Below are 922,746 nucleotides of genomic sequence, written 5' to 3'. Positions count from 1 at the left end.
AAGCTTGTAGTGGCGTATGGAGAATACCGAAAGTTGTAATATTATTTAGAATGTTAAATTTAATAACATGGCGTTGTTCATGTTTGTGGCATGTAGTGCTCATTCGGTTCTGCATCTCTTGAGTTTATGGAGGCTATCACATGTTAATTTAATTTTTTAAAAAGAATTCGTCGAGAACAAACTCTAATTCCTTACTTTTATAATTCTATCTACAGATAGCAGATCAATAATCACAGTCAGGTATTTCCATACAGATTGAACATCTTTTTTGCCATTCATTATGATTAAGAAGAAGAGTTAGTGGAGGGAAATGATCAGAATGCGAATTGGGTGGGGTATCAATTTGTAATGGTCCTAAGAAGCGATAGGAATCTTCAAGAGCCCAGATTTTTCTATATAATTTAAATTTAAGGAAAGCTGGACTGCTTATATCGATTAAGCTTTTTTTTATTAGAGGTTTTATAGTTCCGTCTGACTTTTTCTTTGTTGTAAACATCTTCACGATGGGCATAGCACGTAATCGCCATTTATCCACTATATTAATTAGAGATTCGATAACTGTGAGATAACCGTTACATCGATTAAATGTCAGTACTCCTGCACCATAGCCTAGAGCATAGCTATAGGTATTATCGAACTTAGTGGGTAAACAGGATCTTCCTTCATAACCTAAGAAGTGTGAAATCGCATTAAAAGGAACATGTTTGAAATTCTTTTTTAAGTGATTATCTACAAGATGGATGAGAAGTTTATCGACGCTAATTTTAGATACATAGACATTTCCGTGAGCATCTCTATCATTAAGAAGCTGGTTAGAGATAGTCTCAGGGAAGCTTTTGAGTAATTTTTGAGATTCTCGAGATAGTGAAGAGAATTTATCAATATCTTCGGGAATTCTTTCTATCTCTTTAACAAGATTATTGATCTCAGGAATAAATTCAATAATACCCTCAGGAATAAGAATGATCCCATAATATTTCCCCATAGCAGCTCTATCGGCAATGATTGAGCATATCTTATGAATAATCGTTTTCAAGGGGACGTTCTTCTCTGCGATTTCTTCGCCTATTAGAGTGATGTTCGGATGAGTTTGTAAAGTACATTCTAAAGCGATATGAGATGCCGATCTTCCCATAAGCTTTATAAAGTGATAATGAGCTTTGCACGATAGTGTATCTCTTGAGATATTGCTAATGATTGAAGAGTAAAACTTTGTTGCTGAATCAAATCCAAAAGTAAGATCTAGAAATAGATGCTGAAGATCTCCATCGATGGTTTTAGGAACGCCTACAACGCACGTTTTAGGGTAATGTTGAGAAAAGTATTCCGCAAGGATTGCGGTTGCTGTATTTGAGCCATCTCCACCAATAATTACCAAACCGTCAAGATCTAAAGCTTTCACGGTTTTTAAACACGCAGCTTTGTTTTCTTCAGTGATGATATTTGTTCTTCCTGTTCCTATACAATTGAATCCTCCGGAATTTCTAAAGCATTCCATAAACTCTTCAGTAATTTCTACCGTGTCGTTATTCAGAATTCCCTGACCATTATTTAGAAAACCTATTAAGGAGCTATCCGGATGGATTTTTTTTAAGCTATGTAATAGTCCCCAAATGACATTATGTCCACCAGGAGCAGGTCCTCCGGATAGCATAACACCAACTTTTAATGGGTATGATGGTGACGGAGTTCCTGAAGTGAATTTTAAATAGGGGCTGTCGTAAGTATTAGGAAATAGATTGGCAACATCGGCATCAAATTTAGGAGAAAAACGTAGATCATTTGTAGGAATTAGAGAAGGGAATTTCTGTAGTTCTCTAGGCAAAGAAGGCATGCCTGGAATAACTACACCATTGAGATCGCTAGAGTTCGGATGCATAACAATTAATGGATACGGTTATTTTCGTAAGTTAGCTGTGTTTTTCTTTATCAACAATGAGAAAACCTTCGTATAGAAGGTTTTCTCGTTGTGAAGGAATGTTCAGTTTAGATAAGACCGAGGACTTTCCACCATAAGCTACCGATCCCTATCCAAATAACAATATTTACAATGCTGAGGACAAAGCCAGATCTCCACCAATCTTTAACTGAAACAAGTTGAGATCCAAAATAGAGAGGAGCTGGTCCTGAACCGTAATGCGTGAGACCACCAAAAAGGTTACTTGAAAAAGCGAGAACTAAACAGGCAAAAATGGGGTTTGTTCCTAGTGATATAGAAACAGCCAGGAATACTGGGAACATAGCTCCAATATGTGCCGTGTTACTTGCAAATAGGTAGTGCGAGTAAAAGTACATAAGGAAAAGAATAGGGAAACCTACTTTCCAAGATAATCCTGAAACTCCTGCAGCTACGGAATCACCGATTAGAGGAATAAAGCCAAGCTGATTTAGGAAGGATGCCATCATAATAAGAGCACCGAACCAAATAAAGGTTTCCCAGGCAGTGGTATTGGCCATAACATCTTTATGCCAATCTAAAATATTTGTGATAATGAGTAGAGATAAACCAATTAAGGCTGCTGTTGTTGCCGAGATTCTTAATAAGTCGCCAAATGTCCATAAAACAACAAGGAGAATAAAAATCATTAAGATAATCTTTTCACCTTTTTTCAAAGGTCCCATCTCTTTAAGACGTAATTTTGCTGTACGAATTGCTTCTTCACAGGAGCTGATTGTTGGTGGGTAGAGCTTATAAAGCACTATAGGCATAAGCACTAAACTAAGTAATCCAGGAATCACTGCTGCTTTTGCCCATGTTGCCCAAGTTAGTGCAACTCCTGCATTACTTGCTAAGGCTGCTACCAAAGGGTTACCTGCCATAGCTGTAAGAAACATTGCACTGGTAATTACAGAACTTTGGTACGCTACTTTAATTAAGAAAGATCCGATTAAGCTTTCAGTACCTTTTTCTGCAGAACTACCAAAAGATTCTGACAGTCCCATAACTACAGGGTAAAGAATACCACCAGAACGTGCTGTTACACTGGGAATAGCGGGAGCAAGAAGGAAATCTGTAATTACCAAACCATAACTTAACCCTAAAGGATTTTTCCCTAATATACTTACAAAAAAGTAAGCAACACGTTCTCCAAGCCCTGTTTTAATAATGCCTTTTGCTATAGAAAACGATAAGAATACCAACCAGGCTATAGGATTATGAAATCCCGATAAGCCTTGTTCTAAGGTTAAGGTTTGTGTAAGTAAAAGTGTAGAAATCCCAATAATGACTATGGCGCCCATAGGCAAAGGCTGTAGGATAATGCCTAAAATTGTTGTTGTGAATACAGCAAATAAGTGCCAAGCATTGGGATTTATCGCTTCCGGGTGAGGACAAAACCATATACCTAAGAGTACGAGAGTGAGGAATAAAAGAGATAGGAAACGTTTTTGTTTATTCACTTGGGACCTCTTTGCGTTATAGTCTGTTGGAAAATCCCGGGAGGGTTAGGGCTCTATAGGAAAATCTTCGAGCCATTTTTCCATTTCTTCTAAGGTGTCATTAATGAGTTCTGGCGAGGATAGAAGTTCTTGAAGACAGGACTCAATAGTTTCTTCATTTATGATATTCGTGACATCTTCCATACTTATGAAAGTTATATCTACGAGACCAGCGTTAAAAGCTTTACTAATTGGATAGAATAATTCTCCGGGGTATAGTGCGCATATAGCAGCTATGAGACTATCCCAAGCAAAAGAAGGACTTTTTTCTAACCTATAGTTTAGCAATTCTCCAAAATAACGAATAGTTGCATCTCTAGAGATTTTTTTTATTCCTACAAGATGCACAAGACTAGAAATCCCTGCAGCTTTTACGTAAGGATTAATTCCTGGAGACTCTATAAGCTCTTTAATCAAAGATTCATCATCACATACGCTAGCGAAAATTCTTGGAAGGTCTTCAGTAAGAACGTCTCCAGCAATTGCGTGAGGCGTATCATCAGTATAGGAAAAGAGCTTGATAATTAATGGAAGAGCGCGAGTTTCGCGAAATTGTGCTAGTAGATACATAGCATAGAGATGCCCTTGATAACTACCATCGTTGATTAATTCGGGCACACGCTCCGTAGCGTCTTCAAGGATCTGAAGTAAATAGGGGGTAATTTGCGTATGTTTGACGATAGCAGCTTCTATAGCTTCTCTGGGAAGGATCCCTTCGTCGTAAGCGAGGTCTTCCAAGATATGAGAGATTTCCATCGTCAATGATGCTCCATTTCAACGGCTGTTAGTTTGATTCGTAGCATGCTCAACTTCTTCCTGTCAACGATTTACACATAACGCCTAAAGTGCTCAATAACGATTTTCACATGCTATTGAGAGGCAATTCTCTAAGTAATGTATAAGACTATTTTTATCTTTGTAATTGCTGTTTTACAATTGTGTAATTTAAGACAAATTGTAAGATGAGTATGCAACGCAGTATACATAACTCTTCACATACTACAAAGAACTTTAGACCTTCAGGTCACGTCTAATTTCTTTTGTCTAGTTTAAATAAGTACTTTTTCTTGAGATGTATAGGAGGGATTACATTCGGCATCTTCTAAAGAAAATATCGGTATGGCATCAAGAAGTTCTTTGGTTTTTGCATGTTTAGGGTCTAGGAAGATTTTTTCTCTGGGACCATATTCTACGAGGGATCCTTTATCCATAACAGCAATCGTATCTGCAATGTAATAAGCTGCTGACATATCATGAGTAATGAAGAGAAGCGTGCTTTCACATTGTTGTTTTATTGTTTGGAAAAGCTCTAAGATGAGTGATTGATTAAGGGTATCTAGAGCAGATATTGGTTCATCACAAATAAGGAGATCTGGTTCACATACCAAAGCTTTTGCGATTGCTACACGTTGTTTTTGACCACCACTAAGTTTGTGAGGTTTTAATCGTAGTACGGATGGCGGTAGGTTAACAAGCTGTAAAACACGTTGGATTTTTTCTTTCTGTTTCTCTTTGGAGTAGGTTCCTATGATATGCAGGGGTTCTAAAATAAGATCTTCGATACTCATTGTGGGATTTAGACTGGAATGTACATCTTGCCAGACAATTTGTACTGTCTTTGCTTTTGGTGTTTTAGGATCAACATGAAAGGTAATAGTACCTTGATTAGGTTGTATTAATCCTAAAATGGCCAGAGCTAGTGAGGACTTTCCAGATCCACTTGCACCGACAATTGTTAGACATTCTCCTTTTTTCAATTGTAAGTTGATATCATTGAGAATGATTTGCTTCCTAATTGAAATGGATAGATTGTTTATAGTAATTAAATTAGTCATGAACTGTCTGCAGGGTATCTGTATTTCTTAAAGTTTCGAGCTTTGCTTTTAAAATAGGTGAAGAAGAGGCTGTTAGAGGGATTTTCGATACAGCTTTTAAAAGGCGTTTTGTATAGGGATGTTGTGGAGAAGAGAAAATCTCTTTTACGCTTCCTGTTTCTACAAGTTGACCATCTTTAATAATTGCAATATCGTCACAAAGCTCTGTTACTAATGCGAGATTATGGGTAACTAACAACATTGCTGTATTGTTCTCTTTATGGACTTTACGTAATATGCGCAATACTTGAGCTTGCGATACAGAATCTAGAGCTGTTGTAGGTTCGTCAGCGAGAATTAGTTCTGGAGAGCTTGCTAAAGATATAGCGATTACTGTACGTTGGCGCATACCTCCACTTAGTTCAAAAGGATAGAGGTGAAAACAGCGTTCTGGATTAGGTATGCGTACGCTTGCTAATAATTCTATAGCTTTTGAATAAGCTTCTTTTTTGGTTATGGGATTGTGTTGTCTTAGGGTTTCTACAATTTGTGCTCCTATACGCATAGATGGCGTAAGAGATCCCATGGCATTTTGCAATACCGTAGCTATTTTCTTGCCTCGGATCTTTTGGAAATTTTTATACGACATTGTCTTTAAGTTCTGATCTTCAAAGAAGATATCACCCTTTACAATCTCACAATTATCTGGAAGAAAGCCGAGGATTGCCTTAGTGATTGTTGTTTTCCCTGACCCATTTTCTCCAACTAAAGCTAGACTATGCTGTTTTCTAATTATAAGACTGAGATTGTCTATCAGTAATCTACGCGGATTATTCGATGCTATTGTGAGATTCTGTATATTGATTAAGGTATCAGGCATGAGAGTTTTCCTCTATAAATAGGGCTTTTGCTCCCTCTCCAATAAGGTTAAAGCTTATTGAGAGTGTAATCATGAAAAATGATGGAATGAAAAACAACCAGGGGTAGTAGTCAATAGCATTAATACCTTCTTTTACTAGGGTTCCTAGGCTAGCTTGTGGAGGTTGAATTCCTAAGCCTAAAAAGCTAATGAAAGCTTCTGTATAGATAGCTCCAGGAATAGTGAAGATTAGCGTGGAGATAATCGGAGTAAGAGTGTTGGGTAGCAGGTGTTTTCTTAGAATATGGAGTGTAGATGCATTCATAGTCTTCGCAGAAAGTACAAATTCTTTATTTTCCAATAGTAGAAATTGCCCATAGATAATTCGTGCTATGGGTATCCATCCTGTGAGTGTCATGGCAAGAATCAGGGGAAGAATCCCATGATCAAAGATAACAAGAAGAAGAATGATGACGGGAATTCTAGGAATTGAGAATAAGATCTCGGTAATACGCATCATTAAAAAAGCAACTTTTTTCCCTGAGGATAATGCCACCGTAGACCAAAGAAGTCCTACAAAGACATCTATAAGGGTTGCTGTTACTGCGATTAATAGTGATAGGCGAATGCCTTGAATAGTTCTAGCCAACATACAACGTCCTAGAGAATCTGTTCCGAAGGGAAACATTTTCCCTGGTTGGGCTAGAGTGTGTTCTAAAGATGTCTGTTCATAATTAGGATAAATCCATGGGAGAACAATGGCGCTTAGAATTAAAGTCCCAAGTATGGAAATTCCTACCATGAACATGGTATTTCCTTTCATACGTTGCCAAAGAGTAGGTTGAGAAGATTTTAAAGGAATATCCATGAAGTTTTTTAATCGCCTTATTTGTTTCTTTTAGTTTTGTTTATTCGTCACCTACATTCTATGGATTGCGCTAGAGATGATCACTTTCTTGAGAGAATTTCGTTTGTTGATCGGTTTCTTTATAGGAATAGCGAAGCTGAGGGTCTATCATCGCTTGTATAAGATCTGATAATAAGGAAGCTAGCATGAAGAAAGCTCCGTAAAATACAGATAATCCTAGAGTCACTGGATAATCACGTTGTTTAATACTACAGACGAACCATTTCCCTAAACCCGGGATGCAGAAGATATTTTCTATAGCAAAAGTTCCTGTCATAACCGTAGTTACAAGAAATGCGGCATAGGAAATGGTGGGGAATACTGCATAGGGAAGAATATGTTTAAGTATAACTTTTATAGGCGAGAGCCCTTTGGCGTAGGCAAGTAAGACGTAGTCTTTATTTAAGACTGAAGATACTGAGGAAAAAGTTAGTTGGGTTATAAATGCCATAGGTGTGATTGCTAAAGCTAGAGATGGCAAAATCGTATGAGAGAAATTTCCCCAACAGGCTATCGGAAAAATCGGTATTTTTACTGCAAAAATGTATTGCAGCATAGTTGCAAGGACGAATGCGGGAATGGAAATTTGTAAAATAGAGGAAAGAAGGATATAGCGCCCCTGCTTTTTCTTTCTTAATGCTGCTAGTGTTCCTAATGAGATTCCCCCAGAGATAGAAAGAATAAGACTTTCCAATCCAAGAATTGCTGATGCTGGAAATGCTGTGGAGATAATACTCGTTACACTGCGATCCTTGTAAACAAGAGAATTTCCAAAATCTAAGGTTACTAAAGATTTTAGATAATGAATGTATTGTTGATATAGGGGCTTGTTCAATCCGTAACGGGACTTAAGAATTTGGAGAGTTTCTTGTGATAGAGTATTGCTACTTTCATCATTAAACGGATCTCCGGGAATGGTTTTCATAACCAGAAAAGTTAAGGTTAAGATGATCCATAAAGAAAGCAGGTTAAATACTAGGCGCTTCTTTATATAACGGAACATTACTTACACCTTAAAATCTTGGATCAGCGGGTAAAGATTCGTAATTTAAAATCTTTATCAACCAAAATATTATATCTCTGATTTATCGTAGCTTCAATATAAAATAATTTATTGATTAGTGTGGAGGTTCGTTTTCGAGACATTTTTTTTCAAGCTTAAGTCAATATTTTGTTTAACTTAGGTAAAATACAAGAGATTTTTTGGATCTTTTAAAAAGTGAATATTATTTTGAAAGTTCTGTTTCTTTCAGGTCGATATGTCCGAGTAATGAGGTGTGGGAGTTCTGAATTTTAGGATTAGCTGCGTAGGTATATTCAAAATGGTATAGAGGTATGATAGGAACGTCTTCTTCGATAAGTTGTTCAGCTAAGATTTGATCTTCAGACCTCTCTTCTCTCGAGAGAAGTACATTGAGGATATAGTTGTATTGAGCATTTTCCCATTTTGTTAGTGATTTTGTAGGTTCATCACTTTTAAAATTTCCAAGAATTGCAAGAAAAGATGTGGGTCTCGGATAATCTGCTATCCATCTTCCTGTAGCTAGAGTGAAATCACCACGACGTCTTCTATCCAAAAAACAATGATACTCCATGCCTTGGATTGTGATATGAATTCCCAATACGTGCTTGATTTGTTGTTGTATCTCTTGAACAATGGCATTTAGACAAGAGGATTCTAATGGGTAGATGATAGATAATTCTGAGATTTGTTTTTGCGAGAGTTTTTTTTCTGCTTCTTTAAAATAAGCTCTAGCTTGCTCTTGGCGTTCTTTTTGTGATTGAGAAGGTTGTTTGGGGATTTTTGATAGTTCAGGAGGAAGGAAATGTTTGGCTACTTTTCCATAGCTAATGAATTTTAGTAGGGTATTTTTATCGATAGCGTATACTAAAGCTTTTCTTAATGCTAAATTATCTGTCGGGCTATTTTTTAGATTACATATTAGAGCTGTTGTCCCCAAAACTGGGTAGTTGTGCAGCTTATCTTTAGGGATATGATATTGATCTTCTTTTGAAATAGGTGAGCTCCATGGAGAGCCTACCCAATCAATAAGATTCTTTTGTAATAGTTGCATAGCTGTATGCGTGTCGGGAACAATCTGAAAAATAATTGTTTCGAGATGTACAGAATGGTGGTCGTGATATAGAGGGTTCTTTTTAATGATAAGTTGATTTTGAGGTTGGTAATCTTCAATGATGAAAGGACCATTAGAGATGTGTGGAAGGTTTATTCCTCCTAAGGAATAAAAATCTCTTAAGGATTTATGTACAGGAAAGAAAATAGGGTAAGCAAGAATCTCTAAAAAGTGCGGGATAGGTTTCTCTAAAGTGATTTCTAATTGCGATTTGTTTATAGATCGGATTCCTAAGGCTTCAATAGGTAGTTGTTTGCTCATCACAGCTTGGGAGTTTTTAATCACTCCAAGGAGAAAATTCGAAGAGCAGGCAACTTCAAGCTTATGGATTTGTTTTATAGATTCCTCAAAATCGTAAGCTGTTACAGGGTCACCATTGCTCCACAAGGCATCTTTAAGATCAAAGGTATAGATGGTTTTGTCATCAGATACAGTGTAGTATTTTATTAACGCCAGTTCAGGATTACCGGGACGTTCCCTTACAAGGCCTTCATAAAGAGCTTGAGCTATTGAAATATCTTTACTTAGACAGGCGCTACGCGGATCCAAAGACATAGGATCGTGGCTAATTGCTATTTTTAAAGAATCCTGATTTTTAGAAACGTTTGTATGACAGCTTGTGCATAGCCATAGAATTCCTAGAAAAAGAATCGCTGATAGAGTAAGTGTTAGAAGCTTATGCGATGTTCTTGTCATATATTTAAAAGCATATTCCATGCTTGCTCGAGGTTTTTAATCTCGGTTTCATTTTACCCGATTATGTAATTAGAGTCGCTGAATCAATCTATCAGTTGATTAGATATATTAAAGCTACGCGTTTGATTTGTACACATTTTGATTTCTAAGAAAATGTTTATATTCACATAAGAAAAGCAATTTTTTTATAAAGTATAAGTTATACAAGGTTTAGGACTTCTACTTCTTTAAGGTCTACATGTCCTAGGGGAGAGGTATAGAGGTTATTTACTCTTGGATGTGCTATATAGATATAGTTGAAATGATATAGAGGGAATATAGGAATATCTTCTTCAATCAATTTTTCAGCAAGGATCTGGTCTTTTTTTGTAAATGTTTGGGTGTGGTATTTCCCTAGAATTTCATCAAATTGTTTGTTATTCCATTTTCCTAATTGATGACTAGTTTCTTTGTTTTCAGAATTTCCGAGTATAGTAAGAAAATTTCTAGCGTTGAGATATTCTGCAATCCATCCTCCTACAGATAGATAAAATTCTCCTTTATTTCTTTTTTCTAAGAAATAAAAGTATTCAACCCCTTGAATGGGTATATGTATACCAAGAACATTTTTGAACTGCTGTTGAAGTTCTTGGACTATTAGAGAGAAAATGCTAGATTCTTGGGGATAAATAAGAGAGATCTCGGAGAGTTCTTTTTCTGATAAGGTTGCTTTTGCCTCTTTGAAATATTCTCGAGCTATTTTTTCTCGTTGTTCTTGATTAAGCAATTCTTGATTGTGGATTTCAGATAATTCTGGAGGTATAAAGGAATTAGCAATTCTCGCTGAATTGAGTAGAGGAATGAGAGATTCTTTATTAATAGCAAATGCCAGGGCTTTTCTTAGGGATTTATTTTGTAGTACAGGCATGTGTAGATTATAGATGAGTATAGAAGTTGAGCATACGGAATATACATGTTTTATCTCTTCAGGAGTGTTGTTTAATACTTCCTGGGGGATTTTCGCTATCCAAGGATTTCCTAGGACATCAATAAGATTATTTTTAAAGAATTTTGCTGCGGTATGAGAATCTGACATAACTTTAAAGATTAAAGTATCAGTTTTCACCTTATCGACATCATAATAGTGAGCATTTTTTTGCATTATTAAATGTTTTTGTGGCTGAAAATCACTCAATGTAAAAGGCCCATTAGAGATATAAACAGGTTTGATTTTTGGATTTTTATAATACTCTCTTAGGGATGCATGGACGGGGAAAAATAACGGATGGGAAACCATTTCGATAAAATTTAAAGAGGGATGTTCTAAAGTGATTGCTAGTGTCTTAGCATTTAACGCTTTAATTCCTAGTTGTTCTATGGGTAACTGCTCTTCCATAATCGCTCTGGAATTTTTGATAATGTAGAGAAGGTTGTGGTAGGATATGGGGAGATTTTTTGTATGGATTTGTTTTATAGATTCTTCAAAATCGTAAGCTGTTACAGGATCACCGTTGCTCCATTGTGTATCTTTCAGATCAAACGTGTATACAGTACCTCCATGAGATACCGTATAATTTTCAGCTATTCCCAGGATAACGTGATCTTCAGAGATGCGTTCTCGAGATAAACCTTCATAAAGGGCTTTTGCTAAGGAGATATCTTTCTTCAAATAGGTGCATCTAGGATCTAATGAAAGGGGATCGTATGATATTCCAATTCTTAAGCACTGTCCTTCATTTTGGGGAGCTTGTTGATGACAGCTGATTAGAAATAAATTAGTAAGCCAGAGAAAACAAATAACATAGCTTTTTCTAGATCTATTCGTCATGAAATTATCCTGAAGTTGAATAGTAAGTTGGGGTTAGATTACTGATTAAAAAAATAATTTCCAATCTTGGGTCTAAAAAACTAGGATTTTTTGTTTCTCTCTACACTATAGGTAGATTTTAAGATAAACGTGCGTATTTAAGATCTACAGCTCCGGAGGCGTTATGAAGAATTTTTTCTATCGGAGATAGTGTGATATAATCATAACTCATATGATAGATAGGAATAATTTCTAAGTTTTTCATAAGTCTTTCTGCTTGGGGGAGGAGTGCGGCATTGGGATAGTAAGCCACTCCTGTTGCTGTAGCTATTGTGAAATCACATATTTGTCTTTTGCTTAAGAAAACATGATATTCCAATCCCTCGAGAAATAGATCAAGGCCCACGGCTTTACATTGTTCTTTAAGAATTTCTGCAATACGTTGGCATCTTAAAATATTTGAAGGATATGTCAGGGTGAGTTTTTCTGTAGGGGTAATGAGCTTTTGTTTTTTGTATTGATAATAGGGAGAGGAGTTTCTCGATAGTGTGTAGGCTGGCTCTTGATTTCCTTGTAGAGCATGATCGATGATTTCTTCTCTGTTAATAGCTGCTGCCAATCTATAGCGATTATGAATTTGAGATAGAACAGGATCTTTTGTATTGAGTATCAGCCAGAAAGCTCCTTCTATGGGATAACTAGTATAGTGGTAGGGAGTAGTTTCTTTTAGTTCTTTAGTAAGACCTTGGTGCCAAGGTTGTCCTAGCCAGTGAATTTTTCCACGGTTAAGTAAAAGTGCCCCGGTATACAAATCTGGGATAACTAATAAGCTAACACAGGATATGCCGACTTTTTCTTTATCATAGTAGTGAGGGTTCTTTTCTAACAACAGACAATGTCCAGGATTGTGGGTTATTAAATAAAAAGGCCCGCTAGATAAATTTAAATCTTCAGGATTAAAAATAGCAAATGCTGGAAATGCTAGTAATTGTAGTAGTTTCGGGTTCGGAGTATCCAAAGTTAGAGTGATACTGGACGGTGAACAGGCTTTAAATTTAATCCCTTCGAAAATTTGATGGTGAGGAGAAAATGTTTTTGCATGTTGCCAAGCTCTAATAATATCCTGGGATGTGATTGGAGTTCCATTACTCCAGAAGGCGTCATGTTTTATAAAAAATGTATAATTTTTTTCGTCCGCAGATATGGTATAATGACTTGCCAAGGCAAATTCTACATGATCACTTTTGTAAGGATTTTCTCTTGTAAGTCCTTCAAAAATGAGCTTAGAAATAGAAAGATCTAAAGCGCGTTTTGCTTGTTCAGGAGATAGAGATACGGGATCATCATGAATGGCAATCGTGAGAGTTTTTGACGATCTCAAAGCTGTTGGAAAACAACCTCCTAAAATTGAAGATGCGAAGACAACAGCAAACAGCCACCACGTGTACATCATAAAAAAGGAACACACCTTCGTTGTAGTTCTTTTAAAGGAGAGACATAGAAATTTATTGTGCTATGTCGGACTGGCAATTTATTGAAAATCTTTTGGATTACAGATAGAGCTAGAGACTTCCAAAGCTAGCAGGTTAAAATTTTTTAGTTTTTTATTCAAAGTAATTTTATTCACTGTTGAATTGAAATAATTTATATATACAATCTATTTAAATTATAAATTGAACATATTACAATTCTTAATTCTTAAAGAATTGAGAATGCTTAACAAGTAATCAAGGAAGGGATTCTTTAGGATTGTATATGGGGTAAACTTTCTAAAAAGCTTGTTAGGATTAACGTCGCGGCAATACTATCAGCTTTTCCTTTTCTTTTTTTTCTACTCAGTCCACAATCACCTTTTAGCATACGCTCTGCTTGTGCTGAGGAGAGTCTTTCATCCCAAAGGACGACTTCAACAGAACAAGACTCTTGAATTAAGGAAGAAAGTTTAACGATTTCTTCTTGTAGAGCGGACTTTTGACCCTTCTGCATAGGGATAGGGTTTCCTAAAATTACAGAAGAGACATTGCGTTCTTGAATAATTTTGGCAAGAATTTTAGCTGTCGCCTCTAATGTTTTTCCTGCTTCTATAAATCCTATAGGTAGGCTGATGAGTAAAGGAGAGGCTGCATAAGCAAGGCCTATACGCCTCTGTCCATAATCCACGCCAAGGAAGGTTTTTATTTGAGGATTAGACATAGCTTTTATTCCTGGAGTATAGAATCGCTGCCTGAATAAATCCTACAAATAATGGGTGAGGAGCTATCAATTTTGATAGAAATTCTGGATGGAACTGTACACCGACCATCCATGGATGATCTCCAATTTCTACGATTTCACAAAGTCCTTGTTGTGGGCATGTACCAACAATATTCAATCCATAGTCTTTTAATTGCTGCACATAGTCAAAATTCACTTCATAGCGGTGGCGGTGGCGTTCCATAATGTCGGATTTTCCGTAAGCCTCATATACCTTAGTTCCCGGAGATAATACACAAGGATAGGCTCCAAGACGCATGGTGCCTCCTGTAGCGACTAGTGAGGCTTGTCCGTCCATCATACAAATAACAGGATCGGGTGTATCCTTATCCATTTCTGTCGAATTTGCTTTTTTTAAGTGCATGACATTACGAGCATATTCGACAACAAGAACTTGCATTCCTAGACAAATACCAAAGTAGGGGATTCCTCTCTCCCTACAGAGCTGAGCTGCTGTAATTTTCCCCTCCCATCCACGAGACCCAAAACCTCCGGGAACCAAGCAACCGTCACACTGTTCTAAGGTTTCAAGGAAATGAGGATCATCAGAATCTAAAGGAAGAATCTCTACCGAGCAATTTAAACTTAATGCAGCATGTGTAATTGATTCGAAAACAGATTTATACGCATCTTTATGTTGTACATATTTACCTACGAGACCTATGCGCACTTTGTTTGGAAGAGGATTGCGTAGACGTTCTATCAAGACTTTCCAATCACTTAGATCTTCTTGTTTTGTAAATAACCCTAATTTTTCTGTAATAAATGTAGAGATCTTTTCCTGATAGAGCATCAAGGGCATTTCGTAAATCGAATGTTCAACATCTATAACGTTAAATACTGCGTTATTAGGAACATTACAGAATAAACTAATTTTCTTTTTTACTTCACTACTCAGAGGAGTTTCGGATCTACAAAGAATAGCGTCAGGAATAATCCCAATCCCTCGCAAACTCTGAACAGAATGTTGGGTAGGTTTTGTTTTTACCTCTCCAGCAGCTTTTAGATGAGGCACATAGGTCATATGAATGCTGAAGCAGTTTTCGGCATGTTCATAACGAAATTGACGAATAGCTTCAAGAAAAGGTAGGGATTCTATATCACCAACAGTACCACCGATTTCTACGATTAATACATCGGGCTGATTTTCTTTAGCACACTCTAGGATTACTTCGATAATCTCATTAGTAATATGAGGGATGACTTGAACGGTGCTTCCTAGATAAAACCCCTCGCGCTCTCTTTTAATCACTCGAGCATAGATCTGTCCCGAGGTTGCTGTAGAATATTTCGATAGGTTTACTGAAGAAAATCGATGATAGTGACCAAGATCTAGATCCGTCTCTATTCCGTCGTTGGTAACGTAGACCTCACCGTGTTCGTAAGGATTCATCGTTCCCGGATCAACGTTAAGATAGGGATCCAGTTTTAACATGGCAACTTTAAGATTTTGACGCTCTAATAATAGAGCTAAAGAGGCAGCGGTTAATCCCTTGCCTAAGGAAGAAACAACTCCTCCTGTTAAAAAGATGCACTTGAATGGCATGTTAAGTATTTTTCCACCTTATTTATATCTTCTGGATAATCAACTGAGGGGCTCTTAGCTTCCACTACACATACGTGGATAGACCCACCGTGTTCTAGTATACGTAGTTGCTCAAGATCTTCAGCTTGGCTTAGTGGCGTAGGGGAAGATTCAATATAATTGAACAGAGCATTCCTTCTAAATGCATACACGCCAATATGAAGATAAATCGGTGTCTCTTTCTTTAAGATGTGTGGAATAGGGCTTCTGCTAAAATATAAAGCCTTTCCGTTTTTATCGAAAACACATTTCACCTTTTGATTTGTTAAGATCTCATGTGAATCCATAGTTTTAGCAACTGGAGTAACCATTTGAATCTCAGGGAACTCTTCGAGTTTTCTAACAAGAGCATCAACAACAGTGTGTTGTAAGCACGGCTCATCTCCCTGAATATTTACTATAATCTCAGCTTCAGGGAAGTAACGAGATACGGTTTCTGCTGTGCGCTCTGTTCCATTAGCACATTCTGGACTTGTCATTACGCAATCACCACCAAATTCTAAAACATGATCCATAATGCGTTGATCATCAGTAGCTACAACAACCTTGTCTAGTGTTGTACTTTGATTAATATTCTCATAAGTTCTTTGTATTAAAGACTTTCCGAGTATGTTTGCTAAGGGTTTTCCAGTAAATCTGACACTACCCCATCGTGCTGGTAAAACCCCAACCTTTTTACTAGCAAATACTTGCTCTTCCATATGCGCTATAACTCTTAATTTCTAAGATTTTTTGACAAGCAGGATTATCATTATGGATTTTATAAAACACAAGGTTTTTTGATGATTTTGATTTTTTATGTTTTATTTATAATAAAAAGTCGCGGAAGTTATATTATTAAATTAATAAACGTATTTTATTTTTATTATGCTTTCAAAATTAAGTAAGTTCATATTAACCGTATTAATATCTCTTCAAGCCTTATGTCCAGCCTCATTAGTTGCAGGGGAATCGAAAACTGGATTCCTATCTAAAATGAAGAATTGGTTCTCTGATAAAGAGATCAAAGACAGCGATATCTCCATTACGCAAATTAAAGATAGTCTCAAGTGGAAACGGTATGACTATACGAAAAATTGCGGGTTTTCTGCAGAATTTCCAGGGGATCCGGATCACTCTGGTCAGATCATAGAGATCCCTCAATCAGAACTTACTATACGCTATGATACATACGTTACAGAAACACAATCAGATAATACTGTATATGTTGTGTCTGTATGGGAATACCCTGAGAAAGTTGATGTCAGTCGTCCAGAATTAAATCTTCAAGAAGGATTTTCTGGAATGTTACAGGCTCTTCCGGAGTCTCAGGTCTTATTTATGCAGGCAAAAGAGGTACAGGGACATAAAGCTTTAGAATTTTGGATATCTTGTGAGGATATTTATTTTAGAGGGATGTTGATTTCCGTAAATCACACTCTATATCAAGTCTTCATGGTGTATAAAAATAAAGACGCTAAGGCTTTAGATAAAGAATACGAAACATTTACGAAATCATTTAAGATTACCAAAGTGCGTGAGGCAAGAACGATAGATTTAAAAAAGAAAGTCAGACTTTGAAAAACGAGTATTTCTCTTTGTTATGAATAAAGGTTCATAGAAGGTTTGCTCTTTCGAGTCTAGTTTTTCGCTACCTCTAGAGTCGAAAGGGCTATCTTCACTTTTAGCTTTTTAATTCTCTTTAACAGTTTGTTTTTCTATAAAGAGCCAGGATTCTATAAGTGGAATTTTTATGGTTCTCCGCGTTTTTTTTGCCGCTATTCTTTGTTGTTCCTTTATCTCTTTAAAAGCAGAGCCTGTTGATATTTTCAGTGAAAAAAGTGCTCCTTTATCTCGCATAGGAATTATCTTTGCGCTTCCTGAAATTTCTGAGTCTTCCGATACCGAATGTCCTATTCCTTGGTTTGCTAATAGTAAGAAAACTATTGAGGGAAGAAGGACATATTATTCTGGGGATTATTTCGGAAAATATCTAGTTATGTCTTCCTTTTGGCCTAATAAAGTTTCCGCTGCTGTAATCAGCTGTAATATGATTCTTAAGCATCGTGTAGAACTTATTTTAATTATAGGCACATGCTATTCACGTTCAGAAACTAGTCGTTTTGGAAATGTTTTGATTTCCCATGGTTATGTTAACTACGATTCCGATGTGCGTCCGTTTTTCAAAAGATTTGAAATTCCTGATATTCATCAGTGTATTTTTACTACAAGTGAAGCCTATAGAGAAGCTGCAAAGATCGGTGGTAGGCAGTTTATTACTACGCATAAAAAGGCCATCGAAGATTTATTAAAGGTTTATGGTTATCTGAAACCTACAACATCTACAGAACACGATCTTACGGAAGGTATCATAGCTACTGGAGAGGCTTTCACAATGTCTAAAAATTATTTCCTTGCTCTTCAAAAAATTCATTCTGAAATTCAAGGTTTTGATAGTGCTGGGGGAGCGGTTTCTCAGGTATGTTATGAATTTGATGTTCCCTGTTTAGGAGTCAATATTCTTATCCCCCATCCTTTAGAGTCCTCAAGTAATGAGTCCTGGCTACAACTACAAAGTGAAACTAGTAAGTTCTACATGAACTCTCTTTTGAAAAGTGTTCTCAAAGAAATCTGTTCAACCCACTAATTCATCTTTTTCATAATTCTTTGGTTGAGGTTAAATCTCTTAGTCATTAAGATAACTTTTTCTTTTTCGATCGTAGTAAGAGAAGAATAAACGGGGACTTAGCTTAGCTGGTAGAGCGTCTGATTTGCATTCAGAAGGTCAGGAGTTCGACTCTCCTAGTCTCCAAACTCGCGGTTATAGCTCAGTTGGTTAGAGCGCGACACTGATAATGTCGAGGTCCCAAGTTCAAGTCTTGGTAACCGCAAGCCGTCTTCCTTTCAAAACATCATGGTTTCTACATGTTAGAAGTCAAAGACCTTAGCTATTCTTACTCTGATAAGTTAATATTTAAAAACGCTTCTTTTGCGTCTCATCCAGGGAAAATCTCTATTATTTTAGGTGTATCTGGGATAGGGAAAACTACGTTATTTCGTTTAATTGCTAATTTCCTATCTCCTGTTGAAGGGGAAATCCTTTGGTTAGGGCAGCCTGTTCAGCAAACGGATGTTGCTTATATGCAGCAAAAGCAAACTCTATTGCCATGGAGAACTGTTTTAAAAAATATCTACCTCAATTCTGAATTGGGAGTGAAGAGTAAGCGTTTTCCTATATTTCCTGAAAAATTGTGTGAGGTAATCGAGAGTTTTAATTTAGGTGACTTGTTAGATTGTTATCCTGATGAGTTGTCTGAAGGACAAAAGCAAAGAGTATCTTTAGCTTGCCAGTGTTTATCTCCTAAGCCGATATTGCTTTTAGATGAGCCATTTTCTTCTTTGGATATTACAACTAAGGAACTTTTGTATAAGTACATTTTGCGATTGGCGAGAAAAGATTATAAAACTGTGGTACTTGTTACCCATGACTTTCGTGATGTAGCCTTCCTTGGGGATGCATTTTATGTACTTAAGAATCGTGGACTCGTACCTGTATTCTTTAATGATTCAACGCGTTCTTCCGGTAATGTCCATATGCTTATAGAGGATATCCGGGAGTGTCTTTTAACATGACGTTACCTCTTGTTGATGTAGGATCTTCAAAGTTAGGTTATACCCTACTGTCTTCTGAAGAAAAACTCTCTCTTTATAGTGGTATTCATTCCCATCGTTGTAAGGGCTCGCCTCTTGTAATTATTGCTACGATTGTTTTTGTCTGTTCTATAGTGCTGTTGTTGATTGGATCTCTTTTATCTGGGTACCCCTTGGAAGGATTTTCTTTTGCTTCAGACGTATTTCTTCCTTTCATTCTCCCTGGGATTCTTTCTCTAGTATTGATTGCTGCACCTTTAATTATGTACGCCTTCCAGCATCATAAGGGAGCATTAAGTAAACACAAACAATTAGCAGAGAGCAATTATTTACAAATTTTAAATTACTGTAACAGTCAAAAAGGAAAATTTACAAAAAAAGAGGTTGCAGCCTTTGTAGAATCTCAAGTGCTCCTTCCTGAATATTCGCAAAGCTTTTCTTATGTTACGTTATTACAAACCATAAAGATTATCCCTAAAAAGGATTCTCCGCATACCTCCACACATGATACTATCATTACTGAGGGAGTAGATCGCGCTAGAGATGATATTTACGCAAGTGAGTATAATAAAGAGAAACGTGATCGCTTGGAAGCTGAAGAAGAGGAAGATAAAGTTTCTGGCGAACAGCAAGAAATTTCTTCAGGAATTAGTTCAATTCTAATGTAATAAAGGATTGTCTACTTTTTCTGTATTATATTTCCTACAGATAGAAAAATCAAAGCGATTCCTATAATTATTGTTGGAATCAATATAGGGGAATGTAGGGGAATGTGAAAGAAAACAGGGGAAAGTAGGATGGCTGCAGAGAAAATTACACATAGCCATCTAAGATGGCGAAGACTATCAGCAAAAGATAGAGTGGCTAACACGATAATGAACCAACAGCAAATGTCGATATAATTTCTTAATGTATCTGTGACAGCAAGCTCATCGCTTACCTTAATAAAGCCTATGGCTACACAAACAGCAATCAGAAGGTTAATAGGGAAGGAAATACCTTGGAAAGCTTGTTTACATGCCTTTATAAAAGGAAGGACAGTACGTTCTTCCCAAAATAATGAATCTCTATAATATTCAGATCCAAATAATGACATACGAATTAGCTCGCGTTTTTTTCCAACGAATTGTCCTAGATATGTGAAAGTTGCTCTGAATTCATCATAAGCAAAAACAAAGGCTAAAGCAGGCTGTATTGTTAGAGATAAGCATATCCAACAATCTAAAGTCATCTGTTTTGATACGATAGGGATAAAGGTAAGGATAATAGCAGAGATCAAGGTAAATGCTGTTGCTAACACTATTTTTGGTCGTGTATGCCAACGACGTTCTCCTCCAGATAAAGACAGCACAACAAGTAAGGAATAGGCAGTCATCATCGCTGCATAAACAAGGAAATCGCATTCAAAAGCAGTTCTAGAAATCCCTAAAGCAGACGCTGTTAAAAAGCGCGATTGCAGCCAAGCTAATAAACTTAATATTAAAACAGCAGCTCTCCTTCCTCCTGAAGACGGGTTATAAGACATCCCTTCAGGGAGAGTAGGACCAACTTCCAAAGCTTCTGGCCGTGTAGGGGGAATGCACACAACAGCAAAGATAGCAAATCCTATGAGCGTATCATTTGCAAAAACAATAGAAGATCGCTCTGGGAAACAGGGGAAAAGAGTTACCCAAATACCTATGAATACACCAAACCAAAGTATAGAACGTCTATAAAAAGATATTAAAGCTAGGATGATTAACAAACTTCCACAGACTCTGTCAGAAAGGATGACACTTGGAGCTTGATAATTCAGAGTATTTGGTGTGCATATAAGCAAAAGTCCTAAAAATGCGGGAAGAATACTGAGTTTAAAAAAGCGATAACGGAAGTGCTTATAAATATTTTCTAAGGTTTCTTTATCCATAAAAAGAAAAAACATTGGGATTTTTCTTTCTAAATAGAATGAGAATAATAAAACTAAAAGGTTTTTTATCAATCCCAACTTATCTCCATATATAAATGAGAGACAGAGGAGGTGTGTTCTATCCTTATTTGTATAAAAAAATAGTTTTAAATTTTTATTTTTTTATTCTATTTCTTAGTTCTGTGAGAGCCTTACAAGAGAAGAGAACGATCATTGAATAAAAAGATATTAGTCATAGTTACCAGTGCTTTTTTTATACTATGTTTTGGATTAATGATTTACAAAAAGCAAACAATATTACCCCCTAAAGCTCACGTCCCTACCAATGCCAAGTATTTCCCAACTCTTGGCAATCCCTATGCACCAATCAACATTACAGTATTTGAAGAACCCTCATGTTCTGCATGTGCAGAGTTTAGTACTGAGGTGTTCCCTCTATTAAAGAAGAATTATATTGATACTGGTGAGGTATCATTCACTTTAATTCCTGTATGTTTTATCAGAGGCTCGATGCCTGCGGCGCAAGCGTTACTTTGTATATATCATCATGATCCACGTCAGCCTGATATGGAAGCTTATATAGAGTATTTCCATAGGTTACTTATTTATCCTAAGGAAGAGGGGAAACGTTGGGCAACTCCCGAAGTATTAATTAAGCTTGCTGAGAATTTGAAAACACATTCAGGACGTAGTATTAACCCTAAGGGGTTGATGCAATGTGTAGATTCTCAACAGTATGAAGAGCAAATTAAAAAGAATAATATTTATGGTTCTCAGGTTCTTGGAGGACAGCTAGCAACTCCAACTGCTGTTGTTGGAGATTATCTAATAGAAGACCCCACGTTTGATGAATTAGAGCGTGTGATTCGACAAATCCGCTATTTACAGTCTACAGAGGAAAACGATGATTAGATTCATTCGTAATTATGCTTTATATTTTGCGTGGTTGATTTGTTGTACAGGAACAGTAATGAGTATTTATTATAGTTATCTGTTGAACATAGAACCATGTGTTTTATGCTATTATCAAAGAATTTGCTTATTTCCTTTATCAATCATTCTAGGAATTGCTACGTATCTTGAGGATAGTCCAGTAAGAATCTATGCTTTACCCTTATCTATTATAGGTACGGCTATTGCTGTGTATCAGATTTGTCTACAAGAAATTCCTGGGATGACGATAGATATTTGTGGTAGGGTATCTTGTTCAACGAAGTTATTTATTTTCGGATTTATTACCATTCCTATGGCATCAGCATTAGCATTTTGTGCTGTTTCCTTCTTGTTGATTTTATCAGGAAATAAAAAGGTATAGTGTCGAGAATATTATGATAAGAGCAAGTTTCTTCTTTTATATCATGTAGTTTATAGAAGATAATACAAGAGAATGGGTCTAGTTTTTTTCATAATGCTTAAGTTTATTTTATGAAAGACCTTGAAGATTTATCTACTGCTATTTCTTAAAAATCTTCTTCTTCCTCACCACTAGAAGACAATCCTTTTAATGAAGTAGTTAATTTCTTCACTTCATTTTGTAGAGCTCCAGAACCCACTATATCTTGAAGTTGTTGTACATTTTTAATAAACCCTTCTTCATCATTATCATCTAAATTTGTAATATTTGAGAATAATTGAGCTGTTGCATTTATCATATCATCTAGTGTGTCTGGATTTACTGTTAATTCTACTGTAACACTCTCTCCTTTTGTGGGATCTCCCTGTACGTTAGTAGAGAATAGATTCTGAAAACGTTCTGGTGTAAGGGTAGATAAATCAACTGGTTGTTTGTCTAAATTAGATGCTGAAGTTTCAAAATCTTTAGAATCTACAGAACTATTTTTTAATTTTTTATAACGATTACAGCAGCAGCAGGGACTGATTTTCTGCCATAATTTTTGTATTGCCATAAGTATGATCTTTGTAATTAGTAGAATAATACCCAGTCCTAAAGTTTCTATAATTCCAGTTAGGGTATGAAGGAATAGTTCTTTTGTACTCGTTGTCAGATCTGTATCACTATTTATAGTTGACCATATGCTATACAATCTACCCAGTCCTGAGATTGTTCCCAAGATAGGTGTAACCTTCTGAATTTCCAATATACCCGATTTACGGAATACACACGTTTTTTCTGAGAAATCCCACTCCCAATCAATAGATAAAATACCGTAAGAAGTACGCACAAAACTTGAACGGAGTAAATAAGAATAATTTTTTGTTGCATTATAGAAACTATCATTATCTGGATATTTATTAATAAACATAGTTATATTTTTCGTTTTTAATATTGAGCGCGTAGCATTTTATGTTTAATTTTAAATATTTTCAATTGTAAATATAAAATTGGTTTTATATTTAATAATTTAATATTGTTTTAATAGTTTATTATTACAATCAGAGAAGATGGGGATTATGATCTGTAAGGACAATATAGAGATTAGGAACTCTTGTGTATTTTCTTCTATCTAAGAGCATCTAATATGTGTGGAGATGTACGATAACAATATATGTAAAATAACAGAGGTCATAGTAGTGGAATCGCTGTGAATTCGATTTACTACTATTCTTAAAGAATCAGCATTAGCGTTTTGAGAGATTTGTCTTATTAAAGAGTAAAAGGAAATAGTAAGAGGCACTATATCAATAGGAGGGAGACTCTTCTCTTATATTTTTATTGATAAGAGATGGTATAGGAGAAGAGGTTCAGATTTTTTTGATAATACTTAAGTTTAATTCATAGAGAACTTTTAAAATACATTCTCTGACTTATTCAGATACTTCGGACGTATCATTGTTCTCAAAAGACAATGGTTCTAATAAACTTAATCCTGTTGCCACACCAGAAGCTATATCGCTAACTACGCTGTTTGCTGTTTTCACACCTAAGTCTTTAAGCTCTGACATTACTACATTTGCAGAGTTTTTCAAAGTCTTAAAATCTGTTGTAAGACTCGTGGTGATTTCCCCTTCTTTTGAGAGGTCTCTATACACGGAAGTACAAGTGATATCTTTCAATGGTCTTGAAGAACTCGAATCAAATTTCAGATTCTCACGATTTTGTAAGCCTTGATATCGGTTAGAGCAGCAACAATAAGAACGAATTTTCTCCCACAACTTCTGTACGACTATCAGTATGATCTTTGCGATTAGTAGAATAATACCCAGTCCTAAAGTTTCTATAATTCCAGTTAGGGTATGAAGGAATAGTTCCTTTTTACTTGTGTCATTATCTTCAGTTGACCATATGCTATATAATCTACCTAGTCCCATGATTGTTCCAGAAATGGGCATAAACTTCTTGATTTCCGACACATTCCTTGGAGAAAAAATTCCTTCAGCTATTCTGAGGTCCCATTCCCATCTTATGAACGCTACACCACTGTGATCGCGAACAAAACCCGAACGAAATAGAGAACAATAATTTTGAGTTGCATTATTAAAACGTTGATCATCTGGATATCTATCAATAAACATAACTATATTTTCACTTTTAAATACTGAGCGTGAAGCAGTTTATATATAGATCAAAATAATTTCAATTATAAACACAGAATCTCAAATCAAGTTATTAATATTTAATAACTTGCGAATTTAATCATTCTAGAAACCTTTGTTATTTAATGGTTTATTGTTAGACCATTTGTAGGATTGGGAATCATAATCCACAATTTAATTTATCGATGAGAAATTCACGGAAGTCTTCTGCTGATCCTTTATCTTTTCTTATAAGAAGAAGCAGGTCGGCGAATTTTACAAGAATGAATGCTAAAATAATGTAGAGGATCTTTATGATTAAAGTAACAAATCCTAACCCACAGATTTCGATAATCCCTATGAGCGTATGAATAATTTTATCTGTGCAGTTATCTTCAAAGGTGTATGTAGACCACACACTATAGAGTCTGCTTATCCCCATGAGTATCCCTATGACGGGTAAAGCGCGTAAAATTTGTATATAGAGACCATCCGAATCTAAACTATTCAACTCGTCAGAAATGACCCAGTCAAAGTTCCATGTTTGCAATCCAAATTGATTGCGAACAAAACCAAGTGTAAAGAGTGCGGGATAGTTTTCTGTTGCATTATAAAATTCTGAATTATCTCCATAGGTGTTTATGAACATAAGAATATTCTCGTGGGTTGATTTTATATCGTATAAGGAAATATCTGCTAACTGTGAGAGACGGATTGCTGTTCCTAGGGTAATCTTGAATGCCCTATGATATCGGGGGAGGGGACAATGAGGTTGTGAAAGATTCTTTTAGGAAATAACTGCGAATACTATCTGAAAAATATAAATAAAAATCTAGTATTATAAGACATACCTTTTATCCAGAGTGTATTAACGAATGCGCTATATTTGTAGAAATGCTAGTCGTATTTTGTAATTTTAATAATCTAGAATGAATACATTAAGTATAGCGTTTTCCACTTGTTCTGCCGTATTAGAGTCTTTTGTTATTAATCGAACACATGGAGGTATGATGATTGCAAGAAGGGTTCCTAGGATGAAGTGAAAGATTTTCATGATTAAAGTGACAATGCCCAAACCACAGATTTCGATCAATCCAACTAATGTGTGGGTAATTTTATCTTTTAGCCTATCGCTACGAGCGTTTGTAGACCACGCGCTGTAGATTCTGCCCATACCCATAATCGTTCCTATAATGGGAAGAGCACGTAACATTTGTGTTCCGAAACCATCTAGATCAAAAAAATCTTCAGGGTCAGGGGAAAAACAACACTCATATTTCCAACTTATGAGCGAGCTGTCATCTCGAACAAAACCAAGTTTAAAAATCTTGGGATAGTTTTGAGTTGCATTATGAAATTCGTCGTTATTGTTATAAGTATTTATGAACATAAAAAATACCTTATTAACTTAGGTTATTAAAATATTTATTAGTCGAGTGTGATATAGGAGTTATTATATAAAATCAGTATTCAATTAAATGTTTTGGCGAAACATTTTACTTCTATTTGTAAATAATTTCAATTATTTAGTTTGTTTAGTAATAAAAATACTTATTTTGTAATCTTAACTGTTATCAAATGTGAATGGATCGGTTAAGAGATATTTAACTTCAAATGCACGCTATTAACCAAATACTAACTTGGCGACTGCTGCAACTGATCCTGTAAAGATACTTTAAATCTAGAAGTAGATGATTTTATAATTGTAAAGACGGTCCCTATATCTATATGAGTGGTTATCATAATTCCTTATTCAGGATAGGGTTGTATAAACAGTGTACTTTAGCTCCACGATGATTCTTAATTATAGGCGACTTTCTTGGAGCTTGTGTACTGTGTAATTATCGTTTTTTGAAAATGTAAGATTAATAAGATCTTTCTAAGATAAAGTAGAAAATTCTTATGATTACTCGATGGTGCCTAATCCGCAGATTTCGATCAATCCAACTAATGTATAAATAATCATATCTTTTAGACTATCCTAGAATCTTGTGTAGGCCAAATACTATAGATTCTGCCCATACCCATAATCGTTCCGACGAGGGGAAAAGAATACGTAAAAATTGTGTGCTAGGAACGTCTATTTCATAAAAATCTTCGATATCATCAGACCTTATCCATTCATATTTCCAGTCTTTAAGTTCTTCTTCATCGCGTACAAAGCCATGTCTAAAGAGTGTGGGATAGTTTTGAGTTGCATTATGAAATTCTGAGCTATCTTTATGTTTATAAACATATTTATTTTTATCTATTCTAGTAGTATGGTTATATAATTTTTATTGATACCCGGATAACTATAATACTTGTTTTGCATTGTTAAATTCTTAATATTCTATATTTAAATGAGAAAGAATCTGTCTGAAGATGGCAAATTCGGAAGAAGTATAGAGATAATTGTATACATCAGATGTTTAAGAAATTCGAAGATATAAAAAGTTACTGTTGTGATTATTTTTAAACTTAAAGCTATTATACCCAACCCCAAGGTTTCTAATACTCCAGAGAGAGTATGGAATAGAACATCTTTATATCGATCTTTAGGATCTCGTGTGGACCATAAACTATAAAGTTTACCACATCCCAAGATGTTACCTATTATAGGAATACAACGGATGAAGAGTTCTTTGATTTCATCAGTATTAGTAACGTCGATTATCCAATCTATAGTATAAGGTTGCATATGAGTTTCAGATCTGATGAAGCCTTCCTTAAATAACCAATTGGTATTTTGGTTATTACAAAAAAACTCCGAATTATTTTTATAGATAAAACAATTCATATTTATACTCAGAATATGTTGGCATTATTAAGTATAGGGTAGTTTATTATTGGTTTTTAGAATTAATAATTCAGAGATATGGATTATTATATAGTTTTGAAAGAGGTTTTCTATATTGGAAAACTCAATGGAAAAGCTAAACTTATTTTCCAATAAAAATCAATTTTTTATGATATATTTTAATTGATATAAGCTTAAGTAATTTGCATTAAATAAATAATGATTCTAAAGAGAAAGAATTAAATCTCATCATTTAAAATCTGTTTTCGGATACCTTTCATAACTTCTTGCATATGATGTAGATTATGGATAGAAGCCCAAATTCCTGCGTTGGGTTCGTGGACTTTGAAAAGATGCCGAAGATAGGCTTTGGATATGTTTGAGGTGCATGTTAGACATGTGCATTCTGGATCTATAGGGGAAAGGTCATTAGCATAGACTTGGTTGGCAATTTTGATAGGCCCTTGAGATGATAGAACCATGCCATGACGTGCAGCTTTGGTTGGATAGGAACTATCGAAAGAATCTATACCAAAGCCTACTGTAGTACTTATAGAGGGGAGATCCCCTATACCTAAAAGATGAATAGGACGATCTTTAGATAAATACGAGGTTGTTATGTCGATAATAGGTACCATTTCATTTAGATTTCTGCCTAAGCTACCTCCAATGGCAAACCCATCAAAAGGATGATCTTCAACAAATTGACAACCAATTTTTCGTTGTTCCGGATCTATACCTCCATGGATCACTCCATACATAGATTGGTGTCTAGGATCTTTTTTATGGTAATCTAGAGAACGTTTTTCCCATGCGTAGGTTCTTGAGCATGATGATAGGAAATATTTTTCATCAGAATGAAAAGGTAGAAGTTCATCTAGAGGAATAATGATATCAGCACCAAGATCTTTTTGAGCTTTCACAGAAACTTCAGGAGATAGGAAGAGTTTGTGTCCATCTCTGTAAGATTTGAACCATACACCCTCGTCAGTGATCTCTAAGATGGATGACGAGCCTTTCTTTTTCCCACAGCTTTTGATTTCTTCTGCTACAGATCCGTAAGCAAGACTAAAGATTTGGAATCCTCCAGAATCGGTAATTATTGGAGAATTTCTATTAATAAATTTATGCAATCCTCCCATGGCAGCAATGGCTTCCGTCCCAGGATGAACCAAGAGATGATAGGTATTACAAAATATCAATGGAATATTTGTGTGGTCTACAACACCTTTTAAAGCACCATTTGTTGCCACGGGAACAAAAGCTGGGGTGTCTATAATTCCATGAGCAGTTTCTATTTTTCCTACACGTGCTCGTGATTTTTTGGATTGATGGAGGACATGAAATTTTAATGCCACGATTAGGAACCTGAGATTGCATCCCTGGGGAAAAGCTACTATTTCCCATCTCATTTGAAAATAAGAAAATAAGCGTACTGGGCTTATGTTTTCCTGTAAATAAAATTTCTGTGGAAGTGGGTTGTAATCCGATTGAGGTAGTAAAAGCACATTCAAAATGACTGAAAAAATATCAAAAATTTAACTATATAAAGTTATGCTTCTTGTTTCTTTTTGAAATATTTACCGAGTACAACAACAGGAACCGATATGGCAATAACGCAAATTTTAGTGATGAAAGAAAATAGAATCACATGAGTGAGGTTGGATACAGTTCCATAGAGACCCAGGAAAGAAAACAGTAAGGTATCTAAAATCTGTGAGAAAATTAAAGATATAGATGAGCGAGTTCCAAAAGCTTTATCTTGGAAAAGGTTCTTTAGATAGGAGAAGAGTTTAAGATCTATAATCTGTACAACGATTACAGTGGTCAAAGATGCTAGGATTAGTCGTAGTGTTGGTGAGAAGAGCGCTATAAAATGATTTTGGGTAGTATCATTTGGAGAAGGCGTAAGTGCAAGATGCAATTGCGTTAAAAGAAGAAAAGCTATGGTTACAACCCATGAACCTATCATAGCTTCATTTACCTTATTTTTCCCATAGAGTTCTCTAGAGAAATTTAAGCATGATAGTATACCAATCATATAAACGTCTGCTGAAGTAACTTCTAGGCTATATAGAACGATTTGTTTTAGCACAAAAACATTCATAATTACCGATAGGGTGGTTAACCATCCTGTCAGCCATCCTATATTTTTAGAGGAAAAAAATATTCCAGCGAATACGATAAACACAGTTTGTAGTATGAAGATTATTTCATTATACAAAATAGCACCTTTTTGATTTAGGACGTTGTAGGTGTAAGATTCCTAGAAACATAAGTTGCGAGCATGAAGATAACAGATCAACAAATGATTTAAAAGTATAGAAGGGCTAAAACTTAATTTGTATCTATTTTATTTAGAATTTACAATATTGCTCAAAGATTGTTGAGATCATGTTAAGGATATATAAAGAGATTTATGTAATGAGAGCCATAAGATCTCTTTATAGAAAGAAAAAACCAAATTTTTTGTTTAATGTTTGCTACGAGTTAGGAATGCTAGGCCGGCTATTTAGAATAATCTCCGGTTACCTAGAATAATCCATAATGTAGTTGTTATAATAATTTTAACTACAAGTAGGAGGATTCCTAGACCGAGAGTTTCTAAGATACCTGCTATTGTATGGGCAACGATATCTCTTGTTCTATCATTGCTTCTATCTTTAACAGCGTAGATACTGTGAAGATGTGCTATTCCTAGGATAGTACCTAAAATAGGAAGAGAAGCTAATATCGTACTTTTAATTTCTCCTGAGCCGGGAAAGCGCCAACAGTAAGCATGGTAAGCAACACCATCCCCGTTACGTGCGTAGGCAGTTTTAAATAGATTTGGGTGATTTGCTGTACCCTTTAAAAAATCAGTATTTGTTGGGTAGCTCAAGTTGAACATACTTTTTCCTCTAAATTATACAAGTTGGCGAAGTATTTTAACTCATAAGTCGTTAAAATGCAAATACAAATTTGCTATTGAGGGGTGTTCCTTCTGTAGTCTGAATTACTAGGTGAATAGGGCTTTGATAAGGAAAAGGCGCCACTCTTAACTCAGGGAAATACACCACTGAGTTTATGGCAAGGATAGATAAGGAGATCCCATATTAGACCCCCTTATGGAAAGAGCTAGGTGTATTTGTAACCTAAGGATTTTGTTTAATTAATCCTACTTTAGTTCCTATGACGCAGATGGCGCAGAGGATTGCTGTCATAGCTAGGATGATCATTTTGACTGCGAGCAGGAGAATTCCTAGTCCTAGCGTTTCTAGAATACCTGTTATCGTATGGATAACGATATCAATTATTCTATCATTGCTTCTATCTTTAACAGCGTAGATACTATAAAGACGAGCCATCCCACGGATAGTACCTAAAATAGGAACAGCGCTTAGTAAAGTAGATTTGAGGTCCTTATCATCACTTATAAACCAGCAGCTTAAGTGGCAATTGATACCCTGACGATCACGTACATAGGCAGTTTTAAATAAATTTGGATGATTATTGCTTGCATCCCATAAAAAATCAGCATTTGTTGGGTAGCTCAAGTTGAACATACTTTTTCCTCTAAATTATACAAGTTGGCGAAGTATTTTAACTCATAAGTCGTTAAAATGCAAATGAAAATTTGCTATAGAGGGTGTTCCTTCTGTAGTCTGAATTACTAGATGAATAGGGATTTGATAAGGAAGAGGCGGAAATACACCACTGAGTTTATGGCAAGGATAGATAAGGAGATCCCATATTAGACCCCCTTATGGAAAGAGCTAGGTGTATTTGTAACCTAAAAATTTTCTTTAATTAATCCTGTTTTAGTTCCTATGGTGAAGAAGAGAATTCCCATAGCTAGGATGATAATTTTGGCTATGAACAGGAGAATTCCTAATCCTAGTATTTCTAGAATACCTGTTATCGTATGGACAATGATGTCTGATGTCTTATCCTCACTTCTATCTTTAACAGCGTAGATACTATAAAGACGAGCCATCCCACGGATAGTACCTAAAATAGGAACAACATTTAATAGAGTAGATATAAGATTATCCTTACTATCTATAAACAAGCACTCTGTGTGGGAATTGATAGTCATACTACTGCGTACGTAGGCAGTTTTAAGTAGATTTGGATGATTTGCTGTATTTTCTTTAAAATCAAAGTTTGTTAAATAAGTAGTAAACATAGCTTCCACCCTCTAAAAATATATAAACTAGAGAAGATTATAACGCATAAGTTGTTAAAATAAAACTGTAAATGATAGAAATGGAAGGAGCTTCTCCTTCCAAAAAGGGGGAAAAATAATGTTTACACAATTGGGTCTATTTTGAATGACAGGGTTTTGTTAAGAAGGAGATACTCTTCTTAACAATATGGAATACTAGGGCAGTTATCCCGATGGCAATAAATATGAGGATTCCTAGAACAGCAAGGGAGATGTCTAATACTAGGCGGAAGAGACCCAGGCCTAAAATTTCCAGAATACCGATTGAGGTATGCACTATTAGATCTTTTGTAGAATCTTGACTTCTATCTTTGACAGACCAGATACTGTAAAGGCGTGCTATCCCGCGGATAGTTCCTAGAATAGGAATCGTACTTAATAGTAAGGATTTCAGATCCTTTTCACTAATAATTTGTGCAGTTACATTATCGCGTACATAGGCACTTTTAATTAAGTTAGGGTGGTTGATGGTTCCTGCTAGAAAATCTGTAGGTTTTTGATAACTATTGATGAACATAATTTGCTCTGTTAGGTTTTATCGATGAATTAGAATCTTAACAGAAATCGTGAAATAACACTAGAAGACCTATCTTTATGAAGGATAAGGGAATACTGCATACTCAACATAAAGGAAGTTTAGATTATTCGAACTTCATTAGTTAAACTTTTAGTGAGAGTAGATTCAAATAGTTCTTTGAAACAGATTTGAGAGATGATGCACAGGAAAAACAGAAGCAATATCAAGATATAGAAAACTGTTATAACAATTTTTACCACCAAAAGGATAGCTCCTAACCCCAAGAATTCTAAAACTCCCGTAATTGTATGGATAATCGTGTTGTTTATCTGTTCTATAGTTCCTTTAACAGACCAAACACTATAAAGACGTGCTAAACCACGAATACTTCCCAAAATAGGGATAGAGGACAGCAGAGAGGCTTTCAAACTTTGATAGCTAACTATTATCCAACAAAGTTCATGGGATTCTGTTGATTCAAGGTTAGTAGCATAGCCGCTTTTGATCCATTCCGGATGGTGTGCAGTTTTTTCTTTGAACGCAAGATGACTCGAGTATCTTGAAGTAAACATAATCTTATTAAAAAATTAATTGACTAATAGCTTAGTGTTTAAATGATTAAAATAAAACCGGAAATGCGAGATCTTGAAAAGTAGCGTTTCCTTGAGACTTTTTCAGATTATCTAAGCTCTATTTAGCTAATGGTTGTATTGGGTAAACTAGACTTTATTTGATGATAGATACTCTTTCTAATGAATTCACAGAGTTTTGTAATTGATATCCAAATTATACTTAAAAAGATAACAATAATTATGAGAATCATATGAACTATTCCTAATCTTAAAGTTTCTAAGAACCAATAAAGGAATGTACCATTAAAGCTGAGAGAGTATCTTCGCTTTTATCTCTAACAGACCAGATATTGTAAAGGCGTGCAAACCGCAAATATTTCCTAAAATAGGAATAGAACTTAGTAAGGAAGATTTCAGAGAATTGCAAGACAATAACACTAAATCCTCTATACCTATCTGTAAGCATGGACTATGACCAATTATAGCTTTGCGTACGTATGCATTTCTTATAAAATGTGGATGTTTTTGGGTTTGGTAAAAAAATCTGAACTAGTCTCGTATGTTAATAACATCGTCTTTCCTGAGTTAAAACTATTGAGATTGTAATCTCTAAGGCAGTAAACATAAATCAATAAAACATTATGAGTTTTTAAGTTCAAAGGTTGTTCACGTTTTTATTGGGTCAAGAATGAATAGGAATGATTGTGTCGGCTTTAAATAGAAAAAACCCCGCAAAGGAGGTTTGCGAGGTTTCTCAACAAGTAATCTAAAATGTATCTTAGATCTTAAAATTATTTATTTGCTGGAATTAAAGAATTAATAGGCTCTCCATTAGCAAATACTGTTGTATTGATATATTCAGTTGGGAATTGATCGCCGTAGAGAAGGGTGACTTCTTCGGTATTGATGCTATTCCAGATTTCTAGAAAGCGTTTTTGATCGGGTAGAATATCTTGACGAGTTAACAAAGCTGGATTTGTTACTGAGAACATAAATCCAAGACTATAGACAGTCATGTGGTTATTTTTTTTAGATACAATCACAGGTACTAAACTATGTTGAGGATAATGTTTACATAACTCAACAAATGTTTCTTTTTCTACACCATATAAAACAGCTGACATAGAAGCATCTTCTTTGGAATTTCCTAAATCTAAGGCAATAGCATTGAGTTCTGCATAATTTTTTGCAGAACCATCTTTTTTATCTGTACGGGCATCGTAATTGAAAATACGCTTAGTTTTGTTAACGTTTACTGCAGTACTCCAAACCATTTTTCCGTGAGTTTCAAATTTGAAAAGATTCATGAGATCATCGTAGATTACTACAGGAACACAATTCATTTGCTCGGATAAACCCCAAGCTGTTTTGATAGCATCCCAGACTTGATCGGTATTGGAAGTCTCTTTGAAACTAGGAGCTGCATCTCTAGCTTCTTCAACTAGACGTTTCTCTGGAGTAAATACGTCATCAGGAGTACATCCAGTGATTAAAATAGAAAGGGAAGCTAGACATAAAGCACCCAATAATCTGATTTTCGATAGAAAGAAGTTTTGTGTTCTCATATCCTTACCTCATTCGCAGTTTTTAGTTTAAAAGCAAAAGACCCTAACAACTTACAAATTTGTTTGCGATAAAAAACATCATATTAAAATAAAAAAATATTACCCAGATGGTGGTGAAAAACCGATTTTCAGTAATAATAACCTAAAGAAAATCTTCTTAAATTATTGATTTTTTTATCGTTTATTTTTCGCTATATTTTTGAATGTTCCTACAGATCCTAGTCTGGAATTTTTATTCGACGACTCATAAAATTGATTTAACTATCTGTTTTCACAGCGGTATCAGAAGGCATTTTTAAGGATGAAGAAGATTCGAAAGTTTCTGTAAAAGCTTCCGAAGGAGCGAATGCAAGATTAAGTTCATGGGTTTGTAGTTGACTTTTCAACTCGTTTATCTCAGCCTCTGTTTCCTTTAAGCGTTTTCTTAAAATACCAGAGAGCCCCTGTTCTATACTATTAACAAAGAAAAGTATCCCAATACTAATAAATACAATTCCTATGAGAATCAAAGCTGAAGACAAGGCAATTGTTGTTGCGTTTAGCATACTAAGACCGTTAAGAAAAAAAATTGAAACGAAGATTGAAACTACAGTAGAAAAACCTAAAACAATCAACATGGTATCTAGAAATAATCTAAGAGATGATCGATGTTGAGATAAGTTTATATCTACTCCGGTAGAGCTTGTGGTTGAGTGAAAAGAGGACAGATTTTTATGTTGTGTAGGTATTGGATTTGACATGCCGAATCCCTAATTGGTTTATTAGTTTTGGTTGAATAGGATATATAAATTTTTTTTTAACCGCAACGGGTCATCTTAATTCTTAAGAGTAGCGAATAGTCCATCAGAACTCATGAGTGAAGGAAAGATATTTAATCTCATTGAGATACTAGTTCTCTTCTCTTTTTTCTGTAATATTTTTTTTTGAAATTGAATAAGTTCGATAGGAGTGTTGTTATCTTCTTATCGCCGTCTTAATTTTTAGATAAATCTGGTTGAGACATGTGTGTTGAATTGTCCATTAAAATCTTTATTTCTAAAGGATTTTCCCATTATTTAGGAATGTACCCATACTAAGCGTGTATTGCTATACTCAATACATTAAATAATTTAAGAAATTTAACTTTAATAGAAGTCAGTTAATGTGGAATCGATTAATTTATATCAATTGCTTTCTTCTTGTTTATATAAGGGTGATTTTATGCATAAGTCAATGATGTACTTATTTGGATATTCATTACTAATTCTTAGTGGTTGTTCTGGATCTGTCTCTTCACAAAACAATGCCATCGATCAGATATTTTGTATTAAGTTGCCTGTTTCTGATTTTTCATCATATCCTGCTGCGTACACACCCTCTCAATGCTTATCTAAAGAAAATATGGATCCTAAAGTTGTCGAAAGAGTAAATGCTGAATCTCGTAGGATTTGGAATGAGATACATTCAAGAATGCATCTAACAACTCCTTATATTCCTATGGTTGTTTATGGAAGTTTAATGAATCCCATTTCAGCTAGAAATACATTAGAGGAATATCGCCCACATGCTGTTTGGTTGCATGATTATGTAAGAATATTCAACTTGGATGTTCGTCTTTTTGGAGGTTCTACTAGATTAACTGAAGCAGATGGTCCTAAAAATCGTGGTTTTTTAAATTTAAATCACACACCAGGAAAATCTTGTAATAGTATTGTTTTAGCTATTGGAGAGGATGATTTTGTAGCTTGTCGTCGTCGTGAGGGTGTTTATGAATTTGTACCTGTTATAGTTTCTGACTACGTATCCTCAGGAAAATGTAATCGTAGTGTAGCTTTCGCTTGGATTGCTGGACCACAAGCGTGTTCTAATGATATATTACCAGTAAAGGGTTACTATTCTATGATATGGTTTGCTGTAGCATCTGATAGAGTAGAAGAGGATTTCGGGAATAATTTTGCACAAGATTATTTAGACACAACATTTTTAGCGAATGAGCAATCAATCAAGGCTATTCACGAAGAATACAAAGATTCTCCATTACGTTATTAACTTCCTTTTATTAGGTAGTTTAATTAAGCGATACGATTTTTCTAGGGAGTTATCTAAGGACTCTCGGTTTTTCTATTTTGAACTCTAAATTCAATTGGCATGATAATTTTAGTACGCATTATCAGTCCTGTGGTATCTGTTATTACTTTCTATTAAATTTCTTACCCATAAATTTTCCTAAAAATTTTCAATAATACGTTGAGATTATTGTGTAGGGGTACTATTGTATTTTCAATCGGAATCTCCTTGGTTTTATTCTAATGCGATTTTCCTTTTGTTTTTTTGCTGATGAGAAGAGTAAGTTTCTCAATCTATGGTCGTCCTTAATCATTTTTTCTTATTGAGAAGTATATGCGTGAAGCCTTGACTTTTGACGACGTTTTATTAGTTCCCCAATACTCCGAAGTTCTTCCTCAAGATACTTGTTTAGCCTCTTCTATTTCAGAATCTTTGGATTTAACTATTCCTATCTTATCTGCAGCTATGGATTCGGTCACAGAGCTATCCATGGCTACAGCTATGGCTCTAGCTGGAGGACTTGGGATCGTTCATAAAAATATGGATATAGATCAACAAGTTAGTATCATAAAACAAATAAAATCACAAAGTCCATCTTTAGCGGTAGGTAGTGCGATAGGCATTGGTCAGCAAGGTTTACAAAGAGCTGATGTTTTAGTCGAAGCTGGTGTAGATGCTTTAGTAGTGGATACTGCTCATGGACATTCTAAATTAGTGCTTGATACAGCCTTAACTATTAGAAAACATTATCCTTCAGTTACGCTCATTGTAGGAAATATTGTTTCAAGAGAAGCTGCTCTTTGTTTGGCAGAAATTGGCGTGGATGCTGTTAAAGTAGGTATTGGTCCTGGATCTATATGTACAACGCGGATCATCTCGGGTGTAGGATTACCCCAATTAACAGCAGTCATGGATGTCTCTGAAGCATTACGCAATTCTGCTGTTCGAGTTATTGCTGATGGAGGAATGCGCTATTCTGGTGACATCGTTAAAGCTCTGGCTGCTGGGGCACATTGCGTTATGCTTGGTAGCATGCTAGCAGGTACTGATGAGGCTCCAGGAGAAATTATCCAGGTTGATGAGCAAGTTTATAAAATGTATCGGGGTATGGGCTCTCTAGGAGCTATGAAGAAGGGGAGTGCCGAGCGTTATTTTCAAGAAAGTAACGCTAAGAAATTTGTTCCAGAGGGTGTTGAAGGGCTTGTACCTTACAAAGGCTCTCTTCATGATGTGCTTTATCAAATTCTAGGAGGAATTCGATCAGGTATGGGCTATCTAGGAGCTTATAATTTAGAAGAATTACGCCAGAGTGCTGTATTTGCACGAATCACTCATTCTGGAAGATCTGAAAGTCATATTCATAACTTACAGCACATTCAACATGCTCCGAATTATCTAATTTCTAAATAGTAGAAGGTGATCTATTTTGAATAAGATTCTCATTCTTGATTTTGGTTCTCAATACACAAACGTTCTAGCAAAAAAGATACGTTTACTTTCTGTATTTTGTGAGGTGCTTCCTTGGAATACACCTTTAGAAAGCATTCTTAAGGCTGCTCCTTCGGGTTTGATTTTTTCTGGAGGACCCCATTCGGTTTATCAGGAGAATAGTCCACAAGTTGATAGAGAAATTTATAACAGTAATATTCCTATACTTGGTGTGTGTTATGGCATGCAGCTCATCGCTAGAGATTTCGGAAGCGAAGTAAGAGGAGGAAGAAACGAATTTGGTTATACACCTATAGTTTTTTATCCAAGCGAACTTTTTAAAGGTCTTGTCGATAAGGAAACCTTTCATGCTGAAATCAGAATGAGTCATTGTGATTCTGTTTCTGTTCCTCCTAAAGATTTCTTCGTTACAGCGAGTTCTCAACATTGTCCTATTGCTGCTATAGAATGCCCTAAAAAAAAACTCTTTGGTCTGCAATTCCATCCTGAGGTTTCAGATTCTCAAGCAATAGGTGATAAAATCTTATCAAATTTTGTGAAACACATCTGTCGAGCTTCAGAAACCTGGAAAATCGAAACAGTAGAAAAACAAATTATCAAGAATATTAAAGAAAAGGTAGGAGAAACAGAACGTGTGCTTCTCGGTTTATCTGGAGGGGTAGACTCTTCTGTTTTAGCTGTTTTACTCCATAATGCCCTAGGTGATCGATTGTCTTGCGTCTTTGTCGATACGGGGCTGTTAAGAAAAAATGAAGTGGAAGAAGTTAAGCAGCAATTTTCTTCTCTAGGGTTAGAGATAATTGTCGAAGATGCTTCCGAAAAATTTTTCTGTGATCTATCTGAAATACAAGATCCTGAGCAAAAGCGTAAAGTTATTGGTTCTTCTTTTATCGAAGTTTTCGACAAAGTGTCTAAAAACCTTGAGGTTCAATGGTTAGCTCAAGGGACTATTTATTCTGACGTAATTGAGTCTGCAAAATCTTGTGATGCAACACAAGTAATTAAGTCTCACCATAATGTCGGCGGACTTCCAGAAAAGTTGAATCTAAAACTTTTAGAACCCTTACGTTTTCTCTTTAAAGATGAAGTTAGAGCCTTGGGTAGAGTTTTAGGTTTACCGGAAGACTTGATATCACGCCATCCTTTTCCTGGCCCTGGTTTGGGAGTTAGAGTTCTTGGAGAAGTCCGTCAAGAATATGTAGAGATAGTGAAAAATGCTGATAATATCTTTATTGAAGAACTAAAAAAAGCCAATTTATACCACAAGGTTAGCCAAGCTTTTGCTATTTTCTTACCAGTTAAATCTGTTGCTGTAAAAGGGGATTGTCGTCATTACGGTTATACAATAGCTTTACGTGTAGTAGAATCTACTGATTTTATGACAGCATGCTGGCCGTCCTTATCTAGAGATTTTCTTAACCGATGTGCATCACGCATCATTAATGAAATTTCCGAAGTTAGCAGGGTGGTTTACGATATCTCTGATAAACCTCCAGCAACTATTGAGTGGGAATAAGATCTGATGCCAAATAAAGCAAAAAATAAGATATGAGCTATAAGAGGCTTTTTTTTATTATCCAGCAGTTATCGCGGTTATCTTCTGAGTTGTGTGATAACATACCTTATACAAGTCAGTTTATCAAAGATCTCCCTAAAGCAGATATTCACGTTCATCTTCCAGGGACTATTTCACCAAAAACAGCTTGGGAATTAGGAGTCAGAAATAGTCTTATAAAATGGGAGAATGGCCGATGGGTATCTCCTTCTTTGTCTAATGGAAATCCTCATAAGAGTTATTCTGAAATATTCAAAAATTTTGAGAATATTCGCTATGAACAGAATCCTGATGTTTCTTTGTTAGAATATTCTGTTACCTCTCGTGATTTTTCCAGTTTTGATCGGATTATGGCCACTGTACAGGGGCATAGATACCCCCCGGGAGGAATCCAGAATGAAAATGATCTTTGGCTTGTTTTGCGAGATTATTTAAAGCAATGTCGACAAGATAATATCATTTATACCGAAGTTCAACAGAATATCCGTATAGCTTATGCGATTTATCCTTCACTTGAACCTCAGGAAGCTCGCCTACGCTTATATGATCTTTTTTCTAGAGCCTCTCAACTTTTCTATAGTCAAGGAATTGTCCTTCGTTTTCTCAATTGTTTTAATAAAACTGGTTCTTCTAATCTCCAACAGTCTACACAACAACGATCAGAAGAGGCTGCGAGTTGGCTTGATGAAGCTGAGAGTTTCTTTCCTGGCCTTTTTGTTGGCTTGCAATCTGCCGGAGCAGAAATCTGTCCTGAAGCAGCACCAACTAAATTAACTTCAGGATATAGTCACGCTTATGAAAAAGGATTTGGTTGTGAAGCTCACGCAGGGGAGGGAACAGGATTCTTATATTTAAGCCAAACATTGCAAGCTCTACCTATACAGAGAATAGCACATGGGTTCCAAGCGATCGAACACCTACCGACTATTCATCAAATCCAAGAGAAAAATATTACTCTCGTTATGGCGCCAATTATTAACCTTGTTCTTGGGGCTTCATTACACCAATACTCAGGAATGCAAAAAATAGGTAAAACGACTATAGATAGTCTTGACGATCATCCTTTCTTTGCGTTGTTTAGATACCATAAGCTTAACGTAACATTGAGCTCCGATAATCCTCAAATGGGAGGAATTTCTTTGCAAAATACAATGCTACTTTTATCTGGATTTCCTGCTGATCAAAATTCTCAATTGACTTATGTCAAATCCACACCTCTAACCTTTAAAGAAATCATACAACTCAATGTAGAAGCTATAGTCTCTTCGTTTGCGGATACCAATACAAAAATAATCGTTTTGAATAAGATTTTTGATCACCTATCAAAAGCTCAAAAAAAGCTGTTGTCTACTTTTAGATAACATTTTCTAGGGATAAAGAATCCATAGGGTATGCGTGAAGTAGTGTAGAAGAGTAAGTGACTTTACTGGAGATAAAATTTTTACTAACCACATATTGATGGTGAAAGATTATTACTCTATGATCTGTGAAAGAGTATCGTCAAATAGTTCTTAGGGACGTTTTTTTCTTAGGATCATTTAGATAAACCATTTTTAGTCTATAGGAAATCGATAATAGTAATTCATTGCGTATGTCGAGACATATCTATTGATTATTAAATTTCCTATTTTAGTGTTACATTAAACGATAATCTTTTGTTCTGGATACTTTTTATAAGTCCCAGATCTTTCTATTTTGAATTCCGAATCTAATTCCCAGCTTAAATTCATGATCTCGTGTTTTTTTTCGTCTGCAATTTTTTCACATAGTTTCTTGAAAGATCTTCCTAAGTTTAGCAGGGGAAGTGGTTATCTGGAATCTTTAGTAGAAAAAGTAGATAGGATACTTCAATTTCGAGATGGGTCTCGTGTTCTATATATTGATAGAATGAATACATTGGGGCAGCTCGTTTATGTGAACATACAAATCCCATTGTTTTTTCAAGAGAGATTGAGAGCTCTATTTCTATATCTACTTGTTATCCCTGCAGTTATAGCCTTTATTATCAAGATAGTGGTGAGAATAGCTCTATATTATAAATATCGGGGATGGGAGATGTGGTCTGAACAAACTGCTATTTTTGTAGACCCTCCTAAGCCAGTAGGTCTAGATTCACCTATATTCACTCGAGATGAACTAAAAAACATAGATTTCCATCTTCCTCCTCTTGATAGGGGAGTTATGGAGAGAATTGTAAATGAGCATAAACTTCTCAGAAAGATTGGAAGTAAGTTAGAACTTAATAGAAGGGGAGTAAGTGTCAAATCTAAGATAAATGATAGCGATATCTTAAAGGAAGAGGATGATATTTTCTTCAAACATCCAGATTTTACTCGCCTAGAGTTTGAATCTATGGGAGAAACTAAAATCAATAATGAGGTTGGTTATTCTGCTCAAGAATGGGCAAATCTACATGTATTGGATTATTTAGCATTACAACGAGAAGAGTTAGCTGAACTACGGGGATCTCGAAATGCAAAGACTATTACGATCCGAAGGATACGCACGGAACCCTTAGATCAGCATGTTTTGATCATTCGGGAGTGTTAATTTTTTAGACAATGTTATAGCAGATTGATCCATAAGACTTTGATTCTAAACTATCTTAACTTTTTTATTGTATGTTTTATGAATAGTAATAATAAACAATTCTATTTTGTTAATTTTCTAAATATAAATATCAATTTTTATTTTATTTATAAGTAATTACAATAATCTATGGTTAAATCTAATAAATTATTCTTAGGTGTTTTTAATGAGTGTGAATTTTTTCACTCCTCTAAGATTTTCTCAGCAATGTTTAGGAGAGATAGCTCAAGCTGGTAAATCTACTCTTTTAGAAAAGCTATCAGGACGCTTGGATGAAGTGTTTATACAGAGTTCTAAAGGAGTGGAAATTAAAGCTTTAGGGCCTGATAAGGGGGGATTGTTATATGAAAGAGTCAAAGGGGTTAATACTGCAGCGTCTCTATGTTTAAAAGTTTTTATAGCTCTCCTTATTGTTCCAGTAATCATTGCCTTGATTTTAAAGATTATCGTAAGGCTTTGTTTGTACTTAAAATATTCAGGAAAGGCACAGGAAATAATTGTTTCCACGCCTTCTACAACATCCGCTGTAGGATCTATGAATTTGGTTGATAAGACGACTAAAATTCAGGGTAGGACTCTTACTCGAGAAGAGATCGTAGATAAATTTTTGACACTTCCTAAATTATCTGATAAAAATCGAAATCTCTTGATTGAATCTACTAAATTAATTGTTTCTAGAAGTTGTAAAAGCTTAAAAGAATACAAAAAGAAGGGGATTCTCTTTAAACTTATGCCAAAAGAGAATGAGTATGCCATTACATTTGAATTAGAAAAGATCCCCGGATTATATTTCACCTATTATTCTGGTTCTTCAGGATTTGTGAAGGCAGATGAAGAGTGCAAAAAAGATGTTGTTAGTTCGTCAAAACGAACTATTTCTAAATTTCAAGATCTATTGGGAATAACTATTGATTTTCTAACTTCAGTACCTGTCACAACGAATTCAACACAAGAAGAGGTTGATGCGCTGATAAAGGATGGACTAAGAAGAGATGTTAGATTAGGTATTTTTAATGTGGAAGTGTTTGATATCAATAAGTCGGAAAGTTCTCCAGGAGAAAGTATTGGGATCCTAATTCGAAAGAATCTCGATTAGATTATCGCAATAATAGTTTTCACGAATTATGTTGAAAGGGAATCTTAATTTTTTCGTAATTATTAATTTAAAATATCATAAGGAACTATTCTGAAAAGAAGAAATTCATCCTTTTATAAAGCATAACGACGTACGCTGGCAGTGTAGCCTGGGGCACCTTTTAATCATTCCTTTGATTTTAGTCAATTATTGTATTTCGTTTTCCTTGTTTTGCAGGTTGTATCTTTAGAAGAGGCAATCGGAATCTTTATTCAGAAGCAATTCGACTAGAATATTTCCATAAAAGTTTTTGTGTGAAGTTACCTATAAATTCTTTATCATCAAATCGTTAAATAGATTTTCCTGGAAATTTCTAAAGTTAATATTCCTAACATTAAACTTAACACAAGTAACAAGAGATTAATTATTTAGAAAGCGTTAAAATAGGGAGAGTTTTGTGAATTATAATTTATGAATTGTTAGGATATTTTAATGAGTGTAAACTTTTTTACCCCACTGTGCTTTTCTCAGGAATGTTTAGGAGAGATAGCTCAAGCTGGTAAATCTACTCTTTTAGAAAAGCTATCAGGACGCCTAGATAGTTTATTTATACAACGTTCTGAAGGTATAGAAATCAAGGCTTTAGGGCCTAATGGGGAACTTCTATGCGAGAGAGTTGGGAAAACCGATTCTATAACATCTTTATGTTTAAAAGTGCTCTTAGTTCTTCTCATTGTTCCAGTAATCATTGCTTTAGTTTTAAAGATTATCGTCAGACTTTACCTATATTTAAAATATCCAGGGAAGGTAGAAGAAGTAACGACTCCAGCGCCTAAACCTATTGTAAAGCCTATTGTTGATCCCACCGTAAAACCTGTGGTACCACCAGTAACCATAGAAGAAGTTATTGAAGTTAAGCCTAAACCTCTTACTCGAGAGGAGATTATAGAGCAATTTTTACAACCATTTTGTCTTTCTAAAGAGGATTTGAACAAATTAATTCAGGGCGTAACGACTTTTACATCTAGATCCTACAAAACAGTAGGTGAGTACAGAGCAAATGGGATTTTAATTACAGATTTGCCTTTCGAAAACGAATTGCCTTATTTATTTCAATTAACAACCCTTCCTGGATATGAATTTACCTATGCTCCTGGAAGATTGCATGAGGGATTATATGGAGTTGATGCGATAACATCAATAACACGAATGCACAGCAGATTGCGATGCTATCAGGATGAAACTGCTAAATTTCTTGCGAGTAAGCACATTACGAGAGAAACTACTCGAGAAGAGATTGAAGCCTTCATAAGAGAGGGGAAGAAAACAAATCGTTATATAGGCCTAAGTGGCGCAGCTATCTTTAGATTAGGCTGTGATTTGCGGTTTGCATCTTTAGGGGAGGAAATCGGAATCTTTATTGAGAAGCAATTTAATTAGACTAGTTCCATAAAAGTTTTTTGTATGAAGTTGTCTATAAATTCTTTATCATCAGAGTGTTGAATAGAAAAATATAATGATTTTCCCGAAAATTTCTAAAGTTAATATTCTTAACATTAAACTTAACACAAGTAATAGGAGATTAATTATTTAGGAAGTATTAAAATAGGGAGAGTTTTGTGAATTATAATTTATAAATTATTAGGATATTTTAATGAGTGTAAACTTTTTTACCCCACTGTGCTTTTCTCAGCAATGTTTAGGAGAGATGGCTCAAGCTGGTAAATCTATTCTTTTAGAAAAGCTATCAGGACGCCTAGATAGTTTATTTATACAACGTTCTGAAGGTATAGAAATCAAGGCTTTGGGGCCTAATGGGGAACTTCTATGCGAGAGAGTTGGGAAAACCGATTCTATAACATCTTTATGCTTAAAAGTGCTCTTAGTTCTTCTCATTGTTCCAGTAATTATTGCTTTAGTTTTAAAAATTATTGTCAGACTTTGCCTATATTTAAAATATCCAGGGAAGGTACAAGAAGTAGCGGCTCCAGCGCCTAAACCTATTGTAAAGCCTATTGTTGATCCCACCATAAAACCTGTGGTACCACCAGTAACTATAGAAGAAGTTGTTGAAGCTAAGCCTAAACCTCTTACTCGAGAGGAGATCATAAATACGTTTGTAACATTGCCCAGTTTATCTCCGGAGCAACAGACTCTTTTGATGAGTGCTACTGAATTGATAAATTCTGGTGTTTGTACAAGTGTAGGAGATTATAGAGATCAAGGTATTCTTCTTAAACATATGCCAGCAAGATATCTCCCTATTCCATTTGAATTAATAGATGTTCCCGGAATCAAATGTACTTATTATCCTGGTTATTTATTAACAGATGAGCAGGGAAACCAATATATTATTACTTCAGTAGTTAGGGCTTCTGAAAGATTCAGAGAGAGATTAGGGGTAACTGCTAATTTTCTAGAAGATGTACCTATTACAACGGATTCAAGTAAGGAACAGGTTGAAGCTCTCATAAGAGAGGGATTAAATAAAGATTCTAGACTGGGGATGCTTGCTATCTCAATATTTACTGTTGGTAAGACAGTGGATTCTTTAGGAGAACAGGTAGGAGTCGTAGTTGAGAAGAGATTCGACTAAACTGTTGCAGCAGTAGTTTTCATAATTTAGGTCAGTATGGGAATTTCATTTTTTTCCTCTATCAAGTTTTCTCCAGAATATCTTGAAGATATGTCTAAAAGGGGAAAGTCCACACTTTTAGAAAATATGGTAGAGTGTGTTGATGATTTCTGTGCGAGTATCGGTTGTATTATCAAACATGCACAAGTTGTCGCGGTCGACGAACAAGGTTTGGTATTCAAAAGTAATTCAGCAGCTCCTTTAGCGTGGCTTAGAGAAGAGAGTCATTCATCTTTTAAGAGAACTCTGAGGGTATTGGCCTTTCTCTTAATTATACCTTTGATTTTAGTATTAGTTGTTAAACTCGTACTTCGTCTAGCCCTATTTTTCAAATACGGATTTACGGCTATAGAACGTATTGAAGTAGTTGGAGAAATCTCTGGAAAGCCGAAGACGCCAATTACTGTTCCCAAGACTCCTCCTGGAATTATAAGAAAGCCAGTAATACCGCCTGTAATATCTCTAATTAAACGCCAACCTCTACTTGATGTGGAAATTGAGAAAAAATACCTCATGCTACAACTTAAGGAGACGGATAAAGAGTCGATGTACGAGATTTTCTCCTTACTTCTATACGGTTGTGAAGAGAGTGTTCTTACTCAGTTAGAGATCAGCACCTACGGTGATGTCGGAATACACAAACGTTTTTCTTTCCGTATAAATAGAGGTAATTTAAAGAACATACTCTTTACCTATGTCCCTGGTTCCTACGTGCCTCCAGGAGGAATTGTAGGAGTGCCCATCTGGCTGGGAAGCTTCCGTACTGTTGATCTAGCGACATTTAAGTTTTATGCCGACAAATGTTTAGAAACGACAATGGCACATATAGATCTCGTTGGCATGAGAGAACGGGGTGTAAAAACAGTCCAAGAGAGAATTAACCAGCTCGGTGTGATAGAATTAAGTGAAGAGCAATTTCAACAGTTGCGCAGGGATTGTCGTTCACATCCAGCGAGACTTCCTATATGCTCTTTAGAGGAAGTTCCTTGCTATCACAATGGTGAACTCGTAGGTCATGCTGGGATAATTGCTCAGGAGCTTCCGAAAGAAGAGAGTTAGTGGGGTAGGCTGGTGAGCTTAACCCAGTCTTTTTTGCAATACTTGTATGGTCTGATAATATGTATTATGTTGCACGGTTAGTTGTTTTATAGAGGAGTCATATAGTTAATTATTAATACCTAACCCTTATTTCTAGTTTCATTTATAATAGTATGACCTTTTAATTAATAATTTTATTATCTGGGTGGGAAATGCCGTATCTCATTTTTTCGGACTATTCTAGACCTTCTCTTCTAGAAAAGACCGTTTCTTTCCTAGATTCCTATCTTTACTTAGGAGGTAAGCAATCCTATATAGTTGCCAGAGATCCCCAGAATAAGGCTTGGGCCGTGACTGTTTCAGGACATATCCTATCCATCTTTGAAAAGGTCTTAAGAATTCTCTGTCTAGTGTTTATCCCGATTACACTCATTGCTCTAGCAATACGGTTTCTTCTGTACGCTTATCTTTCTTATAAAGGTCGGATTGTCTGTATTGATAATTTAGTGAGCAAAGAAGAACGGAAACTGCTGATTCTCTATCCTCAAGTCTTACAGAATATACGTCGCCTTCCCCTTGTCTATACCTCTTTGCCTTTAGAGGATTGCTATATAGCTTTTGATTCCATAGAGTCTTCTGAAGTGAATGACATGAGTTTTTGGATTGATTACCCTAGCTTATCCACTAAAATGGATTTTTCTGGGATTCAAATTCCTAGAGATAAACTGAAGAAGGTTAAAAAAAGCTCTCATGGAGAACCTACAGATTTCCCTATAAACTTCCCCTTACTTTGTAGAGAGATTTTAAAGACAGAATCAGGAGATATAATCAGTCAAAAAGGTATCGAAAAGCTTTCTAGACTCTTTTTAGCTTTCTTAGTTTATAGATCTCAAAAAAATGAAAATGGAAAGATAGAGACTATAATCCCCTTAGATTCTCCGGACGCTCTATGGGCAAAACTGTTGTTCTTTGATTATTCGGATGAGAATCCATTGACGAAAGGATTATTAGGATCTCGAGTACTAAAGGAATTAGAGAAATTAGGTGTTCTTAAAAACCCCGAAATACACCACTACTCAATGAATAAAGTCGTTGTTAACTGGCGGCTCTAATTAGAGTCGTTGTCTTGATCCTCGTTCTCTTCATCGTTGTCATCTTCTTCCTCTTCTTGATCATCTTTTTCTTCATCTCCCTCTTCATTATCCTTCACATTTCTTTTATATCTGAACCTCTCCCCTCCAGGAAGGACGATTACCTGTGAGTCGGGTTCTAATCTACGCTCTGCTTCTGTAGCAATTTCTGCAACTACATAAATTCTTTTCCTGGAATATTCGCTTTCATCGATTTTTTGCACCTTAAGAATCACATCTTGATTTAGATCGAGCAGCATATCTCCAGGTTTCTCACTTTGAGCTTTTACGTGTTTATCTAATCCGAGCAGGGCGAAGTAGATGTTATAACCCCCTCCAGGTTTGCGATCAAAAATATCATTTTGTGTTGTGATTAATGAGATCTTGATACTGCCTTTTGGCATTTTTACAAGTGTACGCGTGCGCATATGAGAACGTACCCACTGAGGAACCTGTACTCTGTAATAACCAATAGCGTATTGCAACATACTATCTGGGATTTTCCACTTAGGTTCTTTAGAAGATAAATGCATAGCCGAACCCAGTAAATAGCTATCATAAGCTTTAGCACGCTTAGAGGAGCCTTTGGTTCTATCACGAAGATTCCACAACATATAATCTGGTAACGTATAGAACTGTTTATCAGCTCGAGGATCGTAATTTATAACCTGGTCGTTAGTTGGGAATATTGAGCCTGCTCTAGAAACTAGCCTTTCCGGTATTCTCTTGTCCGCAATCATCATAGGGAAGTTAATTTCGAAATGACGCAACTCAGGGCCAACAAATGTCAGAGCTGTTGCTGTAGATGTGGTGAGTTCTGTATGGGGTGCTAATATGAAAATGTCTTTAAAAGTTTCCCAATTCTGTTTGAATTCTTTTAGTGTTAAGACAAAAGCTTCATTCTTCCAGCTGGTTAGTGCTGTTATTAGCCGTGTTATGTAAAGATCTCCACTTACGGGGTCTAAATAATACGAACTTTTCAAGATTGTTGTTAAAGGAAGTCTATATTCCTTCATTGTGTTAGAGAAAAAGAGTAGTGTGTTTTCCGGACCATTTTTGATTTTGTTAGAATCTATAGTATAAGTTAATACAGATAAGCTTGAAGACCAATATTCCCTAGGAATAGTCAAACGATGCTGTTCATCTTCCCCTAGCGGTAGAATATAGGAATACGAACAGTATTCTCTAACCATTGTGGCTAAGTTAAACGTCTCTTTTCCCAAAGTTAGCTCTAAGTGATCCCGATAACTTGGATCAATGAATTGATGTGGGTTTGAAGCCATCAAAGGTTTAGCTTCTTTTTCTAATGTTTTCTCTGAAATACCATCCAAATTTCTGTGAAAGAAGTTTTTAAATACAAAGCGTATAGCTCCTACACCCTTTCCTTCGCGGACAAAGAAGAATTTTAAGATGAAATCTCTATTTTGTATGCTCACTAATTTTTGAGAGTACATCAAGTATCGTGATAATATTTGTGTTTCAGAATCAATGCGATAACGATAGAAGTCTTCAAGCTCTAATGAAGTAGAGAAAATCTGAATCTCGTCATGCCACCTCCATGTGTTATGAGAGAATTTCGTTTTTGGTTTGATATCTGCTTTAAGATATTTGGATTCTAGTATGCTGTTAAATAGGATGTTTCCACCACTTCTATCGCTACCTTCGAAATCAAGATATTTAATAGAATACGCTGGTACTGTGATATCGAAGACTTTTAAGGACGCAGAGTTTCTAAACCTTGTCCATATTTGATGCATCATAGCGCCTTCAATATGCCCGGCATGGAGAGTTCCCCATATCTTTAAATCTATCCCGCCTTTATTTTCGACTCCAAGAATATGTTCTTTAGTCTTGTTTGATTCACTTAACATCAAGGTAACTGTGTTGTTCAGACTCAATATACCTTCTAATCTTTCAGGGACTAGGACGCTGTTGTGATAAAGAACGTGAGTTTGTTCAGGGTGTTGTTGGATTTTACGATGCCACTCACCTAGAGTCGCTCGAACATATGAGTTAACTTCTATTACTGTTTTCCACGGAGGATCTCCGGGATCCCAACTGAGAACTACAGGAACTGTATATCTTGGGGAGGAAACTTCCAGCTCTATAGCTGTCTTACTTGTCATTTTACCCTTAATTAAACTGGGAACAAGTAAGCCAAGATCAATTAATTGAGGAGAGTCTCCATCTTCTGCTAGTGCAATTTTAGTAGATTTGGTTTTGATATTTGGTGGAGAAGACAAGAGATAAGAAGATCCTACGGAGCCTTCAACTACTGCCTCAAACTCATTTTGAGCTCGAATATCTAACTCGGTATGTTTATCGGGTTTGTAAACAAAAAGCTTATTTTCGTCATAATATGATACGTGACTGTGTTGCTGCACGATAGATACTTCAGGAGCAAACCACCAGAAGTATTTTTTCATCCATCGTACAATATTATCTACAAATCCAGATTCTTCAGGATGTTTTAATGCCCACGTAGACTGATCACATTTTGTAAAACCTAAAGTAGTCGTATTTGTACTATTCCCTGAGACAGGTTTTTCTATAGCTTCAACTGTAATGCCGTCAGAAAATTTGACTTTAAAGTGACCTACCCAATGTTCGTATGAGCTACTCTTATTTGCATTTTCAATGTATATGCCTGTGCTGTTATCTCCATTGAGACCTAGTAAGTTTAGATTATCTCCTCCAGAATGTAGTTCAAAGGAGCTCATACCAAGTGTAAGATCGTGATCGGTAGAGTTCGGGGTAAGTACAATAGTAAGATTGTTATCTAATTTAGGGATGTAGTACCAGTTTTTCCCTGCTCCGGAATATATAATTCCTCCTCCAGGGCTTGGATAGAATTTGGTGTCGCGATTTCCTGCTAAATTATCCTGACCTCCAGAAGAGCCGATGACTGTAGAAATTCCTTTTTGTCGAATTTTTAAAATATCTATACTTGTGCCATTAGGTCTTGTTAGAGGAACTTCTTGCACTAATTGTGCTAGATTAAATTTCACACCCAATGGAGGTGGAATAGCACGGAATGAAATCACATTTTCAACTCCTGAAGCCCCTGTAATATTATAAAAACCAGCGCCACCAATTTGAACAGTTATCCCTCCTTTTCCTCCTTCAACCGTGATCTCATAATCTTTATATTGTGAGGCATAATCTATTCGCTCTTGAGAATCCTTATCTAAAAGACGTACAGGAATAATAGTTGCTTGTGTGTTCCCGGTTATTACCTTACTTTTATGATTTTTAGCTGTTAAAGGGGGTACATAATAACGAGATGTTGGATCTAAGACAGCTTCTCTCCAAACTATTTGATTTGAGAGATAAACAACCTCAGTAGTTCCTTGATATGTAATTCCGTATCCAAGAATAACGGTGTTGTAGGTGCCTGCGGGGATTTTAGGAACTTCAGGAGGCCAATAGCTATTAGCATGCCCTTTTGCTAAAGCGCTATAGGGAGTAATACTAAATGCATAGCTGAGCTTTTCTCTAACTTGTGAGTCAGACCACCCTGGTTTATGTCCAATCCATCTGTTGGCATTGTAAGATCTATCTCCCTTAAGAATAGGAGGATTTTGTCTTAGATCTAAAACTATATTTCCTAAAACATGGTTATTAGAAAAATCAAGCAATCCTCTGTCTGGGAAAGCATCTACAATATGTTCACTACCCTCTTCTAGGAAGCGTTTATATTGATTCCAAGCTTCGTGACGTTCTTCTGTCAAAGCAATGTTGCGAGCAATTGACGAAGCCCCCATACCAATAGCAGCAATAGGTCCAGCAGCTAACATCGCAGCAGGAGCAACAACGGCGGATAATGTTAATGTTAGAGTAATAACATCGAAAGCCACTTGAACACGTGCTCCCATCTTATCACTGTGTGAAGAGGCGTGCTGTAAATCCTCTATACTGGTATAGAGGCCCCAGACCCCAGCAACAGCTTCAAGGATAGGTAGCTCTAACATTTGTCCTACTCTAAAAAGTGCTTTCCCTAAAGTTCCGCCAACTTTTGTAGAGGTTTTCATGAGCTTCTTAGCTAAGACCGATTCTAATCGAAATCCATCAATCCCTTGCTCAGTAATGAATTTCTTTCCTACACCCTGGACAATAGTTCCCAAGGTCATTTCAGCCATTTCTTTTCCATCTAAAAATAAGTCAAAAATCGCTTGAGCATCATCACCTTTTCCTGCTTCTACCAAACGTGCGTATTGTATAATAGAGAGTGCAGACATGCCGAGCTCTATATCCATAACACCTGTGCCAGCAAGATCATTTAACATTGATCCTAGCTCTTTAAATACTTTGACTAATCCATGACTCGGAATTTTGACTTTTTTTGTAGATTCTCCCTCCTTCAACTCAAAGGAGATCTCATCTCCATTGACATCCACATTGGTGACAGATATCTTATCTTTATCTACAGCCGATGTACCTTTAATCGCTTTTCCTATCTCCTCCATTACATTCCGTAACATAGAGCTCATTTGCTGTGCTTTGCTTTTAATCCCGCTTATTAAAGATGTGAGATCTCTAGGAGTTTCAACAATTAATTTCCTACTGACCTCTTTTGTTCCAACTTCTGTTCCATAGGTATCTAAGATGTATAGGATCGTAGCGGCAAGATCAGCATCTAAGACATGCTTAGAAAGATAATCACTTAAAATATCCCCATCTAATTTTAATTTATCGAGATCTCCTTCACGGGTCTTTTCATCGATTCTTCTATGATCAATAGTACCTCCTATTCTATATAAGTCTGCCCAGGATATTCTTCTACGACCTAAACGGACATCCCCTCTTAGAGTCATTTTATATAAAGTAGTCATGTATTGATCATAGGAGAATCCTAAGTTGGTAGATGGAAACCAGGTATTGGCTGCTTTTGTTGAATCTACGGTATAAACTTTTAGCTGTTCTTGTATCGATGTTGCACTGGAAATGCCATAGCGATCTCTTACTTCGTCAGTTAGTTGTACTGAAGATTCTAAGAACAACAGGGCATGTGATAATGTTGGAAAATCACAATGTCCAAAGTTGGGGTCTGTGACTCTATAAGCTTTATCTATTGCTTGAACAACTATAGAATGGCTGGGGGTAGTTACTAAGAAGCTCTTCATCTCTTTCTGATAACCGAACATCCTAGATAGACTTCCAATATCCCATCTCCGCTCAGTTAATATCCCCTTTGTTTTCAGATCTTTATTCCCTTGATATTGCAACCAATCGATGTAAGAGCGGCTTTTCTCTAAGAATGTGTTATCCGACTCCGTTAGCTGTAGGTGATCACGCTCTCTTGTTTGAAATAGAGAACTTGTTGTCATGAGATTTCTGGTTATCAAGGTGTATTCAATTGCATCGTTAGCTGACATATAAAGCATAGATAAACCCATACAACGTCCTTCTAAGTCATATAAAAACGTTTGTGGGTGTATGTGAGCAATATCGGAGCCAAATGCTTTTGCTAAATCACTCCATTGAGGTATATGCTCTCTAGAAAAATCTGGCCAAGAAAATAGAGAATACTTTGCTCGTTCTACGGCATTTTGTATCGTAGGCACATCAGAAGGAGTGGAGAAAAGATCTTTACTAGCACCTACTCCGCGATAATCATACGGATTAATCGCGGTTGGATTTTGCATTGCAGTTGCTGATGGCCGGCCAAAAGTTGCCTCTCTTTGAAAGATATCACTAGCTCCAGGTAAAATGCTGGATAATAGATGTCCTGATGCCTGTGCAAAATTCTCTGTCTTAGAAAGAATTTGATGAATTTGAGTTAGGGAAAGATATTGCTTATCCCCTGCAAGCTTGACGAGCTCTTCAAGACGATCATCATAAGCAAAACAATGGATACCTCTATCTTCAAGGAGTTTCTTTGCTGAATCTTTAGTTAAGGAACTGTCATGAATATGTCGGTGGAGTTCATAAAGACCATCAAAATAGTTTGCCATGGTATGGCTTGTTGGATTGAATATTCCTGGTATGGCACTTGTCATTATGCGATTAGATTCCATACCATTGTCTACACCATACTGCATTCCTAAAGCAGAGACGTACGCATCTACAGGAGGAGTTAGTAAATCAGGAGTATGAGATTTTTCTAATTCCTTTCTTAATGCTTCTGGTATCTCTTCTAAAGCTGCTTTTGCTTCTGGAGTTCCAGGATCCAAAGCTAGATAGTTATACACTTGGTCTAGATGGTCATGCATATTCTCATAGTCAGCGTCTAATGTTGCTTTCATCATATCCACTAGGTGATTAGAGGGAGATGGAAAGACGCTATCTGAAGCAAAGATCCCTGAAACACCTGTATTAGCTACTATGAATCTGTATAAATCATTTAAATCGTTGAAAGAGTAGCCATCTCTATGCATGCGTGAAAATAAGGATTCATCGGATAGAAAATGATCTAAATTCTGCAAAGTTACGCGTTCACTTGATTCAAATTTCTTAACAATATCTTCTAATTTTTTCTTTGGATCCGTGACACGTTTTTGTAATATATCGTCATAAAGTTTCTCATACCATTTTTCTATATTCTTCTGCTCTTGTCCATCGATACCGCTACCTCGGGCCATTTCTTTCATTTTATCAAGAATTGCCTTTTTTCTATCTTCATCTGATAGTGTCAACCAATGATCTACTAGATCTTGTAGTTCTTTAAATAACTGTCCTGATGAGACTTGTTCTTCGATTTGATTGACCTTTGCTTGAAGCTCGCGATTCTCTGCTATTTTACTTGTGATTTCTAGAAACTTGTCAGTTTCTTCAGTTGTAAGACAATCCATACTGTCTTTAGAACTGAATTCAGAGTATTTTGTTAAAATCTCAATGTCTGTTATAGAAATGGGTGATGTGTTTATAGAATCAATGAGATTGCCAATGGCTAGTTGCCTCTCGGCTACAGAAAGCATATCTTTTAAAAACATCGATAGATCACTTGATGAACTATACCATACAGTAATTCCTGTCTGTGAATTGCTATTTAGATATAATCTGATAGCCTTTTCTAGATCATCCTCAATATGTTGATGCGGATTTGGGAAATAATTAACGTGATTGGACACTGGAAGTTTAACATCACGAATCAGCTGTGCAATTTGCAGCTGTAAAGAGAACATAGACGCTTGTGCTATAACGTCATCTTTTATTTGCATCTTGAATGAATAGATTTCGTGATCTAATTCAGACATTCTTACAATATCTATATTACGATCAGTAATGAGGTGATTAAATCGGGTTAATAAACCTCCAGGTAGATTTTTTTTTGATTCATCAGACCATAACTTAATAAATTCAGCTTGATCGATTTTAGTGCGTTCCACTCCTTTAGGAGTTTCTACACGCAATTTTGACGAATCAGAAAAAAGTAATTCGCTTGCGCCTGGCCGTTTAATGTTACACCAGGTACTTTCATCTCCAGGAGTTACATCATTAGATCCTATAGATAATGGATGTGTCCAGTCATACGTAATTTCTCCTTCTGGAGTTTTGATCTGTTTATAAGAACCTAAATAGGCATCATCTCCTAATTTGCTTCCATCTTTACTCAGAAATGCTTTTCCCATAGGACCAAGCCCTTTAAAGTACTTGATCATTTCATTTCTGATTAAACCCGGGCCAGTAATGCCTAGTGTACTTACGGCTCCAGGAATAACTGAATCCTGTCTAAAGTCATAGAACAGACTCTTTCCAAGATAATCTTTGACAAAGTGGCCGCCCACCGTTTGATCGCGATCTAGATGTTTAAGATCCTCTAGAGTATTAAAAAATTCCCCACTAAGGATATTTTCTCTTAAGGCTCTTAATTCAGCATAGGCTTGCCACTGACCACGAATGACAGCATCGACTAGGGCACTGTCTTTGTGCGACATCATCAAACCATTCAATCCACGAATATGCCAACCTGTGGACCACTTATGGTACCTTCGCAAAATAGGCATCGTGTCTCGAACTATTTCAGGAGCCATTGTTTGAAAGAGACTTTTCTTGGTTTTCCCTTGACCCCCACCTTCACCTTTATGTATCTTTTCAAACTCACTAATCAACTGAGTGATTTTATCTCTATCATCATCCGTAAGTTCAGATGTCTCGATTTCCTTGGCGATTTGATCTAAAGTAACTGCGGTTTCGCCGTTTGCTATTTTTAATGCTGCATCGGAAAGAGCACGCCTAACTTGTAAGCTTTCGAAAAATCTATTTCCACCCTTCTTATAAATGATGTCAGTAACTTCCTGAGAATATGTGGGCATTATGTCTAAGTCGGTATAAATCCCTCCATGTTCTTCGAGCATGAACATTCTGATCTGATCTGATGCTGCAGCGTAATTCCATCGCAATAACATCTCTGTCTCATAATTATAGAGATGTGTTCTATCTTTCATTCTAGTCAGTTCTTTGACATCTTTGATAATAACTCTAGTTGATCCTAGCTCACTATTAACCTTAGAAACGATATCTTGGATTTTCTTTTTATTAGTCTCTATAGTCTTCTTATATTGCTCAATCTCCTCTTTCGGGAGTTTAATAGTTTTCTCAAGATACTCTATGCGTATATCGTCAGTAATTGCATCAACGCCTTTAAGCATGCAAAAATTGAAGAAGCCATCTTGAGAAACAATTATATTTCTTAAAAATATGGCATTGAAATGATTCTTAACGTGTTCATCTACTCTCTCATAATCATTATACATCTGAAGTAGATCATCGTAGTATTGTTGCCGCTCTTCAAGGTTTTCAGTAGAATCATATTTTGCTTTTAACTCGTCAAAGTATTGAACAAATTTTTTTACATCTTCTCCTGTTTCTTTCCTTAAATCGTTAAGAGACGAATCAAAAGCTATTTTCTTCAAAGTAGATGAAAATTTCGCAGCACCATAGGCAGTTTCATCTACCCAAAAGAGAAAGTCAAAGTCGGTATAGGTCTGTAAAAATACTTTGATATAGGCGTCGGTCTCATCCGGAGGAGAGCCAGCAATCCAGATACCGTGTAGATGCTTATCTACTTTAACTTTGTGTGATAAAAACTCTGTTTTAATAGTGCTCATCACCTGTTGTGCAGGTGATGTTTTAGATATTTTTGCCCTTTTGTAAATTGTTTCTAGAAAAGTAGATTGTTTAACTAGGAGGTCTTGCCCTTTTCTTGAGTTTTGATTTTCTAAAGCATTATAGCGCCCTACAGCTTTCTTTAGGTTGTTGATCGGTGTTTGGCATGTTTTTATTTGGTCAGGAGTCAGCTGTAATCGATCCACGATATTCTCAGGAGTCAGATCATATTTTTGGGTAGCTGATATTTCCGCACCATCTTCTAAACCACGTTTTCTTCTGGAAAGAGAATGTAGATCTTTTTCTACCTTCTGAACGGGAGTTGTTGTTTCTTTTTTTATGAGGGCACTACTAGTTTCTCCAATAGATTGCTCTAGAGAGGTAGAACTTTCCTGAAGAAAGGAAGTGGAATTAGGAATATGTGTAGGAGAATATCTCGTAGGCGTTTTTGTAGGTTTCCTAGATCGAGAAGAGGCTGAAGCCTTAACAAGCTTAGCCAGAATTCTTTTCTTTCTAGGAGAACCCCCCCCCCCCCCAATAGAAGGCTGAGTTAAAGAGGTGGAGTTCTCAGAAATAGAAGAGTTAGTACGTCTAGAGACGTGTGTTGAAGAAGTCTCTGTATGATTTGTAGGCGGTGGAAGAACCGTAGGTTTGGTGATTTTAGCTGGTAATATCTTTGTAGGGACAACATGAGCAACAAGTTGAGCCAAATTATATAAGAAAGATGTTTTCCAGTTTCCTGAGTGATTGGATGGCGATACTGTACTTCTTATAGAGGTTTCGTTCGTTAAGTTAAAGAACTCTTGCTGTAACTTTTTCCCTAATTCAACAACAGATTCCGTTGAGTTATTTTGATTTACAGCTTCATCATAGAGATTAAGTCTCTCATCTAAGGAAGAAGAAGCAATAGTACTTTGGTTGGAATAGGAAGAATTGGAAGTAGAGGGTACTGTATAGTTGGATTGAGATGTGGGCGTGGATGTAGCAGGAGTTGTTTTTTCAGGAAGAGTCATAGTCCAACTGCATAGGATTTATTTTAATTCCCTGCTCTAAAAGCTTTATTATAAAGTAGATAGAACCTTTTCCCATAAAAATTTGGGAAGTCCATTATAGAAAACTAAAAGATTACTGCAACCATACTTGTCCCAATATGATATAGAAAAACTAGCCCTCCTCTCCTGAATTTAGTTTTAAAAAATAAAAATCGTAAGATACAGATATTCACTTTCTTAGATTTTTTAGATGCTACTGAAGGAAATTTTTTATTCTTTGATTATTTGGATGAGAATCCTTTTGAAAGGATTATTAGGATCTCGAGTGCTAAAGGAATTGGAGGGATTAGGTGTTCTTAAAAACCTTGAAATACACCAATACTCGATGGATAAAGTCATCGTTAACTGGCGGCTCTAATTAGAATCGTCTTCTTTATTGTCCTTCACATTTCTTTTATATCTGAACTTTTCTCCACCCGGAAGGATGACTACCTCAGAGCTAGATCGTAGTCTACGTTCTTCTTCTGTAGCAATTTCCGCAACTACATAGATTCTTCTTCTGGAATATTCACTTTCATCGATTTTCTTCACACTAAGAACCACATCTTGATCTAGATTGAGCAGCATATCTCCAGGTTTGTCAGTATGAGTTTTTACGTGTTTGTCCAAACCAACTATAGTGAAGTAGATGTTGTAACCAGATCCAGGTCGACGATCAAAAAGATCATTTTGTGTCGTAATTAATGAAATTGTAATACTACCCTTTGGCATTTTTACAAGTGTATTCACCCGCATTTGAGAACGTACCCAATGTGGTACATAGACTCTGTAATAACCAAAAGCATATTGCAGCATGCTCTCAGGGATTTGCCATTTAGGATCTCGAGAATATAACTGCATAGCCGACCCTAATAAATAGTTATCATAAGCTTTAGCACGTTTAGAAGGACCCTTAGTTCTATCACGAAGGTTCCATAACATATAATCTCGCAACATATAGAACTGTTGATCGACTCGAGGATCGTAATGTACGACTTGATCATTAGTTGGGAATATAACACCTGCTCTAGAAACTATTCTTTCTGGTATTTTTACATCCGCGATTGTCTTAGGGAAATTAATTTCTAAATGACGTAGCTCAGGACCAATAAATGTGATAGCAGTTCCACTAGATGAGACAAGTCCTTTGTGTTCCGCAGATATAATGATATTTTTAAAACTTGTCCAATCCTGTTTAAATCCTTTCAGTTTCAGAACAAATGCTTGATTTTGTAATTGATCTGATAGAATACGCGTTATATAAAGATCCCCGCTTACAGGATCTAAGTAATAAGAACTTTCTAAGATCGTTGATGAAGGAAGTCGGTATTCTTTTATTGCTTGATCAAGGAAAAGTAGTTTATTTTCTGGAGCATTTTTTATCTGTTTAGGATCTATTGTGTAAGTTAAAACAGCTAAGTCCAAAGATCGATATCTTTTAGGAAGTATCAAATGATGATCTGTTTTATCCTGCTCTAGAGATAAAATACGGGAACGGGAACAGAATTCTTTAATCAACGTGACTAAGTTGAACGTCTCCTTCCCTAATGTCAGCTCTAAGTAATTCCAATAACTTCGATCAATGAATTGATGTGGATCTGAAGCCATCCAGGGTTTAGCTTCTTGTTCTAACGTTCTTTCAGAAATGCCATCCAGATATGTGTTAAAGAAGTTTTTGTATACCAAACGCATGGTTCCTATACCCTTTCCTTCTCGGATATAGAAGAATTTTAAGAGAAGATCTCTATTTCTTATGTTGACTAAATCTTGGGCATACATGATCTGTTGTGCTAACGCAAATGTTTCAGAAGCTATGCGGTAGCGATTGAAATCTTCAAGATTTAGTGAAGTATAATAAATTTGAATTTCATCGTAAAACTTCCAGGTATTATGAGAGAATGTTGTTTTAGGTTTAGTATCTGCTTTAAGGAATCCAGATTCCACCTTGCTATAGAATAAGACATTCCCCCCGCTTTGATCACTGCCTCGGAAATCAATGTATTCAATAGTATGCGCAGGTACTTTAATAGAGAACTTCTTCATAGATTTAAGCTGTTCAAGCATCGTCCATTTCAGATCTGTCATCACTTCTTCAATATGTCCAGCATAGAGAGTCCCTTGTATTGTCAGATCTACATCTCCCCTATTTTCTACACCAAGAACGTGTTCTTTACTCTTATGCAGCTCACTCAACATCAAAGTAACAGCGTTATTTAGACTCATTATACCCTCTAATCTTTCAGGGATGAGTACGCTATTGTGGTAGAGAACATGTTTCTTTGTAGGATCTTCTTGTAGCTGATTATACCAATTACCCAAAGTCGGTCGAACATTCGTGCTAATATCTATTATTGTGTCCCATGGAGGATCACCTGGATCCCAACTTAGAGTCATAGGAATTGTGTATCGTGGAGAAGAAACTATCAGATCTATACTTGAGCTTTCTTCCGTGCCATTTGTCATTTTCCCTTCAATTAAACTGGGAACGATTGTGCTAAAATCAAGAAATTGAGGAGCATCTCCATCCTCTGCTAGTATAACTTTAATAGGTTGAGTTTCTATATTTGGTGAAGAAGATAGGAGATAAGAAACACCCACAGCACCTTCAACGACTGTTTGAAACTCACCTTGAGCTCGAAGATCTAATTCTGTGTGTTTTTCAGGTTTATAAACGAAAAGCTTCTCATCATCATAATACGATACACGGCTATGTTTTTGAATGATGGATACCTCAGGAGCAAACCACCAGAGGTAGTTTTTCATCCATCGCACAATATTATCTACAAATCCAGGTTCTTCAGGATGTTTTAGTGCCCAGGTAGATTGTTCGCATTTTGTAAAGCCTAGAGTAGTGGTATTTGTATTATTCCCAGGGATAGGTTTGTCTATAGCTTCAACTGTAATACCGTCAGAGAATTTGACTTGGAAATGACCTACCCAACGATCATAAGAGCTACTCTTATTTGCGTTTTCAATGTATATGCCTGTGCTGTTATCCCCATCGAGACCTACTAAATTTAAATTATCTCCTCCTGAATGTAGTTCGAAGGAGTTCATGCCGAGTGTAAGATCGTGATCAGTAGAGTTCGGAGTAAGTACAATAGTAAGGTTACTATTTAATTTAGGTATGTAATACCAGTTTTTCCCTGCTCCAGAATATATAGTTCCTCCTCCGGAACTTACATAGAATTTGGTATCACGATTTCCTGATAGAGTATCCCGGCCTCCAGAAGAACCAATGACTGTAGAAATTCCTGTTTGTCGGATTTTTAAGATATTTATGCTTGTGCCATTAGGCCATATAAGAGGAACGTCTTGTACTACTTGTGAGAGATTGAATTTCACTGAAAATGGAGGTGGAATAGCACGGAACGAAATCACATTTTCAACTCCCGGAGCTCCAGTAATATTATAAAAACCAGCTCCGCCGATTTGAACAGTTATTCCTCCTTTGCCCCCTTCAACCTTGATCTCATAATCTTTATACTGTGAGGCATAATCTATTCTTTCTGGAGAATCGCTATCTAAAAGACGTACGGGAATAATGGTCGTTTGTGTATTTCCTGTTATTATCGTACTTTTATGATTTTTAGCTGTTAAAGGAGGTTTGTAGTAACGAGAATCTGCCTCCATAACTGCTTCTCTCCAAATTACTTTATTCGATAGATAAACGACTTCAGTAATTCCTTCGTATGTAATTCCGTATCCAAGAATAACAGTCCTATAGATCCCTGCAGGGATTTTAGGAACTTCAGGAGGCCAATAGCTATTGGCATGCCCTCTTGCTAAAGCGCCAGTTGCACTAATGCTAAACGCATAACCTAGTTTTTCTCTAATTTGCCAGTCTGACAAGTGTGGTTGATGCCCAATCCATCTATTCGCATTGTATGATCGATCTCCCGTAAGAGTTGGTGGATTTTTTCTTAGATCTAAAACTATATTTCCTAAAACATGGTTGCCAGACAAATCAAGCACTCCTCTATCTGGGAAAGCGCCTATAACATGCTCTCCTCCATCTTCTAGAAATTTTCTATATTTACCCCATTCTTGATGACGTTCTTCTGTTTTCGCAACGTTGCGAGCAATTGATGCAGCTCCCATACCAATAGCAGCAATAGGACCCGCAGCTAACATTGCAGGTGGAGCAGCAATGGCGGATAATGTTAATGCTAGGGAAATAGAATCAAAAGCTATTTGAACACGTGCTGCCATCATATCGCTATATGAGGAGGCGTGTTGCAGATCTTCTACACTACTATAAAGACTCCAGACTCCTGCAATAGTTTCAAGAACAGGAAGCTCTAAAACACCCGCAACTTTAGCAAGAGCTTTCCCTAAAGTTCCTCCTACTTTTTTAGAAGCTTTTAAAACTTGCTTAGCTACTGCTGATTCTAATCGAAATCCATCAATTCCCTCATCGGTAATGAATTTCTTTCCTAGCCCCTGTAAAACACTTCCCAAGGTCATTTCAGCCATTTCTTTGACATCTAAAGATACGTCAAAAATAGCCTGAGCCTCACTACCTTTTCCTGCTTGTACTAAGCGTACATATTGTACAATGGACACCATAGACATGCCGAGCTCTACGTCCATGACACCTGTGCCAGCCAGACCGCTAGCCATTGTCCCAAACTCTTTGAATGTTTTGACTAATCCATGACCTGGAATTTGTATTTTTTTGGATTGAGAGTCTCCCTGCTTAAAATCAAACGAAATCTTATCGCCATCAGTAACATCCACATTGGTGACAGATATTTTATCTTTATTATCAGCTGATGTATTATGGATGGCATTTCTTATATCATCCATCAGGTTCCGTAGCATGGAACCTAATTGCTGGGATTTAGTTTTGAACCCGCTTATTAAAGCTGTAAGATCTCTAGGGGTTTCGACAATTAAGCTCCTGCTAACCTCTTTTGTCCCAATTTCTATGCCGTAATTGTCTAAGATGTATAAGATTGTAGAAGTAAGTTCAGCATCTAAAACAGTCTTAGAAAGATAATCACTTAAAATATCCCCATCTAATTTTAATCTATCAAGATCTGCTTCACGAGTCTTTTCATTAATCCTTTTATGATCAATAGTACCTCCTATTTTATATAAGTTTGCCCAGGATATTCTTCTACGGCCTATATTGACATCTCCCCTTAGAGTCATTTTATATAAAGTAGTCATATACTGATCATAGGAGAATCCTAAGTTGGTAGATGGAAACCAGGAGTTTTCTGCTTTTATTGAATCTAAGGTATAAGCTTTTAGCTGTGATGCTACACTTACTTCAGAAGATATCCCATAGCGAGTTCTTACTTCTTCAGTTAGTTGTACTGAAGATTCTAGGAATAATAGGGCTTGCGGTAATGTCTCGAAATCACAATGTCCGAAGTTGGGATCTGTAACTCTATAAAATTCATCCATCGCTTGAACAACTAGGGAATGGCTAGGCGTGGTTACTAATAGGCTTTTTATGTTTGTCTGTTTCCCAAATATCTTAGATAAACCTTCAATATCCCATGTGTGTGGAGTCAGTATCCCTCCTGTTTTTATTTCTTTATTCCCACGATATTGTAACCAATCAATGTATGTTTGGCTTTTCTCTAAAAACGTATTGTCTGATTCTGTTAGGGGTATATGATCACGTTCTTTTGTCTGAAATAGAGCGCTTGTTGTCATGAGATTTCTAGTGATCAAGGTATATGCAATAGAATCTTTCGCTGACATATAGAGCATAGAGAGACCCATACAACGCCCCTCTAATTGATATAAAAACGTTTGTGGGTGTAGGTGTGCTATTTCAGAACCAAATGTTTTTGCTAAACCAGCCCATAGAGGTATCTGATCTCTAGAAAATTCGGGCCAAGAAAATAGAGAATACTTTGCTTGTTCTACAACGTTTTGTATTGTAGGCACATCAGGAGGAACAGAGAAAAAATCTTTACTCAATCCTACTCCGCGATAATCGTAAGGATTAATTGCCGTGGGATCTAGCATTGTAGTCGCTAGGGGACGACCGAAATCCGCATCTCGTTGTAAGATTTCATTAACTCCGGGTAAAATACCATACAACAAGGATGATACTGTTTGTGCAAAATTTGTTCTCTTAGAGAGAATCGAATTAACTTCAGTTATGGAAAGGTATGTCTTATCCTTTGCAAGTTTTACAAGCTCTTCAAGACGATCATCATAAAGGAAACAATAGACGTGTTTCTCGTTTAATAATTTCTTAGCTGCTTCTAGAGTTAAGGAACCATCATGAATACGTAGATGTAGCTGATAAAGTGTATCGAGATAGTTTGCCATGATATAGCTCGATAGGTTGAATTCTCCAGGCATAACACTTGTCATTACGCGCTCGGATTCACCACCGTCTTCCACTCCATACTGCATTCCCAAGGCAGAGACATAGCCGTCAACCGGAGGTATGAGTAAATCAGGAATATGAGATTTTTTAAGTTCCTCCCTTAATTTTTCTGGTATATTTACTAAAGCAGATTCTGCTTCTGGACTATTAGGATCTAGAGATAAGTAGTCATATACACTACTAAGGACATCATGCATATCCTCATAATCTCCTCCTAGTGTTGTTTTCATCATATCGACTAAATGCTTGGAAGGTGCTGGCAATACACTATCTGCAGAGAAGAGTCCCGAAACTCCTGTTTCAGCTACCATAAATCGATAGAGATCTTTTAAATCAGTAAAGGCGTATCCATCTAGATGCAAGCGTGAAAATAAGTATCTATCGAATAAGAATTTATCCAAATTCTGTAGATTAACACGGTCACTATCCTCAAATTTTTTGATAATATCATCTAACTTTTTCTGAGGATCTAAGACACGTTTTTGAAACGTAGTATCATAGAGTTGTTCATACCATTTCTGTGAGCTCTGTTGTTCTTGATTGTCCAGACCACTATAGCGGGTTATCTCCTTCATTTTATCTAGAATGAGTTTTCTTCTTTCGTTTTCAGGTAGAACAAAGCATTTGTTTATGAACTCCTCTAGATCTTTAAAGAAGTGCCCCGCCACAATCTGATCTTCGATTTGATTGACTTTAGCCCAAAGTCGTGAATCCCCTGATATCTTATTTATAGTTTCTAGAAACTGGTGAATATCTTCATCGGATGTCAGAAAATCTAAACTCTCTTTAGACTTCAGCTCCCCATAGCTTATTAAGAGATTCATCTGTGTTATAGAAAGAGGTGATTGCCCTGCAGAGTCAATGAGATTACCAATCGCTACTTGTCTCTCGGCTACAGATAGCATATCTTTTAAGAACATGGATAGACCACTTGATGAGCTATACCATAAGGTAATGCCCGTCTGTGAATGACTCTTCAGATATAGTTTAATAGCCTTTTCTAGATCTCCCTCGATATTTTTATATAAGTCTGGGAAAAAGTTAACGTGATTAGCAACTGGAAGTTGAACACCGCGGATTAGATTTGCAAGTTGCAGCTGTAGAGAAAACATAGATGCTGTTGCTATAGCATCATCTTTTATTTTCATCTTAAATTCATAGATTTCGTGATCTAAATCAGATAGTTTCACGATATCCACCTTAGGATCTTCAATAAGGTTATTAAACCTTACTAATAGACCTCCCGGGAGGTTATCTTTTGCTTTCTGAGACCAAGATTTAGTGAAATCAGCTTGATTAACTTTGGTGCGCTCTATTCCTTTAGGAGTTTCTGCGCGTAATTTTGATGAATCAGAAAAAAGCAGCTCAGCTGCGCATTTCTGTCTGACATTACACCACGTACTCTCATCTCCAGGAGTTACGTCATTGGCGCCTATAGATAGAGGATGTTTCCAGTCATATGTAATTTCGCCTTTTGAATCTTTAATTTGTTTATAGGAACCTAAATAGGCCGCATCTCCTAAATTCCTCCCATTCTCACTAAGAAAGTCACTTCCTAGAGGTCCAAAAGATTTGAAATGCTTGACCATTTCTTTCTTAATTAAATCGGGACCTGTAATTCCTAATGTACTTACAGCTCCAGGAATAGTTGAGTCTTGTCTAAAATTATAAAATAGACTCTTTCCAAGATAATCTCTGACTAAATGGCCTCCCACCACATCTTTTTGATCTAAATGTGTTAGATCATCAAGAGTATTAAAGAAAGATCCACTAAGAACGTTTTCCCTTATGTCTTTTAATTCAGCATAAGCTCGTTGTTGTCCTCTAATGACAGCATCAACTGTGGCACTATCTTTATGAGCCATCATCAAACCATTCAATATGCGAACATTCCAACCACTATCCCACTTATGGTACCTTCGTAAAACAGGCATTGTATCTCGAATCGTGTCAGCAGCCATTTTTTGAAAGAGACTTGTCTTAGGTTTGCCTTGGCTCCCACCTTCGCCTTTATGTAGCTTTTGAAATTCAGTAATTAGCTCTTTGATTTTTGTTTTATCATCAGCTGTAAGTTTTGATGTTTTGATTTCTTTACTGATTTCTTCTAAGGTGACAGTACTTTCTCCATTTGCTATTTTCAAAGCTACATCGGAGATAACTCGCCTAATTTGCAAGCTTTCGAAAAATTTATTCCCACCTTTCTCAAAAATGGCATTAGTAGCCTCCTGAGAATACTGGGGCATCATATCTAAATCAGTGTAAATTCCCCCATGTTCTTTGAGCATATACATTCTGATCTGATCTGACGCTGCGGCATAATTCCATCTTAAGAACATCTCCATCTCGTAATTATAGAGATTGGTCGTGTCTTTCATTGAATTAAGTTCTTTGATATCTTTAATTTTAACCTTTTCGGATCCTAAATCCTTGTTAACTTTAGCAACGATATCTTGAATTTTCTTTTTGTTGGCTTCTATAGTCTTCTTATATTGCTCAACCTCCTCTTGGGGAAGTTTAATGGTTTTTTCGAGATATTCTATGCGTATATCGTCAGTAATTGAGCTAGAGCCTTTAAGCATACAAAAATTGAAAAACCCATCTTGAGAAACAATCATATTTCTTAAAAATAAGGCATTGAAATTTTCCCTAATGCCTTTGTCTAATTTTTCATACTTCTCATAGATTGTGACTAAATCATCGTAATATTGTTGCTTTAGATTAGGATCTTGAGTGAAATCGTATTTCTGCCGTAATTCTTCGTAGTATTGAATAAAGTCTTTTGCAACCTCTGGGGTTTTTTCCTTGATTTCCTTCATGGATGCATCAAAAGCTATTCTTTTCAGAGTAGATGAAAATTTAGCTGCTCCGTAAGCCTTTTCATCTACCCAGAAGTAGAATTCGAAATCGTCATATGTCTGTAAAAATACTTTGATATAGGGACTTACATCATCAGGTGGAGATCCAGCAATCCAGATACCATGTAAATATTTATCCACTTTAACGCGATGCGATGAAAACTCTGTCTTAAGAATAGTCATCACTTTTGAACTCGGATGTGACGCGGATAGCCCCGCTTTTTTTTGAATCATGTCTAAGAAAATAGACTGCTTAACTAAGAGGTCTTGTCCTTTCCTAGAGTTTTTATCTTCTAAAGCATTGTAGTAGCCTACAGCTTTCTTTATGTTGTTGATTGATATTCGACATAACTTCTCTTGCTGAGGAGTTAACTCTAGTTTTCCTACGATATTCTCAGGTGTAAGATCGTATTTTTGAGTAGCTGATCCCCCAGCTTCAACTTCATCTTCTAAACCACGCTTCTTCCTAGAAAGATGATGAGGGTCTTTCACTTTTTGGACAGAATCTGTTGTAGCTTTCTGTTCAATAAGTTTTCTCCCAGTCTCTTTAATAGAAGATTGCTCTAGAATCTTAGCGCTTTCAGAGGCAGAGGAATCAGGAATATGTGTAGGAGCTTGCTTGGAGGTGGCCTTTGTAGGTCTAGAAGAGGCCGAAGCTTTAATAAGCTTAGCCAGCGTTCTTTCTTTTTTAGGCAACCCCCCCCCCCCCAACGGTAGGCTGCGCGCGCGAAGTAGAATTTTCAGAAAAAGAAGAGTTAGTAGAGCGTTTAGAGACGTGTGTCGAAGAAGTCTCTGTATGATTTGTAGGCGGTGGAAGAACCGTAGGTTTGGTGATTTTAGCTGGTAGTATCCTTGTAGGTACGACATGTGCAACAAGTTGAGCCAAATTATATAAGAAAGATGTTTTCCAGTTTCCTGAGTGATTAGATGGCGATACTGTACTTCTTATAGAGGTTTCATTCGTTAAGTTATAGAATTCTTGCTGTAGTGTTTTCCCTAATTCAACGACAGATTCCGTTGAATTATTTTGGTTTACAGCTTCATCGTAGAGGTTAAGTCTCTCGTCTAATGAAGCAGAATTAATAATGCTTTGATTGGAAGTAGAGGGAGCTGTGTAATTAGATTGAGACTGTGTCGAAGAGGACGCGGGAGTTGTTTTTTCAGGAAGAGTCATAGTCCAACTGCATAGGATTTATTTTAATTCCCTGCTCTAAAAGCTTTATTATAAAGCAGATAGAATCTTTCCCCATAAAAATTTGGGAGGTCCATTATAGGAAACTAAAAGATTACTGCAACCATACTTGTCCCAATATGATATAGAAAAACTAGACTCACTCTCCTGAATTTAGTTATAAAAAAATAAAAAATCGTAAGGTACAGATATTCATTTTCTTAGATTTTTAGATGCTCTTTAGAGAAAATTGTTATTTTTTGATCATTCGGATAAGAATCCTTGATACAAGATCTAGATGGATCGCTGTTATTAAAGAAGTTTCGGATACTATATATCTAATAACACTCTATGAACTTAGATGCTATTAAATAGGACTTTCCCTAGGTTATGACAAGAAAACTTATAAAACCTTATTTCCTTTCGACTTCTATTTATAGAGATTAATAAAAAAATGAGTTGATTTTAATTGCCTGTTAGTTTAAAATATTTTGACTTAATTTTTTAATTTGATTGGTTTTTATGCAGATTTTCGGTGGAATATGGGGAACCCAACGACATATATTAGACAATTTTGAGATGAATAATGACAAATTGCGTGGATTTTGTATCTTGAAGACATGCTGCAGCATTATAGGGTTGTCGCTCTCAATAATTTTTGTAACTCTTGGTGCTTTAGGTCTTGCTGGAAGCGCTAGCTTCCCCTTATTGATTATAGGTAGTGTTGGTCTTGGCTTGGCCGGTTTTGGATTAATTGTCGCCGGAATAGTTTGTATACTAATAAAAGTTCTTTTGTCTAAAATACCAAACGAATCTACATAAAGTCTGAGTCTTCAAAGTTGTTAACTTCACGACTTATCTAGGAAAAATTCCTACATACGTTTTTGTATGGAATTTTTCCTAATATTTATGAATAAAGCAACTGCTTTCAATTCAAATAAAGATCTCTTTTTTTATTGTCTTGTTTTAAATTCCGAATGAGACCTACAGATACTCTTCACCTTATTTTACAAAATATGCTGCTATATTTTTAAAAACTAACTTAATTCTTTTTCGAAGATAAAACGAATTCTAGAAATATGTTTAGTATCTCATAGATAGTTTTTTGTATTTGCATTTAATCGTACAGGCATACTAAGATATTCCGATGAATTTTTTAGTTTGGTAAAAATGTCTAATTTGAATGGGATATGTAATTGTTTAACTGTAACGCAAAATACTGAAACAAAATCGGGGATTTTGCAGTCTAAAGTATTTAAAGTAAGCGCTTTTGTTTTGGGGATTATAGTCTCTATAAGTTGTATAACCATAGGTGCTTTAGGTCTTCTTGGAAGTTCTAGTTTCATCGTCTTAATTTTAGGTGTAGTACTTCTAGGGTTAATGCTTCTTGGGATTCTGATTTTTAGACCGGTTAAGTCGGTTGCTCAGCCACCGTCTTCCTTAAAGGAGAAGCCTAAGTCCCATCCAATTTTAAATGTTCAAGGAAACGCAGCACTGCAGTATGTAACACGACGGCTCGATTCAGAAAAGAACACAATACAGCCTATTTCCTGGAGAGAGTGTTATTCTCCTAATAATAAAGATATTTCCTATTTATATACTTTAAGACAGGAGAAGTATGTAGAAATTTTGAATTTATTACATATCAATGAATCGCTAGATGATCCGAAGAAATTGCGATTCCCTAATAAAGAAGCTGCGAGTGATGAAACCCTTACAAGTGCGATTACAGAATATCTACAATTATCTTTTGCAATCAGCGTTTATTCTCTACAGGATTTAAAAGTATTTAGAATAAATTATTCATTTCCGCATTCAAATTTAGAACTACTAGTTAATCGAAAATACCCTTACAGCCAATCATTTTATGTAATGTCTGATGCATATAAATTGATAAGGCATTTAGAGCGGTTTTGTGAAGAGGCTCCTACTCAAGAGGAATCACAATATCGAATAGCTAGATTCTATGAAGCAGGAACTGTGGAGTCGGAATGGAGAGCTCTATTCAACTGTTTCTGTGAGCAAGCCCGCTGGTACCTTGGTGATGAACAGCTAGTTCGGGAAAGAGAAGAGCGTCTGCTTAGCCATTCAAGAGTGGATCTAGATCCTAACTTTAAATATGCTGGAGACCTTATTAGCTAAAATGTAATCTATCAGTTCATATAGAAAAATCTTACAGGTCTTTTAGTCTTTTTAGAAAGGCATAAGGTTCACTTAAAGATCTGTAAGATGTCTTATAGGCATAGGGTTCATAAACTCTATATTCATTTGTCTGGAATTTAGGTGTACACACGCCACGATTCACTTCAGTAAATCTTTTGATAATACGCATACTTTCACTCCTAGAAAATTGTTCCAGATGTAGAGCTAATAAAGCTTTGCTTTTTTAGGGAATGAATATTTCTCTAATACTTAGAACTTTATTAGATAAAATTTCTTTAATAAATTCGATCATTAACTGTAGTTCGATTTGCTTATCGGAAAGAAATCTTAGCTGAGATTTCTCTTAAAGAATATGGGTTCCCAGAACCCTAATCATATTTAAATCTAGAGATCAGAATTTTTTTTGTGCAACCACTGAGTTAATTAAATTCATTATAATTACACTAAATTTCTTAGATTTAATTCAGATAAAAATACAGAACCCCTAGAATTTTCATATAAAATTACAGTTTATAATTTTAATGAAAAATGAAAATCCCTTCCACAATAGCGTGTGGAACGCTATTTCTAATTTCTATTTGATTTTAATTGTTTAGATAATGCACCATGCTTCGGTCAACTTTTTACTTGGTAAAACATGTTAAATCTAAACAAAATATGTAAATGTCTAACCCTAACACAAAATATTAGAACGCAACAAGGAATTTCTCAATCAAAAATATTAAAGGTCAGCGCCTTGATTATAGTGGGGTGCGTGCTTTCTATAATTTTTATAGTTCTTGGTGCTTTGAGTCTTTCTGGTAGTGCTAGTCTTGGATTGTTAATTTTTGGTAGTGTATCTTTAAGTTTAGTAATTTTTGGGTTAATTGTGTTTGTCCTTATCAGGACAAAAGTCTTTCCACCCAGTGTCCAAGGATCTCTGTTAGGAATCTTTTCAGAAAGTAAACTACCACCTTTAAATGCTCAAGGAAATGCAGCATTAGAATACGCAACACGGAGATTCAATGAAGAAAAAGATAGGATAAATCCTGCTTTATGGGGAGGTTTCCGTCCCCCTGTGAATACAGATATCTCCTATTTGCTTGTTTTAAAATCAAATAAGTATCAAGAGGTCTTGAATTTATTACATATGAATGAGGAGAGAAATTTCAAATTTCCCGATAGAAAATATGCGAGTGATGAAATCCTTACAAGTACGATTACAGAATATCTACAATTATCTTTTGCAATTAGTATTTATTCTTTAAGAGATTTAGAAAACTATAGAAAGAAATACCCGAGTGTCACTTCAAATTTAGAAGCTCTATCTAGACAGGTATCGGCTTATTATAGAACATTTTATGCTATGTCTGCTGGTTATAGTATGATAAGACACTTAGAAAGGTATTGCGACCCCGCTCCTCTTCAAGAAGAAATTGACTATAGAATAGCTAGATTCTATGAAGCAGGAACTGTGGAGTCGGAATGGAGAGCTTTATTCAATTGTTTCTGTGAGCAAGCTCATTGGTATCTTGGTGATGAACAGCGGGTTAGAAAAGTGGAGGAGCGTTTGTTTAGACACTCAAGAGCAGATCTAGATCCTAGTTTTGAATACGCAGACACCACTCCAGATTAAAATCTTTTGAGATATCTGACTTTTTAGATACATAATTCATGAACTATGTATCTATTTGTCTAGAATTTAGGTGTACATATACTCCGCGATTCACTTCAGTAAATCTTTCGATGACATGCATGCTTTCTAATTGCATAAGTATAGAATTTACTAAACCAGTTCTTGCCGTATTGGAAAGATGCCCCCAGAGAGTTGTTCGGATGGTAGGGCTAGAAAGGCTTTGTTCTTTATAGGGAATGAAGATTTCTTCGGTTGTTGAACTTTTATTAGATAAAATTTCTTTAATGAATTCGATTGCTAACTGTAGTTTGATTTGTTTATCCGAATAGGATCTTAGTTCAGATTTCTCCTGAAGAATGTAGGCTTTTGGAATTGTAATCGCATTTAAATCTAGAGATCGTGCAATTTTTGTGTGATCTAGAGATCGTAATGCAGAGGCAACCTCTTGTAGGGTTGCCTCTTTTAATACATCACTTAAGAAAGCACTAGGAACTTGTCGTAGAAAGGCTGACATGATAAATGATCTACTTACGCATGAATCCATGGGTAGACGACTTCCCAACTCATTCATGATAAGTTGATGTTTATTTTGATGGTGTCTAAAGGTGGCTTGTTCCCCTAAAATATAGGGAACCAAGTCTCTTTTTTTCATGCTGTGATAGCATTCTATAAAAGATTGTGCTGAGAAGAATCTAAGATTAGCATCGGTATGCCCTTGAGGATCTGAGACAATTACCTGCTTGTTTTCTTCCTCATCATCTAAAATGACTATTCCAGAATTCATTTCACACCCAATATATCTAGGCCAAGATATAAAAGAGTTATTTTCTTTTTTCTCTAAAAGTCGCGATTCTAGAACATTTTTCACAAAGCTTGCAACAGCTGTTTCTTTTAATGGGTCTGCATATGAGCCTGTTACATCATGAATATTCATAGAGTCATCATTCAATATGCACACATAGCTAGGATAGTTATCAAAGTAGAACTTCGCTTTTAAACCAGAGTATAACTCTTGTTTTTGTTTAGGAAGACTGGTGATTTTTGCTGTAATCCCAAGCTGTTTTTTTAAGATTGCTTGTATAGATTTCTTATCGTTCTTACCCGTTAATTCAAATCCAGAGATAAGATTTCTTCCTGCTTGAATTAGATTATAAAGATCCAAGCAGTGAGTGTCGAAGTGATCTCTCTCTCCCATAATATAAAATGTATGAGATTTATGAGAATCTAGATAAAACCTTTCAGGAAGAACATTTGAAAATTCTTTACTAGGTTTTACTACAGTAATACCTTCAGATTGTAATTCCTGATACGCCTCTTCTTTTGTTGTTAAAATAGTCTTATGGTTAAGTGTATGAGATATTTTTTGGCATGTTGTAAAAATATCTTTCTGGAGAGAATCTGGTAATGCTGCATCAAGATATACACATGGATATGCGACATATAGGTATAAATGCAAAGCTTGGCGTAGTAACCAGGCTAGGATAACAATCGGAACCAAGATCCAGGAGAGTATTTTGAGGACTTTCTCAATAGTAGATACCGCGCGTCCTTGGTGCTGGACAGCCAATCTAAGCCCTAATTCTGTTGATTTATCTAGAACCTTAGTTTGTTTTCCTCCTAGATAAAAATATGAATCTAGAGCAGCAGAAAACTTCTCTATTAGATTAGGAGAATAGGTTGGTGAGAATGTTACAGAATTTAACATAATATTCTTGGGGTTGTTTTTGTTATTTTACTTGCATACATACCTGTAAAGGTACTTCATTAATTTTTTATTTAAGTCTTGTTAAAACCGTTTGTTTTTAACGTGAAGACTATATTTGAACTATAGTAACCTAGTCAAAGTAAGCGCAAACCATGGTGTCAGTATTGTTGTATTTGGAGAAGATACCTACATTTACTAGCTGATCCATGATACTCTCCCCTAAGCATTTTTCTTGGATTCCTTCCGGTTTATAGAACATAGATCCATAATTATTAAGTTGATCGATCAGTATCCCGGTGCCTCCTCCAGGGTAGCTTTGTCCATGTTTGTAGAAGACAACCATGTCGCGTCCACTATCATTTTGAACAGAGGCTCTTTGTGAGATAAATCTTAGGAAATTTGTAACTAACAGTCTCTTATCATGATTGGATATTTGACTTTGAGTGGAATCAGTCATAAATATCGGTGCTTTGAGATCCAGAGTATTATCTAAAAATTCTTTAGATAATAAAGAATGTATATTCTTAATCTTAGATTTTATAGAATTAGGAATTTGGTTCAGCATGCCTTTGAGATATTCTGGAGGCGTGTTTTTGAGTATAGGCATTAAAGCAGAAACGCGATTCTCTGCTTCTGAGTCTTTATCTAAGCATACTGGGAATGTGTTTCCGGGATCAATTATCAGAATTTTATAGATATCTTTTATGTTATTTACACAGATGAAATTTCTCTGCGATCTTGCAAATACCTTGCCTGGATACCCACTTATTACAGTAAATTTTGTAAGATCATTTAACCCTTTCTGTAAGATATTATGATCTTTAATACTTGATGAAGTTTCTTTTTTACTTAGAGATTTGTCTTTGAGAAGCCCATTACGGGTATGATGAATGATCACCCCATCCTGTAGGCTCATGCCTATAGGATTACTGATTATCAAATGGTTTAAATTCTGTTGTTTAGCCACATTTATAGCTTTTGTACAGTTCCACAAATGTTCCATTAAAGCCCACTGTATATCTTCAGGTTTTGACGTTGTGATAGAGGAACTAGGAACTACAAATGTGAATGCTATATCTGGGAAACGCGTCGATGTCATTGTAATCAATAGCTGACTGCTAGTTGAATCTTGATAGAAATGTACAATCTTTAACCCTTGTTGGTTTAAAGTAGTTCTAAGAATGTCGTTATTAGGTTGTGTAAAGCGTATTTTCATGAATGTATCACGCATTGCTATAGCATCTTTTAAGTAGAGTGCGCATGGTGTGCATGGATCCTGTCTATCAATCAGGATAATCTTATGATTCTTATGCAATACTTTATGTAGTAAGAAGCGTATGAGTAGAGCGATCAATACGATTGGGAATATGAGATATGAAAGTATCTTTACAACCTTTTCAGCGGTAGACACGGATCTTCCTGGGTTGGAAAGGCAGATAAGTTCTCGGGTTGCTTCATTTCTAGCGATGATTTCTATTTGTCTTCCACCAAAATAGAAATAATTGTCCACCGTAGATATGACCCTGTCAAAGTAACTAGGTTCTTTATTAAAAGAACTTAAGCAAAAACTGTCTGATATTTTCATAAAAAATTAAGTTGGAATAAAAAAACTTAAGATATTCTAACATAAAACATTTATTATTAGAATTATTTTTAATATAGATTAGTTTTATTAAGATTTCTTAATTAAATAGAAAAACATGTCTAAAGAAAGAAACCTTTAGACATGAGAATCATAAAGAATTTTAAAATAAGGAATTACCTTGAGAGAGAAGGAAATCAACGTAGTTGATATCGTAGTCTGAATTAATAAATTTAGGATTGTCTAGCATGAATTGATGGAAAGGTATTGTAGAATGCACCCCTCCAATATGAAACTCTTTTAAAGCACGTTTCATGATGGCTATAGCCTCCTCACGATTCTTACCTTTAGAAATCACCTTGGCAATCATAGAATCGTAATAAGGAGGGATAGCATAGCCACTATAACAAGCCCCATCAACACGTATTGAGGGCCCTGCAGGAGGAAGATAGTAATCTAAACGACCTGGAGATGGGGAGAAGTTATTACTTGGATCCTCAGCGTTAATACGGCACTGGATAACATGTCCTGTGAAAACAATGTTTTTTTGTTTCCATGTAAGCTTATTGCCCATTGCCACATAAATCTGTTCTTTAAGAAGATCGATTCCTGTAACCTCTTCTGTGATTGTATGCTCTACCTGAATACGTGTGTTCATTTCCATGAAGTAGAACTTTTTATCTTTATCTAATAGAAATTCTACGGTACCCACAGAATGGTAATTTGCGCTTCTAGCTAAATCTACAGCAACCTTTCCTACTTTTGCACGTAATTCTGGAGTGAGTATAGGGCTAGGAGTTTCTTCAATAAGTTTTTGTCGACGTCTCTGTACTGTACAGTCTCGTTCTCCAAGATGAATGTAATTGCCATGTTTATCTCCAAGAATCTGAACTTCTAGATGTCTTGGGTTTTCAATAAACTTTTCAATATAGACATCAGGATTATTAAATCCTGCTTCTGCTTCTGCTCTTGCTGCTGAAAAAGCTCTGAAAAACTCATCTTTTTCTCTAACGATACGAATACCTCGGCCGCCACCACCAGCAACAGCTTTGATCACTATAGGGAAACCTATCTTTTCAGCAATTTTCAATCCCTCAGCTTCGTCTTTAATAATACCTTCAGAACCAGGAATCACTGGGCATTTGATTTTCTTAGCGAGCTGTTTTGCTGCTATTTTATCTCCCATTGTTGCTATAGATTCTGAATTAGGACCAATGAAGGTTAATCCACAGCTTTCACATATAGAAGCAAAATTTGGATTTTCGCTTAAGAAACCATAGCCAGGATGGACAGCATCTGCTCCTGTAATTTCACACGCGGCTAAAATATTTGATATTTTTAAGTAGGATTTAGAGGCTTGGGGCTCTCCTATACAAACAGCTTCATCTGCTAATAGCACGTGTAAAGCTTCTTGATCTGCTAGGGAATATACTGCAACTGTGGCTAATCCTAGATCATGACAAGCACGTATAATGCGTACCGCAATTTCTCCACGATTAGCTATTAAGACTTTTCTCATTATTCAGCTTTAACTATACGAAATAACTTAGATCCAAATTGTACTGCGTCACCGTTGGTGATTAAGACTTCTACAACGCGACCGGACATTCCGGCCTTAACTTCATTCATAACTTTCATAGCTTCTACGATACAAACAATCGTATCCTCAGAAACAACATCTCCGGGCTTAATGAAAGATGGGGAATCGGGAGAAGGAGAACTATAGAATGTTCCTACAAGAGGAGAACTAATAAAATCTCCTGGAGCTTGCTGAGGTTCTACTTCTACTTTTTCTGAAGCGACATCCTTCGCAACCGTTTTATTAGGATCAGTAGGAATAGGACGTTCCTGAGAGAAACCAGCGAATAACCTACTATCATAAAATACAGGTTCTTGATTAGGTTTGTCTCCTGTGTCTCTTTCCAATTCAAGCTCTAGCCCCTCACGTTTTATCACAAAACGCTTCATGCTATTACGTCCCATAGCAATCATGAGCTTTTCTATCTGCTTTAAATCCATACCTGTATTCTCTTATCTTCTCAGCCTGAAATTAGACGCGTTGAATATATTCACACGTACGCGTATCAATTTTTATAATATCCCCCATTTCCACGAAAGGAGGTACTGTAATTTCGACGCCTGTTTCTAATAAAGCTTTTTTTGTACCGCCGGTAATTAGAAGCGCATCTCCAGGAAAATCTGTTTTAGACACCATCAACTCTAAAAAGTGAGGTAACTCTATAGAGAAAACAACATCATCATAAACCATGGCAGAAACAGTGACCCCTGCTTTTAAGAATAAAAAATTATCCTTCATGATTTCTTTAGAAATATAGATTTTTTCATAATTTCCTAAATCTAGGAAAAGAAAGTTCTCATCTTCAATATAGAGATATTCAAGATTTCTGGATTCAAACTGGGCTTCTTTTATTTCTTGGCCAATTTTAAAATTTCTTTCAACAATGACTTCGGAATCAGCAGCTTTTAACGAAGCTTTAATAAAGGATTCCCCTTTATTTCCTGTTACTTTAGAAACCGCTACAACTTTATAAAGACCGTCTTTTGTGGAAATGAACATTCCCACTGAGAGTTGGCTACTTAATACCATGATTTTCTCCTCGAAGTAGCAAAACTTTTTCTTCCATAGTTAGTGCATCCTTTTGAAACATATAGGACGCAGCTACTAAAATATCCGCACCCGCTTCGCGACATTCTTTTGCAGAAATCTCGTTAATTCCCCCATCCACTTCAATCAAACAAGAATCTTCCAGATCCATTGTCTTAATTGCTTGTTTTGTAAAACGAATTTTATCCGGAACATCAGGAATAAAGCCCTGACCACAAAATCCAGGATGTACGGACATTAACAATACAACATCACAAAAAGGTAGGAATGGGGGAATAAATTCTATAGAGGTTTCTGGAGAAAAAGCTAGTCCTGCTTGTATTCCACATTTTTTAATATAAGCTAGTAATTCTTTGAGATCTTCGGAAGCTTCAAAATGCACAATAATACGATCAGCTCCAGCTTTTACAAAGGCTTCTATAAAATCAAAAGGTGTGTAGATCATAGCGTGCACTTCTAAGAAGATGTCCGTAGATCTATTGATTGCTGCGATGACTCCTGGACCAAAAGTCAGATTAGGAACGAAGTGTCCATCCATAACATCAATATGAATAAGATCGGCTCCGGATTCTTCTATTCTTTTTGCCTCTGCACCTATGCATGCAAGGTCTCCTCCCATAATTGAGGGAGCAATTAATGTCTTCTGACGTTGTTTCTTATTCACCTATTGCCTATTACGAACACATCAAAATTAAAGAAGCTTCTCAAGGTATAGCTAGCAAATTATGTATCTCACCATATCCTTTGAAACGGGATAACCACAAGAGAAACTTCGGAGACATAGATTCTTACATCTTTTGATTAAAATTCCTAGAGATCTTGTTAGATTTAGATAAAAAATAGACGGATATTTTCTTTTATCTAAAATAATCGCTGGAATCTTTGAAGGAACACTTTTATCAAACATTATCTAAAACAATCTCATTTTCCTTTAATGACTTCGTGTGCATACTTCTTCTTTGTCTATGAATATTAATGGCATAACTTTTAGTAAAAAACTTGATTTTATACATTCATATAATTAGCCTTTCCAAATTTAAATTATTAAAACGGAAATCAAGACATGGCAGTACCAATAGAAAACACAGTTCCAGTACTAACCTGCAATTTGCCAGATACTGAAAATCATGGTGAAACTATGATCAAACCTATCTCATCAACAGGAACTCCCAGTCCTTCGTCGGCTGCTATAGCAACTGCCAAGAAACTAGTAATTCCAGAAGGGAAAGTTTCAATACTTCAAAGGATTTTTCACTTTATCAAAATTATTGCTGCTGTTGCTCTATTTGCTGTTGGTATTGCGGCTTTAATTTGCTTGCAGTTTGGTATTGTTGTATCGACGCCTTCTCTCATTCTTATGATTGCAATCATGCTTGTTTCGTTTGTAGTTGTCATTATGGCAATTCAAGATAGCACACCATCTCAAGTGGCCCGTCGTATGAAACAGCAAATAGAGCAATTTGACCAAGAGAACACGCGTTTACATAATGAAGTGGATACTCTGAAAGCTACTAACGCTGAACTCACAGAGCAAATTGAACAACTCAAACAACTACACGCTAAATTATCAGATTTCGGTAATAGACTTGAAACACATACTGGAGATTTCAGAACACTTGTTTCAGAGTTCAAAACCAGTTTGGACGATTTCAAATCTGTAGGTAGTAAAGTTGAAACTATGCTCTCCCCATTTGAGAAATTAGCTACATCTTTACAAGAGACCTTCTCTACAGAGAGTATTCAACAGCTAGTTACTACTGTAACTGCATTAAGAGCTACTTTAGATGGATTAAATGATCTCGTAAAAGAGAACACAGTTATTTTAGAACAGCTAAAAACTGATGCTAAACTTAGAGAAGAACATATACAATTCCTAGAGAAACGCAAACAAGAATTAGAAGCTGCTTGTTCAGTATTAACAGCTTCAATTGCTGATTTGCGTGTTTCCACAACTAACTTACAAGCAGTTGAAGGTCGTATCACTAGCTCTATAGATCAAGAAGGCGAACGTGTAGAGATTCTTAGTATTGACACTACGGCTACATCGTTATCCTCACAAGATAGCAGCTCACGAGGCCAAGGTGGAGACCGGACTGACAGTGGAAGTCAAGAAGATGGCCAAGGTGGAGCAAGTCAGCAAGGGTTAGGAGGTTCTAATATAACAGGTTATGATGAACAGGGATTCCCTATACGAGAATAAATAACCCCTAATCTTTAGTAAAATTTTTAATAAAAAGGCATAGAGAGTTTCTCTTGCCTTTTTTTTTATCTCTCTATAAATTTCCTCTCTAATGTCTCGTTACCCGTCTAATAAAAAGCATTATTCTTCTAGGAAAACAGAAAGAAAGTCTACCTCTTGGGAGCCCATAGCTGAAGATTATCATAAGATCGTTCAGGGAGAGGGTCATTATTATCATAAAGAGGTCATTCTTCCTAAGCTACTTCCCCTGCTTGATCTGCAATTCAAAGATTCTTTAGTGGATATTGGTTGCGGTCAGGGAATTTTAGAAAGGGCAATTCCTAAGGAATGCGGGTATTTAGGGCTAGATATCTCTCCGAGTTTGATCTCTATAGCAAGGAAATTAAGAAAATCACGAACTCATGAATTTAAAATCCAAGATCTTACAAAAAAGCTAACATTAGAAGCTCCTCAGTCTTTTTCCCATGCTGTGGCTATTTTAGCATTACAAAATATGGAAACCCCCGACCAAGCGATTAAAAATACCTCAAAGCTTCTTTGCAAAGAGGGACGCTTTTTTATAGTGTTGAATCATCCTTGTTTTCGTATTCCCAGAGTATCTTCATGGCATTATGATGAAGACAAAAAACTTCTTTCGAGAAAGATCGATCGTTATCTTTCTAAAATTACAGTTCCAATTGTTGCCCATCCAGGGAAAAAACAGTCGGAATCTTCAATTTCTTTCCATTTCCCCCTAAGTTACTGGACTCAAGCGTTATCAAAATATGGGTTTGTTATTGAGAATGTGGAAGAATGGATATCACCAAAAAAATCCATAGGAACACGTGCAAAAGCAGAAAACCTTTGTCGCGAAGAGTTTCCATTATTCTTAATGATCTCATGTATTAAAACTTATAAGAATTAATAAAATAAAATTTATAAAACTTAGTATTAAATAATCATTTTTTATTAAAATAAGTAAAAAATGCATTTTTGATTTAACTATGTTTCGAAAGCTCTCGATATTTTCTAAAAAAAAAAAGAATCCAAAGTCGGGATTTCGAAATAATCGAATCATCAGATCATTCTTACTTGCTCCTAAAGTTTTAGTAAGAAACGAGGTTTCTAAAGAAGCCTGTGTGTTAAGTTATTATGGTTTATTTAGCTGCATTCCTATACTTGTATTTTTCTTAAGGTTATCCCAGCATCTTTTTGTAAATCTTGATTGGAAAGAATGGCTTCTTGTTAAGTTCCCTGATTATAAAGGACCCATTCTAGCGATTGTAGAGGCTGCATACCGCTCTACAACAAGCAATATTGGTTTAGTATTGGTCGGGAGTTTCTTTGTCTTTTGTTGGGCAGGGATTCTTATGCTTCTATCTTTAGAAGATGGATTGAATAAAATCTTTAGAACTGGCTGGACACCGATATCTATCCAGAGATTGATAGCGTATTTAATCATTACACTTATTAGCCCAATGATTTTTATTATTGTTTGTGGCTCATGGATTTACATCACACAAATCATGCCTGTGGAGTATGCGAAACTCTTTTCTTTAAGCCACTCTATTACTGTTTTATACGTTTTTTCACGACTAACTCCTTATTTATTCATTTATTTAGCGTTATTTTGCTGTTATGCCTTTTTGCCTAGAGTCTCTGTACAAAAGACAGCAGCATTAATCGCTGCTCTCACAGCAGGAACACTGTGGATCATCTTCCAAAAGGTTTTCTTCTGTTTGCAATTTTATTTGTTTAACTACAGCTTTACCTATGGAGCTTTGGTTGCTCTACCTTCGTTTTTACTTCTTCTTTATCTCTATGCGATGATTTATCTTTTCGGAGGGTCATTTACTTTTCTCATTCAAAATCAGGGATGCAATTTCATTCTTCCTACAGAAAAGTACTTGCCAAATTGCTATATAAAACTTGTGGTATGTACCTATATTCTTTCTGTGATATCGAGGGATTTTGATAAGGCCTTAATACCTCCCACAGCAAAGATCATAGCAAAGAATTCTAGGATTCCTATCGGGGAAATCTCTCAATGTTTGGATATCTTAGAAAATGAAGGTTTAATTCTTTCTTATAAGAGAGCGTATAAACCCACATATAATATTTCAGGGCTCACTATTAAAGATATAGTCGAGCAACTCCTTCACCTGAAAACCTTCAATCAAATCCATCCAGACACAGCGTTAAGTTTAATACAAAGTAGTCTGAGAGACATGTTTGATCAAGTAACGAAAAGTCCTTACAACCTAACTCTATCAGATATCGCTGGAAAGATAAAATGAAACGAAGATCCTGGTATAAGACTTTAGGGATAAGTATAAGCTTGGGAATTTTCCTAACGTTTGTCTACTTTCTACCCCCGTTACTTTCTCAAAGATCTGGGAAATATCTCTTTCTATCTTTGATTCATAAGGAAACAGGTCTGTCCTGTGATGTTGAAGATTTGAAGTTATCTTGGTTAGGGCCTCAATACGCTAGAAAAGTAAAGGTTATTGGTAAAGATAAAGTCGGAGAAGTTTTTTCAGCAGAGAAGATAGAAATCGATGGGTCTTTACTAAGATTACTTCTTTATAAGCGTCCTAAGGGTATATCCCTGTTAGGATGGTCATTACAAATCGATGAATCCTTAACTATAGAAAAGCCTTCGGTAGGAAATCTCGATCCCGGAATATTTGCTTCTTACTTAGCTCATAGTTCCATACTTTCCGAACATGGATCTATAAGTATGAAGACAGTTAAAGGCACGACCCTAGTACTATCGGGGTTCTATATTGAAAAGACTCCAGAAAAATTAATAGTTAAAGGCGTTGTTACTGAAGACAATATTAAAGGAAGAGTTTTTATAGAAAGTATATTTTCTCCAAGGGTGAATATCACTGCAGAATTGAACTCTGTCCCCGCATCTTTTTTTAAGATGTTTATAGCTTTCCCTATGGTAGATCGTCTCCTTTCTGAAGAGGATGTTATCGATCTCCATGCAGCAGCTACTCATAGTAATGGTAGAATTCTCATGACGGCAACAGCTCAGGGAAGTCAAACTCAAGTAAAGCTTCAAGGTTATATCCACCAATCGACATTTTATATCGTTGAAGGAAGTTCCTCATTTATAGAATTACAGCCAAAAATTGCTTCTCTATTGTGTTCTGAGTTGCTTTCTTTCCCCACAAAAATTTCTAGCCAGAATATTCGTGCAAATATCTCTAACGCTAAGATTCCTTTAGATCTCACTCAATGGAGAAATATAGAAGTTGCCCTTCAGGCAAATCTTCCTCTAGTTTCTCTATCTCCTAAGGATCCAAATCTCTCTATACAACTGAGGAATGTCGATGTAGGAATTAAGAAAGGCGCAAGATATACAAATATCCGTGGTTCTTCTGTAGCTGTATTTGGAGGTGCTGCACAATCTTACATCAATGGGATTATGACTATTGATAGTAAGAAACAACGTACAGAATTTCTATTGCAACAGTCTATGTTGCCTCATACATATTTGCGTGCGTTATTTCCACGACCTTTTGTTATTAATATACCTTTAGAAGTCCCCTATTATTCCCTAGAAGTTCGAGGTGAATATAAAAATTCACAGCTAAAAACCGAAGTAGATCTCGATAATTCCTTACTGAAGATGAATTGTACGTCTTCAGGAACCTTACAAGCTATGCTATTTCAAGGTAGTGCTACCTACCACCTTGAAGACAATTTAAAGAAAAAATTCTCTCAGCAATTTTCTTACGCTGAAGCTACTTTTTCTGGAAAAGTTCAGGTAGCACAAAAACACCTCTATTTTCCAAAATTTTCTGGAAAAATCACTGCTGGAGAAAATGAAGTTTTCATTCATGGGAAATTTGGTAGGCCTAATGAACCCATACGCCCTGATACTTGCTCAACATTAGTTCATGGTAAATTATGTTCTCTTCCTTTGAGTATGATCTCTCCGAGGCTAGTTCCCCTACAACTTACTAAAGCTAGCTTTTCTTTCCATACAGATGGAGCAAGATATTTAACGAAGGGAAATTTACAGCTTATGATTGAGGATCCTGAAGATCCCATGCTTCCCCCCTCTCGCATTCTTATCCCTGACGTTTTAGTTTCTATCGTGGATCCTGAAAAATCTATAGGTATCGATAATATCAAGATTCAAAGTGCCGGAGAAGTTATCGATTTCCCTATTGATAGGTTGCTTAGAATTCAACAAAAAGAAGCTTATCTATCTACCTATATTGGCCCTACCGGAGATATGACATTTTCCGTGCTTTATAATCCAAAAGAAGAGGATAGACTCATACTTCATTCTGCTATTAAAACAGAAGCTCTTAAAGGTGATGTAAAGCTGATTATGGATGATTCCCTTACGCTATCTTCAAAGACACAAGGGACTTTACAATGGGAAATTACCCCGGAACGCTATATAGGATTCTTTGAAAAGGCTTCATGTTCCCCTTCATGTACATTGCATAGAACGGCCATTGCTAGATTAGATATCTATAAACTCTCGTGCGCTCAGCAAAAATCCGGTCTTTCTTGTCTTTCGTTACTCACAGAAGGAGGTTTTGAAGGATCTTTATCAACAAATCCTCTGATTTTCTATGATCATGTTTCTAAAGAAACATTCATTGTTAACAATTTATCAGGATCTCTATATTCAAGTAATTTAGATACTAAAGTACAATATGACCTTCAAGGAAGTTGTCTTGTGCCAAGTCAAGATAATAAAACTTCCGCGGAATTTTTTGTCCAGGGTTCTGTAGAGCACTTGTTAGATCCCTCAGAAAGGGAATTTGAACAAACCGCAGAATGGAAACATATTCCTTCAGCGTTCATTACAGGAATTTTTCCTATATCTCCAAATGTAAAAATCAAAATCTCTTCTTTAGCAGGTCCAAGAATTAACGTAGCTATAAATCATCACTTTCTCAGGGGTGAAGGGCCTATAACAGTAAAAGTAGATTCCGCAAATCTTCAGGCATATATTCCGCTCATTCTAAAAGAAAAAGCTATTCTTTTAGAAGATGATCTTATCGCTACCTTACACATTAATGAAGAGATCAATAAAGCATTTTTCCAAGAATTCAACCCATTAATTTCAGGGAATGCCTACTCACAACATCCTGTTTTATTACAAGTAAGCAAAGAGAATTTCTATCTTCCGATTTCCCCCTACTCATTCGAAGGATTTCATATCCAAGCAGCAAGTTTAGATTTTGGTAAGATTTCCATAGCAAATACCGGAACTATGTATGACCTATTCAAGTTTTTAGATATCGAAGAAAGTAAGCAGTTCGTAGAATCCTGGTTTACACCCATATTTTTCTCAGTACAAAAAGGAACTATTATCTGTAAGCGTTTCGATGCTCTAATTGATAATAGAATACGCCTAGCCCTGTGGGGGAAAACTGATATTATCAAAGATAGGATCTCCATGACGTTGGGAATTGACCCCGAAGTCATCAAGAAATACTTCCATAACACATCGCTAAAAACTAAAAACTTTTTCCTTATCAAAATTCGAGGGTCTATCTCTTCTCCAGAAGTGGATTGGTCTTCAGCTTATGCGCGTATCGCCTTATTGAAAAGCTACACAATTGCTAGCCCATTCAGTACTCTAGCGGATAAACTCTTCTCCTCTTTAGGAGACTCAACTCCTCCGCAAACGGTATCTCCACTACCTTGGGAAAAACCTCAAGAGATACCCGAAGATAATAATCCTAATAAAAACAAATAGTTTTAGTTATTAATAACAAATAACATTTATTAATTAAAATTATTTTATTAATGTGCAAATTATAATTAATTATTTGCATAGGATGAAACTATGAGAAAGCGAAATTCTTTCTTTAACCCTACAGCCAACAATAAAAACGAACCTTTAGCTTCTATGATTCAAAAAACTATAATGATGGTAGAGAAGATTAAGGGGAATACGCAAGATCCTGTAAATTTAGATCTCGATAAGATTTACACGGATATTCAAGAGATCAAGACGATTTTGACAAAACACACTAAGGATATTGATCATTTATATACCAAAAAAACAGATGAGAAAGTCCAGGATTTAGAAACGGATATGAGTCTTATGAAACTCTCCCTTCACGGTCTTTTAGAAGAGTTGAATGGATTGAAGACTCTTGTAGAAGAAGGAATTGATGAGTCACTCAATGATCACAATTACCTTGTCCAGGCAGTTTTGATAGAAATTTATCAAAAATTCTTACCTCTATCTGGAGGTATGCTTACGGGCAATATCGATATGAATAACCATACAATTTTAGGATTAGAAACTCCTAAAAATCCTAAAGATTCCCATGCAGCCTCTGTAGGATATATAACTACACGGCTACGTCCTATTGTGGATCAGCTTAATGAAACCTATGAAAAAACTAAAAGTCATGACAATTCGATAACAACTTTTAACTTTCAAATGATGCCTGTATCCGGAGGGAAATTTCGTGGTATTGTAGATATGGACGGTTATAGAATCACAGGATTGGCAAACCCCAAAGAACGCTCCGATGCAATCTCTTTAGATTATCTTGAGCGTTACCTAGAAACAAGAAACCTTCCTGAAAGTCCTTTAGAAATTATAAGAGAACCTCGAGTAACGAATTTAGAAACTAATCTTCTTTATTCAACAGGATTGAATCATGAGGTAGATTATCCTCTTCCCCTAGAGTTGCTTTCCCAAGGATTTTTAGGGTTTACCTGGGGAGCAAGAAGCGCAACATTCTCAGGGAAATTCCCTATGAATTCTTTAAAACATATCCTATCTAATGAAGAGCATCATTGTTTCGTATTAGATGATGATATTTTATATGGAAAATATTCCGGAATTTATACTTGGGATATGACTCTTAAAGCACTAGTTCCCTCAATTTTAGAATGCAAACAACCTAGTATCAAATTAAGAATCCATTATGATTATGCTTCTTGGAATGATAAAGAAGAACTTCGCAGTAATACAAGCTATGTAGAGCTGCCCCTACATCATGCAGGAACCATGATGGTAGGAGGGCATAGCTACGATATAGTAGAGTTGGCTCCCGGTAATTCTCGGGTGCTTACTATTCCTAAAAATTGTGGTGGCGTATCAATACATCTAGAAAATGATCAAAAGGAAACCTCTCCTCAAGATCTTTATATTATACAGGCTGCCTATTCTTGTAGCTGGAGACGCTACTAACATTAAGTAACAGCTGCTTTTGTGCAGCTGTTTATTACAAATGTTTATCGTACAGAATTTAAGTAGAGATTTAAAGGATGATCGTCATCTAAAGCTCCGTAGCGTTTATCATACGTGCTAACGATTTCTCCCTGATCCACAAGATAGACACGATCTAAGCATCCCTGAACAAATTGCATATCGTGAGTAGAAACCCCTAGTGTAAGATTTTCATCTCTTAAAGACTCAAGAAGACGTCTAAAGGCAGAGGTTGAAAAAGGGTCTAATGCAGATGTGGGTTCATCAAAAAGTAATGTACGCTTATCCATACATAAAGAACGGACTATAGCCACACGTTGTTTTTGTCCTCCAGAAAGATGGTGAGGGTAACTTGTGGCAATGTCTTCAATATCTAAAAGCTTTAAAAGATCGAAAGCCTTATCTCTAGCTTCTTCCTTGCTTCTATGCTTTACGATCATTTGAGGATGCATACAGTTATCTAAAACTGTCATATGAGGGAAAAGTTCTGGTTGTTGAAAAACGAGTGCTGGAGTCTCTCCTTCTATAGAAATATCCCCGCTTGTTGGTTCCACTAATCCTACAAGAGCGCGTAATATTGTTGTTTTCCCAGAACCACTTTTTCCAACAAAGAGTGTGATATGTCCCTCTTCTAGGGAGAACGATACTTTAGATAAAATGTGCTTATCATTTATCGAATAGGCGAGATTTCTTACCCTAACAGTCATAACCCCTCCTTCTTTCTAGCAATCTAGCGACATAAGAAAACAATGATGTCATAAGCAAATACAAGGCAGCACAGATGCTATACATTTCCATGGGATTTAGCTCCCTAGAAACAATATCCTTACTCACCTTAGTAAGCTCAGGAACTCCTACAACCATCAAAATGCTACTTTCTTTAATCAAAGCAACAAATTCATTTGTTAAAGAAGGCAGAATGTTTTTAAAAACTTGAGGATAGATAATGTACACGAAAATTTGCGACTTTTTGTAGCCTAAAACCTTGGCAGACTCCCACTGTCCTACGGATAGAGCATTAATTCCTCCACGGATATTCTCAGCAAGATAAGCTGAAGAATTGATGCTCAAAGCTATTAATCCTGCCATTAACGGAGTAGGATCTAATCTAATGATGGAAGGAAGACCAAAATAAAATATGAGAATTTGAATGAATAGCGGAGTACCTCGAATTACCGTAACATAGAGATTCCCCAACCATCGTGTAATACGACAAGGAAAATAACGCGATGTCATTGTTCCGATAATTAAACCTAATAAGGAGCCACAGAGTATGGAAATTCCGCTAACAAATAACGTATATCCACAACCACGTAATAGCACCCTTGCTGTAGCAACCACATGTTCCATAAATTAGCTATGCATATTTATCTGCTCTTAAAGCATAATCATGCACCTAATCCGAAAAAACTAGCAAGAAGTTTTCTATATCTTTGACTATCAAGGAAATCATTGATTCTAAAATGGGTGTAATGAAAATTGTGTCATCTCCAGCTAGAGTCCCTAAGATGTTTTCTGCAAACTTGTTGTCAATTAAGCTTGCTATCCAGGAAGCAGAACCTGGAACTGTGCGGATGACAATTAAGGAAGAATTATGTCGAATAGAAAAAACTAAATGCTTGATACTCGACTCATCTATTGAAGGAGGAAGAGAGTAGCGTGCCCCTTTTTCTCCAGGGATCTTTATCGCATGGACCTTTCTTAACCAACGAGACACAGAAGATTGCGTCATTGCAATCCCTAAAGAAGAGAGTTTTTCGCAAATTTCTTCCTGAGTTGAAGCTCCTTCTTTATTTAAAATTTCTTTTAAAGCTTCATCAACTGCTACATTTTTTTTCATTTTGCCTCTTGAAGTTTTCCTTGCTGATATTCAGAAGACCATTTTACTATAGAGTACTTGTTTATATTTTTCTTTGGTTTTTATGCTTACCCTTGGGTTGGAAAGCTCTTGTGATGAGACGGCATGTGCTTTAGTAGGCGCTAATGCACAAATTATAGCCAACGTAGTCTCTTCTCAAGAAGATCATGCTTCTTACGGGGGAGTTGTTCCCGAATTAGCTTCTCGAGCTCATCTAAAGGTGTTTCCTTCTGTCGTGAACTCTGCTTTAAAAGAGTCAGGAGTTTCTCTAGAGGATATTGATCTTATTGCAGTAACAAATACTCCTGGGCTCATAGGTTCTTTAGCTATAGGCGTTAACTTTGCCAAAGGTTTGGCTATAGGGTGTCAAAAACCCGTCATTGGAGTTAATCATGTGGAAGCACATCTGTACGCAGCCTATATGGAAGCTAAAGATGTGGAGTTCCCTGCTTTAGGGTTAGTAGTTTCTGGGGCACATACAGCTATGTTTTTGATGGAAGATCCTTTAACTTACAAGTTAATAGGGAAAACTCGAGACGACGCGATAGGAGAAACTTTTGATAAGGTGGCACGATTTCTTGGTTTTCCTTATCCCGGGGGCTCTTTAATAGAAGAAATCGCATCTCATGGATGTGAAGAATCCTTTCCTTTTTCTGCCTCTAAGGTTCCAGGTTATGATTTATCCTTTAGTGGATTAAAAACTGCTGTTCTTTATGCAATTAAGGGTAATAACAGCAGTAACCGTACTCCCCTTCCAGAGCTCTCTGAAAGCGAAAAAAGTAACATTTCGGCATCTTTTCAAAAAGCCGCTTTCACGACCATTGCACAAAAACTTCCTAATATTGTAAAAAAATTTTCGTGCAGATCTATACTTGTTGGAGGGGGAGTAGCAAACAATAAGTATTTTCAAAAATTATTGAAAGATACTCTAAATTTGCCTTTATACTTTCCTTCTTCTAAGTTATGTACAGATAATGCTGCGATGATTGCAGGGTTAGGTAGGGAGTTATTTCTCTCAGAAAAAATCACTTTAGGAATTACTCCATGCGCAAGATATCATTGGGAATCTATCTCGGCCTCCTTATTTCCTCTTCCCTAATGCTTTATGGATGTAAAAACTTTCGCAAATCACAAGATCACCTCTCTATAAATATGAAAGACGATCCGAGATCTTTAGATCCTCGAGAAGTTCGTTTACTTTCTGATATTAACTTAATTAAGCATATTTATGAGGGATTGGTTCAGGAAAATACTCACACAGGAAATTTAGAACCCGCACTTGCAGAAAGCTACTCTCTATCTGACGACGGAAAAACATACACCTTTTATCTAAGGCAAGCATATTGGAGTAATGGCGATCCCCTAACTTCTGAAGATTTTATTGCTTCTTGGAAACAAGTCGTCAATCAAGAGGTTTCAGGGATATATAATTTTGCATTTAATCCCATTAAAAATATTAAGAAAATCCAGCAGAGAAAGCTCTCTGAAGACTATGCCGGCTTCCACGCTAAAGATGATAAAACTTTAGTTATTGAACTAGAATCTCCAACTTCACATTTTTTAAAGCTTTTAGCCCTACCTATTTTCTTCCCTGTACATAAGTATCAACGACAATCACAATTGACTTTACCCATTGCTAGTAGTGCTTTTTATCCTAAGAAAATTAAACAGAAGCAATGGTTGCGTCTTGAAAAAAATCCGTACTACTACAATCAAGAGCAGGTTAAAACTCAAACGATTACCGTACACTTTATTCCCGATCCAAATACTGCTGCTTTATTGTTCAATCAGGGAAAATTGCATTGGCAAGGGCCTCCATGGGGAGAACGTATCCCAACAGAAACCTTATCACATTTACAATCCAGAGGAAGCCTGCATTCTTTTGATGTTGCAGGGACTTCCTGGTTAACTTTTAATGTGAATAAATTTCCTCTTAACCATACAAAGTTAAGAAAAGCCCTCTCCTTAGCTTTAGATAAAGAATCCCTAGTTTCGACAATATTTTTAGATAGAGCAAAACCTGCTCAACATTTGTTGCCAAATAATTTACACACCTATCCTACTCTAGATCTCCCTACACAAGAACAACGTAAGTATTTAGCTAAGCAACTCTTTAAAGAATCTTTGGAAGAACTAAACATCTCTGCAAAAGATCTAGAGAGTCATTCTTTGGTGTTCCCATCAGGTTCTTCATCCAGTGCTTTGATGGTACAGATGATTCGCGAACAATGGAAAGATACTCTAGGGTTCTCTATTCCCATAGCAGGTAAGGAATTCTCTCTTTTACAGACGGAATTAGCCTTGGGACATTTCTCTTTAGCTACAGGAGGATGGTTCGCAGATTTTTCCGATCCTATGGCGTTTCTAACAATTTTTGCGCATCCTTCGGGTGTGCCCCCTTATGTATTAAACCATAAGGATTTCATGACACTTCTAACAACTATTCAAGAAGAAAGAGATCTAAAGAAACGCAATGAACTAATTTCACAAGCGTCTCTATATCTGGAAACTTTCCACATTATCGAACCGATTTATCATGATGCTTTTCATTTTGCATTAAACAAAAAGCTATCAAATTTCAATTTTTCTCCTACAGGGGTCGTAGATTTTCGCTACGTTAAAGCTCCCTAATCTCTCTTAAGTAAATAGGGAAAAATCCGTTGTCAACTTTAGATATATGAGATGAACACCCCTATTCAATTATATTTTTTACTTACCATCATGATTTATTTTTAATTAAGTAAATTAACCTACGTTTTTGATTTTTTAATTGATGTAATGAATAAAATTACTTTATTATATTACATTAACTAATGTTTTTAGATTTATTTAGTACTTGTCTTGGGAATAATCTCGAGATTATTTAATTATTCTATTTTTTCTCAGAAAAGCTAATTTAGGGACCGTTTTTTGCGCAAAATACTGACGAGTATCAATCTCGTATTCTTTATTGTTTCCTCTGTATTATTTCACGGGTGTACAAATTTTCAAAGTCCTAGAAATCTCTCTATTAATATGAGAGATGATCCGAGATCTTTGGACCCTAGACATGTTCGTCTTCTTACCGATATGAATCTAACGCGGCAGATATACGAAGGTCTGGTTCAAGAAAACCCATCAACAGGAAATTCTGAGCCCGCGCTTGCAGAAAGCTTTTCTTTATCCAATGATGCAAAGACCTATACTTTTACTTTAAAACAAGCTCATTGGAGTAATGGCGACCCTATAACTTCTGAAGATTTCATTGCTTCTTGGAAACAAGTTATTAGTAACGAAGTGCCTAGTGTATACTGTTTTGCTTTCTCACCTATTAAAAATGTTGAGAAAATTCAGAAAGGAAAAGTATCCATAGAAGATGTAGGCTTCTATGCTAAAGACGATAAGACTTTAGTAATAGAGTTGGAATCTCCAACATCGCATTTTTTAAAGCTTTTAGCTCTGCCAGTGTTTTTTCCTATACATAAGAATCAACGCCAATCACCAAGTATGCTACCCATTGCTAGCAGCGCCTTTTACCCTAAACAAATAAAAGAAAAACAATGGCTAAAGCTTGAGAAAAATCCCTATTACTATGATCAAGAGCAAGTGAGTATCGAGACCATCACTATATATTTCATAGCTGATCCTAACACCGCTTCTCTTCTATTTAATCAAGGAAAGATCGATTGGCAAGGACCTCCTTGGGGAGATCGTATTCCAATAGAAACTTTGTCCTATCTACAATCCAAAGGCAGCTTACGCTCTTTTGATGTTTCAGGGACTTCTTGGTTGATTTTTAATGTAAATAAGTCCCCTTTGAATCATCCGAAGTTGAGAGAAGCTCTTTCTTTAGCTTTAGATAAAGAGAAACTAATTTCTACGGTATTTTTGGGAAGGAAAAGATCAGTAGAACATATTTTGCCAGATAATCTACACGTCTATCCAGATTCGGATAATCTAACTCCAGAGGAACGTAAGACAAAGGCAAAAAGACTGTTCAAAGAGTCTCTTGAAGAGCTTAATATCTCAGTAAAGGATTTAGAAGGTCTTCCATTGATATTGACCTCAATATCCGCTGCGAATGCTCTTTTTGCTCAAATGATACGTCAACAATGGAAGGATCTCCTAGGATTTACAATTTCTATAACCATAAAAGAATTTGCTCTTCTCCAATCCGATTTGGCTTCTGGGGATTTTTCATTAGCAATTTGCTGTTGGTATGCAGATTTCTTCGATCCTATGGCATTTCTAACAATTTTTTCCCAGACTACAGGAATTCAACCCTATATATTGGATAGAGAAGATTTCACAAAGTTAATAACAGCTATTCAAAAAGAAACAGACTTAGAAAAACGTAAGGAACTTATTTCGCAAGCTGCACTGTATTTAGAAAACCTTCGTATTGTTGAACCTCTGTATTATGATATTTTTTATTTCACCTTAAATAAAAATGTATCTAATATTAGCTATTTTCCCACTGGGAATGTAGATTTTCGTTATGCAAAAGTCTCCTAATCTTAAGATCGAAAGATAGGAGTAAATGCTTCGTTGTATAGAACTTATTCCTAGTTAAATTTCACTACAATTTAAAACTGAATATCCAATTTTTATCTTCCTTATACTTCCTATATGGGAATAAGTAAGTTTCTTCATGGTTACTTTTATTCTTTTTTTGTTATTCTACACATTTTTAGCTATGTCACGAGGCCCCAAGTATGATGGAAATGACAAGTAATGAAAATAAAGATGGCGGGAGATCCCTACCTCCATGTCCTCCCTGTGTGATGGTAATTTTCGGTGCTACCGGAGATCTTACAGCACGTAAATTATTTCCAGCATTGTACCATCTAATCAAAGAGGGCAGACTATCCGAACACTTTGTTTGCGTAGGCTTTGCAAGAAGAAAGAAAAGCCACGAGCAATTTCGCGAAGAAATGAAGCAGGCAATACAGAATTTCTCCCGTGCCCAAGAACTCGATATCCGTATTTGGGAAGAGTTTGAATCTCGTATATTTTATCACGAATCCAACTTTTCTTCTTCAGAGGGATATGCCTCGTTGAAAGATAGACTTGAAGATATTGATAAGCAGTACGGAACACAAGGGAATCGATTGTTTTATCTATCTACTCCTCCTGATTATTTCCCCGAAATAATCGAAAATATTAATAAACACGACCTTTTCTATCATGATCAAAAAAAAGGAAAACCTTGGTCTCGAGTAATTATAGAAAAACCCTTTGGTGTAGACCTACAAAGCGCTAAAGAGTTGCAAAAGTACATTGATGATAATCTAGATGAAGATTCTGTCTATCGTATAGACCACTATTTAGGAAAAGAAACAGTACAAAACATTCTTACGATACGTTTTGCTAATACCCTATTTGAGTCTTGCTGGAATTCCCAATACATCGATCATGTACAAATTAGCGTTAGCGAATCTATAGGTATAGGTACACGAGGCAACTTCTTTGAAAAGTCCGGAATGCTTCGTGATATGGTGCAAAACCATATGATGCAGCTTTTATGTTTATTAACTATGGAGCCTCCTTCAGTATTTAATTCTGAGGAAATCAAAAAAGAAAAGATCAATATCCTTAAAAAAATACGTCCGTTTTCTAAAGAAGATATTGTTCGTGGACAGTATGGTCCTGGAGAAGTCCAAGGTGTCTCCGTTCTTGGCTATCGTGAAGAAGAAAATGTGGCCCCAGATTCTATGGTAGAGACCTACGTAGCATTAAAAATGTTTATCGATAACCCACGTTGGTTGGGAGTTCCTTTCTATCTTCGAGCAGGAAAACGCCTTTCTAAACGTTCTACAGATATTTCTATCATTTTCAAAAAATCCTACTCTACCCTATTTGAGTCCGAATCTTGTCCTATATGTCCTGTAGAAAATGATCTTTTAATTATCCGTATACAACCGGATGAGGGCGTCGCTTTGAAGTTTAACTGTAAAGTTCCTGGGATGAATAATGTGGTGCGCCCTGTAAAAATGGACTTTCGCTACGACACCTATTTCAAAACAACAGCACCAGAAGCTTATGAGAGATTGCTCTGTGATTGCATTTTGGGTGATAGAATTCTATTTACCTGTAGTGATGAAGTCATGGATTCTTGGGAGCTCTTTACACCAGTTTTAAAACGATGGGAGCAAGATTCTCCAGATGTAATTTTCCCTAATTATGTTGCTGGGTCTTCAGGGCCTAAAGAAGCTGAGGAATTATTACAAGCCGATGGAAGAAACTGGCGTCCCCTGTAATTTAACTTTATTTTGAGATAACTATGGCTACATTAATTAACTTTAATGATACGAATAAACTCCTCCTTACAAAGAAACCAGAACTGTTTGTTGATCTGGCGAGTAAAGATTGGATAGCAAGTGCTAATAAATCGATCAAGCAACGAGGAGCTTTCTACGTTGCTCTTTCTGGAGGAAGAACTCCTCTAGAAATTTTTAAAGAAATCGTAACAAATAAAGAAAAAATCTCTGATCCTACTAAGATATTTCTATTTTGGGGAGATGAAAGAAAAGTTCCTCATACATCTTATGAAAGCAACTATGGACAGGCCATGAGTATCCTCCGGGATTTGTGTATTCCTGAAGAACAGATTTTCCGCATGAAAACTGAGCATCCTGATGGCGCTAGGAAATACCAAGATCTCATAGAATCCACGGTTCCTGAAGCAAGTTTTGATATGATTATGCTCGGGCTTGGTGAAGATGGTCACACTCTATCATTATTTCCAAATACACAAGCTCTAAAAGAACAAGAGCGTCTAGTTGTATTTAATGAGGTTCCTCAACTAGAAACTGAGAGAATGACACTTACACTACCTGCTGTACATAAAGCAAAACATATAGTTGTCTATGTCCAGGGAGAAAATAAAAAAGATATCGTAAGAAATATCTTTTTCCCTACAGATAGACAATCTCAATCCTATCCTATAGAACTCATAGGACAAGCAAAAACCCCTCTATTTTGGATTCTTGCTTCGGATGCCTACGACTTAAAGGATTTTGATTCAATTTCCTCACTCTACAGATTAGACGTGATTTAGTTTATAAATCCTTATTTGATTCTGATTAGATAAGAAAAACTGCTCTCATTATTATGATTGGGATGTGTGCTGTGTAGCTTCCTCATAACTTGGAGGAAGGTCCGCATAGGGAGGAGGCGGATCCATATACGATGAGCGCGCTTGTTGTTGCGCGTGATAGAACGTTCCTCTATTTAAATGAGAACGTTCTTGGTAATCGAATATAGTTCGTGAATATTTTGATATACACCGTTGTACTATTGATTGACTTAAGGCATTGTTATCATAGTCATTAGGATTATGGATCATTTGGTCTGCAACCATTGTATATAGTGTTGCATTATGTAGGTGCTTAACAGCGGCGGATTGCTTTTTAGCCGTATAGACTGAAGCTATCATGAAACTTATAAACCCAATGAGTAGAAGACTTCCTCCTCCGGCACAACAGCCAATGATTGCTGCAGTGATAACGGCACCAGCTAAAGGTCCAGAGAAGAAAATACCTAATATAGCTCCAGCGGCTAATGCTAATAAAGCAATAGAGCAAATAATAGCACACACTAAATAACCAATCTTGGTAGCTCTGTAATTTTTATAAGCATAAATTGTTTCTTTATTTGCTTCTAAAGAGACAAGGGCCGCAGCTTTCGATCTAGTTTCTGTTGCATTAGTAGTACGGAAGCCAGCTAAATCTGAAACGAGATTTATATTAGTGCGTCTTATTTTAGAGATCTCTTGAGAGGTGTTATAAATTTTTATGGAACTTAAAATAGCAGATCCTAAAGAAGAACCAAAAATTCCTAAAATTAAAGTGGCAATAATGCCAAAAACAAAGGCTGCAACAACGGAATCCCCACCCCCTCCTGAAGCTCCTCCACGACATAAATTACATAAAGCGTGTAACCAAAAGACATGCTCAACACAATGAAATACAGTATTTGAAGCTGACATAATAGCAAATGCCGTCTCTGTCTCAGAAGTAATCGGTTGAGGATAAATAGCAGAGTCTAATACTGCCAATTGATTTATTGACGTAGAGGTTGCTCGAGATTGACGTGATAAAAACTTGTGAACAGGAAGTCTGGTATTTAACTCTGTAAATTTAAATTTCCCTTTATCCGTAAGATTTAAAATCGACAAACGAATATCGTGATTAGAGAGAAGAACTTTATTATTTAAGAGAAGAACTTTACTATTTAAAGAAATTCCTGACATGACCTTAGTTTTTTTTAAAGATAAATAATCCGGAAGTATTATAAGCCATTCGCACTTTTAATTCATGTTTATTATTTTATTTGGCAACTAATTCTAAATAATTTTTTCTTAAAGAATTCTTTACCATTTAATTACATTGGCGAAATACGTAGGTGTGCTTTCCATAAAGAAAACAGCCGAATCCAAGGATCCTAAGCTTGTATAGCTATTTTGATTCGCTTTATAAACGAGTATCAATCCTTGAAGAATAGAACCTACTAAAGGTAAAAGTATTAAATGCTCGGTGATCATTTCTGTTCTTAATTTGCCAAAAGCTCGTCTTAAAGATACTTCATCATCTCCTCTACATGGAGCAGTAATGAGCTGAAATAAGAATTTCAATGTTTTAGCAACTATTTTTATAAGTAAAATAGCCCAAGCTAAAATACTCACAATTACAGAAACCATAGGAAAGGTAATAAGATCAAAAGCTACACACGCAGCTTTTTTCGAAGTTGAATATTCGCTAATATCTTCATTTCCAAAAGTTAAATAACACGCCATGATAACTCCTCAAGCTTGATAAATGTTAATTTTTATTATTGTGATTCTTTTTTCTATCTTCTTCCATAACCTCTGCGTAGGTAGGTGGAAATTCTTTATATGGAGGTGGGATAGAAGTAAAGATCTCTTGTATTCTAATATTCTGTATATGTTCTAGTTGTTCTATATTATGCCTTCTCAAAGATTCTTCAGAAGGAGTGAAAAAAGAAAAGACTTGAGGATCTAAAAGCTCGCTATAAGGACTCAAGCTGTTCCTAGCTACCACAGAAGCTAGATTGTCAGAATCTTCAGAGGACTCACGAATTTGTTCACTGATATACAGACAAAGTAATGAACGATGAATAGAATCAACGGCTGATTTGCGACAATAATGGCTACAATGTGAGTAAGGAACAGAAAGTAAACCTAAGAATAGAAAGGCCAGGCCGCTTCCACCTAGAGTCCAGGCTGCTGGAGACATGAAAAACGTATCAGAGAAAATACCGCCAGAATTAAATGCAAATACACAACCTACAATGAATGCTATGATGGATAGAATTGAAAATATCGCTATAGCAAGGGAAAATGTTTTCCAAGCAAGTAGGGATAAAGCAGATTTTCTGGCATGATTTAGAGCTGCCGCTGAGGCTATATAACCGCCTCGTTTAAATGATGATATTGAATTATTGGTATTAAGAAATTTTAAGATTTTTTTCTCATTTTGGTAGAAAAGAAAACTCTTCCGTATGAGCGAGCAGATACTGATTACGCTTCTTATTACATTACCGAGTGTATTTTGGTAGATAGCGTTAATTACAGTACAAATTTCATAAATAAGTATAAGAAAAAGATTAGAACTTTCCGCAAGGTTGAGGCAGAGACTACTTTGTGATGGCGAACAACATGTAGAGTAATCAGAGACGAGCTTTACTGCTAGAGTTGCTCTTTCTTGAAAAAGGGGCGAATTTTCTAATGTAACGATGTTATTTACAATAATTAAATTATTAATAGCATGATTTCCTGAAGACCTAGTATCTATAAGTCGAGTTAGGAGATCATTTTCACATCTTGAAATTTCATATGTTTCGGATTTCTTTCCCGTGATAGAGTCAAAAAAACCTAGGACCACACTATTAGGATCAAGCTTATCTATAGGATTTATCATCAGGTCTTCGGTTTCTGTAATAAAATGGGAAATTACCGATAAATTATATTTAGATACCCTCTTTATTTCAAATCATTTTAAAAAACTAACTCAAGATATTCAGTTGTACTTATTAATATCTATTGTATAGTTTAATGATTGCCAAATAGAGGGTGATTTCCCTATTCTAGTTCTAGAATTTTGATTTCTAAAATTTTTATCATAGGTTTTTTTTCTTCAATGTCTATCTGGGGTATTGATGATAAGACCCTAAATTTATATAAGCGTTCTATGTTATAGACAAAGATTTGACAGTGGTTATGTTAAAGAATGTTTTTTATATTATTATGGGCCCCCCTGGATCGGGTAAAGGTACACAATCTCAACGCCTTGCTAATCAGTTAGCACTCCCCCACATTAGTTCGGGAGATCTATTTCGATCTGCTATAAAATCTGCCACTCCTTTAGGAATTCAAGCTGCAGAGTACATTGATAGAGGACTTCTTGTACCCGATAAGCTTGTTTGGGAAATTGTACAAGAAACTCTACATCAACCAGAGTGTCACTGCGGATGCATCATCGATGGATTCCCTAGAACTTTAGATCAAGCAGTTCTTCTGAATGATTTTTTAGTTAAATCCAATGCGGATTATCGTGTGATACAGTTAGATGTCTCTGATGAAGAAATTATTCATAGGATTCATTCTAGATTTATTTGCCCTTCGTGTAATTACGTGTATAACCAAAGTCAAGGTTTCAATGATTGCCCAATCTGTCATATTGAACTAGTTCGTCGTTCTGATGATACTCTAGAGGTTATTCATAAGAGATTAGAAAGTTATGAAAAGTCCACGGCTCCTGTGATTGACTACTATGAAGGTCTAGGAAAATTAACACGTATTCCTTCTGAAGTATCCCCCGATGAAGTTTTCCAGAGTATCTTAGCTTGCATAAAAGCCTAGTGTATAGGTAAATTTTTATTATGGATACGAAAGATGAAACATTACCAACTCTACGCATCTGTTTCAGATCTTTCATCTATACATGGTGATTTAGAGACACAACTTCTCTTTGGAGAACGTTTACTCTCTGGTAAAGATACTTATTACGCTTACTCTCAATTAATTTTTGATCGAGATTTTTGGCGTCCTTATCCAGTTAAATACATATCTTCAAAAACTTCATTTTCTTTTTTATCTCAATATATTGCACCTAATGCAGTTATTAGGTCTTTTGATGCTTTTTTGGAGCCTTGGCATATCCCCTTACCCTATGGTTCACCACTAACAATAGATTCTAGAGGGAAAGTATCTTTACCCGAAGAAATTAAAAAAGGTATGAGACTCCCTTTAGATAAGGAAGTCCCTTTTTGTAATGTAAAACACGTTCGTTTTTGCAATACACCACTATCTATAGATCTTTTACTTAGAGAGTCTGAGAATTTCTTAGATCTTCCCTATATTTGGGGAGGTCGTTGTGTTCATCACTCTTTGATAGATTATGGATTAGATTGTTCTGGTTTTATAAATATTTTATTTCAAGCTCATGGACTAAGTATTCCTAGGAATGCTAGGGATCAGTATAAAGATTGTGATCTAGTAGATTGTTTCGAAGATCTCCCTTCCGGAGGTTTTGTTTTCCTTCAGAGTGATCAGGACACACAAATCTCTCACGTAATGTTGAAGAAAAGTTCAACATGTTTAATTCACGCAGTCCAAACCTTGGGTAAGATCGCTCATTTTTTTCTAGGAGTAGATATAGAGTTTAAAAAAGACAAATTTCAGACTCTAAATATGCAGGGAAAAGTATTTTTTGGAGTTCCAAGAAAAAGAAAAATCTTCTTCTAAATAAAAATAGAGAATTTTTCTAAACTTGAGAAATAAAAAAGCAAGCGAATCATATTATTAAAACTTTTACGCTTGCTTTTGATAAGAAAACGGATCTTAACGTTTAGAGAATTGGAAGCTCTTGCGTGCTTTCTTATGTCCGTATTTTTTACGTTCTTTCTTCCTAGGATCTCTAGTAAGAAAACCGTAACTTTTCAATTCTTGTTTGGAATCAACATTCTTTTTTAATAAAGCTCTTGCCAACCCTAGGCGAGTTGCAATTACTTGTCCCTGGATTCCGCCACCATTTATACGAATAACCAGGTCGAACTCATCAATATTTCCAAGAACTTTTAATGGGGAAAGAATAGTAACTCTTTGGATTTCCAAAGGGAAATATTTATCAAAGGCTTTTCCGTTTACATCAATTTTACCAGTTCCTGGACGAAGGCGGACGCTAGATACTGCTTGTTTTCTTCTTCCAGTAGCTACTGATTCTTCTATTGTACTTTTTACCACAACTTACCCCAAGTTAAACATCTAATAAAATCGGCTTCTGAGCTTCAAACGTCTTGTAGCAATCCCCTTTTAATATTCTTAGAGATTTCAACTGACGTTTACCCAAACGAGTTTTCGGCATCATACCTTTAATTGCGTGCTCGATAATATAAGATGGTTTTTTAGCTATCATATTTTCGAAAGGAATTTCACGCATTCCTGAAATATATCCTGTATAGTATCGATATATTTTTTGACCTTTCTTAGCGCCTGTCAAATGCACTTTTTCAGCATTAATAACGATAACACCATCACCCATAGCTACGTGAGGCGTATAAGTTACTTTATGTTTGCCTCGCAGGATTTTTGCTACCTCTGAAGAAAGCCTTCCCAAGGTTTTTCCCGTAGCATCGATAACATACCAAGACTTATTCTGAGTATCAGATGCTTTAGCAATGGTTGTTTTCGTGTCTTTTCTTTTTTCCATAGTAATATAACCGCCTTATCAGAAGGTGGAATTATAAATTTGTGCAATTTTTTTTCCAAATAAAAAGCAACAAAAGCAACCGTATGATGCATTTCCAAAAGATAACTAATATAAATGGATTATCTTTTCAAAGGTGAATTTAGTCCGCTTTATCGTTCTCACAGGAGTGTTAAGAGGCATTCTCCTACACATTCACGAGCCATTAAATGCTATTTACTCTAAATAAGATAGCCTTATTTTTTTTATTTTATAGGATAGATGAGCGATTAACATATCTATCTTTTTTTTAAGGGTCTTATTTACAGAATCATAACAAATAAAAAATATCATTAGAATAATAAAGTTTCTAGTAGAACTATCAGATTGTTATAGTATTTTGGATAGAAAGCACACTTCAATTTATATGTATGCTTACCTCCGTATCATTTATAGGGTTTTTTCATCCTAGGTTCATTTTAATCATAATTTTATATTGTCATAGTCAGCGTGTTATAGGGTATTTATTATGTCAGGAATTATTTTACATTCCATTTTAAAAAATGATTGCAGTTGTCACGCCTCTTATTCGTTTGATAGGCGAATCCAAGACCGTATGATCGTAGCAATAATCATGACTGTTATCGCTGCTATTAGCTTAATAATAGCTCTTATTCCCGCAATTATTATGTCCACTCCTATAGGATTTATTTGGTCAGGAATTTTTGGTAGTATAGCCCTTGCATTGTTTGTTTTTTCGATTTTAACCAATTACTTAAGATCCAATATTCCTCAAGGGATTAAAGAGATTTTTAAAGAAGAGTATCTGCCTACTTTCCATGACTTTATTGAGAAAAATAAACTCACTATTCAAGAAATACGTGTATTGCTTGATGCTTTAAGAAATTCTAGAAGAAGTGGGGATGTATCTTTTCATAAGTATACAGAGGTATTTCCAAAAAAATTAAAAACAGCCTTAAATAAATATGGTATTTCTCGGTTTCTAGAAGGGATGGAACAATCAGATCTTATTGATTTAGACTCTGTGTTGATTAAAAATTGTCCACTTTATTGGTTAAAGAAATTTATACAAGCAGCTCCAGAGTTTCCTACTAAAGAATTGGTTGGCCAATCTTATGACGAAATTGCTTCCTATTGGTTAGGGAGATCCGGATGTTGTAAAAATGCTGAAACCATATTCTCTGAAAATACTCATCTTATTGCTAAAGAAATATCCAGAGAAGATTTTGAGCTAGTTTCTTTGCATATTCAAAATAATAATTGGAAGAATGAGGAATTGGATTCAGTGAAGCACAAAATCTCAGAAGCTTGTTTGGAAATAAAGAAACAACATCTTGAAGGAAATGCAGTTATTGATGTTGCGGGATTTTTGAAAGGAATTGAGAATTCTCTTTTAGAACTCTGTGTGCATGGAGTTTCCTGGGAACAACTATGTCTAATTAATTCTATGGATTTTGAAGATTGGAATCTTTTATGTGCTCTCGATGAAAATAAACAGGGAGTACGCAGGTTTGCTGTACCTTGTCTTGGAGATATATCGGATGAGAAGCATCATTTATATGAACCTATGATCTCTCTCATGACTTGGCAGGACATTCGTAAGTTAGATTTATATAAGAAATCTTTTTTTGGTCAATACATACGTAATCCTCAGCATAAGCTAATCAGATATTTTGCTAGACAAGTACGTTATCATACACCAGATGTATTACATCGGGAATCTTTACAATGGTTCCCTACATATATTTTAGATTTTACAACAGGAGTTAAAACGTCTTAAAAAGTAAGTTCTCCGTTTTGTAAAATCCCCTCTCGATGGCATTGACGTGCGAGTTGCTTGTTATGTGTTACGATAAGCACTCCACGTGAATTATGTGATTGAGACAGCAAAAGATTATGAATGTATTCAGAAGTTTGATCATCTAAATTACCAGAGGGTTCATCTGCCAATAAAATCGAAGGATTGTTGATTAATGCTCTAGCAATAGCTACACGTTGTTTTTCTCCTCCTGATAGATTACAACATCGTGAATGTATTCTATGAGATAGACCTATGGAGTCTATTAGTTCTAATGCTTTTTCATACGCTGAAGATCCTTTAGTAATGCTTTCTCGAGCAATACTTACAGGCATCAAGATATTTTTGATTACAGTGTCATCTTCTAGGAGATAAAAGTTTTGAAAGATAAAACCAATATATTGGTTTCTAAATTGGGAAAGATCATAAGTTTCTTTTCTTTTTCCTAGAAAGAGCAGTTCACCGGATGATGGTGTATCTAATGTTCCTAATAAATGTAGGAGTGTGCTTTTCCCATTCCCTGAAGCTCCTGTAATAGCTACAACTTCTCCAGAATATAGATTGATATTCACATTACGTAATATCTCAATATTTTGATTGCTTTGCTGAACAACCTTAGAAAGATTTCTCGCTTCGATAAGGGATGACATAATTATTCCGATTTTAAGATATCCGAGACGTGCATTTTAGCAACTTTCCTAGCTGGCAAAGCTCCAGAAATAGCTGCCAGAACTAAAGTGCCTAAACCGAGTATAGCAATTGTTGGTATATGGATTTCCTGAGGTAATCCTTGACCAAAAAATGTAGAATTAAAAGCCTCTCTACCTTGAAGATAACTTAATCCTCGAGTGATTAGTGGAAGATTTTTCATTGTTATAACAGCAAAAATAGTTCCAAAAACCATACCGATAGCGCCAGAAAGTGCTCCGCAAAAGCCAAAAATGACTTTTAAGCTGCGTGAAGGTGTCCCCATAGCTTTGAGAATTCCTATTTCTTTCTTCTTATTATTTACCAGAAGAATGGACATGGTTACCACATTCGAACAAGCAACAATCAAGATAATAATAGAAACAAGTAAAAATAGTACTTGGTCACTACGGAGCTGATCTAAAATAGGCTTGAAATACTGGTAATCATAAAGAGACGATACCTCCCAATATTGATCCACATTTGCTTGATTTAAGATAGCTTCGATCTGATTTTTAATCGGAGTTATCTGTTTAGTATTAGGGAAGAAAACATGAAAGCCGTTATGCATTCCCAATCCCGTGGATTCCGAGCGTATCAGGGAAGCAAGATCCATATCGATAAATACGATCTTACTACCCATAGGAGATAAACCAGGATTATAGAACCCGATAACATATATGGGATGTTTGATCTCTTTTTGAGTTTCTGGAGAGAAAACACTAAGAGCTCCTTTATCCCCTACCCTGTAGCCCATATCACGATAGTTAATAGGAAGGATAATAGAAGATCCTCGATAGGTATCTTGCAACTTTATGAAATCTTGTTCCCAGCTTTCAGGAGAGCTATTAAAAGGATTTAAAATCTCAGAGCTATAATCTGTATGCTCATAAGGAAGCACTCTATTTTGATATACTTTATCTGACGAGTAAGCAACAAATTGGGAAAATGTTCGAGAATTCGACTTATTGAGATTTGTGATCCTATCCATCTGGACATAACCAATACCCTCTTCAAATTCTAAAAGCTGTGCTTGATTTTGATTTAAATAAGGAGTGAGAGATTCAAAGGCAATTTTCACAGGGTCCTTTATATCTCCATCTGCAGTTTTGTCAGGTGTTGGAAAATTTTCCGGAAGAGAATAGTCTATGTCAGGATCGTAAGGATCTGCAAAAGACGAAGAAAGTTTTTCTCCTATAGTCTTTGTTGTATACTGAGAGAGATCCGCATGCCTATCTATTTGATAGTAATAGGAATCATAATATGCGGATGAAGGCAAGATTTTTACTGGGGAATGAAGCTGGGAAAGATCATGAATCCAGCGCTGCTCTAAACCATAAATTACGGAAATAAAAACAATGGATAACCAAGTAACTAAAGAGATAATGCCTATTGAAAATAGAGAGACAATGGCGGAAGATAATCTTTTCTTTCTTGGTATTAGATACTTAAATGCGATTAGAAGTTCTAATTTCATGACCTACTCAACAACTTAGGACAGAAGCCAGCAGGTAAATAAAATCTTTTACTTAGCTTCCTTAAAAATTACGTGCCTACGCAGTTTTCTATCATATTTTTTGAGTTCTAGTCGAGCTGTTGTTTTTCTTTTGTTTTTAACAGTCCAGTACATATCGGAACTTTCAGAACTTTTTAGTTTAATGATTTCACGATTCTTACTAGCCATTGATGAATCCTTTTAAGAAAATGATAAATCGCTTATGATACTATATTTATTTTCAAAAAGAATCAAGAAAACTTCCCCATAATTAGAAGAGAATTTTCATGGCAACTAAAGAACAGGTTTTTTTTAATCAGGCAACTTCTAAAAATAAAATTCATTTTATTAGTTTAGGTTGCTCTAGAAACCTTGTAGACAGTGAGGTAATGCTCGGTATCTTATTGAAAGCTGGTTATGAAGCTACAGAAACACTTCAGGAAGCTGACTATTTAATTTTGAATACCTGTGCTTTTTTAAAAGCTGCTCGAGATGAATCTATGGATTATCTCCAACGTATAATTAAAGCAAAAAAGGAAAGTGCCAAGATTATATTAACTGGTTGTATGGTGTCTAAGCACAAAGAAGAATTAAAACCCTGGCTTCCCTACATACATTATGTTTTAGGTTCAGGAGATGTGGAACATATTCTATCTGCAATTGAGTCGAAGGAAGCTGGAGAAAAATTATCTTCTAAAAGTTATTTGGAAATGGGAGAGATCCCTAGAAAGCTATCGACTCCTAAGCACTATGCTTATTTAAAAATAGCCGAGGGATGTCGTAAACGTTGCGCTTTTTGTATCATTCCAACGATTAAGGGTGGTTTAAGAAGTAAATCGTTAGATCAGATTATTAAAGAGTTTCGTCTATTACTGAAAATGGGGGTTAAGGAGATCATTTTAATCGCTCAAGATTTGGGTGATTATGGTAAGGATCTCTCTGCGGATCGTAAGTCTTGTTTAGATAATGTATTAAAGGAGATGCTCAAAGAACCTGGAGATTATTGGATTCGCATGCTCTATTTATATCCTGATGAAGTTGACGATACGATTATTGATCTTATGGAAAGTGATCCCCGTCTACTCCCCTATGTTGATATTCCTCTACAGCATATCAATAATCGTATATTAAAAAATATGTTGAGAACAACATCTAAAGAGCAAATTCTAGACTTATTAACTAAGCTGCGCACACGTATTCCACATATTTACATCCGCTCCTCTTTCATTGTTGGTTTCCCAGGAGAGACTGATGAAGAATTTCAAGATCTTGTAGATTTTGTTAGTGAGGGATGGATTGATAATTTAGGTATTTTCTCTTATTCTCAAGAAGAAGGTTCTGTAGCGGCAGAAATGCCCGATCAAATATCTCAGAGCGTAAAGTCAAAAAGGCTGAAGGTTCTCTCTCAAACGCAAAAGAAAAACGTTGAGAAACATAATAAGCAACTTATTGGACAGCTTGTTGAAGCTGTTATTGATGGATACCACCCCGATAGCGAGCTCCTGCTAACAGCACGTTTTTATGGACAGGCTCCAGAAGTGGATCCGTGTATTATTGTAAATGAAGCGCGTCTAGTTTCAGGATTTGGAGAACGCTATCTAATCGAGATTACGGGTTACGTAGGTTATGATCTTGTAGGTAGGGTAATAAAAAAAGTGCCCGGAGAATAGATTTTGCCGGGCAAAAGTGTAGTTCAATATTTTATTTAAAATAAGGTAGTTGAACTACATTCCAGGAAAAGGAAGCAACGCGCCACCAATAACTTAAATTCCTCAATAAGAAAAATCCATTTTGTGTAGCGAAGTATGTTGTTGCAACCCATTTCATGGGTTTAGATCGGTAGTAACTTGTTCCTGAGCATGTAGATCCCTGCAAAAATATATTTCTACCACCAACTACAGCCATCAAGAGACATTCGCCACCCGTTCCGTTATCCAACCATCCCCCGTGTTTTGCCATAATGACAGTGATACGGAAGAGTTTAGGGTTTGATGGACTCGCTTGAAATTGTAACTCCGCATGTTTACTCTGATTAATTCCAAAATTAGGAATTCCCTGTTGCTCAATTTGCTGACCAAATCGATCCCAAGGAATATCCCAAGGGCCTCCCTTGACCTCTCCTGTCTTTACATGACCTCCTGATGTCGCTGAGCGCATAGAGACCGAAGTTTTTGTTTGTTTAAAACGCCCATAGGAAACATATTGCTGGGGGAGCTCTTGATTATTACTTACTTTATTGGTGTATCTCACAGTGTGGTTGGTTAGATTTACTCTTCCATAAAAATCTACATGTTTATTGGCTCCGATTTTAACATTCATATTTCCGCCAACGAACAAATCCTGACCACAATCGAGTTTCCCATTAGTGCAATTTAAATTTGTGACTGTAGTATTCTTTGATGTTATTTTATCCCTCACAGTAAGGGCTCGCCCTTTTTTATCCTGGGACAAGTCTTTAGAGTAGATATTAAAACGAACAAATGTAGGGAAGCTAATATTAGTTTTAGGTGTTGACATAGTGTTTTAATCCTCCTCAGAAAATCTTGATGCAAATGGGAACCAAATGACACTCACAGCTGAAAACATGCTGTTTATGTGACCTGTTGTGAAGACAGAGATTGAAGGCAAATCAGAACTGGTTACATCTGTGATTGAGAAAATGGCATATAAAGAAGTACACGTTCTGTCTGTCTTATAATGGCCACGAGTATCTGCTGTGCATAAATTTTGATATTGTCCACCTGAATTTAATCTTAAGAATAAATTTACCTCATCATTTCCAGAGTGTTGTCCGTTCATTCTTGTTATTTGAAAGGTTACTTGATAAATTCCTGGAGTTCGAATTTTGATATATTGTGATTCAACATAAAAGTAGTTTCGATACATCTGGCTATAGTTTTCAAAATCTTTTGAAGTTCCAGTTTTAAAAGGGACCAAGGAATCTGTATAGATATTAAATGTCCCGTGATGATCTATAAAACAAGTGTAAGCTTGTACACAACTCTTTCTATAGTAATTAAATGTAATGGCATCACGTTGAGAAACAGGATCCGCAACATTATTAAAAGGAAGTAAAGTTTGAGAAGATGATGAAACGGTAATATCTCCGTTAAGGATAGTTTCATGTAATGAAAAACTATCGGTTCCTGAAAGATTCCCTCCAACGAAAAAGTCGCAGTTTGAATTTACATCTGTTCGTACGGTTAGAGAATCAGCGTTAAAGTCATCTTCTACGTTTAAACTGCCCTCAATATTTAATGTAGCATTATTTAGGTAAAGATTCTGGTCTTTTACTCCTGTTGCATCAGCTTCTATAGATTTAGTGGGACTAGATTGAGTGGAGCTGAAAATGTTTTTATTTTTGTTATTCATGTCTAAGTATAATTTTGTGGGTAAAAGATAAGACCAAAGTAGAATCCGCTTAATACTGCAGTATTTTCTGTTAGACGTGCACTAAATAGAGATTTTGCTACCTGATCATTACTGATGTTACTGGAATTTATAGCGGCATCAGGATCAGTAGGAGGAGCATCAAAATACAGCGATGTACTCAAAGCTCCTTGGTCTGCGTAACCTCCCCCACTGTAAATGGTGTTCGTGCTATAAATAGTGTTGGATGCACTTGATAAGTGTATGTCTCCTCCCCAACCGTTATCCCAGCCCCAACGTTTATTAATTCCATAATCTATCATGTAGATGCCTCGGCTTAATAGTTGTACCCATTGAGTTCCTGGGTACGTAACTTTAGCGCTGGTTCCTCTTTGGTAATCTACGAATCGTATATGAGAGAAGATGTTTTGTGATTGGTATACCATTCTATCCGGTCCTATAATGGAAATAGGATTGGAGGTATTAACATTGATCCTTCCGAATTGATTGAGTGAGCAGAAGAAATATTCTGGAGAGCGTATATAATTTGCTGGAACCGGTGAAGAATCATCTGTAGGCTGAGCTACATTGCTGAGTCTATTGCCATGCAAATCTATAGAAGCATAATCAAATTGATTCTCTATTTTGAGTTGGTTAGTTGATGTAAGACCGGAAACATTTATAGCTCCGCTAAAAGAAGCGTTTCCGGGAGATGTTATAGAAAAGCTATTTGTAGAAACTATCGAGTCGGATTTAGTGTCGTTAGTTTGCACATTACCCGCAACAACATCACCTTGCAAAGTAGAATCTACAGAGAAATAGCAATCATTATTATTGTCATTAGAATTAGAAGTAGTCATTTATTATTTATTATTCCAATTTTTTCTAATAAAAATCAGATAATAAATTATTGGTCAATTTTTAATATGTTTAGTTTGTTTATATTAAAATTAATTAAATTCTAAATAATTAAAAATTGATAATAAAAATGAGAAGGGAATAAAGAAAGGATTTGGGGGTGGCTGGATTTGAACCAACGTATCCGTAAGGAGTCGGATTTACAGTCCGATGCAATTGACCGCTATGCGACACCCCCAAAGAAATGCTGGAGAAAGGACTTGAACCCTCAACCGTTCGATTACAAATCGAATGCTCTGCCAATTGAGCTACTCCAGCGAAAAACTTGGGAAACCTATTGTCTTGAAGAGAAGACTTTATTAATCAATAGGAAATCAATTTATACGCTATTGGTTATTTTCTTCCAAGTCAGAATCAGTATTTTCTGATATGCGATAGTCTTCTTGTGTAGGAATAAAGTCTTCAGCAACAAAACTTGTGTCCTGATTAGCCTGTTCAATCGAATGCTCTGTAGAGAGATTTGTTTCCATAACTTGAAAATTATGCTTCTTAAGTTGCTCTGAAACCAAACGATCTTCTTTAGCTTGAACTTTTTTTACAGTTTTCTTTCCAGGTGTTGTTTTGTTCTTGGTGATTTCGTGGTATTTATCAATCGCTTGCTTTTGTTCAGATGTTAAGCTTTCAGAAAGACGTTGGAATAATTGCGTGCAGCTATTTCCTGAGTCCCCTGAAGTAAAAACTTCTGCAGAAAATTTAAATTTTCCCTCCGCAGTATAACGAGCGGGCTGACTATCCTTTTTAAGACAGCATTGCTTGTATTTCTTATTAGAACCGCATGGGCATGGATCATTTCTATTAACTTTTTTTGACATATAATCCTTCTCAAAGCGAAGCGTTTAAAGGAAAGTTTAAATAAGATAGGGATAAAAACCAAATACAAGTTTTCCTATAAATTAAGATTGTATTGCAAGCTTTGTTCTATCCTTTTACTATTTTTCTATGTCTATTCTACACTTACACCCTCCTTGGATTAAAGCTGGCAAACGTATAGAAAGTTTGACGCGCAAGGCTTTATATACCTATTCTATGCTAGAAAATCATACTAAGATTGTTGTAGCTCTTAGTGGAGGAAAAGATAGTCTTTCCCTGCTTTTAATGTTAAAAGCCATTTCTGGAAGAGGCTTTCCTGAACTTGATCTTTATGCTGTGAATATTGGAGGGAAATACTCTTGTGGTGCCGAGGTTAGTCAACAGTATTTAGCTAATATTTGTGACAGAATACAGGTTCCCTTTACTTCTATAGTTTCGCCCTATGATCCTGAAGTTCCAGAATGTTATTCATGTTCTCAAGTTAGAAGGCGTTTATTATTTCAGGCAGCAAAGGAGATAGGAGCTACTGCTGTAGCTTTTGGACACCATCGTGATGATGTAGTGCAAACAGCTCTAATGAATCTTTTACATAAAGCAGAGTTTGCAGGAATGCTACCTATTTTAGATATGGTACATTTCGGTATCACTATCTTACGCCCCCTAATCCTTACTCCTGAATCCTGGATACGTAAATTTGCCAAGGAAAGTGGATTTGCTCGTGTTACCTGTCGTTGCCCAGTTATATCTTTAAGAACAAAAACAGAGACCGTATTAAAATTATTAGAAGATGTTTTTCCTCAAGCGAGACATAATATTGCTCTCGCTATTGAACAACATGGATTATCAAAAGCTCAAAAAATTAAAATTAGTTAAACACATTTTTATAGATTAATCCTATTATTTTAATTATAGTAGGATTTATTTTTTTCGGTAATTATTATGAATAAAAGATTAAAGATTCTGTTAAGTAATGATGATGGTATTTCTGCGAAAGGAATGAGTCTTTTAGTCGCTAATTTGCTAAAAGCAGATTTTGCTGATTTGTATATCGTGGCTCCCAGTACAGAGCAGTCAGGAAAAAGTATGTCGTTTTCCTATACGCAACCGGTTTCTATTGAAAGCATTGATTATCCGCAAGATGTTGCAGGAGCTTGGTCAGTTTCTGGTAGCCCGGTGGATTGTGTGAAACTTGCTTTAGGTGATTTATTTCGAGATTCCCTACCCGATCTTGTTTTATCAGGAATCAATCATGGATCTAATGCGGGAAGGAATATCTTCTATTCTGGCACCGCTGGAGCTGCTATGGAAGCCATTTTATCGGGTATTCCATCAATAGCTTTTTCTCAAGAACAACATATTTCTTTCTTTCAAGAAGCGAATGCTCCCGAGATATTAAAAAAGCTATCTTATTATGCCTTATCCACGCCCTTCCCTATTCTTACAGGTTTTAATGTAAATTTTCCTGCAAGCGAACACAATGAAGAATGGAAAGGGATGCGACTTGTTGCTACGGGAAAAGAGTTTGCCTGTGGTTTGCCGAGACTTCTAAGTGATGATGGAAAACGCAGATCTTTTTCTTTAAATGATTGTCAGATGGTAATGGACGAAGATATTTCTGATGAATGTCGTTCTCTTTTAGATAATTACATTACAGTAGTTCCTTTGTTAGTAAGAAATTCTCCACTAGCTTTAACTAGTGAATCAGAATTTCAACAACTTCAAGAAAACTTTGAAGAATTTATTGGTTCTGAAATCAATACCAAACTTTTTGATCGTTAAACTCATTCAATTCTCTATTAAGAGTGTGCTCAACCTCTTGTCAATGAGATAAAAATTTCAACTGTTTATACATTTGAAATTAGTAAAATAATCGTATCGAATAAAAATACTTGGGGTAGATATTTCCTGAGAAAATAGATTTATCTACTTCATCAATTCTTTATCGTAATCTTCCCATTTGTCAAAGATGGGAATGACTCTATAGTATAATGACGGGTTATATTCATTGAGCTAACATACTTAAGAAATATGTATAGAAGCTTTTCTCTTGAAAGAGTAAGACTCTTTAATCGTTCTTACTTTTTGTCAAAATATAGACCTTCTTAGAAATGAAGATTTTTTAAACATTATACAGATATTTTATCATAGATATTTATGATCTCATCTGTTTATTTTTTGTGCCCTAGATAGGCCAAAACAAGTATTTTTATGAGAATTCATTTTTTTAGAACGCGGTATCTTTTTTGTATGCTACTCATGTGTTTCCCTGTAACAATCGCTTTCTCTCAAGAAAGAGGAAGCAGTGTTTCAGAAAGCTCTCTGCAAAGCAAAAAAAGATTGAAAATTTTATTAACCAATGATGATGGCATTTCTGCTCAAGGAATGACATTATTAGTTTCCAATTTATTAAAGGCTGATTTTGCTGATATATACATAGTAGCTCCTAAGGTAGAACAGTCTGGAAAAAGTATGGCATTTACTTGTCGTGAATCTGTAGTTTTAGAAACTTACGATTATCCTCAACCTGTTGCAGGAGCCTGGTCAGTTTCAGGAACTCCTGTAGATTGTGTGAAAATTGCTTTAAGTTATTTGTTCAAAGATGCGTTGCCTGATCTTGTTTTATCTGGGATTAATAGCGGATCTAATGCAGGAAGACATGTATTTTATTCCGGAACTACTGGTGCAGCTATGGAAGCTATTCTATACGGAGTTCCCGCGATAGGGCTGTCCCAAGAGAATAGAATTTATTCTTTTCAAGAAGATAATCCTGAAGTTCCAGAGATACTAAAATCTTTATCTCTGTATGCTCTATCCTCCCCTTTTGGTTCACATCCAGTAGGTTTTAATGTGAATTTTCCTGCAAGTAATGAATCCTGGAAAGGGATGCAACTTGTTTCCGGTGGAGAAGAATATTCTTGTGGCGTTCCTAAACTTATACTCTGTAATGAGGATTCTAAGGTTTTTATATTAACTAATTGTCCTTTAGTAATAGGAGAAGTGCCTTCTGAAGAACGTATAGCTATCTTAGATAACTATATCTCTGTGGCTCCTTTAGCTGTTAGAAGTTCTCCTATAGCAACTCTTTCTTTGAAAGAATTTCAAGAAAGACAAGTGGAATTTCAGGATTTTATAAATACCGTAGCAATGAGAAAATAATCTATAGATTCTCATATTTTTTAGGGCCAATCTATGGCCCTAATTTCTCATACATCGATTTTTCCCATTAATATATTAATAAAACACCTCAGCAAGCGTCTTTGAAGGCAAAAAAATTATCAACACCTCCAGCCTTCTCTTAAAAGAATGAGCTTTCTTTATTATCGAAGTAAAAATGGTTGTGATTAAACTATTTCTTCTGCTAATGTATGCACCTAATCTTGTTTGGATGCGTAGCTCAGCGGTTAGAGCACCTGTCTTACACACAGGGGGTCATAGGTTCAAATCCTGTCGTGTCCATTTGCGGGAGTAGTTCAATTGGTTAGAGCACCGCCCTGTCAAGGCGGAAGTTGCGGGTTCAAGCCCCGTCTCTCGCGAACATTCAATCAGAGGTTGAAAATGCCCCATGGAACTCGTTTAACGAAGTTTAGCTTTCCTCTGTACTTTTCCAAGACCTTAAGTTGGTTTATTCTTGGAGGGTTTCTTGCTGCCTGTGGCGTTCAAATGGTTCTAGTTCCTAATGAACTTATTGACGGCGGCATAGTAGGTTTATCTCTTATTGCCTCTCATTTCTTTGGCCATAAGTATCTTCCGTTTTGTTTAATATTATTTAACTTACCCTTTGTTATCTTAGCTTTCAAACAGATTGGTAAGTATTTCGTAATCCAGATGATGACTGCGGTGATTATCTTTTCCTGTGCTCTATGGCTTATTGATTCCCTTCCTTTATGGTTTGGATTCAATCCTATAGTTTTTAAGGGATCTGAGATGGAAACCGTAGTTTTTGGTGGAGCCATCATAGGTGTGGGTTGTGGTTTGATCATCCGTCATGGAGGATCTACAGATGGTACTGAGATTATGGGTATCATCGTAAATAAAAAAAGAGGCTATACTGTTGGTCAGGTTATCCTCTTTGCTAACTTTTTCATCTTTGCTCTAGCAGGGATTGTCTATCAGAATTGGCATACAGCATTCGTATCCTTCTTAACCTATGGTATTGCAACAAAGGTTATGGATATGGTGATTTTAGGTCTTGAAGATACAAAATCTGTTACTATAATTACCTCATCTCCAAGAAAATTAGGTCATATCCTTATGGAAAACTTAGGAGTAGGTCTTACCTATATTCATGCTGAGGGAGGCTATTCTGGAGAACCTAGAAATGTTCTTTATATTGTTGTAGAACGTTTACAGCTTTCACAACTTAAAGAAATCGTCCACAGAGAAGATCCTCACGCATTTATTGCTATTGAAAATCTTCATGAAGTAATCAACGGTAAACGCACCAACTAGGCGGGGTTTACCCAGACTTTCTCTAATTTACTTTCTACATCTAATAGAGAGAGAATTTTCCCAACAATATCGTTAGTAATGTCTTCAACAGTTTGTGGTTTGAAGTACCACATAGGCATAGGGGGAAAGATAATTGCACCATTTTGAGATAGCTTGAGTAGGTTTTCTAAATGGATGGCATGTAAGGGACTTTCTCTAGGAACTAAAATCAACTTCCTACGTTCTTTTAAAGCAACATCGGCTACCCTTCTTAAAAGATTATCTCCTAATCCCACAGAAAGGGCTGCTACCGTAGCCATACTACAAGGAACTATAACAGTACCGTCAACACGATAGGATCCTGAGGCTAACTTACTTTCTATAGACTTGATGTTATGTTGATGAATAAAGGGATGATTTTCTTCAGGAATTAAAGAGAGCAAAGAAGATGTATCTAGTTCATAATAGAGTGTTTTCATAGCTGCTGGGGAAAGAATTACCTCAACATCGTGTTTCATTTTAGATAGTTCTTGTATGAGCTTCACGGCTAATACTATCCCTGAAGCTCCGGAAATACCTATAATATAACGTTTCATCTGTATCCATTAATACTACGAAATCAATAAGCTTATCATGACAATGAAAAAGGATAAAGCAAGGTAAATATTTCCCCTGAAAAAACATTTCTCCAGATTGGTTTTATTCTCATCCATATCGTGATAAGTTTTGATAGTCTTACCAATGACTAGAACTGGGAAAAGGGATAATATAAAACCTAGTTTAGTGAAAGATGCAAGCAAAGCCATCGCCATATAGGATATCAAACTAATTACTAAACATGCTGAAGCAATACGAACCGCTCCTTCTTTACCAAATCGCGCAGGAATACTATAAAGCTTTTCTTCCTTATCAAAATCTAAATCCTGAATTGCGTAGATAATATCGTTGGCTGCGATGATCATAGCTGCTGTTATCCCCCATAAAGAAGCTATAGTGAACATCTTTAAAGAAAGAGGGCCCGAGGACAAAGCGTAGAAATTCATAAGAATAGCCAGGTAATAAACTAAGCCAAGCATCCAATGACATAAGTAGGTAATACGCTTCGCATAGGCATAAATAACCATGAGATTGACGGATACTAAAGCTAACCACATACATTCTTTACTTAAAAACATACATAGAATGACAAAGAAGAATATAGCAATAGCTGTAACTAATGAAACAAAGTTTAAAGAGAGCTTTTTCGAAGGTAAAACTCTAAAAGATGTTCTGGGGTTTTTCTTGTCTATATTGCAATCGATTATCTGATTTGCCAATATCCCTACTGTTCTAGCGCATAGAAAGGCAGTCCCACCGATTAATAGCGTCGATAATCCTTTCTCAGTAAACGATGAAGCAATTTCTGGAAATGTTAGGGCAAATACTGTAGTTGCAGAAAGAAATATAACCGAAAATAAGGCATATTTCATGTTTAATAGCTGGTTAAAATATTTTATTTGCATAATAAAAACTCTTTTAATCCCTAAGTTATTTAATTATAAATTATCGAAAAATGTCGCTGATTCACGGCTCAGTATACACCTGAAATAGGAGTGCGCCATACACGCTATCTTATAATTAAAATTGTGTAAAGTTTATTAAAAACACTTTTGTGCGCATAGACTTTTATATACTTAACTTACTAAAATACTTAGCTTTGTATATAAAGGTATGTTTGTTTATGAAATCAGTTTTTTATAAAATGCGATTTATTTATTTCGCACTATTGATGTGTATACCTGCATCCGTAGCATCTTCTCAAGATTGGGAAGCTAAGCATATTAATGATTGCGAGCAGATCGTTTCTTCAGCTCAATTTTATCAAAATCACGGTCCATGGATAGTTGTAGCAGGAGGATGCTGGACTTCACAGGAAAATTATCAAAAGGCTCAAGATGCAGGTCTTTTATTAGCTAAGAATGGTTACTCCGTGGTTACGGGATCAGGCCCTGGAATTATGGAAGCTGCTAATGCTGGGGCTGCACAAGCTGGAGGAACATCTTTAGGATTCATCTTAAAGGGTGAAGACTTGAATGATCATATACCTCAAGGAAATTATTGTCAGGTTTCTCATATTTCCCACCGTTTACAAGGGATGATCGGAAATTCTTCAGGTTGTATCGTATTTCCTGGAGGGCTGGGTACGGTAGATGAGGTCTTTTTTGCTCTAGATAACTTTAGATATCAAGAAGTTCCAAATCCTGTTGTCCTTGTAGGTACACAATTTTGGGGACCGTTAGTAGAGTGGATAAAAAATTTACACTATACTCATACATGTCCAAAAAATTTATACTTAGTTGATACATCAGAAGAGGCTATAGAAGCCATTTATTCTCATTACAAGAACCAATCTTGTAGCTTCTCTTCTAATTAATCAAAGAAAGACTTGAGAGCTGTTCTACGCAATGAGAACTAGCTCTCACCGTTTTACTAAGCTTTCCTTGATTCAAAAAAAGATTATCATTTTTAATCTTATTATATTACTATAAGCAATCTAAATTCATTTCTCATTTGTAAAATAAAATTCGATTTACATGATTTATAATCAGGTGGTAGTATACTTACTTTAACATCTTGTTTTTATAAAACTTATGACCATTCCTGCCGAGATTCAACTTAAAGATTCGGAGAATCAATTAAAGAATATTCCTATACTAGCAAACAATCGGAATTTTATTAAAAATGAAAGGCAGACTTTTCTAGCAGTTATTGGTGCTTTTGCCATAGGAATTATTTTGCTTCTCATTGGGACTAGTGTATTGATTCTTCCTCTAGGACTCACGTCAGCTTTGAGTATATCCTTGGGCGTATCAGGAATTGTTATAGGATCTGTAGTCATCGCCTATTGTCTCAAAGTCGTCTATTGCCAAAATTCAGCATGGAGACAAAATTATTTAGAAATTAGAAATGCTCTTAGAAAATTTGGTTTACCGATACCAAAAGAAAAGAACAGGGAACCCATTCTTTCCATACTCTTTCCTTCTTCTTTGGATGTTCTAGCATATGGCAAAATCCATTGTATGGGGAGAACACGAACGGTAATCGCGATGGTTGAAATTGTTCTTGGTATAGGCTGTATAATTGGTGCTATCATTTCTGAGCTTTTGATAACTACCTGGTTCCGTCCTGGGATTAGCTTGGGCTTAGGTATTACGGGGGCCGCTTTATTTATTGGTGGTCTTCAAGATATTCGTGCCTTCAGTCTAAGTGCTCAAGGAGTCACCCATCTATATTTAATGCAATATGAACAAGAATTAAGAAAAGCGGACAAGGTGGTTTTTGAAAAAAGTTTAGAAAGTGCATTATCGTGCTCAAATTTACTAGAACACAATCTTCGGGAAGCTAATGAAAGGAATTTGAATTTATCTACTGAGCTTGCCTCAAAAAATGTTCAAATTCTCCATTACAGAAATCAAATCATAAGTTTAGAATCAGAAAAATCAGTAACTCCAACTCCTCCGCCGTCCCCTGTACCTTCTTCCACTACCACAACCTCATCCTGGATGGGAATGATCTCCTCATCTATTTCATCTACAGCGCAATTGTTAGGATCCTTCTTAGCGGGTATACCAGAGGTTCCTTCTCAAAATGTAGAAGAGCATCCGAGTTTACTGGCTATTACTTTTCCATCCTCCTCCACCGAGGAAGATGAAAATACATCTTCTAAAAGTGAGGAAGAAGATGTTGAATAACCCGGTTCCTCATAGCTTGAATGGCAACTTCACAAAAGCATTTAACAGTAAGGAAATCTTTACAAAACTTTCGCTTTTAGAGAGTTAAAAATTTATTGAAAATGCTAACTATTCGACCTATATGATTTATGTTCTTTACTGTTTATATGGGAATATTAGGTTAAAAATATTCTTATATTATAAGGTTTCCATCGCCATTCTTTTTACTGAAAATTAATAACAGATTTGTTAAAATTTTTATCGATTTTATTATTTTAAATAGTTTAAGTATGGCTTTTCCCATAACACGTTCCCCTTCTCACGAAGAGGCAATAGAAAAGGTTTCCGTATTAAAGCGGGTCTGTCAGGATTCTCATGTTAGTCGTAAGGTTGTGAGTCTTGCCCTTATTGCTGTAGGTATTATTTTATTTATATCTGGAATTTTGCTTTTAACCCTTACCATCACGGGTTTGTCTTCGACATTTTCTATCGCTTTAGGAGCTACAGTTCTTACATTGGGTACGAGCTTGATCTCCTTTGGAATAGCCATCCGCATTCTTAGAAAGCCACCATCAGATCATCAAGAAGATATTTTAGCTAGTGAAATGATAACAGTGAAAAAATTGGTCGAGCAGAAAACACAAGAAACTAGTCAGCTACAAGGAGAGGTCAGTCATTTACAGGCAGAGATAAATGAATCTCAAAAACATCTTACAGAGGTTTCTGAAGAGCTTGATGCCGAGAAGCTAGTTGTTGCCGACTTGCGATCACGTTTACAGCAATCCGAAGACGAATTAACTCAGGTTAAAGACGAAAATACTGTGCTTCAGACACGTCTACAAGAAGCTGAAACAACTATTGGGGAAAAAGAAGAACACATTCAAGAACTTCAGTCCAAATTAACTGCAGAAAAACTCAAAGTACAACAACTTGAAGACAGGGTTAAAGAACTAGTTATAGATGTAGATGAAAAATCTAAATATATAAATCTTACCGAAGCAGATCTCTCCACAGCTCTTACTAACCAGGAAAATCTAATAACTAAATTAACTAATGATTTTGAAACGGAAGTTTCTCGATTACAGCGTCTATTATTTGAAAAAACAGTGGAATTAGATGCAGCCAAATCAACATTCGAAAAAATACAGCAACGATTAGATGGAACTAGTCAAACACCATTCTCATCTCCTATGAGAAAAAGCACTTCAACAATTTCATTAAATAAAGGGGATCAAAGTCCCTCTTTGCGTAGTCGTTGGAATACTTGGAGGGGCAATATATCATCTAAAAAAGAACAGTCTACTTCTAATGTAGTTACTTTTTCTGAGGGACAAGTTTCTTTACCCGGTAGCCAATCCTCTAAGGATCTATCTTCTGATGATAGTAATTCCAAGTCGTCTTCTGAAGAGACTAAAAAAGAGGAATAAGATTATTCCTTCCTTTTAGACTATCTTAAAAGAAAAACTCGAAGCATCTGCCTCGAGTTTTATATATCTAAACGAATCTTTCTTCTCTCTTTTTGAAGATATATTGTTTGATTTAGAAAAGTCTGTGCAGACTGCCAAAGTACCTTCTCAGCGTTTTCTGTATTTAGACTATCTCGTAGAATACTATGGATATTCGGATGATCTTTAGCAGTAGAACATTCAGGGAAGAATTTCTTGTGTTCATCAGAATAGAAAAAATCCGTTCCTAAAACGAGTTTATTCACTATCCCCAATCTTTCAGCATGACGGATATGTTGTTGTAAATCTTTTAAAGAGGATCCCACGAAGTAATTTACGATATTTAAGCCAATCACCCCACCTCTAGATGCGATTTCTTTTGCATGGACAGATGTAAGATTTCTAGGGATATTTTGAACTTCTCGAAAATTAGAATGGCTGGCGAGAACCTGCATGTTAGGCAGTTTATCTAGGGTATAGTCTAAAATATCATCAGCGAGTCTATCGCAGCAATGACTGAGATCTATGGGAATAGCTAATTGCTCCATAACTTCTAATAGACGTTTACCGTCAGTAGTAAGTTTATAAGGATCAAAAACGCCGCCTCCAAAACGATTTCTTCCGTTCCAGACAATACCTAAATAAGCAATAGGCCCCATAGAAAATAGATCGATAAGCTTATTCAAAAGTTCGCTGAGATGTTGGTAATCAGAACCTAATCCCGAAGCATTTTCTATACTACGAATAATTGAGAGAGAGTTTTTACTGTTACCTTGATTTAAAGTGTCAGAATCAAAGGAGATGAGTTGGATACGTTTATCAGATTCTGGAAGGTTAAAAAATAGTTGATTTTGTTTATCAGCATTCGGAGAGCTTGTACTATGTTCAGTAAATATAGCACATACCTGCTTATTGACTCCCCCGGAGAGTAATTGATTGGGAGAACAACGAACAGAGGGATCTTGATCAGAAAGAGTTTCATGAGAAAGAAGGTCACAGTGCATATCTATGATCATGAAATTCACCTGGTAGGAATATAAGTATAAGGTGCTAGATAAGACATAAGTTCTGGATATGAGGATGTTTGCTGATTATAAACAAATACTGCTATAGGTTCCGAAGATCTTAATGCTTTTCGTAATGTAGGATAAAAGTTAAATGGTCGAGGATCTTCACAAATAACACCTTGAAAATCAGGATGGAGTTGAAGAAACTCTCTTAAGATTTTATCATCTCTTACGGTATAAATTTTAACATGTTGAGAAAATGTATGGTGCGCCAAACACGGTTCTACCTTCTCTCCCATAATCTCTTCAATAGCTTGATGAGAGATTATCCCTTCACGATATATCTTTAACGGCTCTGTAGATATTACTGTCGATTCCAGTCCATGGGAACATTGACCAGGAATAACAAAAATATCTTCATTTGGAAAATCTTCGATAACCTCATCAGAAACTACTGCTGGAGGGAAATTTGAAATATTTGCAGAGGTTCCAAGTAAAGGACCGGATAGATCGATTAACCTTTCTATTATAGGAAGAGAAAGAATTCTAAATCCTAACTTCGCCTGAAAAAATCTAGAATTTTTATGATCTACAAGTAAAGTTAAAGGTCCTGGAAGGAACTCTTGAGCCAGTCTAATAGCCTGAGAAGACAGCGGGTAACCTGAAAGGTTTTCGATATCCTCAAGCGTATTTACATAAATAACTAAAGATTTTCCTTTATCTCTATGTTTTAGAGAATAAATACGTTCTTCGGCATTTAGAGAATTTAATGCTACAGCTAAACCATAAACAGTATCTGTTGGGAAAGCTATGACCTTTCCTTGGTGTAAGTGATTCGCAGCTTGGCGTAAACAAAAACCTGGATCAGTACCAGACATAAAAGCTCCAGAATTAATCACTGTTAATACTCTTTGAGCAAAGATCGAACGGTTAATTTAGTAAAAACCCGGTTTAATATTTGCTTGAAAAGACTTTAGCATAGGCATATTTCTAAATCCAATTTTTTAAAAATAGATTCTATTTCATAAAGAAGATTAAAGTTATTTAATATAAATGACATTAATCATTTCCTTTATATAAGGAAAATTTCTATTTTTTCTATATCCTGTTGATTCATAAGAAAGCCTTGATCTCTAAAATCAATCCGACTAACTTTATTTAAAATCTTACTACAAATTACCTTTGAGAGCATTCATGGAGTATTCATTTTTTCGTCGTAAGTTTGCTGGATTAGACGCCATAGTATGTCCTGGGGATCCTGACGACCCTGTTATTATCTTTTGTCATGGCTATGGAGCGGATGCTGATAACTTAGCGTTTTTTCCTTCAGCATGCCCTTTTAAGGGTGTACGCCCCACGTGGATATTTCCTCATGGAGTAGAACAACTTCCTTATGAGTTTGGTGGGGGAAGAGCTTGGTTTCCTTTGGATGTTCCTCTATTTCAAAGTTTGATTTCGAATCCTGATATTACTCCAGAAACCGAACAGCAGTATCAAACATTATTCAATATAAACTTTGAAAAACCCAAAATGGCTTTAGAGAACCTCATTGAGGAGTTAGATCGTCCTCGATATGACATTATCCTGGGAGGTTTCAGTCAGGGAGCTATGATGACAACACATCTTATGTTGTCTTCTAAAGTTCCTTATCGGGGAGCTTTGATTTATTCTGGAGCTTTACTATTAGATAAAGGTTGGGAAAATAATGTGAATCTTTGTGCTAAAGTTCCTTTTATTCAAAGTCACGGATATCAAGATACTATCCTACCCTATTATCATGGTGAAAGATTAAACAAGCTCTTGTCTTCGCGGCTTCAAGGAGAGTTTATTTCTTTTAAGGGAGGTCATGAGATTCCAGCTCTTGTTTTACATAGAATGCAAGAGACTATTCCTTTATGGACAAATGCTTTAAGTTAACGCGTTAAACGATTATTCAGTGATACGAGTTGTAAGGCTACCCACTCCATACAACTTGTCGCTGATGAAGAATTATCTAGAGATTGATAAGCTTTCTCTACAATGATCAATACCTTTTCCAGGGGTAATATAGGCAGGTTGAGAATATCTTTAGCGTATTGAGGATATGTCATTGTGCTCGCACTAATATTTAAAGAAAGCATAAATCGATCTCTAAACAATTTCAGAAGTATCTCTAAAAGATACTTTGCTTTATCTCTAAGCACTTGCTTATCTGAATCAGCATTACCCTTAACTATTTGTCCCACTTCTGTAATTTTCATTTTCCCAGAGGCATATTTTAAGAGATATTCAAGATCTTCTTTATTCGGAGCTACATTGTCTTCACCTTCAATGTATATAGATAAGCTACGGGAAAGAATCGTAGCGGGTATACGCTGAAGCTTTGTAGATGTGAGTAAGATCACACTATGAGAAGGAGCATCTTCAAGTACTTTTAAAAATACAGAGATTGCTGGTAGAGTCATGCGATCTACTTCGTGAATGATATAGATCTTATAACGCCCTTCATAAGAAAGAATTCCAATCTCCTTTTTGATGTCCCTAGGAATCTCTATAGAATGCAATCTTCCTTTCCCCGAGGGGAAAAATTCATGAATATCAGGATGGATTCGTTGGGAGATCTTGTATTGTGCTTCGGGAGTATCTTTAAGAAGAATATGAGCAGCTAAATTATATGCATATTGTGAAAGCAAAGTTAATGAATTCCCGTGCAATAAAATTGCATGGGAGATCTTCCCTTGATTAATATTATCAAGTAAGGATTTCCAGGGTTGATTAACAACCTTTTCTTCTATTTGCATAACGCTAATTCTGTATAAGCAGTCATAACTTTATTAAGAGACTCTTCGATAGGTTGTCTCCCATCTAAAATAAGATAGCTATCAGGATTTGCTTCGGCAAGAGATAAAAAACCTTCACGGATTTTTGTATGGTATTCCAAGGGCTTATCCTCGAATTTATCCAAAGATTTTTGTTGTTGTTTTCTTTTTAGCCCTTCATCAGCAGGAATATCTAAAAGACAAGTAAGATTAGGAAGGAACTTTTTTTCTCCCACGACGTGGTAACAAAGGTTTGTTACATAATCTTTACCTAATCCCTCAGCTATTCCCTGATAGACAATTGTAGAATCATGGAATCTATCACAAATGACAATTTTTCCTGATTCTAAAGCTGGGAGTATTTTGTTAGTTATGTGCTGTGCGCGTGCAGCAAGAAATAAAAATAATTCTGCATAAGGGGAAATTGATGTTGTTGATGGATCTAAAATTAAATTTCGCACCTGCTCTCCTAAAGGAGACCCTCCGGGTTCTCTAGTAGCGACAACTGCTTTCCCCTCAGCTATTAGTCTATCTTTTAGAAGTTCTGTTAAGGAACTTTTCCCTGAACCTTCACATCCTTCAATAACTATAAACACAGCATTATTCCTTTATACTTGTGGTGAGGTCGTTTCTTCTTCAATATCTGACAGAGTTTCATCTTCATTTAAAGAGAGTTTTTCCATAGCGACTAGAATATCACCATCTTTAACATGAACTAAGCGTACGCCTTGAGTAGATCTTCCCATCACACGTACATCTTGCATATTAATACGGATAGCTTGTCCTTGCGCTGACATCAATAAGATACTATCATGATCTGTAACAGAAATAGCCCCAAGAACATCGCCGTTCCTCTCATTAATAAGAATAGAGCGCACTCCAACACCACCACGGTTAGTTTCTCGGAAGTCCCCCACTTGAGAACGTTTTCCGAAACCGTTATCGCAAACAACAAGAACAGATTGATCATCCCTAACAATTTGGCAAGCAACTACGCGATCATTTTCATTCTTTAATGAAACGCCACGTACACCGCGCGCTGTTCTTCCCATAGGACGTACTTTGTCATGAGGGAAACGTACCGCCATACCTAATCTAGTAAAGAGCATGACTTTTTCTTCCTCACTGGTAATATGAGCAGCAGCGATGAGTTCATCTCCATCATCTATTTCTAAAGCACGAATACCTTTCTTCCTAGGATTGCTGAAGGCATCAAGAGCTACCTTCTTAACAACACCATGCTTCGTTGCTAAGAATAAGAATCCAGCATTTTCGAAGTTCTTAACGTTAAGAACAGCTGCAAGTTGTTCTCCAGGACGGATACCTTCGAGGAAATTAATAATCGGCTTACCTTTGGCCCGTCTTTCACCTTCAGGCAATTGCCATACTTTCAGCCAATAACATTGGCCAAAATTAGTAAAGATTAACAGATAGTCTTTTGTGGATGCTGAATATACTGCCTTTAAGAAGTCCGAGCCCTTCTTCATATCAAATCCAGAAACTCCATGACCACCGCGTTTCTGTTCTCTAAAGACTTTTATAGGCATTCTTTTTACGTAATCATCACCAGATATGGTAATAATTACAGGTTCATTAGTGATGATATCTTCAATATCACGAATATCATCAGCATCAAATTCTATCGTAGTTCTACGAGGAGTTTTATGAACTCTCTGAATATCTTGCAGTTCATTTCTAATAATATCTTTAACTAGCCCTTCATCAGCAAGAACACGTTTGTAATAAGCAATTTTATTTAGTAATTCATCGTATTCTTTTTGAATTTTCTCAGCTTCTAATCCCGTAAGTTGGTACAAACGCAATTCGAGAATAGCTACAGATTGATACTCGGTAAATCCGAAATTCTCAATCAATTGATGTTTAGCATGTTCCTTACTATCACTATTGCGAATTGTACGAACAACATCGTCTAAGCAGGAAAGAGCTTTTAAGAAACCCTCAAGAATATGCGCACGTGCTTCAGCTTTATTCAATTCATAGCGCGTTCTTCTACGGATAACTTCTGTACGGTGACGTATCCATGCAGAAATCATTCTATGAATATTCATGGTCCTTGGAAGATTTTTATCCAAGGCAAGCATATTTGCGCCAAAGGTTACTTGAATATCCGTAAACTTATAGAGACGGTTGATAACAATTTCTGAAGATTCCCCTTTCTTTAGCTCAAGAACAACTCGGATACCATCTTTATCTGATTCATCTCGAACGTCTGAGATTCCCGCTAATGTCTTATCATTAACAAGATCCGCAATTTGTTCGATTAATCTAGACTTATTTACGTTATAAGGCATCTCAGTGAGAATGATATTCTCGCGATGCTTATCCGCATTCTCTTCTACATGAAGACGTGCTCGAACTTTTATCTTGCCTCTTCCTGTATGGTAGGTAGAGCGAATACCCTCACCACCACAAATTAATCCTCCTGTGGGGAAATCAGGACCAGGCATGACTTCCAAAATTTCTTCAATGGAAGCATTAGGATTGCTCAATACGAGTAACGTGGCTTCGATTAATTCTCCAAGGTTGTGCGGAGGAATATTTGTTGCCATACCGACAGCAATACCCGAAGAACCGTTACAAAGGAGGTTAGGGAATTTTGAAGGAAAAACAACAGGCTCGTGTTTTGTTTCATCATAGTTCGATACCATGTCTACGGTATCTTTATCTAAATCTTCCATTAGGAAGATTGCGCTATGGGTTAAACGAGCTTCTGTATAACGCATGGCAGCTGCAGGGTCACCATCAATAGAACCGAAGTTTCCTTGCCCATCTACCAGTGGATAACGCATCGCCCAGTTTTGAGCCATACGAACTAACGTAGGATAAATAACACTCTCACCGTGAGGGTGGTAATCTCCGGAGGTGTCACCGCAAATTTTAGCGCATTTACGATGCTTGGCCCCTGGTGTGAGGTTTAATTGTTTCATCGCATAAAGAATGCGTCTTTGTGAAGGTTTTAAACCATCACGAACATCAGGAAGTGCTCGGGAAATGATCACCGACATAGAATAACGAAGGTAACTTTCCTTCATCTCTTCTTCTAGATTTTTAGGGACAATGATTTCTTCTTTGTTAAACATAGTGATAACCGTCTCCTAAATATCTAAATTGTTCATCTTAACTGATAGAGCGTGATTTTCGATAAATTCTCTCCTCGGAGGAACTTCTTCTCCCATAAGCATAGTGAAGATATGATCTGCCTCTACAGCGTCTTTCAATGATACGCGTACTAAAGTTCTTTGTTCAGGATTCATAGTCGTATCCCAAAGCTGATCTGCATTCATCTCTCCAAGACCTTTATAACGTTGGATTTCTATTCCCTTTCTTCCGAGGGTTTTAAGATGATCGATGACTTCTTTCAACGTGTAGCAAGTGTATGGAAGCATTTTCGAATCTTCATTTATAATCACCATCTCAGAATCTTTCGGAATAAGATAGTGACGAATATCCAAACCATAATCGTGGAGTTCTTCTTGAATTTCTGCAAAAACAGCTGTTTTATATAATTCAATAACCTTAATAGAATCAGAGTCTTCAGATATTAGGATCTCTTGATCTTTCTCTTCTGTAGAATGGAAATAACGTCCTCCTTGCTTTCCACTCTTTGGAGGGCAGTAATATAGAGGATATCCTGAAGTTTCCTTTCGCATTTCTAAAAATTCAGAGAAAGGTACAGCTTTCTTCTCTAAAGCAACTATGAAGTTCTCTACGTTTAAAATAAGCTTCACAAAGTTATCTAGAGCTTCTCCGCTTATCTCACGATTTCCGTTCTTGAAAACAAGTTTACTATCCCCTACTCCCAACGTTAAGAGGTAATCATCCATTTCTTTTTCGGAAAGGATGTAGCGGAAATCTTTTTTCTTGCTCACTTTATATAAAGGAGGCTGAGCTATATATACGCATTCATTTTCAATCAATGCGGTCATATGACGATAGAAGAATGTTAATAGTAGTGTACGAATATGAGAGCCGTCAACATCAGCATCTGTCATGATAATTATACGTCGATAACGCAACTTACTTAAGTTAAAATTATCTGACCCAATACCACAGCCTAAAGCTGCAATGATTGTTCCAATCTCTTGATTTTGGAATATCTTTTGTAAACGAGCTTTTTCTACGTTTAAGATCTTACCTCGGATAGGAAGAATAGCTTGGAAACGACGATCCCTACCTTGCTTAGCTGAGCCTCCAGCGGAGTCTCCTTCCACAATGTACATCTCACATTTTTCAGGGTCCTTTTCTAAACAATCGATAAGTTTTCCTGGAAGTCGTGCACTATCTAAGGCACTTTTCCTTAGTGTTAATTCTCGAGCTTTCTTAGCAGCTTCTCTCGCTTGAGCCGCAATAAAAACCTTCTCAACGATCATCTTTGCGATCTGAGGGTTTTCATCAAAGAATGTCGTTAGTGTTTCTCCTGTGATCTGTTGCGATACAGATCCTACATCACTATTTCCTAACTTCTGCTTAGTCTGACCTTCAAACTGAGGATTGGGAACTTTAACAGAAACTACGGCAGTAAGTCCTTCGCGAATATCTTCTCCTGTTAAGGATAGCTTATCATTTTTAGCTAGATTGTGAGCTTTAATATAGGCATTAAGTACACGAGTTAATGCAGTAGAGAATCCCGTAAGGTGTGTTCCTCCCTGACGAGTAGGGATGTTATTTGCATAAGAATAAATTAATTCAGAGTATCCAGAATTCCATTGAAGAGCTGCTTCGAATTCAATATCTCCATCATCTCCTGCTCGGATTCCTGAAATATAAATAGGTTCTGGAAAAAGACTTTCCTTATTTTGGTTTAAATAACTAACAAAGGATTGAATTCCTCCTTCATAAAAAAAGACAATCTTATCAAAACTGACATCACGATCATCTTCGAAAATGATCGTCACACCTCGGTTTAAGAACGCAAGTTCTCTTAGTCTTTTAATAAGAATAGAGCGATCGAAAATACAAGAGGAAAAGATTTTACTATCAGGATAAAAAGTAATTTCTGTTCCCTGTTTATCTGTAGCACCTAAAGACTGTAAAGTTGTTACAGGAATTCCTCTGGAGAATTCCATTTGATAAGCTTGCTTATCTTTATAAACCGTTGCTATGAGTTTTTCAGCCAAAGCGTTAACGCAAGACACGCCAACACCATGCAAGCCTCCTGACACCTTATAGCTATCTTTATCAAATTTTCCTCCAGCGTGAAGCACTGTGAGAACAACTTCTAAAGCAGAAACATCTCTACCTTGTTTTTTGGATTCTTTTTCATGAATCTGTATTGGAATACCTCGACCATTGTCGGATATAGTGATACCACCATCTTCTAAAATCCTTACATGGACTTCGGAACAATAACCCGCCATAGCTTCGTCGATACTATTATCTACAACTTCATATACTAAGTGATGAAGTCCTGTAATCCCAGTATCTCCAATATACATCCCAGGACGCTCACGAACGGCTTGAAGCCCTTCTAAAACGGTAATAGCTGAGGCGTCGTAACTTTTTTCTTTTGCGTCCATACATTATCCTAACAAAAACTGTATTTCCTTGATCTTAGCGTGAGGAACTACTTGGTGCAAGCGAGCGATTAAACTACTTTGATGCGTTTGCTTTAGTGAAGCATATAAAGAAGAATTGTAAATCTTTACTAATAGAATATGATCCTTAAATCCTAAAGCTTGGAACATTCCATTATACTTGGTTCCCAACATTTCATTCCATGCTTCTATTACTTCTTTAGGGTTAGCAGCAACAATGTGCTCTATTTTCTTCAAATACCCATTTAAGTAATGCTTTGCATGCTTTATTGTAGAAGCTGTTTTTTTAGAAGTTTTTGTTTTGTGCAGCTCTCGTTTTTTGAAGAAAGGAAACATAAAACACCTAAAAGAAATACAACATAAATGTCTAATCATACGTTGCATTAAAAGAATGCCTTATATCCAGCAACACGAAAAAAGTCAATACAGCTTTAAGAGTTCTTTTTAGCCATTTTTTAAGTAACAGCATGACTCATTCTTGTCGTGCTTAATAAGAATTAGATAAGACATCTATGAGGCAAGAATTTTCTCTCTTAAGATCTTCTTAAAGAGTGAAGCTACGTTGATTGGTTCTCCTAACCAATCCCCTTTCTTATCTTTCACCTTATCTAGATAATCACTCTCATTCATTTCTTTGAATGCATCTTTGTTAATAATCTGCTTTTTAGGTAATAGATCTAAAATTATTGAACATACAAAAGTAATCGGGATGACGAGAGCAAATGTAAGAAGTGCTATCAACATAAGAAAAATTAAAATAATAGTTTGAAAGATACTTGCAATGAATTCTAGGATTGTAAGGACAATTCCCAAACCTAAAATTTCTGAAATCCCTCTGAAATAATGTCCTCGTTTATAAGAGGCTAGACTTTGCGTTTCATAAATTCCATTACCCAAGTCTTCGATGATAACTTGTGCTACCTTCGTATCATCTCCGAAATTTTTGCTATATGCAGAAATTGCGGCTATTCGTTTTGCACCGACAAATATTCCAACTATAGGAATCGAACCTAAGAGATTCATTCCAGAGTTGCTTGGAAATAAAGAGACTTCAAAAGGAGAACCAAAAGGAGTTTTAGGACCTAAATTTACAAAACCTGACATAAAACCACCTTTTCTCTGTTTCTGTGCAAATTACTAATAATCAGGAGAGAGGATAGGATATAAGAAAAAATCTCTCAAGAAAAATTATTGTTCAAAGATGTAGATTTTTTATAGAAGAATCAAGAGATTAATTCATACCGCTTTAAGTTTATGAATTCATTACTGAAGTAAAAAGCTCTCTTTATACTTTGTATCAAAAAAGTCTTTCACAGAATCACTCTGAAACAACTGACGCAGTTTTTGTATTTGTGGATTATCCACATCTTCAGCGCGCACAACTACAATATTAGTATATTTAGATGTTTGCATATCTTCTAAGCAGAGACTATTTTTATGTGGATAAAATCCTGCAGCAATAGCAAAATTTCCAGGAATAACAGCAGCGTCTACATCGGGTAATGAAGATGCTAATAAAGGTGCTGCAATCTCTATAATAATAACTTTTCTATTTCCACAACCACAAACATCTTTTGCGGTGATATCTAGATGAGAAGCTTCCTTATAAGCAATTAAACCACAATCTCGCAACAGATCCAGAGCACGTTGTTCATTTGTCCTATCTACAGGAACTGCTATACGCAGTTGTTTTCTGCTTTTAAGTTCTTCAAAAGATTGAATTTTATTAGAATATAAACCCATGGGTTCCAAGTGCACTTTAGCTAGGACAACAAGTTTTCCTTCACATTGATAACGCAGACATTCATCTTTTAGAAAGTCTTCATGTTGAAAGTAATTAGCTTCTATTTGTTTATCCAAAAGCAAACGATTAGGTACGCGATAATCATCTATAGGAAGTATTTTGAGATACAATCCTAGAGATTTTGCTTCTTTTTGCAAACTATAGAGAAGCTCGGCATGTGGTGTAGGACTTGCAGCAATGCGTAAAACCTCTTCAGAACCCTTATTACATCCCGTTAAAGAAACAAGAACAGCAAATAATACTAGTAAGTTTGTTTTTTTCATAAAATCCCCCGACGTCGCAATATATGCCGTCCCCAAGTATCTCCCAAAATCCGGATACCTTCAATAAAAAATAAAGTAATAACTAAGACTGATAAAGTTATGGAGAAATCAAAACGATAGTAGCCATATTGCAGTAAAATCTGCCCCAGTCCACCACCACCAACAAATCCAGCAAAAGTAGAGCAGGCAATCAGATGCACAATTAATGATTTTAACGAGAAAATTAGCTGAGGGAAAATTTCTGGGAAAAGAATATCTTTTATTATTTTAACTTTAGGTATCCCCAAAGCGATAGATGGTTCAACACATGTTAACGCACCTGTACGCAATGCGTCTGATACAAAAGAAGCCACTAGAGGTAAAGCTCCCAAAGTTAAAGGAACTATAGAGGCTGTTGCTCCTAAAGATGTACCTACTATCCATCGTGTTACTGGAAATAGAATAACAATTAAAATAGCGAAAGGAATAGCTGTGAGAAAACTTAAAATAACAGAAGTCGCTGAATGGATACTCTTTATTGGTTTTAATCCATAGGGAGCTGTTACAAAAAGTCCCAGTCCTAAAAGACCGCCTAAAATTGATGAAAAGAAGAAAGATGCAGTGACCATGTATAGAGTACTTCCTGTTTCTTTAACTAACAGATAGATCATATCCATTTGCATATTCCATCCTCACTATATTGACTTTTGGAATCTTTGTACGATAACCCCTTTCTCTACAAGAGACTCCTTTGCTTTTTCTCTTTGTTCTCTATCTCCAGATAGGGCGATAATAAGAAAACCCAAAGGAACCTTACGAAAGAGATTAATATCTCCAGAAAGAATATTAATAGCTATCTGTCCATGTTGAATCAGTTGGCTAATCATTCCTTGAACTGCCAAACCTTTTGGGAAACCTAATCTTAAGATTTCTTCATTCTCTCCATGATCATAAATTCCTTTAGCAATCGAATTCATATGAAAGAGTTCTTCGGTAATCGAGCTAAGAGGATTTAAGAAAAGCTTCTCAGTTGGACCTAATTCTTCGATATTACCCTGATGCATAACTAGAGTTTGACAGCAAAGTTTTTTAACTACTTCAATTTCATGAGAAACAAAAACTTGAGTAATCCCTCGTTCTTCATTTAACTGTAATAATTTATCAGTAACATCTTCTGTTGATCTTGGATCTAAGGCTGAGGTGATTTCATCACAAAGTAGAACAACAGGGTCAGATACAATAGCTATAGCAATTGCTACCTTTTGTTTCTGTCCTCCGCTTAACCTACTGGGATAGGCGTGCTTCCTTTCATACAGATTTAAGAAATGCAAGGCGTCATCCACTTTTTCTTCAATCAAAGATTTGGTCATGTCTGGATAACGAATTTTTAAGGGGTAAGCAATATTTTCAAACACTGTTTTTGCTAAGAATAATCCGCAACTCTGAGAAACATAGGCAACATGCTTGGCAAAAGCTGAGCGAGAAGTTTTTTTATTCGGATTGGAATTATGAAACCCTGCAATAGAGATAGATCCTGAAGTCGGTGCAATAAGAAAGTCTAAACAACGTAATAATGTGCTCTTTCCCGAACCACTGTGTCCAATAATTCCAAAAATTTCACTTGGATAAACAGAGAAAGAAATATCGTTTAGAATACGATGATTCCCTATTTCCTTATTTAATTTTTTTACAGAAATAATAGGAGAGTCTTTCTCAAACACAAAATAAACCCAAAAACTAACCGGAACCTTGCTAGCTCTATTAACACGAGACTCGCATTTATCAATTTTAATGTTTGAAATATAAAAAGTGAATAGGGATTAAATTATAAAAATCCCTATTTATGATTTGCTGAAATACAGTTCCATTACAAAAGTTTAGGAAGAATTACTCCTGCTATTTTTCTGGATTGAATGAGACGTATGAGTTCACGTTCAGAGATGCCCAAGGTTTGTCGCAACCCATCAATTTGTTTATAGGTAAACAATCCTAGAGAATATCCCCCTAATATTAACGTCGAAAGGAGAGCTCCTATGGCTTCTTTACCTGCATAAGGTAGATAATTTTTTGCACGAGATTGTAGTTTTGGTGCACCACGAATGGCTTGTAAGAAGCAGAATATCATAGACGTAGATGCGGGCGGGTGATCAGTTAGAAACTTTCGTGCTGTGCTATAAGATTCGTTTAGACGTTCATTAGTTCCCTTATTTATATCATAACCCAACCCCGCAACAGTTGTTGGTAAACTATCACCTAACTGCTCAAGAATTCTCTGAAATGCTTTCATAAGATCATCATCTTGCAACTGATCTGTTTTAGATAAATCCCCTTTTACTGTGATTGAACGTACATTATAAGGATCAATACTCTCAAATAATATGTCGGTAATACCTTGTGGACCCGGTAAGATTTTGCCTTCCGGATCTAAATTGTAGAGGCGCATAACATCCTGCATAGCCGGATTCGTATCACCATGTAAGAATATTAAGGATCCAAGAATATTTCCGGAATTCAACATTTCAATTATGATTGTCTTTTTCTCACTAGATACCGGTAACGCTTGTACTGAACCTAAGATATACGTAGTGAGATTGGGGTTACATAGACACCATCCAGAAAGTAATACGTTCAGACTTACTAGAGCAGCTGTATAAGCAGTTTGTCGATTCTTAGGTTCTTTTATTGATTGGTTTGATTTCTTCAATACACTAATAATGCCGAGTAGTTTTTCTGAATGTTTAGGTTCATTTAAAGCATCATGCAACCAGAAAGCACCCCAACACTCATTTGAAAACACTGATTTTCCATTACAAGTAATACGTAATACCGAGTGGCTATCCGCACCAAAAATAGGTAAAGTAAACATCGTTAACATTTCCGCAGCACTTATAGGCATTTCTCCCCTTCTTAATTTCTCCCACATTTCTGAGATTCCCTGACAGAAGGTAGAAAATGCTTTAGCGACTTTCCTATGCTCTTTTTTATAATCGGGATGCTTGTCTACAGTAGGATGTGAGCCACCCATCTCGGAAAGATGTACTAGCTTCAATAGATTTCTTTGAAATAGATCATCTACATTCATATCTTCCGGTTCAGCAACAGGGATGCTTACAGATGGTTCACCTTCAACCGGAGATAGTATTTCAGGAGGAACTTGAAGTTCTTCTCCGGAAACTTGTGTAGGTGTTTCTGTTGGTTTCTCTTCAGGAAGGGATACAGGCTGAGTGGTTGGATCTGGAATCGAGACTATTGTGGAGATTGGAGTGGAAACTGGAGCAGGGGTTGGAGTAGGAGTCTGTTGAGGCGTTGGTGAGGATATCTGAGTAGAGACCACTCCAGGAACTTTAGGTCGAGTTCGTAATCCGTATTTTGGAGGTCGTGTAATTCTTTGTGGCTCTATACTTCGTACCAAATCTAAAGAGAAGTTAGCAAATACATCTCTTAGTTCTGTGGAAGCTTCGGCAAGTTCGAAAACTACTTTCCTAATTTTAAGAAAATAAATAGCAAAAGATACCAAAGATACTACTGCTGATACAGAGAGAGCTAATCCCAATATTATGCTGAAAGCAAGGGGGACTCCCGGAATTATTTGAAGAATAAGGATAGTGAGTAATAAGGCGGCTGCAACTAAGGCTGAGACTAAACTAATAATTTGAGATTGTCTTATTTTACACGCGGTATCTTTCTCTTTTGGAACAATAAAACCTACTTCAACGGTTTCATCAGTAGGATTATTTGCACACAAATTCGGACTAATTGTGGGTTGTGACATTTAATTTTCACTCTAAAACAAACGAAGTGCTATTCTATTTTAAATGTTTAAAGATTTAAAAAAGTATAGTTTTTTCTTTTTTCAATCGTTACTTTTATAAAGATTCTTGACAAATCCTACTGATTAACCCCAAACTGACCATTGTTACCACTTAAGGAGTCTGAACTGTATGTCGAAGATATATGATTTGTTAGGCAATGATGCGGAAAATTTGTTGAAATACGAATGCAGACATATCCTCAAAGAAACTCTCACCCTTCCTTCCCCCGATTTTATTGACAAAGTATTTTCTCATTCTGATAGAAGTAATCTTGTATTAAGATCTTTGCAGTCCATGTTTTCTCATGGGAGATTAGCAAATACAGGGTACCTTTCTATTCTTCCAGTAGATCAAGGCGTGGAACATACAGCTGGTGCTTCCTTCGCTCCAAATCCTATATACTTTGATCCAGAGAATATCATTCGTCTAGCGATTGAAGGCGGTTGTTCTGCTGTCGCTTCTTCTTATGGAGCTTTGAGCTTACTTTCTAGAAAATATGCTCATAAAATCCCCTTTATGTTGAAGCTTAATCATAATGAGCTTTTATCTTATCCAACAACGTATCATCAGATTTTCTTTAGCCAAGTAGAGAGTGCCTATAACATGGGTGCTGTTGCTGTAGGAGCAACAATTTATTTTGGTTCTGAGACATCTTCTGAAGAAATTGTTGCAGTTTCTCGAGCTTTTGCGAGAGCTAGGGAATTGGGATTAGCTACAGTATTGTGGTGTTATTTACGAAATCCTAATTTCGTTATTAATGGTCTAGATTATCATACCGCCGCAGATCTAACTGGTCAGGCAGATCATTTAGGAGCAACTTTAGGTGCTGATATCGTGAAACAGAAACTGCCCACATGCCAAGGTGGTTTTAAAGCTATCAAATTTAGTAAAACAGATGATAGAGTATATTCTGAACTCTCTTCAGATCATCCAATTGACCTCTGTCGTTATCAGGTGCTGAATAGCTACTGTGGTAAGGTAGGTCTTATTAATTCCGGAGGTCCTTCGGGAAAAGATGATTTTGCAGAGGCTGTGAAAACTGCTGTGATTAACAAAAGAGCTGGAGGTATGGGGCTGATTTTGGGAAGAAAAGCTTTTCAAAGACCTCTTACTGAAGGCGTACAATTATTAAATTTGATTCAAGATATTTACTTAGACCCGAGTATTACAATAGCGTAATCTAAAGAAGGCTCTTATGCATACCCATTCAAAACCCTCAAAACCCCTGGGCACGTTTACTGTTGGAATGTTATCTCTAGCAGTAGTGATTAGTTTAAGGAACTTGCCCCTAACAGCAAAACATGGCTTATCAACGCTTTTCTTCTATGCTCTTGCCGTGGGCTGTTTTATGATCCCCTACGCGCTTATTTCAGCCGAACTAGCATCTTTTAAACCTCAAGGAATCTATATCTGGACTCGTGACGCCTTGGGTAAATGGTGGGGATTCTTCTCTATATGGATGCAATGGTTCCATAATATGACCTGGTATCCAGCGATGCTGGCATTCATTGCAAGCACACTAGTATATAAAATTAATCCGGATCTGGCCCACAATAAAGTCTATTTAGCAACAGTTATCCTTGCTGGATTTTGGGGACTGACCTTTTTTAATTTCTTTGGAATTAGTACATCGGCTCTTTTTAGTTCGATCTGTGTTATCATAGGAACCTTAATTCCGGGAGCAATCTTAGTTACTTTGGCTATTTTCTGGATTGTCTCTGGGAATCCCATAGCTATTTCTCTTTCTTGGGGTGATTTACTTCCTGAAATTAATGGTATGTCATCCTTTGTATTACTTGCAGGCATGCTTTTAGCTCTTTGTGGATTAGAAGCTAATGCTAACTTAGCCTCAGATATGGTAAATCCTAGAAAGAATTACCCTAGAGCGGTATTCATTGGAGCAATTGCTACGCTAGCTATCTTGGTTCTAGGATCACTTTCCATAGCTATCGTTATTCCTAAAGAAGAAATCAGCTTAGTTTCAGGACTTGTTAAAGCGTTTTCTCTATTCTTTGATAAGTATAATCTTTCTTGGATGACTAGCATCGTAGTTGTAATGACAATTGCGGGGTCTTTAGGAGAACTTAATGCATGGATGTTTGCAGGCACGAAAGGGTTATTCGTCTCTACACAAAATGACTGTCTTCCTAGAATGTTTAAAAAAGTAAACTCAAGGAACGTTCCTACAAACCTTATGCTATTTCAAGCAATTGTAGTTACCATGTTTACTTTGATATTCTTGTGTTTAGATTCAGCAGACTTAGCATATTGGATTCTTAGTGCATTAAGTATACAAATGTATTTAGCTATGTATATTTGCCTATTTATCTCAGGTCCAGTTCTTCGTATTAAAGAACCAAAAGCGCAACGTTTGTATTCAGTTCCTGGGAAATTTTTCGGTATCTGTCTACTTTCATTCTTAGGCATACTTTCTTGTTTATTTGCTTTGTGGATTAGTTTTTTACCTCCACAAGAGGTCACACAATTATCTGGAGCTGGTAAAATAGGTTATTCAGCCTTTTTATTATTAGCCTTTTCAATCAACTGTATGATACCTTTTGGTATTTACTATGCTCATAAGAAATTAATCAAATAAGTCTAATAGAACCATGAAAGCAGTTCCTTAAAAACTCTTTAAGGGCTGCTTTTCCGTATTTCTAATCATACAAAATCCTCCCTCTCTTTTGAAAAAGAAAGCACTTAGCAAGAAAAAAAGCGGATTTAGATAACTATTGTTCGAATAAGTTAGGAAATAAAACTTCTAAGAAACGGCTTGAAGAAATTACACCGGTTAAATCTTCTATATTTACTCCTAGATGATTTGCCATTACCTCTAATTCTTGTCTATTGGCTATCCCCGCACTAAATAAGCCCACAATCATCGGCTTGAATAACGATTTCCAATGATCTATAGGCATTGCTTTTGTGAGTAACCCCTGGATAAAACTTTGGTATTTAGAATGGCTATGGAGAAGTTCTATAAGTAAAAAAGGGTTGGCTACTAAACCATAATAATTATTCTTTATGAACTCATTTAATTGAAAAATTCCATTTATATTTCTTGCTAAAGCAAATCTAAATTTCCAAGAAGAACATGAAGGTAAATTCAAGCAAAAAGTCATTCTTAAGTTCAGGTTATCTATGACAGCACGCAACGAAGGATCATTTTGTATATACCCATCAGAGTTCATGCCACGACGAATCGTATGACACGCTTTAGCAGCTAAAGCATGAATAGGTCCTTCTAAAAACTCAGCAAATTTATCACGTAAATCAGGTTCTGCTCTCGAGAAAATCAGCTGAACAAAATTCCCACTTTCTAAATAAGATCGAACATCTTCAGTAAGAAGGTCAGAGTTATAAGATTCTAAAATATCTATGCACGGCTCACCTACATACAAACCGTAAAGCCAGAGATTGAACGACTGTAAGGCCCTACAAATATAGGAAGGATCTCCATGTTTGATACGCCAAGATTCAGCAATCTCTATAAAATTCCCAAGTAAGAAATGACTAATATCGGGTTTTTCAAGAACAAGAACGATAAAGTCTACAAAAGAGTGCCGCATTAACAGTTCACTCCAAGTTTGCAAACAATAACAAATCGATGTCTCTTTCTCTTTAGAACGTAATGAAGGAATAAATAGATCTTTTATTTCTTTCACAATACCTTGAATTAAGTTTCCTGATTCCTTACCACAATGCACAACAGCTTTGGTAAAGGTATTAGCGAAATTCATCAAAGAAGTTCTTAGATTTTCTACTCGTATAGGAATATTATTCCTGTACTCAGGATTCTCACGATAAAATGTTCCACTAATAAATACATGTTCAGGAATATCCTCAGACAATATTGTAAGGTCCGTTTCTTCAATTTGTTTGGGAATCGATAGGTTTAGCAATGTTTGTAAAAAAGCTTCTTCATCTTTAGAAAACTCCATCTCATCAGGAAGAATAATTTTTGGGAAAATCCTCTTCTCCGCATTTAAAATGAAAATCAGAACTAGACCTATCAAACACACTGATGTAGTAATGCCAGAAAAGCACAACAATGCCATCAAAGATGTGAGAACATTAGATCCAACAAGTACTGCACCTACCATGGCAAGGACAACAATAATGGAAAAAAAGATGACCATGATAATGACATCTCTAGAAACACATCGCTTATATCCTTGAGTATCTAAAGGTAGATCCGCAGGATCTTTTTTAGAATGTAAGTGAGATATCGAAGAAATAAGGACCTTTATGAAATTAAGTGATCAAATAATAATTTGAGAAGTACTATTAACTGAAAAAGAAAAAGTTCAAGAATCCTGTAATTAGGAAAAATATCACCATCGACATAATATCATTCAGTGCAGTGACTATAGGCCCTGAGGCTAAAGCAGGGTCTACTCCTAATTTTACAAAGAAAAATGGTGAAAGAACTCCTAACGTTGTAGCTGTTAATGATGCTCCTAACACTCCAGCTGCCACAGTGACTCCTAGTTGTAATCCTCCTCCAGAAAAAAGATTCATTCCTATGAATCCCATAAGGTAAACAACAATCCCACAAAGAATCCCCAGGGCAACACCTGTTAACAAACCAATGCTCATCTCTTTGAAGATAGTTTCTCTACGACGCCCAAAAGAAAGTGTCCCTGTAGCCATACTTCGGACTAAAATCGTACTACACTGAACACCAACATTTCCAGACATTCCATTAATTAAAGGAATAAAGAAAATCACTAGAGCTAATAATGAAGGGGCAATTTTCTGAAAATATGCCATCACTGAAGCACTAACTAATCCCGCACAAAGAGTTACCAGCAACCACGGAGCTCTAAGTAGAAATCTCTGAACAACATGACAACTATGGTATCCTACATCTTCCGTAGTCCCCGCCATACGAGCTATTGTTTCATCAGCAATATCTTCAATAGCTTCTACAACATCTTCATAAGTAATAGCGCCTATTAAAAAGTTCTCTTCGTCAACAACAGGTAGGGCGGCTATCTTATAGCGTTCTACTAGATCGACAACTTCTTCTCGAGTCGCATCAGGCAAAACTTTATGTTCCACCTGATTCATGATCTGTTTTAGAGAAATCTCAGGAGGATTAATTATCAAACTCCTATCAGTAACAACACCTTGAAGTTCTCCTTTAAAATCTAAAACGAAAACTAGACGAGTTAAATCTATTCCGGGATTATTTCTAATACACGCAGAGACGTCCTTTACAGTAGTTTCCATCAAAAATGCGAAAAACTCATTAGTCATAAGTCTTCCTGCAGTATTGCGACCATGTTTTTGTAAGTCACGAATTTTTAATGATTTCTTAGAATCTATCAATTCTAAGATTCTACGATAACGTCGATCAGGAATATCATCTAACACCCATACAGCTTCGTCCGGGGGCATCTGGTCAATTAGTGCACAGACTTCTATATCCGTCAATTTACGGAAAATAGCCCATCGAGAAGCGGAATCCGTATTAATAATGAAAGCGACTCGAGATGCTATACACGAAAGATTTTTATAAAGAATAGCACGTGAATCTGGAGGAAGACAAGAAACGGCATAAGCCAAATCTATAGGATTATATTCGCTAACAATCTTGGAAAGATCGTGGGAATGTATATCCGTAGATAAACAGGTAAACGCTTTCTCCAACTTAAAACTTAGCTCATCATCCAAATGGCTAGTTTTCGAATCCATTAAGTTTCCTGAACCAAGAGTCGCGTCTAATTTCTCTTCGCCTCTGTTTTGTTCACCCACCATAGTTTACCTCTTTGATTAGCCACGACTTCATGGAACTCGTGTCCTGCTCGTAAATTTGCTAAACAGGGATCATTCAGCCATAGCGACTCCGTGATTTTGAAACCAAAATCAACTGATCGCATTATCATAGCCCAAGCCTGACTAATCTCTTTTTTAACAGCATAAAACTTCCCTAGAGTATAATAAGCCTCACTACACCCTAAAGCAATTGCTTGTTCTAAATATACCCTAACTAATTCCTCAGATTCGAAACAACCTCGTTTCCAAAATAGAAATAGCCAAGCCTCTCCTAATAGGAGTAATAAATCCTCTTGGTCAGGATATTCATCTATTAATGAATTTAAAATGACCAAAGCTTCTTCGACTAGAGCCTCATCTTGCAATAGTTTCCCTTTTCCTAAAAGAGTAGAAGAAAGAATAATCTTAGCTCTGAAAGATTGCTTATCCTCATCTATACTGGACAACAAAGTATAAGCTTCATCGTAATAATCCAGAGATTCTTGAAGATCAGCTAGCAAATAGCAAGAGTGCCCCCATAATTCTAAGATTTCCATTCGATGGGTAAGATCCCAAGCTTTACGGTAATATAATAAAGATTCTTCTAAATAAATTTCCTTATAAGCAAGATCTGTTGTCACCTCCGCCAAACACTTTAAGGCAAGACCTCGATCACTCCAAAATAGAAATACTTCGGGTCGCAGAGAGCACAATCTCTTTACTACTTCAACTGCTTTTTGAAGTAACCTCGCACTCTTTTTTCTCACACCCCAGGCAAAGTATACATCAAATAACTTTTGCCAACTGTTGATATTCTCTGAATCCCATTCAATACAAGACTTAAAACATGATGCAGCGGCCGCAAAATTTGCATCGTCACTAAAATATAAAGCAGAGCAAAGTTGTACTATTCCCAATGCTTGGATTAAATGTAGATTTCCTGGAAAAGCTCTCATCGCAGCAACTATTCGTGTGCGGCTTTCCCTGAATAAATTGGGTTCATCTAAATATAGTCCTAATACCGCTATACCATTGGTTAGCAAAGCTGAGAGAATAATAGGATCGGCTCCTTTCTTTTGTGCTAAAGCCAATTTATCTAAACCCATTTCTATGTGTTTCATATTACTATTAAGCCAACCTGAACGGATTAACAGTTCCCCCCATAACACTCGTAACTCAGCAATATGAGGACATACCTGAATAGTTTGATATAATATTCTATTCGCCTGATGAAAATGCTCTTTATCATAAGTAACATCAAATAATCTTACAGCCGCTACAGCATAGCTATAGCGATAATTTTCATAAGCAGAGTTATCAATATGACGGTTAAAACTAAGAAAAATTGCTTTAGACAAATGGTCTATAGCCTGCTGTATGTAGAAGGAATTTCCAGATCCTAATCCAAAAATTTGCAAACATTCAGCATAATCTGCATGAGCACTTGCTCGATTCGGAATTAGGTTTAATACTTTAGAAAAACACTGAAAACTTCGTACAAGAGCTTCTCTTTCTTTGCTGTTATAATATAATGTTAGATAAGTTTTGCCCACAACTTCATAGACATAAGCTGTAGCTAAATACGAAACTTCTTCATGTTTGTCGCCTAAACGAAAATGCTCCCAACCTAGTTTATCAACCAAATGAGGATTAATTTTGAGTAATTGCTCTATTATATGAAAATTCTTAGTAACATGATCAAGAAATGTAATATCTCCAGTCAAAGAGAATAATTCAAAGTTAGCACATATTTTAGCAGAACATAGAGATAGTCTATCTGAAGAACTGATTCCTAATTTCTTAAATAAGAGATCTATATACGCTAAAGCATCAATCAAAATCTGAGAATTTTTCTTATTAATACCATATTTCATTCCATAGAAAATTACCTTTTTCAAGATTATAACATGATCTCGGGTAAGCATTAATAAACTCTCGGATAAGGATAAATAACCCTCTCCGATCTCCGACCTTCTCTCCAGATCTATCAACTCAGAAATAAGAAAATTTATGAACGACTCGGAACAACCAAATTCATTGGGTATTTTGGACTCTCCATAGAAATTTTTAGAAGAAATGAAAGGTAAGGATGATCCCATCTTGTGACTGCTTTACTGTCATATTCTTTTCCTCATATAATCCAGAGGATACTCTAAAAGATTGAGTTTATACCCTTAACACAGGATACAACTTCAAATAATATACTATTGTTGAAGATTTTCTGAGACAAAAAGCTGAAGTTTTCGAAACTAATATACTTAGATACTAAATATAAAAGTGTCTAACAGAAAAACTCTGAGACCAGTTTAGCTCATTTAAGTTTTTCATCAAAAATATTTTACATGAGAAATCCAAAAGAAAACTGGCTTAATCAACTATTCAGATATTGTGTTCTTCCTTATTACTACTCTCACTACCTTCCAAATCTGGAGCAGTAACCACAGCAATTCCGGGATAAACAGGTAGATTCAATTTAGGATAATATTGAGCAGAGGTATGACTACCTGAAACAATGTGGCCATTTCTAAATAAGAACATACTAATAGGTTGAAAACACCCAATTAAATAGTGACTAAATTGTCCTAATCCCTGTCGTGTACCTCCTCCTTCAAATTTAAAATTATATTGAGGAGCTAGCAGCCACAATCCACGTGAACGAATAACATCATCATTCCAATCTCTTTCTACGCAAGCATAAGCAACACGTCCACCTAAAGGGTTCAATAATCCATAAAACACGGTCATCATCGAAGCTGTGCCATAGAAAGGAGCTCTAAGTAAATTAACCAGAGATCGAGCCATTTCTCTAACAATATCTTTAAGAATAAAACGATCTTCGACGGGGATGTCCTTTTTAGAAAAGTACTGAATAGCCATTTGTAAAAGTACATAAAAAGGAATCACGATAAATCTAATCAAATTATAGATCATCTTAATAAGAACAAGAAAAGGAGCCGCTATCAAAGGGAAAACAAAAGTAGGAATTCGATAATCTACTCCATCTGGATAGAAATATACCAATGCTACTCCAGATTGTGTCTCATCTAAAGTAGATAAATCTATATGGCTCTCCTGAACTTTCTCTTGAACATTTTCTTTTTTCCCAGCCTTGGGCTTAAAATAGTAACATATCGGCATAGGAGCCCATATCCTATTCCCAAAAGGTTTAATTACCGATCCTGAAAGAACATCTACTTTTTTGCTTATTCTATGTAAAACATACATTCCCCCCATTAGCAAAATAGTTGGGACAGCTACAGCCACAACAACCGAAACCCAGGTCATGGCAAAAGCCTGAATTTGTAAAGTTCCAAGTAACATGGCCAATAAAATTAAAGTTATCAAAATGGATAAAGCAATTACAGCAATACGCATTTGACGATTAGCTTGATACGGTTCTAGATTTAAATAAGTGCGAGAATTTTTTGTAACCTTAGATTGAAATATACTTTCCCATTCTTTTTCATCTGGAAAATTTTCGGGTCTAACAGGACTCAACCCTTGGTTAACTGTAGGCAAATTAAAACAAGACATGTTACACTTTTAAAAAGTTTTATTTTATTTCAATTTCAAAGAAAAGAAATACTCGAACCACTATACTCTCATTATGCTTTTATTAAAAATTTTTAGTACCAATCATGAGAAAGAAAATCGCAAAATCGAATTATAATCTCCTATTGCTGGGAAGCATGCTAATAGGATTGGTTCTAGCTTCCTTTAATTCTCCTTTAATATTTCAAAGTGCAGAGATTATATCAGGAATTTTTTTAAAACTGTTAAGGTTTTTAAGTCTTCCTCTAGTATTTTTCGCTATTGGGTCAACAATCACATCAATTAAAAATTTTCAAATAATGTTGTCTTTGGGAAGAAAAATACTGTATTACACGCTACTTACTACAATTATAGCTGCTACAGTTGGTTTAGGATTATTTATTATTATCTATCCTGTCATGCCTTTGGAGGGAAGTCTAGAGACATCTTCAACAGCATGTTCAACTGGTTATCTTAAGGTATTGTCAAATACAATTCCTGGAAATATTCTAGAGCCATTTATAGATAATAATGTTATTTCAGCTACTTTTTTAGCTGCTTTACTAGGAATTGCTTCTCTGTTTCTTCCTGAAAAAGAAAAGAATTTCACTCACACCCTATTCTCAACATTCTTTTCTATACTTTTAAATATTGCTAAGGGGGTTCTTAAGTTACTCGCTCCAGCCACGCTAGCGTTCTCTATCCTTTTCTATAAGGAAGTCACACAGAGCCAAGGAAACTTGGTGATCTTTAGTAAATACCTTCTCTGTGTAGTGGGAGCCAACTTAATCCAAGGGTTTATTGTTTTACCATGGCTTTTGAAAGCAAATAAGCTTTCACCTTTGAAAATTGTCAAGAGTATGTCTCCAGCATTAGTTACAGCATTCTTTTCAAAATCTTCAGCCTCTACTCTCCCTCTAACGATGGAATTAGCTGAAGAGGAACTCAAGATTAAACCCTCGTTATCAAGACTGGCCTTCCCTTTATGTTCTGTTATCAATATGAACGGTTGTGCCGCCTTTATTTTAATTACGGTGCTCTTCGTGGCAACATCTAATGGTCTTAGCTTTTCTTTATTTTCCATGATTGGCTGGATATTTATTGCAACGTTATGCGCGATTGGAAATGCTGGAGTGCCTATGGGATGCTTTTTCCTTGCATCCTCCTTAATTACTTCAATGCATATTCCCCTACATTTATTAGGCCTAATTTTACCTTTTTACACTGTACTAGATATGATTGAAACGTCATTAAATGTCTGGTCTGATTGTTGCGTTGTTAGTATGACAGACAAACATTTTTCAGATAAATTTGTTGAATTAGAGTAAATATAATGAGCAAAAATCAGACCCACTTTTCTTCAAGACTAGGCTTTATTTTCTCTATGATGGGAATAGCCGTTGGTGCAGGGAACATTTGGCGTTTCCCCAGAATTGCAGCACAAAACGGTAGTGGAGCTTTTATTTTGATTTGGCTGCTATTCCTATTTATATGGTCGATTCCTCTGATCATCATTGAACTCTCTCTAGGAAAATTAACTAAAAAAGCTCCTATAGGTACGTTAATTAAAACAACGGGACCAAAATACGCATGGCTGGGAGGCTTTGTTACTCTAGTAACAACGTGTATTCTAGCTTACTATTCCAATATTGTTGGATGGGGTCTAAGCTATTTTTACTACTCAATTTCTGGTAAAATTTACGCTGGAAATAATTTTTCTCAGTTATGGGAAGCTCATTATCAAAGTTCTTTCCCATTAATATTCCATTTTCTATCTCTATTTTTAGCTTATATGATTATTCGTAAAGGTATTGTACAGGGTATTGAGAAATGCAATAAAATTCTGATTCCTTCATTCTTTGTTTGTACTCTAGTACTACTCCTTAGGGCAGTAACTCTTCCTAACGCCATGCAAGGGATCAAACAACTTTTTACTTTTGATTTGTCCTCACTTTCCAGCTATAAGTTATGGTTAGAAGCTCTAACACAAAATGCTTGGGACACAGGAGCTGGATGGGGATTGCTTCTGGTATATTCTGGGTTTGCTTCAAAGAAAACAGGTGTAGTTAGCAATGGAGCTCTTACAGCTATATCGAATAATCTAGTTTCTCTAATTATGGGGATTATTGTATTTGCGACATGTGCCTCCCTGGATGTTTTAGGAACAACACAGCTACAACAGGGCGCGGGGTCTTCAAGTATAGGTATAGCTTTTATCTATCTTCCAGAATTGTTTACAAGAGTTCCTGGATCAGCCTATTTACCAGCTATCTTTAGCTCCATATTCTTCCTTGCCTTTGCTATGGCGGCTCTCTCATCAATGATTTCAATGCTGTTTTTATTATCACAAACTCTTTCAGAATTTGGAATAAAAAAGCATGTAGCAGAGTCCTCAGCAACAATCATAGCTTTCATTCTTGGTGTGCCCTCATCTCTCAGTCTTGCAGTATTCGCAAATCAAGATACTGTTTGGGGAATCGGATTGATTATCAACGGTCTTATTTTTATCTATGCTGCAATTAGTTATGGACTTACACATTTAAAAAAGAAAATTATTAATGCTGTTCCAGGAGATATCCATCTCAATAAAGCTTTCGATCTTATGGTAAAATATTTACTTCCTATTGAAGGAGTGGTTTTACTCTGTTGGTATTTTTATGAAGGGCTTTTCCCTGAGAACGGATATTGGTGGAATCCCATATCTATATACAGTCTTTCGAGTTTAATTTTACAGTGGTCTACTGGATTAATTATTTTATGGTCATTAAATAAAAAACTTTCTAAACGCTTTTCTTTCTATAACTTAGAAAATTAAAAGCTTATATCTTGATATATTCTCTTCCTTAAGATATTCTGTCTTAAGTTTTATTATTTTTTCTCAAGATAACTTAAGGAAGCACATGTCAACAACATCAGTATCTTTACCCAGTCAAACACAAAGTCAAGACGGTTCACTAGATGGAGTTTTACTAAGCTTCAATAGCAAAATAAACAAGATAAACAAACAAGTTCAAGAACTTGAAAAAAGAGTTAATCAAATAGATAGACAATCCCATCTATCTCTTACTACAGGAAATAACGTAGCAGGAGATATGGTTCATCTCAAAGATGAGGTGGAAGATTTAAAAGGATGTTTATCCTCTGTAACAGAGCTATTAATCCAATCGAAACCATTCGGAGCTCCTAATGAACCCACACCTCGTCCAGAGGGCGCTAGCTACATAATAGGACGTGTTCCCCCCTCTATTTGTGCTAAACTTACGGCAATAGTGTTAACAATTTTAGCCCTTATTGCTATTACAATGCTTATTATCTGTATTGTGACTGTTTGCGGCGGCTTCCCTCTATTTATTTCTCTATTGAATATGTATACAGTTGGTGCTTGCATATCCTTACCTATTATTTCATGTGCAGCAGTTTCTATGATGATTCTTTGCACACTGTCTATCGGTTCTTTATTAAGAAGCAAACCAGCAATCTATATGATAAATAACTCTCAAATAGAATCTTAATTATTATTATAAAAGAATATTTAGGAGAAGCTAAGCATTATGACCTCTATAAGAAATGATTTACATCCAGCCGATACTACATTGCAACCTCCTTTACTAAGTCAGGGTGATATTGCAGTACAATTATCCAATCTTCAATCGACTTTAGCTGGGATACAACAGCAGTCTTTAGCTGGGTGGCCTCCCGTCTCTACTATGGCACCCTCTTTAGATCAAAATTATCTGATGCGATTAATGCAATCTCATATGTCAACTACCGTTGCTTCGATTTCTGAACTTAGAACTGAAGTTACTGCGATCAAGACAAAGCTACAGGGTTTATCTACCCCCACTAGTGTGTGTAGTGGGCCAATGGCGCTAGCTTCTTTTCTTCTAGCAATTTCTTTGGTCGCCGTTATCATTATTATTCTCGCCTCCTTAGGCCTTGCCGGTATACTACCTCAAGCCGCGGCAATCTTAGTTAACTCGGCCAACGCCATCTGGGCTATTGTTAGCGCCTCAATAGTAGCAGTTATCTGCCTAATTAGCGTGCTTTGTGTAACGTTAATTCGACATCATAGACCCTTACCAGCTGAAACCACCTCATCAACAGGAAATTAAAAAATAAATTATATAAAATTTATTATTGTTTAATCATCCAACTCACCTTGAAATTAATTAATTTTATCAGTTAATATATTATTTTCTTAGGTGGGTTTGTCATGCAAAAAGCCCTTCGCTTGCTACTGAATCTGCATCATGGGGAAGAGCGGAGAGCTCTCTTATTCCTGGTTTTAGGATTAATTTGGGGAATAGGTTGCTACGGATCTCTTGCGCTAAGTGAAGGGCTTTTTTTAGAAAATATAGGAACAGAAGGCCTACCATCCATTTATCTAGGCTCTTCCTCTATTTTATGCCTTCTCTCTTCACTTATTCTTTATAATTTATTCAAAAAAAGAGTTTCACCCAAAACGCTATTTTTAATGCCTATAACTAGCGTAATTGTGTGTAACCTGTATCTTCTTTGTTATGCATCAACGTGCAATGAGATCCCTGCAACACCCCTACTTATTTATCGTATGCTCTCTTGGAGCCTCATTATATTGGCATATACGAATTTTTGGGGATTTGTAGATCAATTCTTTAATCTCCAGGATGCTAAAAGACATTTCAGCGTATTCAATGCTATTATATTTCTAGGAGACGCAATTGGTTCAGGAATCGTCAATCGTATTCAGTACATAGGGATTGAAAAAATCTTAATACTCTTCATAGTCATTCTATTAAGTTGTTACCCAATAGTGCACTATGTGTCTAAATCTCTAAAGGAGTTGTCAGAGGATCACGATCACTTCTTGGATACTGGTCACCCTCCCTCAGCATCTAAAGCTTTTAAGCTATGTCTGAAAGATAGCTATACCTTCTACTTACTGTGTTTTTATTTTCTAATGCAATTGCTTGCCATTGCAACAGAATTTAATTACTTGAAAATATTCGAGACTCACTTTGCTGAAGGAGATACATACGAACTTACAGCACATATTACTAAATGGTCTTCTTGGATTTCTTTAACAAACATGTGCTTTGCCCTATTTGCTTACAGTAGAATTGTTAAAAATATCGGCGTAAATAACATCATTCTGTTTGCTCCGCTATGCTTTACTAATCTATTTCTCTGCTGGTCCTTTAAAACCTCAATCGGAATCGCAACTATAGGTATGGTAGCTCGTGAAGGGCTGACTTATGCTTTAGATGATAATAACCTACAGTTATTGATTTATGGCGTACCCAACAGTATTAGAAACCAGATTAGAATTGCTATAGAGTGCTTTATTGAACCCATAGGTATGTTTGTCTGGGCTCTCGTATGTTTTGCTATTTCCTATCAATATACAGTTTGTCTCGTCATATCTCTTGTAACAGTAGTTCTAGCCTGTTTATTACGTTCATATTATGCTAGAGCCATTCTAAGAAATTTATCTTCTCAAGCTGTCCATCTTAAAAAGACCATGTTAGAATGGATAAAAGCTATGACTCTAAAAGAAAAAAGACAGACTGAGCTTTTACTACTTACACATCTAAAACACCAACACGAAAGACATCAAATCTTTGCTTTCCAGCATCTATTAAATCTTGGCAGTCGTAGTGTGCTTCCTAGTTTATTGGCTCATATGAATAAGCTAAGCTTACCTAGTAAGCTAAAAACTATGGAGATGTTAAAGAATAGCCTCTGGGCTAGAGATTTTCTTACCTTAGAGCTTTTGAAACGTTGGTCATCAACTACTCCTCATCCTTCAATAGCTATAGGAATACACCTCTATTTTGCAGAACATGACTTATTAGGTATTTCTGATATCTCCGAAGATCTTTATGATGAGCCTGGTGATAGACTTCTTGCGGCAATCCTCACAGTTCGTCGTCAGGAAATTAGTGGACAATATCGTGATACTGCGGATTCACGACTAAAAGAACTTCTTACCTCTTCAGATTCTCAGATAGTATCCATAGGGCTTTCTATTTTAACTCTAGAAAGAAATCCCGATAATTTCCCAATTTTAATCGAGTTTCTAGATAACGTAAATAATGAGATTTTTATCCAAACATGCAAGGCTTTACAAGCATCTGTCAAGGCTACTCATAAGCCTTATTGTAAGAAGCTGATACAGGTCTTAAAACAAAATGTTCATAATGATGAGGCTTGTTATTATCTATTAAAAACAATCGGAATTATCTTAGATGCTGCATTAGTTAAAGAATTTCTAATTACTGCATCACTACTAAAAAGCGCCTCTAGAAAACATGCTGAGTCTATTATCGTAGAACTTCCTAAAGAAACTGCAATTTCATTCCTTCAGATTCTTTCCGATAATAGCATACACAACCGTTGCCGCATTCTCTCTGCAAAAGCTCTATGTAAAATTGATAATAAACTCTTTAAGAAACACGCTTATAAAATTGTAAAATCTAAAGCCTTAAAAGCAATTTTCTATGATTATCATAAAAATTATATTCAGAAATTCTATCCTAAATACAATCTCAGTCTATTAGTTAATACTCTGGAATCGAATTATCAATCAGAAGTTAACTTTATGTTTGAATTCCTGGGAATTTTAGGTTCTGTAGAACATTCTGATATTCTTATAAGAGCTCTAACAGGGAAAAACAAAAAAGCAAAAGCACAAGCTCTAGAATCTCTAGAAAAAAATTGTGAAGACTATTTATTTTCTTTGCTTGACCCCTTCATTAATGACACAGGAAAACGTAGTGAAAAATACTACCTAAAATGCGGGGTTATTCCTTTAACTTTAAAAGAGTTATTAAATATGATGGAAAACTCTCCTTCTTATTTAAGTAAACTTACATCCAGACAGTTAAAAGAAGAATTAGCAAACTGTGATGCCGATTTTCAACCAGCCCCACCGTATTCGACTTTAGATGAAGAATATGAAAATCATCATAAAGATGATTCTGATAGTCTAGTGCCCTTCTTTACTATTTAGCCAGGAGTCTCTCTTAATGAATCTAATTGACCGCGCCTTCCTTCTAAAGAAAAATCCTATTTTTAATTCTTTAGATATGGATGTTCTATTGGCTATTTCAGATAAAACTGAAATTATGATTTTTAAGCCCGGAGTAAAGATATTTTCTACAGAAGAGCCTAGCTTTAGCCTATATATCATAGTAGAAGGTTACGTCAAAATTACTGATAACAATTCCTCATTATCAGTTACAATTTCATCACAAGATTGCTTTGGAGAAGAAAGCTTGTTTAGTAATAAGCTACGGGAGTACAATGCTGAGGCTGTAACTCAAGTACGAACTCTAATCTTAAGCAAAGGACAATTTCTTAGTATTGTTGAGGAATGTCCCTCTGTTGCCCTATCACTTTTAGAACTCTACGCAAAGCAAATTACTTTTAGATATCCTTCATTATAAAAGCACGCCCAGAAACACCCTAAAAACAGATATTGTTTTAAAAGAAATAAAAAGAAATGGTGCGCTATTTTAGTGAAAACACAATGCACTAAGGATACAAACGCACCCCAAAAGGATAGTAAAACTAACCCTGACGTGTTTTAATATATGTGATAACGTCGCCTACAGTACGCAATTTCTCTGCATCCTGTTCTGAAATTTCAAAGTCAAACTTTTCTTCTAAAGTCATAATCAATTCTGTTAGGTCTAAACTATCAGCATTAAGATCTTCGATAAATGAAGAATTCTCATTTACTTCACTTGCGTCTACACCAAGCTGATCAACAATAATTAACTTTACATCATCTTCTAAACTCATTGCTATATCCTTATATTTTATCTACACAATTATCTAAAATTTCCTGAAAAAGAGAAGAACAACTAGTATCACAAAAATCCAATTTTTCAATCTAGATTGTTTGTAACCTATTAATATGTCATGCCTCCATCAACACTCAATACCTGAGAAGTTATATAAGAAGATAAGGGTGAAGCAAGAAATAATACAACATTAGCAATTTCTTCAGGGAAACCCATTCTCCCCATAGGAACATTTTTCAACCATTCAGTTTTCAAATTATCATTTAACACCTTAGTCATATCGGTATCAATACATCCTGGAGCTACACAGTTTACTCGAATATTCCTCGCAGCAACTTCCTTAGCTAAAGCCCTACTAAATCCTATAATACCTGCTTTTGCAGCTGCATAGTTAGTTTGTCCTGGACTACCCATTAGACCAACAACTGAACTAATATTAATTATGGATCCAGAACGAGCTTTAATCATAGAACGAATCACACTCGAACACACGTAATATAATGAATTTAAATTTGTATTAATAACAGCAGACCATTCTTCTTCAGACATACGCATCAAAAGATTGTCTCTAGTAATCCCTGCATTATTTACTAAAATATCAATATTACCATGTGCTGCAAGAAAATTCTGAACAGCATCTTTTACAGATTGACTATTGCTAACATCAACATTAGCAAAGGTCGCTGGTCTTCCTATTTTAGATAATTCTTCAGCGGCTTGCTTGCCACCTTCAGCATTTATTCCCCATATCTCAACATCAGCACCTTGCTCAACAAAAAGCTTAGCTATGGCAAATCCTATGCCTCTAGATCCTCCTGTAACGATCGCTTTTTTCCCTAACAATACATTATTCATATATCTATAGCTCCGCTAAAAAATTATTGATGCTTTCTACTGTACCTAAACTTTTGATGGGTTTGTTTAACCCTATGGAACGATTTAATCCAGCAAGAACCTTGCCTGGACCTATTTCTAAGAATTCATCAATTTCCAAATCTATCTTAGAACAACTTTGATACCATAATGTAGGAGAAGTCATCTGCTTTACTAAACACTGACGAATCTCATCATTATTTGTTAAAAAACCTGCAATGACATTAGATACAAATGGGATTTCAGAACTATTCATATCTAAATTATATAAATAAGGGGCTAATTCATCTTCTGCTGTCTGCATCAATGGTGTGTGAAAAGCACCGAATACTTTCAACAAAATCGCTCTTTTTGCTCCTAGATCAGTAAATAATGTAACAGCCTCTTCTATTTTTTCTCTTAAACCAGCAATCACAAGTTGTTTAGGAGCGTTATAGTTGGCAATCCAAATACCCTCCCCTAAACTCTCTAGGTTTTGCTCAACAACATCTACGGTCAAACCAAGAATCGCTGCCATGGCTCCTGGACTTTGCTGACAAGCTTGATTCATAAACTGCGCACGTTTATTAATGATATTGAAACCATCAACTGGAGAAATACGTCCAGAGGCAACTAGAGCAGTATATTCTCCCAAGCTTAGTCCAGAAACTACGGCAGGTGTTATAGAAGTTCTTGAAGTCAAAATTGTTACTACAGCTAAACTATGTAAATATATAGCTAATTGGCTGTAGGCTGTTTCGAGTAATTTTTCTTCGGGTCCATTAAACATAATTGAAGACAAAGAAAAGCTTAGCGTCTCATCAGCTAAAGAAAATATTTCAGCAGCCTCTGGATAATGTTCTACTAAATCTTTACCCATACCAACATATTGACTACCCTGGCCTGGAAATAAGAATCCTATTTTTCTTGTCATTAACTAACCTTCTATCTGCTGTAAAATAACAGCTCCCCAAGATAATCCACCTCCAAAAGCAACTAAAAGAAGGTATTCTCCAGAATTAATTACATGTGACTGTAATAATTCATCCAGAGCTATACATACAGAAGAAGCTGCTGTATTCCCATACTTCGCTAGAGTTTTAAATACTTTAGCCTCGCCTATTTTGAAACGTTTAGCTATGGCATCAATAATTCTTTCATTAGCTTGGTGTGGAACTAACCAATCTATGTCCCCTTCTTCGATTCCAGCCTCAGCAATACATGTTTTAGCAGCAGACTCCATACGTCTTACCGCGTGTTTAAACACTTCTTTGCCTTCCATAGAGATAAAATGCTTGCCTTCTGCCAAAGTCTTTTCAGAAGCAGGAAGACGACTTCCTCCAGCAGGCAGGCTTAATAGATCGGCTACACTTCCATCAGCTCCTAGACTCACATTAGTAATTTCTAAAGCTCCAGGACGACTCGCTCCTACAACGCAAGCAGAGCCTCCATCACCAAAAAGAACACATGTATTTCTATCTTCATAATTTACGAAAGAAGAAAGCTTATCTGCTGCGATGAGTAAAACATTATTATATATTCCTGATTCAATGTAAGCTTTAGCTACTGATAAACCGTATAAATAACCAGTACAAGCAGCCATACAATCGAACGCTGGAATTTCTTTTATTCCTAAATAAGCTTGAGCCAGTGCAGCACTTGAAGGAAAAATATAGTCAGGAGCTGAAGTAGAAAAAATAATACATTCTATTTGGTCTTTAGTTAGACCTGCTTTTTTTATGGCTCTTTCAGCTGCCTTAGCTCCCATGATAGATGTGTACTCACCAGCTGCAGCAATGCGCCTTTCTTTAATTCCAGTTCTTGTTACTATCCATTCATCAGAGGTGTCAACCATCTGTTCAAGATCAGAATTAGATAGGATTTTTTCGGGTAAATAAGAACCCGTAGCCCAAATAGATGCCTTTCTTGTTTTTTTCACACACAACCACAAATAAAGAAAAAAGCTAGTATACTATTCAAAGAGTTTATACCCTAACTTTTATTTTAGGTATTTAAGCCCCTTCTGCTGTCCTGAGACGTAATAAAAAACTATAGATTTCTAAAATGTTAAAATATCCAGATTATTTATCCAAATTAATCTCTTTTCTTAGGAAACTTCCAGGAGTGGGATTTAAAACAGCAGAAAAGTTAGCCTTTGAATTGCTAAACTGGGATCAGGATCAACTAGAAGCTATGGGACAAGCTTTTTCTGAAGTGTCTGCAGCACGCAGTCATTGTTCCACTTGCTTTTGCTTAAAAAACTTTCCGGAAAGCAATTGTGATTTTTGTCAAAACAATCGCGACACGTCTACATTATGTATTGTAGCAACTCCTAAAGATATTTTTTCTCTAGAACGTTCTCAAATTTTCAAAGGTCATTACTATGTGCTAGGGGCGTTATTATCACCGATAACAGGAAAACATATTGATACAGAAAGAATGTGTTTATTAAAGCAACGCGTAGAATTCTTAAGACCAAAAGAAATTATTCTAGCCCTAGATGCCACTTTAGAAGGAGATGCTACTGCTCTTTTTTTAAAACAAGAGCTTGCTTATTCTTCAGCTTCTATCTCACGTTTAGCTTTAGGCTTGCCAATAGGATTATCTTTTGATTATATAGATTCGGGAACCCTTGCCAGAGCATTTTCTGGGAGGAACCCATATTAAACTTGAAATAAAATTTTTCTATTTTTAAATTTTTTGGTTATAAAAATATAAGTATCTCTAGAAGCACTGTCAATGTTCAAGATAGTAAGATCTTGTTAAAAAACATCCTAGTCCTTATTTTTGTGCTTACTTCAATAAACAAGTTTTTCTGTCCTAGGGGAAATTCTTTCGAATGTTCATGATGCGAAATAAAGTTATTCTGCGATTTACTGTTTTGGCGCTAATTCAAGCCCCATTAGCTCTAGTAGCTACAGAAACGGTTAAAGAAGGATACACACTAGTTGAATCCATTACGATTACAACTGAGGGTGAAAATTCTTCAAACAAACATCCACTACCAAAATTAAAGACGAAAAGTGGAGCTTTGTTTTCTCAAGCAGACTTTGACGAAGATCTACGGAATCTATCTAAGGACTATGATAGAGTAGAGCCAAAAGTTGATTTTTCCAACGGAAAGACTACCATCTCTTTAGTTCTTATTGCCAAACCTTGCATTCGAAAGATTTGCATTACAGGAAATGAAGCCATACCTAATCATAAGATTCTTAAAACTTTACAAGTTTACGAAAATGATGTTTTCGATAGAGAAAAGTTCCTAAAAAACTTTGACGAACTCAGAGTTTACTATCTTAAGCGCGGCTACTTTGAATCTAATCTTTGTTATGATCTAGATCATAATGAACACCAAGGCTACATCGATATAACTGTTCGAATTCAAGAAGGCCCTTGTGGAAAAATTAAAAAATTAGAAATTTGTGGACTTAATAGATGTGAGAAGGCTGATGTTAAGGAACTCATTCTTACTAAACAGTATTCAAAAACCACCAGTTGGTTTACAGGAAGCGGTCTATATCATCCAGATGTTGTTGAACAGGACTCGTTTGCAATTACCAATTATTTACATAACTTAGGTTATGCAGACGCAACAGTTACCCCTAGACGCGAAGTTGATGAGTGTGGGAATATCGTACTTTATATGGACGTAGATAAAGGTCCTCTTTATACTCTAGGACACGTTCATATTGAAGGATTCAACATCCTCCCTAAACGACTGGTAGAAAAACAATTATCTGCGGGTCCTAATGATATCTATTGTCCCGAAAATATATGGGATGGAGCCCAGAAGATTAAGAATACCTATGCTAAATACGGGTATATCAATACTAATGTTGACGTAACATTCTCTCCCCATGCATCACGTTCTGTTTATGATATAACTTACCAAGTAAGTGAGGGGTCCCCCTATAAAGTGGGTTTAATCAAAATTACAGGAAACACTCATACAAAGCATGATGTTATTCTACACGAAAGCAGCCTATTCCCAGGGGATACTTTCAATAGATTAAAACTTGAGGATACTGAACAACGTTTAAGAAATACGGGTTATTTCCAAAGTGTTAGTGTCTATACAGTACGTTCTCAATTAGATCCTTTGGATAATTCTGAGGAATATCGTGATATCTTTATAGATGTTAAAGAAACCACAACAGGAAACCTGGGGTTATTCCTAGGATTTAGTTCCTTAGACAACCTATTTGGAGGAGTTGAACTTTCTGAAAGTAATTTCGATCTTCTAGGTATCAGACATTTATTCTCGAAAGGTTTTAAATGCTTAAGGGGTGGTGGAGAATATTTATTCTTAAAAGCTAATTTTGGGGATAAGGTCACGGATTATACCATTAAATGGACTAAACCTCATTTTTTAAATACACCTTGGATTCTAGGTGTAGAACTTGACAAATCTATTAATAGAGCTCTCTCCAAAGATTATTCTGTTGAGACTTATGGAGGAAATGTCAGTACTACATATATCTTAAATCAACAATTAAAATATGGAATCTACTATCGCGGTACTCAAACCAGTTTACATAAAAAGAAAAGAAATCAAACAGGACCTGATCTTGCTGCTAATAAAGGTTTCGTATCTGCTGCTGGTGTAAACTTAAATTATGATTCTGTAAATAATCCTAGAAATCCTACGACAGGAATACGTAGTGGCGTAAACTTCGAAGTTTCCGGTCTCGGAGGTACATATCACTTTACAAAGCTCTCCATAAATAGTTCGATATATCGAAAACTAACTAGAAAAGGGGTTTTAAAAATTAAAGGAGAAGCTCAGTTTCTTAAACCATTTGGCGATACAACTATAGAAGGTATTCCCATCAGTGAACGCTTCTTCTTAGGTGGAGAAACTACTGTTCGTGGATACAAACCATTTATTATCGGTCCCAAGTTCTCTCCTACAGAACCTCAGGGTGGTCTATCCTCTCTTCTACTTACTGAAGAGTTTCAATATCCTTTGATCAATCAACCTAATGTTAGTGCTTTTGTCTTCCTAGATTCAGGATTTATTGGACTGAAAGAATACACTATCCGATTAAAAGATCTTTGTGGTAGTGCAGGATTTGGTCTACGCTTTGACGTAATGAACAATGTTCCCGTTATGTTAGGGTTTGGTTGGCCATTCCGTCCCACAGAAGTATTTGAAGGTGAAAAGATCGATGTTTCACAAAGATTCTTCTTTGCTTTAGGAGGCGTCTTCTAAATATAGCTAAGAAAGAAAGTATATGAAACTCTAAATCTTTGGTTGTCTTCAGAGAGAGCTTTTGCTAATCTAAAGCTCTTCATCTCTTAGATCTTATAAAGGTTAATATGAAAAAATCATTATGCTCTGTTTTTCTAACTTTACTAACTTTAGCAAGTACACAACAAGTTTTTGCTGATGACGACTCTCATGAGGATGGCCTAGGTGTTGTTAGCTTGAAGCGTTGTTTAGAAGAATCTGCTTTTGGAAAAAAAGAAACAGAAGAACTTGAAAATATGAAGCAACAGTTCTCTAAAAATTCTGAAAAAATGGAAGAAGAACTGACAGCACTTTATAACAAATTACAAGACGAAGACTACATAGAGAGTCTTTCCACTTCAGCTGCTGATGAACTAAGAAAAAAGTTTGAAAATCTTTCTGCAGAATATAATGCCTTACAGTCTCAATATTACCAGATGTTGAACCAAAGCAATATGAAAAGAGTTCAAAAACTTATACAGGAAGTAAAAAAAGCTTCGGAAATCGTACGTATAAAAGAAGGCTTACAAGCTATCTTTAATGATGAAGTAGTTCTATCCATTGCTTCTAGTGCTGATAAAACTAATGAGATTATCAAAATTCTTGATGAATCTTTTAAAAATAACTAAGATACCTCAAGAACCAAGGAGTTTTGTATGCCTCAAGAACTGGTCTATACTCTTCAACAGTTAGCAGATCTATTAAAAGTTGAAGTTCAAGGAAATACAGAAACTCCTATTTCAGGTGTTGAAGAAATAAGCGAAGCTCAAGCTCATCATATTACTTTTTTAGATAACGAAAAATACTCTCGTTTTATAAAAGTAACCGAAGCTGGAGCTATTATTCTATCGAAAGCTCAAGCCCAAAAGTATGGTCATTTAAATAAGAACTTTCTTGTCGTCTCTGAATTTCCATCAATAGCTTTTCAGAAATGTATAGAGTTATTTATTCCTCCTGTTGATTCAGGATTCCCTGAAATTCATCCTACAGCTGTTATTCACCCTACAGCACATATCGGTAAAAGTGTTTGTATAGAACCATATGCTGTTATATGCCAACACGCCCATATTGGAGACTCTTCTTATATTGGAGCAGGAAGTGTTATAGGTGCTTATTCGACTCTTGGAGAACATTGTCTTGTTCATCCTAAAGTAGTCATCCGTGAACGTGTTGAAATAGGTAAACGGGTTATTGTTCAACCTGGAGCTATCATTGGTTCATGTGGTTTTGGTTACATAACTAATGCTTTTGGTCGTCACAAGCATCTAAAACATTTAGGTAAGGTGATCATCGAAGATGATGTCGAAATAGGAGCGAATACTACAATAGACAGAGGTCGTTTCAAAAATAGCATCATACGTGAAGGTACAAAAATTGATAATCAGGTGCAAATAGCTCATCACGTGGAGATCGGAAAACATAGCATGATTGTTGCTCAGGCAGGAATCGCTGGTTCTACAAAAATTGGTAACCACGTTATCATTGGAGGGCAGACAGGAATTACAGGTCATATTTCAATAACAGACCATGTAATTATGATGGCTCAAACAGGAGTTACTAAATCTATTTCTTCTCCAGGAATCTATGGAGGAGCTCCAGCACGTCCTTATCAAGAAATTCATCGCCAAGTTGCAAAAATCCGTGGTTTGCCTAAATTAGAAGAACGTTTAGGTATGTTAGAAGAGAAAATCAAGGGATTATCTGCAAGATCCGAAGAGGCACAAATAATCCCTTAGTTAAATTATGCTATCATAGCTTTAAAACGTCGTTTTAACGTTAAAACTTTGATTACACTTTTATTGACGATTGCTGGGCTAATTTGTCCCGTGGTAATTAATTGAGTTAAGGCTTTTATTCCTTCTTTAAGCTCTTTAAGACTCGAGAAAGTAAAGCACTCGACTCCATGATTTAATGCTTTAATTGTATTCTCAACATTCGCAAGCATAGAACATCCCATAAACTTCACACTAGAGAAATCCACATCAATTGCTAAACCTCGAATAGTATTTGCTAGACTATAACGTAAGGCTATGGGACTAGGCGTGGTTATTGTAGAAGAAAAATCACAATGGTGTAATTTTCCCTGTATATTACCCGAATATTTTAGTCCTTTAACTAATTCAGAATAACTGAATAAATCCATACAGACTATTTCTTTGAAAATTAAAGAAATAATAACTCCGTAGTCTTTGAGCAGTACACCTAAGTTAGTTCCTAAATCATATAGATTTTCGCAGTCCATCAAAGATAAATCTTGATACGATAAATAAAACTGCAAACTATGAGATATAGAGCATCCTAGAAGCAAGGGAATCACCTGGGATCGATTGAAATCACGAATGTATCTACATTGTTTTTCAAAAGAACCGCAGGAGAATAACACTCCGCCTAAACCGTAGCTCTGTTCAAGTTGATCAATAGTGGTTATAAAATCATCCCACTCTAGTCCACAAGATGGGACATAAAAAAATAATTGAGCTAATTTTCTATCCATTGAGGTAAGCATTGAAAATAACTCTTTAGTCTCCTCTAATTCCTCATTTTTATAGGGCATCCATTGGGTTTTCTTTAAATAGTTACTGGCGTCTTCTCTTCCCCGCTGAAATTCTTGAGCTGAGGTAACAACACGCTTAGTTATAGTTAATAGTTTCTTCTTGAGTTCATTATCTTTCTTATTGTTGTTGTCATTATGGGAATTTGGATCCCTCATGACACCATCTATCTGTTCCACATAAAAATGATTCTGACGATTTAGTCTGCTAAAAACGTCCATGTGTCCACAGTCCTTTACTTCTTGGTCGGAAATATACAAATGGAAAGATATTAAAGATTTTTCTTTTTTTTAAAAAACTTAATTACTTTTTTGGTCTTGTCTTTTCAAATCCATGACTTTATAATGGGAGTGAACTTAATCCTTGACGCAACTCTCGTATCAAGCATGCCCAACTCTCTTCATTACAATATCGCCTCTAAAGAATCTGATGAGGTTACTGTAAAAAATATTATTGACATATACGGCGTACCTCGCTGTCTGGAATTTGTGAAACATATGCTATTGATTCGTGAGTTTGAGACTCGTGGTGAAGAAGCTTATCTAGAAGGTCTAGTCGGTGGTTTTTATCATTCCTATAGTGGTCAAGAAGCTGTTGCCACTGCGGCGCTAGCCAATACAGGGCTAGATCAATGGTTTTTCTCTTCCTATCGTTGTCACGCTTTAGCAGTATTACTCAATATTCCTCTACGCTCACTTGCAGCGGAATTATTAGGAAAAGAAACTGGTTGTGCATTAGGTCGAGGCGGCTCTATGCACATGTGTGGGACAAATTTCCCTGGAGGATTTGGAATCGTAGGTGGTCAAATCCCACTAGCTGCAGGAGCTGCATTTGCAATAAAATATCGTGGAGAAAATAGAATTTCCCTAGCATTTATTGGAGATGGAGCTGTTGCTCAAGGAGTATTTCACGAAACGTTAAACTTCGCCTCATTACACGACCTTCCCCTAATGCTAGTTATAGAGAACAATGGTTGGGGTATGGGAACAGCTCTTAATCGCGCTATTGCAAAACAGCCTATAGGAGAGTCTCAGGGATCTTCTTATGGAATCCGCTCTTTTACTTTGAACGGCTTTGACCTCTTTAACTGTCTTCTAGGCTTTAAAGAAGCTTATGAGTATATGCAACAGACTCATCTTCCCGTTATTGTTGAGTGTTTATGCTCTCGATTTAGAGGACATTCCATTTCTGATCCTAATCTTTATAGAAGTAAAGAAGAAATGCAATGCGTCATAAAAAAAGACCCCATTATTTTTGCTAAAAAATGGTTAATCCAGTTGGGAGTGTTATCGGAAGAGAATTTCCAAGCACTACGTCAAGAATGTAAGGACAAAGTTTTAAAAGCTTTTACTAAAGCAAAATCAGATCCTGAGCCAGCGATCGCTACATTAGAAGAAGGTGTCTATGCCTAAGCACGTTACATTAGAAATCCGAGAAGCTATTAGAGAAGCTATTGATGAAGAAATGGCTAGGGATCCTAATGTATGTATACTAGGAGAAGAAGTTGCCGAATATAATGGTGCCTATAAAGTTACGAAGGGCCTTTTAGATAAATGGTCATCATCAAGAGTTATCGATACACCTATCAGTGAAGCAGCATTTACAGGTATCGGTATCGGAGCCGCATTAACAGGACTACGCCCAATTATTGAATTTATGAGTTGGAACTTCTCTTTAGTTGCCGCGGATCAGATTATCTCTCACGCTGCAAAAATGTATTATATGACTGGAGGAAAATTTTCAGTTCCTATTGTATTTCGTGGACCTAATGGAGCTGCAGCACAAGTATCTTGCCAACACTCTCATTGCGTAGAAGCTCTATATGCTAATATCCCAGGTTTAATTGTCATTTCTCCATCAAATCCTTATGATGCTAAGGGATTATTAAAATCCGCAATTAGGAATGATAACCCCGTCCTCTTCCTGGAAAATGAATTAGAGTACAATCTAAAAGGTGAAGTTCCTGTTGGAGAATACTTAGTTCCTATTGGAAAATCTCGTATCATTGAGGAGGGTACAGACCTAACAATTATTACTTATGGCCGTATGGTTTCTATAGTAAAACAGGCTGTAAAGATAGCCAAACAACGTTATGGTCTTTCTATAGAAATTATTGATCTGCGTACAATCAAACCTCTAGACATCTCTGGAATATTTTCTTCAGTAAAGAAAACAGGAAATTGTATAGTTGTAGAAGAGGGACACTATTTTGCGGGAATCTCTGCGGAAATCATTACTGAAATTACAGAACATGTTTTTGATTATCTAGATAGTCCGCCTTTAAGGGTATGCCAAAAAGAAACTCCTATGCCTTACAACAAGATACTAGAGCAAGCAACTCTCCCAAATGTAAATCGTATTTTAGATACTATCGAAAAAATCATGAGGTAAATTTGTGATTTCTCTATTAAAAATGCCTAAACTCTCTCCAACTATGGAAGTTGGAACAATCATAAAATGGCACAAAAGCAATGGCAATAAAATAGAGTTTGGTGATGTCCTTGTCGAAATATCAACTGATAAAGCTGTGTTAGAACATACAGCATCTGAAGAGGGATGGTTTCGAGAATGTCTTATTAAAGAAGGGACAAAAGTACAAATAGGTACACCTATAGCTGTCATATCTTCTGAAAAAGATGAGTCTTTTAACTTAGAGGAGTTGCTTCCAAAATCTCCAATTTCACAACCCTCTACAGAAAATAGCGAACAAGTAGAAGACGTTGTATCCAACATAACCTATCAGGGTTCTCCTATGATGGTAGCTTTTGGATTCAAGCCTGAACCCCCTCTTTCTGAACCCCTATCTTTAAAACAAGATTCTTCAAAATCCCCAGTTTCTCCTTTAGCTAAACGCGTAGCTAAGGAAAAGAATTTGGATATTTCTGGAATTAAAGGTAGCGGTCCTGGAGGACGTATAGTTGAAAAAGACCTTGAAAAAGCTCCCACCAAAGGTATTGCAGGTTTTGGTTATCCTGAGGCTCCCGAAGTCCATCCAGGGGCCTATCATGAAGAAGCTCTCTCTCCTGTTCGAGAAATCATTGCACAAAGATTACAAGCTGCAAAAACTTTCGTTCCCCATTTTTATGTACGGCAAAAAGTTTATACTTCTCCATTATTAGCCCTACTTAAAGAATTGCAGATTCAAGGAATCAAGCTTTCTATTAACGATTGTATTGTTCGTGCTTGTGCTTTAGCTTTAAAAGAGTTTCCAGAAGTAAATTCAGGATTCAATAGCGTTGATAATAAAATTGTACGTTTTGAAACTATTGATATTTCTATAGCTGTAGCTATTCCGGATGGTGTAATTACTCCAATCGTACGCTGTGCTGATCGTAAGAATATCGGAATGATCTCAGCAGAAATTAAGAGTTTAGCTTCTAAAGCTAAATCTCAATCCTTAAAAGAGGAAGAGTACAAAGGCGGGTCCTTCTGCGTTTCTAATTTAGGCATGACAGGAATTACCGAATTCACAGCAATTATCAATCCTCCTCAAGCAACCATTCTTGCTGTGGGTAGTATTCAAGAAGAGCCTGTGGTAATGAATGGAGATATTATCGTTGGCTCTACATGCACGCTGACATTATCCATAGATCATCGTGTCATCGATGGATATCCTGCAGCGATGTTTATGAAACGTCTACAGAAGATCCTAGAAGCACCCGCAGTACTTTTATTAAACTAAGAGATCTGTGATTGCTATCTGATATAGTAAAAAGTGTTTCTAAATAGGACGAACTCCGCTTAAAATAAAAATACTTTTTACTTAAGGTTTATAATTTGTAGGAACGTTCCATATATCTTTAGCATAGTCAGCAATTGCTCTATCGCTGGAGAAAAAACCCATACCGCCAACATTATAAATAGACTTCTTAACCCATTCGTCAGTTTGCGTAAATAAAGTGGCTGCAGATTCATGAACGCGAATATAAGATTCTAAATCTGCCAAAACAAAGAATGGATCTCCCTCGTGAAGCAATCTATGCACTATAGGTTTGAAAAGATCTTTATCTGAAGTATTGAAAAATCCTTGATCTAGTAATTTTAATACATGTGCGATCTTAGGATCATCATCGCATACTCCCTGCGGGTAATACTCTCGACGCATTTTTGCTATTTCTTCTTCTAATAACCCGAAAATGAACATATTGTCTCTACCAATATATTCTGACATTTCTATGTTAGCTCCGTCCATAGTACCTATTGTTAAAGCACCATTTAAAGCAAATTTCATATTTCCTGTTCCGGAAGCTTCCATTCCTGCTGTAGAGATTTGCTCTGAGATATCAGAAGCGGGCATGATCATCTCAGACATAGTCACACGATAATTCGGGAGGAAAAGAACCTTTAAAACCTCATTCACTTGAGGATCATTATTCACACAGTCTGCAACGCTATTGATAAGTTTAATGATCAATTTAGCAAAGACATATCCTGGAGCCGCTTTACCAGCGAAAATTACTGTTGTAGGAACAATGTTAGAAGCGGAGTTTTCCTTAAGATCATTATAAAGATAAATAACTCTAAGAATATTCATTAACTGACGTTTGTACTCATGAATACGCTTTACATGAAAATCGAAGAGAGATGTGGGGTCTATTTTTTCTCCAATTTCCTTTTTAAGTTTTAATGCGAAGTCTTGCTTATTTTTTAGCTTAATTTGATGCCACTGTTCTCTAAAACTCGCATCGTTAGCAAAGGGTATCACCTTATGAATTTGAGAGAGATCTATAAGATGAGCATCTCCAATTGTTTGATCTAATAACGTATTTAAACGAGGATTACATAAAGCTAACCAACGTCTTGGAGTAATTCCATTAGTTACGTTAATAAATTTATTAGGGAAAAACTCTACGAAATCTTTGAATAAGGTTGTTTTTATAAGTTGAGAATGGAAAGCAGATACACCATTAACCTTAGCAGAGCCTACAACAGCAAGACTTGCCATATTTACATGCTTATCACTTCCCTCTTCAATAATAGACAAAGCTCTACGCTTATCTTCATTTTCAGGAAATCTTTGAGAAACTTTCTCTAACCATCGAGAATTAATTTCATAGATAATCTCTAGATGCCGAGGTAATAATTTTGAAAATAAGTCTATAGACCAACGTTCTAAAGCTTCGGGTAATATTGTGTGATTCGTATAATTAAATATACGCGTTGTCATCTCCCAAGCTTTATCCCAAGGAAGCTCTTCTCTGTCCACAAGGATATGCATCATTTCCGCTATTCCTAATGCAGGATGAGTATCATTTAATTGCACAGATACCTTATCAGGAAGATTATCTAGAGAAATATGCATTTTGGTATATCTACGAAGGATATCTTGAATTGTTGCAGAAACTAAGAAATACTCTTGTTTTAATCTTAGTTCCTGACCTTCAGAAATAGAATCGTTTGGATAGAGTACTCTCGAAATGTTTTCTACTAACGCAATATCCTCTATGGCACGAATATAATTCCCATGATTGAAATAGTTAAATTCAAATCCATGTGGAGATTGCGCCTGCCATAAACGCAAGGTATTCACAGTATCTATTCCATATCCAGGAATAGGGATATCATAAGCCATTGCTAATACTTCTTGTGTATCTACAAGATCGGCAACTTCCTTTCCTCTAGCATCTGTATAATGAATCACTCTGCCATAAAAACGAATGGGGTAGAGATATTCTCCTCTACATATTTCCCAAGGGCTTCCATAACGCAACCACTCATCGGGGGCCTCTACTTGATATCCATTTACGATTTTCTGATCAAAAATTCCGTAATCATAGCGAATTCCATAACCATAAGCAGGAATTCCTAATGTCGCCATGGAATCCAAATAACATGCTGCAAGCCGTCCTAAACCACCGTTTCCTAACCCTGCGTCCGACTCCATTTGCACTAAACTATCGAAATCATAATTCAATTCTGCTAATGCATCACGAACGAGATCTAATATTCCTAAATTCAAAAGATTGCTCTTCAAGCTTCTACCAAGTAAAAACTCCATAGAAATATAATAGACACGCTTAACATCTCGTTCGTAATAACTATTTTGAGTTTTTAGCCAACCTTTAGCTAACCATTCCATTACAGTTTTTGAAACCGCCGTAAATATATCCCGGGTTGAAGCAGATTCCGGAGATTGTACCACTCCAAAATATAGACGATTTAAAATCGCCTGCTTCATCGTTTCTACATTTACTAAATTCTTATCAAAACTCATGAGTCGTCCGAATCAAAGGGTAATTAGGAAGTGATTTTTGTATTTCCATAAGAAAAATCTCAAAAAAAGGAAAGCACTTAGAAATGAGAATCAATATAACCAAAGAAATCTATGCCGTATTCTTTATGAAACACCAACTTTTAATTTTAAAACTCAGGAAATACTTAACCTTAAAACGTTGAAAACCAAATAACTGCACCCATTTAGATTGATATAAAAATAAAAATATGCTAGATTTCTTAGAAATTTTGTCATTCATGAGAATATTATGACTGCAGCACATGGATATGGAGCGTTTGCTGGACGTCCAAGTAGAAATGTTTTCACAATAAATGATCTTGATCACAAAGATTCTACCGATTCTCATAGTCGTGAAACTTCTAAACGTACAGTAAGCATAGGTAGACCCTGGATCGAAAGATACCCTACATGTCCAATGGTCCAACATACAGCCCTATGGGTCATCCTAGGATTAGCTGCTACTCTATCGACATGTTTACTATTAGCAAGCGGTTACTGTTCAATACCTACAATTATAGCAGTATTAGTTATACAAATTGCCTTAATAGTCGTATCTATTACTTGTTTGATTATTAAGCATAAAAGAGAGATCTCTTCTAAACTCTGTGGACAAGATCAGTAGCAATGCTAACAAGGGATCTCTTCTTCTGGGAAGAATTCAAGACTCTTGTATGCTGAAGTAAGAGATTTCATTAGTTCTTGTGTAGCGATACTAATATCATGTCCTCCCTCTTCTACCTTCTGGGAAATAGTGCGTATTGATGAAATCACCGTCGAATGGTCTCTAGAGAATACATCTCCTATACGTACGTAAGATAAAGATAATTTCTGTCGGCATAGATACATAGCCACCTGTCTAGGCAACACATATTCTCGAGATTGCGAACGTCCTAAAATACTTTCAGGGGAGACTCCGTAGTATTTAGCAACAGCACGAACAATTCCCGAGGGAGTTAACCGAACACTCTCCGCAGCCTCTAATACATCATGTAATAGAGATTGTATATCAGCTTCATAAAGTAGTTGTTGGGCTAATTTCTTATAAGCAACACGTTTCGATAATAGTGTAAGTGCGTCTATCAATGTTTTTACATTTGAAGATAATGCATGAATTAAGAAATCCAAAGCCGTATCTTCTATACGGATAGACAACTGTTCAGCTTGATGCATTAAAAAACTTCTTAGCCCCTCTTTTGTTAAAGGATGAATAGGAACAGCTACGCCCCATTCAAACCGACTGATGAGTCGCTCTTCCATAGCCTTTAAATCTCCGGGCGCATATGCCGAAGAAATGACTATCAATTTACCTTCAGTCTGTAATGAATTAAAAGTATGAAAAAATTCTTCTTGAGTAGCTCCTTTACCCGAGAATATTTCTATATCCTCTATGAATAAAGCGTCAACATTACGGTAAAAAGAACGAAATCTTTGCATTTCTCCAGAACGGATAGCTGAAACTAAGTGTTCGGTAAATAGATCTGAAGCTACATAAAGAATTTTACCTCCAGATTCTCTAAGAGCGTTTACTGCAGCCTGCATTAAATGTGTTTTTCCAGAACCTTCGGGTCCAAAAAGATAAATAGGATTAAAAGGAAAGCCTGCAACATCTTCTCCAGGCTTGGTAAACTCCTGCAAAATACGAAATGGTAAATCATTTTCAGGAGTTACAAGAAAATTAGCAAAAGTCATTTCAGGATTTACATTGCCATACTGCATAGTAAAATAGGCAGTTTTTTCTTGTTGGATCTGCTTTTCTTTATAAAAAGGTGTAGTTTTATCTAAAGAAGTTACGTGAACACGGATTAACTTCCCATTATTGTTCACTAAACTTGTTTTAACTTTATGACGTATATGCTCTTCAAACCAAGTCACTTGAAAAGAGTCTTTGGCTTCAAGATATAAATTACACGCGTCAAAGCACAGGACTTTTAACGACCTTAACCATTTGTCTACAGTACTTGTACCAATTTCTTTTTCTTGTAGCAAAAGAAAGTCTTCCCACGCCCGCATAAAACTATCTCATCTAAATAGTTTTCATATATCTTTTTTAATATAAAAAAGCTTTTTTTTCAGTTGTTACCTTTGTTTTTTCTTATTAACAGTGATTTCATTTTTAAGATGTTTGCTATCTAAAATCTTATTAGTAACCCACTGTTGGATCAATCCAAGAAGCATGGAAGAAAACCAATAAATATTTAAACCTGAAGGGAAATTATAGAACATAAAGGTAAACAAGAGAGCCATCATTGTCCCCATTGTTTCCTGTTGTCTTTGTTGATCCGTAGCAGGTCCTTTTTTCTTCAAAGCAGAGATTTTTTGCTGAGCAAACATTACAATCCCTAGTAAGATAGGAAGAAGATGGAATTCATTTCCAAGGAACCAAATTGGTGTAGTCCAAGAGAATAAAACGTCTGGAGCTGTCAAATTATCAATCCATCCTGGGATGAAAGATGCTCCTCGAAGTAAGAATGAAGATTTCAATAAATCAAACATAGCTATAAGAAACGGTAACTGAATCAATAAAGGCAAACAGCCTGTAATAGGATTCACCTTATTTGTTTTATATAAAGCCATGACTTCCATTTGAGCACGTTTAGGCTCTTTCTTATATTTCTGTTGGATTTCTTGAATATAAGGAGACAACTTTTGCATACGTCTCATAGAACGTATTGACCAGGCATTCAATGGATACAGCAGTAATTTTAAGAATACAGTAAGAAGGATGATAGAAATTCCCCATGAGCCTGTGATCATTCTGAAAAACTTCATAATAATGAAAAGTAAAGCTGCAAAAGGCTCAGTAATAAACGCGAATAATCCTCGGAAAGTTATACAATCAAGATATTGAGGACTTTCACCTTTAGAATTTGTATAAGCTTGATCTAGAGCTCGTAAAGTAGGCTCAGCTAAAGGTCCTGCATACACGAGGAAACGATGTATTCCTTTTTGGTTAGGCAAAGGAAGTAAAGTTTCGTATCCAGGATATTTAGAAGCAGGATAGGCCTGATTTTTAGGAGATAGTAAAGACAAACGTGTAGGAACCGAGCTCCCAGAAATATAGGAAGCGGCATATCCTGCAGGGATATCTGTGAGTGGGGATAGGATAATACCGAAGTATCCATTAGAGTTAAGTATCCATTGAGGGTATACTCCGCTACGTAAAGCTAAAGGATCTTTAGCCTTAGGTAATTTCACCTTATCTAACTGTCCCTTATTTTTTTTGATAACATGGTATTTAATAGCAGGAGTAAATGCATTGGACATAATTTCAACTTCAGGAACTCCAGAAGTTATCCATATGTCATCACTAGCGTGATTTACACCAACTTCAACTTCAAAAGCATAGGGCTGCTGAGGTAATTTATAAGTTTTCTTAATAGAGCCGTCACTACTTTCTAATTCCAACATAGTACTATTGAAAACAGAAACACGATATCCAGAAGCTACAGGATTTACAAGATCTCTACCGGAAACAATATTTAAAGCATGATAACTAGAGGGAGTGCGTTTCTTAGCATCAGAAAGAATTCCTCTACGTAGTAAAGGATAATATCCTCCTATAGTATCGGAAATTTCTTGATTATTCGCTCCTATGGAAGGGAGTCCTGGGAAAGAGGCTTCACTAGGAACTTGAGCTTTCAAATCTCTATCAAATCCAATTTCATTAACTATACTCTTATTATCTTCGGAAGAAAACGGAAGGTTGATTCCTTCCACAGAACCACTCTCCTGAGAAACAACCAATTGCATATACTCATTAGAGAGAACAAAATATTGCCCAGAATTCGCACCTGCATTTGCTGATTGAGAGTCATTAAAAATAGCAGCTATAGTAATTGGAAGATCTAAAGATTCTAATCTCTCTTCCTTGGAGTTATAAATACCTAAAGGAAGGTATTCATTCCCTGATCTCCAGAAGACTAGAGAAGTCCCATAGACAACGCTATCCTTATTATAAATCTTACCTTGTTCTTGCTTATATTGACCTAAGAACACTACTGGTTCTTGATTATTGCGAAACTCAACAACTAAAACAGGAAGACCTTCACTAGTCACAGGAAGAAATACTTTCCCTGTATTTGAAGGCCCCATAGATTCACTTGCTTCGCCATACAAAGCAACATGAATATTGTCACAAGCAGTTGTTTCTTCTATAAAATTCCAACACATTCCAGAAGAATAAACTGAACTCGCTGATCCTCCTTGATTCAAAAGGAGTAACTTATCCCCCACACGTACTGCATAATGATTTTTATTTGTCTCTTCTTCAAGAGATGTAGTCCAAGGAGAAACACTTAATCCCATGGACTTCGTTGCAGCAAGCACTTGTTCTGAAATTGTTTTTTGTTTCTCCGTAAGAGACTTGCAGGAGCGAAAATCATTATAACCAAAAAAGATTTGGCATCCTACAAAAGCCGCGCCGATTAAAGAAACAAACAACAATGAACGTTTATTCATCTGATAAACTCTGAAAAAATTAAACTAAAAAGCTAAAATACCATAGTATCTATTTATCTCCCATAAGAGATTCCTAACTACGTATGAAACTCTTTCTATTTTACAGATGAAGTCGAAGATGTGTCTTTTTTATTTTTTATAAAACAAGCTATTCCTAAAGACAAACCAAGTATAAATAAAGGCAAAGATAAAATTTGACCCATTGTTAATAAACTATTTGGACCTACAACTTTACCCTGATGGCTTTTAAAGAATTCTGCTAGAAAACGAATTAAAGATATACCTATTAAACCTAGGGATGTCACCCATCCCGAGCCCAAGCGAAAATAACGTTTATAACTTAGAAAGAATAACATTGCAGAAAGCAATAGATAGCCAACCCCTTCATAAAGCTGCACTGGATGTACAGGCACACCTAAAACTCCCTGTGTAGGAGATGAAAATATAATCCCCCAAGGTAACTTGGTGGGTTTTCCTATAATTTCTTGATTCATAAAATTTCCAATACGAATCATGAAAGCTGTACATCCAAATACAGAAGCACAAAGATCGCAAAGAAATAGAAAAGTCAATATGGGAATTTTTTTTCTATATCTCCAAGAAAAAATAACTGCCCAAAGAATTAGGCCCAGCATACCTCCATGACTTGCTAATCCCCCATTCCAGACCTTTATAATTTCTTGGGGATGTTTAAAATAAAAATCACCACCATAAAATAAAATATAAGCTATACGTGATCCCGGAATGATAAATAAGAGAGAATATAGGGAGAAATTTTCTAAAGCTACACGAAGCTGCTCCTTAGAAAATCTTATTTTATCTTCTTCAGTATAAGAAGACATCGCGAGATAAATACCTAATATGGAAGCAAATACAATACCTATAGAAAAACACAGGCCATACCAAGGTATACGAATAAACCAATTTTCTGAATTCCATAAAAATTTTGAATGATTCCAGTATATTGCTGATAAGAAGACTCGCATTATTCAATCCAAAAATAGAAAAAAATATAAATTCCGTATAGAATGATTAAATTACAACAGACAAAAACATATGACTAATAATAAAAACCATTTACTTATTTGTCTCCCCGGCATTCTTTGGTTGTCAGCAGGAGTTAAACTACTTTTAAAAGCCTCTGCGGTTGTTTACCAGCCGGATTTTTCTTTCAAAATCTTTGCTCCATTGGCTATGGGAGCATGGGTCATTGCATCTTTGAAATACCGGTTTTTATTATTGAAATCTGTATCTTCTCAGAACGAATTGTCCCACCAACTACTTTCAGAAAGTATATCAAAAAAAAAATACATAAAAAAATCTTTTCTCTCCAAACGCTTCTTAATTATAGCAATAATGATTTCTATATCCTTATTACTACGTAGATACGTTGATAACCCTGCCATTTTATTTTTCATTCGCTCAACTATTGGCTATGCCCTTATCAAAACTGCTTTGACTTACTTTGCTAAATCTCACAAAACACTATTAGAAAGCCTTTAAAGATAGATTTCCATTATGCAAATTGCACATATAGGGACAGATATTATTGAAATTTCCCGAATTCGCAAAGCGATAGAAACTCACAACCGAAGAATATTGAATAAAATTTTTACAAGGGAAGAACAAGAGTATTGTTTAAGATTAACGAATCCCTACCCCTCTTTTGCTGCAAGATTTGCAGGAAAAGAGGCCGTAGCCAAAGCTTTAGGAACTGGTATTGGGAAAGTTGTTGGTTGGAAAGATATAGAGATTCTTAAATCATCGAAACAACCTGAAGTACACTTACCTGCAAGGGTGTATAAAGAACTAGGAATCTCCAAAGTTTTGCTCTCAATCAGCCACAGTCGCGAATATGCCACAGCTATGGCTATAGCTCTAGCCTAAGAAACGCTCAGCTTCTAAAGCAGCCATACAACCACTTCCTGCAGCTGTGATAGCCTGTCTATAGTGTTTATCCTGAACATCTCCTGCTGCGAATACTCCAGGAATAGAAGTTTTGCATGTACCTTTTTCAGTAATGATATACCCATTTTCATCTAAAGCTAATTGACCGCCCAAGAAATCAATATTTGGTTTATGTCCGATAGCAAAAAATACACCCGCTGCATCATGAGAAGAGATCTCATTAGAAATATTATTCAGAATATCAACTGAACGAACAATAGTATCTCCAGAAATTTTGACTATTTCACTGTTCCATAGAAAAGTAATTTTTTCGTTGGCCTCTGCCTTTTTTATCATAACTTTAGAAGCTCTTAAAGTATCCCTCCTATGAACAATATAGACATGTTTCCCATAACGAGTTAAAAACATTGCTTCCTCTAAAGCAGAGTCTCCTCCTCCTATCACATATAAATCTTTATTTTTAAAAATAGGAGAAGCTCCATCACATACAGCACACGCTGTAACACCTTTTTGCCAAAACTCATTATCCGATGCTCCAGGAATTTCTAACCGCTTTGCAGAAGCTCCCGTTGCTATAATACATGTATCACAGGTATATTTTTCTTCATTGGACATTACCATAAAAGGACGCGTGGTGAAATCTACTGAAGTGACATCTTTTGGAAGAATATGAGTTCCAAAACGACCAGATTGAGATTTCATATTATCCATTAGCTTTTGACCTAGTATGCCCTCAGGGAACCCAGGGAAATTTTCTACTTCAGTAGTAGTCATTAATTGACCACCAGCAACACCAGAAAAAAATCCCTCAAATAAAATAGGACTTAAAAGTGCTCTTGAAGCATAAATCGCTGCGGTATAACCTGCAGGACCAGAACCAATAATAATTACTTTAGCGTGAGTCATTTATTTTTACCCTACCGAATAGTTTAGAAATAAAATCTAAAACAAATAAAAAAATTTTAAGCAACAAATTAGAATAAAAAAACTGCTGCAAGGGAGATCTTGCCTTTTTTAAGGTTTATATTTACACTATCTTTTTTGACTTTGTAGTTTTTAGGAGAATAACATTAAATGCCAAAACAATCCGAATACACTTGGGGATCCAAAAAAATTCTTGATACTATAGATTGCCTCTCGGAAGACGTTGTTGAATTCAAAGATCTTCTCTGCTCAACACACGGAATTACTTCAAGCGACGAGGAAACTACCAGTGAGATACAACCTGGCGCCATCCTAAAAGGTACTGTAGTTGATATCAATAAGGACTTCGTGGTCGTTGATGTTGGGTTAAAATCCGAAGGGGTCATTCCAATGTCAGAATTCATAGAATCTTCTGAAGGCTTGGTGCTCGGTGCCGAAGTAGAGGTATACTTAGACCAAACTGAAGATGAAGAAGGAAAGGTTGTTTTATCTAGAGAAAAAGCTACTCGCCAAAGACAGTGGGAACATATTTTAGCTTATTGTGAAGAAGGCTCTATCGTCAAAGGACAAATTATACGCAAAGTCAAAGGTGGTCTTATTGTTGATATTGGGATGGAAGCTTTTCTACCTGGATCACAAATCGACAATAAGAAAATTAAAAATTTAGACGATTATGTAGGCAAAGTTTGCGAATTCAAAATCTTAAAAATCAACATTGATAGAAGAAACGTTGTCGTTTCAAGAAGGGAACTTTTAGAAGCAGAACGAATTTCGAAAAAAGCGGAACTCATCGAACAAATTACTATTGGTGAGCGTCGCAGAGGTGTTGTTAAAAATATCACTGATTTTGGTGTATTCTTAGATCTAGATGGCATCGACGGTCTTCTTCACATTACAGATATGACATGGAAACGTATTCGTCATCCATCTGAAATGGTAGAACTCAACCAAGAACTTGAAGTTATCATTCTAAGCGTTGATAAAGAAAAAGGACGCGTTGCTTTAGGTCTGAAACAGAAAGAACACAATCCTTGGGAAGATATTGAGAAAAAATACCCTCCAGGCAAGCGTGTTACTGGTAAAATTGTTAAACTTCTTCCTTACGGAGCCTTTATTGAGATTGAAGAAGGTATCGAAGGTTTAATTCACGTTTCCGAAATGTCTTGGGTTAAAAATGTTGTTGATCCTAGTGAAGTGGTAAACAAGGGTGATGAAGTTGAAGCTATCGTTTTATCTATTCAAAAAGATGAAGGTAAAATTTCCTTAGGTCTAAAACAAACAGAACATAATCCTTGGGATAACATCGAAGAGAAGTATCCTATTGGTCTACATGTACATGCAGAGATCAAAAATCTAACAAATTACGGAGCCTTTGTTGAATTAGAACCAGGAATTGAAGGTTTGATTCATATTTCTGATATGAGTTGGATTAAAAAAGTATCTCATCCCTCAGAACTCTTCAAAAAAGGTAGCACTGTTGAAGCTGTCATTCTCTCTGTAGATAAAGAAAGTAAAAAAATTACTCTCGGAGTCAAACAACTAAGTTCAAATCCTTGGAATGAAATTGAAGAAATGTTCCCTACTGGAAGCAATATCTCTGGCGTAGTAACTAAAATTACAGCATTTGGTGCGTTTGTAGAACTACAAAACGGTATTGAAGGTTTGATTCACGTTTCAGAACTTTCTGAAAAGCCTTTCTCAAAAATTGAAGATATTATTTCAATTGGCGATTCTGTATCTGCAAAAGTCATCAAACTAGATCCAGATCACAAAAAAGTATCTCTTTCTGTGAAAGAATATCTAGCTGATAAACAACACGATCACATGAGTACAGATTTAAGTAGTTTGGACCTAGATGATTTAGTTGGTTCAGATAAAAAGAAAAAAGGGAAATAATATTACTTAAAAGGTTGAGCTTATGTTTTCTATGACATAAGCTTGCCTTAGTTTAGCACTCTGTCCGTTTCCTTATTTATAAGAGGAGTATAATGAATAAAGATCTTGTAGCTATTTTTGACTACATGGAGAAGGAAAAAGGAATTCAACGCCCTATTATTATAGGCGCTATTGAATCGGCCTTGAAAATTGCAGCAAAAAAAACATTAAGAGATGATGCTAACGTTTCTGTAAATATTAATTCTCGAACTGGTGATATAGAAGTCTTCTGCGAAAAAGAGATCGTGGAAGTATGTGAAAATCCCAGTAAAGAGATTCCTTTAGACAAAGCTAGAGAATATGATCCTGAATGCCAAATTGGGCAATACATGGATGTCCCCTTTGTTTCTGAGCATTTCGGTAGAATTGCAGCTCATGCAGCCCGACAAATTATTGGTCAAAAACTACGCCATGCTGAAAGGGATGTTATCTACGAAGAATATCGACATAGAGTTAATGAAATCCTTTCTGGTGTTGTTAAACGATTTGCGAAAGGATCAAATTTAATCATAGATTTAGGGAAAGTTGAAGGTCTCCTACCAGCTCGTTGTTATCCCAAAACAGAAAAACATAAAGTTGGCGATAAGATTTACGCCTTATTATATGAAGTTCAAGAATCTGAAAATGGTGGAGCTGAAGTTATTCTTAGCCGTAGCCATCCTGAATTTGTTAAACAACTTTTCTTACAAGAAGTTCCAGAACTAGAAGAAGGCTCTGTAGAAATTGTTAAAATTGCTCGTGAAGCAGGCTACAGAACTAAATTAGCTGTGAGTTCGTCTGATCCTAAAACAGACCCTGTAGGAGCTTTTGTTGGAATGCGCGGTTCTCGAGTGAAAAATATTATTCGAGAATTAAACGACGAGAAAATAGATATTGTAAACTATTCTCCCGTGACAACAGAATTATTACAAAATTTGCTTTGCCCCATAGAAATTCAAAAAATTGCCATCTTAGAAGATGACAAGGTTATTGCTATAGTCGTTCAAGATGCTGATTACGCAACAGTGATCGGTAAACGGGGAATTAATGCTCGTTTGATTAGTCAGATTTTAGACTATGAACTCGAAGTTCAACGCATGAGCGAATACAATAAACTATTAGAAATTCAACGCCTACAATTAGCGGAATTTGATAATCCTCAATTAGACGAACCGCTAGAAATGGAAGGCATTAGTAAGTTGGTTGTCCAGAATCTTGTACATGCAGGATACGACACGATCAGAAAGGTATTATTAGCCAGCGCTAATGATCTTGCTTCTGTTCCTGGAATCAGTTTAGAACTTGCTTATAAGATCCTTGAGCAAGTCAGCAAATATGGAGAAGGCAAAGTTGACGAAAAACCTAAAATTGAAGATTAAAAACGCTCAATTAACGAAAGCTGCTGGATTAGATAAGTTAAAACAAAAATTAGCTCAAGCAGGATCTTCAGACACAAAAAACTCTTCAGAAAAGCCCTCAACTAAGGCTCCTGAAAAGTTTGTAAAAGAGAAAGTCGTGAAGAAAAAGAGTGTTGTAGATCCTAGTGTGCCTACGATGACTGAACCTGTCTCCACTGAAATTTCTCCACGTAGAATCCGAGCTAAAAATCGTTCATCATTTGTATCTGAAGATTTAAATACTTCTTCCGCGGATTTAGATTCAGATTCTGTTGTGTTTTCCGATTCTATAATAGAAGAAACGGATTCTGTCGTGGATATAGAAAAAGAAGTTTCAGAATCAACTCCTCCTTCTGTAATCGAAGAATCTGAAACAGTTACTAAGGAACCTCCTGCTCCGAAAAAAGAACCCGAAGTCATAGCTAAAAAAGAACCTCCTAGGAATGTTGTTTCTATAAAATCCAACTTTGGTCCTACTGGGAAGCATATTAATCATTTATTGGCTAAAACATTTAAAGCTCCAAAAAAAGAAGATAAACCTGCTCCAAAAGAACGAACAGGAACACCTCAGGCAAAGCCTCAGCAATCTTCTGAGACTACAAATGATAAACAACATTCTCCGAGCAATCGGACATCTCAACCATTTTATCGTAGAGATGTATCAAAGAAACCTGGATCTGATTTTAGGGATCGTGCAAAAAAAGACGACAATCCTAAAGCATTTACCGGTAGAGATCGCTACGGATTAAATGATGGTAGTGATGATGATAAATGGCGAAAAAAACGTGTTCAGAAAACTAAGAAACACTACGACGAACACACTATACAACGTCCCGTTCATATTAAAGTTCCTCTACCTATTACGATCAAAGATCTTGCAGCAGAAATGAAGCTAAAAGCTTCTGAACTTATTCAGAAGATGTTTATTCATGGTATGACTTATGTTGTAAATGATGTTTTAGATAATGAAACAACAGTGCAATTTATTGGTTTAGAGTTTGGCTGTACAATCGATATCGACTCATCTGAACAAGATAAACTCTGTATCGAAAGTAATACTGTTAAGGAAGAAATACAGGAAACGGATCCAAATAAACTGATCATTCGCCCACCCATTGTAGCCTTTATGGGTCATGTCGATCATGGGAAAACTACTTTGATTGATTCATTAAGGAAAACTAATGTAGCAGCAGTAGAAGCTGGAGCTATTACCCAGCATATGGGAGCCTTCTGTTGCTCTACACCTGTTGGCAATATTACTATTTTGGATACTCCTGGTCACGAAGCCTTTTCTGCTATGAGAGCTCGTGGAGCAGAAGTTTGTGATATCGTTGTCCTTGTAGTTGCTGGTGATGAAGGAATTAAAGAACAAACACTAGAAGCTGTCAAACATGCTCGAGCTGCAAATATTACTATTGTTGTAGCTATTAATAAGTGTGATAAACCTAATTTCAATGCAGAAACCATTTACAGACAACTTTCGGAGATTGAATTATTACCAGAAGCCTGGGGTGGTACAACTGTAACAATTAATACCTCAGCAAAAACTGGAGAAGGTTTATCTGAACTTTTAGAGATGCTTGCTCTACAGGCAGAAGTTTTAGAACTAAAAGCTAATCCATCTGCTCGTGCTCGAGGAATTGTTATTGAATCTGAACTACACAAGGGCTTAGGTGCAGTTGCGACTATTTTAGTGCAAAACGGAACCCTACATCTCGGTGAAGCATTAGTCTTTAATGATTGTTACGGTAAAGTTAAAACAATGCATAACGAACACAATCAACTAATGACTTCGGCAAGTCCGTCTGTCCCTGCTTTGATCACTGGATTATCTAGTATGCCAAAAGCGGGTGATCCTTTCGTAGTCGTTAAGAGTGAAAAAATAGCCAAAGAAATTATCGGAGCTAGACTTGCCGGCCAACAAAAATTTGCTTTGCAGAAAAAACGTCCTAATTTCGACGCTATGCTGCAAAATAAAAAGATTTTGAAGCTGATTATCAAAGCCGATGTTCAAGGATCCATTGAAGCCTTAGCTAACTCTATCTTAAAAATTGTATCCGATAAAGTAAGTGCAGAAATTCTTTCTAATAGTGTTGGAGAAATTTCTGAATCAGATATTCGTTTAGCTGCAGCATCTAAAGCTGTTATTATTGGTTTCCATACTGGAATAGAAAGTCACGCTGAATCTCTGATCAAAAACTTAGGAGTAAAGGTACAGTTATTTAACATTATCTATCACGCTGTAGATGCTGTTAAAGAGATGATGACAGAATTACTTGATCCTATTGCCGAAGAAAAAAATCTAGGTTCCGCTGAGATCAAAGAAACCTTTAAATCTTCACAATTAGGAACAATTTATGGTTGTCTAGTTTCCGAAGGTGTAATGACTAGAAATCAGAAAGTTCGTGTTCTACGTGATAATGAGGTTCTCTGGAAAGGCAACTTATCTTCACTAAAACGTATTAAAGAAGACGTTAGAGAAGTTAAGAAAGGGCTCGAATGTGGTATTTTATTAGAAGGATATCAGAATGCTCAGGTAGGTGATATTCTACAATGTTACGAAGTGATCTATCACCCACAAAAACTTTAAAATATTATGACTGAAAATAGACGCATAAAAAAGGTTAATTCATTACTTCGTGAAGCGATTGCCAATGTAATATTAAAAGATGTGAAGCATCCTAAAATCTCTAATCGTTGGATTACGGTTACTAGGGTATGTCTATCCAAAGACTTGCATGCCGCTCGTGTCTATGTTTCAATTATGCCTCACGAAAATACATCAGCAGAAACTTTAGAAGCATTGAAAGCATCAGCAGGTTACATTGCTTATAGAGCTTCTAAAGGTGTGGTGCTTAAGTATTTTCCTGAGATACATTTTTATATCGAAGATATTTTTTCTCCACAAGATCATATAGAGAACTTGCTCTGGAAAATACGAGAGCAAGATAAGAATTAATATCATCTGCTTAGAAAGATCTAACATTGACGACATCATTATGGAACTTGCTACAGAACTTAAAGAAGGTATTCTTCTAGTAGATAAGCCTCAAGGGAGGACCTCGTTTAGTCTTATTCGCACTTTGACAAAATTAATCGGGGTGAAAAAAATTGGTCATGCAGGTACCCTCGATCCTTTTGCTACAGGCGTGATGGTTATGTTGATAGGTCGTAAATTTACACGACTATCTGATGTTTTATTATTCGAAGATAAAGAATACGCTGCGGTAGCTCATTTAGGTACAACTACAGATTCTTATGACTGTGATGGTAAAATTGTTGGTAGATCAAAAAAGATTCCAACCTATGAAGAAATCCTAGAGTCTTCTCAGTATTTTCAGGGAGAAATTCAACAAATTCCACCGATGTTTTCTGCAAAAAAAATTAACGGAAAAAAGCTCTATGAGTATGCTAGGCAAGGATTATCAATAGAGCGTCGCCAATCTACGGTTCAAGTAAGCTTACAAATTACCAAATACGAGTATCCCCTATTACACTTTTCTGTACAATGTAGTAAAGGAACCTACATTCGTAGTATTGCTCACGAACTAGGAAATATGTTAGGCTGTGGAGCTTACTTAGAAGAACTTCGACGCTTACGTAGTGGAAGTTTTTCTATAAATCAATGTATTGATGGTTGTCTTTTAGATCGTCCAGACTTTGATATATCTCCTTACCTAAGAGACTTCAATGGAAACATTCTATAGTTTAACATCGATCCCTTCTTCTGTGGATTCTATAACTATAGGTTTTTTTGATGGTTGTCATTTAGGTCATAAGCAGCTACTTACCTTCCTATCTTCTTGTCCAGGGACATCAGGAATCATTACCTTTGATTTACATCCTCAGGCAATTTTACAATCACCCACTCCTAAGCTAATTACGAGCACAAAGGAAAGGTTCCTTCTTTTACAAGATTTCCCAATTGATTACTTGTGTATCCTTCCTTTCACGAAAAGTTTTGCTAATCAATCTGCTGAAAGCTTCATTCTTTCCCTACATCAAACTTTAAGATGTAGACGTTTAATATTAGGATATGATTCTAGATTGGGTAAGGGAGGGCAAGGAAATGCTACAACATTACAACCGCTGACAGAATCTTTAGGGATCGAAATTATCGAGATACCCCCATATAAGATTGATAACGAAATAGTCTCTAGTAAAAAAATTCGCCAATTTTTAACACAAGGCGATCTAGATAATGCGAATCGACATTTAGGATATTCCTATAAATATACAGGAAAAATCGAAACAGGCTATGGTTTGGGAACAAAATTAGGCGTCGCCACTATTAACCTTCCTCAAGAGCAGTGCTTGCTGCCTTACGGAGTATATGCATGTGAAATAGAACATCGCACTATGTCATATCAAGGAATTATGAATCTTGGAGAAGCTCCTACAGTAGGTAGAGATTCCCTATGCTTAGAAGCCCATCTATTTAATTTTTCTGGAAACCTATATGGTGAGATAGTTTCTGTAGCTCCTAGGAAATTCCTTCGTGAAGAAAAAAAATTCCCCTCTAGAGAAGATCTATCAAAAGCTATTCATAAAGACATTCTTGATGCGAAAGTATTTTTCACTACTAATTATGTAAAAAAAGCATGATATCGCCATCTTGGACAATATAATCTCTACCTTCTGCTCGTAATTTACCAGCTTCACGAACTCCTACACGACCTTCATAAGTTATCATATCTTCAAGAGTGACAACTTCTGCGCGAATAAATCCTTTTTGGATATCTGTATGAATTTGACCCGCAGCTTCTGCAGCCGTAGATCCTATAGGAATAGTCCAAGCTCGAGTTTCTTGAGGTCCAGTTGTAAAGTAGGAAATTAATCCAAGCGTATGGTAGGCAGCACGTACTAACCGATTCAATCCCGATTCTTGTAACCCTAGACTATTTAAAAAATCTTGACGCTCCTCTATAGGAAGAGAAATCACTTCTTCTTCTAACTGAACACAAATAGGAACTACCTGAGCATTTTCTTTCTTAGCAATCTCCTGAACAACGGCAACATAATCATTATGCATAGTTGCTATAGAATCCTCACCTATATTGGCTATATATAGCATAGGCTTTGCTGTTAAGAAAGGGTACGGTTTTAACTGTATCTGTTCTTCTGGAGATAAATCTAAAGTACGTACAGGCTGACCACTTTCTAAATGCTTAATTACTCTATCTAGTAAAGGTAAGACAATCCCAAGGTCTTTTTTACCCTTAGCTTGCTTTTCTAATTTGCTATGAATACTTGTTGCTGAAGAAAAGTCAGAAAAAATTAATTCTAGATTTATCACAGAAATATCATCGATGGGATCTATCTTCCCAGATACATGGGTAACATCATCATTATCAAAACAACGAACAACATGAGCTATGGCATGAGTCTCACGGATATGAGAAAGGAATCTATTCCCTAATCCCGCGCCATCTGCGGCTCCTTTTACCAAGCCAGCGATATCGACAAATTGCATATCAGCATAAATAACCTTCTGACTTTGACTCATCTTAGCCAAAACACCTAGACGATTATCAATAACCGGAACAATACCAATATTTGGATCAATTGTACAAAAGGGATAGTTACAAGAAGCGACCTGTGCTCCAGTAAGGGCATTAAATAGCCCAGATTTACCTACATTAGGAAGTCCTACGATCCCACACTCTGTATGCCCCATATGTCATCTTTTGTAGATACTTTTAATACTCACCTTTATTAGGAAAGAATTCCCACAAACACCAGGATCGTTGATCCTATGCCTGTGGGAGTTTGTACTAGGCTCTTTAGTATTTTGAACCTAGTACCTTTAGTGTGATCACCAAAGACAATATAGGATTAGATGTTTCCTGACTAATACTTTCTTGGTAACTTATTGTTAGATCTTTCTAGATATCATCTTAAAAAAACCTTATAGTTCAATAATGCGAATTTATAACAATTAAGATTCAATCCTCTAGGCTTCTCTCTTGTGAAAAACACGCTTATAAGGTAATTTGCAGATTATTCCTATTTAATGCTCTTTATCTAAATTTGGCCAAGCGATGGGTGAAAAAACAGAAAAGGCGACCCCGAAGCGTCTTAGAGACGCCAGGAAAAAAGGCCAGGTAGCAAAATCTCAGGATTTTCCTTCCGCGGTTACCTTTATCGTTTCGATGTTCACAACATTTTATCTATCATCGTTTTTTGCGAAACATCTTGGTGGCTTCCTAGTTTCTATTTTTAAAGAAGCACCCACAAACCATGATCCTAGAGTTACGTTATACTATTTACACAATTGCTTAACTCTAATTCTAACTACCTCTCTTCCTTTACTTGGGGCTGTAGGATTTGTTGGTATTCTTGTGGGATTTCTTGTTGTAGGTCCAACTTTTTCTACAGAAGTTTTCAAACCAGACTTAAAAAAATTCAATCCAATTGAAAATCTAAAACAAAAATTCAAAGTAAAGACTTTGATTGAATTACTAAAGTCGATTTTGAAAATTTTCGGTGCGGCATTGATTTTATATATTACGTTAAAAAATCGTGTACCATTAATCATAGAAACTGCAGGAGTTTCTCCAATTGTCATTGCTGTGATCTTTAAACAGATACTTTATAAAGCAGTTACATCAATTGGTATTTTTTTCTTAGTCGTTGCTGTTCTTGACTTAGTATACCAAAGAAAGAACTTCGCTAAAGAACTAAAAATGGAAAAGTTTGAGGTTAAACAGGAATTTAAGGATACAGAAGGTAATCCGGAAATTAAGGGACGCCGTCGTCAAATTGCTCAAGAAATCGCTTATGAAGATACCTCTTCTCAAATCAAACATGCGAGTGCAGTGGTCTCAAATCCTAAGGATATAGCTGTAGCTATCGGTTACATGCCGGAAAAATATAAAGCTCCATGGATTATTGCTATGGGAATTAATTTGCGTGCGAAAAGAATCATTACAGAAGCTGAGAAATATGGTGTCCCTATCATGAGGAATGTACCTTTGGCGCATCAGCTTTGGGATGAAGGAAAAGAGTTGAAGTTTATTCCAGAATCGACGTATGAAGCTATTGGAGAAATCCTTCTCTACATCACTTCTCTTAATGCACAAAATCCTAACAATAAAAACATTAACCAACCCGATAATCTATAATGAACAAGCTACTCAATTTTGTTAGTAGAACCTTTGGGGGAGATGCAGCCCTAAATATGATCAATAAATCGAGTGACCTCATCCTTGCTCTATGGATGATTGGCGTCGTTTTAATGATCATCTTGCCTCTACCTCCGACTATTGTCGACTTGATGATCACTATCAATTTAGCGGTTTCTGTCTTCTTATTGATGGTGGCTTTATATATTCCTAGTGCGCTGCAGTTATCGGTTTTCCCATCTCTACTTTTAATTACAACAATGTTTCGTTTAGGAATTAACATCTCTTCATCGAGACAGATTCTCCTTAAAGCTTATGCGGGTCACGTCATTCAAGCTTTCGGGGACTTTGTTGTTGGAGGAAACTACGTTGTTGGATTTATTATCTTCTTAATCATTACGATTATTCAGTTTATCGTTGTTACCAAAGGTGCTGAGCGTGTTGCTGAGGTTGCTGCGAGATTCCGATTAGACGCTATGCCAGGTAAGCAGATGGCTATTGACGCCGATTTGCGTGCAGGTATGATTGATGCACAACAAGCTCGCGATAAACGAGGAATGATTCAGAAAGAGAGTGAACTTTATGGAGCCATGGATGGTGCTATGAAGTTCATTAAAGGGGATGTTATTGCTGGTATCGTTATCTCCTTGATTAATATCGTTGGTGGTTTGACTATTGGTGTGGCTATGCATGGTATGGACCTCGCCCAAGCTGCACACGTCTATACTCTTTTATCTATCGGTGATGGATTAGTTTCTCAAATCCCTTCACTACTTATCTCTTTAACTGCTGGTATCGTTACTACTCGAGTTTCTAGTGATAAAAACACGAACCTGGGTAAAGAGATTTCCTCTCAGTTGGTTAAAGAACCTAGAGCATTGCTCCTAGCTTCTGCAGCAACTTTAGGTGTGGGCTTCTTTAAAGGATTTCCGCTTTGGTCATTCTCCATTCTATCTTTTATCTTTGGTCTTCTTGGTGTTATCCTTCTTGCCAAGAAAAATAATGCTACTAAGAAAGGAGCATCAGGAGCATCAACAACTGTGGGAGCTGCTGCCGACGGAGCAGCAACAGCTGGTGACAATCCGGACGATTATGCGCTAACCTTACCGGTAATTTTAGAGTTAGGTAAAGATCTATCTAAATTAATTCAACATAGAACAAAATCAGGTCAAAGCTTCATTGACGACATGATTCCTAAAATGCGCCAAGCTCTATATCAAGATATTGGTATTCGTTATCCAGGAATTCATGTACGTACTGATTCTCCTTCATTAGAGGGTTATGACTATATGATCCTTCTTAATGAAGTTCCTTATGTTCGAGGTAAAATACCTCCAAATCACGTGTTGACTAATGAGGTAGAAGAGAATCTTAAGAGATACAATCTCCCCTTCCTTACCTATAAAAATGCTGCAGGTCTACCTTCCGCTTGGGTTAGTGAAGATGCCAAAGCTATTTTAGAGAAGGCAGCCATTAAGTATTGGACACCTTTAGAGGTAATTATTCTTCATCTTTCATACTTCTTCCATAGAAGTTCTCAAGAGTTCTTGGGAATTCAAGAAGTGCGCTCTATGATTGAATTTATGGAACGTTCGTTCCCTGATCTTGTTAAGGAAGTCACACGACTTATTCCACTACAGAAGCTTACCGAAATTTTCAAACGGTTAGTCCAAGAACAAATCTCTATTAAGGATTTGCGTACAATTTTAGAATCATTAAGTGAATGGGCGCAGACAGAAAAAGATACTGTATTACTTACTGAATATGTACGTTCTTCTCTTAAACTCTATATTAGCTTTAAATTTTCTCAAGGCCAATCTGCAATTTCTGTTTATTTATTAGATCCAGAAATTGAAGAGATGATCCGCGGAGCGATTAAGCAAACCTCTGCAGGATCTTATCTTGCTTTAGATCCTGATTCCGTAAATCTCATCTTAAAATCTATGAGAAATACGATTACGCCAACACCTCCTGGAGGTCAGCCCCCTGTGCTGTTGACAGCAATTGACGTAAGACGATATGTAAGGAAATTAATAGAGACAGAATTCCCCGATATCGCTGTGATTTCTTACCAAGAGATTCTCCCAGAGATTCGTATCCAGCCATTGGGAAGAATTCAGATTTTCTAGTAAGTATCTGTCGATTCTTAAAGAGGATATATGGCTGCATCTGGAGGAGCTGGTGGCTTAGGTGGTTCACAAGCTGTTGATGTTGCACAAGTGCAAGCTGCAGCTGCGAAGGCTGATGCCCAAGAAGTCGTAGCTAGCCAAGAGCAATCTGATATCAGTATGATTAAGGATTCTCAGGATTTATCAAATCCTCAGGCTGCAACGCGGACCAAGAAAAAAGAAGAAAAATTCCAAACTCTAGAATCTAGAAGGAAAGGTGCCACTCAAACGGAGAAAAAGTCTGAGGGTACTGGAGATAAATCTGACGCGGATCTTGCCGATAAGTATACCGAAAATAATGCAGAAATCTCAGGTCAGGATTTACGCAGTATTCGAGACTCTCTGCACGATGATTCTTCCGAAGAAGATATTTTAGATCTTGTAAAATCTAAATTTTCTGATCCCGCACTTCAAAGCGTTGCCTTAGATTACTTAGTCCAGACGACACCAGCTTCTAAAGGAGCTTTAAAAGACACCTTAATTAAAGCACAACAAAACCACATGCAACAGAATCGACAAGCTGTTGTTGGTGGTAAAAATATTCTATTTGCCTCTCAAGAATACGCATCTTTATTAAATACCTCCGCTCCAGGATTGCGAGCTCTCTATCTTCAGGTAACTTCTGATTTTCATTCCTGTGAGCAATTACTAACAACTCTCCAATCACGCTATAGCTTCGAAGAAATGGGTACTGTTTCCTCTTTCATTCTTAAAGGCATGGCTGCAGATTTGAAATCTGAGGGATCTTCAGTTCCACCTCCAAAATTACAGGTAATGATGTCAGAAACTCGTAATCTTCAAGCTGTGCTTACCGGTTATGATTTCTTTCAAACAAAATTACCTACACTTACTGCATCCTTAAAAGCTGATGGAGTATCAATTCCAGACCTTCAATTTGATAAAGTGGCTGATACCTTCTTTAAGTTAATTAATGATAAATTCCCTACAGCTTCAAAAATGGAACGCGGGGTCCGCGACCTCGTTGGTGAAGATACTGAAGCTATTACAGGTATGCTAAATCTCTTCTTCGTTGCCTTAAGAGGAACTTCACCAAGATTATTTGCTTCAGCAGAAAAACGTCAGCAATTAGGCACTATGATGGCTAATGCTTTGGATACTGTGAATATTAACAATGAAGATTATCCAAAAGCTACAGACTTCCCCAAACCCTATCCCTGGTCTTAATTTTTACGGATTATCATGCAAAATCAGTTCGAACAACTTCTGGAATCTTTAGGAACAAAATTAAATACCTCTTTAGTTCCTGATAAAAACCAAGCATGTTTGATTCGCTTTAGCGATACTCAGGTTCCTGTACAACTTGAAGAGGATGGCAATTCCGGTGATATTGCCGTAGGTACGATTCTTGGAATGCTTCCTGAAAACGTATTCCGTGAACGTATTTTTAAAGCTGCACTTTCTGTAAATGCCTCTCCACAGTCAAACATTAAGGGAATTCTTGGTTATGGAGAAATTTCTCAACAGCTGTATCTATCCGATGTTTTAAATATGAATTACCTAAATGGAGAAAAACTCTTCCATTATTTAACTCTATTCTCTATGCATGCAAAAATTTGGATCGCTGCTTTAGAAACTGGCAATCTTCCTGATCTACATGTCTTAGGTATGTATCATTTATAATACTATCAATCACAGTAGCAAGTTTATCTAAACATGTACGCCTTATGCTCGTATGATTTATGACTCCATTTTCTAAAGCTCTACGCTATATCCAAGATTCTCCGGCTAAGCAAAGCTGGAAAACCTTAGGAATGATGCCCAAGCACGGGATTTGCGTCCCCTTATTTTCCTTACACACACAAAATAGTTGCGGTATTGGGGAATTCTTAGATCTTATTCCTATGATCTCTTGGTGTCGAAAACATGGATTTCAAATCATACAAATCCTTCCTATTAATGATAGTGGTGAAGACAGCAGCCCATACAATAGTATATCTTCAGTAGCACTTAATCCTCTTTATCTTTCCTTAGCAAGCCTTCCACACGCTCAATCAATTTCCTATGCTAATGCTAAACTAAGAACTATGCAGCAGCTTTCTAAACTTCCCTATGTACACTATCCTCAAGTCAAAGCTGCTAAATGGGAATTTCTTCGTGATTATTATCAATATGTCATCAAAATTGGAGCTTTAAAAGACGAAGATTTTCAGATTTTTTGTGAAAAGGAAAAGTATTGGCTACGTCCTTATACGGTATTTCGTTCTATTAAGTATCACTTAAAGGGAGCCCCAATAAATAACTGGCCCAAAGCCTATACAGATATTAAAAACTTCACAGAATTTGAAAAACAATTCCAGAATGAATGTAACTTCTTTGCTTATATACAATACCTTTGCTTTCAGCAAATGTCACAAGTAAAAGCTTGCGCAGATGATAATCAGATTTTCCTTAAAGGAGATCTTCCCATCCTTATTAGTAAGGATAGCTGCGATGTCTGGTATTATAGACAATTTTTTTCTTCTTCAGGATCTGCTGGAGCCCCTCCCGATATTTATAATACTGAAGGACAAAACTGGCATCTTCCTATCTATAATATGCGTAATCTTGCTCAGGATAATTATACCTGGTGGAAAGCTCGTCTACGTTATGCAGAAAATTTTTATTCTCTATATAGACTTGACCATATCGTGGGATTCTTTCGCCTATGGGTATGGGATACCTCGGGAAACGGAAAATTTCAACCGGAAGATCCTGAAGAATATATCAGCCAGGGAACGCGTGTGCTTACACAAATCCTACGTGCATCCCGCATGCTTCCTATAGGAGAAGACCTAGGAAGTGTTCCCGCCGATATCAAACAAACATTATTGAAACTAGGAATATGTGGAACAAGAATTCCTCGATGGGAGCGCAATTGGGAAGGAGATGGAAATTTTATTCCCTTAGAGCAATATTCCCCTCTTTCTGTAACCTCATTATCTACACACGATTCCGACACACTAGCTCTTTGGTGGCGTCATGCTCCAAAAGAAGCTCAAAAGTTTTCAAGATTTTTAGGAATGTTTTTCACACCAGTCCTATCCAAGGAAGATCAAAAACATATTCTCACATTGTCTCACAAAACATCGTCTATTTTTCACATTAACTTAATTAATGATTATCTTGCTCTTTGTCCTGATTTAGTATCCAATAATCTAAAATATGAACGCATAAATATACCAGGAACCATATCGAAAAATAATTGGGTATATAGGGTGAAACCTTCTATTGAAGAAATACTATCTCACGATGCATTCAATGCAAATATAGCGGATATTTTTTCCCATATTTAAGATCCAAATCTTACTATTCTAAGTAAAATCAAGAAAAAATTTCTTTTTAAGTGGCTATAATTAAAATTTTTTGAAGAAAAAATCTTTCAGATATATCAGAAAATGTCTAACATAGGTTCTTTTCAATTATATATGTCTTATTCTTGCGATAACGACGAAGTTAATGTAGGGAAATCATGTCAAGAAAGTGTCCACTTACTGGAAAAAGACCTCGCCGTGGCAATAGCTACACCATCCGAGGTATTGCAAAAAAGAAAAAAGGAATTGGTTTAAAGGTTACAGGGAAAACCCCACGTCGTTTCTTCCCTAATATGGTTACCAAGAGACTTTGGTCTACGGAAGAAAATAAGTTCCTTAAACTTAAAATCTCAGCCTCTGCCCTACGTCTTATCGATAAGCTTGGCTTAGAGAAGGTAATAGCAAGAGCTAAAAGTAAAGGCTTATAATCTTTATAACGAAGGGGGATAACTATGTCTTCTTTAAGACGTCTCGTTTCCCTTTTGCGATCCCAAAATGACCTCATTGATATCTTTGCTCCTGTAGATCCTTATTTGGAACTTCCTGAGATTCACCGTAGGGTTATTGAAAATCAAGGTCCCGCTCTTTTATTCCATAATGTTTTAGGGGCCTCCTTTCCCGTTCTTACAAATCTATTTGGCACTCAAAAACGTGTAGATCAAATCTTTTCTAGAGTTCCTAAAGATCTAATACTTCGAGTTATTCGTTTACTATCCTCGCCTCCTAGGCTATCTCAGTTATGGAAGAACCGTAATTTGTTACTTAGAGGATTATCTCTAGGGTTACGTAAAGCACGTTTCTCAAAGTTTCCCCACAAAAAGATGGCTTCTGTGGATCTAAATCAGCTGCCCATGCTGACAAGCTGGCCAGAAGATGGTGGTGCTTTTCTTACCCTTCCTTTGGTCTATACAGAATCTCCTAGTTCTAGAATCCCTAATTTAGGGATGTACCGCATGCAAAGATTTGATAACGATACATTAGGTTTACATTTCCAAATTCAAAAAGGAGGTGGGATGCATTTCTATGAGGCGGAACAGAATAATAGAAATCTTCCAGTTACTGTGTTTTTATCAGGAAACCCCTTTTTGATACTTTCTGCAATAGCTCCCTTACCTGAAAATATCTCAGAACTTCTCTTTTGTACATTTTTACAAGGATCAAAATTACGTTATAAAAACGATCCTGATACACCACACCCTCTAATCTATGATTCTGAATTTATCCTGATAGGAGAAGGTATTTGTGGTCTACGCAGACCTGAAGGTCCTTTTGGAGATCATTTTGGCTATTATAGTCTTCAGCACGATTTCCCAATTTTTAAATGTAGAAAAATATATCATCAAAAAGACGCCATTTATCCTGCAACAATCGTAGGTAAACCCTATCAAGAAGACTTCTACTTAGGAAATAAGCTTCAAGAATACCTCTCACCTCTATTCCCTATGGTCATGCCAGGAGTACGACAACTGAAGAGCTACGGGGAAGCAGGATTCCATGCGTTAACAGCAGCTGTCGTTAAAGAACGTTACTGGAAAGAATCCCTAGCAACATCTTTAAGGATTCTTGGAGAAGGACAATTATCATTAACAAAATTCCTTATGGTGACAGATCACTATGTAGATCTAGATAATTTCCCTAAACTTCTAGAAGCAATATTATCACGTATTGTTCCAGAACGTGATTTGATTATCTTTTCAGAAACATCAAATGACACTCTAGATTATACAGGACTTAAATTGAATAAAGGTTCCAAAGCTATTTTCATGGGTGTAGGTCCAGAAGTTCGTGATCTTCCATATAAATATCAGGGAAAAATCATCCCTAATATCACCGATATAGGAAGTTTTTGCCCAGGTTGTCTCGTTCTTCAGACTACATTACAACAATTAAATATCGACACGCTATTAGATAATACTGATCTTTGTTCATGGCCATTCATTGTTCTTACAGAAAATCTACAAGGAACATTGGCAAGCTCTAAAGATTTCCTATGGAAAACATTCACGCGTGCAGCTCCCGCAACGGATGTGCATGTACGTTTCAATAAGATCATTAGCCACAGACCTCAGTATACCTTTCCTATCATCTTTAATTCTCTGATGAAGCCTCACTACCCTAAAGAAGTCGAAGCCGATGAAAAGACCCTCCAAAAAGTTTCCTACCGATGGGATGAGTATTTTCCTAAATATTCATCTAAGTTATTCTAGTTAATTTCATTAAGTTTTCTTTAAAAAAAGTGATTTTTTATAACAAAACTTTTATTACAAAAAATAAAAAGAAGAAATATTAAATACAAATAAACATATGAAAAAGAAAACAAATTCGAAATTAAAAATTATTTTAACTTTAGTATCAATATTATTATTTTGTGTTCTTACAAAATCTCCAACTCCCGATACATTCCAAACTTTTATTGCTTCCCAAGAGCCTATAATTTATTCCAAACAATGTGGTGATAACTCCCTTAAGGTGCTCTGTGATGCTATAGATTCCGCAGAAAAAAATATATTTCTCCGTATTTATCGTCTGAGTGCTCCTGAGATTTTTACAAGCCTAGCCAATCAAGCTAATGCAAAACGTGATGTCGCTATTCATTATGAAAAGATAGCGAAAATTCAAGAATTTCCCAAAAATAAGTATGTGACGTTAGTTGAGCATCCTGCAGAAGGAAGAAAGCTAATGCATCAGAAAGCCCTAGCAATAGATGACAAACAGGCCTGGTTAGGATCAGCAAACTATACACACGCTTCCTTCCTTCAAGATAGTAACTTAATCATTGGTTTAAAAAGTAAGGAACTTTGCCAATACATTAAGGAAGAATCTTGTGGAAACTGTGTTATTTATGGACAACATGCACAATATTTTTCTCTACCCGGTGATCAAGGGAAAGCATTATCAGCTGTATTACAAACTCTAAGAACCGCACAAAAAACAATCCGTGTAGCAATGTTTGCCTTAACTTATCCTCCCGTTTTTCGTGAGCTTAATGAAGCAAAAAAACGCGGTGTAGATGTGAAGATTCTAATCGATAAAGATTTTAAGAAGTTATCGATTAGACAGATCCAAGCTTTAAAAGATTCTAATTTAACATTGCACACAAAAACAACGCGTTATCGTCTACATCATAAATTTGCAGTTGTAGACCAAAAAACCCTAATTGCAGGATCTGTAAACTGGTCAGAAGCTGGTTTTTGTATAAATTCTGAAGATATGCTTATTCTGAATAATCTTACAAATAAGCAAGTAAAGAAATTAGATAAAATCTGGAGAGATTTAGAAAAACAAAGTACTTTATTCTACCCAATTAGCAATGAGAATGAGAAAATCATTCAACTACGGGAAGAGAAACGCGCTGCTTAACACTCATCATCTTTATTCCAGAACAATAGGGAAGCCATATCTAACACACCCCTATTGCGGGCAATAACCCAAGCCTCTGCGGCATTAGCAATAGCTTGAGCTGCAGATGCCCCTATTTTTACCGGTTTTTTATTACTAGCAATGTTAAAAATCTTCTCTTGTTTTGAAGATTCGCGGTTATCTTCCTCGTCTTCTTCCTCTTCTTTAAAACCTGCATTTTTTAAACTTTTAAAGTCTAAATCTACGTTGCGTAATTGAGATAAAAGAACTTTTGCCTGTTTGCGATTGAGAATTTTAAAGCGATGTTTTCTTTGTCTTTCATCTTTTTCTTGATCAGCAATAGCTAATAATGCCAAACGCATAGCCTCATTTTTGGCTATTTCATCAGATATCTTCTGATTTAACGGTATATTACTGTGAGGATCTTTACTCATTCCCTGAGGGGGAAATGCTCCATAAGGATCGAAAGGTAGTATGCGCACTTTAATCTCCCTAATCTAACTCCATAGATTTTCCTTTTTCATTTTTATCTGAAAAACGCCTGTTATCTTGATCCCGGTTTTGTCCTGAAAATCCTCCTCCAAATCCTCCACCATCATCGTGCACAGAAGCTGCTTCAGGCTTTCCTTGTACTCCAAGACGTGATGAGGAAGCAAAAGGTTGCGGAGGTCGAAAAATCAAAGGTGGATCCACAGCCACGTTACGGTATTGATAAATTAAAGGATCTGGAGGTGCTCCAGGACCTTTTCGATGCTCTATCTCGTGTTTATATTCAGATAAAGAGCGTGGTAGCGGTGCTAGCAAAGATATTCCTTGATGAGAGGAAAATAAATATGCCGAACTCACCGTATCAAATCCCGTTGATCCTGCAGACGCATCGTATTTCGGTGCAGGATTTTCTTCGGGAACTGGAGAAAATACCGGATCCTCATTTGCTAAAGCAGAAAAACTTACTGCCCCCTCGTTGCTTAAATCTAGAATATTCTCATTAGAGGGAAGGTCCGCTGGGAAACGATAAAGTTTTTCACTATGATCCATAGATAACGGAAAAGTTTTTACCATATCTCCGGATTTATCTATAGGAGAAAAATACGTATGTCCTTGATTACTAGAGATTCCCATAGGAGAATGTTCTGGTTTATCGTTATAACTTTGTACTACTGTTCCAGAAAATTTTGGAGGCAGAAAGCTAGTACTTCCCTCAGACCATGTAGCTCCTAAAGGTACATAAACAGATGCAGGAGCTCCAGCAGATAGTAAACTTTCCATCATTTTCGCTAGGGCCAGCTGATCTTTCAATAGATCTTCCCGACTTTCTTTTTTTTCTGCTTCTTTTTCAGAAGTCTCTAAAATTCCAGATCCTTCTAAATCCACATCTTCGAGTTTGCCGATATCACGACCTGAATCAATAATTTTTGTATTTTTTGAGATACTTTCTTCTCTCATATCTGTACTAAGATTACGATTTTCTAAATCTGATAGATCTACCATACCCTCGTTGCCAACAAGAGAAGCTCTACGCAATAAAGACGATGTCTCGATATTCGGATCCAAAATTGTACTGATCATTTCTCCACCCAGACGATTCACTGTCCAGGCAGTCACTGTAGACTCTGTTATCGATGTTCTCGCCATCTGAAATGAACCAAACGAAGCTATTGAAGAAGTTTCAGCAGCACTAATATCCTCCCTTGATATCGAAAATGAAGCCATAGATGTAGAACGTAATGATTCTAGAGAAAGCATAGAAACATCAGAAGAGGTATCACTAATTCCTGATGCGTCTAGATAAAATCCCTGCATCTCTGGAGAAATACGATTCCCTTTCCTACCCACCATTTCCATATCACTAGGCAACATGGATCTCCCTTCTCCATCAGCTTCTGCCTTACGTGCAGAAATTCTAGAAGCTCTTGTACCAAACCCTGAGAGAAACCCCTGAATACTCGCACGCACCCTGGAAAAAGCTCCACGTAATTTTGACTTAGGAGACGATGAAGCTTTTTCCTGGGTCTTCCGGTATTTTCCCTCATTAATCTGGAGATCAGTCTCATAATTCGCACTGGCTCCAGATTGAATTATAGCTTCCTGTTTTCTAGAAGAGGCCCCCTTTGTTTCAGAAAACACAGATTCTTTAGGTCCCGATAGCGACTCCGGCTGTTTCCCCATAATTGCGGGGTCCCATTTATCAGGTCCAGAAGGAGAAATATTGCTATTTCCAGAAATTGCCATAATTTATTCTCAGAGTTTTTAAAAAAATACCCACTAGTTATGTTTTAATTTTAAAATAAAAAATAATTAATTCAAAAAAAAGAACTTAAGAAACAATTAAAAGAGAAAAACGACAAAAAAAAACGCAAGGTGGCGGCACCTTGCGAAAAAACCTAAAAATAAGGGAAGAGAGAAGAGAGCCGGTAGATGCAAGAAAGTGCACCGCTGTCGTTCCAGATGAGGTACTCGTACCAAACTGTCCAGCAATATTGAGATTGTGGAGATCTTAATATTGCGGCAGCTTCTGGAGCGCAAAATTAGCCCAGGCTACCCTCAGCCTTATTACGGGTTTGTCCCGTTCTGCAAGTTTTTATTAGTTCTTAACGTTCAGTCCTATAGCTTTATGGAATACTTTCCAAAATTATTAATATCAGTAAAAACGAAACCATCCTGATAATTAAAAATTAAAACACGATTAGAATCATGAGTTTGCCTATCTAATAGGGAACGCACTAAATTATCATACTCCTCAGCACGATGACGGAGTTGCTTTTGATCTTTGGAAATAAGAAACTTAGACTTCTTTCCTTTTAATTTTTTAGGCTTATTCAGAAGCTGTTCTGTCTTCTTCTGAATCACTCGAGACAAATCTCGCCTATTTCTTTTCTTTTTTGTCCCACTCATAGAAATAAATTTTTTCTAATAAAACCCATGAATTAATTTTAGTTAAAAATTAATTAATTAAACAAAGCAATTAATTTAAATTAATATAAACTGATAATCAATATAATGCTTAGGAAGAGAAATAAGTATAATAAAGAAAATATTAAGAAAATAAGAGCCAACAATCTTAAATCTTGATATGAACCTTAATGAATCTATTCTATATCTGCTCATGGACCGATTAGTATCTCTTCAGTGCTTTTCTCTCTCTGTATTGAGTTTCTTTATCTGCCCTCAATACTACCCCGACTTACGCCCGATTTTCTTTTCTCCTTATCTCGTCGCTAATTTTTATAGGTTACCGAAAGAAGAGGTACTGATTCATGCGCTAGTTATTGGCTTATTTTGTGATATTGGATCTTCATATCTATTTGGAATACATACATTTCTGTATGTCATAACCTCAGCACTTCTTCACAAAATGCATAAAATCTTTCTTAAAGATCGGTGGTTGTCCATACCCATCATTAATTCTATATTTGCCCTAATATTTTCTTACTTCTCCTATCCGACACTTGCCTTCTTTAATCATAAAATTAACTGGAGTCTGCATTCTCTATTGTTAGATGCAAAACACGCTTTCACTATTGACTTCATCTATAGCGGAATAATTTACCTACTCCCTTGTACAATAACTCAAGGAATCCGTAAAATGAGAGGCTTCTTAAGGAGTCGCTCATGTTATTAAAAGGTACGCCCGTTGCCGAGCGGGTCTTAGAAAAAATAAAACAAGAAATCTCTAAAAGCCCAACACCTCCTGGTCTTGCAGTAGTGCTGATCGGTAATGATCCAGCATCTGAGGTTTATGTTGGAATGAAAGTAAAAAAAGCTACTGACCTAGGGATGATCTCTAAAGCCCATAGATTACCTTCTGATGCCACTCTTACTGACATCCTTAAGCTGATTGATAGATTAAATAATGATCCCACCATTCATGGTATCTTAGTACAGATTCCTCTACCCAAGCATCTAGACGCAAACGCTGTGATTCAAGCTATCTCCCCAGAAAAAGATGTAGATGGTCTTCATCCCATCAATATGGGAAAACTACTCTTAGGACAGTTGGGAGGTTTTGCTCCATGCACACCTGCAGGCATTATTGAATTACTAAATTATTATGAAATTCCTCTTCTTGGACGTCACGTTGCTGTTGTTGGACGAAGTAATATTGTTGGTAAACCCCTAGCTGCTATGTTGATGCAAAAACATCCCTCAACGAATGCCACAATAACTTTACTTCATAGCCAATCACAAAATCTTACTGAAATCTTAAAAACAGCAGATATTATTATTGCAGCTGTAGGAGTACCTCTATTTATTAAAGAGCACATGATCTCCCCTAACTCCGTCGTTGTCGATGTAGGCACATCACGAGTCTCAGCAAATAATAATAGAGGCTACATATTAGTTGGTGATGTAGACTTCAATAATGTTGTTACCAAATGCAAAGCCATTTCTCCAGTACCTGGAGGTGTGGGACCTATGACAGTGGCAATGTTGATGAAAAATACATGGGAAAGTTACCAAAAATCCTCCTCCTAGTTCTCCTATCCTGGGCTCTTAATGGATGTAGCACTCCAAAGCTTACGACTTTAGAAGGAGAGAAAATGACAATGCCCTATCGTATTATCGTAGGAAAGCATTTGTCACATCACGAAACCGAACAGTTAAAAAAAGAAATCAATGCAGTATTTCACGTCATTGATACTGTCTATAATAACTGGAATAAAGAATCAGAACTTTCGAAAATCAATCGTACACCTGCAGGGGTGGCTATTCCTCTATCTAAGGAATTATGTGCATTCCTAGAACAAGTAGACAAGTTTTACCATATATCTGGAGGGAGATTCGATCCCACCTTAGGACCATTAAAAACTCTTTGGTTATTACATCTTAAGCAACATTCGATTCCTAATGAACAAGTATGGAAATCTTATTACAAAAATTCAGGATGGAAACATATTGATCTTGATATAACCCATCAAACACTGACTAAAAAACATTCCGATATACAACTTGATCTTTGTGGTGCAGTAAAAGGTTTTGCTGTCGATTGTCTATTAGAAACTTGCCGGAGCTTTTGTTTTGATAGCTATGCAGAATGGGGAGGAGAAATTAAAATTTCAGGACGCCATCCTTCAGGACGACCCTGGCGTATTGCCTCTTCAGCAACACTTGAAATCATAGAACTCAAAAATACCGCGGTTGCTACAAGTGGAAACTACTACCAACAATGGTCTGTAAACGGAAAAGTCTATACACATATCTTAGATCCCCATACCGGGAAACCCTTAGAGCTGCATGACTATCCAATTATCTCTGCAACCGTTATCCATCCAAGTTGCGCGTTTGCTGATGCCATGGCTACAGTACTCATGACCTTCTCTACAAAAACAGAAGCTTTAGCCTGGGCGGAAGAAAATCATATTCAAGCATTCGTTAACGATAACGCTTCATAGCAGATTCTACTTCTCGTTGCTTCTCTCTTGCTATGATCGTTTGTCGTTTATCGTGAGCTTTCTTACCACGACAACAGCCAAGACGAATCTTTACATATCCACGAGATAGAAACATCCCTAAGGGAATAATTGTTACACCTTTTTGAGCTACTTTACCTTCTAATTTTCGAATTTCATATCTATGAAGAAGAAGCTTGCGTTTTCTTCTTTCTTCATGATTATAAATGTTACCGAAACGATAAGGAGCAATGCTGGCATTCAATAACCAAGCCTCACCCTTGGAAATAGCCACATAAGCATCACCAAGGTTTCCGCCATGATCACGTAACGATTTTATTTCAGTCCCAGTGAGCACAACTCCGGCTTCTAAAGTCTCTAAAACCTCATAATTACGTAAGGCTTTACGATTAGAAACAATTTCCTTACTGGCCATAATTTTTTCCCATTTCTCAACCTAGAGAGTTGGGAGGGAGTATAACAAAAAACACAATTTTCTTTCTTGAACTTAGCAAGTGGTTCGCCTAGAAAAATCCTATCAAATATCTAGAAGACCATAAAATCCCTTTATAGTAATATCCTGCTTTATCCCAGGAAGCTCCCTCGAAGAGATCCTGAGGAACCCCTATTCTCTTAGGGGCAGGATTGAATTTAATGACTTACAGTTGTAGGAAAATATGAAGTTCGTCGTATCCCGAAATGAGTTAGGAAATCTTATAAAAAAAGTCCAAAGTGTTGTTCCTCAAAACACTCCTATCCCTGTGCTCACCCATGTACTTATCGAAACATGTAATGATGAGCTTGTCTTTACCGCTACTGATCTTACGGTAAGCACCCGATGTGTAGCGCAGGCAAAAGTTTATGAATCTGGGGCTATTTCTATTCCTTCAAAAAGATTTTTTCAACTAGTGAAGGAATTAACAGAGGCTAATCTTGAAATCTCCGCAACTACTGGAGAAATGGCAAAAATTACTTCGGGATCTTCTTGTTTTCGTCTACTCAGTATGGGGAAAGAAGACTTTCCTATGCTTCCCGATATCCAAAACTCTGTAAGATTCACTCTACCTGCAGAACAGCTTAGAGAAATGTTACAGCGCACATCATTTGCTGTTTCTCGAGAAGAAAGCCGTTATGTCCTTACAGGAGTTTTATTAACCATTGCTAACGGAATTGCTACTGTAGTAGGTACAGATGGAAAACGATTAGCAAAGACCGATATAGAAATCTCTTTAGATAAAAGCTTTACTGGCGATTATATTATTCCTATTAAAGCTGTTGAAGAAATTATTAAGCTCTGTTCTGAAGATTCTGAAGCTACTATCTTTTTAGATCAGGCAAAGATTGCTGTAGAGTGCGGCAACACATTATTAATTACTAAATTACTTTCTGGAGAATTTCCTGACTTTTCTCCAGTAATCTCCACAGAAAGTAGTGTGCAGCTAGATCTTCACAGAGAAGAATTAATTACCTTATTAAAACAGGTAGCATTATTTACTAATGAATCTTCTCATTCCGTGAAATTCACCTTTACTCCCGGAGAGCTCACTTTAACAGCAAATTGCACAAAAGTTGGCGAGGGTAAAGTCAGCATGGCAGTAAACTATTCTGGAGAACTACTAGAAATTGCCTTCAATCCTTTCTTCTTCCTTGATATCTTAAAGCATAGTAAAGATGAGTTAGTTCGCTTAGGCATTTCAGATTCCTATAATCCTGGGATTATTACCGATTCTACACGTAGCCTATTCGTTATTATGCCAATGAGATTGCATGATGATTAATGAAGATTCTTTCCCTGCGTCTTAAAAATTTCAGAAATTATAAAGAAACTGAGGTTTCTTTATCTCCAGGTATGAACTATATTTTTGGAGAAAATGCCCAGGGAAAAACAAATCTTCTTGAAGCCCTTTATGTCTTATCTTTAGGTAGGTCTTTTCGTACCACACACCTTACAGAGGCTATCTTTTTCGGTTCTCCTCATTTCTTTTTAGAGATGATCTTTGAAAAAGATGGATTTTCTCATACACTATCTACCTATGTAGATAAGCAAGGAAAGAAAATTCTTTGTGATCACTCCCCTATAAAAACCTTATCACAATTGATAGGTATGGTGCCTATCGTTCTATTCTCCTCCAAAGACCGCTCCTTGATTTCTGGAGCTCCTGCAGATCGTAGACTATTTCTCAACTTACTTTTATCTCAATGCGATCCTCAATATAAACACTCATTATCTTATTATCACCGAGCCTTGTTACAAAGGAACGCCCTACTTAAAACTAAACAAATTTCCACGCTATCAGTTTGGGATGAGCAACTTGCCTCTCTAGGCGCTTATCTAACATTAAATCGACACTCTTGCTGCGAACAATTAAATAAACTAGTTCAAGAATTATGGAGTAATTCCTTATCAGAACAATTGCGTATTAAATTCAAAAGCTCACTAATTAAACAATACAAGATTTCTCAAGAGGCTATTACTGAAGAACTTCGCAAACAATTGACATCGTCACTACATCGTGATTTAGAATTAGGAACTACATCCGTAGGCCCTCATCGTGAGGACTTTACTTTAATGATTAATGATCTTCCCGTAGCACAATTTTCCAGTGAAGGTCAAAAACATAGCTTACTCGCTATTCTTAGACTCGCAGAATGTCTCTATATAAAAAATATTTATCACGTATGTCCCTTATTCTGTATGGATGATATTCATGCAGGATTAGACAATCATAGAATCTCGCAATTACTCGACCTTGCTCCTACTCTAGGACAAACTCTAATGACCTCTACAAATACTCCTCATCAAACATTATCCGAAACTAGTAGGATATTTTCAGTTAATCAAGCTCAAATATCGATTCATTCGCATTCGGTTATTAAATAGTAATTTTTTATTACTTTATAATTAACCGCTTAATTATTTTTTAAAATAAGTTAATTAAACACGCTGGTTTTTAATAAAAAACTTATTAAAATAATTATATCGGTGTGCAAATGAATAAATTATTATTAATTTTACTATTTTTAATATCTGGAACCTCCCTTTTAGCAGATACTTCTATAATTCAAACACTTCCTTCAGGAATTGGTGGAATTAGAGAAACATCTCAGCAAAAAGAGTCCGTAATCTGCGTTCACGCATTTTTAAGATCTTACAGGTCGTTAAAACCTATTGGTAATGTCTTGGAAAAAGAAAATTACGACGTATTTATCTGGAACTACGAAACTCGCAAATTTACATTAGAAAGACATGCAGATCATCTTGTTAGACTAATTAAAAAGATTGCAGAGCTAAAGCCTGGAGTCCCCATTAACTTTGTTACGCATTCTATAGGAGGTGTTATTGTTCGTGTAGCTCTAGCTAAGCCAGACTGCCCTCAAGAAGCAAAATGTGGAAAAGCCATACTCATGGCTCCACCAAATGCAGGATCTACATTAGCAAGACGTTATAGATCCTTGGCCATTGTGCAATTCATCTTTGGCGGGAAACTAGGTAGACAATTACTTACCTACTGCCCAAGAAAAATGCTCAATGTCGGTAAGCTTCCTTCAACCGTAGAGGTTCTTATACTAAGTGGAAATAAACGCAGTAGGTTTCTTCCCTTCCGTTTAGAATGTGAAAATGACGGGAAAGTATGTACGGTGGAAACTTGCCTAGATACGCCACATAAAGGCTATGTAATCAATACCAACCACACCTACATCATCACAAATAGGAAATCTATTTTCCTTATGAGAGAGTTTCTAAAGCATGGTAGTAAAACCGCGGCTATAGATCAAGTTCCTGAGGAAATAGAACAAAAAGTAAAAGAAAACAAACAGAAGAGTTCTAGGTTGAATACGAGCAAAAACAAGGATATTTATGTTATCCATTGTTTTGGCTCTCATCCTTATAACCTTTATGGTTTTCCTAAAACCTGGAAACCTAACTCACAGCAAAAAAACGAAACAAATCCTGAAATGTTAGGAAAATAAAGAAGGCTATCAATAATAGAGAAAATGGAATCAACATTTTCTCAACAAGCTTCATATTTAAACGACGTCTTGAAATCATCTCCCAGAGGCAAAGTACAATATAGCCTCCGTCCAATACAGGAATAGGAAGAAGATTTAAAACAGCTAAATTGATGCTTACTAACCCAATCCAAAATAAAGCTTCTGAAATTCCTAACGACCACCCTTTATGTAGCATATGGACGATTCCTACTGGACCCGATAGCCATTGAGGGTTTAGTCGACCTACGACTAAAGCTTTCATAGTACGTAAACTATCTTTAGAAATATTAACGATTAAAGTATCTGGACTAGGATTATACTTTACAGTCATATCCTTCAGAGGGATCCCGAGAGATAGCTTTTGTTTTTCTATTTCGATTCTATCTAGATAATAGCGCTGCTGATCTTGATTTTTAAACTTCTTAGCCATTTCACGACGTTTATTCAAAAGATCATCAGAATAAATGCTTATCCACGGTTTAGGCTGAACTGGAGGCAATAAGCGGTATTGACCTGACTCTCGTACTTCTTGAGCACTTCCTATCGAATTAATAATCGACAATAGGTCCTTAGCATCATAAGAACGGATAAACCTCTCATCAGCAATTGAAGAATCAACGTCTTCTAATTGCTCGGAAGTCATTTTTTGAACAATTATGGATACCTTATGATTCTGAACCAAACGTAAAATATCAGTACTTCCACTAACAGGGGTACCATCTATAGCTAAAATACGGTCTCCTAATTCCAATTTCTCTTCCATAAGAGGAAATGGAGATTCCGGATCTATAGGTTGTAACTCTCCTTCTACATAACCATAACTATTGATCATATAGGGTAAAGTATATAAAGAAGACCATTTACCTTTAATTCCAGCTTCATATTGATTATCGATAAGTTCATTTCTTACATAAGGAGATAAGTACAATGTACTCGCTAGCATCCTAGGAATACGCAATGATAATTCCTGATCATAACGAGAAATCTTAACAAAAGCGTAGGCTTCATTAAGCATCTGCGAAACTTGCATCGGAGAAAACAGAATTTGTCCATCCATCCATACTAATCGATCACCTGGCAACATATTCGCTGAATACATTGGGGATTCTTTTGAAATGGGCTCCTGGTAACGATATAAAAGATAGCTAGCTCCCGCAAGAGGGATACCATTTTTATTAACATCAAATTCTGTATCTAAGGAAAACTCCCTAGAAGTCTTTGAAAGATATGCAGGGTGTATTCCTTTAAAAGATAAATGTCTGTCTAATAGAGCTGAGGTAATAGCGTCTTTATCTGAGTAATAGGGTTTACCATTACATGTGAGAATCTCATCTCCAAGATTTAGACCTTTCTCTTTTAAAATAGGGTTCACCCAACCAACAATGCGAGAATACTCAGAATAAGCCTTACTTCTACCCCCGGAAATATACAACGCACCAAAAGCCACGAAGGCTAACAAAATGTTAGCGATAGGACCTGCAGCAAGAACAACAATTCTTTTCCAAGGAGATTTGCTGAAAAACCCTTGAGGTATATCGTAAACAGAATCAGGGTCCGCATCTACACCTTTTTCTCTTTTGTCCATACCTTTAATACGAACATAACCCCCAAAAGGGAAAATACCAACACGATATTCTATATCTCCAATCTTCTTTTTATATAAAGCCGGACCAAAACCAATACTAAAACTCTCAACAGCCATACCTACAGACTTGGCCGCTAGTAAATGACCCAATTCATGGATCAATACCAAAACCCCCAAAGCAAGGGCTGCAAGAATAAAATATATTATTGTCATATACGTACCGGGTTATATCTCTTGAGCAAGGGCTCGAGCTTCTTTATCAACAGCAAAGACATCATCTAACGAAGTGCATGAAGAAACTCTATAATTTTCCATAAGTCTTGTTAACTTATCTAGAATATCGCACCAAGTAATTTCTTCTGTCAAAAATCTTTGAACCAAGACTTCATTAGCAGCATTAAAAAATGGTCCTGAGGACCCTTTATCTTTTAATACCTTTCTAGCCAAACCAATACTTGGGAAACGTTCCTCATCTATAGGAAGGAATTCTAATGTTTGTTTTATAGAAAAATCTATCCCTTTGTGAGGGACTGGACAACGTTTTGGAGTGGTTAATACATGTTGTATGGGGAAAAGCATGCTAGGGGGATTCATTACAGAAAGCACCGTCCCGTCTTGAAACTCTACCATACCATGAATTAAACTTTGAGGATGAATTACAGCATCTATTTCTGCATTCTCTAATCCAAACAACCAATAAGCTTCTATTATTTCCAAGCCTTTATTTACCAATGTTGAAGAATCTACAGTAATCTTGGCTCCCATATTCCATATAGGATGCTTCAATACATCTTCAATAGTTACACGGCTCAATTCTTCTCTAGACTTATATAATAAAGGGCCCCCAGAAGCAGTTAGCAATAACTTTTTTACTTCCGAAGCATCCTTCCCCTCTAAACATTGATACAGGGCATTGTGTTCACTATCTATAGGTAAAATTTTTGTTTGATATTGCTTGGCAACCTCTTTGATAATTTCACCTGCAGAAACTAAGACTTCTTTATTTGCCAACGCTAGGGTTTTCCCCTGCTTTATTGCTTCTATAATTGCTGGTAAAGCTACAACGCCTGAAGATGCAGCGACAATAGTATCAATCTCCTCAGCGGTAGCGGCTGCTAATAAACCTTCTTCACGAAGAAATACTTCGATATTAGGAAACTCTTTACAAATCTCAAAATAAAACTTTTCATCATATACAGAAACTATAGAAGGAGAAAACTCTCGAATTTGTTCGAAAAATAAATCCTTATTATTACCGTATGAAGCAAGGGCGACCACATTGAATAAATGAGGAAGAGACCTGATAATTTTTAAAGTCTGCTGCCCTATACTTCCAGTGGATCCGAAAATAGCTAAATGTTTCAAATAGTAACCTTAACAAATTGAAAAAAAAATCATAACTCCTAGATTAAAGAGTTGTCAATTCTGTATTCCGGCTATTTTTTGAATAAAGTCTTTTATAGGCTAATTTCTTACCATAATGAAATAAAGAAACAACAACATAAAAAGTCATTAATATAAAAACTGAAATACCAGAAGTCGATAATCCTACATCATATGATGTTAAAATTGCTCTAGAACATGCAGGGGCCGTCAACGCGGTAAGGGCACCGAAAATTAAAGACCAAAAAAGCATACCTCGTACAGAGACAACAAAAACTTTAGCAATAAGTCCGGGGATTAATAAGAAAGCTAAAGCCATTAAAACTCCGACAGCCCTAAATGCTCCTACTAGGCTTGCTGACAATTGTAAAATAATTAAGTAATCGATGATTTTTACAGGGATCCCTAAAGAAGAAGAGAATACTGAATCAAAAGAAACACAAACAAAACTGCGGAATCCAATTATAGAAACGAATAAATTAACTAAAAGGATGGTATACACAGGGAAAATATCACTACGAGTTAATGAATCTGCATTACCCAAGATAAGTTCAGTTCCTACATGAGCGTTACGTGTTAGAAATACTAAAAGAAGTAAACTCATTGAAAATAATAAAGAGAATACTAAAGCCGTACTTGCTTCTTCAGGAACACGAAAAATATTTCTTATAAAATGAATAAGAAAACCCGTAAGTAAAGCTGTTGAGACAGAAGCTAGAGTAAGAGTTCCCAAAGACAATGATGTTAATTGATGAGTGAATAAACAAATACTCACTAAGCCAAATAATACTGTATGAGAAACAGCATTGGCATACATTGCCATTTTTTTTAAAACTAAGAAACTCCCTACAAATGCTCCAGAAAGAGCAATCGCTAGAAATACCACAACTTGAATATCATCGATAAATAAGTGACCTCGAAATAACTCTCCAGAGAAAACTCTTGAGAGAAACACGATGAAAAATTGGATAAAGGATACCCCATGATATGGGGAAAAAGCTCCTATCATAGTTCCTCCTTCTTACTTGGCTTTTCTGGGATTAATTTATCATGTGGATCGTAATGAGGATCATCTAACATCTCTGTAATTGCGTAATCTAACTCGTCTGTTAAAACATGCTCCATTTCTTCTGCAAAGTCATGAACATCTTCTTCTTTGAATTCCAAAGAATGTACGAGATAACACTCCCATAATCTGTGAGCTCGAACCAATTTTTTTGCCCTAATCTTTCCTTTCTCGCTAAGACTCCAATGATAATCTCTATGCTTTAAAAATCCCTGACATTCAAGAAGCCATATTCTAAATCTTGGGAAGGGTTTAGGACCAAAATATTCCTGATACTTATGAGAGCAAACAAAATCACGTGCTCCGACCTCAGGCAATTGATTTTCTAGTAAATACCAAAACACCTTCAACAAATGTTCTTGATTCTTAGAAAATGAAAAGCGTTTCCTACGTATGTAACGTGTTACCCATCCCGATTTTGGGGAGAACATTAAACAAAGGAAAGCTAAACAACCAGATATGACGACAACGAGAGGACCTGTGGGCAAAGTAATTACACCTGTATGTCCAGAAACATTACAACTAAAAGCCACTGAAACATAGCTGCCAAGAGCACCACAGATCCCTCCAAATAAACAAGAAAGAAGAAAAATCACACTTAATCTATCGGATAATTGACGGGCTGCTAAAGAAGGAGCAACAAACATTGAAGATATTAATACAACACCAACAGAACGCACACCGCTTACAATCACTAAAGAAATAAATATTAAAACAACACTTCCAGAGATGCGAGTACTCAATCCACAAGTCGAAGCATAATCTTTATCAAAGATCGTTACGACAATTTGACGATACCACCACCATAAAGTCACTAAAGAAACAAGGAAAACAGAGGCTGCAAGTTTAGCTTCTACATAACCTAGGGTAGCTGCCTGTCCATATAAATAAGCGTTAATACGATTATATAATAAAGGACAGCAATCCTTCACATAACTGGCTAAAATCACTCCTACGCCAAAAAAAACAACAAGAACAAAGCACAAAGAGGCATCCTTATGGACTCTTAACACTCTTTCTAAAAATACTATGATTCCATAACCAGAAATGGCTGCAAGACAACCAAAAATAATCACTAAAATAATAGAATCTGTGAAAAAAGAGACTTTGTAACTTAACAGAGCTCCCAAAAGTAGTCCCGGATAAGAAGCGTGAGAAAGACTTTCACTTAAAAGAGGCTGTCTACCTACAAGAAGTAAAGTCCCCCACAAAGCCGTTGTCATGCAAATTAAAGTAACAGCTAGAAAGCTTGATAAAAAAATAGAATCAATAAAAACGCAATTGAGCATCTAATACGCTCCTTGTTGCTTTCCTCTGGATAACTTAAGAGTACGGTCTAAGAGCTCTAACTCACAACCATAGGCTTGAAAAATGTTTTTACTAGTTAAACATTCATCAACAGGTCCGGAACAAATGAGGTGTTTATTCAATAAGATAATATGATCAAACAATTGACGTACATGACTAAGGTCATGATGCACGACAACAATAGTTCGTCCTTGCTCTTGCAAATCACGCAATACATCTACAACGGTCTGATACGAAGCCATATCTATAGCGGAAAATAATTCATCCATAAGATACAGATCTGCTTTTTGCATAAGAGCTCGAGCAAGAAATGCTCTTTGTTGTTGTCCTCCAGAAAGCTTTCCTATTTGCCTATTTGACAAAGCAGATAAACCTACGCGCTCTAAAATATTATAAGCTTCCCTGCGATCATCAGCTGTTATTCTTCCCCACATCCCCTTGTATCCATAGCAACCCATGAGAACAAGATCCAGAACAGTCATGGGAAAATCCCAATCTACACTAGCTCTTTGTGGCATGTAAGCAACACGTTGATGTACCTTTTTAAACTTATGTCCAAAAAACAAAGTGTGGCCCGCGGAAGGTCGTATCAATCCGAGTGAGGTCTTTAAAAGAGTACTCTTCCCCGCACCATTCGGGCCTAAAACTGCTGTTAAGGATCCTCTTCTTAGAGAGAAGGAAACATGGCATAAAACATCCGAATGATCATAGTTCACACATAGATCATGTACTGACCAAGCAATTTCATTTTGTCTATTCAAGAAATAGTTCCTCCTAGCTCTTCAGTAATTGTACACACGTTATGCTTAAATGTATTAAAGTAGTCATGTTTAACATTATCACTATATAGAGGACGGTTCGCTAATCGGATATTATGTCCCTTCTTCAAACATGAAGCAATTTTTTTAAGAGCATCTTGATTTAAGGTATCTTCAGGGAACATAACAGTAACATTATGTTCATGGATATAATCTACAACGAGCATGATATCGCGAATACTAATTTGAGCCTCAGGAGATATCCCCTCAGGAGAAATACATCTTTTACTCCAAACGTTTGTCCTTACTTCTTCTGGAGTCGCCAAATAACGTCTTGTGAAATAGCTAAAAGCATTATGACCGGAAACTAAATATCTAGATTCTTCAGGTATTGTAGATAAACATCTTTTTGCCCAACCATCTAACATTTGCATTTCTTCTATTAATTCCTTGGAATTAGCAGAGAATTCTTTTTCATATTCTGGAAATTCAGCAATTAAAGCTGCGGTTATCTCCTTAGCTCCCTCTGTCCAAATGCTGATATCTGTCCAAATATGTGGATCATAGAAGCCATCTTCTTCTAAAGGAGAAAATACTTCACGAGCAACTAATCGTGCCCCGATATTCACAGTTTTGGGATTTCCTTCTAAATGCTTGCGTAAGCTTGCTGTATGTTCCAAACCAAGACCATTACAGAAAATGAGCCTACTCATCGCCATTTTATCCTCATCACCTTTGACCATCTCATATGCATGAGGGTCTATAGCGCCATCGATAAGAACTATTGAACAAAGTTTATCTCCTACAATTCTAGACACACAATCATGTATCATCCGATTCATGGATAATACACAAATTTTATTATCACTATTGTGCACCTTAGAAGAAGAGCATCCGGAAACAATAAAAATTAAAACTAAGCAGATTGAAAGTTTTACTCTTTTGAACAGACGTGCCAACAACATATGCCTCCATTTGGGGAGATTATTCTCAAGAAATTAATAAAAATTGGAACAATGAAAGTCATAAGGTATATAAAAGAGACAAAAAAATCCCGCTATTTATTTAGAAAATCTGATGCAGGAATTAATAAAGATGGAAACAATGAAAAGAAATCAGAAAGATGAATTTCGTATCTTGTCTCATTTTATAAAAGAAACAAAAACAAGTTTCATGACAATGAAAAGGCTTTTAATTATAAAGAAATAAATGTTACAGCTAAAGACTTCTTGTCCTTATGATTGTTTCTTTTAAAGTTATTTATGAAACAAAACGATCTTTTCCTGGAAAATAACATTGCGAAAAAAAGCAAAATCCAACATAAATTACGTCTCTAAATAAACAGAACTTTAATTTTATTTTTCTAAACGTTAAATTGAAAGTATGCCAAATTCTTTCTTATAAAATTTATAAAGTAAGCATCGATTAATTTTTACGAAGATTTAGCAAGTTATAAAGGTGGGTTTCATGGCCGTAGAACAGTCGAATATAAATGAAGAAATAGAAAAACTGATCTTAAAAGCTATTAGAAAGGTCTGCGGAGATAAGGAAAACGATTTATGTCGCTATCTTCCAGGACCAAGTGGTGGTTATATGCACCATTTTACATTAAAAAAAATGAAAAGCGCCGCCCCCGAACAATTTCTAAAAATGTTAAAAACATTTATTTTAGAATCTGATTCGCCACGAGCCATTAATCCTAAACCTCGAGCACCCAGAGGATCTAAAAAACGCAGAGACTTTATTAACTTTACAAAAACCGATATAGAACGCGTTTTAGAATTAGCTAGACAGGTAGGAGACAAGGATCTCTTAGCAAGGTTTAGCCCAAAAAAGCCCCTACCTTCTTTAAAAAGAGAACTTATTCGTTCCATCCGCAACGGAGCAGTTAGCATTGAGCTATGGAATGCGTATGTAGAAGCTGTAAGAACTAATTCTTCAAGTTTAGATTCTCCTCAGTCTTTTGTTTAAAAAAAGACTTTATAATCGGCTAAGTAAAGTAAATATTTTAGCCGATTTTCTCTAGTCTCTCGAGCACTCTGGAAGAACCTCTGGTTTCTTCTCTCCTTTTTTCTTGTCAATAGAGAAAAAAATTGGTATGCTAGAAGACTAAAAAACAGAAATTAATTGTTTTAAAGACTAAACTATTAACAACTTATAAATTATAAAACTAAGCTATTTCAGAGGGTAAATATGACACAAACAGCGGAAAAACCTTTTGGAAAATTGCGCTCCTTTCTTTGGCCAATACACATGCATGAGCTGAAAAAGGTACTGCCAATGTTCCTAATGTTCTTCTGTATTGCGTTCAACTACACCGTATTGCGTGATACAAAAGACACTCTTATCGTAACGGCTCCCGGCTCTGGTGCAGAGGCTATACCCTTCATCAAATTGTGGCTTGTCGTTCCTTGCGCTGTTGTTTTCATGCTTATCTATGCCAAGCTAAGCAACATTTTAAGTAAACCAGCCCTCTTCTACACAGTTATCGCACCCTTTCTTTTATTCTTCGCCCTATTTCCCACAGTAATTTATCCATTCCGTCATATTTTACATCCAACGGATTTCGCTGATAAATTACAGACTATCCTCCCTCAAGGATTGATGGGCTGTGTGGCAATGCTAAGAAACTGGACTTTTGCTGCGTTTTACGTACTTTCTGAACTATGGGGAAGCGTTATGCTCTCCTTGATGTTCTGGGGTTTTGCTAATGAAATTACTAAAATTAGCGAAGCTAAGCGTTTTTATGCTTTATTTGGTGTTGGCGCGAACATTGCTTTATTAGCTTCTGGTCGTTCTATTATCTGGGCCTCTAAACTACGTGCTAGTGCTACAGGGAACACTGATCCTTGGGGTCTTTCTCTTTATCTTTTAATGAGCATGGTGATTCTTTCTGGTGGTATTATTATTTTATGCTACTGGTGGATGAATAAATGTGTTCTTACCGATCCTAGATTCTATGATCCTAAAGAATTAAATAAGTCCAAAAAATCTAAGCCAAAAATGAGCATGAAAGAAAGCTTCGCTTATTTAGCAAAGTCTCCTTACATGCTACTCCTAGCTCTCCTTGTTATTTGTTACGGAATTTGTATTAACCTCGTAGAAGTTACCTGGAAAAGCCAGTTAAAAATGCAATATCCTAATGCTAATGAGTACAGTCAATTCATGGGTAATTTCTCATTCTGGACAGGGGTTGTTTCTGTTATCGTAATGTTGTTTATCGGTGGTAATGTTATCCGTAAATTCGGCTGGTTAACAGGAGCTCTCGTAACTCCAGTTATGGTATTGTTAACAGGCGTGCTTTTCTTCATTCTAGTTATCTTTAGAGATCAAGCTTCTGGAATTGTAGCAATGTTAGGAACTACACCATTAATGCTTGCTGTTATGGTTGGAGCTATCCAAAACATTCTATCTAAATCCACAAAATACGCTCTCTTTGATGCAACTAAAGAAATGGCCTATATTCCATTGGATCAAGAACAAAAAGTTAAAGGAAAGGCTGCTATTGACGTAGTTGCTGCCCGCTTCGGAAAATCCGGAGGTTCTTTAATCCAACAAGGTCTTTTGGTAGTTTGTGGAAGTATTGGAGCTATGACTCCTTATCTAGCAGTAGCTCTCTTTGTGATTATTGCTGTATGGTTAGTCTCAGCTACAAAACTTAATAAGCTATTCTTAATTCAATCTGCAATCAAGGAACAAGAACTTGCAGGAGAAGAAGCTGCTGTGGCTTCTGAAGCTGCTAGCTCTTCTTCAACAATTCAGGGAACACCTGCTGTTGAGAACGCCTCCTCATAATTGAAGTAGAAATCTCAATAAAAAAAGAAATCCTCACCTGTGTTACAAGTGAGGATTTTTTTACTTAAATATCTTCAAATAATAATCTTGTCTCTTTTCCCTGTCTTTGAATCAACAGAATATTTACAAGGATTTATAACATCTTTTAAATAAATATCTGTGTCTATTATCTTCTCATGGAATCTCATTCTATGATTGAGATAGCAACAGATATTCTTAAAAGTATTTGTCTCTGGTTGATCCATTAATTTTTTATATCGAGTGATATTCTTAAGTTCAGAGTGGGTTGTTAAAGCAATATTAGACTCGTAATTAGGATTTGATTCATTAATAAAGTCTCTTAAAAAACATCCTGCAAGCATTCGCATACCCCCCATTGGAGTTGACTTGTCTATCCAGGATAAAAATTTCCAGGAAGAAAGTGGAGTCGATCGAATAAGTTGTAATTGATTCCAAGACAATCCATGCAGACACATACGCAAAAGAAGATTTCTGACTTCTTCTTCTGTAAATTCTACGCGTAACTCTCCAGAACATGTCTTGTCCTTCTCACTCATGTATCTTCTGTAGTCTCCCTGACAGTAAATCACCAATTTATCAACTATAGACGTTACATCTTGATGATCCCAAGTATTATTCCTAGAGTGATTCATTAAACAGGAATATTCTTCCTGACTTAATTCTTGAACTAATCCGTACAAATAAAGATTAAAAAGTGTTGTTTGTTCCATCTTATTATCGATAGGTTGATGAATCAAACCTAACTCAGAAAACCAATAGGCTCCGGAATATCTCCAATTCCGCTTCACTCCATTTTCAATTAAAATATTGTCATTGCCTAACTCTATGAAATGTTTCATCCAATATAGAGGGCAATTTTCTACTAATAAATTATCTAAGTTGGGAATTCCTTCTCCATTGATTGCACTATCTAAATTCTCTATATCATAATCTTCTAGGACATCTTTTAGTTGTAGAGATGGTGTATCTAATTCATTCTTGATCGATGTTTCTCGAGATTCTCTAAAATTATAAATAAATCTTATTAATTCTCTAAATCTGGTAATAGTCAAGTCCTTAGTATTTACTAAATCAAAAAATACTCTAGAAAATTTTGATTTAATTACTTGGCGAAATCCTAAGGGAATCTGAATATATTTTGGTTGTGAATACTTAATAATAAGTCGGGCAGTAAGAAAAGATAGGGTACACCAACCCATACTACCCAACAAGATTGAAATAATCATGTTTATGGATGAGGGTAAAATTGATAGAAAAATAAGACCAGAAATAACAAATAATAAGCTCAAAACAATAAGCATAATTATTTGAGATGTTGTTGGTCCTTTCGATTGCATGTATCGACAAACTACTTCTTGCTTTGGAAGTGTTTGGTAAAGAAAAAGATTCGAAGCTTTCATGAGTTATACTAAATAAAATAAAATAAAAATATTAAATTATAACTATAAAATTCCTAAATTTTTATATTTACAACACTGTGGATGTTAAAATAATAAAATATAGAATGTGTAAATACAAGTATTATTCTATTTTAATATTCATAAATAAATTAAACTCACCTTCTTGTATTCTAGTAGTATTGACAACTAACGATTCTCAGTCTAACATGACTCTCTCTGAAATTGATAAAATGCCAGTTATATTTTGAAAGAGTATAAATTAGAAAATATTCGAAATTTTTCTATTATTGCACATATTGATCACGGAAAGTCTACAATTGCTGATCGTTTACTTGAGAGTACAAGCACTGTTGAGCAAAGAGAAATGCGTGAGCAGCTCCTTGATTCTATGGATCTAGAGAGAGAACGTGGTATTACCATTAAAGCGCATCCTGTGACTATGTATTATGAATATAATGGTGAAGTTTACCAACTTAACCTCATAGATACTCCCGGTCATGTGGATTTCTCTTATGAAGTGTCACGATCTTTATCTGCTTGTGAAGGAGCCTTACTTATTGTTGACGCTGCTCAGGGTGTGCAAGCTCAAAGTTTAGCCAATGTCTATCTAGCATTAGAGCGTGATTTAGAGATTATTCCTATTTTAAATAAGATTGATTTACCCGCTGCTAATCCCGAGAGAATTCGGAAACAAATCGAAGATTACATAGGGTTGGATACCACCCACGCAATTGCTTGTTCAGCAAAAACAGGAGAAGGAATCCCAGAGATTCTTGAGGCAATAATTGAATTGATTCCCCCTCCAAAGTCTCCTAAGGAAACTGAACTAAAAGCTTTAATTTTTGACTCTCATTACGATCCTTATGTAGGTATCATGGTCTATGTTCGTGTCATCAGCGGAGAAATCAAAAAAGGCGATCGTATTACTTTCATGGCAACAAAAGGTTCTGCTTTTGAAGTCTTAGGTGTTGGAGCTTTCCTCCCCGAAGCTACTTTAATTGAAGGATCACTACGGGCAGGTCAGGTAGGCTATTTTATTGCCAATCTTAAAAAAGTAAAAGATGTAAAAATTGGTGATACTGTAACCACGGTAAAACATCCAGCAAAAGTACCTTTAGATGGATTTAAGGAAATTAATCCTGTAGTTTTTGCTGGTATCTATCCTATTGACTCTTCAGATTTTGACACTTTAAAAGATGCTTTAGGCCGCTTGCAACTTAATGACTCTGCTTTAACTATAGAGCAAGAAAGTAGCCATTCTTTAGGTTTTGGTTTCCGTTGTGGATTTTTAGGGCTGCTGCATCTAGAGATTGTCTTCGAAAGAATCATTAGAGAATTTGACCTTGATATTATTGCTACAGCACCCAGCGTGATTTATAAAGTTGTTTTAAAAAATGGAAAGACGCTGTTAATAGATAATCCTACAGCCTATCCTGATCCTTCAATTATTGAACATTTAGAAGAACCTTGGGTACATGTAAATATCATCACACCTCAAGAATATCTAAGTAGCATTATGAATTTATGTTTAGATAAACGTGGTGTGTGTTTAAAAACAGAAATGTTAGATCAGCATAGGTTAGTTCTTTCTTATGATCTTCCTTTAAATGAAATCGTCTCCGATTTTAATGATAAATTAAAATCTGTAACTAAAGGTTATGGCTCCTTTGACTACCGTTTAGGAGATTACCGCAAGGGATCAATCATAAAGCTTGAGATTTTAATCAATGACGAACCCGTTGATGCTTTTTCATGTCTTGTACATAGAGATAAAGCAGAAGCTCGCGGAAGAAGTATTTGTGAAAAGCTTGTTGATGTAATTCCTCAACAACTCTTTAAAATTCCCATTCAAGCTGCTATCAATAAAAAAGTTATTGCCAGGGAAACAATTCGTGCTCTTTCAAAGAATGTCACTGCGAAGTGTTATGGAGGAGATATTACGAGAAAACGTAAGCTTTGGGAAAAACAAAAAAAGGGTAAAAAGCGTATGAAGGAGTTTGGAAAAGTTTCTATTCCAAATACTGCTTTTATCGAAGTTCTCAAAATAGATTAACTACTCTATGCACAAATTAGGGTTTCTGGAACTAATTGTTATCTTTTTCCAGTTCTTAGTTACATAAGTAATCACAGTCCCACTTACAATAGATAAAAAAACAAAAGAAGGGGTACCGAAGCACCCCTGAAGAAACAAGAGACTTGTCAAGAGAACTGACCATTATGTCAGAACTCTTAGATTTTTTTCAAAAATTATTTTACTATCGTCGTAGTTTTAGTCCCTATCCAATCTGTATGGTAAAATTCCCCCCGAGGTTTATCCTTGCGTTCGTAAGAATGCGCTCCAAAATAATCTCTTAATCCTTGAGCTAGGGCTATTGAGGAATCTTTTGTTCGGTAACCGTCATAGAATGTCAGAGCAGCTGCCAAACAAGGTACGGGGTATCCTGAACCAACCGCATAGGCAACAGTTCTACGCCATCCGGATTCAGAGTTTTGCAATATAGATTTAAAATAGGTTTGTAAAATTAAAGAAGGAGCCTCAGGTTCATTTTCAAATCCTTTATGGATGGCATCTAAAAATACGCTTTGGATGATACATCCACCCCTCCATAACAAAGCTAACTCTCCAAACTTCAGATTCCACTGATGGTCTTCAGATGCTTGTTTCAACAACATGAATCCCTGAGCATAGCTAATAATCTTTGAGGCGTATAGTGCTTGAAATACATCTTCAATAAAAAGATGCGGATCTCTAGGTTTTTCAAAAACTATAGGAATACCAGGAAGTTCCTGCGCTGCTTGCTCTCGAACAGTTTTCCATGAGGAAAGAAAGCGTGCTAGCACAGATTCAATAATCAAAGAAAGGGGTACTCCGGAATCAATAGCATCCATAGCAGTCCAACGACCTGTACCTTTTTGCCCGGCAACATCTAAAATGGTATCAATAACCGGAGTGTTATCAGCACCCTTTAAAGAAAGAACTTCTACAGAAATTCTCATGAGATAGCTTTCTAACTCTCGAGTATTCCATTCTGCAAAAATTGCTGATACAGCTTCAGGAGATATATCTAAACGTGTCCTTAACAACCCATAGGCCTCACAAATTAGTTGTATATCCCCGTATTCAATGCCGTTATGTACAGTCTTTACATAATGTCCTGCTCCTCCTGGACCAACCCAACAGCAGCAAGGATTACCATTAACCTTAGCGGAAATACCTTGGAAAATAGGTGCTATGGCTGGCCAAGCATCACTGTTACCTCCGGGCATAATAGAGGGTCCATACCGAGCTCCCTCTTCACCTCCAGAGATCCCCATACCTATAAAAAGTATACCTTTTTCCTTAAGGTCTCGGCATCGCCTCTCTGAATCTTTATAGTAGCTATTTCCTCCGTCGATAATAATATCTCCGGCTTCAAGATAAGGTAGTAATAGTTCAATACTTTGATCTACAGGAGTTCCTGCTTTGATCATAAGCATGACTTTCCTAGGACGTTTTAAAGACCGAACAAAAGTTTCTAAATTTTCGTGTCCTTGAAGGTTTGTGATCTGAGAATGCTCCTGAAGAAACTCTCTAGTTTTCTCTGGGCTCCGATTATAGACAGAAACAGAAAAACCATGATCTATCATATTTAATACAAGGTTTTTCCCCATTACAGCTAAACCAATTAGCCCAATATCCGCTTGCTCTGTCACCGGTCCTCCTCAACACTTAAATTAGATGCAAAACTAATTTCTTCTTTTTTCCTTGTGCTAATAAAACATATTGATCACAACATACCTGTGTTTCTTCAAATACACTTTGCTCATCAGCTATAGGATCGCTATTCACATAGAGACCTTTTTGTTCAATCAACCTTCTAGCTTCTCCTTTAGAGTTGCAGAATCCTACTTCGACAAAGAGATCAATCCATCGTTTGCCAATAGTCTGTGTCCTCTCTAAAGACACTCCTTGCCCCATAGAAATAAGATCTTGGAAATCTTTCTCAGAAATTGAAGATACTTTACCAGGATGCATACTTTGAGTAACTACCTGGGCCTCTTTGAGCCCATTTTCACCATGTATAGAGGTTACTATAGTTTCAGCAACAAACTTTTTCACAGCCATAGGATCTGATATAAATTTCTGATCTAGATCAAAAATTTCCTCATTACTCAACAAAGTTAGCGTACGCGCTATTTTAGGTATCTCTTGATCTGGTAGTCTTAAAAAGTACTGATATAGTTCATAAGGAGAGGTTAGCTTGGGATCTAACCAGATAGTTCCCGACTCAGTTTTTCCTATCTTTTTACCCTGGCTATTTGTTAATAGCGGATAAGTTAAACCGTAGGCTTGTCCTAGTCCCCGACGACGAATATAATCAATTCCTGAGGTAATATTACCCCACTGATCACTTCCCCCACATTGTAGACTTATCCCCTGATTTTCAAATAGATAAGCAAAATCATACGATTGTAGGAGTATATAGCTAAATTCAGTATAGCTAATTCCCTCTTCAGACTGAATACGCTGTTTAATGGTATCCTTACCCAGCATAGTCCCCAGTCTAAAATGCTTCCCCACGTCTCGAAGAAAGTCGATCACCGTAGTCTCTCTAAACCAATCTATATTATTTACTATTTGTATCCCGGGTAGATAATGAGAGAGACACTCTGAGAGCTTCAGACTATTGTGCGCGACCTGATTACTCTCCAGTAGAGTACGCTCTATGCTTTTCCCTGAGGGATCTCCTATCATTCCCGTAGCCGAGCCAACCAGCGCTACTGGAGTGATTCCAAAATTCGCCATTCTACGTAAAAAGCATATCCCTATCCAATGTCCGATATGGAGAGAGGGAGCTGTGGGATCAAACCCAAGGTATGCAGAAATTGGTGAGGTTATATTGTCTAATCCAGAGGAAAAATCTTCTAAAATTCCCCGATCCTTCAAATGTTTTATGAAATCCTGCATCACAATAACAAAAAATCTTAATAATCGAAGCACTATCTTAACGATCAGTCTTCTTATATGCAAGGTTCCCTTCTAAGTTTAATCCCAGGAAAGAAAAATAATAGAAATAAATCTAATTTTAGTTTAAAATAGATCAATTTTTTTCACTTAAAGGTTTTTAGCAATGATAAATCCAATCTTAGGGAGCACTCCAAACATTGATTCAAAATCAAGTGGATCAAGCTTTGTCCCGTCGACTAAGTTTATCCGTATTACTTCAGTAGTTCTTATTACTCTCTCAATTTTAGCTGTAGTTGGAAGTTGTGCAGGTTTAATACTTACTACAAGTCTTTGGTTTTTATTATTAAGTGTTGCTGCGGGACTCTGTTTAAGTCTTGGAATCATCATAAACTTCACTGTTCCCGTTAAAACGGAAGCAAAGATGCCTATCGAGAAGGAATTGCAGGCAATGGTTTAGAGAAAGGCAGATAAAGCTATTCGAAGTTTAATGAGAGCTTTCGAATGGATCTGAGATACGCGTGATTCACTAACTCCAAGGATTTTTCCAATTTCCTTAAGAACTAGTTCCTCGTAGTAATATAGAGCCATGACTTTTCTTTCCTTCTCTTCTAGGCTCTCTATAGCGTTTGCTAAAAATGAAGAGAATTCCTTTTTATCGACAATATCGTATCCTGTTTCAGCTCGTTCATCGGGAATACGTTCTTCCAAAGCCACCCCAGATTCGCCATCAGATAGCGAAGGTCTTTCCTCATTTAAGGAAATGATCAATGCGGGACGCGCTGAAACGAACCAGCCTGAAAGCTCTTGTTGGGAAATTCGTAAATACTCACAGAGATCCCCATCCGTGGGCTCTCTTCCTAGCGATTGCCTTAGAGTATCTATTGCATCTGAAAGCTTATTTGCCTTTTGGTGAACACTTCTTGGAACCCAATCCTGCTTCCTTAAATCATCAATAATCGCAGCTTTGATTAAAAACAGGGCATAACCTTCAAAGCGACGACTCTTCTCTGGATTAAAGCGCTCCACAGCACGCACTAATCCCTCAACTCCGGAAGCATATAGATCTTCGGTTTTTACATGGGAAGGCATACCTGAAATCAAACGATGGACTACACATTTGACCAAATGCAGGTAAAAATCGATCAAGGTATCTCGATACTCGATCTCTTGGGTTTCCCAATATAATTCCCAAATCTCAAAAATATTTTGCGTATTTTGTATTTTCACAAATTTTTTCTTCGGTAATTATTTTAAGATTAAACAAAAAAAATATTTTAAACAATATTCTAATTAAACGAATTTATTCATTTTAGTTAGATTAATTTCATAATTAAAGTATCAAAACCTCATCTGAAACAGATCCTAGCAAGGAAATGGGTATTTCTTCGGGAAGTTCATTATGTGATAAAACAAGAAGATCTGGAAAGTGAGGTTCGATCATTTTCCTCAATTCAAAACGTGATTCGCACCCAGTAATGATAGCTCTAAATCTACCATCTCCAGATTGATCAAGGAGATTTTGCACTTGATGGACAACTTTATCACACATTAGAGGATTCGACCTTGAGTATAAGTCACCTATCATACGTTCCACATGAGAATCTACGGTAATAACTTCTAGGGTGTTCTCCTTATCCCAAAGAGCTCTCCCTATATGTTTTCCGAGATATTTTCTGATCTTCTCAGAAAGTATCTCTAAACTCTCTTCGGAAGAGCCATGTAGAGCTATTGCCTCCAATATCTTAGGAAATAGCCTTAAAGATACACGTTCTTTAACTAAAGATTTTATTAAGAATAGAAGAGAGTTTTCAGAAATCTTTTTTGGAATAATCTCATCAATAGAGATCCCCAAAATATTTTGCGCATCTCTTATTAGAGCTTTGATACACCCTCCGTGAATGGTGTCTGGAGCTAAATTTCTTAATATTGGCAAGAGATTAAATAATGATATTTCCTTAAGATAAAAATGTTGCCCACCACAACTTAAAGAAGTTTTTTTCTCACTATAAACAATCCGCATATCCTGCTGTAATAACACTCCTATTTCATTGAAGATTTCCTCTCGTGCTTGCGTGTATATCTCCTGAGGATTTATTCCTGTGTAGTCTGTTGGAAGACATAGGTGTATTTGTTGAAATTCTTCAGATATAAGTTCCAAATCTTGAGTATTTTCCGTTTGTTTATGTGCGAAAAACAATACGATTACAAAAACGATAATAGGACCCTTAGGGGTTCCTGGAACAAACAATAATGAGGAAAGTAGAAGAGCAATTGTTCTAAAATGAATTCGAGCTTGTTCGTAATAGTCTACCATATGTTCAAGTAGAGATTCTTTTTGTCCTACCTTAGATATCAATGTAGCTGCAGCACACGATGTCAACAATGCAGGCACTTGGCTTACCAAAGCATCGCCCACTACTGTTAGCCATAAACCATCAGTTGCGCCATCCAAGGAATACGAAAAGTAGGTGGCAGCTATAAAGTTCACTATGAGTAAAATACAACTAACAATAGCATCCCCTTTTACAAAACGAAATACTCCCTCCATAGAAGAAAAAAAATCGCTCTCTTCAAAAAGGTCTTGCTTATGCTTTTCAACATCCATACTGGAGGTACGTCCAGATAAGAGATCTGCATCTAATGACATTTGCTTCCCTGGAAGTGCTTCTAAAATAAATCTAGCACGAACTTCAGCAACTCTTTCTGACCCCTTAGCAATTACAAGAAAGTTCACTAGAAAAAATAGACAACAAGCAACAGTTCCTGCTCCCAAACTTCCTAAGGAAAAGAAATTCCCTAAAGAAAAAATCATAGGAGATGCCCAACCTGAGGATAAAATCAATCGGGTGGAAGCAAGATTTAATCCCAAACGAAATAAGCAAAGATATAAAAATAACGAGGGGAAAAGCTTAGCCTCACGACTAGATTTTAACGAAAATACCCAAAATACAACTGTTAAAGATAAAATAAAATTGATACACAGACCAGCATCTAAAAGCCCTTGAGGTAAAGGAATTAGAAAAGAAAGAAGGATGCTTAAGGGAATGAGAGCCATTCTCCACAGTTTCTCTTGTTTGCTTGTCACCAAGCGCCTCCCTTCTGAGACTCTCCTATTTCTTCAATAATGACAAAAAATATATATCTTCAAGAAAAACTCTTATATCCTCAAATAGCGAACTTTAGTTTATGTTTATCTTGTAGACTATTTTCTTCTATGATAACGTCTTTATTTTTTAGAGACATTTGTACGGAGTATAGCGCAGCCTGGTTAGCGCGGTTGCTTTGGGAGCAATAGGTCGGGGGTTCGAATCCCTCTACTCCGAGTTATTTGACGCTTTATAGTAAAGGATTTTCAGGAAATCTCCGATGGCAAAGTTAATCATTTCATCCGATGATGAAACACAAGAATTCAATCTGGAAGATGGTTCTAGTATTGCAGAACCTTGTGAATCTTCAGGCGTTCCTTTTGCTTGTACAGAAGGTGTTTGCGGTACATGTGTTGTTGAGGTGTTGGAAGGAAAAGAGAACCTATCTGATTTCACCAATGAAGAAAAAGACTTTCTTGGTGAACCTGAAGATTCTGATGAACGTTTAGCTTGCCAATGTAAAATCAATGGCGGCTGCGTTAAAGTCACCTTCTAAAAATCATTTTTTCTAAAATAATTAAAAATATTAAGATATTTACACTTGAATAAAGTATAAATATCTTTACATTCTTTGTCTTAAAATTCGAAAAATAAAAAATTTTGTTTTATGTAAGAGGTTTTTACTTCTTATTCACATTCTAGAGACAAATCTCTTGAAAAAAAACTACTTATGTCTTAGAGAGGGTATACTTTAAAATATTGATTGTATTTAGCTTTAAAAAAATCAATGTTTTATGCCTCACCTTATTGATACTCATGGGTCGTCTCACCCTATTCCTGAGACACCTTTTTCTGCGATACAACGCAGCCAAAATAAACAAGGAATTGCTAAGAAAGTAGCGCTTGCTGCTGTCGCCACTTTGTCTTTCGTAGGGCTTGCGACTACCCTAGCTTTAGCTATCACTCTAGCAATGCCAGCTCTTTCTGCTGCTGTAGTGGTCTTCTCTATAATTGCCATAGCGTGCTGTATTCTATTCAGAAAACAATCTACAAAGATAGCTCCTCTCCCTAAGCCTATTCATCCTACAGGCTGGGAAATACTTGATAAACCTGGGAAGAAGACTTCAGAAGTCGGTCTGCCGTCCTCGCTACAACCCGAGAAGCAACCTACACCTGTTACTACTCCCTTATCCACTCCAACTAAAACTCCAACACAAGATCAAGATCTAACTAAACCCAAGACTCCTACGACTCAAGTTGCACCTACCGATCATCACCTCCCACCCATATCATTGGTTCCAAAAGCTCAACAATTACTTAAAGGCTGGACACAGCTACCATCTTGCGATTCCGTTGACACAACAAAATTCGAACCTAAAACTCTTACGACTCCATTTAAAGGTTGGGCATTTCCAAATACTAAAACTACCCTAGTATCAACTCAAGGCGAGATTACTTCGCCTATATTTGTCACAGAGAATCTTTTGCCTATGCTGGTAAATGCAGCTAACAGCATGATGGCATCAGGAGGTGGGGGAACAAATAAAGCCTTTACACAAGTAGTAAACCCTCAGGGTTGGATCAACTCCAGAGAAGGGAAAAGCCAGTTAAAAACAGGGGAATGTACTGCTGGTAAGTGGATAAATTCCGATGGCACAGACAACGACTCCAAACCTGAGGCCCCTGCATTTTTTGCACAACTTTTAGGGGCGCAAGCTCACAATCTAAATAATGAACCAGAAAAATGCTATGAATCAGCTACTGAAGCTTATAAGAATTGCCTTGCTAAGGCTCAAGAAAAAGGTTCTCATTATATTCAACTGCCTCTTATCTCATCCAGTCTTTATGCTCCTTCGTTAAAATTACCAAATGGATCTATTATCCGAAAACAATGGATAGACTCTGTAAAATCTGCTTTAGTAACAGCAGCCCAGCACTTTGCAGCGAAAAATCCTAATTATCCACTAATTATCGTTGTCACTGATATCGCGACCTCTCCTTTAGACTAAATAGATGAACTAACAAAAGATAAGCATCTAAAATAAGAATCTTGTTTTAGATGCTCTGTTTTATTTTTATATTCTAAAACACTCTGAATCACAACCTCGGTATAAACACCAAAATAGAACTATTTGATAACTCTTTTTTTTATTTTTAATTAATTAGATTTCTAATACGAATTTCTTGCAAAAAAAAACATCATATGTTTTAGATCTGACATACTTTAAAATATCGAGTGTATTTAAATAACACTCAATATTTTATGTCAAAAATCATAGACACTTATGAAGCCTCTTTGACTAACACAAAGATACTTCCCCCTGCAGTATCAAGTAATAAAAGTAATCACAGGATTGCCAAGGTGGCTCTTGCTTTACTTATTGCCTCATCCCTAATTGGGGTTGTAACAACCCTGACTCTAGCAATCACTATGTCGATGCCTTCTCTTGCCACCGCTGTAATAACCTTCTCTATAATCGCTATAGTATGCTGCATTCTTCTCTGTAAAAAACCGACCAAAGTAGCTCCTTCTTTCCAACCTATGGAATCATCCGAAAACATATCTATCCCTAGCTCCGTACGACTACTGGATAGCTGGATAGAGATAGAATCCCCAAAGGCTGTTAATGTAGATCAATTTGATCCTATCGATTCAAACACTGCCTTTGCAGGATGGAAGCTCCCCAATAGTAAAACTACACTAGTCTCTACTCGGGGTGATATTAGTAAGTGTAGATTTATTACACAGGGCCTCAAACCTATGCTAGTAAATGCCACCAATAATATTATGTATCCTAGGGTCGGAGGAATGAACAAGGCTCTGGCGAAAGCTGTAAATCAGGAGGGATGGGAAAATTCTAAAGAAGGTAAAAGCCGTTTAGAAACTGGGCAATGTAGTGCTGGCAAGTGGATCAATCCCGACGGCTCTAACAATGATACTAATCCTGCAAGTCCCGCGTTTCTCGCACAACTTTCAGGACCTATATGCAGCAACATCAATGGAAACCCTGTAAGATGCTATCAAGAAGCAACTCAAGCCTATGAAAACTGCTTAGCTAAAGCTCAAGAAAAAGGTTCTAGATATCTACAGGTACCTATTATCTCATTTAATAAACACTCCCCTCCCGTAGATCTATCTATAAATGGACGTAACATTCGAGAACAATGGCTAAACTCTATAAAATCCGCTCTAGTAACAGCTGTCCAGAATTTTGCAATACAGAATCCTGATTATCAAATGATTATTGTTGTTACTGACACTACGATCTCTCTTTTAGACTAAATAGATAAACTAACAAAAGATAAGCATCTAAAATGAGAGTCTTATTTTAGATGCTGCCTTTTATTCCCATATTTTAAGACGACCGGTCTAACTACTTCTATTGAAATCTCTAAAACATAGAGATGTAAGAACGATTCTCTTAACGAAGATTATCTTCCTTATTTCTATCTGAATAGATTTTGAAGACAAATTTATTGAAAAAAATATCCTATACTCTAAGAGAAATATGCTTAAAAATACTCAGTATTCTATTTTGATATTAATATTTTATGCCACAATCCATCAATACTCATGCGGCTGCTTTAGTTAATCCTAAGGAGCTTTCTTCTGTAATACCAAATAATAAAAATAATCATCAGGTTACTCAAAAAAGAGCTCTTACTATTGTTAATGCCCTATCCCTTATTGGGATTGGCATAACCTTAGCTCTGGCAATCACTGTGTCGATGCCTTCTCTTGCTGCTGCTGTGATAGCCTTCTCTATAATTGCTATAGCTTCCTATATTTTCCTAAATAGGAACCCCACTAAAACGGTAAAGCCCCCACAATCCATAACTGCATCTAAAGAGGTATCAAGAGCACCGGAGGCGTTGGCGGGAGCATCTCTTCCTAGTATCACACAACTACTGAATAGCTGGATAAAAATATCATCTCCAACTGATGTTGATACACCTCAATTTGATCCCGTCGACACAACTGCAGTCTTCTTAGGATGGAAATTCCCAAATAGCAAAACTACGTTAATCTCTACCTGTGGAAGTACGGGCTGCTGTAGATTTATCACACAGAACCTCAAACCCACGATAGTGAATTCTGCTAATAGCGTCCTATATCCTTGGGGTGATGATGATACCCGAAGCATTGTAAGAGCCATAGGTTCTGAGGGATGGAAAAACTCTAAAGAAAATATGAGTAATTTAGATTATGGACAATGTACCATAGGTAAATGGATCAATCATGACGGTTCTAACAATGATAGTGATCCTTCGGGTCCAGCATTTCTTGCACAACTTTTAGGACCTATGAATGTTTTATTGTCTAATGATCTAATGAAATGCTACCAAGAAGCCACTCTAGCTTATGAGAATTGCTTTGTTAAGGCTAAGGGAAAAGGTTCTAAGTACATACAAGTGCCTATTATCTCAGCTGATTCTCAAGGTCCTTCTCCAGAAGAATTATTTGCAAATGGGAGTAGCATACGAGAGCAATGGATAAATACTATAAAAATTTCTCTGATAAAAGCTGCTCAGAATTTTGCAATGCAAAACCCTGACTATCAAATGATCATCGTTGTCGTTCATTCGATAGGCTTTCCTTTGTTAAATTAAATAGGTGGATCAATGAAAAGTAAACATTCAAAGTAGGAATCTCATTTTAGATATTATTTCATCTTTATATAAAGACATAGGGTAATTGTCCTACTTAGAGAAACTTAAGTGAAAAATATTTTCACCGCCATCCTCTTTATTTCCACTTAATTAGATTTTAGAGATAAATTCTTTAAAAGAGACTTTTCTGAAGAATATATTTTATTATCTAACAGGCTGTCGCTGATATTATGAGTTCTCCTGTAGATAGATAAATTAGCAGAAATTAGACGTCTGAAATGAAGATTCATATTAAATGTGTCGCCCATCTTTATGTTAAAATATCTAACATTACAACCTTCTTAATACAAGTACTGAAATAGAACATTTTGATAACCTCCCTTAACAAAGATTATCTTCTTCATACCTACTCAAAATTTTAAACATAAAACCCTTGCAAAAAAATGTCTCATATTATAGCCGATTAGGCTCTAAAATATATAATGTATCTATGTATAAACCCATGCTTCATGTCTCAAACTATTCATAACAACCAAGCCTCCCCGAGCAACTCCAAAACGCTTTCTTCTGTACCACTAAGCGCTAAAAATAATCTTAACATTATTAAAAGAGTAGTTCTGGCCATTGTTACTATCTTATCCCTAATTGGGGTTGTAACAACCCTGACTCTGGCAATCATTATGTCGATGCCTTCTCTTGCCGCTGCTGTAATAGTCTTCTCTATAATTGCTGTAGCGTGCTATATTCTCCTCTATAAGCAACTCAAAATAGCCCTTTCCTCACAATCTGATCATTCACCTCAAAATCGGCCTAATTCTCAACCTACGTCCCGCAATTACAAAATTAGTCCCCCCTCATCCCCCTTTATATCTAAACTTACCTCGTGGCCTGCTCCCAGATCTACAACGCTACTTAACAATTGGATACAATTATCATCATCAAGTGATGTTGATACACCAAAATTTGATCCTATTGATACAGAAACCACTTTCACTGGGTGGAAATGCCCAAATAGTAAAACCACATTAGTCTCTACCTGCGGTAATGTTACTGAAACTAGATTTATCACACAGAACCTCAAACCTATGCTTGTAAACATTTCTCCCCCTTATAGGAGTTATAGAGGGGAAAAAATAAATCTAATTCCCTATCAAATAGGACACACAAACAGGGCCTTCTCAAAAGCAGTAAACATACGGGGATGGAAAAATTCTACAGAAGGTAAGGTTTGTTTAGATAATAAACAATGTACCGCAGGCAAGTGGATAAATCCAAATGGTACAAATAATGATAGTAACCCCGCAGGTCCAGCATTTCTTGCACAACTTTCCACAGATGAGTACACGCCTGATATAACTACATGCTATCCAATAGCAATTGAATCCTATAGAAACTGCTTAGCTAAGGCTAAAGAAAAACAATCTAACTATGTACAAGTACCTCTCCTCTTATCCGAAGATACTGTTATCCCAAAAAATATAATTATAAATGGATGTGATGTAAGGGAACTATGGGCAGATTCCATAAAATGTGCTTTAGCACAGGCCGCTCAGGATTTTGCGATACAAAATCCTGAATATCCTATAGTTATCGTTTTGGTCGAAGAATTCGTCAATCCTTTTATTAATATAACCTAAACCAATAAAATCAGACATCTGGAATAAGGATGTTAGATGTTTATCTTTATGTTGAGATATTCAACAACAATTACTTCGCCCTAAATCCTCGAATGAAATTTCAAGGAATCTCTTAAACACCTACTAAGAATGGATTAAGAGTATTTCTCTTACCTAAATATCCTTAAATAACCTTTCAAGAACATTCTCTAGATCTATTTATGATTAAATTGAGATCGGTACACATTCTCAATTAAAATCTAAGTTGCCAACTTTATTGATCAGTCTCTACTATACCTATACTGTAGAACAATAAGATACAGACGCTAAGAAAAATACGTAATAAAACTAAGTAAACTCCTATCACTACTTTAAAACATAAGATTCATACAAATTATAGCGAGACTCGGAAGTAAAGCATTCTACTTTATGATTACATGACACCTACTCCCACTATCACTCCTTTCAAACAAACACAACCGTCATCTGAGATACTTCATGAAAAAAGTAGTAACATAGCACCGAAGATTGTTCTTATGGCTATAGTTATCTTTACGAACTTAATAATACTTGGAGCAGTTATCTCTTCGATAATTACAGGAATACTCCCCCTACTCTCTATTTGTTCCTTAGTTATTCCTCTACTTCTTATATCTCTATTTCTCCTTAAGAAATCTTATCTACAAAAACCCTCGGAAAAGATAGATCTGAAACCCATTCCTAAGGGTCTATCCTTTTTAATTGAAATAAATGAAAATACACAACACACAAAGATCCTAGAAAACTACGGAGAAGTAGTTACGGATTGGAGTACCCTACCCCATATCTTTGGAGAAACCACACCATCCTTACTTAATAAGTCATGGAAAATTCATCACTCTAAAATAGTATTATTTGCTACAACTGGAGTTATCTATTCTCCTCGTATTCATTGCTGTTGCAATCTTATGATCGTATTAGAACACAGCACAAGTATTGTAGATTTAACCACACTAAATATCTCTCGTGAGATTCCTAGTATACAAGAGGGACAATGCGTCTCTATGCCTTGGGAAAACTCTGATGGATCTAGTAATAAGAAGAGACTTGGACTACCAAATTTCTTAGGTTTCATCCAAGGACCTAATCCTGAATCTCATAATCACCATCCCGTTGTTGCCTTTGCTCTAGCAAAAACTGCTTACACAAATTGCTTGAATGAAGCTATGAAACGGGGGGCTGACATGATTCAAATCCCACTAATATCCACACTACCATCTCTACTCTCCTCAAACCCCCAAGAGGCTGCTAATTGGAAAGCAGCTATACAAACAGGTTTAGTTGCCGCATTAGCAAATTTTGCAACACAAAATCCCGAAGTAATTATGAATATTGTCGTCACTAGTCCTCCTGGACTAGGATGTCCTCTATAAAACCAAAATTACAAATAATTGGTTTTTAATATGATATAATTTAATTAAAAAACATAATCTAAAGTAAATTATTTTATTATAGTTTTATTTATAATTATAACTATGTCACAAGAAAAGATTTCTTCGGATAGTAATCCGCTACCACCACGCCAACTATTTAATTTAACTCCTAGACAGCGTCTTCCTATAAAAGGATACCTGAATCGAGTTTTATACAATCCAAATACTAGAGAAACCACTCAAAAGGTCCTCGCGATCTTAGGGGGGATTGCTTTAATTGCTGGAGTTGCGTGCGGGATAACTTTAGGAGCACTTGGAGCCCCTGGCCTAGCAGTTGCTACAGCTATAGGGATTACTCTAGGAACAATTTTATTAGGAACATCCCTGGCACTTTTACCTCACAAAACTAAGGGGTGCTTTAAAAAAAGAATTCATGAGGCTTTTGAAAAAAATAGAGATTACGATTTTCTTTCTAATGATCTTGCCGAAGCTTTAAAAGTAAACTTTAAGGAAAGTTTTGACCTACCTAAGGATATGAAAGTTGTTGGAGCAGACAATATCAATATCTTCACAGCAAAAAACAACTCTAAAGTCAGGTTAGCAACTTTTAAAGTACCATCATTTTTCTCATCAATTACGGATCACGATATGGAGATATCTCGGCTTTGTTTCATACCCCCTGAAGCTGATCTTGCGCATCCTAAAACTATTCACAATAGTTCCATGGATTTATTTAGATTGGAAATCGGAGATCTTGAGTGGAATAAAAATCTGAAAGAATTTATCCAAACACCTAAAAAACCTGCAGGATGGACGCGTACAGAATGGAAAAATACTATGCTACCCTTGGACGATACTCCAAGAAATCTCATTAATGTATGGAACCCATTTGGACATTATCCTAAAACAGCATCTGAACAACCTGGAGATAGACGTCATCCCCTCTATGGGAAAAGAAGCTTAGAAGATCAAAAAGTAATGTTTATAGATTTGTTTAAATCCTTAATGAAAGATGGTATTCAAGATATCGGAATCTATGGAAATGATCTCCTTTTCCCAAAAGATAGCCAAAACAATTTCTATATCAATACGTTTGGGCAACTGGATGGGGATTTCGACAGTAGAGTCTTAACAGCGTTATCTTTAGCTTTAGCTGAAATAGCAAATGATAAGAAGAGCAATCTAACTGTTAGCTTCTATGGTATGGGAAGTAATCCTTTACGCAAACATAAGCCTATAGACTACGCCCAACTCGAGGATTTTGACGACGATGATTAAGATCTCTCTTATCTAAAATTTTTCGTGCCTTTCTTTACCAAGAATAGTCTAGCATCAAATCTAGACTATTCAAAATTCACTAAGAATAAGTTTTATACGACTCGTTATAAATAAATATTTTCAAAATAAAAACTCTATTTCAAAACAAATGTTTTTATTTTCTTAAGATTTCCCTTTACTGAATCTATATTTTTCTTTTTGATGAATACCCTCAAATGAGTTAAACTTTACTGTCGCTTTTACTTTAAGGCCCATGTTCTGGCCTAGTTACTAAATACTAATTTTTTATTCCCATAATAAGATTATTTCAGGTTTTTATGGTTATTTCTCCCTCCAAAAAACAAGCTACTAGACGTTATACGCACTCAGTTAAAATTGGGAATCTCTACGTAGGCAGCGAGCATTCAATAAAGACACAATCTATGACAACAACACCTACTTCAGATGTTGATGCAACAGTCGCACAAATCTGTGCTCTAGTAGAAGCTAAATGCGAAATTGCTCGTGTTACTGTACAAGGAATTAAAGAAGCTCAGGCATGCGAACATATTAAAGAACGTTTACTTTCCATGGGGATTGATGTTCCTCTTGTAGCGGACATCCATTTCTTTCCTCAAGCAGCTATGCATGTTGCTGATTTTGTAGATAAGGTGCGTATCAATCCAGGGAACTTTGTAGATAAACGCAATATGTTCACTGGAAAGACATATACAGATAAAAACTATGCCGATAGTCTCCTTCGATTAGAAGAAAAGTTTGCTCCCCTTGTAGAAAAGTGCAAACGCCTAGGAAAAGCTATGAGAATCGGTGTAAATCACGGTTCCCTTTCTGAACGTGTTATGCAACGTTACGGGGATACCATTGAGGGAATGGTAGTTTCGGCTCTTGAGTATATTGAAGTGTGCGAAAAACTTGGCTATCGTGATGTTGTTTTCTCTATGAAATCTAGCAACCCAAAAGTTATGGTTGCTGCCTACCGTCAGCTAGCGAAAGATCTTGACGCTCGTGGTTGGCATTATCCCCTACATCTAGGTGTCACAGAAGCTGGAATGGGCATGGATGGGATCATCAAGTCTGCAGTAGGTATTGGCACTCTCCTTACAGAAGGTTTAGGAGATACGATTCGCTGTTCGCTAACAGGATGTCCCACTACAGAAATTCCTGTTTGTGAAAGCTTATTAAGACACACGACAACATATCTAGATCTTCCTAAAAAGAAAAATCCTTTTGCTTTAGAAAATTCTGAAAGTTTCATCAATGCTGCAAAAAAAATCACTAAGACTACCCCATGGGGCCCTGTTTATGGTGTGTTTATTAAACTTATAGAAGAACATCTTTTAAACAATACTGTGGAGGAATTACTCGAGCAACTCGGTGTTAATCCCACAAATGGGAAAAAAGACTTCACGGCACCGGATGGTGTTGTTGTTCCAAAAAGTTTTATGGGAACTTCTATTGTTGAGAAGTTAAAAGAACATATGATCATTTTCCATCATCATGAAGTTCCTTGCCTCTATGATTACAACGAAGAGATTTGGAATAATGAACAGGTGTTAAGCGCTCCTTTCGTTCATTGTCACGCAACACCTCCATTTATTCATAGTACGAGATACTTCTTTGAAAAGAAACAATGTGAAGAACAACCTGTGAAATTAGTCTTCTCAAAAGATCTCGATGATGAATGTGAAGCGGCTGTATCTATAGCTACAGAATTCGGAGCCTTACTTCTTGATGGTTTAGGCGAAGCTATAATTTTAGACCTTCCTAACATCCCCCTCCCCACTATTCGAGAAATCGCTTTTGGTACTTTACAAAGTGCTGGCGTACGTTTAGTGAAAACAGAATACATCTCATGTCCTGGATGCGGGAGAACTCTCTTTGATCTTCCCGAAGTAACAAAACGTATTCGCGACAAAACAAAACATCTTGTAGGATTAAAAATTGCTGTTATGGGATGTATTGTTAACGGTCCTGGAGAAATGGCAGACGCTGATTTTGGATTTGTAGGATCTAAAACAGGTATGATCGATCTCTATGTAAAACACACATGCGTGAAAGCGCACATTCCTATGGAAGATGCCGAAGAAGAACTCGTTCGTCTTTTGCAAGAACATGGTGTATGGAAAGATCCTGAATAATACATTTTTAGCTATGATATCATCTACCTCTGACAATAGTTTAACTAAACTGACCTTTCCTGAGCTCTCTGAGCTACCTTTACGTCACGGATTATTTCCTAAACAAAAAGATGCAGAAGGTTACGTCTACGTTCCTAAAAATGAACAGATTCGTAAAGAGCTAGGCGCTGAACGTTTCTGCGATCTCCACCAAGTACATAGTACAAGTTTGCGTCATGCAACATATACAACCCCCGCAGGCTGTCCTGCGGATGGGTTGTATACCAATGACCCCATGCTTTCTCTACATATCCGCCATTCTGATTGCCAACCAGCAATCTTTTATGATCCGGAAAAACATGTCGTTGCTAATGTACATTGTGGCTGGCGAGGACTTGTCGGAAACATCTATGCTGTGACGGTAGCCACATTAAAACGTGTTTATAATTCTCGCCCTCAAGATATGATCGTTGTTGTGGGACCTTCTTTAGGTCCTGACTACGCTATTTATCCCGACTATAGAGAACTCTTTCCTCCAAGCTTCTTTTCCTTTATGCCAAAAGAAAATCATCTAGATTTTCGAGCTATAGCAAGAAAGCAACTCTTAGATCTTGGAATCTCAAGCTCTAAGATTACAATTTCTGAAAGATGTACCTATACTGAACATGAGATTTTCTTCTCTTCTCGTTACCGTAATTACCACCCAGAACCTAATGTGATAGACACACCGATAAAAAAGAACAACGTCACCGCTGTTCTTCTTCTTCCTAGATAACACACCTACAAATCAAGCAGAGTTTCAGGCTGTTCTATTGCATCTTTGATTTTGATCAGAAAGCCAACGGCTTCCTTACCATCAATAATGCGGTGATCATAACTAAAAGCGACATACATCATGTCTGCGATAGTAACGGTATTATCAATCACCACAGGGCGTTTTTCTATTTTATGCATACCTAATATTCCCACTTGAGGAGGATTGATAATAGGCGTAGAAAGTAAAGATCCGTAAACTCCACCGTTAGTAATGGTGAAACTCCCCCCTTCTAACTCTGGAACAGAAATTAAGCCATCACGAGCTCTACTTGCTAGATCTGCGAGTTTTACTTCGATGTCCCCACTAGAGAGCTTATCACAATCACGAATCACAGGAACAACAAGACCACGATCTGTTCCTACAGCAATAGAAATGTCGTAATATTGACGGTAAACGATTTCATCACCGTCAATATACGCATTCACACGAGGATAAGCTTTTAATCCTTCGATAACCGCTTTTATGAAGAAAGACATCAAACCTAATTTCACATTATAACGGGAGGAAAACTCGTCTTGTTTTTCCTTACGGAGTTTCATAAGAGGAGTCATATGAATCTCGTTGAATGTTGTTAACATCGCCGATTCATGAAGAGCAGAAACTAAACGACGGGAAATCGTTTTACGTATTGAAGACATACGCTCACGAACTTCGTTCTTAGATCCTGAAGGCTGTGGTGTAGTTTGAATTTTATCACGCAAAGGAACAAAAGTCTTTCCTTCTGCAGGAGGCTCATGAGCTTTAGATCTTGGGAAACAAATAATCTCTGCATCTACAGTCTCTTCTAAAGGGGCTTCTGCAGTTATACTTTCAGCAATCGCTTCATTAGCATCATAAATTTTAGCAACAATACCACCAACGGCAACAATGTCTCCTTCAGCAACTGACCAAACAATCCTTCCGGATGTAGGAGCATAGATAAGCTGATTTACCTTCTCGCTTTCGATCTCCATAATGCCTTGATTCTCCTGAACCAGACTTTCTGAAGTCACCAAAAGAGAAGCTATTGTTACTTCGCTTATGGATTCAGCGACATTTGGAATGCGTACTTCTGTAATCATACATTACCTAAAGAAAACAATGTTTCCATTAATGTTAAAAATTCTTGTTGGCTGAGACGTGCAGATCCCGTAGCAGTGGAACTACTTCTTGGTCTGCTTATACATGTAAGTTTTTTTGGAAAAATCTCTTCGGTTGCCATGAATATATAATCATAAGCACCCATATTTTGAGGTTCTTCTTGAAGCCATACGTAATGCTCAACTTTAGAATATTTGCCAATCAAAGAAAGAAGATCTTCAAGATACAAGGGATACAAACTTTCAATACGCAAACAAGCAAAATCTTTCTTACGCTCTTGAGGTAAAGCCCCTTTAAAATCGTAGTATACCTTTCCGGAACACAAGACTAAAACCTTAGCATCGTAATTAGGCTCTACATCTTCAAGGATAGGACGGAATCCTCCAGGAATAGTAAATTCATCTATAAAGCTTGTACATTCAGGGTGGCGCAAAAGCATTTTTGGAGTAAAGATCACCAAAGGCAAAGATAAATCCCTTTTCGTGTGCTCACGAAGTATGCGGAAATACTGTACAGGAGTCGAAGGGATCACAACTTGGAAATTCCAATTTGCAGCTAACTGTAAATACCTTTCTATACGTGCTGAGGAGTGTTCTGGACCCTGACCTTCATAGCCATGAGGGAGAAGAACAACAAGGTCAGAATGTAGATCCCATTTCTGAATTGCAGAAGAGATATACTGATCGAAAATGATTTGTGCCCCATTAGAAAAATCTCCAAATTGCGCTTCCCATAAAACAAGGGTATGCATTGCCTGTTGGGCATAACCATATTCAAAGCCTAAAACAGCATATTCCGATAATGGAGAATTATAAATATCTACAGATCCTTGATCAGGAGACAAGTGATACAAAGGTGTGTAGGTATCTCCAGATTTTACATCACTCCACAACAAATGCCTCTGGCTAAAAGTTCCACGAATGGCATCTTGCCCTGAAAGACGTAAAGAAAATTTCTCTATTAATAAAGAAGCAAAAGCAAGTTCTTCAGCCATTCCCCAATCGTAGCCAATTTCCCCACTAGCCATTTTCATTCTCTTATCAAGAAGAGCTTTAACCTTAGGATGGGGTGTGAAATTCTCAGGAAGACCACATAATTTAGAACTTATATGAAATACTGTGTCTCTACTTAAGGAAACATCAATATCGTTTACTAATAACTCACCGAGATCCATACGATCGCAATGACGACAATCCTTTTTAGGTAGAGCTTGATTCTCTTCCTGTTTTAATACTTGAAACTCTTTACTTAGGATATCCTGAACGTCTTTTTCAATTTTCGCTAGGTTATCTTCAGAGATTTCTGAAGGATAGTTATCTAATAGATACTTCCTATAGATCTCACGGATCGTTGATTTCTTCTTAATCTCATTATAAAGTAAAGGAGCTGTTATCGAAGGATCATCACTTTCATTGTGACCATATTTCCGATAACAACAGAAATCGATAATCACATCGCAATTAAATTCTTCCCGTACTTTTAAGGAGTATTCAATTGCTTGTAAGCAAGCAACAACATCTTCAGCATTTACACGAAATACAGGAATACCCAACATCTTAGCAATGTCTGTACAATAGGGAGTAGATCGTGATTCTTTAGGTTGTGCAGTAAATCCTATATAGTTGTTTACAATAATATGAAGGGTACCCCCTGTGGAATATCCCGGGACTTGACTTAATTGCAAAGTCTCATAAACAATCCCCTGTCCTGAAAATGCTGCATCCCCGTGAACAAGAATCGCTAAACACGAATGCTCCTTCCCCGAAGCTACCTGATGTTGTAAAGCCGCAACAACCCCCTCAACAACAGGATCTACAGCTTCTAAATGGCTAGGATTTGGCAACATAACAAAAGTTACCTCCTCACCATTTTTCCCATGGGATCTAGAAACATAGCCTTTATGATACTTCACATCTCCGACAACATCCAAACCTCGAGCTTTAGGATTATCCTCAAACTCCATAAACACATGAGAATAAGGCTTACCTAACACATTTGTTAAGACATTCAACCGTCCACGATGGGCCATACCAAGAATATAATTCGTAACATCTTGAGTGACACCATAATGCACAAGATGCTCAAGCATAGGAATTAAGCTTTCAGCACCCTCTAAAGAGAATCTTTTCTGTCCTGTAAATTTTATCTGCAGAAATTCTTCAAAGAATGTGGCTTTACACATATCTTGATATGTACGTAAAAGCTCTTCTGGAGATCTTTTAGGAGGCTTACTTTCCATGAGCTTCCATACATATTCTTGCAATTGAGGAGAACATGTCAGAGTTTCTACGGAAATACTTCGGCAATAAAAATTCTTTAATGCCTGAATCAAATCACGAACAGGAACTTTAGATTGAGGAAGAATGCCTAAAGAAGGGACTATTTCATTAAGATCTATGTTCTTGATCTTTTCTTGAATTAAGGGAGAAGGATTAATAGGAGATAGGGGAGAAATCTGACTTTGTAAATATCCGTAATAACGGTATATCATACAAAGAAATTGAGCTTTCTTTTCTTGCAAAGCAGCGTATGCCTCTTCATTGCCAGAAGATGCTGATGTAGCACCCTCCTGACCTAATTGATATCCTTCAAAAAAATATTTCCATGAAGGATCCAAGGTTTCATGATTTAGAAACCTTTGAAACATAGCCTCGATCCAGTCCATATCCGAAGAATGGACTTGTCCAGCAAACTCGGAATCCATATGATGTTTGTTCTCGATAGATGCGATCTGAAATTTCGTTTCATAGCAAATTTTTATTTTTCAAAAAAAACAATCTTTGCTTTTTTTTCTCTTGTTGAAAAAAAGCAAGGGATACATTACATCTGCTCTCTAGAATACAGGATGGTGCCCACTAGATGAAAAGTGAACGTCTTAAAAAACTCGAATCTGAATTACGTGACTTAACCCAGTGGATGCAATTGGGTTTAGTTCCAAAAAAAGAAATCGACAGACACAAAGAAGAAATACGTTCTTTAGAAAACAAAATCCATGAAGAGAAGGAGCGCTTGCAACTTCTGAAAGAAAGTGGCGAAGTTGAAGAATTTGTCACTCCAAGACGTAGCCCTGCAAAAACCGTTTATCCCGATGGACCGAGTATGTCGGATATGGAGTTTGTTGAAGCTACAGAAACGGAAATCGATATTGACCCAGGTGAAACTGTAGAGATCGAACTTCCTGAGGAAGATCGCGAAGAAGGCGCTGTAGAAATCGATTATTCCAGTGATGACGACGAAGATCCTTTCAGTGATCGTAATCGTTGGAGACGTGGGGGTATTGTTGACCCCGATGCTAATGAATGGTAAGAAACCTTTAGCCCTCTACATTCATTTTCCTTTTTGCTCAAAGAAATGCCACTATTGTAGCTTTTATACGATTCCCTATAATCCGGAATCTGTAAGTTTGTATTGCAATGCAGTTCTTCAAGAAGGGTTGAATAAGCTAGCTACTATTAAAGATATATACTTTATCGATACAGTATTTTTTGGTGGAGGAACACCTTCATTAATTCCTCCCCATCATTTGCATAATATAATTAAAGTCCTCGCTCCTCACGCCCAAGAAATCACTCTAGAAGCAAATCCTGAAGATTTATCTGAGTCATACTTAAGAGATCTTACTCTAACATCTATTAATAGAATTAGTATCGGAGTACAGACTTTTCACGATCCCCTTCTCAAAGCTTTAGGAAGAATCCACTCTACATCGACATCTATAGATGCTGTACACCGTTGCTATGAACATGAATTTAATAATATCTCCATAGATCTCATTTACGGTCTCCCTACACAATCTTTGTCAGATTTTCTTACGGATCTTCATCAAGCTCTTACTCTACCTATTACGCATATCTCTCTTTATAATCTGACTTTAGATCCTCATACATCATTTTATAAGCACCGTCGTGTTCTAGCACCTTCCATTGCGAATGATGACATATTAGCAGCCATGAGTCTCTCTGCAGAGGAACTCTTATCCTCTCAAGGATTCTCTCGTTATGAACTTGCCTCGTATGCAAAATCTCAAGCACAATCGAAACATAATCTCTATTATTGGACAGATAAGCCCTTTCTAGGATTAGGAGTTTCTGCGTCACAATATATTGATAAAGTACGCTCGAAAAATCTCGCAAGAATCTCACAGTATCTACGTGCTATACGTAAAAATCTTCCTACTCATGAATCCACGGAATGTCTACCAGAAGGAGAACGTATCAAAGAAGCTTTAGCTTTAAGATTACGTCTTACCGAAGGAGCACGAAAAAAAGATTTCCCTCCTGCATTAATACAATCCCTTTCATCTCTTTCTCCAATCAAAGAACTCTTTGATCATAACGATGAGTTTCTATTCTTGAATAAACAAGGTCGATTATTCCATGATACTATTGCTGAAGAAATCATGAATCTTTCTTTTTAATTTTAATAAAACATTAATAATTGTTATTAGATTTTATTAAAAACAACAATTAATTGTTATTAAAAATATGAAAGATAAAACAGATAATAACGAAACCGAAGATTTATCATTTAATACAAATAGTAGAACGCGAGCAAAGGCTGATCCTAATCCAGCGTTATTTACTCTGACGGGGACCACAATTACATCAACAAAAACCATTAATATGAATAATCAAAATATTATTGGTTTACCAGCTCCTAGACAAGACTCGGATGCTGTATCATTGGATTACTTAAAGTCCAACTATGTATCAAAGACAGATCCTAATTCTGGATATCTCCCCACAACAGGTGGAACTATGACGGGGAATATTGATATGAGTGGTCACTCAATTATCAATATAAAGATGCCTGAAAAGCCTACGGGATCGAATACTTTGGATCCATCCGCAGCAGCAACTGTACAGTATGTTACAGATACAGCTAATAAGGTAACGAATAATCCTGATATTAATAATGCAATACAGCAAATTTCATCAGTATCCTCACAAATCAGTACAATTGAAGCAGCGCTGGGTATAACACCAAGCAACCCTGATGATCCAGATACACAGCCACCACCAGATACCTCACAATTTGTAAGAATTTCAGGAAGTACAATGTCAGGTAATTTGGATATGTCTCAACATACTGTGAACAATCTAAAAACCCCAACAGATGCTGAAACTAAAGATGCGGCTAACGTTGAATATGTGCAATCTAAAATCACTACGCCACAAATTGGGATATTAGGAAATACAATTGAAGGTAGCACGACTACAGTTACAGATTACTTTAATTGGAAAGTCCCTCCTCCACAACCTCCAGCACCTCCAGCTCCAACACCAGCTGTTCCACAACCTCCGGCTCCAGCACCTGCACCCGCCCCAGCTCCTTCTCCAGCTCCCACTCCTCCAAAACCAACGACTCCACCATTTGTTCCACTTCCTCCTCCCGGTCCTACACAACCTCCAACATGCCCACCTCCGTATGTTCCTCCAAAACCAAGGGCAGTGGCAGCATCTTCCACATCTACAGGACCAACGACAACGCCCACAGTAACGCCAAAAACTGATAAGATAATGACAACTCCGGTAACAGAAAAGTATCTAAAGATAGATGATTCTGATTCAAAAATTATGAAAATTCTTTCTACAGGTATCCTCACATTATCTGTAACAGCTAATTGGACTGGAGGTACAACTGCAAATATTAGTGTGATATTAAATCCATCTACAACGACAACAAGTGGATCTAGTTCGGGGTCAAACAGCAGTGCAATTCCTTCAAATACTGATACAGTAATCTACAGCGTTTCTGCTTTAAGTTCGGGACAAAATTTATTCTGCCAGATTCCTATTGAAGCACCTTCTGATCTTAAATTGAAATTCACTCCACCAACGACTGGCGGTAGTGGTGGTGGTAGCGGCTCCACATCTCTTGATATTAGCTCATGGTCATGGCAAGCAACGTTGCTTCCATCAACTTTCCCAAAATCTACACCATAGTTTTCAGTCTCTAAAATAAGGCTAAGTTTATTCTTAGCCTTATTCCATAATTTAATAAGCGGCTCCCACAAAAGATACTGTCCATGTTTGTTTAGCAACTGTTGGAGTAGATGTAACATCGAAGCTTAATGTTGTTGAAATAGATGCTTGCGTGCCCTCAACAAACACGTAAGTCTTTCCTATCAATGTATTGTCAGACTTACCTGTCATTCTATAGCATTCTGTTTTTGTACCACCAGTAGGTGTGAGGGATAATATACAACTGACATCTGTAGGTGGAGTAGGTGTTCCAGGTGGTGGAACAGGAGGAGTTGGTTGAGTGAAGTCATAGATAAAGGAAATACAATAAACGCCTCTACGCAATAATGTAGCACTAGTTTCACTTGTCGTTGTGATATATTGCTCAGAATTTTTGGACTTTTCATAACTTACAGATGAAGAGCCGCTATTAGTTTGTTTTAAACAAACAAAAGAGACTTCCATACCTGTCCATTCGGGATACATAGTATTGGTTTTTATAGTAGATAAAGTCTCTAGGACATCCTTCACAGCAACGATCCTTTGAAGATTTTCTTTTGTCGTTCCTGTAGAAATGGCCCCTAATACCGTAACTGTATTTGCTGTAGAACCTGTTATTGATAGATTTTGAATCGTAGGATCTGGATCTGTAGGCGTACTTTGCTCACTCTTTTGAAATCCTAAATTCCCTTGCATGGAGTTCCCACCTTTACGCACTAGCCATTTAGCCTCAGTAGGCTTTGAAATGGTTCCGTCTGATCCTGTAGGAGTCCCCATATCCTTAATAATCGCAGACAAACCATCTTTAGAAGTAAGCGCATTTATACGATCGATAAGATCTATTACCTTATCCGCCAGAGAACCTATATCTTCTGCAACCATACCCACAGAGGCCATATCTGTATCATTTACAACAGTGGTTTTATATGACGTAGGTAAACCAACAACAGTATTAGCTGATCCCATGTCAATATTCCCAATCATTAATCCGCCTGTTGTCCTCAAAAAAGTTCCCGTTGTAGTGACATCTCCTTTTTGAAGGTAGTCACCAAGATCACTTTTTAAAACAATACTTCCAGTAGGAGGAGTGCCAGACCCACGAGTTATGTTCACAATCCTTTGATTGGAAACATCCCAAGGTTTACGCATAGCATTCTCAGAAACACCATCACCCCCACAAGAAAATTGAATCTGATTTTCAGGAATAACCTTCCCAGAAATTTGCGCTTTTATATCTTTAGTTATATTTTTCATTTTTTTAATTTATTAAAATTTCTATTGATCAATTTTAAATAAACAAATAGAACAAAAAAAATTTTTTAAATATAAAAACTTATTTGATAATAAAAATGTCGACGGATTTACAGAGGAAAGGCTAAGGTATATTGATCGAAAAACAAGGAGAACGTTGTGCCCCAACAAAGTATTATGTCGACGATCGTTAATTTGATTTTTTTCCTATCACCCTCCATACCGGTACTAATCTTTTATAGAATCTTATTTAAGAATGAACCCTTAGCTCCTAAGAAACATTTTAGAAAGTATAAGAATCTTGTATACATATGTGCATTTATCATCATTGCCACACCTATTTTGTGGAATGTGCTGTATATCGTGGCTATGGCCTCTGGAAAAATAAGAATGCGTAAGCAAGTGCCCTCTATGGATCCATCTTATATAAAATTGATGGGAACCCCTATTCTTGTCTTATTCATCTGGTCAATGATAGAACCATTCATTCTTTGTAAGAAAATGCGAAAAGTAAAAAACCATTACGCAAAGCTTGCTAAAGAAGCAGAAAACTCTCCTATGCAACAAGCGCAACCTCTCATTGAAAAATGCTGCTCAGAAGGTTCTTGCTGCAATAATATAGATATCTAGGAAATTTATATTAAGAAACCTTTCTTCAAAGGTTTCTATCTCAATTTCCATACGAGAGATTATCTCGGAGTATGAAATAGAAAAATCACCGGTGTCTTTGTAATTCGTTCAGTTACCTTATCAAGATCTGTAGAGCGCAACCAAGTATCTACCGATCTTGTAGAAACAAATTCTTGATCTCCGGTGATATCCACACCTACACATAGCTCAGCATATCCCGGTAGAGTTTCTAATAATGCTTGGAACGTATGCACATTACGGTATGGCGTTTCTATACATATTTGCGTATGTTGTTTTCCAGAGCTACTCTTTATACAACGTGCTCTATCCTTAGGATTTTGCGGAAGGTACCCTAAAAAAGTAAAATTCTGCCCAGGTAATCCTGACAACATCAATGCTAGAGTTATAGAACAGGGGCCTGAAAACGCCTGAATAGATAAGTTAAGAGCACGAGCACGACGCACGAGTCCTGCTCCAGGATCTGCAATACAGGGAAGTCCTGAATCAGAAACTAATCCCCAATTTTCTTGTTTTTTTATGATAGGCTCAAGATAGAAATCCCAAGCTTTTACAGAACGATCGTTTTTATTTAATACCGCAATAGGGAATTTATGCGTTTCTTGTACTTTCCAGAGACTAAGAAATGTACGTCCCCCACGATCACTCTCTGCAATCAAACCTTGGAGCTTCGGAATAATTTCTCCGATAACTGCAGGTAGAAGGTCCACACGTCGATTACCTAAAGTATTTGGGAAAATATACAAAGTCATGAATTCGTCATCCTAATCAGCAAAGTCTCAACAGCTATTATAGAGTCTTGGACATTATTCTTAATAATACTCTCGGCATAAAATAAATGACTAAGTGCTTGATGGAGTCGTTCTTTCCCGTAGGAAATAAAAAACCGGTGTTTCCTATCTCCTGTTTCTTCTTCTAAACTACGCAAACCGTATAAACATTGACTACGAAGAAAAGCTATCAATCCTAAAGGGTCCTCTCCATATTCATGAAGCAAAGCTTGGAGCAATGCCTGACTTTCTAAGGTATTCCTCTGCAAAATAGCATCACGTAATTTCCATAGAGATACTTGTTCTTTTTTCACTACAAAGTTTTCAATATCTCTGTACTCTAGTGTGGGTTTTTTCCCTATATAGCAAAGTAATTTATGAAATTCTCCGAGAAGATTATACATATCTCCCTGAGGGAACTTCTTAATAAATGCCGAGGCTAAAGCTAAAGAGCACGTCACTCCTAAAAATGAAGCTTTCTGAGAGAGAAGAACCATCATACGCTTCTCTCTGTCCGATTGCCACTCACTAAATAACGATAAAAAAACTGTGGAAGCTAGCTCTTTACGTAAAGATTGAAAACACGATTGCTTCGTAGTGAATAGAAATATGGAGAGATGTGGATGAGGATTTTTTGCATAGCGAATAAGAAAATCTCGAATTTGTTGTGATAACTTCTCAGTTTGGAAAATAGAAATTACCTCCTTAGAGGCAAATAACCCATAGGATTCTGTCCATTTTGATAAGTCGCTGATTGTTAATCCTGAAGCATCAAATTCTTGAATTTTCCCTGAAATAAGAAGCTCAATACATACACTCTTATCTTCTTCAGAATTTGAGCCAATGACTGTAAGCGCAGGAGACTTTTCCTTATAGAATTGAGAAAAATCTTGGAAGCAAGTGTACTCTTGCATCTCCTGAACCTCCTAGAACAGATACGCGTAGAGGTTACTATACCTATTACTACTCTAACTGTACAGAGGGAGTCTCTATAGAATCTACGATGTAGATAAAAAAACGGTAAGAGGTTTACACCCTTACCGTTCACCATCGTCTAACAAAACTACTTCCTATCGGGAAACAAGTTTCATTAACTGTTGACGCCAACCATGAGCTGTACGCACACGGCTTTTAGAACCACATCTTCTTTTAGCTGAAGAAGAACATACACGCTTGCAAGAAGCTGTATGTTTATGATGCTTGTGGCATGACACAGCAGGTTTTGCTACTGTCTTTCTAGCAGCTGTCTTACGAACAGTAGTTTTTCTAACTGCAGGCTTTTTAGCAGTAGTTTTCTTGGCTACAGTCTTGCGGGCTGTTGTGGTTTTCTTAACAGCTGTTTTACGAACTGTTTTTCTAACTGCAGGCTTTCTAGTAGCAGTCTTCTTAGCTACAGTCTTGCGAGCTGTAGTTTTTCTAACTGTTTTACTAGCTGTAGTTTTCTTAGCAGTTGTCTTACGAACTGTTTTCTTAGCAGCAGGCTTCCTAGTAGCAGTCTTCTTAGCTACAGTCTTGCGAGCTGTAGTTTTTCTAACTGTTTTGCGAGCTGTAGTTTTCTTAGCAGCTGTCTTACGAACTGTCTTTCTAGCAGCAGGCTTCCTAGTAGCAGTCTTCTTAGCAGCAGCTTTTCTAGCAGGTTTACGAACAGCTTTAGTAGCTGTTTTCTTGCTGCTACGTTTCTTTTGTACTCCTAACATTTTCATTTCCCCTAATTAGACAGGTAATTACTTACCTCATCTATCGGCAGGAAATTGAAAAAACTTTAATAAAACGCGCATTTATTTTTAATAATTTAAAAACAAATACGCATTACTAAACTAGAAGAAACTTAAAAACAATTACTTAGATAAAAACTTTTCTATGTAATAAATAAGACAACGAACACCGAAACCAGAAGCATATTTTGGATAGAGATCTTCGTCTTTTTCACGATATGCAGTACCTGCGATGTCTAAATGTGCCCAAGCTACCGGTTGATTTTCAAGAAAACGTTTTAAAAAAAGTGCTGCAGTAATGGCTCCTGCACGGTTATTACCAATATTTTTCATATCAGCAATATCAGAATGCAAAGCTTTGTCATATTTCTCAACAAGAGGAAGACGCCATAAAGCTTCGCTAGTTTCTGAAGAAGCTTCGGAAAGATCTTGAGCTAATACATCATTATTAGAGAAGAATCCAGCAACGTCTTCTCCTAAAGAGACGACCATTGCCCCCGTTAATGTAGCAAAATCAATAATTCTGGTAGGTTTACAATGTTTTAAAGCATAAGTCATTGCATCTGCGAGTATTAAGCGTCCTTCAGCATCTGTACTGCCGATCTCTACCGATAATCCTGACATACCTACATAGACATCTCCCATCTTATAAGAAGCAGCATCTATAGCATTTTCTGTAGCAGGAATAATAGCAGTAACATTTACGGGAAGCTCCAAAGCAGCTATTCCCGAAAGAACACCTAATACTGTAGCAGCGCCAGCCATATCTTCTTTCATAGTCAACATAGCTTTGCCTGGCTTAAGATCTAAGCCTCCAGAATCAAAAGTTACACCCTTTCCAATGAGTACGGTGTGATCTTTAGACTTTGGTTTACCTTGATAGCTTAAAACGATAAAACAAGGGTCTACAGCAGATCCCTTAGCAACAGCAGCTAAAAGACCCATTTTTTCTTTAAGGATAGCATCCTTATTTAAAATCTTAGCATCAACGCTGGGAAATTCTTTAGCCAACCCTTTAGCAATATTTGCTAATTTCTGAGGAGTTACCTCATCAGCGTTACCATTCACAAGATCTCGCGTCAGATAAACACCCTCAAAAATATTTTCTTCTTTTCTAAAAATTCTATCCGCAATCTTAGGAACAATTCCCAATACATTGACTTTAGTCAACAAAGGATCATTTGACGACTCCTTAGTATACTTAGGATAATTATAGTTCAAAGATAGAATCCCTGAGGTGAGATTCGTAAGGAAATCCTCCACAGAAATACGTAATTCGGAAATTGTAGGAAGTACAACATTCACAGTTGTACATTTTGCTTTTCGCAACATGCGAGTTGCTTTAGCATAAGCTTCTAAAACTTCTTGGGAAGTTAACTCTTCATTTTTTCCTAGTCCTAGAAGTACGAGACGTTTCTCTTTTCCTTGTCCACAGCTGTAAATAAGCTCAACTTCCCCACTCTTCGCTGAGAAGTTTTCTAAAGCAACTTGATAAAGTGATTCATATTCTTTTGCGATTGAAGCTGCACACCTGACCTTATCTTTAGACTTCCAAAAAGGAAGAATAATTGCATCAGCTTTAAGACGTTTACTACAAGACGCTTGAGAATGAAATAGAACCACAATTACCTCTTTATAAAAATCGTTATTTCGTTAGCCATTAAAAAGGCACATCTTCGGATACATATTGCTGACCTTGACCATAGCCGGCATACATATCTTTATCTGCTATAGCTTCAGCATCCAAACTTTCTCCTTCAAATCCTACGGATACATTGTCATAAGATACTTGAGCTGTGTTATCTTCAGCTGATGGAGAGCGAGATTCACTTCTGCCAAATGGACTGAATTTAATTGTATCAACACTAATTACCAAAGAAGATTGCGGAGTTCCATCTTTGCTCATGTAACTTTCTACAGAGATATCCCCGGCGATAATTACTCCTGATCCTTTTTTCAAATAAGGGAGCATCTTATCATAACGGTTATGCCAAACATTACATTTACACCACACAGTTTCATCTTTAGTTCCTATGCGAGATTTTACACCTAGACGTAATACGACTACGCGTTTACCTTTTGAGGTCATTCTTTCTTCAGGATCTGCTCCTAAATAACCGACAAAATAACCAAACATCATAAAATCACCTATTGAATTTCCTTTAGAGCCAACGCTTCCTTGCTTATCGTGAGCAAAAGCTATATTGCCATTTTAATATTGCGAAAATCTGACATACCTACAAGGCTAAAGCCTAAAGGTTCTGAAATCTGACTTCTATTAAGTAGTCTTACTTAATAAAGCTCCTTTAATACCCTCAGAGATACAACAAAAGACGCTCATACACATACCACGGATTGATCGAGAAAATCACGCTAATTGTCATTTTTCAATAAATTCAAACTTCTACCTGGAGTTTATTCGAGAAGTATTTTGCATTATCTATATAAGAATACTCAAATACGAAATACCTATTTAAATATCTAGTTAGGTATAGCCTACGACCTAAACCTCCATCATGGTTCTGGTCAGCTTGTCTTAGAAGCTAATATCACGAGACAATGTGTTATACATCTGCGAAGTAATATCGTCAATATGAGTCGTTGGAAAACAAGAAAAAAGAACAGTAGAGGACACTTAAAAAAATCAAGAACAAACAAAAGCATCCATCCACGATTTACATCGTAGAATTATCTAACCAAAAAAGATTTAAAAGGCGTATCGCACTTTTTATAAAAATTGAAAATATATTTAAGAACAAGGAGCGTCTTTGCCGTGTAGAAAAAGACGTGTGACGCACCCTGGATCAAGTTACGCACGAATTCCTGTAGGAGGAGGCTGTATTCCGCTACCACCAGATTGAGGCATTTGAGGCATAGTATCTACAGAAGGTTCCCTACCTGCACAAATATCAGCACAAACAGTTCGCCATTTCACTACAGTTTCAATAAACAATTGAGCAAATGCTTTTAAAAGATTTGTCTCAGCATATTTCATATCTAAAACACAGTGCATCAAAATGAGCTGTTCTTTAGTAGCAACTCCAACGCCACCACCCGCCATTTGTCCGCCAAGCATAGACCCCTCTAAAAGCTTTTCATACAAAGCTAACTTTCTTTGAGTATTATCTGGCAAACCGTCTAACAAGGGAGCATAAACATACAGACGATCAGAATGTTCTTCGTAAGTGAGGTGAAGGGAAAATTCGCCATCAACAAACAAAATGCACGTATTGTTCTGATCAAAAGCCACGTCGGGAAGCTTTAGTTCTCTAGCAAAATTTTTTAGATTTTCCTCAGCATTTTGCCTGGACATGAGGGAATCTCCTTGTGATAATTATTATTTCTCTAAGTTAACATATTATAGATTTGTTAGTAAACGATTTCAAAGACTTAAAATCAAAAACTTTCTTGTTTTTCTCAACCCATTGTGCTATCGAGTTGACAATGGGCAAAATCAGTTTTTATCCAGGCTCTCCACTACCCCTGGGAGCTACTCAGCTTTCTTCTAATCGCTATCGTTTTGCGTTGTTTTCTTCGCAAGCTACTCAAGTAATTCTTGCTCTTGCCGATAAACATTTCCGTATTCAGGAAATCGTTTTATCGCATAAAGCAAACCGTACAGGATCCATCTGGCATATAGAGGTAGAAGGAATTTCGGATCAATGGTCTTATGCTTTTCGTGTAGACGGCCCTACAAGCACAACAACTAAGTTTGATTTTAAACAATACCTTTCTGATCCTTATGCAAAAAACCTTCGTTCTCCTCAAATTTTTGGTTCTATAAAAACTTCTGGAGACTATGCCTTTAGTTATTTAAAAAATGAAGAGTTTTCTTGGGAAGGAGATCGCTGTCTTAATTTACCTAAAGAAGAATCAATTATTTATGAAATGCACGTGCGTTCATTTACTTGGAATAATTCTTCCAAAGTACGTTATCCAGGGACTTTCTTAGGAATTATTGAGAAGATAGATTATCTAAAAAGGCTTGGTGTCAATGCTATTGAACTCCTTCCTATTTTCGAATTCGATGAAACGTATCATCCTTTCCAAAATGCCAATCCCCCTTATCTTTGCAATTATTGGGGATATTCTTCGGTAAACTTTTTCTCTCCTTGTAGACGTTACGCCTATGGCTCAGACCCCTGTGCACCAATTCGAGAATTTAAAACTCTAGTAAAAGCTCTACATAAAGCAGGCATCGAGGTAATTCTTGATGTTGTTTTTAATCATACGGGACTAGAAAACACGACATGTCCTTTGCCATGGATAGATCTCCCTTCCTACTACATAGTGAATTCCCAAGGAGAATTTGCCAATTATTCAGGATGTGGAAATACGGTAAATACTAATCATACACCTACTACGCAATGGATTTTAGATTCCTTACATTATTGGGTTCAAGAAATGCATGTAGATGGATTCCGTTTTGATCTTGCTTCTATATTCTCACGTGATCCACTAGGACATCCTGTTCCCTTTTCACCTATTTTACATGCTATTAGCTATGATCCCGTGCTTTCTGAAACAAAAATTATTGCTGAACCTTGGGATGCTGCTGGCCTGTATCAAGTAGGTTATTTCCCTACCTTAAGCCTACGTTGGAGCGAATGGAATGGCCAATATCGCGACACCGTAAAATCCTTTTTAAATGGAGATCAGCATCTTATTGGCACTTTTGCCTCAAGAATTTCTGGATCCCAGGATCTCTATCCTCAAGGTTCTCCATGTAATTCAATTAATTATATTTGTAGTCATGATGGATTTACTTTACGTGATACAGTTTCCTATAACCATAAACATAATGAAGAAAATAGAGAGAACAATCGCGACGGAAGTAATGCAAACTACAGTTATAATTTTGGGAAAGAAGGGGAAACCAAAGATCCAAAAATTATTGCATTACGTCAACGTCAGATGCGTAATTTCTTGTTAACACTTTTCCTATCTCAAGGCATTCCTATGCTACAATCGGGAGATGAATATGGTCATACAGCACAAGGGAATAATAATCGTTGGGCACTAGATACCGATGCCAATCATTTTCTTTGGGATGAATTATCTAAAAATACTTCTCTTACGGATTTTGTTTGTAGTGCTATTCGTTTTAGAAAACAGCATAAAGAAATCTTCAATAAAGGATTTCTTACTCAGGAAAATATCACCTGGCTTGATGCCAATGCAAACCCTATACAATGGGATCCTAGCAAATTTCTAGCTTATGAGCTTAAGCACTCAAAATATAGCTTATTTGTAGCGTTTTACGCGGGAGAAGAAAAAATTGAACTACATTTACCAAAATTAAGAGAGAATTTTCTTCCTTATCAGAAAATAGCAGATAGTTCCTCTGGATTCATATCACAGAACTTGTCAAGAAAAACAACTTTAGATTCTTATATGATGTTAGTCGCTATTAGCTACGCAAATAATGCTAACTAATTTCGTTAGCTTCGTCATTCCAAGATTCTATAACTACAAAATCAGCATCTTTGTAGAATTTTTCAAGGATTTGACGGGCATTATAACCTTCTACAGCAAGACGATCTACATTAGCTTTAAGTAAGCCATCAGCGTCGATAGTTAATCCTTCAGGATTATCAACAATCAATCGTGATGTCCAATCTACAGCGTCTTCAACACCATAAAATTGTCGCGTGGCTCCATAGCCAGCATAATTATCTTCAGCTCCAACGATATGCCAAAAATTTTGAGGACTCTTAGCAAGAAGCCTTTCGTACAAAGCAGTTCTTTCTAAAATTACACATGCTGATAAAGCTTCTTTATCTAATTCTTTAAGATATTTTGTAGAAAGAATGGATTTAAGATACTCTTCAACAGTTAGTTCATTAGTTACAACAATACAATGTTTATCTGTTTTATGAATATAAAGAGCACCTTTATATTGTAATCCATTTACAAATAGCGATGCAGAACCATCAATAGGTTCTATTTTCAAACATTGAATTCCGGGAAAGTTTTCTCCCCAACGAACTCCACCATAAAGTGCATGAGCTGCGCAACGTAAACCTTGGGGTGATTGTTGCAGCAATACCTGATCTCCATAAAGGCGATAAGGACCTTTAGCTTCTATTAAAGCTGTAGTACTTTCTTTCAGAAGAAGAACACGAATCTTAGGTTCAGAAACAATAGGTTGAACCATAAAAGTATCAGAAACCTTAACTTCTGCATAACCGGTTACGCCCATACTGAAGGAAAGTCCTAAAAGGATGTACTTCAATATCTTCACTTTTCTTCTCCTAAACTCTGCAAGTTGTCTGAACACCTTTTCAAATGATTGTAAGCAATTTGAGTAACCATTCTTCCTCGAGATGTTTTCTTTAGTAGACCTTTCAAAATCAAGAAAGGTTCATATACATCTTCTAAGGTTTTGATGTCTTCTCCTACGGCCACTGATAAAGTTTTAATTCCCACAGGGCCACCCTGATAATAATCTATTATTGTGGTGAGGAGTTTAATATCAATCTCATTTAATCCCCAATCATCTATTAATAGCATAGCCAAAGCTTTTTCGGCTACGTCACTATTAATACAATTACCCTCACGCATTTGAGCAAAATCTCGTACCCAACGCAAGAGATTATTGGCTAATCTAGGTGTTCCTCTAGATCTTCTAGCAATCTCATGCAGAGCGGAAGCATCTGCATCAATTCCTAATAAATTAGAAGATCGCCTAAGAATTGTTGTTAAATCTTCGTCAGAATAATATGACATCCTACCAGTAAATGAAAAACGTGCACGCAAAGGTTCGCTTAACATTCCAGAACGTGTTGTAGCTCCAACCAAACTAAAAGGAGCAAGATCTACAGAAACGGATCGCGCACCAGGACCTGAATCAATAGTAATATCGATCTTGTAATCTTCCATTGCAGAATATAAATATTCTTCAGCAACTTTTCCCATACGATGAATTTCATCAATGAAGAAAACATCACCTTCCTGCAAACTTGTTAGTAATCCCAATAAATCGGATGGTTTAACAAGTTGGGGTCCTGAAGCAACGACAAGTCCTTTCCCCACAGTATGAGCAACAATATGGGCAAGAGAAGTTTTTCCTAATCCTGGAGGGCCAAAAAAGAGACAATGCCCGGGAACTTCTCCCCGTTGTACAGCAGCATTGAGAAATAATTCTAAACGTTCCGTGAGTTGTGCTTGACCACAAAACTCCTTTAAACCCTTAGGCCGTAAAGAAATATCAAACTTTTTATCTGGATGTAGGACAGATACCTGATGTGTCATATATTACCGAATTTCCCTTAGTCTCACAAAGGATAGGAATTTCTGTCTCCTAAGAAATTTATATCAACTATGTTACTGCTACCTCTTTAAAATAATCTTCGAAAAGAAGCGCGGTCTCTATTTTCTGAGATTTCATCTTATATTCTATTGATACACCAATGTTGTTATACCTATGCTAATTCTATAGAGTCAACACAACTAATCCTGAAAAAAATAAGAACAATAGCTTACGAAGTTTCAGATAAAACTAATTAAATAAACTCTCTCTAAACAAAGGAAACTTACGAAATTACTCTTAATCGTTACAAGCAATTAAAAAAATCTTCAAAGAAAATAAGATTTGCCTTTTTCTTATAGTATTATCTAACATCGCTCTAGAATCGCATCAAATACAATGTTCTTCTCCTCAGAAAGACAGGGTATTTTATTTTAAAAGTTAAAAGACCTTTGAATTTTTTAGGTATTTGCATATACCGACAAAAGATGTATTCTATTATCGTATAGAGAATTGTATTTCATGCATGGCTAAAAATAACAGTTCTATAGTCAAAAAATACTACGAAAACGTTCTATAGAATCTAACTATTAAGGTTTCTAAATGAGCATTAAAGAAGATAAATGGATCCGTAAAATGGCATTGGCTCATGGAATGATCGAGCCTTTCGCAGATGGTCAAGTAAATACAGACGCAGAAACGGGAGAGAAATTAATCAGCTACGGTTTATCTAGCTACGGTTATGATCTTCGTTTGTCTCGAGAATTTAAAGTTTTCACTAACGTTTATAACTCTCTCGTTGATCCTAAACATTTTACAGAAGATACATTTATTTCTATTACTGATGATGTTTGTATTATTCCTCCGAATTCATTTGCTCTTGCCCATAGTGTAGAGTATTTTCGTATTCCAAGAAATGTCTTAACAATGTGTATAGGAAAATCTACATATGCACGTTGTGGACTCATTGTTAATGTAACCCCTTTTGAACCTGAATGGGAAGGATACGTTACCATAGAAATTTCTAACACTACTCCCCTACCAGCAAAAATTTATGCTAACGAGGGAATAGCACAGGTTCTGTTTTTTGAAGCAGACGAGATGTGTGAAGTTTCTTACGCCGAGAGGAAAGGTAAGTATCAAAAACAGCAGGGAATTACTGTTCCTTTCGTTTAAAGTTTGAAAATGCAAAAAGTTCACTGGCAGAAATGCCTTGAAGAAATTGTGGTTAACTCGTGGTGGTTAATCCTCTGCATGCTTATTAGTGGATTTACGTATGATCGTGCTATTCATGAATTGAAACAAGAGGAAAGGCGTTTACAAAATCGTGTATCAGGACTTCAGGAGAAAATCCTTTATGCTGAAAAAGAGCAAAAAGAGCTTCGGTTGCATATCCAACATTGGGATGATCCTGCAGTGATTGAATCTGCTTTGATTCGTAGATTAGGCTTAATTCCTAAAGGCTATACTAAAGTATGTTTCTCTCCGATTATAGAATCGAAGAACATGGATTGAGACAAGGGTATGATTTCTACTATACTGATTCTTTTGATCATATGTTTTACCCTGTGTTCTGGATTTATTTCATTATCACAGATAGCACTTTTTTCTCTTCCGACTTCGTTAATTTCTCATTACAAGCGTTCTAGATATAAAAAGCAGCAGCTAGTAGCTTCGCTACTCTCTCATCCCCACCATTTACTTATCACTCTAATCTTCCTTGATATTGGATTAAATATTGGGATTCAAAACTGCGTAGCCATACTTGTTGGTGATAAAGCTTCATGGCTACTCATTGTCGGCTTCCCCTTAGCTTTAACTTTGATTTTATGTGAAATTTTGCCTAAAGCTGTTGCTCTTCCTTTTAATACACAGATTGCCTCCTTTGTTGCTCCTCTTATCCTAGTATTTACAAAGGTTCTTCGACCTTTACTTTACTGGGCAATCAGCGGAATTAACTATATTGTACAATGGATTCTTTCATCTCAGAAATTGGATATTATCCAACCTCAAGAACTGAAAGAGGTTTTACAAAGTTGCAAAGATTTTGGTGTTGTTAATCAGGATGAAAGTCGCCTGCTATATGGTTATTTATCTCTTAGTGATTGTAGTGTTAAAGAGCGTATGAAACCTCGTCAGGATGTTTTGTTCTATGATATTCAAACGCCTCTGGATAATCTTTATAATTTATTTTCTCAGCAACATTGTTCACGAGTTCCTGTATGTAATGATAATTTACAAAACCTATTAGGAATTTGCACAGCAAAAACCTTGCTACTTTATGGTAAACCTTTACAGTCATCTGAAGATCTTTTGCCTTTATTGAATAAGCCTTATTACATGCCTGAGACAATATCGGCAAAAACTGCTTTATGTCACCTTGCTGCTGAAGATGAAACGTTAGGAATGATCATTGATGAATATGGTTCTATTGAAGGATTAATTACTCAAGAAGATCTCTTTGAGATTGTTTCTGGTGAGATCATAGATCAACGAAGTGAAAAAGTTCTTTATACAATGTCTGGGAAAGATGTTATTATTGCAGCAGGCACTTTAGAACTCAGTGATCTTAGTGAGATTTTTAATATCAATCTCCCCACAAATAATAATAGTGCGACTTTAGGAGGATGGTTAACTGAACAGATGGAATCTATTCCAATCACGGGAACCAAGCTCACTTGGAATAATCTTATGTTTCAAGTTTTAGATGCTGCTCCCAATCGTATACGCCGAGTATATATAAGGAAAATGCATGACTGATTCTCCTTTCTTTTGGCTTGGGGTCAATTTTCTATGTATTGTCCTTCAAGGATTCTATTCTATGATGGAAATGGCTTGTGTTTCCTTCAATCGTGTACGACTACAATATTATCTAACAAAAGATCATAAGAAAGCGCGCTATATTAATTTTCTTATTCGCCGTCCTTATCGTCTATTTGGAACGGTAATGCTTGGAGTAAACATAGCCCTTCAAATCGGTTCAGAATCAGCTAGAAATTGTTATAAGGCTTTAGGTTTCTCTCCGGACTATGCCCCTTTTACTCAGATTTTTCTTGTCGTGATTTTTGCTGAGCTTTTTCCTTTAACGATATCACGTAAAATTCCTGAGAGGTTAGCGCTTTGGGGCGCTCCTATATTGTATTATTCTCATTATCTGTTTTATCCATTAATTCAGTTTATAGGGAGTCTTACAGAAGGAATTTACTATCTTCTCAAAATCAAGAAGGAGAAACTCAACTCAACATTAAGTCGTGATGAATTTCAAAAAGCTTTAGAAACACATCATGAAGAACAAGATTTTAATGTTATTGCTACAAATATTTTTTCTTTAAGTGCGACGTCTGCAGATCAAGTATGCCAACCCTTAGATCTGGTAACGATGTTACCCTCCACTGCAAATGTGAAGGATTTATGTCGTAAGATAAAAAATACTGATATGGAGTTCATCCCTGTATATCATAAGGTACGCAAAAATGTGATAGGGATAGCGCTGCCTAAAGATTTTGTAAATAAAAATCCTGAAGATGCATTGATTCACAACCTCCATTCACCATGGTTCATCACAGCGAAATCTAAACTAATACGCATTTTAAAAGAGTTTAGAGACAACCGTTCTAGCGTAGCTGTCGTATTGAATTCTTCTGGAGAACCCATGGGTATTCTCAGCTTAAATGCGATTTTTAAAATCCTATTTAATACGTCAAATATTGCCCAATTAAAGCCTAAAACTGTCTCTTTGATAGAAAGAACATTTCCTGGGAATACACCATTAAAAGATCTACAGAAAGAGTTGGGAATTGAGCTTACGCGTTATGGCGTAGAAACTCTAGCGCAGTTAGTTCTACAATTGTTAGATACTCCTGCAGAAATTGGAACATCGGTAATTACTGATAATCTCCTTCTAGAGGTTAAAGAAGTATCGTTGTATGGTATTAAAAGCGTCTCTATTAAAAATCTACTTTCGTAGCTCTACCAAGCATTTCTTAAATGTGTACTTACCTTTACGATCTTCTCTATGGCTAAATCAAGATCTTCTTGTGTTAGCAAATGAGAGAAAGAAAATCGTAACGTAGCTAGAGATATGTCCTGATCAATTTTCATAGAGACTAAGGATTTAAAAGCTGTAGTTGCCCCAGAAGAACATGCCGATCCATAACCACAGGCTATACCTTCAACGTCTAAAGCTATTTGCATAACCTCACCTTCTAGTGGGGGGAAAGCAATAGCGGAAACGTTATTCACACGAGACTGGTTCTCGCAATGAATTCTAATCTCGGGAATACGCTTCTTCAAAGATATTTCAAAGTAGTCACGATATTGTACTATCGTTGAAGCAATTTCTTCCTGTTTTATATCGAGTATATTAAAGATATAATATAGTGAAGCAATTCCCCAAAGATTCTCTGTTCCTGAACGCATACCCCCTTGCTGACCACCGCCCCACAATAAAGGAGAAACCTTCACTCCTGGAGAGATAAGAAGAGCGCCTATTCCTGATAAAGCGTGAAACTTATGTCCACTAAAGGCAAGCATAGTGACGCCTTTAGGGATAATCACCTTCTCCCTACCAATAATAGCTGTGGCATCTACAATAAATTGTAAGTTATGCTGCTTAGCAATCGTAGCAATAGCTTCTATATTTATTTTTGCACCGATTTCGCTATTTACCCATCCCAATACGAGTGCGGAGGTTGTCGGTGTAATAGCGGCTTCTATTTGCTCTGGAAGAATCGTACAATTTCCAAGCTGGGGATCTAAATACGAAACGGAAAGATGAGCATTTCTCAAAGGCTCTATTATTGCAGGATGTTCGCAGCTGCAAGTAATCACATGACTTCCCTTAGGAAGACTAGCAATGGCCAAATTTAGACTTTCTGTAGCACTTGCGGTATAAATTACCTGCCCAGAAAAAGAAAGAGTCTTCTGAATTAACGCTGTAGTTTCATGAATGATCTTTCGAGATTTTTTTCCGGCACTATGTACGCTCGAGGGATTGGCATAAATCCCTTCACAAAAGAGTCGCTGTAAAAATTGCAAAAGACCTGGCTCTAGGGAAGCCATGGCGTTATTATCCAAGTAGATCATTACAAAGTTCCTTAAATCGGATACTATTGTATTCGGACTAACACCACGGTAACATTATCAGATCCCCCACGACTATTTGCTAGAGAGATTAAAATATTCCCGCTTTCTTCTAGAGTCGTAGTTTGAAGTAAAATATCCCGCATATCTGCATCAGAAACCATGTTTGTCAAGCCGTCTGAGCAAAAGACAAATAAGTCTTCTTTTTCATAGGAAACATCCCGAATATCGGGGATCACATGGGGACGACTTCCCAAAACATTAGTCAGAATATGCCGATAAGGATACACCTTATCCGATTGTTTAGAAAGTCCATAACGATTTTTTAACTGATTTGCTAGAGAATGATCTTCTGTCAAACAAGAAAGCTCCTCACCACGCAAACGATAAATCCTGCTATCTCCAACATGAAGTAACCAGGCTTTTTCCCTAAGAAACTGCATAAAACTTAATGTGGTTCCCATACCTTGAAGACGCGATTCCATGAGACCATGTTCATAAATTAAACCATTAACCTTGGAAAGGATTATTCTTAACATCTCTCGGTATTGGTCATCCTTAAACTCTGCCAGTTGGGACTGTCTAGCATCAATAAGCTCCATTAAGCTAAAAATTGCTTCGTGAGACGCTACATCGCCTCCTAAGCATCCTCCCATTCCATCTGCAATAGCAACAGCTCTAGAGGAAAGATTTACCTGCCAAAAATCCTCGTTTCTGGAGCGAACCATTCCTATATCGCTAAGACCAAAATAATCAAAATTTACAGTATTTTGCATGAAAACTATAAATCATTAAATGTAGATAAAAAAATTAGAGATTTTCTGAAGCTGATCAGGTCAATCAATAGAAAATTATAATTTGGTATTCTCACTGGGATATACCAAAACGACAATATTTAGAGAAATTTTTATATTTAAATTTTTTCTGATTTTTTCACATATAAGCAAATGATAATTAGCTAAAATAAAAAAACATGAGTTATAATTATTAACCCATAAAGCAGATGGTTAGTTAAATTCTGAAATCTTTTACACAAAATTCAATGAAGAAAAATAATTTATAAGATCTAGCATCTCAAATGTCTGTACACCCAATACCATTAACATTAAAGGAACCTCCATCTCCCACTAATTCATCTAAAACCTGTACTCAATTATTAAGGAGACAGAGAAAAAACGTCGTAGCCTACGTTCTAATCCTTGCAGGAGTTTTGACTTTAGCGGGAACTATCTCTGCCGTAGCCTTCCCTCCCGTGGCATATATTATAATTTTGTCTCTAGCATTTTGCCTCATCATTCTGTGCTGTCTTTTAGATTTTATAAATACAAAGACATCTTCTGGAACAGAGATGCGACTCTCTTCTCTCCCCCATCGAGGATTGCTCTATAGAGAAGACAACTCTTCTAAGGGAAAATCTCTTATTCTCAAACCTTTTACCATACCTAGCTACAATTATCTATTAACAACCCATTGGTCAGAACCTCGGTGGCGTAGTCTACCCCATAAAATACGCCCTCTTCCAGATAGCGTACAACAGGCGGTATGGCAACTAAATAGCAATCCAGGAATTATCCTAATTTCAACTGTTGGTGATGTCACTCAACCCAGAACAACTTCAGAATGCACATTAATGATGGTAAATCCCTCTGACTTGGAGATAAATAGATCAGACTTATTTTGGGGGCGTTATGCCTTTTACGACATTGTAAGCCCAGACTGCTGGAATAAAGCGAAAGAAACTTTAAATGCTGGCATTTTAACTCCGGGAACCTGTTCAAAAAAATGTATCTGGGAAACTATTAAGGGGGAAAGAAACTCTCCAAACACTGGTTTACCCTTCTACTTTTCTCACGTTTACAATCCCTTAACTTCGGAATACTATAACCCCGGAGCAGCTTTCCACTTATGTAAAGAAACCTATATAAAATGTTTCGAAGAAGCTGTTTCCGGAGAGATACCAGCGACTATGGTACAAATCCCGCTATTATTTTCTGAGGCAGACCGAAAAGATCGCTATGACGCTGAGGACCTCCCTATGGATAATCCTAATCTACAGGCCGCAAAATCTGCTCTTGTGGCAGCTATTCAAGAATTTTCTGATAAAAATCCTAACACAAACTTAACAATTGTAATAGTTAAAGAACAAGGGATGCCTATAGAATATTCTTATATGTTTCCGAGTGATTAATTAAATTAAATACACATAAATGAAAGACTTAAAAAGAATTTTATACTAAAATACTAAGCGTAATAGTTTTAATTTTTTTGGTTAAAAGCATGTCATTGTCTTCAACATCTTCAACAGACTCATTAGTCAGCAGAACTGAGGTGCAACAGAAACCATTTCTTTCTCCTCAAGCATATGAGAGAGGATTAAGAAAAGTAAAAGCGCTCTCTGCTCTTACAATTATTGCTGCTGCATTAATATCTACTGCAGGTATAGCAGCCGCCATTGTTACCGGAATTGCAGGTCTATGGGCTATACCTGTAATCACGCTAGTTATCTCTGTACTTTTGGTTCTGGTAATTTATAGAGCCCGGCCTAAACTATCCTTTGTACCTTTTGGCGAATCTACCAAAGGTCCAGTAACAGGATTTGCTAACACTGAGCCAGACTTTAAGACAAATTTGGGAGCAGAACTTCTTGGACAATCGTAGAGATATTTCTGCGTATTTTTAAAAATGTTAAGGAACCTAGATACATATCTACGGTTCCTTTTTTATTTCCCAATTTTTTATAGCTTTAAAAAAATTCAATCCAGCATGCTAATAGCCGGGGCATGTTCTTGAAATTGTGAACAATAAGAGAAGTTAGTGAAATTGGAAAAATCCTCTTTAATTACTGTATTATTTCTCTTAAAAATGGATTAAATTAAGCAAGCTACACTAATTAAAAGACTTAAATCACACTTTCTCCTAAAATACCCGAAATCAACACTAATTTAGGTGAAAATTATGTCATCTGTACCTTCATCTCCAATTCAAAAAACCAGTCCTGAATTTCCTACTTCAGTGCAACAATCTGATTTAGACAAACTCATTTCAAGCACTGAGAAAAAAATAAAAAGATCGAACATCCTAGCTATCGTTACTATAATAGCTGCTGCATTGCTCGCTGCAATTGGCATCATCTGTGCTATTGTCTTTGGAATCAACGGCCTTTGGGCTCTACCTGTAGGTGCAATACTTTGTACTATAGTTTTATTAATAGCTATTCATCAATATCGCTCTCATCTAGAGTCTAAATTGCCAGCTCCGAGAAAATTAGATGCAGAAGATATTAGAAAATCTCTAGAGACTAAACCCAGTAGTGGATCACCAACTCCTGAAGTAAAAGAAAATGAATCTTCTAATACTGAGAATAAAGAAGTAAACACTTCTCAAAATGATAACTAGCCTGAGTTATAACTTTGATGTAACCTAGGATGGATTTTATAAATCTTATGCCTGTAATCTTACAGGCATTTTTTTGATCATCCTAGATCGAATCTCCTAAATATATCTTAGAAACTCTGGTTCTCTTCTAAGCAAATGTATAAATAGACTTTGCATAAAACCATTCTTACTATTATGAACAAATAGAAAAAGACAATGTAAGGATAAGTATAGTAATGAAATGGTTTCTTTCTATTCTTGTATTCTCATCTCCTGCGTTATTAATTCCAGGATGCACGCTCATTCCTAAGGAATGGGACTGTCCTTGTTCGCATCACCAGCAAGAGTCTATTTCTCAGGTAAAGTAAGAAAAACTTACGGGAATGAAGTCAAGATTTGCTATGATTTCGGGACTTGTTTTTATTTTTTTCTTTGTTATAACTTAACAGGAACAATAACTCAGCTGCCCCATCCATAGGAAAATATGGACCTCTGCAAAAGAATGGGTCGCTTTATAAAAGTAAAATTCAATACCCGAGCGTATGGTATTCGTCAATGTAAGGACAGCAATTATGCGAAAACTCCTCTTATTAGTTTCTTGTGGACTTTTGTCTATAAACCTATCTAGCTGTTCTCTACCAGTATCGGGGAGCTACCATCCTAAGCTTTACAAATCAGGAAGTAAGGCAAAAGGTGTTGTTGCTATGTTGCCGGTATTTTACCGTTCTGGGAAAGTCTCCGAAGTACTTCCATGGAATTTGCAAGCAGAATTCACCCAAGAAATCAGTAAAAGATTTCATTCTTCTGAAAGATTATTTCTAATTAAACATTCTGCATCTCCACAAGTTATTTCACAATTTTATGCTCCTGTAGTTCCTGAGTTTTCTTCGCAAGCAATCGTTGAATTTCTCCCTGCAGAATTCATCATAGCTACAGAACTTCTAGAGCAGAAAACATCACAAGATATGTTTGGCCACGACTCTATAACTGCATCTGTTCGTGTTCGTGTTTTCGATATTCGTCATAACAAGGTTTCAATGATCTATCAAGAGATCATTGAATCTAGCCAGCCTCTTGCTACAACAGCTAGCGATTATCATCGTTATGGATGGCAAACGAAACATTTTGATTCTACACCTATGGGTCTTATGCACCATCGTTTATTTCGAGAAGTTGTTGCCAGAGTTGAAGGCTATGTCTGTGCAAATTATTCGTAATTTATGATGCATTCTTGGTTATTTCTTCTTGTATTTCTAGCTTTAGCAGCTGTCGTATCAAGAAACTTTTTCACCTGGCCAAAACCCTCAGAGAAAACTCCATTACAACTACGACATATTCTCGTCGGAATTGTTCTTTTGTTTCTTCCAGGATTACTTCCTTTCATTACAGGAGTACATTCAGATGTCGCTGCGCGATCATTACACGGAATCTTTCTAGCGTGTGCGTATATCTTTTATCTTTTAGGTTTACCTATTGAAGTTACACGTAGTGTAATTTATTCAGGAAATAAGCCTCAGGCGACATTTTTAAGGGCAATATTCTCTGCTATACGGATGTGGATTATCGTTATCCCTATTACTCAAATCGTTGGTTTAGTGCTGAATAAGGCGCTGGCGCTCGTTTTACCAATGGAAGCCTTACAAGAACAAACGCTTACTCAAGAAGTCCAAGACACCCTGACATCTACGGTATATGATCGTGGATTTATTCTAAGCTTAGGAATTTTAATTCCTTTTGCTGAGGAAATATTCTTTAGAGGTTTTCTACAAACTTTTCTAAAAAACAAAATGAATCGGGTTTATGCTCTTTTGTATTCTTCGGTAATTTTTGCTCTTACCCATGTAGAACATTCTTGGGGAAGTTTGGTATTTGTTCCCGTTCTTTTAATTTTTTCTTTATTTACTGGATTTCTTTATGAAAAGGAACGTCATATCGCTGCACCTATAGTATTGCATATACTATTCAATGTGACGAATATCGGAATGTTATCGGTATAAAGTATTCTAAGGAAAAAGAGTAAGTTGGAGAAACACTTCTAGCAAAAGAAAGCACTTCTTAGGGCTGCTACCTTCCAGTCCTGACCCGATTCGTAGGTCTCTTCTCTTAAAAGGTCCCCAACTTACTGCTCTTTGATATCACACTCGATGAATTTTACTAAAGAAGAAAGCCTCTAGTAAAATTTCTATTATTTGTTCTTTTCTTCGAGTTTAGCAAGAGCCCAAACCCTCCTTGCTTCCTCATAAGAAATTGTTTTACTGGGATTAATAACATGGGGAGCACGACGACGAATTTTAGCAACGGCTTCATCAATGATCGCATCTAGAGAAGACATTCCTAGAAATTCCATCTTAAAACATAATAAAAATGCAAGGGTAAGGACATCACCAGCTTCTGAGGTGACTTCCTTAACAGAATGCCCCTCATGAACAGCTTCAGAAAGTTCCTTACACTCCTGAAGAAGATAATTTAATATAGAATCAAAATCCTGACGATCTGTCCAAGGACAGATACCATCTGAGACCATTTTTCTAACAAGTTCTATCAATTGAGAAAAGTCTATGTTTTTCATGAACTTTAAACCTTTATAAGTTCAGGATTAGAAATAGTATAAGGATTCTCTAATAACCAAGCTTTGATTTTCCTATGTCCAGAAGAGAAAGGTAAGGAATCCATAGTATCTAAAGGATACAGGAGCTTCAATTTAGGTTTAGATTTTGCATGGAAAATTTTTGGAATGAGACGGACCTTATAATGAGTAAATGCATGACGTTGTTCTTCTAATTCTCCAGAAAATATTAGGGGAGCTTCCACATACTCCTCCATTTCTTGAATAAGTACTTCTATATCCGAAAGATCATCAAAAGACTCAACCTCTATATAAGGAAATTCATATAAACCGGCCATCATCTCCTCGGGTTTCCTCTGCTCAAGAACAATAAAATCTTCATACAAAATAATCGCTACCCAACGGAACAACGTAACAACTTTTTTCCTTGCATGACGTATGGGTAAAGATTTTTGCTTGCCCTCTTTGTAAGCTCCACATATAGCTTTTAAAGGACAAATTTCACACTTTGGAGCCCGTTTACAAATACAAGCTCCCAGCTCTATCAAAGCTTCGGCTATCACTTGGGGATCTTTAGCGGGTAAAAGAGATAAAGCAGTTCTAAATACCCAAGTTTTAGTAGATTCTAAATCTATGGAAGCATCTATTAAAAATACCCTACTAATTACCCGCAAAACATTGCCATCCACCGCCGCCGTTCTTCTTTTAAAAGCAAAAGCTAAAATCGCATGTACTGTATAGGGACCTAATCCTTTTATCTGCATTAAATCCAAAGGATCATCGGGGAGTTGTCCCCCGAAATCCTTCATAACCATGCGTGCTCCGTGTAACAGATTTCGTACCCGAGTATAATAACCTAATCCTTCCCACGCTTTGATTACATCCTCTTCATTAGCTATAGCTAAAGATTCTATAGTAGGGAACTTCTTCATCCATTCAATAAAATAATTTACTACCACCTCTGCTCGAGTTTGCTGAAGCATAACTTCAGAAACCCAGACATTATATGGTGAGGGATTGTCTCTCCAAGGGAAGCTACGCTTATTGTCTGTAAACCATTGTTTTAACTTTTCCACAGGAAATTTTTTCGCTCTTTCAGAAAAAGCTATCTTTGCCATACAAATTCTCGTAAAATTTTACCTAAGTTCTAAATTTTGCTACTTTATGAAAGAATTCTCATGGGTTGCTAATCGTGTAGAAAGGTTATCTTCCTTCTTACGTTCACAGCTACCCGACTATAAAAAACAAATCATTTTTGATTCTGTGCGTTATCACGGTTGTCGTGTAAACGGTCACTTAGAAAGGTTCGAATCTTATAAAGTTCAACCTGGAGATCGGATTACCCTCACCCTACAGACAAGATCAGAGCCAAAAATTCTTTGGGAAGATTCACATTGTTGCATTTATGACAAGCCTTCGCACATCTCTACAGAAGATCTCACAAAAATCACAGGACTCATCATGGTCCATAGGCTAGATAGAGATACTACGGGATGTATCCTATTTGCCAAAAATACAAATGCTGCCAATGCTCTCTCAGAACTGTTCAAGAAACGAAAAATACATAAACAATACACGGCTTTAGTTTTTGGTCATCCAAAAAAATCTTCAGGAACGTTAATTTCTTATACGGCTCCTAAATCACGTCGTTGTGGTGCTGTAATTTTTGGAAATACAAATAAAGATTATGGAAAATTAACGATTACAAATTGGTCTGTATTATTCTCTTATCAACAATACACCTTGATGCGCTGCGAACCTGTTACAGGAAGGACACACCAGATTCGTCTACATATGCAAACGCTTGGTCATCCGATTGTTGGCGATGTAGATTATGGCATGAAAGAACAACCAAAAAATGTATTTCGTCCTCTACTCCACGCACATGCGTTAACCTTCACATCGCCATTTTCTCAAGAAAAGATAGATGTTACAGCATCCTCATCCGGAGATCCTAGAGAAGCAGCCTCCCACCTACTACTTAAATCTTAAACTTGAGTTTCGGACATACCTCCGGCGTTACCTCCTCCATTATCGTTACCATTGCCTCCTCGAGGACGCGCTCCTTCTTGATCATAATTACGTCTATTTTGATTATCCCCTCCTCTAGGAGGTGCCACTCCCAATCCAGCAGCGGTAGCACGTGGAACTGTTAATCCCGTTGGTTGTGTTATGACAGGAGTCGTAGGAGTAATTCCTGCAGCTAACATCCATCTACTAGAGAGATTCATTAACAACTGTTGTCTAGAATTATCTCCAGGATTTCTCATTCTTCTTACGCGCTCAGCCTGTTCAGCAAAACATCTTGTTGCCAAATCAAAATAAGGATTTATCGGAGGAGCATAAGGAACAGGTCCACGAACACGCTCATTCATGAAACGACGATGGTCTATTTCAGAAATTAACTGTTTTATTTCTCTTCTATTGTATATTTTTGCTTCTTCAATATTTATAGAATCTGGGACGATACAAATACCTCGACAAGCAAGAATCATACATACAAGAGTCATTAAATCACTCACATTGATCCAAATCTGTCGTCCTCCATGAGATGCCTTTATTAAAATCTTTCCTAAATCCTGCATTACAGCTGCAGCTGTGATCACACCTAAGGGTCCTGGAGTATTTTGATGACGTGATACCACTGTAAGTTCAGTCAAGGTAAGTGCGATTTTTTCCATATCAAAATGTGATGCAGCCATAACACCCCTATCCCCACCCCATTGATGGAGAATACGCACACACTGCTCTATTTGCTTTATGTCGATGTCACAAACACTTGCCATTCCTGATACGAAAGCTCCCCGCAAAAAGGTACTATTCAAAATCTTTTGGTAGTCTTGTGCAGAAGCTGCCCACATAGCATTTGTTTTGTTTTTTAAAATTTCTGGAAGTTCTCTAGAGCAGTTCCTACATTCCTCCCTGATTCTCTTCATAGGAGGAAGTGTTATAGCAGTACTTCCTGATAAAAGACCCACAGTATCAATTCCTAACCTACTCAATGCCATAAGAAATATAGTGTCACCAAACATATCCTCTATTTCTTGTAATTCCCTCTCTAAATTTCTTCTTGCATCAACTTGCACTCCACAACAATTTCCAAATAAGCCGCATAAACACCTTCCTAAGCTCCCACAGCCACACTGTCCATCATTACAGCCACATCGAGGACAACAACAATTTCCCTCACAACATGTATGACAATTATCATAGCAAAATCGTCCTCCACGTTGTGCAGATTCACTTGTTGCTGCTGCTGCAATAATAGATGCTAGAGATCCAACGGCAGTACCTACAGGACCTGCCAAACCTGCTAATCCACTCAATGCTTGTACAGCTGTTCCTACATTGGATAAAGTAGAACCCTGACCGCTCACTAAGCTCGCTAAAGCTCCAAGACCTTGCTGTAAAGCTACACCGTTTTGTCCTCTGAGCAAACTCAAAATAGATTGTGCACCTTGTTGGTAAGGACCAGGAGTCGTCGCAATACCTTGAAGCAAAGATAACAACAATTGTGAACCCTGACTAGAAACACCACCAGGACTTTGTGTAAATAAACCTAAAAGTGCTTGAATCGCGTGTTGTGTTGGATTCACTCCAGGAATTGGTTGTGTAGTAATACTAGGTGTTGGTGCAGGAACTGGAGTAGGTATTGGTGCTGTCTCTCCTGAGACTTGTGTTAGTAAAGTTAAGAGTGCCTGTACTCCGGGATTCGTACCAGGCGTTGGTGTAGGGGATGTCTGCACAGATGTAGGAGGTTGGGGTATCGTCCCTCCAGAAGCTTGCGCAAGTAAAGTTAAAAGCGCTTGCATATTATTATGATCTGTAGCTGGCGTAGGTACAGGAGCTAGTTGTACGGTTGGGGGTTGCGTAAGAACCGGGCTTGAAACAGGCGTTCCACCACCTTGTGTGAGCAGGCCTAAAAGAGCCTGAATATTTACAGAGGTAGCTACACCTCCACTAGGACCGGGTTGTGATGTAATTATAGGAGGATTAGGTGTAGAAGATCCACCAGTTTGTGATGTGGCATTTCCTCCGGAAGAACTACCACCCTGAAACCAATCATAAATACTAGAAGCTAAACCCCTCACCCCTCCCGGACGCTGAGTTCCATTTTGTTCACCTCCTGTTCCACCAGTATGTGAACTACCATCATCAAAAATAAAACCGGGGTTTGTATTACCTCCACCTGTAGGTGATGTCATTTCTATTCTCCTTAACCAAAACAATAAACAAAGGGGAAATTAACCCGAAGTCATTGATTTTAAAAAATTAGTGCAAAAGAGATTAGAGAAGAAAGAATGAAATGTATAGGAAAAATTTGAATTTGCAAAAAAAAATGAGCATGTAATAGCCATGTTTGTTGTTTCTTGTAGTATCCCTTACGGCTAGGAACTTGTGAACAACGCTTAGGTTGAGTTATTACACGCTCGGAGTTATTGATTTTCGGAATAGCCCTGGCTATTTCGAAAACAGTTTATTTAATTATACAGCAGTTTCGCGATACCCCCCGGCAATATTAATACCTCTTGAATTTCTAGTTACAACAGGATAGTCTACCTCATCATTTCCTTGTGCGGACGGACTCTTGAATACTAAGCCTGCGGCCATTAACCAAGGCATTGACATCTTAATAACAAGATTATCCCTAACTTCAGTTTTTGCTCGATCTCTCAAAGGTTTGTATCTATTGTCTCTCTTAGATGCATTTCTAGCTATATGACTGTATAAAACAGAGGCGTTCAAACTGGCTCTGATATCACCTTGCTTACCTCTCTCTATTTGAACACGATGATTTTCAATTGTAGCGAAAAGATTTTTGATTTCTTCAGCATCATGAATTCTTGTATTCTCAGAACCTTCTCCGTCAACAACAGAAAGATTTTTATGCGCTAAAACAATACAAACTAACGTCATGAGATCTTCAGTAGATAACCAAATATTGTCTCCTGTAGCTGTTGCCGCAGAAAGAATTCTAGATACATGCATCATAACAGAAGAAGCCTCAGTAGCACCTAATTTACGCTGTACTTTATCTCCAGCTCTCATAACTTGAAGAGAGACAAGAGAACTTACTAATCTATCAGAATCAAAAGGCTCATTATTGGAAATAAAACCATAAGATCCCCAGGAACAATCAATCATTACTTTCGCACGTAATTTATTATCATGGATTGCGATATATTGATTCGACAAACCTGAAATGATGCCTTCTTTAAGAACCGGACGAGATAGAATATCTGCATAATTAGAAGCCGCCTCTCCCCACATCTCTCTACTTTTACCTTTAATAATTTTATTAAGATTTTTTGAAGCAGACTCACATGCAACTTTGACTTGATCTAGAGAAGGCATAGCGACACGTTTACCAGAAAGAAGGTCTACGGTGTTTATACCTAAGTTATTCAATGCCACTAAAACAACAGCTGAACTGTATTTTTGTTCCAACTTTCTAAAATCTTCTTCCGTAATACCACCTCGACGGGTATCTAAATTGAAACATCCAGCAAAAAGCCCACATAATAATGAACCAAAGCCTCCGCAACCAACAGCTCCATCAGCACATCCACAGCCTGCACAACCACAATTTCCTGCACAGGAATCTGCACAGCCATCATAACATGACTGCATAACGCGTCGCGTTGTTTCACTTTGCAACACTCCAGAAACTATAGAAACTATAGAGACTGCAGTCGCCACATTTGAATCTCCACCGGGATGTGTAGCTTCATGCAAATTTTTAATCGCGAGTAAGAAAGCATCTAATCCCTCAGGAATAGGTAAGCCAAAGGCACCTTGTAATACACCCATTAACTCTTGTAACAGTACTAAAGTGATAGCACCACCTTCCCCTTTAAAGAAGGTAAATAATATCTGTAACTGTTGAGAAGATTGAAATGTAGGTGTCGACATGATTATGTTGCAAAACTTGATAATGTCTTTTGTAGAGGTAAAATCACCCTCTTTAATCAAATCCAATAATTCTTTGTATGCTTCTCGACTCATACCCCCAGATATAAGATCTAGAAACGTTTTGACTCTACCTCCACTAATATTGTCGCAAAGCAAATCCTGTTTTACAAGATCGATAAAGAAACCGAATAATTGCGTACGCAATAATGAAGAGCTCGGAGTTGTTGTTGCTGCTGCTTCTAAAGAAGTAGTTTCCATGTTTTCAAAAAGTGAAATATCATCTAAACAATTCATACTCACACGTGAAGGTTCTGTAAGTATAGAAGATCTTGCAAAAAGCTCAGCCCCACATGAAGCAGAACGCACTCTATTTTCTATTTCATAATCTTCTCGATCCTCATACAATTCTTTTAAAAGTTCTACACAAGTCAAACCTTCTGTTTGTGATGCTCTATCATTTTTAAATGAAGACATATCTACATAAATGTCTTCTAGACTTGTATCTAAAGCTGCGAAAGCCATAGAAACAACTGCTGCAGCTGCTTCTCCCGCATCGGAAACAAAAGCAGAAGAAGTCAGAGTAGAAGTACTCGGTAACGTTTGTGAAGATGAGGTTGAGTTAGTTAACGTTGTTTCAGCAACAGCAGAAACCAATGATGTGTTCTCTGTAACATTAGACTCTTCTTTCGGTTCTTCATAACCAAAAAAAGAACGAATATTCCCTAGTGGAAATGTCATGATTTTTCTCCTATTTTAATTTTATCCTATTAACTTACAGATCACACTAAACATAGGATTTGCCTTGCAAACATGTGCAAGGGGCAGAGAGTTTATGTCTGAAAAACTAAAATGTAAATAAAAATTTTAATTGACACCTCGGGAAATTAAAAAAATTTTTATTTCTTTTTAGGCTTGTAAGAACGGGTTTTCAAAGAGTTTCGTAATAATAGAGAAATCTGCTAACCTCCTCATATTATCAATATGAACGTAGAAATAGGGTTGACAGATGTTGAATATCGATTTAACTGGCAAGATAGCTTTTATAGCAGGAATTGGTGATGACCAAGGCTATGGCTGGGGAATCGCTAAAGTACTAGCAGAAGCAGGAGCTACGATTCTTGTAGGTACCTGGGTACCTATTTACAAAATCTTCTCCCAATCTTGGGATTTAGGGAAATTCGACGAGTCAAGAAAACTATCCGACGGAAGTCTCTTAGAAATCAAAAACGTTTATCCTATGGATGCAAGTTTCGATAAACCTGAAGATGTTCCTCAAGATATTGCAGAAAATAAACGTTACAAAGGGATCTCAGGATATACGATTTCTGAAGTTGTTGAACAAGTAACGAAAGATTTCGGTCATATTGATATTTTAGTCCATTCCCTAGCTAACAGTCCGGAAATTTCTAAACCACTTTTAGAAACATCGCGCAAAGGTTATCTAGCAGCATTAAGTACTTCGAGTTATTCTTTAGTTAGCTTATTAGCACATTTTGGGCCCATTATGAATCCCGGTGGCAGCAGCATTTCCTTAACTTATTTAGCTTCTTCACGTGCTGTACCTGGCTATGGAGGCGGTATGAGCGCAGCAAAAGCTGCATTAGAAAGTGATACCAAAATGCTTGCTTGGGAGGCAGGAAGAAAATGGGGAATTCGGGTAAATACTATTTCAGCAGGTCCCTTAGCCAGCCGTGCAGGAAAAGCCATCGGATTTATTGAACAGATGGTAGATTATTATTTAGATTGGACTCCTATTCCTGAACCTATGACAACAGAACAAGTAGGGGCTGCTGCTGCATTTTTAGTTTCTCCGTTAGCTAAAGCAATTACTGGAGAAACTCTCTATGTAGATCATGGAGCAAGTATTATGGGAATTGGTCCTGAAATGCTTCCTAAGAATTCTTAATTCTGTGATATCTCTCAATACCTGCCTCCCATGCCGGAAGAATTCCTAAATCTTTCGCTGGGGAGGCAAGGAAATCTGCAGTGCTATGCATATACTTAGGAGCAGAGTTCATCACTATCTTAAAGTCACCACGCTCTATCAAATCAATATCATTAGCATCATCTCCAGAAGCCATTATAAAAGGCTTTTGTCCCTCATAAATTAAATCAACTATACGATCAACAGCATAACCTTTAGATACAGATTTGTCTGTCATGAATAAGATGGCATAGTCAAAATCAAAAGGCCAACGCATGAATGTGATAGTCAAATTCTTAACTAACTCTTTAGACTGGTTAATTCTTTCTTGTATCTTTTCTACTTCATTTTTTTTACCAAAAATTTTTGCAACAGCAAACATTTCATGAGGATAATCCCTAGAGAGCTTTTTACTCTCTACTAGTCTCTCTCTATCTTTTGCAACGGGGAAATACACAGGATCTAAATGACGTAAGAGATCTTTTTCACTAGGACAAGATGTAAACCGATAATATCGATCTTGGTTCATTGCTCCAGATTCTATGGAAAAAATTACATCACCATCTTCCACACACATCTCTAGTGTATGTAAAATCTCATTAGGGATATCTCGAAAATAAAGAAATTTATTCTCCTCCGAAGACCAAACACACGCACCATTTTGACATCCTAATAAATATGGAACTGAAAGATCCTTAAATAACTTATTCGCATAAGAAAAGTATCTTCCTGTAAGGAAAAATAACTTCCATCCAGAATTATAAAGATTATTTAGGCTCTTGATAATTTCAGGATGTAAATGATGTGGGAGGTGCGTAATTGTACCATCTATATCCGTAATCAATAATTTATCCATAAAGCAGGTTTACCTTTCCCTTAAACTTACTATAATTTCTCTATCCACCTTGTCCCAACATAGTGAAAATAGATTGATCATTTAAAAAAATTACATCTATTTTAAAGAACAAAATCAACATAAAACATGATAAAAAACGAAACTATTAAAAATCCTTCAAGATCGATCTGAGTATATTCTCTTAAGTTTCAAAATTAGTCTCTTAATTACATCGCTCTTGCAGGAATATACAAAGTTACAGTTTAATTTGTTCTTGGAACCTATCAAACATTAACTCGTAAAGAACTGATCGAAAACAATTCGTTAGTGAAATGCTCTAAAATTAAATTGTTTCTTAGTTGTTCTACGACTATAGAAATACCAAAAGGTCTTAAACATGCCTTATAAAATTTTTTCTTATCTAACATTTTGTATGGATGATCTTGCTCTTGCCGATACTTCCAGTGAGCAAATAAATTTCCAAGGAATGTTTCCAGAAAATATGAAACTGGAAATGTTTAAAATGTTAGGGTCTTTAATACTACTTCTTACGCTATTTGGCATTGGAGTCTGGGCATTTAAAAAGTTTCTAAAATCTAAAGGTCAAGGTTTCGGAAACTCTTCAACCATAAAAATTCTCGATAAACGCGCTCTAAATCCGAAAACTTGCATCTACATCATCCGCGTAGTAAACAAAATTCTCGTCATTGCAGAATCAGGAGAAAAAATTACCTTACTTTCCGAATTTCCTCCAGATACAGATATCAATGAACTCCTACAACAAAATGAAAAAAAAGGGCCTCCGTCTACTTCTGATTTTCTTAGTAAGAGCCTACGGAAATTTCATAAGGGTAAGAAAGTAGACAGTACGCAGGTTTCTAACCTTACTGACGAAGCAGTTTAAGCATATTTTATGAATAATTTGGAGTATTTTAAATGACAACATGGTCTTTAAATCAAAACAACCTATCAAAATATCTCACACATGCAGGATTAGAACCTCTTTTAGAAAGAGAGAGCGGATTAACTTACATCAATATCCAAGCTGAAGATCACGAGCTACCTTTATTTTTTGTGATTCGTAGTAAAGGGGAAATCCTGCAGTTGATCTGCTACTTTCCCTATCAACTCTACGACAACCAAAAAGAATCCACAGCACGCCTTCTCCATTTGCTAAATAGAGATGTCGACATTCCTGGATTTGGAATGGATGAAGAACAAGGACTAATTTTTTACCGTTTGGTAATTCCTTGTTTAAATAGTGAAATTAATGAAACACTATTGCGCGTATATATCGACACAATTAGATTGGTCTGCGATAGTTTTTCTCATGCTATAGGTTTGGTATCTTCAGGAAATATGAATCTTGATGAATTGAAAAAACAAGCCCGTAAAGAAAGACAGGAATAATTTAGGAAAAATTTGATGACAGCACTAATTTTCTATGATACGGAAACTACAGGGACACAGATAGATAAAGATCGTATTATAGAAATTGCTGCCTATAACAACATAACTAAAGAATCTTTTGTAACTTATGTAAATCCTGAAATTCCCATTCCTGAGGAAGCTTCAAAAATCCATGGAATTACCACATCCACAGTAACTTCGGCTCCAAAATTTCCAGAAGCCTATAAGCAATTTTGTGATTTCTGCGGAAATGAAGCTGTTCTTGTTGCTCATAACAATGATAGTTTCGATTTCCCACTACTTGAGAAGGAATGTCGTAGACATTCCTTAGAACCTCTATCCTTACGAACAATAGACTCATTAAAATGGGCACAAAAATATCGCCCCGACTTACCCAAACACAATTTACAATATCTGCGTCAGGTGTATGGTTTTGCAGAAAACCAAGCCCACCGTGCTTTAGACGATGTGATTACCTTACATAATGTATTTTCTGCGCTTATTGGAGATCTTTCCGCAGAGCAAGTACTTGCTCTAATGGAAGAGAGCTACCATCCTAAAGCATTTAAAATGCCTTTTGGGAAATATAGAGGTAAACCTCTAACTGAAGTTCCTGCATCTTATATCCAATGGTTGGAAAATCAAGGCAACCTAGATAAAGATATGAAAGCCGCTATCGACTTAATGAAACAAATGACATGATACTCTCAGCTGCATTTTCACCTTGCCCTAACGATATTTTCTTATTTCGTTCTTTTTTAGAACGTCATGAAGGCTTCTCATTGTTAAATCAAATTACCATTGCAGATATTGCAACATTAAACGAACTAGCTTTACAACACCGCCATCCATTAATAAAAATATCCGCAGCACTATTTCCAAAGGTGGCTGACAATTATACCCTTATGGAAGTGGGAACCACTATTGGTTGTGGTGTAGGTCCTTTAGTTTTAGCTTTAGATCCCGAATCACCTATAAAATCTATAGCAACTCCCGGAGAAACAACTACGGCTCACCTACTCTGTAGGATATTCTATCCCGATGCGGAACTTACACCTATGAAATATAGTGAGATAATTGCTGCTGTTTTACGTGATGATGTAGATGCGGGCGCGATTATTCATGAGGAGAGGTTCAGCTATGACTCACAGCTATTTTTAAGAGCAGATCTTGGCAGGCTGTGGGAAGAGAGAACACAACTTCCCCTACCTTTAGGATGTCTTGTTGTATCAAAAACAGTTCCACAAACTGTTGTAGATATTTTAACCCTAGCGTTAAGAAAATCTCTATTTCTAGCATTAAAAGATTCTGAGGGCTCTGAAAATAAAGCTTTGGAATACTCTAGAAATAAAGATACCGCAGTTATTCGACAGTTCATCAACACATACGTAAATGATGAAACTCTTATGTTATCTAATTCAGGGAAGAAATCTCTTTATACATTATCAAATTATGTTAGCTGCGTTATCTAATTACTTTTGTAAAATTCTTCTTGTTCTCGCAGATATGAATGAAGCCAAATCCCTCATTGCAGATTTTGCTTTCACTCAAGCTGATAAAAATTTCTATCAATGTCGAGATTCACATATGTCTATAGCTATGGACATGATTCTTTTAGAACAATGGGGAGAAGATGGTGTCATCAAAGCTTTAAGAAATATTCAACTAGAACACTATGATTCCTGTGTGAATCTTGGCTTTGCAGGAAGCTGCTCTCCTGATCTTCCTTTGCAAACTTTCTATACCATCGATAAAGTATCTCAGCTTAGTAAAACGACTCCAGAACAACTCGATTCTACAATTGAATTAGCAATTACAGCTATTCCCAATCTCCCAAGAGCCAATTTAGTTTCTGCTCATGCTCCTTATAAATATGGATTTCATGAAACATATCAGCTTGTGGACATGGAGGGATATACTGTCGCTAGGTTATGTAAAAATCACAACTTACGTTGTATGATGATAAAAATCACTTCAGATTATGCTACGCAAGAAGGTGGAGAATACATTAAGCAACACAGGAATGTATTAGCTGAAAAGCTTTCTTACGCATTTACCTCTTCTATCTATGATATTGTAGACACTTCTATCCCTAGCCAAATCTAATTCATGCTTTAGCTAAGAGAAAGCGGGGTAATCAATTCTGGATTTGTAGATGGTGATGCTTCCCAATCTTTAGTTCCTGACAATTCCCACATTTTCAAGAAAGCAGGACACGAAGATAAAAGCTCATCTTTCATTCCCTCAGCAACTTTCTTACCATGTTCCAAATAGATTACCCGATCTACATATTCAAGAGTCGAGAGCTTATGAGCAATGATTATTTGCGTACACTGACCTTTTAGCTGTCCGATGATCTCTTTGATATAGTTTTCACTAATAGCATCTAAAGAAGATGTAGCCTCATCTAAAATCAATATAGAGGCATTCTTCAATAAGGCTCGCGCTATAGTTAATCTTTGCTGCTGTCCCCCAGAAAGATTTTTTCCAGATTCCTCAAGAAGACTATGTATTCCTTGAGGCATTTTCTGAACAAATTCGTAAGCATAGGCTTGCTTTAATGCGTAGATAACATCATCTTCAGGGATATCCTTACCACAGGTAAGGTTATTCCAAATAGTATCATAAAATAGAAATGGGTTTTGTAAAACACAGCCTATATGATTCCTAAGAGAGGATTTACTGTAATCCTTAATAGAAACTCCGTCTAAAAGAATTTCTCCCTGCGCTATCTCATATAACCTAGGAAGCAATTTGCTAATTGTTGTTTTTCCACTTCCTGTAGGACCAACAATGCCAATTGCCTCACCTTTGTTTATTGTGAAGTTTAGCCCTTTAAGAACCGTTTTCTTATTATCGTAAGAAAACGAAACATCACGAAATTCCACACTTCTTGTCAAACCTAAGAATTCCTGACTATCCTCAGATTCATTATGAAGGTCTGGATGAGAAAGTACCTCATAGAACCTCTCAGCAGCTGCACAACCTTTCATAATGGTTGTATTCTCATCTCCGAATTTCTTCACAGGATCATAGATAAGATACAATAATCCACAAAATACAATGAGCTCTTCAGGAGGAATATTGAATTTATAAAGACCAATGATCACAACGAAAGCAAAGAATAGCGAAGCTATTGTATGCAATAATGGTCGTGGAAGTAAACCATAGGCTGCGCTTTTTTCTTCCAAAGCAGCAATCTGACTGTTTTGATCACAATATTTCTTAAAAGCAAAGGATTCCGTACGAAAGACCTTTACAGTGACAATTCCTGCAAGAAAATCTAAAAGCACTGAAGAAAACTTATCCTGATTTTTCTGTATTCTTTTCGCTAAGGCTTTAATTTTTCTAGCAATGATCACAATAGGAAAAATCAACACAGGAAAAGCAATGCACACCAAAAGGGAAAATTTCCAGGATATCGATAAACATACGGCTAAGGCTAATGTCAAAGTTATTGGAGCTTGAACATAGTTAACCATTAAAGAGTTCACTGCTTGAGCAATACTCGTGGAATCAGTAATCACACGGCTACTAAGATTTCCCATATCGTGCGTATGGAAAAATGTCATAGGAAGTTTTTGTAGAGCTTTGAAATAATCTCTGCGAAGATCGCAACTTACACGAATAGCAACTACTTGAGATAAAAATCTCTGAAAAAACAAAGTTATAGCTTTAAAAATTGCTACAATAACTAAAAATAAAGCTAAAGAGCCGAAACGTGATAGATCTATATACTGAGAAATAAGACGTGATAGCCTACTAGTTATGGATGTGGTTCCCCTTCCATAACGAGAAATATAAGCATTGGCTTGTGCAGAAGTTATCGTATCAGAATTAGGAGAAATGTCCGACCATCTCTCTAAAATCTGCTCTTTGCTTAACTGGGAAGCCTTTGTAAGGCGGTTATTTTCCTTGCGGGCGAAAAGAACAAAAGCGTCAGGTCCTGTTTTTGCTATAATACCTAAAGAAAAAATCTCTGCTTGAGAAGAGACGGTTAGTCCTAAAATAGCAAGTAAGGAAAAACCTAATAGCGTGAGATGCTTTTTATGCCTCAGGACCGCCTTCAGAAGAAGTTTCATAGAGACCTATAGTTCGAAATTTCTGATACCGCTTTTCTAATAAATCTTCTATCGATAGGTCTTTTAATCGTAACCATTCCTGAAGTATAAAATCCTGAACATCGCGATATACAGCAGCTGGATCGTGGTGTGCTCCACCCACCGGCTCCTTAATTACAACATCCACAATAGCAAATTGCTTGAGATCCTCACCATGCATTTTTAACATGGCGGCCGCTTCACTATTCTTTTTAGGATCTTTCCAAAGAATAGAAGCGCAACCTTCGGGAGAAATTACAGAATAGTAAGAATGTTCCAACATAGCAATCACATCTCCGATTGCCATTCCTAAAGCACCCCCAGAACATCCCTCACCAATAACAAGAACAATAATTGGGGTCTTTAATCTAGCCAGTTGGAAAAGGTTGTTGGCAATAGCCCATCCCTGACCACGCTCTTCAGCGGTAAGACCGGGGAAAGCTCCAGGAGTATCTACTAGAAAAACGATGGGCAAGCCAAATTTCTCAGCCATTTTCGCCAGACGTAGTGCCTTACGGAAACCCTCAGGACAAAGCATCCCAAAGTTTCTATGCATACGAGAAGAGGTATCACACCCCTTTTCTTGACCAATAAGCATAAAGCGTTGGCCTTGAATTTTAGCTAAACCCCCAACGACAGCGGGGTCATCACGAAACGTACGATCTCCACAAAGCTCAACAAACTCCTCACACATTCCATCAATGTAGTTCACTGATCGAGGACGAGAAGGATGGCGGCAAATTTGCACACGTTCCCATGGTGTCAAATCGGAGTAAATCTTCTCTTTTAACTTATCTAAACGCCTTTCCAATTTCTGTATCTCTGAGGAGGATAGTAAAGAATTTTTTTTATTTTTTTCTTTAAACTCGGCTATCGTTTTCTCGTACTCTACCACTTGTTTTTCGTGGGGAAGAAGCTCCATAATAACGTTATCTCCTCTTACAGAAAGGATAATTTTAATACAAATAATTCTTAAAAAACAATTATAAGATCATTTTATTGTGAATTTTCAAAAAAATAATAAACTATTAATTGCGTTTTTCAAAAATAACAGAGACGCTGGCGTCTTGATAGGGAATATTAATCAAAAAATTACTTCCCCAAAACCTTTCTTTTCCCTGTAAAGAAAAAATTTCCATATGGGGACTGGAGCATAGGATGCGTAAGGAATCCCGTTCTCCATGAATTATTACATCGTTAGTCGGACCCTTGTAAGAATCTAGAGAACTTGATCGCAATCTAGGCCCTTCAACTACTTGGCAATTTTTCCCCTTACAGAAAATTGAGAATGTGGAGTTATGTGGATCTTCTTCTATCGAAGAGCGTACTTGACATTGTCTTTCGGAAATCATGATATGGTGACGGATTCTAGATCCCAAGTAAGCATCTTGTAGATAAGAAAAACCCGTGGATCTCAAACAGGGTATAGTGGTAGCGCAAAGAAAGGAAATTTCAGTAGTATCTTTATTTTCTATAGAAGAAAATTCCTTCACCATCCCACACAGGCCAAATCCCTGACAATCACTAATATCTCCATAGCATGGGCCGTAATTTACTACACCGACATCTCCGGAATAATAAGCCCCAATACCACTTTTACATCCCGATCCAGAAACAAAAGTAGATGCAGAACGTGTTCGCCGCATCCAGAAACCTAATTTTGAATCTGTAAAACTATACTCGCTAGCTACCTGTTGATCTAACTGGTATAAAAAAGACTTACTCAATGTGGTCTTTTCCTTTATAGGTCGAGTATGTTCCTGACTCCATAAAGCAGGAAAAATCGTAGCTTCATGCATAAATAATGCCTGTTGAAAAGAGTTCATCATTTTAGCATGTTTTAAACTGTCATCATAGAATCGAGAGATCTGTAAAAGCAAAAGTCCAAGTTCTGCATGCTCTCCTGGATAAGGAAGCCCTCCCCAAGGAAAACCTCCACGGCAAAATAGACGTACAGCACCAGAGCATTCTTGTTCTAATTTCAAGAAATCTAATCCCAAATCTTGCCCTTCTTCCAAAGCCATAAGCATATAAATTGCTCTTGCTATGTCATGGATCTTAATAAGAGGATGATGTCGGAAAAACTTGAAAACAAAATCGCGAAGTTTCTTATCCTGACAGGCATAGATTAATTGCTTAACCTGCGAATCAAAATTCGAATGGGGAAACACTTCGATACATTCTTGTAATCTTAGCTGTGATCCCATCACCATTCACAATTTTTTACTCAGAAACGGATTGCGTCCAGACAATAATAACAAAAAACTTTAGAGTCAAGTCTCTAAGCAATCCTAAAAACTTGACCCTGATAAATTAGATAAAAGAGAAAGGCACGAAATTAGGAATGCTTCGAAGGAGTTTCGATTAAACGCTTCATTCTTTTTCCTGGAGTAAATTTCACGGCACGTCTCGCAGGAATGTGAATGGGAACAGTAGCGTTTTTAGGATTGCGACCTACTTTAGGTTTTCTTTCTACAACCTGCAAAACGCCAAAATCTCTAAACTCTAACCTATCACCTTTGACTAGAGCATCTGTCATTTTATCCAAAAAATTTTGGATTACAGTACGCACATGATTCGGATGAATCTTGTGATCCTGTGATATTGTACTGATCAGTTTTTTCTTGGTCATGGTAGCCATATTAGCCGTTGCCTCCTAATTAAAGTGCCCTAAAGTAACTTGTTGAGTAGCCCTAAATAATAAACTTTTGAAGTATATGCGTATCATATCTATTCATCCTTTGGATTCAAGACATTTTTTAAAAATACGTGGTTGTTCTATATCGTTATAAGTAACGAAAATTCATATTTGCCAAAACTTATGATTGCTGCATCTTACAGTCTGACAAAAAATTTCTAAGCTTTCATATTCTAATTTAATAACGGCAAATGCGTGACTTCTTTAACCTAACTTGATAAAGTACTGAGCCTGGTGTCCTCGTAGCTCAGCAGGATAGAGCGGTTGCCTCCTAAGCAGCAGGCCATGCGTTCGAATCGCATCGAGGACGACCCCTTCTTTCCTTCATTCTTTCTCATTTAGAATTTTAACTCGCCTTTGCAGAAAGTTTTCTGGTCTTAATATTTACTAAATTTGTTTTTTGAAAGTTAGGACCAGTAAGAAACGTATGGATGCCTTCAGCTATGCCTTTGGCTATATGCATTCGGTAGCGTGCATCTAAAAGCGCGGCTCGTTCTCTAGAATTAGAAAGGAATCCAGTTTCAATTAGAATTGCCGGCATTGTTGTTTCGCGGATAACAGCGAAGTTCCCGTTCTTCACTCCTCGATTTTTCAATGCTCCGTTTTTTTGCATTGCACTTAAGACATCCTTAGCTAGAGCTTCCGAAGCCAGGCTTCTCGAAGCAACATTATTTTTACCATTATAAAAATATACTTCAGTACCAAAGGCTGATGTATTAGACGAATAGTTACAGTGAATACTGACAAAGATATCAGCTTTGTTTTGATTTGCTAAAGCCGCCCTTTTCCCTAGATCTACATAAATGTCTGATGTTCGGGTAAGAACTGGTTTATACCCCATTCTCTTGAGATAACTCTGCACTGAAAACGCAAGAGATAAGGTTAAAGATTTTTCCTCATAATGGAACTCTTTACTCGCAGTTCCTTGATCTTTACCCCCGTGTCCGGGATCAATAAAAATCACTTCACTACGACGTACGCGTTGTGGAGGTGCACTTTCAGCTGCAACACCTCCTAGAGTCACTCCGAAAACACAGAGAGTAAGCAAGATATAACGATTAGACATGAGATGACAATACCTCGCGTACAATTTCCTTATCATCAAAAGCGATAGTTTGATGTTTAAAGATCTGGTATGTCTCATGCCCTTTACCTGCCACTAACACTATATCCCTATCTGAGGCAATGGACAAAGCATATGTAATTGCTTGTTTTCTGTCGATTTCGATAGAAAAATTTCTTTTTACAAAACCTGAACAAATTTCGTTAATGATAGTTTCTGGATCTTCCCCTCTGGGATTATCTGAAGTAACCACGGCAAATCCGTACCTTTCGACTACTTGAGCCATAATTTTTCGTTTGCTCTGATCTCTATCTCCTCCACATCCAAAAATAACAATGAGCCTTCCCTCTTTAGGGAGTAGAGTATGTAATGTCTTACATACGTTTTCTAATGCATCTGGAGTATGTGCATAATCAATATAGATAGGACAAGGTCCGGAAAATACGGGTTCTAAGCGCCCTCTAGGAGATTCTACATTCGCTATTAAAGAGATTAGCTGCTGGAAATCACAATTGCATTGTTGATGCACAACTGCGATAGCTGCAAGGATATTATAAACGTTATGCTGTCCTATCAAAGGTAGATGACATGGAAAAGATTCCCCTTTATAGATCAAATCAAAGTCCGTTCCAAAAGGAGAGGATCGTAAATTTGCAGCTCGATAATCTGCTGGACGTTCTATTCCATAAGTGACAGGTCGCGCTTGAGTGACCTCTAAAAATTGCGAAGCATAAGATAAATCACCATTCACAACAGCTAAACCTGTAGTAGGAAGCATTGAAAACAACTTGAGCTTCGCTTTTACATACTCTTCAAATGAGCCATGGAAATCTAAATGATCTAAGGTAATGTTAGTTAAAACACCGATATCGAAATTCACATCAGCCAACCGATCTACAACAAGACCTATGGAAGAAACTTCCATAACTACAGCCGCAAGATTATTTTTTACCATCTCAGCTAAATACTTTTGTAATAGACAAGATTCAGGAGTGGTATAACCATCTTGGATACGGTTATTTCCTAAAATATGTTCGATAGTTCCTATTAAGCCCGAAGGCTTATCACAAGCATCAAATAGAAATTTTATCAAATGGGAGACCGTAGTTTTCCCATTAGTTCCTGTAACGCCGACAACACAGAGATTTTGAGAAGGATAGTTATAATACTTCGCTGAAAGTTCTGACTCAAGTCGGGAAAGATCCGAAGAAATAATTTGAACAACAGATAAAAAGGGATTGTAGATCGAAGAAACTACAGCAATAGCGCCATTCTCAACAGCAAGAGAGGAAAAATCATTGCCATCACAATGTTTGCCTTTAGCAGCTATGAAAATATCTCCATATCCAACATTACGGGAATCTTTGGTGAGATTCCTTACTTCTACAGGAGAAATGGTCCCATAGATTTTAGCTTCTACGTTGTAAAGGAGTTCTTTCAAATTCATTTTTTTAGCCCGGGGTCCTTCTTTTAGAAATGACCGCCTCTATATACACAATTGTTCCTAATATGTCTGTAGGTACTCTTTTTTCTTTGAATAAAGAAAGAAGGCGCCACTCGTGTTCATAAGTTATAAATAAGCTTCCAAATATCAGCGATGGCTTAAAAAAATTACCGCCGAACTAGTTTACTTACAACAATTAAAATAGTCCATCTAATTTTTTCCTCTGCTTAAAAAATAGTCTATTTTTAGTGAAAAGAAATCACTCCTTAATAAAACTATATCTCTCTAAGTCAGGAGTACAATATGAATGAAGAGAAAATAAATCTCCGTTTTTACTATGAAGCTAGCGAACGCCACTTATATAGAAATAATCAAGATTTTGTTATACATGCAAGGGGTTTTCCAAAAATTATACAGATAGGATGCATACGCAATCATCTGGGCATTATGCACAACGACTGGCTACTAAATAACAAAAAATCTATTTTAGAAACTCTTGCACGCACCCTCCCTATATTAGGAAATATCTTAGGAGCCGCCAAGCTCTTTAGTATATTCGCAGCTCCCACTCAAGCAGACAGTAAAATAGATATCACCTTTCATACCTTTGCAGCGATCTTAGAAATACTTAGCCTTGGTTTAATTGTGCTAATATTTAAAATAATTTTTACAATTATCAAAGTACTCGTTAGCCTCTGCAAGAGACAGTCAACATTTGCTCAATCCCACACTCTCTACTATAACACAGCAGTATAAATCTACTTTCCTGAACGGTTCCATTCCTCATATAGCGATTTCATAGAAGCGACTTCCTTTTTATAATCGTACTTTTGTTTATCTGCGGGAACTCCCAGATAAGATAATACGCGATCAGCAACCCGACCAAAGACTGGAGCAGCGCATCTACCCCCCATATAATTCTTAGTACCGTCTTCTCGAACTCCATGATCAGGATCATCTATAGAAACAAGCATAACAAGAGGAACACAAGTTTCTTCTGCAGGGTGTATCGGGGTGATGCCAATAAATGAGGCAATATGGCGATGCTTATCATATTTCCCATTTACAAGCTTTTCAGTTGTTCCTGTTTTTCCCGCACTAGAATGGTTTTTAGGAGAAGCTCGAAACCCCGTGCCTCCAGGATATGTAGTAAATCGGGTAGCTTTTAATACCTCATCAACAATATTTTGAGAAAGGATCCTTTCCCCTCTAACTCGAGGATGCAACACATATTCTTGTCCAGAGGTCGCTACAATTTTTTTTATCAAAGTAGGACGCACATCATAACCACCATTAGCAAGAATGGCATAAGCTCTTACCATTTGTATTCCTGTAGCGAGAATATTGTATCCCATAGCAAGAGAATACGGTGTGGATAGGGACCATTCAGGAACACCATTGATATGGAAACGCTTGGGCGATGGCACCAATCCTGACGCCTCTCCCGGCAATTCTATTCCTGTTTTCTTTCCGAATCCTAATAACGATAGTTTTTCTTCATACCAATGGCTCCCTAGATTCTGCACTATACGATCAGCAAGTTGTGCTACATAGACATTAGAAGATTTTTGAATCGCCATATACATATTCAAACGACGATTTGATGAAATATCCTTAAGAGGAAATTGCTTTCTTCCAGGAAAAATAGTACGAGTAACATCAATAGGTTCGGAAGGATCAAATAAAGATTTTCCTGATCTTTTTATCATCTCTTCATTTGCAAGCAACCCAATAGCTATAGTAAGAGGTTTCATAATAGAACCCGGTTCGAAAACATCACTTACTGATGTCACCTTCGTATGCTCTATCTTTTCTTTATCATTGAAAAAATCTTTATACTCTGCAGGATTAAAAAAAGGATATTGCGCTAAAGCAAGAATATCTCCGGTATAAGCATTCATTAGAATCAATCGTCCACCCTTAGCTCGGGCTTCTTTCACACCTTTTTCTAATTCCTCTTCAGCGATTGTCTGTATACAAGGATTAACCGTGAGATAGATATCCGATCCATCCCTAGGGATTTTTGTAACTTTATCGAGATCTAAACGATTTAAAGGAGAACGCAAAAACTTTCGTTCTCCTGGTTCTCCTTCAAGAATATGGTTGAAATACGCTTCTAATCCCCCAGTAGGAAAGGCTTTTCCTGTTTTCTCATCCTTTACTTCTCTAAGGGTATGGAGAACTTGACCTAGAAGCTTCCCAAAAGGATAAGATCTTTGATAGTCAGTCATAAAAAATAAAGCATTAGAAGGTAGTTTAGATTTGGATGCGTATCCCCTCCACCAAGAAAGAATTCGATCACGCTCCGCACGATCTAACCAGAGAAACAATTTCCTATGTCGAGATTTTTTATCAAATTCCCCACGCAACTTCTCATAATCCCCATCACCAATAAGATTGAATATTTTCTCAGCAATGGTATCACGATGTTCCTCTGGAATCGCTATAGAATCCAAACAAAGGTGAAACTTAGTAATATCTACAGCTAGAGGTTGTCGTTGTTCAGGATCTCCCTTACGAATATCCATCTGAGAAAAGAATGTTCCTCTGCGGAAAGGATCCTTAACTCGAAATTCATGCTGCCCCAACGCTTCCGCAGCCCAACGCTTCCCTTCACAAATCTGAATTTTGTAATAACGTATAATAAGGAAAGAGTAGGAGAGCAACACCCCACAAGTGATCATTGTTAAGTATTTACGATGATTCATAAGTCACAACACAAACACTATCTTCTGTTGGATACTGGAGATATTGATATTCAGGAAGGCTTGCTATATGCATGAGATGTTCAGGACTCTCTAGTTTATCAATAAGGAAGCCCAGAGCGATGTTTTCTTGTTCTCTTTGACGTAACTTTGACCACAAAGAAGGAATTTCTAATCGTAATTTAGTCAGATCATTTTGTTTATTGATATAGGAATAAAGTAAACCGCCTAGAAAGCAAAAACAGAAGAACAGACGTAGAAAACGATATTTATTCATAAGGATTTCTTTTCAAAGCAACGGAGTTTTGCCGATCTACAACGAGGATTTTTCCTCGTTTCTTCATATGTAGGCATAACGACTTTCTTAGTAAGAATTTTCCCTAGCCCTGATTTCTCTGCCTCTCTAAAAAACCATTTTACAGGACGATCTTCCGAACTACAAAATGAAATAATCACCAAACGCCCTTCAGGAGCAAGCCAACGCATAGCAGACTCCAGTAATACTTTCAATTGCATGTCCTCTTGATTTACATACACACGCAAAGCTTGAAAAATCAAAGTTAGTGGATGAATTTTTTTACGTAAGCGATACGAAGGAAAAACCTTTGCAGTTGCTTCTTTTAAATCTCTGACAGTAATAATTTTCTTATGCTTTCTAAAATGCACTACAGCCTTGGCTACGTTTTTCCAATGAGGCTCTTCTCCGTATTCACGAAAAATTTTGCCTAACTCCTCTTCTCGAAGTGTGTTCAATACTTCACTTGCCATAATTCCTTTGGAGATATCCATACGCATATCTAAATTATGATCCTCACCCTGAAAACTAAAACCTCGGGATAAAGTATCTAGTTGCATAGAAGAAACTCCGAGATCGGCAAGTATACCGTCATAAACATTTTCCCTAGGATCTTTAGCGAGATCCTCGAATGAAGCGTGATGAAGGTGCACGCGATCTCCAAATTTCTCTAAACGCTCTTTTGCCAAAGATAAAGCTGAAATATCGCGATCAGAGCCATCATAAGAAATTATAGAAGGATAGGCAGAGAGAAAAGCCTCAGCATGACCTCCAGCTCCTACAGTGACATCACAGAAAGATCGTGGATTTCGATCAGAAAACCAAGATAAACATTCATTTACTAATACTGGAATATGGGAAGGAGTCTCAGACACAAAAACGCCCAAATCATTCTAAAAACAACGATGCAAGAAAAACATACACCATTAGAGAGAATGGGAAAAGATTTCTATTATTTGTCATTCTCAATTTTAAGAATAATTAAGACTATTGACTTTTTCCTTTACCCTATTATGATTTAGAAAGTAGGGTTTTAAAGGCTGTATTATGGTAGAAATTTTTAATTACAGTACCTCTGTTTACGAAAAACACGCGTCTAACAATAAAGTAGTGAACGATTTCCGTAAGGAAGTTCACATGGAAAGTCTGACGATCCGTGATGTAGCCAAGCATGCCCAAATTTTGGACATGACACCAAAACCCTCGGCTTTATCTTCTCTTATGCAGACGAATAAGAAAACCCATTGGGCTTTCTTTTCACCTCCTAATAACTTCCATAAACAACGATTCTCGACTCCCTATTTGGCCCCTTCACTAGGCTCTCCTGATCAACAAGATGATGATTTAGAGAAAATTTCTTCCTACTTAAAAGTACTAACTCGAGGGAAATTCTCTTATCAAAGTCGTGTAACACCTTTTCTCTCTTACAAAGATCAAGAAGAAAGCGAAGAAGAGGAAGAAGAAGGTTCTGATTCTGAAGAAGACGTTATCGTTCAAGAAGGAAAAATCTTACTCAAAGCTATTGATCTAGGATTGAAATCTTCTAATATCATGATCGATTACGTTATTTCTCGTATTTTTCAATTTGTTCAAGGCTAAAATATGTTGGATAATGAATGGAAAGCCATCTTGGGATGGGGAGATGAAGAACTCGAAGAGTTACGTATTTCTGGATATATATTTCTTCGTCAAGGACATTATCAAAAGGCCATCCTCTTTTTCGAAGCCCTAGTCATTTTAGATCCATTAAGTATTTATGATTTCCAAACTCTTGGCGGATTATATTTGCAGATCGGAGAAAATGCCAAAGCTCTAGGAGTCTTGGATCAAGCTTTACGTATGCAAGGAGATCATCTTCCTACATTACTAAACAAAACCAAAGCTCTCTTTTGTTTAAATCGTATTGACGAAGCCTCTGCTATAGCTGTCTACCTTACATCTTGTGAGGACTCTATGATCGCTAATGATGCCGAAGCTTTGCTTATGAGCTACACAAAAAAAACAATTAAAAAGCCTGCTGCTATTTCTCGTTAATCTTGTGAGCACTCATTCAGGAGTACTTGCGTTCCTATTTATAATAATTTCTCATCTATTTGAAATCACCCTAGTGTTTTTTGCAGAAAAACTATTGATTGCTTATCAATAGCAATGGTACATTGGCAATTTCTTCCTGAACGAGCATAAGTTGCCCGTCTATAAGGAAATTCTCGATATATTAAAGAGAGCAGCATGTTAACCTGTAGTGATTGTAGTACTTGGGAACAGTTTGTGAATTATGTTAAGACACGTTGCTCCAAAACGGCTTTTGAAAATTGGATTTCTCCTATTCAAATCATAGAAGAGACACAAGAAAGAATCCGTTTAGAAGTTCCCAACATTTTTGTTCAAAACTACCTTCTTGATAATTATAAACAAGATCTGTGTTCTTTCGTTCCCCTTGATGCCCAAGGAGAACCCGCTTTAGAATTTGTTGTTGCAGAAATTAAAAAAGCTCCTACGCAACTTGTTGCTCCTCGAGAGCAGCAAGAAAGCCCTGCAGAAACTTTTGAAGAATCTAAAGACTTTGAACTGAAATTAAACACAGCTTACCGTTTTGATAATTTCATAGAAGGCCCTTCAAACCAATTTGTCAAATCTGCAGCTGTGGGTATCGCAGGTCGTCCCGGACGTTCTTACAATCCTCTATTTATCCATGGAGGTGTGGGCCTGGGAAAAACACATTTACTCCATGCTGTAGGTCATTACGTCAGAGAACATCATAAAAATCTTCGTGTTCACTGTATTACCACAGAAGCTTTTATTAATGATTTAGTACAGCATCTTAGACTGAAGTCTATCGATAAGATGAAGAATTTTTATCGTTCTCTAGACTTACTTCTCGTCGACGATATCCAGTTTTTACAAAATAGACAGAATTTCGAAGAAGAATTTTGTAATACTTTTGAAACATTGATTAATTTAAATAAACAAATCGTCATTACTAGTGATAAGCCTCCAGGACAATTGAAATTGTCAGAACGTATTATTGCTAGAATGGAATGGGGATTAGTTGCTCACGTAGGAATTCCTGATTTAGAAACTCGCGTAGCAATTTTACAACATAAAGCAGAACAAAAAGGTCTGCATATTCCTAATGAAATCGCATTTTATATTGCGGATCATATTTATGGAAATGTCAGACAACTTGAAGGAGCTATTAATAAACTTACTGCTTATTGTCGTTTATTTGGGAAAACACTTACAGAAAATATCGTTCGAGATACATTAAAAGAACTTTTTCGTTCTCCTTCTAAACAAAAAGTCTCTGTAGAAAGTATATTAAAAAGCGTTGCTACTGTCTTTCAAGTAAAATTACAGGATCTCAAAGGTACGTCGCGTTCTAAAGAACTCGTTTTAGCACGTCAAGTAGCTATGTATCTTGCAAAAACTTTAATTACAGATTCTTTAGTTGCTATAGGTTCTGCTTTTGGGAAAACACATTCCACAGTACTTTATGCTTGCAAAACTATAGAACAAAAAATAGAAAAAGATGAAACTCTAATACGTCAAATTAGTTTATGTAAAAATCACATTGTTGGGTAATCGAGGAGGATTCCTAATGTTCCGTAGAACTGGAAAAAGTCCTTTTGAAGATGTTCAGACATTATACGAAGAAGAAACATCTTCACATTCTAATTACTCCTCTTACCCTAGACCTGAGCGTTTAGATTCTCCACCAAATCTTTTTGATTCTCCAAAATCACCAGAAACGCGCCCGTTATCTTCTTCCTACCCTATAAGTGAAGAATCACAAAAATGGACCTCTTCATCTTCTGAAGTCGATTCCCTACCTCCATTTTCTGAAGAACCCGAAACCACTCTCGGAGAAGGTGTAACATTTAAAGGTGAGCTAGCCTTTGATCGCTTATTACGTATTGATGGTACTTTCGAAGGTATTTTAGTTTCTAATGGGAAGATCATCATAGGCCCTAAAGGTTGTGTAAAAGCTGATATACAACTTCAAGAAGCAATTATCGAAGGTGTTGTTGAAGGTAATATCACCGTTAATGGGAAATTAGAGCTCCGTGGTGAGGCAATGGTTAAAGGTGACATCCAAGCAGGCACTCTATGCGTTGATGAAGGTGTACGCCTTTTAGGCTATGTAGCTATTGTTGGAATTAACGAAGAGTCTCAGAAAGAAAAAGACTTATAAGTATTGTAGGTTGCGGAGCATACCTTTCGATACTATTTTGCCATTCACGAGATAAAGGATAATCAGATAAAATACATATAGGTCCTGTATTTATATATCCCTTCAGATTACTCAACTGGTGTTTTAAAGGTAGAATCCCCTGATAGGGAATTCCTGTTTCTTCAGACAATTGTTTGGCAAAATCTCTAGGAATTTTTGATATTAAATAAAAAATTTTTTTAGGAAGAATTTCATGGAGCTCCCATTGTCGTTTTATAACTCTTGTAAAGAATTTGATAGCGGGCAATTTTCCAAGACAGGCCTGAGAATATAAAGAAAGCACTTTCGCAGAGGGAACATATAAACAAAAAGATTTTCGGGAAAATGATGGAAGACAATCTCGGCAAGTTGCTATTTCATCTATTCCTAAAACATAAAAACAATGTGGACAACGTCCTGACACCTTCTCTATTTTCAAAGTTTCCAAACACTCTTGGCATAAAAATTCTCCAGGTTCTCGGCAACCATAACAGAGCTTAGGGAAAATCAAACTAAGAAAAAAACTAAAGAATCTTTGAATCACGGAAAATTTTTATTCCTAAAATTCTAACCAATTTGTTACGTTCTTGAACGTGTAGAAGCTTCAACTTCCCTCTCAGTAGCAATGCTTAAACGATTTGTTAATTCCATCTGGGAAATTTGTCAAAAAGACAAGTTTCAACGCTTTACTCCAGTTGCAGACGCTATTGATACGTTTTGCTACGAGCCTATCCATAAATCTTCATCTCCTCCATTCATTCGTGATGCTGTAGATGTTAAACGTTGGATGATGCTTGTTGTTATTGCTCTATTTCCAGCGACATTCTTGGCTATATGGAATTCGGGAGTTCAAGCTTTAGTCTATGGGTCGGGAAATACCCAGCTCATGGAGTCATTTTTACATATCTCGGGATTTCGTAGTTATCTCTCATTTATCTTCCATGATATCGGCTTATTTTCCGTCCTTTGGGCGGGGTGTAAAATTTTTATGCCCCTACTGATAATTAGCTACTCTGTAGGAGGTGCTTGTGAAGTACTCTTTGCTGTCGTTAGGAAGCATAAAATTGCCGAAGGATTACTCGTTACAGGGATTCTCTATCCCCTAACATTACCACCAACGATTCCTTATTGGATGGCCGCCTTAGGAATTGCTTTTGGTATTGTCGTTAGTAAAGAATTATTTGGTGGTACAGGAATGAATATTCTCAATCCTGCACTCTCAGGAAGAGCTTTCCTATTTTTCACATTTCCAGCAAAGATGAGTGGCGATGTTTGGGTAGGAAGTAACCCAACAAAAATTAAAGAAAGTCTTCTTGCTATGAATTCTACAGCAGGAAAATCGATCATTGACGGCTTTTCACAATCTACCTGTCTACAAACATTAAACTCTACATCTCCTGCTGTAAAAAGAGTTCATGTAGATGCCATAGCTTCTAATATATTACACATGCCACATGTCCCTACAGAAAGTGTAATACACTCACAATTTTCTATCTGGACAGAGTCTCATCCTGGATTGATGTTAGATAAGCTCACTTTAGAACAATTACAAAATTTCGTGACCTCTCCTCTTAGCGAAGGGGGACTTGGATTATTGCCAACACAGTTTGATTCAGCTTATTCGATTACTGATGTTATCTACGGTATTGGAAAGTTCTCTTCAGGAAATTTATTCTGGGGAAATATTATCGGTTCCTTAGGAGAGACATCAACATTTGCTTGTTTACTTGGTGCTGTATTTCTCATTGTGACTGGTATTGCCTCATGGAGAACGATGGTATCCTTCGGTATAGGAGCTTTCGTCACAGCCTGGTTATTTAAAATTTTTAGTATTCTTATTGTTGGGAAACATGGAGCTTGGGCTCCTGCAAAATTCTTTATTCCTGCCTACCGACAGTTATTCCTTGGAGGATTAGCCTTCGGTCTTGTATTCATGGCTACAGACCCCGTATCATCGCCAACCATGAAATTAGCAAAATGGATTTACGGATTATTTATTGGTTTTATGACTATTGTTATCCGCCTAATAAATCCAGCATATCCTGAAGGAGTTATGCTCGCCATTCTTCTTGGAAATGTATTTGCTCCTCTTCTTGATTACTTTGCTGTAAGAAAGTATAGACGAAGGAGAATATAAGCTATGTCTTCAGAGAAATCGAAACGCCATCTGAATCAAACATGGTATGTTATCCTTTTCATTTTTGCGTTAAGTTTATTCTCTAGCGTTTTCCTTTCTACTGTATATTATATTTTAGCTCCTTTCCAAGAAAGGGCGGCTATTTTTGATCGCGATCAGCAAATGCTAACTGCAGCACATGTATTAGACTTCTCAGGAAGATTTCAAATCTATGAAGAAGGTTCTTGGCAACCTGCTACGTACGATAAGAAATCTCACCTACTCAAAGTTACAGATAAACACGCACCTGTTGTCACAAGTTCAGTTTTAGATTCCTATGCACAAGGATTTGTTCGACCTTTACTGACAGATAAACGAGGGAAGATGTTTTCTTTCGAAGAAAAAAATATCAATGTTACAGAGTTTGTAGAGAAACATCAAAATGGACATTTCTATCAACAACCTCTGTTGTTGTTTTATGTAATCTTAGAAAATACCGAACAAGCCAGAGCAATGAGTGCTGCGGAAGTCATTAAAAATCCTTCGGTAATTCACGCTATCATTATCCCTATTTCTGGATTTGGTTTATGGGGGCCTATTTATGGTTATCTCGCCATAGAAAATGACGGGGATACCGTTTTAGGAACAGCATGGTATCAACAAGTAGAAACACCAGGACTAGGAGCAAATATCGCTAATCCCCATTGGCAAAAGCAATTCTATGGGAAGAAAATTTTCTTACAAGCAGCGTCAGGAAATACAGATTTTGCTACGACACCTTTAGGTCTTGAAGTAATTAAAGGATCAGTACAGTCAGCATTTGGAACATCTCCAAAAGCACTATCATCGATCGATGGTATTTCCGGAGCAACATTAACATGTAATGGTGTTACCGAAGCCTATGCACGATCTTTAGCTCCCTATCGTAATTTGTTGATATCCTTTGCTAAGCTTAATAACCAGAGAGATCACAATGGCAGCAAGTAAATCATATAAGAGTTATTTCCTTGATCCTCTTTGGAACAATAACCAACCACTTATTGCTATTTTAGGGATTTGTTCTGCACTTGCCGTAACAACAACAGTAAACACAGCTATTACTATGGGTCTTGCTGTAAGTTTTGTTACAGGATGTTCCTCGTTCTTCGTTTCTCTATTACGAAAAGCTACTCCCGATAGCGTGCGTATGATCACTCAGTTAATTATCATTAGCTTATTCGTGATTGTTATTGATCAGTTTTTAAAAGCCTTTTTCTTTAATATTTCGAAAACACTTTCCGTTTTTGTTGGTTTGATTATCACTAACTGTATCGTTATGGGAAGAGCCGAAAGTCTAGCGAGAAATGTCCCCCCTATTCCAGCATTTTTAGATGGTTTCGCATCAGGATTAGGCTACGGTTGGGTATTAGTTTCTGTGAGTATAATAAGAGAGTTCTTTGGCTTCGGTACTATTCTTGGATTACAACTTATCCCAAAATGTTTCTATGCTTCTGAAGCTCATCCTGATGGATATGAAAACTTTGGTTTGATGGTTTTAGCTCCCTCAGCATTTTTCCTGCTAGGTATTATGATTTGGGGAGTGAATATTCTTAGATCTAAGAAGGCAAAAAGGTAGCTTTATGTGGTTAGGCGAATATACATGGCTAAATGTCTTTGGCATCTTTCTACAGGCAACCTTCATCCAAAATATCCTCCTGTCGAACTTCCTTGGAATGTGTAGCTACCTTGCATGTTCAGCGCGAGTCTCTACTGCTAACGGCTTAGGAATGTCTGTAGCGTTAGTTCTGACAGTTACTGGAAGCATTAACTGGGTAGTGCATACATTTATTACAGGACCCAAAGCCTTAACTTGGATATCCCCTTCATTAGCAAATGTAAATTTGAATTTCCTTGAGCTAATTATCTTCATTGTAGTTATTGCGGCCTTCACACAGATCTTGGAATTACTTTTAGAAAAGGTATCCAGAAATCTCTATCTTTCCCTAGGAATCTTTCTACCATTAATTGCTGTAAACTGTGCGATTTTAGGGGGAGTACTCTTCGGAATTACACGTAACTACCCATTTATTCCTATGATGATATTCTCTTTAGGTGCGGGATGTGGTTGGTGGTTAGCTATTGTCTTATTTGCAACTATTAAAGAAAAACTTGCTTATTCCGATATCCCTAAAAACCTCCAAGGAATGGGAATCTCTTTCATTACCACAGGACTTATAGCTATGGCTTTTATGAGTCTTACAGGTATTGATATTTCTAAACCTTCAGCAACCACACCAGTATCTGAAGTTCTAGAAACTAAAGATATCTCTTCTTCAATAGTAAAAGATCCTAAACCTGTGAGAAAAGCACGAGTAGTACAACAGCGTACAACGAAAGCAAAATCTGCAAATATAAAAAGAGGGAAAACCCAGTAAGCTAACTATTAGAAGACATCTCGATAACATCTCTAGCAATTCCTGGAAATTGACATAGCATATGCTTCACTATAAATACCGCTATATATACAAGGGTACAACAAGCAAAGAAAATCGCTGTATATAGTGCTGCGGGAGTAACTACTGGAGATTGAACAGTAAATATTATCATGACGAGTATAGCTAAAGAAGTTATCAGTGTTGATAATACTCTACGAAAAGTTCGTAATCCTTCAGATTCATCCAAAGGTCCTTCGTGTAGCCGATATAATAAAGTTACTGTATTCGGAATTTCTGGAGAGGGTCGTTGAAATCTTTGGACATTCATCATCATAAGTCATACTCCTTTATCTATTCCTATGTAGGCTCTCCGCTACTCAGTAGATTTTTTTCATAACGACGAAGAAAATGATATTTCACACATGAACAAATTAATGCCACCAAAGTCATAGAAGCACTCATAATCCATATCATTAACTGCATGGCTATTAACGGAGTTCCGAAAAGACCATAACAGGCAAACCCTATTACAGCTAATGCTAACAATACCGTGACAATTGTTAATACCCTAAGCTGCCTGGATAGCTTTAATCGAGCATTCTCTATATCTATAGGAGTAGAGATATTGCTAACTGTTAATGAGGACATAGTAAAATGTGTGTTTTAAACTCTGTTAGGAAAAATTTTACTCCTTCAGAAAATAAAAAAAAACTCTTATCCAGGTTCAAAAAAATATAACTAATGTAACATTTTTTTTGAAATACTAACCCTACTATTCCTTAGACAAAAGATTTTCTGTATTTAATTTTTGATAGAGTTTAACAACCACAAACCAACCAGATTCCTCGGGAGAATCATTGAGAAGTTGTATGTCCTCTTTAAGATGCTCATTAACCTCAATGATTTCCCCAGAAACAGGGCTTAAAACCTCAATAGCAGACTTTGAAGACTCTAAGACAACCAAAACCTCACCCTCTTGACAAAAGCTTCCTACTGCAGGGAGATCGATATGAAGGATCTGCCCCAAGTTCTCTCCCATCCTAGCTGTTAATCCTAGACGTACAACATTATCATGGATCGGCTGAATCCATACATGATAATCAGAATACCACATTACCTGACTCCTTCATCAATAAAATGTTCTATATAACTCCCAAGGATTTCTTCATTTAAATGACCCTTAGCTAGGAAAAGCTTCTCTACACTAGCAGGATCAACACATATCTGATGTGATAAACATTTATAGAAAAATGGGCCTTCTTCAGGGTTAAATTCGATATTTGATAAAGCTCCCTCTTCCATGGAAGCTAAGACGGGATAAGGCTGAGGAATACTTTGATCCCCACGAGTAAATATTTTTATAGATTTCTCAAGATTCCAAGATAAAGTTCCTGCTTGATATATTCCTCCTCTATGCTCTTCTATCAGAGACCATAGACGCTTTTGCCAAAGAGAATCGCTCTCCTCTTCTTGATAACGGGATTTTAAAGCAACAATCACTTTATCAATATGTGAGGTATTTTTATGTGAGGAAATTAAGGTTTTGGCTAGATCCTTACGCAATACCTCACGATAAGGAATCACCTCTTCACCTTCAAAACAAGTATCTACAATGAATGTGTAATAGTGTTCATTATCCTGACTGTAGGCTTCTAAAATCTCATTATCTAATAATAATGACGCTAACTCATTGCCATCTAAAATCCCTTCTAAAACACTATCTTTTCCAGCGGAAAGGAATATCTCATGGTTTTCATGTTTACATTGAGTTAAACCCTCGATAATTCTTTTTGGATGTGCTCTTAAAATCTCCTTTCTCGTAAAGGAATAAATTTTTTCCACAAGAGAGGGTTTAAGAGTTTGGAAATCCTTACTCGAATTACATGTTTCAATTTTAGGAAAATGCTGAAGTAGAACTTGGAAATTTTCAGGATTTTGTTGCCACTGGTGTACCTCAACCATAGGAACCTTCGTTTCCAGATCCTGAAGTTTTATACTCTTGTAGGAAACTAAAAATCTTCGACCTACTAATTTCGGTTCTTTTGCTTTTATTGTCTTGATAGGTAAGGTAAAACGAGGAACATCTAGACAATCCTTTACTGGGACACCTACGAGGCTGATATAAGTTTCAAAAGCTTCTAAATCTTCCCTAGTTTTAAATTGGTATTCACGAGGAAACTTCACCATCTCTACAGATGTTGAATCTTTGCCCATAGAGAAAAACCCTTGCAAAGGACGGTAATCAAAGGTCACACTACCTTCTAATTGCAGAAAAGCTCTCTTACACAGAAGTATCTCACGATACATTTTGAAAAATTCTGATTCATTTACTCCAAGAAAATCAAAATAAGAAGCTACGAATTGATCAAAACTTAAAGTGAGTCCTGCGTGTTTAGTTAACTTAGTAAATGCTTGTTGAGCTTTATCTTGAAAATCCTGTCGTGCTTCCTTTAAAGAGGGCATAGCAATATTTTTTTTCTGCTCATTGACAAAGCGAAGAAGAGCTTCAACAGCCGCAGAAACATATGCATCTCCAAACCAATCAGAAATATTCTTATAACCAAATAAGCGTAGATCTTTTCCTTGAGCTAGAGCGGCATCTTGGGGAAGATTAAACATCTGTCTACGATATTCAAGCATTTGTTTAAGAATATAATGGGGGAACTTTTTCTCTTCTAAAAAGAGTTGCACTCTAGCGACAAATCCTTCAGAAGATACAGGGTTATCTATCTCCTGCAAAGTAGTCAAAGCTTGATATAATCGAGGGGCGGAAGATTTCCAAACTTCTTCAGAAGAAATAAATGGGGTATCGAATCTTCGATAAGATTGATAACGCTTCTCTTTATTAAAAGCTGGATAATCTTGAGAATATACCTTTAGAAACAGCCTTTCTCCAATTTTATTTGTTAAGAAACGCTCTGTAAGTAACCCTTCATTTAAAAAATTCCATTCTTGAGGGTTTCCTGTAAAAGGATAAGCCTCATTCATGAAGAATCTCTTAATGGCTAAAAATTCTCTCTCAGAATATTTTTTCCCTGATACAGAAAAAACAACTTTCCTAGATCCATTATGTGCAGATTCTCCTGGATAGCGTCCCCAGCCTATACCTATTCCAGATACGCATACACCGACAATAACTAAACCAATGAATTTTTTCTGATGCTTATAAAAGAACGCTAGCAAAGCCACCCTCTTGGAATAAACAATAAAAAACTTAGTGTAAACTATTGATCGGAAAAAACCAAGAAGGATCCCCTGAGAAACAGAAAAGAGAGCGACTCTCTCTTTTCTTTAAAGAACTTTATGCTCCTATCTAAGCGGGCATAAAATTAATTTGTAAATGACCAATGAGATTATGAACAGGATTGAAATACCAATCAAAAATTTCAGAATTATCTACAGGCTTAGATAAGCTCAAATCTTTTTTAAAGACAATATTTGCCTTCCTAGCAACTTCTGGAGAATCAATTACAACGATACTTTCGTAATCAAAAAGATCGCTTTTCTTACCGAAGTTATAGCTCCCTATTACAAAGAAACGCTCGTCCACAATCATACATTTTTTATGTAGTTGTGTATCCCGAACAAAATATTCATTTATAAATAGAGAACTACTGGGCTGTTTTTTAGAAAACACGAACTTTTTCCATAGGGAGGGACGCTCGCCATAAGATAAAAAGAAATAGTTCATACGATTTCCCCAAGCATACACCGATGTAAGCTCGGGACTGTTTTCTGTACACCCGTTAGTAATAATTTCTGAGCGCACACCACGAGAAAAACATGCAGATTTTAAACTCTCAATAATTTCATCTTTAGGGATGAAATACATGTTGGCAATTTTGATAGATTTCTCCGCTCTATTTATTAAATCTACATACTCCTGAGTGATTGCATTTTTATTTTCATCAGGACCAGAAAAAATTACACGAATATTTTTAAGCTCGGTGGATACAAGATCTAGACTTTCTTCAATTGCACTACAATATGTAGATGCAGCTTCTTCAGCAGTTAATTCTGGGAAAGGGAGTACACGGAAATCATCAAGATTTTTATTAAACCAAGGTCTGTTCGCGTAAGCATTCCAAAGAGAATAATGCGCGTGAAACTCTTTTCTCAACTCTATACCAAGTTGTGCAGAGCATAGTGTAATATCTTGATCACGAAACGCTAAAGGTCTTTGCACTCCTCCAATAACTAAACGTGAGGATTCCACAGGTTCGGGAATCGCATCCCCTCTGGTACACATGAAATCTTCGAAATTTGTTCCCCCCATAAAAATATACTTTCCATCCACAATAGAAATTTTCACATGACTCTCTATAACATTCGGGGAAAGGATACTTGATCCTGGAGGGCATCCAGTGAATGTATAGAAAAATCTATCGGGCCAATTGGCTTCTATATCTGCAAGAGTACGTTTATCATTTGCATCGATAAGCGTGGGTTGAATAAGCATATAGACACGAAGGTTAGGAACCATAGACATGCGAACATCCAAATGCTCGATTATCCTTTTTAATAACTTTCCTCCGGTCATACAGGGACATAATTCAACATAATGTTCAGCAACATCTATAGCAGATAAGATAGATTCATAAACCTCAATACTATTGTCATGAACAATAACACTCGCGCGTTCTTTAGAGTTGGGGAAATGCACCGTAAAGGCAAAAACGTCTTTTGTTATAAATGAACAAAAGAGTGCAATAACTAAACTCCATCGCATTATATTCATAGATGGCCACTTAAAAATATTTGAATTAACCCTTCTTTAATTTCTCTTCTTGCCTCTGAAAGATCTGAAGAAGGTGCTGACAGACCCAGAGGAAAAAATGCTCGTTTCTCAATGGCCGGAACTATAATATCGATAACTTCGGGCAAAAGAAACTTTTGATAAAACTCTAAAGAACTCCCTGATAAAAATATGGATCCTTGATGTAAGAATCCTTGTTTTACCGTACGCTGAGCAGCACCGCCTACCTTCCTATCTCCCATTAAAACATCATATTTCGAGGCTCTAGCCATACAAAAATTCGATGTCTGAGGGTGATGCGCGTCTTCATCGAAAGAAAGCGTGCCCTCTATACGGAAAACCTTACTTAAAACTTGTAACACCATCTGATTTACTGTGTAGTAATTCTCTAATACGGTTGATGCATACATAGGATATTCCGATGACATTAATAATGAAAATGCGTAGTCTCCGTGATGAAAAACAAAACCTCCTCCAGTAGGTCGGACAGCAGCGTCCATGCCTAGGGCGGCTCTATTATCAATTAAAAATTTTTCTGGACGCATAAAATAGCCATAAGTAAGAGGGTATTGGCTATCCCACTCGTAGAGGTGAAGAATTGCCTCTCCCTTTTCGAGGTGTTCTAACAAATACTTATCTCTGGCCATATGAGCCTCAGAACTTCCTTTTCCGGAATCTACTATGCGAACGGTCATAATGAAATTTGGGGATCTATCAGAGGGTGAATCATTCGTTAAAAATGTAGAAGTAGTATAGCATAGGAGATGGATTCTTTACCATTTTTGTAAAAAAAAATCTTTCGTCTCGGTAATACTTTATCTATTTATCGAAGAGTTGCATCATTATTTTAAATTTCGTATATGCTTAAGGAAAGTTCTACCCGGTCTTTTAGGTTTTTATGTTTGAGAAGTTTACTAACAGAGCAAAGCAAGTCATTAAGTTGGCTAAAAAAGAAGCTCAGAGGTTAAATCATAACTATCTAGGCACAGAGCACATACTTCTAGGCCTACTCAAACTAGGTCAAGGCGTAGCTGTAAATGTATTGCGAAATCTAGGGGTAGACTTCGACACTGCGAAGCAAGAAGTCGAGAGATTAATCGGCTATGGACCAGAAATTCAGGTTTATGGTGACCCCGCACTTACCGGCAGAGTGAAAAAATCTTTTGAATCAGCAAACGAAGAAGCTGGTATTTTAGAACATAATTACGTGGGGACTGAACATCTCCTTTTGGGGATTTTAAACCAGGCCGATGGCGTTGCTTTACAAGTCTTAGAAAATTTACATATTGATCCCAGAGAAGTTCGCAAAGAAATTCTTAAAGAACTAGAAACATTCAATCTTCAACTTCCTCCTTCATCTTCTTCTAGTTCCCGAAGTAGTTCCTCTTCTTCTTCCAAATCTTCTTCCTTAGGTCACACCCTAGGTGGGGAGAAAAGCGACAAGTTATCAGCATTAAAAGCATATGGCTATGATTTAACAGAGATGTTTCGCGAGTCTAAACTTGATCCTGTTATTGGCCGCTCTACAGAAGTCGAACGTCTAATCCTAATCCTTTGTCGTAGAAGAAAAAATAATCCTGTACTTATTGGCGAAGCTGGTGTGGGGAAAACCGCTATTGTTGAAGGATTAGCTCAGAAAATTATTTCTAATGAAGTTCCCGACACTTTACGCAAGAAGCGTTTAATTACTTTAGATCTTGCTTTAATGATTGCAGGAACGAAGTATCGCGGCCAATTTGAAGAACGCATCAAAGCTGTTATGGATGAAGTACGCAAACACGGAAACATCCTATTATTTATCGATGAGCTACATACTATTGTAGGCGCCGGAGCCGCTGAAGGCGCTATTGATGCTTCAAACATTTTAAAGCCCGCGTTAGCGCGTGGAGAGATCCAGTGTATTGGAGCAACAACAATTGATGAGTATCGCAAGCATATTGAAAAAGATGCTGCTTTAGAACGCAGATTCCAAAAAATTATTGTCCAACCACCCAGTGTAGATGAGACTATTGAAATCCTACGCGGACTGAAAAAGAAATATGAAGAACACCACAATGTTGCTATTACCGAAGAAGCTTTGAAAGCTGCGGCTACATTATCTGATCAGTATGTTCACGGACGTTTCCTCCCAGATAAAGCTATTGATTTACTTGATGAGGCTGGAGCACGTGTACGTGTAAATACTATGGATCAGCCTACAGAGTTAATGAAACTCGAAGCCGAAATTGAAACTACGAAGTTAGCTAAAGAACAGGCTATTGGTACTCAAGAATACGAAAAAGCTGCGGGATTGCGTGATGAGGAGAAAAAGCTTCGCGAGCGTCTCTCCAATATGAGGCAAGAATGGGAAAATCACAAAGAAGAACATCAGATTCCTGTAGATGAAGAAGCTGTTGCTCAAGTTGTCTCCTTACAAACAGGAATCCCTTCCGCAAGACTTACTGAAGCAGAAAGTGAAAAGCTTCTCAAATTAGAAGACACCTTACGCAAAAAAGTTATTGGCCAAAATCAAGCTGTGGCAAGTATTTGCCGTGCTATCCGTCGTTCAAGAACAGGAATCAAGGATCCTAATCGTCCTACTGGTTCTTTCTTATTCCTAGGTCCTACAGGAGTTGGGAAGACATTACTCGCTCAACAAATTGCTATTGAAATGTTTGGTGGAGAGGATGCTTTAATTCAGGTAGACATGTCTGAGTACATGGAAAAATTTGCTGCTACAAAAATGATGGGATCGCCTCCAGGGTATGTAGGTCATGAGGAAGGTGGTCATCTTACAGAGCAAGTACGTCGCCGACCTTATTGTGTTGTTCTATTTGATGAGATTGAAAAAGCTCATCCTGACATTATGGATTTAATGTTACAGATCTTAGAGCAAGGACGTCTTACAGACTCATTCGGCCGTAAGATTGATTTCCGTCATGCAATTATTATCATGACTTCTAACTTAGGCGCAGACTTAATTAAGAAAAGCGGAGAGATTGGATTTGGATCTCGATCGAATTTCGATTATAAAGTGATTCAAGAAAAAATCGAAAATGCCGTAAAGAAACACTTAAAACCAGAATTTATCAACCGTCTAGATGAAAGTGTTATCTTCCGTCCTTTAGAAAAAGATGCTTTATCTGAAATAATCCATTTAGAAATTAATAAACTGGACTCTCGTTTGAAAAATTACCAAATGGCATTAAGTATTCCAGATTCTGTGATTTCTTTCTTAGTTACGAAAGGACATTCCCCAGAAATGGGTGCAAGACCTTTACGTCGTGTTATTGAGCAATATCTCGAAGATCCTCTTGCAGAGCTTTTACTTAAAGAATCTTGCCGTCAAGAAGCGCGCAAACTTCGTGCTAATCTTTCCGAAGATCGTGTTACTTTTGAACGCGATGAAGAACAGGCAGCCGAAAGTGTTGTAGCAACTATACCAAATGGGGAATCATAGAAACTTCTATGACCCCGCCCCCTAGGCACTTCTCCCCATCATAAAAGGCAATTGTTTGCCCTGGGGTGATTGCCTTAACGGGGGAAGAAAATTGTACACGTACTTCACGATTTTCTCCTGAATAAAGAATTTCACATTCTTCATCTGCAGAACGATAGCGTACTTTCGCACTACATTTCGTTATAGATTCTGGAGACACAAACCAATTTAATTCCTTGGCTGTAAGTTCTGTCTGATAGAGTAAGGGATGATCTTCCCCACGTACTATATATACAATGTTCTTCTCCATATCCTTGCCAACAACATAACAAGGTTTTTCTGAGCCACCCAAATCTAATCCACGTCGTTGCCCTATTGTGTAGTAGTGCGCACCTTCATGCCGACCCACGACTTTCTGAGAATCATAATCTACAATATCCCCTTCTAAGTTAGGAACGAACTTTTCAAGGAAACTTTTAAAAGGACGCTTCCCAATAAAACAAATACCTGTACTATCCCTTTTTTGAGCTGTAGCCAATCCAGCTTGTGCTGCAATTGCGCGTACTTCTGTTTTTGTCATATCTCCTAGAGGGAAAAGCACATTATCCAGAGATTCCCTTCGTGTGCCGCATAGGAAATAACTTTGATCTTTTTGGGAGTCTATACCACGTAACAAATGAACACCGTCGGCAGCAGAAGATAAGCGGCAATAATGACCTGTGGCTAGGAAATCTCCCCCCAATTCACGAACTTTCCTTTGGAGTAGATCAAATTTTATCTCCCGATTACAAAGCACGTCAGGATTAGGTGTGTAACCTTTAGAATACTCTGTAAGAAAACGAGAGAACACTCTCTCACGATATTCTTTGGCAAAAGATACTGTGTAGTAGGGAATATCTAATTGACTAGCAACTCTTTCCACGTCTTCGTAATCTTTAGCTGTTGAACAAAGACCATCACTATCCTCCTCTTCCCAATTCTTCATGAAAAGACCAAGAACTTTATAAGGAGTAGACTTTTTTAATAAATAGGCAACTACGGAGGAATCTACGCCTCCAGACATAGCAACAACAACAGTTTTATTCATAAAAAACTAAAACAGAAAAGAATTTAAAAAGAATTACTTTATGTTACGTATTGAATAAAATGAATATATTCTTTAAATTTTATCACTATATTCTAAGGAATTCTGTGATATTAAGTCTTTCTAATTCTATTTCGCCAACTCTTCTATCCTTACCTAGTCAATGCTCTCTTCTTTTCAACGTAGAACGAGATGCTACGATGTTACAAAAAAAAGTCGCTATTTTCATTAAGCAAAGTTCTTTTTCTTATGTTTTAGCTATTATACTTTTGATTAGTACAATGATTGGGGGAGCTGTAATTGTAACCTTTGGATGTATTTCTTCTAGCCTTGCAGAACTGATTAGCGGGGTGACTTTAATGGTAGCTTCTCTTGTCTGTATTCTTTTACTTATTAGCATGATTTATCTAATCAAATGCCTTCCATCTAAAGTACAGCAAACTATAACTCTCGTAAAAAATAAGACATCGTCTTTATCTTCTTTCCAATTACTTCAAAATTCTTATTCAAAATTGATTTACTCAATCATAGAAAAAGAACAACACATAGAACAATTGAAACAAGAAGAGCAGCGTCTTTTGGTGAGATTACAAATCTGGCAGGAAATAACAAATTCTTCTCAGGAAATCTATGCTTCTACGTCAAATAACCCTAGTTTAACAAGTTGAGTCGAGTTGTTATGACATTAGCTCCGATCCCTACAGAAAAAAAAGTAGTTCTGCTCCTTCCCTGGGACAATTATCGTGCTAACTTAATATTACGCACCACAGTATGTTTTGCTATATCGGTGCTTACATGTTTAGGAGTTATAGCCTTAATGAGCTACGCTATACTCTATGGTAATTGGCTAATTTTTGGTATTAGCCTAGGCATGATCCTATTACTCATTTCCGTTGCTCTTATTTTGGACTTACCTGTGAAAAACAAGTTTTTTGGGACTTCATTAACTAACGAAATTTCTCAAGATATATCGAAGTTAGGCGTAGAATCTATTGAAAAACTCCGCGTAGCATTTGCAAATATACGGCGTACGTTTATTCCAAATATGCGTGATCTACATAACAAACTACAAAATGATTATGACGTGACCATATCTGCAAAAGAAATACAAATCCAGGATCTATCCCAAAACTTAGATTCTATGATAAGTGATAAGCGTCGGGAACTGGCAATGTGGATGGGAAACAATCCCAACTCTCCTCAAGCTCATGCATTACAAGAGCAGTTAAATCGTTGGGATCATTTTGAACAAAAAAACCTACCTAACAATAAGAGGTTTTCTAATTATTGAGGAGGAAGCTTCCCTTTAGGAACTTTTCCTACATTAGGTCGAATAACCCCTGTAGATTCTACAAAAGCTATCAGCCGCATTTGTATTCCCACTAGATGGTTAAGAATCTGGTGGCAATTATTACCTATATCATGCCAAATGCCTATAATTTGATCTGAGTAACTATCAAGTATATTTTTCCCAGCCTTCATATCACTAAAAAGTATTTCCAAACGATCGATATCTGCTTTTGTTGCTTGTATATCGTTACGATAAGAGGTAAGCACTCTATTTACATCTTCATTTAAAATGAAATAGTCTTCTTCATTCATCATTCTAGGCTTTGCAGACCACATTCTTTCAAGAGTACGTTTACCTGAAGGTGTCCATCTACCACCAAATGCTAAATCATCCTCTTCTAAATGCTTTTCATAATCACTTATAAATGTTGCACCATCGCTATCACTTTTTCGTCTACGTCGAGCAGCACCTATACCTTTAGAGACCAATTCATCAAATCCTGCGTTATCATTCAATAAACCTGCACGATCGCTCACGGGTACCTGAGGATTATAATCTTCTTCAGTTTCTTGAGCATTTTTCCTATCTGAAAGTAGGGATAAACCCCGTTCTAAATTAGTAGCTCGCTTCTGATAAGTTTGGGTCATATGCTTATATTTAAACTCCATCTCAGCAAGTTGGTCTTTTAAAAACTCCAAAGTATCGCGTATTTTGTTGTATTGTGTATAAAAATCTTTGTTGTTCAAAGTCATGCTTTGATCATTTTGCAGTGATATCTTCAACATGTTCATAAGCACATATTGATCTTGAGTCATAACTTTAAGGGCTTTAATATCAATCGCTGATTTCAGATCTTTGAATAATTGTTTTTTGTTTGTCTTGGATCGTTTTAATATTGCTTTTATTGCATAGGATAAACCTAAAACCGCAAGACCAATCCCTATAGAAGCCGCCACAATCATAGGTAAAGCAAAAATACCTCCAGGAATAATTGCAGCAACAATACCCACAGAGGCAATACCGCCAGCTACTAAACCTAAAGTTAACCCCGCATGAACTTTTGACATGCTTCTACTTAGTTCTTGCATCTTTAAAGAGAAGACTCCACCACCTTTAGGTAATCTAGAGGCAATATTATTTCCTAATCTAATAAGTAGTTCATTTTTCTTTGCAACGTTAGGATAACTATCATCACGCTGAGCGTATTCTTCTTTAGAATAAATGGTCTGACGTGCTTTGAGTAAGCTTATACATGTTTGATAGTCACTAATGATCTGATCAAAGCTCTCTATAAAATCGAGACCTTCTTCCATACTTATTTGCTTTAAAACGTTTTTCTCATGTTTACCTATTTTTAGGTTCAAATTAGAGAAATTATCAACCATGTGGTTGTATTTAGGCCAGAGACCTTCTAATATCTCGTTTTTTGGTTTTATCTCCTCAGGATTTTCCTGAAGTAAAATAGTCCGACGTTTCTTCTCTATAGCTGCTCTTTTCATAGAGGCAGCAAAGGAATTCACAGAAGTAAATAGTATACTTCCCCCGACTCCAAGTAAGACTCCTCCTAACGCCATAGAAATAGGCAAACCTACAGGAGTGACCATAATCAAAAATACAGAAGCAACTATAGCTAAAACAGCTAGTATTACTCCTGTAACTTGAATAGCTCTAGCGACTTTAGGATTTTTATCTAAGGACGACTTTCCAACCTCTATCTGATTGAAAGTGGGGTTTTGATGTATGGGCTTAATTTCAGACATAATAAAAAGAAAATAAATGAAATACTTTAACTAAATAATAATCCTTTAAGACAATTAATTAATTATAAAATAAACAAAACTCTATTTAAAATAAGAATTACTAATATAAAAAAAAGACAGAACCCATTAAGGTTCTGTCTCTTTCATATTAAAGCACCCACTCTAAATAGATATTTTAGGGAGCTGGATTTGGAGTCGGAGGAGTTGTAGGTTTAGGCGGAGTCGTTCCACCCCCGCTAGTCGTTGTAGAATCCGAAGCATTAGCAATGATGATAGCTCCGACTATCATAGCGATAACTGTAACGACCATAGTACATACGGAAATGCTTGTATGTGTACGACGTTTAGCAACGCATGAAGAGCAGGGCCAGTCTGTCTCTGAGGAATCACAACGATACTGCTTCGCTGTAAGATAGCTATTTACGTTAGTATTCCCTGATGCTGCTGATACACTGTAAAAATCATCCGCGGGTATGTTACTAGCAATTTGCTCTTGTTGATCTGAAGGACTTGGCTTGACGTTTTGAGCTGATTCTTTCTGATTTCGTTCATTACGTGCACCTCTTCGCGTATTCGAGGCCTTCTGAGCACGAACTTGAGGATTTACAGAAGAGTTACGTCTTACCTTGACAGCCGCAGCTTTCTCAACGTCATAACGCAGCGTTGAAGTGATTTTCCCATCTCTAGGAATTTTATTTTCTTTTACACGAGCTTGGAGAGCTTCTCTAGAAGATTTCCTTTTAGAAACTCTTTGCTCTCTAGCTAAATCCTCAATAAGTTTATTTCTCTCTTCGAGGGAAACAACTTTCACATCTTTTACATCAGGACGAACAAAAATTGGTAAAACTGGACCTTCTTTGATATCATGAACAACTTGCATTTCTTCTTTATTAACTGAAGAGGCTTTTGCTTCCCTATTGATGATCATGGTTTTTAATAATGATCTGGGGGTCTCATTATTAGGAGCTGCACGTACTATTGTACCGGCTCTCTTTCTGATCTTCATCCTTTCTCTTGCTGATAAGCACGGCGTAGCTTGAGTAGATTGCTCATTTACAATAGCATTTTGATCACAGGTATTAGGTCTATGGTATCTTTTGGAGTATTTCCCACCGCGAGTTAAGAGCTTTGCTGTTCCAGTTTGAACAAGTTCTTCACAGCAATAATCAATACCTTGCTTAATATTTTGAACAAGAGAGCCTTGTTTCTCCTTACGCTCCTGAACTTTTAGACAACTCTTTTCTTTGAAAGAAAGATTTTGTTTCTTACGTTCTTGACAGCGAGCTTTTTGATTTTGATTCAATATATCTACAAATAGAAAGGAGAGTTTATTAGACTTTTTAGCTTTTTTTACTGCAACTTTAGCATTTTTTTTAGCTTCTGCAGCTTCTTTTGCCTCCTGCCTAGCACGTCTGTGCTCTTGAATCTTCTCGATTCTCTGCTCTTTCTTGCTTTTCTTGCTTTCCAAAGCAATTAAAGAATCTTCGGAATATGTGGAGCTAACTTCAAAAGGAGCAACTGTAGCACTTGCATAACCAACAGAATGGGTGAAAGTTAACAAAATGGAAAGCATTGCAAGTTGCGAAGTACGCTTAGAACTCATCATGCTGCTATAATCTCCTAGATCAGCCTATGAGATCACCATAACAACAATAGGACTTTTTTCACAACTCGGAGTTGCAAATCTTTTATAGAGATTGATAGTTAATGGATTTGTGATTCCCAATTCTTAATATATGCAAGGAGCTGTTCTTTTTCTGGATAGTTTGTTAGAAAACTCCGAGCTTCTAAAGACATTCCAAGATGCACGATCTTATTGATTAAATTTAAATGACTTTTATCTTGGGATGCAAAAAGGAAAAATAGTACATTCACTGGTTTACCATCAAGAGCACCAAAATCAATGCTCGTTGATAGGAACATGGGGACGACAACATCATAGTATGCATTAATTAGAAAATCTTTAGCATGAGGAAGAGCTATACCTTCGCCGATACCTGTGGACATGAGATTTTCTCTATGAGTAAGCATTTCAAAAAGAACACTGTCATCGAGATTAAACTTTTCTGCTATATAAGAAGAAGCGTATTGCAGAGCCTCTGCTTTATTTTTCACAGTTACATCACGGATAATTCCGCCACGATAAATCGCCTTATACAAGCTATACTTTAAAGAAAGGTCTCGAAACTCCTCTCCATGCTTTTCGTCTTTTTCTAACCCTACTAGGGCTTGATTATGTAAGATCCAATCCTCTATTTCTTCCCGATTGAATCTATGTTCATTGTTCATACTGTAGCTAGGGATGGCTCCCTCATCTAGCCACCGACGAACAGTATTTTCAGAAACATCCAATAGAGAAGCTAACTCTTCTAATTTTAAATCCATAACCGCTACATTCCTAAAAATACATTCATGACTTCTTCAATCGTTGTAACTTGTAACAACTTTTGACGTCGAGATTCATCTCTAAGTGAAAGAGTTAATGTAGATAACAACTTGAGATACTCAGCCTGGGCGTTATCAGGACCTCCTATTAGAAATACTAGACGCACTAAAGCTCCATCTATAGCATCCCAAAGAATCCCCTGAGAATGAATACCTATAGCGATAAAAAAGTCAGAACAACTATTTAATTTACCATGTGGGATTGCTACTCCCATGCCAATACCCGTGGACATGATATTTTCACGAGTCACTAAAGCTTGAAAAAACTCTTCTTTATTCTCAAGTAAGCCGGCAGCACTCGCAAGATCCGTAAGATCTTGGAGAATCTCCTCCCGAGAGTTTTTATTTAAAAACATAATAAGATTGGGAGACAAAAGAGAAAATAAGGAAAAATCAGGTTGACTCTCACAATAGAAAGGCATGTCACTTCTCTCCAGTATGCCCAAAACCTCTACTTCCCCGAGATGTTGCCGTTAATCCTTCTTCTTGATCTACGACTGTAAACTTTGCTTGGACTACGGGAGCAACTACAGCTTGAGCTATACGCATTTTGGGTTCGATGATAAAAGTGCTCTCTCCAAAATTTGCAAGTATAATACAAACTTCGCCGCGATAATCAGCATCTATTGTTCCCGGAGAATTAACGACCATAATTCCGTATTTCAGAGCTAGCCCACTACGTGGACGCACTTGAACCTCGTAACCTTGGGGAATTTGCATTTTTATTCCCGTAGGAATCAATACGCGTTGACCCGGCAATACAGCAATAGGTTCTTCAATATGGGCTCGAAGATCTGCGCCCGAAGCGCCTTCTGTGGAATACTCTGGAAGGTCTACCCCAGATTCTAATTCACAAAATATAGTCATAAGAACAGAGCCGTGGTTACTATGAGTATCGGGTATGATGTTTCATTCACTGTCATCTGTCAATAAAAAAATTTCTTTAAGGGTCTTAGATAGATCCCTAGGTGCCTTATCCTGGCCGCCAGTGTATTCTTGAGCACAAAAGTAATCAAGTAAACTCTGCAAAGTATTCTTCAATTGTTTCCTCTCAACCACTTTATCAATCATTCCATGTTCAAGAAGAAATTCAGATTTTTGAGCGCCCTCAGGAAGATCTTCACCTATAACTTGGGCAACGACTCGGGGACCGGCAAAACAAATAAGAGCTTTAGGTTCTGCGATAATCACATCGCCTAAAGAAGCGAAAGAAGCTGTGACTCCTCCGGATGTAGGATTCGTTAACACAGAGATATAAGGTAGACCGGCCTCATGTAATTTTGCTAAAGCTGCGGATGTTTTTGCCATCTGCATCAAAGAAAATACAGATTCTTGCATCCTTGCGCCTCCGGAAGCACAAACAATAATTACTGGGAGCTTTGATACTATAGCTTCCTCTATAAGGCGGGTAAGTTTTTCACCAACCACGGCTCCCATAGATCCTGCCATGAAATTAAAGTCCATCACGGCTAAAGCTACGGGGTGCTCACCTATGGTGCAAACACCGACGAGAACACCCTCACTTTCTGTGTTGTCTTTTCTAGCTTTAGTTAAACGATTTGGGTAGGTATCTGTATCAACAAATTTTAGTGGATCTTGTGATTTCAGATTTGTATAGAGAGGACGCCAGGAATCTTTGTCCGCAAGCAGCTTTATCCTCTCAGCTGCAGTAATACGGTAATGGTATGAACACTTAGGACAACAATTGAAATTTTGTCCTAACTCATTTGCATGAATCATTTCATGACAATGTGTGCACTTTAACCATCCGCTAAAACCATCAGCTTTTATCTTTTGCACTTTAATCTTAGGTTTATCGTAAGAAAATAAACGCACAAGTTACCCAATCCAAACTTTTAGCAGAAGTAATTTTAAATTAAAGTTATTAACTCTTCAATTAAAAATACTCTTTTAATGAGTTATCTCAGAAAATCTTTTTTCAATATATCCCCAATTAATTATCTGAGGAATTGCTTTTAAATAATCTAATCTAACATTTTTATACTGGAGATAGTACGCATGCTCCCAGACATCTACTCCGAGAAGAGGTACCTTACCGGTAGTCGCCTCCAGAGGATCCTGGTTTACTGTTGCATGTAGCATAAGTTCCTGTTTTTTTGGACAAAAAGCTAGCCAAGCCCATCCTGATCCTTGAATAGGAGCCGCGAATTCAATAAATTCTTTTAAAAAGTTATCGAAAGTTCCCCAAAACTTTTCAATTAGCTTAAGCAACCCGTGTTTCGGGGGTACACCTCCGCCACGATCTATCGGAGCCAACATTTCCCAAAATAGGGAGTGGTTGATGTGTCCTCCACCGTTAAAACGTATGGCAGGCTCTAAAGAAATCAGGCGTGTAAGATCCTGTTGAGCACCGGCAACATCCAATTTCTTCAAAGCATCATTCAAATTATTTATATAACCTTGGTGATGCTTCAGATGGTGTAAACGCATAATTTCTGCACTAATCACTGGTTCTAGAGCATCATAATCATAGGGCAATGAGGGCAAAGTATAGGGTACAAAGGTCATAAGGAAGTCCTTCATATCTGTCTTGAATTTATCAAGAACATTGTTTAGAGATATTTTTTATATGGGCGTATTTTATCTCTTGTTACTAGTATAAAGAAACACAACACGAGAACAAAAATCTAACCAAATTTCTGCAGCGTCAGTGTAGATGTGCTGAAGATATTACTACAAGTGGATTTTAATTTTATTATTAGGACTCTAGAGAGGAAAACTTTTCTTTAAATTCAGAGATAAAATTATCTAATTTTTGCTGACTTTCTTGTTCTCTTTGGATCTGTTCTTGTTTCTTTTCTGCTATCGAATTGTAATGATTTACAAGCTCAAAATACAATTTTATTTTAGGCTCTGTTCCTGAAGGGCGTACAATAATCTTCCCCCCACTTTGGTAATAGTAACACAGCATAGACATCTTCGGCAAAATTAATTGATACGTAGTCCCTGAGGCAATATTAATTCCTATTCCCTGATGATAATTTTCAAATGTTTCTACAGTATATCCTCCTAAAGACATTGTAGAAGGATCTAAAGCTGCCAACTTTTCTATTTGTGATTTCATAAGACTTGACTTTCCCTGATCGAAGGATAAAGACAGTGTTTTATTCATGAAGTATCCATGAGTTTCGTATAAACCTAAAATAGCATCTCGGAGAGTCTTTCCTTGGAGCTTTTGATGTAACGTAGCCTCTGTGATTAATGCTGACGTGCTAATAGCATCTTTATCTTCTACATGTGTTCCATAAAGATAGCCGTAGGATTCTTCGGCACCGAATATGTACTTTTCTAGACTTCCTCGCCAAGCTTCTATTTTCTCCCCGATGTACTTAAATCCTGTTCCTACATTCACAATATCTCCACCATAGAACTTTGTGATTGCTGACAGCATTTCCGTGGTTACTAAGCTTTTAACCACCTTATCTTCCTTACCCAAAGGAGAACGAGCTGACCACGCACGTAAAATATGATCTGCAAGCAAACAGGCAATTTGATTTCCATTAAATATATATGGCTGATCCCCATCTAAACATACGACTCCCAAGCGATCTGCATCAGGATCTGTGGCTATAAAAATATCATCTCGATTCTTTATCATTTGTTCGATTCCCAAAGTTAGTGCTTCAGGATCTTCGGGATTAGGCAAATGTACCGTAGGGAAGTTTCCATCGGGAAGAGCCTGCTTTTCAACAAGCTTCACTATTGGGAAATTCCAATCTTTTAAAACACGAGGAATCATAGTGACTCCAGTTCCATGGAGTGGAGAATAGCTTACATGAACAGCTTGTCCCGAAATACGATTGTCTTCAGGATATAGTTGTAATTGATGCACGGTTTCCGTATATAAAGTCTCATATTCTTCTCCTATGAGATGGATATAAGGATCTTCTAAAGAATCAACAAGTAAAATTTCTTCGACATTTACAGACGCTTGAATAATCTCCTGATCTAAAGGAGGCAATACTTGCCCTCCTGAAGCCATGTAAACTTTATACCCGTTATACTCTGGAGGATTATGAGAAGCGGTGATCATCACTCCCGCTAAAGCTTGCTGCGACCTTAAAGTAAAAGAGACAAGAGCTAGAGGTTCGGGGTCTTTAAATATAAGCGCGTGGATTTTATTACCTGCGAGAACTTTCGCAGTTTCCTGAGCAAAATCGAAAGAATGGTGTCGCGTATCATAACCGATGACTACACGAATCGAATCTCCGGGATGAGGATTATGTTTTTTTAATACTTGGGCCAAACCTTGAGTAGCGCGTCGCACAGTGAAAATATTGATTCTATTGGTGCCTAATCCCATAGGACTACGCAACCCTCCCGTACCAAACGCGAGAGTTTTTCCAAATAGTTCTTCAAGATGTTGTGGATTGTTTTCTAGAATCTCAGCTATGGCATCTTGATCATCTTTACCAAAATCACTAGATAACCAAATTAGGATATTCTTTGCTGTTATAGGGTTACAAAGAGTTTCTATTTTCTTCTGAAGATGCTTCATAAAAGTTCCTAAAAACAAATCGCGATCTTATGCTGTCATAACATAAAAATAGCTCTAGGCAAACAATTTCGTATATTTATCTAAAAGAAGGAAATGTCTTTAAGAAATAGGGATCCCTGCGGAAGAAAAATTAAGCAATAAAGCTGTTTCCCCTGACTCTGGGAAGTAAAGCTCTGTAGGATAGGCCCCAGTAAAAAAGACTCCCTGGCCTACTTTATCTCCTGACAGAGATAAGAGTAACTGACAATCCTCATCCCTTTCGATAATTTCATCTTCAGGAAAAACCCAAAAATCTCCAACTAATGACAATCGAGGCCGATGCACAAGATTAGCGGCAAAAATATCCAAACGTCGCTTTTTAATTAAAGCTGATATTTCAGGAAGGGAACGGAAAATATTTTCTCTCCAGCGCACATCTAGTGTATTTTTAGATACTGATTCTACGAAGTGTCTTAGTTTTATTTCTAAAGCAAAACAATCGTCCGTAGAGACCAAATCTTCGAATAATATACTACCTTGATTTTGAAAATGGCGCAGGTGTTCTAAATGTAGAACAATCCTCATACTTATCCATTTAAGAGAATGTAACCAAAAGTACTATAGACTTTAAGCCCTTTTCCGCCTATAAAAAAACTCCAATAACTAATGCGTTATATTTTAATAGGGCAACATTTCATAATTTTATGAATAATCTGATCAACATTAAAGAAGTTGAAGCTAAATTAAATTTTACATTTACTCAACCGAAACTCTTAGTTACAGCTCTCACACATCCCTCATACAGGAATGAGACCGTAACTATTACCGAAGATAGCGAGCGTTTGGAATTCTTAGGAGACGCCGTGTTATGCTTAATCGTAACCGAACATTTATTCCTATTATTCCCTTCTATGGATGAGGGTACATTATCTACTGCACGCGCAGCTTTAATAAATGCAATCTCTTGCTGCCAATACACTGACGCATTAGGATTAGGAGAGTATCTGCTTATAGGTAGAGGAGAAAGAATTCAAAATGAACGAGGTAGAACTTCTGCCTATGCAAATTTATTTGAGGCTATTTTAGGTGCTGTTTATCTAGATGGAGGTTTAGCCCCAGCGAGACAAATTACCGTTCCCCTATTGCCCTCGAAAAAAGACATACTTCCTCTTATGCTTGGAAACCCGAAAAATCGCCTACAACAGCTCACACAAAAACAACTACGTACATTACCCGTATACCAATGTACACCCTGGACATCACAACAAGGTGCTCCAGGTTACCATATTCGCGTAATAGTCAACGATGAAGTTTGGGGTGAGGGATTTGCTTTATCAAAAAAAGAAGCCGAGAAACTTGCGGCTCAAGAAGCTTTAGACGCCCATGACTACGAAGATAAAAACACAATGGACTTGTAATGAATGCGGAACCAACACGCCGAAATGGTTAGGTCAATGTCCGGGATGTTTACAATGGAATACATTTATTGAAGAACATGTCTCTCCTTCTCAAAACGGAAGACGACCTCGATCACAAGCAATTGCGGTATCTTTGAATACTATAGAGCTTCGAGAAGAGGAACGTTTATGTGTAGGAGAGCCAGGATGGGATCGTATTTTAGGTGGTGGTGCTGTTCGTGGTAGTCTTACCTTATTGGGTGGTGATCCAGGGATTGGCAAATCAACTTTGTTGTTACAAATATCAGCAAAATTTGCCAATCGAGGTCTCAAAGTCCTTTATGTTTGTGGAGAGGAATCTGTAACGCAAACCTCTTTAAGAGCACAACGTTTACAGATTTCTAATGCCAACATTTATTTATTTCCCGAAACAAATCTTGATGATATCAAACAGCAGATAGCGAAATTAAATCCTAATATTTTAATCATCGACTCCATTCAGATTGTATTTAATCCTGTCCTACATTCTTCTCCAGGATCTGTAGCTCAAGTACGAGAAGTGACTTCAGAGCTCATGCATATTGCCAAACAATCACAAATTACGACTTTTGTTATCGGTCATGTAACCAAATCTGGAGAAATCGCTGGTCCTAGAGTCTTAGAACATCTTGTAGACACGGTTTTGTACTTTGAAGGCAACTCACACGCCAACTATCGTATGATACGTTCTGTGAAAAACCGTTTTGGTCCTACGAATGAACTGCTTATTTTATCTATGCACACTGATGGGTTAAAAGAAGTTACCAATCCTTCTGGTCTCTTTCTACAAGAAAAAATTACAGAAACCACTGGTTCTATAATTATTCCTATTATTGAAGGATCTGAAACGTTTCTTATTGAGATGCAAGCTTTAGCCTCATCTTCGCCCTTTGCAAATCCTATTAGAAAAACCTCAGGATTTGATCAAAATCGTTTTTTATTACTCTTAGCTGTTCTAGAAAAGCGCGCTCAAATAAAATTCCATACTGCTGATGTTTTTCTTTCCATAGCTGGAGGATTAAAAATTACAGAGCCTGCTGCAGATTTAGGTGCAGGACTTGCTGTGGTGTCATCATTATATAATCGCCTTTCTCCTCAAAACTATACATTTACTGGAGAAATAGGCCTGGGAGGCGAAATCCGTCACGTTACCCATTTAGAAAGACGTCTTAAAGAAAGTAAACTTATGGGTTTTGAGGGTGCCGTGATTCCCGAAGGACAAATTTCAGGATTATCTTCTGAAATTAAAGATCACTTAGATATTCGAGGGGTGAAAACTATAAAAGATGCTATCCGATTGCTACACTGATCCTTTTCTTTCTGATTTTTGCATGGGAAGACGCCCCTTACGCATAGCTTCCCGAAGATCTATCTTAGCCCAGGCTCAGGTACACGAATGTGTTCGCCTGCTTCACTCATGGTTTCCTAAACTCTGGATTCAAATACATACGGTAAACACTCGTGGAGATAGAGATAAAACTACTCCCCTACGTCTCGTAAAAGATTCACAATTTTTCTCAGATGCCGTAGACAAACTTATTCTTCGTGGTAACTGCCATCTTGCCGTACATTCTGCTAAAGATCTTCCTGATCCATCAATAACTTCCGTTGTGGCCATGACAAAAGGTTTAGACCCTTCAGATCTTTTAGTTTATGGTGAACGTTACTTGTGGAAACGTTTCCCTAAAAACCCTAAACTTGGAAGTTCCTCTTTACGCCGCGGAGAAGTACTAAAAGCATTATTTCCTAAAGGGCATGTTCTCGATATTCGAGGTACAATAGAGGAAAGACTCGAACAGCTAGAAAACGGCAAATACGATGCTATTGTTGTTGCCAAGGCTGCTATTCTTAGACTCCATTTACATCTGCCCTACACTAAAGTACTCCCTCCTCCCTATCACCCTCTTCAAGGACGTTTGAGTATTACTGCAGCAAAAAATGTAGAAGCATGGAAAAAGTTGCTACTTCCCTTAAATACCGCATATACAACCCAAGAAAATTCTCAGAGTCTTGTTTGATCTGAAAATATCTCTTACAATTACCTCTAAAGCATATTTTTAATAAGTATTATTAAAAATATACCCTCATTTTATTGACAATAAATAATTTACACGTAGCTAGTAATAAAGAAAATAAACAACACTTCAATCATAGATCATGAAATTCGTGAGGCAAGATGACATTTACTTCTTATATTACCATACCCTCTCATACCCATATCACAACAAAAAAGGCGCCAATATCTGTTCCAGAAACAAAAATCACCATATGTAAAACAGCGTATTTTCCTGAGATCAGCACGCGCTTCTTAGTTTTCCCAATTCTAGGACTTATTTTTACTATTTTCCTAATCTATCGTAGATTCACAGTAATGCGCACCGCGTATTCAAATTTAGATTATATACCCAATAAATACTGTGAAAACAAACTTTGTTCTCGCCTACATCCTAAGTATCACATACCTCTAGTTGCTATTGGTATTTTAGGAGGAATAGGAGCTTTAACTCCCTTCCTAATTATCGGAATAATAATGTATCTAGTTATAAAAATATTAAAAAAACTCTGTATTTTTTTGTAATTTTATGGGAAAGTTTACGAACTCATTTTCAATAAGGCTTATTAAATAGATAATATTTTTGAATAAGAGACGTTTACTCTTACATAACCAGATAAGGAACACACCTAGATAACAATCTAGGAGCTCATGAGAAATTAAAAAATAATTAAGGTAATTCTCTTATGTCTATTGTTTCTATTACAATTCCCGCACATACTCACTTGCATAAAAACGGTTTCACATCAGATGTACCTAAATCTGCTCCAATCCGCATATCAAGAAACAGAATCTATACCGAGATTACATCTTCTCGCTTAGAAAAGATCCTCTCCTGTATTCCTATTATAGGGTTATTTGTTGCAAGTTATCTGTTGTATCAAAAAATTACTATAAGCAAGGCATTTACAAAGTTAGGCTACATACCAAATAAATCATGTTCGAATTTTATGTGTTTAAAACTAGATCCAGATCATTTGAACTTCATAATTGGTATAGCTGTGTTTGGTGGAACAGGCCTTTTATTTCCTCTCTATGGTTTGGTTGCTTGTATCTTATTAATTATGGTCCTAGTCTCTAAAATCATTTCTTCTTGTCGTGACCCGTATCCTTACCCATAAAGATAAAATTACTTAACATACAGCCTCATCTATACCCAACACTTCATATGATGGGTATTTTGATAATAGATATCCCTCTATGGCGTCGATCCAGGTATATGATGGGTAATTTTAAATCAGATCTTTTGTAAGGAAAACTTAACTATTTATTGGATAGGTTCTAGGGACGAATGCTTCAGTAAGAAATCTATAGAGATAAATTCACGAACTATGATAAAATGTTTGTCCGTAAAATTAGAAAATAATTACTTATAACTTTTATCAATTCTGAATCTAACAAAGGGACTTATGGGACTTGTTACCATTCCTAGGCATACACATATAAGAAGCAATGGCAGCATCTGCTCTGCAACTATTACATTACCCAGAGTTATTAAGGGATGTCCTACGACCCTGGAAGGTGTAATGAGTCAGCTGCAACATATTCCCTTGGTCCTAATCCCCATTGTCGGCCTAGTCTATGCTGGGGTATGCTATTACAGATACAGACAAGCCCAAATTGTGATTAAAGATAGTACTAAATCTCCCCCAAATGTTAGATGTCCTCAATGCAGAAAAACAATCTACGCCATGTTATCACCTGTAGCTATTTCGATTCTTGGTGGTTTAGGGCTTATGTTACCTTTGCTTGTTATTCTCCTTCCAACCCTTTTAATTATTGGGTTATCTAAAACCATTGTAGGTATAGGAAAATGTATCACAGCGGGAGCAAAGTGCTGTTTAAGAAAATAAAGATTTTAAAATCTAACGAATCATCTTATATGCAAGGCTTTAACACTCTTTCAGGATACTTCGCACGAGAATGTAGAGCACTATAGAGTGTTTTAACCATAGTTTCACAGATAGTTGTAAGTTCATCCAAAGTTATCGGAGAATCAGCAAACTGCCCATCATGCATTTTTCCAGATACAATCTTATCTACAAGATCTCTTAAAGCCACCATACTTGTTCCTTCTAAAGAACGCGCTGCTGCTTCAAATGAATCTGCTATCATAATAATTGTAGATTCCTTAGAAGAAGGTTTTCTTCCTGGGTAACGGAAAAGTTCTTCGTCTGAGGCTCCTGTATTAGGATTATTTTGCAAATGACGATGATAGGGAGAAAGAATGACTGAGGTGCCATGATGTTCTTCGATAACACGGACGAAAGAATCGGGCAAACCTGCTTTTCTTGCTAATTCTACTCCCTCGGGAATATGCCGCATAATCATTTTTGCACTCTCCATCGGGGAGAGATTACTTTTTGAAGTTCCCAGCATCTGATGATTCTCAAGGAAAAATCCTGGGTCAATTAACTTACCAACATCATGATATTGCGCTACAACACGACAGAAAAGCCCATCAGCATGAATAGCATTAGCTGCTGATTCTGCAAGAATACCTACTAAAACTGAATGTTGATAAGTTCCGGGAGCCTGTTCAAAGAGTCGTTTTAATAAAGGATAGTCAGAGTCTAAATACGCTAATAAATGATTATGAGTACAGGCACCGAAAGAAGATTCAAATACAGGAATTAAAGCGCCAACACCTAAAGCAGTAATCAAACTATAGACAAAGCTTCCTAAACAATCGGCACGGAAAGCTGTTACAGATGCAGCACCGAAGAACAAACGGAATCCTGTTAAAATTGCTGTGGATACCCACCACAACTTCATACAACACCAAAATAGTGAGGATAGACGTGTCACTCGACTCAATGTGAATAGAATCCTCCAAGAACTTAATAAGTTCATGGCTAGAAACCAGCTATTATTCCAAATATCCGATTCTAAAGTATAGAGAACTCCTAAAAATGTGCAGGAGGCTCCTGCAAGAGGAATTCCTACAAGATGACCAAGAAGAATAGCTGTGAAAGGAAGAATCAGTGGGTAGGAAAGATAAATCTCCCAACTTTGCGGACCTAATGCACAAAGAGTCTCTGTAATCTTCACTCCGATCAATGATAGAGAAAAGATAGCGATGTAGAGCATAAAACGTTTTGGAGACATCAATAATTCAGGACAAAACGTTACTAATGAACGGTAGCCCCAAATTAAAATAACCACTACTAAAAGGAGAACTCCTAAAGCTCCACGGTAAGAAAATAGTGTTGTTGAGGAAACAAGCTGATGGCGTAAGCAACGGAGAATTTTTGCATCTCTAGCACTAATTCTTTGATACTGTCTTATAATAGAACTTCCCTTCGGAAAGTGTTCTAATCTCCGTGTTCCAAGTAAATCTCCTTTAACATAGCCTGATTTTTCCTTATCGACGGCAATATCCAAAGGCTTCTCTCTCAAATTATCTATAATATGCAATCTACAAGATACCGGACAATTTTCAGATCTTAGAAAATTATCCACATGCGCAACGCATTGGTGTATAACTTCTCTAGAATCAGAGCTTACATGAATGCCTAGCAAACGCTCTCTCTCTTTTAGAGCTGAGGGACGCAAATGAAGATCTTGAAGACAAGTTTCTGTAGAGTTATCTATAAAACCTACAGCCCCAAGGAAATCTTGAGTTTTTTTTAGCCAACGCCGCGTTTCCTCTTCTTCAGGTTCTTCAAAACAAGTACTCTCAGAAATACGATAGACTTTTCCAAACACTTCGGGAACTTCAGCACTCTTACTATAAAATGCATGCACGTTCCAACTTATAGAAAAATCGATAGGAGAGCTCAAAGATACTTGAGCAATATCCCCCTCCTTATACACAGGAATATGAAGAACTCTAAGATAAATAAAAGAGAATAACGTTAATCCAAAAATGCCCGTAATACCAAAATATAAAAGATACCTTGACCACGGCCGATCTATTTCAGCAGTAGTACAGCTACGGTAAGTTTGCCTACGGTCTTCCATTTGCTTGATCATATGCTCAATACAGGATATATCTATTATTTTTTAGCTATCACACCAAAGAACAAAACACCATTTTTTATTCAAAACTAGCACTTCAATCTTTTCACAAATAAACTCTGTCACTTGCAAACAAGAAAACTCTAAAAATTTCACAGCAAATGACATTGCTTAAAGCACATTATTATGATTCACGAACTTTACTCTATTTTAATTAAGAATTTCATACTATTGACTATAGCTTGATATATGATAAAGAAAAATGACGATTTCTCATGGTACCTCTATCCTTTATCTAGAAAACATTATGTTCTATCTAATGTACAAATATATTCATTAAAGGGGGACAATTTCCAACCCTTTATATTATAGTGAACATAGAAAAATCTTCCCCAATTGCAAATTTATTAATGAGTGCATTTTCGGGACACCCAGTCTAGAAATCCCGGGAAAAATAGTCACCTGAATTAAATAAAAAAAACTCCTCGTAAAAATTTTTAGAGGCTCAACAAATGACATCTACAACATACCAAGTTTCTTCTAGAAGGTATCGCCCCCAAACATTTTCCGAAATTCTCGGACAAGATGCTGTAGTTACTGTTTTAAAAAATGCCTTGCAGTTTCAACGCGTGGCGCATGCTTATTTATTTTCAGGAATTCGCGGAACTGGGAAAACAACCCTAGCAAGAATTTTTGCTAAAGCGTTGAACTGTAAAGAATTGACTGCAGATAACGAACCTTGCAATCACTGTTGCATCTGCAAAGAGATTTCTTCAGGGATCTCTCTAGATGTTATAGAAATTGATGGCGCTTCTCACAGAGGTATTGAAGATATCCGTCAGATCAATGAAACGGTTCTTTTCACTCCAGCGAAATCGCAATATAAAATCTATATCATCGATGAAGTGCATATGCTGACAAAAGAAGCTTTCAATTCCTTATTAAAGACTCTGGAAGAGCCTCCTAGCCATGTGAAATTCTTCTTAGCCACTACAGAAAATTATAAAATTCCTGGAACAATTTTAAGTCGCTGTCAAAAAATGCATTTAAAAAGAATTCCTGAGACAATGATTGTAGACAAGTTAGCATCCATATCTAAAGAAAACTCTATAAAGGCTTCTCGCGAGGCTCTTCTTCCTATTGCTAGGGCAGCTCAGGGAAGCCTTCGCGATGCAGAATCTCTTTATGATTATGTCTCAGGACTATTCCCTAAATCTTTATCTCCGGAATCTGTAGCGGACGCTTTAGGTTTAGTCTCTCAGGATACTCTATGCACTTTAGCAGAATGCATCCGCACGCAAAAATATGCCGAAGCTTTGCTGCCCGTGACGACTGCAATAAATTCTGGAGTAGCGCCAATAACTTTTCTTCATGACCTCACTGTTTTCTATCGTGATGTATTGCTTAATAAAGATCAGGGGAATTCCCCTCTATCTACAACAGCAACGCACTATTCGAGCGAGTGTCTATTAGAGATTGTTGATTTTCTCGGAGAGGCGGCGAAACATTTACAACAGACTATCTTTGAAAAAACATTTTTAGAAACAGTAATTATTCATCTAATTCGGATATGCCAACGTCCTTCTTTAGAGACTCTGTTTTCTCAACTTAAAACATCAACTTGTGATACCCCCAGAAATATCTCCCAACAGCAAGAATCTCCTAAACCTGTTATAAGACCTGAAAAGCATTATGAAGAGCAAAGTTTCTTGTCTTCATCTTCAAAATCTCCTACTCCTAAAGAACCTCTCTACCAAAAAGAGGCTTCCCCTTCTTTAGTAGGATCGGCTACTATAGATACGCTTTTACAATTTGCTGTTGTTGAGTTTTCAGGAATTTTAACTAAGGAGTAACCATGGGCAGTGGATATGCAAAAAAGAAAAAAGAAGCAAAAATCATGGAACAGCAATTCCTAGAAATGGAAGCTTCTCTAGAACAGAAACGCTACGAAGGACAAGCAGGTAATGGACTCGTTTCTGTAGTGATCAATGGGAAATGTGATATTGTTTCCATAAAAATACAGCCCGTATGTCTCGATCCTGAAGAACCTGAAGTTGTTGAAGATCTCTTTCGTTCAGCATTTAAAGAAGCCAAGGAAGCTATGGATAAAGAAATGTCTGTAATGCGTGCAGGAATGTCTTTCTAAGCTAACAGGGCCTGAACTTCTTCGCAGGTCCTTGCTCTTAACAATTTCTCAGTATGTTCCACACAATCACTTAAATTCAAAGAAGCTATCCTTTCTCGTAGTTCTACAATAGCTGGCATAGCAACCGATAACTCTTGAACTCCTAAGCCTAAAAAGAATGGTGTTAAGGAAAGATTTGCTGCAGCCTCTCCACAAATAGATGTATGAATATCATATTGTTTTGCACTAGAGACTACATGCCGAATCATACGCATTACCGAAGGATGTAGTGGGTTACCAAGATAACGAGGAAGGATAGTTTCTCGATTATTTCCTAGGGTATATTGCATAAGATCATTAGTACCTATAGAAATGAAATCGCACTCCTGGAGAATTTCATCAATCATCAATACTGCTGAAGGAATTTCTATCATACTTCCCCAAGCAATATTTTCTATGACATGATCTTTATTAAAAGAACGTCGTATACTTTCTAAACGACGTTTTACTTCTATAATCTCTATAACATCGGCTGTTCCAGGAATTAATACCTTTAAAGAACCTAAAGCCGAAGCTGCTAAAATAGCACGAAGCTGATCATCGAGCATCTGAGAATTTTTCAATAAATAGCGTATCGAACGTTCTTGAATAGGATCTTGACCGGGGCAAAGCTTATCTTCTCCAAAGTCGAATAAACGCAACACAGATACACGCTCTGGAAATAAAGCTAAAGATTTATACACCGTAGCTTGTTCTTCTACTGTAGGTAATCTATCTTCAGCAATCGCAAGAAATTCAGAACGAAATAGCCCTATGGATGTTTGTGGAAAGAATTCTGAAAGCATACGCAGTTCTTCGAGACTAGCGGCATGAGAAGACACTATTGCATGTGGCGATGCTTGTGGATAGGATTTCACACTGTAGGATGTGCTTTTTTGCTTATAACAGTTTTCAAGAGTCTTCGATTTGGGATTGAAGATAATCTCACCACGAATACCATCAATAAGCACAAGTCTCCCAGAATATTCTTGAATACGTTCCCAGTTTTCCTGAGAAAAATTTGCTAAATAGGGAATATTTTTCGCTCTAGAAACAATTGCAGTATGTGATGTCGGAGCACCAACTAAAGAAACAAAGCCTCGAATATAAGAGGGATTAGCGCTAGCAACTTCTGAAGGAGTAAGCTCTTTAGAGAAGACAATGATATTTTGATCCGCATCTCCTAAAGAACTTTTATGCTGACAGCATAAATGGCCAATTACACGGTTAGAAATATCATGAATATCTTGAACACGATCTACAGCTAAAGGAGCTCCTTGCGCTGCTGTTAAAGATTCTTCTATTTTCCCCATAACAGAAGAAAAAACATATTCAGCATTTTTACGATCTTTTCTGATGGTATTTACCACCTCTTCAGTCAAAATAGGATCTTTAATTATCTCCAAATGTGCTTGTAGTATCGAGGATATCTCTTGTTGACCTTGTTTTCCTTGAACTTCTTGTTCTAAAGCAACAATATCAGATTTGGAACGATTTAATGCTTTATAGTAACGATGTATCTCATGCTCTACCTCCTCTTGAGGCAAGGTGAGTTCATGAATTTGCAAAGGAGAGGTTCCTAGGAAAAAAGCTTTCCCTATGGCCACCCCAGACACTAAGGTCATTCCAGGAACTCGCCATTCTTCATTTTTCTCTATAGAAGGCACGGGCGTGTTCATCTACAACTCTCCAAAACCTGAATCAAAAGCATCCTGCACTTTCTGCAATACTCGACTCGCATTTTTTCCTTTAATACGCACAAAAACCTCTCCATTTTGTGGTGCTCCTAATATAAGTATGCTCATGATACTTTTGGCATTTACTGTTTTTCCTGCGTAGGTAAAGCTCGCTTCACAATCTTCACCATCAAACAATTTAACAATAGCTCCAGCAGGGCGAACATGTATTCCGGAAGTGTTTTTTACAATACATACGCATGTCAGTTCATCATCATCTTGAGAGTCCACAAGAACTTCCATATTCTCGATATCCAAAATACATTCTCTACATTCATCCACCATACACCTCTTCACTATGTAAGTAGTTTTCTAACCAAGCAAGGAAAGAAGGATAATGACTTGTAGTTAAATGTAAAAGTTCTATGCTTTCTAAAGTTCTATGTAATAGGCTTTCTTCACTTAACAATACATTGGGTGAAGGAAAATCCCTACGTACTTCAGGATCGAAAAGAAAACACTGATAGGTCAAAGGTTCTTCATAACCATAAAAAGGGAAAATTCCCAAAGAAGCGCAGTTATCTTCGAGAGAAATCTTTTTTAAACGTAGTAGTAGCTCTCGCAATTTATGTTGAACTTTAGCTAAAGAACGGTAGGAAAAAATTCCTTCATCTTCCCACTTTCCAAATCCGTTATGAATCGTAAAAAACTTCTGATAATCATTATCCCCTAAATTAGGAAAACAATGACCCTCTGTTTCTAATAAAGGAGGCTCGCCTTGAAAACCACAACGTCCGTCACCAAAGGTATAGAGCATTTTTGCATCATAAGGCTCATTAGCAGAGCGATAAATATAGACATCCAGACTATCCAATAATGAAAAGAAACGACAAATACCGGGAAATTGACTATTATCAACTCCCAAAACAGTAAGCCAATACTCTTGGAAAAAATCTAACCTATCCTTTTTTGATAACCCCACTAGCTCATACCAACCTCGAGGTAAGCGGGGAGCTTTCTTGGAAATCTCTTCCCAAGACATCTCTTCACGCAATTGCTCTATGGAATATGCTTCAAGTGTAGGAAAAGAATGAATCGATGCTAAAACGTTTTGAAACTTTTTCATTCTCCATCCTTATTCACACTTCATATTCCCTATGGATACAGCTAATTCATTCTTGTCGATACTTTCAACAACAACATCCTTTATTAATCTGTGCACTCTATTGGCTAACAGGAACCCTAGCACGTTCCTACCCCCTATGTGGGATAATGTTACTTCTAGCCCTTTCTCTTTTTATTCCCAAACAACAACGTAAACAACAACTCTTTATGGGAGTTTGCTGGCTTATTCCCTTAATGGCTCTATCGGAATCTTCTTCTATCCATAAAGGGCAATCATCGGGAAGCTTTATTATTAAGTCTGGAAGAGAAAATAGATACTTTGGAGAAGCTATTCACCTACAATATCCCTGCGGACAAAAATATCGTCACATTCCCTGTACTATTCTTATAGATGCACATTTAGAACTAAATAAAAAATACCATATCCAAGGAATGACGTTAGATCATACATCCCAAATTATTTTTAAGTCTAATGGTTGCTATCAAGAAATACAGGCAAAGAAACTAGCACTTATTCAACATAAATTACGAGAATCATGTCATAAACGTATTCTAAACCTATTTTCCTCTGGAGAATCGGGAAGCTTCGCCTCCAGCCTTCTTCTTGGCACTCCCTTACCAAAACGTTTAAAAGAAATTTTCAAAAATAAAGGATTAGCTCACCTATTTGCTATTTCGGGATGGCATTTCTCTCTATTTGCCTCAGTTCTGTTTTTCCTTTTTGGTATATTTCCAACAAAGATAAAATATTTCCTTGCTTTTACCGCACTTTCAGGATTAACTCTCTTATTTCCTTGGTCTCCCTCAGTATGGAGAGCATGGATTTCCCTATCACTAATTTGCCTTTCTCCTTTTTCTTCAGGGTGCTGCTCAAGTCTTAATCGTTTGGGGATTGGATGTATTCTTTGTTCTTTTATATTTTCCCCATTATCTCCCGCATTTTCTCTAAGTTTTTTAGCTACTCTAGGTATTTTACTTTTCTTTCCTCATCTATTTCGCTTTTTCTATGCACCCTGGAAGGAAATAGCTCCCAGATGGTTAATTCCTTTTCTTCGCTATCTTTGGGGAGCTCTATCTATAGCACTAGCCTCACAGATTTTCCTCTTTTTCCCTGTAGTGAACTTCTTTGGATCTTTTCCTTTAGAAGGCCTAATCTATAATCTCTTTTTTCCCCTACTCATACTTCCAATTTTTTCTCTAATTCTCCTTTCTTTGATTCTTCCGTTTATCGCTCCCATGACAAAATTTTGTATTTTATGGATAATTTCACATCCGCTTCTTCATAGTCATAATTTTTTGACATCCCTATCTCCCTCTCCTCTATCTCCAGAAAAACTTACCCTAATTCTCATTCTTCTATTGTTTCTTGGCGTTAGCCTAGAAAAAACAAAAATAGTAGGAAATTTCTCCCTAACTGACTCTATTTCTGAATTATAGAAAAATTTTTTTATTGTGAAACCTACGCGCTTTGCTTAAACTAGACAGAAAATACTTAAGTATACCATTGATTATATTCAACTTAAGGCAAGCTTGTGTCTACTTCACCCACCAATAATCAAAGCACAAATCCCACTCCAGAAACACCAATTCCCTACGTGAATCTTGGGAAATTGAAAATACGCCTTACGCGTATTCTGCAGACAATTACTGCATTAGGAATCGCATTAAATATTGGGGGTATTGTTTCCCTATGTTTAGGCTCTTCATTAGCCATTGCCTTACCTCTACTTATTATTGGCATTGCCTTATTGATTCTTACCTGTTTCTTTTTAGTTTCGCGTTTAAGAAAACCCACTCTACCGACACGAGCGCCTTCTTCCCCTCCAATCACACCAAAACCTACAGGAGTGAAACCCGACGGCACGCCCGCACCAACACCTCCAACGACACCACCAACAAAATCTCCGGTGACAACACCTCCTACTTCTCCTGTGGTAAAAACACTTCCGGTCCCTGTAGAAACTCCAACTCCAGCTCCCGTAGCTACACCCCCCGTCCGCCCTGTTGTGACAGTACGTGTTCCTGAAATTCAAATTCCGGGATTTTTAGACTTCACACCACAACACATAGCTAATTTGTTAAAAATGCGCTTTGGAGTTACTGGAATACAGCCGTCAGGACGTATCAATAAAAATACAAAATATGTAACGGTACGTAGTAACAGACATAATCTGCATATATGCTTCCTAAAAGGACATCCTCTTGAAGATCCATTCTCAAAGAAAACGGATTCTGCAATGCTTGTCCTGACAAATTCTGAAAGAGAGAAGCATCTGCTATTAGGGAGATCCTTAGCTTTAGGTCCGCATATAGAAAAATCTTGTTGGGATGATATTACAAAACCGGACTCTACGAAATTTCCTCCAGAATCTGTTGTTGCTGGACCTTGGGTGAACAAAACCAAAGATATTCCACCCGCAAATCACCTCATCTGTGCAAATCCTCCTCTTATTACGCTTACACGTGATGTACATCGCAGAGCGATTAACTTTGATGATTTCGATTATGAAAAAGAATTCAGAGCTACAGTAAGAATGTATCAAACCATATTCGGCATCTGTAAAGAAAATGGCATTACTTCGATTCAACTTGAACTTCTAGGATTAAATAACATTGGATCAGATCAAGAAGAATACGAAGCTTGGTATTCAGGATGCGCCCTGGCTTTATTAGAAGCTATCCGTATCGAAGAAGAAATTGAGGGAAGCACACTCACGCATATTACTATAAATAGTAGGACAGAACTTCCTTTGCTCTCAGCTTTACAACAAGCGTATAGATCTTAACATGGTGTTCTCCTGATCTCTATAATCTGGAGAATCTTCCCATCTTTTATAAAAAGATTCTTTACAAAACATAAAACTGAAGAAATTCTATTGTGAACGGCCATCTAAATGACTTAAAATGAGCTTCTAATAAGAAAGTATAGTATTGACTATCTTTAACTTAGGTCAAGCCCATGTCTACTTCACCTATAAATAATCAGGGTATAAGTTCGGTTAATCCAACTGCAACTACTTACATACATCTAGGAAATATAAAACTATCACTAATACAGATTATACAGACGACTTCTGCTTTAGGAATGGCTTTAAACCTTGGAGGTGTTATAGCTCTGGCTTTAGGCTCTTCATTAGCGATTGCTCTGCCGTTATTAACTATTGGTTTTGCTCTACTTATTCTTAGCTGTTTTATTTTATTAACACGCCTAAAAAAACCCCATATAGCTCCACCACCTTGTGTAGAGACAGAGAAAATCACACCACCGCTATCTCCTGTAGTAAAGAAACCTCCAACCCCAATAGAAACGCCTAAGACCACTCCAGTGGCCACACCTACGCAACATCCCATAGAAATCTTTATTCCCGAAATTGAAATGCCAGATTTTTTAGATTTCACACCTGAGCATATCGCACATCTTTTACAAACACGCTTTGAACTTACTGGGATACATCCTGCAGGACGTATAAATAAGAATACGGAATATGTGACTATACGGAGTAAAAATACTGATCTCAATGTGTGTTTCCTAAAGGGTCATCCCTTGGATGATCCATTCTTAAAGAAAACAAATTCCGCGATACTCGTTCTGACAAATTCGGATAGACAGTTGCATCTTTTATTAGGAAGATCACTAGCTTTAGCAGCACAGATAGAAAAAAAATGTTGGGAAAAGATTACTAAGCCACACTCTAAGACATTCCCACCAAGAACCATTGTTTCCGGACCCTGGGTAAATGAATCAGGAACTCCTCCAGCAAGTCATCTCATTTGTGCCAACCCTCCGGTTATTCTCCTTACAAACGATGTGTATAACAGAGCAATTACCTTTACAGATTTCGACTATGAAATAGAATACCAGTCTGCTGTAAGAATGTATCAATCTATATTCGCTATTTGTCAAGATTATGACATAACCTCCGTACAAATTGAGCTTTTGGGATTAAATAACATTAGCTCACATCAAGAAGAATATGAGGCGTGGCATTCAGGATGTTGTCTAGCTTTATTAGAAGCTATACGTTTAGAAGAAGAAAAGAAATTCGGAACAACGCTCACGCACATTACTGTAAATAGCCGCTCTGAGCTTCCTCTCAGTTCATCTGTGCTGCAAGCCTACCAACCCCAAACGCTTTTTAACACCTTAACGAGTTGGTTGCCTTTCTCTAGTTAGCAACAAAAATTGTCTATAGATTCTTAAGACTGTAAAAATTTTATTGTGAAGACAATAAGCATATCTTACAATTTCTCCTCCGTATTGTTAATCACACTTATTTTAGGATGTCTTCATGCCTTTAATTCATCATGCCTCAAGGAATCAGACTGATATCCATCTAAAGCTATCAAAAGTATATGTGAGCCTATGTAGTTTAAGAATAAAAAGGTCATACGTTGTACAGGGAATTGCTGCTTTAGGGTTATCATTTTTACTTGGAGGGATATTGGCCTTATCCATGGGACAATCTTTTATCTTTTCCTTACCTCTATTGATTGTGGGAATAGTGTTTTTAGTTCTTTGTGGGATCACTTTAATATCGTCAAGAAAACGCCCATCCATCTCCGTTCCTCAATTTTTAGATCTTACTTTATCTGGTGTTACCAATCGATTGAGAAATACTTTTATACTAGGACAAGTTCTTCCCCATTCAAGTAAGATCAACAAAAATACAGAATGTGTCTTTGTAAGCAACCCAAATACCGGTATACAATTATCCTTTTATAGAGGGCACCCTATAAACGATCCTCTGTTGAAAAATGAAGATTCTGCAATTGTACTCTGTACAAACTCTGAAAGAGATTCTAGTTATGTAATTAATAGGACATTAGCGTTAATCGGAAGTATAGAAAAAGAGTGCTGGAATGACATCACAAAACCCGACTCTATGAAATTTCCTCCAGGTTCTATAGCTTATGGACCATGGATAAATAAATCTCAAAAAACAGCTCCTGCTTCTCATTTGATCTTTATCAACCCACCCACTATCGAAGTTCTTATTCACACTAAGCCACTAAAAAAAGCTATCACCTTTCAAGATTTCAACCGGGAAGAAGCTTTTAAAAACATAGTTGACTCTTATCTACAATGCTTCAGTATCTGTAGAGAAAATAACATCACCTCGTTGCAGCTTGAACTGTTAGGATTGAACGATATTAGCTCACATCAAGAAGAATATGAGATATGGTATTCCCAATGTGCCTTAGCATTGCTAGAAGCTATACGTATAGAAGAAAAACATGCAAAAAAAACGGTAAAACAAATTACCGTAAATCATCAAAGAGAGCTTCCCCTGCTGCCTATTTTACAAAAAGCTTACAACAATTAAAATTCTGCTAAGCTTTTTGCCGCTTGAAGAATTTTCTCCTTCTGAGGAAGAACTTCATTTTCTAGTATCTTTGAATAAGGAACGGGAGCGTGTAATCCAGCAACACGACGAATAGGAGCATCAAGATACGAATATGCCTGTTCAGCTACAGTAGCAGCAAGCTCACTACCGAATCCACAAAACTCTGAAGCTTCATGAGCAATCAAGAGTTTCCCTGTTTTCTTCACAGATTCTAAAACCGTAGCGAAGTCACAAGGGACTATTGTTCGTAAATCTATAACTTCCACAGAAATATCCAAGGTTTCTAATTCCTTAGCTACTTCCATACTCATAACCAACGACATTCCCCAAGAGACAATCGTTAGATCTGAACCTGGATGGGTAATCGCTGCCTTACCAAAAGGTAAAACATAATCCGAAGAAAATACTGGACAAGCACTAAAAATACGTCGTTGATATAAAGCCTTGTGTTCCAAAAAGACCACAGGATTAGGATCACGAATAGCAGCTTTCAATAAAGCTTTTGCATCTGCAGCATTAGATGGATAAGCAACTTTAATTCCTGGACAATGTGCCAAAAATGCTTCTATACTTTGAGAGTGGTATGGACCACCTTGTATATATCCACCACAAGGAGCTCTGATGACTAAAGGAACTTCCCATTCTCCTGCAGAACGGTAGTAAATACTAGAAGCTTCAGAAAATAGCTGATTGATTCCTGGCCAGATGTAATCAGCAAATTGGATTTCTGCAACAGGCTTATGGATACCATCCATAGCCATACCGATAGCTGTTCCAATAATTGTGGCTTCTGCCAACGGTGTATTAAAACAACGTCCGGCACCAAACTTATCGGTAAGATTCCTAGTAACACCGAAAACTCCGCCTTTATCCCCAGCGACATCTTCACCGAAAACAATCACTCCAGAATCTCGGTTCATTTCTTCAACCAAAGCTTCGGTAATTGCGTCGCGCATTACTTTTGGCTGTGTATCACGTAAACGCTGAGCTTCTAAAGAATCTTCATAATCAATTAGAGAAATCGTGTGTGGAGAAAACACATCATGACTTGTAGAACCTTTGCTAGGAAAAGGCATCCCTTCAGCACATGCACAAGCACGAGCAACTTCAGCCTCAGCCTCAGCTTTTATCTCTAAAATCTCAACAGATGAAATACCGCATTCTTCTATCATTTGTTGTTCTAAACGAATTAAGGGATCATTACTTATGCAATGATCTAAATCTTCACGACTACGGTATTTCTCATGATTATCAGAATTACTATGCGGCTCTAAACGCATAACATTGATAAGAATTAAAGCAGGAATAGAGGTGTTTCTAGCTTGATCCACAGCTTTAGAAAAGGCGTCCACTAGACCGAAGTAATCACCACCATCCACTTCATATACTGAAAGATCGTGATAACTTTCCCCTAAACGAGCTAGGTCCGTAGAACATTGATCTTTAAAGGGAACAGAAATTGCCCAAGCATTATTCTGTACTACTGTAACTAATGGCAGTTTATGTAAAGCAACGTAATTTAACATCTCGTGGAATTCACCCTGAGATGTAGATCCGTCTCCTCCGGAAACATAAACTACTTCTTTGGATTTTGTATGCTTCGCAGCCCAAGCACGTCCTGCAGCCTGAAGGAACTGAGTACCAACAACACTAGACTGACAACAAATACGTAACTTTTTATGGGAATAGTGGTAGGGCATCATCCTACCGGAGGAGTGGTTAGGAGCCAAACGTGCAAGGAAAGAGGCAAAAATCTCGGAAAGATCACACCCCAGCCCTATAGGAAATCCTTGATCTCGATAATAGGGAAAAGACCAATCTTTACCTGGGATGAGACTCTTTCCTGCAATAACTCCAGCAAGCTCATGACCGGCACAAGATAACTGGAAGGTTCCTCCAGAATCACTTTGCCTAGAAAGAAGGAGCATTTTGTTTTCAGCAAACCTTAAACTCCAGACTAATTTCAGAACTTCCTTAATAGAAGATCCTAATTCACGCTGTATTGCTACCATGTCTGCTCCTCGGATAGACTGCTCTACCCCTTATCTATACGGCGAAGTCAGAAAAAAAACCCTTTATTTTATCCAAGAAACCACGTTTCTTAGGGAAATTTTCTGCCTTTTCCGTAGTTGCGAACTTACGGAGTAATTCCTTTTGTTCTTCTGATAGATTTTGTGGAGTCTCTACAGAAACTCGAACGAGTAAATCCCCACGTCCTCTACCATGAACATTTGGAAATCCCTGATTTTTAATTTTAAGAATCGTGCCGCTTTGGATTCCTTCGGGAACCGTAAGGCGACACGTACCTTCCTTCAATAGTGTAGGGATTTCTTTTTTCATTCCTAAAGCTGCATCGACAAAACCGATAGGCAACTCTAAAATCAGGTCATCTCCACGCCGTTCAAAAACAGGGTGCGTTTCCACATCAATAAAAACATAAAGATCTCCAGGGGGAGCACCATTTTGTCCGGCATCTCCGTAACCTTCCATCTTTAAGCGCATGCCAGAATCGACTCCAGCAGGAATCTGCACATGAACGTTTCGCTTATCTTTAACTCTTCCTTGTCCTCGACAGTTTGAACAAGGATCTGTTATCACGCGCCCTTCTCCACCACACTCAGGACACGTTGATGCCATAGAAAAGAATCCACGACTTTGAACAATCTGCCCAGAACCTTTGCATCGATCGCAACACTTGATTCCCTGCTCACTGGCAGCACCACTACCTAAACAAGTTTCACAAGTCTTATATCCAGAAACAAGAAGTTCTTTTTCTACACCGCGAGCAGCTTCTTCAAATGTCAGGGTAATATGAACTTTCTTACTAGCTCCCTGACGAGCTCCCGCTGGATCTCCGCGCATTCCAAAAGCTTCTCCAAGACCACCAAATAGGCCTTCGAAAAAGCTTCCACCGCCACCAAATTCTCCACCAAAGGCTCCCATAAAGGTACGTAGAGCATCTTCCATATTGCCCATACCCGCACCACCGAAACCACCGGCTCCAGCAAAAGGTCCATCTTTACCGTAACGATCGTAAGATTCTCTCTTTTGAGAATCACTCAGAACTTCATAAGCTTCAGAAACTTCTTTAAAACGCTTCTCAGCTTCAGCATCCCCTGGGTTTTTATCAGGATGATACTTAACGGCCAACTTACGATAAGACTTTTTAATTTCCTCGGGAGAGGCAGTTTTAGAAACACCTAAAACATCATAGTAATCCATAAATCAAACACCACTAGAGGGGATATTTTTCTAACGACTGCGGTATTTAGCTGCGGCTTTAGATTTAGCTCGCTTCTTTACTGAAGGTTTATCATAAAACCTGTGTGCTTTAGCAGCCTTTAAGATCCCTTCTTTGTCAACTTTCTTTTTCAAAATTCTCAGAGCTCGATCTACAGGCTCACCAACTCTAACTTTAACACTGGGCATGCATTACCTTATTTCGCATAATAATCACTGTTAAGCCTAACACAACACAGCTATACGTCTCACTCTGCTATGTTAGAGGCGCCTCGATTGTAACATCAGATCTATTACCCTTCAAGAGTTAGTTGACGTGCAACGCACTGAAAAAGTGGTAGGATTGATTTTAACCTATCGCATCTGCCAACGGAAGTATCTTTGAGCTAAAAAAAACAAGAACAACTACGGTAATCTGGAGTTAGTTGCTGACTACACTCTAAAAGCATAAGTTGAGATACGACATTCCGCCTAATATGATCTACGGAAGGCGCTGTTTTTTCTATGTGGATTCTATTTGAAAAACTATCAATGAAAAGTTGTGGATTAGGAGAAATGACGTGATAGCAATTATTTGCTAAACAATACTCGGAAGCTTCGTCGTAGGGTAATAAAATTCCGGGACCAACCCCGTTCTTTTCATAAATAAACCCATCTTCCGAGAGATCTGAGCTAAGAGTTAGTACTCCGCCCTTCTTTCCTAAAGGAAGCATTAGGGCCTTACCCTTATCTTTAGGAGTCAGATACCCCTCTAAGGAACTATAACCTATCATAGGTACCTTTCTAGATAGAGCTAACCCCTGAGCAAAGGACAAACCCACTCGAGTTGCAGAAAAATTTCCTGGTCCCGCGGCAACTCCGATCCCCTGAAAACATAAAGAACTATTTTTAAAAATAAATTCTAGAACCAATCCCTGATCCGGACCAACGGGTAGATGCCAGTGTTTTAATACCTTCTGGTGATCTACATAAGCTAAAAATGGTTGATACCCAGAAGTATCAATAATAACGTATCTATGAAAATGCATAATTCAAATTAGAATCGAACAGGTAAACTATAGCAACTAAAAAACTTTTAATCAAAAAAAATAACAAAACTAAATAATAAATAAGCAGTTCTAAGGATTTAGAATTACTTAAACCCAGCGTACAGACACAACAAATCCGAAATGGATTTATTGCTCTAAAAACTTTTTTATTTAGAAAATGTCATTATTTTAATCGAACGACCGCCTACTCTCTTATTGCAAAGAAAGCTCAGAATGCCCTTCATAAACTAAGGAGTCTATAAAAAATTTCTTAATTATTAAAAAACGTTTTATAAATTCCAAATACTCCAAACAGTTAGTAATGAAGATGATCCTGATGATCTGAAAATCATTCTAAATCAAGATCTGATAAAAAAACATGAGAAATTATTTAACATGAAACATATAGGTAAAAACCTTCTAAGATTGTTTTTTTTAAAAATCAGGAAAAACGATTTGCGTTAAACCCTCATCTTTTTTAATTCTTATTCCTTGGCTCTGCTGTTTCTCTAGTAGTTGTGTAGGTGCACTAATTTCGATTATTTTGTAATATGTCGAAAAGAGGATCTTTATTGTTGAAAGTGCTGCCATCAATAAGTTATCAGAGCAACTTAGATAAATGTATCCGATGATTTTAGTATAAGGACAATTGTGGACTCTACAATAAATAACGACTCTCAGATCTTGGATCCTAATCCTGAAGAAGTAGAAAAACTTTTAGATGAATCCGAGGAAGTCGAAGAAAAATCGGACGATCGCTCCCTACCTTCCGATTTATTTATTCTCCCACTGAACAAGCGTCCTTTTTTCCCAGGTATGGCAGCTCCGATTCTTATAGAATCAGGCCCTTATTATGAAGTTCTAAAACTCCTAGCAAAATCCTCACAAAAATATATAGGGTTAGTTCTTACTAAAAAAGAAGATGCTGATATTTTAAAAGTTGGTTTTAACCAACTCTATCGCGTAGGTGTGGCCGCACGTATCTTGCGTATCATGCCTATAGAAGGAGGCAGCGCACAAATATTGCTCAGTATAGAAGAACGTATTCGCATTGTAGAACCTCTCAAAGATAAATATCTCAAAGCTCGCGTCTCCTATCATAAAGATAATAAAGAACTAACTGAAGAGCTAAAAGCGTATTCTATTAGTATTGTTTCTGTAATCAAGGATCTTTTAAAACTTAATCCTTTATTTAAAGAAGAACTTCAAATCTTTCTTGGACATTCAGATTTCACTGAGCCAGGCAAGCTTGCCGATTTTTCTGTAGCACTAACAACAGCTACCAGAGAAGAACTTCAAGAAGTTCTTGAAACAACGAATATGCACGATCGCATTGATAAAGCTTTGATCTTACTTAAAAAAGAGCTAGATCTTAGCCGCCTACAAAGTAGCATCAATCAAAAGATCGAAGCAACAATCACTAAAAGCCAAAAAGAATTCTTTTTAAAGGAACAGCTAAAAACGATCAAAAAAGAGCTGGGATTAGAAAAAGAAGATCGAGCTATTGACTTAGAAAAATTCATGGACCGATTAAAAAAACGTCAGGTCCCTGATTATGCTATGGAAGTTATCCAAGATGAGATAGAAAAGCTTCAAACTTTGGAAACATCATCAGCAGAATATACCGTATGTCGTAACTATCTAGACTGGCTAACCATCATTCCTTGGGGAATTCAAAGCAAAGAATATCACGATCTCAAGAAAGCTGAAGTAATTCTCAATAAAGACCACTATGGTTTAGAAGATATTAAACAACGCATTCTAGAACTCATCAGCGTTGGAAAATTATCCAAGGGTCTTAAAGGGAGTATTATTTGCTTAGTAGGCCCTCCAGGAGTAGGTAAAACAAGTATTGGCCGTAGTATAGCAAAAGTTTTACATCGCAAATTCTTCCGTTTTTCAGTAGGCGGAATGCGTGATGAAGCCGAGATCAAAGGGCATCGACGCACCTATATTGGTGCTATGCCAGGAAAAATGGTCCAAGCATTGAAACAAAGTCAAGCTATGAATCCCGTCATCATGATTGATGAAGTTGATAAAATTGGTGCGAGTTATCATGGTGATCCTGCATCAGCTTTATTAGAAGTTTTAGATCCGGAACAAAATAAAGACTTTCTAGATCACTACCTAGATGTCCGTGTAGACCTATCTAATGTTCTATTTATTTTAACAGCAAACGTATTAGATACTATCCCTGATCCCCTTTTAGATCGCATGGAAATTCTACGTCTTTCGGGTTATATTCTTGAGGAGAAGCTACAGATAGCAACGAAATACCTTGTTCCTCGAGCACGCAAAGAAATGGGGTTAACTGCTCGTGAGATCGCATTCCAACCCGAAGCTTTAAAGCACATGATTAATAATTATGCTCGAGAAGCGGGTGTACGTACATTAAACGGTAATATTAAAAAGGTCTTAAGAAAAGTTGCACTTAAAATAGTTAAAAATCAGGAAAAGACACATCCAAAACATACGCAATACAAAATTAATGTAAGGAATCTTCAAGATTATCTAGGTAAACCTATCTTTTCTAGTGATCGTTTCTACGACAACACACCGGTAGGTGTTGCCACTGGTTTAGCTTGGACATCTCTAGGAGGCGCTACTTTATATATTGAGAGTGTTCAGGTTCCTTCAATAAAAACTGATATGCATCTTACAGGGCAAGCTGGAGATGTAATGAAGGAATCCTCTCAGATTGCTTGGACATATCTTCATAGTGCATTAGAACGCTATGCTCCTGGTTATAGCTTCTTTTCTAAATCTCAGGTACATATCCATATTCCTGAAGGAGCAACACCTAAAGATGGTCCTTCAGCAGGTGTAACAATGGTAACATCTTTACTATCCTTACTTTTGGACACACCTATTTTAGAAAACTTAGGTATGACAGGAGAAATTACCTTAACAGGTCGTGTGTTAGGAGTTGGAGGAATTCGTGAAAAACTCATAGCCGCACGTCGATCACGCCTCAATGTCTTAATCTTCCCAGAAGATAACCGTCGTGATTATGAAGAACTTCCTGCCTATCTAAAAAAAGGTCTGAAGATTCATTTTGTTTCACACTATGATGATGTTTTCAAAGTTGCTTTCCCGCACATTAATTAACTCTTACAAGATAATTTAGAGCCGTTTTTTTATAAACTAACGGTTCTAAATTATTGATAGAAAAAAAACTGTATATTTACAAACGTTCACAAAATTCCTAAACTGCACATTCTTAAAATAAACCCGTGTCGTAGACTTTTATGACTTTCCCTGGATTAACTCCCAATGTTGCTATCCAAAAAAATCATACTAATCATGTTATAACAACAGATCCAGAGAAGAAAGTAGACGGTAAGAATGGTGGCAGCCTTATCTCTTTGATCTGTATGCTCGTCTTAGCTCTACTCACAGTGGTCATGATCGGAGGCTTTCTATCTACACCATTTTTTCCTGAAGGGATTTATATCGGTATTACAGCTCTAGCCTCGCTTCTTATAGGCATGATACTATTCCCCGTAATTATGAGCTGTTTATCAAAACCTCCTGTTCCTGTACGTCCTAAAGATTTAGACTTATCTAAGCTAGACACACGACACAACCGTCTACTTCATGAAATCATCAAAGATGATGAAAAAAAATATGCTCAAGAACAGGAAGAAAAAACCCAACGAAAACAACGAAAAACTTCAAAAATGCGTTCTCAACAGTTGGCAACTCAAAAGACATCTTCTTCTGAAACACCACAACCACGAAGAAAAACCTCAACAATCTTAAACTTGATTCGACCTAAAACTTGCTCTTCTAACACATCCTCTCTCGATTCTGACTCAGATTCCGATTCTACTATAACCAACAAGCGTCCGCATGCTGTAACTAAACCTGTTCTACCTAGGAAATATAAAGATTATCACAACTGTGTAGATTAAATTAAAAATAAGATTCGCATTATCTATAGACAAGTTCTAGTAGAGTATTTTTACTAGATTAGTTTATTCTATTTTTTTCCCCAGAACTTTTCTCCTAAATTTATGAGCTGTAGAGAATTAATTATTTTGGGTTGCTCTAGTCAACAACCTACGCGAACGCGAAATCAAGGAGCTTACCTATTTCGCTGGAATAATGAAGGTTTGCTTTTTGATCCCGGTGAGGGAACGCAAAGGCAGTTTATTTTTGCTAATATTGCACCTACCGTAGTCTCTAGAATCTTTATCAGCCATTTCCATGGGGATCATTGTCTAGGTTTAGGCTCCATGCTTATGAGGCTAAACCTAGATAAGGTTACCCACCCCATACATTGCTACTATCCAGCTTCTGGGAAGAAGTACTTTGATCGACTACGTTATGGGACTATTTATCATGAAACTATTAACGTTATAGAGCATCCTATAGATAAAGAAGGGGTTGTTGAAGATTTTGGAAATTTTCGTATTGAAGCGCGAAAACTTGATCATCTTGTAGACACTTTAGGATGGAGAATTACTGAACCCGACACGATAAAATTTATTCCAGAGAAAATCAAAGCTTCAGGATTGCGCGGGCCCATCATGCAAGATCTCATTCGCAATGATCAAGTAACAGTAAATGGAAACATTGTATATCTTAAAGATGTAAGCTATGTGAGAAAAGGAGATAGTGTTGCTGTTATTGCCGATACGCTGCCTTGTCAATCTGTTATAGATTTAGCTAAAGATGCAAGAATCATGTTATGTGAAAGCACGTATCTTGAAGAGCATCGTCATTTAGCAGAAAGTCATTACCACATGACAGCAAAACAAGCAGCTACGCAAGCTTTAGCTGCTGGAGCCCAACAACTCGTGCTTACACACTTTTCAGCACGCTATTTAAATGCCAAAGAGTTTGAATTAGAAGCTGGAGCAATTTTCCCTAATGTTGCTGCTGCTGAAGAATTCCGTAGCTATTCCTTTCCTAAAAACCCTTCTTCTAAATAAATCTTCATAAGAAGATACTTTGGAAAAGTACTTGGGAAAACTATGGTTTCAGCTTTTTATGCTTTTCTTGATTATCTAAAAAATATAAAAACGGCATCTCCTCATACTTTAAGAAACTACTGCATAGATTTAAATAGCTTCAAAAGCTTCTTAGAAAAACGGAGCAAACTCTCCCCATCTACTCCTATCTGCTTACTTTCCAAAGAAAGAAAAGAAACTGAGCTTCCCTTTTCTTTATTTACGAAAGATCTAGTACGTCTCTATATTTTAGAGTTGATGCAAGAAAATAAAGCAAAACGCACGATAAAACGGCGCCTTTCAGCAATTAAAAGTTTTTCACAATATTGTATAAAAAACCGTATCATCCTTGAAGATCCTACAGAAGCAATTCATGGGCCTAGATTACCTAAGGAACTGCCCTCACCTATTACCTATGAACAAGTAGAGATCCTCATGGCTACTCCTGATTTATCGAAATATACAGGATTTCGTGATCGTTGCTTATTAGAACTATTCTATAGCTCAGGATTACGTATTAGCGAAATTGTTGCTATCAATCATTGGGATATCGATTTTAATTCTAATCTTATCCGCATCCAAGGGAAAGGGAAAAAAGAACGTCTTGTCCCTATTACTCCTCATGCAGCTCAATGGCTACAACAGTACCTAAATCATCCTGAGAGATCTGATATAGAACAGGATGCTCAAGCAATTTTTTTAAATCGTTTCGGGAAAAGATTAACTACTCGTTCTATTGATAGGAAATTTCAAAAATATCTTCGTCAGTCAGGCTTATCAGGGAATATCACTCCTCATACGATCCGTCATACGATTGCTACACACTGGCTAGAGAACGGTATGGACTTAAAAACAATTCAAGCACTTCTTGGGCATAGTTCTTTAGAAACCACAACTATCTATACTCATGTATCTATGAAGCTTAAAAAGCAAACTCACGATGAGTCTCATCCTCATAGCTAAACCTTAGGCAAACCTCTTGTGCTCTAAGACCCTCTTTGTTATGCTAGATGCTATGAGCATCGTACTTGATAAAATCGGCAAAACTTTAGGCACACGCGTACTGTTCGACGACGTTTCTGTCGTCTTCAATCCTGGAAATCGTTATGGATTAACGGGACCTAACGGCGCGGGGAAATCTACGTTATTAAAAATTATCACAGGCTTTGTTGAACCTACTCGCGGATCAATTTCCTTACCTAAAAAAGTCGGTATCTTACGACAAAATATTGACAGCTTTGGTGATATTTCTGTCATAGATTGTGTGATTATGGGCAATGCCCGTCTATGGGATGCTTTGCAAAAAAGAGATGCCTTATACTTAGAAGAGTTCACCGATGCTATTGGTATCAAACTTGGCGAGATGGAAGAAATCATCGGCGAGGAAAACGGTTACCGAGCAGAATCTGAAGCTGAAGAACTTCTCACAGGTATTGGCATTCCTGAAGAATTATTCAATAATAAAATGTCCACGATTCCTATAGATTTGCAGTTCCGTGTGCTTTTATGTCAGTCTTTGTTTGGTCATCCAGAAGCCCTACTTCTTGATGAACCTACAAACCACTTAGATATCCATTCGATCAATTGGTTAGGAAATTTTTTAAAAGATTACGATGGTACTGTAATTGTTGTTAGCCATGACAGACACTTTTTAAATACCATTACTACCCACATTGCTGATATTGATTATGATACCGTCATTATTTACCCTGGCAATTACGATGCCATGGTAGAGATGAAAACAGCTTCTAGAGATCAAGAAAAAGCCGATATCAAATCTAAAGAGAAAAAAATTGCCCAGCTTAAAGAGTTTGTCGCTAAGTTTGGAGCAGGTTCTCGAGCAAGTCAGGTGCAATCTCGCTTAAGAGAAATTAAAAAACTCCAACCTCAAGAATTAAAGAAATCCAATATTCAGCGTCCTTACATACGTTTTCCCTTATCAGAAAAAGCTTCTGGGAAAGTAGTCTTTTCTGTAGAAGGTATCACCAAAAGTTATAATGATGAAGATCCTGTATTCCGACCTTTCTCTTTAGAGATTTATCAAGGAGATAAGTTAGGAATTATTGGGAATAATGGTCTTGGAAAAACTACATTAATGAAGCTTTTAGCTGGTGTTGAGGATCCTACTCAAGGATCTATAAAAATTGGTCATCAGGTTGCTTATTCTTATTTTCCCCAAAACCACTCTGATGTTTTAAAAGATTGTGGAGATGAGACACTCTTTGAATGGTTGCGCAACCGCAAAACAGGTATTAACGATCAAGAGATTCGCAGTGTTTTAGGTAAGATGTTGTTTGGTGGTGATGATGCCTTCAAGCAAATCAAGGCATTGTCTGGGGGAGAAACAGCACGTTTGCTGATGGCAGGGATGATGTTGGAAAATCACAACGTACTTATTCTTGATGAAGCAAACAACCACTTAGACCTAGAATCTGTTTCTGCATTAGCTTGGGCCATTAATGATTATAAAGGGACATCCATATTTGTTTCTCATGACAGAACTTTAATCGAAGAGTGTGCAACCAAGCTTCTTATTTTCGATAAGGGTAAAATTACTTTCTTTGATGGAACAATGGCAGACTATACAAGTAGCAGCAAGCTAGCCTAAGCCATATAGAAGTCTAGAACATATTTTATTGAGGGCGTATGGAACCACAATTAATCTTAGGTTCTTCTTCTCCACGAAGAAAATCAATTCTACAATACTTCCGTATCCCTTTTACTTGTATTTCATCAAACTTTGACGAACATACCATTCCCTATCAAGGTGATCCCATTGCGTATTCACGAGAATTAGCCGTAGGGAAAGCCGAATCTATAGTTAAAGACTATAATCCTGAAGGTTTGATCCTTACTGCCGATACTGTTGTCGTCTATAAAGGGAAAATTTTCAATAAGCCGGGTTCTTATGATGAGGCTATTGAGATGTTGAAAACATTAAGTGGTCAAACACATTCCGTAATCACTAGTATTGCTCTTCTTAAGAATCAGAAATTGGTAACTGGAGAAGAAACAACACAAGTGACTTTCACTCCACTTCCCGAAGAATATTTAGGAAAATATGTCGAGGCATTTTCTACTTTGGATAAATGTGGAGGCTATAGCATCCAAGAGGGTGGGGGATTAATTATTCATAATATCCAGGGTTGTGCGTATAACGTCCAAGGTCTTCCTATTAAAACATTGAAACATCTCTTGTTGGAGTTCGATATTAACTTATGGGATTATCTCGTTTAATCGCATCTCTAGGATTACTATTAAGTTTTCCTAGTTTAGTATTTGGCAATTTCCCTGATCCTGTAAGTCATAAGATCCTTTACACCAGCCAAAAATCTGTAGAACAAGCTCTTGTTGCCTATTTAGAAGCTTTAGATACCCATGGGGAACACGACTTTCCTCTATTAAGAAAAATCTCTGAACGCTGTTTAAGACAAGGACTTCGCTCGGAGGATCCTTATGTGAGAAAAAGTACAATTATAGGTGCGGGTATTGTAGGTTCTTCAGAAGCTTTGGAGATTCTCTCACAAGCTATGGAAACAGAAGATCCTCTGCAGCAATTATTAGTATTATCCGCTTTATCTTCACATCTAGGAAAAACATCTGATGAACTTTTATTTAAAGCTCTCGCTTCTACCTATCCTGTGATTCGTTTAGAAGCTGCCTATCGCTTGGCAGGATTAAAAAATATTAAAGTTATCGATTATCTCCATTCTTTCATTCATAAACTTCCAGAAGAAATCCAATGTCTTTCTGCAGCTATTTTCTTAAGATTAGAAACTGAAGAATCAGATACGTATGTACGTCAGTTACTCTCATCTACGAAAAGTACGACAAGAAATTACACAGCCCTACTTATTGGCGAATATCAACAAAAACGATTTCTCCCCACATTACGGAATTTATTAACAAGTACCTCTCCTTTGGATCGTGAAGCTGCTGTTTATGCTTTAGGTATGTTAAAAGATGGTCAAAGCTACCAAGCTATAAAAAAGTTATCAGAGAGAAACGATCCTGATTTATCCTTAGCTGCCGCTCAGGCATTAATTGCTATTGGTAAGGAAGAGGATGCTCTTCCTATTTTTGAAAAGCAGGTGCAAGAAGAACGTTCGAACGCTTTATATACAGCACGATTATTATCAAAAGAGGTGGGTACTCCCCTAGTGCTCCCTATATTTTTGAATACTAAAAACAGCGAAGCGAAGTTAAATGCCGGCTTAGCATTAATACATTTAGGATGTGATCATCCTCACCTTCTTGACTACATTACAGAATGGTTGATACAACCCCACTATAGCCAAGCACTCATCCCCGCGTTTTCTAAAGGACGTGCCACACAAGCATGGAAGTATCGGGGGATTATCCTCCCTATAAATCCTATAGAACGTGCTAAGGCTTTATCGGTAATTCAAAGTTCTGAAGAGCAGATTCTTGTTTCCCTATTACAGCTTCCTAAAGAAGCTTATCTTCCCTATATAGAAAAGATACTGTTAAGTCAAAAAACTACCCTTGCTTCTAAGGCAATAGCCTTTTTAGCGCATTCTTCACATCAACAAGCTTTAGAAATTCTTTCACGAGCTTCTCAGCTTCCTGGAGAACCTGTAATTCGTGCTTATGCTGATTTAGCCTTATATAACCTTACTAAAGATCCTGAGAAAAAACTCTCTTTACATCGTTATGCTCAAGATCTCATTCAAGAAACCTTATTGTTTATTGATACGGAAGATAAACAACCACATCCTGATTCTCCCTATCTCCGTTATCAAATTACTCCAGAGACACGAGCTAAGCTTATGTTAGATATCCTTGAAACTCTGGTGGCCTCGAAAACTCATGAAGATATCCGCTTACTCATCCAGCTTATGACACAAACGAAAGCAAAAAATAGTCACATCCTAGCTGGTCTATTGATGAAAATCATAGAATGATGGGAGATATATGAAACGTTATTTCCCTTATTTCCTTGTATCTACCCTCCTGGCATTTTCATCTTCTACTGACGCGTTAACGCATAAGGAAGCGGCAAAGAAAAAAGTCTCTTATCTTAGCCATTTTAAAGGGTTATCAGGAACTTTAGATATCGAAGATGGTGTGCTTAATATTCACAACAATCTTCGTATACAAGCAAACCGTGCCTATGTAGATAATGTTCCCGATCGTGGGATGAAGTTAATTGCCCACGGCAATGTTATGGTCAATTATCGAGGAAAGACATTAGTTTGTGATTACCTAGAGTATTATGAAGATACTGATTCATGTCTTTTGACAAACGGTAGATTCGCTATGTATCCATGGTTTTTAGGAGGGTCTATGATGACACTGACCCCAGAAACTTTGATTATCCACAAGGGGTACATATCTACATCCGAAGGCCCTAAAAAACATATTTGCCTTTCCGGAGATTATCTAGAATACTCTTCTGATAATGTACTCTCAATAGGGAAAACAACATTTAGTATTTGTAATGTGCCTATACTTTTTCTTCCGCAATTTTCCATTATGCCTATGGAAATCCCTAAACCTCCGATTAATTTCCGTGGAGGTACGGGAGGTTTTCTAGGATCATATTTAGGGGTTAGCTATTCACCAATTTCTAAAAAGCATTTCCAATCTACTTTTTTCTTAGACAGCTTTTTTAAGCACGGCATTGGTGTCGGCTATAACATGCATTTTTCTCAAAAAGACAATCCTGAAAATGTCTTTAATATGAAAAGTTACTATGCTCATCGCCTGGCAATTGATATGGCAGAACCTCGAGATCGCTATCGCTTCCATGGGGACTTTTCTCTATCGAGAAAACAAGCGAAATTATCAGGAGAATATCATGTTAGTGATAGTTGGGAAACCGTTGCGGATATTTTCCCTAACAATTTTTCGTTAAAGAACACGGGTCCTACACAAGTTAGCTTTACATGGCGAGATACATTATTTGATGGGAGTTTATCTTCTTCTGTAAAGGTAAATCCTTTCCAGAATGTAAATCAAGAGCTCCCCTATTTATCTTTGAAGCAGCATCCTGTAAATATTAAAAATACAGGCATTTTTGTTGAGAACCTATTTGAGTGTGGGTATTTAAATTTTGCCTTCAGCAATAATATTCCAGGATCAAACTTCTCCTCATTACGAGCTTCGGCATCTCCTAAAATCTACCGTACGATTCCTCTGCTTATAGGAACGTTAACACCAACAGTATCCGCATCTGCAATTTACTATAGCAACGTTCCGAAAACTTCCCTACGGCATTGCCAAGCTTCTGCGCAGGTAAATTTAGATTATCGTTTCTCAGCATATAAAAATTACCTACATACGAAACATATTATAGAACCGTTTGTTTCTTTTACCTCAGCAACGCATCCTTTAGCGAAAAATCATGAGCACTATATCTTTTCTATAAACGATGCCTTCTCCTCACTACATTTATGTAAATTCGGTATAGAATCTTCTATATTGAATAGAGTTTCCCCTAGTGCTCCTCGAGCATCAGCGAAACTTTGGACAACACAAATCTTTAAAAATACATTTGCTAGATCAACATTCCCAAAAACAGCGTGTACGATTTCCTTACCTTTAGACCGTAAAAACACCTTATCTTTAGACGCTGAATGGATATGGAAAAAACATTGCTGGGATCATATGAATCTCCTCTGGCAATGGGTAGGCAGTGATAATATAGGCTTAACCTTAGAATTCCTTCATAGAAGTAAGTACAGCCTTCTTAAATGCGATAAGGAAAACTATATCTTAGATGTTAGCCGATCTCCTGAAGAACTTTTTAATTCTCCTCTATCCGATCGTAGGAACCTCATTTTAGGGAAAGTTTTTGTTCGTCCTCATCCCTGTTGGAATTACCATCTAACACTAAGGTATGGCTGGCATAGAACAAATACACCGAGCTATCTTGAATATCAGATGATTTTAGGAACAAAAGTCTTCGAACACTGGCAGTTATATTCTGTTTATGAAAAACGAGAAGCGGATAACCGCTTCTTCTTCTATCTAAAACTAGATAAACCTAAACGTCCGTTTAATAAATAATCTTGGATAAGAAAGATAAGGATTCTCGTAAGACTTGAGGAATCCTTTACATGATGAACACAAATCTTAGGGAATTAAGAGGCGCGGTCTTCTTCTTTTAAATGGGCGTTGTAACGACGTCGTATCTTTTCTAATGCTGCCTTAAATTTTTTGGGATCTTTAGGATCTTCCATCTTATCAATGTATAAAACACCATGAAGATGATCATTTTCATGCATGATAATACGTGCTGGAAATCCTTCTAAACGCTCTATGAATTCCTGACCATCAAGATTAAGAGCTGTTACAGTAACACTTCGAGGACGATAAACATCCGCACGTAATCCAGGGATGGATAGACAACCTTCCCTACCAATTACAAGATCTTCAGAAGCGTCAGAAAGAACAGGATTAATGTATACCTTAGGAAAATCACAAAAGATCAAATCTCCATCTTCTGTCTCTCCCTCAACACACATAACAAAAAGACTTACACTCTGCCCTACCTGAGGAGCAGCTAAGCCTACACCTTTATGAGCCACCATAGTCTCATACATATCCTGAACTAACTGACGAATCTCAGCAGTAATTTCAGGGATTATATCAGCCTTTCTACGTAACGTATGGCTGCCGTAATATTCTAATTCTTTAATCATTATTCATCACCCGCAGATTAAGCTACTAATTAGCTTCTTCTATTAAATAGAAGGGACAGATCGTAGGTAATGGTGAAGGATGCTCTATCTCTTCCTGAACTTCTTCTACAGAAAACATTGTAGAGAAGGGTAGTAGACCACAGAGACAAAATATATAAAAGATTTTTTTCATAAGATCATGACTGTTTAAAATTTATTTCCTAAGAATGAAGAACTCATCCTATAAAGACCTATTGTCTTTATAAAATATGTTATTCATTAGGAACTTGTTCTCCGTCTGGAGAAACTTGTTCTAGAGCACTTACAGGGAGCTCTTGAGAATTTTTTCCTAAATATGTTGTAGCGAAGGATAGAAGTAGGCAGCTAAAACAAAAAGCTACGGCAAGCCAAGCGGTTACTTTCTTTAAGATATCCGGAGTAGATACACCAAAAACAGAGTCTCCAGAATCTACACCAAAAGAAGAACCTAGTCCCATACTCTTGCTTTCTTGAATCAAAATCAATCCACAAAGAATTACGCACAAAAGAAGAAAAATAAATAAAAATGAATAAAACAAGCCAGTCACGACGCTTCTCCTAAATCAACAAACCTACTTGGGGTGAATTCCTAGCCCTTTAATCTATCATCTTCTTTTCCTACAGGCTTTTCAACAAGCTGTAAAAATCCCTAAAAAGGCTCAGACAACATTCTCTTATAAAACTAAATTAATCACCATATTGAAAAACATTTTATTGCTTTGAAACACTATTCTCAGACACAACCTTGACGTATTTTTTATGAAATACGACATCAAAAACAATAAATTTTTTGATCCCACAAAACCTAGAGATTAAAATTCCCTATAACATCAGCAAAGACTTTAGGATCCAAAGAAGCTCCTCCAACTAATAAACCATCCACATCAGGACAACGAGCAAATCCTTCAGCGTTATCAGCTTTTACGGAACCTCCATAAAGGATAGAAATTGTATCTGCTTTCTCTTTAGAGAAAATTTGAGCAAGAACCTCGCGACAAAATGCATGAACTTCTTGCACATTGGCACTTGAGGCAACCTTACCGGTACCAATCGCCCACACAGGCTCATAAGCAATGATTATAGAAGCAGTTTCGGGAAGCTGAGCAAGGCCCAGCATTAACTGATTAGATAGAATATCTTTTGTTGTACCTTTTTCTCTAACTTCTAAAGTTTCTCCGATACATAATACGGGAAGAACTCCCTCACGAGACGCAGCTCCCACTTTAAGAGCAATTGTAGCATCTTCTTCATGAAAAATGTGACGGCATTCTGAATGTCCTAAGAGCACATAATCCACATCAAACTCTTTAAGCATAGGTAAGGATACTTCTCCAGTAAAGGCTCCAGAAGTATTCTGATGGACATTTTGTGCACCCAACCAGATAGGATAGCTAGAATCTTTTATTACTTCACTACAAGCACTTAATGCCGTGTATGACGGAGTAATACCAATTATAGATGCAGGGGTTGTTTCCTTGAGAAACGGACCTAAGACAGCTATATACTCTTTAGCTTCTCTAACTGTCTTATACATTTTCCAATTACCAAAAACATAACTCTTACGTTCCATCTATGTCCTCAATTTATTACTTGATTCTCATATCTCACTATAGACACGGATTCACCGTTCTTGCTAGTTTTCTACTAAGAAGGTACTTTATTTCTAAAATAAATAGAACTTGAAACCTCTCAGTATTCCAGAGTATGACAACTTCATCTCCTCCCCAAGCAGTAACAACTCTTACAGAATCTATAAAGAATCTTCTTGAGTCAAACTTTTGCCATATCGTGGTCAAAGGAGAGTTAAGTAATGTCTCGCTACAGCCTAGTGGACATCTATATTTTGGGATTAAAGATAATAAATCTTTTTTAAATGGGGCTTTTTTCCATTTTAAAAGTAAATATTTCGATCGTCGTCCTAAAGATGGTGATTCTGTGATCATTCATGGAAAACTCACTGTTTATGCTCCACGAGGTCAATATCAAATTGTAGCCCATGCTCTAGTATATGCTGGAGAGGGAGATCTCTTACAAAAATTTGAGGAGACTAAGAAACGCCTCGCCGCTGAAGGCTATTTTGCTATAGAGAAAAAACAAACACTTCCCAATATCCCTAAATGCATTGGTGTAATTACCAGCCCCACAGGCGCAGTAATTCAAGATATTTTACGTATTCTTTCTCGTCGTTGTTATCAATACAAACTTCTTATTTATCCTGTGACAGTTCAAGGAGCAACTGCAGCCAAAGAGGTCTCTCAAGCTATTGAAGTTATGAATCAAGAACAATTGGCTGATGTTCTTATTCTAGCACGCGGTGGCGGCAGCATTGAAGATCTCTGGGCCTTCAATGAAGAAATCATTGTAAAGGCAATAGACGCCAGCTCTATCCCTATCATTTCGGCTGTAGGTCATGAAACAGATTATACACTTTGTGACTTTGCTGCTGATGTCCGAGCTCCCACACCTTCTGCTGCCGCGGAAATTGTCTGTCAAAGTAGCGAACAGCAAATCCAAGTATTTAAAAGTTATTTGCATTACCTGAATGCACATTCTCAACAACTTCTTTCAGGAAAGATGAAGCAAATTCAGCAATGGAAGCGTTATCTAGATCATGTAGATTTTTTCCGCTCAGCGCAGCAATCTCTAGATTATCTTTGCTTATCTATAGAACGGTCTGTGCAAACAAAACTTTCGCAATGTAGACAGCGCTATATGCAATATACACGCTGGCTACAAAGTGATGTGTTACAACGTATGACGTACCAACTCCAAAATCTTTGGAAAATGATTGTTCAAGCCTTTCACAATCGCCTACTCGCTTTAAAACATCTCTGCACACATATGAAAAAAAATCTTGTTTTTCATAATACACAGCAGTTTTCTCAAAGACTAGATCCGTGGAAGCAACAGATTCATAGAGCTTTATCTCAACGCTTAAGATATTTCCATCAATCTCTAGAGCATAAGCAAACACTATTAAAACATTTTAAAATCAAATTAGATCAGCAATTTATTAAAGAAAAACATACTCTTAATCTTTTAAGGAAACGTTTGATTAGTATTTTCACTAATACAGTAGACGAACATCGGGAACATTATTTTCGCTCTAGGGAAACCTTCATACTTTCCCTACACCATCTTGTGGAAAGAAATCGAGAAAAGTACCATGCTGCATCTAAACAGCTGAGTTCATTAAATCCTAAAAATGTTTTAAAACGCGGGTATGCTATGCTCTTTGACTTTAATGAAAATTCCGCTATTATCTCCGCAAAAAGCTTACATAAACATAGTTGTGTAAGGGTACGACTGCAGGATGGGGAAGCCACTCTCACTGTAACGGATATTCAGAATTTTGAAACTCAAGAGTCCTAAATTATGGAAGAAATTCCCTTTGAAAAGGCTATGGAAAGGTTAGAAGAGATCGTAGATCTTATGAACCAACCTTCAACATCTTTGGATTCTTCTTTAAAACTTTATGAAGAGGCAGATGCACTAATGCGTATTTGTGAATCTCGTATTCATAAAGCAGAAGAACGCGTACGTGAATTATCCGAAAAGCGCAATGGGTCTCTTCTTTCTGAAGAAGAATCTTTTGTGCATTAACTGTAGAGTGAGCGATGTTACTTAAGGATTTAGATTCTATAACTCAAGAACTTCGTTCTCTACAAAATTACTTAGATACTCTTGACTCTTTAGAAGACATCTTAGTCACGTACGAAAAGATGTTTTCCTTGATAAATGAGGGTTTAAATGAGATCTTAGTCAAAGATCAACAATGTTATATTCTTTCCGTACAGACTAACGGCGCTATTTTAAAAGATACGTTAGACCAGCCTGTTTTACAAACATTTGCTATGACTACAAAGCTATGACTTCTCACATTTCTTCTATTTTAAGTCAGATATCCTCTCCTAAAGATCTAAAAAAGCTTTCTTTTTCTGAGCTTGCTCTCCTAGCTGAGCAAATGCGTCATAAAATTATTTCTGTTCTCACAAAGACTGGAGGACATTTAGCTTCTAATTTAGGTATTATTGAGTTAACCATAGCTTTGCATTATGTATTTTCCTCTCCCGAAGATAAATTTATCTTTGATGTAGGACATCAAGCTTATCCTCATAAATTACTCACTGGGAGGAATACTGCGGAATTTGATCGGATTCGCCATGATCATGGTTTGAGTGGATTTATCTCACCTTCTGAAAGTATTCATGATTTGTTCTTTTCAGGTCATGCAGGTAACGCTCTTTCATTAGCTTTAGGCATGGCAAAAGCTACAGAAAATTCTAGAACTCACGTTCTTCCGATTCTTGGTGACGCAGCTTTTTCCTGCGGATTAACTTTAGAGGCATTGAATAATATAAATGCTGATCTATCTAAGTTTATTGTCATTTTAAATGACAATAACATGTCTATTTCTCAAAACGTGGGTGTCATGTCCAAGAGTTTATCTCGATGGATTCACCATCCTAAGTTTAGCTTACTTTCTAGAAAGGTAGAGAAATGGTTAATGAAGATCCCACGTTATGGCGATAGCATAGCCAGACGTACTCATAAAGTCTCTACCTGCTTAAAATCTTTCTTTTGCCCAATTCCTATTTTCGAGCAGTTTAACTTGGCTTATATGGGGCCTGTGGATGGTCACAACATAAAAAAGTTAGTATCTTTATTTCAGACGGTACGTGATTTACCTTTCCCTATTCTTATTCATGTCTGTACCAAAAAGGGTAAGGGTTTAGAAATTGCTCAAGACAACCCTTCCAAATACCATGGAGTGAAGGCAAATTTTAATGCTGCTGCTGAAGATAAGCTTCTGCCCGCGATTAAACCACAGCTTACCTATCCCGATATCTTTGGAAAAACACTCTGTACTCTTGGAGAAGCTTTTCCGAATTTACATGTTATTACTCCGGCGATGTCTTTAGGATCACGGTTAGAAACTTTTAAAGAGAAGTTTCCAGAACGTTTTGTTGATGTTGGTATTGCTGAAGGCCATGCTGTGACATTTTCAGCAGGTATTGCGAAAGCTAATGCTCCTGTTATTTGTTCTATTTACTCTACATTCTTACATCGTGCTATGGATAATGTGTTCCATGACGTATGTTTACAAAATTTGCCGGTAATCTTTGCTATAGACCGTGCTGGGCTAGCGTATGGTGATGGCTGTAGTCATCATGGTATTTATGATTTGAGTTTTCTTCGTGCTATGCCCAATATGATTATCTGTCAGCCAAGAAGTGCTATAGTTTTCCAACAACTCCTTCACTCCTCGCTACAATGGACACGTCCCTCAGCAATCCGTTATCCTAATATTGCAGCACTTCAAGGCGATCCTATAGCTACAGATGTCAATATGCGTCGCGATCCTGGATTAGGAGAAATTCTTAGTCAGGGGGAAGACGTATTGATTGTAGGCCTTGGACATATGTGTAATGCGGCATTATCAATAAAATTGCAGTTACTCACGTACGGGATTTCCGCAACTGTTATTGATCCTATATTCATCAAGCCGTTTGATAATAATCTCTTTAGCATCCTATTGATGCATCATTCTAAAGTTATCATTATAGAAGAGCACTCTATTCGTGGAGGTTTAGCCTCGGAATTTAATGATTTCCTGGCCACCTACAGTTTTAAAGTTGACGTCTTACACTTTGGAATTCCCGATGCGATCTTTTCTCACGGGGATAAAGATAATTTATTAAAAAGAGTGGGATTGGATACTGAGAGCATGGTTAAGCGTATTCTCACACACTTTAATTTCCGTACAAAAAAGTCTTCGTCTAATAAACTAGGTATTATCTAAATACACTTTGTTTAGAGACTACGGAATCATTTCTAAAGAACCTCTCTAATGCTAACCTATTACGGATGCTACAAATGTAATTTTCCCGCTGCAACGACTAAAAGGTGATAAATACAGTGTAGGAAGACACTGATCTGCTTGTAACATGATCGGGGATAACATTGGAAGGCAGGGAATGTAGCTCTGCGTACGCATTTTGGAATAGTATAACCAAGTCTCCATGAGAAATTCCTAGAGTATTTATTGAAATTTATCCAAAAACAAAGACTTTAGAGGTCAAGCCTCTATTTCTCTGTTAATCTCGACAGAAGATAATACCATATTGTGCTTTCTATTTCGTTAAAAAAAACGCCTTTATAAAATAAAAGAAATCATTAATAAATACATAAAATTAAAATTTCATACATTTAATTTATATTTTAAAATCACAAAGTAAAAATCTCTCTTAGAAAAGTCTCAGAATGATTTAAAGATATGAAGAGAGAAGGTGAAAAAGTCTTAAATAGTCATCAAGAGAGAGTGTTTCCGGACGAGTTTTTTCAGAAAAATTTAATTGGCTTAGAGCTTCAAAAACCTGTTCTTTAGGATAAAGATCTTTAAGAGCATTAGCTAGAAGCTTTCTTCTTTGTCCGAAAGCTGCTCGAGTTAAAGTAAAGAATTGCGTATGAAAAGAAGTTTCGAGAGGGAAGGTATCTTTTACCGTCATGTGAACAACTGCTGAGGACACCTGAGGTTTGGGTAGAAAACAGCCTGGACTGACTTTAAAGGCGTAGCGCACATCAGCGAAAAACTGTAAAAAAATAGTTAAAGATCCATATTCCTTTCCTCCCGGCTGAGCAGTAATACGGCGGGCAACTTCATCTTGCATCATCACCGTGACTGTTTTCCATTGGTTGGGAATTTCTAAGAATAATTTTGTTAATAATGGTGTCGTTATATGATAAGGAAGGTTTGCTACGACTCTTCCCTTCCCCTGCCAACCTTTGGTCTGTAGTTGCGCCAAAGGATATTTACAAGCGTCTGTAATTTCTAAATCTATAGGAAGTTGCTTTAGCGTTTCTTCAAACATAGGATCCTTTTCTAAAGCAACAACGTGGGCACCTTGATTTACTAGCACTTCAGTAAGAGCTCCAAATCCTGGTCCTATTTCTAACACCCAATCTCCTGTCTCTACACCGGAAACAGCAAGAATTTTCCTTAGGATATTCCCATCTATTAAAAAGTTTTGAGACAGGCCTTTTTTAGGACGACCATGAACCTCAGCTAAGAATCTAGTAAGTTGTTCTGGAGAACTGCGTAACAAGTGATCTCCTAAAGTAATGAAAATAGAGGCGGAGCTTCTTCAGAAAGCAATTTAGCAATCATAGAAGAGTCAAAACCGTAGCGGACACGTAATTTTGTTTTATATTGACTCTCTATAGTCTCAGCATAACTCATAAATAGGGTTTGCTTAATTTGTGTCTCCATTTCTTCTAAAGACTGCATTGCCATTGCAGATTTATCAAGAAGTACATAAAGCTTGTATCCAGATTTATGTGCTTTAGGCTGGCTGCAAATGGTTATCGGATAGTCCACACTAGATAATTCTATTTTATGAGAGTCAGACAGCTCTTTATCATTACGTGTGAACTCTTCGGAACAGACGAATTGTCCTCCTTGAGAAAGAGCCAGAGCAGATAAACGCTCTTTATTCCAACTTTGTGTTTCGTTTAGCCGTGCACATATCTTATCAGCAATCTGACTTGATAGCGACTCTGTAGCTGCCTTAATTGTAACTACACGATATTTCCATACTGTAGTCTTTGCGGCTTCCTGAGCTAGTTGATCATAATGCTCGCGAATTTTCCCAGGGGTAACTTTTAACATGACTTTAGAACGTACCATCATGCCCATCACTCTTTGAGCAACCAACGTACGATTTACCACGTTGAATATATCCTCAGGAGTCATATCAAAATGTAGATAAAAGTAAGATAAATCCCTACCGAACATCGCTTCGATTTCTTGATTCACCGTAGTTGGATCCACATAGATTTTTTTAGCTTTAGCATCAGCAACCATGAGAAATTCATCAATCACAGATTCTAAAACTACTGGCCACATAGCTGTGTAGTATTGTGAGCGTGCAGGATAAGAATCTATAAGCTGTGGATAAGAAGAAGCAAAAAGAAGATTTAACTTCTGAATAACATCTAAAGTAGTGACAACGTTATCTTCATCAATTTTAAATAGTACACGATCATGAATAGCAATTCCTGCAGGATCTTCAGGGACTCTTTCCGAAAGATTTTGATACTCGTGTTGTGTAGGAAGAGAAATCTCATGTCCTAATAAAAATCCCGGCGAACAAATCAAACTCACCAAAGAGAAAACGCTTAGTGTTTTGTTCTTCATGATTTGCTACTCCCTAATGGTTGACGTGTCTAGGGATTAACTATAAGAAATTAACCAAATTTTGACCACTTCGAGAAAAATCTTCATACGAAATATATGAAATACAAAGAGTTATTTTGAATTTAGGTAGATACGAAACTCTTCAATATTAGAAAATTTCCTTCCTATTCCTGATTCTAAAAGACAAATGACTGTAGAGGTTTGTTCTTCCCTAGGAATTAGACAGTGTTCATATTCAGGAAGAACCTCCTCTAAAGATTCCCTGTCTTTTGCATTCATCCAAACGATAGAGACCTGGGGGAGAAACAATCCTGCAAAACAAGATAGGATAGCTTCACGATCATGATCGTTAGCTAGAGAAATAAGAATTTTTTGATGGTTACGTGAAAAATATAGTTGTGCTGCTAATAGATTTCCCAAAGAAGAAAATTTATGTGTGTGCCATCGAGCTTGGGCAATTTGTAAGATATCTTCAGCATAAGTAAGATAGTGCTTCTTTTCCGTAAGCATATGCAATTTTATCAATGCTTGGCAAATAAGAGCGTTTCCGGATATTGCCTCCCCATCGGAGAGATTTTCCTGTTTTAAAAGTAATGCGGAATCCCTTCCGTCTGTTGTATAAAATCCCCCACTTTCTGAACGGAACGATAAGATAACCTCTTTCATAAGATCTTCAGCTAATAGCAACCATTGTGCGCCGCAGCCTGTCTCATAGAGCGCCAGAGCTCCTAAAATCACCCCTGCATAATCTTCCAAACCTCCAGAGTATTTGGCGTCACCATCGCGCCATCTACGCATTAAGGTAGAATGCTGATATAAATGCTTACAGATAAACTCCCCACATTTCTTTGCTATATCTATGTAGGAAGAGTCTCCGAGGATCCTTCCTGCATATGCCAGGGTATACACCATCCAACCGTTTTGAAATGTCAGTGATTGATCGTCTTTAAAGGGAGGTGTTTTACTATTTCTACGGAGACGTAATTTTTCTTTTAGTCTATCAATAATTTCATGAAATTCTTCGACACTACAGCCATATTTATCTGCGATCTCTTCAATATCAATATACGAAGGAATATGTAAGATATTTCTTCCATTACAAAATCCTTCTCGAGAAATTCCATAATATTCACAAAATAGCTCAGCATTTTCTCCAAGCACCTCGCGTATTTCCTCTCCTGACCATGTAGCATATTTCCCTTCAGAAACTCCCCAATGTTCTCCATGTTCTGAGGTATAAAAAGCTCCAACTTCAGGATTATAAAGCTCTGACAGAACATAACGTAGTGTCTGTTTAGCAATAGAGAGATGCTCAGGTTTTTTAAGACATACCCCAGCATCGAGATAATCGAGTATTAAGAAAGCATTATCAATCAGACGTTTTTCAAAACAGGGAATCAACCATTTATCATCTATAGTATAGCAGTAAAATCCCCCACCTAAATGATCAAAAATTCCTCCCTTAGCCATCATGTCTAAAGAACGATCCACGAAGAATAAACTTCTGTTATCTTGATATTCCACACCGTAGCGCAGAAGAAACTGACTTAACAAGGCAGGTGGAGTTTTTGGAAATGCCTTGACTCCTCCATAATGGGGGTCTACATCTTTATATAGAGCTTCTACGGTCTTACGAAGAGTTCCCTCTTCTAACATCTCTTTTCTCGAGCATCTTTCTATAAACGAAGCAATTTCAAGAATCTTATGTGCTTGATGAACAAGAACCTCACGTTCTTCAGGATCCTGCCACATCAAATTGAGCTTTTCTATCGTTTGTGAAAACGAGGGCACCCCTAATTTCACCTCAGCTCCTAAATAATTCGCAGAGAAAAATGGCAATAAATCAGGAGTTAAAAACACATTCAATGGCCAAGAAGGAGAACTTTGATGTTCCTCAGATATAGAAAGCATTTGCGCAAGATCAAAATAGAGATTTGCTACATGAGGAAGCTCTTCCTTATCTACTTTGATACTAATGAAGTGCTCATTGAGCATCGCAGCAACTTCAGGATTTTCAAAGCTCTCCTGGAGCATCACCTGACACCATCGAGAATGTGCACAACCAATAGAAAGGAAAATTGGCTTATCTTGTTCTGTAGCAAGATCAAAAGCCTCGCTACCCCATGGATACCAATTTACCGGCGTATGAGCGTAGAGAAGCAAATACGGAGATTTTTCACTAATAAGTCTGTTTGTATATAGCGGCTGCGACATGATAAAATAAAAAAACCAAAAGTCTATAATTCATTTTAGATCAAAAAATGTACTTTTAATATTATTTTATCTGTTTGTTTTTATTAACCTGCTCACCTATAAACTTATAATTCTAATTAATTTTATTTAACATTCACCATATAAACAAAAGAATTTCTCATCTCTTTTATTTTCAATAAACTGCCTTGAGCATCTGTTTTAAGAGGTAGAAGTACAAAAGTGTAGCAAGAGAATCGTATCATCTTGTTTTTAGTACCTTAGGAGGTATGGAGAAAATTATGGTTGAGCTTGATTTCCTAGCGAGGAATGCCTACACTAATACATTCACGGAAGAGTGGCAGAGTGGTCGAATGCATCTGATTCGAAATCAGAAGTTCTCTTACAGGAACCGGGGGTTCGAATCCCTTCTCTTCCGTTTCCTATCTTTTCTAAATGATTAAAAATTAGGGAAAAGTCTTTAGACCTTGTCTCAAGAATCTTTTCCCTAATTTCTTAAAATTCTATCCTTGACCTTCAGGACCAATTACATAGGTAAGTAAAGATTGAAAATACTTACCAGAAAGTTGGTTATGCAATTGTAACCATTGTAAATTAGCAATATCTGATTTGTATCTTTTTATACGTTTTACAGCTGGGCTGTAGTGCATACCTATGAAATAGATGTTAGCTTGTTTACAAGCTGCCTCTGCAGAGATTAGATTGTCTTTATTTGCATCTAAATAGATCACTTGCTGGGGCAGGATTTCTAAAGTTGCAAATAGGGTAGAAAGAACCTCCTCCATGGTAATCCCGTTAATAAGACTTCCTGTAAAAAGTACTTGATCTTCTATAAACATGGCGTGTTGAGGCTTTCCAAATGTTTTTAGATGTTGCATCCATCCGTCACCACGGATTTGCGGACATGAAGAAAATCCTAATCCTAAAGCAACGGCAGATCTAAGAAAATGGTTGGCCATAGGTATAGGCAATTGGGAAACACCCAATACCCAAGCTTCAGATAATGCTAGTGCGGCTATAGCTTTAGGAACTTCGGGATGAATGAGCTCATAATCTACAGCAAAAGATATGGCAATCCTTTCACAAAAAGCTTGTTCAATAGGATCAAGATCCGATTCTTCTTTTTTTAAATTTTCCAGACGTTCTTGAAACCATGCTGTTGTTCCTAACATTTGTTCAGGAAATACGATGGTTTCATCTAATGCTAGCAAAACTAACGAACCTTTTTTTGCATATTTATTGACAGCTTGCACATCAGAAACTTTGATAATACTTGCTTCTAAGGAAAATACTGAAAAGAAAAACGTGATAAAAAATATTACCTTCATAGCAACGCTCTCGAAGAAAAAAAATTATCTTATTGTACGGAGCATCTCTTTAGGAGGAAATATCTTTTTATATAAAGCTACCTATCGAATTTATTTAACTGTGTTAGATAAAAAAAGGGCCCCAAGCATCCTCTCAGGGGGACAGAGAGGATACTAAAGGCTTGTTTCAGATAAATAATGTTAACTCTTTTGATGAAGAGAATCTAGAGATAATTGTGCAGTAGTATCGGAGATAACAGCCAATGCTTGTTCCTCTTGAATCTCTACAGCTGCTGAATACGGATATACATAAGAAAATAAAGTTTCTGCAGCAGGGTAATATACTATACCAAAAAATGTGATCCCGCAACTTAAGCATTCTCTTCCTAAGGCTTTGATTTCTTCGGGATTATCACTTAAAAATACAATGCTCTTTGGCATTTTATTTTCATAAATAAATAGTTGTTTCATTGCTTCTGAAAGCTCTGAAGTACCACAAAATAAAATCCCCTCTTGCACTAAAGCAGAGGTACTACATTTTATCCCTGTTTCTAAGAAAAAATCCTCCGTAGGAAATGCTTTAGAGCGTATTTCCAATTCACAATCTTTAAGACTTTTTAATGTTGAAGAAACACCTTCAATTCCTAATGAAGAAATTCCTAACACAGAACATCGACACTCAGAAAGTATACGAGAAAACTGATCCACAATATTCGCTTCCAAACATTCTTTACTTGTGAGCGTGTCTATAATAACCTGCTCTTCATTAGCCTGCTTTTTTGCCTTAAAAAAATCTCCATACCGTTTGGATAGCTTAGTTAATCTATTTTGATACCAACCTGGAGAACCTATATACTTATGTTGAATTATACTATCTACGTTAATGCAAAATAACGTCTCTTCGCTACTTTTCTCTAAATGTACGAAAATATCATCAAAAGAATACGCCATTGTTATCGGCACGTGCTTTTTCTTTCCAGCTTCAGCCGTAGTCAACACACCTAAGATTACAGTCGCAACCATTGAAATCTTAGGGAGATATTTCAGCAATCTTATCATGATTTATTACGTCCTGATTATAACAAGGGTGAAAGTAATAGGAATTTTTTTAAATAAAATCAACAAGAAATATTTTATTCGTTCAAAAAATTCCCTCTAAAACCCAATCTCCGCTATTTCCATCCCCTCAATTCAAGTGTAAAGTATTTTTTTGAAAAAGATAGATTTTAAAAAAATTATTTGATAATAATGCTTCCCACTTAAAGCGCTGAAGGTAAGAAACAAGGGCTTTATAGGAGTGAAAAAATTCCTAAGAGTTCTTTCCTAACGAGCGCTTAAAAAAACAGAAAGGTTCGTTTTTAGTTGTAAATTCAAAAGACAGTTTTAGCTGTTTTTCCTATGTCTTTAAAACTCATCCAGAGATGCGTTAGAAATACATTATGAATGCACAGCTTTAAATGACTTTAAAAGAGGTATGAGTATGTGCTTTCCTGGTTTTCCAAATTTACCTGGTTTTTCCTGCAGTTTTCAAAGAACAACTGAAACTGATGACTCCGGTGAAGATAATGCATCTTCTACGAGTAATCAATCCCCATTGGTTACTACACAGTCTGGAGCTACACAAAAACAAAGCAAAACAAAAACAGAAGTAAAAATTACTTTAGGAAATCAACCACCCACTAATAATGAAGACGGAGCAACCGGAGGAGTAGAGGGACATGCACAACAAATTCAAACTATAGTGGCGACAACGCAAAGTATTATTAACAATCCTCAAGTACAAAAAGGTTGTAAGGTTTGTTACGATCATTGTAACGATCCGTGTATTAATCGTTGTGGATGTTTTGGAAGTTGGTTTTGCGCCTGCTTTAAAGCCTGCTGCGTTATAGAAGTAGATATGGACACCAATATCCCAGAGATTATCAAGGATATGGATAGTAAGTATGGTCCTCTATGTCTAGCTATGTCATTACAACATCTAGGCTGGGATGTCCTTACAATGTCAAAACAAGGAATTTACTTATCAACACAACAAGAAAGTCAGCTTGAAGAGGAATGTAAAAAAGCTAAAGAGAGACTCGCAGGAAGTTTCAATTATCTTTCTCAAGAGCGCTTTTACACAACCTCTATTGAAATACCTGGAGATAAAGAATTAGAAAATGTCTTACCCACTTTACTTAAAATTATGGGAGATAAAGCTTGGAAAGATCCTTCGTTTAAACCTAATCCCCCAACCTGCTGGGTTCTAGAGCCATCAGAGAAAACTGATGCATCTTCACCTACATCAGCACAACCACGATTCAGTCTACAGGGGCCTTCCCTATTTGCTTCAGCAAATACAAACATGACCTACGACCACGCTACAGGAACAAAGTATAAACAAAAGAAAATGACAAAATTACTCTCTAGTCTAGAAGTATTATCACTACAGACTGGAGCTATAGGTACATTAGGGGCTAAAGAGGCTCATTTAGTAACTACAATATTCAAGATTTTCCTCTGTTTAATTGCTGGGGAACATTCTCCTATCGTACAAAGTGGTGGCTGTGTCTGCTATGATATAAATCGATTCGTTAAACTCTTCATGATGATTTTGCTTTGCTGTGGCTACGTTCCTGTGGATAAAGATGGAAAAACTACAGTGAATTATGATGATGATGACGATGATTGCGTAAAAATATATAGAAAATCATTACGCATTTACAATCAATCACAACGAGGAAGCAATGAAGACACCGTTGATATGGCAACAATGGATCCAGCAGGCGCTGCTGGCGGTCCTATAGTACAACAACCGACAAAACTTCCAAAAAGACACGAACTTCTCCGTCAAGGTAGCATACGCACTCCTACAGGAGATCACGACCCGGAAGACGATTGGTTAAAACAAATGATAGATGGCGATGATGGGGACGATGATGATGACGGAGGTATTGCTCAGCAAAGAGGGCTTATTGATAGCTCCAGTGCTTTGGATAAAGTATTTTCTGCCATGCGAAGATTTAATGAAGGAATATAGAATGTCTTCTTAAAAACTTGTTTGAGTGGTTTTCTTATTAAATAAGAGAGCCACTTAATTCAAAAAAATTTTATAGACTTAAAATAATTTTTTGAATAACATGTGCCCGCTTAAATGCTTTTTAGCACTAAAAATGAGGCTTATCCACGCTTTGGTTTCTTAAAAATTTTCTCCAAACTTAGCAATATGTTCCCTACTTATAGGAGTACCGATTCTTATAAACCCTCTTTAAAACAACTTTAAAAGTGCATAAAGCCATTTAGCAAAGTTAAGAATCATCAACAGTATGAAGATTCTTAGTAAACAACATTGTTATTTATGGAGTAAATTATGTGCTGCCCTGGAATTAGTGCAAGCTGGCGTTCCTCTCAAGATGCCGGACAAGAAGAAACCATTTCTTTAAACGGAATTTCACAACAACCCGGATCCTCTTCGGAATTTAATTTGAAAATTGGTGATCCATCATTATTAGATACTATTCGAGCTGCTGGAGATCTCGTTTCAGATGCTTTAAATTCTGCGAGAGTTCAACGTACAGGCCAATTCTGTCAAGATTCTTGCAGACCTTGCTGTGAAAAGAATTGCTGCAGTCCTTTCCTTTGCTTATTTGATTGTCTTTGTACTTGTTTGATCACCCCAGAGGACCGAGTAGGCTCTGATGATAAATACGATGATTTATCTGAGTTTATCCAGAATCAAAGAGATGAGTACGGTCCTATTTGCGTTGGTATCGCAATGAAAAATGGTCCTTGGGATGTCTCTAAACTGTTAGCAGAAGGTCTTACTTTCTCTTCAGAGCAAAAATACCAATTCTCTCAGAAATGTAAAGAAGCAAAAGAGCAGTTAGGAAGATGTTTAAAAGGTGGTTCTCAAAACGAACTATTTAAAATAGCTAATAATTCGCATCTTCTCCCTTCAACAGGTTCTACAGAATTAGAGAATGTAAGAAAATCCTTAGCAGAGTCTGTTAAAAATGCACCTATCCCCTCTCTTCCTACATGCCTAGTTCTTTATCCTTCTGAGAATACTGACAGTGCTTCTAGCGAGCAAAGATCAGGATATACTTTAAGCATTCAAAGATTACAACAACAACTCAGTCAATTAGAAGTTTTAGATTTAGATTCTAAAGAGAGTAGTTTCTTAGGATTTCAATCTCGAGCAGTTATAAATGTCTTGATTTTCACTTTAAGTAAGTATGTAGATGAGGCAAAAAGTACTTTTGATTCTCCAGGATTTGGATTAACCCTCGAAGAGTCAAAATACCGTATTTTACTTCTTCTTTCCTTATTATCTTTAGGATTTGTTCCTTTAGGCGCACAACAAGAACAGCCTTCATGCTTAGAACAATTACAAAACACAAGCAAAGAATTACGCGTAAAAACTCGCATCACTCCTAAATCACCGCTGCTTGATAAGCGTTCTTTAGGAACTGAAGTACGAGTACATGCCGGAATGCATTCTACGCTACCCGTATATGGACAAAGAACTATCCTCAATGGACGGATACCTGCATGTGCTGATAACAGTGCTGGAGCATCGTGTGTTGACGGAGTAGCACCTGGAGTTAGCAATGGTGTTGAGCTTTGGGATCCTGCAGATCCTAAATCTCAAGAAGCCCTACTTAAAATGGCTAAAAACATCACAGCTATGACTTCAAGTCTATTTTTAAGATAATTATCAACACACGATTTAGAGGCGGCTTCCTCCGCCTCTTCGATCCAACAAGCCTTTCAACTTATACAGATATTCAACAATCTTGACTACGTGAAAATACACGAATTTTCACGCAACTCTTGTCCTTTTATTTATCTTTACAGCCCTATTACTCATCTCACAGATTTTCAATACCTTATCGAAAAAACTCCTAGCTAAAAAAAGTCGCATTTTGAGATTATGCTGTATTTTTTTAATCACAAAATACAGGCCATTAACATCTTATGCCCTGTCTTTTGCTATAATTTCGGAGAAGAGCTATGTGCTGTCCCATTGGGTGTGGTTGTAAATTTACTATAGAAGAAGGTCATAATCCTGGTCAGAACGAAACCCAACCACTACAAAATCCTATAACTACACAGCCTAGGGGGAAAGCATCTTTAGAGATTAAGCTTGGTGATGGTAGCGGCTTACTTGGTAAAATTCAAGAAGCGGGACAGTTAACAGCTGCTGTGTTAAATGCCGCTAGCACACAACGTGGTGCTGGATATTGTAAGGAGCATTGTGGGCCTTGGTGTGATCAGCACTGTCCGAATTGGCTATCGCATTGCTTCCAATGTTTATGCACTTGCATTATAAATCCCAGTGATTCTCAAAACGCAAATCAAGATCTTTCAAAATTCCTATCGGATATGAAAGCAAAGCATGGCTCTATTGTCTTAGGTATGGGTATGCAGCATGGCGGAATAGATTTCCCCTCTCTTATGTCCGAAGGAAAAACTTTAAATCAGGATCAAAAAGATGATTTCGATAAGACATGTTCTGCGATAAAAGAGGATTTAAAAAAGCTCTTAATGGGTGGTCTGCAACAAGAGTTATTCGACACAGCTAATGATCCTAATAAGCTCCCCAAAATAAATGACAACGACACTCTCATGACAAAACGCGGTTATGGTGATGTCGTGAGAGGAATACGTCATACACCTCCGTCTGTTTGGATTGTCTATGATAATAACGAAGACTCTAAAGATGATCCTAAAGGAGCTGCAGGGGGTTCAAAGATACACTACACTAAGCAGTTAGACTGGAAAAAACTCCGTCAGCAATTAAATTATCTTGGCGTTGTACAATTAGATAGTGGTGAGAAATTTCCTCTAGGTGGAAAAGAAGGGGAAAAGGCACTAGGGATATTGAAAAATACCTTCTATTGGCTAACTCAAGGAGCATCATGCTTTGAAGAAGGAGATACAGGCTATGGTCTTACAATTACCTCTGAGAAACTATTGAAATTGATTCTTCTTTCTCTTCTATCATTAGGATACGGCCCTACAGATAAAAATAAAAAGGCTCCTGGTATAACGTATGCTGACTTACAAAGACTCTCCACGTTCTTACGAGAACAAAAAGATCATAATGATCATCTATTTGTACCAGGGGACCCCAACAATCCATATGACGATACAGAGGTTGATGGTCAACAGCAATCAAGTAGTTCCTCATCAAATACGGGAAATGATCAAGGTCCTGATGAAGATTGGTTCTCCAAGGAGAATCAGGATGAGTTACTTAACCTTTCTGGAAAAGTAAATGGCCTAGTTGGCATCCTTGGATAAAGAGTTTAAAGCAGATTAAAAGAGATAAATAAAAGAGGCAAAATTTTGCCTCTTTTTATTTTACAGTGAGATTTCTCAATATCATTTTAGAAAATAGAGAGTAGGGATCCCAACCACCAAATTACAATACCGCCGACTACAATCAGTCCTGCCCACCAAAGATTTGACCAACTACGGATAGCTTTTTCTGGAGAGTTTCTTCCTCCCATAGATTCTAAATCTAAAAGCATCTCCATATTATGTTCTGAAAATTCTTTGAAGATTTTCATAACATACGGATGGTCTTGAAGAATACGCTCACTATCTAATCCTAAATAAGCTGCGTATTTCTTTATAAATCCCTGAGCATAAATTGGAGAAATGAGTTTGCCTAAATAGCCATTTTCTATAGCTTCTAAGCATGAATAACGTATAGATGTTGCTGCTTCCACATCTTTTAAGGACAAGGATTGTTCTTCACGTTTCGTGCGAAATACCTCTCCTAAATGTAAAAGTTCTTTATGAATTTGTTCCGCCATAGAGATTCCTCTGCAGGTACCTTAAATGAAAACCTCTAGATCTCATTAGAGATTTTCTAATCTCATTTTATGGAAAATGAGAAACTCTCCCTTGTTTTAAGATCCTGCCCACTTGCAGGAATATACAGGATTAACGTTTAATTTGTACTTCGAAATCCGCATATACACTATATATCCTTATGCTATGTATAGCATAACAATAAATATGCCTAGTAAAACAATAAGGATAGAGATTTCCATCCTTAGCATGCCAAGATAATTCGACACTTTTTTTTATGTCTACACCGTTTGTTACCCAACTATCTCCTTCTTTGCACGGCCTATTAAAAGATCGTCTTGAAGAGAAAGGCTTTGCTTTAACACAACCGCAATATACAATTTTTCAAGCACGTTCTCCATCAGTAAGTTGTACTCTCTACACTTCTGGCAAACTTGTCGTACAGGGAAAGGGATCTCAAGAATTCATTGAATTCTTCCTAGAACCTGAAATCTTACTAACCTTTACCCATAACCGTATAGAAGAAGATCTTCGTCCTCGTATAGGTGTGGATGAATCAGGAAAAGGAGATTTTTTCGGTCCCCTCTGCATTGCGGGAGTTTATGCTCGTGATGAAGATACTCTGAAAAATCTCTATAAAACAAAAATCCAAGATTCAAAAATGCTCAATGATACACAAATCTTATCATTAGCAAAAACTGTTCGTGCATGCTGTAGCTACGATGTCATGATTCTTTATCCTGAAAAATATAATCAACTTTATGGAAAATTCCATAATCTAAACATTCTTTTAGCCTGGGCACACGCCACAATTATTGATAAGCTCGCTCCACATCCCTCGGGAGAGGTATTTGCTATTTCCGATCAATTTGCCTCTTCAGAAAGCGTTTTACTCAACGCCTTAAAAAAGAAAAATACCGATATCTCGGTAATTCAGAAAGTACGCGCAGAACAAGATATCATTGTTGCTGCTGCGTCTATATTAGCTCGAGAAGCTTTTGTCACTACCATGACAAAATTAGAACAACGCTTTTCTATCAAACTCCCAAAAGGCGCCTCAGCACATGTAAAAACTGCTGGAAAATCTATCCTAAAAACACATGGAAGAGATGTTTTATCTCTTGTTTGTAAGACACATTTTAAAACGTTTGATGAAATTTGTGACTCTACAATCCTCTAAAAACATAGTGTGGAAAGAACAGCAATCGCTATTGAAATAAAAAACGCACTCATCAGTAACTCCTGTGAAAATAAGTAGTAATCTATCCTATGAAAGTATAGTCTAATTTTTATTAAGATAGATTAAAATAGCTAAGGACTCGTTTCCGAAAAACAGGATGGTATCTCTCCTCTTTAACAAAGCACTCTGAGGGATATTTCCTACGAAAGCTGTAAATAGAGATATGTTGAAGTTATTATTTCATGTGATGACTCTTGCTGGTCATCTACTCTCCACCCCCATCTATATTGTTCACGATGCCTGTGGCGTCGATAAAGAAGCCCGTGATGCTTGTCCCAAGCCGCGTCCTTTTTCTTTGCAAACACAGTATCTACAGGTAGAAAACGCTGACTTTAAAAAATTACCCAACCAATCTCTTGGTTATCGCCAATTTGATGCGACTTTTCTTTGCACAATCCCCTTAACCTCACAATCAGGAATACTATTTTCTACCGGTTATGTAGGAGCGAAGATCCTTTGGGATAATACTCAACCAGTAGCTGGAGATCCAAATTCTTTAGGATACTATACCTTCCAAGATAAGTCCTATTATAGCTATATCCTATTATCTGCAGGTGCCTACACATTATCCTTAAAAAATTGGCAATGGTCCGCTGTTCTTTCCAGTCTTATCGATCCAGAAAATATTGAAGCGGGTTACGGACTATATCAAGCAGTACTCTCTGGAAAATATCAAGCTACACAACAACTTTCTGTAATTTTTGGTGTAATCAATGAAACAGGATTGCATCAAGAAAAGGCTTGGCCTTTATTAGGTGCTACCTATAAACCTAATGACAAACTCACAATTAACTGTATTTATCCCGTAAACTTCTCCGTAGAGTATAAATGCACCTCTGTGTGTGATTTTGGAGCTGCCTACCGTCTAACACGATTAAGAAAGAAACTTCATACTAATGATCTCGCTTCTTCTGAAGGTATTTTCGAATATCAAGGACGTGAAATCGAAGGTAATGTTAAACTTTGCCCCTGGCCAGGCAGTTTTATTAAGTTATTTTATGGATGGTCAATAGGTAGTGATATTTCATTAGCGGATAGTCATAATAATAATGTGACAAATTATCCTTTTAAATCCTCAGCTTTCTTTGGCGGGTCCGCTATACTTTCTTTCTAAAATAAGAATAAAAAAATTATTATATGATTTTAATATAAATAATTAATTCTAATTAGAATTTCGATTGTACTAAATTTTACAACTATCTAAAATTTTTGCATTCTAATGTAAATGTATTAAGTTCATTTTTAAGGTTAAAATGAATTGCCGTGAAGTTTGTAAAAAAAGCTCACAGATTTATTTCGATTGTACGTTCCCTGAAAGGGTTATTGCACGCCGCTGTCAAAATAAAGCACAGCAATATCCTAAGATAGCGATGACCATTGAGGTAATAGCCTCAATCATTCTTGGGACAATTAAAATTATTACCTTCCCATTAGCCACGTTCTCGGCTTTGGGATTAATCCCTGTTACGTGTATAATTAAAGGAATTTCCACAAGAAGCTGCAGTCATGTTCTTTCCTATGTGGCAGCATGGTTTATCAGTCTTCTAGTTTCAGCTATTATTATTGGTGCTGTTTTTGGTTTAGTCATGATAGCTCCAGAAGTCGTTTTCTTTATGATTGGTATTTGCGGGGCCGTAGGATCTAGTGCTACCCTACTCAATATCCATAGAGAACTATTTTCTTTAAGATCTTTACAATCTCAAGAAAGTAAAAAATCCATAATCTCAGAAGAAAGTCTCTCCCCTCCACCCTCTCCATCTCTAGGTTTCCTTTCTCCTAACCGGAAAAGTTCTTCTGAAACCATAGATCACAAGATAGAAAATCCAGAAAACGGAAATTCTTAATTTTTTATTCCCCGTTTCCACGCTTATCCCTGGGAATCTTTACCTGGTATACGTGAACACCAAAATCTTTACTAAAAATTAACATAGTTAAAAAACAAAACTATCACAACTAAACAACAACTTTTATAATATAAGTAAGTAGTTATGAAATAACGATCTTTATTAAAATGTTATTTCACATCTAATAAAAATAATAAAAATAGAGATACGCGCATGAGTAATCCTATCGATCCTTTAGGACAACCATACCAGCCGGTTCCTAAGAGTCAGGTACCCGTACCACAAACGGGTATTGGGAATCGTATTCGCGCCACTTCAACAGGATTCTTCGGAAGACTTCTCTCTCTTCCTGATCGCAATCCTAAGATGCGCTATGTTTTTGATATTGGGATTATTGCAATTGCCGTTATCTCCATTGTTGGTATTCTTGTCGCTTCTCAAGGACAAGGATTACTGCTATTTGGATTAATCCCTGGACTTATCTTTGGTGCTTTAGGAGTGACTATGCTCATTTCTGATATTGCCAATACACCAAGATCTCAAAAAATCGCCGATACTATTACTGCTGTTCTCTTGCCGTTTATTCTTTTAGGGATAGCTTCGGCTTTAATTGCTTCAGCATACTTCACAGCTGGGGGAAGTACTCTTATTCTTGCTAACCCTCAATTCCTTATGGGCTTTATGACCATAGGTTTGGCTTTAGTATCGTTAAGTAAAGTCACATTCCAGCATTTTAAAACTGAATCTTTAATAAAGGCTCAGCAAAAGGTCATCGAAGTTTCCGAGCAATCTCTAACTCCGAGTATCCCTTCTGAAAAAGATGTAAAACGTGTTTCCCAAGAGAGAAAGAGAGATCTTGCTTCGGATGCTCGACGTAAGCATGATGATCAAGAAACCCGCACGCATACACGTCATCGACACATTTCCAGAGGTTCTCAAGGAGTGCTTCAGCATAGATCTAAAAACCAAATAGCATCTGAACAACCCGATTCCTCCCTAGATCTAAATGACGAATACGATCCTCTTGTACAAGAAGATTTCGCTTTATTAAACGATATCTTTAATCCATTCTCACCCGCATACCAACCTCCTCAATCTGTAGAAGAATCGTCATTTACTGCGCAAAATGTTCCCTTGGGTCAGCCTATTCCTGGTGATCCTAGAGGGATAGGACCTATTACCTCAACACCACGTAAAGTACCTCGAGTAGGAGCTACAGGATCATTACGACCTAAAAATAGAGATGAGGACGAAGAAAGACAGGAAAGAGATCAAAGTTCAGGAGATGATGAGTCTTCAGATGTAGAGAATCCTGACTCACAACGTAAACAAAGTAGAAAAAAGAAAAGAAAGAAAAGTTAGTCTCTTACCAATTTTTCTAACTACGAATAAAAACAAAATGGCCCTCTCGACGTTTCTTAACTTCAAGAGGGCCACTTTTCCCTTAGATAATCAATAGCTTATAAAAAGCTCCTAGAATTTTCAATCATTATTTATCTAATTCAATGAGTAAAAGCTCGTTCACTCTATTTGGAGGAGCTTTTCCTTGGGTGCGCTTCATAATTTGCCCAACTAAAAATCCTAAAGCCTTGGTCTTACCACTCTTATAATCGATAACAGATTGTGCATTAGCACCTAGTACTTCAGCAATAATTGCAACTAAAGCACTTTCATCTGTCATTGGCAACATCTCAGGATGTTCTTTAAGAATATCTTCAGGACTCTTTTCTGGAGATTCCATCATCATATCGGCAAGATCTTTAGCTATCTTTCCGGTAATCACTCCCTTATCAATAAAATTAACAAGCTGAGCTACACTACTAGGAAGAATCCCTGAAAAGGCAAGATTCTTACCTTGAGTTTTACAACGTCCTGCAAATTCTACAGTCACCCAATTAGAAAGAGCCCTATAGTTTTTGCATTCCGTAGCTGCTAACTCAAAGAAGTTGGCAATATGCTTATCACTAATCAAAATAGCGGCGATATCTTCAGCAAGAGCATAATCATGCAAATACCTTTGGTATTTGTCATAGGGAAGCTCAGGAAGCGTATCACGAATTTCATTGATATACGCTTCTGTTAATTGCAATACAGGAAGATCCGGCTCTATGAAATATTTGTAATCTTCAGCACGCTCTTTAAGACGCATCAATACTGTTTTTTTCTTTTCAGGATCCCAACGATATGTTGCTCCAGGAATAACAGTCTTTGGATCTTTACTAGGATTTTCTAAATACGCATCTATCTGTCGGCAGCGCTCTGCTTCTAAAGCTTGTGCCATAAAAGCAAAGGAGTTCATGTTTTTAATCTCTACCTTATTGCGTAGTTCTTCACTACCACGAGGCCGCACAGAAACGTTTACATCGAAACGTACGGAACCCTCTTCCATATTACAATCAGAAATTCCAATGTAATCTAATAGAGATACAAGAGCTGTAGCATAAGCAACAGCATCGTCTGCGCAAAACATACAAGGCTTAGAAACAATTTCTATTAGAGGTACACCGGCCCGGTTGTAGTCCACTCCAGCAAATTCTCCGAAATGTTTTAACATTCCTGCATCATCTTCAATATGCGCCTGGGCAAGTTCAAAATAACGCTCTTCACCTTGAACAATAGCTTTTACATGTCCCCCACGTACTATAGGATGCTCAAATTGCGTGATTTGAAAATTCCTAGGACTATCGGGATAAAAGTAAGACTTTCTATCAAACCGGCTTAATAAAGCTACCTCTCCTTGAACTGCACAACCAAATAAAATAGCCTTTCTTACAGCTTCTTTATTCAATACAGGCAAAGATCCTGGCATCCCTGTACATACAGGAGAAATATTCGTATTAGGTTCATCACCAAAACGATTTCGTGCACAACTAAATAGCTTTGATTTTGTATTTAACTCTACGTGGACTTCAAGACCTATGACGGATTCCCAATCAGCATAAATATCGCTCATTACTTCACCTCTCCATCAAAAAGCTTGTTACATCCTTTAGGGTATAAATTCTTAATTCCTGCATGTTCTTGAAAACTATAGCCTACCTGGCATACCTGCTGGTCCTTACCCGGTTGACCAATCACTTGAAATCCTAAAGGTAAACCCTCTTGAGAAAATCCTGAAGGAACGGCAATGGCAGGCATATAAGCCAAGTTCATGGCAACTGTATAGATATCTTGTAGATATAAAGAGATAGGATCGAGAATATCCCCATCAGCAAATGCAGGGCAGGAACATACCGGCATAGCAATTACATCACATTTTTCATAAGCTTTTTGGAAAGCTTGAATAATTTTAGCACGAATTGCAGTACCTTTTTTATAGTATACACTTTGACGCTCTGCAGATAATACGTAGTTTCCTAAAAGGATCCTACGCATTACTTCCTTACCAAAGCCCTGAACACGAGAAATAGTATAAATATCTTCCATACTGTGAGCTTCTGGAGAACGGTATCCATAACGGATACCGTCAAATCTTGCGAGATTTGTAGCAGCCTCTGCAGAAGCAACTATATAATATACAGAAACAGCATGATGTAAAATATCGAGATCTACATCAACAATTCGACTTCCTTGGCGCTCTAAAACATTCAATGATGCGAAAAAGTTCTCTTTAACATCGTCTCGTAATCCCTCTAAAAATCCCATAGGTACGCCAATTAAATTAGGAACTTCTAGTGATAACGCATCTTGGAAAGACCCTGTGAAAAATTCCCGAGAAGTAGCATCTCTTTCATCCTTACCAGAGAACACATCCATAGCTAAAGCAACGTCTTCAACAACCGTTGTTAAAGGACCTATCTGATCTAATGAAGAACCAAAAGCGACTAAACCATAACGTGACACAGCACCATAAGAAGGTTTGAATCCAACAACACCACAAAATGCTGCGGGCTGACGTATAGAACCTCCGGTATCGGAACCTAAAGCTATAGGACAAAACCTTGCAGAAACTGCAGCTGCAGATCCTCCAGAAGATCCCCCAGGAACACAAGATAAATCCCAAGGATTTTTTGTTGGATGAAAAGCAGAATACTGAGTTGTAGATCCCATAGCAAACTCATCCATATTGAGTTTACCCAAAATAATCCCATCTTCAGCTTCTATACGCTCAACTACAGTAGCATCAAAAGGTGCTATATAATTTTCCAACATTTTAGAAGCGCATGTCGTACGCAATCCCATAATATGGATATTGTCTTTTATCCCTACAGGAACACCTGCAAGTTTTCCTAAAGGTTCTCCTCTTGCACGTTTTGCATCTACAATAGCAGCTTTTTCATAAGCTCTTTCCTGGCAAAGAGAAAGAAAAGCACCTATGTGGCTATCTTCTGTTTCTATTCTACTATAAAAATACTCTGCTATCGCTGTAGCTGAAGATTCCCCGCTAACTACAGCATTTCTTAACTCTAAGGCACTCTTTTGATACATATTCCTAAAACCGCGATCTCTACTTAATTACTGTGGGTACTTTCACTAATCCCCCTAAAGATTCGGGGACATTAATAAGAAACTCCTCACGAGAGAAACTTGAGGCGACGACATCTTCTCTTAAATCTTCAGGACTAATGACATGGGATAGACCAACCTCAATAACTACATCTGTGACATCCATAGAAATAGATGCTTTCATAATGCCGATAACTTCGTTTAAAGAAGTCTCATATTCTTGGATAAGCTCTTCACTTAGTTCCAAAGCCGAGCTTTTCGCTAAAAGTAAAATTTCTTCTCTAGTTACATAGGGTTGTGTCATTTCCTAATCCCGATATTTTATTCTGGTGAAGCTAATGTCCATTTGGAGTTCTTTATTAAAAAAAACTTCTTGCACAACTTAACTCCTTGTACGCAAAAAGTCAATGCCTCCCCAAAAACCTAAAAACAAAAAAAAACTTTATTAAATTATCAAAAAGATTAAAAGATGGAATTAAGTATACATCACTTAGGAGAAAAGCAATGCTAGGCAAACTCGTTCGGGGATTATCCTCTCTTATTGTTGTTCTTTGTGCATTGAACGTAGGAATTATAGGATTAACTCATCATAAAGTAAACCTTATTGCTCGACTATGCGGAGGCGCAAGTACAACAGCAACACAAATCACTTATATTGTTATTGGAATCTCCGGAATTATTTCTTTAATAAGTTTTTGTAGTTGTTGTTCTAAAAAGCATCAAGGTGGAGACTGCTGTACTAAGGGTCATACATCTCATCATTGCGATCCTAAAAATTAGACCTTCTCTTCTCAAAACCTGAGATTTCTTCCTAAAATAATTCTCCTAGTTTTATAGACATCGACGAGAAAATCAAAAGCCACATTATTTTATGTGGCTTTTGATGTTTTTCATTTCCAATACTAAAAGTATTCCTTTCGTTTTTACTCTTCTGTTGTCTCTTGATTTTTTAATTTCTATCTCCTATTGCGTGAATGAATATTCCATATCACCAAAAGAACCTTGTTATGAAGTCTTCCGTTCCTTGGTTGTTAATTTCCTCAGCGATTACACTCCCATTATCCTCTATTATTGCTGCCGAAGATGCAGTGGTAGAAGTTGCCAAACAAAAAGTTTCTCAACCTCAAAATGGAAACGTAAGTTTAGGTCCTACTGATAGCTATCCTGGATCAGGAAGTAATGGAGCAGGATTTACTTATAAAGAGACATCCAACGCTTCTGGGACTATTTATACGCTCACAGGTGATGTATCTATATCCAATGTAACCACAACTCAAGCACCAGCCTCTAACAATCAATCCCAGGCCCAATCAGAACCAACTGCTGAATCTATAGAGGAAAATGGTAGGGAGTCTCAAAACGGCAAATCGAGTAACGAAAAAGATAAGGAAGCAAGAGAGCCTTCAAGTTCTGGAGAAGATCATTCGGGTTCTGAAGATAGTCATCCGAGTTCCGAAGAAAGTCGTTCGGACTCAGAACACAATACAACAGTCTCAGAATCATCTAGGACAGAAGGAGAATCTGAAAGAGATCAATCAAGCCCTGCAGATAGTCATTCAGATGCAGAATCCGGGACAGGAGAACCAACCACTACAGTTAGCCCAGAAAACACCTCTTCTGAACACACAGGAGATACAGTTTCATCGAATTCACATGAGAACGAAAACAACCAAGATTCGGATTCAGAGAGAAGATCTGAAGAAAATCAATCTCATCCGAATACAGAAGATTCAACTCACCCGATCCCTACAGTTGATAATGAAAGTACACCCCCTGAACATAAAGAAAATACAGATGTTGTATCAAATCCAAAAACAGATAGCGAAGGTGATGGTTCGACGATTGTAGAAGAACATTCAGAATCTCACTCAGATACGGAAAACTCAGCATCATCTGATGCAATTACTACTGAAAGCAACTCCATCACTAATCCTACTGAAACCACAGAGAATTCAAATACTGATACAGTAACTGCAGAATCTCTCAGTTCGGCTAAGGCATTGAGAGCTGATGCTAATATTTCAGATGTAAGTAATTCCGAAAGTTCCTCAGAATCCCATAATGGAAATCAAAGTTCTCAAGAAGGAGCTCAGAGTTCTCCTAAAAGCTGTTTCTTAAATACTGTAGGTCCTCTTACTTTTATCGGGAAAGGTAATTCCCTAACTTTCAATAACATCACTATAACAGCTAAAGGAGCTGCTATTAATAATAGTGCTGGATCTACTCTAACACTTTCAGAATTCAACAACCTATCCTTCACTAACTCTACAAACCAAACTCAAGATCAAGCAGATAGCGCAATCTATGTTGGGCCTAAAGCAGCATCTGGAAATGGTGGAGTAGTTCCCGGAGTCGGTGGTGTTCCCGGAGCTGTTGGAGCTTCTGGAAATTCTGTGCATGAGGGTGCATCAGAATCAGAAGTTGCGGCAAGCCTTTGGAGGATATCTTCTGAAACTTCTTCCGATGGTAATAACGGTATAGGTGTTGTAGCTGCTGAAGGTGCCATTCAAAATGATGTTGTTGGTGATGCAGGAGCCGAAAGTGTCGTAGAAAGCTCTCCAGCCATTATTCTTAAAGGAAATGTCAACATCACATTTTCTGGTAACTCCTCTAAAAAAGCTGGCGGAGCTATTAATGTTGACGGTGGTTCAGCAACAATAGAAAATAACACCGGCACATGTACCTTCTCAAATAACAATGCTAAAGAACAAGGTGGAGCTATTTCTGTTAACGGAGATTTCAATATCATTGGAAACAACTCTGTTATTTTTTCTGATAATAAAGCTGCAGTTGTTCCTGCTCCCACAGAATCACCTGAGAGACAAGCTGTTGCTATTGTTTCAGATCAATCAGTTCAAGCACCCGTAACCGGAACTGGTGGAGCCATCTATTGTCTATCAGCTCCTGTTTCTGTACCCGGGAAAAATGCAGAGCAACCTAAGGTTGTTTCTGCAGAGGGAGTCCTTCCTTCTATACAAGCTATATCACTGTCAGCAGATAGTACTCCGAAAGCAAAACAAGGAGAAGCTGATCCTACTCCAGCTGCCGATCCGTGTGTAAATATCTCAGGAAATACTTCGGTTACATTTGATAACAACTCCTCCACTACTAGCGGTGGGGCTATCCATACTAAGAAATTAGTTCTATCTTCTGGTGGAAATATCACCTTCTCTAGCAACTCTTCTGGAAAAGGTGGAGCTATCTTTATTACTGACAGTGGAGATATCAGTATTACTGCTGCTACGGGATCAATTACTTTCCAAGGTAATACGGTTACAGCAGCTGATATAATTACTATTCCTGCAAAATCACAAGCAGGAGCAGAAAACTCCGCTTCAGATGGATCAGTCTCTAGTAACGGACAAGCAGATGTTGCTCAAGCAAACTCTGTTCAACCTGAAAAAGTTTTAGTAGCATTTTCGAATTTTGCTAATAAAGCCGAAGCTAAAGTAGATGCTAAAGCTAAAGTAGATCAAAATCAGAAACCTTCCCACAACGCTATTCATTTAGGTAGTGGAGCTACAATCTCACAATTACGTGCTGGAACAGGACAAACGATTTTCTTTTACGATCCTATTACAACTACAAAACCAGTAGCTGCTGGCGTAGGTTCTGCTGTTGCCGGATCTGCAGTTCCTTCAGGACATTCCATAATTGTAAGAGCCGCCGCCGCTGCTTCACCAGGAGCTGGGGCAGCTGCAACACCTAAAACTCCTCTAAAAATCAATGCTCCTGATGAACCAGCTCCATCAGAAAAAGAGGCTCCTATTGAAGGAGTAGTAAAACAAGCTACCACTTACAACGGTACTATTGTATTCTCTGGAGAGAAACTCTCAACTGAAGATGCTAAGAATCCATTGAATGCCTTAAGTGTTTTCAATACTGATGTATCTCTTGAGGCAGGAACTCTTGTTTTAAGAAGAGGAGCTGGCCTGCTTGTAGACTCTTTTATACAGCAAACAGGTTCTTTAATCATTATGGATGGTGGAACATCAATTATAACAAATGTTCCTGCTTCTAATCCGATTACTAAAGTTGCCGAAGTGCCAGCAGTTCTTAAGAATGTAATTCCTGTTGTAAATGCATTCTCTAAACCAGATCCGAAAGTTATATCTCAGTTAGTAGCTTCCTCTTTAATGAACTTTAAACAGAGAGGTCCTTTAGCAGCAGCTCCTGCTGTTCCTGCAGTACAAAATAATCCAGATGGATCAATCGTAATTAATAATCTTGCTGTTAACCTAGATTCTTTAGGTGAAGGTAAGATGATCACACTTGCTGCTACAGGAACAGGAAATGTTACTTTAACAGGAGATTTGAAATTCCAAGATAGCAGTCAGAACTTCTATGATAATCCTTTATTAAACAAAAACTTCTCAGCAAATATCTTGGATATTTCAACAGCTACTGGTGGACAAGTAAACACTGAAGGTTTCAATATGATCCCTCAGGGTTCTACGAGCTCTAATGTTGGTTATCAAGGAAATTGGGAAGTTGTTAAGAAAGAAGAAAATGGAAAAACTTATTTCGAACTTAAATGGATATCTGCAGGTTACACACCTACTCCCAATCGACGTGCAAGTTTAGTTCCTAACAGCTTATGGTGCTCTGCTATTGACATTCGTGCTATTCAACAACTTGTTGAAGTTAGCACTCAAGGTGAAGACTTTCATAAAGGAATATGGATTTCAGGAATCTCTAACTTCTTCCATAGAGACTCTATGAAAGTTCAAAAAGGATTCCGTCATATTAGTTCCGGATATGCTGTAGGATTAAGCGCACAACCTATCACTGATAAAGTGATTGATATCGCTTTCTGTCAAATGTTTGGTAAATCTAAAGATTACTATCTTGCAAAAACTAGATCGCATATCTATGCGGCATCTATCCATACAAAACGCGAGAAATTACTCAACCACTACAAACTCTCGAATAAGAAAGGTTCTATCTTTACCAAACTTCCTGAGCAAATTCCTGTTATCTTTGATGCACAACTTAGCTACAGCTTGAGTCATAACTCTATGACTACAAAACAAACTCCAAAACCTTCATCAAGAGGTAAATGGAATAACCATTGCGTAGCTGGTGAACTTGGAAGCTACCTTCCTATAACTATTGATAATCCAATAATCGAAGAGCTCTCTCCTTTCGTGAAACTTAATGTTGTCTTCGTACAACAAGAAGATTTCAAAGAAACTAAAGGAGGAGATGCTAATAGGAATTTCCAAAGTGCACACTTTGTAAATATTTCCCTACCTATCGGTATAAAGTTTGAAAATATAAACAAATACAATATTTACAACATCAGCCTTATCTATCAACCTGATATCTATCGTGATGCTCCAAAATCTAAAGTGTTCTTACCTTCTGTAAACACCTCATGGTCTACTGGAGCTACAAACTTAGCTAGACAAGCGTTAATACTCGATGGTTCTAATCATCACCATCTAACAGATAACTTCGAAGTCTTCTGTCATGGAGCCTTCGAACTACGCGGATCTTCTAGAAATTACAACCTCGATCTAGGAGGCAGATACAAATTCTAAAACTCCGCCCTCTCTGAAACGACAAGGCCTCTTACCAAAAATGAATAAAACATGTCAAGTCTTTTCTGTATTAGACTTGCTTTCTTTTGTACTAATGAGTATTTAACGAAACTGTTTTTTTCATTTCACCACAAGTGTATAAAATGAGGCCTTCTTTATATAAGATTTTAATATCGTCAACTCTGACGGTACCATTATCTTTTCACTTCTCGCAATTACATGCAGAAGTGGCTTTAACTCAAGAGTCTATTCTCAGTCCGAATGGAGCATTCAGTCCGCAATCTACAGACACTGCGGGAGGAACTACTTATAACGTCGAGAGTGATATTTCGATTGTAGATGCGGGACAAACGGCAGCTCTTGCTACCTCTGCTTTTGTCCAAACTACAGCTGATCTAACTTTCAAAGGAAACGGACATAGCCTATCCATAGAAAACGTAAACTCCGGAGCAAATCCTGGAGGAATTAACGTTTCTACCGCAGACAAGATTCTCACTCTAACAGATTTCTCTCAGTTGAGATTTACAAAATGCCCAGACGCTACAGTGGCTTCTGGTAAGGGTGCTATGACTTCTGGAGGAGCATTAAATTTAGCAAACAACGCTAGTGTGCTTTTTGATCAGAATCACTCCGCTGAAAATGGTGGAGCGATCTCTTGCAAAGCTTTTTCTCTAACTGGCTCGAGCAAAGAAATCAGCTTCACCATTAACACAAGTGCGAAAAAGGGGGGTGCGATTGCTACCACAGACGTTACTGACCTATCAGACAACCAAGGATCAGTCATATTTTCTGGAAATACTGCCATTAATTCTGGAGGAGCACTATATGCAGAAAAGACTACGACTATTGCAGGAAACAGTTCTGTTACCTTCAGTAACAATTCAGTTTCTGGAGCAAACGATGGCTGCGGTGGAGCTATCCATTGTAGCAAAACAGGTAATACACCGGTCCTTACTATAAGAGATAACAAAGTCTTGATTTTTAAGGGAAATACTTCTGCACAAAAAGGTGGGGCTATTTATGCCGATAAGTTCTACTTAACTTCAGGCGGTCCTACATTATTTACCGATAACAACGTTATCCATGCCACACCTAAAGGTGGTGCAATTGGCATTTCTGGAAACGGAGAGTGTAGTTTAACAGCTGAACATGGGGATATTACTTTTGAAAATAACCTCGTGACCACATCCAATAATTCTACGGTAAAGAGAAATGCGATTACCATTGAAAATAATGGTAAATTCATCAATTTACGTTCTGCTTCTGGAAACACGATTACTTTCTACGATCCTATCGTTTGCGAGGGAGCTTGCGCCGATCTTCTCACTTTGAATAAAGCTGAAGGTGATAAGGTCTACAACGGGAGAATTATCTTTTCTGGAGAAAAGCTCACCGAACAGCAAGCTACTGTTGCCGACAACTTAAAGACAATATTCACACAACCTATAACTTTAGCAGCTGGTAATCTTACTTTAAGAAATGGTGTTACAGTAGAAGCAAAAACTGTTACGCAAACAGAAGGTTCTCAAATTCTTATGGATGCAGGAACGAAGCTGTCAGCGAAAACAGAGGGTGTTACGCTGACAAACATAGCTATTAATCCGAATTCTTTAGATGGGAAAAAACTAGCTATAGTAGAAGCTGTAGCAGCAGGAAAGAATGTTGTTGTATCAGGAGTTATTGGTGTCATTGACCCTACAGGGAAGTTTTATGAAGATCATAAGCTAAATGATGCATTAGCTTTAGGAGGAATCCAATTTTCTGCAAAAGGAAGTGTAACAACAACAAATGTACCTAGTGCGACTATAAACACTCCTGGGACACATTATGGATATCAAGGAAATTGGTCCATCTCTTGGATTAAAAATGATACATCAGACCCCAAAACACAAACAGCAGTCTTTAATTGGAACAAAACAGGATATATTCCAAATCCTGAACGCCGCGCTCCCCTAGTATTAAACAGCCTTTGGGGATCTTTCATGGATGTACGTTCTATTCAAGATGTAATGGAACGTAGCGTAGATAGCATTCTTGAGACACGTCGCGGTCTTTGGGTTTCTGGAATTGGAAACTTCTTCCACAGAGACCGAAACGCAGAAAATCACAAGTTCCGTCATATTAGTTCGGGATATGTATTAGGCGCTACAACGAATACCTCTAGAGAAGATACTCTGAGTATAGCTTTCTGTCAGCTCTTTGGAAAAGATAAGGACTACCTTGTTTCGAAAAACGCTGCGAATATCTATGCAGGTTCTATCTACTACCAACATGTAAGTAAGTTTGATGATTTAACACGATTATTTAACGGGCCTAACACTTGTTGTTCAGGATTCTCTAAAGAGATTCCTATTTTCTTAGATGCGCAAGTTACTTATTGCCATACTAGCAACAATATGACAACAACCTATACAGATTATCCTGAAGTTAAAGGCTCTTGGGGTAATGATACTGTTGGTTTAGCATTATCAACTAGCGTTCCTATTCCTATATTTACTTCTTCTATTTTTGATAGCTATGCACCATTTGCAAAACTGCAAATCGTTTATGCTCATCAGGAAGATTTTAAGGAACCAACAAGAGAAGGCCGTGTTTTTGAAAGTAGTGATCTTCTCAATATTTCTGTACCTTTAGGTATAAAATTTGAGAAACTCGCCTTTGGAGAAAGATCGGCTTATGACCTTACATTGATGTATGTACCTGATGTGTATCGTCATAATCCAAGCTGCATAACAGGTTTGGCTATCAATGACGTTACTTGGTTAACAACAGCTACGAATCTTGCTCGACAAGCTTTCATAGTTCGTGCAGGTAACCACATTGCCTTAACATCTAAAGTTGAGATGTTCAGTCAATTCGGTTTCGAATTACGAAGCTCTTCAAGAAACTACAATGTAGATCTTGGAGCTAAGGTTTCTTTCTAAAAAGCACCCCCCTGCCCAGATATGGGCAGGGCTTCTTTCTTTTCAACACTCTCAATCCCCTTGACTTTTAATTATTTTTATGATCGGGTAATGCTATCTCAATTCACCCAGAGCATGAAAACATGAAACACCCAGTTTACTGGTTCTTAATATCTTCGGGGTTGATAGCTTCAACTTCATTGAGCTTTGCAGAAGCAACTCAAACAACCCTAGGACCCACAGACAGCTATAACGGAAACACTGCAGGAAATGCAGAGTTCACACCAAAATCGACTACCAATACAGAAGGAACGATTTATACATGTACTGGAGATGTGTGTATTGCTTATGCTGGAGGAACAACAGGACTTAGCTCTAGTTGTTTTACAGATAGTCAAGGCAACTTAACTTTTACAGGAAATGGGTATACCCTTTGTTTTGAAAATATCAATGCCGGAACCAGTCACCCCGGAGCCATTAATGTCAGCGGTTCTGATAAAACCCTAGATATTAATGGGTTTTCGTCATTTTCATGCTCTTTCTGTCCTCCTAGTTCTATAAAACAAGGAGCTATCAAATCTACTGGAGCAACAACTTTTAATAGTAATTCGAAAATTCTATTCCAAAAAAATTGCTCAAACGAAAACGGTGGGGCCATTACCTGTAAAGGATTCACATTAAAAGGGACTTCTTCCTCTGCTAAATTCACAGGAAATAGCTCTCAAAAATCAGGGGGAGCTATTTATTGCATTGACACAACAAGTAATAACGCAGAATTAAAACTCTAAGGAAATTCCCAACTAATTTTTTCAGAAAATTCGGCAAATACTAGCGGTGGAGCCATTCAAACTAATAAGCTGACCATCAAATCTAACGGACCTACCATTTTTTCTAATAATTTTGTAACTAATTCAGCACCTAAAGGTGGGGCTATTTGTATAGCTGATACAAGTGGTGAGTGTAGTCTATCTGCTGACAACGGAAATATTATTTTCGATGGCAATAAATTAATAACAACAGGTAGTAGCGGTTCAATAAAAAGAAATGCTATCGATATAGGCACCTCGGGTAAATTCACTCAATTAAGAGCTAAAGACGGTTTTGGTATTTTTTTCTATGATCCTATTACAGGCACTGGAGATGCCGATACAACTTTAGATATTAATAAAATAGAAGGAACTACAGTTTATTCAGGTGCCATTATTTTCTCCGGAGAAAAATTAACGGCTGAGGAAAAAGCAGTTACTGAAAATCTTCAATCTATATTTAAACAACCTATAACACTATCAGCCGGCGCTCTTGTACTTAAAGATGGTGTTTCTGTTACAGCAAAAACAGTAACACAAACAGCAGGTTCTTCTGTTATTATGGATGTAGGAACCTCCCTAAAAGCGTCTACAGAAACCATAGCTCTTACTAATTTAGATATCAACGTCGCCTCATTGGGGGGGGGGGGGGTACTCCCGCCAAACTTGAAACAACAGCAAGCAAAACTATATCCGTTTCAGCTGTTAATCTAGTTGACTCTGACGGAAACGGCTACGAATATCCCGTGTTCGCTGCAACACAATCTTTCTCGACAATAGAAGCCAAAACCAACAACAGCACAATCACTCCACCAACAACCAATCTAACTAACTATGTCCCTCCTACCCATTATGGCTATCAAGGAGATTGGACTGTTACATGGGCAAAATCTAATAATAATGCCACACAAACAGCTACATTTGATTGGAAACAAACCGGTTACCTTCCCAATCCTGAACGTCAAGGACCTTTAGTTCCTAATACATTATGGGGATCTTTTTCAGATGTACGAGCTATTCAGAATCTTATGGACGTTAGCGTCAATGGTGCTGATTACCAAAGAGGCTTCTGGGTATCAGGGTTGGCTAACTTCTTACATAAAAGTGGGACAGAGACAAAACGTAAGTTTCGTCACAATAGTGCAGGATATCTATTAGGAGCCTTTGCTAAAACGCCTTCTGAAGATATCTTCAGTGCTGCTTTCTGTCAGTTGTTTGGAAAAGATAAAGACTATCTTGTATCTAAAAACAGTTCGAATATCTATGCAGGCTCTATCTACTATCAGCATACCTCCTTCTGGAGCGCTTGGGATAGATTGCTGCAAAACACTATCGGTGCGCAAGCTCCTTTAGTCCTCAATGCACAACTAACCTACAGTCATACTTCAAATGATATGAAGACTCATATGACTAAAAAATATGCTCCCGGAAAAGTCATCTACCCAGAGATCAAGGGTGATTGGGGTAACGATTGCTTCGGAGTAGAACTCGGCGCTGTTGTGCCTATCGACTCTCAGTACTCTACCTTATTTGATATGTACTCACCTTTCTTAAAGCTCCAGCTTGTCCATGCTCATCAAGAAGACTTTAAAGAAAACAGCAGCAGTGAAGGAAGATACTTTGAGAGCAGTAATCTTACAAACATTGCTATGCCTATCGGTGTGAAGTTTGAGAGATTCTCTGCAAATGATAGTGCTTCTTACAACCTAACTCTGGCCTACTCACCAGATATCGCAAGAAGCAACCCTGATTGTACAACGTCTCTGCTAGTTAGCCCCACCACAGCCGTTTGGTTAACTAAAGCGACAAACTTAGCTCGACAAGCCTTCATCGTAAGAGCTGGAAATTATCTTTCCTTTAGCCAAAACTTTGAAATCTTCAGTCAGTTCGGTTTCGAGCTCAGAGGCTCTTCTAGAACCTACAATATAGACCTCGGATCCAAAATCCAATTCTAACTCACCTCCACCTCCCCTGCCCCCAACACGGGGCAGGGCCTAATTAGGCCCTCTGACAATGCTGATATTATAAATAAAAAGAACCTCTATCATATGAGAGAGGATCTAAAATAATGATGAAATGCTAGCTATATTAAGAGATTAACCTTCAATTTTTTTGAATAGCAAGACGTCTTTAGACATCGTCAGCTCTATAGAAGTATCAGACTTAATATCACCCTTAAGTAGCGCTTTTGATAATAGTGTCACCACCTTCTGCTGAATCAGCCGCTTTAAAGGTCGTGCGCCAAAAGAACTATCATAACCTTGCTCACTTAAATAGAGAATCACAGAATCATCCCAAGTTAACGTTACACGCCTTTCTAACAAACGTTGTGCAACCCTACGCATCTGAATACCAACAATTTTAACAATATCTTCAGTATTCAAAGGAACAAAAGGAAGGATATCATCAATACGGTTAATGAACTCTGGACTGAAGTATTTTTTTAATGTAGGGGCAACTACAGATAATACGGTATCCTTACTCACCTCACTACCTTTCTTCGCGCAGTAATCAGCAAGTTCTTGAGAACCTATGTTTGAAGTCATAATAAATAAGGCATTTTTACAGTTTACCTTACGCTTCTTACTATCTGTAAGAATTCCCTCATCAAAAATTTGTAGGAGAATATTAAAGACCTCCTTGTCTGCTTTTTCGATTTCATCGAAAAGCACTACGGAATAAGGGCGTCGACGTAAAGCCTCAGAAAGACTTCCTCCTTCTTCATAGCCTACATAACCTGGAGGCGACCCTATCAACTTAGATACAGAATGTTTTTCCATATATTCGGTCATATCAAAACGTACCATTGCCTCTTCTTTATTAAATAAAAGATCAGCTAAGGCTTTGGCTAGTTCTGTTTTTCCCACCCCTGTGGGTCCTAAAAATAAAAACACCCCTAAAGGACGCTGTGGATCACTAAGTCCTACACGTGCAGCGCGTATAGAATCACTAACTGCTGCAATGGCAAATGGCTGACCTACAACACGCTCTTCTAAAGACTCTTCTAAAACAAGAAGTTTTTCAGCCTCACCTTCTAACATCTTTTGAATAGGAATTCCTGTCCAATTTGCCACTACTTGAGCAATAAGACGTTCATCTACCTCTTCTTGAAGCAAACGATTATCTCTTTGATTTAAAGCTTCCTCATCTTGGCGTATCTCTTCTTCAAGAGCGGGAATTAAGCTATAGCGTAGCTCCGCAACGCGATTGTAATCCGCAACACGTTCTGCTTCTTCTTCAGAAAATTTCATATTTTCTAAAGAATTTTTCTTTTCTTTAAGACCTGCGATGAGTTTCTTTTCCTCATCCCAACGTAATCGTAAAGCTGCGAGCTCTTCTTTAAGTTGCTCTATAGACTGTTGCATAGCCTCAGCTTCTTCTTGATATGACGGAGCTTTTTCACGCTTTATAGCTTCTTGCTTAACAATCAAAGCTGCAAGTTCACGTTCTTTCTCATCAATTGGCAAAGGTAGACTACCAATTTGCATACGAATTAAACTCGCAGCTTCGTCTATTAAATCAATCGCCTTATCAGGAAGAAAACGATCTGGGATATATCTATAGGAGAGAAGAACAGCAGCATTTAATGCTCCTTCAGTAATACGTACGCCATGGAAAATTTCATACTTCTCACGAAGACCGCGAAGAATAAACACTGCATCTTCTAAAGAAGGTTCTGTTACAAAAATAGGTTGGAAACGTCTTTCTAAAGCAGCATCTTTTTCAATATACTTTTGATATTCATTAAGAGTTGTAGCACCAATACAGTGTAAAGTACCACGCGCTAAAGCAGGTTTTAATAGATTCGCAGCATCCATAGCTCCGTCAGTAGCACCAGCACCTACAAGAGTATGCACCTCATCGATAAATAAAATGCTTTCATCATCGACAGATTCTACATCTTTAAGAACACTTTTTAATCGCTCTTCGAATTCCCCGCGATATTTTGCTCCTGCAATTAACGCTCCCATATCTAAAACGTAGAGCTGTTTACCTTTCAAACTTTCTGGAATATCTCCCTGAACAATACGCAGAGCCAATCCCTCGGCAATTGCTGTTTTTCCTACTCCTGGCTCACCTATAAGCATAGGATTATTCTTCGTTCTTCGTGATAACACTTGAACTGTACGACGAATTTCTTCATCCCTACCAATCACAGGATCTAACTTTCCTTCTTTCGCTAATGAAGTTAGGTTCTTACAATACTTTTCTAGGCCCCGAAGATTATTTTCCGCACTAGGAGAGTCCATACGATTGCCACGCCTTATATTAATAATGAGTTTTTTAAGATCGTCTAAGGATATTTTTACCGTTTTTTTCCAAGAAGCGAAGGGCTCTTTGTTAGATTTCCAAAAAGCTAATAATACATGATCTCCAGAAAGGTATTCATCTCCGAGATCTTTAGCCTCATGCTTCGCATCTAAAAGTAGACTTTGTAGCCCTGGCGAAGGTTTAGGCATCATGTCTCCTTCAACAACTGAAGGTTCTAAAGAAAGTGCCTCATCTACTGCAGAAACAAGTAATTTAGGGTTGCTGTGAATATCCTTAATTATCAAATAAAATAGTGATTCTGTATTCTCTAAAAGACATTTGAGAAAATGATTTTCACTTACATAAGGATTTTTTGCTGATTTAGCGAGCTCAAAAGCTTTTTCTAGAGCCTCACTTACCGCATCCGATATCTTATCCATAAAATAGCTCTAACGTGCTGCTGAAACATTTTATTCATTACATAGAAAAAACAAAAAATCTACCTATTTTCTAAGGTGACTCCTTGTTGCTCAAGACTCTGTCTTTTCTTATCTTTTGCCCTTTGCTGTTTTTTCCATTGTGAGTTGTACTGATATAACAATCCGTAATCTTTAACTGTAGATGCAATATCTTTACAATCCCCCATTAACCCATCGATACGATCAATACGTTCATTATCTAAACAATCTGCCAATCTATTAGCACTCTTATGTATAGATTCTATTGCTAATCGTGCCTGTTTCACTAATGAAGCATCTTTCTCTGCATCGAGCAAGGTTGATAATTTAGAATAAATATTTTCAGTTCCAGTTTCTAGTTTCTCTAGAGCTTTATCAGCCTTGTCAACAAATTGTATCAATTTCTCAATAGGGTCAATATTATTACCATAAACTAAATCGTGAGCATACAGACGATTATTTTCATCTCTTGTTTTCCCAGGAATGATATTCACGATAGATTCTCCTATAATTTTAGGAGAATACATAGCAAAAGTGTCCTCTTTATATAGGGAAATTCCTGAATCAATTTTTAATACTAATTCATAACAATAGAGCTCTCCAGATTGCCCAGAGATACCCTTATCCATAATATTTTGTACAGAAGCTACGGAGCCAATAATTTTTCCCGCAAGACAGACATTCATTCCCTTGCTCACACCACTAAGATGAGTAAAAGCCACATGGATTTCTTGCTTTCCATCTCCGCGACTTTTGGGAGTGAACAGCATTACAGAAAATAAACCTAAAATCCCCACACAAAGAAATAATCCAAAAAATATTGATTTACGATCTTCTTTAGACACTAACCCTCCTTAATCGGCATTTTATAATGTTACTGACTGGCCAAAAATTGCCTCGCCAATACATCATTCGTCTGTATAAATTCTTCCTTTGTATAGATGTGGGGAATTGTTCCATCATGATGAATAGCAATACGATCTGCAAGAGTTAATGCTAATGTGATATCATGGGTAATAACAATACCCCCAATGCCCTGCTCCTTGCGTAAACGAAAAATTAGGTGTGTCATTTCTCGACTCGTCATAGGATCTAAACCTGCTGTAGGCTCATCATAGAGAACAAGCTTAGGAGAATAAACTAAAGAACGTGCTAAAGCTACACGCTTTACCATACCACCTGATAACTTATTCGGCATAAACTCTGCAGCATAACTCAATCCCACATTAGATAACGCTTGATCTACCTTAGCATTTATCTCGCCTTTAGAAAATACCTTATGGCGTTCATTATATGCATGAAGACCAAAAGCAACGTTCTCTCTAACGGAAAGAAAATCAAACAGGGCACCACCCTGAAATACCATACCAATAGTAAGATCTTTTAAACGCCCTTTATGCGTAAGTTCCTTGGCATAACGCACCTCCCCAGAATCAGGAATCTCTAATCCCATAATATGACGGAGAAGGACACTTTTCCCTGTCCCAGATTTCCCTAAAATCACTAGAAGCTCATCGGGAAATACCTGTAGAGAAATCCCATGCAATACCGTATGACCTTGACCTTCGGTATTACAATAACTCTTATAAATACGATCTACAGAAATGCAAGGCTCTACCATACCTCTCCCTAGTAACCTAGAACATGAAAGAACGATGTAATCACACAATTAGCAAACAAAATAGAGATGTATGAAGTCACAACTCCCGCAGTAGTTACCTTAGCCACATCTGTAATGCGACAATGCTTTCCCAATCCCTGATAGCAGGCTAAAGATGTAATGATAAATCCAAAGACTATAGATTTAATAATCACCATCACGATATCGGATATAAACACATTTCCCGACACCATGTATAAATAGACTTGCGCAGGCAATTGAAAAGCGTAACGACATAGTAAATACCCACAAAAGATTCCCGACCATACCGCAGCAATCACTAAAGCAGGCATAGCAATAATCCCTGCTATGATTCTTGGCAGTGCAAAATAGGCTAAAGGGTTAACCCCTAAAGTTTCCATAGCGCTAACTTGTTCAGTCATACGCATAGTTCCTAAGAATGCAGAGATTGCTCCACCTACTCTTCCAGAAAGAGCCAAAGCAGTAAGCACAGGACCTATCTCCACTAAAATACTTTTCACAACGAAAAATCCTATAGCGCAGGATAAGCCATGAATGCCTAATTGATAGTAGGACTGTAAAGCTAAAACGATTCCTGTAACAGCTCCTGTAAGCATAACTACAGGCAAAGAGGCAACACCGATATCATATCCCTGTATACTTACGGATCGAAATAAGCTTTTCTTCCATGAAAAACTTTTTATTACTGCGTAAGTAAATCCCATCCATCTACCTAATTCCAAAGGGAATAAGCACAGTATACGAAAAATACGAGAATGTTTTTTTGCCTCCATACTCATATCCTCAAAACCTTGAAAAGACCTTTTATTTTAAATGCTTTCAAACGTTTTCACTAAGCTATCAATAAGCACATTTTGCGTATAGGCTAGATTTTCTTTACTATGTACAGCAGAAAGAAAACTCGCTTCCATAGAAGCAGGAGATAAATACACTCCTTGAGAAAATGCATATCGATAAAATACTCCGAATGCTTTCTGATCACATTGCGCTACATCATGGAGATTCTTAGGAGATGTTTCTCTAAAGAATAAGGAAAACATGGAACCGGCTCTTACCAATGCTACAGGGAATCCTTTAGAACGAATCGTATCTTCTATAGGAGATAAAAACTCTTCTGTGAGATTTTCTAACTTAGGATAAAAATCGGTCTCCAGGCAAAGTTCTACAGAAGCTTTGCCTGCAGCCATAGCAATAGGATTCCCAGAAAGAGTTCCTGCTTGGAATACTGTTCCCACAGGCATCAAATGATCCATAATACTTTGATGAGCTAGGAGTGCAGCGACAGGCATACCTCCACCTAAGATTTTCCCATACACAGTAATATCAGGGGCAATGTCCATTATAGAGCGCATGCCTTGAACACCCATACGAAATCCTGTAACAACCTCATCCATAATTGATAAAGCTGCATGCCGTTGGCATGTGGTTATAATACTCTCAATCCATCCAGATTCTGGAAGAACAACACCCATATTGATAGCTATAGGCTCAAAGATCACACAAGCTACATGTTCCCCTATTTTCTGCATCACTTCTTCAAAAATAGTCGAATCATTGTAAGGTAAGATCAATGTAAGGGGCAGACAAGGATGCGAAGAGAAATATCTGTCTACCAGATGAGGAACTTCCATGAGATTATCCCCATCTATAGCAATTCCCTTTAACAAAACATCAGCATGTCCGTGGTAACATCCTAAAAATTTAATAATTATTGAGCGTTTGGTTGCTCCGCAAGCAAGACGCACAGAAGTCATTGTAGCTTCCGTTCCTGAAGAGACAAAACGCAGTTTATGGTCTCTTAATTGCAAACAAGAAAATAGAGTAGACGCTAGAGAAATTTCATTTTCTGAAGTAAGGCCGTAAGAGGTACCTTGAGATGCTGCATTATAAATTGCATCTAAAATCTTTGGATGACTATGACCATGGATTAACGATCCCCAAGATCCACAAAAATCGATAAAATTCTTTCCAAAACTATCTATGAAAATATCTTGAGAAGCTTTAGAGACAATGGGAGGAACAATCCCCACGGGAATGCATGCACGTATCGGAGAATTTACTCCTCCAGGAAAATAGCGACAAGCATCAGCATACGTCACTGTTGTTTCATCAATAACCGGCATATAACCCCCCTAAGAAAATCCGGGATTATTTTGAGCCATAGCCGCTTTAAAACCTAGGAAAAGACTCATCAAGATTAAATAAACTCTAGTCTAATTCAGCAAAAGATTCTCAGGAACGGTGGATAGCGAAGCATATTTCCCACCCAAATCTTTAAGAATCATAGACCAAAGATTTTCAGGATTATCAGTAAATACATACTCATAACTCGCAGGAGCTAAAAACCAGTTTCCATCTAAAAATTCTCTTTCTAGCTGTCCTGCTTGCCAACCACTATAACCAAAACACAAATTTATTGTTGGTCCCGTCTCACTAGAGGCAATCTCTTGCAAAAAAGATAAATCCCCTCCTAAATATACAGAAGGGCAGATTTCTAATGTCTGTTCAGGAATTCCAGAACAGGAATGTAAAAGCATCATTTGGTTCGCTTGTAAAGGGCCTCCCATACAAAAACGAATGTTGTTATTAGACACCTTATCGAAAGTAAAAATATCATCGGATATTTCTAAACCTAATGTCTTATTTAAAATGAGTCCGAACGAACCATTAAGACTATGCTCACATAATAAAATTACACTGCGAGCAAACACCCCCTGATCCGTATCAGGAGAAGCTAACAACAATGAGCCTTTCTCTAAAATAGCATAGGGAATTTTTACCATAAGATACCGTGGTATTTTATTCTTCGTAAGCTACGGCAGCATCAAACACAGACTTCACACAAAGAATAGGTACTTTATGTGTAAGTGCTAAAGGAATGCTGTCGCTAGGGCGAGCATCAACATCAGTAATGTAGAGAAAATCTCCTTGTTTTTGCTCTAAAAACATCCGTGTGTAAAACACATTATCTTTGTAGTCGCTTATGACAACACGCAACACATGGATATCAAAACCTGAAAAAACAAAGTTTAGAAGATCATGAGTTAACGGTCGTGATAAAGAAAAGTGTGTAGGATCAGAATTTTGAAATGCCTGACCCATGGATACGTGTCCGTATATCGCAAATTTTTTCTCTTCGGTACCTAAGACAATTCCTGCGTAATGACAAAAGCTGACTAACTTGTAAAAGTTAAGCAAAATCAAAGGGGTATCTTGGAGCAGTTCTTTCTCTATACTCATACTCTACCAGTATTCTTTTTACCAATCTGACCGTTGGTATAACCAAACCATACCTCTACATTCGCTATAACAAACCCTACTTCAATAATACCATGAATTTGTAATAGCTTCAGAAGATCTTCCTCGGGATGAGGATATACATTTGGAGTATGAATATCGTAAATATAATTCCCGTTATTGGTGATAAAAAAACCTCCACGAGGATTTTCTCTTAAATCGCCCTGATATCCAAGATTCTCCAAAGTAGCAATAATAGACGACTTTCCAAAGGGGCTGATTTCTATAGGAACACCAAATTTTCCTAAGACTTCAACACTTTTACTCTCATCAGCAAGTATTAGACATCGTGGACTCGATTGTAATAGGATCTTTTCACGAAAGATGGCTCCACCACCACCTTTGATCATACGTAGATGAGGATCTATCTCATCAGCACCATCAACAACAAGATCAATTTCAATGAATTCTTCATCATCAATCAAAGGAATACCTAAACTACTCGCTAGAGAATACGATTCTTTTGAAGAAGCTACAGCACGAATATCTAAGCTTTCTTGCTTTTGCTTCTCAGCGACAGCTTTGATAAACTCTCTAGAAGTCGAACCACTTCCCAATCCTAAAAGCATCCCAGAGGTCACTAAGCCAGCAGCTTCACGAGCTAAATGTCTTTTCACTTCTAAATAGGGATCTTCTTTCACAATACCTCTATTTGTTTCATTCTCTATAGCCTTTAGCTCAAAAAATCTCTCTATTTTAGACAGAAACTAAAAGTCTAAATCATACTAATATAATTGTCTTTGCAAGGTCAAATGAGGATATTGCTAAATTAAATATACATGAAAAGACGACTCTTATACTTCTGAATATTATATCAAAAATACAGCTGTTTTATATCCATTCTTCCCAGGTTTTATAAGCAAGATTGGGTTGAAATTCAACATCATCAACATCTGTAGATATACCTAAAATACGATTCCAAATTTGTTTTTTTGCAAACTTATTTAAGTACTGACCCTGACGATCACTAAGATCTTTTAGTAGAGCTTTTGCTTCCATATTTAATGTGCAAATTCCTAACCCAGAATACAGCCAAATAAAAAAGTCTTCCTTATCCATCTTCGATAAAGACGGCTGTGTAGCTAAGGCAGTATTTACTATCGTTTTCACATTAATATCTTCTTTCCAGATAGTATACATCGATTTCTCTGTAGCCGCAGCTATTGTACGATAATCTTGTAGACTTATCGAAGAGAAAATCGGTAGATATTTAGGATGAAAAATCCCTGAGAATGCCATTTGTCCAGTGATTAAACTGTTTAAGACATCGCTGTTATAATCTTGAAGAATTTTAGATGAGAAAGTCTCTAACCAGTAACATGGACAATTTTCTTCAATAATAGAATCTAAATCTAATTCTCCATTGTGCATCAGATTCTCTAAATTCTCTCTAGATTCTGTAGATAGACTACTAAAAGCTGCTAACAATTCTTGAGAATCTGTAAGGGAATCTACATCTGCTCCCGCAGCTAAAACTCCTAATCGATAAAGCTGAGCAAATGATAAGTTATATTTATCTAATAAAAACACCGTCGCAGTAGACCCATCTTCTTTATATAGGTGAGATAAAAAAGCTCTAGGATACTTAGAAAAAACTCGATCACGTAATTTATCAGGGATTTTCTTATTTTCAACAATACGATTTCTTCTATGTGCACGGATACGTTGTATTCCAATCAATGCAAAAATACAGCCAAAGGCAGCTGCAGCAATTAAAGGAAGCCCTACACCAATTGTTAAGCCTAATACAGGAATAGAAATAGAAAGGGCTATTATCACAATAGCTAATAGCATGATTATTGCTATTAAAGCGTAGGAAATTTTAGATTTAGCGAATTTATTAAAAACAGAAGGCGTGGAAACCCTATCTCCTGCATATTGGGTATCCACGTGTCTTGGATTATCTATTCTCATTCTCAATACAAACGAAATATCTTTAATATAAATTACGTATTAACTCTTAGGAGATAAAATAGTAATTGATAATAGAATAATTTTTTTGTGCTTAGGTATAAAAATTGATTCTCAAACACTTAAGAAAATCAATAATATAACATCACGTCAAAGTCGCCATTCCCATTAATAAGATTGCTGATCAACGATATCTTACTCCCGTATTTGGATCTATGAGATAGTAATGAAGATGAGACGAGGAAAGTTTTGGTTTCTGTAAGTTATGTTTGCTGTGTTTATTAAAAAATTCTAAAGTCCCTTTATGAAAACCATAAACACGATGAGAATCATGATGATAAAAATGCATCCATTCTTTCAATGTAAGTAAAGCTATTTTAGGGTCAAAATTTTCTGTATTCTCCTCATGGATGTATGGAGAAACAATAAGTAATAATTCCATGAGCATACCTCCAATACGAGATGTATCAAATGTATGAAGGAAACTTAGCTGGCGACATTCTACATTTTTAAATAACTGTAGCTGCTCCCAAGTAATCCCATGTTTACATAGTGCCAATAACCAGGAAGCACGAGATTTATTGAAATCTTCTAATAACCATGACCCCCTTCGTTCAAATCCCTTTATAGTTTTATTTTCTAAATACATTCTAAATCGTCTATATAGCTCTTCAACAAGACTATGTACCTCTCCCCAAGTACTATTTCGCGCATGTTGGCATAGCACACTGTATTCTTCTTCAGAAATAAGACGTGCTAATAACCAAACAAAAGGATGAAACGCTGTTTGATTTATATCTGATAAACCTACTCGATTCACCCAATACACAGTAGGCTCCATATGCTCAGCTTCAGGAAATTCCCTAGAACCAAGGTGAATAAACTTATTTATGAAGTATAAAGGACAATGCTTTAAGAGGATCTTTTCTAAATTAGGAAGCGCTATACCCTCACAGGCTTTTTGCAAACGCTCAAGACCAAATGATTTCACTCTATTCTTACAGTCTTCAGAAGGAAAATTAAAATTCCCCGAAGACAATCCCAATAAAACAGCACGAAATTCTTGAAGATTAAGAGCCTTGGAAAATACAAGATCATGAATAATTTTAGGGTAAGCTTTTCCTATCAAAGAACGAAACCCCGAGGGAAGAGGGTGGTTTAACTCACGCATTGTATGACGTAGCGCCAAAGCAGCCGTTACCCCTACAACAACTAAAGAGAGAGCCAAACCTATTACAAGTAAAGGATGAGAAAATCCGTAGATAACTACCGATAGCAAGCTGACAACACAGATAAAACAAAATATGCCCGCTATAGCTAAAGTATTCTTATGCAATGTATCTATTGCGTGATGCGTCTTCTTTCCTATATTTATTAAGGATAAAAAATGAAAAGAGTGTGTATCAGGGAATATGTTTTTTAAAGTCATAGCCCGCCTAGTTATTTTAAATTTTGGAAACAAAAAAAATCCGAGATTTTTTAATCGCATCTAAAATTAAAAACAACAGACAAAATGAATTCATATCAGGATCTTTTATTTCTTAGAGAAATCAGAAATAAAAATTATGGGTTACCATCAGAGAATGAAGAGCAAATCGGTGGGGAGCTCTGTAAAAATATACTACTCGAGTATTCTCATTCCCGTTGTTCTATCTATTGAATAAATAGGAATATGCGGAAGCTCTTTTCCTATTAAAGATTCTCCTCTACGTTCATTCAAGAAGCTAATCGTCCTATCATAGAAACGCCAATCAGGATCTTCTTTATTTTTCTCATAATCATTAATCCACTCATCCCAGGTAAGTAGTGTAATGGAAGCATCAAATTCATCACGATCTTCCTGAATATGTGGGTATATAGAAAGGATAAGCTGTATTAAATTCGCACCTCCGTTGGCATCATTGAACATGGAAAGGAAGATCATGTTTCTACATTCTACCTGTCCAATCAACTGTAGTTGATCCCAAGAAACACCGTGCTTACAGAAGTACAGCAACCATTCTAGAGAGAATTGACTGAAACAATGGGATAGCCAAGCTCTATCAATATGAAAATGTTCCACAGGCTCATTTGGTACACGACCTATAAGTCGAGTGCGCAGTTCCTCAACCATAGGAGATGCTTCATCCCAAGTGTTATTTCGAGCATGGCTTAATAAAGTTTCATATTCAGATTTAGAAACTACTTTAGAAAAAATCCAGATATAGTGATGAAAAGCCGTATCTAAACGGTGTGTTAATCCTGTATGAGATAACCAATAGACTTCAGGATCCAAATTTTCAGCTTCTGGAAATTCTCTAGAACCGATCTGAATAAATGTTTTTATGAAATAAAATGGACAATGTTTTAAAAGCAGGCTTTCTAAATGGGGCAATTGAATACCCTCACAAGCCTTCTGTAAACGCTCAACACCAAATCTCTCTATCTTCTCCTGACAATCTAGTGAAGGAAAAGTAAATGTTCCGGAAGATAAACCTGTGAGAACAATACGGAGTTCTTGAAGTGTAAGTCTCTCCTGAATGGTTAAATCATAAATTGCTTGAGGGAATTCTTGCTTAATTACCGAAAGGAATCCGGAGGGAATGGGCAGTTTTTCTCGGCATGGACGGTATAAACGATATAGCGATGCAAGCAGCACTCCTGAAAGAGCTAGAGAAATTATTAAACCTAAGACAATGGAAAAATGGGTAGATCCTAAGATAATAAGGGCTGTAAATGTAGCAGCAAGAGCAAGGAAAACAAGGCTCCCTATGGCTAGAACACATTTACGCAACTTTTCGGTTACACAAGGCTTAGTGTCTCCGTTCTTTCTCATTAATATCAAGGAAGCATTAGATCCTGGGAGGGGCGAAGTCTGTATAGAATTCATAATCCGTACCCTACTTAATCCAATAAATTTGGAAAATTGTACCAATTTATACAGGTAAAAACAATCAATAAATCCGTTTAGTACTGTCTGTGAATTGAGGCAGAGAGGGTAGTCGAAATAAATTTAATTCATAATTTTCAGCCATCTCTTAGATTTGCGATCTCCGGTAATAGGATCGTAAGAATAACAGGGAATGTTAGAGATAATCTGTTTCGTTAAATGGTTTTTACTACGGGAATTTAGAAAGTCTACTATTCCGTCATAGCTAGCACGTTTTTTATCCTCTCCCAACTCATCCCAAGTTAGCAAGGCGATATATGGATCAAATCCTTTTCTATTTTCATCAATATAAGGAACAATTGTGATCATTAATTTCATTAGGTTGATTATCCCCTCTAACCTATTGATCTTATTAAGAAACGTCACATCATCATAACGTATTTCTTTAAACAGTTGTAGTTGCCTCCAGCTAACACCGTGTTTACACACGTATAATAGCCAGGGCAGCTTAATACAGGTAAATAATGCCTCTATTTCTACCCAGGAAGCATCTAGAGACATATTCCCCATCTCCATACGGATTTTATTGATAACAGTTTTTACCAAATCCTTAACTGCAAACCAAGTTCCCTTCTTCGCATGCAATAGCAGAGTTTCATATTCATCTTGGGAGATTACTTGAGCAAGAATCCAAACATAAGGATGGCATACGGTATCTAGTCTATCTGATAAACCCATACGAGAAAACCAATAGATGGAGGGCGGCATGTTTTCCGCTGCGGGAAATTCTTTAGAACCTAATTGGATAAATTTATTCATGAAATAGAAAGGACAATGCTTCACAAGTAATTCTTCTAAATCAGGAAGCTCGATCCCCTCACAAGCCTTTTGTAAACGCTCAAGACCAAACTCTTCTACTTTTTCCCTATATTCATCTGATGGAAAAGTAAAACATCCCGAATGTAATCCTGATAAAACAACGCGTAGTTCTTGAAGCGTTATTCCTTTTTCAACAACTAAATCATAAAGCACTTTAGGAAAATGCTTTCTAATTATGTAACGAAAACCTGAGGGTATGGGTAATCTTAAATCTCGTGTTGCACAACGATGCAAAATCAATGCTAAAAGTATTCCAGAGAGAATAAAAGATATCACTAAACATGTAATGATTATAGGCTGAGCTATCCCAAAAGCCACTAGTGTTGTGAAAACAGCAGAAAGAAGTAAACAACAGATACTACTAATAAGTAGAGAGTTCTTATATAAAGTATCTAGAAGGTGAGGTATTCCACTATTTTGCTCAACTACTAGTAAAGTGGGGGAAATACCTATTACGGTCATAGTATCCGGTACAACTGTTGCTTAGCTGATAAAAAATGTAAATATAGTAAGATGCCCCCATCTATCCAAGTCTATCATCCTTAAGTAACGAAACAGATAAGAAAGTGAAGCTCTAATCCCTTTCTTGATCTGTTCTATCGGAGGGATTGTGATCAAGGGTTCTTTTACCTGTATTCTTATATAACTTATTCTTAAAAGAGGATTTCACTATAGGTAAAATAGCGCTGGTATCCGAATGTGAGGGTATATTTGTTAAATTCATGATATGATCACTAAGTGATATGATTAGAAGGCATTATGAATTAAAAAACTTCGTTCCTTTTGGAGAACCAGATTCCAAAACTCTCTCACCTGTACGAATATTTGTAGAATATACAGGAATCTCGAACGGTAGTGGAGGCTTTAGTCTCTTCCCACTGTTCTTACTTAAAAACTTTAAAGTATCAGCAAAAAAGAAATTAGGTCCTTTTATTTTTTTATATTCTCTAATCCATTCTTCCCAAGTAACTAGAGCAATAAACGGATCGAATTCTTTCTTATTCTCATTAATATGAGGAGCAATAACAAGCATTAACTTCATGGCATTCAAATTCCTAGCTGCCAATTCAAATAGAGTAAAGAAATTTATGTATTTGCACTCTATTTCCTTAAACAGTTCCAACTGTTCCCAACAGACTCCGTGCTTACATAATCTTAGTATCGACGCTAAGGACAGACTCGATAACAACATCTCTCTATTAATACCGAAACATTCAACATCTGCAACTTCTATAAAGTCTTTAAGTCTAGGCTTTAATTCGTTAGCAATAAAAGTCGTTCTAACTTGGTCCCAAGTATTATTTTTTGCGTGCATTAATAGCATTTCATACTCTTCCTGAGTGATCACATGAGCTAATACCCATGTATCAGGATCGAAGGCGGTATTATATATAGAATCTAGCCCTTTACGACACACCCAATAAATCTCAGGATCCATATTTTCGGCTTCAGGGAATTCTTTAGGACCTAATTGAATGAACTTATTAACAAAATACAATGGACAGTTCTTCAACAGAATCTTTTCTAAATCGGGCAATTGAATTCCCTCACAGGCCTTTTGCAAACGCTCAAGACCAAATCTATCCACCTTCTCTTGGCATTTGCTCGACGGAAAAGTAAATATCCCAGAAGACAAACCTAAGAGAACAGCGCGCAGTTCCTGCAGATTTAGTCTCTCCTGAACTACTAACTCATAGATAGCGGCGGGGAATTCTTTTTTTATTACGTTAAGAAAGCCTGAAGGAAGCACGGGTCGCGTTTCACGAATATGACGCACCGTTAAAACTAACATTACTCCAGCAACAATAAGAGATACTAATAAACAAGCAAGAATTGCAGGCTGTGTAAACCCACAGGCAACTATAGCTACCATAGCAATAGCAATAGCTGAACAAAAAATACTGGTTACAATTAAAGCATACTTACGCAACTTATCTGTTACGCACGATTGAATATTTTGTTTAATTATTGAAGATCCGTTGGAACCAGAATGTGAAGGTATACTTGATGGATTCATAATTCCCTTAAATTATTAAGAATAAACAAACTAAAGGGCGATTATAACATTTTTAAAATTAAGAATCTAGGAATAGCTATTCCCTTCGAATTCTCTCCCCAGTAGACCTATTCATGTCATATTTACAAACCTCAGGAAATCCCTCATCGTCTAATTTTATAAAAATTTTTTTACAATACTTGTTCAAAAGATCTATAGTACCGTTAAAAAGCTTCCAATCATCTTTATGTTGATTCTTTTCATAATCTTTCATCCATTCCTCCGATGTCAGCAGAGCAATTCCCGGATCAAAATCCTGAGAATCTTCCTTCAAGCGGGAAGCAATAACCAATAATAATCGCTGAATATTCAAACCCCTAAGTGAATAGTCAAAAGCATTCAATAGATTGATACTTTGACTACTCACCTCATTAAATAACTGTAGTTGATCCCAACTCACTCCATGCTTACATAAGAATAATAGCCACGGAGAACCAACTATGAGACCAATTCTTTTCACACCAAGTCCGCTAACATCGTATTCCTTCAAACCATTCTTGACTCGGGATACTATTTCTTTGGTTAAATTGCTGACTTCATTCCAAGTATTATCTCGTGCATGATGTAGTAATGTTTCATACTCTTCCTTAGAAATAACTCTTGCAAGAATCCAAATAAAAGGATGCAACGCTATGTCAGCATGATCCGACAAACCTGTTGGAGATACCCAATACATGTCAGGATCCATATTTTCGGCTTCAGGAAACTCTTTAGGACCTAATTGAATGAACTTATTAACAAAATAAAATGGGCAATTCTTCAAAAGAATCTTCTCTAAATCGGGCAGTTGAATTCCCTCGCAGGCCTTTTGCAAACGCTCAAGACCAAACGATTCCACTCTATTTTTACAATCTTCAGAAGGAAAATTAAAATTCCCCGAAGACAATCCCAATAAAACAGCACGCAGTTCTTGAAGATTAAGAGCCTTAGAAAGCAAAAGATCGTGAATAATTTTAGGATAAGCTTTTCCTATCAAAGAACGGAACCCTGAAGGAAGTGAACGACGCATCTCACCGCGTACTATACGATAAATCACTAAGGCTAACATCACTCCATCAACAACAAGAACTAATAAACAGGTAAGAATTATAGGCTGCGCAAATCCACAGGCAACTATAGCCACCATAGCAATAGCAACAGCAGAACAAAAAATACTGGTTACAATTAAAGCATATTTACGCAACCTATCTGTTGTGCATGAGCGGGTATTTTGTCTAACTACTGAGTTGGTGGTATTACCCCCAGAATGCGAAGAGGTACTTACTAAATTTATGAGCTCACTCAACTTGTTAACAATAATAATACATAAAAAAAATCCACAAATCAGACATTATCAGCCCCTATAAGCACCTTCTTTCCTGTACGTCTGTCTAGTTCATACTGAAAAGCTAAGAGCGTATCTTCATCCCAGCATTTTTTCGCGGAATTTATACTCCGTTGATTTAAGAGTGTGAGTATTGCGTCATAGAAGCACCAGGTAAGTTTATCCTCATTACGTTTATACTCTGCCCACAACTCATCAAAAGTAAGTAAAGTAATGAATCGATCAAAATTTTCCGGATCATTCTCATCGATATAGGGTGATAGAGCGATTGCGAACTTCATTAGAGTTTTTCCTCTCATAGAGATGTCCAAATGGTGCATAAGGCATAAGTTTTCACAATCTATATCCTTAAGCAACTGTAGTTGCTCCCAACTCACTCCATGTTTGCATAACGATAGTAACCAGGGCCCACCCATAAGCTTCTTCAGACTCTTTTTAGGATCAAATGTGGAAACAAAATACAGGTCTAAACCTTCCTCTACACGAAGTTCTAAGTCCTTAGTCAAATCTTTAATCTGGTCCCAAGTAGAATTTTTTGCATGCTTCAAAAGTATTTCATATTCTTCCTGAGTCACTACTCGAGATAAAATCCAGAAATAGGGGTCAAAAAATGTGTGCGGATAATCTGTCAAACCTAAATAGGATAACCAATAGATTTCAGGAGGCAGGTTATCTACTTCGGGAAACTCTTTAGGACCTAATTGAATAAACTTATTCATTAGATAAAAAGGACAGTTCTTCAATAGAATCTTTTCCAAATCGGGCAATGGAATGCCTCTACAGGCCTTTTGTAAACGTCGAATACCATATCTTTCCACCCTATTCTTACAATCATCAGAAGGAAAATCGAATATTCCAGAAGATAAACCTGAAAGAACAACGCGCAGCTCTTGAAATGTTAATCTCTCCTGAATAATCAAGTTGCAGAGCACTTCTGGATATTCTTTTTTAATTATTGAAAGAAACTCTTTTGGGAAAAGGGATCCAAATTCACGTCGTACGTAACGACGTGTCGGTGTTGACAATAGCAAACCGGCAAGTGCTAAAGACACAACCAAACACACAATCAAAGCAGGATGTGTAAATCCATAGGCAACTATGACAATTAATGCAACTGAGGTAATAGAGAAAAATACACTACCTATAACTACAATATGATTGCGCAACCTAGTTACCAAATTACGCGCACCACTCCCCCGCTTAATTACTGATGCGGTATCGGGAGAGCTCGGATATTGATAACCTGGAAGTGGATCCATAAATCTACCTCGATATCTAGATTTAGAAGCTAATCTACGATTGCAGCTGTATCTCTATTTATGCTACGTTGAGGCAGGTCAGGGATGTCTCTATCTACATCACATTTTTTCAAAATATTTTGGCTACGTTTTTTTAAGAGATCCATAGTCAGGTTATAGAAACTTACATCCTTGCTCTGGTTCCGTCTATCATTAAAACATTCCATCAATTCGTCAAAAGTAAATAAGATTAGGTGTGGGTCAAAAGTCTTAGAATTACTTTCATCAGCATAAGGTGAGATAGAAAAGTACAACTTTATCAAACAACATCTTCTATTAGAGTTTTCTAATTCATCCATTAGGCTAACACTTAAACAGTCTAATTCTTTAAGTAATTGCAGTTGCTCCCAACAGACACCATGTTTGCATAGATACAATAGCCAGGAACCACCGACAAGAAATTTTAGCGCACCTTTAGTCATACCAATCCCGTTGACAAAATCCTTGTCTATACCCTTTTCTACACGAAGTCTTATATCCTCAATTAACTCTTTAATCTGGTCCCAAGTAGAATTTTTCGCATGCTTCAAAAGTGTTTCATATTCTTCCTGAGTCACTACTCGGGATAAAACCCAAATACAAGAATTAAAAAATGTATCATGACTGTCTGACAATCCTAAACGACTTAACCAATACACCTCAGGGGGTAAATTGACAGATTTAGGGAATTCTTTAGGACCTAATTGGATTAATTTATTTAAAAAATACAGAGGGCAATTTTTCAGAAGGATCCTCTCCAAATCAGGCAATTGAATACCCTTACAAGCCTTTTGTAAACGCTCAAGACCAAATCTCTCTATCTTCTCTTGGCATGTGCTCGAAGGGAAAGTAAATGTTCCGGAAGATAAACCTGAAAGAACAACACGTAGCTCTTGAAGCGTTAATCTCTCCTGAATAATTAACTCATAGATTGTCTCAGGGAACTCTTTTTTTATTATTGAAAGGAAACCTTCAGGAAGGGAGGTTGCGAATTCACGTCGTATATAACGACGCATAGATATTGCCAAGAGAACCAAGGCAAGAACCGAAGATATGACTAAACATACGATTAAAGCAGGCTGAACTACTCCACAAATTAAAGTAATAGCAAATACGCAGGCGAGAGCTAAACAAAAAACACTACCGATTCTTAAGGCATTTTTACATAACTTATCTGCAAGACAATGAAAAAAAGTCCTTTCTTGAACTACTTTAAACCCTAAATGGAGGGAGGGGGGGTTCATCAATACCTCACTAAAAAATTCCTCCGAATTTTAGATCAAAAATCCACTAAGAAGGAGGAAAGAAATCCCATTTTATCATAAAACCTAAAAAATATTAATCATTTAACAAGTTAAAATTCAATAAATTAAGAAATAATAAAGATCTAGACTCTGCTTCTTTCTCCTGTTACTTTATTTATCGTGTAATAAGGGACATCCTCTTCATGCTCAATCTTATGCAAAACATTTCTACTGCGCCTATTCAAAAAATCTATAGTACCTTCATAGAAACTCCAATTAGGATTTTTCATATTTTCTGCGTAATTGTGCATCCATTCCTTCCAGGTAATTAGAGCGATAGAAGGGTCGAACTCCTCACTATCTTCATGAATGTAGTTAGATATGGAACTAACTATTCTTGCAAGATCTCCTCCTCCAGACATTTTTTCTAAATTATAGAGAAATGAAACGGGATTATCATAGAGTTTCCCGAGTAGTTTTAGCTGTTCCCAAGTGACACCGTGCTTACATAAATATAATAACCAAGGAGTAGCTATTTTTTTCACTGCAAGATCATGCTCCGAAAACTTAACTTGGTCCCAGGTAGAATTTTTTGCATGTACGATCAGTGCTTCATATTCTTGTTGAGAAGTATATCGTGCAAACATCCAAATGTTGATATGGAATATCGTATCGAAACTATCGGATAAACCTAAACGACTGAACCAATAACTCTCTGGATTCATATTTTCTGCTTCAGGAAATTCCTTAGGACCTAATTTAATGAATTCATTGAAGAAATAAAATGGACATTGTGTGAGTAAAAGATCCTTAAAGCTTATAAGTTCACAACCATTACATGCTGCTTGTAAACGCTCAATGCCAAACTGCTCAACCTTCCATCTACACACATCTGAAAGAGAAAGTAAATTACCAGAAGATAAACCTAATAAAATATCGCGTAGCTCATGAAATTGCAATCTCTGCTCATAAGCTAGATCGTAGATAACTTTAGGGAAAGCGTTTCGAATTAAAGATAAAAAAACCTCAGGCATTGGACAACTCGTTCTCAAGTTTAATAAGATTCCTATAAAGACTAAAGAAAGTCCTAGGCAAACACTAGAGATCAAGAATCCAAGAAGTATAGGATGTGATAGTCCACAAACAAAGATAATGACAAAGACAAAAGTAAGAGTAAGAAAACAAATACCACTGATAAGCATAGCATCCTTACACAATTTATCTAGAAAATAATTGAAAAATAGATTTCCCCTAACTAGAGGATGCATACGCGGAATAGTAATCATCACACTGATCTCCTGATTATAGAATTTGATTTTTTATTAGTTCGAATTCACTGAAAATCAAAGGGAAGAGATCACAATATATATCTAAATAAACTTAAAAATTATTTTGCCTCCTATAGATCCATTTGACTTATGAAGAAAAAATTCAATCCACAATTCTTTCCTTAGTATTCCTATTCAATAGTCGTTAGGAAATACCAAATAAATTTGGAAATGACATTTCTCTTAGATATTTTTGTTGTATTCCTTAATTCATACATTCCATGTAAGAAAAGTAAATTATAGAATAATGAACATTTAGCCTCTAAAAAATGCTTTAAAAGCTAAATGAATACACTTATTCATGAAATAAAAAATAAATAGTATTTTAAAGACAATAATGAATCGAGTCGACTTCTCTCAAACACTCAATATCAAAAGGATCTGATTATAAGCTTAACACAACAGACTATAGATCTTTGAGAATCAACTTTTCTCAAAGATCTATGTAGAAATCATATATTTTAAGAATAATTCTAATTATGATTAGTATAGGTTATGTAACGCATCTATAAAATTAAGAAAGGCTCTAAGAATAAACTCTTGAACCCCTTTGATAATGTCACTCAATACTGATTCTTGCTCCCGTCTTGCGATCATAAGTATGATGTACTATGCTACTTATCTCTTCGTTATCGCTTGAAGTTTCCATTAGAACCTGTCTTCCATTTTGTCTACAATTTAGTAACTTAATGGTTGATGCGTGAGCTCTCCACGTACAATATCCTTCGGGGCGATTCTCATAATCTGTAATCCATTCTTTCCATGTAAATAGTGCAATACTAGGATCAAAATTTTCTTGTTCCTCTTGGATGTAAGGAAAAATAGCCAGCATATTCCTTGCTAAATGTCCTCCTCGACCCTGCTGTTCAATTTCACAAAGGAAATTCACATAATGGCAATCTATTTTCGTAAATAATTGTAGTTGCTCCCAACTTAATTCGTGCTTACACAAATACAAGAGCCAAGAGGAAGATTGCAGTTCCCACCTTATATTATTTGGTGTGAATGAAAAACTCGGCTCATACATGTTATCCAGATAGATATTTAGTCGATTGTATAAATGAGAAAGCAAATTCTTAACTTGATCCCACGTATTATTTTGAGCATTCTCTAGAAGCATCTGGTATTCTTCTTGGGTTACCACTTGAGATAACATCCAAACATAGGGGGTGAAAACTGTATCTATACGATCTGAAATTGCTGTACGATAAGTCCAATAAACTACAGGAGATAATCCCTCTGCTTCAGGAAATTCTTTAGCCCCCAAAGAAATTAGTTTATTGATAAAATAAAAAGGACATTCTTTTAGTAAAATCTCATCTAAAGGCTTTCGCTCAATATCGCGACTATTTAACTCTGCAATGGGAAAAGAAAAGCGTTGTAATTTTTCCCTAAGATTCTCAGGATAACTTTGAATATCTATTCTTTGAATCAATCCTTCTATAAGAATACGTAACTCTTGTAATGTTAAGTCCTCCCGAAAACATAGTTCACTAATTATTACAGGATAATTATTCTTCACTACAGAAAGAAAGCCGCTTGGAAGAGGTGTGCCTTCACTTACATGAATCGTAGTATCAATTGGCTCTATAACAATATGAGGACGCCTAGAATAATATAGAGCAGTAATTAATACAGCTCCATAGAAAACTAGAGAAACAACTAAGCCTAATATAACTATTGGTGTAAAAACACCACTAACCATGAAGGAGACAGAAACAACAATAAGTATGCCAAAAAAAATACTAGAAATGATTGTTGCAAGTTTACATAAACGATATGTAATACAATCACATAAACAATTATCAATCAAAGACAATTTAGAATGACAAGAAGTGGTATCAAGACAACTCATTGATCAACATATATCAATTTGAACTATTAAGAATAGTTTTCTTATCTTAATGGCAGGGAGGATAGCAAGTTGAATAAATCACCCTGATGCATTGGTAGCAGCAGTATATTTATAACTAACTAATTAGTGAATTAATATTTATAATTATAAATATAAAACATTTAAAATGTGATACTTATAAACAAAAATAAGTGGAATATGCACGACAAAAACATCCATAATAGAAACCAATAAATCCAAGAAAAAATAAATACTATGCGATGCAATATAGACCTCTGCTTCTTGGTAAAGATTGTCAGGAATTTTCATTTATGAATTAATGATGAATTCCAATAACTATTGCGATCCTATTTATGAACGTTGCTGATCTTCTCATCTATCTAAATGATCTACTATCTTCAGAATCATTTCCTGACTATGGTCCCAATGGACTACAAGTAGGAAATTATAATATTGATGTCCAAAAAATAGCTGTTGGAGTAACCGCAGACCTATCAACAATACAAGGAACCATCGAACTTGGAGCTAATGTATTGATCGTTCACCATGGATTATTCTGGCAAGGTATGCCCTATCCCATTACAGGAATGCTTTATGATCGTATACAATTCTTGATTAAGCATAATATACAATTGGTAGCTTATCACTTACCCTTAGACGCACATCCTGTTATTGGAAATAATTGGAAAGTGGCTCATGATCTACAGTGGTCAAACCTTCAGCCTTTCGGAAGCTCTATTCCCTATTTGGGAGTCCAGGGATCGTTCCCTCCAATACCTATAGAAGACTTCATAGAGAATTTATCTAACTATTACCAATCCCCGATAAAAGCTCAGGCACTTGGTGGTAAGAAAAAGATTTCCTCAGCAGCATTAATCTCGGGGGGAGCTTACAAAGAGCTATCTCAAGCAATTCTTTGTAAAATTGATTGTTTTATTACGGGAAATTTTGATGAACCCGCATGGTCTACAGCTTTAGAAAATCGCGTGCATTTCCTAGCGTTTGGCCACACAGCAACAGAAAAAGTAGGACCAAAAGCTCTCGCTCATTACCTAGAAACAAACCTACAAGTTTCCTCAACATTTATTGATACCAACAATCCATTTTAATCTATAAAAATGTGCATGATCGTTCTTGGCTTTTTCTTAGAACTTACCTTATAGTAAGTTCTTTTTTACTATTTCACAAATCCACAGACCGTCATGACCGTAGATACAGAAAAACAACAAGTAGTTCGCTCAAGAAATGAAATCCCTGCTAAAGATTGCTGGGATGTGAGTCCTTTATACCCTAATAGGAAATCCTGGAAAGCAGATTTTGATTCTTTTAGATTAAAAACCGACGGCTCTCCCACCTGGCCAATGTTACAAGCAAAGCAATACCAACTTGAGAATTCAGAGTCTCTACTTTCATTATTAACTAATCTTTTCTCTGTTGAAAGAAAACTGGATAAACTCTACGTTTATGCTCATCTAGTTCACGATCAAGATATTACAAATCAAGAGAGTATGGCGGATCTTAAATCTGTCACACACTTATATACCCTCTTCTCAGAAGAAATCTCTTGGATTCAACCTACTCTAGTCAGCTTATCGGAATCTGTAGTAGCTCAACATTTATCAGCCCCCTGCTTAGCTCCCTATAGATTCTATTTAGAAAAGATCTTTAGATTATCCACCCACACAGGCACTCCTGAAGAAGAAAAAATCTTAGCCTCAGCATTTGCTCCCTTTGAAGTAGCTAGTAAGGCATTTTCTTCTTTAAGTGATTCAGAAATTCCTTTTGGACAAGCTATGGATTCAGAAGGAAATGCTCACCCTCTTTCTCATGCATTAGCCTCATTATATATGCAATCTACAGATAGAGAGTTAAGAAAGACAGCTTATCTAGCACAATGTGAAAGGTATTATAATTACCGACATACCTTTGCTAATCTCCTTAATGGGAAAATTCAAGCACATCTATTCTATACAAAGAACAAAAAATATAGTTCCTGCTTAGAGTCTGCGCTATACCACAACAATATTCCAACAACAGTTTATACTAATCTTATAGATATCGTTAAGAAGAACTCTTCATTGATTACCAAATACTATTCTTTAAAACAAAAAGCTCTAAATCTAAAAGATTTTCATTTTTATGATGTTTACGCTCCTCTCAGTCAATCCGAAGAGAAAAAATACTCCTATGAGGACGCAGTCGATCTCATCTATAGTAGTCTCTCACCACTAGGAACCGAATACGTTAATATTTTAAAACAAGGGTTAACCACAGAAGGTTGGGTAGACAAATATGAAAATCTTAATAAACGCTCTGGGGCCTATTCCTCTGGATGTTATGATAGCTATCCCTATATCCTATTAAACTATACGGAAACACTATACGATGTATCTGTAATTGCTCACGAAGGCGGTCACAGCATGCATTCGTATTTCAGCAGAAAAAATCAATCTTTCCATGACGCACAATATCCTATTTTCCTTGCTGAAATTGCTTCCACACTCAACGAAATGCTTCTTATGGATTCGATGCTTAAAAAGAGCAATTCTAAAGAAGAAAAGATCACAATCCTTACAAGATGTTTAGATACGATTTTTTCTACACTATTTCGTCAGGTTTTATTTGCTTCTTTTGAATACGAAGTACATTCTGCTGCAGAACAGGGTATTCCTTTAACCGAAGAGTATTTATCCTCAACTTATAAGAATTTACAAAATGATTTTTATGGAGAAATTGTAACATTCGATACTCTTTCCAGCATAGAATGGGCAAGAATCCCCCATTTTTATTACAATTTCTATGTATACCAATACGCAACGGGCATCATTGCCGCCCTATGCTTTGCAGAAAAAATTCTTAACAAAGAAGATAACGCTCTTGATTCCTATCTGAACTTCTTAAAAAGTGGAGGTTCTGATTTTCCGTTAGAAATCTTAAAAAAGTCGGGATTAGATATGGCAACAAGTGAGCCAATCCACAAGGCTTTTTGTTTTATCGAGAGAAAAATTCAAGAGTTATCATCTTTAATTTGAAATAACTAAAAAAAATAGCACTTGATATTATTAAGTGCTAAAATCATTGCCAAAAACGGGAGACTCTGTTATCGTTTTCGAGAAACGGCAAAGTCTCTTAGAACATGAAACACAAGGAGCTTATAACATGTCAGATCAAGCAACGACCTTAAGGATTAAGCCCCTGGGCGATAGAATTTTAGTGAAAAGAGAGGAAGAAGATTCTACATCGCGAGGCGGCATCATTTTACCTGATACAGCAAAGAAAAAACAAGACCGAGCAGAGGTTCTCGCCCTAGGCACAGGAAAACGAGATAAAGATGGCAATGCCCTACCTTTTGAAGTTACAGTGGGTGATATTGTTTTAATAGATAAATACGCGGGACAAGAACTTACCATTGATGGTGAGGAGTACGTCATTGTTCAGGAAAGCGAAGTTATGGCAGTTCTCAAGTAAGATAAATTATTATTTATAGATTGCAAAAAGTTAAGGAGCACAAAAAACAATGGCAGCAAAAAATATTAAATATAACGAAGACGCCAGAAAAAAAATCCATAAAGGAGTTAAAACTCTTGCAGAAGCTGTAAAAGTAACCTTAGGTCCTAAAGGACGTCATGTGGTTATTGATAAAAGCTTCGGTTCTCCTCAAGTTACAAAAGACGGTGTAACTGTCGCTAAAGAAATTGAGCTCGAAGACAAACATGAGAATATGGGAGCTCAAATGGTTAAAGAAGTTGCTAGCAAAACTGCAGATAAAGCTGGTGATGGAACTACAACAGCTACTGTTCTTGCTGAAGCTATCTATAGTGAAGGATTAAGAAACGTAACTGCAGGCGCTAATCCTATGGACCTCAAAAGAGGAATCGATAAAGCCGTAAAAGTAGTTGTCGATGAAATTAAGAAAATTAGCAAACCCGTACAGCATCATAAAGAAATAGCTCAAGTAGCGACTATCTCTGCAAACAACGATGCTGAAATCGGTAATCTTATTGCCGAAGCCATGGAAAAAGTTGGTAAAAACGGCTCTATCACTGTTGAAGAAGCTAAAGGTTTTGAAACTGTTCTCGACGTTGTCGAAGGTATGAATTTTAACCGTGGATACCTATCTAGTTACTTCTCTACAAACCCTGAAACACAAGAGTGTATTTTAGAAGAAGCTCTTGTGCTTATCTATGACAAAAAAATCTCCGGAATTAAAGACTTCCTTCCAGTTTTACAACAGGTTGCAGAATCTGGACGTCCCTTACTTATCATTGCTGAAGATATCGAAGGTGAAGCTTTAGCTACTTTAGTGGTAAATAGACTACGTGCTGGATTCAGAGTTTGCGCAGTAAAAGCTCCTGGATTTGGTGATAGAAGAAAAGCTATGTTAGAAGACATCGCTATCTTAACTGGTGGTCAACTCATCAGCGAAGAACTTGGAATGAAACTTGAGAACACTACTTTAGCTATGTTAGGAAAAGCTAAAAAGGTGATCGTGTCCAAAGAAGATACAACAATTGTTGAAGGTCTTGGAAGCAAAGAAGATATTGAATCTCGATGCGAAAGTATTAAAAAACAAATTGAAGACAGTACTTCTGATTATGATAAAGAAAAACTCCAAGAACGATTAGCTAAACTTTCTGGAGGTGTAGCTGTAATCCGCGTAGGCGCTGCTACAGAAATTGAAATGAAAGAGAAAAAAGATAGAGTAGATGATGCTCAACATGCAACTCTTGCTGCAGTTGAAGAAGGTATTCTACCTGGTGGTGGCACAGCTTTAATTCGTTGCATCCCTACTTTAGAAGCTTTCGTTCCTATTCTTACAAATGAAGACGAACAAATTGGAGCACGTATTGTTCTTAAAGCACTATCCGCTCCATTAAAACAGATCGCAGCAAATGCTGGTAAAGAAGGCGCTATCATCTGTCAACAAGTGCTTTCTCGCACCTCTAGCGAAGGCTATGATGCCCTACGTGATGCTTATACTGACATGATCGAAGCAGGAATCCTTGATCCAACTAAAGTTACACGTTGTGCTTTAGAAAGCGCAGCTTCTGTAGCTGGACTTCTATTAACAACAGAAGCTTTAATTGCAGATATTCCTGAAGATAAATCCTCTTCTGCTCCAGCAATGCCAGGTGCAGGAATGGATTATTAACCCCTAATTTAGAGAACATTTTCTCTAACGTTATAAGGTCTCCTTTCATCTATTTTGAGAAGAAAGGAGGCCTTTTCTATTTTCTAATATTTCTTTCTTCATCTATGTTAGAAACTAAGATAAATAATATTCTCACCATGCATGTTTAAACTTTTAAAGAATTTATTTTTATTAGCATTTTGCATTATTGCTTACTTTTGGATTCGCAAAGAAAGCATCGTTGAGCATTGGTTATCTGCAAAATTACATACTCAAGTTACTGTGGGGAGAGTCTCACCTAGAACTTCAGGAATGAAAATTCGCTACTTATGTATTCATAATCCTGTACCATCGGAGAGGTTTCCTTATGCGATGGAAGTTGAGTATGTAAACTTACGTTTTTCTCTGATTTCTATGTTGCTATCTAAAAAAATAGAGATTTCCGATCTTCTTGTGCATGGAGCTAATTTCGCTATACTTCCCTATGACAATCAATCGTCAAAAACGAATTGGTCACTATTATGGAAAAATTTCACTCCACAAAACCAAGAAACTCTTGGACTATCTTCATCTCAATCGTTTTCATCAAAGCTTGATAATGCCCCCGTGTTAATCAAACGCTGTTTATTCATAAACACTCGCGTTCACGGAATAAAATCAAATAATAAAGAAATTCCATATCTTGCTGTGCCTTCTTTGGAATATCGTAGTAATGTAGACAAACAACATTCCTTACCCAATCTAGCAACAGCGCTAACATCTATTCTCTACTTAGCAGTAGAAGAAAGTTTATATCACGTAAATATCCCTGGGGATATTGTTAAAGCTCTATCTAAGCAATCTCATACTTATTTTAGCTCCGCTTATCCTACTTTAATAGAAAGTGAGGAATCAGAGACCACAACAACTCCAAAGAAATCCACAGATGAAATCGTAGGATTTGTTAGGGAACTATTCTTTCATTAGAAATGGAAAATGATAAGGTTCTGAGCCTTTTACTATTATCTTTATCACCACACTTTAGCAACTGTCTTAACTTGAGAATACATTTATACAGAAAACCTATTGACTTTTTTGCTATTTCACTTAGAATTGTCTTCTTTGGATATTCCGGAGTAGCTCAGCGGTAGAGCAGTGGACTGTTAATCCATTGGTCGTTGGTTCGAACCCATCCTCCGGAGTTTTCTTTATTAGGTTCCACGGGGCGTAGAGGAAATGATAATCTATGACCAAACCTATTTCACAAGAAATAATTACAATAAATCAAGTTCAAGCTAACTTTCCTCTTTGTTGCAATCGCTCTATTTCTTCATCCGCTTTAGGGGTACTTGTTAGTGTATCCGCTATTTTATCTACAGCAACTGTAATTACGTGTTTAAGTTTAGCTTGTGCACCAGAAATACTCATTATCATAACAGCATTAATCACAGGGATTCTTGTTATTCTCTGCTTTTTACAAATTATCTTTCATATTCATGATAAGAAGCAAAAAACAATAGTACACACATCTCCTCCACAACCCCTACTGATACGTTCTCCAAAGCTTTCTCGGACTATATTAAGAGAGTTGAAACAAAAAATGTCCACAGCCTCTGGACGAGCAACAATAGAAAATCTCATACATGTCAATCAAGAGGACTTCTTTCCTGATTGTGGTGCGTGGGCAGAAATTTTCCTAAAAGATCCACAATTTTTACTACAAAGTATGCTTACTTCGTGGGAAGCTAATCAAAAAGATGACTACGAAGTCACCCTATCACGAGACTATATAGGATTTGATATTGTTCTTACGACTCGGGATTTTGCACAACTCGAAGTAGAACCTGTTATCAACGAGCAACGAAAACGCTGTTATTTACATCAGGTGCTTCAAGAAGACCTTCCCAAAGCAATAAATAGTCAGGTCATAAGAACAAAATTGGGAAATACAACCTATACGCTCCCCGTTCTTCAAGACCTATTAACTCCTGATGAAAATACCGATGAAATTCTTTATAAAATCTTTAGAAGCTTCTTTATAAAGTACTATGTAGCTTTAAACGCTAGTGTCTCTAGAGAAAAAATTATTACTCTACAATTACTTAGATCAGGATGTCTTGATATTAGAGTACGCCAGATGGAAATTCTCGCGTTATTTTGTGCTATTGAACAAATGCGTTATACAAAAACTCCAGAAGTACCAAATTCACATAAACTTGTCACTAAACGTGAATCTCAAATCACCAAACCTGTAGCAGCTACTTACCAGTCTCCTTACAACCAACTACGAACATCGGTACCTACGAATCATCCTCCAGCTCCTACAGAGGCAAATCCCACTTTTCAATCTGATGAAATTCAGAGTTTCTTAGTTGAGAAACGTTTGCAACAGGACATTCCAACAAATGCAAGTCAAACTTCCGTCTATATTCTGTCCCCTAAAGATTATTGGAAGATATTTGTAGAGAAAAATATGGTGTCATTCCCAAGAGAATGTTCTCCATATGGACTCATTTCTCATCCTAGAGATGACCCAGAAGACTCAATACGCAATCTGAATCGTGCCCGCTTCATGGAAACCGAAAATATAGTTATCGCTAACCTAACTGAAATGGAAATCGAAAGTCTCAGCTACCTGTCTAAAAAAATAGCTCCTGAATAATCTCAAGATAATTCATATTAGTCTATATAATCACACAATCGTAGATGTAGTGATATTAAGGAGGCGGGATAAAAGAGATACACGGTACTGATTCAAAACCGTAGCATTTATTAGAGTCTTACGAGCCTGAATAACATTGTCTTCTGACATCTGGCAATGCTCAGGAAAGTACTCTATATGCAGTCCAGAAAGAACGACTAAACCTCTGTCTAAACATCGAGAAATAATTGCAGCGGGTTGCTCAGGAAGATCTTCATAACGCGCTTCTACACAAATGCCAGTATAAGTATCCGCATATTCAAAATACGGACCGCCATTAAACAACGCCCAACCATGCATGTTCAAATTAGAGAAAAGCAGCGGTGCAGCGCGTACACCTATCGGACTTGTATAAGAGAATACCTTACCATAAGCAGGACCTACAGCACGACCAGGAAAAAATCCTAATCCTCGACTAGCAACATAAAGAGAGCCGTCGGGCTCATTAAAACTTAAATTTTTACATGCAAAATAAGCGCCTGCACAAATACCTAGATAATTCCCACCCTCGCGAATATAATTATCTATTCTTGCGGTCCCTAAACCATGTAGAACTTTATGATAGGGACGGTCAGCACCCCCGGGGATAATCAGTAGCCTAGCCGTAAATTCCCATAAAGGATCGTAAAGAAGGAAATTCCCGTCTATACGGCAAATTTCTAAGTTTTCCTCAGAGGGAAGACTGTTTTTTAACCAACGGATCAAGTGACGTAAATAATAGGGAGAGACACCCTCATCAGAGTAAACGAGTACTTTGGTTCTCATAGAAAATAAACCGAGGATTAATACTTGGATTAGAATCACCCAAGTATTATAAAGTGTTCAATCCATTAAAAATGTTATTTATGGTAAAATATCTCTTTTATCGCCTATAAAACCATTTAATTCTTTCAAAGGCAGATATGTTTGTTAACGATTCTCAAACAAAACAATCCCGTAGCGTTCCTATAGGACTATTTCATAGTCTCCTGGCCTGTCTCTACTGGGGAATAGTTTTCGTAATTCCCAATTTGTTAGAATCTTTTCAAGAACTTGATATTGTCTTAACTCGTTATACCATTTTTGGTATTTTTTCTCTGTTTCCTATCTTATGGAAAAGACAAAATATCTTTAAAAACGTCTCTTTGCATGTTTGGGGCCAAAGCTTCCTCTGGGCCTTTCTTGTGAATATGGTCTATTATTTTGGCATTGCCCTAGCCATTCGTTACGTAGGAGCGGCTATAACCATTATTATCGCAGGATTAGCTCCTATAGCTGTCCTTTTTCATTCTAATGTAAAGAAAAAAGAACTCTCTTACACCCTACTTTCTGCAGTTAGCTGTGTGATCTTCTTAGGAGTCGTGCTAACAAACCTCTCAGAGTTTCATTCAACAACAGCAGTAAATCCTCTACAGTACTTCATAGGGCTTTCCTGTGTAATTATTTCTACAGGGATTTGGGTTGCCTATATTATCTGCAATTATGACTTTTTGTTAAAAAATCCTAATATTTCTCCAGATTTATGGTGCGGATTACTGGGGATAGCCTCATTGGTTATTTGCCTACCTTTGATCATCATTTTTGATTGCTTGGGTATCACACATATTGCACATAATTTTATAGCTCACACGCCGACATCAGAGCGGTTACTCTTTATTCTTCTATGCTCAGCTATGGGAATATTCTCCTCATCACGAGCTATTACATCTTGGAACAAAGCAAGTCTACATCTATCTCCCGCTCTTTTAGGAGCTATGTTAATCTTCGAACCTATTTTTGGTTTGATTCTATCCTATCTTTATGAGAAGACTCTACCCACATTACAAGAAGGTATTGGGATTTTCTTAATGTTAGGAGGAAGCCTCATCTGTCTAATTCTTTTTGGAAGAAAGGCAAATCAAAAGGAAACAGAAGAAGCCGAGATCCTTTCCTCTACGGAATAGTTCAAGAAATTACCCCATAAACTGGGAAAACAAGAAAAATTTTTCACTAGAAACTTATGAAATTCTCCTCTAGAAGTCTTAAGGTGATTTTTCACTCCTAAAAATATATCTTTAAAAATACTCATCGAATAAAAAATTTATCTTCAGCTACACTCACCTTACTGTCTTAATCAACAAAACTTGATGAAAGATTAAATCAAAATCTCGCATTTGAAAATACAGAACATGATTCATAATGCGAACATCTTGGTGAGAAAAAAGAAACTACGTAAGTGTTCTTATGGACACATTGAAAATACTAGTGTATAGGTGTCTTTCGTTATTACGCTTAAGCACTAGGAAGTTTTCCAATCTCTAATAGATAAAAAATATTGGAGAAAAGTAACTAGCGTGCCCTAGGAGGCAAGCAACTTGAAGAAAGTCATACTCCCGAATCTCCTAAGTTGTAGCTGTGGAAATATGTTAGTTAATTCTCCTACGACACTGGTTCCCCGAAATTAGATTTAAGAATTCTATGGAGAAAATTTCCGGAAAATTAGAAAGCGTACTTTTTGAAGATCAAAATTCGAAGGAAATCGCCGCACGTATGAGAATACCCTATAAAGGTACAATCATTGTCATCAAAGGTCAATTCCCTGATTCTTTTCTACAACTCGGCACACAGCTACATCTATATGGAAAATGGTCAGAAAATCCTAATTTAGGGAAATATTTTCAAGTGTACAGTTGTGACTCTCTAGAAATGGGAGATACTCGAGGGATAATTAATTATCTTACCTCCAAGCTTATTAAGGGTATCGGACCAAAAATCACCGAAAAGATTATTGAGAAATTCCAAAATGAAACTGCTGACATTCTTGATAACCAACCGGAAAGATTAATTGAAATTCCAGGAATTAGCCAAACCCGCTGTGATAGTCTCTGTGAGCAACTTCGCGAACAAAAAGATCTGAGAACTACTCTACTCTTTTTACAGCAATATAATATTGCTATTCACTATGGAGTAAGAATTTACAAAAAATATAAAGAATACTCTATAGAGAAAATCTGCGAAGATCCTTTTCTACTCGCTAGAGAAATGGAGGGTATCGGATTCAAAACCGCGGATCTTATCGCCACACGTTTGGGAGTACCATTAAATTCACAAAGCCGATTATTTGCAGGAATACAACATTCTCTAGAAGAACTTCAAGAAGACGGACACACTTGCTATCCCTTACAAAATCTTGCCCAAGCTGTAGAAAAACTCCTAAATCAAGATATTCCTGAAAAACTAATACAAATTGAAGAGATCATTTCCCAAATATATAGTATGCAAGAGAAAAATCTTCTGCATATTCAGGAATTAGAAAACATACCTCACGTATGGGTAAAGCATATTTACCTCGCAGAGAAAACCGTAGTTTCTGATTTAAAACGCATCTTATTTTCCTCAAGGAAAATTCGTCCTATAGATGGCAATAAAGCCATTCAATGGGTTGAGGACAATCTAAGTCTACACCTAGAGCAAAATCAAAGAGAAGCTGTTCGTGCATGTTTCTTAGAAAAAATCCATATTATCACTGGAGGACCAGGAACAGGAAAAAGTACCATCACCAAGGCTATCCTTAAGATATTCGAGCAAGTGACTTATAAAATTATCCTAGCAGCTCCTACAGGAAAAGCAGCAAAACGTATGACGGAAATTACCGGAAAGCATTCGGTGACTATTCATGCTCTGCTACAGTATGATTTTAAAACACGTTCCTTCCGCAAGAATTATGAAAATCCTATAGATTGTGATCTGATCATCGTCGATGAATCAGGAATGATGGATACATATCTCTTATATCATTTTCTAAAAGCACTTCCTGATCATGTGATTGTCATCCTAATCGGAGATGTACATCAGCTGCCTAGCATCGGTCCTGGAAATATCTTAAAAGACATTATCAATTCTAAAAAGATCACCGTAACCACATTAAATAAGATTTTCCGTCAGGTTCACGATTCGAATATCATTATCAATGCTCATAAAGTAAATGAAGGCGAATTTCCTATACTTTATTCTGAATCGGGACGTAAGGATTTCTTATTTTTTCAGAAAGAGGATCCTCAGGAAGCTGTAGATCATATCATCCATCTAGTCACACAATTTATTCCTAAGAAATACCACATCTATCCCAAAGATATTCAGATTCTTGCTCCCATGAAAAAAGGCATCTTAGGAATTCATAATCTCAATAAGGTACTAAAATCTGCTTTAAACCCTAAACAAGCAATTCTCCACGGTAGGTTTCACTCCTACGCCATTGGAGATAAAGTTATGCAGATCCGTAACAACTATAATAAAGAAGTATTCAACGGAGACATTGGCTATATCTCTATGATCAACTTTGAAAATAAACGTGTTATAGTAAATATGGAAGGAAAGTACATTGTGTATTCTTTCTCGGAACTTGATGATCTTGTTTTAGCCTACGCCACCTCAGTACATAAATATCAAGGAAGCGAAAGTCCCTGTATTGTCCTTCCTATACACACATCCCATTTCATGATGCTCTATAGGAATCTTCTCTATACTGCAATTACAAGGGGAAAACAGCTTGTTATCCTAGTAGGAACAAAAAAAGCTATTGCTATAGCCACAAGAAACGATAAAGTACAGCATCGCTGTACAGGACTTGTGCAAGCTCTCGATCAACTTGCACAGCCCGAAGAAACTTTCTCAAAAATGAAAGGTAGTTAATCTACAATGGTAAATAACAACTGCGGTGTTGTTAAAGAAAAAACCTCATCAGAGAAATCTAAAAATTCTGTATTCCAAAGGTTTTTCACACGATCTTTATCCTGATTTTCAAGATCTAGAGATTTTGGAGAAAGCATGTTCCATATCTCCCAAGATGCTCCTGGAAGAATAGGATATGCAATCAATGCTAATAATTTCTGACAATAACATGCACAAAACAGTATAGCTTCTACACGATGAGATAACCCCTCTTTAAGAAGCTTCCAGGGAGCCTGATCGTTAAAATATACGTTCCCTAGAGCTGCTAGCTCCATAATTGCTGAGCACGCCTTCCGTAGACTATATTTACTATAATGTACCTGCGCTTCTCGAACGATTCTTTGCGCATCATCTAAGAACTGTCTGTCCTTATCTTCTAAAATCTCTGCGGAATATACTAGTTCCCTAAATCCATTCTTTTCTGCGAAAGCAAGTACACGATTAATAAAATTCCCAAACTTACCAACAAGCTCCGAATTACATCGTGTTTTAAAATCTATGAAAGTAAATTCACTATCAGAAGTTTCTGGAGCTGTTGCTGCTAATACATAACGCAACTTATCAAGGGAATATGTATTCAAGAAGGCATCCATATCTACGTAATTCCCTTCGGATTTACTAAACTGATACCCTTCAAGAAGGTAAAATTCAGAAGATACCAAGGCATCCATCCTCTTATAAGGGATACTTTGACCTAATTCCATAGCTGGAAATATCGCCGCATGAAAAGGGATGTTATCTTTACCTATAAACTGTACATACTCTGTAGAATCTTCTAGCCAAAAGTCTTTCCAAGCATCGGAATGATTCATAGATGCTGCCCAATCCATAGTCGCACTGATATAACCAATAGGAGCATCAAACCATACGTAAAACACTTTATTAGGAAAATCAGGAACAGGAATCCCCCAAGATAAATCCCTAGTAATAGCACGTGGACGCAAATTCTTAATATAATCTACAACAAACTTACGGATATGCTCAGGTAGGTATACTTTTTCTATAAATGCTAATAGAGGCTCGACCATACGTTCTAAATGAAAATATGCGTGCTCTGTTTCTCTAAGAATTAATTGTGATCCTGATAATTTAGATCGTGGATTAATTAAATCGGTAGCTTCATAATCGGCGCCACATTTTTGACATTCATCACCACGGGCTCCATCAAATCCACATTTTGGACATATACCTTCTACGTAACGATCAGCAAGGAAACGATTTTCTTCTTCAGAATACAACTGAAGTGAAATTTGATTTTCTATTAAGCCTTTTGATTTTAGCTGTAGGTAAAAATCCTCAACAAGGGCTTTGTGAAAAGGATTTGTTGTACGCGAGAAGAAATCTAGAGAAATCCCCAGCTTATCAAAAGTATCTTTATGTATCTTATGATACATATTTACATATTCTTGATATTCTAAACCTGCACGTTCGGCATTTAATGTAATAGCTATTCCATACTCATCAGAACCACAGATATAGAGAACGTCATCTCCTAATAATCTGCGAAATCTAGCGTAGACATCCGCAGGTAAATAGGCTCCTGCTATATGTCCAAAATGTAGAGGTCCATTTGCATAAGGTAATGCCGAGGTAATCAAAACGCGCGCGGGCATTATTTTACATCACTCCATGTATAGGCTGAAGGATCTTTTCTTCTTCCTGATGAAACACCTTCTCTTTTTCTTTCAGTAACAGGAGCCGCAATATTTTCTACATCTTCTTCTATAAAATCTGCTTGTACACCGTCCCTTTCTAATAAAACTAATGCTTCAATAGCAGCATTAGAAGAACGCACGTCGCCTTTTGTTATTCTAATTTTTGCCTGCTTAATCGCATAATTCACTAAACTAAACGGGCTTTCAAACAATTGGTTTAACTTTTCATTTGTTAAACGATCTTTGTTGCTCATAATACGTTCCTATGTTCTTCTGCTATAAAAATACTCTTCAAAATCTCGTAAGATTTTTTCAAATCATCATTGATAATGACGTATTCAAATTGGTTCGATGCAGCTTGTTCAACGAGACTGTGCTGCAACCGTTCTTGTCTCTGAGAATCTTGTTCAGACCCTCTATGTTTTAAACGCCTCTCTAGCTCTTCCTGAGAAGGCGCGGAAATAAAAACAGTGACTGTAGGTATCTTATTTTTCAAAGACAAAGCACCTTTTACATCAATCACTGCAACCGCATGTTTCCCCGATTTCCAAATTTCATCAATTTCTAAACGACTGGTCCCGTAATATTCTCCAAAAAGTGAAACCCACTCTAAAAAATCATTACTATCTAACCGTCGCTTAAACTCTTCTTGGGAAACAAATCGATAATCCACACCAGGAACTTCTTCAGGACGAGGAGATCGTGTTGTTAGGGATAAGGTTTTTTGAAAAGAATTAGGAAATTCTTGCGTCAACATACGCACTAGTGTAGTTTTCCCGGCTCCTGCAGGAGCACTAATAGTAAATAGTTTCGGTGCACACAAAGGTTGATCAGGAGAAAAAGGAACACGAACTTTATTTTTCATAAAATATTAGAATACCTGCCTTATGGGAGCAAAACTCTTTCTATGACAATCACAAGGACCAAAAGCCTTCAATGCCGCTAAATGCGCAGCAGTTCCATAACCTTTATGCTTATCAAAGCCATAATCAGGATAGCATTGATGAAGCTCACGCATTAAATCATCTCTATATTCTTTAGCTATTATCGATGCTGCGGCTATAGATGCGGACTTCGAATCTCCTTTAATAATCTTCTTACAAGGAATTTCATGGGGGAGATGTAAACCATCAACTAAAAGAAAATCAGGATGAACAGGTAGATCCGCTATTGCCTTTATCATAGCTTCCTTGGTTGCTTCAAGGATATTAATCTCATCTATTCTTTCTACAGAGACAACTCCGATTCCATGATACACATCTGGATCATTCAATAGAATATCGCGAATTTTGCCTCTTTCCTTGGGTGTCAATTTTTTGCTGTCATTCACTCCGACAAATATTTTCCCTCGAGGGAGAATGCAAGCTCCTGCAACTACAGGTCCTGCTAGAGGACCTCTACCGACCTCGTCTACTCCAGCTATAACAGAAAAACCTTCATTAAAAACTTCTTCTTCAAAGATAGTCTTAGATAGAAACAACCGTTCTTCATCAATAGCTAGTGTCTTCATAGATCGGTATATCTTAAGTAAAATCAGAAATCAGCTAAATCCAATAGCTATCAACAACTATTTCTTAGCAGCTCTAGGACCAATATATTCTTTAACTTTAGCAGCCTTACCAGTTTTACCTTTTAAGTAGTATAAACGAGCTCGAGAAACTTTACCGCGTTTCACTACCTCAATACTTACAATTTTAGGACTATGAAGTAAGAAACTCTTTTCCATACCTTCACCGTAAGCTACCCGATGCAAAGCAATAGTTTCCCCTGCTCCACCGCCCCTACGAGCCATAACTGTACCTTGAAATACTTGTGTACGTTCTTTACCACCGTCTACAATTTTTGTAGCTACACGAATTGTATCACCAACACGAAAATCTGTAAGGGCTTCTGATCGAAGTTGTTCGTCTTGTAATTCCTTAATTAAGTTCCCCATATACTTCACCTAAATTCTCTATTTCTATTTCGCCTTTTTGTAGGAGATTGTCCACTGATGTCCGTCAACATCACGAACTACCCTCACCGCTCCACGATCATCAGCTTGTTCTAGAGTCCCCCCAAGCATTTTCCATCGTCCTAAAAAACTAAAAAAATCGTCTTCACAATTTAATCGAAGCGACAAAATGGCTGTATTTTTATTTTTTAACCCTACTTCCTGCAAATGTAGTACTATTTGCGTTTTTCCTGGGATCCGCAGCCTATCATTACTAGGTTGATTTAATCTAAACATCTTAGAATAAAACTTTCGTGATCGCTGTATGTCCTCAACTTCTAAAATTACCGCACTCTCCCCGTCCAACATAGATTGATTCAGATCCTCTTCCTGTTGGGGATCTTCCCCATTCTTTCGATCATAAAGATAGCGCATATATAAATCAGGACGTCTTTCTCGGGTTCTATCTAGACTCACCTGCTTTCTCCATTGAGCAATTGCTTGATGATCTCCTTGAAGAAGCACTTGGGGAACCTCTTTACCTTCAAATACTCGAGGACGTGTATATTGAGGTCCCTCTAACAACCCATTTTCTAAAGAATCCCTTTCGGCACTCTCCTGATTTCCCAAAACTCCGGGAATAAATCGAGATAAAGCATCGATTACAACTAAGGCAGCAATTCCGCCGTTAGTCAAAACATAATCTCCGATACTTATTTCTTCATCTACTTCACTTTCTAAAGCTCTTTCGTCAATTCCTTCATAGTGCCCACATAAAAATATCAAATGAGAACACATGGCTAATTCTCGGCTTTTCCGCGCTGTCAAAGGTGTCCCTTGAGGAGAAAGATGAATTACCCTGGTATCACTTCTTTTAATATGCCGTATAGCCTGTACTACTGGCTCTGCCATAAGAAGCATCCCATCATTATTAAAGGGAGTGTCATCTACTTGCTTCCACTTTCCCAATCCAAAATCTCGTATATTTCTGGATTGAATTTTCAACAGCTCGTTCTTAATAGCCCTACCCAAAATACTGGAACGTAAAGGACTATCAAAATAGTCTGGGAATAAAGAAAGTATATCGATCTCCATCCCAACCCTAAAAATTATTTCGCAACAGCTTTCGCAGTTTCAGCTCTTTTTGAAGAACGACGTTGACGATAAGCACGACGTTTTTTACACATAGCAACTTTGCGAGCTGTTTGTTTAGCCATCAATTCACTATAAACTCCAGGAGCACCTTGTTTAATCAAAACAGCAGCTTTTTCTGTAAGTTCAGCACCTTGATTTAACCAATGGAAAATTCTATCACTTTTCAATTGATAGTTAACTGCACTGTGAGGATCGTACCAACCTAATAATTCTATGTATCTACCATCACGAGGAGACTCAACATCAGCAAGTACTAATCTATAGACTACGTGATTTCTTCGCCCTTGTTGTCGTAAACGAATTTTTAACGCCACAGGTTTCCTCCAGACATTTTCTTTTTCATTTGTTCCATTCTCTCTTTACTCATATTTTTAAAAAACTTTTTAGATTGCGCCATACGCTTGCGAAACTGATTTACATCACCTAAAGTCAATCCGCAACCAGCAGCTATTCTTTTCATGCGACTCATGTCTAGCTCAACTCCCTCTTTTCTTTCTTGGGGAGTCATAGAAAGAATAATCGCTTCTGTTTTTTTCATATGTTCTTCAGAATCCGCTATATCTTTATCGCTAGGTTTAGTACCGCCGAAATTCGGCATCATCCCCATAAGCTTTCTCAGTGGACCCATACGTCGAAACGCCTTCATCTGCTTATAATAATCTTCATAAGTGAAGGTCGACTCTATTAATTTTTTCCCAAGTTCTTCGTCTTCTTCTTCAGAAATACATTCACGCATTTTTTGGACAAAATGCACGGTATCTCCCATACCTAAAATACGATCTGCCATAGATTCGGCATTAAAAGGCCGAAGATCTTGTATTTTCTCACCACAGCCTTCAAATTTTATTGGTTTTCCCAATAAACTTTTCATAGACAATACAGCGCCGGCTCGAGCATCTCCATCTGTCATGGAAATAATTACCCCGGTGAGATCTAAATAATCATCAAACGCTTTAGCTGTGGCAACAGCGTCCTGTCCCATAGCTAAATTCATAACAAATAGCCGTTCACATGACTTAGAGACCTGTTGTATAGAAGCCAACTCCTTCATCAATACTTCATCCACATGTAATCGGCCTGCTGTATCAATCAAAATTAGATCATGACCATGCTGTTTTGCATAATCTAAAGCCTGAGAAACCACTTTCACAGGATCTTGACCTTCGCTATTATACAGCTCAGCTTGAGTTTTTGAAATCAAGTTTCTTAATTGATCTACTGCTGCAAAGCGTTTCAAATCGCAGGGAACAACGAGCACTTTCTTTGCTTTGCGCTCCTCTAGAACATAGGCGGCGAGTTTAGCACACGTCGTAGTTTTTCCCGTCCCTTGTAAACCACAAAGTAAAATTACTCCAGGATTCCCTGAAATAACTAAATCGGCTTTACCGCTGAGTAATTCTGTCAATTCTGCATGCAGGTATTGTATAAACTGCTGTCCAGGAGAAACGTGTTTCCATACTTCCTCTCCAAGAATTTTTTCCTTTACCTTAACAATAAAACTTTTAACGACATGATAATTCACATCAGCATCTAGTAAAGCTAAGCGGACTTCCCGGATTGCTTCGGAGATATTTTCTTCAGTAATTCTACGAGAGGAAATCAACGAAGAAAAAATTGAGGATAGTTTTTGCGATAAAGAACTGATCATCTACTCAGCAAAAATCAAGAATAATCTCATGAGGATACAGTATCACTTGCATGATTTTCAAGAAAAAAAATCCTATCGCATCCAGAGAGATCCTGGTGTACACTTCCTGAAATACCATGATTTGTAAAAATTTTTTTTACTGCATTCCCTTGTTTATAGCCAATTTCAAGCCAACCGACACCTTTAGAGCATAAAATAGCGTTCAGACCATCAGCAATTCGTTCATAAAATTCCAATCCAGAACTACCTCCAGCCAAAGCTTTCCACGGCTCGTGACAACGAACTTCGGGATCTGTACGTAGGATTTCACTAAAAGAAAGATAAGGAGGATTACAAACAAAGGCGTCTGCAGGACAAGAATAAGGAGAAAACAAGTCTCCATTAAGAATTTCAACATTTAAATTATTTTTAAATGCATTTGTTTTAGCTACAGCCACTGCTTTTGCGCAAATATCTGAAAGAACAACTTTAATATCAGGACAATATTTTTTTATAGATAATCCTAAACACCCACTTCCACAGCAAATATCATAAAATGTTTGAATATGTGGATGTTTATTTAGATATTTTACAATCTGCTCGGCCAATAATTCTGTTTCCATTCTAGGGATAAGAACTCGAGAATCCACTTCTAGATTCAACCCTAAAAAATGTACACTGCCGTGAATGTATGCTGTTGGATAACGCCTGGCTCTTTTTTGAATACGTTCCCAATAAGTTGGGATGAGATCTTTATCTAATACAATAGAGGCTAATTGTGCTCTGGAACTGATTCCAAGAAAATCCATAAAAATATCAGAAGCTTCTCTATCGGGGAAAGCTACGCCATAACACTTTAAATATGCGGTAGCTTCGCTAAGAATTTTCTTCGTTTCCATGTTGCAAGAGCTGATGATAAGCGTGACTAACTAAAGCTGAAGTAATAGCATCTAAATCCCCTTCCATAACCCTATCTAAATTATAAAGAGTAAGACCTATCCTGTGATCGGTCACGCGATTTTGTGAGAAATTATACGTGCGAATTCTTTCTGAACGATCTCCACTACCTACTTGAGCTGAGCGCATAGCAGAAGCTTCTCTATGGCGTCGTTGCATTTCCGCATCACGTATTCGTGCTTTTAAAATACGCATGGCCTTAGCTTTATTTTTATGCTGACTACGCTCATCCTGGCAAGTAACAACAACACCTGTAGGCATATGAGTAATTCGAACCGCAGAGTCGGTAACGTTTACGTGCTGACCTCCAGCTCCAGAAGCTCTGAAGGTATCTATTTTTAAATCTTTCTCATCAATAAAGACTTCTTCATCATCTTCTGCTGGTTCTGGTAACACAGCAACAGTAATTGCAGAAGTATGTACGCGACCTTGTGTTTCAGTTTCAGGAACTCTTTGGACGCGGTGCGTTCCTGCTTCATACTGAAGTAAACGTTTTACACCTGTTCCAGATATACCCATTACATATTCTTTATAACCACCGATATCAGACTCGGAAGCAGAAAGCTCTTCATATTTCCACCCTTTCGCAGCAGCATATAAATGGTACATACGGACACAGTCTCCTACAAAAAGGGCTGCCTCATCTCCGCCTGTACCTGCTCGCAATTCCATGATGACATTTAAATCATCATCTGGGTCTGGCGGAACTAATAGATTTTCTAAAACTTTATAAAGCTTATCAATTTCAACTTTTCCTGATTGAATGCCTTCTTCTAACATAGCAATCATTTCAGGATCTTTTTCTTGAGCTAATGCTTCTTTATCATCGTTGAGAACTTTTTCTTGTCCTAAAACTTTGTCATACACGTTCTTTAATTCAGAAAGACGAGCATGTTCCTTACTTAAGCTACTATACTCTTTAGGATTTTCAAAAATTTCTGGATTAGAGATCTTAACTTCTACTTCCTCTAGACGCTTCAAATACTCTAGAATCTTTTTTTCCATGAATTACTTCTCAATCAAGAGTTCCCAACATACTTTTCAAACTGAACACCGAGGAGTTTTTAAATTCTTTACTCATTAAAGTCATGCAAATTTTCCCCTTCAATAGAACAACTATTGAAAATGATAGAACACATTAACGCTGTACGAAGTACAGCAAGTATTATTATTATAAGGAGATTTTCAATCACCTTGCTAGTCAACATCATGAGTCAATGTTTTATCATATCCTGTCAATATGAGTCACTGCAAACGAAAAAAACATTCTAGTAACTACTTATAGATACAAAAATACGTGTATTGAGTGATATGAATGCTTCCGAAATGAAACATTAAATAATAAAACACGTTTCAATACATCCTAGAATAAGGAGAATGACAACGTGTTTACACAAAAAATAGCAAAACTTAAATAAATAAGATTATTTCTTTTTCTTTGCTGGAGCTTTTTTCTTAGACTTAGCTATAGGCTCTTCTTCTACAGAAGCTTGAACAGGTTGTGTAGGCTTTGTACTACTGTAACGTTTTAAGAACTTATCTACACGGCCTTCAGCATCCACTAATCTCTTACTTCCTGTGAAGAAAGGATGTGAAGAAGAAGATACGCTGACGTAGCATACAGGATACTCTTGTCCTTCATAAACTTCCTTCTTATCGCTCTGATATGTAGATCCGCAAACAAACTTATATCCTGTAGAAGAATCCACAAATAAAACTTTGTTATAGTCGGGATGAGTGTTCTTTTTCATATTGACAACTCCAAAATCACCATCTTATGGTATGTGGGAAACAACATCATGAAATACTAAAGGAAAAGTGTACAGAAATACCTTATGAAAAAGCAAGAAAAAATACGCTTATCACCTCTGTTTCAAAGACTTTTTATTTTAGTAATTTTTCTCTGCCCATTCTCCGCCCTGACTGAAGTTCCTCATTCTCTAAAACAGAATATTTTTCACGCCCGGACCGGCGATTATGCCGTTTTCAGCAAAGGCATTCAAAAATTTTTTCTATTTGTAAAGTCTGTATCCTCTGACACTGTCTGGATAGAAATGACGGAATTTCCCCACCTATCCCAACAAGACCGAACTTTAATACAAAATGCACAGTGGAAAAGCTTAATTAACGATTTACATTCCCCTAGAAGGGTTTTTTTAATCTCTCTATCAAAAGAGAAAATGCATATCTTTTGCTTAAATCCAAAAACTCAGCAACTGCGTCGTTTACAATCAGAGGATCTTCCTATTTTCTCCACACTCTTGCAACTTTCTTTAAATAAAGCACCAGATCATTTGATAAAAAGACAGGGTAAAAATCAAGATCCTTGGTCGCCTAGAATTACTGTAGAAGGCAATCGTTCTGTTAAGATACCTGCACAAGCTTGGCATGCAAACTGGCCTAAAGATTCATCCGTGTTATCAGAGAAAAATGTACTCATGTATTTCACAGCTTGTGAAATCTCCGCATTCCCTTTATGGACTAGTATAGAAACTCCGAAAGGAACGGTTATTTTAAGAACTATTGATGTAGGTTATGATGCTTTATCTCCTTATTCCTATACCCTTCCAGACATTAAAGAATAAACCAGATGGACAAAACCTATTCCAAAATAATTTCTAGACGTTTTTTATAGATTAAATTTTGAAAAAAATATGGAATTCTTAAACGTATCTAGAAAATATTTTTGATTGAAAAATCTAATACAGTAAAATAGCAACCAGGGCTTTTGTTAGACGCTCGTATTTTAATTTTTAATATTACGATTAAAATATACAGCGAAACTTTTGTCTGTTTTAGGTGCGCTAAGCATAGCTACAATCTCGATTAGGGAAATGCCCTTTTCGAACCCTCATTTAATATGAGGATATTCAAACTCAAAAAGAAATTAAGGGTTTCACTAGGCATCTTCATGAGACATCGGTATTCCTTAAATAAAAGTCGTCAAATACTTCATTCGACTTACAAGTTACTTAAAAGCAAAAAACTCTCTCAACATCCCGACTCTCAGAAAGAACTACAAACATTACTAGAACAACTTGAAGAAGCTATCTTTCAACAAGACCAGGAGACAGCTAGTCAACTTGCGGAGCGAGCACAGCAATTCAGTAGGCGCTATCCTGCTTCTTTTGCAAAGAAATCCTGGGAACTTACTAAAGCTATTCTCTTTGCCGCTGCAGTAGCCTTCCTTATTCGTCAATTTTGGTTTGAGCTTTATGAAGTTCCTACTGGTTCTATGCGTCCAACAATCCTAGAACAAGATCGCATGATCGTTTCTAAAACAACTTTTGGTCTACATTTCCCATTTAAGAAAAAGCCCTGGGGATTCCATCCCGAAGCCGTTACTCGTGGTGGCCTTGTAGTCTTTACCGTTGGGGATCTCCCTATTCCAAATTCTGATACTAAGTACTTCGGATTTATTCCAGGAAAGAAACGTTATATTAAACGTTGTATGGGAAAACCTGGAGACACTCTGTATTTTTATGGAGGAAAAATCTATGGCCTCGATAAAGACGGAGCAGTGATTCATTTTCCTAATGATTTTGGCCTTGAGAATCTCTATCACGTCCCTTACATATCTTTTGATGGCTCTGTAGAGATTATAAACAACAACACAACTACTGCTCTCTTTAAACAAATGAATCAACCTTGTGGCAAGATTTCCCTACCTCAAGAAGGTCCCTACGGTAAATTTTTCCACAATAATTCTTGGCACAATGATGTCCCTGACGCATTAAAAACTCCCCATATATCTCCAGTTAGTTATGCCGATCTTTTTGGTATAGGTAACTACGCTATGGTGCGTATCCTTACACATAAACAGGCCAGCTTATGTCATACCATTCCAACCCCAACTGCTCAAACTTATTTAGAAATTTGTCATACTCCAAATGTTTCTTATCCTACACCCCATCTTCAGCACTATAATAATCAGATAATTCCTACTATACAACCGATGAAAACGCTTCTTCCACTACGTCAAGAACATATTCATCTTATTAGGAATAATCTCAATACATCACGGTTTGTTGTTTCTGATGGTGTTGCTTATAAATACCAACCATTTGCGACTGGATCAGAAGATGCTGCAAAACTCTTTGCTCTACCCTTCCCAGGTGTAGAGAATGGTTGTTATGAGTATTCTAAAGGTGAAGCATATAAAATAGGCTTTGGAGGTATGCGTTATAAGCTAAAGCCAACGCATGCATTAATGCAATTAAATGACAATCAGGTCATTGATCTATTTAACTGTGGTATCAATTTCAGCTCATTTTTCATTCCAAAAAATCCTAAATACAATCCCTTGCCAAGTCGCTATGCATTTTATAATCAAGGGAATCTCTATGTTATGGATTCCCCTATCTTCATTAAAAATGATCCCGCCTTACAAAAGTTTGTAGAATCTGAAAAAGCAAAACAAGAAGCCTCTTCAGAAGATCGCCCCTATATAAGTTTTATTGATAGAGGTCCTCCTCCTCAAGATCTAGAACAGTTCTCAAAATTCATTCGTAATTTTGGAATACAAATTCCTGAAGGTTATGTTTTAGTGTTAGGAGACAATTATCCGATGAGTGCTGATAGCCGTGAATTTGGCTTTGTTCCTTTAGAAAACCTTTTAGGATCTCCTTTATGGATTTTCTGGCCTTTAGGACATTTTGGACATTTAAAAAATGTTCCTGCTCCAACTACTCTACCAGGATATTTAGTCAACAGCCTAGCTTTAGGATTCTTTGTTTATATCTTTGGACATATGTATTACCAAAGGCATCGTCGTCTATTTCCAAAAAATGATACGAAAAAATAAAAGAAGAAAACCCTCTGTTTTACAGAGAATCTTCTTTAAAGAAATTTAGAGTCTTATTTTACTCTAGAGGCCACTGTAAGAGCAATAATTGTGGGATGTCCATTGATATCCCACTCTTCACCCTCAACAGTATCTTTAAACTCAAATTGAGTAGTTAATGTCTCTTCGCAAATATAATCTTCATAATGCAAAAACGCACTTTTAACATCTTCTGATGTATTTATTTGTAAAAGAATACGATCAGAAACATGCAATTTATGATTACGACGCATTGTATTAATTTTATTCACTAACTCTCTAGAGATTGCCTCAACAATAAGATCTTCAGTTAGTTGACAATCAAGAACTACGGTAAATAATGAAGAACTTCGAGCAACATATCCTGAATCTGTTTCCCAGGAGATCAATACATCATCAATATCTAAAGTAATCTCTTCAGAACCTAAATTAAGAGAGATAAATTGTTGTTTCAGCAATCGCTGTATCTGCTCTTGAGAAAGAGAACTCAGAACTCTTTGTACATCCTTTATCTTCTCTCCAACCTTCCTACCTAGCGAACGAAAATTAGGTTTTATAGTCGTCTTTACAAAGCTTGGTGTCTCTTTATAAAATACAACATTTTTTACATTGAGCTCTTCTGCGATGAGTTGTTCAAAAGAAGTTAACTCATCTAAACGATCTTTAGGACCTACTATATAAAAATTCGCTAAAGGTTGACGTACTTTTAATTTATGTTCCTTACGCAAGGAATGCCCTAACCCTACAATCTCACGAGCATCACCCATGCGTTGTTCTAAATCTGAAAATACTTTAGTGAGATCTATATGAGGGAAATCACAAAGATGTACTGATTCTTGAGAATGTACAGTTTTAATCTGTTGATAAATATCCTCAGAGATAAATGGGATGAAAGGAGCAATCACTCTACAGAAAACAGTAAGCACTTCATACAGTGTGGCAAAAGCTGCTCTTCTATCTAGTGTATCTTCAGACTCCCAAAAACGTCTACGACAACGACGGATATACCAATTTGTTAAATCATCAATAAAAGTAACAAAAGGATTGACAGCAGTATTTAAATTGTAAGAGCTCATACTCTCACGAACTTTACCAACAACAGTATAGAGATTAGAAAGGATCCACCTATCAATCTCACTATAAGCTATCTCTTCCTTATCATAATTATCGGCGTCAAAACCATACAGATCTGTATAAGTTTTAAAAAATGATAACACGTTTGTTAGGGGTAGAAGAATTTGTTTAAGAATAGATTCAACACCCTTATCAGAAAATCTTAAATCTTCAGCTTTAACAACAACACTGTCTAACAAATATAATCTTAAAGCATCGGCTCCATAGGTATTCATAATCCTCATAGGACTGGGATAGTTATTCAACCTTTTGGACATCTTATTGCCATCTTCAGCTAAAACAATACCATTAACTATCGCATTTTTAAATGCTGGCTGATCAAATAAGGCTGAAGAAATCACCGTGAGAGTATAGAACCATCCTCGCGTCTGATCTAAACCTTCGGCAATAAAATCCGCAGGGAATCCAGCTTCAGTTTCCTTCTGATTTTCAAAAGGATAATGATTTTGCGCATAAGGCATAGCACCTGAATCAAACCAACAGTCAAATACATAAGGAACTCTTTGAAAAGTCTTCCCATCTTTTTCAACTTTTAATTGGTCAATAAAATGACAATGTAAATCAGAGATCTTCTCTCCAGTAAGCTCTTCAAGCTCTTTTATGGAACCTATAACTAAAATTTCCCCGTCTTTACTTTTCCAAATAGGAATCGGAGTTCCCCAATAACGATTCCTACTGATCGCCCAATCTCTAGCACCCTCTAACCACTTACCAAAACGCCCTTCTTTAATATGCTCAGGCACCCAGTGTATCTTCTGGTTAGCTTGCAACATCTTATCCTTGATCTTCTCAACAGAAACAAACCAAGAATTCACTGTCTTATAGATTAATGGCGTGTCTGTTCTCCAGCAGAAAGGATAGCGGTGCATTACAGTACCATGATAGAAAACCTTTCCTAAATTTTTTAAAGATTTAATGATTCCTTTATCACAGCTCTTAATATATTGGCCTTGATACTCAGAAATCTCTTCGGTAAAACAACCATGATTATCTACAGGACATACTATAGGTATGTGATGTTCTTTACAGACGAAGAAGTCCGCCTCACCAAATGCAGGAGCCATGTGCACAACCCCTGTACCCTCACTCTCTTCTACAAATGAACCAGAAAGAATTTTGTAAGCTCCTTCTGCACGTTTATGTTTGAAAAATCCAAAGGGTGGTTCATAACTTTTTCCCACTAATATTGTCCCTGGGAAACTTTCTAAGATCTCATATGAATCTGGATCTGAGAACCAACGAGATAGACATCCCCGACCTAAAATCCATTGTTCTCCAGAAACTTTATCAACAACACGTACGTAAATAATTTCAGGGCCTACTGCAGCTGCCATATTGGATACTAATGTCCATGGTGTTGTTGTCCACACTAATAAAGATGCAGGATCTTCATGCAAAGTAAACTTAATAACCACAGAAGGATCATCAACTTCTTTATAATTTTGACCTGCTTCAAAATTAGATAAAGGTGTACCTAATTTTGTAGAAAAAGGAACAACTTTTACACCTTCATAAACCAAACCTTGATCATAAAGAGAACGGAATACCCACCAGACGCTTTCCATAAATGAAGCATCCATAGTCTTCCACGTAGCAGAAAAATCTACCCAGCGCCCTAGGCGATTTACATAATGTTCCCACTCATCGACATAACGAAAAACAATCTTTCGACATTCCTCATTAAACTTAGCAACTCCAAAGTCCTCTATAGCTCCTGGAGTCGTGAGGTCTAAGGATTTTTCTACCTCATATTCTACAGGAACACCGTGACAATCCCATCCAAAACGTCTAGGAACATAATATCCGTCCATAGTGGCGAAACGTCCGACCACATCCTTAATTGTCCCTGCAAGAAGATGACCGTAATGAGGTAAGCCCGTAGCAAATGGCGGTCCGTCATAAAAAGAATACAGAGTTTTCCCTTCTCTGTTTCTTAAAGATTTTTGAAAAATATGATTTGTTTCCCAAAAATCCAATATTTTCTCTTCTCTGTTAGCAAGACTTTCCTTGCTCCCTTCGCCTTCCATATTCATACTTTAGCCGTTGAGTGCGTATAGATGTAAAAATCACTCCCAAAATAAAGATTTCTCTGGTTTTCGTCCACCTTACCCTTGAAATTAAGAAAAATTCTCCTTCTCTTGACAACATTAAAAATAGGGGGATACTTAAGTTGCACAAAAGCGAAGAAAAATTTAAAATATACCCTGGGGGTGTATAGGTTTCGACTTGGAAATGAAGTGTTAATTGCATGCGGAGGGCGTTGGCTGGCCTCCTAAAAAGCCGACAAAACAATAAATGCCGAACCTAAGGCTGAATGCGAAATTATCAGTTTCTCTGAACTCATTGAGGAAAGATTAGCTGCTTAATTAGCAAAAGTTGTTATTTAGATAACCTCTAGATAACCCGGTGCTCATAGACTCCACCAGAGGTTTGTGAAGTACCGTCATCTATCTGGTTGGAATCTACCCTCTCTAATTCTCAAGAGGGTTTATTCGAGATTATTGAGAGTCGTTGGCTTCCATAGATGTTCTTAGCTGAGGAAGTTCAATGTAATACTACTAGGGACTAAGCATGTAGAGGTTAGCAGGGAGTTTACTAAGGACGAGAGTTCGAGTCTCTCCACCTCCATATTTTTAATTTTTCTCCGAATACTATCGAGTGCCTTAACTCATTCTTTATCAAATTAGTAAATAATTTCTTGAAATGTACACTAATTTCAATCAGTATCTACCTGAAAACTTACTTTTGCGTTATAGTTTCTCCTAAACCTCACAATAACAAGCCTGAGCAAAATATGGGAATCACACAAAACACAGTTTTAATAATAAATCACCAGCACACGTCAACTGGTAATTTAGATCATTATTTTGAAAAAAATAAGCAGCACGTTGTTCAGAACCCGTTGTATCGTTCGTGTTTTGAATCCTTCTTGAGCTATCTGCCAATTTTTAGTGCAATCACTGGAATTCGTGCGTTATTAGGAATTTCTCATATTGAAACTGCTTTGCTTCTTCCAACAGGAGGTTATAGTAAAGTATGTACCATTTCCCCTTGTCTCGAAATCAATGAAGCGCTGCCTACGATCCGCAAGGATGCCTGGTTAGAAATTTTCGGAATCAAAGGTCTTCTAACCATTTGCCAAGTAGTTCTGAAAGTTCTTCGAGTAGTGGTTAATTACTTTAAAAAAGTCTGTGGTTATGTCGCACCAACATCTGCTGATATTGATCCTAAGAAACAACCCATGTTCCCTCAAAAATCTGCTCAAGAAGAACTCCAAGATTTTCTAGGCTAAGCCGCTAAACTATAAGATAGTTGCGGCAGCAGCAGCAAGTTCAGAACGTTCCGTACGTGTCATGAACATATGGCCATAAAGAGGCAAATGGTGAAACTTACCCACTAAGTAAGTGAGCCCATTGGAATTTTCATCAAAGTATGGGCTATCAATTTGTGTAGGATCACCTGTTAGAACAATTTTTGTTCCTTTCCCCGCACGAGAAATAATTGTTTTAATCTCGTGAGGTGTAAGATTCTGTGCTTCATCGATGATCATAAACACTTTTGGCAAAGATCTTCCACGAATGTACGTCAAAGCTTCCATCTCTAATTTCTTAGCCTCCATTAACGATTGTAGGACCTCTGAAAAATCTCCCATACCACTAATATTAAAAAGGAATTCCATATTATCGTAGATAGGCTGCATCCAATGTAAAAGTTTTTCTTCCTTAACTCCCGGAAGAAATCCAATATCCTTCCCCATAGGAATGATAGGACGACTCACTAGTAACTTATTGTAATTCCCCTTATCAAAGACCTGGTGCATAGCAGCAGCTAAAGCTAAAACAGTTTTCCCAGATCCTGCCTGCCCCATAAGAGTAACTAACTTTATGTCATCACGCAAAAGAAGATCTAAAGCACACTTTTGTTCAGTATTTAAAGGTTTTATTCCCCAAATTTTATCTGGAAGAGATTTTAGAGAAACAATTCTCCCTTCACCTGCATGATAACGACCAAGAGCAAAATAATTCTCTCCTCCGGAAATGAAAAAGTATTCATTAGGCGATGGATCTATATCCAAAGCTAAATCTAAATATCCGTTTATATAAAAACTCTCTATATCAGATGCAGATACACTTAATTCACGATAACCACGGTATAGAGATCTAAAAGAAAATCTTTTATTTTCATAATCTCTAGCCTCTATTCCTAAAGCCTCAGCACGCACCCTACGTCCTAGACTCTTTGTCACAAAAGTCATAGGCTCACGTTGTGCTATTACTTGAAGCAGCTCTAAAGTGAGAAGTTTTCGACGTTTATCATCATTAGCCAAGTTAGCAATCGAAGATACTTCTATACGTAACTCACTGCCATTAGGAAGCGATATTCCCTCAGCATGATTACCAGAACGTTCAAGTAACAAACGGATATTACTTAAAGCTCGTGAAGCATTTTTCGCTGACTCATCACGATCTTTAGCAAATGATTCCAACTCTTCGATCACAGTAAAAGGAATGATAATTCGTGTATCCTCAAAAGATGCTAAGGCCTCAGGATCATAAATAAACACACTCGTATCAATGACCATTGTTTTCTTCATTCAGCTAACTCCTAATGAAACAGGGCTCCCACCCCAATTAAGACATTCTATATCCACAAATATCTTTCCTAATAAAATAACGAAAATACTTAAAATAAATACTCAGGAAATCTGTATTTACACTGACAAAATTTTATTAGAAACTTCTTGACCCTTTTATATAATTCTAAGTAAAAAAAACTCTATTCTTATTCTTCTAAAAAGAAAAACTGCTTAACATCTTCAAGAAGTTAGATTGAATTTAGCAATCGACAATATCAATTGCCAATTCTATTGTCAAAAAAACAATGCTCCTCTACAATGACGTTAAGCAATGACAGTAGAGTTTACCCACTGGAGGTCGCTATGAAAGTGAAAATTAATGACCAATTGATTTGCATTCCTCCCTATATTTCTGCACGATGGAATCAAATAGCCTTTATTGAATCACAAGAAGGGGAAGTTAAGGGACAAGCTACCCTTAAACTACATTTAATTGATGGTAAGATCATCTCTATTCCTAATCTAGATCAGTCGATCATTGATATTGCCTTCCAGGAGCATCTTCTCTATTTAGAATCTTCTCAAATGATTCGAGATGAATCTGGTCGCGAAGATGATAAGTTGGGTATATTAATGAATGTACTTCAACAATTATCTAAAGATACTGATGTCCAGATGTTTTCGCACAAAAGTCTAATGTCTCCGTTATTTTCTGGAACTAGTCCTATGGAAATGATCCTACAACATACACCAGAACATAAAGATCATCCTGATGCACCTGCAGATATTTTAGAAAAAATGGTTATGGTGATTCGCACTCTGGCGGGAAACAATCCAAATCTTCTCCCGAAAGCTGAACCACATTGCAACTGTATGCATTGTCAAATTGGCAGAGTAATCAGTGAAGAAGAAGATGCTACCGTATCTGAACAAGATTTATCTTTTCGCACATGGGACATTAGTCCAAGCGGAAATAAATTATACCTTGTTACCGATCCTTTAAATCCAAATGAACAGTTTAGCGTATATCTAGGAACACCTATTGGATGTACGTGTGGCAAGTTAAATTGCGAACATGTAAAAGCGGTTCTCTATACTTAAGGCTTAATCGAATTTGCTCGTTTGGTAAGATAATTGACTTTTTCACTGCAGTCGATATAATTCTTTTTTCTAGGGGTTGCTTCCCCTAGAGGACTAGGTCACATCCTTGTATCGGTTTCTAATGTGAACACATTGTAGGAGTAAAGCATGCGAACGCTATCGATTTCTATGCTTTTGTTTACCATCGGGTCAGGAATAAGTTCGGCAAGTTTATATGCTGCTTCTTCCGCGTCGCAGGCATCTGTTGCGCAAATGGACCAGTCTTCCTTTTCTCCATTTACAGGGGAGATTAAAGGAAATCGTGTGCGTCTACGCTTAGCTCCTCATGTAGACAGCTCCATTATCAAAGAGCTCTCTAAAGGTGATTACATTGCTGTTATCGGCGAGAGCAAAGATTACTATATTGTTGCTGCCCCTGAAGGACTCAAAGGCTATGTGTTTCGTACGTTTGTCTTAGATAACATTATCGAAGGCGAACAAGTAAATGTACGGTTAGAACCTTCTACATCGGCTCCTGTACTTGCACGTTTATCCCGAGGCACAGAAATTCAGGCAACATCGAGTCAACCACAAGGAAAATGGTTAGAGATTACCTTACCTTCTCAATGTGCTTTTTACGTTGCTAAAAATTTCGTCTCTCAGAAAGGTTCTATAGATCTTTATAAACATAGAGAAGGTCAAAAGAAAATTGCTTTAGACTTACTAAATTCCGCTGTGCAATTCGCTCAAGATGAGTTAAAGAAAACTTTAGATTCCGTGGATTTAGAAGCAATTTATAAAAGGATCAATCTTGTCCAATCTGAAGAATTCAGCGACGTTCCTGGTCTCCAACCACTAATACAAAAAGCTCTGGAAGAAATTCAGGATGTTTATTTATCCAAATCTTTAGCAAATCAAGATAAGGCTATTGGAAAACAACAAGTATCTAGCTCTACTGATACCCTCTATAGTACCGAAAGGCCTACAACTACCGGATCCTTATTATCTCGACATATCCGTAAGCAAACGGTAATTAAAACTTCTCCAAAAACTCAAGGAAGAGAAAGTCTTGAATATTCTTTATTCAAGATTTGGGCAAGCATGCAACCTCAAGAACATGCTAAAAAGCTGACTCAAGAAGCTTTTTATGAAGAAGAGAAAAAGAAAAAGCAAACTTTCGTGGGAGAGCTTGAAGTTTATCCCCATGTTGTAAAAAACAATCCCGGCGATTATTTACTTAAAGATAAGGAAAATACTATAGCCTTTGTCTATGCAACAAAAATAGACTTAGAAAAGTGGTTAGGAAAAAGAGTTTCTGTAGAATGTTTACCTCGTCCAAATAACCACTTTGCTTTTCCAGCTTATTACGTAATCAATATTAAAGAAGTTATTTCTTAGACTACTCTTTTATGCCCTCTTCCAAATTGTCAGTGATCCAATATATAGGACAATTTAAAAGTAGAGCTTCTTCTTCAATTCTATAGTACTTAATACGCTGATTCCCCCAAGCATCCTTACCCGTATAGACAAGATGCATATACCCTTGTTTATCTAAATATGCGCAAGGATCTACACTATAACCTGCATCAATAAGTTTAGGATGATTCCAAGTGAATCCTTCATTATACGAAGGAAAACATGTCAGCTGATCTCCATTAGGAGCATTATTAGCAAAAAGAAATAATCTCCCACTTCTTCCCGATTGAACAGCAATACTACTATTGTAACTTCGCCAAGGAAGATTCTTTAATTTTGACCAAGAAGTTCCACGAGTTGTTGATGTTGACATGCAAATATAGTTATCGCTTACAGAAGCATTTCTACAAAAAATTGCCAGCCTATTTGATGTTAAAGATACAATCGCAGGTTCTATGGGGACTTGATTTCTTGTCTTCCCTAAAATAGGACCAAAACGCCCTTCCCAAGATCGAGAACAGAAATTATAAATTTCAACCCAAGAAGCTCCTACAAGCTCTTGATCTGTTAGCATTCCATAGATATTATATGAGGGAATATATATTTGATTTCTTATTCTATCCACATAGGGAGGATTTCTTGTTGTCCCCTCTATTCCAGGGGGTAAGAGTTTATGCTCAGACCAATTTCTTCCCGCATTAAAAGAAAAAGCTAGATAAGGACGACTCATGCTCTCCCCAAGAAGCTGTTTCCTATAAAACAACCATATTTCCTGAGAGTTGATTCTCACTAATACGGGTTGAGAGAAACTTGCAGATTCCTGAGGAAAAATCTCACGAGGCTCTGACCATAATCCCTGATCACAACACCTTCCTATGAGTTTATTCCTCTCTTGCCAAATAACAAGGAGCTTACCAGAGGCTTCTACAATCGTAGAAGATTCTGAAATGCTATTTTCAGAGGATAGCCACTGCTCTTCGTAAGGTTTATATTCTCCAGCATATAAACCTAGAGGAGAAAATACGCATAAAATAATCCAAATTTTCCACATGCATGCAACCTAAAAATAAAAAATAGGAAGCATGTTATAAAAATTTTAGAGTTTTTGTAATGAGCAAAAATAAATCATCTCTAAAACTTTCTAATATACAGAAGGAAAATCCGTTTTACCTCTAAAAACACGATAGATGTAGACACCATAAGCTATAATAAATGGTAAACCTACAAGTACAATTACTAAAAGACTCTGTAATGTTTTCGTACTTGCTGCTGTATTGTAAATGGTGTAGCTATGCTCAGGACTTACAGTAGAAAATAGAATATTTGGGAAAATCAAAGTCACCGATGATAGTATCAACAGAAGCAAATTCAATGAAGAATAGAGAAAAGCACAACCATAACGTTTTCTAGATATGCAGGTCTTAGTTGCTAGGCAACTTCCTAGAGTCATAGCAAGTAACAATATCAATACAGGGTATGTAGGAACACCAGCAAAACTTCCTACTTGGAAAGAATATCCTTTTGTTTGTGGTATCATGGCAAGAGTAGCACCAATCAAAAGCAGATAAATAACTAAAAATGCTGATAGGACATAGGAGAAACGCTTAACAATCCGTTGTTGCAATTCCCCAGTAGTTTTCATTAAAACAAAAGTGGCGCCATGAATTGCGAAGGCACTGACAACGAGAGCACCACATAATAGTGTGTAAGGACGGAAAAATAATACCCAGGATAAAGAAGAATATGGAGTCGTAGGAGATATAGGTAATCCTAAGATCATATTCCCTACTAAAGCTCCTAAGAAGAAACTAATCGCTATTCCTGATAAACAAAAAACAATATCCCAGAAAGCTTTCCACTTAGCCGATTCTGCCTTACTACGAAACTCTAAAGAACACCCTCGAAAGATATAAAGTAAAACTAATGTCCATATCGGCATATAAAAGATAGACAATAATGCACCATAGGCTGGTGGGAATCCTGCAAAAAGTCCACCAAAAATAATAATAAGCCAAACTTCATTACCATCCCAAACAGGCCCTATAGAATTGAGTAGTACACGTCGTTCTTCCTCTGCACGGGACATGAAATAGATTGTACTCAAACCCAAATCAAAACCATCTCCTAAAGAATAAGCAAATACTGCAACCACTAGTATGACATACCAAGCTATCGGTAACATTGAAGCTAATGAAAATTCCATGATTATACTTCCACCTCATTAAGATCGTTTTGATCAGGTCCTCGTTGTATTTTCTTCCATAGAAGAAAGAGGAATAAAGATAAGAGACAAACAAACACTATACTAAATAAAATCAGGGTCTGAACAACCTGGCCTCCACGTATTATAGGAGAAACAGCATCGCTAGTTCTTAATAAACCGTAAACTACCCAAGGTTGTCTTCCCATTTCTGCAGCAAACCAACCCACTTCATTACATACCTCAGGACAGAGAATGGATAATGAGAGTACAGACAAAACAAAAGGTTTTAACGCCCAACGTCTTTTCTTATAAGCACACCAGGTAATGATTGCCAAAAGAACCATCAACCCCCAAAGCATAACCATTAAATGGTAAAATTGAAAAACTAGCTGTATGTTAGGCCACTCATCTTGTGGAATTTGATCTAAACCAACAACAGGAGTTTTAGTATTTCTATGTACTAAGAACGAAAGACCTCCAGGAACAGGCAGTCCTATAACCTTCTGATTCTTAACATCAACATAACCGAATAAATAAATCGGGCTATATTCTTCAGTTTTAAACAAACCTTCAAATGCCGCTAATTTCGCAGGTTGATTCTTCGCAACACCACGTGCTGTAACATCTGCAGACCATAGTTGCAAAATAAGTACGATAATCCCAGTAATTGCACCTAATTTTAATCCCTGACGGGCAAATTCTATATGGCGTTGTTTACGCAAATAGTATGCACTCACACTAATCACTAGGAAAATACCTGATAACCAGGTTCCTAACACAACGTGAATATAACGATCTATACTTGAAGGAGAGAAAACTACCTGCCAAAATGAAGTCATCGTAGGAACAAGCTGTCCATTATGCATGGCCATCTCATAACCCGAAGGTGTTTGCATCCAAGAATTGGCACATACAATCCAGAAAGCACTCATATGAGCTCCTAAAGCCACCATACAAGTAGAGAAGAAATGCATTTTCTTAGAGACTTTATGACGTCCAAATAACAATACACCTAAAAATCCTGATTCTAAGAAAAAGGCAAAAACACCTTCACTGCCTAAAAGTGTTCCAAAAACGTTTCCGGTATATTCAGAAAATCTCGACCAATTGGATCCAAAAGAAAAAATTTGCATGATTCCAGTGACTACGCCAACAACAAATGTTAAAGCAAAAACACCAATCCAAAACCAAGTCATCTGCTTATAAATATTCTTCTTCGTAACTAGATATAAGCCCTCCATTAAAACAAGCATCATACTGATACCCATACTCAAAGGAACAAACAAGTAATGAAACGCGATAAACAAACCAAACTGTATTCTAGATAAAATCACTGTATCCATGTGTCCGCCAGAAATCCGAGAACAAATAAAAAAGCTGTAATGTGAAGTATATAACAAACTATTGCAACTATAAAATACTTTGCTGTTAACCTTTTTCTCTATATGCTACAGTATTATATTACCTTCTTTTAGAAAGCAGTCACTTGCCTTTAAGGTGAGAATTTCTTCGAGTATTCTATTCTAGGAAACTAGTAAAGCTATGCCCATAGATATTACTTACTATACAACACCCTTGTTAGAAATTATTCTGATTTGGGTAATGTTAAATTATCTTCTGAAGTTCTTTTGGGGAACTCGAGCTATGGACGTTGTCTTTGGCTTGCTGGCCTTCCTGTTTCTATTTGTCCTAGCAGATAAACTTCATTTTCCTATTATCCGACGATTGATGCTGCATGTTGTTAATGTTGCCGCCATTGTCGTCTTCATTATTTTCCAACCAGAAATACGTCTTGCTCTATCTCGTGTGCGGTTTCATGGGAGGAAATTTGTTATTGATTTACAAGATCAATTTATTGAGCATCTTACCTCGTGCATCTATCAAATGTCTGAGAGACAAGTTGGAGCACTTGTTGTCCTTGAAAATAAAGATTCTTTCGATGAATTCTTAAGTTTTTCTTCAGTGAAAATTAATGCAGATTTTTCAGAAGAACTCCTAGAGACAATTTTTGAACCTTCTTCTCCTCTCCATGATGGGGCAGTCATTCTCAGAGCAGAAACAATAGCTTATGCACGTGTTGTTCTTCCTTTAGCTCAGGATACAACACAGTTATCACGTTCTATGGGAACTCGCCACCGTGCAGCTTTGGGAGCTAGTCAACGTACCGATGCACTAATCATTATTGTATCTGAAGAAAATGGTTATGTATCGTTATCTCGTGATGGAATTTTGACACGCGGAGTGAAAATGGATAGATTCAAGGCAGTACTAAGAAGTATCCTCGCTCTGAAAGAACGTAAACGTAAACCTTTTAGCTCATGGATTTGGAAAAAATGATTGATTTCTTTTCTCGTTTTTTCATTCGTAATTGGCTGAGAAAAGTGGTGTCTTTAGGTTTTGCCGTCATCATTTGGGTTCTCGTGGGACAAACGGTAACTATTACCCGCACGCTAAACAATGTTCCTGTTCGTATTATTGATCTTGATCCTGATCAAACAGTATTAGGACTACAAAGTAACGGCCTATTGGATAAAAAAGTCTCATTAACCATCACAGGAAATAAAAATACTGTTCATGATCTTCGTCCTACCAACTTAGAAGTTGTTATCAGTGCTACAGGACACACAGAAAGCTGGATAGCTGCTATTGATAAATATAATCTTGTAAGTCTAGATGGTGAAACCAATATTCGTAGAGATATTCAAAGTGTCTCTGCTGATGATATCTTTATTCGTCTAACACAATATGTTACCGAAGATATTACAGTAACGATTACGACTCCTGTAGGTAGCCCTCCTAAAGGTTATGAATATCTAGATGTTTGGCCAAAATATCTTATTCAAAAAGTTAGTGGTCCTAAAGAATATGTCAACGCTCTTAAGGAACAAGGATTAGAGCTAACCTTTAATCTCAATAAGGTATCTTTCGAAGAACTGGAGAGAAACCGTATTGCTCAAGGCAATCACGATGAGATTATCTTCCCCATTCCCGAAGATTGGAAAAAAATTCTCATACCTTTTGGGAATACTAATACATACGAAAATCTGAATGATCCTCAAGCGGATTTCTTGCGTTTACTCTTTTTAAAACAAGAATTTATTCCCTTAAACCTTAATCTCCCTGTTTTACTTTTCTTCCCTGTAAAGTATAGCAATACCTTTAATCCTCTAGCGTATACTTTAGAGCCTTCTCATCCTATTATTCTTAATCAAGGGATCTATCAAATTGATATTCCTCTCTATGCGAAAGATGTCAGTAAGCTTTTCTTAGATGTTGTAAAAAACAACATTGCCCTAGCTGTTGTTATGGCTCCTCCACATGGGAATAATTCTGTGAACTGGGCTGTAGAATTTATAGATGAAAAGACTCTTGAAGATACCTTTGTTCAAGCTATCATGGCTCAAGAACATGGGATTCTCCATGATTTTGCTTTAATTGATGAGACAGGAATACGTCATCGATTCCGAGAATATTTAAGGAAACTTGCTTTATTTGGGAAAGACGGATCTCCACTAAATCTCTCTGCAGAGATTTCTCATAATAAAGTGATTATTCGCTCAAAACCCAAAGAAACTTCGAAATTACATAAGAAAGAATGGTAGTAATTTCAAAATTACCACTACTAAGCATTCGCAACTAAAAGCTTATATAGTCCATAGTAGGGATAATTATAAAAAGAGTTGGAAGAGTTATCGAAGCTACTGTAGTGTCGATGATAACAACTCATTCAGCCCCATGAAAGAATACGATCTACTATAAAGAAAGTAGCATCTTTTTGTTTCCCAATCTCTTGTTATACTATGTAGAGTAGAGATCCTTAAGCATGTTGAACATACGTCGCATAAAACAATCCATCATAGATTTTTTCGTTTATTATTTAGGGATAACATTAATTAAGATTTTTAAATATATCCCCCATTCCCTGCTATGTCGTTTTGGTAGAGCCCTAGGAACTATCATTTTTTATACGATCTCCGACTATAGGAAAACAGCACTCACAAATCTAGCTCTAGCTTTCCCTGATAAGCCTTTCAAAGAGAGAAAACGTATCGCCAAACACTCTATACAACATGTAATGATTACTATCTTAGAGTTATTAGCAGTAGAGGGATTGATTGGGAATCTAGATAATTTAATTTCTATAGCAACTGCGGACACTCATCCAGAAGGATTTTGTAGTGATGAAGTCCTTACACAAAAAGAATTAGAGGATACATTTTCTAAGCTAAGTGAGAACGAAGGAATTATTTTATTTTGTGGTCATCAGGCAAACTGGGAACTTCCTTTTCTATATATTACTCGAGATTATCCCGGCTTAGCCTTTGCAAAACCAATAAAAAATAACCGATTAAATAAAAAAATTTTCTCCCTAAGGGAAACTTTTAAAGGGAAAATTATCTTTCCAAAACAGGGAATAAACCTGGCCCTTCAAGCTCTACAACAGGGACATGTTATTGGTATAGTCGGTGATCAAGCATTACTCATATCCTCATACGCATATCCCCTATTTGGAAATGAAGCTTTCACAACAACATCTCCGGCACTACTTGCCTACAAAACAGGAAAACCTGTAATGGCTGTGTCAGTATTTCGTCATGAAAATGGGTATAAAATTGTTCCTAGCAAAAAGTTTTATGCTGATAAGTCTTTACCTATCAAGGAAGCCACTTCTTCACTTATGAATAAACTCATGGGATTCTTAGAAAAAGGTATAGCTCATAAGCCCGAACAATGGATGTGGATGCATAAGCGATGGAAAAGAAAACTCTTCAGCAATCTGAAAAAAAGACATGCTTATAGTCATATTCTTGTTATTGCTAATTATACAGAACTCGAAAAGTCTAAGATATTTCTTACTGATCTTGCTAATCTTTATTCAGGAGCTCTATTAACATTAGCTTTAAAAAACCCCTCCAATGAGAAAATACCTATAGACTATCTTCCTCAGTATATCATAAAAGAATTCTCATCTTTTGAAGCTCTGCGTATCCTTCCCAATAGCTTCCCCGCTGTTTTTGATCTCGCGGGACTCCCCTCAAATCTACACAAACATTTCAAGACAACGGGTTCTTCGGTTCTTTATACACGCAAAGCACTAGAAAAAAAATTACCTCACCCCCAAGCCTCTTTAATCACAGCATTAAATCAATTCTCAAAAAAATCTTAATATAATTTAAAAGATTTTTTTTTGATTTTTTTCCTAATTTAAGAGAAGATATTCTTTGTATTTTTTAGATTAGAAGAATTTTATGTGCTTAACGGGGTGTTTAGGATCTACATTTGAATGTACTCTTAACTGTGTTTGCTTTTGTCAAGACTCTCAGAACAACAAACGTGGTCTTGCCTTGATTTCAGCATTAGCATTTGCAATACTGGCAATAGCAGCTATTGTTGTTTTTTCATTAATATGCGCTGGGACTATTCATATTCCTGATACTCTATGGGGAATCAGCAAGTATATTCTGACCCCGATATTACTAGTGATAGCTCTTGTGACAGCCTCACTATCTGCCGGATGTTTTAAAGCAAGAAATCGCTTTGTAGTTGCATAAAGAGCATCAGCTTATTTAGCTGATGCTGCGATGATATCATTTACCGTTGTCAATGTAAGATTGTTGGTATCCTTCATTTGGGCACCACGACTCAAAACTAAAATCTTATCGTAATTCGATAAAATTCCTCGTTCGATTCCATAAACACAAGCTTGATGTCTCCATACTGTACGGTCAGACTCTTCCGTAAGCATAGGATATACTCCCCACTCTAAAGCGAGTCTGTAATACACAGATAAGTTTGGTGTGACAGCGATAATCGGAAAACGTGGACGATACTTAGAAAGGAAAATCGGTGATCCTCCTGATTCTGTATAAACGATAATGGCTTTAGCATTAGCTTTCTCAGCAATTTGAATTCCTGATAGACCTATAGACTGAAGATAAGGAGATACCTTAACCGCACATTCACTATCATTAAGCTCTAGGAAAGACATATAATTAAGATTTTTTTCTGTCTCTTGAATTACAGAACGCATAATTTTTACAGCTGCCACAGGATAACTTCCCGAAGCTGTTTCCCCCGATAGCATTACTGCGGAGGTACCATCATAAATCGCATTGGCAATATCAGAAACTTCAGCACGTGTGGGTAAAACATTACGAATCATTGATTCTAACATTTGCGTAGCAGTAATGCAAAAACGCCCTGTTTCACGAGATACCTTTGCCATAAACTTCTGTAAACTAGGAACCTCAACAACAGAAAGCTCGATTCCCAAATCTCCACGAGCAATCATAATCCCATCCGAAACTTTAGCAATCTGGGAGAAATTCTCTACCCCCAAACGATTTTCTATCTTAGCAATAATTGGCATATTCGAGCATCCAGCATCTGCTAAGCATTTGCGCATACTTTCGATATCCTCAGCATAACGAACAAAAGATGCAGCAATAACATCAACACCTTGTGCAACCCCAAATTTGAGATCATGGATATCCTTTTCAGTCATAAAAGGAAGAGCTAGATCAATTTCCCTTATACTCAAAGACTTGTGCGACTTCAATTCTCCAGAATTAATAAACTCTAATTCTAATTGATCATCACCAACAGACGTCACAACAGCTTGAATATATCCATCATCTATTAAAACATCAGCACCTTCACGTACATAAGGAAAAACACATTGAGGATGTAAGGTAATTCCATCTTCGGCAGATCCTTCAACTTCTTTTCCTACCAAGGTAATTTTTTGACCCCGAGACACCTTAATTGGTGTGGAAATCTTTCCCAAACGAATTTCTGGACCTTTGGTGTCCAACATAATCGCCAAAGGAGCACCTTTCCTCTCCCGCAATTCCTTAAGAAGACGAATTGTCTCACCATGACTTTCATGAGTACCATGACTAAAATTTAACCTGGCAACATTCATACCCGCATCTAAAAGCTTTTCTAGCATTTCTGGAGTATTTGTTGCTGGACCTATAGTACAAATGATTTTCGTTCTTGCGATCATATTTCCCTAATTTCTCAAACCAATCGAAAACTTATTTACCTTATAGCTAACATGGATCTCTTAGTACAAAAATAATTTAAAAGATACTTAGGAAATATCTGACACGCTTCGCTACACAAGATAAGATACATGATCTTATCTTAATTTGTATGTTGAAATACTTAACATTATACTATTTTATGGAAAAATATAGCTTATACTTATCTCTTAATCTTCGAAAATGAGTAGTTTGCTTTTTTTTCTTTCTATAAAGTTAAAAGTAAATCAAACTAGTTCCCTACGTAGTTATAGTCACCCATGTAGAATATCTCTTCTTCTTTCCTAAATTATTGTGAGATTTATGCCCAGCCTACCTGTTTGTATTTCTGGTATCACAGTTAGAAATCTAAAAAATATCTCTATAGAATTCCTTCCCGGAGAGATTGTCTTACTTACTGGAGTATCAGGATCTGGGAAATCTTCATTAGCTTTTGACACGGTTTATGCAGCAGGAAGAAAACGATACATAGCCACCCTACCATCATTTTTCGCTACGACATTATCTTCTCTACCCGATCCCACTGTGGAACAGATTCAAGGACTATCCCCGACCATTGCTGTTAAGCAAAATCACTTTGCTTATCATGCACACGCCACTGTCGGAAGCACCACAGAACTCTCCCAACATCTTGCTTTATTATTCTCCCTGAATGGAGAGGCTAGAGATCCTCATACAAAACAAGTCCTTCACTTACAAAGCAAGGAAAAGATTCTCGCCACACTTGCCAATATCCCTGATGGAACACAGGTAACAATTCTCACTCCTCTGATAGATAAAAGTATAAATTCTATTCAAGAATGTGTGAGGCAGGGGTATACAAAAATCCGTATAAATAATGTCATTTCTTCTATTTATCCCTTTCTATCTTCTCCTCTTACTGAAGATACCCCCGTAGCTATTGTTATTGACTCTTTCATTAAAAATGAAAGTAACAATGCCCGAATGAAAGTTAGTTTATTTTCGGCTCTTGATCTAGGGCAAGGGCATTGTTCTATAAATACCGAAACATATGAAGAAACCTTTTCGACGCAGGTACACATTCCTGAAACCCAACAGACATATACACCATTAACACCACAGTTATTTTCTCCTCATAATCTCGAAGATCGTTGCATGAAGTGCCAGGGATCAGGAATTTATATCACCATTACAGACCCCTCTCTCATTCAAAATGACTTATCTATTCGGGAAAATTGTTGTAAATTAGCAGGAAATTGCTCTACCTATTTCTACCATGCTCTTTATCAATCTCTCGCGGACACTTTAGATTTTAGTTTAGATACTCCATGGAAGGATCTTCCGGGCTCTATCCAAAATGTTTTCCTCTATGGTCAAAAGCATCTTATTCTTCCTGTTCGTCTTTTTGATCCCGCATTAGGAAAGAAATCCCTATCACATAAACTTTGGAGAGGCATTCTTAATGATATTGGAGAGAAAGTCCGTTATGGAGCAAAACCCTCCAAATATATTCCTGAAGGGACAACAGCAACACTATGTCCTACATGTCAAGGAACTGGAATCGGAGAATACGCCTGTGCAGCCACATGGCAAGGAAAGACTTTCGTAGAATTTCAGAAAATGCCTCTCGATGAATTTTTTTCTTTTACATCTTCTATAAAAACTACATCAAATTCCGTTCGTGAAGTACTAGATGGTCTAAATAGCCGCCTTTCAACATTGATCAACTTAGGACTTTCCTACCTTACTCCAGAAAGAACACTAGCAACATTATCAGGAGGAGAGCAAGAACGCACTGCTTTGGCTAAGCATTTAGGAGCTGAGCTATCAGGAATTACCTATATTCTCGATGAGCCATCCATAGGACTACATCCTCGCGATACACATAAACTGATTCAAGTAATTCAAAAATTACGCGATCAGGGAAATACCATTCTTCTTGTTGAGCATGATGAGCAGATGATCTCTTTTGTTGATCGCATTATCGATATTGGTCCACGAGCAGGGATCTTCGGAGGCGAGGTACTATTTAACGGATCACCTCAAGATTTTTTAAAAACCGGTGATTCATTAACAGCAAACTATCTGCGACATGAACTTACTATAGACATCCCTATAAGACGTCCTAAATCAAAAGCCACACTTACACTTTCTCATGCCACGATAAATAATTTAAAAAATGTCACTATCACCCTACCTCTAGAGAGAATAACGGCAGTAACGGGAGTTTCTGGATCAGGAAAATCTTCTTTAATCAATGATACACTAGTTCCTTCTATGGAACGCTTTATTCAAGGAGATATAGACTCCCATTTATATATAGAAGGAGGCATCGTAGAACGTATTGTACATATTACTCGCGATCTTCCAGGTCGTTCACAACGCTCTATTCCTCTAACGTACATTAAAGCTTTTGACGAGCTTCGAGAATTATTTTCCCAGCAACCTAAAAGTAAACGCTTGGGATTAACAAAAGGCCATTTTAGTTTTAATCTTTCTTTAGGAGCTTGTACAGAATGTCAAGGTATAGGATCTATAGTCCTTGATGATCATACCCAAATTCCCTGTCCGCTCTGTCATGGAAAACGATTTCAATCTCAAATCTTAGAAGTGCATTATCAAGGAAAGAATATCGCTGATATTTTAGAAATGACAGCATATGAAGCTGAAAAATTTTTCATGTCCACTCCTCATATTCATGAAAAAATTCATGCCTTATGCTCCTTAGGTCTTGATCATCTCCCCTTAGGAAGACCTTTATCAAGCCTATCAGGAGGAGAAATCCAAAGATTAAAAATTACCTATGAGCTACTTGCTCCTTCTAAAAAATCTACACTTTATATTCTTGATGAGCCGACAACAGGATTACATACTCATGACATCCATGCTCTTATCCATGTTCTCCAATCTCTCACCCAACAAGGACATACTGTAGTAATCATAGAACACAATATGCATATTGTGAAGATCGCTGACTATGTTATTGAACTCGGTCCTGAAGGCGGAAATCTCGGAGGATATCTTTTAGCCTCATGCACTCCTGAAGAACTGATTTTCCTAAATACACCCACAGCAAAAGCTCTGCAGCCCTATTTTAAAAAGACTAAAGCTCTTCCTAAGCTAACTGAGAAATCTCAAAATAAGCATCTTCTCAAAGATATTTCTATTCAAGATGCCTATCATCATAATCTTAAACATATTGACATGACTCTTGCTCGCAATGCTCTAACAACAATTTCGGGGCCTTCAGCATCAGGGAAACATTCTTTGGTTTTTGATATTCTGTATGCTGCAGGAAATATTGCTTATGCCGAGCTATTTCCTTATTATGTTCGCCAAGCTCTTATTAAGAAAACCCCTCTACCACAAGTAGAAAGTGTTCGAGGATTATCTCCGGTTGTTGCAATAAAAAAAACAGGGATACGAAAAAACTCAAGACACTCGTTAGCGTCATCTTTAGACATTACCAATGGTCTTGAAAAACTCTTTGCTCTCCTAGGAAAACCTCATTGCCCATTAACAGGTAAGCTCCTTGAAAAAATCACTCCACAAACAATTGTAGATAAACTTTTCCAAAAGTATGAAAATTCTTACGCAACAATAACGGCACCTATATCTCCTGAAGAAGACCTGTTCATCGCTTTGGACATGAAGAAAAAAGAGGGGTATTTAAAGCTCTTTGCTAATAATGAGATTTATGATCTTGAAGAACGTCTTCCAGAAATTTTAGAAGATCCGGCAATCGTTATTCAACATACAAAAATTTCCAAAAATCATGAATCCTCTTTGTTATCCTCATTAACGTTAGCTTTTTCATTATCGCCAACAATACGATTACATATTCATGATCAAGGGAAAATAAAAGACTCTCTATCTTACACTCTAGGTTGGCAAGATTCCTTAGGAAACAGTTATCCAAATATCACACGCAAACTCTTATCCCGAGAACATATTGAAGGACAATGCCAGCAATGTTGTGGATCAGGAAATGTCTTAAAACTCTCTTTAATGAAGCATAAAGATAAAATTCTTAACTACTCTCCTACAGATCTCTTTAGGCTATTTTTCCCCGATAGTTCTCCAAAACGTGTGGTTGATCTCATCAAAGAACTGAAAATTTCCTCATCTACACAAATCCAAGATCTTAACATCCCTACTCAGGAAAAATTATTTCAAGGAACTCAAAAGCATGCGGGACTAGAAAGAATTCTCATGGAACAATTTAATCTTGTTCCCTCATGTCCTCTTTTACATCCTCTAATTATATCCGACACATGCTCAGCATGCTCAGGATGGGGAATTCATACCTATGCGCAACATGTACGTATAGGTAAAACGTCTCTCATAGATATCTACCAAGAAGATACTAGCTTCCTCAAAGATCTTTTAACGACTATCCATGATGATCAAGCACAACCTATCATTCAAGATCTACAAAACCGCTTAGCATTCATTGATAAGGTGGGATTGAGTTATATTACTTTAGGGCAACAACAAGATACTTTAAGTGATGGTGAACATTACCGCCTGCACCTAGCAAAGAAAATCTCCACAAATCTTACAGATATTGTTTATCTTCTTGAAGATCCCCTATCAGGACTACATCCTCAAGATATTCCAACATTAATAAAATTGCTTAAAGAACTCGTCGCTAACAATAACACTGTTATTGCCACAGACCGTAATAATCTATTAAAATTTTACGCAGATCATACTATAGATTTAGGCCCAGGATCAGGACCTCAAGGAGGCTATCTAACAGCTCAACCACCGTCATCTATAGAAGATTCTGATCATAAAGAAGTTCTCTTTAAAGAAACTTTAGATGTGCATCTCACGATTCACAATATTTCTAATCTTCATGTACAAGCTCCTCTTCATAGTCTTGTGGCTATTGCTGGAGTATCGGGATCTGGGAAAACTTCACTATTAACCGAAGGTTTTTATAAACAGGCACAAAAATTTATAGATGCTGGATATGAACACTTCTTAAATGTAGTGTTCTTAGATTCTCATCCTCTATCTTCTTCACAAAGATCAGATATCAGTACATATTTTGATATTGCTCCGTGCCTGAGAAACTTTTACGCCTCACTCACACAAGCAAAGGCCTTGAATATTACAGCAAGCATGCTTAGCACAAATACAAAACAGGGACAATGTTCAGATTGCCTAGGCTTAGGATATCACCTAATAGATAGAGCTTTTTACGCTTTAGAAAAACGCATATGTCCTACATGTTCCGGATACCGTATTCAACCTCTATCTCAAGAAGTTGTTTATGAAGGGAAACACTTTGGGAAGCTCTTACAAACTCCTATTGAACAGATCCTTACTATCTTTCCTTTTCTTCAAAAAATCCAAGCACCTCTACAAGCTCTGATACATTCTGGACTTGGCTATCTTCCATTAGGTCAAAATCTCTCTTCTCTATCGTTAAGTGAAAAAATCTCTGTAAAAATTGCTCGGTTCCTCCATCTACCTCCTAAAGAACCCACGCTATTTCTCCTAGATGAAATAGCCACTTCCTTGGACATAAATAAGAAATGCCAACTGCAAAAGCTATTTCGCACGCTAATATCCCAAGGACATTCTATTATCTATGTTGACCACGACATACGGTTGTTAAAACATACCGATTATATTATAGAACTTGGACCGGGATCTGGGAAACATGGAGGAAAGGTGCTCTTTTCAGGACAGCCTAAAGATATGGTGACTTCTAAAAAGTCGGTATTAAAAACATATATGTGTGAATTATAAAGGACGCTCTATAGAGAGGAGATCATAAGCAATACGACAATTGTCACGTTCTTCACTATTTCCTAAACAATGGAAAAAGATAAATTTCTGTAAAAGTAGTTGCCGACGTTCTTGATAACTCAGCTGCTCTTCACAAATACCTAATGGACTACAAAATACTCCAATTAAGGTTCGTGGAAATACAGAATCTTCTCGACATCCTGAAAGATGTAAATAAGCTAAGGAACTATCCTCAACAAGTGCTAACCAGTAACCATAAAGAACAAAGGCAAGGCTATTATCGTCTATCCACAAAGATTCATCGTAATTAGATAATAGATCGTAAACTTTACTCCCATCTTTCATCCACAAATAAGCAAGCACTTCATAAGATAAAAGATATTCGTAACGCTGTTGAGGGGAAATATACTTTTCTACTAATGTAATAGCCTTGAGAATCTCTTCACCTCTACCACGGACCAAAGCGTCTTTAGCAAATAAATCAAACAAATACAAAATCAAAACAGGATCTAAATTTTCAATACGGTCAAAGACCTTTTCTGTAGATTCCTGGAGAGAGATAATCTTTAATCCTGAAAGGAAATGTAGAAGCTGATCAGGGAGAATTTCTACGATTTCTTCAGTGAATATCGTTTCTTGAATATTCTCACGTAAAATTTCTGAGTATACCTCAATAAATTCTTTATTCCCTAAATCTGCAGCTGTATAAAAAATATCTGCAAGGGCACGATAATCTTTTAAATCCCAGGATCTTTGAAATAACCCTGGAAGAAATGCCGTAAATCCTGACCAATAACTCAATAGCAATTCCATTTTAGAAGAACGGAAATCTATAAGAGAAATGTCTAAGTTACAAAATAGAGTATCTTGAATTTTCCCATGTAAATTTTGAAGGAAATGCTCTTCCTCAGAAGAATTTATAGATTCGGGGGCGACATGAAGAGCAAGAAGCATAAAGACTAAAGAGATGCGATGATGGCTATATAATGCTTCATGCAAACGATAGACAACATGATCGCGAACACGAGAGATTTCTGGACGTTGACAATAGCGCTTTAAAGCTAATAATAAGCTTTTAACTTCTTCGTTATACTCTCCTAATCTTTGATATATTAAAGCTTTACCGAGATACTCTAAAGGAGCTGCAACGCTATTGTGTAAAGTGGAGAACTCTTCAAGGGCTTGAGTAAATCCCCCAGCATCATTACTTTCAGAGGCTTTTTCTAATAGAGCAATTCCTATACGAAATTGTGCTTCATACCCTTCCTTACGTCCTGGGAAAGATTCAACAATCCTACGATAAAATGTAATTGCACGATCATACAACTTTTCATTAAGAAAGGCATCAGGAACTGCTAAACAACTGACTTGTAAAGATCCACTACTTTCTAAAACAACAATATTTCCACAAACATCAGCAACATCCTGAATGATTACCCCAATACGTCCTCCCCGAGCGGGAAGATAATCCATATGAATCATCCACACGATATTATCGATAATCAATGATAAACGGTGATTTTGTTTTTCAAAAGCTATGAAAAACTTGTCTTTATTTTCATCTATATTTCGGGAAGTTTTTTGTATCTCTAAGCCATTTTTCACTAAGGATACAGACAATACATTTTCCTTAATGTGTAGCCAAAAACCATAACCATGATAGAAATCTCCGTGATCCACATCTTCAGAAGGAGGAAGTAAAATTCCAAAGCCTTCTTCTAATCCCTTCCGTAATAAGGTATATTCCAGACGAACTTCAGAAAAACTTTCTATCTTGGAAATTGCTAGGCTATACCATAAAGCTGGCGATACCTCCAGCATTGGGAAATACTTAGATAATAAAATAGGTTCATGAAACTTCCAACATTCTGTATCTTGAGTATGTAAAACAATCTTAGGAGTCCATTCGGGACTTCCTTGTAGATGTTGTTCTATATCTGCTTTCAAAGCACTTACAGAACGATAACGCACTTTAGGATCTGCTGCTAAAGCTCTCATGACCACTTGAGAAAGAAAAGGAGGAATCTCTCTATGAGGAGCAATTTCTTCAGGAAAACTAATTTGATGACGAAGACTGATTTTCTGACCCTTTTTCTTTCGATAAGGAAAAGATAATGTCAGCATTTGATAGAGAATCACTCCTAAAGCATAAATGTCTGTACTTTCTGAAGCTGGAGTACCTCGCAAACGTTCAGGAGCCATGTAATCAGGAGTGCCTACAATCTTACCTGGAATAGTCATGCTGGAAAATAATGATCCCGCAATAGGAATATCAATATCTAAAAGGAAATCTTCCTCCATTTCTTTAGATAATGCAGCTCCCCAATCTAAGATAACTACCTCACTAAAAAGTCCGAGCAAAATATTATCAGGCTTAAGATCTCGATGAAGAATTCCACGAGAATGTACATATTCTACAGTAGAACAAATCTTATGAAAGATAGAAAGGAAGGTTCCTACTGATGTTTGCTCAGCAAGATCCTTAGGAATGGAATCGCATTGCCATACACTTTTTAGCAAACTTTTAAGAGTGTACCCCTCTATATAAGGCATTGTATAATAAACAGGATCACTGTCACTACAAATCGCAAAAACAGGAACAACCCCAGGATGAACAAGATCAGCAGCAATCTTAGCTTCTCTAAGAAAACGCTTTTTCAATAATTCATTGTCAGAAAGATCCTCACGGATCCTCTTAAGAGCAACCTTACGAGAGCATACGGGATCATAGGCTAAATAAACCTCTCCCATACCCCCTTTACCGATCATTCTGATAATATCGTAACGCTGCAAAAGTGCTTTGTCCTCTAGTTCTAAGAAAACGACGCTAGCTTATCAAGAATACTTTGTAATTCCATACGATTATTTTTTAAAGCTTCTTTTTTAGAACGTACAAGATCCGGATTAGCCTTTGCTCGGAAACTTTCACTATCCAGTAAGCGTGAGACACTTTCGATAGCATTTTCTAAACGTGTTTTCTCTTTTTCTAGGCGATTTTTTTCCTTAGTAATTTGTTCTATAGGAACAAACACCCCAAGACGAATACCCTCAACAACTCCTAAACTATAGACACGATCCTTAGGCTCTTCTAAGAGATACTCAAGAGAAGCTATCCCAGCAAGAGCGCACATCATAGGCACATAAGCCTTGATAGAAATTCTCTCAGGGCAAATAACAAACACTTCTAAAGAAGCTCTAGGGTCTAACTGCATCTCTCCACGAATATTCCTAATAGTATAAACTAACCTTTCTGCAAGGGCAAAAGATTCATGAAGATCCTCAGGGATAGCAATATTTATAGCTTGCGGATAAGGAGCTACCACATAAGATTCTGCTCGCAACATATTTAAAGCATGCGCTGTGATAACATCAGAGCATTGCTCGTTAACCTCACCTATTACTTCTTTTAGCTTCAAAAATAGTGTTTCTGTAACAAAAGGCGTTATAGGATGTAAAACCCCTAAAATATTCACCAACAAAACTGCTAATAGCTTTTGCTTTGTAAGCCGGTCTTCCTCACTACCTTGCTTCCCATAAAGTGTAGGCTTGATAATCTCTATATATGTAGAACAGAAATCATTCCTGAAAAATTCATAAGCCATAGTTGTTATCTTATCAAAAGCATAGCTTTGATATGCGAAATCTAACTGTTTTAACAACTGATTGAATCCATCAAGAATATAATAATCTTCTAATCCTAGGAGATTCTTATCTATACCATTGGCGAGATCTTTACTCGTCAAATTAGAAATATGACCGAAGATAAATCTCGCACCATTCCAAATCTTATTCGCAAAATTTTTGTATTCTTCAAATAAACGATAGTCAAGATCTATTTGCTCACCACGATTCGCACATGAACATAATGTCATACGAACAGCGTCAGCACCATACTTAGCAATCATCTCTAAAGGATCAATAACATTACCCTTAGATTTAGAAAGCTTTTCCCACTTTGCCACAACATCTTTAGGAAGAGTTTTTCCTATGTCATAAGCATGTTTCTCTTCTCCAGAAATGTACGTCCATTCTCCAAGATCATTATAACGCTTGTAAGACTTACCAAAAATTAACCCGTGCAAGAAAACATCATCAAAAGGTTTCTCTTCAACCATAGCACTGCAAAGCAGCACCATACGTGTTACCCAGAAAAATAGAATGTCATGGCCAGTAATGAGAACCGCTGTAGGATAAAACTTCTCTAAATCTCCAGATTCTACATCAGGCCAACCTAAGCATGTTAATGGCCAAAGCCCAGAAGAAAACCAAGTATCTAATACATCGTGATCTTGATACCAAGAATCAGGATCTTGAGCAACCTCTTCGGGAGTTCCTTCACCATCGTAACAGAGTATACGATCTTCATCGCTCTTATGATACCATACAGGAATACGATGTCCCCACCACAACTGCCGACTAATACACCAATCACGAAGGTTATTCACCCAAGAGAGATAATTCCGTGTAAATTCTGGAGGAAAAATCTTTATAGAATCACTGGCGACAAACTCACGTAAAGAATCTCGAAAACTATCTACAGAAACAAACCATTGTTTCGATAAATATGGTTCGATAACCGCTCCCGAACGATAAGACACACCGACCCTAAGTTTATAAGGCTCTTTTTTGACAAACAGCCCCATAGCGTCTAATGCTGTAATAATATCTTCACGAGCTTTCTCTTTACTTAATCCTGCAAATATTCCCCCATTCTCATTGATCTCTCCAGTAGGAGTCAGAATATTTACCATCGGTAAATTATGATTGATTCCTGTGCGATAATCGTCTCTATCATGGGCAGGAGTAATTTTTACTGCTCCAGTACCAAATAAAGGATCTACAGACATATCCCCAATTATAGGGATTTCACGATCTACAAAGGGCAAATATGCCTTAGCTCCTAATAGATGACTATAACGCTCATCATCAGGAGAAATAGCAATAGCCGTATCCCCGAGTAACGTTTCTGGACGTGTAGTCGCTACGATAATTTCTTCACAACTATCGACTATTTTATAACGAATATAGTAAAGCCAACCATCTTTTTCCTCATACTCTACTTCATCATCAGCAAGCGCTGTTTGTAAAACAGGATCCCAGTTAACAAGATAGTATCCTCTGTAAATATGTCCCTTATCAAAGAGTACCTTGAAGGCTTTTTTTACAGCACGGTTCGCTAATGGTTCCATAGTGAAACGTAACCGAGACCAATCGCAAGAACATCCCAACTGACGTAATTGAGAAAGAATTACTCCCTCACTCTTCTCTTTCCATTCCCAAACATGCTTTAAAAATTCTTCTCGAGAAAAATCTATACGACGCTTGCCTAAAGCAGAATATAAATGTCTTTCTACTACTGTTTGTGTAGCAATACCCGCATGATCTGTACCAGGAACCCAACACACCTCGAATCCCGACATACGCTTATAACGAATAAGAACATCTTGAAGAGTGTTCACAAGCGCATGTCCCATATGTAAAATGCCTGTCACATTCGGTGGGGGCATGATAATAGCATAAGGAGGCTTATCGCTTGCAGATTGAGCCGTAAACATACCTGACTCTTCCCAAGAAGCATAAAGCTTTTCCTCTAATCCTTTAGGATCATAAGCTTTGGGAAATTCATCCTCTTTCATAATTCTATATCCAAATCTTTATAATATTTTTAGATGTCGTAGTAAAAATCTAATTCTAAGAAGCATCTACAGAAATGACTTCCATCCAAAGATGATGGCGTCTGCTGACTATTTCTCTATCTCCACTAGATAAAGAAACCTTATAAGAAACAATGCCCTGGCGCTCTTCGTAATCATCACCTTTCAGACAGTAAATACGGTAACCAGAAAGCTGCCGCACTTCATATGTTAATTTTTCTATTTTCCCATCGCCGTAGTACACCCAAAGGTGCAAAGTCGCAGGAAGCATATTGTGCATCCGATAAGGTAGACTCCAGGTAACAACAACCTGCTGACCAAATATCTCATGAACACAAGTTTGCTCCACACCCAGATGTGCCGCAGCCGTATAATCGTTATCTACGAATTCCGTGAATGAGGATAACGAGGGTTGCGAACACGCTGATAAACATAGTACTGATACCAAGGGAAAGAGAACTATGACCAATAAGATTTTAGAATAATAATAACGCAAAAACAAAAGCAAAGAGTGCAAACGATTCAACTATCCCAATAGATGCAAAAGATTTACCATAAATAGCTGAGGAACGTGCGTATGCTTGGATGGCACTCACACAACACTTCCCCTGCATTACAGCAGATATTAACAATGCTATGCCAACAGAAAGCCCCATGGCAATAGCACCTATAGCTCCAACTTTACCATCTTTAATCCCATCTCTGAGTAAAAGCATGAAAATCAATCCATAAATAGATTGTGATGATGGCATCGCTGATAAACCTATAATCTTTCCATGTCCCTCGTCAATTCGGGACATCACAGCATGTGAAGCCACCCCTGCCATACCACAACCAATGGCACTGCCTATCATTGCTAAGCCCATGGCGAAAACAGGACCAACAACCGATAAATCAATCATTATGTACCTCTATATCTAATAATAATATCTCAAGAAAACCTCGAAAAATCAGTTCTTTAGTTATCTTGTTTATAATTTAATTTTTCCAAAGATCACGGATTCTATCAAACCGTAGAATTATTACCTAAATCTATCCCTCGGAATCCACAACCTTGTGACATACTACTTTCTTTAAAGGATGTAGGAGCTTCCCACCCCCATCAAAACTGTAGTGATACCACTCAATAAAGTTTAATCTAAGTCCATGAATCACTCCTCCCATAATAGAAAGAAGTATATTCACTGAATGACCGAATAAAATGATAATAAAAGCTATAGCAGGAGGGAAACGGTTGCTAATCTGCACAATTGTTGTTCCTACCATGGCTCCTGCCAATCCTAATGCGTAGATACGCAAATAAGACAAAACATCTGAGAATACTTGAATAATTGCTGTAATCTCATCAATACCGCTAACACCACGTTGTAAAATAGCTCCGGAAACTGCAAGACCTATACCTACAAATACTCCGTAATAACCAATTATTCCTCCAAGATCATAAGGAACGTGAAATAAGTAATGAACCAAAGACACGGATTGTAAATACAAAGGTAGATACAGATAGGCTCCGCACATAAAAATAATCCATCCTAGACCTGAATAGCGCTGACGCATATAACGCAACATCCCTAGAGCCATATGAATTACTCCAACAAATAACGCTAATTCCATTAGGATGTTATCTGTAAACTTATCATAGACAACAGCACGTGCTACAGTCTCCCCACTAGATTTTTCTGTAGCGAGAAGAAACTCTTCTGGATTTTGTTTATCTTTCAATAAAGGATGTTCATTGACTAACTCTTTATATCCTTTAGGATGCTTATCCAGGTAATATTCTGCTTTTTTCAAAGCCAATATATGGGTAAGAGAATACTCTCGTAAAGGATTTGAAGGACTTATAGAAATTCCAAAAAATGATGTTGTAGCAAATCCCCAGAAAACACATCCCAATCCCAAAATGGAAAACATCTTCAAGAAACGTGCCAGAGGCTTAGAACCTTTAAGCGCACGACGTGCTTTAAACGTTATGAAAAGCGAAGTTGCTAAGAAAACAAGTCCATAACCACCATCGTTGACGATCATAGAGAAGAAGAAGAAAAACGAGATAAACACCCATAATGAAGGATCTTTATCTGAAGATGCCGGTGTATCATAAATGTTTACCAGATCTTCTCCGATACGTCCAAGGCCACTATTTTCTAAATATGTAGGGATAATCTCATCAGGATCTGGAGCTACTTTATGTAAGCAAATATCAAACTGGTCACACAGATGCTCTAATTCTTGAATACGATCAGAAATTACCCATCCTGAAATAGAAAAGACCTTACCATCAAAGAGTTCTTCCACACTGTCTTCGGCATGTCTTAATCGTTGTTCGTTATCATAATCGCACAACCCTTCAAGAACATCCTGACGATAAGCATAAAGTTCACAAATCCTCGATTTTTTAAGATGAATATCTCTTAAAAGGATAGATTCCTTAGACTGCAATTCATTAACAGAGTGTGGAGCATCGATCTCTGTGAATTGATCTTTTGATAAGCTAACGACACCAATCACAGCATAGTAATCAAAATTGTATGCCGTAGACAAGTAGAAGACATTGGATTGCTCTACTTCTACATCTTGACCATCTACATGTTTCCGATAGAAAAATCTTATCGTTAATCCAGTTTTCCTTGTGAATTCGATAATATCATCAGAGGAAAATGCTCCTAAAGGTTTAACTCTAAGAATCTCTTTCCTTAAAGCTTTTGTAGCTTCTGTTAAAGAAAGGATCTCTTGATGAAGAGAGAACACTTCATCTACTATCTGCTCAACAGTTAAATCTTCGGATTTTGATAAGGATAAGTCAGCTGAAGGATATTCTCTTTTTAGACAATTCAAAATTTTTAAACACTCGGAAAAACGACGTAATTTTTCTGAAGTACTCAATCTTTTATCAGAGATAAACTCGATAACTCCAAGTTCTCTACAAGCAGTAAAAAATTCTGATCGATTTCTTCCAATAAAGAGATACTTATCAACATTTACGCGCATTCGGATTCCTCCTTACGCTGCTGTATCTTTTTCTTAGCCATTTTTACTTGGCCAACATCTGTAATGCTACGATCGCTTAAGAAAATTGCAATTTTCTTAATCATCCGCGTAGTCTCTGGAATCAACTTTTTCTCAAATAGATTTACACGAATGGATACATTTCTTAATTCTTCTTCTAGAATTCTCTGCTTTTCTGCAGCCACTTCAGAACGCACTTTATTAATCACAAACTCTCTAGAGTAAGCCACAAGCGTATCGATCCAAATGGGAGTGTCTAAAATAGAATAAGAAGATTCAGATAGAACGATGTCTCTTACTACAGGAACTTCTACTCCTGTAATATTCTCATAGTCTCTTTCGACTTTTTCTATCTTAAAGCTATTTGTAATAGCATCGACATAAAGAGGAATACTGTAGAGCTCTGCGAAAGCATAAATACTTTCCCTAGATGCTTCATATGCTTGTATGCTTTCACTAGCCTCGCGAATAGCATTGGTAACTTCTACTTGCAACAGCGCTTTTTTTAGTTTTAACGTCGGTAAATATGTTTCCAGACGTGAGAGTTTTACCTTCTCTAAACGATAGGCGTTCTTTGTTAGCTTTATCTGTGAAGACATGACTTCGGCCAATACTTATTGATCAATTGTTCCTTTATACCTACTTCTTCGGAATGGAAACTCTGAGCAAGAATTTTCCAACCAATATCTAAAGCTTCTTCTAAAGGAATATTTACTTCTAAACTCATTAATCGTGTTTCGAAAAGCTCAGCAAATGCTAATAACTTCTTGTCCCAATTTGACAACTTAAAGCCCATAGACATTCTTTCAGCAGCTTTTCTAGAATCGGCATAAAGCCGTATTAAGGAGTTTGCAAGATCTCCATGATCTTCTCTAGTTACCTTACCGATAACCAATTGCTTCAAACGAGATAAAGAACCAAACGGATCAATACGATTATTCTTCAAGTAGAACTGTCCTTCTGTAATGAATCCCGTATTATCAGGAACAGGGTGGGTAATATCATCTCCAGGCATCGTGGTCACACTAATTAAAGTAATCGATCCACCATTTGCTATATCCACAGCTTTCTCATAACGTAACGCAAGATCCGAATACAAAGATCCTGGATACCCACGGTTTGCAGGAATTTGGTCCATAGTAATGGCAATTTCCTTTAAAGCATCTGCGAATGCTGTCATATCTGTAAGTAAGACCAATACGTTCTTATTGTGATCTACAGCAAATTTCTCAGCACATGCTAAAGCCATATCAGGAATTAAAACACACTCTACAGGCGCGTCTACAGCTTTATGAATAAACATCACACATTTATCTGCGAATCCTAATCTCTTAGATTCATCAACAAAAAAACTATAATCAACAAACGTTAATCCCATACCACCGATGATTACAATATCGGCATCTGTTTGTGCAGCTATACGCATCAATAAAGCGTTGTGATTCTCTCCAGAAGAAGAGAAGATAGGAATTTTTTGAGACTTCACTAAACAATTGAATACATCAATCATAGGAATATTGGTTTTCACCATATCCCTAGGGACAACACGACAAACGGGGTTAAATGTAGGTGTAGAGATTTCAATCGGATCACCAAAACATTCTCCCTCACCATCAATAGGTTTTCCCACACCATTTAAACGTCTACCTATTAGAGATTCCCCGTAAGTAACCTCCATAGAACGACCTAAAAATATCACTCTGTCCCCTGTCGACAATCCGGAAGTTCCACCAAAGACTTGTAGAGTTACTTTCTTAGCATCAAAACGTAACACGGAAGCGTATGAAGATCTTCCATCTACTCTCTCAATTTCTGCCAATTCGCCTAAACGCGCTCCCTCAGCTTCTACGGTTATCAAGTTTCCCTTGATGTCGGTAATTTTTGTATATATTGTCTGCATAACCTTTACGCTGTTTGTATCATCTTCGTCTCTAATAACCTAAGAACCACTTCCATTCCTTCCTTGTATTCCTCAGAAAGAAACTTCTGTCCATTTAAGGTTTTGATTTTACTTTGCAGTTCAAGGAAAAAACTCCTCGCATTATCGGGACAATCGAAGCTAAATTTCGCATCAAAAATACGACTCATTAATGAAAATAACTCAATTTGCCGATCAAAAGGACAATAACAATCTACAGCATCAAAAGCATTCTGTTGGAGATAACAAAAATCATATAACTCTGCTTTTAGATAGATCTCCATATCATCCATGGGGATACCTTCTTCTCCAACGACTTCCATGCGTTTGCCAATTTCAGATCCCTCGCGAAGGAAATAATTTGCTTTTTTGACTGCCTCTCCCCAACCCTGAATCTTATTCTCTAATATATCCCCAACTTGATCTAAATATTTTGACCACGAAATCATCGGATCAATAGAAGGATAACGACGAGCATCAGCGCGAGCTTTGGAAAGACCACAAAAAGCTCCGACTACAGATAAAGTAGCTTGTGTTACAGGCTCTTCAAAATTCCCTCCTGCAGGAGATACGGCACCACATATTGTCAAAGAACCTTCTGATCCATCTTTCATACGTACAGCACCACCACGCTCATAAAAAGCGGCTATTCTTGATGCTAGATAAGCTGGAAAAGCCTCTTCTCCTGGGATTTCTTCTAATCTTCCTGAGATTTCTCTTAATGCTTGAGCCCATCGCGACGTTGAGTCAGCAAGCAAAAGCACGTGTAGGCCCATCTGTCTATAATATTCTGCAATAGTAATTCCCAGATAAATTGAAGATTCCCTAGCTGCTACAGGCATGGAAGAGGTATTACAAATAATACACGTTCTATGCATTAAAGACTCTCCAGTATGAGGATCTGTAAGGTGAGGAAATTCTTGTAATACCTCTACCACTTCACCAGCACGTTCTCCACATGCACAAAGAATAACAATATCTACAGCAGCATACTTAGATAAATGGTGTTGCAAAACTGTTTTTCCTGCACCAAACGGACCAGGAGTACAAAATGTTCCGCCCTTCAATACAGGAATTTGCGTATCTAAAATACGCACACCCACGTCCATAATCTCATGACAGGGCACCTTATCTCCTTGGATAAATGCCTGCTTAATTGGCCATTTCTGAACCATAGTAAAGCTGTATTCTTTCCCATCTGCATCTCGAGCTTTAGCAACTACTGTATCAACGCTATAGCTACCTTCTGAGATTACCCAGGTAATTGTCACCTCTTTAAAACAAGAAAACGGCACCATAATTTTATGGTTAAAGTACCCTTCCTTGACAAAACCTAAAGCATCGCCGCGAACAAGAACATCTCCTACAACAGCCTTTGGCGTATATTCCCACAATGTATGCTTACAAAGAGCATTAACATACTCTCCTCTTTTCAAAAAGAAGCTACTTTCTGCCAACACTTGTAGACGATTTTGTAATCCGTCAAAAATCCCCTGCAATAATCCAGGGCCTAATTCAGCTTCTAATAAGTGTCCTGAGAAAGTAACTAAAGCTCCGCGGCAAACGTCTTGAGTATCCTCAAAAACTTGAATCTTGACCTCTTGACCAACAACCTCAATAACTTCAGCTTTTAACCATGTGTCGTTAACGCTAACATAAGCAACTTCCCCCTGACGTACGTGTCCATCAAAACGTACACGCAATAAATTGCCGTAGGCCTCTACAACATATCCCTGAGTTGTTTGTCCCGAAGTTGCTACCATGTGATTGCCTTTTCCATAGAATTAATAATATTTTTACCTTTCTCTAAATTTACCATACTATTACGAATAGCAAATAAATACGCTGCAACCCTTGCTAAAACTGCATTTGCATCAAAATATTTATCACGATACATCTCTTCAATCTTATGAAACTCGTACAAAGATAGTGTACGGTTCAATGTATGAGGTAAACGTCCGTAATCCTGTAATACATCACTCAAATCTGAAAATTCTCCCGGAAGCTCGTAATTAGGAGCATCTTTTTGCATCAATACTTGAAGCACTACAGGATCAGAACTATCTTCATCTCTTAATACATAAGAAACATCTAGCTTCATGACTCGGGAGCGAAAACCTGCCAAAATAACACGAAGATTTTGTTTAAATGTAAAATATGTACGAAGGAATTCAGAAGAGCTATGTTGGTAATGTGATAGAAATTCTCTAACTAATGAAGAAAAGTTATCTACACGCTCTTTAGGAGTCTTATATTGCAATAGGAAATCCTTAAAGAAATCCTCAAACTCACAATCATCCGACCATTGTTGAAGATTAACCATACTCTCAACATTCTCTTGTGTTACTACACCATAAGAATGTGGCAGGGGTTTCCCAGACCAGAAAAACGCAAAGTTCTCAAAATCGAAAAAACGTTTTAAGATGACGTAATACCCTAGATCCTTATTAGATAGATTTAAATGGAGAAGATCATCAAGAACATCAAAAGAATAAACGGGCCGAGACTCAGGAAGCTGAGGAAGAAAAAACGACGACAAAAAGTAGTATTGAGTCATGGCAATAACTCTAAAATTGGTTAGGACTCTGTATTTGAAAAGAAAACCTAGGAGCCCTGAAATATCATTTCACGAAAATCTTTCTGCAAATAACGCATTAAAAGATCAAGCAAGGTATCTGAACTAAGATCTAAAACCCAGTTCTTATCTTCGACTTTTAATTGAACACCACCGACAAACTTACCGACAGTCACTCCCTTACCTTTAAGTTTTGTCAATACGGATTTTCCTAGGAGTTCATTAACAGCTCTTGTTGCTACGTGTTTGCCGATATAAGCTGTAAGATCCCCGGAAATGCCTTGATCTTCTATAGCTTGTATCAACGCTGCAACAAGTTTAGCAGACACCTCGGGATCAGCTAAAGCATTGTCTAGCCACTCCGCCAAGGATTCTTTAAATATTTTATTTTCTACAGCTTGCTTTAAACTTTCTAAGGAACGCTTTCCTGCTTGAGCTAAAGCAGATTCTCCCTGTTTTAGCTTGTGATCAGCTTCTTGTTGAGCTGAAGCAATAATCTGACCAGCTTCTTGTTGAGCTTCGTCAATTATCCTTTTCGCCTGTTCTTTCGCATTACGCACAATGGCATCAGCTTCATCTTCAGCAGGCTTTAAAGTTTCTATTCGTAGAGCATCGCAGATTTGCTTTAATTTGTCTTCTGCACCGAGATCTGCCATATCATTGCTACCATGAGAAAACAGAGTTTATCTTAAAAAAAATTTCGATTATAATTCAACTAATCCAACAGATTATAACATTAGATCATTTAAATAAAATTAAATAAAAGATTTCCATGAAACTTCATGCTCTTATTTCTTTTCTGTTTACTAGTTTGTCGCTCACAGTAAACGCAAATCTACAAACACAAAGAACTCTTCAAAATAATGAAAAACAGTCTCACAGACGCCCCTCAAGCGTTTCTCAACGAAGAGCATTGAAAAGATCTCAAGCTGTTGTTTCTAATGAAACTGCTTCACGTTACGTTGCAAAAAGAGCAAATAAAAATAGAAGAATAGCACAAACAGAAAAGACAAAACACTTAGTTTCATGGGTTTCCTATTCCGGAGATGAGTATTCAATTCGCATTCCAAGTAATTGGCAATGCATAAATGATAAGACACAACTTCCAGAAAAACTCGATGTAGTATTTATTGGACAAGGAATGGGCTCATTAACCCCTACGATCAATATTTCTCAAGAAATCACATCCAAAAAGCAACCTGAATACATCGAAGAGATTCTTGCTTATCATAAAGCTAATGAAATGACGTTAGAATCTTCTGTATTCACTCATATTCAATCTACTAACGGGGAATTCACTATTATTAAAACGGAAAAAAATTCTTCTTGGGGAAAAGTTTTTTGTCTACAAGGCGTTGCGGTTATCAACCATAAAGCCTACATCTTTACCAGCACAGCTACCCTGGATGATTATCCCAATGTATCTTTGGTTTTCTTAAAAACTGTCTCTTCATTTAAGCTCTCAGCAAAAGAAGCTGCTTCTGGAGATACTATTCTTGAAGAAGCTTTGAAAGCCCTTCAAGCAGAAACAAAATAACATCTAGAAATTTTAGACTAAAGACTCACTCTCTTTATGCAAAACTTCTCTTTTAAGAGCATCGAAGATAAAGCGAATTGCTATCTTCTTTCCCTCAACTGTTAAATTGAAAACTACAGGAAATCTGGAGAAGAGTAGTTGAAAAGGAATCTCCACAGCACTGTCTTGAACAGATACAGAAACTGTAGCATTTCCTAATATAGGAGAAGCTTCATGGATCCTAAGACATAGTGCGGCGAATTGACGAATAGAGTTTCGCATTGATGGGTCGAAGGTATATGTAGAAGAACAACAACTACAAGCTAGGACTTCCTCCAAGCTAAATACAGAAAAAGAAACTTCTCCTTCGCAGCAGCACGGACAGGAAAAAACAAGTAACGAGTTATGGTTCATCTTATCTTCTTTAATTTGCCTTTAAAGTACTTAATCAACTCAAAGACAGTTTTTCTTACGCATCTTGGGCAGCTATTTGCTTAATAAATTCTGTAACTGCTGCTTCAAGAATTTGAGTATCGCCAGAAAATATACGAATACCCTCAGCAAGTTTCTCTGTAGCCATAGCATCTTCATTCATTAAAAAACGAAATACGCTTTCTGTCAATTCAACAGGTTGAACATCAAGTTTCTTAGCAGCGGTTACGTCTAATTTTCTCGCAACCGGTGATTGATCTTTTTTCAATTCATCTAACAATTTCGGAGAAACTGTTAGCAAATCACATCCTGCTAAAGCTAATACCTGTTCCTTAGAACGGAAAGAGGCAGCCATGATTTGTGTAGGGATATCAAACTTCTTATAATATGTATAGATATTCGATACAGAGGCAACACCCGGATCAGCATCTATAGAGTAACCCTCATCTCCATAAGCTGCTATCCACCAATCATAAATACGACCAACAAATGGTGAAATCAATGTTGCTTTTGCTTTTGCCGCAGCAATAGCCTGAATTAGGTTAAAAACAAGAGTGACGTTACAAGCAATACCTTGTTTTTCTAGCAATTCTACAGCTTGAATTCCTTCCCAAGTACCAGGAATTTTAACTAAAAGACGCTTCTTATCACCACCAGCAGCAGCAAATAATTCGCTTAGAAAAATAGCCCTTTGTACCATTGCTTCTGTATTAAACGAAAGCCGTGCATCAATCTCTAAAGAAACTTTGCCTGGAATACAGTTTAGAATTTCTAAACCAAAGTTTACCTGTATCTTGTCTAAAACGAAAGTTAGGGTTTGAATATCATCGCCGTTTTGTCGAATTCCCCAAGCGATTGCTTCAGTTAGCAATTCTTGATATTTCGGCTCTTGCGCAACCTTAAGAATAAGAGACGGATTCGTCGTCGCATCTTGAGATCCTGAAGACTTAACTAATTCTGGATCACCAGTATCACAAACAAGAACACTCAAGAGTTTTAGTTGCTCGAATTGGCTAGACATAAGCACCCTGTTATCACTATTCGTCTTTCGATGAGGCTACCAAAAAAAAACATTACTATCAAGGAGGTTATGGATCAAAACTTAACCTCCTATTTCGATCGTTAAAGCCTAAAGCCTAGTTAGCAAGCACATTCAGATTCGCTTACAAAGTCAAAAACAAGATCCTCTTGCTCTTTTTCTAAGTATTGCTTAATCCGCTTATGCGTATCAAATCCTGTACCTCCAGGAATCATATGTCCCATAATGACATTTTCTTTGAATCCTAAGAGATAGTCTGTCTTACTACTGCAAGCTGCATCGGTTAATACACGAGTCGTATCCTGGAAGGACGCTGCAGAAATGAAAGATTCTGTGCCCAACGAAGCTTTAGTAATTCCCAATAACACAGGAACAGCTTGAGCTGGTTTACCACCATCTTCTTCTGTACGTCTATTTTCTTCGTAAAACTCTTTCTTATTAACTTCTTCACCAAAGAGTAAAGTTGTGTCACCTGGATCAGTAATACGAACTTTCTGCAACATTTGACGAACAATAATTTCAATGTGTTTGTCGTTGATGTCCACACCTTGTAAACGATAAACTTCTTGAACTTCATTCACCAAATATTTCTGCAATTCGCGAACACCACAAATTTCTAAGATTTCATGAGGGACAACTAAACCATCTGTTAGCTGCTGTCCTTTCATCACGTTATCTCCACGCTGAACAATCAAGTGTTTAGTCAACGGAATTAGATGCTCTTCTTCCATTCCTGTAATTTCATCACGAACAACAAGAATACGTTTATTTTTCTGAATTCCTTTAAAATCTACAACACCATCGATCTTTGCAATATCCGCAGCATCTTCAGGTTTTCTGGCTTCAACTAATTCAGCAACCCGAGGTAGACCACCAGTAATATCCTTAGTCTTAATCGCCCCTCGAGGCAATCTTGCTAGTAACATACCTGGATCAACTTTCTGGTTTTCTTCAACAGAAATAATAGCTCCCGAAGGAATTGCATATGTTCCAACCAATTCTGTTAAACCAGCATCAGAATAAATAGCAATTTGAGGATGTAATTCCCCACGATGCTGCTTAACAATAAGTTCGACTAATCCAGTATTCTTATTGACAACCTTCTCTGTGGAAATACCTTCCACTAAGTCTTCATATTTTACGAAACCAGGCTTATCACAGATAATTGGAATGTTGTGTAATTCGACTTCAGCAATTCTTTGACCCGAGGATACTTTTTCCCCATCGCCAACTAAAATCTTCACACCAAGCTCTACAGGATAAGTCTCTAAACTTTCTATAGATTTGGTACTTAGAAGTTTCTTATATTCTTCTAGATTACGTCCTTCATCACGAACAACATGAATAGCTCCCTTCTTGTTCAATACAAGATGGTTTCCATCTTGACCTACAACCACACGTAGATCCATATACACTAAAATACCGTCACTATCTGTAACAATTTCTGGAGTTGAGGATGTGGCAGCGATACCTCCAAGGTGGAACGTTCTCATTGTCAACTGTGTTCCTGGTTCCCCAATGGACTGGGCAGCAATAATACCTACAGCTTCTCCTAAACCAATAAGACGACCATTAGCGAGATTTAATCCATAGCATTTAGCGCAAACACCACGACGGCTTTCACAAGTAAGTGTAGAACGAATTTTGATACTTTCAATGCCGGCATCGTCGATAAGCTCTGCCTGAGCAGATGTAACAACATCTCCGTTCTTAGCAAGAAGCTTGCTCTTATCTCCTGGCTGATAAATATCTTCTGACACTGTACGGCCATAGATACGATCTTTCAAGGGTAAAAGCTCTTCAGAGCCTTGGCGAATTGCAGAAATTTCAATATGATTCAACGTTCCACAATCTTTCTCTGTAATAATCACGTCTTGAGCTACGTCAACAAGTCTTCGAGTTAAGTATCCAGAGTCCGCTGTTTTTAAGGCGGTATCGGCTAAACCTTTTCTAGCACCGTGAGAGGAAATCGAGTATTCAAGAACTGTTAATCCTTCGCGGAAATTCGAAGTAATAGGTGATTCAATAATCGCTCCGTTTGGCTTCGCCATTAAACCACGCAAGGCCCCTAACTGTTTTAACTGAGATTTATTACCCCGAGCTCCAGAATCAATCATTAAGAATAAAGGATTATGTTTACTCTTAGCTTGTTTACTAATCTCAATATAAAGAGCATCTGATAACAATTCAGAAACTTCTGTCCAAATACTAATAGTTTTGGAGTGACGTTCGCCATCCGTAATAATACCATCGTCGTATTGCTTCTTAACAACAGTAACTTTATCGTAAGCTTCTTTAAGAATTTCACTCTTAATCTCAGGGATTCTAACATCTTTCAATCCCATAGAGATCGCGGCTTTCGTCGCTTGGATAAATCCTAAATCTTTAAGATCATCTAGGAAGCGTACAGTAGCCTCAAGACCTACTTTTTTATAGCATTGCAAAATTAACTCACTGATACGCTTACTTGGCATACTGTAATTCTGAAACCCTAATTCTTTAGGAACAATTCTATTAAATAGCACTCGTCCAGGAGTGGTTTCAATAATCTGGCCGTCAATACGCACTTTTATTTTTTCATGAATATGAATACCACGACCTGTCTCATCACGACGATTACCTATACGTTCATCAAGAAATCCACCTGTATATAACGCTCGCAATACTTCAGTAACATCTCTAAAGATCTTGATTTTTCCACCATGATCTTCTGGGAAATACGTAGGGTCAGCCATTAGATAGTAAATACCCAATGTCATATCTTTAGAAGGTGTAGCAACAGGCTTTCCTGAAGAAGGTAGGAAGATATTATCAGGAGCCATCATCAAAACTTTAGCTTCTAGCTGTGCTTCAATAGATAGCGGTACGTGAACAGCCATTTGGTCTCCGTCAAAGTCAGCGTTAAACGCTGCGCATACTAACGGATGGACACGAATCGCTTTACCTTCAATTAATACGGGCTCAAAGGCCTGTATTCCTAAACGGTGAAGTGTAGGAGCCCTGTTAAGCAATACTGGGTGACCTTTAATGATTTCTTCTAGAACGTCCCAAACTTCAGGAGCTCCACGTTGAATCATTTTTTTAGCAGAACGGATAGTGTAGACACTGCCTTGATCTTTGAGTCTTTTAATAATGAAAGGTTCAAACAACTCAAGAGCCATTTCTTTAGGTAGACCACACTGATTAAATTTCAATTCGGGACCAACGATAATTACAGAACGTCCAGAATAATCGACACGTTTACCTAAAAGATTTTGTCGAAAGCGTCCATTTTTCCCTTTCAACATTTCAGAAAGAGATTTCAAAGGACGATTTCCTGCTCCCATCACGGGATGTCCATGACGACCATTATCAAATAAAGCATCTACAGCTTCCTGTAGCATACGTTTCTCATTGCGAACGATCACTTCAGGAGTCTTTAATCTTAAAATAGCCTTTAGACGATTGTTACGGTTGATTACACGACGGTATAAATCGTTTAAATCAGAAGTTGCAAATCTTCCACCATCTAATGGAACTAGTGGACGAAGATCGGGTGGAACAACAGGAACACTTTTTAAAACCATCCACTCAGAGTGATTAGAAGAAGAAACAAAACCTTCGATAATCTTCAACCGTTTAGCAAGTTTCATTCTTGCTTGCTGAGATTTTGTCTTTCGTAAACGATCCTTAAGCTCTTTTAATAAACTTTGAAGATCTTCTGACTTTAATAAATCATAAATAGCTTCTCCGCCCATTTTAGCTACGAAAGCATCTTTACCCCACTTCTCAATAACTTCTCGATATTGAGCGTCGTTTAAAAGCTGTTTCTTATTTAAATCTGTCTTACCTGGATCGATAACTACGTATTCTTCGTAGTAGATAATCCTTTCGAGATCAGATGCAGTCATTCCTAAGACATTACCTATTCTTGAAGGCGTAGTCTTAAAAAACCATATATGCACAATAGGTACTGCTAGCTCAATATGAGCCATACGTTCACGACGCACCTTAGAAAGAGTCACCTCTACCCCACAGCGATCGCAAACAATCCCTTTGTGTTTGATTTTTTTATATTTACCACAACAACATTCCCAATCCTTTGTAGGACCGAAAATCTTTTCGCAAAATAGTCCACCTTTTTCAGGTTTAAACGTACGGTAATTGATTGTTTCAGGCTTTTTGATTTCCCCACAAGACCACTTATCGCGAATAGTAATATCTGAGGCAATTCCAATTTCTAATTTATCAAATAGCCCCTCTTTAGATAGAGCGACATTGTCTCGAGAACCTTCTCCGAACATTATTGTTTTTCTCCAATAAGTGATTTGTTAAGCATCTACTACCATAGGACGGACATCAAGCCCTAAACCTTGCATTTCTTTAATCAAAACGTTAAACGACTCAGGTGTACCTGATTTAAGGAGATTTTCTCCTTTAACAATGGATTCGTAAATCCTTGTTCGTCCAGAAACGTCGTCAGATTTTACTGTAAGAATCTCTTGAAGCATATGGGCTACCCCATAAGCTTCTAAAGCCCACACTTCCATCTCCCCAAATCTTTGACCTCCCATCTGAGCTTTACCTCCAAGAGGTTGCTGAGTTACTAGAGAGTAAGGACCAATAGATCTAGCATGGATCTTATCCGCAATTAGGTGACTGAGTTTCAACATATAAATGTAGCCAATAACTACAGTATTATCGAATCTCTCTCCTGTCTTCCCGTCATATAGGTAAGACTTACCATCTGCAGGCAACCCTTGTTCAATCATCATGTCCCAGATACGAGATTCTGGGAATCCTTCAAATACTGGAGTTTTTACATGAATGCCGGCAGTTTTCGCAGCATAACCAAGGTGTGTTTCCAACACCTGGCCTAAGTTCATCCTCGAAGGCACCCCAAGAGGATTTAAGATCATCTGTACAGTTTCGCCATTAGCTAAATATGGCATATCAGCTTCAGGAACGATCTTAGAAACAACTCCTTTGTTTCCATGACGTCCAGCCATTTTATCTCCAACCTGGAGTTTTCTTTTTGAAGCTACATAAACTTTAACCTGACGAATGACGCCGTGATCAAGATCAGCATCTCCCTCACGAATATGCTCAACTTCTGTTTTATAATTGACTTCCAGACGTTGCAAGGAAGTCTCATAATCAGAAAGTAGACCTTTTAAAACATCATACATTTCACAAGGAGGCATAAGAAGATCGACTAAAGTCTCTTGTTCAAGAAGTTCTATAGTCTCTTGATCAAATACTGTACCTTCTTGAACCAAGATGTCTGCTGTACGGCGGTGAATAATCGAAGCTGGAGCTTTTTCATTAAGTAATAACGCTCCGAGTTTCTCACGATATTCGATCTTCAATACTGAAATTTGATTCTTATAACCCTTCTGTAAGTCTTTTAAATGAACAGCTTCTTCCACAAGCTCGTCATCACTCTTAGAAAGTCTATCTTTTCTACTAAATACCTTAACATCCATGACGACCCCTTCTGTCCCAGGAGGCACCGTCAAAGAAGCATCTTTAACATCAGCAGCTTTCTCACCAAAAATAGCTCTTAGTAGCCGTTCTTCAGGAGCGAGTTCTGTTTCTGATTTTGGAGTGATTTTACCAACAAGAATATCGCCTGGTTTTACTTCAGCACCAATCCGAATAATTCCGTCTTCACCTAAGTTTGCTAAAACTTCTTCGGAAACATTAGGAATATCACGAGTAATCTCTTCTTTTCCTAATTTCGTATCTCTAGCTGTCAGTTCGAATTCTTCAATATAAATCGAAGTATAGGCATCTTGCTTAATGAGCTTTTCAGAAATAATAATCGCATCCTCAAAGTTGTATCCATACCATGGCATGAAGGCAACCAAGATGTTCTTTCCTAAAGCAAGTTCTCCTTGATCTGTAGCAGGGCCGTCAGCAATAACATCACCTTTAACTACTACATCTCCAACACTACATAAAGGTCGTTGATTGATGCACGTACCTGAATTTGATCTTAAGAACTTTTTAAGATCATAAGTACGCTTCAATGTCGGGTTATGTTTAGCAGCAACGACTATCTTATAACCGTCAACATAGTCAACAATTCCGTCTTCTTCAGCGACAACAATAGCTCCAGAGTCTTTAGCGGCTCGAGATTCTAATCCCGTTCCAACAATAGGAGCTTCCGTTTTTAACAAAGGTACAGCTTGACGTTGCATATTTGATCCCATGAGAGCACGGTTAGCGTCATCATGTTCTAAAAATGGAATCAAACCTGTAACAATCGATACCAATTGTTTCGGAGAAACGTCCATATGTGTCACGGTAGTCGTGTCAGCTTCAAAAGCCTCTCCACGACACCTTGCCCAACATACAGGATCCACAAACATATTATATTCATCTAAAGTTGCTGAAGCCTGAGCAATCACACATTCTTCTTCAACATCAGCAGTCATGTATTCGATTTCATCGGTGACGATACCATCTCTAACAATGCGGTATGGTGTCTCAATAAATCCAAATTCATTAATTTTTGCGAAAGAAGAGAGAGAAGTAATTAAACCAATATTCGGTCCTTCTGGAGTCTCAATTGGACAAATACGTCCGTAATGGCTCGCATGCACGTCACGAACTTCAAATCCAGCTCTTTCCCTATTCAAACCTCCAGGACCCAAAGCTGATAAACGACGCTTATGCGTTAATTCCGCCACGGGGTTAGTTTGATCCATAAATTGAGAAAGCTGAGAACGACCAAAAAAGTCTTTTAAAACACTTGCAAGACCTTTTGCTGAGATGATCTTTCCAGGAATTAATGTATCGGAAGAAAAATCAAATAGATTCATTCTCTCGCGAACAATTTTTTCCATTCTAGCCAAGCCCGAGCGACATTGGTTTTGAATTAATTCCCCTACAGAACGTACACGACGATTTGCTAAATGGTCAATATCATCAATGGAAGCTTTTTCATCACCCATTTTTAAACGGATAAGATACTTTAAAGCACCAATAACATCTTCTTTTCTCAGGGTAACTTGTGATAGAGACTCATCATCCATTGGGAATCCGAGTTTTCTATTCAATTTATAACGACCCACTCTTCCTAAGTTATAGCGCTTAGAATCAAAGAATAGACGCATAATTGTAGATCGAGCATTTGCTAATGTTGCAGGCTCACCTGGGCGTAATCTTCTATAAAAGTCTTTTAAAGCAGCTTCATAAGAGTCTGTTGGATCTTTCGCCAACATTTTGATGATAGGGTGATTCTCATCTGCCTCTACAGCTATTTTTAAAGTTGAAATGTCAGCATCTAGCATACGTTTTAACATTGCTGTACTGAGTTTCTCTCCAGCTTTTCCATAAACTAAAGAAGAAGCTTCGTCTAAAACATTATCAGCTAAGATTTTACCAACTAAAAGAGTGAAATCTTTTTCACTCTTCAAAGAACGCTCTTCTATTTGGAAAAATTCTTCAATAATATCGGCATCAGATGAATATCCCAAAGCACGAATAAACGTCATAGCCAAAATTTTACGACGACGTTTCTTTCTATCAATGTGAATGTAAATCAGATCATTGATATCAAAAATAGCTTCTAGCCAGCTACCTCGATAAGGAATGATTCTGAAAGAAAATAAAATATTTCCTTTAGAATGCTTTTCCTGTTCAAAGTTAATTCCCGGAGATCGGTGTACTTGAGAAACAACGACTCTTTCAGCACCATTAATAATAAAGGTACCTTTATCTGTCATAATGGGTATAGTGCCCATATAGACTTCTTCTTCTTTGATTCCTGTTTCATCAGTCAAACGGAAGCGAACTTTCAAAGTTACACTATAGGTGATCCCTCTACGAATACACTCTTCTGGAGAATATTTCGGCACACCTAAGTTATAAGATAAATACTCTAAAATGGTAGCTTCATTATAAGATTTAATTGGAAAGATCTCTCTGAAAACTTCTTCCAAGCCGACATTATCGCGCTCTTCCGCAAGCTTCCCAATCTGAAGAAATTGCTTATATGACTTAATTTGAATTTCAATAAGATTTGGAAGATCTAAGATGTCTTCCTTTTTTTTGACGCTAACCCGCTCCGGGCATTTGAACATGCGAGCTCTCCTAAGACTATTGTGATGCCAAAAGACTTCCCTTAAACAAGCCTACGTATGCCTGTTAAGGGAGTACTACGATTGTATACATGATAAAAAAAGAAAAGAAAAATCTTATAGATTTTTCTTTTCTATGAATTACAAGCCTTTAAAGGAAGCTTTTGCTCCAGCTTCTTGTAATTTTTTAACAGTATCTTCAGCATCAGACTTAGAAGTTTTCTCTTTAACAGTCTTAGGTAAGCCTTCTGTCATTTCTTTAGCTTCTTTTAAAGCCAATCCAGTAACTTCTCGGACAATTTTTAAAACGCCGATTTTTTTATCTGCAGGAACATCCTCTAAGATCACAGCAAATTCTGTTGACTCAGCAGGAGCAGCATCTCCACCACCAACAGCAGCGCCAGCAGCAATAGCCATCATAGGAGCAGCAGCAGTGACATCCCATTTTTCTTCTAACAATTTTTTTAAAGCAGCTAGTTCTAGTACTGTTAAGTTGCTTAACGTCTCTACTAAAGTTTCCAAACTTTGTGTCGTCACTTTTGTCACCCTTACTTAATTTGAGAGTTTTAACATTCTTCTTAGTTTTTTTGTGTTTTCTGGTCGATACAAGAGATAACACCAGAAAGAGCCGAGCCCATAATTCCAACAACCTGAGACATCGGAGCAGCTAATAGTCCCACAATTTGCTGTCTGAGTTCTTTTAATGAAGGTAATTTAGCAACAGCTTCTACTTCTTTACCCGACAAGTTAGCGCTATCAATTCGCCCGGCAAGAAAAACTAGTGAATCGTTATGTTGTTTATTAAAATCTAATACTTGTTTTGCCGCAGAAACAGCATCATCATAAGCAAATACTACACCTAGATGTCCTTCTGTATCTGAAGAGTCTATCTCAAAGCCAGCACTTTCTATAGCTTTGAAAAAAATTCTTTTTTTCAATACTTCAAATTCTGCAGAAACTCCGGAGAGTGAATTACGAAACTCTCTAGAATACGCCGCCGTAAATCCAAGATATCTCAATAAAATAAAACCTTGGGATGCGGAGATTTTCTCTTCTACCTCTTGAAGGAGTAACTTCTTTTCTTCTTTCATGTTCCCTCTTGAATTAAGACGCCATTAACTCTCTAGTATCTATGGAAATACCTGGCCCCATAGTTGAGGAGACAGTAAATGATACTAGATATTGCCCCTTAGCTGCAGGCGGCTTAGCTTTAATTAAAGCAGAACATAAAGCTTCGATGTTTTCCTTAAGAAGGTTTCCATCAAATGATAGTTTACCTACACCAGCATTGCATACTCCAGCACGATCTGCTTTAAATTCAATTTTTCCCTTACGCAATTCAGCAACAGCTTTAGTAACATCCATAGTTACTGTACCCGCTTTAGGTGTAGGCATAAGATTTCTAGGACCTAGAACTTTTCCTAACTTTCCTACTTCACGCATCATATCGGGAGTGGCAACAGCGACATCAAAATTGATCCAGCCACCTTTGATTTTTTCAACAAGATCGTCACTACCTACGAAATCAGCTCCAGCGTCTAACGCTTCCTTAGCTTTTTCTCCAGCAGCAAACACAAGAATTTTTAAAGTTTTTCCTGTGCCATTAGGCAGGGAAACGGATCCACGAATTTGTTGATCACTTTTCTTTGGATCTATACCCAACTTGATAGATACGTCGACAGTTTGATCAAAGCGCACTGTGGGGCATTGTTTTAAAATATCTATAGCTTCTTGCAAAGAATATGACTTTGAAAAATCATAGCTTTTTAAGATGCCTCGTATACGTTTTCCATGTTTTGTCATAATTATGCAGCCCTATTACAATTTACTCGACGTCTATACCCATACTTCGGGCGGTTCCTTCCACCATGCGTTTTGCAGAATCAAGAAGAACGACGTCCATATCTTTCATTTTTTGTTCAGCAATAGCCATCACCTGTGCCTGAGTCAATTTTCCAACTTTATTTCTGTTAGGAATTTTAGATCCAGACTCTAGATTCAATGCTTTTTTGATCAAAGAAGATACGGGAGGTTGTTTGGTTATGAATGTAAAAGTTTTATCTGAATAAACAGTAATCACTACTGGCAATAGGTCTCCAGGACGATCTTGCGTTGCAGCATTAAACTCTTTGCAAAACCCCATAATATTAACACCAGCAGCACCTAAAGCAGGCCCTATTGGAGGAGCTGGATTGGCTTTACCGCCAGGAATTTGCAGTTTAATTAACTTAATTACCTTTTTATTCGACATACTAAACCTTACTCTATCTTGACGCCCCTCTATGAATAAAGAGGAAGAAACGAAAAACTAAAATTATAAGAAGATAGAGAATAAGAATACACAGATTTTCTTACTCTTATTCACTTTCTTGTTCCAGAGCAACCTCTTCCACTTGCCAGAACTCTAAATCATCAACACGAGTTTCTCTTCCAAAGATGGATACCATGACGCTGAGACGTCCTTTATCATGGAAAACTTCAGAAACAACACCGATGAAGTTTACAAAAACACCATCATTAATTTTGACTCTAGAACCAACGTCAAACTTATGTTTTTGTACAACACCCGCTTTTTTCTCTTCGATATCCTTTAAAATATTTCTTACTTCATCTTCAGATAAAGCTAGAGGAACTCCTCCACCTAGAAACTCGACAACACCCGGATTGTTTTTCACATATAACCATGATTCATCCGTTAGATGCATTTTAATTAATAGATATCCCGGCCAGATGAACTTCTCGACTACTTTATGTTCACCCTTTTTTACTTCCATAACGTTTTCTATAGGCAAGACAATTTCTTGTATAAAATCCGTCATTCCAGATGATTCTTTGAAATCTTCTAAAGCTTTTTTAACTTTTTTTTCTTGAGCCGTAAAAACTTGAACGACATACCACTTAAACATGCAACTAACCAAACAAAAAGCCTGTTATACTACTTAACAATGTAAGTAGCTTACGAAACACCAGATCCACACAATATATAGAAAAGCCTAAGCCAAAAATACTTGCTATCACGATTTTAACGTATCTTTTCAGATCACGCTTACTGACCCATTCAATTTTTTTAATTTCATCTAGAAAGCCAGCTCCCGCTTGCTTTTTAGCTTTAGAGATTTTTTTAGAGAGTGTCTCTTGGTGATTGCGTTGTTTCATAAGCGAATTTCTAGATCAAAAATTAAGTCTATACGGGTGCGAAGGGAGTCGAACCCCCGACCGGCGGCTTTGGAGGCCACTGCTCTACCAGCTAAGCTACACACCCAAAAAAGCATGATTAAGACGAGTAATCTCAATCATGCTTATAAATTTACCTATAATTAGGCAATAATTTTTGAGATCGTTCCAGCGCCGATTGTACGACCACCTTCACGAATAGCAAATCTCATACCTTCTTCTAGAGCTACTGGGCTGATTAATTGAACATCAAATTCAACATTATCACCTGGCATAACCATCTCTGTACCTTCTGGAAGAGTTACAACACCTGTTACATCTGTTGTGCGGAAGAAGAATTGCGGTCTATATCCAGTGAAGAAAGGCTTATGACGTCCGCCTTCTTCTTTTTGTAGAATATAAACAGTACCCTTAAATTGTGTGTGAGATTTTACGCTGTTGGGCTGGCAAATAACCATACCACGCTCAACATCATTCTTACCGATACCTCTGAGAAGCAAGCCGACATTTTCCCCTGCCTGGCCTTCTGGGAGTTCTTTTCTAAACATTTCCACGCCGGTAACAATAGTATCTCTAGTATCTCTTAAACCAACAATCTGAACTTTATCGCCAACTTTAACGATTCCACGCTCGATACGTCCTGTTACTACAGTACCACGACCAGAAATAGAGAATACGTCTTCGATTGGCATTAAGAAAGGCTTATCAATTTCACGCTCTGGTGTAGGGATGTTGTCATCCACTGCCTGCATTAATTCACGAATCTTTTCAACGTAGCTTGCGTCACCTTCTAAAGCTTTCAAAGCAGAACCACGGATAATTGGGCAACCTTTGTAACCTTTCTCTTCCAGAAGTTCAGCTAATTCCATTTCAACTAAGTCTACAAGCTCAGCATCTTCTTGAGAAATCATGTCAATCTTGTTAAGGAAAACAACGATATAAGGAACACCCACCTGTCTTGCTAAAAGAATGTGTTCTTTCGTCTGAGGCATAGCACCGTCAGTAGCTGAAACAACGAGAATTGCTCCGTCCATCTGAGCCGCACCTGTAATCATGTTTTTAACATAGTCGGCGTGACCAGGACAGTCTACGTGAGCGTAGTGCCGGTTAGGGGTTTCGTATTCAACGTGAGATGCGTTGATAGTAATCCCTCTAGCTTTTTCTTCAGGAGTATTGTCAATAGAACTGTAATCGCAAAAATTAGCCAACCCCTCTGCTGACAGTGCACGTGTAATTGCAGCTGTTAGCGTAGTTTTACCGTGGTCAACGTGTCCAATGGTCCCTATATTGATATGGGGTTTATTACGTTGAAAAGTTTCTTTTGACATTTCAGAATCCTCATTAAATTAATTTTACTCCAACCATTGCTTCTGCCCAGAATAGGAATTGAACCTACGACCGCTTGCTTACCATGCAAGTGCTCTACCACTGAGCTATCTGGGCCTATATTCACTGTTTCATAATGGCTCAGAGAATTGCCTAGTCTATGTCACTTATTTTAAAACATCAACAGAAAACAGTTAACGATGCCTGTATACAACTCTAGCTTTTGTTAGATCATAAGCTGACATTTCAACGGTAACGCGATCTCCAACAAGCAAACGAATATTACTCATACGCATTTTACCGCACAAATGAGCTGTGACCGGCATGCCATTCTCTAATAATATTTTGAAATGCATCCCGGGAAGGAGTTCTTGCACTCTACCCTCAAGCACGATAGTGTCTTCTTTTTTTGCCATGTATTAATTATCCTTAAACAAAATCCTCTCGGCCAAAGGCATCTTAATATTGAAGACTGGCCAGACGGGCAGATTTGGTCTTTTTAAAGAATAGAGCTCATCCCATTCCACTCCATCCATAAATGCAGCAGAATTATATTCAGTGTGAAGAAAAAGTCAAACGCCTTTCACGGATAGCTAAATATTATAAAAAAATATTGAACATTTCGGATCAGGTGAGAAAATCTATTACAATATTTACAACTAAAATCAATTTACTTTACTATGTAGCGACTTAATTATCTTTAATAAATATAGAATGACATCTTCTGTTACTTTTAGAGCGCCTTCTCCTAGTAGCTTGGAGAGTGTGGTAAGCGTGCAGCATTATAGTGAATCCGATCAAGGATCGGGTATTCCTATAGAGAGTCCTCAGTTACCTGACAGCAAGATTAATGGAATCACTATATCTTCTTCTCTCCCGCCTCTATCTTCCCTAAAAATTTTACCCTACCGTCCCTCTCCAAAAACATGTAGGGATCATATACGTTCCGTAGGAGAAAAAATTAGTTCATTCTTAAGGGATAACTGGAAATATATTTTATTATATATTCTTGCTTGGGCTTTGATATTAGCTTGTCACCATACTATGGCGGTAACTTTAACCATATGGCTTGGTATAGGCTTAGGTATTGGTGTTGTTTTTGGTATTTTTACTGCCAATGTCTTGGATAGGAAAAACAAGTATAAAAATACAAATAGCCTTTGGAATTTGATGAATTATGGGTTACAGCAGCTAGACCCTAATGGAACGCGTCAGATTCTTTTAGCAACGATCATCGCTTCCATTTCTTCCTTAATTTATGCTATTCCCGAAGCTGTTGGCTTTACTATTGGGGCATGCATTGGGAATCAAATCAGTATTCTTATCTCTTATGGCCTACGTCTGGGTGATGATGAGAACTACGTTGCAGATCAGGAAGCTTTTGATAGAAAGGTAGCAAATATTCAAAAAGCGATTAATCACTACCAATTGATCAAAAATCAGATGATCATGCAAAAACAAATTTCTGCAATTGCTGTGCAGCAAAATAATCCTCAAATGACCAATGCATTACATACATTGCAGTTACAGATGAATGCACCTTTACCCTATGTATTTGATGCACCTACAACACAATATCAGGATCGCTTACATTTCAGTGATCCTGATATTGTTATTGCTTCAGCAAATCAAAGAATCCTTACCCTATCACAAACTTTAACCCATCTAAAACAAGAGCCTAATCGTGTTGTTGAGGAATAGTTTTGGAACCCTCTGTATGCCCACTACATCACGCTGGATGTTTAAAAAAACAGCATCGCATTTCACAGACACTATTTCCTGAAAAGTTTCATAAGGATGCACTATATAACACTCTTTTAGATTTCGGATCACAATCTAAAACTTTTGATAAAAGTAAAATTATAAGAGACAACCTTGTATTAGGCTGTCAAAGCGATTTGTATCTTTATGAGATATACCAAGAGGGTCGCTTATTTTTTTTCACCTATACAGAAGCTTTAATCTCTTCAGGTATTGCAGCATTATTTTCTGAGATATATTCCGGAGAAACTCCTGTTACCATATTAACGTGTAAACCTGTATTTTTTGACCAACTTAGCCAGTACCTATCTATCGGAAGGATAAATGGTGGAGAATCTCTATATATGCGTATGAAGCAAATCTCCGTACGCTATCTAAAATCTTCAGAATAGATGGCGGATATCGCTTGCTTGTCAGAAGCTTATATGCTACTATTCGTTCTCTTAATCACGGGGCAGTAGCTCAGCGGTTAGAGCCACGGACTCATAACCCGTTGGTCACAGGTTCGAATCCTGTCTGCCCCAAGTTCTTTTTCATTCCCCTCATAACTATCTTTTTTAAATCTCATTCAATTAACATTTATATTTTATCTCTATCAATCACAACTCTCTCATAGTGTTTGACTTATTAGAGAACTCCGATCTAAAATCTTCTGAATTTTAAAAACTTATTATTGCTTTATGAGACTAACTTCCAATGCGATACCTTTGAGCAATTCCACAGATAGTTGCATGGTAGAATAGTGTCAAAAACACGTTCACTACATTTAATATATTTAGGAGATTTTAATGGAGCCACCTACCAACCTTCCTCCGCCTCCACCACTTCCTGCGTGGTTGTTACAACAAACTGAATCTGGAGATACTATAGAATCTACCGGGGATACAGGGATAACCACTACCCCTCCCTCCCCCGAAAAATCAAGAATTTCTAAAATTCTTTCTTCTAAAATCACCTGCATTGCCGCTGTAATTTTTGCCCTATTAGGGGTAATAGTGTGTATCATAGGTGCCGCTCTCTTTCCTATGAGTCCAAACTTTATTGTTATTGGGGGTGCTATACTTTCAGTAATTGCTATTGCGCTAGTATCTGTTTTACTTACTCATGGAAAAAAAGAGATAGGAGCTCTTCGTATAGAAATAGAAGCTTCTGATGCCAAAATAGATCATCTTTTAGATCAATATAATACACTTGTTGATGAGTATAATGCAGAGGACGACGATGAGGATGACGAAGCTCTCGAGAAACTCACGGCAGATTATAACTTATTAGCTCAACAATACAATGATCTCCTCCAGCAATACCAAGAGTTGCAAGAAGAAAAAGGATGGAGTGAAGACGAAGTAGCTGATGCTAATGCGCAACGAATTATTCTATTAGAACAAGAAAATACTGCTCTGACTACTAAAAATGCTGATCTAGCACAGCACAATCTTGAATTACAACACGGCTATAACGAATTATTTGCAGATAAGAGCGAGGTAGATGCTCAGATACGAGAACTCACAGAAAAATGTGAAAGTTTACAAGCTGAAATAGCTGGATTAAAAACTTTAATAGAAGGGAAAGAAGCTGAGCTCACTATAGAAAAATCCCAAAGTGAGACCCTACTTTCAAAATCACAGAATCTAGAAGAAGAAATCGCTCGTCTTCAACTACAGATAGGAGAAAATCAAGACTCTTCACAAAAATCACAATCACAACTCGAACAACAATTAACAGCTCAACAAGAATTGGTGATAAAAACTGAAGAGGCTCTAAAAGCATCAAAAGAAGAAAAACAAAAACTTGAAGATCTATTAAAAGAGGCTGTAGGCACATCTACGGGCATTACACAACAACAACAACTCTTGATAGAAACCTCAAAAAATAAAGTTGAAAGCTTAGAAAAACAAATAGAGCAGCAACAGTTAAAAGTAGAAACTCTTCAACAACAATTAGAACAAGGAAAAATAAGAGTAAAAGAGCTGGAAACACAGCTAGAAAGCCTTAAAGTCAAAACAGAACAGGAAATTAAAGAACTTAAAGAGAAAATCTCTAAATTAGAAAGTGATAAGAGAAACCTCCTTGCTGCATTAGAGACATCTCAAAATAATGTGAACCGTTTACAAATAGAAATCACTAAATTAAGAGAAACCTTTAATACAACATCGAAAATATTACAGGATGAAAATGCTAAACTTAAAAAAGAGATTGATAATTTACAAACACGCCTCGATGTTTATCTCTCAAATCGAAATCTAATTTGTGAGAAAATTGTCAATACCGTCAAAGTACAGCATGTAGTAACTGCTAAAAATAACACCCAGAAGATTGTCAGGACAACCACACATCCCGTAACTAATTGGGAACCAAAAACAGTAATCATTAACATGCAAGCTTTTGATAAAAAAACTTTGAAAGCTTCCAAAAAAGCTAAAGATACATCTCCAAAAACTGATTCCAACGTAACAAGTACATCTGAAACACCAAAAGAGACCCCTGGGGAAGAAACGCCTCCTAAAGGAGAGAAACCCCCAGTACCGCCAAAACCAAAATCGAAATTTTTCAAATTTTTCCGCTCTAAAAAATAATCAACACCTAAGGCCCTCACATGTAGTTGTAGGGCCTTTTTATTATAAAAAATTTTCCGAAAATATTCATAAGCCCATCTTAATGTTTGACTTACATAAATTTCATTTTCAGAATCTTCAATTTTTAAATAACTTGAATGTGTTATTTATAGAAATTGTTGTTGATTCAGAATCTATATAATTAAAAATAAAGTAATAATTTTACATTGGGAACTACTAAAGTTATAAAATATACTCTATTTTATTAAATTCTTAAGCGCTGTCAAAAGTCTCTTCTTCATAGAGGGAATTTTATCTTCATACCGCGTGTATTTTAAGTCAGTCATACTATTTGACTTAATAAATAAGGCAGCTTTATTCTTTCTTCAACTATCAAATTATCGAGTGTTACCTTTATGCAAATACATAGTGATGTTACCACCAATACACTTACCCCCCCCCCCCCCCAACAACGCTGCACTAAAATAGCTACTTTCCTAGCAACTACAATAGCTTGCTTAGGTATTGCAGCCTGTATCACTGCAGCTATATTTTCCCCCTCACTACCCTGTCTCATCATTATCGGTGGAGCTCTTGCAGGACTAATCTCAATTGTATTCTTATGTGGAACAATTCTACGACTGAGAAAAGAAAATCTAGATACATTAAAAAGTATGGGTAAAGATATTTCAGATCACTTAGATAAGAAATATGAAGAATTAAAGAAAGACTATATGGCATTCATTTCATCAACACAAAAGGAATTGAATTCTATACAATTATCTATAAGTAAAAATAAAGATCAGATAGATCAACATCAGGGGTCTCTCAATCGTCAACAAAAAGAGATAGATACTATAAACAACGCGAAAAAGTCTAAGAAAGCTTAACCAAATAAGGTTTCTATAAAACAATAGAAACCTTTTACGAACCGCGCAACAATAATTATTCTTTTAAACTAGAGAGTATCTCTTTGTAAGCAAAGATGGATCCTAATAAAAATTATTAAATCTATAGACAAATAGACCTTATATTGTTGTTAAAATATAACTCATGCTACAAGAGATCTACCTGCCTATCCGTGTAAAAAATGACAAATTAAAGCTAACAATTCCTTATCTACAACAAAAGCTTAGATAACGAAGATAGAAGCTATTTCTGAGACAATTATAAAACCATATTAGGAAGCATCTTTGTAAGAATGAATTTGCTCCTAGAGTTCTCTAGGGCTATTTTTTCTTATTATTGACTTAATAGAAAACTCTAAATTACTCTGATTTAAATTTCTAAAAATCACATACAATTTTTCTATGAGTCAAGTCAGTAATCTTAGATTATCGGGACCTTCTGCAGAAGATACTCCCATGCAAACACATTTAAAGTCCAAATTGGCGATTACTTTAGTAGCCTTATCAATTTGTGCAGGTCTCGCAGGATGTATTGCGGGAGCGATTCTTTTACCTACACTACCTATTTTGATGATTTCTGGAAGCGTTATCATTTCACTCATTTCTATTATTTGTTTATGTGTTCTGCTTATGAAATCGATCAGAACAAATAAAGACATCCAACAAATAAACTATGTTCTATTGCAACAAAATCGCGAGCTCTTCCGTGCTCAATCAAACCTACAGAACAAGTATAACAAGTTGCAGCAAATGCTCGTCTCAACTCAGGATGATGCGTCCACCACTGAGAATTCAATAACAGACATATCTTCTAAATAAAAAAAAGGTTTCTACACATACTTGTAGAAACCTCTTCCTATAAAGAATTTTTTTATAAAAATTAAAAATAGCGCTTCTGGAAGAACTGAAGAGCTCCTTTACCTTGAATAACAAGAAGAATCTTTAGCATTTCTCCTATAACAAATGGTACGGCACCTAGTTGGAAACCTTTAATGAGATCTACAGTCTCTGTTATCGACATTATATAGAAGTAATATGCAAGCCATAGTGATCCTAACACCAACATAATAAAAGCGGCTCCTACTAGGATAGAGGCTAAAATATAGCTGTTAGGACTCTTAAATTGACGATAAAGTAATGACATAAACACTGTTGCTATAGGAAACGCGTAGAGATATCCTGCTGTTGGTCCAAAAAACGCAGCTATACCATATCCTGAACTATAAAACACGGGAAGGAATAATCCTTCTAGAAGGTAAGCAATGACACTACTGATGGCAATCATCGGAGAACATGCGATACCAATACAATAAATTCCCAAGGTTTGAAAGGTAATAGGAACGGGAGTAAAAGGAAGTGGTAAGGCAATTTTTGCTAATAAAGCAAGGAAAAGAGACCCTTCTAAGATTTTAACTATTGGGCTGCTCAATATCCCTAACAACCAAGATTTCTTTACTAGGCTATAACTCATACCCCTCTCCCATATATTATCTTCGATGTCTGATATTTTGAGGTTATTTTGTAACTTTATATCGCTCTTGTCAATTTCTGATTTTAAAAAGTTATCTTTATAATCTATAGAAACACATCTCATAAGAGTAAATTATAAATTAATTATTTTAATTAAAAAATCGTAAGTAGTTAATTGTGAAATTATTATGTTTTGAATTAAAATGCGTGTGAAGACTTTTTATTTTAGAACATATTTTCATGTTTTGCTTCTTATCTTCTACTGCATCTACACACCCTCTTGGTTCCTCTTTCCGTTCGGGGGGGGGGGGGGTTAGCCTCCATTGTCCTTTTTCTTACCGGCATGTCTCACGTTCTTTAATAGAGAGTCGGAAAGAAAAAGGGGTAATTTTACATGTCATCACCATCATCCAGTAGTTCATCTGCAGGATCCCCAGAGCCTGCAGCAGAGTGTCCATTTCGAAATTGGACGCGTCCGGTTCCAAATCCTACACCAGCAGAGGTTGTGAGTTTATCACAACGTATTGGTGGTTTCGTAGATAACTATATTCCTTTAACTGGTGACGGCTGTTTAAAACGTATTCCTGGATGCTCTTCATGCCCTCCCGGGGCTTGCATTCACTCGGGTCGTGGCGAACCTATGATGGATCTTTGTCATTGTTGGACATGCTGTTTCGGTAAGCCTACTGGAAATAGTATGCGTAATTTTTACATCAATTTGAAAGAGTACGCTAGACTTCATGGAGATACATGTGCTGCTCATTCTCTATTAAAATCGGGTATCAATGTCGGAGTAGTATCAAAACAGCATGGTGAACTATCTGAAGAAGAAAAAGAGCAAATGCAGCGTTGCTGTCGAACGGAGTTAAGTGCTGTTGATAAAAGACACATCTCAATTACCGCCAGAACAAGATCAATGATGAAATTAGCGGATAATATTAGAGAAGAGGGTATTCTTGAGGGTATATCTGGAAAAATATTAGACCTTTGGCACGCGGCTCCAGAAGATACAGACCCCGAAGATGCTCAAAAAGTTTGGATAAAAACTAGTGATGGTAGTAAATCTCCATTCTGCTTTGCGAAATGTTTAAACTACCTCAGAACGATTCGTTGTTACAGAACGATTAACGACTGTCGTGGGCACAACTTTTTATTTAGAGAAAGTCCTGGAAGTAGCATTGCCTCATGTGTGATGTATACCCTTGCGGCTATGGTCAAAAATGAGAATTTCCGAGATCTTCTACTTGAAGAAGAACCTGATGGTGCAGGTGGAACAATCTATACCTGTTCTTACGAATTAGTTAAAACAATTCTCTTACTTTCTATAGTGGCCAGAAATAAACACCCGCATGCCGGTTACACAGATAGACGTAGACAATTCGAAGAAGAAGACGCAGATACGATCATTCTTGCTTCGAATACCTTCAGAGAGAGAGTCTTAGGGAAACTTATATTTGATAGACACGGCACGCAAATTCCACAAGCTATCCTTAGAGAATTTCCTACATTATCAATGAACACGGGTCTAAAACCTTGGAGCAGGGTGACTTCAACTCAACCGGATCCATCCACTATTTTTGGACCAGAAGGATCCGGCGAATCTTCAGGAGAAGAAGAGGACATGCCAGAAACACCTCCACCTCCAAGAAGACAGAGACGAAGACGCCGACCCTCTTCCTCATCTTCAGAAGCATCCTCGACATCTTCCGATAGTAGCCCTTCTTCTCCAATACGACCTTCTGAAAGCAGTTCGCCTTCAGCAGCTAGTACGCGTAGATTAAGTGTTTCCTCAACTTCAACCTTCATTACTGTAGGGGAAGATTCTGTTGGTTATGTATCTGATGTCGAGCAAATCGCCGCAACCTATCCAATATCGATCCCATTGTCCCCACGACTGACCACACCCAGACCAAGCTCCCCTCAATTTAGGATTACCTCTTCTCCACTACCCTCGCCTCAATTCTATATTGATGAAAGTGATGATGAATCATCTTCCTCGTCATCAACACCAACACCACCGACAATAGATCCGGGGGTAGAAGCAGGATCTCCTGAAATGAGATACTCCTCTTCAGAAGGATCGCTTATAATAGTAAGTGATTCTGAAGAGGACGAGTCAATCGAAGAAGAATCAGGTATTCAAAGTCCGATAACTATTTCTTCGGATTCACCTAGATCAAGCATCATCTCCTCTGTATCACCCTATCTAAGTTCTTACACTGAATATGAAAGCAATAGTACAGATTCATGGCCTATACCGTCAGTACCTCCCGCTGACTTTAGAAGACCTAGTTTCGATTACCTCGATGAATCTTCGACATCTGAAGCTACGCCCTCAACACCTTCGACACCTAAATCTAGTCCTTGGGGATCTAGTCCCTCTCCGGAACAGCCTTATACTAGTTACTTCAGTGGGGATTCTGAAGGATCTACGTCACCACAGCTTAGAAGTCCTCGCAGCCCTCTGAGCTCAAATGGTTCACAAAGCCCTAGAGTATTGCGGATATCTACAAAAACAGGATCTGTCATGCTCGGCTCTCCGTGTTCCTATAGGGATTCTACATCTACAACACCGACAAGCAGTCCAAGAAGATCTCCTGTTTTCTCCTATTTTGATGATACGAGTTCCTCAGGAGAAACCACTATCACATTAGCTAGCCCGGGAAGCCCACCTCTCTCTTCTTTAGGAGGTGTATCTCCGGTTACAGGTTCATCTATACCTGGATCGTCTAGCGATGAAGAAGAGCAAGAAGCACCTGTATCACGTCCTTCGGTAATTCAAACTGTGGGAGATCCTCATACAGGAGCAGATGAAAGTTCATCAAGAAAACGTTCCGCCGATAGTGAAAGTGGAGAGGGATCGTCCTCTCAACAGCCAACTGATGAGCCAGGGACGGATTCTACAACAACTCCAGGAGATAGTAGACTACCTCCTAGAAAACGTTGGAGAAACTGGCAACCCACCTAATCACAGATACTGAGAACAACTTTACTTAGGATTTTTCGTTATCTCCTTCTACGGGAAACACGGAAAATCCTAGTGAAGATCACTAGATTTGCTATAAAAAAGAAAAAACAAAATACAGCGTTAACGATCTAGCTAACAGCGTATATATCTCCGTCCTCTAAAGCTTCAGAAAATGATGGGAAAGGATATGTAATCATCTCTTCTTCCGTACTGTTTACTGTTCGGCAACTAGAGTGTAGAGATATTCCTGCCATGGATATTACCATAGATATGTAGGGGAATATCAATCCGTGTACAGCTATTAAAGCAGCTTCAGAAACCATACGTACATCCTGTACTACATCTCTTCCTATAGGGATAATAGCTATCTGATTACTTAAATCCACTTGCTCATTGTTAGTTTCAGATAGCGATTCCGTATTTTCATCATTACGAACCTCTGTATTTCTCTGAACATTATTATTAGAGGAATCAGAATTCGGACGTATGGGTGCCGTCATCGGAGTCTATATCCCAAAATCAAGAAATTCCAAAAACAATACAGCGACCCAAAACAAGAACCCTCAGAAAAGGCCTCGAGGGGAAAAAACATAAATAAAAGGCTTACTTACAATGAAAAGACATAAACTTTTACAAAGTCATTCTAAGATGCAAATAATAAAAAGCAATCGATTTCAAAAGTAAAAAATCATATTACATGATTAATTATCAACGACTAGGGTCTATCTTTTAAAACTGATTGCTCCGAGTTAAAGACCTATGGTTTTAACTACACACGACATGATCAGGGCATTCACAAATACTTCCCCACAATTCCCTTTGCCGATAGTTCTTATCCAATGAACCATAAACTAGGTAATTAGAAGAAAAATGATTATAAATAACAACTCCGCGAATAAGAGAAATAATACTCACAATATAGAGACTAAAACCTATAACACCTGTTGTTACTGAACCCAATACCATCCCCACGATACTACAAATCACTCCGAAAATCACAAAAACGATAGAGAAGACTATACAAATACGCTCTGCTAAAGGAAACTCCTTCCACAAATTGATCTGTCGTTGATTTTGCATACATACGTGTGTAGTAGATGCTGTTGCTATAACCATTATCTTCTCTAGCTTTGAGAGATCAAAGCATAAACTAAAATTCAAAAAAAAACTATTTAGTTTATCATTTTTTACTGTCGTCGATTTCTACGTACTAAATCCACCATGATTATGATATTTGCTATCAAGACTATCATGCATATGAATAGATTTATTGTTTGTGATACCGCTAACACATCTCCTGTTTTCCAAGATGCGGAAGCATTGTGCAATTGATTAGAATATACACCCGTATCTGTAGTAGAGTTTGCTCTCAACAACGTCCGAGGAACGTTTATAACTATACCATTTAAAACACCCACTGCAAATGCTAGAAACATTCCATGCGCAGTGCCCATCATCATCTGCACAGAGCTTATTCTATTTCCTTCTTCAGAACGCACAATAACCCTAGATTCTTCAGACGATCCTGTCAACCTTTGTAAAATTGATCTCTGAATACGCCCACGCAGTCCACCTAAACAGTTTCTGAATACCTCCATAAAGAGGACACTACCAGTTAATGTTGATGCTACGACAAATATAGCAGGTAAAATCGCAGGAGTTCGTCCGTACCTTCTTAAACAGTTAATATTGTCAAGTAGAGTCACCAAGAGAATCAAAGGCATCGCACTATGAGCTACTAATCTTACACTTCTAAACATATCCCGAACAGAACGACGATTTGTAAGCAAAAGAAGTAAGTAACGAATTAAATTTATACTGTAGCCACACACAATCACATAAGAGACGTTAACATCTGGATGATCAGTAACAGAAAGAATGATGCACTCTTGCAACACACCACTAATTCTAAATATACTGAATATACTCGACAAAACAATATCGGTTGCTGTTGTTGGAACGAAGTTAAACTCCGCTTCAGCAGAAGTATCTCCCAATTGTAATAACTCAGTTAATCTCTCAAGTGCTCCATCCCCACGACCGATTTCTACTAGAGAAACTTGACTTGAAGCTCTCTCGGCATCTATTTCGGGGGGGGGGGGGTTCCTGCTAAACGCAAAGCCCAAAGGTAGCTCGGACAACGTAAACTTGGCAAAAATAAACCCTCCGCTCCTGCTGAGTAAGAAACAGTAGTCACATTAGCCTGTGTAAATCCATCAGAATCTAAAAGAGTGGAGACATCTCCAGACACTCTAAAATGATGCACGTTAGGTCCTCTCACGTATACTGTAGGAGCAATGCCAATCACATAAATTCTATCTGCATATGGAGAGTGGTCTAATACTTGCTGAATTACAGCACCACCATCTCCGTAAAATATAATTATATGTTTCCTACCTTCATTTCCTGAATGAGAGAAGAAATGATCCAGAGAATCTAACAACGCTTGACACAGGGGACTAAACTGGGAAAAAACAGGTCTTCTAGATAATCGAGAACACCAGCCTCCTGATCCTGAATTATACAACATGCGCACAGGCACGTTACGCACTTCGCTAACATATAAAGATTCAAGCTGTGCTTCGGGTAGCGTTTGAGCACTACCATTAATGTAGGTAACGTCAACATCATATGCTGCAGGCATTTCTCTATTTTGATCATAAATACTTACAGCTTCAAATACGTCTGAGGATTCCGTGACAAATGGTCTAGGACCCCCTTGAATAAATAGATTTACTTGTTCAGTAGTCTGTTCAGGAAAGTGTTGCTCGGTATCATCAGAATTCGTTTGCGAATTTTCTAAATCGATACTTTCTAGATTCGGACTGCTGCCAAGATCGACAGGCAAAACCATAAAAACATCCAGCCAGATAGGCAGATATAGGTGTTCATAAACTCTCCTGCCAAGAAAAGGACGGTCCTATTTCCCAGCAAGTCTCTGTGCTGCGCGGAGCACTTCATTCTGTAAAATCAAACCTAGAGATGTTTCCACGACGACATCTCAATACTTTATTCTTATAGAAATCCAATCTATATAAAGTGCTTGAGATAAACGAACTTACATACTGTGATTAATATAGTAATTCGTATCTGTGAAAAAATTGACACAAGGTTTTGATTCATTATCAATATTTTGTCCAGAGTTTTTTCAAAAAATCACTCTAGCCATAAAATAAAAAAAGTATCTGCGAAAGACATCACAGATACTTTTATAAGCTCACTAAACTATGGTGTTTGTTATTTATCTTTTATGTACCACCATATCCCTAGCATATTTCTCGCGTTTCCACGCGAGCTCTTTATCTGTCTTTTCTTTCTGCCAAGCAAGAAGATCTCTCTTAAATTCTAATTCTCTCTCTCGCATTTCGAGATCTTTATAGGCATATTCCATATCTTTAGAATGTCGATAATAGCGCCAAATCTGGGCTATTTCATCGAGTTTTTGTAATAAAACATCGAAGGAAAGGTTTTCGTTATTTAAATCTTCAGAAGGAACATCCAGACAAGAGAAAATATCTCTACAAGCTTGTAGAATTTTCTGTCCTGAAGGAGATTCTTTCATCAGTTCCACAGCTTGTTGATTGCTTTCCAATTCTATATTCTCATTTTTACACACGAGAACAAGATCACGATATAAATCCTGACCTTCTTCCACTAGAACTTGAAATAAAGAATCTAGCTGATCAGCTAAAGCTTCTCTATCCCCATCACTTATAGAATCAAAGCAACAATCTATTCTAGAATTCTGCTTTTCGACAGGTTCTTGCACAATAGTATCCATGTTTTCAGCAAAAATATTGCTGCAGCATAATAAAGGCGAGAATGCAACAGTTAAACTATAAATAAAAAATCTCTTAATCATACTAACTCTTATTCTTCCTTAATTTGAATCAACTCACTCAAATTCAGATGTAGTATAGGAAATAAAAAACGAAAAAGCAAACAAATGCTAAAAAAAACAAACTTGCTATTTGTTATAAATAAAACTACAGAAGTTAAAACAAGTAGCACTGAATTTAATGTGTCTTACGAAGAAAAAGCTTAAGAACATCTTCTCAACACCTTTTTTGATTCGATAGTGGTATTCTTATCCTCTACAGGATTATGCATACAGAAAATATGTAGGACACAAGAGATCGATATATATACCACCGAGATAAACATCAGTATAGCATGATAGATAAAGGTAGAGAATCGTGTTAGCCCTATTTTTGATAGAAACTTATAGATTCTATCCAATTTGAGTATTTCTAAAATGAAATTCAAGAAACTTAATTTACAAATTGTCTGACTTTGATCACTTTTTAGTGCAGCTACAGGTTGAACAGACCGAATAGGTGGTATAGGAATTTTAGTATGTCGATACATCTGTAATTGAGTAGAGAAAGGCGCTAACGAACAAAAGAAAATGTGACATAAGTCATTTAAAATCAACAGGAAAGAGTTGTGAATTTTCGTAATACAACTCATTAAAAATGAGTGTTTCTCCCCTAAAAACTATGTATGAGCATACTCATATGTTTGTGACCATTGCGACATTTTTCGTACAAATATTGGCAAGGATTCTGCATTTTGCAGATCTTTAATCGATAGAGGTAAGCGTAATACACTATGTGCAATATCTTGCTTGTAAGCAAGCAGTGCTTTGATAGCGATGGGATTGGTTGTTTGACTCAGCCAATAAGAGAGCTCATGCCATATTACTGAATTATTCTTGTTAAGAGGGTCCTCTACATAGTTATGAGATTCTCTTGGCCAACCATTAGATAAAACAGAAATTAATCCTTGTGCTCCACATTGTTGCATGTGTGGCCATAAACCATCATCCCCACAATAAAGAACAAGGTTAGGACTTATGTGTGCATATTCTCGACATCTATCAATAGATCCTCCGGAATCTTTCACACCATAGAGAAAAGGATGCTCAGATAAAGCGCGCACTGTTTCTGAATATAGTATTGTTCCCGCTCTGGAGGGAATGTTATATAGAATCGCGGGCTTATTTGTAACATTTAAAAGAGATTCAAACCAAAGAGTCTGACCATGAATTCCTGGCTTAGCATAAATAGGACTGGTGATTAAAAAGCCATCAATAGGATAAGACTGGCATATACGTATCCATTCTGAAGCCTCATGTAATGAGGTGCCAGATACACCAATAATTATAGGAACCTTCAAACTTAAGGAACATGCAAAGGAAACAATCGTTTCCTTTTCCTTTACTGTTAGGGAGAGGTTTTCTCCTGTACTCCCAAGAAGGATAACACCATTACCTTCTTTTTCTTGAGGACGTAACAACTTTTCAAAACTCAGAAAATCTATAGCGTAATTAGGAAGGAAAGGTGTGACAGATGCAGTGAGTAATTTCATAATGATCAATCGTTATACTACAGAGAATTTCTGCTTAACATAATCATTATGGAGTTGTTCTACAATATTTCCTGCTAGATTTTCAGGTACGACTAAACTTAATGCCATACAACTTTGACAGCAACAAAATACAGGCGAAGGATAATTCCTTAACTTTTCTGTAACAGTTGTTACAACTTTTGTTGAAGCTAATCCAGAACCAATCATAGTTATCAAAGCTAGGTCATAGAGCATATGCACCGTACCTATACTTGATAGCTTACAATAAAGATCTCTAATAACATCCTCAGAAACATCATCATCATCGGTCGTAAAAGATACCGTACTATCTTGAGACGTTATCAATCCAGGAAGGACACGATAAGTATCTAGTATAGGTAAAATCTTATCCAAACTTACGGCTCCTATGCCACCGCAATCTACTGACCATAAACGTTGATGCTGACGTAAAGATAATGCTTTTACACGTGGTTCGTACCCTACAATCTTATCCATAGCATAGATCCACGTACCTCCTTTAGAAACATCAAATGTTGAGGTCACAAAAATAGGGATACCAGCCCGCACACAAGGAGAAAGCATGGGAGGATAGAGAATCTTAGCACCAAATGTGGCAAGATTTTGCATTTCTTCAAAACTCAACTCTGGAATGAGTTGTGCATCTTCAATAATCCTAGGATCCATGGTATAAATACCATTAACATCAGTATAAATACGCACTTCCTTAGCACTACTCATCTCTGCAATTAAAGCACTAGAATAATCACTTCCTCCTCTACCTAATAAAGTCGTTTTCCCTGAAGAATTGGCTCCTATAAATCCTTGGGTGATATAACAAACATTATTTTGGAAATGGAGTGTCTGCCAATTTGTATGCATGCGAGAAACATCTGGAGTTGCACGGCCATATTCATCATCTGTCAATATGACAGTTCTAGCTTCTAAAAACTCTACAGAAAAATTTTTGCTATAACAGAAGGCTCGGAAGAGAGAAGCCGATATATCTTCACCTACAGCAAGAATCTCTGCACGATTACTAGGAGAAATCTCTTCCTTATCTATGCAGTTATTTAACTTTTCTATCCAGGGAGATATGGAAAATGCAAGTTGTAGATCATGAATTATCTCATTATGCTTCTTTACAATATCAAGAACGATTTGTTCACGATATTCACTAGAAACAGAACAAAACATATCTAATAGATCTGTAATACCCGCTACAGCACTAACAACAATAAACTGTGGTGTATTCTTACAGATAATATCGTATACCTTTTTAATACTTTCTGCGGTTCCTAAACTCGTCCCACCAAACTTGTACACTACTGGGGGCATGCATATTCTCCAGAATTCTGAAAACAGTAGTTGTGCATATTCATCAATAAAGCTCCTGCAGCTCCCCGCACAAGATTATGTATCAACACATTCATCTTTATTGTTCGGGAGTCTCCTCCATAAGTAATAGGGCCTATATGTACACGCATATCATCATCTGTAAGATCCTTTCTTGCCTGTGGATGCCAAGGAGAATCATAAAGCTTATACGTCCCAGGAAACTCTGTATTCCTACAGTGATAGCAATAAAGAATATCTTTAATATCGATAGAATCAAGAAAAGTCACATGTAAAGTTAATGTATGTCCGTAAACTACAGGAACACGATGTACAGTAACTGCTATAGGAAAATCTGCAGGCTCATCACACTTTCCTAAAATCTTTAATGTTTCTCTAAGAATTTTCTCCTCTTCTCCTACTATATAAGGAATCGTATTCCCTAAAATATCCATAGAAGAGACTCCAGGATGCCCAGCACCACTTGCTGATTGCAGGGTAACAATATTTACACGATCAATACCAAATTCTCTCAGAGGAGCCAAAGCTAAAGCAATACCGGAAACACAACAATTAGAATTTGTAATGATTCTTCCCTGAAAGGGTTGCTTATCTACAAGCTGAAGATGTTCTTGATTGATCTCAGGGATGACAATAGGAACAGAGGGATGCATCCTATAAGCTGACGCGTTAGAAAAGATTAATTTTCCCTTAGATAAGCAATACGTTTCTAAAGATTCTGCCACGACCTCTGGCAGGAAAGATACTATAACATCAGACTCAATCTCTTCGATTCTACGGATGGGCACGTGCTTCATGCTTTCTGGCATAGGGCCTAAAGACTCCTGCCACATACACACAGAACCATAAATCTGACTACATTTTGTCTCGGAGGCAACAACTTCACAAATATGCCAAGGAAACCATTGATGCAAGAGAGCTACAAATTTTTGACCTACAAGACCAGTAGCTCCCAAAACAGCCACACGCATGTGTTGCCTCCTGAAATCATACTATATCATCCCTGATAATGAATAAGAAAGCAGGTCAACAAAACAGCTACTTAATCTAGAGTGTCGACAACGCAAAATACGTACGCCTCTTATTTAAAAATTAAAGAATCTTAGAGGCCGCATTGTAATAACCGTTTTGTTTTTTAAGCAAGAACTGTTCGTTTACACAGAAACCTTTAGCCCTACTTCAGGTCCATAACATCCAGGAAGCGGAGATTCATCCGTTAACCAATCTAAAATCCTTAAGACTCCCTCTGCAAAAACTTCTCGTGAAAATACTGTATGCCGTATAGTAATTTGCTCTTTATCACTGATAAAAGCAACTTCATGTTCCCCGAAAACATTCCCCACACGTGATGCATGTAATTCGATATTTTTCATATTTTCACAACTAGGACCAACACAATATTCTTGCCGCCATTCTTTTTGCTTAGCATCACAAAGAATAGAGACTAGTTCCTTAGCTGTTCCAGAAACAGGATCTTTCTTACCCCGATGATGTACTTCTGCAACTCGAATATCATAAGTATCATCAAATACCTGAGCAAGTAAAGCTGACAGACGTTTTTGCACATAAGCACCTAAACTCGTATTTGAACAGATAATAACAGGAACATGCATAGCTAAATGCTGTAATTTCTCATCTATAGAGCAAGATTCAGCGGGCTTTGTTGTAGCAAAGATTAAGGGTTTAGGATTAGAAAGTAGGGCAATAAGAAGCTCTTCAGAGAAAGATGAAGAGGAAAAATCCACAAGAACATCATTATTCGTTATCACAAAATCTAAGGAATGAGAACTCTTTCTAGAAAATCCCGGGCCTAAGGTAAAACGTGTTGTTGAGCTCAATAGGGCACTCAATAATGTACCCATTCTTCCCGAACATCCAACAATACCAACGCGCATATATCCTCTCAAAATTCAGAAAAAACACTACTATTTTCAACCCTGAGAGATACCAGCTTTCCCTCGACAAAAATCCTAAAGGACTCTAGAATTTAAATCTCTTTGATTCTTTTCAATATGAATCATTCCTTATAATTCGTAATAATCAATATAAATAGAAAGCTTTTTAATTAAAGTAGATCTTAAACTATAAACTTCCGATCATCTATGGCTTACCATATTGCCACAATACTTTCTAATTCTGAAAATTATCCGGAAGCACTTTTAAATTCTCGACTTGATTTATGGAAGGCTCATTGTCCCCAAGTTTTCTTTGAGTATTTAGATGTCCTACATTTAGTTAAAGGATCAGCCATAGATTTTGACCACATCAACAATATCTTATCGTCAAAATCAGGATTTACATTATCGCCAATACAAGATTATCTTCCGGCGCATAATTACTTATTTGAGTTGAGTCAAAAGCATTTCCCTATAGCTATGCAAATGCGTACATTGGATAATGATGGCTTTTCAATTCTTCCTGATCTTATTCACGATTTATTCTGCCATGTTCCTTGGTTACTACATCCCGAATTTATAAAGTTCTTCTCAACTATGGGACAACTATTTATAAAAGCTATACGAAGAGCAAAAGATATCTATCCTATCGAAGATCAACCACGAATCCTCAACAGCAACATCCTTGCCATCTCGCGATGTTTTTGGTTCACAACAGAAAATGGGCTTATTGAAGAGCAGGGAAAAAGAAAAGCTTATGGAGCCGCTATATTGAGCTCTACTGAACAATTATCCTATACTTTTAACAATAACGTATTTGTCTCTCCATTTAAAATCGAGCACATTATACAACGTCCTTATGATCCAAATTCCCTACAAACAACATTCTTTATCATTCGTGACTTCAGTGAATTAAATGATATTTCAGAAAAAATGAACCTTTTTCTAGAGCAAGGGCAACTTGATTTTATTGTTTTTGGTCCTCATGACATATATTATCAAGATATCACTTACTTTTTAAATGAACATGTCCTTCCGTAAAAATAGGATGTTTTTCAACCTATCACTTACTTTTTCATTGATTCTGATCCTATCGAATCTTGTCGCAGCTTCTAGACTCATTATCACACCTTACTTTACTATTCCTGGAGGCCTGCTTTTCTATCCCGCAACTTTCGTCATTTCTAACATTGTAAATGAGATCTTTGGTCCTGAAAAAACCCGTCGTATGGTCTTTTCCGCATTTGCCGGTAATATTCTCTCTTTAGTTTTTCTCCAGATTATCTCTCTACTTCCAGCATCTTCTCTAGAAGTCTCAAATGCTTGGCATATCTTATTTGATATTAGCCCAACAGCATTTATAGCCTCGTTCGTTGCTTTTGCTACGTCTCAACAGCTAGACATCACCTCTTTTAACTTCTTTAAACAACGCTTCCCTAAATCCCCTGCATGGATACGTAGTAACGCATCCTCTATGCTCTCTCAAATAGTTGATACCCTCATTGTTGATTTTGGGGTTGTTTACCTGGGGATGCACCTCTCCTTTACGAAAACCTTACAAATCATGACTTATTCTTATCTTTACAAAATTTTCTTTAATATAGTCACCATACCAGTTTTTTATATCGGAATAAGAAAATTCTACATCAATTATAAAGACAACATAAAAACACAATCTGAGACTTTAGTATAAAATATGGGCATATTATTAAAACTAAATGATTTTTTTTGTTAGAAGAGTTATAATTTTTTCGAAAAAATAAAAAAAACAGTTTTTATGGCCAATTTTCTTCTGTCCCCACCAAATACACAACCGGGTTCGATTTATACTTTATATAATCCCTCCCCACTTCTTCCTAAAGAAAAAGGAATCAAATCTGGGGATAAAAAAAATCCTATCACTGGCCCTGGATCCTTTGATAACGCCTCATTTCTAAGTAAACTAGCCAGAGTCATATTGGCGGCCATACTGATTATTATTACACTAGGATTAATTCTATGTTTTGTGTCTATAGATAACCTCTCAGATCTTAATTTCGATGAAACCCACTCTGACCACCCAAAATACTCATATTCTTTACACCCCCCTTATGAATATGATCCAACATCATTCAATGTGGAACCAGAAATCAGATTTGCGTCCTGGGATGGAGGGCAAATTCTAACCCACTTCCTGCGATTATCTGAAAAATATCCAAATCTATTTGTCCCCTCTCTGGTAACAATATCTACTTATTTCTCTTTGGAACGTAATATTTTCTCTGATCTCCACCTTTTTAATCGAGATACTCGACAATTTTTAGATCAACCCGATCTAAATCAATGCCATCATACTGAATTGACTAGTTATCCACATTTAGAGGGGAAAAACTGTCAGAATTTTCGTATACTTGCCTATCCTATGTGGCACCATCCTATGGCCGAAACTGAAGACGAAATGATAAATCGAATGCTGTCAACAGCACAAAACGGATACGCAGGGATATCCCATTGGACATCAGTAATTATAAATTTAGATACAAGAGAGATTCTTTATTTTGATAGTCTCGCACATTTCATACCGAGTGCTACACTTGATCCAGTATTAAATTCGATAGCAACACGATTAGGGAAACATTATCCAGATAATACTAAAACCTCTACACCGTTTACTATAAAAAAGATTGTAAGAACTGCGGTACAAAAAGACGGTTCATCCTGTGGAATCTGGACTTCTTTGTTCCTTGAAAGATATTTAGAAAATCCTGATTATGTAATTCCAACTATGGGATATACAGAAACACAAAACTATGTACAGGCATTCTTAGACACCATTCCCAAACGCCCTCTAACTCAAGCTTCTCAGCGTACGCACAATGTGTTAAAACTTATATGTATAAATCCGTCCGACTAATCCGTTATCTGGTAACTGCTTTCTTTTTATTTTCCTCCACCTGTGCATTAGTAACAGCAGAGGAAGATAATCCTTGCATTATACTTACTGGAGCCTCGGGACAATTAGGATCAGATATCGCGCATTATCTTCACAATCGAGGTTACTATTTACTGCTTATTGGAAGACAAGATAGCAAACTCCAAGTATTACACGAGAAATATCCTAACTCCTCAACTTTAGCCATAGACTACTCCAATTCAAAATATATCTCAGATTATAAGAAAACACTTAAAGAGTTCGATCGTCCTATTCAAGGGTTGGTTATTTCAACACCCCGTCCTACTTGGGGTAGCGTTTTACAGTCTTCGGAATTTTGGGAATCTACACTACAAACAACATTCATAGCACAGACAGCCCTAATTCAAGCAACTCTTCCCTATATGAGTGAGCAAAGTGCTATTGTTATTATAGGAGGAATTACATCAGTTCAATACCTACCCACCTACGGACTCTCCTGTTTGATTCGAAATATGTGGACAACATACACCAAAGTCCTTGCTCATGAATTAGGTCCACAAGGAATTCGTGTAAATGTTGTCTCTCCAGGAATTGTACACTCCCCATTTCATGAGAAAAGAATCCAAGAAAAAGCCAGGATAAACCACTCAAATTATACAGAAGAGTATGAAAGAGAAATCGAATCTATACCTCTACATCGTCACTGCGAACCAGAAGAGTTGGCAAAAACCATAGAATTTCTTCTTACACCATCCTCCTCCTTCATTACAGGAGTCAATTTACTTCTAGATGGAGGATTTACCTCCTCTTTGAACTAACCAAGATTTTCTGATTTAAATTAGTTAATTTTCCGAAATTTAATGAAGTAATAGGGAAGTTTTCAACACAATCCTATCGAACTCGTTTATTAATAAGTTAGTTTAGATTTTAAACGAAAAAATAATATATCTTCCTTATTTTAAATATTTTAACGTAGTCTTCAAAAACCCGTTAATATTGACTTTCTTCAGATTCTGTGTTAAGAATTGTCTCCTTTGTCTACATTTTCAATCTCTTTCTAGGAAAATACTATTTATGAATGAATGTCCTGAACAATGGTCATTAGAAGCTATTAAAGAAGTATACGACACACCTGTTTTTGAATTGATTCATAGGGCGAACGCTATACTAAGAAGTAACTTTCCCCATTCAGAATTACAAACTTGTTATCTTGTCTCGATAAAAACGGGGGGCTGTACTGAAGATTGCGCCTACTGTGCACAATCTTCTCGTTATCAAACTAATGTCAAGCCAGAACCAATGATGAAAATCACCGAGGTTATGGATAGAGCAAAACACGCTGTAGACTCTGGAGCTACACGTGTATGCTTAGGAGCCGCCTGGAGAGAGGTAAAGGATAATCATCAATTTGATCGTACTTTAGAGATGATCAAAGGAATTACAAACATGGGCGCTGAAGTTTGTTGTGCTTTAGGAATGTTAACCGCTAGCCAAGCAGAAAAACTTTATGAAGCAGGTCTCTACGCCTATAATCATAATTTAGACTCTTCCGAAGGATTTTATAAAACTATCATCACCACAAGAAAATACGAAGATCGCTTGAGAACTTTAGATGTGGTTGAAAAGTCTGGGATTAGCACATGTTGCGGAGGGATTGTTGGTATGGGGGAAACTGCTGACGATCGCATCGGACTACTTCATACCTTAGCCTGTAGAGAACGCATGCCAGAATCTGTACCTGTGAACGTCCTCTGGCCTATAGAAGGAACTCCCTTACAAGATCAGGAATCTATATCCTTTTGGGAAATACTACGTACGATAGCTACAGCACGTATTGTGTTTCCTCATTCTATGGTACGCCTTGCTGCAGGACGTGCTTTTCTATCTGTAGAACAGCAAACATTATGTTTTATTGCTGGTGCGAATTCTATTTTCTATGGAGAGAAGCTCCTCACTGTGGATAACAATGATATGAATGAAGATACCGCAATGCTGAATTTACTTGGAATGCGTCATCGCCCAGCATTCTCAATGAAAAGAGGGCAACCATGCCAATCTGCGAACTGCTAACAGAAAGATTAGAGAAACAAAAATATAGAAATACGTATCGAACTCTAAAAACGACTTCGGCAACTATAGATTTCACATCTAATGACTATCTGGGTTTTGCTAGATCATTAGAATTGAAACAAGCATTCTCTGATACATTAGATCATGCCCACTCCTTAGGTTCTACAGGATCGCGTCTTCTCACAGGACAATCTCTTTTAGCAGATCGTGTGGAACAATATATTGCTGCCTATCACGACAGGGAAGGTGCATTGATATTCAATTCTGGCTATACAGCAAATTTGGGATTAGTCTCAGCGTTAGCCTCTCAAGACGATCGTGTGATTCACGATATACACATCCATGCTTCTATTCATGATGGAATCCGTCTTTCCAGAGCTCAAGGAATTCCCTTTCGTCACAATGATGTTGATCATTTAGAAAAACGTTTATTACAACCACATTGTGGGCAGACCTTTGTCTGTGTAGAGTCTGTGTATTCTCTACATGGTTCTGTAGCCCCCCTAAAAACTATTTGTGAATTATGTAAAAAGTATTCTGCTCATCTTATTGTTGATGAAGCACACTCTATAGGTGTCTTTGGAAATAAAGGTGAGGGACTTGTAGCTGCTTTAGGATTGCAAAATGATGTTACAGCAACTGTGTATACTTTTGGAAAAGCTCTGGGAATTCATGGTGCAGCTGTTATGGGAAGCTCTGTCCTTAAAGACTATCTGATTAACTTCTCGCGTCCTTTTATCTATACAACTGCTCTACCTCCTCATGCATTTACAATGATAAACCTCGCTTATCAATACAATGAAACAGCTGTGGATCTTAGAGAAAATCTCCAAAAGCTAATCGCCTATTTCCGAGAGAATGCGCAACATATGCAGCTGCCTATACTTCAAGATAACATCAATACTCCGATCCAGCCCTTACACATACCAGGAAGCAAACAGGTACGTGCTGCAGCTAGTGAACTACAAAATTCTGGATTTGACGTACGCCCCATTGTGAGCCCCACAGTAAAACAGAAAGAAGAATTATTACGTATCTGTCTTCATGCATTTAATACAAAAAATGAAATCACAGAACTTTTGAATAAATTATACGATATCCAAGACAACTTATGCATATCATCGTAGCAGGAATTGATACAGAAGTAGGTAAGACCTTCGTTAGTGCGATCTTAACTACTTTACTTCACGCAGAGTATTGGAAACCTATACAATTAGGATCCTTAGAGCGCTCTGACAGCTCTATAGTTCATGAACTTTCAGGAGCTTTATGCCATAAAGAAGCTTATCGATTTACCTATCCTCTAGCAGCACATCAAGCAGCAAGAATTGATAACATTCCTATTTACGAAGACTGCATCTCCCTACCAAAAACACAAGCTACTTTGATCATTGAAACTTCTGGAGGGTTTCTCTCACCCTGCACACCAAATTTCCTACAGGGAGATTTCTTTGCTAAGTGGCCATGCTGCTGGATACTTGTTAGCAAGGCTTACTTAGGTAGCATCAATCATACATGTTTGACAGTGGAGGCAATGCAAGCAAGAAATCTAAATATCCTAGGAATGATTCTTAATCAATATCCTAAGGAAGAAGAAGATTGGTTACTTAATACAACAAGACTTCCTTTGTTAGGACGCTTAAATTACGAAAATACCATTTCCAAAGAAACAGTGCAAAACTACGCAAATCTGTGGAAGGAAGCTTGGAAATCTAAAGAAGGAAAGTTATGCCTACAGATATAAAAAACTTACCTAAACAAAAAACACATTCTAAAATATGGCATCCTTTTGCTCAGCCTGGATTAGATCATGATCCTATTCATATTACTCGCGGAGAAGGTGCTTATCTTTATACAGAATCTGGAACCGCTTATCTCGATGCCATATCTTCTTGGTGGTGTAATCTTCACGGGCATACACATCCCTACATTGCTAAGAGAATCTCTGAACAAGCACATCAATTAGAGCATGTAATTTTTTCTAATATCACACATTCTCCTGCTGAAGAACTTTCTCAAAGACTTACTGAAATACTTCCTAAAGGTTTAGAACGTTGTTTCTTCTCTGATAATGGTTCCTGTTCCATAGAAGTAGCTATGAAAATTGCTCTACAATACTTCTATAATCAGGGAATAAAGAAAACACGTTTTGTTTCTTTGAAACATGGCTATCACGGAGATACTTTCGGAGCCATGTCCGTAGTAGGACCTGCAGATATAAACAAACCTTTCCAAGCCTTATTCTTTCCTACAGACACTATAGATCCACCTTACTATGGAAAAGAGGATATTTCCATACAACAAGCAAAAGCTCTATTCTCTACTGGTGAAATTGCAGGGTTTATTTATGAGCCCGTTTTACAAGGTGTTGCTGGTATGCGTATGCATAATCCTGAAGGATTAAATGCCATTTTAGAGATCGCTAAACACTATAATGTGTTATGTATAGCTGATGAAATTCTTACAGGATTTGGACGCACGGGACCTTTGTTTGCTTCGGAATATATGCAAACAGCTCCTGACATCCTATGTCTCTCTAAAGGCTTAACAGGAGGATTTTTACCTCTTGCAGTAACTGTAGTTCGAGAAGAAATTTATCAAGCCTTCGTTTCTAAAGATCGTAAACAAGCGCTTCTTCATGGTCACACCTACACAGGAAATCCTCTAGGATGTGTAGCAGCTCTAGCTTCTCTAGATCTCACGTTATCTTCTCAATGTAGACAACAACGTGAAATGATTGAGAATTGTCATAAGTATTTCCAATCACATTATGGAGCACATTGGCAACGCTGTGATGTTTTAGGGACAGTGCTTGCTATAGATTACCCGACATCTTCATTAGGATATTTCTCTAATCTACGTGATACACTCTATAACTTCTTTATAGAAAATCATATAATTTTACGTCCTTTAGGAAATACCATTTACGTGCTTCCTCCCTACTGCATCCATGAGGAAGACCTTCATAGAATTTATCATTATCTCCAGGAGGCCCTATGCTTACGAGTACAATAAAAACATTTGCATCCTGTGCAACACGTTGGCAATCTGTCCTTAAGAACATAGTTGCCTCTGATGATTTACACAGTAAATGGATCAACACACTATCGTTTCTAGAGAACTGTGGAGCGAAAAAAATCTCTGCAAGTGAGCACCCTACACAAGTGAAAAGGGAAGTATTAAAACATGCTGCTGAAGAATTTCGTCACGCTTTTTATCTGAAAACACAAATATCAAGAATCTCTAATGAACCCTTTCTTGATTACTCTTTGGGGCAAATGCTCGGTACTTATGGAATAAAATATTACCTACATCTTCTAGATTTACGCACGTGTAAGGTACTCAAAAATCAGTACCATCTTTCTGGACAAGCACTAAAGACTACTGCCTATGTACTTGTAACATCTGCTATAGAGATGCGCGCCTCTGAACTCTACCCTATCTATCATAATATTTTAAAAGATGCGGGAAGTAAGATCACAATAAAATCAATAATCTTAGAGGAACAAGAACACCTGGCGGAGATGGAATCAGAATTAGCAACAATACCTCATGCAAAAGAACTTCTCTCCTATGCTTGTGAATTTGAAAGTACCTTATGCTTACAGCTGCTAAGTTATTTAGAACAACTCACAGAAAAGACCTGCACAGTTTAGTCCTGGGTAAATATTACATTTTCTTAGACGATAAATGACGATTCAGGCAAGCTTTTTGGAAAACTAAAGTAAGTTAGCCAAAATGCTTGCTTATAAGATCTCCCCCTCCTCTATCTCTGGGAATGTTTGCATTCCTCCATCGAAGTCTCATACTTTACGAGCAATTTTTTGGGCTTCCGTATCTCATGGCACTTCAGTAATAGATAATGTTTTGGAATCTCCTGATTCAGAAGTAATGATTCGAGCTTGTGAACAGCTTGGAGCAAAGATTCATAAAAGATCCACATCTCTTGAAATTATAGGAACACCCTGCCTTAGTTTGCCGAAAAATACAATTATTGATGCTGGGAGTTCGGGAATTGTTTTTCGTTTCTTCACAGCATTCGCTGCGATTTTTCCTGAAAAAATAACAATTACGGGATCTTCACAACTACAACGACGTCCAATAGCCCCTTTAATTCGAGCTTTAGAAAATTTCGGAGCCACTTTTTTTTATGAAGCAGAACCTTATAGTCTACCCTTTTCTGTTTTAGGACCCATTTCATCGGGATATACTGAAGTTATAGGAGAGGATTCGCAATATGCCTCAGCACTCGCAATGGCATGCTCTTTAGCAGAAGGTCCCTTCTCCTTTACTATAATCAATCCTAAAGAACAACCCTGGTTTAAATTGACCTTATGGTGGTTAGAACAATTAGCTATTCCCTATTCACAATCAGAGAACACCTATTCATTCTTAGGAAAAGCTCAACCTGAAGCTTTTTCCCACACTATTGGGGGTGATTTTAGTAGTGCAGCATTTCTCGCTGCTGCTGCACTACTTTCTAAATCCCCACACCCTACATACTTAAAAAATCTTAATATCGATGATGTCCAAGGAGATAAGGAACTATTCTTTTTGCTTCAACAACTTGGAGCGAATATTGTTTTCGAAAACAATACAGTTATTGTTTTTCCTTCAACATTCTCTGGTGGGAATATAGATATGGATCCCTTTATTGACGCTCTCCCTATTCTTGCTGTTCTCTGTTGCTTCGCTACTTCTCCTTCACATCTATACAACGCTCGAGGAGCCAAAGATAAAGAAAGCAATCGCATTATTGCAATTACTGAAGAATTACAAAAAATGGGAGCCTGTATTCAACCTTGTCACGATGGTCTGCTCATTAATCCTAGTCCTTTATATGGAGCTTCTATGCGTTCCCATGATGATCACAGGATAGCTATGGCTTTATCTATAGCGGCCATGTATGCCTCTGGAGACAGTACTATCACTGATATTGAGTGCGTAAAAAAAACTTTTCCAAATTTCGTACAGGTTCTAAACTCCTTACACACAAATATTCAGGAATATCATGAACCTATTTCTATGCGGATTGCCGACAGTGGGCAAAACCTTATTGGGTCGTGCCCTTGCTAACTATCTATCAACTTCTTTCTTTGATGTTGATGATTTAATTGTAAGTAACTATGGCAACAAGCTATATTCCTCAGCATGCGAGATATTTCAAGCTGTTGGAGAAGAGAAATTTACATCCTTGGAAATAGAAGCTCTACATTCTTTACCCCTAGATAACGATATTGTAGCTTTAGGTGGAGGTACAATTATGCATCAAAAAGCCTATGACATAATTAAAGATAGAGGGACGTTGGTCTATCTATCTCTTCCTATTACTGAAATTTATAAGCGGCTCTTGAAACGTGGTCTTCCCGAAAGATTAAAACGGGCGCCAAATGTAGAAGAAATTTTGCAACAACGTATAGATCATATGCAGCGTGTAGCGAATTATAGTTTTCCTCTAGATCATGTAGATCTCTTGGATGAACATTCATTGTTATCCGCGTGTAAATCTCTTAATACTTTACTAAATCAATGAGAAATCGATTCGGTTCTTTATTTTCTCTAACCACGTGGGGAGAATCTCACGGACCCTCTATCGGGGTTGTTATCGACGGTTGCCCCGCGGGTCTACTTCTTGATCCCGAAGATTTTATTCCCGCAATGTCACGTAGATCTCCAGGAAGACCCGGGACATCCCCACGTAAAGAAGCAGATATTGTTCATATCCTTTCCGGAGTATATCAAGGAAAGACAACGGGAACACCCATCGCACTTCAAATTCTCAACACTGATATAAAAAGTGATCCGTATCACAAGCAAGATGATCGTTACCGTCCTGGTCATGGGCAGTTTGCTTATGAGAAAAAATATGGTATTGTGGATCCCTTAGGTGGAGGAAGATCATCTGCTAGAGAAACAGCGTGCCGTGTAGCAGCAGGTGTCATTGCAGCAAAATTGCTTGCCCATTATGATATTTATTGTTTGGCCTTTCTATCTAGTGTAGGAAAAGAATCAACTGAAGAATATCCGGAATTTTCTAAAGAATTTTCGCAAAGTATCTACAACTCTCCTTTCCTTTCTCCCCTCAATAACAACTCCATTCTCCAAATATTAACTGACCTACAAACCGAACAAGACTCTTTAGGAGGTGTGGTATCTTTTATTACTTCTCCCATTCATGAAAGCCTTGGCGAGCCGGTATTCAACAAAGTGCAAGCAGTTTTAGCCTCAGCACTTATGAGTATTCCCGCTGCTAAAGGATTTGAAATCGGATTAGGATTCGCTTCTGCGGATAGGTATGGGTCAAACTATATTGATCCATTTACTGTTATAGATGGGAAAATTTCCATGGGGTCAAATAACTGTGGAGGCTCTTTAGGAGGAATTACTATAGGGATGCCTCTCAATGGACGTGTAGCATTTAAACCAACATCCTCTATTAGGAAACCTTGTCTCACAGTAACAAAAACTGGAGAACCTACTATGTATGCTACACACAAAGAAGGTCGTAATGATCCTTGTGTGGCTATAAGAGCAGTGAGTGTTGTAGAAGCTATGGTGAATCTTGTTCTTGCTGATTTGTTATTACAACAACGGTGCACCAGGCTATGGTAGAGAATTTCATCTCCGATCCACACAACGTTAAGCTTGTGGAAAATTTCTTCAACAAGAAGTTATTTTCTTTAATATCCATAGATTACCCAATTGTAATTATTAGTGATCTTTATGTAGCAGAAGAAATTCTTCCTCCTATTTTAGATTTCATAGACTCTCTCGGCTACAAAGTAATCTTACTCACATTTCCTCCTGGAGAAAAAAATAAAACATGGGAAATCTTTATTTCTCTACAAAATCAGCTCGTTGATCAAGATGTTTCTTTAGGGTCTACAATTATTGGTATTGGTGGAGGTATAGTTTTAGATATGGCGGGATTCTTGGCTTCTACATACTGCCGAGGAATTCAACTATTTTTAATTCCCACCACGATGACAGCGATGATTGATGCTTGTATTGGAGGAAAAAATGGCATTAACCTACGTGGATTAAAAAACCGCCTAGGAACTTTTTATTCTCCAAAAGATGTATGGATATGTCCCGAATTCTTAGCAACATTACCAAAAAAAGAATGGTTTCATGGGATTTCTGAAGCTATAAAACATGGGTGTATTGCTGATGCTTATATCTGGGAGTTTCTTCATAACTATAGTGACATGCTCTTTTCCTCTCGGGAAATTCTTAACGAATTTATTAAAAGAAACTGCCTGATCAAGGCGGCCATCGTTGCTAAAGATCCTAAAGATAAAAATTTAAGAAAAATACTTAATTTCGGTCATACGATTGCTCATGCTATAGAAACATTATCTAAAGGATATATCCCTCATGGATTAGCAGTTAGCGTAGGAATGATGTTAGAAATGAAAATTTCTTTAGAGTCAGGGATCATGAAAAATCCTTATCTCATTGAGCAGCTATACAATCTATCTAAGCATTTTTATCTACCTACAACTCTTGAAGAACTACGAAATCTTATTCCTCAACATCTTCACAATGGATTTTATAACCCTGAAAATATCATTCACACTCTCGGCTATGACAAAAAAAATCTATCTAAGAAAGCTGTCAGAATGGTTATGATAGAACATTTAGGACGAGTTGCTCCATATAACGGTGCCTACTGTGCAACACCAAAAATGGATATCCTTTATGAAGTTCTAAAAAGTGAATGCCATGCTATGTGCAACAATTAGCGGTCCTTCTTTTTCTGAAGCAAAACAACAGCTTCTATATTCACTACCTCTAGTGGATAGCATAGAATTACGTATCGACTATCTTTTATCCCTATCACCTAATCAGCTGAAACATTTGGTCTCTTTAGCAAAGAAACCCATTCTTACGTTGAGAAAACATACTAGCTTTTCTGAAACAGTATGGGTAGAGCGTACCATGGAATTAGCAAAACTACAGCCTGACTACCTTGATATCGATAAAGATTTTCCTAAAACAGCTTTAAAAAGGATCCAAAACCAGTATCCTGATATAAAAATTATTCTTTCATATCATAGTGAAACTTCGGAACATGTCCCAGATATTTATAATAAGATGCTCAAACAACAAGCACATCATTATAAAATTGCTATCACATCAACAAAATCTATAGACACCCTTCGCTGTATACAGATAAAGAAATCCCTTCCAGAAAATACTACATTACTTTGTATGGGCAATGAAGGCATCGCTTCTCGTATCCTGTCACCATTAATAAAAAATGCTATTAATTATGCTTCAGGGATAAACGCCCCTAAAGTAGCTCCTGGACAACTCTCTATAGAAGATCTATTAGCATACAACTATTCTAATCTCTCTTCTGAAGCAAGTATTTATGGTCTTATTGGGAATCCTGTAGATCGTAGTATTAGCCATCTTTCCCATAACAAACTATTTTCAGAATTACAGCTTCAGGTAAGTTATATAAAAATTCTGTTATCCTCTCACGAACTTAAAGAATTTTTCTCCTTAGCTCGTGATCTTCCTTTTCGAGGACTTAGTGTAACTATGCCCTTGAAAACCGATGTTCTTGATTATATCGATATTCTTGATACTTCTGTAAAACATTGCCAATCTTGCAATACCTTAGTTTTCAACAATAATAAGATTACGGGATATAATACAGACGGTTCAGGACTATTGAACCTTTTGAAACGCAAAAATATTGCCTTACAAAATACACATGTAGCTATTGTAGGCTCTGGAGGAGCAGCAATGGCTATAGCAACAACATTTGCTGATTCGGGAGCTCATATTAGCATTTTCAACCGAACAGAAGCAAATGCTAAAAAACTCGCTGAGCTATGTAATGGGAATGCATTTCCTTTAAGCTCTCTATCAGAAAATCATAATGTAGATATTCTAATTTTATGCCTCCCTCCTAATGTAGAAATCCCTGAGGTCTTCCCTCCTGTAATTATCGATATCAATACATTACCTAAAGAAACTGCCTATACTAAGAAAGCTAAAAATCAAGGATGTCAAATCCTCTATGGATACGAGATGTTTGCAGAGCAAGCTTTATTACAATTTTCTCTATGGTTTCCTAAAAAACTCTCCGAAGAAGATAGCAAGAGATTTCGTATAAGCGTAGAAAATATCGTTAATGCCATGTAAAAAATCCTTATTTTGCTTTATGCTTTCCAAAATTTTTTATTCGAAAGCATATGCAAAAATACTGGCTATTTCTTTTTTTCCTCTTCCCTCTAGTTATTCATAGTAGCGAAACTACACGTTATGTTGAGGTGAAATCTATCCACGAAATTGCAGGTGATATCCTTTATGATAGCAGCGACTTTTGGTTAATATTTGATCTCGATGATACTTTATTGGAAGGTGCTCAAGCATTAACACAATCGTTATGGCTACAAAAAACAATAGAAGGATTTCAACAATTGGGACTTTCTGAACATGAAGCTTGGGAAACTACTTATCCCTATTGGGAAAGTTTTCAGGAAAAAGGATCTGTAAAAACTATAGAGAATGCTATACAGATCCTCATCACAAAGATCCAAGAAAAAAAGAAAACACTCTTTGCTTATACAGAACGTAAGCTCTCTTCAAAGAATATCACTTTACAACAATTAAAAAGCTTAAACCTAGTATTAGATAATACAGCTCCTACTCTATCTACCCAACTACCAAAAGGAATTCTCTTTTCTTCAGGAGTACTATTCGCAGAAGAACTCCATAAAGGACCGGGACTACAGCTATTTTTAGATGCCATTGATGCCCATCCCGAAAAAATCATTTATATTGATAATCATAGGGAAAATGTTTTGCGTATTGGTGAGTTATGTAAATTAAAAAAAATTTCTTATCTGGGTATTACCTATACAGCTCAAAAGTTCCTACCCCCAGTGTATATTCCTGAAATCTCTAAGATTCAATATACATACTCTCAAAAACTCCTCAGCAATGAAGCCGCTGCCTTACTCCTAAGACACCAAATGACAGAGTAATATTGAGATAATAAATTCTCCACTTCCACCAAAAATGATGGCATAAAAAAACTTTTTTTTTTTAGAGTCACAACAAAGAGCAGCATATCTTTTCTTTTGGTAGTTCATGGCGTCTTTTCGTTTTTCTCTATTAACCGCTCTATGTACTTACGGTATGTTGACGATGCCTGCTTACGGGATCGACCCAAATCATCCTGAGCATCATCATCATAAATACTCCGAAAGATTGAAAAAGAGTAATGCTGAAGATTCTGATACCTCCTTACCTTCAACATCAGAATCATCTGAAACCTTAAGCCAAGAACCTCGTCGTCACATACTTACCCCAGTACGTAATGTCTTAGAAGATCACCCTTGCGATGAGGGGCTGTCTATCTCAAAATTGTTGTACTCGATAGAAAAAGAGACCAACTCTCAAATATCTGTGGATTTTACTATTCTCCCTCAATGGTTTTATCCTAAAAAAGGTGCCCTAACAGCAATCGATGAAAAGCAGCCTACTTGGCAATTTTACATGAGTCCTAGCGTCTCTTGGCAGCTATATAATAGCCCTACAGCAGGTGTAGGAAGTATTGATTTTTCCTATACGTTAATACGTTATTGGAGAAACAATGCACAAAACGCCAATAACGCTATAGGCATCGCCGGTGGAATCAACGACTATAGTTCTCGAGCGAATACATTATCCCAACTTACATTTTCTCAGACATTCCCTGGAGATATGCTTACTATTTCTCTAGGCCAATATAGCTTATATTCTATTGACGGAACTTTATACGACAATGATCAGCAATCTGGGTTCTTAAGTTATGCACTATCACAAAATGCTAGTGCAACCTACTCCTTAGGTAGCGTTGGTGCTTATGTACAATTTACACCTACGCCTTCTATAAATATTCAAGCTGGTTTTCAAGATGCCTATAACATTTTAGGTACCTCTTTTGATGTCTATAACCTGACAAGGAATCGATACAATTTCTATGGTTACTTTTCCTGGGCTCCACAAAGTACACTGGGTAGTGGCCAATATTCCGCATTAATCTATTCTACAAGGAAGGTTCCACAGCAGCCTACACAAACAACAGGATGGTCGTTGAACTTCGGTCAGCACCTAGGAGAAAAACTTTACATATTTGGAAGATGGAACGGAGCTACAGGAACGGCAGTAAATCTAAATCGTTCTTATGTTCTTGGATTAGCATCGGCAAATCCAATTAACCGTAATCCTCAAGACCTTTTAGGGGCTGCTTGCTCAATGAGTAAAGTCAATCCTAAAGTTGTTACAGAGAAAAAAATTCGCAAATACGAAACTGTAATAGAAACATTTGCGACTATTGGATTTGGACCTCATATATCCTTAACTCCAGATCTACAAATCTATATTCATCCAGCACGAAGACCTGATAAACGTTCAGCTAAAGTTTATGGCGTCCGAGCTAACTTCTCTACATAAAATCCTATCACTTCATATCTTCAGGAGTTTATACATGCCTTACGGGACACGTTACCCAACATTAGCCTTCCATACGGGAGGAGTAGGAGAATCCGATGATGGAATGCCTCCTCAACCTTTCGAAACTTTCTGCTACGATTCTGCCTTACTCCAAGCAAAAATCGACAACTTCAATGTTGTTCCCTACACATCAGTTCTTCCCAAAGAACTTTTTGGAAATATCTTCCCTGTGGACCAATGTGCAAAATTCTTCAAACATGGTGCCGTCTTAGAAGTAATTATGGCTGGACGCGGAGCTTCTACAGTAGCAGGAACTCAAGCGATCGCTACAGGAATAGGTATTTGCTGGGGACAAGATAAAAACGGCGAACTTATCGGTGGATGGGCTGCAGAATATGTAGAGTTTTTCCCTACGTGGATTAACGATGAGATCGCAGAATCCCATGCAAAAATGTGGTTAAAGAAATCCTTACAACATGAATTAGACCTTCGCTCTGTTGTCAAACATAGTGAATTTCAATACTTCCATAACTATATCAATATTAAGCAGAAATACGGTTTCTCATTAACTGCATTAGGGTTTCTCAACTTTGAAAATGCCGATCCGGCAACAATTAGGTAAGGAGAATTCATGATTTCTAATGGGGGTAAAACCAGGAAAAATCTTGGAGCCATAGCTCTAGCGGGTATGGTAATTAGCTCTATGATTGGGGGAGGAATTTTTAGCCTTCCCCAAAATATGGCAGCATCCGCAGGAGCAGGAGCTATTATCTTAGCATGGATCCTGACAGGCGTAGGCATGTTTTTTATTGCCAATACTTTTAAAATTCTCTCATTAGTACGCCCTGACTTAACAACAGGGATCTATATGTACAGCCGAGAAGGATTTGGGCCTTACATAGGATTTACTATCGGTTGGGGATATTGGTTATGCCAAATCTTTGGTAATGTCGGTTATGCCGTAATGACCATGGATGCGTTAAACTATTTCTTCCCTCCTTATTTTAAAGGAGGAAATACTATCCCTGCGATTATTGGAGGCTCTATTCTTATATGGGTTTTCAATTTCATAGTCCTTAAAGGAATCCGTCAGGCATCTTTTATCAATATTATCGGAACAGTATGTAAACTCGTTCCTCTTATTGTATTTATTGTTATCACAGCATTCGTATTCAAACTTGCCATTTTTAAAACGGATTTTTGGGGACATACAGCCACAAAAGCACAACCGTTATTAGGGTCGGTAACTAGCCAGTTAAAAAGTACAATGTTAGTTACTCTATGGGCCTTCATTGGAATCGAAGGAGCTGTTGTTATGTCAGCACGTGCGAAAAGCTCTAGTGCTGTTGGAAAAGCTACCATACTAGGTTTTATAGGATGTTTAACTGTTTACATACTTTTATCTATCTTACCTTTTGGTTCCCTATTCCAACATCAACTTGCTGGTATTGCCAATCCTTCAACTGCTGGAGTATTAGATATTCTCGTAGGGAAATGGGGTGAAGTCTTAATGAACGTGGGTCTTCTTGTAGCCATACTCTCCAGTTGGTTATCCTGGACAATGATCGTTGCAGAGATCCCTTATTCTGCAGCGAAAAATGGTACGTTCCCAGAGATCTTCACAATAGAAAATGCTGTACACTCTCCTAAAGTCTCGTTATATATAACGAGTGCTCTTATGCAAATCGCTATGCTTCTCGTATATTTTTCAACAAATGCATGGAATACGATGTTGAGCATTACAGGAGTGATGGTTTTACCTGCCTATTTGGCAAGTGCTGCTTTCCTTTTTAAATTTAGCAAAGACAAAAATTATCCAAATAAAGGACCAATTAAATCATCAACTGCGAAATATACAGGAATTTTTGGTGTTATTTATTCTATCTGGTTGATCTATGCTGGAGGTTTAAATTACTTATTTATGGCTATCATTCTCTTAGCTTTAGGTATTCCCTTCTATGTAGATGCTGGCAAGAAAGGTAAGAACGCTAAAACTTTTTTTGCAAAAAAAGAGGTTACAGAAATTACAATAATTGCTTTGTTGGCGTTATTAGCGATTTTCCTCTTTTCAACGGAAAAAATCCGTTTATAACGATCCCAATCACCCTTTGGGAGAGGCCTTCGGGCCTCTCTCATTTTTTCTTTAAATTTCCTTTCTTTCCTTCTACATTCCCCTCTGTTATTTAATGCATTATTTGCTTATCCTCAGAAGTAGATAATAGAGATAAATTCTTAATTAAGATCCTAGATTTCAAGGTAAACGTATGCGTATAGCAGTTTTAGGAGCAGGATATGCTGGTCTTTCTGTAACTTGGCATTTGCTACTACACTCTCAGGGAACAGCAACGATAGATCTTTTTGATCCCGTTCCTTTAGGTCATGGCGCATCAGGATTATCTTCAGGTCTCCTTCACGGTTTTACCGGAAAGAAAGCAAGCAAACCCCCGCTCGCAGATTTAGGAATTACCTCTACCCACGGCTTAATCACAGAAGCCAGTAAAGCATTAAATATTCCTATTGTTCTTTCCCGAGGAATCATACGCCCAGCTGTAGATGACGAGCAGGCGGAAATTTTTATGAAACGCGTTGAGGAATTCCCTAATGAATTAGAGTGGTGGGAAAAAGCACGTTGTGAGATGACAGTTCCGGGTATAGTTGCTAATCTTGGAGCCTTATTCATAAAGAACGGCGTAACTATCAATAATAATGCCTATATCAATGGTCTTTGGGATGCTTGTGCCAATCTTGGTACGCAGTTTTATGATGAACTTATAGAAAATATCGAAGATATCAAAGAATTTTACGATCACATTATCGTAACTCCAGGAGCTAATGCTCATGTTCTCCCCGAATTACAAAAACTTCCCTTATCTAGTGTAAAAGGTCAACTTGTAGAAATCTCTTGGCCTGAAGATCTGGCAATGCCACAATTCAGCATCAATGCGCATAAGTATATGGTGGCAAACACGGAAAACAATACTTGTATTTTAGGAGCGACTTTCGAACATAACCAGCCTGAACCTGTTACTGACGAAACTGTTGCCTATAATGAAATCATGCCACCTGTTCTCTCACTATTTCCTGCTCTTAAAAATGCAAAGATTCTCAATTATTACGCAGGAATGCGTTCCTCAAGCTCTACCCGCTTACCTGTGATCAGTAGAATAAAAGAAAACCTTTGGTTCTTAGGAGGCCTAGGATCCAAAGGTCTACTTTACCACGGTCTTACCGGAGATATGCTCGCCCAGGCTGTATTAAAACAGTCTACAGCTTATGTAGCTAAAGAATTCCTATTCACTCTTTAATTAAATTTTCTTTCGAAGTCTGCTTCTCTAAGTAAAAATCAAAAGAGAAATTGAAGAAGAAGGAAACCGCCGGTGTAAGAATCAATGCTATTGGCATGACCAATACCAAAACTTCCATCAAAAACGATCCTGTATTCATATCTGATAAACAAACTAAATGCGACATCAAATAAAACGAGTCTAAAGCTAGCCAGCTACACAAAGCTAAAGGTGTTGCTGCTATAACAAACCCTATAGACTGATTTAAAATATTCCCCTGAAAACAACGAAGTAATTGCATATAGTCGACACTGTCGTGATCACTTAAAGCGGGTATACAGAAAAATAGAGATACAAAAGCACCTAGAAATAATAAAATCAAAGTTGTTGCTGAAAGGTAAGGAACAAAAATCAGCAGGGTATGAAAGAATTTACCAATCCAAGGCAAAGAGCTTAAAAATACCGAGAGTAAAATTACTGTGCTTACTACAACCATAGCTATAAAAAATGGCATAGAAACCAAAAGAGATAGCCACAGTGATTTCCAATTCTTATGAAATGCTGTAGCTATTTTACCTACATTTCCTGTGGATTCTTGTTTTAAAAGTGCCTGTACAATCACAGCGGAAGCACAAACAATACTAAAAGAAGAAAAAAAAGCTCCCAATCCTAATGTGGATAGCGAGAAACTAAGCACAAACTGTGAACATAGTTTTAAAAATATAGCAAAAACAAAACCAAAACAGCACAAACTAGAAAAAATAAAAAGAAATCGCTGTTTATTAAAAATCTTCTTAAAAGCATTTTGACTTAATACATCAAAAGATTGAGTCATAAATCACCCCCACTAACTTACGCTATAACAAAGAGACATTGGCTTTTTCCTGAGAAATTTCATCCAAGGATATTTGAATCTTATTTTTTATAAAGGCGTCCCAGGATAATCCAGGGACAATCTCGTAATCCCCAGAGGGCAACATACGACATGGGAAACCGAAAATTAAATCTTCAGGAATACCATAAGGATTGTAGTCAGAACATACTCCAGTAGAGAACCACTCTCCATCTTTAGGAAGGAAAATAGAGCGTGCAGCCTCTGCTAAAGCACGAGCAGCAGATCCTGCGGAAGATTTTCCACGAGCTTCAATCACAGCGCTTCCTCGATTTTGAATAGAAGGGAACATGATGTTTTCAAGCCAATCACGATCACTTATAACTTCTACGGCAGATTTTCCTGAAATTAATGCCTGAGTGAAATCAGGAACTTGTTTTGCAGAATGATTTCCCCATATAACAACATTGGTAACTTCATCTAAAGGTACCTCCGCACGATGTGCCAACATCGTATGCATACGGTTTTGATCCAAACGCAGCATAGAGTGAAAATTCCTTCTGTTCAATTTTGGAGCTTGATTCATAGCAATCCAACAATTGGTATTTGCAGGATTACCAACAACAAAAATCTTTGCATCTCGTTTGGCAGAGGTATTTAATACGGAACCTTGAAGCGAAAAGATCTCTCCATTACGCTTTAAAAGATCCGAACGTTCCATTCCAGGACCTCGTGGTGCTGCTCCTATAAGAAAAGCTGCGTCAATACCATCAAAAGCATCTTCTAAAGAAGTTGTGACACGTAGGGATTGTAAAAGAGGGTAAGCGCAATCATCAAGTTCCATACGAACACCGGAGAGCACCCTTTCTAAACCTGGGAGGTCATACACACGTAGATCAATGCCACAATCACTACCAAAAACATCGCCGTGAGCTAGAGCAAACAAAAAGCTGTAGGCAATTTGCCCTGTTCCACCCGTTACAGCAACGCTAACTGTACGTGTTAGTTTCATAATCACGCCTCCCTAAAAAAAATCACTATAGTCTTTAAATAAAAACAAAATCAAGCGCGTCTATTTTTCAATAGCCAAAGAAAAAATTCCCCAGCTAAAACCATATTAAGAGGCGAAATAAATAAAAGCGCTACACTCTTATCCACAATACTCCGCATCTGAATTCTATACCAAGACTTATGCTTTACCAACGTTTCTGTCAAACCTTAGTTCCCATCCAGAACTCCTATAAAAGATCGGAATTTCCGAATAAAAATAGAGTAGAAATCTTAAAAAATATTGGCGTATAAAAAAGACAAAAAGAAACATTCTCGTTTCTTAAAAACAGTTGTAAATCAAGGAATGATAAGAAAAGAAGACTGACTAGAAAGCTATACGGTAGAAAATAGCTCCTCGAGTCCCTACCCAAACTCCCGTACCAGATTTGATAACCTGTTCTCCCTTACGAGTAGATAAAATACCGTGAATATCTAAAAACCCTACTGAACGCACACGAATAAAAAACATAGTGTTTCATCCATCGCTTAGAAAATGAAAGCACTAATTATACCATAAAACTATTAAAATATTCAGGGAAAACGAGTTCCATCTCTCTGAAATCCCTGGATATTTTTACTTTTTAGTATCGTTAAAAAGTCTTAACAGAGCTTCTGCCTCAAGAAGGGTTCCTTCTTTTGCCTGCCCCTGCATAATCTGCAAAACCTGATTTGCCAGATCTTTCCCTAGAGTAACTCCCTCTTGATCGAAGGAGTTAATTCCCCAGCAAAAGCCTTGAAAGACTATTTTATGTTCATAGAAGGCTAAAAGAGCTCCCATAGAGTAGGGAGTGAGTCTCTCAGACACAAGAAGAGAGGAAGGGCGATTTCCTCTAAAATTTTTATTCGGATTCGTATTTTCCCGTCCTTTTGCTAGGGCTATCGACTGTGCCACCATATTAGCAAAAAGCTTTTGAGAAGAGCTAGATCCAGCTATAACAATATCCTTTCCCCTCTGATTTTCAAGAAAACCAATAAATTCTATAGGTACGATATCACTACCTTGATGGAGACATTGGAAAAAGGAATGTTGGCTATTTGTTCCGACTTCACCCCAAATAATAGGGCTTGTAGCAAAACTTATTATCTCCCCGGTTTGAGCCACACTCTTTCCATTAGATTCCATACCACATTGCTGTAAATGCGCAGGGAAATACTCTAATCCTGTAGCATAAGGAACCACAACAGAAGTAGGATAACGTAAGAAATTACGATTCCAAATTCCTAACATTGCTGATAATAAAGGAAGATTTTCACTCATACGAGGTTCTAAAGCAGCTAAATCCATAGCTGCAGCTCCCTCAAGAAGCTGTAAAAACGCGTCAAATCCATAGACAAAGCCTAAAACAACTCCACCAACCATAGATGTAGAGGAATAACGTCCTCCAATACTATCCCAAATATGGAAAACTTCGAGATATTTACTTGTATCATCCATAGGGCTACCTTCACAGGTAACAGCAATGAAATGCTCTTGAAAACTCAATCCCTGTTTTAAGAAATGATCCGCTAGTAATTCTTCATTAACAGCAGTCTCTAATGTAGTTCCTGATTTAGATACGGTAACAACTAAAGTTTTTGCACAATCTATCTCTTGTAAAACCTCTGCAGCATTGTCAGGATCTACATTAGAAACAAAATATACTTTCTTATCTGATGGGCAACAACCTTTCAAAGCACAATGCAAAGCTTTAGGACCGAGTTCCGAACCCCCTATCCCAATTTGTACAATAGTTGTAAACGCATCCCTATATTTATTGAGAAAATCTTTTAAACGTTGCGCTTCGATTTTTGATCTTATAGCAATATCCTCAGCATTACCTTTTAAAGGGATTTCCTTAACCCACGCACGTGTCGCGGTATGTAGAGCAGGTCGAGATTCACTAGGGAAGTTATCAATATAGTTAACAACTTCTCCATTTTGCATGGCTTGCATGGATTCGATAAGACCACGTTCAGCAGCTAAATCTGTCAATGCAGATAAAATCCCCTCATCGATACGTTCCGTAGCATAACTTAATGTAAAACCCTCTACAGATAAGGAAAATCTTTCTATACGCTCTTTAGAAATTACTCCGGAGACTGTTAAATCTATAGGCATCACAGCCAAATCTTGTAATATCTTTGTTGAGGAGCTCTCTAAAAAGCCTTTTCTATTCATCGTCTACCTCGTCCTAGCTTAAAAACTACCTAAATATCTATACTAAAAACTATACCAGCCGAAGTTAAATCTTATGACCTCAGCCCAGTTTTGCGATGTTATCCTTGAACAATTTGTTCTTTTTCTTTCGGTAGATCGCGGTCTTTGCCGCAATTCCATTTCTGCGTATTGTCAAGACATTACCTTATTCCTAAACATAAACGCCATTACATCAACTGAAGAAATTTCCCAAGATAGCGTATATCTGTTTGTTCAGCAGCTACATAAACGCAAAGAAGCTGAATCTACTTTAGCGCGTCGCCTGATTGCCTTAAAAGTGTTTTTCCGATTTCTTAAAGAAGCAAAGCTTCTTGATCACCCTCCCCTTATCGAACATCCGAAAATTTGGAAACGTCTTCCCTCTGTCCTGACTCCGAAAGAAGTGGATGCTCTTTTAGCCGCCGCTCAACAATCTGAAACCTCTCCAATCATCTCTGCCAGAGATACAGCAATTCTCCATACACTATATTCTACAGGTATTCGCGTATCTGAACTCTGCGGTTTATACATCGGTGATGTTAGTGATGATTTTCTTCGTGTCACAGGGAAAGGCTCTAAAACACGACTTGTCCCTCTAGGGCAACTCGCCTGTAAGGCTATCGACACCTATCTGAATCCTTTTAGAGAAAATTTCCAAAGAAAATACCCAGAAGAACACCATCTATTTCTCTCTATACGTGGGCATAAGCTAGAGCGTTCCTGCGTGTGGAGGAGAATCCATCACTATGCAAAGCAAGTGACCCATAAACGCGTCTCACCACACTCCCTAAGACATGCCTTTGCCACACACCTATTAGATAACAAAGCAGACCTCAGGGTCATTCAAGAAATGCTCGGGCATGCCCGTATTGCCTCTACAGAAATTTATACACATGTAGCTGCGGATACATTAATAGAGAACTTTCTCTCCTATCACCCGAGAAATCCTTAATCACAATAGTAGAAAAACGTACCATCTTCAAAACGAGAATAACAGTCTTCGTCACCCCGTGATGTTCCAGTATATCCTCCGTAAGTCTCTGGATAATAGTATCCATACTCATAAGGATAGTAGAAGCTATAGGGAACATGACCGTTCTGTTCTTGGAACTGTAACCCTGATACAGGCATCGCCTTTACTAAGGATGCAGACTCCGAAGCAAGGGAATTTTCTCCAAAAGCTACAGAAAAACAAAAACTTAGGGAACAAGTAAGAACCAGAAGCATTTTCTTCATAAAATTCCTCAAAAAAATCTAAAACTCTAGATTTTATTTTACTATGAATGGGAATTTAATGATTTTCCTAGAGAAGAGATGTTGAAATGCCCAGGATAGGACTTGAACCTACATGCCGCGAAGCACTGGATCCTAAATCCAGCGTGTCTACCAATTTCACCACCTGGGCAGAAAAACATTCTAGATGGTTAGCAGGTTCATTTTGATTCCTATTACCGTTTTTGTAAATAGAAAATCCCCATATTCTCGAGTATTCTCTCCTATCGTCTAACCCTTTTACAATCAAACTTGCAGGAAAATGGGGTTTTATATAATTTTCATCGTTTCTATGTCCCCATAACTTATTCGTGCGAAAATTAGTATGAACACTCCCCTGCCTTCAGCAGTTCCATCAACCAACATGACGTTAAAGGAAGATGCTTCTTCTTCATCCTCAGTATCAACATCTTCCAGTATTTTAAAAACCGCAGCCGGAGATGTTGCGCTTTCTGTATTTTCTTCAGAAGGATCAGCACCAGCCTCGCTAAGTTCTCTCGCTGCTCTTGCTCTTGCGCAAATTTCTGCGACCTCTGGAGAAAATGCTAGTCCTTTACAAGATTGCGCTCATAATCTTGTTTTCCTTCCTCCGGAAACTGTTGAAGTTGAGATACTCATCTCCGATCTCCTGCAAACTTTAGAAACTACGGATCTTACAAAGATACAAGAAGAACCAACAAGTTTAGGAAAACAAGAACAACTCCTTCCTCAAGAAGGATGCAAACCTCAGGATGTGGCACCAAGATCTACAAAAGAGACATACGCCACACCAAAAGAATCACAAAAATTCTCAAAAGCTTCTACCGGCTACTCTTCTGCAAAAGCTGCTGATTCTCGATCTTCTACAATCCTCTATTCAACGCAATATACTTCGGGACCATTTGCACAACGTGCTGCTCAGACCACAACAACATCTCAGCAACCTCGCATGGAAAAAGATGGGGAACATATTTCTCCTCAATCTCATAGCTCCTTTCTTATAGAGAAAAAAGAACAACAAATCTTTACAACAAAATCTCATGAATCTAAACAAGATCGTGAAAATCGAGATCAAAAACAAGATCAACAACGCGATGGACAACATCAAGAAGATGATTCTCAAGAAAGAGGTAGAGGAAGAAAATATAAAGCAAAGATTTCTGTCGAAGAAATCGAAGAGGTTTCTCCTCAACTCTCTGTAGCACATCTACGTTATCTTAATGATATACGCCAATCCCGAGAAATTAACGTTGAAGAAGAAAAAACATTTAAGAGAAAAGCACAGTCTCCGATGGCACTTTTCACCTCAGCAACTCCTCCACAAGGATTTACTCCAATCCCCACTCCAAAAGTTGAAAATGTATTTATACGTTTCATGAAACTCATGGAAAGAATTCTTGGACAAGCTGAAGCTGAAGCTCAGGAATTGTATCTACGTGTTAAAGAACGTACGGATAATGTGGACACATTAACTCTACTTATTTCTAAAATTAACTCTGAGAAAAGTGCTATTGATTGGAGAGATAATTCAGAAATGAAAACTCTTGTAGATCAAGCTAGAAAACTCGGTGTCACGATAACAGATACATTACAATGGTCTGAAGAAGAGAAAAAGCTTCTTAAAGAAAATATTCAAATGCGCAAGGAAAATATGGAGAAAATCACGCAGCTTGAACGAACAGATATGCAAAGACATCTTCAAGAAGTCTCACAATGTCATCAGGCGCGTTCTAACGTATTGAAACTTCTTAAAGAACTCATGGATACCTTTATTTACAATTTGCGTCCGTAATGTCATATTTAGCTTATTTATTAGAAAAAATAGCTTCTTCAAGCAAAGAAGATTATCCCTTTCCGGATGATTTGGAAAGTTATCTATCGGGATATTTTCCAAGTAAAGATCTACCATTAGATACATACCAAAAATTTTTCAAAATTTCTTCTGAAGAACTAGAACGTGTTTATAAAGAAGGTTACAACGCCTACCTCAATAGAGAGTATCAAGAAAGTAGTGAAACTTTTCGTTGGTTAGTCTTTTTTAATCCTTTCGTTTCTAAATTCTGGTTTTCTTTGGGAGCATCTTTGCATATGAGCCAACTTTACCCTCAAGCTTTACACGCTTATGCTGTGACTGCGTTATTGCGAGATAAAGATCCCTATCCTCATTATTACGCCTATATCTGTTATACCCTCATGGACCAACATGAGGATGCGAGTAAGGCTTTAGAACTCGCATGGGAACGGGTGAAACATCATAGCGCTTATCAAGAATTGAAAGCAGAAATCTTGGATATAAAAAACCATGCATAATCCCATAACTCTAGGGAATTGACTATGTCTTCCTGGCTCGCACAATCTACAGAAATTCTCTTAAATCAACAGCCTTATATTCCAGATAATCCTAAGCAATCTGAAGGGACATCGAGTATCAAATATTCGATCATTGTAGCTACAGAATCTTCAGGAAAATCCTTAGAGAAATTCTTCACGAATAGACTGAGTAAAGCCTTATCCACAAAGAATGATGGACAAATTATTACAGATAAACAACTTACTCCTGCAAGTTCTAGAGAGAAAATCTTACAATTTGGAAGCTCTCCAGCGTCACAATTACCAAAAAAAGAACAGACATCATCATCCTCACCATGGAATCTCTTTTCACAAAAGAATTCCAAAGAATCGATGAGAACCTTGCTTAGAGATTTAATGATGCCAAAAACTCAGGAAAAGGCTTCAGAAAAAGGCTCTTCTTCCGAGAAATCTCTAACCACACCCACATCTAAACAATCTGAAGAACAACCAAAAACTCAACACAGTTTAAAAAGAACAGAGATCTTCCGCGAATCTACAGAAGATCTAGAACATAAAATATCATCTGAGGAGAAATCACTTTCTTCTCGGGATGCTGATTTGCGCAGCAAAGAAGAAGACCGACTAACTCTAAAATCGCCACAAGGAAAATACAGCAAAGGATTATCACAAGATGAGCATCCAGGAAAACAGCAGCATCAAGAAAGTCTCTTTAAAAAATTCCAAAAAAATAAAAAAACGCGAGCAGCTTCTGTTGTTCCTATTATTAGCCCTCCTTCTGTTGGTGTATTTACTTTAAGTTACCTACTGACAAAACAAGGGATACTTTCAGATTTCTCTGCTTATGCATCCTATAAAGATTGTGTAGAGACAACTCAGAAGGAATTAGAAGCAACACATGAAGAACGCATAAAACAAATTCAAAAATCTATAGAAAAAGAAGAACAAGCAAAACGTTGGGGTTCATTAGCTACTATTGTAGAATGGATCACTCCATGGATCTCCATAGGACTTGCCTCCGTTGCCATCGTTATGGGTGGAGGCATCTTCTCTTGGGTAAGTTTACTTGCAGGTCTTATAGCCCTAACTCTCACTTTATTAGATGCTCTAAATGGCTGGGAAGCAATTGAAAAACTTCTTCCCGGAAAGAATAAGCAGTTAAAACAAAAGATACTGAAAATAGTACAAATTTCCCTCTATATTATATCTACCTTACTTTCCATTGCCACCTTACAGATAGAGAACCTCGGGTTTTCTCCACTTGTAGAAGGAGCCATGCGTGGGATAGGCCCCGCTTTAGAAGGAGCTTTAAGTCTTTTACGTGGGGGAATGCTTTGGATACGATCAAGTCTATTTAAAATCAAATCCCGATATGTATCTCTTGAAACAAAAATAGAGTTATTAAGTTTGGAAAGAGATGATTACCTAGCTCGCACTCAAGAACTCATAGAAAGTATTCATGATTCTTTCGAAAATCTCGCACGCGTGTTACAGTTGTGTAGAGAAATCGACAGAACGTTTCTGGAAGCTCTAAGGTAAATTCTTTTTTTAAGGAATATTATGACAGCATCTTGTTCAACAACAACGAGTACAATTTCAGAAAGTGCCGAGCTTGATTTACTAATTACAGAATCAGGATCAGAAGCATCTTCAACAACTGATACTGAAGTTAGTGTTCCTGATTGTTGCCAAATGGCTATCTTACGTTCCATGTCGGATACTTGCTTAAACTTATTGAATCAATCAGGATCAGTATTTTCACAACTTCCTCCCCAAGATAAACCTGCGCCCTCAGAAACTTTAATGGCAAAGAATGGTATGTTGATGAAGTCTTCATCCCTACCAAATCTATCATCACAAAAATCTCTGGATACATTTTCCTCTGCTGATAAGAATCCTGCTTTACGGCAAGCTAACCAATCCTCATCTTTTGCTTCTGTAAAAGAAGAAAAAGCACAAGCTAGTATGGGATTTTCTTCTTGTCCAGCTCCTAAAGACGAAAATCTTATAGCAAAAACAACAACGCTAGTCTTACATCTACCGGAATCTAAAGACGATAGTTATGGGGAAAAATCATCCCTTACCCTATGTGAAACACAAGTTGAAGTTCAAATTTATGATAAGCAAACCATAAAAGAACATAGCTTGAAAGATACTGCTAGAACTTCTGAAGAAACTGCAAAATCTGCACCATCTTCACCAAAACCCTCTACATCTTCTCTCAGTCCTATGGCTCTATTCAGCCATGTACAAAAAGAAACTGCAGAAACACGTCTCGATACAAAATCTCAAGAAAGAGAAGAAGGAAAAGGAGAACACGGACAGCAAGAACGTCAGGACCAAGAACAGCAGCATCATAAACAAAAAAGAGACTTCACTATTGAAGAACTTTCTAATCAGATGTCTGCACATTATACGCAATCTCACAGCCTACCTGATGAAATTATTGAATTTGCTCTTTCAGAAGCACAGTTAAGCTCTCTGATGCATATGCGTGTATCAAATTTAGACGTGCTTAGAATCTGCGCAGAAATTATGAAGCTCATGTTGAATAGCAGAGAGCAAGATAATCTTTCTCGTTTAGAAGCTAGAAAGCATCTTTTAGAAAAAGCTAAAGAGCTTATCGAAAGTTATGAAAGTCAAGCTAAGATTTCACAATGGTTAGGAATCGCGACAGCGACTCTAGGTATTATAGGAGCTGCCACCCCGATTATCGGTGAGATTTCCGGAAAACGTATTCTAGGATTCATCCAAAAACATACAGGATTATGGAAAGGAGCAACAGCACGAACATTCTTTAAAGGTGCTGGCAAAATTTGTACTTCTCTATCACAGCTCACAGAAGCTTCATCGAAAATCTATGAGTTGAAAGAGACTGCAACGAGAACATTTGCAGAAAATTATAAAGAGATATTCCGTATGGAACATGATGAAATCACCCGTTCTATTGAAGAGGTGAAAGATCATTGGAAAAATATGGATAATTTCTTACTACAGGTATTACAAACGGAACACGACGCCGTTCGCAGTCTCTATCAATAGAACGTGCTCATTTCCGTATATTTTTATATGCTTTTGTCTTACCCCAAGGAAAAGTCACATCACAGCTTCTCTCTGTGAAAAATAATACATCTCCATCAGGCAAGGAATCCAAAGGAAAGGAAATACTAATAACCATATTTCCTGGCTTTAACTTTTCTAAAGCTATTAAAACACTTTTCAATACCTTCAAAGAATACGACGAACCATAAAAATAGACACAGGAAGCTTGTGATAATTCCGTCTCATGAAAATATTCTTTAAAAAATATCGTAGGTTGTGAAGACAACAACCTATGCATATAAGAAGCGAAGTTAATAAAAGTAGATTGGTTATCTACACCTACAACATGACATCTCAGAATATGAGAAAACCAAAAGCATACTTTTCCTAAACCACAACCCAAATCATAAATAACATCTTGAGAGGTAACTCCGAATTCTCTACTCACTTTATTTAATGCTGACCAAGGAGTCTCTCCGTAAACATTTCCCTCCTTTAGCAACGAAGATTGTGGCGAACGACGTAATCTCTTGTAGGGATTCTTCAATAAAGAATAAAAAAACTTTGCTAGATCATATACGATTAATTTTGGATATTTAATGTAGAGCGAGAAGGATAAATAAATACATTCTCTAATAGAGAATACTATTCTATGAATCCCTACTCGCAATACATATAAGAATGAAGACTTTTTAATTACGAAGTTCTTTAGGCGGTTGGAATACGACATCTTCTATAGCAAATATATCTTCTTCAACTTGTAAATTAGGTATTAACTCTTTCAACCTGGAAATACAAGATTGAACGATATGCTCAGGAGTTGATGCTCCTGCTGTTATTGCAATATCTCCAGAATAATTTAAAATCTCATTAGAAATATCATCCGGACTATTCACTAGCCTTGCGGGTATATTTCTTTTTTCAGCAACTTCTCGTAAACGATTAGAATTTGAGCTCTGCACATCTCCAATAACATAAACGAAATTTACCTTCGGCAATACCGAACGTAAGGCTTCTTGGCGATTTTGTGTAGCATAACAAACAGAAGAACTAGGTAAGGTAATAATATTTGGATAACGTACCTTTAATGCTTGGGTAATTTCTGCAACATCATCCAAACTCAACGTTGTTTGAGTTACAAAAAATAAGGGTACATTCACTCCAAAAGGTAGATTGGCAACATCTTCTACTTTTTCTACTACCGTAACACTTTCAGGAGCTTCTCCACGAATCCCAATAACCTCTACGTGCTTTTTCTTTCCTATCAAAATAATTTGATAACCTTTGCTGGCATAAAGCTTAACCGCAGAATGAATCTTAGTTACTAAAACACAAGTTGCATCAATATCAAAAAGATTTCGAGTTTTTGCTTCCTCACGAACCTCAGGAGAAATGCCATGAGCAGAATAAATAACCTTTTCTCCATAAGGAACATCACTAAGATCTTCAATGAAGATAGCCCCTCTTCTCTTGAGATCATCTACCACATGACGGTTATGAACAATTTCATGTTTCACATAAATAGGGGCTCCCCACTTCTCTAAAGCAGCCTCTACCACTTGGATAGCACGAACTACCCCAGCACAAAATCCTCTAGGATTACTTAATATAACCCTGCGCATACACCTCACCTCCAGACTTGAGCATGATGCTTAATAAAAAAAACCTTCAGAAAAAGATTTTTTACTTTTTCTAAAGGTTATTAATATAACAGAAGATTTTTATATTGTTATATTTATTATGATCTAGTTTCTATACCTCTACTTTCTTCAGAATGCGGAGTATTTGTATCTGATTCTTTCTCAATGAGATCGAGAACTAGACTTTTTACATTAGTAATGTAATCAGAATATCTTCCTGTCTGTAAATCAGAATCTGTAACATCTAAATATACATGAGGAGCGACCCCTAAATTCTCTATATAGGAACCGTCCGATCTCACTGCTAGAGATCCTGTTAAAGAAAGATTTTTAATTCCTGTTCTATTGGGAAACTCTACATTAAAGACAAAACCTCCAGCCCCTGCTGTGGTCATTCCCACAATAAGAGCCCGATCATTATCTTTCATAATCGCAGGGAATAAATCTCCACAGGAGAAATCTTCTTCATTAATTAAAATACACACAGGATGTGTATAATGACATTCAGGATGTGGATGCACCTTAGCAAATCCTAACAAAGGCATAGGCTCGGAAAGATTGATATCTCCATTTGCCCAACACTTTAAAACAGTATCAGAGAAGGTCTGTAAGTATCCTACAGCATTCATATCGATAGGATAACCTTCCATATCATTACCAAGAGCATTTCTTGCTTGCTCATCAGTTTCCACACCTTCAAGAAGATTCAACCATTTTATTGCAGATTGAACTTCATTTTGGGTTAGAATCATTCTATGTCTAGGTGTCTCTAGAGGCTTATCCGTTAATCTGGAGATTAACGCATAAAGGTAGAATACACTACCACCAGGATTATTTGTCTGATCGACGATCAAAGCTTCTGTTTTATCCTCAAAAACTTGAATGATCTCACCAAAATCCTCCCAAGGAGATTCCGCATTCATAACACTACGGTCTTCCATATCTGTCCAAGAATATGTGGAAATTCTAATAAATCCAATATTATGAGATTGTCCTTGATCATCCCTACATGTGAATATGTAAGCATGGTAAGGACCATGTTGAGCTCTCCATATCACATTTCCAAAATCAGGGAAGAAGCCTTTTTTACTTCCGATATTGTAATCACTGTTTAAACCACGTTTATATTGCTCACGTAATTCACTCCAGAAATAAGGGACCATTTCATTTGTGAATAAGCATTTCTCAGAAGCGTTGGAGAGTAAAGGTAAAGCACGTCCAGATTTCATCTCAATTACTGGATCTTTTATCAAAGGAGCTATCAACGATAGGTCTTGAATATGTTCAGGAATATGACGCCATTTAACTTTTACAGTACGAGTCAAACCACTAGGACGACGAATTTTTAACGTAACTATTCCTATAGGCACTTGATGACCTAAGGAAGCAGAACGAGAAAAGAGTGTGCGTACAGCTGCTGCATAGTCAGATGGAGCACCTCTACCTTCACGTACACTTTCGATCATTTCCATAATCGGTACGCCATCCATCTCTAAAATTTCATCACCTACATTAATCTCCGAATTATATGTATGTACATCGACAACAAAGCATTTACGAGAGTTGCTTAACTTGATTGTGTAGGGTAAATGAGAATTCTCTGTGCTGAAGAAAGTAACCCCGGCGTGGTAATCGTTTAAACCCGAAATATATTGCGCAAAAACTCCTTGGCAATATTTTGTAGAAGGGTTTTCTTCTAGATATAATTTTAAACGCGCTTGATCTGTTGATTCCTTTAAATCCCACTGAAAAAGCTTATGTTTCCACTCTTTAGGAGCGTATTTAACATCAAGCAAGTGTTCTAAAAAACTCAAATCTGAATATGCATTTTCTTGAACTAAGGTCTTAGCAGAACCTGAAATTTGAAAACCTAATACTAGGGAGCAAATTAAGGCTGTAATTTGTTTTACTTTCATATTTACCTCTCTTCCAAATAGAGACTGTTTATAAGGAGGCGGTATGATAGAGGTATAAAGATTTTATTAAAACAAAGTTTTTAAAAAATTTTTTTTAACTCAGAGACAACCAACTCAAAAAAACATAGCGATGCGCTCGAGCATAAAATATGAAAGAAGACCACCAAAATAACTAGCAAGTGCAATCCACGAGATCTTCTTGAAATACCATAGAAAATCAACTTTCTCGATACCCATGAAGGCAACTCCAGCAGCTGATCCAATGATTAAAATACTTCCCCCGGTGCCTGCCGCATAAGCAATCAATTTCCATAGAGTATCATCCAGTGGGACTTGATACATACCCATAGTCGCAGCAACAAGAGGAACATTATCCAATACGCTTGAAATAAGACCAATAAAAATAGCCACAACATTCCTAGAAAATATCTTATCCATACTCATTGAAAGTTCAGAGAGAACATTAGAAAAAGTCAAAGCATTAACGGCCAATAAGATGCCTATAAAGAAGGTTATCGAGGAAATATCGATCTTCGTTAAAATATGAGGGATACGTAAATGATAGCGATCCTCACCGTGGGGAGAGTGAATCCAGTCACTAGCTAACCAAACAAGTCCGAGTCCTAGTAAAGCCCCAATAAATGGAGGAACTCCTAAACAAGCCTTCCAGATGGGAACCATCAATAAGGACCCCAGGCCAATACAAATGATCAAACCACTTTTCTTCGGAGATCCCTCCATTTCAACATCCTTAGAGATCATTCCTGTGGTTCGCTTTTTCAGCATAAATTGTGCACAAATTCCGGCAATAAGAACGCATACCAAGCTAGGAACAAATAAAGCACGGATAATACCCCAAGAAGTCACTTTATTATTAATCCATAACATCGTTGTCGTTACATCTCCTAAAGGAGTCCAAGCACCTCCAGCATTTACACTAATGACACAAATAGCTCCTAAAAGTAAGCGATCTTCTCGAGATTTAACTAAGCGCTTCAAAATAGAGATGATAATGATAATAGATGTTAAATTATCCAAGGCAGCTGATAGGAAAAAAGAAAGTCCTATAAGCACCCAAAGAAGTAGGGTTCTAGATTGTATGTAGCAACATCGCACTATAATCGAAAAACCCTTGTGTGCATCTATGAGTTCAACAATGGCCATCGCTGCGAATAAGAAAAAGATTACTTGAGCCATATCAGCAATTTCTTCGGCTAGAATCATATGATCTGCATGTTGCATATGGGAAAAACAAACTAACCACATTAAACCTCCCATAGCAAGAGCTACGGCAGACTTATTTACTCGCACAATATGCTCGAAAACAATCGCGATGTATCCAAATAAAAACAGAGCACACAATTGGAATTTCAACATAATGACCTCAAAAATAATTCTACGAACCAGTGTACTCCTATTTACAGGTTAGGTAAAGTAGGAAAAATCCTTCCAGATTAAGAAAAGCATTTCTTTTTTATACACTAAAATAAAAAATTTATTATCTGATACTGCTTTGTATAGCAATTCTATACTCTTGAATCTTAGATTTGATGAAACAAAACGTCTACAAACATAACGAACTATTTGACAAAGATACTGAAGAAAAGAACAATAATAAAGTTCTCTAGTTCTGAATCCATGTTAGGAGTCTAGTGAAAGTCGCCCTATCGTTTAAACACCTTGTCCCTAAGCTCTATACTTGTATTAAGGAGGGTTATACCTTCAATACATTTAAGAAGGACTTCATAGCCGGACTTACTGTAGGTGTTCTAGCATTTCCATTTGCTATTGCTATAGCAATCGGTGTAGGTGTATCTCCTATTCAAGGTTTATTGGCCTCGATTATTGGAGGTTTCATAGCCTCTGCTTTAGGTGGTAGTCGTGTTCTTATATCAGGACCAACAAGCGCTTTCATCTCCATACTCTATTGTATTTCAGCAAAATATGGTGTTGAGGGGTTATTTACAATCACCTTAATGGGAGGGGTATTCCTAGTAGCCTTCGGTCTCACTGGGCTGGGAACTTTCATTAAGTATATGCCCTATCCCGTGGTTACAGGACTAACAACAGGACTAGCTGTTATCATTTTCTCCTCTCAAATTAGAGACTTTTTAGGTCTGCAAATGGGAGATAGTATTCCTACAGATTTCATTGCTAAATGGATAGCCTATTGGGATTATCTATGGACCTGGGATAGTAAAGCTTTTGCCGTAGGGTTATTCACTCTATTGATCATGATCTACTTCCGCAATTATAAGCCTCGATATCCAGGAGTGATGATTGCTATCGTCGTAGCTTCAACATTAGTGTGGTTACTAAAAATTGATATTCCTACGATTGGTAGTCGTTATGGAACTCTTCCTCAATCGATACCTCTACCTTCGTTTCCTCATCTTAGCCTAACAAAAATTTTACAACTTATGCCAGATGCTCTGACTATTGCCGTTCTCTCTGGTATAGAAACTTTGCTTTCAGCAGTAGTTGCCGATGGTATGACAGGATGGAGACATCAATCTAATTGCCAGCTTGTTGCTCAAGGCATTGCAAATATTGGAACATCATTCTTCTCCGGAATGCCCGTAACAGGTTCTTTATCAAGAACCGCAGCAAGTATTAAATCTGGAGCCACAACACCTGTAGCAGGATTGATTCACTCAGCCTTTATTTGTGTTATTCTTTTGGCTTTAGCACCGCTAACAGTGAAAATTCCTCTTACCTGTTTAGCCGCTGTTCTTATCCTTATTGCTTGGAATATGAGCGAAATCCATCATTTTATTCACTTATTCACTGCTCCTAAAAAAGATGTTGTTGTCCTTCTAACCGTCTTTATTCTTACGGTTATGACAACTATCACCTCTGCAGTGCAAGTGGGTATGATGCTCGCTGCATTCTTATTCATGAAACAGATGAGTGATCTTTCTGACGTAATATCTACGGCAAGATATTTTGATGAAAATAAGCAGGCGAAAGATGATGATCTATTTTCAAAATCTGAAGTTCCTGCACATACGGAAATCTATGAGATCAATGGTCCTTTCTTCTTTGGAATTGCTGATAGATTGAAAAATCTTCTCAATGAAATAGAAAAGCCCCCAAAGATTTTCATACTATGTATGAGTCGTGTACCTACAATTGATGCATCCGCTATGCATGCTCTAGAAGAGTTCTTCCTAGAATGTGATCGTCAAGGAACACTTTTACTTTTAGCAGGGGTGAAAAAAACACCGCTAAGCGATCTTAAACGCTATCATTTAGATGAGCTTATCGGTGTTGATCATATCTTTTCGAATACGAAGAGTGCTCTCTTATTTGCTCAAGCTTTGATTAATTTAGAGAGCAAATCCTCTCATTAATGTTTTCCTATCATGGATTCGGGAACAACAAGACGATCAAATTCTTCCGCGGATAGGTATCCCATCTGTATACACGCTTCTTTTAAACTTATATTGTCATGAAAAGCTTTCAAAGCCATTTTAGAACACTTATCATATCCCAAAACTGGAGTTAATGCTGTAACGAGCATTAAAGAATTATCCAAGTATTCTTTAAGACGAGATTTGTTTACACGTAAACCTGAAACGAAGTAATCCGCAAATGCTTGCATACCTCCTGAAAGAATATTCACAGATTGTAAGAAGTTATAAATTATCAATGGTTTCATAACATTGAGTTCAAAATTTCCTCGACTTCCACCGATGATTACCGCTTGGTTATTTCCTATGACCTGAGCACAAACCATTTGCAAAGCTTCACATTGTGTGGGGTTAATCTTACCAGGCATTATCGAAGATCCGGGTTCATTCTCAGGAAATAATAATTCACCTAAACCACATCGAGGACCCGATCCTAAGAGACTTAGATCTGTAGCTATCTTTGTTAAAGCACAAGACAAAGTAGCTAAAACACCATGGGCATTTACTAATGTATCGTGGTTAGATAATGCTGAAAAGTAATTCGATGCAACGATGAAAGGCTCTCCTGTTTCCTGACGTAAATAGTGAATAACTTTATCTATAAACCCATCGGGAACATTCAATCCCGTACCTACTGCAGTTCCTCCTATAGCCAACTCATACATATGTGTAAGGGAAAATGCAATCCTCTCTAAAGATTGACGCATCTGATTACTATAACTAGAAAACTCTTGTCCTAACGTCATAGGAACAGCATCCATTAAATGTGTTCTCCCTATCTTCACACAGTCGCGAAATTCAGCAACCTTAGCATCTAATGCCCTTTGCAAATGATCCATAGCAGGAATAAGCTTCTTTTTCAGGCTGATTACCGCAGCAATATGCATAGCTGTGGGGAAAACATCATTAGAAGACTGAGATTTATTTACATGATCATTAGGATGTATCGGTGCTTTACTACCTACAACACCTCCATGACGTTGAATAGCTAAATTAGCAATAACCTCATTCACATTCATATTTGATTGTGTACCACTACCTGTTTGCCATACCTTTAAAGGAAAGTGCTCATCGAAATTGCCTTCAAGAATTTCATCAGCAGCAGAAACAATCATGTCACAATATTTTGAATCTAAAAATCCTAGATCACGGTTTGCCTTAGCAGCACATTTTTTAATCCATACTAAAGCACGGATAACTTCTTGAGGCATAACCTCAGGAGCCCAAGAAAAATACTTTTGAGAACGCGCTGTTTGCGCTCCATACAACTTATCTTCAGGGACTTCTACAATTCCTAAACTATCATTTTCTTGCCGCATATATCCTATTTCCCTTATGATTTTTTATTATTTTTCCCTCTACATTTACAAAATGAAAAAAAAGTTTTTATGTTATTTTCTAACTATTTCACTTTTACTCTTGTTTTGGGAAATTTTTGCTAAAAATAACGCATCTTTTTCCTTTCTCTGTCCTCCGCCCTCAAAAATAGCCGCCAATTTTTCAAACTCTATAAATCTTATTCTTTCTTCTTCCTGGTATACTCTGCGAGGAATTTTAGGGGGATTCTTTTTAGCGCTATTACTATCGATAGGACTGGTGATCCTTATGCTCACCTATAAGCCAGCAAAAGATCTCCTAAACCCATTTTTCATACTGGTGCAATGTACACCAATGTTTACCCTAGCACCATTGATCGTTCTGTGGTTTGGTTGGGGATTAAACGCTGTCATTGTTCCTACAGCACTTACGGTATTTTTCCCTTTGACCATCACTATTTACCAAGGGATCACATCGACTCCTGAAGAACTTCTAGAGCAATTCATTTTGCACCAAGCAACCAAAAGACAAATATTCATTAAACTACGCCTCCCCCACGCTCTTCCTCATATATTTTCAGGATTAAAAATCGCTATGGGATCTGCAGGATTTGCAGCTATAGCTGGAGAATGGGTAGCTTCACAATCTGGTCTAGGGATTCTCATTTTAGAAAGTCGAAGAAATTATGATATGGAAATGACCTTTTCAGGATTGTTTGCTTTAACGACTGTTACCTTTATCTTATTCCAAGGTATTTTACTAAGTGAAAAACTTGTCTTTGCTCTATTTCGTATAGAGAAAACAATAAAGAAATTTAGACTACCAAATAGAAAACTTGCTTTCTTACTTGTTCCCTTGCTTATCCTTCCCCTATGGAAATTAAATACTAAGCAGGTCAATCAAAGTAATTTCACTCCTATAACCTTACTTTTAGACTGGACTCCTAATCCTAATCACATCCCCTTATATGTAGGAGTTTCTAAAGGATTTTTCCGCGATCAAGGTATAGATTTACGTATTCAAAAAAGTACGGATACCGGCGCTGTTATTCCACATGTTCTATTTGAACAAGTAGACCTTACTCTCTATCATGCTCTTGGAGTAATAAAAACCTCTCTACAGGGAGCTCCTATACAAATAGTAGGATCTTTAATCGGTTCTACTCTACAAGGGTTTATCTATAGGAAAGAAGATAATATCTCAAAATTTGAAGACTTAAATAATAAGATTTTGGGATTTTGTCTAAACAACTCACGAGACCTCTCTTGTTTATTAGAAACATTACGTCTACATGGAGTTGTTCCCTCAGATGTGAGAAATGTAAGCTCTGATTTAATCTCACCAATGTTGTTAAAGAAAATTGATTTCCTATATGGGGCTTTTTATAACATCGAAGGCGTAAAACTAGATACATTGGGAATGCCTGTAGGTTGCTTCTTTTCTGACTCCTATGGGCTACCTACAGGTCCTCAACTTCTCCTATGTGGGAAAAAAGATACAAAAGCTACATCACCTGAAGTCGTCGAAGCTATTCAAATGGCACTTCAACAAAGTATTGATTACTGTCAGAAGTACCCTAAGAAAGCATTCCAAGCGTATCTTAAAGCCACAACCGATACACCTAAAATTGTTAAAGACGAAGTTCTTCAATGGGAAGCGACACTTCCCCTACTTGCGAAATCCCAAGAACCATTAAGCCAGGAACTAAGAAACACTTTATTACAAGCTATAGTACATCGTTATCCGAACTTTGCAGATAAGATCGTAGGTTTTTCTCTAGATCAGATATACCCATCTAATTCACAGGTTTGCCAGGATGAGAAAATACATGAGCAAGCCGAGATAACACATCTCGAAGTACTTCCATCGGTTTCTGATCAGCACTAATACGAGAAATCTTATGAATAGGATAGTGTTGAATGATGGCATTAATATCTTTTTGATACGATTGCAAACGTTTTTGCAATACTTCAATACCAACTTCGTTGATTCTTCCCTTACTATAAAGAGATTGTTGCGTACGCTCAAGTAACTTGGCTTCTTCATGCACCTCTAAAATAATTACATGACGTACTGTGATATATGAATCGAGGAGCTTTGCTTGTCCTACAGTTCTTGGAAGACCACTTATGAGCAGATCTTGACGATCTGGGAGGAATTGTCCAGTAGCAACTAATCCTTGCACATAGTAATTCCATACAGCAACAACATCTTCATCAGGAATCAAGGACCCAGAAACTGCATACTTATGAAAAAGCTGTCGAATAGGAGATCCTATAGGATAACAACGGAAAATGTCCCCAAGAGAAACATAGACCTGACTATCCCCGTGGGCTATAAAATTTCCTAATAAATCTTTACCAGCTCCGGGAGGGCCAAACAAAAGAATGGAAGAGAAGGGTTTAGTATAAAGTTTTATGCTATCTGCTATTGATTCATCTATCATAAGATAATTTAGCTACCGGTATCGTAATTTCCATGTTTCTCCATACTTTAGTTGATTACCTTGAAAAATAATAGCCCTAGCATATAAAAATTCTTCCCATGGACACTATTTATTTTTTATTACCTCAAGCTTGCATATTATTATTAGCAGCTGATGCTTTAACTAATGTTTTAGTATTAAATCACGTACTTGCGCGCTATTCTAGGAAAGAACGCTTGTCACTATTAGCTAGGGAAAGCGTATTTGCTCTCTTCAGTATGTTTGCTCTTTATGAGGCAGCTTTGGGCACTTTATACGTATTGAAAACTCCTCTATGTGCAATACAAGTTGTTGGGGGTATTGCCGTCACTTTGACAGGGATGCGAGCTATTTTAAATCTCAGTAGAGAAAACAGCTGGAAAGGCTTTACATCTCCCTCCGCTTTATCTTTAGTAACACCTATTGCTCTACCTCTTATGATTGGGCCTTCTTGGTTAGCAGCTTGCTGCATTCTAATAGGTAAACGTTATAACTTTGCTTCTGTTTCTCTTATTCTCATTCTTTCTTGGATCCTCATTTCTTTAGCAACGATCATCTTACAAGTTTTTGTCGGCGGAGGAAAAGAAAAGGCTAAGGTACTTCTTGCTACGCAAACAGTACTCGGTCTTTTTGCGACGATCGTAGGTACACAGCTACTTATGTCTGGATTACAACTAGCCTTCTTATAAAAGAGACGTTTTATGCTATTAACTCTGATTAATCTTAGTTTACTATTTTACGTGCTCTTTGATGCTCCGGGATCCGTTCCTGTTTTCGTATCCTTATTGAAGCACTACTCTGCGAAAAGACAACAACGAATCATTCTTAGAGAATGCATCTTTGCCCTTGTCACCCTATTACTTTTTGTCACTTTTGGAAGAAAATTCTTTCAATTTCTTGATATCTCCCTATATGCATTTCAATTCATCGGTGGCGTTCTATTATTCTCAGTGTCATTGAAAATGATGCTAGTACCCCCACCTGTAGAATCCGACTCATCTGAACCTCAATCAGAACCCATCTTCTTTCCTCTAGCTTTCCCCGTAATTACTGGACCCGCAGTCATTACCTCATTGCTCAGCTATATGGAAGAAGATCTGTTTTCTAAAGAACTCATTCTCGGTGCTATGATTATTGCTTGGGTACTATCTGTATTCACTCTGTTAAGCTCGAGTTTTTTCAATCGCATTCTCGGATCCTCTGGTTTAGTTGCTCTAGAAAGATTATTTAGTGTTGCCTTATTATTAATGTCTGCAAATCTTATGCTTAAAGGTATTTCGATAGCGTTTAACATAGGTTTTTATATTAAGTAGTGTAATTAGATGAAAAGAAATGATCCCTGCTGGTGTGGAAGCAAACGCAAGTGGAAACATTGCCACTATCCCCAGGCCCCTCAAGTATCTTGGGAACAACAAAAACAATATTACGCGTCACAATATGACATTATCTTAAAGACTCCTGAGCAAATTGAGAAAATTCGTTATGCCAGTCAAATTACTGCACGCATCCTCGATGCACTCTGTAAAGCTTCTGAAGAAGGTGTAACCACAGAAGAATTGGACCAACTCTCTCGTAAATTACATAAAGAATATAATGCGATTCCCGCGCCTTTAAACTACGGATCGCCACCCTTCCCAAAAACAATTTGCACCTCGCTTAATGAAGTGATCTGTCACGGAATCCCTAATGATATTCCTCTAAAGAACGGCGATATCATGAACATCGATGTTTCTTGTATTATTGATGGGTTCTATGGTGATTGTAGTCGCATGGTGATGATTGGAGAAGTCTCAGATATAAAAAAGCGCGTATGTCAGGCATCCTTAGATTGCCTCAATGCAGCCATAGCTATATTAAAACCTAATCTACCCCTATATGAAATAGGCGAAGCTATAGAAGCTTGTGCTGATACCTACGGCTTTTCTGTAGTAGATCAGTTTGTAGGTCATGGGGTAGGAATAAAATTCCATGAAAACCCCTATGTTCCTCATTACAGAAACCATAGCAAGATACCTCTAGCTCCCGGAATGATATTTACTATAGAACCTATGATTAATGTTGGTGTAAAAGAAGGTATTATTGACTCAAAAAATCACTGGGAAGCAAGAACCTGTGATAATCAACCCAGTGCACAATGGGAGCATACTCTGCTTATTACTGAGACAGGTTATGAGATACTAACTCTTCTAGAAAAATAATCTCTTCTTCTAAGCATTCTACATGCGCTAGGAGATTTTGAATCATTTCAATATCTTTCATATCTGCAAAGTTCGAGGTAACCTCCTCTTGCTTCTGTAAAGCAAGATACTCCTCACGAACTAAGAAAAGCTCCTTACGAACCTCTGCTAATGCCTCAGTCTTCTCAGCAAACTGTTCTTTTAGCTGTAAATACTTATCCTTATAAGATTTAAACTCATCAGTAACAGGAGTCTTAATAAGAACTTCTCGTTCACTCACAAGATTATGCAATTGTATAAGTTCTTCATCCTTTTGATTTAAAAGATTCTGAAATTCTTCCAACCGCAAGCGTAGTTGATCTACCTCTTGAATATGAGACTTAAGATTATGACATTCATCTTCTAAACTTTTTCTCAATAGTTTTTCTTCAACAAGTTCATTTTCCAAAGATGTCATCTTTTCATCTTTTTCCTGCAAAGTACGAAGCCATAATTCAGCATTCTCGTTTCTTCCTTCACTCCTGGGAAAAGTCTCCTTCCCAGATACCCAGGAAAATACAGAAGTAGTTTCATCTCCAGCTACAAGACGAACGTATTCATTATGTAAGACAGCATAATCTTCCAACCAACTATTTTTCTGATCAGCAAGAATTTGTAAGTCTAAAGCCATATGCTCCTGCTTTTTACAAGAATCTTGCAATAAAGCTCGACACTCTTGAAGCTCGGATTCTAAAGTATGGGCACGTTTCTCTAAAAACTCACATGCCATAGCTTTATCAAGAACTGCTTTATCATAAGATACTTGAATCTCAGTATACTCATTCGACAGTTGATCGTACCTTTGTTTTTGTTCATCATTTTCTTCATCGATAAGGGATATACCAAAAACAAAAATCCCCCAAGATAATAAAAAGGCTGTAGATAGTCCTAAAGCCCATAATAACGAAGAACAAGTAGCAATATGCTTATAGTAGTATACAGATAGAAATGCACAAGAAACTACACCATATCCCCAAAAACGGAAATATACAGAAGCAACTAATGCCAAAGCAGAAAAACATATCGTCAATAAAAGTAAAGAAGTGCCCATAATAGAAGCACAACCCAATCCACCGAAAATCAAAACTATAGATGATAGAAATACCCATTCTATCGAGAAAGATCTACATCTACCCACCAAGGTTTCCCACCTAAATCCTTGATAGACTTTTTGATAAAGATGCTTATTAAAAACGTGCATGGCCTCAAATCCCATACAAGAATACTCCTAAGACTCTTCCAGAGAATCTTGAGCTTTAGTTAATAAATAGCTAATTACAGCAGGATCCCCCTCATAGGTCATCTCCACTTTCATCTTGCCATCTGAAGACGCATGCCCGCAAGTCACCAGTACATAAGCACTCACATCCTCATCGAAAGTTCCCGTACTGTCATCACATTCGTTTCCAGACACTTCCTTCTCCTCTCTAGCTAAAGGTCCCTATTCCCAAGCGTGTGACCTCATATTCACCGATTGATAACAAGTCCTTTATTTTCTTTAGAAACTCTAAATTTTAGAGATCAAAACTTTTTTACTTTCCTTGCAAAATTTTTTAATTCTATTTGTTACTAAAGGAAAACAACTTATCAAACAAAACAATTATTAATTGAATTTACTATTTAATAAAACGCTTTGTTTATTGGTAAAATAAAACTAAATAAAACTAAAAATTTTTCCATCATGACAGTACAACCTATAAGCACCACATCTAAGGCTTCGATAGCGACTAGAGAAGCGACGCAGGCTGCTCAACTTCCCCCACTGGATCCATTAAACACACCTCCTATTGGCGCATTGCTTTTTAGCATTTACGAGCTTCTTTTACAAGCGATTGAAATTCGACAACAAACAGTTCTGACTCAATCACAACAATTAAATGATAATACTAATATCCAACAACAATTAAACCAAGCAACTAATCAAATCAAATTTGCTGTAGTAAGTGCTGGGGGTAAGGAAGACGAAATTACTCGAGTACAAAACCAAAACCAAAACTATTCTGCTCAAAGATCGAATATCCAAGACGAATTAGTAACTGCTCGACAAAATGGACAAATTATTCTCTCACACGCATCTACGAACATTAACATTATCCAACAGTTAGCCTCTCAAGACTCCTCATTCTTAAAAACGACAAGTTCTATTGGAAGTACAGTAAATCAACTCAACAAACCTCCTTCATAAGCAAGTAGGAAAACAACTTAAAGTGAATCGAAGAAAATAGGTAGGAAATTATGTGGTTCTCTTCTCCAGCACTTCAAACTAGTCCTAGAGCCGCTATTGACGTTCCCGGAACATCTATCACAGGTGGGCCCAATACAGCAACAGCTGATGAAATTATTGCAAAATTCGCGAAAGATTCCAATCCACTGATTATTACCGTGTATTACGTGTACCAGTCTGTATTAGTTGCTCAGGATAACTTATCTATTATCGCTCAAGAACTTCAGTCTAATGCTTCTGCTCAAACTTTTTTGAATAACCAAGAAGCTTTATACCAATACGTAACCATTCCTAAGAACAAATTAAATGATAACTCATCATCATTCTTACAGGATGTTCAATCAACAAACCAAGCTGTTGGAGCTTCTCGACAAGCACTACAAAACCAAATTTCAGGTTTAGGAAATGGTTCTCAGGTGATTTCGAGTAACTTAAATACCAACAACAACATTATCCAGCAGTCTCTACAAGTGGGTCAGGCTTTAATTCAAACGTTCTCACAGATTGTGAGTTTGATAGCAAATATTTAATCATAAGGAACTTAGTATAATGAGCATCTCTCCTATAGCACCAGATGTTGATAAAGTCCCAACAGTTGTTCCCCCAAGTACAAAAGTTGTCCCCGATAGCATTGTGATTAATAAACCTTCGGCTATCTATTTTTGTATTTCTGTAATGCTACAGTTATCTACATCAACTACAGAATTTGGGAAGTCCATCATGGCAGTGCTACAAGACAATACGGTAGCACAACAAAAGAAAACAAAAGAGCTAATCAATTTGCCTCTCTTGAAAGTTCCTGATCTTCAAAAAGTTGATAACTTTAATCAAGATAAGCCTGAATATAAAAACCAGACAGAAATTCAAGCTTATCAAACCTCAAATCAGCAAATTACTGCTAACCGACAGCTAATCCAACAAGAACTTTCTGCTGCGCAACAAAGAGCACAAGCAAACCAAAAAGCTGTAAATGCCACATCTACGGAATCTATGAAGTTATTGCAAGCAACTAATGCTCTCCTATCTTCATTAAAAGAATATACTATTAAAGCAAATCTAACGACGTCTCCGTCTGATTAATTATTTAGATAAGGACTTCTAATAAAACAATCCATGATCTAATATAAGGCATTACTGAAAAGACAAGAATCAGGTAAAACCTCCATGAGGGTTATCTTCCCAGATAAACATAATAAAAACCCGTTTCTCACTCAGGTACTTAGACAGCTTCCTTCGTTTATCTTAATAACCTCATGTATCTCTCCTCTACTTTCCTATTTGATGAAGAAACTCTTCGGTGTTCCGGGTATTATTGAAACTCTAGCACTATCTACAGCAGGAATTCATAAACACAAGTTTTGGCAGTTTATTACTTATCCTCTCATTACTGCAGATTCTCTATGCATCCATAAAGAAGGATGTATGGACATTACTCAACGCTTACTTATTAGAAACGTGCTTGGGTTTACCTTCTTTTACAAAGCAACCAACCACATCATTCGGAAACTAGGATCCATGACTTTCCTAGTTCTTATCGTTAGCCAAACCCTGATTACAGGAATTGTAATTTGGGGATGCCTGAAATTATTTCACAGTTCACAGGCCCTATTCGGCCCAGAATGTTTGATTAGCACATTAGTGCTAATTTGGGTTTTCCTCGATCCTGAAAAACGTTTAGGACTCAACCCTTTTCCCATTACTCTATCACGTAAATGGGGATTTGTTGTCCTAGCCACATTTTACTTCTTTATCCTATTATTCTCAGGAGCCTTTGCTATATTCTTTGGTTCGATCTTATCTATAATGTTAGGAGTTCTCTTTTGCTATAAAGAAAAAATTCCTAACCCTTATAGAATATCCCGGATGTTTTAAACTTCATCGGCAAACAATGCTAAAATTGCCGCTCTTGCCTCCCCTAATCCAGAAAGAACACCCTCTTCAAAACGAAAGAAAGGATTTTCTTCTAATATAGAAAAATCCATAGGCTGTAATACATCATCGGAAGTCAAATTCGGAATGATTTGTTCACCCACACTTTGTAAACGAGATTTTTGATTCTCATAAAGCTGGTTTAATAACTCGTGAATTTTATTTTTCATTTTTCTCCCTTCGCTTCTTTATAAAAAATTGTTTCATCAATTGCTCAGACTCTTCACAACAGATTCCAGAAAAACATTCCACCTGATGAAAGGGGTGTTTTTCTGTAAAAACATTTATCCAACTTCCTCCTGCGCCTAAACGTAAATCTGGAGCTGCCCAGACAATCCTACGAATACGAGCTAATTGAATAGCTCCAGCACACATCAAACAAGGCTCAAGGGTACAGTAGAGCACAGTATCTACCAAACGCCAATTTTCTAAATATTGTGCTGCAGCGCCTATACATAAAATTTCAGCATGAGCTGTGGGATCCTGTAATTTTTCTGTAGTGTTATGACCACGAGCAATTATTTTATTATCTTTGACTATAACACAACCTACAGGAACCTCATCCTGATCATAAGCTTGGCGAGCTTCTTTGAGAGCTTGATTCATAAAAAATATATCTTTTTCTATATCCATTGGCCTTATATTAAATAACTCATAACTACTTTTTGAATTGGATTATAAAAAAAAATCCTCCTATTAATAAATAGTAAAAAGTCTCCGTATTAGTTTAACGACCATTTTTGAATCATATCAAAGACATAGAATTTTTATTTGCAAATCAAAAAAACCCATCTCACCATACCAAAAGGTGTACATTAACAATCTTCTCAAGTATAATTGACTTTTGCGGCAATTATTTTATTTTAAGGAGACATCCAATGTCTTTGGATAAGGGAACTAAAGAAGAAATTACAAAAAAGTTTCAACTTCACGAGAAAGATACCGGTTCAGCAGATGTGCAGATCGCTATATTAACCGAACACATTACGGAACTGAAAGAACACCTCAAAAGATCTCCTAAAGACCAAAATTCTCGACTAGCCCTACTCAAACTTGTAGGACAAAGAAGAAAGCTCTTAGAGTATCTTAACTCTACAGACACTGAAAGATATAAAAATTTAATTACAAGATTAAATCTAAGAAAGTAATCTTTCATTAATTTTCCCCGAACAAAAGATCTAATTAGGAGACCTTCATGACATTTGAAACTATTTCCGTTACCCTTGAAGAAGGCAAAACATTAGTATTTGAAACGGGGAAAATTGCTCGTCAAGCTAACGGAGCTGTTCTTGCTCGTATGCAAGAAACTTGGGTCTTTTCATCTGTTTGTGCGGCCAATCTCGAAGAACCCGTAGACTTTCTTCCTTTAAGAGTCGATTATCAAGAAAAGTTTTCCTCTATAGGGAAAACTTTAGGCGGATTCATTAAAAGAGAAGGTCGCCCAACAGAAAGAGAAATTTTAACTTCTCGTCTTATAGATCGATCTATGCGTCCTTCTTTACCTAACCGGTTAATGCAGGATGTTCAAATTTTATCTTATGTGTGGTCATACGACGGAGTGACTCTCCCCGACCCCATAGCAATTTGTGGTGTTTCTGCGGCATTAGCTATTTCCGATATTCCTCAAATTAGTATTGTAGCTGGTGTTCGTGTTGGTTCCGTTAATGGTAAGTGGGTGGTTAACCCAACGAAAGCTGAAATGGATGTTTCCAGAATGGAGCTCGTTTTAGCAGGAACTGAAAATGCCATCTTAATGATTGAGGGTCATTGTGACTTCTTTACGGAAGAACAGGTAATTGAAGCCATCGAGTTTGGTCATAAGCATATTGTGACAATATGTGGAGCAATAAAAGATTGGCAAAAGAAGATAGGTAAGACAAAGAACACTGATGTTATTGTTCCTCTTCCTGAGCAAGTACAATCTTCTGTAAATGCATTTGTTGAAGGTAAATTCTCTGATCTTTTGAAAATTAAAGAGAAAAAAGCTTTTGAAGCAGCTTCAAAACAATTAGAAAATGAAATTGTAGAGAAGTTCCTAGAAGAAAATGAAATCTTCACAGCATTGAATATTAAGACAGCTTTTAAACAAGCTAAATCGGATTACATGCGTACTTTAATACGCGAACAAAGTGTTCGTTCTGATGGACGTTCAGTAACAACAATCCGCCCTATTTCTATTGATACATCCTTCCTACCAAGAACTCATGGAAGTTGTTTATTCACTCGTGGAGAAACACAAACCATGGCCGTTTGTACTTTAGGTAGCGAAGCCATGGCACAACGCTATGAAGACTTGAATGGAGAAGGATTAGCTAAATTTTATTTACAATATTTCTTCCCTCCTTTCTCTGTTGGAGAAGTAGGAAGAATAGGCTCTCCAGGAAGAAGAGAAATTGGTCACGGTAAGCTTGCTGAAAAAGCTTTAAGCCACACTTTACCTGATCCCGCAAAGTTTCCTTACACTATCCGTATAGAATCCAATATCACTGAATCTAATGGTTCTTCATCTATGGCTTCTGTTTGCGGGGGGTGTTTAGCTTTAATGGACGCTGGAGTCCCTATTAAAACTCCTATAGCCGGTATTGCTATGGGATTAATCTTAGATAATGATCATGTAACTATTCTTTCGGATATTTCTGGATTAGAGGATCATTTAGGAGATATGGACTTTAAGGTTGCTGGGAACACTGAAGGAATCACAGCATTCCAAATGGATATCAAGGTAGAGGGTATTACTCCTGCAATTATGCAATCAGCCTTAGCTCAAGCTAAAGCTGGTCGTCAACATATCCTTGACACCATGAAAGAAGCCCTTGCAGCTCCCAAAACAGATTTATCACAATATGCTCCTCGTATTGAAACGATGCAGATTAAGCCAAACAAGATCGCTACTGTTATTGGGCCTGGAGGCAAACAGATTCGTCAAATTATTGAAGAAGCTGGAGTTCAAATTGATATTAATGACTCAGGTCTTGTCAGTATCTCAGCATCTTCTCCACAAGCGATAGAAAAAGCTAAGTCTATTATTGAAGGTTTAGTTGGCGAAGTGGAAGTTGGTAAGATCTATGAAGGTCGTGTGACATCCATTGTTCCTTTTGGAGCTTTCGTAGAAATTCTTCCAGGTAAGGAAGGTCTTTGCCATATTTCTGAGTTCTCTAAGCAACGTATAGAAAACGTTGGCGATTTCGTTAAGCAAGGAGACATTCTAGCTGTTAAGCTGTTAAGCATTAACGAAAAAGGCCAATACAAACTCAGTCATAAAGCTACTCTTAGTGAATAGTCTTTACTGTCGTCTTATAACTTCTCTACAGGTCACTTAAGAAAATAAAAAAGCCACATAAATTATGTGGCTTTTTAATGTTATTGCTAAATTCAAAAACTAGCTTAAGTAGTGGTGTTGTTTAATTTTAATGTGCCATCTTTCATAGCATCTTCTTGAGGTGGAGGAGGAGGCAAATCATCAGATACCTTTTTGAATAACATCCCCTCTTCTTTCAGACGCGCTCTTTTCTTTTCGGGATCCCATGTATGATCCATGATCTCTTTGACATCTTTAGCATCTAAAGTTTCAAACTCAATTAACATCTGAGTCATAAGCTCTACTTCGTCTCGATGCTCTCTGATAATTGTTAAAGCACGCTGATAAGCAGCATCTAATAGTGCTCTCAATTCACTATCAATAGCTTTTGCTGTTTCTTCTGAGTAACTTTTCTCATGATATGATCCGTAACCTGTAGAGACATCTGAACGCTCGTCATAAGTTACAGTACCTAATTGTTCACTCATTCCCCATTCGCAGACCATACTACGGACTAATTTTGTAGCCTGAGAAATGTCTTGCTGAGCACCACTAGAAATATCTCCTAAGAAGATATCTTCTGCAGCACGACCTCCCATAAGAACAGCTAATTGATCGAAAAGTTCTTTTTTCCAATAGCTAAGCTTATTCTTCTCAGGAAGAAAATGCGTGGCTCCTAAAGATAAGCCTCTAGGAATAATTGTTACTTTATCTACAGGATCGGCATACTGAACGCAAAGACCGACAACAGCATGTCCTGATTCATGATATGCTGTGGTTTTTCTCTCTTCAGCATCCATTTCTAAACTACGACGTTCTTTACCATAAAGAACCTTATCACGAGCCTCAGCAACATCTACAGCAGTCACTGCAGTACGATCCTTACGGGCAGCGAGAAGAGCGGCTTCATTTAATAAGTTTTCTAAATCAGCTCCAGAAGCTCCTGGAGTGCTTCGCGCTACCGCCATAAGATCTACAGTAGGATCTAATTTAATTCTCTTAGCATGTACAGCTAGGATTTCAAATCTACCTTTAATGTCAGGTAAATTCATAACCACACGACGGTCAAAACGGCCAGGACGTAATAACGCCTTATCTAATACATCAGGACGGTTAGTCGCAGCCATAAGGATAACACCCTCATTCGTACCAAAACCATCCATCTCAACAAGTAACTGGTTTAATGTTTGTTCACGTTCATCATGACCACCACCAATACCCGCACCTCGATGACGACCTACAGCATCAATCTCATCAATGAAAATGATACAAGGAGCGTTCCTCTTAGCTTGTTCAAACATATCACGGATACGGCTAGCACCAACCCCAACAAACATTTCTACGAAATCTGAACCTGCTATCGAGAAGAATGGTCGATCAGCTTCTCCAGAAACTGCTTTGGCTATTAAAGTTTTTCCTGTTCCTGGAGGACCTATTAATAATACACCTTTAGGAATTCTTCCCCCTAAACTCGTGAACTTTGTAGGATTTTTTAGAAAATCTACAATCTCTATTAATTCTTCTTTAGCTTCCTCAATACCTGCAACATCAGCAAAAGTAACCTTATTCTGCCCCTTCATTAACAAACGCGCTGGAGATTTGCCAAACGACATCGCAGAGCCATTCATACCACGTACTTGTCTGGAAAAGACAAAATAAACAAAAACAAGTACAAGGATAATAGGCAAGAACGTAAACAAATACCCTATATAATGCGGAGCAGGCTCCTCACTCTTAAATGTTTTCTCTAATACCAAATTACGTGGCTGATCAGGAGCTTTGAAAGTCAGGGTACGGTTATGGGAAAAACCTTCCCACTCTTGTTTCGCACCAGAAAACCAATGAGCAAATACCTCAGGATCCTGTTTCTCTAAAGCTCGAGAAGATAATTCCTGATTATTGAAATACCAAACTACCTGGCTAAGTTCACCTCGGAGCTTATCCAACTGTGCTTGATTGATCTGGCTATCTTCGACAAGTTTCTCATATTTACTACGCTCTTCACGATATAGACGTACCGAACGCAACTGACCAAAACGCTCTCCGTTATCAGATAAAGCTAATGATGATGAAATTCTTTGTAGAGAACCTAAAACTTTTTGGTAAAGAATACCAAGCTGCTCAACATCCATTGACTGAGTTAAAGAAAGCTCCACCTGTTGATAAAGATCTTTTAATTCACGTTTTAGACTCTCAGAACCTATACCCAAAGCTGGAGAAAGATATTTTCCAATAAGTTCATATAAATCTGAACCAAATGTACGTAAACTTTCACTCGATCCAGGAAGAGTTTGATAACGTTGCTCTAAAGAACGTAGATTGATAATTTGGAAATTATTCGAACCTTGGACTACAAGAGCTCCTAAAGAAGATTTCCCTAATTCTACACTAGGAGAAATCAAATAACCTGTGTCAGGAATAGATGATCCAGAAATTGCAGAGAACCATAAAACAGAGCTCTCAACCTCTTTTGAAAGATTGTCTAAACTCTTATTTATTTCCTGGAGATCAAATTCTAATTGATGTCTTTGATCTATCAACTCTAAATAATGATAGCGCAGCTGACTTTCAGCTGTCGGAGACTCACGAAAACGTCCACTAAATGAAACTAAATTATCATTCAAAGCAATCTTTCGGCTATCTTCGGGATAAATCAATTTTAAGTTTACTAAATGCTCTAGCTGATGGCTAAAACTGACCCGGGCTTTTTTGGCGACTAGAAAATTTTGAACGGCAATCACACCGAAAATCACACCAAATAAAAGGAAAAAAAATACTGTAGGGAAATTCTTTTTCGATTCGGGCTTCATTTTTTTATCTTTAGACATAAACTACACAACTAAGCTAATCAATCAGACAGGTAATTATTTAATATAGCATATTTTTTATTATTTTGTTTATAAAACCTGGTTATAAAATAAAAAAAATATGAAACACTGTATATACAATGACCTACTACTCATCATCTTCGAATACACAATAAGAATCATCATTATATACTTTCTATTCTATCATTACTACTCCAGCTTTTACGATCACTCTTTTATCTCGAAGTCGCATTTGTGCTGATGAATTACGGTATAAGTGATCGTAAACCATTTGTAAGAAATGCCTTGAAACGACTATTCCAGCCCTAAGAAAGAATTCCTTACAGACCCATTTAGCTAAAAAAACTTGTTCTATCAATATCTTAGGAATCTCAATTTTCCAAGTTGCATTTTCATTCCATATATTTTCAAGAAAGGGTTGCGCTTGTTGTTTCATATAACAAGAAAGTTCCTCAGAATCTTGAGCTAGTGTCAGTAAAGGTTGTGTTATGTTCTTACCAAAAATCTCTTCTAACCAAGGAAATATTTTCTTACGCATTCTAGCACGCAAATAACGCTCATCAGTATTTGTTACATCTTGAACATAGAGAATATTTTCTGCATCTAAAGCATTCACTAAAACTTGCTTGGGAATATGCAACAAAGGTCGAAAAAGAGGAATACCTTCATAATTCATCTCTTGAGTCATCCCTTTTAAATTACTTAAGAATGCTCCTTCCAATAAACGCTTTAATACAGTTTCTGCTTGATCATTAGCATGATGGGCTAGAAATATTCCCGAAAGATTTTGTTCCCTACATACTCTATGAAACAGTGCATAACGATAACGACGTGCAGCATTCTCAGGATCTTTTGAAGTTCTATATTCTGGAGGAATGTGATCTACAATGATAGGAACCCCCTCTTCCTGACATCTGACTTTAAGTTCTTCAGCCTCACGATAAGAAGACTCTCTCCACCCATGATCTACATGAACGGCAGTAAAAGATACTCCTCGAGATTTGAGGAGATATAAAAGGAATAATGAATCACTTCCTCCTGATAAAGCAAGTAAGTAGCTTTTTTTCATATCTAAAGCAGAAAAAAAAACTTCTAATCGCTTATCATTTCTGAGTAGACAAGATAACATGATCTAAATACACGTCCATATAAATTCATTATAAATATGTTAAGGCTTATCGACTTGAAGAGATATTTTCCTTTATCCTTAACTTTGAAGAACTCCTGATATCAGGTATGCTATGCCTATTTTATGGAAAGTCTTAATTTTCCGTTATTTAAAAACAGTTACTTTTTGTACGCTTAGCCTTATCTGTATTTCTATTATAAGTTCTCTTCAAGAAATCGTTAGTTATATAGCAAAAGACGTTCCTTACCCAACAGTTTTGCGATTAACAGCTTATCAGATTCCTTACTTATTACCTTTCATTCTTCCTATTTCTTGTTTTATTTCTGCCTTCGCACTTTTCCGAGGTCTTTCTGACAATAACCAAATCACTTTCCTTAAGGCATCTGGAGCTTCCCAAGGGATTATTACTTTTCCTGTCCTTATGGTTTCCTGCGCTATTTGTTGCATAAATTTTTATACATGTTCTGAACTTGCTTCTATTTGTCGATTCCAAACCTGCAAGGAAATCGCTAATATGGCTATGACCTCACCAACACTCTTACTTCAGACACTACAGAAGAAAGAAAATAACCGTATTTTTATTACTGTTGACCATTGTGCAAAAAGTAAATTTGATAATGTAATTATCGCTTTAAAAAGAGATAAGGAAATTGCCAATGTTGGGATTATTAAAACTATTATCCCTGACGTTGCAAATGATACCGTACAGGCAAGAGACGTGGTGATGATTTCAAAACTTCCTTCCACATTGACAGATCAACACTCCCCAAATTCCAAAGAATACTATATAGAAACTTTGGATGAGATGCTGATTCCTAAGATCACCTCAACGTTATTTGCAGGAAAATCTTATATGAAAACACGAACAGATTATCTACCGTGGAAGCAGCTTGTTAAACAGTCATTTAGTCATGCCCACCTACCCGAAACCTTGAGAAGAATCGGCATAGGTTTGCTCTGTATTACTCTTACATATTCAGGTATGGTTTTAGGGACCTATAAGCCAAGATTTCGTAAATCCATAACCCTCTATTGTATTTTTCCCGTAATAGATTTGATTTTATTAATAGTTGGTAAAAATACTACTACACTATTTCCTGCGCTTATGTTGTTTATTATCCCACAAGTGATCTCTTGGATAGTATTTGCTATCCGAGCATATCGAGAAAGCAGAGGCTATGCATAAATTTATGTATATTTGGAAACGTTACGTATTAACCAAATTTTGGCTATCTTTAGTATCTTTAATAGTACTTGCTTTTGTTTTTTATGCTTCAATTCACCACTCTCTTCACGCTATTAAAGGAAATGCAACCTCCTTAGCCTCAGGGGCATCTTTGAAGCTTTCCATCCTATATTATCTATCCCAGATAGCTCTTAAAGCAGAATTTCTCATTCCTCAATTGGTTGCTGTAGCTACAACAATTACATTATTTTCGATGCAAAACAAACGTGAGGTTCTTCTTCTTCAGGCATCAGGACTCTCATTGAAATCTCTAACAGCTCCTTTAATTCGCTCAAGTTTTATTATTACCCTACTTCTATACGCGAATTTCCAATGGCTACATCCTATATGTGAGAAAATATCTACAACTAAAGAACATATAGATCGTGGAACCTTAGATAAGGCACAAGACAAAGTTCCTGCTCTCTACCTCAAAGATCAAACAGTATTATTATATTCTTCTATTGAGCAAAAAGCCTTAACTCTTAACAAGGTGTTTTGGATTAAAAATCCTAAAACTATCTATACGATGGAAAAGCTCGCGTTTACAACGCCATCGCTTCCTATTGGTCTTGACGTCATATGTTTTTCAGAGACAGAATCTGGAAATATGGAGCTCAGTGAATTCTCAGATATGAAAGAATTTCCTGAGATTGAATTCGGATTTTATGATAATCCCTTTTCTAAGATTTTTACAGCCGGAGGGAAAAATCGTCTTTCGGAGTCTTTCCGGGCTATTCCTTGGAACGCTACAGGTTTGGGATTATCGACAACTATCCCTCAGCGTATTTTATCTTTATTATCTACATTCTATTATATGCTAATTTCACCTTTAGCTTGCATATCAGCAATGATTATCTCTGCTTATCTTTGTCTGAGATTCAGTCGCGTATCTACAGTGACTCTTGCCTATCTTGTTCCTTTAGGCACAATAAATACCTTTTTTGTCTTCTTAAAAGCGGGAATGGTACTATCTAATAGCAGTGTCTTGCCGATATTACCTGTTATGTTATCTCCTTTAATTGCCTTAGCAATATTTACAAACTATGCTTATGCTAAGCTTCAGTAATTTCATCTAGATAGCCTGAGAAAACCCATTTCTCTAAATCATAGCTAAAGAAAGGCTTGAGGTTGGACAGATTTTGTCTATTTTTTCTCAGGCAATTAAGAAACTTACTCATGAGTTCTATATGATGCACAAAGATTAAACGATCTCTGGCAACTAGTGTCGGAGCAAGAATTTTCACCATCAGTAATTTTAATCTATGTTCATCCCAAGACTCTTCTCCAGCAAAGAAAGTAAAGCCTGATATGAATATCGATGCATAATCTAATCCATCCTTAGACATAACCACGAGATTATTCGGGTCTAGAATTTCTATAAGTTTGAAGACGATTAGATAGGAGATAATATGTAAAAGCAATAATTTATCATTTTTGAATAATATCTTTTTCTTAGAGAAGAAAGTATCTTTCAAAACTAAAAGACTATTATCTAAAAATTCATGAATCGGCTTTTTAGATACATTAGGGATCGAAAATAGGGATAGAGATCCTGATTTATCAAATTCTTCTTTTAAAATCGAAAAGAATCCACAAAAGGTTTCCTGCTCACCATGAACTCCCTCTATACTTTTTAGTAAATCTTCGGGCTCTGGAAATGAAAATATATGTGCCTTATCAATGTTATCTAAGCTCTCTTCTACAACACGACTTCTCGCACGATCTTTTCTAGATAAACGATTCTGTATATTTACAATTAAAGTCGTATCTCCTAGATCCGCCTTGGCATTAAGAAACCCTATGAATTCCTCATTACAATTGGCGTAAAGTATAGAACTCTGTGTTACAGGACTCGGAGATCGTATAATAGTTATAGATTTATCTCCTAATTGTAGGATTCCTTCCATTCCAGGAAACATACCCAAAACAATAGGATCGAATACCGAAGAATGAGGGTCTAGCATTCTATCTATAGCTTTAAATAGAGGCCCGTTTGGATATTTAGAAATTAACCGGTATAACTCTTCATATACTTCAGAGACATATTGTCCCGAAGATAGAAATTTCTTACCTCCTTCAGATTGCAACTTCGTATGTATATGGAAATACAAATATCGGGCTGCTTCTGTAAATGTGAGTTTACCTTCAAAAATTCCACTACTTAAAGCAGACATGAGTGTATGTGAACGTTGATAATGCATTTGATCATGGGTAATATTACTCAGGGATTTCCATGCGTCTCTAAGAAAATAAATAAAATCATTAAAATAATGGAGATTATCCTTCTTAGGATTATTAGAGACTACTGTAGCATCATATCTAGAGAAAAATAACCCCATGACAGCATTGTGGATTTTTTCCGTAGATTCTGTTTCTAAATCACTCAAAGCTTTTTGATAAAATAATCGTATAGGCATATCGTTGGTGAATACTAACGAAGAAGCTAAGTTATGGAGTTCTTCACTATTCCATAAAAGTGTTTTTGTTAAGGGGTCACCTTCATGAGCTGTTTCGTGGATCTTCCCTTGCTTACAAATAATCTGAGTAAGTGTATCTGTATAGAAACGCTTATTCTCTTCATCAGACATATAGAAAAGTTCGTAAGAACGATCTCGCTTAACCTCGACTAGGTTATTTAAGAAACGCTCTTCTTGATGCATTTCTTCTAATGCTCGTTCTACTGAATCCTCGTCTTCTTCCTCTTCTTCCTTAATGATTTTTCGGCTAAGATTTGCTTGAGTCTTATTATAAACCTTACTCAGCTCAGAATAATCATGAATTAAGCTCTGATATAACTCTCGCTCTCTATTTTCTAAGAAGGAAAATACATTTTGTACGCCAGCAATCAGGAAATTCGACTCTTGCAGTGCCTTATTTGCTTCACTCTTTGGTAAAGAACCTGCTTTCTTGAGATAATCTTCTATATTCTTCAAAGCTTGCTTCATTTCATCAACATGATGATCAACAGAAAACATGTCATCAAGCTTAACGTCTTCTATAAAAGATGATGGAGAACTATAAGAAATCTTTTTTAATTTCTCTAAATGCTCCAATGCCTTTTCAAAATTATAACAAGATCTTCTCATATTTCCTCGTAAAGGAATCAAAAAATTAGATTATTATTTCACAGTCGTTTTATTAGTTTATTATAAAAATAATTTAACTATCAATTAATTTTAGAAGACAAATAAAACTATAATTAATAAAACTCTGAGCTAAAGAAATTAAAAACAAATAAAAAAATAAAGAAAGAAAAAGAAGATAAACATAGAAGAAGGGAAGCTAGAATAAGCTAAAAGATTGATATCTAAAAAGAAACGGAAGAAGAGGGATTCGAACCCCCGGACCCTTTCAGGTCTCCTGTTTTCAAGACAGGTGCATTAAACCGCTCTGCCATTCTTCCTTAAGAAAATTGCTGTAAAAACCTTAAGTCGTTTTCACAGAAAAGACGGATATCAGAGATTTCATGTTTTAACATAGCTAATCTTTCAATACCCATGCCAACAGCATACCCTGTATAGATTTCAGGATCAACATTGCTGTTACGCAAAACTTGAGGATGTATCATACCAGCTCCAGCCACTTCCAGCCAACCAGTATGTTTACATAAGGAACATCCGACTCCTTGACACTCACAAGAGACATCGACTTCTATTCCTGGTTCAACAAAAGGAAAGTAGCTATGGCGTAAACGCAACTCTATTTTCCTTTCAAAAAATGTATGGTAAAACTCCGTTAACATCCCTGTCAAGTCAGAAAGTGTTACATTACGATCAACGTAGAAAGCCTCTACCTGATGGAAAATAACGTGAGAACGTGCTGAAATATCTTCATTACGGAAACATAAGCCTGGAGCTACAACCTTAATAGGAGGTTGCCCTTTACTAAGTTCTCTAACTTGGACGTTAGATGTGTGTGTGCGCAATACTGTTTTAGTATCTAAATAAAAAGTATCATGCATTTGCCTGGCAGGGTGATCTTCCTCAAAATTTAGCAAAGAAAAGTTATTTTCTTCACTCTCAATGTTCGGAGCTTCACGAACACAGAATCCCAAATGAACAAAGATATCCACAATATCGTCTAAAACTTTTTTAACAATGTGCTTGCCTCCAGGAGACCGTGGCTCTCCAGGTAGTGTGATATCGATTTTTTCTTTGAGAAATTCTGCAGATTCTTCTTCTAGAAGAATAGAGTTATTTTTATCTCGGATTGAATCCTCGATATAAGTTTTGCAGTCATTTATGGAAGCACCCATTAGAGCTTTCTGATCCGAAGGACACTCCCTTAGTTTATCTGCAAAACAACGAAAAAGACCTTTCTTCCCTAGATAGCGAACTTTCAGGTCAAAAAGATCTTTTGAAGAGTTAACTTGACTTAATTCAGTACAAAATTGTTGCTTTGTAGCTTCAAGCTCCTCTTGAATCGTCATGAGATTAGTTTCCTAAATAGTTGCCTCTAAAGCTTTCTTAGCTTGATTGGCTACTTCCGCAAAACCCATCGGGTTATGAATAGCCATTTCTGATAGCATTTTTCTATTTAAATCGATTCCAGCACATTTTAGGCCATTAATTAAACGACTGTAAGATAGACCGTTTATTCTAGAAGCCACATTAAGACGGGCTATCCAAAGACTACGAAAATCGCCTTTACGATCTTTTCTATGCATATAATTGAATGCCATAGCTCTCATTACGGAAGATCGGCTCTGACGAATGTGGCCTTTCCTATCTCCCCAAAAACCCTTAGCTTGTTTCAATATACGCTTACGACGGCGTCTGGAAGCTACTGAACCTGTTGCTCTCACCATAATAAAATCCCTTTATTCTTAAACAAGCATCATTCGCTTATACATTCCTACCTGACCTTTATCTACTAAAGGTTGCTTAGATAAGTTGCGTTTTTCCTGCGAAGATTTTTTTGATAACTTATGCCTCTTCCCTGGGCGAGTTCTCTTTAACTGACCAGAACCTGTCAACTTGAAACGCGCCGCAACGGACTTATTACTTTTCATCTTGGGCATTGAATTTGTCCTGCTTTTTCTTAGTTTTTACCGTTCCTGGAGCCATTACGCAAATCAAGGAGCGGCCATTTAATTTTGGCTCGGATTCTATGAATCCCACATCTTCGAGACCTTGACTCATTTTTTGCACAACTTTGTGCCCATGTTCTGGGTAAGCAAGTTCACGACCTCGGAACATACATGTAATTTTTACTTTATTGCCTTTTTCAATAAAAGCTCGCGCCTGTTTTAACTTTGTAGAAAAGTCATTTTCGTCAATATTTGGCTTTAACTTGACTTCTTTTACGCGCACCTGATGTTGAGCTTTCTTAGAATCTTTCTCTTTTTTCGTTAGATTATAGCGATATTTGCCGTAATCCATAATTTTACATACAGGTGGCTCGCTGTTTGAAGCAACTTCCACAAGATCTAACTCAGACTCTTTGGCCAAATCTAGAGCATCCTTAGTATTCAATATGCCCAGCTGTTCACCAGCAGAACCTATAAGACGGACTTTAGGAGCTCGTATCTGTCTGTTAATTTTTAAATTTAATGCCACACTCTATCCCGATTGCTCGTTAACACGATTCTTTAAATGATCAGAGGCTAGTACCTTGCCCGGGAAAAATCTAATAGAAATAATCTTCCCCTTACCTAGACAAGAAAGCCAAGATCTTAGAGCATCCTTAAAAGAAAAGCAATTGAAATCCCATTGTCTGGTGGTTTGTCTGACAACTTCCATTCCCTTATTTAGGAAATCAAATCTTTTCAAAACTTATTTTTACAATATTTTTAATAAAAAGCGCCCAGGGAACACCTCTGAGGTTATGATTTTTTGTTGCATTTAAAACTTTCTAAAATATAACCTTAATGCTTTCTCACTTCGCATCTTTCTATACTAAGTTCCTAATTTAGCAAACTGAAAGTGTATTTTTAAACTAATAAATCGTCGTTGTTTTGGTGTCATAATGTCTACGCTGACCCCTGAAAGCTCCTTAGGGTCTTACGTCAAGCTTCCTCGTCCCCTCCCTAAACAAAAAATGCGGGAGATTGTATTGCAAATGCTTTACGCCTTGGATATGGATCCCACGTCTGAAGAGAGTCTTGTTCCTCTTTTAATGTCTGAGACTGCCGTGAATCAAAAACACGCTTTTTCTGCTCTAAGTTTCTCTAAAGAAATCCTTGCAAAGTCCCCTGAGTTGGATTTATTAATTGCTCAAACAATTAAAAGTACCTCCCTTGAGAAATTAACTTTAATGGAAAAAAACGTTTTGCGTTTAACACTATTTGAACATTTTCATGGTCAACCTGTAAATACTGCTATTTTAATTTCTGAAGCCACAAGACTGGTGAAGAAATTTAGCTATATTGAGGCCTGCACCTTTATTCATGCAGTTTTGAATGATATTTTTCGTTTGGCTATGCCAGTAGTATATCCAGAAACTTCATTAATATGTTGTTAAGCCCAATCACATCTTAACTTACCTGGAATCCTAAATGTGAAAGAATCTACTGTCATTCATTTTCCCTTCTCAGTCCGTCGTAGTGTTTGGTTAAGTAAGTATTCTACATTCCGTATTGGGGGTCCTGCAAATTACTTCAAAGAGGTACATTCGGCAAACGAAGCACAGCAGGTTATTCAATTTTTACATAGTCAGAATTATCCCTTCATTATTGTAGGCAAAGGCTCTAATTGCTTATTCGACGATCAAGGATTTGACGGTTTTGTTTTATATAACAGCATTCAAGGAAAGGAATTTCTCTCAGATACCTCTATCAAAGTGTATTCGGGAATGTCTTTTTCTTTTTTAGGTAAAACTCTTTCCACATCAGGATATTCAGGTTTAGAATTTGCCGTAGGTATTCCAGGATCTGTTGGAGGAGCTGTTTTTATGAATGCTGGTATTGGTAGTCAAGATACTGCCTCGGCAATTGAAAGCGTTGAAGTGATTAATCCTAGTGGAGAAATCCTTTCATACCAAGCGGAGGAATTAGATTTCGGCTATCGGAAATCACGTTTTCAAAATCATAACGAATTTATTTTATCCGCAACCTTCCGCATATCCAAAAATTCTTCATCTGTACAAATTGCTAAAGATCTACTTCAAAGTAGACTACTTTCCCAACCCTACCAACAACCCTCCGCTGGATGTATTTTCCGTAATCCCCCTGGAAACTCTGCAGGTAAATTGATAGATGAAGCGGGTTTAAAAGGCTTCTCCTTAGGAGGAGCTCAAATATCTCCAAAACATGCGAATTTCATTGTCAATACGGGTAGAGCCACTTCTTACGAAGTTAAGGAGCTCATCCAAGTAGTGCGGGATAAGCTAAAATCTCAAGGAGTCAGCTTAGAAGAAGAAATCCGTATCATCCCCTATCGTTTACCTTAAGGGAACGGAAAACCAAGAGTCTTGGAGCTTTATTTCTGTTCATAATATAGAAAGATCCTACTTCCCATAATCTAGGATCTAGCTCACTTGCAAGCTTCTCAACAGATACTGTCTCACTCTCTCCCTCTTCATGACCTGGATAACATACAACAGTGATCACTCCCTGAGGAGCCACTAAATCAAGTGCTTTCTGAATACTAATCAGTGTTGTTGTTTTTAGAGTGGTAATGCTCTTATCTCCGTTTGGAAGGTAGCCTAAATTATAGTGAACTAACTTCGCTCCCGCCTCATTAATGTGCTCATGAGACATTTCTTTAAATTCTATAATAGATCTCTCTTCAGGAGACAAAGATCTAGTACATAAAAGAGAAGCCTTATCCAAAGCTTCCTTTTGTACATCATAGGCTATAAGTTGCCCCTTCCCTTCTAATAGTCGAGCTAAAATCAAGCAGTCTTTACCATTACCACAAGTAGCGTCAACAACAGTATCTCCAGGAGTAAGAACCTCTTGAAAAATTTCATGAGATAAGCGAACAACATTTCCTTGAAGTAATCCTATTCCTCTAAACATCAATAAGCCTATTGCAAAGATACTCTTTTCTCGATAACATTGTGCCCAAGTTTGGGGTATTAGCTCAGTTGGTTAGAGCGTCACGTTGACATCGTGAAGGTCAGCTGTTCAAGTCAGCTATATCCCAACTTTCTTTACGAATTCCGTATAAAAAATTTCCTGTCCCTTGGATCTCCATAACCTTTCAAACCAAGAATCTCCGTAATTATCTAATATTTTATAATAATAAGGATCTTCCATTGTGGGAAGCAAATGCTGTCTCATGATCATAATGGCTTCAAGAAGATAGTTTTTATCATCTGTAGCAAGAACTAAGATTCCAGAGTCTCTCAACACCCTAACGATATCATTCATGAACTCATCTTGAAATAAACGATGTTTACGATGACGAAACTTAGGCCATGGATCAGGAAAGTTAACAATTATACGTTGTATAACCTCATGTTTAAGATAGTGACGAAAAAATGTTTGTGCTTCCCCACAAACAATCCGCAAATTGTTGACCTGAAAATTATGCATTTTCGACCAGATTTTCCTCACTCTATCAAAGCGCTTTTCAACAGCTATCCAATTCATATTTGGCATATCTCGGGCTCGAGACACTACCCAATCGCCATTCCCTGAACAAAGCTCACAAGAAATGGGATTATTATTTTTAAAAAGCTCTTCCCATGATGGCATGACGAATTGATCATGTTTGAAATAGTGCTCAGGAATATAGAGGACATCGTCCTTTATTTTAGTGCTACGTTCTTCCCAAAAAAAAGGAACTTTTAAATCTTGAGGTTTCATTTAGAAATAATAATAAGAACTTATATTTCAGGAAATTATAAAAGCTCTTTTAGTTTTTTCTAAGGATTTTCTTTTCAAGAAAAAAAGATTGAAAATGATGTTTAAATATACAAAAACGACTTCCAGGATTACTGAAAGTCGTCAAAACATCTATAAAAACTATTTCAGATAGAAATTACCAATTCAAATTCGCAGAAGTTTGGTATTCTGTTACGCGGGTCTCAAAAAAGTTTTTCTCTTTATTAAGATCGATAGTTTCACTCATCCAAGGGAATGGGTTTTTAGAGTTATAGATAGGTTTCAACCCGATTCTTTCTAAACGACGATCGGCAATATGACGTACATAGTCAATAAACATTGAAGATTTTAAGCCTAAAATACCTCGTGGCAAGCAGTCTCTAGCATATTCGATTTCTAGATCTACTGCTTGCTGAATAAGAGCTACGATTTCATCTTGAAGTTCTTGCGACCATACCTCAGGATTTTCTTCTTTAATGCCATTGATAAGATCAATACCGAAATTCAAATGAATAGTTTCATCCCGTAAGATATACTGATATTGTTCTCCTATTCCTGTCATTTTGTTTTGACGATGGAAAGAAAGAATCATCACAAAACCACTATAGAAGAAAATCCCTTCCATAATGATATAATAACCTACCAAATTCTTAATAAACTGACGTAATCCCTCCACAGAATCTGTTGAGAAATTCGGGTCTAAAACATCTCCGGTCAAGGTCATTTGGAAATCATCCTTAGCCTTGATAGTCGCGCGTTCATTATAAGCATTGAAAACTTCCGCCTCATCCAGGCCTAAAGATTCACAAATATAAAGAAAAGTATGCGTATGTACAGCTTCTTCAAATGCCTGTCTCAATAAATATTGACGTGCTTCAGGATTTGTAATGTGTTTGAAAATAGCCAATACAATGTTATTCCCTACTAAACTTTCTGCCGTACTGAAAAACCCTAGATTTAAGAGAATTACTCGACGTTCGTCTTCGGAAAGATCATTAGATTTCCATAATTCGATATCACGAGCCATCGGGACTTCTGTCGGCAGCCAGTTATTTGCGCACCCATTTAAGTAATGTTCCCATGACCATTTATACTTAATCGGGACTAATTGATTGACATCAACCTGATTACAATTTACCAAACGTTTACTATTTAATTGGACGCGTTTTGATTTACCGTCTAAAATGTCTGCTTCCATTATTTCCATCCTTCTCTTTTGTATTACTGGCAAGATTCACAACCTTCTTCGAGAGAACAGATGGGTGTTTCCTTAGTTCTTTCTACGATAATACTCGTAGAAGCTGACTTATTCTTCATCCATCGAGGTTGAATTCCTCGTTTATTGATATCAGTAAACGATTTCTCCACAGAGGTAGCTGCCGAGGACCTTAAGTAATACGTGGTTTTCAGTCCTTTTTTCCATGCTGTGAGATACATAGCAGAAAGTTTTTTACCGTTGGGCTCTGACAAATATAGATTGAGAGATTGACCCATGTCTATCCATTTCTGTCTTCTAGAAGCACATTCGATAATCCATTCAGGTTCAATTTCAAACGCTGTAAGGAAGATTTTTTTCAAATCATCGGGGATGCGTTCGATTTCTAATAGGGACCCATCGAAATATTTCAAATCATCCAACATATCCGCATCCCATAATCCTAATTTCTTAAGCTTCTCAATCAGGTACACATTAGGAATTGTAAATTCTCCAGAAAGATTAGATTTTACAAACAAATGCTTATATGTAGGTTCTATTGATTGAGTAACTCCAATAATATTAGAAATGGTTGCTGTTGGGGCAATCGCCATAGTATGGCTATTTCTCATACCATAGGATTTGATAGCTTCACGAACGGGTGTCCAGTCCTTATGTGATGTAGTATCCATAAGAACATTTTCTTCACCGCGGTATTCTTTTAATAACTCTATAGTATCTAGTGGTAGATAACCTCGATCCCACTTAGATCCTTTGTAAGAGCTGTATGTCCCCCGTTCTTTCGCTAATAAACTGGAGGATAGTAGTGCATAATAAGCAATTAATTCTGAACTCTTATCAGCAAATTCTACAGCTTCTGTAGATGCATAACTGATATTAAGTTTGTATAAGGCATCTTGAAAGCCCATGACTCCCAAGCCCACAGCTCTATGCGTTAAGTTTGCATTAGCTGCTTCTTGAGTTGGATAAAAGTTAAGATCAATAATGTTATCTAAAATACGGATAGCTATGGAAATGGTCTCTCCGAGTTTCTCCTCATTGATATCTCCATTTTCAATATGTTCTACTAAATTGACAGAACCTAGATTACAAACTGCTGTTTCACTTCCTGAGCAGTTTAATAAAATTTCTGTACATAAATTCGAACAACGAACAACACCGGTATGATCTTGTGCAGAACGGATATTTGAAGGATCTTTAAATGTCATCCAAGGATGCCCTGTTTCATAGAGCATGCTTAACATCTTACGCCATAAATCTTCGGCGGGGATCTTCTTATATAACTTGATCTCTCCAGTATCTATTTTTCTTTCATATTCTTCATACAGCTTATCAAATTCAAAACCGTAAGCTTCATGTAGCCCAGGAACATCATCAGGACTAAACAGTGTCCATGTACCTTTCTGCTCTAAACGTTTGAAAAATAAATCAGGAATCCAGCTGGCAGTATTGATATCGTGGGTTCTTCGACGTTCATCGCCTGTATTCTTTCTTAATTCTAAGAAATCTTCATAATCTAGATGCCAAATCTCTAGATATACACACATAGCTCCTTTACGCTTACCACCCTGATTCACAGCAATCGCTGTATCATTGGCTACTTTGATAAATGGAATCACGCCCTGACTTTTTCCATTAGTTCCTTTAATTAAGGAACCTGTAGCACGCACTCCAGTCCAGTCGTTACCAATACCTCCGGCCCATTTAGAAAGCATAGCATTATCTGCGATAACTTTGTAAATGTGTGCGAGGTCATCCTGCACAGTGGACAAATAACAAGAACTTAATTGTGAATGACGCATTCCAGAATTAAATAATGTAGGTGTTGCTGGTGTATAACGGAATGTAGACAACAGATTATAGAAAGTAATTGCCCATGAGGTTTTATCTTCACCTTCATTTAACGCAAGCCCCATAGAAACACGCATCCAAAAGATTTGAGCTGTTTCTAGTCTACGTCCTTCATGCTGATTAAAGTACCGGTCATAAAGATTTTGTACTCCCATATAAGAGAACTGACGATCTCTGGATATATCTAAAGCTTCGGCAAGAGCATCAAGATCATACTCTTTTAAACGAGGGTTTAACCGATACTTTTCTCCATTCAAAATATAATTTTTAAAACACTGCTTTTGTGCTTCAGCAAGATCAGAATCTGTGGCACCTTTCCCCATAGTTTCTTGATAAACAACATCGGTAAGCAACTCTGCAGCTACATAGGCATAGTTGGGTTCTTTTTCAATATTGGCTCGGGCCGCCATAATACAGGCTAGAACAATTTCTGATTCTTTAATTCCAGAATAGAAATTTGTAAACGCCATGGTTGCGAGTGCATGAGGATCAGTTGTCTCAGGAAATCTTTGACATGCCCAAACAAATTTATCAGTTAACTGGGCTTTATTTATTTGATAAATAGTTCCGTCACTCTTAACGACGTCATAAACTTCCTCAATACTTTCTTTTTGTGTAGCTGAATCCTGTTTATTTTCACGGATTCTAGAACGTGCTTCTCGGTATAAAATATAGTTTTTCGCAACATCATAATGACCAACGATCATCAATTGTTTTTCAACAATATCTTGTATAGCTTCTATGTCGATAGTTTGTTCCGAAGAACAAACTGCTAAGATTTCTTCAACAATTTTATTGGTCAGCTCATTTATCTCAGAAAGAATTTCTTGAAGAGGGATATCTGTAATTTTTTGTGTTGCCCTAAAAGCCTTTTCTAAAGCCGCGGAAATCTTCATAGGATTAAATCTTACAGCGTTTCCATCCCTACGCACCACCGAAACACAGTGCCAAGATCCCTCACGTTGCTCTTTATGATTATCTCTATAAATAATATAATCTCTAGCAACATCTTGCAAGCCATTTACATACAACTGGTTCTCTACCATATCCTGAATACGTTCAACGGTAACTACCTGGCCGTCTCTGATTTTTTGAATCACCTCATTAACAACTCGATGAGTGATATCTGAAATAGAACTTTCTAAATCTTCAGGTAAAGGAGAGTGATTTTCTAGACTACGTGTATCACGAAAAGCAGCTTCTAAAGCTTGGAATATTCGATCCTGATTAAAAGGAACGAACATGCCATTACGTTTTACAATAGTATAATGTTTCTCTACCTCGACCATATGTCATCCCCTAACAGCTGTATTTTCGATTCAAATAAGTATTTCTCAGCAATAACGAAATTCGACTAAACACTTAGGGAAAATTCAGGGGATCTCTCATAGTGGAACATTAAAAAACTTAGAGAAAACCCTTCCCCTTCTAGAAGATGTTTCTTCTAGAAAACCCAATATGTAGTGAAACATTATGCGCTTGTATACCATATATAGGAATAGACAACGTTTCGTGCAATTGAAAAGTACTGTCATTCTCCGGAAAAAAATACGCTTCTGAGGAGTATTTTTTAACTTAGCTACATGATGATCTCTTCGGCAAAAACTTGTTGATTTTAGACGAATATATTATGCTAAGACCGTAACTAACTTCCGGAATTTTCATGGCAGAATTGGAACCAGAAATCCGAGGCAAGCGTCGTGTAGTAACTCCTAATGCTATCACAGCTTTTGGCCTCTGTTGTGGACTTTTCATTATTTTTAAGAGTGTTTTAAAAACATCGTCATCTGTAGAACTATTGCATCGTCTACAAGGGCTTTCGCTTTTATTAATCAGTGCAATGATTGCAGATTTTTCTGACGGTGCTATTGCACGCATTATGAAAGCAGAAAGTGCTTTTGGTGCGCAATTTGACTCTCTTTCTGACGCTGTAACATTTGGTATAGCACCTCCGCTTATCGCAATTAAAAGCCTTGATGGTGTGTATGCTGGGGGGTTCTTTTCTTCACTCCTTTTGGTAACTTCGATTATTTACTCTCTGTGTGGTGTCTTAAGATTAGTTCGTTATAATTTATTTTCTAAAAAACCTACAGATACGACGCGACATTCGTGTTTTATCGGTTTGCCTATTCCTGCAGCAGCGGCTTGCGTTGTCTCCTTAGCTTTATTTATAGCTTCTGATTTTTCAACGGTATTACCGGTACAAGTACGTGTTGTTTTGATCTCTTTAGGGTTACTTTTTATCGGAAGTTTAATGATCTCTCCGTGGAAGTTTCCTGGAATCAAAAACCTGCGTTTTAAAGTATCTTCTTTTTTACTTGTCGTTACTACTGGGTTGGTAGCGTGTTTATTCTTCCTAGGTCTTGTTGATCACTTTACCGAAGTATTTTTCTTAGTTTCTTGGTTATATGTTTTGGTAGTTTTTCCTATTTTTGCGATCACATATCAAGGGAAGAAGAAGCATCAATGATAGATATCTCGATAACGCATATCATTACTGCTCTTATCACTTTTGGGTTAGGGATCTCTTTATCTTCTCTTTATTATCGCAAAAGAGAGACTTCTCAAACTACATTAAGGAGAAATTTAGAGCATGAAAATGAACTACTTAAAAATTCTTTAGAGTTATCGCGTCGTCAAGAACAACTCATGGAAGATTTCAGTAACAAGCTCGCGGTATCTTCGCAATCTCTTATCAAAGAAATGAAAGAAGAAACACAAAGCTACTTTTCTGAAAAATCTAAAACTATTGAGTCTATATTAACTCCTGTTCAGGCTACATTGACAGCTTTTAAGCAAAACTTAGAAACTTTTGAGACTAAGCATGCTGAAGATCGTGGCTCCTTAAAAGAGCAAATTACCCATCTTCTCGCTGCTGAGAAAAAGCTTGAGAAAGAAACACAAGCGCTTACAGACATCTTAAAACATCCGGGATCACGCGGTCGCTGGGGAGAAATTCAATTAGAAAGAATTTTAGAACTTTCTGGAATGCTAAAATATTGCGATTACGAAACCCAGGCTACTGATGCCCAAGGTTCAGCACGTGCTGACATGATCATCCGCCTTCCTCATGAGCGTTGTTTGATTATTGATTCGAAAGCTCCGTTTTCAGAAACCTATTTCTCTCAAGATACCTCTGATAAGTCTGATCTTGTAGGAAAGATAAAAGATCATATCAAAACTCTAAAATCTAAAAGCTATTGGGAGAAATTTCATTACTCTCCAGAATTTGTGATTCTTTTCCTTCCTGGGGAGAGTATTTTTAATGATGCCTTACGTATTGCTCCCGAGCTTATCGATGTTGCAGCAACCTCCAACGTCATTCTATCAGGGCCTTTAACACTACTGGCATTACTAAAAACTGTTGCCCATATGTGGAAACAAGAAAACCTACAAAAGCAAATACAAGAAATAGGTCAATTAGGGAAAGAGCTACACCACCGCTTACATGTAGTCTTCAATCATTTTCACAAGATTGGAAAGAACCTTAATAATGCTGTGCAAAGCTACAACGATATGTCCTCTAGTTTGCAACATAGGATATTGCCAACATTGAGAAAATTCGAAGATTTAGAAGTATCTTCTTCTGTACATAAGATAGAAGATCCATCTCCTATTGATAATCCTGCAACCTCTTTATTGCCAAGTTATGAAGAAGAGGAAATTTCTGTAGAAAATTCCCTATTACAAGAAGATAAACTCTAATGCCTCATAAAGCCGATTTGATTGGTAGCTCTTGATCAAAGTTCGTCGCATTATCCTCGAGCATTTCTTTTCCAGCAAAGGAAATGAATGTTGTCTTACTTATAGGATCTTTTAGGTATTTCTGCATAACAGAGCAGATATGTTCTTTTGTTACATTAAGAACAGCTCTACGAAATGTCTGACGCAAAGCAGGGACCCTTCCACAACGCAATCTGTAATATCCTGTAGATGCACGACTTCCAGGAGCTATTGGAGAATCTAAATTTTGGATCACTCCGAGAACTCCTTCATGGATATCTTCATTTGAGAAATTTCCTTTAGAAATTTCATCGATACCATGAAGAAATGCCTGATGCGTATCAAAAATTGCTGGATCACGATAACTATAACAATAAAATGCTCCTCTACCAAGGTTTACAGCAGCTCCTGAGCCATACGCTCCACCTTGTTCGCGGATTTTTGTATGTAAGACAGTATTATCGAGGATCTCAGCAGCTACAGTAAGGGCTGCAGCATCAGGATGATCGTAAGGCAAATCTCCGATAGGGAAAGCTAAAGCATTAAAGGCTGCGCGAACAGGAATATAGAGTCCCTGTGATGCTAGAGAGATATCTATAGAAGGATTTACCCATGGCTCATGTGGCCGACCTTCCACATCTAAAATTCCGTAGAAATTATTCTCATGTAAATGTTGATAATTTGTATTGCTACCACTCAGGATTAGCTGGCGCTTACCAAAGAAACATTTTTTATATAAGGATTGTAAAATACCAACAACACTATCTACTTCTTTATCAAAGTTGCTCGTCAAACTACGGATCCTATCTACATAAGGCAACCCTGAAGCTAAATAGGACATAGTTGCTGATATAGATTTATCCATACAAGCCATGCTCACAGCATAACCCATAGGACTATTACGCACACTATTTGTCAGTGCTTCATTGTGCTGCATAAGCAGCTCTTTGATTCTGGCTATATCCGTAAAATCGACACTTGTTAGTGTATCTCCCATAACTTGAAATAGCTTATCAGATTTGGATGCCAAAGCTTTTCCACGAATACCTATCGAAGGTGATAACAGAGCATTTTTATTTGCATGTGGAGAAAATTCATAAGAAACATCCACACCTCCCGTATGTTCCAGGAGAAACTCTAGTTGCTCTTTATAAGATCTCCCCGCGCATCCCAACTGTAGCATTAGGAAAACAAGCAAACGCAACCAAGGTAATTCTTCAACAGACAATGGAGGAAGATCCATAACCAATTCTGCAAAAATTAAATCATTGGTAAAGCAATCGTGATGGAGAACCTCTCCGTAAGAGATATTTTCCTTAACAAGATTGTATTCTTTTCCTGAATTAGGAACTTTATCTAAAGAGAAATTGGGAAGGATCTTATCTAGATCTTCGTTCTGTGCCTGATATTCTTCTAAAATTTTAGAAGTTAGGCGTATTTTTTCTATATCCTCTGGAGAAAGCCTCTCCTGAATTTCTTTAAGAAGAGCTTGCTCCTCCTGATTTTCAATAGAAATCAAATCAGAATCCGGAAGAAGAATCACACGAGCAAAATGTGGATTATCTAGGAAATACTTCCTAACAAGCTTCGGAAGGTAATCTGGCTGTTTTAATTTTTCTCTAAGATCTGCAAATAGACTATGAATTCTTAATCCATCTTCAGCATGACCTCCATGCTGTCGTAATAGCCCTGAACGGAAAAATAATGACAATCCGTATGGTAGAGAGTAGCCAGCAATTTCCTTTCTAGCTAGCTCTAATTGATGTACAGCAGCTTCAACTAGATTATTAGGAATTCCTTCTCTTATGATCTCCTCTAAGCAGGCAAAAATCCAAGATTCTAATTTTTGTGCGCCCCCATGGGAACATCCCTTACAAACAATAGTAATAGGAATTTCACGAATCTCACTATCGATTCCCATATCTGCTTGTTTACAGAATCCTGATTTTAATAATCGGGATTTTAAAGGAGCAGCATCTGTGCCCATAAGAACAACATCGAGAACATGTAAAGCTAATAGCTCTTGCTGATCTAATATTGAACATGTCAACCAAGACAAACCAAAAAGCACCTTATCTTGATCTTGACTATCTGAGGGATATTTAAGGATATTCCTGACGGGCTCTTTAAATCTTTTTTGGAGAGGAACAGCAACTGTTTGTTTTTCTAATTTACCTATATGACGTAGGAGTTTCTCTTCGAGAAAATCTAAATGTCTAGAAGGTTTAATATTTCCATAAAAATAAAATAAGCAACGCCCAAGAGTATATTGGCTCTGATGAAATGCTACTATACTTTCATGAGAGAGTGTAAGGATATCCTTAGGTTCACCTCCGGAGTTTATTCCATAAGTAACAGAAGGGAATAAGGCCGCATTTAAAGCTTCTGATAATCGAGATTCTCCCGACATCATTGCACCTTTCATCTCATTGAAAACTACACCGGTATAAGTTAAGGTATTTTCCGGATTTAGTTCGTATCTCCATCCTTCTTGCAAAAAACTATTTTCTGTAAGTAAGGGATGAAAAACAGCGTCTATATACACACTGAGTAAATTATAGAAATCTTCAGGAATTTGCGATGCTGCAGGATAACAGGTAAAATCAGCTCCTGTGAAAGCATTCATAAACGTATTTAAACTACGTCGTGTCATGGAGAAGAATGGATCGCGTACTGGATAATTATCAGAACCACAAAGGACCATATGCTCTAAAACGTGAGCTACACCATTAGAAGTTTGTGGGCAGGTTCTGAAGCAGATATTAAAAACATTTTCATCATCATTATTGATAATCATCATGATAGAAACGCCTGAGGGTTTATGTTCTACCTCGAGCAACTTACTTTCTATCTCAGGGAGATCCTGACTTAATTTGACAATAAAATTTCTATATGTATCTCCAGCTTTCATACTCTGTCCAAATCCCTAATGTAACACATCAGGCGTTCTCCATTATTTTTTAAATCTATAGTATTAATTACACTATAATGTTCTTACTTTTCAGCAAAACCAACTTAAGTTACCTTGGGTATTATTTTCAATAACTCCTAGGGAAAGTTATGAACAATGATCTCAATTATTTTGAAAGTCATTATGAAAAATTACTTAAAGAATTTTCAGATTTCCTTCATTTTCATTCTATATCTGCAGATCCTAATTGCCTTACCAATTGCAAAAATTGTGCAGATTTCCTAGTTGACAATCTTAAAGATATATTCTCAATAGAATTATGGGAAAAATCGGGTCACCCTCCTATAATCTATGCTACTTACCATGAAGCAGGTTCGACTGCTCCTACTCTACTCCTCTATAACCATTATGATGTACAACCTGCAGATCTTGCTGATGGATGGTTAGCAGATCCTTTTACTATGAGAAGGGAAGGAGAACGCCTTATAGCTCGTGGAGCTTCCGATAATAAAGGACAATGTTTCTACACCTGGAAAGCCCTTGAACATTATTACAAATCTCGAAAAGGTTTCCCTGTCAATATTTCATGGATTATTGAAGGTGAAGAAGAAAGCGATAGCCCTGCTTTAAAAAGTTTTGTTAAAGAAAAACAAGAAGCTCTAAAAGCAGACTATTTCCTGATTGTTGATGGAGGGTTTTCTTCTGCTAAATCTCCCTCTGTTAGCATTGGAGCACGTGGTTTGGTAACTATGAAAGTTACCCTAGAAGAAGGTAACAAAGATATGCATTCGGGGATCTTCGGTGGTCTTGCCTATAATGTAAATAGAGCCTTAGCAGAAATGCTTGCCACATTACATCATAGTGATAATTCTATTGCCGTAGAAGGTTTTTACAACGATGTCTCTCTCCCAAAAGAAAGTGAATTCTGTGATATTCCTAAAGGGAATCTTTTAAAAGACGGAGAAAAAACTTTAGGTTTTTGTCCTACTTTATATGCTCCTGCAGCAACGGCTGAAGAAGCTTTAAGTTTATACCCTACTTTAGAAATCAATGGGATTTCTGGCGGGTATACGGGACCAGGATTTAAAACTGTTATTCCTCATAAAGCTACTGCATATCTTTCTTGCAGGTTGGTTCCTAATCAAAATCCAGAAAAAACAGCAAAACAAGTTATTCAACATTTAGAAAAACTCGTTCCCTCCACATTAAGATTTTCCTATGAAATTTTTGAGGGTTCACCAGGATGGAGAAGTTCGCCGAATCTCCCTATTGTTCTAGCATTGCAAGAGATTTATTCAGAACTCTACCACGAGCCTTGTCTTAAATTATTTATGGAAGCAACGATCCCTATTGCCTCATTACTTGGTGAGATGTCGAAAACAGAGCCTATCATTTGTGGTACATCGTATTTAAGCGATGCTATTCATGCTGCTGAAGAAAACTTCTCCTTAGAACAAATAAAAAATGGTTTTCTCTCTATTTGTCTTCTTCTTGATAAATTAGGAAAAGCATAAAAAAAAGCACTCTCTAAGAGAGTGCTTTTATGAAATAAGCTTATGAAAAATGTAGGCTTATTCTTCTGGTTTTAACACAATAAAGCGAATTACTTCTCCTTGTGAGACCATCAAAAGAATACTTTCATTACTTCCATCTTTTAAAACAGAATTCAGTTCTTCTACTGTAGAAACCTTTTGTCTATTTACAGCTAAGATAAGTTGTCCTGGAGCTACTCCCGATGATCCTGCTACCGAGCCGGCTTCAACTGCAACGATAAGCACACCCTTACTATCAGGAGCCATACCTAATTTTTTAGCAGTTTCTGGATTAAGATTTTGTACACGAATACCTACGCGATTTAAAGCGGAGATGCCGTCATCTTGAGGAGCTTGAGAAACAATAACAGGAATTTCTATAATCTGCCCTTCACGAACTACTTTAAGTAATACACGTGTATCAGGATTCATCAAGGAAATCGCATTACGAAATGCACTGAGAGATTCTACTTCTCTACCGTTGTAGGCGATGATCACATCCTCTTGCTTTAATCCAGCTTTATGTGCTGGAGATCCTTTCACAACATCTGTAACTAAAGCACCATATACTTTATCTAGTTTATAACAGGCTGCTAGCTCAGCATCTATAGGTTGTAGGGTAACTCCTAAAAATCCACGAATTACCTGACCATCGCTGATTAACTGATCGATGATTCTCTTAGCCATCAAACTAGGAATAGCAAAACCAATACCAATATAACCTCCACTACCACTTACAATAGCAGTGTTAACACCTATAACCTTTCCATCGATATTAAGAAGGGGTCCTCCGGAGTTCCCTGGGTTGATAGCAGCATCTGTCTGAATGAAATCTTCAAAATCTGCGATATGTAGCTGATTTCTACCTTTTGCACTAATTACTCCCACGGTTACCGTAGCTTGTAAACCAAAAGGATTCCCAATAGCTATTGCCCAATCCCCTACTTTCAAATTATCAGAATTCCCAAAAGTAAGATGGGGAAGCTTATCAGCATTAATTTTGATAACTGCTAAATCTGTTTTAGGATCTAAGCCTATAACCTTAGCAGGATATTTTTGACCATCATGCAAGGTAACATGAATTTTCCCAGCATCTTCAACAACGTGATTATTGGTAACTACATAACCATCTGAAGAAACTATGAATCCTGTACCACGAACAGCTTCTTTAGACATCGGACGTTCTTTTTGTGTAGGTAGACCGAAGAAACGATTAAAAAACTCATCATTGAAATAATCAAAAGGATTGTCATAAGGACCACGACGTCCTGGTGCAGGATTTACAGGACGATTACACTTAGGAAAACTCTCAATATAAACAACACCCGGAGTTGCCTGTTCAGCAACCTTAGAAAATCCTCCGGAAATCTCCTTTAAAAGCACCTCTTGAGGCACCTCTGCTATCCGTGCATCTTTTTTTACAGCAGCAAATCCTAAAGGAGAAAGTGTAGGAATACTTAAAAACATCGCTGTGGCTAATAGTAAATATATTGGCTTCTTCGTCATACCTTTTTCCCTATAGGTAGGCTCTAGATTCTTTCTAGATTCCGTGCTCACGTTTTTGAAAGCTTGTGAATCCTAATATTTTTTAAATGCGTACTTTACAAAGCATAGTGACTCACATGCCTTTTCGGATATAATCACGAAAAGCGAATTATATTGTAGCAAGATATTACTACAAAGAATTTTTATCTTAAGAACTTTCCGGATATGAATTTATATCTTCTTAAAAAGAATCTGAGAACAAGAAGAAATAGTAAGCTATTTTCCTGATTTATAAACTTCTATGCACACAAGAAATAAATTAGAATAATACGCACAAACAATTGCGGATGAATAGTTTGCAAAGCCTACAGTGAGCGAAATACAGCTTCTACAGTTTCTCCAATAAGGGCTGGAGATTCAACAACAGAGACTCCCGATCTTCTCAAAGCTTCTTTCTTACTTTTTGCATCTCCAGAGTTTCCAGAGATAATAGCTCCGGCATGCCCCATACGTTTTCCTTTAGGAGCAGTTTCCCCTGCAATAAAAGCTACAACAGGTTTCGTGCAGTAGGTTTGAATCCATTCTGCAGCCTCTTCCTCAGCACTACCTCCAATTTCCCCGATCATCAAGATAAGTTCTGTTTGAGGATCATTTTGAAATTCTTCAAGAACATTAATAAATGAAGTTCCATTTAAGGGATCTCCCCCTATACCAATGCATACGCTTTGGCCTATGCTCCGTTGTGTGAGTTGCCAAACGGCTTCATAAGTTAAGGTCCCTGATCTAGAAACTACACCTACATTTCCAGGAAGATGAATATATCCTGGCATAATACCAATTTTACATGCTCCAGGTTTAATAATGCCTGGACAGTTAGGACCTATAAGTCGAGAAGCACTATGTTGCATAACATGGCTCACTTCGAGCATATCTTTTACTGGGATACCTTCTGTAATGCATACAATCAGATCAATGTTTGCAGCTTCAGCTTCTAAAATAGCTTCTGCAGCATAAGCAGGGGGAACAAAAATCATTGTCACTTGACAATTGGTAGCTTGTTTTGCCTCTAATACAGAATCATACACGGGGAGATTCAGATGCTCTGTTCCTCCTTTCCCTGGAGTGACTCCCGCAACAAAATTAGATCCATAAGCTAAACATTGCTCAGTATGAAATGAGCCTGCTTTACCTGTAATTCCTTGAGTGATTATCGGTATTCTTTTACTTAATGAGCAAAACATAGAGCTCCCTAAACTTGTTTACTTAACGCCACGGCAAGCTGTGCGCCTTCATTTAAGGAATCTGTAAATTGGCAGGGGATTCCTGAACGTTGTACAATATCTTTTCCTAATTCTACATTTGTTCCTTCTAAACGCACTACTGTAGGAATGAGGTTCTCTCTAGTTTGCATAACGGCCACCAATCCTGAGGCAACCGCAGAACAATCCATAATTCCACCAAAGATATTGATAAAAAGAACTTCTACATTTTCATCTGAGAGTACTAGAGAAACAGCTTCTTGAATCTGCTGCTCTGTAGCACTTCCTCCTACATCAAGAAAGTTTGCTGCAGATCCACCGTGAATTTTAAGAATATCTAGCGTACTCATAGCCAATCCTGCACCATTTACTAAACAGCCAATATTCCCATCTAAGGCAATATAGGAAAGTCCTATCTGTTTAGCGAGTACATCGCGGACATTTTCTTGAGAAGGATCATACAATACCTCAAGTTTCGGATGACGATATAAGGCATTGTCATCAATGGTTACTTTAGCATCTAAAACGAGGAGATCCCCTTCGTGAGTAAGTACCAAAGGATTGATTTCAAGAAGAGAAGCATCATTATCATAGAAGCATTGGACAAGTTTTTTAATTAGCTGCACACCTTGTTTTCCTGTATCCCCTTTCCAGTCCATAAATTTAATGATTTGTCTAAGTTGATAATTGTATATGCGAGCAAATGGTGTTAGAGGCACTGTAAGCAACTGATCGGGATATTTTTGAGCGACTTCTTCAATATCCACACCACCTGCTTTTGATAGCATAATTGCTGGGCAACGGTTTTTCCTATCCATGATCACTGCGAGGTAATACTCAGCAGCAATATTTACCAAAGGGGTAATAAGAACTTTCTCCACGGGAAGAGCTTCTCCGGAAGTCTGGTTACTTACGAAACGCATATGCAACAATTTGTCAACAGCTGCTAAAATATCAGAAGGAGATTTAGCAACGATTACGCCACCGTTTTTCCCTCGACCTCCAGCATGTACCTGTACTTTAACAACGCCTGCGCTTATACCTAACTCCTTAAGAATCTGTTGAGCTCCTTCAACAGAAGAGGCCACACGATAAGGAGGAATAGCAATATCATAAGAGACCAAAAGATCCTTAGCTTGGTATTCATGAAGGTGCATAAATAACCCTTTGAATTTTCCTCCTTATCTTGTATCATTTCTTTTACTTCAACTAACTTTGCTCTAACCTGTGTTCAAGTTCTTTAGTAGCAAGATTCAGTCTTTATTTAAAAAATCCCTCTCCACCGATCTTCTAGAATTTACAGAAAGTTTGTTTTATGAGGCGGATTTCGGTTCAGATCTTACCGAAGAGTTGTGTTCTCGACTGCGCAAGTGCCGCAAACCTGATGAATCTACTGTTAAAGATCTTGTCTGTTCGCTACTTCGTGAAACAGTAGCCAATCTTCCTCATATAGAGTCTATTAAAACACAGGGCCCCATTGTATCCTTAATGTTAGGAACAAATGGATCTGGGAAAACTACAACAGTGGCTAAACTCGCACATCATTACCAATCTCGATCGGAGAAGGTCATGATTGTCGCTACCGATACTTTTCGTAGTGCCGGTATGGATCAGATGCGTTGTTGGGCAGAAAAATTAGGTTGTGGATTTGTATCTGGGAAACCTGGTGGTGATCCTGCAGCCATTGCTTACGATGGTATTGCTTCTGCTATATCTCGAGGTTATGATCGTGTGCTTATAGATACTTCAGGTCGTTTGCATACCCATACCAATTTACTCAACGAGCTATCGAAAATTGTTTCTGTTTGTGATAAAGTCCATCTAGGGTCTCCCCATGAAAGGCTTATGACTATAGATGCAACCTTAGGGGGCAATGTTATTGAACAGGTCCGTGTTTTCCACGATACCATTCCCCTATCTGGATTAATCCTTACTAAAGTTGATGGTTCTGCTAAAGGTGGAACTTTGTTCCGTGTAGCAAAACAATTGAAGATCCCTACAAAATTCGTCGGTTACGGCGAACTTATTGGGGATCTTGAAGAATTTCATATAGATCGATTCTTAGAAAAGCTTTTCCCTTCATCCTAAATGTAGATCTTTTTAATTTCTTTTCCCCGAGGAAGAGAAAATCTGTAGGAGATACCAAAATATCATAATGACGTTGCAATACATCTTTAATGCCATAATTAAAGATAGCTTGTAGCTTAAATCTCCGTCATTACCTACATTTTGAGCTACCTTACGGATTGCTTGAGCATCTACAACAGTCAATCCCACAAAAATTGCTAACCCTAGATAGCAAATTAGCAAGTAGAAAATTGGCATGTAAACAAATATGGACACTAATGCGAATATCACAGACACCAGCATTAAACCAATTAGAGCAAACATAAGTATGCTGCTCATCTGTGTAAGATCACTTTTGGTAAAGGCTCCATAAGCAGCCGACAAACCAAAAATCAATCCTGCGGATCCAAAAGCAGCCCAAACAATTCCCCCGCCATACTGAGCAGCATAAACAGGAACTAGTGTTCCAAAGAACAACCCCTCTAAAGCAGAATAAGCTAAAAACAATCCCATAACTGCAGGAACAGAAAGCTTATGAATCTTAGCATTAATGTAAAAAGATACTCCTAAAGTAGCAATACACCAAATCCACCAGAATGAAAATAAACTTTTATACATCCCAGAAAAGTATAATCCTAATGATACAAAAGTCGTTACAGCAAGACCTGCAGTCATCCAGCCATATACTCTAGATGTAAACGTTCCCGGTAAACGAGATTCTTGTGCGTAATCACGATCGTATAGTCCCATGTAACCTCCTATACTCACATATAATTAAAAAATTAATAAACGTGCTCTTATTTAAAACTTATAATAAAGGCTAGCCAAATTAATTACTATTACCAAGAGCATTAGCAATAAAACAAATTTTCCACCAGGTACTAAATGTTTTTCTTGATAATGTTTTTTCCCATAACGTCCTTTCCAGACCATCAACACTGGGAAAACTCCGATAATCAAGGCAGCACCTATGCCTCCAGCATAATTGAGACATTTAAGAACGATCTCAGGATAGCACATTGACCATGCTAAAGGGACAATAAAAGTTAAAAAGAAAATAGAAAAACTGTGTTTCTTTTTGTTCCACTGGAAAGCATCAACTAGGAAATCCATAACACCTAAAGCTACACCTAAAAATGAAGAAACTAAAGCAAAGAAACCGAAGAATTCTCCAGCAATGTAAAACATTGAACATTGCAATGAATTTTTCATAGCTTCTACTGCTGTATAACCATTTTCTTGAGCTTTCATAAGAAAGTCTAAAGGAACTACTCCCAAAACAAGTGCTTCCCAAATCACATATAAAATTAAAGGAATCAAACTACCGATAACGATAGCTTTTTTAACATCTTTAACTTTCTTATCCATGTAGTAATACAGTGAGGGAACCACACTTTGAAAACCAAAGGAAAGGAATAGAATAGATAAGCCATCCATAGAACGTATCCACGAAGCACGTAAAAGTAGTTCGGGTTGTAAGGCTAAAACTCCTAAGATACAAAATACCGTAAAAGCAATGGCTAATCCGAAAACAAAAAAGCGGTTGCAGTAATCTACAACTTTTGTACCCATCATTAATGTAGGACAAATCAAAACGGCAAATGCCAAAGGAGCTGCATGACGTATCCAAGGAATATCTAATCCCTGACAACCAAAAATACGAAATAGGATATTTCCTCCCTCACAAAAGTAAGCAATAAGTAGGGAGTAAAACAGAAACAGGTAAAGGAGCCACATGAAGATCTTACCCATATCCCCTAAGGTATATTGGGCCATCGACAGCATGTTAACTTGTTGTTTTTCCTTAAACCAAGTCATAACTTCGAGAAGGCAAAGTCCAGATCCCATGGAGAAAAGCCAAGATAGCACATAAAGAAGAGTTGTGGGAAGAAAACCTGCATATGCTGTCAATACAGGAACTGCTAACACACCAGCACCTATGGCTGTCCCCGCAATAATAAGGGAGCCCCCTAAAACCTTGCTAGACATAGAAAAACCTTTCGAATTTTGTCTTATATTTTAGAATTAAAGATAATTAGAAATAAAAACACTAGGCTTTTACTTTATTCAACAGTTACAGACTTTGCCAAATTCCTAGGACGATCTATCTCATTGCCTTTCTTCAAAGCCATGGAATAGGCCATAATCTGCCCTACTATTGTATAAAGAATAGGAGATACTAAAGGATGACTATTAGGAACATATATTTGGGAATCTGAAACAGCAGCGATATCGTCTTGTGATTCTGAAGCTATGGCAATCACATGTGCTTGCCGAGCTTTTACTTCCATAATACACCCCACCATCTTTTCATAGACGCTAGGATCACCACAAAAAGTAATCACCGGTGATCCTTTACTAATCAAAGCAATAGGTCCGTGTTTCATTTCGCCAGCAGGATAACAGTTAGCTTCAACATATGCAATTTCTTTCAATTTTAAAGCAGCTTCCATACAAATAGGATACATCAAGCGACGTCCTAAAAATATGAATCTATCTTCATCGCAATAATCATTCGCCCATGAATGCAAATCTTCGTTTGCTAATAAGCGATTACATAATTCTGGAAGCTCAAACAAAGCTTTTCCACAAGCACGTTGTTCTTCTAAACTCAGTGTTTGTTTTGAAGTAGCTAACTTTAATCCTAGTAAAATCAATAAAAGCAATTGTGCGGTGAAAGCTTTTGTAGAAGCAACACCAATTTCAATACCTGCTTCCAAAAACAAGCAATGATCCACACCTGTAGCTAATGCTGATTCTTCGACATTACAAATTCCTAAAACGCAAGCGACTTGTCTACGACGGAATTCTTTTAAAGCTGCTAACGTATCAGCAGTTTCTCCAGATTGACTGATTAAGATCGCTAGGGTTTTCTTTCCAATGTACGCCTGTCGATAGCGAAATTCCGAAGCGACTTCCACATGAACAGGAAGTGAAACTAAAGATTCAATGATATATTTCGCTAAAAAGCCCGCGTGATAAGAAGAGCCGCAAGCAACAATAGAAATTTCATCGAAATCTTCTATAGGAAAATTATATAAGAATTTCTCACTTATATATCCTTGAGGATCTAAATACTTATGAATAAGGCGTTCTAAAACTTCCGGCTGTTCATAAATCTCTTTAAGCATGTAATAACTGTAGCCCTGTTTATCTGAACCCGCGTCAGTATAAGTAACTTGACGAATTTCTTTATGAATACGCTTTAGAGCAAAATTATACGTTTCGACTTCATTCCCAAAACCTACAATCGCCAACTCTCCAGAAGCTAATGCTTGAACATTCTTTGTATATTTTAAAAATGCACGCGTATCAGAAGCTATGAAGTTCTCTTGTTCCCCTAATCCAACAATTAAAGGGCTCTCTTGCGCTGCACAAAGTAAAACATTAGGATGATCTTTATGAATAAGACCACAGGAGAAACTTCCCTGAAGTTGTGATAAGGTCCAAGAAAAACTATGAACTAAATCTCCTGTAGCTTGGTAACGAAAAGCAAACAGCTGAGCAATAACTTCGGAATCTGTATCTGAAGAAAAAGTAATACCTTCAGAAAGGAGTAAGGTTCTTAATTCTTTAAAATTATCGATAATCCCATTGTGAACAATAGCACAAGTAGAGTTTTCATCAACATGAGGGTGAGCATTTTTTACTGTAGGCACGCCATGTGTTGCCCAACGGGTATGACCTATAGCTAATGAAGAGGGAACGTCATCTTTCTCTAAGGAGTTTCTCAACTCATCGACACGCCCTATCGTTTTCTTTACGAACAATTGCCCGGGGATAACAGCTGCAAGTCCTGCGGAATCATAGCCCCGATATTCTAGTTTAGCTAACCCATCTAAAACTACAGGAACAGCTAGTTTAGAACCTAGATATCCAAATATTCCGCACATACATTACCTTATTCTATAATGCCCGCTCCCAACTCAGAATCAACAATATCAGCTATAGTCTTAGCGAGGGAATCCACTTGATGCTTCTTTAAACCTTCAACCATAACCCTGCAAATATTTTCAGTTCCAGAATATCTTAACAAAACACGACCAGAATCACCTAAAGATGATCTCACATCTCTCAGAGCTTCTTGAACTAAAGGTAAAGTATCTAAAGGGATTTTCTCTTTTACAGATACATTGATAAGCGCTTGAGGACTTTTTACAATTGGGGATGTTAAATCTGAAAGTGTAGATTCACTTTCAATCATAATGCGTAGTACTTGCAAAGCAGAAACAATACCGTCTCCCGTAGTGTTGTAATCTAAAAAGATCATATGACCGCTTTGCTCACCACCAAGATTTGCTTCATGTTCCAACATGTTCTGCAGAACATGACGATCTCCTACAGGAGAAATTAATGTCTCTATGCCTAAACTTTCTAGGTATTTTAATACTCCAAAATTAGTCATTACAGTAGCAACAACACGATTACCATTTAAAAGATCCTTTTTCTTTAAATCGTTCGCACAAATACTTAAAATCATATCGCCATCAACAATATGACCTTTTTCATTTACCATGATAATGCGATCACCATCGCCATCTAAAGCAATACCTACATCTGCCTTATGCTCTATTACTGCTTTCTGAATTACCGAAGGAAAAAGAGCTCCACAGTTATCATTAATATTACTTCCTGTAGGCTCACAACCATAACAAATCACTTCAGCATCAAGCTCCTCAAATACAGAAGGAGCGACTTTATAAGCGGCACCGTGTGCGCAATCTAAAACTATCTTCAGACCCTTTAATGTTCTTCCTCTAGGAAAAGTAGCTTTGGCAAATTCTATATAACGTCCCATAGCATCTACTACACGCTTATTCTTCCCCACAGCATAATCTTCGGGAAGATTTCCAAAATCTCTATGAGCTACCATTTGCTCAAGACGCCGCTCTATAACATCACTAACTTTGAATCCTTCCGAAGAAAAAATCTTTATCCCATTATCCCAGTAGGGATTATGGGATGCAGAAATCATAATTCCAGCATCCGCACGATAGGCACGAGTGATAAAAGCCACTCCTGGAGTAGGAATAGGGCCTAACACCAAGGTTTCTATCCCCATAGAAGTTAAACCCGCAACAAGAGCATTCTCAAACATATATCCAGACAAACGGGTATCTTTACCTACAACAACACGGTGTTTCCCAGGTTTACTCTCTTGTAAGACACCTGCAACAGCTTTCCCAAGCAACACAGAAAGCTCTACAGTCATAGGCTCATAATTAGCTCGTCCTCGTACTCCGTCCGTACCAAAAAGTTGTTTTACTTCCTTTGTCATTTATTCCCTTAAAGATTTATTCCTAATAGCTTGTAGAGTTGATTATATACCAAGATTTAGGCCTAAAATAATATGTGCATCGATTCCCCGGCCACTCAGATAAACTAAAAACTCAAAATTAAGTTGCTTCAAAAAAACGATCACTTACGTTTACTGAATTTGAAGTTCTTACAATCCTCTTAATACTTTTTAAATCTTCTAACACAAAATTAGAATTGTTATTATAGAAATCATGTTCTTCGACAAGAGTTTTTGACAGAATATACGAAAACCTCTACTCCAAGATTTCTAAAAGATAAAAAATTATTTAAAATCCTAAAAACCATTTTGATTCAAAAATAAGATGCCTACTTAGGTATAGATAACCCCGAATCTCTCGACAATAGTCGAGTTAAGAAACTGTAGGAAATCAAAATAAAAATTCTCTGAAAAAACATAGATAAATAATAAAAAAAAATCCTTGTATAGGGTATAAAGGAGTGTCTTTCGGCTAGGTATTTTGTTCTTGCAAACTTCAATATTTTTGCTATGGTGAAATTCCCCTAGAAAAAAGAGTGCTTTTATAAACCCTTTTTCTTCCAAGACTTTTTAACACTCGATATCTATAATAAATGGTCTGTGACAACAAAACTCTCTTGCGTAGAGGCTTAGAATTGTTTAGAAAAATTTCTAAATCTGCACCCGCTCCAATTATCTATTCAACTGCCGACCACAACATAAAACTTAAAGACTTTTCTCCACACGCACTCTCTGTAGTAAAAACCTTACGAAAAGCTGGACACAAAGCTTATATTGTTGGTGGGTGCATCCGTGATTTATTACTCAATACGACCCCTAAAGATTTCGATATTTCTACCTCAGCTAAGCCTGAAGAAATCAAAGCCGTCTTCAAAAATTGTATACTTGTTGGAAAGCGATTCCGACTCGCTCACATACGCTTTTCAAATCAAATTATTGAAGTCTCTACCTTCCGTTCCGGAAGTGCCGATGAAGATTGTCTAATTACCAAAGATAATCTTTGGGGAACAGCTGAAGAGGATGTTTTAAGAAGAGATTTTACCATCAACGGTCTTTTCTATGATCCTACAGAAGAAACAATCATAGATTACACAGGTGGAGTTAACGATTTACAGAATCGATACTTACGTACTATAGGAGATCCCTTTGTACGTTTTAAACAAGATCCTGTAAGAATGCTGCGTTTATTAAAGATTCTCGCACGAGCTTCTTTCACTGTGGATCCTAAAACTTTAGAAGCACTTCAAGAATGTCGTTATGAGCTAATCAAGAGTTCTCAAGCACGTGTTTTTGAGGAGCTTATTAAGATGTTGGGGTCAGGAGTCTCTTCTGAGTTTTTCAAATTAACAGTTAAGTATCAGATATTAGAGATCCTCTTCCCCTATATGGATAAAGCTTTTCGTTTGAATAAAACTTTAGAAGAACAAACCTTCGCTTGTTTGGATATTTTAGATGAGAACGTATTAAGCAAGAAATATAACTATGATCGTCATCAGCTTATGGCAGTATTTCTATTCCCTATTGTAAATTTCAATGTGCGTTATAAACATCGACAACATCCGAGTTTATCTTTAACCTCTGTTTTTGATTATATTAAGAACTTTTTAGGAAAGTTCTTTGCAGATTCCTTTACAAGTTGTTCTAAGAAAAATTTTATTTTAACAGCTCTTGTTCTGCAGATGCAATATCGATTAACTCCATTAGTACCAACGAAAAAAATTCACTTCTTTAACCGTAAGTTTCTAAACCACGTACGTTTTTCAGAAGCTCTTTCTTTATTAGAAATTCGTAGCCTAGTTTATCCTAAACTAGATAAAATACTTGCTGCTTGGATTCGTCACCACCAAGCTTTACAATATAAAAAGGAACTTCCTTCTTGAGTTAAACTAGCCATGCTTCCTATTTATCTGGTTCATGTACTGTATCCTATAGGATTGATTGCCAATTTATTTTTTGGCAGCGCGTTTACTATTCAATGGTTCTTAAGTGAAAGACGAAAACAAGCCTGTGTCCCTAAGGTTTTCTGGATTTTGTCCTCTATAGGAGCGATTATGATGATCGCTCATGGTTTTATCCAAAGCCAATTCCCTATAGCACTACTCCATGGGGCAAATCTTGTTATTTATTTTAGAAATCTCAATGTTACCTCCTCTTATAAGCTTTCATTAAGAACAACATTGATAATTCTTATTTTCACCTTATTGTTTACAACACTTCCGTTTGCTCTAGAAGCGTACTACCATCCCCATATGGAATGGATGGCTTCTCCTAATATCTTCCATCTTCCTCTACCTCCACCAAATATTTACTGGCACATTGTTGGTTGCCTAGGATTATTTACCTTTTCCTCAAGGTTTTTTATCCAATGGTGCCATTTAGAAATGAATGATCGCTCTACTCTACCGGCGTTATTTTGGCAGGTAGGCTTTGTTGGTGGCTTCTTGGCATTCGTATATTTCATACGTACTGGTGATCCTGTGAATATCCTCAGCTATGGCTGCGGATTGCTTCCTTCACTAGCAAACCTACGTATCATGTACAAGAAATCACGCTTACCAGAGTTTCATAACCATAGCTGTTTCTTATCCGCAGGAGAACCCAGTGGGGACATTTTAGGAAGTGATCTTCTTCGCAATATTAAAGCTCTCAATCCCGATATACGTTGTTTTGGTGTTGGGGGCCCCTTAATGCGACAAGAAGGCCTCGAACCTCTCATCCGCATGGAGGAGTTTCAGGTATCAGGATTCTTAGAAGTTTTCTCCTCTATCTTCAGTTTATTTAAGAAGTACCGAAAACTTTATAAAGCTATTCTTAAAGAAAATCCTGAAATAGTCTTTTGCGTAGATTTCCCAGATTTCCATTTTTTCCTAATTAGGAAGTTAAGGAAATGTGGGTATAAAGGAAAAATCGTTCATTATGTTTGTCCGAGTATTTGGGCTTGGAGACCTAAAAGGAAAAAGATCTTAGAGAAGTATCTCGATACGTTGTTACTAATACTCCCTTTTGAAAAGAAGATTTTCAAAAACTCTCCTTTAAAAACTATTTATCTAGGGCATCCTTTAGTAAAAACAATTTCCAATTTCCAAAATTGCAGCTCATGGAAACAACAATTAGAGATCTCTGATCAACCTAGTGTCGCAGTATTTCCAGGTAGTCGACCTGGGGATATCTTCAGAAATTTACAAGTACAAACTCGAGCATTTCTATCATCATCGTTAGCTCAATCGCATCAGCTCCTTGTCTCCTCCTGCAATCCTAAACACGATAAAAAAATCCTAGAACTTCTAAATAGAGAAGGTTGTTATAATAGCAAAATCGTTCCCTCAATATTCCGTTATCAACTTATGAGAGACTGCGATTGTGCTTTAGCAAAATGTGGAACAATTGTTCTTGAAACTGCATTAAATCAAACTCCAACGATTGTTACCTGTCTTCTAGGACCTTTCGATACCTTTTTGGCAAAGTATGTCTTTAAAATTCTCATTCCTGCATATTCCTTACCAAATATTATTACAGGATCAATCATCTTCCCAGAATTCATAGGTGGTAAATATGACTTCACTCACGAAGAGATAGCAGCAGCAATCGACATTCTTGCAAATCCTACAGCTAAAGAAAAACAAAAATACGCCTGTCAAAAACTTCTCGATACTATGATGAGTAATATAGTGACTCCTCAGGAGTGCCTACAAGCCATATATTCACAGAAAAGTCGTTTTCACTTAGAGAATGATTTTCTCAAGAAATTTCATCCAAAAAGCTCGAGAGCTTAATTCTTAATCTATTCAAGAATATATCCTGTTAAAATAATGAAGTTATTCCATTCAAGAACGAATGGAATAACTAAAGAAAATAGAGTCTCAAATAAAGTAAAACCCTAACTTAAGGTGAAAAAGAGTGTCTAATTTTTACCATCAAGGATGTCTTGAATTTTCTTCTGATCTTCAGGAGGTAGAGAGCTCTTCATCAGCAAACAAGTTGCTTTAAGTTTCTCTAATTCTTTTTCGGATTTTATTAACTCCTTAGTCAAATCACCAGTGTATCTGGCGTCCTTAAGATCATTTTCTAAACTTGTTATGGTTGCTTTAAGTTGAACAATCTGTTTGTTAGCATCATCCAATTGGCCTTGTAGCATAGTTTGTTGGAATCCAGATACATCTGCTTTAGTATAATGGGTTACTCCTGTTTCAACATTCTGAAGTACTACTTTATCTTTTTTAAACTTCTCTAACTCACTGACTTTTAATTTTGTAATTTTTTCTTCATACGAACTAACCATAGCCTGATAAAGAATTAATGTGTTTTTCAGTCTTATGATTTCCTGTGCCTTCGTATTCAGCTCCTGTTTCTTTTGTTCTAGTTCGTTATTAGTCACATCATTCTTTCTTTTACAGTCATCCCTTTCAGTCTCTATCTTCGTTTTTTGAGTTTCATAATCAGACTTATCTTTATCGCGAGCTTGTTTTAAATTATTAATACGTTCTTCATATGTAGCTTTTATCTCGTCTATCTCTCTAGCATGGATCTGTTTCAAATTATCTAAATGCTGCTTATGTAATATGGCATCTTGTTTGTTTTTCTCTTGAGCTTCTTCTAGCTGTTGTTGAAGGATCTTATTTCTATCATTAACAATGTTTACCTGATGACTAATCTCGGTTAATTTTAAGATCGTCTGATTAGCTTCTTTCAACTGTATGAGTAATTTCTCAATCTCAACTTGCGACGCAGATCTTTCCTTATCAGATTGCTCGTTGATATTTCTTAATGCTTCGCGTAGTTCTTCAATTTCTTTAGTCTTAGTATCTACACTTTCTCGCCATGTGCGGATTTCTTTTTCTAACGCATCGATCCTACTTTCAAGAACGCAACGAGCTTTATCTTCTTTGAGCTTTCTGATCTCACTATTCAATTGTTCAGAAACTTCTATTTTCTCTTGAACAAGCTGAGCAATCTTCGCTTCTAATTCTTTTTGCAGTTCTTCTTTTGATTGTCTAAGAGCAGCAAGAGCCTGTTCTAGTTCTTCTTTTGCTGCTATATCAGCTGCATTCTTAGTTTCTAATTCTAGAAGACATGCTCTTAGCCCTGTTTCTTGATTCGTAAGATCGAGAATACGTACTTGAAGATCGAGAATTTTCGCCTCTAGAGCATCGATAAACGCAGAGCAATCTCTGACTTGTTTTGTTAATAGTTCTTGTAAAGTCTTATATGCTGGGACCAGTAACTGAACGCCTAAGGATTTTTCTTTTTCAAGAATTTCTTGATTTATAGCCTCGAAAGCAGCAACGGCTCCTTGATAAGTAGCAGCAGCCTCTTCAAGGTTATTCTTACAGGTAGTAACATCTCTTTGTAGAGAATCCCAATTCTTTGCGGAGGTTACCCCCCCCCCCCCCGAACGATGGGAAAGATCCGCATCTAAAAGAGTTTGTTGTTTGATCTTTTCAGTGACAGTAGCCAACAGGGTTCTTGTTTTTGCATATCTTTTGCTAGCATCAAGCATCTCTTTATTGGCATTATCACGTTTCTTGATTAACTCTTGGTGCTCAAGATTAATTTTTTCGTAATCTTCAATTACCTTATCTAAATTCTTATACGCCTCATCAATACTACCAGAAGTAGAAACAATGTTTTGCTTTAAGTTAGAAATCTGCACATCATCGATATAACGACGCTTAGGCTCGTCTTTCTTCTCAATTCTGATGGTCTTTGAAGTTAAAGAGCGACAAGTTAAACAACTGGCTCCTAAAGATAAAAGTAAAATCCCTACAGCTACGGATGCTCCTAAGATCACCATAGTATAAAGCATACCAAGTTCTGCTCCAAAAAGAACTGAACAAGCTAAACCAGCTGCTAAAATAAGTACACCAACTATGATAGCAATGATATTAGCAACTTTATGAGTCCTCGACTCACTAATACAATGACGTTGTATGCACGTTCCATCTGAAGGGTTAAGAGCGTGCAAGGGCACAGTCTTCATAAGTAACTCACAGTTAAATATTAAAATTGCAGATAATTGAAACTGTTAACTTTCATTTATTGCAACCGTTTTATAAACAGTTACTTACAACAAAAGAAATTATGAAGATAACCATTTTGAGACTAATCCGTTATTTAGACATGTTCTCAGAGATTATTTAGAACGACATAGATCGGGATCTTTTCTCTTTAATCTCTTGTGGTATTCTTGATAATTCTCCTTGAAGATGTGCTATTTGATTTCGTGAACCTTGTAACTCGCGAGCAAGACGTACATGAACATAATCCATAAGTTTTACACGTTCCTTAGCCTGATGTATCTCGTCACGCAACTCCTGAATCTGCAATCGTTGTAGTTCTATCATTTTATTAGCTTTATAAAGCTTTCTACTCATCTTCTGAAGTTCTTCTTCATAAGCATTGGTGTTTTCAAGATTCGCTTGTATTTCTTCTTGACGCCGATTTTCCCAGTCATCTCTTTCTTTCTCTAAAACAGACATGTGTGCTTGCAACCCCTGAACATACTTTTCGAGGTCTTCATATTGCTCATCCATTTCAAATTGTAGATTTTCCATTTTCTCAATATAGTATTCTTTATCTGCCAAGCGCCCTTGAATAAGAGTCTCTATATCCTTTTCCATATCAAGCATATAGCGTTTCTGCTTAAGAATTTTATCTTGCAGATCTTGGATTTCTGAAAGTAACTTTTGTATTGCTGTACGGTATTCATGCCTCTCAGAAGAGTCCATAAAGTCTATTTTTGAAGGATAAGCAAGTACGTACTTCGCTCCTACAGTAATTAAAACTATACCGATGAGAACAAAGGCAAACAAAAGAACAGAACACAATATGGGTAGAGAAGAAGCGTAAGCAGTCAAAGCAATGAGATTCGCAAGAATAATCACAATACCGATAGCAACAGCAGTGGTATGTGACAGCAAGCATTTTTCAAAACGGTGCATAGGAATACTATTTGTTAATATTTTCTCAGGACTAGTAGGGGAGGATACACCGTTCATAATATGCAAATACTCTCAGTAGAAATGTGAAAAACCTTAGTGTTGATCTCCTCTATCCTGGGAATCATCCGGTTGAATCACTATATGATTAGTTATAAGCTCTTGAATATCAGAGACATTACTATGCAACGCGTGTGCTCTTTGCGTCAAGTTATTAGCCATAGGAAGTTCTAATTCATTACTAGCTGTTCTCTCGGTAATGTATTCCTGAAGACTTTCTATATCAGTTTTTAATGCTGCAAGTTTCTCATTCAATTCCTGAATAACATCATATTTCTGCTCTCTATTTGCTATATTGTCAGTGATATATACCTGGAGATCAGAGATCTCCTTTCGCAATTCAGATGATTTCAGAGTCGATTTATCAATTATCTGACTTTTATCTTGGATTGTTTGCATTGCTCTATGCAGTTGAGCTTGTAGCTCTTCACAATAAGTTCTTAGGCTATCAGCAATGATTTTCTCCGCCTGTTGAGCCTGTCGTGCAAGTATAGATTCGGAATATAGAAGCTCACTATTAACCCGTAACCTTTCTACAATCGTATTTGAGGTCTCCTTATTTTCTTCTAAGTCCTTTCTAAGCTCTACTAGTTCAGTACGTAACCGAATAATTAACTCTTCGAAATCTGACCTTTCCTGGGCCATAGCAGCATATCTGCGTGTAAGATTTTCCAACTCTTCTTCCTTAAGCTTCAACAAGTCTCGAAGTTTTGTGGGCTCTTCATCCAATTGTCTTTGTAAATCACGAATTCTATTTTCTTTTTCTAATAGACAATTTTGTAGATGTTGAAGTTTCGTTTGAAATTCCTGAAAAGTATTTCTAAATCCTAAAATCTCTCTTCTACGGATATGAGCTAATTTAAAGATAATAGTGAAATGTGCTCCTCCTATAAGAAGGAGCAGCAAAACTCCGATAATAATGCTGACAAGAATCCCACTAAACACTGCTGATGCTTGAGCTCCAAACAAAACAAGCAAAGCTATGCTAGCTGCTATCATAGTTAAGCCTAAGATCGTTGCAATGATGGAGGTGATATAAACAATGTACGGTTTATTGATACTGTAATGACTGGGAGTCGGTTGCTGCGTATTAGCAAGCCCTAAGGGAAGGGAAAAATTCATAAATTGCTCGCATAAACAATAGTGTAATAAATAACTGATTCTAAATAGAATAAGCTGAAAACATTCAATACATCTAATGTATTTAATAGCAAGTTATTTATTCTTAAAACCAAAGAAATCAACAACTTAATCTTCTGTCGCTAGATTCCTATTTATAAAATAAGAAAGGGGCTCCGCATCTAAGATGAGGAACCCTTTTTAGTATTATTATTCTATAAAATTATCTAGGGAATCTGTTCTTGGGAGGCATTCGCCTCATTATTTGCACTATCGGCTTCTACAATCATGTATTCGATATTTTGTTGATTAGTTGGAGATCCTAGAACATTATCTGCTTCAAACCAATCAGGATCTTCATCGCCTTCATCACTAGAGGGCAATTCTAGCTCCACACTTACACCTTCAAGTCGCGATTCCAATTCCCGAGATAGGTTAGTAATCTCTTCCCTTGCTGATTTTAGCTGCTGCTCTAAGTGTTCTCTATCTGCTGCGATGCGATGTAAATCTTCACTAAACCTACCTTCGCTATGTTGTGATCTGTTAAACTGCGAGATGATTTCTCCCCTAAGACAATCCAGCTCGATTCTTTGCTCTTGTAATTGTCTGTTCAGCTCTCGCTCTGCTTCTTCTAAATTCCTTACTTTTCGATGCAATGCTCCTTTTTCATCTTGATGGCGACGCGTAGAGGTATAAAGATGAAACAGGTTATAAATAGCCGCACAAATAAGTAAAATAGCTATGATTATCGTTAGGGTCACAAAAACAATATGAAGAGGCCCTAATCTTGTATGAGAGGCGACGCGCACAGCGATTTGCACCCCAAAGACAATGAAACTCAAGGCTATCGCGGTGATATTCACAAAGCGATGACCTTGAGGTCCATGCACAGTAAAACAAACAGGAAGTCTGTTTATACCTGTGTCTGTGTAGTTAGAAACTCCATCCACAACTTTCTCTTGGATAAAATGAAAAATATATTCGTCAAGAAACATAAAAGTTTCATGTATATGTGACGCGAAGATATTCGGAATAACTCTCGAATATCTCGATATTGACTTCTATCCCAATAAGGTTGCTGAGCGTGGATACAAGCGTTAACGAGACTGCACTTTAGTTTCTAATTCTTCCACTTTTTTTGTCGATTCGTTAAGAATTTCTTCCTGACGACGGAGTAATTTCAAGCTCGTAGCATGACGTACCAAATAGTAACCCATCATACAAATGAGTAAAAGTCCGGCAGCTATAGCCATACCAAGAGCAGCGAGGAACCGTATGGGGGCACCTTCACCGAAGTGGATTAATAGAGTAAATAGGCCTCCAATAAGTGCTAAGCTTGTAAATATAGTAATCAAGCTGGCAACACGGTTGACCCTTACATTACGTACATCACAACAAGAAACACTCTTAGTCTCCATGCCAATAGGGGTACTTGTATTAACTGACATAAGCCTCTCTCCTTAAATGAATTGCGTCATATTAGCAATTTACAACAACAAGTTTAATTAATATGACATAAAAAGATAAACAAATTAAATGCGATAATTGAGAAAAACAATAAATAATTAAATCGGCATCATTTCTAAAAGAATCAATTGATTATACAATTAGAAATAGGCTACGTATTTTAATCTATGGGGAATAACGCGTTTATCTGTTTCTAGATATCTAAGGAGGGGAAAAGAGAACAAAGTTCCCTATAAAGGCAGCTCATAAAATGAGTAGCTATTCAACTATTTTTTTTATCGCTAAGATTAAGAATATCTTCCTATATTTTAAAAAAATATTTCTACTATCCTATATAACTAACTATTATTAATCTGCTGATTTTCTGTATTGCTCTTCAGTTCAATTGGAACAGAATACTTATTCATGAAGTAATCTACAGCCACATATAGAAGTATTAAACTTGCCAGCATAGACACAACTAGGAAAACAAGTAATATAGAAGAAGTGGGGTTAATACAAAAAAGAACCAACAAGGCCACGTGAGCAGCAAATAATGCTACGCCACACAACATAGCAACTATATGAGCAATGTGAACAAGCTTGGACTTGTCTACACTAAAAAATGTGGATTTAGTTTGATTCTCAATACTAATACTATCTGAATTAACTTTCATAAGCCGTTTTAATTGTTAAAGATTAAAAAAATTTTTACTAATGATTATAAAAAGCAATTGACCCTATCTATTCAATAGGGTCAATAGAGCTTATATTATTAACTTAAAAGACAGTAAATGTAGATTTACAGCCTTTTATTTCGTAACTATCGATTCAAATTATTGGACATTTGTATCGTTAGTTCCTCCATTGTTATTTCCTTGATGATCTTCTCCGTCCTGGTTTCCTTCGTTAACATCGACGTCTTGGTTTTCAACATTCTCTACATTATGTCCTTCTGGAACATGTGGGAAGTGTTCATCATCCAAATCTACATTGTTATTGATCGTTGCCAATTGAGCTTGAAGGTCTTCTACTTGAGCTTCTAAAGCTTGAACCTGATTTTGTAGAACTGTTATCTGTTCATCTTTCTCATTAATCTGAGCTTGTAACTCGCGGACTTCTTGCTGATGATTGGCCTGTTGAGTATTTAACTCTCCGGCTATCTGCTGTCTCTGTGTGGTCAACTCGGTATTTTGTTGCGTAAGCTCAACTATTCTCTGCTCTAAAGATGAGATCTGCTCTGCTAAACGTTCTGATTCTTGTGTTGCCAATTCAACATTAGCTTCTATAGTTAATTCTAATTCTTTAATTTTTTCTTGTGCCTTAGTTAGCTCTTCATTTTTCGCATTCAATTGCTCTTGAAGCTCAGCAATTCTAGCTTGGAGCTCTTCTTCTCTTCCGGCGCCTCCTCCTGCTTGGAGCGCAGCAATTCTAGTTTCTAGACGCACCTTCTCTTGATTTAATAAATTAATCTGATCTGTTAACTCTTGGATTTGTTTCCGACCTTCTGTATTTTGATTCTCAAGATCTTTCACTCTATCCTCGAATAGGTTTCTTTCTGCAAGAAGAGAACTATTTTGTTGTGTGAGATTATCAACCTGTCGATTTAGCTCTTCGATTTCTTGATTTTTCTCTATTAATTGCGCTTGAAGCTCAGTAACTCTAGCTCGTAGACGCCGCTCTTCTTCACTTCCAGAACCTTTCTCATCTTGAAGCTCATTAATTCTGACTTGTAGAATCTCTATCTCTTGATTTTTATCAGAAATTTTCTTCTCAAGATCACCGATTCTTGATTGCAGACCGGCTATTTCTTGGGCTGATCCATCCTGAAGCGCTTTAAGTTGCCCTTCGAGCTCACGGTTTCTATCTGTGAGTCTAGCAACTTCTCCCTGTGAAGCTTCTAATTGTGCTTGTAAGTTTTGTACTTTCTGTTCTAACTGGTTAGTTTTTTCTGTAGATCCAGCAAGTTCTGCAGTTTTTTCAAGAAGCTCTTGTTGCATCTTCACGAGTTCCTGCGTTACTTCCGGATGACCTGCTTGCAACAATTTAAGAGTAGATGCGTGTTGTTCTTGCAACAATTTAACTTGAGATTCTAAAGATGATTTCTCTTGAAGTGCAGTTTCTAAATCACCTGTTGTACTTAATAGCTTTCCTGACAAGTCGGTATTACGGGTTTCCTCTTCCATTAATAGGACCGCATTACGTGTAAGTTTAGCTTTTAGCTCAGCAACTTCTCGTTGTAGGCGCGTATTTTCTTCGACAAGTTTCACATCACCGGGAACCTGTCGACATCTTGCAACTAGCTGATACATGGCCATAGACAGGAGAATAACGCTAGTGATCAGAGCAATTGCGACAAGAGCAACAAGAGACGCAGATGTAGGTAAAGCAAAGAAAACCAAAGCCCCTACTAGGACTCCAATAAGTACTATACCTGCTAATAAAGTAATAGCAGCAGCAATTCGTTGATATTTACTTGCTTGTATGTTACAGAATGGTTGTTTTGTTTGTGCAGGTACCGGTATCGTTGTAGGATTAGTATTCACTGGGTTAGTTGTCATAAACCGCTCACTTTAAATAGAATAAACTTAGAATATTGAAACGGTCGTAATATTTTAAATGCAAGAACTTTATGCAAAATGACAAGTAAAAGATTTAGGTGAAAATTTAGACGGAAATGATCTAGAGACAAATAGTTACAGATTTCAGAGAGAATCGCTTATCTATGACCTAAGAATCTGAAATTACACAATTCTTTTATATACTTTACAGTGGAAAAGTATTTTTAAGAATGTGGCCGTATTTTGTAATAAGGAACTAAAGATCCCCACAAATAAAGGAGGATCTTTAATTAAGACGTAGAGTTTTATTCTTTTTCTTTGAATTGTTTCAATTTATCTTCAGCAACTTGAAGAGCTAAATCTTTAGATTGAAGCTCCAGAGATATCTGTAGTATCTGATTTTGTGCTTCAGAGAATCTATTTGTATAGTCTTCTAATTGAGCACGTGCTTCTTCTAATTGTTTGCGGAGATCTTCATTAACTTGCAATAACTCTTGCTGCTCTGCTAATGATCTCGTCTCTATAGTATTAGGACTGAGTTTTTCTTCATAAGATGCTAGAATACTAGAAAACTCCTTAATTTTTGCGTCTAGTAAACCTACATAGTCTCTTGACTCTTCTAGTTCTTCACGCAGTGAAAATAGCTTAACTTCCCTAAGATCCAGAACTTCCTGTTCTAATTCATAAAGAGCTACAGAATCAATAGGAGCATTTTGGGGAAAATTAAATTCACGAACTCTTTCCTCAAGTTCTATATCTCCATCACAATATTGCTGTAGTCTCAATGCCCTCATACTATCCACGTGATTTCTTACCGGCACAGGGTTCTCAGAAAGGACAAGACCGAATAAATCATTTTCTAAATCAAAGATCTTCTGGTAATCAATTTTGCTTTTTGAACTTACTTCTAATTGACTAACATCATCTGCTAATACAGAGTCTTTACTGAGCCTTTTTAGTCTTTCAATTCTCAGATTTGCCATATTTGCGTGCTCAAAGTTCTCTAGCTGCATATGAGTTCTTATTTTTCGTCTTTCCTGCTCTAACTTAGCTAAACTGGCAGCTCTCTCGGCAGCTCTCTCAGGATCTGAAGTCAGTTCCATAGATGTTTTCCGGCTATATTCCTGTACAATTGCAACTAATTCTCTATTGCGCTGATTCGTAATATTAGCGGCCCTGTTATTTTCATTCATTTCCTGATGCAGAATTACCATCTGTTTTTGTAAATCAGAGATAGTGGATTTACTTTCTTCTAATTCTAACTTTATTTTCTTATTTCGATTTATTTGTTTTGTACATTTTTCCTGAATATGCACTTTAGAATCTGATAAAGCCTGTACATCCGCAGAGAGCTTTTGTATTGTTGCTAGTTTTGATTGATTTTCTTTTTGTAAATCGTTAATTTTGCCTTCCAGTTCTGTTCTTATAGCTCGGAAAGACTCAGCTTGTTGACCCTCGCCCTCACCTAAGAGAAAAGGACGCTCACTTTGCAAATCCTGAATAGTATTTCTAAGAGTAGAACATTTCTCCTCAAGTTCCTTTATGATTTTCTCATGTTCTTCATCCAAGCAAGTTTGAACCTGAGATTCCGTTGCCTTAACAGCAGCTGCAAGTTCCTGTTCTAATTCCTGCATTCTCACGATTGCCTGAGATTGACTTTGCTTTAATTGCGTGATTTCTTCTTCATAATGGCGTTGTTTCCCTTGATATTCTAAAGTACAACTAAGTATTTTTTCTTCTTTCTCTTTAAGTTCTTCTTTTAACTTGCTAATTTGCTCAAGGGCGTTTTTTCTTCTTTGATTCAGCTCCGCTATCTTAGACTCATATTGCGATTTATTTCTCTCTAAAACAGATGTAGATGCTACATCTTTGCATGCCTCCAGTTGTACAAGTTGAGCTTCCAAGTCAAAGCATTTTCTACGCAACTCATCTCTTTGTCTTTCCAATATAATACGCTGTGTCTCATATCTTTTGGCAATAAGACCGTTGTTTGATTCTTCTTGATCCAAGGACTTTTTTAGTTTTTTCATCTCAGAGTATGCTTTTGAGCGAATGGTCTCTAATTCTTCTATTCTTGCCTCTCTTCCTCTTAATTCCGTTATACAACTCTGCAATTGTTCACGCTCAGTCTGTAAAGCAGATGCATGCTCTTCAGATTGAGATTCACTAGCAGCAAGTGCTTCCTCTAAATCTTTAATCCTTGATTCAAAAGCATAGTGTTGGCTATTCACACTTAGATCTGCATGCTCCTTCTCTTCAAATCCACGGATCCTTCCCCGATTCTCTTCATATTGTACAACCTCAGATTCCAACTCTGAGATCCTCGTAGACATGAGTTCCCGTTCTTTTTCCATTTTCTGTATTTGCTGACTTTTGACATGTAGCTCTCTTTGTATTTCATCAAGTACCTGAGTATTTTCCGAACATACTCCTTGAGTACGAGATCGCAACGATACACTACCTTGAGATAGACTCTGATCCTGCAATACTCCCATACGCGTATTCTGTCTTCTATTTACTAAGTAATGAGAACTCATAGCCAGGAAAAATAATGCAGCTAAAATACACATACCTAAAACCACACTATGAATAACTCCTAGTTCAATACTGAAAAAAACTAAAACAGTTATACCAGCAACAAGAATCGATAAAGATAGGAATATGGTAAACATATTGACAATCAAACAAACCTTGGATGAGTTTGTCTTGATTAAACAAAAGTTTGTTTCTGAAGTAGGCGTCAGACACGCAGGGATACATCTCATAATTATCTCACAAACAATAACAACGATTAAAAAATAAGATCTAAAATTATTGTTTTCAGATCTTCTATTCAGAGAAAATATGTTTTAAATACTTTCTTCGTATTAAAATTAAGCAGGAGCGAAATAGGATTGGCCTCACAACAAATTGTGAAGCCTATTTTAGAACATAGGTGTGGCGGTCTATATACTCGATGATCGATTACGTGTTCTTAAATTCAGTCGTGGATTTACAGTTTCTAATAAAGCAATGCGATCCTCATGCTGTCGAATACGAATGGAAACAGCAGGAAGGGAATCTCTATGAACACTTGGTTCAGGATTTTTATAGTAATTTATATCGCATTGTAAGTTTCTTATAATTGTTTCTTTTTCTTTTACTAAAGTTTCTAATTCTCGAATATGATCAAGATCTACATCGTGTTGCTGATTTATAGTTTGTTGTAAATCAGAAATTTGCTGTTGTTTTTCTTTTAGATCTTGATTATATGATGTTATTTGCTTATTTATCTCTTCGTTTAAAGATTGAATCCGTTTTTGTTCGGATCTTTCCTTAGATTCTAATTCTTGTTGATGGTGCTCTTGAAGCTCGACACGTAGGGCTATTTGTTTTTCTATCTCTAATTGGCACTCTTCATCCTTATTCTTCAAAAGTGCGGCGTGATCTTTTCTCAATTGACGTATGTTATTTTCTAACTGTACAATATGCTCGTCTCTACCCTTCAAAAGAGCACTTTGTTGTTTAGATAGAGACTCATTACTTTCCTGTTGATCTACTGAATATAAAGCACGTAAGGAAACAAGTTCTTTCTGAGCAGAAGCTAGTTGTTGTGATAATTCCAGAATTCTAGCCTGTTCAATATCACTTCCTCTGGTTATAATTTGCCTGTCAGGAATCCTCTGACAGCAAAAATACACTCCAATAGCTATGAGCAATAGCCCGGAAATAATGATAACACCTAAAAGAATCATGCTCAATAATCCTAGATCTACTCTTAAAAACACGCATCCTACAATGCTGGAAGCAATAATCAAAATTCCCGATACTATTGCAATAGTGTTTATAATAGTGCGAGAATGCGTTCTATCTACATGTGTAGATAAAAATTCTTGTCCATCTAATCTAGAAGACAAATTCATCTGCATACATTTCATAAAGAAACCCATAATAAAATAGATAACTTGCATACGCTCGTCTTTAGCGAAATGGATACTATCAAGTATTCAAGAAGAATGGCCGCACAAAATATCTGGATAATGAAAATTAAGAATCTTTCTCTTAGAACATCTAAATATTCACTACAGAGAATCCACCCTCTTTTTAAATCTTAAAAAAATCTCGAGCAATAAATAGGGGAACAGAGTTCTGTCAAAATCTAACCTGCCCATTTATTATAAGTACTAATTTCTGCCTCTATATGGATATTGACAGAGCTCCTTGGGCAACAATATCATTCAAAGTCTGAATGATCCCTTGCATCCACAAATTCATCACTATCTATGACCATATCGTAGGTTATGTCTTCCTCTAACATCATATCAACTGTCTCTAGGGTAGTGACGTCATACATACTCTTTGAAATCTGTGATCTCAAACTAGTGATTTCAGAAGATTGTTGAGAAACCCTTTCTCTTAGACTTGCGACTTCTTTTTCTCGACTTTCACGTTCATCTTCAAAATAGCGCGAAAGCATAATCTCAACTTGTTCTTTTGTATACTGCTCGGGATTTTCTAAAGGTTCTATTAAAAGATCCTCTCCAACTTGTTGATTCTGTGATTCTTTACGGCTGTTTATGTTTTCAAGTGTTTTATAATAAAGTGCTAACGTCAGCTTAAGTTTGTTATTTTCTTCTTGAAGCGATTGAATTTTTTTCAGATCATCAGGCTGTAATATTTGTGTAATATTCTGCCCTACTTCTCCGCCTATTTTTATAAATGGGGTGTTTTTAAGATCTTCTTTAGTTTTACTTACTTCTTCCAAACGCATTTGCAAAGCTCGTATCGTTCCCTTACTTGCTTCATGCGCACTCTGTAGCTCTCCTAGTGAACTTCGCAATTCTTTTTCCATCAAAGATAACCGTTCAATATCCCTAGCACGGACACTTAATTGATTTTCCAAAGTGTGGATACGAGTTTGAGCTTCCGTTTCCTTTTCCCGTGATAGAATATGAATATTTTCATACATAGAAGCTGCCCGTTGGAAACCAGAGAGATAGTGCGTAGCACTAATTTCCTGAAGGACTCCTTCATAGATATGTATAGCACGAACATATTCTGAACATTTTTCTCTTAATACAAAGAAGCTCTTTCGCAATTCTTCACTTATTACATTGTTATCAGTTAGACATTGCTGTTCGAATTTCTGATAATTTAAATATGCACTTTCATAAGCCTCTTTAGCGGTATCCAATTGAATTTTCACCGCGTTCTTCTGATCTACAAGATCCTGATAAACAGAACGCGCTTGAGCATATTCTAAAAGAACATCATTTAGATTTTCTTCTATTTCTACGCTTCTATTTAAATCTGAAGATGTTTCCTCAGGTTTTTCATCATTGATATAAGGTCTTACGGTATTTCCTGAGATATGCTGTGATCGAGACACTAAGGCACAGCAAGTAAAACATCTCAAACTTACGCTGAAAAGCAAAACTCCAATAGCTACAGATAAACCAATAATTATCGTAGAATACAATACACCTAGCTGTGATCCAAAGAGAATTACTACAACCACGGCTCCAGTAATAATCAATAAACTTGCCACTATTGATACAATAGTCGCTACTAACTGCGCTCGAGTACCAAGAAAATTACAACAACGATCATTAGAGTCCTCTGATTTCGAATAGAAACAAGGAGAGGCACATCTCATATAAAATCAACCCAAACTATAAACGGCTGAAATATAATATTTTCTATTTTGTTTTATTTCAAGTTCTTATTAAGAATTCTTATTTATTTGTTAATCTGTTTTATCGTAAATCATTTGAAATCAGATAAAAAGAAAACGATAAACCGCTTAGAAAAATTATTCTAAACAAAAGACACATAGAATTTTGATGGCTGTAAGATAGGAGCTACGCAAGAAAAAGAACTCGAAAATATATTTTCATGAAGTTATCCCCCTAACATTCAAAAGGATTCTCTGTTATTTTCTTCTCTATATATTTTCATCATTTGTCTTTAAGGCTAATTTTTGATTAGAATTGCCTTCTTTTATGATTATCAATTATAAAGCTTCGCTACCCATATCACCTACTATTTAAATACTCCTAGTCTTAGAGCAAGTATAATTTAGATACGACATCCTAGAAATTTTATTTATACCAATTAACTGCGCTGCATAGATTTGTATGGAACAAATCTAAGCTAATCATACATATGCTACGAAGCATTGGATGATGAATCGATTAATTTTACAAATTGAGTCGTTTTCCATGGCAAATATCGTCTCCCATTGTTTTCCTATCTATTCTGAAAACATCGTTCCTCAAAAATCTTTAAAACAAAATCTACAGGTATGTGCGGGAACTATCCATTATCACGTTCTCTACACTTTTATAAAAACTGGACTACTAAAACAGTTAAACAATACTAGAAGTTCCGGTCATTGTCAGACGACTCTTATTTCTATCTTTGCAGTAATTGTTAGTACGATTCTTATTTTACTTCTCTATCCTATAAAACTTGCAATCATAGCAGTCAGCTTATGCTTAAAAGATCCAAAAATACCTACAGCATCTCCTATAAACACCTTCATACAGAAATTACATGACGTGTGTAACCAGCCTCTTTATATCAATCCCGGCAATCTCCATATAATTCCAGAATCTTCTCTCTTCCTAAAAACATTCTTAATTCCAGAAGCGAATACTTGGAGATTTCATAATCTAGAAGAAGAGATACTCAAGCTATATCCCGCTATCCCTACATCATGGTTTAAGATACTTTCCTATGTGAAATCTAAATTTTTTAGAGACTCAGAGATCCCCCATCTGCATGAAGAATCTCATGACGGATCTCTATATTATTCTGTCATGCAGAAACTCACTATGACACTGAAAGATCCAACTATCTCCGAAGAGAGAAAACGACAACTACTAGAGTATGTCGGGTCTTATGCTCATGCATGCTCCCCTACATGGATTGAGGTCATATTTAGAGAATTGGTTGATATCTATAATAAACGAAATTCGAGCATCAATTACGTCCTATTTTGTGTACAGATGTTTAAAGAAAACCTTCTACAATCTATTGCAAATCGTTCTTCAGACGAATGGCACCATATAGCAAGTTTCAAACATTACTATGGACAATCCCTAGGATTGAATATGGATGCTTTAGCACGCATTCAATTTACTAGCCATCTCATCTTGAGAAAACAATCTCTCTATACCTATGTCTACAAAAAATTCCTCTCTAACTACAAAGCCTCCGTGAGAAATCTCATTGAATATACTCGTTATCAAATTTCTGAATCTCAGCAGGAATTAAAAAATTTCCTATCATCATATCTATGTGAAATAATGAGAACATTACAAATTCCGGAAGACGAGATGTCCACTGTCCTCTCCTCCATATTTTACGATGAACAATTCGAATTGAATACCACAGGAGTTGCCTTCATTCTACTCACACAGGGCATCCTGACTGTTGAACCGCAAACAACTAGTGAGAAAATAACAAGGAAGCTTTCTACGATCTTCTAATTCTCATAAATTATAAAAAAATCTTTATAATATAAATTAAACTCTCGTGAACACCAACTATATAGAAATAAAGAGGTTGTAAATAATTCTAAGTTTATTTAAACTTTTTTAGCTTTTTCTAAAAGTCGTAAAAATAACCTCTATAAAAGAGGGATATTTTGGCACATTTTTTATTCAGGTAAACCTTTATGTCACTGGAATACAATAATTTCCGCGCTAATTCTGCATCTCAACCACCCGTTTCCGCATTACATGGAATTTCTTCAATTAATATTGCAAATCAAAAACTCTCTTTTAAATCTATATACGATACGTTATGTCGTAAGCTCGGATCGTATCTTTGCTTGAATCCGGAACTTCGTCGTGGAGCAGGTTGGACGTTTACCTTTGTTATGTCTGCTATTATTACTATCCTTCTCTGTATTCTACTTCTTCCAATAAAACTCATCCTACTGGGACTAAGCTGCTGCCCTTGCGTCTCTAGACCCGTAGTAAGAGGTGAAGCAATTCATGTTACGTCCCAAACACCTCCATCAAGTAGAAGAAGTTCTGTTTCTGATGTGCCTGCGGGATTAGATCCAACTAGATTTTCCCCTAGTTCCTTTGTTCCTATTCATCCAGAACCCCCAACACGTCGCTCCTCTCTAGATCCGGCAAGCATACCTGGTCATTTATCTATTCCTCCAGCAGAAGCAAGTCTCCAAGAAATTACCCTAAGAGAATATCTTCAAGCAAACCATCCTCAACTAGATCAAAGTATTATTACCATTGAAAATCTAGGAATTATTTTCATACAAGAAGACGACCTTCCTCCTGGGACTACTCTATTGAATCTCCCTGTATCTATGTTCCCCGAAGGAACTCTTGATCTCATTCAACGACTTGATCCCACAAATCAACAAGGTGATGTGGGGGCTACGGCCTCAACTAGTTCTCAACCTCAGGCCATTGAACCGCAACCGGCATCAATGATCGCCCCAACTCACCAAACAGTACCCCAAGATCAAAGTACATCTAGTCAGCCAGAACCTCTTATTGTTGATACATCTATAGCTGTTGCCCCTGTAGAGACAGAAACTCATCAACACTTCACTGTCCGAGAGTTCTTAAATAGTGTTTATCCAAACAGGGATCACACCATATTTATTCGAAATGCTCGACTGAATGCAGAACTCCAAAACATTACTGTAGGAGCTAGCGATGATGACGTCCTCAGCCTCCCTGCATCCATTGCTTTCCCCAATCTAACTTCTGGATCACCTGTACGACCCTCATCTCTGGATCTCCCTAGTGATCCAAGATCACTTTCTATCCAACCAGAATCCGCACTTCCTCCCGCTCCTCCTTCTACTGCAGAAGAACCACTCTCTCCAGATAATCCTAGATATGTCTTCCTACAGAATCACTTCCCAGAAATACAACCGCAAGATTACACTAGACATATCAATTTACTTGCTTCGTTAGCAGGTGTAGAACCTGAGCAATTCGATCTTCTACAACTACCTCTGAGCACATTCACTCAAGAATCTCCTCCTAAATCCGGTCCACTCGACTACGAACCTGTTTCTATAGAACAAGCCCAAGAAAGATTCAAAGAGCTCTCCCCTACTGAATATGCAGAAAAGCAGAGCGCTTTTGTTCAATATTTAATAGCGAATGCACCAAAACACTGGAATTTCCTTGGCAGACTAAGACTTAACATTTCCAGAGTAACCTCAAGCTCTGACCTATTTCAAGAGTGGTCTCAAATGTTAGACGTACTATTTAACCAAAGTCACGAAGATCTTGCAGCAAAAGAAACACATGATCTTGCTCGTGCTTGTCTATTCAAAATCAACTCTCTACTAAAACATCCCGAAGTCTCTATTGATAGGAAACTAGATATTTTAAAATATATAGCCTCTTATCAAGAGCGCTCTCCTCTTGTATGGTTAGATGCTATGCAACAGGAATTAACACTACAAAGGGAAATGGATCCGAGTATGTTCCCTTCTGATACACCACTTCCTTGCTTTTTGACGATCGCCAAGATTTTTCCTCCCTTTAATCCTCAAGAAAAGCAAGATCCCGAAGAAAATCAAAAAGAAGTAGAAGGTTATGCACAACTACTGAAAGAAAATCTATCGCATTCTATAGTCACAAGTTTAGACAATGTCCATCTTGCTCCAACTAAAAATGCATATCTAGAGGCATTAAGCAAAGATATTCCTAGAAACTGGGACACGATCCAACAACCATTGATGAATCGTATCCGCAGACTTACATCCGATAGAAATCTATGTGATACATGGGATTGGATGTTAAATATTTTATCAAGTACAAGAAGACGCGCTCTCGAGTCAGAGGATGGTCAAGCTCTTGCTCGAGCTACCATGCGTCAATTGCTCCGAGCATTAAACAAGTCAGATTTATCAAACGAGAAAAAAATATCAATTCTCTCTAACATAGCTTTCTATAGTGGTAGATGTGTTCCTACTTGGATACGGGCTTCGGGTCAGGAGTTACAAAGTATTTTCAACTCTACTGATACTTCAACAAACATTGTATTTGCTTGGTTACAAATGTTTAAGGAACAACTCCTTGCATATGTATTCCAAAACGAAAGTGAATGGCACCTAATGACGGCATTCAAGAATCATCATGGTGATGAATTAGGATTGGATAATGGAGGCATTGTCGATGATCAATATACAAGGGCTTTATCAATTTGGGCTATGAGAACTATACATATGAACCATTTAAAAAAATTCCTAGAGGCTTATGAAACCTGTGGTGAAGACATGGTCGATTCTATTCTAAATCAAGCTCTTACGGGATCCCAAGATCAAATTACGGCTATAAGAGATAGTATCCTCGCTGACTTAACAACCCACAATATCCCTGAGAGGTACCACTCAGATATTATGGAGATCTTCTTCCCTGAAGATAACGACTATCAACCATCTCGAGAAGCAATTTGCTACCTATTACTAAGAGTAGGAGTTATTGCTATTTTCAAACAATAAATCTTTAATCACTTACGTTTATCTCTCTATCGATGCTAAGGCGATATACCCCTCAGGTATATCGCCTTAGTCTTTCATCTAATGTAAAAAATGTATTCATTAGATGTTTCGGAAAAATATGATCTTGTTATGATCATCAATTACATTTTTTGCATACAATTAAAAGCTACAATATACGCTAGGTTTCATTCCTTTGACTGAATCATAGATTCTTTCTTCTCTTATTTAGAACGACCTTATATCTTCTATTTGTACTTTATAGTTAGAATTAAAATTAAAGAAACTATATTACAATAACTTATAAAAGTAATTCTTGAATTAGAATTAAACTGATATAATGTTAAAATAATTAATCATTTTAACCCTTAGTGAACTTAAACCAATGAGAGTATTCCCTAATCCAAATAATTCTCAGTTACTCACACCGACATCTCCACATCCTACACGTTATAAACATATAGCTACTTTCATACAACAGGCTACCCTCTGCGTCTTATTCTCAAAAGTTTTCCGAGAAATAGGCTCTACTTTTAATCTAGAAAGTCCACGTTCTCGCTTAGATTATATATGGTTTGCTTTAGCATGCCTGGTATCTGCCCTTATTTCTTTCGTGCTCTATTTTCTTCTCATTCCAGCAAAGTTATTCATCCTAGCAATTACATGCCCCTGTTGCAGGAAAACTGAGGAAATCTCTCCTCCCGCTGAAGCTTCAAAAGTCTTCAAACCATTAACAGAAATACAGTCAGAATTTGTTATAGGAATACAAACAGAAATCCTTAAGAAAGTAGCCGATGAATTTAAAACTAATATGTTAGCGGAGATCTTGCGTTTAGCTCCACCACCCTCACTATTTTTAAATTCCTTAGCAACAACATCTTATTCAAAGAGTTCTCATATCTACAAAAAGCTTCCGAATCTAATTGATAATCTGAATTGTTGGGATAAAGGTTGGGGAATTATCATAAATTATCTTACTACTGAATTATTAGATCCACATCCACATCCCGATGTACAGACTTTCTCTATCATGGTATACCATCTAACCCTGGCTCTAGAAGATCCTGATATTCCTAGAGAAAAGAAACGTGCCACTCTTAAAGAGATTTCTTCCTATGCAGAAATGTGTAGACCTACTTGGGGAGAAGCTATTTTCAGAGCTGTTAACAATCTTTATAGCACACGAGATTCCGGAAGAGATCAGATACTACTGTGGGTGCAGATGTTTAAAGAAAATTTACTTGTTCAACAGCAACTCGTTGATCATCAAGAAGAATGGCACCAAATTAACGGATTAAAACGTATATATGGAGAAGATCTCGGATTAATAACAGACCATTTGCATGAAAATCTTTCTAACCTGACCCTACGTCAAACTTCAACGCTTCCCGAGAATACATTAATATATACAGAACTCAAGAATAGTTTCCAGATAGCCTATAGAGACTCATGCTCTGAACTGATACAATATGTCTATGACGCGTTCCTAAAATCAAAAGCTGAAATACAAGCACAGATTCATAATTTCCTACTTGAAGAAGTCGCTAACATTATCAATCTCCCTGAAACAGGAGCACATATCGATCTAGTGGTAGATGCCTTCTATAACGACAACTATGAACTCAAACGAGAAGGGATCATTTACCTACTCTACATTATGGAGATCATAGTTCCTAAAAATACCTAGAAGTTTTCGAAATCTTAAAAAAAAAGCGTTGTGTAAGACACACAACGCCTTTCTAATCTCCAAATCCGTGTAATGCTTCTTAGAAAATCAAACGCATACCACCATTCAAATCATAAGATATTGTATGTTCTCTCCACTCATAGGTAAATCCTAAGAACGTAGAGAAATAGGAATTCCACTCTGTATCATTACTAAATTGGGCTTTCATAGACTTTTTAGAAAGATCAGAACCAATCCCCTCCCAGGAATAAGAAGCCGCAGGAAGATTGATAAGAACCTTAGGAGCTTGACGATAGACATCTAGAGCATAAGAAAAACTTAAGCTATTCACTTCAGAACGTTGCCCCCGAGAATAACTATGCTCCAAAGTGATACCAAAAGGAATCGCCACATTTTGTAGATGCCCTTCGGCAAATGTTCTTGCTTCATTACCCAACTCTGTGAATTTAGGAAGGTCGATGTAGACATATTCAACCTCTACGAAAGGTACAACTGCGGAAACAATCGATGAGATAAATCTGCGTGAATTCACAATATGACGATAGTCTACGTGAGCATCTGCTAAGATTCCTTGGCTATTCCAAGATCCTTTAGACTTACCTATATTTGGTGTAGGATACGTTGTATTCAAATCGTTATGAATATCACTGTAGATAAATACCCCTTTGAATAACCAAGAACCCGCAAAGATACCCACATATCCAGATCCTAAATAACCACTTTGATCACTACGTGATGAATATGACTGACTATCTGTATAACCAAAGAACTGTGCGAAGCTTCCTCCTATCAAGAAATCTTCTATCAATTGTGTATCCAAACCTAAAGCATAGCCGCCTGCACGGTGAGTAAAGCCATCCACTCTAGCAATCGTTGCACAATTGGAGAATGTTCCCATTCCAGATCCCCAAATGTTCGTTGAGAAATCTAATTCCATTCTTTGTGCAGTAATATTATGAGCCAATTGTTGTTGCTTCAAAGATCGCAAATCTCCGTATTGTCCCCATAAAGTGTTCAATACAATAGATCCATCTTTTTCAGGATTTAACTTATAGCTAGTAGGCTTCCAATTGATCATTAACTTACCATTGACAACCTGAGGATCTGACCATCTTCCCATATGTCCATAAGTCTCTTCAGTAATTGTCGGCACAGAAACTTTAACACGCAACTCTTCCAAAGAATGGTCTAAATCAGGAATATCTGAGATTGCAGACGCACTTCTAAACGAAAGTAAAGTGATATCCGCCTCTTTATTTAATAGAGCATGGTTTTCATAGCCAATGCCTGCAGAATCTACAAGATTCAAATCTAAAGATCCTGAACCAATTGTTGTGCCTTTAGGAACAATGATTTGCGGAGGCTGTGGAGTTATTTCATCGTCACCAGCAACAAAAGAAGCTAGATCCACACCAATAACACTAATATCTGCCAAAGTCTTTTCATCAGAATTTCTACCAGAATCATAAGCACTATAGTAAGATCTTGCAGAAGGACTTTCAGGACCTTCTGTAGACTTGACATTAGGGTCGAAAATACGTAATACAGTTCCTGCTGAAAGTAAGATCTCACTACCTTTTTCTTGTTTCAAACCACATAACCATAGCTGGGCCTTATCAGATAAAATAAGAGTTCCTGATTCTAATAAAGCCACCTGAGGAATCTTAGATGTCGCATAGGCAAAGCGGATATTTCCAGAATGAGAAATTCCAGCATCATCTTTCGCTTTAGAGTTAAATATCAACGTAGGATCATTTAAAATATCCTCATGATAAGCCGAACCTTTTCTCAATGTTAAATCTTCAAAGACAATAGCATCTGAGAAATTAACAGTATTTTCCCCGGTAGCAGATACCTCGACTAATTTTGATTCTTTCCCTGCAAAATATAGTCCGCTAGAGATATCTTCAGAATTTCTATTTCCTTGGAAAACAATATCTCCCCCTAAAGCTTCTAAAATCACTGTTCCTTTTTCACTAATACGTACAGCACCACCTGTGGGGGCATAGTTATTATAAAAAGCTACAGAACCCATGTTTTTATTAATGGTCAAATCTTGAGTATAGATAGCACCACCACCAAATAAATTATGCTCAGGATGCTTTGAAGCTGTAGTACTGTTCCCTGAAAAGATCACATCTCCAATATTCTCTGTAATGACGACTTTAGTATTGTCACTCACCACTTTAGAAGCAAAACGCTCTTGATTTTCAGGAGTTAAAGAGCCTGTTAAAATTGCACCACCAAAACACCCCGAGGAATTCCCAGAGAAAAGTACCTTACTTTCATTCTCACGAATTATTACGGAAGTCTTAGCAAAAACAGCACCACCACCACTATGATGTCCTGCAGTATTAGCCTGTCCTTCTTCAAGATTATCTACATAGGGATCTCCGAAAACTAAGTTATCCTTAAATTCTACCTTCCCAAGATTTCTAGAAATAGAAACATCACCTCCAACACTAGCGAGTGCTCCACCAGCAGACACAGTTCTATTACCAATAAAAGATATTGAAGATTCGTTATTGTTAATGCTTAGAGTATTTCCTAGAGCACAAACGGCACCACCAAGGAACTTTGAATAGTTACGGATAAATTGAACTTTTCCATTATCAGAAATAGTTACTACTTTAGATAAAATAGCACCACCACTACTGTTCTCACCAGAGACATGATTATTAGAGAACGCAAGCTCTATGTTATTTCTCAAACCAACTTCGTCTGTTCCAAATAGAGCTCCACCACCTAAAGGATTTTCTTTCTGTGCTTTATTGTCTCTAATTTCCATAAAATTGTCTGAGAAAGATAGCGCTGCAGAGTTATCCTCAATCTCTATGTGCTTAGCAAAAATAGCACCACCACCACGAATTCCCAAATCTGTGGGCAAAGATTCTGTAGGAGTAGTTGAAGTACTTTCTTCTTCAGAAGTTATAGGGACTACAGGAGAGGGAAGGATTTTTCCTTTATTGTAAGAGAAAGTAATCGCTCCCGAATTATCTGTAATTTTAACAGTCTCATTAGCAAAAATAGCGCCACCACCAATGCATGTGCTGTTGGATTCACATTGACCAGCAGTATTCTTAGAGAAAGTAATATCTCCAATATTACCCGAGACAAAAATATTCGATCCATAGAGGGCTCCACCACCAAGATGGCTATATGTCTCTGTAGACTCTAACAAATTCTCATTAGATTCAAAGTTTATAGCTCCTGAATTATCAATAATCTTAATGTCCCCTGATCCGTATAAGGGTTCTTCAGGGTTTGTATAAGGTTGCTCAGGAAGCAAACAATGGATAGCACCACCACCCAACTTAGAAATATTTCCTTCAAAAGTAATATTTCCAAAATTCTGACCTATTTCCACCTGATTTTGAGAACTAATTGCTCCACCCGCAGCTTCAGCAGAGTTTTCTTTAAACCAGGAATTTCCAACATTCTCTACTATTCTTATATCTCTGGATAAAAGAGCGCCGCCAGAGGATTTAGAGATATTTTTAAAACAATGAATTCCCCCATTGTTCAAGAAATTAATTCTTTCTCCAGAAGCTAAAGCTCCTCCACCCAAAAACGTAGAGTCTTGAGAAGAAACTGAAGCCTGATTATCTAGGAATTCTATAGAACCCACATTCCCAATAAAATCAATAGATTTTGAAGAAGACACTGCTCCTCCGGATAGAGCATGGTTGCCTACATAGTGCACATCTCCACGATTTGCAGAACAAACAAATTTTCCACAAGCCACAGCTCCACCGTTGGCCTTATCTGCATGATTGCCATCTATCAAAATACTTCCAGAATTATCTAAGAAGATAACTTCTCCACTAGGAAATCTAGATTTATGAGATTCACCATGTACTTTGTGAGCGTTAAAAGCTCCCCCACCTTTGGAAAAATCTGTGATTTCTCCAGAATGTATAAGATCCAGACCCGTCGTACAGCTAACTAAAGTAACGTCATGACAACCATTCACGGCAATACTACGCCCTGAAACAGCGCCACCACCTACTTGAGATGCACAATCATCAAAAAGGAGTCTTTCTTTAAGATGTTCAAAAACAACATCTTCATCAGAATATACTGCAGCTCCCGCAGCCATGGATCTGATATTAGAAAAAGATAGTCCTGATTTAGGTCCTGTTCCCACAAGAGCAATACCTAAAAATCCGGGCGTAGTTTCGTCCACAGGATAATCTGATGAGTTTCTATAACAAAAGGCTAGTCCTTGCTTAGGATTATCTATAGTATATTTTTGATCTATTTCAGATCCTTCAGAAACAGAAATACCCTCGGAGCTGATAGATAACTCGGTATTTATGTTCTTCCATGACAAAGATCCTGACGTCTCAAACAAAGTACTCCTATCGACTACATGCTGTCTTTGAGTCCCTTCCGCGTCTAAAATCTTAATAACACATGAAGAAGCACCATCTATAATTGAAGTGTCTACATGTGTTTCTGTTTCTTTACTTTCTTTCTTAGGCTCTTGCGTATCTGTAGATTTTTCTTTTCTAAAGATACCTGCAGAGGCTGTTTCTAATTGTGTCTTCGAAGAAGGATTATTGAGAAGTACCTCTGAAACTGGTTCATAACCATATAATCGGTGATTATTAGCAATCATCCCAGTGGAAACTAGTATTGCTAAAACTACGGAATGGGAAAATGTAGATTTGGGAAATCTTGATACCTTTTTTGCGACCATCGTAAACCTAATTCAGAGATATTTCAGTATTCGTTTTCAAAAGGTTTATCACTATCAACACGATCCCGTCAATAAAGAAAAGATAGTAAATAGATAAACTTAAAGACTAGGATAGACTGAATAAAATCTGCTCACAAACACGCGCTCGGGCTAAATCTATAGATCCGGAAATTCCATTAAATAAAGATCTACCACAAGCTTTTCCATGACACTTTATCACAAGTTTAGATAGCCCACACACCATGGAACCGGGATAAATCGTATAATCTAACTGACGTTTGACATCAGACTCTAATTTATCCCCTAGAATATGACGCAGAAAATCAAATACACCCTCTGCTGTCTTTAGAAAGATATTTCCTGTAAAACCATCGGCAACAACGACATCCACATTGCCGCTAAAGACATCTCCACTTTCAATATTCCCAAGAAAAGCATCCTGAAATGTTTCTTTAAGAATACGAAATGTTTGTCTATGCGCTTCAGTCCCCTTGCGTTCCTCAGAACCAATATTTAATAAACCTATAGTAGGATGGTCTGTTTTCCCAAGACATTGCCTATAAGCTAAACCCATACGGGCAAAACCCAACATCTCTTCAGGATTCACAGAAACATTAGCACCAACATCTAATATAACCGCACAACCCCGCATAGTAGGAACTCGAACAAGCAAAGCTGGACGACGAACAGTAGGAAATACAGGAATTTTAGCTCGAGATAAGGTAATTAATGCTGCGGTATTTCCTGTGGAAATAAACGCGTCAATCTTATCTTCTTTAAGATAATCTAAACCCAGAGCCATGGATGAAGACTTTTTACGAATAGCAGATAAGGGGGAATCGTCCATAGTGATAAAACTTTCTGCAGCAATTATTTCTGGACGTTCCTTATATGTACAACTATTGAGTATCTGCTCCTTCACCTCATTAGAGGCAAAAGCAGTAAAAGAAATGTGCGAGTTCGAAGCTCTAGAATTGAGTACATCGATTAGCACTTCCCAAATAATGAGAGGTGAATGGTCTCCTCCCATCAGATCTATGCCAATTTGTACGTTCATAACACAAATATATTCTTATTTCTTTTCTACAGTCATAACGGCTTTCCCGTTATAAAAACCACAAGAAGTACAGACCGTATGAGGAATAAAAGCTTGTTTACAGTTGTTGCAGACAGCCGCATGCTGTGGTTTTTTTGCATGATGACTTCTTCGGATATTTTTTCGCGCATTGCTATGTCGATTGCGTGGTACTGCCATATCTCTCACCTTTTATAAATTATCAAAAGGAGTTTCCCTCTTGATTCTTTTTCTATCTTCTAAAAATTGTACGATATTTCCTCTTTCAGGACAGCCTTCTTTATTACATTCTTGAAAATGATCGCTCTCCAAGAGGAGTTCTTGTCTAATTAAATCTTTACAATCAAACACACCTGACCTGGCATCTTCGTGACAAATTAGATGTGAGATTTCTATTGAACCCACAGAATATAAAAAACTTTTATCACAAACACAACATCGTAATCCTAATTTTGTAGATACGTTTAGAGATAAAATCCACTGTTCATTATCTACTTTCTCTAAACTTCCAGATACTTCAATAGGATTGCAGAAAAGCTCTTCCTCACCAGACTCACGAACACTCTCTGGATTTAAAGAATATTTTATTACTTCTTTTTCTCCGGGGAGTTTCAGTCGGCAAATGTATAGTTTTAAATCATCAATATTTCCCATAAGAAGAATCTCAAAGCTTAGTTTGGTGGTGCTGTGAGTTTGAAGACAAGAGTTTACCAAACAAGGTAATTATAGAAAACAAAGACATACTTTAAATCTATTGAGAGAATAAATAAAACCATCATTTTTAATTTAAAAGAATCAATAAACCATTTCTGTAGAATTTTTTACCTATTTTTTTTATAATTTTTTTCCGCAGCCAGTAGACAAATATCTAGGAAGTTTAGAACTACGCTTCTACAAACAAACCTATTCCCGAATTATATCCAAGCAATAGCAGGAGACACGGATTAGGCATCAAGGAAGACCATGGAAAACGACATCTTATTAAATATAGAGTCTAAAGAAATTCGCTACGCTCATTTAAAAAACGGTCAGCTTTTTGATCTCATCATTGAAAGAAAGAAAATTCGCCAACTCAAAGGCAACATTTATCGAGGTCGCGTAACTAATATCTTAAGAAACATTCAATCTGCTTTCATCAATATTGACGAGAGAGAAAATGGCTTCATTCACATTTCAGATGTATTAGAAAATTCTAAGAAATTTGAACAAATGTTCGATATGGATTTTGATGTTCTCCCTAAAGAAAACAATGAGAAACCTGAGGCCCCAATAGAAGAGTTATTAAAGCTAGACAGTCCCGTATTAGTTCAGGTAGTTAAAGAACCCATAGGAACCAAAGGTGCGCGCTTAACTTCAAATATTTCTATTCCTGGACGTTATTTAGTTTTACTTCCTAATTCCCCTCACCGTGGTGTATCTAGAAAAATAGAAGACCCCCATATGAGAGATCAGCTAAAACAGTTGATTCGCTCTTTTGAAATGCCCCAAGATATGGGGCTTATTTGTCGAACAGCTAGCGTACTCGCCTCTACCGAAGCTTTAATCAACGAAGCTCATGATTTACTCGCGACCTGGAAAAGTATTTTAGAGAAATTCCACTCCACAGATCAACCTTGCTTACTCTATGAGGAGACTGATATTCTCAAAAAGGCTGTGATCACCTGTATAGATAAGAATTATAAACGCTTATTAATTGATGATTATTCTACTTATCAAAAATGTAAGCGAATGCTCAAAAAATACTCTCCAGATTCCTCTGTAAAGATTGAATACTATCGCGATTCGATCCCTATGTTTGAACGCTTCAATATCGAAAAGGAAATTGATAAAGCAACTAAAAGGAAGATCTGGCTTTCAAGTGGTGGTTACCTATTTTTTGACAAAACAGAAGCTATGCATACAATTGATGTAAATTCAGGAAGAAGCACACAATTAGAAAGCGGTGTTGAAGAAACCCTAGTTCAAATCAACCTAGAAGCTGCTGAAGAAATCGCTAGACAACTCCGACTACGCAATGTTGGAGGCCTAGTTATTGTTGATTTCATAGATATGAAATCACGTAAAAACCAGCGTCGTGTTTTAGAACGTTTAAAAGAACATATGAAATACGATGCCGCACGTTGTACTATTTTAAGTATGAGCGAATTTGGTCTTGTAGAAATGACTCGTCAGAGAAACCGTGAATCTCTCATGCAGACTCTATTTACAACATGTCCTTATTGTAGTGGAAACGCAATTATCAAAACTCCGGAAAGTGTGGTTATCGAAATTGAAAGAGATCTCAAAAAAGTGATCAATCACAAAGAACACACACATTTATGCTTAGTTGTTCATCCGGAAATTGCTGGTTATATGAAACAGGAAAAAGACGATGATGAACTCATCCGATTAGCTAAACATTTAAAAGCTAAATTACAAATTAATACTTCAGACTCGCTTCATCTCAATCATTACCAATTCTTCTCATTAGTTACAGGAGAGAGTATTGAGTTATAGGCATGGTTATGCATTTTTCTACCTATTTATTAGAGGCCTTTGGCAATCAATCCTTACCCGAACCTTTGTATCAGAAGTTTCAGATTTACCATCAAAACTATCTTGATGCTGCCACGAAAAAATGTTCTTTTGAAAAAGCCGAAGAATTATGTTCACAATGGCTGAAAATCGTCATTGAAGATTTAAAGGATCCCTTTATCTTTCCCCCATACCATAAGAAAATCCGCTCCCCGATAGATTTATTTAATTTTGGTAAGCAGTTTTTTTCAGTCCTTGTAGATGATGAGAATTCTAAAATTTATAATCTTCATCAATTGGATCAAATTCAAGAATTTATAGATCGCAAAGACAACGTGATTTTACTTGCGAATCATCAAACAGAGTGTGATCCCCAATTGATGTACTATGCCCTAGGAAAAACTCACCCCGAGCTATTAGAAAACATGATTTTTGTAGCAGGAGATCGTGTAACTTCTGATCCTTTGGCACGTCCATTCAGTATGGGATGTGATTTATTATGCATCTATTCAAGACGTCATATTAATAATCCTCCAGAGCAAAAAGAAGAGAAGCTTCATCACAATCAAAAAAGTATGAAAACGTTGAAAACTCTACTTAATGAGGGAGGTAAATTCATTTATGTAGCTCCTGCAGGAGGGAGGGATAGAAAAACATGCGAAAATCTTCTTTATCCCACAGAATTTCAACCAGAAAGTATAGAAATGTTTCGTTTACTAACGAAGGCATCAGGAAGACCTGCGCATTTCTATCCATTCGCATTAAAAACTTATGATATTCTCCCACCACCACCAACAGTAGAAGATACTATTGGAGAATATCGAGCGATTTTCTTTGCTCCTCTTTTCTTTAGTTTTGGAGAGGAGATTTTATTAGACCGTCTATGCTCTGAAGAAGAATTGTCGCAATGTGATAAGCATAGCCAACGAGCATTGAGATCAAAAAAAGCATTTTCCATTTTAACACAACTATATGAGGAATTATAAGAATGAAGTGGAAGGCACTGTCTGTTACTTTACTACTATCTCTACTAGTAACATCATGCAAACAACACACACAGACAATCTCTGACCAGTGCCCTCTAAAAGTTCTTACCCCATCCATAGCAGATCAAAAAACTGCCAAAATCATCTGTGCAAATGGACTACAACTGTTAATCATTTCTAATCCTGGGATTTCTATTTCAGGAGCCGCTCTAGTAGTAAAAACAGGCAATTCCTCAGATCCTCAAGAATTTCCTGGATTAGCACATTTAACAGAGCATTGCGTCTTCTTAGGAAATGAGAAATATCCAAATAGTGACGGGTTTTCTCATTTCCTAAGTAGTAACAATGGGACATACAATGCCTATACGAGTTCCTATACGACAAGCTATCTATTCTCCATAAAGAACTCAGCATTCTCCGAAGCTATTGATCAATTTGTACATTTATTTATTGAGCCTCTTTTCCATCAAGAAGACATCGATAGGGAAAAAAATGCTGTACATCAAGAATTTGCCATGCATCCCAATAAGGATCTCCGTCGTGTACACCGTATTCAACAACTTATTGCACCGAAGGGGCATCCCATCCAAAGATTTGGATGTGGAAATTCCTCTACATTAGCACAAGTACAATCCCAGGACATGCACAAATGGTTCAATCGGCATTATCATCCTAAAAATATGATTGCTGTTATCCACACAACGGAACCTATAGAAAAGGCTGTGAAAGTATTCTCAAAAATATTTTCCCAAATCCCACCCAAGAAAAATCGTAATATTGCAGTACCCTCTTCTTCAGAAGATAACCTCTCCCTAGGGAAACTCTATATCAATTCTGCTGTAGAACCCACAGCAAGTATAAAAATCTACTGGCATCTATATGACACATCTAAAGCTCCTCTGGGCTGTTATGCAGCACTTGCGTATGTTTTAAATCATGAAGCAACAAACAGTCTTGTTTCTTTATTAAAGGAAGAAAAATTGATTACAGAATTTGATTCTGGATTTTATAAAACTTCAGAAGATACAGGGAGTTTCACTATATATTATCAGCTAACTGAAAAAGGTGAGAAAGAATATTCCAAGGTTTTACTTCATACTTTTGAATACCTGCATCAAATCCAAAACCAAGGGATTCCTGGATATTGTTTGAAAGACATCTCTACTATTAATACTTTAGAGTATTGCTACAGTTCAAAAACAGATCTCTTTAGAACTCTTCAAGGGCAAATTTCAGATCTTGTTGATGAGGATTTAACAACCTATCCATATCAATCACTTGTCTATCCTCAATACTCTCCTGAAGAAGAACGAAACATCTTAGAGATACTTTCGGACCCCTATCGAGCGCGTTATGTGTTATCAACAAAAAATCCTGAAAATTGGCAAGAGGCAATAAAGCATCATGATACGATTTTCGACATGACCTATTATGAAAGATCTCTGCCAGATTTAGAATCCTACAAACAAGCCTCCTCACAAGAGCCTATGGCTTTACCTCAACCAAATATTTACATTCCAAAAAATATTGAAATTTCAGACATATCCAAAATAGAAAATAAAAAATTCCCTTTCTCACCTAAACTAGCATATAAAGATACTGGTCTTACCTTCTACTATTGTGAAGATCATTTTTATACTATGCCTAAGCTTGCTATAAATTTGCGCATGCGTTCTCCTAATATCTCTAGGAAGGATATCCGTTCATTAATAGCTACAGATCTATGTTCCTTAGCAATTAATGAAAATCTTCTTAAACAATATTATCTAGCAGCTCAAGCGGGTCTCTTTTTCTCTACTTCTTTACGTGGAGATGGATTAAATTTAGAAATTACTGGATACAACGCTACGGCACCTATCTTATTAAAATCTATTTTATCTTCTTTAAAACCCTCCATAAATCAGGAGAGATTTGACATCCACAAGCAACAGCTTATGGAAACCTATCAGAAAAAGATTTCAGAATGTCCTATACGAGCGGGTATGGATAGACTCTGGTCCCATACATTGCACGATGTATACTCCTACCAAGACAAACTCTCTACTCTTAAAACAATGGACTTTGAAGAAGTAGAAAACTTCTCAACAATCATGTTTGAACAATTACATGTTGAAACCATGGTTTTAGGACCGCCTTCAAAAAAACAAGAACAAGAATTGGTAACTATCGTTCGAGACTTTGTCGCTGCTTATCCTACATATAATGCAGACTCTTTCTATTATCAAAGACAGGATAAGGAAATCTCAAATATAGAAATAGACTATCCTCTATCAGGAAACGCTATGTTATTGGTTCTTCAAGATAAGCATTCTTCTTCTGTAGAGCATATTGTTGCCACAGAAATGATGTTTAAATGGTTACATCACATCGCTTTTTCTCATTTACGTACGGAACAGCAGCTGGGTTATGTCATAGGGGCGTGTTATCACGAACCTTTATTGTGCCCTTCAGGGATGTTTTATATTCGCTCTAATGCCTATACACCTCAAGAGCTCATAGCCAAAACAAAGACATTTATCAAAGATGTTGCTACATCCCCAGAGAAATTTGGTATGTCAGAGCAATATTTTTCCAACTTAAAAGATGCTTACATAAAAAATATTACCGATCCTACGTATTCCTTAGAGTCCATGGGATCAGCACTATTTTCCTTAGCTTTTGAGAAAGCTTCAGTACAATTTTCACTACCTAACGAGAAAATCTCTGCTGCTAAAAATATGGATTACGCGACTTTTAAAGTGTATTGTCAGGAATTTTTAAATCAGAAATTAGGATCAGAAATTCCCGTATATATTCATGGGAAAGATTTTTAAAGCCTTCCTATCTGAAGAAACAATAAATGAATTCAGGAATATCTCTGAGGAACCAGAAAGTCATCAAAGATATTATTGAAGGTCCTAAAGCAAATAGAAACAACCAGCCTAAAGATAATGATGAAGACGGGAATGACGGTCTAAGGATAAGATAGCCTACAATGTTCGGCATATTAGAAATAATTGTAAGTCCTCCTGCAGACATGCACCCAGCAATAACAAGATAAAGGAAACAATCTGTAGCTACAGGAAGGTTATGGACAAGATAGTTCACCAAGGCGTTATCTAAAAATATGGATAGAGTATATGAAGTAATCATATAACCAAAATCCGACATCCTATGCATTATCTCCAAAACCCACCATTCTTGGAGTTCTCCAAAAATCACAAGACCTGCATAAAATAGTCCTACAAAGCACACCTTAGAAATATTAATTGCGTGCTGATAGAAAATTGTAAATTTCTGAAATCCTAAATAAAATATCAAGATAGCGGCCATTAATAATGGTACGGATCTGGCTAGGATTACAGAGCCAACAAGAACAATATGAACAAAAATAATCCATTTTGGGACTCGTTCATTCATCATAGAGGGATTTGTCACTACTTTAGGGAAATTATTAAATTCCTTTCTGAAAATAAGATAATAGATAGTTGTCGACAATAAGATGGCAATTATAGATTTCCAGCAGAAGTATTTTAAAATGAAGCTATTCCCCCATTTCACCGAAGGTAGAATAATAAATAGGGCCCTAGAAGATAGGGCTGATGTTAATCCTCCCATAGAGATGTTAGAAAATAGCAATCCCATTGTTGCGTAAGCAAAACGTGGAGATGGAGAAAACTTATAAAAGTTCCTAACAAGCAATGTCGCAGCAATAATCATAGCTCCTGTTTCCTTGAGAAGCACTGCAGATAGTGGTGAGGCTATCATTAGAGTCCACCACCAACATCGCGGAGATTGTCGACCTATTTTTGCAATATTTGAGAAAATACGTTCTGAGAAATAGACAATAGGTCGTGATTCAAGAAGAATGAGCATGATAACAATAAACAGGGAAAACACATAATTTCTGCTATTAAAATAGCTCATAGTCACTCTATAACCCTCGGAATAGAGAAACCATAGAAACAGAGGAGCTGCCCAAAGAACGAAAACCAGCTCTACTCTACTTATCAATCGATAGAATTCACTTAACCAAAGGTATTTCTTCCATCTCTCAGGAAATACCATTTTCTTATGTTGGTACATCTGACACTGACTGAATAACCAGGGCGTAAGAAATGTATGTAATATCGAAAAGAAAAACAGTAGAGTCGCTCCTGTCTTCAATGATGAAGAATACTGAGGTAAAATCATAAACAACCTAGGAGACGCTCATTTTTTAATTAGCAATAGAGATATTTTGAGTAAAAATAAAGATTCAAAAACCTTTTCCTAGAGGTCAGGATAATGATCAAGAATTTTCTCTCCGTCAAAAATAGAAAGTGGGAAAGAAATTGTAAAAAATTTTTTATTTCTATAAGTAAAAGAAAGAGATGAGGGTCTAATTATGTCACATACAATTACACTACTGACTACTGATAACAATACTGATGAGATTAAAAAAGCTCTTCAAAAGATTTCTGCTGCTTCTTCATGTGTTCTTGGATCTTCACATGATCAAGAGAATGCTGATCAGCCTTATGAAGTTTGCCAGGCCGAGAGCGCTCTTTCTGTAGAAGCAAGTAAGATCGCTTCCGTTGCCGAAGGAACTTTATTATCTTGTTGCTGTAAATAAATTATTGGGATTCAGAAACCATCCATCACTATGTTTGTGTAGGCTATTCACAAGCAGACCGTGACTATTTTGGATAGTTGTATGGATAGATTTGACTACAGAAGGATCTGTTTCTATTTTTCTGGGATAGCTTACAAATAGGGTTGCCCCAGCTCCAGACATACCAACATGAGCATGAAAAGGACTCCACATCCTTTTTAGCATTTGTTTTTTCTCTTCGAGGTCCTTACGAAAACGAAATACGGACTTCTCTAAATCATTTTCTCTCGTGTACAGGGCTATATCTTCTTCTCTACAGGAAAAATCTTCAGAATGCACATAAGAGAAAGCATCTTTAGTAAGTACTCCTTGATCAGAAAAATACAATACATATCTTTCTTCACAATTGTAATCTTCATAAGGAAGGATTTCTTCACCACAGCCTATACCTATAGCAGATCCTGAGGAAAAGAATAGAGGTACATCCATACCTATCTTTTTCCCTAATTCCTGGAGAACATTATTGGATAATTGTGTTTGGAAATGCTCATTTAAAGCGTATAGTGCTGTTGCAGCATTACTGCTACCGCCACCTACACCAGCCCCTATGGGAATGCGTTTATGCAGTCGCCAGGTCACGGGATCATTTACCTGCGTATAGTCTCTAAAAATCTGAAGACTTTTCCATATAAGATTCTGAGGGGTGCTTAATTCTGGTAGATTACAAATAAGAGTATCTTCATCACTACTTTCTAAACATAGATCATCGCCGAAATCAATAACTTGATACTGCGTTGTCATTTCATGAAAACCACGAGCAGTTTTACCATGAAGTTTTAAAAATAGATTGAGCTTTGCTGGAGAGAAAAAATCCATAAAACCAATTTTTTATAGGTGGGGAGTATGCTCCTCACCTTAAATGCCTAGTTTGATTCTTCAGCAGTAGGTTCTTCTTGAACTGACTGTTGATTAAGAACGGTGATGTATGAACTTTCAGAAGACACTTCAACAAACAAAGTTGCGGTAACTTCTTCTTTAAGTTTTAAAGGCACGCTTTTTTTCCCGAGATTCTTAATTGCATAATGAGAATGTGGGAAATTCTTACGAGTAAGAATAATATTTTTCTTAGCTGCCTCATCAATAATATCACTAATTGTGACAGAACCATACATGTTGTTATCTGGGTCTACACGGACCTGAAATTCAAGAATAACATTTTTGAGAACTTCTGCTAATTTTTCAGATTCCGCTCTATCTTCTGCAGCACGTAATAACCGTTCTTCTTTCAGCTTCGCCTGCAATCGCAAAGTTCCAGCTCCAGCTATGACGGCTTTCTTTTGAGGCATAAGATAGTTACGGACATATCCAGGACGTGCGGTTACGATATCGCCACTACGACCTAAACCATCAACATCCTCTAGTAAAAGTAGTTGTTGTTTCATGTTGTCTCTCTTCCTCTAAATTAATCTTCTGCTACAAAAGGTAGAAACCCTATATGACGTGCTCTCTTAATAGCTAGGGTAAGTATACCTTGGAAGCGGGAAGAGACACCTGTAATTCTTCTAGGTAAGATTTTACCTCTTTCCGTGATGAATTTTTTTAAAGTTTCTGTGTCTTTATAATCAATTGTTTTCCAACCTGCGGAAACAAAAGGACATTTCTTATTAAAACGCTTCCTTCTGTGTTCATTATTATGAACAGGCTTATTCATGTTTTCTCCTTAAAAAATTATTCTGGTAACGATGCGAATTCTAAAACTTCTTTAACCGCATCAGTTTTAAGGGTTAAAAATCTTAGAAGATCTTCATTAAGATGATATTCTTTCCATAGTTCGGCTATTACTCCAGGAACTACTGCAAAATAGATGAGATAGTAGTAGCCTTCTCTAGCTCCACGAATAGTATACGCTAATTTTTTGCGTCCTTGATCATGAATTTTTAGAATTTCACCACCATAATTTGTGATGCCTGAAGTTACCTTCTCCAAAGCCTTGCGTCTAGCTTCCTCACTCAGAGTAACACTAAATACATACGCCCCTTCGTAAAGTTGGGTTGTTTTTTCTTTCATTAAAAACTCCTAAACATAGCTAGAGTAGTTTATTTCCCTAAGATATCCCAGTCTACAAAAATTACTTATGGGATCCCCTAGGCAGTTTGATCTCCAGAACACCATTGGGAAAATAATGCACTGGCCTCGATAAATAAAGATTGCACCTTAATCTGTTCTTCTTCGGTGAACTGTCCTAGGACAAAGTCTGACAACTCTATATCTTCTCTCTGAGGTCGACCTACACCTAAACGCAACTGCCAATAATCATTCGAACCTAGGCTTTGCGTGATACTTTTTATGCCTTTATGGCCACCTCCACCGGCGTTTTGGCGAAGACGCACACTACCAAAAGGTTGATTCACGTCATCAGCAAGAACTAAAATACGGTCCGTAGCAATATTATAATATTCCTTAACTGCTGAGACGGCCTTACCACTTAGATTAACGTAAGTCTTAGGTTTAATAAAAACCATAGATCCTTGCGGTGATTCTACTTTGGCAATATCGGAAAATAATTTACGTGCTTCTTTAAATTGAGCTCCAGGAAAACCTTGGAGTAGCTTGTCCGCACAAAGGAATCCTATATTATGCCGCGTCCACGTATATTGACGCCCTGGATTTCCTATGGCAACAATCAGCATCGTCATAATTAAAATTATCTTCTAGATACTGTTACAACAACTTCCTTTAAAGAAGTAACAGGACGGAGTCCTGCAGGAATATTAATATCAGCCAACTTTCTTGTCTGAGATAATCCCAACGACCGAACATCCAATTCTAAGCAGGGTACAATATCTTTAGGTTTACATACGACGCGTAAAGCACGGATAACTTGTCTTAAGGATCCACCCAATTTAACGCCGACACAATCCACAGCATTAATACAGCGAATTGGAATATTTAATTTTACATCACGATCTTCTATCAGTTCTTCAAAATCTAAGTGAATCACTTGGTACGAGGTAACTTGATATTGAATATCTTTAACTAGGGCCTTAATTATACGACCTTCGTAAGATAAAGAAAAAATTGTAGAAGAGAGCGCACCACTTTCTAGGCCAGATAAAAATTTACTAAATATGTGAGCGTCAACAACGATATTAGCCAAGCTCTTTCCGCCAGAATAAATAACAGCAGGAATCCCTCCTGTTTGACGAATTTTTTTAAGCAAAGATTTTTTATCAGTCTCGCGACTTGTAACTACGAGCTCCATAATGTGCTATTCTCCATAATCTTGAGCTAAAAGAACCCTACGCCAAACACTCACTCCCGGAGTTAAAATGTGTTTTGCTAGGGACTATCGACTGTCATGTCTAGAACATATATCTGAACAGTTTTCGAGGCAAAATTATAGCTCTATCTCGGAAAAAGTCAATCTTTTCCCTAAAATGAGATTTTCCTTAACAAAACAGTAAAAAATGACGTGGATAATAAAAAAAAGAAATAACAAAGAAACCTTGGGGTGAAAGGATTCGAACCTCCGATGCACGGTACCAAAAACCGCTGCCTTACCGCTTGGCTACACCCCAGTATCAGGTTACAGTTTATCTAATCTTCAGTTTTTGAAAATAGGAAAATCGCAAAGTCCTTAAGAATTTTACCATAACGTCAAACTATTTCGTTAAAAAATGGGCCTTTTCGTCTTGTGATTTTTATTCTTTGCTTGCTATGACACATAAAGAAGCCATGAAAAGAGAAAATCATGAAAATCATACAAGCTGCAATAGAATTCGCTCCTTTTCTTAAAGCTGGTGGATTAGGTGATGCTGTCTATGGTTTATCAAAAGCATTATCTGAACATCATGACATTGAAGTATTACTCCCCTTCTTTCCCTTAATCACCCCTTCTTTCTCTTCTCAAGTACTTAATGAAAAGGTTTTTTCTTATGAATTTTTAGGAAAACAGAACGCCTCTTCAGTTTCCTATTCTTATGAAGGGATGATTCTTACGACAATTAAATTAGATTCACAATTAGACCTATTTTCAACATCGACTATCTATACCGAAGACGATACGCTACGTTTCAGCGCTTTTTCAGCTGCAGCTGCAGCCTATATTCGAGAATTAGATCATGTAGATATTGTACACATGCATGATTGGCATATGGGACTCTTAGCAGGCCTTTTAAAAGAACCTAATCTCCCACATTATCCGAAGAGAATTTTTACAATTCATAATTTTAGTTATCGAGGCTATTGCAGCACACAATTACTTGGAGCATCTGGAATCAGTGATTTCGGATTGAGTAATTACCAGTTATATAGAGATCCTCAGATGAGTATATTACTGAAGGGCGCTTTATATTGTTCGGACTACATTACAACTGTGTCCCCTACATATGCTCAAGATATTCTTAATGATTATTCTGATTATGAGATGCATGATGCTATCATGGCCAGACGTCATGTTTTCTGTGGAATTTTAAACGGTATAGATGAAAACAGCTGGAATCCTGAAACAGATTCTTCTTTGGCTGTGAACTACGGTAAGGAATTACTTAATTCTCCTGATATTTTATTCACGAAGAAAGACGAAAACAAGACAGCCTTGTATGAGAAACTAGGACTCTCTTCTGAATATTCTCCCTTAATGTGCGTAATCTCTCGCATTGTAGAACAGAAAGGCCCCGAATTTATGAAAGCAGCTATTCTCCATGCTATGGAAAATAGCTATACTTTAATCATCGTAGGGACGTGCTATGATCTAGAAATTCAAAGAAAATTTACAAATTTACAAGAGTCATTAACCACTTCTCCAAATATTCGGATCGTCTTAGACTATAATGATCCTCTAGCCCGATTAGTTTATGGGGCTGCAGATATGATTTGTATTCCTTCTCATTTTGAGCCCTGTGGTCTCACACAACTTATTGGAATGCGTTATGGAACAGTACCTTTAGTTAGATCTACCGGAGGTCTCGCTGATACTGTTGCAACGGGAGTTAACGGTTTCACTTTCTCATATGCGGATAACTTCAATGATTTCTTCCACATGTTATCTTTAGCGGTTACTACCTATAGACATGAACCTGACGTATGGTTCCAACTTGTAGAAGAAGGTATGCTTCGATCATCAGGATTAACGACAATGGCGATGCATTATCTAGGAGTCTACAATTCCTTATTGTGATCGCTGGATTTGGATTTTCCTCTTTGCAGTACATGATTTTTATTCACCCAGAAATACTCAGCTCCTGAACACACAGAGTAAATAGCAGCTATAGACCCTATTACTGATGCAAAAAGCTCCAAATCTCCCTCAGAGATCATTCCTAAAGAATGCGGGATCATAGCAAGTAAAATTAATAGAAAACTGACACCCTGTAAAATAGCTTTTAATTTTCCACTCGCTCTAGCAGCAAGAACAACTCCTCGAAAAGCACATACGGTACGTAATGTACTAATTACAGAATCTCTGGCCAAGAAAATGAATACAAGAATTAGAGGAAGATTTACTGGCGGTTGAGTGAACGTCAAATACAGAGAAATTCGATAAATACTATCAGCCATAGGATCAAGAAGTTTTCCCAAATCTGTAACTTGAGAAAACTTTCTAGCTATGTAACCATCAATAGCATCAGTAAGCTCTGAGAGACCTAAAAGGGCAAGTAGAACATATGGAAGAACTACAGGAGTAATTCCAAGCCACTTTCCTTTAAGATAGAGTAGCATGAAAATTGGCGTTATAAATAGCCGGGAAAAAGTTAGATAATTAGGCAGTCCCACCCCATACCTCTATCAAAAAAATTACTTAAACCGGAACTTCAGCACTAAACGAAAGCCTAAAAGACAAATTAAATAGATAAGAATTAGAGCGCAAGTTCCGAATGTTATAATGTAAAAAAACTATTTTTTGGAGATATTATTTTTCCTACAGGATATCTCCTAGTTCTTCTCTTAGTATTGTTTGTTTTTATTTGTAGTGGTATCTTTTCCTTTATTCTTAGGAAAAATTTATATTTTCAAACGCCATCTATCGTGGAAATAATCGTAAATTTTTCAAGCCCTATTTTTTTGATCGGAGTTTTACTATGCCACAACCTCTTACCTTACAAGCTATGATTGCTAAAATTTTGCAGTTCTGGAGTGAACAGGGGTGCGTGATTCATCAAGGGTATGATCTAGAAGTAGGTGCAGGGACATTTAATCCAGCAACATTTTTGCGTGCTTTAGGACCTGAACCCTATAAAACTGCATATGTAGAACCTTCAAGGCGCCCTCAAGACGGTCGTTATGGTATGCATCCTAACCGTCTACAAAACTACCATCAGCTACAAGTAATTCTTAAACCTGTCCCCACAAACTTTCTCTCTTTATACAAAGAGTCTTTGCAAATTATTGGCTTGGACCTTCGTGAACATGATATTCGTTTCGTTCACGATGATTGGGAAAACCCTACGATTGGTGCGTGGGGATTAGGCTGGGAAGTATGGCTAAACGGCATGGAGATTACCCAACTAACCTATTTCCAAGCTATAGGGAGTAAGCCTCTCGATACAATTAGTGGGGAAATTACTTATGGGATCGAAAGAATTGCCATGTATCTACAAAAGAAGAGCTCTATTTTTGATGTATTATGGAACGATGAGCTCACCTATGGAGATATTACCCAAGCTTCTGAAAAAGCTTGGAGCGAGTATAACTTTGATGTTGCGAATACGCAAATGTGGTTAAAACATTTTGAAGATTTCGCTCAAGAGGCACTTGCTACTTTAGATCGAGGACTCCCAGCTCCTGCCTACGACTTCGTTATCAAAGCATCTCACGCTTTTAATATTCTTGATGCTCGGGGCGTAATTTCTGTTACAGAACGCACCCGTTATATTACTAGAATCCGTCAATTAGCCCGTGCCGTTGCTGATGGTTATGTAGAGTGGCGAGCTTCTTTAAATTATCCATTATTACACAAGTGGCATACTCACAAAAATACAACTCCACAGTTTCTTCCCTGCCCTAAAATTACAATAGCAGAAAATTTCTTATTAGAAATTGGTTCTGAGGAGTTGCCGGCAACTTTTGTTCCTATTGGTATTCAACAATTAGAATCTTTAGCTAAGAAGCTTTTGTCTGATTATAACATTGGTTACGAGAGTTTAGAGGTTTTAGGATCTCCAAGGAGACTTGCTTTATTAATTTACAAATTAGAGCCTACAGCTGTGCAAAAAGCTGTTGAGAAGAAAGGTCCTATAGTCTCCTCGTTATTTAGTGATTCTGGGAATGTTACTACGCAAGGAGAACAATTTTTTGCTTCTCATAATGTGCCTATCCGTCATTACAATGAGCTCTCTCAATACTCTCTGTTTGAGATCCGCGAGATCAACTCTATAAATTATCTATTCCTTCTATATCCTGAAGTGCGTAAAGATACCGCGACAATCTTAGCTAGTGAATTACCTAAATTAATTCAGTCTATGAAATTCCCTAAGAAGATGGTCTATGACGATAGTGGTGTAGAATACGCACGACCTATTCGTTGGATAGTATCCTTATATGGAACATCTATTCTTCCTTTTTCTTTTGGGAAAGTAATAGCCTCGAACACCTCATATGGTCATCGACAATTAGATCCAAGGGAAATTTCCATTCCTTCTTGTGAACATTATGTCGACACTTTACGTGATGCTTGTGTGATTGTCTCACATAAGGAACGTAGAGAAATCATTGAACAAGGATTAAAGTCACATAGTTCTGACAATATTTCTCCTGTTGCAAATCCTCGTTTACTCGAAGAGACGGTTTTTCTTACTGAGCATCCTTTTGTTACATGCGCGCAGTTTGATCAAAAGTTCTGTGCACTACCTAAGGAATTGTTAATCGCTGAAATGGTAAATCATCAAAAATATTTCCCCACACAAAACACTTCGGGAGAGATTACTAATCAGTTTATTTTAGTCTGCGATAATTGTCCTAACGACATTATCGTTGAGGGAAATGAAAAAGCCCTAACTCCTCGCCTTACCGATGGAGATTTTCTTTTTGCTCAGGATCTGAAAACGTCATTAGCTACCTTCGTGGACAAGCTAAAAGCTGTTACCTACTTTGAAGCTCTAGGTTCCCTTTATGATAAAGTAGAAAGACTAAAAGCTCATAAAGAAATTGTTTATCCACTTATGCCTTTATCCTCTCAAGAAGATATAACAACAGCGATAGAGTTTTGTAAAGCAGACCTAGTCTCCGCTGTTGTTAATGAATTTGCAGAATTACAAGGAATCATGGGAGAATACTATCTAAAACATGCGAGGCTATCCCATGCAGCTGCAATAGCAGTGGGAGAACATTTACGTCATATTACTGATGGTCAAACAATCTCCACTACAGGAACGTTATTAAGCATCATAGATCGTTTTGATAATTTACTTTCTTGTTTCATATTGGACCTACGGCCTACTTCATCTCACGATCCTTATGCTTTGCGTCGTCAATCTCTAGAGATTCTTACATTATTACATGCTTCAGAAGCGTCTTTAAATCTCGAGAATCTCTTACATCATCTGGCAGATAACTTCCCATCCACTATTCAAGAAACCACCTGGGATAAACCTGCGATTATCCGTGATATCTTGGCGTTCATCTGGGGAAGATTAAAAACCTTCATGGCTTCTTTAGGATTTAGCAAAGATGAAATTGCTACTGTATTTTCTGATACTTCTGAGAAGAATCCTGTAGAGATCATAAAATCAGCAAAAGCAATTCAGAGTATAAAAAATAGTCAAAGAACTGTTCTTGAAAAAATCACAACGACCCATAATCGTTTGAAAAAAATCTTAGCCTCTTTGAAATTCTCTAGCACACATATACCGGCTCAACTTGAGATGCAAGAATCTCGGCTTAAAGCAGCCCTTGATCACTTTGATGCGTCTGTAAAAATAAAGGATAGTAAAAAAGACTATTTCCTAAGTCTTGGAGAACTTACTGATAGCATCAATACATTCTTAAATGAAGTACATGTTACTAGTGGAGATGAAGCGTTGAAAAACTTACGTATTCATCTATTGCTGACAGCTATGGAGAAATTTTCTCCTTATCATTGGGAGGCATTAAAAATATAAAACTATCTCTAGGCATAAAAAAAGTGGCTCTATAGATTTTGTCTATGGCCACTTTTCTCACTTTCGTCATCTCGATACATAATCTTAAAGATCAAGTTCAGTGATATCTAGAAGTGTTTCCTGATCTCCATCAACTACGATAGTTAATATGAAGGTTCCAGAATTTTCAGGAAATTCTGAACTAGGAAATTTATTCTTGAAATCTTCAATCAGAGAGGAATCTTTCTCATCCCCATCTTGAGGCTGTAAAACAACTATAGCCGCCATATGCTCTAATGAAAATCCAAAGAAATCATCAAGACTTAATCCATCTTTGATAAGTTCATCTAACACCTCTTTGTGAGTATTACTCATCAAAACAATAATTAAAGGAATATTTTCCTTCTGGACATGTGTTAGAGCTTCGTCATAGTCTTCGAAAACATGAAAATCGGAACTTTCTAAAATTACAGGACAAGTTGTTGCTTCAGTAGCTTGAATAAGCTGACATGGCAGTAACAAACATGATAATAAAGCTAATAAGATACGCATAAAACTACTTTTCCCAATTAAAATGACTACCACGGTATCAGGAAACATAGAAAAAAGATATCCCGATTTTAAAATTTATATCTCGGGATATCGGTGGGAAAAGGATTTTTTATTACTAATGTACAGAAATAATGGGTTTTATAGAATTTTCCAAAGGTACATCGATGGGAGCAATATCCATAATTTTTTCATCATTATTAGTAACGGAAATCGTAATTAGGTAGGTTCCTTTGAGATGTTTAACTTCCGGAAATTCCTTTTTAAATACTGCAATTTCAGCAAGCATAGGATCAGGAACCGGGGGATAAATTAACAAATTAATACCCGTTGGGCTTAACACGACGAATTTGGCATATTTACTGAGAACCGATTCTTCCATACTTATTGCCATAGTATACAATGACTGAAAAGCTATTGTATCCTCATCGCTGTACAGAACAATCATAGTATTTCTACCTTCTTGTCTTACCCCTACTAGGCCATCGTTGTAAGAGTAAAATATAGAAGGGTGTTTCCTTGAGAGATCTTCGATCTGCTGATCGCTTTCTTCATCTTTCAATGATGTAGAAGTTTCTCCTCCAATTGCTGGTAGGGCTAACAATAGTGCAAATATAGATAACAAGATGTGCATGAGGCACCTCCATTGCTAGTTTTTTGTGAAACATTGGAGGAAAGGATAGCAAAGCCTTAGTTTTAAGGATAGTGCATTCTAATTTTAAAATAATAACAACTTAGATTATCTAATTTAAAAAAAATGAAAATAGAACTTATGTGATTAATTATCAGGCGCATAACAAATTACCGCCTGATAATGCTAAAACATAAGAATTTATGATTTTGAATCGATGGAAATTGGGGTGGGAATAGTAAGAACTCTTTGTACCCTATCAAGGCCTTTAGCATCTATGGTAATAAGAACCACACAAGGACCACGAAGATCTAACTCCCAAAAACGATCCTGAAAATCTGCCATGTATAAAATCATGGGATCCATTTTAGGATAGAAATCTTTAGAGCTAATCAGGCCTGGCTGCATAACAACAATATTGCATACATTTGCTAAATCAACAGGGAAACAAACGTCTCTTTGAGTAATATCTGTCCACACTCGTTCAGAATTTGGATTAAAGTACACGAATATACAGCACTTACCGCTATCTCTAGCATCTTCTAAAGCACCGTAGTACGAGTGATACACCTTTTGGCCATTAGAAAGTTCTACATACTGTGGGGGAGAAAACCTATCAGAAACAATATCTTCCTGACCTCTTAAAGGTGACTCTTTTCCCCAGGTAGATATAGATACTAATAAAAAAAGGACAAAGCAATAAAAACGCATAAATCTATTCCCCGCTTATCAAAATTCACAAAACACGCCGGATTAAGGATTTCCAATCAACGATTAGTCTCTCCGACATCGCGCAAGCAAAGATAAAATAACGGGGATATAAAATCACTACTTGTAAAAATAATATTACAAAATATGCGAGTATACTCTAGATGACACCATTTCTTGATATTAATGTCTCTAGCTCTACTGCTTGTTGATTTTGCCATTCTTGAAGTAAAACAGAAGCTCCATAACCAAAGCCTGCAGCCTGAGCAAACTCACTAGCCCGATTCACTAAAGAACTGCAACGCGCAGCCGCTAATCCCATAGCTTCCGAAACAATAATACCCCGGGTATGATTCGACTCTGTTACCACACCCCCGAAGCATAAAGCCCAAGCAAGTATTGGTAAAAGAAACTTGAAAATTCTCATAAAAACCAACAAATTAATAAATTAACAAGGCAATATTTTATATTAAACTTATTAATTGTTCAATCTTTACAAATAGTTAATAATTACTATTTTACATCAAAATAGAACTAAATACGAGAGACTAACACTCCTGGGGATCTAGGAGAGTCACTACGACCCTGTCTTTGCGTAGACGGACATAGTCTTCGAGAATAGAGAGCTTTTGTTCCTGGTAGCTCTTCGATAGCCCCGCGAGAGGATGACGTTGTTCTTTCCACTGACGATCTGCTAGTTTTTGTAAAGATTGTATAAATACAGCCTCAAGACAGTCGGTATTCATACGTCGTTTTATCAAAAGCTCTATGATTATCTTATCTTCTAATAGGGATAAAGCCTCGTCAAAAGGAAGGTTGCTATGGTGTTTTTCATAATATTCAATCAGATGGGAAAATAGCTTCCTACATTCAGGATGTTTGAAATCCATAGCTGAGAAGTAATTTTTCGCTGTATGAGGGATACTGATATTATGAGTTTTACAAAATAGCATGCAGCGCAAAACATCAGTTTCAATAATCACATCAGAATGAATTTTTGGGAGTTTCCCTTTACTAGCTACGGGAGCTTTAGTCGGTGTGATTCCTGATTCTAATTTTGCTAAGGAAAATACCATACTTTCTGGAATCATCATCAGAGAAGCTAATTGTTTAAGGTGTTCGTATACAACAATGGGATTTCCCCATTTTTTAATTTGTGTAATAACTTCTTCAATTACCTGTGCTTTTTCCCTTGGAGAAAAATTTGGATAAACACGAATTTTTTCACTAATAAGGAAAGTGAGGTAATCCTCACTTTGATCTAATAACCCTCCGAGAAGAACTGCTCCCTTATGCATTAAGAAGGAATCGGGATCCTCACCTTTAGGAAGACGACAGACCATAACAGCAATACCTACTGTCTGGCACATATCTCCAACACGAATGGCGGCTTTCACTCCAGCATCATCACCATCAAAAAGTAAATAAGCTTTAAGGACTCCTAATTTGCTTAACTCTTTTACGTGATCCTCGGTAAAAGAGGTTCCTTGAGCTGCAAGAGTACAATTAAACCCCGAATCTATCATCTGCAAGCAATCAGCTTGGCCTTCAACTAAAATAACGCGTTTTTCTTTTGCTATTCTTCGTCGAGAGAGATGTAACCCAAAAAGAGCTCGCGACTTCTTGAAAATAAGAGTTTCAGGAGTATTTACATATTTACTTCCCCGTGTATTCTCTAAAAACTTTCTTGATGAAAATCCTATGGTATGTCCTAGGGAATCGTGTACAGGGAAAATGATCCTACGAGAAAATAAAAACCATTTATTTCCTATAAAACCTGCATCTTCGAGTTGTTTTTCAGAAATATCTTTTTCTCGCATTGCTTGGATGAACAATGTCTGTTCTGGAGCGTAGCCTAAATGAAAACGCTCTATAGTATCTGGAGAAAATCCTCGACGATACAAATACTGCAAAGCGTCTCTACCCTCAGCAAGCTGATACAAACAAAAACGAAAGAGTTTTTCTGCCTCACTATTAATCTGGCGCAACTCATCTTTAACACCTGTCGGGAACGGAGATTGCGTATCCTTAATCTTAATAACAAGATCTACATGAAATTTTTTTGATAAAGTAAGAACAGCCTCACTAAATGAATACCCGAGATGATTCATCAAAAAACTAATAGCATCCCCGTGAGCTCCACAACCAAAACAATGATAATAAGCACCTGTCGGATTGACAATAAAGGAGGGTGTTTTCTCTACATGAAAAGGGCAACACGCTTTGTAGGTAGCTCCGCTTCTTTTTAAATGGAGATGTTCCGAAAGCACTTCGATAATATCAATGCTGTGTCTAAGATTATCTAAACTTTCTTCTGTATACATAAGTTATAAGCTTGGCTGTTCCTTGGTTATGCCACATTCACTGCATTAAAAGGAAGACAGCTAGTTTTATGGATCAATGACCAATAAAACTCTAGACGAAACCCATCTTGATCCCGAAGAATAAATGTAGTAATCTAGTGGGCTAACACGTAGGAAAATTCGGCAAAATCTCTATGGTCTTTTACATGAGTTTGCTAATCTAACCAGCAGTTATTGAATTTATGGAACGACACCATTTCTAAGCGCTGTCGTCTACTCGACTAGGTTAATCTCTAGGTAATACTTTTCCTCAAAAGAAGAACTATGACATCAAAAAAACCTACACCTATGATGAAACAATGGCATCAATGCAAGGAGCAAGCTGGAGAGTCTCTCCTTCTCTTTCGCATGGGGGATTTCTACGAGGCTTTCTATGATGATGCGATTTTGCTCTCTCAAAATTTAGATCTTACTCTCACACAAAGACAAGGAATTCCTATGAGTGGAATCCCAGTATCCACAATAAATGGATATATAGATCGCTTGGTGAGTAAAGGTTTTAAAGTCGCTGTTGCTGAGCAGCTTGATGAAGTACAAGATAATAAAGGAAAATCCGAACCCCTGTCTAGAGAATTACAAAGATTTGTCACTCCAGGAACTTTGCTTTCCTCTTCATTGCTTCCCGAAAAAGCAAATAACTATATTGTCTCTATCAATCGTGTTGGTGCTCTATTTGGATTTTCATGTTTAGATTTTTCTACAGGTGCGTTTCTATTACAAGAATACGACAATATGAAAGATCTTATTGATGAAATTTGTCGTCTAGCTCCTATAGAAATTCTAAGCTGTGACAAATTCTATAAAAAACATACTGATATCATAGAACAAATCCAACAACATTTAAAACTTACTTTATCTACCTATTCAGATTGGGCTTTCGAACATCAGTTTGCTACGCAAAAGTTATCTTCTCACTTCAATGTGTCTTCCTTGGATGGTTTTGGGCTCAAAGGTCTAGTTCCCGCTATTAATGCAGCCGGAGCTCTACTTTCCTATCTTCAGGATAAACTTCTTTTACCCATAGAACATATTTCCATACCTAAAGTACACGGCCATCAAAAACACCTACTCGTAGATACGGCATCTCAAGTGAACCTTGAGCTTCTAACTCCTATTCATGATCCTCAAGGTAAGAGCTCTCTTTTACATGTTATGGAACGTACTTGTACTCCTATGGGAGGTAGACTACTACGCCATACTTTAGTAAATCCTTTTTATGATCAAAAAGAAATTTTACTGCGTCAGGACGCTGTTGAGTTTCTTTTGAACCGCTCAGGATTAAGAAAAAATCTAAGATCTTTTCTCTCTCAAATACGCGATTTAGAACGCTTAACTACGAAGATTACCACTGCATTAGCGGGTCCTAAAGATGTGGGCATGCTTCGTGATTCATTAAATGCAAGTATACGTGTTTGTGAGGTACTTTCCCCTTTACCTTTACCAGAATTCTTCCGAGGAAAATTCACACCCGCTATTGGTATAGCTTCTCTTTTGGAATTACTCTCCGAAGCACTTCTAGGGGAACTACCTTTAAGAATTTCTGAAGGAAATATTTTCTCCGATGATCACCATCCTGATCTTAAACGTTTACGCTACACTCGTGAAAATTCTAAAGAATGGTTATGGCAATACCAGGAGACCATTCGCAAACAAACAGGAGTGAAAAAGCTTAAGGTCTGCTATTCCCAAGTTTTAGGCTACTATATAGAGGTAAGCAGTGATTTTGCTCCTTTATTACCTAAAGAATTTATCCGTCGGCAATCACGTCTTCATGCTGAACGTTTTACAACAGAAAAGCTACAAGAATTTCAAGATGATATGCTTAATGTTTCCGATAAATTGCAGGCATTAGAAACTCAACTATTTAAAGATTTATGTTCGCAAATTCTTGAACAACGTGACGCTATTCTTTCTCTGTCTCAAGTAATAGCAGATACAGACTACATTCTTTCTCTTTCTGATCTTGCAGCAGAATATGATTATTGCCGTCCTATTGTAGATACTAGCGATTCTTTATCTATATCGGGGGGAATTCATCCCGTTGCACAGACTTTATTAGACAAGGGGACTTTTATCCCCAATGATATAAAAATGCATAGCGCACGAACACGAATGATTTTGATCACCGGGCCGAATATGGCAGGAAAATCTACGTATATCCGACAAATTGCTTTACTTGTCATCATGGCACAAATGGGATCGTTCATACCTGCCAGATCAGCACATATTGGAATGATTGATAAGATCTTCACGCGTATAGGTGCGGGGGATAATCTATCTAAAGGGATGTCAACATTCATGGTGGAAATGGCAGAAACTGCTAATATTCTACACAATGCTACGAATCGTTCTTTGGTTATTCTTGATGAAGTTGGCAGAGGAACGAGTACCTATGACGGTTTGGCAATTGCACAGTCTGTTGTAGAATATCTACTATTCACTGAAAGTAAAAAAGCTAAAACCTTATTTGCTACGCATTACAAAGAACTCACGGATTTAGAGAACCATTGCCCTCATGTAGAAAATTTCCATGCGGGTGTGAGAGAAAATGGTGGGCAGCCCATATTCTTATATGAGATTCTTAAAGGACATTCCCAGAAAAGTTTTGGAATACATGTTGCGAAACTTGCTGGCTTCCCTCTTTGTGTGATATCGAGAGCACAACAGATCTTACGCCAATTAGAAGGTCCGGAAACAACCTCTAAACAAACACAAGAAAAAGTGCAGCAACTCACGTTGTTTTAATTATGCATGTAAAGGACTTCACTCCGAAACTCATTCCTACATCTCCGGGTGTTTATCTAATGAAAGACAGCTCCGGAGAGATATTGTATATCGGAAAAGCAAAAAACTTACGCAATCGCATAACAACATACTTTCAAAAACAAGGGGATTCCAGAGAAAGAATCCCATTCTTAATGAAGAAAACAACTGATATAGAAACCATTTTAGTTTCTAATGAAACTGAAGCTCTTCTTTTAGAAAATAATTTAATAAAAAAATATCATCCAAAATACAATGTGCTTTTAAAAGATGATAAAACCTTCTTCTGTCTAGCGATATCTTTAACACATCCTTGGCCGAAAATAGATGCTATCCGCACGAAAGCAGTTACGTCTTCAAAAAAACAAATAATTTTTGGCCCTTATGTGAGCGCAGAAGCCTGTCGAACTCTTTTAGAAGTTATCAGTCAATGGTTTCCCCTACGCACTTGTTCCGATCGTGAATTTGCTTCAAGAAAACGTCCATGCATTCTCTATGAGATGAAACGGTGCTTAGCACCTTGTGTGAATTTATGTTCTCATAAGGAATATGAAGAGACTTTAGAGAAGGCTGTGCTATTTTTGAAAGGTAAAGTCTCAGAAATCATTCAAGATTTAGAAAAATCCATTGAGAAGGCATCTCAAGAACAAAAGTTCGAACAAGCCGGAATCTATTACCGCACGTTAAAACTTATCCAACAAGCTATGATAAAACAGCATGTGGAAAAGTTCCATTTCCAGAATATTGATGCTATTGGTTTGTATAGAAAACATCAGGAAACAGTTATTACCGTATTAACAGTACGTTCAGGGAAACTACTTGGGGCTCGCCATTTCCCATTTTCAGAAAATGCTCAGGAAGATACTGATTTACTCTCCTCCTTTATTTTACAATACTATGCAAATCAACTGCAGACTCCCAAAGAAATTCTTACTCCCATTCCTTTAGATATCCCTGATCTTCCATATCTATTAAATAAAGATGCACCACCACAGCTACGTTCTCCAAAAACAGGTTATGGTAAAGAATTATTAAATTTAGCTAAGAATAATGCTAAGATACATGCAGAAACAGCTATACAATCTTCTACTCTACCTTATGAGGAGATGAAGAAAATTCTGAAATCTCCAGACTACCCTTATCGTATAGAATGCTATGATAATGCTCATCTACAAGGCTCTCATGCTGTCGGAGTCTATATTGTCTACGAAAACGATGCTTTATCTCCTAGAAATTACAGGACATTCTCTATCTCTTCTTCTGCACATAATGATCTAGCAGCTTTTCATGAAGTACTATCCCGTAGATTTAGCTCTCTTACCTCTTCTCTTCCTGATATGATTGTTATAGATGGGGGTCGCACACAATACTCTCAGGCAAAGAAAACATTAAAAGAACTCAATCTTACAGGGATTCAGATTGTCTCCATAGCTAAAGAAGCAAGTAATCATAGCGGTTCATTAAGAAATGAAAAATTATTCTGTGATACCTTCCCTCAAGGAGTTCAGCTGCCACCAACATCAAAACTTCTACAATTCTTCCAGAAACTCCGTGATGAAGCACACAGATTTGCAATCAGCAAACACCGTAAAAAACGCCATAAAGATCTTTTATTACCCCAAGAAAAAATTCCAGGAATTGGCGAGGTAAAAAGAAAGCGTTTATTGCAAAAATTTAAAAGTTGGAAACAAGTTATGAAAGCCTCCCAGGGAGAGCTTGAAACTATCCCTGGGCTAACGAAAAAAGACATTAAACAATTGCTGGCTAAGCAAGCTGAGAAAACAAAGATTATTGAAGATTAGATTAAAATATTATTCTTCAACTTCTTCTTTTATTTCCTCTAGGAAGTCCTCTGCTGAGGGTAGATCTGCAACACACAATTCTTCTAATTCATCTTCCGATTCAGAACGATCCTTAGGCTGAGTTAGCCCTTTAATGATCACATGAACAGAAGCTACGTGAAGACCTGTATATTCAGATATTTCAGAAACTATACATCCCTGAATTTCTTCAGTTTTTTCTGGTATAGAAACACCATAATCAACGTTTACTTCGACACGAACCTTTACTAAATGATTTTTAGAATCTTGTTCTACATAGATTCCCTTCATTCTCTCGATATCTCTACCAAACAAAGTATCAATTAAATTTCCCCCTAAAAGAGAAACCCCGTTGATTTTAGCTAAACAATGTAAAATAATTACTTGAATTACACGAGTCTCTATATCACGGCTGAATACAGTCTCTGGAAATTCAATTTCTTTTACATCTAATTTTAAATTCTGCTTATCCATATTCCTCCTATGTGCCTATTTCGCTAGCGAGAAATGTACTCTATAGAAATAATAAGCGCTAGTGATTAGTCTAATGGTCAAGCGGTTAATATGCTACCCTCAATGCTACCTATTTCTTTTTTTTTGATTTACATTCTGTTAGGGTTTTTAGCCGCTTACCTGGCTGTTAAAAAAAATCGTAATCCAATCGGTTGGTTTCTTGCGGGAATGTGCTTCGGATTCTTCGGGATCATTATTCTCCTTATTCTTCCGGATCTCCCCTCAAAGAACGAAGACTCTACTCCATCTTCTGATGATAACGAACCATCTAACAATATTTTGCACTCTATTTTAGAAGATCCCTCTGTTATTTCATCCCCGCCTCCTGTTGATCAGGTGCCTAGAGATACAGAAAAATGGTTTTACCTAAATAAAGAAAAACAAAATGTTGGCCCTATGTTTTTAGAAGATCTCCTTCTATTTCTCAGAGACAAAGAAAGACATGCGGCGGACAATACAAACCCTGAAGATATCTGGGTCTGGAAAAAGGGAATGGAGAATTGGGAAAGAGTGAGAAATATCCCAGAACTTAACGAAGCGTTAAAGATTCTTAAGTAACTCTAATAAAATCTTTAACACCTCATTTCTAGTGATAGATATGCAATTTTAGAAATTCTACCAGCTTGCTTTGATAACTCCAGGAATCTCTCCCATGGAAGCCATTTCTCTGAAGCAAATTCTAGAGATAGCGAATTTTCTTAGATAACCACGAGGACGACCTGTTAACAAGCACCTATTGTGTAAACGAATCGGAGCTGTGTCCCTTTTCATTTTATTCAATGCCGTACGTGCATTTTCTTTCTCTTCTTCGCTAGCAGTTAAACTTTTTGCTATATTGCGAAGCTCGGTTCTTTTCTTGTAGTTCGCCTCTACTAATCGTCGGCGCTTATTTTCTCTCGCTACTGCTGACTTTTTCGCCATGCGTTCTTACCTAAAACTTATTGAATTACTTTTTACGCGCAGGGCCCGTTTGACGTTGCTTACGATTAGGGTCCTTTTTATTAATAACATAAAGACGCCCTTTACGACGAACAAGCTTATCTCCTTTTGAAGGATCTGCTTTGATGGATGAACTCACTTTCATGAAAACTATACCCTAATGGCCTTCTCTAATTATAGAGAAAGACACTCTAAATTATGGAATATCACTAAAAGGAACCAATTTAACCCCTTTGACACTTTTTGACAACAGCAGACTTAGGTAGATGATAAGTTCTATCATCAAATGAGAGAATCTCTTTAGTTCTCTTGATCTTATTAACCCAATTTTATAAACTTACGAAGAGTTTTTTCTAGTGCAGTCATTCAATAGACTAGGAAAGCTTAGAAACCAATAGGAAGGTACTGTGAAACGGACTTATCAACCTAGCAAAAGAAAGCGTCGAAATTCTGTGGGCTTCCGCACTCGTATGGCTACAAAAAACGGAAGAAATTTACTGAATCGTCGTCGTCGCCACGGCAGACATAATCTAGTCGATCTATAAAATATTTTTTTTTGTGCAGAGATCAACCTTACCCAAATATGCTCGTGTATTAAAGAGAAAGCAGTTTCTTTATATTTCGCGATCTGGGTCCCATTGCCAAGGTAGTCAGGTTATTTTTCATGTTGCTCCATCCAAATATTCTGGATGTTGCAAGCTGGGGATAACTGTGTCAAAAAAGTTTGGGAAGGCACACAAAAGAAATTATTTTAAACGGATCGTGCGTGAAGCTTTTCGTCAGCAACGTCATTCTCTTCCAGCTTGTCAAATTGTTGTTATGCCTAAAAACAAACAACAACCTAAATTTGAAGAGTTACTTCAAGATTTTACCCAACAAGTTCCAGAAGCACTCAATAGCAAGCTAGCAAAAAATAAGCCTACGACTGGTGTCGAATGTAGTCCAAAGAATGAGAAATGTGAGACCGCACTTCCTTAGGTGCTGTTTCAAATGCAACTTCGGCATGCTGCAAAGCACTTTTCCATTGATCAGAATCTAAGTAAAATTGAGCAATCATCATCTCAATTCTCCAAACATTTTCCTGATCTTGCTGACCGAACTCTGCTAAATAAGATTCTAGAGGAGCGATTACCTGACTGGGATCCTGATGCACGCCCTCTTGAGATCTCTTAGCCAATTCTTGAAACTCAATCAAAGCAACAGTAAAGTGAGTGTGTTTTTCATTTCTAGGATCTTTATTGAGTAACTTGCGCTTTACTTTCTGACATTCTTCAGAATCCATTCTTCCGCCTTCAACAAGAAGACGATATTTTTCTGACAAGAAGAAGTAATCATCATTACGTACACCTAATTCCAAAGCTTTTGCCATGAAATCTTTTCGTGAAAGTTCTTCGGAAAGCCGATAATACTTCTGAAGCTCTTCCATGGACAGTGTATGAATAACTGGGTAGGCATTACTTATTAAGAAGTCGCTTTCAATGATATGACATAGACTCTCGCCTAAATTTTCTCCGGTTTCATTACCAAAAGAACCAATTTTATAAATTTCTCTTCCTTCATGAGAGAGTAGGAGAAGACAGGGGAACTCATCAATCTTGAATTTAGTTTTTAAATAGGTATTTTGTGTGCGTAGTGCTTCGCTTTGTGATGAATGCCTAGGAAAATCTATTTCTAAGCATATAAAATTACCATTTACCTTTCTGGAAAATTCTGAAGAGGCAAGAACCTCTTTACGAATTTTCATGCATGAACCATTCCAATCGGAACCGGAAAAAAAGATTAACATTGGCAATTCAGAATCGCGGCTTTTTTTCACAGCCTCGTTATAATCTATATGCCAAACAAGCTTAGAAGAATTCTCATGAACAACGCCATGCAAACTTACAGAACTTGCACCTAATAGAAACGTTGTTAATACCTTCAGTTGCTTCAAAGAATATTTCTTCATAATCTGTAATAGGATCATGGGCTTCCTCTCCTTCTCCGAGTGAATAGGACGCAACTCGTTCTATTTAGGCGTCACAGAATGCTCTCAGGGCATTCTATCAACCATTCTTGTTGTATAGTCTTTTTTTTATTAAAACGAAATAAAAAACACCACTTAAAAGTTTTGATCTTTTCTACAATCAAACATAACTTTCTATTGGATTAGATAATCATGTATTTCCTAGGAATATTTATGCGTAAAATCCTTAGATTAATTCTTCTTTTAAATAATCCTAATTTATTAATTCCTTCATTGTGTTCTATAGAAAAACCGTGGATCGGGAAACGATCTTATGTTAAAGTCACAAGAAAATATACTCTTCTTTCATATTGAGGCGTTAGTATAGCACTCTGACATAAGCCTAGTCGACGCTCTCACCGGTAAAAATCTAGAACCTTTGAGAGTCTATACATGAGACAATCATCCGAAAATAAACAAAATATTTATTTGTATAACACAGCATCGAGAACGAAAGAGCTGTTTTCTTCTTCGAATGATCCTTTGAAACTATATACATGCGGCCCTACAGTGTACGACTATGCTCATATCGGGAACTTCCGCACGTATGTATTTGAAGATTTACTAAAGCGAACTCTTCTGTTTTTCGGATACTCTGTAAAACACATTATGAATATTACAGATGTAGATGATAAGACTTTAGCGGGAGCTTGTAAGAAAAACATCTCTCTGGATGCCTATACAGCTCCGTATATACAAGCTTTTTTTGAAGATGTTGCCACGCTGAATATCCTACCTGCGGATGTTTACCCCCACGCTACGCATTATATTCCTCAAATGATTGAAGCCATTAAAACACTTTTAGATGATGGCGTTGCTTATGTAGGTCAGGATAATTCTGTATATTTTTCCATAGAAAAATTTCCAACATACGGCAAGTTATCTCAATTAAAATTACAAGATTTACAATGTTGCTCTAGGGTGACCTCTGATGAATATGATAAAGAAAACCTTTCCGATTTTGTATTATGGAAAGCATATGATGAAAAGAGAGATGGTCTTATTTACTGGGAAAGTCCTTTTGGTAAAGGACGTCCAGGATGGCATCTCGAATGCTCTATCATGGCTATGGAACTTCTAGGTTCTTCTATCGATATTCATGCAGGTGGTGTAGATAATATTTTCCCCCATCATGAAAATGAAATCGCCCAATCAGAATCCCTATCTCATAAGCCTTTTTCTCGTTATTGGCTCCATTCCGAGCATCTTCTTGTTGATGGGAAAAAAATGTCGAAAAGCTTAGGAAATTTTTTCACATTACGAAATCTATTAGATCGTGGATTTTCTGGAGAAGAAATCCGTTACATGCTCTTGCAGAGCCATTATAGAATGCAATTAAACTTCACAGAAGAGGGGTTACTTGCATGCCGTCAGGCATTAAAACGTTTACGTGATTTTATTTCCCGACTAGAAAATCCTTATCCAGAAAATTCAAAAATTTCGGGAGATATAACCCAGCAGGGAAAAGTATTTTTACAAATTTTTTCAGAGGCTATTGCTAATGATTTAAATATAGCAACAGCTCTCGCAGCTTTATTTGATTTTATCCATCAAACGAACTCAACAATTGATAAAGCAAACTTCACTCAAGCTGATGCCAATTATGTTTTAGACATTATGAGAGAAATTGACACTGTACTTGGTGTAATTCCTTTCTCTACTGATCTAGAAATCCCTGATGAAGTGATGCAACTTGTTGAGGAACGAGAAATTGCTCGCAGAGAAAAAAATTGGAAACAAGCAGATACTCTTCGAGATCAGGTTACTTCTTTAGGCTACGTTATTGAAGATGCTAAATCAGGACCTAAAGTAAAAAAACTTTAGTCATTTTCCGATTCTAAACGACGCATAGCTGGGAAATATAAAACATCACGAATAGAGGCCGAATCAGTAAGAATCATTACTAAACGATCAATCCCTATTCCAAATCCTCCTGCAGGAGGAACTCCTTGGCATAAGGCCTCCAAAAATTCCTCATCAATAGGATGATATTCGCTATCGGGATCTAAAGCTTTTTTCTCCATTTGCTTTTCTAGAAGTATCCTTTGACGTAATGGATCATTTAATTCTGAATAGGCATTGCAAAGTTCTTTCCCTAGGCAAAAACTTTCGAAACGCTCTACGAAATCCGCATCTCCGGAACGTAAAGATTTACACAAAGGTGTGGTCTCTACAGGATGATCTGTAATATGGTGAGGAGCTATTAATTTATCACATACTAACTCATCAAATAACGCTGCGATTAATAAGCCTCTTGGTGCCGTTGCATAAGATTCTTCAGGTAATGAAGTGCGCTCTTTTAAAATATTACGCAATTCATGATCTGCATGAAGATCAACATCTACATCTCCATATGTTTTGATGCTATCTTTCATAGTCATACGAATCCAAGGAGCTTTGAAATCAACAGCCTGTGGTCCTTGTTTCAAATGTGAGTAGGTCAAAACAGTACTACCATTATTTAATGCACAGACCAAGTATTCAACAAGATTTTCTACATAGGTCATGACACTATGATAGTCCACATTAGTTGCATAGGCCTCAATCATGGTAAATTCAGGATTATGGGTTCTGTCGATCCCCTCATTTCTAAATACTTTACCGATTTCATAGATACGCGGAGTTCCTCCAACAAGAATTTTCTTTAAAGAAATCTCCGGGGAAATTCTTAAGAACACTTCTGAATGCAAAGCATTTAAAGTGGTTATGAAAGGTGTGGCTTCAGCACCACCGTAGACATTCTGTAATATAGGAGTTTCTACTTCTATGAATCCCTGAGCATCCATATATTGACGGATTAATTTGATAATACGGCTTCTTTTTAAGAAAGTTTGACGAACTTCATCAGAGGAAATCAGATCTAACCAACGCTTTCTATAACGGATCTCTTTATCACTCAATCCTGCGTGTTTATCAGGAAGAGAGATCAAAGCCTTACACAACAAAGTGACAGTTTCTACAAGGATAGTGAGTTCTCCAGAATGTGTGAAAAATAGGTACCCTTCGATCCCTAAGATATCTCCAAGATCAAGCTTCTTCTCTATAAATTTTATTGGGGTGATCTCTGCATCTTCAGTGAGACCGGCAACCGAAGAGAAATCCCTATTAAACATGACTTGAATCTTTTGATCATTATCTAAGATTTGAGCAAAAGCATTCTTTCCCATAGAGCGAAAGAGCACCATACGTCCTGAGATTTTTACCTTAGGAGTCTTTTTATTCGTAGCATCTTCACTATTTCCAAGAGTCTGAGAGGCATATTCGTTTTTAATTTCCTCAACACTACTTGTTCCTGGAAATTCATAAGGATAAGGATGGATACCTAAATCAGATATTTCCTGGAGTTTATTACTTCTTTGGAGAAAATCTTCTTGTGTTAGGTATTCAGCTTCTGACATTTTTTCTAAATCCTTTTGCCTATTTCTTATTCTCCAAAGATTGCTCTATTTTCAGAAACGTAATCTACGATATAAAAAATTCGATGCTATCCGAAGAAAGGAGAGTATTAAAAGTTCACTGTAAGATCGAGATTTTCTCAAAAACAACAAAAAAGATGAATGTTTAATTAAAAGAAAAAGAGAACTTCAGAGAGGAAGACCTCCTCTCTAAAATTCTTTAAGAAGAGATTTACTATTTTTTATGCAAAGCAGCTTTGATTTTCTTCACGTAATTCTCGCCACCACCGTACTCAAATCCCATTCTAGCTTGCTCAGTTCCATCAGCATTAATGAATATTAACGTTGGGAATCCATTTACACCATATTTGGATTTTAAAGTTTGGTTCTGCTGTTTCACATCCGTAGACTGATTATTAGATTGTGGAAAATCTAACTCTACCATGTGTAAATTTTCCCTCGCATAATTCTGAAATTCAGGAGTACGGAAAATTTGATCCTGCATCTTTATACACCAGATACACCAGTCGGAACCTGTGAAAAATAAACCTATAGGCTTATTGTCTTTTTTAGACTGTTCAACAGCATGGGAATAACTTTCCCAGTTAACCCCTGAAGTGTTCACTTGTCGAATTGTAGGTTTTCCGGAGTCTTTTAGATAATGAGAGCGTCTTTTTGCTGCACAACAAGGCAGTGTGAGTAATAAACAGAGAGCTATTAAACTTCCTTGCAACCAACGTTTCATGCAAATCCTCTTAAAAAAATATTGTAGAGTTTTCCCTTAATTACCGTGGTGTATTATCCTGTTGTGCGTAAAAAGCAAGGGATTTTCACATTCGGAAACAAAGAGCATAGATGAATAAACCATCTATATCTATAGTGAATCCATAGATATCTTTGCCATTTTTATATTCGTATGACACATCCGAATCCCCCAATCCCTTTAATTTTACAGGAAATTATTGATCGCTATTTAGAGTCCTATTATCCACCGTTAGCAAAACTTATCCCCCTAAGTTTCAAGGAAGAAATAGGTAAAATTCCTATAAAAACTCTTCCGCTCACTAAACCAAAAAGTATTGCACAATCTACCGTCGCAGATAAAAAATTAAATAATCCCTTACCAAATCCAATTCGGGATAATGAAGAACCTCCCTTACCTACTATTCATGAGTATATAAGAAAATCTTCCTGGGAATGTATTCCTCCTCCTCCAGATCTTTCTAGAGAAGAAATCCTCAGATCTCATTATTCTTCTTTACAAGCACACTGTGTAAAAATACCTTTAGATATTCCTTGTGGGATTTTTGTAGATGAAGAAAAAGATGAAGAAGTCTTGTTCTTCAATAGATTAACAAAAATTCTTACTCAACAGATTTTCCCTTCAAGGCTTGTTTTGCTCACAGGTCATAAAGATATTTTTCATAAGAATAAGGGCTTCTCTTTATGTCTAGCACCTTTAACAATGATGCGTTATAAAATTTCTAATATACGTTATCATCAATCTCTCACTAAAGATGGGTGCACTTGGATTCCTATTTATTCTTCAGTATACTATGAAAATGATCCGCAATTGAAACGAGATCTATGGGTAATATTGAATCAACAACCTTTCGCCTGTACGCAGAAGTCATAGTAAACTCCAATATCAATAAGGTATTAGACTACGGGCTCCCTGAAAATCTTGAACACATTACTAAAGGTACTGGTGTTAGCGTCTCTTTGCGGGGTACAAAAAAGTACGGAATTGTCCACCAGATTAAAACAACCACAGAATGTAAACGAGTTCTTCCGATCTTAGGTGTCATTGATTCTGGAATTGTACTCCCTCAAGATCTTCTAAAACTCATGTTTTGGATGAGTCAATACTACTTTGCCCCTTTAGGAAAAACTCTACGTTTAGTACTCCCAGGAGTCTCTTCAAGCATCATACAACCAAAACAACACTATCGAATTCTACTTAAACAAAGTAAAGCGAAAACTAGAGAGATGATTCTTACTATTCAAAAAGAATCTCCTTCACAAGCTGCAACTTTAAAAACATTGTTATCCTATAGTTCTCCACCGGGTCTTTCTGAACTTATGGATAAGGCAAAGGTTTCCCAATCTCCGATACATTCATTAGAAAAACTTGGTGCTATTGAAATCGTTAACGCTGCAGATCTTGAGATTCAGGAAGATAGTTTAACGTTTTTCCTCCCCGACATCCGTCCTTTACACCCTCAACAGCAATCTGCGGTAGATAAAATTTCTTCATCTTTATCCTCAGGGAAATTTCAAACGCATCTTCTTTTTGGCGTAACGGGAAGCGGGAAAACAGAGGTGTATTTTCAAGCTATTCGTGAGGCAAGAAAATTAGGGAAGAGTGCCATCTTGTTAGTTCCAGAAATTGCTCTTACCATACAAACAGTCACTTTATTCAAAGCACATTTTGGAAAAGAAGTCGGTATCCTCCATCACAAACTTAATGACAGTGATAGAAATAAAACCTGGAGAGAGGCGTCAAAAGGGAATATCAGCATCATTATAGGTCCAAGATCTGCCTTATTCTGTCCTGTACAAAATTTAGGATTGATTATCGTTGATGAGGAGCACGATCCTGCATATAAACAAAGTGAAAGCCATCCCTGTTATCATGCTCGTGATGTTGCCGTGATGCGAGGGAAACTCACTAACGCTACTGTAATATTAGGAAGCGCCACCCCAAGTTTAGAAAGTTATTCTAATGCTTTATCAGGGAAATATATCCTCTCGGAATTATCGACACGTGCTGCTGCTGCCTACCCTGCTAAAGTCTCTCTTGTTGATATGAATATGGAGAGGGAAAAGACGAAAACAAAAACATTATTTTCACAAGCAGCGATTAAAGGTATTGAAAAACGTCTTACTGTTGGAGAACAAGTCCTCGTTTTTTTTAATCGTCGTGGCTATCACACAAATGTTTCTTGTTCATCGTGCAAACATACATTGAAATGTCCCCGTTGCGATATGGTATTGACCTTCCATAAATATGCTAATGTTCTTCTCTGTCATCTTTGTAATTCTTCTCCTAAAGAATCACAAACATCTTGTCCGAAATGTCATGGAACGATGACTTTGCAGTATCGTGGATCAGGAACTGAAAAAATAGAGAAAGTACTTCATAGTATCTTCCCGCAAGTTCGCACCATACGTATCGATTCTGATACTACAAAATTTAAAGGAAGCCACGAATCCCTCTTAAAACAGTTTGCTACAGGAAAAGCTGATATCTTGATTGGCACACAAATGATTGCTAAGGGCATGCATTTCCCCTCTGTCACTTTAGCAATAGTTCTAAACGGAGATTCTGGTCTTTATATTCCTGATTTCCGAGCTTCCGAACAGGTATTTCAACTTATTACCCAGGTAACAGGAAGATCAGGAAGGAGCCATCTCCCCGGCGAGGTACTCATTCAATCTTTTCTTCCCGATCACAGTACAATCCGTTGTGCTATGCAACAAGACTATCCTGCTTTTTATAATCAAGAGGTTACTGGAAGGGAACTATGCGGCTACCCACCATTTATTCGTCTTGTACGCTGTATATTCATAGGAAAATGTCCCAAGCTAACTTGGAAAGAAGCTCACCGTATTCACACGCTACTTGAAAAACAATTAGATACCCGCAGCCAGATCATGCAAATTACTCCCTGTGGACATTTTAAAGTTAAAGATGTATTCCGATATCAATTCCTGATAAAGAGCAAACAAGTTTTACCAGTAAATAAAAAACTTCATGAAGCTTTATTATCTGCAAAACTATCTCCCAAAGTGAAGTTCATGATCGATGTTGATCCCACAACGACATTTTTCTAAATAGTTGTGCAACAAAGTAACTAAGATATCGACCTCATCACAAGTATTATATGCATGGAAATTTACTCGTATAAAAGGCTTACTAACAAAAGTCATTAATCCAACACGTAGATTAGCTTCATCCAACATTGAGGTAAGAAGATCTATATTGAAATCTTTTAGAAATATAGGTTGTCCACAACATTGTGAATATAGTCCAAAATGCTCTTGAAAATATGACTTCAGACTAAAAATCTGTTTCCTAGAGTGCTCACCTTCTAAAAATAAATGATCATAAGCAGCATCTATCGTAATCAATGTATGAGGAACTAATGCCGTAGTATAGCGCAAAGGTGGAGAATTCCACATGAGTTCTGTTTTCACTTCCGAAGAGGAGAGAATTGCTGCCCCCATGGCTCCCATAGCTTTACTATAGGTTACAAGCACAGCATAGAAATTCTCATATCCCCATTTGTGACATAACCCACGACCCTTTTCTCCGAAAATACCCATAGCATGAGCCTCATCTACAATTAGGTGAGCATTGTATTTTCTTGAAAGAGCTATAAGTTCTTCAAGAGGAGCTAATGTTCCTGAAAAAGAATATACCGAGCAAACAAAAATAAAAATTCTTCCTGATGAAACTGCCCTATGAGAGTTTAGTAAAGACTCTAAAGCATCCACATCATTATGTCGAAATACTTGCTGTTTCCCAGAGATCATTTTTAGACTTTGTACAACAGATACGTGTACAGATTCATCCCAAAACACCATATCGGTATCTTTAGATATATGATAGCAAAAACCTAAATTTGCCATATAGCCGCTGTGAACCACAAAAGCAGCTTCACTATTATGAAAATCTGCGATTTTCTCTTCTAATTTCTGTAGAATTCGGGAAGGGCCTACAATGGCACGAGAACCCCGTGCTCCTAATTGTGCATGAGGGAATTCCTCACAATACGTTTGGTAACGAGTCTGTACTTCATTAACTAGTATTGTAGAACGAGAAAAACCTAAGAAATCATTAGTTACAAAATCTATTGGGCATTCACTCATTAAAGATCTTTTCCTTGAAATCTAGAATCTTTAACTATTCAAGTGTCTTTTTAGTCCTCATGAAACAGAGAAAGAGCTAGAGAATTTAAAGCTCGGTAATCGGGTTTTCCTGTGCCTAGCATTGGGATAGATTCCATCTGATGCTGATAGGATATCTTCATTATGCTACTTGTTTTTAAGTTTTTTAGGATATCATTTACTTCATTGAGATCTGTGGGAAATGTTGTAAATAAACAAAGCTTCACCTTCTCTCCAGGAATTCCACAAACGATTAGCGAAACACCATCTTGTTCCTCGGGAAGTCCAAAACCTTCAATTAGTAAGCTTTCTAAAGCTTGTAAACTAATCATTTCGCTACCGATTTTCACAAAACGACTAAGTCTGCCTTTTAAAAATAACTGACCTTGTCCGTCTAGATAACCTAGATCTCCTGTTACATACCAATTTTCTCCTCCAAGCCGGACAAATCCCTGATTAGGATTCGCTCCTAAATAGCCAGAAAAGAGAGATGTTCCTCGGATAAGAACTAGACCTACCTCTCCTGAAGATACAGGGACATAAGTCTCCTCGGAAACGATCATGATATCCACACCTTTGATAGGAACACCAACACAGCATTCATTTTTCGGGCTATTCTCATCATTAATTGTAATAACTGGAGAACATTCTGTAGTTCCATATCCTTGATAAAGAACAATGTGAGGAAAATCTTTTTGTGATCTATTTCTTAAAGAATCTTTGAAGGCATCACCGCCAATAACTACAAAACGCAAAGAACTTAATGAGGATTCTTGCTTTTTAGCTGTTTTTAAAATGTAATCGAAAAAGATAGGTGTGCTACCTAGGAAAGTTGCATGGGTTTCATCTACAAGCTCTACGATCTTTTTGGGCTGTAAAGGATTATAAGAAAAAACTACAGGCAGTCCAGCAAGCATGGGGAAAAGCGCACAACAATTAAATCCATAAGCATGAAATGGAGGAAGAAATGACATCATCACGTCAGTTTCTACAGGATCAAAGAATTTCAAGCAGGCTTTCTGATTTGCTATAAGATTGGTGTGGGTTAATGGTACTCCTTTAGGAAGTTTTTCTGTTCCTGATGTAAATAAAATAACAGCAATATCTTCCTTATCCTGACCTGAAATATTAAATAGCCGTATTAACCAGCGGTAAGGAAGGGACAGGTAAAAAGCTATACGCATTTTATCCCAAGAGGAAAGTTGTTTGCGTATATTTTCCATATAAATTAACTGAGCCGGGTATTCTACGCCATCACCATGAATCTTTTGCAGATGCTCAACAAGTTGCTTAGAAGTTAGGATATGGCTTACATGTGCCAACTCAATACAAGCTTCCATTTCACGGAGTCCTTGACTCCAATTAATCATAACGGGAACTTTCCCAGATAGTAATACAGCAAAATAGGCAATATAGGCCCCCGCAGAGGCTGGCATCATGATCCCGATATTCTTTTCAGGATACCTAGATACTTTTAAAGCTAAAGCAATAACAGCTTTACGTATGTCATCATAAGATAGAACTCCCAATTGTTCATCCCAACAACTGGCATCCGATGTCATTTCTGAACAGAGTCTAAGGAACTTCTCTAAAACTGTCTGTCCTTCACGCAAACCTATACGGCGATTCTTGGAATAATTCCAACGCTTATGCATATATCTTCCCCTACATTAGGCATAAGGAACTTCTATAGGAAAGCTTTCTTTATCTTCGTTAAACCACGAAGAAAGAAAAGCATTTAAATCCTGTTTTGTAGGGAATTGTTTCAAGAATTCGTTATTCATTTGATGTATTGTCACTTTCACAGAGCGTTTCGGCATGAAAAATAATCCCCGGCGTAATAGAGCTTTTATAGCTTCTTTAAATACTATGCTCAACTTAGGGGTGGATTGTGTTTTATATTTCGAAAACGCACTTCCCCATAATCCACTGATCCGTATTAAAAATACGTTACACTCCTTGGATTTATGCAATAGCACGTACGCCGAATACTGATTAACTATTTCTTCTTTACCATTCTTTGATAACCTACCCGCAGGATATAATAATACACTGCCCTTATTATCCAAGACACTAATCGTTCGATTGTAAAAATCTTCCATCTGTTCGATGGTTTTCTTACACTCTCGTCCGGGGACAACTGTTGGGACAGGTATCGCTCCTACAGAGTTTAAAAACCAACGAACTACGGAATTCTTAAATAAATAATTTACAGCAAGAGGGCGCATATGAAAACGCGGCCAAAATAGGTATTCGAGAATCACAGGATCAATTTCAGCTACATGATTTGATAAAAATAGACACCCTTGATTAGGATCGGGTTTCAGAGACTTCAGGCCATCTAGTTTTATCTTATAACGTAATTTCAAGGCGGCACCAACCAAAAAAGCATACGTAGCTTCATACATAGTTCGCCATACCTTAGCTATCATAAGAACCCTTTCCCATAACAAATTCTCTTACAACCCCTCTAGCAAGTTTAACATAATCCTGTCTTTTGATAATATGGTTTAGCTATTACTTAGGAAAAAAATCACTATGCCGTCTCATTTGTTAGATTATCAAAGAGTTGCAGAAAGTATAGTTGAGAAAACAATCGCCGAGTTAATCCGTTATCGACAACGCCTCTCTCTGGTCCCTTTCTGGACAAAATCCGATGGGTCTTTTGTTACTCCTGCAGACTATGCCGTCCAATATTGTCTTCAAAAAAAGTTATCAACAACCTTTCCCTATATTCCGTTTATAGGAGAGGAAGTCTTAGACCCTGTAGATGATAATTATAAGATCAATAAAATTTTAGAATTTATTCATAAGCTAGATCCCAAGGTATCATCCGAAGATCTCTTAGAAACATTAACTCCGCATCAAGAAATTTCCTCATTATACTGGCTTGTTGATCCTATTGATGGTACGTCTGGTTTCATCAAGAATAGGTTTTTTGCTACTGCAGTATCTTTAATTTATGAAGATAAGCCTATACTTTCTGTTATGGCCTGCCCATCAACGGATCCCCATACATTTAAAATCTATTCTGCAGCTAAGAATTATGGCACTTCATTATTTGGTACTGCGATCGAATCGAGACGTTATCTAAAATCTGGGGTTACATTAACAGGGAAGTTTTGTGAAGCTTCTTTAGCGGCACGCAATCAACAACACCACACTACACGCCTATTAAGTTTATCTCTTCCTGGCCAACCTCAAGCGTGTCGTGTTGACAGTCAATACAAATACGCAATGGTTGCTGAAGGCGCTGTAGACTTCTTCATCCGTTACCCTTTTGCTATTTCGCAAGCAAGGGCTTGGGATCATGCTCCCGGCGCCTTTTTGGTGGAAGAATCTGGAGGTGTAGTTTCTGATATTTTTGGAAATCCACTAAATTATCGCAGGGAGGATTTCATTTTAGAAAACCACCCTATAATTTTAGCTTCTGGGAATGAGGAGATTCACAGGATTACCTTAGAAGCCCTACAGGAACGTTTGAATATTGTTCCCGAAGAAAACTTACTCACTTATTAAATATAAGCCGTAAGTTTTTCTTCTACTATACTGTCGGATAAGATCACCGTATCTTGATTGGACTCTTCGCTCTGTTCATAAATCTCTCTAAGGATCATAGGAAGATTACTGACTTTTTGTAAGACTGTCTTTGGACAATATGGCTTTCCAACAGCGAGAGCTACATTTAATAAGCCTCCAGCATTTGCCAGATAATCTGGAGCGTATAATATTCCTTGAGCATGCAATACGGCCCCTAAGGAAGCGTTTTCTAATTGGTTATTCGCAGCTCCGACAACCGCACGACAATGTAAGTTATAAACATTGCTTCTATTGATCACTCCTCCAAATGCGCATGGGACAAAAATATCACATTCTAGTGTTGGAAAAGCATCTTTAGAAACAACTGTTACGCTGTAGAACTTGATAACTTCATCAAGGATTTCTTGATTCGTATCAGAAACATAAAGTTCTGCACCTTCGAAAAATAGGGAGTGTAATAATTTCCTACCGACTGCGCCGAGGCCTTGAATACCAATCTTTCTTCCTTTTAAAGAAGAGTTCCCCCACAACTGTTCTGCAGTTTCTTTTATACATAAAAAGACTCCATGAGCTGTATAAATTGAAGGATCACCGCTTATGCTCTCTATGCCGCATACCCAAGGAGTTTCTTGATTTATGATGTTAATATCACTTACAGAAACTCCCATATCTTCAGCAGCTATATACTGCCCGCCAAGGGAATCTACTGCCTGACCAAAGGCTCTGAGCATATCTTCAGTAGGGCGTGTCATACCTTTAGGCAGAATAATAACACTTTTTCCTCCCCCAGTTCCTGTGTCACTAAGAATTGCTTTATAAGTCATACCTCTAGACAAACGTAAAACGTCCGTCAGAGCATCGTCAAAAGAATTATAAGCAAAAGCGCGAACTCCACCTAATGCAGGACCTACTAGCGTCTGATGAATAGCAATCAATGCATGTAGCTGGACACTTTCACACGTCACCTCAATCACACGTTCATAATCTTCTATATTTCTATCTTTGAACACTAGGGGATATTTCATAATCTTAAAATGGAAGGATTTGTAATTATAATGCATAAGTATTGTATAGATTTAATTAAAAGTCAATTAACCAAACCCTCTCTCTTCTCTTAAAATTCCTCACATGATACGCTAAGATCCTCCAGAAAACTAGAAAGTAAAAAAAAGTCTATAACGAGAGTCGCTTATGTCTGAAAAACAATCTTTATCGATCATGCATCCTTGGCACGGTCCTATATTAACTCAAGATAACTATGAATCGCTATGCTGTTATATAGAAATTACACCCCAGGATTCTGTAAAGTTTGAATTAGACAAGACTACAGGTTTATTAAAAGTAGATCGCCCTCAAAAATTTTCAAACTTCTGTCCTTGTTTATATGGATTATTACCTAGAACATATTGTGGAGAGCTTTCTGGAAAGTATAGCGGAGAACAAAGTTTAAAAGAGAACATCCAAGGAGATGACGATCCTTTAGATGTTTGTGTGTTAACAGAGAAAAATATTACTCATGGCAATATTCTGCTTCAGGCACGTCCTATTGGAGGACTGCGTATTATTGATTCTGGAGAAGCTGATGACAAGATTATTGCTGTTCTTGAGGATGATTTAGTGTTTTCAGAAATTCAAGATATTTCGGACTGTCCCTGTACGGTTCTTGATATGATCCAACACTATTTTCTAACTTATAAAGCAACTCCAGAGCACTTGATCAACGGTAGACCTTCGAAAATTGAGATTGTAGGTATTTACGGAAAGCAAGAAGCTCAAAAGGTAATCGAGCTAGCGCATGAAGACTATTTGAATAAGTTTGCTAGGGAAAAAACAACGATATAAATGTTTAAGGAGAGGTTTCCCTCTCCTTACATTGTTCAATTTAGAAGGAGAAAAGATAGCTATTGATAAACTTATCTGCTTCTACAGCTAAATCCTTAAGCTCAGGGAAACTCAATAAACGCATACCTTCTTGAATACTTAACCATTGAGCATCACAAATTTCATTTGGATCTGCGTGTACATCCCCTTGAACTTCTGCTAAAAAGTAAGTAACTTCTTTGCGAACAAAAACTTCGTTATCATTAAAAGAGTAGTGTTCTACAAGAACTTTTGGGAAAAAATTGACTACACTTAAACCAGTCTCTTCAACTAGCTCTCTCTCTGCAGCCTCCTGAGGGCCTTCTTTGTCTTCAGAATGACCTTTAGGAAATCCCCAATGCTTGCCTTGGGTATGGCAGATAAAACAAGCTTTCAGTGTACTTCTATCTGGAGTACCAAAAAACTTTATGGGAATAATACCAAAAGAGTATTCATACTTTGTCTTTATCATAATTAGGGTATATACCTCGAGAATAATATCGTTGAATTATGTCCACCAAAACCAAAAGAATTCGACATAGCTACATCAACATCCCAATCCTGAGATTTGTTCGCAACCACATCAAAGTCATCAATTTCTGCAATCGGGTTCTCTAAATTAATTGTGGGATGTAACTTGCCCGTCTGAATTGCTTGAATTGTTGCAACAGCTTCGACTCCTCCAGCCGCTCCTAAGCAATGACCTATGAGTGACTTTGTGGAATTCATTCGCAAATTTTTCACATGACTACCAAAAGCCTTTTTCAAAGCTAAAACTTCTGATAGATCTCCTAAAGGAGTTGATGTTCCATGAGCATTAATATAATTTACGCGTTCTTTAGGAATGCCAGAACTTTCTAAAGCTCCAAGAACACATGAAGTAATACCCTCTCCATCATCTCTAGGAGCTGTAATATGAAAAGCGTCACAAGTAGTATACGAACCAAGCAACTCCGCATATATTGGAGCTCCTCGCTTCAAAGCATTCTCTAAAGTTTCTAAAACTAAAACTCCGGCTCCCTCTCCAATGACAAAACCATCCCGATCTCTATCCCAAGGACGAGAAGCTTCTTGAGGGGCGTCGTTTCTTTCTGATAAGGCACGGTTAGCAATAAAACCAGCCAGACCTACACGGTTCACCGCAGCCTCAGTTCCTCCACAAACTATCATGTCAGAACGTCCAGAAACAAGATGCTGGTAAGCTGCATCAATACAATAATTTGAAGTTGCGCAAGCTGTAGATATAGAATAATTCGGACCCATTAATCCAAAATCCATAGCAATAAGCGCAGGAGCCATGTTAGTAATAATATAGGGTATGAAAAAAGGAGAGAGTTTTTTATTGCTAAGGATAAGGCGCTCCATACCCTCATCTAAAGTCTGTAACCCTCCCATACCTGAACCGATGATAACACCACAACGGAGAGGGTCAGCGGGGAGATTGTCTTTGTCCCATCGAGACATTGCAATAGCTTTTTTAGCTGCAACTACTGCATAAGTAATAAAAGGATCAACTCTGCGCGCCTGTTTTTTATCTAAATAAGGCTCAGGATTAAATTCAGGAATCCAAGCGGCGAAACGAGTAGCATAATCTTCGCATGGAAAAGAAGTGATTGTATGAACGCCGCTGACACCGGCGAGCAGGTTATCATAGAAAGTGTCTATTTCATTGCCTAAACAAGAAACGACGCCTAATCCCGTGACTACTACACGTTTTTTATTCATAAAGTTATTCTACCCCGTTAAGAAGCTAGAAGCTTGGATGTAATAATGGAACCGTCTTTCCATAGCTCTTCCAATCGATATCGTTCTCTAATGGATGAGACAAATAGATGAATGACGATAAATCCGTAATCTATAACTACCCAGTCACCATGACTTAACCCCTCTACATGTAAAGGAGCGACATTATGCTCTTTCAATTCCTGTACGATAGTGTCTGCCAAAGCTTTTACATGTACACCGACATTCCCTTCAGCAAAAATAAAATAATCTGTGAGCTGAGAAATGGCACGAACATCTAAGATAACAGGGTTATTGCCCTTTTTGTTATCAATAACTTTGGCAATTACTTTTAATAAATTAAAGCAAAATAATTCCATAGAAACTGGCACGAGAATACTCGATTATCTAGGATAAGGTCGAGCTTTTTTTCTTAGGTTAAATAATATTCCAATAATACTTTCTAGCCATTTTTCTAAGTCTTCCCTTAGGCCGCACTACGGTTTTCTCCTCACCTAGAAGAAGAAAAGGTAGATCTAGGATATGGTCTGAGAAAGTATGACTTCTCGCCCGCCCTATTTTTTTAAGATGACTGAGTATTTTCGCCTTATTATCCCCAGTTAGACATTGATTTGCAAGCATTTGCCCTCTAGAAAGCTCTTGAAATCCAGAGGCATAGCACATATTTGCCCCAAGTTTTTCGGCTATAGGTCGGACGATAAAATCTGGAGAGGAGGAAAAAATCATGACTTCTCCCGAAGAATCTTCTAAAGCTTCATAAAACTTTTCTAGAGCGGGAGAGTAAAAATCTTTTTCATTTAATGTCTGTGCGAACTCCAAAGCTATGGAAGATAGCTCTTCAAAAGAAACCGTTGTAAGCAAAGAAGAAACAATTCGAGAATAAAACGAAGGTAAATCTAAAAAAAAAAATCGAAAACGAAGAAAAAATAAACAGGAAGAGGGAAGGGTTTTATAAGAGAATAAGCGACGCTCTAAAGCGTATTTATAAAACCCTATACTGCTATTTCCTCGTAGCAGCGTACCATCTAAATCAAAAGCATATATACAAGATCGTCTCATACTAACTGCTGGATTTGTCGCTTCAAGTCAAGGATCCCTTGATCCAATTCCTCTAAAGCGCGTTTGTCTTCTTCAACTAGAGCACTGTATTGCATAGCGCGATCGAAATCTAGACCCGAAGATCCAAGAAGTTTCTTATCTTGCTCTAGTTTATCCTTTAATTCCTTACGACGCTCTTGTCTTTGAGACAGAACCTGTCGCATATTTGTGAGCTTTTCACGGGAATCTGGAGAAGACAGCAGTTGTTCTTCAAAATATGCTGCTATATGCTGCAAAGTTAAATTCAATCGATTGTCTAAAGAAATTCTTTCTGATGCAGATAAAAAAGCTGCTTTGGTTAAAGATTCCTTTAGTTCTTGCCATTCTGATCGGGCTTCTGAATGAATATCTCCAGAAATACACCTTTCAGAAAACGAATTAATCTTTTCAGTTAACTCTTTGATAGCTTCCTGCCTGATCTGCTTATCTCGAGCCAATTGCTCTTGATATACCTGTTCTGCAGTATCCTGTTTTTCTCGGAGCTTCTCAAACAAAATTTGTAATTCTGCTTTTAAAGCTACGACATCGTCGTGAACTAAGTCTAGAGCACGTATACGCTTTGAAGCAACATCTAAATCCTTACGGATTCTGAAAAGATCGCTACCCTCTTCTAACATTTGAGCTATATTTGTTAACTGCTCACGAACATCTTTAGAATTTTCTGCAGATGTAACTCTTAAACGACTTTGCTCCTGACGAATCTCCTTTTCCAAACCCTTAAGTTGGTCCCAACATTTGCTTAATTTCAAACGGGTATCAGAGAATACGGTAGAGGAAACAGCTAAACATTTAGCAGCTTGCTGTAAATTTTTGATTTCTTTCCGTAAAAAAAAAACGGAGCGCTTTAACGCGTCCTTATCTGCACGAGAAAAATACTTAGATACAAAAGATTCGACATCTTCTGAAAACGCTTCGCTAACCTTCTCAATGAGCTCTTTTCTTTTCGGAAATACTTGATTTCCTAGAGAGGATAAACGTTGGAAAAATTTGCTTTTTAACCGCATACGCATGCCAACGTTCATTAATTCTTTTCGCAAATCAATGATTCTTGCAGAAAAACTACTTAACCAGACTAATGAAGCATGTAAATCTTTATAAAAAGCTTTACGTTTTTCCAAAGTCTGAGTTTCTAAAAATACGGATTGTTCTTCTTGTACTGTCAGAGGATTGGTTCCGTCTAAAAAACTAGTTACATCTTGCTCAAGGCAAGATATGGCTAACTCAATCTGTCCAACAACAAAAGTCCCTTCTTCATCTTGTAAGGATTTAATATGCCGTCCTTCCTTCGTTAAATCAATATAGCGACGCCAAAATTCAGCCCGCTTACCAATGTTTTCTACTTGATGGAATAATGGAAGACAGTGCTTTCGTATCGCCCAAAACAGCTTTAAATTTGCTCCTTGGTTGTTTCTTAAGGCATGCTCCATTTTCTCTAAACTAAAAGCTACCTGTTCTTCTATCGATGAAAATCCAGATAACTCTTGAGTAAATAAGGTAAAGGATTCATTAGTCATTGCGGCGTTAGAAATATCATCACTTTTGGATTTCAATTCCTCACTAGAAACCACTATAGAACCTTGTTTTGCTTCTGAAGAATGAAAGCTGTTGTCTGAAGTATCCATAATAACAACTTAGGGTGTAAGGCTTGACAAAGAAATAATGAATAGAAGATAAAGTTTGCCCCCGTACTACATTATCGTCAATCGTTTTTATGAGCTTATCTACTAGAATTTCCTTTAATGAAGGATTGGAGTTATTTAGAACAAGTCCTTTAGAGAAGCTACAAGAAGTTGCGAATATTTTACGCAAACGACGTTATCCTGATGATAAAGTTACTTATGTCCTAGATGCCAATCCCAACTACACCAATATCTGTAAAATTGATTGCACTTTTTGTGCGTTTTATAGAAAGCCTCACTCTTCTGATGCATTCCTTCTTTCTTTTGACGAATTTCGTTCTTTAATGCAACGATATACAGCTCTAGGGGTTAAAACCGTGCTTCTTCAAGGGGGCGTCCACCCAAGATTAGGTGTGGATTATCTCGAAGAGTTTGTACGTATCACGGTTAAAGAATTCCCCTCTCTCCATCCTCATTTCTTCTCTGCAGTCGAAATCTCACATGCAGCCACAGTCTCAGGAATCAGTATAGAAGAAGCTCTAAGGAAACTTTGGGAAGCGGGACAGAGAACGATTCCTGGGGGTGGTGCTGAGATTCTTTCTGAACGCGTACGTAAACTCCTATCACCAAAAAAAATGGGTCCCGATGGATGGATTAATTTCCATAAGCTTGCCCATCGTCTAGGCTTTAGGACAACAGCAACAATGATGTTTGGACATATAGAGACTGCTCACGACATTCTCCTACATTTAGAGGCCCTAAGAAATGCTCAGGATGAAATTCCAGGATTTTATAGCTTTATCCCTTGGAGCTACAAGTCTGGGAATACGGCTTTAGGACGTAAAGTCCCGAATCAAGCACCTCCTGAAATGTATTATCGTATTCTTGCTCTCTCTAGAATCTTTTTAGATAACTTTGAACACATAGCTGCTTCTTGGTTCGGAGAAGGAAAAGAACATGGAGCTCGTGGGTTACATTATGGAGCCGACGATTTTGGAGGAACAATCATTGATGAGAGCGTGCATAAATGTACGGGATGGACTTTAAAAAGTTCTGAAGAAGAAGCTCGTGCAATGATCGCTTCCGAAGGTTTCATCCCTGTAGAGAGAAACACATTCTACGAACATATAGAGATACCTGCATATCAACCATGAAGGAAATAATCTTCTGCAATTTTCTCTGCTATAGTTTCTGCTGTTAACCCTAGAGTAGGTAGCTCTCGAAACATAGGATAGCGTTTGAACCAGGTTCTCTGTTTCTTAGTATATTGCCAGGTATTTGCAATGAATTTTTGTTTCACAGCCTCATAGGACTCTTCTGGGGATCCTTGGTCAATAAACTCGATCCATTCTCTATAGCCTATAGCTTTTGATGCTGAGGAATTCTCTCTGATTCCCTGCTCAAGTAATCTACGTACTTCTCCAATTAAACCATCCTCAAGCATCCTTTGACAACGCAACTGAATGTTATCTCGCAAAAGCTCTCTAGGAGAAGAAAGGAACCATCCTCGGCAGTTATATTCTCTGGATTCTTTTGCCGCCATGCTCCAACTATGTTCTGAAACTTTTCTCCCAGTGAGATGGATAATTTCTAAAGCACGGACAATTTTATTCTTATCATTCTTCGTAATAGTCTGCGCATATTCAGGATCTTTTTGGCAAAGATTCTCATATAAAAATGACAAGCCATGTTCATGAATATAGAGAGCAAGCTGATCACGAAATTCACGATTTGCAGGTGGTCCTTCAGGAGGACCGGAAAGAAAAGTATGAAAATAAAATCCAGACCCGCCAACGAGAATAGGGACTTTATTCCTAGAAAGAATATTCTGGCATGCCTGCATTGCCTGATAGTAAAAATCTACGGTATTGAAAAGTTCCTGGACATGGCAAATATCTATTAAATAATGAGGAACATTCTGTCTAGCTTCCAGAGAAACTTTTGCTGTACCGATATCCATACCACGATAAACTTGCATGGAATCAACAGAGATGATTTCTCCATCAACCATGGGTGCTAGCCATAAAGAGACATCTGTTTTCCCAGATCCCGTAGGTCCTGCAAGTAAAATCACAGTACGTTTAAATAGTTTTGCAAATGACTTTTGGGGATCTAAGCAGACATCACATCCTGTAGATGCTATGGCATTAGATTGAAATTCAGGAGCACGCATATGCAATAGGACTAAAATTTAGTGAAACATTCTTGTTCTGATTGGCAAACAGGCAAAAGTTGATCAACACCTGCTATGCGGATAACATCTGCCACTAAATCTTGAACACAACAAACACAAAGAAGACCTTGGCGAGACTGCAGTGACTTAGACAATGAAAATAACAGGCGAATTCCTGCACTACTCATATAAGTAACGTGTTGAAAGTTTAGCACCATTTTATGCTTTCCTTCTTGTACTTTCTTATCTAGGAAGACTTCTGCTCTCGGTACAGAAACAGCATCTAAAGCTCCTTCCAAAGAAACAACAAAAACGTCACCATACTGTTTAGTTAACCAATTCATAAAAGTAACTCCAAATAGTATCTCGCAAATATTAGTGATATTATTTACGATAAAAATAAAAAACAATGCGCACCCATGGTAAGAAGCTTTATAAAAATGCTTTTTTCTCCTGGACCGAGATATTCCGTCTCTTACGCATTACTGTGCATTTTTCTCAGCACCCTAATTTTTATCCCTACCATTCATTGGCTTTTGTTTCCTGAGACTTTTTCACTCCCAACAACAAAAGCCCTTCCAATTAAAAATATCTTTCTAGTTTCATCATCTCCTTCTAGAATTCCTGAAGTCATCTTTTCTGAGACGTTACAGCTTTCTGCAGATCATCCAACTTTCCTACATCAATTTACAATTAAGCAAGCCGAATCCACTTTAAAAGAACTAGGGATATTTTCTTCGATATCTATAGAAAAGATTCCGGATAATAAAGGAATCATTATCTTTTATTCTCCGCAATCCCCGATTGGCTATTTAGGGAATCGAGACAATACTTTAATTAACTATTCTGGAGAACAATTCCCTTGCCAACCTTTTTTTACATCCCAAAAACTTCCTAAGATTTTTTTCTCTAAAAAAGATTTAGACATCTCTATTTTACCTTCATGGAAAATAGAGATTGCGACTCTTCTCATTGAAGAACTTAAAGAAGATCCTCCCATTATTATCGATTTGTCTCTTACAGAAATGTATCCTATGGAGATAACCACTACTTTATCTTCAGGGAATCTTCTAAGATTTCAATACCATGCGCTACGTGAGGGATTAAAGAACTATCATCTCACTCAAAATAGCACTATAATTGACTCCCAAAAATCCTATATCTATGATTTAAGATTCCCCAAACATTTATTATTAAGTAAGATATGACTCCTATAATTATCTTTACTCAGCTACCTTCTCAAGAAGAAGCTGATCGTATTTCTCATACTTTAGTAACTCAGAAGCTTGCGGCTTGCATTCATGTTTTCCCAAAAGGAAAATCTACTTACATGTGGGAAGGCAAACTTTATATTTCTGAAGAATATCAAATGCAAATTAAAACAAGATCTACTCAATTTTCAGCAGTTTCCGAAATTATTCAATCTCAATGCTCTTATGATATCCCGGAAATCATTTCAGTTAGAATTGACGATGGTAATGACAGATATTTACAATGGTTATCTCTAGAAACTGCCCCACAAATGCCTCAGGAATGAATAAATCTTGACGTTTTTTCTGAAATGGGTATAATCTTCTTCGGAACTTTGAAGGATACATAAGTGTCTTATTCTTTTTTTCCACATCTCAATTTAATTTGGATTTTATGGAAGAGTTTGTAGCATATATCGTAAAGAATTTAGTTGCTGATCCTGAAGCTGTGGAAATTCGTTCTATTCAGGATGAGTCAGGTGAATCTATAAAGCTAGAGATACGTGTGGCTCCCGATGATATAGGGAAGATCATAGGTAGACGAGGAAATACAATACACGCACTAAGAACTATTCTTAGACGTGTGTGTGCAAGATTAAAAAAGAAAATACAAATCGACTTGATTCAACCCGAAGGCAGCAGAGAATCTGTTGGTGAAGACGAGGGTGCTTCTAGTAATTTTTGTTTCGACTCAAACAACTCTAATGACTCAGAAACGGTTTCTCAATGTTGTGGAAGAGGCAACTGCTGTTCAGCTGATGAGGAAGATGCGGAAGCATCTCCAATAAATCATAAATGCAGCCATAATCACCATTCTGAATAATATTCACTACTTTTCTACATCTTCACAAATAGAGTTTGGCAATAGCTAAAAACCCCTTTAAGGAGTTTTTAGCTCTTCGCAGTTAACTAGGTACTGCTTACTAAAAGTATTATTGACTTTCTTATTCTGATCGAACTTATGTAATCCTGATATGATCAACTGATGTACAACCTGTTCGAAAGTCCATCCTAGACGGACAAAATCATGTAAAAATGGGCTGGATTCTGTCATTCCTGGAATAGGATTCATTTCAGAAAGCCAAAAATCCCCTTCTTCATCTAAAAAGAAATCGATTCTACAAGATCCTCTACCTTGAATAACACGGTATATACGTTCTGTAAGTTCTTTCACTCGTGTTTTAGATTCTTCAGAAAGATCCAGATTATACTGTATTTTAGCACTAAATTTACCATTTAATCCGTATTTCTCTTCATAATCAATAAATCCTTTTGATCCACGACGCTCATGTGGTTCGGAAATATAATAACAGCTGCGTGCATCTCCAAGACAAGATACTTCAATTTCTCGAGATCCTAAACGACTTTCTTCAATAAAGACATCAGTATCGTATAGAAATGCTTCAGATATTTTCTCTTTTAATTCTGTTTCATTATGAACTTCAAATATGCCAATACTCGATCCTAAATGTGCTGTTTTCACAAACATAGGGAAAGTAAAGGTCTCTAAAATTCTATGCACACACAATTCCGGAGTTCGTTTCCAAGTATGTAGAGTTAATGGCTGATAAGGCACTATAGGAACCCCTACAGAGGCTGCAAGGCGTTTTGTCATGATCTTATCCATACCGACAGCTGAAAAGAGCAGAGAAGGCCCTCCATAAGGCTTATCGATAATCTCTAAGAATCCTTGAAGCGTACCATCTTCTCCAAAAGGACCATGTAAAATTGGCAAAATAAAATCTAAACTAGCTAAAGTCCCAGCAATTTCTGAAGATAACACATGATGACCTTTCCCCTCACAAGAGCCTCCTGCATTAAGACTCGCGACTTTCGACCATAATCCCTGACGATCGATGATGAAATACTGCACGTCATAATATTGTGAGGAAAGATACTGAATAACATTTTTTGCAGATAATAAAGAGATATCATGTTCGCAAGATTGTCCTCCGCAAACTACCCCAACAGATAATTTCCTAGGTTCAAAATCTTTTAAAGCATTTCCCACAGCATAAATATTCCCTGCCCCTAAAGATACACAGACATCATGAACACGGATTTTTTGTTTTAGATACTCTATAACATTGTCATAGGGAACATAGGTACAGCAAACATGAGAAGATAAAGAAATTGTCTCTGCTAGTTTCTCAGGAGAAGGCAGATCGACTGGCGTTTCTCCGGCACTATAGACATCAGTAAGGATTACCTCATCAGCATCTTGGAAAGCACTGAAAAATTCCTCTAAACAATATTGTAATCTAGAAAATCTATGAGGTTGACATATGGCAACTATACGACGTAATCCTACGGCGTCTCTTAAAGCTCTTAAAGTACAAGAAATTTCAGAAGGATGATGGGCATAGTCCTCAAGGAAGAGAAATTTCTCAGAAGTGTTTTTTCTTTCCATACGCCTTTGTACTCCAGAAAAGCTTTTAAGAGCCTCTCGAATACTTGCCTCATCGATCCCAAAAGTTAATGCTATACCTATAGCTGCAGCAGCATTTGCAACGTTATGTTTACCAATCAGGTTAAGATCTATGTCTAGGTAGTTTTTTCCTAAGAAAGATAGAGAGAATATAGAATGCCATCCTTCCTGCCGATGTGAGTGAATATATAGGTGGCATTCTTGAGAAAATCCATAAGATGTTCCGACGATTCTACCTTTAAGTTCTTGGCAATCGCCATTATAAAAACACAACTTCGAATCATCAACCTTACGAGCAAACTCTTCAATTGTTAATGCAAGTTTTTCTTTACTTCCTTCGAAATTACTCAGATGTTCATTATCTAAATTTGTCACTACCGCAACCTTAGGAAGATAATGCTTCAAAGAACCATCGCTTTCATCAGCTTCTGCAATAAAGTATTCTGAATTTCCTGAATACCCATTTAAACATAGAGAATTCAACCCTCCAATAGCATAAGAAGGATCTTTTTTTGCCGTTTGAAAAATTGCGGTGATTAATGAAGATACGGTAGTTTTTCCATGGCTCCCTGAAACTAAAATGCTTGTTTGCTCCTGCATTAAAAAGGCAAGAAGCTCAGCACGATGCAATATAGATAGCTGTTTCCGTAGAGCTTCTTTATATTCTACATTATCCTTAGCAATCCCCGATCCGTAAATAACAATACAATTTTCAGGAACATGACTTTCTTTATGTCCTGATAAATATATTGCACCTTTAGTAACAAGTTTGTCTACAGTAGCACCTTGATTTAAATCGCTTCCCGATACGGAATATCCACGGTCTAATAAAATATGAGCTAATGCACTCATGCCTATTCCACCGATACCTATAAAATGATAGTGGATTTTCCTATCCATAGATTACCTATAAACATTCACAAATAAATTGATAAAAAGACTTCGAAGATTTGCTTTGATAATAAGCTCGTAGGGCTTCTCGCCTATTTTTAATAGTTTTAGAATCTAGAGCAAGCAAAATATTTTTAGTCAGAACTTCTTGGGAAAGCTGTTTTTCCAGAATCATAGATCCTCCTCCTATAGTATAGACAAGGAACTTTGCGTTTTCTTCCTGATGTCCATAAGCTCCTGGATATGGAATGAGTATTGAAGGACTTTGTGCCCACAATAATTCATCTAAAATCGTAGCTCCTGCACGACTAATTACAAGATCCGATGAGAGCAAAACGTTAAGCATATCCTGCTCAAAATGTTTCACACAAAAAGATACACCACCACGACTGTAGACATGCTGTATAGAAACAATATCACCTTTAGGTCCTGCAATATGGTGAACATACATATTCGGATAATCCTTGGCAACGTTTACAAGAGCAGATGGAACATGGTCATTTAATGTTTTTGCTCCTTGAGATCCTCCTACAACACAAACTGTTGGGGAGTGTGATGTGAGACGTTCCACAATAGGACTGAAAGAAGAGAAAGCTCTTTTTGGTAAAGAGATCTCTTGTGAAGGACAAATAAATTTTTTAGTTACTGGAGAGAAAGAAACTCCCACACCTTTAGCAAAACGTGAGAACAATTTGTTCACCTTACCCGGGACAAGGTTTTGCTCATGTAAAAATATAGGAATTTTCTTCTTCAGTGCTGCCATTAACACGGGAAGGGAATGATAACTACCAAATCCTATAACAACATCGGGATCAAAAATAACGAGCTCTTTTTTAGCTTTCTTGTATCCCTTGTATAAGGAACATGTTCTACGAATCGCTGTTATAGGACTGGCAATTGTCGGCAACCCGGAGGGGATTTCTTTATAATGCACATCTTGTTCACAAAGATTCGGATGATTATCCAAACCCTTACCTAAAAGAAGAACATCTATACCCTCTTTACAAAATGCCTCTCTTGTTGCTAGAGCGGGAACTATGTGTCCTCCTGATCCTCCGACAGCTAAAGCTATTTTGTTGATTTTCTTCATCACACACCCTTAACAGCAATGTAACACCACACATGTTAGCAATCAAAGAGGACCCTCCTTGACTGAAAAAAGGAAGATTGACTCCCTTACTTGGCAATAATCCTGACACAACGCCTAAATTCATAAAAGCTTGCATTCCGATAATTACTGTAATAGCTATTGCTAGAGAAGCTGCTTCCAAAGAAGACGCCCGAATAGCAACCACATAACCGCCATAAACAAAATACATATATAGCAGAATTAAAAGCAGCATACCAATGAAACCAAATTCCTCAGCATATATAGCAGCGATATAGTCATTTTGCGCTTCAGGTAGGTAAGTAAGCTTCTGCAAACTTGCTCCTGGTCCCTTCCCTAATAATCCTCCTGATCCCGCAGCAATTTTTGCCTGATATGGCTGATGGCCTCGCCCTTTAATATCCAATTCTGGATGGAGATAGACATTTAATCGATGCCTCACGTAAGGCATCCTATAAGCAAGAGCACCTCCAACAACAAGGATACATAACAAAGGAAGCAACCAATAACGCAACCGCACAGCTGTCATAATAAATACAGGAATCAAAGAAAAGGCAATTACAGCTGCAGAACCATTGTCAGGTTCTATGGCAATCAATAAAATAGGAATGAACAGCGTTGCAGTTAGCTTAAGGAATAATTTAAAATTTTCTCGATATTGAGGACGGAAAACGAGGTATTCTATAGCCACACAAGGGACAAGGTACTTCACAAATTCAGAAGGCTGTAAAGTAAGTTGTCCTATACCTAACCAACGTTTCGCGCCATTTCTACATACTCCTATCCCAGGAATTAAAACAGCAATAAGAGCTATTCCTGCAATAAGCAATAATGTAGGACTCATTTTTAGAAAATCTTTCCATCCTGTCATATAAACTAAAGAAGAAAGACTTAATCCTAGTAATAGATAAGTAATCTGACGAATTAGAGCTTTATGTGTACTACAGGCTAGAGAACGATCCAGAATTTCAGCTGAAGAAGTATCGAAAACCATAACTAGACCCAGAGAAAAAATCCCTAACAAACATGAAACAATGAACCACTTCATATTGGGCCTAGAGAAAGATTACCGTATGCGCAACTGATCTCCAGGTCTAAGTTTACGTGCCTTATTCTCGTCAAGATCATTCATCCTTAGCAAATCTTCAAGACGGATATGATTACGTAAAGCTATAGTCCAAGGACTATCGCCTTCTTGGACAGTATAGAAATCTTCAGTACTGGAAACTTTCACCTGAGGCTTCTTAGCTTCTTCTTGCTTATCAGAAACGGGAACTTTCAATACCTGACCTATTTTCAATTGTGTAGAAGATAGATCATTAGTCTGCATAAGGACAGCTACGGTGGTATGATTCGCCTTAGCGATACGCTCTAAAAAGTCTCCCTTTTTGACAATAACCGTTGCATAAGCCTCTTTCTTAGAGGTTTCTTTAGCAATTTGATTTTTTGATTCAGAAGATATGGGATTTACAATCGGAGTGGAAGGAGTTGTTTGAGGAACACTAGATGCTGGAGGAGTTTTGACAACCACAGGTTTATTTTCTGCAAATTGTACTGCTAGTTCTTCTTTGGAAACACGTTGGGGAATAGTTTCTACGATAGGCTTTTCAACCTTTTCTACTTTTTCTTGCACTTTTTCTATAGGAGCAGGAACAACTTCAACAAGCTTCGCTGGTAGAGGAGGAAGTAATGCATCCATATTTTTTTTATCAGCATGTTTTGCTGTAGTGAATAACACTAGCACCAAAACTGCATTCACTAAAGTTGCAATTATAATCGTATCTCTACGGTTCATACTTTTAATGCCTCCATGTCACCAACCAATTGCCTAAAGTGATCTCCTCGTTCCTCAAAGCTTCGAAACTGATCAAAACTAGCACATCCAGGAGATAATAAAATTACATCACCAGGCTGCGCTATACTCTGGGCTATGCTTACCGCTTCTTGTAGATCTCGGGCTTGAGTTAAAGGAAGACTACTGGATAAAGCTTGGGTAATTTCGTTTCGACATTCCCCCATAGCCACAATATGTTTTACCGTTTGAGTAAGAACTGGAATCAAAGAAGAAAAATTACTTCCTTTATTTCTTCCACCCAAAATAACAATGACGTTTTCTTTTACAGCTATTAGAGCTTTTTCTACAGAGCTCATAGTTGTAGCCTTACTATCATTGATATATTGCACGCCATCTTTTTCTCCCAGATATTCTATCCTATGGGGAGGTTTTTCAAAGGTTTGAACTGCCTGAGAAAATGCTTCCAAAGGAATGTCAGATATCTCATTAGCCAAAGCGTAGGCTGCGCAATAATTATTCTTATCATGCAAGTATAGTGGTTTTAATGCACTCCCTTTATCTAAAACTGAAGCTATTTCTTTAGTATAATCTAGATAAGATTTTCCATCTGAAACCTCCTCTCCAACCCATAGAGATCCAGATGATTGTAAACATTTAGCAATATTTCTTTTTGCTTCGCTATAGGCTTGTAGAGTTTGATGATAATCTAAATGATTCTCAGAAATATTTAAGATAGCAGCTCCTGATAATGTAGGAGTCTCTATTTCTTGTTCAGTTAATTGGAAAGAGCTGATTTCAACAACACGAATACCCTTTTGACGCATTGCCTGAAGGATAGGCACACCTATGTTCCCCATAGCAAAAGCATCAGCACCTATAGACCGTAGCAGATGGACTAAAAACAACACCGTTGTTGTTTTCCCTGCGGATCCTGTAATTCCAATGGAGGGATATCGATGAAATTCTGAATCCTGAAAAGCAAGTTGGATATCAGTGACAATAGGAATATTCCTACGTTTTGCTTCAATTACCAAGCGATGTGAAGGTTTGATCCCCGGGGAACGTACAAACAAATCGATATCTTCAGGAAATTCTTCAATGTTATCTAGATGACGCTCATAGAAGAAACTACAAGAGTTTAAAGCATTTAAGGATCCGTCGATTCCAATAACATAATCTCCTCGATTATGAAGAAACTCTGCTGCGGATTTCCCTGTAACACCTGATCCTAAAACTATAACACGTTGGTTATGCACAAATTATCTCCATAATGCTGCGATGATCCCTAAAATCATACAAAGCAGTCCTGCTACGTAAAAACGCGAAACAACTTTCGTTTCAGGAATACCTTTGTATTCATAATGATGATGTAGTGGGGAACATAGGAAAATACGCTTTTTCCTCAATCGATAACTACCAACTTGTAAAATTACCGATCCTGCTTCTGCGACAAAAACACCGCCCAATAAAATTAAAAGCAATTCCGCACGAAGCATAACAGCACAACTACCCAATACTCCTCCGATAAGTAAGGATCCCGTATCACCCATAAATACCTGAGCAGGAGAACGATTATATTTTAGAAAAGCAAAGCTTATTCCTATCAATGCAGCTAATAGTATGGATACATCTTGTGCTAAAGGAATTGTAGGACTTGCAACAGCGACTACTAACAAACCAAAAGCACTCATACATGTAGTTCCTGCAGCTAAGCCATCGAGACCATCCGTAAGATTTACAGCATTGCTAGTACCTACAATTGCTAACATTGCTAAAGCAAAATAGAAAAGTTTACTTAAAATAGAGTGCCCAAAAGAAACAGTCCCCAAAAAAGGGACCTTCAATGTGCAAAACAGAGCGTTACCTTTATATAGAGAAAATATAGCTATAATTGTGACCGCAGAAATTAATAACTGTAAGACAAATTTCTGTTTAACTGTTATTCCGTGTCCCTTTTTTCTTTTCTTTTTCACTATATCATCATACCAACCTAAAGCTCCCCAACTGACTATCAGAAATACGAACAGCCATGTTGAGAATTTCCCTAAGGGAAGCCAAAAGAAAACAGTTGTTAGCAAAACAATGCAGAAAAGTATTCCTCCAGCTGTAGGGGTATACTTTTTATCCTGATGAAGAGCTTCTAGCTTCTCACAGTGTTCTTTGTGCACTTGATCATAGTGATTCTGCTTTTTCAACCAGCGTATCATAGGCTTGCCTAAGAAAATCCCCAGGAAAAATGCCGAAGCAAATACTATCGATGAAGAAAGAATTAAAGATTCATTAAGATAAGGAAATACAAAACTCATAAGTAAAGTATTAAAAATTAAAAACAGCTCAACAGAGATTCTAAAGCTAAAGATCGTGATCCTTTTAGCAAGACAATATCTCCTTGCTGAACGACTTTCTTCAAGATTTCTTCAATACCCTGAGCAGATGGATAGAAAGAAACTTCACAAGGACTACGTTTTAATAAGTGCTGAATCGGCAACCATTTTTCTCCAATAAAGAAAATAACACTAGCTCTCGATAAAGCTTTCTTCGCAACGATAGTATGACCTTCTTCGGAATAATTTCCTAATTCTGCCATATGGCCTAAGATGAGTATGACTTTCCCACCTTCTGAGGGATTAGGAATCGCATCCAGGGCAGCAATCATTGCTTCAGGACAGGCATTATAAGCATCATTGATTACTTGAATACCATTGCGCATACTTTGCTCAAAACGCATAGGAGGAAGTTGCAAATCACAACAAGAATGGATAATCCTATCCACAGGAACATCAAGAAGCCATGCTAAAGATAGAGAAATTAATAAATTACTATAAGCTGGCTTATATGGGAAAGAAATGGAAAAATCTATATCACCTTCAGGGGTACTTACGATCACGCTATCCTTACGAATAGCCTTATAATAAAAGTCAGCAGTTTCATCATGAAAAGCAAAGGAAAATTTCTCTGAAGATGAGGATTGTTTTATAAAATGAGAATACCAAGGGGAATCCTTGGGAAGAAGTTGCACACGGCTATTTTGTAAAATACGACTCTTTTCTTCAGCAATGCCTTGAACGCCCGTATTGGGGAAATTCATAACATGTTGATCTACTATATTTGTAATTACAGAAACTTCAGGCTCTACTATAGCAAGTAAATCCTTCATATTTCCTGGTTCTGATACTCCCATCTCTAGAATAATGAAATCTTCATCACCATCTGCCATTAATAAACTTAAAGGCACAGTAAGTTGAGAATTATAACTTTTAGGACTAGCATACACTCTGTAGACTGAAGAAAGAAAAGTTTTCGCAAATACTTTTGTTGTTGTCTTTCCAATAGACCCAGTAATACCTACAATCGTTCCCTGAAACAAGTGCCCCTGACTTTCTCCGGCTTCTTTTAAAGCTTCCGTAGTATCATTAACGACTATTAATTCTAAACCAAAAGAATCCCCACAATAGTCTTTAGAAACGACTGCTGCTACAGCTCCTGCTTGTGCTGCATGTTTAAGAAAACAATGTCCGTCTGTACATTGCCCGGAAAGAGCAAAGAATAGATCTCCTGGACGTACCTGGCGACTATCAATGGCAACTCCAGAAATCTTTTTCCCAGATCTTGGGTATTTTACGTCGGATAACATTAAAGATACCCAATCTTCCAATAAGACAGATCGCATTTTTCGGCCTTTTTTCTCTTATTAAAACACACGCACTTAGAGCAACACTGCCTAAATAAGCATACCGTTTACGAGTTCTAAGATTAAATTAGAGAGTATCTCAAATATTCCGTTCGTCAATATAAATAAATATACTACATGAATGCAAGCAACGTTATAACCCCCTAGTGAGATTTCCTACTGACTATAAAATCGTATTTCGCTTAAACTAGGGTTTCCTTTCGCTTTTTCGGTGGCATAGCCAAGCGGTAAGGCCGAGGCCTGCAAAGCCTCTACCCCCGGTTCGATTCCGGGTGCCACCTTTCTTTTTATCTAAGATATTGTACACTAAAAAATGACTTGGTAGTGTGAGGTCTGCTTAAGACTTCTTGGAGGCTACCGATGTTAGATAAGGAAAATTCCCTGTATGATACGGATAAAAAACTTTTCCTGGGAATAGACAAAGTCTTTCATTCTATTAAGGATCATTATGGTCCTCTTGCCTCACCTCTGTCTTTTTCTGAAAACCAAGGTTATCTCACCTTGTCTCGCATAACGTTAGTAGATCCCCATGAAAATATCGGTGTGGATTTTGCTAAATCTATGGCAAAGAAAATCCATAGTAAATACTTCGATGGCGTAACTACTGGTATCATTTTACTCTACTCTCTTCTTAAAGAAAGTTACCTCTTTTTAGATCGAGGTTTATCGCTTTATAAACTTTGCTTTGCTTTAAGAAAAATGGGAGAAAAACTTTTAATCTCTTTGAAAAAGCATTCTTGGCCTTTGAAAGATGGTAATAAAGCTCGGGGGGTAATTTTTTCTTCTCTTCCGGATCCGACAATTGCTACAGAACTAGCAGAGGCTTTTTCAGCCGTAGGTTCTGAAGGATTTATTTTATTATCACAACTTGGGGCATCAAATATACAGATCACTCAAGGATTAAAAATTCCCTGTGGTTATATATCTCCCTATTTCATTTCCCAATCTATACAGCGTACTGTCATACTTTCTCAACCTCGTATCTTCGTTACTGATAAGAAAATTACCTCCATTCTTAATTTCTTACCTTTATTACAAGAATTACACGAGAATGGCGAACAATTGCTTATTTTTTGTAAAGGTATAGATCAAGATGTACTTGCTACATTCACAGTGAACAAACTCGAGGATCTTCTACAAATTATTGTTGTTGATTTGGATCATCCCTCTTTAGATCCAACTGTTGCTGAAGACATTACCTTACTCACAGGAACCACAGTTTTCTCACAAAACTTTTCTCCAGTGATGCAACTCCCTGAACGTGCATCTTTAGGTTCTTGTGCCTCTGTAGAGATCTCTGCAGAAGAAACGGTAATCATTCGTGGAAATAGCGTGTCTGAAGTTCTAGCATTAAAAATACATCAGATAGAAGAAGAAATACGCACGAGCTCCTCTCAAGAGATAAAAGCCGCATTAATAAAGAGAAAGCACCGCTTACAAAGTTCTATTGCTATTGTTCCTATCCGCGAAGAAAATAAGTTTTTCTATTCTTTGGCTCTATCCACCTTAACATCCACTTTAGATAAAGGTTATATTCCTGGAGGAGGTACTGGTCTATTCTATGCTTCTTTAAATCTATGTAATGAAGAGGAAACTTCTAAAGAAGAACGTGCAGCTTTAAATATTATACAAATGTGTTGTCGAGCTCCTTTAGAGCAATTAATCATCAATATAAAATTAGAAAGTAAAGTTGTTGTAGATAAACTTCTAGCGCTATCTACTCCAAGTTTAGGAATGAATGTCATTTCACAGCAAATAGAGGATCTCATTGCTTCAGGAATCTTAGATTCCCTCTCTAAAATAGAAGATATTTTCTCTCTAGCGTTAGATACAGGGTTAAACATACTCTCATCAAAAGTAATCATTAACGACGCGAATAAGTAAACTGTTCTTGAATCTTTTATTTATGAATAGATGATAAAAGCTTTTATCATACAAAACAGTTTTATCTTAATATCTTGAAGACATTGAATCATGTTACTATTCCTTATGGTCTGCAAACAAAACAGTTAATAAGAAAGTCCAAACACAGTACTATGGTCTACTTTAAGTGTTTTATTCTGGAAATATTTTAAAATGAGAGCGCTATTTCCTTCCTTTTTAAATATTAGAAAAACACGTTATCTTCATTCTTTAGGAAAGAAGATCTTTCAATTGTATTTCCTCTCCTATTGGGGAAAGAACTCAAACTGTTGTGAAAGATCTACAGCACAAATAGAGATCTTAAAAATAGTTCAGTATAGGAAATAAGGAATCTTTTTTATTAGCCTGCATGCTTTTAAAATTAAGGTATTCTTAGGGGAACAGGGTGATATGCATAATAAATCTTTAGAAGCTCATCGTATTATTCATATCTCTGACGTGCATTTTTGCGTCTTTCCTAAGAATCCGCTAACTTGTCTTAATAAAAGATTTAAAGGGGCATTACGCCAGATTTTTGGTGGTGTTACATTTCAATCGTCAACTATAGCTGAGCGCTTTCCTGACCTAGCTGTAAAATTACAAGCTGATAGTATTTGTATTACTGGAGATTTTTCTCTTACAGCTCTGAACGCAGAATTCCTACTCGCCAAAGATTTTGTGGATAACTTATCACAAAATACTTCTGTTTATGTACTTCCTGGAAATCATGATGTTTACACTCAAAAAGCATTGAACCATCAAACGTTCTATCAATACTTTCCTAATACACAATTGCAAAACGAACAGATCTCCTTTAACAAGCTTATGGATCACTGGTGGTTAGTTTTACTAGATTGTTCATGTTTGAATGGATGGTTCTCAGCAAATGGTATGATAAAATCATCTCAAATTTCTGTTTTAGAAAACTTCATTCTTAGTCTTCCTCCACAAGAAAATATTATCATTGCTAATCACTACCCTCTCTTACCTACAAAAAATCCTTCGCATGATTTAATCAACCACTTACTTTTACAACACGTCTTGAAAAAGTATTCTAACGTACGCTTATATCTTCATGGGCATAATCATCAGGCTGCAGTTTATAACTGTAAAGATCACGCACCGAATATGATTTTAAATAGTGGCTCTGTCTCATTACCCTCTAATGCGCGCTTCCATATTATAGACTTATATCCACAGGGATACCATGTCTATACTGCAGCAATAACAAATCTCTTGGATACTAAAGAACCTTTAGAGATTTCTATAGAAGCTAGTTTGGAGTCTTGGTAATTTTTAAAGAAAAAGACAGCATTAAAAATGGAAGAATTTGTGTAGAAAATTACACACCTTCTTCACAAATTTTTTCTGCGATAGCTCGAAATACCTCTGGAGTATCGGGAACTTCGCAATGAGAAATATCACGAGCAGATTCCGGCATAGCTATGAGCTTTTCAACCCAAACTTCTCTCTTCTTTTGTTCTTCAAGAACTAAAGCCTTATCTCGTAATTTTTTAAGCAGTTCTGCTTCCGCAGATAGCTCTTTTGTTTTTTTTGTTTCCATATCATGGAATCTAAGAAAATCGTATTTTTTATACAATAGAACTTCGTATAGCTAGAAACTACTTAGAAACTCGAGATTCGTAACTTCCTGTACGTGTGTCTATTTTAACAACTTCACCTTCTTCAATGAAAATAGGAACCATAATTTTTGCTCCTGTGTTTGTCACCGCAGGTTTTAATACTCTTCCTGAAGCTGTGTCCCCACGAACACCTGGTGCTGTTTCAGCAATAGTGAGCTCCATAAAAATTGGAGGCTCTACGCCAATAACATTACCGTTGTATAAGACTAATGTATAGATTGTGTCTTCTAATAACCACTGACGAATATTTTCTATCTTGTCCCAGAAAATCATCTCTTGTTCAAAAGTTTCATCATCCATGAAGGTAGCGCCTTCTTGATCTGAATAAAGGAAACGCATCTGTTGTTCCCGCACATCTGCAGTTTCTACAGATTCTCCAGACTTGAATGTCCTTTCAATGACTCTTCCTGTTAGAAAATTCTTTACCTTAATTCTATTGAAGGCTTGACCTTTTCCTGGTTTTACAAAGTCATTTTGCAAAATCAAATAGGGTTGACCATCTATTTCTATTCTTAATCCTACACGAAATTCACTAGTGCTTACACGAACCATGGGGCCATTTATCCTTAAAATTCTCCTATTTATGTTATCTAGGACATTTTCCTTTGTCCAGAAGAATGTCTCCTAAGGCATGGGATATAATAGTAAAAAATTATTGATTTTAGTTTAAACGTGCAATTTTCCCGTATACCATATAAAACAGGCTATTATTTGATCTCGATAATATCTAGTTAAACTAGGGAGCAAAAGTATGTTTAAGAAAAAAGATACAAACATTAATGAATCGAAAATAGCCCAAGATATGTTAGAGCGTTATTCTGGATCGACTATTGAAGAATTTTGTCCTTATTTGCTCTTAACGAATTTTGCTCACTATACCCATGTATTTGCAGAAGCTTATCAAGTACCTATTTCAAAAGGATCTATGTTTTCTGCAGCACACGCTCCCCAAGTGAATGCTTCTATTCTTGATTTTAAGCTAGGATCTCCCGGAGCAGCTTTGACTGTAGACCTTTGTTCCTTTCTTCCTAATGTAAAAGCTGCCGTTATGCTTGGCATGTGTGGGGGTCTACGTTCACATTATCAAGTCGGGGATTATTTTGTTCCCATAGCCAGTATCCGAGGAGAGGGAACTTCTGATGTTTATTTTCCTCCCGAGGTTCCTGCTCTAGCGAATTTTATGGTTCAAAAAACTATTACAGAAATATTAGAAGAGAAAAAATCGAGTTACCATATTGGAATTACTCACACCACAAACATCCGTTTTTGGGAGTTTAATAAAGAATTCCGAAAGAAACTTTATGAAAATAAAGCGCAAACTATAGAAATGGAATGTGCTACTTTATTCTCTGCGGGTTATAGAAGAAACCTTCCTATGGGAGCTTTGTTACTCATTTCAGACTTGCCATTAAGAAAAGACGGAATAAAAACCAAGGAAAGTGGCAACTTTGTATTAAAGACTTATACTCAGGATCACATCACTACGGGAATCGATGTCATCACAAAACTAGACACAGTATTGAAAAACCGTCCTATAAAAGCCAATAAGGGCTTACCACATATGGAACTAGGAGAGGCTGACGATACTATGCCTAAAGATTCTGGGATTTCAGATAGTGATTATTGAGAAAGTATTCTCTGTAAAATGCAATCTGAAGTAAATCCACAAGCTTCCGCTACATCGGCGGGAGCTCCTGAATAGCCAAACCTATCCATAGCGATAGCCAAACCATTGGAACCGATATATTTATACCAACCCAATGCAGATCCCGCTTCTATAGATACACGCAAGCCTAAATCACCACCAGTTACACTCTCTCGATATTCGAAATCTTGTTGTTCAAATAATTCCCAACAAGGGAAGGAAATTACACGAACTTTCTTATCTAAGTAGATTAACTCCTGAGCTACAGCCAAAGCTAAATGTAATTCTGATCCTGTAGCAAATAAAGTATAGTCTGGCTTGCCTTGAGTCTCTTTTAAAACAATGTAAGCTCCACGGCCTACACCCTCTTTAAATGGTCTATCCGTTTGTGCTAATGTAGGCAAATTCTGCCGAGAAAGAATTAAAGCTGTGGGACCAAGATAACGCAGTGCTGCGTGCCAAGCTCCCTTTACTTCATTAGCATCTCCGGGACGGATAACTTGCAAACCTGGAATTGCTCTTAATGACATGATCTGTTCAATAGGCTGATGTGTAGGACCATCCTCACCCACAAAAATAGAGTCATGAGTAAATTGATAAATGACAGGTAATTTCGCTAATGCTGCTAAACGAATAGCATTTCTTAAATAATCGGAGAATACTAAGAAAGTTCCTCCAAAAGGTCGAAATATCTGAGAGTAGGCTAAGCCATTCATAATGGTTCCCATACCAAACTCTCGAACACCATATTTAATGTTCCTACCGGAAAAATCATGACTATTAATATCTTTAGCATCTGCTATCCATGTTCCATCCGAACTTGATAGATCTGCAGATCCTCCAATAAGTGAAGGAATATTCTTAGCTAAATCTTGAATTATCTTATTAGATGCAGCTCGCCCGGCTATAGCTTCCGGCATCTCTACACCTTCTAGTATTGTTTCTAATTTCTCTGAAGATATCGGAGCCTTTAATGAAAGAAACTCTTGATGCAAATCAGGGAATTGACGTGACCAAACACGAAAATCATCCTGCCATTCTTCCTGAACCTTGCGATCCTCTTGTAATTTGCTAGAGAAGAAAGATCTCACCACAGGAGAAATGAAGAATTTCTCTTCAGGAAGATGCCAGAAACGTTTCGTCTGCTCTACCCCAGCTTCTCCTAAAGGAGAACCATGTGCTTTATGACTCCCTTCTTTAGGGGAACCATGACCGATAACCGTATGCGCTACTATCAATACAGGACGTTGCTGTGATTGTTTAATTTTTACAAACGCTTCATGAATAGCAGAAAAATCATATCCATCAAATTCATAAACTTTCCATCCGTAAGATTCAAAACGCTTTTTAACATCTTCTGAACTTACTTCCCCTAAGAAGCCATCTAAAACAATATTATTGTAGTCATATATAACTACAAGGTTATCCAAACCTAAAGTCCCTGCCAGACTGCAGACTTCATGGCTAACGCCTTCCATCATACATCCATCACCAGCTAGACAATATACCTTGCTATTAAAAATTTCATAATCAGGTCGATTAAAACGAACTTGAAGCATTTTCATAGACAAAGCCATACCTACAGCATTGCCTAAACCCTGACCCAGAGGTCCTGTGGTGGCTTCAACACCCTCCGTTTCTCCAAATTCTGGATGACCAGGAGTCCGTGAATGTAATTGACGAAATTGTTGAAGATCTTCTAAGGAGACATCATATCCAGCAAGATGAAGGCAAGCATACAACAAAGCTGAACCATGTCCTGCCGATAAAACAAACCGGTCTCTATCAATCCATAAAGGATCTTTTGGATTATGTCTCAAAACATAACTGTACAGGTACGCGGCAAGTTCCGCACAACCTAAAGGTAATCCCGGATGACCAGAACCAGCTTTTTGAATAATCTCTATACTTAACTGTTTAAGAGTTCCTGAGATCTTTTCCAAGATATCTACATCGACTTCTCTGTTCACCATTTGTCAGACCTAAAAGTACTTCACAAGAATACAAAGATCAAAATTATAGGGCATACATTACCAAAAAGCAAGACTACTCAATTCATACAGGGTTTCCTAACTACTATATGTTTACTTCATCATCAGCTTCTCTCAACTACATGGGATATTTTTCTATGTTGGGATAAAAAGATTCTTTCTTGGGACAGTATTAGAGACTAAAATGAATCTCTCCCATATAATTACGGCAAGTTCAACATTTTGACATTGCAAAGTCATTTCTTATGTTAAGTAACACTCTTCGATCTAATTTTTTAAAATTTTACGCTAATCGCCACCACACTATTGTTCCCTCCTCTCCCGTTTTCCCCCACAACGACCCCTCCATTCTTTTTACCAACGCAGGAATGAACCAATTTAAGGACATTTTTTTAAACAAAGAAACTGTGAGTTATTCTCGAGCCACAACTTCTCAAAAATGTATTCGCGCTGGAGGCAAGCATAATGATCTCGATAATGTTGGACATACATCTCGCCACCTTACTTTTTTTGAAATGTTAGGAAATTTCTCCTTCGGTGATTACTTTAAAGAGCAAGCAATTGCTTTTGCCTGGGAAGTTTCTCTATCTGTTTTTAATTTTGACCCTGATCTTATTTATGCAACTGTTCATGAAAAAGACGATGAAGCTTTTGCTCTCTGGGAAAAGCATCTCCCCTCCGAGCGTATTTTCAGGTTAACTGATAAAGATAACTTCTGGAGTATGGCAGAAACCGGTCCTTGTGGATACTGTTCTGAACTTCTCTTCGATCGTGGAGAAAAATTTGGTAAAGCTGCCTCCCCTTTGGAAGATACTGAAGGTGAACGCTTTTTAGAATACTGGAATCTTGTCTTCATGGAATTCAATCGCACAGCAGAAGGTTCTTTATTAGCTTTACCTAGCAAACATGTCGATACAGGTGCGGGTTTAGAACGCTTAGTTTCTATCATTTCTGGAACAGATACAGTATTTGAAGCTGATGTTCTGCGTCTCCTGATCTCCAAAACAGAAGAACTATCGGGAAAAACTTATGACGCAAATGAGGCTCTAGGTGCTGCTTTTAGAGTTATTGCTGATCATACGCGCTCATTATCTTTTGCTATTGCTGATGGTTTGCTCCCTGGAAATACAGAACGTGGTTACGTATTAAGAAAAATTTTACGAAGATCTGTAAACTACGGAAAACGTTTAGGATTTACTAAACCTTTCTTAGCGGAAATTGTCCCTTCTTTAGTTGATGCTATGGGAGAGGCTTATCCTGAATTGCGTCTATCTTTATCTCAAATTCAAGAAGTTATGACTATAGAAGAAGAGAATTATTTCAAATCTCTTCATCGTGGTGGAAACTTACTCCAACAGGTACTTAAGTCTTCATCATCGTCCTCAATTATTTCTGGGGAGGATGCTTTCAAATTAAAAGATACTTACGGATTACCTCTTGATGAAATCGCATTATTAGCTAAAGATTACGATTTCTCTGTAGATATGGCGACTTTTTATCAGTTAGAGGAAGAAGCTAAAGAACGTTCTAGAAAGAATATTGCTAAATCCCACAGTTCTATAGATGCAATTTATGATACGCTATCTCTAGAAGAAAATTCAGAATTCATCGGTTATAACGATCTATCTTGCGATACATTTATTGAAGCAATAATCAGTGATGGTAAACAAGTATCCTCACTTAAAGAGAAAGACAAGGGTGCTTTAATTTTAAAAGTCACTCCTTTCTATTCAGAAAAAGGTGGACAAATTGGAGATTCTGGAGAGATATTCTGTTCTGATGGGACATTCATTGTTAGTCATACGACATCTCCAAAAGCAGGGATGATTATCCATCATGGAGAAGTTTCCCAAGGACAACTTTCTCAAGCACAAGCAATAACAGCACAAGTGAATTGCATACGTAGAAAGAAAATTTGTAATAATCATACAGGCTGTCATCTTCTACATAAAGCTTTAGAAATGACTCTTGGTGATCATGTTCGCCAAGCAGGTTCTTATGTTGATGATTCAAAAATTCGTTTAGATTTCACTCACCCAAAAGCTATTGCTCCTGAAGATTTAGCTTCTATCGAGATTTTAGTTAATGAAAAGATTCGAGAAAATCATCGTGTGGAAACTCGTGAAGCTATGTATTCCGATGTTATAAATTCTAAAGAAATTAAACAATTTTTTGGAGATAAGTATAGTGATATTGTTCGCGTAGTCTCAGCAGGCTTTTCTCATGAACTTTGTGGTGGCACTCATGCAGAATTTACAGGAGATCTTGGTTATTTTCGTATCCTTAAAGAACATGCTGTAGCTACAGGGATACGCCGTATAGAAGCTGTAACTGGTAAAGAAGCTGAGGTTCTAGCGCATCAAGACAATGAAAATCTCAATGAAATTGCTCTTATTTTACAATCTCCTCGAGATCAAATTCTGAACAAACTACAGAACGTTTTAGAAGAGAAAAAAGAACAAGCAAAACAGATCTCTGAATTAGAGAACAAGCTTATCAATTCTCTATTGGATAAGCTTATTGATCGTTGTCAGCAGGTTGAAGACGTTTCCTATTTGATTCATCACCTACCCGAATCAGAAAGTCATCGTCTACAACAATATGCTAACTGCTTACATCAAAAAATACCCTCACGCTTGATTTCCTTATGGACAACTCAGAAAAACGGAAAATACATCATTTTTTCTCGAGTTTCTGATGATCTTGTTAAACAAGGACTACAAGCCAAAGATCTTTTAAAAATATTACTCACACCCTGTGGTGGTCGTTGGGGAGGAAAAGATATATTTGCACAAGGTAGTGCCGATAATCTCCCACAAGCAGACGCATTAAATAATACTTTATGGCAATGGATTTCGACCCAGTTAATTTAAACTTACCTATCTTATCTGAAATAACTAACGCCTCTATTCCATTACTAATAGAAAATATCCGTCCTGGAGCTCGCGGATTCTTAGCTGCTAAGTTTTTCCGTGAGAGGAACGAGTCTGTGGTAATGATTACTACACGCTCCCGTATTGACGATCTCTTTGAAGATCTCTCTTCATTTTTAGGATTTTCTCCTGTTGAGTTTCCCTCATCAGAAATTGATCTATCTCCAAAGTTGGTCAATATTGATGCTGTTGGTAAACGTGATAAGATTCTTTATGAATTATATGAAAAGAAAGTTCCTTTATTTTGTGTAACCACATTAAAAGCTTTATTAGAGAAAACACGCTCACCAAAAGATACCGCGCATCAACATCTAGATATTCAAGTTGGGGATATGCTAGATCCCGAAATGATGATCGATCTATGTAAAGACTTAGGATATCGTCATGAAACTCTTGCTAGTGATAAAGGTGAGTTTGCTTATCGTGGGGGGATCATTGACATCTTTCCTTTATCTTCTCAAGAACCTTTCCGAATAGAATTTTGGGGAGAAAAGATCATCTCAATACGTCCTTTTAATCCTTCTGATCAACTCTCAACAGGAAAAGTTTCTAAGCTTTCGATATCTCCAGCAACAAAAGATTCAGGGAAAGAAGTATTATCACATTGCTTGCTAGATTATTTTAACACACCCCCAGTATTTATCTTTGACAATCTAACAATGTTAGAAGATGACTTTTCTGAAATTTCAGGAACATTGTCCTCACTACCTAACCGTTTTTTATCAGTTACAGATTTATGTGAGCGTGCTTTTCAATCCCCTACAATTTTCTTTGAAGAGAAAAGTTTCCCTAATGTCCATGCTCTTAAAAATAATGAAGTAAATATCGAAGTCTTTCATCGTGATGTAAAAGCTTCACGACTTGTTGCTCCATTTGTATATCCTAATGAGACTATCGACGAGCAAGAAAATCCTCTTCTGGGTTTTCTACAAAAACTTCAAGAATATGTTCCTAATAAAGGCCAACCTTTTAACGTAGCAATCTACAATACAAAAGCGAAATCTTTAAAAGAAGCCCGTGCTTTAGTAGAAACACTAGCAGAAAATTCTATATACATTCACGAAAGACCTGGAAATCTCTCTTCAAGTTTTGCACTTGTTGAAGAAAAATTTGCAGCGATTTCCCTTTCGGAATTTGCCTCCACAAAAATATTGAGAAGGCAAAAACAGAGAAATTATTTTTCTATAACTACCGAAGAAGTTTTCGTTCCTGTTCCTGGAGAGACTGTTGTGCACCTTCACAATGGTATTGGTAAGTTTATCGGAATGGAAAAGAAACCTAATCATTTAAATATTGAGACCGATTATCTGGTTCTTGAATATGCTGATAAGGCTAGGCTGTATGTACCCTCTGATCAAGCTTATCTAATTTCACGTTATGTAGGGGCATCTGAAAAAGCTCCTGATCTTCACAACCTTAATGGTTCTAAATGGAAGAGATCTCGAGATCTCTCTGAAAAATCCCTTGTGCTTTATGCTGAAAAACTTCTTCAGCTCGAAGCACAACGTTCTACTATTCCTTCGTTTATTTATCCTCCCCATGGAGAAGAGGTAATTAAATTTGCAGAAAACTTCCCTTATGAGGAAACTCCCGATCAGTTAAAAGCTATTGAGCAAATTTATTCTGACATGATGTCAGATAAGCTGATGGATCGATTAATTTGTGGTGATGCAGGATTTGGAAAGACAGAAGTCATCATGCGTGCTGCTGTGAAAGCTGTTTGTGATGGCCATCGGCAAGTTATTGTTATGGTTCCCACAACAATTCTAGCGAACCAACATTATGAGACTTTTTCACAACGAATGGCAGGATTACCAATAAACATTGCTGTTCTTTCACGATTTTCTGAAAAGAAAACGATGAAAAAGATCTTTGAGGATACTGCTAAAGGCGATATTGATATCCTAATTGGAACGCATAAGTTAATAAATAAAAACTTAGAATTTAAAAATCCTGGTTTATTAATCATTGATGAGGAACAACGTTTTGGCGTTAAGGTCAAAGACTTTCTAAAAGAACGTTATCCTACTGTAGATTGTCTGACAGTATCTGCCACACCGATTCCTAGAACATTGTATATGTCTTTATCAGGAGCTCGTGACCTTTCTTTAATCACTATGCCTCCGTTGGATAGGCTTCCCGTCTCTACATTTGTTTTAGAGCACAATGAGGAGACATTATCCGCAGCCTTACGTCATGAATTACTTCGTGGTGGTCAAGCTTATGTGATTCATAACCGTATTGAGAGTATTTTTAGATTAGGAAATACAATACGAACATTAGTTCCTGAAGCACGCATTGCTGTTGCTCATGGGCAAATGTCATCAGATGAACTAGCCTCTATTTTCCATAAATTTAAAAATCAAGAGATTAACGTTCTTGTAGCAACAGCACTGATAGAAAATGGTATTGATATTCCGAATGCTAATACTATTTTAGTAGATCAAGCAGATAAGTTTGGTATGGCAGATCTTTATCAAATGAAGGGTAGAGTAGGAAGATGGAACAGAAAAGCCTATTGTTATTTCCTAGTTTCTCATTTAGATAGATTGTCAGGTCCAGCTACAAAACGTTTAGAAGCTTTGAATAAACAAGAATACGGTGGTGGGATGAAAATCGCCCTTCATGATTTAGAAATTCGTGGAGCGGGGAATATCTTAGGAACAGACCAATCAGGTCACATAAGTGCAATTGGATTCAATCTCTACTGTAAACTATTGAAAAAGACAGTCGCCGCATTAAAAAATAATACTTCTCCCTTGTTATTTAACGACGACGTAAAGATAGAGTTCCCTTACAAATCACGTATTCCTGATACCTATATTGATCTAGCGTCTATGCGTATAGAATTCTATCAGAAAATAGGTAGTGCTGAAGATACTGAACAACTTGAACTAATAAAAGAAGAGATGAGAGATCGCTTTGGCCCTATTCCTGAAGAGGTTCTATGGTTATTTGCCCTAGCTCAAGTACGCCTGTTTGCTCTACAGCACAACATCTCTAGCATTAAAGGCACGGGAAATGCTTTGTATATTCAACAATGTCATGGAAAAACAGAGCAAATAAAGAAAACATTACCATATTCTTTATCTCCAACTCCAGAGTTGCTAATATCTGAAGTTTTAGAATCCATAGAGAAAGCTTTTCCTCTAAAAACCCCTCATTAAGGAGGCGTTATGTCAGGATTTTACGATGTTATAAAACCGAAAACTACACGCCCACCTGTATGGTTTTTACGGCAGGTAGGAAGATACATGCCTCAATATAAAGAGCTCAAAGGCTCTCAAACATTGAAAGCTTTTTTCCACAGTACGGAAGCCATTACTGAAGCAACTCTTTTAGGACCGAGTTTATTAAAAGTAGATGCAGCGATTCTCTTTGCTGATATTCTTTCACTATTAGATGGTTTTAATATCTCCTACGATTTTGCTCCCGGACCACAAATCTCCTTTTTTCCTAATCAAGAATTGATTTTCACAAAAGATCCTCAAGAGACATTTTCCTACCTTCTCGAAGCAATCAGAAAACTTGTGAAACGTTTAACAGTCCCTTTAATCGCTTTCGCAGCGTCTCCTTTCACTATGGCAAGCTATCTTTTAGATGGTGGAGCTTCTAAAGATTTCCCGAAAACGATGGCATTTCTTTATCAACATCCTGAAAAGTTCGATGCCTTGCTTAAGAAATTAACAGAGGGAACAATTATTTATCTTAAAGAACAAATTCATGCTGGAGCTTCAGCAATTCAATTATTTGAATCTTCAAGTTTACGTTTACCCTCAGAATTATTTTCTCGTTATGTGACAACACCAAATACACAACTTATTTCTCAATTAAAGCAACACGTCTCCTCCCCTATAAGTTTATTTTGTCGCTGTTTCGATGAGAACTTTTTAGATCTCTATTCTACAGGTGCAGATACACTACACCCTGACTATCACGTAAATCTTAACAAGATTTATAAAACAGTCGCACAGCCAGGATCTTTACAAGGAAATATTGATCCTGCACTATTTCTACTTCCTCAAGATCAGTTTCTCGCTCATCTTGAAAAGTACCTTACCACTTTGAAATATCAACCTAACTATATTTTCAATTCAGGGCATGGCATTCTCCCTGAAACTCCTTTAGAAAACGTCAAAGCTGCGGTATTATGTTTAACGTCAATTTCAACTTCTTAGAAGGTCTTCATCAACCTGCACCGAGATATACAAGCTACCCAACAGCTCTAGAATGGAAATCATCCGATGCTAATCCCGCATATCTTGCTTTTGAACGCCTCCGAGAAGATGACCGTCCCCTATCACTATATTTCCATATTCCTTTCTGTCAGTCTATGTGTCTGTATTGCGGATGTTCTGTAATCATCAACCGTCGCGAAGATATCGTAGAAGACTATATCTCTACTCTTATTAAAGAAATGGAGCTTGTGAATACTCTTTTAGGAGGGAAACGGAAAACTTCACGAATTCATTTTGGAGGAGGAACCCCAAGCCGATTATCTAGAGCGCTATTTGAAAAGTTATTCTTCCATATCCATCGTTTATTTGATCTTTCTGAAGTCGAAGAAATTGCTATTGAATTCGATCCTCGTTCTTTAAGGAACGATAGTGAAAAAGCTGAGTTTATCCAATCACTAGGATTTAATCGTGTAAGCTTAGGAGTTCAAGATACGCAAGCTGCTGTTCAAGAAGCCGTACGACGTCGTCAAAGTCATGAAGAATCTCTTTATGCTTATGAGAAATTTCGTGGGTTAGGTTTTGAGAGTATAAATATAGATTTGATTTATGGTCTTCCTAAGCAAACGAAAGTAACATTTACACAAACAATTGCTGATATTTTACAGATGCGTCCTGATCGCTTAGCCTTGTTTTCATTTGCTTCTGTTCCTTGGATAAAGCCGCATCAAAAAGCTATGAAAGAAAGTGATATGCCTTCTATGGAGGAAAAGTTCGCTATATATTCTTATGCACGACATACATTAACAAAGTCGGGATATCAGGCAATCGGTTTAGACCATTTTTCCCTACCCGAAGATCCTCTAAGCATAGCTTTTAAAAATAAAACTCTGATTCGCAATTTCCAAGGATATTCCTTACCTCCAGAAGAAGATCTTATAGGACTAGGAATGACATCAACAAGTTTTATCCGTGGTATATATTTACAAAATGCAAAAACTCTAGAATCGTACCACGAAACCATTCTTTCAGGATCTTTAGCGACAATTAAAAGTAAGATTCTTTCAGAAGATGATAGAATAAGAAAATGGGTAATCCATAAGCTCATGTGTACATTTTCTGTATCTAAAGAAGAATTCTCTGATCTTTTCGGCTATCGTTTTGACGATTATTTTTCCGAAAGTCAAGAACGTGTAGACGGTATGGCAACAACAGGGTTAATCCAAAATAGCTCTTCTTTTCTTACCGTAACCCCATTAGGAGAGCTGTTTGTACGAGTAATTGCTACAGCTTTTGATGCTTATTTTCTAAAAACTGTTTCTTCAAGCCCTAGGTTTTCAAGATCTATATGAAAAAAGTCATTGTTATAGGAGCAGGAATTTCAGGATTAGCCACAGCATGGTGGTTACATAGAAAATTCCCTAATAGCGAACTGATAATTATAGATAAGACAGATCGTCCCGGAGGGCTTATCTATACAGATCATCAAAAAGATTTTCCCCTAGATCTCGGACCTAAAGGTTTTCTAGTGCGTGGTGAGGGAGAATATACCCTTGGATTAATCCATGATTTAGAATTACAAGATTTCCTCATAGCTAGTGATAAAACAGCGAAAAAACGTTTTATCCGCTACAAAGGGAAAACTCGTAAAGTCTCCCCATGGACATTGATAAAAGAAGGCTTACCCTTTGCCATGATCAAAGATCTCTTTGCTCCCCGATACACAAAAGATAGTTCTGTTTATGATTTTTTACGTCGTCATAGTACAACAAATCTTATTCATAATGTGTTAAATCCCGTTGTTACAGCAATTCGTGCAGGGCATAGTGATGTACTTTCTGCGCATATGGCTTTTCCAACTCTTTCTCAACGCGAAGCAAAAACAGGATCGATATTACGTAGTTATCTAAAAGAATCTTTGAAGAAAAAAAATAAAAACGCTCCTTATCTTGCTTCACTGCGTCCAAATTTAGGTATTCTCATTGATACTTTAGTAAGGAAAATCCCAGCCACATGGAGATTTTCTTCACCTGTAACAAAAATAGACTGTTTCCCCTCCGAAGTTGTGGTATCAACAACAAACGAAACATTCTCAGCAGATTTAGCAATTTATACAGGGCCTACAACTGTATTACCTTCCCTTATTGATATTCCTGGGATGAAGCATCTTGCTAATAAAATACTCCATTGGGATCTTTCCTGTGTGACCTTAGGTTGGGATAGGGATACTCCTTCTATCCCGAAAGGTTATGGAATGCTTTTTGCTGATGAACCTCCCTTACTTGGTATTGTCTATAACACTGAAGTCTTTCCCCAACAGATACCTGGGAAAACGATTATCTCATTATTATTAGAAAATCGCTGGCATGACGAAGAAGCTTATGCTTTTTCTTTAGCAGCGATTTCTGAATATCTGGGAATTTCCACAAAACCCGATGTATTTTCATTATTCTCCCCGGAAGAAGGCCTACCTCAACATTGTGTAGGGTTTTTAAAAATGAAAAATCAGATACTTCCTTCTATTCCTCATAATTTAAAAATTGTAGGGCAGAATTTTTCGGGGCCAGGTTTAAATAGGTGCGTGGCTTCAGCCTATCATGCCGTCGCCGCCATCTAAAGGAAGGAAACGCTCACAAAGAGAAAGTGTTGTGGTTAGCATCTTTCCGAAATATTCCCTTCGCGAAGACATTTCGAGTAATCTTTTTTCAATATGATCTAGGAGATGCTGGGCTAACTTCTCTGTTTCATTAAGTCTCTCATAAGCGCAAGCGAGTCCTGATACCCAACGCATTTCCATAGTTACACGATTAGTGATTTCTTCAATAAGAGTCACCTGTGGATGATTAGGCGTTTGCCAATCCCCTTTTATCTCTTCAAAAATTTCAATGGCCCGTGAAGTATTTCCAAACGCAAGATAAGCATCAGCAAGATCTAACTTCAAAGTATAGTATATATATGTCCAAGCTTTTGCATTTTCTCCAGATAAAGTGACCTCTGAAAACTCATTCAAAGCTTTTATAAACCAACTAATTTTCCTAATCATTGAAGATTCCGCATACCCTTGAAGATAGTATGCCAAAGATAATAACGAAGAATGAGGGAAGAGTTCTTGAAAACAAGATAGATGGGATAAGGCAGCCTCTTTCCCAGAGAGATAGTCTTCAATATCATAAGCAAGAAGATACAACCGATCCCCATACAAACGAAGATTTAAATGATCACAATAGAGATCAAGATTCTTACTAGATTTTCGTGTCAATGCCCAAACCAACCTAACAGTAGATTGTAGCGAAGAACGCTCTTGAGAAAAAATGTGTGTTAGCGACGCACTAGATTGTACATTTTTATAATATAGGGAAGAAAAACAACATTTTGCGAGATCTTCTAAAGCTGCAGATGAGCCTATCTCAATGGTAGGAGATACTTCTTTGGACAGTTCCCCACGACGAAATGCTAACCACAAAGTTAAAGCTCTACTATATTCAAGATCTCCTGCTTTCTCTTTAGTTTTTTCTAAATATTCTTGTTCAGTTAGGTCGATTTGTGAATCAATAAGAGAAAGTATAGGACTATCATTATGAATCTCATAACGCTTTATCATGTCATAGATAAAATAATGATAGAGATCCTCAAGAGATATCCTACCATTACCACTAAGCGACTCACATACCTTAACAACATAAGATGAAGATCCGTGATCTTTCTTTACAAACAATGCATCCAGGGATTTTAGAATTTTACGATGTAAAAATGAGAAATGAGATTTGGAGATGAACTCTTTACAAGAATTGATTTTTTTTTGAAGAGCATAAGTAAGAAATAATCCCAAACCTGCCTCTTCACGACTCCAACTTTTATAAGCCCTAAGGAAAAAATCCTCAGCGGCATCATACTTTTGTTCTCGGCAAGAAATACAGCCTAAGTATTCATATACTCGAGCTAAAGTCACTCCTAATCTAGAAGCATAATCTAAAGTGGATAAGAAAATTTCCCGAGATTTTATGAAATCCTGTTTCTCATAGCTATAGCAACCTAAGAAAAAACTATACTCTGGGAAGTAAGCATGTTCCAAAACAAATACAGATTCCCCAGCAATTAATAGCCTCTGCATGGCAGGGAGATTTTTGAGCTGATGATAAATCTCTAGTAATGAAAAGTAGCCATAATAAAGTAATGTCGATTGTAAATAGTTTCCATGATCTATAAGAACTTCTAATTCACGAATGCCCTCTTCTTGATTCCATGGAAGCGTATACAAGGCATGGGCGAGAAGAAGTACATCAACTTCATGAGCTCGTTGTACTTCTCCCTGAGCTATTCTCAACATCAATTTATCAATAGCTCGTGCGTAGTCTCGTTCAGCCTGACAATAAGGCAATAGTAAAGATTCACAAGACGTTTTGGCCTCTCGGGTTTTTTCAATTTTTAACCCTAAAACTATTTTCCTTAAAAAAATCTTCTCTATATCAACAACATCAGGATGGGGACTGCACGTACCCTCTTCAACACTATAAGAAAGTTTCTCACATAATCTTAAAGCTTCGTCGTAATCTCCCCGGGCTTTCATTACGAGGATCTCTTGTTTACGATCCTCGTAACTACTATGTAAAGTCATACTATAGAGCTGAAGAAGAAGATTATCTTCTAAAGTTTCTCTGTTACCGCCAATATTATGGAATTGCGTTATCAAATTCTTCAAAGAAACGCTATCAGGATTCAATCTCTGCCAAGCAAGACGTATTTCAGACCTAATATGAGGAGGAATCGTCACTACGGATAATAATTTTCTTATTATATCTTTACTTGTAGATCTATCGTCTTGTTTGATCTTCACCTGTACATATTGACGCGTTAATGATGCTACAGTCTCCCAATCTCTAGGAGACAACACTGTTTTTTCAGAAATTATACGCTCTACAAATGCTGCGAAAACTTCATCACAAGCAGTTCCCGATTTCAATGTTGTATGTACATCCGCACAATAGTGGCCAAAAGATAATTGTTGCGTTGGAGCTGCACCAACAACACTTACACTCATAATTAAATAAAATTGAAAAACGCATATTAATGCGCGAAGATATACTTTCATGATAGATATCTCTCTACCATAGTACTGGCAGGAATTGTAAAAAAATCACAATAGTTCAAAAAAACAAACTATATGCAAACCAAAAGTATAGGAGAAGACACTATTACTAAAAAAGAAAGTTCTTTTTGAAATTTTGTTATAAATTAAATAGTGACAGAACCTCAATACCACCTAAAAAAAATAAAAAAAACTCATTAATGAAAATCAAAAGTTTACTTCTTTTAAAAAAACGATCTCGATCTTGCGTCAACTAACTTACTGACAAACAAAGAAGTATGAAAAACTAAAAAAAGTAAAAACGATTCTCTATTTTCTTTTCTCTAAAAAAATTGTTGCATGAATTTGAACAAACAAACTAATTAAAAATTAAAACAAGTAAAAATAGTTTAAAACAACAACTAGAGGACGCTTTTCATGGCGCTAAAAGATACGGCAAAAAAAATGAAAGATCTGTTGGAAAGTATCCAACATGACTTAGACAAAGCCGAAAGAGGAAATAAAGCAGCAGCTCAGCGAGTACGTACTGACTCTATCAAATTAGAAAAAATTGCTAAGCTGTATAGAAAAGAATCGATCAAAGCTGAAAAGTCTGGCTTAATGAAACGCAAGCCTGCAGCAAAAGCTAAAAAAGTTGCTGCTGCTAAAAAGCCTGCAAAATCTGCACCTAAGCCTAAAGCAAAAGTAAAAGCTAAAGCCAAACCAAAAGTAAAAGCTAAAGCAGCCCCTAAAGTAAAAGCAAAAGCTCCTGCAAAAAAGACTCCAGCTAAAGCAAAGGCCAAAAAAAGCTCTAGATCTCGCTCCCTAAGAAAATAATTTTTTCCTTGTCTTGGTTTTTAGAGGGTAATTATATTTTATGATTGGCCCTCTTTTTTTCTCCCTTACCTTACCTTCAAAAGATTATCCCCAGAAACCATCCTTATGATAAAATTCTGCAGTAATTTTTATCTGCAAAATATCATATTTCTATTACATCACTGCAGGTATGTGATGAGTTTCACACAAAGCTGCATGCTAAAATAGAAGTCTTTATAAAGGTGGGCCATGCCTACAATAATGAACTGTAAACACCTAGGCACTTGTGGGGGATGTTCCTCACCTCAGTCTGCCTATGCTGATTCTTTAAAAGCTAAAGAACTTATCTTACACGAACTCTTCGCTCCTATCTTCCCTCCTTCAGAAATTCTTCCTGTGATTCCTTGTGATCCAATATTGCGAGGGAGAAATAAAATGGAGTTCTCCTTTTTTCAGACAAGTGATGGGAAGAAAAGTTTAGGATTTATTACGCCTACAAAACCTAAACAAGGCGTTCCTATTACAGAATGTCTCATGATTCATGAACATGCTATGGATATCCTAGATCTTACACGCACTTGGTGGGATAATCATCCTGAACTTACAGCTTACTATCCTCCTTTTAACAAGGGATCTCTCTGTACTCTTACTGTGCGTATTGGAAATCCAAAACAGGCACTCATGGTTATTCTAACAACCTCCGCAAGAGAAGAATATGCTGTTGATAAAAGGGTTATTGAGGAATGGAAAAATACTCTTATACATTCTACTCTCCCTATTGCCTCTATTGTTTGGGAAGAAAAAGTCAGCGCAAAAAATGCTCCAACATATTTCCGTTCTCACTTACTTCACGGGAAACTATTTATTGAACAAACATTAACACTACCTAAAGATGGAAATTCTGGAGTGTTTCACGTGCGTCCTAGAAGCTTTTTTCAACCTCAAAGCCTTCAAGGAGCAAAAATTATAGAAATCGCTAAAGAGTTTATGAACCCTCAGGGATCTGAAACACTACTCGATCTCTATTGTGGTGCAGGAACTATAGGTATCATGCTCTCTACCTATGTAAAAAAAGTCATAGGAGTAGAAATCGTCCCGGACGCTATAGATTCCGCAAAAGAAAATATCTTAATAAATAAAAAAGAAAATCTCATCGAAGTGCATCTAGAAGATGTAAAAACTTTCTGTAGACGACATCAAGATAGCCCTCCTCCTGATGTGGTTGTTATTGATCCTCCTCGTTGTGGAATGCAAAATAAGGTTCTTAAATACCTTCTAAGAATTTTCCCTAAAAAAATTATTTACATATCATGCAATCCTAAAATACAGTTTGAGGAATGTTGTAGTTTAATTTCTGCAGGTTATTGTATTAAAAAAGTTCAACCCTTGGATCAATTTCCTCATTCTCCGCACTTAGAAAATATTATTTTATTAGAAAGAGAGGATAACCTCTAGGAAAAGCATTGAACGTACGCTTCCTATTGTGTTAACCTTTCCCTGAAATAACCGAAGTAAAGGTGGTTTAATGTTATCTCGTTTATTCATGTGTTTTTTATTTCTTTTGAGTTCGTCAGCTCTCCTAGCAGATGAAGACGGTACTCCAGTAAAAAGTACTTTTGCCCAGCCCGCTGTAATGCTAGGCATTGCCATTTTGTTCTTTTACTTCATTTTATGGCGCCCTGAACAGAAACGTAGAAAAGCTATGGAAAAACGCAAAAACGAACTTGCGAAAGGCGATAAAGTTACTGCTATGGGAATTCTAGGAACTATTGATGAGATCCGAGAGCATACCGTAATTCTTACTATTACCTCCGGAAAGATTGAGATATTAAAAGCAGCGATCTCTGAAATTTTGAAACCTGATGGAACTAAAGCATAAGCTTTAAGATATAGACGTTTACTTTCTGCGTTATTAGAGAGATCTACATTGATTTTTTATAAGCCAAGTTATAACTTGACACCATAAGCTATTCAAAGAAGTCGAGGATTTTTAGGATCATGACTTGGCTTTCAGGCCTATATTTCATCAGCATTGCTAGTTTAGTATTTTGTGTTATAGGTTTGATACTGTCTGGGATCATTCTTATTTCCCGCAAATTTCTAGTTAAAGTTCATCCTTGCAAGCTAAAAATCAATAATGATGACTCTCTTACAAAAACAGTAGATAGTGGTCACACTCTCTTGTCTTCTCTATTAGATTCAGGTATTCCTATACCTTCTCCATGCGGAGGTAAGGCAACTTGTAAACAGTGTAAGGTAAAAATTGTAAAAGACGCTGACCAGCCTCTAGAAACAGATCGTGCTACTTTTTCTAAGCAGCAGCTAGAACAAGGCTGGCGTCTTTCCTGCCAAACAAAAGTTCAACATGATATGTGTTTGGAAATAGAAGAACGTTATTTACATGCTTCTTCTTGGGAAGGTACAGTCGTATCTAATGATAACGTTGCCACATTCATAAAAGAACTTGTTGTATCTGTTAGTCCTGAACACCCTATCCCCTTTAAACCTGGGGGATACCTACAAATTAGTGTTCCTGCATACAAAACTAATACTTCCGATTGGAAACAAACTATGGCTTCTGAATACCATAGTGATTGGGAACATTTTAATTTATTTGACCGAACTATAGATAACAGTCTCATAGAATCGGATTCTGCAAATAAGGCATATTCTCTAGCTTCATATCCTGCAGAACTCCCTATCATTAAATTCAATATCCGTATTGCAACACCACCTTTCATTAACAACACTCCAAATCCTGAGATTCCTTGGGGAATATGCTCATCGTATATTTTCTCATTGAAACCTGGAGATAAGATTACTGTTTCTGGTCCTTACGGAGAATCCTTCATGAAAGAAAACAACCGCCCCTTAATTTTCTTAATCGGTGGTGCGGGTTCTTCATTTGGTAGAAGTCATATCTTGGATCTCTTATTAGACAAGCACTCTACAAGAGATATCACCTTATGGTACGGAGCACGTTCTCTAAAAGAGAACATCTATCAAGAAGAGTATGAAAAATTAGAGAAAGACTTTTCTAATTTCCATTACCATTTAGTATTATCAGAACCTCTTCCTGAAGATATTGCCTCGGGTTGGGATAAAAACAATCCTGAGAAAACGAATTTTCTATTCCGAGCTTTTGAGCTTGGTCAACTCAGTAAACTGAGTAATCCTGAAGACTATCTATATTATGTATGTGGTCCACCACTACACAATAGTAGTATTTTAAAATTACTCGATAACTACGGTGTAGAGCGATCTTCTATAGTTCTCGATGATTTCGGAAGCTAGTCTTTAGATATATGTTTTTTCGCCATCGATATTTTCTATGTTTTATCGGTTATTAGATCTTAACACTCGAATTAATGACGTGACATAGATCATCATGGCGAGGAAACTAAATATCATATGCGTAACTTGACTAATTGCATAAGCCCGGCCATTAGAGAAACCTCCATAAAAATTTGTATGATCATTTGGAATAATATCGATAGTTGTATTTGTTGTTGAATTATACCGACATGATTCCGCTAGTTCTAAACCTCCAAATGTTGCCATTCCACCTAAAAAGGTCAAGAAAACACCAAACACTGCTGTATTTACAATTCCCGTAATTCGATAGTAATTCTCAAGATTCTCACGACCAATAATAACTCTCTCTCTCCTATCCTGAACTTGCGTTTGCTCAGGATTTTCTACAGTATTTCCAAACCATCTCAAACAACGTGTATATAAAGCATCGCGATATCTAGGAAGAGCATACTCTAATAAATCTCTACCGAGCATTGTCCATCCAAAGAAAGTGATTATACCATATAGAGCCGCAGTACATTGTGTAATCGTGGGGCGCGCCGCCATACGAACATTATTTATAACGTCATATAGATTGACAATGGGACCAAAAGCACGAAAACATAAAGCTGCTATACGAGTATTTCGGTATCTTTCTCTTCTAGAACGAGGATTTGTTAACATTAAAAATACATTGCACACGCCATCAATACCAAAAAAGATGATACTCACAGCTAATGAAGAACCGTTCAAAGTCGTATCAATAATAGGAAAAATCCACAAAATAGATACTGCATCTGAGATTCTAAGAATATTGGTAACAACCTCACCGAACCTATCAAGAAAATTTTCTGGAGGTAGAGCGGTCTCTTCAATCTGCATAACTGTTTCAGGCATATTGATTAGAGTTTGTATTCTGCTAAATATATTAGGGCTCGCAGAACGTGTAATAGTTACTCCTTGAATACTATGACCAACAATTCCGGAATCTTGATCTACGGCATTTGAATCACTAAGTGGAGAGATTTCTGTAATCTCAGGTACATCATTCTCAGAGAAATTTTGAGAAACGGAATTAATGCCTGCCGTTTGCATGAACGCCGTTACAATAGCATTGTTAAAAGTAGGATCGTATAAATTCACCCAGAAAATCCCTAAACTTCCTGAAGAGTAAGGGAGCGTTGTTACTCCAGATCTAGTAAATCCTTCAGAATCCAAACAGGAAAATAAATCCCCAGCAACCCGATAATAAAAGGAACGTGGGTGGTTAGGATAATGTGAAGGACAAATCCCTACTAAAACAATATTACGAGCATGCCTTGTATGACGGATAGCCTCTTGGACATACTCAGCACCATTTCCAAAGAAATAATGAATAAAAGTACTACCTTGAGGATGAGTATTAAAAAAACTCTCCCAAGTATCCAAAATCGCTTCACAAATTTGTGACATCTCTTCTTGGGAATCTCTCCTACAGAAAAATGAAGAGCATTGCCTTTCTCCATCATTATAGATACCTACAACTTCTCTACCCCCTAACAGCTGACTGAGATGCAAGGTTTCATTTTGAGCTCCGTAGTATCCTGATTGACTTCCATTTGTATACCCTACCCCAACTAATGGTGTAAGAATAGGTGATGATGTGGAACTTTCATAAATAGCTTCAAAAATAGGAACATTATTTCTATTTCTAGATGGGGAGTTATTTCCACCATGCATAAATAAGTACACACTTTCTCTATCAGTACTTTCTAAATCTGGAGAACTACCTAAAGATATGGAGACTAAAGATCTATTAGCTGGGATTGTATCCCTAGCGGGTTGTGTATCCTCAAGTAAATATACTCGAGATTGATTTGTATCTTGGTTTTCTTCATTTTCTTCTAATGAAGAATGTCCTGAGATAGATACTAAGTAGCTATCCGATGTAAAATTATATATAGGCATAGACATAAAATTAACGGGTGTTCTTACACGTTTATCTCATGTGAAAAATTTAAAAATCTCATGAGATCTGAACAACAATCAGTCAAATAGATAAAAATATGACTTTATAATCTCCGAAAGACAAAGCTCGGAGTACAGTATGTTTGAGGACCGTTAACAAGGGAGAAAACAATGAAACTATTTAATAACTTTTTAGGGACTAGTTCTCTATGAGAATCTAGAAATACCCTATAACGGAGTATCTCAATACATTTGCCTAGGCTGCTAGGCGCCGCTTGTAAGCGCGCTGGAACTTATGCATTATTGATACCAAAATTACTAAATAACTTAAGGACAGTGAAATACATCATTTCACTAAAAGAAGGTTATAAGAAAAGAAGTTTATTTTTCAAGCAATAAAAAGAATATGGGCAAAAAAAAAGGAGAATATTTCTATTCTCCTTATAAAAAATTCAACTTACGAGTCAAAGTAACTAAAAGCTTGGCAATGACCTACTCTCCCATACTCTTGTGTATAGTACCATCGGCGATAAAAGGCTTAACTTCTGAGTTCGGAATGGGGTCAGGTGTGTCCCTTTTTCCATTATCACCAAGCAAATTCTTGTAACGTAACAATTCACGTATACTAATAGACGCTTAAGAGAGTCTTTAGTATCAACTTACATCGATCGATTTATTTCAACAAAAAAGCCTATTGAGCTTTTTATATGATAAAAACCAAGTCAATGGACTTATTAGTATTGGTTAGCTAAACACATTACTGTGCGTACACACCCAACCTATCAACCACATAGTCTATATGGAGTCTCATAGGGATACCTTATCTTAAGGGAGGCTTGGCATTTAGATGCTTTCAATGCTTATCCTTTCCGAACGTAGCTACTCGGCTATGCTTTTGGCAAAACAACCGACACACCATTGGTTCGTCCATTCCGGTCCTCTCGTACTAGGAACAGCTCCTTTCAAGTATCCTGCGCCCACAAAGGATAGAGACCAAACTGTCTCACGACGTTTTGAACCCAGCTCGCGTACCGCTTTAATTGGCGAACAGCCAAACCCTTGGGACCTTCTCCAGCCCCAGGATGCGATGAGCCGACATCGAGGTGCCAAACCGCCACGTCGATATGAACTCTTGGTGGCGATCAGCCTGTTATCCCCGGAGTACCTTTTATCCGTTAAGCGACGGCGATTCCACTTTCCACCGCCGGATCACTAAGCCCGACTTTCGTCTCTGCTTGACTTGTAGGTCTTGCAGTCAACCTATTTTATACCTTTACGCTCTACTCGTGATTGCCAACCACGATGAAATAAGCTTTGGGCTCCTCCGTTACTTTTTAGGAGGATACCGCCCCAGTAAAACTGCCCGTCTGGCAATGTCCATATTCCAGATTCATGGAATTATGTTAGACTCCCAACTTGTTAAGACCAGTATTTCAACGATGACTCCCACCCTCCTAACGAAGGATGTTCATAGTCTCCTGGCTATGCTACACATAACAAATCAAGAATCAATACCAAAGTACAGTAAAGGTTCACGGGGTCTTTTCGTCCTTTTGCGGGTAAACAGCATCTTCACTGCTACTACAATTTCACCGAGTCTTTCGTTGAGACAGTGCCCAGATCGTTACACCATTCGTGCAGGTCGGAACTTACCCGACAAGGAATTTCGCTACCTTAGCACCGTTATAGTTACGGCGGCCATTCACCAGGGCTTGGGTTCAATGCTTTGCCTTGCGGCTGACATATTCCTTTAACCTTTTGGCATTGGGCAGGCGTCACACCATATACTTCCCCTTAGAGGTTTGCATAGTGCTGTGTTTTTGTTAAACAGTCGCCTGGGCCATTTCTCTGCGGCCTCCCGGAGCTCATACCGTAAAGGTAATCACCCTAGAAGGCTCCCCTTCTTCCGAAGTTACGGGGATAATTTGCCGAGTTCCTTAACGAAAGTTATCTCGCGCGCCTTAGAATACTCATCTCGCACACCTGTGTCGGTTTAGGTACGGTCACCATCAACAGCTAGAAATTATTTCTTGAAAGCATTGCGCTACACTATCAGTTCCTCCGAAGATTTCCCTTAACCACAACCTAACCTTATGTTAGCGGATTTGCCTACTAACCGGTCTCATTGTGATACGGACATTTCCAATCGTCCGCGTGCTTAACGTACTCCGTCATTCCATTGCTAAAGTTTTAGGTGGTACAGGAATATTTAACCTGTTGCTCCATCGTCTACGCATTTGTGCCTCGACTTAGGGGCCGACTAACCCAGGGAAGACGAGCTTGACCCTGGAAACCTTGTGCTTACGGCGAGGAAGATTTTCACTTCCTTTATCGTTACTTATGCCATGGATCTTCACTAGTATCCGCTCCAGCACTCCTTTCGGTATACCTTCACTGCTGAATACTACGCTCTCCTATCGCGTATATTTAAAAATATACACCCGCGATGTCGGTTTTATGCTTGAGCCCCGTTTATTATTGGCGCGATGATTCTCGATTGGTGAGCTGTTACGCACTCTTTAAATGATTGCTGCCTCTAAGCCAACATTCCAACTGTCTTAGAATCATCACTTCCTTACTCACTTAGCATAAAATTTGGGACCTTAATCGGCGGTCTGGGCTGTTCCCCTCTCGACAACGAAGCTTAGCCCCCGCTGTCTATCTCCCGGACTCGCTTTTGGTATTCGGAGTTTGATTTCCGTTGGTAAGCCGGTAGGCCCCCGCTAGAATTCAGTGCTCTACCCCCAAAAGCTTAATATCCGAGGCTAACCCTAAAGTTATTTCGGAGAGAACAAGATATCTCCAAGTTTGATTGGCCTTTCACCCCTATTCACAACTCATCCAAACATTTTTCAACATGTACTGGTTCGGTCCTCCACAAGGTCTTACCCATGCTTCAACCTGGTCATAAATAGCTCACTTGGTTTCGTGTCTAAATCAAACGACTATACGCTCTATTAAAACTCGCTTTCGCTTCGGCTCCGGAATGTAAATCCCTTAACCTCGCCGTTTAACTTAACTCCCTGGCTCATCATGCAAAAGGCACGCCGTCAACCATGGCTTCCGAGGAAGCTATAGGTCTCCGACCGCTTATAAGCTACTGGTTTCAGGTTCTATTTCACTCCCTTAACAAGGGTTCTTTTCACCTTTCCTTCACAGTACTGGTTCACTATAGGTCATTGACTAGTATTTAGACTTGGAGAGTGGTCTCCCCAGATTCAGACTAGGTTTCACGTGTCTAGCCCTACTCAGGTATCGAATAGAGTCTCTTGTTCTTTCGCTTACGGGACTATCACCCTGTATCGTTCTACTTTCCAGAAGTATTCAACTAAAACTTAAGATCTCATGTTATCGACCCTACAACCCCACATTAAAAATGTGGTTTGGTCTTCTCCCCTTTCGCTCGCCGCTACTTAGGGAATCTCTTTGATTTATTTTCCTCTGCTTACTAAGATGTTTCAGTTCAGCAGGTGTCGCTTTATATGCCTATGTATTCAGCATATAATGGTAGACGATTAATCTACCGGGTTGCCCCATTCGGATACCTCCGGGTCATAGCTTTATACCAGCTCGCCGAAGATTACTGCAGGTAAACGCATCCTTCATCGCCTGTCAATGCCAAGGCATCCGCCAATAGCTCTTAACAACTTGGTCTGTAAATTATTGATCCATGCAAGTTAACTTCACCAAAGACAGATATTCTTAAACGTCTATTATTATATGTGAATTTACTTGTTACCATATTATTTACATAACATACTTGATCGTAAACTGAATGTTTTGAAAACAAAGCTTAACAATGCAAAAGAAATAGAATACAAGTTTTTAAAAATGCTTGCCCAACCTAGTCAAACCGTCCTAAGACAGTTATCCTTATCCTTAAAAGGAGGTGATCCAGCCCCACCTTCCGGTAGGGCTACCTTGTTACGACTTCATCCCAGTCATCAGCCTCACCTTGGGCGCCTCTCTCCTTTGCAGGTTGAGTCAACGACTTAAGGCAAAACCAACTCCCATGATGTGACGGGCGGTGTGTACAAGGCCCGGGAACGTATTCACGGCGTTATAGCTGACACGCCATTACTAGCAATTCCGACTTCATGTAGTCGAGTTGCAGACTACAATCCGAACTGAGGCCAGCTTTGAGGATTTGCTCCATCTTGCGATATTGCTACCTTCTGTACTGGCCATTGTAGCACGTGTGTGGCCCTGGGCATAAGGGCCATGCTGACTTGACGTCATCCTCGCCTTCCTCCTGGTTAACCCAGGCAGTCTCGTTAGAGTTCCCACCCTAAGTGTTGGCAACTAACGATAAGGGTTGCGCTCGTTGCGGGACTTAACCCAACACCTCACGGCACGAGCTGACGACAGCCATGCAGCACCTGTGTATCTGTCCTTGCGGAAAACGACATTTCTGCCGCGGTCAAATACATGTCAAGCCCAGGTAAGGTTCTTCGCGTTGCATCGAATTAAACCACATGCTCCACTGCTTGTGCGGGCCCCCGTCAATTCTTTTGAGTTTCACCCTTGCGAGTGTACTCCTCAGGCGGCATACTTAACGCGTTAGCTACGACACGGATAGGGTTGAGACTATCCACATCAAGTATGCATCGTTTACGGCAAGGACTACCAGGGTATCTAATCCTGTTTGCTCCCCTTGCTTTCGCGCCTTAGCGTCAGGTGTAAATTAGAAAAGCGCCTTCGCCACTGGTGTTCTTCCACATATCTACGCATTTCACCGCTACACGTGGAATTCCCTTTTCTCCATCTACCCTCTAGAAAGATAGTATTAGATGCTGGCTTGGGGTTGAGCCCCAAGATTTAACATCTAACTTTCCTTTCCGCCTACACGCCCTTTACGCCCAATAAATCCGATTAACGCTAGCACCCTCCGTATTACCGCAGCTGCTGGCACGGAGTTAGCCGGTGCTTCTTTACCTGGTACGCTCAAATCAATTGGATATTAGCCAATTTCTCTTATTCCCAAGCGAAAGTGCTTTACAACCCTAGAGCCTTCATCACACACGCGGCGTCGCTTCGTCAGACTTTCGTCCATTGCGAAAGATTCTCGACTGCAGCCTTCCGTAGAAGTCTGGGCAGTGTCTCAGTCCCAGTGTTGGCGGTCAATCTCTCAATCCGCCTAGACGTCAAAGCCTTGGTAGGCCATTACCCTACCAACAAGCTGATATCCCATAGACTCTTCCTTAACCGAAAGGTCCGAAGATCCCCTTCTTTAATATGTTTTAGATGCCTAAACATACCCCATTCGGTATTAGCGGTCGTTTCCAACCGTTATTCCCAAGTTGAGGACAGATTATCTATGTATTACTAACCCTTCCGCCACTAAATAACAACCGAAGTCATTATTCCGTTCGACTTGCATGCCTCATCCACGCCGCCAGCGTTCAATCTGAACCAAGATCAAATTCTCAGAAAAAATAAATTTAAAAATTAACGGATTTTAAAAATCCGAACAAGCATTTTTTACTGGCTTGCATTCTATCTCATTTGCATTGTTAAGAAGAGAAGACCAGCTATGCTGAACCCTCATTTGCGCATCCACATCGAAGTGTAGACTCTTCCTTCTTTCGCTTTTCGCGGTGAAGAAGAAATCAATATCTTATATAAATGGCATTTATTTATGCAACATATTTTGGCGCACTTTTTTTGTTGTTGCAATTTTTATGAATTGAATTTTCGCCTCCACAATGTATTCAGAGCAAGAAAAATGCATTGTATTTTTTCTTAGATTTTTCTTTTTTTTATCTAAATACACCCCAATCTGTATACCAATATAAACCTATTGAAATTCTACTTACCACAAACAGTGTCTGAACCCGTCTAAACAAACTTTTGTATATAATTTTTTTGATTCTAGATAGCCCTTAGACTTTGCTCCCCTATTAAGGATTAAGGTATAAAGGCATCATCTTCCCTAAGCTCTTTAAACGATATTTCACAATGAAAGACCATCAAAACAGTTTGGAAACGGTTTTCTTAGATTAAAGGAAGCTGTACTATGAAAAATTTTAAATCCGAAAAATATAAGTAGGGGGAAGGGAAGAATGTAGAAATGAGACCAAATCGTATTATTTACAATTAAAGAAGCTTTCCTGAGGATACATAATTAGGGAATTTCCAAATGACAGGCCTATCTGTAAGTATGATTAGCTTTAACTAGCGAATTATGTTTGAGATCATAGGCTTTTTGTCTTGGATAAATATTATCGTCGAGATAATATTTTCTCTTAGCTTTCATGGCTTATGGCGAACGTAGCTCAGTTGGTTAGAGCGTCGGATTGTGGTTCCGAAGGTCGCGGGTTCAAGCCCCGTCGTTCGCCCTTCTTTATCTTCTTTGTTTCTTTTACAGTTCTTGCTATAACCAAGTATTAGAATAAATTCTCACTCTACTAAAAACCTTGTGTCTATTCATGGTAAGAGAGCGTCAGAAATCTAAATCTGCCTTATTTCCTTCGATACCTTTTACGGTTAGGGCGAGTATCTATTTATTTTTGGCTTGTTTTTCAGGTTTGAGCTTATGGAGTTTTCATAATACTCAGCCATGCACCCAAAATTGGATAGGATTGCTGGGATGGTCATTAAGTTCCTTTCTTTTATATTGTTTTGGAGCCGCATCTTTTCTTATTCCACCTTATTTTTTATGGCTGTCCTTTCTAAATATAAAGAAAACACCTTCAAAAATCTTACATCGTAAAGCACTTGCATTTGCATCTATCCCTATTTGTGCTGCGATATTGTTATCAATGTTTTCCCCAGTACAAGTTTTGCCTCATATTTTGGATACACGTCTCCCTAAATTCATTTTAGGAATCAATCCACCTGTTTCTTATTTGGGGGGCATTCCTTTCTATATTCTTTATGCGGGACAATCCTTCTGTCTAAAACATTTGATTGGTTCCGTAGGTACTGCTCTTATTTTCTCCTTCATATTGTTCTTCTCTATTTTTTATCTTTGTGGAGGAATTGTCTTAATTAAAAAAAAAATTCTACAAAGGTTCCTCAAAAACAGATTTCAAGCCTGTTGGCGTATTTGCAAAAGCATTTTAAAAAGACTAACTAATAAGCAAAATTATCTCCCCAAACCCTCAATTAAAATTCCTTCTGCATCCATAGCAAAGAATGATCCAAGGAAACTTCCTACTCCGGTCGTTTCTCTCCCAATAGAAAAGGGAGATTTATTTGACGATCCTCATGTAACTCCTCAAGATTCTTCGGAAAAAGCAACTCTTTTTTTAGCTCCTCATCCCCAGAAGCGTATTTTATCTTCATTCACGAAGCCACAAAATACAGCTCAGAAAGAATCTAAGATTACTGTATTACCTCAGTCCCCATCTCTACAAAATAAGAGAATTGAAAAATCTCCTCCTATGGATTTATCAACATTCAGAGGAGGAAATTCTGAGCTACCCCAGTATCATCTATTGAGCAAAAGCGATAATTCAAAACCGGAGTCTCTTCGTGAGGAACTTCAGAAAAAGGGTATGCTTTTACAACAGACCTTAGAAAGTTTTGGAATAGACGCTGATATTGGAAATATCTGTTTTGGACCTACGCTAGCTGCATTTGAAGTGCAACCTCATACGGGTGTAAAAGTGCAAAAAATCAAAGCTTTAGAAAATGATATAGCTTTGAATTTGCAAGCATCGAGTATTCGTATTATTGCGCCTATTCCTGGGAAAGCTGCTGTTGGTATTGAAATTCCTAATCCCTACCCGCAACCAGTGAATTTCCGCGATTTATTAGAAGATTATCAAAAACAAAATCATAAACTGCAGGTTCCTCTTTTACTTGGGAAAAAGGCTAACGGTGATAATTTTTGGGCAGACTTAGCAACGATGCCTCATTTAATTATTGCAGGAACAACAGGGTCAGGAAAATCCGTCTGTATTAACACGATTGTCATGTCTTTGATTATGACAACACTACCTTCTGATATTAAACTTGTCATTGTTGATCCAAAGAAAGTAGAGCTCACTGGGTACTCTCAACTCCCCCATATGTTAACTCCCGTGATTACAGAATCTCGTGATACTCATAGTGCTTTGGTCTGGCTTGTTAAAGAGATGGAACTTCGTTATGAAATTCTAAGATTTCTAGGTCTTCGAAATATTCAAGCTTTTAATTCTCGTGAACGCAATATTGAAGTGGAAGCTTCTTTCGATAAAGAAATCCCAGAAAAAATGCCTTTCCTTGTTGGTATTATCGATGAACTTGCTGATCTTTTACTTTCTTCTTCTCAGGATATAGAAACACCCATCATTCGCTTAGCGCAAATGGCAAGAGCTGTTGGTATTCATTTAATCCTAGCTACACAAAGACCTTCTCGTGACGTAATTACTGGTCTGATTAAAGCAAACTTTCCTTCTCGCATTGCATTCAAAGTTGCTAATAAAGTGAATAGTCAAATCATTATAGATGAACCCGGTGCGGAAAATCTCATGGGAAATGGAGACATGTTAGTTGTGTCTCCTTCTTCTTTTGGAGCAGTTCGTGCTCAGGGAGCTTATATTTGTGATGAGGACATTAATAAAGTCATAAAAGATCTATGCTCTCGATTTCCTACAAAATATGTCATTCCTTCATTTGATACTTATGAAGACTTTGTAGGAGACGATTCAGTGGATAGAGATCCTCTATATAACCAAGCAAAAACTCTTGTTTTACAAACAGGAAATGCTTCTACGACTTTCTTACAAAGAAAACTTAAGATTGGCTATGCTAGAGCAGCCAGTTTGATAGATCAACTTGAAGAGGCGAGAATCATCGGCCCTTCAGAAGGTGCTAAGCCACGTCAAATCTTAATACAAATGCCTCCGCAAGAAGGATAGGTTTATGGAAGGTTTTTTCCCTTTAGCCTCAGGTTCGAAGGGGAACTGTACCTATTTGGGAACGGACTCCTGTAAAATTCTGATAGATTTAGGTATTAGCAAGCAGCTCGTAACTCATGGACTATTATCCATGAATGTCCATCCTGAAGACATTCAGGCTATTTTTATTTCTCATGAGCATTCTGATCATATTTCTGGAATTAAAAGTTTTATAAAAACATACAATACACCAATTATTTGCAACCTTGAGACTGCACGCAGTCTGTGTCAGTTATTAGATGTTCATCCCACTTTTAAAATATTTTCTACAGGAACAACATTTTCCTTTCATGATTTAAAAATCCAAACTTTCAATGTTCCTCACGACGCTATAGATCCGGTCGGGTTTATTTTTCACTACCGTAATGAAAAGTTGGGTTTTTGTACTGACTTAGGTTGGGTAACCTCATGGATCGTTCATGAGCTTTATGATTGTGATTATTTGCTTATAGAAGCAAATCATGATCCTGAACTCGTACGACAATCAGTACGTCCTGATATTTATAAAAAGCGTGTGCTTAGTAAACTGGGACATATATCCAATCGCGAATGCGGAGAACTATTACAGAAAATTCTTACTCCAAAAATAAAAAAAATCTATCTTGCACATCTTTCTAGTGAATGTAACACTCCTGAATTAGCTCTATCCACAGTATCTTCTGCTATAGAAAATATTACATCGATTCTTCCTGTGATTGCAGAAAGCCAGGGAATCTCCGCTCCTATTTACTTTAGGTCTTTAGTAAACGCATGAAATTAGAATCCTCTTCATCTGAGACCCTATACATTTCTCTGGATCATAATTGGCAAGAGAGTACTCGCTACAGCATGGATAGAGCGTCGCAGTTACTTAATTTCAAATTTCTTCCTTTTCTTACTTTTACAGATTGGAAAGTAGAAGAAAAAATCCGTAAGTTATGTGACAAGGCTAAGAAAAAACGTTTTATATCTCCCCTAGCAAAATGGCTTGGAGAACTTCATAAGCAAGACTTAATTACTCCTCCGATGCCTCCCGTAGCAGTATGTTGGGTAAATTCGTATATTGGTTATGGAGTTTTTGCTCGAGAAAGAATCCCGGCTTGGACGTATATTGGTGAATATACCGGAATACTTCGTCGTCGTCAGGCTATTTGGATGGATGAAAATGATTACTGTTTCCGTTATCCTCTATCTTCGTGGCTATGGCGTTATTTCACTATTGATAGTGGTCGTCAGGGTAATTTTACTCGCTTTATTAATCATAGTGACAAACCTAATGTGGAAGCTATAGGAGTATTCCAGGATGGATTGTTTCACGTGATTATTAGAACGATTCAAGCAATTGAAGCGGGCGAGGAATTATGTTATCACTACGGCCCGCTATATTGGAAACACAGAAAAAAACGAGAAGAGTTTATTCCCGAAGAAGAGTAGGTATTTAGCTCTTCTCGTATGTACCCATTAATTCAGCATTATCTACAACATGGTTTTCCATTACTTCGAGAAGCTGATCTCTAGTTACATTTTCTTCTACTGGTAAGATAGTATCTAAAGCATAGCAATAGAAGAAGTAGCGGTGTTGCCTATCTGGTGGGCATGGCCCTTCATAGCAGGCTTTTCCTGAAGTGTTCAATCCTTGAACAGCAAAAATACTCGCGCCTTCTGCTAGTTCGGTTATGGTTGGAGAGAGGTTATATACTACCCAATGAATCCAAAGACCGTCGGCTCGTAGACTTCTAGGCACATCGGGATCTTCAATGATCAATGCTATGCTTTTTGCTTCTGCAGGAACATCTTTGAATATTAGGGGTGGAGAAATGTTAACGCCTTGACATGTGTATTTTTTCGGAATCGGTTTTCCATAGTCAAATGCTGGTGAGAGTAATTGCATAATTCATCTCCGTATTAGATATCTAGATTTTGCAAAACATTGGATTTAGCATCTTCTTCCAGTCTAAGTAGGGCAACTTCTCGATTTGTTGACAATACATCTTTGAACAAAGCTACCAAAGCTATAGAATTTAGAATCACCATACCCGCAAACCCTGTATCGGAAAGACTCCAGATTAATCGCATATCTACTATGCCTCCAAGAGGTATAACTGCAACAAATAGAATCTTTAACCAAGAGTTGGCTCGTTTCCCGGGTATCATATATTCTAAACTTTTTTCTGCGCAAGCAAACCAAGTCAAAGCCGTTGTATATCCAAATAATGCCATCGCAAGAATAACAACAAGCCCTCCAAGAGAACCTAAACTTGATTTAAAGGCGTGTAGCACCATAAGCGTTCCTTCTTGCCCTGAGACATAAGCTCCAGAAACAATGAGAACGAGAGTAGTAATCGAACAAACTACCATGACAATGACAGGCGGTAGGAGAGTGACCAAACCGTCAACCACGGGATTCTTACTTTGAGAATCAGATTGTAAAATTGATACCATACCGCTACCACAGTCAGTTGCCATGATAGCACGGCTCATACCTGTTGAGATCACTTGAGTTATTGTATAGCCTCCCAAACCAGCAACCGTTGCCTTAATTCCAAATGCAGACGAAACAATAAGTTTCAATGCAGGAAGGATCATGGAACCATGTTGTGCAAGAATAACCAAACAAGAAATTGCGTAGAAACCCGCAATGAAGGGAATCACGCGAGCCGAGAATCTAAGAATACGTGTATTTCCTCCCATAAGCACGGGAAGAATTGTTAATGCAAGAATAAAACCTATAAAGAATTTTAAAGGAACGCTTTCAGCACAAAGGGGCACGATACAATTAATCTGTGCAAAGTTTCCTGCCGAAAAAGCTGTAATAATTGTGAATATACAGAAAAGACCTGCGAGAAACTTACTCCCCATACCATAGGCTAGACAAGCTGTAGGCCCTCCGATAAACTCCCCTGATTTCCCGTGAAGTTTACGATATTTTATTCCTAGAAACGAACCAGAGTATTGAACAATGGCTCCTAAAAGAGCCGCTATCCAAATCCAGACTAGCGCACCCGGACCTCCGCAAGCAATAGCAATGGCCATACCCGCAATATTTCCTGTACCAAAATTCCCGGCAAGAATACCAGCTACAGCTTCGTAACGAGATACCTTACCATCTTCAGTAGAGGGATTCTCCTGCTTATTTTTTAACATAAGGTTAAAACCGAGCTTCAACCCAGTAAATTGCAGGCCACGTAATTTCCATGTTAATAACCCACCAAGAAATAAAATTGTGGGGAATACACAGAAGGAAATACAGAAGTTATTTAATTGTTCTAGAAAATGTAACATTGGTCTCTCTCTTTATTGCTAATAGTGTTCTTAATGGAAGATCACAGCAAAATTAGCTCGTAGCTTCCTCTCCTGGTTTAGGGGAAAGGAAGCTTCGTTGTAGAGAGCTTAAGAAGGTTGAGATATCACGATATCTAAAAGCTCAGGCCACCTTTCCCCTTGCACAATGGAGGCAACGGTCCCGGAATCTAATCCTAAGGTGGAGGCAAAAGCAGTGATATCTTCTTCAGTAATTACACCCTGAGAAGCAGCTTGAGAAAATACTTCGCTTAATTCGGACATGAACATATTCCAAATCCAATCACGGCTTTGCATTTTCTTCATACCTTCGATTAAAGAAGGGTTTTCAGCTAATAGCTTTAATAAAGCTAAAGGGTGAAGTTCTCTGATGCGGTTTAAAGCGCTCTTAATCTCACTCTGAGACATAGCTAATGAAATAGAAGATTTTTCAGAAGCAGCGTCAACGACAAAAGAGATGTCTCTTTTGTCTTGATCTGTTATCTGATCTTCGTATCTCTTAAAGTTAGCTTGCACTTTCTGTGTGTCCTTCTTAGATTGACTACGTCGAGCAAATAATCTTCGCGAACGACGGGAAGGCTTCTTTTCACTTTCCGTGAGTATAACAGATTCGTTATTTATGTCCTTCGAGTTTTTTGAGCTCTGCTTTGATCCATAAGGGTTCAAGCAGCAACTACTCAAACTCAAGAGCAATACCAAACCGCCAAAACTGTACTTATAGATATATTTTTTCATTACTTTAGTTAATTTTAAAAATAAAAGTTATACTATTATATCACAAATACATTAAAAATAGAGAGTATTTGCGTATTTATTTTTTAGTATTAAGATTTTTAACATCATAGCGATATCTCTCCTATATCCCCTGGGGAAATGATTCTTGAGTTTCTCGGGTTGATTTGTTATTGGCCATTTTGTTATCAACATGGGGCATTTAGTTAATGCTCTTTATTAAGGGAAATTAACAAAACAATTAGACGCCAGAGGATCTTATGTTAAAAATCCTTATAATTCGAAGCTGCGCTTGTTTAGTAGCTTGTCTTTTAAGTTTTCCTTACATTTCTTTCGGAGCTCCGACTTCGTCGGCAATGCTCCCAGCAAATTTATCCTCTGGCAAAGGAAAAATAGGATCGGACTCCTGGATTGAGTACAAACTACGCCAATATCCAGAATTACTCTGGTTGACAGAGCCATCGACTATGGCGAGTATTGCAACAACACGCAAAACGACCTATTCTTTATCCCTATTTGATAAGAAGATCCCAGCATTTGATGTTGCTATACGTAGTTTGATTTACCTACATCTATTAATACAAGGTTCTCGTCAATCCTATGCTCAGCTCTGCCAATTACAGCCTTCAGAAGACAGTATAACTTTTAAGCAATTCCAGACTACCCACAGGCAGTTGATTTATTTCTTAAACTCCCCAAAACATTTTGACAATACTCTGAAAATTCTAGAGACAGCTATTGTTTTAAAACACATCGGATGCTCTGCTAAGGCTGCTGCGAACTTTAAGCCTTATTTCACAGAATCTCGTGCTGATGCCTTTTATGCAAAAGCTTTGCATGTATTACAGGCGTTCCCAGAATTAAGTCCTTCGTATTCTCGACTATCTCCAGAACAGAAAGAGGTATTCACTGCACTACGTCGTTTAGCTGATTATGATTCGCTTTTCAATCTTACAACGATGCCGAACGCTCAGTTACTATCCATGGGTAGAGTAAAGCGTCCTTTAGTAGTTTTGGATTTATATCTCTACTCTCTAGATATCTGTGGAGAAAACAACTGCTCTCAAGAATTTTACTATAACTTCGCTCCCTTGTTATCTATGCTGCAACAGCATGCTACTATAGAGGAAGCCTTCTCTCGTTATTTCACTTATAGAGCGAATCGTTTAGGATTCGAAGGATCTTCTCGTAGTGATATGGCCCTAGTACGTTTAGCGACTCTCATGGAACTTTCACCTGTGGAAGCTAACGCTCTTACTTGGAGTTTTAAAAATCTCCCTATCGATGAATCAGAAAGCTTAGTGAATAGTTTCTATACAACACAAGGGGAACTTATTCCTTTAGAAATCCGAGGTCTTCCTAATCTCATTACTGGTTTATTACAGGCAAATCATGGAACAGCAGCAGCAAGTCCTGAAAGTCGTTTGCGTCAGGTTTACTCTACAGCATTGTCTTTAGTAGTGAAAAGCTTGCGAGTTCACAAGGATATGTTAAAAAAGCAGCTGCTTGATCAAACAACTGTTTTAGACTTCTCAGAAACTACGATTTCTTGTGGGGGATTAGATATTTTCTCTGAAAATATTGCCGTACGTGTGCATTTAAATGGTTCTGTTAGCGTTACACTTTAAAGTGCAACGCTATACTATTATAACTTTTTGAAAAGATCTGCCATTTCTAAAGCTGTTTTCATTCCAGAAATTCCTAAATTCGATCCTTTAATTCCTGCACGTTGCCATGCAGAGTCTATGCAAGGCGCTGTAATAACGGAAAAGGTAATTGGAAGATTGAACTCTATAGACAACTCACTAATTCGTGCCGAAACCTGATCTGCAATATGATCGTAATGCGTGGTCTCACCTTTGATAAGAACACCACAAGCCACTATAGCGTTATATTCTACACCCGAAGTAAGGAGTTTTTTTAATATGCAAGGAATTTCAAAAGATCCGGGGACACGTACCACGGTAAGCATATCTTCTGAACCTCCTAGATCCAGAAAAGTCTGTTGTGCTCCTGAAACTAGCTCATCAGCTATAGGTCCATTAAAACATGCCCCAACGATAGCAACGCGCATATTTTTTGCCGATGCTACTCCTTTAAATGTTTTCATATAATCCTAGAATTATCTTGTGTTTGCTTCCTCAACATAGGGAAGGTCTATCCAATGTCCCATACGCTCTTTTTTTGTACGTAGGTAACATTCATTTTCCTCAGAAACATTGATTGGGAGAGCGATTCTATCAACAATTTCCAATCCAAATCCCTGAAGACCGAAATATTTGTGAGGATTATGAGTAATCAATTTGATCTTTGTCAATCCTAGATCAACTAAAATCTGAGCTCCTATCCCATACTCTCTAGAGTCTACGGGGAAGCCAATTTCTAGATTAGCATCAACAGTGTCATATCCACGATCTTGTAAAGCATAAGCACGAACCTTATGACCTAATCCAATACCACGTCCTTCCTGTCCACGCAAATAAACAACAACACCCTCACCTTCCAATCCTATGTATTCCATAGCAGAGCGCAACTGATGTCCGCAATCACAGCGCATAGATCCCATAATGTCTCCAGTAAGACATTCAGAATGTACTCGAACAAGTATATTCTCTTTCCCTTTCACATCGCCTTTCACTAAAGCTATATGTTGAATACCATCAAGAAGAGACTCATACACATGAATATTAAAATCCCCATATTCTGTAGGGAGGCGAGCTGACGAAATAGGAATAACCAACCTTTCAGATAACATCCGATAGGCTATTAAATCAGAGATAGAGATCACGGAAAGCTTATGCTGTTTAGCAAATTCTATAATTTGTGGAAGACGCATCATAGTGTGGTCTTCATTCACAAGCTCTGAAAGAACTCCACAGGGTTGCATATTTGCTAAACGCATGAGATCTAAAGCGGCTTCTGTATGTCCGGCACGTTTTAATACACCTCCTGGAGTACTTACTAGGGGGAAAAAATGTCCCGGACGAACAAAATCTTTAGGACAACTATCAGGATCAGATAACAACTCTACGACTTTTGTCCTGTCTGCTGCAGACACCCCAGTGGTTATACCTTGAGCAGCATCTACAGACACTGTGAATGCTGTACGATAACGACAACAATTGTCTTCAACCATAAGGGGAAATTCTAAATCTTTTATTCTCCCTGGTTCTAAAGAAGCACAAATAATTCCTGTTGTATATTTGAGAAGGAAAGTCATCTTTTCTACGGTCATCTTCTCACCTGCGATGATAAGATCCCCTTCATCTTCTCTCGAAGCTTCGTCAACAACAATAACAAATTTCCCCTCAGAGATATCTGCGATTGCTTTTTCTATTGGGACAAAACATGATGCACGTGCATCATCATCGGATTTTATCACCAGAGTTCCTCTCAATTACTGACCTCTATTCTCTAGGAATGCTAATAGAAATCCCCTATTCACTTCAATCTCTTCCCCTATTTCCTTTATCCGACAATTTCCCAAGACGTTTTTAAAGAATTTCCTAAAATTTCAGAAAACTTAGGAAGAATTTTTTGAGCAGAGTGCAGCCGGTATCCTAAGTCTCCAAAAAGAGGTTTTCTTTGATCACCAAAAATTTTTGGTCCCAGATAAATAACAAGAGCATTTGCTAAGCGTTCTTTCAAAAATGCAGTATGTAAAATAGACCCACCTTCAACAAGAACCTGTAAAACATGTTTAGTAGATAAATATGAGATCAACTCATGCAAATTCACTCTAGAATCTCTAGGTTGAGTAACTAAAACTTCCACACCAAGATCTTCGATATTTTTAACATGATCTTTTGAACATTGCGTTGTGGTTACATAGAGAGCTTTTCCGGGATTATGAAAAATTTTCGCCTGCGCAGTTACAGCTCCCAAACTATCAACAACAACACGCAATGGTTGATGAGAATAGAGTTCTCCAGAAGGCTTCCTTGCTGTTAACAAAGGGTTATCTTGTAAAATAGTTTTAGAACCTACAATAACAGCTTGAGAACCAGCACGTAATTTCCCGACATCAGCACGAGCTTCAGAGCAAGTAATCCATTGAGACTCTCCATCGCTATCGGCAGTCTGCCCATCTAAAGTAGCAGCACTTTTGATCACAATCCAAGGTTTTCCATATGTACGTTGATAGATATAAGATTTTAAAGATCTCTCGGCTTCTTCTTTCCCTAAACCTTCAAAAACACGAATACCTGCATCTCTTAGAGCGGAAATTCCCTTACCAGCAACACGGTTATCAGGATCTAATAAAGCGACATAGACAGTCGAAATTTTATGTTTGATTAATAGATTTACACAAGGGGGTGTGCTTCCGTAATGACAACACGGCTCTAAGGTCACATAAACTTCACTACCTTCTACAGATACAGATGTAGAATTTATTGCTATTTCCTCTGCATGTAATTGGCCTTTCTTTTCGTGATATCCTTCTCCTATGATCTGTCCATTTTTTACAATTACACAACCCACCCAAGGATTAGGAGGAGCAGAAAATTTTCCTTTTTTTCCTAATTCTATAGCTCGACGCATAAAAAATAGTTGTTGCTCAGAGAAATCTTCCATATACTTTACTTTTGTGAGAAAAGGTAATTAAAGAGATATAAGGATGTTGGATATAAAATTAATACGCAAGGCACCTGAAGAATGTGAAACTCGTCTTCGTAGGAAAGATCCCAATATTTCTCTCCTTCCTATTCTTGATTTAGACAAAGAGGTCCGCCAATTAAAAACGGATTCAGAATCTCTACAATCTCAAAGAAAACTTTTGTCTACACAAATCCACAAAGCTAAAGCTCAAGGTGAAGACGCTTCTAGTATACTAGATGAAGTTGAGAGACTCTCTCAAGATCTAGAAAAACTCGAAGCTTTACTTGAAGAAAAGAACGCTACTTTACAAGACTTACTCGTACGTCTTCCGAATTATCCTGAAGAAGATGTTCCTGTATGTCCTGATAAATCAGGAAACCAAGTGATTAAAAGCGTGGGTTCCCTACCAACATTTTCTTTTGCTCCTAAACATCATGTGGAGCTAAATCAAAAACTACAAATTTTAGATTTTAAACTCCCTGCTAAAACTTCAGGATCTGGATGGCCCGCATATAAAAATCAGGGAGTTATTTTAGAATGGGCATTGCTGACTTATTTATTAAATAAGCAACGAGAACATGGATTCCAATTGTGGTTACCCCCCCTTCTTGTAAAACGTGAAATTCTTTTTGGCTCTGGACAAATTCCCAAATTCGATGGTCAATACTATCGCGTAGAAGATGGAGATCAATCTCTCTACCTGATTCCTACTGCTGAGGTTGTTCTCAACGGATTCCATTCTCAAGAAATTTTTAATGAAAAAGATTTACCTGTATACTATGCAGCATGCACACCTTGCTTCCGCAGAGAGGCAGGAGCTGCGGGTGCTAATGAACGTGGGCTTGTTCGTGTACATCAATTCAATAAAGTGGAGATGTTTGCTTTTACTACTCCAGAACAGGCAGATCAAGCTTATGAGAAGATGCTTGCTGTCGTTGAAGATATTCTTACAGAATTAAAACTCCCTTATCGCCTATCTTTACTTTCTACAGGGGATATGTCCTTCACAGCATCAAAAACTATAGATGCTGAAGTCTGGTTACCTGGGCAACAATCCTATTACGAAGTTTCTTCTATTTCCCAGTGTACAGATTTCCAATCACGTCGTTCGGAAACTCGTTACAAGGATAATCAGGGGAAAATGCATTTTGTGCATACCCTTAATGGTTCAGGTTTAGCAACCCCACGTTTATTCGTTGCAATTTTAGAAAATAATCAGCAAGAAGACGGCTCTGTAATTATTCCTGAAGTTCTACGCCCCTACTTAGGAAATCAAGAAGTATTATTACCTCAAGAATAGGATCTGTATTGCAAATATGAAAAACTCTAAGGCAATATAAACCGCATACTGCATGGATAAGATTGATGAAGACTGATTATGACCATTTCAAAAACGCAACTCCTGAAGAACATCTCAAAACTGTTAGAGATCAACATGGAGTTTGCATTGGCGAACCTCATACAACAATAAAAGGCTTTTTCTATCATCTAGCTAGCGATGCTTTATCTACAGGAATCTTCTTATTTTTTATTAGAACACTCGCTTTTCTCCTTCCTATTTCTCAAGGAACACAAGTAGAGGTTCTATTTTCATTGGGATTGGGATGGATTTTCTACCGAGGTTGCTTGAAAGCAAAAAAAGCCTGGTCCTATATGGAGCTCTCTCATCGTTTTATGCTCCAAGAGAAAGAAGAAATAGAAAAACATCCTGAACAAGAACGTCTGGAGCTCAATGTTATCTTTAAAAACCAAGGTTTTAAATCTCCTCTCCTTGAAGAAATGGTAGATTATGTCAGTTCCGATTCCACCCTCCTCTTGGATACTATGATCCGAGAAGAACTTCATATTTCTATGGAGAACTTCCCTCATCCTTTAAAACAAGGAGGAACACGTATACTCGGAGGACTTATCGGTTTAATTCTCTTCTTACCACTAGTTCTCTGTTCTAGTTATACAGTAGCAGGTGTATTATCCGGAGTGCTTATCACTATCCTCTCTGCTACTAAAGCAAAAATATTAGGAAATGATGTGATCACAGAGGTTGTGTGGGTTTTAGGTATTTTTATTACCTCCATAAGCATCGTTTGCACTTGTGTAAAATTTTTATAGAGTCCAGGTATCATAGTGTTTTCACAACTATTCTCCACTCCATTTTCTCCAGAAATATTAAACAATTTTTTTGAATCAGGGATGGCAGAAGATAACAGTCCTATGTTATCTCAGAAGAATCGGTTATTAAGTCGTAACCTTTCTTTAAAATCTGCGTGTATTTCTTTAGTGACGTATCTGAGTGCGTTAGCCTTCTATTGGTTTCGCATCATTGATATTTCTAACTTATTTGTTGTCTTCACATTCTTTCTTGCTGGAACTCCAGCTTTGATAAAGTCTTTAGACGATATTCGTAATAAGACTGTGAATATTGACATTTTAATGACGTCAGCGGCTTTTGGATCTATTTTCATTGGTGGGGCCTTAGAGGGATCATTACTACTTGTTTTATTTGCTATTTCTGAAGCTCTTGGACAAATGGTATCGGGAAAGGCAAAGAGTACATTAGCTTCGCTAAAACATTTAGCGCCTACTATTGCCTGGATAGTTAGTGAGGATGGGAATCTAGAAAAAACTCCGGTAAGTCAAGTTCAAGTTGGTGATATAATCCGAGTAAAAAGTGGAGAGATTGTACCTCTAGATGGAGAGATTATTCATGGCTCCTCCTCTATTAATCTTATGCATCTTACTGGAGAAAAAATCCCTAAGTCTTGTCAAGTAGGCTCTATAGTTCCCTCTGGAGCACATAACCTTGAAGGAAGTTTTGATCTTAAGGTTTTAAAAACAGGTGCGGATTCAACCATTGCTCATATTATTAATCTGGTTATTCAGGCACAGAAATCTAAACCACGTTTACAACAACGTTTAGACAAATATTCTTCAGCTTACGCTTTAACGATCTTCGGTATTTCTATATCTATAGCTGTTTTGGTTCCTTTATTTACCTCTATTCCTTTCTTAGGACCCAATAGTGCTTTTTATCGTGCATTAGCGTTTCTCATTGCTGCATCTCCCTGTGCATTGATTATTGCTATCCCCATTGCCTATCTGAGCGCAGTAAATGCTTGTGCAAAACATGGTGTGCTTCTTAAAGGTGGTGTAGTTTTAGATCGCTTAGCTTCTTGTAATTCTATTGTTATGGATAAAACAGGAACTCTGACAACAGGAGAGCTCACCTGTATTGGTTGTGATAATTTCGGACCAAAAAATCCTGATTTCTTTCCTTCTATCTTAGCTTTAGAACAATCTTCTATGCATCCTATTGCTCAAGCGATCGTTGCCTATCTTATAAAGAATAACGTCTCTTCACGCCCTGCTGAAGAATATTGCATGATTCCTGGAAAAGGTGTTCGAGGCATTTTCCAAGGTCAAGAAGCATTTGTAGGAAGAGTAGACACAGCCTTACAGAAAGCACCGGAAGAGTTTGTCCGAGAATTAGAGGAACGTGTACATACCGCCCGACAACGTGGAGAAATATGCTCACTAGCTTATTTAAAAGAGAATTGTGCTTTATTTTATTTTAAAGATACGCCACGTCAAGATGCTGGAAAAATTATAAAAGAACTTAGAGATGAAGGCTATCCTGTGAGTATGCTCACAGGAGATCATCAAATTAGTGCAGAAAACACTGCAAAACTCTTAGGAATTTCTGAAGTATTTTCTGATCTATCTCCGGATGATAAATTAGAGAAGGTACGTGAACTTGCTAAGAAACGTCATATTCTCATGGTTGGTGATGGCATTAATGATGCTCCTGCTCTTGCACAAGCAACAGTTGGTGTGGCTATGGGAGAAGCAGGAAGCGCTACAGCAATAGAAGCTGCTGATATCGTTCTTCTTCATGATGCGATTTCCCTACTACCCTGGATCATAAGAAAAGCGAAGAAAACACGAAAAATTGTCACACAAAATTTAGGCCTCGCCTTAGCAATTATCCTTCTTGTTTCCTGGCCTGCTTCATTAGGGATCATTCCCTTATGGCTTGCTGTGATCCTCCATGAAGGTAGTACAATTATCGTTGGACTCAACGCTTTGCGATTGCTAAAGTAACCATCTTAGTATTTTGAGAATCTACGGCTGTAGATACTTTGTAGAATTCCTAAGGATGCCATTGTAGAAATCACCGAAGATCCTCCGTAGGATATTAAAACCAGGGGGACCCCAGTAATCGGCATCAACCCGCACATCATGCTAATATTAATTAATACGTGCATAGAAATATGCACGGTAATTCCTGCTGCTAATAGTCTACCAAAATCATCAACCGCGACAGCTACCGTTCGACAGCCAAAACAAATCAAACAATAAAACATCCATAAGGCAAAGAATAGACCAACCAGACCGAATTCTTCTCCCAAAGCAGAAAACACTGAATCTGTATAGCCATAGGGCAACCATCCTCTACCAGCAAATTCCCCAGATTTCCATCCACGACCTTTAACACCACCTAAACCAATAGAAATTAAAGATGCACGTTGGTGATGATTCGAAGGGCTTAGTCTTTCATATTGGTATTCTTTAATCACCTTCAATGCATAAGGTTTTACCTTTTCATGAGAAATAATCCCTGAGAAAATTAGCAAGGAGCAAAATATACCTAAACCTGCGATCGTTGCGCAGATTTTCACAAATAAAGGATGAATATTTCCGAGATAAAAAATTGCCAAAGCGACAGGGCATAGCACCAAAGCTGTTCCTAAATCTGGCTCTTTAAAAATAAGAAAAAAGGGAATACCCACAATAATACAAGCAAATAAAGCTGTAGTCTTTGAGGAAATTACCGATTTACGTACATCTAATGTGTAACTCAGCATAATCACAACGATAAGCTTGGCATATTCAGAAGGTTGGACACTTAAACCAATAAAAGGGATTTTGTACCATCTATGCACATTTTGTACCGTAGGGACAAAAAATAGACCTACCAGACTCAAAAGCATAAGAATATAGAGAACCCATGCCCAATTTCTTAATCTATGATAATCAAGATACATACACAAAGAGAAAGCCAGCCATCCCAAAGCAAAATGACGAATTTGCATAATGCTTTTGTTCGTGAATAATCCCTTAGATGATGTGATGAGGATCGTAGAAGGATCCATAGAGGAAATGACAACTATGCTAATCATCATTAATAAAATAATGACAATAAACACCCAAGAATTGACATAGCTGAAATATCTAGCGTTTCTCATAATGCTCTTTATAGCTCAAGAGTGGGATACTTCCAATGAAAGTTATTTATTATGAAATAGCAGAAACTCCCTCCACGAATGAGACAGCAAAACAGCTTATGCATCTATGGAATCCCTATGTTCTTACTGTTGTCTCCACTCAAAAGCAAACAGAAGGTAAAGGCAAATTTGATAAAACTTGGATATCTTCTAATAAAGATCTTACCGTATCCCTGTGCTTTTTCATTACCGAATTAGATATCGATGTTAGCCAATTATTTCGTTTAGGAACAGAAGCAGTTCTTGCTCTTATTCAAGATTTAGGTATTCCTAATGGCACCATAAAATGGCCCAATGATGTTTTGGTGAATGAGGAAAAACTCTGTGGGGTTCTTAGTGAAACTATTCCTACACAAGGTTATTTAGGAATAATTTTAGGAATAGGGATAAATGGCAATACCACAAAAGAAGAACTCTCTTCTATAAATCAGCCGGCAACATCCCTCTCAATACTATTAAATCATACTGTAGATCTTGAAGAGATTCGCGGAAAACTTATTGAACATGTAAAGAAGAGTATCTTACAAAAATTTCCAAAAATCTTAGCGAGAGAAATTGATCATAGGCAAATCGAGGAAACGAAATAGCCTAGAGGCTATCCATAACGAAGGGCTTGATCTTTGCTTTAAGTATTTCTCAACAGCTTGTTCATAAGCAGCCGTCTCAAAAGCAAATAAATTATCTCTAGACCAAAAATCCTCTATAGACCGAGCAATGGTTTCTTGTTCATGATTACTCTCTATGGATTCTAGAATCTCATGAACAAGTTTAGGAAGTGTTTCCTCCATTTCCTGAAATGCAAAAAGGATATCGTAGCCATGTTTTAAAAATTCTCTCCAGGATACCTTATGATGCAATGTTAAGAACTCTGTTTCTTGAGATAACCGTGGCAAAGTAAGATTTCCTGAAATGGAAAGAGATAGCAAAGCCTGACGCTTTGCTATTGCGTGGGAAAGTAAACACTCCCAAGAAAGCATAATATTCTTTACGAGATAATATAACTGACAATACGCTCCAAGAAAAGCACCGAATACTATACTAAAAATAACTACAAAGACTAATCCTGCCATAGGTTGCATATGGCTCACCAATGATAAAAAAGCAACAGAGCACTACATGTACGTAAGAATCTCAGCATCGGTAAGCTCGCGATATTCTCCGTAGCGAAGACCACCTAAAACAAAACTTCCTATACGGATACGTGTTAGTTCTAAAATAGGTAATCCTGCAGCTTCCGCAAATAAACGAATTTCATGTTTCTTCCCTTCGTTTACAATAATCTTAACTGTACCACGACGGATTTTCTCAACAGAAACAGGACGAATTCTCTTACCATCAATAACGGTTCCTTCCATAAGATCTTCAAGATTTTTTGCAGTAATCTCTCGGTTTACCTTAAGTAAATACTCTTTGGTAATTCCAAAAGAGGGATGGATAATCTTATTAGAAAATTCCCCATCATTCGTTACTAAAATCAATCCAGAAGTTTCTTTATCTAACCTTCCGACAGTGAATACTCGATAGGGAAGATGGGCAAATAAATCGATAACTAACTTATCTCCCGGAAACTTTTTCTCTGAAGAACATAAATACCCTAAAGGTTTATGTACCATGAAATATACTTTCTTAGTCATGCCTACACGCTGACCATCTATCTTCACAGTATCTGTTTCTTCATCTACCGTCACAAAGGGGCCGGGAGCCACGCGACCATTTACAGTTACATGCCCTGCAAAAATAATCTCATCGCATTTCCTCCGTGAGGCAATACCTGAAGAAGCTAAAAACTTATTGAGACGAACCTTTACCATAATATTCTCCATTCGAGACATATATTGTGCCCAAGAATAGCAATAGAGGTCCACTGTTCTTTGTTATAAAAAAATATTGTCGAGAAAAAGATCTTTCTTCTAGACAAAAGTTTTTTTGTTCCTATGCTAGTTTTCTTAATCCACTACTCAGGAAATCATGGCTTTTCTTATCTTATTACGACACGGAAAATCCGTCTGGAATGAAAAAAATCTTTTTACAGGATGGGTAGATATCCCTCTGAGTCAAAAAGGAATCGACGAAGCTATTCTTGCGGGTCAGGTAATAAAAGACCTCCCGATAGACTGCATCTTTACCTCTTCTCTTGTTAGAAGTTTGATGACGGCGTTGCTTGCTATGACGCACCACAACTCTAAAAAAATTCCTTATATTGTTCATGATGATGTGCAACAAAAACAGATGAGCAGGATTTATAGTGATGAAGAAAAAAATATGATCCCCCTTTATCGTTCTAGCGCACTAAACGAAAGAATGTATGGAGAACTTCAAGGAAAAAATAAAAAAGAAACTGCTGAGAAATTTGGTGAAGAACAAGTGAAATTATGGAGACGAAGCTATAAAACGGCACCACCTAGCGGAGAAAGTCTCTATGATACTGGGCAACGTACTGTTCCCTATTTTGAAGAAACTATCTTCCCTTTATTGAAGAATTCAAAAAATGTGTTTATATCTGCACACGGAAATTCCTTACGTTCACTTATTATGGATATAGAAAAATTAAGTGAAGAAGAGGTACTCTCTTTAGAGTTACCTACAGGAAAACCCATAGTGTATTTATGGACCGGCCACACATTCGAACGACATCCAGAACCATTTGGTTAAACAACCAACAAGCAATTCCTCCTTCAGTTTCAGTAAGAGAGAGCTTAGAGACCTACTCTGATCCATTCTCTTTGACGCCCTCGTCAGCAATGAAATTGCTTAATGAAGCTGAAGAGGCTGCACGTAAGCTTGTCGGTTGTTCTGAAGAGACTCATACGTTTCACTTCATTCCACATTTCCCTCATACTACAGCAATTATCGTAGCCGCTTTATTGGAGAACCTTACCTTTTTCCAAGGAAGGAATCATCTTTTAGTCTCCTCTCATGAGCAGCAGTATAATATTGACGCTATTTGCCGCCGACAAGGATTAGGAACTACCTATGATTGGGTAACAATAAACTCTTCAGGGAGACTCTCTCCAGAACAACTCACAGAAGCGTTAACACCACGCACTCTACTCTTTTCCCTATCTGCAGCAAACGGTATGACAGGATCCATCGAACCTATAGAATCTCTACAACCTCTATGTAGTGATCGCGGTGTCGTTTTACATTTAGACCTTTGTGATATTTTAGGACGTGCAGCACTCACTCCAGAAATGCTTGATGCCGATATTCTCACATTTTCTTCTCTAGCTTTAGGAGGTATCGGAAATATCGGAGGAATGTTTATTAAAAAATCCCTTAGTAAGTTTTTCAATTTATGGCTACCTACGAATTCTCCAGGAACTTTGTGTTTGGGTTCTGTAGCGGCTATGAAAACAGCATGTCAGGAACGTTTATCTTCTTTCTCTTCATTGATCTTATCTTCGATAAATCTAAGAAATAAACTTACAAAAGAGCTCCAAGCTGCTTGCCCCGATGTGCAGTTTCTCTTTCCAGAATTAGAAAATAAACTCCCTAATGTGATGATTGCCACCATAGGAGATATCCCTGCAGAAAGTCTAGCCTTCTTCTTACATCAACAAGGCATCTATCCAGGACTTGGCTATGAACGTTTCCAACCCCTATCTCAAATACTACAAAATTGTGGGGTGTCGCCTTTCCTCTGTCACAGTGCTCTACATTTTTCTTTCACAGAGAGAACGAAAGATGAACAATTTACAACTTTAAGACGCGCTATCCAAGAGGGTATCGCACACTTTCAATCTGCAATTGCGAGCTCTGTATGACAATTCCATTCCAACCAGTAGCCTCTTGGGCAAGTGTATCCCCAAAAGTTATGAAGAAATTTCATAAGTTTTATTGCGGGGGAATATTCTCAGCAGAAGATGCTGAAACAAAAGGAGCCAATCTAATTATTGGGAGTCAGGGCCATAGGCTCATGGGCAACTATGTGATATTTTATTGGTTGATAGATAAGATAAATGGAAAAATCATCGACGCAAAATTCCAATATTTCGGACATCCCTTCCTACTTGTTCTTGCAGAAACAACGTGTAACCTAATTATTGGCAAAACTTACGCACAAGCTTACAATCTAACTGTTAACAATATCGATACAGAACTACGCTCCCATCCTAGCAAACCTGCTCTGCCAGAAAATAGTGCAGCCCTATATCATTGTATCATTGATGCTCTAGACATTGCTGCCGAACAATGCATGGAAATTCCTCTTGAAGACGGCTCCCTTCCTTTGAAAGAATCTTTTCTCCCCTCAGAAATCGAAGACGCTAATCCCTATACTAAAGAAGCTTGGGAAAGCCTCTCTATAGAGTCACGACTACACGCTCTACGCACAATCACTGAAGATAAAATATCTCCTTATGTAGCTCTTGACGGTGGTAGCGTACTTATTGAAAATCTTGAAGGGAATATCGTAACGATTGCTTATGCAGGAAATTGTTCTGGATGTTTTTCTGCTATAGGATCTACATTAAATTCTATAGGCCAACTCTTACGTGCCTACGCTTATTCCGAATTACAAATTAAAGTAAATGAGGCCTCTTTAGATTTTTCTATGTCTCAATACTCCGACGAAACTAATTAACTTTTATAGTTCGTGAATTGTCAATAATTCATATCTTTTGATAAAGAATGATGAAATGTTAATAACTCTATGATTATTTCATTATTTTTTCCTGAGGATTATTGTGTTTTTTCAATTCCTAAAAAAGAAAGTTGCTTCATTAGGCATCTCTCCTTTAGGCCTTTTAGTTGTTTCTACAGCTTTAGGGAGTGTGCTCCTTTTTGGAAAAAACACTTCGAAATCTCCCGATTTCTCCCAACCATCTGAAAAAAAAACTACAGGTTGGTTTAAGCTTAGCCAAGTAGGAAATCCTAAATTATTAGAATCTTTAGCAAAAAAAGAACAGATAGAAAGAGATCTTACAATGTTTCAATCAGTAGCCAACGCTACTGCGGCTCTATCTTTACCTACAGAAGATGACCCTGATATTATTCCTCAAGTTTCAGTTATTCTTTCGCCTCATAAGAATGAAGTATTCTCATCATCTCTGTTGCTTTCCATCATGGATTATCTATCCAGTAGCATTCCTGGATTAAGTAAAGAACATATTACCTTATCCGATAATCTAGGGAATATCTATTCTCCAGGAGAGTTCTCTACCAACTCTTTATTATTATCTGCTTGTGAAGGTTACCTAGGGAAAATTTTCCCTAAGGAACATTTTGCCCTTGCCTATCTAGCTAAGGAAAATACCCCTACTGTGCAGCTAACAATTAATGAGAAATACCTAGCGAAATTTCCAAAGGAAAAAAGAGAAGCTTTCCTACTTCATGCCGAAGATCATCTAAAGAAGATCTGTGGGAGTAATCATCCTATCGTTATTGAGAAATTTCCTTTTTCACAAACGATACAAAAAGATCGCCTCTCCTACAAACTTCTCGTTGGAGGCACCATTTTACTCTCTAGTTTAGGAATTATTGCCTTGGCAAGCTTTTACCTTGCTTTTTACGCTTATGAGCGTATTCCCTCGGAATCAAAAAAAATAAAACAAGGCATAAATATTGCAAAGCTGGTAGAGATACTACAAAAAGAATCTCCTGAAAAAATCAGGTTGATTCTCTCGTATTTGGATCCTATCAAAGCTGAAGAGATCTTCAAACATTTACCTGAAGATGTGAAACACCAAGTACTGAAATTATAAACATTAAGAATTAGGTATATCTTGTGACACTGTCTCAATCCCCTGGTTCGCTTTCAGATACTGAAGATTCCCCAGAAAGAAAAAAAGACTGGGACGAGGGATTCTCCCAAGGCTTTTCAGAAGGAGAAACCTCGGGATATGATAAAGCTTTTCAAGAACTTCTATCTCTAATTCAGATATTTCGGAAATTATCGATTCGTATGCTTTCTGAAATAGAGAAGGTTCCTCAACAATTGAAACCCGATCTTGTAGAACTCGCAATCTTAACCTGCGAAAAATTCCTCTATAAGAAATTAGATAATATTGAAGAGCTCGCACTTTTAATTTCCTCTGCTCTACAGCAACATACATCCTTACGATCTTTGTCTCCTATAAAGATTTTCCTTCACCCTGAAGATCATAAGAAACTCAATGATTGGATAGCAACGCATGAAATCCCCATGATTAAACATGCGGAGTTTCTCCCTGACATATCTTGCAAAAAATCCAGCTACAAAATGGAGGTTCCCTCAGGAATCCTAAGACAAGAAATTGGAGAAGAACTAGATCATTTGCTTTCTGTTTTAACTACATGACACATCTAAATTACGAAAAATCCCAACTTCAGTATTGGCAGCCTTACCGCGCGTGCGGACTTCTTTCTAAAGTTTCGGGAAATCTTTTAGAAGTTCAAGGACTATCAGCATGTCTTGGGGAACTTTGCCGTATTTGTACACCAAAATATCCCGATCTCCTAGCTGAAGTTATTGGTTTCCATAATCAAACAACATTATTAATGTCCCTATCTCCTATGCACTATGTTGCTTTAGGTTCTGAAGTTATTCCTTTACGTCGTCCTCCATCACTACATCTTTCTGACCATCTTCTTGGTCGTGTTATCGATGGTTTCGGAAATCCATTAGATAATAAAGAAAGCCTACCGAAAACACATATAAAACCATTGATTGCTCCACCACCATCTCCGATGTCTCGACAACCTATCCAAGAGATTTTCCCTACAGGAATTAAAGCTATCGATGCTTTTTTAACCTTAGGGAAAGGACAGCGTATCGGTGTATTTTCAGAACCTGGAAGTGGGAAATCCTCACTCCTATCTGCAATAGCCTCAGGATCGAAATCCACTATCAATATCATTGCTCTTATTGGAGAAAGAGGTAGAGAAGTACGTGAGTATATAGAACAACATACCCTAGGGTTGAAACAACACCGAACTATTATTGTTGCCTCCCCCGCTCATGAAACAGCACCAACAAAGGTAATTTCAGGACGCGCTGCTATGACAATAGCAGAATATTTCCGAGATCAAGGTCATGACGTTTTGTTCATTATGGATTCTCTATCACGATGGATAGCTGCACTCCAAGAAGTTGCTTTAGCAACAGGAGAAACTTTAGCAGCACACCATTACGCAGCTTCTGTTTTTCATCACGTATCAGAATTTACAGAACGTTCGGGGAATAATGACCGAGGTTCTATAACTGCCTTATACGCTATTTTACACTACTCTAACCATCCGGATATCTTTACGGATTATCTAAAATCTCTTCTAGACGGGCATTTCTTCCTCACTAACCAAGGAAAAGCTCTGGCTTCACCTCCTATTGATATTCTTCTTAGTCTATCGAGATCAGCGAAAAAACTAGCTCTTCCCCATCATTATGCAGCAGCTGAAAAACTTCGTTCCTTATTAAAAACATACCAGGAAGCTTTAGATATTATTCAATTAGGAGCTTACACTCCAGGACAAGATAAAGATCTCGATGATGCTGTAAAAATTCTTCCTAGCATAAAAAATTTCCTCTCCCAACCATTATCAAGTTACTGTCAGCTAGAAAACACCCTGAAAGAGTTGGAGGCTTTGGTAAATCTTGAATAAGAAGTTAACGAGTCTTTCTACTCTATCAAAAATAAAAATTTATCATTCTTTATTAAAAGTACGACACTTTAAAAGTGAAAAGTATTATCTATCTCAAGAGCTTCTCAGTATAAAAGAACGTATGACGGTGATTTCTAAAATTAGGAAGGAGAGGTTTTTATACCGCAACAATATAGAACATTACAATTCGCTTTTAGAACACTTGCAAACATTACAAGTATCTATTTATAAACAACACAATATCTCCTGTAAGCGTCTACAAGAGCATCAAAATAAATTACTAGAATTAATTAACCGTAGAAAAATCATCGAAAAGATCAAGAATAATAAGTATTCTAACATCAAGAGATAGGAACGCAAGGCTAACTGTAATGACCGACTCTGTAATCTTTCCGTCTGTCGTGGAAATGTCTTCACTAACAGAAAAACTCAAATCTATTAATCAAGAACATTTATTAGATTCATGGTCGTCTCTTTCTCAAAAACAACAACAACGTCTCTATTATCAAATTTCTTCCATAGATATTGAGCTTTTCCATAAGCAGCGCCAACTCATCACCTCTCCAAGATCTATCTTAAAAGATTTCCATCCTCTAACTTCCTTTGCCTCCTCTGGAGAAGATCCCGAAAGAACAAAAATAGGAACAAATCTTCTAAAAGAAAAGAAAGTTGCCTGTGTAGTTCTTGCTGGTGGACAAGGATCGAGATTAAAATGTGATGGCCCCAAAGGACTTTTCCCTGTATCTCCTATCAAAAAAAAGCCTCTTTTTCAACTCGTTGCTGAAAAGGTCTGTGCAGCAAGTAAACTTGCAAATCAGCCTTTGCCCTTAGCTTTCATGACATCCCCGTTGAATAATCGTCAGACACGCTCATATTTCGAATCTAATGATTATTTCCATCTTGATCCCAATCAAGTAGACTTTTTCTGTCAGCCACTTTGGCCTTTATTATCCTTATCGGGAGATCTCTTCCTAGAAGATACCGACACCCTATCCTTAGGGCCTAATGGCAATGGCTGCCTTGCAACTCTTCTATACACCTCAGGACTTTGGGATAAATGGAAGAAAGCAGGAATCGAAATGGTTAGCGTTATTCCTATAGACAATCCTTTAGCTCTACCTTTTGATGTAGAACTTTGTGGATTCCACGGTATGGAAAATAATGAAGTGACTATCAAAGCAGCCTTGCGACAAACAGCAATTGAAGATGTCGGTATTTTAGTACAATCTAATGATTCTGGGAAAACTTCAGTTATTGAGTATTCTGAAATACCTCAAAATGAACGTTTTGCTACAAATCAAGATGGAACTTTGAAGTATTGCCTAGCCAATATTGGCTTGTATTGCTTATCTATGGACTTCATTGCTCACGCAGCTCTACGTGAACTTCCTCTTTATAAAGCTCATAAACATGCAAAACAATTAGGACTCTATTCCTCTGAGAAAAACTCTTGGAAATTTGAAGAGTTTATCTTTGATCTATTTTGTTATAGCGAACATTGCCAAACTCTTGTCTATCCACGTCAAGAATGCTTCGCTCCATTAAAAAATCTCGAAGGCAACCATAGCCCAGCAACTGTTCGAGAAGCTCTCTCTGCTAGAGAACGTCAAATCTTCCATAAAGTGACCGGGAAAAAACTTTCTCCAAACACAACATTTGAATTAGAAGCCGATTTCTATTATCCTTCAACCTCTACTTCCCTACATTGGGAAAATAAAGCATTTTTCGAGGAACCGTTTTTTGAGGCCTCATGAAAGAAAAAATTGCCTACTTAGGTATGGGCATTTGGGGATTTTGTCTCGCATCCTTATTAGCAAATAAGGGTTATCGTGTTGTTGGATGGGCACGCAATCCTGAATTGATTGCTCAGCTACAAACAGAGCAACGTCATCCTCAAGCTCCTGATATTCCCATTCATCCGAATCTATCCTTCACTACGGATATGGCAGAAGCTGTCGAGGGAGCTTCTATGATTGTTGAAGGTGTATCCTCAGCAGGAATACGTCCTGTATCCGAACAGCTAAAAACAATCACTGATCTCAATGTGCCTTTTGTCATTACTTCAAAAGGTATCGAGCAACATACAGGATTATTACTTAGCGAGATCGTTGTAGAAATTTTTGGTAAAGATGCTTCTCAATATCTTGGTTATCTTAGTGGACCCTCTATAGCTAAAGAAGTTCTTAAAGGCTGCCCATGTTCTGTAGTGATCAGCGCGTATGATCCAGATACCTTAAAAAAAATACATAACGCCTTTCTTACTCCAACATTCCGAGTATATCCCAATAGCGATCTTAAAGGTGTGGCTCTCGGAGGAGCCTTAAAGAATATCATAGCAATTGCTTGTGGAATTTCTGATGGATTTCGTTTCGGAGATAACGCCAAATCGGGATTAGTCACTCGAGGACTTCATGAAATACGGAAATTTGCAACAATTATGAATTGTCGTCCCGATACTCTTAATGGTTTGGCAGGTCTTGGAGATCTCTGCACAACGTGTTTTTCCTCATTAAGTAGAAATACAAAATTTGGGAAACTGATAGCTCAAGGAATGACTCTTGAGCAAGCAAAAGCAGAAATCGGTATGGTTGTCGAAGGTGCTTATACTGCACTTTCAGCATACCAAATTGCCAAACATCATAAAATCGATATGCCGATAACTACAGGTATCTATCGCGTTTTATATGAGCATCTCGATATCAAAGAAGGTATCGCTGCACTTTTACAAAGAAATACTAAGGAAGAATATCTTTAAAAGATGAGTATTTCCATCTTTCTCATCTCCTTAGATAGAAGTCCCGTCTCTACAGAGTTTTCATTTGTACATTTTTTTACCATTTGTTAAAGATGAATTTATAACGCATAGTAAATAAGGCCATCTACTAAATGAATAGCAAGCTGAAAAAGCATCTACGTTTAGCATCCCTCTCTCTCCTAGCTTTATCAGGAATTTTCTCTTCCTCTACCCTTAATGCTATGCCGTCGGGAAATCCTGCATATCCTGTGATTCCTGGGATCAATCCAGAACAAAGAGGGATGTGCGCTTTCGAACTTTGTAATAGCTACGATCTCTTTGCAGCACTTACAGGAAGCTTAAAAATAGGATTTTCTGGAGATTATATCTTTTCAGAAAGCGCAAGAGTGAAAAATGTTCCCGTTGTGACATCTGTTACTACTTCAAATACGGGACCTTCTCCTACAGTTACTTCTACATTTAAAGATTTTGACTTCGATCTCAATGATTCTAGAGTAAGTTCTAGCTGTATTTTCGCCTCGTTAGCTCTGCAAGATACTTCACCTGCCGCTATTCCTCTATTAGATATCAGCTTCGATGTAAAAATCGGGGGATTAAAACAATACTATCGTCTTCCTCTTAACGCTTATAGAGACTACACTTCTTCTCCACTTGCTTCTGAATCACAAGTCACTGACGGTTTAGTAGAAGTTCAAAGTAACTACGGTTTTGTTTGGGATTTAAGCTTGAAAAAGATCCTTTGGAAAGATGGGATTTCTTTCATTGGTATTGGTGGAGATTACCGCCATGCAGCCTGTCCTATTAACTATATCGTGGTAAATAGTCAGGCAAATCCTGAAGTATACTTCGAAGATTCTAACGGTAAAATCAGTTATAAGGAATGGTCAGCAAATATAGGAATTACTACCTATGTAAACGACTATATTCTTCCTTATGTTTCTGTTTCTGTAGGAAGTGCATCAAGAACTGCACCCGCGGATAGTTTTAAACGTTTGGAAAGCCAGTTCTCTAACCTTAAGTTCAAAGTACGTAAAATTACGAATTTTCATAGAGTGAATTTTTGCTGCGGAGCAACAAGCTGCGCATCAGATAACTTCTTCTATAGCGTTGAAGGACGTTGGGGTTGCCAACGCGCTATAAACGTAACTGCTGGGTTACAATTCTAATTATAAGAACTAATCAACGTACGGTATACGTTATGCATCATTTTCAATGATGCTGAGATTAAGCTCCACTCCTGTTGCATAGCTCGCATTTGAAGTTCTAACATCAGCTGATGCGTTTGTGCTAAATCTCCATAGTTTTGCACATCAGAAAGGCAGTTGTTGAAGAAATTTAACAAACCACCCTTCGCAGTTCCTTTGTTAATATCAATTTCACCATCAACAACCTTATGCTCCAAATCCTGTAGTGTAATTATAGAAAAGTCAGAACCCATAATCTTATAAGAAGGTTCGTACTCACTATTCCCAGGAATGAAAACAAGAGCATTCAGATTTAACATCAGATTCTTCATCTGATTTATTATTATGACTAATTCACTATTATAGCCTGTGACAATATCTTCGAGTTGTTTTTTCTGAGCATCAGAAAGAGAGCTATTTCCTTGAACATTCTTAGAGATTTGCTTCAACAGCATTTGAGCGTTCTCAGCACTCTTAATATCATTTCTCAACTGTAAACGCTCTTCCTCATAGCGATCCACAATCATCTGGTAACCGAATTTAAAATTCGCAGTTCCTGATGTTTGAGAAATGTATGATCCTAAATTATAAATAATAGGAGCAGAGTTAAAACTCTTTATAGTCTCTAAAAGAGGACTAAATAAGTTTTGAGCATATCCTGAAAGGTTTAGTTCTCTTCCCAGTGCATATAAAGCAGTCTCTTGCGCCGGAATATATTTATCTAAAAGGATATAAGCAAATGCCGACTGGAAAGGCATCTTATTCACTATAGAATCTTTAACAGGAGCAAGCTCAGGAGCTGTCGTTAACGCCTGCGGAGATATTCTATCTAAATGCTCTTGGAAAACCTTATTTGCTTGCTTACGCAGCTCTTTATTTTCCTTTTCTGTAAGTACTGTTTGTATCACAGCAAGTTCAAATCCCGTATCTAGAAAATCACGATTTAAAGATGAAATAAACTCCCTACGCAATCCTAAATCACTAGCATCTCTTAGCAAGTCTTGCATGATTTTTAGGTGCGAAGCTACCTCATTCATCTTTGTATAATCCGCAGCTACCTCAGCAGGAGATACACGACGTTCTGCAAACACCGGACCTTCAGAAATCTGATTAACCTGTTGATAGCCTTGTATTGGAGAGTTTTTCATAACTTCACCTATTTAAATCTACGTGTTAACTTCGCAAATATCTGATTCATCAATGCTAAAGCAGCGCTGACCATAGTCCATTCTTGCTGAATTGCGGAAGACTCTAACTGTAATGCGAGCTGTTGGTTTTGGTTAAAGGTTGTAAAATTCTGTTGGGTAGCTTCTAAACTCTGTAAGATCTGCTGCTCACCACCAGGAACAACACCGTTCTCACCACCTTCAATAACAAAACTTTCAAAAGCTGAGAGGAAACGTGGCCAACTGTCAGATTTTTTACCGTTAACCTTAATATCAAAGGCTTCATCAACCTCTTCAGGTTTTTCTACTGCAGTAACTTGCATATTGTTTAGGAAGATGTAAAGATTACCTAAATTACGCAATAAAGCGTCGAATTGGAATTCGTATCCCGAAATTGTCTGACGAAGCTCTCGTTTCTGAGAAGAGGTTAACTCGGCATCATTTTTGATACTTTCTAAGATTTTAGTAAGTTCGGTTTTTACTCTCCGACAACGTTCAACATCACTTCTACAACGCACTTTTTCCTTATCTAAAACACTCTGAGCTTTCCCCAGTGCATCAGTAAGAGCCTGTAAGTTCATCTGACGCAAATATATCGCTAAAGAATAATAGACATCTGCAGTTTGGAAATTTGTGACTTGAGTAATGATTTGATTCATGTACTTAGCAGCTTTATTAGAGAAAGTCATCTGTACCCCTAATGTCTCTAAAACGTGCTGCTGATTAGGTAAATATTTATCTAATAATAAAGAAGAATAAACCATTTGTATTGGAGAGGTATCCACAAACGTCTTTTTACCCTCTTTCATACTCTCGAAATAATTTAATTTCGTAGGATCCATGGAATCCTTTTGTCCCATCAATTTCGCTGATTCCTTAGTCCACTCATCAATTTGAGCCTGGATTTGCTTAATACCTTTATTCATCCCATCAATCACTTTCTGATAATCAGAGCGTGACATCACGGAGGTAGGATTCTTCGTCATCAATTCAACGCATTGTTGGAAAAATTCAGGGTTAAGATTGGTTGTACTCCCGTTGTAGAATAACTTTATACCTTCATATGTGTCTGCGGGATTAGCAGCAAATGTCTTTAAAGGTACATCTGCAACATTAAAATTACTATCACCTCGTTCATCCCAATACTTTAGTTCAACTCCAAGAACTTCTTTGTATGTATTCTGTTGAGTATTTGACTGTATGCCGTATTGGCCTGCACACACTAAATAGGAATATAATAAACTTAAAAAACTGGGTAAAGTAGCCTTGGTTCCCATCTTCAGACTACCCATAGCGTCTATGAAGGTAGTTACTCCAGCCTTAACTTCTACAGGCATAGTATCGGTTGCTCTACTTGAATACTTATCCATAAGCATGCGATACACTCCACCAAGCACTATGTATGTGCGTGTCATACCGCCTTGCATAGCGTTATAACCAGAACCATTTAAATTGGTTGCTGTTGAAGAGATATCCCAAACAGGATTGAGTAGATCTTTAAGAGAACTTGAGAACTGACGTATTAGCTCAATGACTTTATTCGCTTCATCAATATTTAATGAGCATTCAGCAAGTTGGATATTTAATTGTTCAGAAACAGGATAGGACAAAGAAATCATGGCATTATAAATTACCATCATGTTCTGCCAAAAGTTAATGACTTTGCTTTTTGGCGGAGCATCTTTCCCCTGCAGCTTTTCTATTGCTGCTACGAATTCTTTAGATAAAGCGTATAAAGAGTTATACTGCTCAGCAGAAGCATTCCCACCGTTAGTAAATGCTTGTTTCAAAGTATCTAATTTTACTTGAAACTCTTTAACCACAGTTTTTTCAGCCTCTGTAGGATCAAAAATCCCTCCCTGATCAACATCCTTTAGCCAATCTGCAAAACTCCTCTCAAGTCCTTCTATATAAAGTTTTGCCGCAGCAAGATTGGGATTTGCTAAAATCTCCGTAACTTTACTAGAATCATATTTAACAGGAGGAAGTGTGATTTTTTCTTCAGGGAAATTTTCGAAAAAAACATCTTCCACAAACTCTGAAGAAATTTGTGCTATGGGTAACTTAGCTTCTGCTTCTTGCAGTAAACCGAGTGCGTGTTTTAATCCTCTGGCCTTCTGATCTAATTCTTGAAAAAGAAACACAGAACTAGAAAACGGCGTTGTCATATCTACCTGATCACCAAGTAGTGCCGCCGTCACATTGCGATTAAAAGTAATGTATGAAGGTTGTACAGTCACCGTAATTTATCCAGAAGAGATTAATTATTTTCTAATTTTAAAATAAAAAAAATATTTCAAAAATAAAAAATAATTAACTTTAAAACTAAAACATAAATAACAAGTGACTTTGATTATTTAATTATTTTAATTCTCTTTCTATTCTGAATAATTCATCAGTGATTGTTTGAGGCAGTTCAGATCCAAAGATCTTACAATATTCACGAACATTGGCAACCTCTTTAAGCCATCCAGGAACGTCTACAGAGAGTAGATCCTGAAGAGCTTGTGAAGATAAATTAAGCCCTTCTAAGTTCAAAGAAGACTCTTCCGGCAAGTAACCAATAGGCGTTTTCTTAGCGATGGATTCTTCACCATTTGTTCTTCGGAAAATCCATTCTAAAACACGAAGGTTATCACTAAACCCTGGCCAAATGAAATTGCCATCTTTATCCTTACGGAACCAGTTCACACCATAGATCTTTGGTAATTTTAAACTTGTGTTAGAGGCAAAAGATAACCAATGATCAAAATAATGTGCCATATTGTAACCACAGAAAGGTAACATAGCAAAAGGATCATGTCGTAACTTACCCTGCTCACCAACAATAGCAGCAGTGATCGCTGAAGACATACTCGCACCAATGGTGACTCCGTGTTGCCAACTTAAAGCCTCATAAACCAAAGGTATAGTCTCAGAACGACGACCACCAAAAATAATCGCCTCTATCGGTACACCCTCAGGACTATTCCATTGAGGATCTAAAACAGGACACTGTCTTACAGGAGTAGTAAATCTAGAATTAGGATGCGCTGCAGGAGATCCTCCAGGATGCCAAGGCTTGCCATGCCAATCTATAAGACCCTCAGGAGGTTGACTCGTTAATCCTTCCCACCAAACGTCTCCATTGGGAGTTAAAGCAACATTAGTAAATATTGAATTAGATTTGCAAGTAGCTAAAGCATTGGGATTTGTAGTTGCTGATGTTCCTGGAGCAACACCAAAGAAACCAAATTCAGGATTCACAGCATACAACCTGCCATCAACACCAGGACGTATCCAAGCAATGTCATCACCAACACATTCAACTTCCCAACCAGGAATCTTAGGCATCAGCATAGCAAGGTTAGTTTTACCACAAGCGCTAGGGAAAGAAGCTGCAAAATACTTCTTCTGCCCTTGGGGATTAGTCACACCAATAATTAACATATGCTCGGCAAGCCAATCTTGTGAACGAGCTATATATGAAGCTAAACGCAATGCTACGCATTTCTTCCCAAGTAAAGCGTTCCCCCCATAACCACTACCAAACGACATCACACTACTATCATCTTGGAAATGTGCTATACGCATATGCTTAGGATTACAAGGCCAGGCAACATCTTTTTCACCTGGAGATAAAGGGACTCCTACACTGTGTAGACATTTATGGAAAGAACCTGATGTCCCTAGAGATTTTAATACTTCGGCTCCCATCCGTGTCATGATCTTCATAGAACAAACAACATATGGAGAATCGGTAATTTCAACACCAATAAGGGAAAATGGAGAATTTAACGGTCCCATACAAAAAGGAATCACATATAGAGTCCTTCCACGCATACAGCCTCGAAAAAGACCTTCTAATTCCTGACGCATTTCTTGAGGATCACGCCAATTATTGGTAGGACCTGCATCTTCTTTGTTTGTAGTGCAAATAAAAGTGAACTGCTCAACGCGAGCAACATCTTCAGGAGAAGAACGCACTAAAAAACAGTTAGGATGTAAATCAGAATTTAGAGGAATAGCTACTCCAGATTTTTGCATCATGCTGTAGATTTCAGCATATTCAGAATCAGAGCCATTACATATACGGATATCCTTGGGGGTTACTAATTCAGCAACTTCTTGGATCCATTGTTTTAAACCTTCATGCCGAATTTCATTACTCCACGTACTGGTCATACCATATTCCCTTTACGTTTTTTGAATTGATCTAAGTGTTCTAAAGCCTTCCCCGTTCCTAAACAAACAGCAAGTAAAGGATGCGGTGCAGTAATTACAGAAAGTCCCGTATTTTTACTTAAAGCCTTATCGAGACCTTTAATTAAAGCCCCACCACCAGCTAATACCATACCACGCTCAACTAAATCAGCAGAAAGCTCGGGAGGACATTTCTCTAAAGTTAAGCGGACACATTCGATAATTTGTTGGATAGGTTCTGCTAAACATTCACGAATTTCAACAGAATTTATCCTTTTTGTGATTGGTAATCCTGCTACCTGATCACGACCTCGAACTTCCATTTCAAGCTCATGATCTCCCAAAGGATATGCAGAACCAATAGTGATTTTTATTTCTTCAGCAGTACGTGGGCCAATCATAAGGTTGTAAGTACGACGCATATAATTGATAATACACTCATCAAACTCATCACCAGCAATACGTAAAGAACGTGATTCTACAATCCCTCCTAGAGAAATAATAGCAATCTCCGTAGTCCCACCACCAATATCAATAATCATACTAGCAGCAGGTTCGTGAACAGGAAGATCCACACCAATGGCAGCAGCCATAGGCTCTTCTATCAAGATCACTTCCTGAGCTCCAGCATGTAAGGCAGAGTCTTCAACAGCACGTTTTTCTACACCAGTAATCCCAGAAGGTACAGCAATTAAAATTCTTGGTCGGAACATACTGCGAGAAGGTGTTACACGCTTAATCAACGCTTTTAACATTCCCTCTGCTATTTCGAAATCTGCGATCACACCATCTTTCATAGGGCGAACCGCCATAATCTTCCGTGGAGTTTTCCCTAACATAGCCTTAGCTTTATGACCAACGGCAAGAACTGTATGCGTTTGAGCATCCACAGCAACTACAGAAGGCTCACTGAGAACAATACCCCGACCACGAACATAAACCAAAGTGTTCGCAGTTCCTAAATCGATACCAACGTTGCCAGAAAAAAAGTTGAAAACTTTATCAAAACGACCTAGAGTCTTGTTGTACAATCGATTAGAAAGATTTTTAATTTTAAATAAGCTTCGATGTGGGCTCATAGCATCATATCTGTAGCAATTCTAGCACTTCTTCCCAAGTCAACTTGGAAACGACTTCATCATCAGAGTTGATCACTTTCTTTACAAGGCTCTTTTTCCTGTTTTGAAGAGTTAGAATTTTTTCCTCAATGGTATTTAACGTAACTAGCTTATACGAAGACACCGAGCGATTCTGCCCTATACGATGTACCCGATCTGTAGCTTGATTTTCTACAGCAGGGTTCCACCACATATCATAGTGAATTACTGTATCTGCACCAACAAGGTTCAATCCTGTTCCTCCAGCTTTTAAAGAAATCAGGAAAACTAGAAGACCCGGATCTTCATTAAACTGGTTAACTATTTCCAATCTGTTCTTGGTGGAACCATCCAAATAAACAAAACGTACTCCACGAGCTTCTAAGTCTTTTTTAATGATGCTTAACATCTTGGTGTATTGACTGAAGAGAACTGTCTTATGTCCTGTCTCTACAAGAGAAGAAAGAAGATCCATAAGCAAATCATACTTTGCAGAATCACCTGGTTCAGGAACGTCTTTTGCAAAAATAGCTGGGTGACAACAAATCTGTTTTAAACGCGTAAGAGTCGCAAGAACATGAATGTGTATACGATCAAACCCTTCTTGTTTAACTAAACGAGAAAGCTCTTTTTTAGCTGAAGCAGCATAAGAATGGTATAGCTCTTTCTGAGAGTCTGTAAGATGACAATGATACAGAATTTCTGAGACAGGAGGTAAATCTTCTAATACGTCTTCTTTCATACGACGAAGAATGAACGGCGCCACCTTCTTCTTCAAAGCAACCATATTATCGGTCTTATTCCCCATATAGTTGCCTGTGCGGATATATTTACCAACGAAGCGATCGTAACTGCTTAATAAACCAGGCATTAAGAAGTCGAATAGACTCCATAATTCTTCTAGGGAATTTTCGATAGGAGTTCCTGTTAAAATCAACCTATGTCCCGAACGAATCATTTTTACAGATTTTGCATTACGCGTCGTACGGTTCTTAATATGATGAGCTTCGTCTAAAACTACATAGTCAAAGACAAACTCCTTATAAATATCGATATCCTTTTGCAATAGATTATAAGAAGTGATAGCAACATCATATTCCGATAAAGCAGCAAGCTGCCTACGTCTATGCGAAGGCACTCCGTCAACAATCATAGTCTTAAATTCTGGATTGAACTTACGAAATTCTTCTTTCCAGTTGTACACTAAAGATGTTGGACAAACGATCAAAGAACAACCCTTACCTTTTTCCAATCTACTTTGTGTAATTGCAATGATTGCCTGTAAAGTCTTTCCAAGACCCATATCATCGGCTAGAATACCATTGAGATGCATTTTTCGAAGACGTTCTAACCAATGAATACCTTCTGTTTGGTAACTACGTAATGTCGCCTGTATTTGTTTAGGGACATCTTGGAAATCAAAAGCAACTTCTCCACGAATTTGCTTTTGGATTTCAGCCAACTTATCAGTCATCGTAAAGTTGACTGGCAAATCTTTGAAAAGCTCAGGAGAAATACCTGTTAAGCTCCATAAAGGACACTTTTCTACAAAGTCATCCAAAACTTTAAAACCTATCTCATTAAAGATCTGAATAACTGGAGAGATTTTCTCTAAATCTAAAACTAAAATACATGGAAGTTTCGCAGAACCAGGGATCCTACCTCTTCGAGGAGTTTTTACATTACGTCCTTTCTTGGGCAACTCTAAGAAACGCTTTTTAGCGCTTATACAATCCCAAAGTAAATCTAGAGTAATTCCTTTCAACAAACCATTAACTTTAAGTTCTGCTTCATAAGTATTAACTTCAGCACTTTCTCTAAAGGAAAGATCAAAGATCGTTTCGTCATAGATAAATTGATCTGAAAGAGTCTCTGGACAGTTAAATGTTATTCTATGCTGGTTATTAGGAATAGTTTCCGTCATAAACTCAACAATTTTCTTTTCACTTTTTACATGAAAAGCCCCATCTCGTTCGTCATAGATGAAACCAGAAAAGACCTCTTCTATAATCTTACGCTCTTCAACAAGATTTCGCGCTAAGATTCCATCTTCACAAATAAATGCACGAACATCTTGATACTTCAAGGAAAACGAAGCAGCAGGGATCGTTAGAGAATCATAAATAAAATATAACTTAGCTTCTAATTCCCCATCTAAATAACTAATGTTACATTCACCACGAACATCCTCAACATAAGGAAGAGTGACAAAAGAATTTAAAACTTCAACATTAGAAATCTCTGCATATTCCTTAAACACAGGAAGAGCATTTTCTCGGAAGGAACCGAACAAAGCTTCTGGAATAGTAATGTCACGCAATCTTGAGAAAGAACGTAAATGCGCACGTCGAATTTGGGGAGCAAAGTGATGGTAAACATTATTATGAATAATACCAGGGACATTAGATTCTAAAAGAATCGCTTGTTCAGGTTGAAGAGTTTCATCATCCACAAGGATTAATGGCGTCATCAACAACGCCTTATAGGGTGTATCGAAGAAATCTAAATCAAATTTCATCTTGGCTGGAGAAACCGACCAACATAAAGGTTCCTCAAGATTTCCGCAAAACATTCCAGAAAAGCTTTCTCTTTCTCCAGATTGTCCTCCTCCACGATCTGCCATTTGATGTTCATACATCTTAGCTAAAATTACACCTAAAGATGTCAATGTAAGATAAGCAGATTTTAACAATTTTTCTTCAGGGGCTTGATTAGCATAACGAACATAGCGAATTAGCAAATCTATAAGTTTGCGATCAGAAGCATTGAAGGATTGCATTGTGAAAAAGAAACGACGCCCATTGAGGATGATGGGTTCTTGATACAAAACTCCTTCGAGAAAAGTTTTAATATTTGAAATATAAAATGGCTTAGAACGACCAGGAAGACGTAAAACTAGTTGGAATTCGACATGTTGATTTGGACGAAATACTTCATCATTAGAAGCAACAAATAAAACAGCGAGCTCCGCAGAATTTTTTTCTAAATATTCCTGAGGAAGGAAAAATGGATTTGCACTCAAGACATTCGCTGCGTGAACATATTCACTTAAGATTTCTTTTTGATGCGCGCGATCTTTTCTCTCTTCTTCTCTACTTGCAGCAACAACAAAAGTCTCTTGAAGTTCTTTCTTAACTTCTTCATTTATCTCTTGATTAGTCTCTAAGTTGGCTTCTTGAGAATAAGCCACTACCATTTCATTGAAATACTTCTCTAGATAAAACAGCAGCGCTACTATATGCTGGCAATCATAATTATAAGAACAATCACAGTTAGAATCTATAGTATCAGATTTCGATCGATCAACTTCTATCTCACATTCATATACGTTGTCATATAGGCCTCGAATCTGTGCTCCTATACACACCGACTCTCCATTCATTGACAGGATTTTCGCATTAATCACAGCTCCTTGGTCAAAAAGTTCCTTGCCATCTTGCAAAATGTTAGCTGTAAAATCCCTTCGTAATTTGCGAAAATTGAGCATTTCTCCTCTAAATTATAGAGTTCTGATTGAATCAGCTTACTTGTACCTGTTTACCCATGCTAAATCAATGAAAAATTTTATCAGGTCTTTTCTCTTGTATTTTAGCCTGTGTTTTTGCACTAACTATTACTACTGTAATTGACTAGTCGTTGATAAAAACTCGTCAAATATCTAGAATATCACTTTTCTTGCGGGTGTAGCTCAGTGGTAGAGCGCCACGTTGCCAACGTGAAGGTCGTGAGTTCAAGCCTCATCACCCGCTTTTCCTTCCAGAAAAGCTTCAAAAGGTAGTCTTGTGTCGCGAAATTTTTCTAACGAGCAATTTTCTATTAATTTAGAAGAACAGTCAGGATGCATTGTTTCCGCTGTAGTAAAAACTACGCCGCAACTCTTAGATAAACTTCATAAACAGGCTGTAAAGAAAATAAAGAAAGACATCGTCCTATCAGGATTCCGCAAAGGTAAAGCTCCTGATGAAATCATTGTTTCTCGTTATCCCAGCCAAGTCATAAAAGAATTAAATCAGTTATTGATTCAATCAGCCTACCAAGCTTTATCCACTGTGGGAGATCGGAGACCTCTTTCTCCACAAGCCATCAAATCTACGTCAGTAGCAAAAGCGGATCTAAAAGAAGGTGGTCAAGTAGATTTTACTTATGAAGCTTTCCCTGTAATTTCTGATATTTCCTGGGACAAACTATCTTTAGCAGCAGAAACTCCTATAAAGGGTATCACTGATGAAGACATGGGAAAGGGATTACTAAATATTTCCTATTTCTTTGCTACAAAAACTCCTGTAACTCGTTCTTCTCAAGAGGGTGATTTCATATCATTATCTCTTCATGTATCCAAACAAAATGAAGAGAGAACTCCTTCTGCAATCTTTGAAAATAAATATTTCAAACTTAGCGAAGAAGAAATGACTGACTCCTTTAAGGAGAAATTTTTAGGTATTTCTGCGGGTCATCGTGTGACTGAAATTATTGCTTCTCCGGATATCCAATCATTTCTCAACGGTGATGTTCTAACTTTCACTGTTAATGCAGTCATTGAAGTTGTTGCTCCAGAGCTTGATGATGAAAAAGCTCGTCAACTACAAGCTGAATCTTTAGAAGATCTAAAGAAAAAGCTACGTGTTCAATTAGAAAATCAAGCAAAAGACAAGCAACACCAACAACGTTTCACTGAGGCAGAAAATGCCTTAGCAAACATTATAGATTTCGACCTTCCAACATCTATGTTAGAAGACCGTTTAGCTATGCTAACAAGAGAAAAATTACTCAATGCTCGTTTGATTCAATATTGTTCTGATGAAGAACTAGAAGATAAAAAATCAGATTTATTAAAAGAAGCAGAAGCAGAAGCTAAAAAAACTTTAAAACTATTTTTCTTGGCAAATAAGATTTTTACAGATGAAAAGCTTGTGATTAGCCGTGAAGAGCTTCAATATATGATGGATATATGTTCTAGAGAGCGTTACGGCATGCAACCTCCTCGAGATATATCTAACGAAGCTTTGCAAGAACTAGTGATGGCAGCTCGCGATCGTCTAACTTACCATAAAGCCATGGAAGCAGTTCTATCCAAAGCAAAAGAATTAGCGACAGCACCCTCTGCGTAATATAGCTAGAGGAAAACACTTGACCCAAGAAAGTCTTAAACATAGAATTCAACATTTTAATGCGTAGGCTTGTTTCCAAGCAAAAACAGCATAAAAAAATGGATTATGTGTATTGTTGGAATTGCTTTTGCGCATCTTATGTGTATATGCGGGAAAGAAACTATTTTGAGAGGAAATGCAAATGACATTGGTGCCTTATGTGGTCGAGGATACAGGTCGTGGCGAACGCGCCATGGATATTTACTCGCGTCTTTTAAAAGATCGCATTGTAATGATTGGCCAAGAAATTACAGAACCCCTCGCTAATACTGTCATAGCCCAATTGCTTTTCCTTATGTCCGAAGATCCTAAAAAGGATATTAAAGTTTTCATTAACTCTCCTGGCGGATATATCACAGCTGGATTAGCTATCTACGATACTATTCGTTTCCTAGGTTGCGATGTAAATACTTATTGCATAGGTCAAGCGGCTTCTATGGGAGCCTTATTACTTTCTGCAGGTACTAAAGGCAAGCGTTATGCTTTACCTCATAGTCGGATGATGATTCACCAACCTTCGGGAGGGATTATAGGAACGTCCGCAGATATCCAATTGCAAGCTGCAGAAATTTTAACATTGAAAAAACATCTCGCAAACATTCTTTCCGAGTGTACAGGACAACCTGTAGAAAAAATCATAGAAGATTCTGAAAGAGACTTCTTTATGGGAGCTGAGGATGCTATCGCCTATGGTCTAATTGATAAAGTAGTCTCTTCAGCAAAAGACACGAAAGATAAGGATACTATCTCCTAGAGAGTTATTATGAACAAAAAAAATCTCACTATTTGCTCTTTTTGTGGGCGTTCTGAAAAAGATGTAGAAAAACTTATAGCAGGTCCTTCTGTCTATATTTGTGATTACTGCATTAAGTTATGCTCAGGGATTTTAGATAAAAAACCTACTTCTACGCCGTCATCAGGGCCAACTACAGAAGCTACGCCTCAGCATCCAGATCTTCAAGTTCTTACTCCAAAAGAGATAAAAAAACATATTGATAAATATGTTGTAGGCCAAGAAAGAGCAAAAAAAACCATAGCTGTAGCGGTATACAATCACTACAAACGCATACGTGCTTTATTAAATAATAAACACGTAAGCTATGGAAAATCTAATGTCTTACTCTTAGGCCCCACAGGATCAGGGAAAACCCTCATTGCTAAAACCTTAGCAAAAATCTTAGATGTACCGTTTACAATCGCCGATGCAACAACTCTCACAGAAGCTGGCTATGTCGGTGAAGACGTAGAAAATATCGTTTTAAGGTTATTACAAGCTGCTGATTATGATGTTGCCAGAGCAGAGCGTGGGATTATCTATATCGATGAAATCGATAAGATTGGTAGAACTACAGCAAACGTTTCCATTACTCGCGATGTTTCCGGTGAAGGCGTTCAACAAGCTCTATTAAAAATTATAGAAGGCACTACAGCAAACGTCCCTCCTAAAGGAGGACGTAAGCACCCTAATCAAGAATATATCCGTGTAAATACTGAAAATATTCTTTTCATTGTTGGTGGTGCTTTTGTTAATTTAGATAAGATTATTGCCAAACGTTTAGGAAAAACTACGATCGGATTTTCTGATGATCTAGGAGATTTCTCTCAAGAGGATCGTGATCACCTACTTACTAAAGTAGAAACAGAAGATCTTATTGCCTTTGGTATGATCCCTGAATTCGTTGGTCGATTCAACTGTATTGTTAACTGCGAAGAACTCTCTTTAGATGAACTCGTTGCTATTCTTACCGAACCTACAAATGCAATTGTGAAACAATATATCGAGCTATTTTCAGAAGAAAATGTGAAGTTGATATTCGAAAAAGAAGCCTTATATGCTATAGCGAAAAAAGCTAAGCTGGCAAAAACTGGCGCCCGTGCTTTAGGTATGATCTTGGAAAATCTACTCAGAGATTTGATGTTTGAGATTCCTTCCGATCCTACGGTAGAAGCCATAAGAATTCAAGAAGACACAATCTTAGAGAATAAAACACCAGTGATTATCAGAAGAGCTCCAGAAGCTATAGCTTAAATTTCTTCTCTTCTTTATTTAGGGATGTAATGACGACGATCGCCCTAGAAGCTGCAAAAAAAATTCTCCTAAAATTGCGTAACGCAGGTTACCAGGCATATTTTGTTGGTGGTTGTGTGCGTGATATGCTCATGGGGAAACCCATAGAAGAGATAGATATTGCGACCAGCGCTCCCCCAGTCATTGTCTCTACTATCTTTACCGACACTTTAGCATTAGGCGCGGCTTTCGGCATCATCGTCGTTAAAGAAGACAACCGTCTATTTGAAGTAGCCACATTCCGTAGTGATGAAAATTATGAGGACGGACGCCACCCCGAACGTGTTGTATTCTCATCAATGAAAGAAGATGCCTTACGTCGAGACTTTACAATAAATGGGATGTATTACGATCCCTTCGAAGAAAAACTCTTTGATCTTGTTGAAGGAAGAAGAGATCTTGAAAAACGTGTAGTGCGTGCTATTGGTCATCCTAAACTACGTTTTGCCGAGGATAAACTTCGTATACTACGTGCCATACGTTTCAGCTCTTCATTAGGCTTTGCCTTAGATCCTGCTACAGAACGTGCTGTTATTAAGGAAGCACCTACTCTAGTAAATTCCGTATCTCCGGAAAGGATCTGGCAAGAATTAAGAAAAATGCTAAAAAATCATCCCTACGAAGCTCTATCTTTATTGATAAAACTGAAAATTATTACCGTGATTTTCCCGGAACTTCGTGACGTTCCTCCAAGCCTACTGCGGATAAATAGTGAATTTGCCAAAAGACTCAATCCCCTGGATTTCCCAGAGATCTGCTTCCTACTTCCCCTATTTCAAGGAGTTAGTGAAGAGGCTGCTTGCGTAGCTTTCACTCGTCTACGGGTATCAAATAAAGATTTAAAACTAATACAACTCTGGTATCAAGCTCTTCCACAATTCCAAAATATCAATAATAACCGTGTTTTCTGGGCACATTTTTTAGCTTCACCAACAGCGCATCTATTCTTATCTTTATTTTCAGCAATCCAAAAGGACCCTTCCAAACAGCAACATTTTATTGCTCGTGTTCAAGAATTAGAAACGCGTCTAGAACAATTTATTATAAGAATCAAAACTTCTTCACCCCTAGTTTCTGCTCCAGATCTCATTTCTAGAGGGATTGCACCAGGTCGGCTACTTGGAGATCTTTTACGGGAAGCTGAAATACTTTCTATAGAAAATGAGTGTCACGATAAAGAAAAAATTTTATTGCTTCTGAAGGAAAAAGGCTTCTGGAAGTAAGATTTATCTTAAAATAAACTTTTCCCTTAAACACTCCATCGATTTTATTTCTTTAGATTTAATTTTTTAGCTTTTATCATTTTCTTTGTAATTATTCAAAACTGAGATTAATTGGCTTATCATGCTACGGATTGCTATCTTAGGAAGACCCAATGTAGGAAAATCCTCCCTTTTCAATCGTATGTGTAAGCGATCTTTGGCTATTGTCAACTCCCAAGAAGGAACTACACGAGATCGCTTATACGGAGAGATACGTGGATGGAGTATCCCTGTACAAGTAATTGATACCGGGGGAGTCGATAAGGATTCTGAAGATCACTTCCAAAAGCACATCTATAAGCAAGCTTTAGCGGGTGCTAATGAAGCGGATATCTTACTTCTTGTTGTTGATATTCGCTGCGGAATTACAGAGCAAGATGCCGAGCTTGCTAAACTACTTCTCCCTTTAAAAAAGCCTCTTATCCTTGTCGCAAATAAAGCAGACACCTTCAAAGACGAACACCGTATTCACGAATTATATAAAATAGGAATCTCCGAGATTCTCACTGTATCAGCAAGTCACGATAAACATATTGATAAGCTTTTAGAGAGAATTAAAACTCTCAGCAATGTTCCCGAAATTGTTGAAGAGTGTTTGGAAGAAGAAGTTGAGGAAGAGACCGTTCCCTCAACAGAAACATTATCCGAAGAATTCCTTTCGGATTATGAAGAGGAAGAAATTCCCTTTCCCACATCTCCAGCGACAGATAAACCTTTAAAAATTGCTCTTATTGGTCGTCCTAATGTAGGAAAATCTTCCATCATTAACGGATTATTAAATGAAGAGCGCTGCATTATCGATAACATCCCGGGAACAACTCGCGATAACGTTGATATTCTATATTCTCATAACGACCGTTCATATCTATTTATAGATACTGCTGGTCTGAGAAAAATGAAAAGTGTAAAAAACTCTATAGAATGGATATCTTCGTCTAGAACAGAAAAAGCTATAGCACGCGCAGATATTTGTTTATTAGTTATTGATGCCCTGCATCATCTATCTTCTTACGATAAACGCATCCTTTCTTTGATATCTAAACATAAGAAACCTCATATCATCCTCGTTAACAAATGGGATTTGATTGAGGGCGTGCGTATGGAGCACTATATTCGTGATTTACGTGCTACTGATGTTTATATTGGTCAGTCTAGGATCCTTTGTATATCTGCAGCAACAAAACGTAATCTACGCCATATCTTTTCATCTATTGATGAACTCTATGAAACTGTATCTAATAAAGTTCCCACACCTGTTGTTAATAAGACACTCGCCTCAGCTCTACAAAGACATCATCCTCAAGTAATTAATGGAAGAAGACTGCGTGTATACTACGCCATTCATAAAACAGCATCACCTTTCCAGTTCTTATTATTCATTAATGCAAAATCATTATTAACTAAACATTACGAGTGTTATTTAAAAAATACTTTAAAATCATCTTTTAATTTATATGGGATACCTTTTGATTTAGAATTCAAAGAAAAAACGAAAAGAACAAATTAATTTGTTTAAAAAATGAAATATTATTATTACAAAAATAATAATAACAAATTAATTATTTCTTGGAGACTTTAACCATGAACCATGATCATTATGATGCATCAGAAGCTGATTACCACCATTCACTCGACGAGCTTCTCTACCATTCAGAAGAAGCCTTCTCTTTAGATAAATACCAAGAAACTGGTGTTTACGTTGAAGAAGAGAAGGAGAATGGTGATCTCCTTATAGTTCTTGGAGAATCTATCCTTAAAGGCGTTATACGCCAATTCTATATCAGTGATGATAACCACGCCTATACGCGTAGTTGTCTAACTGGAGACTGGGAATTATGGTTTAATATCCCTCCAAAAACCATCGAAAGTAAGACTTACGACTTCAACTCTTTGCTAGAATCTGACTTCCTTCTTACCACAAATGTAGAAGCATTTGTAAATGCTCCTCAAGACTTTCCTAAAGGATCAGAATCATTAAATAATATTATCATCTGCATGGCAACACGCAATCGTGATCATCACGTACAATTTCTGATTGGAGATAATCATAGAACATTTTGGATACGCCACCATGATGCAAATGCATGGTCTGAGTGGTCCACGTTTATTTAAAATTAAGAATTAGAAAGGGAAAAGGCTGGAAGCTAGCCCAGCCCACGAACTATTTTTATTCGTCTTCAGAATCACTTATAACTGTTAATTCCATAGGACCAAAGTTCTCATCATTTTGGAATGATGTAGCAACAACAGGAATCACGTTCTGAGGCCGTTGCTCCCTAGTCATGGTCAATTCTAGACGGAATAAATGCTTCACAATCGCAATACGAATATCCCGGATAAGACTTTCAAATAATAAGAATGATTCGTGTTTAAATTCGAGTAGAGGATCTTTCTGACCCACAGTACGTAAGCCTACTTCACTGCGTAGTAAATCCATATCTACAAGATGAATTTTCCACTGCTCATCGACATGCATAATCATTACTGAACGTATGATATCTTTACAGATTCCGTTAGCATCGACATCATCTCCAGCAGCCGCAATAATTTCTTCTACCATCGAAGAAAACTTATTCTGGAAAACCTCTACGAGATCATCGGCAACTTTTTCTGCAATAGCATCTAGAGTATTTAATTTTCTTAGTTCCTCGACATTTAACTTTAGAGGGAAAGAATAATTCATCCATTCTTCCAGTTTAGGAAGAGATTGCCCTGTAGGATGATTATGACTCGTAATTAACGAAGCTATCATTAACGCTACATGATATATCGCTTCCTTAGCTAGAGTAAAAATATCTTCAGAGCATATGACTTCATTACGAAAAGCATAGATGGTTTGTCTTTGCTTATTCATAACATCATCATACTCAAGAGTATGTTTACGAATCGTATAATTTCTAGCTTCAACTCGCTTTTGAGCAGTTTCGATTAGCTTGTTAAACATAGGATCTGACATAGCCTCTCCTTCAGGAGGACGGAAATGTCGAATCAAAGCATTTAACTTAGGAGATGCGAATAAACGCATTAAACGATCTTCAAAAGATAAGAAGAATTTAGCAGCACCGGGATCTCCCAAACGTGCACAACGTCCGCGTAACTGCCTATCGATACGTCGAGACTGATGGCGACTAGTGCCAATGACATGAAGACCACCAACAACTACAGCTTCTTGATCCAATTTAATGTCTGTACCACGACCTGCCATATTTGTAGCTACAGTAACAGCTCCTAATTTCCCAGCTGCGGCAATAATCTCTGCTTCTTGAGCATGATTTTTGGCATTTAAAACTGTATGTGCTATACGATTTTGTTTCAAAATACGAGAAAGTTTCTCAGAAACCTCAACAGATTCAGTACCTATGAGAATAGGGTTACCATCTTTATGTATACGGGCAATTTCATTAACAATTGCGTGATATTTTTCACGCTCTGTCATGTAAAATTCATCATTATGATCTACACGTAAACATGTTTTAAATGTAGGAACCTGCAACACATATAGATTATAAATTTCTTTAAATTCTTTAGATTCAGTGATTGCTGTTCCCGTCATACCTGCAAGTTTTTCATACAGACGGAAGAAATTTTGCAAAGTTACAGTAGCAAAAGTTTGTGATTCCTTACGAATAGTCACATGTTCTTTTGCTTCTATTGCCTGATGTAGACCTTCAGAAAAACGACGACCTGGCTGTGGACGACCTGTATGCTCATCAATAATCACAATTTGATCATTACGAACAATGTAGTCCACATCACGTTCCATAAGAAGATGTGCTCTCAAAAGTTGCCGCAAACCATGAGCACGTGCTTTTCTTTGAGTATCTTCTTCGGAAACAGCTATTTTTCTATTGATTTTATCTGTTGGAGAAAGCGTCTCATCACTATCTATGAGGGCATATTCATGTCCCATATCCATCATGACGAAATCTTCAGCAGAGCCTCCGGCCTTATCAACCCACTGTTGCATACCGCGGTCTGTCAATTCAAAATCATTATTATGTTCATCAACGATGATATAAAGTTGAGATAACTTTTCGATACTCTCTTCTTTATTTTGCTCAGCGTGGTAATAAGTATCCCACTTATCAATCATTGCTCGCAAATCAGGGTGTTCACGTACTCTGCGCAAAACACGATTTAAAGGCATACCCTTACTAACCAACCATAAACTACGGCAAAATTCAGAGATACCTTCGATAACTTTTTTATCCTTGGGGAGGATATCCATGTCTAAGAAAAGCTCTAATCCACGTCTAGCGTCAAGAGCTACCTGATTGCATAGTTCCCTTTGCAATTGGACTAATTCAGCAACCTTATCTTTAAGCTCGAAATAAACAGGATTGTGCTTCTCCCCAGGTCCAGAAATAATTAGAGGAGTTCTGGCTTCATCAATTAAAATTGAGTCTACTTCATCTATGATAGCAAAATAAAATCCTCGTCCGACCTGCTCATCAACAGAAGTCGCTATAGAGTTATCTCTAAGATAATCAAAACCAAACTCTGATGCTGTGCCATAGACAACATCACAACGATAGATCGCTTTTCGTTTTTCTAACGGGGATCCCGATACTAACACTCCAGTAGTTAAACCTAACCAACGTAGTATAGAACCGACCCACTCACAATCTCTTTGAGCAAGATAATCGTTCACTGTAACCAAATGGACAGGCTTGCCTGTTAAGGCATTCAAATACAGGGGCATAACCGCAGTAAGAGTTTTTCCCTCTCCTGTCTGCATCTCAGTAATAAAGCCTTTGTGCATAGCTATAGCACCAAGGACCTGCACATCATAGGGGACCATGTCCCAATTTTGATGATAACCGGAAACTTCTACAGGAGTTCCCGTTAAACGCCTACATACGTTTTTAATAACGGCATAAGCTTCAGGAAGCATATCATCTAAGGATTCGCCTTCCTGATAACGCTTTTTTAACTCTACTGTTTTATTGCGCAACTCCTCGTCGGATAAAGGAGCAAGCATCTCATCATAGAGATTTACTTTATCCACAAGTTTTTGAAATTTTTTTAAGGTACGCTCTTGAGAAGATCCAAAGAAACGTTTAAGAAAATCTAACATACGTCGCTTAATTCAATATAATTGCTTGGAAATAATCTATTAATTCCTACGAAAACTCATCTGTCAATACCATACTCGATTCTGGTGAATAAAAGGAACAAAAGTTCCCTCGCTTATATTCTTCTTCCTCCTGAACGAGAGACAAAAAACTTTTGTCACAAAGATAGAGAGATGAAAAAAAGAATTTAAGCAGCAAGCAGCGTATCTACTTCCACAATATGCTGATGATTCAAAGGTAGCTTTTGGCGTAAATTGCGCATAATTTGCGAACGACGTTTCTTTTGCTGTAAAGAAACATCTTGAGCCGATAAAAATGTTTGTATCTCATAAGCTGCGTCGAAATTCCCAGAACGAGCTTCACAGGCACTTAATAATTCTAAAGTTTCTGAGGAATGATTTAATTGTAGAGCTTTTTTTGCGTACTCTAAACCGGCTTCTGCTGTTACTATTGAGGCGTACCCCACTCCTGATAACCAAGCTAAAGCTTTGCATGCTGTAGGACAATCAGGAAATTTCTGAATTACTTTGAGATACATCTTTTCTGCATCAGAATATTTCTTTAAGCAACACAAGCTAAATCCATAACCCAAACCGCATTGCCAATCTTCAGCATATGTGCTGCATTGAAACGCTAAATCCCAGCAATATTCAGCCAGATGATAATCATTTTGATCCATAGCTGCAAAAGCCGCATGTTTCATTAGCAAAGCATCTCCTCGAGACCACAAATCACTACTTTGATAAATAAGTAATGCTTTTCTCGATCGACCTTGTTTTTGTTCACATAGGCCAATGTTAAATAGGGATTCCTCTCTATAGCTTGGCTCTGATAATAATTTACGAAATAGCTTCCCAGCTTCTAAATAATCACCACAAACACGAGAAGCGTGAGCTAAATTATAGATGACTTTTAAAGGGCAGGGGCCCAAGGCATAGGCACGGTTATAAAACTCTATAGCATCTTGATATCGCTTTGAAATGAAATAAATATCTCCAACAGTAATATAGGTTTCTTGATGGGATAAAGGAGAAATCCAGGGTTCAATAATACTACAAGCAGCATCCAAATACCCTAAATGCACTAAAGCAGACGCATACTTGGCTGCATCTTGTTCTTCAAACATTTCATTCGAGAGTAAGGAAAAGGCTTGGCAAGATTCTTTATATGCTCCGTGACGATAAGCTTTGTAAGCAATCTCCAAAAAAAATTGAGGACCTCGCAAATTTAATTTTCGCGCTTCGGCCAATAGATTTTCCACCTCATCAAAGCGATTCATACCTCGAAGAATACGCATATAATCAAATAAACACTGACGACGGTAGCAACGCTTTTTTAAGATGGGTAAGAGTTTTTGTTCAGCAACAGACCATTCTTTCAGTTCCATGCTCAGATGGACTTCTCGAATAACTTGCGCCGCATAACGACGGAAACGGGAAACACGACAATAGACTTTAAAAACTAAAGCTGTTGTCAAACTTGCAACTAAAACCCATAGGATGACTAGCCACATAATTCGCCAATTTTCACTTTTCTCTCTCTTTGCAATACCAAAAAAAACCTTTAAAGTCTTTAAAATTATTCTCTCAAAGAACGTCCTAAAGACTGCCCCATAAGGCAACGTGTTTCCAATCCCATCCGAGAGTTCTTCAATAGATCTGAATCAAATTGGATAGTTCCTGGTTGAAATAGCACAATAACAGTGGAACCTCCTATTTCAAAAAACCCTTTCTCATCACCTTTAGAATACCTTTCTTTAGGTGTATAGGTTTGAATGATGGAGCCAACATTTAATGCTCCTACTTCTAAATAAAGTACATCACCAAACGCCTCTGTTTTCAGTTCAGTTAGCGTACGTTTATTTTCACAAAAAATATTAAAATTATCTTTCAATGCCATCGGATGTACAGAAAATAAATAGCCATTAATGTTATGCGTTGGTCCTGCCAAACAGTCTACGGGGAAATGAAAGCGATGATAATCAAAAAGCGCTAACCGAGCAAAAACTACACTCCCAAACGCATACTTTTCGACAAGCTTTGGGTCTCTTAAAAGCTTTGCAAGGGAAAAGCGTTTGGATTTAACAACGAACTCTCCAAATTCAGCAATGTTTGAGTAGATGAGATACGCGCCATCAACAGGAGTTACGCAAATATTATCACCCTGAGCAATTGGTCGTGCTTCGGGCCGCAGCTCTCTGGTAAAAAAATCATTGAAAGAAGAAAATTCTGGAAGAGATTTTTTAAACTCTTCCACACAAATATGATTTCTCTTAATAAATCCTGGAATCTTTCTACGTGTCCAAGAACGTTTTTGAATCCAGCCATAGATATGTGACAGAATGGGAGATCTAGATAATAGCGTGGATAGCCATTTCCCTAATCTAGAAGTATATAGAAATGTCATAGTTTTTTCATAACATACGGCTTCCGTTACTCTTTGATTAGTTAAACGATCAATATACTGCAGTTTCTTCACTTGTCCTCGATCTTTAAGATCAAAACAGGCGACTATAAAAAGTTATTAAAAATATTCCAAACTAAATTAAATAGAAATCATTAAAAACCTACATACATCTTTAATGAGAAACCTGGTATCCTAACTCTCAAGTTAGTTCAATTTTCATCTGTTTTTCATGATTAAAAACGATACCATTACTGCTATAGCCACTCCTCCTGGAGAAGGGAGTATCGCTATCGTCCGCATATCAGGCCCCGAAGCTATTCAAATCACAGATAAAATATTTTCAGGATCTGTATCATCCTTCTCTTCTCATACTGCTCATTTGGGAACAGTAAGTCATAACGGTCAGCAAATCGATCAGGTGCTTTTGTTAATTATGCGAGCTCCACGTTCATTTACTGGAGAAGATGTCATCGAACTGCAATGTCATGGCGGCTATTTTTCTTGTTCTCAAATCCTAGAAGCCTTGGTAGCTGAAGGAGCTCGGCCCGCCCTTCCTGGGGAATTTTCTCAACGAGCTTTTTTGAATGGAAAAATAGATCTCATCCAAGCAGAAGCTATTCAAAATATTATTGCGGCCGATAACTTAGACGCATTTCATATTGCTCAGAATCATTTCCAAGGACATTTCTCTAAAAAAGTTCAGTTCATTTCCTCATTGATTATCGAATCTTTGGCTTTTATTGAAGTTCTGGCAGATTTCCCTGAAGAAGAACAACCTGACATGGAGGTTCCGGTAGATCGATTAAACGAAGCCATACTGATCGTCGAAGACTTAATCTCAAGTTTTGACGAAGGTCAAAGACTTGCTCAAGGAACAAGTATTGTATTAGCGGGATATCCTAATGCAGGAAAATCTTCTCTTCTCAATACATTGACTAATAAAAACCGTGCAATTGTTACCGATATTCCTGGAACAACAAGAGATATACTAGAAGAAAACTGGACGTTACAAGGAAAACGCATTCGCCTTATAGACTCTGCGGGACAACGAGAAACAGATAATCCTGTAGAACAAGAAGGTATAGAACGCGCAATTTCTGCTATGGAACAAGCCGAGGGCATCCTTTGGGTTATGGACGCGACACAACCTCCACCCCCACTTCCAGAAATTTTATTACAAAAACCTTCTCTTTTGCTTTGGAACAAATCCGATCTAGCATCCCCGCCTCAAATTGAAACATCCCTACCTCAGTTAGCGATCTCAGCAAAAACGGGTGAAGGAATTTTTGAACTCAAGCAATTTATTCAAAAATGGATGCAACAACAACAGCTAGGTAAAAACGCAAAAGTCTTTCTTGTTTCTTCTCGGCATCATACTATACTCCAACAGATGCATGCATATTTGCTCTCAGCTAAAGAAGGACTACAATCCCAACTCCCTCCCGAACTTGTTGCTCTAGAGTTGAGACAAGCTTTGCAAACCACTGGGAACCTTTCTGGATCTGAAATCAACGAAAGTATATTAGGAGAAATTTTCAGCAGGTTTTGTATTGGAAAATAAGAATCATATTAGAAATTTTATTCTTTCAACTTTAAATGAACTCTTCCCTGATCCAAAACCATCTTTAACAGGATGGGAAACTCCGTTTCAGCTACTTGTCGCTGTTTTACTTTCAGGAAACTCTACCGATAAAGCTGTAAATTCTATAACTCCAAAATTATTTGCCCTAGCACCCGATGCCCAAGCATTAGTAAAACTCTCCTTAGAGAAATTATACTTAATTATTTCCCCTTGTGGTCTTGGGAAGAGAAAAGCTGAATACCTACATAATTTATCAAAAATCTTGTTAGAAAAATATCATGGGGAACCTCCGACTTCTCTAGAATTGTTAACCGAACTTCCTGGAGTAGGAAGAAAAACGGCATCAGTTTTTCTAGGAGTTATTTATAAGATACCAACATTCCCAGTAGATACGCATATTTTGAGATTGTCTCAACGCTGGGGGATTTCTAATAAACGTAGTCCTTCAGCAGCAGAGAAAGATCTTGTTCTCTTCTTTGGGGAAGCCAACTCTCCAAAACTTCATTTACAACTTATTTACTATGCCAGAGAATACTGTCCTGCTCTCTATCATGACATAAATAAATGCAGAATATGCGCATACTTAACAGGAACACTGTGAAAAATGAACGAAAACCCTTAAAAAATAAAGGGTTCCGTCTATCAAAATAGAAACGGTTTCACATAAAGCCTTCTCTCTGTATATATCGAGAATGAAATTTACTTTGCTTTCTAACGGAGAAATCTTTTAGACTGGGCGACTATTTACTACTTCGATATCGCAATTTTTAATATAATGAACAAAAACGCTTCTAATAGGGTTAGTTCTAAAAAAGAACTCTCTGTTTGGTCGATCGGAGGGTCTATTTTTGCCATGTTCTTCGGAGCAGGTAATATAGTATTTCCTCTAGCCCTAGGTTATCATTACCATTCACATCCTTGGTTTGCCTGTTTTGGCATGATGCTTACTGCGGTTTGTGTCCCCCTATTAGGTTTGTTTAGTATGCTATTATATTCTGGAGATTATAAAAATTTTTTTTCCTCTATTGGAAAGATCCCTGGAATGATTTTCATTATAGCAATTTTATGTTTGATAGGTCCCTTTGGGGGGATACCTAGAGCAATTGCTGTGTCACATGCAACTTTAGCATCTCTATCAGATTCAAAAGCAACACTACTTCCTAATCTACCTGTTTTCAGCTTGATTTGTTGTACTCTGATTTATTTATTTGCTTGTAAACTCAGCAAACTTATCCAGTGGTTAGGATCTGTATTCTTCCCAATCATGTTGACCACTCTTATTTGGATAATTTTTAAAGGACTAACTATTCCTGCAAATCCCAGTTTCATGGAATCTGCAAATCCTCGACAAGCTTGGTTAGCAGGAATTACAGAAGGCTTCAATACTATGGACCTTCTTGCAGCTTTTTTCTTCTGCTCCATTGTATTAATTTCTATACGACAAATGGTAGAAAATGGAGATGCTAATGATGAAACACCTTTAAACTTTCAAAAAATCAATAAAAAAGACAAACGCACTCTAGGGTTAGCTTTTGCTTTAGCCGCGGTACTTCTTGGATTAATTTATCTAGGGTTTGCCTTGTGTGCTTCTCGGCATGCAGGTTTACTAGCTCATGTGAGTAAAGGACAAATTCTAGGAAGAATTTCTGCTATTGCTCTTGGGCCAAATAGTTTATTGACTGGTGTATGTGTGTTTGTTGCTTGCTTAACAACAGAGATTGCTTTAGTTGGGATTGTTGCTGACTTTCTAGCCCGCATCATCTCATCAAAAAGAATGACGTATTCTAATGCAGTAATTTTCACTCTGATACCCTCATACCTAATTTCTATTCTAAACTTTGAAAATATCAGTCTCCTTCTATTGCCCCTACTACAGCTAAGTTACCCTGCATTAATCGCTTTGACTTGCGGAAGTATTGCTTATAAGTTGTGGAATTTCCGACACGTCCAAGCTTTGTTTTATTTAACCCTCTCTCTTACAGTCGTCTTACGATTGGTGAGTTGAGTTAACGCTTGTATTTGCTAACTAGCATAACGTTATGGTTTTAAACGCTTTAGCTGGCTTTCGTCAAACAGCGATGGATTACCTCGCAACGAATCGCCAAGACATCGCTTTAGATTTTTCTGGAGATTGTTATAATATCCGTATCCCTGATGAAGATTCTCCTGATGGGAATTGGGTTAGCACACTAAAATTTAGTGATATTGACAATCTGACTTTTGCCTCCTGCAGCTGTCCTGATGGAGATTGTTGCGTTCATTTAATGACCGCATTCTTCTCAGCTTATGATGAACAGGGGTGGCTACCTTTACATCATAAATTTGGCATATCTTTTTGGTATGCATTGTTTTTTAAGTTGTTCACAGAAGGAGCACAGCTACATGCTGATGGTGATAAACATTATTCTATAACATCTTCTCATGCAACATTAGAGATTTCTGCGTTGTCCCCGGAAGCTTTTACAGAATGGTTACCTATCATCCATCAAACTCCAGAACCGAAATCTCATACTGAAAAAACCTTCCCACAATCTGCTTTATATCGCATAGCAAAATACTTTTTCTTTTTCTCTGAAGCGGGAGCACGCTTAGATCTTATCGAAAACAGCCAGGGATTTCCTACACAGCTTTCGATGCAATGGGGAGGTATCCTATTAAAAGGAGAGATTTTAGATTTTGCTACTTTAGAAAATCTATTCTCGAAGATTGACTTCTCACAAACATCTCTTCTTGGGAATTATAATGATTTCTCCATCAAAACAGTACGTGTGGCTCCTGAAGAATCTAAAATATACTTCATAATAGAGCCTGTAAAACAAGATCATAAAAACCAGCCTATAACTGAAATCGGTTCTATCGGTTATATAGCGGGATCTCAACAAGTCATTCTTCCACCAAAAGAATCTTCTGTTTCTATTTATGTGATTCCCTTACTCCCTGAAAAAATAAGAAAACAGATACTCTCTCTACTTCATTATGATTCTGAAAAACGCCCTATTCGCTATTCTATCCACTTCCTAAGAGACTCTTCCATATCTTTTTCAGCATATTTAGATACTCCTGGAGATCTAGAAAATGGGCAGTTAATCTATCCTGATTTTTGCTATGTTCCTGAAAACAAGCTATTTACAATAGAGGGATCACTCTCTCCTCAAATTTCATTTACTATTAAAGCAGATCAAGTTGAGGAATTTTTAAATAACGAAGGTTTATTAATCCGAGAATCGGGATTTGAAGTATTTACTGATCAAGTTCCTGAAGGGCAATTAACATATAACATCACACAACAAGGCGTCTTGTTATTCCACTATAATACAGGCGATCCTGCAGCTATCGATATTCATTACGGCCCTTGGACATATTACTCCGGACAAGGATTCTTCCTACAAAGAAAAGTTGATCTAGAAATCCAAGATGGTTTGATTGTAGAAGCTGATCAAATCCCTAACTTCATTATGAAGCACGAGGTCGTTTTAAGAACGATTCCCAACTTTTTTGCCCCCACACCACCTCTGAAAAACCTCTTCTTTGAAGTACACAAAGAAACTAAGGGTTCGGGATTGTATTTAAAACCTGTATTTCAAGGTTTAGAGGAAGAAAATTGCCGACTATTTGGTGTTTTCCTCTATCGGGAAGGTCTTGGATTTAATCTGCTTCCCACTCCTTTACAATCGTTATGCTCATTACCTAAGAAAGTTCTTCCTGAGCAAGTTCCAGAATTTATAAATCAAAATTTCCAAAATGATAAGCTTGTCTTTGTAGATCCTCAGCTCTGCCCTCCGGAAACATTTGAGCTTGTTATACTATCTATCACGCGGCCACATCCTTCATCGCCTTTGCATTTACATTTGGAACTCAAAACAAATATCGGTTCCATACCATTGGGAGTAGTGCTACAAGCATTGAAAAATAAAAAAGCTTTTGCTTTTACTAAAGCTGGATTTTTAAGCTTCCAACACTGCCTATTTCAATTCTTAAAACAATTTATCTCTGCTCAAAAATGTCTGATTTCTGAAAATACTGTAATTGCTACAGTTACGGATATTTTCAAATTAGATGCTTTAGCACCACTATCTACCCATGAAAAAGTTAATGCAAGCGCATCCGATCTAGCGTTTTTCTCTCAGCTTAAAGCAGCTTGTTTGCCACCTATTCCACAAAGTCTATTTTCTACAGACCATAAACTGCGTCCGTATCAAAATAGCGGCTTGTTATGGTTATGGTTCTTGTATAACCATCGTCTATCTGGACTACTTTGTGATGAGATGGGGTTAGGGAAAACTCACCAAGCCACTGCATTATTAGATATTGTTTTCCAATCTGCAGAACCTACAGAACGACCTAAGTTCCTTGTTGTTTGTCCAACAAGCGTGCTACCTCACTGGGAACACACACTAGCAACACATTTGCCTACAGTAAGTATTTTTGCTTTTCATGGTCCTAACAAACCTGAACATCTTCCTCCTACTGATGTAATTATTACTTCGTATGGAACTCTAAGACAAAATTACGCTAAGTTTTACAAGATTCCATTCACGGTAACGGTGTTTGATGAAATCCATATGGCAAAAAACAAAAACAGCCAAATTCATAAGATTCTTTGTCGACTAGATTCTCAAATGAAATTGGGATTAACAGGAACTCCTATAGAAAATAACCTTCTTGAATTCAAAGGTCTTTTAGACATCATTCTCCCTAACTATCTCCCATCGGATGCTCTATTTAAGAAGTTATTCACAAAGAAAAATACTGCAGAAATAGATGATGAGATTATCCCATCACAAGATCTATTACTCAAATTAACTCGACCTTTCATCTTAAGAAGAACAAAAAAACTTGTTCTTCCAGAACTTCCTGAAAAAGTAGAATCGATAATTCCTTGTACGTTATCTCCAGAACAGAAAAAGCTCTATCTATCTACATTAAAAAGAGAAAAAGCTCAGATTCAACAACTGGAATCTCCAGAAGAACAGACAGTCAACTACCTCCATGTATTCGCCTTATTGAATCACTTGAAACAAATCTGTAACCATCCAGCAATCTTCTTTAAAAATCCTGATAAATATCGAGAACATGAATCTGGAAAATGGGAAGCTTTTGTTCGACTTCTCCATGAGTCATTATCTTCAGGATATAAAGTTGTTGTCTTCTCACAATACATTCATATGATTCGTATTATCATGTTGTATCTCGAAGAGATTGGCGTGAAATATGCCTCTATTCAGGGAAAATCCTTAAATAGAAAAGAAGAGATAGAATACTTCACTACTGATCCTGAATGCCGCGTATTCGTAGGTTCATTACTCGCTGCAGGAACAGGAATTAATCTTACTGCCGGTAACGTCGTAATTATGTACGATCGCTGGTGGAATCCTGCTAAAGAAAATCAGGCTTTGGATCGAGTCCATAGAATAGGACAGAAAAATACTGTATTTATCTACAAACTCATGACTGAGGATACGTTAGAAGAACGTATTCATTACCTCATTGAAAAGAAAATTCGCCTATTAGATAAGGTTATTTCTACTCAAGACTCCAATATTCTCCACATGTTAAATAGAGAAGATCTGATCACAATTCTATCGTATAAAGATGAGCGCAATGGAGTGGATGATACAACAAACAGTATCCCTGATGACAACGAAGAAGAGTCTCTTCTTTAAATAGAAAAAGTTGGAGAATATCTTATTGCGAAAGCTTTAAATAACCACGATAAGCAAATACAGCACCAACAATTCCATAAAGATAGGCGCGGTTTTTAGGCCATGTCAAAGTCAATCCAGCATCTGTAGCAAATAAAAGGATAATCAAAGCAAAAGCCAAGAATCCTGCACCCAAAAATAAGGCGACAAGTGGCCAATGTTGTAACCAGTTCCAATCAGCTTCAGATTGTTCTGTAGGTTTTTGGAAAGTATTCTGGTCACTTAAAACAGCTTCCCAATCTTCTGAAGAAACAGCAAAAAGATCTTCAGATTCTCCTTTTGTAGATCCCTCTGGAAAAGAAATATGACACGAAGAGAACCCTCCCGAAGCTACTGGAGGATCTTGAAGGAACGCACTGCAGTAAGGACATTGGGGCATGTGCATGGATACGCTACCTTCACACTTCCAACACGTACGCTGCATCTCTGCTTCTTTAGCAAACGGCATAGCAACCTACCTTCCCCAATTTAGGATTTAATACAAAGAAACAGAAAGTTTCTTATATGTCGATATGTACATACTACGACTAATTACAGTACATAACTTAAATTATAATTTCTATTGGGAAAAAATCAATGCTGAAAATTAATCTTTAGATCTAGAATAAGCAAAAAGCTCCTCATAAAATAATATTATGACCTAGCGTCTTAAAGATGATCTTCTTAGGGACTTTTAAATTTCGACACTTATGAGAATTAGGAAATAGAATATGAGTACAGATTTTGACTGTGTTGTTATTGGTGCTGGACCCGGTGGTTATGTTGCGGCGATTACTGCAGCACAACAGGGATTGAAGACTGCACTTATCGAAGAACAACAAGCCGGCGGCACATGTTTAAATCGTGGTTGTATTCCCTCTAAAGCTCTATTAGTGGGCGCGGGTATAGTTTCCCAAATTAAACATGCCAAGCAATTCGGAATAAATGTTGATGGTTATTCTATAGACTATCCCGCAATGGTCCAAAGAAAAAACACTGTCATCAACGGTATACGTCAGGGATTAGAAGGGCTTATACGCAGTAATAAAATTACTGTTTTAAATGGTCGAGGATCTTTAATCTCATCCACAGAGGTAAGAGTTAAAGGTCAAGATACTACAGTTATCAAAGCTAAACATATTATCATAGCCACTGGATCAGAATCTCGTCCTTTCCCAGGAGTTCCTTTTTCAGCACGCGTTTTATGCTCAACAGGTATTTTAAATCTTGCAGAACTTCCTAAAAAGCTTGCCATTATCGGTGGCGGTGTTATCGGTTGTGAATTTGCTTCTCTGTTCAATACTTTAGGAGTAGAAATCACTATAATAGAAGTTGCTGACCAGATTCTTTCCGTAAATAACGCTGATATTTCCAAAACCATGTTGGATAAGTTTTCTCGCCAAGGAATCCGCGTAATTACTAAAGCATCTATCGGACATTTGGAAGATCTTGGTGATCGAGTGAAAATCACCGTAAATGATCAGACCGAAGAATACGATTATGTTCTTGTTGCAATCGGACGTCAATTTAATACTAAAGATATTGGTTTAGATAATGCTGGGGTAATTCGCGATGAGCGCGGTATTATTCCTGTAGATGAGACTATGAGAACCAATGTTACGAATATCTTTGCCATTGGAGATATCACAGGAAAATGGTTACTTGCTCACGTTGCCTCTCATCAAGGCATTGTTGCAGGTAGAAATGCTGCAGGACATAATGAAGTCATGGATTATTCAGCAGTACCTGCGGTAATCTTTACCTTCCCAGAAGTTGCTATGGTAGGACTTTCTTTAGAGGCTGCTCAACAACAAGGTATTCCTGCGAAACTCACCAAGTTTCCTTTTAAAGCTATTGGAAAAGCTGTAGCTATGGCAGAAGCTGATGGCTTCGCAGCTATTATTAGCCACGAAACTACACAACAAATTCTCGGAGCTTATGTTGTGGGTCCTCACGCAGCATCACTAATTGCAGAAATGACGTTGGCGGTACGTAATGAACTAACCTTACCTTGCATCTATGAAACTATACATGCCCATCCAACACTTGCAGAAGTTTGGGCAGAAAGTGCACTGTTAGCAACAAATCATCCTTTACACCTACCTCCTCCAAGACTATGAATGAAACTCCTAATGAGACACAAAAGCCACAACAAGGTAAACGTTTTGCAGAGCGTCTTCCTAAATGGTTAAGGCAAGTTTTACCTAGAGGTTCAGTCTTTGCCCACACGGATGCAACTATAAAACGTACAGGAATGGCTACAGTATGCGAAGAGGCTTTGTGTCCTAACCGCACGCGTTGCTGGTCAAGAAAGACAGCAACCTATTTAGCCTTAGGAGATGCATGCACTCGGCGGTGTGGTTTCTGTAATATTGATTTCACGAAAAAACCTATACCTCCCGATCCTGAAGAACCTCAAAAAATTGCAGAATCCGCAAAGGTTCTCCAACTTAAGCATATTGTTTTAACTATGGTAGCTCGCGATGATCTAGAAGATGGCGGTGCGAGTTGGCTAGTTCGTATTATCGATACGCTTCATCAGGAGCTCCCAGAATCTACTGTAGAAATGCTCGCTTCGGACTTTCAAGGAAATGTTGATGCATTGCACATACTGTTAGATTCAGGATTAACCATTTATAACCATAATGTGGAAACTGTTGAACGTCTAACACCCGTAGTACGGCATAAAGCAACATATCGTAGATCTTTATTCATGTTAGAGCAAGCGGCTCTATATCTTCCCGATCTTAAAATCAAATCAGGAATCATGGTTGGACTTGGAGAACAAGAGAGTGAGGTAAAACAAACATTAAAAGATCTTGCAAATCACGGAGTAAAAATTGTCACTATAGGGCAATACCTACGTCCTTCTAGATTACATATACCGGTGAAAAGTTATGTTACTCCAGAGACTTTCGAGTACTATCGTACAATAGGAGAGTCTTTAGGGCTCTTTGTTTATGCAGGTCCTTTCGTTCGCTCTAGTTTTAATGCTGACATCGTTTTGCAGGACCTAGAAAACAAACAATCCGAAATAGCAAAAATTCAGAACTAGTCTACATTTTCATGTACGCTTTTTTAAAAGCTGCTTTGTTTATAAATGTCTTTTTTAGATCTAAACTTGTATAACTATAACGTTGTATAAAAGAGTTTTCACCTTCTCATGTTGATAGAAATCAAAAACATATTTATTGCTTAATGTTCACGATTGGCACTAATCCCCCCTTTTGTTATGGTGAGTAAAAAGGTATGCGTGGGTTATGTTTCGTAGTTCTATTTCTTGGTGCTTATTCTTTGTAATGACCTTATTTTGCTGTACAAGCTGTAACAGCAGATCGCTAATCGTTCACGGGCTTCCAGGAAGAGAAGCTAATGAGATTGTCGTTCTTCTTGTTAGTAAGGGCGTCGCTGCACAAAAGCAACCACAAGCTGCAGCTTCTACAGGAGGAGCCTCTACCGAACAATTGTGGGATATCGCTGTTCCCGCTGCGCAAATTACCGAAGCTCTAGCCATTTTAAATCAGGCTGGTCTTCCTCGTATGAAAGGGACGAGTCTCTTAGATCTATTCGCCAAGCAAGGTCTTGTGCCATCAGAAATGCAAGAAAAGATCCGTTATCAAGAAGGTCTTTCCGAGCAGATGGCCTCTACTATTAGAAAGATGGATGGAATTGTAGATGCTAGCGTACAGATTTCTTTCACAACAGAAGCTGAAGATAATCTTCCTTTAACAGCCTCCGTTTATATCAAACATCGTGGAGTTTTAGATAACCCGAATAGCATTATGGTTTCTAAAATTAAGCGGTTGGTTGCTAGTGCTGTTCCAGGTCTTTCCACGGAGAATGTCTCTGTTATTAGTGACCGTGCTTCCTATAGTGATATTACTATTAATGGTCCTTGGGGATTATCTGACGAGATTGACTATGTCTCCGTATGGGGAATCATTTTAGCGAAATCTTCATTAGGTAAATTCCGTCTTATCTTTTACTTCTTAATACTTACCTTATTCGTTATCTCCTGTGGATTACTTTGGGTAATTTGGAAAACACATACATTGATTCTTTCCTTAGGTGGAGCAAAAGGTTTCTTCGATCCTTCTCCATATTCTAAAGTTGCCCTAGAAGCTAAGAAACCTGAAGAAGGTACTGGAGAGAAAAAAGAGGGACAAGCAACGCAACCTAATCAAGAGGAAGCGGAAGGTCCTAAAGACAATGCACCAGAGGCATCAGAAGGAAACGAAGAAAATGAGGATGTCTAGTGACCACCAATACTTTTGGAACTTTGAACATCTTAATGAAGTATTCCAAAGAGGATGATCTTGCAAATTTTTTGCCAGAAAGTCTCTTAGTCACGCCTACACATCATGAGGATATTCCTTTAAGTTCTTTATCTTTTACTATGTGCTGGTTAGCGACAATTCATCCTTCATGGATTAGCGTAGCTATTAAAGACTTCCCAGAAATAATACGAAGCCAGTTACTCTCTTGGCTTCCAGATTCTTTGATTCAAGAATTAATACCACTACTTCCAGGGACTTCCATTGCGAAACAGCGTTGCTCTAATTTTGGAGCTTTTTATCTATTAGATATGTTGAGCAAAAAGATCCGTCCTCCAGGAATTACCGAAGAGATATTTCTTCCTCCTTCGCCGTTCAATGCTATGCTATATTATTCAGGAACGACGAAGATGACATTGATTAATTGCTTAGGGTTATTCGCTATAGCAAAAGAACTTAGAAATACTGTTGATAAAGTGATCATCGATCGTGTGCATAAAATCCTTTCTCCCACAGAACAACTGTTTCTATCTTATTGCCAATCGCATCCTATGAAGTATCTAGAAACAACTGAATTTTTAGTTTCTTGGGATAGTGATAATGATTTTCGCAATTTCATCCATAAACAAGGCTTACAATTTCTTGCTATAGCATTGGCAAAAGAAGATGCCTCTTTCCTTTGGTATTTTTTACGTAGGTTAGACATCGGCCGGGGATATATTTTTGAACAAGCTCTACGAAAATCTTATGAACATCCTCACAGCGATTATTTTAAGAGCCAGTTAGAATTATGCATTAAGATCTTAGTACAATAAGACCTTTACAACTCAGAGCATGAAATAAAACATATTTAAAGAGACTTTCTCTTTTCTCCTTGCGTATGAGTCGAGTGTTAATAATAAGGAATTAAAACAACAAAAAGAAGGAGCAGCGTTTCCTCCCTAAACTTTAAAAAATCTCAGGGTTTTCTACGCTGTCAAATAGATGAAGTTTTTTAGTTTAATTTTTAAACATGATGAAGTCGCACCGAATAAAAAAATCCTTTCTCCTGAGGCTTTTTCAGCTCTGCTTGATGCTAAAGAACTCCTAGACAGAACAAAAGAAGATAGTGAATCTTACACTAACGAAACGAAACAAGAATGCGAAGTACTTCGTAAAGAAGCTAAAGATCAGGGGTTCAAAGAAGGTAGTGAGCAATGGAGTTCTCAACTTGCTTATTTAGAAAAAGAAGCCCATGATCTCCGTAATAAAGTTAAGGAAGCGCTTGTTCCCTTAGCAATTGCTAGTGTGAAAAAGATTCTCGGTAAAGAATTAGAGATTCATCCTGAAGCAATAGTTTCTATCATTGCTAAAGCGTTAAAAGAGCTCACCCAACATAAAAAAATTATCATTCACGTAAATCCAAAAGATCTTCCAATTGTTGAACAAAACCGTCCTGAATTGAAAAAAATCGTCGAGTATGCTGACTCCCTAATCATTGCTCCTAAAGCTGATGTTACCCAAGGGGGTTGTGTTATAGAGACAGAAGCTGGTATTGTAAATGCTCAATTGGATGTACAATTAGCTGCTTTAGAAAAAGCGTTCTCTACTATACTAAAACAACAAAATCCTGTAGATGAACCTCAACCTAAGCAACAAGCACCTGCAGATGAAGCTCAGGGCAAGCAAGAATAAAGGTATTTGACATCATGCGTTTCATTTTTCGTACTTTCCTTTGTATGTTTATCTTGAGCGCACCGTGGTGTTTTGCAGATACTTACGATTCTTCCTGTCCTTCACGCTGTAATCCCTCTAAATCTACAGAACTTTCGGTAGCTGCTCAACAACCTGAGGTGAAGAAAACTTATCCTCAGCCAACTTTCCGAGAAAGAGTGACTGCTAATGACGTGCTTCCTCAAGAACATCTTTCTGAGGGGAGTTTTTCAGATACGTATCCGGATCTGACAACACAAGCAATTATTTTAATCTTCTTAGCTTTATCACCTTTCCTTGTGATGTTGCTAACGTCATACTTAAAAATTATCATTACTCTTGTTCTGTTAAGGAACGCTTTGGGTGTTCAGCAAACACCTCCCAGCCAGGTTCTCAACGGCATAGCATTGATTCTTTCTATTTATGTGATGTTTCCTACAGGAGTTGCTATGTACAACGATGCTAGGAAAGAGATACAAGGAAATGCCATTCCTAGAGATTTATTCTCTGCAGAAGGAGCTGAAACTGTTTTCGTAGCATTAAATAAATCTAAAGAACCTTTGCGATCCTTTTTAATACGCAATACACCGAAAGCTCAAATCCAAAGTTTCTATAAAATCTCTCAGAAAACATTTCCTCAAGAGATCCGCGAGCATATGACGGCCTCGGATTTCGTGATTATTATTCCTGCTTTTATTATGGGGCAGATTAAAAACGCTTTTGAAATTGGCGTTCTAATTTACCTACCGTTTTTTGTGATTGACCTAGTCACAGCAAACGTTTTGGTAGCTATGCAAATGATGATGCTTTCCCCATTATCTATTTCACTACCGTTAAAATTACTTCTTGTTGTGATGGTGGATGGTTGGACATTATTACTTCAAGGTCTCATGATTAGCTTTAAATAGGGATATGCCGTGATAGCACTTGCCGCAAGCTTTAAATCTATGCTCTTTGAGTATTCATATCAGTCATTGTTACTGATTTTGATTATCTCTGCGCCTCCTATTATCCTTGCCTCTATTGTTGGTATCATGGTCGCAATTTTCCAGGCCGCAACGCAAATCCAAGAGCAAACATTCGCTTTTGCTATTAAACTCGTTGTTATTTTTGGTACCTTGATGATTTCCGGAGGATGGCTAAGCAATATGATTTTCCGTTTTGCCTCTCAGATCTTCCAAAACTTTTATAAATGGAAATAAACAGCTATGGCAATCTCTTTACCAGAGCTTGTTTCTGTTTTTGGTTCTTCATATCTTGATTATATCTTGCAAAAGCCTCCTGCCTATGTATGGAGTGTATTTCTGCTTCTTTTATCTCGATTACTTCCTATATTTGCTATTGTTCCTTTCCTTGGAGGTAAGCTATTTCCAGCACCTATCAAAATAGGCATTGCACTTTCTTGGGTGGCTGTTATTTTCCCTAAGGTGCTGATGAGCACCCATGTGGCAAATTATCTAGATGATGATGTGTTCTATATCCTCATCATCAAAGAACTTTGCGTAGGTACATTAATTGGTTTCATCCTTTCTTTTCCTTTCTATGCAGCCCAATCTGCAGGATCGTTTATTACCAACCAACAAGGTATTCAAGGTTTAGAAGGAGCAACATCATTAATCTCTATTGAGCAAACTTCCCCTCATGGAATTTTTTATCATTACTTCGTAACTATAGTTTTTTGGCTTTCTGGTGGACACAGGATTGTTTTAACTCTCTTATTACAATCTCTAGAAGTAATTCCCATTCATAAGTTCCTTCCTATAGAGATGATGTCCTTAGATGCTCCAATATGGATTGCTCTAATCAAAATGTGTCAGCTATGTCTCATTATGACTATCCAGCTAAGTGCTCCAGCAGCGGTAGCGATGCTCATGTCTGATCTATTCTTAGGAATTATCAACAGGATGGCTCCACAAGTGCAGGTTATTTATCTTCTTTCTGCTTTGAAAGCCTTCATGGGTCTATTATTCCTAACTCTTGCTTGGTGGTTCATAGTCAAGCAAATCGACTACTTCACTTTAGCATGGTTTAAGGAAGCTCCTATCATGCTTTTAGGATCGAGTCCTAAAGTTCTATAAAACAAAAAACTCTGTAGCATTAACTGTAGAAAGAAATAGAAATACAGCGGGAAAAAGCCACCCAAATTAAGCAGCTTTTTTCGCTAAAGGCCTCTAAATTATAGAGGTTTTTGAGAAGAGTCGTTGTTCTTATTGTCTTTGTTATCTCCAAGCAAAATAAGAATCAAACATAAGACTAAAAACGATAGTGTAAAAGGGAAAATATTCAAGAGAAAGAATAACAATAAGCCGCAAAGGAGTGCATTCTTTGCAGGACCATTCTTCGCATAGTAGCTTTGAAGATTTTTCAAAACAGTGCGGATCTCAGGGTAGAAACCTAATACCACACCACAGGCGACGAATAGGCCCCCAACCCAAGATACAAAATCAGTAATAATACCAGCTAGGACTAGTGCTCCACTGATGGCTTCGCGAGCGTGATGGGAAAAGAACCTCTTCATTTTTCCTACTTTAGGATTGGCATGCAAATCCTTCACCTTACGCTTCAAAGACTCAAACTGAGAGGACGACTCTTTTGAAGAAGAGTTTTCTTTTGGTGTCTCATCTGCCATGGCCTTACCTTTAAAAAATCTTTTTTTATTTAAAAATACTTATAATACATAATTATCAAAAAAATTATTTAAAGATAAATAAGAAATTTTTAATTATAATTTATTACTCTTTGGAGAACAGCGACATCGAGAAACAGCTCCTGTTTCTGGATCAATAAGATAAATATAATCTCCAGCACTTCCTAATGTGAAGTCGAAGACTTTTTTATTCAGCAGTGCGAGCAAGTCATACTGGGAGAGAAGAACCTGGGTCTTGTCTCTCAATTCCATACGAAAATCTGTTCGTGTTTTAAATAATTCTAAGGCCGCAGCTTCTCCATGCTCTTGAATAGACTGTTCTTGACGTTTCACACTTTCCCAGATTCCCCCACGAAGTGCTTCTAGCTCTTGATAAGCAACAGGATGATCTACAACAGCTTCTAAAAGTAAAGGATCGGCGAATACTAAGTTTAACTTTATTAAACCTTGAGCCTTTTCCTCGTAGTGAAGAAAGTTCAGAAGAGATTGGGTGGTCTTAGAACCTCGTAACATTGTGTAGAGAATGTCTGCTTCTTGAGAAGGAAGGGTTAGAGTCTCAATAACATCGGGCCCGAACTTTTTTCCTCCCTCTAGGATTTCTGCTTTTTTACTTAACAAGGCTTCAGTAATCGCATATTCAGATCCGGGAGGTACGCAGCCGGTATCTACATAAACACGTTTTAACAAGCGTATAAATATCGCATGCCAAGATGCTGAATCTGCATAATATTCTGGAGATTCTTGCATAAGAGCGTGAAGATTAAACCGTGAGTTATTCGGCGGTCGTGAAAACGGCACCTTTAGAAGACGGTATTTACGTTTTTTCTTGGTAGCTACCTTCGCTGTCTTTTTTGGAGAAGAGATCTCTTCATCTTTAGAGATCTTCTCTATTGCGGAAATCTTCTTAGATCTTTCCTGATACTCCACCTCGGCACATGCCGAACGCTGTGCGGTAAAGAGATTCTCATTATTTTCAATAATCCGTGAGCATACGCAACGCTTTCTTGCATTTACAGCATCAAAAGACACCATAGAAACTAAAGAGGCCAAACACAGTAAAGTAAAAATGTAGGACTGCATGGCTATTTCCTCAATGCGAATTGATATGACAGCGTCCGCTCATTACCTTGCGGAAAACTCCGATGGATTACCATCAGCACCCTATCAGGAAGCTCTTGATCTCTAGTGTTCCTCTGAGGAACAATATCCACTTTCGAGACGTTATCTAAAAGTAATACGGTTTCTATCTTAGTATGATTTCGCAAACTGCGTATTTGTAATTCTAGTCTACCTTGACTTTGATGATAGTATAGAGAGCCGGCGACTTCCCCAGCAAGCTCAGGATCTCGATATACCCCGCGATCGAAAATTACCGAACATAGTGCTCCAGGAATCTCTTCCATATGCGATGTCGCACAAAATATTGTTCGCAATTTCTTATAGGCATAGCTTTCCTGTAAAAAGGTTTTATAGGCACGCTCGTCACGTCTGCTAGAGCAAAACATCTGCCTTTGCCAAAACCCCAAAATGCTAAAAAGCAGGGCAAATAGGGTTATGGATACTAGAACTTCCATAAGTAGGAAGGATCGTTTCCTTTTTTTTGAGGATGTTATGTTACTACGCATACGCTTCTTTGCACGGACGTTGTATATTTTTGATTAGGGAAAATCTCGATGACAACATCTGCAAAACAAGCTTTTACAATGTTAGCCTCTACACGCATTCCTTTACGAATATCTACAGAATATGCATAGGGAACACGAATCCCATTTCCCTGACTCGTATAAACAACACAGGAGAGCTCTCCAGAACCCGATGTGGGGAAATTTCCATTGAGCATTTGCTCTCGCATGCTATCTTCAACAACAAAAAAACAATTATCAATCACAGCGGGCAGTTGTAAATTGACAATATCGTCTTCAATAGATCTACGAACGCCACAGTAAAAACGGATGCAAGGCATAAGCACTAAACATACTAGTGATAATGACAGTAACACCTCTATAAGCAGAAAGCTCCGCTTAAATCTTTTTTTATGAAGCGCCATAGGAATCTCTACCCGCGCTTGCCATTTGTTCCGGCAGCTTTCTGTGAAAAGACTATCAAATCATCGCCCTTATCATTGAGCTTTACAACGATGTCTTCTCCCCAAGCATCTTTCAATAATTTCTTTCCATCTTTGCACCATGCAGCTCCTTCAAGGACAGATTCTTTCTGATCTACGATCTCCCGTAAAGAGGCTCCTCCAGTTGCGTATTCCATCATTAAGATGTCATAGACTTTGGCACAATTTTGCTCTGATTGGAAAACTTTCCCTTTTTGAATGCTACCGCGCATATTAAAAGCCAAAGCTCCTCCAACAATACCGATCAATGTGATAACAACCATCATCTCGATTAATGTGATGGACTGTTTACGTTTTTGTTTTTTCATAACTTTTGCCCTGTTTGTTCTATAAAATTTGAATATTGCTTGTTAGCGGGATAAGTATTGCCAACATAATAATCCCTATAATTCCTCCAAGAAACACAAGGATAATTGGTTGGCACCATGAGGTTATCCAGGTTAGTGTTTTTTGGGTATCTTCGTTATAAATATGAGCGACGTGCCCTAATACATCAGCAAGCTCTCCGGATTCCTCTCCTAAAGAGACCATCCCCAACGCTAATTTCGGCACCCAAGGCCGTTTTGCTAATTCTTTACTTAATGAGCTTCCTTCAATGACCGCGTGAATCATGTGTTTCATATCCTCACGCAACATATCGTAGGGAACCGCTCCACAACCTAACTCTAATCCCTCTATCAGTGTTCCACCACCACGAAGAATCGCTGAAACTACTGAACAAAACCTACTAAACCCTAATTTGATGAAAAATTTCTTCACTCCAGGAATTGAAAATAGGGTTTTCTCAAACCATTTTTTCCAAAAAGGTTTACGCCGTGTAGCGACTATACCCGCTATTCCTGCTCCCAACGTTCCAAGAAGAAGATATTTATATTTACAAACAAAATCGCTAAGGCCAAATACTATAGAGGTAAGTGTATTCGGCTCCATATTTTCAAATGTCTCTTTCAAAGAGGGGATTACTCCCGTAAGGAAAAAGAGAATTACAGCTACAGAAAATACAAGCAAAACTATGGGATAGCTAAGAGCCGCTGTAAGCTTTTTAGACATTTGCTCACGTTCTTCTAAAACAACGATAATGTTTTGCAGACACCCTTCTAAATTGCCTATACTTTCTCCTGCGAGGACAGCACTGCGATAAAAATTATCAAAAATATCAGGATAGGCTGCCATTGCCTGCGACAATGACCCTCCTGAACGCAAATTTTCCATGAATGCCGTTAATAATCCTGACATTCCCTGCCCTTGATACTGATCTCGAAGGGAAGATAAGCTTTCATATAGAGGTAATCCAGAACGAAGAAGAAGAAGCATCTGTTTTGAGAAGATAATCAATTCGCTATTTTTTATTCGCACACGACGTGGAGGCACTTCCCGAATAGAGAGCAGCTGCACTCCTTGTTGGGCAAGCTTTTCTCTTGCTTCTTGAATATGTAGTGCTTCTAGCCAGTCTTGTTTACGTCGTTCTTTTGCATTAAGGTAGGTATAGCGATATCGTGGCATATCTTTATCCCCCCTTAGTCATACCGTTTCGTAACACGAAATACTTCTGCTAGTGTTGTCTCTCCCGACAACGCTAAAGCAACTCCATGTTGTAGTAATGGATGAAATCCCTTGTGCTCGGCATGTTCCCGCAATACATGATAAGGTTTATTCATGGCGATTTCAGAACGTAAAGCTGTATCAGGATGTAAGAATTCATAAATTCCCTGACGTCCTTTATATCCTGAACGGAAACAATGAGAACATCCCTCCCCGCGATATAATGGTACATCAGGATCTTGGCCTATAGATTCTAAGAATACCCGTTCTTGAATATCTGCTGCACATTGCTGCTTGCAATGAGGACAGATTTTTCTTACTAATCTTTGAGCGACAACACCGATGATTGTTGCTGATAATAAATAAGGCTCTACTCCCATATCTAAAAGACGGGGAATGGCAGAAACTGCATCATTAGTATGCAATGTACTGACAACAAGGTGCCCTGTTAGAGCTGCTTGTATAGCAATTTCTGCTGTTTCTTGATCGCGAATTTCTCCAACCATCAAAATATCAGGATCCTGACGCAACAAATGCCTTAAACCACAAGCGAATGATAAGCCAATCTTTGGCTTCACAGCAATTTGAGCTATGCCTGATAACTTATATTCAGGAGGATCTTCTATTGTCATAATATTGGTAAAGGGTCCTGAAAGATGTTGGATAACACTATAGAGTGTTGTTGTTTTCCCACTTCCCGTAGGGCCTGTTACTAAAAGTATCCCCTCAGGAACTGCGATCACCTCTTTAAAAGAACTTTCAATATCTTTAGGCATCTGCAATCCAGAGATATCTAAAATCACATTCCGCTTATCTAAAATCCTAAGAACAACACGCTCACCATAGATTACAGGAACAGTGCTCACACGCATATCAATTTCCTGACCACCTATTTGGATTTTTATTCTTCCATCTTGAGGAAGGCGATGTTCCGCTATATCCATCTTCGCCAGCACTTTAATCCTAGTGATTAATGCTGAACGTAGATGTGCTGGTGGAGAATGGCGATCGTGTAAAACTCCGTCTATACGGTAACGTATGCGTAAAGAATCTTCTAAAGGTTCAAAATGAATATCCGAGGTACGTTCTTCTATAGCTTCTTTTAAAATCAAATTTAAAAAGCGTACAACAGGAACAGAATCGGTACTTTCTAAAAGATCTTCCTCTTCACTTATTTGAGAGGTATCTCCTTCTTTCATGCTTAACAACATGTCAGAAGCCTTACCCTCTAAGTTAGAGTAGATCTTTTGTAAACTCTGCAAAATATCTGTCTCATCTTTAAGAACAAAAAGTACGGGCTTCTTTATAAGCAGCTGCACTTCATCTTTTGCCATAAGCGAGGTAGTCTTTGCGTAAGCTATCGTTACACTATTTCCCTGCTCTTCTAATGGTAACAGACAGTGTTTCTTTAGAAAGCTATAGGGCAGAGCATTTAAGAGCTCTTGAGATAGTAAAGTTTTACCGCCCATCGTACTCTAGCCCCTCTACTTGAGACGCAGGTAGTTCTATGGCGGAAATCAGTTCTAATTTTTTATGTGCTGCTTTTGCAGCTTCTTCTCCAGCGAATAATGCTTTACGAAACTCAGTGTTTTCTCCAGGACGTGAAGAGAGAATAGCCTCTTCATGACGCTCTTTTTTCTCTATAGGATTATCGAGGATCTTCGGAGTGATAAATACAAACATCTCTGTTTGACTATCAGATGTAGAATTCATACCAAACAACTTCCCTACACCAGGAATCTCCCCAAGGAAAGGAATGCCATCTTGAGCATCGGAGGCATGCTTACAACGTAAACCTCCAATAATTACTGTCTCTCCATCAGGAATACGCACTTTATTAGTAATGTTACGTCGAGTGACATCAGGACGCTCATTAGTATTTTTCCCCGTAGTATCGAAAGTAATATCCGTCTCTAAGGTAATGTAACTTTTTCCGTCTTCTTCGCCCACATTAATTACAGGAAGCATTTTGATCATGATTCCGTATTGAGCACGATTATACTGAGCTTTTTCCTTATCTGCAGAGACCGCTATCGACATTTCTTCGACAATGGCAATTCTTGCAGGAGTTTGGTTCATAGTCACAACAGAAGGACTCGCATTTATGCGTACATCTTCCTGGGCCATTAAAAATTGATAAGCAAGATCATAACCAGGAATTAACGAAGACCCCGTACTTCCTTTAAATAGGAACTCTAAAATCCCCGAACTTGTCCAGGAAACTGCGGTAGACGTTTTCTTACAAACTTCTTCTCCAAGTCGTAAAAGATTTAATCCCGCCTTACGCTGATTAGAAAGCTTTCTTTCAAAGAGTAAAACTTCGATACGCACCATTTTTTTAGGTACATCAAGTTTTTTCAATAACATCTTAATTCTAGGTAACGCTTCTTTTTCCACAACCATGATCAAAGTGCCCGTCTTAGAATCTGCTATGAAGTTTCCGTATTTTACAGAACCTTCTTTTGCAGTTCCTACTGAAGACGTATCAATATGTATTGTAGAGGCAGCTTCTCTTAACATAGTTTCAGAAGAAGCAAGTGAACCGCCTTCTTTACCAGCAAAAACATCATGTACTTGAGATAGTAATACCGCGAGTTCTTGAGGATCAGAGTGCTTCACACTATACCAAAAGACAGTTTTGTCTGTAGGATTCTCAATCCCCTCTTCAAGATCTTTAATCAAGTCAATTGCTTGATGAACTAAAGTAGCCGTACCACTTAAAAATAAAGAGCGTCCTTGATGTTGTAGAGGAACAACTTTAAGACCGAGGTTTTCTTCGTCTCCCTCTTTAGTAATATCTTCTCGAAAAGCTGCTTTAAGAATAGAAATCATCTCAGAAGCTTCTATCTTTGTTAAGGGAACAACACGATATTCCTGACGAACGCTATCTTCTTGGATAAAATCGTAAATTTTAAGAAGCTCGCTAATTTCCCCAACAGCGCCAAATACCCATAACTTCCCTCCAAAAAGATCAATATGCGTGGTATCGAGATTCGCAAATTTTCTTAAAATATGCTGATCTGCACGTACATCAATATTTTTAGAGTTTAACACGTAACCAATATAGGAAGTTGGTGGGAGTAAATCTAAATCCTTCCTGGAGGCAAAAATTCCAGCAACTCCACAACCCTCTTTATGAGTTGTATAGAGCTCTTTGATCCATGGGCTTACCTGACGTACGCCAATACCAAGACGCATTAGCAATTGCGCAAGACACTCTTCAAAACCCTCTTTAGGAACAGTAAATTTTGATAATGCTGAAACTTTGATCGATCCAATATCCGGAGGCACTAGGTAAACAACATTATCTTCGCCATAATCAGAAACTAAATTATAAATCGTTGTCTCAGGATGATGCCATAAGGCATAATCTTCGGGATTTTCTCCCCTTTCTCGAATCTCTGCTGACCAAAGATTCTCTATATGCTTAATCTGCTTTTTAACATCTGCTAACTTATTTAAAAGCTCTTTCCATCGTGCTTCGTCTTCGCATTCTGATGCTCGTAAAGCTGCAGCTTCGTCGTAAAGACCTTTCAGCCGAAGATTGCACTCCTTCATATCCGCATTAAATGAGGCAAGGCCTGGGGAACTATCTATAAAATCTCTAGATTTTTCCAAGGATGCGGCTTTTTCCGAAATAGTCAAAGCTAGGCTTGGCGCGCAACATGCTAGCCCTGATAATCCAAAGAAATAAATTAAAGGATTACGCAAAAAACGCATTTATGATCCCCCACGATTGGTTCCCTCACCACCCACAAGTGGTTGTCGTCCAGGATGTGCCTCTTCTTTAGAGAATGAGGATCCCGAATCAAAACCTTGTTTCAACGGCAATGTCACAGACTCTACTAACGTCCTTTGTGCATTAAACACATGAGCACGAACAACAAATTCTCTAGAGTCTTTTTCTAATTTATCAAAAACCAATAACGGTCCCTGAGTCTTTCCTGAAAGGTAGTCTTCCAACTGTTCTTTACGAGCAATCTTCTCCCAAGTTTTTCCCGTATATACCACCCAATCATCGGGAGAAAGAATCATCCTCTGCTCCCCAGCTTGTATAATAGGACGGGACCAGGAACGCATCCCAACAAACTCAAACTCTTTAACAATTTCTGCGATCTCTATAGGAGAACTCATGGTTTTCACTAAGCTCATAGATTGATGGGATGTCCCTCCCACGTTCCACAGCTCTATTACCATGACCTTCTCATCTATTCTCTTCACCTCTAATAGAGGCGCCTGAGAACTCTCTCCTCGAAACTCTCCACATGTCTGCCAGCAATTTCCGTCCCAAAGCAAAACATCCCCAACAGCAAGATAGCGGCTATAGTTCTCATCAGACAGAGAAACAAAGTCCACACGCTCTTTAACAGCTTTGTCAGCATAATCCGATCCGCCGTGCATCAAAAGAAACTTATCACTACCTATACGACGAATTTTTTGCTTCACAGGGAAACTTGCATCTACACGAATACCACCAATTTCCCAAGACTCTAATCCCTTAGCAGGAGCAGTTAAAAACAGAGTCTCCCTCTCTTTTGGAGAGGTAACTAACTCCCTATTCACGCCCATTAAACGGACCTTAACCTCTATACGGTTATCCATGCTTAGAGGACGACACTCTATCCATAAGTCTGTAGGTTTCCCTCCAGGACTAAAGGTAAATAGCCCTCCCTCAGGAGAAGGAACAACATGTAAATATATTTTTTCATTAGCATTAGCTACACAGGAATCCTTAGAAGTAGCAAGTTCTAAAAAGAACTTGCCTCCAAAAGCGTCAGGACGCTTATTGCTCCCTAAAAAAATGAGTTCCTGTCTAAGATCAGGCAATCTTTCCCTAAGCTCTGGGAATTCTAAAGACCAAATCCCCGAAGAGACGTCCTTGGTCATGGGGAACGTCTTTTGCTTCCCCTTTAACCCATCGAATTTCAAAGAAATACTATAAAGATTTTCTAAATGATTTGGGGCTCCACACACCATCCAGAGTAAAGCAGCGATACTTGTTAGGCTGTATCCTATCGAAAAAAGCTGGTGCATATTAGAAACAAACTAAAAATAAAGTTATAAGATAACCGATTAGAGAAAAAAAATCAATTTATACAAACAAAAGTAACAGTGTTTAACATTAAAAAATAATTAAACAAAGAGGGAATACTTTTATAAGAAAACTAACTCCGTAGACACAGGACGATTGGTTAAACTAAAGTTTTTATTACCATCTATCAGCAATGTATCTTCGATACGTATGCCTCCAATCCCTGGGAAATAGACTCCTGGTTCAACGGTAACCGTCATTCCGGTTTCTAGGATAGCTGTACCAGATTTCGGAGAAAGCTGGGGATATTCATGAATATTCCTTCCCACACCGTGGCCTACGCCATGGCAAAAATACTCTTCGAGCTCGTATTTCCTTAATATGCGTGCCGCCTCCTCGTGAACATCTAGACACGGGACTCCGGCACAGCACAATTTCATAGCAGCCTGCTGGGCTTTTACTACCGCGGGATAACTTTCAACAAGACGTGTATCGGGGCGTCCCCAAGCTACTGTCCGTGTCATATCCGAACAATAACCTTGATATAGAACACCTATATCAATCAGCACGATATCCCCCTTACGTAAGGCCCTATCTGTAGGAACTGCATGGGGAAAGGCAGAGTGATGACCGAAAGCCACGATCGGAGAAAATGAAGGCCCTTCAGCTCCAGCTTTGGCCCAAAACACACGAAGGAGCCGCACGACTTCTTGCTCTGTTATACCCTCTTGTAATATGGAAAGAACATGATCGTATCCTTCGGAACCCAAAGCGGCCGCTTGACGCATTTTCTCTATTTCATCTGTAGACTTTATACTGCGCAATTTTTCTGTAAATAATGTCGTAGGAATCCAAGAACATGAAGCATTTTCTCTTTCTTGATATCTATGATATGAAGTGTGAAGGCTATCAAAACCTAAAGTCTGATAGGTTGTTGTCTTAAGATAGGGAAGAAGAAATTCCGCTATATTCCTATCACAAAATATAAGAGAGGGTCCTTGAAGATCTGCATAGAGATCTTTATCCATACGATAGACGAAGAAGACTATCTCATCTTTACCTATGAGAAGCGTTCCTGTGGTTACTTTATCTCCGAGAAAATACGCAAGATCCTCACTTCTTTCTACGATAAATCCATCTATACCATAATCTGTAAGAGCTGCTTGCGCTCTAGCTACACGATCTTGGAACATAATTTACTCCTTAATAAAATCTTCATCTAAAACTAATCGACGTATTTGTGTACCGTCAAATGCTTTTTCCGGCTTACCTAGTTGCCAGAGCAAAGATAACCAAGAAATATCGAATGTCCGCAGTGTTTTACAAAACATAGTCTCCGTTAAAACTTCTTTGACTAAAAGAGCCATTGCTCTTTTATCAACTTTAGCATGACTTTCTGCTGCTAAAGAAAGTATCCAAGATTTTAATTCTTCTTCACCTATAAATGTCGGGGCACTTTCAATAGAAAATACACAGGGACCCATTTGAGAGATTTCTATCCCCAATTGTTTAAATTCCTCGATATGAGATGAGAGAAAAATACGCTCTTGAGGTGTGACTTCTAAACATAAAGGGACCAAAAAAGACTGACTTTTATAATCATGTTGATGGTTATCTACCAAAGATAAGTAAAACAAATGTTTCCTAGCAGCTTCTGTAAAAATAGCATGAACGCCTTCTGAGTCCTCTGCAAGAACTATTTTCCCTAAAGAAGTTAAAAAACGCACTTCTTGAGAAACACCCCAAGAAATTTGTGTCTGACTATCTGTAGGTAAGGGATCTTGCTCCCTATCCAAGGAAGGGAGAGGTCCAAGAGCAGGTACCGTCATCTTCATTACTGGTAGAGAAATAGGATCACAAGGCTCTTCTAAAGAGCTTTCATCAAGTTGTTCATCAAAGAAGCGCAACGCAGGCAAAGTACAAGTTGTTTTTTCAAAAACAGAAACTCCTTGAGGGCGTGCTAACACCTCTCCTACTGTCTCTGAAAGAAATTCTCCAACAAATTCTTCCTTGAGAATTCTTACTTCTGTTTTTTGAGGATGTACATTGAAATCACACCACTCCGGAGGCAAATAAAGTTTTAAAACGAAAACAGGATACCTTTGTGGAGGTAAAAGCATCGAGTAAGCCTCACTTATCTTTTTTGATATAAACACAGAGTCCACGGGACGATCATTGATAAACATCCTTTGACCTAACCGTGTGGGTCTATGAAAGCCTGGAGAACCTAGGAAACCTACAACACGCGCAAGATTACCTCCCTTATCCACGCGTAAAGCTTCCTGCATGAAACCTTCTCCCATCACAAAAGCAACTCGCTCGGCAAATCCCTGATGCTTGAGAATATGGAATTCCTGTTGTCTTTCACTTATCCAAGACCAATCCACGCCCTCTATGGATAAAATTCTATTCTCTAAAAGCTTTCTCATAGCTATCCGATCTGTCTGAGGGCTTTTTTGAAATCCCCGACGTATAGGAACATTATAAAATAGCGAATCTATAGAAATCGTAGTCCCTAGCTGCCGAGGTCTAGCTTCAGATAAGATGACTTCTCCTCCGTGAATGATTGTCCTAGAACCTCCTCCTGATCTCGGGCAAGAAAGGATCTCCATCTTAGAGATAGAAGCTATTGCAGGAAGAGCCTCCCCTCGAAATCCAAAACTCGATAAAGAGAAGACATCTGAAAACTCATCTATCTTTGAAGTAGCATGACGTTTAAGAGCGAGAGCAACATCTTCGGCACTCATCCCACAGCCATTGTCTTTTACAACAATTAAACCCTGTCCCCCTCCTAGAGTTTCAATCTCTATTTCATCAGCCCCAGCATCTAAGGCATTCTCTACCAACTCTTTAACAACAGATATAGAGTTTTCGATCACCTCTCCTGCAGCTATCTGGTTGATGGTGATTGTATCAAGTAACTGAATAGGATTTCTTGAAGTCATAGCAAATTCTAAACAAGGATCTTGCGAAAGCAAAAAGTAAAATACCCAAAAACTAATGTCAAGAAACCTAATTTTTATAATTTGCAAAACTCGAAATAAGAACGACTTATAAATTAATTATTTATAAAGATCACAAATTGTATCTAATTAATAACTTGTCTTTTCGAATTAATTAATTTTAAAATTGGTTTATGAATTAAATAATTTTAATTTTAGGAATTATATTAATGAGCAAGCCTACTTCCAATAATTCTAAAAAGCCATCAGCCTCGTTTAACAAAAAAACACGTAGCCGACTCGCTGAGCTTGCTGCACAAAAAAAAGCTAAGGCTAATGATTTAGAACAGAAATACCCAGTCCCCACAGAAGAAGAAACAAAGAAAGCTTTGATGGACATCTTACATGGGCTTAGTGAGGGATTAACTCTTCAGCAAATTTTAGGTTTATCTGACGTTTTGTTAGAGGAGATCTATACTATAGCCTATAGCTTCTATTCCCAGGGGAAATACAATGAGGCGATTGGTCTTTTCCAGATCCTTACAGCTTCAAAACCTCAGTGCTACAAGTATATCTTAGGCTTAAGCTCATGCTATCATCAGCTCAAAATGTACAACGAAGCGGCCTTTGGCTTCTTCCTTGCTTTTGATGCAGAGCCTCACAACCCAATTCCTCCTTATTACATAGCTGATAGCTTGATGAAGATAGATCAGACTGAGGAATCTAGAGATTTCTTAGACATCACCATCGATATTTGCGCTAACAAGCCTGAATACAGAATTCTGAAAGAACGCTGCAACATTATGAAAGACTCTCTCAAGGACATGATCAAAGAAACAACACCAAAAAAGAAAAAAACTACCGCTGCTAAATCAAAAACACCGACAAAAAAAAGATCCGGTGGGAAACGTTAATTTAGGGTTAGGAGAACTCCAACATGAATAAAAAAGTTAGAAAAACGAAAAAAACTACTACTAAGAAGACATCCACAAAACAAGCAGATGTCACACCTGTATTATTCACAAATGAAGCTGACAAACAGGAAGTGGCAATTTCAAATTTAGAGAATTTAGTTTCCTCTATTTATGAAGACTTGCCTCTAGCTCAGACATTTTCTGGGATTCAAGATGAAAAGCAGTTAACGCAAATGATGGCTGCGTTAAATGGCACTCTAGACTCTCTACCTATTGAGAGTTTAACAGAGGGTTTATTTAGCAATCCTAAAGAAGATGCTAAGTTTGCTAAAGATTTAGCTTCAGTCCTCCATGGTTTAAAAAATCTATCTTCGACAGTAAGCAAACATATCTCTGACAAACAGTAGTTTTACAACATTTTAGATAATATAGGGTAAATTAGAAGATGTCTCTTTCTACCTCAGGTCCAGATAATACTAACCAGAAAAATATCCTGGCTCAGGTACTAGCTTCTACACCACAAGCTGTACCAAATCCTGATAAACTTTCTGGAAATGAAACTAAGCAGATTCAGCATACCCGACAGGGGAAAAATGCTGAAATGCAAAGTGATGCAGGTATTGCTGGAACCCAAGGCAAGGAAAAAACCAGTGCTGTTTCTGAAATTCAAAATGCAGAGAAACTCACAGCAGGTCAAGGAATTGCCGCAGGTCAAGAGACTGAATCTGCAGAAGCTGCCGCCGGCACCAGCCAAACAGCCGGCGCCGCTGCTTTTCAGGCTGTAAATCTACAATCTACAATTGAAGAAGCTAACAAAACATTGGAGACTACGCTCTCCTCTCTATCTTCTATAGATTCCTCACAGTTACAAGAGATTCAAGAGTTAGTTACCGCCGTTGTTAACGGAACATCGAACTCTTCTATTCAAGGATTAGAAACTCCGGTTCTTCCTAAACCTTCCATAACTAAGCCCAGACAGGAAGTTATGGAAATTAGCATGGCCTTAGCAAAAGCTATTGCTGCTCTTGGAGAAGCTACAGCTTCGGCTCTTTCTGACTATCAAAGTACACAGGCCCAAGCTTCAACTATGAACCGTTTATCCTTAGAATCTCAAGGATTGAAGATCGACTCCGAGCGTGAAGAATTCCAAAAAATGAAAGAGATTCAATCAAAAGCAGACAGTAATAGTACATTAAATACCGTAAACACCGTGATGATTGCTGTTTCTGTAACAATCACTGTCATCTCTGTTGTTGCCGCACTATTTACTTGCGGTCTAGGTCTTATAGGAACTGCTGCTGCTGGAGCTACTGCTGCTGCTGCTGCCGCAACTGCGGGGGCTACTGCAGGGGCTACTGCCGCAACATCCGTAGCAACAACTGTAGCTACACAAGTTACCATGCAAGCTGTGATGCAAGCTGTCAAAACTGCTATCGTTGAGTCCATTAAGCAAGCTATCACACAAGCTATTAAAGAAGCTGTAAAACAAGGTATTAAACAAGTCATCAAACAAGCTATTAAAGCTGCTGTGAAAACATTGATGAAAAACATGTCTAAGATCTTCCAAACAGGGCAAAAAGCCCTTGCCAAGTCCTTCCCAAAACTTGCCAAAGTAATAAATACTTTAGGAAACAAATGGGTCGCTGCGGGAATGGGACTGGTTGTTGCCGTTCCCGCCTTAGTTAAAGGTATTGGCGATCTTAAATTATCCGAAATGCAAACCGAACTTGCCGATATTCAGAAAAAAACAGGAATGCTGACTGCTCAATCTGAGATGATGAAGATGTTTACGATGTTTTGGCAACAGGCAAGTAAAATCGCAGCTAAACAAACTGACAGTGCAAATGAAATGCAGCAACAAGCAACTAAATTAGGTGCTCAGATTGCTAAAGCCTTCCAAGCTATTAGCTCGGGCTTAGCATCAGCAGTATAAAATTATTTATTAAGGGGACATTTTTGCTATGACATCAGGAGTTAGTGGAAATAACAATACTGATCCTTCATTAGCTGCTCAGCTTGCACAAAATGCCAGTCAGGCGTCTGCTAAGGCTCAGGGGCAACAAAAATCAGCTAATACTCAAGGAACTCAAGAAGAGGCTGCGGCTGCAGGTTTTGAAGATCTAATCCAGGAGACACAAACTCAGGGAACTTCTAAGAAAGAATCTGCCTCACAAACATCAAAAAGCTCTAAAACTGATAAATCTGGTAAAACTTCTACTTCTACGTCAGTAGCTAGTGCCTCGAGCACTGTTACAGCTCAAGCTGTAAAAGGACCTAAAGGTCTGCAACAAAATAACTACGAACTCCCTCAACTCCCTGTTCCTGAGAATACGGAAGTTAATGGTGTAACAATCAAAAAAGGTATGGGAACTCTTGCCTTATTGGGACTAATTATGACCTTACTTGCGCAATCTAGTGCAAAATCTTGGTCTTCACAGTTTCAACAACAAAATCAGGCAATTCAAAACCAAGTAGCTTTGGCCCCAGAAATAGGAAATGCCATTAGAACTCAAGCTAATCACCAAGCTGCTGCTACAGAAACTCAAGCTAAACAAAGTATGATCTCCGGTATCGTTAACATTGTTGGTTTCGCTGTTTCCGTCGGTGGAGGTCTTCTCTCTGCTGCAAAAGGTTTAGGAGGATTAAAATCCGCAGCTTTTGCAAAAGAAACTGCTGGAGCTACAGGATCTGCAGCGAGTACTGCCGCCTCTCAAGCTTCAAAGGTTGCCGCGGATGCTACTACAGCAGCTGCTAAAACAGCAACAACGGCTGCTTCTAGTGTTGCAGGTTCTGCAGCTCAAGGTGCTGCGAAGGCAGCAGCGGGGTTAACTGATGATATCGCTGCCGCAACTGCAAAAGCTACTGCGGGTGCTGCAAAAGGCTCGGGAGGATTATTCGGCAAAGTACTAAACACTCCTGGCTGGAAAGATAAAGTTTCCCGAGGAATGAACGTCGTAAAAACTCAAGGAGGACGTGCTGCGGCTTTTGCTGGTAGAGCCCTTTCTACATCCATGCAGATGTCTCAAATGGTTCATGCTCTTACAGCAGGTATTGACGGGATAGTCGGGGGCATCATGGGCGCTGAAATTGCCCACCACCAAAGACAAGCAGGTATGGCTGAAGCTCACGCTGAGGAGTTGAAACAACTTTCCTCTATTCAGGGGCAATATGCAGGACAAGCGCAACAGCTTCAAGAACAGTCGCAACAAAGTTTCAATTCTGCCCTGCAAACTCTACAAAATATTGCTGACTCTCAAACACAAACAACATCAGCAATCTTCAGTTAATTTATCTTCTTACGTTCTTAGTAAGAGAAAGGCTCAACCGTTGTGTTGGGCTTTTTTTATGTAAAGCCGCTTTACATTAAGAAACAATATAGCCTTGGCGAAATTCTTCATGATAGATTAAGCGACAGCCCACAACCATAAATACAACAGCTAGTAATAAAGATCCTGATAGACTCTCCCCTAACAATAACCAACCATAAAATGCCGAAAACAAGGGCATAACGAGATTACAAAAAGAAAGGAACGTGGAAGAGTATTTTCTCAATAACTTTGCATACAAATTGTAGCTAATGAGATTGGAGAACAACACAAGACAGAAAATTGCTTGAACGCATACGATCCCGTTACTTACAGGAATAGGACTCCACGTCTCAACAATCATAGAGTGTCCTAAAGATAAAGCCCCAGAAATAAGCATAGCATAAGCGTTTATCGCCATTACCGATAAAGAGGAATTTTTCTCTATTTTTCTCAACAGCGTCCAGCCAAAAGCAGAAAAACAAGTCGCTAGCAATAATAATAGCTCAGGAATCCCTAATTGCCAACTCCATGTATTTGCAGAGCTATCTCCCCCAAAAAACAGATAAGATAAGTAGCCAAATAGCCCAAGGCTTAACCCACCTATTTTCTTCATCGTTACAGTTTCTCGTAACTGAATATAAGAAAACAAAGCGGAAATAAATGGAGAGAGCCCATAGATAAAGCAGGCCTTTGAAGAAGATAAGTTTTGTAAACCTAAAAACTCACAAACATTTGTTAAATAGAATCCAACTACAGCTAAAATAAAAACAGAAGCATAAACCTGTTTTGGTAGCTTCAAAGATCCTTTTTTCCATAACACTATCCCCGATAAAACTAAACCAGCAATGAGCATACGACTCCCTGTTACAAACAAAGGAGCTGAAGCTTCTATTGCCAATTTGCTAAAAGCAAAAGATGAAGACCAGATAAAAGCAGTAAAAAATACTAAAAAAATAGACATGAAAAAGCAGCTTCTGGGATAGAAAATAACCCATTGTAAAAGAATGAAACTTTGGCTCCAACTCAAATATATTTTTATCTATAAACAACTCTAAAAAAATCCTTTATCTCTTCACTTGGATATTAAGTTTTTTTTTAAGAAAACTCCCTTGCTTTGATCCGGAAAAACGTTACAATAACAGACTTAGAAAAACTCTTAATGGAGAGAAAATGATCCGCGTAATTTGCAACAACGAAACTTTTGAGCTGCCTGAAGGCGCTACTGCTGCTGATTTCGCGAGCAAAATAAAAAATTCTCATTACTTTGCTGGCGTTGTCATAAATGATCAAATTAAAGATCTATCTACAACCCTAAAAGAAGGAGATACCCTAAAATTTGTCACCTTCGAAGATCCTGAAGGACGAGAGATTTTTCTACATACTTCTGCTCATATCTTAGCTCAGGCTGTACTACGTCTCTGGCCAAAAGCCCTTCCCACAATCGGTCCTGTTATAGATCAAGGATTCTATTATGACTTTGCGAATCTTTCCGTGAGTGAAGACGACTTTCTTATGATCGAAAATATGATGGAGCAAATAGCTCAAGCAAAATTTGAAGTATCTAAAAAAATATTCAATGATAAGCAAGAAGCCTTAAAAGAATTTGCTCACAATCCATTTAAAGTAGAGCTCATTCAAGAACTCCCGGAAGGAGAAAATATTACCTCCTACTCTCAAGGGGAATTTACAGATCTTTGTCGAGGTCCCCATCTTCCCTCCACTGCTCCTGTGAAAGCTTTCAAACTTTTACGTACATCAGCAGCCTATTGGAGAGGAGATCCTAACCGAGAATCTTTAGTAAGAATCTATGGAATATCTTTCCCTACGACAAAAGAATTAAAAGAACACCTCCATCAATTAGAAGAAGCAAAAAAACGTGACCATCGTGTTTTAGGAGCAAAACTTGATCTCTTTTCACAACAGGAATGCTCAGCAGGGATGCCCTTCTTCCACCCTAGAGGAATGATTATTTGGGATGCTTTAATAGGTTATTGGAAACGTCTTCATCAACTCGCGGGTTATAAACAAATCCTAACTCCCCAGCTTATGAACCGTAATCTTTGGGAAGTCTCTGGACATTGGAGCAATTACAAAGAGAATATGTATACTCTAAAAATAGATGAGGAAGACTATGCGATTAAACCCATGAACTGTCCGGGATGCATGTTGTATTATAAAACACGCTTGCATAGTTATAAGGAATTTCCTTTACGTGTTGCGGAGATCGGTCATGTTCATCGCTATGAAATTTCTGGAGCTCTTTCAGGGCTTATGCGTGTACGCGCGTTCCATCAAGATGATGCTCACGTATTTCTAACTCCTGAACAAGTAGAAGAAGAAACTCTAAATATTTTAAATCTAGTTTCTGAATTATACTCAACATTTGGTCTCGAGTATCATTTAGAATTATCCACACGCCCAGAAAAAGCAACTATCGGTAGTGATGAACTATGGGAATTAGCAACAGCAGCTTTAGAACGCGCTCTTGTAAATTCTAATACACCTTTCATCATCAATCCCGGAGACGGAGCCTTTTACGGACCAAAAATTGATATTCATGTAAAAGACGCTATTCAACGCACCTGGCAATGTGGAACGATTCAACTAGATATGTTCCTTCCCGAACGTTTTGAATTGGAATATACAAATGCACAAGGAGAGAAAAGTACTCCTATTATGCTACATCGCGCCCTATTTGGTTCTATTGAACGATTTTTAGGCATCCTCATCGAACATTTCAAAGGCAAGTTCCCCTTATGGCTAAGTCCTGAACATATTCGGTTAATTACCGTAGCAGATCGCCATCAACCACGAGCTAAAGAACTCGCCATTGCATGGCAAAAATTAGGTCTTGTAGTTACTGTGGATGATTCTAACGAATCTGTAAGTAAGAAAATCCGCAATGCACAAAATATGCAAGTAAACTATATGGTTACTTTAGGAGATCGGGAAATAGAAGAAAACACCCTAGCTGTACGTACCCGAGACAACCGAGTTTTAAATGCTATGACAGTAGAGACATTTATAAATACTATACTTGAAGAAAAGAACTCTTTGAGTTTAACTCCACTATTGTAGAAAACCCAGATCCAAGGACGAGCATCTCGAATGAAAACCATCGCTGTCAATAGCTTTAAAGGTGGAACAGCAAAGACATCAACTACTCTGCATTTAGGAGCGGCTCTAGCACAATATCATAATGCCCGAGTGCTTCTCATTGATTTTGATGCGCAAGCAAATCTCACTTCAGGACTAGGTCTTGATCCCGATTGTTACGACAGCTTAGCTGTCGTACTTCAGGGAGAAAAAAATATTCGTGAAGTGATTCGTCCTATTGAAAATACAGGATTAGATCTCATTCCAGCAGATACTTGGTTAGAACGTATCGAAGTTTCTGGAAACTTAGCTGCGGATCGTTATTCTCATGAACGATTAAAACATATCTTAGCTTCTGTAGAAAACGACTACGACTATGTTATTATCGATACTCCTCCATCTTTATGTTGGCTCACAGAATCTGCATTAATTGCGGCGCAATACGCTTTAATTTGTGCCACTCCTGAATTTTATAGTGTTAAAGGTCTGGAAAGACTTTCATCATTTATTCAAGGCATCTCCTCAAGACATCCCTTGAATATTCTTGGTGTCGCTCTTTCTTTTTGGAACTACCGAGGAAGGAATAACGCAGCATTTGCCGATTTGATTCATAAGACATTTCCTGGAAGGCTATTAAATACTAAGATTCGTAGAGATATTACGATTTCTGAAGCAGCAATTCACGGGAAACCTGTATTTGCCACAGCACCTTCAGCACGAGCCTCTGAGGATTACCTAAATCTGACCAAAGAATTGTTAATTTTACTGAGGGATGTGTAATCCTATGGGAAATCTAAAAACATTGCTGGAAAGCCGTTTCAGGAAGAATACTCAAGATAAAATGGAAACGCTAACACGCAAGCGTATGGAAGGAGAACTCTCACCCTTCTTAAGCAGATTTTCTGATGTGAAATTATCCCAAAAAGAAGAAGAAAAGTTCCGTCAACTTTTAGAAAACTATACATTCGAAGACCAAATTTCCGAAGAAGATTTCAAAGATCTTTGCAACCTCTCTGCACAAATAAAACAAATTCATCATCAGGCAGTACTCTTGCACGGGGAACGTATAAAAAAAGTTCGTGATTTATTAAAAACCTATCGCGAAGGAGCCTTCTCTGCTTGGCTGCTCATTACTTACGGGAATCGTCAAACACCCTATAACTTTCTTGTATATTACGAGCTATTTTCTACTCTTCCCGAACCTTTGAAAATAGAAGCTGAGAAAATGCCCAGACAGGCAATTTATACACTAGCTTCTCGACAAGGACCTCAAGAGAAAAAAGAAGCCATTATCCGTAATTATCGTGGAGAGAGCAAAGGAGAGCTTTTAGATATTATTAGGAAAGAATTTCCTTTAATTTCTACAGATCGTCGTCAGACATGCTTAGCAAAACAAGCACTTGCTATACTTTCCAAAGGCTCGCAATTATTAAAAAAATGCTCAGAATTATCTCCTGAGGATCATGTTGCCCTTGAAAAATTGATAAAAAAGCTTCAAAAAGTTAAAAGTAATTTCTTTCCCAATACAAAGGTCTAAATATGGCAGCTAAATCAAAAACACTAGAACTAGAAGATAATGTTTTTCTTATTCTTGAAGGAAATTTAAAAAGAATTTTCGCCACTCCTATTGGCTACACTACATTCCGAGAATTTCAAAATGTTGTTTTTAACTGCTCTAACGGCCAACAAGAAACAGCGAATTTCTTTTTTGAAATGCTCATCAACGGTAAGCTCATCCACGATCTTTCTGTAGAACAAAAACAAGCAGCTCAGAGTTTAATCGCTGAATTTATGATGCTCATTCGTGTAGCTAAAGATGTTCATGAGCGTGGCGAATTCATTAACTTCATTACATCAGATATGCTATCTCAACAAGAGCGTTGTGTCTTCTTGAATCGCTTATCCAGAGTAGACGGTCAAGAGTTTCTATTAATGACTGATGTTCAAAATACCTGCCACTTGATTCGTCATCTATTGGCAAGACTTTTAGAAGCGCAAAAGAATCCCGTGGGAGAGAAAAATCTCCAAGAAATTCAAGAAGATATAGTATCATTGAAAAATCATTTCGAAGAACTAGAAAAATCTTTTCAATAAATAAAGATTTATGAACAAGAAAAAGCGCGTACTTACCGGTGACCGACCAACAGGGAAGCTGCATTTAGGTCATTGGGTGGGCTCCATAAAAAATCGCTTAGATTTACAGAACAACCCTGCTTACGATTGCTTTTTCATCGTTGCGGATCTCCACACTCTTACAACACGAATACGTAAAGAACAGGTCTTAGATGTTGATAATCATATCTATGAAGTTCTTGCGGACTGGTTGAGTGTGGGGATAGATCCGAACAAATCTACCATTTACTTACAATCAGCAATTCCTGAGATTTACGAACTCTATTTGCTATTTTCCATGCTAATTTCCATTAATCGGATTATGGGAATTCCTAGTCTTAAAGAAATGGCAAAGAATGCTGCCATTGAAGAAGGCGGATTATCTTTTGGATTAGTAGGCTATCCCGTATTACAAAGTGCGGATATTCTCCTTGCAAAAGCTCAGCTTGTCCCTGTAGGTAAAGATAATGAAGCTCATATAGAGTTAACACGTGATATTGCTCGCAATTTTAACCGTTTATATGGAGAGATTTTCCCTGAACCTGAAACCCTACAAGGAGAGCTTACCTCTCTAGTAGGTATTGACGGGCAAGGCAAAATGAGTAAATCAGCAAACAATGCCATATACCTTTCTGACGATGATGCTACCATCAAAGATAAGATCAGAAAAATGTATACTGACCCAAATCGGATTCATGCGACGACCCCAGGTCGTGTTGAGGGAAATCCTTTATTTATCTATCACGATATTTTCAATCCTAATAAAGAAGAAGTTGAAGAGTTTAAAATACGTTACCGTCAAGGATGTATAAAAGACGTTGAGGTAAAAGCACGTCTTGCTGAGGAGCTGATTCTCTTCTTACAACCTTTTAAAGAGAAACGCGCTGAGCTATTAGCACAACCTCAAATTCTTCAAGAGGCATTGCAACAAGGCACGGAAAAAATGCGTGCTATAGCAAAAGAAACTATGGAAGAAGTCCATAATACCCTAGGGTTAAGCCATAAATGGCGTTCTCGTCTATCACTATAACTTATTCACGCCTATGACTTTTGAATTACGAGCCGATTTTGCTCCTTGTGGTGATCAGCCGGAAGCTATTGCTAAACTTACTCAAGGCATACGTAATAACATACAATCTCAAGTACTTTTAGGAACCACAGGGTCAGGAAAAACTTTCACCATTGCCAATGTTGTTGCCAATGTCAATCGTCCCACACTCGTATTGGCACATAACAAAACACTAGCAGCACAGCTATATCAAGAATTTAAGGAATTCTTTCCCAATAATGCTGTGGAGTATTTCATCTCTTATTACGATTACTATCAACCTGAAGCCTACATCGCTCGTAATGATACTTACATAGAAAAAAGTCTCTTAATCAATAGTGAAATCGATAAATTACGTTTATCTGCAACGCGATCTATTTTAGAGCGTAGGGATACTTTGATCGTTTCTTCTGTATCTTGTATTTATGGTATTGGTTCTCCAGAAAACTATGCTTCTATGGCTTTAGAGCTAGAAGTAGGAAAGGAATATCCTCGTATAGCACTTGCCTCTCGGCTTGTAAAAATGAACTACCAAGCCTCTCCAGTAGCGCAACGTTCAACATTTCGTGAACGTGGTAGTGTTATTGATATTTTCCCTGCCTATGAAAGTGATCAAGCCATCCGCCTAGAATTTTTCAATGATACGCTATCCTCCATAGAATACAGCGATCCTTTAACTATGATTCCTATGGCATCAGTAGCCTCAGCTATTGTTTATCCAGGATCACATTACGTCACTCCCGAAGCTGTCCGAGAACAAGCTATACGTTCTATACGTGAAGAATTAGAAGAACGTATGCTGTTCTTCCAGGATCGCCCTATAGAACAAGATAGATTATTCCATAGAACCACTCACGATATTGAAATGATAAGAGAGACAGGCTTCTGTAAAGGAATAGAAAATTATTCTCGTCATTTTACAAAAATGCCTCCGGGAGCACCTCCCGCTTGTCTATTAGATTATTTTCCTGAAGACTTCCTATTAGTCATAGATGAATCACATCAAACTCTACCTCAAATACGAGCTATGTACCGTGGAGATCTATCTAGAAAGCAATCCTTAGTAGAATACGGTTTTCGACTTCCCTCTGCTTATGACAACCGTCCTTTAACTTATGAAGAAGCTCAAAAGTACTTTCATAATGTAATTTATGTATCTGCAACTCCCGGAGAGACAGAGTTAAACGAGAGTCAAGGACACATTGTAGAACAGATCATTCGCCCTACAGGAATTCCTGATCCCATTCCAGAAATTCGTCCTGCAATAGGACAGGTAGATGATCTACTTGAAGAGATCCGGAAACGCTTATCTAAATCTCAGGAAAAGATTTTAGTAATTTCTATTACTAAAAAACTTGCTGAGGATGTCGCCGCATTTCTCTCAGAATTAGATATCGCCGCAGCATATTTACATTCTGGAATAGAAACTGCAGAACGTACACGTATTCTTGCAGATTTACGTTTGGGAAATATTGATGTGCTTATAGGCGTAAACTTACTTCGAGAAGGATTAGATCTTCCCGAAGTCTCTTTAGTCGCTATTCTTGATGCTGATAAAGAGGGTTTTTTACGTAGTACTTCTTCTTTAATACAGTTTTGTGGAAGAGCAGCAAGAAATGTAGAAGGTAAGGTGATCTTCTATGCTGATCAAAAAACACGATCTATAGAACAAACCTTAAAAGAGACAGAACGTCGTCGACAGATACAACTGGATTATAATGAAGCAAATAACATTACGCCTAAGCCCATCATTAAAGCGATCTTCGCTAATCCCATTCCTCAGGGAGGGAAAAAAGAAACTCAAGAAACTCCCAAAATCCCGCTTTCTATAAAAGAATTAGAAAAACTTATAAAAAAATATGAAAATCTCATGCAGGAAGCTGCTCATGAATTTCGATTTGATGAGGCCGCAAAATATCGAGATAAAATGAAAGCCGCTAAGGAACAACTTCTTCATATCTCATAAAATATCACAAAAATCTCAAATGAAATCTGCTTGCTTTTTGTAAAATCAGAACCTAATATTGCCATTAAGCTCTCCCACATGCAGCCTCATCTGATAATACAATCAGCATACTCAGATTATGTGGAATAGGTTCTTGGGAGCAAGTATCCAACCCCTTGACAAAAGAGATTAAAGACTCATGTTAGAAGTTGTCATTTCCGATATCCAAGCTAGAGAAATCTTAGATTCCAGAGGATATCCAACATTATATGTTAAAGTAACTACAGACGCAGGCACCTCTGGAGAAGCTTGTGTGCCTTCGGGAGCTTCTACAGGAATAAAAGAAGCTTTAGAACTTCGTGATCAAGATACTTCTCGGTTCCAAGGGAAAGGTGTTTTACAAGCCGTAAAAAATGTAAAAGAAGTCCTGCTTCCCGTATTACAAGGAGTCAGTATATTCGATCAAATCCTCATTGACTCTATCATGGTAGAGGCTGATGGTACATCAAATAAAGAGAAACTAGGAGCTAATGCAATTTTAGGAGTTTCTTTGGCATCGGCAAAAGCTGCAGCAACTACCTTAGGACGTTCTTTTTATCGTTATGTAGGAGGATGTTTCGCTCATGTACTACCTTGTCCTATGATGAATCTTATCAATGGAGGAATGCACGCGAATAACGGATTGCAATTTCAAGAGTTTATGATTCGTCCTATTGGGGCAACATCTCTAAAAGAAGCTGTACGGATGGGTGCTGATGTTTTTCACACTTTGAAAAACATCCTCAATGATAAAAATTTAGCTACAGGAGTTGGCGATGAAGGGGGCTTTGCTCCACAATTAAAATCTAACTCCGAAGCATTAGATCTTCTTGTACTTGCTATTGAAAAATCCGGTTTTCAACCCGGAGAGGATATCTCCTTAGCTCTCGATTGCGCAGCATCTTCTTTCTATGATACGAAAACAGAAACTTATGATGGGAAGAGTTATCAAGAACAAGTTAGCATACTTGCTGATCTTTGCGATCACTATCCTATCGACTCTATAGAAGATGGTCTTGCTGAAGAAGATTTCGATGGTTGGGAACTACTAACAGCAGAACTTGGCGAAAGTATTCAAATTGTTGGAGATGATCTCTTTGTTACTAATCCCGAATTAATAGCGGATGGTATTAGTAGAGGTCTTGCTAATGCTGTATTAATCAAACCGAATCAAATCGGCACATTAACAGAAACTTCAGAAGCTATACAACTCGCTCATAATCAAGGGTATACAACCATTCTTTCTCATAGGTCCGGGGAAACCGAAGATACGACAATTGCAGATCTTGCCGTAGCTTTCAATACAGGACAAATCAAAACAGGATCGCTATCACGTTCCGAGCGTATTGCCAAGTATAACAGGCTCATGGCAATAGAAGAAGAACTCGGTCCTGAAGGATTATTTAAAGATTCTAATCCATTTTCTGGAGAATAGAATCGCACGCATATCGCTTTCTAGGAACAACTAGAAAGCGATTATCTCGTAATCTTTCTGTGTTAAACGCCTTACTTTTCCCCATTAGATAAGCTAAAAAATACAAAACTCTCCTAGCACGTTAAATAGTAGATGTCTGCTTAAGCAAAATTTTCTATATACTTAAAAAATGAAGAAAGAAGGCTTATGAAGATCAGAACGATCTTGCATACGCCATCTTATAACTACTAATTTAATGTAGATGATCCCTTTTACAAAAACGATAGGTTATCGTTTGTGGTTAGCATGTGTAGCCGCAATATTAATTCCTTTAGGAATTAATATTGTCCTACTTAACCTCAGACAATACCGCACTACAGTTTCATCAGTGACCGTAGCATTTAAAGAAAATGCTGCTTTCAAAGTGGATACTCTCATGCAAATAGTCCCACTAAATGCTGATGTTTTAGCACTATTCTCAGAAGTTCTAGATCTTGATGAGGGGATTCCCTCAGTTCCTAATGTTGAGCTTAGTAATGAAATGCAAAGAATCTTTAGCTCAACATATGACGAAATCTCTTTAATTAAGCTGCAACCTAGTGGAGAGAAAATTGTTGTAGCCTCTAGCCTTCCGGGCCATCTCGGAGAAAATTATCAAAATAAAATAGATATTCCCAATCATTTGCCCTTCTCAGCAACATTTAAACAATCTTCAGACAATCATGAAGTTTTTTCAATAATGCAGGTAAATATCTTCGATAATGATACTCATGAACTTCTAGGTATTCTTTATACAACACACAACGTTGAAAAGTTCCTAGAAGATATTCTTGTGAATACCCAGGCTTATTTTACTGTAAAAACAGCTATTCTATCCAACAATGGCATCATCTTAAAAGCCTCTGATCCTGATTTAGATCTGCGATCTATTTATCCTAACGTTACTGAAAAGCAATTCTGCGATACTTTCTTAGATGAAAGCACCTGCCCAAAAGGGATTTCTTTAAAGCCCATCTCGCTAACTCCTCTATCTATAGAACCGAACTTTTTCTCTTTTAAAAATGGAAATCGAGAAATATGGAGTTATCTTGCTAATGTCCCTAATATGAACCTACGTGTTCTTTCTTATGGGACAAAGGCCGAGCTCTTTTCTACCTTCTGGAAACGTACGTTAATTTATTTCGCTTACTTTCTATGCGTTGTTTTAGGAAGTATCATCGCTTATCTCGCCGCTAAAAGATTATCTTTACCTATTCGTAAACTCGCCACAGTCATCATACAAACAAGAGAAAATATCCGAGATCCCTATGTTGATGATTCCCTAGGATTTGAAGTTAATAGATTAGGTCATATTTTTAATGCTATGGTACAAAGTCTAGATCAACAACAAACCTTAGCTGAGAAAAATTATGAAATAAAAGAAAGTGCACAAAATGCTCTGCGTCTTGGTGAGCAAGCACAACAAAGACTTCTTCCCAATACTTTCCCTAATTATCCTCATACAGAATTGGCAAAAGCCTATATCCCCGCCATTACCGTGGGTGGAGATTTCTTCGACGCCTTTATCGTGGGCGAAGGTGATAAAGCTACATTATTTTTAATTGTTGCTGATGCATCTGGGAAAGGTGTCCATGCTTGCGGGTACTCTTTATTCCTTAAGAATATGTTGCGTACATTCCTATCGCAAATCCCTTCAATAAAAGAAGCTGTAGAACAAACATCTTCTCTATTTTATAAAAACACTGCTGATTCAGGAATGTTTGTCACTCTATGTGTCTATAGCTACAATTATACAACAGGAATTATAGAATTTTATTCCTGTGGCCATAATCCCGCGTGTTACCTATCTCCTAGTGGAGAAGTTTCCCTTCTTACTCACAAAGGAATGGCCTTAGGATTCCTTCCTAATATTCCTGACGTCCCCACAGAAAGTTTCCAACCATTACCAGGATCTTTGATTGTCTTATATTCAGATGGAATTACAGAAGCCCATAATAAAGCTTTTGAAATGTTTGGCGAAGAACGGTTAAAAAACGCTGTAAAAACCTTAGCAGGGAAAAGCGCAGAAGATGCTATGCATTCTTTAATGCTATCTGTGAAAACTTTCGTAGGAAATTGCCATCAACATGATGACATTACCTTGCTGATTCTTAAAATATCGGACTCATGAAACAAACTTTTACCAAACGCATTTTGCTGTTCCTTTTTTTGGTAATTCCGATTCCTCTAATTTTGAATCTGGTAGTTCTATCGTTGTTTTCTTTTTCAGCGGCAAAAAATCATCTTATGGAAAACCTCCATACTCATGCGACCAATTTTAGCTTAGAATTTGAAAAGAAACTCACCATTCACAAAATCTTTCTCAAACGCCTAGCGAATACCCTAGCACTTAAAGCCTATGCATCATCTTCAGAAGATTTCTACTCTCAAGCTTATAATGAGATGTTCGCCCTATCAGATACAGATTTCTCCCTTTGTTTAATCCCCCTTCTTGATGGGAATATAAAAACAAAAAATCCTCATGACCCATTTATCCACTATCTAAAAAGTCATCCTGAAATAAAAAAGAAGCTTAGTATGTCGGCAGGAAAGGCATGCATTATTACTATCTCTTCGAATACCTCTCCAAATGTTCCTAAAAATTATCTTGTGATTACCGAAGATATCGAAGTATGGAATGCACCAACGAGCGCAGGATTGCTTGTCAGCTTCTATCCAATGGATTTCCTACAGAAGGACCTATTTAAATCTTTGCATTTAAAAGATGAGGATATCTGTCTCTTAAACAAATATGGAGAAGTACTCTTCGCTTCAGATTCTAAATTTTCTTCAGAAGTATTTTCCGTAGATATTGCTGATCTTCCTAAAATCATTTCGAGAAAACAAGCCATTCCCGTAGAAATAGCTCCTAAAATACTGCAAGAATACAATCTTATAAGCGTAAAGATAAAAAATAAAAGATATCTAGGAATTGTTTTAAATAGACTACCTATTCAGGGAACCTATACCCTATCCATCATTCCACTTTCCTGGTTTATCGCTAAAGCTATCCGCCTTCCTTTGAATGTAATTTTCTTCTACTCATTAGCCTTTATCTTAATGGGATGGATACTTACGAAAATTAATAAACGGTTAAATCAACCTATTCAAGAACTTACAACATGTATGGAAGCTGCATGGAGAGGAAATCATAATATCCGTTATGAACCTCAACCCTATGGATATGAAATCAATGAATTAGGGAACATCTTTAATTGCACACTACTATTACTACTCAACTCAAGAGAAAAAGCAGAAATCGAACATACCTCTGGAGATAAGCTACAAAAAGAATTAGCTATTCTTGCTTCCCTACAACAAACACTACTCAGCCCTACATTTCCAGAGTTTCCTAACGTCTCCTTTATTTCTAAACATCTTCAAGGTATTCAGCTGTCAGGTCATTTTTACGGATGGAAAGCCTCTATTCCTGAACAAAATCTCATTGGCGTTGTAGGTCTTGCTGGAGATATAGGACTCCCATCCTATCTTTATGCCCTATCCGCACGAAGTTTATTCCTTGCTTATGCAAACCTTTCCTCTTCTTTAGAGAAAATAAGCTCGGATACTTTCGATACTTTTAGGAAAACCACAGAGGGTGATGAAGCAACAGTCTCTATGACTTTTATCCATTACTGTTCCCTAGATTCTTATTTGTCCATTCTATCAGTAGGGGAGACCCCGCCTATAGCCTTTTTAAAAAGACAGGAAACATTTTCTCGTCTTACCTCACCTATAAAGCAAAAGATAGAAACTGGTGATATTCTTGTATGTATCACAGGAAATTATGAACTTACCGAGTATCTCATGCGCCTACCTATTGAGGAGCTCATTAAAGATCCTTTAGCACCTTTAAACTCAGAAAATTTCATAGAAACTCTTACAGAAATGCTGAATAAAGAAACACAATCACAAATAGATGGAACTTTAAGTTTCCTGTCTTTCAGTTAATTCGAGATTTTTAATGGTTATGCTTTCATTACTAGGTTCCGTGAGCAATTTAGGCCCTTTTCCCAACCATAGTAATATTGCTGAAATTATAAGAGCAATAACACCAACAACGGTGATTCCAGAGATGATAGTTATAAATGCTGGTGAAGTTACTGCCAAGCTAACTAAAACCAAGGCTGAGCCAGTAATAACAAGTACTATAAAACTCTTATTCACTTTTGATAACTTTGACTGATGAGTCTGCATAAACTGTACAACTGAGGGACAATAAGGTTTTATATGTTCCTGAATATTCATTTCTAATACTCATTATTTTAAAAAATTAAAACGAAACATATTATCTGTTAACGACTTTTCTTACAAAAGAATAAAAGCCTCTAGCGCTAGTCTCAAAGGATTTTATGTACTTTTTCTTCTTATTCTCTTTATTTCATTCATCCTATTCATTCTATGAGCACTAATGCTATTCTCTTCCTAAAATGGGTTCTCTTTAGGGAATCGTTTGCTGACAGAAACCAGGAATTCATGATAAGAAATAGAAAAAGCCCAAAGTTTTCTCTGTATTCCCTATGTCACGACTGGATTTTTTTGTTTTTGATTCACTAGTTCTCAAGCAAAAGCATAATGAGTTAGAAGAGATCTTCTGCTCAGAAGATAATGATCTATTTCGTGCTTATCAAACAACATCCCTACAATCCCCCCTAGCAGCGAAAAATCTTACCATAGCAAGAAACGCAGCACGTTATATCCTTGCAGAAAACGGAGAAATTGATACGACAAAAGTCGTAAAAGCTATAGAACATTTAACAAAATGTCTCTATCCCCTAGGTCCTCATAGACATAATGAAGCCAAACCTAGAGAACATCTTCTGAAAATGCTTCAAGCAATCAAACAAGAACCCGAGATTAAAGAAAGGATCAAAAAGCTTTTCGTTCCCTCCTACAAGAGCATTCAAGATCTCATTCGCAATACCATGGCCTTATCCCCTGAGATTGCCTTAACACCTATTCATGCACGTCAAGCAGCACTTACAGCAATGTTTTGCTACTTACGTCAAGATGTGGGCTCTTGCTTCGCAACAGCTTTTGCTATTGTTATTCATCAAGAATACCCTACGCTATTCATAAAAGATATTGATGACCTACTGACTTCAGGAAAGCTTACAAGAATTATAGGCACGAGAGAAGTCTCCGTACCTATAAACTTATCGGGATGTATCGGAGAGCTATTTAAACCCTTAAGAATCCTAGACTTATACCCAGATCCTATTGCAAAACTTTCTGCATCTCCAGGCCTACAACGAGCTTTCGAAGCGGCAGGTATCGTAGATACTCTGGATGACCCTCAAGTTCGAATACAACAAGTCCTCGCTCATGAATATCTTCTAAATAAATTACAACACGTTGATGATATCATAACAGCTAACGAAGTCATTCAAAGTACATTACTGCATCATTATCAAATTACAGCTAATTCTGTACGTTCTATCCTATTTCAAGAAGGCTTCTACAGTAAAGAGCAGGTCTTTTTTCCTATTGAGAATTCGCATAAGTTATCGCAAACACAAAGAGTCTACAGCTATCTCACAGCATATGAACAAGCTAAATTTGCCTTTATTGGTGATACGCAAAATCCCCTACTAAAATCCTGGGAATATACATTAGCAACTCTTGCCGACTCTAACGATTCATCAACATTAAATCATATTCGTATAGCTTTAGGATGGCAGCATGATGATCCTAATAGCCTAGCTTATACTATCCAAACGTTTGTAGAAGAAGAAGTCGATAATGCTCGAGATCTTATACAACAGTGCGAGCAAACCTATAATGAAGCACGTGTTCAACTTGAATATATAGAAAGTCGTATGAGAAATCCGCTAAATGAACAAGATAATAAAATCTTGCTCATGGATCATTTGCGTTTTCGCCAAGAACTAAACCAAGCTCTCTATGATTGGGATACCGCTCAAGAAAAAGCAAAAAAACTCTTCGCTTTACCTAATTTTCTTCTCTCCTTTTACACAAAGATCATTCCACAATATTTCCGTAGTTCTTACGACGCCTTCATCCAAGAATTTTCCCACCTCTATGCAGATTCTCCTGCAGGATTTCGTATACTCTTTACTCACGGAAGAAGCCATCCCAATACATGGTCTGCAATCTATTCGATTAACGAATTCATCAGCTTTTTATCGGAATTCTTTTCTTCAACAGAAGTAGAACTCCTAGGAAAACATGGCGTTTTAGGATTAGAAAAAGAAACTTCTACTCTTATTCATCGTATTATTTCTTCCCTACATAAGAACTCTTTCCAAGAAGCTGCTATAACGCGTATCCTTGAAGGATATGGCCTTCCTATACCTCAACCTATTCTTAATAATTTGGATAAGATTTCCCACACACCCTGGGTGTATGTTTCCGGAGGAACAGTAGAAACTTTACTAAAAGATTATTTCGAAAATTCTGAAGAACTCACATATATCGAAAAACATCCCGAAAATGCTCATGAGTTAGCAGCATTTTTCTCAGATGCTTTAAAAGATCTTCCCTCAGCAATAAAAAGCTATTTAGAAGATGGTTCACATTCACTACTAGCTTCATCTCCAACGCATGTATTCTCTATAATTGCGGGATCTCCCTTATTCCGTGAGGCATGGAATAATGACTGGTATAGCTACACCTGGTTACGTGATGTTTGGGTAAAAAATCATCAAGATTTCCTAGCAGATACTGTGCTAAATCAACAGGGGATCTACACGTTTATAGAAAGATTCTCTACGAAATATAGTCTGGAAAATCTTACATATGATTTTCATGATTTCTGCTCTGATCATTCTTTATTACTCCCCGAACTCTACGAAAAAGCCTCGCGATTTTTACAAGAAGCTTTACCAAAATCTAAAAATGTTTTCACACTATATCAAAGACGTTTAGCCCATCAGATTGTCCAAGATATCCCCTATACCACTGATCAACAACTCCCTGAAATTTTAGACAAAGTCTGCTCTTATCTAGGAATCTCCTCTAGAATTACCTATGAAAAATTTAGCAAACTTATAGAACAATTTATTCCAAGTTTCTCCTTATTATCATCAGGAGAGATTCGTCATCTTTTTAAAGGATTGATGATGGAAAGCTATCAACAATTGTATTTTGAGGAAGATATCTTCTTAAGATTAGCAACAGCCATGCGCCATCACAACCTTGCCTATCCAGCTCCATTACTCTTTGGAGATAGCAATTGGGCTTACAGCTATTTCGGATTTATTCTTCACCCAGGCACCCAAGAAATTGATCTCTGGCAATTTAACTATGCTGGTTTGCAAGGATACCCGTTGGAAAATATAGATAAGCTGCTTTCTGTCTCAAGACCTTGGACTCTCTACGCAAATCCTATAGACTATGGCATGCCTCCCCCTCCAGGATATCGCAGCCATATGCCTAAAGGATTTTTCTAATCCTCATCACCATCTTTTTTCTTTCTTTGGAAAATCGAACGAAATAAAGATTTTAAAGAATATTTAGAAATTTCTCTTCCCATAGCAGAAATACTTTCTGTTAATGGAAGTTTTTTAGGGCACACACGCACACAGTTATGTGCTTGTCCACAACCTTCTATGCCTTTTTTCCCCATAAGTGTACGTAAACGTTTTTTAGATTGCTTATCTCCAGGATACGTATTAAATAAACGTGCCTGAGCAATGGCTGCTGGTCCAATAAAATCATTATGCTCATTAATTTGAGGACAAGCTTCTGTACAACACCCGCACGTCATACACATAGATAAGGCATACATCAGCTCTTGCTGTTCTTGCGATACTTTCACACCACAATTTTCCCCATCGATATCAGCAGCTACCCAACCTTGAATCTTTTGTAAGTTATCAAACATGATCGAACGATCAACAATAAGATCCCGAATTAATGGAAATTTTGTTAATGGCGCTAAAACAATCTCTCGAGATCCTGTTTCCTTTATGTACTCTTCAATAAGCGCAGTGCATGCCTGACGAGGTGTACCATTTACTAATAATGAACAGGAACCACAAACTTCTTCTAGACACCCTTGTTCCCATACAACAGGATTCACTGTTTCCCCTAGAGTATTTATAGGACGTTTTTCGATTTCCATAAGAGCACTAATTACATTCTCTCCTGGATGCAATACCAATTCAAAACTTTCCCAATATTGTTTTCCCGGGGTTCCCCGATAGATTTTCAATATAAAAGTTTCAGGAATATCCATAGTCCTCTCTTTATTTATATAGGCAAACGAATGATTTCAGGAACGTTGGCAAACTCGATTTTCCCTGTCGAAGATTTTGTATAATCTCGTAATGTAGGTTGTACGTGACGAGTATCTACAGGCTGATAAGTAATCTCAGGTTCTTCAGGAGAATATGACGCTAATGTTGTCTTTAGCCAATGGACATCATCACGTTTAGGGAATTCTTCTTTATAATGAGAACCTCGGAATTCATCTCGCAGTAAAGCCCCCTTGGTAATCGCTAATGCTAATTCTATCATAGGACCCATCTGACGTACAAAATGGAAGGTTTTATTGGCAAACTGTGAAGAATCATGAACAGAAACTTTTTGAAGCCTCTCTCTAAACATTTTCAACTGCTCTAGAGTATCTCTTAGGTCTTTGTTATTTCGTTTCACAGTGACGTTTCTAACCATCACCTTAGCAATTTCTTCATGTAAGATGAAGATGTTTTCTCCTCCACTTCTTGAAAGTAGAAGAGCATTTTCTTCTTTCTCTTGCTGGAGAGCATCAGAAAAATCTGTAGAGGTTGTCGGACAGGAGCCAAAAGCAGTAATGAAACGCGCAGCTTCTTCTCCAGCAACAAGTCCTGCATATAAACAAGATAATAACGAATTTGCTCCTAGACGATTTGCTCCGTGATACTGGAAATCAGATTCTCCGCAGTTGAAACATCCTGGAATATTAGTCATTTGACGATAGCGGCTATCACGATCAGGATCATCCGCAGCAGGCCAATCTACCCAAGCACCACCCATGGAATAATGCACGGCTGGGAAAATTCTCATTGGAACTTTATCAGGATCTTCTCCGGTAAACTTCCTATAAATATCTAAAACGACCTCTAGCTTATGTCGTGTAGCGGCTGGCAGATGGGTAACATCTAAAAAGACTTCCATACGTCCATCAATTCCTAAACCTGCTTCACATATCTGTAAGATAGCACGAGCACCTACATCACGACTGACTAAATTGCCATAAGCGGGATACATTTCTTCTAGGAAATACCAAGGTTTTCCTGTTTCCCCACAAGGACGTCGCGAACCATCGGGGAAGATAATGGTCTTTGAGGAATCTCCAGGAACCCAAACGCGTCCACCTTCACCACGAACAGACTCAGATATTAGCCGTAGCTTATCAATACCAGGAATTGCTGTAGGATGAATTTGAATGAACTCTGGATTCGCATAAGTCATCCCCTGTAAGAATAACCGTCCGTTTGCTGCTCCCGTACAAAACGTCGAGTTCGTAGACATCTTGAAAATAACTCCAGGACCACCTGTAGCAAAAATAACAGCGTCTCCCTTAAGAACTTCTAGGCGATTATTGAATAAATTCATTAATACGATTCCACAAGTTCTTCCAGAACTGTTAGTGATTAATCTTACAAACTCATGATTTTCAAATTTGTTAACTTTTCCTTCACTTTCACGACGACGCACCTGCTCGTCTAGAGTGTACATAAGCTGTTGCCCAGTAGAAGCTCCACAAAATACTGTACGATGATACAGCGTCCCTCCAAATCTACGTACGTCCAATTCTCCGTCAGGAGTACGATTAAAAGGACATCCAAAATTATCCAACATACGGATAATCCTAGGCGCTGCTAAACACATTTCTAAAACAGGAGGTTGATCTGCTAGAAAATCTCCGCCTTTTATTGTGTCATACGCATGTATATAAGGAGAATCCGCTTCCTCGTGCTTAAGATTAAGGGCAGCATTTATTCCTCCCTGCGCACATACAGAATGAGACCTTTTCACTTTTGTCAATGATACGAGATCAACAACGATACCATAATCTGCCAGCTTCACGGCTGCTGACAACCCTGCTAAACCACCACCGACAACAATAACTCTACAACCCTGAGCTTCCATAATCTTATGCCACGCTATACAAATTCCAAATCACACTAATGCCCATGGCAGAAACAATAACCATGGCAAAATAACACAAATTACGTAAAAGAGCCTGAGACCGTAAAGATATAACAACTCCCCATCGAGAACAAAATGTCCAAAGACCATTAAACCCATGAAATGCAGCGGCAATCACAAGTATAGTATAGAAAATAGCCATCCATAAAGATCCTAAAGAATCACGAACAATGTAGAGAAAAGCTGTTCCTACATTAGGTGTAAGAAGATATTCCTTACTTTCTGATAATTTAGAAACGGCACTACCTTCAAGATCCTCTCTCTCCAAACGAATAGTCTCCGTTTGAGGAGCTGAAAAGTTTATAGTGAAAAACCCCTTAGTACCACGAACTATTGCCGGGTAGCGAGAGGAATCGATATCCACAACATAATATGTCTGCCCATGCAGCTCTATATGAACAGGATAACGAAGAAAACGAAACTGAACAACGTGAAAAATAAGTCCAAAAAGTAAAATCCATGCTGTTCTTCTCTGCCAGGTATAAGCAATATTTCTTGCATAAATTAACGCGGGTTTACTGCCATCAGACGCTTCAGAGTTACTTTCTGATTGGAAAAGATAGATTATGCCTATAATAGCATGAGAGATAAAAGGTAATGCTAAAAAGACGATTTCTATGATCTTAAGACCAGGAATCTGATGAAATTTGCTCACTAACTGAACAAACCCCTGTCCCTCATTAAAATAAGAAGAAGCAAGCATATTGGTAAACATATGCTCACAGAGAAACAACGTAAATGCAACTCCTGCTAAAGAATGAACACAACGTAAAACAAAGCTAGTGTAGTACTTCCATGGCTTCTGAGTTATTTCAGAACATGCTTCCCTTTCATTCATCGTAAGCCTTTATTTCACAATCTCTTTTTCTAGCAACCATAAAAGCTTAAATAGAATTATGTGAAGCTATTTTTATCAGTAAATTGGAGATAAGGCTAACCTTTCTTACGAGCCTCTAGGAATCGTAAAACATTACTCCGAGCTATATCCGCAAGTTCTTGAGAGTCGAGACCATAAATATTAGCAATAGTTTCAATCGTATATGCTATATAAGCAGGTTCATTTTTTTTACCACGATAAGGGGTCGGAGCAAGGAAAGGAGCATCTGTTTCTATTAACAAATGATCAAGAGGGATTTGGGAAACCACGTAACGCAAATCTTGGGCATTTTTAAATGTAACAATCCCACTAATAGAAATATACCATCCACGAGAAATAAGCTCCTTAGCCTCTTCTAAAGTACCTGTAAAGCAATGTAGCATTCCAGGACAAGAGCGTTCATCATGATGATAGTATTGATCTATCATATGGAAAAAATCATCGAAAGCACCACGACAATGCACAACCAAAGGCAATTCGCATTCTAAAGCTAAAGACAAATATTTCTTCAGAACCTCTTTCTGACGTTCTTTGGCTGGATCATCTGCGCCGAAACAATAATCTAAGCCTACTTCACCAATAGCAGCTAATTTCCCAGCCTGAGCTAAACCTTGAAAGTATTGAAAATGCTCATCTATATCTATATGGGCATCTTGAGGCGGAGTTCCAGCGACATGACAAAAACGTAATTCTGGGAAACGTTCTGCATAGTCAAAAGATTTATTCAACTCGTCAATAGTTGTTGTTACATTAACAAAGAGGGAAACTCCGGAATCTTTTGCACGATGAATAACATCAGTAGCATCTTCCATAAACGCTTCATCCGAAAGATGTAAATGCGCATCAGCTAAATCCATAACCCTTCTCCTTAAAATCTTGACGCGAGGAAATGTACAATCATACATCTCCTAGTGAAATATCTTCAAAAGAATCGATCTTTTAAGAAGCATTTCTTAAATTAAGAAAAAAAAAGAGTGTATTTATTCAAATACACTCTAAAAAGTCTAACATCTAAAGTTATAGATTAGTTTTTCGAAAAGACCATATCTTCAAGAACTGATTGAGTAATCTTTTCGGGAAGTACTATGGGTTCCGACTGATCAGCAGGATAATAGACATAGGAAGGAACACTTGCTCGTCCTAAACGCGCTAGCTCCTCAGTAATACCCGGATCCTTACGTGTCCAATCAGCCTCTAGGGTAACTACCCCGCGTTCTTTAAACATCTCCTGTATAGTAGTTGCATACAATACAGGTTTGTTCATCTGACAGGTTAAACACCACTTAGCTGTAAAGTTCACAAACACGGCTTGCCCTTCTTTACGCAGCTGAGCAAGTTTTGTTGCAGAAAACGGCTGCCAAGAACTTCCTTCTTGAACTACTACGGTTTCTGCTTCTTCTGTGAAATGTCGGGAAGCAATAAAGCTTAATGATAAAGCTCCTGCGACAAACCCAAAAAATAATGTTGAAGCGAAAATTCTCTGTTTCTTAGGAGAAACAGGGGTTCCCCATTTTCCTAAAATCCACGCTCCTATACCCGCAAGCCATAATCCGGAAAGTAAGACAATTAACGCCGTTGTACTTGTTTCTGAACCGAAAATCCATGCTAACCAAGTTACCGTTCCTAATAACATAAATCCAGTAAGCTGCTTAAATGTACTCATCCAGCTTCCGGGTTTAGGAAGAACGGATAACATCTTAGGAAATACAGAAAATACAAGATAAGGTGATGCCATTCCCAAGCCAATAGATGTAAATATTATCAATTGCTTGATGAATGATAAAGACATCACTAAGCCTAATATGGAACCTAAAAATGGTCCTGTACACGGTGTTGTTACTAAAGTAGCTAGCACCCCGTTAAACACAGCTCCTACGGCTTTGTTTCTAGAAGCTCCCGACTCCGTAGACTGAAGTTTCCCACCAAGATTAGCAAACATTGTTCCCATTTCAAATAAGCCTAAAGAGCTCAAAGCAAATAGGAAAAATACGATAATCAAGGTTGCCACAAACATAGGTTCTTGAAGCTGGAAACCCCAACCAATGTTATGTCCTAACATTTTTAAGAGAAAAGCCACCCCGGCTAATCCCCAAAAACAACCTACTACCCCTAAAGTAAAACAGAGACCATTGATAATCACTGAAGAGCGCTGCTCCCCTGCAGATTTAATCAATCCATAAACCTTAAGAGTTACTAAAGGCAGAACACAAGGCATGATATTGAGGAGAAGTCCCCCGAGGAACGCCATCGCGATAATTGTTATATAATTCCATAATTCAGAAGTTTGCCCAGAATCACTAATTTGACCATGAATTACAAATGACTCAATTTCACGACCTGCGCCATCCGTCAGTAATAAAACTCCTTGTAGTTCTTGATTCTTCTGAACTCCCGATAATGTTTTCACCTTTAGTTTCCAAGCTGTCCCTGAAGTCTCATTTATTGCTTCTTCAGAATAGGCAAAGATTTTATCCGCCTTCTCTGAAATAAACCAGGCTTTCTCAGCTCGGTTTGGACTACCGGTGATATTTAAAATGATCTCGCCTTCTTTACTACGACCTAAAGTAATTGCCTGATTATCCTTTAGTAAACGTGGCCGAGACTGTAAGGTTTGAGCAAACTCTGTAGATCTTTCAGGATGTAAGGTAACAATACCATCACGATACGGCAGTGATAGTTCTAAGTCGACATTTCCAGGAATACAGCTCTCCCCACAAGCCAACCACTCCACATGAGCTTTTAACACTACAGATTCCTTATCAGCGCCACTTTCAGGTGCACGGATATCTGCAACTATAAATGTATTATCATCATAACCAAAGAATGTCGTACCGTCTTCTTCAAAAACCTTAGGAGCAGGCCAATGCTCTTCCTCAACGACAAATCCCTTGGGTAAATTCCAATTAATTCTTAATGGGCTCCCCACTTCTCCGGGGTTTTTCCAATAAATATGACTTCCTTTAGGAGCGGATATCTTAATCCCCACTCTAAATATTCCACCTCTGGGAATATGAGACCCCTCAGAAACTAGAGTAGCACCTGGTAAAGCTTTCTCTATTACGGGCTCTGCAGCACGCAATTTCTGACCATACCCGGTAAAGGCGGGTAAAGAAAATAGAAAAGCTACCAATATAGTTTGAAATTGCTTTTTGATTTTATTCAAAATAACTCCAATTATTTCTAAATCAGGTAGATAATTATACACTATATATAGTTTTATTTTTATAAATGCTTTTGTAAATCTCTTTAACAAAACCTACTTGGCTCTATACCATAATTTTGATAGGATCGTCTTTTGTATGATCCCCTCATTATGTAAAGAATTTTATACTCTATGTTGCAATTCACCCATAATCCAATTATCCAGGCCTTCAAAGAAGCCGATCTCTTCGGTAAGGGGATATTCTTTAGCCTATTGATTCTTTCCCTATGCACTTGGACAGTACTACATCAAAAGCTTGCTATTCAAAAAAAATTTCTGAAATCAGGCAAATCTCTTAAAGATTTCTTAATAAAAAATCGTCATGCCCCGCTATCTTTAGAAATCCATCCAGAGCTAAATCCTTTCGCAGACCTATATTTCACTATTAAGCGAGGAACATTGGAGCTTCTCGATAAGAATCGTCAACAGGCTCCTGATCATGGGCCTGTATTATCTATTGAGGATATTCAGTCTCTAGAGACTCTGTTAGGAGCGATTATGCCCAAATACCGGGCAATCATGCATGAAAACAACTTCATTCCTGCTACGACAATCAGTTTAGCGCCCTTTCTAGGCCTTTTAGGGACTGTTTGGGGTATTTTGGTAGCTTTTTCTCACATTGGCTCAGGACAAGCCGGAGGAACAGCAATGATGGAAGGGCTTGCAACAGCACTAGGAACGACAATTGTAGGATTATTTGTTGCTATTCCTTCTTTGATAGGGTTTAACTATCTTAAAGCTCATTCTTCTCGATTAATTCTAGAAATAGAGCAAACGGCATATTTGCTGTTAAATTCTATAGAAGTTAAGTATCGTCAGACAAATTTATGAAACGTGTTATCGTTGAAGATGCTGAAGAAGATCCTAATGTCAATCTTACTCCATTAATTGACATTGTCTTTGTAATTTTAATGGCATTTATGATTGCCATGCCTTTAATACGCCTCGATTCTATAGCTTTAGCTCCCGGAACAAAAGAACATAAGGTTCTCGGAAAAGATGGAGAGCTTCCTACAACAATCAAAGTATTAGCAGATCACACGATTACATTAAATGATCAGATTCTTTCCTTAGGGGAATTAAAAACACAACTTACCCTTTTACATAAGCAAAATCCGAATAGAATACCCTTACTATTACAAGATGGCGATACACCTTTTAGATTATATCAAGAAGTAAAAACTACGATAGAATCAGCAGGATTTCACGAACTCCATATAGCTTTAAAAAGCTAATTATGAAAAAGACGCTTCCTTATATTCTTTTTGCAACTTTTCTCCATGGAGTCTGTATTATTCTCCTTGCGTATTCTCCAACGCAAAAAAAACAACCTAAACTTCTACCCTTCAAAGAAAAACTCGTTACTTTAAGTGAACCCTTTTCTGTTGTAAAAACATGTACAACAATTACGCCCACGTCACAAACGCAAGTAGTCAAAACAGAAAGAAAACAATCCGTTGTTGAAAAACAACCTTCTAAAGCTCCTATTGAAAAGAAAAATCCCGATAGTGTTAAAAAAATCCCCATCCCCAAATCTATAGAAAAAGAAACTCTTGTCTCAAAACCACAGGTAGAAAAGAAAACTTCAACAAAGAGAAATACAGAGAAAGACGCTAAACTCAAAGCAATTGCAAATCTTACAAAAACACTTTCAAAACATCTGGATGATAGTGATGCACGCCTTGCAAATATCTCCCTTCCTCAAAGTAGAGAACTCGCTATACACTCATCTTTAGCAGCAACTCAAGAAGAAGAATTATGCCAATTACTTCGTGAATATATTGTTTTACCTTTTTCTGGAGAAGTCCGAGTAAAACTTGTATTAACACCTCAAGGAAATATTCAAGACTGTATTTTGTTATCTGAAATTAGCGAAGCTGAAAAACAACTCATTCTGATGCGCATTCATGAAATTCCTTTTAAAAAATTCTTGGACAAATACAAAATCTCGAAAAATATCGCTTTTCATATTAAACTCCTGAGTAATGAGTCTTAACACAGTAGGGGCTGTCGGTATGTTACGACGTATACTTGTCAGTACTTTCCTTATTTTTGGGGTAATTTCCCTCTATGCTAAAGATTTAGAAGTTACCGTACGATCTGAAATCTCTCTATTACCTATTCACGTAGAATTAAAGATAGGTCCTAATGATGCGAAACAACAAAAATACCTACGCGCGTTATGCAATACTTTCATTAGTGATTTAGCTCTTGGAGATCGTCTTCAACCCTCTCTTGTGAAGTCCGAAACTCTTTCTGCACCTTTTAGTATTGCCCTTGTTTCTCGTTATCCCGAAATTGTATTTACCATAGCTAAAGGTTCTCAAAACCATCAGCCATTTCATTCTTTAGTACTTACAGAAGACAACACTAGCAACCGTCAGAAAATACACGAAGCAGCGGATAAGATTCATTACACGCTTACCAAGGTTCCGGGAATTAGCTCTGGGAAAATTGTTTTCTCGTTAAGCAAAAATCCACAAGATTGTGAATTAAAACAGGGAGAACTATGGTCTGTAGACTATGATGGAGGAAATCTATGTGTTCTTACGCAAGAAAACTCTTTGTCCATCACTCCCAATTGGATGAACATAGGAAGCAGTAATCCTTACCTTTATGTTTCTTATAAATTTGGTATTCCTAAAATTTTTCTAGGTTCTTTAGAGAACACTACAGGCAAAAAGGTTCTCAATTTACAAGGGAATCAGTTTATGCCTGCATTTTCCCCAAGAAAAAAACTCTTAGCTTTTATTTCAGATACTTATGGGAATCCTGATCTATTTCTTCAGAGTTTTTCTTTATCAAGAGGCGCAATGGGGAAACCACGAAGAGTATTGAATGAAACTTTTGGAACTCAGGGAAATCCTTCTTTTAGTCCCGACGGTTCTAAGCTAGTCTTTGTCTCTAATAAAGACGGTAGACCGCGTTTGTACATCATTCAAATAGATCCAGAAATTCAAGCTCCACGTTTACTCACCAAAAAATATAGAAATAGCAGTTGCCCTTCATGGTCTCCAGATGGTAAAAAAATAGCCTTTTGCTCTGTAATTAAGGGAGTTCGTCAAATTTGTTTGTATGATCTTTCTACTGGGAAAGATTATCAACTGACAACAACCCCTACAGACAAAGAAGGACCTTCATGGGCTCTTGATAGTCATCATCTTGTTTATAGTGCAGGAAATTCAGGAGAATCAGAGCTTTATTTATTAAGTCTGATTACCCAAAAAACTAAGAAAATTGTTATAGGATTGGGGGAAAAACGTTTTCCTTCCTGGGGAGGATTCCCTAATAACCAATAAAGAGAATCTTATGAAAAAGAAATATTTAGGCGTTCTGACTTGTTTACTATTTGCACTTTTCGCCTTACCTTCATGCTCTTATCCTTATGGTGATTGGGATACCGTTTGCGAAGATTGTCAGCATCCTAAGAGAAAGAAACAGAATTTTGCTTTTGTTCCTCTCTATACCGATGATGAAATGAATCAAAACTTTGCAGACTCTTTCGATTCTAAGGAGGAACAATTATACAAAACGAGTAGCCAATCGGCTTCCTTCCGAAATATTACTTTCGCAACTGATAGTTACACCATTAAAGGTGAAGAAAATTTAGCTATTCTATCTAGTCTTGTTCGTCAGATGCAAAAATCACCAAGAACAACATTATATATAGAAGGTCATACTGATGAGCGTGGAGCAGCTGCCTATAATCTAGCTTTAGGAGCGCGTCGTGCTAATGCTGTTAAGCAATATCTAGTTAAACAGGGAATTTCTTCAGAACGGTTATTTACTATATCTTACGGGAAAGAACAGCCAATGAATTCCGGTCATAATGAACTTGCTTGGCAACAAAACCGTCGTACAGAATTTAAAGTCCATGCACGTTAACTACAAACACTTATTTTACTGCGGATTAGGACTGTGTTTAGGGGTTACACTGCCTACAAATGCGGCAGGGAAATCCCCATCTATACATACTGTGCTTGCAGAAGTAGAAGATGTTTCTGCGAAATTGTTGTGTCATGAATCTGAAATCCAGATGTTAGCGGATCGTATAGATGAGCAGGATGGCAAAATACAAAGATTGTCATTTACAAAACCAGAATCTTTAGCGAAACAAATCCAACAGTTAGAGATCGAACACAAAACTCTCGCAAAAACTGTTACAGTTCTTACAGCTTCTGTAAAAGATATTCAAGCAACCCTAAATAATAAACTCCAAGAAATACAAAAAGACCATAAAACCCTCTCCCAAGATATCCGTCTTTTACGACGTTCTCTCTTAGCTCTTGTTGATGGTTCTTCCCCTGAAACTTATACAGATCTTTCTGATGAGGTTCCTTCGCATATTCACGTGGTAAAACCTGGAGAAACTTTAGGTAAAATCGCTGCAAAATATAAAATCCCCATATCAGAATTAAAAAAACTTAATAAATTAAATTCTGATGTTATTTACGCTAATCAAAAGCTTTGTTTACCAGAGAATAAGAAATGATTATCAGTTTTTCATAACTAATATTTACTTCTCGCTATAGATAATAAACAAAGTCTTTTGTAGGATCGGAAATAAAGTCCGATTTATCCATAATTCAATGAAACTGACAATTGCTTTATTTGGTGAAGCAGAAAAAGGAAGTTACGACACTGCTTATTTATGTCGTAGTACAGCAGATCTTTATGATCATCTCGGTGATGGATCTGCAACAACCGGGTCAGGAATAGCCTTAGCCATACAAGCTCTGATGTATGATTATAACGTACTTTATTTCAGAGTAAAAGAAGAAGGGTACTGTGTGGACAGTTATTTTTTCGGCCTACACTTCTTGAACACTCAGACTACTTTAAAAAACATCATCGCTATGGGCCTGCCCGGTGTTGGAGATCAACACATCATAGAAGCCTCTAAATCTCTTTGTCGAAAATATAAAAGTTTCCTTTTATTCTTCGAACAAGATCTCTACGATTTATTAACTTTTAATAAAGTTTTTTAGTCGATAGTTCCGAAGTATTCTTTTAAACCCTCTTCATTGGGGGCCATAGCCTTCTGCCCTTGATGCCAGTCTGCAGGACATACGAGCCCATGATTTTCAAAGAAAATCAAAGCATCTAATATACGAAGCTCTTCATCTATAGAACGACCTAAAGGAAGATCGTTAATTACCAGATGTCTGACTATACCTTCTTTATCGATCAAGAAAGATCCACGGAATGATAGTTTAGACTGGGAATCTAAAACACCATAAAGCTCGGAAAGTTCATGGGTTATATCAGAAACTAAAGGATAGGTAATGCCCTTAATTCCACCAGATTTTTTGTCGGTATCTAACCAACGTTTGTGAGTATCAAGATCATCAACGGAACAACCGATAACCTGTGCACCGCGACTTTCGAATTCTTCTAGCATATTTTGAAAAGCGTGAAGTTCTGTAGGACAAACGTAAGTAAAGTCTTTAGGATAAAAGAAAAGAACGACGTATTTACCGCGATAATCTTTCAAAGAAATGTTTTTTACTTCACCGTTAACAACTGCTTGTACAGAAAAATCTGGGGCAGTTTTCCCAATAAATACCGATCCCATTACCACCCTATTTTTATGATTATGCATCGCACCAGAGAGGACTTGAACCTCTGACCACCTGGTTCGTAGCCAGGTACTCTATCCACTGAGCTACTGGTGCACAGCTCTTTCGATAAAAAGTGTAGTCAAGTTAGGCCAAATGATCAAGTCTTTCTCCTTATCTTTGAAAAAAAGATAAAAGATATTCCTCATCAAGGGTTGTGTAAAATTTATTTACTACTATGGAGTATCTGGAAAAGAGCTTTCAGGAAACTTAGGATCTCCTTCAGAAGAGTCTACAATAAAAAATGAACTAGTCAAAAGTAAGCAAGAAATAGAAATAGAATATTTTAAAGCAAATTTAATCACAGTAAACGCGTCAAACACACCGGAAGAAATTAAATTTTCAAAAGTATCACTAATACAGTTATATCCAAAATAAGGATCTGGGTATGACAGAACTGTCTCTACTACATAGTCTGAAACTTTTCCACAATTCATAGCCAAAACTCTAAGAGGAGCTTCTGCAGATTGCAGCATACATTTGCAGCCGAACACTACCCCTGTGGATAATTGATCAGGAATTTTTACAATAGACGCTGCACGAGCTAATGCTGTTCCTCCTCCAGGAAGACAACCTTCTTTAAAAGCGGCTTTTGTAGCTTTTAAAGCATTCTCTAAACAAATTTTCTTTTCCCTGTAGTCACTTTCTGTCGCGGCTCCTAAATATATTTGAGCCATACCACCAACAAATCTTGCTAAACGTTTTTCCAAATCTTCAGTATCTATCTCGGAACTACTATCAAGAATAGCTTGGCGTAAATAATCAATGCGTTGCTCTATTCTTTCTTTACTTCCTTTTCCTTCAGATAAAAGAGTTGTGTTTTGTGTCACGACAACTTTCCCAACACGACCAAGAACATTTGAGTTATCCTCATTTAAGGAAATCTCCAAAAGATCCCCTACAAGAGTGGCTCCTGTCAAAATAGCAATATCCTCTAAAGTTTCTCTGCGCTGTTCACCGTATCCTGGAGCTTTTATTGCGCATACAGGGAGGTTGCCCTTAAGCTTATTAACAATTAAAATAGAGAGAAGTTGAGGATCGAAATCTTCAGCAACGATGATTAAAGGATTACGACTTGTTTGAAAAATCTGTTCTAGAAAATGAATAAATGATTGATTCAAGCAAGATAACGTTTGATTACACAATAAGATAGAAGCATCTTCATAGATAACTTCCATTGTTTCCGGATGCGTTATAAAATATGCAGATAGATATCCTGAGTTTAACCCTACATGTGTGGTAGCTTGTAAAGTAGTCTCCGCTCCCGCCCCTTCTCTTATAGAAAAAACTCCCTCCACACCAACTGTTGCTATAGCATCAGATAGAATCCTCCCGATAGAAGGATCGTGATTTGCTGAGGTTGTCGCTATATGAAATATGTCTTGTGTTTCATTTATCCCGATGGCGAGCTTAGCAAGCTCCTTATCTAACATTTCTCCAGCAAGCTGAATTCCTTGTTTGATCTCTAAAGGGTCCAACCCAACAGCAATACCTTTGAGTCCTGAAGAAAATAATGCATCGGTTAATACGATGGCTGTAGTAGACCCATCCCCTACCTGAGCTTCTGTTTGCAATGCAGCTTCTCTAGCAAGTTTCAACCCCGTATTTTCAAAAGCATCGGACAAATTAATCTCTTTAGCTATTGAAGCACCGTGTTTTGTGACATAAGGAGGAGTATGATCTTTTTTGATAACAACATGAGAACCTTGAGGTCCTAAAGTCGTGGTAACGGCCTTAGCTAAAGCACGCACGCCTCGATTTAACGCACTAAGTCCTTCTAATCGATTTTTAAATATTTTAGACACGTTCTTTCTATGTCTCCCCTAGATTCCAGGGATAAGGCGACCCTATAAGGTCGCTTATAGAAACAACAAAAATTCCTGTCAAACAGTGGAATCCTAGAAAGTCACCTATTCATAATCACTGTAATCAGGTATTAAGAAGGGCTTACGTATATTTTCAAACTTTGTTCTACCTTCAATACATAATCTTTTTAACGGCCAAATAATATAGCGCTCGTTTTGACAGATATGTAAGAATTTCTCCTCTCCCAAGCAACGATATATAGACGTTCTTCGTAAAGGAATTTTCTCTAAAGCTTTAAAAGCGTTTTCCACTTGTTTAGGATAAAGAGTTTTTAGAGTTCCTAAAATCGTACATTGCGTTTCCATAGGAAGAAATTCTTCGGGCTTTTCTAACATAAGTAAAACGCCTGAACAAAACTCCATTTTATACTTACCAAAAAACGGCTCATAGCAAAAAGGATAAAATGTTATTCCTGGTAACCGCGCTTCATTTAGCTTCTTTGCAACAAGATTTCCATCCATCCAAGGAGCTCCAATTACCCTAAAAGGAAGAGTATAGCCTATACCAATACTCGATATAGATAGAGCTCCTATAATCCCTGTTGCAGCATAGAAAAATGTTGTTTGTGCATCAGGAATTTGTGGGCTCGTAGGAATCCAGCTCAATCCTGTTTGAGAAAATGTCATGGAACGTTTCCAGCCCTGCATGGGAACTACGAACACTTGAGCATAGGGTGCATATTTCGCTTTATAAAAAAGTGCTAATTCTCCGGGAGTCATTCCATAGCAATAAGGAATTTCTGGAGCATAATCCGATTGAGACATAGGCATAGGACCATCGATTACCTTGCCTCCCATAGGATTAGGGCGATCCAATATAATCAAAGTCTTTTTATATTTTTGAGAAGCACGAACTAAATGGAGTAATGAAGAAATGAAAGTATAAGAACGCACTCCAATGTCTTGCACATCGTAGATTAAAACATCACTACCTTGCACAGCACATTCAGGAATGTCTTTCACACCATAGAGAGACACTGTACGTAATCCTTGAATTCCAGGAGCGGTTCCAGGAGTTTCTGCAGGTGCAGTACCGTAGTAGCCATGTTCTAACGTACAAAGAATATTCAAAGAACATAGTTCTTTATGTTCTTGAAAGACGGACAGAGCATCTTTTCCTTCGTGATTGATAGCAGCATTATGAGAAATTAATGTTATTTTCTTACCACGAATCCAAGACAAATAAGATTCATCGTTGAAAACACGATCTAGCCCTACCGATACCTGAGAGAATCCTAAGTAAGGAAATAAACATAATAAAATTAAAAATGAGCGTATAACTCTCATAACACCTATCTGCCTATAAAAAACAACATTCTGATAGTTTGTATGTTGGTTAAGTACTGCTAGCAAAAAAGATATCTTTGTGCAACCGTGCTAATAGTTGTGTAGATGCGACTATTTCGATTATTTTGTAATATAATCGAGGAAGGCACTACACTTGACAAAATTGCTAGTGTGATTTCAAACGAGACAAAAACTTTTAGTTATTTGCTCTTTCCCTTTCGCTAAGGAGAAACCTATGAAGATAGTAATTGCTAGCTCCCACGGTTATAAAATACGAGAAACTAAGACTTTTTTAAAACAATTAGGAAGTTTCGACATCTTCTCGTTAACCGATTTCCCTAACTATCACTCTCCTAAAGAAATAGGTTGTCTTCCTGAAGAAAATGCCCTAGCCAAAGGTCTTCATGCAGCAAAAGAACTCAATTCCTGGGTTATTGCAGATGATACTATGCTTATGGTGCCTGCATTGAACGGGCTTCCTGGTAAACTTTCAGCTACTTTTGCTGGAACAGACGCTTGCGATAAAGACCATAGGAAAAAACTTCTACAGGAGATGCAATCTCTAGAAAGTATTGTAGATCGGTCTGCGTATTTTGAATGTTGTATCGTTCTTGCTTCTCCAGAAGGAAAATTCTTTAAAGCTCGAGGAATTTGTGAGGGCTATATCAGCAATCAAGAGAAAGGCTCTTCAGGATTTGGCTACGATTCACTATTCTTAAAATATGACTACAAACAAACGTTTGCTGAACTTTCTGAGGATGTAAAAAATCAGGTCTCACATAGAGCTAAAGCTTTACAAAAGCTAACTCCTTATTTGCAAGACCTGTTAGAGAAACATCTACTCTTTAGGAACTAGCGTTTCTAACGAATGTTCTAAGCAGCCGCGAATTTCACGCATTTCTGCAAGTATAGCTTCTGCTCTTAAGAAATCTGCTTCTAAACCTGCTGCTGCCGGCATGCCTTCTTTACCTTGAAGTTTCTGCGTCGCTACGGGCATTTCCAAACTAACTGTAGATTTCGCTGTAAGTCGGTGTGTCTTGTTAAAAGAAACTGTTTGAATACCTTCATTCATGGGAGCTTCCAATTAATCATGGGCTTATTCAGCTTTTTAAGCAGGTAGTTAATTTTTGAAAAGTGCGAACAGCCAAAAAAACCCCTATGTGCCGCTAAAGGAGAGGGATGCGGAGCCGCTAAAATAGCATGTTTATGCGTGGAATGAAAAAGTAAGTCACATTTTTTTCTCGCAGCGTTCCCCCATAACACGAAAATCACATGGGAACGATTTTCTATAAGCTTGGCAACAATAGCATCAGTAAACTGTTCCCATCCCTGGCCAGCATGGGAAAAAGGAGCTCCTGCACGCACAGTCAACACAGTATTTAACAATAGAACTCCTTGATCTGCCCAAGATTGCAAACATCCCGTGGTATTTTCTATTCCTAGATCAGTTTGTAACTCACGAAAGATGTTGATAAGAGATGGGGGTAGACGTACACCTTTGGGGACACTAAAGCTTAATCCGTGAGCCTGTCCTTCTCCTGGATAGGGGTCTTGTCCGAGAATAACAACACGTACAAAATCAAAAGGTGTGCTTTTTAATGCAGTAAAGATATTGTCTTTTGCGGGATAGATTGTTGCTTGGGAATACTCAGATTGTAAAAATTCCCTAAGCTTATGCATGTAAGGTCGAGACCATTCAGTTTCAAGCTGCTCTTGCCAAGACAAAGGAAGCTGGTCTATAGTAAAGGCATTTTGCATAAACCACCCACTTTTATTATTTGAAAATAGAAGTATATTAACCTTCTCAGATTATTTTAGCTTCAGGGATCCTGATTTTTTTCAGTCAGAAGCTATAAGTTAGGATACCACTATGCTCACTTCAGAATTAAACGAAGCACAAATTGCAGCTGTCACTTCACCATTAAGTCCTATTTTAGTTCTTGCTGGAGCTGGAGCTGGGAAAACTCGTGTAGTAACATGCCGTATCCTCCATTTAATCAATGAAGGCATTGCTCCTAGAGAAATCTTAGCCGTCACTTTTACTAACAAAGCAGCAAAAGAACTTAAAGAACGTATTCTGCATCAATGTCCTCAAGCTCACGGTTCTGATATTCCTATGGTATGTACATTTCATAGCTTGGGAGTATTTATCCTACGTCGATCTATACAAGCTTTGAACAGAGAAAATAATTTTATTATCTATGATCAAAGTGATACCGATAAACTTCTCAAACAATGTTTGCAAAAATTTAATTTAAAGAAAACTCTCAGTAGCTCAATACAGTATCATATATCTCAAGCTAAAAATCGTCTGCTCTATCCTGAGGATTTAGATCCTGAAGAATATATTGATCCCGTAGTTTCTATTTATAAAGAATACCAACAACGTCTAAATGAAACTAATGCTTTAGATTTTGATGACCTTCTATTTCTTACCGTAAGACTGTTCAAGGAATTTCCTGAAATTAGAAAAGAATATAGCGAACTATGGAAGGCTCTCCTTATTGATGAGTATCAAGATACCAACCATGCACAGTATATGATGGCTCAGACCATCGCTGGAAAACACCAAAATATATTTGCTGTTGGAGATCCTGATCAGTCTATCTACTCTTGGCGTGGAGCCAATATCCATAATATTTTAAATTTTGAGAAAGATTATCCAAGAGCCCTTGTCTTACGTTTAGAAGACAATTACCGTAGTTACGGAAATATTCTTAACGCTGCTAATGCTTTAATCCAAAATAACGCATCAAGATTAAAGAAAGATCTACGTAGTGTAAAAGGTCCTGGAGAGAAAATTCGTGTATTTCTTGGCAAAACAGACAAGGAAGAAGCAGAATTTGTAGCTGACGAGATCAATCGTCTCCATAGAAGAGCAAACATCCCCCTACGTGATATTTGTATTTTTTATAGAACGAATTTCCAATCTCGAACTTTCGAAGATGCCTTATTACGTAGACGTATTCCCTATGAAATTCTTGGGGGATTATCTTTCTACAAACGTAAGGAAATTCAAGATATTCTAGCTTTTCTAAGAATGTTTACCGCTAGATGTGATGTCGTTGCTTTTGATAGAACCGTAAATCTTCCTAAACGTGGTTTAGGACCTTCTACGATTTCTTCTTTAATAGACTACGCTCTTACCAACAACTTACCTATGTTGGAAGCGTGTAAATATGCCTTAGAAACTCAAGCCGTAAAGTTATCGAAAAAACAGCAGGAAGGTCTGAAAAGCTACCTGAGTATTTTCCAACAACTCGAATACGCCTATGAAACTCTTCCTCTTAACGAGTTTGTTGTCTCTACCATAAGGATCACAGGGTATCTTCAAGTATTAAAGGAAGATCCTGATACTTTTGAAGATAGAAAAAGCAACCTTGATGAACTTGCTTCAAAAACTTTTGAGTGGGAACAGCAAAATACAGAAGGCTCCTTAGAAAGTTTCTTAGACGATTTAGCTTTAAAAAGTTCTACGGATGAAACAGAACTCATTGCGGATCGTGTCAATCTTATGACAATTCACAATGGTAAGGGATTAGAATTCCGTATAGCTTTTGTCGTAGGCTTGGAAGAAAACCTCTTTCCTCACGCAAACTCTAAAGGAAATTATGAAAATCTTGAAGAAGAACGACGGCTATGCTACGTAGGAATCACTAGAGCCCAAGATCTCCTTTATTTAACTGCAGCGCAAACTCGTTTTCTTTGGGGCACAGTTCGTGTCATGAAACCGAGTCGTTTTCTTAAGGAAATCCCTAGAGATTACTTGATTCAAGTACATTAGGTATGTTTCAGCAACATCAAAAGCTTTCTCAAAACTACCTTCCCTCGCTGCATATGCAGCAGGGATTGCAAATGTTGCAATTCCCAATTACTGAGCTTTCCTCTTATGTACTTCAACAAATCATTCATAATCCTTTCTTCGATCTTTCTTCTTTAGAAAATGAGGAATGGTCCGTATGTTCTTCTCTACCTTCTGTAGATACTGCGTATTCTCGACCAGAATCTTTGTTTTCTCATCTCCTTACACAAGTACAACAAACATTTGATAATTCTGAAGATCTGCTTATTGCCCAACACATTATAGGTAATCTATCAGATCAAGGTCTATTTCTCTCCTCTCCTGAAGAGCTGTCCTTACAATTAGAAGTACCTCTAGAAACTATTCATACTGTTTGGGAAACGATTCAGCATTTTCATCCTTTAGGTATAGCATCTACCTCCCTACAAGATTATTGGTTATTGCATTTAGAAGGCTCCTCACATGTACTTGCCTATAAGATTATCAAAGAATACTACACTCTTTTGATTAATTGTGATTTTCTACGCATAGCAAAGAAATGTCATTGTTCTCCTTCAGATATAAGAAACGCTCTTAAAGTAGCTTTAGCGACTATCCCTTGGTGTCCTGCAGAAGGTTATGCATCTTCATCTAATATACAACCCGCGCTTCCTGATGTTTATGTCACTAAAAAACATCAAATTTGGGAAATTCAAATTAGTTCTCGAGGATTACCTCCTATAAAACTTAACAGTGAAGTTTTTCATATTTATGAACAGCTTCCTAGAGAAGAAAAAAAGAATCTTACACAACAAATTCTTTCTGCTAAATGGCTTATCAAAAATTTAAGAAAACGAGAACAAACTCTATTTTGTATTGTAGAAAAGATCCTTCCTCATCAAGAAAACTTTCTTCTTGGCAAGACATCTTCTCCCAAAGCTCTTTCCGTAAAGAGCTTATCTGAAGAACTCTCCTTTCATGAATCAACAATATTTCGAGCTATAGAAAATAAAACATTGGCAGCACCTATAGGAATTATTCCTATGAAACAGTTGTTCCCACGCGCTGCTAGTAATGACAATTCTCAATCTAAGGAAATGATTCTACAGTGGATTCATCAGTGGATAACTTCAGAGACCACACCATTATCTGACGCTGATATTAGCAAACGGATTTCGGAACAAGGAATTCAATGTGCTCGTCGTACGGTAGCCAAATACCGCACACAATTGAAAATTCTCCCAGCATATAAAAGGAAATCATATTCTGAAATGTAAAGCAGTTTTACATCTCAGTAATTAAGTAAAGTACGCAATGTAGATTTGCTGCCAGCGAACACTTTCTAACTTTTGTTCTCTAGCATACTTTTCAAGAACTGGAATAGGTTGCGTTGCAAACATTCGAATTTCCGCATCTGTAAGTCTTAGCATCACCCACAAAGGTGGAATTCCAAGCATCTTTCGGATCTTTTTCATAGCACGACGGAAATAACTCTGTACGATGAACAATCTCACACCAAAATACATAGGAGTCGCAAGAATACAAGCAAGGCCTGCTAAAGGTGACCACAGACTTAACCCAAGACCAGAAAGAACAAAAAAGAACAAGCAATAACTTTCCCCTGGAGAGCGGAACAAAGGACCTAAAAACCGTCTCCACACTTTTGGTGAGGTTTGATAAGCCAATACTTCCTCAAACATAGGTTCATAGAATTTCATACGTGCAGCATGAACAGCTTCGTGAGCAAGTATCTCTTCTTTAGAATACATATAAAACCATCGCGCTGCTTTACGCAGGTGTTTGCGTAGCTGTATGGTTACCTGATTATTTGCTATCCATGTACATCCTGCCTCCCAAACATCCATACCTTCATTAGAATAGATAACTTCTAAATGCGTAGGGTTAATATCAAAAATCTCTTGTAATCTTGGAGGGAAAGCTGTGGGATAATCAGGGGCATTATCGATAATGTCTTGAGCACGATATAGAAAGGGGTGTTTTAACTCTTCGGGCCCAGCTATGATCCCCTGCTTATTCAAATCAAGTAGATCATCTTCTAAAGATTTTGGAGGAATTAAAAACTCAAACTTTTCCACGTTTTAGTTCCATTTTTCTAAGATACTACTGGAATCAGAAATACTATTTACATTGTTAAAATCACAAACGTCATCAAATCAGTATCAAAAGGTTTTCTCAGCAAACACTCTAGTTAGATAGAAGATTTGTTTCTTACAACTTTCAAAAATCAGAAATATTCTTATTAAAGTTTTCTTGCAGAGCTACATTCCCTAAGTATTACATTATTCCCTTGAAAAGAATCTACCTCATACTGAATAACCATTAGGACGCGCCAGGGCCTCTGGTCAAATCTCTGTTGAAGAATTAGAGTTCTGTTCTTTTTAAATGTTTCGTATAAGGATCGGCTCTACAAATCGTAGAAATTATAGAGACAATGAACTCTCAATAATAAACGGTATTTTCCTCTAAGAGAAAAACAAAATTACCTATTTTTAACCCTTCTTTATTTCGGAGATTTCTTCTCTATATTAAGAAGATTATTGTCAAAAATTCTAGCTTGTCCGTTATTACAACGAGCTGCAGTACGTGTTCGTAGTGAAAGCTTGCAATAAATAATAGATGCTTGCATGAGGATTTTTTTTAGATAGGGAACATAAACAATAAAAAAGGAGAGGCGTTTTTACTCCGAATAAAATGCGGAGCTCGCCATTTAATATTAATGAAAAAATCCTTAATCGTAGTGGAATCTCCTGCTAAAATCAAAACCTTGCAAAAGCTTTTAGGAAAAGGTTTTATTTTTGCTTCATCACTCGGACATGTTGTTGATCTTCCCGCCAAGGAATTCGGTATCGATATCGAACATGATTTCGAACCTGATTATCAAGTACTTCCTGATAAACAAGAAGTTATCAATCAAATCCGCAAGTTAGCTTCTAGCTGTGAGGTTGTTTATCTATCTCCCGACCCCGATAGAGAAGGAGAAGCTATAGCCTGGCATATCGCCAATCAGCTTCCTAAAAATACACATATGCAACGGATTTCTTTCAATGCGATTACCAAAGGTGCTGTTAATGAAGCTCTAAAGCATCCTCGAGAAATCGATATGGCTTTAGTAAATGCTCAGCAAGCCCGTCGCCTATTGGATCGTATTGTAGGTTATAAGATTTCTCCTATTTTAAGCCGCAAACTTCAGCAGCGATCAGGGATATCAGCAGGGCGTGTACAATCCGTTGCATTAAAGCTTGTTGTAGATCGTGAAAAAGCTATAGAAGCTTTTGTTCCTACAGAATATTGGAATATCCGTGTTTTCCTTCAAGACCCTAAGACTTCCAAAACTTTTTGGGCTCATCTCTATTCCGCAGATGGGAAAAAATGGGAAAAGGAACTCCCTAAAGGCAAAACCGAAGATGAAATTTTATTAATCAATTCTGAAGCTAAAGCTCAACATTATGCGGAGCTTTTAGAAAACGCTTCCTATAGAGTTACTCGTGTAGAAGCTAAAGAAAAACGTCGTAATGCGGCACCACCGTTTATCACATCAACTTTACAACAAGAAGCAAGTCGTCATTTCAGATTCTCTTCTTCGAAGACAATGTCTGTAGCCCAAACATTATATGAAGGCGTTGAATTAGATAATGAGGATGCAACAGGATTAATCACATATATGCGTACGGATTCTGTACGTATAGATCCTGAAGCACTAAATAATGCCAGAGACTATATACAGGATACTTTCGGTCAAGAATACCTTCCTAAATCCCCTAATCTCTATGCTACAAAGAAAATGACTCAAGATGCTCATGAAGCTATTCGTCCTACGGATATTCAGTTATCCCCAGACAAACTTCAAGGAAGATTAACTGATGACCAGCATAAGCTTTATTCCCTCATCTGGAAACGTTTCGTTGCCTCACAGATGAATCCTGCAGTCTATGATACGTTAGCGATGACCATCTCTACAAATGTGAAAATAGATTTACGCGCTTCTGGATCATTACTGAAATTCAAAGGTTTCCTAGCTGTATACGAAGAGAAAATTGATGATGATATAGCTGAAGAAGAAAATCTTTCTCTTCCCCAGCTGCATGCTCAAGATATTTTAGATAAAGAAAAAGTCTCTGCAGAACAGGCATTTACAAAACCTCTTCCAAGATTCACAGAAGCTTCTTTAGTAAAAGAGTTAGAAAAGTCTGGAATAGGCCGTCCATCTACATACGCAACGATTATGAATAAAATTCAAAGTCGTGAGTATACGATTAAAGAAAATCAGCGTCTGCGTCCTACAGAATTAGGGAAAATTATTTCACAATTCTTAGAGACAAATTTTCCTAGAATTATGGACATAGGTTTTACCGCTCTTATGGAAGATGAGCTAGAACTTATCGCTGATAATAAAAAATCTTGGAAACTACTTCTTAGAGAGTTTTGGGATCAATTTCTTCCTGTAGTCACCACAGCAGAAAAAGAAGCCGTTATCCCACGTGTTATAACCGATATAGAATGTTCGGCATGTCATAAAGGAAAACTTGTTAAAATCTGGGCAAAAAATCGCTATTTCTATGGTTGTTCAGAATACCCTGAATGTGACTTCAAAACTTCTGAAGAAGAACTTGCCTTTAATAAAGATGACTATGCTGTTGATACACCTTGGGATAGTCCCTGTCCTGTTTGTGAAGGCAAAATGAAAGTCCGTCATGGGCGTTTCGGCACGTTTTTAGGATGCTTAAACTATCCTAAATGCCGTGGAACGATCTCTATCCATAAAAAGGGAGAGGAAGTAGAAAAAGAAGAATCAATTCCTTGCCCTGCTACAGGATGCTCTGGAAAGATTCTAAAGAAGCGTTCACGTTATAATAAAACATTCTATTCTTGCTCAGAATATCCCGACTGCAGTGTGATTGGCAATACTATAGACGCTGTTGTTACAAAATATACAGGAACACCAAAAACTCCTTACGAAAAGAAAACAACGGGAAAGAAAAAAGCTGCAGGAAAAACAAGTAGTAAAACTACAAAAACAACAGCAAAGAAAAAGAGCGAAAAGAAAACCACTAGGGTAGGTTCTTTACTTACACCTTCTCCTGAACTCGCCCTGATGATAGGCAATGAGCCTGTGGCGCGTGGAGAAGCCACAAAGAAAATTTGGAAATACATCAAAGATCATAATCTACAATCTCCTGAAAATAAAAAGATGTTAATCCCTGATGATAAATTCCGAGCAATTATTGGCCCCGAACCTGTAGATATGTTCCAGTTACCAAAATTGCTAAATCAGCATTTATTTAAAGCTGGTTGATCTCGATGCTCGTCGTCAGCTTCTTCATAACTATCGATAAGCTGATACACCTCTTGCACAGATGTAGCTTTAGATAAAGCTGAGCGTAGAAATCGCACTTTAGAAGCGGATATTAAATAATGTCCGCAAAGCTTTCGTGTTTCACAGAGAAACTTCGCTTCACTTTGATAGTATTCATCTACCCACTGTAAATGTTGAATAAACGCTTGTTTCCTCATTGAAAAAGGCATTTTTTCATACGTCCCTGTCGTAAGATAATCTTGTATCTGTCTTACTATCCAAGGAGCTCCCATTGTACCACGTGCAACAAGCACACCATCACACCCCGTAGTGTCTAGCATTATCTTAGCAGCTTCTGGAGAAAATACATCGCCATTTCCAAATACAGGAAAATCCTTACCTGCTGCAGCCTTTGCTCGTGATATATATTCAAGATTGCTGGGGCCTACATAACCTTGAGCACGTGTCCTTCCATGCACAAAAACAGCGCTAGCTCCAGCATCTTTGATAACCCGCACCGTCTCTTCAACATTAATGTTATTTCCATCCCATCCAGAACGAATTTTTACAGTCACAGGAATAGACACAGCGTCAACGATCTTTTCTAAAACTTTTCCAATAAGCTCTGGTGATTTTAATAACCCTGATCCACTACCATCTTTTGTAATCCTATCTGTAGGACAACCGCAGTTTAAATCTATTAAATCAAAACCTAAACCTTCTAATACCTTAGCAGATTCTCCAGCCATTTCAGGTTTACTACCACAGAGTTGTCCACCTATAGGACGCATAGATTCAGAATACTCTAAAAGTTTTAGTGTGCGTGAAGGAGAATAATGCAACCCCTCTATCTTTACCATCTCACAAAACATTAAAGCAGGAGGGCCGTAAAGCGAAGACATTCTTCGATAAGGATAATCCGAAAAACCCGCTAAGGGTGCATAAACAATAGGAGATCTTAGTAAAATATTTCTTATATATATTGGAGAAGCCATGGAGACTGAAAAATATTAAGAATGACAAATCTCAGGGTTCGTATCACAATAAAGGGAACAGCCTCTAAGCAAAGTAGAGCAATCAAAGGACTAATATCGATGAAGCCAATCCGGGGAATAAATTTTCTAAATAGAGCTAGATAAGGCTCTACGAACTTATATACGTACTGATACCATTTTGTATTGTGGCATTCAGGAACCCAAGAGGCAAGAATATACACCAAGATTAAAAAACTATAAACATTAATAGCCGCTTTCAAAAAATAAGATACCATTTTTTTCCCCTTTATAAACAATTAATATGTGTTTTTCTTGAAAAACAGCCATTTATTCTTTAAAATGGTTACCTTTATTTTTTAAGAACACCGTACTATGGATTTTAAACTGCCCATATACCACATCGGGGTAACCCAAGATGCAAATAATACTATTAAAATAGCAATTTTGCAGAAAACATGTAAAGGATGGATAGTTTCCCATTGCGAGCATATCTTTGAAGATCAAGAATGGCAACTTCCAAAAAAATATTTCACATCTTCTATTACTTTTTCTTTAAAAGGGACCGATAGTTTAATTAGAAGCTCGCTTTCTTTATTAAAGAATAAAAAAAATATTTTAAAAATAGCTTTAACCGACCTAGAAACCAATGCGGCGTTTCCTTGGAATTCCTTGGTAGTCGCTCCTAGATTGGGGAAGAGAAACGAGAACGGAGAAACTCCAGTAACTTTATGGGTAACACAAAAAGCTACAGTCGAGCGTGAGGTAGCTCTTTTACATAAAGCTCGGATATTTCCGGACTCTGTCTCCTGCCAGCCTGCGGATATATTTTCCCTAGCCCAACAGACACCTTTGAAAGCTCTCCCTGCGTACTTCTTAGTTTATACAGGATCTTCTGAGACCACCTGCCTTTTTGTTCAAAATGGGTCCGTTTTGGTCTCCCGTTCCTTTTGTAACTCTGCTAAGAAAAATGGCGAAGACATTCTCACTACGCTAGATTACGTAAGAGAAACCTATACTTCTATAGAGTTGACAGCTATACACACTGTGCAACTTCCAGAAGAATTAAAAACATCTTTAGAACAAAAATTGTCTTTACCCCTGATTTCCTGCCAAACAATGACTTTTGGCTTAGAAGAAGAGGAATGGGCAAATTATGGTGATGCGATTACTACAGCGTATCACGGAGCTTCCCGGGGAACCCTGACATTCCCCTACAACCCGGTTTTTAACTGTACAGAATCCCAAAAGCACTGGTTAAAACGTTCGGTATTTGTAATAGGGAAGCTGGCCTTATTATCCACTATACTTGTAGGTCTAGGTTCGACTTTAAAACTCGCCTCTATTTCTCATCGAGTACGAGAACATTTTGCCCTAGTATGTCCTGAAACAAAAAAAATTCCTAAATCCCTTCGTGGTGTAGAAGAAGCGTTGCATGCCGCTGTATCATCGAATGCGCGCCTTGAGTATCCCTACCTGCCTACAATCCCGACAAGTAAAGAAACTATGCAGTTTCTTTCCTCCGTAGCGCAGAGTACTCCTTCCGTGAAACTTTCGTATTTCTGTTATTCCTTAGAGTCATTTCCTTCTCAACAGAACCCCACCCTACCTTACAAAGCGCATATTTCCATTAGAGGTGAAGGAAATCCCGAAGAAGTGTCTGAGTTCCTCCGCAAAATATCCCTGCATCCCAAACTCTCCAATGTTACCAAGACATTGTGTAGCGGACACTCTTTCGAATTACAATTTACTATGGTTTCCCAGGAAGTCCTATGAAAAAATGGTCATTAGTTTGCGCTCTTATTGCGCTAAGTTTAGTTAGCTGTCTTCCGATTATAGGCATCGTTTACAAACATGTCCGGACAACAAAACGTTGGGAAGCTCTAAACTCACATATTCTTACTCTAAAGATTATGAAAGATCAATCTGATCTGATTAATAAAATGAATGAGCGCCTTAAACAACAACATAAAAACATCCAACCCCAAGAACTCCTTCAGGCAAGTAAAAGAATTCGCCTATTAGGCAGGGAACAAGATCGCTTAGCGTCTCTTAAAGAAAATTCCCTGATTTCCCAGAGTAAAGAGGTATGGTCTAGGAAACAAAAGTTTCTTTCATCAAACAACCAAGCGATATGGTCAATCGGACAGATTGCCGATGATCTCATATCCCTACGTCTGGAAAATCCTGTAGAAGCTGACAGCGATAATCTTGAAGAACTATTTTACTTATTTGATACTACTAACCCCAACGCACCTTTAGCTTTCTTCACACATTGGGAAATGACAAAACTGACCACACCGTTAAACAATCAGGTGTGGTCTATAAATGCTGAGGCTATAAGTCGATGGTTGTAAGAAAATTTTTATGCCTATTCCTTCTATGTTCTGCTTTTATTCCCGGCTATGCCGCTGGAACCTATGAAAAGCTGACATTAACGGGGATTAACATCATTGATAGGAACGGCTTATCGGAAACGATCTGCTCTAAAGAAAAGCTGAAAAAGTATTCTAAAGTAGATTTTCTATCCCCCCAGCCCTATCAAAAAGTTATGCGTATGTATAAAAATACACGCGGTGAAAACGTGTCGTGTTTAACAACATACCATCCGAACGGTCAATTGAAACAGTATCTTGAGTGTGTGAATAATCGTGCTTGTGGACGCTATCGAGAATGGCACAGCAATGGAAAAATCAGAATCCAAGCAGAGGTTATAGGAGGCATTGCGGATCTTCATCCTTCTGCAGAATCTGGGTGGTTATTCCATGGAACAACACTAGCCCATAATGATGAAGGTATACTAGAGGCCGCAATTAATTATGATAAGGGTTTACTCCAAGGAACCTCATATTACTATCATTCCAACGGTCAGGTATGGAAAGAGTGTTCTTATCATAAAGGCCGGGCTCATGGAGATTTTCTTACTTATACGGCAGAAGGCTTCTTACTGAAAAAGCAGACCTACCAAGATGGGGAAAAGCATAACATATCCGTACGCTATGAAGAACGTTCTAATACTGTGCTCTCTGAAGAGGAATATGATAATGGTTTGTTATTAAGAGGTTCTTATTTAGATCCCCAAACACATCAAATATTCTCCGAAATCGTTAATGGTAACGGAACGCAAGTAATCTATGGGAAACATGCAATTGTAGAAACCCGTGTGTTTGTACGCGGTGAGGCCTGCGGAAAAGTTACTGTTTTTGATAATCTTGGGGACCAGATTCTTCAGACATATGCATTAGTCGAAGGTGTAAAACACGGTGAAGAGCTATTTTTCTATCCTGATACAGGAAAATTTAAACTCCTTTTAACTTGGAATCATGGTATTTTACAGGGTCCTGTAAAGACCTGGTATCCAAATGGATCATTAGAAAGTTGTAAGGAATTGATAAATAATAAAAAATCTGGGCTATTAACTTTGTACTATCTTGAAGGCCAGATTATGGCTACTGAAGAATATGACAACGAACTACTTATAAAAGGAGAATATTTCCGCCCTGGAGATCGTCATCCTTATTCTAAGATCGATAAAGGCTGTGGAACGGCTGTGTTTTTCACATCCTCAGGAACGATTACTAAAAAGATCCCTTATCAAGATGGTAAACCTCTGATCAATTAACTATGGATACTTCTGTGATTGCCGAGAAAAAGAAGCAACGTGAATTTTTTACTTCCCTAAGGCAATCTATACAAGAACCTCGGTTATCGCAAGCATCTCTAGCAGTTGCTGCTTTTATTCGTGAATTACCCAAAGGAAGCTTCGTGCTTTCCTTTATTCCTTTCCGTTCAGAAATCAATATAAATTCGGCAAATCAAATTCTCATCAATGAGTTCTCCTTAGCGCTACCACAAATACATGATCGTGAACTTATACCTGTTCACGTACCTTCATTAGCAGTCTTATCCAAGCTAACACATCCTTTACGGCTTTCCGAATTTAATTTAGGGCCCATCTTACCACAACAAATCACTCATGTTCTCGTCCCGGCCCTAGCCTTTGATAATGCTAATTATCGTCTTGGTTATGGCGGTGGTTGTTACGATCGTTGGTTAGCCAAGAATCCTCATCCCATAACTATAGGAGTAGGATTTAAAGAACAAAAAACTCCTATTCTCCCTAGAGAAGTCCACGATATTCCCTTATCACAGGTATTTTTCGCGTAATCAAATCTATTTTAGGAAACGCATTCAGAAATACCTTCTAGAAATTTTTAGCCCCTCACCATGAAGGTCTTTGTGTTTTTCCTAATAAATCAGTGAATTGTCAATAACACATTCTGTGTGTATGATGACAGTCCACTGTCAAGGTGAACTACAAGAAATCTTTTACTTATATTACGACGAACCCCACAGATACAGAACATGCTATATTTACAACTGCTTTCTATCTTGACTGGTGTGAAAAATTGGGTTATCCATAAAAATCAAAAGAAAAGCCAAGCATACATCTATCATAAAAAATCACCACTCTGACATCTCTTAGCCAATTTCGAGAAGAAGCTTACCCATTCTTCTCTCAAAGTCCAAAAATTAAGGACTATTGCATAGAAAGCGTGGAAAAAAGGAGCACCTATTAAATGAATGTACCCGATCGTAAAAAAGCACTAGAAGCAGCAATTGCCTATATCGAAAAACAATTTGGCTCTGGATCTATCATGAGTCTAGGGAAACACTCTGCCACTCATGAAATTTCAACTATAAAAACAGGAGCCTTATCTTTAGATTTAGCTTTAGGTATCGGGGGTGTTCCAAAAGGACGTATTGTTGAGATTTTTGGCCCTGAATCTTCAGGGAAAACTACATTAGCTACCCATATCGTTGCCAATGCTCAAAAAATGGGCGGTGTCGCTGCGTATATTGATGCAGAACATGCTTTAGACCCCAGCTATGCTTCTCTTATAGGTGCAAATATCAATGATCTTATGATCTCCCAACCTGATTGTGGTGAAGATGCTTTAAGTATTGCTGAACTATTAGCAAGATCAGGAGCTGTTGATGTTATTGTTATTGATTCTGTAGCTGCTTTGGTTCCTAAAAGCGAACTCGAAGGAGATATCGGTGATGTACATGTAGGCCTACAAGCACGTATGATGTCTCAGGCACTACGTAAGCTTACAGCAACATTAGCACGTAGTCAAACCTGTGCGATCTTCATTAACCAGATTCGTGAAAAGATAGGCGTTAGCTTCGGTAATCCTGAAACAACAACAGGTGGACGCGCTTTAAAATTTTATTCATCGATACGCATGGATATCCGTCGTATAGGAGCTATTAAAGGTAATGAAAGTTTTGATCTTGGAAACCGCATCAAAGTAAAAGTTGCTAAAAACAAATTAGCACCTCCATTCAGAACTGCAGAATTTGACATTCTCTTTAATGAGGGCATTTCTTCGGCGGGATGTATCCTAGATCTCGCTGTAGAGCACAATATCGTGGAAAAAAAAGGCTCTTGGTTCAACTACCAAGATCGCAAGTTAGGTCAAGGAAGAGAAGCTGTTCGTGAAGAACTCAAGAAAAATAAGAAACTATTTGATGAGTTAGAAAAACGTATCTTTGACATAACTTCTTCAGCAAAATCAGCAGTTATAGAAGAGAAAAAAGAAGAGCAAACAGCGCGGCCTGTAGCTTAAAATATAACCTTTAGATTCTCCTTCTCTTTATTTTACGAAGAGAAGGAGAATTGTTCAAATTAATGACGGCAGTTACAGCCACATGAAGAGGGTTTAGAATCTGAAACAGGAGGCGGAGTTGTTGAGCAAGTATCCTTCTCGTCTAAGAAAGTATCTAAAAAGTCATACAAAGCATCACACACTTCTCTAGAAGCCTGTAGCACCTTATTGCAATCACTATTTAGTAACGTTTCTATCAACTCTCTTTCCTCACGAGCGTGTCTTACATCAACATCTTGATGTACTGTGAAGTACTCATAATCTTCAGGAGCAGTAAAACCGAAATACTGTTTTAATCCAGAGATTTTAGTCTCTGCAACTGTAGGGATTTGGCTTTCATAGGTGTATAAAGCAGAAACACCAGCAGATAATGAATCTCCTGTACACCAGCGTAAGAATGTATCAACTTTCTTTTGTGCTGCCGCACTAGGAACATGACTTTCTAGTTCCTCTTCAGTCACACCTAAAGCATAGGCAAAATTTTTCCATAGATCTATATGATTAGGATAACCTGTTTCTTCATCCATAAGATTATCAAGAAGCAATTTACGTGCTTCTAAATTATCACAACGGCTATGAACTGCTGAGAGATAACGCGGAAAAGCTTTGATGTGGAGATAATAATCCTTGGCGTATGCCTTTAACTGCTCTTTCGTTAATTCTCCCTTAGACCACTTCATATAGAAGGTATGATCTAACATGTGTTTTTCTTTGATGTTTTTATCTAGTAAATCTAAACAGGGTTTCATTAACGCCTCCCAAAAGTTAAAAATGTATAGATTCCCAAGCTACAGAACGGAGTATAGGACCGTATAAATCTTCAGTTTCATCAATATCCAGTAATGATAAATCAGACTGCAGCGTAGGGGAAGAGTGAAAAGTTATTTTAGGTGCATCTTCTATAAGCGCTAAGGGTGTGTGTTCATCCCCCTCTCCCATACAAAGTACAGCAGAGACCGCTAAGGCATCTAAAAGATTAATTTGCGTCATGCGTAGGGGCCGGCCAAAACAATCAGGTTTTCCTACATAACTATATAGAGGAGAAAACCCATACCAACATAATCCTAACCCTAAAACACCCCGACGCATAGGTGTTGTGTGACTATCTACAATAATCACTCCGAGATTCTCTAAATGATAAAGATCCTTTAACCAGGCTCCTAAAGCGTTTGTGGACGCTAATAAATCCCGAGGATATAAAACATAATAATCTTGAGCATTAGATTCATCTATTCCTGCGGAAGGAATCAAAATCCCATGTTTCTTAGTCAGATATAAATCATGAAGACCAGAGTAAATATAAGCATCTGATTCCTGCTTAATCAGTGCTTCTTTTGTTGTTGTTTTAGTATCAACAACAGCCCCTTCACAAAGACTTAAAACCTTTGAAGATAAAGCGATTATAGAATTCTCAGACAAAGGAGGAAGAGATTCTTCTAAAATTTCATAGAGATCATCATAAACATGGACTCTACGCGTGACAATTGGTGAGACTTTCATAATAACAAAACGTTAAATCTTCTTTTTCATCTAAAATTGTCTTTTTCCAACCCTCCAATAGAGGTAAGGGGAAAAAAGCATCTCCGTCATAACACTTATGAATGTGGGTTACGAAACATTCGTGCAACATGTGATTTTCTAAAAACAAAGAAAATAGCTCCCCACCACCGAGAAGGAAGATCGGAGAAGGAAGTTCTAAATTACGAAATTCCTCTAACGAAGATACCCAAATAATATTCTCAGAATTTTTATAAAGATCCCTAGAAAACACTATTACCTTACGGTTTTTTATATACTTACCAGGAAGACCATCTAAAGTTTTCCTGCCCATGATTAGGGGCGTGTTTTCGATAGTTTTTGAAAAAAACTTTATATCTTCAGGATAGTTCCAGGGTAGTTTTCCTTGATTTCCAATCACTCCATTAGGATCACAAGCAACTATACCAAGTATTTTATACATAAACTCCAGACCACGCTGCTGCAGATAACACTCTTTGGTTAGCTTCCACATCATGAACTCGCAGATAGTTCACTCCTTGCTGCTGTAGCAAAACTGATAGGCTGACGGTTTCCCAATCACGATCTTTGGCATCATATTTGCCTAAAAGAGAAAAACAAGATTTCCTTGAATGGCCTACTAACGTAGCACAGCCCAGCTTTCGGAATTTTTCCATTCTATGTAATACATTTAATGCTTGTATCTGAGTCGTTCCGAAACCGATACCTGGATCAAAAATAATTTGATCTTGATGTAATCCCAAAGCAACAAAAGCTTCTATTTGCTTTTCTCCCCAGCCCAATAACTGATCAGAAGCACACGAAGTAAACGCTAGTGTTTTATCAGCACGAGGAGGAAGAGAGCATGAGTGATTAATAACTAATAATAAATTCGCATCTCTAGCGATCTCTGCCATCTCCTTAGAACCGCCCGAAACGTCGTTAATCCATCGAATAGGATAAATCTCTAAAGCTCTTCTGACAATTTCGGGATAAAATGTATCTAATGAGACATCAGGATATTGCTTACGTCCAATCCATTTTTCAGCAAGTAGCTTTAATATAGGTTCTAAACGTGCCCATTCTTGTTCTACATCAAGCAGCTGCTTCACCTTGGGATTAGTCGCCTGTCCTCCGAAATCTATAACAGAGGCTCCCTGAGCAAATAATTTTTCAGCATGAGCAACTGCTTTAGAAGCTTCAAGATACAGTCCTCCATCCGAAATGGAGTTGTCGGTGACATTGACTATTCCCATTAATAAAGTGCTAGGAGAAAAACTATTCAGAATCATCTCCTGAGGACATGGAAGAAGATGAGCTATTTCTCCAAACGTTTTTAAATAGTACTCAGAAGCTGGTTGATGAAATTTTCTAGTAGGACAAAGTGAAGCAACAAGAGAAAGTAAAAAGGGCCTTTCTAGGATTCTCTCATGAGGTATACTAATATCTTCCTGTTGGTAATTTTCATCTCCATATAAAAGGATATCAATATCCAAAATTCTCGGAGACCAGGGTAACGCATCAGAATCTCTACCAAGCTTACGCTCGATGTGTTTTATTTCTGATAACAACTGTTTCGGAGATAGTGTTGTTTTTCCAATAAGTACGGAATTAAAAAAAGGTAAATCCCATTCTTCTGGGGAATCAGGAAATAACAAAGCCTTTGTTTCTAAAATTATAGAGCTTTGCAAATCCTCTATATCTAATTCTTTTAAAAGAGAAAATGCCCTGCGAAAATTTTCAAATCGATTCCCTAGATTAGATCCTAGAGATAAACAAATGAATTGAGCTGTTGTCATAGCAAGATTTCCCTACTTATTTTAAAGCAAATGGGCTTCAACAAGTTAGGAACAGGAGGTCGTTCTTTACGTACTTCTAAATCTATTTTAGAAACCTTGTTCTTTAACTTTGATTCTAAAGCATCCATTAATAGCTTAGACAAGTGTTCGACTAAAGCACAAGGTTTACTAGACGCAACCTCTTCTATTAGAGAAGTTATCTCAACATAACAGCATGCATCACCAAGATCATCTGAAGTACAAACAGAGGGCTCTTCAAAAAAAGAAAGAACTATAGAAACTAGGATGGGCTGCTTAAAATGACGCTCTTCAGGAGAACATCCAAGACGCACCCATACACGAAAATCTGGAATAATTAATTGATATGATTCTGCGGTAACACCTAAAGGTTATGAAATGTACTAGTTATTTACCCTTGATATTTTTTGCTTTACCTGAGCCCGTTTTCTCTTCTTCTAGAAGATCAAGGAAGGCGCGCAGCTGTTTTGAACGAATCGGGTGACGCATTTTCCTTAAAGCTTTAGCTTCAATCTGACGAATACGTTCTCGAGTCACGTTAAATGCTGAACCCACTTCTTCCAATGTCTTAGGTTTTCCATCTAAAAGACCAAAACGATGAATCAACACAAATCGCTCGCGATCTGTAAGAGTTTTTAAAACCTCTTTCATTTTGTCTTTAAGCATTGAATAGCCTGTAGCTTCTGCAGGAGATTCTACGCCAGTATCTTCTAAGAAGTCTCCGAAAGAACTTTCGCCTCCTTCACCTACTTCTGCCTGTAAAGAAATTGGATGCTGAGCAATTTTATAAATCTCTCGCACCCGATCGGGGGTCAATCCTAATTCCTCGGCTAATTCTTCTGGAGTAGGTTCTTTACCTGTTTCCATCATTAATTTCTTAGCACCACGAAGAACTTTATTTATAGTTTCAATCATGTGCACAGGAATACGAATAGTTCGCGCTTGATCTGCTATAGCGCGAGTAACAGCTTGACGGATCCACCAAGTGGCATAAGTAGAAAATTTATATCCTCTGCGGTATTCAAATTTCTCTACAGCCTTCATCAAGCCCATATTACCCTCCTGAATCAAATCTAAGAAGGATAAGCCGCGGTTGGTATATTTTTTAGCTATGGAAATCACTAAACGCAGATTAGACTCTACCATTTCTTTTTTAGCTTCCTGGCTTTTATCCATCCAACGCTGCAACATACGCACGTCTTTTTTGAACTCATCCAGTGTTCTTCCTGCAGCGACTTCACGCTTATGTAATCTACGTTTAGCAGCATCTAATTTTGCTGCTGCGAATTTGTTTCTTTCTGCTCGAACCTTTAAATCATTGATCTGTTGTTCCAATTGTAAGAAAGAATCATACGCTTTAAAAACAACCTCACCGAAATCTTCAGTGACATTGTGACGACAATGGAAACAACGCAAGTAAGCTTGCGTACGAATACGACATTTTTCTAAATTGTCATTTAACTTTGCAATTTCTTGCTTTGATAAATCATTTTGCTTCAACGCTAAAAGAAGAGATTCCAGATATACATCCTCTTCCTTAAGTAAAGTAATTAACTTAGGAAGCAATTTGATAAAATGTGCTTTATCCTCTACTTCTTTTTCCGAAATAATTTTATCAAAACGCTCTTTCCCATTGATCAAATATTGAGCAATAGAAATAGCTTCTTTTGAAGAATAGCGAAAACGCAAAATAATACGTTCGATTTGAACTTGAGCCTTTTCTATCCTCTTAGAAATCTCAACTTCTTCCTCCCTGGTTAAAAGAGGAACCGTTCCCATTTCTTTCAAATACATACGTACAGGGTCATCTGGAGTGCCCTCTGTACGTTTAGCCAAACCCTCAAGCTCTTTGGCTTCTTTTTTTCTTTCTTTTTGTCTTTCTACATCTGCTTGGTTCAGGACTTGGATATCCATTCCTGTAAGGAAGATCAGCACCTGATCAATCTGTTCAGGCGTGTCGAAAGACATAGGAAGGATCTCGTTGATCTCCTCGTAAGTGATAAAGCCCTGATCTTTAGCAAGAGAAACTAGTTCTTCTAGCTTTTTTTGAGCTTCTTCTTCATGAGCCGCTTCCGTAGCCTGGCCATTTTGTGTATTCATGAGCATTTAATTATTGGGTTGCAACAAAATAATAGGGCCCTAGCCTTTGGGTAATAGTTTAGCCAAAGAAAGATAGGAAATCTAGGGATTTTTAATAAGCATGATCGATGATAGGTCTATCCACGAAGAGCATCCATACGTACCGGATAAAGAACTCCCAAAATATGATTATGTAGTGGGCCTTTATTTAAAATAGTTAAGCAGTAGTAAAAAGGAATTTGACCATGATTTTTTGTTTTGATTATTATTTTTCCAGATCGTTCTTGTCGATCATGTAAACGAAGATCTATTTCCCATTGGGGTAAACCGGAAATAATAACATCTCCATCCGCGTTTAAGAAATCTTCCACTCCATATCCAGTCCAAGTTTTAAATAAAGAGTTTGCAAAAACTGCCCTTTGTGATTGTGGAGCATATACAAAAAGCATTCCGAGATTTTCTTCTCTAAGATTATCAAATAATTGACGACATTCCAAGGAATAGTTGTGCACAGAAGATTCAGATCTTATATAACGAGAGGCTGTCAAAGAGGATGCTGCCTCCGCATTTTCCACTTTAAAAGCTATTTTTTTTAATTCTGAAAATAATTGTTTAGGCAATTCCTGAGAATTAGCTGCAGCTTGTTTAGGCAAACTTTCTACAAAATTAGACTCGAGCTGTAACAAGTTGCGAATTTCACACATTAAATCTTGCACTTTTGACTCAAGCTTTCCAATATACACTTGCCTCACATCTAACATATTATGCTGCTCCGCAAAAGTCGCTTGGTACTCTTCATTAAGGACTTGCTGATAAGCTAAAGCATCGGCAAGTTCACGATTTAGCTGTTGGCTTTCTTCTTCCTTTTCTCGACATTCTTGAGATAGCGCATCTAATTGCAGCTGTAAACACTGATTCTCTTCTCTTAAACGAGCTACTAAACCCTCTAACTTTTGAGTATCAGATTTAGTTCTCATAAATACATCACGAACCTGAAGTAATTGATTGAGAAGCTTCTGATTTTGAGATCTTAACTGTTGGCTTTCATGTTGGCGCTCCTCAACCGACTCATAAATCTTTCTTAAACCCTCATCTTTCTCAACAATTTTACGAATCTTAGTTTGCAATAATTGACTAGCAGCCGTTTTTAACTGTTTTTCTCTAAGTCCGATGGAAAAAAACCACCCCAAAGAAGAAACAATTAAAAAAATAAAATAACTATATTTCTTCTGAGAAGTTGAGAGAAAGGGTAAACAAATGAGGGGAAAGAGAAACGCGGCTACGGGGAATAGGTAGTTGTAATATCGAGAAATGGGGTGAAAAAATTTTTTCACAAACGACATAAAAATTCAAATCCCTGCGTCATGAATTCGTAAAAATATATTTTTACCATCAAAGCCTTTTTAGAAAAAACCACATGATTAGTTCTATTTTTTTATGTTCGCATAAAAGTTTATTTATCTCTCCCATAAAATACCGACTATTTCCCTCTGTTTTTATTCCTTTTTATTGTTCTTTATTTTACAATCCTGACCTTACTGCAAGACAGTATATTACAATTGTTAAGTCTTATCTTGAAGGATAAGACCCAAGTTCACTCTTTTGCATTAAAAAAGTCTTAGTTTTGGAGTAATAATGGCACCAAAAAAAACAACTAAGAAGGGCGGCCCAAAAAAGCGACCTTCTGCAGAAAAGCGTATTTTAACTGCGCAAAAACGCACTTTGATCAATCAAAGTTTTAAGTCAAAAGTAAAAACTATGATGAAAAAATTTGAAACAGCTTTAAAAGCTGGTGATCAAGCAACTATCACTTCTGGATTACAGTTAGTCTACAGTGTTACTGATAAAGCTGTAAAAAGAGGTATTTTTAAACACAATAAAGCAGCTCGAATCAAATCACGCGCTACTTTAAGAGCTAATGCAAAAATATAATTTTAATCGTTTGTAGGTAATTATGACCGCCCCCTCCTGTACTAAATTTTGTTCTTTTCTATCATCATCTAGTCTTTTTTCAAGTCCTGTTTTGAAGACATGTGGTAACAAGGTACGGAAGGAGGCAGGAAGACTTCATGATAGCATAAATCTCTTAGGAGATATGATTGGAGTTGTTGGTTCTTCTACAATGATCGCTAAAACCTCGATAGGATTAGGTGCTTCAGGCGCTCTAACAAAACTTTCTTCTTTAGAGGACGCCTGTGGAATAGCTTCGGGAATAAATAATTGTGCGGACACTCTCGCATTGTTTTCTCAACTTGTAACAGGCGCCATGTTCTACGAAGTTGATTCCTCCAGCGGAAACTTCGCGATCAAAACAACAACCAGACACAAGGGAAATGGAGAATATGAGATTATCATCGGGCGTACGCTAAGATCTCCCCTTTCTATTGCAAGTAAAATTACTCGCCTAGCTTCGAAAGCAACAGGCTCGGTTTGCTTCATGGGCGGTGATTTAAAACTTATGGCTCTGGGTAAACATGCGAAAGGTTTAGGAGGAGTTGCTACAAGCTTGTCAGCAATTAGTTCAGCTTGCGGTGCTGCTGATGATATGGTAAATATCGTTGGTGCTATACGCTCAGTAAACAGTGAATCCTCAGCTGAAGATTTTGCAGAGCGTCGTCAAACATTAAGAGAAAAATTCTTCTCCTTACTTTGCAATATAGTCGATTTGCTTGGAGATATCATGAGTTTACTATTTTCTTTTGCTCCTGCTTTACTAGGACCTCATTCTCTACTTATTATCGGTATTTTCTGGTTGATGTCTTCAGTACTCAATTTTGTTCAGGATTTTATTGGTTAATAAAAATCTTTTTCAAAAGAATCGTTTATTCTACCCCATAAGTATACTTGTGGGGTTTTTTTATAATCTTATTCAATGTTTCACCATCTGCCCATACAGATACACCGTGTTTAGCTCGTGTGATTGCTGTATAGAGAATAGACACATCAAAAATTTCACATCCTTTGGGAATGATAACAATCACGTCATCGTATTCACTCCCCTGACTCTTATGCACCGACATAGCATAGTTATAGGTGTAATAAGAAAACTCCCTAGAATCTATAGAGCGACAATGTGGAAAAAATAACTTCTGTGTTTTTGGACAGAGAAATCCCGTATCTCCGTTAAACAATCCCCAAGCTTCATAACGCTCTGTAATCATAATGGGAATGGGTAAATGAGGATGTGTTTTTTGCATTTCATTAAAGATTAGCTCATTGAGGCGTAAATATCCCCATGGGCCATGACGCATAGGTGTTAAAATACATAATTGCGTTTGAGATGAGGGTGTTTTTATAAACGCCTCTTTAATCATAGAAATTGCGGGATATATAGGAGGTAATGGCGTAAAAGGAATCGTTTGTTTTTCTAAAATCGCTTTAGAAAAACTTTGTACTCGATCTGTTTTTGCTCTATGAGAAACCTGAAGATGCAAAGCTCTTTCAGGAAAACGCATTATCAAATCCTGAAGTGGATTACCAGCACCTACTCCGATAGGAGGGAGTTGATTTTCATCTCCTAATATAATTAAATTATCTGCGATAATTTTTCCGCCCTTATTTTCTCCCGATAATGTATTTACTAGACTGTGCAAAAGGTTAAACGTCACCATAGAACCTTCATCAACAAGTAATAGATCTACGGAACTACACTGATTATAGACATGCTCTTGTAAAAACCTATGTATTGTTTGGATCGTAACGCTGTCCTCAGAAATATTATGTTTAGAGAGTATATGGCGGATATGCGAAGTTGCTTTCCCCGTAGGAGAAACTATAGCAATACGAATTCCAGGATACCGTCTAATTAAAGTGAGTATCATCTGTATAGCTAGAAACGTTTTCCCTGTTCCAGGGCCGCCACAAATCAAAGAAAAACAACTATTAATAGCTTTTTGAAAAACAGTATTTTGTTCTGAGGATAGATTAGGGAGGAGCTCTGTAGTTACATTATACCGTGGAGAGGCTTGTGATAATAAAGAAAGCTTATTGAAAAGCTTTTCCCGAACCAAATACAAAGAACGCAGATAAATTTTATTATCTTCTATAACAAATAAAGATGAACAAATGTCCTCTGGAAGATCTTTAAAATATTCATAAAATAGTTTTTCAGAAATTCCTGATAAAGAGGGAAATAGTCTATTTTTTTCTATACTGAGAAAAGGATAACCACAACGCCAAAGAGCGGAAGAAAGAGCAAGAAATGCAAAAGATTTTTTTGAATCTTGAGAAATATATTTCTTAGCAAAAGCCAAGTCTAAAGGTAAAACAAGTTGTTGTTGAACTACATCGTGAAGAATGTGTGAAACATCTAGGCTTAATGGAAGCATAAACTTTATGCGTTTTACCCTCTTTTATAACTAGCTCCGAGATCTTTGGGTAGATGTTTTTGACATAATGCTAGCGCTTTCTGAACCTTGGAATCGTATACACGTTCATTTAAAGGTAGAGAGTATAGACAATCCCAAGCTTCTAAATAACACTTATTTTCTAAAAGACATAATCCTAACAAACGATAAGTTAAAGGTGATGGAGCAATCTTAGTAAGCCACAAACTATAAAAGTAACACTTACTGTATTCCCCTTGAGTATATAAAAATTCAGCATCTGCTAAAAAGTTTGCTATTTCTTCTTCGCATATCGTTATGGGAGTTAAACCAACGTCTGTTATAAAATTTTCTAATTTCAACAAACGCGTAATAGCATGTCCTGATAACATTTGTTTGTACGCTTGCTTGATAAATAGGAAAACGATGTTTTCACTTTCTATATCATAGTTTGTGAATTGTAGAATGAGATGCAGTAGATTCAGAGCTTTATCATCACAAGTTCCCTGATTCCACAGTTGCTTAGCTCCCTTCATCAAATAATGAACAAGCTGCTGTCTATCTATATCGTAAGACTGTATCGCCTCCCAAAGATTAAGATACTTCCTCAAATTAGTATAGTTAGAATCATCGTGAGAAATAATATCTTGAAGAGCATCGGGAGAGATGATCAACTTTTCACTCACCCACAAATCCGAATCTAAAGTTTTTAACAATGAAAGAGTTTGTTGTGCTTTGGTAGTTTGTACTTGTCGTACTTTTTCAGATAAAATCACACCAAAAGCATCTATAAGCCGTTTCTTAAGAGGCCCTATTTCAAAAAAAACTATAGAATTGCAGAGATTTGTAATTTGTTCTGGAGATGAGAAAAATTTATCCACTAAAGGTTGAATTACTAAGTCATAGTTAGGATTAAAATAAAAACGTTCCCAGTTCTTAATTATCTGCATCAAAGGAGCTCGACGCTCTTCAGAAACAATAAAAAGATGCTCTACAAGCATCGAAAATAGTTCTTCTTGAGGAATGAATTTTTCATAAGATCTTTGATCTATAGCATGAACTTTCTTCTTATAGAAAAGAATCATTTCATAATAATCTGGATAGATCTTACAAGAATTTGATTGTTTCAGTTCTAAAAAATAACTCCTGCTTAACATTAAAACAGCATAATCATAAGCTTCAGAATCCCAATCACATTCTCTCTTTAACAACTTCTGAATAATATAATTAAGAATAGTTCTTCCTTCAGAAAACTCGCCTAATTCTATCAAGCAGTGTGCTTCTATATTCTCTAGAAAGAAACCAGAAAACAACTGTTGTATATTTAAATCTAATAAAGAAGATTCAGAATCCTTTAACTGATTTTTCCATACAGATAAAGCTTGTAAAGCTCTGTCAAAATGTTCTTGTTTATAATTTAAAAGAAACTCAAACAAAGGAATATAGATAGATTTTACAAATTGCTTGCGCAAAGTACCGATTAAAACCTCCATCTGGTCTATATCCTCAGAGAAAAAGGCGTTAAGAATACGTCCGCCTATCACTTCTTCTTTAAACAAAAACTGCGTATTCTCCACTTCATCGTAAATCTTAGAAAAAATTTTCTCAGACTGATTCATATTTTTCTGTTTTTGCAGAATAAATCCTTGGAAACAGAGAAGGCATTGTCGTTGTTGGCTCGGGAGTAAGCGGTGTAAAAAAGACTCTACTTGCTCTTTTTGACCGTCAACCCACAACGCTGCAGCTTTTGCACTTTCAGATGATGTTACAGAAGGGTTGCGCGAGGAACATATAAAATATAATCCCCCTCCCATAGAGAAGCATGAGAGAAAAAATAAGCAAAACACTATATAGCGAACCATTAGAGCCTCTATTGGCTTTGTTTAAAACCGTCTGTTTTAATTAATTTTTTAACTTGTTAAAGTTAAATTATATATATTGAGTTGTCTTTATGCAAAATTATTTTTAATCAGAAAAAAATTAAAAAACTGTAAAGGATCTTTGAAAAATAAAAGATTTTGTATTAGTTACTCAAATAATATAGCCTACCTTGTTTGCTCATGCTTACGGATAAAATTATATTATTTGTTACAGAAGACAGTAGTATATCTTTGCAACTAAAAGAGTTTGCTCAGAATATAGAGTATAGAATTGTCATCTCTTCTGCACTTACAGATACATCAGAAGCTGATTTGATTTTCTGTGAATACTTACTTCTCCCTGAAGTTATGTTTTCTAATAAGATTCCGTCTGGCATAGATTTAGTTGTATTATTTGATATATTTGAAGAAGAAGCTATCGTAAAAATCCTGAATAACGGCGCGAGTGGTTATTTACTTCGTCCTATAACAGTTAAAGTTATAGATGCTGTTATTCGAGCTTTCTTACGTAATCATCATCATTTCGAACATGCCATTCCTGAATCCATTTCTTTTGGTGATCGAATTTTTCATCTTTTAAGCCTTTCTATAGATTCCCCTCAAGGAACCGTACATTTAACTCCTTCAGAAGCAGGAATATTAAAAAGACTGCTTATGAATCGTGGTCAATTGTGTTTAAGAAAACATTTGCTAGAAGAAATAAAGGGAAATACCAAAGAAATTATAGCTAGAAATGTTGACGTTCATATTGCTTCATTAAGAAAGAAACTAGGGCCCTATGGCTCAAAAATCTCTACAATCCGCGGTGTTGGTTATTTATTTTCAGAAAATGATAACCTAACTCATCCCTCAGGAAACGAACCAATACCTACCCATCCTTAAAATAGCTCTTGATTACTCCTTGTCACTAAATCGTCATAACTAGACAATATCCTAAAAAGCTATGACCTGCCATGATATTTGCATCTGTTTTATTTTCTCCTGAAGATTTCCCTTTTCCAGAACTCATTACAGAAGCGTATTATACTTGGGATATTTTAGCATTAATAGATAAAAAATTATCCTCACACACGTTCTCGGGGATTCACGGTATTGTAGAATCCGGAGCTTTTTTAAAAAATATAGAAAGCATAGAAATTGCAGAGGGTGCTTACGTAGAGTCTGGGGCCTATATTGTTGGTCCTTGCATCATTGGTCCTCAAACAGAAATACGCCATGGCGCCTATCTACGAGGTGGTGTAATTACTGGAACCGGATGTGTGATCGGACACTGCACAGAAGTAAAGAATGCCTATTTTGGTCATTATGCTAAAGCAGGACATTTTGCTTATGTAGGAAATTCCGTTTTAAGCTCAGAAGTCAATCTTGGTGCCGGTGTACGTTGCGCGAACTTCCGTCTTGATGGAAAAAATATCTCCGTTACCTATGAAGAAGGTAAGATAGATACTCAATTAAGAAAAGTAGGAGCTTTTCTTGGTAAAAAAGTTTCTATAGGATGCAACACAGTTATTAATCCTGGGCACTGTATTTCTGCTCATACAACAATTTATCCCGGACAAGTAATCTAATTTAGGGGAAGTGTTATGGTCGTTATGGATGTATTCGAAACTTACCGAGTAGAGATAGAAAAAGGTATTGAGAACTCTTTGGAAGAATTTGGGTCTAAAGGATTATCTATACGTGCTCCTGTAGAATATTCTCTAACAAGTGGTGGAAAGCGTATTCGTCCTATGTTAGTGTGTATGATTGCTAAGGGTCTCGGTATGAACAGGGATGTTTTGGACTCCGCTTTAGCTATAGAATTCATTCATACATCTACGTTAATTGCTGATGATCTCCCTTGTATGGATGATGACGATGAGCGTCGTGGACGGCCTACAGTACATAAAGCTTTTGATGAAGCTTCCGCCTTATTAGCTTCTTATGCTTTGATTCCTGCTGCGTATTCTCGCATTCGTTTAAATGCAAAGAAGCTTAAATCTCAAGGTGTCGATCCTAAAGAAGTAGATATTGCTTACGACATTATCTCCGATGTTACTGATAAAAACTTTGGTGTTAATGGTGTTCTAGGAGGACAATATGAAGACATGTTCTTTAAAAATGACGGTCCTGAGTATGTCCAATCTATCATTAACAAGAAAACAGGTGCTCTTTTTGAAATAGCTTGTGTCTCTGGTTGGTTATTTGGTGGTGGTGATTCTTTATGTGTTCCTAAAATAATCGAATTTTCTCAAAATTTCGGTCTTCTATTTCAAATGAAGGATGATATTTTAGATATCCATCAAGATGGTCAAGATGTGGGATTAAATTATGCGTTGTTATTTGGGTTAGATGCTGCCAAAGAACTTCTAAACACTTCCATGGATAAGTGTATTAGCTTGCTCAATCATCTTAGACAATATGGTTTGAAAGACACTTTAGAATTAGAAATGCTTATAGAATATATGGGCATTCGAGATTATTAAAAAGAAATAGATGTATAAAAAATCTGGGTGAGAGGATTTGAACCTCCGCCCCCTTGCACCCCATGCAAGTGCGCTACCAGGCTGCGCTACACCCAGGAAAATTCAATCTTATAAACAGGTTATTCCTTCGAATTGGAATTCGCATTTTTTAAATTCTGCAACACCAATTTGAGCACATCTTTCAATAATAGTTTCTAAAGTATCTCCTGCAGATACGTCTGCTGATTCAATATCTACTGCTATAGAAGCTGTAAAAGATGCTCCCCCTTTCTCTCCCTTGACCTTGAAATTCACAAAAATTCCCTGCTTAGTTTTAGAAATATTTTTAAATCTAACTAAGTTATTATCGATAAGGTTTTTCATTTTATGACCTTCGTCTTGGAAAGTAATAAAAATACCAACCTCTATGGTTCCTGTAAACGCAAAGATTATATTTAAAAAATCATTAGGAAGATCTTTTTCGTGATTCTTGTTTTAACCTTCCCAAATCACACTCAGAATAATCTACAAATTTAAAAAATATTTCGTATGTCGGATCAAAATCAATTACCTCTTTGGCCATATCTATGGCAATTTTTCGGTAATTTTCATGTCCCTGAATTTGTGAACGTAGTTCACAAAGCCATTGTAAAGCTCTTCCGTTAATATGGAAGAACCAGCGTATATTGTAAGCTAATGGAACAACATATTGAGCTTCTTCTGGGAATTCTACAGAGATTTGGTTGTAAGCTTCTTCAGCTTTTTCCATAGCTTCTCTGAAATCTTTTTCCATAGGAGTATCTAATAATTGCTCAGGAATATGATATCCAAGATGTGTTGTGAGTAATTGACGTTCTTGAGTGAGTATTCTATGTCTTTGAAGATCTCTATAAGCTCCAAAATCAGCAGTAATATCAAATCCAAATTCCAAACACTCCAATCCCCTTGGAGATTTATGTCGGCGATTTTCTCTTGATGAAGATCCAGCTTCTAAAACTCTGGTAAGATCTTCTCTCGGCATAGACTTGCAGATATTAATAAGCTCTTCGTAAGTATGCTCCGAATAAGGAAAAAGAAATCCTGCAGCTACTTTATAAATTCCCTCAGGATCTCCATAAACTAAATGCACTCCTGTTTGTTTAGATGGTGAAGAACCTTCACTAAATTTCTCAGCTAAGCTTGTTAGTTGCTCTTTGAGAGTCTGTCGATAACCTAACATGGCTTGATGATGATGGTGATGAGATTCAGCACGACTTACAAAAGATGGAATAATCTTCATCAACTCTGTTAAAGAATTCTCACCAATTTGCCGTATTTCCGTAAGGTTGTGTCCTTGAATTTTGTGTAACAAAGTTTGCCAGAACCTTCCATTACCAAAGAATCCTAAATTCGTCAAAGTTGCTGCAGGAAGAAGACCACGTAAACAATCTAGAACTTTTGCTCTTAAAGAAATTGTGTAAGCAGATTGAGAAACTTCCGCTTCCTTTGGATAAATCTTTTCAAAATACGAACGCACTTTAGGAATCAAATCCGTATACGTATCGAATAAGGAATCACATGTGCCTAAAAATACATCTTTAAAGGCCGAGGTCATTAAAATAGGATCACGGTAGTATAAATACTCCCCTTTTACCTTTTGATCGAAATAAACGTACCTAGAAGACTTTTCTAAAGGAGATCCCCCGATGCGAGCATCTTCTAATATTTTTGCAGCAAGCATGGAAACGTTTTCTATAGCAAGGTGAGCACCACCCAATTCCCCTATGGAATCATCTCCAAAACCATCAAGAACTCGTCTATAAAAATCAGCAGCTTTGTGTATTCCGGATTCAAAATCCACACTAGAATCATCTAAGAAGTTTCCTCCCTCGCCTTCCAAGAACTCTTTTAACAGCAAAGAACGCAAACCCAATGTAGATCTAGAATACTTAGAAAATAGAGCTCCTTTAACCACTTCAGGGAGATTCTTCAAAGCAAAAATATTTGTTTCTAGGTTGGTAACAAAATGAGACAAACTTTTCTTTTGTTCTGAAGAAAACTCATCATCTCTGCTCAACATGAAAAACCTCAAAAATTAAAAAGACTGCCACATGGATTAGAAAAAAACAAAAACGTTTTTGCTTAAAAATCCTGTTGAAAAATGGTTGATCTTGTGTTCACAAACATGCAAAATCTCGATTTATTTACAAAGTGAACAATATTTTAACAAAGTTTTAAACAGGTTAACCACTAAATTTTCCCTCTATAAATCGAGTTTTAAACATTTTCCACACCCCCTAAAGAAGAAGAAGTAATATTTATATAAATACTCTATCTTTTTCTGAAGGTGTGGAAAGTGTTGAAGGATTGTAAAAATGAGCTCATTAGCATTACTTCGACGTCCGCGTAGGAATAGAAGAACTGTGGCTATCCGAGATTTGGTAGCTGAAACGTCTTTATTACCCCAAGATTTCATCTGTCCCTTTTTTGTTAAGGAGGGAAAAAATATTTGTGAGGAAATAGAAAGTCTTCCAGGTGTTTATAGGTGGAGTATAGATCTTCTTTTAAAAGAGATTGAAAGATTATGTTCTTTAGGATTAAGAGCAGTGATTCTTTTTCCTGTAATTTCTAATGATCTTAAGGATTCTTATGGATCATACTCTTCTAACCCTAAAAATATCCTTTGCAAGAGTATCTATGAGGTAAAAAAAGCTTTTCCAGATTTATGTTTAATAAGTGACATTGCTTTAGATCCTTATACCACCCACGGTCATGACGGTATTGTTGATCAGGGGGAAGTATTAAATGATGAAAGTGTTCGTATATTTGGAAATATAGCTACACTGCATGCCGAGATGGGTGCTGATGTTGTAGCTCCTAGTGATATGATGGATGGTAGAGTAGCACATATTCGCTCAAAGCTAGATCAATCAGGATGGAGCAATACTTTAATTCTTTCTTATAGCGTTAAGTATGCTTCAGCTCTCTATAATCCCTTTAGAGATGCTTTAGGATCACATTTACAATCTGGAGACAAACGAAATTATCAGATGAATCCGAAGAATGTTTTAGAAGCTTTATTAGAATGCTCTTTGGATGAACAGGAAGGCGCGGACATGCTGATGATAAAACCAGCAGGATTATATCTTGATGTTTTACATCGAGTAAGAAATTCTACAGCTTTGCCTTTAGCAGCATATCAAGTTAGTGGTGAATATGCTATGATATCAGCAGCAGTAAAGATGGGATGGTTGGACAAGGAAGCAATGTTTTATGAATCTTTAATAGCTATAAAACGTGCGGGAGCTGATATGATCATTTCTTATGCAACTCCATTAATTTTAGAGATGATATCTTCTTTGAAAATTTAGGTTCTTCGAAGAACTTTACTCTGAATCTTCGCTTTCTGGATTTAAGATACCTGTTTCTTTAGCGTAATGTTTTAGAGATTCTTTGATTATTGTTAACATCTCTGTTTTTGAAGGATCTATGAAGGTTGGAAGAGCAAAATCTTCAGGACAAACTTCTAAGAATCCCAACATACACGCTAATTCGAAATCTTTAGTAATTACAGCTTTAATTAAAGGTACTACAGGGATTTTCATAGGCATCACTTTATCATAAATCTCTGTATCTATGATAGGACGTGTTTCGCCATGGAGATTAGTATCTGGATCCATATAAGTGTGTTTTCTTTTTAAGAACCCAGAAAGGTAAGTTCTTGTACGTGTAGGTTTATTAATTCCTAATCTGAGAAAGTTAAAAGCTTGTCGTGTTTTTGGATTAGGGATTACGGAGATTGTAGAATCTCTCATGCCAAGACAGGGAAGACTTTCTTTATCACAAAGTCTTCCTGTTAGAGGATCCCCGGAGATTAAAGATACATCTGAGGAGATATCTTCTAGGGGAAGTAAACTTTGGAAATCCGCACCCTTGGTTGTTATAATGTAACGTCTTAAGGATGATTTTAAACCAGATCCAGCTAGAGCTACGACTTGTTCATTTAGAATTCTTCCTTTTAGGAATAGGTGTCCTATAGTTAGAACTTCTTGGAAGGATATGGTAAAGACAATATCTTTTTCGCTGGTAATAGGTGCTATGTAGTGAATATGTGTAGAGGGTGATCCTGAAGGAAAAGGACCAGTAATTTTATGCAAATGTGCTATAGATTTTAGGTCTTTTTCAGGAATTACTAGTCTATCAGTCGAAACAACATGGGGGCATAAGCCAAAAAGTTTAGCTACTGCGCGAACCCCAACATTAAAAACATAAAGCCCTTCCTCTCTAGAAGAAAAAACGGCGAGTTGTTTCTCTGTAGATGGTCTGAAAGGACGATTGTCTGCAAGATTTATGAAAACATCTCTAGGAGTTTGAGTGGGAAGAGCAGGGATATCAAAAGGACGTTGTTTAAAAAGAGCAAAAAGTCCTTCTTTATTAAAGACTTCTTGAAGCTCTTTCTGTGATAATTTGGATAAATCGTAAGAATATTCTGTTAGATTTTGTCCTGGAGTTTTTTTGATAACAACGTCTAAAAGAGAACGTTTTTCTCCTCTACGTATTTCCTTTACGGTTCCAGAAACTGGAGACGTAATAAAGACGCCGGGAAAGTTTTTGTATTCCGCAATAGGTGATCCCGATGAGATAACATCATCCTGTTCCACCTTAAGCTTTAAAGCTAAGGCGGAATATGGGCGCAGGTCTACAGAAACCAAAGTCGGGTCTATTCTTTTTAAAAACCCAGACTCTTTAGGAGACCCTTGCAAAGATAAATCTAAACCCCGAGTAATCTCAATTTTCATACTTTAGGGATTATAGGCGTTTTTATAAGGGAATCCAGTTTTTTTTCTTATTTTTTTTAGAGGATGTAGTTTTTGTTTTTTTCTTAGAATCTGGAGCTGCTATTTCTCCTCCTAAGTCCTTTGTAACTTCGTTAATTAGAGCTTCTGTCTCTTTTTTATATTCGTTGCACGAAGATCTAATGTTTTCTAAGGCTAACCATTCTTCTGGAGAAAAGTTATCGGGATTATTAGCAAATACTTCCATTTGTTCTTTAGTCATCCCAGTTTGTTGAAGGATTTCTTGAGAACGTTTATCCAATTCTTGGATTTTTTCTTGGGTTTTTTCCATCAAATATTCGTAATCTACTTCAGAGCTAGAAGATAAAGCAGAACCAAATGAAGGATCAAAATCTATATTATAAAGAGTTAGTATTTGTTTTATAGAATCTATTATTTTTTGCGCGGAACTACTATTCATTAATACACCGTGAATTTTAATTTATTATAAAACAAATATTATTATTTTGTGTTGTGATATTGCTCTTTTTTATAGTTAAGCGTATATTTCCCGTTAAAAACGGGAGACATCGTGGACTATCTAGAAAAGTTGCAAGTCTTAATAGACGAAGAGCAACCCTCAAGTTTCTTTAATTTGTGGGAAGAATATTGTTTTAACGATGTGGTACGAGGGGCAGAGCTTGTCCAGATCTTAGAAAAAGTAAGATATTCATCTTTAGCACCTTTGTTTGGTAAAATATCAGATACAGTTCTTCCTCTATGGGAAAGGATTCCTGATGGAAAAGAAAAAGATCAGGTTCTTCAATTGGTTTTGGATATTCAAAACACTAATGCTAAACCGTTTTATGATGCTGCTATCGAATATGTAAACAGGAAGTATCAAGGTCGAGAAAATTTTAATGAAGCTTTAAGGGTTGTTGGTTTGCGTGATGGCCGAGAGTTTCAGTATAGTTTAAGTCGTTTTGATTTCTTGATGCATCTGCATGAGGGGAATTTCGTCTTCCATTCTGGGGGGTGGGGTGTTGGAGAAGTTATGAGTGTATCTTTTCTTCAACAGAAGGTTCTCATAGAGTTTGAGGGAGTTATGATGGCTAAAGATATCTCCTTTGAAACAGCATTTAAGAGTTTGATTCCTTTAGATAAGAATCATTTTTTATCGCGAAGATTCGGTGATCCAGATGGTTTTGAAGCTTATGCTAAGGAACATCCTTCAGAAGTTATAGAAATCCTTCTTAAAGACTTGGGTCCACGAACAGCTAAAGAGATAAAAGATGATCTCGTAGATTTAGTTATTCCTGAAGCGGAATGGAATCGTTGGTGGCAAGCAACAAAGAGTAAGATCAAGAAAAATACCCGTATAGTAGCTCCAAAAACAATAAAGGATTCTTATAAATATAATCCTGGAGGAGATTCTTTAATTTCTCAGTTAGAAACTCGACTTTCCCAAATTGAAGATATTTCTGGAAAGATTGTTGAGATTTATCAATTTATTCGAGATTTGCATAGTGAGTTAAAAAAGCCTGAGAATAAGGAAATTGTACTCAAAGCTTTACAAACACTTCCTATTGAAGATAACCAGTCTTTAGAAATTCAAAGAGATTTACTACTCTCTGATTTTTTAGGTGAGAAAACTAGGGGCTTAGATAGCAAATTCTTATCTTCTCTTCCTGAAGAGGAAATTATTTCTATAGTTAATAATATTTCTATAGTAGCTTTGCAAAAAGCATTCTTAATGTTGATAAAGAAACATTCTCCAGTTTGGGAAAATGTCTTCATGAAAATCTTTCTTTCTACAACATCTCCAGCTCTTAGAGAACTTACTTTTAAAGTGTTTAAAGGTGAGGATTCCTATCGTAAGAAAATCGAGAAAAAGCTTCTTGAGTGTGCTGAGCATCCTATGATGTATCCTGAAGTTTTTGCTTGGTTTTTCCTCAAACTTGGATCTCATGATGATGGTATTTTTGATCCAAATGATAAGGAAACCGAAAGATTGTTTTTAGAAGCCGCTATGGTATTTATGTACCAAGTTGCTTCGACACCACAAAAAGAATTAGGAAAAAAGATATACAATTTCCTTATAAGTCAGCGTTATCTAGTTGTTCGTAATATGATAGAAGGTGCTCCTTTATCCTATTTAAAGGAGATTTTATTATTATCTACAAAATGCAGTCAGTTTTCATCTAGTGATCTTAATGTTTTACAAAGTCTTGCTGAGGTTGTACATCCTGATTTGAAGAAAAACACAGTTGTTGTAGAGGAAGATATTCTTTGGACAACTCCAGAAAGCTTTACCAAGATGAAAAATAAGCTTCAATCCCTTGTTGGTAAGGAAATGGTAGATAATGCTAAAGAAATTGAGGACGCAAGGTCTTTAGGAGATCTTAGGGAAAATTCTGAGTATAAATTTGCTTTAGAAAAACGTGCGCGTTTACAAGAAGAAATTCGTGTGCTTTCTGAAGAGGTAAATCGAGCTAGAATATTGACCAAGGATATTGTTTTTACTGATAAGGTTGGTGTTGGTTGTAAGGTTTCTTTAGAAGATGAAAAAGGCAATTTTATTACTTATTCCATCCTTGGTCCTTGGGATGCTGATCCTGATAACTATATTCTCTCTTTAAAATCTAAACTTGCTCAAGAAATGCTAGATAAAAGCGTTGGAGCAACCTTACAATTTCAAGGAAAGAAATATAAGATAAGTCGAATACAATCTATTTGGGATGCATAGTAGGAGAATGGAGCATAGCGGAATCGAACCGCTGACCTCAACAATGCCATTGTTGCGCTCTACCAATTGAGCTAATACCCCGAATAGATAAAATTATCACGAGATAAGGTTTAGAATCAATCTTTGTTCTAATACGAAGGATTTTCTTTAGTATGAGTTTTTTTAATCAGTTACCCACGTTTGCTCCTGATTCTATTTTAGGTTTGCAAAAAGTATTTTTAGAAGATGAGCGAGAGGAAAAGGTGAATCTTGTTATAGGTTCTTATGAAGATCCTAACAAGGCGTACGGTGGTTTTTCTAGTGTCCGTAAGGCACAATTTCTGTTTTTAGAAGACGAGATGAATAAAGAGTATTTACCCATTAGCGGGTTGCCTGCGTTCAATCAAGAAATGGAAAAACTTGTTTTTGGTGATAGTGTAAACTCTGGTTGTGTTGTTGGCGCTCAAGCTTTAGGGGGAACAGGAGCTTTACATTTAGGAGCTAAGATTTTTGCTATGGCCTATCCCTCAGGAAAGGTATACATTCCCGAACAAACTTGGGGAAACCACGTGAGAATATTTGCTCAACAAGGTTTAGAGGTTCTTAAATATCCTTATTACAGTTCAGAAAGTAAAACCCTGCTTTTTGATGAGATGCTTTCTGTATTAAAATCAGCTCCCAAATACTCTTTAGTACTTTTGCAGTGTTGTTGTCATAATCCTACAGGTATGGATCTTGATGAGAATATGTGGACTCGTCTTGCTGAGATGATAAAAGAGCATCAACTTCTGCCTTTTTTTGACACGGCTTACTTAGGTTTTGGTTTGGGCATTAAAGAAGATAGACGTCCTATAGAGATTTTCATAGAAGCTGGAAATTCAGTATTTGTAGCTGCATGTGCGAGTAAGAATTTTTCTCTTTACGGAGAGAGGGTAGGGTATTTTGCTGCCTATAGCAAGGTTGATGATGATTTAGATAAGATTTCTAGCTGTCTCGAAGAGAAAATTCGTGGTGAATATTCTTCTCCTCCTAGACATGGAGCTAAAATTGTTTCCACAATTTTATCAAATGCTACTTTGAAAAAAGAATGGTTATCAGAATTAGATACTATTCGTAATTCTTTAGGAAAAATTCGAGTGCGGTTTGTTCAGGCTATGCGAAATCATATAGGACATTCTTTTGATTTTATCCTTTCTCAGAAGGGATTTTTCGGATATCCCGGGTTTTCTCTAGAACAGGTACTGTTTCTAAGATTAGAGAAGGGGATCTATACGACGAGTGGAGCTAGATTTAACTTAAATGGAATTACCGATCAAAATATAGATTATGTAGTTCAGAGTTTTTCTGAAGCGTATCAACTTTCCTAGTTTTCGTGATTAGATAGAAGTGTTGATAATCACACCTATCTAAATAGTTCTCTTTTTTGATTAAAAATACTTGTGAATGATAGCGCAGATAAACTTCTGCGCGTGATTTTAATCTGCGGCGATTTAAGGTTTTAATTGTGCTTTGTTTTACCCGTTATTATCATAAAACGAAGGGTTAAACCTTATAAGTTACATATTTTAAATGTAATATATGTAACTTGAAGAGAGATTGGATCTTGTGTTAATACGACAATATTAAGAAATATGTGTGCGATTAAAAAATCAGATGGACATCGTTCTGCGATTAAAACAGCAGGCTCTGTTGCTTATCGTCGTCATAGGAAAAACAGGCTATATGTCTATTTAGTGATTGCTCTGAGTGTTATTTTGTGTTGGTCTTTACCAAGACCTTTTTATGAAAATATTCAAAAGTATTTCATAGCTTTGCATGCGCGTGTTTTTTTTAAACATACTGATGTTTCTTCTACAGATTATGCTATTCAAGATGTTGAGAATATTATCTTAAAAGATCGCATTGCTATTTTAGAGGAGCGTTTACAAGCTTATGAGGTTGCTAATTATACACCTCCTTTATTTTCAGAGATCTTATCTCCTTATTTTCGTAAGTTAATTTCTAGTCGCGTTATTTACCGTGATCCCGCTCACTGGGGAAGTTCTTGTTGGGTCAATGTAGGCAAAGATCAAAAAATACAAAAAAACTCTCCAGTGTTGTCAGGCAAGGTTCTTGTTGGTCTAGTAGATTATGTAGGAGAGCAGCAATCACGCATCCGTTTAATTACTGATGTAGGTATGCAGCCTTCGGTAATTGCTATTCGTGGAGGAATACAAGCCTGGATTGTAAAAGATCAGATATACAGTCTTACGAAACATCTAGAACGCCTTTCTAATTCCTATATTCTTGAAAAAGATAAATATGAAAAGATTGATCAGTTAGAAGAGATAAATACGTCCATACAATGTGGTGCTGAAAACTCCTTACTTTTACGTGGTACGTTGTCGGGTAGTGGCGGCCCTTTGTGGAAAGACGAAACACTAGTTTTACATGGTGAGGGATTTTGTTTTTCTAATGGAAAAAGTCTTCATGTTGGAGATATTTTAATCACAACAGGATTAGACGGTGTGTTTCCTCCAGGATTATTTGTTGCGGAGATTACCAAGGTTTGTCGTCCTAGAGAGGGCGCATGTTCTTATAAAATAGAAGCTAAATCTTTAGCCGAAGATTTAACAAGTCTCTCTTCTGTTTTGATTCTTCCCGCTATGGAATTTAATCCTAATGATAGACCGGATATTTTTGGTCTATTGTGGGATTAGATGTTTTTTGATTCGATAGACATAAAAATCCATTTCCTTCGGAATCCATACCACGGATAAAAACAAATCCCATCTCTATATTGCTAGTGATGTCAAATTGTTGAAGAAATCGTTGTGCTGCGTGGGTATAGATAGCACCCTGATAATCAAGATTCTGATCTTTTATATAGTTCAGAAGATTTTCTTGAGAGTATTCTGAACTTGTTTCTCCTAAGAATGATGTTTTCCAATCAATAATATAATACTTCTCGTCATGTTCAAAAAATAGATCGATTACTCCTTGCCATAACTGTTCTTTATTAGAAAATAAGAAGGACTCTTCGCTGACTATTTTATTAGGACAGATATCTTTTAAAGAGAAAGATTTCGTAGCAAAGGATAATGGAGAAGAAAATGTTATTGCGAGCTTTTGTGAGATAGTTTCTTCATAGCCTTCTAAATGAGTATTTTTAATGAAATGCGTGACTGTGGATAAGATCTTAGAAAAAGGAATGTTAAAATTTGGTGAAATGTTCTCTAAGATTTTATGAATAATAATTCCTGTTTTTCTTCCTCTAGGGAGAACGGAAGAAATTACAAGTTTTGTTGCATCATTATCTAAAGAAACTTCATTATCCGATATGAGTTTTACAGAGGAAAAAGAAAAGATTTGCCTACCAGGAGCCATGGGTAATGTAAAAGTGGTTGGTGGAATCATTTCATAAATAGGCTCGATGGATTTGGCGCCAGTTTCTGTAGTTGATAGAGAAAAAAGATTAGGATGTTCTTTTGCTAACTGTTGTGCTAGATCAATAATAGAATTATGAGAACCTTCAAGTTTTACATAGTTCGTCAGTGCTGAATTGCGTCGTGAATTCGAAGAGTTTTGTATAGGGATAAAAAGTTGTTTTTTTGCTCGTGTGCAGGCGACATACATCTCCCGTATCCATTCTGATGCGCTTTTGTTTTTCTTAGACTTATCCAATCCTGGGCAAAAGACAACATCGTATTCTAATCCTTTAGACGAGTGAATGGTGGTAATCTTTAATATTTCTGTATCTTCGGAATATGAAGAGAAAGAAAGATTTTCTTCCCAGCGTCCAGTTTCAGAGAAATATTGTAGATAGAGTAATTGATGTTGGGGATGAGAAGAAATTGTATCTAAGTAAGCACAAAGCTGTTCCATTTCCTGGAAAGTAAGCTCCCCTTGTGGTGTTTTTAATAATGCTTCTCCTTGAAGTGTCATAAAGTGATAAAAAGTTGCTAAAATCCCATGATCAAAAATGTAACTACGAAGTGAAAAGAAATATGTAGAGTAGAGCTCTTTCTGTTCTATAATATCGCTAAGATCATGTTGGAAAAGACTGCTTAATAATACTCTTTGTATTTTCTCGTAACTTTCTGGATGAAGAATAGCTTCTAGCCATGCTAGAGTTAACAAATAGGTCTCAGTAAGATGAAATATCGATTTGTTCTTAGAAAATGCTACAGGGATACTACAATGGGTAATGAGATCAAAAGCTTGAGTAGAGTCCGATACTAAAATTGCCATCCGTCCCAATGGAATATTGTGAGTAGCCTGTAAAGAAGAAGCAGTCTGGGAAATCCATGCAGCCTGATCAGCAATATCATCATAGGAGAAGAAGTGTATAGGAGAATGCTGAGAATTATCGAAATGTTCAGAGCTCTGAGGACATAAGGGATGATATTCTATAGGTTCATAACCTGAGATTTCTAGAAATGGTGAGCATTTACAAAAGAGAAGGTTAATCGCCTCCATAAGTCGTGCGGTAGAGCGATAGTTATTTATAAGATGCAGCTGTGCGGACTTAGGAAATGTTGATTTAGCTTTTAGATACGTAGCGAGATCTGCATTTCTCCACTCATAAATAGATTGTTTTGGATCACCTATTAGAAATAGGGATCCTGAGAAAGCATCATTTGCAAATAGCTTTGAAAAGATATTCCATTGTTTCCTGTCGGTATCCTGGAATTCATCGATTAATACTAACTGAAAGCGTTTTCTTAGAGCTTCTATGATTTCTTCAGATCTTGAGGAGAGCAGAATATCTTCTAAAGCCAAGATGCTCTCATCGGGAGATAGCCACCACGTATAATGATTCTTTAAATACAGTTGCAAATCTCGAAGTAGGGTATTAAAGATGAGATCTATATTACAAAATTGCTCAGTATGGTGAAGCCAAGAGGTCTCTTCTATATAGCTAAAAGCTCTAGACGGCTGATAGCGTACTAAACGGTTTTTAGGATGGAAAGTTTCTGCAATTTTAGAGAAAGAAAACAAGCGTATGGATGTCTCTTCAGTGTACAAGTATTCTACAAAGAGCTGAAGATCTTCATCTATAGAAAAAGGTTGTTTTTTAAAGCTGTCTTTATACTGAAGTAATTGCTCTAGAAATTCTTTCTCAGGGATGTCTTGTATTTTAAATCGAATAGAATTGTGCCACAACTTCAGTGAATCTAAAGTAAAGCTTTTTGAAGATAAATGCTCAAAAGTCTGTAATGTATAACTAGAAAGTAGCTTATCGGTTAAAAAAGATGTGTGTTTGGAATTAGAATTATATTTAGCTGCAAGTAAGTAAAATTGCTCAGGAAATAAAACTGAGCGCCAGAGATCTTGAGATAGATATTTTCTAATGTGATGGAAAACAGATTGTGAATGCGTGAGAGCGGCATTTTTTTGTGTCATTTGCATTTCAGGAAAATGCCGCTGTAAAACATGATTGCAAAATCCATGAATAGTATAGATCGCCATGCGATCTATAGTCGCCAAAGCATTACGCACCTGCATGTAAAGCTGTTTTACATCGTAAGTGTCCTTTAGATAAGGAGGAAGAGGTGCTGAGGGATCTTTAAGGGCAGATTTTAGCTGGGATAATGCGTGTTTAAGATTGTCTTGGATTCTGAGTTTTAATTCATTAGTTGCAGCGTTTGTAAATGTCACTGCGAGGATATTTTCAATATGTGGAACAGAACCTTCTAAAAGAGAACGTAATACAATTTGTTCAATAGTAAATGTCTTTCCTGTGCCGGCAGAAGCTTCTAAGAAATATTTCCCATGAATAGATGTTTGAGGATGAAAAATATCAAACGGTTTCATGTGTATCCCTAAATAGAGAAAGAATCAGTAAACGCTGCTCTTCACTTATTGTGAATTGATCTTGATAATCACGATTGTGAAATTTCCAAAAAAGCGATAAGGCAGGATTATTCGCGTCTGTTTCCATAGTAGTGCGTATAGCTTCATGAAATTTCTCAGAATTATCTAGAAATTTCCAACATTCAGAGGAAATTAAAGGAATAGGATGATCTTTCATCATCTGATATACTTGCAGGACTTGATTTAGGTATTTCTCAGGATCGGAAAAAGGTAGTGGAAGATCTTCGAAAGTGTCTTGAGAGGTAATATTTCTTAAGATTGCGTGTTTTGCAACAGCATTGGATTGTTGCAACATCGCTATAGCTATGTAAGCTTTCAAATAATTTTGCATTTCAAAAGAGTTTTCTGGAAGGGATCTTATTTTTTTCACTGTTTTTCTTGTCTTAGCTGTAGGATCGATAGAACATAAATATATACCGTTGGAGAATATCCCGAAGAATCTTCCATGTAGAAAAGTTTCTTTATTGTTCATGCTTACACAAACTGGTGGAAGAACTTGGTCTTGGTCATGAAGATGATCATGGAATAAAGAAGAAGAAAAAATTACCGAATACGGTGTTGTCAGCGGATTTAAACGTGCTTTTTCTAGCCATTTTTCTATAAGTTCATCGTAAGAGGTGAATATCTCTTTGGAAAACGAAGATAGGTAATTATTCGGAATGTCTCCAGGTGTATAGAGAAGCTGATTTTCCCAAAAAAGCATAACCTGCTTTTTTGTTGGAAAGAGCTTTTCTCTAGTTTCTAATATCGTGGGAGATCTTAAAGAAACATGATAGTTAGATTTCAAAAAGAAATCCAAGGGAGAAGAAATTGCCTTAAGAATTTGTGATACTGATAAATGAACTGGAAGATTCGTAATATTCTTGGGAATTTGAAATAAAGAAGGCAGAGGTTCTTTAGTAGAGCAAAATGCCTGTGCGAGTTTGTAATGATACTCTTGTGAGGCATGTACCAAAGTTTCTTTAGAAAATAGAGAAGGAGCATAAGCTTTAGAAGACAGATGAGTGACAGATAGATTTAAAGCTTCCTGAAGATAATTTACGTATGCACTAGGTAAAACAGGATTATGAGCAGAAGATAGGTAACTGATATGAAGTTCATATTTTGTAGATACTATTGTCTGAAGGAAATGGAAATTTTCTTCATCTTCAGAAGAAGAGAACACGAGTTCTTCTTGCGTTGTCGTATCGACAAGATCTAGCAGATCTATGGCCTGCGTGTGTTTGTTTGCCCCAAGAATAAAGGTATAACCTTTGGGAATGAAGCTTAAATCTCCTAAGGAACCCACATAAGGACCAGGCTTGTCATAAATAGGGCTATTGCCACAGAAACGATCAAAGAAATCCAAACAAAAATCAGTAAAAAATACTAAGGAACATTTTGAAGAGGAGAATGTTGGGAAAAGAGAATTCCTAAGAGAGGCAATCAAGGATAGTTCTTCAGAAGACAAAATAAAGATCGATTCTAAGGAAGATACAATGTGGATGAAGTGCTCTTCATAAGTTTGGACTATATTCGTGGAGTAAATATTTATAAATTTCTGTAAATCGTAAAGCAGAGGAAGAATACGTTCCCAGATTTCTATCTGGCTTACCTTTCCACATTCCTCAACAAAAGGATATTCATTTAAAATATTATCACCCAAGCTTTGGATATGGGTTCCGTTTCCTTTGTAAAGTTTTCCCCACTCACTAGAAAGTCTTTTCAAAAGATGAGGAGTCTTACTTATCTCTATAGGATTTTGTAGTTGTGGGTGAGTAAGCAGTTGAAGTAAGCGATAGAGGTTGCCCTGTGTTTGTATAATAGATGATAAAAGTAAGAATTTCTCTTTTAAATCCCTAGCGTAGGTTGATGTAGAATTAGTAAAATATAAAGGTAAGTGTGGTTGAAACACTGCCTTTAAAAACACCTCATAAGTTTCTAATTGAGAAGATAAAATAAAAATTTCTTCAGAATGTACACCTTTATGTAACAAGGAAGAAATTTTTAAAAACACTTCATGTACTTCTCTAGAAGGATGTAAAGCTTTGCTAATAGTTACAGTTTGTTCTTTATCTAGAGTACTCTCTGGGGAATTGGGGCGCAGGTAAAATAGATTGCTTTGTAAAACTTCCAGAGATGTTGTTTCTTGAGGAGCTACAAAAGCTTCGCAATAATGCACTTCCTTGTCTAAAAAGAAATTTTGAGAAGCTTGAGATTTATGAGAGAGGTTAGCAAGCAGCGCTTGCCTATCGGCCAAAACATAATGTTCCCAAGCATCTCTATTAGGTTGATCTATGAGCTGACGCCATAGGAAATCAATAGATTTATCAGAAAGTAAATCTCCGAAATACTCCCGACTTGGTGAAAAACAATAGAAATAAACAGGGAAAAAGTTACTAAGTTCCGTAAAAAAAGTCGCAAAGTGCTTAGGTAAATGAGAATAACCGAAGATATGCAAAGAACGATTTTGTTTTTCAGAATCCAAAGAAGATAATATCGAAGAAAAAACCTTCTCAGTAGGAATAAAATTCCTATCTAACTGAGAAAACAAGTCTTTATGATAGTGATTACTTTCAGAAGGTGCTTGCGAGAATGTGTAAAATTTTTTAAAAATACCCGCTAGATTCTTTGTTGAGCTATAAGAAGGTTCTGAAAGTAGAGATTCACTGTGTATAATATCGACTGACGGGTGAGTAATATTTAGCAACTCGTGTATAAATAGAGGAAGTGTTATATAGTCAGGAATTAAAGGTTTTTCATGACAAACTTCAGCGAATAAATGTTTGACAAGGGAGTCAGAAGAAGAGAAAATAGTCGACCCCATGAAAATGTGGTTACTTGTAGCATTAGTAAGTTCTCTACGTAACCAATGCCCTATTTCTGTATTGGCAACAAGAATCCATCTTTTAGTAAATGGCTGTTGATAAGTAGAAAATAGATCTTCTGCAAGTTTAGCTAATAGGTGAATGGGAGAGTTGCTAAAAATTGCCTGACTATGTTTGGTCGCATTCATGGATATATCAATACAGAAAAAATCTTTTCGTGCTTTAGTAATAACGCATTTTCTTACGATATTAAATGATAATCTCTACAAGTTTCTTTTAGTGTTTTTCCTTCTTGAAGGAAAAAGTTTAACAGAGAACGCGAAGATATTATCCTACGTAAGTTTATGCTTTGCTTTACCGTTTCTATTGCTAGCACCCTTAGCTGGAAGTTTATCAGATAGGTATCAGAAACGAAATATTATCTTAGCTACACGCCTCGTTGAGATTGTCTGTACATCGCTGGGATTATATTTCTTCTATGTACAATCTGCAATTGGGGGTTATGTAGTTTTAATCCTCATGGCAAGTCATACAGCCATTTTTGGTCCTGCGAAAATGGGGATCCTTCCGGAGATGTTGCCTTTAGATTATTTATCTAAAGCCAATGGTGTAATGACTGCTGTTACTTATACAGGAAGTATTTTAGGATCCTGTTTCGCCCCTTTACTTGTCGATCTTACAAAGAATCTCGCAGTCAATTGTTATGTACTTTCAACATCATTTTGTGTTGTTTCTTCGATCATAAGTACATTTGTTTCTCTACGAATACGACCTAGCAATGTTAAAAATCGCAGTCAAAAAATCACTTACGTAAGTTTTAAAGATCTCTGGGAGATCTTGAAAGATACACGTCACGTACATTACCTTACCTTATCTATTTTCCTCGTTGCTCTTTTCCTTCTGGTTGGGGCTTATACACAAGTAGAGATTATTCCTTTTGTAGAATTTACTTTAGGCTACCCTAAGCATTACGGAGGTTATTTATTCCCTCTTGTAGCTTTAGGTGTTGGGATTGGATCCTATATTACAGGATGGCTTTCTGGGAAAGACATTAAATTAGGTTATGTGCCTATCATGACTTTAGGTCTGGGCATTGCTTTCATGGGACTTTATGCAGTCTCCTGTTCTTTAATTGGCGTGATGTTTTTCCTTCTTCTTTTAGGATTTTTAGGTGGGGTATATCAAGTACCTCTGCATGCTTATGTACAGTACGCTAGCCCCGAACATAAGCGTGGACAAATTCTAGCTGCAAATAATTTTTTAGATTTTGTCGGAGTGTTGATTGCCGCAGGGATCGTAAGAATTTTAGGATCAGGCCTGAGTTTGCCTCCAGAGACGAGCTTCTTGTATATCGGGATCATCATTTTCTGTATAGGTTTATGGATTCTATGGATTTGGAAAGAGCTAGTGTATCGTTTGGTACTTAGCGCAGTATTAGTAAGGCAGCTGGGAAGCTATCTTAAACTTCCTAAATCGATTGTTCCTGTTTGTTACATGGTTTGCACCCATTCTTATCAAGAAGTGCGCCGTGTGTTAGCTATGCTGCCAAAGACTATACGTAGCACCGTCATAATATTAGATCAGAAATTACAACCAGGTTGGACAACTAGGATAATTTCCTACTGCGTACCCACGGTCATCTCCGATCTTAATGAAACAAGTGATTATAGCATGAAAGAAGCCTGGGCTGTTTTGCAAGCTAAGCATTTGCAGGTATTGCTAAAGAAACAACCCGATCTATGTGTAATTTGCTTAGGAAAAGAAGAGAATATTGAAATATTTTCTAAGGTGTTGCTAGAGCAGGGTATTGATATTAAGAATCTTCAACTGTCATGCAATAAAGTCTCTTATCGAAGAAAAACTTATCGCCTATCCTTGAACCAAACTGAAGAAACCTAGCTCAAGGAAAGACTTATCAATTTTTAATGTGAGCAGGAACAACAGCAACTAGAGGTTTCTTCCTTTTCTTCCGTGCCTTCGCATAGATGCATACGACGAAAAGGTTTGTTTCCTCTAGATGGTGAGAATGAGCGAATCCTCGGTGCTTGAGAACACTCTTGAGAACAACATCCTTTTGTTGAGTCAACGCAGTTTTCACAACAGATGAATAAGTTGTTACAATCAGTATTAGCGCAATTGTAATAAGTATCGCAATCAACCTCACAATGCGAACATTTGGCAATAGGAGCCACGTCAGTATCTGCTTCGTCGATAGGCACTGCTATACGATCGTCAAATACGAATAACTTTCCTCGCCATTTGCCTGTTCCCACAGCTTGACCATAAGCTATAACACCACCATCAAGTTGATAAACTTCTTTAAAACCTTTTTCTAAAAGGAGAGAAGAATATAACTCACAACGTATGCCTCCAGTACAATACATCATTACAGGAGTAGTTTCTGGGTCGTGTTCTTTAGATAACCGTTCGGCATACTCAGGGAATTCACGGAAAGTTTGAATATCTGGAAGAACAGCGTTTTCAAAATGTCCGATTTTCCACTCGTAATTATTCCTTACGTCCAGAACTAGACAGCGATTTTCTTCTAGCTTCTCATGCCATTCTTTTGGAGAAATATGTTTACCCTGAGTGGAAAGATCCACATCACAACCAAGAGCAACAAGCTCCTTACGATATTTCACAGTCACACGAGGGAAAATATTTTCTTCAATATGATGAATTTTAAATTTTACATTTGAAAATCCAGGACGCTGTCTTAGCCAGTTCATGTAGTGCTCTGCGTCGGGTTGATAACCACTAAACTGGCCATTAATTCCCTGTTCAGATATGTAGATACGACAAGAAACATCTAAATTTTTAAATAATTCCTTGTGCAGCGCAATTTCCTGTTGAGGATTATCTACACGAGTCAAATAATAATAAGCTAAAGCGTAATAATTCTTTTTCATAAGAAATACCCTAGCATATTCTCGGAAATAATTCCATTGTAGAAAATTAGGATTGGAACTAAAATGCTCTTTGGTATTTTGTCAAGTAGATGAGTAGTCGTTTTTCTTTAATTAGCGAAGAAAATCTTCCAAGTTATACCGAAAATAGTGCCGCTATCTTCGTCTAAAAAGACCAGGTAGGCGTGAATAATTTCTAAGGACTAAATAAAGGACTAAAATACATGGCTCGATATTGTGGCCCTAAAAATAGAATAGCAAGGCGTTTTGGAGCGAATATCTTTGGAAGAAGCCGAAACCCTCTGCTCAAAAAGCCCCATCCTCCAGGTCAGCACGGTATGCAGAGAAAGAAAAAGTCTGACTACGGTCTTCAGCTTGAGGAAAAGCAAAAGTTAAAAGCTTGCTATGGTATGATTTTAGAGAAGCAACTTGTTAAGGCTTTCAAAGAAGTTATTAATAAGCAAGGCAGCGTCACAAAGATGTTCTTAGAAAGATTTGAATGTCGCCTGGATAATATAGTTTATCGTATGGGATTTGCTAAGACTATTTTTGCAGCACAGCAATTAGTTTCTCATGGTCACGTATTAGTGAATGGGAAAAAAGTAGATAGAAGATCTTTTTTCCTACGTCCTGGCATGCAAGTTTCTTTAAAAGAGAAATCCAGAAAATTACAGTCAGTTCAAGAATCTTTGGAAAATAAAGATGAAAGTGCTTTGCCATCCTACATTTCTATAGATAAGAGCAATTTCAAAGGAGAACTTTTAATGTCTCCAGAACAAGATCAAATAGAAGCGCAGCTTCCTCTGCCTGTTGACATTTCTGTTGTATGTGAGTTCTTATCTCATAGAACATAAAGAAAATTTCTTTCTTCCAAAAAGAGAGGCGTCAACTAAACCTAGTTGACGCTTTTAATTTCTTTTTTTTATTTCTGAAAGCTTTGTAATCGGCGAATTTCCTTGGCCCATAAATCTGGACCCCCAGGAGTCTCTAGATATTTAGGGATCATCCGAGTATGTTTATTAGTCATAAGAAATTTAAAACTTTCAATACCTATGTCTCCTTCTCCAAGAGGTGCATGGCGATCTTTGTGTTTTCCGAGGGGAAACATGGAGTCGTTAAGATGAAAAGCTCTTAAATATGATAGACCTACCTCATCATCAAAATTTTTGAGTACTTGCTTCCAAGACTCTGGAGAGGTAATATCGTAACCAGCAGCAAAGATATGGCAAGTATCTATGCAAACTCCTACAGGGATTTTGTGCTTAAGTTTGTCTATTAGATAGCCAAGTTCTTCAAAAGTACTTCCGACAAGGGTTCCTTGACCCGCAGTGGTTTCAAAAAGAACGACAAGAGGAGGGGAGTCTTCAAATAAAGGCTCAACCAAGGAAAAACTTGAAACAATCCTATCTAAGCAGGCTTCTTTAGTATCATTGACAGCTGCACCAGGATGGAAATTAACAAAATTGATTCCTAAAGATATACAATCCTGAATCTCCTGCTGTATGCAGATACGGCTTTTTTCTAAGATCTCTGGATTGGGAGCTCCGGGATTAATTAGATAGCCAGCATGGCTCATAATATAAGATAGAGAAGTTTCTTCAAGAGCTGTTTTAAAAGAATTTATTAAAGAATCAGTAAGGGGACGTCTACGCCACTGTCTTTGATTGGCAGTAAACATTTGAATAGTAGAAGCCCCAATTTCTTGTCCTTCATAAATGGCGTTTTGAAGGCCCCCAGCGGTGGATGTATGAGCACCTAATAAGGGAACTTGGGGAGGCGGAAATACCTGCATTTTAATGCTCCAAAAATCTCTATCTGCTATGGATAAATCAAGTATTAAGGGAGTAAGACATTTTAATGAATAAAAAAGACGGCCAGGGATCAGTAGCCAGTTCACTTTTTAATTTATTGTCAGGAACCTTTTGTAGTCGTGTAACTGGAATGTTACGCGAAATTGTTATGGCAGCCTATTTTGGAGCTGATCCTTTAGTAGCAGCTTTTTGGTTGGCATTCAGGACAATTTTCTTTTTAAGGAAAATTCTTGGAGGACCCATTTTAGGGTTGGCGTTCATCCCTCACTTTGAATTCTTAAGAGCACAAGATACAAATCGCGCGGCATTTTTCTTTAGAAGCTTTTCAAGATTTTTCTGTCTTAATGCGTGTGCATTTACGCTAATTATCGAAATAGGTCTGGGGATATGGCTATATTATGCCCAAGGCAATACAGCTGATGCTCTGCAGTTAACGATGATTCTGCTGCCATCGGGAATATTTCTTATGATGTACACGGTAAACTCTACTTTGCTACATTGTGAGAAAAGATTTCTTAGCGTTGGTTTAGCGCCCGCTGTTGTTAATGTACTTTGGATTCTTACAGTGTTTCTTGCGAGACATAGTGATCCACGACAACGCATTGTCGGGTTGTCGGTGATTCTTGTTATAGGGTTTATTTTAGAATGGTTTGTTACTGTACCTGGAGTAAGGAAGTTTTTAGGGACAGCAACAACTCCTCCTAAAGAACGAGATAGTATAAGAGCTTTGATAGCTCCACTATCTTTAGGACTACTCTCTATGGGAGTTTTCCAGATCAATCTTCTAACTGATATGTGCCTAGCACGCTACATACATGAAGTTGGCCCACTATACTTGATGTATTCAATACGGATCCAACAACTACCTGTACACCTATTCGGTTTAGGCGTCTTTACTGTTCTCTTGCCTTCTATTTCTCGATGCGTTCAAGAAGATAATAACGAAGAAGGTTACGAGCTCATGAAGTTCGCTTTGAATCTTACCGTTTCTGTAATGGTAATTATGACTGTAGGATTATTACTTCTTGCTCTTCCCGGAGTTCGTGTACTCTACGAGCATGGTTTATTCCCAACCAGTGCTGTATACGCTATCGTACAGGTTCTACGTGGGTATAGTGGAAGTATTATACCCATGGCACTTATTCCTTTGATTTCTGTACTTTTTTATGCACGACGTCACTATACCATACCCCTAGTTATCGGGATCATAGCTGCTATAGCTAATATGATACTCAATGTAGTTTTTGGTTGTTGGTTGATAAAACATGTTTCAGGACTAGCCTACGCTACTTCTGTTGTTTCCTGGATACAATTGTATTTTCTTTGGCAATATGCATCAAAAAAACATCCTGCATATTCTGGATTAATGTGGATCACCTTTAAGCGTTCTATAAAGGTTATTGGCGTCACATGTTTAGCCTCCATAGTTACTCTAGGAGTTAATATTCTTACACATACTACATATATAATTTTCCTTAATCCTATTACACCATTAGCTTGGCCCTTATCATCGTTTGTAGCGCAGAGCGCTGCTTTTTTCTCGGAAAGCGTCATTTTCTTGGCTTTTTTGTTTGGTTTTGCAAAACTGCTTCGGGTAGAAGATCTTGTAAACTTAACATCTTTTCAATATTGGAAAGGACGCCGAAGCTCTTTGCATAATTCACCAATTATGCAAGATAGTCAGAATTAGCGAGTTGTTTCCTCCTTTCTCATTTGCAACTGTTTCGTTAGGGTTGTCCAAATAATCATCCTTTTCGATCTTCTCCTATTGAATAATTAAATCGACGCTAAGGAAACTATGAAAAAATATATTTATCAATGGTTAGTATGTATGACCCTAACGACAGTAGTGTCTCAAGGGTTTGCAGATACACCTTCTGGAATGCAGAGAAAGAACGATTCTCAAACGTTTATGAATTTAGATGACGTGAAGGCGTATTTAGATACTCGCGGTTTCGTAGAAACAAGAAAACGAGGTGGAGTTTTAAGATTAGCTGGTGATGTACGTGTTAAGTGGATTCATGCTAGAGAAGATATTAAAACGCCCCCTGCCCAGCCAGATAAGTATAAGCCGTTACCAGTAAACCGCTATCGTAGTGAATTCAATCTTTATGTAGATTACAATGCTGATAAAACTTGGTTAACATCAGAAATGAGTTGGGCAGCAATTGCTGGAGGGGAATCTTCAGCTGCTGGTATGGATATCGATAGAGCGTTCTTAGGATATCGCTTCTACGAAGATTCAGAAACTCGTACAGAGCTCTTTGCAGAAATAGGTCGTTCTTCTTTAGGAAGTATTTTTGAATCAGAAGTTCAATTTAATAGTAACTTTGATGGTCTCCATCTTTATGCGACTCGCCGTCTTAGCGAACGTTTCCCTTACAATGTAATCATTCATGGTGGACCTTTCGTAGTAAATATGGCGAAAAAACATTATGCATGGGTTGTTGAAGGTATCGTTAATAGATTACCTGGGAACTTTTCTGTAAAATGTAGCGTTATTGATTGGAATTCCTTCTCTCCTGCAGATGCTCCAGATCCTACAAAAACAGCAACAGGACCTGTTGCCGCTAATTTGAAATATAAATATTGCGTATGGCAATGGTTAGTTGGCAAACACTCTCAATTACCCTGGTTCCATGGAAAGAAAAAACCTTTGTATGTCTACGGTGCTTATTTGACAAATACCTTAGCGAAAGCAACCACGACAACCTTAAACGAAAAGCAAAATAGAGCTTGGTTCGTTGGAGGAACTTTAGGTAGATTACGAAAAGCTGGAGACTGGTCAGCAACACTACGTTATGAATATGTGGAAGCTTTGGCAATTCCTGAAATTGATGTTTCCGGTATCGGCCGAGGAAATCAGCTAAAGTATTGGTTCGCTCAAGCAATTGCTGGAAATTTCGATCCAAAAGAAGCTAACGGATTTACAAACTATAAAGGTGCCTCTTACCTTCTTATGTATGGAATCACAGATTCCCTATCTTTCAGAGCCTATGGAGCTTACTCCAAGCCTGCAGATAGCCGCTTAGGTAGTGACTTCACTTATAGGAAGTTTGATCTCGGGTTAATTTCTGCATTTTAATTAGATTTTAATAAAATCTTTAAAAATAGCTCACATCTAATTAAAAGATGTGAGCTTTTTTTTTATGTTTTATAATGAAGAAAAGATTTTATTAGTTTTTTATTATTATGGTTAATCCTGTCGGCCCTATAGATGAATCAACAAACATTGCTCCTGCAGACCTATCTACCTTAGGTATGGAGGCTAGTGCAGCAAATCGCAGCTCAGAAGCTGAAGCGATATCCGGAGCCGCGGGCAAGCCCGGACCGTCTCAGCCTTCCGTAGAAACTGTAGGACGACTGAGATTTTTAAGTTCAGCTCGGAAATCTCTGTCAGATCTTTTCGATAAGATTTCTGCTTTCTTTTCAGGAAAAACGATTCCTTCAACTTTTGATGAAGCTAAGACTCAAGCAGATAGTGCGAAAGCTGCTTTACAAAGTGCGACTACTTATGATCAGTTCAAGACTGCTTTACAGGAATTGCAAGAAGCTATTACCTATATGGACAAATTAGCTACTACTGACGAGGAAAAAGCTACAGTTGCTACATTAAAGACTAATCTTGCAGCTAAACAGGAGACGATTGATAAAATTAATCAGCTAGGTTCTATTCTTACAGAGAACCAAAAGCTTCTGGATGCAATAAAAACCACTTCATCTATCGATCAGGTTACGGGTGCTGCGGGACAAGTAGAAGTCAATAAAGCAGCAGCAGCAGCACTTATTGAAGAATTGAAGAAAGCTGGAGTTACTTATCCTGTAATAGATGATTTGGAGACTAAAATCACTTCATCCGCAACAGAAGTTACTACACTAGCTAACGCTATATTAAATGGTTATAGTGCTGGGAAAAATAGTACCGCAGCCGTTGGGCAGGCACAGGCAAATAACAGTCCCGCAAATATAGAAGCTTCCAAGCAAACTATTGAAAATGCAAAGAAAATTATAGAGGATGCTCTTAAACTTGCTCCAAATTCTCCAATACTCCAAGCTGCTTTGAAAGAACAACAGCAAGCAGCGAAAGACATTCTTAATGTTAAGCCTAGCGGTGGTAGCGATATACCTATTGGAGGTCCTGGGGCTCCCAGTAGTGTGGGATCTTCTCAAAATCGTGGACCTACCTTAGGGGAAGTGCGTGTATCCATGTTACTTGCTGATGTGGATAACGAAACTGCAGCAATAATCATGCAGGGTTTCAGAAACATGATTGACAACTTCCATGCGCAAAATTCTGACTTTACAGCGCCGTTAGAAGAAGTTCTGAATCAAGTGACCGACTTATCAACTCAGATAAATCCTGCAGATGCAGAAGCAACAGCACAACTGCAAGAAATCCAACAAGCTTTACAAGACGCTCTTCAAGGAACTGCTGGTCAAGATGGCATGATCAATGCTTTGGGGGCAATAACAACGGCAGCTTCTATTTCTACAGGAACCCCGATTGCTTCTGCAAATCAAGGTGGATCAGCTGTAAAGCAGCTTTACAAAACAGGATCTACTGCTTCAAGCTCTAAATCATATGCAGATTCCTTATCTGCAGGTTATGGAGCGTACCAATCTCTAAATGATATTTACTCACGTAGTAACGCATCTAATCGTGAGGTTTTAGATCGTACGTCTACTCCAGCACTAACGCGGACGGTTTCTAGAACAGAAACTCAACCTCGTGACAACGATAGTGCTGCTCAACGTTTTGCAAGAACTATAGCAGGAAATAGCCATACTCTTGGCGATGTTTACGCTTCAGTGGGTGTGTTACAAACATTGCTAGGTGTATTACAAAATAATCCGCAAGCGAATGAAGAAGAAATCAAACAAAAGCTAACCTCTGCAGTTACAAAAGCTCCGCAGTCGGGTTATCCTCATGTACAGATTTCTAATGATGCTACGCAGAAGTTTATCGCTAAACTTGAAGATGAATTTGCTCGTGGGTCAAAAAGACTCGCTGAAGCGAAAGAAGCTGCGTTTGAGAAACAGCCTCTGTTTATCCAGCAAGTATTAGTGAACATAGCATCACTATTCTCGGGATACTTGCAGTAAAATTAAGAATTTTCTAGGAAGATTTGTTCCCAAAAAAGCTCGCTTTGTTCGCAAGGCGGGCTTTTTCTATGCTTCAATTTTTATAATACCAAATACGAAGAATCTAAAAAGATAGAGAGAGTAGAAGAAAGCAATAGGGAACCTATTGGTTCCCTATTTCAGTTAAGTTATCTAATTGGGGTAAATTTCGCCTACTAGCTTGGAAAGGATCTGATTCAGTACTTGCATGGATGTAGATACTAATGTCCACTCTTGTTGCACGTTAGTCATCTGATTTTGCAAGTTTAACTGCTGGGTTTGTCCTTGAGTAGTGTAGTCTTGCTGGTCAGCTTGTATTTGAGTAAACAAAGGTCCTAAGCCACCCGTGGGTGTTATGTTAGGAAATCCATTAGAAATAAAACCTTCTAAGGAAGCTAAAGTCGGGATCCAATCTTTAGGACCGGTAATTTTGAAAACAGTACTTTTGTACTGATCTCCATTTTTTTGCTCTTGGATATTGAGATTTGATAACAATGCATTTAAGAGGTTAAGTTGATTAAATGTAATCGTTAGAGAGTATTTGTAGTTGGAAGTTGCATTGAGCATTTCAGATTTCTGAGATGAGGAAATATTGGGTAATTTATTAATTTTGTCTAACAAAACTCCAACCAAAGTTTGAGCACGTCGACAGCGGTCGGTATCACGAGCGATGTATTCTTTTTCTTTAGATAGGGCGAGGCAGGTTTCAAAATAATCTCCACAAAATAAATCTTTGCCTTCTTTACTTTCGATAAGGTAGGAGGAGAGATTGTAATATACCGAAGTTGTAGAAAAGTGATTAGTGATTTTTAAAAGATCATTAATAGCGTTAGCAGCGAGGTTGTTGAAGTTGATCTCTTCTATGAGCGGATTTAAAAACGCAGATTGCTTAGGTAATTGTGAGTTCAAAATTAAATAAATAAAAGCAGAGCCTAAACTTTCGGAATTTAACCAACTTTCTACGGCTTTTTTGCGATCAGCAGTAAAACTAGCGTTGGCGGGATTGAAGTCTTTGTATTTCTTCTCCAGGTCTGTAATTTGTTGTTGAAGTTGCTTAATATGCGCATCTGCGGCTGTTTTAAAATTTTGTAAGGTAGAGCTGGCTTGGGTGGGGAAATTATTATCTGGAGAATTGATTTTTAATACTTTCTGAACAAAGCTATCAAAATTTGGGATCTGATAATTACCTGAATTTTGGACGTAATCAGTTAAGGTATTGGATATTGATATAATTTCTTGACCGACTTCAGAAAAAAACGGGTAATTCTTAATAGCACTACCTTTTCCAGACAAGAACGTTTTAACAGCGTCTACAGTAGTTATAGCGTTATTTAGAGTATATTCTGCAATCTCTTGAAATGCATTCATCTTTGCGATGAATTTAGTTACAGAGGTTCCGTTGCCTACTGTAAGGTTTAAATAATTAGGAACATGTGTATCAAAAATTTTTTGTTCTTCTGTTGTTAAATTTCCTCGCATTTGAGATAAACTAGTCAGACCCGCATTAGCCTCCATTGCAGCTGTTACAAGAACAGAAGTATAATCTTTCCCAGCTATAATATTTTTTGATTCATTCACCCAGGCAGTATAACAGCTTACAGTCTGTTGAAATGCCGCTAATTGATTTTCTAAGGTCTGTTTTTCATTTTCTATTGAAGAACGTACTAGAGTCAGATTTTGTATAGCGGTTTGATACGCTCCTGTGATTCCCTCTCGGTATATAGCGGCATCTCTGGATGTTAGATATAAATCTAAAGTAGCTTTACTGGGAAGCTGAGTTGCTTGATAAATTTTAGTTAAAGCGTTGCTATCTAATGTAGTTAGGGTAAGGTAACTACTCAAAGCCAACTGAGTTTTAATAACTTCTCCAGTTCCTCCAAGTGCAGGTGCCTTATTAACAGCATCAGTCAATCCATTGAAAATAGCACGCAAAGTTATCATCCCGTTAACACTTGAAGCATTATCTTTAGTAGGAGCAGGGACTTCTGTCTCAAGAGCTTTCATGCTCTTCATCATTTTAAGGGTTTCCCCTCCAATAGATGAGCGATATGCCATGAATTGTTTTTTTACATGAGCATCGAAGAAGTCTGATACGAATTGATCAGCGTATTCATCCAAGGCTTTCTTAATCTCTTCTTGAGTTAATCCTGCGTTCTCAAGTTTATTTGATAGCTTGTCTTGACCTTTTTTAATTTCGATAGCTTGTTCTTTTTTGATTTGATCAAGAATATCTTGCTTGCTTGGTTGATAGCAGTTTCCGAATACTCTGGTTTGCTCTTCAGAATTAAGAGAAGCATTACCTTTAAGAGGAGTAATTAGAGTGATTGCAAGACTTACAGAAGATATTTGTATCAAATTAACATCTGGAGTCGAAGACATAAAAGTAGCTAAACCATCAAGGATAAGAGGTACAAGATTTACAGCTGTTTCTCCTTGAATGCTTGCGATAGTTTTAGAATTCCCCGGAGCAGGATTTGGATTACTACTTGTTTGGCGTTTAGGAGATACGGGCGGGGAGGGGAATATAGTGTTGTTGGGATTTAACAACATAGAGGCTTGGACATTGCCAGCTTCTATTATGGATGCTAAACGTTTTAAAACATATAGCCCAGAATTCAATGTTTCTATGTCTATAGCTGGTTGTGCTTTAGGATCAAAATTAGAAAACTTATGGTTTAACTTAATATTAAATAAACCATCACCGGAAACTGTTTTAGGCCTGTTCTGTATATAAAAAGAAGACATAGAAATTATTTTTTATAATTTTTATTTTATTTTCTTATTTTAAGAACTTTTTTTCTATTCTGCTTTTTAATTAAATTTTTTTATTTTCCTTATAATGCTGTTTGTTTTGTTTTTAAGAAAAACTATTTATTTTTGATTAATTATAAAAATAGTTTTCATGTTAATTTTATTAAAAATAAAAGTTAACAAGACTGTTCTCCGTATGGATATCACCAATAGTTATTCTGTTTCAGCAAATTATAAAAAATTACCAATAACACCTTGTTCTGATTCAATACAAAAAAGACATCGGTTATTGGAGAGCATTTTTCATTACGAAAGAACTGAAATTGAGCGCCATATTGTGCAGCATTTGATGTGTATTTTAGATCAAAAATCTGATGAGAAATACCGACAGTTAATAGAAAAGCTTCATAGGTCTGAAAAAGAAGATCAAGTGGTGAGTAAGAAGAGTCATACCGTTGCTGTTCATCATAAACCTTTATCGGATCTACACTCACCTATCGCGGTAGTAGCTACTACATCTTCTGTGGGAGAGAGTAATGGTCCGCGTACAGAAGATCCTTTCTATAATGCTACTAAACAACAGTGGGCACATAACTTACTAAAGGGGATACAAGAGGTTGTTAATAAGATTGTTCAAGCTGCGAATGGACAATCATCGTCTGCAGATGCACAAGCTCTTCAAAAAATCCAAACAGAAGTAAATCGTTTGGTTACTGCGGGCACAAACTTGACCAATAAAGATTTCGAGTCTCTATATGCTCTTCCTACACAGATTTTCACTACTGTTCAACGGGCTACTATTTTTACGGGTGGTCAAAAAACAGACTTCATAAATCAGCTATCAACTAAGTATGGCAATGCCACTCAGTTAGCTCAAATTTTTGCTGATGGTCGTGTTGAGGGATTAAAAGATGTTCTTACTGTAGTAAAATCTAAGCTAACAGAAGAAGAATTTAGTATTTTCCTAGAGATACAGACAGAATTAGATGGTTTACAATCCTCAGTAAGAACATATGATCAGGAGAGATTAGATCGTATAGATGTTGTTGGGGATCAACTAGCAGATACAATCAGCATATCAGCTTTGTCGAGGAATGATAAAATTGGTTTGTGCGCTCAGATTTCTTATCTATATAAGGATCAAGTATCAGCTGTAGAATCTTTTAATATCGTTATTGAAGCGACTATTTTTGTGAACCGTCACCAAGAAGCTATTTTTGCTCAGGTATCGAGTTTAGTTGCCTCTTTAATGGGGGTATTTGCTCCTATTGACTTAGGAAAAGTGACTTCTGAGATTAGTAGTGCTGCCATGGCTGGAGCATTACAAACGGTAAGAGCTATTAATTCTAGGTTCAATGATCTAACAGCAGAACAACAAACATTAGTTAATAATGCTGTGAAAGCTATCTCTACTTTTAAGGGAGAGGAATATATAGCTGCTGTTTGGGCTTATTTTGTTGCCTCAACGGTTCTTGCTGATAAACCTACAGCAACTCTTAGTGAAGTTGGTGACGCAGTTCACGAGGCTGCTAAGGAAGTTGAAAATACAACGACATTTGCTCTAGCTTCAACTATCAGATCAACAATGGATAGAATTTATACGGCAAATGGAACATTCATTCCTAATAATAACAATAAAGAGAGTTATACAATTTATTCGCAACAAAACGGTACGGTATCTATCAATAAATCTCTTTTGAATCGTGGTAGTATAGGGTTTTTACCCAATATAACAAAGGCTGCGAATAGTCATGCTGAAGCTACTGCTAGGGCCTATTTCTCATTTAAGGGTTTAGCTGAAACAGAAGCAGCAAAACTTCAATCTAAAGTAGAAGAGACCCAAAATCAGCACAAAGATTTTCAGGATTTAAAAACTGAACTTTATAAAGATCAATTATTTGCTCAGGCTAATGAGTTACAGACTATGGCTTTACCTTCGGCTGTAGCTTCTGTATTAATTGATCGTTATATGCCTAAGGAAGTGGATTTCTTAAATAGTATTTATGCTCAGCTTTACTATAGTAATCTAGGCTCCTCTGTCGGAAATGCGATGATAGATGCTATTTCAGAATACGTTAATGCAGCTACGTATTTCAATTTCGCTAGTTATGTAGGTCAGCAGCCTGCTGTAGGGCAGAAAGGTAAGGATGAATTTCCTGGAACAGCGGATAGTGCTCGAAATAAATTAGAAACAGAACGGCAAAAAACAGCTGCGTATCTTAAAAGCACTCAGAATGCTGAAAAAATCCTAGAAGAACAGGTGGAAAAAGTTACTAAGGATTCGAAGATCACTAATGAGCAGCGTACCCGTATAATTGATTCATTAAATAACTATAGAGATAATCTCAATGCTATATCTGGATCTTTAGTGCTTCTACAAAACTATTTAGCTCCTTTAGGTGTGGATAATGGTTCAGTTGCTGGAACTTTTAAGGTGACTGGTGGGGAAGATCAATGGCAAGCACGCTTGGAGATCCTAGAGGATGCTTTAGTGTCCGGATTATCAGGTAATGCTATCAATGGGGGAATGTTTCCTCTACAGGCAACTATACAGTCTGATCAGCAATCTTTTGCTGATATGGGACAAAATTATCAGTTAGAATTACAAATGCACCTAACATCTATGCAACAAGAATGGACAGTTGTTGCGACTTCTCTACAAGTATTAAACCAGATGTATCTGAGTTTAGCTAGAAGCTTGATGGGATAAAGTTATTCTTAAGATTATAAGATTTTTTTATAATTTGGCGGTAGTTGGCATGATTCTTGCTCCTTATTTTCTTGTGAAGTCAAGAAAAAATAGGGAGGGGTTATGTCCACACCGCATATTCAACAAGAATTAGCACGTTTAGAGTTCATTAACGATCAGCTACGTACAGAATTAGAATATGTAAATACATTATTGTGTGATATAGGATTCCCTGAAGGATTAACTACTATCAAAGCAATTGCTAAAGAAGTACTTACGGAAGATGATTTTTTGGATTAGTACGAGAAGGAATCCCCAAGATAGTGCTGCTTTACCATAGGATTGGCTATCATTTGTGAGGAAGAGCCTTCGAAAAAGATCTTTCCATCAATAATAAGATAGCAACGATCAGCTATAGAAAGTAGTTCCTTAGCATTATGGTCCGTAATAAGAATACCAATACCACGACCGGAAAGAATTTTAATTAGGTATTTTACGTTTTGAATAACAAGAGGATCAACGTTTGCAAAAGGTTCATCAAGCAGGAGAACACTAGGATTCAAAGCTAACACACAAGCGATTTCTAATCTGCGACGTTCTCCTCCAGATAGTGTCCCTGCTTTTTTATTGATGCACGAAGCTAGTTGCAAATCATCAATCAGGGTGTCTAAAAGATGGGATTGTTGTTTTCTTGCTTTATAGATAATTTCTAAGATGCAAATAAGATTTTCTTTTACTGTAAGATCTTTAAAGACCGTGGGCTCTTGAGCTAGATAACCAATTCCCAACCTTGCTCGGTAATCCATTGTTTTTTTTGTAACATCAGTATTTTTAAAAATGATCTTTCCAGAATCAGGACGGATCAATCCTACTGTAAGATAAAAAGCTGTTGTTTTTCCTGCACCATTAGGACCTAAAAGTCCAACAACTTCTCCTGCATTTACCTCGAAAGAAACATCATTTGTTACAGGTTTTTTATTATACTTTTTTACTAAATTACATACGGAAAGTATCGGCATAGAAACTCACTTTCTCAATAAAGATAGGGATAGGGTTTTCATGCCTCCTACAGCACGTTCTTCAGGAGCATCGGGATTGGGATGGATAGGATCCACATGAAAGCGACAATCATAAATATTTAAAGAACAATCTTGGTAATTTAATAATCCGCCATTGCCTTGAAATGTCATGAGCTTATCTAAATCTTGAGTATGGATATGTCCTGAAAGTTTAGATAAAGCTTCCTTACATGCATAGTTGGAATCAGAAAAATGTAGTTCCATACAAGATTTATCTATGTAACAGTTAAAAAACTGCCGCTCGGGAGAAGCTATTTGCTTATGTATGCCGAGTTTTTTAATTTTTAGAAAAGGTGGAGCCTTTTCAAAATGCTTGTTCATACAAGACACATCACAAATGCTATCTACCTTGATTATAGCAACAATTGTTGTGCAGGCAATGCCAAGTATCCCTAAGGAACATAACAAGCCATAGAACAAGAATTTGGTCATACTGAGGCCATCTCAAATGAACGTACACAAGTATAGAGCTGATCCCATATCGGAAGAAGAGCTTCAAAAGTTTTTAAAGGCAACATAGAAGCCGCATCGCTTTTTGCTATGGAAGGGTTAGTATGTGTCTCTATAAATAGACCCTGCGCTCCTGCAGCCAAAGCAGCACGCGTCAACGTAGGAATAAATTCTGTTTGCCCGCCGCTCTGAGTTTTTAACCCTCCAGGAAGTTGAACAGAATGTGTTCCATCAAAAACAACAGGGAAGCCCATACCTGAAAGTACAGGAATAGAGCGCATGTCTGAAACAAGATTATTGTAGCCAAAAGAGCATCCCCTCTCGGTTAAAATGATCTTATCATTTCCTGTAGAAAGAACTTTATCAACAGGACCCTGCATATCCCAAGGAGAAAGAAATTGGCCTTTTTTAATATTAATAGTCACATTTGTTTCTGCAGCAGAGACGAGAAGGTCTGTTTGCCGGCATAAAAATGCTGGAATTTGAAGTATATCACAAATTTCTGCTGCAGCACGGGCTTCTTCAGGAGAGTGCACATCTGTAAGGATTTCCACACCTAATGTTTCTTTAACCTTGGATAGGATTCTGAGACCTTCGCTTACTCCTGGACCTCGATAAGAATTTATAGAAGAACGGTTCGCCTTGTCATAGCTACTTTTGAAAATCCAATGAATACGATCAGCATAGGGAGTAACTAACTCTTGGATTTTTGAGGCTATTTCTAATGTAGTTTCCTCGTCCTCTATCACACAAGGACCGGCAATAAGGATCATTTTATCTGAAAACATCGTGAGCACTCTTTTTCTTCAGTTAAAAAGCCACTATAGAGGTTTATTTGAAACAAGTCCACCCACGATTTTAAGGAGAGAACGCTCTTCGAGGAACACAGGGAAGTAACAGTGGGGTCGAGTCTTAATTGACTTTTTTAGGTTTAGATTTATACTATAGCCTGAATTATCCCTGTGCCTGGGCTGAGGTGACATGCCCTTAGCCTAGGTTTAATATTCCTCAATAGATCTGGACCGATAGCTCAGTGGATAGAGCATTCGCCTTCTAAGCGAATGGTCGCAGGTTCAAGTCCTGCTCGGTCCGAACTCCTTATGTTAGAAATCCTCTATATAGAAGAAATCCAATTCTTCTTTTGCCTGCGGAGGCTCCGCAGGCGAAAACAGAATATATTGGAGAGAACGAGATATTCCGGAAACTATTTAAAGGGGAGAAGTTCTAAAACTATTTATCTTCCATAATTTCTAGGCTGACTTTCACATTGTTTCTGCTAGCTACAGAGACAAGGAGAGTGCGGATAGCTTTGATTGTGCGACCCTCTTTTCCGATAATTTTGCCAATATCGGGCTTCGCAACTGTTAATTCATAGATAATAGTGTGAGTGCCTTGAACTTCTTTGATATGCACTTCCTCAGGACGGTCCACAAGGTTTTTGATAATATAAGCTAAAAAGTCTTTCATAAAGTAATCCTATAACTAAATTCGCGTTATCTGCGGGAGAACGGTAAAAAAATCGAACTCAGATTAATTTAATTTTAATTCGTCTGTTAAAATAATCAAACTTAATTAATGATCGATGTTTATTGTATAATTGATTCAAATAATTGTTTGTTAATAACAGTTTTACTATTATGAAATTCTTTTATTATCAAGATCTTCATATCTCGGGGTAGTTTTGTTATTAGGTTTAGATGTTTACGTGTCCGTGGGTGGATAAAATCCACGCTATAGGCGTGTAATTGTTGTTTGTCAAGACCATAACCGGCGTTTTTAGGGGCTGATCCATAGACGGGATCCCCTAAGATTGGGGTATTTAAATGTTTCATATGAACTCTAAGTTGATGAGTGCGTCCTGTTTCCGGATGTAGAAGTACTAAACTTAACTTTTCATTGTAAGCGAGTACCTCACAATGAGTAGTGGCTTCTTTTCCTGTAGGAGAGACTGCCATTTCTTTACGTTTACTAGGATGCCTAGCTAGTTTTGTTTGAATTATTGTTGCTGTGGGTCTCCCTATACAAATGGCTAAATAGCTCTTTTTCAGCTGTTTAGTCGAAAATAATTCGCTATAAATTGTTTTTGCTAGCCGGGTTTTAGCTGTGATTAACAAACCTGAAGTGTCTTTATCCAATCTATGGATAATTCCTGGTCTCCAGGGCTCGTCGGGGAACTCTTGCTTAAGGCGTTCTCCTATTTCATGAAGCAAAGCATGAACAACAGTTCCTTTAGTATGTCCTGGAGCAGGGTGTACCACCATATCTCTAGGTTTGTTTATAACGAGAATCATCTCGTCTTCATACACTTTATCTAAGGGTATGGCTTCGGGTAATAGTTCTAAAAGTTCCTCTCTCTCTTCAATTATAATAGAAACAGAGTCTCCTGGAACTAGTTGAGCGGAGACTTTTGTTTGTATCTGTTCATTGACTGTAACGCGTTTATCTAGAATATGTTGTTGATAAAAAGCACGAGAATATTCTGGATGTTGAGAAACTAAAAATTTATCCAATCGATCGTGATTAGATTCATTAACAATAAAAAGAAGAGAATCATTTGACTTCATTGCAATGAGAGATTTTTTATTAAAATATTTTAAGATAACAAAATTTATGTCTCTAGAGAAAAACTATTAAAAATAGCCTTATAAATAAGTTGCTGTAAGAACTTATTTAATTAGTCTAGATAATGAGCAGTTGGCTGTCTGGATATTTATGGGGATTTGCCGTTTCGCAAAGACAGTATAGTTTTATTATTGTTTAGAAACTATCTTTTTATATTTAAAAAATTTAGTTAGCATAAATTGTTAATTCAATTTGTTTAAATTGTGTACAAGCTAAGAAGGTAAGCGCATCAACAGATCTACATGAAAATGTGTGGGTAAGAAGGCTAGACACGTGATTTACCGATTTTTGCCATTCTTCAATTGGACAGGGGAAAGAAGAGATTTCTTTAGCGAGATAATAAGTGTCATTGTAGGAGATAAGAGAAAGATAAAGCTCCTGGTTTAAAAATGGAGCCCAACGTTTTGCAGAGTTTAAAAAACGTGAAGCATCTTCTTCATTGAGAGGTAAAGCTAAAAAGTAGGTAATTCCCATACTACTCTTTATAAACAGAACGCATTTTCTTAGATGCTTTCTGAGCTCGATCCATTTCTTTATGAATATTACCAAAAGAAGAAATAAGAATAGATTGAATGAACTTGTCGTACATCTCTTTCCCTTTTTCTTCTCCCATCTTTTGAATAAGAGCTAATCTTAACTGGTCTAAAGTACGTACTGGACCTTCAAATGTCATATTTGTTGGAGATAGATATTCAGGAGTATTGATCTCTTTCGCTGGTGAAGTTTCTTGAGTCTCAGCTTTTTTGATGTTGATATAACGTGGTTCCATAACCCTATAGACCTTGATGCCTAGCTTAATTATGTATTTTACTATGTAGAGAAGTTATTTTCTATAATCATGAAATAAAAAGTTTCAAAAAATAGAAAATGTTTTGTTTCTGATTATACTAAAGTTTGTTGTTTAAGAACTGATTTCTTTTGTTTAGAAAATGATAGAACTTGTGTTTTTCTTTTTCCGAGCTCACCGTATTTTGCTAAAAGACCTTTAAGATATTTAATTGTGAATTTCTTCATATTGCTTAGATCTTTTTCTACAGCTGCTTGTTTTTTTTCTATCCCCGCAAGATCTTTAGTATAGCTGCTCTCATTAAAGCAGAGGATTTTCTTAATGGCTAGTGAAGCAAGCTGTCCCGTAGCTTGTTTACTTGGGACCTCCGGCAAGCTAGAGAGGAAGGGTGCCAAAGAGGTTAAAACAGCTTCATGTAGATTATCTTGAGAAATTTTAGTTCCTAATTTAGCAAGATTACTTCTGACTGTATCATACAAACGATGCTTAATAAAAATATACTCTAGAGACTTATAGTAATGTTCCTGAGCTAGCTCATCGTGAAGGATTTGTAGTTCCTTTTGTAAATAGCTTTCAAGAACTTCTGTATGGAGTTTTAAAATTTCAGAGACAGAAGTTTCAACAGGTTTGTTGTTATAAATAGCTGTGGGTTTTGACGTTAAAACAACCTGACATTCTGTATGTTGAAATAGGGGTTCAAGAATATCTTTAGCATAAACTCCTTTAGGAAGCTTTATTTCTATATGAGGTTGATCCGTTGAAAAGTCTTGTATTGAATCAATTTTGATCACACCACGTTTTGCAGCATTTTCTATAGAGCGAATGAGAGTCTCTGTTGTTGATGATGGGCAGATTTCTTTTATGATTAGGGTTTTTTGATCCACAGTTTGAATAGAAGCGCGAATCATTATAGAGCCTAACCCATCTTGATATTCTGAAGCGTCCATAACACCCCCAGAATAGAAATCAGGAAGTAGGGTAAATGTACGGTTATTCAAAATAGCAATTTGTGCTTCTACAAGTTCACAAAGGTTGTGTGGGAAGATTTTTGTTGTCATGCCTACAGCAATTCCCTCAACACCATGGAGTAGAAGTAAAGGAAGTTTTGCAGGAAGAATATCAGGCTCTTTCTCTCTTCCATCATAGGAATTGTGGAAAGACATTAAATCTGTGTTAAATAGAATCTCTTTAGCTAGAGGACTAAGGCGTGCTTCAATATAACGTGCTGCAGCATGGGGATCTCCCGTTAGAGGATTCCCAAAATTTCCCTGCATATCGATTAGATAACCCTTATTTGCTAGGACGACAAGGGCTTCAACAATCGGAGCATCTCCGTGGGGATGCAATGCCATAGTTCGCCCAGCAATATTGGCAACCTTGTGCATTTTGCCATCGTCCATACGAAACAAAGTCCAAAGAAGACGTCGTTGTACAGGTTTAAGGCCATCAAGAATATGAGGAATGGCTCTTTCTAAAATCACATAAGATGCATAGTGCATGAAATGCGTTTTAAAAAGATCTGAAACATCATGCATAGACTATAAGTTGGTAATAAGGTTATCCATAATAAACTGTTTTCGTTCTTTAGTATTTTTACCCATGTAAAATTGTAAAAGAGTTTCTAAAGAGTCTAGAGAACCAATTGTTACAGGAGTTAGGCGCATATCTGCGCCAATAAAGGTTTTAAATTCTTTAGGAGAAATCTCTCCTAAACCTTTAAATCTTGTTATTTCTAAATTAGTTTCTTTTTTCCCTAACTTTTGTATTGCTTCTGTCTTCTCCTGATCTGAATAGCAATATAGAGTTGTATCTTTGTGACGCACCTTAAATAGAGGTGTTTCTAAGATAAATAGGTGATGGTTTTCAACAATTGGTAAGAAGGTTTTTAAGAAGAATGTAATCAGTAAATTGCGGATATGCATACCATCCACATCAGCATCGGTAGCGAGGATAATTTTATTATAACGCAGATATTGTGTGCTATTCTTTGTAATCCCTAATGCGGTGGCTAAGTAAAATAGCTCATCATTTTTATACATTTTCTCTTCTTCCAAAGAAAAAACATTCATAGGTTTCCCTCGAAGGGAAAACACAGCCTGAGTTAGTGGATTTCTGGAAGATAAAATGGAAGCTGAAGCAGATTCTCCCTCAGTTACAAAAATAGATGAGGCCTCACCGTAAAGAGAGCGCTCATTATAGTGAAACTTACAATCACGAAGTTTTGGAATTTTATAATGAAGTTTCTTTTGCTTGTCTTTAAGATCTTGCTTGATAAATTGAATATTTTTTCTAGTCTTCTCATTTAACTTAATCTTATCGAGGAGTAGGTCAGCATAGGATTTATTTTTCTTGAGCTCTTGAATAATAGCGCTCTTAACGTCTTTAATTATTCCCGAGCGAATTTGCGTATTTCCAAGCTTATTTTTTGTCTGTGATTCAAAAATTGGTGAAGCAATTTTTATTGCGATGCAGCCTACAAGGCCGTCACGGATATCATTACTTGTAAATGTCTTCCCAAAATGCTCATTGACTCCCTTAACAATCGCCTCTTTGAAGGCTGCTAGATGTGTTCCACCATCTACTGTTTCCTGACCATTAACGAAGGAGAAGTAGCGTTCGTTATGTGCTTCTAGATGGGTAAATAGAAAGGATAACTCAGAATTTTGAAATGCTATAGGAGGATAGAGAGTTTCTTCAGGAATTTCTTCTTTAAATAAGTCTTGAAGACCTTGTTGTGATACAAAAATTTCATCATTACAAATTATTTCAAGGCCAGGATGTAGATAGGTATAACGACGGATTTTCTTTCTTAAGAATTCATCATTGAAAGAAAAATCAGTAAAGATCGTTGGATCTGGAGAAAATATGATTTCTGTTCCATCAGGATCTTTCGTAGATCCTTGACGCGAATCTTGTAAAATACCTTTGCAAAATGTTGCATAATGATATTTTTTCTTCCGTACAGAACGTACTGTGAATGTCTCTGAAAGAGCATTTACAGCTTTTAGCCCTACACCATTTAGCCCTACAGAGAAATGGAAAACGTCTTGAGTATATTTTGCTCCCGTGTTGATTTTAGAGACACATTCAATCATTTTCCCTAAAGGGATTCCCCGACCACGATCACGTACAGTTACACTAGTGGAATCAGCACAAATGGAAATAGTTTTCCCATGACCCATGATAAATTCATCAATCGCATTGTCTACAACTTCTTTAAATAAAGTGTAGATCCCATCTTCAACTTGGGAGCCGTCTCCTAATCTGCCTATATACATACCCGCACGTAGACGGATATGTTCCAAAGAGGCTAGAGAAACGACACTAGCTTCAGTATATGTTGCCATATTTTTCTATTCTTCTTACTGCGTTCTAGGGAAAAGACTTATATTAGAATTTTATTGCGCGATGTTTGAGTTAAAACTTAATAGTTAGCCATAGCAGTGCTACGAGTATTTCTCAACAATAGCTCTGTTTGCTGTTAGACTCAGGGGAGTCTAAGCTCTTCTCCCAGAAGATTTGCCAGATTACGACATTTCTTTTTCTCAATCAAGATAGACGTAATTCTTAAGACTAACGTTCAATAATTCTATATTTTAATACGTTATAATGCTTTTTATAATTTAAACATTAAAGCGAATGTTATTTTGGTTTTAGGTTTTATCTCATGAGACATAGCATTTCCTAACGGATCAGCAATTATACAGTGGAACATCAGGAATTGAAGATATGGAATACTTTGTGTCTTACATTTAAAATAACAAAAGGCGCTGTTTATTTCTTCAGACTATCCAGGAAATGCAGTCTAAGAATGGATAAATAGATGGCATCTAATTTTGTCTTGGGCTATACACCTAGATTACTTTCGTTCTCGATTCTCTATTATTTTTCTTGTATTTAGAGAATAAGCGGAAAACTTATTGCAACGTGCTTATGGTCCTAGGGGTTGTTGGAATTAGCTATCGTGAAGCTGCTTTAAAAGAAAGAGAAGCGGTCATTAACATCTTAAAAGATTTTGAAGCTAATTCGCTATTTTCTCAGCGTTTCTTCGGCGGTGATGGGTCGTTTATTTTGTTACTGACATGTCATAGAGCTGAAATTTATTATTTTTCTAAAAGCAATGGTAATGTCCAATCGGAATTGCTTTCTAGAATTTCTGTTTTAGGCGCACGTCCTTATTGTTATCAAGGATTAGCGTGTTTTACTCATTTATTTACTGTTACTAGTGGTATGGATAGCTTGATTTCTGGTGAAACAGAAATACAAGGGCAGGTGAAACGCGCCTATATTAAAGCAAAAGCGGATCGAGAACTACCTTTTGCTCTACATTTCTTATTTCAGAAGGCTTTAAAAGAAGGAAAGGATTTTCGTTCTCAAGTATCTTTGTCTTATCCTGTTGTAACGATCGAGTCTGTAGTTGAAGAAACTCTAGACTTGCATGGTAAATCAACAAAAGACAAACTTTTATTCATCGGTTACTCCGATATTAATCGGAAGATTGCAAAAGGGTTGAGTGCGCAAGGTTACCGAAATCTAATTTTTTGCTCTCGAAAAAATATTTCCATACCCTACGATACGGTGGCTCGTAGTCAACTTTCTTTTAGGGAACCCTATGATGTCATTTTCTTTGGATCATCGGAATCAGCTAAAGACTTTTCCGGATTATCTTTAGAAAGTTTGGCAAGTATCCCAAATCGTGTGATTTTTGATTTTAATGTTCCACGTACTTTTACTTTAATGGAACATCCAGAGGATATCACGTGTTTGGATATGGATTTTATTAGCGAGCGTGTGCAGAAGAAACTTCAAATTAGTAAGCAATGTACAAATAAAGAAAAACCATTTTTAGCTCTAGCAGCAAGAAAACAATGGGAAGTTTATGAAAAAAAGTGCTCATATATATCTTCGAGCCAGGTTCGAACTTCTCGTCCTAAGCTGTTGATTCTTTAGCGTCTAATTCATCTCTTGACATATACAGCTATCGAAAATACTCTAGGCTTTCATCGTTAACTCGATGGATTTGTATGCAAGTGTGGTCTAGTACTGGCAGATTGTAATTGATAACAAGTACAATAAAAATCAGCCCGATTTTTCTTAGGTCTTTTGTTCTTTATAGTGAAAAAGATGAACAAGAAAACGAACATGATATTGTTTATAGAAACAAGAAATCGTTTTTATTTTTAAAGTTTGTATTGGCATAACTCGATTTAAAGGCTGAAAAAGCTAAGTCTAGAAAAGAGGTTGTCTAAATTTTCGATGAAGAAGAGACAGCCGTTCCTGTATAGGAAGAGCGTGCATGTTGGAGAAATTGATAAAAAATTTTGCCACGTATATTGGTATAACGTCAACCCTCGAATTCGATGCTGATGGAGCATATGTCTTGCCTATAAGTGATCTTGTCAAGATACGTGTACTACAAAATGCAGATAATGAAATTGTATTGAGTGCTTTCTTAGGGGAGATATCTCCTTCTGCGGACACAAATAAAGCGTATTTACAGATGATGGTAGCGAACTTGTTTGGTAGAGAAACAGGAGGTAGCGCTTTAGGATTGAATTCCGAAGGCCATGTTGTCATGACACGTAGAATTCCCGAAGAAGTTTCATATGAAGATTTTGCACGTTACGTAGAGAGTTTTATGAATTTTTCTGAAACCTGGCTAGAAGATTTGGGACTAAATAAAGCACAACAAGGACAATAGGCAGCAGGGGTAGAAAAACATGGGTGCACGTTTAATTATTGATAAAGGCCCGTTGTCAGGATTTGTTCTAGTCCTTGAACAAGGAACAAGCTGGTCGATAGGAAGAGATGAGGCGACTAGCGATATTCAGTTAGAAGATCCTAAGCTTGCTGATACTCAGGTTGTTATAACTAAAGAAGACGATCTTTATTATATTACAAATTTAGACATTGCATATCCTGTTACTGTAAATGGACAAGAAATAACAGAGACAACATCTCTACAGAACGGTGATATATTAACGTTTGGAAGCAATCAATATTCTTTTTTCACGAATGAATTTGATCCTGAAGATGTTGTTTACGATTTTGACTTTTCTTCAGAAAATACAACTAATGTCTCGCCTGAACCTGCCGATAGTAAAAAGAAGACGAAGAAGAAAAGTAAGTCTTCACAGGATGATGCAAAAAAACCTTCTTCAAAACAGCAAGATTTTTCCGACTCCTCTCCTTCCGATAAAGATAAAGAACTTGCTGAAGCTTTCTTGGCTTCTGCAAAGTCAGAGAAGAAAACTTCTGGTCAAAAGCTAGATCTAGATAAGGATACGCTACCTGAAGCCGGAGAAAAAAAGAAAAAATCCCCATTAGGGGATGTAAAAAATACTAAAACCCAGCATGCTACTATGGAAGAAAACGGAGCTTTGCCTAATCAAAATCAGCAGCCGTTGCCAGATTCTGATCCTGTTACACAGGATCAATCTATGGAAGGTGATCGGCCTAAAGAAGGTGAGCCTGTCAAAGAATCTCCCGCTTCTAAAGAAGAAGAAGTAACTCCCCCAGGAACTACAACTGATGAGAATCAGGATGTAGAAGAGCCAAATGACGATAAAGAAACTTCTAAAGAAGCGGCTGCCGATAAAGAAGAAGCCCAAGAGAAACCTGAAGAAGAAGAACAAGAGAACCAAAAAGCTGAAAAAGCTGAAGTCTTGTCTCCTTTTAATGTACAAGATCTCTTTAGATTTGATCAGGGTATTTTTCCTGCAGAAATAGATGATATTGTCCAAAAGAATGTTTCAGTAGATCTTTCTCAACCTTCTCGCTTTCTATTAAAAGTTTTAGCTGGGGCTAATATCGGTGCGGAGTTTCACCTCGATACAGGGAAATCCTATATTCTAGGCAGTGATCCTGCATCTGCAGATATTGTCTTTAATGATCTCAGTGTCTCACATCGCCATGCAAAAATCATCGTAAGTAACGATGGTTCTATCATGATAGAAGATCTAGGAAGTAAAAATGGCGTAATAATCGAAGGAAAGAAAATAGAGCACAGCTCTACTTTAAGTTCTAACCAAGTTGTTGCTCTAGGAACAACTTTATTTTTACTGATTGATCATCTAGCTCCTGCAGACACTATTGTAGCCTCATTTGCTCCTGAAGACTATGGTTTGTTTGGTCGTCCTCAAGATGCTGAAGAAGTTGCTGAGCAAGCTGCTCAAGAAGAGGAAGAAAAACGTAAGAGGGCTACGCTCCCTACGGGATCATTCATTCTTACATTGTTCATTGGCGGATTGGCTATACTCTTTGGTATAGGCACAGCATCTCTATTCCATACGAAAGAAGTTGTTCCTATAGAAAATGTAGACTTCCAAGAAGACATTGAGCGTGTAGTAAATACATTCCCAACCGTTCGTTATACATTTAATAAAAACAACGGCCAGCTCTTTTTAATCGGTCACGTGAAAAATAGTATTGATAAAAGTGAGCTTCTCTATAAAATGGACGCTTTGTCTTTCATCAAATCTATTGATGATAATGTCATTGATGACGAAGCTGTCTGGCAAGAAATCAATATATTGTTATCTAAAAAGACGGAGTTCAAAGGTGTAAGTATGCATTCTCCAGAACCCGGACAGTTTGTGATAACAGGGTATTTGAAAACAGAAGAGCAAGCTGTATGTCTCTCTGATTATCTTAATGTGCATTTCAACTATCTTTCTTTGCTTGAGAATAAGGTAATTATAGAATCGCAAATGTTGAAGGCTATCGCAGGTCAACTTTTGCAATCAGGATTTGCGAATATTCACGTAGCCTTTGTTAATGGCGAAGTTGTTCTTACTGGTTATGTAAATAATGCCGATGGAGAGAAGTTCCGTTCTGTTGTTCAGGAGATCTCTACTTTACCCGGTGTGCGCCTTGTGAAAAACTTTGTTGTTTTGCTACCTGTTGAAGAAGGAATAATAGATTTAAATTTGCGGTATCCTAGCCGTTATCGTGTAACCGGATATTCAAAATACGGTGACGTAAGCATTAATGTTGTAGTCAATGGTAGGATTTTGACCCGTGGTGATGTTATCGACGGAATGACGGTAACAAGCATACAACCACACTGTATCTTTTTAGAGAAGGAAGGGTTGAAATATAAAATTGAGTACAATAAATAGCTAATGTTAAGGCTTGTTAATTCTTTTGTATTTAGGAAGAAATACTATGTTTAATATGGAAAATACAGCTGCTAAAGAAGATAAATCTTCTCATCAGCTGTTTGATTTAGAGAAAGATATGCAGGATCTGAGTAAAGCTCAGGAGATCAAAGCTAATGTGCAGGATAAAGTGCAAAAATTGAACGCTTCTCTTCGTGAAGGTTCTGATAAAGCATTTTTTGAGAAGCAACAAGCATTGTTAGCAGGATATCTAGCCCTTCAGAAAGTTCTCGGGCGGATGAACCGCAAAATGGTTTAACAGACTAGATAAGTGGAGAATTTATGAGTAGTGGTAGCGGGAGCAGTTGCTCAGCATTTAATTTTAATGACATGCTTAATGGCGTATGTAAGTACGTCCAAGGTGTGCAACAATATCTAACAGAATTAGAAACCTCAACGCAAGGTACCGTTGACTTAGGTACGATGTTTAATTTGCAATTCCGTATGCAAATTTTATCACAGTACATGGAAGCAGTATCCAACATCTTGACAGCAGTGAATACAGAGATGATTACTATGGCAAGAGCTGTTAAAGGAAGTTAATAAACTAAGAGAAGGATCATGGCAGATTTGGAATTATTTAAAGCAGATTTTGCGTTGTTGTTTGAAGCTGGCATGTTGGCCATTAAACAAGGCGATGAAGAAAGCGCGAAAAAGCTTTTTCAATCTCTACAAATCTTAAATCCTGACCATTATGGTTATGAATTAGGATTAGCATTGATTGACCTGCATAAGATGGAAATTTTTGCTGCAGAAGAGCGATTGAATGCTTTAGCACAAAAAGAAGTCGATAATTGGAGTATTAAGTCTTTCCTTTCACTAACACATATGATGATCGTATTGCATCAGGGAAGCTCTTTTGAAGTGCGTCGTGAAAGCTTAGAAAACTGCTTAAAATTAGCAGATCAGGTGTTAGAAAATTGTGAAATAGAATCAACAAGAATCCTTGCCCAATCTGTTTTAGATTGGCATGATACCCTAGTAGCTAAAAGTGGTGGACCTTTAGGTTAACCTATTTTTTTGGTTCTAAATAAAATACACATGGTTGTTGTCTTATGATAGATCCTTTGCAGCTTTTCCCGAAGCTAGACCCTGATAAAGAAACAGCTTCTATACAAAAGCCTTCAGGAACTCCTTTAGCTAGTGAGCTAAATAAAGAGGTGCCTGCATTTTCTTTAGGAGTGTCAGCAAACGCTCTTAATAACAATGTAGAGGATGTCAAACCTAATCCTATGGCGATGATGCAAGATAGAAATTCTAACATCATCGATCCTGAATTAGAAGAAGCTTTAGATTCTGAAGAGCTCAAAGAGCAAATAAATAATCTAAAAGAGCGTTTATGGGACGCACAATCGACTCTACAAAACCAAGATCAAAATAAGCTATCTCCTGAACATTTCGAAGCCGTCAGTGTGATTATCGATTTAATTAATGGAGATCTTAATGATATAGCTGAGCATACACAGCAAAGTTTACAGGAAAAGACGGAACAGGACAGCGATTCTGTTACACGTAAGATGATCAATTGGGTGTCCTCGGGAGAGGAAGTTTTAAATAGAGCTCTTCTGTATTTCTCTGATAGAAATGGGGAGCGAGAGAACTTAGCCGACTTTTTAAAAGTACAGTATGCTGTTCAAAGAGCAACACAAAGAGCAGAACTCTTTGCTAGTATCGTAGGAACTACAGTAAGTAGTATAAAGACGATAATGACTACACAATTAGGTTAATATGGACGAATTGACGACAGATTTTGATACCCTCATGTCGCAATTAAACGACGTGCACTTAACTACCGTTGTTGGTCGTATCACTGAAGTTGTTGGGATGTTAATCAAAGCCGTTGTTCCTAATGTTCGCGTTGGGGAAGTATGCTTGGTGAAACGTCATGGCATGGAGCCACTCGTTACTGAGGTTGTCGGCTTCACACAAAATTTTGCTTTTCTATCACCATTGGGAGAGCTTTCTGGAGTTAGCCCTTCTTCAGAAGTTATCCCAACTGGTCTACCTTTGCATATTCGCGCAGGTAACGGTCTTTTAGGTCGCGTGTTGAATGGTTTGGGAGAACCTATCGACGCCGAAACGAAAGGACCTTTAGTTGATGTTAATGAAACCTATCCTATTTTCCGTGCACCACCCGATCCGTTGCATAGAGAAAAGCTAAGAACAATCTTATCCACAGGCGTACGATGCATCGATGGTATGCTCACAGTAGCTAGAGGTCAGCGTATAGGAATCTTCGCTGGAGCTGGGGTGGGTAAATCCTCCCTTCTAGGAATGATTGCTAGAAATGCCGAAGAAGCTGATGTTAACGTGATTGCTCTCATTGGAGAGCGGGGTCGTGAGGTCCGTGAGTTTATCGAGGGAGACCTTGGAGAAGAAGGGATGAAACGATCTGTGGTCGTTGTTTCTACATCGGATCAATCTTCACAATTGCGATTGAATGCTGCTTATGTAGGTACTGCTATAGCAGAGTATTTCCGTGATCAGGGAAAAACTGTGGTTTTGATGATGGATTCTGTAACCCGATTTGCCCGAGCATTACGGGAAGTGGGGTTGGCTGCTGGAGAACCTCCAGCTCGAGCAGGATACACACCTTCAGTATTCTCAACTTTACCTAGATTGTTAGAACGTTCTGGAGCTTCAGATAAAGGAACAATCACAGCATTTTATACTGTGCTTGTTGCCGGAGATGATATGAACGAACCGGTTGCTGATGAAGTGAAATCGATTCTTGATGGTCACATTGTCTTATCTAACGCTTTAGCACAGGCGTATCACTATCCTGCTATTGATGTTTTAGCATCAATTAGCCGATTGCTAACAGCAATTGTTCCTGAGGAACAAAGACGCATTATAGGAAAAGCTCGTGAGGTATTGGCAAAGTATAAAGCAAACGAAATGCTTATACGTATTGGAGAATATCGCCGAGGTTCCGATCGCGAAGTGGATTTTGCTATAGATCACATAGACAAGTTAAACAGATTCTTAAAGCAAGATATCCATGAAAAAACTAATTATGAGGAAGCTGCACAACAACTGCGGGCGATTTTCCGATAAGATATTAAGGGTAGAGTGCCGTGCCTAAATACCCGTTAGAGCCTGTTCTAGCGATTAAAAAAGATCGTGTTGATAGAGCAGAAAAAGTTGTTAAGGAAAAGCGACGTCTTTTAGAGATAGAACAAGAAAAATTACGAGAAGTCGAAGCTGCTCGTGATAAAGTGAAAAATCACTATATGCAAAAGATTCAACAACTACGAGAGTTGTTAGATGAAGGCACAACAAGTGATGCTGTTTTACAGAGAAAAGCTTACATTAAAGTTGTTGCTGTACAACTTGCTGAAGAAGAAGAAAAAGTTAATAAACAAAAAGAAAGCGTTTTAACAGCTTCTAAAGAGTTGGAAAAAGCAGAAGTTAATTTGGCCAAACGGCGAAAAGAAGAAGAAAAAACGCGTTTGCACAAAGAAGAGTGGATGAAAGAAGCTCTAAAAGAAGAAGCGCGAGAAATAGAAAAAGAGCAAGATGAAATGGGACAGCTGCTTCATCAGTTGCGCAAGAAAAAACAACGTGAATCAGGGGAATCTAGTTCATGGAATTAAATAAAACATCCGAGTCTTTGTACAATTGCAAGACAGATCACCATTCAGTACAACAAGACGTAGGTCTTGAACCTCAAGATAATCGCGACGTTAAAGTATTTTCTTTGGAAGGCCGCCAACAATCAAAACAAGATCGTCAGGATAAAGTTTCCAATAAGGGTTCTCGTCAAGAATCTCGAGGAGCTGATGATAAGCATGTAGAAGAGAAAACATCTGCTGTATCTTCTAAAGAAGAAGAGAAAGAAGATGGCGATGGCTTCATGGCTTATGACAATCCTACAGCAGGAATGGCATTTGTAGATGTCGCTGCTCCTGTATCTAGTGAAGTCGTTGTAGAAAGTGCTACAGTAGCTGTTGCTAGTGCAGATTTACAGTGGGTGCAAGAAGTTATTGCTAATACTGTAGAATCTATGATGGTTGCTGATGTTAATGGTCAGCAATTAATCGAATTAGTTTTAGATACTGAAGGTAATGTTCCTGAAATTTTTGCAGGTGCGAATTTAACATTAGTGCAATCTGGAACAGACCTTTCTGTAAAATTCTCTAATTTTGTAGATAATGCTCAGATGGCAGAAGCAATGAATCTTATTGTGAATAATCCTTCTCAGCTTGCTGGTTTAGTAGGGGCATTAAAAAATCGTCATTTGAATTTGACAGAATTGACTGTTGGATCAAGTATTGTACAATTGCCAACTGTTGAAGAGGTGCAAACACCTCTACATATGATTGCTGCTACAATTCATCAAAGAGATGAAGAGAAAGATCAAGAAGGAAAAGATCAGCAGCAACAACAAGATCAAGAACAAAACCAATATAAAGTTGAAGAAGCACGTTTATAAAGGCGATTTCTCATGGCAGTAGCAGCGGAGCCTAGCGCTAGTTGGTTAAAATCTAGAAGTGATTTTCTAAGTTCTTTAGTAAAAACGGAGGAAGGAATTACCCTCCCTCCGTTTCCTAAGGATCTATGCCAGCGTAGTTTGAAAGAAAAATTTCGTTTAGAAGATACGAGCCTTACTATTCAACCTCGAGGTTCTCTCTCTGCTGCTCAGGCTGTTCAAGATTTTGGAACACATCTTTTAGTGCAGTCATTTCTAGCACAACCTTTAGATCCTGGAACTTTCTTCTTTGTTACCTCAGAAACGGATCTCCAATCTTTCATGGTTGCTGTATTTAACGATTCCAGTTTAGCCTCCTATTTTTATGAGAAGGATAAGCTGTTAGGATTCCATTACTATTTTTGTGCGGAATTATGTAAGTTGCTCCAAGAATTAGCTTGGTTACCTTCATTGTCTGCTAGAGTTGTAGGGGACGCACGATTTTCTAGTAAAGATCTTCAGGGATCTTATCAAGCTATAGATATCACTTGTGGGTTAGACGGAAAATATACGCGTTTCCGTTTACTGTTCCCAGAAGCTGTATGTGATAGTTGTAAAGAGTTCCTTTCTACATCAGATAAAAATTTCGATATTCATCAATTAGATCCTACGCCTTTAACAATGTCTGTAGAAGTTGGCTATTGCCAATTAACACAAGAAGAATGGCAACAAGTTGTTCACGGTAGCTTTATCCTGTTAGATAGTTGTTTATATGATCCTGATACAGAAGAAAGCGGTGGCTTACTTACGATTCAAGGGCATCAATTTTTCGGTGGTCGCTTTGTTGATCAAACTTCCGGAGAATTTAAAATTACTAGCTATCCAAATTTACAACAGGAAGAACCTGCTGAAGAAACTCCAGAAGTTTTACCCGCAGCACCTTTACCAGGAAGTTGTAAATTAGTAGCAGAAGCTTCCAGATACTCATTAACTGTTGAAGAGTTTTTAAAACTAACTCAAGGTAGTATTCTAAATCTCAATGGTATCCATCCCTCTCGAGGTGTGGATCTGATTCTCAACGGAGCAAAAGTTGGGAGAGGAGAGATAGTGTCTTTAGGAGATGTTTTAGGAATTCGAGTTCTAGAAGTATAAACGCATAATTGTCCCTTATGGATTGTCAATCCGAAATACCTTCCCAGAGCTGGGTAATTGGTGAATACCACATCAAGAAAATCCTCAGCAAGAAAGAGGGAAGTGCGGTATATCAGGGTTTACATCCTGAAACTCTACAACCTACAGCTATCAAAGTCCTTGCAATGCCTTTGGTTGCTGATACCCTACGAGTCCATTCTTTTTTAAAAGAAGCACGGATCGTTGAACAAATCTCACATCCGAATATCGTTAAGTTATATCAATATGGACAGTATAGAGAAGGTCTATATATAGCGATGGAATATATACAGGGAATTTCTCTTCGACAATATATTCTCTCCCAGCTAATTCCTTTATCACGTGCTATTGATATTATCTTACATATTGCCCAAGCTCTTGAATATCTACATAGCCGAGGCATACTTCATAGGGATATAAAACCAGAAAATATCCTTATAACTTCTCAAGGACAAATCAAACTTATAGATTTCGGTCTTGCTGCTTGCTCCATGGATAAGGATACTTGTCCTATATGCTTGGGAACACCATTTTATATGAGTCCCGAACAGCGACAAGGAGATAAAATCTCTGAGAGTTCAGAAATCTATTCGTTAGGCTTAATAGCATACGAATTGATCTCAGGGAATTTAGCTTTAGGTAAAGTTGTTTTATCTTTAATTCCAGATAGGGTGAGTAAGATCCTAGCAAAGGCTTTGCAGCCTTCTCCTAAAGATCGTTACACGTCTATGAAAGAATTCATCGCAGATTTACATAGATATCGTTGTGGCGAAGATCTTCAAAAAGATATGCGCAGTAAAGATCACACCGCAATGGTAAATGATCAACTGTATCATCAGAGATTTTGGTTATCTCCTTCAGAGATTGCTGTTCCTGAATTCCTATCAGTTTCTATACATGAACATGGTTATCCTACATACCCCCACGTGTACTATGAAGGCTATAAGAGCGACGATGCCTTTAGATTATGGTTTTGTTATAGCCTTTCAGGAAATCCAACTTTAGTATTAACTATTATGAAGAGTTTCGTAAATCAATGGGGTCATGAAGATAGCGTTAGAAGTATAATTCGAAAAATACATAGCGAACTAATACGCATAAATGTTCCCATAGATGAGCAAGGAATCTCTTTAGTTTGCGTAACTATCCCGAAAGAAAAAAGGGAACTTTCTTGGATTGCTTGTGGGAAAACTAATTTCTGGTTAAAAAAACAAGGAAAGGTTCCTCAGAATTTTAATACTTCGTCCGTAGGTTTAGGAAAAATTAGTTCTTTACAAATTCAGGAAACCAAGGTTGCATGGGAAATAGGTGATGGAGCAGTATTACATACCTTACAGGCAGACGATTCCATGTCATCTTTACATAGTCCTTTATTCACAGAGTTGAAAGATAGAGGACAAACAGCTATATTCTGCCCAATAGAGAGCGTACAGTTCGGGATATTAGAAAATCATGACGGAAATCTTTGTCCCTCAACACTTATCAGCTTAAAAAGAATCCGGTGAAAATAGTGACGTCGAACATTGGAAGAAAGATCTTACAGGTCGTAAATAAGAAAAAAGGAAAAATAGGAGTACTTTCTATTCTGTTTTTCTTTGACCTGGTTTTACTTGGTGTGAATTCTCAGAAACCACCAACTAACGAACCAAGATCTCGAGCTAAAAACTCCCAAACTGACGAGAAAAGCCAAGTTGCTGCCTGTCCTAAAAACATAGTCAATAAGACATCAGCGAAAAAATCTGAGAGGCAATCTATTGCCAAGAACTCATCGCAGAATCAGCCGCGTCATTTTAAAAAATCTACACAAACATTCTCACCAGGATTTTCTGAGGGCTCTCCATTTGCTAAGCCTGAAGTTAAAAAACATCCTCTTGATAATCGTTATACTCAAACCGCTGCGAAAAAAACCCCGCGTTTCCTTCCTAAACAAGAAGAAAAAACAGAGGTTGTCGAAGAGAAAAGTGAAGATGCACAGATTTGGGAAGATAAGCGTGCTTATGCCAAACGTGCTATAAACGCTATAAACTTTAGCGTAAAAAATCTCGTTGAAGAAAGTGAAAAAAAGAACGCACAGGAAGAAGGCTTTAAAGTTGATAACAAAGCACCTTCACAACCATTAAAAACAAAGTCTCCAGATAAGAAGCCATCTATTGATAAGATAGCTATTCATTCTGATTCAAAGAAAGATGATGAGCAAGCCTCATCATTATTGAAAGGGAAACAAATTACCTGCGAAGATCTTAAAGATAACGGTTATACTGTAAATTTCGAAGATATCTCCGTTCTTGAGCTATTGCAATTCGTCAGTAAGATTTCCGGCACAAATTTCGTTTTCGATAGTAATGACTTAAATTTCAACGTAACGATTGTTTCCCACGATCCTACATCTGTGGATGATCTCTCTACGATTCTTTTACAAGTCTTAAAAATGCATGACTTGAAAGTAGTCGAACAGGGAAATAACGTTCTTATTTATCGTAACCCTCGTCTTTCTAAATTATCCACAGTAGTTACTGATGGCTCTGCAAAGGATAATTGTGAAGCCGTTGTGGTTACCCGCGTATTCCGTTTATATAGTGTACATCCCACATCTGCTGTAAATATTATCCAGCCTCTACTTTCGCACGATGCTATAGTAAGTGCTTCAGAAGCCACTCGGCATGTCATCGTTTCTGATATCGCCGGAAATGTTGAAAAAGTTGGAGAGCTATTAGCAGCTTTGGATAGCCCCGGAACATCTGTGGATATGTCCGAGTATGAAGTGCGTTATGCTAATCCTGCTTCGCTAGTGAGCTATTGCCAAGATGTTCTTGGAGCTATGGCTGAAGACGAAGCTTTCCAGATTTTCATACAGCCCGGAACAAATAAGATTTTCGTAGTTTCCTCTCCTCGCTTAACTAACAAGGCAATACAATTACTAAAATCACTAGATGTTCCAGAAATGGCACATACATTAGATGATGTCACAAGTCCTGCTGCAGCTTTGGGAACATCAGGAGCCGCAAATCCTAAAAGCTTGCGCTTCTTTATGTATAAACTGAAGTATCAAAATGGCGCAGCCATTGCTCAGGCAATCCAAGATATTGGATACAACCTCTATGTAACAACAGCTATGGATGAAGATTTCATCAATACGCTAAATAGTATCCAATGGCTAGATGTTAACAACTCTATCGTTGTTATCGGAAATCAGACAAATGTGGATAAAGTTGTTAGTTTGCTTAATGGTTTAGACCTACCTCCAAAGCAAGTATATATTGAGGTATTGATCCTAGAGACTAGCCTAGAGAAATCTTGGGATTTCGGAGTTCAATGGGTTGCACTTGGAGATGAGCAAGGTAAGGTTGCTTATGCTTCAGGATTGTTAAGCAATACAGGTCTCACTAATCCTGCAAAATCTACAGTACCTCCTGCAAAACCATCTCCAGGAGATATCCCATTACCAACACCTGGTCAATTAGCAGGCATTAGCGATATGATGTATGCATCCTCAGCTTTTGGCTTGGGGATCATAGGAAACGTTCTTAGCCATAAAGGGAAATCATTCCTAACCCTAGGAGGACTTCTCAGTGCTTTAGATCAAGATGGCGATACTGTCATTGTTCTTAATCCAAGAATCATGGCTCAGGATACACAACAGGCATCTTTTTTCGTTGGGCAGACGATTCCTTTCCAAACGACAAGTACTATCATTCAAGAAACAGGAACGGTTACACAAAATATCGAATATGAAGATATCGGTGTTAATCTTGTTGTTGCTTCAACGATTGCTCCGAATAATGTTGTCACTTTACAAATAGAACAAACTATTTCTGAGCTACATTCTGCTCAAGGTACTTTAACACCTGTAACAGATAAAACATATGCAGCTACCCGTTTACAAGTGCCTGATGGATGTTTCTTAGTAATGAGTGGTCATATCAGAGATAAAACTACGAAAATTATCACCGGAGTTCCTCTGCTAAACTCTATACCTTTAATCCGAGGTTTGTTCAGCAGAACAATAGATCAAAGGCAAAAACGCAACATCATGATGTTCATTAAACCTAAGGTCATTAGTAGCTTCGAAGAGGGTACAACGTTAACGAATAAAGAGGGTTACAGATATAACTGGGAAGCTGATGAGGGATCTATGCAAGTAGCACCACGACATGCTCCTGAATGTCAGCACCCTCCCGCATTGCAGGTGGAAAGTGATTTTAAAATGCTAGAAATAGAAGCCCGATAAATGCTATATAGAAAAAATAAGATGATATTCTACGCCATGGAATAGCTTCTGACTCTGTTGTATTTCAGGGGGAAAGCCAAGAAAACATCGTCGGCCGTATGATTGTTGTTTTCTTGGCTTTTTTATTCCCTCAATTCTATACTTATCCTTTCTCTTTTTTTTGCCTAAATAGCTCAGTTGGTAGAGCAACGCATTCGTAACGCGTAGGTCGTCGGTTCGATCCCGGCTTTGGGCAAACATAGTAAAAAATATTTACAGAAAATAAAAAAAAGACCTACCTTCCTGCTTTGTTTCTTAAAGGAAAACTATAAGAAATAAGAACTCACGAAGAGCAGATATGTTAATCATAAGAGCGTATTGTCTACTCAATTCTGAAAGTATTTCTTAGACGTTTCCTATAAAAAATATCCTATACTCGTAATAGATAGCATGAAAATCGTCATATTTTCTCTGTCTAATTTAAGAGATACATATGAGGAGAAAGGGCAGCTGACATGCCCTAAGAGGTGGGGGACTTTGGTGCTTTCCTTAGAGCTTTTCAGATGTGGATCCTAGAAAAGTCAGGGCTTTTAATTTTGGCCTCAGGGGGAAAGATCGCAGCCCTCCTTGCCACAATACGGTTATAGGAGGGTATTAAAAGCCAGTAGGAGATAAGCTTTCTGCAAGTTTCTTTAAGACGTCCGCTCGCAATTGCGTGATAACTTCTTTTTGCAGATTTTTATTATCTTCAGGTTGTTTTGTAAGTGCTAAATGTCCACGACGTGCTTGCCAAAATACAGGATTCCAAATAGGACTATTGTCTGCACCCTGGATCCATCCCAAACTAATCCCTAATTGAATCCAGCTTAACGCATCTAATGTTTCCTGAAGGTCCAAATGATACGAATGCGTAAGTAATCCTAACGCACGTAAAATATGATTTTTTAACTCTCCAGCATTTTGTTCAGTATGATTCTTTTTCGCTGATGCTTCTGCAACGGATATTTTTGAAGACCATATCCTCAATGATGATAAAATCTGCTCTTCAGTAAGTCCTAAAGAACATTTATTAGATAATACAAGCATATTCCCAATATATCCCGGTGTTGCTGGTAGCATTCCTGAACAAACAACTTCTGTATCTTCATCAATAATATCAGTTAATTCTTTAGAGTAGATTAATGCAGGAGCATGCAAGAAACTCTGACTTTTTAGTCCCGTCCCACATTCTCGAGGATTTGTCGTTAAAAAACCAAAATCTGAAGAAAAAGCAAACTCTAACTTTTCATTAAGATAGGTATCTAACCGTACAAGTTGATCTAAAGCTTTTTCAGGTTCAGATATGAAGTCTATGGTATGGAGAATCAGATGATCTCGGAAATTTATGGCTGCTAGGATAGTTCCGGAACGGTTTACAATAAGAGCTTCGCCTTCGGGATTCCCCGTTAGATCATAGGGAAATAGAAAATGCTCAATGAGAAATTCTTTTTGCCAAGCAGGAGCATCTTTAAGAGGTAATACTAGAAACTCATCAAAACCTTCAATATGGTTAAAATGCGAAGCTATAGCCTCTAAAATTTCCTGCTTTTTCTCCCTAGATAAACAGGGGAGAAACTTTGCTATGGAAAGATTCCTAGATAGTGAAAACGTCGTTATAGGCCAGGTTTTATTTACAGGGGGGGCGTCTTTCTTACTAGCAAAATTAAGAAGTAAATCATTGGGAAGAATCATGCGAATTCTGATTTTTTAAATGATTAATCTGATCTCGTATTACAGCGGCTTGCTCATAGTCTTCACGAGCTAACGTATCCTGAAGAGCCTCATTTAAAGCTATGAGCTTAAGGAGGGGATTCATACTCGCCGCTTCTCCAGGAGCACGACCAATATGCAAGCAACCCCGACTACTGTCAGAAACTGCTGATGAAAAAATAGCCTTTGTATGCATTAGCTTTGCAATAAGTTGTGTTTTGAAGTTGGTGTAACACAAATGACAACCGAATAACTGATCTTCATCCACATTCGATTTCCATATAGTTTTACAGTTGCCGCATTCTAAAGTAACGGAAGATCCTGAAGAACTTAAAGCAATGTTATCACGACTGTAGTAATGACTTGGACAGGGACAAGATTCACATACATAAGAACGTAGGACTTTATCCTTATCTACTTCAGTATAACAAATTGTCGCTGGCTTTTGACAATGATAACACTGATGGGGTTTAGAAGTCGCCATGGAGATCTACCATTAAAGCCAAATACTAATACACCCAGTACCAATAACAAAAAAGTGACAAAGGAGAAAAAGGTTTTTTTAAAGAAATGTAAAAGAACCAAGAATAATCAACTGGGCCTTGAAGGATTTGAACCTTCGACCCCCTCATTAAAAGTGAGGTGCTCTAACCGCTGAGCTAAAGGCCCGAAGTTTACTTGGTAATTTTACATTTTGACCCCAAGGGGATTCGAACCCCTGTTACCGGAATGAAAATCCGATGTCCTGGGCCAGGCTAGACGATGGGGCCAAGACAACTACAATATTACTAGTTCTATTCCTTTAGAGCAATCTTTTCCTCTCTTTGTTTCATATGAAAAACCAAAGAAAGAGAGGTAGATAAAGATTACACATAAGAAACAGAGCAAATCATATCGACGAAAGATCAGCTTCTTTTTGCTTCGTAATTTCGTCAATTTGCTTACAGAATTTATCTGTTAATTCCTGGATCTTCTTCTCCATTCCTTTAACAGCATCTTCTGTTAAGTCAGAATCTTTCTTTAACTTGTCGTTAGACTCTCTGCGAATGTTACGAATGGTTATCTTCGCTTCCTCAGATTTGCGACGTAACTGCTTAATAACTTCATTCCTATATTCCGCGGTAGGCTCAGGAACCTTAATACGTACTATGGTCCCTTCTACATCGGGTTGCAAATTTAAATTTGCGGCAATAATACCCTTAGATATTGCAGACACGTTATTCGCATCATAAGGAGAAATCACTAACTGACGTGTATCTGCTACCGAAATAGAGGCTAAATCAGATAGCCTCATTGTAGTTCCGTATACATCCACAGTCACTGTTTCTACTAAAGCAGGATTAGCTTTTCCTGTTCTAAATGATCTAACTTCTTTATGGAAGAATTCCAAGGCAGCAGCCATTTTTTTTTCAGTGTCAGTTAGACTGGACATGCTCAGCGTCTCCACAAATTAATGTTCCAATATTCTCGTCAAAGATAGCTTGCTCTAAAGAATGCTTAACAAAACTAAAGACTCGAATAGGAATGTTGGAATCCATACATAAAGATATAGCAGAGGCGTCCATAACGCCTAATCCCTGAGATAAGAAATCCTTGTAACTAATGCGGTCATATTTCACAGCATCGTTAAATACACGAGGATCTTTATCATACACTCCATCAACATGCATTGTTGCTTTAAGTAGGATATCCGCCTTTAACTCACAAGCACGCAAAGCAGCTCCCGTATCCGTTGTTAAATAAGGTGAACCTGCTCCTGTTGTGCAAATTAAGACTTTACCTTGACTTAAAGCTTCTGCAGATTTTTGAGGAGTATATAAGTCTGCAAGTTGAGGACAAGAAAGAGTAGAAGTTAGTAAACAGGGGATATCATCAGCTTTCAGTGCATCTGCTACAGCCATACCATTAATTAAAGTAGCTAGCATTCCCATTTGGTCCGCAGATACTCGATTGATTTGTAGTTCTTTTTGCTGAGCAAGTCCTCTTAAGATATTTCCACCGCCTATAACAAGAGCCGTTTCGATATCGCAGTTGCGTACAGCACGTAATTCTGCTACTAATCTGGACAAACGAACTTCATCAATCCGGTTTCCACTATCTGTTGAGAGAGACTCTCCAGAAATCTTAAATAAGACTCGTGTTATTCGCTTAGACATATTTCCTCTCGCTGATTAAGCTCCTATTTTCCATAAAATGAATTCTTTCACTTCGACGGAATTGCCACTAGTTTTACTAGCGTCATCAAGCAAACCATTAATGGTTATATCAGGATTTTTAATGAAAGCTTGTTCTAGTAGACAAACATCTTGGAAGAATGTTCCCAATTTGCCACTGATAATCTTATCAATAACAGCTTGAGGTTTTCCTTGTATTTGAGAAGAAATTACTTCTTTTTCTCTTTCTAAAGCATCCGCAGGTACGCTTTCTTTATTTAAAAACAGAGGCTGGGCTGCCACGATGTGCATAGAAATATCTTTAGCCAGGCTTTCTTTATCAGCAACTCCAGAAAGAATAGTTACAGAAACAGCTTTTCCGTTACCGTGAGAGTAGATGCCCACACTTTCTTCTGTTGTTTTTGGTAAATATTTGATTCTGTTAATGCGGATATTTTCTCCAACGGTTTGCATGGTTACAGCGCGTAACTCATCAACTGTAAGAGAAGCGTCTTGAGATGAAGGAAGTTGTAGCAATGCATCAACACTGTCTACTTTATGATTTAAGACATCTTCAACAAGGCCGTCAACGAAAGATCGAAATACAGAGTTATTAGCTACGAAATCTGTTTCTACGTTAACTTCAACAACAGCAGTGCCTCGAGCATCACTCTTTGCTGCAATAACGCCTTCTTTTGTCTCTCTATGCTCTTTTTTACTAGCAGAGGCAAGACCTAACTTACGTAAGTGAACAACAGCTTCTTCAAGATTTCCATTACATTCAGCTAAAGCTTCCTTACATTTGGTTAACCCCACACCGGTCTGTTGTCTTAAGAGTTTGAGGGTTTCCATTGAAAAGTTGCTCATTAGTTAGCCTCATCACTATCGTATTTTTTTGCCAATAGATCTTCTTGACGATTGTCATCGCCTGTTGCGTAAACATCGATCTCTTCAGATGCGTCTTCGGTACTTAAAGCTTTAATTGGGGAAACAATCTCAATGCCAAGTTTTTTCTTGGTATTTATGATATTATCTTTAATAGAGCTAACGATTAAGCGAATACTTTTTAAAGAGTCATCGTTACATGGAATAACATGATCGATAGGGGTTGGATCACAATTTGTATCAACTAATGCCAATACAGGAATGCCAAGCTTTTTGGCTTCCGCAACAGCAATTTTTTCATAACTAGGGTCAACAACTATGACTAAACCAGGAATCTTTCTTAGGTAACGAATACCTTCCAAGTTTTTCAATAATTTCTGATGGCGTTTAGCTAGTAAGGCGATTTCTTTCTTTGTAAGGTAAGAACTATTTTGAGTAAGATCTTTTTCGATTTTATCCAAAGTTTTAATCGAGTTTCTGATAGTCGTCATGTTGGTTAACATGCCGCCTAACCATCTCTCAGCAACAAAGTATTCACCAGCTTCTATAGCAGCTTCTTTGATGACACATTTGGCTTGTTTTTTCGTTCCTACGAAAAGAATAGGCTTATTCTCTTTAATAACCTTACATACTTGTGGCAGTGCCGCACGTAATTGGTAAAGAGTTTTTGCTAGATTGATGATATAAAGACCATTCTTCTCCTCAAAGATGTAAAGTTTCATCTTTGGGTTCCATCTTCGCGTTTGGTGCCCAAAATGAGCCCCCGCTTCCATTAAGTCTTTAACTGAAAGATTGCATAGTGGTTGTTCTTCCAAGCTTTGTACCTCTATTTCTTGAATATATTAACAATGGCATCTTGATCTAACGTCAAGATTTCAGTCTTGGTGACGTTTAGAAAAGCGCCCGATCAGAATCGAACTGACACCGGTAGCTTGGAAGGCTACAGCTCTACCATTGAGCTACGGGCGCGCACTAAAAAGGAGATGTTAATTTAATAAAGCTTTTTACGCAAGATTGTAATCTCTAGGTTCCTAGCTTCTAGAAAATTTTAGATAGGAGATTAATTCTTATGCGAATGGATTTTAGAAAAGAGATTTGAAGTTTATGAAGGTAAAAGAGGGTCTATAAAATAAAAAATCAGAACCCAGATGTTCCAGGTTCTGATAGCGGGACAAAAAGTTAGGATAGTATAAACTAAATCCTTAGAATCTGAATTGAGCGTTCAAATGAGCAGCTCTTTCATCAATTAAGCGTGCTTCACCAGTGATTGACCATTTATCAGCATCGATTAAAGTTGCACCAATAGCTACACCACAAGCTTTTCTAGATTTCATTTTATTAACTTGCATGGAAACAATCTGCATGAAATCGGCAAATTTATTGCTTTGATCAACGGATGTAGCGCTTCCCAATAATGTAGGATTCCAAGCTGTTAAGTCTAAAATAGCTGTAGCTAATTTAGGCTGAGCAATGCGGATAGAATCGGCATCAAATGTAGCCCTTGACCATTTTACTCCAATATATGGAACAAGCATATTCAATCTGTAAGAGAGAGCCATACCAACCTGCCATTCGTGATATTTAATTGTGGCAGATTTAGTTCCTTGAGCCGCATCTGTTCCTGCATTTAGAGGTAGAGGGAAGGCTTGATTCTTATAGCCCCTAGGCTTATGCATTGCAAATTGTGCAGTATTACAGATTACATTAAGAGTTTCTATTTTAGGATTGGATTGAGCGTATTGGAACTCTGCTCCTAAAGTTGCACAACCACATTCCCATAAAGCTCCTCGCGCACCAACGCTCCAAGAGAATGTTGTGTCTGTATAAAGTTCTACAACGCCTTGTGTCATGAATACGTTAGGAAGTTCGTTAGCATTTATTGATGTTCCTGCAACCCCAATTAAGCCAACGAGACTAAAGGCTGCAGAATTGGATTTAAGATAGCCATTAGTAGCGCCTAAAGTGCAGAAAACATCGAAACGATCCCAAATATTTAATGCTAAATAAGCAGCGTTTGTGAACCATTCTGCGTCTTGCATATGTTTACCATAAGCAAGGTTAGGTCTTTCTACTGGAGTAGTAGTCCCAGAAGCTGTTCCAGTAGCTCCTGTAGGAGCAGCTGCCATGCCAGTTATAGTTTTATTAACATCAACTTTTAATACGCGATCGAAAACATAATCTCCGTAGTATCCTGCACGGATGCTGATAGCATCACACCAAGTAGAGCAAGGATCACAAGGATCACCTGAAGCACCTTCCCACATAGTGCCATCGATTAATAAACTTGGTTCAGCTGGATTCCCTACAGGCAAGGCTTGTAAGGAGAGAGCGGAACCCGTAGCGGCAAACAGTAATGCCGATTTTAAGAGTTTTTTCATACTCACCTCTAAAGATTATGCTTAGTATCTTTTCTTTTTGTGCTCGCTATTCTAATTTGCTCTTCTGGCGGCACCACGTCCAAGTTAAAGCCAGACAAGATATCCTGTAGGCAATTAATGGCTTTGAGGAGTGTCTTGCAAGTGAAAACAGCCTTAAGCATGAACATACAGTTCATTAATCGAAAACATAACAAACTTTTCTTATTATAGTAAAGACGATAAGAAAAAAGACTGTTTTCAGGCATAGATTTCAAGTGATAACTCCTTATATCTGCTAATAAGTGAGCTAATAGATTTTTGTATACACTTTTATTTCTTATGCCACTTAGAATAAGTTGGAATAGCCTTCACAGAAGAGTGTAAAAAGGCTTTCTTATATTCGAATCATTACGCGTTATTCTTTATTTTTGCAAATAAAATAAAGAGAAATTATTTAATAAAACATTACAGTTTTTGATAATTTTTACTTTTGTATTTTTATTTGTAATATTTTCATGTTTGCAAAAGTCGTCAGGATTTTGTGAATTATTGTGCTTTGTAATCTTAGTTTGTAACTAGTCGAATCTCTTGCCAGACAATGGTTGAGACCCTACTATTTGTTTTATGAAACCCCCTAAGAAACGTCGTTCTTATCTTACAGTTCCAGAAAAGACAAATAGGTTATTGTCAGGAATTATCGTAACGTTAGCAATAATTGCTGTACGTTTATGGCATCTTGCTGTTGTTGAGCATGATCAGAAGTTGGAAGAGGCTTACAAACCGCAGATGAGGGTTATTCCTGAGCTTGTTGAACGCGCAACGATTTGTGATCGTTTTGGGAAAGCATTGGCAGAAAACAAGATGCAATACGATGTGAGTGTAGCTTATGGGGCTATTCGTGATTTACCGTCTAGAGCTTGGCATGTTCATGCAGATGGAACTCGCGAGCTTATTCCTGTTAGGAAAAATTATATCACACGTTTATCAGAGCTTCTTGCTCAAGAGTTGCATTTAGATAAGGATGCAATTGAAGATAGTATCCATGCTAAAGCTTCTATACTAGGCTCTGTACCATATTTGGTTCAGGCCAATGTTTCTGAACGTACATATTTAAGATTAAAGATGATGTCGAAACATTGGCCTGGTTTACATATAGAGCCTACTGTACGGCGTTATTATCCTATGGGAAAGATGGCCTCTGATATTTTGGGTTATGTAGGACCTATTAGCGCTCAAGAATATAAGCGAGTCACGCATGAATTAAGTAAACTGCGAGAATGCGTTCGAGCATATGAGGAGGGAGAAGATCCGAAATTTCCTGAAGGTTTAGCAAGTATTGACCAGGTGCGTTCTTTATTAAATTCCTTAGAGAACAATGCTTATAGTTTAAATGCATTAGTTGGAAAGTTGGGTATAGAATCATGTTGGGATGGAAAGTTGCGAGGTCAATTAGGGAAAAAAACAGTTCTTGTAGATCGTCGTGGAAACTTTATTCAAGGTCTTAATGAAGTTGCAGCAACTTCTGGAAAGAAGCTACAGCTAACATTATCTACAGAATTACAGGCATTTGCAGATGCTTTACTTTTAGATCATGAAAGGACAGAGAAATTCCGCTCGACACAGTCGTTAAAGAAACAAAAACTTCTACCTCCTTTATTTCCTTGGATTAAAGGAGGGGCGATCGTTGCTTTAGATCCTAACAATGGCCAGATATTGGCTATGGCATCATCTCCACGTTATCACAATAATGATTTTATCGATATGCGGATAAGTTCAGATTCTGAAGCGAGATCTGAGGTATATCGTTGGCTAGAAAATGCTGAACATATTGCAGAGGTATATGACAGAAAAGTTCCTTTGCGTCGTGAAAGAAGAGATCCTCTTACTGGTTTATACTATGATGAGGAGCTGTCTCTTACTTTTGATTATTTCTTAGATTTTATTTTACCAAATACCTCAGAGCTTAAGTCAGTTGTTAAGCGTTATGGGACTGTAGAGAATGCCATTGCGCTACAGCAGAGTATCGAGCGTTTATTAGACATATTCTCGTATTCTGAAGGACATTGTTCATGTTCTTCTATCTTTGATGCAGTATTTCCTTCTGAACAAGAGCATATTGCTATAGGTAAGGTGATTTCCATAAAACAACAGCAATGGATAACCCATTGCTGTGAAAATTATGATAGAGAAATTGAGGATGTTAAGAAAGAGTTAGAACCATTTTTTTCTGAATTACCAGCGAATTATGATAAACTTCTTCTCGTAGATCTATTTCAGATGGTTATTGATCCTTCGAAATTGCATCCTGAGTTGCTTTTATCTGTAGGATCTCTTTCTTTGTCAGAGTTTTTCGAGTGTCAGGGACATTACGTAGCTTTGCGTAGTGCGTTTTCTAAGATAGTGGAAGATATTTTTGTTGAGATAGATTTTAAGGAATGGAGAAAGCTTTATTTTGCAAAGTTTCTAGAGGTTAAGCGTAAAGAGGAAAATGATAGAAAACAACGTTACCCTACGCCGTATGTGGACTATTTGTTGGAGGAAAGACGTGCGCAATATCAAGATTTTCGTCGTTGTTACCTTGATAAGTTTTTAGCATATTTACTTTCTGGACAAGGGAATACAGAACATCTAAAAGCTTATTATGAAGCTCTTGCTGTATGGAAGGGAGAATTAGAAAGTGGCGCGCATAAGGCGTTGCCTTGGTATGAACATTATGAGTTTTTAAAACAGAAATTTTCTGATTCTTCAATTGATCTACTTCATTTGTTTTTGTCTTTTAGAGAGTTTTCGGAGCTTCAGAGACCGCTTTATGGTAACTACGCTCCAATGCTTACAAGGAATGTTCCTCAAAAAGAACAAGATTTAGCCGCAGCATTTTACCCTGCTTATGGTTATGGATATCTGCGACCACATGCATTTGGGCAAGCAGCAACTTTAGGATCTATCTTTAAGCTTGTCTCTGCCTATTCTGTATTATCTCAGGAAGTAATGCGAGGGAATGTCGATATAGACTATTTATCTCGTTTGCTTGTCATTATTGATAGACAGTCTTTTGGTTATGTAAGTTCTAAGCCGCACGTTGGCTTTTTTAAAGATGGCTCGCCTATTCCTTCATTTTATCATGGGGGAATTTTACCAAAGAATGACTATGCAGGACGTGGACGCATCGATTTGATTGCTGCTTTAGAAATGTCTAGTAACCCATATTTTTCTCTGCTTGTTGGTGAGCATCTTGCTGATCCTGAAGATCTGTGTCACGCAGCATCTTTATTTGGTTTTGGGGAGAAAACAGGTATAGGATTACCTGGGGAATATTCCGGAGTAATTCCTCATGATGTGGCCTACAATCGTTCAGGATTGTATGCCACTGCTATAGGGCAACATACTCTTATTGTTACTCCTTTGCAGACAGCTGTGATGATGGCAGCGTTAGTCAATGGAGGCTCTCTTTATGTCCCTAGTTTAGTTTTAGGGGAATGGAATGGAGAAGAATTTTCCGAAATGCCTCCTATGAAGAAACGAGATGTGTTTATGCCTGAGTGTATAGCAGAGTTATTAAAGACAGGTATGCATAACGTAATTTGGGGTAATTATGGAACTACGCGAAGTATTCGTGATCAGTTTAATCCCGAATTATTAACTCGGATTATTGGAAAAACGAGCACGGCAGAATCCATAGTACGAGTAGGTTTAGATCGGCAATATGGAAGTATGAAGATGAAGCACGTATGGTTTGCTGCAATAGGTTTTTCTGATGCTGAACTTACTCATCCCGATATTATTGTAGTTGTCTATTTGCGCCTTGGAGAATTTGGAAGGGATGCTGCTCCTATAGCTGTAAAAATGATAGAAAAGTGGGATAAAATAAGAAAAAAAGAAGATTTTTCTGCCAATCGGTAAGGGTTGGCACGCTTTTTGCTCC

759 protein-coding genes, 28 tRNA genes, 3 rRNA genes, 2 other RNA genes and 2 pseudogenes (1 of these 794 cut by a window edge) are annotated in these 922,746 nt (G+C 37.2%); 379 read left to right on the top strand and 415 right to left on the bottom strand.

Annotated elements, in window-relative coordinates; genetic code table 11:
• From O1W69_RS05235 to kdsB, 14 genes are all read right to left on the bottom strand, one after another.
• A protein-coding gene (locus tag O1W69_RS05235) for an alpha/beta hydrolase family protein (RefSeq protein ID WP_375793500.1) crosses the window boundary here: on the bottom strand, nt 1-103 show its start. 710 nt of this gene lie to the left of the window's left edge; only the first 103 of its 813 coding nucleotides appear in the window; it begins with the start codon at nt 101-103; its stop codon lies beyond the left edge, outside the window.
• A gap of 120 nt (nt 104-223) precedes the next feature.
• The gene (locus O1W69_RS05230) at nt 224-1,879 is read right to left on the bottom strand and encodes a diphosphate--fructose-6-phosphate 1-phosphotransferase (RefSeq protein WP_375793499.1); all 1,656 of its coding nucleotides are present in this window, start codon (nt 1,877-1,879) and stop codon (nt 224-226) included.
• Between the two features lie 107 nt (nt 1,880-1,986).
• Nucleotides 1,987-3,399: an anion permease gene (locus O1W69_RS05225; RefSeq protein ID WP_375793498.1), complete on the bottom strand. Its 1,413-nt coding sequence runs from the start codon at nt 3,397-3,399 to the stop codon at nt 1,987-1,989.
• 45 nt (nt 3,400-3,444) lie between these two features.
• Nucleotides 3,445-4,200, bottom strand: coding sequence for a DUF1186 domain-containing protein (locus O1W69_RS05220; protein WP_375793497.1), 756 nt, complete (start codon nt 4,198-4,200; stop codon nt 3,445-3,447).
• A 287-nt stretch (nt 4,201-4,487) separates the two neighbouring features.
• Nucleotides 4,488-5,273 carry an ABC transporter ATP-binding protein gene (locus O1W69_RS05215; protein WP_375793496.1) on the bottom strand — a complete coding sequence of 262 codons (786 nt, stop codon included), beginning with the start codon at nt 5,271-5,273 and terminating at the stop codon, nt 4,488-4,490.
• The gene (locus O1W69_RS05210) at nt 5,266-6,132 is read right to left on the bottom strand and encodes an ABC transporter ATP-binding protein (RefSeq protein WP_375793495.1); all 867 of its coding nucleotides are present in this window, start codon (nt 6,130-6,132) and stop codon (nt 5,266-5,268) included. The genes O1W69_RS05215 and O1W69_RS05210 overlap by 8 nt, the downstream gene beginning before the upstream one ends.
• Nucleotides 6,125-6,979 carry an ABC transporter permease gene (locus O1W69_RS05205; protein ID WP_375793494.1) on the bottom strand — a complete coding sequence of 285 codons (855 nt, stop codon included), beginning with the start codon at nt 6,977-6,979 and terminating at the stop codon, nt 6,125-6,127. The genes O1W69_RS05210 and O1W69_RS05205 overlap by 8 nt, the downstream gene beginning before the upstream one ends.
• A 70-nt stretch (nt 6,980-7,049) precedes the next feature.
• Complete coding sequence (locus tag O1W69_RS05200) at nt 7,050-8,021, bottom strand: ABC transporter permease (protein ID WP_375793493.1); 972 nt, start codon at nt 8,019-8,021, stop codon at nt 7,050-7,052.
• A gap of 223 nt (nt 8,022-8,244) precedes the next feature.
• Nucleotides 8,245-9,849 carry a peptide ABC transporter substrate-binding protein gene (locus O1W69_RS05195; protein ID WP_375793492.1) on the bottom strand — a complete coding sequence of 535 codons (1,605 nt, stop codon included), beginning with the start codon at nt 9,847-9,849 and terminating at the stop codon, nt 8,245-8,247.
• 199 nt (nt 9,850-10,048) lie between these two features.
• Nucleotides 10,049-11,656, bottom strand: a complete 1,608-nt coding sequence (locus tag O1W69_RS05190) for a peptide ABC transporter substrate-binding protein (RefSeq protein WP_375793491.1) — start codon at nt 11,654-11,656, stop codon at nt 10,049-10,051.
• 118 nt (nt 11,657-11,774) lie between these two features.
• Nucleotides 11,775-13,088, bottom strand: a complete 1,314-nt coding sequence (locus O1W69_RS05185) for an ABC transporter substrate-binding protein (RefSeq protein ID WP_375793490.1) — start codon at nt 13,086-13,088, stop codon at nt 11,775-11,777.
• A 290-nt stretch (nt 13,089-13,378) separates the two neighbouring features.
• Nucleotides 13,379-13,828, bottom strand: coding sequence for a Holliday junction resolvase RuvX (gene ruvX / locus O1W69_RS05180; protein ID WP_375793489.1), 450 nt, complete (start codon nt 13,826-13,828; stop codon nt 13,379-13,381).
• Complete coding sequence (locus O1W69_RS05175; protein ID WP_375793488.1) at nt 13,821-15,434, bottom strand: CTP synthase; 1,614 nt, start codon at nt 15,432-15,434, stop codon at nt 13,821-13,823. The genes ruvX and O1W69_RS05175 overlap by 8 nt, the downstream gene beginning before the upstream one ends.
• Nucleotides 15,410-16,174 (bottom strand): 3-deoxy-manno-octulosonate cytidylyltransferase, encoded by a 765-nt coding sequence (gene kdsB / locus O1W69_RS05170; RefSeq protein WP_375793487.1) that lies wholly within the window; start codon nt 16,172-16,174, stop codon nt 15,410-15,412. The genes O1W69_RS05175 and kdsB overlap by 25 nt, the downstream gene beginning before the upstream one ends.
• A 166-nt stretch (nt 16,175-16,340) precedes the next feature.
• Between kdsB and O1W69_RS05165 the strand changes: the two genes are divergently transcribed.
• From O1W69_RS05165 to O1W69_RS05140, 6 genes are all read left to right on the top strand, one after another.
• Nucleotides 16,341-17,033: a hypothetical protein gene (locus O1W69_RS05165; RefSeq protein ID WP_375793486.1), complete on the top strand. Its 693-nt coding sequence runs from the start codon at nt 16,341-16,343 to the stop codon at nt 17,031-17,033.
• Nucleotides 17,034-17,205: 172 nt separating this feature from the next.
• The gene (locus O1W69_RS05160; protein ID WP_375793485.1) at nt 17,206-18,099 is read left to right on the top strand and encodes a 5'-methylthioadenosine nucleosidase; all 894 of its coding nucleotides are present in this window, start codon (nt 17,206-17,208) and stop codon (nt 18,097-18,099) included.
• 92 nt (nt 18,100-18,191) lie between these two features.
• Nucleotides 18,192-18,264, top strand: a tRNA-Ala gene (locus O1W69_RS05155).
• 5 nt (nt 18,265-18,269) lie between these two features.
• Nucleotides 18,270-18,343 (top strand) — tRNA-Ile (locus O1W69_RS05150).
• Between the two features lie 34 nt (nt 18,344-18,377).
• Nucleotides 18,378-19,085 carry an ABC transporter ATP-binding protein gene (locus O1W69_RS05145; RefSeq protein ID WP_375793484.1) on the top strand — a complete coding sequence of 236 codons (708 nt, stop codon included), beginning with the start codon at nt 18,378-18,380 and terminating at the stop codon, nt 19,083-19,085.
• Complete coding sequence (locus O1W69_RS05140; RefSeq protein ID WP_375793483.1) at nt 19,070-19,771, top strand: hypothetical protein; 702 nt, start codon at nt 19,070-19,072, stop codon at nt 19,769-19,771. The genes O1W69_RS05145 and O1W69_RS05140 overlap by 16 nt, the downstream gene beginning before the upstream one ends.
• An 11-nt stretch (nt 19,772-19,782) precedes the next feature.
• On the opposite strand, the gene O1W69_RS05135 is transcribed toward O1W69_RS05140, so the two are convergent.
• Nucleotides 19,783-21,009 carry a hypothetical protein gene (locus O1W69_RS05135; RefSeq protein ID WP_375794007.1) on the bottom strand — a complete coding sequence of 409 codons (1,227 nt, stop codon included), beginning with the start codon at nt 21,007-21,009 and terminating at the stop codon, nt 19,783-19,785.
• A gap of 273 nt (nt 21,010-21,282) precedes the next feature.
• On the opposite strand from O1W69_RS05135, the gene O1W69_RS05130 reads away from it, so the two are divergent.
• Both O1W69_RS05130 and O1W69_RS05125 read left to right on the top strand, forming a co-directional pair.
• Nucleotides 21,283-21,921 (top strand): DsbA family protein, encoded by a 639-nt coding sequence (locus O1W69_RS05130; protein WP_375793482.1) that lies wholly within the window; start codon nt 21,283-21,285, stop codon nt 21,919-21,921.
• On the top strand, nt 21,914-22,324 hold the full coding sequence (locus tag O1W69_RS05125; RefSeq protein ID WP_375793481.1) for a disulfide bond formation protein B: 411 nt from the start codon (nt 21,914-21,916) through the stop codon (nt 22,322-22,324). Before O1W69_RS05130 ends, O1W69_RS05125 begins: the two co-directional genes overlap by 8 nt.
• A 145-nt stretch (nt 22,325-22,469) precedes the next feature.
• Here the strand turns inward: O1W69_RS05125 and O1W69_RS05120 are convergent, their stop codons facing one another.
• The 14 genes from O1W69_RS05120 to O1W69_RS05055 form a co-directional block, all read right to left on the bottom strand.
• Complete coding sequence (locus O1W69_RS05120; RefSeq protein ID WP_375793480.1) at nt 22,470-23,273, bottom strand: hypothetical protein; 804 nt, start codon at nt 23,271-23,273, stop codon at nt 22,470-22,472.
• Between the two features lie 502 nt (nt 23,274-23,775).
• Complete coding sequence (locus O1W69_RS05115; protein ID WP_375793479.1) at nt 23,776-24,483, bottom strand: hypothetical protein; 708 nt, start codon at nt 24,481-24,483, stop codon at nt 23,776-23,778.
• Between the two features lie 181 nt (nt 24,484-24,664).
• On the bottom strand, nt 24,665-25,132 hold the full coding sequence (locus O1W69_RS05110) for a hypothetical protein (protein ID WP_375793478.1): 468 nt from the start codon (nt 25,130-25,132) through the stop codon (nt 24,665-24,667).
• A gap of 267 nt (nt 25,133-25,399) precedes the next feature.
• Nucleotides 25,400-25,873 (bottom strand): hypothetical protein, encoded by a 474-nt coding sequence (locus O1W69_RS05105; RefSeq protein WP_375793477.1) that lies wholly within the window; start codon nt 25,871-25,873, stop codon nt 25,400-25,402.
• Between the two features lie 948 nt (nt 25,874-26,821).
• A complete protein-coding gene (locus tag O1W69_RS05100) occupies nt 26,822-27,262 on the bottom strand; it encodes a hypothetical protein (RefSeq protein WP_375793476.1) in 441 nt (146 codons plus the stop codon).
• A 239-nt stretch (nt 27,263-27,501) separates the two neighbouring features.
• Entirely contained in the window at nt 27,502-28,620 is a 1,119-nt protein-coding gene (gene tgt, locus O1W69_RS05095) for a tRNA guanosine(34) transglycosylase Tgt (protein ID WP_375793475.1), read from the bottom strand.
• Nucleotides 28,621-28,814: 194 nt separating this feature from the next.
• Entirely contained in the window at nt 28,815-29,486 is a 672-nt protein-coding gene (locus O1W69_RS05090; RefSeq protein WP_375793474.1) for a queuosine precursor transporter, read from the bottom strand.
• A 288-nt stretch (nt 29,487-29,774) separates the two neighbouring features.
• A complete protein-coding gene (locus O1W69_RS05085; RefSeq protein WP_375793473.1) occupies nt 29,775-30,152 on the bottom strand; it encodes a hypothetical protein in 378 nt (125 codons plus the stop codon).
• A gap of 244 nt (nt 30,153-30,396) precedes the next feature.
• On the bottom strand, nt 30,397-30,807 hold the full coding sequence (locus tag O1W69_RS05080) for a hypothetical protein (protein WP_375793472.1): 411 nt from the start codon (nt 30,805-30,807) through the stop codon (nt 30,397-30,399).
• Between the two features lie 227 nt (nt 30,808-31,034).
• A complete protein-coding gene (locus O1W69_RS05075) occupies nt 31,035-31,430 on the bottom strand; it encodes a hypothetical protein (protein ID WP_375793471.1) in 396 nt (131 codons plus the stop codon).
• 136 nt (nt 31,431-31,566) lie between these two features.
• Nucleotides 31,567-31,986, bottom strand: coding sequence for a hypothetical protein (locus tag O1W69_RS05070; RefSeq protein WP_375793470.1), 420 nt, complete (start codon nt 31,984-31,986; stop codon nt 31,567-31,569).
• A 119-nt stretch (nt 31,987-32,105) separates the two neighbouring features.
• The gene (locus O1W69_RS05065; protein WP_375793469.1) at nt 32,106-32,558 is read right to left on the bottom strand and encodes a hypothetical protein; all 453 of its coding nucleotides are present in this window, start codon (nt 32,556-32,558) and stop codon (nt 32,106-32,108) included.
• Between the two features lie 791 nt (nt 32,559-33,349).
• Nucleotides 33,350-34,123, bottom strand: coding sequence for a hypothetical protein (locus O1W69_RS05060; RefSeq protein WP_375793468.1), 774 nt, complete (start codon nt 34,121-34,123; stop codon nt 33,350-33,352).
• Between the two features lie 257 nt (nt 34,124-34,380).
• The gene (locus O1W69_RS05055; RefSeq protein WP_375793467.1) at nt 34,381-34,863 is read right to left on the bottom strand and encodes a hypothetical protein; all 483 of its coding nucleotides are present in this window, start codon (nt 34,861-34,863) and stop codon (nt 34,381-34,383) included.
• 460 nt (nt 34,864-35,323) lie between these two features.
• Here O1W69_RS05055 and O1W69_RS05050 point away from each other — a divergent pair, with 460 nt between their 5' ends.
• The 10 genes from O1W69_RS05050 (at nt 35,324) to O1W69_RS05005 (ending at nt 47,622) form a co-directional block, all read left to right on the top strand.
• The gene (locus tag O1W69_RS05050; RefSeq protein ID WP_375793466.1) at nt 35,324-36,151 is read left to right on the top strand and encodes a gamma-glutamylcyclotransferase; all 828 of its coding nucleotides are present in this window, start codon (nt 35,324-35,326) and stop codon (nt 36,149-36,151) included.
• A gap of 351 nt (nt 36,152-36,502) precedes the next feature.
• Nucleotides 36,503-37,579: an IMP dehydrogenase gene (locus O1W69_RS05045; RefSeq protein ID WP_375793465.1), complete on the top strand. Its 1,077-nt coding sequence runs from the start codon at nt 36,503-36,505 to the stop codon at nt 37,577-37,579.
• 16 nt (nt 37,580-37,595) lie between these two features.
• Nucleotides 37,596-39,134 carry a glutamine-hydrolyzing GMP synthase gene (gene guaA, locus O1W69_RS05040; protein ID WP_375793464.1) on the top strand — a complete coding sequence of 513 codons (1,539 nt, stop codon included), beginning with the start codon at nt 37,596-37,598 and terminating at the stop codon, nt 39,132-39,134.
• Nucleotides 39,135-39,166: 32 nt separating this feature from the next.
• Nucleotides 39,167-40,534: an adenosine deaminase gene (locus O1W69_RS05035; protein ID WP_375793463.1), complete on the top strand. Its 1,368-nt coding sequence runs from the start codon at nt 39,167-39,169 to the stop codon at nt 40,532-40,534.
• A gap of 412 nt (nt 40,535-40,946) precedes the next feature.
• A complete protein-coding gene (locus O1W69_RS05030) occupies nt 40,947-41,723 on the top strand; it encodes a hypothetical protein (protein ID WP_375793462.1) in 777 nt (258 codons plus the stop codon).
• Nucleotides 41,724-41,928: 205 nt separating this feature from the next.
• Entirely contained in the window at nt 41,929-42,858 is a 930-nt protein-coding gene (locus O1W69_RS05025; RefSeq protein WP_375793461.1) for an adherence factor, read from the top strand.
• 471 nt (nt 42,859-43,329) lie between these two features.
• Nucleotides 43,330-44,277 (top strand): adherence factor, encoded by a 948-nt coding sequence (locus tag O1W69_RS05020; RefSeq protein WP_375793460.1) that lies wholly within the window; start codon nt 43,330-43,332, stop codon nt 44,275-44,277.
• 214 nt (nt 44,278-44,491) lie between these two features.
• Nucleotides 44,492-45,433 carry an adherence factor gene (locus tag O1W69_RS05015; protein ID WP_375793459.1) on the top strand — a complete coding sequence of 314 codons (942 nt, stop codon included), beginning with the start codon at nt 44,492-44,494 and terminating at the stop codon, nt 45,431-45,433.
• A 36-nt stretch (nt 45,434-45,469) separates the two neighbouring features.
• Nucleotides 45,470-46,531, top strand: coding sequence for a hypothetical protein (locus O1W69_RS05010; RefSeq protein WP_375793458.1), 1,062 nt, complete (start codon nt 45,470-45,472; stop codon nt 46,529-46,531).
• A gap of 191 nt (nt 46,532-46,722) precedes the next feature.
• Entirely contained in the window at nt 46,723-47,622 is a 900-nt protein-coding gene (locus O1W69_RS05005) for a DUF648 domain-containing protein (protein WP_375793457.1), read from the top strand.
• Here O1W69_RS05005 and O1W69_RS05000 read toward each other — a convergent pair.
• The 3 genes from O1W69_RS05000 to O1W69_RS04990 form a co-directional block, all read right to left on the bottom strand.
• A complete protein-coding gene (locus O1W69_RS05000; RefSeq protein WP_375793456.1) occupies nt 47,619-57,701 on the bottom strand; it encodes a LifA/Efa1-related large cytotoxin in 10,083 nt (3,360 codons plus the stop codon). The genes O1W69_RS05005 and O1W69_RS05000 overlap by 4 nt on opposite strands.
• 393 nt (nt 57,702-58,094) lie before the next feature.
• Nucleotides 58,095-67,628, bottom strand: a complete 9,534-nt coding sequence (locus O1W69_RS04995) for a LifA/Efa1-related large cytotoxin (RefSeq protein ID WP_375793455.1) — start codon at nt 67,626-67,628, stop codon at nt 58,095-58,097.
• Nucleotides 67,621-68,106 carry a hypothetical protein gene (locus O1W69_RS04990; protein WP_375793454.1) on the bottom strand — a complete coding sequence of 162 codons (486 nt, stop codon included), beginning with the start codon at nt 68,104-68,106 and terminating at the stop codon, nt 67,621-67,623. Before O1W69_RS04990 ends, O1W69_RS04995 begins: the two co-directional genes overlap by 8 nt.
• Nucleotides 68,107-68,742: 636 nt before the next feature.
• Here O1W69_RS04990 and O1W69_RS04985 point away from each other — a divergent pair.
• The 3 genes from O1W69_RS04985 (at nt 68,743) to O1W69_RS04975 (ending at nt 71,881) form a co-directional block, all read left to right on the top strand.
• On the top strand, nt 68,743-68,925 hold the full coding sequence (locus O1W69_RS04985) for a hypothetical protein (protein WP_375793453.1): 183 nt from the start codon (nt 68,743-68,745) through the stop codon (nt 68,923-68,925).
• Between the two features lie 348 nt (nt 68,926-69,273).
• Nucleotides 69,274-70,245, top strand: a complete 972-nt coding sequence (locus tag O1W69_RS04980; RefSeq protein WP_375793452.1) for a hypothetical protein — start codon at nt 69,274-69,276, stop codon at nt 70,243-70,245.
• Between the two features lie 775 nt (nt 70,246-71,020).
• Nucleotides 71,021-71,881: a hypothetical protein gene (locus O1W69_RS04975; protein WP_375793451.1), complete on the top strand. Its 861-nt coding sequence runs from the start codon at nt 71,021-71,023 to the stop codon at nt 71,879-71,881.
• Between the two features lie 43 nt (nt 71,882-71,924).
• Here O1W69_RS04975 and O1W69_RS04970 read toward each other — a convergent pair whose 3' ends face one another.
• From O1W69_RS04970 to rpe, 6 genes are all read right to left on the bottom strand, one after another.
• Nucleotides 71,925-73,586, bottom strand: coding sequence for a DUF648 domain-containing protein (locus tag O1W69_RS04970; protein ID WP_375793450.1), 1,662 nt, complete (start codon nt 73,584-73,586; stop codon nt 71,925-71,927).
• Between the two features lie 130 nt (nt 73,587-73,716).
• Nucleotides 73,717-75,171 carry a DUF648 domain-containing protein gene (locus O1W69_RS04965; RefSeq protein ID WP_375793449.1) on the bottom strand — a complete coding sequence of 485 codons (1,455 nt, stop codon included), beginning with the start codon at nt 75,169-75,171 and terminating at the stop codon, nt 73,717-73,719.
• A gap of 160 nt (nt 75,172-75,331) precedes the next feature.
• On the bottom strand, nt 75,332-76,687 hold the full coding sequence (gene accC / locus O1W69_RS04960; RefSeq protein WP_375793448.1) for an acetyl-CoA carboxylase biotin carboxylase subunit: 1,356 nt from the start codon (nt 76,685-76,687) through the stop codon (nt 75,332-75,334).
• Nucleotides 76,687-77,187 carry an acetyl-CoA carboxylase biotin carboxyl carrier protein gene (gene accB, locus O1W69_RS04955; RefSeq protein ID WP_375793447.1) on the bottom strand — a complete coding sequence of 167 codons (501 nt, stop codon included), beginning with the start codon at nt 77,185-77,187 and terminating at the stop codon, nt 76,687-76,689. Before accB ends, accC begins: the two co-directional genes overlap by 1 nt.
• Nucleotides 77,188-77,218: 31 nt before the next feature.
• Nucleotides 77,219-77,776: an elongation factor P gene (locus O1W69_RS04950; protein ID WP_375793446.1), complete on the bottom strand. Its 558-nt coding sequence runs from the start codon at nt 77,774-77,776 to the stop codon at nt 77,219-77,221.
• Complete coding sequence (gene rpe, locus O1W69_RS04945; protein ID WP_375794006.1) at nt 77,763-78,413, bottom strand: ribulose-phosphate 3-epimerase; 651 nt, start codon at nt 78,411-78,413, stop codon at nt 77,763-77,765. The genes O1W69_RS04950 and rpe overlap by 14 nt, the downstream gene beginning before the upstream one ends.
• 444 nt (nt 78,414-78,857) lie before the next feature.
• On the opposite strand from rpe, the gene O1W69_RS04940 reads away from it, so the two are divergent.
• The 5 genes from O1W69_RS04940 (at nt 78,858) to O1W69_RS04920 (ending at nt 87,165) form a co-directional block, all read left to right on the top strand.
• Complete coding sequence (locus O1W69_RS04940) at nt 78,858-79,994, top strand: hypothetical protein (RefSeq protein WP_375793445.1); 1,137 nt, start codon at nt 78,858-78,860, stop codon at nt 79,992-79,994.
• A gap of 91 nt (nt 79,995-80,085) precedes the next feature.
• Complete coding sequence (locus O1W69_RS04935; protein WP_375793444.1) at nt 80,086-80,898, top strand: class I SAM-dependent methyltransferase; 813 nt, start codon at nt 80,086-80,088, stop codon at nt 80,896-80,898.
• A 79-nt stretch (nt 80,899-80,977) separates the two neighbouring features.
• Nucleotides 80,978-82,270 (top strand): YihY/virulence factor BrkB family protein, encoded by a 1,293-nt coding sequence (locus O1W69_RS04930; RefSeq protein WP_375793443.1) that lies wholly within the window; start codon nt 80,978-80,980, stop codon nt 82,268-82,270.
• Nucleotides 82,267-85,710, top strand: a complete 3,444-nt coding sequence (locus O1W69_RS04925; RefSeq protein ID WP_375793442.1) for a hypothetical protein — start codon at nt 82,267-82,269, stop codon at nt 85,708-85,710. Before O1W69_RS04930 ends, O1W69_RS04925 begins: the two co-directional genes overlap by 4 nt.
• Before the next feature lie 90 nt (nt 85,711-85,800).
• Nucleotides 85,801-87,165 carry a hypothetical protein gene (locus O1W69_RS04920; protein WP_375793441.1) on the top strand — a complete coding sequence of 455 codons (1,365 nt, stop codon included), beginning with the start codon at nt 85,801-85,803 and terminating at the stop codon, nt 87,163-87,165.
• 44 nt (nt 87,166-87,209) lie between these two features.
• Here O1W69_RS04920 and O1W69_RS04915 read toward each other — a convergent pair whose 3' ends face one another.
• Genes O1W69_RS04915 through argR form a run of 3 tightly spaced genes read right to left on the bottom strand, consistent with a single transcriptional unit; the run spans nt 87,210 to nt 89,023 of the window.
• Nucleotides 87,210-87,890, bottom strand: coding sequence for an amino acid ABC transporter ATP-binding protein (locus O1W69_RS04915; protein ID WP_375793440.1), 681 nt, complete (start codon nt 87,888-87,890; stop codon nt 87,210-87,212).
• Nucleotides 87,880-88,533, bottom strand: coding sequence for an amino acid ABC transporter permease (locus tag O1W69_RS04910; RefSeq protein WP_375793439.1), 654 nt, complete (start codon nt 88,531-88,533; stop codon nt 87,880-87,882). Before O1W69_RS04910 ends, O1W69_RS04915 begins: the two co-directional genes overlap by 11 nt.
• Before the next feature lie 46 nt (nt 88,534-88,579).
• Nucleotides 88,580-89,023, bottom strand: a complete 444-nt coding sequence (gene argR / locus O1W69_RS04905) for an arginine repressor (RefSeq protein ID WP_375793438.1) — start codon at nt 89,021-89,023, stop codon at nt 88,580-88,582.
• Nucleotides 89,024-89,105: 82 nt separating this feature from the next.
• Between argR and tsaD the strand changes: the two genes are divergently transcribed.
• The 5 genes from tsaD (at nt 89,106) to pgl (ending at nt 96,080) form a co-directional block, all read left to right on the top strand.
• Nucleotides 89,106-90,140, top strand: a complete 1,035-nt coding sequence (gene tsaD / locus O1W69_RS04900) for a tRNA (adenosine(37)-N6)-threonylcarbamoyltransferase complex transferase subunit TsaD (RefSeq protein WP_375793437.1) — start codon at nt 89,106-89,108, stop codon at nt 90,138-90,140.
• Entirely contained in the window at nt 90,086-91,672 is a 1,587-nt protein-coding gene (locus O1W69_RS04895; protein ID WP_375793436.1) for a peptide ABC transporter substrate-binding protein, read from the top strand. The genes tsaD and O1W69_RS04895 overlap by 55 nt, the downstream gene beginning before the upstream one ends.
• Nucleotides 91,673-91,951: 279 nt before the next feature.
• Nucleotides 91,952-93,535 (top strand): peptide ABC transporter substrate-binding protein, encoded by a 1,584-nt coding sequence (locus O1W69_RS04890; protein ID WP_375793435.1) that lies wholly within the window; start codon nt 91,952-91,954, stop codon nt 93,533-93,535.
• A gap of 203 nt (nt 93,536-93,738) precedes the next feature.
• On the top strand, nt 93,739-95,280 hold the full coding sequence (zwf, locus tag O1W69_RS04885; RefSeq protein ID WP_375794005.1) for a glucose-6-phosphate dehydrogenase: 1,542 nt from the start codon (nt 93,739-93,741) through the stop codon (nt 95,278-95,280).
• A 23-nt stretch (nt 95,281-95,303) separates the two neighbouring features.
• A complete protein-coding gene (gene pgl, locus O1W69_RS04880; RefSeq protein WP_375793434.1) occupies nt 95,304-96,080 on the top strand; it encodes a 6-phosphogluconolactonase in 777 nt (258 codons plus the stop codon).
• A gap of 51 nt (nt 96,081-96,131) precedes the next feature.
• Here pgl and garD (O1W69_RS04875) read toward each other — a convergent pair whose 3' ends face one another.
• From garD (O1W69_RS04875) to garD (O1W69_RS04865), 3 genes are all read right to left on the bottom strand, one after another.
• Nucleotides 96,132-97,274: an inclusion membrane protein GarD gene (garD, locus tag O1W69_RS04875; protein ID WP_375793433.1), complete on the bottom strand. Its 1,143-nt coding sequence runs from the start codon at nt 97,272-97,274 to the stop codon at nt 96,132-96,134.
• A gap of 120 nt (nt 97,275-97,394) precedes the next feature.
• The gene (locus O1W69_RS04870) at nt 97,395-97,817 is read right to left on the bottom strand and encodes a hypothetical protein (RefSeq protein ID WP_375793432.1); all 423 of its coding nucleotides are present in this window, start codon (nt 97,815-97,817) and stop codon (nt 97,395-97,397) included.
• A 25-nt stretch (nt 97,818-97,842) separates the two neighbouring features.
• Nucleotides 97,843-98,961, bottom strand: coding sequence for an inclusion membrane protein GarD (garD, locus tag O1W69_RS04865; protein ID WP_375793431.1), 1,119 nt, complete (start codon nt 98,959-98,961; stop codon nt 97,843-97,845).
• A 299-nt stretch (nt 98,962-99,260) separates the two neighbouring features.
• Between garD (O1W69_RS04865) and O1W69_RS04860 the strand changes: the two genes are divergently transcribed.
• The gene (locus O1W69_RS04860; protein WP_375793430.1) at nt 99,261-99,902 is read left to right on the top strand and encodes an adenylate kinase; all 642 of its coding nucleotides are present in this window, start codon (nt 99,261-99,263) and stop codon (nt 99,900-99,902) included.
• A gap of 33 nt (nt 99,903-99,935) precedes the next feature.
• The gene (locus tag O1W69_RS04855; RefSeq protein WP_375793429.1) at nt 99,936-100,787 is read left to right on the top strand and encodes a C40 family peptidase; all 852 of its coding nucleotides are present in this window, start codon (nt 99,936-99,938) and stop codon (nt 100,785-100,787) included.
• Between the two features lie 96 nt (nt 100,788-100,883).
• On the opposite strand, the gene rpsI is transcribed toward O1W69_RS04855, so the two are convergent.
• Both rpsI and rplM read right to left on the bottom strand, forming a co-directional pair.
• On the bottom strand, nt 100,884-101,285 hold the full coding sequence (gene rpsI / locus O1W69_RS04850) for a 30S ribosomal protein S9 (RefSeq protein ID WP_375793428.1): 402 nt from the start codon (nt 101,283-101,285) through the stop codon (nt 100,884-100,886).
• Nucleotides 101,286-101,298: 13 nt separating this feature from the next.
• Nucleotides 101,299-101,751 (bottom strand): 50S ribosomal protein L13, encoded by a 453-nt coding sequence (gene rplM / locus O1W69_RS04845; protein ID WP_375793427.1) that lies wholly within the window; start codon nt 101,749-101,751, stop codon nt 101,299-101,301.
• A 592-nt stretch (nt 101,752-102,343) separates the two neighbouring features.
• On the opposite strand from rplM, the gene O1W69_RS04840 reads away from it, so the two are divergent.
• Nucleotides 102,344-103,528: a DUF1389 domain-containing protein gene (locus O1W69_RS04840; RefSeq protein ID WP_375793426.1), complete on the top strand. Its 1,185-nt coding sequence runs from the start codon at nt 102,344-102,346 to the stop codon at nt 103,526-103,528.
• Here the strand turns inward: O1W69_RS04840 and O1W69_RS04835 are convergent.
• From O1W69_RS04835 to rpmG, 3 genes are read right to left on the bottom strand one after another with little or no spacing between them, the layout of a single operon-like run.
• On the bottom strand, nt 103,525-104,196 hold the full coding sequence (locus O1W69_RS04835; protein ID WP_375793425.1) for an ABC transporter ATP-binding protein: 672 nt from the start codon (nt 104,194-104,196) through the stop codon (nt 103,525-103,527). The two genes, O1W69_RS04840 and O1W69_RS04835, sit on opposite strands and share 4 nt — an antisense overlap.
• 2 nt (nt 104,197-104,198) lie before the next feature.
• Nucleotides 104,199-105,710 carry an ABC transporter permease gene (locus O1W69_RS04830; RefSeq protein ID WP_375793424.1) on the bottom strand — a complete coding sequence of 504 codons (1,512 nt, stop codon included), beginning with the start codon at nt 105,708-105,710 and terminating at the stop codon, nt 104,199-104,201.
• Between the two features lie 48 nt (nt 105,711-105,758).
• Nucleotides 105,759-105,917, bottom strand: a complete 159-nt coding sequence (gene rpmG / locus O1W69_RS04825; RefSeq protein WP_375793423.1) for a 50S ribosomal protein L33 — start codon at nt 105,915-105,917, stop codon at nt 105,759-105,761.
• Between the two features lie 98 nt (nt 105,918-106,015).
• Here rpmG and rimO point away from each other — a divergent pair, with 98 nt between their 5' ends.
• Complete coding sequence (rimO, locus tag O1W69_RS04820) at nt 106,016-107,398, top strand: 30S ribosomal protein S12 methylthiotransferase RimO (protein ID WP_375793422.1); 1,383 nt, start codon at nt 106,016-106,018, stop codon at nt 107,396-107,398.
• 31 nt (nt 107,399-107,429) lie between these two features.
• Here the strand turns inward: rimO and O1W69_RS04815 are convergent, their stop codons facing one another.
• The 6 genes from O1W69_RS04815 to O1W69_RS04790 all read right to left on the bottom strand — a co-directional run bounded on the left by O1W69_RS04815 (nt 107,430) and on the right by O1W69_RS04790 (nt 110,827).
• Complete coding sequence (locus O1W69_RS04815; RefSeq protein ID WP_375793421.1) at nt 107,430-108,245, bottom strand: hypothetical protein; 816 nt, start codon at nt 108,243-108,245, stop codon at nt 107,430-107,432.
• Nucleotides 108,246-108,251: 6 nt separating this feature from the next.
• A complete protein-coding gene (locus O1W69_RS04810; RefSeq protein ID WP_375793420.1) occupies nt 108,252-109,100 on the bottom strand; it encodes a hypothetical protein in 849 nt (282 codons plus the stop codon).
• Nucleotides 109,101-109,102: 2 nt separating this feature from the next.
• Nucleotides 109,103-109,957 (bottom strand): hypothetical protein, encoded by an 855-nt coding sequence (locus O1W69_RS04805; RefSeq protein ID WP_375793419.1) that lies wholly within the window; start codon nt 109,955-109,957, stop codon nt 109,103-109,105.
• 153 nt (nt 109,958-110,110) lie between these two features.
• Nucleotides 110,111-110,193 (bottom strand) — tRNA-Tyr (locus O1W69_RS04800).
• A gap of 7 nt (nt 110,194-110,200) precedes the next feature.
• Nucleotides 110,201-110,273: transfer RNA gene (locus O1W69_RS04795), tRNA-Thr, on the bottom strand.
• A gap of 68 nt (nt 110,274-110,341) precedes the next feature.
• Nucleotides 110,342-110,827: a YecA family protein gene (locus tag O1W69_RS04790; protein ID WP_375793418.1), complete on the bottom strand. Its 486-nt coding sequence runs from the start codon at nt 110,825-110,827 to the stop codon at nt 110,342-110,344.
• Nucleotides 110,828-110,954: 127 nt separating this feature from the next.
• Between O1W69_RS04790 and O1W69_RS04785 the strand changes: the two genes are divergently transcribed.
• The 6 genes from O1W69_RS04785 (at nt 110,955) to O1W69_RS04760 (ending at nt 115,274) form a co-directional block, all read left to right on the top strand.
• Nucleotides 110,955-111,698 (top strand): tRNA 2-thiocytidine biosynthesis TtcA family protein, encoded by a 744-nt coding sequence (locus tag O1W69_RS04785; RefSeq protein ID WP_375793417.1) that lies wholly within the window; start codon nt 110,955-110,957, stop codon nt 111,696-111,698.
• A gap of 66 nt (nt 111,699-111,764) precedes the next feature.
• The gene (surE, locus tag O1W69_RS04780; protein WP_375793416.1) at nt 111,765-112,604 is read left to right on the top strand and encodes a 5'/3'-nucleotidase SurE; all 840 of its coding nucleotides are present in this window, start codon (nt 111,765-111,767) and stop codon (nt 112,602-112,604) included.
• Between the two features lie 603 nt (nt 112,605-113,207).
• Nucleotides 113,208-113,981 carry a 5'/3'-nucleotidase SurE gene (gene surE, locus O1W69_RS04775; protein ID WP_375794004.1) on the top strand — a complete coding sequence of 258 codons (774 nt, stop codon included), beginning with the start codon at nt 113,208-113,210 and terminating at the stop codon, nt 113,979-113,981.
• A 227-nt stretch (nt 113,982-114,208) separates the two neighbouring features.
• Nucleotides 114,209-114,281: transfer RNA gene (locus O1W69_RS04770), tRNA-Val, on the top strand.
• 3 nt (nt 114,282-114,284) lie between these two features.
• Nucleotides 114,285-114,358: transfer RNA gene (locus O1W69_RS04765), tRNA-Asp, on the top strand.
• Nucleotides 114,359-114,380: 22 nt separating this feature from the next.
• A complete protein-coding gene (locus O1W69_RS04760; RefSeq protein ID WP_375793415.1) occupies nt 114,381-115,274 on the top strand; it encodes a YitT family protein in 894 nt (297 codons plus the stop codon).
• On the opposite strand, the gene O1W69_RS04755 is transcribed toward O1W69_RS04760, so the two are convergent.
• Nucleotides 115,271-115,849 carry a flavin prenyltransferase UbiX gene (locus tag O1W69_RS04755; protein ID WP_375793414.1) on the bottom strand — a complete coding sequence of 193 codons (579 nt, stop codon included), beginning with the start codon at nt 115,847-115,849 and terminating at the stop codon, nt 115,271-115,273. The two genes, O1W69_RS04760 and O1W69_RS04755, sit on opposite strands and share 4 nt — an antisense overlap.
• A 15-nt stretch (nt 115,850-115,864) precedes the next feature.
• Nucleotides 115,865-116,755 carry a 4-hydroxybenzoate octaprenyltransferase gene (locus O1W69_RS04750; protein WP_375793413.1) on the bottom strand — a complete coding sequence of 297 codons (891 nt, stop codon included), beginning with the start codon at nt 116,753-116,755 and terminating at the stop codon, nt 115,865-115,867.
• Between the two features lie 266 nt (nt 116,756-117,021).
• Here O1W69_RS04750 and O1W69_RS04745 point away from each other — a divergent pair, with 266 nt between their 5' ends.
• The 3 genes from O1W69_RS04745 (at nt 117,022) to O1W69_RS04735 (ending at nt 120,390) form a co-directional block, all read left to right on the top strand.
• Entirely contained in the window at nt 117,022-117,666 is a 645-nt protein-coding gene (locus tag O1W69_RS04745; RefSeq protein ID WP_375794003.1) for an LOG family protein, read from the top strand.
• Between the two features lie 217 nt (nt 117,667-117,883).
• Nucleotides 117,884-118,984: an IncA family protein gene (locus tag O1W69_RS04740; RefSeq protein ID WP_375793412.1), complete on the top strand. Its 1,101-nt coding sequence runs from the start codon at nt 117,884-117,886 to the stop codon at nt 118,982-118,984.
• Nucleotides 118,985-119,253: 269 nt separating this feature from the next.
• Nucleotides 119,254-120,390: an incA family protein gene (locus O1W69_RS04735; protein WP_375793411.1), complete on the top strand. Its 1,137-nt coding sequence runs from the start codon at nt 119,254-119,256 to the stop codon at nt 120,388-120,390.
• A gap of 59 nt (nt 120,391-120,449) precedes the next feature.
• Here the strand turns inward: O1W69_RS04735 and O1W69_RS04730 are convergent, their stop codons facing one another.
• Both O1W69_RS04730 and O1W69_RS04725 read right to left on the bottom strand, forming a co-directional pair.
• Nucleotides 120,450-121,424, bottom strand: a complete 975-nt coding sequence (locus O1W69_RS04730; protein ID WP_375793410.1) for a membrane dipeptidase — start codon at nt 121,422-121,424, stop codon at nt 120,450-120,452.
• Nucleotides 121,425-121,429: 5 nt separating this feature from the next.
• Complete coding sequence (locus tag O1W69_RS04725; protein ID WP_375793409.1) at nt 121,430-122,293, bottom strand: L-threonylcarbamoyladenylate synthase; 864 nt, start codon at nt 122,291-122,293, stop codon at nt 121,430-121,432.
• Between the two features lie 316 nt (nt 122,294-122,609).
• On the opposite strand from O1W69_RS04725, the gene O1W69_RS04720 reads away from it, so the two are divergent.
• Complete coding sequence (locus O1W69_RS04720; protein ID WP_375793408.1) at nt 122,610-123,332, top strand: alpha/beta hydrolase; 723 nt, start codon at nt 122,610-122,612, stop codon at nt 123,330-123,332.
• On the opposite strand, the gene O1W69_RS04715 is transcribed toward O1W69_RS04720, so the two are convergent.
• From O1W69_RS04715 to O1W69_RS04670, 10 genes are all read right to left on the bottom strand, one after another.
• The gene (locus O1W69_RS04715; protein ID WP_375793407.1) at nt 123,329-124,195 is read right to left on the bottom strand and encodes a DNA polymerase III subunit delta'; all 867 of its coding nucleotides are present in this window, start codon (nt 124,193-124,195) and stop codon (nt 123,329-123,331) included. The genes O1W69_RS04720 and O1W69_RS04715 overlap by 4 nt on opposite strands.
• Entirely contained in the window at nt 124,186-124,809 is a 624-nt protein-coding gene (gene tmk / locus O1W69_RS04710) for a dTMP kinase (RefSeq protein ID WP_375793406.1), read from the bottom strand. Before tmk ends, O1W69_RS04715 begins: the two co-directional genes overlap by 10 nt.
• 12 nt (nt 124,810-124,821) lie before the next feature.
• Nucleotides 124,822-127,314, bottom strand: a complete 2,493-nt coding sequence (gene gyrA, locus O1W69_RS04705) for a DNA topoisomerase (ATP-hydrolyzing) subunit A (RefSeq protein ID WP_375793405.1) — start codon at nt 127,312-127,314, stop codon at nt 124,822-124,824.
• Nucleotides 127,315-127,329: 15 nt separating this feature from the next.
• Complete coding sequence (gene gyrB / locus O1W69_RS04700) at nt 127,330-129,750, bottom strand: DNA topoisomerase (ATP-hydrolyzing) subunit B (protein WP_375793404.1); 2,421 nt, start codon at nt 129,748-129,750, stop codon at nt 127,330-127,332.
• Nucleotides 129,751-129,753: 3 nt separating this feature from the next.
• The gene (locus O1W69_RS04695; RefSeq protein ID WP_375793403.1) at nt 129,754-130,104 is read right to left on the bottom strand and encodes a DciA family protein; all 351 of its coding nucleotides are present in this window, start codon (nt 130,102-130,104) and stop codon (nt 129,754-129,756) included.
• A gap of 174 nt (nt 130,105-130,278) precedes the next feature.
• The gene (locus O1W69_RS04690) at nt 130,279-130,872 is read right to left on the bottom strand and encodes a hypothetical protein (protein ID WP_375793402.1); all 594 of its coding nucleotides are present in this window, start codon (nt 130,870-130,872) and stop codon (nt 130,279-130,281) included.
• Nucleotides 130,873-131,031: 159 nt separating this feature from the next.
• Nucleotides 131,032-131,835, bottom strand: a complete 804-nt coding sequence (locus O1W69_RS04685; protein WP_375793401.1) for a MetQ/NlpA family ABC transporter substrate-binding protein — start codon at nt 131,833-131,835, stop codon at nt 131,032-131,034.
• Nucleotides 131,832-132,497: an ABC transporter permease subunit gene (locus tag O1W69_RS04680; protein WP_375793400.1), complete on the bottom strand. Its 666-nt coding sequence runs from the start codon at nt 132,495-132,497 to the stop codon at nt 131,832-131,834. Before O1W69_RS04680 ends, O1W69_RS04685 begins: the two co-directional genes overlap by 4 nt.
• A gap of 12 nt (nt 132,498-132,509) precedes the next feature.
• On the bottom strand, nt 132,510-133,535 hold the full coding sequence (locus tag O1W69_RS04675) for a methionine ABC transporter ATP-binding protein (RefSeq protein WP_375793399.1): 1,026 nt from the start codon (nt 133,533-133,535) through the stop codon (nt 132,510-132,512).
• Between the two features lie 146 nt (nt 133,536-133,681).
• On the bottom strand, nt 133,682-135,586 hold the full coding sequence (locus O1W69_RS04670) for a CT214 family putative inclusion membrane protein (RefSeq protein WP_375793398.1): 1,905 nt from the start codon (nt 135,584-135,586) through the stop codon (nt 133,682-133,684).
• 169 nt (nt 135,587-135,755) lie between these two features.
• Here O1W69_RS04670 and O1W69_RS04665 point away from each other — a divergent pair, with 169 nt between their 5' ends.
• Nucleotides 135,756-136,805 carry a class I fructose-bisphosphate aldolase gene (locus O1W69_RS04665; protein WP_375793397.1) on the top strand — a complete coding sequence of 350 codons (1,050 nt, stop codon included), beginning with the start codon at nt 135,756-135,758 and terminating at the stop codon, nt 136,803-136,805.
• A 16-nt stretch (nt 136,806-136,821) separates the two neighbouring features.
• On the top strand, nt 136,822-138,222 hold the full coding sequence (locus O1W69_RS04660) for an amino acid permease (protein ID WP_375793396.1): 1,401 nt from the start codon (nt 136,822-136,824) through the stop codon (nt 138,220-138,222).
• A 133-nt stretch (nt 138,223-138,355) separates the two neighbouring features.
• On the opposite strand, the gene O1W69_RS04655 is transcribed toward O1W69_RS04660, so the two are convergent.
• The 4 genes from O1W69_RS04655 to O1W69_RS04640 form a co-directional block, all read right to left on the bottom strand.
• Nucleotides 138,356-139,765, bottom strand: a complete 1,410-nt coding sequence (locus O1W69_RS04655) for a CT214 family putative inclusion membrane protein (RefSeq protein ID WP_375793395.1) — start codon at nt 139,763-139,765, stop codon at nt 138,356-138,358.
• Nucleotides 139,766-139,913: 148 nt separating this feature from the next.
• The gene (mgtE, locus tag O1W69_RS04650; RefSeq protein WP_117274764.1) at nt 139,914-141,326 is read right to left on the bottom strand and encodes a magnesium transporter; all 1,413 of its coding nucleotides are present in this window, start codon (nt 141,324-141,326) and stop codon (nt 139,914-139,916) included.
• A 26-nt stretch (nt 141,327-141,352) separates the two neighbouring features.
• Nucleotides 141,353-143,485, bottom strand: a complete 2,133-nt coding sequence (locus O1W69_RS04645; protein ID WP_375793394.1) for a hypothetical protein — start codon at nt 143,483-143,485, stop codon at nt 141,353-141,355.
• Between the two features lie 280 nt (nt 143,486-143,765).
• A complete protein-coding gene (locus tag O1W69_RS04640; RefSeq protein WP_375793393.1) occupies nt 143,766-144,920 on the bottom strand; it encodes a hypothetical protein in 1,155 nt (384 codons plus the stop codon).
• Between the two features lie 104 nt (nt 144,921-145,024).
• Here O1W69_RS04640 and O1W69_RS04635 point away from each other — a divergent pair, with 104 nt between their 5' ends.
• The 6 genes from O1W69_RS04635 to O1W69_RS04610 all read left to right on the top strand — a co-directional run bounded on the left by O1W69_RS04635 (nt 145,025) and on the right by O1W69_RS04610 (nt 152,344).
• Nucleotides 145,025-146,245 (top strand): dicarboxylate/amino acid:cation symporter, encoded by a 1,221-nt coding sequence (locus O1W69_RS04635; protein WP_375793392.1) that lies wholly within the window; start codon nt 145,025-145,027, stop codon nt 146,243-146,245.
• A 5-nt stretch (nt 146,246-146,250) separates the two neighbouring features.
• Nucleotides 146,251-147,732: a sodium-dependent transporter gene (locus O1W69_RS04630; protein WP_375793391.1), complete on the top strand. Its 1,482-nt coding sequence runs from the start codon at nt 146,251-146,253 to the stop codon at nt 147,730-147,732.
• An 85-nt stretch (nt 147,733-147,817) separates the two neighbouring features.
• Nucleotides 147,818-148,429, top strand: a complete 612-nt coding sequence (gene incB, locus O1W69_RS04625; RefSeq protein ID WP_375793390.1) for an inclusion membrane protein IncB — start codon at nt 147,818-147,820, stop codon at nt 148,427-148,429.
• Between the two features lie 39 nt (nt 148,430-148,468).
• Nucleotides 148,469-149,029: a hypothetical protein gene (locus O1W69_RS04620; RefSeq protein ID WP_375793389.1), complete on the top strand. Its 561-nt coding sequence runs from the start codon at nt 148,469-148,471 to the stop codon at nt 149,027-149,029.
• A gap of 101 nt (nt 149,030-149,130) precedes the next feature.
• Entirely contained in the window at nt 149,131-151,908 is a 2,778-nt protein-coding gene (locus O1W69_RS04615; RefSeq protein ID WP_375793388.1) for a hypothetical protein, read from the top strand.
• 16 nt (nt 151,909-151,924) lie between these two features.
• Nucleotides 151,925-152,344, top strand: coding sequence for a cyclic nucleotide-binding domain-containing protein (locus tag O1W69_RS04610; protein ID WP_375793387.1), 420 nt, complete (start codon nt 151,925-151,927; stop codon nt 152,342-152,344).
• A gap of 124 nt (nt 152,345-152,468) precedes the next feature.
• Here the strand turns inward: O1W69_RS04610 and acpP are convergent, their stop codons facing one another.
• From acpP to O1W69_RS04590, 4 genes are all read right to left on the bottom strand, one after another.
• The gene (gene acpP, locus O1W69_RS04605; RefSeq protein WP_375793386.1) at nt 152,469-152,702 is read right to left on the bottom strand and encodes an acyl carrier protein; all 234 of its coding nucleotides are present in this window, start codon (nt 152,700-152,702) and stop codon (nt 152,469-152,471) included.
• Nucleotides 152,703-152,812: 110 nt separating this feature from the next.
• Complete coding sequence (fabG, locus tag O1W69_RS04600; RefSeq protein WP_375793385.1) at nt 152,813-153,559, bottom strand: 3-oxoacyl-ACP reductase FabG; 747 nt, start codon at nt 153,557-153,559, stop codon at nt 152,813-152,815.
• A gap of 4 nt (nt 153,560-153,563) precedes the next feature.
• On the bottom strand, nt 153,564-154,490 hold the full coding sequence (gene fabD, locus O1W69_RS04595; RefSeq protein WP_375793384.1) for an ACP S-malonyltransferase: 927 nt from the start codon (nt 154,488-154,490) through the stop codon (nt 153,564-153,566).
• A 3-nt stretch (nt 154,491-154,493) separates the two neighbouring features.
• Complete coding sequence (locus O1W69_RS04590) at nt 154,494-155,495, bottom strand: beta-ketoacyl-ACP synthase III (RefSeq protein WP_375793383.1); 1,002 nt, start codon at nt 155,493-155,495, stop codon at nt 154,494-154,496.
• Between the two features lie 125 nt (nt 155,496-155,620).
• Here O1W69_RS04590 and recR point away from each other — a divergent pair, with 125 nt between their 5' ends.
• The 4 genes from recR to lpxD all read left to right on the top strand — a co-directional run bounded on the left by recR (nt 155,621) and on the right by lpxD (nt 160,522).
• The gene (gene recR / locus O1W69_RS04585; RefSeq protein WP_375793382.1) at nt 155,621-156,223 is read left to right on the top strand and encodes a recombination mediator RecR; all 603 of its coding nucleotides are present in this window, start codon (nt 155,621-155,623) and stop codon (nt 156,221-156,223) included.
• Nucleotides 156,224-156,395: 172 nt separating this feature from the next.
• A complete protein-coding gene (bamA, locus tag O1W69_RS04580; protein ID WP_375793381.1) occupies nt 156,396-158,768 on the top strand; it encodes an outer membrane protein assembly factor BamA in 2,373 nt (790 codons plus the stop codon).
• Nucleotides 158,769-158,875: 107 nt separating this feature from the next.
• Nucleotides 158,876-159,415, top strand: a complete 540-nt coding sequence (locus tag O1W69_RS04575) for an OmpH family outer membrane protein (RefSeq protein ID WP_375793380.1) — start codon at nt 158,876-158,878, stop codon at nt 159,413-159,415.
• Between the two features lie 27 nt (nt 159,416-159,442).
• Nucleotides 159,443-160,522, top strand: coding sequence for a UDP-3-O-(3-hydroxymyristoyl)glucosamine N-acyltransferase (lpxD, locus tag O1W69_RS04570; protein WP_375793379.1), 1,080 nt, complete (start codon nt 159,443-159,445; stop codon nt 160,520-160,522).
• A 5-nt stretch (nt 160,523-160,527) separates the two neighbouring features.
• On the opposite strand, the gene O1W69_RS04565 is transcribed toward lpxD, so the two are convergent.
• Nucleotides 160,528-161,559, bottom strand: coding sequence for a hypothetical protein (locus tag O1W69_RS04565; RefSeq protein WP_375793378.1), 1,032 nt, complete (start codon nt 161,557-161,559; stop codon nt 160,528-160,530).
• Between the two features lie 165 nt (nt 161,560-161,724).
• Between O1W69_RS04565 and pdhA the strand changes: the two genes are divergently transcribed.
• The 3 genes from pdhA to O1W69_RS04550 are packed head-to-tail and all read left to right on the top strand — an operon-like array spanning nt 161,725 to nt 165,020.
• The gene (pdhA, locus tag O1W69_RS04560) at nt 161,725-162,750 is read left to right on the top strand and encodes a pyruvate dehydrogenase (acetyl-transferring) E1 component subunit alpha (protein WP_375793377.1); all 1,026 of its coding nucleotides are present in this window, start codon (nt 161,725-161,727) and stop codon (nt 162,748-162,750) included.
• Nucleotides 162,743-163,729 (top strand): alpha-ketoacid dehydrogenase subunit beta, encoded by a 987-nt coding sequence (locus O1W69_RS04555; protein ID WP_375793376.1) that lies wholly within the window; start codon nt 162,743-162,745, stop codon nt 163,727-163,729. Before pdhA ends, O1W69_RS04555 begins: the two co-directional genes overlap by 8 nt.
• Before the next feature lie 4 nt (nt 163,730-163,733).
• A complete protein-coding gene (locus O1W69_RS04550; protein WP_375793375.1) occupies nt 163,734-165,020 on the top strand; it encodes a pyruvate dehydrogenase complex dihydrolipoamide acetyltransferase in 1,287 nt (428 codons plus the stop codon).
• Between the two features lie 81 nt (nt 165,021-165,101).
• On the opposite strand, the gene O1W69_RS04545 is transcribed toward O1W69_RS04550, so the two are convergent.
• Nucleotides 165,102-167,552, bottom strand: coding sequence for a glycogen/starch/alpha-glucan phosphorylase (locus O1W69_RS04545; protein ID WP_375793374.1), 2,451 nt, complete (start codon nt 167,550-167,552; stop codon nt 165,102-165,104).
• A gap of 268 nt (nt 167,553-167,820) precedes the next feature.
• On the opposite strand from O1W69_RS04545, the gene O1W69_RS04540 reads away from it, so the two are divergent.
• On the top strand, nt 167,821-168,195 hold the full coding sequence (locus O1W69_RS04540; RefSeq protein WP_375793373.1) for a hypothetical protein: 375 nt from the start codon (nt 167,821-167,823) through the stop codon (nt 168,193-168,195).
• 5 nt (nt 168,196-168,200) lie between these two features.
• On the opposite strand, the gene dnaA (O1W69_RS04535) is transcribed toward O1W69_RS04540, so the two are convergent.
• From dnaA (O1W69_RS04535) to O1W69_RS04525, 3 genes are all read right to left on the bottom strand, one after another.
• Nucleotides 168,201-169,583 (bottom strand): chromosomal replication initiator protein DnaA, encoded by a 1,383-nt coding sequence (gene dnaA, locus O1W69_RS04535; RefSeq protein ID WP_375793372.1) that lies wholly within the window; start codon nt 169,581-169,583, stop codon nt 168,201-168,203.
• A 66-nt stretch (nt 169,584-169,649) separates the two neighbouring features.
• Nucleotides 169,650-172,031 carry a membrane protein insertase YidC gene (gene yidC / locus O1W69_RS04530; protein ID WP_375793371.1) on the bottom strand — a complete coding sequence of 794 codons (2,382 nt, stop codon included), beginning with the start codon at nt 172,029-172,031 and terminating at the stop codon, nt 169,650-169,652.
• A 95-nt stretch (nt 172,032-172,126) separates the two neighbouring features.
• A complete protein-coding gene (locus O1W69_RS04525) occupies nt 172,127-173,017 on the bottom strand; it encodes a prolipoprotein diacylglyceryl transferase (RefSeq protein WP_375793370.1) in 891 nt (296 codons plus the stop codon).
• A gap of 70 nt (nt 173,018-173,087) precedes the next feature.
• Here O1W69_RS04525 and O1W69_RS04520 point away from each other — a divergent pair, with 70 nt between their 5' ends.
• Nucleotides 173,088-173,534: a hypothetical protein gene (locus tag O1W69_RS04520; RefSeq protein WP_375793369.1), complete on the top strand. Its 447-nt coding sequence runs from the start codon at nt 173,088-173,090 to the stop codon at nt 173,532-173,534.
• A 15-nt stretch (nt 173,535-173,549) separates the two neighbouring features.
• Nucleotides 173,550-173,918 carry a holo-ACP synthase gene (gene acpS, locus O1W69_RS04515; protein WP_375793368.1) on the top strand — a complete coding sequence of 123 codons (369 nt, stop codon included), beginning with the start codon at nt 173,550-173,552 and terminating at the stop codon, nt 173,916-173,918.
• Here acpS and trxB read toward each other — a convergent pair.
• Entirely contained in the window at nt 173,910-174,845 is a 936-nt protein-coding gene (gene trxB, locus O1W69_RS04510; RefSeq protein WP_375793367.1) for a thioredoxin-disulfide reductase, read from the bottom strand. The two genes, acpS and trxB, sit on opposite strands and share 9 nt — an antisense overlap.
• 168 nt (nt 174,846-175,013) lie before the next feature.
• On the opposite strand from trxB, the gene rpsA reads away from it, so the two are divergent.
• From rpsA to O1W69_RS04480, 6 genes are all read left to right on the top strand, one after another.
• Nucleotides 175,014-176,759 carry a 30S ribosomal protein S1 gene (rpsA, locus tag O1W69_RS04505; RefSeq protein ID WP_375793366.1) on the top strand — a complete coding sequence of 582 codons (1,746 nt, stop codon included), beginning with the start codon at nt 175,014-175,016 and terminating at the stop codon, nt 176,757-176,759.
• Nucleotides 176,760-176,851: 92 nt separating this feature from the next.
• Nucleotides 176,852-178,156, top strand: coding sequence for a transcription termination factor NusA (nusA, locus tag O1W69_RS04500; protein ID WP_375793365.1), 1,305 nt, complete (start codon nt 176,852-176,854; stop codon nt 178,154-178,156).
• The gene (infB, locus tag O1W69_RS04495) at nt 178,113-180,764 is read left to right on the top strand and encodes a translation initiation factor IF-2 (RefSeq protein ID WP_375793364.1); all 2,652 of its coding nucleotides are present in this window, start codon (nt 178,113-178,115) and stop codon (nt 180,762-180,764) included. Before nusA ends, infB begins: the two co-directional genes overlap by 44 nt.
• Before the next feature lie 6 nt (nt 180,765-180,770).
• On the top strand, nt 180,771-181,133 hold the full coding sequence (gene rbfA, locus O1W69_RS04490) for a 30S ribosome-binding factor RbfA (RefSeq protein ID WP_375793363.1): 363 nt from the start codon (nt 180,771-180,773) through the stop codon (nt 181,131-181,133).
• A 40-nt stretch (nt 181,134-181,173) separates the two neighbouring features.
• Nucleotides 181,174-181,881 (top strand): tRNA pseudouridine(55) synthase TruB, encoded by a 708-nt coding sequence (gene truB, locus O1W69_RS04485; protein ID WP_375793362.1) that lies wholly within the window; start codon nt 181,174-181,176, stop codon nt 181,879-181,881.
• On the top strand, nt 181,865-182,779 hold the full coding sequence (locus O1W69_RS04480) for a bifunctional riboflavin kinase/FAD synthetase (protein WP_375793361.1): 915 nt from the start codon (nt 181,865-181,867) through the stop codon (nt 182,777-182,779). Before truB ends, O1W69_RS04480 begins: the two co-directional genes overlap by 17 nt.
• On the opposite strand, the gene ychF is transcribed toward O1W69_RS04480, so the two are convergent.
• Nucleotides 182,757-183,851: a redox-regulated ATPase YchF gene (ychF, locus tag O1W69_RS04475; RefSeq protein ID WP_375793360.1), complete on the bottom strand. Its 1,095-nt coding sequence runs from the start codon at nt 183,849-183,851 to the stop codon at nt 182,757-182,759. The two genes, O1W69_RS04480 and ychF, sit on opposite strands and share 23 nt — an antisense overlap.
• A gap of 364 nt (nt 183,852-184,215) precedes the next feature.
• Here ychF and sctU point away from each other — a divergent pair, with 364 nt between their 5' ends.
• From sctU to O1W69_RS04435, 8 genes are all read left to right on the top strand, one after another.
• Nucleotides 184,216-185,298, top strand: coding sequence for a type III secretion system export apparatus subunit SctU (gene sctU, locus O1W69_RS04470; protein WP_375793359.1), 1,083 nt, complete (start codon nt 184,216-184,218; stop codon nt 185,296-185,298).
• Nucleotides 185,298-187,427 carry a type III secretion system export apparatus subunit SctV gene (sctV, locus tag O1W69_RS04465; RefSeq protein WP_375793358.1) on the top strand — a complete coding sequence of 710 codons (2,130 nt, stop codon included), beginning with the start codon at nt 185,298-185,300 and terminating at the stop codon, nt 187,425-187,427. The genes sctU and sctV overlap by 1 nt, the downstream gene beginning before the upstream one ends.
• 30 nt (nt 187,428-187,457) lie before the next feature.
• Complete coding sequence (sctW, locus tag O1W69_RS04460; RefSeq protein ID WP_375793357.1) at nt 187,458-188,651, top strand: type III secretion system gatekeeper subunit SctW; 1,194 nt, start codon at nt 187,458-187,460, stop codon at nt 188,649-188,651.
• A gap of 15 nt (nt 188,652-188,666) precedes the next feature.
• Nucleotides 188,667-189,107, top strand: coding sequence for a CesT family type III secretion system chaperone (locus O1W69_RS04455; protein ID WP_375793356.1), 441 nt, complete (start codon nt 188,667-188,669; stop codon nt 189,105-189,107).
• Nucleotides 189,108-189,166: 59 nt separating this feature from the next.
• Nucleotides 189,167-190,759, top strand: a complete 1,593-nt coding sequence (locus tag O1W69_RS04450) for a 4-alpha-glucanotransferase (protein ID WP_375793355.1) — start codon at nt 189,167-189,169, stop codon at nt 190,757-190,759.
• Nucleotides 190,760-190,935: 176 nt separating this feature from the next.
• Nucleotides 190,936-191,205, top strand: a complete 270-nt coding sequence (gene rpmB / locus O1W69_RS04445; RefSeq protein WP_006343133.1) for a 50S ribosomal protein L28 — start codon at nt 190,936-190,938, stop codon at nt 191,203-191,205.
• 24 nt (nt 191,206-191,229) lie between these two features.
• Nucleotides 191,230-192,984 carry a menaquinone biosynthesis decarboxylase gene (locus tag O1W69_RS04440; RefSeq protein WP_375793354.1) on the top strand — a complete coding sequence of 585 codons (1,755 nt, stop codon included), beginning with the start codon at nt 191,230-191,232 and terminating at the stop codon, nt 192,982-192,984.
• Nucleotides 192,985-193,081: 97 nt separating this feature from the next.
• Nucleotides 193,082-194,137: a phospholipase D-like domain-containing protein gene (locus O1W69_RS04435; RefSeq protein ID WP_375793353.1), complete on the top strand. Its 1,056-nt coding sequence runs from the start codon at nt 193,082-193,084 to the stop codon at nt 194,135-194,137.
• On the opposite strand, the gene O1W69_RS04430 is transcribed toward O1W69_RS04435, so the two are convergent.
• The 3 genes from O1W69_RS04430 to ltuB form a co-directional block, all read right to left on the bottom strand.
• Nucleotides 194,134-194,619, bottom strand: a complete 486-nt coding sequence (locus tag O1W69_RS04430; RefSeq protein ID WP_375793352.1) for a hypothetical protein — start codon at nt 194,617-194,619, stop codon at nt 194,134-194,136. The two genes, O1W69_RS04435 and O1W69_RS04430, sit on opposite strands and share 4 nt — an antisense overlap.
• Nucleotides 194,620-194,629: 10 nt before the next feature.
• On the bottom strand, nt 194,630-196,369 hold the full coding sequence (locus O1W69_RS04425; RefSeq protein ID WP_375793351.1) for a hypothetical protein: 1,740 nt from the start codon (nt 196,367-196,369) through the stop codon (nt 194,630-194,632).
• Nucleotides 196,370-196,741: 372 nt separating this feature from the next.
• Nucleotides 196,742-197,032, bottom strand: a complete 291-nt coding sequence (ltuB, locus tag O1W69_RS04420) for a late transcription unit protein LtuB (protein ID WP_375793350.1) — start codon at nt 197,030-197,032, stop codon at nt 196,742-196,744.
• A 211-nt stretch (nt 197,033-197,243) separates the two neighbouring features.
• On the opposite strand from ltuB, the gene mreD reads away from it, so the two are divergent.
• The 3 genes from mreD to O1W69_RS04405 are packed head-to-tail and all read left to right on the top strand — an operon-like array spanning nt 197,244 to nt 199,530.
• The gene (mreD, locus tag O1W69_RS04415; RefSeq protein ID WP_375793349.1) at nt 197,244-197,759 is read left to right on the top strand and encodes a rod shape-determining protein MreD; all 516 of its coding nucleotides are present in this window, start codon (nt 197,244-197,246) and stop codon (nt 197,757-197,759) included.
• Entirely contained in the window at nt 197,750-198,613 is an 864-nt protein-coding gene (gene folD / locus O1W69_RS04410) for a bifunctional methylenetetrahydrofolate dehydrogenase/methenyltetrahydrofolate cyclohydrolase FolD (protein WP_375793348.1), read from the top strand. Before mreD ends, folD begins: the two co-directional genes overlap by 10 nt.
• On the top strand, nt 198,583-199,530 hold the full coding sequence (locus tag O1W69_RS04405; RefSeq protein WP_375793347.1) for an FAD:protein FMN transferase: 948 nt from the start codon (nt 198,583-198,585) through the stop codon (nt 199,528-199,530). Before folD ends, O1W69_RS04405 begins: the two co-directional genes overlap by 31 nt.
• On the opposite strand, the gene smpB is transcribed toward O1W69_RS04405, so the two are convergent.
• The gene (gene smpB / locus O1W69_RS04400) at nt 199,511-199,963 is read right to left on the bottom strand and encodes an SsrA-binding protein SmpB (protein ID WP_375793346.1); all 453 of its coding nucleotides are present in this window, start codon (nt 199,961-199,963) and stop codon (nt 199,511-199,513) included. The two genes, O1W69_RS04405 and smpB, sit on opposite strands and share 20 nt — an antisense overlap.
• 241 nt (nt 199,964-200,204) lie before the next feature.
• Here smpB and dnaN point away from each other — a divergent pair, with 241 nt between their 5' ends.
• From dnaN to O1W69_RS04385, 3 genes are all read left to right on the top strand, one after another.
• Entirely contained in the window at nt 200,205-201,305 is a 1,101-nt protein-coding gene (dnaN, locus tag O1W69_RS04395; protein ID WP_375793345.1) for a DNA polymerase III subunit beta, read from the top strand.
• A complete protein-coding gene (gene recF / locus O1W69_RS04390) occupies nt 201,305-202,408 on the top strand; it encodes a DNA replication/repair protein RecF (RefSeq protein WP_375793344.1) in 1,104 nt (367 codons plus the stop codon). Before dnaN ends, recF begins: the two co-directional genes overlap by 1 nt.
• A gap of 110 nt (nt 202,409-202,518) precedes the next feature.
• The gene (locus tag O1W69_RS04385; RefSeq protein ID WP_375793343.1) at nt 202,519-203,499 is read left to right on the top strand and encodes an esterase/lipase family protein; all 981 of its coding nucleotides are present in this window, start codon (nt 202,519-202,521) and stop codon (nt 203,497-203,499) included.
• On the opposite strand, the gene O1W69_RS04380 is transcribed toward O1W69_RS04385, so the two are convergent.
• The 6 genes from O1W69_RS04380 to O1W69_RS04355 are packed head-to-tail and all read right to left on the bottom strand — an operon-like array spanning nt 203,450 to nt 210,585.
• Entirely contained in the window at nt 203,450-205,318 is a 1,869-nt protein-coding gene (locus tag O1W69_RS04380; RefSeq protein WP_375793342.1) for a site-2 protease family protein, read from the bottom strand. The genes O1W69_RS04385 and O1W69_RS04380 overlap by 50 nt on opposite strands.
• Nucleotides 205,319-205,330: 12 nt before the next feature.
• Nucleotides 205,331-206,470, bottom strand: a complete 1,140-nt coding sequence (gene dxr, locus O1W69_RS04375; protein ID WP_375793341.1) for a 1-deoxy-D-xylulose-5-phosphate reductoisomerase — start codon at nt 206,468-206,470, stop codon at nt 205,331-205,333.
• A 43-nt stretch (nt 206,471-206,513) separates the two neighbouring features.
• Nucleotides 206,514-207,497: a metal ABC transporter permease gene (locus O1W69_RS04370; RefSeq protein WP_375793340.1), complete on the bottom strand. Its 984-nt coding sequence runs from the start codon at nt 207,495-207,497 to the stop codon at nt 206,514-206,516.
• Nucleotides 207,494-208,843, bottom strand: a complete 1,350-nt coding sequence (locus O1W69_RS04365; RefSeq protein WP_375793339.1) for a metal ABC transporter permease — start codon at nt 208,841-208,843, stop codon at nt 207,494-207,496. Before O1W69_RS04365 ends, O1W69_RS04370 begins: the two co-directional genes overlap by 4 nt.
• Nucleotides 208,844-209,623, bottom strand: coding sequence for a metal ABC transporter ATP-binding protein (locus tag O1W69_RS04360; RefSeq protein ID WP_375793338.1), 780 nt, complete (start codon nt 209,621-209,623; stop codon nt 208,844-208,846).
• Nucleotides 209,620-210,585 (bottom strand): metal ABC transporter solute-binding protein, Zn/Mn family, encoded by a 966-nt coding sequence (locus O1W69_RS04355; protein WP_375793337.1) that lies wholly within the window; start codon nt 210,583-210,585, stop codon nt 209,620-209,622. Before O1W69_RS04355 ends, O1W69_RS04360 begins: the two co-directional genes overlap by 4 nt.
• Before the next feature lie 502 nt (nt 210,586-211,087).
• Here O1W69_RS04355 and O1W69_RS04350 point away from each other — a divergent pair.
• Together O1W69_RS04350 and npt1 are read left to right on the top strand one after the other, a co-directional pair.
• Nucleotides 211,088-211,591 carry a hypothetical protein gene (locus tag O1W69_RS04350; protein WP_375793336.1) on the top strand — a complete coding sequence of 168 codons (504 nt, stop codon included), beginning with the start codon at nt 211,088-211,090 and terminating at the stop codon, nt 211,589-211,591.
• Nucleotides 211,592-211,813: 222 nt separating this feature from the next.
• Complete coding sequence (gene npt1, locus O1W69_RS04345; protein ID WP_375793335.1) at nt 211,814-213,415, top strand: NTP/NDP exchange transporter Npt1; 1,602 nt, start codon at nt 211,814-211,816, stop codon at nt 213,413-213,415.
• A gap of 74 nt (nt 213,416-213,489) precedes the next feature.
• Here npt1 and O1W69_RS04340 read toward each other — a convergent pair whose 3' ends face one another.
• Nucleotides 213,490-214,836, bottom strand: a complete 1,347-nt coding sequence (locus tag O1W69_RS04340; RefSeq protein ID WP_375793334.1) for a DUF1389 domain-containing protein — start codon at nt 214,834-214,836, stop codon at nt 213,490-213,492.
• 244 nt (nt 214,837-215,080) lie between these two features.
• Here O1W69_RS04340 and lepA point away from each other — a divergent pair, with 244 nt between their 5' ends.
• Nucleotides 215,081-216,889: a translation elongation factor 4 gene (gene lepA, locus O1W69_RS04335; RefSeq protein WP_375793333.1), complete on the top strand. Its 1,809-nt coding sequence runs from the start codon at nt 215,081-215,083 to the stop codon at nt 216,887-216,889.
• A 194-nt stretch (nt 216,890-217,083) separates the two neighbouring features.
• On the opposite strand, the gene gnd is transcribed toward lepA, so the two are convergent.
• Both gnd and tyrS read right to left on the bottom strand, forming a co-directional pair.
• Nucleotides 217,084-218,487 carry a decarboxylating NADP(+)-dependent phosphogluconate dehydrogenase gene (gene gnd / locus O1W69_RS04330; RefSeq protein ID WP_375794002.1) on the bottom strand — a complete coding sequence of 468 codons (1,404 nt, stop codon included), beginning with the start codon at nt 218,485-218,487 and terminating at the stop codon, nt 217,084-217,086.
• 58 nt (nt 218,488-218,545) lie between these two features.
• Nucleotides 218,546-219,784: a tyrosine--tRNA ligase gene (gene tyrS / locus O1W69_RS04325; RefSeq protein ID WP_375794001.1), complete on the bottom strand. Its 1,239-nt coding sequence runs from the start codon at nt 219,782-219,784 to the stop codon at nt 218,546-218,548.
• A 163-nt stretch (nt 219,785-219,947) separates the two neighbouring features.
• Here tyrS and O1W69_RS04320 point away from each other — a divergent pair, with 163 nt between their 5' ends.
• On the top strand, nt 219,948-220,241 hold the full coding sequence (locus tag O1W69_RS04320) for a hypothetical protein (RefSeq protein ID WP_375793332.1): 294 nt from the start codon (nt 219,948-219,950) through the stop codon (nt 220,239-220,241).
• Here O1W69_RS04320 and O1W69_RS04315 read toward each other — a convergent pair.
• Both O1W69_RS04315 and O1W69_RS04310 read right to left on the bottom strand, forming a co-directional pair.
• Entirely contained in the window at nt 220,238-221,011 is a 774-nt protein-coding gene (locus O1W69_RS04315) for a FliA/WhiG family RNA polymerase sigma factor (protein WP_375793331.1), read from the bottom strand. The genes O1W69_RS04320 and O1W69_RS04315 overlap by 4 nt on opposite strands.
• A 103-nt stretch (nt 221,012-221,114) precedes the next feature.
• Nucleotides 221,115-222,839, bottom strand: coding sequence for an EscV/YscV/HrcV family type III secretion system export apparatus protein (locus tag O1W69_RS04310; protein ID WP_375794000.1), 1,725 nt, complete (start codon nt 222,837-222,839; stop codon nt 221,115-221,117).
• Between the two features lie 193 nt (nt 222,840-223,032).
• Here O1W69_RS04310 and O1W69_RS04305 point away from each other — a divergent pair.
• From O1W69_RS04305 to pgeF, 10 genes are all read left to right on the top strand, one after another.
• Nucleotides 223,033-223,107: transfer RNA gene (locus O1W69_RS04305), tRNA-Pro, on the top strand.
• Between the two features lie 43 nt (nt 223,108-223,150).
• Complete coding sequence (locus O1W69_RS04300; protein WP_375793330.1) at nt 223,151-223,426, top strand: 2Fe-2S iron-sulfur cluster-binding protein; 276 nt, start codon at nt 223,151-223,153, stop codon at nt 223,424-223,426.
• Nucleotides 223,427-223,664: 238 nt separating this feature from the next.
• Nucleotides 223,665-224,879, top strand: a complete 1,215-nt coding sequence (locus O1W69_RS04295) for a macro domain-containing protein (RefSeq protein WP_375793329.1) — start codon at nt 223,665-223,667, stop codon at nt 224,877-224,879.
• 254 nt (nt 224,880-225,133) lie between these two features.
• A complete protein-coding gene (locus O1W69_RS04290; RefSeq protein ID WP_375793328.1) occupies nt 225,134-226,153 on the top strand; it encodes a macro domain-containing protein in 1,020 nt (339 codons plus the stop codon).
• A 269-nt stretch (nt 226,154-226,422) separates the two neighbouring features.
• Nucleotides 226,423-227,481: an ATPase gene (locus O1W69_RS04285; protein ID WP_375793327.1), complete on the top strand. Its 1,059-nt coding sequence runs from the start codon at nt 226,423-226,425 to the stop codon at nt 227,479-227,481.
• Between the two features lie 509 nt (nt 227,482-227,990).
• Nucleotides 227,991-229,118, top strand: a complete 1,128-nt coding sequence (locus O1W69_RS04280; protein WP_375793326.1) for a phage holin family protein — start codon at nt 227,991-227,993, stop codon at nt 229,116-229,118.
• Nucleotides 229,119-229,534: 416 nt separating this feature from the next.
• Complete coding sequence (locus O1W69_RS04275) at nt 229,535-230,509, top strand: hypothetical protein (protein WP_375793325.1); 975 nt, start codon at nt 229,535-229,537, stop codon at nt 230,507-230,509.
• Nucleotides 230,510-230,611: 102 nt separating this feature from the next.
• The gene (locus O1W69_RS04270; protein WP_375793324.1) at nt 230,612-231,787 is read left to right on the top strand and encodes a hypothetical protein; all 1,176 of its coding nucleotides are present in this window, start codon (nt 230,612-230,614) and stop codon (nt 231,785-231,787) included.
• A gap of 317 nt (nt 231,788-232,104) precedes the next feature.
• Complete coding sequence (locus tag O1W69_RS04265; RefSeq protein ID WP_375793323.1) at nt 232,105-233,925, top strand: 4-hydroxy-3-methylbut-2-en-1-yl diphosphate synthase; 1,821 nt, start codon at nt 232,105-232,107, stop codon at nt 233,923-233,925.
• A 13-nt stretch (nt 233,926-233,938) separates the two neighbouring features.
• Complete coding sequence (gene pgeF / locus O1W69_RS04260) at nt 233,939-234,679, top strand: peptidoglycan editing factor PgeF (protein ID WP_375793322.1); 741 nt, start codon at nt 233,939-233,941, stop codon at nt 234,677-234,679.
• A 5-nt stretch (nt 234,680-234,684) separates the two neighbouring features.
• Here the strand turns inward: pgeF and sucB are convergent, their stop codons facing one another.
• Both sucB and O1W69_RS04250 read right to left on the bottom strand, forming a co-directional pair.
• Nucleotides 234,685-235,782 carry a dihydrolipoyllysine-residue succinyltransferase gene (sucB, locus tag O1W69_RS04255; protein ID WP_375793321.1) on the bottom strand — a complete coding sequence of 366 codons (1,098 nt, stop codon included), beginning with the start codon at nt 235,780-235,782 and terminating at the stop codon, nt 234,685-234,687.
• On the bottom strand, nt 235,779-238,505 hold the full coding sequence (locus O1W69_RS04250; protein ID WP_375793320.1) for a 2-oxoglutarate dehydrogenase E1 component: 2,727 nt from the start codon (nt 238,503-238,505) through the stop codon (nt 235,779-235,781). Before O1W69_RS04250 ends, sucB begins: the two co-directional genes overlap by 4 nt.
• Before the next feature lie 155 nt (nt 238,506-238,660).
• Here O1W69_RS04250 and O1W69_RS04245 point away from each other — a divergent pair, with 155 nt between their 5' ends.
• The 3 genes from O1W69_RS04245 to O1W69_RS04235 all read left to right on the top strand — a co-directional run bounded on the left by O1W69_RS04245 (nt 238,661) and on the right by O1W69_RS04235 (nt 241,746).
• On the top strand, nt 238,661-239,107 hold the full coding sequence (locus O1W69_RS04245; protein ID WP_375793319.1) for a hypothetical protein: 447 nt from the start codon (nt 238,661-238,663) through the stop codon (nt 239,105-239,107).
• On the top strand, nt 239,097-240,218 hold the full coding sequence (gene hemW, locus O1W69_RS04240; protein WP_375793999.1) for a radical SAM family heme chaperone HemW: 1,122 nt from the start codon (nt 239,097-239,099) through the stop codon (nt 240,216-240,218). Before O1W69_RS04245 ends, hemW begins: the two co-directional genes overlap by 11 nt.
• A 67-nt stretch (nt 240,219-240,285) precedes the next feature.
• Nucleotides 240,286-241,746: a hypothetical protein gene (locus O1W69_RS04235; RefSeq protein ID WP_375793318.1), complete on the top strand. Its 1,461-nt coding sequence runs from the start codon at nt 240,286-240,288 to the stop codon at nt 241,744-241,746.
• A 51-nt stretch (nt 241,747-241,797) separates the two neighbouring features.
• On the opposite strand, the gene O1W69_RS04230 is transcribed toward O1W69_RS04235, so the two are convergent.
• Nucleotides 241,798-243,018: a hydrolase gene (locus tag O1W69_RS04230; RefSeq protein ID WP_375793317.1), complete on the bottom strand. Its 1,221-nt coding sequence runs from the start codon at nt 243,016-243,018 to the stop codon at nt 241,798-241,800.
• A 156-nt stretch (nt 243,019-243,174) separates the two neighbouring features.
• Here O1W69_RS04230 and O1W69_RS04225 point away from each other — a divergent pair, with 156 nt between their 5' ends.
• Entirely contained in the window at nt 243,175-243,645 is a 471-nt protein-coding gene (locus O1W69_RS04225) for a hypothetical protein (protein WP_375793316.1), read from the top strand.
• 59 nt (nt 243,646-243,704) lie between these two features.
• On the opposite strand, the gene O1W69_RS04220 is transcribed toward O1W69_RS04225, so the two are convergent.
• From O1W69_RS04220 to O1W69_RS04195, 6 genes are all read right to left on the bottom strand, one after another.
• On the bottom strand, nt 243,705-244,415 hold the full coding sequence (locus O1W69_RS04220) for an SAM-dependent methyltransferase (RefSeq protein ID WP_375793315.1): 711 nt from the start codon (nt 244,413-244,415) through the stop codon (nt 243,705-243,707).
• Nucleotides 244,412-245,347 carry a DNA polymerase III subunit delta gene (locus O1W69_RS04215; RefSeq protein ID WP_375793314.1) on the bottom strand — a complete coding sequence of 312 codons (936 nt, stop codon included), beginning with the start codon at nt 245,345-245,347 and terminating at the stop codon, nt 244,412-244,414. Before O1W69_RS04215 ends, O1W69_RS04220 begins: the two co-directional genes overlap by 4 nt.
• 156 nt (nt 245,348-245,503) lie before the next feature.
• Nucleotides 245,504-246,130, bottom strand: coding sequence for a histone H1-like repetitive region-containing protein (locus tag O1W69_RS04210; RefSeq protein WP_375793313.1), 627 nt, complete (start codon nt 246,128-246,130; stop codon nt 245,504-245,506).
• Between the two features lie 141 nt (nt 246,131-246,271).
• Nucleotides 246,272-247,771 (bottom strand): leucyl aminopeptidase, encoded by a 1,500-nt coding sequence (locus O1W69_RS04205; protein WP_375793312.1) that lies wholly within the window; start codon nt 247,769-247,771, stop codon nt 246,272-246,274.
• Nucleotides 247,772-247,808: 37 nt separating this feature from the next.
• Nucleotides 247,809-248,288: a single-stranded DNA-binding protein gene (locus O1W69_RS04200; RefSeq protein WP_375793311.1), complete on the bottom strand. Its 480-nt coding sequence runs from the start codon at nt 248,286-248,288 to the stop codon at nt 247,809-247,811.
• A 669-nt stretch (nt 248,289-248,957) separates the two neighbouring features.
• Nucleotides 248,958-249,461, bottom strand: coding sequence for a type III secretion chaperone Slc1 (locus tag O1W69_RS04195; RefSeq protein WP_375793310.1), 504 nt, complete (start codon nt 249,459-249,461; stop codon nt 248,958-248,960).
• A gap of 131 nt (nt 249,462-249,592) precedes the next feature.
• On the opposite strand from O1W69_RS04195, the gene O1W69_RS04190 reads away from it, so the two are divergent.
• Nucleotides 249,593-251,584, top strand: a complete 1,992-nt coding sequence (locus O1W69_RS04190; protein WP_375793309.1) for a glycogen debranching protein — start codon at nt 249,593-249,595, stop codon at nt 251,582-251,584.
• Here the strand turns inward: O1W69_RS04190 and O1W69_RS04185 are convergent.
• Nucleotides 251,577-252,392 (bottom strand): SpoIID/LytB domain-containing protein, encoded by an 816-nt coding sequence (locus O1W69_RS04185; protein WP_375793308.1) that lies wholly within the window; start codon nt 252,390-252,392, stop codon nt 251,577-251,579. The genes O1W69_RS04190 and O1W69_RS04185 overlap by 8 nt on opposite strands.
• Entirely contained in the window at nt 252,389-253,402 is a 1,014-nt protein-coding gene (ruvB, locus tag O1W69_RS04180; protein ID WP_375793307.1) for a Holliday junction branch migration DNA helicase RuvB, read from the bottom strand. The genes O1W69_RS04185 and ruvB overlap by 4 nt, the downstream gene beginning before the upstream one ends.
• 598 nt (nt 253,403-254,000) lie before the next feature.
• Here ruvB and dcd point away from each other — a divergent pair.
• Genes dcd through O1W69_RS04160 form a run of 4 tightly spaced genes read left to right on the top strand, consistent with a single transcriptional unit; the run spans nt 254,001 to nt 257,364 of the window.
• Nucleotides 254,001-254,573 carry a dCTP deaminase gene (gene dcd / locus O1W69_RS04175; protein WP_213240719.1) on the top strand — a complete coding sequence of 191 codons (573 nt, stop codon included), beginning with the start codon at nt 254,001-254,003 and terminating at the stop codon, nt 254,571-254,573.
• 9 nt (nt 254,574-254,582) lie between these two features.
• Nucleotides 254,583-254,912 (top strand): hypothetical protein, encoded by a 330-nt coding sequence (locus O1W69_RS04170; RefSeq protein ID WP_375793306.1) that lies wholly within the window; start codon nt 254,583-254,585, stop codon nt 254,910-254,912.
• Nucleotides 254,913-254,921: 9 nt separating this feature from the next.
• Complete coding sequence (locus O1W69_RS04165) at nt 254,922-256,157, top strand: hemolysin family protein (RefSeq protein ID WP_375793305.1); 1,236 nt, start codon at nt 254,922-254,924, stop codon at nt 256,155-256,157.
• A complete protein-coding gene (locus O1W69_RS04160; protein ID WP_375793304.1) occupies nt 256,150-257,364 on the top strand; it encodes a CNNM domain-containing protein in 1,215 nt (404 codons plus the stop codon). Before O1W69_RS04165 ends, O1W69_RS04160 begins: the two co-directional genes overlap by 8 nt.
• 2 nt (nt 257,365-257,366) lie before the next feature.
• On the opposite strand, the gene O1W69_RS04155 is transcribed toward O1W69_RS04160, so the two are convergent.
• Together O1W69_RS04155 and O1W69_RS04150 are read right to left on the bottom strand one after the other, a co-directional pair.
• Nucleotides 257,367-258,482, bottom strand: a complete 1,116-nt coding sequence (locus O1W69_RS04155; RefSeq protein WP_375793303.1) for a cysteine desulfurase family protein — start codon at nt 258,480-258,482, stop codon at nt 257,367-257,369.
• 23 nt (nt 258,483-258,505) lie between these two features.
• The gene (locus tag O1W69_RS04150; RefSeq protein ID WP_375793302.1) at nt 258,506-259,255 is read right to left on the bottom strand and encodes a PP2C family protein-serine/threonine phosphatase; all 750 of its coding nucleotides are present in this window, start codon (nt 259,253-259,255) and stop codon (nt 258,506-258,508) included.
• Between the two features lie 302 nt (nt 259,256-259,557).
• Here O1W69_RS04150 and O1W69_RS04145 point away from each other — a divergent pair, with 302 nt between their 5' ends.
• From O1W69_RS04145 to O1W69_RS04120, 6 genes are all read left to right on the top strand, one after another.
• A complete protein-coding gene (locus O1W69_RS04145; RefSeq protein WP_375793301.1) occupies nt 259,558-260,667 on the top strand; it encodes a hypothetical protein in 1,110 nt (369 codons plus the stop codon).
• A gap of 89 nt (nt 260,668-260,756) precedes the next feature.
• Nucleotides 260,757-261,137: a hypothetical protein gene (locus O1W69_RS04140; RefSeq protein ID WP_375793300.1), complete on the top strand. Its 381-nt coding sequence runs from the start codon at nt 260,757-260,759 to the stop codon at nt 261,135-261,137.
• Between the two features lie 297 nt (nt 261,138-261,434).
• Nucleotides 261,435-261,875, top strand: a complete 441-nt coding sequence (locus O1W69_RS04135; protein ID WP_375793299.1) for a hypothetical protein — start codon at nt 261,435-261,437, stop codon at nt 261,873-261,875.
• 215 nt (nt 261,876-262,090) lie between these two features.
• The gene (locus O1W69_RS04130) at nt 262,091-262,222 is read left to right on the top strand and encodes a hypothetical protein (RefSeq protein WP_375793298.1); all 132 of its coding nucleotides are present in this window, start codon (nt 262,091-262,093) and stop codon (nt 262,220-262,222) included.
• 204 nt (nt 262,223-262,426) lie between these two features.
• Nucleotides 262,427-263,071 (top strand): CT253 family lipoprotein, encoded by a 645-nt coding sequence (locus O1W69_RS04125; RefSeq protein ID WP_375793297.1) that lies wholly within the window; start codon nt 262,427-262,429, stop codon nt 263,069-263,071.
• Between the two features lie 3 nt (nt 263,072-263,074).
• A complete protein-coding gene (locus tag O1W69_RS04120) occupies nt 263,075-263,851 on the top strand; it encodes a lysostaphin resistance A-like protein (protein WP_375793296.1) in 777 nt (258 codons plus the stop codon).
• 21 nt (nt 263,852-263,872) lie between these two features.
• Here O1W69_RS04120 and ffs read toward each other — a convergent pair.
• The 3 genes from ffs to mutY form a co-directional block, all read right to left on the bottom strand.
• Nucleotides 263,873-263,973: signal recognition particle sRNA small type (ffs, locus tag O1W69_RS04115), an RNA gene on the bottom strand.
• Nucleotides 263,974-264,039: 66 nt separating this feature from the next.
• Nucleotides 264,040-264,423, bottom strand: a complete 384-nt coding sequence (locus O1W69_RS04110) for a MazG nucleotide pyrophosphohydrolase domain-containing protein (protein WP_375793295.1) — start codon at nt 264,421-264,423, stop codon at nt 264,040-264,042.
• Nucleotides 264,424-264,428: 5 nt separating this feature from the next.
• The gene (gene mutY, locus O1W69_RS04105; protein ID WP_375793294.1) at nt 264,429-265,538 is read right to left on the bottom strand and encodes an A/G-specific adenine glycosylase; all 1,110 of its coding nucleotides are present in this window, start codon (nt 265,536-265,538) and stop codon (nt 264,429-264,431) included.
• Between the two features lie 46 nt (nt 265,539-265,584).
• Between mutY and O1W69_RS04100 the strand changes: the two genes are divergently transcribed.
• Complete coding sequence (locus O1W69_RS04100) at nt 265,585-266,412, top strand: pseudouridine synthase (RefSeq protein WP_375793293.1); 828 nt, start codon at nt 265,585-265,587, stop codon at nt 266,410-266,412.
• Here O1W69_RS04100 and O1W69_RS04095 read toward each other — a convergent pair.
• Together O1W69_RS04095 and O1W69_RS04090 are read right to left on the bottom strand one after the other, a co-directional pair.
• Nucleotides 266,409-268,625 carry a hypothetical protein gene (locus O1W69_RS04095; protein ID WP_375793292.1) on the bottom strand — a complete coding sequence of 739 codons (2,217 nt, stop codon included), beginning with the start codon at nt 268,623-268,625 and terminating at the stop codon, nt 266,409-266,411. The two genes, O1W69_RS04100 and O1W69_RS04095, sit on opposite strands and share 4 nt — an antisense overlap.
• Nucleotides 268,626-268,905: 280 nt before the next feature.
• On the bottom strand, nt 268,906-271,071 hold the full coding sequence (locus O1W69_RS04090; protein WP_375793291.1) for a hypothetical protein: 2,166 nt from the start codon (nt 271,069-271,071) through the stop codon (nt 268,906-268,908).
• A gap of 268 nt (nt 271,072-271,339) precedes the next feature.
• On the opposite strand from O1W69_RS04090, the gene O1W69_RS04085 reads away from it, so the two are divergent.
• A complete protein-coding gene (locus O1W69_RS04085) occupies nt 271,340-272,239 on the top strand; it encodes an enoyl-[acyl-carrier-protein] reductase (protein WP_375793290.1) in 900 nt (299 codons plus the stop codon).
• Here O1W69_RS04085 and O1W69_RS04080 read toward each other — a convergent pair.
• A complete protein-coding gene (locus O1W69_RS04080) occupies nt 272,226-273,113 on the bottom strand; it encodes an HAD-IIB family hydrolase (RefSeq protein ID WP_375793289.1) in 888 nt (295 codons plus the stop codon). The two genes, O1W69_RS04085 and O1W69_RS04080, sit on opposite strands and share 14 nt — an antisense overlap.
• 376 nt (nt 273,114-273,489) lie before the next feature.
• Between O1W69_RS04080 and O1W69_RS04075 the strand changes: the two genes are divergently transcribed.
• From O1W69_RS04075 to O1W69_RS04055, 5 genes are read left to right on the top strand one after another with little or no spacing between them, the layout of a single operon-like run.
• Nucleotides 273,490-273,996, top strand: a complete 507-nt coding sequence (locus tag O1W69_RS04075) for a FliO/MopB family protein (RefSeq protein ID WP_375793288.1) — start codon at nt 273,490-273,492, stop codon at nt 273,994-273,996.
• A gap of 32 nt (nt 273,997-274,028) precedes the next feature.
• A complete protein-coding gene (locus O1W69_RS04070) occupies nt 274,029-274,502 on the top strand; it encodes a YbjN domain-containing protein (RefSeq protein WP_375793287.1) in 474 nt (157 codons plus the stop codon).
• A 15-nt stretch (nt 274,503-274,517) separates the two neighbouring features.
• Entirely contained in the window at nt 274,518-275,204 is a 687-nt protein-coding gene (locus O1W69_RS04065; RefSeq protein ID WP_375793286.1) for a putative quorum-sensing-regulated virulence factor, read from the top strand.
• Complete coding sequence (locus O1W69_RS04060; RefSeq protein ID WP_375793285.1) at nt 275,201-275,974, top strand: 1,4-dihydroxy-6-naphthoate synthase; 774 nt, start codon at nt 275,201-275,203, stop codon at nt 275,972-275,974. Before O1W69_RS04065 ends, O1W69_RS04060 begins: the two co-directional genes overlap by 4 nt.
• A complete protein-coding gene (locus tag O1W69_RS04055; protein WP_375793284.1) occupies nt 275,955-276,608 on the top strand; it encodes a hypothetical protein in 654 nt (217 codons plus the stop codon). The genes O1W69_RS04060 and O1W69_RS04055 overlap by 20 nt, the downstream gene beginning before the upstream one ends.
• An 8-nt stretch (nt 276,609-276,616) precedes the next feature.
• Here O1W69_RS04055 and O1W69_RS04050 read toward each other — a convergent pair whose 3' ends face one another.
• The 4 genes from O1W69_RS04050 to O1W69_RS04035 all read right to left on the bottom strand — a co-directional run bounded on the left by O1W69_RS04050 (nt 276,617) and on the right by O1W69_RS04035 (nt 281,243).
• A complete protein-coding gene (locus O1W69_RS04050; RefSeq protein WP_375793283.1) occupies nt 276,617-278,584 on the bottom strand; it encodes an ABC transporter ATP-binding protein in 1,968 nt (655 codons plus the stop codon).
• Entirely contained in the window at nt 278,550-279,524 is a 975-nt protein-coding gene (locus tag O1W69_RS04045; RefSeq protein WP_375793282.1) for an acetyl-CoA carboxylase carboxyltransferase subunit alpha, read from the bottom strand. The genes O1W69_RS04050 and O1W69_RS04045 overlap by 35 nt, the downstream gene beginning before the upstream one ends.
• A gap of 106 nt (nt 279,525-279,630) precedes the next feature.
• Entirely contained in the window at nt 279,631-280,815 is a 1,185-nt protein-coding gene (locus tag O1W69_RS04040; RefSeq protein ID WP_375793281.1) for a hypothetical protein, read from the bottom strand.
• A 125-nt stretch (nt 280,816-280,940) separates the two neighbouring features.
• Nucleotides 280,941-281,243, bottom strand: coding sequence for an HU family DNA-binding protein (locus O1W69_RS04035; RefSeq protein WP_006344016.1), 303 nt, complete (start codon nt 281,241-281,243; stop codon nt 280,941-280,943).
• 293 nt (nt 281,244-281,536) lie between these two features.
• On the opposite strand from O1W69_RS04035, the gene O1W69_RS04030 reads away from it, so the two are divergent.
• Nucleotides 281,537-281,610, top strand: a tRNA-Arg gene (locus O1W69_RS04030).
• A 36-nt stretch (nt 281,611-281,646) separates the two neighbouring features.
• Here O1W69_RS04030 and O1W69_RS04025 read toward each other — a convergent pair.
• Nucleotides 281,647-282,366, bottom strand: a complete 720-nt coding sequence (locus O1W69_RS04025) for an N-acetylmuramoyl-L-alanine amidase (RefSeq protein ID WP_375793280.1) — start codon at nt 282,364-282,366, stop codon at nt 281,647-281,649.
• Nucleotides 282,359-283,810: a UDP-N-acetylmuramoyl-L-alanyl-D-glutamate--2,6-diaminopimelate ligase gene (locus O1W69_RS04020; RefSeq protein WP_375793279.1), complete on the bottom strand. Its 1,452-nt coding sequence runs from the start codon at nt 283,808-283,810 to the stop codon at nt 282,359-282,361. Before O1W69_RS04020 ends, O1W69_RS04025 begins: the two co-directional genes overlap by 8 nt.
• Before the next feature lie 300 nt (nt 283,811-284,110).
• On the opposite strand from O1W69_RS04020, the gene O1W69_RS04015 reads away from it, so the two are divergent.
• A complete protein-coding gene (locus O1W69_RS04015; protein ID WP_375793278.1) occupies nt 284,111-284,563 on the top strand; it encodes a hypothetical protein in 453 nt (150 codons plus the stop codon).
• Nucleotides 284,564-284,565: 2 nt separating this feature from the next.
• Here O1W69_RS04015 and O1W69_RS04010 read toward each other — a convergent pair whose 3' ends face one another.
• The 3 genes from O1W69_RS04010 to rsmH are packed head-to-tail and all read right to left on the bottom strand — an operon-like array spanning nt 284,566 to nt 287,682.
• On the bottom strand, nt 284,566-286,515 hold the full coding sequence (locus O1W69_RS04010; RefSeq protein WP_375793277.1) for a peptidoglycan D,D-transpeptidase FtsI family protein: 1,950 nt from the start codon (nt 286,513-286,515) through the stop codon (nt 284,566-284,568).
• Entirely contained in the window at nt 286,502-286,789 is a 288-nt protein-coding gene (locus tag O1W69_RS04005) for a hypothetical protein (RefSeq protein WP_375793276.1), read from the bottom strand. Before O1W69_RS04005 ends, O1W69_RS04010 begins: the two co-directional genes overlap by 14 nt.
• Complete coding sequence (gene rsmH, locus O1W69_RS04000) at nt 286,786-287,682, bottom strand: 16S rRNA (cytosine(1402)-N(4))-methyltransferase RsmH (protein WP_375793275.1); 897 nt, start codon at nt 287,680-287,682, stop codon at nt 286,786-286,788. The genes O1W69_RS04005 and rsmH overlap by 4 nt, the downstream gene beginning before the upstream one ends.
• Nucleotides 287,683-287,854: 172 nt before the next feature.
• On the opposite strand from rsmH, the gene O1W69_RS03995 reads away from it, so the two are divergent.
• From O1W69_RS03995 to O1W69_RS03980, 4 genes are all read left to right on the top strand, one after another.
• The gene (locus tag O1W69_RS03995) at nt 287,855-288,406 is read left to right on the top strand and encodes a DUF5399 family protein (protein ID WP_375793274.1); all 552 of its coding nucleotides are present in this window, start codon (nt 287,855-287,857) and stop codon (nt 288,404-288,406) included.
• A gap of 3 nt (nt 288,407-288,409) precedes the next feature.
• Nucleotides 288,410-288,841: a type III secretion chaperone gene (locus tag O1W69_RS03990; RefSeq protein WP_375793273.1), complete on the top strand. Its 432-nt coding sequence runs from the start codon at nt 288,410-288,412 to the stop codon at nt 288,839-288,841.
• Between the two features lie 195 nt (nt 288,842-289,036).
• Nucleotides 289,037-290,389 (top strand): chromosomal replication initiator protein DnaA, encoded by a 1,353-nt coding sequence (gene dnaA, locus O1W69_RS03985; protein ID WP_375793272.1) that lies wholly within the window; start codon nt 289,037-289,039, stop codon nt 290,387-290,389.
• Nucleotides 290,390-290,405: 16 nt separating this feature from the next.
• Nucleotides 290,406-290,999, top strand: a complete 594-nt coding sequence (locus O1W69_RS03980) for a polymer-forming cytoskeletal protein (RefSeq protein WP_375793271.1) — start codon at nt 290,406-290,408, stop codon at nt 290,997-290,999.
• Here the strand turns inward: O1W69_RS03980 and O1W69_RS03975 are convergent.
• Complete coding sequence (locus tag O1W69_RS03975) at nt 290,965-291,561, bottom strand: hypothetical protein (protein WP_375793270.1); 597 nt, start codon at nt 291,559-291,561, stop codon at nt 290,965-290,967. The genes O1W69_RS03980 and O1W69_RS03975 overlap by 35 nt on opposite strands.
• Before the next feature lie 81 nt (nt 291,562-291,642).
• Here O1W69_RS03975 and O1W69_RS03970 point away from each other — a divergent pair, with 81 nt between their 5' ends.
• From O1W69_RS03970 to nqrE, 4 genes are read left to right on the top strand one after another with little or no spacing between them, the layout of a single operon-like run.
• Complete coding sequence (locus O1W69_RS03970; protein ID WP_375793269.1) at nt 291,643-293,154, top strand: Na(+)-transporting NADH-quinone reductase subunit B; 1,512 nt, start codon at nt 291,643-291,645, stop codon at nt 293,152-293,154.
• Nucleotides 293,155-293,157: 3 nt separating this feature from the next.
• On the top strand, nt 293,158-294,120 hold the full coding sequence (locus tag O1W69_RS03965; RefSeq protein ID WP_375793268.1) for a Na(+)-translocating NADH-quinone reductase subunit C: 963 nt from the start codon (nt 293,158-293,160) through the stop codon (nt 294,118-294,120).
• Nucleotides 294,107-294,748, top strand: coding sequence for an NADH:ubiquinone reductase (Na(+)-transporting) subunit D (gene nqrD, locus O1W69_RS03960; RefSeq protein WP_375793267.1), 642 nt, complete (start codon nt 294,107-294,109; stop codon nt 294,746-294,748). The genes O1W69_RS03965 and nqrD overlap by 14 nt, the downstream gene beginning before the upstream one ends.
• Before the next feature lie 4 nt (nt 294,749-294,752).
• Nucleotides 294,753-295,547 carry an NADH:ubiquinone reductase (Na(+)-transporting) subunit E gene (gene nqrE, locus O1W69_RS03955; RefSeq protein WP_375793266.1) on the top strand — a complete coding sequence of 265 codons (795 nt, stop codon included), beginning with the start codon at nt 294,753-294,755 and terminating at the stop codon, nt 295,545-295,547.
• A 1-nt stretch (nt 295,548) separates the two neighbouring features.
• Here the strand turns inward: nqrE and O1W69_RS03950 are convergent, their stop codons facing one another.
• The 6 genes from O1W69_RS03950 to O1W69_RS03925 all read right to left on the bottom strand — a co-directional run bounded on the left by O1W69_RS03950 (nt 295,549) and on the right by O1W69_RS03925 (nt 300,998).
• Complete coding sequence (locus O1W69_RS03950) at nt 295,549-295,881, bottom strand: hypothetical protein (RefSeq protein ID WP_375793265.1); 333 nt, start codon at nt 295,879-295,881, stop codon at nt 295,549-295,551.
• Nucleotides 295,882-295,904: 23 nt separating this feature from the next.
• Complete coding sequence (locus O1W69_RS03945) at nt 295,905-296,195, bottom strand: hypothetical protein (protein ID WP_375793264.1); 291 nt, start codon at nt 296,193-296,195, stop codon at nt 295,905-295,907.
• A 124-nt stretch (nt 296,196-296,319) separates the two neighbouring features.
• A complete protein-coding gene (locus tag O1W69_RS03940) occupies nt 296,320-296,661 on the bottom strand; it encodes a glycine cleavage protein H-like protein (RefSeq protein WP_375793263.1) in 342 nt (113 codons plus the stop codon).
• Entirely contained in the window at nt 296,661-298,730 is a 2,070-nt protein-coding gene (locus O1W69_RS03935; RefSeq protein ID WP_375793262.1) for a hypothetical protein, read from the bottom strand. Before O1W69_RS03935 ends, O1W69_RS03940 begins: the two co-directional genes overlap by 1 nt.
• A 130-nt stretch (nt 298,731-298,860) precedes the next feature.
• On the bottom strand, nt 298,861-300,285 hold the full coding sequence (locus O1W69_RS03930) for a phosphatidylserine/phosphatidylglycerophosphate/cardiolipin synthase family protein (RefSeq protein WP_375793261.1): 1,425 nt from the start codon (nt 300,283-300,285) through the stop codon (nt 298,861-298,863).
• The gene (locus O1W69_RS03925) at nt 300,282-300,998 is read right to left on the bottom strand and encodes a lipoate--protein ligase family protein (protein ID WP_375793260.1); all 717 of its coding nucleotides are present in this window, start codon (nt 300,996-300,998) and stop codon (nt 300,282-300,284) included. Before O1W69_RS03925 ends, O1W69_RS03930 begins: the two co-directional genes overlap by 4 nt.
• Nucleotides 300,999-301,201: 203 nt before the next feature.
• Here O1W69_RS03925 and O1W69_RS03920 point away from each other — a divergent pair, with 203 nt between their 5' ends.
• Nucleotides 301,202-303,742, top strand: coding sequence for an ATP-dependent Clp protease ATP-binding subunit (locus O1W69_RS03920; RefSeq protein ID WP_375793259.1), 2,541 nt, complete (start codon nt 301,202-301,204; stop codon nt 303,740-303,742).
• Here the strand turns inward: O1W69_RS03920 and mnmA are convergent.
• Entirely contained in the window at nt 303,720-304,808 is a 1,089-nt protein-coding gene (gene mnmA / locus O1W69_RS03915) for a tRNA 2-thiouridine(34) synthase MnmA (protein ID WP_375793258.1), read from the bottom strand. The two genes, O1W69_RS03920 and mnmA, sit on opposite strands and share 23 nt — an antisense overlap.
• Nucleotides 304,809-304,912: 104 nt before the next feature.
• Here mnmA and O1W69_RS03910 point away from each other — a divergent pair, with 104 nt between their 5' ends.
• A complete protein-coding gene (locus tag O1W69_RS03910; protein WP_375793257.1) occupies nt 304,913-305,473 on the top strand; it encodes a hypothetical protein in 561 nt (186 codons plus the stop codon).
• Between the two features lie 11 nt (nt 305,474-305,484).
• On the top strand, nt 305,485-306,096 hold the full coding sequence (locus tag O1W69_RS03905; RefSeq protein ID WP_375793256.1) for a hypothetical protein: 612 nt from the start codon (nt 305,485-305,487) through the stop codon (nt 306,094-306,096).
• Here O1W69_RS03905 and O1W69_RS03900 read toward each other — a convergent pair.
• The 9 genes from O1W69_RS03900 to O1W69_RS03860 form a co-directional block, all read right to left on the bottom strand.
• Complete coding sequence (locus O1W69_RS03900; RefSeq protein WP_375793255.1) at nt 306,090-307,856, bottom strand: stage II sporulation protein M; 1,767 nt, start codon at nt 307,854-307,856, stop codon at nt 306,090-306,092. The two genes, O1W69_RS03905 and O1W69_RS03900, sit on opposite strands and share 7 nt — an antisense overlap.
• 175 nt (nt 307,857-308,031) lie before the next feature.
• Nucleotides 308,032-309,462: a hypothetical protein gene (locus tag O1W69_RS03895; protein WP_375793254.1), complete on the bottom strand. Its 1,431-nt coding sequence runs from the start codon at nt 309,460-309,462 to the stop codon at nt 308,032-308,034.
• A gap of 98 nt (nt 309,463-309,560) precedes the next feature.
• A complete protein-coding gene (locus O1W69_RS03890; RefSeq protein ID WP_375793253.1) occupies nt 309,561-310,241 on the bottom strand; it encodes a PTS sugar transporter subunit IIA in 681 nt (226 codons plus the stop codon).
• A 5-nt stretch (nt 310,242-310,246) separates the two neighbouring features.
• The gene (locus O1W69_RS03885; protein WP_375793252.1) at nt 310,247-310,723 is read right to left on the bottom strand and encodes a PTS sugar transporter subunit IIA; all 477 of its coding nucleotides are present in this window, start codon (nt 310,721-310,723) and stop codon (nt 310,247-310,249) included.
• Between the two features lies 1 nt (nt 310,724).
• Nucleotides 310,725-311,168 (bottom strand): dUTP diphosphatase, encoded by a 444-nt coding sequence (gene dut, locus O1W69_RS03880; protein ID WP_375793251.1) that lies wholly within the window; start codon nt 311,166-311,168, stop codon nt 310,725-310,727.
• Between the two features lie 42 nt (nt 311,169-311,210).
• Nucleotides 311,211-312,137: an acetyl-CoA carboxylase, carboxyltransferase subunit beta gene (gene accD, locus O1W69_RS03875; RefSeq protein ID WP_375793250.1), complete on the bottom strand. Its 927-nt coding sequence runs from the start codon at nt 312,135-312,137 to the stop codon at nt 311,211-311,213.
• Nucleotides 312,138-312,212: 75 nt separating this feature from the next.
• Nucleotides 312,213-312,830 carry a superoxide dismutase gene (locus O1W69_RS03870; protein WP_375793249.1) on the bottom strand — a complete coding sequence of 206 codons (618 nt, stop codon included), beginning with the start codon at nt 312,828-312,830 and terminating at the stop codon, nt 312,213-312,215.
• Nucleotides 312,831-313,020: 190 nt separating this feature from the next.
• On the bottom strand, nt 313,021-314,820 hold the full coding sequence (locus tag O1W69_RS03865; RefSeq protein WP_375793248.1) for a phospho-sugar mutase: 1,800 nt from the start codon (nt 314,818-314,820) through the stop codon (nt 313,021-313,023).
• Between the two features lie 99 nt (nt 314,821-314,919).
• On the bottom strand, nt 314,920-315,384 hold the full coding sequence (locus O1W69_RS03860; RefSeq protein ID WP_375793247.1) for a DUF5070 domain-containing protein: 465 nt from the start codon (nt 315,382-315,384) through the stop codon (nt 314,920-314,922).
• A 119-nt stretch (nt 315,385-315,503) separates the two neighbouring features.
• On the opposite strand from O1W69_RS03860, the gene rnc reads away from it, so the two are divergent.
• The 6 genes from rnc (at nt 315,504) to O1W69_RS03830 (ending at nt 320,141) form a co-directional block, all read left to right on the top strand.
• A complete protein-coding gene (gene rnc, locus O1W69_RS03855; protein ID WP_375793246.1) occupies nt 315,504-316,217 on the top strand; it encodes a ribonuclease III in 714 nt (237 codons plus the stop codon).
• A complete protein-coding gene (gene radA / locus O1W69_RS03850) occupies nt 316,183-317,544 on the top strand; it encodes a DNA repair protein RadA (protein WP_375793245.1) in 1,362 nt (453 codons plus the stop codon). Before rnc ends, radA begins: the two co-directional genes overlap by 35 nt.
• The gene (locus O1W69_RS03845; RefSeq protein WP_375793244.1) at nt 317,522-318,253 is read left to right on the top strand and encodes a hydroxymethylbilane synthase; all 732 of its coding nucleotides are present in this window, start codon (nt 317,522-317,524) and stop codon (nt 318,251-318,253) included. Before radA ends, O1W69_RS03845 begins: the two co-directional genes overlap by 23 nt.
• 158 nt (nt 318,254-318,411) lie before the next feature.
• Nucleotides 318,412-318,813 carry a hypothetical protein gene (locus O1W69_RS03840; RefSeq protein ID WP_375793243.1) on the top strand — a complete coding sequence of 134 codons (402 nt, stop codon included), beginning with the start codon at nt 318,412-318,414 and terminating at the stop codon, nt 318,811-318,813.
• A 161-nt stretch (nt 318,814-318,974) separates the two neighbouring features.
• A complete protein-coding gene (locus O1W69_RS03835; RefSeq protein ID WP_375793242.1) occupies nt 318,975-319,409 on the top strand; it encodes a hypothetical protein in 435 nt (144 codons plus the stop codon).
• Nucleotides 319,410-319,697: 288 nt separating this feature from the next.
• The gene (locus tag O1W69_RS03830) at nt 319,698-320,141 is read left to right on the top strand and encodes a hypothetical protein (protein ID WP_375793241.1); all 444 of its coding nucleotides are present in this window, start codon (nt 319,698-319,700) and stop codon (nt 320,139-320,141) included.
• A gap of 25 nt (nt 320,142-320,166) precedes the next feature.
• Here O1W69_RS03830 and O1W69_RS03825 read toward each other — a convergent pair whose 3' ends face one another.
• Nucleotides 320,167-322,263: an HDIG domain-containing metalloprotein gene (locus O1W69_RS03825; RefSeq protein ID WP_375793240.1), complete on the bottom strand. Its 2,097-nt coding sequence runs from the start codon at nt 322,261-322,263 to the stop codon at nt 320,167-320,169.
• Between the two features lie 497 nt (nt 322,264-322,760).
• On the opposite strand from O1W69_RS03825, the gene dnaX reads away from it, so the two are divergent.
• Complete coding sequence (dnaX, locus tag O1W69_RS03820; RefSeq protein ID WP_375793239.1) at nt 322,761-324,101, top strand: DNA polymerase III subunit gamma/tau; 1,341 nt, start codon at nt 322,761-322,763, stop codon at nt 324,099-324,101.
• Nucleotides 324,102-324,103: 2 nt separating this feature from the next.
• Nucleotides 324,104-324,394: a YbaB/EbfC family nucleoid-associated protein gene (locus tag O1W69_RS03815; protein ID WP_375793238.1), complete on the top strand. Its 291-nt coding sequence runs from the start codon at nt 324,104-324,106 to the stop codon at nt 324,392-324,394.
• Here O1W69_RS03815 and ptsP read toward each other — a convergent pair.
• The 3 genes from ptsP to O1W69_RS03800 are packed head-to-tail and all read right to left on the bottom strand — an operon-like array spanning nt 324,391 to nt 327,214.
• The gene (gene ptsP, locus O1W69_RS03810; protein ID WP_375793237.1) at nt 324,391-326,091 is read right to left on the bottom strand and encodes a phosphoenolpyruvate--protein phosphotransferase; all 1,701 of its coding nucleotides are present in this window, start codon (nt 326,089-326,091) and stop codon (nt 324,391-324,393) included. The two genes, O1W69_RS03815 and ptsP, sit on opposite strands and share 4 nt — an antisense overlap.
• The gene (locus tag O1W69_RS03805) at nt 326,092-326,391 is read right to left on the bottom strand and encodes an HPr family phosphocarrier protein (protein WP_375793998.1); all 300 of its coding nucleotides are present in this window, start codon (nt 326,389-326,391) and stop codon (nt 326,092-326,094) included.
• A 31-nt stretch (nt 326,392-326,422) separates the two neighbouring features.
• Entirely contained in the window at nt 326,423-327,214 is a 792-nt protein-coding gene (locus O1W69_RS03800) for a hypothetical protein (protein ID WP_375793236.1), read from the bottom strand.
• On the opposite strand from O1W69_RS03800, the gene O1W69_RS03795 reads away from it, so the two are divergent.
• The 4 genes from O1W69_RS03795 (at nt 327,187) to O1W69_RS03780 (ending at nt 332,537) form a co-directional block, all read left to right on the top strand.
• The gene (locus O1W69_RS03795; protein ID WP_375793235.1) at nt 327,187-328,650 is read left to right on the top strand and encodes a ComEC/Rec2 family competence protein; all 1,464 of its coding nucleotides are present in this window, start codon (nt 327,187-327,189) and stop codon (nt 328,648-328,650) included. The two genes, O1W69_RS03800 and O1W69_RS03795, sit on opposite strands and share 28 nt — an antisense overlap.
• A 95-nt stretch (nt 328,651-328,745) precedes the next feature.
• On the top strand, nt 328,746-329,999 hold the full coding sequence (locus O1W69_RS03790) for a hypothetical protein (RefSeq protein ID WP_375793234.1): 1,254 nt from the start codon (nt 328,746-328,748) through the stop codon (nt 329,997-329,999).
• Nucleotides 330,000-330,172: 173 nt separating this feature from the next.
• Entirely contained in the window at nt 330,173-331,387 is a 1,215-nt protein-coding gene (locus O1W69_RS03785; protein ID WP_375793233.1) for a hypothetical protein, read from the top strand.
• A 115-nt stretch (nt 331,388-331,502) separates the two neighbouring features.
• Complete coding sequence (locus O1W69_RS03780) at nt 331,503-332,537, top strand: hypothetical protein (protein ID WP_375793232.1); 1,035 nt, start codon at nt 331,503-331,505, stop codon at nt 332,535-332,537.
• Here the strand turns inward: O1W69_RS03780 and O1W69_RS03775 are convergent.
• The 4 genes from O1W69_RS03775 to O1W69_RS03760 form a co-directional block, all read right to left on the bottom strand.
• Nucleotides 332,534-334,570, bottom strand: a complete 2,037-nt coding sequence (locus O1W69_RS03775) for a thiamine pyrophosphate-dependent enzyme (RefSeq protein WP_375793231.1) — start codon at nt 334,568-334,570, stop codon at nt 332,534-332,536. The two genes, O1W69_RS03780 and O1W69_RS03775, sit on opposite strands and share 4 nt — an antisense overlap.
• 34 nt (nt 334,571-334,604) lie before the next feature.
• Complete coding sequence (gene dnaJ / locus O1W69_RS03770) at nt 334,605-335,780, bottom strand: molecular chaperone DnaJ (protein WP_375793230.1); 1,176 nt, start codon at nt 335,778-335,780, stop codon at nt 334,605-334,607.
• Nucleotides 335,781-335,810: 30 nt separating this feature from the next.
• Nucleotides 335,811-335,987 (bottom strand): 30S ribosomal protein S21, encoded by a 177-nt coding sequence (rpsU, locus tag O1W69_RS03765; RefSeq protein ID WP_006343002.1) that lies wholly within the window; start codon nt 335,985-335,987, stop codon nt 335,811-335,813.
• 197 nt (nt 335,988-336,184) lie between these two features.
• The gene (locus O1W69_RS03760; RefSeq protein WP_375793229.1) at nt 336,185-336,826 is read right to left on the bottom strand and encodes a tRNA threonylcarbamoyladenosine biosynthesis protein TsaB; all 642 of its coding nucleotides are present in this window, start codon (nt 336,824-336,826) and stop codon (nt 336,185-336,187) included.
• A gap of 651 nt (nt 336,827-337,477) precedes the next feature.
• Here O1W69_RS03760 and lon point away from each other — a divergent pair.
• From lon to O1W69_RS03720, 8 genes are all read left to right on the top strand, one after another.
• Entirely contained in the window at nt 337,478-339,934 is a 2,457-nt protein-coding gene (gene lon, locus O1W69_RS03755) for an endopeptidase La (protein ID WP_375793228.1), read from the top strand.
• A 140-nt stretch (nt 339,935-340,074) separates the two neighbouring features.
• Nucleotides 340,075-340,740 (top strand): hypothetical protein, encoded by a 666-nt coding sequence (locus O1W69_RS03750; protein WP_375793227.1) that lies wholly within the window; start codon nt 340,075-340,077, stop codon nt 340,738-340,740.
• Nucleotides 340,741-340,842: 102 nt separating this feature from the next.
• Complete coding sequence (locus O1W69_RS03745) at nt 340,843-341,763, top strand: ribonuclease Z (RefSeq protein ID WP_375793226.1); 921 nt, start codon at nt 340,843-340,845, stop codon at nt 341,761-341,763.
• Between the two features lie 42 nt (nt 341,764-341,805).
• Entirely contained in the window at nt 341,806-342,744 is a 939-nt protein-coding gene (locus O1W69_RS03740; RefSeq protein ID WP_375793225.1) for a tyrosine recombinase XerC, read from the top strand.
• Between the two features lie 52 nt (nt 342,745-342,796).
• Entirely contained in the window at nt 342,797-344,389 is a 1,593-nt protein-coding gene (locus O1W69_RS03735) for an ABC-F family ATP-binding cassette domain-containing protein (RefSeq protein ID WP_375793997.1), read from the top strand.
• 38 nt (nt 344,390-344,427) lie between these two features.
• Nucleotides 344,428-345,018, top strand: a complete 591-nt coding sequence (locus O1W69_RS03730; protein WP_375793224.1) for a Maf-like protein — start codon at nt 344,428-344,430, stop codon at nt 345,016-345,018.
• Nucleotides 345,000-346,706 carry a HEAT repeat domain-containing protein gene (locus O1W69_RS03725; protein WP_375793223.1) on the top strand — a complete coding sequence of 569 codons (1,707 nt, stop codon included), beginning with the start codon at nt 345,000-345,002 and terminating at the stop codon, nt 346,704-346,706. The genes O1W69_RS03730 and O1W69_RS03725 overlap by 19 nt, the downstream gene beginning before the upstream one ends.
• Nucleotides 346,707-346,716: 10 nt before the next feature.
• Nucleotides 346,717-348,813, top strand: coding sequence for an Organic solvent tolerance protein OstA (locus O1W69_RS03720; protein WP_375793222.1), 2,097 nt, complete (start codon nt 346,717-346,719; stop codon nt 348,811-348,813).
• Between the two features lie 74 nt (nt 348,814-348,887).
• On the opposite strand, the gene def is transcribed toward O1W69_RS03720, so the two are convergent.
• From def to tpiA, 4 genes are all read right to left on the bottom strand, one after another.
• On the bottom strand, nt 348,888-349,448 hold the full coding sequence (gene def, locus O1W69_RS03715) for a peptide deformylase (protein WP_375793221.1): 561 nt from the start codon (nt 349,446-349,448) through the stop codon (nt 348,888-348,890).
• A 25-nt stretch (nt 349,449-349,473) separates the two neighbouring features.
• On the bottom strand, nt 349,474-349,620 hold the full coding sequence (locus tag O1W69_RS03710; protein WP_375793220.1) for a hypothetical protein: 147 nt from the start codon (nt 349,618-349,620) through the stop codon (nt 349,474-349,476).
• A gap of 79 nt (nt 349,621-349,699) precedes the next feature.
• Nucleotides 349,700-350,014, bottom strand: a complete 315-nt coding sequence (gene secG, locus O1W69_RS03705) for a preprotein translocase subunit SecG (protein WP_375793219.1) — start codon at nt 350,012-350,014, stop codon at nt 349,700-349,702.
• Nucleotides 350,015-350,271: 257 nt separating this feature from the next.
• Complete coding sequence (gene tpiA, locus O1W69_RS03700; RefSeq protein WP_375793218.1) at nt 350,272-351,036, bottom strand: triose-phosphate isomerase; 765 nt, start codon at nt 351,034-351,036, stop codon at nt 350,272-350,274.
• Between the two features lie 134 nt (nt 351,037-351,170).
• Between tpiA and xseA the strand changes: the two genes are divergently transcribed.
• The 4 genes from xseA to O1W69_RS03680 are packed head-to-tail and all read left to right on the top strand — an operon-like array spanning nt 351,171 to nt 355,269.
• Entirely contained in the window at nt 351,171-352,838 is a 1,668-nt protein-coding gene (xseA, locus tag O1W69_RS03695; RefSeq protein ID WP_375793217.1) for an exodeoxyribonuclease VII large subunit, read from the top strand.
• A gap of 3 nt (nt 352,839-352,841) precedes the next feature.
• Nucleotides 352,842-353,069, top strand: a complete 228-nt coding sequence (locus O1W69_RS03690) for an exodeoxyribonuclease VII small subunit (protein ID WP_375793216.1) — start codon at nt 352,842-352,844, stop codon at nt 353,067-353,069.
• Between the two features lie 14 nt (nt 353,070-353,083).
• Nucleotides 353,084-353,338 (top strand): hypothetical protein, encoded by a 255-nt coding sequence (locus O1W69_RS03685; protein WP_375793215.1) that lies wholly within the window; start codon nt 353,084-353,086, stop codon nt 353,336-353,338.
• Nucleotides 353,335-355,269 carry a 1-deoxy-D-xylulose-5-phosphate synthase gene (locus O1W69_RS03680; RefSeq protein ID WP_375793214.1) on the top strand — a complete coding sequence of 645 codons (1,935 nt, stop codon included), beginning with the start codon at nt 353,335-353,337 and terminating at the stop codon, nt 355,267-355,269. The genes O1W69_RS03685 and O1W69_RS03680 overlap by 4 nt, the downstream gene beginning before the upstream one ends.
• Nucleotides 355,270-355,320: 51 nt before the next feature.
• Here the strand turns inward: O1W69_RS03680 and O1W69_RS03675 are convergent, their stop codons facing one another.
• The 4 genes from O1W69_RS03675 to O1W69_RS03660 form a co-directional block, all read right to left on the bottom strand.
• Nucleotides 355,321-355,491: a hypothetical protein gene (locus O1W69_RS03675; protein ID WP_375793213.1), complete on the bottom strand. Its 171-nt coding sequence runs from the start codon at nt 355,489-355,491 to the stop codon at nt 355,321-355,323.
• A 244-nt stretch (nt 355,492-355,735) separates the two neighbouring features.
• The gene (gene rsmA / locus O1W69_RS03670) at nt 355,736-356,572 is read right to left on the bottom strand and encodes a 16S rRNA (adenine(1518)-N(6)/adenine(1519)-N(6))-dimethyltransferase RsmA (protein ID WP_375793212.1); all 837 of its coding nucleotides are present in this window, start codon (nt 356,570-356,572) and stop codon (nt 355,736-355,738) included.
• Nucleotides 356,573-356,580: 8 nt separating this feature from the next.
• A complete protein-coding gene (locus tag O1W69_RS03665; RefSeq protein ID WP_375793211.1) occupies nt 356,581-357,663 on the bottom strand; it encodes a hypothetical protein in 1,083 nt (360 codons plus the stop codon).
• Nucleotides 357,664-357,774: 111 nt separating this feature from the next.
• On the bottom strand, nt 357,775-359,877 hold the full coding sequence (locus tag O1W69_RS03660) for a thioredoxin domain-containing protein (RefSeq protein ID WP_375793210.1): 2,103 nt from the start codon (nt 359,875-359,877) through the stop codon (nt 357,775-357,777).
• A gap of 328 nt (nt 359,878-360,205) precedes the next feature.
• Here O1W69_RS03660 and O1W69_RS03655 point away from each other — a divergent pair.
• A tRNA-Ser gene (locus O1W69_RS03655) sits at nt 360,206-360,292 on the top strand.
• A gap of 85 nt (nt 360,293-360,377) precedes the next feature.
• Here O1W69_RS03655 and O1W69_RS03650 read toward each other — a convergent pair.
• The gene (locus tag O1W69_RS03650; RefSeq protein WP_375793209.1) at nt 360,378-361,202 is read right to left on the bottom strand and encodes a DUF2608 domain-containing protein; all 825 of its coding nucleotides are present in this window, start codon (nt 361,200-361,202) and stop codon (nt 360,378-360,380) included.
• A gap of 180 nt (nt 361,203-361,382) precedes the next feature.
• The gene (locus O1W69_RS03645; protein ID WP_375793208.1) at nt 361,383-362,240 is read right to left on the bottom strand and encodes a DUF2608 domain-containing protein; all 858 of its coding nucleotides are present in this window, start codon (nt 362,238-362,240) and stop codon (nt 361,383-361,385) included.
• Between the two features lie 421 nt (nt 362,241-362,661).
• Between O1W69_RS03645 and O1W69_RS03640 the strand changes: the two genes are divergently transcribed.
• The 3 genes from O1W69_RS03640 to O1W69_RS03630 all read left to right on the top strand — a co-directional run bounded on the left by O1W69_RS03640 (nt 362,662) and on the right by O1W69_RS03630 (nt 367,466).
• A complete protein-coding gene (locus O1W69_RS03640) occupies nt 362,662-364,200 on the top strand; it encodes a hypothetical protein (protein WP_375793207.1) in 1,539 nt (512 codons plus the stop codon).
• 330 nt (nt 364,201-364,530) lie between these two features.
• Nucleotides 364,531-365,874, top strand: coding sequence for a hypothetical protein (locus O1W69_RS03635; protein WP_375793206.1), 1,344 nt, complete (start codon nt 364,531-364,533; stop codon nt 365,872-365,874).
• Between the two features lie 299 nt (nt 365,875-366,173).
• Nucleotides 366,174-367,466: a hypothetical protein gene (locus O1W69_RS03630; protein WP_375793205.1), complete on the top strand. Its 1,293-nt coding sequence runs from the start codon at nt 366,174-366,176 to the stop codon at nt 367,464-367,466.
• Between the two features lie 86 nt (nt 367,467-367,552).
• Here the strand turns inward: O1W69_RS03630 and O1W69_RS03625 are convergent, their stop codons facing one another.
• Nucleotides 367,553-367,984, bottom strand: a complete 432-nt coding sequence (locus O1W69_RS03625) for a helix-turn-helix domain-containing protein (RefSeq protein WP_375793204.1) — start codon at nt 367,982-367,984, stop codon at nt 367,553-367,555.
• A 275-nt stretch (nt 367,985-368,259) separates the two neighbouring features.
• Here O1W69_RS03625 and rnhC point away from each other — a divergent pair, with 275 nt between their 5' ends.
• The 4 genes from rnhC (at nt 368,260) to O1W69_RS03605 (ending at nt 372,428) form a co-directional block, all read left to right on the top strand.
• Nucleotides 368,260-369,162, top strand: coding sequence for a ribonuclease HIII (rnhC, locus tag O1W69_RS03620; RefSeq protein WP_375793203.1), 903 nt, complete (start codon nt 368,260-368,262; stop codon nt 369,160-369,162).
• A 223-nt stretch (nt 369,163-369,385) separates the two neighbouring features.
• On the top strand, nt 369,386-370,336 hold the full coding sequence (locus O1W69_RS03615) for a hypothetical protein (RefSeq protein ID WP_375793202.1): 951 nt from the start codon (nt 369,386-369,388) through the stop codon (nt 370,334-370,336).
• Between the two features lie 139 nt (nt 370,337-370,475).
• Nucleotides 370,476-371,066, top strand: coding sequence for a DUF5422 family protein (locus O1W69_RS03610; protein WP_375793201.1), 591 nt, complete (start codon nt 370,476-370,478; stop codon nt 371,064-371,066).
• Between the two features lie 213 nt (nt 371,067-371,279).
• Nucleotides 371,280-372,428: an IncV family inclusion membrane protein gene (locus O1W69_RS03605; RefSeq protein ID WP_375793200.1), complete on the top strand. Its 1,149-nt coding sequence runs from the start codon at nt 371,280-371,282 to the stop codon at nt 372,426-372,428.
• A 127-nt stretch (nt 372,429-372,555) separates the two neighbouring features.
• On the opposite strand, the gene gatB is transcribed toward O1W69_RS03605, so the two are convergent.
• From gatB to gatC, 3 genes are read right to left on the bottom strand one after another with little or no spacing between them, the layout of a single operon-like run.
• A complete protein-coding gene (gene gatB, locus O1W69_RS03600; RefSeq protein ID WP_375793199.1) occupies nt 372,556-374,019 on the bottom strand; it encodes an Asp-tRNA(Asn)/Glu-tRNA(Gln) amidotransferase subunit GatB in 1,464 nt (487 codons plus the stop codon).
• Nucleotides 374,019-375,494: an Asp-tRNA(Asn)/Glu-tRNA(Gln) amidotransferase subunit GatA gene (gene gatA, locus O1W69_RS03595; protein ID WP_375793198.1), complete on the bottom strand. Its 1,476-nt coding sequence runs from the start codon at nt 375,492-375,494 to the stop codon at nt 374,019-374,021. The genes gatB and gatA overlap by 1 nt, the downstream gene beginning before the upstream one ends.
• 19 nt (nt 375,495-375,513) lie before the next feature.
• A complete protein-coding gene (gatC, locus tag O1W69_RS03590) occupies nt 375,514-375,816 on the bottom strand; it encodes an Asp-tRNA(Asn)/Glu-tRNA(Gln) amidotransferase subunit GatC (protein WP_332381200.1) in 303 nt (100 codons plus the stop codon).
• 200 nt (nt 375,817-376,016) lie between these two features.
• Between gatC and O1W69_RS03585 the strand changes: the two genes are divergently transcribed.
• The 4 genes and pseudogenes from O1W69_RS03585 (at nt 376,017) to O1W69_RS03570 (ending at nt 386,719) form a co-directional block, all read left to right on the top strand.
• Nucleotides 376,017-376,292 (top strand): DUF378 domain-containing protein, encoded by a 276-nt coding sequence (locus O1W69_RS03585; RefSeq protein ID WP_375793197.1) that lies wholly within the window; start codon nt 376,017-376,019, stop codon nt 376,290-376,292.
• A 227-nt stretch (nt 376,293-376,519) separates the two neighbouring features.
• Nucleotides 376,520-381,055, top strand: a complete 4,536-nt coding sequence (locus O1W69_RS03580; protein ID WP_375793196.1) for a polymorphic outer membrane protein middle domain-containing protein — start codon at nt 376,520-376,522, stop codon at nt 381,053-381,055.
• A gap of 143 nt (nt 381,056-381,198) precedes the next feature.
• Entirely contained in the window at nt 381,199-383,979 is a 2,781-nt protein-coding gene (locus O1W69_RS03575) for an autotransporter domain-containing protein (RefSeq protein WP_375793195.1), read from the top strand.
• Nucleotides 383,980-384,101: 122 nt separating this feature from the next.
• Nucleotides 384,102-386,719: pseudogene (locus tag O1W69_RS03570) on the top strand (autotransporter domain-containing protein).
• Nucleotides 386,720-386,860: 141 nt separating this feature from the next.
• Here the strand turns inward: O1W69_RS03570 and O1W69_RS03565 are convergent.
• The 18 genes from O1W69_RS03565 to O1W69_RS03480 form a co-directional block, all read right to left on the bottom strand.
• Nucleotides 386,861-389,455 (bottom strand): ATP-dependent Clp protease ATP-binding subunit, encoded by a 2,595-nt coding sequence (locus O1W69_RS03565; RefSeq protein WP_375793194.1) that lies wholly within the window; start codon nt 389,453-389,455, stop codon nt 386,861-386,863.
• A gap of 59 nt (nt 389,456-389,514) precedes the next feature.
• Complete coding sequence (locus O1W69_RS03560; RefSeq protein ID WP_375793193.1) at nt 389,515-390,318, bottom strand: MlaD family protein; 804 nt, start codon at nt 390,316-390,318, stop codon at nt 389,515-389,517.
• Between the two features lie 29 nt (nt 390,319-390,347).
• The gene (locus O1W69_RS03555) at nt 390,348-391,094 is read right to left on the bottom strand and encodes an ABC transporter ATP-binding protein (RefSeq protein WP_375793192.1); all 747 of its coding nucleotides are present in this window, start codon (nt 391,092-391,094) and stop codon (nt 390,348-390,350) included.
• A gap of 8 nt (nt 391,095-391,102) precedes the next feature.
• Complete coding sequence (locus O1W69_RS03550) at nt 391,103-391,888, bottom strand: MlaE family ABC transporter permease (protein ID WP_375793191.1); 786 nt, start codon at nt 391,886-391,888, stop codon at nt 391,103-391,105.
• Between the two features lie 36 nt (nt 391,889-391,924).
• Entirely contained in the window at nt 391,925-393,238 is a 1,314-nt protein-coding gene (locus O1W69_RS03545; RefSeq protein ID WP_375793190.1) for an aspartate aminotransferase family protein, read from the bottom strand.
• Nucleotides 393,239-393,328: 90 nt separating this feature from the next.
• Complete coding sequence (locus O1W69_RS03540) at nt 393,329-393,898, bottom strand: YqgE/AlgH family protein (protein WP_375793189.1); 570 nt, start codon at nt 393,896-393,898, stop codon at nt 393,329-393,331.
• Nucleotides 393,899-393,914: 16 nt separating this feature from the next.
• Complete coding sequence (locus tag O1W69_RS03535) at nt 393,915-394,355, bottom strand: bifunctional nuclease family protein (protein ID WP_375793188.1); 441 nt, start codon at nt 394,353-394,355, stop codon at nt 393,915-393,917.
• Nucleotides 394,352-395,053 (bottom strand): ribose 5-phosphate isomerase A, encoded by a 702-nt coding sequence (gene rpiA, locus O1W69_RS03530; RefSeq protein WP_375793187.1) that lies wholly within the window; start codon nt 395,051-395,053, stop codon nt 394,352-394,354. Before rpiA ends, O1W69_RS03535 begins: the two co-directional genes overlap by 4 nt.
• Before the next feature lie 190 nt (nt 395,054-395,243).
• Nucleotides 395,244-396,326 carry a hypothetical protein gene (locus tag O1W69_RS03525; RefSeq protein ID WP_375793186.1) on the bottom strand — a complete coding sequence of 361 codons (1,083 nt, stop codon included), beginning with the start codon at nt 396,324-396,326 and terminating at the stop codon, nt 395,244-395,246.
• Between the two features lie 181 nt (nt 396,327-396,507).
• Nucleotides 396,508-397,752 (bottom strand): DUF1389 domain-containing protein, encoded by a 1,245-nt coding sequence (locus tag O1W69_RS03520; RefSeq protein ID WP_375793185.1) that lies wholly within the window; start codon nt 397,750-397,752, stop codon nt 396,508-396,510.
• Nucleotides 397,753-397,944: 192 nt separating this feature from the next.
• Nucleotides 397,945-399,192 (bottom strand): DUF1389 domain-containing protein, encoded by a 1,248-nt coding sequence (locus O1W69_RS03515; RefSeq protein ID WP_375793184.1) that lies wholly within the window; start codon nt 399,190-399,192, stop codon nt 397,945-397,947.
• Between the two features lie 123 nt (nt 399,193-399,315).
• Nucleotides 399,316-400,533: a DUF1389 domain-containing protein gene (locus O1W69_RS03510; RefSeq protein WP_375793183.1), complete on the bottom strand. Its 1,218-nt coding sequence runs from the start codon at nt 400,531-400,533 to the stop codon at nt 399,316-399,318.
• A 295-nt stretch (nt 400,534-400,828) separates the two neighbouring features.
• Nucleotides 400,829-402,088, bottom strand: a complete 1,260-nt coding sequence (locus O1W69_RS03505) for a DUF1389 domain-containing protein (protein ID WP_375793182.1) — start codon at nt 402,086-402,088, stop codon at nt 400,829-400,831.
• A 76-nt stretch (nt 402,089-402,164) separates the two neighbouring features.
• Complete coding sequence (locus O1W69_RS03500; RefSeq protein WP_375793181.1) at nt 402,165-403,412, bottom strand: DUF1389 domain-containing protein; 1,248 nt, start codon at nt 403,410-403,412, stop codon at nt 402,165-402,167.
• A 38-nt stretch (nt 403,413-403,450) separates the two neighbouring features.
• Nucleotides 403,451-404,710 (bottom strand): DUF1389 domain-containing protein, encoded by a 1,260-nt coding sequence (locus O1W69_RS03495; RefSeq protein WP_375793180.1) that lies wholly within the window; start codon nt 404,708-404,710, stop codon nt 403,451-403,453.
• Nucleotides 404,711-404,739: 29 nt separating this feature from the next.
• On the bottom strand, nt 404,740-405,972 hold the full coding sequence (locus tag O1W69_RS03490) for a DUF1389 domain-containing protein (RefSeq protein WP_375793179.1): 1,233 nt from the start codon (nt 405,970-405,972) through the stop codon (nt 404,740-404,742).
• A 143-nt stretch (nt 405,973-406,115) separates the two neighbouring features.
• Complete coding sequence (locus O1W69_RS03485; RefSeq protein WP_375793996.1) at nt 406,116-407,258, bottom strand: DUF1389 domain-containing protein; 1,143 nt, start codon at nt 407,256-407,258, stop codon at nt 406,116-406,118.
• Nucleotides 407,259-407,859: 601 nt separating this feature from the next.
• Nucleotides 407,860-409,155 (bottom strand): DUF1389 domain-containing protein, encoded by a 1,296-nt coding sequence (locus O1W69_RS03480; protein ID WP_375793178.1) that lies wholly within the window; start codon nt 409,153-409,155, stop codon nt 407,860-407,862.
• Between the two features lie 353 nt (nt 409,156-409,508).
• On the opposite strand from O1W69_RS03480, the gene O1W69_RS03475 reads away from it, so the two are divergent.
• From O1W69_RS03475 to O1W69_RS03445, 7 genes are all read left to right on the top strand, one after another.
• Nucleotides 409,509-410,264, top strand: a complete 756-nt coding sequence (locus tag O1W69_RS03475) for a Nif3-like dinuclear metal center hexameric protein (RefSeq protein WP_375793177.1) — start codon at nt 409,509-409,511, stop codon at nt 410,262-410,264.
• A 93-nt stretch (nt 410,265-410,357) separates the two neighbouring features.
• Complete coding sequence (gene pepF, locus O1W69_RS03470) at nt 410,358-412,187, top strand: oligoendopeptidase F (protein ID WP_375793176.1); 1,830 nt, start codon at nt 410,358-410,360, stop codon at nt 412,185-412,187.
• Between the two features lie 127 nt (nt 412,188-412,314).
• Nucleotides 412,315-412,623 carry a co-chaperone GroES gene (locus O1W69_RS03465; protein ID WP_375793175.1) on the top strand — a complete coding sequence of 103 codons (309 nt, stop codon included), beginning with the start codon at nt 412,315-412,317 and terminating at the stop codon, nt 412,621-412,623.
• Nucleotides 412,624-412,672: 49 nt separating this feature from the next.
• Nucleotides 412,673-414,307: a chaperonin GroEL gene (gene groL / locus O1W69_RS03460; RefSeq protein WP_375793174.1), complete on the top strand. Its 1,635-nt coding sequence runs from the start codon at nt 412,673-412,675 to the stop codon at nt 414,305-414,307.
• 141 nt (nt 414,308-414,448) lie between these two features.
• Complete coding sequence (locus tag O1W69_RS03455) at nt 414,449-415,252, top strand: hypothetical protein (RefSeq protein ID WP_375793173.1); 804 nt, start codon at nt 414,449-414,451, stop codon at nt 415,250-415,252.
• 143 nt (nt 415,253-415,395) lie between these two features.
• Nucleotides 415,396-415,467 (top strand) — tRNA-Asn (locus O1W69_RS03450).
• A 44-nt stretch (nt 415,468-415,511) separates the two neighbouring features.
• Nucleotides 415,512-416,927 carry a hypothetical protein gene (locus O1W69_RS03445; RefSeq protein ID WP_375793172.1) on the top strand — a complete coding sequence of 472 codons (1,416 nt, stop codon included), beginning with the start codon at nt 415,512-415,514 and terminating at the stop codon, nt 416,925-416,927.
• 30 nt (nt 416,928-416,957) lie between these two features.
• Here the strand turns inward: O1W69_RS03445 and O1W69_RS03440 are convergent, their stop codons facing one another.
• A complete protein-coding gene (locus O1W69_RS03440) occupies nt 416,958-417,731 on the bottom strand; it encodes a BPL-N domain-containing protein (protein ID WP_375793171.1) in 774 nt (257 codons plus the stop codon).
• Between the two features lie 137 nt (nt 417,732-417,868).
• On the opposite strand from O1W69_RS03440, the gene O1W69_RS03435 reads away from it, so the two are divergent.
• Nucleotides 417,869-418,888, top strand: a complete 1,020-nt coding sequence (locus O1W69_RS03435) for a DMT family transporter (protein WP_375793170.1) — start codon at nt 417,869-417,871, stop codon at nt 418,886-418,888.
• 514 nt (nt 418,889-419,402) lie between these two features.
• Nucleotides 419,403-421,616 (top strand): ATP-dependent RecD-like DNA helicase, encoded by a 2,214-nt coding sequence (locus O1W69_RS03430; protein ID WP_375793169.1) that lies wholly within the window; start codon nt 419,403-419,405, stop codon nt 421,614-421,616.
• Here O1W69_RS03430 and metG read toward each other — a convergent pair.
• The 11 genes from metG to O1W69_RS03375 form a co-directional block, all read right to left on the bottom strand.
• Nucleotides 421,613-423,268, bottom strand: coding sequence for a methionine--tRNA ligase (gene metG, locus O1W69_RS03425; protein ID WP_375793168.1), 1,656 nt, complete (start codon nt 423,266-423,268; stop codon nt 421,613-421,615). The genes O1W69_RS03430 and metG overlap by 4 nt on opposite strands.
• Nucleotides 423,268-423,564, bottom strand: coding sequence for a hypothetical protein (locus tag O1W69_RS03420; RefSeq protein WP_375793167.1), 297 nt, complete (start codon nt 423,562-423,564; stop codon nt 423,268-423,270). Before O1W69_RS03420 ends, metG begins: the two co-directional genes overlap by 1 nt.
• Nucleotides 423,561-424,175 carry a guanylate kinase gene (gene gmk, locus O1W69_RS03415; RefSeq protein WP_375793166.1) on the bottom strand — a complete coding sequence of 205 codons (615 nt, stop codon included), beginning with the start codon at nt 424,173-424,175 and terminating at the stop codon, nt 423,561-423,563. The genes O1W69_RS03420 and gmk overlap by 4 nt, the downstream gene beginning before the upstream one ends.
• A 6-nt stretch (nt 424,176-424,181) precedes the next feature.
• Nucleotides 424,182-424,820: a ribonuclease HII gene (locus O1W69_RS03410; protein WP_375793165.1), complete on the bottom strand. Its 639-nt coding sequence runs from the start codon at nt 424,818-424,820 to the stop codon at nt 424,182-424,184.
• A gap of 57 nt (nt 424,821-424,877) precedes the next feature.
• A complete protein-coding gene (gene rplS / locus O1W69_RS03405) occupies nt 424,878-425,246 on the bottom strand; it encodes a 50S ribosomal protein L19 (RefSeq protein WP_375793164.1) in 369 nt (122 codons plus the stop codon).
• Between the two features lie 24 nt (nt 425,247-425,270).
• Entirely contained in the window at nt 425,271-426,338 is a 1,068-nt protein-coding gene (gene trmD, locus O1W69_RS03400; RefSeq protein WP_375793163.1) for a tRNA (guanosine(37)-N1)-methyltransferase TrmD, read from the bottom strand.
• Nucleotides 426,339-426,352: 14 nt separating this feature from the next.
• A complete protein-coding gene (locus O1W69_RS03395; protein WP_375793162.1) occupies nt 426,353-426,712 on the bottom strand; it encodes a 30S ribosomal protein S16 in 360 nt (119 codons plus the stop codon).
• The gene (ffh, locus tag O1W69_RS03390) at nt 426,703-428,046 is read right to left on the bottom strand and encodes a signal recognition particle protein (protein WP_375793161.1); all 1,344 of its coding nucleotides are present in this window, start codon (nt 428,044-428,046) and stop codon (nt 426,703-426,705) included. Before ffh ends, O1W69_RS03395 begins: the two co-directional genes overlap by 10 nt.
• 26 nt (nt 428,047-428,072) lie before the next feature.
• Nucleotides 428,073-428,924, bottom strand: coding sequence for a peptide chain release factor N(5)-glutamine methyltransferase (gene prmC / locus O1W69_RS03385; RefSeq protein ID WP_375793160.1), 852 nt, complete (start codon nt 428,922-428,924; stop codon nt 428,073-428,075).
• Complete coding sequence (prfA, locus tag O1W69_RS03380) at nt 428,902-429,987, bottom strand: peptide chain release factor 1 (protein WP_375793159.1); 1,086 nt, start codon at nt 429,985-429,987, stop codon at nt 428,902-428,904. Before prfA ends, prmC begins: the two co-directional genes overlap by 23 nt.
• A gap of 419 nt (nt 429,988-430,406) precedes the next feature.
• A complete protein-coding gene (locus O1W69_RS03375) occupies nt 430,407-430,733 on the bottom strand; it encodes a type B 50S ribosomal protein L31 (RefSeq protein WP_375793158.1) in 327 nt (108 codons plus the stop codon).
• 84 nt (nt 430,734-430,817) lie between these two features.
• Here O1W69_RS03375 and O1W69_RS03370 point away from each other — a divergent pair, with 84 nt between their 5' ends.
• Entirely contained in the window at nt 430,818-431,567 is a 750-nt protein-coding gene (locus tag O1W69_RS03370; RefSeq protein WP_375793157.1) for a hypothetical protein, read from the top strand.
• Nucleotides 431,568-431,893: 326 nt separating this feature from the next.
• On the top strand, nt 431,894-433,786 hold the full coding sequence (lepB, locus tag O1W69_RS03365) for a signal peptidase I (RefSeq protein ID WP_375793156.1): 1,893 nt from the start codon (nt 431,894-431,896) through the stop codon (nt 433,784-433,786).
• Nucleotides 433,787-433,839: 53 nt separating this feature from the next.
• Here the strand turns inward: lepB and ileS are convergent, their stop codons facing one another.
• Complete coding sequence (ileS, locus tag O1W69_RS03360; protein ID WP_375793155.1) at nt 433,840-436,971, bottom strand: isoleucine--tRNA ligase; 3,132 nt, start codon at nt 436,969-436,971, stop codon at nt 433,840-433,842.
• Nucleotides 436,972-437,144: 173 nt separating this feature from the next.
• Between ileS and ssrA the strand changes: the two genes are divergently transcribed.
• Nucleotides 437,145-437,569: a transfer-messenger RNA gene (gene ssrA / locus O1W69_RS03355) on the top strand.
• Between the two features lie 163 nt (nt 437,570-437,732).
• Nucleotides 437,733-438,230: a hypothetical protein gene (locus O1W69_RS03350; protein WP_375793995.1), complete on the top strand. Its 498-nt coding sequence runs from the start codon at nt 437,733-437,735 to the stop codon at nt 438,228-438,230.
• 9 nt (nt 438,231-438,239) lie between these two features.
• On the opposite strand, the gene O1W69_RS03345 is transcribed toward O1W69_RS03350, so the two are convergent.
• A complete protein-coding gene (locus O1W69_RS03345) occupies nt 438,240-439,532 on the bottom strand; it encodes a PhoH family protein (RefSeq protein ID WP_375793154.1) in 1,293 nt (430 codons plus the stop codon).
• A 345-nt stretch (nt 439,533-439,877) separates the two neighbouring features.
• Here O1W69_RS03345 and O1W69_RS03340 point away from each other — a divergent pair, with 345 nt between their 5' ends.
• Nucleotides 439,878-440,615: a hypothetical protein gene (locus O1W69_RS03340; RefSeq protein WP_375793153.1), complete on the top strand. Its 738-nt coding sequence runs from the start codon at nt 439,878-439,880 to the stop codon at nt 440,613-440,615.
• 147 nt (nt 440,616-440,762) lie between these two features.
• Entirely contained in the window at nt 440,763-441,992 is a 1,230-nt protein-coding gene (locus O1W69_RS03335; protein ID WP_375793152.1) for an SH3 domain-containing protein, read from the top strand.
• A 1-nt stretch (nt 441,993) separates the two neighbouring features.
• Here the strand turns inward: O1W69_RS03335 and O1W69_RS03330 are convergent, their stop codons facing one another.
• The 3 genes from O1W69_RS03330 to O1W69_RS03320 all read right to left on the bottom strand — a co-directional run bounded on the left by O1W69_RS03330 (nt 441,994) and on the right by O1W69_RS03320 (nt 445,556).
• Complete coding sequence (locus tag O1W69_RS03330) at nt 441,994-443,061, bottom strand: exo-alpha-sialidase (RefSeq protein WP_375793151.1); 1,068 nt, start codon at nt 443,059-443,061, stop codon at nt 441,994-441,996.
• 90 nt (nt 443,062-443,151) lie between these two features.
• Nucleotides 443,152-444,213 (bottom strand): cytochrome d ubiquinol oxidase subunit II, encoded by a 1,062-nt coding sequence (cydB, locus tag O1W69_RS03325; RefSeq protein ID WP_375793150.1) that lies wholly within the window; start codon nt 444,211-444,213, stop codon nt 443,152-443,154.
• Nucleotides 444,214-444,215: 2 nt separating this feature from the next.
• Nucleotides 444,216-445,556: a cytochrome ubiquinol oxidase subunit I gene (locus O1W69_RS03320; protein WP_375793149.1), complete on the bottom strand. Its 1,341-nt coding sequence runs from the start codon at nt 445,554-445,556 to the stop codon at nt 444,216-444,218.
• A gap of 199 nt (nt 445,557-445,755) precedes the next feature.
• Here O1W69_RS03320 and cdaA point away from each other — a divergent pair, with 199 nt between their 5' ends.
• From cdaA to O1W69_RS03300, 4 genes are all read left to right on the top strand, one after another.
• Complete coding sequence (cdaA, locus tag O1W69_RS03315) at nt 445,756-446,550, top strand: diadenylate cyclase CdaA (protein WP_375793148.1); 795 nt, start codon at nt 445,756-445,758, stop codon at nt 446,548-446,550.
• Nucleotides 446,532-447,815 carry a YbbR-like domain-containing protein gene (locus tag O1W69_RS03310; protein ID WP_375793147.1) on the top strand — a complete coding sequence of 428 codons (1,284 nt, stop codon included), beginning with the start codon at nt 446,532-446,534 and terminating at the stop codon, nt 447,813-447,815. Before cdaA ends, O1W69_RS03310 begins: the two co-directional genes overlap by 19 nt.
• Nucleotides 447,816-448,036: 221 nt before the next feature.
• Nucleotides 448,037-449,380, top strand: a complete 1,344-nt coding sequence (locus O1W69_RS03305; protein ID WP_375793146.1) for a lipid A biosynthesis lauroyl acyltransferase — start codon at nt 448,037-448,039, stop codon at nt 449,378-449,380.
• Between the two features lie 82 nt (nt 449,381-449,462).
• Complete coding sequence (locus tag O1W69_RS03300; RefSeq protein ID WP_375793145.1) at nt 449,463-449,765, top strand: hypothetical protein; 303 nt, start codon at nt 449,463-449,465, stop codon at nt 449,763-449,765.
• 11 nt (nt 449,766-449,776) lie between these two features.
• On the opposite strand, the gene pyk is transcribed toward O1W69_RS03300, so the two are convergent.
• The gene (gene pyk / locus O1W69_RS03295) at nt 449,777-451,222 is read right to left on the bottom strand and encodes a pyruvate kinase (RefSeq protein WP_375793144.1); all 1,446 of its coding nucleotides are present in this window, start codon (nt 451,220-451,222) and stop codon (nt 449,777-449,779) included.
• A 340-nt stretch (nt 451,223-451,562) separates the two neighbouring features.
• On the opposite strand from pyk, the gene uvrA reads away from it, so the two are divergent.
• Complete coding sequence (uvrA, locus tag O1W69_RS03290; RefSeq protein ID WP_375793143.1) at nt 451,563-456,983, top strand: excinuclease ABC subunit UvrA; 5,421 nt, start codon at nt 451,563-451,565, stop codon at nt 456,981-456,983.
• Here the strand turns inward: uvrA and pknD are convergent.
• From pknD to O1W69_RS03240, 10 genes are all read right to left on the bottom strand, one after another.
• Complete coding sequence (gene pknD / locus O1W69_RS03285) at nt 456,978-459,776, bottom strand: serine/threonine-protein kinase PknD (protein ID WP_375793142.1); 2,799 nt, start codon at nt 459,774-459,776, stop codon at nt 456,978-456,980. The genes uvrA and pknD overlap by 6 nt on opposite strands.
• A gap of 20 nt (nt 459,777-459,796) precedes the next feature.
• On the bottom strand, nt 459,797-462,619 hold the full coding sequence (locus tag O1W69_RS03280; protein WP_375793141.1) for a valine--tRNA ligase: 2,823 nt from the start codon (nt 462,617-462,619) through the stop codon (nt 459,797-459,799).
• 55 nt (nt 462,620-462,674) lie between these two features.
• A complete protein-coding gene (locus tag O1W69_RS03275) occupies nt 462,675-463,154 on the bottom strand; it encodes a hypothetical protein (RefSeq protein ID WP_375793140.1) in 480 nt (159 codons plus the stop codon).
• Nucleotides 463,114-463,539 carry an ATP synthase subunit C gene (locus O1W69_RS03270; protein ID WP_213241220.1) on the bottom strand — a complete coding sequence of 142 codons (426 nt, stop codon included), beginning with the start codon at nt 463,537-463,539 and terminating at the stop codon, nt 463,114-463,116. Before O1W69_RS03270 ends, O1W69_RS03275 begins: the two co-directional genes overlap by 41 nt.
• Before the next feature lie 130 nt (nt 463,540-463,669).
• Nucleotides 463,670-465,625: a V-type ATP synthase subunit I gene (locus O1W69_RS03265; RefSeq protein ID WP_375793139.1), complete on the bottom strand. Its 1,956-nt coding sequence runs from the start codon at nt 465,623-465,625 to the stop codon at nt 463,670-463,672.
• Nucleotides 465,616-466,242: a V-type ATP synthase subunit D gene (locus O1W69_RS03260; protein ID WP_375793138.1), complete on the bottom strand. Its 627-nt coding sequence runs from the start codon at nt 466,240-466,242 to the stop codon at nt 465,616-465,618. The genes O1W69_RS03265 and O1W69_RS03260 overlap by 10 nt, the downstream gene beginning before the upstream one ends.
• A complete protein-coding gene (locus O1W69_RS03255) occupies nt 466,227-467,543 on the bottom strand; it encodes a V-type ATP synthase subunit B (RefSeq protein WP_332390555.1) in 1,317 nt (438 codons plus the stop codon). Before O1W69_RS03255 ends, O1W69_RS03260 begins: the two co-directional genes overlap by 16 nt.
• Before the next feature lie 5 nt (nt 467,544-467,548).
• The gene (locus tag O1W69_RS03250; protein ID WP_375793137.1) at nt 467,549-469,324 is read right to left on the bottom strand and encodes a V-type ATP synthase subunit A; all 1,776 of its coding nucleotides are present in this window, start codon (nt 469,322-469,324) and stop codon (nt 467,549-467,551) included.
• Nucleotides 469,318-470,118, bottom strand: coding sequence for a DUF2764 family protein (locus O1W69_RS03245; protein WP_375793136.1), 801 nt, complete (start codon nt 470,116-470,118; stop codon nt 469,318-469,320). Before O1W69_RS03245 ends, O1W69_RS03250 begins: the two co-directional genes overlap by 7 nt.
• Before the next feature lie 47 nt (nt 470,119-470,165).
• The gene (locus O1W69_RS03240; RefSeq protein ID WP_375793135.1) at nt 470,166-470,792 is read right to left on the bottom strand and encodes a V-type ATP synthase subunit E; all 627 of its coding nucleotides are present in this window, start codon (nt 470,790-470,792) and stop codon (nt 470,166-470,168) included.
• Nucleotides 470,793-470,908: 116 nt separating this feature from the next.
• On the opposite strand from O1W69_RS03240, the gene O1W69_RS03235 reads away from it, so the two are divergent.
• Nucleotides 470,909-471,673, top strand: coding sequence for a hypothetical protein (locus O1W69_RS03235; protein ID WP_375793134.1), 765 nt, complete (start codon nt 470,909-470,911; stop codon nt 471,671-471,673).
• Between the two features lie 12 nt (nt 471,674-471,685).
• Here the strand turns inward: O1W69_RS03235 and O1W69_RS03230 are convergent, their stop codons facing one another.
• The 14 genes from O1W69_RS03230 to infA form a co-directional block, all read right to left on the bottom strand.
• Nucleotides 471,686-472,066 carry a ferredoxin gene (locus tag O1W69_RS03230; protein WP_375793133.1) on the bottom strand — a complete coding sequence of 127 codons (381 nt, stop codon included), beginning with the start codon at nt 472,064-472,066 and terminating at the stop codon, nt 471,686-471,688.
• A gap of 55 nt (nt 472,067-472,121) precedes the next feature.
• On the bottom strand, nt 472,122-473,105 hold the full coding sequence (gene tal / locus O1W69_RS03225; protein WP_375793132.1) for a transaldolase: 984 nt from the start codon (nt 473,103-473,105) through the stop codon (nt 472,122-472,124).
• Nucleotides 473,106-473,224: 119 nt separating this feature from the next.
• The gene (rpoC, locus tag O1W69_RS03220; RefSeq protein ID WP_375793131.1) at nt 473,225-477,406 is read right to left on the bottom strand and encodes a DNA-directed RNA polymerase subunit beta'; all 4,182 of its coding nucleotides are present in this window, start codon (nt 477,404-477,406) and stop codon (nt 473,225-473,227) included.
• Between the two features lie 27 nt (nt 477,407-477,433).
• Entirely contained in the window at nt 477,434-481,192 is a 3,759-nt protein-coding gene (gene rpoB, locus O1W69_RS03215) for a DNA-directed RNA polymerase subunit beta (RefSeq protein ID WP_375793130.1), read from the bottom strand.
• A gap of 138 nt (nt 481,193-481,330) precedes the next feature.
• The gene (gene rplL, locus O1W69_RS03210; protein ID WP_375793129.1) at nt 481,331-481,726 is read right to left on the bottom strand and encodes a 50S ribosomal protein L7/L12; all 396 of its coding nucleotides are present in this window, start codon (nt 481,724-481,726) and stop codon (nt 481,331-481,333) included.
• A gap of 41 nt (nt 481,727-481,767) precedes the next feature.
• Entirely contained in the window at nt 481,768-482,280 is a 513-nt protein-coding gene (gene rplJ / locus O1W69_RS03205) for a 50S ribosomal protein L10 (protein ID WP_375793128.1), read from the bottom strand.
• Between the two features lie 13 nt (nt 482,281-482,293).
• The gene (gene rplA / locus O1W69_RS03200) at nt 482,294-482,992 is read right to left on the bottom strand and encodes a 50S ribosomal protein L1 (protein WP_375793127.1); all 699 of its coding nucleotides are present in this window, start codon (nt 482,990-482,992) and stop codon (nt 482,294-482,296) included.
• Between the two features lie 22 nt (nt 482,993-483,014).
• A complete protein-coding gene (gene rplK / locus O1W69_RS03195) occupies nt 483,015-483,440 on the bottom strand; it encodes a 50S ribosomal protein L11 (RefSeq protein ID WP_375793126.1) in 426 nt (141 codons plus the stop codon).
• 106 nt (nt 483,441-483,546) lie between these two features.
• Nucleotides 483,547-484,095, bottom strand: coding sequence for a transcription termination/antitermination protein NusG (gene nusG / locus O1W69_RS03190; protein WP_014943925.1), 549 nt, complete (start codon nt 484,093-484,095; stop codon nt 483,547-483,549).
• Nucleotides 484,096-484,099: 4 nt separating this feature from the next.
• Nucleotides 484,100-484,345, bottom strand: a complete 246-nt coding sequence (secE, locus tag O1W69_RS03185) for a preprotein translocase subunit SecE (RefSeq protein WP_117274460.1) — start codon at nt 484,343-484,345, stop codon at nt 484,100-484,102.
• 33 nt (nt 484,346-484,378) lie between these two features.
• Nucleotides 484,379-484,451, bottom strand: a tRNA-Trp gene (locus O1W69_RS03180).
• 55 nt (nt 484,452-484,506) lie between these two features.
• Complete coding sequence (tuf, locus tag O1W69_RS03175) at nt 484,507-485,691, bottom strand: elongation factor Tu (protein ID WP_332381560.1); 1,185 nt, start codon at nt 485,689-485,691, stop codon at nt 484,507-484,509.
• A gap of 43 nt (nt 485,692-485,734) precedes the next feature.
• Nucleotides 485,735-485,806 (bottom strand) — tRNA-Thr (locus tag O1W69_RS03170).
• A gap of 77 nt (nt 485,807-485,883) precedes the next feature.
• Nucleotides 485,884-486,105: a translation initiation factor IF-1 gene (gene infA, locus O1W69_RS03165; RefSeq protein ID WP_006343365.1), complete on the bottom strand. Its 222-nt coding sequence runs from the start codon at nt 486,103-486,105 to the stop codon at nt 485,884-485,886.
• A 298-nt stretch (nt 486,106-486,403) separates the two neighbouring features.
• On the opposite strand from infA, the gene O1W69_RS03160 reads away from it, so the two are divergent.
• The 6 genes from O1W69_RS03160 to O1W69_RS03135 all read left to right on the top strand — a co-directional run bounded on the left by O1W69_RS03160 (nt 486,404) and on the right by O1W69_RS03135 (nt 491,729).
• Nucleotides 486,404-487,390 carry a hypothetical protein gene (locus O1W69_RS03160; protein ID WP_375793125.1) on the top strand — a complete coding sequence of 329 codons (987 nt, stop codon included), beginning with the start codon at nt 486,404-486,406 and terminating at the stop codon, nt 487,388-487,390.
• A gap of 2 nt (nt 487,391-487,392) precedes the next feature.
• Nucleotides 487,393-487,842: a SufE family protein gene (locus O1W69_RS03155; RefSeq protein ID WP_375793124.1), complete on the top strand. Its 450-nt coding sequence runs from the start codon at nt 487,393-487,395 to the stop codon at nt 487,840-487,842.
• Nucleotides 487,843-487,901: 59 nt separating this feature from the next.
• A tRNA-Ile gene (locus O1W69_RS03150) sits at nt 487,902-487,974 on the top strand.
• A gap of 264 nt (nt 487,975-488,238) precedes the next feature.
• Nucleotides 488,239-490,023 carry a hypothetical protein gene (locus O1W69_RS03145; protein ID WP_375793123.1) on the top strand — a complete coding sequence of 595 codons (1,785 nt, stop codon included), beginning with the start codon at nt 488,239-488,241 and terminating at the stop codon, nt 490,021-490,023.
• Between the two features lie 395 nt (nt 490,024-490,418).
• Nucleotides 490,419-490,892 carry a hypothetical protein gene (locus O1W69_RS03140; protein WP_375793122.1) on the top strand — a complete coding sequence of 158 codons (474 nt, stop codon included), beginning with the start codon at nt 490,419-490,421 and terminating at the stop codon, nt 490,890-490,892.
• Nucleotides 490,893-491,312: 420 nt separating this feature from the next.
• Nucleotides 491,313-491,729 (top strand): hypothetical protein, encoded by a 417-nt coding sequence (locus O1W69_RS03135; protein ID WP_375793121.1) that lies wholly within the window; start codon nt 491,313-491,315, stop codon nt 491,727-491,729.
• Nucleotides 491,730-491,790: 61 nt separating this feature from the next.
• On the opposite strand, the gene O1W69_RS03130 is transcribed toward O1W69_RS03135, so the two are convergent.
• Nucleotides 491,791-492,381, bottom strand: a complete 591-nt coding sequence (locus O1W69_RS03130) for a biotin transporter BioY (protein WP_375793120.1) — start codon at nt 492,379-492,381, stop codon at nt 491,791-491,793.
• 393 nt (nt 492,382-492,774) lie between these two features.
• Between O1W69_RS03130 and O1W69_RS03125 the strand changes: the two genes are divergently transcribed.
• Nucleotides 492,775-495,348, top strand: coding sequence for a hypothetical protein (locus tag O1W69_RS03125; RefSeq protein ID WP_375793119.1), 2,574 nt, complete (start codon nt 492,775-492,777; stop codon nt 495,346-495,348).
• Nucleotides 495,349-495,476: 128 nt separating this feature from the next.
• Here the strand turns inward: O1W69_RS03125 and O1W69_RS03120 are convergent, their stop codons facing one another.
• The 8 genes and pseudogenes from O1W69_RS03120 to O1W69_RS03085 form a co-directional block, all read right to left on the bottom strand.
• On the bottom strand, nt 495,477-495,848 hold the full coding sequence (locus O1W69_RS03120; RefSeq protein ID WP_375793118.1) for a hypothetical protein: 372 nt from the start codon (nt 495,846-495,848) through the stop codon (nt 495,477-495,479).
• Nucleotides 495,849-496,113: 265 nt separating this feature from the next.
• Complete coding sequence (locus tag O1W69_RS03115; protein WP_375793117.1) at nt 496,114-496,464, bottom strand: hypothetical protein; 351 nt, start codon at nt 496,462-496,464, stop codon at nt 496,114-496,116.
• Between the two features lie 71 nt (nt 496,465-496,535).
• Nucleotides 496,536-498,202, bottom strand: a pseudogene (locus O1W69_RS03110) (DUF687 domain-containing protein).
• 387 nt (nt 498,203-498,589) lie between these two features.
• Nucleotides 498,590-499,210 carry a hypothetical protein gene (locus O1W69_RS03105; protein ID WP_375793116.1) on the bottom strand — a complete coding sequence of 207 codons (621 nt, stop codon included), beginning with the start codon at nt 499,208-499,210 and terminating at the stop codon, nt 498,590-498,592.
• Nucleotides 499,211-499,845: 635 nt separating this feature from the next.
• On the bottom strand, nt 499,846-500,718 hold the full coding sequence (dapA, locus tag O1W69_RS03100; RefSeq protein WP_375793115.1) for a 4-hydroxy-tetrahydrodipicolinate synthase: 873 nt from the start codon (nt 500,716-500,718) through the stop codon (nt 499,846-499,848).
• 12 nt (nt 500,719-500,730) lie between these two features.
• Complete coding sequence (locus O1W69_RS03095; protein WP_375793114.1) at nt 500,731-502,053, bottom strand: aspartate kinase; 1,323 nt, start codon at nt 502,051-502,053, stop codon at nt 500,731-500,733.
• Nucleotides 502,041-503,042 carry an aspartate-semialdehyde dehydrogenase gene (asd, locus tag O1W69_RS03090; protein ID WP_375793113.1) on the bottom strand — a complete coding sequence of 334 codons (1,002 nt, stop codon included), beginning with the start codon at nt 503,040-503,042 and terminating at the stop codon, nt 502,041-502,043. Before asd ends, O1W69_RS03095 begins: the two co-directional genes overlap by 13 nt.
• A gap of 183 nt (nt 503,043-503,225) precedes the next feature.
• A complete protein-coding gene (locus tag O1W69_RS03085; RefSeq protein WP_375793112.1) occupies nt 503,226-503,966 on the bottom strand; it encodes a 4-hydroxy-tetrahydrodipicolinate reductase in 741 nt (246 codons plus the stop codon).
• Between the two features lie 207 nt (nt 503,967-504,173).
• Between O1W69_RS03085 and O1W69_RS03080 the strand changes: the two genes are divergently transcribed.
• The 19 genes from O1W69_RS03080 (at nt 504,174) to O1W69_RS02990 (ending at nt 523,691) form a co-directional block, all read left to right on the top strand.
• Nucleotides 504,174-505,007, top strand: coding sequence for a phenylalanine 4-monooxygenase (locus O1W69_RS03080; protein ID WP_375793111.1), 834 nt, complete (start codon nt 504,174-504,176; stop codon nt 505,005-505,007).
• Nucleotides 504,994-505,659 (top strand): queuosine precursor transporter, encoded by a 666-nt coding sequence (locus tag O1W69_RS03075; protein WP_375793994.1) that lies wholly within the window; start codon nt 504,994-504,996, stop codon nt 505,657-505,659. Before O1W69_RS03080 ends, O1W69_RS03075 begins: the two co-directional genes overlap by 14 nt.
• A gap of 84 nt (nt 505,660-505,743) precedes the next feature.
• A complete protein-coding gene (locus tag O1W69_RS03070; protein ID WP_375793110.1) occupies nt 505,744-506,859 on the top strand; it encodes a Ulp1 family isopeptidase in 1,116 nt (371 codons plus the stop codon).
• Nucleotides 506,838-507,677, top strand: a complete 840-nt coding sequence (locus tag O1W69_RS03065) for an SDR family oxidoreductase (RefSeq protein WP_375793109.1) — start codon at nt 506,838-506,840, stop codon at nt 507,675-507,677. The genes O1W69_RS03070 and O1W69_RS03065 overlap by 22 nt, the downstream gene beginning before the upstream one ends.
• Nucleotides 507,678-507,933: 256 nt before the next feature.
• The gene (bioB, locus tag O1W69_RS03060) at nt 507,934-508,929 is read left to right on the top strand and encodes a biotin synthase BioB (protein ID WP_375793108.1); all 996 of its coding nucleotides are present in this window, start codon (nt 507,934-507,936) and stop codon (nt 508,927-508,929) included.
• A complete protein-coding gene (locus tag O1W69_RS03055; protein WP_375793107.1) occupies nt 508,908-510,056 on the top strand; it encodes an aminotransferase class I/II-fold pyridoxal phosphate-dependent enzyme in 1,149 nt (382 codons plus the stop codon). The genes bioB and O1W69_RS03055 overlap by 22 nt, the downstream gene beginning before the upstream one ends.
• Nucleotides 510,041-510,673, top strand: a complete 633-nt coding sequence (bioD, locus tag O1W69_RS03050) for a dethiobiotin synthase (RefSeq protein ID WP_375793106.1) — start codon at nt 510,041-510,043, stop codon at nt 510,671-510,673. The genes O1W69_RS03055 and bioD overlap by 16 nt, the downstream gene beginning before the upstream one ends.
• Entirely contained in the window at nt 510,658-511,944 is a 1,287-nt protein-coding gene (gene bioA, locus O1W69_RS03045) for an adenosylmethionine--8-amino-7-oxononanoate transaminase (protein ID WP_375793105.1), read from the top strand. Before bioD ends, bioA begins: the two co-directional genes overlap by 16 nt.
• Nucleotides 511,926-512,585, top strand: coding sequence for a hypothetical protein (locus O1W69_RS03040; RefSeq protein ID WP_375793104.1), 660 nt, complete (start codon nt 511,926-511,928; stop codon nt 512,583-512,585). The genes bioA and O1W69_RS03040 overlap by 19 nt, the downstream gene beginning before the upstream one ends.
• A gap of 82 nt (nt 512,586-512,667) precedes the next feature.
• Nucleotides 512,668-514,005, top strand: coding sequence for a 3-phosphoshikimate 1-carboxyvinyltransferase (aroA, locus tag O1W69_RS03035; RefSeq protein ID WP_375793103.1), 1,338 nt, complete (start codon nt 512,668-512,670; stop codon nt 514,003-514,005).
• The gene (locus O1W69_RS03030) at nt 513,941-514,462 is read left to right on the top strand and encodes a shikimate kinase (RefSeq protein WP_375793102.1); all 522 of its coding nucleotides are present in this window, start codon (nt 513,941-513,943) and stop codon (nt 514,460-514,462) included. Before aroA ends, O1W69_RS03030 begins: the two co-directional genes overlap by 65 nt.
• The gene (gene aroC, locus O1W69_RS03025; protein ID WP_375793101.1) at nt 514,459-515,541 is read left to right on the top strand and encodes a chorismate synthase; all 1,083 of its coding nucleotides are present in this window, start codon (nt 514,459-514,461) and stop codon (nt 515,539-515,541) included. The genes O1W69_RS03030 and aroC overlap by 4 nt, the downstream gene beginning before the upstream one ends.
• A complete protein-coding gene (gene aroB / locus O1W69_RS03020; protein ID WP_375793100.1) occupies nt 515,535-516,674 on the top strand; it encodes a 3-dehydroquinate synthase in 1,140 nt (379 codons plus the stop codon). Before aroC ends, aroB begins: the two co-directional genes overlap by 7 nt.
• The gene (locus tag O1W69_RS03015) at nt 516,655-518,088 is read left to right on the top strand and encodes a bifunctional 3-dehydroquinate dehydratase/shikimate dehydrogenase (RefSeq protein WP_375793099.1); all 1,434 of its coding nucleotides are present in this window, start codon (nt 516,655-516,657) and stop codon (nt 518,086-518,088) included. Before aroB ends, O1W69_RS03015 begins: the two co-directional genes overlap by 20 nt.
• A 50-nt stretch (nt 518,089-518,138) precedes the next feature.
• Nucleotides 518,139-518,933 (top strand): DUF2608 domain-containing protein, encoded by a 795-nt coding sequence (locus O1W69_RS03010; RefSeq protein WP_375793098.1) that lies wholly within the window; start codon nt 518,139-518,141, stop codon nt 518,931-518,933.
• A 106-nt stretch (nt 518,934-519,039) separates the two neighbouring features.
• On the top strand, nt 519,040-520,386 hold the full coding sequence (locus O1W69_RS03005) for a carbohydrate porin (RefSeq protein WP_375793097.1): 1,347 nt from the start codon (nt 519,040-519,042) through the stop codon (nt 520,384-520,386).
• Between the two features lie 34 nt (nt 520,387-520,420).
• Complete coding sequence (locus O1W69_RS03000) at nt 520,421-521,008, top strand: pyruvoyl-dependent arginine decarboxylase (RefSeq protein WP_375793096.1); 588 nt, start codon at nt 520,421-520,423, stop codon at nt 521,006-521,008.
• Between the two features lie 9 nt (nt 521,009-521,017).
• Nucleotides 521,018-522,478 (top strand): amino acid permease, encoded by a 1,461-nt coding sequence (locus tag O1W69_RS02995; RefSeq protein WP_375793095.1) that lies wholly within the window; start codon nt 521,018-521,020, stop codon nt 522,476-522,478.
• Between the two features lie 172 nt (nt 522,479-522,650).
• Nucleotides 522,651-523,691: an FAD-dependent oxidoreductase gene (locus O1W69_RS02990; RefSeq protein WP_375793094.1), complete on the top strand. Its 1,041-nt coding sequence runs from the start codon at nt 522,651-522,653 to the stop codon at nt 523,689-523,691.
• Here O1W69_RS02990 and O1W69_RS02985 read toward each other — a convergent pair.
• From O1W69_RS02985 to O1W69_RS02970, 4 genes are all read right to left on the bottom strand, one after another.
• A complete protein-coding gene (locus tag O1W69_RS02985; RefSeq protein WP_375793093.1) occupies nt 523,681-524,505 on the bottom strand; it encodes a hypothetical protein in 825 nt (274 codons plus the stop codon). The genes O1W69_RS02990 and O1W69_RS02985 overlap by 11 nt on opposite strands.
• A 22-nt stretch (nt 524,506-524,527) precedes the next feature.
• On the bottom strand, nt 524,528-525,514 hold the full coding sequence (locus tag O1W69_RS02980) for a malate dehydrogenase (RefSeq protein ID WP_375793092.1): 987 nt from the start codon (nt 525,512-525,514) through the stop codon (nt 524,528-524,530).
• A 363-nt stretch (nt 525,515-525,877) separates the two neighbouring features.
• Nucleotides 525,878-526,021 (bottom strand): protein LtuA, encoded by a 144-nt coding sequence (gene ltuA / locus O1W69_RS02975; RefSeq protein WP_375793091.1) that lies wholly within the window; start codon nt 526,019-526,021, stop codon nt 525,878-525,880.
• A gap of 105 nt (nt 526,022-526,126) precedes the next feature.
• A complete protein-coding gene (locus O1W69_RS02970) occupies nt 526,127-527,710 on the bottom strand; it encodes a glucose-6-phosphate isomerase (protein WP_375793090.1) in 1,584 nt (527 codons plus the stop codon).
• A gap of 73 nt (nt 527,711-527,783) precedes the next feature.
• On the opposite strand from O1W69_RS02970, the gene O1W69_RS02965 reads away from it, so the two are divergent.
• Nucleotides 527,784-528,680, top strand: a complete 897-nt coding sequence (locus O1W69_RS02965; protein WP_375793089.1) for a site-specific tyrosine recombinase XerD — start codon at nt 527,784-527,786, stop codon at nt 528,678-528,680.
• On the opposite strand, the gene O1W69_RS02960 is transcribed toward O1W69_RS02965, so the two are convergent.
• Both O1W69_RS02960 and O1W69_RS02955 read right to left on the bottom strand, forming a co-directional pair.
• Nucleotides 528,677-528,964 carry a hypothetical protein gene (locus tag O1W69_RS02960; RefSeq protein WP_375793088.1) on the bottom strand — a complete coding sequence of 96 codons (288 nt, stop codon included), beginning with the start codon at nt 528,962-528,964 and terminating at the stop codon, nt 528,677-528,679. The genes O1W69_RS02965 and O1W69_RS02960 overlap by 4 nt on opposite strands.
• An 87-nt stretch (nt 528,965-529,051) precedes the next feature.
• Nucleotides 529,052-529,133 (bottom strand) — tRNA-Leu (locus tag O1W69_RS02955).
• 192 nt (nt 529,134-529,325) lie between these two features.
• Here O1W69_RS02955 and O1W69_RS02950 point away from each other — a divergent pair.
• From O1W69_RS02950 to O1W69_RS02935, 4 genes are read left to right on the top strand one after another with little or no spacing between them, the layout of a single operon-like run.
• A complete protein-coding gene (locus tag O1W69_RS02950; protein ID WP_375793087.1) occupies nt 529,326-530,771 on the top strand; it encodes a hypothetical protein in 1,446 nt (481 codons plus the stop codon).
• On the top strand, nt 530,771-531,289 hold the full coding sequence (locus O1W69_RS02945; protein ID WP_375793086.1) for a SycD/LcrH family type III secretion system chaperone: 519 nt from the start codon (nt 530,771-530,773) through the stop codon (nt 531,287-531,289). The genes O1W69_RS02950 and O1W69_RS02945 overlap by 1 nt, the downstream gene beginning before the upstream one ends.
• Before the next feature lie 24 nt (nt 531,290-531,313).
• On the top strand, nt 531,314-532,828 hold the full coding sequence (locus tag O1W69_RS02940; RefSeq protein WP_375793085.1) for a hypothetical protein: 1,515 nt from the start codon (nt 531,314-531,316) through the stop codon (nt 532,826-532,828).
• A 21-nt stretch (nt 532,829-532,849) separates the two neighbouring features.
• Nucleotides 532,850-534,331, top strand: a complete 1,482-nt coding sequence (locus O1W69_RS02935) for a hypothetical protein (RefSeq protein ID WP_375793084.1) — start codon at nt 532,850-532,852, stop codon at nt 534,329-534,331.
• A gap of 7 nt (nt 534,332-534,338) precedes the next feature.
• Here the strand turns inward: O1W69_RS02935 and O1W69_RS02930 are convergent, their stop codons facing one another.
• From O1W69_RS02930 to O1W69_RS02915, 4 genes are all read right to left on the bottom strand, one after another.
• A complete protein-coding gene (locus tag O1W69_RS02930; protein WP_375793083.1) occupies nt 534,339-535,061 on the bottom strand; it encodes a class I SAM-dependent methyltransferase in 723 nt (240 codons plus the stop codon).
• The gene (gene ispH, locus O1W69_RS02925) at nt 535,024-535,953 is read right to left on the bottom strand and encodes a 4-hydroxy-3-methylbut-2-enyl diphosphate reductase (protein WP_375793082.1); all 930 of its coding nucleotides are present in this window, start codon (nt 535,951-535,953) and stop codon (nt 535,024-535,026) included. Before ispH ends, O1W69_RS02930 begins: the two co-directional genes overlap by 38 nt.
• 116 nt (nt 535,954-536,069) lie before the next feature.
• Nucleotides 536,070-537,887, bottom strand: coding sequence for a protease-like activity factor CPAF (locus O1W69_RS02920; protein ID WP_375793081.1), 1,818 nt, complete (start codon nt 537,885-537,887; stop codon nt 536,070-536,072).
• Between the two features lie 114 nt (nt 537,888-538,001).
• Entirely contained in the window at nt 538,002-539,264 is a 1,263-nt protein-coding gene (locus tag O1W69_RS02915; protein ID WP_375793080.1) for an NhaD family Na+:H+ antiporter, read from the bottom strand.
• Between the two features lie 275 nt (nt 539,265-539,539).
• Here O1W69_RS02915 and O1W69_RS02910 point away from each other — a divergent pair, with 275 nt between their 5' ends.
• On the top strand, nt 539,540-541,240 hold the full coding sequence (locus tag O1W69_RS02910) for a solute carrier family 26 protein (protein WP_375793079.1): 1,701 nt from the start codon (nt 539,540-539,542) through the stop codon (nt 541,238-541,240).
• On the opposite strand, the gene fumC is transcribed toward O1W69_RS02910, so the two are convergent.
• Nucleotides 541,237-542,619, bottom strand: coding sequence for a class II fumarate hydratase (fumC, locus tag O1W69_RS02905; RefSeq protein ID WP_375793078.1), 1,383 nt, complete (start codon nt 542,617-542,619; stop codon nt 541,237-541,239). The two genes, O1W69_RS02910 and fumC, sit on opposite strands and share 4 nt — an antisense overlap.
• 52 nt (nt 542,620-542,671) lie before the next feature.
• Between fumC and O1W69_RS02900 the strand changes: the two genes are divergently transcribed.
• Nucleotides 542,672-544,504, top strand: coding sequence for an ABC transporter substrate-binding protein (locus O1W69_RS02900; RefSeq protein ID WP_375793077.1), 1,833 nt, complete (start codon nt 542,672-542,674; stop codon nt 544,502-544,504).
• On the opposite strand, the gene O1W69_RS02895 is transcribed toward O1W69_RS02900, so the two are convergent.
• Nucleotides 544,413-545,063, bottom strand: coding sequence for a nucleoside monophosphate kinase (locus O1W69_RS02895; RefSeq protein ID WP_375793076.1), 651 nt, complete (start codon nt 545,061-545,063; stop codon nt 544,413-544,415). The two genes, O1W69_RS02900 and O1W69_RS02895, sit on opposite strands and share 92 nt — an antisense overlap.
• A gap of 98 nt (nt 545,064-545,161) precedes the next feature.
• On the opposite strand from O1W69_RS02895, the gene O1W69_RS02890 reads away from it, so the two are divergent.
• Genes O1W69_RS02890 through O1W69_RS02880 form a run of 3 tightly spaced genes read left to right on the top strand, consistent with a single transcriptional unit; the run spans nt 545,162 to nt 547,279 of the window.
• On the top strand, nt 545,162-545,770 hold the full coding sequence (locus O1W69_RS02890) for a MarC family protein (protein WP_375793075.1): 609 nt from the start codon (nt 545,162-545,164) through the stop codon (nt 545,768-545,770).
• Between the two features lie 12 nt (nt 545,771-545,782).
• On the top strand, nt 545,783-546,394 hold the full coding sequence (locus O1W69_RS02885) for a MarC family protein (protein ID WP_375793074.1): 612 nt from the start codon (nt 545,783-545,785) through the stop codon (nt 546,392-546,394).
• 9 nt (nt 546,395-546,403) lie between these two features.
• On the top strand, nt 546,404-547,279 hold the full coding sequence (locus O1W69_RS02880) for a methionyl aminopeptidase (RefSeq protein WP_375793073.1): 876 nt from the start codon (nt 546,404-546,406) through the stop codon (nt 547,277-547,279).
• Here O1W69_RS02880 and O1W69_RS02875 read toward each other — a convergent pair.
• Together O1W69_RS02875 and O1W69_RS02870 are read right to left on the bottom strand one after the other, a co-directional pair.
• A complete protein-coding gene (locus tag O1W69_RS02875) occupies nt 547,236-548,387 on the bottom strand; it encodes a hypothetical protein (protein ID WP_375793993.1) in 1,152 nt (383 codons plus the stop codon). The genes O1W69_RS02880 and O1W69_RS02875 overlap by 44 nt on opposite strands.
• A 138-nt stretch (nt 548,388-548,525) precedes the next feature.
• A complete protein-coding gene (locus O1W69_RS02870) occupies nt 548,526-548,711 on the bottom strand; it encodes a hypothetical protein (RefSeq protein WP_332381631.1) in 186 nt (61 codons plus the stop codon).
• Between the two features lie 267 nt (nt 548,712-548,978).
• Between O1W69_RS02870 and O1W69_RS02865 the strand changes: the two genes are divergently transcribed.
• The 4 genes from O1W69_RS02865 (at nt 548,979) to O1W69_RS02850 (ending at nt 551,393) form a co-directional block, all read left to right on the top strand.
• Nucleotides 548,979-549,482, top strand: a complete 504-nt coding sequence (locus O1W69_RS02865; protein ID WP_375793072.1) for a DUF720 domain-containing protein — start codon at nt 548,979-548,981, stop codon at nt 549,480-549,482.
• Nucleotides 549,483-549,532: 50 nt separating this feature from the next.
• Nucleotides 549,533-550,051, top strand: coding sequence for a DUF720 domain-containing protein (locus tag O1W69_RS02860; protein ID WP_375793071.1), 519 nt, complete (start codon nt 549,533-549,535; stop codon nt 550,049-550,051).
• 19 nt (nt 550,052-550,070) lie between these two features.
• Nucleotides 550,071-550,601 (top strand): CT847 family type III secretion system effector, encoded by a 531-nt coding sequence (locus O1W69_RS02855; protein WP_375793070.1) that lies wholly within the window; start codon nt 550,071-550,073, stop codon nt 550,599-550,601.
• Between the two features lie 84 nt (nt 550,602-550,685).
• Complete coding sequence (locus tag O1W69_RS02850) at nt 550,686-551,393, top strand: hypothetical protein (protein WP_375793069.1); 708 nt, start codon at nt 550,686-550,688, stop codon at nt 551,391-551,393.
• Here O1W69_RS02850 and O1W69_RS02845 read toward each other — a convergent pair.
• Nucleotides 551,390-551,620, bottom strand: coding sequence for a hypothetical protein (locus O1W69_RS02845; RefSeq protein ID WP_375793068.1), 231 nt, complete (start codon nt 551,618-551,620; stop codon nt 551,390-551,392). The genes O1W69_RS02850 and O1W69_RS02845 overlap by 4 nt on opposite strands.
• The gene (gene tadA, locus O1W69_RS02840) at nt 551,610-552,083 is read right to left on the bottom strand and encodes a tRNA adenosine(34) deaminase TadA (protein WP_375793067.1); all 474 of its coding nucleotides are present in this window, start codon (nt 552,081-552,083) and stop codon (nt 551,610-551,612) included. The genes O1W69_RS02845 and tadA overlap by 11 nt, the downstream gene beginning before the upstream one ends.
• 245 nt (nt 552,084-552,328) lie before the next feature.
• Between tadA and rpsO the strand changes: the two genes are divergently transcribed.
• Both rpsO and pnp read left to right on the top strand, forming a co-directional pair.
• Complete coding sequence (gene rpsO / locus O1W69_RS02835; RefSeq protein ID WP_011006716.1) at nt 552,329-552,598, top strand: 30S ribosomal protein S15; 270 nt, start codon at nt 552,329-552,331, stop codon at nt 552,596-552,598.
• Between the two features lie 47 nt (nt 552,599-552,645).
• Nucleotides 552,646-554,730, top strand: a complete 2,085-nt coding sequence (gene pnp / locus O1W69_RS02830; protein WP_375793066.1) for a polyribonucleotide nucleotidyltransferase — start codon at nt 552,646-552,648, stop codon at nt 554,728-554,730.
• Between the two features lie 104 nt (nt 554,731-554,834).
• Here the strand turns inward: pnp and ftsH are convergent, their stop codons facing one another.
• Nucleotides 554,835-557,576, bottom strand: coding sequence for an ATP-dependent zinc metalloprotease FtsH (ftsH, locus tag O1W69_RS02825; protein WP_375793065.1), 2,742 nt, complete (start codon nt 557,574-557,576; stop codon nt 554,835-554,837).
• A gap of 175 nt (nt 557,577-557,751) precedes the next feature.
• A complete protein-coding gene (gene tilS, locus O1W69_RS02820) occupies nt 557,752-558,705 on the bottom strand; it encodes a tRNA lysidine(34) synthetase TilS (RefSeq protein WP_375793064.1) in 954 nt (317 codons plus the stop codon).
• A gap of 112 nt (nt 558,706-558,817) precedes the next feature.
• On the opposite strand from tilS, the gene O1W69_RS02815 reads away from it, so the two are divergent.
• On the top strand, nt 558,818-559,891 hold the full coding sequence (locus O1W69_RS02815; RefSeq protein WP_375793063.1) for an LptF/LptG family permease: 1,074 nt from the start codon (nt 558,818-558,820) through the stop codon (nt 559,889-559,891).
• A gap of 4 nt (nt 559,892-559,895) precedes the next feature.
• A complete protein-coding gene (locus O1W69_RS02810; RefSeq protein WP_375793992.1) occupies nt 559,896-560,999 on the top strand; it encodes an LptF/LptG family permease in 1,104 nt (367 codons plus the stop codon).
• Here O1W69_RS02810 and O1W69_RS02805 read toward each other — a convergent pair.
• The 6 genes from O1W69_RS02805 to infC all read right to left on the bottom strand — a co-directional run bounded on the left by O1W69_RS02805 (nt 560,986) and on the right by infC (nt 565,491).
• Nucleotides 560,986-563,019 carry a calcium-binding protein gene (locus tag O1W69_RS02805; protein ID WP_375793062.1) on the bottom strand — a complete coding sequence of 678 codons (2,034 nt, stop codon included), beginning with the start codon at nt 563,017-563,019 and terminating at the stop codon, nt 560,986-560,988. The two genes, O1W69_RS02810 and O1W69_RS02805, sit on opposite strands and share 14 nt — an antisense overlap.
• Nucleotides 563,020-563,251: 232 nt before the next feature.
• Nucleotides 563,252-563,336: transfer RNA gene (locus O1W69_RS02800), tRNA-Ser, on the bottom strand.
• Nucleotides 563,337-564,362, bottom strand: a complete 1,026-nt coding sequence (gene pheS / locus O1W69_RS02795) for a phenylalanine--tRNA ligase subunit alpha (RefSeq protein WP_375793061.1) — start codon at nt 564,360-564,362, stop codon at nt 563,337-563,339.
• 12 nt (nt 564,363-564,374) lie between these two features.
• The gene (gene rplT, locus O1W69_RS02790) at nt 564,375-564,740 is read right to left on the bottom strand and encodes a 50S ribosomal protein L20 (RefSeq protein WP_375793060.1); all 366 of its coding nucleotides are present in this window, start codon (nt 564,738-564,740) and stop codon (nt 564,375-564,377) included.
• Nucleotides 564,741-564,758: 18 nt separating this feature from the next.
• A complete protein-coding gene (gene rpmI, locus O1W69_RS02785) occupies nt 564,759-564,953 on the bottom strand; it encodes a 50S ribosomal protein L35 (RefSeq protein WP_011006725.1) in 195 nt (64 codons plus the stop codon).
• On the bottom strand, nt 564,934-565,491 hold the full coding sequence (gene infC, locus O1W69_RS02780) for a translation initiation factor IF-3 (protein ID WP_375793059.1): 558 nt from the start codon (nt 565,489-565,491) through the stop codon (nt 564,934-564,936). Before infC ends, rpmI begins: the two co-directional genes overlap by 20 nt.
• Nucleotides 565,492-565,900: 409 nt before the next feature.
• Here infC and nusB point away from each other — a divergent pair, with 409 nt between their 5' ends.
• Nucleotides 565,901-566,395, top strand: coding sequence for a transcription antitermination factor NusB (gene nusB / locus O1W69_RS02775; RefSeq protein WP_375793058.1), 495 nt, complete (start codon nt 565,901-565,903; stop codon nt 566,393-566,395).
• Between the two features lie 36 nt (nt 566,396-566,431).
• Nucleotides 566,432-567,322: a UDP-N-acetylmuramate dehydrogenase gene (gene murB / locus O1W69_RS02770; RefSeq protein ID WP_375793057.1), complete on the top strand. Its 891-nt coding sequence runs from the start codon at nt 566,432-566,434 to the stop codon at nt 567,320-567,322.
• On the opposite strand, the gene O1W69_RS02765 is transcribed toward murB, so the two are convergent.
• Nucleotides 567,300-567,893, bottom strand: coding sequence for a class I SAM-dependent methyltransferase (locus tag O1W69_RS02765; protein ID WP_375793056.1), 594 nt, complete (start codon nt 567,891-567,893; stop codon nt 567,300-567,302). The two genes, murB and O1W69_RS02765, sit on opposite strands and share 23 nt — an antisense overlap.
• Before the next feature lie 53 nt (nt 567,894-567,946).
• Between O1W69_RS02765 and O1W69_RS02760 the strand changes: the two genes are divergently transcribed.
• Nucleotides 567,947-568,020 (top strand) — tRNA-Val (locus tag O1W69_RS02760).
• Here the strand turns inward: O1W69_RS02760 and O1W69_RS02755 are convergent.
• The 3 genes from O1W69_RS02755 to O1W69_RS02745 form a co-directional block, all read right to left on the bottom strand.
• Nucleotides 568,011-568,685, bottom strand: a complete 675-nt coding sequence (locus tag O1W69_RS02755) for a tRNA (guanine(46)-N(7))-methyltransferase TrmB (protein ID WP_375793055.1) — start codon at nt 568,683-568,685, stop codon at nt 568,011-568,013. The genes O1W69_RS02760 and O1W69_RS02755 overlap by 10 nt on opposite strands.
• 175 nt (nt 568,686-568,860) lie before the next feature.
• Nucleotides 568,861-569,901 (bottom strand): ribonucleotide-diphosphate reductase subunit beta, encoded by a 1,041-nt coding sequence (locus O1W69_RS02750; RefSeq protein ID WP_375793054.1) that lies wholly within the window; start codon nt 569,899-569,901, stop codon nt 568,861-568,863.
• Between the two features lie 23 nt (nt 569,902-569,924).
• Nucleotides 569,925-573,059: a ribonucleoside-diphosphate reductase subunit alpha gene (locus O1W69_RS02745; protein ID WP_375793053.1), complete on the bottom strand. Its 3,135-nt coding sequence runs from the start codon at nt 573,057-573,059 to the stop codon at nt 569,925-569,927.
• Nucleotides 573,060-573,433: 374 nt separating this feature from the next.
• Between O1W69_RS02745 and O1W69_RS02740 the strand changes: the two genes are divergently transcribed.
• Together O1W69_RS02740 and rmuC are read left to right on the top strand one after the other, a co-directional pair.
• Nucleotides 573,434-574,240, top strand: coding sequence for a CDP-alcohol phosphatidyltransferase family protein (locus O1W69_RS02740; RefSeq protein ID WP_375793052.1), 807 nt, complete (start codon nt 573,434-573,436; stop codon nt 574,238-574,240).
• A complete protein-coding gene (gene rmuC / locus O1W69_RS02735; RefSeq protein WP_375793051.1) occupies nt 574,237-575,475 on the top strand; it encodes a DNA recombination protein RmuC in 1,239 nt (412 codons plus the stop codon). The genes O1W69_RS02740 and rmuC overlap by 4 nt, the downstream gene beginning before the upstream one ends.
• 4 nt (nt 575,476-575,479) lie before the next feature.
• Here rmuC and O1W69_RS02730 read toward each other — a convergent pair whose 3' ends face one another.
• A complete protein-coding gene (locus tag O1W69_RS02730; RefSeq protein ID WP_375793050.1) occupies nt 575,480-578,404 on the bottom strand; it encodes an insulinase family protein in 2,925 nt (974 codons plus the stop codon).
• A 149-nt stretch (nt 578,405-578,553) separates the two neighbouring features.
• Here O1W69_RS02730 and O1W69_RS02725 point away from each other — a divergent pair, with 149 nt between their 5' ends.
• Nucleotides 578,554-579,918, top strand: coding sequence for a M20/M25/M40 family metallo-hydrolase (locus O1W69_RS02725; RefSeq protein ID WP_375793049.1), 1,365 nt, complete (start codon nt 578,554-578,556; stop codon nt 579,916-579,918).
• Nucleotides 579,919-579,975: 57 nt separating this feature from the next.
• Here O1W69_RS02725 and O1W69_RS02720 read toward each other — a convergent pair whose 3' ends face one another.
• The 3 genes from O1W69_RS02720 to sucC form a co-directional block, all read right to left on the bottom strand.
• The gene (locus O1W69_RS02720; protein ID WP_375793048.1) at nt 579,976-581,442 is read right to left on the bottom strand and encodes a DegQ family serine endoprotease; all 1,467 of its coding nucleotides are present in this window, start codon (nt 581,440-581,442) and stop codon (nt 579,976-579,978) included.
• 344 nt (nt 581,443-581,786) lie between these two features.
• Entirely contained in the window at nt 581,787-582,662 is an 876-nt protein-coding gene (sucD, locus tag O1W69_RS02715) for a succinate--CoA ligase subunit alpha (RefSeq protein ID WP_375793047.1), read from the bottom strand.
• Between the two features lie 8 nt (nt 582,663-582,670).
• A complete protein-coding gene (gene sucC, locus O1W69_RS02710; protein WP_375793046.1) occupies nt 582,671-583,837 on the bottom strand; it encodes an ADP-forming succinate--CoA ligase subunit beta in 1,167 nt (388 codons plus the stop codon).
• A gap of 70 nt (nt 583,838-583,907) precedes the next feature.
• Here sucC and ftsY point away from each other — a divergent pair, with 70 nt between their 5' ends.
• Nucleotides 583,908-584,768 carry a signal recognition particle-docking protein FtsY gene (gene ftsY, locus O1W69_RS02705; protein ID WP_375793045.1) on the top strand — a complete coding sequence of 287 codons (861 nt, stop codon included), beginning with the start codon at nt 583,908-583,910 and terminating at the stop codon, nt 584,766-584,768.
• A gap of 12 nt (nt 584,769-584,780) precedes the next feature.
• On the opposite strand, the gene O1W69_RS02700 is transcribed toward ftsY, so the two are convergent.
• The 4 genes from O1W69_RS02700 to glmM form a co-directional block, all read right to left on the bottom strand.
• Nucleotides 584,781-585,497: a Bax inhibitor-1/YccA family protein gene (locus tag O1W69_RS02700; protein ID WP_332381661.1), complete on the bottom strand. Its 717-nt coding sequence runs from the start codon at nt 585,495-585,497 to the stop codon at nt 584,781-584,783.
• A gap of 51 nt (nt 585,498-585,548) precedes the next feature.
• Complete coding sequence (locus O1W69_RS02695) at nt 585,549-586,736, bottom strand: aromatic amino acid transport family protein (protein WP_375793044.1); 1,188 nt, start codon at nt 586,734-586,736, stop codon at nt 585,549-585,551.
• 74 nt (nt 586,737-586,810) lie between these two features.
• A complete protein-coding gene (gene glmS, locus O1W69_RS02690) occupies nt 586,811-588,640 on the bottom strand; it encodes a glutamine--fructose-6-phosphate transaminase (isomerizing) (protein WP_375793043.1) in 1,830 nt (609 codons plus the stop codon).
• Nucleotides 588,641-588,648: 8 nt separating this feature from the next.
• Entirely contained in the window at nt 588,649-590,025 is a 1,377-nt protein-coding gene (gene glmM / locus O1W69_RS02685) for a phosphoglucosamine mutase (protein ID WP_375793042.1), read from the bottom strand.
• Between the two features lie 611 nt (nt 590,026-590,636).
• Here glmM and pcnB point away from each other — a divergent pair.
• Both pcnB and lpxB read left to right on the top strand, forming a co-directional pair.
• Nucleotides 590,637-591,923, top strand: coding sequence for a polynucleotide adenylyltransferase PcnB (gene pcnB / locus O1W69_RS02680; RefSeq protein ID WP_375793041.1), 1,287 nt, complete (start codon nt 590,637-590,639; stop codon nt 591,921-591,923).
• 12 nt (nt 591,924-591,935) lie between these two features.
• Nucleotides 591,936-593,816, top strand: a complete 1,881-nt coding sequence (gene lpxB / locus O1W69_RS02675) for a lipid-A-disaccharide synthase (protein ID WP_375793971.1) — start codon at nt 591,936-591,938, stop codon at nt 593,814-593,816.
• 128 nt (nt 593,817-593,944) lie between these two features.
• Here lpxB and O1W69_RS02670 read toward each other — a convergent pair whose 3' ends face one another.
• The 8 genes from O1W69_RS02670 to O1W69_RS02635 form a co-directional block, all read right to left on the bottom strand.
• Complete coding sequence (locus tag O1W69_RS02670; protein ID WP_375793970.1) at nt 593,945-596,020, bottom strand: hypothetical protein; 2,076 nt, start codon at nt 596,018-596,020, stop codon at nt 593,945-593,947.
• 157 nt (nt 596,021-596,177) lie between these two features.
• Entirely contained in the window at nt 596,178-597,038 is an 861-nt protein-coding gene (locus O1W69_RS02665; RefSeq protein WP_375793969.1) for a hypothetical protein, read from the bottom strand.
• 36 nt (nt 597,039-597,074) lie between these two features.
• Nucleotides 597,075-598,160 (bottom strand): IncA family protein, encoded by a 1,086-nt coding sequence (locus O1W69_RS02660; protein ID WP_375793968.1) that lies wholly within the window; start codon nt 598,158-598,160, stop codon nt 597,075-597,077.
• 224 nt (nt 598,161-598,384) lie between these two features.
• A complete protein-coding gene (locus tag O1W69_RS02655) occupies nt 598,385-599,152 on the bottom strand; it encodes a hypothetical protein (RefSeq protein ID WP_375793967.1) in 768 nt (255 codons plus the stop codon).
• Between the two features lie 102 nt (nt 599,153-599,254).
• Nucleotides 599,255-599,605, bottom strand: coding sequence for a hypothetical protein (locus O1W69_RS02650; RefSeq protein ID WP_375793966.1), 351 nt, complete (start codon nt 599,603-599,605; stop codon nt 599,255-599,257).
• Between the two features lie 357 nt (nt 599,606-599,962).
• A complete protein-coding gene (locus O1W69_RS02645) occupies nt 599,963-600,280 on the bottom strand; it encodes a hypothetical protein (RefSeq protein WP_375793965.1) in 318 nt (105 codons plus the stop codon).
• A gap of 159 nt (nt 600,281-600,439) precedes the next feature.
• Nucleotides 600,440-602,164: a hypothetical protein gene (locus O1W69_RS02640; protein ID WP_375793964.1), complete on the bottom strand. Its 1,725-nt coding sequence runs from the start codon at nt 602,162-602,164 to the stop codon at nt 600,440-600,442.
• 305 nt (nt 602,165-602,469) lie between these two features.
• Nucleotides 602,470-604,836 carry an IncA family protein gene (locus O1W69_RS02635; RefSeq protein WP_375793963.1) on the bottom strand — a complete coding sequence of 789 codons (2,367 nt, stop codon included), beginning with the start codon at nt 604,834-604,836 and terminating at the stop codon, nt 602,470-602,472.
• On the opposite strand from O1W69_RS02635, the gene O1W69_RS02630 reads away from it, so the two are divergent.
• Nucleotides 604,826-604,966, top strand: a complete 141-nt coding sequence (locus O1W69_RS02630; RefSeq protein WP_375793962.1) for a hypothetical protein — start codon at nt 604,826-604,828, stop codon at nt 604,964-604,966. The two genes, O1W69_RS02635 and O1W69_RS02630, sit on opposite strands and share 11 nt — an antisense overlap.
• A 143-nt stretch (nt 604,967-605,109) precedes the next feature.
• Here O1W69_RS02630 and O1W69_RS02625 read toward each other — a convergent pair whose 3' ends face one another.
• Both O1W69_RS02625 and O1W69_RS02620 read right to left on the bottom strand, forming a co-directional pair.
• Nucleotides 605,110-606,081 carry an IncA family protein gene (locus O1W69_RS02625; RefSeq protein ID WP_375793961.1) on the bottom strand — a complete coding sequence of 324 codons (972 nt, stop codon included), beginning with the start codon at nt 606,079-606,081 and terminating at the stop codon, nt 605,110-605,112.
• Nucleotides 606,082-606,377: 296 nt separating this feature from the next.
• Nucleotides 606,378-607,799, bottom strand: a complete 1,422-nt coding sequence (locus tag O1W69_RS02620; protein ID WP_375793960.1) for an IncA family protein — start codon at nt 607,797-607,799, stop codon at nt 606,378-606,380.
• Nucleotides 607,800-608,364: 565 nt separating this feature from the next.
• Here O1W69_RS02620 and O1W69_RS02615 point away from each other — a divergent pair.
• The 3 genes from O1W69_RS02615 (at nt 608,365) to O1W69_RS02605 (ending at nt 614,325) form a co-directional block, all read left to right on the top strand.
• Nucleotides 608,365-609,636, top strand: coding sequence for a DUF1548 domain-containing protein (locus O1W69_RS02615; RefSeq protein WP_375793991.1), 1,272 nt, complete (start codon nt 608,365-608,367; stop codon nt 609,634-609,636).
• A 188-nt stretch (nt 609,637-609,824) separates the two neighbouring features.
• Nucleotides 609,825-612,641: a DUF1539 domain-containing protein gene (locus O1W69_RS02610; RefSeq protein ID WP_375793959.1), complete on the top strand. Its 2,817-nt coding sequence runs from the start codon at nt 609,825-609,827 to the stop codon at nt 612,639-612,641.
• Between the two features lie 382 nt (nt 612,642-613,023).
• Nucleotides 613,024-614,325: a DUF1548 domain-containing protein gene (locus O1W69_RS02605; RefSeq protein ID WP_375793958.1), complete on the top strand. Its 1,302-nt coding sequence runs from the start codon at nt 613,024-613,026 to the stop codon at nt 614,323-614,325.
• Nucleotides 614,326-614,404: 79 nt separating this feature from the next.
• On the opposite strand, the gene O1W69_RS02600 is transcribed toward O1W69_RS02605, so the two are convergent.
• The 4 genes from O1W69_RS02600 to O1W69_RS02585 all read right to left on the bottom strand — a co-directional run bounded on the left by O1W69_RS02600 (nt 614,405) and on the right by O1W69_RS02585 (nt 620,756).
• Complete coding sequence (locus O1W69_RS02600) at nt 614,405-619,027, bottom strand: autotransporter domain-containing protein (RefSeq protein ID WP_375793957.1); 4,623 nt, start codon at nt 619,025-619,027, stop codon at nt 614,405-614,407.
• Between the two features lie 106 nt (nt 619,028-619,133).
• Complete coding sequence (gene plsX, locus O1W69_RS02595; RefSeq protein ID WP_375793956.1) at nt 619,134-620,084, bottom strand: phosphate acyltransferase PlsX; 951 nt, start codon at nt 620,082-620,084, stop codon at nt 619,134-619,136.
• Between the two features lie 15 nt (nt 620,085-620,099).
• Nucleotides 620,100-620,282 carry a 50S ribosomal protein L32 gene (gene rpmF, locus O1W69_RS02590; protein WP_375793955.1) on the bottom strand — a complete coding sequence of 61 codons (183 nt, stop codon included), beginning with the start codon at nt 620,280-620,282 and terminating at the stop codon, nt 620,100-620,102.
• Nucleotides 620,283-620,294: 12 nt separating this feature from the next.
• A complete protein-coding gene (locus O1W69_RS02585) occupies nt 620,295-620,756 on the bottom strand; it encodes a hypothetical protein (protein WP_375793954.1) in 462 nt (153 codons plus the stop codon).
• Nucleotides 620,757-621,065: 309 nt separating this feature from the next.
• On the opposite strand from O1W69_RS02585, the gene O1W69_RS02580 reads away from it, so the two are divergent.
• From O1W69_RS02580 to O1W69_RS02570, 3 genes are read left to right on the top strand one after another with little or no spacing between them, the layout of a single operon-like run.
• Complete coding sequence (locus tag O1W69_RS02580) at nt 621,066-622,598, top strand: Rne/Rng family ribonuclease (RefSeq protein WP_375793953.1); 1,533 nt, start codon at nt 621,066-621,068, stop codon at nt 622,596-622,598.
• An 8-nt stretch (nt 622,599-622,606) separates the two neighbouring features.
• Nucleotides 622,607-623,602 (top strand): 1-acyl-sn-glycerol-3-phosphate acyltransferase, encoded by a 996-nt coding sequence (locus tag O1W69_RS02575; protein WP_375793952.1) that lies wholly within the window; start codon nt 622,607-622,609, stop codon nt 623,600-623,602.
• A gap of 2 nt (nt 623,603-623,604) precedes the next feature.
• Nucleotides 623,605-626,415, top strand: coding sequence for an insulinase family protein (locus tag O1W69_RS02570; RefSeq protein WP_375793951.1), 2,811 nt, complete (start codon nt 623,605-623,607; stop codon nt 626,413-626,415).
• A 7-nt stretch (nt 626,416-626,422) separates the two neighbouring features.
• Here O1W69_RS02570 and O1W69_RS02565 read toward each other — a convergent pair whose 3' ends face one another.
• The gene (locus O1W69_RS02565; protein WP_375793950.1) at nt 626,423-627,775 is read right to left on the bottom strand and encodes a putative Na+/H+ antiporter; all 1,353 of its coding nucleotides are present in this window, start codon (nt 627,773-627,775) and stop codon (nt 626,423-626,425) included.
• Between the two features lie 193 nt (nt 627,776-627,968).
• Between O1W69_RS02565 and rbp7 the strand changes: the two genes are divergently transcribed.
• On the top strand, nt 627,969-628,196 hold the full coding sequence (gene rbp7 / locus O1W69_RS02560) for a reticulate body protein Rbp-7 (RefSeq protein ID WP_375793949.1): 228 nt from the start codon (nt 627,969-627,971) through the stop codon (nt 628,194-628,196).
• On the opposite strand, the gene ispE is transcribed toward rbp7, so the two are convergent.
• From ispE to O1W69_RS02525, 7 genes are all read right to left on the bottom strand, one after another.
• A complete protein-coding gene (ispE, locus tag O1W69_RS02555) occupies nt 628,176-629,051 on the bottom strand; it encodes a 4-(cytidine 5'-diphospho)-2-C-methyl-D-erythritol kinase (RefSeq protein WP_375793948.1) in 876 nt (291 codons plus the stop codon). The genes rbp7 and ispE overlap by 21 nt on opposite strands.
• Before the next feature lie 47 nt (nt 629,052-629,098).
• Complete coding sequence (rplI, locus tag O1W69_RS02550; RefSeq protein ID WP_375793947.1) at nt 629,099-629,617, bottom strand: 50S ribosomal protein L9; 519 nt, start codon at nt 629,615-629,617, stop codon at nt 629,099-629,101.
• 20 nt (nt 629,618-629,637) lie between these two features.
• Nucleotides 629,638-629,886, bottom strand: coding sequence for a 30S ribosomal protein S18 (gene rpsR, locus O1W69_RS02545; protein WP_375793946.1), 249 nt, complete (start codon nt 629,884-629,886; stop codon nt 629,638-629,640).
• A 17-nt stretch (nt 629,887-629,903) separates the two neighbouring features.
• Nucleotides 629,904-630,242, bottom strand: a complete 339-nt coding sequence (gene rpsF / locus O1W69_RS02540) for a 30S ribosomal protein S6 (RefSeq protein ID WP_375793945.1) — start codon at nt 630,240-630,242, stop codon at nt 629,904-629,906.
• A 77-nt stretch (nt 630,243-630,319) separates the two neighbouring features.
• Nucleotides 630,320-630,871, bottom strand: a complete 552-nt coding sequence (gene pth / locus O1W69_RS02535; protein WP_375793944.1) for an aminoacyl-tRNA hydrolase — start codon at nt 630,869-630,871, stop codon at nt 630,320-630,322.
• Nucleotides 630,872-630,879: 8 nt separating this feature from the next.
• Nucleotides 630,880-631,437 (bottom strand): 50S ribosomal protein L25/general stress protein Ctc, encoded by a 558-nt coding sequence (locus O1W69_RS02530; protein WP_375793943.1) that lies wholly within the window; start codon nt 631,435-631,437, stop codon nt 630,880-630,882.
• Between the two features lie 244 nt (nt 631,438-631,681).
• A tRNA-Gln gene (locus O1W69_RS02525) sits at nt 631,682-631,753 on the bottom strand.
• A 173-nt stretch (nt 631,754-631,926) separates the two neighbouring features.
• Between O1W69_RS02525 and glgA the strand changes: the two genes are divergently transcribed.
• Entirely contained in the window at nt 631,927-633,354 is a 1,428-nt protein-coding gene (gene glgA / locus O1W69_RS02520; RefSeq protein WP_375793942.1) for a glycogen synthase GlgA, read from the top strand.
• Here the strand turns inward: glgA and pgsA are convergent.
• Nucleotides 633,336-633,950, bottom strand: a complete 615-nt coding sequence (gene pgsA, locus O1W69_RS02515) for a CDP-diacylglycerol--glycerol-3-phosphate 3-phosphatidyltransferase (RefSeq protein WP_375793941.1) — start codon at nt 633,948-633,950, stop codon at nt 633,336-633,338. The two genes, glgA and pgsA, sit on opposite strands and share 19 nt — an antisense overlap.
• 305 nt (nt 633,951-634,255) lie before the next feature.
• Here pgsA and O1W69_RS02510 point away from each other — a divergent pair, with 305 nt between their 5' ends.
• Nucleotides 634,256-637,273 carry a glycine--tRNA ligase gene (locus tag O1W69_RS02510; RefSeq protein WP_375793940.1) on the top strand — a complete coding sequence of 1,006 codons (3,018 nt, stop codon included), beginning with the start codon at nt 634,256-634,258 and terminating at the stop codon, nt 637,271-637,273.
• 84 nt (nt 637,274-637,357) lie between these two features.
• On the opposite strand, the gene O1W69_RS02505 is transcribed toward O1W69_RS02510, so the two are convergent.
• The 5 genes from O1W69_RS02505 to dnaG all read right to left on the bottom strand — a co-directional run bounded on the left by O1W69_RS02505 (nt 637,358) and on the right by dnaG (nt 641,464).
• Nucleotides 637,358-637,852, bottom strand: a complete 495-nt coding sequence (locus O1W69_RS02505) for a hypothetical protein (RefSeq protein WP_375793939.1) — start codon at nt 637,850-637,852, stop codon at nt 637,358-637,360.
• Nucleotides 637,853-637,919: 67 nt separating this feature from the next.
• Entirely contained in the window at nt 637,920-638,435 is a 516-nt protein-coding gene (locus O1W69_RS02500; RefSeq protein WP_375793938.1) for a hypothetical protein, read from the bottom strand.
• A gap of 198 nt (nt 638,436-638,633) precedes the next feature.
• A complete protein-coding gene (locus tag O1W69_RS02495; protein WP_375793937.1) occupies nt 638,634-639,143 on the bottom strand; it encodes a hypothetical protein in 510 nt (169 codons plus the stop codon).
• 157 nt (nt 639,144-639,300) lie between these two features.
• Entirely contained in the window at nt 639,301-639,567 is a 267-nt protein-coding gene (locus tag O1W69_RS02490) for a hypothetical protein (protein ID WP_375793936.1), read from the bottom strand.
• Between the two features lie 121 nt (nt 639,568-639,688).
• Nucleotides 639,689-641,464: a DNA primase gene (dnaG, locus tag O1W69_RS02485; protein ID WP_375793935.1), complete on the bottom strand. Its 1,776-nt coding sequence runs from the start codon at nt 641,462-641,464 to the stop codon at nt 639,689-639,691.
• Nucleotides 641,465-641,767: 303 nt separating this feature from the next.
• Here dnaG and mutS point away from each other — a divergent pair, with 303 nt between their 5' ends.
• Entirely contained in the window at nt 641,768-644,248 is a 2,481-nt protein-coding gene (mutS, locus tag O1W69_RS02480) for a DNA mismatch repair protein MutS (protein ID WP_375793934.1), read from the top strand.
• Between the two features lie 2 nt (nt 644,249-644,250).
• Nucleotides 644,251-646,068 carry an excinuclease ABC subunit UvrC gene (uvrC, locus tag O1W69_RS02475; protein ID WP_375793933.1) on the top strand — a complete coding sequence of 606 codons (1,818 nt, stop codon included), beginning with the start codon at nt 644,251-644,253 and terminating at the stop codon, nt 646,066-646,068.
• 9 nt (nt 646,069-646,077) lie between these two features.
• Here uvrC and O1W69_RS02470 read toward each other — a convergent pair whose 3' ends face one another.
• Nucleotides 646,078-646,560: an Asp23/Gls24 family envelope stress response protein gene (locus O1W69_RS02470; RefSeq protein WP_375793932.1), complete on the bottom strand. Its 483-nt coding sequence runs from the start codon at nt 646,558-646,560 to the stop codon at nt 646,078-646,080.
• Nucleotides 646,561-646,650: 90 nt separating this feature from the next.
• On the opposite strand from O1W69_RS02470, the gene O1W69_RS02465 reads away from it, so the two are divergent.
• Complete coding sequence (locus tag O1W69_RS02465; RefSeq protein ID WP_375793931.1) at nt 646,651-647,157, top strand: DUF4339 domain-containing protein; 507 nt, start codon at nt 646,651-646,653, stop codon at nt 647,155-647,157.
• Between the two features lie 57 nt (nt 647,158-647,214).
• Here O1W69_RS02465 and rpsN read toward each other — a convergent pair whose 3' ends face one another.
• Both rpsN and rpmJ read right to left on the bottom strand, forming a co-directional pair.
• Nucleotides 647,215-647,520 carry a 30S ribosomal protein S14 gene (rpsN, locus tag O1W69_RS02460; RefSeq protein WP_375793930.1) on the bottom strand — a complete coding sequence of 102 codons (306 nt, stop codon included), beginning with the start codon at nt 647,518-647,520 and terminating at the stop codon, nt 647,215-647,217.
• Nucleotides 647,521-647,545: 25 nt separating this feature from the next.
• Nucleotides 647,546-647,683 (bottom strand): 50S ribosomal protein L36, encoded by a 138-nt coding sequence (gene rpmJ, locus O1W69_RS02455; RefSeq protein WP_117274580.1) that lies wholly within the window; start codon nt 647,681-647,683, stop codon nt 647,546-647,548.
• A gap of 262 nt (nt 647,684-647,945) precedes the next feature.
• Here rpmJ and rpmH point away from each other — a divergent pair, with 262 nt between their 5' ends.
• Together rpmH and rnpA are read left to right on the top strand one after the other, a co-directional pair.
• The gene (rpmH, locus tag O1W69_RS02450; protein ID WP_020359129.1) at nt 647,946-648,083 is read left to right on the top strand and encodes a 50S ribosomal protein L34; all 138 of its coding nucleotides are present in this window, start codon (nt 647,946-647,948) and stop codon (nt 648,081-648,083) included.
• Nucleotides 648,084-648,096: 13 nt separating this feature from the next.
• Nucleotides 648,097-648,516: a ribonuclease P protein component gene (gene rnpA, locus O1W69_RS02445; RefSeq protein ID WP_375793929.1), complete on the top strand. Its 420-nt coding sequence runs from the start codon at nt 648,097-648,099 to the stop codon at nt 648,514-648,516.
• Here rnpA and O1W69_RS02440 read toward each other — a convergent pair.
• Entirely contained in the window at nt 648,458-649,504 is a 1,047-nt protein-coding gene (locus O1W69_RS02440; protein ID WP_375793928.1) for a thioredoxin family protein, read from the bottom strand. The genes rnpA and O1W69_RS02440 overlap by 59 nt on opposite strands.
• Before the next feature lie 432 nt (nt 649,505-649,936).
• Between O1W69_RS02440 and cysS the strand changes: the two genes are divergently transcribed.
• A complete protein-coding gene (cysS, locus tag O1W69_RS02435) occupies nt 649,937-651,367 on the top strand; it encodes a cysteine--tRNA ligase (protein ID WP_375793927.1) in 1,431 nt (476 codons plus the stop codon).
• On the opposite strand, the gene lysS is transcribed toward cysS, so the two are convergent.
• Both lysS and dsbH read right to left on the bottom strand, forming a co-directional pair.
• Nucleotides 651,364-652,941, bottom strand: a complete 1,578-nt coding sequence (lysS, locus tag O1W69_RS02430; RefSeq protein WP_375793926.1) for a lysine--tRNA ligase — start codon at nt 652,939-652,941, stop codon at nt 651,364-651,366. The genes cysS and lysS overlap by 4 nt on opposite strands.
• A 232-nt stretch (nt 652,942-653,173) precedes the next feature.
• Nucleotides 653,174-653,683 carry a disulfide reductase DsbH gene (gene dsbH, locus O1W69_RS02425; RefSeq protein WP_375793925.1) on the bottom strand — a complete coding sequence of 170 codons (510 nt, stop codon included), beginning with the start codon at nt 653,681-653,683 and terminating at the stop codon, nt 653,174-653,176.
• A gap of 171 nt (nt 653,684-653,854) precedes the next feature.
• Here dsbH and O1W69_RS02420 point away from each other — a divergent pair, with 171 nt between their 5' ends.
• Together O1W69_RS02420 and priA are read left to right on the top strand one after the other, a co-directional pair.
• The gene (locus O1W69_RS02420; RefSeq protein WP_375793924.1) at nt 653,855-654,574 is read left to right on the top strand and encodes a hypothetical protein; all 720 of its coding nucleotides are present in this window, start codon (nt 653,855-653,857) and stop codon (nt 654,572-654,574) included.
• On the top strand, nt 654,526-656,775 hold the full coding sequence (priA, locus tag O1W69_RS02415) for a primosomal protein N' (protein WP_375793923.1): 2,250 nt from the start codon (nt 654,526-654,528) through the stop codon (nt 656,773-656,775). The genes O1W69_RS02420 and priA overlap by 49 nt, the downstream gene beginning before the upstream one ends.
• On the opposite strand, the gene O1W69_RS02410 is transcribed toward priA, so the two are convergent.
• Genes O1W69_RS02410 through O1W69_RS02400 form a run of 3 tightly spaced genes read right to left on the bottom strand, consistent with a single transcriptional unit; the run spans nt 656,719 to nt 660,263 of the window.
• A complete protein-coding gene (locus O1W69_RS02410) occupies nt 656,719-657,813 on the bottom strand; it encodes an aminotransferase class I/II-fold pyridoxal phosphate-dependent enzyme (protein ID WP_375793922.1) in 1,095 nt (364 codons plus the stop codon). The genes priA and O1W69_RS02410 overlap by 57 nt on opposite strands.
• Before the next feature lie 50 nt (nt 657,814-657,863).
• Nucleotides 657,864-659,486 (bottom strand): AMP-binding protein, encoded by a 1,623-nt coding sequence (locus tag O1W69_RS02405; RefSeq protein WP_375793921.1) that lies wholly within the window; start codon nt 659,484-659,486, stop codon nt 657,864-657,866.
• Nucleotides 659,487-659,501: 15 nt separating this feature from the next.
• The gene (locus tag O1W69_RS02400; RefSeq protein ID WP_375793920.1) at nt 659,502-660,263 is read right to left on the bottom strand and encodes a lysophospholipid acyltransferase family protein; all 762 of its coding nucleotides are present in this window, start codon (nt 660,261-660,263) and stop codon (nt 659,502-659,504) included.
• Nucleotides 660,264-660,369: 106 nt separating this feature from the next.
• On the opposite strand from O1W69_RS02400, the gene O1W69_RS02395 reads away from it, so the two are divergent.
• Entirely contained in the window at nt 660,370-661,350 is a 981-nt protein-coding gene (locus O1W69_RS02395; RefSeq protein ID WP_375793919.1) for an inositol monophosphatase family protein, read from the top strand.
• Here O1W69_RS02395 and O1W69_RS02390 read toward each other — a convergent pair.
• Nucleotides 661,347-662,396, bottom strand: coding sequence for a Glu/Leu/Phe/Val dehydrogenase dimerization domain-containing protein (locus O1W69_RS02390; RefSeq protein WP_375793918.1), 1,050 nt, complete (start codon nt 662,394-662,396; stop codon nt 661,347-661,349). The genes O1W69_RS02395 and O1W69_RS02390 overlap by 4 nt on opposite strands.
• Before the next feature lie 166 nt (nt 662,397-662,562).
• Here O1W69_RS02390 and O1W69_RS02385 point away from each other — a divergent pair, with 166 nt between their 5' ends.
• The gene (locus O1W69_RS02385; protein WP_375793917.1) at nt 662,563-663,213 is read left to right on the top strand and encodes an inorganic pyrophosphatase; all 651 of its coding nucleotides are present in this window, start codon (nt 662,563-662,565) and stop codon (nt 663,211-663,213) included.
• 40 nt (nt 663,214-663,253) lie between these two features.
• Here the strand turns inward: O1W69_RS02385 and O1W69_RS02380 are convergent, their stop codons facing one another.
• From O1W69_RS02380 to O1W69_RS02360, 5 genes are read right to left on the bottom strand one after another with little or no spacing between them, the layout of a single operon-like run.
• The gene (locus O1W69_RS02380) at nt 663,254-663,703 is read right to left on the bottom strand and encodes a bis(5'-nucleosyl)-tetraphosphatase (RefSeq protein ID WP_375793916.1); all 450 of its coding nucleotides are present in this window, start codon (nt 663,701-663,703) and stop codon (nt 663,254-663,256) included.
• 2 nt (nt 663,704-663,705) lie between these two features.
• Nucleotides 663,706-664,956 (bottom strand): beta-ketoacyl-ACP synthase II, encoded by a 1,251-nt coding sequence (gene fabF / locus O1W69_RS02375; protein ID WP_375793915.1) that lies wholly within the window; start codon nt 664,954-664,956, stop codon nt 663,706-663,708.
• Nucleotides 664,957-664,973: 17 nt separating this feature from the next.
• Entirely contained in the window at nt 664,974-665,333 is a 360-nt protein-coding gene (gene rsfS, locus O1W69_RS02370) for a ribosome silencing factor (protein ID WP_375793990.1), read from the bottom strand.
• Nucleotides 665,334-665,391: 58 nt separating this feature from the next.
• Complete coding sequence (locus O1W69_RS02365) at nt 665,392-666,033, bottom strand: HAD-IB family phosphatase (protein ID WP_375793914.1); 642 nt, start codon at nt 666,031-666,033, stop codon at nt 665,392-665,394.
• Nucleotides 666,030-667,694 carry a hypothetical protein gene (locus O1W69_RS02360; RefSeq protein ID WP_375793913.1) on the bottom strand — a complete coding sequence of 555 codons (1,665 nt, stop codon included), beginning with the start codon at nt 667,692-667,694 and terminating at the stop codon, nt 666,030-666,032. Before O1W69_RS02360 ends, O1W69_RS02365 begins: the two co-directional genes overlap by 4 nt.
• A gap of 89 nt (nt 667,695-667,783) precedes the next feature.
• On the opposite strand from O1W69_RS02360, the gene mqnC reads away from it, so the two are divergent.
• Nucleotides 667,784-668,845 carry a cyclic dehypoxanthinyl futalosine synthase gene (gene mqnC, locus O1W69_RS02355; protein ID WP_375793912.1) on the top strand — a complete coding sequence of 354 codons (1,062 nt, stop codon included), beginning with the start codon at nt 667,784-667,786 and terminating at the stop codon, nt 668,843-668,845.
• On the opposite strand, the gene miaA is transcribed toward mqnC, so the two are convergent.
• Nucleotides 668,836-669,864 carry a tRNA (adenosine(37)-N6)-dimethylallyltransferase MiaA gene (gene miaA, locus O1W69_RS02350; protein WP_375793911.1) on the bottom strand — a complete coding sequence of 343 codons (1,029 nt, stop codon included), beginning with the start codon at nt 669,862-669,864 and terminating at the stop codon, nt 668,836-668,838. The genes mqnC and miaA overlap by 10 nt on opposite strands.
• Before the next feature lie 11 nt (nt 669,865-669,875).
• Complete coding sequence (locus O1W69_RS02345; RefSeq protein ID WP_375793910.1) at nt 669,876-670,208, bottom strand: STAS domain-containing protein; 333 nt, start codon at nt 670,206-670,208, stop codon at nt 669,876-669,878.
• Between the two features lie 75 nt (nt 670,209-670,283).
• Between O1W69_RS02345 and O1W69_RS02340 the strand changes: the two genes are divergently transcribed.
• The 3 genes from O1W69_RS02340 (at nt 670,284) to O1W69_RS02330 (ending at nt 671,937) form a co-directional block, all read left to right on the top strand.
• Nucleotides 670,284-671,072, top strand: coding sequence for a hypothetical protein (locus tag O1W69_RS02340; RefSeq protein ID WP_375793909.1), 789 nt, complete (start codon nt 670,284-670,286; stop codon nt 671,070-671,072).
• The gene (cutA, locus tag O1W69_RS02335) at nt 671,069-671,401 is read left to right on the top strand and encodes a divalent-cation tolerance protein CutA (protein WP_375793908.1); all 333 of its coding nucleotides are present in this window, start codon (nt 671,069-671,071) and stop codon (nt 671,399-671,401) included. Before O1W69_RS02340 ends, cutA begins: the two co-directional genes overlap by 4 nt.
• Nucleotides 671,402-671,508: 107 nt before the next feature.
• A complete protein-coding gene (locus O1W69_RS02330; protein ID WP_375793907.1) occupies nt 671,509-671,937 on the top strand; it encodes a KH domain-containing protein in 429 nt (142 codons plus the stop codon).
• A 57-nt stretch (nt 671,938-671,994) separates the two neighbouring features.
• On the opposite strand, the gene O1W69_RS02325 is transcribed toward O1W69_RS02330, so the two are convergent.
• Genes O1W69_RS02325 through murF form a run of 7 tightly spaced genes read right to left on the bottom strand, consistent with a single transcriptional unit; the run spans nt 671,995 to nt 681,006 of the window.
• Nucleotides 671,995-674,442, bottom strand: coding sequence for a bifunctional UDP-N-acetylmuramate--L-alanine ligase/D-alanine--D-alanine ligase (locus tag O1W69_RS02325; RefSeq protein ID WP_375793906.1), 2,448 nt, complete (start codon nt 674,440-674,442; stop codon nt 671,995-671,997).
• A gap of 7 nt (nt 674,443-674,449) precedes the next feature.
• Entirely contained in the window at nt 674,450-675,526 is a 1,077-nt protein-coding gene (murG, locus tag O1W69_RS02320) for an undecaprenyldiphospho-muramoylpentapeptide beta-N-acetylglucosaminyltransferase (RefSeq protein WP_375793905.1), read from the bottom strand.
• Complete coding sequence (ftsW, locus tag O1W69_RS02315; protein WP_375793904.1) at nt 675,435-676,589, bottom strand: putative lipid II flippase FtsW; 1,155 nt, start codon at nt 676,587-676,589, stop codon at nt 675,435-675,437. The genes murG and ftsW overlap by 92 nt, the downstream gene beginning before the upstream one ends.
• 18 nt (nt 676,590-676,607) lie before the next feature.
• Entirely contained in the window at nt 676,608-677,336 is a 729-nt protein-coding gene (locus O1W69_RS02310; protein WP_375793903.1) for a LysM peptidoglycan-binding domain-containing protein, read from the bottom strand.
• Complete coding sequence (gene murD, locus O1W69_RS02305) at nt 677,333-678,592, bottom strand: UDP-N-acetylmuramoyl-L-alanine--D-glutamate ligase (protein WP_375793902.1); 1,260 nt, start codon at nt 678,590-678,592, stop codon at nt 677,333-677,335. The genes O1W69_RS02310 and murD overlap by 4 nt, the downstream gene beginning before the upstream one ends.
• A gap of 3 nt (nt 678,593-678,595) precedes the next feature.
• The gene (gene mraY / locus O1W69_RS02300) at nt 678,596-679,642 is read right to left on the bottom strand and encodes a phospho-N-acetylmuramoyl-pentapeptide-transferase (RefSeq protein ID WP_375793901.1); all 1,047 of its coding nucleotides are present in this window, start codon (nt 679,640-679,642) and stop codon (nt 678,596-678,598) included.
• Nucleotides 679,643-679,659: 17 nt separating this feature from the next.
• Nucleotides 679,660-681,006 carry a UDP-N-acetylmuramoyl-tripeptide--D-alanyl-D-alanine ligase gene (gene murF / locus O1W69_RS02295; RefSeq protein WP_375793900.1) on the bottom strand — a complete coding sequence of 449 codons (1,347 nt, stop codon included), beginning with the start codon at nt 681,004-681,006 and terminating at the stop codon, nt 679,660-679,662.
• Nucleotides 681,007-681,237: 231 nt separating this feature from the next.
• Between murF and O1W69_RS02290 the strand changes: the two genes are divergently transcribed.
• The 3 genes from O1W69_RS02290 to O1W69_RS02280 all read left to right on the top strand — a co-directional run bounded on the left by O1W69_RS02290 (nt 681,238) and on the right by O1W69_RS02280 (nt 684,222).
• Nucleotides 681,238-681,308, top strand: a tRNA-Cys gene (locus O1W69_RS02290).
• Between the two features lie 79 nt (nt 681,309-681,387).
• Nucleotides 681,388-682,911 carry a variant chaperonin GroEL3 gene (groEL3, locus tag O1W69_RS02285; RefSeq protein ID WP_375793899.1) on the top strand — a complete coding sequence of 508 codons (1,524 nt, stop codon included), beginning with the start codon at nt 681,388-681,390 and terminating at the stop codon, nt 682,909-682,911.
• Nucleotides 682,912-683,340: 429 nt separating this feature from the next.
• Complete coding sequence (locus O1W69_RS02280) at nt 683,341-684,222, top strand: metallophosphoesterase family protein (protein ID WP_375793898.1); 882 nt, start codon at nt 683,341-683,343, stop codon at nt 684,220-684,222.
• A gap of 49 nt (nt 684,223-684,271) precedes the next feature.
• Here the strand turns inward: O1W69_RS02280 and O1W69_RS02275 are convergent, their stop codons facing one another.
• Together O1W69_RS02275 and efp are read right to left on the bottom strand one after the other, a co-directional pair.
• Nucleotides 684,272-684,493, bottom strand: a complete 222-nt coding sequence (locus O1W69_RS02275; RefSeq protein WP_375793897.1) for a hypothetical protein — start codon at nt 684,491-684,493, stop codon at nt 684,272-684,274.
• A gap of 58 nt (nt 684,494-684,551) precedes the next feature.
• Nucleotides 684,552-685,124 carry an elongation factor P gene (gene efp, locus O1W69_RS02270; protein WP_011006828.1) on the bottom strand — a complete coding sequence of 191 codons (573 nt, stop codon included), beginning with the start codon at nt 685,122-685,124 and terminating at the stop codon, nt 684,552-684,554.
• A 199-nt stretch (nt 685,125-685,323) separates the two neighbouring features.
• Between efp and O1W69_RS02265 the strand changes: the two genes are divergently transcribed.
• Nucleotides 685,324-686,199 (top strand): AMP nucleosidase, encoded by an 876-nt coding sequence (locus O1W69_RS02265; protein WP_375793896.1) that lies wholly within the window; start codon nt 685,324-685,326, stop codon nt 686,197-686,199.
• Here O1W69_RS02265 and tkt read toward each other — a convergent pair.
• Complete coding sequence (gene tkt, locus O1W69_RS02260; RefSeq protein WP_375793895.1) at nt 686,193-688,190, bottom strand: transketolase; 1,998 nt, start codon at nt 688,188-688,190, stop codon at nt 686,193-686,195. The two genes, O1W69_RS02265 and tkt, sit on opposite strands and share 7 nt — an antisense overlap.
• Before the next feature lie 263 nt (nt 688,191-688,453).
• Here tkt and alaS point away from each other — a divergent pair, with 263 nt between their 5' ends.
• The 5 genes from alaS to O1W69_RS02235 are packed head-to-tail and all read left to right on the top strand — an operon-like array spanning nt 688,454 to nt 697,933.
• Entirely contained in the window at nt 688,454-691,081 is a 2,628-nt protein-coding gene (alaS, locus tag O1W69_RS02255; protein ID WP_375793894.1) for an alanine--tRNA ligase, read from the top strand.
• A complete protein-coding gene (gene mfd, locus O1W69_RS02250; RefSeq protein WP_375793893.1) occupies nt 691,051-694,308 on the top strand; it encodes a transcription-repair coupling factor in 3,258 nt (1,085 codons plus the stop codon). The genes alaS and mfd overlap by 31 nt, the downstream gene beginning before the upstream one ends.
• Before the next feature lie 9 nt (nt 694,309-694,317).
• Nucleotides 694,318-695,319, top strand: a complete 1,002-nt coding sequence (gene hemE, locus O1W69_RS02245; protein ID WP_375793892.1) for a uroporphyrinogen decarboxylase — start codon at nt 694,318-694,320, stop codon at nt 695,317-695,319.
• A complete protein-coding gene (gene hemN, locus O1W69_RS02240) occupies nt 695,292-696,668 on the top strand; it encodes an oxygen-independent coproporphyrinogen III oxidase (RefSeq protein ID WP_375793891.1) in 1,377 nt (458 codons plus the stop codon). The genes hemE and hemN overlap by 28 nt, the downstream gene beginning before the upstream one ends.
• Nucleotides 696,665-697,933: a protoporphyrinogen oxidase gene (locus tag O1W69_RS02235; protein WP_375793890.1), complete on the top strand. Its 1,269-nt coding sequence runs from the start codon at nt 696,665-696,667 to the stop codon at nt 697,931-697,933. Before hemN ends, O1W69_RS02235 begins: the two co-directional genes overlap by 4 nt.
• Here O1W69_RS02235 and O1W69_RS02230 read toward each other — a convergent pair.
• Nucleotides 697,904-700,405 carry a DNA-binding protein gene (locus O1W69_RS02230; RefSeq protein ID WP_375793889.1) on the bottom strand — a complete coding sequence of 834 codons (2,502 nt, stop codon included), beginning with the start codon at nt 700,403-700,405 and terminating at the stop codon, nt 697,904-697,906. The two genes, O1W69_RS02235 and O1W69_RS02230, sit on opposite strands and share 30 nt — an antisense overlap.
• 414 nt (nt 700,406-700,819) lie before the next feature.
• Here O1W69_RS02230 and O1W69_RS02225 point away from each other — a divergent pair, with 414 nt between their 5' ends.
• From O1W69_RS02225 to nqrF, 4 genes are all read left to right on the top strand, one after another.
• On the top strand, nt 700,820-701,218 hold the full coding sequence (locus O1W69_RS02225) for a histone (RefSeq protein WP_375793888.1): 399 nt from the start codon (nt 700,820-700,822) through the stop codon (nt 701,216-701,218).
• Between the two features lie 228 nt (nt 701,219-701,446).
• Nucleotides 701,447-702,652: a class I SAM-dependent RNA methyltransferase gene (locus O1W69_RS02220; RefSeq protein ID WP_375793887.1), complete on the top strand. Its 1,206-nt coding sequence runs from the start codon at nt 701,447-701,449 to the stop codon at nt 702,650-702,652.
• A 70-nt stretch (nt 702,653-702,722) separates the two neighbouring features.
• Complete coding sequence (yajC, locus tag O1W69_RS02215; RefSeq protein WP_375793886.1) at nt 702,723-703,076, top strand: preprotein translocase subunit YajC; 354 nt, start codon at nt 702,723-702,725, stop codon at nt 703,074-703,076.
• Nucleotides 703,077-703,195: 119 nt separating this feature from the next.
• Entirely contained in the window at nt 703,196-704,491 is a 1,296-nt protein-coding gene (nqrF, locus tag O1W69_RS02210; RefSeq protein WP_375793885.1) for an NADH:ubiquinone reductase (Na(+)-transporting) subunit F, read from the top strand.
• Between the two features lie 42 nt (nt 704,492-704,533).
• Here nqrF and O1W69_RS02205 read toward each other — a convergent pair whose 3' ends face one another.
• The 4 genes from O1W69_RS02205 to O1W69_RS02190 all read right to left on the bottom strand — a co-directional run bounded on the left by O1W69_RS02205 (nt 704,534) and on the right by O1W69_RS02190 (nt 711,872).
• Nucleotides 704,534-706,444, bottom strand: coding sequence for a DUF687 family protein (locus tag O1W69_RS02205; protein ID WP_375793884.1), 1,911 nt, complete (start codon nt 706,442-706,444; stop codon nt 704,534-704,536).
• A 473-nt stretch (nt 706,445-706,917) separates the two neighbouring features.
• A 5S ribosomal RNA gene (gene rrf, locus O1W69_RS02200) occupies nt 706,918-707,032 on the bottom strand.
• 119 nt (nt 707,033-707,151) lie between these two features.
• A 23S ribosomal RNA gene (locus O1W69_RS02195) occupies nt 707,152-710,092 on the bottom strand.
• Nucleotides 710,093-710,320: 228 nt separating this feature from the next.
• A 16S ribosomal RNA gene (locus O1W69_RS02190) occupies nt 710,321-711,872 on the bottom strand.
• The 16S, 23S and 5S rRNA genes sit together here, the layout of an rRNA operon.
• Nucleotides 711,873-712,702: 830 nt before the next feature.
• Between O1W69_RS02190 and O1W69_RS02185 the strand changes: the two genes are divergently transcribed.
• The 4 genes from O1W69_RS02185 to O1W69_RS02170 all read left to right on the top strand — a co-directional run bounded on the left by O1W69_RS02185 (nt 712,703) and on the right by O1W69_RS02170 (nt 716,736).
• A tRNA-His gene (locus tag O1W69_RS02185) sits at nt 712,703-712,776 on the top strand.
• A 90-nt stretch (nt 712,777-712,866) separates the two neighbouring features.
• Nucleotides 712,867-715,284 (top strand): DNA translocase FtsK 4TM domain-containing protein, encoded by a 2,418-nt coding sequence (locus O1W69_RS02180; RefSeq protein WP_375793883.1) that lies wholly within the window; start codon nt 712,867-712,869, stop codon nt 715,282-715,284.
• A gap of 4 nt (nt 715,285-715,288) precedes the next feature.
• Entirely contained in the window at nt 715,289-716,077 is a 789-nt protein-coding gene (locus O1W69_RS02175) for an MBL fold metallo-hydrolase (RefSeq protein ID WP_375793882.1), read from the top strand.
• The gene (locus O1W69_RS02170; protein WP_375793881.1) at nt 716,074-716,736 is read left to right on the top strand and encodes an SET domain-containing protein; all 663 of its coding nucleotides are present in this window, start codon (nt 716,074-716,076) and stop codon (nt 716,734-716,736) included. The genes O1W69_RS02175 and O1W69_RS02170 overlap by 4 nt, the downstream gene beginning before the upstream one ends.
• Before the next feature lie 4 nt (nt 716,737-716,740).
• On the opposite strand, the gene O1W69_RS02165 is transcribed toward O1W69_RS02170, so the two are convergent.
• The 3 genes from O1W69_RS02165 to O1W69_RS02155 form a co-directional block, all read right to left on the bottom strand.
• Nucleotides 716,741-717,193 (bottom strand): YbhB/YbcL family Raf kinase inhibitor-like protein, encoded by a 453-nt coding sequence (locus tag O1W69_RS02165; protein WP_375793880.1) that lies wholly within the window; start codon nt 717,191-717,193, stop codon nt 716,741-716,743.
• A 14-nt stretch (nt 717,194-717,207) separates the two neighbouring features.
• The gene (locus O1W69_RS02160; protein WP_375793879.1) at nt 717,208-718,584 is read right to left on the bottom strand and encodes an alanine/glycine:cation symporter family protein; all 1,377 of its coding nucleotides are present in this window, start codon (nt 718,582-718,584) and stop codon (nt 717,208-717,210) included.
• A 108-nt stretch (nt 718,585-718,692) separates the two neighbouring features.
• Complete coding sequence (locus tag O1W69_RS02155) at nt 718,693-719,337, bottom strand: hypothetical protein (RefSeq protein ID WP_375793878.1); 645 nt, start codon at nt 719,335-719,337, stop codon at nt 718,693-718,695.
• Between the two features lie 257 nt (nt 719,338-719,594).
• On the opposite strand from O1W69_RS02155, the gene O1W69_RS02150 reads away from it, so the two are divergent.
• A complete protein-coding gene (locus tag O1W69_RS02150; protein ID WP_375793877.1) occupies nt 719,595-720,962 on the top strand; it encodes a hypothetical protein in 1,368 nt (455 codons plus the stop codon).
• A 17-nt stretch (nt 720,963-720,979) separates the two neighbouring features.
• Here O1W69_RS02150 and ribH read toward each other — a convergent pair whose 3' ends face one another.
• From ribH to ribD, 3 genes are all read right to left on the bottom strand, one after another.
• Nucleotides 720,980-721,444: a 6,7-dimethyl-8-ribityllumazine synthase gene (ribH, locus tag O1W69_RS02145; protein WP_375793876.1), complete on the bottom strand. Its 465-nt coding sequence runs from the start codon at nt 721,442-721,444 to the stop codon at nt 720,980-720,982.
• 12 nt (nt 721,445-721,456) lie between these two features.
• The gene (locus O1W69_RS02140) at nt 721,457-722,716 is read right to left on the bottom strand and encodes a bifunctional 3,4-dihydroxy-2-butanone-4-phosphate synthase/GTP cyclohydrolase II (protein ID WP_375793875.1); all 1,260 of its coding nucleotides are present in this window, start codon (nt 722,714-722,716) and stop codon (nt 721,457-721,459) included.
• Nucleotides 722,717-722,802: 86 nt separating this feature from the next.
• Nucleotides 722,803-723,909, bottom strand: coding sequence for a bifunctional diaminohydroxyphosphoribosylaminopyrimidine deaminase/5-amino-6-(5-phosphoribosylamino)uracil reductase RibD (ribD, locus tag O1W69_RS02135; RefSeq protein ID WP_375793874.1), 1,107 nt, complete (start codon nt 723,907-723,909; stop codon nt 722,803-722,805).
• Between the two features lie 43 nt (nt 723,910-723,952).
• Between ribD and serS the strand changes: the two genes are divergently transcribed.
• The 3 genes from serS (at nt 723,953) to O1W69_RS02120 (ending at nt 728,031) form a co-directional block, all read left to right on the top strand.
• Nucleotides 723,953-725,233: a serine--tRNA ligase gene (gene serS / locus O1W69_RS02130; RefSeq protein ID WP_375793873.1), complete on the top strand. Its 1,281-nt coding sequence runs from the start codon at nt 723,953-723,955 to the stop codon at nt 725,231-725,233.
• A 65-nt stretch (nt 725,234-725,298) separates the two neighbouring features.
• Nucleotides 725,299-726,042 carry a VIT1/CCC1 transporter family protein gene (locus tag O1W69_RS02125; protein ID WP_375793872.1) on the top strand — a complete coding sequence of 248 codons (744 nt, stop codon included), beginning with the start codon at nt 725,299-725,301 and terminating at the stop codon, nt 726,040-726,042.
• Nucleotides 726,043-726,057: 15 nt separating this feature from the next.
• Nucleotides 726,058-728,031 (top strand): cation-translocating P-type ATPase, encoded by a 1,974-nt coding sequence (locus O1W69_RS02120; RefSeq protein WP_375793871.1) that lies wholly within the window; start codon nt 726,058-726,060, stop codon nt 728,029-728,031.
• A gap of 5 nt (nt 728,032-728,036) precedes the next feature.
• Here the strand turns inward: O1W69_RS02120 and O1W69_RS02115 are convergent, their stop codons facing one another.
• Nucleotides 728,037-729,176, bottom strand: coding sequence for an FtsW/RodA/SpoVE family cell cycle protein (locus O1W69_RS02115; protein ID WP_375793870.1), 1,140 nt, complete (start codon nt 729,174-729,176; stop codon nt 728,037-728,039).
• Between the two features lie 35 nt (nt 729,177-729,211).
• Between O1W69_RS02115 and O1W69_RS02110 the strand changes: the two genes are divergently transcribed.
• Complete coding sequence (locus O1W69_RS02110; protein ID WP_375793869.1) at nt 729,212-729,802, top strand: biotin--[acetyl-CoA-carboxylase] ligase; 591 nt, start codon at nt 729,212-729,214, stop codon at nt 729,800-729,802.
• Here the strand turns inward: O1W69_RS02110 and O1W69_RS02105 are convergent.
• Together O1W69_RS02105 and O1W69_RS02100 are read right to left on the bottom strand one after the other, a co-directional pair.
• Complete coding sequence (locus O1W69_RS02105) at nt 729,758-730,285, bottom strand: hypothetical protein (protein WP_375793989.1); 528 nt, start codon at nt 730,283-730,285, stop codon at nt 729,758-729,760. The two genes, O1W69_RS02110 and O1W69_RS02105, sit on opposite strands and share 45 nt — an antisense overlap.
• A gap of 42 nt (nt 730,286-730,327) precedes the next feature.
• Nucleotides 730,328-731,026 carry a pseudouridine synthase gene (locus O1W69_RS02100; RefSeq protein WP_375793868.1) on the bottom strand — a complete coding sequence of 233 codons (699 nt, stop codon included), beginning with the start codon at nt 731,024-731,026 and terminating at the stop codon, nt 730,328-730,330.
• Nucleotides 731,027-731,183: 157 nt separating this feature from the next.
• Between O1W69_RS02100 and O1W69_RS02095 the strand changes: the two genes are divergently transcribed.
• The 10 genes from O1W69_RS02095 to O1W69_RS02050 all read left to right on the top strand — a co-directional run bounded on the left by O1W69_RS02095 (nt 731,184) and on the right by O1W69_RS02050 (nt 740,714).
• Nucleotides 731,184-731,867 carry a 2,3-bisphosphoglycerate-dependent phosphoglycerate mutase gene (locus O1W69_RS02095; RefSeq protein WP_375793867.1) on the top strand — a complete coding sequence of 228 codons (684 nt, stop codon included), beginning with the start codon at nt 731,184-731,186 and terminating at the stop codon, nt 731,865-731,867.
• Nucleotides 731,822-732,979, top strand: coding sequence for an aminotransferase class V-fold PLP-dependent enzyme (locus O1W69_RS02090; RefSeq protein WP_375793866.1), 1,158 nt, complete (start codon nt 731,822-731,824; stop codon nt 732,977-732,979). Before O1W69_RS02095 ends, O1W69_RS02090 begins: the two co-directional genes overlap by 46 nt.
• Nucleotides 732,976-733,797, top strand: coding sequence for a NifU family protein (locus O1W69_RS02085; RefSeq protein ID WP_375793865.1), 822 nt, complete (start codon nt 732,976-732,978; stop codon nt 733,795-733,797). The genes O1W69_RS02090 and O1W69_RS02085 overlap by 4 nt, the downstream gene beginning before the upstream one ends.
• Before the next feature lie 103 nt (nt 733,798-733,900).
• Nucleotides 733,901-734,917 (top strand): type III secretion system protein, encoded by a 1,017-nt coding sequence (locus O1W69_RS02080; protein ID WP_375793864.1) that lies wholly within the window; start codon nt 733,901-733,903, stop codon nt 734,915-734,917.
• Nucleotides 734,918-734,946: 29 nt separating this feature from the next.
• Nucleotides 734,947-735,492, top strand: coding sequence for a flagellar biosynthesis protein (locus tag O1W69_RS02075; protein ID WP_375793988.1), 546 nt, complete (start codon nt 734,947-734,949; stop codon nt 735,490-735,492).
• The gene (locus O1W69_RS02070) at nt 735,489-736,793 is read left to right on the top strand and encodes a FliI/YscN family ATPase (protein WP_375793863.1); all 1,305 of its coding nucleotides are present in this window, start codon (nt 735,489-735,491) and stop codon (nt 736,791-736,793) included. Before O1W69_RS02075 ends, O1W69_RS02070 begins: the two co-directional genes overlap by 4 nt.
• Complete coding sequence (locus tag O1W69_RS02065; RefSeq protein WP_375793862.1) at nt 736,786-737,145, top strand: hypothetical protein; 360 nt, start codon at nt 736,786-736,788, stop codon at nt 737,143-737,145. Before O1W69_RS02070 ends, O1W69_RS02065 begins: the two co-directional genes overlap by 8 nt.
• A gap of 19 nt (nt 737,146-737,164) precedes the next feature.
• The gene (locus O1W69_RS02060) at nt 737,165-738,547 is read left to right on the top strand and encodes a UTP--glucose-1-phosphate uridylyltransferase (RefSeq protein ID WP_375793861.1); all 1,383 of its coding nucleotides are present in this window, start codon (nt 737,165-737,167) and stop codon (nt 738,545-738,547) included.
• A complete protein-coding gene (locus O1W69_RS02055; RefSeq protein WP_375793860.1) occupies nt 738,544-739,548 on the top strand; it encodes an NAD(P)H-dependent glycerol-3-phosphate dehydrogenase in 1,005 nt (334 codons plus the stop codon). The genes O1W69_RS02060 and O1W69_RS02055 overlap by 4 nt, the downstream gene beginning before the upstream one ends.
• A 131-nt stretch (nt 739,549-739,679) precedes the next feature.
• Complete coding sequence (locus O1W69_RS02050; protein WP_375793859.1) at nt 739,680-740,714, top strand: hypothetical protein; 1,035 nt, start codon at nt 739,680-739,682, stop codon at nt 740,712-740,714.
• Here O1W69_RS02050 and O1W69_RS02045 read toward each other — a convergent pair.
• The 5 genes from O1W69_RS02045 to O1W69_RS02025 form a co-directional block, all read right to left on the bottom strand.
• Nucleotides 740,711-741,880 carry a CT620/CT621 family type III secretion system effector gene (locus O1W69_RS02045; RefSeq protein ID WP_375793858.1) on the bottom strand — a complete coding sequence of 390 codons (1,170 nt, stop codon included), beginning with the start codon at nt 741,878-741,880 and terminating at the stop codon, nt 740,711-740,713. The genes O1W69_RS02050 and O1W69_RS02045 overlap by 4 nt on opposite strands.
• An 8-nt stretch (nt 741,881-741,888) precedes the next feature.
• Nucleotides 741,889-744,138 (bottom strand): CT620/CT621 family type III secretion system effector, encoded by a 2,250-nt coding sequence (locus O1W69_RS02040; RefSeq protein ID WP_375793857.1) that lies wholly within the window; start codon nt 744,136-744,138, stop codon nt 741,889-741,891.
• Between the two features lie 121 nt (nt 744,139-744,259).
• Nucleotides 744,260-746,062 (bottom strand): phosphoenolpyruvate carboxykinase (GTP), encoded by a 1,803-nt coding sequence (locus O1W69_RS02035; protein ID WP_375793856.1) that lies wholly within the window; start codon nt 746,060-746,062, stop codon nt 744,260-744,262.
• Complete coding sequence (locus O1W69_RS02030; RefSeq protein ID WP_006343575.1) at nt 746,059-747,159, bottom strand: rod shape-determining protein; 1,101 nt, start codon at nt 747,157-747,159, stop codon at nt 746,059-746,061. Before O1W69_RS02030 ends, O1W69_RS02035 begins: the two co-directional genes overlap by 4 nt.
• A 4-nt stretch (nt 747,160-747,163) precedes the next feature.
• Nucleotides 747,164-750,664, bottom strand: coding sequence for an SNF2-related protein (locus tag O1W69_RS02025; protein WP_375793855.1), 3,501 nt, complete (start codon nt 750,662-750,664; stop codon nt 747,164-747,166).
• A gap of 190 nt (nt 750,665-750,854) precedes the next feature.
• Between O1W69_RS02025 and O1W69_RS02020 the strand changes: the two genes are divergently transcribed.
• The 7 genes from O1W69_RS02020 to O1W69_RS01990 all read left to right on the top strand — a co-directional run bounded on the left by O1W69_RS02020 (nt 750,855) and on the right by O1W69_RS01990 (nt 757,766).
• A tRNA-Gly gene (locus tag O1W69_RS02020) sits at nt 750,855-750,926 on the top strand.
• 33 nt (nt 750,927-750,959) lie between these two features.
• Nucleotides 750,960-752,285 carry a trigger factor gene (gene tig, locus O1W69_RS02015; protein ID WP_375793854.1) on the top strand — a complete coding sequence of 442 codons (1,326 nt, stop codon included), beginning with the start codon at nt 750,960-750,962 and terminating at the stop codon, nt 752,283-752,285.
• 181 nt (nt 752,286-752,466) lie between these two features.
• The gene (locus O1W69_RS02010) at nt 752,467-753,078 is read left to right on the top strand and encodes an ATP-dependent Clp protease proteolytic subunit (protein WP_375793853.1); all 612 of its coding nucleotides are present in this window, start codon (nt 752,467-752,469) and stop codon (nt 753,076-753,078) included.
• Nucleotides 753,079-753,087: 9 nt separating this feature from the next.
• The gene (gene clpX, locus O1W69_RS02005; protein ID WP_375793852.1) at nt 753,088-754,353 is read left to right on the top strand and encodes an ATP-dependent Clp protease ATP-binding subunit ClpX; all 1,266 of its coding nucleotides are present in this window, start codon (nt 753,088-753,090) and stop codon (nt 754,351-754,353) included.
• A 29-nt stretch (nt 754,354-754,382) separates the two neighbouring features.
• Nucleotides 754,383-755,615 (top strand): CCA tRNA nucleotidyltransferase, encoded by a 1,233-nt coding sequence (locus tag O1W69_RS02000; protein WP_375793851.1) that lies wholly within the window; start codon nt 754,383-754,385, stop codon nt 755,613-755,615.
• A gap of 121 nt (nt 755,616-755,736) precedes the next feature.
• On the top strand, nt 755,737-757,161 hold the full coding sequence (gene der / locus O1W69_RS01995) for a ribosome biogenesis GTPase Der (protein WP_375793850.1): 1,425 nt from the start codon (nt 755,737-755,739) through the stop codon (nt 757,159-757,161).
• A 74-nt stretch (nt 757,162-757,235) separates the two neighbouring features.
• Complete coding sequence (locus O1W69_RS01990; RefSeq protein WP_375793849.1) at nt 757,236-757,766, top strand: hypothetical protein; 531 nt, start codon at nt 757,236-757,238, stop codon at nt 757,764-757,766.
• Nucleotides 757,767-757,821: 55 nt separating this feature from the next.
• Here O1W69_RS01990 and secA read toward each other — a convergent pair whose 3' ends face one another.
• The 3 genes from secA to O1W69_RS01975 all read right to left on the bottom strand — a co-directional run bounded on the left by secA (nt 757,822) and on the right by O1W69_RS01975 (nt 763,207).
• Nucleotides 757,822-760,731, bottom strand: coding sequence for a preprotein translocase subunit SecA (gene secA / locus O1W69_RS01985; protein WP_375793848.1), 2,910 nt, complete (start codon nt 760,729-760,731; stop codon nt 757,822-757,824).
• Nucleotides 760,732-760,916: 185 nt separating this feature from the next.
• Nucleotides 760,917-762,242, bottom strand: a complete 1,326-nt coding sequence (locus O1W69_RS01980) for a hypothetical protein (protein WP_375793847.1) — start codon at nt 762,240-762,242, stop codon at nt 760,917-760,919.
• A gap of 65 nt (nt 762,243-762,307) precedes the next feature.
• The gene (locus O1W69_RS01975; protein ID WP_375793846.1) at nt 762,308-763,207 is read right to left on the bottom strand and encodes a phosphatidylserine decarboxylase; all 900 of its coding nucleotides are present in this window, start codon (nt 763,205-763,207) and stop codon (nt 762,308-762,310) included.
• A gap of 157 nt (nt 763,208-763,364) precedes the next feature.
• Between O1W69_RS01975 and mnmE the strand changes: the two genes are divergently transcribed.
• The 4 genes from mnmE to O1W69_RS01955 all read left to right on the top strand — a co-directional run bounded on the left by mnmE (nt 763,365) and on the right by O1W69_RS01955 (nt 770,380).
• Nucleotides 763,365-764,696, top strand: coding sequence for a tRNA uridine-5-carboxymethylaminomethyl(34) synthesis GTPase MnmE (gene mnmE, locus O1W69_RS01970; protein WP_375793845.1), 1,332 nt, complete (start codon nt 763,365-763,367; stop codon nt 764,694-764,696).
• Nucleotides 764,686-765,318 carry an endonuclease III domain-containing protein gene (gene nth, locus O1W69_RS01965; protein WP_375793844.1) on the top strand — a complete coding sequence of 211 codons (633 nt, stop codon included), beginning with the start codon at nt 764,686-764,688 and terminating at the stop codon, nt 765,316-765,318. Before mnmE ends, nth begins: the two co-directional genes overlap by 11 nt.
• A 174-nt stretch (nt 765,319-765,492) precedes the next feature.
• Nucleotides 765,493-766,722: a branched-chain amino acid transport system II carrier protein gene (brnQ, locus tag O1W69_RS01960; protein ID WP_375793843.1), complete on the top strand. Its 1,230-nt coding sequence runs from the start codon at nt 765,493-765,495 to the stop codon at nt 766,720-766,722.
• Nucleotides 766,723-766,756: 34 nt separating this feature from the next.
• Nucleotides 766,757-770,380: a DEAD/DEAH box helicase gene (locus O1W69_RS01955; RefSeq protein ID WP_375793842.1), complete on the top strand. Its 3,624-nt coding sequence runs from the start codon at nt 766,757-766,759 to the stop codon at nt 770,378-770,380.
• Nucleotides 770,381-770,402: 22 nt separating this feature from the next.
• Here the strand turns inward: O1W69_RS01955 and O1W69_RS01950 are convergent, their stop codons facing one another.
• A complete protein-coding gene (locus O1W69_RS01950; protein WP_375793841.1) occupies nt 770,403-770,867 on the bottom strand; it encodes a phage holin family protein in 465 nt (154 codons plus the stop codon).
• A 262-nt stretch (nt 770,868-771,129) separates the two neighbouring features.
• On the opposite strand from O1W69_RS01950, the gene lpdA reads away from it, so the two are divergent.
• The 8 genes from lpdA to O1W69_RS01910 all read left to right on the top strand — a co-directional run bounded on the left by lpdA (nt 771,130) and on the right by O1W69_RS01910 (nt 778,442).
• Complete coding sequence (gene lpdA, locus O1W69_RS01945; RefSeq protein ID WP_375793840.1) at nt 771,130-772,518, top strand: dihydrolipoyl dehydrogenase; 1,389 nt, start codon at nt 771,130-771,132, stop codon at nt 772,516-772,518.
• Nucleotides 772,515-773,453, top strand: a complete 939-nt coding sequence (lipA, locus tag O1W69_RS01940; RefSeq protein ID WP_375793839.1) for a lipoyl synthase — start codon at nt 772,515-772,517, stop codon at nt 773,451-773,453. Before lpdA ends, lipA begins: the two co-directional genes overlap by 4 nt.
• A 205-nt stretch (nt 773,454-773,658) precedes the next feature.
• Nucleotides 773,659-774,654 carry a type III secretion system inner membrane ring lipoprotein SctJ gene (gene sctJ, locus O1W69_RS01935; protein ID WP_375793838.1) on the top strand — a complete coding sequence of 332 codons (996 nt, stop codon included), beginning with the start codon at nt 773,659-773,661 and terminating at the stop codon, nt 774,652-774,654.
• Entirely contained in the window at nt 774,654-775,487 is an 834-nt protein-coding gene (locus O1W69_RS01930; protein WP_375793837.1) for a hypothetical protein, read from the top strand. The genes sctJ and O1W69_RS01930 overlap by 1 nt, the downstream gene beginning before the upstream one ends.
• Nucleotides 775,488-775,656: 169 nt before the next feature.
• The gene (locus O1W69_RS01925) at nt 775,657-776,346 is read left to right on the top strand and encodes an HrpE/YscL family type III secretion apparatus protein (RefSeq protein WP_375793836.1); all 690 of its coding nucleotides are present in this window, start codon (nt 775,657-775,659) and stop codon (nt 776,344-776,346) included.
• Nucleotides 776,347-776,360: 14 nt separating this feature from the next.
• Nucleotides 776,361-777,272 (top strand): type III secretion system export apparatus subunit SctR, encoded by a 912-nt coding sequence (gene sctR / locus O1W69_RS01920; RefSeq protein WP_375793835.1) that lies wholly within the window; start codon nt 776,361-776,363, stop codon nt 777,270-777,272.
• A gap of 9 nt (nt 777,273-777,281) precedes the next feature.
• Nucleotides 777,282-777,566: a type III secretion system export apparatus subunit SctS gene (gene sctS / locus O1W69_RS01915; RefSeq protein WP_006343598.1), complete on the top strand. Its 285-nt coding sequence runs from the start codon at nt 777,282-777,284 to the stop codon at nt 777,564-777,566.
• 6 nt (nt 777,567-777,572) lie between these two features.
• Nucleotides 777,573-778,442 (top strand): EscT/YscT/HrcT family type III secretion system export apparatus protein, encoded by an 870-nt coding sequence (locus O1W69_RS01910; protein ID WP_375793834.1) that lies wholly within the window; start codon nt 777,573-777,575, stop codon nt 778,440-778,442.
• A gap of 98 nt (nt 778,443-778,540) precedes the next feature.
• On the opposite strand, the gene O1W69_RS01905 is transcribed toward O1W69_RS01910, so the two are convergent.
• From O1W69_RS01905 to mutL, 11 genes are all read right to left on the bottom strand, one after another.
• The gene (locus O1W69_RS01905) at nt 778,541-778,993 is read right to left on the bottom strand and encodes a hypothetical protein (RefSeq protein ID WP_375793833.1); all 453 of its coding nucleotides are present in this window, start codon (nt 778,991-778,993) and stop codon (nt 778,541-778,543) included.
• Between the two features lie 93 nt (nt 778,994-779,086).
• The gene (locus O1W69_RS01900) at nt 779,087-780,091 is read right to left on the bottom strand and encodes a hypothetical protein (RefSeq protein ID WP_375793832.1); all 1,005 of its coding nucleotides are present in this window, start codon (nt 780,089-780,091) and stop codon (nt 779,087-779,089) included.
• 2 nt (nt 780,092-780,093) lie between these two features.
• Nucleotides 780,094-780,585, bottom strand: coding sequence for a DUF1494 domain-containing protein (locus tag O1W69_RS01895; RefSeq protein WP_375793987.1), 492 nt, complete (start codon nt 780,583-780,585; stop codon nt 780,094-780,096).
• Nucleotides 780,586-780,620: 35 nt separating this feature from the next.
• The gene (locus O1W69_RS01890; RefSeq protein WP_375793831.1) at nt 780,621-781,058 is read right to left on the bottom strand and encodes a type II secretion system protein; all 438 of its coding nucleotides are present in this window, start codon (nt 781,056-781,058) and stop codon (nt 780,621-780,623) included.
• Between the two features lie 8 nt (nt 781,059-781,066).
• Nucleotides 781,067-781,444: a type II secretion system protein gene (locus tag O1W69_RS01885; protein ID WP_375793830.1), complete on the bottom strand. Its 378-nt coding sequence runs from the start codon at nt 781,442-781,444 to the stop codon at nt 781,067-781,069.
• 19 nt (nt 781,445-781,463) lie between these two features.
• Entirely contained in the window at nt 781,464-782,639 is a 1,176-nt protein-coding gene (locus tag O1W69_RS01880) for a type II secretion system F family protein (RefSeq protein WP_375793829.1), read from the bottom strand.
• A gap of 14 nt (nt 782,640-782,653) precedes the next feature.
• Nucleotides 782,654-784,147: a GspE/PulE family protein gene (locus O1W69_RS01875; protein ID WP_375793828.1), complete on the bottom strand. Its 1,494-nt coding sequence runs from the start codon at nt 784,145-784,147 to the stop codon at nt 782,654-782,656.
• Nucleotides 784,137-786,398: a secretin N-terminal domain-containing protein gene (locus tag O1W69_RS01870; protein ID WP_375793827.1), complete on the bottom strand. Its 2,262-nt coding sequence runs from the start codon at nt 786,396-786,398 to the stop codon at nt 784,137-784,139. Before O1W69_RS01870 ends, O1W69_RS01875 begins: the two co-directional genes overlap by 11 nt.
• Entirely contained in the window at nt 786,399-787,712 is a 1,314-nt protein-coding gene (locus tag O1W69_RS01865) for a hypothetical protein (RefSeq protein ID WP_375793826.1), read from the bottom strand.
• Nucleotides 787,713-787,832: 120 nt separating this feature from the next.
• On the bottom strand, nt 787,833-788,903 hold the full coding sequence (locus O1W69_RS01860; RefSeq protein ID WP_375793825.1) for a M24 family metallopeptidase: 1,071 nt from the start codon (nt 788,901-788,903) through the stop codon (nt 787,833-787,835).
• Nucleotides 788,904-788,906: 3 nt separating this feature from the next.
• Nucleotides 788,907-790,655 carry a DNA mismatch repair endonuclease MutL gene (gene mutL, locus O1W69_RS01855; protein WP_375793986.1) on the bottom strand — a complete coding sequence of 583 codons (1,749 nt, stop codon included), beginning with the start codon at nt 790,653-790,655 and terminating at the stop codon, nt 788,907-788,909.
• A gap of 227 nt (nt 790,656-790,882) precedes the next feature.
• Between mutL and O1W69_RS01850 the strand changes: the two genes are divergently transcribed.
• Genes O1W69_RS01850 through sctE form a run of 4 tightly spaced genes read left to right on the top strand, consistent with a single transcriptional unit; the run spans nt 790,883 to nt 794,853 of the window.
• Complete coding sequence (locus O1W69_RS01850) at nt 790,883-791,566, top strand: SycD/LcrH family type III secretion system chaperone (RefSeq protein WP_375793824.1); 684 nt, start codon at nt 790,883-790,885, stop codon at nt 791,564-791,566.
• A gap of 23 nt (nt 791,567-791,589) precedes the next feature.
• Nucleotides 791,590-791,973, top strand: coding sequence for a hypothetical protein (locus tag O1W69_RS01845; protein ID WP_375793823.1), 384 nt, complete (start codon nt 791,590-791,592; stop codon nt 791,971-791,973).
• Between the two features lie 38 nt (nt 791,974-792,011).
• Nucleotides 792,012-793,499, top strand: coding sequence for a secretion system protein (locus O1W69_RS01840; RefSeq protein WP_375793822.1), 1,488 nt, complete (start codon nt 792,012-792,014; stop codon nt 793,497-793,499).
• A 28-nt stretch (nt 793,500-793,527) separates the two neighbouring features.
• On the top strand, nt 793,528-794,853 hold the full coding sequence (sctE, locus tag O1W69_RS01835) for a type III secretion system translocon subunit SctE (protein WP_375793821.1): 1,326 nt from the start codon (nt 793,528-793,530) through the stop codon (nt 794,851-794,853).
• Nucleotides 794,854-794,929: 76 nt separating this feature from the next.
• Here sctE and O1W69_RS01830 read toward each other — a convergent pair whose 3' ends face one another.
• Complete coding sequence (locus tag O1W69_RS01830; RefSeq protein WP_375793820.1) at nt 794,930-795,835, bottom strand: DMT family transporter; 906 nt, start codon at nt 795,833-795,835, stop codon at nt 794,930-794,932.
• Between the two features lie 209 nt (nt 795,836-796,044).
• Here O1W69_RS01830 and thrS point away from each other — a divergent pair, with 209 nt between their 5' ends.
• The 9 genes from thrS (at nt 796,045) to O1W69_RS01785 (ending at nt 808,518) form a co-directional block, all read left to right on the top strand.
• Nucleotides 796,045-797,952, top strand: a complete 1,908-nt coding sequence (gene thrS / locus O1W69_RS01825; protein WP_375793819.1) for a threonine--tRNA ligase — start codon at nt 796,045-796,047, stop codon at nt 797,950-797,952.
• A gap of 30 nt (nt 797,953-797,982) precedes the next feature.
• Nucleotides 797,983-798,750: a ParA family protein gene (locus tag O1W69_RS01820; RefSeq protein ID WP_375793818.1), complete on the top strand. Its 768-nt coding sequence runs from the start codon at nt 797,983-797,985 to the stop codon at nt 798,748-798,750.
• Between the two features lie 4 nt (nt 798,751-798,754).
• Complete coding sequence (locus O1W69_RS01815; RefSeq protein WP_375793817.1) at nt 798,755-799,507, top strand: pGP6-D family virulence protein; 753 nt, start codon at nt 798,755-798,757, stop codon at nt 799,505-799,507.
• Between the two features lie 2 nt (nt 799,508-799,509).
• Nucleotides 799,510-800,064: a CT584/Cpn0803 family type III secretion system protein gene (locus O1W69_RS01810; RefSeq protein ID WP_375793816.1), complete on the top strand. Its 555-nt coding sequence runs from the start codon at nt 799,510-799,512 to the stop codon at nt 800,062-800,064.
• A gap of 10 nt (nt 800,065-800,074) precedes the next feature.
• Complete coding sequence (gene trpS, locus O1W69_RS01805; RefSeq protein ID WP_375793815.1) at nt 800,075-801,112, top strand: tryptophan--tRNA ligase; 1,038 nt, start codon at nt 800,075-800,077, stop codon at nt 801,110-801,112.
• 13 nt (nt 801,113-801,125) lie between these two features.
• Nucleotides 801,126-803,096 carry an excinuclease ABC subunit UvrB gene (gene uvrB / locus O1W69_RS01800; protein WP_375793814.1) on the top strand — a complete coding sequence of 657 codons (1,971 nt, stop codon included), beginning with the start codon at nt 801,126-801,128 and terminating at the stop codon, nt 803,094-803,096.
• A gap of 178 nt (nt 803,097-803,274) precedes the next feature.
• Nucleotides 803,275-804,549, top strand: coding sequence for a phosphopyruvate hydratase (gene eno / locus O1W69_RS01795; RefSeq protein ID WP_375793813.1), 1,275 nt, complete (start codon nt 803,275-803,277; stop codon nt 804,547-804,549).
• 241 nt (nt 804,550-804,790) lie between these two features.
• Nucleotides 804,791-806,698 (top strand): SpoIIE family protein phosphatase, encoded by a 1,908-nt coding sequence (locus O1W69_RS01790; protein WP_375793812.1) that lies wholly within the window; start codon nt 804,791-804,793, stop codon nt 806,696-806,698.
• Nucleotides 806,695-808,518 carry a regulator of sigma subunit gene (locus tag O1W69_RS01785; protein ID WP_375793811.1) on the top strand — a complete coding sequence of 608 codons (1,824 nt, stop codon included), beginning with the start codon at nt 806,695-806,697 and terminating at the stop codon, nt 808,516-808,518. Before O1W69_RS01790 ends, O1W69_RS01785 begins: the two co-directional genes overlap by 4 nt.
• On the opposite strand, the gene O1W69_RS01780 is transcribed toward O1W69_RS01785, so the two are convergent.
• Nucleotides 808,495-808,764 (bottom strand): hypothetical protein, encoded by a 270-nt coding sequence (locus tag O1W69_RS01780; RefSeq protein ID WP_375793810.1) that lies wholly within the window; start codon nt 808,762-808,764, stop codon nt 808,495-808,497. The two genes, O1W69_RS01785 and O1W69_RS01780, sit on opposite strands and share 24 nt — an antisense overlap.
• Before the next feature lie 323 nt (nt 808,765-809,087).
• Here O1W69_RS01780 and O1W69_RS01775 point away from each other — a divergent pair, with 323 nt between their 5' ends.
• Entirely contained in the window at nt 809,088-811,979 is a 2,892-nt protein-coding gene (locus tag O1W69_RS01775; protein ID WP_375793809.1) for a hypothetical protein, read from the top strand.
• Here O1W69_RS01775 and sdhB read toward each other — a convergent pair.
• From sdhB to O1W69_RS01750, 5 genes are all read right to left on the bottom strand, one after another.
• Nucleotides 811,976-812,767 (bottom strand): succinate dehydrogenase iron-sulfur subunit, encoded by a 792-nt coding sequence (gene sdhB, locus O1W69_RS01770; RefSeq protein ID WP_375793808.1) that lies wholly within the window; start codon nt 812,765-812,767, stop codon nt 811,976-811,978. The two genes, O1W69_RS01775 and sdhB, sit on opposite strands and share 4 nt — an antisense overlap.
• 14 nt (nt 812,768-812,781) lie before the next feature.
• Nucleotides 812,782-814,665, bottom strand: coding sequence for a succinate dehydrogenase flavoprotein subunit (gene sdhA, locus O1W69_RS01765; protein WP_375793807.1), 1,884 nt, complete (start codon nt 814,663-814,665; stop codon nt 812,782-812,784).
• 4 nt (nt 814,666-814,669) lie between these two features.
• Nucleotides 814,670-815,563, bottom strand: a complete 894-nt coding sequence (locus O1W69_RS01760; RefSeq protein WP_375793806.1) for a succinate dehydrogenase cytochrome b558 subunit — start codon at nt 815,561-815,563, stop codon at nt 814,670-814,672.
• 95 nt (nt 815,564-815,658) lie between these two features.
• The gene (locus tag O1W69_RS01755; RefSeq protein WP_375793805.1) at nt 815,659-816,459 is read right to left on the bottom strand and encodes a TatD family hydrolase; all 801 of its coding nucleotides are present in this window, start codon (nt 816,457-816,459) and stop codon (nt 815,659-815,661) included.
• Between the two features lie 167 nt (nt 816,460-816,626).
• On the bottom strand, nt 816,627-818,765 hold the full coding sequence (locus O1W69_RS01750) for a protein-disulfide reductase DsbD family protein (protein ID WP_375793804.1): 2,139 nt from the start codon (nt 818,763-818,765) through the stop codon (nt 816,627-816,629).
• Between the two features lie 171 nt (nt 818,766-818,936).
• Between O1W69_RS01750 and O1W69_RS01745 the strand changes: the two genes are divergently transcribed.
• From O1W69_RS01745 to O1W69_RS01715, 7 genes are all read left to right on the top strand, one after another.
• The gene (locus O1W69_RS01745) at nt 818,937-819,635 is read left to right on the top strand and encodes a MotA/TolQ/ExbB proton channel family protein (RefSeq protein WP_375793803.1); all 699 of its coding nucleotides are present in this window, start codon (nt 818,937-818,939) and stop codon (nt 819,633-819,635) included.
• Nucleotides 819,632-820,039, top strand: a complete 408-nt coding sequence (locus tag O1W69_RS01740; protein ID WP_375793802.1) for an ExbD/TolR family protein — start codon at nt 819,632-819,634, stop codon at nt 820,037-820,039. Before O1W69_RS01745 ends, O1W69_RS01740 begins: the two co-directional genes overlap by 4 nt.
• 2 nt (nt 820,040-820,041) lie before the next feature.
• The gene (locus O1W69_RS01735; RefSeq protein WP_375793801.1) at nt 820,042-820,800 is read left to right on the top strand and encodes an inclusion-associated protein; all 759 of its coding nucleotides are present in this window, start codon (nt 820,042-820,044) and stop codon (nt 820,798-820,800) included.
• A gap of 19 nt (nt 820,801-820,819) precedes the next feature.
• Nucleotides 820,820-822,103 (top strand): Tol-Pal system protein TolB, encoded by a 1,284-nt coding sequence (gene tolB, locus O1W69_RS01730; protein ID WP_375793800.1) that lies wholly within the window; start codon nt 820,820-820,822, stop codon nt 822,101-822,103.
• 10 nt (nt 822,104-822,113) lie between these two features.
• Nucleotides 822,114-822,689, top strand: coding sequence for an OmpA family protein (locus O1W69_RS01725; protein ID WP_375793799.1), 576 nt, complete (start codon nt 822,114-822,116; stop codon nt 822,687-822,689).
• Complete coding sequence (locus O1W69_RS01720; RefSeq protein WP_375793798.1) at nt 822,679-823,296, top strand: LysM peptidoglycan-binding domain-containing protein; 618 nt, start codon at nt 822,679-822,681, stop codon at nt 823,294-823,296. Before O1W69_RS01725 ends, O1W69_RS01720 begins: the two co-directional genes overlap by 11 nt.
• 97 nt (nt 823,297-823,393) lie before the next feature.
• Complete coding sequence (locus O1W69_RS01715; protein WP_375793797.1) at nt 823,394-823,792, top strand: hypothetical protein; 399 nt, start codon at nt 823,394-823,396, stop codon at nt 823,790-823,792.
• Here O1W69_RS01715 and O1W69_RS01710 read toward each other — a convergent pair.
• The 4 genes from O1W69_RS01710 to O1W69_RS01695 form a co-directional block, all read right to left on the bottom strand.
• Complete coding sequence (locus O1W69_RS01710; protein ID WP_375793985.1) at nt 823,789-824,379, bottom strand: peroxiredoxin; 591 nt, start codon at nt 824,377-824,379, stop codon at nt 823,789-823,791. The two genes, O1W69_RS01715 and O1W69_RS01710, sit on opposite strands and share 4 nt — an antisense overlap.
• Before the next feature lie 27 nt (nt 824,380-824,406).
• Nucleotides 824,407-824,479, bottom strand: a tRNA-Arg gene (locus O1W69_RS01705).
• Between the two features lie 119 nt (nt 824,480-824,598).
• Entirely contained in the window at nt 824,599-826,227 is a 1,629-nt protein-coding gene (locus tag O1W69_RS01700) for a molecular chaperone GroEL (protein ID WP_375793796.1), read from the bottom strand.
• 105 nt (nt 826,228-826,332) lie between these two features.
• Nucleotides 826,333-827,574, bottom strand: coding sequence for a DUF1343 domain-containing protein (locus O1W69_RS01695; protein WP_375793795.1), 1,242 nt, complete (start codon nt 827,572-827,574; stop codon nt 826,333-826,335).
• A 235-nt stretch (nt 827,575-827,809) separates the two neighbouring features.
• On the opposite strand from O1W69_RS01695, the gene rdgB reads away from it, so the two are divergent.
• Entirely contained in the window at nt 827,810-828,430 is a 621-nt protein-coding gene (gene rdgB / locus O1W69_RS01690) for an RdgB/HAM1 family non-canonical purine NTP pyrophosphatase (RefSeq protein ID WP_375793794.1), read from the top strand.
• On the opposite strand, the gene O1W69_RS01685 is transcribed toward rdgB, so the two are convergent.
• Complete coding sequence (locus O1W69_RS01685) at nt 828,413-828,646, bottom strand: hypothetical protein (RefSeq protein WP_375793793.1); 234 nt, start codon at nt 828,644-828,646, stop codon at nt 828,413-828,415. The two genes, rdgB and O1W69_RS01685, sit on opposite strands and share 18 nt — an antisense overlap.
• On the bottom strand, nt 828,643-829,332 hold the full coding sequence (gene ung, locus O1W69_RS01680; RefSeq protein WP_375793792.1) for a uracil-DNA glycosylase: 690 nt from the start codon (nt 829,330-829,332) through the stop codon (nt 828,643-828,645). Before ung ends, O1W69_RS01685 begins: the two co-directional genes overlap by 4 nt.
• A gap of 112 nt (nt 829,333-829,444) precedes the next feature.
• Here ung and O1W69_RS01675 point away from each other — a divergent pair, with 112 nt between their 5' ends.
• Together O1W69_RS01675 and rpoN are read left to right on the top strand one after the other, a co-directional pair.
• The gene (locus O1W69_RS01675) at nt 829,445-831,358 is read left to right on the top strand and encodes an ATP-dependent helicase (protein WP_375793791.1); all 1,914 of its coding nucleotides are present in this window, start codon (nt 829,445-829,447) and stop codon (nt 831,356-831,358) included.
• A 2-nt stretch (nt 831,359-831,360) separates the two neighbouring features.
• A complete protein-coding gene (gene rpoN, locus O1W69_RS01670) occupies nt 831,361-832,632 on the top strand; it encodes an RNA polymerase factor sigma-54 (protein WP_375793790.1) in 1,272 nt (423 codons plus the stop codon).
• Nucleotides 832,633-832,653: 21 nt separating this feature from the next.
• Here rpoN and O1W69_RS01665 read toward each other — a convergent pair whose 3' ends face one another.
• Nucleotides 832,654-833,451, bottom strand: a complete 798-nt coding sequence (locus O1W69_RS01665) for a hypothetical protein (protein WP_375793789.1) — start codon at nt 833,449-833,451, stop codon at nt 832,654-832,656.
• Between the two features lie 641 nt (nt 833,452-834,092).
• Between O1W69_RS01665 and topA the strand changes: the two genes are divergently transcribed.
• A complete protein-coding gene (gene topA / locus O1W69_RS01660; RefSeq protein ID WP_375793788.1) occupies nt 834,093-836,669 on the top strand; it encodes a type I DNA topoisomerase in 2,577 nt (858 codons plus the stop codon).
• On the opposite strand, the gene dusB is transcribed toward topA, so the two are convergent.
• Both dusB and O1W69_RS01650 read right to left on the bottom strand, forming a co-directional pair.
• On the bottom strand, nt 836,645-837,664 hold the full coding sequence (gene dusB, locus O1W69_RS01655) for a tRNA dihydrouridine synthase DusB (protein WP_375793787.1): 1,020 nt from the start codon (nt 837,662-837,664) through the stop codon (nt 836,645-836,647). The two genes, topA and dusB, sit on opposite strands and share 25 nt — an antisense overlap.
• Nucleotides 837,643-837,939 carry a YggT family protein gene (locus O1W69_RS01650; RefSeq protein ID WP_375793786.1) on the bottom strand — a complete coding sequence of 99 codons (297 nt, stop codon included), beginning with the start codon at nt 837,937-837,939 and terminating at the stop codon, nt 837,643-837,645. Before O1W69_RS01650 ends, dusB begins: the two co-directional genes overlap by 22 nt.
• 97 nt (nt 837,940-838,036) lie before the next feature.
• On the opposite strand from O1W69_RS01650, the gene O1W69_RS01645 reads away from it, so the two are divergent.
• The 5 genes from O1W69_RS01645 to recA all read left to right on the top strand — a co-directional run bounded on the left by O1W69_RS01645 (nt 838,037) and on the right by recA (nt 843,294).
• Complete coding sequence (locus tag O1W69_RS01645) at nt 838,037-839,437, top strand: hypothetical protein (RefSeq protein WP_375793785.1); 1,401 nt, start codon at nt 838,037-838,039, stop codon at nt 839,435-839,437.
• Nucleotides 839,434-840,018, top strand: a complete 585-nt coding sequence (locus O1W69_RS01640) for a hypothetical protein (protein ID WP_375793784.1) — start codon at nt 839,434-839,436, stop codon at nt 840,016-840,018. Before O1W69_RS01645 ends, O1W69_RS01640 begins: the two co-directional genes overlap by 4 nt.
• Complete coding sequence (locus tag O1W69_RS01635) at nt 840,009-841,283, top strand: toxin-antitoxin system YwqK family antitoxin (RefSeq protein WP_375793783.1); 1,275 nt, start codon at nt 840,009-840,011, stop codon at nt 841,281-841,283. Before O1W69_RS01640 ends, O1W69_RS01635 begins: the two co-directional genes overlap by 10 nt.
• A gap of 2 nt (nt 841,284-841,285) precedes the next feature.
• Nucleotides 841,286-841,828 (top strand): 5-formyltetrahydrofolate cyclo-ligase, encoded by a 543-nt coding sequence (locus tag O1W69_RS01630; protein ID WP_375793782.1) that lies wholly within the window; start codon nt 841,286-841,288, stop codon nt 841,826-841,828.
• A 413-nt stretch (nt 841,829-842,241) separates the two neighbouring features.
• A complete protein-coding gene (recA, locus tag O1W69_RS01625) occupies nt 842,242-843,294 on the top strand; it encodes a recombinase RecA (RefSeq protein ID WP_375793781.1) in 1,053 nt (350 codons plus the stop codon).
• A gap of 59 nt (nt 843,295-843,353) precedes the next feature.
• Here the strand turns inward: recA and O1W69_RS01620 are convergent, their stop codons facing one another.
• The 7 genes from O1W69_RS01620 to O1W69_RS01590 all read right to left on the bottom strand — a co-directional run bounded on the left by O1W69_RS01620 (nt 843,354) and on the right by O1W69_RS01590 (nt 850,069).
• Nucleotides 843,354-844,082, bottom strand: a complete 729-nt coding sequence (locus tag O1W69_RS01620; protein WP_375793780.1) for a CADD family putative folate metabolism protein — start codon at nt 844,080-844,082, stop codon at nt 843,354-843,356.
• Between the two features lie 16 nt (nt 844,083-844,098).
• On the bottom strand, nt 844,099-844,833 hold the full coding sequence (locus O1W69_RS01615) for a putative folate metabolism gamma-glutamate ligase (RefSeq protein WP_375793779.1): 735 nt from the start codon (nt 844,831-844,833) through the stop codon (nt 844,099-844,101).
• Nucleotides 844,805-845,293, bottom strand: coding sequence for a dihydrofolate reductase (locus O1W69_RS01610; RefSeq protein ID WP_375793778.1), 489 nt, complete (start codon nt 845,291-845,293; stop codon nt 844,805-844,807). The genes O1W69_RS01615 and O1W69_RS01610 overlap by 29 nt, the downstream gene beginning before the upstream one ends.
• Nucleotides 845,286-846,629: a dihydropteroate synthase gene (gene folP / locus O1W69_RS01605; RefSeq protein WP_375793777.1), complete on the bottom strand. Its 1,344-nt coding sequence runs from the start codon at nt 846,627-846,629 to the stop codon at nt 845,286-845,288. Before folP ends, O1W69_RS01610 begins: the two co-directional genes overlap by 8 nt.
• The gene (gene folB, locus O1W69_RS01600; protein WP_375793776.1) at nt 846,626-846,961 is read right to left on the bottom strand and encodes a dihydroneopterin aldolase; all 336 of its coding nucleotides are present in this window, start codon (nt 846,959-846,961) and stop codon (nt 846,626-846,628) included. Before folB ends, folP begins: the two co-directional genes overlap by 4 nt.
• Nucleotides 846,962-847,034: 73 nt before the next feature.
• Complete coding sequence (locus tag O1W69_RS01595) at nt 847,035-848,753, bottom strand: RNA polymerase sigma factor (protein ID WP_375793775.1); 1,719 nt, start codon at nt 848,751-848,753, stop codon at nt 847,035-847,037.
• Between the two features lie 110 nt (nt 848,754-848,863).
• Nucleotides 848,864-850,069: a hypothetical protein gene (locus O1W69_RS01590; protein WP_375793774.1), complete on the bottom strand. Its 1,206-nt coding sequence runs from the start codon at nt 850,067-850,069 to the stop codon at nt 848,864-848,866.
• A 292-nt stretch (nt 850,070-850,361) separates the two neighbouring features.
• Here O1W69_RS01590 and rpsT point away from each other — a divergent pair, with 292 nt between their 5' ends.
• Both rpsT and O1W69_RS01580 read left to right on the top strand, forming a co-directional pair.
• Entirely contained in the window at nt 850,362-850,658 is a 297-nt protein-coding gene (gene rpsT / locus O1W69_RS01585) for a 30S ribosomal protein S20 (protein ID WP_375793773.1), read from the top strand.
• 190 nt (nt 850,659-850,848) lie between these two features.
• Nucleotides 850,849-851,523 carry a hypothetical protein gene (locus O1W69_RS01580; RefSeq protein ID WP_375793984.1) on the top strand — a complete coding sequence of 225 codons (675 nt, stop codon included), beginning with the start codon at nt 850,849-850,851 and terminating at the stop codon, nt 851,521-851,523.
• A 25-nt stretch (nt 851,524-851,548) separates the two neighbouring features.
• Here O1W69_RS01580 and recD read toward each other — a convergent pair whose 3' ends face one another.
• Nucleotides 851,549-853,054, bottom strand: a complete 1,506-nt coding sequence (gene recD, locus O1W69_RS01575) for an exodeoxyribonuclease V subunit alpha (protein WP_375793772.1) — start codon at nt 853,052-853,054, stop codon at nt 851,549-851,551.
• 14 nt (nt 853,055-853,068) lie between these two features.
• A complete protein-coding gene (locus O1W69_RS01570) occupies nt 853,069-854,913 on the bottom strand; it encodes a DUF1347 family protein (protein WP_375793771.1) in 1,845 nt (614 codons plus the stop codon).
• A 198-nt stretch (nt 854,914-855,111) separates the two neighbouring features.
• Between O1W69_RS01570 and O1W69_RS01565 the strand changes: the two genes are divergently transcribed.
• The 3 genes from O1W69_RS01565 to O1W69_RS01555 all read left to right on the top strand — a co-directional run bounded on the left by O1W69_RS01565 (nt 855,112) and on the right by O1W69_RS01555 (nt 857,396).
• Nucleotides 855,112-855,813, top strand: coding sequence for a winged helix-turn-helix domain-containing protein (locus O1W69_RS01565; protein WP_375793770.1), 702 nt, complete (start codon nt 855,112-855,114; stop codon nt 855,811-855,813).
• A gap of 71 nt (nt 855,814-855,884) precedes the next feature.
• Nucleotides 855,885-856,499, top strand: coding sequence for an LpxA family transferase (locus O1W69_RS01560; RefSeq protein WP_375793769.1), 615 nt, complete (start codon nt 855,885-855,887; stop codon nt 856,497-856,499).
• A 15-nt stretch (nt 856,500-856,514) separates the two neighbouring features.
• Nucleotides 856,515-857,396 (top strand): polyprenyl synthetase family protein, encoded by an 882-nt coding sequence (locus tag O1W69_RS01555; protein WP_375793768.1) that lies wholly within the window; start codon nt 856,515-856,517, stop codon nt 857,394-857,396.
• 22 nt (nt 857,397-857,418) lie between these two features.
• Here the strand turns inward: O1W69_RS01555 and O1W69_RS01550 are convergent.
• From O1W69_RS01550 to O1W69_RS01540, 3 genes are all read right to left on the bottom strand, one after another.
• Nucleotides 857,419-857,492: transfer RNA gene (locus O1W69_RS01550), tRNA-Pro, on the bottom strand.
• Nucleotides 857,493-857,504: 12 nt separating this feature from the next.
• On the bottom strand, nt 857,505-857,759 hold the full coding sequence (locus O1W69_RS01545; RefSeq protein ID WP_375793767.1) for a hypothetical protein: 255 nt from the start codon (nt 857,757-857,759) through the stop codon (nt 857,505-857,507).
• A gap of 82 nt (nt 857,760-857,841) precedes the next feature.
• Nucleotides 857,842-859,434, bottom strand: coding sequence for an FAD-dependent thymidylate synthase (locus tag O1W69_RS01540; protein ID WP_375793766.1), 1,593 nt, complete (start codon nt 859,432-859,434; stop codon nt 857,842-857,844).
• A gap of 295 nt (nt 859,435-859,729) precedes the next feature.
• Here O1W69_RS01540 and hemB point away from each other — a divergent pair, with 295 nt between their 5' ends.
• On the top strand, nt 859,730-860,725 hold the full coding sequence (hemB, locus tag O1W69_RS01535) for a porphobilinogen synthase (RefSeq protein ID WP_375793765.1): 996 nt from the start codon (nt 859,730-859,732) through the stop codon (nt 860,723-860,725).
• 15 nt (nt 860,726-860,740) lie between these two features.
• On the opposite strand, the gene O1W69_RS01530 is transcribed toward hemB, so the two are convergent.
• Together O1W69_RS01530 and O1W69_RS01525 are read right to left on the bottom strand one after the other, a co-directional pair.
• On the bottom strand, nt 860,741-862,153 hold the full coding sequence (locus tag O1W69_RS01530; RefSeq protein WP_375793764.1) for a Na(+)-translocating NADH-quinone reductase subunit A: 1,413 nt from the start codon (nt 862,151-862,153) through the stop codon (nt 860,741-860,743).
• Nucleotides 862,154-862,175: 22 nt separating this feature from the next.
• Nucleotides 862,176-862,610, bottom strand: coding sequence for a hypothetical protein (locus O1W69_RS01525; RefSeq protein ID WP_375793763.1), 435 nt, complete (start codon nt 862,608-862,610; stop codon nt 862,176-862,178).
• Nucleotides 862,611-862,721: 111 nt separating this feature from the next.
• Here O1W69_RS01525 and O1W69_RS01520 point away from each other — a divergent pair, with 111 nt between their 5' ends.
• Nucleotides 862,722-864,875 (top strand): GreA/GreB family elongation factor, encoded by a 2,154-nt coding sequence (locus tag O1W69_RS01520; protein WP_375793762.1) that lies wholly within the window; start codon nt 862,722-862,724, stop codon nt 864,873-864,875.
• Nucleotides 864,876-864,883: 8 nt separating this feature from the next.
• Here O1W69_RS01520 and O1W69_RS01515 read toward each other — a convergent pair.
• A tRNA-Ala gene (locus O1W69_RS01515) sits at nt 864,884-864,956 on the bottom strand.
• Between the two features lie 71 nt (nt 864,957-865,027).
• On the opposite strand from O1W69_RS01515, the gene O1W69_RS01510 reads away from it, so the two are divergent.
• Both O1W69_RS01510 and O1W69_RS01505 read left to right on the top strand, forming a co-directional pair.
• Nucleotides 865,028-866,221, top strand: a complete 1,194-nt coding sequence (locus O1W69_RS01510) for an amino acid aminotransferase (protein ID WP_375793761.1) — start codon at nt 865,028-865,030, stop codon at nt 866,219-866,221.
• A gap of 264 nt (nt 866,222-866,485) precedes the next feature.
• Complete coding sequence (locus tag O1W69_RS01505) at nt 866,486-867,553, top strand: rod shape-determining protein MreC (protein WP_375793760.1); 1,068 nt, start codon at nt 866,486-866,488, stop codon at nt 867,551-867,553.
• Here the strand turns inward: O1W69_RS01505 and recB are convergent.
• Both recB and O1W69_RS01495 read right to left on the bottom strand, forming a co-directional pair.
• Nucleotides 867,513-870,650 carry an exodeoxyribonuclease V subunit beta gene (gene recB, locus O1W69_RS01500; RefSeq protein WP_375793759.1) on the bottom strand — a complete coding sequence of 1,046 codons (3,138 nt, stop codon included), beginning with the start codon at nt 870,648-870,650 and terminating at the stop codon, nt 867,513-867,515. The two genes, O1W69_RS01505 and recB, sit on opposite strands and share 41 nt — an antisense overlap.
• On the bottom strand, nt 870,637-873,705 hold the full coding sequence (locus O1W69_RS01495; RefSeq protein ID WP_375793758.1) for an exodeoxyribonuclease V subunit gamma: 3,069 nt from the start codon (nt 873,703-873,705) through the stop codon (nt 870,637-870,639). The genes recB and O1W69_RS01495 overlap by 14 nt, the downstream gene beginning before the upstream one ends.
• Between O1W69_RS01495 and O1W69_RS01490 the strand changes: the two genes are divergently transcribed.
• Nucleotides 873,704-875,416, top strand: coding sequence for an MFS transporter (locus O1W69_RS01490; RefSeq protein ID WP_375793757.1), 1,713 nt, complete (start codon nt 873,704-873,706; stop codon nt 875,414-875,416). The two genes, O1W69_RS01495 and O1W69_RS01490, sit on opposite strands and share 2 nt — an antisense overlap.
• 23 nt (nt 875,417-875,439) lie before the next feature.
• Here O1W69_RS01490 and O1W69_RS01485 read toward each other — a convergent pair whose 3' ends face one another.
• Entirely contained in the window at nt 875,440-876,426 is a 987-nt protein-coding gene (locus O1W69_RS01485; RefSeq protein WP_375793756.1) for a rhodanese-related sulfurtransferase, read from the bottom strand.
• A gap of 221 nt (nt 876,427-876,647) precedes the next feature.
• Here O1W69_RS01485 and rpsD point away from each other — a divergent pair, with 221 nt between their 5' ends.
• Nucleotides 876,648-877,277, top strand: coding sequence for a 30S ribosomal protein S4 (gene rpsD / locus O1W69_RS01480; protein ID WP_375793755.1), 630 nt, complete (start codon nt 876,648-876,650; stop codon nt 877,275-877,277).
• 68 nt (nt 877,278-877,345) lie between these two features.
• Here rpsD and O1W69_RS01475 read toward each other — a convergent pair whose 3' ends face one another.
• On the bottom strand, nt 877,346-878,215 hold the full coding sequence (locus O1W69_RS01475) for a deoxyribonuclease IV (RefSeq protein WP_375793754.1): 870 nt from the start codon (nt 878,213-878,215) through the stop codon (nt 877,346-877,348).
• Between the two features lie 65 nt (nt 878,216-878,280).
• Here O1W69_RS01475 and O1W69_RS01470 point away from each other — a divergent pair, with 65 nt between their 5' ends.
• The 3 genes from O1W69_RS01470 to O1W69_RS01460 all read left to right on the top strand — a co-directional run bounded on the left by O1W69_RS01470 (nt 878,281) and on the right by O1W69_RS01460 (nt 883,337).
• Nucleotides 878,281-879,924, top strand: a complete 1,644-nt coding sequence (locus O1W69_RS01470; protein ID WP_375793753.1) for a lipid II flippase MurJ — start codon at nt 878,281-878,283, stop codon at nt 879,922-879,924.
• Between the two features lie 108 nt (nt 879,925-880,032).
• Nucleotides 880,033-881,319, top strand: a complete 1,287-nt coding sequence (locus O1W69_RS01465; RefSeq protein ID WP_375793752.1) for a hypothetical protein — start codon at nt 880,033-880,035, stop codon at nt 881,317-881,319.
• Between the two features lie 107 nt (nt 881,320-881,426).
• Nucleotides 881,427-883,337: a cell surface protein gene (locus O1W69_RS01460; RefSeq protein ID WP_375793751.1), complete on the top strand. Its 1,911-nt coding sequence runs from the start codon at nt 881,427-881,429 to the stop codon at nt 883,335-883,337.
• A 171-nt stretch (nt 883,338-883,508) separates the two neighbouring features.
• Here the strand turns inward: O1W69_RS01460 and O1W69_RS01455 are convergent, their stop codons facing one another.
• Entirely contained in the window at nt 883,509-886,100 is a 2,592-nt protein-coding gene (locus tag O1W69_RS01455; RefSeq protein ID WP_375793750.1) for a CT620/CT621 family type III secretion system effector, read from the bottom strand.
• A gap of 202 nt (nt 886,101-886,302) precedes the next feature.
• Between O1W69_RS01455 and O1W69_RS01450 the strand changes: the two genes are divergently transcribed.
• Entirely contained in the window at nt 886,303-888,816 is a 2,514-nt protein-coding gene (locus O1W69_RS01450; RefSeq protein WP_375793983.1) for a CT620/CT621 family type III secretion system effector, read from the top strand.
• A 102-nt stretch (nt 888,817-888,918) separates the two neighbouring features.
• Complete coding sequence (locus O1W69_RS01445) at nt 888,919-889,095, top strand: hypothetical protein (RefSeq protein ID WP_117274746.1); 177 nt, start codon at nt 888,919-888,921, stop codon at nt 889,093-889,095.
• On the opposite strand, the gene lptB is transcribed toward O1W69_RS01445, so the two are convergent.
• From lptB to kdsA, 3 genes are read right to left on the bottom strand one after another with little or no spacing between them, the layout of a single operon-like run.
• On the bottom strand, nt 889,092-889,814 hold the full coding sequence (lptB, locus tag O1W69_RS01440) for an LPS export ABC transporter ATP-binding protein (protein WP_375793749.1): 723 nt from the start codon (nt 889,812-889,814) through the stop codon (nt 889,092-889,094). The genes O1W69_RS01445 and lptB overlap by 4 nt on opposite strands.
• 6 nt (nt 889,815-889,820) lie before the next feature.
• The gene (locus tag O1W69_RS01435; RefSeq protein WP_375793748.1) at nt 889,821-890,306 is read right to left on the bottom strand and encodes a DUF1137 domain-containing protein; all 486 of its coding nucleotides are present in this window, start codon (nt 890,304-890,306) and stop codon (nt 889,821-889,823) included.
• Nucleotides 890,303-891,112, bottom strand: a complete 810-nt coding sequence (gene kdsA / locus O1W69_RS01430; RefSeq protein ID WP_375793747.1) for a 3-deoxy-8-phosphooctulonate synthase — start codon at nt 891,110-891,112, stop codon at nt 890,303-890,305. The genes O1W69_RS01435 and kdsA overlap by 4 nt, the downstream gene beginning before the upstream one ends.
• Before the next feature lie 231 nt (nt 891,113-891,343).
• Between kdsA and O1W69_RS01425 the strand changes: the two genes are divergently transcribed.
• Nucleotides 891,344-891,416: transfer RNA gene (locus tag O1W69_RS01425), tRNA-Arg, on the top strand.
• A 138-nt stretch (nt 891,417-891,554) separates the two neighbouring features.
• Here O1W69_RS01425 and O1W69_RS01420 read toward each other — a convergent pair.
• From O1W69_RS01420 to O1W69_RS01395, 6 genes are all read right to left on the bottom strand, one after another.
• Nucleotides 891,555-891,791 carry a KH domain-containing protein gene (locus O1W69_RS01420; RefSeq protein WP_011005996.1) on the bottom strand — a complete coding sequence of 79 codons (237 nt, stop codon included), beginning with the start codon at nt 891,789-891,791 and terminating at the stop codon, nt 891,555-891,557.
• Nucleotides 891,792-891,910: 119 nt separating this feature from the next.
• Entirely contained in the window at nt 891,911-892,888 is a 978-nt protein-coding gene (locus tag O1W69_RS01415) for an RluA family pseudouridine synthase (RefSeq protein WP_375793746.1), read from the bottom strand.
• A gap of 223 nt (nt 892,889-893,111) precedes the next feature.
• The gene (locus tag O1W69_RS01410) at nt 893,112-893,420 is read right to left on the bottom strand and encodes a hypothetical protein (protein ID WP_375793745.1); all 309 of its coding nucleotides are present in this window, start codon (nt 893,418-893,420) and stop codon (nt 893,112-893,114) included.
• 1 nt (nt 893,421) lies between these two features.
• The gene (locus tag O1W69_RS01405; RefSeq protein WP_332389900.1) at nt 893,422-893,715 is read right to left on the bottom strand and encodes a hypothetical protein; all 294 of its coding nucleotides are present in this window, start codon (nt 893,713-893,715) and stop codon (nt 893,422-893,424) included.
• 113 nt (nt 893,716-893,828) lie between these two features.
• The gene (locus O1W69_RS01400; RefSeq protein WP_375793744.1) at nt 893,829-895,268 is read right to left on the bottom strand and encodes a DNA gyrase subunit A; all 1,440 of its coding nucleotides are present in this window, start codon (nt 895,266-895,268) and stop codon (nt 893,829-893,831) included.
• A gap of 3 nt (nt 895,269-895,271) precedes the next feature.
• A complete protein-coding gene (locus tag O1W69_RS01395; protein ID WP_375793743.1) occupies nt 895,272-897,080 on the bottom strand; it encodes a DNA topoisomerase IV subunit B in 1,809 nt (602 codons plus the stop codon).
• 586 nt (nt 897,081-897,666) lie between these two features.
• On the opposite strand from O1W69_RS01395, the gene O1W69_RS01390 reads away from it, so the two are divergent.
• The 14 genes from O1W69_RS01390 (at nt 897,667) to O1W69_RS01325 (ending at nt 911,936) form a co-directional block, all read left to right on the top strand.
• Nucleotides 897,667-898,683 carry a glutamyl-tRNA reductase gene (locus O1W69_RS01390; RefSeq protein WP_375793982.1) on the top strand — a complete coding sequence of 339 codons (1,017 nt, stop codon included), beginning with the start codon at nt 897,667-897,669 and terminating at the stop codon, nt 898,681-898,683.
• A gap of 346 nt (nt 898,684-899,029) precedes the next feature.
• Nucleotides 899,030-899,434: a CesT family type III secretion system chaperone gene (locus O1W69_RS01385; protein ID WP_375793742.1), complete on the top strand. Its 405-nt coding sequence runs from the start codon at nt 899,030-899,032 to the stop codon at nt 899,432-899,434.
• 19 nt (nt 899,435-899,453) lie between these two features.
• Nucleotides 899,454-901,853 (top strand): type III secretion system inner membrane ring subunit SctD, encoded by a 2,400-nt coding sequence (sctD, locus tag O1W69_RS01380; protein WP_375793741.1) that lies wholly within the window; start codon nt 899,454-899,456, stop codon nt 901,851-901,853.
• A gap of 46 nt (nt 901,854-901,899) precedes the next feature.
• Nucleotides 901,900-902,151 (top strand): DUF5398 family protein, encoded by a 252-nt coding sequence (locus O1W69_RS01375; protein ID WP_117273728.1) that lies wholly within the window; start codon nt 901,900-901,902, stop codon nt 902,149-902,151.
• Nucleotides 902,152-902,174: 23 nt separating this feature from the next.
• Nucleotides 902,175-902,435, top strand: a complete 261-nt coding sequence (locus O1W69_RS01370) for a DUF5407 family protein (RefSeq protein WP_011006005.1) — start codon at nt 902,175-902,177, stop codon at nt 902,433-902,435.
• Nucleotides 902,436-902,453: 18 nt separating this feature from the next.
• Nucleotides 902,454-902,903 (top strand): hypothetical protein, encoded by a 450-nt coding sequence (locus O1W69_RS01365; protein ID WP_375793740.1) that lies wholly within the window; start codon nt 902,454-902,456, stop codon nt 902,901-902,903.
• 44 nt (nt 902,904-902,947) lie between these two features.
• On the top strand, nt 902,948-903,619 hold the full coding sequence (locus O1W69_RS01360; RefSeq protein ID WP_375793739.1) for a hypothetical protein: 672 nt from the start codon (nt 902,948-902,950) through the stop codon (nt 903,617-903,619).
• A gap of 1 nt (nt 903,620) precedes the next feature.
• Nucleotides 903,621-904,949 (top strand): type III secretion system ATPase SctN, encoded by a 1,329-nt coding sequence (sctN, locus tag O1W69_RS01355; protein ID WP_375793738.1) that lies wholly within the window; start codon nt 903,621-903,623, stop codon nt 904,947-904,949.
• A gap of 20 nt (nt 904,950-904,969) precedes the next feature.
• Nucleotides 904,970-905,488, top strand: a complete 519-nt coding sequence (locus tag O1W69_RS01350) for a type III secretion T3S chaperone (protein WP_375793737.1) — start codon at nt 904,970-904,972, stop codon at nt 905,486-905,488.
• Nucleotides 905,479-906,327, top strand: coding sequence for a DUF5421 family protein (locus O1W69_RS01345; protein WP_375793736.1), 849 nt, complete (start codon nt 905,479-905,481; stop codon nt 906,325-906,327). The genes O1W69_RS01350 and O1W69_RS01345 overlap by 10 nt, the downstream gene beginning before the upstream one ends.
• A gap of 12 nt (nt 906,328-906,339) precedes the next feature.
• Nucleotides 906,340-907,455: a type III secretion system cytoplasmic ring protein SctQ gene (gene sctQ, locus O1W69_RS01340; protein WP_375793735.1), complete on the top strand. Its 1,116-nt coding sequence runs from the start codon at nt 906,340-906,342 to the stop codon at nt 907,453-907,455.
• Between the two features lie 17 nt (nt 907,456-907,472).
• Nucleotides 907,473-908,978 carry a serine/threonine protein kinase gene (locus O1W69_RS01335; RefSeq protein WP_375793734.1) on the top strand — a complete coding sequence of 502 codons (1,506 nt, stop codon included), beginning with the start codon at nt 907,473-907,475 and terminating at the stop codon, nt 908,976-908,978.
• Nucleotides 908,975-911,701, top strand: a complete 2,727-nt coding sequence (locus tag O1W69_RS01330; RefSeq protein ID WP_375793733.1) for a secretin N-terminal domain-containing protein — start codon at nt 908,975-908,977, stop codon at nt 911,699-911,701. The genes O1W69_RS01335 and O1W69_RS01330 overlap by 4 nt, the downstream gene beginning before the upstream one ends.
• 162 nt (nt 911,702-911,863) lie before the next feature.
• A tRNA-Thr gene (locus tag O1W69_RS01325) sits at nt 911,864-911,936 on the top strand.
• Nucleotides 911,937-912,334: 398 nt separating this feature from the next.
• Here O1W69_RS01325 and O1W69_RS01320 read toward each other — a convergent pair.
• From O1W69_RS01320 to O1W69_RS01275, 10 genes are all read right to left on the bottom strand, one after another.
• Entirely contained in the window at nt 912,335-913,411 is a 1,077-nt protein-coding gene (locus O1W69_RS01320; protein WP_375793732.1) for a protein arginine kinase, read from the bottom strand.
• The gene (locus O1W69_RS01315; protein ID WP_375793731.1) at nt 913,395-913,913 is read right to left on the bottom strand and encodes a UvrB/UvrC motif-containing protein; all 519 of its coding nucleotides are present in this window, start codon (nt 913,911-913,913) and stop codon (nt 913,395-913,397) included. The genes O1W69_RS01320 and O1W69_RS01315 overlap by 17 nt, the downstream gene beginning before the upstream one ends.
• A 112-nt stretch (nt 913,914-914,025) precedes the next feature.
• Nucleotides 914,026-914,098: transfer RNA gene (locus O1W69_RS01310), tRNA-Lys, on the bottom strand.
• A gap of 26 nt (nt 914,099-914,124) precedes the next feature.
• Nucleotides 914,125-914,199 (bottom strand) — tRNA-Glu (locus O1W69_RS01305).
• 119 nt (nt 914,200-914,318) lie between these two features.
• Nucleotides 914,319-914,861: a ribosome recycling factor gene (gene frr / locus O1W69_RS01300; RefSeq protein ID WP_375793730.1), complete on the bottom strand. Its 543-nt coding sequence runs from the start codon at nt 914,859-914,861 to the stop codon at nt 914,319-914,321.
• A complete protein-coding gene (gene pyrH, locus O1W69_RS01295) occupies nt 914,845-915,585 on the bottom strand; it encodes a UMP kinase (protein ID WP_375793729.1) in 741 nt (246 codons plus the stop codon). Before pyrH ends, frr begins: the two co-directional genes overlap by 17 nt.
• A gap of 15 nt (nt 915,586-915,600) precedes the next feature.
• Nucleotides 915,601-916,449: a translation elongation factor Ts gene (gene tsf, locus O1W69_RS01290; RefSeq protein WP_375793728.1), complete on the bottom strand. Its 849-nt coding sequence runs from the start codon at nt 916,447-916,449 to the stop codon at nt 915,601-915,603.
• Nucleotides 916,449-917,240, bottom strand: coding sequence for a 30S ribosomal protein S2 (gene rpsB, locus O1W69_RS01285; protein WP_375793981.1), 792 nt, complete (start codon nt 917,238-917,240; stop codon nt 916,449-916,451). The genes tsf and rpsB overlap by 1 nt, the downstream gene beginning before the upstream one ends.
• Before the next feature lie 125 nt (nt 917,241-917,365).
• Nucleotides 917,366-917,436: transfer RNA gene (locus O1W69_RS01280), tRNA-Gly, on the bottom strand.
• A gap of 233 nt (nt 917,437-917,669) precedes the next feature.
• Nucleotides 917,670-918,845 (bottom strand): porin, encoded by a 1,176-nt coding sequence (locus tag O1W69_RS01275; protein WP_375793727.1) that lies wholly within the window; start codon nt 918,843-918,845, stop codon nt 917,670-917,672.
• Nucleotides 918,846-919,448: 603 nt separating this feature from the next.
• Between O1W69_RS01275 and O1W69_RS01270 the strand changes: the two genes are divergently transcribed.
• Nucleotides 919,449-922,724 (top strand): penicillin-binding transpeptidase domain-containing protein, encoded by a 3,276-nt coding sequence (locus tag O1W69_RS01270; RefSeq protein ID WP_375793726.1) that lies wholly within the window; start codon nt 919,449-919,451, stop codon nt 922,722-922,724.
• The last annotated feature ends 22 nt before the right edge of the window (nt 922,725-922,746 follow it).

The sequence above is a fragment of the Chlamydia sp. 12-01 genome (assembly GCF_042234205.1).
In the GTDB taxonomy this organism is placed as follows: domain Bacteria; phylum Chlamydiota; class Chlamydiia; order Chlamydiales; family Chlamydiaceae; genus Chlamydia.
This window is presented reverse-complemented; position numbering and strand designations above follow the sequence as displayed.

Bases quoted from the DNA above. Each gene is read 5' to 3' on its own strand.
- O1W69_RS05230 (WP_375793499.1), bottom strand. From the start codon at position 1,879: ATGCATCCGAACTCTAGCGATCTCAATGGTGTAGTTATTCCAGGCATG.
- O1W69_RS05215 (WP_375793496.1), bottom strand. From the start codon at position 5,273: ATGACTAATTTAATTACTATAAACAATCTATCCATTTCAATTAGGAAG.
- O1W69_RS05210 (WP_375793495.1), bottom strand. From the start codon at position 6,132: ATGCCTGATACCTTAATCAATATACAGAATCTCACAATAGCATCGAAT.
- O1W69_RS05205 (WP_375793494.1), bottom strand. From the start codon at position 6,979: ATGGATATTCCTTTAAAATCTTCTCAACCTACTCTTTGGCAACGTATG.
- O1W69_RS05200 (WP_375793493.1), bottom strand. From the start codon at position 8,021: ATGTTCCGTTATATAAAGAAGCGCCTAGTATTTAACCTGCTTTCTTTA.
- O1W69_RS05195 (WP_375793492.1), bottom strand. From the start codon at position 9,849: ATGACAAGAACATCGCATAAGCTTCTAACACTTACTCTATCAGCGATT.
- O1W69_RS05190 (WP_375793491.1), bottom strand. From the start codon at position 11,656: ATGACGAATAGATCTAGAAAAAGCTATGTTATTTGTTTTCTCTGGCTT.
- O1W69_RS05185 (WP_375793490.1), bottom strand. From the start codon at position 13,088: ATGATGTACACGTGGTGGCTGTTTGCTGTTGTCTTCGCATCTTCAATT.
- ruvX (WP_375793489.1), bottom strand. From the start codon at position 13,828: ATGTCTAATCCTCAAATAAAAACCTTCCTTGGCGTGGATTATGGACAG.
- O1W69_RS05175 (WP_375793488.1), bottom strand. From the start codon at position 15,434: ATGCCATTCAAGTGCATCTTTTTAACAGGAGGAGTTGTTTCTTCCTTA.
- kdsB (WP_375793487.1), bottom strand. From the start codon at position 16,174: ATGGAAGAGCAAGTATTTGCTAGTAAAAAGGTTGGGGTTTTACCAGCA.
- O1W69_RS05165 (WP_375793486.1), top strand. From the start codon at position 16,341: ATGCTTTCAAAATTAAGTAAGTTCATATTAACCGTATTAATATCTCTT.
- O1W69_RS05160 (WP_375793485.1), top strand. From the start codon at position 17,206: ATGGTTCTCCGCGTTTTTTTTGCCGCTATTCTTTGTTGTTCCTTTATC.
- O1W69_RS05145 (WP_375793484.1), top strand. From the start codon at position 18,378: ATGTTAGAAGTCAAAGACCTTAGCTATTCTTACTCTGATAAGTTAATA.
- O1W69_RS05135 (WP_375794007.1), bottom strand. From the start codon at position 21,009: ATGGATAAAGAAACCTTAGAAAATATTTATAAGCACTTCCGTTATCGC.
- O1W69_RS05130 (WP_375793482.1), top strand. From the start codon at position 21,283: ATGATTTACAAAAAGCAAACAATATTACCCCCTAAAGCTCACGTCCCT.
- O1W69_RS05125 (WP_375793481.1), top strand. From the start codon at position 21,914: ATGATTAGATTCATTCGTAATTATGCTTTATATTTTGCGTGGTTGATT.
- O1W69_RS05120 (WP_375793480.1), bottom strand. From the start codon at position 23,273: ATGTTTATTAATAAATATCCAGATAATGATAGTTTCTATAATGCAACA.
- O1W69_RS05115 (WP_375793479.1), bottom strand. From the start codon at position 24,483: ATGTTTATTGATAGATATCCAGATGATCAACGTTTTAATAATGCAACT.
- O1W69_RS05110 (WP_375793478.1), bottom strand. From the start codon at position 25,132: ATGTTCATAAACACCTATGGAGATAATTCAGAATTTTATAATGCAACA.
- O1W69_RS05105 (WP_375793477.1), bottom strand. From the start codon at position 25,873: ATGTTCATAAATACTTATAACAATAACGACGAATTTCATAATGCAACT.
- O1W69_RS05100 (WP_375793476.1), bottom strand. From the start codon at position 27,262: ATGAATTGTTTTATCTATAAAAATAATTCGGAGTTTTTTTGTAATAAC.
- O1W69_RS05085 (WP_375793473.1), bottom strand. From the start codon at position 30,152: ATGTTCAACTTGAGCTACCCAACAAATACTGATTTTTTAAAGGGTACA.
- O1W69_RS05080 (WP_375793472.1), bottom strand. From the start codon at position 30,807: ATGTTCAACTTGAGCTACCCAACAAATGCTGATTTTTTATGGGATGCA.
- O1W69_RS05075 (WP_375793471.1), bottom strand. From the start codon at position 31,430: ATGTTTACTACTTATTTAACAAACTTTGATTTTAAAGAAAATACAGCA.
- O1W69_RS05070 (WP_375793470.1), bottom strand. From the start codon at position 31,986: ATGTTCATCAATAGTTATCAAAAACCTACAGATTTTCTAGCAGGAACC.
- O1W69_RS05065 (WP_375793469.1), bottom strand. From the start codon at position 32,558: ATGTTTACTTCAAGATACTCGAGTCATCTTGCGTTCAAAGAAAAAACT.
- O1W69_RS05060 (WP_375793468.1), bottom strand. From the start codon at position 34,123: ATGAGAACACAAAACTTCTTTCTATCGAAAATCAGATTATTGGGTGCT.
- O1W69_RS05055 (WP_375793467.1), bottom strand. From the start codon at position 34,863: ATGTCAAATCCAATACCTACACAACATAAAAATCTGTCCTCTTTTCAC.
- O1W69_RS05050 (WP_375793466.1), top strand. From the start codon at position 35,324: ATGCATAAGTCAATGATGTACTTATTTGGATATTCATTACTAATTCTT.
- O1W69_RS05045 (WP_375793465.1), top strand. From the start codon at position 36,503: ATGCGTGAAGCCTTGACTTTTGACGACGTTTTATTAGTTCCCCAATAC.
- O1W69_RS05035 (WP_375793463.1), top strand. From the start codon at position 39,167: ATGAGCTATAAGAGGCTTTTTTTTATTATCCAGCAGTTATCGCGGTTA.
- O1W69_RS05025 (WP_375793461.1), top strand. From the start codon at position 41,929: ATGAGTGTGAATTTTTTCACTCCTCTAAGATTTTCTCAGCAATGTTTA.
- O1W69_RS05020 (WP_375793460.1), top strand. From the start codon at position 43,330: ATGAGTGTAAACTTTTTTACCCCACTGTGCTTTTCTCAGGAATGTTTA.
- O1W69_RS05015 (WP_375793459.1), top strand. From the start codon at position 44,492: ATGAGTGTAAACTTTTTTACCCCACTGTGCTTTTCTCAGCAATGTTTA.
- O1W69_RS05010 (WP_375793458.1), top strand. From the start codon at position 45,470: ATGGGAATTTCATTTTTTTCCTCTATCAAGTTTTCTCCAGAATATCTT.
- O1W69_RS05005 (WP_375793457.1), top strand. From the start codon at position 46,723: ATGCCGTATCTCATTTTTTCGGACTATTCTAGACCTTCTCTTCTAGAA.
- O1W69_RS05000 (WP_375793456.1), bottom strand. From the start codon at position 57,701: ATGACTCTTCCTGAAAAAACAACTCCTGCTACATCCACGCCCACATCT.
- O1W69_RS04990 (WP_375793454.1), bottom strand. From the start codon at position 68,106: ATGACTCTTCCTGAAAAAACAACTCCCGCGTCCTCTTCGACACAGTCT.
- O1W69_RS04980 (WP_375793452.1), top strand. From the start codon at position 69,274: ATGTCTAATTTGAATGGGATATGTAATTGTTTAACTGTAACGCAAAAT.
- O1W69_RS04970 (WP_375793450.1), bottom strand. From the start codon at position 73,586: ATGTTAAATTCTGTAACATTCTCACCAACCTATTCTCCTAATCTAATA.
- O1W69_RS04965 (WP_375793449.1), bottom strand. From the start codon at position 75,171: ATGAAAATATCAGACAGTTTTTGCTTAAGTTCTTTTAATAAAGAACCT.
- accC (WP_375793448.1), bottom strand. From the start codon at position 76,687: ATGAGAAAAGTCTTAATAGCTAATCGTGGAGAAATTGCGGTACGCATT.
- accB (WP_375793447.1), bottom strand. From the start codon at position 77,187: ATGGATTTAAAGCAGATAGAAAAGCTCATGATTGCTATGGGACGTAAT.
- O1W69_RS04950 (WP_375793446.1), bottom strand. From the start codon at position 77,776: ATGGTATTAAGTAGCCAACTCTCAGTGGGAATGTTCATTTCCACAAAA.
- rpe (WP_375794006.1), bottom strand. From the start codon at position 78,413: ATGGGAGGAGACCTTGCATGCATAGGTGCAGAGGCAAAAAGAATAGAA.
- O1W69_RS04940 (WP_375793445.1), top strand. From the start codon at position 78,858: ATGGCAGTACCAATAGAAAACACAGTTCCAGTACTAACCTGCAATTTG.
- O1W69_RS04935 (WP_375793444.1), top strand. From the start codon at position 80,086: ATGTCTCGTTACCCGTCTAATAAAAAGCATTATTCTTCTAGGAAAACA.
- O1W69_RS04930 (WP_375793443.1), top strand. From the start codon at position 80,978: ATGTTTCGAAAGCTCTCGATATTTTCTAAAAAAAAAAAGAATCCAAAG.
- O1W69_RS04925 (WP_375793442.1), top strand. From the start codon at position 82,267: ATGAAACGAAGATCCTGGTATAAGACTTTAGGGATAAGTATAAGCTTG.
- O1W69_RS04920 (WP_375793441.1), top strand. From the start codon at position 85,801: ATGAGAAAGCGAAATTCTTTCTTTAACCCTACAGCCAACAATAAAAAC.
- O1W69_RS04915 (WP_375793440.1), bottom strand. From the start codon at position 87,890: ATGACTGTTAGGGTAAGAAATCTCGCCTATTCGATAAATGATAAGCAC.
- O1W69_RS04910 (WP_375793439.1), bottom strand. From the start codon at position 88,533: ATGGAACATGTGGTTGCTACAGCAAGGGTGCTATTACGTGGTTGTGGA.
- argR (WP_375793438.1), bottom strand. From the start codon at position 89,023: ATGAAAAAAAATGTAGCAGTTGATGAAGCTTTAAAAGAAATTTTAAAT.
- tsaD (WP_375793437.1), top strand. From the start codon at position 89,106: ATGCTTACCCTTGGGTTGGAAAGCTCTTGTGATGAGACGGCATGTGCT.
- O1W69_RS04895 (WP_375793436.1), top strand. From the start codon at position 90,086: ATGCGCAAGATATCATTGGGAATCTATCTCGGCCTCCTTATTTCCTCT.
- zwf (WP_375794005.1), top strand. From the start codon at position 93,739: ATGGAAATGACAAGTAATGAAAATAAAGATGGCGGGAGATCCCTACCT.
- pgl (WP_375793434.1), top strand. From the start codon at position 95,304: ATGGCTACATTAATTAACTTTAATGATACGAATAAACTCCTCCTTACA.
- garD (WP_375793433.1), bottom strand. From the start codon at position 97,274: ATGTCAGGAATTTCTTTAAATAGTAAAGTTCTTCTCTTAAATAATAAA.
- O1W69_RS04870 (WP_375793432.1), bottom strand. From the start codon at position 97,817: ATGGCGTGTTATTTAACTTTTGGAAATGAAGATATTAGCGAATATTCA.
- garD (WP_375793431.1), bottom strand. From the start codon at position 98,961: ATGATAAATCCTATAGATAAGCTTGATCCTAATAGTGTGGTCCTAGGT.
- O1W69_RS04860 (WP_375793430.1), top strand. From the start codon at position 99,261: ATGTTAAAGAATGTTTTTTATATTATTATGGGCCCCCCTGGATCGGGT.
- O1W69_RS04855 (WP_375793429.1), top strand. From the start codon at position 99,936: ATGAAACATTACCAACTCTACGCATCTGTTTCAGATCTTTCATCTATA.
- rplM (WP_375793427.1), bottom strand. From the start codon at position 101,751: ATGGAAAAAAGAAAAGACACGAAAACAACCATTGCTAAAGCATCTGAT.
- O1W69_RS04840 (WP_375793426.1), top strand. From the start codon at position 102,344: ATGATCGTAGCAATAATCATGACTGTTATCGCTGCTATTAGCTTAATA.
- O1W69_RS04835 (WP_375793425.1), bottom strand. From the start codon at position 104,196: ATGTCATCCCTTATCGAAGCGAGAAATCTTTCTAAGGTTGTTCAGCAA.
- O1W69_RS04830 (WP_375793424.1), bottom strand. From the start codon at position 105,710: ATGAAATTAGAACTTCTAATCGCATTTAAGTATCTAATACCAAGAAAG.
- rpmG (WP_375793423.1), bottom strand. From the start codon at position 105,917: ATGGCTAGTAAGAATCGTGAAATCATTAAACTAAAAAGTTCTGAAAGT.
- rimO (WP_375793422.1), top strand. From the start codon at position 106,016: ATGGCAACTAAAGAACAGGTTTTTTTTAATCAGGCAACTTCTAAAAAT.
- O1W69_RS04815 (WP_375793421.1), bottom strand. From the start codon at position 108,245: ATGTCAACACCTAAAACTAATATTAGCTTCCCTACATTTGTTCGTTTT.
- O1W69_RS04810 (WP_375793420.1), bottom strand. From the start codon at position 109,100: ATGAATAACAAAAATAAAAACATTTTCAGCTCCACTCAATCTAGTCCC.
- O1W69_RS04805 (WP_375793419.1), bottom strand. From the start codon at position 109,957: ATGACTACTTCTAATTCTAATGACAATAATAATGATTGCTATTTCTCT.
- O1W69_RS04790 (WP_375793418.1), bottom strand. From the start codon at position 110,827: ATGTCAAAAAAAGTTAATAGAAATGATCCATGCCCATGCGGTTCTAAT.
- O1W69_RS04785 (WP_375793417.1), top strand. From the start codon at position 110,955: ATGTCTATTCTACACTTACACCCTCCTTGGATTAAAGCTGGCAAACGT.
- surE (WP_375793416.1), top strand. From the start codon at position 111,765: ATGAATAAAAGATTAAAGATTCTGTTAAGTAATGATGATGGTATTTCT.
- surE (WP_375794004.1), top strand. From the start codon at position 113,208: ATGACATTATTAGTTTCCAATTTATTAAAGGCTGATTTTGCTGATATA.
- O1W69_RS04760 (WP_375793415.1), top strand. From the start codon at position 114,381: ATGCCCCATGGAACTCGTTTAACGAAGTTTAGCTTTCCTCTGTACTTT.
- O1W69_RS04755 (WP_375793414.1), bottom strand. From the start codon at position 115,849: ATGAAACGTTATATTATAGGTATTTCCGGAGCTTCAGGGATAGTATTA.
- O1W69_RS04750 (WP_375793413.1), bottom strand. From the start codon at position 116,755: ATGCAAATAAAATATTTTAACCAGCTATTAAACATGAAATATGCCTTA.
- O1W69_RS04745 (WP_375794003.1), top strand. From the start codon at position 117,022: ATGTGTATACCTGCATCCGTAGCATCTTCTCAAGATTGGGAAGCTAAG.
- O1W69_RS04740 (WP_375793412.1), top strand. From the start codon at position 117,884: ATGACCATTCCTGCCGAGATTCAACTTAAAGATTCGGAGAATCAATTA.
- O1W69_RS04735 (WP_375793411.1), top strand. From the start codon at position 119,254: ATGGCTTTTCCCATAACACGTTCCCCTTCTCACGAAGAGGCAATAGAA.
- O1W69_RS04730 (WP_375793410.1), bottom strand. From the start codon at position 121,424: ATGATCATAGATATGCACTGTGACCTTCTTTCTCATGAAACTCTTTCT.
- O1W69_RS04725 (WP_375793409.1), bottom strand. From the start codon at position 122,293: ATGTCTGGTACTGATCCAGGTTTTTGTTTACGCCAAGCTGCGAATCAC.
- O1W69_RS04720 (WP_375793408.1), top strand. From the start codon at position 122,610: ATGGAGTATTCATTTTTTCGTCGTAAGTTTGCTGGATTAGACGCCATA.
- O1W69_RS04715 (WP_375793407.1), bottom strand. From the start codon at position 124,195: ATGCAAATAGAAGAAAAGGTTGTTAATCAACCCTGGAAATCCTTACTT.
- gyrA (WP_375793405.1), bottom strand. From the start codon at position 127,314: ATGTTTAACAAAGAAGAAATCATTGTCCCTAAAAATCTAGAAGAAGAG.
- gyrB (WP_375793404.1), bottom strand. From the start codon at position 129,750: ATGGACGCAAAAGAAAAAAGTTACGACGCCTCAGCTATTACCGTTTTA.
- O1W69_RS04695 (WP_375793403.1), bottom strand. From the start codon at position 130,104: ATGTTTCCTTTCTTCAAAAAACGAGAGCTGCACAAAACAAAAACTTCT.
- O1W69_RS04690 (WP_375793402.1), bottom strand. From the start codon at position 130,872: ATGTCAGGTTTTGTAAATTTAGGTCCTAAAACTCCTTTTGGTTCTCCT.
- O1W69_RS04685 (WP_375793401.1), bottom strand. From the start codon at position 131,835: ATGAAAAAAACAAACTTACTAGTATTATTTGCTGTTCTTGTTTCTTTA.
- O1W69_RS04680 (WP_375793400.1), bottom strand. From the start codon at position 132,497: ATGCAAATGGATATGATCTATCTGTTAGTTAAAGAAACAGGAAGTACT.
- O1W69_RS04670 (WP_375793398.1), bottom strand. From the start codon at position 135,586: ATGTCACAACCCACAATTAGTCCGAATTTGTGTGCAAATAATCCTACT.
- O1W69_RS04665 (WP_375793397.1), top strand. From the start codon at position 135,756: ATGTCGAAGATATATGATTTGTTAGGCAATGATGCGGAAAATTTGTTG.
- O1W69_RS04660 (WP_375793396.1), top strand. From the start codon at position 136,822: ATGCATACCCATTCAAAACCCTCAAAACCCCTGGGCACGTTTACTGTT.
- O1W69_RS04655 (WP_375793395.1), bottom strand. From the start codon at position 139,765: ATGGTCATCTTTTTTTCCATTATTGTTGTCCTTGCCATGGTAGGTGCA.
- mgtE (WP_117274764.1), bottom strand. From the start codon at position 141,326: ATGGATTCGAAAACTAGCCATTTGGATGATGAGCTAAGTTTTAAGTTG.
- O1W69_RS04645 (WP_375793394.1), bottom strand. From the start codon at position 143,485: ATGGGATCATCCTTACCTTTCATTTCTTCTAAAAATTTCTATGGAGAG.
- O1W69_RS04640 (WP_375793393.1), bottom strand. From the start codon at position 144,920: ATGTCTTGTTTTAATTTGCCTACAGTTAACCAAGGGTTGAGTCCTGTT.
- O1W69_RS04635 (WP_375793392.1), top strand. From the start codon at position 145,025: ATGAGAAAGAAAATCGCAAAATCGAATTATAATCTCCTATTGCTGGGA.
- O1W69_RS04630 (WP_375793391.1), top strand. From the start codon at position 146,251: ATGAGCAAAAATCAGACCCACTTTTCTTCAAGACTAGGCTTTATTTTC.
- incB (WP_375793390.1), top strand. From the start codon at position 147,818: ATGTCAACAACATCAGTATCTTTACCCAGTCAAACACAAAGTCAAGAC.
- O1W69_RS04620 (WP_375793389.1), top strand. From the start codon at position 148,469: ATGACCTCTATAAGAAATGATTTACATCCAGCCGATACTACATTGCAA.
- O1W69_RS04615 (WP_375793388.1), top strand. From the start codon at position 149,131: ATGCAAAAAGCCCTTCGCTTGCTACTGAATCTGCATCATGGGGAAGAG.
- O1W69_RS04610 (WP_375793387.1), top strand. From the start codon at position 151,925: ATGAATCTAATTGACCGCGCCTTCCTTCTAAAGAAAAATCCTATTTTT.
- acpP (WP_375793386.1), bottom strand. From the start codon at position 152,702: ATGAGTTTAGAAGATGATGTAAAGTTAATTATTGTTGATCAGCTTGGT.
- fabG (WP_375793385.1), bottom strand. From the start codon at position 153,559: ATGAATAATGTATTGTTAGGGAAAAAAGCGATCGTTACAGGAGGATCT.
- fabD (WP_375793384.1), bottom strand. From the start codon at position 154,490: ATGACAAGAAAAATAGGATTCTTATTTCCAGGCCAGGGTAGTCAATAT.
- recR (WP_375793382.1), top strand. From the start codon at position 155,621: ATGTTAAAATATCCAGATTATTTATCCAAATTAATCTCTTTTCTTAGG.
- bamA (WP_375793381.1), top strand. From the start codon at position 156,396: ATGTTCATGATGCGAAATAAAGTTATTCTGCGATTTACTGTTTTGGCG.
- O1W69_RS04575 (WP_375793380.1), top strand. From the start codon at position 158,876: ATGAAAAAATCATTATGCTCTGTTTTTCTAACTTTACTAACTTTAGCA.
- lpxD (WP_375793379.1), top strand. From the start codon at position 159,443: ATGCCTCAAGAACTGGTCTATACTCTTCAACAGTTAGCAGATCTATTA.
- O1W69_RS04565 (WP_375793378.1), bottom strand. From the start codon at position 161,559: ATGGACGTTTTTAGCAGACTAAATCGTCAGAATCATTTTTATGTGGAA.
- pdhA (WP_375793377.1), top strand. From the start codon at position 161,725: ATGCCCAACTCTCTTCATTACAATATCGCCTCTAAAGAATCTGATGAG.
- O1W69_RS04555 (WP_375793376.1), top strand. From the start codon at position 162,743: ATGCCTAAGCACGTTACATTAGAAATCCGAGAAGCTATTAGAGAAGCT.
- O1W69_RS04545 (WP_375793374.1), bottom strand. From the start codon at position 167,552: ATGAGTTTTGATAAGAATTTAGTAAATGTAGAAACGATGAAGCAGGCG.
- O1W69_RS04540 (WP_375793373.1), top strand. From the start codon at position 167,821: ATGACTGCAGCACATGGATATGGAGCGTTTGCTGGACGTCCAAGTAGA.
- dnaA (WP_375793372.1), bottom strand. From the start codon at position 169,583: ATGCGGGCGTGGGAAGACTTTCTTTTGCTACAAGAAAAAGAAATTGGT.
- yidC (WP_375793371.1), bottom strand. From the start codon at position 172,031: ATGAATAAACGTTCATTGTTGTTTGTTTCTTTAATCGGCGCGGCTTTT.
- O1W69_RS04525 (WP_375793370.1), bottom strand. From the start codon at position 173,017: ATGCGAGTCTTCTTATCAGCAATATACTGGAATCATTCAAAATTTTTA.
- O1W69_RS04520 (WP_375793369.1), top strand. From the start codon at position 173,088: ATGACTAATAATAAAAACCATTTACTTATTTGTCTCCCCGGCATTCTT.
- acpS (WP_375793368.1), top strand. From the start codon at position 173,550: ATGCAAATTGCACATATAGGGACAGATATTATTGAAATTTCCCGAATT.
- trxB (WP_375793367.1), bottom strand. From the start codon at position 174,845: ATGACTCACGCTAAAGTAATTATTATTGGTTCTGGTCCTGCAGGTTAT.
- rpsA (WP_375793366.1), top strand. From the start codon at position 175,014: ATGCCAAAACAATCCGAATACACTTGGGGATCCAAAAAAATTCTTGAT.
- nusA (WP_375793365.1), top strand. From the start codon at position 176,852: ATGAATAAAGATCTTGTAGCTATTTTTGACTACATGGAGAAGGAAAAA.
- infB (WP_375793364.1), top strand. From the start codon at position 178,113: ATGGAGAAGGCAAAGTTGACGAAAAACCTAAAATTGAAGATTAAAAAC.
- rbfA (WP_375793363.1), top strand. From the start codon at position 180,771: ATGACTGAAAATAGACGCATAAAAAAGGTTAATTCATTACTTCGTGAA.
- truB (WP_375793362.1), top strand. From the start codon at position 181,174: ATGGAACTTGCTACAGAACTTAAAGAAGGTATTCTTCTAGTAGATAAG.
- O1W69_RS04480 (WP_375793361.1), top strand. From the start codon at position 181,865: ATGGAAACATTCTATAGTTTAACATCGATCCCTTCTTCTGTGGATTCT.
- ychF (WP_375793360.1), bottom strand. From the start codon at position 183,851: ATGGGGCATACAGAGTGTGGGATCGTAGGACTTCCTAATGTAGGTAAA.
- sctU (WP_375793359.1), top strand. From the start codon at position 184,216: ATGGGTGAAAAAACAGAAAAGGCGACCCCGAAGCGTCTTAGAGACGCC.
- sctV (WP_375793358.1), top strand. From the start codon at position 185,298: ATGAACAAGCTACTCAATTTTGTTAGTAGAACCTTTGGGGGAGATGCA.
- sctW (WP_375793357.1), top strand. From the start codon at position 187,458: ATGGCTGCATCTGGAGGAGCTGGTGGCTTAGGTGGTTCACAAGCTGTT.
- O1W69_RS04455 (WP_375793356.1), top strand. From the start codon at position 188,667: ATGCAAAATCAGTTCGAACAACTTCTGGAATCTTTAGGAACAAAATTA.
- O1W69_RS04450 (WP_375793355.1), top strand. From the start codon at position 189,167: ATGACTCCATTTTCTAAAGCTCTACGCTATATCCAAGATTCTCCGGCT.
- rpmB (WP_006343133.1), top strand. From the start codon at position 190,936: ATGTCAAGAAAGTGTCCACTTACTGGAAAAAGACCTCGCCGTGGCAAT.
- O1W69_RS04440 (WP_375793354.1), top strand. From the start codon at position 191,230: ATGTCTTCTTTAAGACGTCTCGTTTCCCTTTTGCGATCCCAAAATGAC.
- O1W69_RS04435 (WP_375793353.1), top strand. From the start codon at position 193,082: ATGAAAAAGAAAACAAATTCGAAATTAAAAATTATTTTAACTTTAGTA.
- O1W69_RS04425 (WP_375793351.1), bottom strand. From the start codon at position 196,369: ATGGCAATTTCTGGAAATAGCAATATTTCTCCTTCTGGACCTGATAAA.
- ltuB (WP_375793350.1), bottom strand. From the start codon at position 197,032: ATGAGTGGGACAAAAAAGAAAAGAAATAGGCGAGATTTGTCTCGAGTG.
- mreD (WP_375793349.1), top strand. From the start codon at position 197,244: ATGGACCGATTAGTATCTCTTCAGTGCTTTTCTCTCTCTGTATTGAGT.
- folD (WP_375793348.1), top strand. From the start codon at position 197,750: ATGTTATTAAAAGGTACGCCCGTTGCCGAGCGGGTCTTAGAAAAAATA.
- O1W69_RS04405 (WP_375793347.1), top strand. From the start codon at position 198,583: ATGGGAAAGTTACCAAAAATCCTCCTCCTAGTTCTCCTATCCTGGGCT.
- smpB (WP_375793346.1), bottom strand. From the start codon at position 199,963: ATGGCCAGTAAGGAAATTGTTTCTAATCGTAAAGCCTTACGTAATTAT.
- dnaN (WP_375793345.1), top strand. From the start codon at position 200,205: ATGAAGTTCGTCGTATCCCGAAATGAGTTAGGAAATCTTATAAAAAAA.
- recF (WP_375793344.1), top strand. From the start codon at position 201,305: ATGAAGATTCTTTCCCTGCGTCTTAAAAATTTCAGAAATTATAAAGAA.
- O1W69_RS04385 (WP_375793343.1), top strand. From the start codon at position 202,519: ATGAATAAATTATTATTAATTTTACTATTTTTAATATCTGGAACCTCC.
- O1W69_RS04380 (WP_375793342.1), bottom strand. From the start codon at position 205,318: ATGACAATAATATATTTTATTCTTGCAGCCCTTGCTTTGGGGGTTTTG.
- O1W69_RS04370 (WP_375793340.1), bottom strand. From the start codon at position 207,497: ATGATAGGAGCTTTTTCCCCATATCATGGGGTATCCTTTATCCAATTT.
- O1W69_RS04365 (WP_375793339.1), bottom strand. From the start codon at position 208,843: ATGCTCAATTGCGTTTTTATTGATTCTATTTTTTTATCAAGCTTTCTA.
- O1W69_RS04355 (WP_375793337.1), bottom strand. From the start codon at position 210,585: ATGTTGTTGGCACGTCTGTTCAAAAGAGTAAAACTTTCAATCTGCTTA.
- O1W69_RS04350 (WP_375793336.1), top strand. From the start codon at position 211,088: ATGGCCGTAGAACAGTCGAATATAAATGAAGAAATAGAAAAACTGATC.
- npt1 (WP_375793335.1), top strand. From the start codon at position 211,814: ATGACACAAACAGCGGAAAAACCTTTTGGAAAATTGCGCTCCTTTCTT.
- O1W69_RS04340 (WP_375793334.1), bottom strand. From the start codon at position 214,836: ATGAAAGCTTCGAATCTTTTTCTTTACCAAACACTTCCAAAGCAAGAA.
- gnd (WP_375794002.1), bottom strand. From the start codon at position 218,487: ATGGGGAAAAACCTTGTATTAAATATGATAGATCATGGTTTTTCTGTT.
- tyrS (WP_375794001.1), bottom strand. From the start codon at position 219,784: ATGCAGGATTTCATAAAACATTTGAAGGATCGGGGAATTTTAGAAGAT.
- O1W69_RS04320 (WP_375793332.1), top strand. From the start codon at position 219,948: ATGATAAATCCAATCTTAGGGAGCACTCCAAACATTGATTCAAAATCA.
- O1W69_RS04310 (WP_375794000.1), bottom strand. From the start codon at position 222,839: ATGGCTCTCATTCCCTTAAGCATCCTTCTTTCTTTTCTAATTCCTTTA.
- O1W69_RS04300 (WP_375793330.1), top strand. From the start codon at position 223,151: ATGGCAAAGTTAATCATTTCATCCGATGATGAAACACAAGAATTCAAT.
- O1W69_RS04295 (WP_375793329.1), top strand. From the start codon at position 223,665: ATGCCTCACCTTATTGATACTCATGGGTCGTCTCACCCTATTCCTGAG.
- O1W69_RS04290 (WP_375793328.1), top strand. From the start codon at position 225,134: ATGTCAAAAATCATAGACACTTATGAAGCCTCTTTGACTAACACAAAG.
- O1W69_RS04285 (WP_375793327.1), top strand. From the start codon at position 226,423: ATGCCACAATCCATCAATACTCATGCGGCTGCTTTAGTTAATCCTAAG.
- O1W69_RS04280 (WP_375793326.1), top strand. From the start codon at position 227,991: ATGTCTCAAACTATTCATAACAACCAAGCCTCCCCGAGCAACTCCAAA.
- O1W69_RS04275 (WP_375793325.1), top strand. From the start codon at position 229,535: ATGACACCTACTCCCACTATCACTCCTTTCAAACAAACACAACCGTCA.
- O1W69_RS04270 (WP_375793324.1), top strand. From the start codon at position 230,612: ATGTCACAAGAAAAGATTTCTTCGGATAGTAATCCGCTACCACCACGC.
- O1W69_RS04265 (WP_375793323.1), top strand. From the start codon at position 232,105: ATGGTTATTTCTCCCTCCAAAAAACAAGCTACTAGACGTTATACGCAC.
- pgeF (WP_375793322.1), top strand. From the start codon at position 233,939: ATGATATCATCTACCTCTGACAATAGTTTAACTAAACTGACCTTTCCT.
- sucB (WP_375793321.1), bottom strand. From the start codon at position 235,782: ATGATTACAGAAGTACGCATTCCAAATGTCGCTGAATCCATAAGCGAA.
- O1W69_RS04250 (WP_375793320.1), bottom strand. From the start codon at position 238,505: ATGGATTCCGAGTTTGCTGGACAAGTCCATTCTTCGGATATGGACTGG.
- O1W69_RS04245 (WP_375793319.1), top strand. From the start codon at position 238,661: ATGAAAAGTGAACGTCTTAAAAAACTCGAATCTGAATTACGTGACTTA.
- hemW (WP_375793999.1), top strand. From the start codon at position 239,097: ATGAATGGTAAGAAACCTTTAGCCCTCTACATTCATTTTCCTTTTTGC.
- O1W69_RS04235 (WP_375793318.1), top strand. From the start codon at position 240,286: ATGAAAGATAAAACAGATAATAACGAAACCGAAGATTTATCATTTAAT.
- O1W69_RS04230 (WP_375793317.1), bottom strand. From the start codon at position 243,018: ATGAAAAATATAACTAAAGATATAAAAGCGCAAATTTCTGGGAAGGTT.
- O1W69_RS04220 (WP_375793315.1), bottom strand. From the start codon at position 244,415: ATGACTTTGTATATTTTCCCAAATACTTTAGGTAATCGACGTGTGGAC.
- O1W69_RS04215 (WP_375793314.1), bottom strand. From the start codon at position 245,347: ATGCAAGAGTACACTTGCTTCCAAGATTTTTCTCAATTCTATAAGGAA.
- O1W69_RS04210 (WP_375793313.1), bottom strand. From the start codon at position 246,130: ATGTTAGGAGTACAAAAGAAACGTAGCAGCAAGAAAACAGCTACTAAA.
- O1W69_RS04200 (WP_375793311.1), bottom strand. From the start codon at position 248,288: ATGATGTTTGGTTATTTTGTCGGTTATTTAGGAGCAGATCCTGAAGAA.
- O1W69_RS04195 (WP_375793310.1), bottom strand. From the start codon at position 249,461: ATGTCCAGGCAAAATGCTGAGGAAAATCTAAAAAATTTTGCTAGAGAA.
- O1W69_RS04190 (WP_375793309.1), top strand. From the start codon at position 249,593: ATGGGCAAAATCAGTTTTTATCCAGGCTCTCCACTACCCCTGGGAGCT.
- ruvB (WP_375793307.1), bottom strand. From the start codon at position 253,402: ATGACACATCAGGTATCTGTCCTACATCCAGATAAAAAGTTTGATATT.
- dcd (WP_213240719.1), top strand. From the start codon at position 254,001: ATGAGCATTAAAGAAGATAAATGGATCCGTAAAATGGCATTGGCTCAT.
- O1W69_RS04170 (WP_375793306.1), top strand. From the start codon at position 254,583: ATGCAAAAAGTTCACTGGCAGAAATGCCTTGAAGAAATTGTGGTTAAC.
- O1W69_RS04165 (WP_375793305.1), top strand. From the start codon at position 254,922: ATGATTTCTACTATACTGATTCTTTTGATCATATGTTTTACCCTGTGT.
- O1W69_RS04160 (WP_375793304.1), top strand. From the start codon at position 256,150: ATGACTGATTCTCCTTTCTTTTGGCTTGGGGTCAATTTTCTATGTATT.
- O1W69_RS04155 (WP_375793303.1), bottom strand. From the start codon at position 258,482: ATGATCTACTTGGATAATAACGCCATGGCTTCCCTAGAGCCAGGTCTT.
- O1W69_RS04150 (WP_375793302.1), bottom strand. From the start codon at position 259,255: ATGCAAAATACTGTAAATTTTGATTATTTTGGTCTTAGCGATATAGGA.
- O1W69_RS04145 (WP_375793301.1), top strand. From the start codon at position 259,558: ATGTCTGTACACCCAATACCATTAACATTAAAGGAACCTCCATCTCCC.
- O1W69_RS04140 (WP_375793300.1), top strand. From the start codon at position 260,757: ATGTCATTGTCTTCAACATCTTCAACAGACTCATTAGTCAGCAGAACT.
- O1W69_RS04135 (WP_375793299.1), top strand. From the start codon at position 261,435: ATGTCATCTGTACCTTCATCTCCAATTCAAAAAACCAGTCCTGAATTT.
- O1W69_RS04130 (WP_375793298.1), top strand. From the start codon at position 262,091: ATGAAATGGTTTCTTTCTATTCTTGTATTCTCATCTCCTGCGTTATTA.
- O1W69_RS04125 (WP_375793297.1), top strand. From the start codon at position 262,427: ATGCGAAAACTCCTCTTATTAGTTTCTTGTGGACTTTTGTCTATAAAC.
- O1W69_RS04120 (WP_375793296.1), top strand. From the start codon at position 263,075: ATGATGCATTCTTGGTTATTTCTTCTTGTATTTCTAGCTTTAGCAGCT.
- O1W69_RS04110 (WP_375793295.1), bottom strand. From the start codon at position 264,423: ATGAAAAACATAGACTTTTCTCAATTGATAGAACTTGTTAGAAAAATG.
- mutY (WP_375793294.1), bottom strand. From the start codon at position 265,538: ATGGCAAAGATAGCTTTTTCTGAAAGAGCGAAAAAATTTCCTGTGGAA.
- O1W69_RS04100 (WP_375793293.1), top strand. From the start codon at position 265,585: ATGAAAGAATTCTCATGGGTTGCTAATCGTGTAGAAAGGTTATCTTCC.
- O1W69_RS04095 (WP_375793292.1), bottom strand. From the start codon at position 268,625: ATGACATCACCTACAGGTGGAGGTAATACAAACCCCGGTTTTATTTTT.
- O1W69_RS04090 (WP_375793291.1), bottom strand. From the start codon at position 271,071: ATGACATTTCCACTAGGGAATATTCGTTCTTTTTTTGGTTATGAAGAA.
- O1W69_RS04085 (WP_375793290.1), top strand. From the start codon at position 271,340: ATGTTGAATATCGATTTAACTGGCAAGATAGCTTTTATAGCAGGAATT.
- O1W69_RS04080 (WP_375793289.1), bottom strand. From the start codon at position 273,113: ATGGATAAATTATTGATTACGGATATAGATGGTACAATTACGCACCTC.
- O1W69_RS04075 (WP_375793288.1), top strand. From the start codon at position 273,490: ATGCCTTATAAAATTTTTTCTTATCTAACATTTTGTATGGATGATCTT.
- O1W69_RS04070 (WP_375793287.1), top strand. From the start codon at position 274,029: ATGACAACATGGTCTTTAAATCAAAACAACCTATCAAAATATCTCACA.
- O1W69_RS04065 (WP_375793286.1), top strand. From the start codon at position 274,518: ATGACAGCACTAATTTTCTATGATACGGAAACTACAGGGACACAGATA.
- O1W69_RS04060 (WP_375793285.1), top strand. From the start codon at position 275,201: ATGATACTCTCAGCTGCATTTTCACCTTGCCCTAACGATATTTTCTTA.
- O1W69_RS04055 (WP_375793284.1), top strand. From the start codon at position 275,955: ATGTTAGCTGCGTTATCTAATTACTTTTGTAAAATTCTTCTTGTTCTC.
- O1W69_RS04050 (WP_375793283.1), bottom strand. From the start codon at position 278,584: ATGAAACTTCTTCTGAAGGCGGTCCTGAGGCATAAAAAGCATCTCACG.
- O1W69_RS04045 (WP_375793282.1), bottom strand. From the start codon at position 279,524: ATGGAGCTTCTTCCCCACGAAAAACAAGTGGTAGAGTACGAGAAAACG.
- O1W69_RS04040 (WP_375793281.1), bottom strand. From the start codon at position 280,815: ATGGTGATGGGATCACAGCTAAGATTACAAGAATGTATCGAAGTGTTT.
- O1W69_RS04035 (WP_006344016.1), bottom strand. From the start codon at position 281,243: ATGGCTACCATGACCAAGAAAAAACTGATCAGTACAATATCACAGGAT.
- O1W69_RS04025 (WP_375793280.1), bottom strand. From the start codon at position 282,366: ATGTCTAATCGTTATATCTTGCTTACTCTCTGTGTTTTCGGAGTGACT.
- O1W69_RS04020 (WP_375793279.1), bottom strand. From the start codon at position 283,810: ATGAATTTGAAAGAACTCCTTTACAACGTAGAAGCTAAAATCTATGGG.
- O1W69_RS04015 (WP_375793278.1), top strand. From the start codon at position 284,111: ATGAATGAAGAGAAAATAAATCTCCGTTTTTACTATGAAGCTAGCGAA.
- O1W69_RS04010 (WP_375793277.1), bottom strand. From the start codon at position 286,515: ATGAATCATCGTAAATACTTAACAATGATCACTTGTGGGGTGTTGCTC.
- O1W69_RS04005 (WP_375793276.1), bottom strand. From the start codon at position 286,789: ATGAATAAATATCGTTTTCTACGTCTGTTCTTCTGTTTTTGCTTTCTA.
- O1W69_RS03995 (WP_375793274.1), top strand. From the start codon at position 287,855: ATGGTAGAAATTTTTAATTACAGTACCTCTGTTTACGAAAAACACGCG.
- O1W69_RS03990 (WP_375793273.1), top strand. From the start codon at position 288,410: ATGTTGGATAATGAATGGAAAGCCATCTTGGGATGGGGAGATGAAGAA.
- dnaA (WP_375793272.1), top strand. From the start codon at position 289,037: ATGTTAACCTGTAGTGATTGTAGTACTTGGGAACAGTTTGTGAATTAT.
- O1W69_RS03980 (WP_375793271.1), top strand. From the start codon at position 290,406: ATGTTCCGTAGAACTGGAAAAAGTCCTTTTGAAGATGTTCAGACATTA.
- O1W69_RS03970 (WP_375793269.1), top strand. From the start codon at position 291,643: ATGCTTAAACGATTTGTTAATTCCATCTGGGAAATTTGTCAAAAAGAC.
- O1W69_RS03965 (WP_375793268.1), top strand. From the start codon at position 293,158: ATGTCTTCAGAGAAATCGAAACGCCATCTGAATCAAACATGGTATGTT.
- nqrD (WP_375793267.1), top strand. From the start codon at position 294,107: ATGGCAGCAAGTAAATCATATAAGAGTTATTTCCTTGATCCTCTTTGG.
- nqrE (WP_375793266.1), top strand. From the start codon at position 294,753: ATGTGGTTAGGCGAATATACATGGCTAAATGTCTTTGGCATCTTTCTA.
- O1W69_RS03950 (WP_375793265.1), bottom strand. From the start codon at position 295,881: ATGATGATGAATGTCCAAAGATTTCAACGACCCTCTCCAGAAATTCCG.
- O1W69_RS03945 (WP_375793264.1), bottom strand. From the start codon at position 296,195: ATGTCCTCATTAACAGTTAGCAATATCTCTACTCCTATAGATATAGAG.
- O1W69_RS03940 (WP_375793263.1), bottom strand. From the start codon at position 296,661: ATGTGGTATTCTGATTATCATGTATGGATTCAGCCGATCCATGATAAT.
- O1W69_RS03930 (WP_375793261.1), bottom strand. From the start codon at position 300,285: ATGAATATAATGCGATGGAGTTTAGTTATTGCACTCTTTTGTTCATTT.
- O1W69_RS03925 (WP_375793260.1), bottom strand. From the start codon at position 300,998: ATGACCGTTCGCATAGTAGATTCCGGAAAAGGAAGTTCTGAGGCTCAT.
- O1W69_RS03920 (WP_375793259.1), top strand. From the start codon at position 301,202: ATGTTTGAGAAGTTTACTAACAGAGCAAAGCAAGTCATTAAGTTGGCT.
- mnmA (WP_375793258.1), bottom strand. From the start codon at position 304,808: ATGAATAAAACTGTTGTTGTTGCTATGTCTGGAGGCGTAGATTCCTCC.
- O1W69_RS03905 (WP_375793256.1), top strand. From the start codon at position 305,485: ATGACATTAGCTCCGATCCCTACAGAAAAAAAAGTAGTTCTGCTCCTT.
- O1W69_RS03900 (WP_375793255.1), bottom strand. From the start codon at position 307,856: ATGTCTGAAATTAAGCCCATACATCAAAACCCCACTTTCAATCAGATA.
- O1W69_RS03895 (WP_375793254.1), bottom strand. From the start codon at position 309,462: ATGATGAGTTCTAAGCGTACTTCGCAACTTGCAATGCTTTCCATTTTG.
- O1W69_RS03890 (WP_375793253.1), bottom strand. From the start codon at position 310,241: ATGGATTTAAAATTAGAAGAGTTAGCTTCTCTATTGGATGTTTCTGAA.
- O1W69_RS03885 (WP_375793252.1), bottom strand. From the start codon at position 310,723: ATGCCTTTCTATTGTGAGAGTCAACCTGATTTTTCCTTATTTTCTCTT.
- dut (WP_375793251.1), bottom strand. From the start codon at position 311,168: ATGACTATATTTTGTGAATTAGAATCTGGGGTAGACCTTCCAGAGTAT.
- O1W69_RS03870 (WP_375793249.1), bottom strand. From the start codon at position 312,830: ATGACCTTTGTACCCTATACTTTGCCCTCATTGCCCTATGATTATGAT.
- O1W69_RS03865 (WP_375793248.1), bottom strand. From the start codon at position 314,820: ATGAAGCATCTTCAGAAGAAAATAGAAACTCTTTGTAACCCTATAACA.
- O1W69_RS03860 (WP_375793247.1), bottom strand. From the start codon at position 315,384: ATGAGGATTGTTCTACATTTAGAACACCTGCGCCATTTTCAAAATCAA.
- rnc (WP_375793246.1), top strand. From the start codon at position 315,504: ATGAATAATCTGATCAACATTAAAGAAGTTGAAGCTAAATTAAATTTT.
- radA (WP_375793245.1), top strand. From the start codon at position 316,183: ATGACTACGAAGATAAAAACACAATGGACTTGTAATGAATGCGGAACC.
- O1W69_RS03845 (WP_375793244.1), top strand. From the start codon at position 317,522: ATGCTATCCGATTGCTACACTGATCCTTTTCTTTCTGATTTTTGCATG.
- O1W69_RS03840 (WP_375793243.1), top strand. From the start codon at position 318,412: ATGACATTTACTTCTTATATTACCATACCCTCTCATACCCATATCACA.
- O1W69_RS03835 (WP_375793242.1), top strand. From the start codon at position 318,975: ATGTCTATTGTTTCTATTACAATTCCCGCACATACTCACTTGCATAAA.
- O1W69_RS03830 (WP_375793241.1), top strand. From the start codon at position 319,698: ATGGGACTTGTTACCATTCCTAGGCATACACATATAAGAAGCAATGGC.
- O1W69_RS03825 (WP_375793240.1), bottom strand. From the start codon at position 322,263: ATGATCAAGCAAATGGAAGACCGTAGGCAAACTTACCGTAGCTGTACT.
- dnaX (WP_375793239.1), top strand. From the start codon at position 322,761: ATGACATCTACAACATACCAAGTTTCTTCTAGAAGGTATCGCCCCCAA.
- O1W69_RS03815 (WP_375793238.1), top strand. From the start codon at position 324,104: ATGGGCAGTGGATATGCAAAAAAGAAAAAAGAAGCAAAAATCATGGAA.
- ptsP (WP_375793237.1), bottom strand. From the start codon at position 326,091: ATGAACACGCCCGTGCCTTCTATAGAGAAAAATGAAGAATGGCGAGTT.
- O1W69_RS03805 (WP_375793998.1), bottom strand. From the start codon at position 326,391: ATGGAAGTTCTTGTGGACTCTCAAGATGATGATGAACTGACATGCGTA.
- O1W69_RS03795 (WP_375793235.1), top strand. From the start codon at position 327,187: ATGCTAAAACGTTTTGAAACTTTTTCATTCTCCATCCTTATTCACACT.
- O1W69_RS03800 (WP_375793236.1), bottom strand. From the start codon at position 327,214: ATGAAAAAGTTTCAAAACGTTTTAGCATCGATTCATTCTTTTCCTACA.
- O1W69_RS03785 (WP_375793233.1), top strand. From the start codon at position 330,173: ATGTCTACTTCACCTATAAATAATCAGGGTATAAGTTCGGTTAATCCA.
- O1W69_RS03780 (WP_375793232.1), top strand. From the start codon at position 331,503: ATGCCTTTAATTCATCATGCCTCAAGGAATCAGACTGATATCCATCTA.
- O1W69_RS03775 (WP_375793231.1), bottom strand. From the start codon at position 334,570: ATGGTAGCAATACAGCGTGAATTAGGATCTTCTATTAAGGAAGTTCTG.
- dnaJ (WP_375793230.1), bottom strand. From the start codon at position 335,780: ATGGATTACTATGATGTTTTAGGTGTTTCTAAAACTGCCTCTCCCGAG.
- rpsU (WP_006343002.1), bottom strand. From the start codon at position 335,987: ATGCCCAGTGTTAAAGTTAGAGTTGGTGAGCCTGTAGATCGAGCTCTG.
- O1W69_RS03760 (WP_375793229.1), bottom strand. From the start codon at position 336,826: ATGCATTTTCATAGATACGTTATTATTGATACTTCTGGGTATCAACCA.
- O1W69_RS03750 (WP_375793227.1), top strand. From the start codon at position 340,075: ATGACTTTCCCTGGATTAACTCCCAATGTTGCTATCCAAAAAAATCAT.
- O1W69_RS03745 (WP_375793226.1), top strand. From the start codon at position 340,843: ATGAGCTGTAGAGAATTAATTATTTTGGGTTGCTCTAGTCAACAACCT.
- O1W69_RS03740 (WP_375793225.1), top strand. From the start codon at position 341,806: ATGGTTTCAGCTTTTTATGCTTTTCTTGATTATCTAAAAAATATAAAA.
- O1W69_RS03735 (WP_375793997.1), top strand. From the start codon at position 342,797: ATGAGCATCGTACTTGATAAAATCGGCAAAACTTTAGGCACACGCGTA.
- O1W69_RS03730 (WP_375793224.1), top strand. From the start codon at position 344,428: ATGGAACCACAATTAATCTTAGGTTCTTCTTCTCCACGAAGAAAATCA.
- O1W69_RS03725 (WP_375793223.1), top strand. From the start codon at position 345,000: ATGGGATTATCTCGTTTAATCGCATCTCTAGGATTACTATTAAGTTTT.
- O1W69_RS03720 (WP_375793222.1), top strand. From the start codon at position 346,717: ATGAAACGTTATTTCCCTTATTTCCTTGTATCTACCCTCCTGGCATTT.
- def (WP_375793221.1), bottom strand. From the start codon at position 349,448: ATGATTAAAGAATTAGAATATTACGGCAGCCATACGTTACGTAGAAAG.
- O1W69_RS03710 (WP_375793220.1), bottom strand. From the start codon at position 349,620: ATGAAAAAAATCTTTTATATATTTTGTCTCTGTGGTCTACTACCCTTC.
- tpiA (WP_375793218.1), bottom strand. From the start codon at position 351,036: ATGGAACGTAAGAGTTATGTTTTTGGTAATTGGAAAATGTATAAGACA.
- xseA (WP_375793217.1), top strand. From the start codon at position 351,171: ATGACAACTTCATCTCCTCCCCAAGCAGTAACAACTCTTACAGAATCT.
- O1W69_RS03690 (WP_375793216.1), top strand. From the start codon at position 352,842: ATGGAAGAAATTCCCTTTGAAAAGGCTATGGAAAGGTTAGAAGAGATC.
- O1W69_RS03685 (WP_375793215.1), top strand. From the start codon at position 353,084: ATGTTACTTAAGGATTTAGATTCTATAACTCAAGAACTTCGTTCTCTA.
- O1W69_RS03680 (WP_375793214.1), top strand. From the start codon at position 353,335: ATGACTTCTCACATTTCTTCTATTTTAAGTCAGATATCCTCTCCTAAA.
- O1W69_RS03675 (WP_375793213.1), bottom strand. From the start codon at position 355,491: ATGGAGACTTGGTTATACTATTCCAAAATGCGTACGCAGAGCTACATT.
- O1W69_RS03665 (WP_375793211.1), bottom strand. From the start codon at position 357,663: ATGAAGAACAAAACACTAAGCGTTTTCTCTTTGGTGAGTTTGATTTGT.
- O1W69_RS03660 (WP_375793210.1), bottom strand. From the start codon at position 359,877: ATGTCGCAGCCGCTATATACAAACAGACTTATTAGTGAAAAATCTCCG.
- O1W69_RS03650 (WP_375793209.1), bottom strand. From the start codon at position 361,202: ATGAAGGTAATATTTTTTATCACGTTTTTCTTTTCAGTATTTTCCTTA.
- O1W69_RS03645 (WP_375793208.1), bottom strand. From the start codon at position 362,240: ATGATAAGATTGCTGAAATATCTCCCTAAGATTTCAATGGTTGCGACT.
- O1W69_RS03640 (WP_375793207.1), top strand. From the start codon at position 362,662: ATGTGCTTTCCTGGTTTTCCAAATTTACCTGGTTTTTCCTGCAGTTTT.
- O1W69_RS03635 (WP_375793206.1), top strand. From the start codon at position 364,531: ATGTGCTGCCCTGGAATTAGTGCAAGCTGGCGTTCCTCTCAAGATGCC.
- O1W69_RS03630 (WP_375793205.1), top strand. From the start codon at position 366,174: ATGTGCTGTCCCATTGGGTGTGGTTGTAAATTTACTATAGAAGAAGGT.
- O1W69_RS03625 (WP_375793204.1), bottom strand. From the start codon at position 367,984: ATGGCGGAACAAATTCATAAAGAACTTTTACATTTAGGAGAGGTATTT.
- rnhC (WP_375793203.1), top strand. From the start codon at position 368,260: ATGTCTACACCGTTTGTTACCCAACTATCTCCTTCTTTGCACGGCCTA.
- O1W69_RS03615 (WP_375793202.1), top strand. From the start codon at position 369,386: ATGTTGAAGTTATTATTTCATGTGATGACTCTTGCTGGTCATCTACTC.
- O1W69_RS03610 (WP_375793201.1), top strand. From the start codon at position 370,476: ATGAATTGCCGTGAAGTTTGTAAAAAAAGCTCACAGATTTATTTCGAT.
- O1W69_RS03605 (WP_375793200.1), top strand. From the start codon at position 371,280: ATGAGTAATCCTATCGATCCTTTAGGACAACCATACCAGCCGGTTCCT.
- gatB (WP_375793199.1), bottom strand. From the start codon at position 374,019: ATGAGCGATATTTATGCTGATTGGGAATCCGTCATAGGTCTTGAAGTC.
- gatA (WP_375793198.1), bottom strand. From the start codon at position 375,494: ATGTATCAAAAGAGTGCCTTAGAGTTAAGAAATGCTGTAGTTAGCGGG.
- gatC (WP_332381200.1), bottom strand. From the start codon at position 375,816: ATGACACAACCCTATGTAACTAGAGAAGAAATTTTACTTTTAGCGAAA.
- O1W69_RS03585 (WP_375793197.1), top strand. From the start codon at position 376,017: ATGCTAGGCAAACTCGTTCGGGGATTATCCTCTCTTATTGTTGTTCTT.
- O1W69_RS03580 (WP_375793196.1), top strand. From the start codon at position 376,520: ATGAAGTCTTCCGTTCCTTGGTTGTTAATTTCCTCAGCGATTACACTC.
- O1W69_RS03575 (WP_375793195.1), top strand. From the start codon at position 381,199: ATGAGGCCTTCTTTATATAAGATTTTAATATCGTCAACTCTGACGGTA.
- O1W69_RS03565 (WP_375793194.1), bottom strand. From the start codon at position 389,455: ATGGATAAGATATCGGATGCGGTAAGTGAGGCTCTAGAAAAAGCTTTT.
- O1W69_RS03555 (WP_375793192.1), bottom strand. From the start codon at position 391,094: ATGGTAGAGCCTTGCATTTCTGTAGATCGTATTTATAAGAGTTATTGT.
- O1W69_RS03550 (WP_375793191.1), bottom strand. From the start codon at position 391,888: ATGGAGGCAAAAAAACATTCTCGTATTTTTCGTATACTGTGCTTATTC.
- O1W69_RS03545 (WP_375793190.1), bottom strand. From the start codon at position 393,238: ATGCCGGTTATTGATGAAACAACAGTGACGTATGCTGATGCTTGTCGC.
- O1W69_RS03540 (WP_375793189.1), bottom strand. From the start codon at position 393,898: ATGGTAAAAATTCCCTATGCTATTTTAGAGAAAGGCTCATTGTTGTTA.
- O1W69_RS03535 (WP_375793188.1), bottom strand. From the start codon at position 394,355: ATGAGTATAGAGAAAGAACTGCTCCAAGATACCCCTTTGATTTTGCTT.
- O1W69_RS03525 (WP_375793186.1), bottom strand. From the start codon at position 396,326: ATGAGAATAGATAATCCAAGACACGTGGATACCCAATATGCAGGAGAT.
- O1W69_RS03520 (WP_375793185.1), bottom strand. From the start codon at position 397,752: ATGACTTTAAAAAACATATTCCCTGATACACACTCTTTTCATTTTTTA.
- O1W69_RS03515 (WP_375793184.1), bottom strand. From the start codon at position 399,192: ATGAATTCTATACAGACTTCGCCCCTCCCAGGATCTAATGCTTCCTTG.
- O1W69_RS03510 (WP_375793183.1), bottom strand. From the start codon at position 400,533: ATGACCGTAATAGGTATTTCCCCCACTTTACTAGTAGTTGAGCAAAAT.
- O1W69_RS03505 (WP_375793182.1), bottom strand. From the start codon at position 402,088: ATGAATCCATCAAGTATACCTTCACATTCTGGTTCCAACGGATCTTCA.
- O1W69_RS03495 (WP_375793180.1), bottom strand. From the start codon at position 404,710: ATGGATCCACTTCCAGGTTATCAATATCCGAGCTCTCCCGATACCGCA.
- O1W69_RS03490 (WP_375793179.1), bottom strand. From the start codon at position 405,972: ATGAACCCCCCCTCCCTCCATTTAGGGTTTAAAGTAGTTCAAGAAAGG.
- O1W69_RS03485 (WP_375793996.1), bottom strand. From the start codon at position 407,258: ATGATTACTATTCCGCGTATGCATCCTCTAGTTAGGGGAAATCTATTT.
- O1W69_RS03480 (WP_375793178.1), bottom strand. From the start codon at position 409,155: ATGAGTTGTCTTGATACCACTTCTTGTCATTCTAAATTGTCTTTGATT.
- O1W69_RS03475 (WP_375793177.1), top strand. From the start codon at position 409,509: ATGAACGTTGCTGATCTTCTCATCTATCTAAATGATCTACTATCTTCA.
- pepF (WP_375793176.1), top strand. From the start codon at position 410,358: ATGACCGTAGATACAGAAAAACAACAAGTAGTTCGCTCAAGAAATGAA.
- O1W69_RS03465 (WP_375793175.1), top strand. From the start codon at position 412,315: ATGTCAGATCAAGCAACGACCTTAAGGATTAAGCCCCTGGGCGATAGA.
- groL (WP_375793174.1), top strand. From the start codon at position 412,673: ATGGCAGCAAAAAATATTAAATATAACGAAGACGCCAGAAAAAAAATC.
- O1W69_RS03455 (WP_375793173.1), top strand. From the start codon at position 414,449: ATGTTTAAACTTTTAAAGAATTTATTTTTATTAGCATTTTGCATTATT.
- O1W69_RS03445 (WP_375793172.1), top strand. From the start codon at position 415,512: ATGACCAAACCTATTTCACAAGAAATAATTACAATAAATCAAGTTCAA.
- O1W69_RS03440 (WP_375793171.1), bottom strand. From the start codon at position 417,731: ATGAGAACCAAAGTACTCGTTTACTCTGATGAGGGTGTCTCTCCCTAT.
- O1W69_RS03435 (WP_375793170.1), top strand. From the start codon at position 417,869: ATGTTTGTTAACGATTCTCAAACAAAACAATCCCGTAGCGTTCCTATA.
- O1W69_RS03430 (WP_375793169.1), top strand. From the start codon at position 419,403: ATGGAGAAAATTTCCGGAAAATTAGAAAGCGTACTTTTTGAAGATCAA.
- metG (WP_375793168.1), bottom strand. From the start codon at position 423,268: ATGCCCGCGCGCGTTTTGATTACCTCGGCATTACCTTATGCAAATGGA.
- O1W69_RS03420 (WP_375793167.1), bottom strand. From the start codon at position 423,564: ATGAGCAACAAAGATCGTTTAACAAATGAAAAGTTAAACCAATTGTTT.
- gmk (WP_375793166.1), bottom strand. From the start codon at position 424,175: ATGAAAAATAAAGTTCGTGTTCCTTTTTCTCCTGATCAACCTTTGTGT.
- O1W69_RS03410 (WP_375793165.1), bottom strand. From the start codon at position 424,820: ATGAAGACACTAGCTATTGATGAAGAACGGTTGTTTCTATCTAAGACT.
- rplS (WP_375793164.1), bottom strand. From the start codon at position 425,246: ATGGGGAACTTAATTAAGGAATTACAAGACGAACAACTTCGATCAGAA.
- trmD (WP_375793163.1), bottom strand. From the start codon at position 426,338: ATGGAGATCGATATACTTTCTTTATTCCCAGACTATTTTGATAGTCCT.
- ffh (WP_375793161.1), bottom strand. From the start codon at position 428,046: ATGATCAGTTCTTTATCGCAAAAACTATCCTCAATTTTTTCTTCGTTG.
- prmC (WP_375793160.1), bottom strand. From the start codon at position 428,924: ATGGAAACGAAGAAAATTCTTAGCGAAGCTACCGCATATTTAAAGTGT.
- prfA (WP_375793159.1), bottom strand. From the start codon at position 429,987: ATGGAAAAAAAGATTCTAGAGTATTTGAAGCGTCTAGAGGAAGTAGAA.
- O1W69_RS03375 (WP_375793158.1), bottom strand. From the start codon at position 430,733: ATGAAAAAGAACACTCATCCCGACTATAACAAAGTTTTATTTGTGGAT.
- O1W69_RS03370 (WP_375793157.1), top strand. From the start codon at position 430,818: ATGAAAAAGCAAGAAAAAATACGCTTATCACCTCTGTTTCAAAGACTT.
- lepB (WP_375793156.1), top strand. From the start codon at position 431,894: ATGAGACATCGGTATTCCTTAAATAAAAGTCGTCAAATACTTCATTCG.
- ileS (WP_375793155.1), bottom strand. From the start codon at position 436,971: ATGAATATGGAAGGCGAAGGGAGCAAGGAAAGTCTTGCTAACAGAGAA.
- O1W69_RS03350 (WP_375793995.1), top strand. From the start codon at position 437,733: ATGGGAATCACACAAAACACAGTTTTAATAATAAATCACCAGCACACG.
- O1W69_RS03345 (WP_375793154.1), bottom strand. From the start codon at position 439,532: ATGAAGAAAACAATGGTCATTGATACGAGTGTGTTTATTTATGATCCT.
- O1W69_RS03340 (WP_375793153.1), top strand. From the start codon at position 439,878: ATGAAAGTGAAAATTAATGACCAATTGATTTGCATTCCTCCCTATATT.
- O1W69_RS03335 (WP_375793152.1), top strand. From the start codon at position 440,763: ATGCGAACGCTATCGATTTCTATGCTTTTGTTTACCATCGGGTCAGGA.
- O1W69_RS03330 (WP_375793151.1), bottom strand. From the start codon at position 443,061: ATGTGGAAAATTTGGATTATTTTATGCGTATTTTCTCCTCTAGGTTTA.
- cydB (WP_375793150.1), bottom strand. From the start codon at position 444,213: ATGGAATTTTCATTAGCTTCAATGTTACCGATAGCTTGGTATGTCATA.
- O1W69_RS03320 (WP_375793149.1), bottom strand. From the start codon at position 445,556: ATGGATACAGTGATTTTATCTAGAATACAGTTTGGTTTGTTTATCGCG.
- cdaA (WP_375793148.1), top strand. From the start codon at position 445,756: ATGCCCATAGATATTACTTACTATACAACACCCTTGTTAGAAATTATT.
- O1W69_RS03310 (WP_375793147.1), top strand. From the start codon at position 446,532: ATGGATTTGGAAAAAATGATTGATTTCTTTTCTCGTTTTTTCATTCGT.
- O1W69_RS03305 (WP_375793146.1), top strand. From the start codon at position 448,037: ATGTTGAACATACGTCGCATAAAACAATCCATCATAGATTTTTTCGTT.
- O1W69_RS03300 (WP_375793145.1), top strand. From the start codon at position 449,463: ATGTGCTTAACGGGGTGTTTAGGATCTACATTTGAATGTACTCTTAAC.
- pyk (WP_375793144.1), bottom strand. From the start codon at position 451,222: ATGATCGCAAGAACGAAAATCATTTGTACTATAGGTCCAGCAACAAAT.
- uvrA (WP_375793143.1), top strand. From the start codon at position 451,563: ATGCCCAGCCTACCTGTTTGTATTTCTGGTATCACAGTTAGAAATCTA.
- O1W69_RS03280 (WP_375793141.1), bottom strand. From the start codon at position 462,619: ATGAAAGAGGATGAATTTCCCAAAGCTTATGATCCTAAAGGATTAGAG.
- O1W69_RS03270 (WP_213241220.1), bottom strand. From the start codon at position 463,539: ATGATTGATTTATCGGTTGTTGGTCCTGTTTTCGCCATGGGCTTAGCA.
- O1W69_RS03265 (WP_375793139.1), bottom strand. From the start codon at position 465,625: ATGCGCGTAAATGTTGATAAGTATCTCTTTATTGGAAGAAATCGATCA.
- O1W69_RS03260 (WP_375793138.1), bottom strand. From the start codon at position 466,242: ATGTCTTCACAGATAAAGCTAACAAAGAACGCCTATCGTTTAGAGAAG.
- O1W69_RS03255 (WP_332390555.1), bottom strand. From the start codon at position 467,543: ATGCAGACAATATATACAAAAATTACCGACATCAAGGGAAACTTGATA.
- O1W69_RS03250 (WP_375793137.1), bottom strand. From the start codon at position 469,324: ATGGTAGCAACTTCGGGACAAACAACTCAGGGATATGTTGTAGAGGCC.
- O1W69_RS03245 (WP_375793136.1), bottom strand. From the start codon at position 470,118: ATGACTCAATACTACTTTTTGTCGTCGTTTTTTCTTCCTCAGCTTCCT.
- O1W69_RS03240 (WP_375793135.1), bottom strand. From the start codon at position 470,792: ATGGCAGATCTCGGTGCAGAAGACAAATTAAAGCAAATCTGCGATGCT.
- O1W69_RS03235 (WP_375793134.1), top strand. From the start codon at position 470,909: ATGAAACTTCATGCTCTTATTTCTTTTCTGTTTACTAGTTTGTCGCTC.
- O1W69_RS03230 (WP_375793133.1), bottom strand. From the start codon at position 472,066: ATGAACCATAACTCGTTACTTGTTTTTTCCTGTCCGTGCTGCTGCGAA.
- tal (WP_375793132.1), bottom strand. From the start codon at position 473,105: ATGTCTAGCCAATTCGAGCAACTAAAACTCTTGAGTGTTCTTGTTTGT.
- rpoC (WP_375793131.1), bottom strand. From the start codon at position 477,406: ATGTTCGGAGAAGGTTCTCGAGACAATGTCGCTCTATCTAAAGAGGGG.
- rpoB (WP_375793130.1), bottom strand. From the start codon at position 481,192: ATGTTCAAATGCCCGGAGCGGGTTAGCGTCAAAAAAAAGGAAGACATC.
- rplJ (WP_375793128.1), bottom strand. From the start codon at position 482,280: ATGAAAGAAGAAAAGAAGTTACTCCTTCAAGAGGTAGAAGAGAAAATC.
- rplA (WP_375793127.1), bottom strand. From the start codon at position 482,992: ATGACAAAACATGGAAAACGTATACGAGGCATCTTAAAAAGCTATGAT.
- rplK (WP_375793126.1), bottom strand. From the start codon at position 483,440: ATGTCGAATAAAAAGGTAATTAAGTTAATTAAACTGCAAATTCCTGGC.
- nusG (WP_014943925.1), bottom strand. From the start codon at position 484,095: ATGTTTAAGTGGTATGTCGTTCAAGTTTTTACGGCTCAAGAAAAAAAA.
- secE (WP_117274460.1), bottom strand. From the start codon at position 484,345: ATGAAACAACGCAATCACCAAGAGACACTCTCTAAAAAAATCTCTAAA.
- tuf (WP_332381560.1), bottom strand. From the start codon at position 485,691: ATGTCAAAAGAAACTTTTCAACGTAATAAACCCCATATCAATATAGGG.
- infA (WP_006343365.1), bottom strand. From the start codon at position 486,105: ATGGCAAAAAAAGAAGACACTATCGTGCTTGAGGGTAGAGTGCAAGAA.
- O1W69_RS03160 (WP_375793125.1), top strand. From the start codon at position 486,404: ATGACATCTTCTGTTACTTTTAGAGCGCCTTCTCCTAGTAGCTTGGAG.
- O1W69_RS03145 (WP_375793123.1), top strand. From the start codon at position 488,239: ATGGAGCCACCTACCAACCTTCCTCCGCCTCCACCACTTCCTGCGTGG.
- O1W69_RS03140 (WP_375793122.1), top strand. From the start codon at position 490,419: ATGCAAATACATAGTGATGTTACCACCAATACACTTACCCCCCCCCCC.
- O1W69_RS03135 (WP_375793121.1), top strand. From the start codon at position 491,313: ATGAGTCAAGTCAGTAATCTTAGATTATCGGGACCTTCTGCAGAAGAT.
- O1W69_RS03130 (WP_375793120.1), bottom strand. From the start codon at position 492,381: ATGAGTTATAGCCTAGTAAAGAAATCTTGGTTGTTAGGGATATTGAGC.
- O1W69_RS03125 (WP_375793119.1), top strand. From the start codon at position 492,775: ATGTCATCACCATCATCCAGTAGTTCATCTGCAGGATCCCCAGAGCCT.
- O1W69_RS03120 (WP_375793118.1), bottom strand. From the start codon at position 495,848: ATGACGGCACCCATACGTCCGAATTCTGATTCCTCTAATAATAATGTT.
- O1W69_RS03115 (WP_375793117.1), bottom strand. From the start codon at position 496,464: ATGGTTATAGCAACAGCATCTACTACACACGTATGTATGCAAAATCAA.
- O1W69_RS03105 (WP_375793116.1), bottom strand. From the start codon at position 499,210: ATGATTAAGAGATTTTTTATTTATAGTTTAACTGTTGCATTCTCGCCT.
- dapA (WP_375793115.1), bottom strand. From the start codon at position 500,718: ATGAAATTACTCACTGCATCTGTCACACCTTTCCTTCCTAATTACGCT.
- O1W69_RS03095 (WP_375793114.1), bottom strand. From the start codon at position 502,053: ATGCCCCCAGTAGTGTACAAGTTTGGTGGGACGAGTTTAGGAACCGCA.
- asd (WP_375793113.1), bottom strand. From the start codon at position 503,042: ATGCGTGTGGCTGTTTTGGGAGCTACTGGTCTTGTAGGTCAAAAATTT.
- O1W69_RS03085 (WP_375793112.1), bottom strand. From the start codon at position 503,966: ATGCGCGTTGGTATTGTTGGATGTTCGGGAAGAATGGGTACATTATTG.
- O1W69_RS03080 (WP_375793111.1), top strand. From the start codon at position 504,174: ATGGCTTACCATATTGCCACAATACTTTCTAATTCTGAAAATTATCCG.
- O1W69_RS03075 (WP_375793994.1), top strand. From the start codon at position 504,994: ATGTCCTTCCGTAAAAATAGGATGTTTTTCAACCTATCACTTACTTTT.
- O1W69_RS03070 (WP_375793110.1), top strand. From the start codon at position 505,744: ATGGCCAATTTTCTTCTGTCCCCACCAAATACACAACCGGGTTCGATT.
- O1W69_RS03065 (WP_375793109.1), top strand. From the start codon at position 506,838: ATGTATAAATCCGTCCGACTAATCCGTTATCTGGTAACTGCTTTCTTT.
- bioB (WP_375793108.1), top strand. From the start codon at position 507,934: ATGAATGAATGTCCTGAACAATGGTCATTAGAAGCTATTAAAGAAGTA.
- O1W69_RS03055 (WP_375793107.1), top strand. From the start codon at position 508,908: ATGCCAATCTGCGAACTGCTAACAGAAAGATTAGAGAAACAAAAATAT.
- bioD (WP_375793106.1), top strand. From the start codon at position 510,041: ATGCATATCATCGTAGCAGGAATTGATACAGAAGTAGGTAAGACCTTC.
- bioA (WP_375793105.1), top strand. From the start codon at position 510,658: ATGCCTACAGATATAAAAAACTTACCTAAACAAAAAACACATTCTAAA.
- O1W69_RS03040 (WP_375793104.1), top strand. From the start codon at position 511,926: ATGCTTACGAGTACAATAAAAACATTTGCATCCTGTGCAACACGTTGG.
- aroA (WP_375793103.1), top strand. From the start codon at position 512,668: ATGCTTGCTTATAAGATCTCCCCCTCCTCTATCTCTGGGAATGTTTGC.
- O1W69_RS03030 (WP_375793102.1), top strand. From the start codon at position 513,941: ATGAACCTATTTCTATGCGGATTGCCGACAGTGGGCAAAACCTTATTG.
- aroC (WP_375793101.1), top strand. From the start codon at position 514,459: ATGAGAAATCGATTCGGTTCTTTATTTTCTCTAACCACGTGGGGAGAA.
- aroB (WP_375793100.1), top strand. From the start codon at position 515,535: ATGGTAGAGAATTTCATCTCCGATCCACACAACGTTAAGCTTGTGGAA.
- O1W69_RS03015 (WP_375793099.1), top strand. From the start codon at position 516,655: ATGCTATGTGCAACAATTAGCGGTCCTTCTTTTTCTGAAGCAAAACAA.
- O1W69_RS03010 (WP_375793098.1), top strand. From the start codon at position 518,139: ATGCAAAAATACTGGCTATTTCTTTTTTTCCTCTTCCCTCTAGTTATT.
- O1W69_RS03005 (WP_375793097.1), top strand. From the start codon at position 519,040: ATGGCGTCTTTTCGTTTTTCTCTATTAACCGCTCTATGTACTTACGGT.
- O1W69_RS03000 (WP_375793096.1), top strand. From the start codon at position 520,421: ATGCCTTACGGGACACGTTACCCAACATTAGCCTTCCATACGGGAGGA.
- O1W69_RS02995 (WP_375793095.1), top strand. From the start codon at position 521,018: ATGATTTCTAATGGGGGTAAAACCAGGAAAAATCTTGGAGCCATAGCT.
- O1W69_RS02990 (WP_375793094.1), top strand. From the start codon at position 522,651: ATGCGTATAGCAGTTTTAGGAGCAGGATATGCTGGTCTTTCTGTAACT.
- O1W69_RS02985 (WP_375793093.1), bottom strand. From the start codon at position 524,505: ATGACTCAATCTTTTGATGTATTAAGTCAAAATGCTTTTAAGAAGATT.
- O1W69_RS02980 (WP_375793092.1), bottom strand. From the start codon at position 525,514: ATGAAACTAACACGTACAGTTAGCGTTGCTGTAACGGGTGGAACAGGG.
- ltuA (WP_375793091.1), bottom strand. From the start codon at position 526,021: ATGTTTTTTATTCGTGTGCGTTCAGTAGGGTTTTTAGATATTCACGGT.
- O1W69_RS02970 (WP_375793090.1), bottom strand. From the start codon at position 527,710: ATGAATAGAAAAGGCTTTTTAGAGAGCTCCTCAACAAAGATATTACAA.
- O1W69_RS02965 (WP_375793089.1), top strand. From the start codon at position 527,784: ATGACCTCAGCCCAGTTTTGCGATGTTATCCTTGAACAATTTGTTCTT.
- O1W69_RS02960 (WP_375793088.1), bottom strand. From the start codon at position 528,964: ATGAAGAAAATGCTTCTGGTTCTTACTTGTTCCCTAAGTTTTTGTTTT.
- O1W69_RS02950 (WP_375793087.1), top strand. From the start codon at position 529,326: ATGAACACTCCCCTGCCTTCAGCAGTTCCATCAACCAACATGACGTTA.
- O1W69_RS02945 (WP_375793086.1), top strand. From the start codon at position 530,771: ATGTCATATTTAGCTTATTTATTAGAAAAAATAGCTTCTTCAAGCAAA.
- O1W69_RS02940 (WP_375793085.1), top strand. From the start codon at position 531,314: ATGTCTTCCTGGCTCGCACAATCTACAGAAATTCTCTTAAATCAACAG.
- O1W69_RS02935 (WP_375793084.1), top strand. From the start codon at position 532,850: ATGACAGCATCTTGTTCAACAACAACGAGTACAATTTCAGAAAGTGCC.
- O1W69_RS02930 (WP_375793083.1), bottom strand. From the start codon at position 535,061: ATGTCGTATTCCAACCGCCTAAAGAACTTCGTAATTAAAAAGTCTTCA.
- ispH (WP_375793082.1), bottom strand. From the start codon at position 535,953: ATGCGCAGGGTTATATTAAGTAATCCTAGAGGATTTTGTGCTGGGGTA.
- O1W69_RS02920 (WP_375793081.1), bottom strand. From the start codon at position 537,887: ATGAAAGTAAAACAAATTACAGCCTTAATTTGCTCCCTAGTATTAGGT.
- O1W69_RS02915 (WP_375793080.1), bottom strand. From the start codon at position 539,264: ATGTTGAAATTCCAATTGTGTGCTCTGTTTTTATTTGGATACATCGCG.
- fumC (WP_375793078.1), bottom strand. From the start codon at position 542,619: ATGCGGCAAGAAAATGATAGTTTAGGAATTGTAGAAGTCCCTGAAGAT.
- O1W69_RS02900 (WP_375793077.1), top strand. From the start codon at position 542,672: ATGAAAAAAAAGTTTTTATGTTATTTTCTAACTATTTCACTTTTACTC.
- O1W69_RS02895 (WP_375793076.1), bottom strand. From the start codon at position 545,063: ATGATAGATGAATCAATAGCAGATAGCATAAAACTTTATACTAAACCC.
- O1W69_RS02890 (WP_375793075.1), top strand. From the start codon at position 545,162: ATGGACACTATTTATTTTTTATTACCTCAAGCTTGCATATTATTATTA.
- O1W69_RS02885 (WP_375793074.1), top strand. From the start codon at position 545,783: ATGCTATTAACTCTGATTAATCTTAGTTTACTATTTTACGTGCTCTTT.
- O1W69_RS02880 (WP_375793073.1), top strand. From the start codon at position 546,404: ATGAAAAGAAATGATCCCTGCTGGTGTGGAAGCAAACGCAAGTGGAAA.
- O1W69_RS02865 (WP_375793072.1), top strand. From the start codon at position 548,979: ATGACAGTACAACCTATAAGCACCACATCTAAGGCTTCGATAGCGACT.
- O1W69_RS02860 (WP_375793071.1), top strand. From the start codon at position 549,533: ATGTGGTTCTCTTCTCCAGCACTTCAAACTAGTCCTAGAGCCGCTATT.
- O1W69_RS02855 (WP_375793070.1), top strand. From the start codon at position 550,071: ATGAGCATCTCTCCTATAGCACCAGATGTTGATAAAGTCCCAACAGTT.
- O1W69_RS02850 (WP_375793069.1), top strand. From the start codon at position 550,686: ATGAGGGTTATCTTCCCAGATAAACATAATAAAAACCCGTTTCTCACT.
- O1W69_RS02845 (WP_375793068.1), bottom strand. From the start codon at position 551,620: ATGAAAAATAAAATTCACGAGTTATTAAACCAGCTTTATGAGAATCAA.
- tadA (WP_375793067.1), bottom strand. From the start codon at position 552,083: ATGGATATAGAAAAAGATATATTTTTTATGAATCAAGCTCTCAAAGAA.
- rpsO (WP_011006716.1), top strand. From the start codon at position 552,329: ATGTCTTTGGATAAGGGAACTAAAGAAGAAATTACAAAAAAGTTTCAA.
- pnp (WP_375793066.1), top strand. From the start codon at position 552,646: ATGACATTTGAAACTATTTCCGTTACCCTTGAAGAAGGCAAAACATTA.
- ftsH (WP_375793065.1), bottom strand. From the start codon at position 557,576: ATGTCTAAAGATAAAAAAATGAAGCCCGAATCGAAAAAGAATTTCCCT.
- tilS (WP_375793064.1), bottom strand. From the start codon at position 558,705: ATGTTATCTTGTCTACTCAGAAATGATAAGCGATTAGAAGTTTTTTTT.
- O1W69_RS02815 (WP_375793063.1), top strand. From the start codon at position 558,818: ATGCCTATTTTATGGAAAGTCTTAATTTTCCGTTATTTAAAAACAGTT.
- O1W69_RS02810 (WP_375793992.1), top strand. From the start codon at position 559,896: ATGTATATTTGGAAACGTTACGTATTAACCAAATTTTGGCTATCTTTA.
- O1W69_RS02805 (WP_375793062.1), bottom strand. From the start codon at position 563,019: ATGAGAAGATCTTGTTATAATTTTGAAAAGGCATTGGAGCATTTAGAG.
- pheS (WP_375793061.1), bottom strand. From the start codon at position 564,362: ATGACGATTCAAGAGGAGCTTGAAGCTACAAAGCAACAATTTTGTACT.
- rplT (WP_375793060.1), bottom strand. From the start codon at position 564,740: ATGGTGAGAGCAACAGGTTCAGTAGCTTCCAGACGCCGTCGTAAGCGT.
- rpmI (WP_011006725.1), bottom strand. From the start codon at position 564,953: ATGCCCAAGATGAAAAGTAATAAGTCCGTTGCGGCGCGTTTCAAGTTG.
- nusB (WP_375793058.1), top strand. From the start codon at position 565,901: ATGTCTACGCTGACCCCTGAAAGCTCCTTAGGGTCTTACGTCAAGCTT.
- O1W69_RS02765 (WP_375793056.1), bottom strand. From the start codon at position 567,893: ATGTTTAGAGGAATAGGATTACTTCAAGGAAATGTTGTTCGCTTATCT.
- O1W69_RS02755 (WP_375793055.1), bottom strand. From the start codon at position 568,685: ATGAAACCTCAAGATTTAAAAGTTCCTTTTTTTTGGGAAGAACGTAGC.
- O1W69_RS02750 (WP_375793054.1), bottom strand. From the start codon at position 569,901: ATGGAAGCAGACATTTTAGACGGTAAATCAAAACGCGTCCAATTAAAT.
- O1W69_RS02745 (WP_375793053.1), bottom strand. From the start codon at position 573,059: ATGGTCGAGGTAGAGAAACATTATACTATTGTAAAACGTAATGGCATG.
- O1W69_RS02740 (WP_375793052.1), top strand. From the start codon at position 573,434: ATGGCAGAATTGGAACCAGAAATCCGAGGCAAGCGTCGTGTAGTAACT.
- rmuC (WP_375793051.1), top strand. From the start codon at position 574,237: ATGATAGATATCTCGATAACGCATATCATTACTGCTCTTATCACTTTT.
- O1W69_RS02730 (WP_375793050.1), bottom strand. From the start codon at position 578,404: ATGAAAGCTGGAGATACATATAGAAATTTTATTGTCAAATTAAGTCAG.
- O1W69_RS02725 (WP_375793049.1), top strand. From the start codon at position 578,554: ATGAACAATGATCTCAATTATTTTGAAAGTCATTATGAAAAATTACTT.
- O1W69_RS02720 (WP_375793048.1), bottom strand. From the start codon at position 581,442: ATGACGAAGAAGCCAATATATTTACTATTAGCCACAGCGATGTTTTTA.
- sucD (WP_375793047.1), bottom strand. From the start codon at position 582,662: ATGTTTTGCTCATTAAGTAAAAGAATACCGATAATCACTCAAGGAATT.
- sucC (WP_375793046.1), bottom strand. From the start codon at position 583,837: ATGCACCTTCATGAATACCAAGCTAAGGATCTTTTGGTCTCTTATGAT.
- O1W69_RS02700 (WP_332381661.1), bottom strand. From the start codon at position 585,497: ATGGGACTATACGATCGTGATTACGCACAAGAATCTCGTTTACCGGGA.
- O1W69_RS02695 (WP_375793044.1), bottom strand. From the start codon at position 586,736: ATGTCTAGCAAGGTTTTAGGGGGCTCCCTTATTATTGCGGGGACAGCC.
- glmS (WP_375793043.1), bottom strand. From the start codon at position 588,640: ATGTGCGGAATATTTGGATATCTAGGTTCTAAACTAGCTGTTCCTGTA.
- glmM (WP_375793042.1), bottom strand. From the start codon at position 590,025: ATGACAAAGGAAGTAAAACAACTTTTTGGTACGGACGGAGTACGAGGA.
- pcnB (WP_375793041.1), top strand. From the start codon at position 590,637: ATGGTCTGTGACAACAAAACTCTCTTGCGTAGAGGCTTAGAATTGTTT.
- lpxB (WP_375793971.1), top strand. From the start codon at position 591,936: ATGCTTCCTATTTATCTGGTTCATGTACTGTATCCTATAGGATTGATT.
- O1W69_RS02670 (WP_375793970.1), bottom strand. From the start codon at position 596,020: ATGAAGACTGTGCCCTTGCACGCTCTTAACCCTTCAGATGGAACGTGC.
- O1W69_RS02665 (WP_375793969.1), bottom strand. From the start codon at position 597,038: ATGAACGGTGTATCCTCCCCTACTAGTCCTGAGAAAATATTAACAAAT.
- O1W69_RS02660 (WP_375793968.1), bottom strand. From the start codon at position 598,160: ATGAATTTTTCCCTTCCCTTAGGGCTTGCTAATACGCAGCAACCGACT.
- O1W69_RS02655 (WP_375793967.1), bottom strand. From the start codon at position 599,152: ATGTTTCTTGACGAATATATTTTTCATTTTATCCAAGAGAAAGTTGTG.
- O1W69_RS02650 (WP_375793966.1), bottom strand. From the start codon at position 599,605: ATGTCAGTTAATACAAGTACCCCTATTGGCATGGAGACTAAGAGTGTT.
- O1W69_RS02645 (WP_375793965.1), bottom strand. From the start codon at position 600,280: ATGAAAGTTAATTCAGATAGTATTAGTATTGAGAATCAAACTAAATCC.
- O1W69_RS02640 (WP_375793964.1), bottom strand. From the start codon at position 602,164: ATGACAACTAACCCAGTGAATACTAATCCTACAACGATACCGGTACCT.
- O1W69_RS02630 (WP_375793962.1), top strand. From the start codon at position 604,826: ATGGTAAACATATTGACAATCAAACAAACCTTGGATGAGTTTGTCTTG.
- O1W69_RS02635 (WP_375793963.1), bottom strand. From the start codon at position 604,836: ATGTTTACCATATTCCTATCTTTATCGATTCTTGTTGCTGGTATAACT.
- O1W69_RS02625 (WP_375793961.1), bottom strand. From the start codon at position 606,081: ATGAAATGTATGCAGATGAATTTGTCTTCTAGATTAGATGGACAAGAA.
- O1W69_RS02620 (WP_375793960.1), bottom strand. From the start codon at position 607,799: ATGAGATGTGCCTCTCCTTGTTTCTATTCGAAATCAGAGGACTCTAAT.
- O1W69_RS02615 (WP_375793991.1), top strand. From the start codon at position 608,365: ATGGCAAATATCGTCTCCCATTGTTTTCCTATCTATTCTGAAAACATC.
- O1W69_RS02610 (WP_375793959.1), top strand. From the start codon at position 609,825: ATGTCACTGGAATACAATAATTTCCGCGCTAATTCTGCATCTCAACCA.
- O1W69_RS02605 (WP_375793958.1), top strand. From the start codon at position 613,024: ATGAGAGTATTCCCTAATCCAAATAATTCTCAGTTACTCACACCGACA.
- O1W69_RS02600 (WP_375793957.1), bottom strand. From the start codon at position 619,027: ATGGTCGCAAAAAAGGTATCAAGATTTCCCAAATCTACATTTTCCCAT.
- plsX (WP_375793956.1), bottom strand. From the start codon at position 620,084: ATGAACGTACAAATTGGCATAGATCTGATGGGAGGAGACCATTCACCT.
- rpmF (WP_375793955.1), bottom strand. From the start codon at position 620,282: ATGGCAGTACCACGCAATCGACATAGCAATGCGCGAAAAAATATCCGA.
- O1W69_RS02585 (WP_375793954.1), bottom strand. From the start codon at position 620,756: ATGGGAAATATTGATGATTTAAAACTATACATTTGCCGACTGAAACTC.
- O1W69_RS02580 (WP_375793953.1), top strand. From the start codon at position 621,066: ATGGAAAACGACATCTTATTAAATATAGAGTCTAAAGAAATTCGCTAC.
- O1W69_RS02575 (WP_375793952.1), top strand. From the start codon at position 622,607: ATGCATTTTTCTACCTATTTATTAGAGGCCTTTGGCAATCAATCCTTA.
- O1W69_RS02570 (WP_375793951.1), top strand. From the start codon at position 623,605: ATGAAGTGGAAGGCACTGTCTGTTACTTTACTACTATCTCTACTAGTA.
- O1W69_RS02565 (WP_375793950.1), bottom strand. From the start codon at position 627,775: ATGATTTTACCTCAGTATTCTTCATCATTGAAGACAGGAGCGACTCTA.
- rbp7 (WP_375793949.1), top strand. From the start codon at position 627,969: ATGTCACATACAATTACACTACTGACTACTGATAACAATACTGATGAG.
- ispE (WP_375793948.1), bottom strand. From the start codon at position 629,051: ATGGATTTTTTCTCTCCAGCAAAGCTCAATCTATTTTTAAAACTTCAT.
- rplI (WP_375793947.1), bottom strand. From the start codon at position 629,617: ATGAAACAACAACTACTTTTACTAGAGGATGTTGATGGTTTAGGTCGT.
- rpsR (WP_375793946.1), bottom strand. From the start codon at position 629,886: ATGAATAAGCCTGTTCATAATAATGAACACAGAAGGAAGCGTTTTAAT.
- rpsF (WP_375793945.1), bottom strand. From the start codon at position 630,242: ATGAAAGAAAAAACAACCCAACTTTACGAAGGGGCGTATGTATTTAGT.
- pth (WP_375793944.1), bottom strand. From the start codon at position 630,871: ATGACGATGCTGATTGTTGCCATAGGAAATCCAGGGCGTCAATATACG.
- O1W69_RS02530 (WP_375793943.1), bottom strand. From the start codon at position 631,437: ATGGAGCTCGTAGTTACAAGTCGCGAGACTGATAAAAAATCTTTGCTT.
- glgA (WP_375793942.1), top strand. From the start codon at position 631,927: ATGAAAATCATACAAGCTGCAATAGAATTCGCTCCTTTTCTTAAAGCT.
- O1W69_RS02510 (WP_375793940.1), top strand. From the start codon at position 634,256: ATGCCACAACCTCTTACCTTACAAGCTATGATTGCTAAAATTTTGCAG.
- O1W69_RS02505 (WP_375793939.1), bottom strand. From the start codon at position 637,852: ATGTTTCCTGATACCGTGGTAGTCATTTTAATTGGGAAAAGTAGTTTT.
- O1W69_RS02500 (WP_375793938.1), bottom strand. From the start codon at position 638,435: ATGCACATCTTGTTATCTATATTTGCACTATTGTTAGCCCTACCAGCA.
- O1W69_RS02495 (WP_375793937.1), bottom strand. From the start codon at position 639,143: ATGCGTTTTTATTGCTTTGTCCTTTTTTTATTAGTATCTATATCTACC.
- O1W69_RS02490 (WP_375793936.1), bottom strand. From the start codon at position 639,567: ATGAGAATTTTCAAGTTTCTTTTACCAATACTTGCTTGGGCTTTATGC.
- dnaG (WP_375793935.1), bottom strand. From the start codon at position 641,464: ATGTATACAGAAGAAAGTTTAGATAATCTTAGACACAGCATTGATATT.
- mutS (WP_375793934.1), top strand. From the start codon at position 641,768: ATGACATCAAAAAAACCTACACCTATGATGAAACAATGGCATCAATGC.
- uvrC (WP_375793933.1), top strand. From the start codon at position 644,251: ATGCATGTAAAGGACTTCACTCCGAAACTCATTCCTACATCTCCGGGT.
- O1W69_RS02470 (WP_375793932.1), bottom strand. From the start codon at position 646,560: ATGGATAAGCAGAATTTAAAATTAGATGTAAAAGAAATTGAATTTCCA.
- O1W69_RS02465 (WP_375793931.1), top strand. From the start codon at position 646,651: ATGCTACCCTCAATGCTACCTATTTCTTTTTTTTTGATTTACATTCTG.
- rpsN (WP_375793930.1), bottom strand. From the start codon at position 647,520: ATGGCGAAAAAGTCAGCAGTAGCGAGAGAAAATAAGCGCCGACGATTA.
- rpmJ (WP_117274580.1), bottom strand. From the start codon at position 647,683: ATGAAAGTGAGTTCATCCATCAAAGCAGATCCTTCAAAAGGAGATAAG.
- O1W69_RS02440 (WP_375793928.1), bottom strand. From the start codon at position 649,504: ATGATCCTATTACAGATTATGAAGAAATATTCTTTGAAGCAACTGAAG.
- cysS (WP_375793927.1), top strand. From the start codon at position 649,937: ATGAGACAATCATCCGAAAATAAACAAAATATTTATTTGTATAACACA.
- lysS (WP_375793926.1), bottom strand. From the start codon at position 652,941: ATGTCAGAAGCTGAATACCTAACACAAGAAGATTTTCTCCAAAGAAGT.
- dsbH (WP_375793925.1), bottom strand. From the start codon at position 653,683: ATGAAACGTTGGTTGCAAGGAAGTTTAATAGCTCTCTGTTTATTACTC.
- O1W69_RS02420 (WP_375793924.1), top strand. From the start codon at position 653,855: ATGACACATCCGAATCCCCCAATCCCTTTAATTTTACAGGAAATTATT.
- priA (WP_375793923.1), top strand. From the start codon at position 654,526: ATGGGTAATATTGAATCAACAACCTTTCGCCTGTACGCAGAAGTCATA.
- O1W69_RS02410 (WP_375793922.1), bottom strand. From the start codon at position 657,813: ATGAGTGAATGCCCAATAGATTTTGTAACTAATGATTTCTTAGGTTTT.
- O1W69_RS02405 (WP_375793921.1), bottom strand. From the start codon at position 659,486: ATGCATAAGCGTTGGAATTATTCCAAGAATCGCCGTATAGGTTTGCGT.
- O1W69_RS02400 (WP_375793920.1), bottom strand. From the start codon at position 660,263: ATGATAGCTAAGGTATGGCGAACTATGTATGAAGCTACGTATGCTTTT.
- O1W69_RS02395 (WP_375793919.1), top strand. From the start codon at position 660,370: ATGCCGTCTCATTTGTTAGATTATCAAAGAGTTGCAGAAAGTATAGTT.
- O1W69_RS02390 (WP_375793918.1), bottom strand. From the start codon at position 662,396: ATGAAATATCCCCTAGTGTTCAAAGATAGAAATATAGAAGATTATGAA.
- O1W69_RS02385 (WP_375793917.1), top strand. From the start codon at position 662,563: ATGTCTGAAAAACAATCTTTATCGATCATGCATCCTTGGCACGGTCCT.
- O1W69_RS02380 (WP_375793916.1), bottom strand. From the start codon at position 663,703: ATGATAAAGACAAAGTATGAATACTCTTTTGGTATTATTCCCATAAAG.
- fabF (WP_375793915.1), bottom strand. From the start codon at position 664,956: ATGAATAAAAAACGTGTAGTAGTCACGGGATTAGGCGTCGTTTCTTGT.
- rsfS (WP_375793990.1), bottom strand. From the start codon at position 665,333: ATGGAATTATTTTGCTTTAATTTATTAAAAGTAATTGCCAAAGTTATT.
- O1W69_RS02365 (WP_375793914.1), bottom strand. From the start codon at position 666,033: ATGAGACGATCTTGTATATATGCTTTTGATTTAGATGGTACGCTGCTA.
- O1W69_RS02360 (WP_375793913.1), bottom strand. From the start codon at position 667,694: ATGGATACTTCAGACAACAGCTTTCATTCTTCAGAAGCAAAACAAGGT.
- mqnC (WP_375793912.1), top strand. From the start codon at position 667,784: ATGAGCTTATCTACTAGAATTTCCTTTAATGAAGGATTGGAGTTATTT.
- miaA (WP_375793911.1), bottom strand. From the start codon at position 669,864: ATGCGTGCTCCTGAATTTCAATCTAATGCCATAGCATCTACAGGATGT.
- O1W69_RS02345 (WP_375793910.1), bottom strand. From the start codon at position 670,208: ATGAATTGGTTAACTAAACAGTATGGTGACGTTTTTGTTGTTTCTTTG.
- O1W69_RS02340 (WP_375793909.1), top strand. From the start codon at position 670,284: ATGGTAAGAAGCTTTATAAAAATGCTTTTTTCTCCTGGACCGAGATAT.
- cutA (WP_375793908.1), top strand. From the start codon at position 671,069: ATGACTCCTATAATTATCTTTACTCAGCTACCTTCTCAAGAAGAAGCT.
- O1W69_RS02330 (WP_375793907.1), top strand. From the start codon at position 671,509: ATGGAAGAGTTTGTAGCATATATCGTAAAGAATTTAGTTGCTGATCCT.
- O1W69_RS02325 (WP_375793906.1), bottom strand. From the start codon at position 674,442: ATGGATAGGAAAATCCACTATCATTTTATAGGTATCGGTGGAATAGGC.
- ftsW (WP_375793904.1), bottom strand. From the start codon at position 676,589: ATGAAGTGGTTCATTGTTTCATGTTTGTTAGGGATTTTTTCTCTGGGT.
- O1W69_RS02310 (WP_375793903.1), bottom strand. From the start codon at position 677,336: ATGAACCGTAGAGATACGATTATAATTGCAACTTTAGTGAATGCAGTT.
- mraY (WP_375793901.1), bottom strand. From the start codon at position 679,642: ATGAGTTTTGTATTTCCTTATCTTAATGAATCTTTAATTCTTTCTTCA.
- murF (WP_375793900.1), bottom strand. From the start codon at position 681,006: ATGCGATCTGTCTTATTGGAAGATTGGGTATCTTTAATGTTATCCGAC.
- groEL3 (WP_375793899.1), top strand. From the start codon at position 681,388: ATGTTAGATAAGGAAAATTCCCTGTATGATACGGATAAAAAACTTTTC.
- O1W69_RS02280 (WP_375793898.1), top strand. From the start codon at position 683,341: ATGCATAATAAATCTTTAGAAGCTCATCGTATTATTCATATCTCTGAC.
- O1W69_RS02275 (WP_375793897.1), bottom strand. From the start codon at position 684,493: ATGGAAACAAAAAAAACAAAAGAGCTATCTGCGGAAGCAGAACTGCTT.
- efp (WP_011006828.1), bottom strand. From the start codon at position 685,124: ATGGTTCGTGTAAGCACTAGTGAATTTCGTGTAGGATTAAGAATAGAA.
- O1W69_RS02265 (WP_375793896.1), top strand. From the start codon at position 685,324: ATGTTTAAGAAAAAAGATACAAACATTAATGAATCGAAAATAGCCCAA.
- tkt (WP_375793895.1), bottom strand. From the start codon at position 688,190: ATGGTGAACAGAGAAGTCGATGTAGATATCTTGGAAAAGATCTCAGGA.
- alaS (WP_375793894.1), top strand. From the start codon at position 688,454: ATGTTAAGTAACACTCTTCGATCTAATTTTTTAAAATTTTACGCTAAT.
- mfd (WP_375793893.1), top strand. From the start codon at position 691,051: ATGGCAATGGATTTCGACCCAGTTAATTTAAACTTACCTATCTTATCT.
- hemE (WP_375793892.1), top strand. From the start codon at position 694,318: ATGTCAGGATTTTACGATGTTATAAAACCGAAAACTACACGCCCACCT.
- hemN (WP_375793891.1), top strand. From the start codon at position 695,292: ATGTTTAACGTCAATTTCAACTTCTTAGAAGGTCTTCATCAACCTGCA.
- O1W69_RS02235 (WP_375793890.1), top strand. From the start codon at position 696,665: ATGAAAAAAGTCATTGTTATAGGAGCAGGAATTTCAGGATTAGCCACA.
- O1W69_RS02230 (WP_375793889.1), bottom strand. From the start codon at position 700,405: ATGAAAGTATATCTTCGCGCATTAATATGCGTTTTTCAATTTTATTTA.
- O1W69_RS02225 (WP_375793888.1), top strand. From the start codon at position 700,820: ATGGCGCTAAAAGATACGGCAAAAAAAATGAAAGATCTGTTGGAAAGT.
- O1W69_RS02220 (WP_375793887.1), top strand. From the start codon at position 701,447: ATGCCTACAATAATGAACTGTAAACACCTAGGCACTTGTGGGGGATGT.
- yajC (WP_375793886.1), top strand. From the start codon at position 702,723: ATGTTATCTCGTTTATTCATGTGTTTTTTATTTCTTTTGAGTTCGTCA.
- nqrF (WP_375793885.1), top strand. From the start codon at position 703,196: ATGACTTGGCTTTCAGGCCTATATTTCATCAGCATTGCTAGTTTAGTA.
- O1W69_RS02205 (WP_375793884.1), bottom strand. From the start codon at position 706,444: ATGTCTATGCCTATATATAATTTTACATCGGATAGCTACTTAGTATCT.
- O1W69_RS02180 (WP_375793883.1), top strand. From the start codon at position 712,867: ATGGTAAGAGAGCGTCAGAAATCTAAATCTGCCTTATTTCCTTCGATA.
- O1W69_RS02175 (WP_375793882.1), top strand. From the start codon at position 715,289: ATGGAAGGTTTTTTCCCTTTAGCCTCAGGTTCGAAGGGGAACTGTACC.
- O1W69_RS02170 (WP_375793881.1), top strand. From the start codon at position 716,074: ATGAAATTAGAATCCTCTTCATCTGAGACCCTATACATTTCTCTGGAT.
- O1W69_RS02165 (WP_375793880.1), bottom strand. From the start codon at position 717,193: ATGCAATTACTCTCACCAGCATTTGACTATGGAAAACCGATTCCGAAA.
- O1W69_RS02160 (WP_375793879.1), bottom strand. From the start codon at position 718,584: ATGTTACATTTTCTAGAACAATTAAATAACTTCTGTATTTCCTTCTGT.
- O1W69_RS02155 (WP_375793878.1), bottom strand. From the start codon at position 719,337: ATGAAAAAATATATCTATAAGTACAGTTTTGGCGGTTTGGTATTGCTC.
- O1W69_RS02150 (WP_375793877.1), top strand. From the start codon at position 719,595: ATGTTAAAAATCCTTATAATTCGAAGCTGCGCTTGTTTAGTAGCTTGT.
- ribH (WP_375793876.1), bottom strand. From the start codon at position 721,444: ATGAAAACATTTAAAGGAGTAGCATCGGCAAAAAATATGCGCGTTGCT.
- ribD (WP_375793874.1), bottom strand. From the start codon at position 723,909: ATGGAAGATTTCTCTGAGCAACAACTATTTTTTATGCGTCGAGCTATA.
- serS (WP_375793873.1), top strand. From the start codon at position 723,953: ATGTTGGATATAAAATTAATACGCAAGGCACCTGAAGAATGTGAAACT.
- O1W69_RS02125 (WP_375793872.1), top strand. From the start codon at position 725,299: ATGAAGACTGATTATGACCATTTCAAAAACGCAACTCCTGAAGAACAT.
- O1W69_RS02115 (WP_375793870.1), bottom strand. From the start codon at position 729,176: ATGAGAAACGCTAGATATTTCAGCTATGTCAATTCTTGGGTGTTTATT.
- O1W69_RS02110 (WP_375793869.1), top strand. From the start codon at position 729,212: ATGAAAGTTATTTATTATGAAATAGCAGAAACTCCCTCCACGAATGAG.
- O1W69_RS02105 (WP_375793989.1), bottom strand. From the start codon at position 730,285: ATGGCAGGATTAGTCTTTGTAGTTATTTTTAGTATAGTATTCGGTGCT.
- O1W69_RS02100 (WP_375793868.1), bottom strand. From the start codon at position 731,026: ATGGTAAAGGTTCGTCTCAATAAGTTTTTAGCTTCTTCAGGTATTGCC.
- O1W69_RS02095 (WP_375793867.1), top strand. From the start codon at position 731,184: ATGGCTTTTCTTATCTTATTACGACACGGAAAATCCGTCTGGAATGAA.
- O1W69_RS02090 (WP_375793866.1), top strand. From the start codon at position 731,822: ATGGACCGGCCACACATTCGAACGACATCCAGAACCATTTGGTTAAAC.
- O1W69_RS02085 (WP_375793865.1), top strand. From the start codon at position 732,976: ATGACAATTCCATTCCAACCAGTAGCCTCTTGGGCAAGTGTATCCCCA.
- O1W69_RS02070 (WP_375793863.1), top strand. From the start codon at position 735,489: ATGACACATCTAAATTACGAAAAATCCCAACTTCAGTATTGGCAGCCT.
- O1W69_RS02060 (WP_375793861.1), top strand. From the start codon at position 737,165: ATGACCGACTCTGTAATCTTTCCGTCTGTCGTGGAAATGTCTTCACTA.
- O1W69_RS02055 (WP_375793860.1), top strand. From the start codon at position 738,544: ATGAAAGAAAAAATTGCCTACTTAGGTATGGGCATTTGGGGATTTTGT.
- O1W69_RS02050 (WP_375793859.1), top strand. From the start codon at position 739,680: ATGAATAGCAAGCTGAAAAAGCATCTACGTTTAGCATCCCTCTCTCTC.
- O1W69_RS02045 (WP_375793858.1), bottom strand. From the start codon at position 741,880: ATGAAAAACTCTCCAATACAAGGCTATCAACAGGTTAATCAGATTTCT.
- O1W69_RS02035 (WP_375793856.1), bottom strand. From the start codon at position 746,062: ATGACCAGTACGTGGAGTAATGAAATTCGGCATGAAGGTTTAAAACAA.
- O1W69_RS02030 (WP_006343575.1), bottom strand. From the start codon at position 747,159: ATGAGCCCACATCGAAGCTTATTTAAAATTAAAAATCTTTCTAATCGA.
- O1W69_RS02025 (WP_375793855.1), bottom strand. From the start codon at position 750,664: ATGCTCAATTTTCGCAAATTACGAAGGGATTTTACAGCTAACATTTTG.
- O1W69_RS02010 (WP_375793853.1), top strand. From the start codon at position 752,467: ATGACATTGGTGCCTTATGTGGTCGAGGATACAGGTCGTGGCGAACGC.
- clpX (WP_375793852.1), top strand. From the start codon at position 753,088: ATGAACAAAAAAAATCTCACTATTTGCTCTTTTTGTGGGCGTTCTGAA.
- O1W69_RS02000 (WP_375793851.1), top strand. From the start codon at position 754,383: ATGACGACGATCGCCCTAGAAGCTGCAAAAAAAATTCTCCTAAAATTG.
- der (WP_375793850.1), top strand. From the start codon at position 755,737: ATGCTACGGATTGCTATCTTAGGAAGACCCAATGTAGGAAAATCCTCC.
- O1W69_RS01990 (WP_375793849.1), top strand. From the start codon at position 757,236: ATGAACCATGATCATTATGATGCATCAGAAGCTGATTACCACCATTCA.
- secA (WP_375793848.1), bottom strand. From the start codon at position 760,731: ATGTTAGATTTTCTTAAACGTTTCTTTGGATCTTCTCAAGAGCGTACC.
- O1W69_RS01980 (WP_375793847.1), bottom strand. From the start codon at position 762,242: ATGTGGCTAGTCATCCTATGGGTTTTAGTTGCAAGTTTGACAACAGCT.
- mnmE (WP_375793845.1), top strand. From the start codon at position 763,365: ATGATTAAAAACGATACCATTACTGCTATAGCCACTCCTCCTGGAGAA.
- brnQ (WP_375793843.1), top strand. From the start codon at position 765,493: ATGAACAAAAACGCTTCTAATAGGGTTAGTTCTAAAAAAGAACTCTCT.
- O1W69_RS01955 (WP_375793842.1), top strand. From the start codon at position 766,757: ATGGTTTTAAACGCTTTAGCTGGCTTTCGTCAAACAGCGATGGATTAC.
- O1W69_RS01950 (WP_375793841.1), bottom strand. From the start codon at position 770,867: ATGCCGTTTGCTAAAGAAGCAGAGATGCAGCGTACGTGTTGGAAGTGT.
- lpdA (WP_375793840.1), top strand. From the start codon at position 771,130: ATGAGTACAGATTTTGACTGTGTTGTTATTGGTGCTGGACCCGGTGGT.
- lipA (WP_375793839.1), top strand. From the start codon at position 772,515: ATGAATGAAACTCCTAATGAGACACAAAAGCCACAACAAGGTAAACGT.
- sctJ (WP_375793838.1), top strand. From the start codon at position 773,659: ATGTTTCGTAGTTCTATTTCTTGGTGCTTATTCTTTGTAATGACCTTA.
- O1W69_RS01925 (WP_375793836.1), top strand. From the start codon at position 775,657: ATGAAGTTTTTTAGTTTAATTTTTAAACATGATGAAGTCGCACCGAAT.
- sctR (WP_375793835.1), top strand. From the start codon at position 776,361: ATGCGTTTCATTTTTCGTACTTTCCTTTGTATGTTTATCTTGAGCGCA.
- O1W69_RS01910 (WP_375793834.1), top strand. From the start codon at position 777,573: ATGGCAATCTCTTTACCAGAGCTTGTTTCTGTTTTTGGTTCTTCATAT.
- O1W69_RS01905 (WP_375793833.1), bottom strand. From the start codon at position 778,993: ATGGCAGATGAGACACCAAAAGAAAACTCTTCTTCAAAAGAGTCGTCC.
- O1W69_RS01900 (WP_375793832.1), bottom strand. From the start codon at position 780,091: ATGCAGTCCTACATTTTTACTTTACTGTGTTTGGCCTCTTTAGTTTCT.
- O1W69_RS01895 (WP_375793987.1), bottom strand. From the start codon at position 780,585: ATGGAAGTTCTAGTATCCATAACCCTATTTGCCCTGCTTTTTAGCATT.
- O1W69_RS01890 (WP_375793831.1), bottom strand. From the start codon at position 781,058: ATGGCGCTTCATAAAAAAAGATTTAAGCGGAGCTTTCTGCTTATAGAG.
- O1W69_RS01885 (WP_375793830.1), bottom strand. From the start codon at position 781,444: ATGAAAAAACAAAAACGTAAACAGTCCATCACATTAATCGAGATGATG.
- O1W69_RS01880 (WP_375793829.1), bottom strand. From the start codon at position 782,639: ATGCCACGATATCGCTATACCTACCTTAATGCAAAAGAACGACGTAAA.
- O1W69_RS01875 (WP_375793828.1), bottom strand. From the start codon at position 784,147: ATGGGCGGTAAAACTTTACTATCTCAAGAGCTCTTAAATGCTCTGCCC.
- O1W69_RS01870 (WP_375793827.1), bottom strand. From the start codon at position 786,398: ATGCGTTTTTTGCGTAATCCTTTAATTTATTTCTTTGGATTATCAGGG.
- O1W69_RS01865 (WP_375793826.1), bottom strand. From the start codon at position 787,712: ATGCACCAGCTTTTTTCGATAGGATACAGCCTAACAAGTATCGCTGCT.
- O1W69_RS01860 (WP_375793825.1), bottom strand. From the start codon at position 788,903: ATGTTCCAAGATCGTGTAGCTAGAGCGCAAGCAGCTCTTACAGATTAT.
- mutL (WP_375793986.1), bottom strand. From the start codon at position 790,655: ATGACTTCAAGAAATCCTATTCAGTTACTTGATACAATCACCATCAAC.
- O1W69_RS01850 (WP_375793824.1), top strand. From the start codon at position 790,883: ATGAGCAAGCCTACTTCCAATAATTCTAAAAAGCCATCAGCCTCGTTT.
- O1W69_RS01845 (WP_375793823.1), top strand. From the start codon at position 791,590: ATGAATAAAAAAGTTAGAAAAACGAAAAAAACTACTACTAAGAAGACA.
- O1W69_RS01840 (WP_375793822.1), top strand. From the start codon at position 792,012: ATGTCTCTTTCTACCTCAGGTCCAGATAATACTAACCAGAAAAATATC.
- sctE (WP_375793821.1), top strand. From the start codon at position 793,528: ATGACATCAGGAGTTAGTGGAAATAACAATACTGATCCTTCATTAGCT.
- O1W69_RS01830 (WP_375793820.1), bottom strand. From the start codon at position 795,835: ATGTCTATTTTTTTAGTATTTTTTACTGCTTTTATCTGGTCTTCATCT.
- thrS (WP_375793819.1), top strand. From the start codon at position 796,045: ATGATCCGCGTAATTTGCAACAACGAAACTTTTGAGCTGCCTGAAGGC.
- O1W69_RS01820 (WP_375793818.1), top strand. From the start codon at position 797,983: ATGAAAACCATCGCTGTCAATAGCTTTAAAGGTGGAACAGCAAAGACA.
- O1W69_RS01815 (WP_375793817.1), top strand. From the start codon at position 798,755: ATGGGAAATCTAAAAACATTGCTGGAAAGCCGTTTCAGGAAGAATACT.
- O1W69_RS01810 (WP_375793816.1), top strand. From the start codon at position 799,510: ATGGCAGCTAAATCAAAAACACTAGAACTAGAAGATAATGTTTTTCTT.
- trpS (WP_375793815.1), top strand. From the start codon at position 800,075: ATGAACAAGAAAAAGCGCGTACTTACCGGTGACCGACCAACAGGGAAG.
- uvrB (WP_375793814.1), top strand. From the start codon at position 801,126: ATGACTTTTGAATTACGAGCCGATTTTGCTCCTTGTGGTGATCAGCCG.
- eno (WP_375793813.1), top strand. From the start codon at position 803,275: ATGTTAGAAGTTGTCATTTCCGATATCCAAGCTAGAGAAATCTTAGAT.
- O1W69_RS01790 (WP_375793812.1), top strand. From the start codon at position 804,791: ATGATCCCTTTTACAAAAACGATAGGTTATCGTTTGTGGTTAGCATGT.
- O1W69_RS01785 (WP_375793811.1), top strand. From the start codon at position 806,695: ATGAAACAAACTTTTACCAAACGCATTTTGCTGTTCCTTTTTTTGGTA.
- O1W69_RS01780 (WP_375793810.1), bottom strand. From the start codon at position 808,764: ATGCAGACTCATCAGTCAAAGTTATCAAAAGTGAATAAGAGTTTTATA.
- O1W69_RS01775 (WP_375793809.1), top strand. From the start codon at position 809,088: ATGTCACGACTGGATTTTTTTGTTTTTGATTCACTAGTTCTCAAGCAA.
- sdhB (WP_375793808.1), bottom strand. From the start codon at position 812,767: ATGGATATTCCTGAAACTTTTATATTGAAAATCTATCGGGGAACCCCG.
- sdhA (WP_375793807.1), bottom strand. From the start codon at position 814,665: ATGGAAGCTCAGGGTTGTAGAGTTATTGTTGTCGGTGGTGGTTTAGCA.
- O1W69_RS01760 (WP_375793806.1), bottom strand. From the start codon at position 815,563: ATGAATGAAAGGGAAGCATGTTCTGAAATAACTCAGAAGCCATGGAAG.
- O1W69_RS01755 (WP_375793805.1), bottom strand. From the start codon at position 816,459: ATGGATTTAGCTGATGCGCATTTACATCTTTCGGATGAAGCGTTTATG.
- O1W69_RS01745 (WP_375793803.1), top strand. From the start codon at position 818,937: ATGTTGCAATTCACCCATAATCCAATTATCCAGGCCTTCAAAGAAGCC.
- O1W69_RS01740 (WP_375793802.1), top strand. From the start codon at position 819,632: ATGAAACGTGTTATCGTTGAAGATGCTGAAGAAGATCCTAATGTCAAT.
- O1W69_RS01735 (WP_375793801.1), top strand. From the start codon at position 820,042: ATGAAAAAGACGCTTCCTTATATTCTTTTTGCAACTTTTCTCCATGGA.
- tolB (WP_375793800.1), top strand. From the start codon at position 820,820: ATGTTACGACGTATACTTGTCAGTACTTTCCTTATTTTTGGGGTAATT.
- O1W69_RS01725 (WP_375793799.1), top strand. From the start codon at position 822,114: ATGAAAAAGAAATATTTAGGCGTTCTGACTTGTTTACTATTTGCACTT.
- O1W69_RS01720 (WP_375793798.1), top strand. From the start codon at position 822,679: ATGCACGTTAACTACAAACACTTATTTTACTGCGGATTAGGACTGTGT.
- O1W69_RS01715 (WP_375793797.1), top strand. From the start codon at position 823,394: ATGAAACTGACAATTGCTTTATTTGGTGAAGCAGAAAAAGGAAGTTAC.
- O1W69_RS01710 (WP_375793985.1), bottom strand. From the start codon at position 824,379: ATGGGATCGGTATTTATTGGGAAAACTGCCCCAGATTTTTCTGTACAA.
- O1W69_RS01695 (WP_375793795.1), bottom strand. From the start codon at position 827,574: ATGAGAGTTATACGCTCATTTTTAATTTTATTATGTTTATTTCCTTAC.
- rdgB (WP_375793794.1), top strand. From the start codon at position 827,810: ATGAAGATAGTAATTGCTAGCTCCCACGGTTATAAAATACGAGAAACT.
- O1W69_RS01685 (WP_375793793.1), bottom strand. From the start codon at position 828,646: ATGAATGAAGGTATTCAAACAGTTTCTTTTAACAAGACACACCGACTT.
- ung (WP_375793792.1), bottom strand. From the start codon at position 829,332: ATGCAAAATGCCTTTACTATAGACCAGCTTCCTTTGTCTTGGCAAGAG.
- O1W69_RS01675 (WP_375793791.1), top strand. From the start codon at position 829,445: ATGCTCACTTCAGAATTAAACGAAGCACAAATTGCAGCTGTCACTTCA.
- rpoN (WP_375793790.1), top strand. From the start codon at position 831,361: ATGTTTCAGCAACATCAAAAGCTTTCTCAAAACTACCTTCCCTCGCTG.
- topA (WP_375793788.1), top strand. From the start codon at position 834,093: ATGAAAAAATCCTTAATCGTAGTGGAATCTCCTGCTAAAATCAAAACC.
- dusB (WP_375793787.1), bottom strand. From the start codon at position 837,664: ATGGCTTCTCCAATATATATAAGAAATATTTTACTAAGATCTCCTATT.
- O1W69_RS01650 (WP_375793786.1), bottom strand. From the start codon at position 837,939: ATGGTATCTTATTTTTTGAAAGCGGCTATTAATGTTTATAGTTTTTTA.
- O1W69_RS01645 (WP_375793785.1), top strand. From the start codon at position 838,037: ATGGATTTTAAACTGCCCATATACCACATCGGGGTAACCCAAGATGCA.
- O1W69_RS01640 (WP_375793784.1), top strand. From the start codon at position 839,434: ATGAAAAAATGGTCATTAGTTTGCGCTCTTATTGCGCTAAGTTTAGTT.
- O1W69_RS01635 (WP_375793783.1), top strand. From the start codon at position 840,009: ATGGTTGTAAGAAAATTTTTATGCCTATTCCTTCTATGTTCTGCTTTT.
- O1W69_RS01630 (WP_375793782.1), top strand. From the start codon at position 841,286: ATGGATACTTCTGTGATTGCCGAGAAAAAGAAGCAACGTGAATTTTTT.
- recA (WP_375793781.1), top strand. From the start codon at position 842,242: ATGAATGTACCCGATCGTAAAAAAGCACTAGAAGCAGCAATTGCCTAT.
- O1W69_RS01620 (WP_375793780.1), bottom strand. From the start codon at position 844,082: ATGAAACCCTGTTTAGATTTACTAGATAAAAACATCAAAGAAAAACAC.
- O1W69_RS01615 (WP_375793779.1), bottom strand. From the start codon at position 844,833: ATGAAAGTCTCACCAATTGTCACGCGTAGAGTCCATGTTTATGATGAT.
- O1W69_RS01610 (WP_375793778.1), bottom strand. From the start codon at position 845,293: ATGTATAAAATACTTGGTATAGTTGCTTGTGATCCTAATGGAGTGATT.
- folP (WP_375793777.1), bottom strand. From the start codon at position 846,629: ATGACAACAGCTCAATTCATTTGTTTATCTCTAGGATCTAATCTAGGG.
- O1W69_RS01595 (WP_375793775.1), bottom strand. From the start codon at position 848,753: ATGCTCATGAATACACAAAATGGCCAGGCTACGGAAGCGGCTCATGAA.
- O1W69_RS01590 (WP_375793774.1), bottom strand. From the start codon at position 850,069: ATGTCGTTTGTGAAAAAATTTTTTCACCCCATTTCTCGATATTACAAC.
- rpsT (WP_375793773.1), top strand. From the start codon at position 850,362: ATGGCACCAAAAAAAACAACTAAGAAGGGCGGCCCAAAAAAGCGACCT.
- O1W69_RS01580 (WP_375793984.1), top strand. From the start codon at position 850,849: ATGATCGCTAAAACCTCGATAGGATTAGGTGCTTCAGGCGCTCTAACA.
- recD (WP_375793772.1), bottom strand. From the start codon at position 853,054: ATGCTTCCATTAAGCCTAGATGTTTCACACATTCTTCACGATGTAGTT.
- O1W69_RS01570 (WP_375793771.1), bottom strand. From the start codon at position 854,913: ATGGTTCGCTATATAGTGTTTTGCTTATTTTTTCTCTCATGCTTCTCT.
- O1W69_RS01565 (WP_375793770.1), top strand. From the start codon at position 855,112: ATGCTTACGGATAAAATTATATTATTTGTTACAGAAGACAGTAGTATA.
- O1W69_RS01560 (WP_375793769.1), top strand. From the start codon at position 855,885: ATGATATTTGCATCTGTTTTATTTTCTCCTGAAGATTTCCCTTTTCCA.
- O1W69_RS01555 (WP_375793768.1), top strand. From the start codon at position 856,515: ATGGTCGTTATGGATGTATTCGAAACTTACCGAGTAGAGATAGAAAAA.
- O1W69_RS01545 (WP_375793767.1), bottom strand. From the start codon at position 857,759: ATGAAAAACCTTATCGATAATAACTTAGTTAGATTTAAAAATATTTCT.
- O1W69_RS01540 (WP_375793766.1), bottom strand. From the start codon at position 859,434: ATGTTGAGCAGAGATGATGAGTTTTCTTCAGAACAAAAGAAAAGTTTG.
- hemB (WP_375793765.1), top strand. From the start codon at position 859,730: ATGAGCTCATTAGCATTACTTCGACGTCCGCGTAGGAATAGAAGAACT.
- O1W69_RS01530 (WP_375793764.1), bottom strand. From the start codon at position 862,153: ATGAAAATTGAGATTACTCGGGGTTTAGATTTATCTTTGCAAGGGTCT.
- O1W69_RS01525 (WP_375793763.1), bottom strand. From the start codon at position 862,610: ATGAATAGTAGTTCCGCGCAAAAAATAATAGATTCTATAAAACAAATA.
- O1W69_RS01510 (WP_375793761.1), top strand. From the start codon at position 865,028: ATGAGTTTTTTTAATCAGTTACCCACGTTTGCTCCTGATTCTATTTTA.
- O1W69_RS01505 (WP_375793760.1), top strand. From the start codon at position 866,486: ATGTGTGCGATTAAAAAATCAGATGGACATCGTTCTGCGATTAAAACA.
- recB (WP_375793759.1), bottom strand. From the start codon at position 870,650: ATGAAACCGTTTGATATTTTTCATCCTCAAACATCTATTCATGGGAAA.
- O1W69_RS01490 (WP_375793757.1), top strand. From the start codon at position 873,704: ATGGATATATCAATACAGAAAAAATCTTTTCGTGCTTTAGTAATAACG.
- O1W69_RS01495 (WP_375793758.1), bottom strand. From the start codon at position 873,705: ATGAATGCGACCAAACATAGTCAGGCAATTTTTAGCAACTCTCCCATT.
- O1W69_RS01485 (WP_375793756.1), bottom strand. From the start codon at position 876,426: ATGAAAAAGAATTATTACGCTTTAGCTTATTATTATTTGACTCGTGTA.
- rpsD (WP_375793755.1), top strand. From the start codon at position 876,648: ATGGCTCGATATTGTGGCCCTAAAAATAGAATAGCAAGGCGTTTTGGA.
- O1W69_RS01475 (WP_375793754.1), bottom strand. From the start codon at position 878,215: ATGCAGGTATTTCCGCCTCCCCAAGTTCCCTTATTAGGTGCTCATACA.
- O1W69_RS01470 (WP_375793753.1), top strand. From the start codon at position 878,281: ATGAATAAAAAAGACGGCCAGGGATCAGTAGCCAGTTCACTTTTTAAT.
- O1W69_RS01465 (WP_375793752.1), top strand. From the start codon at position 880,033: ATGAAAAAATATATTTATCAATGGTTAGTATGTATGACCCTAACGACA.
- O1W69_RS01460 (WP_375793751.1), top strand. From the start codon at position 881,427: ATGGTTAATCCTGTCGGCCCTATAGATGAATCAACAAACATTGCTCCT.
- O1W69_RS01455 (WP_375793750.1), bottom strand. From the start codon at position 886,100: ATGTCTTCTTTTTATATACAGAACAGGCCTAAAACAGTTTCCGGTGAT.
- O1W69_RS01450 (WP_375793983.1), top strand. From the start codon at position 886,303: ATGGATATCACCAATAGTTATTCTGTTTCAGCAAATTATAAAAAATTA.
- O1W69_RS01445 (WP_117274746.1), top strand. From the start codon at position 888,919: ATGTCCACACCGCATATTCAACAAGAATTAGCACGTTTAGAGTTCATT.
- lptB (WP_375793749.1), bottom strand. From the start codon at position 889,814: ATGCCGATACTTTCCGTATGTAATTTAGTAAAAAAGTATAATAAAAAA.
- O1W69_RS01435 (WP_375793748.1), bottom strand. From the start codon at position 890,306: ATGACCAAATTCTTGTTCTATGGCTTGTTATGTTCCTTAGGGATACTT.
- kdsA (WP_375793747.1), bottom strand. From the start codon at position 891,112: ATGTTTTCAGATAAAATGATCCTTATTGCCGGTCCTTGTGTGATAGAG.
- O1W69_RS01420 (WP_011005996.1), bottom strand. From the start codon at position 891,791: ATGAAAGACTTTTTAGCTTATATTATCAAAAACCTTGTGGACCGTCCT.
- O1W69_RS01415 (WP_375793746.1), bottom strand. From the start codon at position 892,888: ATGAAGTCAAATGATTCTCTTCTTTTTATTGTTAATGAATCTAATCAC.
- O1W69_RS01410 (WP_375793745.1), bottom strand. From the start codon at position 893,420: ATGGGAATTACCTACTTTTTAGCTTTACCTCTCAATGAAGAAGATGCT.
- O1W69_RS01405 (WP_332389900.1), bottom strand. From the start codon at position 893,715: ATGGAACCACGTTATATCAACATCAAAAAAGCTGAGACTCAAGAAACT.
- O1W69_RS01400 (WP_375793744.1), bottom strand. From the start codon at position 895,268: ATGCATGATGTTTCAGATCTTTTTAAAACGCATTTCATGCACTATGCA.
- O1W69_RS01395 (WP_375793743.1), bottom strand. From the start codon at position 897,080: ATGGCAACATATACTGAAGCTAGTGTCGTTTCTCTAGCCTCTTTGGAA.
- O1W69_RS01390 (WP_375793982.1), top strand. From the start codon at position 897,667: ATGGTCCTAGGGGTTGTTGGAATTAGCTATCGTGAAGCTGCTTTAAAA.
- O1W69_RS01385 (WP_375793742.1), top strand. From the start codon at position 899,030: ATGTTGGAGAAATTGATAAAAAATTTTGCCACGTATATTGGTATAACG.
- sctD (WP_375793741.1), top strand. From the start codon at position 899,454: ATGGGTGCACGTTTAATTATTGATAAAGGCCCGTTGTCAGGATTTGTT.
- O1W69_RS01375 (WP_117273728.1), top strand. From the start codon at position 901,900: ATGTTTAATATGGAAAATACAGCTGCTAAAGAAGATAAATCTTCTCAT.
- O1W69_RS01370 (WP_011006005.1), top strand. From the start codon at position 902,175: ATGAGTAGTGGTAGCGGGAGCAGTTGCTCAGCATTTAATTTTAATGAC.
- O1W69_RS01365 (WP_375793740.1), top strand. From the start codon at position 902,454: ATGGCAGATTTGGAATTATTTAAAGCAGATTTTGCGTTGTTGTTTGAA.
- O1W69_RS01360 (WP_375793739.1), top strand. From the start codon at position 902,948: ATGATAGATCCTTTGCAGCTTTTCCCGAAGCTAGACCCTGATAAAGAA.
- sctN (WP_375793738.1), top strand. From the start codon at position 903,621: ATGGACGAATTGACGACAGATTTTGATACCCTCATGTCGCAATTAAAC.
- O1W69_RS01345 (WP_375793736.1), top strand. From the start codon at position 905,479: ATGGAATTAAATAAAACATCCGAGTCTTTGTACAATTGCAAGACAGAT.
- sctQ (WP_375793735.1), top strand. From the start codon at position 906,340: ATGGCAGTAGCAGCGGAGCCTAGCGCTAGTTGGTTAAAATCTAGAAGT.
- O1W69_RS01335 (WP_375793734.1), top strand. From the start codon at position 907,473: ATGGATTGTCAATCCGAAATACCTTCCCAGAGCTGGGTAATTGGTGAA.
- O1W69_RS01320 (WP_375793732.1), bottom strand. From the start codon at position 913,411: ATGATTCTTCCCAATGATTTACTTCTTAATTTTGCTAGTAAGAAAGAC.
- O1W69_RS01315 (WP_375793731.1), bottom strand. From the start codon at position 913,913: ATGGCGACTTCTAAACCCCATCAGTGTTATCATTGTCAAAAGCCAGCG.
- frr (WP_375793730.1), bottom strand. From the start codon at position 914,861: ATGTCCAGTCTAACTGACACTGAAAAAAAAATGGCTGCTGCCTTGGAA.
- pyrH (WP_375793729.1), bottom strand. From the start codon at position 915,585: ATGTCTAAGCGAATAACACGAGTCTTATTTAAGATTTCTGGAGAGTCT.
- tsf (WP_375793728.1), bottom strand. From the start codon at position 916,449: ATGAGCAACTTTTCAATGGAAACCCTCAAACTCTTAAGACAACAGACC.
- rpsB (WP_375793981.1), bottom strand. From the start codon at position 917,240: ATGGAAGCGGGGGCTCATTTTGGGCACCAAACGCGAAGATGGAACCCA.
- O1W69_RS01275 (WP_375793727.1), bottom strand. From the start codon at position 918,845: ATGAAAAAACTCTTAAAATCGGCATTACTGTTTGCCGCTACGGGTTCC.
- O1W69_RS01270 (WP_375793726.1), top strand. From the start codon at position 919,449: ATGAAACCCCCTAAGAAACGTCGTTCTTATCTTACAGTTCCAGAAAAG.